886 protein-coding genes, 11 tRNA genes, 1 other RNA gene, 8 pseudogenes and 4 riboswitches (2 of these 910 only partly in view) are annotated in these 907,864 nt (G+C 64.2%); of the genes and pseudogenes, 457 read left to right on the forward strand and 449 right to left on the reverse strand.

Annotated features, from left to right (window positions below):
- The 5 genes in view from E5554_RS04875 to E5554_RS04895 are tightly spaced (at most 49 nt apart) and all read left to right on the forward strand, a layout consistent with a single transcriptional unit that may run on beyond the window.
- On the forward strand, positions 1–1,135 hold the 3' portion of the coding sequence (locus tag E5554_RS04875; protein ID WP_136186128.1) for an acyl-CoA dehydrogenase. It extends 1,112 nt beyond the left edge of the window; 1,135 of the gene's 2,247 nt are visible here — the last part of the coding sequence; the start codon falls outside the window, past its left edge; its stop codon occupies positions 1,133–1,135.
- The gene (locus E5554_RS04880) at positions 1,132–2,418 is read left to right on the forward strand and encodes an acetyl-CoA C-acetyltransferase (RefSeq protein WP_136186129.1); all 1,287 of its coding nucleotides are present in this window, start codon (positions 1,132–1,134) and stop codon (positions 2,416–2,418) included. Before E5554_RS04875 ends, E5554_RS04880 begins: the two co-directional genes overlap by 4 nt.
- A gap of 8 nt (positions 2,419–2,426) precedes the next feature.
- On the forward strand, positions 2,427–4,520 hold the full coding sequence (locus tag E5554_RS04885) for a 3-hydroxyacyl-CoA dehydrogenase NAD-binding domain-containing protein (protein WP_247594378.1): 2,094 nt from the start codon (positions 2,427–2,429) through the stop codon (positions 4,518–4,520).
- Positions 4,517–6,361, forward strand: a complete 1,845-nt coding sequence (locus E5554_RS04890) for an acetyl-CoA hydrolase/transferase C-terminal domain-containing protein (protein ID WP_136186130.1) — start codon at positions 4,517–4,519, stop codon at positions 6,359–6,361. Before E5554_RS04885 ends, E5554_RS04890 begins: the two co-directional genes overlap by 4 nt.
- A 49-nt stretch (positions 6,362–6,410) precedes the next feature.
- Positions 6,411–7,259, forward strand: coding sequence for a formate/nitrite transporter family protein (locus E5554_RS04895; protein WP_136186131.1), 849 nt, complete (start codon positions 6,411–6,413; stop codon positions 7,257–7,259).
- A 9-nt stretch (positions 7,260–7,268) separates the two neighbouring features.
- Here E5554_RS04895 and E5554_RS04900 read toward each other — a convergent pair whose 3' ends face one another.
- Positions 7,269–7,988: a glutathione S-transferase gene (locus E5554_RS04900; RefSeq protein WP_136186132.1), complete on the reverse strand. Its 720-nt coding sequence runs from the start codon at positions 7,986–7,988 to the stop codon at positions 7,269–7,271.
- A 265-nt stretch (positions 7,989–8,253) separates the two neighbouring features.
- On the opposite strand from E5554_RS04900, the gene E5554_RS04905 reads away from it, so the two are divergent.
- Positions 8,254–8,463 carry a hypothetical protein gene (locus E5554_RS04905; protein ID WP_097385136.1) on the forward strand — a complete coding sequence of 70 codons (210 nt, stop codon included), beginning with the start codon at positions 8,254–8,256 and terminating at the stop codon, positions 8,461–8,463.
- 76 nt (positions 8,464–8,539) lie between these two features.
- Here E5554_RS04905 and E5554_RS04910 read toward each other — a convergent pair whose 3' ends face one another.
- Positions 8,540–10,300: a GGDEF domain-containing protein gene (locus E5554_RS04910; RefSeq protein WP_136186133.1), complete on the reverse strand. Its 1,761-nt coding sequence runs from the start codon at positions 10,298–10,300 to the stop codon at positions 8,540–8,542.
- Positions 10,301–10,628: 328 nt separating this feature from the next.
- On the opposite strand from E5554_RS04910, the gene E5554_RS04915 reads away from it, so the two are divergent.
- Together E5554_RS04915 and E5554_RS04920 are read left to right on the forward strand one after the other, a co-directional pair.
- Positions 10,629–11,183: an opacity protein gene (locus tag E5554_RS04915; RefSeq protein ID WP_136186134.1), complete on the forward strand. Its 555-nt coding sequence runs from the start codon at positions 10,629–10,631 to the stop codon at positions 11,181–11,183.
- Positions 11,184–11,464: 281 nt separating this feature from the next.
- Complete coding sequence (locus E5554_RS04920; protein ID WP_136186135.1) at positions 11,465–11,758, forward strand: hypothetical protein; 294 nt, start codon at positions 11,465–11,467, stop codon at positions 11,756–11,758.
- Between the two features lie 58 nt (positions 11,759–11,816).
- On the opposite strand, the gene E5554_RS04925 is transcribed toward E5554_RS04920, so the two are convergent.
- Positions 11,817–12,575 (reverse strand): N-formylglutamate amidohydrolase, encoded by a 759-nt coding sequence (locus tag E5554_RS04925; protein ID WP_136186136.1) that lies wholly within the window; start codon positions 12,573–12,575, stop codon positions 11,817–11,819.
- A gap of 32 nt (positions 12,576–12,607) precedes the next feature.
- Between E5554_RS04925 and E5554_RS04930 the strand changes: the two genes are divergently transcribed.
- From E5554_RS04930 to E5554_RS04940, 3 genes are read left to right on the forward strand one after another with little or no spacing between them, the layout of a single operon-like run.
- Positions 12,608–13,558 (forward strand): transglutaminase family protein, encoded by a 951-nt coding sequence (locus tag E5554_RS04930; protein WP_136186137.1) that lies wholly within the window; start codon positions 12,608–12,610, stop codon positions 13,556–13,558.
- Complete coding sequence (locus tag E5554_RS04935; RefSeq protein WP_136186138.1) at positions 13,552–14,367, forward strand: transglutaminase family protein; 816 nt, start codon at positions 13,552–13,554, stop codon at positions 14,365–14,367. Before E5554_RS04930 ends, E5554_RS04935 begins: the two co-directional genes overlap by 7 nt.
- Entirely contained in the window at positions 14,360–16,381 is a 2,022-nt protein-coding gene (locus E5554_RS04940; protein ID WP_010336624.1) for a M3 family metallopeptidase, read from the forward strand. Before E5554_RS04935 ends, E5554_RS04940 begins: the two co-directional genes overlap by 8 nt.
- Positions 16,382–16,548: 167 nt before the next feature.
- Here E5554_RS04940 and E5554_RS04945 read toward each other — a convergent pair whose 3' ends face one another.
- Together E5554_RS04945 and E5554_RS04950 are read right to left on the reverse strand one after the other, a co-directional pair.
- Entirely contained in the window at positions 16,549–17,397 is an 849-nt protein-coding gene (locus E5554_RS04945; protein WP_136186139.1) for a transglutaminase family protein, read from the reverse strand.
- Positions 17,398–17,558: 161 nt separating this feature from the next.
- Positions 17,559–19,379 (reverse strand): ATP-binding protein, encoded by a 1,821-nt coding sequence (locus tag E5554_RS04950; protein ID WP_247594379.1) that lies wholly within the window; start codon positions 19,377–19,379, stop codon positions 17,559–17,561.
- Between the two features lie 248 nt (positions 19,380–19,627).
- Here E5554_RS04950 and E5554_RS04955 point away from each other — a divergent pair, with 248 nt between their 5' ends.
- The 5 genes from E5554_RS04955 to E5554_RS04975 all read left to right on the forward strand — a co-directional run bounded on the left by E5554_RS04955 (position 19,628) and on the right by E5554_RS04975 (position 26,905).
- Positions 19,628–21,772, forward strand: coding sequence for a catalase (locus E5554_RS04955; RefSeq protein ID WP_136186141.1), 2,145 nt, complete (start codon positions 19,628–19,630; stop codon positions 21,770–21,772).
- 182 nt (positions 21,773–21,954) lie between these two features.
- On the forward strand, positions 21,955–22,449 hold the full coding sequence (locus E5554_RS04960) for a nucleoside deaminase (protein WP_004209576.1): 495 nt from the start codon (positions 21,955–21,957) through the stop codon (positions 22,447–22,449).
- 130 nt (positions 22,450–22,579) lie between these two features.
- A complete protein-coding gene (locus E5554_RS04965) occupies positions 22,580–23,137 on the forward strand; it encodes a PAS domain-containing protein (RefSeq protein ID WP_063141486.1) in 558 nt (185 codons plus the stop codon).
- Positions 23,138–23,217: 80 nt separating this feature from the next.
- Positions 23,218–26,559, forward strand: a complete 3,342-nt coding sequence (locus E5554_RS04970; protein ID WP_247594438.1) for a CheR family methyltransferase — start codon at positions 23,218–23,220, stop codon at positions 26,557–26,559.
- Positions 26,552–26,905 (forward strand): response regulator, encoded by a 354-nt coding sequence (locus E5554_RS04975; RefSeq protein ID WP_004209581.1) that lies wholly within the window; start codon positions 26,552–26,554, stop codon positions 26,903–26,905. Before E5554_RS04970 ends, E5554_RS04975 begins: the two co-directional genes overlap by 8 nt.
- A 94-nt stretch (positions 26,906–26,999) precedes the next feature.
- Here the strand turns inward: E5554_RS04975 and E5554_RS04980 are convergent, their stop codons facing one another.
- Positions 27,000–27,260 carry a hypothetical protein gene (locus E5554_RS04980; protein WP_136186142.1) on the reverse strand — a complete coding sequence of 87 codons (261 nt, stop codon included), beginning with the start codon at positions 27,258–27,260 and terminating at the stop codon, positions 27,000–27,002.
- A gap of 242 nt (positions 27,261–27,502) precedes the next feature.
- On the opposite strand from E5554_RS04980, the gene amyA reads away from it, so the two are divergent.
- Positions 27,503–28,981, forward strand: a complete 1,479-nt coding sequence (gene amyA, locus E5554_RS04985) for an alpha-amylase (protein ID WP_136186143.1) — start codon at positions 27,503–27,505, stop codon at positions 28,979–28,981.
- A gap of 204 nt (positions 28,982–29,185) precedes the next feature.
- Here the strand turns inward: amyA and E5554_RS04990 are convergent, their stop codons facing one another.
- Entirely contained in the window at positions 29,186–29,836 is a 651-nt protein-coding gene (locus E5554_RS04990) for a sigma-70 family RNA polymerase sigma factor (protein ID WP_136186144.1), read from the reverse strand.
- A 230-nt stretch (positions 29,837–30,066) separates the two neighbouring features.
- On the opposite strand from E5554_RS04990, the gene E5554_RS04995 reads away from it, so the two are divergent.
- The 10 genes from E5554_RS04995 to E5554_RS05045 all read left to right on the forward strand — a co-directional run bounded on the left by E5554_RS04995 (position 30,067) and on the right by E5554_RS05045 (position 38,594).
- On the forward strand, positions 30,067–30,618 hold the full coding sequence (locus E5554_RS04995; protein WP_136186145.1) for a type 1 glutamine amidotransferase domain-containing protein: 552 nt from the start codon (positions 30,067–30,069) through the stop codon (positions 30,616–30,618).
- Positions 30,619–30,676: 58 nt separating this feature from the next.
- Complete coding sequence (locus tag E5554_RS05000) at positions 30,677–30,967, forward strand: hypothetical protein (RefSeq protein ID WP_037490782.1); 291 nt, start codon at positions 30,677–30,679, stop codon at positions 30,965–30,967.
- Positions 30,968–31,353: 386 nt separating this feature from the next.
- Positions 31,354–32,070 carry a Crp/Fnr family transcriptional regulator gene (locus tag E5554_RS05005; protein ID WP_136188261.1) on the forward strand — a complete coding sequence of 239 codons (717 nt, stop codon included), beginning with the start codon at positions 31,354–31,356 and terminating at the stop codon, positions 32,068–32,070.
- A 57-nt stretch (positions 32,071–32,127) separates the two neighbouring features.
- Positions 32,128–32,328 carry a hypothetical protein gene (locus E5554_RS05010; protein ID WP_136186146.1) on the forward strand — a complete coding sequence of 67 codons (201 nt, stop codon included), beginning with the start codon at positions 32,128–32,130 and terminating at the stop codon, positions 32,326–32,328.
- A 162-nt stretch (positions 32,329–32,490) separates the two neighbouring features.
- Entirely contained in the window at positions 32,491–33,585 is a 1,095-nt protein-coding gene (locus E5554_RS05015) for a glycosyltransferase family 4 protein (RefSeq protein WP_136186147.1), read from the forward strand.
- An 8-nt stretch (positions 33,586–33,593) separates the two neighbouring features.
- Positions 33,594–35,813, forward strand: coding sequence for an amylo-alpha-1,6-glucosidase (locus E5554_RS05020; protein WP_136186148.1), 2,220 nt, complete (start codon positions 33,594–33,596; stop codon positions 35,811–35,813).
- A 115-nt stretch (positions 35,814–35,928) separates the two neighbouring features.
- Entirely contained in the window at positions 35,929–36,993 is a 1,065-nt protein-coding gene (locus E5554_RS05025; RefSeq protein ID WP_136186149.1) for an AI-2E family transporter, read from the forward strand.
- Between the two features lie 114 nt (positions 36,994–37,107).
- Positions 37,108–37,296 (forward strand): hypothetical protein, encoded by a 189-nt coding sequence (locus E5554_RS05030; protein ID WP_230588569.1) that lies wholly within the window; start codon positions 37,108–37,110, stop codon positions 37,294–37,296.
- Between the two features lie 269 nt (positions 37,297–37,565).
- Positions 37,566–38,051, forward strand: coding sequence for a hypothetical protein (locus E5554_RS05035; protein ID WP_004209592.1), 486 nt, complete (start codon positions 37,566–37,568; stop codon positions 38,049–38,051).
- A 396-nt stretch (positions 38,052–38,447) separates the two neighbouring features.
- Positions 38,448–38,594, forward strand: coding sequence for a lmo0937 family membrane protein (locus tag E5554_RS05045; RefSeq protein ID WP_004209597.1), 147 nt, complete (start codon positions 38,448–38,450; stop codon positions 38,592–38,594).
- A gap of 229 nt (positions 38,595–38,823) precedes the next feature.
- On the opposite strand, the gene E5554_RS05050 is transcribed toward E5554_RS05045, so the two are convergent.
- The 5 genes from E5554_RS05050 to E5554_RS05070 form a co-directional block, all read right to left on the reverse strand.
- On the reverse strand, positions 38,824–39,648 hold the full coding sequence (locus E5554_RS05050) for an IS5 family transposase (protein WP_125990377.1): 825 nt from the start codon (positions 39,646–39,648) through the stop codon (positions 38,824–38,826).
- Between the two features lie 721 nt (positions 39,649–40,369).
- Positions 40,370–42,010 carry an FMN-binding glutamate synthase family protein gene (locus E5554_RS05055; RefSeq protein WP_136186151.1) on the reverse strand — a complete coding sequence of 547 codons (1,641 nt, stop codon included), beginning with the start codon at positions 42,008–42,010 and terminating at the stop codon, positions 40,370–40,372.
- Positions 42,007–43,716, reverse strand: a complete 1,710-nt coding sequence (locus tag E5554_RS05060) for a thiamine pyrophosphate-dependent enzyme (protein ID WP_136186152.1) — start codon at positions 43,714–43,716, stop codon at positions 42,007–42,009. The genes E5554_RS05055 and E5554_RS05060 overlap by 4 nt, the downstream gene beginning before the upstream one ends.
- 177 nt (positions 43,717–43,893) lie before the next feature.
- Positions 43,894–45,048 carry a hypothetical protein gene (locus tag E5554_RS05065; protein ID WP_247594380.1) on the reverse strand — a complete coding sequence of 385 codons (1,155 nt, stop codon included), beginning with the start codon at positions 45,046–45,048 and terminating at the stop codon, positions 43,894–43,896.
- A gap of 20 nt (positions 45,049–45,068) precedes the next feature.
- Positions 45,069–45,344, reverse strand: coding sequence for a helix-turn-helix transcriptional regulator (locus E5554_RS05070; protein WP_210729804.1), 276 nt, complete (start codon positions 45,342–45,344; stop codon positions 45,069–45,071).
- 201 nt (positions 45,345–45,545) lie between these two features.
- On the opposite strand from E5554_RS05070, the gene E5554_RS05075 reads away from it, so the two are divergent.
- The 3 genes from E5554_RS05075 to E5554_RS22945 all read left to right on the forward strand — a co-directional run bounded on the left by E5554_RS05075 (position 45,546) and on the right by E5554_RS22945 (position 47,548).
- The gene (locus E5554_RS05075) at positions 45,546–45,800 is read left to right on the forward strand and encodes a hypothetical protein (protein ID WP_136186154.1); all 255 of its coding nucleotides are present in this window, start codon (positions 45,546–45,548) and stop codon (positions 45,798–45,800) included.
- Positions 45,801–46,005: 205 nt separating this feature from the next.
- Positions 46,006–47,202 carry a DUF2252 family protein gene (locus tag E5554_RS05080; protein WP_136186155.1) on the forward strand — a complete coding sequence of 399 codons (1,197 nt, stop codon included), beginning with the start codon at positions 46,006–46,008 and terminating at the stop codon, positions 47,200–47,202.
- Between the two features lie 169 nt (positions 47,203–47,371).
- Positions 47,372–47,548, forward strand: a complete 177-nt coding sequence (locus E5554_RS22945; protein WP_168708679.1) for a hypothetical protein — start codon at positions 47,372–47,374, stop codon at positions 47,546–47,548.
- Positions 47,549–47,607: 59 nt separating this feature from the next.
- Here the strand turns inward: E5554_RS22945 and E5554_RS05085 are convergent, their stop codons facing one another.
- Together E5554_RS05085 and E5554_RS05090 are read right to left on the reverse strand one after the other, a co-directional pair.
- Entirely contained in the window at positions 47,608–48,108 is a 501-nt protein-coding gene (locus E5554_RS05085) for a DUF1543 domain-containing protein (RefSeq protein WP_136186156.1), read from the reverse strand.
- Positions 48,105–49,796 carry an FAD/NAD(P)-binding protein gene (locus tag E5554_RS05090; protein WP_136186157.1) on the reverse strand — a complete coding sequence of 564 codons (1,692 nt, stop codon included), beginning with the start codon at positions 49,794–49,796 and terminating at the stop codon, positions 48,105–48,107. Before E5554_RS05090 ends, E5554_RS05085 begins: the two co-directional genes overlap by 4 nt.
- 394 nt (positions 49,797–50,190) lie before the next feature.
- Here E5554_RS05090 and E5554_RS05095 point away from each other — a divergent pair, with 394 nt between their 5' ends.
- Entirely contained in the window at positions 50,191–51,084 is an 894-nt protein-coding gene (locus tag E5554_RS05095) for an SDR family oxidoreductase (protein WP_063141850.1), read from the forward strand.
- Positions 51,085–51,267: 183 nt separating this feature from the next.
- On the opposite strand, the gene E5554_RS05100 is transcribed toward E5554_RS05095, so the two are convergent.
- The 14 genes from E5554_RS05100 to E5554_RS05170 form a co-directional block, all read right to left on the reverse strand.
- The gene (locus tag E5554_RS05100) at positions 51,268–51,951 is read right to left on the reverse strand and encodes a CDP-alcohol phosphatidyltransferase family protein (RefSeq protein ID WP_136186158.1); all 684 of its coding nucleotides are present in this window, start codon (positions 51,949–51,951) and stop codon (positions 51,268–51,270) included.
- 695 nt (positions 51,952–52,646) lie between these two features.
- On the reverse strand, positions 52,647–55,409 hold the full coding sequence (gene mobF, locus E5554_RS05105) for a MobF family relaxase (protein WP_136188263.1): 2,763 nt from the start codon (positions 55,407–55,409) through the stop codon (positions 52,647–52,649).
- Entirely contained in the window at positions 55,409–57,271 is a 1,863-nt protein-coding gene (locus E5554_RS05110; protein ID WP_136186159.1) for a type IV secretion system DNA-binding domain-containing protein, read from the reverse strand. The genes mobF and E5554_RS05110 overlap by 1 nt, the downstream gene beginning before the upstream one ends.
- Positions 57,268–57,639, reverse strand: a complete 372-nt coding sequence (locus tag E5554_RS05115; RefSeq protein WP_004209615.1) for a hypothetical protein — start codon at positions 57,637–57,639, stop codon at positions 57,268–57,270. The genes E5554_RS05110 and E5554_RS05115 overlap by 4 nt, the downstream gene beginning before the upstream one ends.
- 286 nt (positions 57,640–57,925) lie before the next feature.
- Positions 57,926–58,588, reverse strand: a complete 663-nt coding sequence (locus E5554_RS05120; RefSeq protein ID WP_247594381.1) for a lytic transglycosylase domain-containing protein — start codon at positions 58,586–58,588, stop codon at positions 57,926–57,928.
- Between the two features lie 17 nt (positions 58,589–58,605).
- Positions 58,606–58,947, reverse strand: coding sequence for a DUF736 domain-containing protein (locus E5554_RS05125; RefSeq protein ID WP_004209617.1), 342 nt, complete (start codon positions 58,945–58,947; stop codon positions 58,606–58,608).
- Positions 58,920–59,525, reverse strand: coding sequence for a S26 family signal peptidase (locus tag E5554_RS05130; protein ID WP_136186161.1), 606 nt, complete (start codon positions 59,523–59,525; stop codon positions 58,920–58,922). Before E5554_RS05130 ends, E5554_RS05125 begins: the two co-directional genes overlap by 28 nt.
- A complete protein-coding gene (locus E5554_RS05135) occupies positions 59,522–60,034 on the reverse strand; it encodes a DUF2840 domain-containing protein (RefSeq protein WP_136186162.1) in 513 nt (170 codons plus the stop codon). Before E5554_RS05135 ends, E5554_RS05130 begins: the two co-directional genes overlap by 4 nt.
- A gap of 220 nt (positions 60,035–60,254) precedes the next feature.
- Positions 60,255–61,139 (reverse strand): replication initiator protein A, encoded by an 885-nt coding sequence (locus E5554_RS05145; RefSeq protein WP_136186164.1) that lies wholly within the window; start codon positions 61,137–61,139, stop codon positions 60,255–60,257.
- Positions 61,140–61,143: 4 nt separating this feature from the next.
- On the reverse strand, positions 61,144–61,407 hold the full coding sequence (locus E5554_RS05150) for a helix-turn-helix domain-containing protein (RefSeq protein ID WP_063141948.1): 264 nt from the start codon (positions 61,405–61,407) through the stop codon (positions 61,144–61,146).
- 130 nt (positions 61,408–61,537) lie between these two features.
- Complete coding sequence (locus tag E5554_RS05155; RefSeq protein ID WP_136186165.1) at positions 61,538–62,116, reverse strand: DUF2285 domain-containing protein; 579 nt, start codon at positions 62,114–62,116, stop codon at positions 61,538–61,540.
- The gene (locus E5554_RS23265) at positions 62,037–62,360 is read right to left on the reverse strand and encodes a DUF6499 domain-containing protein (protein WP_313039205.1); all 324 of its coding nucleotides are present in this window, start codon (positions 62,358–62,360) and stop codon (positions 62,037–62,039) included. Before E5554_RS23265 ends, E5554_RS05155 begins: the two co-directional genes overlap by 80 nt.
- Before the next feature lie 73 nt (positions 62,361–62,433).
- Complete coding sequence (locus tag E5554_RS05165) at positions 62,434–62,751, reverse strand: DUF736 domain-containing protein (protein WP_072895440.1); 318 nt, start codon at positions 62,749–62,751, stop codon at positions 62,434–62,436.
- A gap of 733 nt (positions 62,752–63,484) precedes the next feature.
- Entirely contained in the window at positions 63,485–63,805 is a 321-nt protein-coding gene (locus E5554_RS05170) for a DUF736 domain-containing protein (RefSeq protein ID WP_004209624.1), read from the reverse strand.
- 354 nt (positions 63,806–64,159) lie between these two features.
- On the opposite strand from E5554_RS05170, the gene E5554_RS05175 reads away from it, so the two are divergent.
- Together E5554_RS05175 and trxC are read left to right on the forward strand one after the other, a co-directional pair.
- The gene (locus tag E5554_RS05175) at positions 64,160–64,342 is read left to right on the forward strand and encodes a DUF3008 family protein (RefSeq protein ID WP_136186166.1); all 183 of its coding nucleotides are present in this window, start codon (positions 64,160–64,162) and stop codon (positions 64,340–64,342) included.
- 2 nt (positions 64,343–64,344) lie between these two features.
- Positions 64,345–64,800, forward strand: coding sequence for a thioredoxin TrxC (gene trxC, locus E5554_RS05180; protein WP_080604481.1), 456 nt, complete (start codon positions 64,345–64,347; stop codon positions 64,798–64,800).
- A 291-nt stretch (positions 64,801–65,091) separates the two neighbouring features.
- Here the strand turns inward: trxC and E5554_RS05185 are convergent, their stop codons facing one another.
- The gene (locus tag E5554_RS05185) at positions 65,092–65,700 is read right to left on the reverse strand and encodes a DUF4142 domain-containing protein (RefSeq protein ID WP_004209626.1); all 609 of its coding nucleotides are present in this window, start codon (positions 65,698–65,700) and stop codon (positions 65,092–65,094) included.
- A gap of 435 nt (positions 65,701–66,135) precedes the next feature.
- On the opposite strand from E5554_RS05185, the gene E5554_RS05190 reads away from it, so the two are divergent.
- From E5554_RS05190 to E5554_RS05200, 3 genes are all read left to right on the forward strand, one after another.
- The gene (locus E5554_RS05190; RefSeq protein WP_136186167.1) at positions 66,136–66,570 is read left to right on the forward strand and encodes a DUF488 domain-containing protein; all 435 of its coding nucleotides are present in this window, start codon (positions 66,136–66,138) and stop codon (positions 66,568–66,570) included.
- A 246-nt stretch (positions 66,571–66,816) separates the two neighbouring features.
- Positions 66,817–66,996 (forward strand): hypothetical protein, encoded by a 180-nt coding sequence (locus E5554_RS23270; RefSeq protein ID WP_247594382.1) that lies wholly within the window; start codon positions 66,817–66,819, stop codon positions 66,994–66,996.
- Positions 66,997–67,092: 96 nt separating this feature from the next.
- Positions 67,093–67,368: an HU family DNA-binding protein gene (locus tag E5554_RS05200; RefSeq protein ID WP_136186169.1), complete on the forward strand. Its 276-nt coding sequence runs from the start codon at positions 67,093–67,095 to the stop codon at positions 67,366–67,368.
- A gap of 1,112 nt (positions 67,369–68,480) precedes the next feature.
- Here E5554_RS05200 and E5554_RS23275 read toward each other — a convergent pair.
- Positions 68,481–68,840 carry a hypothetical protein gene (locus tag E5554_RS23275; protein ID WP_235654846.1) on the reverse strand — a complete coding sequence of 120 codons (360 nt, stop codon included), beginning with the start codon at positions 68,838–68,840 and terminating at the stop codon, positions 68,481–68,483.
- Here E5554_RS23275 and E5554_RS05205 point away from each other — a divergent pair.
- The 9 genes from E5554_RS05205 (at position 68,769) to E5554_RS05245 (ending at position 74,876) form a co-directional block, all read left to right on the forward strand.
- Positions 68,769–69,446, forward strand: coding sequence for a LuxR family transcriptional regulator (locus tag E5554_RS05205; RefSeq protein ID WP_235654842.1), 678 nt, complete (start codon positions 68,769–68,771; stop codon positions 69,444–69,446). The genes E5554_RS23275 and E5554_RS05205 overlap by 72 nt on opposite strands.
- A 114-nt stretch (positions 69,447–69,560) precedes the next feature.
- Positions 69,561–70,187, forward strand: coding sequence for an acyl-homoserine-lactone synthase (locus E5554_RS05210; RefSeq protein ID WP_136186170.1), 627 nt, complete (start codon positions 69,561–69,563; stop codon positions 70,185–70,187).
- Positions 70,184–71,056: a phytanoyl-CoA dioxygenase family protein gene (locus tag E5554_RS05215; RefSeq protein ID WP_136186171.1), complete on the forward strand. Its 873-nt coding sequence runs from the start codon at positions 70,184–70,186 to the stop codon at positions 71,054–71,056. The genes E5554_RS05210 and E5554_RS05215 overlap by 4 nt, the downstream gene beginning before the upstream one ends.
- Positions 71,053–71,652, forward strand: coding sequence for a GntR family transcriptional regulator (locus E5554_RS05220; protein WP_136186172.1), 600 nt, complete (start codon positions 71,053–71,055; stop codon positions 71,650–71,652). Before E5554_RS05215 ends, E5554_RS05220 begins: the two co-directional genes overlap by 4 nt.
- Positions 71,653–71,811: 159 nt before the next feature.
- Positions 71,812–72,381: a LuxR C-terminal-related transcriptional regulator gene (locus E5554_RS05225; RefSeq protein ID WP_136186173.1), complete on the forward strand. Its 570-nt coding sequence runs from the start codon at positions 71,812–71,814 to the stop codon at positions 72,379–72,381.
- 60 nt (positions 72,382–72,441) lie between these two features.
- A complete protein-coding gene (locus E5554_RS05230; RefSeq protein ID WP_004209635.1) occupies positions 72,442–72,804 on the forward strand; it encodes a hypothetical protein in 363 nt (120 codons plus the stop codon).
- A 49-nt stretch (positions 72,805–72,853) separates the two neighbouring features.
- Positions 72,854–73,315: a hypothetical protein gene (locus tag E5554_RS05235; RefSeq protein ID WP_122928587.1), complete on the forward strand. Its 462-nt coding sequence runs from the start codon at positions 72,854–72,856 to the stop codon at positions 73,313–73,315.
- An 88-nt stretch (positions 73,316–73,403) separates the two neighbouring features.
- On the forward strand, positions 73,404–73,892 hold the full coding sequence (locus E5554_RS05240) for a MarR family transcriptional regulator (RefSeq protein ID WP_122928589.1): 489 nt from the start codon (positions 73,404–73,406) through the stop codon (positions 73,890–73,892).
- 54 nt (positions 73,893–73,946) lie between these two features.
- The gene (locus tag E5554_RS05245) at positions 73,947–74,876 is read left to right on the forward strand and encodes a HEPN domain-containing protein (RefSeq protein WP_136188264.1); all 930 of its coding nucleotides are present in this window, start codon (positions 73,947–73,949) and stop codon (positions 74,874–74,876) included.
- Positions 74,877–74,891: 15 nt separating this feature from the next.
- Here the strand turns inward: E5554_RS05245 and E5554_RS22955 are convergent, their stop codons facing one another.
- The 6 genes from E5554_RS22955 to folE form a co-directional block, all read right to left on the reverse strand.
- The gene (locus tag E5554_RS22955; RefSeq protein WP_164488918.1) at positions 74,892–75,059 is read right to left on the reverse strand and encodes a DUF6771 family protein; all 168 of its coding nucleotides are present in this window, start codon (positions 75,057–75,059) and stop codon (positions 74,892–74,894) included.
- 355 nt (positions 75,060–75,414) lie between these two features.
- A complete protein-coding gene (gene uraH / locus E5554_RS05250; protein ID WP_097385151.1) occupies positions 75,415–75,816 on the reverse strand; it encodes a hydroxyisourate hydrolase in 402 nt (133 codons plus the stop codon).
- Positions 75,817–75,942: 126 nt separating this feature from the next.
- Positions 75,943–76,482 (reverse strand): lipocalin family protein, encoded by a 540-nt coding sequence (locus E5554_RS05255; RefSeq protein WP_080993714.1) that lies wholly within the window; start codon positions 76,480–76,482, stop codon positions 75,943–75,945.
- A 91-nt stretch (positions 76,483–76,573) separates the two neighbouring features.
- Complete coding sequence (locus tag E5554_RS05260; protein ID WP_122928591.1) at positions 76,574–77,332, reverse strand: SDR family NAD(P)-dependent oxidoreductase; 759 nt, start codon at positions 77,330–77,332, stop codon at positions 76,574–76,576.
- Positions 77,329–78,012: an FAD-dependent oxidoreductase gene (locus tag E5554_RS05265; RefSeq protein WP_235654631.1), complete on the reverse strand. Its 684-nt coding sequence runs from the start codon at positions 78,010–78,012 to the stop codon at positions 77,329–77,331. Before E5554_RS05265 ends, E5554_RS05260 begins: the two co-directional genes overlap by 4 nt.
- Positions 78,013–78,289: 277 nt before the next feature.
- On the reverse strand, positions 78,290–78,922 hold the full coding sequence (gene folE / locus E5554_RS05270; protein WP_081215307.1) for a GTP cyclohydrolase I FolE: 633 nt from the start codon (positions 78,920–78,922) through the stop codon (positions 78,290–78,292).
- A gap of 83 nt (positions 78,923–79,005) precedes the next feature.
- Here folE and E5554_RS05275 point away from each other — a divergent pair, with 83 nt between their 5' ends.
- Positions 79,006–79,620: a PAS domain-containing protein gene (locus tag E5554_RS05275; RefSeq protein WP_048939287.1), complete on the forward strand. Its 615-nt coding sequence runs from the start codon at positions 79,006–79,008 to the stop codon at positions 79,618–79,620.
- Here the strand turns inward: E5554_RS05275 and ispH are convergent.
- Complete coding sequence (ispH, locus tag E5554_RS05280) at positions 79,617–81,485, reverse strand: 4-hydroxy-3-methylbut-2-enyl diphosphate reductase (protein WP_136186174.1); 1,869 nt, start codon at positions 81,483–81,485, stop codon at positions 79,617–79,619. The genes E5554_RS05275 and ispH overlap by 4 nt on opposite strands.
- 136 nt (positions 81,486–81,621) lie before the next feature.
- On the opposite strand from ispH, the gene E5554_RS05285 reads away from it, so the two are divergent.
- The gene (locus tag E5554_RS05285) at positions 81,622–83,109 is read left to right on the forward strand and encodes a phytoene desaturase (RefSeq protein WP_122928857.1); all 1,488 of its coding nucleotides are present in this window, start codon (positions 81,622–81,624) and stop codon (positions 83,107–83,109) included.
- 71 nt (positions 83,110–83,180) lie between these two features.
- Here E5554_RS05285 and E5554_RS05290 read toward each other — a convergent pair whose 3' ends face one another.
- From E5554_RS05290 to E5554_RS05305, 4 genes are all read right to left on the reverse strand, one after another.
- A complete protein-coding gene (locus E5554_RS05290; RefSeq protein ID WP_136186175.1) occupies positions 83,181–84,788 on the reverse strand; it encodes an FAD-dependent oxidoreductase in 1,608 nt (535 codons plus the stop codon).
- Between the two features lie 29 nt (positions 84,789–84,817).
- Entirely contained in the window at positions 84,818–87,727 is a 2,910-nt protein-coding gene (locus tag E5554_RS05295; RefSeq protein WP_247594383.1) for a TonB-dependent receptor, read from the reverse strand.
- Between the two features lie 128 nt (positions 87,728–87,855).
- Positions 87,856–88,794 carry a FecR domain-containing protein gene (locus E5554_RS05300; RefSeq protein WP_037512201.1) on the reverse strand — a complete coding sequence of 313 codons (939 nt, stop codon included), beginning with the start codon at positions 88,792–88,794 and terminating at the stop codon, positions 87,856–87,858.
- Positions 88,778–89,236: an RNA polymerase sigma factor gene (locus E5554_RS05305; RefSeq protein WP_230588662.1), complete on the reverse strand. Its 459-nt coding sequence runs from the start codon at positions 89,234–89,236 to the stop codon at positions 88,778–88,780. Before E5554_RS05305 ends, E5554_RS05300 begins: the two co-directional genes overlap by 17 nt.
- A gap of 516 nt (positions 89,237–89,752) precedes the next feature.
- Here E5554_RS05305 and E5554_RS05310 point away from each other — a divergent pair.
- Positions 89,753–90,471 (forward strand): annotated as a pseudogene (locus E5554_RS05310) (transposase); the annotation flags it as partial.
- A 105-nt stretch (positions 90,472–90,576) separates the two neighbouring features.
- On the opposite strand, the gene E5554_RS05315 reads toward E5554_RS05310, so the two are convergent.
- The 6 genes from E5554_RS05315 to groES all read right to left on the reverse strand — a co-directional run bounded on the left by E5554_RS05315 (position 90,577) and on the right by groES (position 94,806).
- The gene (locus E5554_RS05315; protein ID WP_004209656.1) at positions 90,577–91,218 is read right to left on the reverse strand and encodes a response regulator transcription factor; all 642 of its coding nucleotides are present in this window, start codon (positions 91,216–91,218) and stop codon (positions 90,577–90,579) included.
- A 281-nt stretch (positions 91,219–91,499) separates the two neighbouring features.
- Positions 91,500–91,901, reverse strand: coding sequence for a DUF1905 domain-containing protein (locus E5554_RS05320; protein ID WP_136186177.1), 402 nt, complete (start codon positions 91,899–91,901; stop codon positions 91,500–91,502).
- Positions 91,902–92,169: 268 nt separating this feature from the next.
- Positions 92,170–92,358: a hypothetical protein gene (locus tag E5554_RS05325; protein WP_004209657.1), complete on the reverse strand. Its 189-nt coding sequence runs from the start codon at positions 92,356–92,358 to the stop codon at positions 92,170–92,172.
- Between the two features lie 210 nt (positions 92,359–92,568).
- The gene (locus tag E5554_RS05330) at positions 92,569–92,754 is read right to left on the reverse strand and encodes a YdcH family protein (protein ID WP_004209658.1); all 186 of its coding nucleotides are present in this window, start codon (positions 92,752–92,754) and stop codon (positions 92,569–92,571) included.
- Between the two features lie 56 nt (positions 92,755–92,810).
- On the reverse strand, positions 92,811–94,436 hold the full coding sequence (gene groL / locus E5554_RS05335; RefSeq protein ID WP_004209659.1) for a chaperonin GroEL: 1,626 nt from the start codon (positions 94,434–94,436) through the stop codon (positions 92,811–92,813).
- 55 nt (positions 94,437–94,491) lie between these two features.
- On the reverse strand, positions 94,492–94,806 hold the full coding sequence (groES, locus tag E5554_RS05340) for a co-chaperone GroES (RefSeq protein WP_004209660.1): 315 nt from the start codon (positions 94,804–94,806) through the stop codon (positions 94,492–94,494).
- Positions 94,807–95,078: 272 nt separating this feature from the next.
- On the opposite strand from groES, the gene E5554_RS05345 reads away from it, so the two are divergent.
- From E5554_RS05345 to E5554_RS05355, 3 genes are read left to right on the forward strand one after another with little or no spacing between them, the layout of a single operon-like run.
- Positions 95,079–95,315, forward strand: coding sequence for a hypothetical protein (locus E5554_RS05345; protein WP_004209661.1), 237 nt, complete (start codon positions 95,079–95,081; stop codon positions 95,313–95,315).
- On the forward strand, positions 95,312–95,581 hold the full coding sequence (locus E5554_RS05350; RefSeq protein ID WP_122129908.1) for an usg protein: 270 nt from the start codon (positions 95,312–95,314) through the stop codon (positions 95,579–95,581). The genes E5554_RS05345 and E5554_RS05350 overlap by 4 nt, the downstream gene beginning before the upstream one ends.
- Positions 95,578–95,994 carry a hypothetical protein gene (locus tag E5554_RS05355; protein WP_247594384.1) on the forward strand — a complete coding sequence of 139 codons (417 nt, stop codon included), beginning with the start codon at positions 95,578–95,580 and terminating at the stop codon, positions 95,992–95,994. The genes E5554_RS05350 and E5554_RS05355 overlap by 4 nt, the downstream gene beginning before the upstream one ends.
- A gap of 13 nt (positions 95,995–96,007) precedes the next feature.
- On the opposite strand, the gene E5554_RS05360 is transcribed toward E5554_RS05355, so the two are convergent.
- From E5554_RS05360 to E5554_RS05400, 7 genes are all read right to left on the reverse strand, one after another.
- Positions 96,008–96,490 carry an NADH dehydrogenase ubiquinone Fe-S protein 4 gene (locus tag E5554_RS05360; RefSeq protein WP_136186178.1) on the reverse strand — a complete coding sequence of 161 codons (483 nt, stop codon included), beginning with the start codon at positions 96,488–96,490 and terminating at the stop codon, positions 96,008–96,010.
- Complete coding sequence (locus E5554_RS05365) at positions 96,474–96,989, reverse strand: Hsp20/alpha crystallin family protein (protein WP_037512186.1); 516 nt, start codon at positions 96,987–96,989, stop codon at positions 96,474–96,476. Before E5554_RS05365 ends, E5554_RS05360 begins: the two co-directional genes overlap by 17 nt.
- 100 nt (positions 96,990–97,089) lie before the next feature.
- Positions 97,090–97,563: an Hsp20 family protein gene (locus tag E5554_RS05370; protein ID WP_004209664.1), complete on the reverse strand. Its 474-nt coding sequence runs from the start codon at positions 97,561–97,563 to the stop codon at positions 97,090–97,092.
- 760 nt (positions 97,564–98,323) lie between these two features.
- Complete coding sequence (locus E5554_RS05385) at positions 98,324–98,896, reverse strand: methyltransferase domain-containing protein (RefSeq protein WP_136186180.1); 573 nt, start codon at positions 98,894–98,896, stop codon at positions 98,324–98,326.
- Between the two features lie 661 nt (positions 98,897–99,557).
- The gene (locus E5554_RS05390; protein WP_136186181.1) at positions 99,558–101,891 is read right to left on the reverse strand and encodes a xanthine dehydrogenase family protein molybdopterin-binding subunit; all 2,334 of its coding nucleotides are present in this window, start codon (positions 101,889–101,891) and stop codon (positions 99,558–99,560) included.
- A complete protein-coding gene (locus tag E5554_RS05395; RefSeq protein WP_004209670.1) occupies positions 101,888–102,871 on the reverse strand; it encodes a xanthine dehydrogenase family protein subunit M in 984 nt (327 codons plus the stop codon). The genes E5554_RS05390 and E5554_RS05395 overlap by 4 nt, the downstream gene beginning before the upstream one ends.
- Positions 102,868–103,374, reverse strand: coding sequence for a 2Fe-2S iron-sulfur cluster-binding protein (locus E5554_RS05400; protein ID WP_063141946.1), 507 nt, complete (start codon positions 103,372–103,374; stop codon positions 102,868–102,870). Before E5554_RS05400 ends, E5554_RS05395 begins: the two co-directional genes overlap by 4 nt.
- Before the next feature lie 345 nt (positions 103,375–103,719).
- On the opposite strand from E5554_RS05400, the gene E5554_RS05405 reads away from it, so the two are divergent.
- Positions 103,720–104,550 carry a S1/P1 nuclease gene (locus E5554_RS05405; RefSeq protein WP_136186182.1) on the forward strand — a complete coding sequence of 277 codons (831 nt, stop codon included), beginning with the start codon at positions 103,720–103,722 and terminating at the stop codon, positions 104,548–104,550.
- A gap of 1 nt (position 104,551) precedes the next feature.
- Positions 104,552–104,752 (forward strand): DUF5818 domain-containing protein, encoded by a 201-nt coding sequence (locus tag E5554_RS05410; protein WP_037522664.1) that lies wholly within the window; start codon positions 104,552–104,554, stop codon positions 104,750–104,752.
- A 24-nt stretch (positions 104,753–104,776) separates the two neighbouring features.
- Here the strand turns inward: E5554_RS05410 and E5554_RS05415 are convergent, their stop codons facing one another.
- Genes E5554_RS05415 through E5554_RS05425 form a run of 3 tightly spaced genes read right to left on the reverse strand, consistent with a single transcriptional unit; the run spans position 104,777 to position 110,320 of the window.
- The gene (locus E5554_RS05415) at positions 104,777–108,130 is read right to left on the reverse strand and encodes an error-prone DNA polymerase (RefSeq protein WP_136186183.1); all 3,354 of its coding nucleotides are present in this window, start codon (positions 108,128–108,130) and stop codon (positions 104,777–104,779) included.
- Positions 108,127–109,668, reverse strand: coding sequence for a DUF6504 family protein (locus E5554_RS05420; RefSeq protein ID WP_136186184.1), 1,542 nt, complete (start codon positions 109,666–109,668; stop codon positions 108,127–108,129). Before E5554_RS05420 ends, E5554_RS05415 begins: the two co-directional genes overlap by 4 nt.
- Positions 109,592–110,320 (reverse strand): damage-inducible mutagenesis protein, encoded by a 729-nt coding sequence (locus E5554_RS05425; protein ID WP_136186185.1) that lies wholly within the window; start codon positions 110,318–110,320, stop codon positions 109,592–109,594. Before E5554_RS05425 ends, E5554_RS05420 begins: the two co-directional genes overlap by 77 nt.
- A gap of 129 nt (positions 110,321–110,449) precedes the next feature.
- Between E5554_RS05425 and E5554_RS05430 the strand changes: the two genes are divergently transcribed.
- The 13 genes from E5554_RS05430 to E5554_RS05495 all read left to right on the forward strand — a co-directional run bounded on the left by E5554_RS05430 (position 110,450) and on the right by E5554_RS05495 (position 121,749).
- Positions 110,450–111,109, forward strand: a complete 660-nt coding sequence (locus E5554_RS05430; protein ID WP_136186186.1) for an SOS response-associated peptidase family protein — start codon at positions 110,450–110,452, stop codon at positions 111,107–111,109.
- 162 nt (positions 111,110–111,271) lie between these two features.
- Positions 111,272–111,877 (forward strand): SOS response-associated peptidase family protein, encoded by a 606-nt coding sequence (locus E5554_RS05435; RefSeq protein WP_247594385.1) that lies wholly within the window; start codon positions 111,272–111,274, stop codon positions 111,875–111,877.
- A gap of 8 nt (positions 111,878–111,885) precedes the next feature.
- A complete protein-coding gene (locus tag E5554_RS23190) occupies positions 111,886–112,062 on the forward strand; it encodes a hypothetical protein (RefSeq protein WP_170978466.1) in 177 nt (58 codons plus the stop codon).
- A gap of 231 nt (positions 112,063–112,293) precedes the next feature.
- Complete coding sequence (gene trbB / locus E5554_RS05445; protein WP_136186189.1) at positions 112,294–113,280, forward strand: P-type conjugative transfer ATPase TrbB; 987 nt, start codon at positions 112,294–112,296, stop codon at positions 113,278–113,280.
- Positions 113,281–113,309: 29 nt separating this feature from the next.
- Positions 113,310–113,612 (forward strand): TrbC/VirB2 family protein, encoded by a 303-nt coding sequence (locus E5554_RS05450; RefSeq protein WP_230588660.1) that lies wholly within the window; start codon positions 113,310–113,312, stop codon positions 113,610–113,612.
- Entirely contained in the window at positions 113,612–113,881 is a 270-nt protein-coding gene (locus E5554_RS05455; protein ID WP_037512153.1) for a VirB3 family type IV secretion system protein, read from the forward strand. The genes E5554_RS05450 and E5554_RS05455 overlap by 1 nt, the downstream gene beginning before the upstream one ends.
- Positions 113,878–116,364 carry a conjugal transfer protein TrbE gene (gene trbE / locus E5554_RS05460; protein ID WP_136186190.1) on the forward strand — a complete coding sequence of 829 codons (2,487 nt, stop codon included), beginning with the start codon at positions 113,878–113,880 and terminating at the stop codon, positions 116,362–116,364. Before E5554_RS05455 ends, trbE begins: the two co-directional genes overlap by 4 nt.
- Positions 116,361–117,047, forward strand: a complete 687-nt coding sequence (gene trbJ, locus E5554_RS05465; RefSeq protein ID WP_136186191.1) for a P-type conjugative transfer protein TrbJ — start codon at positions 116,361–116,363, stop codon at positions 117,045–117,047. Before trbE ends, trbJ begins: the two co-directional genes overlap by 4 nt.
- 240 nt (positions 117,048–117,287) lie before the next feature.
- Entirely contained in the window at positions 117,288–118,577 is a 1,290-nt protein-coding gene (gene trbL / locus E5554_RS05475; protein ID WP_136186192.1) for a P-type conjugative transfer protein TrbL, read from the forward strand.
- Positions 118,578–118,581: 4 nt separating this feature from the next.
- Positions 118,582–119,265 (forward strand): conjugal transfer protein TrbF, encoded by a 684-nt coding sequence (gene trbF / locus E5554_RS05480; RefSeq protein WP_007715083.1) that lies wholly within the window; start codon positions 118,582–118,584, stop codon positions 119,263–119,265.
- Positions 119,262–120,269, forward strand: coding sequence for a P-type conjugative transfer protein TrbG (gene trbG / locus E5554_RS05485; RefSeq protein ID WP_136186193.1), 1,008 nt, complete (start codon positions 119,262–119,264; stop codon positions 120,267–120,269). Before trbF ends, trbG begins: the two co-directional genes overlap by 4 nt.
- A complete protein-coding gene (locus tag E5554_RS05490; protein WP_136186194.1) occupies positions 120,269–121,540 on the forward strand; it encodes a TrbI/VirB10 family protein in 1,272 nt (423 codons plus the stop codon). Before trbG ends, E5554_RS05490 begins: the two co-directional genes overlap by 1 nt.
- Complete coding sequence (locus tag E5554_RS05495) at positions 121,540–121,749, forward strand: DUF2274 domain-containing protein (RefSeq protein ID WP_136186195.1); 210 nt, start codon at positions 121,540–121,542, stop codon at positions 121,747–121,749. The genes E5554_RS05490 and E5554_RS05495 overlap by 1 nt, the downstream gene beginning before the upstream one ends.
- A gap of 133 nt (positions 121,750–121,882) precedes the next feature.
- On the opposite strand, the gene E5554_RS05500 is transcribed toward E5554_RS05495, so the two are convergent.
- The gene (locus E5554_RS05500) at positions 121,883–122,233 is read right to left on the reverse strand and encodes a response regulator (RefSeq protein ID WP_080604549.1); all 351 of its coding nucleotides are present in this window, start codon (positions 122,231–122,233) and stop codon (positions 121,883–121,885) included.
- Positions 122,234–122,567: 334 nt separating this feature from the next.
- Between E5554_RS05500 and E5554_RS05505 the strand changes: the two genes are divergently transcribed.
- Positions 122,568–123,365, forward strand: a complete 798-nt coding sequence (locus E5554_RS05505) for a spermidine synthase (RefSeq protein WP_168708680.1) — start codon at positions 122,568–122,570, stop codon at positions 123,363–123,365.
- A 337-nt stretch (positions 123,366–123,702) separates the two neighbouring features.
- Here E5554_RS05505 and E5554_RS05515 read toward each other — a convergent pair whose 3' ends face one another.
- The 5 genes from E5554_RS05515 to E5554_RS05535 all read right to left on the reverse strand — a co-directional run bounded on the left by E5554_RS05515 (position 123,703) and on the right by E5554_RS05535 (position 125,928).
- Positions 123,703–123,927 (reverse strand): hypothetical protein, encoded by a 225-nt coding sequence (locus E5554_RS05515; protein WP_234831964.1) that lies wholly within the window; start codon positions 123,925–123,927, stop codon positions 123,703–123,705.
- Between the two features lie 8 nt (positions 123,928–123,935).
- Entirely contained in the window at positions 123,936–124,145 is a 210-nt protein-coding gene (locus tag E5554_RS05520; RefSeq protein WP_080572788.1) for a hypothetical protein, read from the reverse strand.
- 522 nt (positions 124,146–124,667) lie between these two features.
- Positions 124,668–125,090 carry a hypothetical protein gene (locus E5554_RS05525; RefSeq protein WP_168708681.1) on the reverse strand — a complete coding sequence of 141 codons (423 nt, stop codon included), beginning with the start codon at positions 125,088–125,090 and terminating at the stop codon, positions 124,668–124,670.
- Positions 125,074–125,280, reverse strand: coding sequence for a hypothetical protein (locus E5554_RS05530; RefSeq protein ID WP_004209707.1), 207 nt, complete (start codon positions 125,278–125,280; stop codon positions 125,074–125,076). The genes E5554_RS05525 and E5554_RS05530 overlap by 17 nt, the downstream gene beginning before the upstream one ends.
- 441 nt (positions 125,281–125,721) lie before the next feature.
- Positions 125,722–125,928 (reverse strand): cold shock domain-containing protein, encoded by a 207-nt coding sequence (locus tag E5554_RS05535; RefSeq protein ID WP_004209708.1) that lies wholly within the window; start codon positions 125,926–125,928, stop codon positions 125,722–125,724.
- A gap of 845 nt (positions 125,929–126,773) precedes the next feature.
- Here E5554_RS05535 and E5554_RS05540 point away from each other — a divergent pair.
- The 3 genes from E5554_RS05540 (at position 126,774) to E5554_RS05550 (ending at position 129,333) form a co-directional block, all read left to right on the forward strand.
- Complete coding sequence (locus E5554_RS05540; protein ID WP_004209709.1) at positions 126,774–126,911, forward strand: benenodin family lasso peptide; 138 nt, start codon at positions 126,774–126,776, stop codon at positions 126,909–126,911.
- A 65-nt stretch (positions 126,912–126,976) separates the two neighbouring features.
- Positions 126,977–127,615, forward strand: a complete 639-nt coding sequence (locus E5554_RS05545; RefSeq protein ID WP_136186197.1) for a lasso peptide biosynthesis B2 protein — start codon at positions 126,977–126,979, stop codon at positions 127,613–127,615.
- A 68-nt stretch (positions 127,616–127,683) separates the two neighbouring features.
- On the forward strand, positions 127,684–129,333 hold the full coding sequence (locus E5554_RS05550) for an asparagine synthetase B family protein (RefSeq protein WP_247594386.1): 1,650 nt from the start codon (positions 127,684–127,686) through the stop codon (positions 129,331–129,333).
- An 8-nt stretch (positions 129,334–129,341) separates the two neighbouring features.
- Here E5554_RS05550 and E5554_RS05555 read toward each other — a convergent pair whose 3' ends face one another.
- The 5 genes from E5554_RS05555 to E5554_RS05575 form a co-directional block, all read right to left on the reverse strand.
- Entirely contained in the window at positions 129,342–131,513 is a 2,172-nt protein-coding gene (locus tag E5554_RS05555) for a prolyl oligopeptidase family serine peptidase (RefSeq protein ID WP_136186199.1), read from the reverse strand.
- A complete protein-coding gene (locus E5554_RS05560; protein ID WP_247594387.1) occupies positions 131,513–134,059 on the reverse strand; it encodes a TonB-dependent receptor in 2,547 nt (848 codons plus the stop codon). The genes E5554_RS05555 and E5554_RS05560 overlap by 1 nt, the downstream gene beginning before the upstream one ends.
- A gap of 96 nt (positions 134,060–134,155) precedes the next feature.
- Positions 134,156–135,154 carry a FecR domain-containing protein gene (locus tag E5554_RS05565; protein WP_136186200.1) on the reverse strand — a complete coding sequence of 333 codons (999 nt, stop codon included), beginning with the start codon at positions 135,152–135,154 and terminating at the stop codon, positions 134,156–134,158.
- Complete coding sequence (locus E5554_RS05570) at positions 135,151–135,753, reverse strand: sigma-70 family RNA polymerase sigma factor (RefSeq protein WP_247594388.1); 603 nt, start codon at positions 135,751–135,753, stop codon at positions 135,151–135,153. The genes E5554_RS05565 and E5554_RS05570 overlap by 4 nt, the downstream gene beginning before the upstream one ends.
- A 379-nt stretch (positions 135,754–136,132) precedes the next feature.
- A tRNA-Gly gene (locus E5554_RS05575) sits at positions 136,133–136,207 on the reverse strand.
- Positions 136,208–136,556: 349 nt separating this feature from the next.
- Here E5554_RS05575 and E5554_RS05580 point away from each other — a divergent pair.
- Positions 136,557–138,575 carry a TonB-dependent receptor gene (locus E5554_RS05580; RefSeq protein ID WP_136186201.1) on the forward strand — a complete coding sequence of 673 codons (2,019 nt, stop codon included), beginning with the start codon at positions 136,557–136,559 and terminating at the stop codon, positions 138,573–138,575.
- A 55-nt stretch (positions 138,576–138,630) separates the two neighbouring features.
- Positions 138,631–138,804, forward strand: coding sequence for a DUF1294 domain-containing protein (locus E5554_RS23280; RefSeq protein ID WP_247594389.1), 174 nt, complete (start codon positions 138,631–138,633; stop codon positions 138,802–138,804).
- A 75-nt stretch (positions 138,805–138,879) separates the two neighbouring features.
- Here the strand turns inward: E5554_RS23280 and E5554_RS05590 are convergent.
- A tRNA-Thr gene (locus E5554_RS05590) sits at positions 138,880–138,954 on the reverse strand.
- 115 nt (positions 138,955–139,069) lie between these two features.
- Between E5554_RS05590 and E5554_RS22960 the strand changes: the two genes are divergently transcribed.
- Positions 139,070–139,210: a hypothetical protein gene (locus E5554_RS22960; RefSeq protein WP_162181981.1), complete on the forward strand. Its 141-nt coding sequence runs from the start codon at positions 139,070–139,072 to the stop codon at positions 139,208–139,210.
- A 6-nt stretch (positions 139,211–139,216) separates the two neighbouring features.
- On the opposite strand, the gene E5554_RS05595 is transcribed toward E5554_RS22960, so the two are convergent.
- Positions 139,217–140,998: an aminopeptidase P family protein gene (locus E5554_RS05595; protein ID WP_136186203.1), complete on the reverse strand. Its 1,782-nt coding sequence runs from the start codon at positions 140,996–140,998 to the stop codon at positions 139,217–139,219.
- A 110-nt stretch (positions 140,999–141,108) separates the two neighbouring features.
- On the opposite strand from E5554_RS05595, the gene E5554_RS05600 reads away from it, so the two are divergent.
- Complete coding sequence (locus E5554_RS05600) at positions 141,109–143,181, forward strand: S9 family peptidase (RefSeq protein ID WP_136186204.1); 2,073 nt, start codon at positions 141,109–141,111, stop codon at positions 143,179–143,181.
- A complete protein-coding gene (locus E5554_RS05605; RefSeq protein ID WP_136186205.1) occupies positions 143,181–143,579 on the forward strand; it encodes an acyl-CoA thioesterase in 399 nt (132 codons plus the stop codon). Before E5554_RS05600 ends, E5554_RS05605 begins: the two co-directional genes overlap by 1 nt.
- A gap of 12 nt (positions 143,580–143,591) precedes the next feature.
- On the opposite strand, the gene E5554_RS05610 is transcribed toward E5554_RS05605, so the two are convergent.
- Positions 143,592–144,452, reverse strand: coding sequence for an ABC transporter substrate-binding protein (locus tag E5554_RS05610; RefSeq protein WP_136186206.1), 861 nt, complete (start codon positions 144,450–144,452; stop codon positions 143,592–143,594).
- A gap of 66 nt (positions 144,453–144,518) precedes the next feature.
- Positions 144,519–144,712: riboswitch (cobalamin riboswitch) on the forward strand.
- A 135-nt stretch (positions 144,713–144,847) separates the two neighbouring features.
- Here E5554_RS05610 and E5554_RS05615 point away from each other — a divergent pair.
- From E5554_RS05615 to cobU, 8 genes are read left to right on the forward strand one after another with little or no spacing between them, the layout of a single operon-like run.
- Positions 144,848–146,803: a TonB-dependent receptor gene (locus E5554_RS05615; RefSeq protein WP_136186207.1), complete on the forward strand. Its 1,956-nt coding sequence runs from the start codon at positions 144,848–144,850 to the stop codon at positions 146,801–146,803.
- Positions 146,803–147,210 carry a DUF1636 domain-containing protein gene (locus tag E5554_RS05620; protein WP_136186208.1) on the forward strand — a complete coding sequence of 136 codons (408 nt, stop codon included), beginning with the start codon at positions 146,803–146,805 and terminating at the stop codon, positions 147,208–147,210. Before E5554_RS05615 ends, E5554_RS05620 begins: the two co-directional genes overlap by 1 nt.
- Positions 147,207–148,220 carry a nicotinate-nucleotide--dimethylbenzimidazole phosphoribosyltransferase gene (cobT, locus tag E5554_RS05625; protein ID WP_136186209.1) on the forward strand — a complete coding sequence of 338 codons (1,014 nt, stop codon included), beginning with the start codon at positions 147,207–147,209 and terminating at the stop codon, positions 148,218–148,220. Before E5554_RS05620 ends, cobT begins: the two co-directional genes overlap by 4 nt.
- Positions 148,217–148,786 (forward strand): histidine phosphatase family protein, encoded by a 570-nt coding sequence (locus E5554_RS05630; protein WP_004209730.1) that lies wholly within the window; start codon positions 148,217–148,219, stop codon positions 148,784–148,786. Before cobT ends, E5554_RS05630 begins: the two co-directional genes overlap by 4 nt.
- Positions 148,783–149,502 (forward strand): adenosylcobinamide-GDP ribazoletransferase, encoded by a 720-nt coding sequence (locus E5554_RS05635; RefSeq protein WP_136186210.1) that lies wholly within the window; start codon positions 148,783–148,785, stop codon positions 149,500–149,502. The genes E5554_RS05630 and E5554_RS05635 overlap by 4 nt, the downstream gene beginning before the upstream one ends.
- Positions 149,499–150,482: a threonine-phosphate decarboxylase CobD gene (cobD, locus tag E5554_RS05640; RefSeq protein ID WP_136186211.1), complete on the forward strand. Its 984-nt coding sequence runs from the start codon at positions 149,499–149,501 to the stop codon at positions 150,480–150,482. Before E5554_RS05635 ends, cobD begins: the two co-directional genes overlap by 4 nt.
- The gene (gene cbiB, locus E5554_RS05645) at positions 150,475–151,428 is read left to right on the forward strand and encodes an adenosylcobinamide-phosphate synthase CbiB (protein ID WP_136186212.1); all 954 of its coding nucleotides are present in this window, start codon (positions 150,475–150,477) and stop codon (positions 151,426–151,428) included. The genes cobD and cbiB overlap by 8 nt, the downstream gene beginning before the upstream one ends.
- Positions 151,425–151,931: a bifunctional adenosylcobinamide kinase/adenosylcobinamide-phosphate guanylyltransferase gene (cobU, locus tag E5554_RS05650; RefSeq protein WP_136186213.1), complete on the forward strand. Its 507-nt coding sequence runs from the start codon at positions 151,425–151,427 to the stop codon at positions 151,929–151,931. Before cbiB ends, cobU begins: the two co-directional genes overlap by 4 nt.
- 27 nt (positions 151,932–151,958) lie before the next feature.
- On the opposite strand, the gene dapD is transcribed toward cobU, so the two are convergent.
- The 4 genes from dapD to E5554_RS05670 form a co-directional block, all read right to left on the reverse strand.
- Entirely contained in the window at positions 151,959–152,798 is an 840-nt protein-coding gene (gene dapD / locus E5554_RS05655; protein ID WP_017502548.1) for a 2,3,4,5-tetrahydropyridine-2,6-dicarboxylate N-succinyltransferase, read from the reverse strand.
- Positions 152,795–153,466 carry a pyrimidine 5'-nucleotidase gene (locus E5554_RS05660; protein WP_136186214.1) on the reverse strand — a complete coding sequence of 224 codons (672 nt, stop codon included), beginning with the start codon at positions 153,464–153,466 and terminating at the stop codon, positions 152,795–152,797. Before E5554_RS05660 ends, dapD begins: the two co-directional genes overlap by 4 nt.
- 64 nt (positions 153,467–153,530) lie before the next feature.
- Positions 153,531–154,409 carry a TIGR00730 family Rossman fold protein gene (locus E5554_RS05665; RefSeq protein ID WP_136186215.1) on the reverse strand — a complete coding sequence of 293 codons (879 nt, stop codon included), beginning with the start codon at positions 154,407–154,409 and terminating at the stop codon, positions 153,531–153,533.
- Positions 154,410–154,520: 111 nt separating this feature from the next.
- Positions 154,521–155,219 carry an extensin family protein gene (locus E5554_RS05670; protein WP_026109467.1) on the reverse strand — a complete coding sequence of 233 codons (699 nt, stop codon included), beginning with the start codon at positions 155,217–155,219 and terminating at the stop codon, positions 154,521–154,523.
- Between the two features lie 160 nt (positions 155,220–155,379).
- On the opposite strand from E5554_RS05670, the gene E5554_RS05675 reads away from it, so the two are divergent.
- The 4 genes from E5554_RS05675 (at position 155,380) to E5554_RS05690 (ending at position 159,838) form a co-directional block, all read left to right on the forward strand.
- Entirely contained in the window at positions 155,380–156,540 is a 1,161-nt protein-coding gene (locus E5554_RS05675) for a phosphoserine transaminase (RefSeq protein ID WP_136186216.1), read from the forward strand.
- Positions 156,541–156,678: 138 nt separating this feature from the next.
- Positions 156,679–158,259, forward strand: coding sequence for a phosphoglycerate dehydrogenase (serA, locus tag E5554_RS05680; protein ID WP_026109465.1), 1,581 nt, complete (start codon positions 156,679–156,681; stop codon positions 158,257–158,259).
- 57 nt (positions 158,260–158,316) lie between these two features.
- Entirely contained in the window at positions 158,317–158,703 is a 387-nt protein-coding gene (locus tag E5554_RS05685) for a DUF559 domain-containing protein (protein WP_081260939.1), read from the forward strand.
- Between the two features lie 10 nt (positions 158,704–158,713).
- Entirely contained in the window at positions 158,714–159,838 is a 1,125-nt protein-coding gene (locus E5554_RS05690) for an ATP phosphoribosyltransferase regulatory subunit (protein WP_136188269.1), read from the forward strand.
- Here E5554_RS05690 and E5554_RS05695 read toward each other — a convergent pair.
- Positions 159,832–160,689: an alpha/beta hydrolase gene (locus E5554_RS05695; protein WP_136186217.1), complete on the reverse strand. Its 858-nt coding sequence runs from the start codon at positions 160,687–160,689 to the stop codon at positions 159,832–159,834. The genes E5554_RS05690 and E5554_RS05695 overlap by 7 nt on opposite strands.
- Positions 160,690–160,917: 228 nt before the next feature.
- Here E5554_RS05695 and E5554_RS05700 point away from each other — a divergent pair, with 228 nt between their 5' ends.
- Together E5554_RS05700 and E5554_RS05705 are read left to right on the forward strand one after the other, a co-directional pair.
- Positions 160,918–162,207, forward strand: a complete 1,290-nt coding sequence (locus tag E5554_RS05700; protein ID WP_048936184.1) for an adenylosuccinate synthase — start codon at positions 160,918–160,920, stop codon at positions 162,205–162,207.
- Positions 162,208–162,212: 5 nt separating this feature from the next.
- Positions 162,213–162,395: a hypothetical protein gene (locus E5554_RS05705; RefSeq protein ID WP_004209747.1), complete on the forward strand. Its 183-nt coding sequence runs from the start codon at positions 162,213–162,215 to the stop codon at positions 162,393–162,395.
- A gap of 37 nt (positions 162,396–162,432) precedes the next feature.
- Here the strand turns inward: E5554_RS05705 and E5554_RS05710 are convergent, their stop codons facing one another.
- Positions 162,433–163,362 carry a family 43 glycosylhydrolase gene (locus E5554_RS05710; protein ID WP_136186218.1) on the reverse strand — a complete coding sequence of 310 codons (930 nt, stop codon included), beginning with the start codon at positions 163,360–163,362 and terminating at the stop codon, positions 162,433–162,435.
- A gap of 154 nt (positions 163,363–163,516) precedes the next feature.
- Here E5554_RS05710 and E5554_RS05715 point away from each other — a divergent pair, with 154 nt between their 5' ends.
- Positions 163,517–164,086: an NAD(P)H-dependent oxidoreductase gene (locus tag E5554_RS05715; protein ID WP_136186219.1), complete on the forward strand. Its 570-nt coding sequence runs from the start codon at positions 163,517–163,519 to the stop codon at positions 164,084–164,086.
- Here the strand turns inward: E5554_RS05715 and E5554_RS05720 are convergent.
- A complete protein-coding gene (locus E5554_RS05720) occupies positions 164,049–165,377 on the reverse strand; it encodes a dicarboxylate/amino acid:cation symporter (protein WP_136186220.1) in 1,329 nt (442 codons plus the stop codon). The two genes, E5554_RS05715 and E5554_RS05720, sit on opposite strands and share 38 nt — an antisense overlap.
- A gap of 137 nt (positions 165,378–165,514) precedes the next feature.
- Between E5554_RS05720 and E5554_RS05725 the strand changes: the two genes are divergently transcribed.
- Positions 165,515–166,399 (forward strand): bestrophin family ion channel, encoded by an 885-nt coding sequence (locus E5554_RS05725; RefSeq protein WP_099232821.1) that lies wholly within the window; start codon positions 165,515–165,517, stop codon positions 166,397–166,399.
- A gap of 65 nt (positions 166,400–166,464) precedes the next feature.
- Here the strand turns inward: E5554_RS05725 and E5554_RS05730 are convergent, their stop codons facing one another.
- Both E5554_RS05730 and pdxH read right to left on the reverse strand, forming a co-directional pair.
- On the reverse strand, positions 166,465–167,796 hold the full coding sequence (locus E5554_RS05730) for a dicarboxylate/amino acid:cation symporter (RefSeq protein WP_136186221.1): 1,332 nt from the start codon (positions 167,794–167,796) through the stop codon (positions 166,465–166,467).
- A gap of 179 nt (positions 167,797–167,975) precedes the next feature.
- Complete coding sequence (gene pdxH / locus E5554_RS05735; protein WP_037521916.1) at positions 167,976–168,551, reverse strand: pyridoxamine 5'-phosphate oxidase; 576 nt, start codon at positions 168,549–168,551, stop codon at positions 167,976–167,978.
- A gap of 135 nt (positions 168,552–168,686) precedes the next feature.
- Between pdxH and E5554_RS05740 the strand changes: the two genes are divergently transcribed.
- The 6 genes from E5554_RS05740 (at position 168,687) to E5554_RS05765 (ending at position 175,401) form a co-directional block, all read left to right on the forward strand.
- Positions 168,687–169,607 carry a J domain-containing protein gene (locus tag E5554_RS05740; RefSeq protein WP_136186222.1) on the forward strand — a complete coding sequence of 307 codons (921 nt, stop codon included), beginning with the start codon at positions 168,687–168,689 and terminating at the stop codon, positions 169,605–169,607.
- A gap of 56 nt (positions 169,608–169,663) precedes the next feature.
- Positions 169,664–170,587, forward strand: coding sequence for a YihY/virulence factor BrkB family protein (locus E5554_RS05745; protein ID WP_004209756.1), 924 nt, complete (start codon positions 169,664–169,666; stop codon positions 170,585–170,587).
- On the forward strand, positions 170,584–171,390 hold the full coding sequence (gene fabI / locus E5554_RS05750) for an enoyl-ACP reductase FabI (RefSeq protein WP_004209757.1): 807 nt from the start codon (positions 170,584–170,586) through the stop codon (positions 171,388–171,390). Before E5554_RS05745 ends, fabI begins: the two co-directional genes overlap by 4 nt.
- Before the next feature lie 27 nt (positions 171,391–171,417).
- Positions 171,418–172,491, forward strand: a complete 1,074-nt coding sequence (gene aroC, locus E5554_RS05755; RefSeq protein WP_136186223.1) for a chorismate synthase — start codon at positions 171,418–171,420, stop codon at positions 172,489–172,491.
- A gap of 262 nt (positions 172,492–172,753) precedes the next feature.
- Entirely contained in the window at positions 172,754–174,535 is a 1,782-nt protein-coding gene (locus tag E5554_RS05760; RefSeq protein WP_136186224.1) for an SLC13 family permease, read from the forward strand.
- 80 nt (positions 174,536–174,615) lie between these two features.
- The gene (locus tag E5554_RS05765; protein ID WP_136186225.1) at positions 174,616–175,401 is read left to right on the forward strand and encodes a PhzF family phenazine biosynthesis protein; all 786 of its coding nucleotides are present in this window, start codon (positions 174,616–174,618) and stop codon (positions 175,399–175,401) included.
- On the opposite strand, the gene E5554_RS05770 is transcribed toward E5554_RS05765, so the two are convergent.
- Positions 175,398–176,522, reverse strand: a complete 1,125-nt coding sequence (locus E5554_RS05770; protein WP_136186226.1) for a serine hydrolase — start codon at positions 176,520–176,522, stop codon at positions 175,398–175,400. The genes E5554_RS05765 and E5554_RS05770 overlap by 4 nt on opposite strands.
- Positions 176,523–176,560: 38 nt before the next feature.
- On the opposite strand from E5554_RS05770, the gene E5554_RS05775 reads away from it, so the two are divergent.
- The 3 genes from E5554_RS05775 (at position 176,561) to E5554_RS05785 (ending at position 179,257) form a co-directional block, all read left to right on the forward strand.
- Complete coding sequence (locus E5554_RS05775) at positions 176,561–176,881, forward strand: hypothetical protein (RefSeq protein WP_136186227.1); 321 nt, start codon at positions 176,561–176,563, stop codon at positions 176,879–176,881.
- 41 nt (positions 176,882–176,922) lie between these two features.
- On the forward strand, positions 176,923–178,695 hold the full coding sequence (gene recQ, locus E5554_RS05780; RefSeq protein ID WP_136186228.1) for a DNA helicase RecQ: 1,773 nt from the start codon (positions 176,923–176,925) through the stop codon (positions 178,693–178,695).
- Between the two features lie 133 nt (positions 178,696–178,828).
- Positions 178,829–179,257 (forward strand): TIGR01244 family sulfur transferase, encoded by a 429-nt coding sequence (locus E5554_RS05785; protein ID WP_010335591.1) that lies wholly within the window; start codon positions 178,829–178,831, stop codon positions 179,255–179,257.
- Between the two features lie 194 nt (positions 179,258–179,451).
- Here the strand turns inward: E5554_RS05785 and dmeF are convergent, their stop codons facing one another.
- The 3 genes from dmeF to E5554_RS05800 form a co-directional block, all read right to left on the reverse strand.
- Positions 179,452–180,480 (reverse strand): CDF family Co(II)/Ni(II) efflux transporter DmeF, encoded by a 1,029-nt coding sequence (gene dmeF / locus E5554_RS05790; protein ID WP_136186229.1) that lies wholly within the window; start codon positions 180,478–180,480, stop codon positions 179,452–179,454.
- Positions 180,477–180,749: a metal/formaldehyde-sensitive transcriptional repressor gene (locus E5554_RS05795; RefSeq protein ID WP_010335593.1), complete on the reverse strand. Its 273-nt coding sequence runs from the start codon at positions 180,747–180,749 to the stop codon at positions 180,477–180,479. The genes dmeF and E5554_RS05795 overlap by 4 nt, the downstream gene beginning before the upstream one ends.
- Before the next feature lie 623 nt (positions 180,750–181,372).
- Positions 181,373–181,570: a hypothetical protein gene (locus E5554_RS05800; protein ID WP_017502519.1), complete on the reverse strand. Its 198-nt coding sequence runs from the start codon at positions 181,568–181,570 to the stop codon at positions 181,373–181,375.
- 341 nt (positions 181,571–181,911) lie between these two features.
- On the opposite strand from E5554_RS05800, the gene crtY reads away from it, so the two are divergent.
- From crtY to E5554_RS05820, 4 genes are all read left to right on the forward strand, one after another.
- Complete coding sequence (crtY, locus tag E5554_RS05805; RefSeq protein WP_136186230.1) at positions 181,912–183,060, forward strand: lycopene beta-cyclase CrtY; 1,149 nt, start codon at positions 181,912–181,914, stop codon at positions 183,058–183,060.
- Entirely contained in the window at positions 183,060–184,541 is a 1,482-nt protein-coding gene (locus E5554_RS05810) for a phytoene desaturase (protein WP_017503709.1), read from the forward strand. The genes crtY and E5554_RS05810 overlap by 1 nt, the downstream gene beginning before the upstream one ends.
- Positions 184,542–184,572: 31 nt before the next feature.
- Positions 184,573–185,154, forward strand: coding sequence for a TIGR00730 family Rossman fold protein (locus E5554_RS05815; RefSeq protein WP_010335596.1), 582 nt, complete (start codon positions 184,573–184,575; stop codon positions 185,152–185,154).
- A gap of 171 nt (positions 185,155–185,325) precedes the next feature.
- On the forward strand, positions 185,326–186,198 hold the full coding sequence (locus tag E5554_RS05820) for a phytoene/squalene synthase family protein (protein WP_247594390.1): 873 nt from the start codon (positions 185,326–185,328) through the stop codon (positions 186,196–186,198).
- A 302-nt stretch (positions 186,199–186,500) separates the two neighbouring features.
- Here E5554_RS05820 and E5554_RS05825 read toward each other — a convergent pair whose 3' ends face one another.
- From E5554_RS05825 to E5554_RS05915, 19 genes are all read right to left on the reverse strand, one after another.
- The gene (locus E5554_RS05825; RefSeq protein ID WP_136186232.1) at positions 186,501–187,847 is read right to left on the reverse strand and encodes an ammonium transporter; all 1,347 of its coding nucleotides are present in this window, start codon (positions 187,845–187,847) and stop codon (positions 186,501–186,503) included.
- A 13-nt stretch (positions 187,848–187,860) separates the two neighbouring features.
- Positions 187,861–188,199, reverse strand: a complete 339-nt coding sequence (locus E5554_RS05830) for a P-II family nitrogen regulator (protein ID WP_004209785.1) — start codon at positions 188,197–188,199, stop codon at positions 187,861–187,863.
- A 156-nt stretch (positions 188,200–188,355) separates the two neighbouring features.
- The gene (locus E5554_RS05835; protein ID WP_136186233.1) at positions 188,356–188,931 is read right to left on the reverse strand and encodes a DUF924 family protein; all 576 of its coding nucleotides are present in this window, start codon (positions 188,929–188,931) and stop codon (positions 188,356–188,358) included.
- An 87-nt stretch (positions 188,932–189,018) separates the two neighbouring features.
- Positions 189,019–190,461, reverse strand: coding sequence for a metalloprotease TldD (tldD, locus tag E5554_RS05840; protein WP_136186234.1), 1,443 nt, complete (start codon positions 190,459–190,461; stop codon positions 189,019–189,021).
- A gap of 56 nt (positions 190,462–190,517) precedes the next feature.
- On the reverse strand, positions 190,518–190,745 hold the full coding sequence (locus tag E5554_RS05845; protein WP_136186235.1) for a zinc-finger domain-containing protein: 228 nt from the start codon (positions 190,743–190,745) through the stop codon (positions 190,518–190,520).
- 54 nt (positions 190,746–190,799) lie between these two features.
- Complete coding sequence (locus tag E5554_RS05850) at positions 190,800–190,979, reverse strand: hypothetical protein (protein WP_069337532.1); 180 nt, start codon at positions 190,977–190,979, stop codon at positions 190,800–190,802.
- A gap of 149 nt (positions 190,980–191,128) precedes the next feature.
- Positions 191,129–191,204, reverse strand: a tRNA-Val gene (locus E5554_RS05855).
- Positions 191,205–191,272: 68 nt separating this feature from the next.
- Positions 191,273–192,262, reverse strand: coding sequence for a MarR family transcriptional regulator (locus tag E5554_RS05860; RefSeq protein ID WP_136186236.1), 990 nt, complete (start codon positions 192,260–192,262; stop codon positions 191,273–191,275).
- A gap of 220 nt (positions 192,263–192,482) precedes the next feature.
- Positions 192,483–193,334, reverse strand: a complete 852-nt coding sequence (locus tag E5554_RS05865; RefSeq protein WP_037507221.1) for a D-amino-acid transaminase — start codon at positions 193,332–193,334, stop codon at positions 192,483–192,485.
- Between the two features lie 206 nt (positions 193,335–193,540).
- Positions 193,541–195,058 carry an RNA polymerase factor sigma-54 gene (gene rpoN, locus E5554_RS05870; protein ID WP_017501512.1) on the reverse strand — a complete coding sequence of 506 codons (1,518 nt, stop codon included), beginning with the start codon at positions 195,056–195,058 and terminating at the stop codon, positions 193,541–193,543.
- A 45-nt stretch (positions 195,059–195,103) separates the two neighbouring features.
- The gene (gene lptB, locus E5554_RS05875) at positions 195,104–195,904 is read right to left on the reverse strand and encodes an LPS export ABC transporter ATP-binding protein (RefSeq protein ID WP_017501511.1); all 801 of its coding nucleotides are present in this window, start codon (positions 195,902–195,904) and stop codon (positions 195,104–195,106) included.
- A 152-nt stretch (positions 195,905–196,056) separates the two neighbouring features.
- Positions 196,057–197,691, reverse strand: a complete 1,635-nt coding sequence (locus E5554_RS05880; protein WP_136186237.1) for an arylsulfatase — start codon at positions 197,689–197,691, stop codon at positions 196,057–196,059.
- A gap of 104 nt (positions 197,692–197,795) precedes the next feature.
- Positions 197,796–198,734 (reverse strand): TauD/TfdA family dioxygenase, encoded by a 939-nt coding sequence (locus E5554_RS05885; RefSeq protein ID WP_136186238.1) that lies wholly within the window; start codon positions 198,732–198,734, stop codon positions 197,796–197,798.
- Positions 198,735–198,765: 31 nt separating this feature from the next.
- Positions 198,766–200,184, reverse strand: coding sequence for an MFS transporter (locus E5554_RS05890; protein ID WP_136186239.1), 1,419 nt, complete (start codon positions 200,182–200,184; stop codon positions 198,766–198,768).
- A 22-nt stretch (positions 200,185–200,206) separates the two neighbouring features.
- Positions 200,207–202,642 carry a TonB-dependent receptor gene (locus E5554_RS05895; protein ID WP_136186240.1) on the reverse strand — a complete coding sequence of 812 codons (2,436 nt, stop codon included), beginning with the start codon at positions 202,640–202,642 and terminating at the stop codon, positions 200,207–200,209.
- Positions 202,643–202,650: 8 nt separating this feature from the next.
- The gene (locus E5554_RS05900; protein WP_004209804.1) at positions 202,651–202,809 is read right to left on the reverse strand and encodes a hypothetical protein; all 159 of its coding nucleotides are present in this window, start codon (positions 202,807–202,809) and stop codon (positions 202,651–202,653) included.
- A gap of 287 nt (positions 202,810–203,096) precedes the next feature.
- Complete coding sequence (gene fdhD / locus E5554_RS05905; RefSeq protein ID WP_136186241.1) at positions 203,097–203,948, reverse strand: formate dehydrogenase accessory sulfurtransferase FdhD; 852 nt, start codon at positions 203,946–203,948, stop codon at positions 203,097–203,099.
- Positions 203,945–206,212: an FdhF/YdeP family oxidoreductase gene (locus E5554_RS05910; protein ID WP_136186242.1), complete on the reverse strand. Its 2,268-nt coding sequence runs from the start codon at positions 206,210–206,212 to the stop codon at positions 203,945–203,947. The genes fdhD and E5554_RS05910 overlap by 4 nt, the downstream gene beginning before the upstream one ends.
- A gap of 136 nt (positions 206,213–206,348) precedes the next feature.
- Positions 206,349–206,435, reverse strand: a tRNA-Leu gene (locus E5554_RS05915).
- A gap of 140 nt (positions 206,436–206,575) precedes the next feature.
- Here E5554_RS05915 and E5554_RS05920 point away from each other — a divergent pair.
- A complete protein-coding gene (locus E5554_RS05920) occupies positions 206,576–207,091 on the forward strand; it encodes a hypothetical protein (protein WP_136186243.1) in 516 nt (171 codons plus the stop codon).
- On the opposite strand, the gene gltB is transcribed toward E5554_RS05920, so the two are convergent.
- The 6 genes from gltB to E5554_RS05950 form a co-directional block, all read right to left on the reverse strand.
- The gene (gltB, locus tag E5554_RS05925; protein WP_136186244.1) at positions 207,092–211,627 is read right to left on the reverse strand and encodes a glutamate synthase large subunit; all 4,536 of its coding nucleotides are present in this window, start codon (positions 211,625–211,627) and stop codon (positions 207,092–207,094) included.
- Between the two features lie 85 nt (positions 211,628–211,712).
- The gene (locus E5554_RS05930) at positions 211,713–212,432 is read right to left on the reverse strand and encodes a DUF2059 domain-containing protein (protein WP_136188270.1); all 720 of its coding nucleotides are present in this window, start codon (positions 212,430–212,432) and stop codon (positions 211,713–211,715) included.
- On the reverse strand, positions 212,432–213,883 hold the full coding sequence (locus E5554_RS05935) for an NAD(P)-dependent oxidoreductase (protein WP_136186245.1): 1,452 nt from the start codon (positions 213,881–213,883) through the stop codon (positions 212,432–212,434). Before E5554_RS05935 ends, E5554_RS05930 begins: the two co-directional genes overlap by 1 nt.
- A gap of 165 nt (positions 213,884–214,048) precedes the next feature.
- Entirely contained in the window at positions 214,049–214,858 is an 810-nt protein-coding gene (locus E5554_RS05940) for an undecaprenyl-diphosphate phosphatase (RefSeq protein WP_048936215.1), read from the reverse strand.
- 183 nt (positions 214,859–215,041) lie between these two features.
- Entirely contained in the window at positions 215,042–215,971 is a 930-nt protein-coding gene (locus tag E5554_RS05945) for a complex I NDUFA9 subunit family protein (RefSeq protein WP_136186246.1), read from the reverse strand.
- A 162-nt stretch (positions 215,972–216,133) separates the two neighbouring features.
- Positions 216,134–216,712 (reverse strand): TMEM165/GDT1 family protein, encoded by a 579-nt coding sequence (locus tag E5554_RS05950; protein WP_136186247.1) that lies wholly within the window; start codon positions 216,710–216,712, stop codon positions 216,134–216,136.
- 94 nt (positions 216,713–216,806) lie between these two features.
- Positions 216,807–216,914, reverse strand: a riboswitch (yybP-ykoY riboswitch).
- A 34-nt stretch (positions 216,915–216,948) separates the two neighbouring features.
- Here E5554_RS05950 and E5554_RS05955 point away from each other — a divergent pair.
- On the forward strand, positions 216,949–217,365 hold the full coding sequence (locus tag E5554_RS05955) for a DUF1801 domain-containing protein (RefSeq protein ID WP_097385237.1): 417 nt from the start codon (positions 216,949–216,951) through the stop codon (positions 217,363–217,365).
- 9 nt (positions 217,366–217,374) lie between these two features.
- Here the strand turns inward: E5554_RS05955 and E5554_RS05960 are convergent, their stop codons facing one another.
- From E5554_RS05960 to E5554_RS06005, 10 genes are all read right to left on the reverse strand, one after another.
- A complete protein-coding gene (locus tag E5554_RS05960) occupies positions 217,375–217,776 on the reverse strand; it encodes a hypothetical protein (protein WP_170828704.1) in 402 nt (133 codons plus the stop codon).
- Positions 217,777–217,873: 97 nt separating this feature from the next.
- A complete protein-coding gene (locus E5554_RS05965) occupies positions 217,874–218,434 on the reverse strand; it encodes a hypothetical protein (protein ID WP_010336965.1) in 561 nt (186 codons plus the stop codon).
- A gap of 15 nt (positions 218,435–218,449) precedes the next feature.
- Complete coding sequence (locus tag E5554_RS05970; RefSeq protein WP_136186248.1) at positions 218,450–219,004, reverse strand: demethoxyubiquinone hydroxylase family protein; 555 nt, start codon at positions 219,002–219,004, stop codon at positions 218,450–218,452.
- Positions 219,001–219,495, reverse strand: coding sequence for a disulfide bond formation protein B (locus tag E5554_RS05975; protein ID WP_010336967.1), 495 nt, complete (start codon positions 219,493–219,495; stop codon positions 219,001–219,003). Before E5554_RS05975 ends, E5554_RS05970 begins: the two co-directional genes overlap by 4 nt.
- A 73-nt stretch (positions 219,496–219,568) precedes the next feature.
- Positions 219,569–220,924 (reverse strand): S41 family peptidase, encoded by a 1,356-nt coding sequence (locus E5554_RS05980; RefSeq protein WP_125998445.1) that lies wholly within the window; start codon positions 220,922–220,924, stop codon positions 219,569–219,571.
- 124 nt (positions 220,925–221,048) lie between these two features.
- A complete protein-coding gene (locus E5554_RS05985; RefSeq protein WP_168708682.1) occupies positions 221,049–221,483 on the reverse strand; it encodes a hypothetical protein in 435 nt (144 codons plus the stop codon).
- 119 nt (positions 221,484–221,602) lie between these two features.
- On the reverse strand, positions 221,603–222,853 hold the full coding sequence (locus E5554_RS05990) for a peptidoglycan DD-metalloendopeptidase family protein (RefSeq protein ID WP_136186250.1): 1,251 nt from the start codon (positions 222,851–222,853) through the stop codon (positions 221,603–221,605).
- Positions 222,854–222,910: 57 nt separating this feature from the next.
- Positions 222,911–223,333 carry a 23S rRNA (pseudouridine(1915)-N(3))-methyltransferase RlmH gene (locus E5554_RS05995; protein WP_004209840.1) on the reverse strand — a complete coding sequence of 141 codons (423 nt, stop codon included), beginning with the start codon at positions 223,331–223,333 and terminating at the stop codon, positions 222,911–222,913.
- A gap of 53 nt (positions 223,334–223,386) precedes the next feature.
- Entirely contained in the window at positions 223,387–223,776 is a 390-nt protein-coding gene (gene rsfS, locus E5554_RS06000) for a ribosome silencing factor (RefSeq protein WP_004209841.1), read from the reverse strand.
- Positions 223,777–223,788: 12 nt separating this feature from the next.
- Complete coding sequence (locus tag E5554_RS06005; protein WP_136186251.1) at positions 223,789–224,418, reverse strand: nicotinate-nucleotide adenylyltransferase; 630 nt, start codon at positions 224,416–224,418, stop codon at positions 223,789–223,791.
- Positions 224,419–224,453: 35 nt separating this feature from the next.
- On the opposite strand from E5554_RS06005, the gene E5554_RS06010 reads away from it, so the two are divergent.
- Positions 224,454–225,470, forward strand: coding sequence for an acyltransferase (locus tag E5554_RS06010; RefSeq protein WP_136186252.1), 1,017 nt, complete (start codon positions 224,454–224,456; stop codon positions 225,468–225,470).
- Positions 225,471–225,482: 12 nt separating this feature from the next.
- Here the strand turns inward: E5554_RS06010 and rmuC are convergent, their stop codons facing one another.
- A complete protein-coding gene (rmuC, locus tag E5554_RS06015; RefSeq protein WP_037518435.1) occupies positions 225,483–226,964 on the reverse strand; it encodes a DNA recombination protein RmuC in 1,482 nt (493 codons plus the stop codon).
- 77 nt (positions 226,965–227,041) lie between these two features.
- The gene (locus E5554_RS06020) at positions 227,042–228,025 is read right to left on the reverse strand and encodes a GlxA family transcriptional regulator (RefSeq protein ID WP_136186253.1); all 984 of its coding nucleotides are present in this window, start codon (positions 228,023–228,025) and stop codon (positions 227,042–227,044) included.
- A 131-nt stretch (positions 228,026–228,156) separates the two neighbouring features.
- Between E5554_RS06020 and E5554_RS06025 the strand changes: the two genes are divergently transcribed.
- The 3 genes from E5554_RS06025 to E5554_RS06035 all read left to right on the forward strand — a co-directional run bounded on the left by E5554_RS06025 (position 228,157) and on the right by E5554_RS06035 (position 230,543).
- Positions 228,157–228,987 (forward strand): alpha/beta hydrolase, encoded by an 831-nt coding sequence (locus E5554_RS06025; protein ID WP_136186254.1) that lies wholly within the window; start codon positions 228,157–228,159, stop codon positions 228,985–228,987.
- Positions 228,988–229,120: 133 nt separating this feature from the next.
- Positions 229,121–229,906 carry an SDR family oxidoreductase gene (locus tag E5554_RS06030; protein WP_136186255.1) on the forward strand — a complete coding sequence of 262 codons (786 nt, stop codon included), beginning with the start codon at positions 229,121–229,123 and terminating at the stop codon, positions 229,904–229,906.
- A gap of 58 nt (positions 229,907–229,964) precedes the next feature.
- Positions 229,965–230,543, forward strand: a complete 579-nt coding sequence (locus E5554_RS06035; RefSeq protein WP_247594391.1) for a hypothetical protein — start codon at positions 229,965–229,967, stop codon at positions 230,541–230,543.
- Here the strand turns inward: E5554_RS06035 and E5554_RS06040 are convergent.
- Positions 230,432–231,616, reverse strand: a complete 1,185-nt coding sequence (locus E5554_RS06040) for an aminotransferase (protein WP_136186256.1) — start codon at positions 231,614–231,616, stop codon at positions 230,432–230,434. The genes E5554_RS06035 and E5554_RS06040 overlap by 112 nt on opposite strands.
- Positions 231,617–231,711: 95 nt before the next feature.
- Between E5554_RS06040 and E5554_RS06045 the strand changes: the two genes are divergently transcribed.
- Positions 231,712–232,488, forward strand: a complete 777-nt coding sequence (locus E5554_RS06045) for a carbonic anhydrase (RefSeq protein ID WP_136186257.1) — start codon at positions 231,712–231,714, stop codon at positions 232,486–232,488.
- A gap of 4 nt (positions 232,489–232,492) precedes the next feature.
- Here E5554_RS06045 and E5554_RS06050 read toward each other — a convergent pair whose 3' ends face one another.
- On the reverse strand, positions 232,493–233,953 hold the full coding sequence (locus tag E5554_RS06050; protein WP_136186258.1) for an amidohydrolase family protein: 1,461 nt from the start codon (positions 233,951–233,953) through the stop codon (positions 232,493–232,495).
- Between the two features lie 102 nt (positions 233,954–234,055).
- Here E5554_RS06050 and E5554_RS06055 point away from each other — a divergent pair, with 102 nt between their 5' ends.
- Positions 234,056–234,895: a LysR family transcriptional regulator gene (locus E5554_RS06055; RefSeq protein WP_136186259.1), complete on the forward strand. Its 840-nt coding sequence runs from the start codon at positions 234,056–234,058 to the stop codon at positions 234,893–234,895.
- 213 nt (positions 234,896–235,108) lie between these two features.
- Positions 235,109–236,149 (forward strand): sensor domain-containing diguanylate cyclase, encoded by a 1,041-nt coding sequence (locus E5554_RS06060; RefSeq protein ID WP_168708683.1) that lies wholly within the window; start codon positions 235,109–235,111, stop codon positions 236,147–236,149.
- 79 nt (positions 236,150–236,228) lie between these two features.
- Here E5554_RS06060 and guaA read toward each other — a convergent pair whose 3' ends face one another.
- Both guaA and E5554_RS06070 read right to left on the reverse strand, forming a co-directional pair.
- Positions 236,229–237,800: a glutamine-hydrolyzing GMP synthase gene (gene guaA, locus E5554_RS06065; protein WP_017499169.1), complete on the reverse strand. Its 1,572-nt coding sequence runs from the start codon at positions 237,798–237,800 to the stop codon at positions 236,229–236,231.
- 182 nt (positions 237,801–237,982) lie between these two features.
- Positions 237,983–239,218 carry a TCR/Tet family MFS transporter gene (locus tag E5554_RS06070; protein ID WP_136186261.1) on the reverse strand — a complete coding sequence of 412 codons (1,236 nt, stop codon included), beginning with the start codon at positions 239,216–239,218 and terminating at the stop codon, positions 237,983–237,985.
- A 143-nt stretch (positions 239,219–239,361) separates the two neighbouring features.
- Between E5554_RS06070 and E5554_RS22965 the strand changes: the two genes are divergently transcribed.
- Together E5554_RS22965 and E5554_RS06075 are read left to right on the forward strand one after the other, a co-directional pair.
- Positions 239,362–239,529: a hypothetical protein gene (locus E5554_RS22965; protein WP_168708684.1), complete on the forward strand. Its 168-nt coding sequence runs from the start codon at positions 239,362–239,364 to the stop codon at positions 239,527–239,529.
- A gap of 239 nt (positions 239,530–239,768) precedes the next feature.
- The gene (locus E5554_RS06075) at positions 239,769–240,680 is read left to right on the forward strand and encodes a dienelactone hydrolase family protein (protein ID WP_136186262.1); all 912 of its coding nucleotides are present in this window, start codon (positions 239,769–239,771) and stop codon (positions 240,678–240,680) included.
- 24 nt (positions 240,681–240,704) lie between these two features.
- Here the strand turns inward: E5554_RS06075 and E5554_RS06080 are convergent, their stop codons facing one another.
- On the reverse strand, positions 240,705–241,238 hold the full coding sequence (locus tag E5554_RS06080; protein ID WP_004209859.1) for a peroxiredoxin: 534 nt from the start codon (positions 241,236–241,238) through the stop codon (positions 240,705–240,707).
- Positions 241,239–241,259: 21 nt separating this feature from the next.
- On the reverse strand, positions 241,260–241,652 hold the full coding sequence (locus tag E5554_RS06085) for a VOC family protein (protein WP_004209861.1): 393 nt from the start codon (positions 241,650–241,652) through the stop codon (positions 241,260–241,262).
- A gap of 101 nt (positions 241,653–241,753) precedes the next feature.
- Between E5554_RS06085 and E5554_RS06090 the strand changes: the two genes are divergently transcribed.
- The 4 genes from E5554_RS06090 (at position 241,754) to E5554_RS06105 (ending at position 244,851) form a co-directional block, all read left to right on the forward strand.
- Entirely contained in the window at positions 241,754–242,260 is a 507-nt protein-coding gene (locus E5554_RS06090) for a hypothetical protein (protein ID WP_237235369.1), read from the forward strand.
- Positions 242,261–242,300: 40 nt separating this feature from the next.
- Positions 242,301–243,374 carry a DNA replication/repair protein RecF gene (gene recF / locus E5554_RS06095; RefSeq protein ID WP_136186263.1) on the forward strand — a complete coding sequence of 358 codons (1,074 nt, stop codon included), beginning with the start codon at positions 242,301–242,303 and terminating at the stop codon, positions 243,372–243,374.
- Positions 243,375–243,481: 107 nt separating this feature from the next.
- Positions 243,482–244,015, forward strand: a complete 534-nt coding sequence (locus tag E5554_RS06100; RefSeq protein WP_004209865.1) for a CHAP domain-containing protein — start codon at positions 243,482–243,484, stop codon at positions 244,013–244,015.
- Positions 244,016–244,095: 80 nt separating this feature from the next.
- The gene (locus E5554_RS06105; protein ID WP_099234344.1) at positions 244,096–244,851 is read left to right on the forward strand and encodes a CHAP domain-containing protein; all 756 of its coding nucleotides are present in this window, start codon (positions 244,096–244,098) and stop codon (positions 244,849–244,851) included.
- A 38-nt stretch (positions 244,852–244,889) separates the two neighbouring features.
- Here the strand turns inward: E5554_RS06105 and E5554_RS06110 are convergent, their stop codons facing one another.
- The 7 genes from E5554_RS06110 to E5554_RS06140 form a co-directional block, all read right to left on the reverse strand.
- Positions 244,890–245,168, reverse strand: a complete 279-nt coding sequence (locus E5554_RS06110) for a DUF3297 family protein (RefSeq protein ID WP_004209867.1) — start codon at positions 245,166–245,168, stop codon at positions 244,890–244,892.
- A 56-nt stretch (positions 245,169–245,224) separates the two neighbouring features.
- Entirely contained in the window at positions 245,225–246,055 is an 831-nt protein-coding gene (locus E5554_RS06115; RefSeq protein WP_136186264.1) for a serine protease, read from the reverse strand.
- 4 nt (positions 246,056–246,059) lie between these two features.
- On the reverse strand, positions 246,060–246,482 hold the full coding sequence (locus E5554_RS06120; RefSeq protein ID WP_004209870.1) for a DUF350 domain-containing protein: 423 nt from the start codon (positions 246,480–246,482) through the stop codon (positions 246,060–246,062).
- A 73-nt stretch (positions 246,483–246,555) separates the two neighbouring features.
- Positions 246,556–246,864 (reverse strand): hypothetical protein, encoded by a 309-nt coding sequence (locus E5554_RS06125; protein ID WP_125988019.1) that lies wholly within the window; start codon positions 246,862–246,864, stop codon positions 246,556–246,558.
- A gap of 163 nt (positions 246,865–247,027) precedes the next feature.
- Entirely contained in the window at positions 247,028–248,269 is a 1,242-nt protein-coding gene (locus tag E5554_RS06130; RefSeq protein ID WP_004209872.1) for a cyclopropane-fatty-acyl-phospholipid synthase family protein, read from the reverse strand.
- A gap of 32 nt (positions 248,270–248,301) precedes the next feature.
- Positions 248,302–249,048 (reverse strand): molybdopterin-binding protein, encoded by a 747-nt coding sequence (locus tag E5554_RS06135; RefSeq protein WP_136186265.1) that lies wholly within the window; start codon positions 249,046–249,048, stop codon positions 248,302–248,304.
- A complete protein-coding gene (locus E5554_RS06140) occupies positions 249,045–249,734 on the reverse strand; it encodes a cytochrome b/b6 domain-containing protein (RefSeq protein WP_247594392.1) in 690 nt (229 codons plus the stop codon). Before E5554_RS06140 ends, E5554_RS06135 begins: the two co-directional genes overlap by 4 nt.
- Positions 249,735–250,024: 290 nt before the next feature.
- Between E5554_RS06140 and E5554_RS06145 the strand changes: the two genes are divergently transcribed.
- On the forward strand, positions 250,025–250,585 hold the full coding sequence (locus E5554_RS06145; protein WP_136186267.1) for a porin family protein: 561 nt from the start codon (positions 250,025–250,027) through the stop codon (positions 250,583–250,585).
- Positions 250,586–250,911: 326 nt separating this feature from the next.
- Positions 250,912–251,421, forward strand: a complete 510-nt coding sequence (locus E5554_RS06150) for an outer membrane beta-barrel protein (RefSeq protein WP_004209879.1) — start codon at positions 250,912–250,914, stop codon at positions 251,419–251,421.
- Positions 251,422–251,473: 52 nt separating this feature from the next.
- On the opposite strand, the gene E5554_RS06155 is transcribed toward E5554_RS06150, so the two are convergent.
- The 3 genes from E5554_RS06155 to E5554_RS06165 form a co-directional block, all read right to left on the reverse strand.
- The gene (locus E5554_RS06155) at positions 251,474–251,896 is read right to left on the reverse strand and encodes a hypothetical protein (RefSeq protein WP_136186268.1); all 423 of its coding nucleotides are present in this window, start codon (positions 251,894–251,896) and stop codon (positions 251,474–251,476) included.
- A gap of 83 nt (positions 251,897–251,979) precedes the next feature.
- Entirely contained in the window at positions 251,980–253,239 is a 1,260-nt protein-coding gene (gene rlmN / locus E5554_RS06160) for a 23S rRNA (adenine(2503)-C(2))-methyltransferase RlmN (protein ID WP_004209881.1), read from the reverse strand.
- Between the two features lie 48 nt (positions 253,240–253,287).
- Positions 253,288–253,791, reverse strand: a complete 504-nt coding sequence (locus E5554_RS06165) for a hypothetical protein (protein WP_026108758.1) — start codon at positions 253,789–253,791, stop codon at positions 253,288–253,290.
- Between the two features lie 171 nt (positions 253,792–253,962).
- Here E5554_RS06165 and dnaN point away from each other — a divergent pair, with 171 nt between their 5' ends.
- The gene (gene dnaN / locus E5554_RS06170; RefSeq protein ID WP_004209883.1) at positions 253,963–255,075 is read left to right on the forward strand and encodes a DNA polymerase III subunit beta; all 1,113 of its coding nucleotides are present in this window, start codon (positions 253,963–253,965) and stop codon (positions 255,073–255,075) included.
- Between the two features lie 90 nt (positions 255,076–255,165).
- Positions 255,166–257,763 (forward strand): EAL domain-containing protein, encoded by a 2,598-nt coding sequence (locus tag E5554_RS06175; protein ID WP_136186269.1) that lies wholly within the window; start codon positions 255,166–255,168, stop codon positions 257,761–257,763.
- Positions 257,764–257,806: 43 nt separating this feature from the next.
- Here the strand turns inward: E5554_RS06175 and E5554_RS06180 are convergent, their stop codons facing one another.
- Positions 257,807–260,680, reverse strand: coding sequence for a TonB-dependent receptor (locus tag E5554_RS06180; protein WP_136186270.1), 2,874 nt, complete (start codon positions 260,678–260,680; stop codon positions 257,807–257,809).
- A gap of 224 nt (positions 260,681–260,904) precedes the next feature.
- Here E5554_RS06180 and E5554_RS06185 point away from each other — a divergent pair, with 224 nt between their 5' ends.
- Entirely contained in the window at positions 260,905–262,509 is a 1,605-nt protein-coding gene (locus E5554_RS06185) for a M20/M25/M40 family metallo-hydrolase (RefSeq protein WP_136186271.1), read from the forward strand.
- A gap of 35 nt (positions 262,510–262,544) precedes the next feature.
- Here the strand turns inward: E5554_RS06185 and E5554_RS06190 are convergent, their stop codons facing one another.
- Both E5554_RS06190 and E5554_RS06195 read right to left on the reverse strand, forming a co-directional pair.
- Positions 262,545–263,252, reverse strand: a complete 708-nt coding sequence (locus tag E5554_RS06190; RefSeq protein WP_136186272.1) for a 2OG-Fe(II) oxygenase — start codon at positions 263,250–263,252, stop codon at positions 262,545–262,547.
- A 28-nt stretch (positions 263,253–263,280) separates the two neighbouring features.
- Positions 263,281–264,036 carry a methyltransferase domain-containing protein gene (locus E5554_RS06195; RefSeq protein WP_136186273.1) on the reverse strand — a complete coding sequence of 252 codons (756 nt, stop codon included), beginning with the start codon at positions 264,034–264,036 and terminating at the stop codon, positions 263,281–263,283.
- Positions 264,037–264,258: 222 nt separating this feature from the next.
- Between E5554_RS06195 and E5554_RS06200 the strand changes: the two genes are divergently transcribed.
- The 3 genes from E5554_RS06200 to E5554_RS06210 all read left to right on the forward strand — a co-directional run bounded on the left by E5554_RS06200 (position 264,259) and on the right by E5554_RS06210 (position 265,764).
- Positions 264,259–264,558 carry a hypothetical protein gene (locus tag E5554_RS06200; protein WP_004209889.1) on the forward strand — a complete coding sequence of 100 codons (300 nt, stop codon included), beginning with the start codon at positions 264,259–264,261 and terminating at the stop codon, positions 264,556–264,558.
- 104 nt (positions 264,559–264,662) lie between these two features.
- A complete protein-coding gene (locus E5554_RS06205) occupies positions 264,663–265,337 on the forward strand; it encodes a hypothetical protein (RefSeq protein ID WP_136186274.1) in 675 nt (224 codons plus the stop codon).
- A 10-nt stretch (positions 265,338–265,347) separates the two neighbouring features.
- Entirely contained in the window at positions 265,348–265,764 is a 417-nt protein-coding gene (locus tag E5554_RS06210) for a Rap1a/Tai family immunity protein (protein ID WP_136186275.1), read from the forward strand.
- A 3-nt stretch (positions 265,765–265,767) separates the two neighbouring features.
- Here E5554_RS06210 and E5554_RS06215 read toward each other — a convergent pair whose 3' ends face one another.
- On the reverse strand, positions 265,768–266,904 hold the full coding sequence (locus E5554_RS06215) for a nucleoside hydrolase (RefSeq protein WP_136186276.1): 1,137 nt from the start codon (positions 266,902–266,904) through the stop codon (positions 265,768–265,770).
- A gap of 50 nt (positions 266,905–266,954) precedes the next feature.
- Between E5554_RS06215 and pip the strand changes: the two genes are divergently transcribed.
- From pip to E5554_RS06230, 3 genes are all read left to right on the forward strand, one after another.
- The gene (pip, locus tag E5554_RS06220; protein WP_136186277.1) at positions 266,955–267,896 is read left to right on the forward strand and encodes a prolyl aminopeptidase; all 942 of its coding nucleotides are present in this window, start codon (positions 266,955–266,957) and stop codon (positions 267,894–267,896) included.
- Between the two features lie 21 nt (positions 267,897–267,917).
- Entirely contained in the window at positions 267,918–268,331 is a 414-nt protein-coding gene (locus E5554_RS06225; protein ID WP_037518689.1) for a membrane protease subunit, read from the forward strand.
- A gap of 85 nt (positions 268,332–268,416) precedes the next feature.
- Complete coding sequence (locus E5554_RS06230; RefSeq protein ID WP_136188271.1) at positions 268,417–268,731, forward strand: hypothetical protein; 315 nt, start codon at positions 268,417–268,419, stop codon at positions 268,729–268,731.
- 12 nt (positions 268,732–268,743) lie between these two features.
- Here E5554_RS06230 and E5554_RS06235 read toward each other — a convergent pair whose 3' ends face one another.
- The 4 genes from E5554_RS06235 to E5554_RS06250 all read right to left on the reverse strand — a co-directional run bounded on the left by E5554_RS06235 (position 268,744) and on the right by E5554_RS06250 (position 272,097).
- Positions 268,744–269,064: a HigA family addiction module antitoxin gene (locus E5554_RS06235; RefSeq protein ID WP_210729805.1), complete on the reverse strand. Its 321-nt coding sequence runs from the start codon at positions 269,062–269,064 to the stop codon at positions 268,744–268,746.
- On the reverse strand, positions 269,036–269,320 hold the full coding sequence (locus E5554_RS06240; RefSeq protein ID WP_136186279.1) for a type II toxin-antitoxin system RelE/ParE family toxin: 285 nt from the start codon (positions 269,318–269,320) through the stop codon (positions 269,036–269,038). The genes E5554_RS06235 and E5554_RS06240 overlap by 29 nt, the downstream gene beginning before the upstream one ends.
- A gap of 117 nt (positions 269,321–269,437) precedes the next feature.
- Complete coding sequence (uvrB, locus tag E5554_RS06245; protein WP_136186280.1) at positions 269,438–271,621, reverse strand: excinuclease ABC subunit UvrB; 2,184 nt, start codon at positions 271,619–271,621, stop codon at positions 269,438–269,440.
- 50 nt (positions 271,622–271,671) lie between these two features.
- Entirely contained in the window at positions 271,672–272,097 is a 426-nt protein-coding gene (locus E5554_RS06250; protein ID WP_235681953.1) for a hypothetical protein, read from the reverse strand.
- A 213-nt stretch (positions 272,098–272,310) separates the two neighbouring features.
- On the opposite strand from E5554_RS06250, the gene E5554_RS06255 reads away from it, so the two are divergent.
- The 4 genes from E5554_RS06255 (at position 272,311) to E5554_RS06270 (ending at position 274,384) form a co-directional block, all read left to right on the forward strand.
- Positions 272,311–272,877, forward strand: a complete 567-nt coding sequence (locus tag E5554_RS06255) for a DUF3617 domain-containing protein (RefSeq protein ID WP_136186281.1) — start codon at positions 272,311–272,313, stop codon at positions 272,875–272,877.
- A gap of 40 nt (positions 272,878–272,917) precedes the next feature.
- Complete coding sequence (locus E5554_RS06260) at positions 272,918–273,211, forward strand: HNH endonuclease (RefSeq protein ID WP_136186282.1); 294 nt, start codon at positions 272,918–272,920, stop codon at positions 273,209–273,211.
- Positions 273,212–273,291: 80 nt separating this feature from the next.
- On the forward strand, positions 273,292–273,798 hold the full coding sequence (locus tag E5554_RS06265; protein ID WP_004209910.1) for a DUF3617 domain-containing protein: 507 nt from the start codon (positions 273,292–273,294) through the stop codon (positions 273,796–273,798).
- Positions 273,799–273,871: 73 nt separating this feature from the next.
- On the forward strand, positions 273,872–274,384 hold the full coding sequence (locus E5554_RS06270; RefSeq protein WP_136186283.1) for a hypothetical protein: 513 nt from the start codon (positions 273,872–273,874) through the stop codon (positions 274,382–274,384).
- A 6-nt stretch (positions 274,385–274,390) separates the two neighbouring features.
- On the opposite strand, the gene E5554_RS06275 is transcribed toward E5554_RS06270, so the two are convergent.
- Both E5554_RS06275 and E5554_RS06280 read right to left on the reverse strand, forming a co-directional pair.
- Positions 274,391–275,071 carry an HPP family protein gene (locus E5554_RS06275; protein ID WP_136186284.1) on the reverse strand — a complete coding sequence of 227 codons (681 nt, stop codon included), beginning with the start codon at positions 275,069–275,071 and terminating at the stop codon, positions 274,391–274,393.
- Between the two features lie 101 nt (positions 275,072–275,172).
- Positions 275,173–276,390, reverse strand: a complete 1,218-nt coding sequence (locus tag E5554_RS06280; protein ID WP_136188273.1) for an MBL fold metallo-hydrolase — start codon at positions 276,388–276,390, stop codon at positions 275,173–275,175.
- A 198-nt stretch (positions 276,391–276,588) separates the two neighbouring features.
- On the opposite strand from E5554_RS06280, the gene E5554_RS06285 reads away from it, so the two are divergent.
- Both E5554_RS06285 and E5554_RS06290 read left to right on the forward strand, forming a co-directional pair.
- Entirely contained in the window at positions 276,589–278,049 is a 1,461-nt protein-coding gene (locus E5554_RS06285) for an arylsulfatase (RefSeq protein ID WP_037507297.1), read from the forward strand.
- 78 nt (positions 278,050–278,127) lie between these two features.
- Complete coding sequence (locus tag E5554_RS06290) at positions 278,128–278,760, forward strand: MarC family protein (RefSeq protein WP_004209916.1); 633 nt, start codon at positions 278,128–278,130, stop codon at positions 278,758–278,760.
- A 56-nt stretch (positions 278,761–278,816) separates the two neighbouring features.
- Here the strand turns inward: E5554_RS06290 and E5554_RS06295 are convergent, their stop codons facing one another.
- The 4 genes from E5554_RS06295 to E5554_RS06310 all read right to left on the reverse strand — a co-directional run bounded on the left by E5554_RS06295 (position 278,817) and on the right by E5554_RS06310 (position 283,639).
- Positions 278,817–279,905 carry a DUF2235 domain-containing protein gene (locus E5554_RS06295; RefSeq protein ID WP_136186285.1) on the reverse strand — a complete coding sequence of 363 codons (1,089 nt, stop codon included), beginning with the start codon at positions 279,903–279,905 and terminating at the stop codon, positions 278,817–278,819.
- Between the two features lie 114 nt (positions 279,906–280,019).
- A complete protein-coding gene (locus E5554_RS06300; RefSeq protein WP_010336825.1) occupies positions 280,020–281,381 on the reverse strand; it encodes a methyl-accepting chemotaxis protein in 1,362 nt (453 codons plus the stop codon).
- 239 nt (positions 281,382–281,620) lie between these two features.
- Complete coding sequence (locus E5554_RS06305) at positions 281,621–282,538, reverse strand: DMT family transporter (RefSeq protein WP_136186286.1); 918 nt, start codon at positions 282,536–282,538, stop codon at positions 281,621–281,623.
- A 30-nt stretch (positions 282,539–282,568) separates the two neighbouring features.
- Positions 282,569–283,639: a DUF3667 domain-containing protein gene (locus E5554_RS06310; RefSeq protein ID WP_136186287.1), complete on the reverse strand. Its 1,071-nt coding sequence runs from the start codon at positions 283,637–283,639 to the stop codon at positions 282,569–282,571.
- Between the two features lie 230 nt (positions 283,640–283,869).
- On the opposite strand from E5554_RS06310, the gene E5554_RS06315 reads away from it, so the two are divergent.
- Entirely contained in the window at positions 283,870–286,161 is a 2,292-nt protein-coding gene (locus tag E5554_RS06315; protein ID WP_136186288.1) for a TonB-dependent receptor, read from the forward strand.
- Positions 286,162–286,341: 180 nt separating this feature from the next.
- Here E5554_RS06315 and E5554_RS06320 read toward each other — a convergent pair whose 3' ends face one another.
- Together E5554_RS06320 and E5554_RS06325 are read right to left on the reverse strand one after the other, a co-directional pair.
- On the reverse strand, positions 286,342–287,862 hold the full coding sequence (locus tag E5554_RS06320; RefSeq protein WP_136186289.1) for a fumarate hydratase: 1,521 nt from the start codon (positions 287,860–287,862) through the stop codon (positions 286,342–286,344).
- Positions 287,863–287,963: 101 nt separating this feature from the next.
- Positions 287,964–288,619: pseudogene (locus E5554_RS06325) on the reverse strand (glutathione S-transferase family protein).
- A 618-nt stretch (positions 288,620–289,237) separates the two neighbouring features.
- Between E5554_RS06325 and E5554_RS06330 the strand changes: the two are divergent.
- From E5554_RS06330 to E5554_RS06355, 6 genes are all read left to right on the forward strand, one after another.
- Positions 289,238–291,124: a ribonucleoside-diphosphate reductase subunit alpha gene (locus E5554_RS06330; protein WP_010336832.1), complete on the forward strand. Its 1,887-nt coding sequence runs from the start codon at positions 289,238–289,240 to the stop codon at positions 291,122–291,124.
- Positions 291,125–291,185: 61 nt separating this feature from the next.
- Entirely contained in the window at positions 291,186–291,563 is a 378-nt protein-coding gene (locus tag E5554_RS06335) for a DUF559 domain-containing protein (protein WP_136186290.1), read from the forward strand.
- A gap of 63 nt (positions 291,564–291,626) precedes the next feature.
- Positions 291,627–292,679 carry a ribonucleotide-diphosphate reductase subunit beta gene (locus E5554_RS06340; protein ID WP_004209931.1) on the forward strand — a complete coding sequence of 351 codons (1,053 nt, stop codon included), beginning with the start codon at positions 291,627–291,629 and terminating at the stop codon, positions 292,677–292,679.
- A 253-nt stretch (positions 292,680–292,932) separates the two neighbouring features.
- Complete coding sequence (locus E5554_RS06345) at positions 292,933–293,187, forward strand: hypothetical protein (protein WP_010336834.1); 255 nt, start codon at positions 292,933–292,935, stop codon at positions 293,185–293,187.
- Positions 293,188–293,241: 54 nt separating this feature from the next.
- The gene (locus tag E5554_RS06350) at positions 293,242–293,436 is read left to right on the forward strand and encodes a hypothetical protein (protein ID WP_136186291.1); all 195 of its coding nucleotides are present in this window, start codon (positions 293,242–293,244) and stop codon (positions 293,434–293,436) included.
- Between the two features lie 275 nt (positions 293,437–293,711).
- The gene (locus tag E5554_RS06355) at positions 293,712–294,353 is read left to right on the forward strand and encodes a glycine zipper 2TM domain-containing protein (protein ID WP_136186292.1); all 642 of its coding nucleotides are present in this window, start codon (positions 293,712–293,714) and stop codon (positions 294,351–294,353) included.
- 30 nt (positions 294,354–294,383) lie between these two features.
- Here E5554_RS06355 and E5554_RS06360 read toward each other — a convergent pair whose 3' ends face one another.
- On the reverse strand, positions 294,384–294,992 hold the full coding sequence (locus E5554_RS06360) for a thermonuclease family protein (RefSeq protein ID WP_136186293.1): 609 nt from the start codon (positions 294,990–294,992) through the stop codon (positions 294,384–294,386).
- A gap of 151 nt (positions 294,993–295,143) precedes the next feature.
- Here E5554_RS06360 and E5554_RS06365 point away from each other — a divergent pair, with 151 nt between their 5' ends.
- Complete coding sequence (locus tag E5554_RS06365) at positions 295,144–295,560, forward strand: globin (protein ID WP_136186294.1); 417 nt, start codon at positions 295,144–295,146, stop codon at positions 295,558–295,560.
- A gap of 3 nt (positions 295,561–295,563) precedes the next feature.
- Here E5554_RS06365 and E5554_RS06370 read toward each other — a convergent pair whose 3' ends face one another.
- Positions 295,564–295,878 carry a hypothetical protein gene (locus E5554_RS06370; protein WP_004209937.1) on the reverse strand — a complete coding sequence of 105 codons (315 nt, stop codon included), beginning with the start codon at positions 295,876–295,878 and terminating at the stop codon, positions 295,564–295,566.
- Between the two features lie 165 nt (positions 295,879–296,043).
- On the opposite strand from E5554_RS06370, the gene E5554_RS06375 reads away from it, so the two are divergent.
- From E5554_RS06375 to E5554_RS06400, 6 genes are all read left to right on the forward strand, one after another.
- Positions 296,044–296,424 (forward strand): RidA family protein, encoded by a 381-nt coding sequence (locus tag E5554_RS06375; RefSeq protein WP_007711207.1) that lies wholly within the window; start codon positions 296,044–296,046, stop codon positions 296,422–296,424.
- Positions 296,425–296,457: 33 nt separating this feature from the next.
- On the forward strand, positions 296,458–296,814 hold the full coding sequence (locus E5554_RS06380; protein ID WP_004209945.1) for an ArsC family reductase: 357 nt from the start codon (positions 296,458–296,460) through the stop codon (positions 296,812–296,814).
- Entirely contained in the window at positions 296,811–297,857 is a 1,047-nt protein-coding gene (locus E5554_RS06385) for a glycerophosphodiester phosphodiesterase (protein WP_069335716.1), read from the forward strand. The genes E5554_RS06380 and E5554_RS06385 overlap by 4 nt, the downstream gene beginning before the upstream one ends.
- Before the next feature lie 94 nt (positions 297,858–297,951).
- Positions 297,952–298,377: an Rrf2 family transcriptional regulator gene (locus E5554_RS06390; RefSeq protein ID WP_004209947.1), complete on the forward strand. Its 426-nt coding sequence runs from the start codon at positions 297,952–297,954 to the stop codon at positions 298,375–298,377.
- 22 nt (positions 298,378–298,399) lie between these two features.
- The gene (locus tag E5554_RS06395; RefSeq protein ID WP_136186295.1) at positions 298,400–298,816 is read left to right on the forward strand and encodes a hypothetical protein; all 417 of its coding nucleotides are present in this window, start codon (positions 298,400–298,402) and stop codon (positions 298,814–298,816) included.
- Positions 298,817–298,870: 54 nt separating this feature from the next.
- Positions 298,871–299,527: an MBL fold metallo-hydrolase gene (locus E5554_RS06400; RefSeq protein ID WP_017499112.1), complete on the forward strand. Its 657-nt coding sequence runs from the start codon at positions 298,871–298,873 to the stop codon at positions 299,525–299,527.
- Here E5554_RS06400 and E5554_RS06405 read toward each other — a convergent pair.
- Entirely contained in the window at positions 299,524–299,952 is a 429-nt protein-coding gene (locus tag E5554_RS06405) for an MAPEG family protein (protein ID WP_026108754.1), read from the reverse strand. The two genes, E5554_RS06400 and E5554_RS06405, sit on opposite strands and share 4 nt — an antisense overlap.
- Before the next feature lie 206 nt (positions 299,953–300,158).
- Here E5554_RS06405 and rpmF point away from each other — a divergent pair, with 206 nt between their 5' ends.
- The 5 genes from rpmF to E5554_RS06430 all read left to right on the forward strand — a co-directional run bounded on the left by rpmF (position 300,159) and on the right by E5554_RS06430 (position 303,244).
- Positions 300,159–300,338 (forward strand): 50S ribosomal protein L32, encoded by a 180-nt coding sequence (rpmF, locus tag E5554_RS06410; RefSeq protein ID WP_004209950.1) that lies wholly within the window; start codon positions 300,159–300,161, stop codon positions 300,336–300,338.
- Positions 300,339–300,404: 66 nt separating this feature from the next.
- The gene (plsX, locus tag E5554_RS06415; protein ID WP_010336845.1) at positions 300,405–301,430 is read left to right on the forward strand and encodes a phosphate acyltransferase PlsX; all 1,026 of its coding nucleotides are present in this window, start codon (positions 300,405–300,407) and stop codon (positions 301,428–301,430) included.
- Positions 301,427–302,395 (forward strand): beta-ketoacyl-ACP synthase III, encoded by a 969-nt coding sequence (locus E5554_RS06420; protein ID WP_136186296.1) that lies wholly within the window; start codon positions 301,427–301,429, stop codon positions 302,393–302,395. The genes plsX and E5554_RS06420 overlap by 4 nt, the downstream gene beginning before the upstream one ends.
- 125 nt (positions 302,396–302,520) lie before the next feature.
- Positions 302,521–302,817 carry an integration host factor subunit alpha gene (ihfA, locus tag E5554_RS06425; protein ID WP_004209953.1) on the forward strand — a complete coding sequence of 99 codons (297 nt, stop codon included), beginning with the start codon at positions 302,521–302,523 and terminating at the stop codon, positions 302,815–302,817.
- Positions 302,818–302,899: 82 nt separating this feature from the next.
- Positions 302,900–303,244 (forward strand): MerR family transcriptional regulator, encoded by a 345-nt coding sequence (locus tag E5554_RS06430; protein ID WP_136186297.1) that lies wholly within the window; start codon positions 302,900–302,902, stop codon positions 303,242–303,244.
- A gap of 6 nt (positions 303,245–303,250) precedes the next feature.
- Here the strand turns inward: E5554_RS06430 and E5554_RS06435 are convergent, their stop codons facing one another.
- The 4 genes from E5554_RS06435 to E5554_RS06450 form a co-directional block, all read right to left on the reverse strand.
- Positions 303,251–303,775 carry a GNAT family N-acetyltransferase gene (locus E5554_RS06435; protein WP_136186298.1) on the reverse strand — a complete coding sequence of 175 codons (525 nt, stop codon included), beginning with the start codon at positions 303,773–303,775 and terminating at the stop codon, positions 303,251–303,253.
- 2 nt (positions 303,776–303,777) lie between these two features.
- The gene (locus tag E5554_RS06440) at positions 303,778–304,320 is read right to left on the reverse strand and encodes a histidine phosphatase family protein (RefSeq protein WP_017499105.1); all 543 of its coding nucleotides are present in this window, start codon (positions 304,318–304,320) and stop codon (positions 303,778–303,780) included.
- Positions 304,321–304,410: 90 nt separating this feature from the next.
- On the reverse strand, positions 304,411–307,164 hold the full coding sequence (locus E5554_RS06445; RefSeq protein ID WP_136186299.1) for an ATP-dependent DNA helicase: 2,754 nt from the start codon (positions 307,162–307,164) through the stop codon (positions 304,411–304,413).
- Between the two features lie 49 nt (positions 307,165–307,213).
- The gene (locus E5554_RS06450; protein ID WP_004209958.1) at positions 307,214–307,585 is read right to left on the reverse strand and encodes a PilZ domain-containing protein; all 372 of its coding nucleotides are present in this window, start codon (positions 307,583–307,585) and stop codon (positions 307,214–307,216) included.
- Positions 307,586–307,716: 131 nt separating this feature from the next.
- On the opposite strand from E5554_RS06450, the gene E5554_RS06455 reads away from it, so the two are divergent.
- Complete coding sequence (locus tag E5554_RS06455) at positions 307,717–309,297, forward strand: lysine--tRNA ligase (protein ID WP_136186300.1); 1,581 nt, start codon at positions 307,717–307,719, stop codon at positions 309,295–309,297.
- A 187-nt stretch (positions 309,298–309,484) separates the two neighbouring features.
- On the opposite strand, the gene E5554_RS06460 is transcribed toward E5554_RS06455, so the two are convergent.
- The 3 genes from E5554_RS06460 to E5554_RS06470 all read right to left on the reverse strand — a co-directional run bounded on the left by E5554_RS06460 (position 309,485) and on the right by E5554_RS06470 (position 311,848).
- Positions 309,485–309,955 (reverse strand): RcnB family protein, encoded by a 471-nt coding sequence (locus E5554_RS06460; RefSeq protein ID WP_037518627.1) that lies wholly within the window; start codon positions 309,953–309,955, stop codon positions 309,485–309,487.
- A 173-nt stretch (positions 309,956–310,128) separates the two neighbouring features.
- Entirely contained in the window at positions 310,129–310,806 is a 678-nt protein-coding gene (locus E5554_RS06465) for a 2OG-Fe(II) oxygenase (protein WP_037518624.1), read from the reverse strand.
- Between the two features lie 100 nt (positions 310,807–310,906).
- Positions 310,907–311,848, reverse strand: a complete 942-nt coding sequence (locus E5554_RS06470; protein WP_168708685.1) for an RcnB family protein — start codon at positions 311,846–311,848, stop codon at positions 310,907–310,909.
- A gap of 298 nt (positions 311,849–312,146) precedes the next feature.
- On the opposite strand from E5554_RS06470, the gene E5554_RS06475 reads away from it, so the two are divergent.
- From E5554_RS06475 to E5554_RS06485, 3 genes are all read left to right on the forward strand, one after another.
- Entirely contained in the window at positions 312,147–312,632 is a 486-nt protein-coding gene (locus E5554_RS06475) for a biliverdin-producing heme oxygenase (protein WP_136188275.1), read from the forward strand.
- On the forward strand, positions 312,625–315,189 hold the full coding sequence (locus E5554_RS06480) for an HWE histidine kinase domain-containing protein (RefSeq protein WP_136186301.1): 2,565 nt from the start codon (positions 312,625–312,627) through the stop codon (positions 315,187–315,189). The genes E5554_RS06475 and E5554_RS06480 overlap by 8 nt, the downstream gene beginning before the upstream one ends.
- A gap of 65 nt (positions 315,190–315,254) precedes the next feature.
- Positions 315,255–316,064: a class III extradiol ring-cleavage dioxygenase gene (locus E5554_RS06485; RefSeq protein WP_136186302.1), complete on the forward strand. Its 810-nt coding sequence runs from the start codon at positions 315,255–315,257 to the stop codon at positions 316,062–316,064.
- Between the two features lie 9 nt (positions 316,065–316,073).
- On the opposite strand, the gene E5554_RS06490 is transcribed toward E5554_RS06485, so the two are convergent.
- The 3 genes from E5554_RS06490 to E5554_RS06500 all read right to left on the reverse strand — a co-directional run bounded on the left by E5554_RS06490 (position 316,074) and on the right by E5554_RS06500 (position 318,449).
- On the reverse strand, positions 316,074–316,625 hold the full coding sequence (locus E5554_RS06490) for a (2Fe-2S)-binding protein (RefSeq protein ID WP_099229740.1): 552 nt from the start codon (positions 316,623–316,625) through the stop codon (positions 316,074–316,076).
- A complete protein-coding gene (locus tag E5554_RS06495) occupies positions 316,622–317,098 on the reverse strand; it encodes a DUF2721 domain-containing protein (RefSeq protein WP_037507334.1) in 477 nt (158 codons plus the stop codon). Before E5554_RS06495 ends, E5554_RS06490 begins: the two co-directional genes overlap by 4 nt.
- A gap of 139 nt (positions 317,099–317,237) precedes the next feature.
- The gene (locus tag E5554_RS06500; RefSeq protein WP_004209971.1) at positions 317,238–318,449 is read right to left on the reverse strand and encodes an LL-diaminopimelate aminotransferase; all 1,212 of its coding nucleotides are present in this window, start codon (positions 318,447–318,449) and stop codon (positions 317,238–317,240) included.
- Positions 318,450–318,592: 143 nt separating this feature from the next.
- Here E5554_RS06500 and phaC point away from each other — a divergent pair, with 143 nt between their 5' ends.
- From phaC to E5554_RS06545, 9 genes are all read left to right on the forward strand, one after another.
- Positions 318,593–320,332, forward strand: coding sequence for a class I poly(R)-hydroxyalkanoic acid synthase (gene phaC, locus E5554_RS06505; RefSeq protein WP_136188276.1), 1,740 nt, complete (start codon positions 318,593–318,595; stop codon positions 320,330–320,332).
- Positions 320,333–320,473: 141 nt separating this feature from the next.
- Positions 320,474–321,322: a phasin family protein gene (locus E5554_RS06510; RefSeq protein WP_136186303.1), complete on the forward strand. Its 849-nt coding sequence runs from the start codon at positions 320,474–320,476 to the stop codon at positions 321,320–321,322.
- Between the two features lie 177 nt (positions 321,323–321,499).
- Complete coding sequence (gene clpS / locus E5554_RS06515) at positions 321,500–321,871, forward strand: ATP-dependent Clp protease adapter ClpS (protein ID WP_004209974.1); 372 nt, start codon at positions 321,500–321,502, stop codon at positions 321,869–321,871.
- Between the two features lie 143 nt (positions 321,872–322,014).
- Positions 322,015–322,620, forward strand: a complete 606-nt coding sequence (locus E5554_RS06520; protein WP_136186304.1) for a hypothetical protein — start codon at positions 322,015–322,017, stop codon at positions 322,618–322,620.
- Positions 322,621–322,763: 143 nt separating this feature from the next.
- Entirely contained in the window at positions 322,764–324,272 is a 1,509-nt protein-coding gene (locus tag E5554_RS06525; protein ID WP_136186305.1) for a glycerol-3-phosphate dehydrogenase, read from the forward strand.
- Positions 324,269–325,741, forward strand: a complete 1,473-nt coding sequence (locus E5554_RS06530) for a glycerol kinase (protein WP_136186306.1) — start codon at positions 324,269–324,271, stop codon at positions 325,739–325,741. The genes E5554_RS06525 and E5554_RS06530 overlap by 4 nt, the downstream gene beginning before the upstream one ends.
- 114 nt (positions 325,742–325,855) lie before the next feature.
- A complete protein-coding gene (locus E5554_RS06535; RefSeq protein WP_004209979.1) occupies positions 325,856–327,355 on the forward strand; it encodes a catalase in 1,500 nt (499 codons plus the stop codon).
- Positions 327,356–327,484: 129 nt separating this feature from the next.
- The gene (locus E5554_RS06540) at positions 327,485–329,266 is read left to right on the forward strand and encodes a sensor domain-containing diguanylate cyclase (RefSeq protein WP_136186307.1); all 1,782 of its coding nucleotides are present in this window, start codon (positions 327,485–327,487) and stop codon (positions 329,264–329,266) included.
- Positions 329,267–329,357: 91 nt separating this feature from the next.
- The gene (locus tag E5554_RS06545; protein ID WP_004209982.1) at positions 329,358–329,735 is read left to right on the forward strand and encodes a MerC domain-containing protein; all 378 of its coding nucleotides are present in this window, start codon (positions 329,358–329,360) and stop codon (positions 329,733–329,735) included.
- Between the two features lie 96 nt (positions 329,736–329,831).
- Here the strand turns inward: E5554_RS06545 and glpX are convergent, their stop codons facing one another.
- A complete protein-coding gene (gene glpX, locus E5554_RS06550) occupies positions 329,832–330,815 on the reverse strand; it encodes a class II fructose-bisphosphatase (protein ID WP_136186308.1) in 984 nt (327 codons plus the stop codon).
- Positions 330,816–331,035: 220 nt separating this feature from the next.
- Here glpX and E5554_RS06555 point away from each other — a divergent pair, with 220 nt between their 5' ends.
- Complete coding sequence (locus tag E5554_RS06555) at positions 331,036–331,473, forward strand: hypothetical protein (RefSeq protein WP_136188277.1); 438 nt, start codon at positions 331,036–331,038, stop codon at positions 331,471–331,473.
- 20 nt (positions 331,474–331,493) lie between these two features.
- Here E5554_RS06555 and E5554_RS06560 read toward each other — a convergent pair whose 3' ends face one another.
- Together E5554_RS06560 and E5554_RS06565 are read right to left on the reverse strand one after the other, a co-directional pair.
- On the reverse strand, positions 331,494–332,798 hold the full coding sequence (locus E5554_RS06560) for a homoserine dehydrogenase (protein WP_136186309.1): 1,305 nt from the start codon (positions 332,796–332,798) through the stop codon (positions 331,494–331,496).
- A 109-nt stretch (positions 332,799–332,907) separates the two neighbouring features.
- Positions 332,908–333,786 carry a hypothetical protein gene (locus tag E5554_RS06565; RefSeq protein ID WP_136186310.1) on the reverse strand — a complete coding sequence of 293 codons (879 nt, stop codon included), beginning with the start codon at positions 333,784–333,786 and terminating at the stop codon, positions 332,908–332,910.
- Between the two features lie 249 nt (positions 333,787–334,035).
- Here E5554_RS06565 and E5554_RS06570 point away from each other — a divergent pair, with 249 nt between their 5' ends.
- The 5 genes from E5554_RS06570 (at position 334,036) to E5554_RS06590 (ending at position 337,077) form a co-directional block, all read left to right on the forward strand.
- Positions 334,036–334,698, forward strand: coding sequence for an energy transducer TonB (locus E5554_RS06570; RefSeq protein WP_004209989.1), 663 nt, complete (start codon positions 334,036–334,038; stop codon positions 334,696–334,698).
- A 71-nt stretch (positions 334,699–334,769) separates the two neighbouring features.
- Complete coding sequence (locus E5554_RS06575; RefSeq protein WP_169862852.1) at positions 334,770–335,525, forward strand: MotA/TolQ/ExbB proton channel family protein; 756 nt, start codon at positions 334,770–334,772, stop codon at positions 335,523–335,525.
- Between the two features lie 113 nt (positions 335,526–335,638).
- Positions 335,639–336,127 carry a biopolymer transporter ExbD gene (locus tag E5554_RS06580; protein WP_004209992.1) on the forward strand — a complete coding sequence of 163 codons (489 nt, stop codon included), beginning with the start codon at positions 335,639–335,641 and terminating at the stop codon, positions 336,125–336,127.
- A gap of 24 nt (positions 336,128–336,151) precedes the next feature.
- Positions 336,152–336,574 carry a biopolymer transporter ExbD gene (locus E5554_RS06585; protein WP_004209993.1) on the forward strand — a complete coding sequence of 141 codons (423 nt, stop codon included), beginning with the start codon at positions 336,152–336,154 and terminating at the stop codon, positions 336,572–336,574.
- Between the two features lie 179 nt (positions 336,575–336,753).
- A complete protein-coding gene (locus E5554_RS06590) occupies positions 336,754–337,077 on the forward strand; it encodes a PilZ domain-containing protein (RefSeq protein WP_026108744.1) in 324 nt (107 codons plus the stop codon).
- 24 nt (positions 337,078–337,101) lie between these two features.
- On the opposite strand, the gene E5554_RS06595 is transcribed toward E5554_RS06590, so the two are convergent.
- Together E5554_RS06595 and E5554_RS06600 are read right to left on the reverse strand one after the other, a co-directional pair.
- Positions 337,102–338,889 (reverse strand): ABC transporter transmembrane domain-containing protein, encoded by a 1,788-nt coding sequence (locus E5554_RS06595; protein ID WP_136186311.1) that lies wholly within the window; start codon positions 338,887–338,889, stop codon positions 337,102–337,104.
- Positions 338,890–338,946: 57 nt separating this feature from the next.
- Positions 338,947–340,239, reverse strand: a complete 1,293-nt coding sequence (locus E5554_RS06600) for a class I SAM-dependent methyltransferase (protein WP_136186312.1) — start codon at positions 340,237–340,239, stop codon at positions 338,947–338,949.
- 103 nt (positions 340,240–340,342) lie between these two features.
- Between E5554_RS06600 and dgcA the strand changes: the two genes are divergently transcribed.
- On the forward strand, positions 340,343–341,317 hold the full coding sequence (gene dgcA / locus E5554_RS06605; protein ID WP_136186313.1) for an N-acetyl-D-Glu racemase DgcA: 975 nt from the start codon (positions 340,343–340,345) through the stop codon (positions 341,315–341,317).
- Between the two features lie 382 nt (positions 341,318–341,699).
- On the opposite strand, the gene E5554_RS06610 is transcribed toward dgcA, so the two are convergent.
- The 6 genes from E5554_RS06610 to E5554_RS22970 form a co-directional block, all read right to left on the reverse strand.
- Positions 341,700–342,098 carry a hypothetical protein gene (locus E5554_RS06610; RefSeq protein WP_010336879.1) on the reverse strand — a complete coding sequence of 133 codons (399 nt, stop codon included), beginning with the start codon at positions 342,096–342,098 and terminating at the stop codon, positions 341,700–341,702.
- Between the two features lie 114 nt (positions 342,099–342,212).
- Positions 342,213–343,370: a mechanosensitive ion channel domain-containing protein gene (locus E5554_RS06615; RefSeq protein ID WP_136186314.1), complete on the reverse strand. Its 1,158-nt coding sequence runs from the start codon at positions 343,368–343,370 to the stop codon at positions 342,213–342,215.
- A 32-nt stretch (positions 343,371–343,402) separates the two neighbouring features.
- Positions 343,403–344,410 carry a DNA topoisomerase IB gene (locus E5554_RS06620; protein WP_136186315.1) on the reverse strand — a complete coding sequence of 336 codons (1,008 nt, stop codon included), beginning with the start codon at positions 344,408–344,410 and terminating at the stop codon, positions 343,403–343,405.
- A gap of 78 nt (positions 344,411–344,488) precedes the next feature.
- Positions 344,489–345,202, reverse strand: a complete 714-nt coding sequence (locus E5554_RS06625) for a hypothetical protein (RefSeq protein ID WP_136186316.1) — start codon at positions 345,200–345,202, stop codon at positions 344,489–344,491.
- Positions 345,199–346,563, reverse strand: a complete 1,365-nt coding sequence (locus E5554_RS06630; RefSeq protein WP_010336883.1) for a putative O-glycosylation ligase, exosortase A system-associated — start codon at positions 346,561–346,563, stop codon at positions 345,199–345,201. Before E5554_RS06630 ends, E5554_RS06625 begins: the two co-directional genes overlap by 4 nt.
- Positions 346,556–346,693 (reverse strand): hypothetical protein, encoded by a 138-nt coding sequence (locus E5554_RS22970; RefSeq protein ID WP_004210005.1) that lies wholly within the window; start codon positions 346,691–346,693, stop codon positions 346,556–346,558. The genes E5554_RS06630 and E5554_RS22970 overlap by 8 nt, the downstream gene beginning before the upstream one ends.
- A gap of 101 nt (positions 346,694–346,794) precedes the next feature.
- On the opposite strand from E5554_RS22970, the gene E5554_RS06635 reads away from it, so the two are divergent.
- A complete protein-coding gene (locus E5554_RS06635) occupies positions 346,795–348,018 on the forward strand; it encodes a TIGR04063 family PEP-CTERM/XrtA system glycosyltransferase (RefSeq protein WP_136186317.1) in 1,224 nt (407 codons plus the stop codon).
- On the opposite strand, the gene E5554_RS23285 is transcribed toward E5554_RS06635, so the two are convergent.
- The gene (locus E5554_RS23285; RefSeq protein ID WP_247594394.1) at positions 347,973–348,236 is read right to left on the reverse strand and encodes a hypothetical protein; all 264 of its coding nucleotides are present in this window, start codon (positions 348,234–348,236) and stop codon (positions 347,973–347,975) included. The two genes, E5554_RS06635 and E5554_RS23285, sit on opposite strands and share 46 nt — an antisense overlap.
- Positions 348,237–348,342: 106 nt before the next feature.
- Here E5554_RS23285 and E5554_RS06640 point away from each other — a divergent pair, with 106 nt between their 5' ends.
- The gene (locus E5554_RS06640; RefSeq protein ID WP_247594395.1) at positions 348,343–349,161 is read left to right on the forward strand and encodes a hypothetical protein; all 819 of its coding nucleotides are present in this window, start codon (positions 348,343–348,345) and stop codon (positions 349,159–349,161) included.
- A 9-nt stretch (positions 349,162–349,170) separates the two neighbouring features.
- Here the strand turns inward: E5554_RS06640 and E5554_RS06645 are convergent, their stop codons facing one another.
- Both E5554_RS06645 and E5554_RS06650 read right to left on the reverse strand, forming a co-directional pair.
- On the reverse strand, positions 349,171–349,542 hold the full coding sequence (locus E5554_RS06645) for a hypothetical protein (protein WP_136186318.1): 372 nt from the start codon (positions 349,540–349,542) through the stop codon (positions 349,171–349,173).
- Complete coding sequence (locus E5554_RS06650) at positions 349,539–349,724, reverse strand: hypothetical protein (protein ID WP_136186319.1); 186 nt, start codon at positions 349,722–349,724, stop codon at positions 349,539–349,541. Before E5554_RS06650 ends, E5554_RS06645 begins: the two co-directional genes overlap by 4 nt.
- Before the next feature lie 115 nt (positions 349,725–349,839).
- Here E5554_RS06650 and E5554_RS06655 point away from each other — a divergent pair, with 115 nt between their 5' ends.
- Both E5554_RS06655 and E5554_RS06660 read left to right on the forward strand, forming a co-directional pair.
- Positions 349,840–350,508, forward strand: a complete 669-nt coding sequence (locus E5554_RS06655) for a S24 family peptidase (RefSeq protein ID WP_136186320.1) — start codon at positions 349,840–349,842, stop codon at positions 350,506–350,508.
- Positions 350,509–350,577: 69 nt separating this feature from the next.
- The gene (locus tag E5554_RS06660) at positions 350,578–351,495 is read left to right on the forward strand and encodes an XdhC family protein (RefSeq protein WP_136186321.1); all 918 of its coding nucleotides are present in this window, start codon (positions 350,578–350,580) and stop codon (positions 351,493–351,495) included.
- Positions 351,496–351,509: 14 nt separating this feature from the next.
- Here E5554_RS06660 and E5554_RS06665 read toward each other — a convergent pair whose 3' ends face one another.
- Positions 351,510–351,695, reverse strand: coding sequence for a YbdD/YjiX family protein (locus tag E5554_RS06665; RefSeq protein ID WP_010336890.1), 186 nt, complete (start codon positions 351,693–351,695; stop codon positions 351,510–351,512).
- Positions 351,692–353,740: a carbon starvation CstA family protein gene (locus E5554_RS06670; protein ID WP_136186322.1), complete on the reverse strand. Its 2,049-nt coding sequence runs from the start codon at positions 353,738–353,740 to the stop codon at positions 351,692–351,694. Before E5554_RS06670 ends, E5554_RS06665 begins: the two co-directional genes overlap by 4 nt.
- 151 nt (positions 353,741–353,891) lie before the next feature.
- On the opposite strand from E5554_RS06670, the gene E5554_RS06675 reads away from it, so the two are divergent.
- Complete coding sequence (locus E5554_RS06675; protein WP_136186323.1) at positions 353,892–355,130, forward strand: aminotransferase class V-fold PLP-dependent enzyme; 1,239 nt, start codon at positions 353,892–353,894, stop codon at positions 355,128–355,130.
- A 3-nt stretch (positions 355,131–355,133) separates the two neighbouring features.
- Here E5554_RS06675 and E5554_RS06680 read toward each other — a convergent pair whose 3' ends face one another.
- Together E5554_RS06680 and E5554_RS06685 are read right to left on the reverse strand one after the other, a co-directional pair.
- Positions 355,134–355,457 carry a hypothetical protein gene (locus tag E5554_RS06680; RefSeq protein ID WP_247594396.1) on the reverse strand — a complete coding sequence of 108 codons (324 nt, stop codon included), beginning with the start codon at positions 355,455–355,457 and terminating at the stop codon, positions 355,134–355,136.
- 71 nt (positions 355,458–355,528) lie between these two features.
- The gene (locus tag E5554_RS06685; RefSeq protein ID WP_136186325.1) at positions 355,529–355,963 is read right to left on the reverse strand and encodes a pyridoxamine 5'-phosphate oxidase family protein; all 435 of its coding nucleotides are present in this window, start codon (positions 355,961–355,963) and stop codon (positions 355,529–355,531) included.
- 118 nt (positions 355,964–356,081) lie between these two features.
- On the opposite strand from E5554_RS06685, the gene E5554_RS06690 reads away from it, so the two are divergent.
- Entirely contained in the window at positions 356,082–356,633 is a 552-nt protein-coding gene (locus tag E5554_RS06690) for a 2'-5' RNA ligase family protein (RefSeq protein ID WP_136188280.1), read from the forward strand.
- A 6-nt stretch (positions 356,634–356,639) separates the two neighbouring features.
- Here the strand turns inward: E5554_RS06690 and E5554_RS06695 are convergent, their stop codons facing one another.
- The 9 genes from E5554_RS06695 to E5554_RS06735 form a co-directional block, all read right to left on the reverse strand.
- The gene (locus tag E5554_RS06695; RefSeq protein ID WP_010336895.1) at positions 356,640–356,942 is read right to left on the reverse strand and encodes an alkylphosphonate utilization protein; all 303 of its coding nucleotides are present in this window, start codon (positions 356,940–356,942) and stop codon (positions 356,640–356,642) included.
- 4 nt (positions 356,943–356,946) lie between these two features.
- Complete coding sequence (gene yihA / locus E5554_RS06700; protein WP_004210031.1) at positions 356,947–357,594, reverse strand: ribosome biogenesis GTP-binding protein YihA/YsxC; 648 nt, start codon at positions 357,592–357,594, stop codon at positions 356,947–356,949.
- Between the two features lie 41 nt (positions 357,595–357,635).
- A complete protein-coding gene (gene yidC, locus E5554_RS06705; RefSeq protein WP_136186326.1) occupies positions 357,636–359,342 on the reverse strand; it encodes a membrane protein insertase YidC in 1,707 nt (568 codons plus the stop codon).
- A gap of 35 nt (positions 359,343–359,377) precedes the next feature.
- On the reverse strand, positions 359,378–359,590 hold the full coding sequence (gene yidD / locus E5554_RS06710) for a membrane protein insertion efficiency factor YidD (RefSeq protein ID WP_004210035.1): 213 nt from the start codon (positions 359,588–359,590) through the stop codon (positions 359,378–359,380).
- Positions 359,587–359,988 (reverse strand): ribonuclease P protein component, encoded by a 402-nt coding sequence (gene rnpA / locus E5554_RS06715; RefSeq protein WP_136186327.1) that lies wholly within the window; start codon positions 359,986–359,988, stop codon positions 359,587–359,589. Before rnpA ends, yidD begins: the two co-directional genes overlap by 4 nt.
- A 32-nt stretch (positions 359,989–360,020) precedes the next feature.
- Positions 360,021–360,155, reverse strand: coding sequence for a 50S ribosomal protein L34 (gene rpmH, locus E5554_RS06720; protein WP_004210039.1), 135 nt, complete (start codon positions 360,153–360,155; stop codon positions 360,021–360,023).
- Positions 360,156–360,325: 170 nt separating this feature from the next.
- Positions 360,326–361,093, reverse strand: coding sequence for a DsbA family protein (locus tag E5554_RS06725; RefSeq protein ID WP_170978344.1), 768 nt, complete (start codon positions 361,091–361,093; stop codon positions 360,326–360,328).
- Positions 361,090–362,436 (reverse strand): M48 family metalloprotease, encoded by a 1,347-nt coding sequence (locus tag E5554_RS06730; RefSeq protein ID WP_136188281.1) that lies wholly within the window; start codon positions 362,434–362,436, stop codon positions 361,090–361,092. The genes E5554_RS06725 and E5554_RS06730 overlap by 4 nt, the downstream gene beginning before the upstream one ends.
- Positions 362,437–362,585: 149 nt before the next feature.
- Positions 362,586–365,318, reverse strand: a complete 2,733-nt coding sequence (locus tag E5554_RS06735) for a ribonuclease E/G (RefSeq protein WP_247594397.1) — start codon at positions 365,316–365,318, stop codon at positions 362,586–362,588.
- A gap of 519 nt (positions 365,319–365,837) precedes the next feature.
- Between E5554_RS06735 and E5554_RS06740 the strand changes: the two genes are divergently transcribed.
- Both E5554_RS06740 and E5554_RS06745 read left to right on the forward strand, forming a co-directional pair.
- Entirely contained in the window at positions 365,838–367,118 is a 1,281-nt protein-coding gene (locus tag E5554_RS06740) for an N-acetylmuramoyl-L-alanine amidase (RefSeq protein WP_099234107.1), read from the forward strand.
- A 136-nt stretch (positions 367,119–367,254) separates the two neighbouring features.
- On the forward strand, positions 367,255–369,789 hold the full coding sequence (locus E5554_RS06745) for a transglycosylase domain-containing protein (RefSeq protein ID WP_136186328.1): 2,535 nt from the start codon (positions 367,255–367,257) through the stop codon (positions 369,787–369,789).
- Between the two features lie 33 nt (positions 369,790–369,822).
- On the opposite strand, the gene E5554_RS06750 is transcribed toward E5554_RS06745, so the two are convergent.
- Complete coding sequence (locus tag E5554_RS06750) at positions 369,823–370,257, reverse strand: hypothetical protein (RefSeq protein WP_136186329.1); 435 nt, start codon at positions 370,255–370,257, stop codon at positions 369,823–369,825.
- Between the two features lie 228 nt (positions 370,258–370,485).
- Here E5554_RS06750 and prfB point away from each other — a divergent pair, with 228 nt between their 5' ends.
- A complete protein-coding gene (gene prfB / locus E5554_RS06755) occupies positions 370,486–371,613 on the forward strand; it encodes a peptide chain release factor 2 (protein ID WP_004210053.1) in 1,128 nt (375 codons plus the stop codon).
- Complete coding sequence (locus E5554_RS06760; protein ID WP_010336906.1) at positions 371,613–372,332, forward strand: methyltransferase domain-containing protein; 720 nt, start codon at positions 371,613–371,615, stop codon at positions 372,330–372,332. Before prfB ends, E5554_RS06760 begins: the two co-directional genes overlap by 1 nt.
- 234 nt (positions 372,333–372,566) lie before the next feature.
- Here the strand turns inward: E5554_RS06760 and E5554_RS06765 are convergent, their stop codons facing one another.
- Positions 372,567–373,649, reverse strand: a complete 1,083-nt coding sequence (locus E5554_RS06765; protein WP_247594309.1) for an IS110 family transposase — start codon at positions 373,647–373,649, stop codon at positions 372,567–372,569.
- Between the two features lie 287 nt (positions 373,650–373,936).
- Here E5554_RS06765 and E5554_RS06770 point away from each other — a divergent pair, with 287 nt between their 5' ends.
- Positions 373,937–374,242 (forward strand): DUF5076 domain-containing protein, encoded by a 306-nt coding sequence (locus E5554_RS06770; protein WP_136186330.1) that lies wholly within the window; start codon positions 373,937–373,939, stop codon positions 374,240–374,242.
- A gap of 70 nt (positions 374,243–374,312) precedes the next feature.
- On the opposite strand, the gene E5554_RS06775 is transcribed toward E5554_RS06770, so the two are convergent.
- The 6 genes from E5554_RS06775 to E5554_RS06800 all read right to left on the reverse strand — a co-directional run bounded on the left by E5554_RS06775 (position 374,313) and on the right by E5554_RS06800 (position 380,681).
- Complete coding sequence (locus tag E5554_RS06775; RefSeq protein WP_136186331.1) at positions 374,313–374,831, reverse strand: sterol desaturase family protein; 519 nt, start codon at positions 374,829–374,831, stop codon at positions 374,313–374,315.
- Positions 374,832–374,946: 115 nt separating this feature from the next.
- On the reverse strand, positions 374,947–375,687 hold the full coding sequence (locus tag E5554_RS06780; protein WP_010336908.1) for a TorF family putative porin: 741 nt from the start codon (positions 375,685–375,687) through the stop codon (positions 374,947–374,949).
- 271 nt (positions 375,688–375,958) lie between these two features.
- Positions 375,959–377,254, reverse strand: a complete 1,296-nt coding sequence (locus tag E5554_RS06785) for a mechanosensitive ion channel domain-containing protein (RefSeq protein WP_136186332.1) — start codon at positions 377,252–377,254, stop codon at positions 375,959–375,961.
- Entirely contained in the window at positions 377,251–378,459 is a 1,209-nt protein-coding gene (gene metC / locus E5554_RS06790) for a cystathionine beta-lyase (protein ID WP_136186333.1), read from the reverse strand. Before metC ends, E5554_RS06785 begins: the two co-directional genes overlap by 4 nt.
- Positions 378,456–379,304: a 3-mercaptopyruvate sulfurtransferase gene (gene sseA / locus E5554_RS06795; RefSeq protein WP_136186334.1), complete on the reverse strand. Its 849-nt coding sequence runs from the start codon at positions 379,302–379,304 to the stop codon at positions 378,456–378,458. The genes metC and sseA overlap by 4 nt, the downstream gene beginning before the upstream one ends.
- A gap of 66 nt (positions 379,305–379,370) precedes the next feature.
- Positions 379,371–380,681, reverse strand: coding sequence for a hypothetical protein (locus tag E5554_RS06800; RefSeq protein WP_136188283.1), 1,311 nt, complete (start codon positions 380,679–380,681; stop codon positions 379,371–379,373).
- Positions 380,682–380,790: 109 nt separating this feature from the next.
- On the opposite strand from E5554_RS06800, the gene queF reads away from it, so the two are divergent.
- On the forward strand, positions 380,791–381,243 hold the full coding sequence (gene queF / locus E5554_RS06805) for a preQ(1) synthase (RefSeq protein WP_004210067.1): 453 nt from the start codon (positions 380,791–380,793) through the stop codon (positions 381,241–381,243).
- 478 nt (positions 381,244–381,721) lie between these two features.
- On the forward strand, positions 381,722–384,370 hold the full coding sequence (locus E5554_RS06815) for a M1 family metallopeptidase (protein ID WP_136186335.1): 2,649 nt from the start codon (positions 381,722–381,724) through the stop codon (positions 384,368–384,370).
- Between the two features lie 118 nt (positions 384,371–384,488).
- Here E5554_RS06815 and E5554_RS06820 read toward each other — a convergent pair whose 3' ends face one another.
- From E5554_RS06820 to hspQ, 7 genes are all read right to left on the reverse strand, one after another.
- A complete protein-coding gene (locus tag E5554_RS06820; protein WP_136188284.1) occupies positions 384,489–385,559 on the reverse strand; it encodes a phytase in 1,071 nt (356 codons plus the stop codon).
- Between the two features lie 11 nt (positions 385,560–385,570).
- Positions 385,571–386,971: a metallophosphoesterase family protein gene (locus tag E5554_RS06825; protein ID WP_136186336.1), complete on the reverse strand. Its 1,401-nt coding sequence runs from the start codon at positions 386,969–386,971 to the stop codon at positions 385,571–385,573.
- Positions 386,972–387,047: 76 nt separating this feature from the next.
- A complete protein-coding gene (locus E5554_RS06830) occupies positions 387,048–389,840 on the reverse strand; it encodes a TonB-dependent receptor (RefSeq protein ID WP_136186337.1) in 2,793 nt (930 codons plus the stop codon).
- A gap of 132 nt (positions 389,841–389,972) precedes the next feature.
- Positions 389,973–390,113, reverse strand: coding sequence for a hypothetical protein (locus tag E5554_RS22975; RefSeq protein WP_004210074.1), 141 nt, complete (start codon positions 390,111–390,113; stop codon positions 389,973–389,975).
- A 146-nt stretch (positions 390,114–390,259) separates the two neighbouring features.
- Entirely contained in the window at positions 390,260–392,224 is a 1,965-nt protein-coding gene (locus E5554_RS06835) for an oligopeptide transporter, OPT family (protein ID WP_037522916.1), read from the reverse strand.
- Between the two features lie 90 nt (positions 392,225–392,314).
- The gene (locus E5554_RS06840; RefSeq protein WP_136186338.1) at positions 392,315–393,103 is read right to left on the reverse strand and encodes a GDSL-type esterase/lipase family protein; all 789 of its coding nucleotides are present in this window, start codon (positions 393,101–393,103) and stop codon (positions 392,315–392,317) included.
- The gene (gene hspQ, locus E5554_RS06845) at positions 393,060–393,431 is read right to left on the reverse strand and encodes a heat shock protein HspQ (protein WP_004210078.1); all 372 of its coding nucleotides are present in this window, start codon (positions 393,429–393,431) and stop codon (positions 393,060–393,062) included. Before hspQ ends, E5554_RS06840 begins: the two co-directional genes overlap by 44 nt.
- A gap of 146 nt (positions 393,432–393,577) precedes the next feature.
- Between hspQ and E5554_RS06850 the strand changes: the two genes are divergently transcribed.
- Both E5554_RS06850 and E5554_RS06855 read left to right on the forward strand, forming a co-directional pair.
- A tRNA-Ser gene (locus E5554_RS06850) sits at positions 393,578–393,667 on the forward strand.
- 95 nt (positions 393,668–393,762) lie between these two features.
- Positions 393,763–394,989: a DUF6538 domain-containing protein gene (locus E5554_RS06855; RefSeq protein WP_168708686.1), complete on the forward strand. Its 1,227-nt coding sequence runs from the start codon at positions 393,763–393,765 to the stop codon at positions 394,987–394,989.
- 95 nt (positions 394,990–395,084) lie between these two features.
- Here the strand turns inward: E5554_RS06855 and E5554_RS06860 are convergent, their stop codons facing one another.
- The gene (locus tag E5554_RS06860) at positions 395,085–395,870 is read right to left on the reverse strand and encodes a DarT ssDNA thymidine ADP-ribosyltransferase family protein (protein WP_136186340.1); all 786 of its coding nucleotides are present in this window, start codon (positions 395,868–395,870) and stop codon (positions 395,085–395,087) included.
- Between the two features lie 558 nt (positions 395,871–396,428).
- Between E5554_RS06860 and E5554_RS22980 the strand changes: the two genes are divergently transcribed.
- Positions 396,429–396,617, forward strand: coding sequence for a hypothetical protein (locus E5554_RS22980; protein WP_125985736.1), 189 nt, complete (start codon positions 396,429–396,431; stop codon positions 396,615–396,617).
- Between the two features lie 306 nt (positions 396,618–396,923).
- Here the strand turns inward: E5554_RS22980 and rlmJ are convergent, their stop codons facing one another.
- From rlmJ to E5554_RS06930, 13 genes are all read right to left on the reverse strand, one after another.
- Positions 396,924–397,754 (reverse strand): 23S rRNA (adenine(2030)-N(6))-methyltransferase RlmJ, encoded by an 831-nt coding sequence (gene rlmJ / locus E5554_RS06870; RefSeq protein ID WP_136186341.1) that lies wholly within the window; start codon positions 397,752–397,754, stop codon positions 396,924–396,926.
- A gap of 313 nt (positions 397,755–398,067) precedes the next feature.
- Entirely contained in the window at positions 398,068–399,318 is a 1,251-nt protein-coding gene (locus tag E5554_RS06875; protein ID WP_136188285.1) for an FAD-dependent oxidoreductase, read from the reverse strand.
- Between the two features lie 5 nt (positions 399,319–399,323).
- Positions 399,324–400,526 (reverse strand): 3-oxoadipyl-CoA thiolase, encoded by a 1,203-nt coding sequence (gene pcaF / locus E5554_RS06880; RefSeq protein WP_136186342.1) that lies wholly within the window; start codon positions 400,524–400,526, stop codon positions 399,324–399,326.
- A 5-nt stretch (positions 400,527–400,531) separates the two neighbouring features.
- Positions 400,532–401,302, reverse strand: coding sequence for a 3-oxoadipate enol-lactonase (gene pcaD / locus E5554_RS06885; RefSeq protein WP_136186343.1), 771 nt, complete (start codon positions 401,300–401,302; stop codon positions 400,532–400,534).
- 2 nt (positions 401,303–401,304) lie between these two features.
- The gene (locus tag E5554_RS06890) at positions 401,305–401,622 is read right to left on the reverse strand and encodes a 2Fe-2S iron-sulfur cluster-binding protein (protein ID WP_037522960.1); all 318 of its coding nucleotides are present in this window, start codon (positions 401,620–401,622) and stop codon (positions 401,305–401,307) included.
- Between the two features lie 13 nt (positions 401,623–401,635).
- Positions 401,636–402,283, reverse strand: coding sequence for a 3-oxoacid CoA-transferase subunit B (locus tag E5554_RS06895; RefSeq protein ID WP_136186344.1), 648 nt, complete (start codon positions 402,281–402,283; stop codon positions 401,636–401,638).
- Entirely contained in the window at positions 402,283–402,990 is a 708-nt protein-coding gene (locus E5554_RS06900; protein ID WP_136186345.1) for a CoA transferase subunit A, read from the reverse strand. Before E5554_RS06900 ends, E5554_RS06895 begins: the two co-directional genes overlap by 1 nt.
- Before the next feature lie 13 nt (positions 402,991–403,003).
- Entirely contained in the window at positions 403,004–403,789 is a 786-nt protein-coding gene (gene benD, locus E5554_RS06905; RefSeq protein WP_097384392.1) for a benzoate diol dehydrogenase BenD, read from the reverse strand.
- Between the two features lie 10 nt (positions 403,790–403,799).
- Positions 403,800–404,315 carry a benzoate 1,2-dioxygenase small subunit gene (gene benB / locus E5554_RS06910; RefSeq protein WP_069336840.1) on the reverse strand — a complete coding sequence of 172 codons (516 nt, stop codon included), beginning with the start codon at positions 404,313–404,315 and terminating at the stop codon, positions 403,800–403,802.
- A complete protein-coding gene (locus E5554_RS06915) occupies positions 404,312–405,661 on the reverse strand; it encodes a Rieske 2Fe-2S domain-containing protein (protein WP_136188286.1) in 1,350 nt (449 codons plus the stop codon). The genes benB and E5554_RS06915 overlap by 4 nt, the downstream gene beginning before the upstream one ends.
- A 26-nt stretch (positions 405,662–405,687) precedes the next feature.
- Entirely contained in the window at positions 405,688–406,614 is a 927-nt protein-coding gene (locus tag E5554_RS06920; RefSeq protein ID WP_136186346.1) for a dioxygenase, read from the reverse strand.
- Between the two features lie 37 nt (positions 406,615–406,651).
- Positions 406,652–406,942, reverse strand: coding sequence for a muconolactone Delta-isomerase (gene catC / locus E5554_RS06925; RefSeq protein WP_037511893.1), 291 nt, complete (start codon positions 406,940–406,942; stop codon positions 406,652–406,654).
- A gap of 5 nt (positions 406,943–406,947) precedes the next feature.
- A complete protein-coding gene (locus E5554_RS06930) occupies positions 406,948–408,105 on the reverse strand; it encodes a muconate/chloromuconate family cycloisomerase (protein WP_136186347.1) in 1,158 nt (385 codons plus the stop codon).
- Positions 408,106–408,216: 111 nt separating this feature from the next.
- On the opposite strand from E5554_RS06930, the gene E5554_RS06935 reads away from it, so the two are divergent.
- From E5554_RS06935 to E5554_RS06950, 4 genes are all read left to right on the forward strand, one after another.
- Positions 408,217–409,140, forward strand: a complete 924-nt coding sequence (locus tag E5554_RS06935) for a LysR family transcriptional regulator (RefSeq protein ID WP_010339175.1) — start codon at positions 408,217–408,219, stop codon at positions 409,138–409,140.
- Positions 409,141–409,403: 263 nt separating this feature from the next.
- Positions 409,404–410,594 carry an aromatic acid/H+ symport family MFS transporter gene (locus E5554_RS06940; protein WP_247594399.1) on the forward strand — a complete coding sequence of 397 codons (1,191 nt, stop codon included), beginning with the start codon at positions 409,404–409,406 and terminating at the stop codon, positions 410,592–410,594.
- Between the two features lie 10 nt (positions 410,595–410,604).
- Complete coding sequence (locus E5554_RS06945; protein ID WP_136186349.1) at positions 410,605–411,789, forward strand: benzoate/H(+) symporter BenE family transporter; 1,185 nt, start codon at positions 410,605–410,607, stop codon at positions 411,787–411,789.
- Between the two features lie 30 nt (positions 411,790–411,819).
- A complete protein-coding gene (locus tag E5554_RS06950) occupies positions 411,820–413,268 on the forward strand; it encodes an alginate export family protein (protein WP_136186350.1) in 1,449 nt (482 codons plus the stop codon).
- 67 nt (positions 413,269–413,335) lie between these two features.
- Here E5554_RS06950 and E5554_RS22985 read toward each other — a convergent pair whose 3' ends face one another.
- The 3 genes from E5554_RS22985 to E5554_RS06960 are packed head-to-tail and all read right to left on the reverse strand — an operon-like array spanning position 413,336 to position 415,472.
- Complete coding sequence (locus tag E5554_RS22985) at positions 413,336–413,491, reverse strand: hypothetical protein (RefSeq protein WP_004210133.1); 156 nt, start codon at positions 413,489–413,491, stop codon at positions 413,336–413,338.
- Positions 413,492–413,509: 18 nt separating this feature from the next.
- Positions 413,510–414,220 (reverse strand): hypothetical protein, encoded by a 711-nt coding sequence (locus tag E5554_RS06955; protein WP_004210134.1) that lies wholly within the window; start codon positions 414,218–414,220, stop codon positions 413,510–413,512.
- A 40-nt stretch (positions 414,221–414,260) separates the two neighbouring features.
- Positions 414,261–415,472 (reverse strand): toxic anion resistance protein, encoded by a 1,212-nt coding sequence (locus E5554_RS06960; RefSeq protein WP_097385387.1) that lies wholly within the window; start codon positions 415,470–415,472, stop codon positions 414,261–414,263.
- A gap of 153 nt (positions 415,473–415,625) precedes the next feature.
- On the opposite strand from E5554_RS06960, the gene E5554_RS06965 reads away from it, so the two are divergent.
- Genes E5554_RS06965 through E5554_RS06975 form a run of 3 tightly spaced genes read left to right on the forward strand, consistent with a single transcriptional unit; the run spans position 415,626 to position 418,407 of the window.
- Entirely contained in the window at positions 415,626–415,967 is a 342-nt protein-coding gene (locus E5554_RS06965; RefSeq protein ID WP_136186351.1) for a DUF485 domain-containing protein, read from the forward strand.
- On the forward strand, positions 415,964–417,664 hold the full coding sequence (locus E5554_RS06970; protein WP_136186352.1) for a cation acetate symporter: 1,701 nt from the start codon (positions 415,964–415,966) through the stop codon (positions 417,662–417,664). The genes E5554_RS06965 and E5554_RS06970 overlap by 4 nt, the downstream gene beginning before the upstream one ends.
- 44 nt (positions 417,665–417,708) lie before the next feature.
- Entirely contained in the window at positions 417,709–418,407 is a 699-nt protein-coding gene (locus tag E5554_RS06975; protein ID WP_136186353.1) for a DUF899 family protein, read from the forward strand.
- A gap of 154 nt (positions 418,408–418,561) precedes the next feature.
- Here the strand turns inward: E5554_RS06975 and E5554_RS06980 are convergent, their stop codons facing one another.
- Positions 418,562–420,121, reverse strand: a complete 1,560-nt coding sequence (locus tag E5554_RS06980; protein WP_136186354.1) for a peptidase S10 — start codon at positions 420,119–420,121, stop codon at positions 418,562–418,564.
- A gap of 221 nt (positions 420,122–420,342) precedes the next feature.
- Here E5554_RS06980 and typA point away from each other — a divergent pair, with 221 nt between their 5' ends.
- The 3 genes from typA (at position 420,343) to E5554_RS06990 (ending at position 423,720) form a co-directional block, all read left to right on the forward strand.
- Complete coding sequence (typA, locus tag E5554_RS06985; protein WP_069336852.1) at positions 420,343–422,160, forward strand: translational GTPase TypA; 1,818 nt, start codon at positions 420,343–420,345, stop codon at positions 422,158–422,160.
- A 106-nt stretch (positions 422,161–422,266) separates the two neighbouring features.
- Positions 422,267–422,437 carry a hypothetical protein gene (locus tag E5554_RS22990; RefSeq protein WP_004210141.1) on the forward strand — a complete coding sequence of 57 codons (171 nt, stop codon included), beginning with the start codon at positions 422,267–422,269 and terminating at the stop codon, positions 422,435–422,437.
- 107 nt (positions 422,438–422,544) lie between these two features.
- Entirely contained in the window at positions 422,545–423,720 is a 1,176-nt protein-coding gene (locus E5554_RS06990; RefSeq protein WP_247594400.1) for a hypothetical protein, read from the forward strand.
- Here E5554_RS06990 and E5554_RS06995 read toward each other — a convergent pair.
- From E5554_RS06995 to E5554_RS07010, 4 genes are all read right to left on the reverse strand, one after another.
- Positions 423,717–425,069 carry an ATP-binding protein gene (locus E5554_RS06995; RefSeq protein ID WP_136188287.1) on the reverse strand — a complete coding sequence of 451 codons (1,353 nt, stop codon included), beginning with the start codon at positions 425,067–425,069 and terminating at the stop codon, positions 423,717–423,719. The two genes, E5554_RS06990 and E5554_RS06995, sit on opposite strands and share 4 nt — an antisense overlap.
- An 8-nt stretch (positions 425,070–425,077) precedes the next feature.
- The gene (locus E5554_RS07000; protein ID WP_247594401.1) at positions 425,078–425,839 is read right to left on the reverse strand and encodes a response regulator; all 762 of its coding nucleotides are present in this window, start codon (positions 425,837–425,839) and stop codon (positions 425,078–425,080) included.
- A gap of 14 nt (positions 425,840–425,853) precedes the next feature.
- Positions 425,854–426,756: an intradiol ring-cleavage dioxygenase gene (locus tag E5554_RS07005; protein ID WP_136186356.1), complete on the reverse strand. Its 903-nt coding sequence runs from the start codon at positions 426,754–426,756 to the stop codon at positions 425,854–425,856.
- Between the two features lie 114 nt (positions 426,757–426,870).
- Complete coding sequence (locus E5554_RS07010; RefSeq protein ID WP_136188288.1) at positions 426,871–428,118, reverse strand: MFS transporter; 1,248 nt, start codon at positions 428,116–428,118, stop codon at positions 426,871–426,873.
- A 161-nt stretch (positions 428,119–428,279) separates the two neighbouring features.
- On the opposite strand from E5554_RS07010, the gene E5554_RS07015 reads away from it, so the two are divergent.
- The 3 genes from E5554_RS07015 to E5554_RS07025 all read left to right on the forward strand — a co-directional run bounded on the left by E5554_RS07015 (position 428,280) and on the right by E5554_RS07025 (position 431,509).
- Positions 428,280–429,593: a nucleoside transporter C-terminal domain-containing protein gene (locus tag E5554_RS07015; RefSeq protein ID WP_004210148.1), complete on the forward strand. Its 1,314-nt coding sequence runs from the start codon at positions 428,280–428,282 to the stop codon at positions 429,591–429,593.
- Between the two features lie 66 nt (positions 429,594–429,659).
- Positions 429,660–430,715, forward strand: coding sequence for a DUF1176 domain-containing protein (locus E5554_RS07020; protein WP_136186357.1), 1,056 nt, complete (start codon positions 429,660–429,662; stop codon positions 430,713–430,715).
- An 83-nt stretch (positions 430,716–430,798) separates the two neighbouring features.
- The gene (locus tag E5554_RS07025; RefSeq protein WP_168708687.1) at positions 430,799–431,509 is read left to right on the forward strand and encodes an HAD family phosphatase; all 711 of its coding nucleotides are present in this window, start codon (positions 430,799–430,801) and stop codon (positions 431,507–431,509) included.
- 17 nt (positions 431,510–431,526) lie between these two features.
- Here E5554_RS07025 and E5554_RS07030 read toward each other — a convergent pair whose 3' ends face one another.
- The 8 genes from E5554_RS07030 to gluQRS all read right to left on the reverse strand — a co-directional run bounded on the left by E5554_RS07030 (position 431,527) and on the right by gluQRS (position 437,471).
- Positions 431,527–431,832 carry a type II toxin-antitoxin system RelE/ParE family toxin gene (locus tag E5554_RS07030; protein ID WP_136186359.1) on the reverse strand — a complete coding sequence of 102 codons (306 nt, stop codon included), beginning with the start codon at positions 431,830–431,832 and terminating at the stop codon, positions 431,527–431,529.
- Positions 431,829–432,077 carry a type II toxin-antitoxin system ParD family antitoxin gene (locus E5554_RS07035; protein WP_247594402.1) on the reverse strand — a complete coding sequence of 83 codons (249 nt, stop codon included), beginning with the start codon at positions 432,075–432,077 and terminating at the stop codon, positions 431,829–431,831. Before E5554_RS07035 ends, E5554_RS07030 begins: the two co-directional genes overlap by 4 nt.
- A 358-nt stretch (positions 432,078–432,435) precedes the next feature.
- Complete coding sequence (gene egtD, locus E5554_RS07040; RefSeq protein ID WP_136186361.1) at positions 432,436–433,392, reverse strand: L-histidine N(alpha)-methyltransferase; 957 nt, start codon at positions 433,390–433,392, stop codon at positions 432,436–432,438.
- A 5-nt stretch (positions 433,393–433,397) separates the two neighbouring features.
- Positions 433,398–434,666, reverse strand: coding sequence for an ergothioneine biosynthesis protein EgtB (egtB, locus tag E5554_RS07045; RefSeq protein WP_125985709.1), 1,269 nt, complete (start codon positions 434,664–434,666; stop codon positions 433,398–433,400).
- A gap of 93 nt (positions 434,667–434,759) precedes the next feature.
- The gene (locus E5554_RS07050; RefSeq protein WP_136186362.1) at positions 434,760–435,614 is read right to left on the reverse strand and encodes a GGDEF domain-containing protein; all 855 of its coding nucleotides are present in this window, start codon (positions 435,612–435,614) and stop codon (positions 434,760–434,762) included.
- Positions 435,615–435,740: 126 nt separating this feature from the next.
- On the reverse strand, positions 435,741–436,316 hold the full coding sequence (locus E5554_RS07055) for a cob(I)yrinic acid a,c-diamide adenosyltransferase (protein ID WP_136186363.1): 576 nt from the start codon (positions 436,314–436,316) through the stop codon (positions 435,741–435,743).
- A gap of 6 nt (positions 436,317–436,322) precedes the next feature.
- The gene (locus tag E5554_RS07060) at positions 436,323–436,556 is read right to left on the reverse strand and encodes a twin transmembrane helix small protein (protein ID WP_004210155.1); all 234 of its coding nucleotides are present in this window, start codon (positions 436,554–436,556) and stop codon (positions 436,323–436,325) included.
- 9 nt (positions 436,557–436,565) lie between these two features.
- On the reverse strand, positions 436,566–437,471 hold the full coding sequence (gene gluQRS, locus E5554_RS07065; RefSeq protein ID WP_210729806.1) for a tRNA glutamyl-Q(34) synthetase GluQRS: 906 nt from the start codon (positions 437,469–437,471) through the stop codon (positions 436,566–436,568).
- Positions 437,472–437,564: 93 nt separating this feature from the next.
- On the opposite strand from gluQRS, the gene E5554_RS07070 reads away from it, so the two are divergent.
- Positions 437,565–438,131, forward strand: a complete 567-nt coding sequence (locus tag E5554_RS07070; RefSeq protein ID WP_037506283.1) for an HNH endonuclease — start codon at positions 437,565–437,567, stop codon at positions 438,129–438,131.
- 11 nt (positions 438,132–438,142) lie between these two features.
- Here E5554_RS07070 and E5554_RS07075 read toward each other — a convergent pair whose 3' ends face one another.
- Positions 438,143–438,880 carry a Crp/Fnr family transcriptional regulator gene (locus E5554_RS07075; protein ID WP_004210159.1) on the reverse strand — a complete coding sequence of 246 codons (738 nt, stop codon included), beginning with the start codon at positions 438,878–438,880 and terminating at the stop codon, positions 438,143–438,145.
- Positions 438,881–439,088: 208 nt separating this feature from the next.
- Between E5554_RS07075 and murA the strand changes: the two genes are divergently transcribed.
- The gene (murA, locus tag E5554_RS07080; protein ID WP_004210161.1) at positions 439,089–440,372 is read left to right on the forward strand and encodes a UDP-N-acetylglucosamine 1-carboxyvinyltransferase; all 1,284 of its coding nucleotides are present in this window, start codon (positions 439,089–439,091) and stop codon (positions 440,370–440,372) included.
- Positions 440,365–441,882 (forward strand): PAS domain-containing protein, encoded by a 1,518-nt coding sequence (locus E5554_RS07085; protein WP_136186364.1) that lies wholly within the window; start codon positions 440,365–440,367, stop codon positions 441,880–441,882. The genes murA and E5554_RS07085 overlap by 8 nt, the downstream gene beginning before the upstream one ends.
- Here E5554_RS07085 and E5554_RS07090 read toward each other — a convergent pair.
- From E5554_RS07090 to E5554_RS07120, 7 genes and pseudogenes are all read right to left on the reverse strand, one after another.
- A complete protein-coding gene (locus E5554_RS07090; RefSeq protein WP_136186365.1) occupies positions 441,827–442,264 on the reverse strand; it encodes a response regulator in 438 nt (145 codons plus the stop codon). The genes E5554_RS07085 and E5554_RS07090 overlap by 56 nt on opposite strands.
- 70 nt (positions 442,265–442,334) lie before the next feature.
- The gene (locus tag E5554_RS07095; protein ID WP_004210167.1) at positions 442,335–442,565 is read right to left on the reverse strand and encodes a DUF2188 domain-containing protein; all 231 of its coding nucleotides are present in this window, start codon (positions 442,563–442,565) and stop codon (positions 442,335–442,337) included.
- A 25-nt stretch (positions 442,566–442,590) separates the two neighbouring features.
- Positions 442,591–443,082 (reverse strand): crossover junction endodeoxyribonuclease RuvC, encoded by a 492-nt coding sequence (gene ruvC, locus E5554_RS07100; RefSeq protein ID WP_004210168.1) that lies wholly within the window; start codon positions 443,080–443,082, stop codon positions 442,591–442,593.
- Positions 443,083–443,166: 84 nt separating this feature from the next.
- Positions 443,167–443,910, reverse strand: a complete 744-nt coding sequence (locus E5554_RS07105; protein WP_004210169.1) for a YebC/PmpR family DNA-binding transcriptional regulator — start codon at positions 443,908–443,910, stop codon at positions 443,167–443,169.
- Positions 443,911–444,004: 94 nt separating this feature from the next.
- Positions 444,005–444,331, reverse strand: a pseudogene (locus E5554_RS07110) (heavy metal-binding domain-containing protein).
- 122 nt (positions 444,332–444,453) lie between these two features.
- Positions 444,454–444,696 (reverse strand): DUF2312 domain-containing protein, encoded by a 243-nt coding sequence (locus E5554_RS07115; RefSeq protein WP_004210171.1) that lies wholly within the window; start codon positions 444,694–444,696, stop codon positions 444,454–444,456.
- Between the two features lie 165 nt (positions 444,697–444,861).
- Positions 444,862–445,161: a DUF1244 domain-containing protein gene (locus E5554_RS07120; protein WP_136186366.1), complete on the reverse strand. Its 300-nt coding sequence runs from the start codon at positions 445,159–445,161 to the stop codon at positions 444,862–444,864.
- Positions 445,162–445,265: 104 nt separating this feature from the next.
- Between E5554_RS07120 and pyk the strand changes: the two genes are divergently transcribed.
- Entirely contained in the window at positions 445,266–446,738 is a 1,473-nt protein-coding gene (gene pyk / locus E5554_RS07125) for a pyruvate kinase (protein ID WP_080726918.1), read from the forward strand.
- Between the two features lie 183 nt (positions 446,739–446,921).
- On the opposite strand, the gene ykgO is transcribed toward pyk, so the two are convergent.
- Positions 446,922–447,047 carry a type B 50S ribosomal protein L36 gene (ykgO, locus tag E5554_RS07130; RefSeq protein WP_004210176.1) on the reverse strand — a complete coding sequence of 42 codons (126 nt, stop codon included), beginning with the start codon at positions 447,045–447,047 and terminating at the stop codon, positions 446,922–446,924.
- Between the two features lie 196 nt (positions 447,048–447,243).
- On the opposite strand from ykgO, the gene E5554_RS07135 reads away from it, so the two are divergent.
- The 3 genes from E5554_RS07135 to E5554_RS07145 are packed head-to-tail and all read left to right on the forward strand — an operon-like array spanning position 447,244 to position 450,364.
- On the forward strand, positions 447,244–447,834 hold the full coding sequence (locus E5554_RS07135; protein WP_004210178.1) for a DUF4136 domain-containing protein: 591 nt from the start codon (positions 447,244–447,246) through the stop codon (positions 447,832–447,834).
- Positions 447,831–448,961, forward strand: a complete 1,131-nt coding sequence (locus E5554_RS07140; protein ID WP_136186367.1) for a M14-type cytosolic carboxypeptidase — start codon at positions 447,831–447,833, stop codon at positions 448,959–448,961. The genes E5554_RS07135 and E5554_RS07140 overlap by 4 nt, the downstream gene beginning before the upstream one ends.
- A gap of 38 nt (positions 448,962–448,999) precedes the next feature.
- On the forward strand, positions 449,000–450,364 hold the full coding sequence (locus tag E5554_RS07145; RefSeq protein WP_247594403.1) for an amidase: 1,365 nt from the start codon (positions 449,000–449,002) through the stop codon (positions 450,362–450,364).
- Here the strand turns inward: E5554_RS07145 and E5554_RS07150 are convergent.
- The 3 genes from E5554_RS07150 to E5554_RS07160 are packed head-to-tail and all read right to left on the reverse strand — an operon-like array spanning position 450,361 to position 453,480.
- The gene (locus E5554_RS07150) at positions 450,361–451,080 is read right to left on the reverse strand and encodes a dienelactone hydrolase family protein (protein ID WP_136186369.1); all 720 of its coding nucleotides are present in this window, start codon (positions 451,078–451,080) and stop codon (positions 450,361–450,363) included. The genes E5554_RS07145 and E5554_RS07150 overlap by 4 nt on opposite strands.
- A gap of 30 nt (positions 451,081–451,110) precedes the next feature.
- Entirely contained in the window at positions 451,111–452,109 is a 999-nt protein-coding gene (locus tag E5554_RS07155; RefSeq protein WP_004210185.1) for a 50S ribosomal protein L11 methyltransferase, read from the reverse strand.
- A gap of 39 nt (positions 452,110–452,148) precedes the next feature.
- Entirely contained in the window at positions 452,149–453,480 is a 1,332-nt protein-coding gene (locus E5554_RS07160; RefSeq protein ID WP_017499331.1) for a methyl-accepting chemotaxis protein, read from the reverse strand.
- Between the two features lie 172 nt (positions 453,481–453,652).
- Here E5554_RS07160 and sdhC point away from each other — a divergent pair, with 172 nt between their 5' ends.
- The 4 genes from sdhC (at position 453,653) to E5554_RS07180 (ending at position 457,002) form a co-directional block, all read left to right on the forward strand.
- Positions 453,653–454,048, forward strand: a complete 396-nt coding sequence (gene sdhC / locus E5554_RS07165; RefSeq protein ID WP_037490915.1) for a succinate dehydrogenase, cytochrome b556 subunit — start codon at positions 453,653–453,655, stop codon at positions 454,046–454,048.
- The gene (gene sdhD / locus E5554_RS07170; RefSeq protein ID WP_004210192.1) at positions 454,048–454,437 is read left to right on the forward strand and encodes a succinate dehydrogenase, hydrophobic membrane anchor protein; all 390 of its coding nucleotides are present in this window, start codon (positions 454,048–454,050) and stop codon (positions 454,435–454,437) included. Before sdhC ends, sdhD begins: the two co-directional genes overlap by 1 nt.
- The gene (sdhA, locus tag E5554_RS07175) at positions 454,437–456,251 is read left to right on the forward strand and encodes a succinate dehydrogenase flavoprotein subunit (RefSeq protein ID WP_004210194.1); all 1,815 of its coding nucleotides are present in this window, start codon (positions 454,437–454,439) and stop codon (positions 456,249–456,251) included. The genes sdhD and sdhA overlap by 1 nt, the downstream gene beginning before the upstream one ends.
- Positions 456,252–456,375: 124 nt before the next feature.
- The gene (locus E5554_RS07180) at positions 456,376–457,002 is read left to right on the forward strand and encodes a hypothetical protein (RefSeq protein WP_136186370.1); all 627 of its coding nucleotides are present in this window, start codon (positions 456,376–456,378) and stop codon (positions 457,000–457,002) included.
- 9 nt (positions 457,003–457,011) lie between these two features.
- Here the strand turns inward: E5554_RS07180 and E5554_RS07185 are convergent, their stop codons facing one another.
- Both E5554_RS07185 and E5554_RS07190 read right to left on the reverse strand, forming a co-directional pair.
- Positions 457,012–457,476 (reverse strand): vgr related protein, encoded by a 465-nt coding sequence (locus E5554_RS07185; RefSeq protein ID WP_136186371.1) that lies wholly within the window; start codon positions 457,474–457,476, stop codon positions 457,012–457,014.
- On the reverse strand, positions 457,473–457,958 hold the full coding sequence (locus tag E5554_RS07190; RefSeq protein WP_136186372.1) for a copper chaperone PCu(A)C: 486 nt from the start codon (positions 457,956–457,958) through the stop codon (positions 457,473–457,475). Before E5554_RS07190 ends, E5554_RS07185 begins: the two co-directional genes overlap by 4 nt.
- 177 nt (positions 457,959–458,135) lie before the next feature.
- Between E5554_RS07190 and dnaK the strand changes: the two genes are divergently transcribed.
- Both dnaK and dnaJ read left to right on the forward strand, forming a co-directional pair.
- Positions 458,136–460,034: a molecular chaperone DnaK gene (gene dnaK, locus E5554_RS07195; RefSeq protein ID WP_004210200.1), complete on the forward strand. Its 1,899-nt coding sequence runs from the start codon at positions 458,136–458,138 to the stop codon at positions 460,032–460,034.
- Positions 460,035–460,137: 103 nt separating this feature from the next.
- Entirely contained in the window at positions 460,138–461,274 is a 1,137-nt protein-coding gene (dnaJ, locus tag E5554_RS07200; protein ID WP_010339306.1) for a molecular chaperone DnaJ, read from the forward strand.
- Positions 461,275–461,292: 18 nt separating this feature from the next.
- Here dnaJ and E5554_RS07205 read toward each other — a convergent pair whose 3' ends face one another.
- Positions 461,293–462,591: an amino acid permease gene (locus E5554_RS07205; protein WP_136186373.1), complete on the reverse strand. Its 1,299-nt coding sequence runs from the start codon at positions 462,589–462,591 to the stop codon at positions 461,293–461,295.
- A 149-nt stretch (positions 462,592–462,740) separates the two neighbouring features.
- On the opposite strand from E5554_RS07205, the gene E5554_RS07210 reads away from it, so the two are divergent.
- Positions 462,741–463,598 (forward strand): DUF3617 family protein, encoded by an 858-nt coding sequence (locus tag E5554_RS07210; protein WP_247594404.1) that lies wholly within the window; start codon positions 462,741–462,743, stop codon positions 463,596–463,598.
- 6 nt (positions 463,599–463,604) lie between these two features.
- Here E5554_RS07210 and E5554_RS07215 read toward each other — a convergent pair whose 3' ends face one another.
- Positions 463,605–465,407: an acyl-CoA dehydrogenase C-terminal domain-containing protein gene (locus E5554_RS07215; RefSeq protein WP_136186375.1), complete on the reverse strand. Its 1,803-nt coding sequence runs from the start codon at positions 465,405–465,407 to the stop codon at positions 463,605–463,607.
- Between the two features lie 57 nt (positions 465,408–465,464).
- The gene (locus tag E5554_RS07220) at positions 465,465–465,872 is read right to left on the reverse strand and encodes a MerR family DNA-binding transcriptional regulator (protein ID WP_004210206.1); all 408 of its coding nucleotides are present in this window, start codon (positions 465,870–465,872) and stop codon (positions 465,465–465,467) included.
- A 118-nt stretch (positions 465,873–465,990) separates the two neighbouring features.
- On the opposite strand from E5554_RS07220, the gene E5554_RS07225 reads away from it, so the two are divergent.
- From E5554_RS07225 to E5554_RS07250, 6 genes are all read left to right on the forward strand, one after another.
- Positions 465,991–467,613 (forward strand): NAD(P)/FAD-dependent oxidoreductase, encoded by a 1,623-nt coding sequence (locus E5554_RS07225; RefSeq protein ID WP_136186376.1) that lies wholly within the window; start codon positions 465,991–465,993, stop codon positions 467,611–467,613.
- On the forward strand, positions 467,610–468,182 hold the full coding sequence (locus E5554_RS07230) for an NUDIX domain-containing protein (protein WP_037515838.1): 573 nt from the start codon (positions 467,610–467,612) through the stop codon (positions 468,180–468,182). The genes E5554_RS07225 and E5554_RS07230 overlap by 4 nt, the downstream gene beginning before the upstream one ends.
- Before the next feature lie 91 nt (positions 468,183–468,273).
- Positions 468,274–469,305: a phosphoribosylglycinamide synthetase gene (locus E5554_RS07235; RefSeq protein ID WP_037515845.1), complete on the forward strand. Its 1,032-nt coding sequence runs from the start codon at positions 468,274–468,276 to the stop codon at positions 469,303–469,305.
- Positions 469,305–470,111, forward strand: coding sequence for an NTP transferase domain-containing protein (locus tag E5554_RS07240; RefSeq protein ID WP_136186377.1), 807 nt, complete (start codon positions 469,305–469,307; stop codon positions 470,109–470,111). The genes E5554_RS07235 and E5554_RS07240 overlap by 1 nt, the downstream gene beginning before the upstream one ends.
- Positions 470,112–470,114: 3 nt before the next feature.
- A complete protein-coding gene (locus E5554_RS07245; RefSeq protein ID WP_136186378.1) occupies positions 470,115–471,206 on the forward strand; it encodes a sugar-transfer associated ATP-grasp domain-containing protein in 1,092 nt (363 codons plus the stop codon).
- Positions 471,203–472,300 (forward strand): glycosyltransferase, encoded by a 1,098-nt coding sequence (locus E5554_RS07250; RefSeq protein WP_136186379.1) that lies wholly within the window; start codon positions 471,203–471,205, stop codon positions 472,298–472,300. Before E5554_RS07245 ends, E5554_RS07250 begins: the two co-directional genes overlap by 4 nt.
- Here the strand turns inward: E5554_RS07250 and E5554_RS07255 are convergent.
- Entirely contained in the window at positions 472,297–473,346 is a 1,050-nt protein-coding gene (locus tag E5554_RS07255; RefSeq protein WP_136186380.1) for an AraC family transcriptional regulator, read from the reverse strand. The genes E5554_RS07250 and E5554_RS07255 overlap by 4 nt on opposite strands.
- Positions 473,347–473,471: 125 nt before the next feature.
- Here E5554_RS07255 and E5554_RS07260 point away from each other — a divergent pair, with 125 nt between their 5' ends.
- The 6 genes from E5554_RS07260 (at position 473,472) to E5554_RS07285 (ending at position 480,684) form a co-directional block, all read left to right on the forward strand.
- Positions 473,472–474,449, forward strand: coding sequence for an enoyl-CoA hydratase/isomerase family protein (locus E5554_RS07260; protein ID WP_136186381.1), 978 nt, complete (start codon positions 473,472–473,474; stop codon positions 474,447–474,449).
- Between the two features lie 14 nt (positions 474,450–474,463).
- Positions 474,464–475,450, forward strand: coding sequence for an AraC family transcriptional regulator (locus E5554_RS07265; RefSeq protein WP_136186382.1), 987 nt, complete (start codon positions 474,464–474,466; stop codon positions 475,448–475,450).
- Between the two features lie 13 nt (positions 475,451–475,463).
- Positions 475,464–476,789, forward strand: a complete 1,326-nt coding sequence (locus E5554_RS07270) for an aromatic ring-hydroxylating dioxygenase subunit alpha (protein ID WP_136186383.1) — start codon at positions 475,464–475,466, stop codon at positions 476,787–476,789.
- Positions 476,790–476,795: 6 nt separating this feature from the next.
- A complete protein-coding gene (locus E5554_RS07275; protein ID WP_136186384.1) occupies positions 476,796–477,989 on the forward strand; it encodes a MaoC family dehydratase N-terminal domain-containing protein in 1,194 nt (397 codons plus the stop codon).
- Positions 477,986–479,632, forward strand: a complete 1,647-nt coding sequence (locus tag E5554_RS07280; RefSeq protein WP_136186385.1) for a class I adenylate-forming enzyme family protein — start codon at positions 477,986–477,988, stop codon at positions 479,630–479,632. Before E5554_RS07275 ends, E5554_RS07280 begins: the two co-directional genes overlap by 4 nt.
- Positions 479,633–479,715: 83 nt before the next feature.
- Positions 479,716–480,684: a nucleoside hydrolase gene (locus E5554_RS07285; protein ID WP_136186386.1), complete on the forward strand. Its 969-nt coding sequence runs from the start codon at positions 479,716–479,718 to the stop codon at positions 480,682–480,684.
- Here the strand turns inward: E5554_RS07285 and E5554_RS07290 are convergent.
- Positions 480,681–480,995 carry a non-heme iron oxygenase ferredoxin subunit gene (locus tag E5554_RS07290; protein ID WP_026108788.1) on the reverse strand — a complete coding sequence of 105 codons (315 nt, stop codon included), beginning with the start codon at positions 480,993–480,995 and terminating at the stop codon, positions 480,681–480,683. The genes E5554_RS07285 and E5554_RS07290 overlap by 4 nt on opposite strands.
- 151 nt (positions 480,996–481,146) lie before the next feature.
- Between E5554_RS07290 and E5554_RS07295 the strand changes: the two genes are divergently transcribed.
- From E5554_RS07295 to E5554_RS07305, 3 genes are read left to right on the forward strand one after another with little or no spacing between them, the layout of a single operon-like run.
- Positions 481,147–481,611, forward strand: coding sequence for a VOC family protein (locus E5554_RS07295; RefSeq protein WP_136186387.1), 465 nt, complete (start codon positions 481,147–481,149; stop codon positions 481,609–481,611).
- On the forward strand, positions 481,611–483,329 hold the full coding sequence (locus E5554_RS07300; protein WP_136186388.1) for an FAD-dependent oxidoreductase: 1,719 nt from the start codon (positions 481,611–481,613) through the stop codon (positions 483,327–483,329). Before E5554_RS07295 ends, E5554_RS07300 begins: the two co-directional genes overlap by 1 nt.
- Positions 483,326–484,090 carry an SDR family oxidoreductase gene (locus tag E5554_RS07305; protein ID WP_136186389.1) on the forward strand — a complete coding sequence of 255 codons (765 nt, stop codon included), beginning with the start codon at positions 483,326–483,328 and terminating at the stop codon, positions 484,088–484,090. The genes E5554_RS07300 and E5554_RS07305 overlap by 4 nt, the downstream gene beginning before the upstream one ends.
- Here the strand turns inward: E5554_RS07305 and E5554_RS07310 are convergent.
- The 8 genes from E5554_RS07310 to E5554_RS07345 form a co-directional block, all read right to left on the reverse strand.
- Positions 484,080–484,934 (reverse strand): DUF2520 domain-containing protein, encoded by an 855-nt coding sequence (locus E5554_RS07310; protein WP_136186390.1) that lies wholly within the window; start codon positions 484,932–484,934, stop codon positions 484,080–484,082. The genes E5554_RS07305 and E5554_RS07310 overlap by 11 nt on opposite strands.
- Positions 484,935–484,966: 32 nt before the next feature.
- On the reverse strand, positions 484,967–485,827 hold the full coding sequence (locus E5554_RS07315) for a methyltransferase domain-containing protein (protein WP_136186391.1): 861 nt from the start codon (positions 485,825–485,827) through the stop codon (positions 484,967–484,969).
- A 68-nt stretch (positions 485,828–485,895) separates the two neighbouring features.
- Entirely contained in the window at positions 485,896–487,095 is a 1,200-nt protein-coding gene (locus tag E5554_RS07320) for a CaiB/BaiF CoA-transferase family protein (protein ID WP_136186392.1), read from the reverse strand.
- Positions 487,092–488,204: a CoA transferase gene (locus E5554_RS07325; protein ID WP_136186393.1), complete on the reverse strand. Its 1,113-nt coding sequence runs from the start codon at positions 488,202–488,204 to the stop codon at positions 487,092–487,094. The genes E5554_RS07320 and E5554_RS07325 overlap by 4 nt, the downstream gene beginning before the upstream one ends.
- Positions 488,201–490,300 carry a hydantoinase/oxoprolinase family protein gene (locus E5554_RS07330; protein WP_136186394.1) on the reverse strand — a complete coding sequence of 700 codons (2,100 nt, stop codon included), beginning with the start codon at positions 490,298–490,300 and terminating at the stop codon, positions 488,201–488,203. Before E5554_RS07330 ends, E5554_RS07325 begins: the two co-directional genes overlap by 4 nt.
- Positions 490,297–492,102, reverse strand: a complete 1,806-nt coding sequence (locus tag E5554_RS07335; protein ID WP_136186395.1) for a hydantoinase B/oxoprolinase family protein — start codon at positions 492,100–492,102, stop codon at positions 490,297–490,299. Before E5554_RS07335 ends, E5554_RS07330 begins: the two co-directional genes overlap by 4 nt.
- A gap of 9 nt (positions 492,103–492,111) precedes the next feature.
- A complete protein-coding gene (locus tag E5554_RS07340) occupies positions 492,112–493,521 on the reverse strand; it encodes an aromatic ring-hydroxylating dioxygenase subunit alpha (RefSeq protein ID WP_136186396.1) in 1,410 nt (469 codons plus the stop codon).
- Positions 493,518–494,810: an amidohydrolase family protein gene (locus tag E5554_RS07345; RefSeq protein ID WP_136186397.1), complete on the reverse strand. Its 1,293-nt coding sequence runs from the start codon at positions 494,808–494,810 to the stop codon at positions 493,518–493,520. The genes E5554_RS07340 and E5554_RS07345 overlap by 4 nt, the downstream gene beginning before the upstream one ends.
- 179 nt (positions 494,811–494,989) lie before the next feature.
- Between E5554_RS07345 and E5554_RS07350 the strand changes: the two genes are divergently transcribed.
- Genes E5554_RS07350 through E5554_RS07360 form a run of 3 tightly spaced genes read left to right on the forward strand, consistent with a single transcriptional unit; the run spans position 494,990 to position 497,429 of the window.
- Positions 494,990–495,307, forward strand: a complete 318-nt coding sequence (locus E5554_RS07350) for a 2Fe-2S iron-sulfur cluster-binding protein (RefSeq protein ID WP_125997318.1) — start codon at positions 494,990–494,992, stop codon at positions 495,305–495,307.
- A complete protein-coding gene (locus E5554_RS07355; RefSeq protein ID WP_136186398.1) occupies positions 495,304–496,584 on the forward strand; it encodes a cytochrome P450 in 1,281 nt (426 codons plus the stop codon). Before E5554_RS07350 ends, E5554_RS07355 begins: the two co-directional genes overlap by 4 nt.
- Before the next feature lie 5 nt (positions 496,585–496,589).
- Positions 496,590–497,429, forward strand: a complete 840-nt coding sequence (locus E5554_RS07360; RefSeq protein ID WP_136186399.1) for an SDR family oxidoreductase — start codon at positions 496,590–496,592, stop codon at positions 497,427–497,429.
- A 5-nt stretch (positions 497,430–497,434) separates the two neighbouring features.
- Here E5554_RS07360 and E5554_RS07365 read toward each other — a convergent pair whose 3' ends face one another.
- Positions 497,435–498,622, reverse strand: a complete 1,188-nt coding sequence (locus E5554_RS07365) for a TetR family transcriptional regulator (protein ID WP_247594405.1) — start codon at positions 498,620–498,622, stop codon at positions 497,435–497,437.
- Positions 498,623–498,848: 226 nt separating this feature from the next.
- Here E5554_RS07365 and E5554_RS07370 point away from each other — a divergent pair, with 226 nt between their 5' ends.
- From E5554_RS07370 to E5554_RS07405, 8 genes are all read left to right on the forward strand, one after another.
- The gene (locus E5554_RS07370) at positions 498,849–501,113 is read left to right on the forward strand and encodes a TonB-dependent receptor (RefSeq protein ID WP_136186401.1); all 2,265 of its coding nucleotides are present in this window, start codon (positions 498,849–498,851) and stop codon (positions 501,111–501,113) included.
- Positions 501,114–501,136: 23 nt separating this feature from the next.
- Positions 501,137–502,228 carry a tyrosine-protein phosphatase gene (locus E5554_RS07375; protein WP_136186402.1) on the forward strand — a complete coding sequence of 364 codons (1,092 nt, stop codon included), beginning with the start codon at positions 501,137–501,139 and terminating at the stop codon, positions 502,226–502,228.
- 120 nt (positions 502,229–502,348) lie between these two features.
- Entirely contained in the window at positions 502,349–503,761 is a 1,413-nt protein-coding gene (gene astD, locus E5554_RS07380; protein ID WP_136186403.1) for a succinylglutamate-semialdehyde dehydrogenase, read from the forward strand.
- Positions 503,762–503,861: 100 nt separating this feature from the next.
- Positions 503,862–504,674: a class I mannose-6-phosphate isomerase gene (locus tag E5554_RS07385; RefSeq protein ID WP_136186404.1), complete on the forward strand. Its 813-nt coding sequence runs from the start codon at positions 503,862–503,864 to the stop codon at positions 504,672–504,674.
- Positions 504,675–504,994: 320 nt separating this feature from the next.
- On the forward strand, positions 504,995–507,721 hold the full coding sequence (locus E5554_RS07390) for a TonB-dependent receptor (protein WP_069336520.1): 2,727 nt from the start codon (positions 504,995–504,997) through the stop codon (positions 507,719–507,721).
- Positions 507,722–507,826: 105 nt separating this feature from the next.
- The gene (locus tag E5554_RS07395) at positions 507,827–508,519 is read left to right on the forward strand and encodes a DUF6250 domain-containing protein (protein WP_136186405.1); all 693 of its coding nucleotides are present in this window, start codon (positions 507,827–507,829) and stop codon (positions 508,517–508,519) included.
- Between the two features lie 23 nt (positions 508,520–508,542).
- Positions 508,543–511,251 (forward strand): Tat pathway signal sequence domain protein, encoded by a 2,709-nt coding sequence (locus E5554_RS07400; RefSeq protein WP_136186406.1) that lies wholly within the window; start codon positions 508,543–508,545, stop codon positions 511,249–511,251.
- Between the two features lie 14 nt (positions 511,252–511,265).
- Entirely contained in the window at positions 511,266–512,588 is a 1,323-nt protein-coding gene (locus E5554_RS07405; RefSeq protein ID WP_136186407.1) for an oligogalacturonate lyase family protein, read from the forward strand.
- Between the two features lie 21 nt (positions 512,589–512,609).
- On the opposite strand, the gene E5554_RS07410 is transcribed toward E5554_RS07405, so the two are convergent.
- On the reverse strand, positions 512,610–513,179 hold the full coding sequence (locus E5554_RS07410; protein WP_048936459.1) for a helix-turn-helix domain-containing protein: 570 nt from the start codon (positions 513,177–513,179) through the stop codon (positions 512,610–512,612).
- Positions 513,180–513,312: 133 nt separating this feature from the next.
- Between E5554_RS07410 and E5554_RS07415 the strand changes: the two genes are divergently transcribed.
- The 3 genes from E5554_RS07415 (at position 513,313) to E5554_RS07425 (ending at position 515,645) form a co-directional block, all read left to right on the forward strand.
- On the forward strand, positions 513,313–513,984 hold the full coding sequence (locus tag E5554_RS07415; protein WP_136186408.1) for a murein L,D-transpeptidase catalytic domain family protein: 672 nt from the start codon (positions 513,313–513,315) through the stop codon (positions 513,982–513,984).
- Positions 513,985–514,223: 239 nt separating this feature from the next.
- On the forward strand, positions 514,224–514,955 hold the full coding sequence (locus E5554_RS07420; protein ID WP_136186409.1) for a hypothetical protein: 732 nt from the start codon (positions 514,224–514,226) through the stop codon (positions 514,953–514,955).
- A 15-nt stretch (positions 514,956–514,970) separates the two neighbouring features.
- A complete protein-coding gene (locus tag E5554_RS07425) occupies positions 514,971–515,645 on the forward strand; it encodes a hypothetical protein (protein WP_136186410.1) in 675 nt (224 codons plus the stop codon).
- Positions 515,646–515,650: 5 nt separating this feature from the next.
- On the opposite strand, the gene E5554_RS07430 is transcribed toward E5554_RS07425, so the two are convergent.
- Together E5554_RS07430 and E5554_RS07435 are read right to left on the reverse strand one after the other, a co-directional pair.
- Positions 515,651–516,325 carry a hypothetical protein gene (locus E5554_RS07430; protein ID WP_136186411.1) on the reverse strand — a complete coding sequence of 225 codons (675 nt, stop codon included), beginning with the start codon at positions 516,323–516,325 and terminating at the stop codon, positions 515,651–515,653.
- 195 nt (positions 516,326–516,520) lie between these two features.
- On the reverse strand, positions 516,521–516,718 hold the full coding sequence (locus E5554_RS07435) for a hypothetical protein (RefSeq protein ID WP_069336512.1): 198 nt from the start codon (positions 516,716–516,718) through the stop codon (positions 516,521–516,523).
- Between the two features lie 293 nt (positions 516,719–517,011).
- On the opposite strand from E5554_RS07435, the gene E5554_RS07440 reads away from it, so the two are divergent.
- Positions 517,012–517,548, forward strand: coding sequence for a DUF4136 domain-containing protein (locus E5554_RS07440; protein ID WP_136186412.1), 537 nt, complete (start codon positions 517,012–517,014; stop codon positions 517,546–517,548).
- Between the two features lie 13 nt (positions 517,549–517,561).
- Positions 517,562–518,194, forward strand: coding sequence for a DUF202 domain-containing protein (locus E5554_RS07445; RefSeq protein ID WP_136186413.1), 633 nt, complete (start codon positions 517,562–517,564; stop codon positions 518,192–518,194).
- 39 nt (positions 518,195–518,233) lie between these two features.
- Here the strand turns inward: E5554_RS07445 and E5554_RS07450 are convergent, their stop codons facing one another.
- Positions 518,234–518,863, reverse strand: a complete 630-nt coding sequence (locus E5554_RS07450; protein WP_097385452.1) for a DNA-3-methyladenine glycosylase — start codon at positions 518,861–518,863, stop codon at positions 518,234–518,236.
- 76 nt (positions 518,864–518,939) lie between these two features.
- On the opposite strand from E5554_RS07450, the gene E5554_RS07455 reads away from it, so the two are divergent.
- Complete coding sequence (locus E5554_RS07455; protein ID WP_004210272.1) at positions 518,940–519,257, forward strand: 2Fe-2S iron-sulfur cluster-binding protein; 318 nt, start codon at positions 518,940–518,942, stop codon at positions 519,255–519,257.
- Between the two features lie 9 nt (positions 519,258–519,266).
- On the opposite strand, the gene E5554_RS07460 is transcribed toward E5554_RS07455, so the two are convergent.
- Positions 519,267–520,034, reverse strand: a complete 768-nt coding sequence (locus tag E5554_RS07460; protein WP_136186414.1) for a hypothetical protein — start codon at positions 520,032–520,034, stop codon at positions 519,267–519,269.
- Positions 520,035–520,114: 80 nt separating this feature from the next.
- Positions 520,115–520,855, reverse strand: a complete 741-nt coding sequence (rlmB, locus tag E5554_RS07465; RefSeq protein ID WP_010339339.1) for a 23S rRNA (guanosine(2251)-2'-O)-methyltransferase RlmB — start codon at positions 520,853–520,855, stop codon at positions 520,115–520,117.
- Positions 520,856–520,958: 103 nt separating this feature from the next.
- Between rlmB and E5554_RS07470 the strand changes: the two genes are divergently transcribed.
- From E5554_RS07470 to katG, 4 genes are all read left to right on the forward strand, one after another.
- A tRNA-Tyr gene (locus E5554_RS07470) sits at positions 520,959–521,044 on the forward strand.
- Between the two features lie 85 nt (positions 521,045–521,129).
- Positions 521,130–521,450, forward strand: coding sequence for a multidrug efflux SMR transporter (locus tag E5554_RS07475; RefSeq protein WP_017499387.1), 321 nt, complete (start codon positions 521,130–521,132; stop codon positions 521,448–521,450).
- A 161-nt stretch (positions 521,451–521,611) separates the two neighbouring features.
- Positions 521,612–523,897 carry a beta-glucosidase BglX gene (gene bglX, locus E5554_RS07480; protein WP_136186415.1) on the forward strand — a complete coding sequence of 762 codons (2,286 nt, stop codon included), beginning with the start codon at positions 521,612–521,614 and terminating at the stop codon, positions 523,895–523,897.
- 131 nt (positions 523,898–524,028) lie between these two features.
- A complete protein-coding gene (gene katG / locus E5554_RS07485; RefSeq protein WP_136186416.1) occupies positions 524,029–526,263 on the forward strand; it encodes a catalase/peroxidase HPI in 2,235 nt (744 codons plus the stop codon).
- Between the two features lie 104 nt (positions 526,264–526,367).
- Here katG and E5554_RS07490 read toward each other — a convergent pair whose 3' ends face one another.
- Together E5554_RS07490 and E5554_RS07495 are read right to left on the reverse strand one after the other, a co-directional pair.
- Positions 526,368–527,309, reverse strand: a complete 942-nt coding sequence (locus E5554_RS07490) for a hypothetical protein (protein WP_136186417.1) — start codon at positions 527,307–527,309, stop codon at positions 526,368–526,370.
- Between the two features lie 126 nt (positions 527,310–527,435).
- Entirely contained in the window at positions 527,436–529,586 is a 2,151-nt protein-coding gene (locus E5554_RS07495; protein ID WP_136186418.1) for a TonB-dependent siderophore receptor, read from the reverse strand.
- A 657-nt stretch (positions 529,587–530,243) separates the two neighbouring features.
- Between E5554_RS07495 and E5554_RS07500 the strand changes: the two genes are divergently transcribed.
- Together E5554_RS07500 and E5554_RS07505 are read left to right on the forward strand one after the other, a co-directional pair.
- A complete protein-coding gene (locus E5554_RS07500; RefSeq protein ID WP_026109112.1) occupies positions 530,244–531,119 on the forward strand; it encodes an OmpA family protein in 876 nt (291 codons plus the stop codon).
- A gap of 198 nt (positions 531,120–531,317) precedes the next feature.
- Positions 531,318–533,186, forward strand: coding sequence for an ABC-F family ATP-binding cassette domain-containing protein (locus tag E5554_RS07505; RefSeq protein WP_136186419.1), 1,869 nt, complete (start codon positions 531,318–531,320; stop codon positions 533,184–533,186).
- A gap of 72 nt (positions 533,187–533,258) precedes the next feature.
- On the opposite strand, the gene E5554_RS07510 is transcribed toward E5554_RS07505, so the two are convergent.
- The 4 genes from E5554_RS07510 to E5554_RS07525 all read right to left on the reverse strand — a co-directional run bounded on the left by E5554_RS07510 (position 533,259) and on the right by E5554_RS07525 (position 539,354).
- Positions 533,259–534,353, reverse strand: coding sequence for an AI-2E family transporter (locus E5554_RS07510; RefSeq protein ID WP_037506225.1), 1,095 nt, complete (start codon positions 534,351–534,353; stop codon positions 533,259–533,261).
- 49 nt (positions 534,354–534,402) lie between these two features.
- Positions 534,403–535,638 (reverse strand): YceI family protein, encoded by a 1,236-nt coding sequence (locus E5554_RS07515; protein ID WP_136186420.1) that lies wholly within the window; start codon positions 535,636–535,638, stop codon positions 534,403–534,405.
- Between the two features lie 103 nt (positions 535,639–535,741).
- Positions 535,742–537,082, reverse strand: coding sequence for an ectonucleotide pyrophosphatase/phosphodiesterase (locus E5554_RS07520; protein ID WP_136186421.1), 1,341 nt, complete (start codon positions 537,080–537,082; stop codon positions 535,742–535,744).
- A 1-nt stretch (position 537,083) separates the two neighbouring features.
- Entirely contained in the window at positions 537,084–539,354 is a 2,271-nt protein-coding gene (locus tag E5554_RS07525) for a TonB-dependent receptor (protein WP_136186422.1), read from the reverse strand.
- A 219-nt stretch (positions 539,355–539,573) separates the two neighbouring features.
- Here E5554_RS07525 and E5554_RS07530 point away from each other — a divergent pair, with 219 nt between their 5' ends.
- Positions 539,574–540,014, forward strand: coding sequence for a thioesterase family protein (locus tag E5554_RS07530; RefSeq protein ID WP_004210293.1), 441 nt, complete (start codon positions 539,574–539,576; stop codon positions 540,012–540,014).
- A 22-nt stretch (positions 540,015–540,036) separates the two neighbouring features.
- On the opposite strand, the gene E5554_RS07535 is transcribed toward E5554_RS07530, so the two are convergent.
- Positions 540,037–540,423, reverse strand: coding sequence for a DUF983 domain-containing protein (locus tag E5554_RS07535; protein ID WP_125985648.1), 387 nt, complete (start codon positions 540,421–540,423; stop codon positions 540,037–540,039).
- 93 nt (positions 540,424–540,516) lie between these two features.
- Here E5554_RS07535 and pabB point away from each other — a divergent pair, with 93 nt between their 5' ends.
- The 7 genes from pabB (at position 540,517) to E5554_RS07570 (ending at position 546,641) form a co-directional block, all read left to right on the forward strand.
- Complete coding sequence (gene pabB / locus E5554_RS07540) at positions 540,517–541,695, forward strand: aminodeoxychorismate synthase component I (protein ID WP_136186423.1); 1,179 nt, start codon at positions 540,517–540,519, stop codon at positions 541,693–541,695.
- A gap of 32 nt (positions 541,696–541,727) precedes the next feature.
- Positions 541,728–542,351, forward strand: coding sequence for an aminotransferase class IV (locus tag E5554_RS07545; RefSeq protein ID WP_004210299.1), 624 nt, complete (start codon positions 541,728–541,730; stop codon positions 542,349–542,351).
- Between the two features lie 185 nt (positions 542,352–542,536).
- Positions 542,537–543,739: a pyridoxal phosphate-dependent aminotransferase gene (locus tag E5554_RS07550; protein ID WP_017500850.1), complete on the forward strand. Its 1,203-nt coding sequence runs from the start codon at positions 542,537–542,539 to the stop codon at positions 543,737–543,739.
- A 310-nt stretch (positions 543,740–544,049) separates the two neighbouring features.
- Positions 544,050–544,211 (forward strand): hypothetical protein, encoded by a 162-nt coding sequence (locus tag E5554_RS07555; protein WP_170319005.1) that lies wholly within the window; start codon positions 544,050–544,052, stop codon positions 544,209–544,211.
- Positions 544,198–544,872, forward strand: coding sequence for a peptide-methionine (S)-S-oxide reductase MsrA (gene msrA, locus E5554_RS07560; RefSeq protein ID WP_136186424.1), 675 nt, complete (start codon positions 544,198–544,200; stop codon positions 544,870–544,872). The genes E5554_RS07555 and msrA overlap by 14 nt, the downstream gene beginning before the upstream one ends.
- A gap of 85 nt (positions 544,873–544,957) precedes the next feature.
- Positions 544,958–546,076 carry a zinc-binding dehydrogenase gene (locus E5554_RS07565; RefSeq protein WP_136186425.1) on the forward strand — a complete coding sequence of 373 codons (1,119 nt, stop codon included), beginning with the start codon at positions 544,958–544,960 and terminating at the stop codon, positions 546,074–546,076.
- A gap of 37 nt (positions 546,077–546,113) precedes the next feature.
- The gene (locus E5554_RS07570; RefSeq protein WP_136186426.1) at positions 546,114–546,641 is read left to right on the forward strand and encodes a GNAT family N-acetyltransferase; all 528 of its coding nucleotides are present in this window, start codon (positions 546,114–546,116) and stop codon (positions 546,639–546,641) included.
- Between the two features lie 80 nt (positions 546,642–546,721).
- Here E5554_RS07570 and infC read toward each other — a convergent pair whose 3' ends face one another.
- A complete protein-coding gene (gene infC / locus E5554_RS07575; RefSeq protein ID WP_029547879.1) occupies positions 546,722–547,255 on the reverse strand; it encodes a translation initiation factor IF-3 in 534 nt (177 codons plus the stop codon).
- Between the two features lie 127 nt (positions 547,256–547,382).
- Positions 547,383–549,365: a threonine--tRNA ligase gene (gene thrS / locus E5554_RS07580; protein WP_136188290.1), complete on the reverse strand. Its 1,983-nt coding sequence runs from the start codon at positions 549,363–549,365 to the stop codon at positions 547,383–547,385.
- 170 nt (positions 549,366–549,535) lie between these two features.
- On the opposite strand from thrS, the gene E5554_RS07585 reads away from it, so the two are divergent.
- The 3 genes from E5554_RS07585 (at position 549,536) to E5554_RS07595 (ending at position 550,843) form a co-directional block, all read left to right on the forward strand.
- Positions 549,536–549,973, forward strand: a complete 438-nt coding sequence (locus tag E5554_RS07585) for a biopolymer transporter ExbD (protein WP_017500856.1) — start codon at positions 549,536–549,538, stop codon at positions 549,971–549,973.
- Positions 549,974–550,067: 94 nt separating this feature from the next.
- Entirely contained in the window at positions 550,068–550,655 is a 588-nt protein-coding gene (locus E5554_RS07590) for a hypothetical protein (protein WP_136186427.1), read from the forward strand.
- Positions 550,652–550,843 carry a helix-turn-helix transcriptional regulator gene (locus E5554_RS07595; protein WP_004208912.1) on the forward strand — a complete coding sequence of 64 codons (192 nt, stop codon included), beginning with the start codon at positions 550,652–550,654 and terminating at the stop codon, positions 550,841–550,843. The genes E5554_RS07590 and E5554_RS07595 overlap by 4 nt, the downstream gene beginning before the upstream one ends.
- Position 550,844: 1 nt before the next feature.
- Here E5554_RS07595 and E5554_RS07600 read toward each other — a convergent pair whose 3' ends face one another.
- Genes E5554_RS07600 through E5554_RS07630 form a run of 7 tightly spaced genes read right to left on the reverse strand, consistent with a single transcriptional unit; the run spans position 550,845 to position 556,376 of the window.
- A complete protein-coding gene (locus tag E5554_RS07600) occupies positions 550,845–551,210 on the reverse strand; it encodes a DsrE family protein (protein ID WP_210729808.1) in 366 nt (121 codons plus the stop codon).
- The gene (locus E5554_RS07605) at positions 551,198–551,965 is read right to left on the reverse strand and encodes a HesA/MoeB/ThiF family protein (protein WP_136186428.1); all 768 of its coding nucleotides are present in this window, start codon (positions 551,963–551,965) and stop codon (positions 551,198–551,200) included. The genes E5554_RS07600 and E5554_RS07605 overlap by 13 nt, the downstream gene beginning before the upstream one ends.
- Complete coding sequence (locus E5554_RS07610; RefSeq protein ID WP_136186429.1) at positions 551,962–552,366, reverse strand: hypothetical protein; 405 nt, start codon at positions 552,364–552,366, stop codon at positions 551,962–551,964. The genes E5554_RS07605 and E5554_RS07610 overlap by 4 nt, the downstream gene beginning before the upstream one ends.
- A gap of 5 nt (positions 552,367–552,371) precedes the next feature.
- The gene (gene dut, locus E5554_RS07615; protein WP_136186430.1) at positions 552,372–552,827 is read right to left on the reverse strand and encodes a dUTP diphosphatase; all 456 of its coding nucleotides are present in this window, start codon (positions 552,825–552,827) and stop codon (positions 552,372–552,374) included.
- Positions 552,802–554,046 carry a bifunctional phosphopantothenoylcysteine decarboxylase/phosphopantothenate--cysteine ligase CoaBC gene (gene coaBC, locus E5554_RS07620; protein WP_136186431.1) on the reverse strand — a complete coding sequence of 415 codons (1,245 nt, stop codon included), beginning with the start codon at positions 554,044–554,046 and terminating at the stop codon, positions 552,802–552,804. Before coaBC ends, dut begins: the two co-directional genes overlap by 26 nt.
- 49 nt (positions 554,047–554,095) lie before the next feature.
- Positions 554,096–555,637 carry a 2-polyprenylphenol 6-hydroxylase gene (gene ubiB / locus E5554_RS07625; protein ID WP_125985636.1) on the reverse strand — a complete coding sequence of 514 codons (1,542 nt, stop codon included), beginning with the start codon at positions 555,635–555,637 and terminating at the stop codon, positions 554,096–554,098.
- 7 nt (positions 555,638–555,644) lie between these two features.
- Positions 555,645–556,376, reverse strand: a complete 732-nt coding sequence (locus E5554_RS07630; RefSeq protein ID WP_010335632.1) for a class I SAM-dependent methyltransferase — start codon at positions 556,374–556,376, stop codon at positions 555,645–555,647.
- 180 nt (positions 556,377–556,556) lie between these two features.
- On the opposite strand from E5554_RS07630, the gene mutM reads away from it, so the two are divergent.
- The 4 genes from mutM (at position 556,557) to E5554_RS07650 (ending at position 560,286) form a co-directional block, all read left to right on the forward strand.
- Positions 556,557–557,369: a bifunctional DNA-formamidopyrimidine glycosylase/DNA-(apurinic or apyrimidinic site) lyase gene (gene mutM / locus E5554_RS07635; RefSeq protein ID WP_136186432.1), complete on the forward strand. Its 813-nt coding sequence runs from the start codon at positions 556,557–556,559 to the stop codon at positions 557,367–557,369.
- A gap of 117 nt (positions 557,370–557,486) precedes the next feature.
- On the forward strand, positions 557,487–557,750 hold the full coding sequence (gene rpsT, locus E5554_RS07640; protein ID WP_010335635.1) for a 30S ribosomal protein S20: 264 nt from the start codon (positions 557,487–557,489) through the stop codon (positions 557,748–557,750).
- A gap of 431 nt (positions 557,751–558,181) precedes the next feature.
- On the forward strand, positions 558,182–559,600 hold the full coding sequence (dnaA, locus tag E5554_RS07645) for a chromosomal replication initiator protein DnaA (RefSeq protein WP_004210320.1): 1,419 nt from the start codon (positions 558,182–558,184) through the stop codon (positions 559,598–559,600).
- 68 nt (positions 559,601–559,668) lie between these two features.
- On the forward strand, positions 559,669–560,286 hold the full coding sequence (locus E5554_RS07650) for a peptidylprolyl isomerase (RefSeq protein WP_136186433.1): 618 nt from the start codon (positions 559,669–559,671) through the stop codon (positions 560,284–560,286).
- A gap of 10 nt (positions 560,287–560,296) precedes the next feature.
- Here the strand turns inward: E5554_RS07650 and E5554_RS07655 are convergent, their stop codons facing one another.
- The 4 genes from E5554_RS07655 to E5554_RS07670 form a co-directional block, all read right to left on the reverse strand.
- Positions 560,297–561,991 (reverse strand): EAL domain-containing protein, encoded by a 1,695-nt coding sequence (locus tag E5554_RS07655; protein WP_136186434.1) that lies wholly within the window; start codon positions 561,989–561,991, stop codon positions 560,297–560,299.
- Between the two features lie 102 nt (positions 561,992–562,093).
- Entirely contained in the window at positions 562,094–562,627 is a 534-nt protein-coding gene (locus tag E5554_RS07660) for a Smr/MutS family protein (protein ID WP_048936409.1), read from the reverse strand.
- A 9-nt stretch (positions 562,628–562,636) separates the two neighbouring features.
- Positions 562,637–563,902 (reverse strand): murein transglycosylase A, encoded by a 1,266-nt coding sequence (locus E5554_RS07665; RefSeq protein WP_136186435.1) that lies wholly within the window; start codon positions 563,900–563,902, stop codon positions 562,637–562,639.
- Positions 563,899–564,555, reverse strand: a complete 657-nt coding sequence (locus E5554_RS07670; protein ID WP_136186436.1) for a Tim44/TimA family putative adaptor protein — start codon at positions 564,553–564,555, stop codon at positions 563,899–563,901. Before E5554_RS07670 ends, E5554_RS07665 begins: the two co-directional genes overlap by 4 nt.
- A gap of 221 nt (positions 564,556–564,776) precedes the next feature.
- Between E5554_RS07670 and secB the strand changes: the two genes are divergently transcribed.
- From secB to E5554_RS07695, 5 genes are all read left to right on the forward strand, one after another.
- Entirely contained in the window at positions 564,777–565,280 is a 504-nt protein-coding gene (gene secB / locus E5554_RS07675) for a protein-export chaperone SecB (RefSeq protein WP_004210332.1), read from the forward strand.
- Positions 565,281–565,402: 122 nt separating this feature from the next.
- Entirely contained in the window at positions 565,403–566,977 is a 1,575-nt protein-coding gene (murJ, locus tag E5554_RS07680; RefSeq protein WP_136186437.1) for a murein biosynthesis integral membrane protein MurJ, read from the forward strand.
- Between the two features lie 21 nt (positions 566,978–566,998).
- Positions 566,999–568,003: a tryptophan--tRNA ligase gene (gene trpS / locus E5554_RS07685; protein ID WP_004210335.1), complete on the forward strand. Its 1,005-nt coding sequence runs from the start codon at positions 566,999–567,001 to the stop codon at positions 568,001–568,003.
- A gap of 210 nt (positions 568,004–568,213) precedes the next feature.
- Positions 568,214–568,861, forward strand: a complete 648-nt coding sequence (locus E5554_RS07690; RefSeq protein WP_004210337.1) for a DUF4136 domain-containing protein — start codon at positions 568,214–568,216, stop codon at positions 568,859–568,861.
- Positions 568,862–568,999: 138 nt separating this feature from the next.
- Entirely contained in the window at positions 569,000–570,274 is a 1,275-nt protein-coding gene (locus tag E5554_RS07695) for a cation:dicarboxylase symporter family transporter (protein ID WP_136186438.1), read from the forward strand.
- A gap of 484 nt (positions 570,275–570,758) precedes the next feature.
- Here the strand turns inward: E5554_RS07695 and dapE are convergent, their stop codons facing one another.
- Positions 570,759–571,901, reverse strand: coding sequence for a succinyl-diaminopimelate desuccinylase (gene dapE, locus E5554_RS07700; RefSeq protein WP_136186439.1), 1,143 nt, complete (start codon positions 571,899–571,901; stop codon positions 570,759–570,761).
- A gap of 53 nt (positions 571,902–571,954) precedes the next feature.
- Here dapE and E5554_RS07705 point away from each other — a divergent pair, with 53 nt between their 5' ends.
- Both E5554_RS07705 and E5554_RS07710 read left to right on the forward strand, forming a co-directional pair.
- On the forward strand, positions 571,955–572,401 hold the full coding sequence (locus tag E5554_RS07705; RefSeq protein ID WP_136186440.1) for a cupin domain-containing protein: 447 nt from the start codon (positions 571,955–571,957) through the stop codon (positions 572,399–572,401).
- A complete protein-coding gene (locus E5554_RS07710; RefSeq protein ID WP_210729809.1) occupies positions 572,398–573,435 on the forward strand; it encodes an LD-carboxypeptidase in 1,038 nt (345 codons plus the stop codon). Before E5554_RS07705 ends, E5554_RS07710 begins: the two co-directional genes overlap by 4 nt.
- 58 nt (positions 573,436–573,493) lie before the next feature.
- Here E5554_RS07710 and E5554_RS07715 read toward each other — a convergent pair whose 3' ends face one another.
- Positions 573,494–574,792 carry a dipeptidase gene (locus tag E5554_RS07715; protein ID WP_136186441.1) on the reverse strand — a complete coding sequence of 433 codons (1,299 nt, stop codon included), beginning with the start codon at positions 574,790–574,792 and terminating at the stop codon, positions 573,494–573,496.
- A gap of 81 nt (positions 574,793–574,873) precedes the next feature.
- Between E5554_RS07715 and aat the strand changes: the two genes are divergently transcribed.
- Positions 574,874–575,626 carry a leucyl/phenylalanyl-tRNA--protein transferase gene (gene aat, locus E5554_RS07720; protein ID WP_136186442.1) on the forward strand — a complete coding sequence of 251 codons (753 nt, stop codon included), beginning with the start codon at positions 574,874–574,876 and terminating at the stop codon, positions 575,624–575,626.
- Between the two features lie 35 nt (positions 575,627–575,661).
- Here aat and E5554_RS23530 read toward each other — a convergent pair.
- The 4 genes and pseudogenes from E5554_RS23530 to E5554_RS07740 all read right to left on the reverse strand — a co-directional run.
- Positions 575,662–576,096 (reverse strand): annotated as a pseudogene (locus E5554_RS23530) (DUF2155 domain-containing protein); the annotation flags it as partial.
- Positions 576,075–576,473, reverse strand: a complete 399-nt coding sequence (locus E5554_RS07730; RefSeq protein ID WP_004210347.1) for an NADH:ubiquinone oxidoreductase subunit NDUFA12 — start codon at positions 576,471–576,473, stop codon at positions 576,075–576,077. The pseudogene E5554_RS23530 and the gene E5554_RS07730, both read right to left, overlap by 22 nt.
- A gap of 50 nt (positions 576,474–576,523) precedes the next feature.
- On the reverse strand, positions 576,524–577,069 hold the full coding sequence (locus E5554_RS07735; protein ID WP_136186443.1) for a DUF192 domain-containing protein: 546 nt from the start codon (positions 577,067–577,069) through the stop codon (positions 576,524–576,526).
- A gap of 48 nt (positions 577,070–577,117) precedes the next feature.
- Complete coding sequence (locus E5554_RS07740; RefSeq protein WP_125985623.1) at positions 577,118–577,642, reverse strand: RecX family transcriptional regulator; 525 nt, start codon at positions 577,640–577,642, stop codon at positions 577,118–577,120.
- A 163-nt stretch (positions 577,643–577,805) separates the two neighbouring features.
- Between E5554_RS07740 and E5554_RS07745 the strand changes: the two genes are divergently transcribed.
- Entirely contained in the window at positions 577,806–579,566 is a 1,761-nt protein-coding gene (locus E5554_RS07745) for a fatty acyl-AMP ligase (RefSeq protein ID WP_097382184.1), read from the forward strand.
- Between the two features lie 108 nt (positions 579,567–579,674).
- Complete coding sequence (locus tag E5554_RS07750; protein ID WP_136186444.1) at positions 579,675–581,978, forward strand: EAL domain-containing protein; 2,304 nt, start codon at positions 579,675–579,677, stop codon at positions 581,976–581,978.
- Between the two features lie 9 nt (positions 581,979–581,987).
- Here E5554_RS07750 and E5554_RS07755 read toward each other — a convergent pair whose 3' ends face one another.
- From E5554_RS07755 to aroQ, 5 genes are all read right to left on the reverse strand, one after another.
- The gene (locus tag E5554_RS07755; protein ID WP_136186445.1) at positions 581,988–582,737 is read right to left on the reverse strand and encodes a ParA family protein; all 750 of its coding nucleotides are present in this window, start codon (positions 582,735–582,737) and stop codon (positions 581,988–581,990) included.
- 84 nt (positions 582,738–582,821) lie between these two features.
- A complete protein-coding gene (locus E5554_RS07760) occupies positions 582,822–583,166 on the reverse strand; it encodes an arsenate reductase family protein (protein WP_136186446.1) in 345 nt (114 codons plus the stop codon).
- A complete protein-coding gene (accC, locus tag E5554_RS07765) occupies positions 583,163–584,515 on the reverse strand; it encodes an acetyl-CoA carboxylase biotin carboxylase subunit (protein WP_136186447.1) in 1,353 nt (450 codons plus the stop codon). The genes E5554_RS07760 and accC overlap by 4 nt, the downstream gene beginning before the upstream one ends.
- A 12-nt stretch (positions 584,516–584,527) precedes the next feature.
- On the reverse strand, positions 584,528–585,016 hold the full coding sequence (gene accB, locus E5554_RS07770) for an acetyl-CoA carboxylase biotin carboxyl carrier protein (protein ID WP_136186448.1): 489 nt from the start codon (positions 585,014–585,016) through the stop codon (positions 584,528–584,530).
- A gap of 83 nt (positions 585,017–585,099) precedes the next feature.
- Positions 585,100–585,540, reverse strand: a complete 441-nt coding sequence (aroQ, locus tag E5554_RS07775; RefSeq protein ID WP_136186449.1) for a type II 3-dehydroquinate dehydratase — start codon at positions 585,538–585,540, stop codon at positions 585,100–585,102.
- Between the two features lie 131 nt (positions 585,541–585,671).
- Between aroQ and thiS the strand changes: the two genes are divergently transcribed.
- A complete protein-coding gene (gene thiS, locus E5554_RS07780) occupies positions 585,672–586,673 on the forward strand; it encodes a sulfur carrier protein ThiS (RefSeq protein WP_136186450.1) in 1,002 nt (333 codons plus the stop codon).
- 329 nt (positions 586,674–587,002) lie between these two features.
- Positions 587,003–587,320, forward strand: a complete 318-nt coding sequence (locus E5554_RS07785; RefSeq protein ID WP_136186451.1) for a hypothetical protein — start codon at positions 587,003–587,005, stop codon at positions 587,318–587,320.
- A 22-nt stretch (positions 587,321–587,342) separates the two neighbouring features.
- Here the strand turns inward: E5554_RS07785 and E5554_RS07790 are convergent, their stop codons facing one another.
- Positions 587,343–588,227 (reverse strand): LysR family transcriptional regulator, encoded by an 885-nt coding sequence (locus E5554_RS07790; protein WP_136186452.1) that lies wholly within the window; start codon positions 588,225–588,227, stop codon positions 587,343–587,345.
- 88 nt (positions 588,228–588,315) lie between these two features.
- Here E5554_RS07790 and E5554_RS07795 point away from each other — a divergent pair, with 88 nt between their 5' ends.
- The 9 genes from E5554_RS07795 to E5554_RS07835 all read left to right on the forward strand — a co-directional run bounded on the left by E5554_RS07795 (position 588,316) and on the right by E5554_RS07835 (position 596,758).
- Positions 588,316–589,026 carry a CoA transferase subunit A gene (locus E5554_RS07795; protein WP_048936425.1) on the forward strand — a complete coding sequence of 237 codons (711 nt, stop codon included), beginning with the start codon at positions 588,316–588,318 and terminating at the stop codon, positions 589,024–589,026.
- Positions 589,026–589,910, forward strand: coding sequence for an HAD family acid phosphatase (locus tag E5554_RS07800; protein ID WP_136186453.1), 885 nt, complete (start codon positions 589,026–589,028; stop codon positions 589,908–589,910). Before E5554_RS07795 ends, E5554_RS07800 begins: the two co-directional genes overlap by 1 nt.
- A 2-nt stretch (positions 589,911–589,912) precedes the next feature.
- Positions 589,913–590,548 carry a CoA transferase subunit B gene (locus E5554_RS07805; protein WP_136186454.1) on the forward strand — a complete coding sequence of 212 codons (636 nt, stop codon included), beginning with the start codon at positions 589,913–589,915 and terminating at the stop codon, positions 590,546–590,548.
- A 9-nt stretch (positions 590,549–590,557) separates the two neighbouring features.
- The gene (locus E5554_RS07810) at positions 590,558–590,998 is read left to right on the forward strand and encodes an HIT family protein (protein ID WP_136186455.1); all 441 of its coding nucleotides are present in this window, start codon (positions 590,558–590,560) and stop codon (positions 590,996–590,998) included.
- 1 nt (position 590,999) lies between these two features.
- The gene (locus tag E5554_RS07815; protein WP_037516448.1) at positions 591,000–592,295 is read left to right on the forward strand and encodes a glycosyltransferase family 1 protein; all 1,296 of its coding nucleotides are present in this window, start codon (positions 591,000–591,002) and stop codon (positions 592,293–592,295) included.
- 131 nt (positions 592,296–592,426) lie between these two features.
- Positions 592,427–594,070 (forward strand): beta-3-deoxy-D-manno-oct-2-ulosonic acid transferase, encoded by a 1,644-nt coding sequence (locus tag E5554_RS07820; RefSeq protein ID WP_136186456.1) that lies wholly within the window; start codon positions 592,427–592,429, stop codon positions 594,068–594,070.
- A complete protein-coding gene (locus E5554_RS07825; RefSeq protein WP_136186457.1) occupies positions 594,063–595,349 on the forward strand; it encodes a capsular biosynthesis protein in 1,287 nt (428 codons plus the stop codon). Before E5554_RS07820 ends, E5554_RS07825 begins: the two co-directional genes overlap by 8 nt.
- A 70-nt stretch (positions 595,350–595,419) precedes the next feature.
- On the forward strand, positions 595,420–596,121 hold the full coding sequence (gene modB / locus E5554_RS07830; RefSeq protein WP_037506164.1) for a molybdate ABC transporter permease subunit: 702 nt from the start codon (positions 595,420–595,422) through the stop codon (positions 596,119–596,121).
- The gene (locus tag E5554_RS07835; RefSeq protein ID WP_136186458.1) at positions 596,111–596,758 is read left to right on the forward strand and encodes an ATP-binding cassette domain-containing protein; all 648 of its coding nucleotides are present in this window, start codon (positions 596,111–596,113) and stop codon (positions 596,756–596,758) included. The genes modB and E5554_RS07835 overlap by 11 nt, the downstream gene beginning before the upstream one ends.
- A 39-nt stretch (positions 596,759–596,797) precedes the next feature.
- Here E5554_RS07835 and modA read toward each other — a convergent pair whose 3' ends face one another.
- On the reverse strand, positions 596,798–597,583 hold the full coding sequence (modA, locus tag E5554_RS07840) for a molybdate ABC transporter substrate-binding protein (protein WP_136186459.1): 786 nt from the start codon (positions 597,581–597,583) through the stop codon (positions 596,798–596,800).
- Between the two features lie 143 nt (positions 597,584–597,726).
- Between modA and E5554_RS07845 the strand changes: the two genes are divergently transcribed.
- Positions 597,727–599,364 carry a molybdopterin-dependent oxidoreductase gene (locus E5554_RS07845; protein ID WP_136186460.1) on the forward strand — a complete coding sequence of 546 codons (1,638 nt, stop codon included), beginning with the start codon at positions 597,727–597,729 and terminating at the stop codon, positions 599,362–599,364.
- Between the two features lie 937 nt (positions 599,365–600,301).
- Here the strand turns inward: E5554_RS07845 and E5554_RS07855 are convergent.
- Together E5554_RS07855 and E5554_RS07860 are read right to left on the reverse strand one after the other, a co-directional pair.
- Positions 600,302–601,471, reverse strand: coding sequence for a glycosyltransferase (locus tag E5554_RS07855; protein ID WP_099233291.1), 1,170 nt, complete (start codon positions 601,469–601,471; stop codon positions 600,302–600,304).
- Between the two features lie 57 nt (positions 601,472–601,528).
- Entirely contained in the window at positions 601,529–602,092 is a 564-nt protein-coding gene (locus tag E5554_RS07860) for a helix-turn-helix transcriptional regulator (RefSeq protein ID WP_004210404.1), read from the reverse strand.
- Between the two features lie 100 nt (positions 602,093–602,192).
- On the opposite strand from E5554_RS07860, the gene E5554_RS07865 reads away from it, so the two are divergent.
- Positions 602,193–602,651 (forward strand): DUF6456 domain-containing protein, encoded by a 459-nt coding sequence (locus tag E5554_RS07865; RefSeq protein ID WP_136186462.1) that lies wholly within the window; start codon positions 602,193–602,195, stop codon positions 602,649–602,651.
- Positions 602,652–602,869: 218 nt separating this feature from the next.
- Here E5554_RS07865 and E5554_RS07870 read toward each other — a convergent pair whose 3' ends face one another.
- From E5554_RS07870 to E5554_RS07885, 4 genes are read right to left on the reverse strand one after another with little or no spacing between them, the layout of a single operon-like run.
- Positions 602,870–603,412 carry an NUDIX hydrolase gene (locus tag E5554_RS07870; RefSeq protein WP_136186463.1) on the reverse strand — a complete coding sequence of 181 codons (543 nt, stop codon included), beginning with the start codon at positions 603,410–603,412 and terminating at the stop codon, positions 602,870–602,872.
- Positions 603,409–604,089, reverse strand: coding sequence for a hypothetical protein (locus E5554_RS07875; protein ID WP_136186464.1), 681 nt, complete (start codon positions 604,087–604,089; stop codon positions 603,409–603,411). Before E5554_RS07875 ends, E5554_RS07870 begins: the two co-directional genes overlap by 4 nt.
- Positions 604,086–604,886: a TPM domain-containing protein gene (locus E5554_RS07880; protein ID WP_029547562.1), complete on the reverse strand. Its 801-nt coding sequence runs from the start codon at positions 604,884–604,886 to the stop codon at positions 604,086–604,088. Before E5554_RS07880 ends, E5554_RS07875 begins: the two co-directional genes overlap by 4 nt.
- A gap of 10 nt (positions 604,887–604,896) precedes the next feature.
- Positions 604,897–605,499: a LemA family protein gene (locus tag E5554_RS07885; protein ID WP_004210411.1), complete on the reverse strand. Its 603-nt coding sequence runs from the start codon at positions 605,497–605,499 to the stop codon at positions 604,897–604,899.
- 101 nt (positions 605,500–605,600) lie between these two features.
- Between E5554_RS07885 and mscL the strand changes: the two genes are divergently transcribed.
- The 14 genes from mscL to E5554_RS07955 all read left to right on the forward strand — a co-directional run bounded on the left by mscL (position 605,601) and on the right by E5554_RS07955 (position 618,022).
- Entirely contained in the window at positions 605,601–606,035 is a 435-nt protein-coding gene (gene mscL, locus E5554_RS07890; protein WP_004210412.1) for a large conductance mechanosensitive channel protein MscL, read from the forward strand.
- A gap of 143 nt (positions 606,036–606,178) precedes the next feature.
- Positions 606,179–606,451, forward strand: coding sequence for a hypothetical protein (locus E5554_RS07895; RefSeq protein ID WP_004210413.1), 273 nt, complete (start codon positions 606,179–606,181; stop codon positions 606,449–606,451).
- 136 nt (positions 606,452–606,587) lie between these two features.
- A complete protein-coding gene (locus tag E5554_RS07900; protein WP_136186465.1) occupies positions 606,588–608,957 on the forward strand; it encodes a chemotaxis protein CheA in 2,370 nt (789 codons plus the stop codon).
- Between the two features lie 11 nt (positions 608,958–608,968).
- Entirely contained in the window at positions 608,969–609,406 is a 438-nt protein-coding gene (locus tag E5554_RS07905) for a chemotaxis protein CheW (protein ID WP_004210415.1), read from the forward strand.
- An 84-nt stretch (positions 609,407–609,490) separates the two neighbouring features.
- A complete protein-coding gene (locus E5554_RS07910) occupies positions 609,491–609,856 on the forward strand; it encodes a response regulator (protein ID WP_004210416.1) in 366 nt (121 codons plus the stop codon).
- 64 nt (positions 609,857–609,920) lie between these two features.
- A complete protein-coding gene (locus tag E5554_RS07915) occupies positions 609,921–611,015 on the forward strand; it encodes a chemotaxis protein CheB (protein ID WP_136186466.1) in 1,095 nt (364 codons plus the stop codon).
- Positions 611,015–611,884, forward strand: coding sequence for a protein-glutamate O-methyltransferase CheR (locus E5554_RS07920; RefSeq protein WP_210729810.1), 870 nt, complete (start codon positions 611,015–611,017; stop codon positions 611,882–611,884). The genes E5554_RS07915 and E5554_RS07920 overlap by 1 nt, the downstream gene beginning before the upstream one ends.
- A 137-nt stretch (positions 611,885–612,021) precedes the next feature.
- The gene (locus E5554_RS07925) at positions 612,022–612,720 is read left to right on the forward strand and encodes an N-acetylmuramoyl-L-alanine amidase (protein WP_136186467.1); all 699 of its coding nucleotides are present in this window, start codon (positions 612,022–612,024) and stop codon (positions 612,718–612,720) included.
- A gap of 29 nt (positions 612,721–612,749) precedes the next feature.
- Positions 612,750–613,135, forward strand: an RNA gene (gene rnpB / locus E5554_RS07930) — RNase P RNA component class A.
- Positions 613,136–613,232: 97 nt separating this feature from the next.
- Positions 613,233–615,179, forward strand: coding sequence for a hypothetical protein (locus tag E5554_RS07935; protein WP_247594406.1), 1,947 nt, complete (start codon positions 613,233–613,235; stop codon positions 615,177–615,179).
- A gap of 49 nt (positions 615,180–615,228) precedes the next feature.
- On the forward strand, positions 615,229–615,777 hold the full coding sequence (locus E5554_RS07940; protein WP_004210421.1) for a J domain-containing protein: 549 nt from the start codon (positions 615,229–615,231) through the stop codon (positions 615,775–615,777).
- Positions 615,750–616,100, forward strand: coding sequence for a (2Fe-2S) ferredoxin domain-containing protein (locus E5554_RS07945; RefSeq protein WP_136186469.1), 351 nt, complete (start codon positions 615,750–615,752; stop codon positions 616,098–616,100). Before E5554_RS07940 ends, E5554_RS07945 begins: the two co-directional genes overlap by 28 nt.
- A 72-nt stretch (positions 616,101–616,172) precedes the next feature.
- Complete coding sequence (locus tag E5554_RS07950) at positions 616,173–616,493, forward strand: hypothetical protein (protein ID WP_004210423.1); 321 nt, start codon at positions 616,173–616,175, stop codon at positions 616,491–616,493.
- Positions 616,493–618,022, forward strand: a complete 1,530-nt coding sequence (locus E5554_RS07955; RefSeq protein ID WP_136186470.1) for a methyl-accepting chemotaxis protein — start codon at positions 616,493–616,495, stop codon at positions 618,020–618,022. The genes E5554_RS07950 and E5554_RS07955 overlap by 1 nt, the downstream gene beginning before the upstream one ends.
- A gap of 7 nt (positions 618,023–618,029) precedes the next feature.
- Here the strand turns inward: E5554_RS07955 and E5554_RS07960 are convergent, their stop codons facing one another.
- Both E5554_RS07960 and E5554_RS07965 read right to left on the reverse strand, forming a co-directional pair.
- The gene (locus tag E5554_RS07960; RefSeq protein ID WP_136186471.1) at positions 618,030–618,467 is read right to left on the reverse strand and encodes a hemerythrin domain-containing protein; all 438 of its coding nucleotides are present in this window, start codon (positions 618,465–618,467) and stop codon (positions 618,030–618,032) included.
- Positions 618,468–618,645: 178 nt separating this feature from the next.
- Positions 618,646–619,260 carry a Fe-Mn family superoxide dismutase gene (locus E5554_RS07965; RefSeq protein WP_004210428.1) on the reverse strand — a complete coding sequence of 205 codons (615 nt, stop codon included), beginning with the start codon at positions 619,258–619,260 and terminating at the stop codon, positions 618,646–618,648.
- A gap of 420 nt (positions 619,261–619,680) precedes the next feature.
- Between E5554_RS07965 and rnk the strand changes: the two genes are divergently transcribed.
- Positions 619,681–620,085 carry a nucleoside diphosphate kinase regulator gene (gene rnk, locus E5554_RS07970; RefSeq protein ID WP_136186472.1) on the forward strand — a complete coding sequence of 135 codons (405 nt, stop codon included), beginning with the start codon at positions 619,681–619,683 and terminating at the stop codon, positions 620,083–620,085.
- 121 nt (positions 620,086–620,206) lie between these two features.
- Here rnk and ispZ read toward each other — a convergent pair whose 3' ends face one another.
- Genes ispZ through E5554_RS08000 form a run of 5 tightly spaced genes read right to left on the reverse strand, consistent with a single transcriptional unit; the run spans position 620,207 to position 624,892 of the window.
- Entirely contained in the window at positions 620,207–620,860 is a 654-nt protein-coding gene (gene ispZ, locus E5554_RS07980) for a septation protein IspZ (protein ID WP_004210432.1), read from the reverse strand.
- A complete protein-coding gene (gene ftsY / locus E5554_RS07985) occupies positions 620,850–621,788 on the reverse strand; it encodes a signal recognition particle-docking protein FtsY (RefSeq protein WP_136186473.1) in 939 nt (312 codons plus the stop codon). Before ftsY ends, ispZ begins: the two co-directional genes overlap by 11 nt.
- Positions 621,788–623,029 (reverse strand): tRNA (N(6)-L-threonylcarbamoyladenosine(37)-C(2))-methylthiotransferase MtaB, encoded by a 1,242-nt coding sequence (mtaB, locus tag E5554_RS07990; RefSeq protein WP_136186474.1) that lies wholly within the window; start codon positions 623,027–623,029, stop codon positions 621,788–621,790. Before mtaB ends, ftsY begins: the two co-directional genes overlap by 1 nt.
- A gap of 2 nt (positions 623,030–623,031) precedes the next feature.
- Complete coding sequence (gene dapF, locus E5554_RS07995; protein WP_125986155.1) at positions 623,032–623,844, reverse strand: diaminopimelate epimerase; 813 nt, start codon at positions 623,842–623,844, stop codon at positions 623,032–623,034.
- A 40-nt stretch (positions 623,845–623,884) separates the two neighbouring features.
- Entirely contained in the window at positions 623,885–624,892 is a 1,008-nt protein-coding gene (locus tag E5554_RS08000; protein ID WP_136186475.1) for a threonine/serine dehydratase, read from the reverse strand.
- 139 nt (positions 624,893–625,031) lie between these two features.
- Positions 625,032–625,274: riboswitch (cobalamin riboswitch) on the forward strand.
- 170 nt (positions 625,275–625,444) lie between these two features.
- On the opposite strand from E5554_RS08000, the gene E5554_RS08005 reads away from it, so the two are divergent.
- From E5554_RS08005 to E5554_RS08015, 3 genes are read left to right on the forward strand one after another with little or no spacing between them, the layout of a single operon-like run.
- Positions 625,445–627,289 carry a TonB-dependent receptor gene (locus E5554_RS08005; RefSeq protein WP_136186476.1) on the forward strand — a complete coding sequence of 615 codons (1,845 nt, stop codon included), beginning with the start codon at positions 625,445–625,447 and terminating at the stop codon, positions 627,287–627,289.
- Positions 627,276–628,280: an iron ABC transporter permease gene (locus tag E5554_RS08010; protein ID WP_247594407.1), complete on the forward strand. Its 1,005-nt coding sequence runs from the start codon at positions 627,276–627,278 to the stop codon at positions 628,278–628,280. Before E5554_RS08005 ends, E5554_RS08010 begins: the two co-directional genes overlap by 14 nt.
- On the forward strand, positions 628,274–629,047 hold the full coding sequence (locus E5554_RS08015; protein ID WP_136186478.1) for an ABC transporter ATP-binding protein: 774 nt from the start codon (positions 628,274–628,276) through the stop codon (positions 629,045–629,047). The genes E5554_RS08010 and E5554_RS08015 overlap by 7 nt, the downstream gene beginning before the upstream one ends.
- Positions 629,048–629,084: 37 nt before the next feature.
- On the opposite strand, the gene E5554_RS08020 is transcribed toward E5554_RS08015, so the two are convergent.
- Complete coding sequence (locus E5554_RS08020) at positions 629,085–630,245, reverse strand: penicillin-binding protein activator (RefSeq protein WP_201038966.1); 1,161 nt, start codon at positions 630,243–630,245, stop codon at positions 629,085–629,087.
- A gap of 56 nt (positions 630,246–630,301) precedes the next feature.
- Here E5554_RS08020 and rsmI point away from each other — a divergent pair, with 56 nt between their 5' ends.
- The 4 genes from rsmI to E5554_RS08040 all read left to right on the forward strand — a co-directional run bounded on the left by rsmI (position 630,302) and on the right by E5554_RS08040 (position 633,399).
- Entirely contained in the window at positions 630,302–631,159 is an 858-nt protein-coding gene (rsmI, locus tag E5554_RS08025) for a 16S rRNA (cytidine(1402)-2'-O)-methyltransferase (RefSeq protein WP_136186479.1), read from the forward strand.
- The gene (locus E5554_RS08030; RefSeq protein WP_004210447.1) at positions 631,156–631,509 is read left to right on the forward strand and encodes a YraN family protein; all 354 of its coding nucleotides are present in this window, start codon (positions 631,156–631,158) and stop codon (positions 631,507–631,509) included. The genes rsmI and E5554_RS08030 overlap by 4 nt, the downstream gene beginning before the upstream one ends.
- A gap of 130 nt (positions 631,510–631,639) precedes the next feature.
- Positions 631,640–632,614, forward strand: a complete 975-nt coding sequence (gene gshB, locus E5554_RS08035) for a glutathione synthase (protein WP_004210448.1) — start codon at positions 631,640–631,642, stop codon at positions 632,612–632,614.
- 185 nt (positions 632,615–632,799) lie between these two features.
- Entirely contained in the window at positions 632,800–633,399 is a 600-nt protein-coding gene (locus E5554_RS08040; RefSeq protein ID WP_004210450.1) for a DedA family protein, read from the forward strand.
- Between the two features lie 6 nt (positions 633,400–633,405).
- Here the strand turns inward: E5554_RS08040 and E5554_RS08045 are convergent, their stop codons facing one another.
- Both E5554_RS08045 and E5554_RS08050 read right to left on the reverse strand, forming a co-directional pair.
- Positions 633,406–633,699, reverse strand: a complete 294-nt coding sequence (locus E5554_RS08045; RefSeq protein WP_037516196.1) for a hypothetical protein — start codon at positions 633,697–633,699, stop codon at positions 633,406–633,408.
- Between the two features lie 74 nt (positions 633,700–633,773).
- Positions 633,774–634,664 (reverse strand): tyrosine recombinase XerC, encoded by an 891-nt coding sequence (locus E5554_RS08050; RefSeq protein WP_136186480.1) that lies wholly within the window; start codon positions 634,662–634,664, stop codon positions 633,774–633,776.
- A 248-nt stretch (positions 634,665–634,912) separates the two neighbouring features.
- On the opposite strand from E5554_RS08050, the gene E5554_RS08055 reads away from it, so the two are divergent.
- Genes E5554_RS08055 through E5554_RS08090 form a run of 8 tightly spaced genes read left to right on the forward strand, consistent with a single transcriptional unit; the run spans position 634,913 to position 642,952 of the window.
- Positions 634,913–635,791 carry an MBL fold metallo-hydrolase gene (locus E5554_RS08055; RefSeq protein ID WP_125986138.1) on the forward strand — a complete coding sequence of 293 codons (879 nt, stop codon included), beginning with the start codon at positions 634,913–634,915 and terminating at the stop codon, positions 635,789–635,791.
- The gene (locus E5554_RS08060; RefSeq protein WP_136186481.1) at positions 635,776–636,489 is read left to right on the forward strand and encodes a DUF4230 domain-containing protein; all 714 of its coding nucleotides are present in this window, start codon (positions 635,776–635,778) and stop codon (positions 636,487–636,489) included. The genes E5554_RS08055 and E5554_RS08060 overlap by 16 nt, the downstream gene beginning before the upstream one ends.
- A 44-nt stretch (positions 636,490–636,533) precedes the next feature.
- Complete coding sequence (gene nadA / locus E5554_RS08065; RefSeq protein ID WP_136186482.1) at positions 636,534–637,520, forward strand: quinolinate synthase NadA; 987 nt, start codon at positions 636,534–636,536, stop codon at positions 637,518–637,520.
- 24 nt (positions 637,521–637,544) lie between these two features.
- A complete protein-coding gene (cls, locus tag E5554_RS08070) occupies positions 637,545–638,960 on the forward strand; it encodes a cardiolipin synthase (RefSeq protein ID WP_136186483.1) in 1,416 nt (471 codons plus the stop codon).
- A 32-nt stretch (positions 638,961–638,992) separates the two neighbouring features.
- The gene (locus E5554_RS08075; protein WP_136186484.1) at positions 638,993–641,119 is read left to right on the forward strand and encodes a prolyl oligopeptidase family serine peptidase; all 2,127 of its coding nucleotides are present in this window, start codon (positions 638,993–638,995) and stop codon (positions 641,117–641,119) included.
- A gap of 6 nt (positions 641,120–641,125) precedes the next feature.
- Positions 641,126–641,404 carry a hypothetical protein gene (locus E5554_RS08080; protein WP_136186485.1) on the forward strand — a complete coding sequence of 93 codons (279 nt, stop codon included), beginning with the start codon at positions 641,126–641,128 and terminating at the stop codon, positions 641,402–641,404.
- The gene (gene nadC, locus E5554_RS08085) at positions 641,389–642,252 is read left to right on the forward strand and encodes a carboxylating nicotinate-nucleotide diphosphorylase (RefSeq protein WP_136186486.1); all 864 of its coding nucleotides are present in this window, start codon (positions 641,389–641,391) and stop codon (positions 642,250–642,252) included. Before E5554_RS08080 ends, nadC begins: the two co-directional genes overlap by 16 nt.
- Positions 642,245–642,952, forward strand: coding sequence for a ribonuclease T (locus E5554_RS08090; RefSeq protein ID WP_136186487.1), 708 nt, complete (start codon positions 642,245–642,247; stop codon positions 642,950–642,952). Before nadC ends, E5554_RS08090 begins: the two co-directional genes overlap by 8 nt.
- 142 nt (positions 642,953–643,094) lie before the next feature.
- On the opposite strand, the gene E5554_RS08095 is transcribed toward E5554_RS08090, so the two are convergent.
- Together E5554_RS08095 and E5554_RS08100 are read right to left on the reverse strand one after the other, a co-directional pair.
- Complete coding sequence (locus E5554_RS08095; RefSeq protein WP_136186488.1) at positions 643,095–643,517, reverse strand: DUF4112 domain-containing protein; 423 nt, start codon at positions 643,515–643,517, stop codon at positions 643,095–643,097.
- 65 nt (positions 643,518–643,582) lie between these two features.
- Complete coding sequence (locus E5554_RS08100; protein ID WP_136186489.1) at positions 643,583–645,091, reverse strand: ABC transporter substrate-binding protein; 1,509 nt, start codon at positions 645,089–645,091, stop codon at positions 643,583–643,585.
- A gap of 143 nt (positions 645,092–645,234) precedes the next feature.
- On the opposite strand from E5554_RS08100, the gene E5554_RS08105 reads away from it, so the two are divergent.
- Complete coding sequence (locus E5554_RS08105; RefSeq protein WP_136186490.1) at positions 645,235–646,671, forward strand: porin; 1,437 nt, start codon at positions 645,235–645,237, stop codon at positions 646,669–646,671.
- A 15-nt stretch (positions 646,672–646,686) separates the two neighbouring features.
- Here E5554_RS08105 and E5554_RS08110 read toward each other — a convergent pair whose 3' ends face one another.
- The 3 genes from E5554_RS08110 to rplJ all read right to left on the reverse strand — a co-directional run bounded on the left by E5554_RS08110 (position 646,687) and on the right by rplJ (position 649,240).
- Positions 646,687–648,108 (reverse strand): carboxylesterase family protein, encoded by a 1,422-nt coding sequence (locus E5554_RS08110; protein ID WP_136186491.1) that lies wholly within the window; start codon positions 648,106–648,108, stop codon positions 646,687–646,689.
- 169 nt (positions 648,109–648,277) lie between these two features.
- Positions 648,278–648,652, reverse strand: coding sequence for a 50S ribosomal protein L7/L12 (gene rplL / locus E5554_RS08115; RefSeq protein ID WP_004210471.1), 375 nt, complete (start codon positions 648,650–648,652; stop codon positions 648,278–648,280).
- Between the two features lie 72 nt (positions 648,653–648,724).
- Positions 648,725–649,240, reverse strand: coding sequence for a 50S ribosomal protein L10 (rplJ, locus tag E5554_RS08120; RefSeq protein WP_004210472.1), 516 nt, complete (start codon positions 649,238–649,240; stop codon positions 648,725–648,727).
- A 372-nt stretch (positions 649,241–649,612) separates the two neighbouring features.
- On the opposite strand from rplJ, the gene E5554_RS08125 reads away from it, so the two are divergent.
- Together E5554_RS08125 and E5554_RS08130 are read left to right on the forward strand one after the other, a co-directional pair.
- The gene (locus E5554_RS08125) at positions 649,613–649,903 is read left to right on the forward strand and encodes a type II toxin-antitoxin system RelE/ParE family toxin (protein ID WP_010336738.1); all 291 of its coding nucleotides are present in this window, start codon (positions 649,613–649,615) and stop codon (positions 649,901–649,903) included.
- Between the two features lie 34 nt (positions 649,904–649,937).
- Positions 649,938–650,225 carry an addiction module antidote protein gene (locus tag E5554_RS08130; RefSeq protein WP_010336739.1) on the forward strand — a complete coding sequence of 96 codons (288 nt, stop codon included), beginning with the start codon at positions 649,938–649,940 and terminating at the stop codon, positions 650,223–650,225.
- Between the two features lie 55 nt (positions 650,226–650,280).
- Here E5554_RS08130 and E5554_RS08135 read toward each other — a convergent pair whose 3' ends face one another.
- Positions 650,281–652,386, reverse strand: coding sequence for a bifunctional (p)ppGpp synthetase/guanosine-3',5'-bis(diphosphate) 3'-pyrophosphohydrolase (locus E5554_RS08135; protein ID WP_004210474.1), 2,106 nt, complete (start codon positions 652,384–652,386; stop codon positions 650,281–650,283).
- Positions 652,387–652,507: 121 nt separating this feature from the next.
- Here E5554_RS08135 and E5554_RS08140 point away from each other — a divergent pair, with 121 nt between their 5' ends.
- From E5554_RS08140 to E5554_RS08150, 3 genes are read left to right on the forward strand one after another with little or no spacing between them, the layout of a single operon-like run.
- Positions 652,508–652,990, forward strand: coding sequence for a helix-turn-helix domain-containing protein (locus E5554_RS08140; RefSeq protein WP_004210475.1), 483 nt, complete (start codon positions 652,508–652,510; stop codon positions 652,988–652,990).
- A 55-nt stretch (positions 652,991–653,045) separates the two neighbouring features.
- A complete protein-coding gene (locus E5554_RS08145; RefSeq protein ID WP_004210476.1) occupies positions 653,046–654,152 on the forward strand; it encodes a histidine kinase in 1,107 nt (368 codons plus the stop codon).
- A complete protein-coding gene (locus tag E5554_RS08150; RefSeq protein WP_004210477.1) occupies positions 654,149–654,952 on the forward strand; it encodes a LytTR family DNA-binding domain-containing protein in 804 nt (267 codons plus the stop codon). The genes E5554_RS08145 and E5554_RS08150 overlap by 4 nt, the downstream gene beginning before the upstream one ends.
- Before the next feature lie 78 nt (positions 654,953–655,030).
- Here the strand turns inward: E5554_RS08150 and E5554_RS08155 are convergent, their stop codons facing one another.
- Positions 655,031–655,762, reverse strand: a complete 732-nt coding sequence (locus E5554_RS08155; RefSeq protein ID WP_136186492.1) for an SDR family oxidoreductase — start codon at positions 655,760–655,762, stop codon at positions 655,031–655,033.
- Between the two features lie 189 nt (positions 655,763–655,951).
- Between E5554_RS08155 and E5554_RS08160 the strand changes: the two genes are divergently transcribed.
- Positions 655,952–656,848: an AraC family transcriptional regulator gene (locus tag E5554_RS08160; RefSeq protein WP_136186493.1), complete on the forward strand. Its 897-nt coding sequence runs from the start codon at positions 655,952–655,954 to the stop codon at positions 656,846–656,848.
- A gap of 300 nt (positions 656,849–657,148) precedes the next feature.
- On the opposite strand, the gene E5554_RS08165 is transcribed toward E5554_RS08160, so the two are convergent.
- Positions 657,149–657,565 (reverse strand): GtrA family protein, encoded by a 417-nt coding sequence (locus tag E5554_RS08165; protein WP_136186494.1) that lies wholly within the window; start codon positions 657,563–657,565, stop codon positions 657,149–657,151.
- A 44-nt stretch (positions 657,566–657,609) separates the two neighbouring features.
- On the opposite strand from E5554_RS08165, the gene E5554_RS08170 reads away from it, so the two are divergent.
- Positions 657,610–659,523, forward strand: a complete 1,914-nt coding sequence (locus tag E5554_RS08170; RefSeq protein WP_136186495.1) for a hypothetical protein — start codon at positions 657,610–657,612, stop codon at positions 659,521–659,523.
- Here the strand turns inward: E5554_RS08170 and E5554_RS08175 are convergent.
- Positions 659,485–659,943, reverse strand: coding sequence for a nucleoside deaminase (locus tag E5554_RS08175; protein ID WP_136186496.1), 459 nt, complete (start codon positions 659,941–659,943; stop codon positions 659,485–659,487). The genes E5554_RS08170 and E5554_RS08175 overlap by 39 nt on opposite strands.
- 176 nt (positions 659,944–660,119) lie before the next feature.
- Positions 660,120–660,341, reverse strand: a complete 222-nt coding sequence (locus tag E5554_RS08180) for a hypothetical protein (protein WP_048938363.1) — start codon at positions 660,339–660,341, stop codon at positions 660,120–660,122.
- Positions 660,342–660,494: 153 nt separating this feature from the next.
- Between E5554_RS08180 and rpmB the strand changes: the two genes are divergently transcribed.
- Entirely contained in the window at positions 660,495–660,788 is a 294-nt protein-coding gene (gene rpmB / locus E5554_RS08185) for a 50S ribosomal protein L28 (RefSeq protein ID WP_004210484.1), read from the forward strand.
- Between the two features lie 117 nt (positions 660,789–660,905).
- Here rpmB and E5554_RS08190 read toward each other — a convergent pair whose 3' ends face one another.
- Complete coding sequence (locus E5554_RS08190; protein WP_136186497.1) at positions 660,906–661,889, reverse strand: esterase-like activity of phytase family protein; 984 nt, start codon at positions 661,887–661,889, stop codon at positions 660,906–660,908.
- A 183-nt stretch (positions 661,890–662,072) separates the two neighbouring features.
- On the opposite strand from E5554_RS08190, the gene E5554_RS08195 reads away from it, so the two are divergent.
- Positions 662,073–662,516 (forward strand): YMGG-like glycine zipper-containing protein, encoded by a 444-nt coding sequence (locus E5554_RS08195; RefSeq protein ID WP_004210486.1) that lies wholly within the window; start codon positions 662,073–662,075, stop codon positions 662,514–662,516.
- 57 nt (positions 662,517–662,573) lie between these two features.
- Here the strand turns inward: E5554_RS08195 and E5554_RS08200 are convergent, their stop codons facing one another.
- Together E5554_RS08200 and E5554_RS08205 are read right to left on the reverse strand one after the other, a co-directional pair.
- Positions 662,574–662,807 carry a hypothetical protein gene (locus tag E5554_RS08200; protein WP_136186498.1) on the reverse strand — a complete coding sequence of 78 codons (234 nt, stop codon included), beginning with the start codon at positions 662,805–662,807 and terminating at the stop codon, positions 662,574–662,576.
- Positions 662,808–662,891: 84 nt separating this feature from the next.
- Positions 662,892–663,110, reverse strand: a complete 219-nt coding sequence (locus E5554_RS08205; RefSeq protein WP_004210488.1) for a hypothetical protein — start codon at positions 663,108–663,110, stop codon at positions 662,892–662,894.
- A gap of 213 nt (positions 663,111–663,323) precedes the next feature.
- On the opposite strand from E5554_RS08205, the gene E5554_RS08210 reads away from it, so the two are divergent.
- The 6 genes from E5554_RS08210 to E5554_RS08235 all read left to right on the forward strand — a co-directional run bounded on the left by E5554_RS08210 (position 663,324) and on the right by E5554_RS08235 (position 672,095).
- Positions 663,324–664,295 (forward strand): metalloregulator ArsR/SmtB family transcription factor, encoded by a 972-nt coding sequence (locus tag E5554_RS08210; protein WP_136186499.1) that lies wholly within the window; start codon positions 663,324–663,326, stop codon positions 664,293–664,295.
- A complete protein-coding gene (gene metF / locus E5554_RS08215; RefSeq protein ID WP_136186500.1) occupies positions 664,292–665,212 on the forward strand; it encodes a methylenetetrahydrofolate reductase in 921 nt (306 codons plus the stop codon). Before E5554_RS08210 ends, metF begins: the two co-directional genes overlap by 4 nt.
- A gap of 98 nt (positions 665,213–665,310) precedes the next feature.
- Entirely contained in the window at positions 665,311–666,357 is a 1,047-nt protein-coding gene (locus tag E5554_RS08220) for a homocysteine S-methyltransferase family protein (RefSeq protein WP_136186501.1), read from the forward strand.
- 83 nt (positions 666,358–666,440) lie between these two features.
- Positions 666,441–669,044 (forward strand): methionine synthase, encoded by a 2,604-nt coding sequence (gene metH / locus E5554_RS08225; RefSeq protein ID WP_136186502.1) that lies wholly within the window; start codon positions 666,441–666,443, stop codon positions 669,042–669,044.
- A gap of 142 nt (positions 669,045–669,186) precedes the next feature.
- The gene (locus tag E5554_RS08230) at positions 669,187–669,456 is read left to right on the forward strand and encodes a SemiSWEET family transporter (protein ID WP_004210495.1); all 270 of its coding nucleotides are present in this window, start codon (positions 669,187–669,189) and stop codon (positions 669,454–669,456) included.
- Positions 669,457–669,536: 80 nt separating this feature from the next.
- Positions 669,537–672,095 carry a sulfite reductase flavoprotein subunit alpha gene (locus E5554_RS08235; protein ID WP_136186503.1) on the forward strand — a complete coding sequence of 853 codons (2,559 nt, stop codon included), beginning with the start codon at positions 669,537–669,539 and terminating at the stop codon, positions 672,093–672,095.
- 337 nt (positions 672,096–672,432) lie between these two features.
- Here the strand turns inward: E5554_RS08235 and E5554_RS08240 are convergent, their stop codons facing one another.
- From E5554_RS08240 to E5554_RS08255, 4 genes are all read right to left on the reverse strand, one after another.
- The gene (locus E5554_RS08240) at positions 672,433–673,302 is read right to left on the reverse strand and encodes an FAD:protein FMN transferase (RefSeq protein ID WP_136186504.1); all 870 of its coding nucleotides are present in this window, start codon (positions 673,300–673,302) and stop codon (positions 672,433–672,435) included.
- Between the two features lie 110 nt (positions 673,303–673,412).
- Positions 673,413–674,303 carry a DUF4198 domain-containing protein gene (locus E5554_RS08245; RefSeq protein WP_037506092.1) on the reverse strand — a complete coding sequence of 297 codons (891 nt, stop codon included), beginning with the start codon at positions 674,301–674,303 and terminating at the stop codon, positions 673,413–673,415.
- A 15-nt stretch (positions 674,304–674,318) separates the two neighbouring features.
- Complete coding sequence (locus E5554_RS08250; protein WP_136186505.1) at positions 674,319–674,852, reverse strand: DUF2271 domain-containing protein; 534 nt, start codon at positions 674,850–674,852, stop codon at positions 674,319–674,321.
- 17 nt (positions 674,853–674,869) lie between these two features.
- The gene (locus tag E5554_RS08255) at positions 674,870–675,514 is read right to left on the reverse strand and encodes a PepSY-associated TM helix domain-containing protein (protein WP_004210504.1); all 645 of its coding nucleotides are present in this window, start codon (positions 675,512–675,514) and stop codon (positions 674,870–674,872) included.
- A 309-nt stretch (positions 675,515–675,823) separates the two neighbouring features.
- Between E5554_RS08255 and E5554_RS08260 the strand changes: the two genes are divergently transcribed.
- Positions 675,824–676,945, forward strand: a complete 1,122-nt coding sequence (locus E5554_RS08260) for a VacJ family lipoprotein (RefSeq protein WP_136186506.1) — start codon at positions 675,824–675,826, stop codon at positions 676,943–676,945.
- A gap of 122 nt (positions 676,946–677,067) precedes the next feature.
- On the opposite strand, the gene E5554_RS08265 is transcribed toward E5554_RS08260, so the two are convergent.
- Positions 677,068–681,729: an NAD-glutamate dehydrogenase domain-containing protein gene (locus tag E5554_RS08265; protein WP_136186507.1), complete on the reverse strand. Its 4,662-nt coding sequence runs from the start codon at positions 681,727–681,729 to the stop codon at positions 677,068–677,070.
- A gap of 332 nt (positions 681,730–682,061) precedes the next feature.
- Entirely contained in the window at positions 682,062–683,336 is a 1,275-nt protein-coding gene (locus E5554_RS08270; RefSeq protein WP_037506083.1) for a hypothetical protein, read from the reverse strand.
- Positions 683,337–683,540: 204 nt separating this feature from the next.
- On the opposite strand from E5554_RS08270, the gene E5554_RS08275 reads away from it, so the two are divergent.
- Positions 683,541–683,616, forward strand: a tRNA-Thr gene (locus E5554_RS08275).
- A 162-nt stretch (positions 683,617–683,778) separates the two neighbouring features.
- Positions 683,779–685,008 (forward strand): site-specific integrase, encoded by a 1,230-nt coding sequence (locus E5554_RS08280; protein ID WP_136186508.1) that lies wholly within the window; start codon positions 683,779–683,781, stop codon positions 685,006–685,008.
- A 617-nt stretch (positions 685,009–685,625) separates the two neighbouring features.
- Here E5554_RS08280 and E5554_RS08290 read toward each other — a convergent pair.
- Positions 685,626–686,327, reverse strand: a complete 702-nt coding sequence (locus E5554_RS08290; RefSeq protein ID WP_097382256.1) for a hypothetical protein — start codon at positions 686,325–686,327, stop codon at positions 685,626–685,628.
- A 472-nt stretch (positions 686,328–686,799) separates the two neighbouring features.
- On the opposite strand from E5554_RS08290, the gene E5554_RS08295 reads away from it, so the two are divergent.
- The 4 genes from E5554_RS08295 to E5554_RS08310 all read left to right on the forward strand — a co-directional run bounded on the left by E5554_RS08295 (position 686,800) and on the right by E5554_RS08310 (position 695,557).
- Positions 686,800–688,905: a TonB-dependent receptor gene (locus E5554_RS08295; RefSeq protein ID WP_136186510.1), complete on the forward strand. Its 2,106-nt coding sequence runs from the start codon at positions 686,800–686,802 to the stop codon at positions 688,903–688,905.
- 2 nt (positions 688,906–688,907) lie between these two features.
- Positions 688,908–690,092, forward strand: a complete 1,185-nt coding sequence (locus E5554_RS08300; protein ID WP_247594408.1) for a PepSY-associated TM helix domain-containing protein — start codon at positions 688,908–688,910, stop codon at positions 690,090–690,092.
- 263 nt (positions 690,093–690,355) lie between these two features.
- Positions 690,356–692,839, forward strand: a complete 2,484-nt coding sequence (locus E5554_RS08305) for an ATP-binding protein (RefSeq protein ID WP_136186511.1) — start codon at positions 690,356–690,358, stop codon at positions 692,837–692,839.
- 165 nt (positions 692,840–693,004) lie between these two features.
- Positions 693,005–695,557, forward strand: a complete 2,553-nt coding sequence (locus E5554_RS08310; RefSeq protein ID WP_072893573.1) for an HWE histidine kinase domain-containing protein — start codon at positions 693,005–693,007, stop codon at positions 695,555–695,557.
- Positions 695,558–695,740: 183 nt separating this feature from the next.
- On the opposite strand, the gene E5554_RS08315 is transcribed toward E5554_RS08310, so the two are convergent.
- The 6 genes and pseudogenes from E5554_RS08315 to E5554_RS08340 form a co-directional block, all read right to left on the reverse strand.
- Complete coding sequence (locus E5554_RS08315; RefSeq protein WP_247594409.1) at positions 695,741–696,640, reverse strand: hypothetical protein; 900 nt, start codon at positions 696,638–696,640, stop codon at positions 695,741–695,743.
- Positions 696,641–696,675: 35 nt separating this feature from the next.
- A pseudogene (locus E5554_RS23295) lies at positions 696,676–696,831 on the reverse strand (integrase); the annotation flags it as partial.
- 70 nt (positions 696,832–696,901) lie between these two features.
- Positions 696,902–697,546 (reverse strand): pentapeptide repeat-containing protein, encoded by a 645-nt coding sequence (locus E5554_RS08325; RefSeq protein WP_136186512.1) that lies wholly within the window; start codon positions 697,544–697,546, stop codon positions 696,902–696,904.
- 112 nt (positions 697,547–697,658) lie between these two features.
- Positions 697,659–699,521, reverse strand: coding sequence for a methanol/ethanol family PQQ-dependent dehydrogenase (locus E5554_RS08330; RefSeq protein WP_136186513.1), 1,863 nt, complete (start codon positions 699,519–699,521; stop codon positions 697,659–697,661).
- Positions 699,522–699,626: 105 nt separating this feature from the next.
- Complete coding sequence (locus E5554_RS08335) at positions 699,627–700,337, reverse strand: response regulator transcription factor (protein ID WP_247594410.1); 711 nt, start codon at positions 700,335–700,337, stop codon at positions 699,627–699,629.
- A complete protein-coding gene (locus E5554_RS08340) occupies positions 700,304–701,728 on the reverse strand; it encodes a HAMP domain-containing sensor histidine kinase (RefSeq protein WP_168708688.1) in 1,425 nt (474 codons plus the stop codon). The genes E5554_RS08335 and E5554_RS08340 overlap by 34 nt, the downstream gene beginning before the upstream one ends.
- 421 nt (positions 701,729–702,149) lie before the next feature.
- Between E5554_RS08340 and E5554_RS08345 the strand changes: the two genes are divergently transcribed.
- The 5 genes from E5554_RS08345 (at position 702,150) to E5554_RS08370 (ending at position 710,750) form a co-directional block, all read left to right on the forward strand.
- Positions 702,150–704,432: a heavy metal translocating P-type ATPase gene (locus E5554_RS08345; RefSeq protein WP_281729022.1), complete on the forward strand. Its 2,283-nt coding sequence runs from the start codon at positions 702,150–702,152 to the stop codon at positions 704,430–704,432.
- 799 nt (positions 704,433–705,231) lie between these two features.
- A complete protein-coding gene (locus E5554_RS08355) occupies positions 705,232–706,455 on the forward strand; it encodes a hypothetical protein (protein WP_136186515.1) in 1,224 nt (407 codons plus the stop codon).
- Complete coding sequence (locus tag E5554_RS08360; RefSeq protein WP_136186516.1) at positions 706,455–707,291, forward strand: GIY-YIG nuclease family protein; 837 nt, start codon at positions 706,455–706,457, stop codon at positions 707,289–707,291. The genes E5554_RS08355 and E5554_RS08360 overlap by 1 nt, the downstream gene beginning before the upstream one ends.
- A gap of 8 nt (positions 707,292–707,299) precedes the next feature.
- Positions 707,300–708,841, forward strand: coding sequence for a hypothetical protein (locus E5554_RS08365; RefSeq protein WP_136186517.1), 1,542 nt, complete (start codon positions 707,300–707,302; stop codon positions 708,839–708,841).
- Positions 708,842–709,992: 1,151 nt separating this feature from the next.
- A protein-coding gene (locus E5554_RS08370; protein WP_136186518.1) for an IS5 family transposase occupies positions 709,993–710,750 on the forward strand; the annotation gives its coding sequence in 2 pieces (ribosomal slippage) (positions 709,993–710,326 and positions 710,326–710,750; 759 coding nt in all).
- On the opposite strand, the gene drt3b is transcribed toward E5554_RS08370, so the two are convergent.
- Together drt3b and drt3a are read right to left on the reverse strand one after the other, a co-directional pair.
- The gene (gene drt3b / locus E5554_RS08375; protein ID WP_168708689.1) at positions 710,745–712,442 is read right to left on the reverse strand and encodes an antiviral reverse transcriptase Drt3b; all 1,698 of its coding nucleotides are present in this window, start codon (positions 712,440–712,442) and stop codon (positions 710,745–710,747) included. The two genes, E5554_RS08370 and drt3b, sit on opposite strands and share 6 nt — an antisense overlap.
- 4 nt (positions 712,443–712,446) lie before the next feature.
- Complete coding sequence (gene drt3a, locus E5554_RS08380; RefSeq protein ID WP_136186520.1) at positions 712,447–713,313, reverse strand: antiviral reverse transcriptase Drt3a; 867 nt, start codon at positions 713,311–713,313, stop codon at positions 712,447–712,449.
- Between the two features lie 38 nt (positions 713,314–713,351).
- Between drt3a and E5554_RS08385 the strand changes: the two genes are divergently transcribed.
- A complete protein-coding gene (locus E5554_RS08385; RefSeq protein WP_125990377.1) occupies positions 713,352–714,176 on the forward strand; it encodes an IS5 family transposase in 825 nt (274 codons plus the stop codon).
- Here the strand turns inward: E5554_RS08385 and E5554_RS08390 are convergent.
- Both E5554_RS08390 and E5554_RS08400 read right to left on the reverse strand, forming a co-directional pair.
- Positions 714,153–714,644: a hypothetical protein gene (locus E5554_RS08390; protein ID WP_136186521.1), complete on the reverse strand. Its 492-nt coding sequence runs from the start codon at positions 714,642–714,644 to the stop codon at positions 714,153–714,155. The two genes, E5554_RS08385 and E5554_RS08390, sit on opposite strands and share 24 nt — an antisense overlap.
- Before the next feature lie 1,106 nt (positions 714,645–715,750).
- The gene (locus tag E5554_RS08400) at positions 715,751–715,984 is read right to left on the reverse strand and encodes an AlpA family phage regulatory protein (RefSeq protein WP_136188298.1); all 234 of its coding nucleotides are present in this window, start codon (positions 715,982–715,984) and stop codon (positions 715,751–715,753) included.
- Between the two features lie 535 nt (positions 715,985–716,519).
- Between E5554_RS08400 and E5554_RS08405 the strand changes: the two genes are divergently transcribed.
- From E5554_RS08405 to E5554_RS08415, 3 genes are read left to right on the forward strand one after another with little or no spacing between them, the layout of a single operon-like run.
- A complete protein-coding gene (locus tag E5554_RS08405; RefSeq protein WP_136186523.1) occupies positions 716,520–717,407 on the forward strand; it encodes a zincin-like metallopeptidase domain-containing protein in 888 nt (295 codons plus the stop codon).
- A complete protein-coding gene (locus tag E5554_RS08410) occupies positions 717,404–717,652 on the forward strand; it encodes a hypothetical protein (protein WP_072895669.1) in 249 nt (82 codons plus the stop codon). The genes E5554_RS08405 and E5554_RS08410 overlap by 4 nt, the downstream gene beginning before the upstream one ends.
- A 60-nt stretch (positions 717,653–717,712) precedes the next feature.
- The gene (locus tag E5554_RS08415) at positions 717,713–718,642 is read left to right on the forward strand and encodes a HEPN domain-containing protein (protein ID WP_136186524.1); all 930 of its coding nucleotides are present in this window, start codon (positions 717,713–717,715) and stop codon (positions 718,640–718,642) included.
- A gap of 17 nt (positions 718,643–718,659) precedes the next feature.
- Here E5554_RS08415 and E5554_RS22995 read toward each other — a convergent pair whose 3' ends face one another.
- Positions 718,660–718,824 (reverse strand): DUF6771 family protein, encoded by a 165-nt coding sequence (locus E5554_RS22995; RefSeq protein WP_168708690.1) that lies wholly within the window; start codon positions 718,822–718,824, stop codon positions 718,660–718,662.
- Positions 718,825–718,844: 20 nt separating this feature from the next.
- On the opposite strand from E5554_RS22995, the pseudogene E5554_RS08420 reads away from it, so the two are divergent.
- From E5554_RS08420 to E5554_RS08445, 5 genes and pseudogenes are all read left to right on the forward strand, one after another.
- A pseudogene (locus E5554_RS08420) lies at positions 718,845–719,267 on the forward strand (MobA/MobL family protein); the annotation flags it as partial.
- Between the two features lie 679 nt (positions 719,268–719,946).
- Positions 719,947–720,129: a hypothetical protein gene (locus E5554_RS08425; RefSeq protein WP_072895675.1), complete on the forward strand. Its 183-nt coding sequence runs from the start codon at positions 719,947–719,949 to the stop codon at positions 720,127–720,129.
- A gap of 770 nt (positions 720,130–720,899) precedes the next feature.
- Positions 720,900–721,151 (forward strand): hypothetical protein, encoded by a 252-nt coding sequence (locus E5554_RS08430; protein WP_136186525.1) that lies wholly within the window; start codon positions 720,900–720,902, stop codon positions 721,149–721,151.
- A 221-nt stretch (positions 721,152–721,372) separates the two neighbouring features.
- A complete protein-coding gene (locus E5554_RS08435; RefSeq protein WP_136186526.1) occupies positions 721,373–721,651 on the forward strand; it encodes a hypothetical protein in 279 nt (92 codons plus the stop codon).
- Positions 721,652–722,140: 489 nt separating this feature from the next.
- Positions 722,141–722,392: pseudogene (locus E5554_RS08445) on the forward strand (nucleotidyltransferase); the annotation flags it as partial.
- Here E5554_RS08445 and E5554_RS08450 read toward each other — a convergent pair.
- The gene (locus tag E5554_RS08450; protein WP_136186527.1) at positions 722,393–722,728 is read right to left on the reverse strand and encodes a conjugal transfer protein TraD; all 336 of its coding nucleotides are present in this window, start codon (positions 722,726–722,728) and stop codon (positions 722,393–722,395) included.
- Positions 722,634–722,960: a conjugal transfer protein TraD gene (locus tag E5554_RS08455; RefSeq protein WP_136186528.1), complete on the reverse strand. Its 327-nt coding sequence runs from the start codon at positions 722,958–722,960 to the stop codon at positions 722,634–722,636. The genes E5554_RS08450 and E5554_RS08455 overlap by 95 nt, the downstream gene beginning before the upstream one ends.
- A 172-nt stretch (positions 722,961–723,132) precedes the next feature.
- On the opposite strand from E5554_RS08455, the gene traA reads away from it, so the two are divergent.
- On the forward strand, positions 723,133–726,030 hold the full coding sequence (gene traA, locus E5554_RS08460; protein ID WP_136186529.1) for a Ti-type conjugative transfer relaxase TraA: 2,898 nt from the start codon (positions 723,133–723,135) through the stop codon (positions 726,028–726,030).
- A 176-nt stretch (positions 726,031–726,206) separates the two neighbouring features.
- Here traA and E5554_RS08465 read toward each other — a convergent pair whose 3' ends face one another.
- Positions 726,207–726,884, reverse strand: a complete 678-nt coding sequence (locus tag E5554_RS08465) for a type 1 glutamine amidotransferase domain-containing protein (protein ID WP_136186530.1) — start codon at positions 726,882–726,884, stop codon at positions 726,207–726,209.
- A gap of 385 nt (positions 726,885–727,269) precedes the next feature.
- Between E5554_RS08465 and E5554_RS08470 the strand changes: the two genes are divergently transcribed.
- The 3 genes from E5554_RS08470 to E5554_RS08480 all read left to right on the forward strand — a co-directional run bounded on the left by E5554_RS08470 (position 727,270) and on the right by E5554_RS08480 (position 729,970).
- Positions 727,270–728,202, forward strand: coding sequence for a PAS domain-containing protein (locus E5554_RS08470; protein ID WP_168708691.1), 933 nt, complete (start codon positions 727,270–727,272; stop codon positions 728,200–728,202).
- A 397-nt stretch (positions 728,203–728,599) separates the two neighbouring features.
- Complete coding sequence (locus tag E5554_RS08475) at positions 728,600–729,037, forward strand: PilZ domain-containing protein (RefSeq protein WP_136186532.1); 438 nt, start codon at positions 728,600–728,602, stop codon at positions 729,035–729,037.
- A 381-nt stretch (positions 729,038–729,418) separates the two neighbouring features.
- Positions 729,419–729,970, forward strand: a complete 552-nt coding sequence (locus E5554_RS08480; RefSeq protein WP_072895952.1) for an opacity protein — start codon at positions 729,419–729,421, stop codon at positions 729,968–729,970.
- A gap of 56 nt (positions 729,971–730,026) precedes the next feature.
- Here the strand turns inward: E5554_RS08480 and E5554_RS23000 are convergent, their stop codons facing one another.
- The 3 genes and pseudogenes from E5554_RS23000 to E5554_RS23005 all read right to left on the reverse strand — a co-directional run bounded on the left by E5554_RS23000 (position 730,027) and on the right by E5554_RS23005 (position 732,423).
- Positions 730,027–730,164 (reverse strand): hypothetical protein, encoded by a 138-nt coding sequence (locus tag E5554_RS23000; protein WP_168708692.1) that lies wholly within the window; start codon positions 730,162–730,164, stop codon positions 730,027–730,029.
- 1,036 nt (positions 730,165–731,200) lie between these two features.
- Positions 731,201–732,158 (reverse strand): annotated as a pseudogene (locus E5554_RS08485) (IS630 family transposase).
- 118 nt (positions 732,159–732,276) lie between these two features.
- Positions 732,277–732,423 (reverse strand): hypothetical protein, encoded by a 147-nt coding sequence (locus E5554_RS23005; RefSeq protein ID WP_168708693.1) that lies wholly within the window; start codon positions 732,421–732,423, stop codon positions 732,277–732,279.
- 259 nt (positions 732,424–732,682) lie between these two features.
- On the opposite strand from E5554_RS23005, the gene E5554_RS08490 reads away from it, so the two are divergent.
- On the forward strand, positions 732,683–733,240 hold the full coding sequence (locus E5554_RS08490) for a type 1 glutamine amidotransferase domain-containing protein (RefSeq protein ID WP_136186533.1): 558 nt from the start codon (positions 732,683–732,685) through the stop codon (positions 733,238–733,240).
- 11 nt (positions 733,241–733,251) lie between these two features.
- Positions 733,252–733,869, forward strand: a complete 618-nt coding sequence (locus E5554_RS08495; RefSeq protein WP_136186534.1) for a YbhB/YbcL family Raf kinase inhibitor-like protein — start codon at positions 733,252–733,254, stop codon at positions 733,867–733,869.
- Positions 733,870–733,896: 27 nt separating this feature from the next.
- On the opposite strand, the gene E5554_RS08500 is transcribed toward E5554_RS08495, so the two are convergent.
- Entirely contained in the window at positions 733,897–734,304 is a 408-nt protein-coding gene (locus E5554_RS08500) for a response regulator (RefSeq protein WP_072895963.1), read from the reverse strand.
- A 99-nt stretch (positions 734,305–734,403) separates the two neighbouring features.
- On the opposite strand from E5554_RS08500, the gene E5554_RS08505 reads away from it, so the two are divergent.
- Complete coding sequence (locus tag E5554_RS08505) at positions 734,404–734,859, forward strand: hypothetical protein (RefSeq protein ID WP_136186535.1); 456 nt, start codon at positions 734,404–734,406, stop codon at positions 734,857–734,859.
- Positions 734,860–734,873: 14 nt separating this feature from the next.
- Here E5554_RS08505 and E5554_RS08510 read toward each other — a convergent pair whose 3' ends face one another.
- From E5554_RS08510 to E5554_RS08520, 3 genes are read right to left on the reverse strand one after another with little or no spacing between them, the layout of a single operon-like run.
- Positions 734,874–735,071, reverse strand: a complete 198-nt coding sequence (locus E5554_RS08510) for a helix-hairpin-helix domain-containing protein (protein WP_072895967.1) — start codon at positions 735,069–735,071, stop codon at positions 734,874–734,876.
- Entirely contained in the window at positions 735,068–735,616 is a 549-nt protein-coding gene (locus tag E5554_RS08515) for a cupin domain-containing protein (protein WP_136186536.1), read from the reverse strand. Before E5554_RS08515 ends, E5554_RS08510 begins: the two co-directional genes overlap by 4 nt.
- Positions 735,617–735,632: 16 nt before the next feature.
- Entirely contained in the window at positions 735,633–735,920 is a 288-nt protein-coding gene (locus E5554_RS08520) for a CsbD family protein (protein WP_136186537.1), read from the reverse strand.
- 142 nt (positions 735,921–736,062) lie between these two features.
- On the opposite strand from E5554_RS08520, the gene E5554_RS08525 reads away from it, so the two are divergent.
- The 3 genes from E5554_RS08525 to E5554_RS08535 all read left to right on the forward strand — a co-directional run bounded on the left by E5554_RS08525 (position 736,063) and on the right by E5554_RS08535 (position 739,474).
- Positions 736,063–737,172, forward strand: coding sequence for a DNA topoisomerase IB (locus tag E5554_RS08525; protein WP_097382296.1), 1,110 nt, complete (start codon positions 736,063–736,065; stop codon positions 737,170–737,172).
- Between the two features lie 39 nt (positions 737,173–737,211).
- On the forward strand, positions 737,212–737,817 hold the full coding sequence (locus E5554_RS08530) for a PRC-barrel domain-containing protein (protein WP_136186538.1): 606 nt from the start codon (positions 737,212–737,214) through the stop codon (positions 737,815–737,817).
- 178 nt (positions 737,818–737,995) lie between these two features.
- Complete coding sequence (locus E5554_RS08535; protein WP_247594411.1) at positions 737,996–739,474, forward strand: PAS domain-containing protein; 1,479 nt, start codon at positions 737,996–737,998, stop codon at positions 739,472–739,474.
- A 27-nt stretch (positions 739,475–739,501) separates the two neighbouring features.
- On the opposite strand, the gene E5554_RS08540 is transcribed toward E5554_RS08535, so the two are convergent.
- Positions 739,502–740,686: an FAD-dependent monooxygenase gene (locus tag E5554_RS08540; protein ID WP_136186540.1), complete on the reverse strand. Its 1,185-nt coding sequence runs from the start codon at positions 740,684–740,686 to the stop codon at positions 739,502–739,504.
- A 789-nt stretch (positions 740,687–741,475) separates the two neighbouring features.
- On the opposite strand from E5554_RS08540, the gene E5554_RS08545 reads away from it, so the two are divergent.
- Together E5554_RS08545 and E5554_RS08550 are read left to right on the forward strand one after the other, a co-directional pair.
- Positions 741,476–742,414, forward strand: a complete 939-nt coding sequence (locus E5554_RS08545; RefSeq protein ID WP_136186541.1) for a right-handed parallel beta-helix repeat-containing protein — start codon at positions 741,476–741,478, stop codon at positions 742,412–742,414.
- Positions 742,415–742,445: 31 nt separating this feature from the next.
- On the forward strand, positions 742,446–742,640 hold the full coding sequence (locus tag E5554_RS08550) for a hypothetical protein (protein ID WP_004210651.1): 195 nt from the start codon (positions 742,446–742,448) through the stop codon (positions 742,638–742,640).
- A 114-nt stretch (positions 742,641–742,754) separates the two neighbouring features.
- On the opposite strand, the gene ahpF is transcribed toward E5554_RS08550, so the two are convergent.
- The 3 genes from ahpF to betI all read right to left on the reverse strand — a co-directional run bounded on the left by ahpF (position 742,755) and on the right by betI (position 745,823).
- The gene (ahpF, locus tag E5554_RS08555; protein ID WP_136186542.1) at positions 742,755–744,335 is read right to left on the reverse strand and encodes an alkyl hydroperoxide reductase subunit F; all 1,581 of its coding nucleotides are present in this window, start codon (positions 744,333–744,335) and stop codon (positions 742,755–742,757) included.
- 187 nt (positions 744,336–744,522) lie between these two features.
- Positions 744,523–745,086: an alkyl hydroperoxide reductase subunit C gene (gene ahpC, locus E5554_RS08560; RefSeq protein WP_004210655.1), complete on the reverse strand. Its 564-nt coding sequence runs from the start codon at positions 745,084–745,086 to the stop codon at positions 744,523–744,525.
- Positions 745,087–745,220: 134 nt separating this feature from the next.
- Positions 745,221–745,823, reverse strand: a complete 603-nt coding sequence (gene betI / locus E5554_RS08565) for a transcriptional regulator BetI (protein ID WP_037511538.1) — start codon at positions 745,821–745,823, stop codon at positions 745,221–745,223.
- 170 nt (positions 745,824–745,993) lie between these two features.
- Between betI and E5554_RS08570 the strand changes: the two genes are divergently transcribed.
- The gene (locus tag E5554_RS08570) at positions 745,994–746,476 is read left to right on the forward strand and encodes a hypothetical protein (protein WP_136186543.1); all 483 of its coding nucleotides are present in this window, start codon (positions 745,994–745,996) and stop codon (positions 746,474–746,476) included.
- A gap of 596 nt (positions 746,477–747,072) precedes the next feature.
- Here E5554_RS08570 and rsmA read toward each other — a convergent pair.
- From rsmA to lptD, 4 genes are all read right to left on the reverse strand, one after another.
- Complete coding sequence (gene rsmA, locus E5554_RS08575) at positions 747,073–747,927, reverse strand: 16S rRNA (adenine(1518)-N(6)/adenine(1519)-N(6))-dimethyltransferase RsmA (RefSeq protein WP_136186544.1); 855 nt, start codon at positions 747,925–747,927, stop codon at positions 747,073–747,075.
- A complete protein-coding gene (pdxA, locus tag E5554_RS08580; protein WP_099231855.1) occupies positions 747,917–748,942 on the reverse strand; it encodes a 4-hydroxythreonine-4-phosphate dehydrogenase PdxA in 1,026 nt (341 codons plus the stop codon). Before pdxA ends, rsmA begins: the two co-directional genes overlap by 11 nt.
- Entirely contained in the window at positions 748,920–750,284 is a 1,365-nt protein-coding gene (locus E5554_RS08585) for a peptidylprolyl isomerase (RefSeq protein ID WP_136186545.1), read from the reverse strand. The genes pdxA and E5554_RS08585 overlap by 23 nt, the downstream gene beginning before the upstream one ends.
- Before the next feature lie 86 nt (positions 750,285–750,370).
- Complete coding sequence (lptD, locus tag E5554_RS08590; RefSeq protein ID WP_136186546.1) at positions 750,371–752,635, reverse strand: LPS assembly protein LptD; 2,265 nt, start codon at positions 752,633–752,635, stop codon at positions 750,371–750,373.
- 179 nt (positions 752,636–752,814) lie between these two features.
- Here lptD and E5554_RS08595 point away from each other — a divergent pair, with 179 nt between their 5' ends.
- The 3 genes from E5554_RS08595 to ndk all read left to right on the forward strand — a co-directional run bounded on the left by E5554_RS08595 (position 752,815) and on the right by ndk (position 755,239).
- Positions 752,815–754,260 (forward strand): leucyl aminopeptidase, encoded by a 1,446-nt coding sequence (locus E5554_RS08595; RefSeq protein ID WP_136186547.1) that lies wholly within the window; start codon positions 752,815–752,817, stop codon positions 754,258–754,260.
- 5 nt (positions 754,261–754,265) lie between these two features.
- Positions 754,266–754,703 carry a DNA polymerase III subunit chi gene (locus E5554_RS08600; protein WP_136186548.1) on the forward strand — a complete coding sequence of 146 codons (438 nt, stop codon included), beginning with the start codon at positions 754,266–754,268 and terminating at the stop codon, positions 754,701–754,703.
- Between the two features lie 113 nt (positions 754,704–754,816).
- On the forward strand, positions 754,817–755,239 hold the full coding sequence (gene ndk / locus E5554_RS08605; protein WP_004210674.1) for a nucleoside-diphosphate kinase: 423 nt from the start codon (positions 754,817–754,819) through the stop codon (positions 755,237–755,239).
- Between the two features lie 281 nt (positions 755,240–755,520).
- Here the strand turns inward: ndk and E5554_RS08610 are convergent, their stop codons facing one another.
- Positions 755,521–756,159, reverse strand: a complete 639-nt coding sequence (locus E5554_RS08610) for a hypothetical protein (protein ID WP_136186549.1) — start codon at positions 756,157–756,159, stop codon at positions 755,521–755,523.
- A gap of 4 nt (positions 756,160–756,163) precedes the next feature.
- Positions 756,164–756,838 carry a glutathione S-transferase family protein gene (locus E5554_RS08615; protein WP_083575487.1) on the reverse strand — a complete coding sequence of 225 codons (675 nt, stop codon included), beginning with the start codon at positions 756,836–756,838 and terminating at the stop codon, positions 756,164–756,166.
- A gap of 83 nt (positions 756,839–756,921) precedes the next feature.
- Positions 756,922–757,031: riboswitch (TPP riboswitch) on the forward strand.
- A gap of 29 nt (positions 757,032–757,060) precedes the next feature.
- Here E5554_RS08615 and E5554_RS08620 point away from each other — a divergent pair.
- Genes E5554_RS08620 through pnuC form a run of 3 tightly spaced genes read left to right on the forward strand, consistent with a single transcriptional unit; the run spans position 757,061 to position 761,066 of the window.
- Positions 757,061–759,355: a TonB-dependent receptor gene (locus E5554_RS08620; RefSeq protein ID WP_136186550.1), complete on the forward strand. Its 2,295-nt coding sequence runs from the start codon at positions 757,061–757,063 to the stop codon at positions 759,353–759,355.
- A 2-nt stretch (positions 759,356–759,357) separates the two neighbouring features.
- Positions 759,358–760,500, forward strand: a complete 1,143-nt coding sequence (locus E5554_RS08625; protein WP_136186551.1) for a phosphotransferase — start codon at positions 759,358–759,360, stop codon at positions 760,498–760,500.
- A complete protein-coding gene (gene pnuC, locus E5554_RS08630; protein ID WP_136186552.1) occupies positions 760,500–761,066 on the forward strand; it encodes a nicotinamide riboside transporter PnuC in 567 nt (188 codons plus the stop codon). The genes E5554_RS08625 and pnuC overlap by 1 nt, the downstream gene beginning before the upstream one ends.
- Positions 761,067–761,113: 47 nt before the next feature.
- On the opposite strand, the gene E5554_RS08635 is transcribed toward pnuC, so the two are convergent.
- A tRNA-Cys gene (locus E5554_RS08635) sits at positions 761,114–761,187 on the reverse strand.
- 190 nt (positions 761,188–761,377) lie between these two features.
- On the opposite strand from E5554_RS08635, the gene E5554_RS08640 reads away from it, so the two are divergent.
- From E5554_RS08640 to E5554_RS08675, 8 genes are all read left to right on the forward strand, one after another.
- Entirely contained in the window at positions 761,378–762,010 is a 633-nt protein-coding gene (locus tag E5554_RS08640; RefSeq protein WP_004210712.1) for a protein-L-isoaspartate O-methyltransferase, read from the forward strand.
- 10 nt (positions 762,011–762,020) lie between these two features.
- Positions 762,021–763,463 (forward strand): TolC family outer membrane protein, encoded by a 1,443-nt coding sequence (locus tag E5554_RS08645; RefSeq protein WP_063976333.1) that lies wholly within the window; start codon positions 762,021–762,023, stop codon positions 763,461–763,463.
- Positions 763,464–763,532: 69 nt separating this feature from the next.
- Positions 763,533–764,021, forward strand: a complete 489-nt coding sequence (locus E5554_RS08650) for a DUF2497 domain-containing protein (protein ID WP_004210714.1) — start codon at positions 763,533–763,535, stop codon at positions 764,019–764,021.
- Positions 764,022–764,162: 141 nt separating this feature from the next.
- Positions 764,163–766,223 carry a S9 family peptidase gene (locus E5554_RS08655; protein WP_136186553.1) on the forward strand — a complete coding sequence of 687 codons (2,061 nt, stop codon included), beginning with the start codon at positions 764,163–764,165 and terminating at the stop codon, positions 766,221–766,223.
- A 38-nt stretch (positions 766,224–766,261) separates the two neighbouring features.
- Positions 766,262–766,477 (forward strand): hypothetical protein, encoded by a 216-nt coding sequence (locus tag E5554_RS08660; protein WP_004210716.1) that lies wholly within the window; start codon positions 766,262–766,264, stop codon positions 766,475–766,477.
- The gene (locus tag E5554_RS08665; protein WP_037516355.1) at positions 766,474–767,070 is read left to right on the forward strand and encodes a zeta toxin family protein; all 597 of its coding nucleotides are present in this window, start codon (positions 766,474–766,476) and stop codon (positions 767,068–767,070) included. Before E5554_RS08660 ends, E5554_RS08665 begins: the two co-directional genes overlap by 4 nt.
- Before the next feature lie 47 nt (positions 767,071–767,117).
- A complete protein-coding gene (locus E5554_RS08670; RefSeq protein ID WP_136186554.1) occupies positions 767,118–769,817 on the forward strand; it encodes a valine--tRNA ligase in 2,700 nt (899 codons plus the stop codon).
- A gap of 44 nt (positions 769,818–769,861) precedes the next feature.
- Positions 769,862–771,313: an MATE family efflux transporter gene (locus E5554_RS08675; RefSeq protein WP_136186555.1), complete on the forward strand. Its 1,452-nt coding sequence runs from the start codon at positions 769,862–769,864 to the stop codon at positions 771,311–771,313.
- A 14-nt stretch (positions 771,314–771,327) separates the two neighbouring features.
- On the opposite strand, the gene E5554_RS08680 is transcribed toward E5554_RS08675, so the two are convergent.
- Positions 771,328–772,992 (reverse strand): ATP-binding protein, encoded by a 1,665-nt coding sequence (locus E5554_RS08680; protein ID WP_136186556.1) that lies wholly within the window; start codon positions 772,990–772,992, stop codon positions 771,328–771,330.
- Positions 772,993–773,229: 237 nt separating this feature from the next.
- Between E5554_RS08680 and E5554_RS08685 the strand changes: the two genes are divergently transcribed.
- Positions 773,230–774,312, forward strand: coding sequence for an acyltransferase (locus tag E5554_RS08685; protein WP_136186557.1), 1,083 nt, complete (start codon positions 773,230–773,232; stop codon positions 774,310–774,312).
- 4 nt (positions 774,313–774,316) lie between these two features.
- On the opposite strand, the gene E5554_RS08690 is transcribed toward E5554_RS08685, so the two are convergent.
- The 11 genes from E5554_RS08690 to E5554_RS08740 form a co-directional block, all read right to left on the reverse strand.
- Positions 774,317–775,321, reverse strand: a complete 1,005-nt coding sequence (locus E5554_RS08690) for an LLM class flavin-dependent oxidoreductase (RefSeq protein ID WP_168708694.1) — start codon at positions 775,319–775,321, stop codon at positions 774,317–774,319.
- 45 nt (positions 775,322–775,366) lie between these two features.
- On the reverse strand, positions 775,367–775,798 hold the full coding sequence (locus tag E5554_RS08695; RefSeq protein ID WP_004210730.1) for an Hpt domain-containing protein: 432 nt from the start codon (positions 775,796–775,798) through the stop codon (positions 775,367–775,369).
- A gap of 55 nt (positions 775,799–775,853) precedes the next feature.
- Entirely contained in the window at positions 775,854–776,090 is a 237-nt protein-coding gene (locus E5554_RS08700; RefSeq protein WP_136186559.1) for a sulfurtransferase TusA family protein, read from the reverse strand.
- Entirely contained in the window at positions 776,080–777,444 is a 1,365-nt protein-coding gene (gene der, locus E5554_RS08705; RefSeq protein ID WP_010338561.1) for a ribosome biogenesis GTPase Der, read from the reverse strand. The genes E5554_RS08700 and der overlap by 11 nt, the downstream gene beginning before the upstream one ends.
- Before the next feature lie 32 nt (positions 777,445–777,476).
- Positions 777,477–778,826 carry a PQQ-binding-like beta-propeller repeat protein gene (locus tag E5554_RS08710; protein WP_210729811.1) on the reverse strand — a complete coding sequence of 450 codons (1,350 nt, stop codon included), beginning with the start codon at positions 778,824–778,826 and terminating at the stop codon, positions 777,477–777,479.
- 8 nt (positions 778,827–778,834) lie between these two features.
- Positions 778,835–779,533, reverse strand: a complete 699-nt coding sequence (locus E5554_RS08715) for a tetratricopeptide repeat protein (protein WP_037516363.1) — start codon at positions 779,531–779,533, stop codon at positions 778,835–778,837.
- 74 nt (positions 779,534–779,607) lie between these two features.
- Positions 779,608–780,480, reverse strand: coding sequence for a 3-methyl-2-oxobutanoate hydroxymethyltransferase (panB, locus tag E5554_RS08720; RefSeq protein ID WP_004210735.1), 873 nt, complete (start codon positions 780,478–780,480; stop codon positions 779,608–779,610).
- 102 nt (positions 780,481–780,582) lie between these two features.
- Positions 780,583–783,042, reverse strand: a complete 2,460-nt coding sequence (locus tag E5554_RS08725; RefSeq protein ID WP_122927856.1) for a TonB-dependent receptor — start codon at positions 783,040–783,042, stop codon at positions 780,583–780,585.
- Between the two features lie 167 nt (positions 783,043–783,209).
- On the reverse strand, positions 783,210–783,398 hold the full coding sequence (locus tag E5554_RS08730) for a YezD family protein (RefSeq protein ID WP_004210739.1): 189 nt from the start codon (positions 783,396–783,398) through the stop codon (positions 783,210–783,212).
- A gap of 110 nt (positions 783,399–783,508) precedes the next feature.
- Positions 783,509–784,177 (reverse strand): alpha/beta hydrolase, encoded by a 669-nt coding sequence (locus tag E5554_RS08735; RefSeq protein ID WP_010338566.1) that lies wholly within the window; start codon positions 784,175–784,177, stop codon positions 783,509–783,511.
- Between the two features lie 174 nt (positions 784,178–784,351).
- Positions 784,352–784,717: a PRC-barrel domain-containing protein gene (locus E5554_RS08740; RefSeq protein WP_136186560.1), complete on the reverse strand. Its 366-nt coding sequence runs from the start codon at positions 784,715–784,717 to the stop codon at positions 784,352–784,354.
- Positions 784,718–784,803: 86 nt separating this feature from the next.
- On the opposite strand from E5554_RS08740, the gene E5554_RS08745 reads away from it, so the two are divergent.
- Positions 784,804–785,235 (forward strand): OsmC family protein, encoded by a 432-nt coding sequence (locus E5554_RS08745; RefSeq protein WP_010338567.1) that lies wholly within the window; start codon positions 784,804–784,806, stop codon positions 785,233–785,235.
- Here E5554_RS08745 and E5554_RS08750 read toward each other — a convergent pair.
- The 8 genes from E5554_RS08750 to E5554_RS08785 all read right to left on the reverse strand — a co-directional run bounded on the left by E5554_RS08750 (position 785,232) and on the right by E5554_RS08785 (position 793,472).
- Positions 785,232–786,137 carry a DMT family transporter gene (locus E5554_RS08750; RefSeq protein ID WP_136186561.1) on the reverse strand — a complete coding sequence of 302 codons (906 nt, stop codon included), beginning with the start codon at positions 786,135–786,137 and terminating at the stop codon, positions 785,232–785,234. The genes E5554_RS08745 and E5554_RS08750 overlap by 4 nt on opposite strands.
- Before the next feature lie 53 nt (positions 786,138–786,190).
- Positions 786,191–786,997 carry a class I SAM-dependent methyltransferase gene (locus E5554_RS08755; RefSeq protein ID WP_136186562.1) on the reverse strand — a complete coding sequence of 269 codons (807 nt, stop codon included), beginning with the start codon at positions 786,995–786,997 and terminating at the stop codon, positions 786,191–786,193.
- 87 nt (positions 786,998–787,084) lie between these two features.
- Complete coding sequence (locus E5554_RS08760; protein WP_136186563.1) at positions 787,085–787,810, reverse strand: anti-sigma factor; 726 nt, start codon at positions 787,808–787,810, stop codon at positions 787,085–787,087.
- A complete protein-coding gene (locus tag E5554_RS08765) occupies positions 787,803–788,330 on the reverse strand; it encodes a sigma-70 family RNA polymerase sigma factor (RefSeq protein ID WP_037516480.1) in 528 nt (175 codons plus the stop codon). Before E5554_RS08765 ends, E5554_RS08760 begins: the two co-directional genes overlap by 8 nt.
- Before the next feature lie 5 nt (positions 788,331–788,335).
- Positions 788,336–789,559 carry a glycosyltransferase family 1 protein gene (locus E5554_RS08770; RefSeq protein ID WP_136186564.1) on the reverse strand — a complete coding sequence of 408 codons (1,224 nt, stop codon included), beginning with the start codon at positions 789,557–789,559 and terminating at the stop codon, positions 788,336–788,338.
- A 46-nt stretch (positions 789,560–789,605) separates the two neighbouring features.
- Complete coding sequence (locus E5554_RS08775; protein ID WP_247594412.1) at positions 789,606–790,331, reverse strand: hypothetical protein; 726 nt, start codon at positions 790,329–790,331, stop codon at positions 789,606–789,608.
- A gap of 79 nt (positions 790,332–790,410) precedes the next feature.
- A complete protein-coding gene (locus E5554_RS08780; RefSeq protein ID WP_136186565.1) occupies positions 790,411–791,943 on the reverse strand; it encodes a CpaF family protein in 1,533 nt (510 codons plus the stop codon).
- Complete coding sequence (locus E5554_RS08785) at positions 791,940–793,472, reverse strand: 6-pyruvoyl-tetrahydropterin synthase-related protein (RefSeq protein ID WP_247594413.1); 1,533 nt, start codon at positions 793,470–793,472, stop codon at positions 791,940–791,942. The genes E5554_RS08780 and E5554_RS08785 overlap by 4 nt, the downstream gene beginning before the upstream one ends.
- A gap of 149 nt (positions 793,473–793,621) precedes the next feature.
- Between E5554_RS08785 and E5554_RS08790 the strand changes: the two genes are divergently transcribed.
- Positions 793,622–794,635 (forward strand): glycosyltransferase family 2 protein, encoded by a 1,014-nt coding sequence (locus tag E5554_RS08790; protein ID WP_136186567.1) that lies wholly within the window; start codon positions 793,622–793,624, stop codon positions 794,633–794,635.
- Positions 794,636–795,160: a methyltransferase domain-containing protein gene (locus tag E5554_RS08795; RefSeq protein WP_136186568.1), complete on the forward strand. Its 525-nt coding sequence runs from the start codon at positions 794,636–794,638 to the stop codon at positions 795,158–795,160.
- Here E5554_RS08795 and E5554_RS08800 read toward each other — a convergent pair.
- The 8 genes from E5554_RS08800 to E5554_RS08835 all read right to left on the reverse strand — a co-directional run bounded on the left by E5554_RS08800 (position 795,056) and on the right by E5554_RS08835 (position 803,962).
- Positions 795,056–796,714 (reverse strand): hypothetical protein, encoded by a 1,659-nt coding sequence (locus E5554_RS08800; RefSeq protein WP_247594414.1) that lies wholly within the window; start codon positions 796,712–796,714, stop codon positions 795,056–795,058. The genes E5554_RS08795 and E5554_RS08800 overlap by 105 nt on opposite strands.
- A gap of 120 nt (positions 796,715–796,834) precedes the next feature.
- Positions 796,835–797,089: an ATP synthase F1 subunit epsilon gene (locus tag E5554_RS08805; RefSeq protein WP_136186569.1), complete on the reverse strand. Its 255-nt coding sequence runs from the start codon at positions 797,087–797,089 to the stop codon at positions 796,835–796,837.
- 54 nt (positions 797,090–797,143) lie between these two features.
- Positions 797,144–798,589, reverse strand: coding sequence for a F0F1 ATP synthase subunit beta (gene atpD, locus E5554_RS08810; RefSeq protein ID WP_004210765.1), 1,446 nt, complete (start codon positions 798,587–798,589; stop codon positions 797,144–797,146).
- Positions 798,590–798,613: 24 nt separating this feature from the next.
- The gene (locus tag E5554_RS08815; RefSeq protein ID WP_004210766.1) at positions 798,614–799,498 is read right to left on the reverse strand and encodes a F0F1 ATP synthase subunit gamma; all 885 of its coding nucleotides are present in this window, start codon (positions 799,496–799,498) and stop codon (positions 798,614–798,616) included.
- A gap of 3 nt (positions 799,499–799,501) precedes the next feature.
- The gene (locus E5554_RS08820) at positions 799,502–800,092 is read right to left on the reverse strand and encodes a LysE family translocator (protein ID WP_004210767.1); all 591 of its coding nucleotides are present in this window, start codon (positions 800,090–800,092) and stop codon (positions 799,502–799,504) included.
- Positions 800,093–800,134: 42 nt separating this feature from the next.
- Positions 800,135–801,664, reverse strand: a complete 1,530-nt coding sequence (gene atpA / locus E5554_RS08825; RefSeq protein ID WP_004210768.1) for a F0F1 ATP synthase subunit alpha — start codon at positions 801,662–801,664, stop codon at positions 800,135–800,137.
- A 2-nt stretch (positions 801,665–801,666) separates the two neighbouring features.
- A complete protein-coding gene (locus tag E5554_RS08830) occupies positions 801,667–802,221 on the reverse strand; it encodes a F0F1 ATP synthase subunit delta (RefSeq protein WP_004210769.1) in 555 nt (184 codons plus the stop codon).
- Positions 802,222–802,402: 181 nt separating this feature from the next.
- Positions 802,403–803,962, reverse strand: a complete 1,560-nt coding sequence (locus E5554_RS08835; RefSeq protein WP_136186570.1) for a serine protease — start codon at positions 803,960–803,962, stop codon at positions 802,403–802,405.
- Positions 803,963–804,087: 125 nt separating this feature from the next.
- Between E5554_RS08835 and ada the strand changes: the two genes are divergently transcribed.
- The 4 genes from ada (at position 804,088) to E5554_RS08855 (ending at position 807,537) form a co-directional block, all read left to right on the forward strand.
- Entirely contained in the window at positions 804,088–805,176 is a 1,089-nt protein-coding gene (ada, locus tag E5554_RS08840; protein ID WP_136186571.1) for a bifunctional DNA-binding transcriptional regulator/O6-methylguanine-DNA methyltransferase Ada, read from the forward strand.
- Positions 805,177–805,262: 86 nt separating this feature from the next.
- Positions 805,263–805,808 carry a YfiR family protein gene (locus tag E5554_RS08845; protein WP_234415643.1) on the forward strand — a complete coding sequence of 182 codons (546 nt, stop codon included), beginning with the start codon at positions 805,263–805,265 and terminating at the stop codon, positions 805,806–805,808.
- A gap of 2 nt (positions 805,809–805,810) precedes the next feature.
- Positions 805,811–807,031: a diguanylate cyclase gene (locus E5554_RS08850; protein WP_136186572.1), complete on the forward strand. Its 1,221-nt coding sequence runs from the start codon at positions 805,811–805,813 to the stop codon at positions 807,029–807,031.
- A gap of 14 nt (positions 807,032–807,045) precedes the next feature.
- Positions 807,046–807,537 carry an OmpA family protein gene (locus tag E5554_RS08855; protein WP_136186573.1) on the forward strand — a complete coding sequence of 164 codons (492 nt, stop codon included), beginning with the start codon at positions 807,046–807,048 and terminating at the stop codon, positions 807,535–807,537.
- Here the strand turns inward: E5554_RS08855 and E5554_RS08860 are convergent.
- From E5554_RS08860 to E5554_RS08870, 3 genes are read right to left on the reverse strand one after another with little or no spacing between them, the layout of a single operon-like run.
- A complete protein-coding gene (locus E5554_RS08860; protein WP_048938600.1) occupies positions 807,534–807,710 on the reverse strand; it encodes a DUF1289 domain-containing protein in 177 nt (58 codons plus the stop codon). The genes E5554_RS08855 and E5554_RS08860 overlap by 4 nt on opposite strands.
- Positions 807,710–809,878 carry a primosomal protein N' gene (locus tag E5554_RS08865; protein ID WP_136186574.1) on the reverse strand — a complete coding sequence of 723 codons (2,169 nt, stop codon included), beginning with the start codon at positions 809,876–809,878 and terminating at the stop codon, positions 807,710–807,712. The genes E5554_RS08860 and E5554_RS08865 overlap by 1 nt, the downstream gene beginning before the upstream one ends.
- A gap of 38 nt (positions 809,879–809,916) precedes the next feature.
- Positions 809,917–810,555, reverse strand: coding sequence for a DUF2490 domain-containing protein (locus tag E5554_RS08870; protein ID WP_247594415.1), 639 nt, complete (start codon positions 810,553–810,555; stop codon positions 809,917–809,919).
- Between the two features lie 141 nt (positions 810,556–810,696).
- Between E5554_RS08870 and fsa the strand changes: the two genes are divergently transcribed.
- The 3 genes from fsa (at position 810,697) to E5554_RS08885 (ending at position 813,029) form a co-directional block, all read left to right on the forward strand.
- Positions 810,697–811,350, forward strand: a complete 654-nt coding sequence (gene fsa, locus E5554_RS08875; protein ID WP_004210778.1) for a fructose-6-phosphate aldolase — start codon at positions 810,697–810,699, stop codon at positions 811,348–811,350.
- 86 nt (positions 811,351–811,436) lie between these two features.
- On the forward strand, positions 811,437–811,763 hold the full coding sequence (locus tag E5554_RS08880; RefSeq protein WP_010338587.1) for an antibiotic biosynthesis monooxygenase: 327 nt from the start codon (positions 811,437–811,439) through the stop codon (positions 811,761–811,763).
- 69 nt (positions 811,764–811,832) lie between these two features.
- Positions 811,833–813,029, forward strand: coding sequence for a GGDEF domain-containing protein (locus tag E5554_RS08885; protein ID WP_247594416.1), 1,197 nt, complete (start codon positions 811,833–811,835; stop codon positions 813,027–813,029).
- Positions 813,030–813,055: 26 nt separating this feature from the next.
- On the opposite strand, the gene E5554_RS08890 is transcribed toward E5554_RS08885, so the two are convergent.
- Positions 813,056–813,132: transfer RNA gene (locus E5554_RS08890), tRNA-Arg, on the reverse strand.
- 87 nt (positions 813,133–813,219) lie between these two features.
- Here E5554_RS08890 and E5554_RS08895 point away from each other — a divergent pair.
- A complete protein-coding gene (locus tag E5554_RS08895; protein ID WP_136186577.1) occupies positions 813,220–813,939 on the forward strand; it encodes a queuosine precursor transporter in 720 nt (239 codons plus the stop codon).
- Positions 813,940–814,179: 240 nt separating this feature from the next.
- The gene (locus tag E5554_RS08905; RefSeq protein ID WP_247594417.1) at positions 814,180–815,172 is read left to right on the forward strand and encodes a GGDEF domain-containing protein; all 993 of its coding nucleotides are present in this window, start codon (positions 814,180–814,182) and stop codon (positions 815,170–815,172) included.
- Here the strand turns inward: E5554_RS08905 and truA are convergent.
- Positions 815,145–815,903, reverse strand: coding sequence for a tRNA pseudouridine(38-40) synthase TruA (gene truA / locus E5554_RS08910; protein ID WP_136186578.1), 759 nt, complete (start codon positions 815,901–815,903; stop codon positions 815,145–815,147). The two genes, E5554_RS08905 and truA, sit on opposite strands and share 28 nt — an antisense overlap.
- A gap of 4 nt (positions 815,904–815,907) precedes the next feature.
- A complete protein-coding gene (gene fmt, locus E5554_RS08915) occupies positions 815,908–816,816 on the reverse strand; it encodes a methionyl-tRNA formyltransferase (protein ID WP_136186579.1) in 909 nt (302 codons plus the stop codon).
- A 178-nt stretch (positions 816,817–816,994) separates the two neighbouring features.
- On the opposite strand from fmt, the gene recR reads away from it, so the two are divergent.
- On the forward strand, positions 816,995–817,591 hold the full coding sequence (gene recR, locus E5554_RS08920; protein WP_136186580.1) for a recombination mediator RecR: 597 nt from the start codon (positions 816,995–816,997) through the stop codon (positions 817,589–817,591).
- A 911-nt stretch (positions 817,592–818,502) separates the two neighbouring features.
- On the opposite strand, the gene E5554_RS08925 is transcribed toward recR, so the two are convergent.
- Positions 818,503–818,748, reverse strand: a complete 246-nt coding sequence (locus tag E5554_RS08925) for a hypothetical protein (protein WP_017500414.1) — start codon at positions 818,746–818,748, stop codon at positions 818,503–818,505.
- An 89-nt stretch (positions 818,749–818,837) separates the two neighbouring features.
- Here E5554_RS08925 and E5554_RS08930 point away from each other — a divergent pair, with 89 nt between their 5' ends.
- Positions 818,838–819,278 (forward strand): thermonuclease family protein, encoded by a 441-nt coding sequence (locus E5554_RS08930; protein ID WP_136186581.1) that lies wholly within the window; start codon positions 818,838–818,840, stop codon positions 819,276–819,278.
- Here the strand turns inward: E5554_RS08930 and E5554_RS08935 are convergent.
- The 3 genes from E5554_RS08935 to E5554_RS08945 are packed head-to-tail and all read right to left on the reverse strand — an operon-like array spanning position 819,253 to position 821,096.
- A complete protein-coding gene (locus E5554_RS08935) occupies positions 819,253–819,810 on the reverse strand; it encodes an LptA/OstA family protein (protein ID WP_004208265.1) in 558 nt (185 codons plus the stop codon). The genes E5554_RS08930 and E5554_RS08935 overlap by 26 nt on opposite strands.
- The gene (locus tag E5554_RS08940; protein WP_004208264.1) at positions 819,810–820,457 is read right to left on the reverse strand and encodes a hypothetical protein; all 648 of its coding nucleotides are present in this window, start codon (positions 820,455–820,457) and stop codon (positions 819,810–819,812) included. The genes E5554_RS08935 and E5554_RS08940 overlap by 1 nt, the downstream gene beginning before the upstream one ends.
- A gap of 21 nt (positions 820,458–820,478) precedes the next feature.
- Positions 820,479–821,096: a ribonuclease D gene (locus E5554_RS08945; protein ID WP_010338324.1), complete on the reverse strand. Its 618-nt coding sequence runs from the start codon at positions 821,094–821,096 to the stop codon at positions 820,479–820,481.
- Between the two features lie 234 nt (positions 821,097–821,330).
- Between E5554_RS08945 and E5554_RS23455 the strand changes: the two genes are divergently transcribed.
- The 4 genes from E5554_RS23455 to E5554_RS08965 all read left to right on the forward strand — a co-directional run bounded on the left by E5554_RS23455 (position 821,331) and on the right by E5554_RS08965 (position 826,972).
- Entirely contained in the window at positions 821,331–822,164 is an 834-nt protein-coding gene (locus E5554_RS23455) for a cold-shock protein (RefSeq protein ID WP_097384332.1), read from the forward strand.
- 383 nt (positions 822,165–822,547) lie between these two features.
- Positions 822,548–824,956, forward strand: a complete 2,409-nt coding sequence (locus E5554_RS08955; RefSeq protein WP_136186582.1) for a TonB-dependent receptor — start codon at positions 822,548–822,550, stop codon at positions 824,954–824,956.
- 215 nt (positions 824,957–825,171) lie between these two features.
- Entirely contained in the window at positions 825,172–825,492 is a 321-nt protein-coding gene (locus E5554_RS08960) for a hypothetical protein (RefSeq protein WP_069336087.1), read from the forward strand.
- A 31-nt stretch (positions 825,493–825,523) separates the two neighbouring features.
- Entirely contained in the window at positions 825,524–826,972 is a 1,449-nt protein-coding gene (locus E5554_RS08965; RefSeq protein WP_010338328.1) for a hypothetical protein, read from the forward strand.
- A gap of 90 nt (positions 826,973–827,062) precedes the next feature.
- Here the strand turns inward: E5554_RS08965 and E5554_RS08970 are convergent, their stop codons facing one another.
- Positions 827,063–828,478, reverse strand: coding sequence for an XRE family transcriptional regulator (locus E5554_RS08970; RefSeq protein WP_136186583.1), 1,416 nt, complete (start codon positions 828,476–828,478; stop codon positions 827,063–827,065).
- Between the two features lie 140 nt (positions 828,479–828,618).
- On the opposite strand from E5554_RS08970, the gene E5554_RS23010 reads away from it, so the two are divergent.
- Positions 828,619–828,792 carry a hypothetical protein gene (locus tag E5554_RS23010; RefSeq protein WP_017500419.1) on the forward strand — a complete coding sequence of 58 codons (174 nt, stop codon included), beginning with the start codon at positions 828,619–828,621 and terminating at the stop codon, positions 828,790–828,792.
- Between the two features lie 134 nt (positions 828,793–828,926).
- Here E5554_RS23010 and E5554_RS08975 read toward each other — a convergent pair whose 3' ends face one another.
- From E5554_RS08975 to E5554_RS08990, 4 genes are all read right to left on the reverse strand, one after another.
- Positions 828,927–829,928 carry an inorganic phosphate transporter gene (locus E5554_RS08975; RefSeq protein WP_004208257.1) on the reverse strand — a complete coding sequence of 334 codons (1,002 nt, stop codon included), beginning with the start codon at positions 829,926–829,928 and terminating at the stop codon, positions 828,927–828,929.
- Between the two features lie 15 nt (positions 829,929–829,943).
- Positions 829,944–831,062: a DUF47 family protein gene (locus E5554_RS08980; RefSeq protein ID WP_004208255.1), complete on the reverse strand. Its 1,119-nt coding sequence runs from the start codon at positions 831,060–831,062 to the stop codon at positions 829,944–829,946.
- Positions 831,063–831,226: 164 nt separating this feature from the next.
- Complete coding sequence (locus E5554_RS08985) at positions 831,227–833,398, reverse strand: TonB-dependent receptor (protein WP_136186584.1); 2,172 nt, start codon at positions 833,396–833,398, stop codon at positions 831,227–831,229.
- Positions 833,399–833,598: 200 nt separating this feature from the next.
- Positions 833,599–834,588, reverse strand: a complete 990-nt coding sequence (locus E5554_RS08990; RefSeq protein ID WP_168708695.1) for a LysR family transcriptional regulator — start codon at positions 834,586–834,588, stop codon at positions 833,599–833,601.
- A gap of 113 nt (positions 834,589–834,701) precedes the next feature.
- On the opposite strand from E5554_RS08990, the gene E5554_RS08995 reads away from it, so the two are divergent.
- Positions 834,702–834,775 (forward strand) — tRNA-Gly (locus E5554_RS08995).
- Between the two features lie 72 nt (positions 834,776–834,847).
- Here E5554_RS08995 and E5554_RS09000 read toward each other — a convergent pair.
- The 4 genes from E5554_RS09000 to E5554_RS09015 form a co-directional block, all read right to left on the reverse strand.
- The gene (locus tag E5554_RS09000; protein WP_136186585.1) at positions 834,848–835,984 is read right to left on the reverse strand and encodes an alkaline phosphatase; all 1,137 of its coding nucleotides are present in this window, start codon (positions 835,982–835,984) and stop codon (positions 834,848–834,850) included.
- Between the two features lie 14 nt (positions 835,985–835,998).
- Complete coding sequence (locus tag E5554_RS09005; RefSeq protein WP_136186586.1) at positions 835,999–838,890, reverse strand: TonB-dependent receptor; 2,892 nt, start codon at positions 838,888–838,890, stop codon at positions 835,999–836,001.
- Positions 838,891–838,973: 83 nt separating this feature from the next.
- Complete coding sequence (locus E5554_RS09010) at positions 838,974–839,876, reverse strand: FecR domain-containing protein (RefSeq protein ID WP_247594418.1); 903 nt, start codon at positions 839,874–839,876, stop codon at positions 838,974–838,976.
- Positions 839,877–839,902: 26 nt separating this feature from the next.
- Positions 839,903–840,409, reverse strand: coding sequence for a sigma-70 family RNA polymerase sigma factor (locus E5554_RS09015; RefSeq protein ID WP_136186587.1), 507 nt, complete (start codon positions 840,407–840,409; stop codon positions 839,903–839,905).
- A 198-nt stretch (positions 840,410–840,607) separates the two neighbouring features.
- On the opposite strand from E5554_RS09015, the gene E5554_RS23310 reads away from it, so the two are divergent.
- Positions 840,608–841,555, forward strand: a complete 948-nt coding sequence (locus E5554_RS23310) for a hypothetical protein (protein ID WP_247594419.1) — start codon at positions 840,608–840,610, stop codon at positions 841,553–841,555.
- Between the two features lie 294 nt (positions 841,556–841,849).
- Here the strand turns inward: E5554_RS23310 and E5554_RS09030 are convergent, their stop codons facing one another.
- Entirely contained in the window at positions 841,850–842,845 is a 996-nt protein-coding gene (locus E5554_RS09030) for a LacI family DNA-binding transcriptional regulator (protein WP_136186588.1), read from the reverse strand.
- A gap of 85 nt (positions 842,846–842,930) precedes the next feature.
- Here E5554_RS09030 and E5554_RS09035 point away from each other — a divergent pair, with 85 nt between their 5' ends.
- From E5554_RS09035 to E5554_RS09060, 6 genes are all read left to right on the forward strand, one after another.
- On the forward strand, positions 842,931–843,131 hold the full coding sequence (locus E5554_RS09035; protein WP_136186589.1) for a DUF4169 family protein: 201 nt from the start codon (positions 842,931–842,933) through the stop codon (positions 843,129–843,131).
- 161 nt (positions 843,132–843,292) lie between these two features.
- Positions 843,293–844,285: a hypothetical protein gene (locus tag E5554_RS09040; RefSeq protein WP_136186590.1), complete on the forward strand. Its 993-nt coding sequence runs from the start codon at positions 843,293–843,295 to the stop codon at positions 844,283–844,285.
- A 291-nt stretch (positions 844,286–844,576) separates the two neighbouring features.
- On the forward strand, positions 844,577–845,797 hold the full coding sequence (locus E5554_RS09045; protein ID WP_017500430.1) for an argininosuccinate synthase: 1,221 nt from the start codon (positions 844,577–844,579) through the stop codon (positions 845,795–845,797).
- 196 nt (positions 845,798–845,993) lie between these two features.
- Entirely contained in the window at positions 845,994–846,674 is a 681-nt protein-coding gene (locus E5554_RS09050; RefSeq protein ID WP_136186591.1) for a calcium-binding protein, read from the forward strand.
- A 139-nt stretch (positions 846,675–846,813) separates the two neighbouring features.
- Positions 846,814–847,533, forward strand: coding sequence for a response regulator (locus tag E5554_RS09055; RefSeq protein WP_004208220.1), 720 nt, complete (start codon positions 846,814–846,816; stop codon positions 847,531–847,533).
- Positions 847,530–848,903, forward strand: coding sequence for an ATP-binding protein (locus E5554_RS09060; RefSeq protein ID WP_136186592.1), 1,374 nt, complete (start codon positions 847,530–847,532; stop codon positions 848,901–848,903). Before E5554_RS09055 ends, E5554_RS09060 begins: the two co-directional genes overlap by 4 nt.
- A gap of 106 nt (positions 848,904–849,009) precedes the next feature.
- Here the strand turns inward: E5554_RS09060 and proP are convergent, their stop codons facing one another.
- The 15 genes from proP to E5554_RS23195 all read right to left on the reverse strand — a co-directional run bounded on the left by proP (position 849,010) and on the right by E5554_RS23195 (position 861,521).
- Positions 849,010–850,557, reverse strand: a complete 1,548-nt coding sequence (gene proP / locus E5554_RS09065) for a glycine betaine/L-proline transporter ProP (protein WP_210729812.1) — start codon at positions 850,555–850,557, stop codon at positions 849,010–849,012.
- Between the two features lie 348 nt (positions 850,558–850,905).
- A complete protein-coding gene (locus E5554_RS09070) occupies positions 850,906–851,961 on the reverse strand; it encodes a flagellar motor protein MotB (protein ID WP_097384316.1) in 1,056 nt (351 codons plus the stop codon).
- Between the two features lie 3 nt (positions 851,962–851,964).
- Positions 851,965–852,828, reverse strand: a complete 864-nt coding sequence (motA, locus tag E5554_RS09075) for a flagellar motor stator protein MotA (RefSeq protein ID WP_010338868.1) — start codon at positions 852,826–852,828, stop codon at positions 851,965–851,967.
- Positions 852,829–852,951: 123 nt separating this feature from the next.
- Entirely contained in the window at positions 852,952–853,797 is an 846-nt protein-coding gene (locus E5554_RS09080; RefSeq protein ID WP_136186594.1) for a flagellin, read from the reverse strand.
- A 17-nt stretch (positions 853,798–853,814) separates the two neighbouring features.
- Entirely contained in the window at positions 853,815–855,155 is a 1,341-nt protein-coding gene (flgK, locus tag E5554_RS09085) for a flagellar hook-associated protein FlgK (RefSeq protein WP_004208214.1), read from the reverse strand.
- The gene (locus tag E5554_RS09090; RefSeq protein ID WP_136186595.1) at positions 855,152–855,496 is read right to left on the reverse strand and encodes a rod-binding protein; all 345 of its coding nucleotides are present in this window, start codon (positions 855,494–855,496) and stop codon (positions 855,152–855,154) included. The genes flgK and E5554_RS09090 overlap by 4 nt, the downstream gene beginning before the upstream one ends.
- Positions 855,496–856,611 carry a flagellar basal body P-ring protein FlgI gene (locus E5554_RS09095; protein WP_125997869.1) on the reverse strand — a complete coding sequence of 372 codons (1,116 nt, stop codon included), beginning with the start codon at positions 856,609–856,611 and terminating at the stop codon, positions 855,496–855,498. Before E5554_RS09095 ends, E5554_RS09090 begins: the two co-directional genes overlap by 1 nt.
- The gene (locus E5554_RS09100) at positions 856,611–857,291 is read right to left on the reverse strand and encodes a flagellar basal body L-ring protein FlgH (RefSeq protein ID WP_004208211.1); all 681 of its coding nucleotides are present in this window, start codon (positions 857,289–857,291) and stop codon (positions 856,611–856,613) included. The genes E5554_RS09095 and E5554_RS09100 overlap by 1 nt, the downstream gene beginning before the upstream one ends.
- Positions 857,292–857,299: 8 nt before the next feature.
- Positions 857,300–858,088: a flagellar basal-body rod protein FlgG gene (gene flgG / locus E5554_RS09105; RefSeq protein WP_010338863.1), complete on the reverse strand. Its 789-nt coding sequence runs from the start codon at positions 858,086–858,088 to the stop codon at positions 857,300–857,302.
- A gap of 68 nt (positions 858,089–858,156) precedes the next feature.
- Entirely contained in the window at positions 858,157–858,900 is a 744-nt protein-coding gene (locus tag E5554_RS09110; RefSeq protein WP_136186596.1) for a flagellar basal body rod protein FlgF, read from the reverse strand.
- Between the two features lie 24 nt (positions 858,901–858,924).
- Positions 858,925–859,770 (reverse strand): flagellar hook-basal body complex protein, encoded by an 846-nt coding sequence (locus E5554_RS09115; protein ID WP_004208208.1) that lies wholly within the window; start codon positions 859,768–859,770, stop codon positions 858,925–858,927.
- A 34-nt stretch (positions 859,771–859,804) separates the two neighbouring features.
- A complete protein-coding gene (locus E5554_RS09120) occupies positions 859,805–860,464 on the reverse strand; it encodes a flagellar hook capping FlgD N-terminal domain-containing protein (protein ID WP_004208207.1) in 660 nt (219 codons plus the stop codon).
- Positions 860,461–860,871 (reverse strand): flagellar basal body rod protein FlgC, encoded by a 411-nt coding sequence (flgC, locus tag E5554_RS09125; protein WP_004208206.1) that lies wholly within the window; start codon positions 860,869–860,871, stop codon positions 860,461–860,463. Before flgC ends, E5554_RS09120 begins: the two co-directional genes overlap by 4 nt.
- A gap of 2 nt (positions 860,872–860,873) precedes the next feature.
- Positions 860,874–861,242, reverse strand: a complete 369-nt coding sequence (gene flgB, locus E5554_RS09130) for a flagellar basal body rod protein FlgB (protein WP_004208205.1) — start codon at positions 861,240–861,242, stop codon at positions 860,874–860,876.
- A 6-nt stretch (positions 861,243–861,248) separates the two neighbouring features.
- Positions 861,249–861,521, reverse strand: a complete 273-nt coding sequence (locus E5554_RS23195; RefSeq protein ID WP_210729813.1) for a hypothetical protein — start codon at positions 861,519–861,521, stop codon at positions 861,249–861,251.
- Here E5554_RS23195 and E5554_RS09135 point away from each other — a divergent pair.
- The 8 genes from E5554_RS09135 to E5554_RS09170 all read left to right on the forward strand — a co-directional run bounded on the left by E5554_RS09135 (position 861,501) and on the right by E5554_RS09170 (position 867,795).
- Positions 861,501–862,169 carry a MotA/TolQ/ExbB proton channel family protein gene (locus E5554_RS09135; RefSeq protein ID WP_210729814.1) on the forward strand — a complete coding sequence of 223 codons (669 nt, stop codon included), beginning with the start codon at positions 861,501–861,503 and terminating at the stop codon, positions 862,167–862,169. The two genes, E5554_RS23195 and E5554_RS09135, sit on opposite strands and share 21 nt — an antisense overlap.
- Entirely contained in the window at positions 862,166–862,678 is a 513-nt protein-coding gene (locus E5554_RS09140; protein ID WP_069335727.1) for a flagellar motor protein MotB, read from the forward strand. The genes E5554_RS09135 and E5554_RS09140 overlap by 4 nt, the downstream gene beginning before the upstream one ends.
- Positions 862,679–862,741: 63 nt before the next feature.
- Positions 862,742–863,290, forward strand: coding sequence for a flagella basal body P-ring formation protein FlgA (locus E5554_RS09145; RefSeq protein WP_136186598.1), 549 nt, complete (start codon positions 862,742–862,744; stop codon positions 863,288–863,290).
- A gap of 45 nt (positions 863,291–863,335) precedes the next feature.
- The gene (gene flgM / locus E5554_RS09150) at positions 863,336–863,611 is read left to right on the forward strand and encodes a flagellar biosynthesis anti-sigma factor FlgM (RefSeq protein WP_136186599.1); all 276 of its coding nucleotides are present in this window, start codon (positions 863,336–863,338) and stop codon (positions 863,609–863,611) included.
- Between the two features lie 15 nt (positions 863,612–863,626).
- Positions 863,627–863,938, forward strand: coding sequence for a hypothetical protein (locus E5554_RS09155; RefSeq protein ID WP_004208200.1), 312 nt, complete (start codon positions 863,627–863,629; stop codon positions 863,936–863,938).
- A 146-nt stretch (positions 863,939–864,084) separates the two neighbouring features.
- Positions 864,085–864,918, forward strand: a complete 834-nt coding sequence (locus E5554_RS09160) for a lytic transglycosylase domain-containing protein (protein ID WP_136186600.1) — start codon at positions 864,085–864,087, stop codon at positions 864,916–864,918.
- Positions 864,919–864,927: 9 nt separating this feature from the next.
- On the forward strand, positions 864,928–867,045 hold the full coding sequence (flhA, locus tag E5554_RS09165; protein ID WP_136186601.1) for a flagellar biosynthesis protein FlhA: 2,118 nt from the start codon (positions 864,928–864,930) through the stop codon (positions 867,043–867,045).
- A 12-nt stretch (positions 867,046–867,057) separates the two neighbouring features.
- Positions 867,058–867,795 carry a FliA/WhiG family RNA polymerase sigma factor gene (locus tag E5554_RS09170; RefSeq protein WP_010338853.1) on the forward strand — a complete coding sequence of 246 codons (738 nt, stop codon included), beginning with the start codon at positions 867,058–867,060 and terminating at the stop codon, positions 867,793–867,795.
- Positions 867,796–867,811: 16 nt separating this feature from the next.
- On the opposite strand, the gene mdoH is transcribed toward E5554_RS09170, so the two are convergent.
- The 3 genes from mdoH to E5554_RS09185 form a co-directional block, all read right to left on the reverse strand.
- Entirely contained in the window at positions 867,812–869,698 is a 1,887-nt protein-coding gene (mdoH, locus tag E5554_RS09175; protein WP_136186602.1) for a glucans biosynthesis glucosyltransferase MdoH, read from the reverse strand.
- A gap of 60 nt (positions 869,699–869,758) precedes the next feature.
- Positions 869,759–871,246 (reverse strand): glucan biosynthesis protein, encoded by a 1,488-nt coding sequence (locus E5554_RS09180; protein WP_136186603.1) that lies wholly within the window; start codon positions 871,244–871,246, stop codon positions 869,759–869,761.
- Positions 871,247–871,459: 213 nt separating this feature from the next.
- On the reverse strand, positions 871,460–872,320 hold the full coding sequence (locus E5554_RS09185; RefSeq protein ID WP_136186604.1) for a flagellin: 861 nt from the start codon (positions 872,318–872,320) through the stop codon (positions 871,460–871,462).
- A gap of 312 nt (positions 872,321–872,632) precedes the next feature.
- Here E5554_RS09185 and E5554_RS09190 point away from each other — a divergent pair, with 312 nt between their 5' ends.
- The 25 genes from E5554_RS09190 (at position 872,633) to queE (ending at position 894,778) form a co-directional block, all read left to right on the forward strand.
- Positions 872,633–873,910 (forward strand): sigma-54 dependent transcriptional regulator, encoded by a 1,278-nt coding sequence (locus tag E5554_RS09190; RefSeq protein WP_136186605.1) that lies wholly within the window; start codon positions 872,633–872,635, stop codon positions 873,908–873,910.
- 13 nt (positions 873,911–873,923) lie between these two features.
- Positions 873,924–874,283 (forward strand): flagellar hook-basal body complex protein FliE, encoded by a 360-nt coding sequence (gene fliE / locus E5554_RS09195; protein ID WP_010338848.1) that lies wholly within the window; start codon positions 873,924–873,926, stop codon positions 874,281–874,283.
- Between the two features lie 3 nt (positions 874,284–874,286).
- Complete coding sequence (gene fliF / locus E5554_RS09200; protein WP_136186606.1) at positions 874,287–876,035, forward strand: flagellar basal-body MS-ring/collar protein FliF; 1,749 nt, start codon at positions 874,287–874,289, stop codon at positions 876,033–876,035.
- A complete protein-coding gene (fliG, locus tag E5554_RS09205; RefSeq protein ID WP_017500447.1) occupies positions 876,028–877,044 on the forward strand; it encodes a flagellar motor switch protein FliG in 1,017 nt (338 codons plus the stop codon). The genes fliF and fliG overlap by 8 nt, the downstream gene beginning before the upstream one ends.
- The gene (locus tag E5554_RS09210; protein ID WP_069335732.1) at positions 877,037–877,678 is read left to right on the forward strand and encodes a FliH/SctL family protein; all 642 of its coding nucleotides are present in this window, start codon (positions 877,037–877,039) and stop codon (positions 877,676–877,678) included. The genes fliG and E5554_RS09210 overlap by 8 nt, the downstream gene beginning before the upstream one ends.
- Positions 877,675–879,003, forward strand: coding sequence for a FliI/YscN family ATPase (locus E5554_RS09215; RefSeq protein ID WP_010338846.1), 1,329 nt, complete (start codon positions 877,675–877,677; stop codon positions 879,001–879,003). Before E5554_RS09210 ends, E5554_RS09215 begins: the two co-directional genes overlap by 4 nt.
- A complete protein-coding gene (locus E5554_RS09220; protein WP_010338845.1) occupies positions 879,000–879,425 on the forward strand; it encodes a hypothetical protein in 426 nt (141 codons plus the stop codon). Before E5554_RS09215 ends, E5554_RS09220 begins: the two co-directional genes overlap by 4 nt.
- Position 879,426: 1 nt before the next feature.
- Positions 879,427–881,568 (forward strand): flagellar hook-length control protein FliK, encoded by a 2,142-nt coding sequence (locus tag E5554_RS09225; protein WP_136186607.1) that lies wholly within the window; start codon positions 879,427–879,429, stop codon positions 881,566–881,568.
- Between the two features lie 34 nt (positions 881,569–881,602).
- On the forward strand, positions 881,603–882,277 hold the full coding sequence (locus E5554_RS09230; RefSeq protein WP_136186608.1) for a flagellar basal body-associated FliL family protein: 675 nt from the start codon (positions 881,603–881,605) through the stop codon (positions 882,275–882,277).
- Positions 882,278–882,325: 48 nt separating this feature from the next.
- Positions 882,326–883,210: a FliM/FliN family flagellar motor switch protein gene (locus E5554_RS09235; protein WP_201450201.1), complete on the forward strand. Its 885-nt coding sequence runs from the start codon at positions 882,326–882,328 to the stop codon at positions 883,208–883,210.
- Complete coding sequence (gene fliN, locus E5554_RS09240; RefSeq protein ID WP_004208183.1) at positions 883,207–883,545, forward strand: flagellar motor switch protein FliN; 339 nt, start codon at positions 883,207–883,209, stop codon at positions 883,543–883,545. Before E5554_RS09235 ends, fliN begins: the two co-directional genes overlap by 4 nt.
- 83 nt (positions 883,546–883,628) lie before the next feature.
- Positions 883,629–883,892: a flagellar biosynthetic protein FliO gene (locus tag E5554_RS09245; protein ID WP_004208182.1), complete on the forward strand. Its 264-nt coding sequence runs from the start codon at positions 883,629–883,631 to the stop codon at positions 883,890–883,892.
- A gap of 40 nt (positions 883,893–883,932) precedes the next feature.
- Positions 883,933–884,670, forward strand: a complete 738-nt coding sequence (fliP, locus tag E5554_RS09250) for a flagellar type III secretion system pore protein FliP (protein ID WP_169863187.1) — start codon at positions 883,933–883,935, stop codon at positions 884,668–884,670.
- Between the two features lie 10 nt (positions 884,671–884,680).
- Complete coding sequence (fliQ, locus tag E5554_RS09255) at positions 884,681–884,953, forward strand: flagellar biosynthesis protein FliQ (protein ID WP_004208180.1); 273 nt, start codon at positions 884,681–884,683, stop codon at positions 884,951–884,953.
- The gene (gene fliR / locus E5554_RS09260) at positions 884,950–885,732 is read left to right on the forward strand and encodes a flagellar biosynthetic protein FliR (RefSeq protein ID WP_004208179.1); all 783 of its coding nucleotides are present in this window, start codon (positions 884,950–884,952) and stop codon (positions 885,730–885,732) included. The genes fliQ and fliR overlap by 4 nt, the downstream gene beginning before the upstream one ends.
- Before the next feature lie 3 nt (positions 885,733–885,735).
- The gene (locus E5554_RS09265; protein WP_069335734.1) at positions 885,736–886,872 is read left to right on the forward strand and encodes a flagellar type III secretion system protein FlhB; all 1,137 of its coding nucleotides are present in this window, start codon (positions 885,736–885,738) and stop codon (positions 886,870–886,872) included.
- A 110-nt stretch (positions 886,873–886,982) separates the two neighbouring features.
- Entirely contained in the window at positions 886,983–887,462 is a 480-nt protein-coding gene (locus E5554_RS09270) for a hypothetical protein (protein WP_136186610.1), read from the forward strand.
- A gap of 101 nt (positions 887,463–887,563) precedes the next feature.
- Positions 887,564–888,976, forward strand: coding sequence for a flagellar filament capping protein FliD (gene fliD, locus E5554_RS09275; protein WP_136186611.1), 1,413 nt, complete (start codon positions 887,564–887,566; stop codon positions 888,974–888,976).
- A gap of 16 nt (positions 888,977–888,992) precedes the next feature.
- The gene (locus E5554_RS09280) at positions 888,993–889,394 is read left to right on the forward strand and encodes a flagellar protein FliS (RefSeq protein WP_004208175.1); all 402 of its coding nucleotides are present in this window, start codon (positions 888,993–888,995) and stop codon (positions 889,392–889,394) included.
- A gap of 175 nt (positions 889,395–889,569) precedes the next feature.
- Complete coding sequence (locus E5554_RS09285; protein ID WP_069335736.1) at positions 889,570–890,766, forward strand: aspartate aminotransferase family protein; 1,197 nt, start codon at positions 889,570–889,572, stop codon at positions 890,764–890,766.
- Positions 890,767–890,891: 125 nt separating this feature from the next.
- Positions 890,892–891,818, forward strand: a complete 927-nt coding sequence (argF, locus tag E5554_RS09290; protein WP_136186612.1) for an ornithine carbamoyltransferase — start codon at positions 890,892–890,894, stop codon at positions 891,816–891,818.
- 123 nt (positions 891,819–891,941) lie between these two features.
- Positions 891,942–892,847, forward strand: a complete 906-nt coding sequence (locus tag E5554_RS09295) for an Hsp33 family molecular chaperone HslO (RefSeq protein WP_136186613.1) — start codon at positions 891,942–891,944, stop codon at positions 892,845–892,847.
- 126 nt (positions 892,848–892,973) lie between these two features.
- Positions 892,974–893,381 (forward strand): hypothetical protein, encoded by a 408-nt coding sequence (locus tag E5554_RS09300; protein ID WP_037507688.1) that lies wholly within the window; start codon positions 892,974–892,976, stop codon positions 893,379–893,381.
- A 47-nt stretch (positions 893,382–893,428) separates the two neighbouring features.
- Positions 893,429–894,130, forward strand: coding sequence for a 7-cyano-7-deazaguanine synthase QueC (gene queC, locus E5554_RS09305; RefSeq protein ID WP_004208170.1), 702 nt, complete (start codon positions 893,429–893,431; stop codon positions 894,128–894,130).
- A 3-nt stretch (positions 894,131–894,133) separates the two neighbouring features.
- Entirely contained in the window at positions 894,134–894,778 is a 645-nt protein-coding gene (gene queE, locus E5554_RS09310) for a 7-carboxy-7-deazaguanine synthase (RefSeq protein ID WP_037507690.1), read from the forward strand.
- Positions 894,779–894,790: 12 nt separating this feature from the next.
- Here the strand turns inward: queE and E5554_RS09315 are convergent, their stop codons facing one another.
- The 3 genes from E5554_RS09315 to lipB all read right to left on the reverse strand — a co-directional run bounded on the left by E5554_RS09315 (position 894,791) and on the right by lipB (position 896,644).
- Positions 894,791–895,486 carry a hypothetical protein gene (locus E5554_RS09315; RefSeq protein WP_004208168.1) on the reverse strand — a complete coding sequence of 232 codons (696 nt, stop codon included), beginning with the start codon at positions 895,484–895,486 and terminating at the stop codon, positions 894,791–894,793.
- A 103-nt stretch (positions 895,487–895,589) separates the two neighbouring features.
- Entirely contained in the window at positions 895,590–895,877 is a 288-nt protein-coding gene (locus E5554_RS09320) for a hypothetical protein (protein WP_136186614.1), read from the reverse strand.
- A 62-nt stretch (positions 895,878–895,939) separates the two neighbouring features.
- On the reverse strand, positions 895,940–896,644 hold the full coding sequence (gene lipB / locus E5554_RS09325) for a lipoyl(octanoyl) transferase LipB (protein WP_136186615.1): 705 nt from the start codon (positions 896,642–896,644) through the stop codon (positions 895,940–895,942).
- A 76-nt stretch (positions 896,645–896,720) separates the two neighbouring features.
- Between lipB and E5554_RS09330 the strand changes: the two genes are divergently transcribed.
- Positions 896,721–897,515 carry a hypothetical protein gene (locus tag E5554_RS09330; RefSeq protein ID WP_004208165.1) on the forward strand — a complete coding sequence of 265 codons (795 nt, stop codon included), beginning with the start codon at positions 896,721–896,723 and terminating at the stop codon, positions 897,513–897,515.
- Here E5554_RS09330 and E5554_RS09335 read toward each other — a convergent pair.
- From E5554_RS09335 to E5554_RS09345, 3 genes are read right to left on the reverse strand one after another with little or no spacing between them, the layout of a single operon-like run.
- Complete coding sequence (locus E5554_RS09335) at positions 897,497–898,096, reverse strand: GNAT family N-acetyltransferase (RefSeq protein WP_069335740.1); 600 nt, start codon at positions 898,094–898,096, stop codon at positions 897,497–897,499. The two genes, E5554_RS09330 and E5554_RS09335, sit on opposite strands and share 19 nt — an antisense overlap.
- A 4-nt stretch (positions 898,097–898,100) precedes the next feature.
- Positions 898,101–898,976 (reverse strand): oxygen-dependent coproporphyrinogen oxidase, encoded by an 876-nt coding sequence (gene hemF, locus E5554_RS09340; protein WP_136186616.1) that lies wholly within the window; start codon positions 898,974–898,976, stop codon positions 898,101–898,103.
- Positions 898,973–899,431, reverse strand: coding sequence for a tRNA (cytidine(34)-2'-O)-methyltransferase (locus E5554_RS09345; protein WP_004208162.1), 459 nt, complete (start codon positions 899,429–899,431; stop codon positions 898,973–898,975). Before E5554_RS09345 ends, hemF begins: the two co-directional genes overlap by 4 nt.
- A gap of 193 nt (positions 899,432–899,624) precedes the next feature.
- On the opposite strand from E5554_RS09345, the gene petA reads away from it, so the two are divergent.
- From petA to E5554_RS09370, 5 genes are all read left to right on the forward strand, one after another.
- Positions 899,625–900,191: a ubiquinol-cytochrome c reductase iron-sulfur subunit gene (gene petA / locus E5554_RS09350; RefSeq protein WP_026109474.1), complete on the forward strand. Its 567-nt coding sequence runs from the start codon at positions 899,625–899,627 to the stop codon at positions 900,189–900,191.
- Between the two features lie 11 nt (positions 900,192–900,202).
- Positions 900,203–901,495 carry a cytochrome b/b6 gene (locus E5554_RS09355; RefSeq protein ID WP_048938713.1) on the forward strand — a complete coding sequence of 431 codons (1,293 nt, stop codon included), beginning with the start codon at positions 900,203–900,205 and terminating at the stop codon, positions 901,493–901,495.
- Between the two features lie 14 nt (positions 901,496–901,509).
- Entirely contained in the window at positions 901,510–902,358 is an 849-nt protein-coding gene (locus E5554_RS09360) for a cytochrome c1 (RefSeq protein ID WP_136186617.1), read from the forward strand.
- A gap of 80 nt (positions 902,359–902,438) precedes the next feature.
- Complete coding sequence (locus E5554_RS09365; RefSeq protein ID WP_017502592.1) at positions 902,439–902,975, forward strand: adenine phosphoribosyltransferase; 537 nt, start codon at positions 902,439–902,441, stop codon at positions 902,973–902,975.
- 71 nt (positions 902,976–903,046) lie between these two features.
- Positions 903,047–904,120 carry an endonuclease/exonuclease/phosphatase family protein gene (locus tag E5554_RS09370; RefSeq protein WP_136186618.1) on the forward strand — a complete coding sequence of 358 codons (1,074 nt, stop codon included), beginning with the start codon at positions 903,047–903,049 and terminating at the stop codon, positions 904,118–904,120.
- Here E5554_RS09370 and E5554_RS09375 read toward each other — a convergent pair.
- Together E5554_RS09375 and E5554_RS09380 are read right to left on the reverse strand one after the other, a co-directional pair.
- Positions 904,117–904,713 carry a 5'-methylthioadenosine/S-adenosylhomocysteine nucleosidase gene (locus E5554_RS09375; RefSeq protein WP_081331588.1) on the reverse strand — a complete coding sequence of 199 codons (597 nt, stop codon included), beginning with the start codon at positions 904,711–904,713 and terminating at the stop codon, positions 904,117–904,119. The two genes, E5554_RS09370 and E5554_RS09375, sit on opposite strands and share 4 nt — an antisense overlap.
- A 109-nt stretch (positions 904,714–904,822) precedes the next feature.
- A tRNA-Val gene (locus E5554_RS09380) sits at positions 904,823–904,897 on the reverse strand.
- Between the two features lie 143 nt (positions 904,898–905,040).
- Between E5554_RS09380 and E5554_RS09385 the strand changes: the two genes are divergently transcribed.
- Positions 905,041–906,381, forward strand: a complete 1,341-nt coding sequence (locus E5554_RS09385) for a dicarboxylate/amino acid:cation symporter (RefSeq protein WP_136186619.1) — start codon at positions 905,041–905,043, stop codon at positions 906,379–906,381.
- Here E5554_RS09385 and E5554_RS09390 read toward each other — a convergent pair.
- On the reverse strand, positions 906,374–906,751 hold the full coding sequence (locus tag E5554_RS09390; RefSeq protein ID WP_004208143.1) for a response regulator: 378 nt from the start codon (positions 906,749–906,751) through the stop codon (positions 906,374–906,376). The two genes, E5554_RS09385 and E5554_RS09390, sit on opposite strands and share 8 nt — an antisense overlap.
- 135 nt (positions 906,752–906,886) lie before the next feature.
- Here E5554_RS09390 and E5554_RS09395 point away from each other — a divergent pair, with 135 nt between their 5' ends.
- Positions 906,887–907,783, forward strand: a complete 897-nt coding sequence (locus tag E5554_RS09395) for an N-formylglutamate amidohydrolase (protein ID WP_037517628.1) — start codon at positions 906,887–906,889, stop codon at positions 907,781–907,783.
- A gap of 1 nt (position 907,784) precedes the next feature.
- Here E5554_RS09395 and E5554_RS09400 read toward each other — a convergent pair whose 3' ends face one another.
- On the reverse strand, positions 907,785–907,864 hold the end of the coding sequence (locus E5554_RS09400; RefSeq protein WP_136186620.1) for an acyltransferase family protein. The gene runs 1,774 nt beyond the window's last position; 80 of the gene's 1,854 nt are visible here — the last part of the coding sequence; its start codon lies off the right edge, out of view; the stop codon is at positions 907,785–907,787.

Below are 907,864 nucleotides of genomic sequence, written 5' to 3' on the forward strand. Positions count from 1 at the left end.
TGGCGCGCGCCGCCTGACCTGCGCGGGGCTCGATCAGGGGAACCATCCCGCCGTCATTTCTTCGATCCTCAAGCTCCACGCGACCGAACGCATGCGGACCGTCATCAACGACGCAATGGATGTGCATGGCGGCAAGGGGGTGATCGATGGGCCCAATAATTATCTCGGCAATCAGTATCGCGCGATCCCGGTCGGCATCACGGTCGAGGGCGCCAATATCCTCACCCGCAGCCTGATGGTGTTTGGCCAGGGCGCGATCCGCTCCCACCCCTATCTGCTCAAGGAGATCCGCGCGGTCGCAGATGCCAATCGCGGGCGGGCGCTGGCGCAGTTCGACGATGTGCTGTGGAAGCATGTCGGCCACGCGCTCAAGACCGCGATCCGCGCTTTCGCGCGTAACTGGACCGGCGGCCTGTTTGCACCGGCGCCCAAAGCCGGGCGGGCGACCCGCTATTATCGCCAGATGAGCCGCTATGCCGCGACCTTTGCCTTCATATCCGACATATCCTTCCTGACCCTGGGCGGCGAGCTCAAGCGGCGCGAACTCCTGTCCGCCCGGCTGGGTGACATCCTGTCCGAACTCTATCTTCTTTCCGGCGCGCTCAAGCGCTGGGAGGATGAAGGGCGCCAGGATGATGATTTTCCCCTGCTCGCCTGGTGCATGGACAGCGGCTTTGCCACGATCGAGCAAAGGTTCGTCGAGATCATCGAGAATTTCCCGGCGCGGCCCGTCGGCTGGATGCTGCGCCTGTTCATCCTCCCCTTTGGCCGGCGTCGTCATGGCCCGACGGACCGGACCATCCGTCAGTGCGCGCAGATCATCCTGGAACCCTGCCCAGCGCGCGAACGGCTAATCGACAATGTCTTCATCGGCGGCCCGGAAGAACCTGTCGCCCGCCTGACCGAAGCCTTCCGCCTGATGGTCGATACCCAGCCGATCCACGACCGGCTGCGCAAGGCGCGGATTAAAGATTGGGCCAAGGCGCGCGAACGCGGCCTGCTGTCGAGCGCAGAACTGGCGCAGCTCCAAGAGGCAGATCGAGCGGTCGCGGACGTCATCGCCGTCGATGATTTCGCGCCCGAAGATCTGCGGCGCAATTCTGCTGCATCGGACTTGGCACAGGCCGCCGAATGAGCCGGCCGGTCTACATTGTCGATGGCGCCCGCACGCCCTTTCTCAAAGCACGTGGCGGCCCCGGCCCGTTCACGCCTGTTGACCTGGCGGTACAATGTGGGCGCCCCCTCCTGCTAAGGCAGAAATTTGCCCCCACGGACTTCGATCAGGTCATATTGGGGTGCGTCAACGTCATCGCAGATGAGGCCAATCCGGCGCGCGTCGCTGCACTGCGTCTGGGCTGCGGGACGCAGACGACCGCCTTTACCGTTCAGATCAATTGCGGTTCGGGCATGCAGTCGATGGACACTGCCTACCGCTATATCGCCGATGGCGGCAGCGATCTCATCCTGGCCGGCGGTGCTGAGGCGCTCAGTCACGCCCCGCTCGTGTTTCGCCAGGATGCCGTCCAATGGTTCGCCGCGATGCAGGGCGACAAGACCAGCCCCTTGGCCTCGCTGAAAGCGGCCAGCGGATTTCGTCCCGACTTCCTCAAGCCCATCATCGGACTGGAACGCGGCCTCACTGATCCCATCACCGATCTTGGCATGGGCCAGACCGCCGAAATATTGGCGCACCTCTTCTCCATATCGAGGGCGGAGGCGGACGCTTATGCCGTCGAAAGCCACAAGCGTCTTGCCAGGGCGCAGGCGGAGGGATGGCTGGAGGGGGAACTTCTTCCTGCTTTTGCCAAGGATGGGACCGTATATTCCCAGGATGATGGCGTGCGGCCCGACAGCAGCACAGAGAAGCTCGCGACCCTCAAACCGGTATTCGAGCGTCCTTATGGGAAGGTCACTGCGGGCAATAGTTCGCAGATCAGCGACGGCGCCTGCTGGACCATTCTCGCCTCGCAAGAGGCCGTCGAGCGCCATGACCTTATACCCCGCGCGCGGATCGTCGACAGCCAGTGGTCGGCGCTTGATCCCGAGATCATGGGCCTGGGCCCGGTGCTCGCCTCCACGGCGCTCCTCAAACGCAATGGCCATGGATTGGCGGACATCGACCTGTGGGAATTGAATGAAGCCTTCGCTGCGCAGGTGCTGGCCTGCCTTGCCGCATGGGAGGACGAAGCATTCTGTCGCACCATATTGGGCCTTGAGGGGGCAGCCGGGCGCATCGATCCCTCGCGCCTCAATGTCGATGGCGGCGCGATTTCCCTAGGGCACCCCGTGGGCACGAGTGGCACACGGATCGCACTGCATCTGGTTCAGGCGATGGAGCGGCTAAGGCTGAGGCGCGGCATCGCTACCGAATGTATTGGCGGCGGCCAGGGCGGCGCCATGTTGATCGAACGGCTGTGAAGGAGGCCATGATGAACGATCCTGTCTGGTCCTTTCTTGCCGATCGCGATCTGGAGACCGGTCCCGCGCCCCATCGCTCGGATGCCCTGCATCACTGGAGTCTCACGCGCGACGCCCATGACATTGGCTGGGCTATCCTCGATCAACAGGGAACGGAAACCAATGTCCTGTCCCAGGCCGTGCTCGAGGAGCTTGGCCATATACTCGACATGATTGCCGACCGTGCGCCCCGGGCGTTGGTCATTCGATCCGGCAAGAAACAGGGCTTTCTTGCGGGCGCAGACATCAGCGAGTTTCGTAATATGCGCGACGAGGCGATGGTGCGGGACCGGATCGCCGCCGCGCATGCGATCGTCGACCGGCTCGAAGCGCTGACCTTTCCAACCATTGCGGTCATGCACGGCTATGCCATGGGTGGCGGCCTCGAGGTCGCGCTGGCGTGCCATCAGCGCATCGCCATCGAAGGGACAAGGCTCGGCTTCCCCGAAGTGCAGCTTGGCCTGCATCCGGGGCTCGGCGGCACGGCGCGCTTCACCCATTTATGCGATCCGATCGCGGCGATGGAACTGATGCTGACCGGCAAGTCGATCGATACCAAGCGCGCGAAAGACATGGGGCTGGTCGATGCGGTCGTCCCTGAACGCCACGTCCACGCTGCCGTCATGGCCGCAGTTGCAGGAGATATGGACCAGGGTCGGCAGGCATTGCTGGATCGATTGAAAGACGCCGCGCCAGTCCGCCATCTGGCGGCGCGGCAGATGCGCAGCCAGGCTGAGGCCAAGGCACCCTTGGCCCATTATCCCGCGCCCCATGCGCTCATCGACCTGTGGGAAACTCATGGTGGCGACCGGGAGGCGATGAAACAGGCGGAGGTCGCTTCCTTCGCGCATCTCATGATGAGCGATAGCGCGCAAAATCTCATACGCGCCTTCTTCCTGCGCCGGAAGCTCAAGGGACTGGCTGGGCCGGAAACGAAGACGATCGCCCATGTCCATGTCATCGGCGCGGGCGCGATGGGCGGCGACATCGCGGCCTGGTGCGCCTGGCGCGGCCTTCGCACCAGCATTTCCGATGTGAAGCCCGAGCCGATTGGCGCTGCTCTTGGCCGAGCCGCGAAACTGTACGAAAAGCTCGCCCATGGAGATCGGCTCAAGGTTCGCGATGCGCTGGATCGGTTGATCCCCGACCCGGATGGTGCGGGCATCGCCAAGGCCGACATTCTGATCGAGGCAGCCCCGGAAAAGGTTGATCTCAAGCGGACCCTCTATGCGAGCGCCGAGCCACGCATGAAGGACGGCGCAATCCTGGCGACCAACACCTCCTCCATTCCGCTTGAGCAATTGCGCGAGGGGTTACGCCATCCCGAGCGGCTGATCGGCATCCATTTCTTCAATCCCGTGTCGCGGCTCGACCTGGTGGAGGTCATCAGCCATGACGGGGGCGATCCGCAGGTCGAGGCGGGCGCAAGAGCCTTTGTCGGCATCATCGGCAAGCTGCCGGCCCCGGCCCGCAGCGCCCCAGGCTTCATCGTCAACCGGATCCTTACCCCCTATCTGGTCGAGGCGATGACGATGATGGAAGAGGGCATCGCGCCCGAGACGATCGACAGGGCGGCAATGGATTTCGGCATGCCCATGGGCCCGCTGGAACTTGCAGATCAGGTCGGCCTTGATATCGGCCTTGCGGTTGCCGCCATGCTCAAGCGAGAACTGGACTGGCCCATACCTGCCACGCCGCAATGGTTGGCAGACAAGGTCTTGGCGGGTCAGTTGGGCCGGAAAGCCGGGAAAGGCATATATGCCTGGAAGGACGGCCATGCGGTCAAGAACAGCGCCCCGCAGCCCCCGCCGGAGATGGCGGACCGGCTCATCATGCCGATGCTCAACATGGCCGCCGCGACCCTGCGCGAGCAGGTGACCGACGATCCAGATATCATCGACGCTGCCATGATCTTCGGCACCGGATTTGCGCCCTTCCGCGGCGGACCGCTCCATTATGCCCACGCACGCGGGATTGGCGAAGTCAAAGCCGTGCTGGAAGGGCTGCGCGAAGCCCATGGCGAGCGGTTCCGGCCCGATCCGGGCTGGGACTTGCTGCAATGAGGACCGGCGGGACCGGTCCTCTCGAACTTCGTTCGGCAGAGGAGGTCGCCGACCGCATCATCGCTCGCACTGATGGGCATATCGTCCTTGGCCTGCCATTGGGCCTGGGCAAGGCGCCTCATATCGTCAATGCCCTCTTCGCCCGTGCCAGCGCTGATCGCGCCATCAGGCTGCGTATCTTCACGGCGCTCACGCTCGAGCAGCCCTCGCTTGGCACGGACCTCGAGCGTCGTTTCCTCGAGCCCGTGTTCGAGCGGACAATGGGCCGATATCCGCGCTTTGCTTATGCGCAAGCGCAGCGTGCGGGCGAGATGCCGGCCAATATCGAGGTGAATGAATTTTTCTTCCAGGCCGGCAGCCGGCTCGGCAATGGAGATGCACAGCGCCACTATATTGCAGCCAACTATACCCATGCGATGCGCTATCTGATCGACCAGGGCGTCAATGTGGTGGCGCAGATCGTGGCGCGACGGGGAAACAGCTATAGCCTGAGCTGCAATAGCGACATGACCCTCGACCTGCTTGCCGAGCGCGATCGGGGCCGGGCCGATTTTGCCCTGATCGGTCAGGTCAATGACGAATTGCCCTTCATGCGCGGTCCGGCCGAAATCCCGTCCGATCGGTTCGCAATCATTCTCGACAGCGCGCAGACACGCTTTCCCCTCTTCGGGCCGCCACGCCAACCCGTAAGCACTGCCCAGCACGCCATCGGCGCCCATGTGGCCGCGCTGATAGCCGATGGTGGCTCGCTTCAGATCGGCATCGGCGCGATCGGCGACGCGATCGCCCACAGCCTGATCCTACGGCAGGAACGGCCGGATGCCTATCGCGCAACGCTCGACCGGCTGGGCGCTCCCGAACCATGGGAAACGGGCCCGTTTGAGGAAGGCCTATATGCGCCGACCGAAATGCTGGTCGACTGTTTCCTCGACCTCATAAGGGCCGGCATCGTCAAGCGTGAAGTCGATGGCGCGATCGTACATGGCGGCTTCTTCGTTGGCCCGCGCAGCTTCTATGCCGCGTTGCGGGACATGGATGAGGATCTGCGCGATCGCATCCATATGCGCGAGATCAGCTATATCAATGCGCTGTTCGGCAACGAAGCGGCCAAGCGCAAGGCCCGGCACAAGGCCCGCTTCGTCAACAGCGCCATGATGGTCACGCTGCTGGGCGCCACGATCTCGGACGGGCTTGAAGATGGCCAGGTCGTCAGCGGCGTGGGCGGACAGTATAATTTCGTCGCGCAGGCGCTCGAGCTCGACGGCGCGCGTTCGATCATCACGCTGCCTGCCACCCGGCGTCACAAGGGCGAGAGCCAGTCCAATATCGTCTGGAGCTATGGCCATGAAACCATCCCGCGCCATTTGCGCGATATGGTCGTGACCGAATATGGCGTGGCGGACCTGCGCGGCCAAAGCGATGAGCAGGTCATCCAGCGCGTGATCGCCATTGCCGACAGCCGCTTTCAGGGCGAACTTGTGGAAAAGGCCCGGTCCGCGGGCAAGATAGCGCCCGACTGGGACATTCCCGAAGCGTACAGGGATAATCTCCCCGAGCGGATCAGCGCGGCCATGCCCAAGGAGACATTTCCGTCCTTCCCGTTCGGCACGGACTTTACGCAGATCGAGCAGCGGCTCCTGCCGGCGATGCAATATCTGGCAGACCATGCGACTAGGCCCGCCCAACTGGCCGCCCTGATTGCCCGCGGCCTGCGCGGTGGTCAGCCCGACGAAGCGGAATCGGCCGCGCTCGAGCGCATGGGGCTGGATGCGCCCCATGGCGTCAGGGAGCATAGCTATCGCGCGCTCATCCTGGGAGCCTTGCGCAGTGCCGGACAGTAAGGACAGGAAAGAGGCGACCGGGCCAGGCGTCGCTTCGACAGACAGGGGAATGGCGCAGATGAAGGACGGCAAGGATAGCCCGCACCCCGATCTTGACGCAGAAGAGGCCGCCCATGTCGAGGAGCGTAGTACGGGGTCGGCAAAGGTCGTCCATGAGGTCGTGCGGCTCCAGGGCGAGGAGGAGCTGGATCGTCCGATCCTTGCGCTCATGCTTTCCGGCCTGGCCGCCGGCCTCGCGATCACCCTGTCGCTCATGTGCGAACTGTTCCTGCGGGCAAGGCTGCCCGACACGGACTGGGCGCCCCTCATCTACCTGCTGGGCTATCCGGTCGGATATCTGATAGTGATCATGGGGCGGCTCCAGCTCTTTACCGAAAGCACGGTCACAGCGGTGCTGCCGGTCGCGACCCGTCCGAGCCTTAGCAATCTGGGCCGTCTGGCGCGCCTGTGGGCCTGCGTGCTGGCTGGGAATCTTGTCGGCGTGACGCTCGTAAGCGCGCTGATGGCCGGTGAGATCATCATCACGCATGAACAGCGCATCGTGGCGCTCGATATTCTCGCCAAGCTCGAATGGCAGGACTGGTCGAAAACCCTGATGCTGGGCATTCCGGCTGGCTTCATCATGGCCGCGATTGCGTGGGCCTTGCCAAATGCCAAGGGCAGCGAATTCTGGGTAATCTTCCTCCTGACCTATGTCATCGGTCTTGGCGGCTTTTCGCATGTCATCACCGGTTCTTCCCAGATCAGCTTCCTCTGGTTGAGCGGCGAGGTCAGTTTCCAGCAGGCCTGGTTCGGTTTCTCTCTGCCTGCGCTCATCGGCAACATCATCGGTGGTAGCGGCCTGTTCGCGGTCCTGGCCCATGGGCAGATGCGAAGCGACCTTACCGAAGGGGGATAGCGTTCGGTTTCAACCGTCGCCGGCAGGCAGAACTGCGCGCAGAGACTTCTCGATTTCCCCGCCGCAATAGGCCTCGCCATAGCGCGTCACGCTTCTTGCCTCGAGCCTCGCCAGGGCAGGATGAGCGCGCAGACGCTGGACCAGACCCATCGTTGCCGGCGCATGTTGGGCGAGCATGGCAGCGATTGCGCTGAAGCGGCTGGCCATGGTGCCCCATAATGTCACGGTCACGATATCGGCCAGATCCAGTTTTGCGGTGCCGAGCATGAAACCCTTTCCAGCTTCAAGGCCGCTGCTTGTGCCCACAGCCTCCCAGATGCGCATCCATTTGACAAGCCGAGGAATAAAGCTGGCCCATCGATCCTCCGTCCACATCTGCCGGCCGCCATCCAGCGTCAGTTCGTCAATGATATCATTTGCGTCATTGACGAGCTTGACCGTCAAGGCGCGTTCGCGGGTACCGCCATGCACAAGGTCAAGACGCTCTGCCAGATAGACCATGATTGCTGGCATCTGCGACAAGGCAAATCCGGTTTCATTATCAACCAGGAGGGGTGGTCCCATGAAGGGCACCGGCTGATCCTCCGCAGCCATTTGCATCAGCGCGGCGATCTCACCCTCATCATGTTCGTTCCAGCTCTTGCCCGCAAAGGCAAGCGCGGCCCGGATGAACTGTCCGCGGAACGGCAATGGCCAATAATAGAGCTCGAAATCCTTCTCCACCCTCATCCCTCCTTTACGTCCGTGCCTCTGCCAAAAGGCTTTCCTGGGCATATTGGTTGCCATGAAAATCTTGCTGGCAACCTCCGGGCTGGAATGGTGCACAGGAACACAGTGGCGCAGTTCGCGTTCTCCAATATGAGCTATCAGCAGTTTCCAGCAGCAGTTTCGGGGGCCAGCCAGGCGATTAGATCGAAGCTTCGATGGGGGGCATAGCCTCAAAGAAGGTCTTCTCCGCCAATGATAGTGCAATTGCGCAGGGAGCTTGGGACGCATGTCGAATGAAATAGGTTCGGTTCGGCAATGGGATGAGGGGGACCTGATGGAAGCCTTTCTTCTCATCCAAAGCGAGCGCCATACCAGTGACGACCAGATAATTTTTGCAGAAATGCGGCGCCGTGCCGGTGGCGGCGCACGTGAGCAGCGCGATGCTTCTAACCGGCCTCGACTGTGGAACTTCGAGCCGGACCGGCCTCTGCTCTGAGATATGGTCGCCAGCCCGGCGCGCGCCAAAGGCGAGGCGTTGCCGGGCCGGGACACCTCAACCCGCTGCAACCCCGTCAGGCGAAAAGCGGTCTGTTATTTCGGCTAGCGCCCGCCCACTCATCCAGGCGGATTGCGATCTGATCGCGCCCCCCACGCTTTGCGTCGTAAAGCGCTTCATCTGCCAGCCGGTAGAGCGTGCCAAAGTCAACGCGGGATGCCGAGGCCGTCACACCGATACTCACCGTCATCATGCGATTGCCGATGATGTCGCCATGGCTCAGATCGGCCAAGGTTCCGCGCAGGGTTTGTGCAAATTGCTCGATGTTCCCAACTTCAGCTCCTGTGACCATCATCGCAAACTCCTCCCCGCCCAGACGACATACGGCACAGGAGGAGTTTTCATGCTGCGCGATGCAGCGGCCCATAGCTGCCAGAACGTGATCGCCAGCCTCATGACCATAGACATCGTTGATCGACTTGAACCAATCGACGTCGATCAGGAGCAAAGCGACCAGCGCGCCTGATACAGGCAAGCCTTCGAGCATCCTGCCGGTTCTTTCCATGAAACCCCGTCGGTTTGGCAGCCCTGTCAGAACGTCGCGGCGGGCAAGCTCATGGGCCTTAGCCTCTGCGAGCCGCGCGACGTCTCGTTCCATCCGCAATCGGGCATGAGCACGCGAAGCGGCAGCGGAGAGCCACAATGTTTGCCAGGCCGCTGCGAACAGGACCAGAATTTGCGACCCACCGCCCCAGAACATGGCGTCCGCATCGAAGAAGCTGGTCGACGCAAGGACGATCATTGGCAGTGCCCAGGCCCCACCCAGGCTCCGCGCCGCGCTGCTTCCCCGTCGCCATGCCTGGCCGATACAGGATGCGACCGCCGCCAGATTGGCCAGGACCAGGAACCCCAGCAGATTGCCGAGCATGTCGAACGGCCCCGAACGCATCAGCGAAAGCGGGATGCCCAATGCGCACACGCTTGCGGTGAGGCCCAGGGCGGTGCGCCTCAACCCCGCATCGAGATGCTGTTTTTCAAGAGCAGTGACGGCGCTCAAAGTGGCGAGCGTGATGGCGAGACAGGAGAGACCAGTGCAGATTTGTGCCGATACCGCGCCCGCCATCGAGGGAAAGAAGAACAGATGAAGTTGCGACCAGCACGCCCCCCATATGACCATGCAGCATGCCCATGCAGCCTGCCAGCCGGCATGTTGCTGACGAACGGCAAGAGCCAGTGAGGCGTTATAAATCGCGCCCACAATCAGCAGAACGAGCGCAGCACCGGTCAAGGTAGCCAGGCCAGTTGTCTGGGTGGCTTCTTCACCGCGCTCGACAAGCCTCATCCGCAGGAGATGCGCGCTCGCCACTCTGTCAAATCTCAAGGTGAAGGCCACGACAGGAACGTCGCGATAGGGCGCGCGGAACGCGAGTTGGCCGCCAGCTCTCCAATAGGTCCCGAAATTGCCGCTCCGGACATGTTGCTGCTCGACGGCACCGTCACGATAGATGAAGCGCACGACCAGCCGATCAAATCGAGAGCTGTGGATGATCAGCGACAGATCCTCATGATCGCGCGAGCCCTGGGGCAAGGCGGCATGGAGCCACAATGTGCCCTTCTGATAGCCATCAGGATCACCATTGCAGACAAAATGGGAGGGGCGCGTGTCGTCAGGGGCGATCGATCGGCTCACTGCATGACATAGAGGATCGCCAATGCGTAGCAATTCAGCGCGCGCAGGCTGTGCCCCGCCCAGGATCAGTAGTGCGATCGAGAGCATGGCGCAGCAAATCGCCAGCCCATGTCGGGATAGACCCCTGATCAGAATCCGCGCATTCATCGCGGCCCCTCTAGCATGAAAATGCGTAAATATACTGGGCACTTTGCCACTGGCTCACCTACGGGCAGCAATCCGCCCGGCTCGCGTCAACACTCACCATGAAATGACGAAGGGCTTCATGAAAATCCTGCCGCTAAATCCATGACGATATCGAAATGAATATTTCGAATGCCGCTCCATACATGTCTTCTGCCTCAATAGACCTTGGCGAGGGCGCTCTGATAGTGTCAAAATTGCCACATTAGCATTATTGTTTTCGCACGCGGCAACCCCGGTGCATGCCCTTTAGTTTGAGCCTCGTGGACATAATCAAACAGGGACGTACATCATGAAGAAGATCATTCTCCCGTTGCTGGGCTGCCTGGCACTACCGACTGCTGCCATGGCCCAGGACGACACTACACCCGATGGCAGCAAAGCCTTCGGTATTGAACCCTATGTAGGCATTCTGGGCGGTTATCACACTTTCGACCGCGGGACCGAGTTCGGCAGCGTTCCGGGCGAGACGATCATGAACGGTGCCCTGATCAGCGGCATCGCGGGCGTGAATGTGCCGCTCGGGCCGGTGTTCGTCGGGGTGGAAGGGAACGCCTCGAAGGGCTTTAGCGACATCGACTGGGAATATGGCGTGAAGGGCCGTGTAGGCGCCCGCGCAGGCGAGAGCGGTTTGATCTACGCCTCGGCCGGCTATCAGTGGGTCAATGGCAAAGGCGGCTGGCCCGACGAGAAGGACTGGATGTACGGTGCGGGTGTCGAGGTGGGGCCAAAGGAGATCGGCCTTGGCGGGGTCACTGGCAGCAGCGGCGTCCGCCTGCGCGTGCAGGTCGACACCTATGATTGGGACAGTTTCCGTCCCATGGCTGGCGTCATTTTCCACTTCTGAAAATTACCACAGTTCCAGGGGAAGGAATAAGATATGGCCTTCCCCCAGGGCGCAAAGGCTGATCGCACAGCCGCTTCTGGGCCGCATGCGCCTTGAGCGAAAGATGGGCGCTGCCATGGGGTAGAGCGGGCAACTACAGCGGCCCGTTCTCCCATTCAGCCCGAATGTGCCGGGCTCATCCACATGATCTGAAGATTTTCTGCCCGTACCGTGAACCCGTTGAATACCAAAGCGTTTTGCGTGGGCTACTGCGCTCTTTGCAGCATTTTGGAGGCTTGTGCATGACGATCGAGGTTCGCTTCCCCGATGGCAGCCGTCGGGATGTGCCGAGCGAGCTTCGTGTTCTGCACGCAGACAGCGCGAGCGAAGAGCCTGCATTCTGGCATGTACCGCTCAACTGCGATTCCTATTGGCGTTTTGCGTTTGACGGCGTGCACTGGAATGCGCGCCCCCGAACGGGTAGCCTTGCCATGTTCCGCAGTCCGGGCATCGAGTGGTGGCGGGGCATAGCAACAATGTCGGACGAAGCGGCTTTGGGTCAGGAACAGTGTCTGCTGGTCGCGGTCAACGCCTGATAGCCTATAACTTCTCTTGAACAGCGAGGCGATGCGCTCACCATTGTGTCAGCATATTCTATGTGAGCCGCTGCCAGGCCTCTTCCATCGCATCGCGCAGTCGCGCCGCCCAGAAGGATTGCCCCTGGCCTTGGGAAATAAGGTCCTGCCTGACCTCGATTTCAGCGTAGCGAAGGTCATTTGAAAGGGCGTGGAAGGGCATGCTGTAATCGGTTTCATCCATGGCATAGGGAGCATTGTCGCCCACCTTGATCGGCAACCGGCGTAGCGCGTCCAGCAGGCAAATCGCAAAATCGATCCGGCCGGCGGCGTGCAAGACGCCCACCGACCAGGGGCGCCTCATCTCGTCCAGTATCGGGGTAAAACTATGGAGCGCGAGCAGGATTGTCTCCTGCCCCGCTGCCAGCCGAGCTGAGATCATTTCTGAAATGCCGGAATGATATGGAGCATGGATGGAGGTGACACGCGCCAGCCTGTCGGTTTCAGTCAAACCCTGATTTCCACCGATATCGGTCCCATCGGACGACGCAGGTATCGCGTCGTCGCGCGCGGGATCGCGATTACAGTCGATCACCAATCGCGAATAATTCTGGAAGATGAAAGGGGCATCGAGGAGACGCGCCAGTTCCAGCCCCATCTCTCTCACGCCTATGTCGATTGCGATATGCCGAGACCAATCGGCCGGGCCTACGCCAAGATCACCCAGGGCCGAAGGAATTGCGAGCCCTGCATGATCTCCGGTCAGGAGGAACGGGGAGGAGCCGTTCGCGTTGATGACGGTGAAGGGCGCGGGATCGGCTGGCACCAGTAGATTCATGGTTTCTCCCTGCCCATTGGGAACTTCCTTTCATGCCGTTGCTCACAATCGAACATGTGACGACTTATCGCTATCAGCAGTCGGTGTCGCTGGGCGAACATCGCATCATGATGCGGCCGCGCGAGGCCTTCGACCAGCGATTGCTCCGCGCGCGGCTCGACATCGATCCTCAACCTTGTGAATTGCGCTGGCTGCATGATGTGTTCGGAAATTCCGTGGCCATTGCTCTGTTTGACAAACGCACGTCGCACTTGAAAGTCGCGAGCGAGGTCACGCTCGAGCATGCACCCTTGACGCAGCAGCAGGTCGACGTCGAACCCTATGCCCGGCTTTTCCCCTTCACCTATTCGTCGGAAGACATGCCCGATCTGTTGCGGTCGATCGAACGAAACCATCTCGATCCCGAGCGGATCGTCGACAATTGGGCCAGAGGTTTCGTCAGCAATCATGGTGATACAGCGACCATCGATCTCCTGACGCGGATCGCGACAGGCATCCAGCGTGACTTCACCTATGTGCCAAGACATGAAAAGGGCACCCAATCTCCTATGGAGACGTTGCGCAAGCGGCAGGGGACCTGCCGTGACTTTGCCGTGCTGATGATTGAGGCTGTCAGGGCGCTGGGCTTCGCCGCCCGCTTCGTGTCGGGCTATGTCTATAACCCATCGCGCACCGAAGGGCTGGTCGGTGGCGGCAACACCCACGCCTGGGTCCGTATCTTCCTGCCCGGATCTGGCTGGGTGGAATTCGATCCGACAAATGGGATCATCGGCAATCGCGGCTTGATCCGCGTGGCGATCGCACGCGACCCGTATCAGGCGCTACCGTTGTCGGGCACCTGGTTCGGCCTGCCTGCAAGCTTTCTGGGGATGGATGTGAGCGTCAACGTCAGTCGTGCCGATCCAGAACCATTCTCGCTCTCCGGCCATGGCGCCATCAACAGCCGGCTTGCCGGCAATCAGGAAACGAACCCGACATGCTGATCCGGTGCGGCTATGATATCGAATTCTCGACCGAGAACCGGACGGCGATGATGGCCATGCTCAGCCTGCATCCCTCGCGCCATCAGGATCTGCGAACGCCGCAGCGGCTTATAGCGGCGCCCGACATTCCGCTTTATCAATTCGAGGACGGGTTCGGCAATGTCGCCACCCGGCTCACCATCCCACCGGGCAATGTGCGCTTGTCATGCGACTTTGTGATCGAGGATAGCGGAGATCCCGACCAGCGCTCGCCCAGTGGTCCTCAGATGCCGGTGGAAGAGCTTCCAGATGCCGTCATGCCCTTTCTCCTGGGCAGCCGCTATTGCGAAACCGACCGTCTGATGGACGTGGCATGGGCTCAATTTGGTCATCTGGCCATCGCGCGGGAAAGGGTGGAGGCGATCGTGGGCTTCGTGCATCATCATATTGAATTTGGCTATCAGCATGCGCGCGCTGACAAGACCGCCTGGAATGGCTATCAGGAGCGAAAGGGCGTGTGCCGTGACTTCGCCCATCTCGCCATAACCTTGTGCCGCTGCATGAATATCCCCGCTCGCTATTGCACCGGTTATCTCGGCGACATCGGCGTGCCCCCGGTAGATGCTCCGATGGATTTCAGCGCATGGTTCGATGTCTATATCGATGGCGCCTGGTATACCCATGATGCGCGCCATAATCGCCCGCGTATCGGCCGGATCCTGATGGCGCGCGGGCGCGACGCCACCGACGTAGCCTTGACGACCGCTTTTGGCCCGGCAAAGCTGGTGCGATTTCAGGTGCACACCCAGGAAGTAACCGCCCTTGACTGAGCAAAGCGACCCGCTTCTCCAACCCTGGACTGGCCCGCTTGGCGCGCCACCTTTTGCGCGGATAGGCGATGACCAGTTCCTTCGCGCGGTCACGACCAGCATCGCCTGGCATAAGGCTGAACTTGATGCGATTTGCGAGCAGGTCGCGCCCGCGACCTTCGAGAATACGATTGCCGCACTGGAACGGTCGGGCGAGCCGCTCGCGCGCGTCCGGCGGTTGTTCTGGGCCCTGTCCTCGGCGAAGGGCACGCTGGCCATCCGCGAGGCGGAAGCTGAAATTTCGGCGCGACTTAGCGCGCATGCCGTCGCCATAAGCCATAATGACCAATTGGCAGCGCGCGTCTTCGCAGTCCATGCTTCACGGCACGAGAGCGGCCTCACCCCGGAACAGGTCCGCCTCGTGGAGGATAGCTATGCAAGCTTCCTTAGAGGCGGCGCAGCGTTGACGAGGGCTGGCAAGGACCGCTTTGCCGCTATCGAGGCTCGCCTGTCTGCCCTAGCAGTTCAATTCGGGCAGAATGTGCTTGCCGCAACAAATGCCTGGGTGCTCGATCTGGAGAAGAATGAGCTTGAGGGACTGCCGAGCGCAATATGCGAGGCGGCTGCGGCGCGAGCAGCAGCGAAGGGGGTGCAAGACCGTTATCACATAACGCTCGATCGCACCGACCTGGAGGCATTTCTGACCTTTTCGAAGAGGCGCGACTTGCGCGAGGCCCTATGGCGGGCCTTCACCGCCCGTTGCGACGGCGACCAACATGATAATTGGCCCATCATCGCCGAAATGCTCGCGTTGCGCAGGGAGAGGGCGGTCCTGCTGGGCTATGCCGACCATGCGCATTATGCGCTGGCCGACAGCATGGCGCATGATCCGGCAGCGGCGAGCGCGCTGATGCGCCAGCTGTGGGCGCCGGGCAAACGGCGCGCAGCGCAGGAAGCTGCTGAACTGCAGGCATTGATCGATGCGGAGGGCGGCGATTTCCGCCTCGCGCCCTGGGACTGGCGCTTTTACGCGGAACAGGTACGACGCACCCGTTACGCGCTCGATACTGCGGCAGCTGCGGAGCATTTGCGGCTCGATGCGGTGCGGCAGGCAGCATTCGACACAGCCGGCCGACTTTATGGCCTGAGCTTCTACAGGCGTGCGGACATAGAAGGCTATCATCCGGACGTCTGGGCCTGGGAAGTGAAGGAGAGCAACGGGAGCATTGTGGGTCTGCTCTTCACCGACTATCTGGCCCGCCCGGAAAAACATGGTGGCGCTTGGATGGGAAGCCTGCGGGTGCAAGAAGCGATGGATGGCGACGTGCGCCCGATCGTCTATCTGGTCGCCAATTTCGCCGCTGCTCCGCCACCCGACCGGGGTGCGACCCGCCTTTCGATTGATGAGGCGCGCACCTTGTTTCATGAATTTGGCCATGCATTGCATGGGCTTCTTTCACGGGTCACCTACCCCAGCCAATCCGGAACTGCGGTTGCCCGCGACTTCGTGGAGTTTCCCAGCAAGTTCATGGAGAACTGGATTGTCAGCCCGCAGGTGCTCGCCGGTCTTGGGATGCCGGACGATCTGATCAGCGCCATTCGCGAAGCGGAGGCTTATGGTCAGGGCTTTGCCACCGTGGAATTGATCGGCTGCGCATTGCTGGACCTTGCCATCCACCAGAAACCGCACGCGCAGATCGATCCTCGCGCATTTGTCGAGGCGCAGCTTGATGCGCTCGCAATGCCCCGCGCGGTCGGGTTGCGCCATCGCTTTCCCTATTTCACGCATATCTTTGATGGTGGCTATTCGGCTGCCTATTATAGCTATGCCTGGTCCGAAGCATTGGATGCCGACGCATTTGAGGCTTTTGTCGCAACCGGTGATATTTTTGACCCCCGTCTCGCATCGCGGTTCCGCGAAGAGATACTCGCTGCAGGAAATAGCCGCGATCCCATGGAGTCTTTCCGGGCCTTCCTGGGACGCGCGCCCGACGGAACGGCCTTGATGCGAGCAAGGCATCTTCTCGACGCCTGAACGCCCCTAGCGCGCAAGCTGATTTGCCAAGAGTGAACCACGGGTTGCGGCCAATCACGCCTTTCGCCAACCGCCGCGCTGCACATGGCATTCATGGTGAGCGCATAACGGACAGAAGCGGGCTGCATGTCCTCATGCAAGGGTAGCAGACCCATCGAGGGACCTTGTCAGGCGGCGATGGTCACCGAGGTGTCGACATGCTGTCCGGTCTGGATCACCTCATCAGTATGAACCTTGAACGAGGCCAGTCGCATCGGACCGAACGCCGTGGTCAAAGCGGTATCGGCTGCGTCGCGTCCGCACGCCATCAGGATGCGCCCTATGCGAGGGACATGATGCCGCGCATCGAAACTGTGCCACTCACCACCCAGATACACTTCGAACCAGGCGTGGAAATCCATTGGGACATCAACCGGATCGACGCCGATATCGCCAAGATATCCGCTGCAATATCGTGCCGGAATGTTCATGCACCGGCATAGGGCCACTGCAAGATGGGCAAAGTCCCGGCATACGCCAACCCGCTCATTATATGCCTCCCAAGCGGTCCTGGTGCATCGCGCATATTGATATCCGTAGGTCAGATGCTGGTGCACGAAATCGACAATGGACTGCACACGCTGCCACCCGGGCGCGATATGGCCGAAATGATACCAGGCTTTCTGGCAGAGGAGATCGGTCTCGCAATAGCGGCTGCCCATGAGATAGATGAGGACGTCCGAGGGCAAATCCCGAACTTCATGCTGGACTGCCGATGGACTTTGGCGATCGTGCAGGCCGCTATCGGCAATCGTGAAGTCACATGACAGGGTGGTGCGACCTGCCGGCAGGGTCATGCGTGTGCAGATATTGCCAAAGCTGTCACGGTAATCATGGGTCGGGATCGGCGCGCCTGTCCTGATCCTGTGGGGGGTACGAAGATCGGGAAACCTGGACGGTCGGATCGTGAGGAGGGAAATTAACGGCGTAGGAGCACCGGTTTCCAGGACCAGTTCATAGCCAGCACGAATGAGCATAACTGCCTTTCCAATTCGAGGCGCGATCTAGACATGAAAATCTACAGGTCATTCGATGGTTTCTTTGTCCAGAAATCATCCGACAAATGTTAAACCTTCATTATTTGATCAAAAGATGATCTATTCAATTATATTCGCAATAATTGGTATCCGCGCAGGGGCTATATTACCGCCTGATGCTTTCGTTCTTCGCCGATGCATATCTCTCCCAACAGTCGGGACAGTTCATTCACCGAATAGGGTTTGTGCAGAAGTGGAAAGCCATGGCGGCTATCATCAGCCAGGACATGGCTATAGCCACTGGTGAGCACCACGGGGATTTCCGGCCAGCGCGCCCGGATCTGACGCCCAAGCTCCAGACCATCGATCCCGGGCATGACGACATCTGAAAAAACGATATCGATATTGCCGTGCGAACGCTCAAGCACCGCGATCGCCTCAGGAGCATTGGCCGCACGCCACGTCTTGTAACTAAGATCCTCGAGGAGCTGCGAAGCGAAGTCTCCGACCGGCTCATTATCCTCGACGATCAGAATATTCGCATGCTGGATGGCGCAACGTCCTGACGGCGTGACATCCTCCAGGGAATGTGGCGCGGCAGCCCGCGGCAGATAGAGGCTGAACGTCGTCCCGATACCCAACCGACTTGCAACGTCGATCTCGCCACCGGACTGTTTGATAAAGCCATAGACCTGGCTCAGTCCCAAACCCGTACCCTTGCCCACCTCCTTGGTCGTGAAGAATGGCTCGAATATATGTTCTATCTGCCCTTCGCTCATGCCCAAACCCTCATCCGTCACGGAAATCCTGACGAAATCGCCCCTGGCAGCCGCGAGGCCGCCGCGGGCCGGGATTGATCCGGCCGCTTCCACCGACAGGGTAATCCGTCCCTCTCCACTCATCGCGTCGCGTGCGTTCACCGCCATGTTGATCAGCGCGGTTTCGAACTGGCTCGCATCGACTTCGACAAAACAGGAGGTGCAGATCGGGTCGACAACAAGGGCAATGCGCGAACCCACGACCGTTCGAAGCATATCCGCAACGGCTTCAACCTTGCGCGCGGCATTGAACGTCTCTGGTCGAAGGGCCTGGCGGCGCGCAAAAGCGAGAAGCTGGCTCGTCAGCTTCGCCGCACGGTCCACGGTCTCCGAGATGGCATCAATATATTTCTTCTGCTTCTCGCGCGGCAGCTCGCGGGTCGCGAGAAGGTCGGCGGACCCACGGATGATGGTGAGAAGATTGTTGAAATCATGCGCAACGCCGCCTGTCAGTTGCCCGATCGCTTCCATCTTCTGAAGTTGGCGAAGCTGATCCTGAGCCGAGGACAGTTCGCGCGAACGCTCCTCGACACGCGCCTCCAGCGTGTCATTGAGAAGGCGCAGCTGTTCTTCCGCAATGGTCCGCTCCAGAAGGTCTGCGGCCTGCCGGGCGAGGATATCGAGCAGACGCAGGTCCCGCTCGGAAGGATGATGCGGACGATCCCAATGGGTGGAGATCATGCCGAGCAAGCGGCCGGTGCGCGAGAGAAGCGGCGTGGTCTGAGCCGAGCGGATGCCCGCGGCGCGAAACGCATCGAGGTCGGCAGTCCCGGCGATATCGGCCCATTTCTCGAAATCAGGAACAATGGCGCGCTGACCCATTTTCAGGGCTAGCGTGCAACTGCTGTAGGCTGCTGGACTGACCCACTGCCAGAACCCGACCGCTTCTGCCGGCAGGCCTCTGTGCGCCAGCAACTGGAGTTGCCCCCCATGTCCCGAAGGATCATCGGCGGGGCAAAGGAGTTGCATCGTCCCGAACTGGGAGCCGGTGATGGCAACAGCGGCCTCCACGATCTTGCCATAGAGTTCGAACCGATCATTCTCGGCGATGAGCGTAACGCTGATCGCGTGAAGCAACTCGATATCGGACGGTTCCCTGGCCGGGCCCTGAACTTGCGACCCACGCGGCAATATCTGCGGCCCACGATATGTGACAGTCATCATTGCTCCCATGCCGCCATCATCGGCCGCGCTTCACGCCAAAAGAGGCATATGCACGAAAAGTTCCGGTGAGTTCTGGCCGCAGACATCACGCGCCCCAGTGCCGCGCGGTCGCTATCTAAGATTCATATTGATCCAGATTGGTCCTGGACATCTTCTCGCCTCCCGCCGGAACCCAGCCTCCCGCTTCCGGTTAGAGGTCTGTCTGCTGCGACAATCGCAGCCTATCATGCGCGTCAGGGAGAATTGATATGGCCGCTTCGGGTCCCAAAAGTGATGCTGCTCTGGAAAATGGTCTTGCCGATCACCAGCCCGGAGCTGGAAGTCCCGATTATGAGACGATGGTCGGAGAAGGCGGAGAGACGCAGCAGAGGTTGCAGGATGAGCGCTCCGGTGATGCCCTGACAGACAATTTCGGGCATCGGATCGCAGACAATCAGAATAGTCTGAAGGCCGGCGCCCGCGGTCCCACGCTGCTGGAAGATTTCGTACTGCGCGAGAAAATCTTCCATTTTGACCATGAACGCATCCCTGAACGGATCGTCCATGCACGCGGCTCTGGCGCCCATGGGATTTTCGAGTGCACCAAGGCCATTCCCGATGTGACCAAAGCGAGCATTTTCCAGAAGAAGGGTGCGAGCTGCCCTGTGTTCGTTCGTTTCTCCACTGTGGCCGGTGGCGCGGGTTCCGTTGATACACCGCGCGATGTGCGCGGCTTTGCTGTGAAATTCTACACGGAAGCCGGCAACTGGGACCTGGTCGGCAACAACATCCCGGTATTCTTCATTCAGGATGCGATGAAATTTCCTGACCTGATCCATTCGGTGAAAATGGAAGCGGATCGGGGCTATCCCCAGGCTGCGAGCGCCCATGACACCTTCTGGGATTTTGTGTCGCTCATGCCCGAGAGCATGCACATGATCATGTGGGCCATGTCCGATCGGGCCATTCCTCGTTCGCTGCGGATGATGGAAGGATTTGGCGTCCACAGCTTCCGCTTCATCAATCAAGACGGCGACGGCAAGTTCGTGAAGTTCCACTGGAAGCCGGTTCTGGGCGTTGCGTCCCAGGTCTGGGACGAGGCTGTCAAGACGGCAGGCGCCGACCCCGATTTTCATCGCCGCGATCTGTACGAAGCCATTGCCAGCGGCGATTATCCCGCCTGGGACCTGGGCGTGCAGATTTTCGATGAGGCTTGGGCGGCAGAACAGCCCTATGATGTGCTGGATGCAACCAAGCTGATCCCGGAAGAGGATATTCCTGTCGAGATCATCGGGCGCCTCACGCTCAATCGCAATGTCGACAATTTCTTTGCCGAGACAGAGCAGGTGGCCTTCCTGCCCAGCAACGTCATTCCAGGCATTGACTTCACGAATGACCCCCTGCTGCAGGGGCGGCTTTTCTCTTATCTCGATACGCAAAAGTCGCGTTTGGGAACGACCAACTTCCATCAGATCCCGATCAATGCGCCCAAATGCCCCTTCCACAATATGCAGCGCGACGGGTTGATGCAGACGCTGGTCCCCAAGGGGCGCGCCAATTACGAGCCGAACAGCCTGAACGAGGCTGGCGAGGATAGTGGTCCACGCGTTGCGCCCGAAACCGGCTTCACATCCTTTAGCGATAATGGAGAACGCAACGATCCCACTGACAAGATGCGGATACGTGCCGAAACATTTGCCGATCATTATAGTCAGGCGCGGATGTTCTATCTGTCGCAGACCGAGAATGAACAGGCGCACATCGCATCGGCCATTGTCTTCGAGTTGTCGAAGGTGGTGATGCCTCATGTGCGGCTTCGGGTTCTCTCGCGTCTGCGCAACATTGACGAGGATCTGGCGCAACGAGTCGCCGACGGGCTGTCGATCGCTCTGCCTGAAAAGGCGCCAGCAGCCCGAGACCTTGTGGAGATGCCCATCTCCGACGCTCTTTCTATCCAGAAGAATGCCAAGGATGGCTTCGCCGGCCGCAAGGTCGGAATTCTGTTTGCCGAAGGCTCCGACAAGGCGATGGTAGAGAAGCTCAAGACGGGCGTGGAGAAAGCAGGCGGCAGCGTCTTTCTGGTTGCGCCCAAGATTGGTCCCCTCAAGGTCAAGGGCGGAACGCTCGAAGCGGACGGCAAGCTCGATGGCTCGCCCTCCGTGCTGTTCGATGCGATTGCCTCCGTGCTGATGCCGCAAAGCGCGGAAATATTGTCGAAGCAAGGCGCTGCGGTCCAATGGTTCATGGACGCCTATGGCCACTGCAAGACCATCGCCCATTGCCCCGGCACGCAGATCATCCTCGACAAAGCGGGGGTGGAAAAGGACGACGGCGTCATTCCAAACGAGATGCTGCTGGACAAGGGCCCCAAGCGGCACTGGGCGCGAGAGCCGAAAATCCGCGATCTCGCCTGAGATCAGCTAATAAGTCCGCATGCGCGCCATTAGTGCGCATGCGGGCAATTCTGTGCTGAGCTGTCCGGGACGACAGATTCATTTCGTTGGCACATCCAAAGCAGCTGGCGCCGACATGAGGTCGGTGCGCGGCGCCAACATCTTAGCAGTCCTGAGGAACGCGTCAGGACGAGGAGGACCAAATGATTCAGCCCGAAGACGAAGCATGGATGCGCGAGGCTATCGCGATTGCGCGTTCAAAAGGGTCTGATCCTTCAACCTCCCCTCTGGGCTGCGTGATCGTGCTGGATGGGAGGATGATAGCCGGCGAACGCAATCAGACTCAGGAGTTGCCCGACGCGACAGCCCATGCAGAAATGATGGCGATCAGACGCGGTTGCGAGAATAGCGGTGACATGGAGCTGCGCGGCGCAACGCTTTATTCGACGCTTCAGCCATGTGGAATGTGCACGATGGCATCGATCTGGGCAAAGGTCGGAAGGGTCGTTTACGGCGCTGGAAGGCATGATGTTCATCAGATGTATTTCGAGGCAAGGCATGTCGACACGCTGGATTTCGTAGCAGAAGCCTATCGCGATGATATCTCGATAGAGGGGGGATGCCTGCGCGCGGAATGCGCTGAACTTTACTACCCGCCTGACGCAGATCTTTCGGAGGAGGAACAGGCCAACCTATAACATCATCATTTTCTGCCCAGATGGCGGCATGGCTCAATCGGGTCGGCTTGTTTCGACGATAAGCCAAGGGTATCGCGGAGCCGATGAAAGGGCCGGGCGTTGTGCGTGCGGATCAACTTACGGAGTTCTGATGCGCGCAATCCTCCCAGAGCAGCTGGCAACCTATTTTGACAGCTCGCCTGTGGCTTTGTCGCTCGGCCGCGCAGAGGGCGATCATGAGCTGCTGTTGACGAATGAGGGCTTCAGGAACCTTACCGGCTATGCGACGAGCGAGATCGTCGGCCGCAATTGCAGGTTCTTGCAGGGACGCAGCCGGAATGAAGAGGCCCGCGCGCAGATACGGTCTTTCCTCCAGGACGATGGGCAGGCGAACGTGCGGACGTCCATCGTCAATTTCCGGAAGGACGGGCGCCCCTTCGTCAATCTTCTCTACATGACGAAACTTCGCGCTCAGTCGGGCCAGGTGCGCTATATTTTTGCGTCTCAATTCGATGTCAGTCGCACCCAGCCGGATCGACTGGCGGATTATGATCTCGACCTTGAGCGTACGCTTGACCGATTGAGTCCGGTCCTCGCGGAAAGCGGGATCGTGGTTGAAGGTTCGCTGATGACAATCGCGAATACGGTGGCCACCATAGCGCAGGCCAAGCTCATATTGTCCGATCTGGACAATGGCGATTTCCTTTGAGCGGTGAGACAGCTAACCCCAGCCGGTTGCCGATCGTGGGCATCGGCGCTTCGGCGGGCGGGCTTGAGGCCCTGCGCGAAATGCTGGCGTCAGCCCGTGGCCAGACCGGCATGTCCTTCGTCATCGTTCAGCATCTTGATCCCAATCATGAGAGCATGCTGGCGCAATTGCTGGACCGCCACACGACCCTGGAAGTTCTCCAGTGCGAGGGTGGTGAGCAGATAGAGGCGGACAAGGTTTACATCATCCCTCCCGGTCGCGGCCTGGTCATACGGCAGGGCATGTTGGAACTGACCGACTTCGCGCAGCCCCGCGGTCTTCGCAGACCGATAGATGATTTCTTCATCTCCCTGGCGTCGGACAAGCAGGCGGACGCCGCCTGCGTCATACTTTCAGGTACCGGCGCTGACGGGACCATGGGCTTGCGTGCCGTGAAGGAAAATGGCGGGCTGTGTGTCGTGCAGGATCCTGAAACGGCAAAATATGATGGCATGCCGCTGTCTGCTGTGGGAACCGGACTGGTCGATTTCGTCAAACGTCCAAGCGAGATAATTCAATGTCTGGAAGGATTTTTCCAGCACCGTGCCACGGCCGAAACACCCGAACGGGAAGCTGCGCTGGTCGCCGATCATGTCGATGATCTGTGCAAGACACTGCGAACTGCGGTGGGCCATGATTTTTCGGGTTACAAGCGCACGACCCTTATCAGGAGGGTCGAACGGCGCATGCATGTGCTGGGGATCACGTCGGGCCACAGCTATCTTTCGCGGATAAAAAGCGACAGGGACGAATGTGAAGCGCTGTTTCGTGATCTCCTGATCAACGTCACCCGATTTTTCCGGGACGCAGATCTGTTCGAGCGTCTGAGGATCACGGTTATCGAGCCGCTGGTCGATCAGGCCGATGGCGAGGAAATCAGGGTATGGGTTCCAGGCTGCTCCTCTGGCGAGGAAGCCTACAGCATTGCGATGCTCTTCGCCGAAGCTGCTCGCAAACGGAATATTCTGCCGGCATCCGTGCAGATCTTCGCTACGGATATTGATGAGCAGATGCTGCAGATTGCGCGCGAAGGAGTATATCCTGCCTCTGCGCTTGCAGATATTCCGCTGGCGCTGCGCGAGCAATATGCGATCCCTCACGCAGAAAGGTTCATGATCGTTCCCCAATTGCGGGACATGATCCGCTTCTCCAGTCATAGCCTGGTCAAGGATCCGCCCTTCTCGCGCATCGATCTGGTCTCCTGTCGCAATCTTCTCATCTATTTCGATGATCGGCTGCAGCAGACGGTCATGCCGATCCTGCATTATGCTGTTCGGCCAAATGGATATCTGTTTCTTGGACCGTCCGAAAGTGTCGGGAGATTCGAGCATCTCTTCCCCGCGATCGATCAACAGGCGCGCCTTTTCCAACGCGCGCCTGGGCCACCCAATTATCCGATCGATCTGCCGGGTGGCGGCAGGCTTCGCGATCAACCCGCAACAGGTTCCGGCAACAGGCCGTCGGGTCGGTCGGCAAGCGATGAGACCATAGCGGTCCGTCGCCTCGTCGAGCGTTATACGCCCGCTAGTCTCGTGCTAGATCAGGATGGCGCCATAATCTCTGCCTATGGTCGGCTCGGCCGCTATTTTGATTTTCCGGTCACACGGACGGGAGGCTCGAGCGCGATTGGTCTTGCCCGTGCTGGGCTTCGCAACGTTCTTGGGCCGCTACTGCGCGAGGCGCGCGACAGTCGAAAGCGGGTCGTTGCGCGTGATGTGCAGGTCATGTCCGAATATGGCATGCAGCAGATCGATGTCATCTGCGATCCACTGACCGATGGCACGCTACTTTTCGTTTTCCGCGACACCGCACCTTTCCGCCCAGCGCTTGATCAGGATGTCGGCGAACTGCACGCAAGCGATGATCATCTCGATGCATTGGAGGACGAGCTTCGTGTCACGCGGCACCGCCTGCGTACCGCTGTCGAAGAATTGGAGACGGCGAATGAGGAACTGAAAAGCTCGAACGAAGAAATGATGTCGATGAATGAGGAGCTTCAGTCCACCAACGAGGAGCTCACAACCGTAAATGATGAGCTGAAATCAAAAGTTGACCAGCTGACTGTTGCAAATTCCGACCTTCGAAATTTCTTCGAGTCGACCGATCTGGCGGTGATTGTGCTCGATGGAAAACTTCAGATCAGGAGCTACACCGAAGCTGCGACGGCCCTTTTTCCGCTTCAGCCCAGCGACCGCGGACGACCATTGGAGGATGTCACGTCACGCCTTGCAGGGACGCTCTATCTTGATGATGCACGGTCCGTGTCAGAGGGGCATCCTGTGATCCAGAGGCGTGTCACGACCCGCGATGGCGCGAGAACCCTTTCGCTGCGAACATTGCCTTACAGAACCCAGAGCGGATCAACGGACGGCGCGACGCTCGTCCTTACGGACATCACTGACGCATTGTCTCTCGAGCGCGATCTTGCGGCCGAACGTGAGCGCCTTGGTATGGCCATTCGGGCCGGCGGCGTTGCAACATGGGAATATAATGTCGACACGGGTGAGGCGATCATCGACGACCATGGGCGTTCCATCCTGGGAATAGCGCCCGACATCGCTTCGACCGATGGTGAGCGGCGCCTGGCGCGACTGCATCCCGACGACCGTGAAGCTTTCGATGCAGCATTGGCGGAAGTTGTCGCGCAAGGGGGCGATTTCGAAGCGAGCTATCGCGTCGTCGAGAACGGCCAAACGCGTCGCATCAAGAGTTTCGGCAGGATCGTGAGCGATGGCTCAGTCCGTCATCTGGTCGGCGTCTCTATCGATGTAACGTCGGAATATATGCTCGCCGAGACGCGTGAACTGATGCTGCGCGAAATGAATCATCGCGTGAAGAATCTTTTCGCGATCGTGGGCGGAATGGTCTCCGCTGGGGCGCGGATTCATGATGATGTGCGTGCCTACGCCGCCGATCTGAGGGAGCGTATTGCAGCCTTGGGACGTGCGCATTCCCTTGCTTCGCCAACGGGGGAAGTACAGGCCATCAATCTGGAAGAGTTGGTTCGGACAACCATCGAACCCTATCGGGATCATGCAGCAATCTCGATCAGTGGACCTGAAATCCTCATCGCGCGTTCCTGCCTCTCGTCCCTGGCGTTGATGCTGCATGAATGGGCGACCAATTCGGTCAAATATGGGGCTCTGGGGGCCTCCGATGGGAGATTGAACATCGTTTGGAAACTTGACCATGACCTCCAGTTGACGTGGAGCGAAACGCGCAGGGACGCGCTGAGCGAGGATGGCGACGTTGGGAGCGGATTTGGCACCCTGCTGGTCCAGACATCATCCCGACAATTGGGCGGGCATGTGGAAAGAGATATTAGCGACGACATGTTCACGATAAGCCTTACCCTGCCGGACAAGGTTCTGGCCGATGCCTAAGACGATCATGCTGGTTGAAGACGAGCTCCTGGTTGCCTTCGATGTACAGGACATCATTGAAGCTCAGGGCTTTTCGGTCGACGGCCCCTACATCTCTGTCAAGGATGCTGTCGCGGCGGTCACTGCGCAACTGCCGTCCTGCGCTGTGCTCGACGTGCGTTTGCAGGATGGCGAGGTCTTTCCGGCGGCCGATTTGCTCGAAAAAGCGGGCGTTCCGATCATATTCCATTCCGGGCATGCCGACGCATCGGATCTCAAACGGCGATATTCCAAGGCTGCGGTGTGCGAGAAGCCCTGTTCGCCCGCGGCCCTGAGAGATACGATACTCGAGCTACTCGCCGAATAAGCCCAATTTTTGCGCAGCGCTCCGCCACCATTTCCGCGCAGCACCTGACCACGCGCCTCAGGTCGTCGCAAGATGTCCCTGAAGGCGGAGATTTTCAGGCGTCGTCGGGGATGGTCGGATTGTTTGTTCCTGGCGCGCCGGGCATCAAGGCTCCGTCAGCATTCCGATCCTCCTCAGGTCCCGACCGTTCGCCCAGGGCGCGGTCGTCGGGCTGCGCCTCCTGACCGTGGATCGGCTGGATTTTGGACTGCTCCTCCTGCGTGCGCCGCGCATCATTCGCGTGGTGACCATTGCCTTGCATAGTCGTGGCCTGCGGCTGCGCGGCTGCCGCGATAGCCAGGATGAATATCCACATGATGCTTCCTCTCACTTCTCCATAGTCGCTCTAATCTCCCGTGGAGCGACGTGGTTCCGGATTTTCTCCTCTTGCAGCCCCCAAACGGGAATCATGAGCAAGCGGCACACGCTTTCTATGGCTCGAATTTGTGCAGCCGTCGCGAAGCGCCCCGCGCAAAATCGGCAAGCAATTCGGCCTCTGCAACTCCTGTCCCATGCGCTCGTTTAGCGGCAGCGACTTATGTTGGAACGGGAGCTTTCATGGCCGGACGCACGCTGCTTCAGTTTTTCCACTGGTACTATCCTGATGGAGGCCAGCTCTGGGACGAGGTCGCTCAAAAAGCGGAGAATCTCAAGGAGTTGGGTGTGACGGACGTCTGGCTACCCCCGGCCTGTAAAGGGGCTGCAGGCGGCTATTCCGTAGGCTATGACAGCTATGATCTTTTTGACCTGGGCGAATTCGATCAAAAAGGATCCATAGCCACCAAATATGGTGATCGCGCCGCGCTGGAACGGGCGGCGCATGCGCTGCACGACGTTGGCCTTGGCGTCATTCATGACGTTGTCTTCAATCATAAAATGGGCGCGGACGAGATGGAAACGGTCCATGTTCGCAGGGCCAATCCCGATAATCGGGACGAAGTGGAAGACGAAGCATTCCAGGCTCGCGCCTGGACCCGCTACATTTTCCCTGGACGCCAGGGGCGCTATTCAGAGTTTGTCTGGGATGCCAGATGCTTCACCGGCGTCGATCATATCGAAGAACCGGATGAAGATGGCGTGTTCCGGCTCGTCAATGAATATGGTGATGGGGAATGGAATATTGAGGTTGACGATGAAAAGGGCAATTTTGACTATCTGATGGGATCAGACGTCGAGTTTCGGAACCGGGCGGTCTATGAAGAGCTCAAATATTGGGGCAGGTGGCTGGCTGATCAACTGCCTTGTGACGGATTCCGTCTCGATGCAGCCAAGCATATCCCTGCATGGTTTTTCCGCGATTGGGTAGGGCACATGCGCGAAAGCGTCGGCGACGCGCTGTTTGTCGTCGCCGAATATTGGCATCCCGACATGACAGTCCTGCAAGCATATCTGGACATGGTCGATCGACAACTCATGCTTTTCGATGTCGGCCTTCTCCATCGTTTTCACGATGCGGCCCGAGCCGGCGGCGATTTTGACCTGCGAACGATCTTCGATGGTTCGCTGCTGCATGCCGCCCCGGATCATGCGGTAACGATCGTCGGCAATCACGACACCCAACCGCTCCAGGCTCTTGAAGCACCCGTGGAGGATTGGTTTAAACCCCTGGCCTATGCCTTGATCCTGATCCGCGAACAGGGCACCCCATGCATCTTCTATCCCGATCTTTTCGGCGCACGATATGCCGATCAAGGTGGCGATGGGCACGCGCATGAGATCGTCATCGAGCCGGTGGCATGTCTGCCTCAGTTGCTCAGAGCACGGCAACTCTATGCCCATGGACCGCAAAGCGATCTGTTTGATGATCCACATTGTGTCGGTGTCATACGCCATGGCACCCAGGATCAGCCAGGATGTGTCCTGCTTGTGTCAAATGGCGAAGAGGCGAGCAAATCGGTCCAGCTCGGACCGGAGCATGCAGGGGCATCTTTCCATGATTTTCTGGGCCATCATGCTGAAGAGATAATCGCTGATGAAAACGGAAGCATCATCCTTAAGGTGCCCGGCGGCTCGATCAGTCTTTGGGTTCGCACATAACGCAATTTCCGGAATTTGCCTTCTTGGCCTTCGGCTCTTCTGGCAGCCTATTTCTTTCAATACAGGACAAGGTGCATCTCGAACGAACCGAGAGGCTGGCGGCGCCGGTTCAGGATTGGCGCGATGGCGGTCAGCGTAACTCTGGCGAGTCGTCGCAGACGGATAAGCGCGTTCTGCATCGACAGGCCAAGTGAAGGCAGCCCTTCAGGCAACGAGACGGATCATAGCCTCACCCGGCTCTCTAGCCGACTGTCGATCTTCAATGGCATCGATGACAGAAAACAGGTTTGTCACATTCTCGTCGGCTTCGAATTCCGATCGGGACTGGGCCAATTGGCCATCGTTGATCAAAGCTTCAAGCGCCGTGCGAGCACGAGCAACGCGGCTTTTGACAGTACCGATCGCAGTGCCCATGATGGTCGCTGCTTCCTCATAGGAAAAGCCACCCGCACCGATCAATATGAGTGCCTCACGTTGAGGAACGGGAATCTGCGCAAGAGCGCGCACGACATCGGATAGCTCGACAATCTTCAACTGTTCCGCGGGCGCGGCAAGTAGTCTGTCTGCGACAAGATCGTCCCACGCCCCGACAAATTTGCTGCGCCGGCTGAGGCTGAAATAGTGATTGCGCAGGATAGTGAACGTCCAGGCACGAAAATTGGTGCCGGGTATGAACCGCCCCCGCGCGTTCCAGGATTTCAGCATGGTTTCCTGAACCAGGTCGTCGGCAAGATCGCGATCGCCACACAGACTACGGGCAAAAGCTCTGAGTTGCGGCAGGACCAGTGTAAGTTCCCGCTTGAAAGCTGTGTCAGTCAGCTTGTGCGGCGTCTCGGCGATTTGCGTTGCCGTCATACGGGCCCCTCGTGACGATGATGTAGCGCTGTGTCTGATAACGGGGTGGTTGACGATCTGTTCCGCTGGGGTCGGAAGGGCGAAAACCTTTCCGCCTCTGCGCCAGCCGCCTGTCGGCCAGGCAAGCCGGTGCGAGGCGCATGTTTACGGGGCGATCGGATCCTGCAGGGCCTCTGGCCGTTACCCCCTCATCTAACCCAGTCAGAAAAACTATTTCCAAAGGAGTCGCCATGTCGCTCAGCGACCGCACGATCGCCCTTCTCATCGCTCCGCGCGGTACGGAAGAAGTCGAATTTCTGGAGCCGATGAACGCCTTGAAGAGGGCGGGTGCGCGCGTTCAAGTGATCGGCCTTCAATCTGGCCAGGCACGCACCAATGTTCATGATCTTGATCCCGGTGGCGAATATGCCGTCGACATGACCTTCTCTGAAGCAGATCCTGCATCTTTCGATGGCCTAGTCATTCCCGGTGGCAGTGTGGGTGCTGACAAATTGCGTGCCAGCCCCGAAGCGATATCCTTTGTCGAGGCAATCTTCGATGCGGGTAAGCCGATCGGGGCTATTTGTCATGCGCCCTGGCTTCTGATCGAAGCCAAGATAGCCCCCGGTCATTCGCTTACCTCTTATCCTTCGATCAGGACGGACATCGAAAATGCCGGTGGTCATTGGGTGGATGAGGAAGTCGTGATCGACGGTCAGTGTATCACCAGTCGCAGTCCTGATGATCTGCCGGCATTTTGTGCTGCGCTCGTCGACGCATTTGCAAACGCGTCATCGCGTTGAACGTTTTCTGGAACGGCGGCGGACAGCGGCCGCCAATTTTGCAACAGGGTGAGGGTCGATGATTTTTCGTAAAAAGGCCATACAGGGTCGGGCATTTGGCCAGTCTCGTGATGAGGCGATGCAGGACGCGGTGAAGATCGGAATTGCGGAAACCGCAGCGCGTGCCGCTGTCACTGCGACAGTCACATTCGCGGTGGGTTGGCTCCTCAAGCGGACCTTCGAAAAAACGGTGGCGCAAAATGCGCAATCTGCCTGCAGGACAAAACCATCCATGGCGACCAATAGCCCTGCGGTGAGCTACAAACATACGCGAAAGCGGGCTGATATGGTTAGTCCGGACGCCTCCTGAAGAAGACGCGCTGGAGTTTTCGAATTACGAAGGCTGAGCGATCTTTAGGCAAGGGTGCGACTGCCTGCGTGCAGCTTGACCAGAAAATTTCAAGTGAGCGCATTTCTTCGGATACAAAGCGGACGTTGAGAAGTTATCGTTCGGTAAGTCATTGACTTGCGGCCCCCCTAGCCCTGCCTCGAAAGATGCAGGGTTTTTAGTATCTGGCTTTCGTTGCGGCTCCCGCGTGATGCACCCATGACCTTTTGACCGTGGCGACCGCGATCCAGTTCGCTCGGATCTCGGCCGGATTATCTGTGCGAAGCGTGAGTGATCCTTTGCACTCGACCCTTGTCGGGTGATGTGCGAATGCGTTGATCATCCATTTTGCAATGCTGGACATGATGATGGTGTTTGCCGACTTTCTGCGAGGTCGAAGGCGTGACCTCCTGAGTGCCCAGGATCTCGAAGCGCTTGAAGCTGCGGTAGCTGACGTGCGAAACCTGCCTCCTCGCAAGACCTTCATCTCTCGCGATCAAAATATCACCATGAGCACCTATCTCATCGAAGGCGTCATGTGCCGGTACATGGATGACCGGCAGGGAGAAAGACAGCTTGTTGCAGTGCATGTGGCCGGCGATTTCGTCGACCTTCATGGCTACCCGCTTGGTCATCTTGATCATGACCTCGCGACCTTGACCGCCTGTCGGGTAGCGTTGGTGCCCCATGTTGCGCTCGAACATCTTGTTGCGACGCGCCCGGCGCTTACGAAATTGCTCTGGTTCAGCACGCTCCTTGATGCTGCCATGCATCGCGAATGGATATTTCGCCTCGGGCGCCTCGATGCGATTGCGAGAGTCAGCCATTTCTTCTGCGAGACGGAAGCGAGATTGCGCGCGATCGGTCGAAGCGATGGATCGCATTTCACCCTTCCGATGACGCAGGCCGATCTGGGAGAGGCGTGCGGCATTACGTCCGTTCATATGAACCGGATGCTGCGGGATCTCAAAGACCGCAACCTCCTGGCGATGCATCGCCAGGAGGTTGAAATTCGCGATCGAAAAGGCCTGGAGCGGTTGGGCGAATTTGATCCTGCTTACCTTTTCCTCGAAGAGCAGAATTGACGGAACCGCCCTTGCCAGCCTGTCGTTGTCGGGGCCTGGAGAAGGAGCGAAGAAGATATGCCAACCCCGGGTATTCATGAAGAAGCTGGCATTGCCTCAGCCCACGCTGGATTGATCATGCTGGATGGTCCTAACGGCATCGCAATAACGCTGACAGCCAGTGCAGCGGAGGGGACGGGTCTTTCCCTGTTGCGGGCCGCAGAACTGGCGCGCGAACAACTGGAAAAAGGACAAGCCGAAGATTTTGCGGAAGACTAAAGATAAAATCTTATTAATTTAGATCAATATTTCAGATCGTTTCGGAATTGCTCTTTATTTTTATTGTTTCCGCAATGCAACTTTAGCCATCCATGCGGATTTACTTTGCGGCTCGTGTGCTGAGGGGGGGGGCGAGGCCTATCTCCGTTAGAGGATAGCCGCATGAAGATCGCTCAAATCGCTCCCCTGGCTGAAAGTGTACCACCCAAGCTTTACGGGGGTACCGAACGGATCGTCTCCTATCTCACCGAAGCTTTGGTGGATCAGGGGCACGACGTGACCCTGTTCGCCAGCGGCGATTCGCAGACTTCGGCCGAGCTTGTTCCGATCACGCCGGCGGCGCTGCGACTGACCCCGGGCATCGTCGACACGATCCCCTATCATATGATGATGCTTGATGCGGTGCGGCAACGGGCGGACGAGTTTGATGCGCTCCATTTCCATATAGATCTTCTGCATCTGCCAATGATCCAGGATTTTATTGGACGCACCGTGACGACATTACATGGTCGGCTGGACCTGCCTGATCTGCCGCCATTCTATCGCTGCTTTGGCGATCACTGCCTAGTTTCGATCTCTGATGATCAACGGCAACCCATGCCCCCGGTAAATTGGGGCGCGACCATCTACCACGGTCTCCCGGCCGACCTTCTCACCCCCAGCCTTGGCGAAAATGAAGGTTATCTCGCCTTTCTCGGGCGTATCTCGCCCGAGAAGAGACCGGATCGCGCCATTCGCATCGCAGCCCGAGCCGGCATGGAGTTGCGAATTGCGGCGAAAATCGACGCGGTCGATCGCGCCTATTGGGAGGAAGAGATCGCGCCTCTTGTCAAACTATATCCCAATATTCGCTTCATCGGTGAGATCAACGAGCGACAGAAAGCCGATTTCCTCGGTGGTGCGAGCGCCTTGCTGTTTCCGATCGACTGGCCTGAGCCTTTTGGATTGGTGATGATCGAAGCCATGGCTTGCGGAACGCCGGTCATCGCCTTCCGCTGCGGATCGGTTCCGGAGGTCATAGAGGATGGGCGCTCGGGTTTCATCGTCGACAGCGAAGACGAGGCTGTCGAAGCGGTGAAACAAATTCGTCACCTCGAGCGCAAAATGGTGCGCGGCGTATTCGACGCACGGTTCACGGCTGACAGGATGGCTGCCGATTATGCCGCGTTATATCATCGACTGCCCGGTGCGCGCACCGACGCAGCCTGGCTGCGTCGCCGGCGCGGCGAAGAATCGGAATTGCAGATCGTCGCATAGGAGCCGCCATGTCGCAGACCCAACCGCAGCCAGGGGTTTCGGGCATTGCAGGGGGACAGGCGCTGTCGCAGGCGCAAACCCAGTTCTTCATTCCTGCGACCGCCTCGTTGCATGAACGTCGCCCACGCACACTCAAGCATGGAGACAGTTTTGCTGTCTTTGATCATAGCGGCGACGCCATATCCGGGCCTGGTAGTCCCGAGGGTTTCTACCATCGCGATACGCGCCATCTTTCGCACTTATACCTTACGGTCAATGGCATGCGCCCGATCCTGCTGAGTTCGGCGCTGCGGGACGACAATGCGATGTTGACCTGTGATCTGGCCAACCCGGACTTCCTTGGAGAGGACGGGCGCGTAGAGGTGGAGCATGACCTGATCCATCTGCGTCGCAGCCGCTTTCTATGGGACGGCGCAATCTATGAACGCATCATTGTGCGCAATTTCGACATTGTAGAGCGGCGGGTGTCGGTGGGTCTGTCCTTCGCTTCCGATTTCGCGGATCTGTTCGAGATACGTGGCATGACCAGATTGCGCCGCGGCACCATGCACGAGCCACAGGTCGGAGACGCCGATGTCCTGCTGGGCTATAGAGGACGCGATGACCTTGAACGCTCGACACATCTCCATTTTGATCCCGCACCCGCGCAACTGACGGCGGAGCAGGCGCTATTTGAAGTCACTGTTGGCCCCGGCAGTCGATCCACATTGTTCGCACGTATCTCCTGCGAACATAGGAATGAGGTCGATCAACCCCTGCCCAAGCTGTTTCTAAAATCCCTGCGCGAGGCCATGCGTGCGCTTCAGCATGCGCGACGCCGCGGTGCTTCGATGAAATCGTCCAATGACTTGTTCAATGCCGTTTCGCGGCGTTCGGTTTCCGACATCTCGATGCTCTCCACCGATACAGAATTTGGGCCTTATCCCTATGCGGGCATCCCTTGGTTCAGCACCGTTTTCGGCAGGGATGCCCTGATCACCGCCCTTCAGACGATCTGGATGGACCCAGACATTAGCCGAGGCGTGCTGGGATATCTCGCTGCGCATCAGGCGACGGATTTCGACCCGACAGCTGATGCCGAGCCAGGTAAAATTCTGCACGAAGTACGTCACGGCGAAATGGCCGAGTTGGGGGAGGTTCCTTTCCGTCATTATTATGGCAGCATCGATTCCACGCCGCTTTTCGTCATGCTGGCCGGCGCCTATCTGGAGCGCACCGGGGACCTTGAATATCTCGCTGGCTTGTTACCCAATATCGAGGCTGGATTGCGATGGATCGACACTCATGGCGATCGCGATGGCGACGGCTTCGTTGAATATGGACGCCTGACGGATCAGGGCCTGCAGAACCAAGGCTGGAAGGACAGCCATGATTCCATCTTCCATACCGATGGCAGTATCGCCCGAGGCCCGATCGCTTTGGCTGAAGTTCAAGCCTATGTTTATGGCGCGTGGCAGGCGGCAAGAATCATCTATCGTGCGATGGGCGATCTGGATCGCTCGGAAACCTATCTCGCCCGGGCTGTCGATCTGCAGCAGCGTTTCGACGCGTCTTTCTTCGACGCGGACCTGGGGACATATGTGCTCGCGCTCGATGGGCAAAAGCAGCCGTGCCGGGTTCGTTCCTCCAACGCAGGCCATGTCCTTTACACGGGCCTGGCTCGACCAGAGCGCGCGCCCATGGTGGTGGCAACCTTGATGGCGCCCGCCTCATTTTCCGGCTGGGGCGTTAGGACGATCGCGTCGACCGAAAAACGCTACAATCCCATGAGCTATCATAATGGCTCAATCTGGCCGCACGACAATGCGCTAATTGCCGCAGGCTTTTCGCGATATGGCTTTCAGCGTCAGGCGGCGCAGATATTCGAGGGGCTCTTCGCCGCTGCAACCTATGTTGATCTCATGCGGCTGCCTGAACTGTTCTGCGGTTTCCCGCGACGACGCTCCCAGGGCCCGACCTTTTATCCGGTCGCTTGCAGCCCTCAGGCATGGTCGGCGGCGGCCCCGCTGTCGCTGATCCAGGCCAGTCTTGGATTGGCATTCGATGTCTCGTCCAACGAAATCCTTTTCCGCCAACCCACCTTGCCGACATTTATCGACCGCCTTTTCATCAAGGCGTTGCCATTGGGCCTGGCTGAAGCGGATATCATGCTTGAGCGCCTGGGAGATACGGTGGTCGTCAAACCGCAGCATCGGGACAGTCAAGTGAGGATTGTCAGTATAGCGTGATGAGCCAGTCCTGGGACCGCGCACAGCTGAGCCGGATGGCATCAGCCGACTATTGCACCCACGCACAGGGCGCTGGTCCCGCTCAGCACATCAGCAATAAACGATCGAGATTTGGATGATTCCGCGCGAGCGTATCGACAATGGAGGATTGATCCTCTTCATCGCCATCTCGACGCTCGGGCTGGGTCTGATTGTTTCCGGTTTCATCTCGGCATTATTGTGGGCTGCTCTGGCGGCCTTGCTCTTTCAGCCGCTTTACAGACGTATCCTGTTCGACTGTCGCGGGCGACGCAACATGGCGGCGGCGTTGACGCTGCTCATCATTATCATAGCTGTCATCATGCCGGCCTTGATAATCGGGAGTCTCGTGATCGAGCAGGCAAGCGGCGTCTACGCAAAGATCAGAAGTGGCCAGATCGACTTTGCGACCTATTTCGGTCAGGTGCATGCTGCTTTGCCGATGCGGTTGCAGCATTGGGTTGAGAATGCCGGTTTTGGCACGTTTGAGCGGGCACAAGCCAAGATCTCTCAGGCATTGAGCAACAGCGCGAGCATATTGACGCAGCGCGCATTGACCATAGGCGCGGACGCAGCAGCTTTCGTGCTTTCCTTTGGGGTGGGTCTCTATGTGAGTTTCTTTCTCCTGCGCGATGGGGAGGCGTTAGCATCGCAGATCATCACAAGACTGCCACTTGAACCGACCATAGCCCATCGGATTGCAACCCGCTTCGTAATCGTCGTGCGCGCGACCATAAAGGGATCGGGAATTGTCGCCCTGGCGCAAGGCATGCTGGGCGCAGCAACTTTCTGGATAGTAGGCATGCCTGCCGCCCTTCTATGGGGGGTGCTGATGGCGATTGCCGCCCTGCTACCAGCGATCGGACCTGCGATAATATGGCTGCCGGTAGCGACCTATCTGCTTGCTACGGGCGATTTTTGGCAGGCCGTCATCGTGGTTGCTTCCGGCGTCTTTGTGATCGGTCTTGTCGACAATCTCCTACGGCCCATGCTCGTAGGTCGAGATACCGGTCTGCCGGATTGGCTCATATTGGTGACAACCCTCGGCGGTATCGAGACGCTTGGGCTCAGCGGCATCGTGGTTGGGCCGATTGCTGCGGCCTTCTTCCTGACGGGATGGGATATATTGGCAGAGCAGAAAGCCGCTTCCACGCGAGACTGAACAGGGAATTGTTGGATTCCGCATAGCCCCCATGAACGCAAGATCGACCCGGGGGAACGAAACGGCGATTGCCGCATTGTCGGCGAACCAATGGCGCGCCTTGCAGGATCTTCGATGATGTTCAAATATGTTGCGATCAGGCAGGAAAAGGGCCGCTGGCATATCAGCGCCGAGAGCGGCCGACCGGGCGATCCAGTCCTCAATCTCGACAACAGAGGTTATGCCTCGCGCATGGACGCCCTGCAGGCTGCGATGATCTACGCGCAGGACAATCGCCTGGATATTGTCGAGATGGCCCTTTGAGGCGACCGGAAGCCTGCCACGCTCTCTCTCTCTCCCGCATGCTCCGGTCGTTCGCGATGCTGTCCTTGCAGACGCGAATCGCGGAAAAAACTTGAACGAAATCTGCGGCCCTATCGATCGCCCACGAGATGAAAATTACGGCTTGCGAAGCCATTGGATGCAGGCCCCTCCCAGCGCGACTGTGCAACCCGTCGCCGCAGCTTGGGACGGGGCTGCGATATGAGCCAGTGTCGGTTGAACTCCTTCATTGAAAACATCAAGGAAAAGGCATGATCTTTAAGTCGATCCTTTTCTCGCGAGATGGTTGGGTGCCCAATAATTCCGCCATCCCGGTCGGGCTGTACCTCGGAGTGGAGCCAAGCGAGAGGACGGATCTGGCCAAGGCCTTCGAGGCGCGATTTGCGAGCCATGGCTGGCTGCCTGAGTGGCGTGACAAGATCTATGATTATGATCATTATCACTCGACTGCGCATGAAGTGCTTGGAATGGCCTCGGGCCATGCCACTCTCGCACTTGGAGGATCGGCCGGATTTGAAATTGCGGTGGCGGCCGGCGATGCGCTGATGCTGCCGGCCGGAACCGGCCACCGCGCAGTCAAGCAGAGTCGGGATTTCCTCGCGGTAGGCGCTTATCCTGTCGGGCAGATCTGGGATATTTGTTGCGTCTCGCCAAGTCAGAGCATGCTGGATCGAATCAGCAGCCTGCCGCCGCCCGAATATGATCCGGTCACCGGCAGCAGAATATATTCACCGTAAAAGGCGGCTCCTCACCGCAACGTGCAATGCCAAGAGACCAGAGCAAATCGGCACATCATCTGTCTGTAGCCTGACATCCTTCACCGTTACGAAGTTTGCTAACGGATTGGACCATTTCAGATCTTTGAGCGTTCATTGCGTCGAGGAGACCGGCCTGATGCAATTTTCCCCCTTAATGCACTTTGTTGAGGCGCGACCCACTCCATTGCCGCACCTGGCCATTTTCGCGGACGCCGAAGAACTGCAGCGGTCGGACGACAATATTTCGTCCCGATCTTTAACCGGCCAACATGTCGCCATGGGTGGCGCCATTCTGTTAACGGCTCTCCTGTTCGCGCGTGGGCTAAGATGATTTCTGGTTGGAAATTTTCTGCTCGATAAAAAAGGAACGCCTCTATGTTGTGGACAATTCTTCTAGTCCTTCTCGTTCTCTGGGTTCTGGGCGCGTTCGTCATTCCGGTCGGCGGTGGCCTGATCCATCTACTCCTGGTTCTGGCCGTAATCGTTCTGGTCTATCAGTTCGTGACCGGAAGACGAGCCTGATTGGAAAGCCGGGCGCTCAAAATCAGCGATGTGAACCAGGGGAATGTTGGTGGGGCTAGGTGCGAGCAACCGAAGCCCCCCAACATTCATCAACGGCAGGAGGCCCGACCACCAATATTTTCTGACCGATCGCAAAGCTTAGCCATAATGACGCCGATCTATCATTTTTCTGCATGGTCAGTTCTACAGAATTGCTTACCACCTGAGAGCTAAGAGTCCGTTTGGAAAATCAGGGATGAGCGTTTCGGCGTAGTAGGTTTCCACCCATGGCGACGAGGATCATCGCCTGTGAGACGTCGATGCGCTTTTCGTAGTCGCGGACCAGACGGCGCCATCGGGTCATCCATCCGAAGGTGCGTTCGACGACCCAGCGGCGCGGAAGCACCTTGAAGCCCTGCTGGCGATCGCTTCGACGGATGACCTCCACGACAAAGTCGAGGTAGCTGGCCTTGTCCATGAGCTTGAGGCGATCATAGGCGCCATCGGCAAAGAGATGCTTCACCCACGGCCAGCGCTTGCGGATGCCATCGAGGATCGCCTGAGCGCCTGCACTATCGGAGATATCGGCGGTAGTGAGGTTGACCATCAGCAAGCGTCCATCGGTGTCGACTGCGATATGCCGCTTGCGACCGACGATCTTCTTGCCTGCGTCAAAACCGCGCTTTTCTGCGGAAGGCGCCTTGACCGACTGGCTGTCGATGACCGCCGCACTGGGGCTGGCTTCTCGCCCCTCACGTTCTCGGTCCAACATCAATTCGATGTCGTGGATCGTCTGGAACAGGAACCTGCGTGCCAGCTCCCGAAACCAGCCATAGACCGTCTGCCAGGCGCCAAAATGGATCGGCAGCATCCGCCAACCACACCCCGATCGCACCAGATAGCGGACCGCGTTGATCACTTCGCGGAAATCCACCTCGCGGGGACGGCCTCGACGACCCGGCTTGGGCATCAACGGCGCAAGGCGATCCCATTCCTCATCGGTCAGGTCACTGGGATAACGCTTCGTCTTCTTCGCAATCTGGGCCATCCGCCCCCGGCTCTGCTGCGTCCACATCCAGAGCCTGAATCACGCAGATACGCCTATGACAACCCCTGCCGCCGATTTCCCAAACAGCCTCTAACAGCTAACCCGACAGCGTGCTGCCGGCATTTCGATGTCCGGATCATGCCAGATGATGTCTGCGTGCAGCACCTGGACAGGCCGCTCCGTTGCTAATTCGTTGCGAACGGCAGTGTCAGAATTCGGCGCGCGGGCCTGGAAGTAGCGCATGATTTCTCAGCGGCACGATCAAGGCCTGGCGCAGGTTCGGATTTCGCAATATTCGCCAATCCGTTATCAGCCTTCCTCACTTGAACATCCTTGTGTGGCATGCCTACCTTCTTTTTCCAGATATTTTCTTCATAACAATCCAGTGCCCATGCGGTTGCAAAGCAAAGAATATACTCCATTTTTCAATGGCTCAAGCCGCAATCAATGAGTCGATTACTCAGTTTGAAGAAGATGGCGATCGATAGGCTGCCGGGTCGTCTTCCGCGCTCTCTAAACTGACATATGCGCGCTGACGCCTCGCTCAGTCTACCCAGCTTGTGGAAAGCCCTCCCGGTTGGGTAGCTCACTTTTGCTAGACTTCGCTTCTTTCTCGGCTTTCGCGGATATCTTTCGTCCGTCGACGATCAGCGCGAGACACCGGAAATAGTGGCTCGTGCAGCCGCGGGCGAATGCTTTCGGGTGAACGCAATCCAAGGCCAGACCGAGCCGGGCTTCCGACCATCGATCAGTCTATTTGCCTCTTGAACGAGGTTGCATCAGCCTGTGCCCACCAGCGCGCAAGACGCGGATCGCGAGCGCCATCGAGCAATTCCCCAGGCTCAACGAAGGGATAGAGTTCATCGAAGGAACGCATCTCAACGGCACTGATCCGCTGGCGCAATCCGTCCGGCGTAAACTCGTCGGGAGAATTGAGGCCGCATGCGACGACGATGTCATGCAGTGCCGACAGGGTGGATTGCTGGAACCGGGCGACACGCTCCGCCTTCTCGGAAATCACCAGGCCTCTCTGACGGGCCGGTGACTGTGTCGCCACGCCGGTTGGACAGGTGTCGGTATGACAGCGCATGGACTGAACGCAGCCGAGCGAGAACATGAAGGCTCGCGCCGCATTGCACCAATCTGCGCCCAGAGCCGCATTCATCGCGATCCCCGCACCCGAACTGACCTTGCCTGAAGCCGCCAGTTTGATCTTCCCCTTGAGATTGGTGCCGACAAGTGCGTTGCGCGCAAGCATCAGTCCCTCGCGCAGCGGCATGCCAACCCGGTCCGACAATTCGGTGGGAGCAGCCCCCGTGCCACCCTCGGCGCCGTCAATCACGACGAAGTCGATCAGGATGCCGGTCTCGATCATCGCCTTCACCACAGCGAAAAGTTCATGGGGATAGCCCACGCACAATTTGATCCCGACCGGTTTGCCGCCAGAAAGTTCGCGCATCCTTCCAGCAAATTCGACGAGCTGGATCGGAGTGGAAAAGGCGCTGTGTCCAGCGGGCGACAGGCAATCCTCGCCCATGGGCACGTCGCGGGTCTCGGCGATCTCGCGCGTCACCTTGGCCGCTGGCAATAGTCCGCCATGACCGGGCTTGGCGCCCTGGCTCAGCTTGATCTCCGTCATCTTCACTGCGTCATGGGCGGCCCGATCAGCGAAATGGCTTGGATCAAACTGGCCTTGTCGGTCTCGGCAGCCAAAATAGCCCGACCCTATTTCCCAGACGATGTCGCCGCCATGTTTGAGATGATAGGGCGACAGGCCGCCTTCTCCAGTGTCGTGATAGAAAGCACCGATCTTTGCGCCGAGGTTGAGCGCCTCGATAGCATTGCTGCCGAGTGCGCCGAAGCTCATTGCCGAAATATTGAGGCGCGCCGCCTGATAAGGCCGACTGCATTGATCCGTGCCGACATGGACCCGTGTTTCCCTCGGAGCGTTGCGGGAGGGGGCGATCGAATGGGCAAGCCACTCATATTCGTCGGAATAGACGTCGAGTTCGGTGCCGAATGGATGGGCATCCACCTCGCCCTTGGCGCGAGCGTAGACGAGCGCCCGTTCATCATGGCTGTAGGGTCGCCCATCCAGATCGCTTTCGACGAAATAGGCCCTGGCAAAGGGACGCAACCATTCGAAGAACCAGCGGAAGCGGGCGGAGGCGGGATAGTTTCGACGCAGACTATGATGCGACTGGAACAAATCGGTCAACGCCAGGACCAGGATCGGCGCGAGCACAAGCAACACCCACAGCGCATGGCGATGATGCCAGCCAATGGCCAGCGCTCCAATCGTGCCGACTAGCCCGATCAGCAGCAGCAGGTTTCGGGACAGCGGACGGTCGCGGGTCAATGCCGCGACCAGATTGGGTCTTTCGCTCACGAGAGAAGATTTCGGATCAGCCCGACCACATCGCGACCGCGTCCGTTCAGCACCGCCTTGGCCGAATAGAGCGCCATGCCCGCAACTTGCCCCACTTCGACCTTGGGCGGCATGACCAGTTCGAACCGATCCGTGACCACATCCAGCAGAGCCGGTCCGGGCGCGGCGAGCCAGTCCTTTACGGCCCCTTCAAGCTGGTCGGCTTGTTCAACGCGCCGGCCCCATAGACCCATCGCCTCGGCCACGCGCGCAAAATCAGGATTGACGAGGTCGGTATAGGCCTCCAGCAGGCCTTCCACCTTCTGCTCGATTTCGACGAAATCGAGTGCACCATTATTGAACACCGCGACCTTGATCGGCAGCTTCTCCTGCACTGCGGTCAGCAGGTCGCCCAACAGCATGGCGATGCCGCCATCGCCCGACAAGGATATCACGGTCCGGTCGGGGAACGCCGCCTTGGCGCCCAGGGCCTGAGGCATCGCATTGGCCATTGTGCCATGGCTCAGGCTGATGACGGTGCGATTGTGCCCGGTGGCCGCGACATGGCGCAGGCACCATACCATCGGCGATCCACCATCGGCGGTGTAGATGCTGTCGGCGGGCGCATGCCGTGAAATCATCTCGGTGAGATATTGGGGATGAATTGCCCCACCTTTGCCGATGGTCGCATGCTTGGCCTCATCCTCAACCGTTCGGGCACGATGAGCTAGGCATTCGTTGAGAAACGCGCGTTCGCTACGCGATGCTATGCGTGGCAGCAGCGCTTCGATCGTTGCAGCAACATCGCCCACGACGCCAAGGTCGACAGGATGGCGTCGTCCCAGATGGCTACCATCTATGTCGACCTGGATGATAGTTGCCTTTTCGGGATAAAATTGCCGCCAGGCAAAATCGCAGCCCAGCAGCAGCAGCGTGTCGCAGGCCATCAGCGCATGATAGCCCGCCTCACCGCCGAATATGCCGGTCATCCCGACATTGAATGCATTGTCATGCTCCAGGAAATCCTTGGCGCGCGAGGTATGGGCGACCGGTGCCTGGAGCGCGTGCGCCAAGGCAATGATCTGATCATGGGCGCCCTCGCAACCCGATCCACCGTAGATGGCGATCTTCTTGCCCTGAGCGATCTTAGCGGCGATGCGGTCGATATCCGCATCGGTCGGGCGTATGAGCGGACGGGCGGGATGAACCGCAAAGGGTGGCTCGTCGGGGGCCTTGGCGCTCGAGACATCCGCAGGCACGATCAGTACCGCCACCCCTTTCTTCGCCAGAGCGGCCTGGGCTGCCATCGCGGTCTTGCGCCGTGCCTGTGCGGGCGTCCTGATCTCTTCACAGAATACGCTGCAGCTCTGGTAGATTGACCGGAAGTCGACCTCCTGTGGGAAGTCGAAGCCCAGCTCATCGCGAACGATCTGGCTGGCAATCAGGACCACGGGCGCGCGATTGCGGTGGGATTCGAACAGGCCATTGATGAAGTGGAGACTGCCGGGGCCGCAGGAGCCCGCACACAGGGCCAATTCGCCGGTCAGCATCGAGTCTGCCCCCGCTGCAAATCCGCCCGCCTCCTCGTGGCGCACATGAACCCAGCGAATGTCGCTTTTGCGGATGGCATCAGTCACATGGTTGAGGGTGTCGCCCGGGACGCCGTAGCATCGCCTCGCCCCGGCTGCCGCGAGCGTTTCCACGATTACCTGCGCCACTGTGGTCATGAACTGTTCCCCGATAGCATCTTGAGATGCAGGGGTAAGCGGCGAGCGGCACCCATGTTCCGTTACAAATGAGTTATGTTGAACGGCGCTCGGTCGTCTGGTGGCTGCCTGGCACCTCTTTCCGTTACAACGGGCTGCCCCTCGTCAGCTGCGAGCCGATAGAAGCGCCACACGCCATCAGGCAAGCGCGACGCTCAACGGGCCATCCGTGGGCATATCATCGATAGCGCCGCACTTGGGGGCAGTAGCCAGGGCGTTGGCACTGGAGAATTTCGGCAGCGCCAGCAGGCTCAGCGCATAGCCGATGATGGCGCTGCCGCCATAGCCCACAACCGGCGTCGGATAATTGCCCAGGGCAGCCGCCAGGATCGCGGCGAACCAGACGGCGCCGAAAGCGACATAGATTGCGCGGCTCTCGGCAGCCCGGCGCCAACCAATGACTGAAGGGACGACGAGCAGCATCAAGCCGCCCAATACCGCCAGTCCCGCAACGGCATGAAGGTCGAACGATGAATAGAGAATCTGATCGACATAGGGTACTGCGGGCAGTCTGTCGGCACGGATCAGCGTTGCCGCAAAGCTCGCGGCGCTGGCAGCAAGTGCGGTGCACACATGTCGATCGGGGCGCATGACTGCAAGCGCGGTTAGGCAGATCACGAGCATCGCCGCCATCGCGCGATCGGGCTGAAGCGCCATTGCGACCGCAGCCGCGACGATGCTGACAGTCGCGGGGACGTTTCGAAAACGCGAAAATGCGACGAGCATTGTCGGCAAGAGGATCAGACTTGGCTGCATCGCCAATCCTCCCCAATAAACCCAGCGCGCTATTCCATCGGCTTGGGAGCCGAAAAGAGCTGTTGCCAACAATGCGCCTGCCATCATGAGGTTTGCCCCGTCCGTCCAACCTTGCCCCGATCGGGCCGCGCGTTCCAGCAGCAGCAGCAGAGTCAAGCCGATGATCAAGGCGCCCAGATTCACCCCAAGATAGCGCATCGGCGCACCGGCGATCGCCATATAGGCAGTGCCGAGCAGGACAGCGCTGGTCAGACAGACGATGCCCAGCGCACGGGGACGACGTGTAGCGGCGTTGACGATATGCATGATGGTCGATCCTTCCGGACGGGAAACATGGTCACCAACAGGCGAGGCGAAGATGGTCAGCAGGCGGGATGCGACCGCACGCGGCATGAGCCCACATAGGCTGCCGAGCGTGAATAAGAGAGCCTTGCTGTCATCCGGGATGGCAGCGGCTTCGCAACGGATCGCCCATCCCCATGGCTGCAAAGGCGTGGGCAGCGTAGCTTGCAGCGCACGACAGGCCAGATCGATCAAGCGGCGACGAAGCCCTATGCTCATATGGTTGCCTGCCGGCTGCGCACGGCAGTTGTGACCGGATGACCGGGAGGATTGGCGCGGGCAAGCTGCACACCGCTCGCCGTCAACCGGTAGGCGTGCCGTGGCGGGCGGCCAGCTTCAACTGGCTGCTGCCATTCTGCTTCAAGATGTCCCTGAGCTTCCAGGCGGATGAGGAGCGGATAGAGTGTGCCGGATTTCACATCAGCGTGGCGCGCCAGTTCATATCCGTGCGACCATTGGCCATCGGCATCGAGCAGGACGGCAAGTACCATCCGGGCGTGAGAGGACAAGGAACGTGTTCGAGGCATGATCAATAAATCTACCTATATAGATTTATTGTCAAGCTTCCATCGGAATGTAGCATGGAAGCGCGCCATAATGTTGCTTGAGATTGACCGATTGCCAATCGTCCCACTAGGTTCTCCACACGGAATTGATGACAGGCTTTTCGCACCATCTGAGCAGGAAAAGGCATGACGGAAGAAGAAGCTTACGCGCTCAGACTGCAATCCGTCGCCGCCACCAAGCTGGCGCAGACCACGCTTGAATTTGCCATCAACATGGCGCGATTGCAGGGATTGTCCCTCGATCTGGAAGGCGCTGCCCAAGCGCATCTCAATTGTGAACTGAATCACAGCCTCGACCCGAAAAGTCTGGCAATAGAAGGTGACGCGCGCATGATTGTCGCAGAAATGCTCCTCGCTTTCGCGCGCAAGTCGGGCTGCTGATCGCCGGCCTCGCAAAAGACCTGCCGCTGCGGCTGACCAGGTTTCCGGAGAGCTTGGCCAGAGCAGCATCCGATCCATCATTTTGTGCAGCACGGCGTGTTACAGCCTTGCATGCCACAGCCCTTAGGCCAGTCACCGGCCCAGCTTGAAAAGCCAATGGCAAAAGCTAACGGAACGGCACAAATTGTTGCTCGTTCATGTCTCCATGAAGCCATTCGCGCCTGCAGAACGCATTCCCTATCTCCATGCCCGTCGTGACCTCAAAATGGCACGGTCGGCCCATGCTTATGTGCGGGGCAACACTTCACGTTTCTACGAATGGCTGGAAGATAGCAGGCTTGCCCGGATCGTCCCGGAAGGGCCGGCGATCTGGATCTGCGGGGACTGCCATCTTGGCAATCTTGGTCCGTTAGCGGATAGCGACGGCAATGTCGCGATCCAGATACGCGATCTTGATCAGGCAGTCATCGGCAATCCCGCTCATGATCTCATCCGCCTTGGTCTGTCACTTGCGACTGCGGCGCGCGGTTCCGATCTTCCAGGCGTCATCACCGCTCGCATGCTGGAAGAGATGATTGCGGGCTACGCCGAAGCCTTTTCCGACCCGGACCAGGACGAGCGGGAGGCCCAGCAGGAACCTGATGCGGTGCGCACGGTTCGCCGCCGTGCTCTCAACCGCAAATGGCGTCATCTGGCCAAAGAGCGGCTGGAGGCGATTGAACCCTGTATTCCTCTTGGCAAGCGATTTTGGCCGCTCGATAAAAAGGAATATGCGGCCCTGCGCGATGTCGTGATCCATCCGCCTGTCAGCGCGATGATCCTGTCTCTCGATCATCGCGGGAAAGAACGCACACCTGTCATGGCGGACGCTGCCTATTGGATGAAGGGTTGCAGTTCGCTTGGCCTTCTGCGGTTTGCCGCGGTCGTCACCTTGGAAGGAAAAAAGCGCACCGATCATGCGCTGGTCGATCTCAAGGAAGCTGTTCAACCTGTCGCGCCGATCGCGTCCGGAGCCTGCATGCCGGATGATCCTGCTGAACGCGTGCTGGCAGCAGCACGCGCCTTGTCTCCGCATCTGGGCGAGCGCATGGCCACAGCAAGGATGCTTGGACATTCGATCTTCGTTCGCGAACTGATGCCGCAAGACCTCAAGATCGAGGCAGAACAATTTTCTCGGGGCGAGGCCCTGAAAGCCGCGCGATATCTCGCCTTCGTTGTGGGAAAAGCCCATGCACGACAAATGGACAAAGCGACACGCCGCGCATGGCTCACGACTTTGCGCAACGGCCGATCGAACGGCATGGACGCCCCATCCTGGTTGTGGCGGGCCGTAGTTGCCTTGGCGGCGCGACATGAAGCAGGCTATCTCGACCATTGTCGCATTTATGCACTGGCGCGCTGAGACATCTTTCGTCTGGGAAGGATGCTCAGCCGTGCGGACGTGCCGACTGCGCTCGGTAAAATCACACTGATTGAGATTAAAGCGACAGCGGCGACCGGGAACGCCCCTCTTGGCTAGGGATTGTCCTTCTGGCGGGACAATATTTGTCTCGAGCAGATTGGAGAGTATCATGAGCATTGAAGGCAAGGCCAAGGAAGCCGCCGGCTACGTGAAGGAAGAAGCTTTCGAGCATGGCAAATCGCCTGAAAGCCAGAAGAAGGCCCAGGAGGGTCGCGACCTTCGCAACGAAGGTAGGGTGGAAGACGGCAAACCACCCAAGACCGACAAGCCCGGCACCGGCGAGTAACGGTCCTCCAATGAAAATCGCCGCCCCGGTCCGGGGCGGCGATTTTCATTGGAGTGCCTCTATTTTAGCGGTTTGTAGCTGCATTTGAATTTCAACGGGCGGGCTGGCAGGCTCGGTGTCAAATGGATGTGGAACTGCTCTCCGACCATCGTGTCGAGCGCGAAAGCCTGCTCCGCCTCATACATGTCGTCACGATGGGCGTCCTTCCATCCAGCCACGGCCTCGATCGCCTTTGCCTTCGCCCGCGACAGGCTGGTTGCCACGACGAACATGTTGCGATGCTGCTCCGCGAAGTCCGTCGGGTCATACCCTCCCAGATTGACATAATATAGCCTCTCGGCGCCCGTCCATCGCTCGGGGCGTAGAGTGACATTGTAGCCATCGGCATGATCGATCACGGCCCAGCAGTCTATGTGCAGCGTGCCTGGCGTGCCCCACCATTGCTCCCGCAATGCTGCATGGGTGTCCGTGATCGTATCAGCTACGACAAACCGCATATCGTGGATTTCGATATGGGCCCTGGGATGTTCGCCGCCCACATATATCGCAAAAAGCTTCATATCGGTGCTCCGGGCTGGTGCTCGGACCGTACAGGCGATCGCGATGGGCGTATCGCGATCGCACAAGCCAGTTCGGCGCCGACTACCAGGCCCATTTCATGGGAGCTGGTGATGCCCTGGACAAAGGGATGGCGACCAAGAATGAAAGGCAGGCATAGACAGAATATGCGTCGCGCCGCCGGGTCGTCAGAGACAGGATGATAGCGCTCGTCGATTGCGACACCTTTGACGCTGCAGCCTTGCATGTCTGCGGCATTTTGGACGATTTCCTGTTCGATCAAGGTTGGGAAGGGGAATGCGTCAACATTGAGTGGACGCTGTCCGGTTGCTTCGATGAACACAGGATAATGGTGATCTTCGCCATCAATCAACACATGCACACCGGAATCGGCTCGATGACTATCGATTCTGTAATTTTCTCCCAATGCCTTCACATCCAATTTTTTTGCCTGATGTAGTGCTATCAGGCGTTCGATGGAAAGGTGTGGCACTGTTGCATAGTCGTCGATGAATATCGGCTTTAGAAAGCGGTCAAACCGCTCGAGTTCATCTTCATCAAGGTGCGGAACGATCAGTGCCATCACCTCATGCATCCGCAAGATGGCATAGCGCCATGGAACGGTGACTTCCTTGGCGAAGTTGCGCTTGGCTTCTGCCAGGTTGGTCGCTGCCCACTCAAATGGATCGACGTTGGCGCGCTCTCCAAAATAGCGATCCGAAAACTGTTCGGGCGCGAGGTCTGCAAGCATGATGCGTTTCGCATAATCCGGGTCAGCCTCCTGCAGCTCCTGCCGGAAAAGCGCGTAGGCTCGACGGAGAATATCGCCTTCTCCATCCTCGATCAGGCTTGTGATCGCTGCTTCCGTGCAGATCGAAAGCGGTATGTAGGGGATGGTATGGTAGAAATCAGCTTCCGGAAGCAGGCCCTTGCGCGACATCATCGTTATCTGAAGCTTTTCATGGCCGGGCTTTGACCGATATGTCAAAGCTCCGCCGTTCCGGCATTCGAACTGACCGTGGGCGACAGCCAGAGCCACCGCGGCATCAATGGCCGTCAGTGAGCTTCCGCGCAGCCCAACCTTTGTAGCGGAAATCCGCTGAAGCGCGCTTGCCGGCCATGGGCTCAGATAATAGCCGGGTCGCACTTCGGGCTCTTCGGGCCACTGATGCCCAGTCGCCAGGACGACATAATCAAACCACTCGATTGACTGGGGCAAGCGGGCAGGGGCGATCATCAGCTTCAGGCTGTCTCCTTCAACTTCAATGTCGACTACCTTGGTTCGCGCGCGGACATGAACGTCGATCCCCTTCAAACGGGCGCGCTCGACCAGTTGGGTGAACTGGTCGAGAAAGAACCGGCCGAGCGCTACCCGCGGGTAAAAAGCCCGTTCGTCGACGCCTGATCGATCAATGCCGAGTGCACGAAGCCGATCCTCATCCTGGCGGCCGAGCCAATCGATCAACGTTTCTGCCAGAGGCGGAATTTCGACGCTCGCAATGTTGGACAGCATGGCGGGATCATTCCAGCCTGGCCGATATGGGGTGCCCAGACCTGGCTGGGATTGCAGTTCAAATATGGTGATATTGGCGTCAGGCCGGCCTGGTAAACTCCCGAGGGCATCAATCAGCGCGTTCAACGTATAGATGGTGGTCGGACCTGCGCCGACGAAAGCGATTGCGGTAGGCATGTCAGTGCAATTCCCGTGGCGCCATTGAGTGCCATGGTAACTGCCATAGTTGATGCGAATTAAGCTCTTTTCCTGTTAGCGCCACGCGGTATCGGCACCGTATGAGCTCGCAGAACAGGACCTCAAAGCCCGGCCTCCCGCCCTCCGCCACGACAGATTGCCTCAGCTGAACGCCGTTTTCACCACGGATGATGCATCTAGCATGCGCGTCTTGCGCCGATATGAACTCTACCATCGTTTAAGGGCGCGCGCCGCCGCCATCGCAACTGCTCCCGCCGATCGGTCTACGCAGCTCATTCACTGGAACCAGATGCCCTTGCGGCTCGTAAATTGCCCTGTCGCCTCAGGAGGCAACCCGGACAATGTCCATCATTCCACTCAGCAAGGAGCGAACATGGCAGAGCGTCTCACCATGCAGGACCCGCGCGCGCAATATCCCAAGCCGCCATTTCCAGAGCAGCCGCAACCGGTCCCCGGCATCGCAGCAAACATGGATCCAAAGCCTGATCATGGCGAGGACAGCTATGTCGGTTCAGGAAAGCTCAAGGGCCGCAAGGCGCTCGTTACCGGTGGCGATAGCGGCATCGGCCGGGCTGCAGCCATTGCCTTTGCGCGAGAAGGCGCTGATGTCGCCATCTCCTATCTTCCAAGTGAAGAAGCTGACGCAAAGGCAGTGGTCGCCCTCATCGAGGCTGAAGGGCGCACGGCCGTGGCGCTACCGGGCGACATCACCGATGAGAGCTGGTGCCGCAAACTTGTCGATGAAACGCTCTCTGGCCTAGGCGGCCTCGACATCCTCGTCATCAATGCTGGTCATCAACAATATCGCGATGATGTGACAGCCGTGAGCTCGGAAGATTTCGACCGTACGCTCAAGACCAATCTCTATGCCATGCATTGGATCACGCAGGCGGCGGTTCCTCATCTACCTGCTGGCGCATCCGTGATCACCACCGCCTCGGTGCAAGCCTATGAGCCGTCGGCCATTCTCCTGGACTATGCCACGACCAAAGCCGGCATCGTCGCCTATACCAAGGCGCTGGCAAAGCAGCTGATCGAGAAGGGCATCCGCGCCAATGTGGTGGCGCCCGGTCCATTCTGGACCGTGCTGCAGCCCAGCGGGGGGCAGCCGCAGGAAAAGGTCAGACAGTTCGGCGAGCAGAGCCAGTTCGGTCGTCCTGGCCAGCCAGTCGAGATTGCGCCCGTTTATGTGCTGCTTGCCTCGCAGGAGGGCAGTTATATCACGGGCGAAGTCTATGGTGTGACGGGAGGTGCCGGTATCGCGTGATGCAAATAACGGCCCCGCATCACTGTGGGGCCGTTATGGCAGTGAATATCCGGGAACGTGCCTTCATGGAATGTATTGCCTTGGGCGTTGCCGGAAACCAGCTGGAAGGGAAGCGACCATTTGCGTCGTTCATGCTACGGTTTCTAAATCTGCAATCCGCCATCGCCCCTGAGACGCTGCTTTTCACCCTTCCAAGAGCTCGGAGCGCGCCAGCCGCCGGCCCGTGGTCAAGGTCTGAATGACGAAAAGAAGAATAAGAATAAAGCCTGCTGCCCCGACAAACAGGTCGAAGCCCGACAGGCGCCCAAAATATCCTGGACCAGAACCCAAAACCATCATCATCAGCGTGAGCGCGATAAGCATCAATCTCAATTCGGTCGGGCCCGCTGCGAGATATGACAGCTTGAACTCTCCCAGCACGCGCGCGGCAAGATAGGCGTGGATCGAGAGCAGCAAATATCCAGCAAGCGCCACCATCGCGATGTCCATGGTGACGAACGGACTGAGGCCGATGCCGGTAAGGATGAGTAGGGTCGCAAGCCCATCGCAACTATGATCGATGAAATAGCCATAGGAAGGACGCTCAATGCGGCGAAAGCGAGCGATGCTCCCGTCCATTGAATCCCCAAACCATTGGACGACATAACCAACAATGGCGAGCGACAGCCACGATGTGTGTAGATTGCTTGCCACATAGCCTATGAAAATCAAACATGCACCGAACATGCCCAAGGCCGTCAGGCGATCGGGGGTGACGTACTGCGGCATTTGAGCGCATAACCAGTTCAGCAATTTCCGCTCTTTCGCGGCAAGCCAATTCTCTTGGATGCGGGAAAGGGCGGCTAAATTCTTTAGGGGAATTGTCATAGTCCCTTATGAAGCCATAAGCCTCACTGGGCAATGTGAGAATGGCGATACCTCCCGTCACTTCCAAGGCATATGCCTGATGGCAGCTTGCGACCGATTCCGTTGTTCCCAGCGCCTCTTCAAGTTTGCTTAGGGAGAATTGGAAACAGTCCGCTATCTACCCGTCACTGCAATCACGCTCGGGTTTAGCTTCGAGACTCTTTGGGCAAATTATCTGGGAATCTTCCTGCTGTCGCGGCACCGCTCGGACCTCTATCTGGACGATCACTAGTCGGAGCCGGGGCGTCGGGCTCGTCGATGTCTGTGGTACGTATGGCAGGGCTTCCGAGCCCTTCCCCAGCGATCGTTGCGCTACGATCTCCCGGCGAGACCTTCTGGGCGGCCTTCCGGTTGGTGCGCTCGCCAGCGCCGGTGTCCTCTGGACCGTCGGTAGTTTTAGGTGTCGTGGGCATCATCGATATCCTTTTTCGCCTCATCGTCGAAACAAACAAAGCGCGCGCGCAATTGGTTTCACGATCGAGGCGACACTGATCTCCGACCGTCCGCTCCCGACCGTCGATCGCTGTTTGCCGGGGCGCCCGGCGCCGGCCCCCTACAGCGGTTGGTCCACTTCTAGGCGGGAACGCTGCCCGGCGCGAACCAATCGGATCGTTTGATGCCGCCACTTTTTACCCTGCCAGGATGAAGGCCCAGCCTCATCCCAGACCAGCGTCTTTCCTAGCGCCAGCTGCAAGTGCCGGGGCCTTGGCCTGAAATATGGCCGTCTGAACTTGGCCGGTCCGCGCACCGATCGCAGCCACGAGCCTGTCGCGATCATTAGTGTATATGGTGGCGGACAGCTTTGCTCGGGAGATCCCTACATAGAAGGACTTCTGATCGACCAGGTTGGTCGCTCTGCTGTCGGCATGGATGATGACGTGGTCGGCGGTCCTGCCCTGCGCCGCAAAGGCGGTATCGACATAGGCATGGGCAATATGCCGGTCGCGGGCGGAATCGAGATGGAGCGTTTCGATCTTCCCTCGTCCAGTCTGGACCGTGGCGGTGCGCGCCTCTTGATCAACCGCAAGGACTTGCGCACGGGCGCCATTCACCCGCCCCGTCTCGCGGTCATTGCGGGTGAACCGGATCGTATCGCCGGCCTTGAGGTCGATCGACTGGGCCAAGAAAGCCTGAGCATGACCTGCCCCCCATTGCCGCAGGCGCCAGTCCACCGCGCGCCCATCCTCGGCCCTGAGCGTGATGGCAGCCTTGACCGGATCTATGCTCTCGACGCGATAGGCTTCTCCCCGCGCCACCCCCTTATCGGCATAGTCACGAGTGAAGCTGACGACGTCGCCCTTGTCGTAACTCAGCGGAGCGCGCGCATCGGCTCGGGTGAGCCCCTTGTTGGTGAGGCTTTCCACGGCAACGGCGGGACCGGTCAATATCTCCGATCGAGCGAGGGCGGTGCGAATGTCTGCGGTCAGCACATCGCGCCCTTCGCGCGACGGCTCGATGATGATGGTGCGGGCACGTCCTGTCTTGTCGAGCGCGGCATATCGCTGGGCGATGGCAGCAAAGCGCTCATTCCGATCCGCGTTTTCTATGACCTGCCCGCCACCTCGATCCAGCGCTGCCATGGCTTTTCTGGCATCCCCATCGATCGACGCCAGCACGGCTTCCTTGGTGGCACCATTGGTCTGTCGCACAATCTCGGCCAGCCTGGCGGTCTCCATGCCAGCGTCCTGCAATTGGGCAAAGGCCGCGCCCGCCTCGACTGAACCCAACTGCTTTACATCCCCGACAAGCAGGATGCGGGCATCATGCTTGGCTGCAAGCTCGAACAGTCGCGCCATATCGTGAGCCGACAACAGGGATGCTTCATCCACGATCCACGCGGCAGGTCGACCAATATCGCCACGCTGCGGTGATAACAGGTGTCGGGCCACGGTATCGCCATTTGTGCCCAGCGCCTGCCCAAGCACCATCGCCGCTGATGCGGTGGGCGCAAGTGCGGTGATCGACACGCCTCGCGCCGCAGCCTCACAGGCAAAGGTCGCCAGTACAGTCGTGGTTTTGGCCGTGCCGGCATAGCCCTGCAGAGCCGTGATCCGGTTGCAACTGTTCAGGATGTTCTGGGTGGCAGAGCGCTGATCGGGGTTCCAGCCGAAACCTGCGCGCTCGGCTTGCGCTGCAGCGTTGGCAACCGCCTTTGCGGCCGCAAGTGGGGATGCGATTGGGGCAAGTCCCCCACGCCCGTCCGCCTCGATCCGCAGCATCCTGGTTTCGGTCTCGACATTCTGCCGGGTGGTGAACCCAGAAAATTCGGCGCCGCGCCGGTCGATATAGACACGTTCCAGCAAATCCCCCTTCTTCGTGGCCAAATCGATTGCGGCCCCGATCTGCTCGTAGCCGATCCGGCCCAGCCCGATCCGTCCAGCCTCCTGTCTCAAGGTGGCCTCGGAAAATAGCGACTGCCGCTCTCCCAGACTGGCGGCGGCATGGGCGACAGCGCGGGCTGCGCCATTCTCGCCCTCAAACGCCATCCTGGCGCGATGAGAAGGATCGGCCATTCTGGCCTGAGCCTCTCTTACCATCATCGACCTCACTTCTGCCCCAAAGCCGGTCTTGGCGGCCCTCTCCCGCCATTGCGCAACAAGTCCCGTCTGGTCGGCGAGGACTTTGGCCTCGCGCGTGTCGAGCGCGGCAATCTGCTTCTCCAGAGCGCTGGCGGCATCACGAGATGTTCCCCTTTCGACAAGCGCTGCCTCGATCTCGGCACTTCGGGTGCTGAACGCGTCAATGACACCGGCTGGCACATCCCTGATCTCGAACATGGACTCCTTGCCGGCATCGATCTCATAGCCGAGCTCTCGCACCTTCAAGGCCAGTTCCTGTCGATAGATGGCTCCAATCTGCTTTTGCAGCTGGTAGAGCGCGCGCGGTTCGAGGCTGCGCCAGCCACCATCTTCACCCTGCGTGGCATTCATGATGACATTGTGGGTATGAAGCTGCGGGTCCTGGGCACGGCTGGTGCCATGCTGGAAGCTGGCAATGACCAGATTGCCGGTCGCCTCGCGCGCAACGGTGCCGCCGTCGCGTACACGGGTCGCGGCCATATGCCGTTCGACATGCGCCATCGCGATTTTCACGGCATGGCCATGGGCGTCAATCAAGCGCCGGTCGCCTGCCACCTGGGCCATGATCGACACCGACTTGGGGGCGCTCAAGGTCACGTCCCAGCCGGGACGGTGGTTAAGCGCGCCATCCCGAAAGGCGCCGAGCTGCAGATCGCCGATCCTGCCGTCCAGCAAGGCACGGAACTGGTCGCGGTCCACCTCCCCGCACAGACCCAGCGCTTCGGCGCCCTGGCCCTGCCAATGGGAGGGCGACAAACCGCCCTCGGCATAATAGTCATCGGCCTCATAATAGCTGCTCGCCTGCGCCGAGCTGGTCAATGCCGATACCGATGCCACCATCATACTGGCCCTTGGCTCTCGGGCTGGGTGGAAAGCGGTGACGACGCTGCTGGAGATGGCGGTGCAGGAGATATCGGGGACGCTGGCGCAGCCTTGCCCCAGAGCATGGTCGCCGGATCGGCTTCAATAAGCCGCGGCTGGCGTGGGGGGCCGCGCCGCGCGACATGATCGGCGGTCAGCCGGATTTTGGCTACTGGCAATCCGTCGGGCAGCAGCAAATAGCCATCATGCCGCGCAAGGCGCAGTTCGCTCTCGAAGACGGCCGGGCGGACTTCTCGCCGCTTGCCCAAGCTGATTTGGTGGCCCTCATCACCGTCTACCAGAATGTCGGCCTTGGTCCGCATTTCCATCTCGCACTCGCCGATGGTCTGGCTGGCCCATTTCCTCGTTTCGCTGTCGATGCTTTGCAGGAACAGCTTGCTGTTACAGCAGCCCAGCATGGCCTCGGCGATCTGCGGCCCGTAGCGGTGCTGCATCTGCCCCAGCGCCTGGAAGGTCAATATCACCGCCGCACCAAATTTGCGGCCCTCGGGCAGTAGCCGCGCCAGATTGTCGACGCGGGGCAGGTCGGCCAGTTCATCCAGCACGAACCAGATGCGCCGTGTATCGGAAGGGGGCAGGCCCAGCACGGCGCTTGCCGCACATTCCAGCCAACAGGCGAGCAAGGGTTTGGACGCTTCGAAATAGTCCTCCTTTCTCGGCACGAATATCCAGGGCCGCGCGCCGGAATGCCGATCGAGCCCATTGAAGAAGGTGCGAAAGGCAAAGGGATTGTCCTTGGCGCCCTCGGCGCGCAGGAACTGGATAAGGTCCGCGGCCTTGGCGAGCATGAAAAGGACGCTGCCCGTTGCCCGGTCGGCATCATCGGCAAAGGTGCGTGCCGATGAACTGGTGGCGAGCCATTGCTTGAGATCATCCCTGGTCCGGTTTTTCAGGGCATGAAGCAGGTTTGACAGAGTGCCATTCTTCTCTCGCCACAAAGCCCTGATCATGTTGGCGACAAGGATGCGGCTGGTATCGAGCCACACGTCGCTATCATGTTTCCCGGTTTCGGTGATCAACTGGTGGGCGATGCGGTCGGCATCGGCGGGATGGGCGATCTCGGCGAACGGCGACCAGAAGGCGCAGCGCGCATCGAACGGATTGAGGATGATATCGCCGCGCGCCGGATCGTAATAATGTGCGATGAACTCGCCGCTTGTGTCATAGACCAAAGCAGCTTCGCCACGCGCCTCGATACCGTCGAGCAATTGCCGTAAGGCTGTGGTCTTGCCGCTCCCGGTTGTGCCGATCATGGCCATGTGACGGGTTTCGAGGCGGGTGGGAATTGGTACCTTTCCAATCGAGAGGGTGCGGGCATCGGCCTGCCTGCCGGTCAGCCTGGCGAGTTTATTCTCGTCCGCCACCTGCGTTCCGCCGATCCAGCGATCGGCCAGCAGGCGCTCACGTCGCCGGGCCATCGCATGACGCAAGGCGATCAGCGCAACGAGCCAGCCAGCAAAGCCCAGCATGCTGCCGCCTTTGATGCAGGCCCAGAGAAGATCCACTTGGTGGTGGAAATAGGGATGGGCGATGATCTGGCGGGCCGATCGTCCTTCCTCGATATGGTCGGGATAGTGGACATCGATTCCCGTGTCCGCCTTCCAGGCCGATACGGCCAAGAGTTTGGTCCTGGCCCAATAATAGGTGCCGGTGGCCAGCATGCTGTCCTTGTTCAGCAAGATGGTCGGCAAGGACAGTCCGCCGATGGCGATAGAGGCCAGCATCACCAAGGCCTGCCGCTTGAGGCGCGCGCCCTCGATACCGAGATGATGCTTGCACAGGGCGTCTGCATGGTCGCGGCGATCGTCTCGCCGGGTCATGATCGATGTTCCTGCGCGAGCCGCCGCTGCCGATCATAGGCGGCATGGATCTCCTGGGTGAGGACTTCGTCGCTCTTGCCTGCGCCGCTCGCCGCGCTGCGGGCGTAGCAATAGGCTGCGCAGGCGGTGAACAGCGTGCGGTCGAGCATATGCTCGAGGTCGATGACATGCGTGCCGACCGCTGCAAGTTCGGTCACGATCTCGCGGGTGTCGATCGCGCTGCCTGTTCCCTGGACGAGGGCGATCAGCCCCTGGTCCACGACCCGAGCGAGCATGGCATATTCGCTCAAGCCGCGCTGCCGGGCGAATTCGGCAAGGATGCGATGCTGGGCTGGAGAGAGCCGCACGGTTTGGGCCCGAGCGCTCATCGCACTACCTGTGACGAGATGCTATTTGCCATCGCTAGAAATGGCGCAATTGCGCCATGTCCGCGCCGTTGCGATTGGCGAGATGCTATCGGCATCCCGTCAACCCCGCAGAAATGCGCGATGCACCCGTGCGTGAGGTGTGTATCAAAATTGCTGGCTCGATGCGGAGCATCGCAGCCCTGGAACCTTGCCCAATGGGCGCCCCAATCAACGCTCGCCAGCATGACCGGCTTCGACCATGCGGCGCTCCGACCGGCAACTGCGACATGGGCGGTAGGACGATGGTTCATCGCGCCGAGCCAGTAGAGTGCCGTACGAAAATCGTCGGCAGCACATCCACAAAGCCATCCTCACCAGGCAAATGAGCGGTGAGCGCGGAACGAGCAGCAGCGCCATCGCCCGGCGGCTTCATCGCGGCGATCCCGCCAGAGAAGAGGCGCGACGCGCGCCAGTCGGCCGGCATGGGGACAAACATATTGCGGGCATCAGCCTCGCGCCTTTCGGTGACACGAGCGACATAGGTGATGGTCTCGGCGGGCAGGGCACGGGCATATTTGCGGTAGGCGTCGACGCGCCCCGGCCCGGCATTATAGGCCGCCAGAGCAAGGCGTAGATCCCCATAGCGGTCGATCATTTCGCGCAGATAAGCAGCCCCTGCCAATATGTTGGCCCTGGGCTCGTAGGGAGAGCTACCCAGATGGTGGCGTCTGCTCAGATAAGACCAGGTTGCAGGCATGATCTGCATCAGTCCCATGGCGCCAGCATGCGATGCTGCGCGCAGATCGCCTGCACTCTCTGCCGCCATGACGCTGCGGATCAGGTCCTCGGGAAGCGCGAAGCGATACGCGGCTTCGGCGATGATCAGGCCATGCTCTTGGGCGCGTGACGGCGCTGCGATGGCACAGCCTAGGAGGCCGGCCAGCAGAAAACAGGGCAGGCGACGGCGCATGATTGCGGATCTGGCAGTCATGGCTGCGCCTCCCTAGGGCGCGGCAGACTGCGCGACCAGAGCAAGGCATGGTCAGCGGGATTGCGATCGGAGCGCATGAGGTTTGCCCGGAGTGGACGAGAGAAAGACGGGCAATCGAGCAGAAGGGCGATAAAGGGGCCGGCCTTGTCGCTGGTGCGCGTCCAGCCGCAGCCAACGTCGATGCGCGCGTCGCCGCGTGCAAGGACGACATGCCAGTCCGGCGCTGTCGCGCTTGCCTTTCGCCCGGCGGGCAGGACTCGGATGTCGAGATCGAGGCTCAATGTCTGGAGCCGGCCGGCATAGCCGCCGATCACCTTGCGGAATTTACCGATATGCATCGATTTTTCTCCTTGTCGGTCTGGGCTGTCGCATCGCGGCGCCACCGCCAGGGCGCATCGGGCGCGGCGCGCGTGAGGATTGGCGTCGCGATCCCGATCACCGTCCGGCTGGAAAGCGGACCGAAATAGCGACTGTCGAAACTGTCGGCCGGCGCATTGAGGAGAAAGAGTTCGCCCCTCTCGAGCGTGCGGCACCCAACCCAGCCCGGAAGTGCACGGCCTTCCCGATCCCGCGCGTGGGCGATCGAGCGGGCGATCCCATTTATGCTGATAATGCCTTGGGCGTTGCAGACACGGGCACCGGCCGTCGCTGCGACCCGCTTTAGTAGCGGCACATTTTCGGCTAGATAGCGACGCCGCACCAGGAAGGCGGCAAGCCGTGGCGGCGGCATGACGGCGACGAAGGCACCGCGCCGCGCCCGTGCGCCGACATGGACGAGATAGAGCCCGACAGGCGCACTCGCGCTGCTGTTCCAGAGCAGGCGTGGCGCGGGTCCGCTGACTGCAATCATGGCAAAGGCGATGGCAAAGCCCGGCGCTGCGAGCAGCGTTGCGAGACGATAGAAAGCCTGGCTCATCGTCCGAGCGCCTTGCGTTTGCGCCACGCCACATGGCGCTCGGCAGTATAGGCGCGTGGCTGCTCACCCGCTGCAATCCGGTCGGCGACATGGCTCCAATGTTCGGGCACGACAGCGCAGGGATCGATGCCGGCCGCTTCGATGGCATCGATTGTCTCGAGCACCAGCTGGACCTTGGGCCCGCCCTCGATGCTGAGCCAGATTTGCGCGCCCGGGCGGACGAATGGCAGCGTCGAACAGGCCTCGCCCGGTATCACCGTGCGCATGATGTCGATGCGCGACCGGATCGTGCCATAGTCGCTCGTCGACCATCGGACCAATGCGACAGGACTGTTGGGAGGGAAGCGCAATATGCGTGTGCAGCGCGAGTGGATCGTCTCGTCCACTGCGTTGCCGAAGCGGATCCAATGTTCGATGCGCTTTTCGATCCAGACAAGTTCGATGTCGGTGTGAAGCTTCTTGTCCGCCACGGCTGTGCCGGGGCCGGCGCGGTCCCGTGCTGGCGTCATCTTGCGTCTCGCTCACGGCATGGGGATGCGATCACCAGGCGCGCGGCGCACCGCGTTAGAAGGAATCTGGAAGATTCCTTCCTATTAGCATGGTTAGAGGGGGCGGGATTCCGGACGTGATGCCAGCGGCTTATCGCTGGTCCCGGTTCCCGATAGGACGAGGATCGGGTTCCTGATAGGACGAGCCCACCGGTTCCCGATAGGACGAGGCGAAGTCGGCTCATCGCTGCTGCCTCGGACGGGTTCGGCGCAGGGCGCGCTCATAGCCGCTGAGCGCGATCGGTGCGAAACTAAGCCGCTCGCGTCCACTGTCCCGGTCGATGAGGAGGTGATAGCCGGGCAGCGGCTGACGGCGGACAATGTCCCGCAGTTCGAAGGCAAAACGTTTGTAGGGTGACAGTACGCCAGACTTTGCGTGCAGATGGGAAAGGTCGAAACTCCAGCCACCAACTTGTCGGCCGCCATGCTTGCGCACGATTCGATAGAGCCAGCGCTCGAGACCTCCTGTAAGGCGAAAATAGGCGGGATCGATGGTCAGGATGAGCGCACGATCGAGCACAGCGGCATAGAACCAGTCTGGCAGGATCAGCTCGATGCCGAGGGGGCGGCCCTTGCCGTCGAGCCGCTCCTGCCATTCATTTATCCAGGAAAAGCGGTGCCGGCGGCGCTCATGCTGTTGTCGGATCGAGGTCGCGACACTGGTCGCCTGCAGACGATCGAGCGCCGCCTTCAATCGGTCATAATTGTCGCGGCTGGTCCCGCGTCCGATATAGGTGAGTATCTCGAAGGGCGTGGTCGCCATGAGCCGGGAGGTCGGCCGGCCGGCGTCGCGGGCCTCCACCAGCTGGCTCGCTGCCCAGATCATGATGTCGGCATCCCAGATCGTCGCCATGCCATGCTGATGCACGGCCTCGACCGATATCCAGGTCTGGCCCATTTCAAAGGCGATCGGCACGGTCCGAGGCGACTTGGCGAGGCTGAAGAAGGGCCATGCCATCAGATCCTGGGCATCTCGGGGCGGGATATTGCCGGGAATGGAACGGAACAGCTCGAGCTGCGCGCGGTCCGGCTCGTCCCGGACGGTGAGAGCGCTATGATGTGCCATCGGTTCAGCGCCGTACCGGGCCATCGAACCGGCGGGCGGGCAGGCAGACACCTAAACCCGGATCGGAGGTCGAGCGCCGCAAGCCGAGCGCTGCCCAGCTGTCGAGCGCGTCGATCGTATAGACGACGCGCCCACCAAGTTTGTGAAAAGCCGGGCCGGTGCCATAGCAGCGGTGCTTTTCGAGCGTACGCGGGCTGAGGCCGAGATGCAGGGCGGCGTCGGGTGTCCTGAGATATTGCGGCGAGGACAGGGCGCGATTAGCGCTCATGATCATTCTCCATCGAAGGGTTGGCCGGCGATCGAAGATCAGCGGACCGTCCGGCGGAGGATGGCGAAGCGCGTCCGGCATGGTGGAGCGGCTATCTGGATCGCCGGGTTTTTGTCGCACCGCGTAGCGCTCAGGGGCGTAGGAGCCTGCGATAGCCGCCCTCCATCAATGCCCGGGCCTCATCGATGAGGCGCTGGGTGCGGCGGCGCTGGGACGAGGATTTCCATTCGCTGCCCTGCCCCACCTGCATGTGGGCATAGACATGGCTGCGCGCGATTTCGTGTGTCGTCAGCCGGGCTTCGTCCCGCGCGCCGGCAGCATCGAGTATGTCGAGCAGCATGGATAGGCGCTGGCGCTGAAATGACGTGGGGCAAATGCCGGGCGGCGATCGGTGGGCGCGGCCGCCCGCCGTGCGCCGCTCGAAGCGGCGCACCATGGCCTGACGAAGCGCGATCGCGTCGTCTCTGATGACCATATAGGCAAGTGATCTGTCGGCCGGCCCGGGGCGCAGCCACAGGCGGTGCAGACCGCCGCCGTCTGCCAGGACGATGTGACGCCCGTTTTCGAGCAGTTGATCGACCAGAATGTCAGGCCGCCCCTCGAAATCGGAGAGAGCAGGAGCCGCGCCCTCAAACGGCGCGGTGTCCAGGATGAGGACCGCCGGCGCCGCCTGCGGATGCCAGAGCGCGGGCTGCGCTGCGGCAAACATGTCGGGGGCACAGGGGAAAGCTCAGGCCCCAGCGCCGGGCCATCACCTCCCGCGCCGATGGCGCTTGTCCAGCTGGCAGGATGGCAAGCGCATGATATTCGGCGCGGTAGCGTGGGTTGCGGCGGAGAAATTCCTGCGCAAAGCCAGGCAGATCGAGCTGCTGGCGCCCTGCCGCTTCATTGCCACCCATGCCTGTTTGCTCTGCCATGGCGGGAAGTTGGCGTGGCGGCAAAAGCCCAGCCATTCCATCATCAGGGGGGCGCTATCCCCGCAAATGGGGACGGTTCGCCCCCTTGGGGGAGCGAACCTTTCCATAGTCAGTCCGCGCCACGGCGGGGCGGGCGGTTCCAGACCAGATCATGTTCGCCATTCTCGCCCTCGAAAAGTTGCGCGAAGATCGGAGCAGTGAAGCTGGGATCATCGAGTTTGATGGAGAGAAAGGGGCGATCTTCGTTGCGGGTCTTGACCCAGCCGGCACCGACCTCGGCTTCGCCGGCATAGATGCGGTGGGTGGGCGCATGTTCGCTGGTCGTGACCTGTTCGACGATGCGGACCGACTTGGCCAGCAGTGTGAGAGTGATGATCTGGCCCCGATATTCGCCCGAGACCTTCTTGAAGCTGCCGATCTTCGACATGATCCAGTCCTTTTCTGTTGCTCGAGCCGCGCCATTGCGGCCTCGATGCGCATGAGGGGCAGCAACAGGAAGGCGCCGCAGCTGTCAGGCCCGCAGCGCAAGCGAAGGACGGGGCCACAGCCGTTTCTTGGCTCGCGAGGAGCGACGCGAAGCGCCGCGGGGAAGAAACTGCGAGCGGCGCCATTGCGGCAAGCCTTCCAGCCGCAGGCGATGTTGGTGCAGATGCGCAGGGAAAGAGGCCCATGGCGCGGCACGAACGGGCAACGGACATGTTTGACGATCGGCAATGTGGGATGGGTCGGGGATCGGCGCGCACGGCTGAAGCCATGACTGACAAGCGCTCGTCCTCGATCAGGCGGACATCAATCCTTGCGCCCAGCTGTCGCCGATGCCGGCAACGAGGATCTCGGCAGACCAGATCGGCAGCTCTGTCCCGTCCCCAAATCATTCTGCAGGCTTGCGCTGTCTGCTGGATTGCGCTCACCGCTGGCAGGGCAAGGATGATAGCGCAACAAGCAGGCGACCGGTATGGAGACGTGCAGCGATCGCGACCATGCGCAGCAAAATGGTCAGGGGCCGCCCCTTATCCAATGAGGGAAGGTGCTCTCTCCCACCGCAGCGCACATCTGCCCGACGACCAGAGCGTGGCGGCAGGGCGCCGCGAACCACAATCCATTGCCGGGCTGTCAGTCGGCACGCCCCGGTCCACCAATGGCGGACCGGGACGCATCGATCAGGCCGGTGCATTCCAGATGATGACCTTGCGCATCGGGTCATTCCCCGGCGCATTAGCGATGTTGCCGTAGATGGTCCCGAATTCCGGGGCCGAGAGAACGACCGAGACATATTCGGCACCGGTCGACTGGGCGAATTTCCTCCAGCCAGCACCGAGCTCGAAACCATTGCTGCGGCTGATGATCCGGTAATCGGGCTCCGCCTCCTTCGATTTGCGGGCGTTGGGCACAACGGTGATGGGGGCACTGATGGTCAGGGTGGCGAGCGTGCCTTCAAGGCTATCGCCCTTGACGATGAGGTTCGCGACGATGGTAGCCATGATGTGATCTCCTTGTCTGCTCGGGACCATTCCCGATGTCCAAGCCCAGGGGGCAGCTGATTACCGACGTCACGGATGGCTATGGCATCCGGGAACCTCCTCGCGGGGTTGACGGCATGAGGTAATCACGCTGCTCCAAGGCCAGGATGAGGGAGAATGGGGCTGGGCAGACAGATGGCGTCAGGTCTGCCTTCACCATGCTCCGAGCCAAGATCCACAGCCTGTGGCACTCTCACAGCAGTCCTGAGAACCCGCGAGTGGACCTGGTTCGACTGTCGGGACAGGAGGGCGGCATGCTGGCACCAATGCAGGGATGATGCGTTTCTGGGCTATCTGATGTTGGGAGATGAGGATATGTCTGCAACCTCCAAGGCGCAGCAAAAGGCGGCCGGTGCCGCTCTTGCCGCCAAGCGCGGCGATCAACCCAAATCGAAGTTGCGCGGCGCTTCAAAGCAAATGGAAGAATCGATGACCGAGAAGCAGCTCGAGGAATTTGCGAGCATAGCTCGCACGAAGCTGCCCGCCAAGAAAGGCTGACATTGGCCGGTAACGACAACCAGGCGCTGATCATTGCCTGCCCGATGTGCGCGGTGCTCAATCGCGTGCCATCGTCAAAATTGGGTGTCGGCGGGAAATGCGGCAAATGCGGTGGCGATCTCTTCGCGGCGGCGCCGGTCGCACTAAGCACCAGTAATTTCGATGCGCACGCCTTGCGATCCGATATCCCGCTGCTGGTGGATTTCTGGGCAGACTGGTGCGGACCTTGCCGGCAGATGGCGCCAGCCTTTGCTGCGGCCGCTCCGCAACTGGAGCCCTGGTTGCGGCTCGGCAAGCTCGATACGCAGGCCGACCAGGCAATTGCGGCGCGCTATGCTATCCGGACGATCCCGACAATGCTGATTTTGAAAAAGGGCAAGGAGATTGCCCGAGAATCAGGCGCAATGCCGGTACAGGCAATTGTCCAATGGGCACGGCAAGCTTTGCGTCCGGGCTGACAGGCGCGATCCACTTGTGCCTCGGTTATCATAAAGACCGTGCGGGCGAAGATATTGATGGCGGGTAAAGTCGACAAAATTGCAGCTCGGTCAGAGCCTGGACTCAAAGCCGACAGCGCCCGATTTCTTCCGTGTAGATGTCTGCTACCGAGGGCCTGTCCTGCGCCCCGTCAATAGGCCCCCGCCAGACATGCTGGCAGGGGCCATGAGGCCCAGGCCATGGAGAGATGTCGCTACTCCATCTCTTCATTGTCCGAAAAGATATGCACGGCGTGCGAAGGCGGCATCACGTCAGTCCTTGTCGAGCGCCTTGGCACTCGAGAGATGCTTTTCGACCACAGGCGCTATTTCCCCAGCTGCCTGCTTGAGCGAGGCGATCGTGCCGTCCGCAGCATATTTGCGCATCAGCTCAAGAGCGTCTTCATGGGCATCGACTTGGCCATCAATATATTCCTTGTCGAACTCAGTGCCCTTGAGTGCCTTCAACTCCGCGAGATCCTCCGACTGATCTTTGGTCAGCGTGGCATTGGGCGTTATCGCGGGACTGGCCGTCTTGGCTGCGGCCTTGATCTTGGCGGTCGAATCCGAGTGGGCTGCGACCATCATCCTGGCAAATTCCTTCACCTCAGGAGATTGGGCATTTGTTGCCGCCAGCTTTGCGGCTTCGATCTCGAAGGCGTCGCTCTTGGCGGCCGCGTCCGCAAATTCCTGGCCCGTCGGCGTCGTCATGAGAGCCTGCTGGGCATTGTCGATTGCGTTGCCGGTGGAATTGACGGCCCCTGAAACGGCGGCGCCGGTATCGTTCAATGCGTTGTCGGCCTTTTCTTCCACTTTCGGGCTGCAAGCACCAAGCGCGAGGGCCGCTATCGGTGCGACGCTCATCCACAGATGATTTTTCATGACATCCTCCTCTTTGGATGTCGCTCGAACGTCCGATAGCCGACCGCCGTTCCGCTGACGGGGGCGATTCAAAGCATGTTCTGAAAATCCCGGAAAATCGATCTGCTTACTGCTTCACCGACGAAGAGACCGAGGCGCAGCAGCAGAGATCATGCCATGTTCAATGGCGCGACAAAATAAAAGCCCGCCCGGTTTGCGCCGGGCGGGCAGTAGCAGGCTAAAAGCCTCGGGTCGCTCATGAGCAGATACAAGCTTGCAAGCGAGTCGCCTTGTAAGAATCCGACAAGTCTTGGATACTTTCCGTTAGGGAATGCTTGTCTTTCATGCGTCAGCCCGCCTTGCCGGAAAACGGCGCTCCCAGCGATGCGCCAGGAACTTGCCGGTCCCAAGATCAATTGATGCGCTCAATAGTGGCAAGGCTGAGGCTTCCCAACCATGAAGATTTTCACCATCGGCTATGAGGGGGTGACCCAGGAGCAACTGATCGACGCGCTGAGAGCGGCTGGCGTTGAAGTCCTGGCAGATGTACGGGCCCTACCCCTGTCGCGCCGCCCGGGATTGTCGAAGAATATCCTAGCGGCCGGTCTGCGAGAGGCTGGCATCGACTATGTTGGTTTCAAGGCACTTGGGACCCCTGCGGCAGGTCGCGAAGCGGCGCGCAAGAGGCAGCACGCGCGGCTGGCGGAAATCTATTCAGGTCAGCTCGAACTGCCCGAGGCAATTGTCCAGGCAGCGCAACTGGTCGAACTGGCAAAGGGGCGTCCTACCGCCTTGCTTTGCTTCGAGCGCGATCCGGCAGGCTGCCATCGGACCTTGCTGCTCGATGCCGTCCTGCCACAGGCTGATCGTGTCGACCTCTATCCGGGCTGATGGCCGGATCTGCTGCGAGAACCCCGCCGGCGCGATGTGGCGTAAGCTCCGGCGGCCCGGTGCGGCGCCGAATTTTAGAGATTATCCTACTCGATTTCGGGAACCCCAGCGGACGGGCGACCTTATAGTGGCATGCGCACCGCATCATCCCTGTCCCTGACATTTGATTGCTGGAGCCTTGGGCTTGAGGCTTGGTCCGTCATTGGCATGCGGCTTCCCCGCCTGATGTCCGGAAATGCTTCAGCCATGGCCGAAGCGCAGTTGATGGTCAGAGAGAAGATGGAGGCAGCAGCGCTGCTCCAGTGGAAGTTCATGACCGGTAGCCTTGGCGCCTCGGCCCCTGCGATGATGAGCGCATCAGTTACCCATTATCGCAAGGCGGTTCGCAAGAATCGGCGGCGATTGGCGCGGCCGGCCAGAATATGAGAGTGCGGCGGTATTTTTTGCAATCAGTATGAAGTGCGCTCGACCACCGCTGGCATGTTTGGCAAAACGCTCCCTCCCCCAGCGAAAGAGGATGCCATGACCGGAAATGAATTGATAGAAGCCGTTGCTGTCCAGCAGGGCGTCACCAAATCGGACGTGAAGAAGATTATCGACGCAGCCTTGGCCGTTATTGCGGACGCAGCAGCCAAGGGCGAAGATGTCTCGATTGCAGGCTTCGGCAAGTTCAAGGTTAAGCAGAGCGCGGCCCGAGAGGGCAAGAATCCCCGGACGGGCGAGCCGATGACGATCCCGGCATCGCGCAAGGTCGGTTTCCAACCGGCCAAGGCGCTCAAGGACAAGGTCAACAGCTGATAGCAGGCGCCCCGGCATTTTGAAGCGGCGTGACAGTTTTCGTCCGTAATCGATGATCGCGGCGCGCCCTGTATCGGCACGTACTGATAGGACTTCCGGCGAAAGGCTGGCAATGCTGGTTCCAGCGCGCGCTGGATGAGGTTGGACCTCGCAAGAGGCGAGGCAAGGGCAGTTCCGGCTGGAGCGGGATAAGGTCTTGCCCCGCCAGCCTTGAGGCGGGTCGCTTCGCTCTGAAAGGCAGGCGGGGCATCCAGCAGATTGGCGCAGTCCTTGCCGCCCCGTTGGATAGATTTGACTGTTAACAGCAAAATCTGAATAAAATCTGCAATGGCCTGAGGCCATCGAGTCAACCTCAGCCGGCCACCCACTGCAGGCAGGCTGAGGTCAACCGAGAGGGTCGAAAAACCCTGCACCGGTTGATGCAGGGCCAGTCGGGTCGCGCAAGCCGCGGAGACTTGCAGGGGGATAACTGCTTGGTCGATCATTGTTTCCACGAAATAATGACGCAATCGAAATTTATCCGCGATGTGCTTTGCCACCATAGCTGGCCCGAGTCGGGAAAGGCGAAATATGCGGGATCAGGTCGGGAACAGAATGGCTTGAGGGAAGGCCGCCCCGCGCGGCGGCCGCGATTTTTTTCTGGGCGCGTCAAGCCATGGGCAGCGTTTTTGCTGCCCATGGCCATTTGATCAGGCTGTGCTGGCCGTCGATCTTGGACGAGCGGCAGGCGACTCGACTTTGCAGGCGCCGTGACGCGCCATGCTGATCCCGCCCAAACCACCGGCAGGGCGGGAATTAGGGGGGGCGGCAGGGTGCGAGCGGAAAGGCGCGCTCGAGCGGGCGTCGGCACCGTCAGGGCGCAATGGCAATGGAGCAGCTGCGCAGCAAGTTGCCACCGGTCGCGACGCGCCTAGCAGGGAGCGCCGGCCACTCCCGATTTTGAGAGGAAGCGGCCAGACCTACGCCGCCGCGCAGGCGCGGCGTCCGCAGCCCCCTTTCCTTGCCACCGGGATCGTGACCGCGAGGCATGAGATCTGGCTCGAGATCGGGAAAGCGAAATGAAGCTTGGCCGGCGATGGCCGAGCCGCCATCGATCGCCTGTCACATCATTGTCACAAAGCATCTTGAAACCGGCGGTCATTCGGGCAGAGTTGCGCCACGGACCAGGAGAGTCCTCCCGCTTCGGGAACAGAGGTTGCAGCCAAAGGCAGACAGAAACGCTCGCGGCGCGGCGTGAGGGACGTCGCCAACGGCCCGAGCCAGGAAAAGGGCGCCTTCATGACGTAACGGGTTGGGCCCGCCGGCATGGGCGCAGATCCCAAGTCATGAATCAGGAACAGATAGAGTCGCTCAGCAAGACCATTCTTCGTGCCCTGTCCGCAGACGCCCTTCATGAGGCGATGGACAGGATCGCCATAGCGCTGGGGTTTGACCGCTTTGCCCTCAGCGTCGACGTCGGCCTTGGCGGACATTCGGGCACATCAATGCTTGTGCACAGCTACCCGGCCAGCTGGGCGGATATCTATATCGGCTTCAACCTCGCCCAGACCGATCCGGTCCGAAGAGCCGGCGAAAGCAGTTTGTCAGGCTTTCGATGGCGCGAAATCGAACATCTCATACCGATTACGCCGATCGAGCGGGTCACCTTCGAGACCGGGCGCAAACATGGCATGGTCGACGGCTTCACCGTCCCGCGTCACCTGCCCGGTACGGTCACAGGCAGTTGCACGTTCGTCACCGCCACAGAACGCCCGCTCCCTGAGAGGATGCTCATCATCGCTGACATATTGGGCGCCATTGCCATCGCCCAGGCGAGCCGGTTGTCGGGGTGGCGGCGCCCCATCAAGAAACCGCGCCTCACCGATCGGCAACGCGACTGCGTGCTCTGGGCGGCGCGGGGCAAGACCAACTGGGAGATCGGTCGGATATTGGGCATCAGCAAGGAGACGGTGATCCAGCATCTTAAGGAAGCGCGCGACCGCTATGATACGAGCAACCGCGCCTCGCTCATCCTTTATGCCCTGTTCGACGGGCTGATCAGCTTTTCCGACATATTCCGCTGGCGCGAGCGGGTCTGATCGACCGCACCGCCGCGCGATGCGCGCGGCGGTGCCATCCCCCTTTCTGGGTATAGGCGGGGTCGGGCTGCGATGATGTCATGCGTGCATGTTCAATCATGACAGGAACAGCACATGGCTTCTTCGATCATCCGGGACCCGCATATCGACGAGGATATGGTGCTCCGCGCCATGTTCGAAGCGCGCAAGCGGGTCTTCATCGACCTGCTCAAATGGGATCTTCCGGTCCTGGCCGACCGCTATGAGGTTGACCATTTCGACACGCCAGACGCGCAATATCTGGTGCTGACCGATACGGAATTGCATCATCGCGCCTCGACACGGCTGCTGCAGACAAACCGGCCCCATATCCTCGCGGACATCTTCCCGCATCTGTGCGCTGGTCCGGTCCCGACCGGCGACCATGTCCGGGAGATCACCCGTTTCTGCCTTGATCGCGACCTCAGGGCCGCTGAGCGGCTTGACGCGCGCAACCAGCTCGTGATCGCGCTTGTCGATCATGCCCTGGCCAATGGCATCGGCTCCTACACCGGCGTCGCCGAGCGCTCCTGGTTCGCGCAGGTCGCGACATTCGGCTGGCGATGCGAAGCGCTGGGCCAGCCGGTTCGGCATCGAGATCAATTACTCGTCGCCCTGCACATCCATATCGATGCAAGCACGCCGTCCATGCTTGAACGGGCGGGGATCCATGCCTCGCTTCAATATCAGCTGAGCGCCCCACGCCATGGGAGGCGCGCATGATGCGCCTACAGGCTTGCGACATCAGCATGCGCGAGACGCTGCTGCGGGACGGCTACTGCGTCATCGAGGATGCGCTGCCGCCAGACGTCATCCATGCGCTCAATGCAGATCTTGAACCCAGTTTTGCCGCCACCCCGCTCTGCCAGGGACGCTTCTATGGCGAGAGGACCAGGCGCTTTGGCGGCCTGCTCAAGCGCTCGCGCCACGCGCAGGCGCTCGTCCTCAACCCGGTCGTCATGGACCTGGTCGAGGCCGTGCTGAAGCCCGCCTGCGACCGGATCCAGCTCAATGTCATGCAGGCGATCGAGATACTGCCCGGCCAAGCCCAGCAATTGCCGCATCGCGATCATGACATGTGGCAGGGTGCCAAGGGGGCGCATGAATATCTTGTCAATGTGATCTGGCCGCTCGATGCCTTCACCCGCGAAAATGTTGCGACACTTGTCTACCCCGGCAGCCATGGCGAAGCCGGCATGGCCAGGGCTGAACAGGAGGAACCCATCGTCGCCCAATGCCCGGCGGGCAGCGCGATCTGCTTTCTTGGCTCGACGGCCCATTGTGCAGGCGCCAATATCAGCCAGGGCGCCAGGCGCGCCATCGTGGTCGGATACTGCCTTGGTTGGCTCAAGCCCTATGAGAATCAGTGGCTCGCCTATCCGCCTGCAGTGGCCAGACATTTCAGTCCCGAACTTGCGGCGCTGGTCGGCTATGCCCAGCATCGCCCCAATCTGGGCAATTATGAAGGTCAATGCCCGTCGATCCTGCTCGGTGACAATCTGCCCGACCATGTCGGTGCGATCGATGCGCTGCGGCCCGATCAGGAGGCGCTGCTGGCCGCGTATTTGGAAAGCGGTGGAGAAGGGAGATGAGTCCGGCCCACGTGCTCGAGCCCACCTATGATGCGCTGCGCCGGCGGCTTATCGCCGGTGCCTGGCCGTCGGGCTTTCGCCTCGAGGCGACCAAGCTGGCGCTGGAGCTGGGCGTCAGCATCACCCCTGTGCGCGACAGTCTCAATCGCCTTTCGGGCGAGCGGCTGGTCCAGGCCACGGCAGGGATCGGCTTCCATGTGCCCCGTCTCGATGCCGCCGATATCAGCCAGTTGCTCGACTGGCACCAGATACTGCTCGGCATCGCGGTGCAACGGCTCGAAGCTAGCCAGGCCGCACTGACCATTCCCCATGGCCATAATGGCATCGCCGATCATAGCGCGATCCTGTTCGGTTCGATCGGCATGGCGGCCGGCAATGGCGAACTGGACCGGGCGGTCGCCAATGCGGCGGCGCGGCTTGGCCCCTATCGCCGTATGGAAACCGAATTGCTGGCCGACGCCCCAGCCGAAATCGAGCGGATCGACCAATTTGCGCGCGCCGGGAGATGGCAGGCGCTCAAGGCGCTCCTGGAGCATTATCATGAGCGCCGGCGCGCGATCGCGTCGCAATTGGCCCAGGCGGTTCGCGACAGCTGATCGCGCAATCGACGGGGCCAAGGTCAAGGCCGGCACGATCATCCTCGCGTCTCCAATCCCGACCCCGATCATCGCTGGAAAAGCGTTTGGAATTGCAACGCAATATCGCCTGAGGGAAGATGCCCCCACCCCGAAGGCCGAGAGGTTCCAGACGCACCCATGACCGAGACGCAATTTGATCGGCTGACGCCTCGTGAGTGCCAATGCCTGCTGATGGTGCGCGATCTTAAAAGTTCGGAGGATATTGCCCGCGTCCTCAATATCAGGCCCGGCACCGTCAACACCTATATCCGCGACGCGGTCGTCAAGCTGGGCGCGCGCGACCGCCGGCATGCGGCCCTGCTCTATGCCGAGCATCTGGCCCGGATCGTGCCGCCATCTACCACTAGCGCCCCCGAGAAAATAGGGGGCGATTTGATAGGTCTAGCCGATCAGGCCGATCCTGCAGCAGCTGTGCCACACGCCCAGAACGCCATCGATCGGTCCAGGCCGGAGGATGGTCTTGAGGGCGAGAGGCGGTCCGTCACCCCGCCTCGCGGGCAGGTCAATCTCGGCCTGCTCGTGCGGGAAATTCTCGATGGAACGAGACCGGACGGGATGACGCTGGTTACGCGGTCGCTTCTCACTCTAGCGGTCGCGATCGCGATCGGCTTCTGCTTCTTCGCGATCAGCGCTGGCCTAGGCATGCTATTCAGCATTGCCGATTTTCTTCGCCGCCTCTCCCACTGAGCCTTCCCCACACCGGCATCACAGCAGGTGCGCCACGATACTGGCGCGAGGAGAATGCGCATGTCCAAGCCGACCGACCATCCGCTCCATAGCGGCATCATGACCGTCGCTGCGGCAATCCAGCTGGCCGAGAAGTCTGCCGATAGCGGCATCGTCTCGACGGCCGAGCTCATCATCGCAACGATCAGGGTCCAGGAAGATCAGGGTCTTCCGCCCGGCATTGCCGAACCGGCGCTCGCCAAGCTGCGGCGCGCGATCGATGCCCATATGGAAAGCCGAACAGCGATCGTGGAAGCCCATGCCGAATATGGCCGGATCGCCAAGCGCTTCGGGGCCACGCCAGAAAGCTTCGGTCCGACCTGGCCCTGCCAGCAGGCCAAAGCGCCCTCTGCGCCTGTCGCCACGCTTGCAGCCGCCGCCTGAGCCCGATTTGCAAATGAGGGAAGGCCAGCCTTAATGTGGACAAGCGACCATGATCCTGCTGGCCTTCCTCATCCTTTCGGCAATCTGCTGCAGCTATGCCCTGGTGCGGGGCGGCAGCCCCGAGCGGCTGACCGCAGGAGTTTTTCTTGCAGGCACCTTCGCCTCGATCATGATTTCCATCCATGCGCCTCCCCCGCCAGAGGGCTTCCAATCGGCGATCTTCCTGGTCGATCTCGCCATGCTGATCGCGCTGGGGGCGATCATGCTGTTCGCGCGCCGCTACTGGCCGATGGCGATCACGGCCTGTCAGCTGCTGGCGGTGATGGGCCATGTCATCCGGTTGCTCGATCCGCAGATCGTTCCTGTCCTCTACTGGATCAGCACCGCCTTCTGGGCCGTGCCGCAGATGCTTTTCCTGGCGGCTGCCGCCGCGCGGCATCGCAGTCGGCTCCGCCGCCATGGCGTCGACCCGGCCTGGTCGCGCCGGCCTGCCGCCGACCACGCCGGGTAAAAGGCACAAGCCCAGCGCAGCGGCATGTCGGGCCAAGAGCCGGACTTATCCACAGGTCAGACCTGCGTCATGCCGGAAACAAGGCGAGATGACCGATCAACCGCGCAAGGCGCTCCGACCTGGCAACATGGCGGCGCCAGGAAAGCCTGCCAGGATGCTAGCCGGCACCAAGCGGCGGCGCGTGCCCCGAGCCCCTACTCCTTTGGAGGACGAGAAGGGTGCAAGATTCATCCGATCGATCGGCGAGATGCGCCGTCGCCGCGCTGATCATGCCGCGCTTGTCCAATCGGCTGAACCGGCATGGGATATCATGCTCGACATCTATGCCTGCGCCCTTGAACGGATCGACCTCTCTGTCACGGCGGTAGGAATTGCCGCAGGGATTGCGCCGGCAACCGCGCAGAGATGGATCAAGAAGCTGGCAGCGCTCGGCGTCATTGAAAGGCTTGCCGATCCCCGTGATCGCCGCCGCAAGCTGGTGAGACTATCCCCGGCAGCGCTGGCGGCCATGCACCATTGGCAAACTGAAGCGCGCGCGATCTTGGAACAGATCGTACGTCGTGAAGAGCCATCGTGACGAACGGCCGGCCCCTCATTGCAGCCGCCCTGCCGACTAAGCTAGGATAGGATGATGCGGACCGATCTGGATCATTTGCCCGGCGACAAACAGCGCGAGCTCGAACGGGTCGTGCGGATCATTTTCGAGGAATTCGAGGATGCGCTGGCGCTCGCCAACCATGGCTGGAAGAAGCGCGGCCGGATCGAGAAGATCATTCTCTATGGCAGCTATGCCAGGGGCGGATGGGTCGACGAACCGCACACCGCCAAGGGCTATCAGTCCGACTATGACATTCTCATCATCGTCAATGACAAGCGGCTGACCGAGCGGGTCGACTATTGGCTCAAGCTCGAGGACCGCTTCAATCGCGAACTGGCGATCACCCACGCGATCCGTACCCCGGTCAATTTCATTGTCCATACGCTGCAGGAGGTGAATGACGGTCTGGCCCATGGCCGCTATTTCTTCATGGACGTGCGCGAAGACGGCATCGCGCTCTATCAGGTCGAAGACAGCGAGCTCCATGTTCCCAAGCCAAAGACGCCCGACCAGGCGCTTGCCATGGCGCAGGAATATTTCGAGGAGTGGTTCCCGGCGGCGATGAAGCGCTTCGAGATCGCGAAGTTCGACATCACAAAGGGCTACACCAAGGATGCTGCTTTTGACCTTCACCAAGCCACAGAACGGCTATACCACTGCATCCTTCTGGTCACGACCTTCTACACGCCCCATGTCCATAATATCGGATTCCTGCGCACACAGGCAGAGCGGCTGGATCGCCGGCTGGTCGATGTCTGGCCGCGCGAGCGGCGCATCGATCAGGCACGCTGGGAAAAGCTCAAAGAGGCTTATGTGAAGGCCCGCTATTCCAAGCATTACAAGATCAGCGAAGCGGAACTCAGCTGGCTTGGCAGACAGGTCGAGGATCTGGGCCGTGTGGTGCATGAAGTCTGCGCTGAACGGATAGCCGAGTTGAAACGGACTGCCGACGTTATCGCCTGAACATCCAGGACCTGATCATTTGGGCTGTTCGCCTTGCTTGCGGATGGCGTCGGCAATGATCATGGCGAGCGACTCCTCCGCACGGACACGGGCGCCTAAATCCTTCGATGTTAGATCCTGCCGGATCCAGATCGGGGCGCGTTTGATCACGGCGAGAATGGCGGCCTGTACGAATTCACTCATATGCGCGCCTATGCCGGGCCTTGGCTATCGAGGCAACGCATCGGTCTCACACATCCGTGGGGCGCGGCGATGCGGGTGCAAAAAACATGATCCACTATAGTGAGTGGGCCGCCGCCGGACACGGATACCGCGCTTCTTGCCTTTGCTATCCCCGATGTCTCAACGTCATGTCCCTGCAGCGGAAAGAAGATTGCACTCAATATGCGCCGATTGGCTGTCCTTTGCGCTAGCCGACTGGTGACTGAGAGAAAGCGCAGGCCGATAGGTACTGGCTCTAAAACCCTCAGCTGCACATCATCGACGGTTTGGCCAACTGGCTTCGACCGCGGATCTCAAGAGCTTCGCTCCCTGCACATTAGTTGCCCCGGTAAGTCGAGTATCCATAAGGGCTGACTACCACCGGGACATGATAATGGCCCTCTTTGTCGGCAACGCGGAAGGTCAGGACAATTTCAGGAAAGAAGGGATTTGCAGACTCATCGGGATATTTCGACATATCGAATTCAAGGCGGTAGACGCCCGTGTCGAACAGGCCGCCATCGTCGAAGCTACGAACACGACCATTGGCATCCGTCGTTGATTTGGCCACTTGCTGCCAGACGCCATCCGCCGAGCGCTTGGACAGTGCAACAGGCACGCCCTTGCCGCCGGTGCCACGTGCAAGGTCGAGCACATGCGTGGAAATTTCAGCGGCGGTGGCCGGGAAGACGCTGCACCCATAGATTGAGGCGAATACGGCCAAGGTAGCTAGTTTCATGGTGACCTCCCCGAAAAGCGATGCTCTTTTCCAACATACGTCCATTTGGCTCACGTCCTCCCGCCCGATGCTCAAAGCGGGCTGAGTGCGTCCAGTTCCCGCTATGAGAAATGCCGAAACGCGCCATCATTGGCGGGTGATGCGTACCAGATTCCAGTCATATCCCAACCGTTTGACGCGCTCGGCAAGCTCGGTTTTCATCTGGTCCGAAGGATGTTGGTCACGGGTCAGTACCCACAGATAGCGGCCGCTGGGTTCTCCGACGATAGACCAGCTATAGTCATCGCCATGATCCAGCACCCAATAGTTGCCATAGAATGGGCCGAAGAATGATACCTTGAGCTTGGCGTTGCCGCTACCCTCGACCAGCTTGGCCTTGCCGACCGATTCCTTCCATTTCGATCCCCGGCGTCCACGGTTGACGACCCGGACGGTGCCGTCCGGATTCATCACATAGTTGGCTGTGACGCCGTCCATGTCCTTCTGAAAAGGTGCCTCATATCTGAATTGCTCGAACCAGAGCCCCATATACTGTGCGAGGTCGACGGCTTTGGCGGGGGCGGGTACATTAACGTTACCGACTGGTCCGGGCCGCTGGATGAGCGCGCATGCGCCTAGTAGAGTCGTGGCAGCCAGCAGGCTGCCGATAATCAATTTTCTATGCATCTTGCTTTCACGATATGTTGGAATTTGCCTGCTATACGCACCGAATGTTGGATGTTTCCGTGAAGGAGGGAGACGCGCCGCTCGTACCACTTTAGTCTGGCAGCCGGACTCCGTTCCACGCGAACAGCCCGCCACTGTCTTGCGGTGTAAGCCCATCGAGCACATCGAGCAGCCGCTCCGCAGCATATTCCGGCGTGAAGATTTTTCCGGTCGAAATGCGGGCGGTGAAGGGAGCGGAAAGGGCGCTCCTTACGGTGCCGGGATGGAGGGCAGCGGCGATGGCCTGGGGATGTGTCCGACCCATCTCGATCGCGAAATTTCGGATCATCATGTTCAGTGCTGCCTTGCTTGCCCGATAGGCATGCCAACCGCCAAGCCGGTTATCGCCGATCGACCCGACCTTTGCTGAAAGCACAGCGAAGATGGCGCGTCGATCTTTCGCAAGCCGTGGCAGGACATGTTTGGCGATGAGAGCGGGGCCGATAGCATTTATCAAATAGCTTCGCGCGAGTGCTTTGGCGTCCAAGGCACGCATCGTCTTTTCCGGAGCGATTGCCGCCGCCTGATCGTGCAACATGCCGGTGCAGACAAATATCAGGTCGAGCGAGCTTGGCAGAGTTGCTGCTGCCGCCACAATCGACGCCTCACTCTCCAGGTCGAAGCTGAAGGGCACGCAGTTCGGGGCTGGAACAGATCGACCTTTTCGCGAGCCGGTGTGGACCGAACTGAACCGACCACCTTGCGCGAGACTGAGCGCAACGGCCTGGCCGATCGCGCCACTCGCGCCGAATATCGCCGCCGTTGCGGGCCGGGCCAGATATTTGCCTGTCTCATTTTGCAAAGCGCTCATCGTTCGACGGCTCCATTGACGCTAGCATCGATCGGTTGCGACAGCATTGCGTCAGCGAGCAGGACGCCCGAAAGCCATGCGCCCTCGACCGTCGGTGAATGACACCAGTCTCCACAGGCGCCCAAGCCTATGCCTGGATTCCAGATGATCCTGCTCGACTGCGCATAGGGCTGCGAGAACCGCCAGCGATGGGCCTTCAAAAATGTGGGGGCAGGGAGCCTGATCTGGAAAAGTCGCGCAAAGGCGTCGAGAAGATACGCGGCAACCTCAGGCGGCGACCATTCCAGATGATCCTGGGACCAGTGGCTGTTGGCGTGCAATATCCAACATTCACCATCACCCCTTTCAGGTTTGGACCTGTTGCATGCAACCATCGAGAAAATATCGACGTTGGTAGCGAACGGCGTTGGTACATCCAGTTGATGCGGAAATTCGACCATAACCGCCCAGCAAGGTGAGGATCTAACAGACGCGGCCTCGCGCGCAGCTTCGAGATCGTGAAGAGACAGCAGTGGTGCCGCCTGCTCAGCCGGAACGGCGATCACCACCGTGTCGAATGGACCTACGCAATCTCCCTCTGCCTGGATCATCCAACCGGCATCTTCCCTGACAAGAGATTGAACCCGGAACTCAAAATGGACGTCAAAACGCCGGCTTTGCTCGCGAACCAAGGTGGCCATTGCAGGCACGCCTACCATCGCATTCCCTGGGCCGTCGCTCCAACGCGCAACCCAGCCAGCCTTTCGCCAACGCCCGACTTCAGTTCGGAATCGGGGATCCCTTGCCGTGAACCAAGGCGCTCCTAAATCCCATGATGATGATCCAATTGCGACCGTTGTGAGCCTGCCACCGGGACGATGCCCCTTGTCGACGAGCATGATTTCACCGCAATGACGCAGCCGTCCTGCGCAGGCCAATCCTGCAATGCCAGCCCCGATGATGCCAATGCGAGGCATTTTATTGAGACTGCATGAGTGTCATGATCTCCCTACGGCTTGTGGGATCATCGCGGAAGCAGCCGAGCATCTTGCTCGTCGTCATCGTTACGCCATGGGTACGTACACCGCGGCCGGTCATGCAACCATGACTTGCCTTGATGATGACAGCGACCCCATGGGGCTTGAGATTGTTCCAGATACAGTCCGCAATTTGAGCGGTAAGGCGCTCCTGGACCTGGAGGCGCCGGGCATATCCGTTCAGAACACGGGCCAATTTGGATATGCCTACGACCCTGTCCTTGGGAAGGTAGGCTATCGAGGCGGTTCCCGTGATTGGCGCAAGATGATGCTCACAGTGGGACTGGAAAGGAATGTCACGCAAGAGGACTATTTCATCATATCCTCCTACCTCATCGAACGTGCGAGAAAGATAGGTGGCTGGATCAATCTCATATCCGTTGCAATATTCTTTCCATGCACGCGTCACGCGCGCAGGCGTATCTCGAAGGCCTTCACGATCAGGATCGTCGCCCGTCCATCGCAGAAGCGTTCGGATAGCATCGTGAACTTCTTGGGGAGCTGAGAGAGGCTCTGGACCGCTTTTCGAGCTATCCTCATCGATAGGGACGAACCCGGCAGTAACGAAATTCATGACAGCTCTCGAATAACTGGCCGCCTGCCCCTTGCAAGCGATGCGAAGAGGACATGCTAGTCAACTGAACAGGGCTCTGCGATATGACCAAATGGGAAGGAGTTGCAGTGACCAGAATATCGGATCCCAATTCTCTGATTTGCAACAGCCAGGTAGCGGCCGTGGTCAGCGATCCTCGGCGCGCCGACAATCCTATCGTGGCCTGCAATCCTGCCTTTGTTGAGTTGACGGGCTACTCCCAAGAAGAGGTCATAGGCCGAAACTGCCGGTTCCTGCGCGGTGCCGGAACCGAGGCCGAGCAGACGGAGATGTTGCGCGACGCTGTAGCCCAGGTGCGACCTGTCATGGTCGAACTGATTAATTACCGTAAAAACGGCACCCCTTTTCGCAACGCTGTAATGGTTGCGCCGCTTTTCGATGACGAAGGCGAACTGGAATTCTTTCTGGGTTCTCAGATGGCCATCGACGATCGGCCGGTCAGCCGCCATCAGCAGGCACGCATGCGAATTGAAAATCTTAGTGGCCGTCAGCGTCAAATAATCGAGGCGCTTGCCCAAGGGCGCCTCAACAAACAAATCGCGTTCGAGCTGGGGGTTACCGAGCGGACGGTTAAGATGCACCGCGCTGCCGTTCTTCGAACTTTGGAAGTGCGGTCGGTGGCAGAGGCAATCCGGATTGCGATAGAAGCTGGCCTCTAGAGGTCGCGCCGCGCAGCGAACCGGGCCAAAGTCCTCAATCGGGCAGCGCTTATGCCAAACGGCTCCAGAGCGCTATCGCATGCGCGCAGGAGCGCTTCCACTTCAAGAGCTGTAGTTTTTGCTCCCAGGACCGTGACGCCGGTCCCCCGGCTTTTATCTTTGTCCTTGTTTACGGCCTTTCCGACAATGGCTGCATCGCCCTCAGAATCGAGGAGGTCGTCCCTGAGCTGGAAAAGAAGGCCGAGGTCAGTAGCATAGGACTTTAACGCGCTGCGCGTTTGCGCATTGCTTCGGCCCAGCAACATGCCTGCTTCCACTGCGAACCGCACAAGTGCGCCAGTTTTCCGATTGAGGCAATCGATGAGCCCTTCTCGTGGAAGATCTGCTTCGGGATACAGATCCATCATCTGACCGCCGGCAAGTCCGTCCTGACCGATGCATTTCGCAAGGCCCAGAACAAGTTCGCTGCGCACGGCCGCATCGGCATGGGTGCGCGGATCAGAGAGAATTTCAAAGGCCAGTGCCAGCAGAGCATCGCCCGCCAGGACCGCTGTGGCCTCGTCGAACCGACGATGAACGGTAGGTCGTCCTCGCCGAAGATCGTCATCGTCCATGCAGGGCAAATCGTCGTGGACGAGGGACTGAGCATGAACGCACTCAATTGCCGCAGCGACACGCAGTGCCGAACCCCGGTCACCCCCCAACATTTCAGCCACAGCCAGGGCAAGAGCGGCTCTAAAACGCTTTCCTCCTGCCGTAGCAGCGTAGCGCATCGCGTCGGCGAGACGAATATTGCGTGTGGGACAGTCACCGATCGCATCCATCAGCACCGTGTCGACTGCTGCACGATCATCAGCCAGAATCTTGGGCAGATGCGGAGGGGCTTGCTCGGTCGTTACCACTGAAATGGGTCGAAATCGGATTGATTCTTCCGGTCCAGCCATTTCCTCGCGCAAGAAGCCAAGGCCATCGAGCCAGGAACATATTTCTTCAATCGCCTCGTCCGGGGCGGATGCGGCTGCGCTCAACCCTATTGTAGAGGCTTTCGCCAGAGGAATATGAGCCAAATCTTCAGCATCTTCGATCAGAAATGCCTGCGGACAATCAGCCGCCAGCGCCGCTTCGACCAGTCGGCGCGCATTCGAAGATGTGGGATCTCCAACAATCAACATGATATCGCAACGCGGCGCTATTTGCGTCACAGCAGATTGCCGGTTTGTGGTTGCATAGCAGATATCGCTTGAACGCGGACCGACGCAATTGGAGAATCGAGCCTCTATCGCCTCGATCAATCGTGCTGAATCGGCGACTGAAAAGGTCGTCTGGACGGCGTAAGCTACTGGCGTTTCATCTGGCAGGGGGAGGGCGCTGACACTGGCCAGATCCGCTACTATCGAAATGGCGTCACGGGGCAATTGTCCAGTGGTTCCGATTATCTCGGGATGGTCCGCATGGCCGATGAGCAAGACGTGGCGGCCTTGCGAATTCCATTGAGCGACCTCGGAATGAATTTTTGCGACCAAAGGGCAAATGGCATCCACGACGCGCAAACCACGTTGATCCGCCTGCGCTTTCACGGCGGCTGCACTTCCATGCGCGGACAATATCGTGACTGCGCCTTGAGGGATTTCGCTCACATCCTCGACAAAAACGGCGCCTAATTCCTCAAGCTGCTTTAGCACCCTTCGGTTGTGCACGATCGCATGGCGCACATAGACAGGAGCACCATGGACATGCAGCGCGTCCTCAACGGCTGCAATCGCACGTCGTACGCCAGCGCAAAAGCCACGCGGATTGGCCAACAGCACCCGTCTGGGCCCAGGAGAAAAAGCCTGATCTTCTCTATCGTCTGGTGCGCTGATCATCGCCTCATCCTATCTATCTGACATATTTTCAGTTTTTGGCTTTGAATACCATACTCCCCTTTGGACAGGTTGTGGCACTCCACCAATTCCATAGCGATGCCTTGAACCAGCATTCCTCAAACCAAGGCGATACATGATGTCATCAAAGCCTTCTGCAATCGTCATCGGATCAGGCTTTGGGGGACTTGCGCTTGCAATCCGCTTGCAAAGTGCCGGTATCGGCACGACGCTTATTGAGGCACGCGATCGCCCAGGCGGGCGAGCCTATCGCTGGGAAAGAGAAGGTTACATATTCGACGCCGGTCCGACCGTGATTACCGATCCGGCCTGCCTGGAAGAATTATGGATGCTTTCAGGCAATCGAATGGATGAGGATGTGACCCTCAAGCCGGTGAGCCCCTTTTATAGGCTTGTCTGGAACGATGGCACACAGTTCGATTATTCCAATGATGACGCGCTGTTGGAAAAAGAGATTGCCAAGCTGGATGCGAAAGACATCGAAGGCTACCGCCGGTTTCTGGACTATGCGCGGTCAGTTTACCAGGAGGGCTACGTGAAGCTGGGTGCTGTCCCATTTCTTGATTTCAAGAGCATGTTGAAAGCGGCACCCGCCCTTGCCCGGCACAAAGCATGGCGGTCTGTCTATGCAATCGTATCGAGCTTCGTGGGGAACGAAAAGCTACGCCAGGCCCTGTCATTCCACACTTTGCTGGTCGGGGGGAATCCGATGAGCACGAGTGGCATCTACGCCCTCATCCACCACTTGGAGCGGGAGGGAGGAATATGGTGGACGACTGGCGGCACCAACGCACTCATCGATGGGATGGTGGCGCTTTTTGAGCGATTGGGCGGAACGCTCATGCTGAATGAACCGGTACGGGAAATTTTACATAAAGGGCGTCGCGTAACTGGCGTGATCACGCAGGCTGGACGTCGCATTCATGCAGATCAGATCGCCTCCAACGCGGATGTTGTCAGCACCTATAAAATGATCGTCGGGTCTTCTCACGCATTGAGGAAAAGGCATTCACTCGAAGCTAAGCGATTTTCTCCCAGTCTTTTTGTTTTACATATGGGAATTAAGGGAAATTTTCCAAAAATCGCGCACCACTCGATTCTTTTTTCCGATCGCTACGGTCCCTTATTGGACGACATTTACAAGGGGGGCCGCTTGCCGAAGGACCCGTCAATCTATTTGCATAATCCCGGAGCCAGTGACGCAAGCGTGGCTCCTGCCGGCAAATCGGTCTTGTACGCGCTCGCCCCTGTGCCGCATTTGGGCGCTGCGCCAGTCAATTGGGCGGAGGAGGGCGACCGCTATCGCCAAATCATCATAGGCCGCATTCGCGACCTGTTGATCCCCGATATCGAGGATCGGATCGAAATCTGCTTTCACTATACGCCGGAAGATTTCCAAAGGGATTTGGACGCTCATCTTGGTAGCGCGTTCAGTCTGGAACCGGTGCTGACGCAGAGCGCCTGGTTTCGAGCACATAATCGTGATGACCGATTTGAAAATCTTTTCCTGGTAGGAGCAGGTACCCATCCCGGCGCGGGCATCCCGGGCGTTGTCGGAAGTGCCAAAGCGACTGCAGGGCTCATGATGCAAACCGGGAGGCCCTGAGGCCCGTATGAACATTGCTGTTCTATAGGCCTACAGAGCTCTATCGCTCAGGCTCTATGGATGATCCGTTATCAGTCCAGCGCCAAGATCTGCTGCTCGGACAATAATTGCTGTTTCAGCATCACGTAATCGACATCCTGCACGCTCCTGCCCTCCCGGATCGCGATGGATGCAGCAGCAGCGGCCGATTGGCCAAGGATCATGAAGACAGGCTCCATTCGGATCGAGCCATAGGCAATGTGCGATGCCGACAAGGCGACCGGGACCAGCAGGTTGGTTGCTTCCTGGCGCTTCGGGATGATCGCATCATAGCTGATCGGATAGGCGCGTTCCGGGCTGACCTCGATATTCCCTTCGTTGCGCGCAAAGCCTCTTGCATCGACGATCCGCCGGACATTGTGCGAGTCCATATTATATGATCCCATGCCGACCGGCCGGGGCGTCGCCTTCGTGCCGCGCAGATGCGGTTCGGCCATGACAAAGTCCGAAACCATGCGCCGCGCTTCGCGCACATAAACTTCCCGCGGCCAGTTGCCATTGGCCGTGAATTCATCCTTGCACAGGCCCCAGCGCGCCATCTCCGTGCGCGTCTCGGCCGGCACGCCAGGATCGTTTGCCATGAACCACAGCAGTCCCTGCTGATAGTCCACATGCTCCTGGATGATGGCAGCCCGTTCGGTGTCGGTCCCCTCGGGATAGCGGTAATTCATGCCGATATCATCGAAGGAGAAGGCACCGAAATTGTTGGTGTCGGTCTTGCCGTTGGGAATGCGATCGAATTTGCGGAAAAAGTCGCGATAGCCCGCATCCATATAGCGTTTGAGCAACGCATATTGGCGCGGATCATAATGGCGCGGCCTGGGAAAAGGCGTGCGGTTGGCAGGCACGTCGGTCAGGCACATGCGGAATGTATAGGCTTGTATGCGATGGTCGCCGGTGCCGTCCGGCGCGATCGGATCTGCCGTCACCCGCGGCAGCAGGCCGCTGCCCGGCTTGCCGGGGATGACATAGGGATCGACGTCCAGGGTAAACTGATGGTTGGTCGTGTTGGCCATCTGGACGCCGTTCAGCGTCTCGCCATAGGTGGCATTGGCTTCGCGCCCGACCGCAAAGCCCACCCCTGCCCCTGCCATCAGATCGCCTTCATAGCTGGCATCAATAAAGACACGGCCGGCAAAACGACGACCGGTCCCGGAACGGAAGGCGACAACCCGACCGGCTCGCACCTCCACGGCCCCGTCCCGCCGATCGATCGGCTGGGATCGAACGACATTAACACCGGCCTCCTTCAGCCAGGCCTCGTAAATCTCCTCAGCCACCTTGGGCTCGAATTGCCACATCGCATCGTCATTGACGAAATTCTCGGCGTTCTCCGGACGCCTGGCAAAGGTCCAGGCAGCCGGATCATCATAATGACGCTTCACCCGCCGATAAAATTCGAGCGAGAGGCCACCAATGGCGCGATGATTGCCGGTGTCCGACCAGCCCAGGCCATTGGTCGTCATGCCGCCGACATAGGCGTCGCGACAGACGAGAAGCACCGACCGGCCCAGCCGCCGTGCCTCGACCGCCGCAATGACGCCGGCCGAGGTGCAGCCATATATCACGATATCCGCCGTTGTTTGGGCAACCGTGCTGGCGTCGGTCGCGCCGGCCAGCAGAAGCGCCGCGGCGAGCATGGGGCGAAGCGCCTTGATCCTGCCAGCCATCAGAAAGTCGCCGCCACGCCGAAGAAGAAACGGCGGTCCTCTCGCAGCGAACTGAGCAGGCGCGCCGGATCCTGGAGATATTGCCGTTCGACGGACCGGGTGAGATTGATGGCCTCAGCCGTCAGGCGGACGGTCTTGGTGAGGTTGATCTGGGCCGAAGCGTCGAGTTGCCCCCTGGCCTGCATATAGGAGCTGCCGCCCGATGCGGCGCTGCCCTGCCCCTGCAGATATTTGCTTCGGTGGATATAGGCGACCCGGAAGGACAGCAGCTCGTCCTCATAATAGCCGATGAGATTATAGCTATGCTTCGACAGGCCCGGCAATGGCAGGCCGCGTTGGGTCGCCTCGTCTACCAGCGGCGTCTTGCTGTCGACGAAGGTATAATTGGCCTGGATGCCGAGATTGTCGAAGGGCGCCGGCAGGAAACGCAGCGCGTGCTGATAGGCCAGTTCGAATCCCTTGATGGTACCCGACTTGCCATTGACCGGCTGGGTAATCTGGAACAGGTCGTCCGGCCCCGTCGACAGGCCGGGCACGAATTCGGGCCGGGTCGTGTTGATGGTGAAGGAACTGACGTCCTTGTAGAATCCCGCCAGCGTCAGCGCACTGGACGGCGCAAAATACCATTCCAGTGTGGCATCATATTGCGTTGCCTGGAACGGCCGCAGGGCGGGATTGCCACGCGATCCCGTGCGGGCGACGATGAATGGAATGAAGCTCACCCCGACATCGTTGAGGCTGGGACGCGCGACCACCTTGGCAGCGGCAGCGCGGAACATGAGGCTGGGAGACAGCTCGAGCGAGAGGTTGGCGCTCGGCAACCAATAGTCGAAGCGCGATTTCGACGCGGTTGCCTGTGTATCCGACAGATAGCCCGAGGATATGCGCTCGATACTAATATAGCGCACTCCCGCATTGCCGGTGATCGGCATTGATCCGACCTCGCTCTTGAAATTGGCCCGGACATAGAAGGCGAGCGTGTCCTGATCCACGTCGCGGATCGACACGCGACCAAGCGGGATCGTGTCGGCACGAGGGATCGGCAGGCCAAATGCATCGCGTGCAACATCCTTGTCCACGGTCCCGGTCAGCAAGTCGCGTGGAAAATCGCCCGAGGCTCCGGGAAAGAAGCTGCTCATGCTATTGTCATAATTGAGTCCCGGCATCTCATCGACGGTGATGATGCCATCGCCATTCTTGTCACCAACGGCCAGCAGGCTTGCCGCGGAGGGGACGCTCTGTGGCGATTCCGAATAAAATTTGATCTTCTCGTAGCGCGAGCCGACCTGGATCGAGCTGAGCAAGCCCCAATCGGTGCGGATGTCGAAATCGACACGGCCGTCATAGCCGCTGTTGTTGGTGATATTGTCGCCATCGAAGATCGATGCCAGCTGATATTGCGCCGGATCGTTACGGTCGAAATTGGTGTCGAGCGAAAGGTTGGGCACCGGGCCGCCCCCCGAGAAATCATAGCTCGCATTGGTGACATTGCCGGCACGCGGGACCACCACATAGGTGAAGGATGCGCCAGGGCCACCATCCGTGCCCTTGCCCTTGCTGTAGGAAGCGTCCGCCGACATCTTCACGACATCACCGTCATATTTGGTCGAGAAACCAAGATTGGTGGATCGGAACTCGGTCGGCTCGTCATAGATGAGCGGCCGCAGCGTCACGCCGGTGAAGGTGCCGCTGACGACGGTGCCATGTTCGTCAGCAACAGCATCGACGTCATTATTATTGAAGAGAATCTGGTAATTGGCGCTGTTGCGTTCCCGTTTCAGCCGCGAATAGGTGCCGTCGAGAATGATCTCCCAATTGTCGGCAGGACGAAACTGCAGCGAACTGTTGAGCGTCAGGCGCTGCTCCCGCCGATCATAGATGCGCGCCATGAAACGATTCGGCCGGAACAGGCCGGGGTCGTCGACGCCGTCACCATCGCCGTCGATGGCATCGGTACGGGTCCAGCCGCCGGAATCGAATGACTGTCCCTGGGTATGGGTGTTGGAATAGGCGATGCTGGCAAGGACGCCGAAGCGATCGTCGAAATTCTTCGAGATGAGGGCTGAGCCTCGGTAGCCAAGATGATCGGCCTGGTCGGTATAGGCACCCTGAAGCCGCCCGCTGATGACAAGGTCGTCAAGGTCGAGCGGACGCTTGGTCTTGAGGTTCACGGTGGCGCCAAGCGCCCCTTCGGGCATGTCGGCGGTGGGAGACTTCGAGACGACGATGCTGCCGATGATTTCCGGACTGATCGATTCTAGCGACGCACTGCCACCTGCACCCGGCCCCAGGAAGGTGCGGCCGTTGATTTCCAGGCGGTTCTGGGAAATGCCGCGGACGGTGAAGTTCGAGCCATCGCCTTCGCGCCGCGTGATCTGGACGCCGGTGATGCGGCTCATGGATTCAGCGACATTCTGGTCAGGCAGCTTGCCGATATCCTGCGCCGTGATGACATCGACGATGTTGCTGGCGCGGCGCTTCACATTGATCGACTGCTGCAACGAGCCGCGAATGCCGGTGACGATGATGTCCTGCGCCGCCTGATTGTCGGAAGAGACAATGTCATCTGGTGCAGCGCCCGCCGCTTCACTCCCCTGTGGATTGGGCTCACCGGCCGGCATCATGGTGAAAGCGGCTGCCGGGGTCGGACCGACCTTGCCTCGCTTGAGCACGATGGCGCTGCCGACCCTGACCATGACGAGATCCGTGCCTGCAAGCAGGCGCTGAAGCGCCTGCGACACATCCATTGCCCCTTTGATGCCGGAAATGGTGACACCCTCAGCTGTGGGGGCCGACACCAATATTTCGATACCCGCCTGTCTGGCAAAGAGCGGGATGCCGGTGCGCGCCGGTTGCGCGGGGATATCGAATCGCCGGACCTGGGCCGCCGCCTCTGCAGGCGAAGCCATGCTCCAGGCCAGGCTGGCTGAAGCCAACATAAAATAGTCGCGCGAAGCTATCATACATCCTCCCCTGTCTGGCGCCCTGTTTTCTGGTGCGCTCTCGACCATCAAGAGACGGGCGGGTCGGTTTTCCGTCAGCTGCCTGCGATCTTTTTTCGCGAAAGGCGAATTTCCTCGGCTGTCATACTTACCGAAATATCGAGGGAAATGGCCAGGGTCCGCGCAAAACCTGCCGGATTATCGATCCGGAACAGGCCGACCAGCTTCTCATTGGCAAGGCTTGGGTCGGACAGCACCAATTGCTGCTTGTTGTAGCGATTGAACCGGGCAATGGCGTCAGACAATGTGTCCCCTTCGAGCGCGATTTCACCCGCTCGCCAGGCGAGCGACCTCTCTATCGCCTGCGGTGAATTGCCAGTGGCGGGAACCAGCGCGCCCCGCTCGAAGGTCGCAAAATCCCCGGCCCTGAGGATGGTCATGGCCCCTGCCCCGTTACGGGCCCAGGTTGCCACGATCCCCTCGGTCACGGCAATCTGCACGCCATTTTCGGTCCGACTGACGGAAAAGGCCGTGCCGATCGCCCTTGCCTGCGCAATGCCGGCATCGACGATGAAGGGACGCCGTCGGTCCTTTGCAACCTGAAACCAGGCCTGACCTTTTGCCAGCGTGACGCGTCGGCTTTCCTCGTCGAGGGCAACCCGCAGGTCGCTACCACTGTCGATCGTTGCGACCGAACCATCTTCGAGCGGAAGACGCCGAATTTCACCGCGCTCGGTCGCGATATGCTCCCCCGTCCAGCGCGAAAACCCGACCATGCCCGCGATCGCCGCCGCCATGGCACCACCGACCCCGGCCGCCATCCATCGACGCCGCGTCCAATGGGAGCCGTGCTCCGGCCCGGCGTCGGCAACAAGCGCTTCCTCCGCCAGGGCCAGGGCAGCCTGCGCACGCAGCAGCGCCCCGGCATGGAGCCGGTCCTGTGCGAGCCATGCGTCAAGAGCGGCCTGTTGATGCGCATCCAAGGGATGGCGCATGGCCCAGTTGGCAGCTGCCTCGTCAATGCTTTCGCGCATGGACACCTCCGCTGCTCGAAGGCTGTTCCTGTTCGGGCTCGGTCAATGTGCGAAGAATGGTTCTCAAGCCGCGGCTCGCCTCATTCTCGACAATGGTTTCGCTGATGCCCAGCGTCTGGGCAATCATCTTCTGGCTCAAGCCCTCGACCCTGCGCATGATGAAGATCCGGCGGGCACGGTCGGACAGCTGTGCCAGCGCCGCCTGTACCCTGGCCAATTCCTGGCGTCCCTGCGCGAAGCGCTCGGGCGTCAGAGGATCACCTTCCTCTTCCCAACCATCAATGCCGGACGCAGTCTCGATGCGAACCACCCGCGCCCGCTCCACCTGTCGTTGCAATATGTGTCGCGCCATCGTGAAAAGATAGGCGCGCGGCACGGCAACATGCGCGACATCGGGCAGCTGGGCCAGACGGCAATAGCATTCCTGCACGATATCCTCCACATCGGCCGCCGCAAGCACACGCCGCCGCAACCAGCTCCGCAGGTCACGTTCATGGGGCAGAATTTCCCGTGCTACCCATCTGGCAAGCGCGTCGCGTTCCGTAGTTTCTCTCCTCTCTCGTTGCCAAGAGCCATGGAAGAGGCATTTCCGTCACGGTTAAAGCAATTTTGTGGCGGAGAAACAGATACGCGCCGATAGGTGCACATACTCGAACAATCTCCGCAAAAACTGACTGACTATCCCGATCCTTCGCTGCCACCCGATGGGATTTTTTCGCTTCTTTCAGCGGATTGTAGGTTCCAAGCGCTCATGTGAGATCAATGAATTGCAAAGGGAGATGATAATCCGATAAATTGCGGTAACTATCGGACATATCCCAATTGCCGTACTCTGGAAGCATGATCCATTAGGGCCGTGTCGAAGATAATTATTCCCGGTGACATGATGCAGACTGACCTGCCCCCCGAAAGATCCCTCATTCTGATGTAGAGTCTGTCCACGAGAAGGAGCAGACGCATGAGGAAGCGCCGTTTTACTGAGGCGCAGATCATCGGGATGATCAAGGAGCAGGAGTCCGGGCTACCGACGGTCGAGATTTGTCGGAAGCATGGGCTGAGCACGGCGACGTTTTACAAGCTGAAGGGCAAGTACGGCGGGATGGAAGTGTCCGATGCCCGCCGGCTCCGCCAGCTTGAGGAGGAGAACGGCAAGCTCAAGCGATTGCTGGCCGACAGCATGCTCGACAATGTGATCCTGAAGGATCTGTTGGGAAAAGTCTGACGACACCAGGTTTGCGGCGAGACGCGGTGCTCAAGGTGCTGGGGCTCTATCCGATTTCCCAGCGCCGGGCCTGCGTCCTGATCGGTGTCGATCCCAAAATGGTCCGGCGCGAACGCCCGCCGGACCACGGAGCCATCCGGACTGCGATGCGTGAGGTCGCAGGCCAGCGCCGTCGCTTTGGCTATCGCCGGATCGGCATCATGCTGGAACGCCAGGGGATGACTATGAACCACAAGAAGCTCTACCGGCTGTATCGTGAGGAAGGATTGTCGGTTCGCCGCCGTCGTGGGCGCAAACGGGCGCGTGGCAGCCGCACACCGATGCCCGTGCCGCTGGTTCCGGGTTCGCGCTGGTCGATGGACTTTGTCTCCGACACGTTCGGTGCCTCACGCAAGTTCAGGATCTTGGCCATCAATGATGATTGCTGCCGGGAGAACCTGTGCCTGGTAGGTGAGCTGCAGCGACGGCGGCTGATCCCTTAACTGCTACATGTCCAGGAAGCGTTCTACACTCAGCTTTCTACTGCCCTGAGGGGCGGAATTTCGGTGAGCTAGCGTTGATCATGGTTCAATGATGCAATTGCGAATCGCATATCGAACAAGGTCTGCCACATTTCGTAAGTCGAGGCGTTTCATCGCTTCCAGGCGATGTGCCTCCACGGTTTTGACGCTCATGCCCAAAACTTCAGCGATTTCCGTGTTTCGCCGCCCTTCAGCGATCTGCTGAACAATCTGACGCTGTCGTGGGGTAAGCCGCCGCAGCGGGATTACGCTTTCGTCCAGCACGCGCTCGACCAGGAACTCGCTCGCTTCTCCTGAAAAGAAGGGTTCGCCTTTGAGGGCATGGTCCATCGCCTGCTGCCAAACCGACGGCCCTTCAATTTTTGAGAAATACGCTTTGCAGCCTGCACTCAGGGCGCTGGCAATTGTGGTTTTGCTACGCTGCAGAGTGAACATCGCGATGTAGATGGAGGGAGTAACCTGTCTCAATTGCGTTGCGTAGTGCAGCTCATTCTTCAAAGGGGGAGGGCAATCAAGAATAGCGATGTCGGGGGCGTAATCGCGCGCCATAGCAACACCATGTACGCAATCTACTCCTTCTTCGACAACTTCGAAGCGGGAATCTTTCCGCAGAAGCCGGCACAGGACGTTTCGCATCTCTATGCTATCGTCGATCACCAATATCTTAGCGCGGTCAATCATCGTGACGAACTCTCCCAGGCGGGCCCAATCGATTGCCCTCGAACGGCCGCCATGCTCTGGATGGTAAATTCGCTTTAGACTCGCTGCAATCTCCTAAAATCACAGCGGACTGAGCATTTTTCTTCCCTGCTCTCCGTCCTTGATACTGAAGCTAAGATTGAAATCGGCGTCTACCGCCGACCCAAATTATACCTTCAGAGACAGAGTTCGGCTCCTCAGGCGCAGATCTTCCGTTTTTCCAGCGGCTCGCGACCAACTTCCCTCAGGTCGAGCGCTCATTTTTAGCGTGATGGTCCCTTGGATAGGATAATGCGTACCGTGATCAAGTCGCCTTCGGCCAGCTTTTCTGCTTTTCTCACGCTCGCCTTGATGGGTAGCATGTAGCCTTGGCGGGCCTTGCTCGGAAAAACCGATGTGCGCCAACAAGTTTTGCTGATGGCAGCCTCTACATAGACTGATCCCCAAGCCGCTGAGTGACCAGACGATGCTACACGGATGGCTTCCGCGACGTAGCCGTCGATCGTCAGAAATGACGGCTGGCCATCCTTGCCTTCCCCGCGCCACAACCAGATAGGACCGGCATGCTCCCAAACTGTTTCGTCGGGTGAGACGTCTCCGCCCAGTTCCTCGCGCAGGAAGCGGATCAGCTCAGGGTCTGTTGGGCCATCGTTCGTTTGCGCCACTCGATCATTGGCTGTGCGCTCGTTTGATGCAACCCGATCTTGCGCTATCGTTTCGTCTAAACCAGTAGGCACTATCGGCGCGCTCCTCGCGCGACTGGACGACTTCGAGGTCGGCGCCAACGTGCGGGTCACCCTCCAGCGGGGGCAAGCTACGCGCGAGGTCAAGATCGCGCTTCAGCCGGACGAGTAGCTGCCACCAGATGCGCGCTATCGGAAATCCTCCCGCGATTCGCGGGTGCCGTGACGTTTCATGCGTTTCGAGAAAGGGTCAGGCATCGATCGGCTGGAGGACTTCTCCCGTTTCATCGATCAGGAATGAGCCATCGGTGCGGCGCGTGACGGCAAGACCACTATCCAGGATGAAATCGATTTCCTCGCCCCTTTCCATCTGGACGATAGTGTGTCGCCGGCCACTCTCGCCAGCTGCAGGCAGCCGTTTCGTTACGCGCCAGTGCATCGCCAGGTTCCTTGGCCTGTCCCATAGATTGTTGCTGACAGAGAAAGGAGCCCCGGCGGCTGGCTCGAGGCTCCCCTGTCCATCCTCGCGAGCTTCCGCGAACGGGGCGGACGACCATGGAACGCAGATGGGCGCCATCGGGTTTCCGGCAAAAGCTCGCTGCCGGTAAGCGGCGGGCACTTGCGCGGATCGTCCGCATCGGACTCTCGCTCAAGCGGCTTCGCGCTCTTCCGCGTGACCCGAGCAGGCCGCCATCTGGTCCTTGACCGCCAGCTTCAGTTTCTTGAGCCGGCCGATCAGGAAATGGCGCGGATGGAGACGCTTCTCCTCTTCGCGGATTTCGGCTTCGAGACGCGCATGTTCGCGCTCGAGGTAGCGCAGATAGTGGTCGTTCATCGTCGAGTTCCTCATGTTCGATGATGGGGCCCGGCCGCAGCCGGGCCCTTCGTCTGTCAGTACTCCATTTCCGGCATCGTGGCCCTGGCGCCCTTGTCATCCTTGGGCGCTTCGGCGACGAGCGCCTCGGTCGTGATCAGCAGCGAGGCCACCGAAGCTGCGTCTTGGAGCGCGGTGCGGACCACCTTGGCGGGATCGATCACGCCGGAGCCAACCAGATCTTCATATTGGCCGGTGGCGGCGTTAAAGCCCCAGTTGTAGTCTTCGCTCTCCAGAAGTTTGCCGACGATGAATGCACCATCCTCGCCGGCGTTGTCAGCAATCTGCCGTGCCGGCGCGCGCAGCGCCCGGCGGACAATGTCGATACCTGACTGCTGGTCGTCGTTCGCGGCCTTGATGCCCTCGAGCGCCTTGAGCGCGCGCAGGAGCGCAATGCCGCCGCCCGGCAGGATGCCCTCCTCGACCGCGGCGCGGGTGGCGTGGAGCGCGTCGTCGACGCGGTCCTTCTTCTCCTTGACCTCGACCTCGGTTGCGCCGCCGACGCGGATCACCGCGACGCCGCCGGCGAGCTTGGCCACGCGCTCCTGAAGCTTCTCGCGGTCGTAGTCGCTGGTCGTTGTCTCGATCTGCGCCCTGATCTGCGTGACGCGAGCGTCGATGTCCGAACGCGCGCCGGCGCCATCGACGACGGTGGTGTTGTCCTTATCGATGATGACCTTCTTGGCGCGGCCGAGCATGGCGATCGTGACGTTCTCGAGCTTGGTGCCGAGTTCCTCGCTGACGACGTTGCCGGCCGTGAGTACCGCGATGTCTTCCAGCATCGCCTTGCGGCGATCGCCGAAGCCCGGCGCCTTGACCGCCGCGACCTTGAGGCCGCCGCGCAGCTTGTTGACGACGAGCGTCGCCAGCGCTTCGCCCTCGACATCCTCGGCGATGATCAGAAGCGGCCGGCCCGACTGCACCACCTGCTCGAGCAGCGGGATCAGCGCCTGGAGGTTCGACAGCTTCTTCTCGTGGATAAGGATGTAGGGATCCTCAAGCTCGACCTTGAGCTTCTCGGCGTTGGTTACGAAATAGGGCGAGAGATAGCCGCGGTCGAACTGCATGCCCTCGACGGTCTCGAGCTCGGTCGCAAGGCTCTTGGCTTCCTCGACGGTGATCACGCCCTCGTTGCCGACCTTCTCCATCGCCTCGGCGAGAATGCGGCCGACTTCCTCGTCGCCGTTCGCGGAGATGGTCGCGACCTGGGCGATCTCGCTATTGGCGCGGACCTTGCGCGCATGGGCTTCAAGGTCCTTGACCACGGCGCCGACGGCGAGGTCGATGCCGCGCTTGAGGTCCATCGGGTTCATACCTGCCGAGACAGCCTTGGAACCCTCGCGCACGATCGCCTGGGCGAGCACGGTCGCGGTGGTGGTGCCGTCGCCGGCCTTGTCGTTCTGCTTCGACGCGACCTCGCGCAGCATCTGCGCGCCCATGTTCTCGAACTTGTCCTTGAGTTCGATCTCCTTGGCGACGGTAACGCCGTCCTTCGTGATGCGCGGCGCGCCAAACGACTTCTCGATGACCACGTTGCGGCCCTTCGGACCCAGGGTCACCTTCACTGCGTTGGCAAGCGTATCCACGCCGCGCAGCATGCGATCACGCGCGTCCGACGCAAACTTCACTTCCTTGGCAGCCATTGCCTCGTCTCCTTTCTTCGAATTCATTCCTGGGTGTTGAGGGGACAGGCCAGCCTCACGCCGCCTGCTTGAGCTCTGCCTTGGGCTCGATCACGCCGAGGATATCGTTCTCCTTCATGATGAGCAGATCCTCGCCATCGATCTTGACCTCGGTCCCCGACCATTTGCCGAAAAGGACGCGGTCGCCGGCCTGGACTGATAGCTCGACGAGCTTTCCGGCTTCGTCGCGCGCTCCCGGACCAACGGTGACGACTTCGCCTTCCTGCGGCTTTTCCTTGGCGGTGTCGGGGATGATGATGCCGCCCGAGGTCATCTCCTCGGCTTCGATGCGGCGGACGACCACACGGTCGTGCAAGGGGCGGAAATGCATGCATAACCTCCAGATGCAAAACTGAGATGTGATAGGCCCGGCGTTCATTCGAACGTCAGGTGACGCGGAATTAGGAAAGCTCATTTTTTGCGTCAAGATGGTGCGCGAAAATTTTTGGCACTCGCAGGCATCGAGTGCCAGGTGCCGACTTATCGAGTTGTTGTTGGGTCAATTTCCCTCTTGACGCGAATCGCCGGCGTTCCAAAATTTGCCGAGTGGGCGCTGCGCCCGCAGATGAGAAAGGAGCGACACCAAAGGAAGGAGGCAGAGCCATGTCGCAGCCATTTTCCCGCTATCTTCATCCCTTCGACGTTGCGCACAATCCGAGCCTGGAGCCCGAAGTGAAGCGCGCCATTCTGGCATCCTGGGCGTCCGACCGTTCCGCGGTGCGCGACCATCCCGGCCTGCGCAAGCCGCCCGGCGCCAGGCGCGCGGTGCCGATCGATGACATCCTTGCCGCCATGCATGCGATCGACAAGCCCGCGGAAGGTCCCCGCGCTTCGCCATGAGCCGCCGGGATTTTATCGTGCAGCTAAAGGGCCATCGGCTGACGACGGCACAGATCCACTACTACCGTCCCGATGCGCCCTCGCTGCTGCAGTTGTTCGTTTGGCAGGAGTACGATCTCGCGCCCGACTTTCCAAGGCTGTTCGCGTTTCTCGAGCATTGGCGACGCGAGATCGAGGCCCCGCTCCACTCGGTGTGCATTTCCCATGAGGGGATGATCCGCCCTACCGAGTGGCGCGCGGTCGATGGCGTCATCGATATCCGGTGACGCGCAGTCTGCTCAAGGGGTGGCGCAAGCCGAAGCCGGACGACGTGCCGGTACGCCTGCCCTTCAGCCACATCATGGAATTCGCGATGGCGCTCCTGTCGATCTCGCCGCACGAGCTGCGAGCGCTGGGCTTGACCTTCGCCCATCGCAAGAGACTTCTCGATCACATGCTGGCTTGTGGCCGTGCAGCCGAAGGCATCGAGCCGAACAAACTGACCACCAAGCAGATGGAGCTGCGCTTGCCGAAGGGGGACCTTGCCCGCTTGCAGCATTTCGCGGTGCGCGAACTGCCCAAGGCGGCGAGCAACGCGGCGGTTATCGACCGGGTGCTCACCGCCCTCGACGAGGCATGGCATCGACACGAGCGTCCATCGCACGCTGCATGCTCTGGCGAGCAGTCCTCGCCCACCTGAAGTGCGCCTCTACCTATGCAGATTTGCGATCAACCTCCTCATTGGCGGCCATGCTAGCGCAAGGGAAATTGCCGCAGCACAGAGCATGCGGGCCGGTGGGCCAGCAGCAAAGCACGGGCCCCAAGGCATCGGGGATAGCAAGACGGATTTGGCCTAGCGACGGCTCCGTCCGGCATTCGAAGTCAAGACCCTGCCTTTGGCAATATCGCTCGGCCGAGGCGCGGTCAGGAAAGCGCAGCTCGATCGTCGCGAGGGGATCGCCTCCGCCGGTCCAACCCATCAGCGGGTCGGCAACCGGGCCCCAGCGCGGCGCAAACCTGACCCGCCATCGATTTTGGCGGCGTCGGCCGCCACTTGTCGCTAAGGCCAGCGGCTCGATGATCGCCTGAGCACCGAGCGGGAACGAGGTCGCACCCGCCAGGGCAACCGCCTGGTTGTCGTTAGCCGAAGGCCCGGACTCGAAAGTCCGGGCCCGGCCGTCAGCGGGCGCAGCCATTGACGGGAATCCGGCGGATGTGCTGCTCCGCCGCCTCTGTCCTCGGCAGCGTGACCGTCAGCACGCCGTTTTTGAAGGTGGCTGCGACCTTGTCGCGTTCGATGCCCCTAGGCAGGCCGATGCGGCGCTCGAAGCGGCCATAGCTGCGCTCCGAGTAGCCGCGATCCTTGTCCTCGACTTCGGACTTCTTTTCGCCACGCAAGGTCAAGGCGCCGTCCTCGACGAAGATCTCCACGTCCTTCTCGTCGAGGCCCGGCAGTTCCGCCGTTACCCGAATCTCCTTGTCGGTCTCGCCCAGCTCAAGGTGCGGCCATCCTGACATGCGGTCGAAGCCGGCGAAGGCGGGCATGCCGAAGTTGCGAAAGACATCGTCGAAGAGACGGTTCACGTCGCGGTGAAGCAACTGAAGCGGATGGGTTTCCCTTTCCCGCTCGGCGCTGACCGGAACGGGCAGCCGGTTTTCCTGCCGGCTCCAGGGAATGAGATCACGAATAGCCATGATGACATCTCCTTTTCTGGCTGGATGAAAGGCTGAACCTGCCGGACGCCGCGTGCGGGGGGTATCGGAAGGCGGCGCCGGCAGGCCGATGGGCGCGGGATCAGGCCGGCTCGGCCGCCTTTTCCTTCACTTCGCCCAGTCGCTTGTCGTTGGAAGCGGCGCCGAAGATCTCGATGCGGCGCGGCTTCATCGCCTCGGGCACGACACGAGTCAGCTCGATCGACAGGAGGCCGTGCTCGAAGTTCGCATTCCCGACCTCGATGAAATCGGCGAGCTGGAAGCGCCGCTCGAACGCCCGGGCCGCGATACCGCGATGCAGGTATTCGCCCTTGTCGGCGTCATCGGCACGCTTGCCGGTGACCGAGAGCAGGTTCTGGTGCGCGACGATCTCGATATCCTCGGGCTTGAAGCCGGCGACCGCGATGGTGACGCGGAAATTGTCGTCGTCGATCCTCTGGATGTCGAAGGGCGGATAGCCATCTTCCTCCCGCGCACCCGCTTCGAGCAGGTTGAACAAACGATCGAAGCCGACCGTCGAACGGCGATAGGGCGTAAAGTCAAAGTTCGGTCTCATCTCCAAATCCTCCAAATGAAGCAATTCGGGCATGAGATGCGCCAGTAACCAAGAGCCGGCGCTCTCATGTGTCCAACCGGACCCGGTTTGGCGTCCGGTACCCGTGAGCTAATTTTGGTCGCGCGGCTTTCAAGATAGTGCGGCCAAAAAATTTTTGCGGCGCGCGCAGATTTGCTCAGGCGCTGTGCTCAGCCGGGGAACCGAACGCCAGCAAGACCAATTTACCGGGCGATTTCAATCCAAATAGAGGTAATGTGTTCTCATGAGGTACCGACTGCTGCGCGATGACGACCGCTCGGTGGCGACGACGAGCGAGGATCTCGAGGGCGAACTGGCCGCGACGACGTGGGCTCGCGCATGGCTCGAAGACCATGCCGATCACGATCGCTACCGGCTCGAGCCTATGGGCGGTTCGCGGCCCATGCTGATGATTCGAACGGTCGCCGGACATGGTACGCTATTCCGATTGCTGCAGAGACGGAACGCACCTGAGCTTGCCGAACGACGCGCAAATTTCGCGTCAGGACGCGGGACCACCCTCTTCGTAGATCGGGCCGAGCGCTAGCCAGCGTCCGCTGCGCGAGCGCTCGATTGGTGTGCCGCACCTGTCGCACAGCGCCGAAAGGTCGCCGCCCCGCTTGCGCCGGCTGACCGAGATTATCGGCGGCCGGTGCCGTCCGATGAGACAGAACAGCAACCGCGCGTCGATCATGCTGGCATTGCCTCGTCATGCCGTGATCTCGCTTGATGCCATTACCGATCACTGCCGCTTTCCTGTCGCCCAATAAAGATGGCAGGGCGGGATGTTCCTCCATTCGTAGCTTTCGCGCAGGCTCGCGAAATGATGCCTCAGCAGCGGACGGATGGCGGTGCGCATCTGGTAGGCCGCCAGCGTGCCGCACGGCGACATGGCCCGCACCGTCTCGCGCATGATCGCCTCGGCGTCGCCCGGCTCGAGCGTCGAGAAGGGCAAGCCCGTTAAAATACAGTCGGCCTCGCCCAGTCCATGCTCGGCAAGGTGGCGATTGACGTCCTGCGCCGTTCCTTGAACGACGATGAGCCGGCGATCGTCGCAGCGCTGCCGCAAAGTTTTGACGAATCTTTCGCCGGTCTCAATCGCCAGAAGAATGGCATCGCGCCGCATGCGCTCCAGCGCTTCGAAGGTAAAACGCCCCGTGCCCGGACCATATTCGACCAGAATGCTGATGCGCTGCCAGTCGAGCGGGGCGAGCATGCGGCGAACCATGCGCGCGCTCGCCGGGACGGCCGAGCCGACCATGCCGGGATTGCGCACAAACTCCGAGACTGCCACCCAAGCTGAATCCTGCGCCATCGCTCTCTCCTTGCAACCGTGACAACGATACTCGCGGCCAGTGGTTCGCGGGGAGGAAGCAGTACCTCGAACTGCGCCGGTGGCGATGATGGTCGTGCTCATCCTGTTCGGCGATTCGCTGGTCCATGGCCTCCTCTCGCCGCTCGGCTCGGCCTAATGGGCGGCGGCCATTGCTATCATCATAATCGAGCGATTGCCCGCCGGGCTGATCGGCATGACCGCTTTCAGGGCGGCGCGGCACGAGAAGTCGATGCTGACCTTTTTCGGCCTCCTAGTGTCGGATCGTTTTACTATATAGCTTATGGGGTCGACGACGGTCCGTTTGCCGGTTGCCACCGGCTGCGAACCCCTGCGGATTGTCGGCCCCTTGTCATCCTGCCGGCCAAACGATCGATTAATATCGGGTTCTGACAAGAGCTGTCCTCCGATCCATCGCTTGCGAACGGCAGCAAAGTCCCAGTCTCGGCCATAACCGGACCGACAGCTCGTAGGCGCGACACTTTTCCAATTGAACGGCATGCATGGGCGCGTTGCCGCCTTTCAGCATGAGGCTTCTACAGGTTAGTGAATGGCCGCTTTGCTGGTTCGGTTTCTCCGAAGCCGAAATTCGGGAAAGTCCCATTTGCCGTCATCACAGCCGGCGTTGCCATCAATTGATATCCTAAATTAATTTGTCGAGCGTGATCGGCAAATCACGCACGCGTTTCCCAGTCGCATTGTAGATCGCGTTGGCGACCGCAGCCCCTGTACCGGTGATGCCAATTTCGCCGACGCCGCGCGCGCCCATGGGTGTGTGAGGGTCGGGTATGTCGGTCCAGATGACATCGATTTCCGGAACGTCCATATGCACCGGCATATGATATTCAGCGAGGCTGGGGTTCATGATCCGTCCGCTCCGCTCGTCGAACTGTGCTTCCTCCATCAGCGCGAGGCCCAGACCCATGATGATGCCCCCCCTGAACTGGCTCGCCGCCGTCTTGGGATTGAGGATGCGACCGCAGTCGAACGACCCCAGGAAGCGAGATATGCACGGTTCACCCGTAATCATGTTGACCCGCACTTCGCAGAACATGGCGCCATGGCTGTGCATCGACCAATGCATGGTCTCGAGCGGCATGGGCGGCTCGGCTTCGATGACGACGGCGTCGCGCTGGGCGCGCGAGAGAATCGACGCGTAGCTCTCGTACCGAGATGGATCTTCCAGGCTGGCTAGGCCGCCATCCCGACTTCCCACCTCTGCCTGTTTCAGCCCCGCCAGAGGCGAGTCATTCCCTGCCAGTGCCAGCAGTTGCGCGACCAGCTTGTTGTAGGCTGCAATCACCGAGGCACCAATTGATGCCGTCTGCTGCGATCCGCCTGCAAGGACCAGCCCGGGCAAGGTTGAGTCGCCATAGTTGAATTGGATGTGTGACATCGGCAGGCCCAGTCGCTCGGCTGCCACCTGTGTCTGCGCCGTGGCCGTACCCATGCCCATTTCGTGCGCGGCAATGTCGATCGTCGCAAGGCCGGCGCGAGACAGGGTGATGCGGGCTGCGCCGCCGGGCATGCGGTAATAGGGATAGGTCGCGGTGGCGCATCCCATGCCGATCAGCCATTCGCCTTCCTGGTGCATGCGCGGCAGAGGGTTGCGTGCGCTCCACCCGAAGCGCTCGGCCCCGTCACGCCATGCCTGGTCAATATGCCGCGCTGAAAAGGGCAGACCGGATATCGGGTCCTTCTCAGGCTCGTTGCGCAAGCGGAGCTCGATGGGGTCGATACCTAGCTCCTCGGCCAGTTCGTCCATCGCGCATTCGAGCGCGAAGGTGCCCACCGCCTCGCCTGGCGCGCGCATGAATGTGTTACTGGTCATGTCGATCTCGACATGCTGGACGTCCAGCAGGATATTCTCCGCGGCGTAGGCGCTGCGCGTCGGGAGGATGAATGGTTCGGGCATGACATTGTGCGATGTCTTGGCCGTCACACCGCGATGGATGAGTGCGGTGAGCTTGCCCTCGGCGGTCGCGCCCAGAGCGACCTGCTGCTCGGTCGGCGAACGACCGCCAACGGTGCGGTAGACACCTTCTCGGGTCAGCATCAATCGGACAGGTCGCTCGGCGAGTTTCGCTGCTGCAGCCGCGATGATCTGATGCTGCCACAGCGTTTTACTGCCGAAACCGCCCCCGACATAAGGCGATGTGATGACGACCTTGTCGGCTGGCAAATCGAACACCTGCCCCAGCGTCCAGGCCGAATGCGCGACCGCCTGTTGTGCATCATGGATGCGTAACGTGTCACCCTGCCACGATAGCGTGACGGCATGAAGCTCGATGGGATTATGATTGTGGCGCGGTGTCGAATAGGCCGCGTCGATCTTGACGGCGGCCTTTTCGAATGCTGCCTGCGCATCGCCCACCTGGTCATGCAGCGGCTGTCCCATGAACTGCGATTGGGTCGTCCCCTTGGCGATCGCCGCGTGAAAGTCGGTTTCCGCCGGCTCGGCCGCATATATCACATCGACCAGCGTGGCGGCATGGTCTGCCTGCTCCTGTGTGTCAGCAAGCACAATGGCAATCGGCTGACCATTCCAGTAGATCTTCTCATCCTGCAGGACGGGAATGCTGTCGCCCGCAGCGGCCTTGGGATCACTCATGAACAGGGGGGCAGGCTTGAGTCTTGGCGCGTTACGATGGGTCATCACGAGCAGGACGCCGGGTGCGCTCTCAGCCGTTTCGACATTGAGCGAGGTGATGCGACCTTTCGCGATCCTGCTGTAGACGATGGCGGCGTAGACCATGTTTTCCAGAGGAAACTCCGCCGCAAAAGGAGCAGCCCCCGTCACCTTGAGTGGCCCGTCGATGCGCGAGACAGGCTTGCCGACATGACCATGCTGGTGACGGATGAGCGGATCGGGTTCGCCTCCCGGCATCCAGCTATCTGGCGCGAGCGCCACTACCTTCGCCATCGCGCCCTGCATCAGGCCTTGCGCCAACGCCTTGCCGCTATCGATCAGGCTCATGCCATGTCCTCCATCAACTGCGTGAGTACAGCGACCATCGTCCGCTGCGCGAGCGCGACCTTGAAGCCATTGTCCCGGAGCGGCCGGGCATGGGACAGTTCTTCCGAGGCTGCCTTGATGAAGGCATCCACCGTTGCAGGTGATCCACGCAAAAGCGCTTCCGCTCTGGCTGCACGCCAAGGCTTATGGGCAACGCCGCCGAGCGCCAGCCGGACGTCCCGCACATGCCCCTGTTCCACATCGAGGACGGCCGCGACGGACACCAGCGCGAACGCATAGCTCGCCCGATCACGGACCTTTCGGTAGGTTGAGCGCGCAGTGGATGGCACGGCTGGCAGTTCGATTGCGGTGATGAGTTCGCCCTGCTGCAGATTGGTGTCGATATCGGGTCGCTCGCCGGGCAAGCGATGAATGTCAGCGAACGCAATCCTTCTTTCGCCGTCGGGTCCTCGCACATGCACAGCGGCGTCTAGCGCAGCCAAGGCCACGCACATGTCCGATGGATGGGTGGCGATACAATGATCGGACGCGCCAAGAATCGCATGATTTCTGGTGAAGCCGCCAATCGCATCGCAGCCGCTTCCCGGGATGCGCTTGTTACATTGCGTGCCATCCTGGTCGTAGAAATAGAGGCACCGAGTGCGCTGCAGGATGTTGCCGGCGACGGTCGCCATATTGCGGATCTGCGCGCTGGCTCCGGCGACGATCGCGCGGGAAAGAAGGGGATATCGTTCGCGGATGGCGCGATGTTCGGCCACCGCAGTGTTGCGCGCCGCAGCCCCGATCAGCATGCCGCCATCGGATTGCTCGACTATGCCCGTGTCGAGACCTGTCACATCGATCAAGGTCGATGGACGCTCGATATTTTCCCGCATGAGATCGACGAGGTTTGTTCCTCCGCCAAGATAGCGGACGCCGTTACCGGCCTGTCGCAGCGCCTCGTCGGCGTTGGCGGCGCGATGATAGGTAAAGGGGATCATTCGGTGACCTCCGCAAACGTCTCGAGGATCGCATCGACGATGCCATTATGCGCGCCGCAGCGGCACAGGTTGCCGCTCATCCGCTCACGAACCTCGTCGCGCGTCATCCCTATGCTGTCGGTGTCGAGCGCGTGCGTTACGTGACTGGGAACGCCGCGTTGCAGTTCGGCGGCCATCCCGACTGCAGAGCATATCTGTCCCGGCGTGCAATAGCCGCATTGGAAACCGTCATGCTCGACAAAGGCCTGCTGAAGCGGGTGCAGATTGTCGGCCGTTCCCAAGCCTTCGATCGTGATGATCTCCTGCCCCTCATATTGAACGGCGAGCGCGAGACAGGAGAGGATCCGCTCCCCATTTGCCAGCACGGTGCAGGCGCCACATGCTCCTTGATTGCAGCCTTTCTTCGATCCGGTGAGGCCCTGATGCTCCCGCAGAAAGTCGAGGAGGGAAACACGAGGGTCTTCAGGACACTCGGCCAAGGCGCCATTTACAAGGATGCTCATCCATCACTCCCCATAGTCGGGTGCGTAAACGATGTAGAAATGCGCGGATCGAGGTTTCGGGCCCATCGACAGCATTTTCCAGATGCGATTGCCGATCGGGCTCTCATCAATCAGGCTGGAAACTACCGCCCGCATAAGCGATGATCGACATGGTGGTGCCACCTTTCTGGAAGCAGATGTGCGCGATGGCACGCCAGGAATTCAGGGCGATAGTTGACAGGCCGACCAGTGGGATAGGTTCAGAACCCTGTGTCCGACTTGCCTAAGCTCGCGAGCCGTAGCCTTCCAAATGGATCCAGAATCGAATTGCTGGATCATGCGTGGAGACGCGCTAATGGTGCGTCCATGCGCAAACTCATTCTACCTCTAATCCTTCTCTCGATCACCTCGCCGGCCTTTGCATGGGGGCCCATCGGCCATCGGGTGACCGGCGCGATCGCCGATCGCAACCTGAGCGGCGTGGCCCGCGCCAATGTCCAGCTTCTCCTGGGCGAGGAGGATCTGGCACAGGCGGCGACCTGGCCCGACGACATGAAATCCGCCCCTGCCGATTTCTGGCAGAAGCAGGCCAGCCCATGGCATTATGTCACCGTGCGCGAGGGCGACGCCTATACGAGCGCCGACGCGCCGCCCGAAGGCGACGCGATGAGCGCGCTTGGCCGCTTCACGGCAACGCTGCGCAATCCCGCCGCCTCGCTCGACGACAAGCGCCTGGCCCTGCGCTTTGTCGTCCATATCATCGGTGACCTCCACCAGCCGCTTCATGCCGGCGGCGGCAATGACCGGGGTGGCAATGACATGAAGGTGAGCTGGTTCGGTCGCTCGACCAATCTCCATTCGGTCTGGGACAGCGCGATGATCGAACAGCGATCGCTCTCCTATTCGGAACTCGCCGACTGGCTGTCGCGCGCGATCACGCCGCAACAGATCATTGCCTGGAATGATCGCGATCCCGGTACGTGGATCCGCGAGAGCATCGCGCTGCGCAAGACCATCTATCCCACCGATACCAGCCTGTCCTGGGACTATGCCTATCAGCACCGGGTCGAGCTTGATGATCGGCTCAAGCGCGGTGGTATCCGCATCGCCGCCTATCTCAACTGGGTGTTCGAGAATCCGCAGGACCAGAACCCGTCCCAGGCTCAAACTCCCCGCAAGCCTCCAAGGCACAAATGACATGCCACGCGGCACGCGGCACGAACTGTTCGGCATCCTGCTTGGCGGCGATCCCTATACCGTGCTGCGTGTCGCCGATGGTGGGGAATGGCGGCTCGATTGCCCCAGATCCTGCCGGCATCTTCTTGGCCAGAAGGTCCGGGTCGTGGGAACGAGATCCGATTTCGACATGCTCGATGTCGAGCAGATCGAGCCGGCCTGAGCCGCACCGCCGGCTTGCCGCCTTTCAGCGAAAATCCCGTGTCTTGACCTTGATGCCCTCTGTCGGCTGGCCCGGAATGATGCCCGAGCCCAGGCGCAGATCAGGATCGTAAAGATCGCGGGGTCCGCGCCCGAGCGGCCTGTTCGCCGCATCGCGCGGATCGGGGGCCATGGCGCTTTTGACGATATCAGCGCGGCTGACCTGATAGATGCTGGCGACATCCGCTCGCTGGCCGACGCTGGCGAGGAGAGGCGAGAGATCCTCCAGACGCTGGGCGATGAGATGGATGACCTCACCCTCCTTCTGGACCTGGCCGCGCACGCCCATCATCGAGGCGCCCAGCACCACGCGGCGATGCTTCTCGAAGAGATTGGGCCAGACAACGAGATTGGCGACATCGGTCTCATCCTCGAGCGTGATGAACATGGTCCCCTTGGCGGAGCCGGGCTTTTGCCGCAGGAGAACGAGGCCGGCGAGATTGACCCATCGCCCGTCGCGAATATCCTTGAGCGCGGCGCAGGTCACCATCTTCCGGCGCGCCAGTTCGTCGCGCAAAAAGGCGAGCGGATGGGCGCGCAGCGAGAGCCCGATCGCGCGATAATCCTCCACCACCTCTTCGCCTTCGCCCATCTGGGGAAGGATGACATCCGGCTCGATCGCTTCGGGGCGAAGCTTGCCCGCCCGCGCGTCCGCTGCGGCAAAGAGCGGCAGGGCTTCTTCGCCAAGACCCTTCACCTCCCAGAGGCTAGCGCGGCGCGAGAGCGCCAGCGAACCAAAGCCACCGGCCTGGCCGATCCGTTCGAGCGCGCGGCCGCTGACGCCGGCGCGGCGCTGGATTTCCTCGACGCTGGCATAGGGGTCATTGCCCCGCGCCAGGACAATAGCGGCGCCATCGGCATTTTTGAGCTCGCGCGCATAGCGCAGGCCGATCCTTAACGCATGATAGCGGCCTTGGGTCGGCTCGAGCGTGCAGTCCCAGCGGCTGTGATTGACATCGATCGGGCGGACCTCGACCCCATGCTGGCGCGCGTCCCGCACGATCTGGGCGGGCGCATAAAAGCCCATGGGCTGGGCGTTAAGGAGCGCTGCACAGAAGACGTCGGGATGATGGCATTTCATCCAGGAAGAGGCATAGGCGATGAGGGCGAAGGAGGCGGCATGGCTTTCGGGAAAGCCGTAGGAGCCAAAGCCCTCAATCTGCTTGAAAGTCTGTTCGGCAAAGTCGCGTTCATAGCCGCGCGCGATCATGCCGTTGATGAGCTTGTCGCGGAAATGGGAGACGCCGCCGGTCAGCTTGAAGGTCGCCATCGCCCGGCGCAGCAGATCGGCCTCCGACGGCGTGAAGCCCGCGCATTCGATCGCGACGCGCATCGCCTGTTCCTGGAAGAGGGGGACGCCCAGGGTCTTTTCCAGCACCCGGCGCAGTTCCTGCGTCGGATAGCTGATCGCCTCCTTGCCCTCGCGGCGGCGCAGATATGGATGGACCATGTCACCCTGGATCGGGCCCGGGCGCACGATCGCCACCTCGACCACCAGGTCATAGAATTTGGTCGGCTTGATCCGGGGCAGCATTGCCATCTGCGCCCGGCTCTCGATCTGGAAGACGCCCAGCGTATCGGCCTTGCGGATCATCGCAAAGGTGTCGGGATCATCATGGGGAATGGAGGCCAGGTCCATGACGATCCCCTTGTCATCCTCCAGCAGAGCGAAGGCGCGGCGCATGCAGCCCAGCATGCCAAGGCCCAGCACATCGACCTTCATGAAGCCGAGCGCATCGATATCATCCTTGTCCCATTCGATGATCTGGCGATCGGCCATGGCAGCGGGCTCGATCGGCACCAGTTCGTCGAGCCGTCCCAGGGTCAGAACGAAGCCGCCGGGATGCTGGGACATGTGCCGGGGCGTGTTGATGAGGGTGCGGGCGAGCTCGAGCGTCAGCGCCAGGCGCTTGTCGCTCGTGTCGAGGTTGAGCTCCTGTGCATGTTTCGCCTCGACGCCCTCGCGTGCCCAGCCCCACACCTGACTCGAAAGACCCGACAGCATGTCTTCGCTGAGCCCCAGCGCCTTGCCGACCTCGCGCACCGCGCCGCGCGCGCGAAAGCGGGAGATGACGGCGGTCAGCGCCGAACGCTCGCGGCCATAGGTCTCATAGATCCACTGGATCACTTCCTCGCGCCGCTCATGCTCGAAATCGACGTCGATGTCCGGCGGCTCGCGCCGCTCGGCCGACACGAAGCGCTCGAAGAGCAGTTCGGATTTGACCGGATCGATCGAGGTGATGCCGAGTACGAAGCAGACCGCCGAATTGGCGGCGCTGCCGCGCCCCTGGCATAAAATATCCTTCGAGCGCGCAAACTGGACGATCGAATGGACGGTGAGGAAATAGGGCGCATAGGCCAGATCACCGATCAGCCGAAGCTCATGGGAAAGCTGCTCGCGGACATTGTCGGGCACCCCATGAGGATAGCGGCCTGGCGCCTTTGTCCAGGTGAGGCGCTCGAGTTCCTGCTGCGGGGTAAGGCCGCTTTCTCCGATCTCGTCGGGATAGGTGTAGGTGAGCTGACCAAGGTCGAAGTGGCAGGCCCGCGCAATCTCGACGCTGCGGCGGAGCGGCGTCAGGTCGCCCAGATAGCGGGTGAAGAGCCGCTCCATTTCCGCGACGGATTTGAGATGCCGGTCGGCAAAACGCTCGCGGCGCTGGCCCAGCGTATCGACCGTGCATTTCTCGCGGATGCAGCTCACCACATCCTGCAGCAGCCGCCGCTCGGGCGCATGGTAGAGAATGTCGCCGGTGGCGACGGTCTGGACCCCGGCGCGCGCGGCGAGGCGGGCAAGATCGCGCAGTCGGATCGCATCGCGGGGCCGGCGCCGGATCGAAAGGGCGAGATAAGCGCGGGGCCCGAAGATCGAGCCAAGCCGGTCGAGCGCTTCCTCGCACGCTGCATCGGCGCGGTCGGGCACCAATATGCCGATCGCTCCTTCCACCCAGTCCGTCACGTCCGACCAGTCGAGATGGCAGCTGCCCTTGCCGCCACGGGCCTTGCCGATGCTCAAAAGTCGGCAAAGCCGTGAATAGGCCTCCCGGTTCGTGGGATAGACGAGCAACGAGGTGCCGCAGACAAGGTCCAGCCGGCAGCCGATGATCGCCCGGCAGCCTGTGACCTTCTGCGCGTCCCAGGCCCGCACGGCGCCGGCAAGACTGTTGCGATCGGTGACACCAAGCGCGGGCAGTCCCAGTAGCGCGGCGGCCGAGAACAGCTCCGCGGGGCTGGAGGCACCGCGCAGGAAGGAGAAATGGGTGGTAACCTGCAGCTCGACATAGCGGGCGCCCTCAAGATCATCCGCCTGTTCGTCCCCGAGATCATCCTCGGACATCATGCAAAGGCACCATGGATGAACCAGCGCATCGGGCCGGTGGACGCCTGTTCGCCATCGCCCATGCGGAACAGCCAGTAACGCGCGCCGCTTGACGTCTCGACCTGGAAATAGTCGCGCACGGCATAGGGTGTGTCCGCCTCATGGCCCTCCTCACGCCACCATTCGCCATGCAGGCGCTCTGGCCCATCAGCCTGGGCGATCCGATGGCGCCGCCCCCGCCAGACGAACATGGCGGGCGGATGATCGGGCAGCATCGCCATGACGTCGACTGGCTCTGGCGGGACCAGCATGCGGGCGGGGCGGGGAAGATCATCGGCCCAGCCAGCGCCACCGGCCGATGACAGCGGCGCGACATGCCCGACTTCGCGTTCGGGCATGCTGCTCGCGCGCGGCGCGGAGCGATAGAGGCTGCGCGCGCCAAAGCGATTGGCGAGCGTATCGACGATCGCGGTAATATCCGGGCCGCGATCCTCGCCAGCCAGGACGCTCCCGACCTGGGCGGCCGCCATGGGCTGGGTGAGAGACGCGACCAGCGCCATCGCCTCGATCCCCATGCCCGGATCGATCGTCTCGATCTTCTGGGAGAGCAATTTCGCCAAATGGCGCACATCGCGCGAGGGGGAAGCAGTCCCGACCCGCACGGCCTGTCTGGCACCATCGACCCGCTCGAAATGAAGATCGAGCCGGCGCGCGCCTGTGCCCGCGCGCAGCAGGAGGCGGGCAAGATCGGCGCAGAGGTCGGCGATGACCTGGGCGATGGCATCGGCAGTGCCGATCGGTTCGAGCAGGCTGCGCCGGACACGCGGCAAGCTGGCGCGGTAGATCGGATCGATGGGTTCGGGCACCTGGCCCAAGGCCTGGTCGAGGCGCTTGTAGAGCTGGCGGCCGAATCGCTTGGCGAGCGGCGCACGCGGCGCGGCGATCAGCTGCTCGATGCGCTCAAACCCCATGCGGCGCAGTTCGATCGCGACGCCCGGCTCGATGCGCAGCGCCGACACCGGCATGATTGAGAGCGCGGCGCGCGTGGCGCCGGGCTCGACGATGTTCGGCCGTCCTGATGGCACAAACCGTGCCACCGCATGGGCGCAGCCCGGCGTATCGGCGACCGCGACCTGGCAGGCGAGGCCCGAGCCACTGACCCGGCGCATCATGTCCTTGAGGAGTGGCACTTCGCCCTCGAAGAGATGGGCGCAGCCGGTAATGTCGATCCACAGGCCATCAGGTGGATCGGGCGCGACGATCGGAGAATAGCGCTTTCCCCCCCACAGAGCGAGCCGGCGCAGGCCCTCAAGATCGCCCTCGGGATCGGCATCCACCACGTCCAGGTCCGGCGCCAGCGACCGGGCGCGCGTCACCGTCATGCCGACGGCTATGCCAAGCCGGCGCGCCTCCTCGTCCACGGCCGCGATCAGGCGGCGGCCATGGTCGACATGGGCGGTGACGAGGGGCGGCGGCCCGCCTTCAGGCGGCCTGCCGGCTTTGCGACGGATACGATCCGTCGACCAGCGCGGCAGGAACAGCGAGACAACCCGTCTCATCGCTTCCCTCTACGGTCCAGATTTGGGGTTCGGTGCCGCGCGCGCGCTCAAGCGCCAGCGACCAGCGCGGACGCGCGAGACCGGGAAAGCCCAGCGCCGGGCTGGGCACGGCCCGCACCCGCCAGCGGGTCAGCGCGGCGCTGCCCTCGGCCTGGCTTTCCGGGGGCATGGCGCGGCGAAAAACCATGGCCAGCACGCCCGATTGTTCGGCTGCCAGCTGCAGCCGGCGCGAAGCGGTCAGCGACATTTTCCTGAGTTCCCCGACGACACCACCAAGGCCGGGGTGACGCAGGCATTCCTCCATCGCGATGAGGACATTGGTGTCATTGCCCGCTTCCACAAAGATGACCCGATCGGGGTGGAGCCCGGCGAGATGCAGGGCCGGCGAAAACAGGTCGCGCCAGTGGAGGCACCAGATGATCTGGCCCCGCGACCGCGCGAGAATGCCGGCCAGGAAGATGGTGGCGGCCGCATCATCGGCGAGATCGGGACTTCCCGCCACCTCATGGAGAGCGCCGGTCGCGATACCGCCACCCGGCAGATGATGGTCGATGGCGTCGATGCCGAAGGGCAGCACCGGATGCCGACCGCCCACGGCTTCCACCTGCGCGATACGCGCACGCAGCTCGTCGAGGATGGCGGTTTTGGACATGGAGGCAGGGACTCGAAAATATGTTCCTCATTTGTTCGCTCCAATCCTGCGCCAGAGTCAATGGCATTTCGTTCTTCATATGTTCCATGTTAAGGAGATGGCTTCGAGTCCCGGCAAGGAGGTCCCATCATGTCACGGCTGCATTGCGCGCGGGCGAGCATCGCCGAGATCGCGGCACATTTCGGGGTCGATCCCTTGCCGTCGGTCGCGGTGCCCGAGGAGACGGTTGAAGGGCTGCCGGGGCTGGTCGTCTTCGAGAAGGGCGGCCGGCGCCTCTTGCGGACGATGACATGGGGTTTTCCGCGCCTGACCAAGGATATGCGCGCGCGCGGCGAAGAAGCGGGGCGGATCGGCCTTGTCGCCGATCTCACCAACCCAATGTGGGAGGAGATGGTGGTCGATCCGCGCTATCGCTGCCTCATCGTGCTCACCCATTTTGCCAATCCCGATGGCGTGCCCGGTGCCAAGACCAGGACCTGGTTTTCGGTGAAGCGCCAGCCGATCATCGCCTGGGCCGGATTCTGCCGAAACCTGCTGAGCGAGGGGCCGGTCTATGCGGGCATGACGATGGAGGCCAATGCGGCGATCCCACCGACCAATGACCGGATGCCGGTGCTGCTCGACCCCCATGACTATGACGCCTGGCTGCATGGCGGCATCCAGGATGTGATCCGGTTTCAGTTTCGTCCACCCTTCGCGGCCGAGCGGATGGAGGTGCAGCAAACCGAGGATAGCTGGCGCAGCAAGGCGCCGCCGCCCGGGACGCAGGCGCAGGCGCTCTTGCTGTAGCCGCGTCGAGAAGTTTGCCGGCTGTCCTGCCAGACAGGCGGCTTTCCCGTCTTTCGCGCCATGATAGGATGAAGCTGGAATCGCCAACTGCTCCAGCCGCTTCGTTCGAACAGGAGGTCAGCCATCTGCAATCTCTACACCGAGCGTCTGAGCGCTGCCGAGGTGGCCGCCCATTTCGGCGTCGCCAACCCGGTCATGTCCAATGCCGGTGACGAGGTCTATCCCGGCACGCCGGGCCTCGTGATCCGGGAGGAAGCCGGGCAGCGCATCATGCAGTCGATGACCTGGGGCTTCCCGTTGCGCCTCAAGGGCATGGCCCCGACGGCAAAGCCCAAGCCTGTCAACAATATCGCCGATCTCTCCAAGCCGATGTGGAAAGGCCTGGCGGCCAAGCCGCAATGGCGCTGCCTCATCCCGCTGACGGCCTTTGCCGAAGCGGAGGGTCAAAAGGGCGCCAAGACGCGGACCTGGTTCAATGTGAAGGGACAGCCAATCTTTGCATGGGCGGGGCTCTGGCGCGTGAGCGATGAATGGGGGCCTGTCTATTCGGGCGTAATGACCGATTGCAACGAAGCCATCCGGCCTGTGCATAATCGCATGCCGGTGCTTCTCATGCCGGAAGACTATGAGCGGTGGCTTCACGGCTCATTTGATGACGCCGTGTCCTTTCAGGACCGCTGCTTTCCCGATGCGTTGATCGAGATGACGCGCACCAGCGAGCTCTGGGTGAAGAAGAAGGCGGTGGCCGAGGCACCGTCACTCCTATGACCCGAGAGATGGAACGGTGGGCCGCGGCTCTCGCCGTGGACCGCCAATATGGCACCGGAGCAGCGGAGTTCATCGCAGGGCGCGTGAAAGCCCTTGCCATTGCGGGGGATGAGGCTGGCGTGCTGCGCTGGCTTGCGATCGCCGATTGCCTTGACGCTCTTGCCGCTGGCGGCACCATCCAGTGACATGATTGGCCGCATTTGGGGCCAGCCGCCGGACCGGTATCAACTGCCGCCAATGGATCCGGCACGAAGAATCGTCGACGATATTGGCCGTGTGCGATCAGCGTCCTACGCCAGCGCCTGTCTTTCTTCGCCACAGCTTCATGATCGCAGACATCTGTTGAAACCCGCCATTTTCTGCGTCTCTTAATCATCCCATCGGCGATCCGGCATCGCCATCAGATGGGAAAAAGCATGTCTGAGACCGCGACGATAGCTGTCAGAAAGCCCCAGCGCAGCGCGCGCATGCTGCAGACAGCCTTGGGGCCTCATATCGGGCGGTGGCTCCAGGATCCGGCCGTCGTCGAGGTCATGCTCAATCCGGACGGTCACCTCTGGGTAGATCGGCTGGGCGAGGGCATGTACGACAGCGCCATCAGGCTGGCACAAGAGGATGCAGAACGCATCATTCGCCTCATCGCCCATCATGTCGGCGTGGACGCACATTCAGGATCGCCGCGCGTGTCGGCAGAGTTGCCGATAACGGGAGAGCGGTTCGAGGGGCTGCTCCCACCGATTGTCAGGGCGCCGACCTTCGCCATTCGCAAGCCAGCGACCGCGATCTTCACGATCGACGACTATGTCGCAGCGCAGGTGATCACGCATGAACAGGCGACAGTGCTGCGGCGTGCCGTTGCCGACCGTGCCAATATCATCATCGCGGGCGGCACGGGGTCGGGCAAGACGACGCTGGCCAATGCCCTTCTCGCCGAAATCGCCAAGTCGCCGCATCGGGTCGTCCTCATCGAGGATATGCGTGAGCTGCAATGTGCCTCGCCCAATCTGGTCGCCATGCGGACGAGGGATGGCATAGCATCGCTGCAGGATCTGGTGCGCTCGGCCTTGCGTCTGCGCCCTGACCGCATCCCGATTGGCGAAGTACGCGGGGCAGAGGCGCTCGATCTGCTCAAGGCCTGGGGAACCGGCCATCCCGGCGGCATCGCGACGCTTCATGCCGGTTCCGCCCTCGGCGCGCTCCGCCGGCTCGAACAGCTGATCCAGGAAGCGGTCGCGACGGTGCCCAGCGCACTCATCGCAGAAACCGTCAATCTCATCGCGGTCCTTGATCGCAATGCCCAGGGCCGACGCCTCACCGAACTGGCTTGGGTGACAGGCCTTGATTCCGCGACCGGCTATTATCGCCTGATTTCCCATGCCTCCAGCTCAGGAGAAGATTCATGACCCATTCCCTCAATCGCTGCGCCTCGCGGATGCGTGCCATGCCCACCGCAGCCTGCATCGCCTTGATGCTGATAGCGGCGCCAGCAAATGCCAGCGGCTCGTCCATGCCATGGGAGGCACCGCTCCAGTCGATCCTCGAGTCGATCGAAGGGCCGGTTGCCAAGATCATCGCGGTCATCGTCATCATCGTCACGGGGCTCAGCCTTGCCTTTGGCGACACATCGGGTGGCTTCAGGCGGTTGATCCAGATCGTCTTCGGCCTCTCGATCGCCTTTGCAGCATCGAGCTTCTTCCTGTCCTTCTTCAGCTTCGGCGGCGGGGCGCTCATCTGATGCAGGACCATGACACCACGCCCGGCTTCCATGCGCCTGTCTATCGGGCGCTGGGCGAACCGATATTGCTGGGCGGGGCGCCGCGCTCGCTGGCGATCGTCAATGGTACGCTGGCAGGTGCGGTCGGACTTGGTCTTCGGCTCTGGATATTGGGCCTCGCCCTGTGGGCCATCGCCCATTTCCTCGCCGTCTGGGCCACGCGCAACGACGCACAGTTCGTGGATGTGGCCCGCCGCCATCTCAAATATCCCGGATGGATGCAGCCATGATGTCATTGCGGGAATATCGATCGACGTCGGCCTGCCTGGCAGACTTCCTGCCCTGGGCGGTGCTGGCGGCACCGGGCATCGTCCTCAACAAGGATGGGTCGTTCCAGCGTACGGCCAGGTTCCGGGGCCCGGATCTCGACAGCTCGACGCCCGCAGAACTTGTTGCCGTCGCGGCGCGCATCAACAATGCGCTGCGACGTCTGGGATCAGGCTGGGCTGTGTTCGTGGAAGCGCAGCGTCTGCCCGCGCAAGCCTATCCCCAAGGCCTGTTCTGCGACCGGGCATCGGCTCTGGTGGACATGGAGCGCCGCGCGCAGTTTCGCGAGGCCGGCGTCCATTTCGAGAGCTTCTATTATCTGACCCTGCTCTGGCTGCCGCCGGCCGAGGAAATCTCGAGGGCGGAATCCTGGCTTTACGAAGGGCAAGTGAAAGGCGCACTCGACCCACTGACCCACCTGCGAAATTTTGCCGACCGGACAGATCGGCTGATCCATCTGCTCGACGGCTTCATGCCTGAAGCGCGATGGCTCGACGATGGCGAGACGCTGACTTTCCTCCACAGCTGCATTTCGACCCGGCACCAGCGGGTTCGCGTTCCCGAAACACCGGCCTATATCGATGCGCTTCTTGCCGATGAGGGCCTGTCCGGCGGTTTCGAGCCGCGCCTTGGCGACCATTATCTGCGCACCCTCACCATCACCGGTTTTCCGACGTCGACCTTCCCCGGTCTCCTGGACGAGCTTAACGCGCAGGCCTTTGCCTATCGCTGGTCGACCAGAGCGATCATGCTCGACAAGAATGATGCGACCAGATTGCTGACCCGAATCCGGCGGCAATGGTTTGCCAAGCGCAAGTCTCTTGCCGCAATCCTCAAGGAGGTGATGACGAACGAGCAGTCTGTCCTGCTCGACAGCGACGCTGCGAACAAGGCCGCTGACGCAGACATGGCGCTCCAGGCGCTGGGCGCCGATCATGCTGGCATAGCCTATGTAACGGCGAGCGTAACGGTATGGGACCGTGATCCGACCGAGGCATCGCACAAGCTGCGGCTGGTGGAAAAGGTGATCCAGGGGCGTGACTTCACTTGTTCGATCGAGCGCGTCAACGCCGTCGAGGCATGGCTGGGTGGCCTGCCTGGCCAGGTTTACGCCAATGTCCGCAAGCCTCCCATAACCACGCTCAACCTTGCGCACCTCATTCCGCTGTCCGCGGTGTGGGCAGGCGCCGCGCGCGACGAACATCTCGATGGTCCGGCGCTTCTCTACGGCAAGACCGAGGGATCCACACCCTTCCGCCTCTCACTTCATGTTGGCGATGTCGGGCACACCCTCGTCATCGGCCCTACCGGCGCAGGCAAATCGGTACTGCTCGCCATGATGGCCATGCAGTTCCGTCGCTATGCCGGTAGCCAGATATTCGCCTTCGATTTTGGCGGGTCGATCCGCGCCGCCATCTTAGCAATGGGCGGAGACTGGTGCGATCTAGGGGGCCAGATCGATGCAGGTCAGGACGCCAGCCCAAGGATTGCACTTCAGCCACTGGCTCGGATCGACCAGCCGGCTGAACGAAGCTGGGCTGCGCAATGGATTGCTGCTCTTCTTGGAACGGAAGGCATTGCGCTCGATCCGGCCGACAAGGATCATCTCTGGACGGCGCTCAATTCGCTGGCATCGGCCCCGATCGCCGAGCGCACGCTGTCGGGTCTGGCAGCGCTCCTGCAGACACAGCGCCTCAAACAAGCTCTGATCCCCTATTGCGAGGGAGGCTCCTGGGGCAATTATCTCGATGGAGAAAGCGAAAATCTGGGATCGGCATCGGTCCAGGCTTTCGAGATCGAAGGTCTGGTCGGCTCCTCTGCCGCAGCGCCCGTGCTGACCTATCTTTTCCACAAAATCGAAGCACATCTCGATGGTCGTCCGACCCTCATCCTGATCGATGAAGGCTGGCTGGTGCTCGATCATCCGCAATTTGCCGAGCAACTGCGCGAATGGCTCAAGACCTTGCGCAAGAAGAATGCGAGCGTGGTGTTTGCCACCCAGAGTCTTTCGGACATTGATGGCTCCGCGATTGCGCCGGCCATTATCGAGAGCTGCCCAACCCGTATCTTCCTGCCCAATGAGCGCGCCCTAGAGCCGCAGATCACGCAGATATATTCTCGCTTCGGCCTCAATGATCGCCAGATCGAGATATTGAGCAGGGCGACGCCCAAGCGCGACTATTATTGCCAGTCCCGGCGCGGCAATCGCCTGTTCGAGCTCGGTCTGGGTGAGGTCGCGCTCGCCTTCACCGCCGTCTCTTCCAAGCAGGATCATCGCTCGATCAGCGACATCCTCGATCTGGTCGGACGGGAGCAGTTTGCCTCCAGATGGCTGACACAAAGGGGCCTGGACTGGGCGGCAGACCTTCTCGCGCACATCGATATCGCGCCACCGGTGGATCCTGAGCCGCAGATCCTTCCCCATGTCGAGGAGCTTTCCCAATGAAGAAGCGCTTTGTCCTGATCGCTTTGATGGCGCCGATGGCAATCATGATCCCGCCGGCTGCGCAAGCTCTAGTGGTCTATGATCCGACCAACTATGCCTCCAACGTCCTGCAGGCGTCCCGGGCACTCCAGCAGATCAACAATCAGATTCAGCAGATCCAGAACCAGGCCACATCGCTTCTCAATGAGGCAAAGAATCTGACGAGCCTTCCGCTTTCGACATTGTCGACACTCCAGGCACAAATAGGCCAGACCCGTCGCCTGCTCGCGAGTGCGCAGCGCATCGCCTATGATGTGCAGGACGTCCAGAATGTCTTTGCAACCCGCTACTCGGGCGCCGTGCTGCGCGGCGATGCTGCCCAGATGGTCGCGAATGCCGACGCCCGCTGGCACGATAGCGTCGACGCGTTGCAGCATGCCATGCGCGTACAGGCCGGCGTGGTCGGCAATCTTGATGGCGCGCAGTCGAGCATGGAGCGCTTGATGGGGGCGAGCCAATCAGCAACCGGTGCCTTGCAGGTCGCGCAAGCGGGAAACCAGATGTTGGCGCTCCAGGCTCAGCAGCTTGCCGATCTGACGGCAATATCTGCGGCACAAGGCCGGGCTCAGGCGCTGGCGGCCGCGCAGCAGGCGGCGGTCGAAGCGGAGTCGCGCGAGCGTTTCCGTCGGTTCCGAGGCAATTGACATGCGGCGGCCGGGCATTGCCATATTATGCTGCGCTGCTGCGGGAATGATCGTTGCGCTGACAATGATCATGGCGCGCGAACGAGCGGCCGAACCATCAGCCACGGTCCGTCCACAGGAGGCCAATCCTCCTGCCGCGCCTATCCCGCCCCAGTGCCGCACGGTCGCGCAGCCGGACGCGGCATGCCTGGCGATCTGGGAAGAGAGGCGACGCCGCTTCTTTGCGTCGGATCGTCAGCCATGACTGACACAGACGTCATCGACGAGTTCCTCCTCGTCTTCACCACCTATATCGATAGCGGTTTCGGCTTGCTGGGTGGTGAGGTCGGCTTCCTCTCCTCGAGTCTCATCGCCATCGATGTGACGCTTGCAGCCCTGTTCTGGGCTTGGGGCGCCGACGAGGATATCCTCCAGCGTCTTGTCCGAAAGACGCTCTATATCGGTCTGTTCGCCTTCATCATCGGCAATTTCTCAACGCTTGCGACGATCCTGTTCCAGAGTTTTGCGGGATTAGGGCTCAAGGCTTCGGGAAGCGGACTGGCTATCGGCGATTTTCTGAGACCCGGTACGGTCGCCGCCACTGGCCTCGATGCCGGCGCGCCGCTGCTCGATGCGACGGCTGACCTGTTGGGTCCGGTCGGTCTCTTCACCAACTTCGTCCAGATCATGATCCTGCTCCTTGCCTGGCTGATCGTCGTGCTCGCCTTCTTCATCCTCGCGATCCAGATTTTCGTGACGATCGTGGAGTTCAAGCTGGTGACGCTCGCGGGCTTTGTCCTGCTCCCCTTCGCCTTCTTTGGTCGAACTGCGTTCATGGCCGAGCGCGTGCTCGCGCATGTGATCTCGTCCGGGATCAAACTGCTTGTCCTTGCGGTGATAACTGGGATCGGAACGAGCTTGTTCGCACGCTTTACGACCGCTGGCATCCCCGCCGAACCGAACCTGGCACAGGTGATGTCGACAGCCCTTGCTGCACTGACGCTCTTGGGGCTCGGCATTTTCGGTCCCGGCATAGCCAATGGGATCGTCTCGGGCGGTCCGCAGCTTGGCGCCGGGAGCGCAGCGGGTACGGCGGTCGCAGCGGCGGCGACCCTGGCAGCTGGCGGCGCGGGTGGAAGGCTGGCAGCCGGCGCCATCGGAAGCGCGGCAGGCAGCGCGGCAGCGAGCGGCGCCCGGATCGCTGGCGCTGCAACACGGGCCTATTCAGCTGGCGCCAGTGGGAAATCCGGTGCGTCCGCGGTGGGCGGTGGTCTGGCAGAGGTCGCAAAGAGCGCTGCGGCATCGCTTGCCTCGCCGCTGCGCAACAGCGCCGCTGGTCTCAAGGATGGTTTTGCACAAGGGCGTTCAGGCGCCACAGGACAGTCTTCAGGCGCGATCGCCCAGGATGGCGCTGGCCATGTGCCGCATTGGGCGATGGCTATGAAGCGACGCCAGATGATCAGCCACGGCGCCACCGTCGCCAGCCAGACGCTCAAAAGCGGCGACAGCCATGGTGGCGGCGCCGGCCCGGATATCAGCGAAAGGAACTGACATCATGTTCCAGCGAACATCGGTCCATTATGGAAAGTCGCCCGAAGCAGTGACCCCATATCAGCGGGCCGCTCAAGTCTGGGATGACCGGATTGGTTCGTCACGCGTGCAGGCGCGCAACTGGCGCCTGGCATTCTTCGCCAGCCTGGCTCTCTCCACGACGATGAGCATCGGGCTGCTGTGGCAAATGGCGCGCGGAACCGTGACGCCCTGGATCGTCGAGGTCGACAAGCTTGGGCAGGCGCAGGCGGTGGCACCCGCAACGCGCGACTATCGCCCGACGGATCCCCAGATCGCCTTTCATCTCGCCCGCTTTGTCGAGCAGGTCAGGAGCCTGCCGACGGATCCCATCATCCTGCGTCAGAACTGGCTGCGCGCCTATGACTTCACGACCGACAGGGGGGCGGCAGCACTGAGCGAATATGTGCGGCGCGATGATCCTTTCACCAAGGTCGGGCGAATTCAGGTGGCAGTCGAGATATCGAGCGTCATCCGCGCCTCGGATGACAGCTTCAGGATCGCCTGGGTCGAACGACGCTATGAGCAGGGCATATTGAGCGACACCAGCCGATGGTCGGCAATCCTGACCGTGGCGCTCCAGCCTCCTCAATCCGAGGACGTCCTCACCAGAAACCCGCTCGGAATCTTCGTCGATGCCCTCAACTGGTCAAAGGAGTTCGGACAGTGACAAAGCCTCGCCCCTCCCTGGTTGCCGGCGGTGCCGTCCCCTTGCTGGTCGCGTTCATGGTCGCGTCTCTGTCGATGGCGCCCGCATATGCGCAGGACAGCGGAGAAATGGCAGCGGCAAAGCGCTCCTCCAGCAACGCCACAATCAAAGTCGTGCCACTTCCGGTGCCCATGCCACTGCCGGGGCAGCTCAAGCCTGTGCCGCATGTCGTCCGGACGCTTCCGGCTGCGCCTCAGCGGGATGTGAAATCAGCCAACACAGCGGCTCGTATCCAGCCCAGCCAGGGCGATTATGTGAATGCTATGCAGCGCTATGCATTCGCAGCTGGCGCGCTCTATCAGGTCTATGCTGCGCCCGGGCAAGTTACCGACATCATGCTACAGGAAGGCGAGGAACTTGTAGGCGCCGGTCCGATCGCCGTCGGCGACACTGTACGCTGGATCATCGGCGATACGGTGAGCGGGAGTGGCTCCTCGCTGCGCGTTCATGTGCTGGTGAAGCCGACGAGAGGCGATATCGCCACCAACCTCATCATCAACACGAACAGACGCACCTACCATCTCGAACTGAACGGGACGCCATCGACCTACATGGCATCGGTGTCCTGGACTTATCCACAGGATGCGCTGTTCGCATTGAAAGCTGCAGCGGCGCAGGAAAGCCGCAATGCGCCGGTCGCGACGGGGTTGGATCTGGCATCCCTGAACTTCCATTACCAGATAAAAGGGGATCTGCCTGCCTGGCGCCCGCTGCGTGCGTTTGACGATGGCCGTCAGGTCTTGATCGAGTTTCCCTCGGACATCGCGACCGGAGAAATGCCACCGCTTTTTGTCACGGGTGCGTCAGGATCGGCCGAGCTCGTTAATTACCGCGTGCAGGGGCACTTCATGATCGTCGATCGCCTTTTCAGCGCAGCGGAACTGAGGCTTGGGGACAAGAAAACCAGCAAGCTGGTGCGCATCGAACGGATCGACCCGAAGCCAGTTCATCGGGCAAGCCGATAATGAGCAGCGCAGAAAATAGCAGCAAGCCGGGCGACAAGGTCGAGGACCAAGTCGAGATCGATAAACATGACGACATCCCGCCCGCCAATGTATCAAAAGACAAAAATTCTGAGGCGGTTGCGTTGCGGGCGGCCTCGCCGCCGGCCATGCGTCTGTCCCGGAAAGCGATCGGGCTTCTGGCGGCCGTCAGTTGCATCTGCATTGCCGGAACATTGATCTATGCCCTGCGGCCAAAGACGATCGAGGGCGTCGAAAACATACCGGTCTCGCACGGCCGCATCAAAGCCGAAACCATAGCCTCAGCACCCGACGACTATTCCAAAATTCCCAAATTGGGGGTGCCATTAACCGACGTCCCGGGACAGCCGCTGCTTGAAGCGCAACAACAGCCAAGTCTGACAAACCCCGGCCGCTCGCCACCCAGCGATGAGCGCCTGACGGCGCGCCAGCAAGAGCGGGAGCGCCAGAGGAGCATGCGTGAGGCCGCGCTATCGAGCAGATTGTTTCTTGCCTCAGCGCCAACGGTTGCAAGGGCGAATGAACCGGACGGGGTGCTGCCAGCGGAGGCCAGAGCGCCCCGGGACCCGAGGGCTGAAGCTGAAAGCCAGCCCCTCCAGTCCCGAACCGCCGATACGAATAGGCGCACGTTTCTGGCGCCTGTCGCTATCGCCGAGGCAAGCACACAGCGCGTTGCGAATTCGGCATCGCCCTATGTCGTGCAGGCGGGCAATGTCATCCCTGCTGCGCTGATCACAGGAATCCGATCCGATCTTCCCGGCCTTATCACCGCGCAGGTGACGGAAAATGTTTATGATAGCCCGTCGGGCCAGATCCTGCTCATCCCGCAAGGGTCTCGGCTGATCGGCGAATATGACAGTGCGACCGCAGCGGGACAGCAGAGGATATTGATCGCCTGGGACCGCCTTATTTTTCCCGACAGCCGTTCGATTCTGCTCGACCGGCTTCAGGGCGCCGATCAGTCCGGCAGGTCGGGCCTGCAGGATGGTGTGGACAATCATTGGGCCGGCTTGCTCGGCGCAGCATTCATCTCGACCCTGTTGAACATGGGGACCGAGGTTATGGCCGACGATGACGGAAGTCTCGTGCGAGCGCTGCGATATGGCACGCAGGACAGCATCAGTCAGGCAGGCCGACAGATCATCGGGCAGCAACTGACGATTCCTCCGACACTCACCATCAGACCTGGCCATCCTCTGCGCGTGATGGTGAAGCGAGACATCATATTGGAACCATGGGAAGGGCAGAAGTGATGGTCAAACTCAAGCTAGGACCGATCGAGGATGATAAGCCAGTCAAAATCGCGGTCGAACTTTCCGCTGCGGTACATCGGGATCTGACGGCTTATGCGCGCATCCACGCTAGCGACACAGGACTGACCCATCCCATGGCAATTGAGCGGTTGATCGGCCCGATGCTGGAGCGTTTCATGGCCAGTGATCGGGGTTTCAGAAGAGGATGATGCCCAAACGGCCTTCGACAAACTTCTGCGTGATAAAATAATCCCAAGAAATGAGTCTGGTGCAGCAGGTTACTGTCCAGCAATCAGACTCTCACTTTGTCCCTGCCGCAACCGATGATGGGAGGTGTGAGCATCAGGATGCGCCATTTGCACTGTCTCCAAGCAGTGACCTGAGCCTTTCGACCGGTTGGCCAGGCTTCATAACAAGCGGCAAGTGAGGATGCCGCGCTTGCAGTTCTGGAGGAAGTCCGGCAGCGCTGTACACTAGGAACGGTATTGCGCTTTCTATCAGCAAAAGTGCTAGAGGCGTCACATCGCGATCCCGGAGATTTGCGTCAACGATGGCAGCGTCAATCTTGGCCTGGGTAAGGAAATTGACGGCTTCACTGACGGCTGAAAACGGCCCGGCAACTGTACCGCCTACGGCTTCTACATTTTCGCAAAGCGCCATTGCAATAAGCGGATCATCCTCGACGATCAGCACGCAGAATCCTGATAGCATATGTTCTCCCTTGCAGCGGGAGCACAATGTCTCTCAGTCGGTGATGCGCCGAACATGTCACCGATAGGCTGTAAGCGGATTGATATGGATTAAGTTCCGAAATTCATTTTATATTTCAGCGACTAATTGTGGTGCCCCTATATTGTTGGTCGAGACGCATTGGCTATTTCCCGCCAAATCGCAGTCTCCAAGGCTACACCGTGCGGTATAGCCTTCCTTGCCATGCCTCCAAAAGGCAGGCATGGTTCGGTGTCACCGCGTAATCGACGCCACTTCGGTTTACGGCGCGCTTGATCCAGAACGCGACAGGAATTCCATGAACTATAGCGGAACGCGCATTGCGCGGTCGTCGCCCCCTGCCTCCAATGACGCCTGGAATGGCAGAGGCGCATCCCCAGAAAGGAAAGGAGTACAGGAAAACGGGGCAGGATCGGACAAAAGCCTCCCGATAATTACGGTCGATATTGCCGATATTCCGGGCGGTGGCCAGCTTCACCTCCTCCAGTGTGGGACAGAGTTCTCGATCCAGTTCGGCGATGATGAGTTGATGGGCAGCCGGGATCATGAATCCGAAAAGGCTCTCGCAAGGCTGACCCAAGAGCGTCTTGCTCAGCGCGATGGCAATATTTTGATTGGCGGCCTCGGCATGGGCTTCACGCTCGCGGCTGCGCTCGACGCCTGGTCACAAAGCGCGACCATCACGGTTGCCGAGCTCGTGCCCAAAATCATAAGCTGGGCTAACGGACCTCTGATGCACTTGTTCGGTACCAATCTGACAGATCCGCGAGTCAGAATTCAATTGGCCGACGTGTTTGATGTCATTACCCATGAGAAGGATCGCTTCGATGCCATTCTGCTCGACGTCGATAATGGTCCAGACGGTTTCATCAGAAAAAGCAACGACAGGCTTTATTCGACCGACGGCTTGGAAATGGCGTATGCAGCACTGAAACCGGGCGGCCTACTGTCGATATGGTCAGCCTACAGCGATGACGCATTTGCCGAAAGGCTGGAGCAGGCCGGATTCTGTCTGGATGAGATCTTGTTGCCAGCCTTTAGCGGCAGCGCCGAACGCTGGCACAATATCTGGTTCGCAGCCAAGGGCGGGGCCTGACAGTCCGTACCAGCTTTTCAAGCATGAGACTGAGCCTGCCAGGCTTCCATTCGCTACAGCGCGCGACCGGGCTTGGCAGGCATCGTCGTTCTCAGGTCAGTAAACCGGAGACTCCCATTTGATTTGTCGTGATGGCACTTGGCCGGGTTAGTTCAGAATTGCCACTGCTGTAGAGGCGATGAAGCCTCTTCGCGTTGCAACACGGAAATGATCTTCGCATAGGCACGAGCCAAATCCTCGTGTCTGGCTCTGATCGCAGGATTCTCCGCAAGCTCAGCATGCTTCAACTCGGCCAACCTCCGGCGGTTAAGATAGTCGAACCGACCCATGGCCATATTCATCGTGCTGACGGCGGATGGTGGCGGGCCACATGCGACCGGGAGCGTGTGACAGAACCTTCAATCAGCTTACCCTTCATTAAAACGCGAAGTGCATCGGCATCCCGTGGGTCAAGCAGAACGATCCGCACGCCGCCAGAGTCGAGCGCTTCGAGAACCGAAATCCTGAAGCCGTTTTTTTGGCAGACCAGCCGCACGGCGTCGGCTGATTCCATGATGTTCATGGCCCTGCTCATATCCGCTCCCCCCGCTGCTCGTTCAAAGCGAAAGGGGCTGAACCATCGGGACGCTGCGATCGATAGGGGTGCACATGCTCCCGAATGCGCTGCGCATAACCGTTGGCCAAACGCTGATGCGCATGGGAGGCAGCCCGGCAATGCGCGCTTTGGGCACGCAGCAACTCTTCCTGCTCGCGCTTGAGCAAATAATTTAGATCTTCCACGGATGGGCTCCCTCAGCTGGCAAGCGGGAGCACGTTGGTCTCTCTGTCACGGCGAATGCTTGCAGCAAATTTCGCGCAATAATTCTGTTTATCAAATAATATTCTCAATGTCCATGATTCAATTTAGAAATCACACGAAAAACCTTAAAAATTATTGAATCGACATAGCAACGATATTTCATAAAATATAATGCATGATATTTGAGATCAAATATGTATGGCACCATTAATTATTTTGAAAAAATTATATTATACCATATTCACTTTGATATCTATTTAACATCATAACAAGTTTTATAGATTTTCATAATTCATCGATCTTCAGATCGTCCCAGCCATCCAATATGCCGCTCCTCCACTCTGTTCGAGAATTCGGCATAATTGGTTGGCAACCAAGAAATGCGCTCACTCACCTGGCGCTGACAGCAAATGCTGCGCCCGCTCATGACCATGGATGGCCTGGCGGGCTGCCTTCCCCTGCCCATCCACGCCTGTTTTGCCGCCAGCCCAATGGAACTGCCTTCATACCCATCGCCTTGACAGTGGAGATGACGGTGCTGGACTGCATCCCAAGCTTGTTGGCTTATGGTCGGGGTTCCGCATATTCATCAGCGCGACCTTGCGCTGTTCGTGACCCAGCCCTTGGCCATCGGGCAACGATGCGCGGATGCTTAAGCGCAAAAACATCAATGATAAATCTGACAATATCTTTCTGAGTTCTTCGAGAATTCGCTTTACCGCCTCAAGCCCCGAAGAGCTTTTTACCGCGATATCTAGTGGTCGGCCGCCGAGGCCGGGCTCTTCGCCGTTCAGAAATGCGATGGCGCCCTGAGAGCCCAATCGGGCTATGGCAAGTTCAAGAATATGCCCTTGGCGCTCGATCTGATCCGAAGATAGATATGGACCGTCGAACCGTCTTCCAGCCCGCTTAATCAAGATGCTCATCCTTTTTTCGCATCTTGTCCAGCGCTTGTCTTTTGCGGTCGATCTGGACCAGCAAAGCGCGATCAGACATGATCTGCCATGCAGCTTTTGACCGCAGGCAGCGCTCTTTCACATTCGCCAGATTGGTTTCCTGCGCCTCTTTGTCACATTGTGCGACGCGGGCCAGGTAGAAGTCGATCGTGGCGGGCATGTCGATCTCCTGCGAGTTGGATGTCGTTGCGACGGACGTCAATCGATCATTTCAGCGACAGCCCTGCGCAATTCGCGCACGGGCAGAGTGCCCAAAGGGACGTTTTGGTAAAATGAACGCGGCGTTTTGCCAGTCGCGGGCGATAATTTGGCATGAGCCATATTCGAACGGATACTGAGATTCATGATATTCCTGAAACACGCATCTTGGCATGTGATGTAATGAAAAAGTCTCGCTCAACGACGTCTTTCGCCGGCACATAAGGCAAAAGAAAAAAGCCGGAGCATTAGGCCGCTGTCACTTGGCCGGCGGCAATTGCCCATATTTCGGGCAATTATGTGGTACTTAACCGCTATCCGATGTTTAAGCAAAGACAAGACGGCAAGCCAGCGCGACGCAATGCCGCGCTGGCAGTGTAAAATAAAAACTCGACTTCGTAATTTACGCGGCTTCCAGGTTCACGGCCGACTGCTTGCCTCGTCGATCTGCTTCGACTTCGTAGCTCAGACGCTGATCCTTATGGAGCGTTATCATTCCCGCACGCTCTACGGCAGAAATATGGACAAAACTGTCCGGACCGCCGTCCTCGGGGGCGAGGAAGCCGTACCCCTTGTCAGAATTAAAGAATTTTACGGTGCCGATAGGCATGGGCGTTCCCTTCACGAAAACAGAGAATCCACCCGCGGAATTGCAGGTGAAGCTGATAGCGCAAGTAAGGAAACGACACCCAAATAGGATGCAAATTTCGTCGCAGGCGACGTTAAGCACTATTGAAAATATATTATATTTGGGAAATGTCAAACGAACAATTTAATATTGGTTGAAATAAGAAATTTCCGATGTAAATTTCACTGCTATCGGGCAATAATGATTATTATAATTATCGCTGCGGACGTTTCTAATTATATTTCAGGCACTATGGATGTGTCTCCAAAATGGTTCTGAAGAAACCGCATTCCCCACTGAATCTGTTGCCGCTCTCATTCTTGAGCATGGCGAATATGGGACTTTATCGAAGATTTGCTGCAATTTCGCATGTCCGTTTGACGACACGGCAGAGCAGTCGACGAGCGCCGGAATGGGTGCATGGCAGCGAAGGGATAATCCCCTTGGGTTGCGAGGAGAATGCAGGTCTGCCGCTTTGACGAGACCTCAGACAAATATGCAATCACTGGCCGCGAAGGGCCAGATAGGTATCAAAGTGGGGGCAATTTATCTTGTGCAACAAGATATGTCGCAACAGTCTCCTTCTTCCACAAAGTCAATTGTGGATGGTGACCGGGCGACTGGCCCGCATGTCCAGGCTGAAAGGCTAAAGGGGTCAGTGCGTGTGCCCAACGCACGCCCTCACTGCTCGGTCACTATTAGCACATCCCCGTGGCATCGGGATAATTGTTCATAGATTATAATGTAATTATAAAATGGATGGTGAATTGTTTCCGTGAAATCTTTCGAATTGCGACATGGAGTCGCTGATTTGAAGGAGAATGACCATGGAACGTGATGCACATTCGCAGGATATCGTCGATTTGGGAGATGCAGTCGAACTCACCCGCGGCGTTCTGCTGATCGGCCAGGATGATGGCAACGGCACGCTGTACAAGGCTTCCGGCATTTCCGACGAAGACTGAAGGTCGAAAGGGCGCACCGCTCATCCAAAGCGGCGCGCCCTTTTGATTTGCGGAAGGAAATCGCAATGCGACAGATAGGACGAAATTTACATGCCTGCCTGATCGGACAGACGCCCGTAATTCTCAATATTGCGAGCGAGCGATATCAGCTTGTCCGCGGGCCAACCAGAGACCATCTGACCGCCCTCCTCGCAACAAAGCCAGGCCCTGAGAACATTGCGGCCCTGGTCCGAGCAGGACTGCTCGATCCGGCCATAATGGACGCAGAAGGCGCAGCGGCACCCGTAGCTCCGACATGCAGTCATCTGGATCTGATCAAGCTCAGACATGGTTGGCTCTTGGCACCAGTGGCGCTTGTTGCATTGTCCATTGCTGTGATTCAGGTCCGTCGCGACGCGCTGCGGACCATCTTGGATCGCGTCGAGGTGGGGGCAGGGAGGCCGCAGTTGAAACTGCCAATCTTCAGCGAAGCCATGGTCGCCGCTGCATTCTACCTCCTGCGGCAGTTTCTGCCGCTCGATAATCACTGTCTTGCGCGCAGCATCGCGATTTCGCGGATGTTGCGACGCTTCGGCCACCAGGCGACCCTGGTGATTGGCGTACAGTTGCCGATCGCGGCGCATTGTTGGGTTCAGTGCGAAGACAGGCTGATGGCCGACAGAGTCGATCGGATCACCGCTTTCGAACCTATCCTGGCGAGATGAGTGCGTCGCGCTATCTGGCTTATGTCCGCTGCGCGCCTGCCGGATCCAAAGGTGCAGCGACAGACCAGATGTCAAAGGTGCCGCTCGCGGTGCCTATCAACCTTTGGACGTCCGACCCTGTCGTGATGATCGGCACGCAGGGCGCGATAATCGGGCATCTGTTTACGAAGGCGCTACCCAGTCGGCGGGTCAAGGAGCTCAACGCGGCCGAAACCAATGCGGCCATCATAACCCATGGGCAAAGTCTGATACGCGATTATTGGGGCAGTTATGTCGCCATCTTCCAGATTGCTGGCGGCGACATCGTCATAATCCGCGATCCCTCCGGTGGTCTGCCGGCTTTTTGGAGAGAGATTGACGGGGGCATCGTCATTGCGCCTCAGGTGGGCACATCTCCCTTCGCGGCATCAGATGGAATATCTGTCGATCTGGACGCGCTGCTTCTCCACATGTGGCATCCGTTCCACGCTGGCGAACAGACATGCCTCTGCGGAGTGCGGGAAATTGTGCCGGGCGGGCGGCTACACATCGGGCCATCAAAGCAGCGCTCGGACCTTCTCTGGCAACCTTGGGACTATATAGCCGGTGCGCGCCTTGGCCCTGCCTCGATCGAACATCTGCGCGCCACCGTTCTCGACGCGATCAAAACTTGGGCTGGTGAGTTCGCCTCGATCTCGTCGGGCCTGTCGGGTGGACTGGATTCTTCGATCGTCTGCGCGGGGCTCGCCGGGGCGACTTCTTCGCCTCGGGGCTTCCATATGCGTTGGACCGACCGCGAGGGTGATGAGACATACTATGCGCAGCTTGTTGCCCAAGCGCTCGACATGCCGCTCGACATCTATCCGTACGACCTGGATGCCATCGATGTTGAGCAGCCCATTGTCGCACATGCTGCGCGTCCGCTGATGGCCCATTATGCCCAAAGCACTGCCAAGGCTCAGGCCATGGTTGCAGCACAACATAATATTGCGGCGTTCTTCACGGGCCATGGCGGCGATAATGTCTTTGGAATGACCCATTCGATTGTGCCGATCCTAGATCGCTATCGGGACGCAGCGGGCGCCAAGGCTGTTATCGCCTCGATCCAGGATGTTTCGAGATTGCACGACGCTTCCTATGCCACCATTCTGCTTTATATCTTGCGGCATCTCGCACGTGGTCCGCGCAAAGCAGCGCAAGGCACTTCTGGCTTTCTCAACATCGAAAGATTGAATGCGGCGAAGGAGAGGATCGCTATCCATCCTTGGCTGACACCGCCCGAGGGCCTCGCACCCGGCGCAGCCGCGCATATTCGCGCATTATCCCGAGCTGTAGGCTATGAAGGATTTCATGACCGGCGCGTCCAGCCACCGACAATCGCGCCGTTACTGGCCCAGTCGGTCATGGAGGTCTGCCTGGGCATACCCAGCTGGCAATGGGTGGAAGGCGGGATCGATCGCTCCATGGCGCGCCGCGCCTTTTCGTCCGATCTGCCGCCTGCCATTACCGCCCGCCGGACCAAAGGCGGGCCGGCGGGCTTTCTCGACCGATATTATTGGGACAATGAGCGCAAGATATTGTCCTTCCTCAAGTCCGGCTTCCTCGCTGAGCATGACCTCATATGCGCTGTGCCCCCGCCGGATGCGCCGTCAGGCAGACCGGCCTATGACCGAGCGGATGCCCGCCGCCTGCTCGGTCTTGCCGGGGTGGAAAGCTGGGCTCGCCAGTGGGCCGGCTAGCTCGGCGATCATCGATCGCCTGACTTGGGCCGCGCAAGCCGCATGGCCTCCCATCGCGCGCGTCGCGCGCCATCCGGTCCAGTTGAGGGTGGAAGATCCCGTAGCCAATAATCAAACCACTCCAGATTCTCCGCCATGGCGCCCAGCTGATTTGAGGGCAGATGGAAAAAATGCGTCTCGTCCGACGCCCAGCTCTCTCCGGGATAAAGTGATATTTCCGAGGGGATCTGCGCAGCGCGCAATGCCTGATGGAAATCGATCGCGGACTCATGTGGTTCGGCGATTTGCTGCAGCACGGGCGCCTGAGCGAAGCGCGCTCGATAGGAAGGGGCCAAAGCGGCATAATTTGGCTGGGCAACAGGATCGCCAGGAGCCCCGCCATAGATAGCCCGGTATACGCATTGGTGCGTGCGATAGCTGGTTGGTTCGAGAAACCCCCCATCGCCGCTGGATGCAGCTGAAAACAGATCAGCCTGGGTGACGGCAACATTCGCGATCTGGGAGCCATAGCTGTACCCTGCAATGCCGACATGCCTGGGATCGATCAGGCCTTCTGTATCAAGCGCATGCAATATTACACGGAAGCTCTCGAGCTGATTGAGCCACCCCAGACGCTGTATTTCCGCAGGCGGCGTTGCCCCGCCGCACATGTTGCGATCTGCCGAAGCCTTTACCAGCTCGTCGCTTTGCGAGACGTCGGGCTCATTGGCCAGTATGACCATATATCCGCGTTCAGCGAAGAGCTGAATCGGATAATCCCATTGTATATCCTTCGACCCGAACCGTTCATCCGCGTCGGAACCATGCGTGACAAGCACAGCGGGGTAGCGCTGCCCGGATTTATACGCTCGAGGATAAATGATCAGGCTTCGCGCACGGTATCCATAGGCGTTTGTCAGGATGCGGGTTTCCACGCGAAGCGGCGTAATCGCATCATGTCGCGGCGACAGGGGTTGAAGCGCCTCTATCCTTCCTGTGTCGACCGTGACCCGTACGAAGGATGGCGCCCGCGTCACACCCTCGCGCGCGCAGACGCCTGCGGATAGGCTGGGCGCGAAGCTGCAATGGGTCAGGCTTTCAGGAACCTCGATCCGCGCCACTCTGCCAGCAGTATCTAGGCGGATCAGGCCATAGCGGCCCGCGCTCGTGAAGCGGACTGCTATGAGTGCCACACTCCCGTCTGGAGATCGCCAATGTCCAGGAGATCGAGGGTCCGACAATGTGGCATCAAGCACCCCATAGTCGATCAAGCGGCCATCGATTGTTCGCTCTCTCAAGCGACGCTGCTGGTTGACGCGCTCGATCGCGACCGTTCCGTCATGAGGTCCCGCGATGCGATCGGCGAACAGCGCGGGCCCTTCGTCAAGAGGGCGGCTTTTGCGATCCTCGAACCGCCAGCGGTAACGCTGGATATGGGGCACATTGAGATTGTCTGCCTGAAGTGCGTAGTCGAGCGCATCATCGTGCCAGATCGGCATGCCGCCCATATAACGCCCAACCCGATCAGGGCCGAAAACGTCAGCGATCCAGAGCGGCGGACCACCATCCTCCTTCAGGAAGAAATGTGCCGTGACCCTCGGGCCTCGTCGCCGATAGATGGTCAGCCGCGTGACGTCTTCATCATGCCGGATTTCTCCCTTTTCGTCCTCCGCGCGCAGCAGTGAGTAGAAGAGCCGACGCCCGTCGGGTGACCAGTCATAATAGGCAAGGCCAAAGCGTACTGGCCCGGTGAAGCCATAGCCGAATTGTGCACCATCGGCTGACCCGACCAGGACTGGCTCGGGATTGACGACAAGGGCTTGCATGGCGCCGTTGTTGCCGAACTGATAGAGCTGAACGCCTTGTCCCTGATCGATCAATAGGCTCCAGGCCATTTTGCCGGGAACGGCCTGGAGCCTTTCCATCCAGATGGAACGGGCAAGGATCCTGTCTCCATCCGGTTGGAAGTTAGTCACATGGAGTTCGAACTCCGTGCGGTTCTCCTTTCGGTTTGCGACCCGAAGGATGTAGGCAAGCGTTCGTCCGTCATCGGCCAGCGCGGTGCCGGCCACTGCAGGGATCGCCAATATGTCGTCCATGGTCCAGAAGTGGCCTTGAGCCGCGACCGCACGGCCCACCATCGGCTGTGCCGCCGCGAGTGTCAGCAAGATGGCCAGGCATGTTCCCACGCGCATCAACATCACCACGACCGGCGAATCTGGATGGAGAGAAAGCGTCCAATCGGGGAGTAATTGGTCGTATCGAAGGGCGTGTCATAACCAGAGCCTGTGACGATCAACGGGGGCTTGGCGTTGAAGACATTCTGCATATTGGCGCCCAATTCGAATCCGCCTCCCATCTTGGCGATGGCGGAAAGATCGAGGGTCGCGAGCGCGCGCAGGCGGTAAGCTGGCAGCCTCCGGTTATCGAGGATGCTTGAACTCAGATTGGTGAATGCAGAGAGGGTGAGCCGCGGTGTGACATAGCTGGCTCCGGCCCGGCCCTTGAGCTTGGGCGGGTTGAATATGGTGCCGGAAAGATCGACCGTCGGCAGGCCGTCGAACAATTGCCTGCTGCTATCGATCCAATTGCCATCGAAGCTGAGATCGAGCGCCTCGCGATCCGGGTCTCCGATCAGGTAGCGCATGGAAAGGCTGATGCCTTTGTAGATCTCGCGTGCCATGTTTCGGTCGCGGCCATCCAGAATTGCGACGACCCGGCTGGGATCATAAGTGCCGGTCGTGCCATTCTGCAGACCGATCGCTGCACCGCTGATCAGCGACTGTTGCAAGGAGGTGGACGGGTCGAGCGTGACGAGGCTGTTATAGATCGGATTGTTGAGTACGCCGATCGCAGACGTCAGTGGCGTTGCAACACGATCGGTGTAATCAAAATGGAAAAAGCTGATGCTGCCGGTGAATTCGGGATGTTCGACTGGACGGAATTCCGCCGAGAAGGTCCAGCTTTCCGATTTCTCGGGTTTCAGGTCGGCGTTCGCGCCCCCCAAGATTATCATGGTCGAGTCGGCTGGAAAGCCCGTGGCATATCTGGCGGTCTGATATAGGACGGCGGAGTAGCTTCCATATCGCTGATATAGGGTCGGGAGGCGGAATGAGCGGCCCCAACTACCCTTTATCGCCAGGCCATCAAATGGCTCATAGACGATTCCCAATTTCGGAAGCGCGACGGAATCCGTGCCTGAGTTCGCCTCGTAGCGGAATGCTCCCGTCAGCCGAAGCGCACGCCCCAGCCGGGAATTCTGTGCTGGCGAAAGGATCGGGACCAGCAGTTCGGCGAAACCAAATCCGTTTTCACTGTGCTGCTTGAAGGCGTTGCTCGTGACGCCCAATGTGGTGGTGGTCAGTTCGATGCCGGTACGGCGATAGCCGCCGCCCAATGCAACGCGAACCTCGCCGGCCGGTAGGCTGAAAAGCGGGCCGTCGCCGTTCAATTCGATCGACTGAGCATCATTGTCATATTGCCGATAACTTGCCCCATAAACCGAGCCTCCCGCGAAGATGTCCGAATGAGTCTGGGATTTGTCGGCGCCGAACGACGACAGGAGATGCAGATTCCAGGATGCGCCAAGGCTGGCCGTAAGCGACGGGGCGACAAGCCACGACCGGGTGTCTGCCCGGACCGCCGCGCCGCTGGCGGTGTGCGGCTGTCCCTCAAGGAAGCCGGCGATCACATCTTGCCTTCCGTCCTTGTACATCAGGTCGACATTGGCCTTCAGCTGACTGCCAATGTCCTGGAAGAGGCTTATCAGCGCGCTATCGCGCCCGAGCCTGGGGTAAAGCGATGAATCCGTCGCCATGCTTTTGGCGTAGGAACGGCTCGATGCTGGAATGTCGGAGTTGGACGAATGGTCCAGAACGGCGAGAATTCCGCCTCCGGCCCACTTGGCGCCACCCGTCAGATTATATTGCTGCTGGAAATTGCCGCCATCGGTCGAACCCCCGACTCTCGCCAGCGCGCTAACGCCTTCATAGTCGCGCTTCAGAATGACATTGACGACGCCGGCTACGGCATCGGCGCCGTAAATCGCCGAAGCGCCGTCCGTGATGATTTCGACACGATCCACTGCGGTTGCGGGAATGGCGCTGATGTCGACGGCAGAATTAAGACCGGTGTAGCTGAGGCGGTTGCCATTCAACAGCGTCAAAGTGGCATTTGGACCCAAGCCAAGCAGGTTGGGGGACGAAGATCCGTTGACGTTGACGTCGCTGTTGCCCTGGCTGGTGCCGACACCGGGATTCTGCCCTCCGCCAAAATTCACCGGCGAACTTCGGATGACCTCACCGAGGTCCGCTTTTCCGCCGCGGCGCATGTCTTCGGCCGTTATGACGCGAACGGGGGCCGACGGCGGCGCCCCGGTAATCCGGCTGCCGGTGACGGTGATGATGTCCCTCGAATTTTCATCGCTGATCGACTTCGAGCGGATGATCACGGCTCCTTCCACGATCTTAGCTTCGAGGTCGGTGGTTTTGAGGAGCCGACCAATAGCTTCACTCGGGGTCAGATTGCCTTTGAGCGGGGCAGCGGCAATGCCCTCGATATCGCTGGCAGACATGTAAATTTCCCAGCCAGCGCTCGAGGCAACGGCGCGCAGAGATTGGTCGAGCGTCTGCGCAGGCAAGTCGATGACGATAGCCGGATCGTCCTTGGCCCATGTTGCTGGGATTGAAATAACCCCTGCCGCGCCAGCCATGAGCAATGCAATCGTTTGAACCTTCGTGACGGACATTGTTCCCCCCAATGCGTTTGCCGACCCGCCACATCGGCGCGTCTGGGGGGGATTGACGCTGCAAATGGTACGACCTTAGTCGTCGATCAAAATATTTTATCTCTTGCGCAGGTGAATGGCGCCTTGGCGGTGCACTGCAGCAAGTCCGAAAAGAGAGGCGATCCTCTCGGCAAAGCGGTCGCTATCCGTAATATGGAACCGTCCCGAAACCAGCAGATTGCCCAGGGGGGGCTCATCGAGCTCGATCGGCTGCCTTGCATATCGATTGGCATCCGCAATCACCTCCGACAGGGGCGCGGAATGATATTCGGTCCAGCCATTAGGCCAGTCACGCCGATCGGTGTCGTCCTGTCCGACCGCAATTGGTGTGAAGTCGCTTGCAAGATAGCCATAGCTTTGCCCGGCCTGCATCTTTGGGGCTACCCTCTCCAACACCGCAGGGCGCAGCAATCTTCGTAATTCGACCTCACCCGACAGCACGGCAACCTCGATTTGACCATCGGCCGCCATATCCACATCGAAGCTTGCGGCATTGGCCATAAGTTCGCCTGAACCAGCCTCGACGATGAAGGGGCGAGGGTCTGCGCTCACGGCTATACGAGCCTTCCCTTCGAGGAGCCGGATTCGACGTTCTCTGTTCGTCATTGCAACTTCGATCTGGCTGGCGGCGTCGAGCGTGAGATCGGAACCGTCGGCGAGCGCCACGGTGCGGATCTGATGCCGCGGCGCACGCATGCGCGCCGGCGCAGCTTCCTCGTTGATAGCGGTCCGCAGATGCTGGTTCGACGTGAAGGTCGCGCCTAGAGCTATTGCCAGCGCAAGTGCTGCTGCAATTCCCAGGCCGAGGAAAAATGTGCGGGAATGTAACGGCTTCTTTTTGCCATGGCGGACAGATGACTTCAGTATCTCTGAAGCCTCAAAATGATATCGAGCCCGCTCATAGGCCCGTCGATGATCGGCAGACTGATCCAGCCATGCGTCGAGATCCGAGGTATCCGCCCCCGGTTCACGAGCGCGCAGATTCAGGAACCAGGCGATAGCTTGTTCTTCGATGGCATCGCGGTCGACGCCATCGTCGCCATCCAGGTCGCTCATCGCGCCGCGTCCACGTGACGGCTGATATGCGCGAGCGCCTTCACCATGTGATATTCCACCGTCGCGACGCTGATTTCCAATCGCTCATGGATTTGGCGATAGCTCATTTCATCCACCCGGTGCATCAGGAATACACGGCGGGTCTTTTCGGGAAGCGTATCGACGGCATTCTCGTAGAGGCGTAGTAGATCGGACGCCTCCAAATTGAGGCATTGCTCTGGCTGCGCGACGACATCTCGCTGCTCGTCGAGCGGAAAGATGACGACATTATCACGTCCTATCTTTCGGGCTCGATCGATCAGCAAATTGCGGGCGATTCGTCTGACGAACGCGGCAGGATTTATGAGTTGTCCCGCCTGCTCGCTGCTTGCGGCGCGCACGAAGACTTCTTGGACAAGATCAGGTGCTGCATCCCATCCGGCGCGTTTGCCCAGATAACGCAGAAGCCCGGCTCGCTCGGTCTGGAAAGTTTGCGCAAGGCTTTCGGCCGGCGGAGAAACGGCGTCGGATGCCGGCGTCCCATCGGCGGGACTATTGTGGCATCCAGAGGATACGGACCTAGGCGGACGATGGCACGGGAAAGGGAATTGAGAGGGCACAAGTCAAATCCAGGCGACAGCAACTGCCATCGGGCAGCCGCCCGACTGTTTGCTTTCCCCTGCGCTATGCCGCGGTTCGACATGCCACTGTCATCTCTAGGCGGCCGCCCGTCCTTCGTGGACCGACGTAAATTATGCTTGGCAGGTATGCTTGCGAGGCACTCTTCGGATTTCCTCACGTCACGATGATGGCGGCATGTAATCGATTGCGCAAGGCAGCCGGTGCGATCAGAGGCTGGTAAACTGTGATGGAAAAAGCACAGCGGAACCTAGCCCCAAACATGCTTACCATGCGCTTACTTTGCGATTTTCGAAGGAAAAATAAGCGGTTTCGATCGGCCCCGGCGGGCCAGAATTCTTTGGTTTTATTGAAGAATTCTGGAGCGGGCGAAGGGATTCGAACCCTCGACCCCAACCTTGGCAAGGTTGTGCTCTACCCCTGAGCTACGCCCGCTCTTGGCGGCCGGGAGAGTGTGTCCCTCTCGGCGGGTGGCGGCGAACTAGCAGTGGTTTCCAAAGTCGGCAAGGGCTGAATTGCAGAAAAATGAAAAACTTTTTGAAAACGGAAAAAATCCCCCGTTTTCCGGGGGTTTTGGCGGTGTGATTAAATTGGCGGTGGCGCCGGGGCGAACGCAGCTGTGGATCGGCCCTTGGCGAATCGTCGAATCATGCCGCCTTTGGCCATGGTGTGCATGTATCTGCGCGATATTGGTCATGACAGGGCAGCCGGTGGTCGCGGCTTGACAGTGCAGGGCGCGACTTCCTAGTCCCCGATGCAAAATCGGACCAAGGGGACGCGCTTCATGAAAATCCTGCCGCTGCCGTTGATGCTGTGCGCGCTGCCCGGCGTCGCAGCTGCCCAGGCGCCCGATGTGACGGCGGATGAGGCCGCGTCGATCGTGGTGACCGGCACGGGCCTCGCCCTGCCGCCTGGGACGCCGGCCTATGGCTCTGTGGTGATCGACCGGGATCGGCTGGCGGATGCGGCGTCGGGTCGGATCGAGAGCGTGCTGGCCGATGTCGCGGGTTTCCAGCAGTTCCGCCGCTCTGACAGCCGAGCGTCCAATCCGTCGAACCAGGGCGCCACGCTGCGCGCGCTGGGCGGCAATGCGTCGAGCCGGACCCTGGTGCTGCTCGATGGCGTGCCGGTGGCCGATCCCTTCTTCGGCTATATCCCCTTTTCGGCTTTGGTGCCCGACCGGCTGGCACTGGTGCGGGTGACGCGCGGCGGCGGCAGTGGCGCGTTCGGCGCCGGCGCGGTCGCCGGCACGATCGAACTGGCCAGCGCTACCCGCGACCAGATGCCGGTCTTCGGCGCCAGCGCCTATTATGGCAGCAGGGACGCGACCGAGCTGTCGGCCAGCATCGCGCCGGATCTGGGCAATGGTTATGTCTCGCTCTCGGGCCGCTGGGACCGGGGTGACGGCTTCCAGACCACGCCCAAGGATCAGCGCGTCGCCGCCACCGTGCCCGCCGCCTATGACAGCTGGTCGACCAATGTGCGTGCCGTCGCGCCGATCGACGCGACCTCGGAAATCCAGTTTCGCGGCACCCTGTTCGAGGATAATCGCACGCTGCGCTTTGCTGGCGCCGACAGCATGAGCCGGGGCCAGGACGCCAGCATCCGCTATATCAGCCGGGGGCGTTGGCAGGTCGATGCACTTGCCTATCTCCAGGCGCGCAATTTCTCCAATATCGTCATCTCCTCCACCAGCTTCCGCAAGTCGCTCGACCAGCGCAACACCCCCTCGACCGGGATCGGCGGCAAGATCGAGCTGCGCCCGCCGGTCGGCGAGGATCATGTGCTGCGCATCGGTATGGACACCCGCTTCGCCACCGGCGACATGTTTGAAGATGCCTATAATGCCGGCATCGCCACCAACCCGCTGACATCGCGCCGCCATGCCGGTGGCGACCAGATCACCAGCGGCATCTTTGCCGAGGATGACTGGACGATTGGCAATCTGGTCCTGACCGGCGGGGTGCGGGCCGATCGCTGGTCGATCCGCAACGGCTTCTACAAGGCGGTCAGTGCGGCCGGCCTGGTGACGCAGGACAGCAGCTACGCCAATCGTTCCGACTGGGCATTTTCCGGTCGGGCCGGCGCGCTCTACCATCTCAGCGATGCGGTGGCGCTGCGCGGCGCGGCCTATAGCGGCTTCCGCCTGCCCACGCTCAACGAGCTCTATCGACCCTTCGTCGTCTTCCCGATCACCAACCAGGCCAATGCGGCACTCAAGCCAGAGAAGCTCAAGGGCGTGGAGGGGGGCATCGACCTGACCCCGGCGTCGGGCATGCAGCTCTCCGCCACGCTTTTCTACAACCGGCTCGACGATGCGATCGCGAACGTCACCATCGCCGCCAACACCCGCCAGCGCCAGAATGTGAACGCGATCGTGGCGAAGGGCGTGGAGCTGACCGCCAGCGCGCAGCTGCCGGCCGATTTCTCGCTGCTCGCCTCCTATGCCTATAGCCGCAGCAAGGTCGATGCGCCGGGCATGGCATTTGACGGCTTTGCCCCGGCGCAGGTGCCGCGCCATTCGGCCAGCGCGACGCTGGCCTGGGCACCGAAGGCCGGGCCGGAACTGTCGGCCACGCTGCGCTACACGGCCAAGCAATATGAGGATGACCTGCAGAGCGACGTGCTGCCCGATGCGCTGACGCTCGACGCCCTTGCCCGGCTGCCGATCGGCCACGGCATCAGCCTGGTCGCGCGCGGGGAAAATTTGTTCGACGAGGATGTCGTCACCCGCAATGCCGGCGGATCCATCGACCTGGGTACGCCCAGGACGCTCTGGATCGGCGTCACCGTGCGCGGTTGAGCCGATTCCTGCCGCGCAGTTCCTCGCCTTCGCCTGGTTGCTGCTGGCGAACCTGATGGCCTTCATGCTGTTCGGGTTCGACAAGCGCCGGGCCGTGCGGGGAATGGCGCGAATCCGCGAGCGGACCTTGCTGCTCTGGGCGCTCGCAGGCGGGACGCCGGGTGCATTTGCCGCCCGCCACCTCTTTCGTCACAAGACGCGCAAACAGCCTTTCGTCCGGTGGCTATAGCTGATCGCCGCGGCGCAGGGGCTGGTCCTCGCCGGATGGGCGATGATCTGATTTTTCATCTGTCGGGGGGAGAAATGGTGCTGCCGGCGAGGATTGAACTCGCGACCTCAGCCTTACCAAGGATGCGCTCTACCACTGAGCTACGGCAGCACTCTATTTCGTCTCCGTCGCGCCGTGCGCTTCGGAGGTCGCGCCTATGGCCGCCCCATTGCCTCCTGTCAAGGCGGGTTGCGGCAGATAATGCATTTTGCTTATGCGCTTCGTCATGAGCGAGACCCCGGACGAAAAGAAAGCAAGGCTGGCGCAGGCGCTGCGCGACAATTTGCGGCGGCGCAAGGCCCAGAGCCGCGATGTGGCGCGGGAAGGGGCTGAGCCCACCCCCGCGCCGGAATCGTCCAAGGACTGATTCGGGTCAGAGCGGCGCGCAGGCCGTCTGGAGCCAGGCCAGCGCCTCGCCGTCGAGCTGCGGGCCGACCACGGCCAGCACCTGCGCATGATAGGCGTCGACCCAGGCGCGCTCACCCGCGTCCAGCAGGTCGGCGGCGATGGCGTTGCGGTCGATCGGCGCGAAGGTCAGGGTTTCGAAACCCAACATCGGCTTTTCGCCGCCGGCGATCGCCCGTTCCTCGACCAGCACCAGATTCTCGATGCGGATGCCATATTCGCCGGTCTTGTAATAGCCCGGCTCGTTCGAGAGGATCATGCCCGCCACCAGCGGCTCGTCGCCGCCGCCGAAGGTCGCGATCCGTTGCGGCCCTTCATGCACCGACAGGAAGCTGCCAACGCCATGGCCGGTGCCATGGGCATAATCCAGACCCTGCGCCCAGAGATATTGGCGTGCCAGCACGTCGAGCTGGCCGCCGCGCGTGCCGACCGGGAAGACCGCGCGGGCCAGCGCGATATGGCCCTTCAGCACCAGAGTGAAGCGCTGCTTCATCTCTTCGCTAGGGCTGCCAATGGCGATGGTGCGGGTGACGTCGGTGGTGCCGTCACGATATTGGCCGCCCGAATCGACCAGATAGAAGCTGCCGGTCTCGATCGGGCGGTTGGTCTTTTCCTCGACGCGATAATGGACGACCGCGCCATTGGGACCGGCGCCGCTGATCGTGTCGAAGGACAGATCCTCCAGCAGCCCGGTATCCTTGCGGAACGCCTCCAGCCGGTCCGAGGCGGAGAGTTCGGTCAGGCCGCCCTTGGGCGCTTCCACCGCGATCCAGTGGAGGAAGCGGCTCAAGGCGGCGCCATCGCGCGCCTGCGCCGCCTTGTGGCCGGCAATTTCGGTGTCGTTCTTGATCGCCTTGGGCAGCACGGCGGGGTCGCGCAGGCTGAGTATCTGCGCACCACCGGCATTGAGTGCCTCGAAGATGGCGGCGACCGCCCGCTCGGGATCGGCGACGATGGTCTTGCCCTTGAGGTCGGCCAGCGCATCGGCAAAGGCGGCGCGGTCATGGATGCGCACGGCGTTGCCCAAATGCTTGGCAACCGCCTCGTCCATCTTCTCCGGCGCAACATAGAGGTCGGCCGTGGCATCGGCATGGACGATGGCATAAGCCAGCGCGACCGGCGTGCGCTCCACATCCTTGCCGCGGATATTGAAGGCCCAGGCGATCGAATCGAGCGCGGAGAGGACGGCGGCATCCGCCTTCTTCGACACCAGCCAGTCGGCGATATCGGCACGCTTCTCGGCGGCATTCTTGCCGGCATAGCGATCGTCATGGACCACCAGCTTGGCGTCGCTGGGCGCCGGGCGATCGGGCCAGACGGCATCGACGGGGTTGGTGTCGACCGCGACCAGCTCCGCACCCTTGTCCGCCAGGGCCTGTGTTGCCTGCTTCACCCAGGCGCGGGTGTGCAGCCAGGAATCATAGCCGATGCGCGCGCCTTCGCCCGCATGATCCTTCAACCAGGCGGCGATCGAGGTCTGCGGCACGCTTTCATATTGCCAATGGGCGCCGTCTACCTGTTCGCGCACCTGCAGCGTGTAGCGGCCGTCGACGAAGATCGCGGCCTCCTCCGGCAGGACCACGGCGCTGCCGGCCGAGCCCTGGAAACCGGTCAGCCAGGCGAGCCGCTGGGCATAGGCGCCGACATATTCGCTCATATGCTCGTCGGTCAGCGGCACCACGAAACCATCAAGCTTCTGGCGTACCAGCTGGGCACGCAGGGCCTTCAGGCGATCTTCATAACTGGACATCGAACTTCCCTTGGATCATTCCGGCCTCTTGCGTTGGCCATAATGCCGACAACATAGAGGGGCCGGCGCGCTTATTCCAGCGCAGCCCCCGTCTGGACCATGGATAGTTAATGACCGATCAAATGCAGCCGCCCCTGTCCCCGCCGATCGCCGAACGTCGCCCGCACAGTTTCGCGCATCATGGCATCACGGTGGACGATCCCTACGCATGGCTGCGCGACCCCGGCTATCCCGACGTCCAGGACAAGGATGTGCTGGCCTATCTGGAGGCGGAGAACACCTGGTTCGAGGGCGCGATGGCGCCGCACAAGCCGCTGCTCGACACGCTGTTCCAAGAGATGAAGGGGCGCATCAAGGAAGATGACCAGTCGGTTCCGCAAAAGGATGGCGACTATATCTACTGGCGCGCGTTCGAGACCGGGGCGCAATATCGCAAATGGTATCGCAAGCCCGCTGCGGGCGGCGAGGATCAGCTGATCCTGGACGAACCCGCGCTGGCGCAGGGGCATGACTATTTTCGTCTGGGCGCCATGTCGGTCAGCCCGGACGGCCGCTATCTGGCCTACGCCATCGACACCAATGGCTCCGAACGGTTCGAGGCGCGGATCAAGGATCTGTTTTCGGGTGAAATCCTGCCCGAAGTCATTCCCGACACATTGTCGTCGCTGGTGTGGACCAGCGATTCAAGGGGGCTGCTCTACGGCCTCGCCAATGAAAATTGGCGGACCGACAATGCGCGGCTGCACTGGCTGGGCCAGAGCGTCGAGAGCGATGTCGAGCTGTTCCATGAGGATGATGAAGGCTTTCGCGTCTCGATCGGCCTCACCTCCTCGGAAAAATGGATCGTCATCGCGACTGGCGACCATGTCACCAGCGAAGCCTGGCTGATCCCGGCCGACAATCCGACCGCGACGCCGCTGCTCGTCTCCGCGCGCAAGGCCGGCCGCGAATATGACGTCGATGAGCATGAGGGCACGCTCTACATCAAGACCAACGACACCCATCCCAATTTCCGGCTGGTGAAGGCATCGCTCGACGCGCCCGACCAGTGGGATGAAGTGATCGGCGCCGACGCCCATTTCTACCTGACCGATTTCACCCTGTTCAAGACCTTCTACGTCACAGAAGGGCGGCAGGACGGGCTCGACCAGATCGAGCTGCGCGATTATGCGACCCATGCGGCAAAGCGCATTCCGTTCCCGGAAGCCAGCTATTCGGCGAGTCTCGACGACAATCCCGAATATGAGGTGACGAAGCTTCGCATCGGCTATGAATCGATGGTCACGCCCGACACCATTTATGATTATCATCTGGCAACGGGTGAGCTGGAGGTGTTGAAGGTCCAGGAAATTCCCTCGGGCTATGACGCCAGCCGCTATGCCACCGAGCGGCTGATGATCCCGGCGCGCGACGGCACGCAGATTCCGGTGTCGATCGTCTATCCGGCCGACTTCCCCCGCGATGGCAGCGCGCCGCTGCACCTTTATGGCTATGGCGCCTATGGGCTGGCGATGGAGCCGGGCTTCTCGACCAGCCGCCTGTCGCTGCTGGATCGCGGCTTTGCCTTTGCCATCGCCCATATTCGCGGCGGCGACGATATGGGCCAGCAATGGTATCTGGACGGCAAGCTCGACAAGCGCACCAACACCTTCACCGATTTCGTCGATGTCGCGAAGGGGCTGATCGATCTTGGCTATTCGGCCAAGGGCAGGATCAGCATTTCGGGCGGATCGGCCGGCGGCGAGCTGATGGGCGCGGTCATCAACAGCGATCCCGACCTGTGGGGCGCGGTGGTGGCGCATGTGCCGTTTGTCGACGTGCTCAACACCATGCTGGACGAGACGCTGCCACTGACGCCGGGCGAATGGCCCGAATGGGGCAATCCGATCGAGGATGAAGCCGCGTTCCGGACCATCCAGTCCTATGATCCCTACACTCATGTCCGCGCGCAGGATTATCCGCCGCTGATGGTGACCGCCGGTCTCAACGACCCGCGCGTCACCTATTGGGAGCCGGCCAAATGGGTGGCGAAGCTGCGCGCGACCAAGACGGACAGCAATATCCTGCTGCTCAAGACCAATATGGGCGCGGGGCATGGCGGCAAGTCGGGCCGGTTCGAGAGCCTGCACGAGACCGCCGAGGAATTTGCGTTCATCCTGTGGCAGCTGGGAGTGGAAGGCTGATGGCGTCGAGCTTCACCAAGCAATTCATCGCGCGGCCCGAGCATATCGATGTGCTGGGCCATGTGAACAATGCGGTGTGGGTGCAGTGGATGGAGCAATTGTCGGTCGAACATTGGATGACCGATGCCGACCCCGTCCATGTCGACGCCTATATCTGGGTCGTGACCCGGCATGAGGTTGATTATCGCGGTAACGTGACCGAGGGCGATGTCGTGTCGGGCCGCACCTGGATTCCGGAAGGACCGCGCGGCGCGCGGTTCGACCGGCTGATCGAGTTCACCGGACCGGACGGCAAGGTGAAGGTGTCGGCCAAATCCACCTGGGCGATGATCGACAAGGAAAGCGGCCGGCTGATGCGGGTGCCGGCCGAAGTCGCCGCCAACTTCATCGAGGGCTGAGCCGGCCCAGCTTCAGCGGGCGCTGACGGCCTGGGATAGGGCGCGGGCCGCCTGCACATAGGCCGGTCCGCCGCACACGGTCCAGGCCTGGGGCAGGCTGATGCGCGCTATGTCGCGCAGCACGGGATGGTGCAGCATTTCGGTACCCTGGTCGGTGATGCGGTCGGTGGCGCTCTCGACGATCAGATAGTCAGGCCGGGCGGCGACCATCTCCTCCAGGCTGACCTGCGCGATCGCCGGCTTGCCAAGGTCGGCGGCCAGGTTGCGCAGCCCTGCCCGCGTCATCAGGTCGTCGACCAGCGTGCCGGTGCCGGTCATATAACCGCGCCGCTGATAATAGGCTGCGACCTTCGGCTTCGGTGCGCGGGGCAGGGCGGCGAGTTCCCGGTCCATCCGCGTTATCATCGCTTCGCCCCGGTCGGCATGGCCGATCGCCTGCGCCACCGTGCGGATCGACGCGACGATATCGGCATAGCTGTCCGCGCTTTTCAGGTCGACGGCGGGATAATGCTGGGCCTTGAGGATCGCGATCGCCGGATTGCGCCGCGCTGGCATGCCGATCACCAGATCGGGATTGGTCGCCAAAATCTGTTCGGCCGATCCGTCGAGGATGGGCAGGCCCTTCGTTATGGCAGCCACCGCCGACATCTGCCGATCGCCGGCATTATGGGTCAGGCCGGCAATCTGGTCGCGATCGGCCAGCGCGACCAGCAACTGGTCGGCGCACAGGTTGAGCGACACGATCCGTTGCGGACGTTTGCTGGCACTGGCAGGCTGGCGAGCGGTGGCCGCCCATAAGGTGGCGCCACCGACCAGGGCGATCATCAGGGCGATCATCCCCTTGCCGGGGCCGATGGGCGCAAATATCCGCATGGCCACCTCCCTTAGCCGGCGCGCTCCGCCAGGCAAGGAAGATTGACGCTCCAGTCGGGCTCGCCTATCGCCCGGACTGCGACAGGTTCCCCGGCAATGGGGATGAAAAGGGAATGGGGTTCAAGACCCCGGCTGCCCCTGCAACTGTGAGCGGCGAGCCTTTGTGCCACATGCCATTGGGACCGCAAGGTTCTGAGAAGGCGGTATGAATCAGCGATGACCCGCGAGCCAGGAGACCTGCCGGTCGCGGTCGTCCTTCGCGCGGACAGGGTGTGCCGAGCGGACGGGGGTGAACCCGCGTGGCGACAGGTGGACCGCAAATTGCGGGGACCATGTCGCGCCCGGCCGGGCACCGATATCGTCCCTGGGATGCGGTCCCTCGTCCGGGGGCTTATGTGTTCAAATATCTGACTTTCTGTTCTTTCCTTCTCTCCACCACCGCTTTCGCCGAAGAGGCGCAGCAGGCGCCACCGCCCGATGCCGCCGCCGATGCCGGGGCATCCTCTATCTTCGTCACGGCGACCCGCCTCGCCACGCCGGTGGATCAGGTGCCGGCCTCCGTCACCGTGCTCGACAAGGCAGCGATCGACCGGGCGCAGGATCTGGGCGTCACCGAATTGCTGCTGCGCACGCCGGGCGTCAGCATCTCGCGCAATGGCGGCTATGGCACGGCGACGTCGCTGCGCATCCGCGGCGCGGAATCCGACCAGACCGTGGTGATGATCGACGGCGTGAAGCTCAACGATCCATCCTCGGCCGGCGGCGGCTATAATTTCGCCAATCTGCTGGTCGGCGATGCCTCGCGGATCGAAGTGCTGCGCGGTCCCCAGTCGACCCTGTGGGGCAGCCAGGCGATCGGCGGCGTCGTCAATGTCGTCACCGCCATGCCCGAAAAGGCGCTGGAGGGGAGCTTCGATATCGAGGCGGGGTCGCGTGACACGGTCAGTGCCCGCGCGGCGCTGGGCGGCAAGACTGGCCCGGTCAGCTGGCGGATCGGCGGCCAGAGTTTCACCACCGAGGGTATTTCGGCGATCAGCCCGGCCTTTGGTGGCAAGGAAAAGGACGGCTATACCAACCGCAGCGTCACCGGCCGGGTCGAGGTTGCGCTGGCGGACGGGATCAGCGCGGACCTGCGCGGCTATTATTCCGATGGCCGGGTCGATTTCGACGCGACCAGCGCGGACAGCCCGGCCTATGGCACCAATCGTGAATTTGTCGGCTATGCCGGCCTTAACGTCGCACTGCTCGACGGCCGCTTCCGCAACCGCTTCGGCTATGGTTATACCGACACCGATCGCGACAATTACGACCCGCGCAACCCGCGCAAGCAGACCTTCGACGCGGCGGGGCGCAACCAGCGGCTGGAATATCAGGGCAGCTTCGCGATCGCCGATGGCTGGACCGCGCTGTTCGGGGTGGAGAATGAGAATAGCCGCTTCCGCAGCGTGTCGCCTTCGGCGTCGCTTTCGGTGCCGATTCCCGACCCGGCCCGCGGCAAGGCGGAGATCACCAGCGTCTATGGCCAGCTCAATGCCCAGCCGATTACGGGCCTGACCCTGACCGGCGGGCTGCGCTATGACGATCATAACCGCTATGGCGGCCGCACCCTCTTTTCCGCCGGTGGCGTCTGGGCGCTGCCGACCGGGACGGTGCTGCGCGCCAGCTATGGCGAGGGCTTCAAGGCGCCGACCCTCTATCAGCTCTTTTCCGAATATGGGAACCAGGCGCTTGATCCCGAACGCGCCCATGGCTGGGAAGCGGGCGCGGAGCAGCGTTTCTTTGGCGAGAAACTGCGGCTGGGCGCGACCTGGTTCGATCGGACCACGACCGACCAGATCATCTATAATAGCTGTTCCACCAGCTCGACCGATCCGCTCTGCTTCACGCCCGGCACCACCACCCGCCGCTATGGCTATTATCTCAATGTCGCGCGCGCCAAGGCGCATGGCATAGAGGCGCAGGTGGCGGTCGAACCGGTCAAGGGACTGACCATCGACGGCAATTATAGCTGGACCGTGGCGGAGGATCGTTCGGACGGCACCGCGAACGAAGGCAATTGGCTGCCGCGTCGGCCGCGGAACAGCGCCAATGGTTCGATCAGCTATGCCTGGCCCTTCGGCCTCACTACCGGCGCGGCGGTGCGCTGGTCCGGCCACAGCTATGACAATGCGGCCAACACCACCCGGCTGGACGATTATACACTGGTCGACCTGCGCGCCGAATATGCGTTCACCCCGGCGTTGCGCCTGTTCGCCCGCGTCGAGAATCTCTTCGACGAGAACTACATGACGGCCTATCGCTATGGCACGCTCGGCCGCAGCATCTATGCCGGCTTCCGGGGGCGCTTCTGATGCTGCGTCCCGTCGAACCCGGCCCCGCCATCGTCGCCTGCAATACCTGCCGTCATTCGGCCGAAGCGCGGGAGGATGAGGAGGGCGTGCGTGGCGGGGCCCGGCTGGCGGAGGCGCTGCGCAGCGTGCAGGCTTCCGACGAGCGCTATGCCACCGTCGCGGTGCAGGACATGCCATGCCTGTTCGCCTGCCAGGATCATTGCACCGTCCATCTGCGCGCGCCGGGCAAGGTCGGCTATGTCATGGGGCGGTTCACACCGGATGCCGATGCGGCGCGCGCGATCCTCGATTATGCCATTGCCTATGCCGCCAGCGAGCATGGCCGCGTCGCCTTTCGCGAATGGCCCGAAGGCGTGAAGGGCCATTTCATCACCCGTACCCCGCCGGAAGGATTTGTCGTCGAATGAGCTTCGCCTCGATCACCGATTTCGAAAATGCCCTGGCCAACCTGCCGCCGGCCGAGGAACTGGCGAGCGCGGCAGCACGCGCGCGGCAGGCCGAGCTGACCAAGCCATTGGGGGCGCTCGGCCGGCTGGAGGATGTCGCGATCTTCATGGCAAGCTGGCAGGGGCGCGCGGTGCCGCGCCTGAAGCGGGCGCGTGCCGCGATCTTTGCCGGCAATCATGGCTTCACCGTCCATGGCGTCAGCGCCTATCCGGCCGCCGTGACCGCCCAGATGGTCGCCAATTTCGCCGCCGGCGGCGCGGCGATCAATGCGCTCGCCGGTGTCGCCGGGCTGGAACTGGCGGTGCGATCGATCGATCTGGACCGGCCAACGGCGGACTTCACCGTCGCGCCCGCCATGACCGAGGAGGAGTGCCTGACCGCGCTGTCGATCGGCGCGGCGGCGGCCGAAGAGGATCTGGACCTGCTGGTCGTGGGCGAGATGGGGATCGGCAATTCGACCGCCGCCGCCGCGCTGAGCGCCCGCAGCTTTGGCGGTGCGGTCCGCGACTGGGTTGGTCCCGGCACGGGCGTCGATGGCGAGGGGATCGCGCGCAAGATCGCGACGATCGATCGCGCGCTCGCCTTCCATGCCGATGCGCCGGACAGCGCCTTCGAAACGCTGCGCCGGCTGGGCGGACGCGAACTGGCGGCGATTGCTGGCGCGGTGCTGCGCGCCCGCCAGCTGGGCGTGCCGGTGCTGCTCGACGGCTTCATCAGTTGCGCCGCGATCGCGCCGCTGGTGGCGCAGGTGCCGGTCTTTGCCGATCATTGCCTGGCCGGCCATTGCTCGGCCGAACCGGGCCACGGCCTGCTGCTGGAGCGGATGGGCCTTGAACCGCTGCTGCGCCTCGACATGCGATTGGGCGAAGGGAGCGGCGCGGCGGTGGCGGCCAATATCGTCCGTGCCGCCGTAGCCGCGCATAGCGGCATGGCGACCTTTGCCGAGGCGGCGGTGTCGACCGCGACATGATGGGCATGCCGCTCCATCTGCTGCGGCATGGCGCGCCCGAGACGCCCGGCCTGTTGCTGGGGCGGACCGACAGCGTGCCGACGCGCGCAGGCATCGATGCCTGCTTGGCGCAGGCGGAGGGGCTGGAGATCGAGATGATCGTAACGTCCGACCTGCAGCGCGCCCGGCAGGCGGCAACGGCGATCGGCGAGCGCGCCGGCTTGCCGGTGTGGGTCGATCCGCGCTGGCGGGAACTGGATTTCGGCATCTGGGATGGCCTGGCCCCGGCCGATGTCGATCCCGAGGCGCTCGCCCGTTTCTGGCAGGATCCCGATGGCTTCGCGCCGCCAGGCAGCGAGGGATGGACGGCATTGCTGGGGCGGATCGCCGATGCGGTCGAGGATCTGCCGCGCGTGCCCACATTGGTGCTGACCCATGGCGGGGCGATGCGCGCGGCGCTGGCCCATCTGTGCGGGTTCAGCGTGCAGCAGAGCTGGAGCTTCGGCCTGCCCTATGCCGCCTTGCTGTCGCTGGAACGCTGGACCGGGGAGCCGCCGCTCGCCCGCATCACGGGCCTGCGCCCATGAAGGGGCTGGTCCTTGCCATCCAGTTTCTGACCCGCCTGCCGATGCCGAAGGTGACAGCGAACGAGACAGACTTCGCACGGTCGATCCGATGGTTTCCGGCGGTCGGCGCGATTGTCGGTCTATCTGTCATGTTCGCTGTCAATCTTGCTGTTCGCATCGATCCCTGGATCGGGGCGCTGGCCGGGCTGCTCTGCTGGGTCGGCGTGACCGGGGCGCTGCATCTCGACGGGCTCGGCGACATCGCTGATGCCTGCGGCGCGGTGCATAAAGGGCGCGATCGGCTGCTGGCGGTGCTGGCCGACCCGCATGTCGGCAGTTTCGGCGTGGTGGCGATCGGCCTGCAACTGATCGTCAAGCTGCTGCTGCTCCATGCGCTGGTCGAGCGGGGCATGATGTTGCCGCTGCTGCTCATTCCCTTTGCCGCGCGGATCGGGCCGCTGCTGTGGGCGCGGATGCTGCCGCCGCTGCATGCCGGGCTGGGCGCGCGCTTTGCCGATGCCGTCAAAACGATCCACATCGCCCTGTGGATAAGTCTGTTGATAATCGCCGCCTGGTGGCTGCCGGCCCTGCTCGCGGCGCCGCTGCTGATGCTGGTCTGGGGCCTGTGGCTGAAGCGCAGGCTGGGCGGCATTTCCGGCGATGGCCATGGCGCGGGGATCGAACTGGTTGAAAGCGGGCTGCTTTTCGTCGCCCTGATTGCCGGTGGCGCGGCATGACGACGCGCTGGACATGGCATGGCGGCGGCGTCGCGGCGGCAAGCGCGCATTTCGGCGGTGCGCCCGAAAGTTGGCTCGACTTATCCACAGGCATCAATCCCCATGCCTGGCCCGGCGCGGCCGAGCAGGCGATCGACTGGCGCGCCTTGCCCGACGAGCAGGGACTGCGCGCGCTCGAACAGGCGGCGGCCGATCATTTCGGCGTCGCGGCCGATCATGTCTGCGCTCTGCCGGGGACGGAGGTTGGCTTGCGCCTCGTTGGCGCATTGCTCGACGGTCCGGTCCGCCATGCCAGCCCGGCCTATCGCACCCATGGCGCGATGGTGTCCGGCGCCGCGCCGGTCGATCTCGACCGTCTGGACGAGGCCGACGGGCAGACGCTGATCCTTGCCAATCCCAATAATCCCGACGGGCGCATCCATGGCGTGGCCGATCTGCTCGCCCTGCTCGACCGGCGCGGGTCGGATGGCTGGCTGGTGGTCGACGAGGCCTTTGCCGATGGCCATCCCGGCATCAGCCTGGCGACCTTCGTGGCCGACGATCGTCGCCTCATGCTGTTGCGCTCCTTCGGCAAGTTTTTCGGGCTTGCCGGCCTGCGCCTCGGCTTTCTGGTGGCGCCGCGCGCGATCATCGCGCGGGTGCGGGACAGGCTGGGTGCCTGGCCGGTGTCGGCCGCCGCCATTGCCATCGGCACGGCCGCCTATCGCGATACCGCTTGGATAGAAGCGATGCGCGATCAGCTGCAGCGGGAGGCGAAGGCGCTCGACGCGCTGCTGCTGGGCCACGGTTATCAACCGATCGGCCAAAGCCCGCTCTTTCGTCTGATCGAAACGCCCCATGCCATGGCCCTGTTCGAGCGGCTGGCAGGGCAGGCGATCCTGACCCGGCCCTTCGATAGTCAGCCGCATTGGCTGCGCATCGGCCTGCCGGCAGACGCGATGGGTCTGGCCCGACTGGAACGGGCGCTGCGCCATGGCTGATCCGGTTGCGTTGCTGGCACTCGCGCTGGATGCGGTGGTCGGCTGGCCGGCGGCACTCTATCGCCGGGTAGGCCATCCGGTCGGCGGCTTTGCGCGGCTCATCGATCATTGTGCCGCGCGCTGGAATGATCCGGCGCATAGCGCTCTCGTCCGGAAAATGGGCGGAATAGCGACGGTGTTGGTCCTGCTGCTGGTGTCAGGCGGTGGCGGATGGCTGGTCCAGCATCTGCTGCGCCTATGGTTGCCGGTACCCTGGAGCTGGCTGCTGATCGGCCTGCTGGCCTATCCGGCGCTGGCGCTGCGCAGCCTGCACAGCCATGTCCGCGCCGTCTACCGCGCACTGGCCGCCGATGACCTAACGGCGGCGCGGGAGGCGGTCGGCATGATCGTCGGGCGCGACACGCAATCGCTCGATGCAAGCGGCGTGACCCGCGCCGCGATCGAGAGCCTGGCGGAAAGCTTCTGCGACGGTGTCGTCGCGCCCTTCTTCTGGTTGCTGTTGCTGGGCCTGCCGGGCGTCTGGGCCTATAAGGCGGTGAACACGGCCGACAGCATGATCGGCCATCGTGAAGCCCCCTGGGGGCCGTTCGGCTGGGCGGCGGCGCGCACCGATGACCTGATGAACCTGATCCCGGCGCGGCTGGCCGGTTGCCTGCTCTGCCTGGCCGGGGGTGGCGGCTGGCGGGTGATGTGGCGCGACGCGCGCAACCATGCCTCGCCCAATGCCGGCTGGCCCGAAGCGGCGATGGCGGGCGCGCTCGACCTGCGGCTGGCCGGGCCGATCCGCTATGATGGCGTACGCCATGACAAGCCCTGGATCGGCAGCGGGCGAAGCGAGGCCGATCCGCTCGACCTGCGCTGGGCGCTGGCCATCTATGTTCAGGCCTGCCTGCTGCTCTGGCTGGTGGCCGGGCTGCAGGCGCTATTTGCGGGAGACATGATATGACAAGCAGCCTGCTGGTGCTGGGCGGCGCGCGATCGGGCAAGAGCCGCCATGCGCAGGCTGCAGCGGAGGCGCAGCCGGGGCCGCATGTCTTCATCGCTACGGCCGAAATATGGGATGCCGAGATGGTCGACCGGATCGCCCGGCATCAGGCCGATCGCGGACCGGAATGGGAAACGGTAGAGGCGCCGATCGACTTGCCGGCGGCCATTGCGGCGGCGCGCGGCAAGACCGTGCTGGTCGATTGCCTGACGCTGTGGGCGAGCAATCTGCTGCTGGCGGATCGGGATGGCAATGCGGCGGCGGACGCGCTCTGTGCCGCGATAGCCGCCCATGACGGGGCGATCATCCTGGTCGCCAATGAGGTGGGGCTGGGCATCGTGCCCGACAATGCGCTGGCGCGGCGCTTTCGCGATCTGGCGGGCACGCTGAACCAGCGGGTTGCGGCCGTGACGGATCGGGTCGTTTTCGTGGCGGCCGGCCTGCCGCTTGCCCTGAAGGGGTGAAGGGGCGGCGGACCGCCCCTTCCAGATTCAGTCGCGCAGCAGTTCGTTGATGCCGGTCTTCGACCGGGTCTGCGCATCGACGCGCTTGACGATCACGGCGCAATAGAGGCTGGGGCCGGGCGTGCCGTCGGGCAGCGGCTTGCCGGGAAGGGAGCCGGGGACAACGACCGAATAGGGCGGCACTTCGCCCATGAACACTTCACCGGTGGCGCGGTCGATGATCTTGGTCGACTGGCCGATGAACACGCCCATCGACAGCACTGATCCCTTGCCGATGCGCACGCCTTCGACCACTTCCGAACGGGCGCCGATGAAGCAGTCATCTTCGATGATGACCGGGTCGGCCTGCAGCGGTTCCAGCACGCCGCCAATGCCGACGCCGCCCGACAGATGGACATTCTTGCCAATCTGGGCGCAGCTGCCGACCGTCACCCAGGTGTCGACCATCGTGCCTTCATCGACGAAGGCGCCGATGTTGACGAAGCTGGGCATCAGGATGACATTCTTGGCGATATGGCTGCCGGCGCGGGCGAAGCTGCCCGGCACGGCGCGGAAACCGGCGGCGCGGAAGGCGGCCTCGTCCCAACCGGCGAACTTGCTCGGCACCTTGTCCCACCAGTGGCCGGCGCCCGGACCATTGTCGATCATGACATTGTCGTTGAGGCGGAAGGAGAGGAGCACGGCCTTCTTCGCCCACTGATTGACCTGCCAGCCAGCCTCGGTCGGTTCGGCGACGCGCAGTTCGCCCTTGTCGAGCAGGGCCAGCGCCTTGTCGACCGCCTGGCGGACGTCGCCCTGGGTCGACAGGTTGATATTGGCCCGGTCCTCCCAGGCGGCGTCGATGATCGCGATCAGGTCTTGGCTCATGGTCTTTCCCCAAAAATATCCGCCAGGAACGGCGTCAGATGGTCGGTTTCATAATCGATGAAATCGGGATGATGGTCGTGATTGCCCGCTTCCGACCCGTTATTGACCCAGATGGTGGTCATGCCGATTGCCTTGGCAGGTTTGAGGTTGCGCGCCATGTCCTCGAAAAAGGCGGCGCGGGTCGGGTCGATGGCGTGGACGCTGCACAGTTCGGCATAGCCCGACGGATCGGGCTTGGGCACATAGCGGCAGGCATGGATGTCGTGGATCAGCTCGAACGCGCCGGCGAGGCCCAGTTTGTCGAGCACGCGGCCGGCATAGGTCGCGTCGCCATTGGTGAAGATCAGTCGGCGGCCGGGTAGGGCGGCGATATGGGCGTTCAGATCGGCATCGACCGCCAGTCGCTCCATCGAGATGTCATGGACATAGTCGAGAAATTCGCGCGGCTCGATGCCATGATGATGCATCAGCCCCGACAGGGTCGTGCCATGCTCCATGAAGTAACGTTTCTGGACGATCCGCGCCTCGCCCGGGTCGCAGCCCAGCAGGCCCTGGATATATTCGCCCATCTTCACGTCGATCAGCGCGAACAGGTCCGCCTTCGCCGGATAGAGCGTATTGTCCAGATCGAAGATCCAGGTGTCGACATGAGCCAGGTCCGCGCGCATGGCCGCGCCCTAATCCCCGGCGGGGATTAGGGCAAGGGCGCAAAGACCCCATGGATCGGCCGCATCAGCCGCAGCCGGGCGTTTCGCTGTCGTGATAAAAGTCCTGCACCGCGGCCCAGGCATCCTCGGCCGTCTCGACCCAGGTCAGCAGGTTGAGGTCGGCGTGGGAAATCACGCCTTCGTCGGCCAGCGCCTCGAAATCCACCACCTTGTTCCAGAAATCCTTGCCGAACAGCAGGATCGGGATCGGCTTCATCTTGCCGGTCTGGATCAGGGTCAGCAGTTCGAACATCTCGTCGAACGTGCCGAAGCCGCCGGGGAAGACCGCGAGCGCGCGGGCGCGCAGCAGGAAATGCATCTTGCGCAGCGCGAAATAATGGAACTGGAAGCTCAGTTCCGGCGTGACGAACAGGTTGGGCGCCTGTTCATGCGGCAGGACGATGTTCATGCCGATCGTGGTCTGGCCGACATCGACCGCGCCGCGATTGGCCGCTTCCATGATCGAGGGGCCGCCGCCCGAGCAGACGACGAAATGACGGCAACCGGCGGCGTTCACCGGATATTGCGCCGCGATCCGCGCCAGCTTGCGCGCTTCCTCATAATAGCGGGCCTTCTTGCCCAGATTTTCGGCAATCTTCTTCTGCTGCGGCGTGGTGGCCGCGTCGATCCGCGCCTGGACCTGATCGGGTTCGGGAATGCGGGCGGAGCCGTAGAAGACGAAGGTGGATTCGATCCGCGCCTCGTCCATCAGCAACTGGGGTTTGAGCAGTTCGAGCTGGAAGCGCACCGGGCGCAGATCCTCGCGCAGCAGGAACTCATTGTCCTGGAAGGCGAGCTTGTAGGCGGCGCTGCTGGTCTGGGGGGTTTCGATCGCCTTCCTGGCGTCGTCCGCTTCCTGGCGTGCGGGGCGGAATTTGCGTTCTTCAATTTCTTTCTTGGTCATTCCCAACAAGCTAGGCGCGGCAGGTGACAATGCCAAGACCGTTAGCGGGAAAATCCGCCAAGTTGGCTATTTCCGCTTAACGGCAAAAGACGCCGCGTTTGTGATTCCCGCTCAGCGGCAGAAACCGCCGCGGCCGCCCATGTCGAAATGGAAATGGTCATGATGGGCGGCGTTATAGTCGGGCGACAGCACCGTGTTGAACCGTTTGCAGGCGCTGGCATGGACCACTTCCAGGAACTGGCGGGTGCGCTTGTCGCCATTCCAGTCCTTCTCGACGCTGATCCGTCGCCCGTCGCTCAGGACGAAGGCGGATACGTCGATCGCGTTGCTGTGGGCATGTTCGCTGAGCTTGCCGCTGCCCGCGATCGGCCGGCAATTATAGGTGCCGAACGTCTCGATCTTTTCGATCTCCGCGCCCAGGATCAGCCGGGCGGCGGGCTGCACGGCATAGCGCGACCAGGCAGCGAAATTGGCGGCAAGGTTGCAGGTCATGGCCCCCAGGCCCGAGGTCGGCACACCGATGTCGAGCAGTTTGACGCTGCCGATCGCGCTGCATCCGCCACCGAAATTCTGATCGGGCAGGGGGGTGAAGGCGACCGACTGGGATTGCAGCTTGGCGAAACATTGCCGGGTTTCGAGCGGCGGCGGCGCGGGCGGGGGCGCCGGGCGCGCGCTCTTCACCGGCTTGGATGCACGCGCGACTCGACCCTTGGGCACCAGGTCGCCGCTGCAGGCGGCCAGCATGCTCGCCATCGTCGCGGCCAGGGCCGCGCTGCGCCATACCGAATTTTTCGTCGCCCGCTCTACCATCAATCCCGCATTTACCACGGCTTTCCGGGCTGATGGGTTAACGGCGCTGTCATTTCGTCGCATTTTGCTGCGGCTTGACTCTTTTTCCGAAATCTTTAGGGCGGCCGACGGGCCACGCGGTCCCAACGCCGCGCGTGCTCTCTGTAAGGAGACGCATTACATGACTGATCTGACTGCCGTTGACGCCACCATTGCGCCTGCCGCAAAGCCCGCAACCCGTCCGGCTCGCCCCTTTTTCTCTTCCGGTCCCTGCGCCAAGCCTCCGGGCTGGGATGCCGCCAAGCTGGCCACCGAGTCGCTCGGCCGTTCGCACCGCGCCAAGATCGGCAAGACCCGTCTCGCCTACAGCATCGACCTGATGCGCGAGCTGCTGAACCTGCCCGACACCCACCGCATCGGCATCGTTCCGGGTAGCGACACCGGCGCCTTTGAAATGGCGATGTGGACCATGCTGGGCGCCCGCCCGGTGACGACGCTCGCCTGGGAAAGCTTCGGCGAAGGCTGGGTGACGGATGCCGCCAAGCAGCTGAAGCTCGATCCCACCGTGATCCGCGCCGACTATGGCCAGTTGCCCGACCTTGGCACCGTCGACTTCTCGAACGACGTGCTGTTCACCTGGAACGGCACCACATCGGGCGTGCGCGTGCCGAACGCCGACTGGATCCCGGCCGACCGCGAGGGCCTGACCTTCGCCGACGCCACCAGCGCGGTCTTCGCCTATGAGATCGACTGGACCAAGATCGACGTCGCCACCTTCTCCTGGCAGAAGGTGCTGGGCGGCGAGGGCGGCCATGGCGTGCTGATCCTGGGCCCCCGCGCCGTCGAGCGCCTCGAAACCCACACCCCCGCCTGGCCGCTGCCCAAGGTGTTCCGCCTGATGGCGAAGGGCAAGCTCGCCGAAGGCGTGTTCAAGGGCGAAACCATCAACACCCCTTCGATGCTGGCTGTCGAGGACGCGATCTTCGCGCTCGAATGGGGCAAGTCGCTGGGCGGCCTCCAGGGCCTGATCGCGCGCAGCAACGCCAATGCGGCGGCGCTGGGCAAGATCGTCGCCGAACGCGACTGGCTCGGCCATCTCGCCGTCGACGAAGCCTCGCGCTCGACCACCAGCGTTTGCCTGACCGTCGAGGGCGCCGACGAAGCCTTCATCAAGGCCTTCGCTGGCCTGCTCGAGAAGGAAGGCGCCGCCTATGACGTGGCGGGCTATCGCGACGCCCCGGCAGGCCTGCGCATCTGGTGCGGCGCGACCGTCGAGACCGCCGATATCGAGGCGCTCGGCCCGTGGCTCGACTGGGCCTACGCTCAGACCAAGGCTGCCTAACTTCATTTAAATTCCGATCGCCCTGAGCGAAGTCGAAGGGCTCGGCCGACCGATAGGGAGGCCACTTCGCTTCGCTCAGTGGAGGGCTTCGACTTCGCTCAGCCCGAACGGTTACAGATATTCCAGAAGGATATTCCCATGCCCAAGGTTCTCATTTCCGACAAGATGGACCCCCGCGCCGCCGCGATCTTCCGCGAGCGTGGTGTCGAGGTCGACGTCATCACCGGCCAGACGCCGGAAGAACTGGCCGCGATGATCGGCGCCTATGACGGCCTCGCCATCCGCAGCTCGACCAAGGTCACCAAGGCGATCCTCGACGCCGCGACCAACCTCAAGGTCATCGGTCGCGCCGGCATCGGCGTCGACAATGTCGATATCCCGGCTGCATCGGCCCAGGGCGTGATCGTGATGAACACGCCATTCGGCAACTCGATCACCACCGCCGAACATGCCATCGCGCTGATGTTCGCGCTGGCCCGCCAGATCCCCGAAGCCAATGCCCAGACGCAGCAAGGCCTGTGGCCCAAGAACGGCTTCATGGGCGTGGAAGTGACCGGCAAGACGCTGGGCCTGATCGGCGCCGGCAATATCGGTTCGATCGTCGCCAGCCGCGCGCTCGGCCTCAAGATGAAGGTCGTTGCCTTCGATCCCTTCCTGACGCCCGAGCGCGCCGTGGAAATGGGCGTCGAAAAGGCCGATCTCGACACGCTGCTGGCCAAGGCCGACTTCATCACGCTGCACACGCCGCTGACCGACCAGACCCGCAACATCCTGTCGAAGGAAAATCTGGCCAAGACCAAGAAGGGCGTGCGTATCGTCAACTGTGCCCGTGGCGGCCTGATCGACGAAGCGGCGCTGAAGGAGGCGCTGGATTCGGGCCATGTCGCGGGTGCCGCGCTCGACGTGTTCCAGACCGAACCGGCCAAGGAATCGCCGCTGTTCGGCACGCCGAACTTCATCTGCACCCCGCATCTGGGCGCATCGACTGACGAAGCGCAGGTCAATGTCGCGCTGCAGGTGGCCGAGCAGCTCAGCGACTATCTGCTCGACGGCGGCATCACCAATGCGCTGAACGTGCCCAGCCTCTCGGCCGAAGAAGCGCCCAAGCTCAAGCCCTATATGGCGCTGGCGGAAAAGCTGGGCAGCCTGATCGGCCAGCTCGAAGGCGATGCCATCACCGGCGTCGCGGTCGAGGTCGAGGGCCATGCCGCCGAGCTGAACCAGAAGCCGATCACCGCCGCGGTGCTGGCCGGCCTGATGCGCGTCTATTCGGACACGGTGAACATGGTCAACGCGCCCTTCCTGGCGAAAGAGCGTGGCCTGGACGTGCGTGAAGTGCGCCATGACCGCGAGGGCGACTATCAGACGCTGGTGCGCGTCACCGTTTCGACCGAAGCGGGCGACAAGTCGGTGGCCGGCACGCTGTTCGGCCACGCCCAGCCGCGCCTGGTCGAGCTGTTCGGCATCAAGGTCGAAGCCGATCTCGACGGCCACATGCTCTACATCGTCAACCAGGACGCGCCGGGCTTCATCGGCCGCCTGGGCTCGAAGCTGGGCGAGTCGGACGTCAATATCGGCACCTTCCACCTGGGCCGTCGCAACCAGGGCGGCGAAGCCGTGCTGCTGCTGTCGGTGGACGGTACCGTCACCGAACCGCTGCGCTGGGCGATCTGCAACCTCGCCGGCGTGAAGCAGGTGAAGCTGCTGCGCTTCGCGTAAGCTGACCGTAAAGCCCTCTCCCCATTGGGGAGAGGGTTGGGAGAGGGGGGAGCACCCATGCGTGTCGATCCAATCCTCAAGGAACGCGCGCGACGGATGCGCGCCAATCCCACTCCCGCCGAACAGAAACTCTGGCTGGCGCTACGCGCCAATCGCTTTGAAAATCAGCAATTCACTCGCCAGACCATCATCGCGCCTTACATCGTCGACTTTGCGTCAAAGGCGGCCCGCCTCATCATCGAAGTAGATGGGGATACACATTTTGCCGAAGATCGTTATGACGCGCGGCGAACAGAGTTTCTGGAATCGCTGGGCTATCATGTGATCCGCTTTGCCAATCCCGATGTGATGGGGAATATCGAAGGGGTGCTGAGCATGATTGCGCAGGCGTTGCACGAAACCCCCTCTCCCCAGCCCTCCCCCCAAGGGGGGAGGGAGCCATAAGGTGACTGCCATGATCCCGCCAAGCCTGCTCCCGGAGGGGCTATCCGATCGCCTGCCGCCGCAGGCCGAAGCTTCCGCGCGCCTGGCGCGCCGCGTGCTCGATACGGTCGCGACCCATGGTTATGAACGGGTCATGCCGCCGCTGGCGGAGTTCGAGGATACGCTGACCCAGCGGCTCAAGTCGATGCGCGCGCAGGATCTGGTCCGCGCCGTCGATCCGGTGTCGCAGCGCACTTTGGCCTTCCGCCCCGACATGACCGCGCAGGTCGGTCGCATCGCCGCCACCCGCCTGCGCAGCGCGCCACGTCCGCTGCGCCTGTCCTATGCCGGGCCGGTGATCCGCCAGAAGGCGAGCCAACTGCGCCCCGAGCGCGAGAAGATGCAGCTGGGCGCCGAACTGATCGGCAGCGACAGCGCCGCCGCTGCGGTCGAGATCGTCAATATCGCGATCGAAGCGCTCACCGCAGCCGGCGTTACCGGCATCACCATCGATTTCACCTTGCCCGACCTGATCGACGCGCTGGCTGCTGGCCCGTTGCCGCTGGGGGCGGAGGAACTGGAAGCCGTGCGCGCCGAACTGGACGCCAAGGATGCCGGCGCGCTGGTGGCGATCAGCCCGGCCGCCGCCGCTTATCTGCCGCTGATCGAGGCGACCGGCCCCTTCCATGCCGCGATGGAACGGCTGGAGGCGTTCAGTGCGCAGCTGGGCGGCGCCATCGACAGCCGCATCGCGGGCCTGCGCGCCATTGCCAAGCCGATCGGCTGGGACATCACCCTGACCCTCGACCCGACCGAACGGCACGGTTTCGAATTCCAGAACTGGTTTGGCTTCTCCATCTTTGCCGAGGGTTTCATCGGTGAGATCGGCCGTGGCGGCAGCTATGCCATTGCTCGTGCTGGCGAAACGGATGAGCCCGCCATGGGCTTTTCCCTCTATCCCGATCCGCTGATCGACGCGGGCTTTGGCGACGAACGGCCCAAGCGCCTGTTCCTGCCGGTCGGCCATGATGTCGTGCGCGCGGCAGCTCTGCGGGCCGAGGGCTGGCACACGGTTGCGGCCCTGGCGGACGGCGAAGATGGCGCTGCCCAGCGCTGCTCGCACTGGCTGGATGGCAGCGAGCCCCGCGCCTACTGACCGAACAGGCGACGCAGCCAGGCGTCCACGATGCCGGTGCCGGCATAGTCGGCATCGCCCATCTCGCGGTTGATCTGCATATGGCCGCGCAGCCCGCGTCCGGGGAGCGCATGGATCTCCACTGGCGTGCCCGCCTGGCGCAGCGCGGCGGCGAGCGCATTGGACTGGGCGGTGCCGTCGACCCGATCGACATGGAGCAGCAGGAAATCGGGGGCGTTGGGCTTTGCCGCCTGCAAGGTCGGCGATAGCGCCTTCTGCCGCGTCGGATCGGTGCCGAACGCCTGTTCATAGGTCTTCGCCATGAAGCGGCCGCCCTGCGCCATCTGGGTTGGTACATCATAGGCGGCGCCATCCAGCGCGATGATACCGCGCACGGCATCGGGCTTCAGCCCGGCCTTGGCGAAATAGCGCATGTCGGTGCCGACCAGCGCGACCAGATGCGCGCCGGCGCTGTGGCCCATCAGGATGATGCGGTTGGGGTCGATGCCCAGCATCGCCGCCCGGCTGCGCAGATGGGCGACCGCATCGGCGACGTCCTGAGCTTGGCTCTCGACCGTCGCATCGGGCACCAGCCTATAATTGATCGAGGCGAAGGCATAGCCAAGGCCGGTATAATGGGGCGCCTTGGCCGCGCCGGTGGCATTGTCCTTGCTGCCGCGCTTCCAGCCGCCGCCATGGACGAAGATGACCAGCGGTGCCTTGGTGCCCTTGCCCGGCCAGAAATCGATCGCCTGCAATGGATCATGGCCATAGGCCATGGCCTGCGGCGCAGTAGCCGTCTGGGCCTGGGCGGCCAGCGGCGCGCCCGCGAGCAGGAAGAGAATCAGGATGGGAATCAGCCGTCTGCGCATATGGATCGTCCTTCGCTGCCCCTGTGTCGCCATGATCGCGAGGGCGCATCCTGCCGTAAAGCCGGCACCTGGTATCAAAGTGTAATGTGCCTCCAACCTTGACGCATCGGCCCTGCCCGGCTAACGCGCGCCCCGCACAGGGCGTACCCCGCCCATCCTATTCCACCGGCATGCCGAGTCCCGTCGAAGGGCATGGCCGGTCCGCGCGGCGGGCGGAGGAGTGTATCCATGGCAAATGTTACCGTGATCGGCGCCCAATGGGGTGACGAAGGCAAGGGCAAGATCGTCGACTGGCTGTCGGAGCGCGCCGATGTCGTCGCCCGTTTCCAGGGCGGCCATAATGCCGGCCACACGCTGGTCGTCGGCGAAAAGGTCTACAAGCTCTCGCTGCTGCCGTCGGGCATCGTGCGCGGCACGCTGTCGGTGATCGGCAATGGCGTGGTGCTGGACCCCTGGCACTTCCGTGACGAGGTCGCGAAGCTCAAGGGCCAGGGCGTCGAGATCACCCCGGCAAATCTGCAGATCGCCGAGACCTGCCCGTTGATCCTGCCCTTCCACCGCGACCTCGATGGCCTGCGCGAGGATGCGTCGGGCGCCGGCAAGATCGGCACCACCCGTCGCGGCATCGGCCCGGCCTATGAGGACAAGGTCGGCCGCCGCGCCATTCGCGTCTGCGACCTTGCCCATCTCGACGATCTCGACCTGCAGATCGATCGGCTGACCGCGCATCATGATGCGCTGCGCGCCGGTTTCGGTGAAGCGCCGATCGACCGCGCCCAGCTGATGGCCGACCTGACCGAGATCGCCGCCTTCATCCTGCCCTTCGTCAAGCCGGTCTGGCTGACGCTCAACAAGGCGAAGTCGGAAGGCAAGCGCATCCTGTTCGAGGGCGCGCAGGGCACGTTGCTCGACATCGATCATGGCACCTATCCCTTCGTCACCTCGTCCAACACGGTGGCCGGCACGGCGGCGAGCGGCACTGGTCTTGGCCCCAATGGTGCCGGCTTCGTGCTGGGCATCGTCAAGGCCTATACCACCCGCGTCGGGTCCGGCCCGTTCCCGACCGAACAGGAAAATGACGTCGGCCAGCGCCTGGGCGAGCGGGGCCATGAATTCGGTACCGTCACCGGCCGCAAGCGCCGCTGCGGCTGGTTCGACGCGGTGCTGGTGCGCCAGTCGGTCGCGGTTTCGGGCGTGACCGGCATTGCGCTGACCAAGCTCGACGTGCTCGATGGCTTTGAAGAGCTGAAGATCTGCGTCGGCTACAAGATCGGCGACCAGAGCTTCGACTATCTGCCCGCCCATGCGCAGGACCAGGCCAAGGCCGAGCCCATCTATGAAAGCATTGCCGGCTGGAGCGAAACCACCGCCGGCGCGCGCAGCTGGGCGGAGCTTCCGGCACAGGCGATCAAATATATCCGCCGCATCGAGGAACTGATCGGCTGCCCGGTCACGCTCGTGTCGACCAGCCCGGAACGCGACGACACCATCCTCGTCCGCGATCCCTTCGCGGATTAAGGGGCATGGCCGGCGAACGCTTCGAGCGGCATAAGCAGCCCTGGACCCAGGATGAGGTCCAGAAACTGCACACGCTCGCCAAGAAGGGCATGGCGCTGAAGGCGATCGCCAAGGCGCTGACCCGCAGCGAGGAATCGGTCAAGACCCGCGCCAAGCAGGACGGGCTGTCGATCGCCAAGCTGCGCTGAGAGATTGAGAGGCCGGGCGGAAACGTCCGGCCTTTCCTCATTCCGGGACGTGGCGCTCGACCGGCTGGATGGCCCCGTCCTTGGCATAGGTCAGCGGTGCGATGGTGATCGATCGCCGATGATCGCCGCCACCGGGCAGCAGCCTGTCATGATAGAAGAGCCAGCTCTTGCCGCCCCGCTCGACGATCGCCTGATGATTGGTCGAGATCGGCAGATAGTCGAGGATCACCCCGCCATAGGCGAAGGGGCCGAGCGGCGAGGCGGCGGTGCCATAGATGATCTGGCCGGGCCAGCCGGTCGAGAAGCTGAAATAATAGCGGCCCTTATGGGCGTGGAGATAGGGTGCCTCGCCATATTTCTTCTTGGGGTCGCTCGCCGGCAGTCCGGTGACGACGACATCCATGATCGGGCCGTCCACATGGATCATGTCGGGTTTCAACCGGACGACCTTGGGCACGCGGGTGCCGAAATAGAGATAGGCCTGTCCGTCGCTGTCGATGAAGACGGCGGGGTCGATCGGTTCGGCACCGGCATTGGCGTCGCGCGCCTTGTCGATCAACGCGTCGCCGCGCGCGTCGCGATAGGGGCCCTGGGGCTGGTCGGCGACTGCGACACCGATCCGGTCGCCGCCGATCGGCGCATAGAAATAATAGCGTCCATTGCGCCGGGCGACTTCGGGTGCCCAGGCCTTTGCATCGGGGCGTGCCCATTTGAAGGTGGTGACGTCGAGGAAGGCGCCGTCATCCTGCCAGCTTTTCATGTCGGTTGAGCTGTAGAGGCGCCAGCTTGTGCTGTCCCAGTAGCGGCCGGAATTGGAGGCGTCGTCGGTGGCGTAGAGATACCAGCGGTCGTCGAACCAGTGCGGCGAGGGATCGCCGGCAAAGCGCGGGCTGATCGGCTTGCCCGGTTCGACATCGCCATTGGCCATCAGCAGGCCCATGCAGGCCAGCAGCGCCATCCTCTTCATCCGCATCCTCCTAGTCGATCGCTAATGAGATGATGGCGTTCCGCCATGTGAAATGCAATTTCGCATCATGAAATATTGAAAGATTAGAAGGCCGGCTGGACCCGATCGGGGCAGGATGCGACAAGTCTTTCGTCATCAAGGCAGGAGGCTCCGCATGGCACTCGATATCCTCGTCCTCTACGGTTCCTATCGGCGCGGCCGGCTCGGCATACGGCTGGCGGATTATCTGATTCGCGGCTTTGAAGGGCTGGGGCACAAGGCGGAACTGGTCGATGCCAAGGCGATCGACCTGCCGATGCTCGACCGGCGCTATAGCGACTATCCCGCCGGCGAGGCGCCCGCCGCCATGGCGCTGCTGGCGCAGCGCCTGTCCGCCGCCGATGCCTTCGTCTTCGTCGCGGGCGAATATAATCGCGGCATGCAGCCGGGTCTCAAGAATCTGGTCGACCATTATCTCAAGGAGTTCGACCGCCGGCCGGCCGCGATCGCCAGTTACTCGATGGGGCGTTTTGCCGGGGTGAACAGCCATGCCGACTGGACGGTGACACTGTCCGCCATGGGCATGGCGGTGATGCCGGAGCGGCTGAGCGTCGGCCAGATCGGGCAGGTGCTGGACGAGCAGGCCCGGCCCCAGGGGGAGGGCGGCGCGGCGCTGGATCGGGGCTTTGCCGGTTTCGCCGACACGCTCATCTGGTGGGCGCTGGCGGCGAAGGCGCAGCGCTGATCTCCTCGCGCGCTGATATCACCGTCGCGGCGACCAGATCGCCGGTGACGTTGAGCGCGGTGCGGCACATGTCGAGCAGCCGGTCGACGCCCAGCACCAGCCCGATCCCCTCGGGCGGGATGCCGACCATCGCCAGGATCATCGCCACCACCGGCAGCGACCCGGCCGGCACGCCCGCCGTGCCGACCCCGCCCAATATGCAGACCAGCATCACCATCAGCTGCTGGCCAAGGCTGAGGTCGACATGGAAGAATTGGGCGAGGAACAGGACCATGATCCCCTCGAACATCGCCGTGCCATTCTGGTTGGCGGTGGCGCCGATGGTGAGGACGAAGCGGGCGATGCGGCGCGGCAGGTGCAGATTCTCCTCCGCAACGCGGATGGCGGTCGGCAGGGTGGCGTTGGAGGAGGCGGTGGCAAAGGCCATGACGCTTGCTTCCTGCACGGCGGCGAAGAAGCGCAGCGGCGATCGGCGCGCCAGCAGGCCGATCAGCAGCGAATAGATGCCGAACATCTGGATCGCGAGCGCCAGCAGCACGACCCCGACATAGGCGGACAGGCGCAGCAGCAAGTCCCAGCCGAACTGGGCGGCGAGGTTGAACATGAAGCAGGCGATGGCGATCGGCGCCAGGCGGATGACGATCGATATGAGGCGCATCGTCACCGCGAACAGCCCCTCCATCGCATCGAGCAGCAGCTTCGTTTCCTTCGTCTGCACCAGCACCAGACCGATGCCGAAGAAGAGGGCGAAGACCATCACCGCCAATATGTCATTGTCGGCCATCGCCGCGATTACATTGTCGGGGATGATCGCGATCAGCGCCTGCATGCCGGTGGGCGTGTCGGCGCCCCGGTCGAGGATCGCCTTGGCCCCCTGGCCCGCATCGGCCAGCAGTGCGCGCGCCTGTGCCGGATCGACGCCGCTGCCCGGTTGCAGCAGGTTGACTAGCGCCAGGCTGATGACGACGGCGATTCCCGACACGATCAGCGTATAGAGGAGGGTGCGCAGCCCCACCCGGCGCAGCGAACGCATCTCGCCCATTTCGGCGATGCCGACGATCAGCGCGGAAACCAGCAGCGGGATCACCAGCATGAACAGCAGGCGCAGGAAGACCTGGCCGATCGGGCCGGTGAGATAGCGGGTGACCGCATCGATCCAGGGCGCACCGGGCGTTACGGCATAGGCGACCAGCCCGGCGGTGAGGCCGATCAGGAAGCCGGCCAGCATCTGCCATTGCAGCGAGAAGGCAGCGCGTCGGCTCGCCTGTTCCTCTGTGCCCGGATCACTCATGGCCTCTCCTCTTCCTCCCGACCAACGAGCCATGCGGAAGCGGGTTGCGCGGCCGGCAATATTTCGTTTCGTTAGGGCATCGACGGAGCATAGCCGCATGCTCGGGCGTTGGGTCGGTTCACCAGAAGGAGTCTTGCATGATCGTTGATGCCGTCCCCAGCATGCGCCGGATCGCATCGGAAGTGTGGAAACCGCTGACCGCGCTGTTCGTGTGGGACTGTGCGGTCACGGCCGCTTATTATCTATTGCCGTTCAAGGCCCCTTCGCTGCCGCTCACCATCTTCGGTTCGGCCCTCGCCCTGTTCCTGGGCTTCCGGTCGAACAGCAGTTACCAGCGCTGGTGGGAAGGGCGCACATTGTGGGGCGCGATGATCAACGCCTCGCGCAGCCTGGCGCGTTCGGCGCGCAATTTCCTGCCCGACCCGGAGGCACGCGACCTCAAGCGCGAAATCGTCAAGCGCCAGATCGCCTATGTGAATGCGTTGCGCTGCCAGTTGCGGCGCCAGACGATCGGCGAGGATGTGACCAAATTCCTGCGCGAGGAGGATCAGGGCAAGGCGCTGGCGCGCGCCAATCCGGCCAATGGTCTGCTCGACAGCACCGGTCGGCGGATCGACATGGCGCGGCGGGAAGGCTGGATCGATACCATCCAGCAGACCCAGATGGAGAAGGTGCTGGTCGACATCGCCAATGCCCAGGGCGGGATGGAGCGGCTGAAGAACACGCCGCTGCCCTTCCAGTATCGACTGCTGCCGGTCGTGTTCACCCATCTCTTCTGCATTTTGCTGCCGATCGGGCTGGTCGAGACGCTGGGTTTCGCCACGCCGCTCGGTTCGACGGTGGCGGGGCTGATGTTCATGGCGGTGCTGCGGATCGGCGACGATCTGACCGATCCCTTTGCCGACAGCGTGCATGACGTACCGCTGACCGCCATGTGCCGGACGATCGAGATCGACCTGCTACAGTCGATCGGCGATCCGGCCCCAGACCCGGTGACGCCGGTGCGCGGCGTCCTATGGTAAGGTAACAAAAAGCCCCGCCGGCATGATGCAGGCGGGGCTTTTTCTTTGGGTAAGGCTGAGGACGCTTAGCCCTGGCGGTCTTCGTCGACCATGTCGGAGGCCAGTTCCAGCCCGGCCCGGCCATGGGACGGGGTATGGGCCGGCGCCTTGGGATGGGGCACGTCGACCGGCTCCTCCACTTCCAGCATGCCTTCCCACTTGGTGATGACCGAGGTGGCGATGGCATTGCCCAGCACGTTGGTCGCGGTGCGGCCCATGTCCATGAAATGGTCGACCGCCAGGATGAAGGCGACGCCCTCGACCGGCAGGTCGAACTGGCCGAGCGTGGCGGCGACCACGACCAGCGAGGCGCGCGGCACGGCGGCGATGCCCTTGCTGGTGACCATCAGGACGAGCAGGATCGTGATCTGGGTCGCGATCGGCAGGTCGATGCCATAGGCCTGGGCGATGAAGATGGTCGCGAAGGTCGCATACATCATCGAGCCGTCGAGGTTGAAGCTGTAGCCCAGCGGCAGCACGAAGCTGTAGATGCGGCGCGGCACGCCGAACCGGTCGAGCTGCTCCAGCATCTTGGGATAGGCGGCTTCCGACGAGGCGGTCGAGAAGGCGATCAGGATCGGCTCGCGGACATAACGGATCAGCTTGAACATCCGCTTGCCAAGGAAGATCGCACCCGCGCCGAACAGCAGCACCCACAGGCAGATGAGGGCGATGTAGAATTCGCCGACCAGCGCGCCGTAGGTCTTGAGCACGCCCAGGCCCTGCACCGTCACCGACGAGGCGAGGGCGCCGAACACGGCGAGCGGCGCGACCCGCATGACATAGCCGGTAACCTGCAGCATCAGCTCGACCAGCGCCTCGATCACGGTGATGATCGGCTTGCCCTTTTCGCCGATGGCGGTCAGCGCCACGCCGACGAACAGCGAGAAGACGACGATCTGCAGGATCTGGTTGTCCGCCATCGCGCCGATCATCGACGTCGGGAAGACGTGCAGAATGAAGTCGCGGAAATTGAGCGCTTCGGTGTTAACGCCCGCATCCGCGCCCGACCGGACGAGGTTGAGGCCGGCACCCGGCTCGAAGAAATTGACGAAGATCAGGCCCAAGGTCAGCGAGATCAGGCTGGCGATGATGAACCAGGCGAGCGCGCGCCCGCCGATCCGCCCCAGTGCCGCGCTGTCGCCCATATGGGCGATGCCCGCGACCAGCGTGGAAAAGACCAGCGGCGCGATGATCATCTTGATCAGATGAAGGAAGATGTCGGCCAGAAGGTGAAAATAGCCCGCCACATCCTTGGCCAGCGCTTCATCCCCGCCGACCCAGAGATTGGCCACGAAGCCCACGATCACGCCCAGGACCATGCCTGTCAGGATGTAGGCCGTCAGTCGATTTCGCATTATATTCCTCTAGCCAGCGAGCGGTCCGCCCGCGCATTCATTCTGTTCTGCTGGGTGGTGACACCTAACAGGCGCCCGGCCAGCCCGCAATCGGGCAGGCTTGGACTGTGCGGGGATAGACGAATGAGCCACCATATTCCGCGCCCTGTTTTACGGCAGGACAATGGCATGGTGCTCGCTCAGGGGTAGAGAAGCCCTTCGTTCCAGCCATTTTCCTGGCGGGTGAAGACGCGTCGTTCATGCAGGCGATGCTCGCGATCCTGCCAGAACTCGATCCGTTCCGGGGTCAGGCGAAAGCCCGACCAGTGAGGCGGGCGCGGCACCGGGCCGCCCTCGAACCGGGCGCGCACCTCCTCATAGCGATCCATGAAGACGGCACGCGAGGGCAGCGGGCGGGACTGGTCGGAAGCCCAGGCGCCGAGTTGGCTGTCGCGGCTGCGAGTGGCGAAATAGGCGTCGGCGGTCGCGTCGTCGACCGGGCCGACGCTGCCCTCGATCCGGATCTGGCGGCGCACCGACTTCCAGTGGAACAGCAGGGCGGCATGCGGATTGGCGAGGAGGTCGCCCGCCTTGCGCCCTTCGAAATTGGTGTAGAAGATGAAGCCGTCGGGGCCATGGCCCTTGAGCAGCACCATGCGGACCGACGGGCGGCCCTGTGCATCGGCCGTGGCCAGCGCCATGGCGTTGCTGTCATTGAGTTCGGTCTCGCGCGCCTGCGCATACCACTCGTCGAAAAGGGCGAAGGGATCGGTCATGCCCCTGCCTTAGATTCCCGGCACCGCACTGTCGATACGGATGCGCCGCAGCTTGAACGATGCCCGGCCTTCGGCCACATAGGGGCGATATGGCCGTGATGCGGCAAATACCGGTTCAGCATAACAGGATGATAGATGGCGGATCCCTATTCCACTCTGGGTGTGGCGCGCAGCGCGAGCGAAGCGGAGATCAAGTCCGCCTATCGCAAGCTGGCCAAGCAATATCACCCCGACAAGAATCAGGACAATCCGAAGGCGGCGGAGAAATTCTCGGCCGTGACCAACGCTTATGACCTGCTGTCGGACAAGGACAAGCGGGCCCGCTTCGACCGGGGCGAGATCGATGCCGATGGCAATCCGACAGCCCCCTTCGGCTTTGGCGGCGGTGGCGGCGGGCGTGGCCGTCCCGGCGGGTTCGAGTTCAACGAGGGCGGCGCCGATTTCGGTGACATTTTCGAAGGCCTGTTCGGCGGTGCGGGCCGTCGCGCCGGGGGAGGCGGCGGCTTCGGCGGCTTTGGTCGCGGCGCGCCGCCCGCCAAGGGGGCCAATGTCGCCTATCGGCTGGCGGTGCAGTTCGTTGATGCGGCGACGCTGGCGCCGCAGCGCATCACCCTGCAGGATGGCAAGACGATCGACCTGAAGCTGCCCGCCGGGGTTGAAACCGGCACGCAGATGCGTCTGACCGGCAAGGGGCAGCACGGCGCTGGCGGCGCGGGCGACGCGATCGTCACCATCGAGGTGAAGTCGCATCCCTTCTTCAAGCGCGATGGCGACAATGTGCTGCTCGACCTGCCGATCACCATCAACGAGGCGGTGAAGGGCGGCAAGGTGAAGGTGCCGACCGTCGATGGTCCGGTGATGCTGGGCGTGCCGGCCGGCACCACATCGGGCAAGACGCTGCGCCTGCGCGGCAAGGGCTTTACCGGCAAGGATGGCCAGCGCGGCGACCAGCTTGTGACCTTGCTCATCGACGTGCCTGCCGATGATCCGGTGATCCTCCAGCTGGTTGAGGATTGGCAGGATGGTCGCGCGGTGCGGACCCATCTGGGCGTCTAGGACGTTCGGCAAGGGTGCCGCTGCCTTCCCCCTATAGTCCGGAGTCGCGCCGCCACATGGCGGCGCAGGCGCAGGAGAAATTCCATCGCCAGATCGATCGGGTCCGGCCGGGATCGCGCAGCTTCGAGATCGCCAAGCGGGTGATGGTGGGCGTCTATAGTGACGGGTTCATCCATGCGGGGAACCTGGCCTATCTCTCGCTGATGACGCTGTTTCCCTTCTTCATCGTCGCGGCCGCCGTCGCCAGCGTCTTCGGCCGCACGTCGGACGGGCTGTCGGCGGTGAATGCCTTTCTCTATACCGTGCCGCGCGGCGTCGCCGATGTCGTGCGCCAGCCGATCAGCGATGTGTTGCAGGCGCGTTCCGGCAATCTGCTCTGGTTCGGCGGTCTGGTGGGGCTCTGGACCGTGGGCAGCCTGATCGAGACGATCCGCGACATATTGCGCCGCGCCTATGGGACGAAGAGCACCAAGCCCTTCTGGCGTTACCGGCTGGCGTCGGTCGGGATCACGCTGGTCAGCGTGCTGGCGGTGATGTTCGCCTTTTCGATGCAGGTGATGATTACCGCGGTGGACCAGCTGCTCCACCGGCTGCTGCCCTTCGCGGATGAGGCGATCGCCTGGGTTTCCTCGGCCAAGCTGGTGCCGATGGCGATATTATGCGTGGCGCTCCACTCGCTCTATGTCTCGCTGACCCCGTCGCTCTACCGTGACAAGCGCTTTCCCAAATGGCCCGGCGCCGTCGCCACCGCGCTCTGGTGGTATGCCGTCACCCTGCTATTGCCGGTCACATTGTCGATGCTGGGCGGCTATGACCGGACCTATGGCAGTCTGGCCGGTGTCATGATCACCCTCATTTTTTTCTTTCTCGTGGGGCTCGGCGTGGTAATTGGCGCCGAATTGAATGCGGCACTGGCGGAATTTCCGGAAGACGAAGCAGCCGGCACCGTGCAGGACAAAGGGAACGGAACGACGATATGACAGGCTTGATGGCGGGAAAGCGCGGGCTCATCATGGGGCTGGCGAACGACAAGTCGCTGGCTTGGGGTATTTCGCAGCAACTGCATGCGCAGGGCGCGGAACTGGCCTTCTCCTACCAGGGCGAGGCGCTGGCCAAGCGCGTCAAGCCGCTGGCGGAACAGCTGGGCTCGGACTTCCTGATCGACTGCGACGTATCCGACATGGCGAAGCTGGACGAGGCCTTTGCCGAGATCGAGGCGCGCTGGGGCAAGCTGGACTTCGTCGTCCATGCGATCGGCTTTTCCGACAAGAATGAGCTGCGCGGCCTCTATGCCGACACCAGCCTCGACAATTTCCTGATGACCATGAACATCTCGGTCTACAGCTTCGTCGCCGTCGCGGCCCGCGCGCGCAAGCTGATGAAGGAAGGCGGCAGCCTGCTGACGCTGAGCTATTATGGCGCGGAAAAGGTCATCCCCCATTATAACGTCATGGGCGTGGCCAAGGCGGCGCTGGAAACCAGCGTCAAATATCTGGCGATGGACCTGGGCCCGGAAAATATCCGCGTCAACGCGATCTCGGCCGGCCCGATCAAGACGCTGGCCGCCAGCGGCATCGGTGATTTCCGCTACATCATGAAGTGGAACGAGCTGAACTCGCCGCTGCGTCGCAACGTGACGATCGACGATGTCGGCGGTGCCGGCCTTTACCTGCTGTCGGACCTCGCTTCGGGCGTGACGGGTGAGATCCACCATGTCGATGCGGGCTATAATGTCATCGGCATGAAGGCCGAAGACGCGCCCGACATCGCGCTGGACAAGTAAGAACGACGCGACCGGATTGGAACGGATATGAGCTTCAACACATTCGGTCGCGTCTTCCGCTTCTCGACCTGGGGCGAGAGCCATGGCCCGGCGATCGGCGCGATGGTCGATGGCTGCCCTCCGGGTCTGGCATTGAGCGAGGCGGACATCCAGCCCTGGCTCGATCTGCGCAAGCCGGGCACGTCGAAGTTCACGACCCAGCGGCGCGAACCCGATGAGGTACGCATCCTGTCGGGCGTGTTCGAGGGCAGGACAACCGGCACGCCGATCAGCCTGATGATCGAGAATACCGACCAGCGATCGAAGGATTATTCGGAAGTCGCCAAGGCCTATCGCCCCGGCCATGCCGACTATGCCTATGACGCCAAATATGGCTTTCGCGATTATCGCGGCGGCGGGCGATCCTCGGCGCGCGAGACCGCCAGCCGGGTTGCGGCAGGCGCGGTCGCGCGGCTGGTTATCCCCGAAGTCGATATCTTCGCCTATGTGAGCGAGATCGGCGGCGACGCGATCGACTATGGCAATTTCGACGCTTCGCAGATCGGGCAGAATCCCTTCTTCTGTCCTGACGCCGAAGCCGCGGTGCGCTGGGAAGCGTTGGTCGATGGCGCGCGCAAGGATGGCTCGTCGTTCGGCGCGGTGGTCGAATGCGTGGCCAGTGGCGTGCCGGCTGGCTGGGGCGCGCCGCTCTATGCCAAGCTCGACAGCGAACTGGCGAGCGCGATGATGAGCATCAATGCGGTCAAGGGCGTGGAAATCGGCGACGGCTTCGCAGCCGCCCGGCTGCGCGGCGAGCAGAATGCCGATCCGATGCGGCCCGGCGCCGATGGCCCGGTCTTCCTGGCCAATCATGCCGGTGGCATCGCCGGCGGCATTTCGACCGGCCAGCCGGTCAAGGTGCGGATCGCCTTCAAGCCGACCAGTTCGATCCTGATTCCGGTCGAGACGGTGACCCGCGAAGGCGATGCGTCGGATATCATCACCAAGGGGCGTCATGACCCGTGCGTCGGCATTCGCGGCGTGCCGGTGGTCGAAGCGATGATGGCGCTGGTGCTGGCCGACCAGAAGCTGCTGCACCGCGCCCAGTGCGGGGCCGACTGACGCGCCGAACTGCGCCAATCGCGCGCCGAATGTGCAAAAGATGCGAGACGACTCGCCCATGTTACGCTAGGATGACATGGTCACCCGCGGGAGGGTGAGCGGCAGAGCGTAAGCCTGGGGAGCGTCAGCACGCTATGCGTGGATTGACGGTCAAAACGTCCCCTGAAGCCGCGACACGGGCCAGCCATGCAACCATGGCTGGCCCATTTCGTTTCACCTCCGTTAGAGACGCGATCACGCGATCAAACGGGGGCAAGACGAGATGCATTTCATCACCGCGCTATTGGGCATTTACCGCGCGGAAATCGGGCTGGTCATTCTCGCCTGCATGTTCGTCGCCTTCGTGCGCGAACGCTATTCCCCGACCGTCGTGTCGGTGCTGGGTGCCTGTGCCTTCGCGCTGCTCGGCCTGCTCGACGAGAAATCGCTCTTCTCAGTCTTCTCTAACAGCGCGCCGCTGACCGTGGGCGCGATGTTCGTGCTGTCGGGCGCGCTTATCCGTACCGGCACGATCAACCGCATCGCCGATCTGGTCATGGTCCGGGCGCAGAAGCATCCGCGGCTCGCGCTGGTGGAGGTTGCCGTGGGCACGGTGCTGCTGTCGGCCTTCCTCAACAACACGCCGGTCGTCGTGCTGCTGATCCCGATCATGTTCCGTCTGGCGCAGGCGACCGCCTATCCGGTCAAGAAGCTGCTGATCCCGATGAATGCGGTGGCGGTGATGGGCGGCTGCGTTACCCTGATCGGCACGTCGACCAACCTGATCGTCGCGGGCATCGCGGCCGAACAGGGCATGCAGCCCTTCGGCATTTTCGATATCACCCCCTATGGCCTGGCCGGCACCATTGCTGGCGTCATCGGCCTGGCCTGCCTCAGCTTCCTACTGCCCAGCGACCCGCCCTCGATCGCGGGCGAGAATGGCGGCAATGTGCAGGAATATCTGACCGAACTGGTCGTGACGCCGGACAGCGAGGTGGTCGGACGGGAGATTGGCGAATTGTCCGTCCTTGGCCGCTCGGTCACCTTGATCGGGCTCAAGCGGGCCGGCGAGATACGACGCCACGACCTGGAGCAGGAGGAACTGCATGTCGGCGACCGGCTGATCGTCCGCGCCGATGGAACGGCGATCATGACCTTGCGCGAATCGGGCGATTTCGAACTGGGCATCGCCGCCGATTCTGAGACTTCCGCCCGCGAGGGCACGGTGATCGAGGCGATGGTCGCGCCCAGCCATCCCTCGATCGGCAAGCGGCTGATCGACATTCCTTTCCTCCATGCCCTGCGTGTCCGGTTGATCGGCATCCATCGCGCCCGCCATCTGCCTGGCCCGGACCTTGCCGATACGCGGGTGCGCGGCGCCGACCGGCTGCTGGTGGCGGGCAGCGATGACGCGATGCGTTCGCTGAAGGATAATCCCAACCTGATCGGCGTCGACATCAGCCGCACCCGTGCCTTCCGCCCGCGCAAGGCATGGATCGCGATCCTGGCGATGGCCGCGGTGGTGATCCTGTCGGCGCTCGACGTGATCGGTATCGGCCTGGCCGCCTTCATCGCCGTCGGCGTGATCCTGGTCACCCGCTGCATCGATGCGGAGGAGGCCTGGGCGGCGATCGACGGCGATGTGCTGATCCTGATCTTTGCCATGCTGGCGGTCGGCCTGGCGCTGGAACAGGCGGGCAGCGTCGCGCTGATGGTGGGCTGGATCACGCCGCTGATGCAGGTCGCGCCGCAATGGAGCCTGGTCTTCATCGTCTATTTCGCGGCGCTGATCCTGTCCGAGCTGCTCAGCAACAATGCGGTCGCGGCGCTGCTGACCCCGCTGACCATCGCGCTGGCGCATCAGCTGGGGACCGATCCGCGCCCGCTCGTGATTGCGCTGATGATCGGGGCATCGGCCTGTTTCGCGACGCCGATCGGCTATCAGACCAATGCGCTGGTCTATGCCGCGGGCGATTATCGCTTCGCCGATTTCGTGCGCATCGGCGTGCCGCTCAACCTGATCGTCGGCACTGCGGTGTGCGCGGCGCTGGTGATTCTGGGCTAGGGACCAATTGCCCGCATCCGGCCCTGTCGGCACGGGTGCGGGCCCGGCATGAAGGCGGCGATCCATCAGGAGTATCGCCCATGACCCGCCTTCGCTTCACCCAGGTCGACGCCTTTGCTGACGCGCCCTTCACCGGCAATCCGGCGGCGGTGATGCCGCTCGACGCCTGGCTCGACGATGCGGTGTTGCAGGCGATCGCCGCGGAAAACAACCTGTCGGAAACCGCCTTCACCGTTCCGACGCCGGACGATGCGGAGGCCGATTATGCGCTGCGCTGGTTCACCCCGGCAGTCGAGGTGAAGCTGTGCGGCCATGCCACGCTGGCAAGCGGCCATGTGCTGATGCAGGGCGATGCCATCCGTTTTCGCACCCACCATGCCGGGGTGCTGACCGTGACCCGTGCGGGCGAGGGCTATGAACTGTCGCTGCCCGCCTGGACCAGCGCGCCGAAGGCGCTGCCGGAGCTGGCGGCGGGGATGGGCGGCGACATCGTCGAAACGCGCTGGCGCGAGGGCGGCTATGCGATCTTCGTCTATCGCGACGCCGATGCGATCCGTGCGCTGGAGCCCGATTTCGCGACCCTGCGCAAGCTGGGTGACAATCTGCTGATGGCGACCGCGCCGGGCGACGACAGCGACATCATCAGCCGCGTCTTCGTGCCGGGCGGCGGGATCGACGAGGATCCGGTGACCGGATCGGCCCATGGCCTGCTGACGCCCTATTGGGCAGAGCGGCTCGGCAAGGATGCGATCAGCGCCTATCAGGCGTCGGCGCGAGGCGGGCGGCTGGGCTGCCGGCTGGAGGGCGACCGGGTGGTGATGACCGGCGCCTGTCGCACCGTGATCGAGGGCATATTCACCCTTTAACCGGGGAAGAGGCCGATCAGCCGGGCCAGTTGCGCCTTCACGGCGGTGCGCTGTTCCTTCTTGGGCGACATGCCGATCCGCACGATCGTCAGCCGCTGGCCGGGTGCGACCAATATATATTGGCCATTATGGCCGACGCAGCCGAACAGGCTGGCCGAGGCGAGGCCGGGCATCAGCGCACTCTCGCTGCTGTCGCGGTTGAGCCAGAGATGGGCGCCATAGGCCGCGTTCCGGGGCGAGGGCGCGCGCATATAGTCGACCCATTTTTCCGGCACGATCTGATGGCCGTTGGGGGAGCGGCCATGGTTGCGCAGCAATTCGCCGAAGCGGCCATAGTCGCGCGCGGTCATGTGCATGATTGATCCGCCGATCAGCGTGCCATTGGCGTCATATTCGGGCGTCAGGCTGGACAGCTTGCCCGGTGCCTTCAGCCGGCCGTCGATGAACATCTGCATCGCCCGGCGGCGCACGTCGGGATGGGGGCTGTTGGTCAGCATCCGGGTCATCAGGTCCGACAGGATCATCGTGCTGCCGGTGGAGTAGGAGAAGACCTCGCCGGGAACATGCGCGAGCGGCTTGGATTCGGCATAGGCCGCCATGTCCTGCGCGCCGTCCATGAACAGCATGCGCACGGTGTCGCCGTCGGTGATCGGCTCGCCATCCTCGGCATGGTCGAGGCCCGATGTCATCGACAGCAACTGGCGCAGGGTGATGCGGCCGCGCGGATCGCCCGGCTGGCTCCAGGCCGCGACCGGCACCGGCGAATCGAGCGCCAGCCGCCCGTCCGACACCATCAGGCCGACCAGCACCGCGGTCACGCTCTTGGCCATCGACCAGGACAGCAATTTCGTGTCGGGGGTGATGCCAGGGGCATAGCGTTCGGCAATCACCTTGCCGTCGCGCATGACCAGCAGGGCGCGGGTATCGCCCATCTCCTTGTCGTCGAAAAGCGGATCGATCGCGCCGCGCAGCGCGCTGGCGCTGACCACCGCGTCGGTGTCGACGCTATAGACGGGCTCGGGCGCATGGGCCGCGCGCCCCGCCAGCGTACCGGCCAGGACGAGCGCCACCAGTCCGGCACCCATGGCAAGGCGCTTTACGATTCGCTTCTCGATCTGCATAAGCCGGCGCCCTTAGCATGGAGGCGGGAAGAAGGACCATGGCGGTTCGTGGTAAATGGTGGATCGTCGCGGCGGTGATCGTCGTCGTGCTGCTGGTCGCGCTGGCGTGGAACTGGTCGACCCTGCGCGCCCGTGCGCAGCTCGGCTCGGCCTATGGCGCGCGGCTGACCTGTTCCTGCCGCTATGTCGAGGGCCGCGCCATGGGCAGCTGCCAGGGCGACAAGGAGCCGGGCATGGCGATGGTGCGGCTGACCGACAAGCCGGAGGAACGGGCGGTCGAGGCGCATGTCCCGCTGCTGGCGTCGCGCACCGCGCGCTTCAAGCCGGGCTGGGGCTGTCTGCTCGACCCGGTGGGGTAAGCGGGCTGGCACCGATAGGCTTGACTCGCTAAGGCCGGTTCATGCCCCGCGACATTCCCACGCTGCTCCACGATATTTTCGGCTTCACGACGTTCCGCGGTGTGCAGGAACAGGTAGTCGGCCGGGTCATGGCGGGGCAGCCGACCCTGGCGATCATGCCGACCGGCGCGGGCAAGTCGCTCTGCTACCAGTTGCCGGCCGTGGCGCTCGATGGCTGCTGCGTCGTCGTATCGCCGCTGATCGCGCTGATGCATGACCAGCTGCGCGCGGCGACCGCGGTGGGCATCCGTGCCGCCAGTCTGACCAGCGTCGATGCCGACTGGCGCGAAACGCAGGACCGGCTGCGCAATGGCGAGCTGGACCTGCTCTATGTCGCGCCGGAACGGGCGAGCGGCGAGGGGTTCCGCAATCTGCTGCGGTCGGCGAAGGTCGCATTGTTCGCGATCGACGAAGCGCATTGCGTGTCCGAATGGGGGCATGATTTCCGCCCCGACTATCGATTGCTGCGGCCGCTGCTCGATGAATTTCCCGATGTTCCGCGGCTGGCGCTGACGGCGACGGCGGACGCGCATACCCGCAAGGACATCCTCGTCCAGCTCGGCATTCCCGAGGATGGCCTCATCATCTCGGGCTTCGACCGGCCCAATATCCGCTATGCCGTCCATCCGCGCGACGGGCTGACCCGGCAGCTGGCCGACCTGCTTGCCGCCAATCCGGGGCCGGGCGTGGTCTATGCGCCGACCCGCGCCGCGACCGAGAAGCTGGCCGAGACGCTGGGGCGCGGCGGCCGGGCGGTGCGCGCCTATCATGCCGGCATGGACCCGGCCCAGCGCGCCGCCAACCAGGCCGCCTTCATCGCCAGCGAGGATATGGTGATGGTCGCCACCGTCGCCTTCGGCATGGGGATCGACAAGCCCGACGTGCGCTTCGTCGCCCATGCCGGCCTGCCCAAGTCGATCGAGGGCTATTATCAGGAATCGGGCCGCGCCGGCCGCGATGGTGAGCCGGCGGTCGCCCATCTCTTCTGGGGGGCGGAGGATTTCGCCCGTGCCCGCCAGCGCATCATGGAGCTGGAACCGGCGCGCCAGCAGGGCGAGCGGGCGCGGATCGCGGCGCTGGGGGCGCTGGTGGAAACCGCGACTTGCCGCCGCGCGATCCTGCTGCGGCACTTTGGCGAGAATCCGCCCGCGACCTGCGGCAATTGCGACAATTGCCTGACTCCGCCGGCCAGTGTCGACGCGACCGAGACCGCGCGTAAATATCTGTCGGCGGTCTATCGCACCGGCCAGAGCTTTGGCGCGGGCCATATCGAAGCGGTGCTGAGCGGCGCAGTGACCGACAAGATTCGCGAGCGCGGGCATGACAAGATCTCCGTCTATGCGATCGTCGATGGCGATGAGACGACGCTGCTGCGGCCGGTGTCGCGCGCGCTGCTGGTGCGGGACGCGCTGGAGACGACCGAGCATGGCGGGCTGATGCTGGGGCCCAATGCCCGGCCGATCCTGCGCGGCGAGGAGGAAGTGCGCATCCTGGTGCCGCCGCGGCGCGAGCGGAAGAAGCGCAATGCCCGCAATGGCAGCGATGCCAATCCGGTCGGCGATCCGCTGTTCGATGCGCTGCGCACCTGTCGCCGCGAACTGGCGCAGGATGCCGGGGTGCCGCCCTATGTCATCTTCCATGATTCGACGCTGCGCGAAATGGCGGAGCAACGGCCGGCGACCATCCATGAGCTGGGCATGGTGAGCGGCGTCGGGCAGAAGAAGCTGGACGCCTATGGCGATGCCTTCCTGGCGGCGATCCGGCCCTATCTGTAGCGGATGAGCGTGTGGCCCCGTTTCTCGACAGGCTCGAAACGAACGGATGAAGGGGCATCGATGCCGGTTGGGCGTGCAGACGCTTGAATCCTGTGGCGGGCGGGCGCATGGCGGGGGCGAAGGAGATTTGCCCATGTTCCGCCAGCTGACCGACCGTCTTTATGTCTCGCCCCAGATCAGCGTCGATCAGGTGGAGACCGCCAAGGCGCTGGGCGTGACCATGATCATCAACAACCGCCCCGATGACGAGGAGCCGGGCCAGACCAACGGTGCCGCGGTCGAGGCGGCGGCGATCGATGCCGGCGTCGCCTATGCCGCCGTGCCGGTGGCCCATGGCGGCTTTGCGCCCTGGCAGCTCGACGGCATGGCCGCCGCGATGGAGCAGGCGGGCGAGGGCAAGATCCTGGCCTATTGCCGGTCGGGCACGCGCAGCACCCTGCTGTGGGCGCTGACCCGCGCGCGGGCCGGCGACGATGCCGATGCGCTGTCGGCGCAGGCGACGGCTGCGGGCTATGATCTTGGCCCGGTGCGCCAGATCATGGATGCGCTGAAGCCCGCCTGAAAATAGGATTTCGTCCGCTTAACTTCGCATATTTCCCGCACATTTCGACATTTCCTTGCTCAAGTAGGAAATCATGTTGCGAGAAGGATGGGGACGCCGGACGATGGGAAGGAGCCGGGCGCAGCCTAACATGGGCCCGGCTCTGTAGGACAGGGCGGGGGAGCGGGCCGGAACCGGCTTTCTCAAGCGGACGCTCAGCCGCACTCCACCGTGACATGCTCCATGCGCGGCAGGCTGCGCACCCGTTCGCGGACACGGGCGCCGTCGGCACCGGGCGCCAGGCTGATGATCGCGGCATGGGCGTGCGGACCGATGCGCCAGACATGGAGGTCGCGGATGGTGGCGCCTTCCGCTTCGACCAGGCCGCGCACCCTGGCCATCAGCGCGGGTTCGGCGGTGTCGAGCAGGATAGCGGCGGTGTCCTTCATCAGGCCCCAGGCCCAGCGGGCGATGACCACCGCGCCGAGCAGGCCGACCGCCGGATCGAGCCACCACCAGCCGAGATAGCGGCCGGCCAGCAGCGCGGCGATCGCCAGCACCGACGTCAGCGCATCGGTCAGCACATGGACATAGGCGGCGCGCAGGTTGTTGTCGGCATGGCCGCTCTTGTGGTCGTGATCATGGTCATGATCGTTATGCGCGTGGCCGTGCCCATGATCATGACTATGGTCGTGGCCGAGCAGCAGGGCGCTGACCAGATTGATGACCAGGCCGATGATCGCGACCAGGGTCGCCTCGCCAAAGGCGACCTGCACCGGCTCGAACAGGCGCATGCCGGATTCGATCGCGATGAACAGCGCGGTCAGCAGCAGCAGCAGCGCCGAGGCAAAGCCGGACAGGTCGCCGACCTTGCCGGTGCCGAAGGTGTAGCGCGGATTGCGGGCATGGCGCCTGGCATAGCTGTAGGCGGCGGCGGCCACCGCCAGCGCACCGGCATGGGTCGCCATGTGGAAGCCGTCGGCCAGCAGCGCCATCGACCCGGTGATCCAGCCGAAGGCGATTTCCACCACCATGGTCGCGGCGGTCAGCCAGACGACCCACAGGGTGCGTCTGGCATTCTTGTCATGCCCGGCGCTCAGATAGATATGGTCGAAATAATGGCGTTCCTCGCCATCCTTGTCGGTCGGTGGCGGGGCGGCCGGGGCGGGATGATGCGCATGGTCATGGCTGCAGCCGGCGCCATGATGATGGTGCCCATGGGCGTGATCGTCGTGCATGGTCATTTCCCGTAGCGGCGGATCAGCGCCAGCATTTCTTCGGTGGCGGCCGTGCGCGCTTCGTCGGTCAGGCCGGGACGGGCGACATGTTCGCGCATATGCTGCTCGATCAGCTCCTCCATCAGGCTGCCGACCGCGCCGCGCACCGAGGCGACCAGCTGCAGCGTTTCCGAGCAGCCCGCATCGCCCGCCAGCTGGCGTTCGACGGCGTTGACCTGCCCCGCGATGCGGCGCACCCGCGCCAGCAATTTGTCCCGATCCGCAATGATATGCATAGGATACCCCCCTATACTATGTGGATAAGTCGGGCAAGGCGCCGGCGATGGCTGGGATGCCAATTGAAGCCGAGAATCGACGCGACAGTCGAAGTTCACAGTGTCGTGCGGGTAAATTCGGGCCAATGCGCCGGCCAAGCGCCTGCCACGCGCCAATGAAGCGACAGGCGCGCGACAGCCGGGGCATGATGACGCGGCTTCGACGCGACAGGGAGAGGGCAACGAGGCGACAGGAAAACGACACTTGCGCGCCGGTCGGGCGACAGCGGCTTGGCGGCGAGGGCTGGAAAGTGGAGCGGGTGTCCATCGCCCAGGGTAGATCAGAGAAAGGCCGGGTAGGAAAGCGGGATGCCGGGTCAGGCCCGGCATGACGGACGGGAGGATGGCAACTGACGACCAGAAGCAGCCATCGTCACCCCGGCCTTGAGCCGGGGTCTCGCTTCTTTATTTGTTGCATAGAAAAGTGGGATGCCGGGTCAAGCCCGGCATGACGGATGTGGGTAGGGCGGCCAGGACCATTTCTTGCCATTCCCATCCCTTGTTGATCTGCCAAAAAGCAGGCACTCTTGCCCAGAACCGCCGGGTGGGTAACCAGGCGGTGAACTCATACATCGCGTTTTGAACTAGAGGCCTTTATAGAATGCGCGGCCGCCGATGACGGCAGCGATCCACAGGCTGATGCCGACGAGGCCTTTTACAATGCCCCAGACCGATTGGGCGTGAGCATTGAATAGGAGTATTCCTCCAATGATCGCTGCAAGTCCCGCCAATGCAAACACCGACTTTGCAGCGATCAGGTCATCGTTGAATGGTTCTGCCATGCAGGCAGGTTTATCGCATTTCCATTGTCGGGCCTACAGACGGGTTTCAATGATCAAGGAAAGCTGATTCAATACGGCGAAGCTGCCGGACAAGAAACGACCAGAAGCTGACGTTTCCAGTTCCTCCCCAAGCTTGCTTGGGGAGGTGGCAGCGCGAAGCGCTGACGGAGGGGCAGGTGCCTCTTAGCGATGCGCTATCCGGCCTGTGCCCCTCCACCACTCGCTACGCGAGCGGTCCCCCTCCCCGTGCCGGGGAGGAATGTCTTGTTCCCACCCATCCCGGACACCCCTGCCTGCCCGTCCGGCTTTGCCTTTGGCGTCGGCGTCGCTAACAGGAGTGGGTGGCTGATCTGGAATGCGATCTTGCGATTATCGGCGGGGGCCTTGCCGGGGGGCTGATCGCGCTTGCCTTTGCCGAGCGGCGGCCGGGTACGCGCATCCTGTTGATCGAGCAGGCCGATCATGTCGGCGGCAATCATATCTGGTCCTTCTTCGACGGGGATGTCGATGCGCGCGACCGCTGGCTGGTCGATCCGCTGGTCAGCAGCCGCTGGTCGCAGGGGCATGAAGTGCGCTTTCCCGGCTATCGGCGGCAGCTCGGCACGCCCTATAACAGCATCGCCTCCCCCCGTTTCGACGCGCATGTGCGGGCGGCGCTGGGCGAACGCCTGCTGACCGGCGCGCAGGTGGCGACGATCGGCCGGCAATTTCTGGTGCTGGAGGACGGGCGGCGGATCAGCGCGCCTGCGATGATCGATGCTGGGGGGGCAGGCGACCTGTCGGCGGTGCGCTGTGGCTGGCAGAAATTCGTCGGGCAGACGCTGCGACTGGCGCAGCCGCACGGGATTGCGCGGCCGGTGATCATGGACGCGACGGTGGCGCAGATCGACGGCTATCGCTTCGTCTATCTGCTGCCGCGTGACGCCCGGACGATCTTTGTCGAGGATACCTATTATAGCGACGGGCCGGCGCTGGACGAGACAGGGATCGCGGAGCGGATCGCCGCCTATGCGCAGGCGCAGGGTTGGCAGGTGGAGGAAGTTATCCACAGCGAGAGCGGCGTTCTGCCGGTGGTGCATGGCGGCGATTTCGACCGCTACTGGCCAGCCGATGACCCGGTCGCGCGGGCCGGGGTGAAGGCCGGCCTGTTCCAGCCGATGACCGGCTATTCGCTGCCCGATGCGGTGCGATTCGCGACCTGGCTGGTGGAGCAGCCGCTGAAGGGCCTGCCGGCGGCAACGCGGACCTATGCTGCGGCGCACTGGAAGAAGGGACTTTATTATCGGCTGCTTGGCCGGATGCTCTTCGGCGCTGCGGTGCCGGACCAGCGCTGGCGCATCTTTGCGCGCTTCTATCGATTGCGGCCGGGGCTGATCCAGCGCTTCTATGCTGGGCGATCGACCATCGCCGATCGCATCCGCATCTTGTGCGGGCGTCCCCCGGTGCGCATAAGGGATGCCATGCACGCATTGCTGAACCCACCCGCCTGATGGAGCGGAAAGCGATTGTCATTGGCGCGGGCTTTGGCGGCCTGGCGCTGGCCATCCGTCTGCAGTCGGCCGGGGTGGCAACCACCCTGATCGAGGCGCGCGACCGCCCCGGTGGCCGCGCCTATATGTGGGAGAAGGACGGCTTTACCTTCGACGCGGGGCCGACGGTCATCACCGATCCGGCCTGCCTGGCCGAATTGTGGCGCCTGTCGGGGAACGACATGGCGCAGGATGTCAGCCTGGTGCCGGTGTCGCCCTTCTACCGGCTCAACTGGCGCGACGGCACGAATTTCGACTATTCCAACGACGAGGTGGCGCTGCGCGCGCAGATCGCCAAGCTCAATCCCGAGGATGTCGCGGGCTATGAGCGGTTCCTGGATTATGCCGATGGCGTTTATGAGGAGGGCTATCGCAAGCTCGGCTCGGTCGCCTTCCTCGACTTTGCCTCGATGGTGCGGGCGGGGCCGAGCCTTGCCAAATATCAGGCCTGGCGATCGGTCTATTCGATCGTATCGAGCCATGTGAAGGACGAGAAGCTGCGCCAGGCGCTGTCCTTTCACAGCCTGCTGGTCGGCGGCAATCCCATGACCACCAGCGGCATCTATGCCCTGATCCACAAGCTGGAAAAGGATGGCGGGGTGTGGTTCGCCAAGGGCGGGACCAACCGGCTGGTGCAGGGCATGGCGACCCATTTCGAGCGGCTGGGCGGCGTGCTGCGGCTGGGCGACGCTGTGGTCGAGATCGAGACCCATGGCGATCGGGCGGTGGCAGTGCGCACCGCGTCGGGCTGGCGCGGGGAGGCGGATGCGATCGCCAGCAATGGCGACCTGATGCACAGCTATCGCGACCTGCTGGGCCATCATCCGCGCGGGCAGAAGCAGGCGGAAAAGCTGCAGCACAAGAAATGGTCGCCCAGCCTGTTCGTGCTGCATTTCGGCATCAAGGGCAGCTGGCCGGGCATTCCCCACCATATGATCCTGTTCGGCCCGCGCTATGAGGGGCTGCTGACCGATATCTACAGCCATGGCGTGCTGCCGGCGGATTTCTCGCTCTATCTGCACCATCCGACCGTCACCGATCCGTCGATGGCGCCAGAGGGCTATTCGACCTTCTATGCGCTTGCGCCGGTGCCGCACATGGGCAAGCTGCCGATCGACTGGGATCGATTCGGCCCGGCCTATGCCGAGCGTATCCTGGACGAGATCCAGCATCGGCTGATCCCCGACATCCGGTCGCGCATCGTGACCCAGTTCCATTATGCGCCGAGCGATTTCGGCCGCGACCTCAATGCCCATCTGGGCAGCGGCTTCAGCCTGGAGCCGCTCTTGACCCAGAGCGCCTGGTTCCGCGCCCATAATCGCGACGATGTCATTCCCAACCTTTATCTGGTAGGGGCCGGCACCCATCCCGGCGCGGGCATCCCCGGCGTGGTGGGCAGCGCCAAGGCGACCGCGGCGCTGATGCTGCAGGACATGGCTTGAGGAGCGCGCGGCGCTTCGGGACTGGAAGATGATGAAAAGACTGGCTGTTTATTGTGGTTCGGCGACACCGGCCGACCTCACCTATATCGACGCGGCGCGCCATGTCGGCCGCACTTTGGCACAGCGCGGAATCGGCGTCGTCTATGGCGGCGGGCGGCTGGGCCTGATGGGCGCGGTGGCGGACGCGGCGCTGGAGGCGGGCGGCGAGGTGATCGGCGTGATCCCCGAGGCGCTGGTCGGCGCCGAAGTCGCGCATCGCGGCTGCACCGAACTGCACGTCGTCCAGACCATGCACCAGCGCAAGCAGTTCTTCACCGACCTGTCGGACGGCTTCGTCACGATTCCGGGTGGCGTCGGCACGATGGACGAGCTGTGGGAAGCGATCAGCTGGGCGCAGCTGGGCTATCACAACAAGCCGGTCGGCCTGCTCAATGTCGCGGGCTTCTATGACCAGTTGATCGGCTTCAACCGGCAGATGGTGGAAGCCGGCTTCATCCGGCCGCAGCATGCCGGCATCATGATCCATGATGACAGCATCGAGGGGCTGCTGGACCAGATGGCCGCCTATCAGCCGCATGAGACGATCTTCGCGATGAAGGCCGCGCGGCTCTGAAATAATATTCCCCTCCCGCTTGCGGGAGGGGTTAGGGGAGGGCATGTCCGCTTCATGGACTTAACAGGCCCTCCCCCGGCCCCTCCCGCAGGCGGGAGGGGAGAATGGAATCGCCCCGCCCTGGTCGCCCATGCCCGCGACAGCATCGCGCGGGGCTCGAAGAGCTTTGCCATGGCGTCGAAGCTGTTCGACCCGGTGACGCGCGAGCGGGCCTGGCTGCTCTATGCCTGGTGCCGAAAATGCGACGATATCGCCGATGGGCAGGACCATGGCGGGACGATGCGGGGCGTGGCCGACGGACAGGCGCGGCTGTCGACGCTGCGGGTGCTGACCGATGCGGCGCTGCGCGGCGAGCCGACCGGCGACCCGGCCTTTGACGGCTTTGGCGTCGTCATGCGCGAATGCGCGATCCCGCACCGCTATGCCCATGACCTGCTGGAGGGGTTTGCACTCGATGCGCGCGACTGGCGGCCGCGCAGCGAGGCCGACATGCTGCGCTATTGCTATCATGTCGCGGGCGCCGTGGGCTGCATGATGGCGGTGCTGATGGGCGTCGACCCGGATGACGAGGCGACGCTCGACCGCGCCTGTGACCTGGGCATCGCGTTCCAGCTCGCCAATATCGCCCGCGACATCAGCGAGGATGAACTGGCCGACCGCTGCTACCTGCCGGTCGAATGGCTGGTGGAAATGGACATGCCCCCCGGCGAGCATATGAAGCCCTGGCTGCGGCCGCAGCTGGCGATATTGGGCCAGCGACTGGCCGACATGGCGGCCGCCTATGAGGACAGCGCGCGCCATGGCACCGGCGCGCTGCCGGCGCGGGCGGCTTGGGCAGTGCTGGCGGCGGCGGGCATCTATGGCGACATCGCGCGCGAAGTGGCGCGGCGGGGCGAGCATGCCTGGGACCATCGCGTGGTGACGCCGGGGCGCGAGAAGCTGGGCTGGGTGATCCGCGCGGGACGGCAGGTGCCGGGACGGGCGCGGCGCTGGCCGGCAGGGGCAGCGCGGTCTGCCAGGTTGTGGACGCGGCCTACTGTCTGACTTGGGGTGGGTTCCGCTATTCCCCTCCCGCACGCGGGAGGGGTAGCGAGACTTGCGCGCGCAGCGCGTTAGTCGCTGCGGGGTGGGCTTTCGCGATGCCCAGCCCACCCCCTAACCCCCTCCCGCCTGCGGGAGGGGGAACAGGTCCGCTTCTGGTCGCTGCCAGCCCCCCAATTCCGACTGCCTGCCCTGTGGATAAAAATAGGGCCGGTGTTTTCACACCGACCCCAAGGCATGTTCGCAGGAGGAACAAGGCGAGGCGGGCGGGCCGTATCCCGGTCGGGCGGCCCGCCCTGCCAATCTCAGTAGTTGTAGGCGCGCTCGCCATGTTCGCCGAGGTCGAGGCCTTCATATTCGACCTCCTGGCTGACCCGCAGGCCGGTGATGGCCTTGGCGATGAAGATGGCGATGGTGGTGCCGATCGAGGCCCAGATGATGGTCACGACGACCGCTTCGATCTGGACGAGCAGCTTGGCGCCGATTTCATAGTCCGCCGCTCCGGGGCCGCCGAGGGCCGGCGAGTAGACGATGGCGGTGCCGATGGCGCCGATCATGCCGCCGATGCCGTGGATGCCGAAGGCGTCCAGGCTGTCGTCATAGCCAAGCTTGGGCTTGAGCACGGTGACGGCATAGAAGCAGATGATCGAGGCAACGGCGCCCAGCACGATCGCACCGAACGGGCCCGAGTTGCCGGCGGCCGGGGTGACCGCGACGAGGCCGGCGATGACGCCCGAGCAGAAGCCCAGGGCCGACGCCTTGTGGCCGTTGACGCGTTCAGCCAGCATCCAGAACAGGGCGCCCGATGCGGTGGCGACGAAGGTGTTGATCATGGCGAGGGCGGCCGAGCCATTGGCTTCGAGCGCCGAACCGGCGTTGAAGCCGAACCAGCCGACCCACAGCAGGCCGGTGCCGACGGCGGTCAGCGTCAGGCTGTGCGGAGCCATCGGTTCCTTGGGGAAGCCGATGCGCTTGCCCAGGATGAGGCAGGCCACCAGTGCCGAGACGCCGGCGTTGATGTGAACGACGGTGCCGCCCGCGAAATCGAGCGCGCCGGCCTTGAAGAAATAGCCCGAAGCTGCCCAGACCATGTGCGCGATCGGGAAATAGACGATCGTCAGCCAGATGGCGGCGAACACCATCACGGCCGAGAATTTGATGCGTTCGACCACCGAACCCAGCACCAGCGCAACGGTGATCGCGGCGAAGGTCATCTGGAAGCAGACGAAGACATATTCCGGAATCTCGACGCCGGCGGTGAAGGTCGCAGCCTGCGAAGCGGGCGTGATGCCCTTCAGGAAGGCCTTGTCGAAGGTCGAGACGAAGTTGGAGAGGCCGCTGGTATAATCGGGACCGAAGGCCATCGAATAGCCGTACATGACCCAGATCAGCATGGCGAGGCAGGCGGCGGCGCCGATCTGCGTCATCACCGACAGCATGTTCTTGCTGCGGGCAAGACCGCCGTAGAACAGGGCGAGGCCGGGCAGGATCATCAGGAAGACGAGGATGGTGGAGGTCATCATCCAGGCGGTATCGCCCTTGTCCACGGTCGCGGCCGGCGCGGCCGCGTCCTGTGCCCAGGCGGGCAGCGCGGCGAACAGCGAAAGGCCGGTGGCCCCCAGCGCGCCGCAGAGTTTCTTCGAAAAGGTCATTATTCCCCCCTTCTTACAGCGCGGTTTCGCCGGTCTCGCCGGTGCGGATGCGCACGGCCTGGCCGACATCGAGGACGAAGATCTTGCCATCGCCGATCGCGCCCGAATTGGCGGCGGCCTGCGTCGCTTCCACCACGCGCGGCGCGAGGTCGTCGTCGCAGACCACCTCGATCTTGATCTTGGGAACCATGTTGGTGGAATATTCGGCGCCGCGATAGATTTCGGTCTGGCCCTTTTGGCGACCAAAGCCCTTCACTTCGCTGACCGTCATACCGGCGATGCCAAGCGAGGAAAGAGCCTCGCGGACATCGTCAAGCTTGAACGGCTTGATGATAGCCATGACAAGTTTCATGTCGCCCCCTTATTTGGTGTGCGGCGACATACCAGCAAGAGGCGTGCCAATTTGCTAATGACGCATTAACGCGGGATTTCCACTAGGGGAGATTGTTGCGCCGCCGAAAAAATGTGCAAATGCACAGCCATGCCTAAAAAATAGGCATGTTCCCGCCTACCATTGCGCTCCCTCGGCGACCGCTGCCGCTTCGGCGGGCAGGGTGGTGCGATCAAGGGCAGCGTTGCGATGGGGAAAACGGCCGAAGCGCGCGATGGTTGCATGATGCTGGCGGGCGAAATCGAGCGACCGGGCGTCACCGGTCCCTTCGAACAGGGAGAGCGACAGCTCCTGATCGGCCAGATCCTCGCTATGCTGGAACGGCATGTAGAAGAAGAGCCGGCCCGCCCCGCCAATCTGGATGTCATAGCCCAGCGCGATGGCGCCGCGCGCCACCTCACGAGCGATCGGGTCGGTGGCAAAGGCCTGGGCCTGGCCGCGGAACATGTTGCGGGGCAGCTGGTCGAACAGCAGCACGGCGGCCAGCGCATCGTCGGCGCGGTCGAGGAAGCTTTCGGGCGGAAGCGTCCGCTTCTCGCTCCACAGGACGGCGAAGCGGTCGATGCAATGCTGGTCCAGTGCCGGATCATGGCTGTACCAGCCTTTCTCGCCCACCTGGTTGAACCAGAAGTCGAGCAGGGCCGCTGCCCAGTCGGCGGTCACGGCGTCATGGCTGTCGGTCAGCATGTTCATACGCAAAATACGTATCGATCGCCGCCCGGTTCCTCGGCCCATGGCGGCGGCGGGTCGGGTGACCGCGCCGCCATGGCAGGAATGGGGTCAGGCGGCGGTGCCGCCGACAGTCAGCCCGTCCATCAACAGGGTCGGCTGGCCGACGCCGGCCGGCACGCTCTGCCCACCCTTGCCGCACATGCCGATGCCTTCGTCGAGCGCCCAGTCATTGCCGATGCCGATCACCTTGGTCAGTGCGGTCGGGCCGTCGCCGATCAGGGTCGCGCCCTTGATCGGATCGCCGATCTTGCCATTTTCGACCTTATAGGCCTCGGTGCAGGAGAAGACGAACTTGCCCGAGACGATGTCGACCTGGCCGCCGCCGAAGCTCTTGGCGAAGATGCCCGACTTGACGCGCGACAGCAGCTCTTCCGGATCGTCCTGACCACCCTTGATGAAGGTGTTGGTCATGCGCGGCATCGGCGCATGGGCATAGGATTCGCGGCGGCCATTGCCGGTCGGCGCGACGCCCATCAGCCGGGCGTTGAGGCGATCCTGCATATAGCCCTTGAGGATGCCGTCCTCGATCAGGATATTTTCCTGGGTCGGCGTGCCTTCGTCGTCGATCGACAGCGAGCCGCGGCGATCGAGGATGCTGCCATCGTCGACCACGGTGACGCCCGGCGCAGCGACGCGCTGGCCGATCCGGCCGGAAAAGGCGCTGGTGCCCTTGCGGTTGAAATCGCCTTCCAGGCCATGGCCGATCGCTTCATGGACCAGCACGCCCGGCCAGCCGGGGCCGAGCAGCACGGTCATTTCGCCGGCGGGGGCGGCGACCGAGCGGAGATTGACCTGGGCCTGGGCCAGCGCCTCGTCGATGGCGCGGTTCCAGATCTTGGGGTCCATCACCTGATCGTAGAGATAGCGGCCGCCAATACCGAACACGCCGGTTTCGCGCCGGCCATTTTCCTCCAGGATGACCGAGACGTTGAGGCGGACGAGCGGGCGGATGTCGCTGGCGGTGAAGCCGTCCGCGCGCACGATCTCGATCACCGACCAGCTGCCGGCGAGGCTGACCGAGACCTGGGCGACGCGCGGGTCGCGGGCACGGGCGGCGGCGTCGATCGCGGCGCACAGGGTCACCTTCTCGGCGAAGGGCACCAGCTCCAGCGGATTGGCATCGGTATAGAGGTGGCGATTGGTGCGCTGGGGCGGCGGGGCGGGCTGGCCCTTGGCCGGATCGAGCAGGGTCAGCGTCTGCGCCGCCTTGGCGATCGCCGCTTCGCTGAGGTCATTGGCATGGGCAAAGCCGGTCATCTCGCCCGAGACGCCGCGCAGGCCGAAGCCCGCATCGGTCGAATAATCGGCGGTCTTGAGCCGGCCGTCGTCGAAGCCGAAGCTCTCGCTGGCGCGATATTGGAGGTACAGCTCGCCATCGTCGCAGGCCGAAAGCGCCTGCGCGGTCAGGCGGCGCGCGCCATCGGGATCGAGCAGGCCCGGACGATAGAGCAGGCCGCGGGCATCAGTGAATTGCGAAGCGAGATCGGTCATGCCGCCCGATATAGGCGCGGCATGACGGATGCCCAATGGAAATTTTAGAGGGTGCCTTAGAGACTGGCGCCCGAGGCGATGTCCGGCTTGCTGCCGATCTCGGCATTGTCGGCGACGCTGCCGGCCAGCACGAAGCGGCGATCGCAATAGCCGCAATCGACATAGCCATGCTCGTCGATTTCCAGGAAGACGCGCGGATGGCCAAGGGCGGCGGGAATGTCACCCGAACCGTCGCAGGAGACGCGGGACTTGGTGACTCGGATGATTTCGGGCGGCTGGATCATGGGAGGCGGAATTAGCAGCGGTGACGCGGCGCCGCAATATCTGGCAGCGCGCGATTACATCAGCGGATAGCGGGGCTGGGTGCAGCCGGCGTCGGCGGGGGGCTTTGCCGCGATCCTTGCGCTTGGGGTCTTGGGTTGCCAGTCGGCGCAATTGCCGACCGCCATCACCGCGAAGGGCGACAGCATCAGCAATATCGGCGCGACGGAGCCGCCAAGGAAGAAGCTGATCGGCATGGACGGCAAGATGCCGGAACCATGCTTGCTGCAGGATGAATGTTACGGATGCGGATCGGGGCGGGTTTTGCCTGGATGGCCAAGCCCTCGCTGTCGCTCGGGAGTTTCGCCGGAAGCCGTCCCCCGGACGGCTTCTCATTCGGCGAAACTGGTGGGCGATGACGGGCTCGAACCGCCGACATTCTCGGTGTAAACGAGACGCTCTACCAACTGAGCTAATCGCCCCCATGGGGTGCGGGCGCTTCTAGATTTTTTTGGGCGCGGGTCAAGCGGCCTTTATCCGATGCGGCAGATCAATGCGCGCGATAGCGATGGCTGGCACCGAACCAGCGTATGAGCTTCTCAGCCGCGTCGTCGGCGAGCGCGATGAAGATGCGGCGACCGTCATGCGGATCGGCGCGGCGCTCGACCAGGGCCTTGTCCGTCAATGTGCGAATCCAGCGCAGCGCCGTGGTCGGCGGCACGGCGGACGCGATGCACAGGCTGGAGACAGAGACATGGGCCTGTTCCAGACGGGCGGCGAGCAGGTCGAGCATCATGTCCCAGGCCGGATCGGCGAACAGGTCGCCGGGCAGGAAATCGGCGCGCAGCCGGCGGGCGCGCAGCAGGTCGCGGACCTGTGCGGCGGTGACGGAGGCGGTTTCCGCCATGGTGGCCGCACCGATCGTGGCGATGGCCGGCATGGCGGTATAGCCGCCCTGGCGGTCGGCGATGCGCGCGGGCATGTCGAACGCGGGGAGCGTAGGGCGCGGCCGATCGGTCAGGGCCTCGATGGTGCGAGCAAGACGGCTGACTTCCTCGCTCAGCCGCTGCAGCCGGTTGCCGTCGCTTTCATGGGTGGCGTCATGCAGATTATGGGGCAGTGCGTCGCCGTGCGCGGCGGCGAGCAGGGCGGCGGCGATGTCGCTATTGTCGGGACTGCACAGCAACTGGGTCTGCGGGCTGCGCATGCAGGCATAGGCCATGTCGAGCGTCTCGATCCCGGCGAGCAGGACGACCGCCATGCGATTCTGAATCGCGATCGTCTCGACCTGGACGATCAGTCGTTCGAGCAATGGATCGGGCTGGTGGCAGAGCAGCAGCACGACGTCGCAGCCCACCTGCATGTCGAGCCGGACGGCGGCCTGGCCGAGCGGCACGGTGCCGAGCAGGCGCAGGCCGGCGGCATCGGCCAGCATGGCGGCATCGTCGAACCATTCGTCATCGGCAACGATCAGCAGCCCACGCCGGTCATCCGGCGCGGCATAGGGGCTATCATGATCGGTCGAGAAGGGATCGGCCATCACCACGCAATCTCCCGTGCCTGTTATGTTCCGCAGCTTAGCCGCTTGCCCACCGGGCGCAGCCGGCGCTGACTCCATAATGGCGCAAATGCACGGGGCTGTCGTGATGGCCGTCACGCGCCCGCGATATCGGGGGGAATGCGCAAACGAAAAGGGCGCCGGCTGATGCGGGCGCCCTGTTCTGCCTATTCGATCCGAAATGGACTCATTTCGTCGCAGGTCAGACCGCGGTGCGGCGGGCGAAGTCGATATAGAGTTCGCGCAGCCGGGTCGCGACCGGGCCGGGGGTGCCGTCACCGACCGGCTGGCCGTCGATCCTGACGATCGAGAGGCAGAAGGTGGAGGCGCTGGTCATGAAGGCTTCCTTCGCGGCGAGCGCTTCGGCGAGGGTGAAGGGGCGGCGGATGACGGCGATGCCGCTTTCCTCGGCAAGGGCCGTCAGCGCCGCGCCGGTGCAGCCGGCCAACACCGACTGGCTGTAGGGGCGGGTGACGATGCCTTCGTCGGTGACGATGAAGGCGGTGGAGGAGGCGCCTTCGGTGATGAAGCCATCCTCGATCATCCAGGCTTCCTGCGCGCCGGCTTCCTTGGCCGCCATCTTGGCCATCGCCTGGGCGAGCAGGCCGACGCTCTTGATGTCACGCCGCGCCCAGCGCAGGTCGGCCATGGTGGCGACCGCGACGCCGGTCCTGGCGGCGGGGACGTCGAGGAATGTCTTGTCCTGGACGAACATGAACAGGGTCGGCTGCAGCCCGGCCGGCGGGATGAAGTCGCGGGTGACATCGGCGCCGCGGGTGATCTGGAGATAGACCAGGCCCTCACCAAGGCCGTTATGGGCGACCAGCGCCTTCTGCGCCGCCTCGATCTCGTCCAGGGTGAGTGGCAGGGTGATGCCGATTTCGGTGCAGGAACGTTCCAGCCGGGCAAGATGGCTGGCGCTGTCGACCAGCCGGCCATCGATCACGGCCGCTACTTCATAAATGCCGTCGGCGAACAGGAAGCCGCGATCGAGCGGGGAGATGCGGACGTCTTCGAGCGGCAGAAACTGGCCGTTGAGATAGGCGACGGACATGGCGGCGGGCGATCCTTGATCTGGTGATTTGTGCCGCCGCTTTTGCCGCCGCGGCGGCCGGGGTCAAGGCAGCGAAATAGGATTTGCTCCGCTTAACTTCGCATATTTCCCGCACATTGTGACATTATCTTGCGCTGGCCTGATCCTATCGGAAAGTCAGGGAATGGCAGCGCCGATGATAGGGGAAAGGGGCACTGTAGGACAGGTCAGGCTGCCTTGCCCTTGAGCGCCTTTTGCCGGCGGCGCTGGACCGAGGAGCCGATGCCCATGGATTCGCGATATTTGGCGACGGTGCGGCGGGCGATGTCCATGCCCTTGGCGCGCAGCAGGTCGACCAATGTATCGTCGGAGAGGATGGCATGGGCCTCCTCCGCGCCGATCAGCGCCTTGATATGACTCTTGACTGCCTCGGCCGAGACGGCGCCGTCGCCATCCGCCGCCGCGACGCCGCTGGTGAAGAAATATTTGAGTTCGTAGAGGCCGCGCGGGCAGGAGAGATATTTGTTCGAGGTGACGCGGCTGACGGTCGATTCATGCATCTCGATCGCGTCGGCGACCGCGCGCAGCGTCAGCGGCTTGAGATAAGCGACGCCATTGCGGAAGAAATCCTCCTGCTGGCGGACGATCTCGCTCGCCACCTTGATGATCGTCTTCTGCCGCTGGTCGAGCGCCTTTACGAGCCAGTTGGCGCTGGCGAGACAGTCGGCCAGCCAGGCCTTGCTCGCCTTGTCCTGCGGGCCGCCGGCCAGTTCGACATAATAGGTGCGGTTGACCAGCACGCGCGGCAGCGTGGCGCTGTTGACCTCTATGCCCCAGCCTTCGCGGGTGCGGCTGACGAACAGGTCGGGCGTGACCGGCGTGGCGCTGTCGCTGGCGAAGCGCAGGCCGGGCTTGGGATCATAGCCGCGCAGTTCGCGGATCATGTCGGCCAGATCCTCCTCATCCACGCCGCAGATGCGGCGCAGCTGGGGCAGGGCGCCCTTGGCCAGCAGGTCGAGATTGGCGAGCAGCCGCTGGATGCAGGGATCGTAGCGGTTCGCCTCCTTCGCCTGAAGGGCGAGGCATTCGGCGAGCGAGCGGGCGCCCACGCCGGTGGGGTCGAAGCTGTGGATAACTTCGAGCACGGCCTCGACCGTGAAAAGCGGCACGCCCAGGCCATGGGCGGTCTGGAGCAGATTGGCCTCCAGATAGCCCGCTTCGCTGATCTGGCCGATCAACTGGGTGGCGATCAGCAGGTCCATGCCCGACAGCGTGCTGCGGGCCTGGTCCATCAGATGTTCCTGCAGGCTGGGCGCGGCATTGGCGAAACTGTCGAAATCGACCGCTTCGCCCGAACCGCTGCCGCCGCCGAGCATGTCGAGAGAGCCTGAGCCGCTGCCCGCGGCCATGCGGTCGGCCGGGCCATCGTCGATGAAGGTTTCCGCGCCATGATCGACGTCGAGCGGACTGTCGGCGCCGCCCAGGCCCTGGGCAATCAGATCGTCGCTGGCGCCGGTTTCGGCGGCCAGGGTCGGCGCCTCCACCTCGCGGTCGACGCCGCTGCCTTCCCGGCCGCCGTCATCGGCGGCACCCTGTTCGAGCAGCGGGTTCTTTTCCAGTTCGCCCGCGACGAACGCCTCGATCTCCAGATTGGACAGAGCCAGCAGCTTGATCGCCTGCTGGAGCTGCGGCGTCATCACCAGAGATTGGCTCTGGCGGATGTCGAGGCGTGGCCCGAGCGCCATCAGCCGGGCCGTCCTGCATCAGCGAGGGGGCGCCGGCCGATCATGTCAGAGCTGGAAATTCTCGCCCAGATAGAGGCGGCGAACATCGGGATGGGCGACCAGTTCGGTCGGGCTGCCGGCGAACAGCACCTGACCGCTGTAGATGATGCAGGCGCGGTCGACGATTTCCAGCGTCTCACGCACATTATGGTCGGTGATGAGGACGCCGATGCCGCGCGTCTTGAGCTGCTTCACCAGGTCGCGAATGTCCGCGATCGACAGCGGATCGATGCCGGCGAAAGGCTCGTCGAGCAGCACGATCGAGGGATCGGCGGCCAGCGCGCGGGCGATTTCGCAGCGGCGCCGTTCACCGCCCGACAGCGCCATGGCGGCGGAATCGCGCAGGCGCGTGAGACCGAATTCGTCGAGCAGCTGTTCCAGCTTCTCGGCACGGGCGGCCTTGTTGGGTTCGGCCATTTCCAGCACGGCGCCGATATTCTGTTCGACCGTCAGGCCGCGGAAGATCGAGGTTTCCTGTGGCAGATAGCCCAGGCCCAGGATCGCGCGGCGATACATGGGCAGGCCGGTAATATCCTGGCCGTCGAGGATGATGCGGCCCTGGTCGGGACGGACGAGGCCCATGACCGAATAGAAGCAGGTCGTCTTGCCCGCGCCATTGGGGCCGAGCAGGCCGACGACCTCGCCCTTGCCCACGGTCAGCGACACGTCGGACAGGACGACGCGCTTGTCATAGCTTTTTGCGATCGAGATGACGGACAGGCCCTCGCCCACTTCCTGCGGAGCGAGCGGTCGCGCGGAGGCTGCCCTTTCCTGGGCGGCCCTGTCCTGGATCGTCACATCGTCCATCACTTCAATCCTTGTGCCGCCAAATCGGGGTGCGGTGGACATGGGTCCGCCTGCGGCAATTGGCAAGCTTTGTGCATGGGATCGCCGCCGGGGCAAGGGGAAAATGCGATGGAGAAGAGGGGGATGGGCGTGCCATCCCCCTGATGCACGGGTCATTCCACCATGATGCGCGGGTTGGGCAGGACGACGCCGACATCGCTGGCATAGGCGTCCCACGCCTTTTCCAGCGCTGTCCGGCGCGCCGGCTCACGGGCAGACAGGTCCGTGGTTTCGCCCGGATCGGCGGCGATGTTGAACAGATGCCATTGGCCATCGCCGGCATCGGTGATCTTCCAGTCGCCCTGACGCAATGCGCGCGAGCCGAACAATTCGGTGCCGATCGCCTCGCTGGCGGGATGCACCGTCGGCGCCGTGCCGGCGAGCCAGGGCGCCCAGCTGGTGCCGCGGATCGGCTGGACGGTGCGGCCCTGGAACGTCCCCTTGGGCGGGGCGATGCCGGCGAGGTCGATCAGCGTGGGGGCGACGTCCATGACATTGAGATAGTCATGGGCGATGCTGCCGGGCTTCTTGACCGCTGGTCCGGAGAGGAAGGCGGTGGTGCGGGTGCCACCCTCGGTCGCGAACGCCTTGTAGAGCCAGGAGGGGGTGGTTGCCGCCTGCGCCCAGCCGGGGCCATAGCTGATATAGCTGCTGTCCTTGCCCAGATTGTCATAGCTGTTGTCGGCCGCTTCGGCGCGGGCGCGGAAGCGGGGATTCCTGGCATGGACCAGATCCATCCCCTCGGCGCCATTGTCGGCGAGGAAGAGGATGACGGTGTTGTCATATTCGCCGCTGGCCTTGAGCGCATCGATCACCCGGCCGACATTCTGGTCGAGCCGGTCGACCATCGCGGCATAGATTTCCATCGTCCGCGACGCGGTCTTCTTTTCGTCCGGGGTCAGCTCTGCCCAGGGCTTGCTATTTTCAAGGGGGTGCTGCGCGGCACTGGCCGGGACCAGGCCGAGGGCGATTTGCTTCTTGAGCCGCTCGGCGCGCAGCGCTTCATAGCCCGCCTCATAGCGGCCCTTATATTTGGCGATGGTTTCGGCCGGGGCCTGTAGCGGCCAGTGCGGCGCGGTGAAGGCGAGATAGGCGAAGAAGGGCTTGTCGTCCTTGGTCGCCTTGATCTGATCGATCAGCTTGGTGGCGAAGGCGTCGGAGGAATAATAGTCGCTGGGCAGGTTTTCGAGCGTGCGGCCATCCTCGCGATAGGTGGTGAAGCCGGGCTTGGGCGTGGCCGAAATGTCGGTGCCATAATGATTGCCCGCCCCCTGCAGCAGCGCGAAGCTGTGCTGGAAACCGCGGGCATGGGGATCCTGCTGCGGCGTGAGGCCCAGATGCCATTTGCCCGAAAAGAGGGTGCGATAGCCGCCGGCGGTCAGGACTTCGGGCAGGGCGGCGATGTCCGTGCGCAGATAGCCCTCATGACCGGGCTTGCCGACCTGATTGGGGGCCTGCATTTCCGCCATGGTGCCAAGGCCGGCGCGATGATTGTCGGTGCCCGACAGCAGCATCGAGCGGGTCGGCGAGCAGGTGGGCGCGGTGTGGAAGCCGGTCAGGCGCACGCCCGACAGAGCGAGCCGGTCGAGATTGGGTGTGGCTATCTCGCTGCCAAAGGCGCCGAGATCGGAATAGCCCAGGTCGTCGGCGACGATCACCAGGAAATTGGGACGCTTTTCCTGCGCCGCCGCGGGCGTGGTGAGGGCGGTGGCCAGCGCCAGGCTGGCAAGGACAGTGCGGAGCTTCATGGGGTCTTCCGTGAAAAGGGGCCGCGTCCGAAAAGAACGCGGCCCAGTGTGCCGAAGGGATTTACCTGAGTTCGGGGACAGGTTGGGGGGTGAGCAAGCCCTGCTCAGGCGGCTTCGGCAATCTTGCCATCTTCCTTCTTGATGATGCGGCTGTTGCGGCCATCGATCGAGACAGGGACGGTGCCGGCGATGGTGGCGCGGCGGAGCTGGCGATGCTGGGTGCCGAAATCGGCGATGGCGCGATGCTGGGTGGCGCGATTGTCCCAGATGGCGACGTCGCCCGGCTGCCAGCGCCAGCGCACGGTATTTTCCGGCCGGGTCACGGCATCCTGGAAGGTGGCGAACAGGCGCTGGCTTTCGGCCTGGCTGAGGCCGACGAACTGCTTGAAGAAATGGCCCAGGATCAGCGAGCGCTCGCCGCTTTCGGGATGGACATGGACCAGCGGATGTTCGGTTTCATAGACGGTTGAGGCGAAGACTTCGCGATAGCGCTTCACCGCTTCCTCGTTCGCATTGGTGACGACCGAGGCATAGTCATAGAGGTTGGAATGGACCGCCCACAGGCTGTTGGCGAGCTGGCGCAGCGGTTCGGGCAGTTCCTCATAGGCGGCCGCCGTATTGGCCCAGAGCGTGTCGCCGCCCGCCTGCGGGATGACGATGGCGCGCAGGATCGAGGATTCGGGATAGGCGGGGACGAAGGTGACGTCAGTGTGCCAGCTCGATGCGGCGCGGCCTTCCTTCGAATCCAGTTCCAGCAGATATTTGGAGCCGGGCACGACCGGGACGGTCGGGTGGGCGACGGGCTTGCCGAACCGTTCGGCAAAGGCTTCCTGGCCGGCATCGTCGAGATGATGCTGGGCGCGGAAGAAGATCACCTTGTGGCGGACGAGGGCGGCGCGGATCGCGGCGATGGTGGCGTCGTCAAGGTCGCCGCCCAGCGCGACGCCGCGAATCTCCGCGCCGATACGGCCGGCGACGGGAACGACATCGAGCGGACCGTCGGCATCGGCGGCGTTGAGGAAGCTCTGGGTCAGGATGGTCATGGCAGGTCTCCTTGAGTTTATGCGTGGACGGTCAGGCGGGGATCGCGTCGCGCTGATCGAGGGCGCGGCGGATTTCGGCATGGGCGGCTTCGTCGAGCGGGAAGCGCCAGATGATGAGGGTGGCGATGATGTGGGCCAGGGCCGGGCCGAGGGCGAAGACGCTCTTCAATCCTTCGAGCGCGGTGGGATCGTTGTGCGGGCCGGCGGCAAAGCCGAGCCAGGCGATGAGCGGCAGGGCGATGCCGATGCCGATCGCCGGGCCGAGCTTGGCCGAGAGGGCGAAGACTGAGAAGAAGAGGCCGGTGCGGTCATGGCCGGTGCGCAGCCGGTGGGCGTCGGCCACATCGGCGACCATGGCGCGCAGCATCAGGTTGCCCGACCCCTGGGTCAGCCCCTGGGCAATGGTGAGGGCGAGCAGCAGCGGCAGGCCGCCGGGGAAGACGAAGAGCAGGCCGATATTGATCGCTGCCTGGGCGACCTCGCCGCTGATCGCCGCCTGACGCTTGCCGATGCGGGTGCCGATGCGCAGCCAGATCGGTGCGGCGGCGACGCCGAAGATGAACTGGAGCAGATAGAGGCCGCTCGCCCAGGCGGGCAGGCCCATATACCAGACGGCGAAGAAGACGATCAGGCTGGCGCGGATCGACTGGCCGGCGGTGACCACCGCGTCGGAGGCGAGGACGCGCAGCAGCAGCCGGTCGGAGAAGATGACGCTGGTGGCGCGCCAGAAGCTCTGGCGGACCGGCGGGGTGGCGGGCACCGGCGGTTCGGGCACGGAGAAGAGGGTGAGGACGAGGCTGGGGATGAGGGTGGCGATGATGAAGCCGCCGACCAATTGCAGCTTAAGCGTGCCATTGCCCGGTTCGACCTGATCGAGGATGGTCGGCAGCACCAGCACGGCGAGCAGGCCGATGGCGCGCAGCAGCGCCTGATAGCTGACGACGCGGGTGCGGCCATGATAATGGCGTGACAGCTCGCCGGCCCAGGCGGAGGCCGGGATCTCGATCATCGACCAGCCGAGATAGAAGAAGAAGAGGGCGGCGCCGAGATAGGCGGGCGTCACCAGCGCGGCTGGCGGGAAGAAGAGCAGGGCGGAGGACAGGCCGAACAGCAGGCCGCCGGCTGCGATCCACGGGCGGCGCCGGCCAAAGCGGCTGCGGGTGCGGTCGCTGAGCGCGCCGACCAGCGGATCGGCGCTGACATCCCAGATGCGGCCCAGCAGGAAGATGAAGCCGATGGTGGCGAGCGAAAGGCCGAACTGGGTGGCGTAAAGCTGGGGCACGAACAGGGCGAGCGGCAGGCCGGCGCCGGCGATCGGCACCGCGATCGAGGCGAAGCCGGTGAGGCGCAGGCGCGAGGGCTCCCCCTCCCCGACGCGGGCGGGATCTTCCGGCCGGACCCGTTGCCGGGTCCGGTCATCCAGATAGTCTGCGTAGGGAAGGGTAGCCATGATCTTGCCTCCGGATGGGGGGTCAGAATTTGCTGCGCAGGGTGACGCCGATGGTGCGGGGATCGCCGACGGTGGCGGTGACGAGGCCGGTGTTCGCGACCGAGAGCGTGTCGACATAATCCTTGTCGAACAGGTTCTTGGCCCAGAGCGACAGGTCGATCAGGCCATCGTCCAGCCGCACGCCGATGCGCGCATTGGCGACGCCGTAGCTGGGCACCAGCGAGTAGCGGCTGTCCGACACGGCGGTGTAGTAGGAGGAACGCCAGCTATAGTCGGCGCGGCCATAGAATTGCGCGTCGCCCCATTTGGTGGTGCCGAGCGGAATGGCGAAGTCGCCGCCCGCGCTCCACGACCATTCGGGGACGCCCGACAGCGGCTTGCCGCTAAGGTCGGTCACGGCCGAGCCGCCGGTGGTCGGGTTCAGCGACTCGACCGGGGTCGGGCCGTTCTTGAAGTCGACATAATAGGCGTCGGTGTAGGCGAGCGAGGCGTTGAGATTGACATAGCGGCTGAGCGCCAGCGCACCGTCCAGCTCGAAGCCGCGCGCGCGCGCCTCGGGGATGTTGGTGATGTAATTGCGGGTGCTGTTGGTGCCGACAATCTGTTCGGTGATCGCGGTCTGATAGTCGAAGATGTTGGTCCAGAAGGCGGCGGCATTGAGCGTCGCCTTGCCGCCCCAGAACTGGCTCTTCACGCCCGCTTCGTAATTGTCGACCTTCTCGCCGCCGACATCGGGGCTGACCCCGGCCGGGATGTTGGTGAGGTTGAGGCCGCCCGACTTGTTGCCGCGCGAATAGGTGGCATAGACCAGCACGTCCGGCGTCACCTTGTAGGACAGGGTGGCGAGGCCCGAGAGGCTGTTGTCGGTGAAGCCGGTCGAGTAGCTGGTGACGGGGTTGAGGCTGTTGCGCAGCGCGATCGCGGCGGTGCGCTGGGCCGCGGTCAGGCTGGAGAGATCATTCCCCTCCGCCCACCATTGGCTGTAGCTGCCTTGCTTCTTCTCGTGCGTGTAGCGCAGGCCGAGCGTCAGCGAGAGGCTGTCGGGGATGATGGCGTAGCTGGCCTGGCCGAACAGCGCGGCGCTCTTCGTCTCGGGATTGGAGCTGGAGCGGGCGACGAAGCCGTTGACCGCCGCATTGCTGACCACCGGATCGGCATTGGGGAAGAGCCAGAGCGGCGCGTCCGGGCCATAGCCGGCGGCACCCGAGCCGTTGATGATCTGCCAGAAATAATAGGCACCCAGCACATAGGAGAGGCGGGTGTCGCCATTGGAGGCGACGCGAAATTCCTGGCTGAACTGGCGCTGGTTATTTTCCTGGTGGTTGAGCGTGTTGACCGAGAGCGAGGTGGCGTCGCTGTCGTTGCGGGGGTACCAGTTCCAGGCGCGATAGGCGGTGATGGAGCTGAGCGTGACCGGGCCGACATCCCAGTCGGCCTTGCCCGAAATGCCCCACTGATTCATGTTCGCCTGGAACTGGCCGTCGACATCGACCTTGCGGGCGAAGGGATCGGTGGCGAGCGGCGTGTAACCGGCGCGTGCGGCGCGGATCGCGAAATTGTTCGCGATGGTGTTGCCGTCATCATAGGTGGTGAAGACGGTGCTGGGCAGGCGGACGCAGCAATTGAGCGTCTGCTTGGCATAGTCACCGATCAGGCGCAGGCTGAAGCCCTCACCCTGGGTCAGCAGCAGCTGGCCGCGCGCGGTGAAATTGTCGTAATCGTGAATTTTCTTGCCGCTATGGACATTGGTCAGGAAACCATCGCGATGGGTGTCGGCAATGCTGACGCGCACTGCGGCCCAGTCGGTGAGGCCACCGGTGACCGAGCCGCGCACCTGATGGAAGCCATAGTCGCCCAGCGTCGCTTCCACCTGGCCGCCGAAATCGAAGCTCGGCTGGCGGGTGGTGATGTTGATGGCGCCCGCGGTGGTGTTCTTGCCGAACAGCGTGCCTTGTGGCCCGCGCAGCACCTCGATCCGTTCGAGGTCGACCAGGTCGAACTGGCTGGCGCCGACGCGGCCATAATAGACATCGTCGATATAGACGCCGACGCCATTTTCGAGGCCGTCATTGGTCAGGGCGACATTGGAGCCGAGGCCGCGGATGTTGATGTTGGTGTTGCGCGGGTTGAAGCTGAACAGCTGGAGGCTGGGCGCGACCTGCTGAACGGCGGCGAGCGTATAGTCGCCGCGCTGTTCGACCAGATCGCCGCCGACGACTGAGAGGGCGACCGGCACGTCCTGCGCCTTTTCGGCGCGGCGGCGGGCGGTGACCAGGATGGGGGCGCCATAATCGCCTTCATCGACGGCGGCTTCGGGGGCCGGGGCAGGCGCCGCGGCGGCGGGTTCGTCGGCGGCATGGGCCGCGCTCGGCAGCAGGCCGAGGACGACGCCGGCGAGCAGCAGGCGACGGAGGGACGGGCCGTGCCGGGGTCGGCTGGGCGCGAGGACTTGGGACATGAAGAGGCTTACTCCCTGAATTTCTTGTCTGTTCTGCTTGTGGGCTGCGGACGCAGGGCATCGTCGCGCACGGCATTCAGGCCGTAGAGCGCGGCGGCCGCCTGGAGCAGCGACACGGAATAGGCTGGGTGCGGCGATGCGCGTCGGCCGCGAGCTTCCACGGGCATGCGATCCCCCTTTCCCGCACGACGCATCGGCGGAGGACGGGCGGATGGAGGCGCGCTGAGAAGCAGCGCGCTGCGTGGTGGGCGTCAGGCCCTAGATTTCAGATGGATGGCACATCGTTTCATTCCCCATTCTGTTGGGGGGAACACGAAGCTGGCGTCGTCGCCCGGGCATCGTGCGCTTTAGCTGTTGGTAACGCGGAGCAAGCTGCATCCCGATCAAAAGCCGCGGGTCCGATGCCGATGTCGTCATCCGGGCGGGGACCAGTCCGCTCCGTTTCAGGCAATCTCTACTTATAAGATAGAGTGTCTGGCTCAACCAAGTTTTGCTTGGCCGTGCCCAAATTGCGCTGTGCCGGTCCGTCCGCCCGTTCGAGCATGGCGTCGCGCCGGGCGAGGGTGATGAGGCGCAGGCCCGATTCGGCGGCGCGATCGAGTGCGAGGCTGGTGGGGGCGGAAAGGGTGACGAGCAGCGGGCAGGCGGCGAGCGCGGCCTTTTCCACCAGTTCATAGGAACAGCGCGAGGAGAGGAGGGCGAAGCCGCCATCCCAGCCAAGGCCGGCGCGGGCCATGGCGCCGATCAGCTTGTCGAAGGCGTTGTGGCGGCCGACATCCTCGCGCGCGAGGCGCAGCGTGCCGTCGGATGCGGCGAGGGCGGCGGCGTGGAGCGCGCCGGTGCGCTGATTGCCCGGCTGGCGCGCGTCGAGCGCATCGAGGGCACGGAACAGGGCATCGTCGCTGGCCTGGGTGACGGCGGTGACGCGTGGCAGCGGGCGCAGCGCCTGCTCCAGATTCTCTATGCCGCACAGGCCGCAGGAGGATTCGGCGACGCGGTGGCGGACGCGGGCGAGGATGCGGTCATGGCGATCGGCGATCAGGCGGATGCGCAGCAGCAGGCCCTGGGGCGCTTCATGGATATCGATGTCGATGATGTCGGCGGCACTATCGATCAGCCGTTCGGACAAGGCGAAGCCGGTGGCGAGATCGTCGAGATCGGCCGGGGTCGCCATCAGCACGGCATAGCCGATGCCATTATATTCGAGCGCGACCGGGCATTCGACCGCGACCGCGCGGGTGACGGGTGCGCGGCCGCCGTCCGGGGTGATCCGGGTGAAGCGGACGGGCCGGTCGGCGTCGCTCATCGGGCCGCGCGCACCATGACGGGAATCGACTTGTAGGCGGGGGTGCCGCTGGCCGGATCATAATCGTCGAGCGGGACGAGATTGTTCGCCTCGGGGTAATAAGCCGCGAGCGATCCGCGCGCGATGGCGTGCATGACGATGGTGAAGCCGCGCAATTCGCGCCCGGCCGGCGTCGTCACATCGACCTTGTCGCCATGGGCCAGGCCCATCTCCGCCAGATCGATCTCGTTCGCGAAGATGATGTCGCGCCGGCCATGGATGCCGCGATAGCGATCATCATAGCTGTAGATGGTCGTATTATACTGGTCATGGCTGCGGATGGTGGTGAGCAGCAGCGGCAGCGCGCCCTCGTCGGGCGCGACCGGGTGGGTGATGAACTGCGCCTTGCCGCTGGGCGTGTTCCAGATGCGGTCGCTGGGGCCGATGGTCAGGCGGAAGCCGCCGGGCTCGCGCACCCGGATGTTGAAGTCGCGGAAGTCGGGATAGACTGCCTCGATCCCGTCGCGGATGCGGTCATAATCGGCGACCATGCCGTCCCAGTCGGTGCGGCTGGCGGGCATGGCGGCCTTGGCCAGACCCGCAACGATCGCCGGTTCGGAGCGGACATGGGGCGAGGGGGGCTTCAATTTGCCGCGCGAGGCGTGGACCATCGACATGCTGTCCTCCACCGTCACCCATTGCGGGCCGGCGGCCTGCAGATCCAGTTCGGTGCGGCCAAGGCAGGGCAGGACCAGTGTCTCGCGCGCGGTCAGCAGGCAGGTGCGGTTGAATTTGGTGAGGATGTTGACCGACAGGTCGAGTCGGCGCACGGCGGCGAAGCAGGCGTCGGGATCGGGCATGGCGACGGCGAGATTGCCGCCGAGGGAAATCAGCGCCCTTGATTCGCCAGCGTGCATGGCGGCCAGTGCCTCGACCGCATTATGGCCATGCTTGCGCGGCGACTGGATGGAAAAGGCGGTGTCGAGCCGTTGCAGCATCGCTTCGGTCGGCAGTTCGGTGATACCGACGGTGCGGTCGCCCTGCACATTGCTATGGCCGCGCAGCGGGCAGATGCCGGCGCCCGGCTTGCCGAAATTGCCGCGCAGCAGCAGCAGGTTGGCCAGCGCCTGCACATTCTGCGTGCCGTGGCGATGCTGGGTGATGCCCATGCCGTAGCAGATGATGACCCGATCGGCCCTGGCATAGACATGGGTCATGCTCTCGATCGCTTCGCGGGTGAGGCCGGACAGGCGCTCGATCCACGGCCATTGGGTGGCCTCGATATCGGCGCGCAGGGCGTCGAAGCCCTCGGTATGCTGGGCGATGAATTCGTGGTCGAGCGTGCCGGGCCGCTGCGCCTCGATCGCCAGCAGCGCCTTCATCATCCCCTTGAGCATCGCCATGTCGCCGCCGATCCGCACCTGATGATAGGCGGACGCGAGCGGGGTGGCGCCGGGCGAGAGCATTTCGGTGGGATGCTGGGGCGACTTGAAGCGCTCCAGCCCGCGTTCGCGCATCGGGTTGGCGACGATGATCGGCACGCCGCGCTTGGAGGCGGCGGCGAGCGTGCTCAGCATGCGGGGATGGTTGGTGCCCGGATTATGGCCGATGCAGAAGATCGCGTCGGCATGGTCGAAATCCTCCAGCGTCACCGTGCCCTTGCCGATGCCGATCGACTTGGGGAGGCCGGTGCTGGTCGCCTCATGACACATGTTCGAGCAGTCGGGGAAATTGTTGGTGCCGAACTCGCGGGCGAACAGCTGGTAGAGGAAGGCGGATTCGTTCGACGCGCGGCCCGAGCAGTAGAATTCGGCCTGGTCGGCATGGTCGAGCGCCTGGAGCGCGGCGCCGGCGCGGGCAAAGGCTTCGTCCCAGCTGATCGGCACGAAATGGTCGGTCGCGGCATCATAGCGCAGCGGCTCGGTCAGGCGGCCGGCATCTTCGAGCTTGTGGTCGGTCCAGTTCCACAATTCGCTGACGCTGTGGCGGGCGAAGAAATCGGGATCGACGCGCTTGACCGTCGCTTCCCAGGTGACCGCCTTGGCGCCATTCTCGCAGAATTCGAACGAAGAGGTGTGCTTGGGGTCGGGCCAGGCGCAGCCGGGGCAGTCGAAGCCGTCGGGCTGGTTCATCTGGAGCAGGGCGCGGGTGTCGGGGCTGGCGCGCATCTGTTCGGCGACCGTCTTTGCCACTGCACGCAGCGCGCCCCAGCCGCCGGCAGGGCCGTCATAGCTGGAGACGCCTTCCACCGTGTCGGGGATCAGGTCTTCGGCGGATTTGTCCATGGTCGTCTGTCCCACATCATCGCGGTGCCCCGCGTCGGATATAGGAAAATTCGGCTGGAGAACCAAGGCCGGGCAGGCAGGATGGGTGGTGCCCGAAGGGGGCTGTCATCATCATCTGCAGCTATCGGGAAAGTGATGGTGCGGTCGAGAAGACTCGAACTTCCACGGCCTTTCGGCCACAACGACCTCAACGTTGCGCGTCTACCAATTCCGCCACGACCGCACATCAACAGGGAAACCGGCGGGGCCGGTGCCTTGGTAGGAGGCGGCCCTTAGCAAAGGCTTTTGGGTCATGCAACCAGTGATCGGCATCAACGTTATCTTTGTTTGGCAGAAAGTCGGTTGCGAAAGGGGGCTGGCCCCATGTCGTTGCATTTCTGGGTGGGATCGGGCGGCGCTATGGTGGCCGCCGCCGTGATGGGGCTGGGCCTGGGCGCCTATGTCACCAGCCCGCAAAAGCCGGTGCGGCCTGCGCTGGAGGCGGAACTGGATAACGGCGACATGGCGGCGGTGCCGAATTTGCCGGAGGCCGAGCGCGGACCGGCGTTCGTGACCTGCACCGGATGCGGGCCGACCTTGGAGGAACGGCGGATGAAAGCCGACATGGCGGGGCTGGATGCCGATGGCATGATCGGCGAATCGCGCGATCCGGCGGTGCGCGACTATCTGGCGGAAGAGGAACAGCCGGTCGAATCGGCGGCGCTGGGTGACCCGCCGTTGCCGCAGCCGACGGTGCGGGTCGATCGCCTGCCGCCGCGGATCGAGCGATTCGCGGCGGGCGAGGCGGAACCGGGACCGGCGCTGAGGCCGGTCGCGGCGACGACGGCGCCGCCCCCGCCGGTCCCCGCAGAACCGGCAGAGGCGGGCTTGCCGCAGTAATTATTCGGCAGCGACCGGGGTCGATGCGTCGCTCAGCGGATGGGCCAGGCGATTGACCATTTCCTTCGGGCAGACCTGCCAGATGTAGCGGCGCCAGCGATCCCAATCCTCCAGGATGGTGTTCGACCATTTGCTGTCGGTCGCGACCGCATGTTCGGCGATCAGCGCCTTCAGCTCGCCTTCCCAATGGGCACTGTCGAGACGCTGCCAGACGATGCTTTCCGGGTTGGCGCGGCTCGGGAAGCTGCCATCCTCGTCGAGGATGAAGGCCATGCCGCCGGTCATGCCCGCGCCGAAATTGGCGCCGGTCTTGCCCAGGATCACGGCGGTGCCGCCGGTCATATATTCGCAGCCATTGGCGCCGCAGCCCTCGACCACCACCTTCGCGCCCGAATTGCGGACCGCGAAGCGCTCGCCGGCCTGGCCCGCCGCGAACAGCTTGCCGCTGGTCGCGCCGTAGAGGACGGTGTTGCCAAGGATGGTGTTGTCCTTCGACGAGAGCGGCGAGGACACGGTCGTGCGTACCTTGATGATGCCGCCCGAAAGCCCCTTGCCGACATAGTCGTTGGCGTCGCCGAACACTTCGAGGGTGATGCCCTTGCAGAGAAAGGCGCCAAGCGACTGGCCGGCCGAACCGCGCAGCCGCACGGTCAGATGGCCGTCCGCCAGCGTCGACATGCCGAACTTTTCGGTCACGGCGGAGGAGAGGCGGGTGCCGACGGCGCGGTGCGTGTTGCGCACCGTATAGGTCAGCTGCATCTTCTCGCCGCGCTCGAACACGGCGCGGGCATCCTTCATCATCTGCGCGTCGAGGCTGTCGGGCACTTCATTGCGCCACTGGGGCAGGCTGAAGCGACGATGCTCGTCGGGGGCGTCGACCTTGGCCAGGATCGGGTTGAGGTCGAGATCGTCGAGATGCTCGGCGCCGCGATTGACCTGCTTCAACAGTTCGGTGCGGCCGATCACTTCGTCGAGGCTGCGGAAGCCCAGGCGGGCCAGGATCTCGCGCACTTCCTCGGCGATGAAGGTCATCAGGTTGATGACCTTTTCCGGGGTGCCGGTGAACTTCTGGCGCAGCTTCTCATCCTGCACGCAGACGCCCACGGGGCAGGTGTTGCTGTGGCACTGACGCACCATGATGCAGCCCATGGCGACCAGCGACAGCGTGCCGATGCCGAATTCCTCGGCGCCCAGGATCGCGGCGATGACGATGTCGCGCCCGGTCTTGAGGCCGCCATCGGTGCGCAGCTTCACGCGGTGGCGCAGGCCGTTGAGGGTCAGCACCTGATTGGCTTCCGACAGGCCCATTTCCCACGGCGTGCCGGCATATTTAATCGAGGTCTGCGGGCTGGCGCCGGTGCCGCCGACATGGCCGGCGACCAGGATGACGTCGGCATGCGCTTTCGCCACGCCCGCCGCGACCGTGCCGATGCCGGCCTGGCTGACCAGCTTGACGCAGACGCGGGCGCGCGGGTTGATCATCTTGCAGTCATAGATGAGCTGCGCGAGATCCTCGATCGAGTAGATGTCATGGTGCGGCGGCGGCGAGATCAGCGTCACGCCGGGCGTCGAGTGACGCAGGCGGGCGATGAATTCGGTCACCTTGAAGCCGGGCAGCTGGCCGCCCTCGCCGGGCTTGGCACCCTGCGCGACCTTGATCTCGATTTCCTCGGCCGATCCCAGATATTCGGCATGGACGCCGAAGCGGCCCGACGCGATCTGCTTGATGACCGAATTGGCGTTGTCGCCATTCTCATAGGGCTTGAAGCGCGCGGCATCCTCGCCACCCTCGCCCGACACCGCCTTGGCGCCGATGCGATTCATGGCGATCGCCAGCGTCTCATGCGCTTCGGGGCTGAGCGCGCCCAGCGACATGCCCGGCGTCACGAAGCGCTTGCGGATCTCGGTGGTGGCTTCCACCTCGTCGATCGGCACCGCCTCGCGGGCGAAGTTGAACTCCATCAGGTCGCGCAGATAGACCGGCGGCAGGTCGCGCACACCGCGCGAGAATTGCAGATAGGTCGAATAGCTGTCGGTGCCGACGGCGGTCTGCAGCAGGTGCATCAGCTGGGCGGAATAGGCATGGGCCTCGCCGCCGTTGCGCTGGCGATAGAAGCCGCCGATCGGCAGGCGGACGACCGCGCTGTCATAGGCCTTGTCGTGGCGCAGCATCGCCGAATAGTGGAGCGAGGCATAGCCTTCGCCCGAAATCTTCGCCGGCATGCCGGGGAAGAGATCGTTGACCAGGGCGCGCGACAGGCCGACCGCTTCGAAATTATAGCCGCCACGATAGGAGCTGACGACCGCGATGCCCATCTTGGACATGATCTTGAGCAGACCCTCGTTGATCGCGGTGCGCTGACGCTCGAAACACTGGTCGAGGGTCAGGTCGCCGAACAGGCCACGGGCGTGGCGATCGGCGATGCTGGCTTCGGCCAGATAGGCGTTCACCGTGGTCGCGCCGACGCCGATCAGCACCGCGAAATAATGGGTGTCGAGCGCTTCGGCCGACCGCACGTTGATCGACGCATAGCTGCGCAGGCCCTTGCGGACGAGATGGGTGTGGACGGCCGCGGCCGCCAGCACGCCCTGGATCGCGACCCGGTCCTGCCCGGCACGCTCGTCGGTCAGGAACAGTTCGCTGCGCCCTTCGCGCACCGCCTGTTCGGCTTCCTCACGGATGCGGGCGATCGCTGCGCGCAGCTGTTCCTGGCCGCCGGTCGAGGGGAAGGTGCAGTCGATTTCGGCCACGGCCGGGCCGAAATAGGCCTTGAGCCGCGCCCATTCGGCGCTGTTGAGCACCGGCGATTCCAGCACCAGCACATGGCTGTTCTGCGCATCTTCCTCCAGGATGTTGTGGAGGTTGGAGAAGCGCGTCTTGAGGCTCATCACATGCCGTTCGCGCAACGGGTCGATCGGCGGGTTGGTGACCTGGCTGAAATTCTGGCGGAAGAAATGGCTGATGGTGCGCGGCTTGTCGGAGATGACCGCCAGCGGCGTGTCGTCACCCATCGAGCCGATCGCTTCCTTGGCATCCTCCACCATCGGCGCGAGGATCAGTTCCATATCCTCCAGCGTCATGTTGGCCGCGACCTGGCGCCGGGTCAGTTCCGCCTTGTCCCATGCCGGCAGGGCGCTGGGGACGTCGGGCAGGTCGGTGATGTCGAGGAAGTCCTTGATCAGGTCGCCATAGGGGCGCTCGCCCGCGATGCGATCCTTGATCGCGCGGTCGTCATAGACTTCGCCTTCCTGCAGATCGATCGCGATCATCTGGCCCGGACCCATGCGGCCCTTCTGGACGATGATGGTCTCGGGCACGACGACCATGCCGGTTTCCGAACCCACGATCAGCAGATTGTCGCCGGTCAGCGTGTAGCGCAGCGGGCGCAACGCGTTGCGGTCGACGCCGGCCACGACCCAGCGGCCGTCGGTCATCGCGAGCGCGGCCGGGCCGTCCCACGGCTCCATCACGGAGGCGAGATATTCATACATGTCGGCATGCGCCTTGGGCAGTTCGGCGCTTTCCGCCTGCCATGCCTCGGGCACCAGCATCAGCTTGGCCGTGGGCGCGTCGCGGCCCGAGCGGCAGATCGCTTCGAACACGGCGTCCAATGCGGCGGTATCCGACGCGCCGGCCGGGATCACCGGCTTGATGTCCTCCGACTGCTCGCCAAAGGCCAGTGAGGCCATCTTGATCTCGTGGCTCTTCATCCAGTTCTTGTTGCCGCGGATCGTGTTGATCTCGCCATTATGGGCGAGGGTGCGGAACGGCTGGGCCAGCCACCATTGCGGGAAGGTGTTGGTCGAATAGCGCTGGTGGAAGATGGCGACGCGGCTCTCGAACCGCTCATCCTGCAGGTCCGGATAGAAGACCGACAGCGATTCGGCGAGGAACAGGCCCTTGTAGATGATCGAGCGGCACGACAGCGAACAGATGTAGAAGTCGCTGATCTGCGCTTCGATCACCTTCTTCTCGATGCGGCGGCGGATCAGGTAGAGATCCTTCTCGAACTCGCCGACGTCGCGTTCCTCCGGCATCGGGCCGGCGATCATGATCTGCTCGATTTCGGGACGGGTGCGCTGCGCCTTCTCGCCGATGACGGAGACGTCGACCGGCACCTGGCGCCAGCCATAGATGGTGTAGCCCGCGTCGATGATTTCCGCTTCGACGATGGTGCGGCAGGTTTCCTGCGCGCTGAGGTCGGTGCGCGGCAGGAAGATCATGCCGACGGCGAGGCGATTGGGCAGCGGCTTGTGGCCCGAATCGGCGATCGCATCGTCGAAGAAGCGGACCGGCAGGTCGACATGGATGCCCGCGCCATCGCCGGTCTTGCCATCGGCGTCGACCGCGCCGCGGTGCCACACGGCTTTCAGCGCATCGATCGCGGAGGAGACGACGCGGCGGCTGGGCCGGCCGTCGGTCGCGGCGACCAGGCCGACGCCGCAGGCATCGCCCTCCATCTCGGGATGATACATGCCCTCGGCAGCAATGCGTGCGCGCTCTTCGGGGCTGGCCATGAAATTGGTGTCGGTCATGATGACTTACCCTTGCATCTGGCCGTCCCCTTCTTGGGGCACGGCCGCCTTCATTCTGTTGGTGCCGGCGTGCCGGCGTCGATCGTCAGTTTGCCTTTTGCGTGTCCGCCCCGAGCAATGCGGTGAGGCGGTCGCGTTCGGCCTTGGTCAGGTCTTTATAGGTGCGCGGCTTGGGCAGCTTGGCGAGTTCGGCCTGCGAGGATTGCATGATCTCCGGCATGGCCTTCATCATGTCGGGCATGATCTTCTGCATGCGGCCGATATAATGGGGGTCGGTTGCCAGCTGCATGAAGCCCTCGCCGAACTTGGCGCCGGTCGGCGTCTTCAGGAAGGCGGCGATCTGATCCAGTTCGTTCGCATTGTAGCGATAGGCAAAAGCCTCCGCCATGCCGGCGCGCATGTCCGGTTCGTAACGGCCCATGAAGCGGCCCATGGCGGGCATCATGGTGTTGACGATCACGTCCATCCGCTTGCGGAAATTGGGATCGAGGATCGCCATCATTTCCTCCATCGTGCCTTCGCCCAGGCCTTCGGCCCGTTCGGGGTCGATGCCGCCGACCTTCAGGAACTCGCGGATGGGCATCTTGGTCATGCTGTCCATCATCGGGCCCATCATCTTCTGCATCATCGGGCCCATCATCTTTTCCATCGTGCCGTCGGGCAGGATGAGGGCCGCGATCGGCTGCGCCTTGGCGAGCAGCGCCGGATCGACCGGCTGCTCGGTGGCTACAGGCGCCGCCGGCGTCTGCGCCTGCACGGCGACCGGGGTCGCCAGCAGAAACAGGGACAGGAAGGCGAGGCGCATCACGCGGCAACCTTCTCGCTGGCGGCGGCGACGGCCTTGGCCTTGAGATATTTGTGCATATGGTCGGTCACGTCGCGGCCATCGCGGATGGCCCAGACCACCAGCGATGCGCCGCGCACGATGTCGCCGGCGGCGAAGACGCCGTCCATGCTGGTCATCATCGTCTTGTGATCGACGCGCAGCGTGCCCCAGCGGGTGACCGACAGGTCGTCGGCGCCGAACAGGCGGGGCAGGTCTTCGGGATCATAGCCCAGCGCCTTGATGACCAGATCGGCTTCCAGCGTATGTTCGCTGCCCGGATCGGGCTCGGGTGCGCGGCGGCCCGATGCGTCGGGCGAACCCAGGCGCATCTTCGTCACCTTGACGCCGGTGACATGCTCCGTGCCCTCGAAGGCGATCGGCGCGGTCAGCCAGACGAACTCGACGCCTTCCTCCTCGGCATTGGCGACTTCGCGCTGCGAGCCGGGCATATTGTCGCGGTCGCGGCGATAGAGGCACTTTACCGACTTGGCGCCCTGGCGGATGGCGGTGCGGACGCAATCCATCGCGGTGTCGCCGCCGCCGATCACGACGACATCCTTGCCGGTGGCGAGCAGGGTGCCATCCTCATGGCCGGGCACGGCATCGCCAAAGCCCGCCTTGTTGGAGGCGGTGAGATAGTCGAGCGCCTTGACCACGCCCGGTGCGCCGACGCCCGGCGCCTTGATGTCGCGGGCCTTGTAGACGCCGGTGGCGATCAGGATCGCATCATGCTTGGCGCGCAGCTGTTCCATGCTGGCGTCGCGGCCGACCTCGAACCCTTCGTGGAAGATGATGCCGCCATCCTTGAGGCGCTGGACGCGGCGCATGACGACATCCTTTTCCAGCTTGAAGCCGGGGATGCCATAGGTCAGCAGGCCGCCGGCGCGGTCGTGCCGGTCATAGACATGCACTTCATAGCCCGCGACGCGCAGATATTCGGCGGTGGTGAGGCCGGCGGGGCCGGCACCGATGACGCCGACCGACTGGCCGCGCGCGGCGCCGGGGACGAGCGGTTCGACCCAGCCTTCCTTCCAGGCGGTGTCGGTGATGAACTTTTCCACCGAGCCGATGGTGACCGATCCGTGGCCGGAAAATTCGATCACGCAATTGCCTTCGCACAGACGGTCCTGCGGGCAGATGCGGCCACAGATTTCCGGCATGGTGCTGGTCAGGTTCGACAGTTCATAGGCTTCGCGCAGGCGCCCTTCGGCGGTCAGGCGCAGCCAGTCGGGGATATGATTGTGTAGCGGGCAGTGGGTCGAGCAATAGGGCACGCCGCATTGCGAGCAGCGCGACGCCTGTTCCTCGGCCTTGTCCAGAATGAAGGACTTGCTGATTTCCAGAAAGTCCTCGGCGCGCGCATCAGCGCCGCGCTTTTCCGGATAGGCCTGTTCCTTGCCCACGAACTTCAGCATCGGATTTTCAGCCATGGCATTTCCCTGCAACGATTGTTTGCAGTGCGCATAGCAGGAAAACCCGCGGAGTCACGCGGATTCTGGCATTTAGGGCAGTTAAGCTGACCTATTATCTGGCGGTTTGGGAAAAGGCTGTCGCGGCGCTGTAATTATCTTTCAAATATTAGGTCCGTATCGGCCTTATCTCAGGCTGAGCCAGACCAGCGCGCCGATGCCGGCAATGATTCGATACCAGGCAAAGGGTGCGAAGCCATGGCGCGACACCAGCCCGACGAACCATTTGATCACCAGCAGCGCGACGATGAAGGAGACGACGAAGCCGAGCGCGATGCTGTCCCAGCCGACCTGGGCGCTGGTGAGCTGGTCGCCCTTCTTGAGCAGTTCCAGCGTCGAGGCGCCGAGCATGGTCGGGATGGCGAGGAAGAAGCTGAATTCCGCAGCGGTGCGGCGCTCGACGCCCAGGGTCAGTGCGCCCATGATGGTCGCGCCCGAGCGGCTGACGCCCGGCACCATGGCGAGGCACTGGATGAAGCCGATGCCGATGACGCGGACCAGCGGAATGTCGGCGATGCCGTGGAAGCGCTGTTCCCTGATCAGGCGTTCGATCACCAGGATGGCGACGCCGCCGACCACCAGCGCGACCGCGACCACGCGGGGCGATCCGAGCAGCGTGTCGATATAGTCGTGCAGGGCAAGGCCGATGACGACGGCGGGGATGAAGGCGACTAGCAGGTTGCGCACGAAGCGGATGCTGACCGGATCGAGGCGCAGCAGGCCCATGGCCACCGCCCAGAAGGTGCGCCAGTAGAGGACGACGACGGCGAGGATCGCACCGAGCTGGATCATGACGTTGAACATCGCCCAGACCGACGCATCATAGCCGAGCAGCTCGCTCGCCAGGATGAGATGGCCGGTCGAGGACACGGGGAGAAATTCGGTCAATCCCTCCACGATGCCGAGCAGGATGACCGTCAGATAATGCATGTCCATGGGGATGTCGGATCCTCAAGCAGGGGGCGCATAAGCCAAGCCCTCCCCCCGCGAAGGGAGAGGGCCGGGCAATGCCTATATGTCAGGGATGCACCATGCCGCAGTGCAGCGAAAAGGCAAAGCGGCATGGCCACGGCCGGTCGTGGCCGATCATCGGCCCGTCGAGCCGATGGCGGGAATGGATCAGGCCTTCACGCGGCCGGCGAAGCGGCCATGCTTGCGATAGGGGACCATCCAGCGTTCGGCGACGGCGGCCATCGGCGTGGGGGCGACGCCCAGCGCCTCAAGGCCCGGCGCGCCGGGCGCGGCGACATTGTCCTGGCCCAGCATGGCGAGCTGGTCGCGGGTGATCGGGCCGCCGGGCAGCATCGCCAGCAGCGAGGCGAAGGCGCCGGGCACTTCGACCAGCGGCTTGTCGCCCCGGCCGATCGCCTTGGCGACCCAGGCATTGATTTCCTTCATGCTCATGACCTGCGGGCCGGCGAGTTCGAAGGTCTTGCCGCCAAAGACGCCGGGCTGCTGCGCCGCATTGGCGATCGCCTCGGCAACGTCGCCGACATAGACGGGCTGGAATTTGGTGGCGGCGCCGATCACCGGCACGACCGGGCCGCTGCTGGCGACGCCGGCGAAGCGGTTGAGGAACTGGTCCTCCTGGCCGAAGATGATCGACGGGCGCACGATGGTCGGGGTCGGGAAGGCGGCCAGCACGGCGGCTTCACCCGCAGCCTTGGACCGGCCATAGGCCGAGGGGCTGGCCGCATCGGCGCCGATCGCCGAGACATGGACCAGCGCGGTGACGCCGGCGGCGGCCGCCGCCTGGGCGACATTGGCGGCGCCCTCATGCTGGACCGCGTCGAAATCGCCGCTCAATATGCCGACCAGGTTGATGACGATGTCGCTGCCGTGGAGGGCGCGGGCGACGGTGTCGGGCTTGCGGATATTGGCCGCGACGAACTGGGTCTGGCCCAGATTGCCGAGCGCCTTCACCTTGACCGAATTGGCGAGGTCGCGCTGGGCGATGCGGACGCGCGCGCCGCGTGCCATCAGCGCCTGGGCGACCTGGCGCCCGAGAAAGCCGCCGCCGCCGAAGATGGTTACCAGATTGTCCTTCATCACGCGCGTCCCATGCTGTTCGAAAAGGGGAAAGTTCGTGCCGTTTCCCTTGCAACTTCCGCCGCCCGCTGACAACCGCCCGCCGGCGGCGGCGTTCCCTTTTCTGGAGCGTTTTCTAATCGGGTGATATCACCCGACGCTTGCGAAAACGCGACCAGCCAATCAGCCGATCCAGCCCTGCAGCCCGGCGATCATCCACAGGCCCAAGAGCAGGAAGAGCAGCGCCGCGCCGATCTGCAGCGCGCGCATCGGCACGCGTTTGGCCAGCGCTTCGCCGAACAGCACGGCCGGGACATTGGCCAGCATCATGCCGCAGGTGGTGCCGGCGGTGACGGCAAGCAGATTGTCGAACTGCGCGCCCAGCGCCACGGTCGCCACCTGCGTCTTGTCGCCCATCTCGACCAGGAAGAAGGCGACCAGGGTGGTCACGAACACGCCGGCCTTGGACGGGGCCTTGAGCGGCGCATCCTCGTCGATCTTGTCGGGCACCAGCGTCCAGAGCGCCATGGCGATGAAGCTGCCCGCCACGGCATAGCGGAACCAGGGCTGGGTCAGCACCCCGGCGATCGAATGGCCGACCAGCGCGGCGAGGAAATGATTGGCGATGGTCGCGACGAAGATGCCCAGGATGATCGGCACCGGCTTGCGGAAGCGGGTGGCGAGCAGCATGGCCAGCAACTGCGTCTTGTCGCCCATTTCGGCGAGCGCGACGAGGGCGGTGGAGGTGAGGAAGGGTTCCATGAATATCGTCCGGGCCGGGCTCTGACAAAAAGACACAATGCCACCGCCTTCCCCGCCCGGCCGGACTGGGAAGCCGATGCCATTGGTCTCGCCCGATGCGGCTGATACCGCATCCCATATGCCATGGCCTCTCGGCCAAATATGTTGACATATGGCCCGTCCCGTCAGCGGAACGGCTGGCTACTCCCCAGATGACGCGCTAGCCTGTAGTCGGACAGGCCGCGAAAGGCAAGCCGATGGCGACGGGCGAGAACAAGACCACGGAGACGATGGCGGATGTCGCCGCCTATCTCGACACGGTCGAACCGGCCGAGCGACAGGCGGATGGTCGGGTCGTCGCGGCGTTGATGGCGCGGCTGTCGGGCGAGTCGCCGCGGCTGTGGGGGCCGAGCATCATCGGCTTTGGCCGCTATCATTATCGCTATGACAGCGGGCGCGAGGGCGACATGTGCCGGATCGGCTTTGCGCCGCGCAAGGCGGAGCTGGTCTTCTATCTCGCCGGTCTGGATGACGCCGATTTCACGGCATTAGGCAGGCATCGGCGCGGCAAGGGCTGCCTCTATGTCAAGCGGCTGGCCGATATCGACATGGGGGCGCTGGAGGCGCTGATCGTGCAGAGCCTGGCGCATATGGACGGGCTGTATCCGCGCTAGGAAAAGCGCTCAGGGCGTGCTGCTACTACTCTGCTGCATCCGCCGTTCGGCGAACCATTGCTGCAGCATCTGGGCGGTGCAGCCGGTGAAGCCGTTGCTGCCGATGGCCGAGCAGCTGTTGGGCAGGATCTGGCGCTGGGTCTGTTCCATCGTCGCGACCTGGCTGCCCCAGCCGGGGCCACCCACTTCTTCGGGTTTCTCGCGCAGCTTCTTGGGGATGCGATAGCGCTCGGATTCGGGCTTGCGGGCGCAGACCACGATTTCCTCGCCCTGGCCGGTCGGGCAGGGATCATCGCCATAGACGATGAGGTTGAAGATCTTCTGCGGCGGATCGTCCTGGGCGACGGCCGGCGCGGCGGGCAGGGCCAGCGCGGCCAGGCCGGCGATCAGCAGGGGGCGGGGGAGACGCATCATCAATTCCTTCATTCGCCCCGGTTGCACCCCGTTCGTCCCGCGCTGCACTGGCGCGGGATCGATATGAACAGACGCCGCAGGACGCCCCATGCCGTCACGGCCGGGGCGGCACTTCCTGTTCCTGCGCCTTCTTGGCATCGGCGTCGGCCTTTTCCTCGGCCAGAACGCGCTTTTCGATCGCTTCGCTGTCGGCGTCGATGGTCGACAGGCGCCTGGCGCGCTCGGCTTCGACCAGATCCTTCCAGCTGGCATTGTCGGCCTGCTGCCGTTCCGCCTTGGCGAGGCGCGACAGTTTGGCGAAGCAGCCGGTGGCGCCGCCGCCGCCGACCGGCGAGCAGCTTTCGGTGCCGTCGCGGCCGACATATTCCATCGACTTCACCCGCTCGCCCCAGGCCTGGTTACTGGGCTTGTTGGGGTCGCCGCGCAGCGGCTCGGGAATGCGGTAGCGTTCTTCCTCGCCCTTGCGGGCGCACACGACGATGCCGTCGCCCTGGCTCTGGGGACAGGCATCATCGCCATAGACGATGACCAGATTGACCTTTTCGGAGCCGGTGCTGGTGGCGGCTGTGGGGGCGCTGTCCTGCTGCGCGAGCGCGGGGGCGGCGGTGCCCAGCATCAGGCCGGCGGCCAGAGCGATCAACGGGGTCTTCATCATCGGTCCGTCCCTTGTTCAGATGCGCTTCGACAGCGCGATGGCGGCGCGGCAACCCAGGCGGATCGCGCCGGACAGCAGCGGATAGGCCGGGGCCTGTTCCGCGCCATGGGCGATGGCGGCGTCGCGATGCTCGACCTCCTCCGCCTGGAAATCCTTGATCAGGGCAGAGAGTTCCGGATCATCCTCGCCCAGTTGCTGCAACTGTTCCTCATAATGAAGGTCGATCTCGGTCTCGATCGCGGCGGTGCAGGCCATGGCGGCCTTTGGCCCCATCGCGGCGGTCACGGCGCCCAGCGCGAAGCCGGCGACATTCCAGATCGGATGGATCGCGGTCGGGCGCACGCCGCGTTTGGCGATCAGCGCGTCGAAGGCGGCGCGATGGCGTTCCTCCTGCGCGGCCATGCCGGCGATCAGCCGGCCATAGGGATGGCGATCGCCCATCACCGCAAGCTGCCCGGCATAGATGCGCACCGCGCCGAACTCGCCGGCCTGGTCGACGCGCACCATGGAGGCGCGATCAGTTGCATTGGTGCGACGTCCGGGACGCGGGAAATCCTTGGTGGCGCTCATGCCTTCCTCGCTTTCAGCAGCAGGGCCAAGATGGCGAGCGCGGCCGCGCCCGACAAGAGGCCGTTATAGCCTGCCAGCGAAATGCCGAAGAGGCTCCAGGGCGCAACATCGCAGCGGGTGATCGGCGTTGCCATGATCTGGCTCAAAATATCGGCGCTGCTGCCGCCGGTCGGCGTGGTCGAGCAGGCGGTCAACCCTTCCCACCAGCCATATTCGACCCCGGCATGGAACAGGCCGATGGCGCCGCTGATGCCGATGGCGATGCCGGCGAAACCGGCGAACAGGCCGCTCATGCAGGCGCGGCCGCGCAGCGCATAGGCGACCAGCGCCAGCGGGATCGCGGCCATATGGGGATAACGCTGCCACCAGCACATTTCGCACGGATGCAGCCCACCCAGATATTGGGAGGCATAGGCCGTGCCCAGCGCGATCACGGGCACGAGCAGGGCAAGCAGGCGGGCGCGGCCCAGGGCGGGGGACAAGCTGTTCATATCGCCCGCTTAAACCCTTGTCCGCCTTTCGTCATGCTGAACTTGCCCGTCCGGTCATCCGAACGGGCACGATTCATTTCGCGCCGGGCTTGCGCGCAGCGGCCTGCTGGGTCTGGGCGATGGTGGCGCCCGGCGTGCCGGCGAGGCGGGAAATGGTCTTGAGCGCATAATCGAGCTGGAAGTCCTCGATCCCCTTCTTCTTCAGTTCCTCGGCGGTCTGGGCGAAGCGCGGATCTTCCTTGCTGTCCTCTTCCAGCGCGGCGTCGTCGGTCTTGATCTCGTTGATCAGGTGGCGGCGCAGGTCGCTTTCGCGGAACTTGGGGCGGTCCTTGTAATCCGGGTCGCTGAGCTGCGGCACCTTGATGTCCGGCTGGATGCCGCCTTCCTGCACGCTGCGGCCCGACGGGGTGAAGTAGCGCGCGGTGGTGAGCTTGAGCGCGGTGGTGTTCGACAGCGGCAACATGGTCTGGACCGAGCCCTTGCCGAAGCTGCGTTCACCCATGATGAGCGCGCGATGCTGATCCTGCAGCGCGCCGGCGACGATTTCGGAGGCCGAGGCGGAGCCCGCATCGACCAGCACGATCACCGGCAGGCCTTTCGCGTCATCGCCGGGCTTGGCATAATAGCGTTCGACATCGCCCTTGTTGCGGCCGCGCTGCGATACGATCTCGCCGCGCTCCAGGAAGACGTCGCTGGTCGACACCGCTTCGTCCAGCAGGCCGCCGGGGTTGGAGCGCAGGTCGAGGATATAGCCGGTCGGCTTGTGGCCCAGGCTCTTGTCGATGCTGCGGATCGCCGAGCGGACATCGGCGCCGGTATTGGCCGAGAAGCTGACGATGTTGATGACGCCGATATTGTTCTTCACTTCCCACTTCACCGGCTTGATCTCGATGATCTCGCGGGTGAGGGTCAGGTCGATCGGCTTGTCGCGGCCGGTGCGCACGATGGTCAGCTTGATGCTGGTGCCCGGTGCGCCGCGCATCTTGTCCACCGCCTCGTCCAGCGTGCCGCCATAGATGAGCTGGCCGTCAATATGGGTGATATAGTCGCCAGCCTTGATCCCGGCGCGCCAGGCCGGCGTGTCCTGGGTCGGGGCGATCACCTTGACCGCGCCATCCTCCTGCGTGACCGACAGGCCAAGGCCGCCATAGCTGCCCTCGGTCTGGGTGCGCAGATTCTGGAAATCGCGCGCGTCGAGGAAGCTGCTGTGCGGATCGAGGCTGGCGAGCATGCCGTCGATCGCGCCCTTGATCAGCTTTTCGTCGTCGACCTTCTCGACATAGTCGCTGCGGACCTTCTGGAAGACGTCCATGAATTCGTCGAGCGCCTTGTAGCTCGATGCCTCGCCATCGGCGAGCGCCGCGGTGGTGGCGGGGATGAGCGCAAGCGCGCCGAGCGCGACCGCGCCCTGCAGGAAGGTGGATTTCATGGCTGTCCTTGGAGTCCGCATCAAGGGATCGATATACGTCGATTCGCTATCCAACGCAAAAGCGCGCTTCGACCAATGTTGCCTGGCGTCGATGAGCGTGGGGTTAATGGGGGTGATTATTGCCTTATCCGGCGAGAGCCTTGATCATGAGGCTGATCTTGGACTCGAGCCGTTGCCGCGCCGCATGAATCATTTTGCAACGTTCGATGGCTTCGTTTTCGTCGAGCACCAACGTCTCGCGCACGACTTTGCCGTTCCGTAATGCCTGCAAACGCAAGGTGACGTGCCATCGGCCTTTGTGATCGACGGTGATGGTCTGTGTGCCATGGCACAAGGTCGCGCGCAGCGTTTCAAAGGCGATGAACTCTTCCAGGGCCTTGGATAGTGCCTTGCCTTCAACGGCAAATGGGCCGTCGGTCCCGATGGCCTTGGCCAGTGCGGCAAATCGCTGGCCCACAAGATGGGGCAGATTGATGTTCTTGCCCTTGGTCGGGACATTGGAAAGCTGGATCAACGCCTCGGTCACGGCCGCCTCGGCGCGGGCAAACTCTTCGATCATCCGTCCCCGCCAAGCACTGGCGCTCTGCCACAGGTCGGGCCAGATCTCATGTGCGGGCAGGGGCAAAGGCGTATGGGCGTTCACCCAAGCAGGCGTAAGCGGCAATTCTTGCGATTGCGTTAGCCCAGCCCCACCAGCGGCACGATGTCCACCGGGCGGCCGTTGCGGCGCAGTTCGATGGTGACGGTGGGGCGGCCCTGGGCGGCGGTGAGGCCGACCGGGTCGCCCTGGCGCACGGTCTCGCCGACTTGGGCGGTGACGCGGTGCAGGCCGGTGATGAGGGTGGTCCAGCCCTGGCCATGGTCGATGATCAGGATCTGGCCATAGCCGCGATAGGGGCCGGCAAAGGCGATGCGGCCGGCGGTCGGCGCGACTGCCTGGCCGCCGGCCTGGGTCACCAGGGTCAGGCCGCGCGATCGCACGCCGCCGTCATTCACCTCGCCCATGCCGGTGACGAGCTGGCCGACGACCGGCAGGCGATAGGGCGGCGGGCCGCTGTCCAGCGTCTCGCGGTCGGGCGCGGGCGCACCGGCCTGGTCGGGGCGGGCGGGGCGCAGCACCGGACCGGACAGTTGCGCCAGGCGATCGCGCAGGTCGCTCGCCACCTCCAGCTGGTCCATCAGGTCGACAATGTCACGCGCCTTCTCGCCCAGCGCCAGCGCGCGTTCGCTCTCCAGCCCGGCATTGGCGCGATAGTCGCGGGCGGCGACGCGCTTTTGCGTTTCGAGCTGGCGCAGGGCGGCCTGGCGATCGGTGAGGTCGCGGCGGCTCTTTGTCAGGGCGTCGGCGGCCTGCTGGGCGGTGGCGCGGATCGCGCGGCTGCGGTCCAGTTCGGCGCGCAGGCCCGCGGTGCGCTGCTCGATCACCGGCAGCACCTGTCCCAGCACCGCGCGCATATGGACCGCGTCGCTGATCGATCCCGGCTGGACGAGGGCAAGGGCGAGCGGGCGGCGGCTCATCATCTGCAGCGCGGCGGTCAGTCGCACCACCGGTTCCTGCCGGACGGCGAGGCGCGCGGCCTGGGCGCGCTGCATGCGGGCGATGATGGCGATGCGGGCCTGGGCGGCCTGGACATCGGCCTCGGCCTGCTGGATGCGGGCGGCCATGGCGGCGGCGCGGCGGCCGGCCTGTTCGGCCTCGTCACGGGCCATGCCGGCCTGCCGCTCCAGCCGGACCGAACGGTCGGCGGCCTCCACCGACTGGCGGCGGGCGTCGCGCAGCGCCTTCTGTTCCTGTGCCAGCGTGGTGCCGGCGGTGCCGGGCAGGATGATCGCGGCATCGTTCGCGGCGGGCAGGCGCGTGGCGACAAGGGCCACGATGCCCGCCAGTGCGATGCCCGTGATGCTGTTGCTGATGATGCTGCGCTTCAACCGCTTGTCCCGCCCGATAGGGCTTTGACTAGGCGCAAGCCGTGGGCATGTCGAGCCTCAGCCTTCGCGGTGATAGGGGTGGTTGGCGAGGATCGAGCAGGCGCGCCACAGCTGTTCGGCGAGCATGGCGCGGGCGATCATGTGCGGCCAGGTCATGGCGCCAAAGGCGATCAGCAGGTCGGCATTGGTCCGTTCGGCATCGTCGAAGCCGTCGGCGGCGCCGATCAGGAAGCGGATCTCGCGCGTGCCGGTGTCGCGCCAGCCCTCGATCCGCCGGGCAAAGTCCATCGAGGAAAGCTGCTTGCCCTTCTCGTCGAGCATGACCGTCACCGTGCCGGGACCGACGGGCGGCAGCTTGCCGCCCCGGTCGGGCATTTCGGTGATTTTGTGCGGCATGGTCAGCCGCTTGACATAGCGGTCGACCAGATCGGCCTCGGGCGAGCGCCCGATCTTGCCGCGCGCGATGATATGGAGGAGCATGGCTCCTCCCTAGCCTGTCATCGCGCCCATGTCGAAGGGCGCGACGGCAAGGATCAGGCGTTGCCCGCGACCGGTGCGTCGACGAAGCCCCACATCCGTTCCAGATTGTAGAAGCTGCGCACTTCCGGCTTGAACAGATGGACGATCACGTCGCCGGCATCGATCAGCACCCAGTCGGCGACCGGCAGGCCTTCGACCCGCGCGGAGCGGCCGGTGGCCTTCTTGATCCGTTCGGCCAGATGCTGGGCGATCGCCGCGACCTGACGCGACGAACGGCCGCTCGCGATCACCATATGATCGGCGATGCTGCTCTTGCCTTCGAGGGGGATGGAGATGGTTTCCTGCGCCTGGTCGTCGTCGAGCGACTGCATGACAAGGGCGTGCAGGGCGGCCACGCTATCGGCGGCGGGCGCCGTATCGTTGGCAGGGGCGAGGTTAGTCAATTAAACTCCAATCTAGACGATCATCCGGCGCGTGAGCGGATCGCGCACACACGTTGCTTCATATTCGCGATGCCAGAGGGGGTCCGCCTGCCGTAGCAGGGTTGCCGATCTTGGATCAGGGCGAAAGCGCAATAGCACGAGCGCCGGTGGTCTCCAATTCGTCCAGTCTGCACTCTGGCGCGCGGACCGGACGAAGCGCCGCAGCCAGCTCATGGCCGTAGAGCCACGGGCAGCGTCATCATAGCCTGGACGGGCGATGACGGCAATGGGCATCTGTCGCGCTATGCCGCGCCAGTCGCGCCACTGGCCAAATTGCGCCAGATTGTCGGCGCCCATCAGCCAGACGAAGCGGTTGCGGGGGTAGCGCTGGCGGAGCGTGCGCAGCGTGTCGACGGTGTAGCGGGTGCCCAATTGGCGCTCGATCGCAGTGGCGCGAATCGGTGCGCGGCGGGCGATTTTCTGCGCATGGGCGAGGCGGACCGGCAGCGGCGCCATGCCCTTGGCGGGCTTCAACGGATTGCCGGGCGACACCAGCCACCAGATTTCGTCGAGGCCCAGGGCGTCCCTGGCGAACAGCGAAATGGCGCGATGCCCGCCATGCGCCGGATTGAAGGAGCCGCCAAGCAGGCCGATCTTTTTCATGGGGGCAGCCATGCCAGCGCGGGGGCGGGGCGGCAATGGGCAGATTCTTAAGGCTTGCCCACTATAGCCGCGCCATGCAGGGGCGGCTGATCGGATTCGATGGATTGCGCGGGATCGCCGCGCTCAGCGTCCTGCTGTTCCATGCGCTGACCTGGACCACGGGCGACGCGCGGGGCAACGGCTATCTGGCGGTCGACTTCTTCTTCATGCTGAGCGGCTATGTGATGGCGCGCACTTATGAAGCGCGATTGGGGCAGGGGCTGTCGACCATCTACTTTGTTCGTGCGCGATATCGACGCTTCCTGCCAGTGATGGCCATAGCCGGACTGATCGCGCTGCCCGGCTTCCTCCTTACCAATGAGATGTCGCTCTGGCCGGTGGCCCTTGCCAATCTGCTGCTGATTCCCAGCCTCTTCACCGGGCGTCTCTATCCGTTGAACGGGCCGGCCTGGTCGATCCTCCTGGAACTGATCGCCAACATGGCCCACGGCCTTGTCCTGCGCTGCTTGTCGACCAGGATATTGGTGCATGTCGTGCTGCTGAGCGCGACCCTGTTCGCGGTTGTCGCCAGTCGTGTGGGGATGGACGTGGGGGCGCAGCCTGCCAGCTTCTTCTTCGGCCTGCCGCGGGTGATGTGCGCCTATGGCATGGGGGTCATATTGTGGCGCTGGTGGCGCGACAGGCCGACCATTGCCGTTCCGCCGCTGGCGGCCCTGGTCGCGATGCCGCTCTATTTCGGCATCGGCACGATGATCGACGCGGATGGCTGGATCAGTGGCATGGTCTTCATCCTGCTGGTCTGTCCGCTGATGCTGGCGGGCGGGCTTCGCTGGCAGCGACAATCGCGGTGGATGACGGCGGCGGGGGCGATATCCTTTCCGCTTTATGCCGTTCACGCCCCGGTCTGCATGACGGGGCTGATGCTGGGCGTGCCCGTGGCCGGCGGGGTCGCCGCCAGCCTGGCGGTTGCGGGGCTGATTGCCTGGATGCAGGCGCGGCCGCGTCGTCCGGGATCCGCGACGCTTCCGTCCGCGCCTTTGGCTGCAAGCTAGCCCCAGACGATCCTATTCCGCCGCGGGCAGCGCGCGCGCTTCGTCGGCCTGGGCGTCGCGGGCGAGGACGTCGAGCGGCTCCATCGCCTCGATCTCCTTGCCGCCGGTCTCGATGTCGAGATCGCGGAACTTGCGCCCGGTGGACAGGACGCGGGTTTCGAAGCTGCCGATGAAGCTGTTATAGTTGGAGACCGCACTGTTGAGACCGGAGCCGAGGCGCTTGAGGTGGGTCGCGGCGACGGCGAGCCGTTCATACAGCTCCTTGCCAAGCTGGCCGACCTGCTGCGCCTGTTCCTGCATCTTGGCCTGGCGCCAATGGCCCGCCAGCGTGCGGGCGAGTGGCAGGAAGGTGGCGGGGCCGCAGATGATCACGCGATTCTTGGCGGCGCGCTCCCAAAGCTCCATGTCCGCTTCCAGCGCGGCGGTGACGAAATTGTCGCCCGGCACATACATGATGACGAAGTCAGGGGCCTTGTCGAACTGTTCCCAATAGGCCTTGCGCCCCAGTGCGTCGGCATGGGTGCGCATGGCACGGGCATGGTCGAGCATATGGGCGTCGCGCAGCGCCGGATCGACCTGATCGACCGCGTTCAGATAGGCGACCAGCGAGCATTTGACGTCGACCACCATCTGCTGGTCGCCGGGCAGGTTGATGACGAAGTCCGGGCGCAGGCGGCCGTCCTCGACCGCGACCGACACTTCCTCCTTGAAGTCCACGAAGGGAGAAAGACCGGCGGTTTCGATGAGATTCTTGAACTGCTGCTCGCCCCAGCGGCCGCGCGTCTTGGGCGCGGCGCGCAGCGCGTTGACCAGCTTGGCCGTTTCCTCGCGCACCTGCCCCTGACCCAGATGAACCTGCTGCACCGCTTCGCGCAGTTCGGCATAGCTGCCGACCCGGTCCTTCTCGACGCGGGCGAGGCCTTCCTCATAGCGCTTGAGCGTGGTTTCGACCGGATTGAGCAGCGTCTTCAACTGCGCCTCGCTTTTCTCGCTCGCCTGGGCGAAGCGCTGATCGGCGCGGGTCAGGAACTGGGTCTGGGCGGATTCGAGCAGCTTGCCGCCGATTTCGCTGAACTGGGCGGAGAGCTGTTCCTTGGCGTCCTTGAGCGCGGCGATCTGCTGCTCGAACGCCTGGGTGCGGGCATGGATGTCGGACTGGAGCGCGGCGAGGTCGCGCAGCGCGGCCTCGCGCTCGGTCTGGATCGACTCGATGCGCTGGCTGGCGGCGGCCTGCAGTGCCTCGATCCGCTGTTCGGACGCGGCCTGCGCGGATTCGAGCCGGGCGAGCTGGCTCATGCCCTGCGCGACCCGTTCCTTCTCCACCGCCAGTTCGGCGATCGCGCCGTTGCGCTGGGCAGCGGCGATGTCGAGCTTGCCGGCCAGATCGGCCTTTTCGGTGGTCAGCGGCGCCAGCGCCTTGCCCTTGAGCAGCCAGCCGACGGCGAGGCCGATAAGCAGCGCGACGGGAATGAGAAGGGCGGCGAGGCTGTCCATAACTATCCTTTTTGGGAACGAAACGGGAACTTAGCGGGCGAAGGAGGCGGCCGCAAGAAGCTTCCTTGTGTGTGCCTTCATGCCGCCTGCGCGCTGGGCGCGGCGAAGCGGCTGCGATAGTCGCCCGGCGACAGGCCGACCAGGCGGTGGAACAGCTTGCGGAAGGCGGCGGCATCCTCATAGCCGACGCTCCAGGCGATCTGGTCGATCGTGCGCCGGGTAAATTCCAGATGCTCGCGCGCCCGCGCCACGCGCAGATGCTGGACATATTCGATCGGGGTCATGGCCGTCGCCGCCTTGAACCGGCGCTGGAAGGTGCGTTCCTCCAGCGCGGCCTGCGCCGCCATCTCGTTGACGCTGACCGCCTTCGCCTCCCGCGCGGCGAGCCAGTGCTGCACCTTCAGGATCGGCTCGTCGCCATGGGTCAGGCGCGGCAGGAAGCGGGCGAAATGCTTCTGCTCGCGCCCGGCCGTGTCGATCAGCAGGAATTTGGCGGTGTCGAGCATCACCGTCGGGCCAAGCAGCCGGTCGACCAGTCGCATGCCAAGGTCGGTCCAGGCCATCAGCCCGCCGGCGGTGATGATGTCGCCATCGTCGATGACGATGCGGTCGCAATCGAGCTTCACGGCGGGGAAGCGGGTGCGGAAGGCGTCGGCGAACCACCAGTGGGTGGTGGCCGGGCGACCATCGAGCAGGCCGGTCGCCGCCAGCAGGAAGGCGCCGCCACAATTGGAAGCAAGGGTGGCGCCGGCGGCATGGCGATCGAGCAGCCAGCGGGCATAGGGCGCGGCTTCTTCCGCCTCGGGCACGCCGGTCAGGCGACCGGGGACCAGCCAGATGTCGGGCGTGCCGCCCAATGCTTCATGCGTGTCATGGCTGCGGGCAAAGCAGCCATCGGCCTGCATCTGCCAATGGCTGACGCGCACCACCGGGCCGCCATGCTGGACCGAGAACTGCCCGGCAATGTCGATCAGGTCGGTCATGCCGTGGACCATCGCCTGCTGGCAGCCCGGATAGAGCAATATGCCCACCTCGGCGCGCGGAAGGCTGGTGTCGGACATGTCCTAATCCTTTGTCGGAATCGGCCCGCTTAATGTCGGAACCGCCAATCCCGATCCTCCGCCATTGCCCCTAAATCTGCAAGCACAGGGCGTGAAGGACGCCCTTCTGGAACAGAAGAAGGGAATTTCACATGAGCAACTTTGTCACCACCAGGGACGGCACCCGCATCTTCTACAAGGATTGGGGGCCGCGTGACGGCCAGCCGATCCTCTTCTCCCATGGCTGGCCGCTCAGCGCTGACGCCTGGGACGCGCAGATGGTCTATTTCGCCAATCAAGGCTTCCGCACCATCGCCCATGACCGCCGCAGCCATGGCCGGTCGGATCAGGTGTGGGACAATAATAATATGGACCAATATGCCGACGATCTGGCCGATCTGATCGCGGCCTTGGACCTGTCCGACATCATCCTGGTCGGCCATTCGACCGGTGGCGGCGAAGTCACCCGCTATATTGGCCGCCATGGCACCAGCCGGGTCGCCAAGCTGGCGCTGATCGGCGCGGTGCCGCCGCTGATGCTCAAGACCGAAGCCAATCCGGGCGGCCTGCCGATCGACGTGTTCGACGGCATTCGCAAGGGCACGTTCGACAATCGCAGCCAGTTCTTCAGGGATCTGACCATCCCCTTCTACGGCTATAACCGGGACGGCGCGGTCATCTCCGAGGGCATCGTGCAAGAATTCTGGCGGCAGGGGATGATGGGCGGCCTCAAGGGGCAACTCGACTCGATCCGCGCCTTTTCCGAAAGCGATTTCCATGCCGACCTGGCGAAGGTCGATGTGCCTACCCTCGTCCTCCATGGCGATGACGACCAGATCGTGCCGATCGGCGCGGCTGCCCTGTCGACGGTGAAGATCGTTACGGATGCGGTGCTGATCGTGTATGAAGGCGCCGACCATGGGCTGACGCAGACTCACCAGGACCGGTTCAATTCCGACCTGCTCGCTTTCATCAACGGCTGACACAAATACCGTTCGCCCTGAGCGAAGTCGAAGGGTTCCACCGAGCGGAGCGAGGTGCCTTCGCTTCGCTCAGGCAAGGGCTTCGACTTCGCTCAGCCCGAACAGGAAAATAGTCTTTCAAAGGAGACATCCCATGACCAAAGACACCATCCTCATTACCGGCGCGTCGGACGGTATCGGCGCGGTCTATGCCGATCGCTTCGCCAGGCGCGGGGCCAATCTGATCCTGGTCGCCCGTCGCGCCGAAAAGCTGGAGGCGCTGGCCGCCCGCCTGCGCGCCGACAGTGGCGTCAGCGTGGAAGTGATCGCCGCCGACTTGTCACAAGCTGACGATCTGGCGCGGGTCGAGGCGCGGCTGCGCGACGATGACGCGATCACCGGCCTCGTCAACAATGCCGGCATTGCCGGGGAACAGGCTTTTGTCGAGACCGACCCGGCCTATCTCACCGGCCTCATAGACCTCAACATATTGGCGGTGACGCGGCTGTCCCGCGCCATTGCGCCGCGGCTGGCGGCCAGGGGCGCAGGCACGCTGATCAACATCACGTCGGTGACCGCGCTGATGCCGGACGGCTTCACTGCCGTCTATCCCGCGACCAAGGCTTATGTGCTGGCCTTTACCGAGGCGCTGCAGGTCGAACTGGGCGGCAAGGGCGTGAAGGTGCAGGCGGTGCTGCCCGGCATCACCCGCACCGCCATCTGGACGGCGGAACAGATTGCCGGCCTGCCGCCACACATGGTGATGGATGTCGAGGTGATGGTCGACGCGGCGCTGGCCGGGCTCGACATGGGCGAGGCGATCACCATCCCTGCCTTGCCGGACCGGGCTGACCTCGACGCCTATCTCGCCGCGCGGGCCGCGCTTCGGCCCAACCTGTCGCTCAAGGATGCGGCGCCCCGGTACCGGGTGAGCGCCTGACCTCTTTTGTCACCCCCGCTTTCGCGGGGGTGACGGGAATTTTCCAGGGAGAAGCATCATGATCCTCGGTCTTTCCATTCCCGCCTTCATCGCCCTGCATGTCGCGATCAGCCTGATCGGCATCGTCAGCGGCCTTGTCGCCCTGCCGGCCATGGCCAAGGGACATGTCCTGCCCAAAATGCAGGGCCTGTTCCTGGTGACGACCCTGCTCACCAGCCTGACCGGCTTCCTCTTTCCCTTTCGCGGCTTCACCCCGGCGATCGGCGTCGGCATTATCTCGACGCTGGTGCTGATCATCGCCTTCGCCGCCTTTTACGGCCTTGGCCTGCGGGGCCGGGCGCGGGGCGTCTATGCGGTGACCGCGACCATCGCTTTGTGGCTCAACCTGTTCGTGGCTGTCGTACAGAGCTTCCTCAAGGTGCCGGCGCTCAACCGGCTGGCACCGACCGGCACGGAGCCGCCCTTTCTGGCGGCGCAGGCGCTTCTGCTGATCCTCATGCTGATCCTGGGCGCGGCGATCCTGCGTCAGCCAAGGCTCGCGCGGAAGGCGGCGAGCCGCTCGATCGCCGGATCCAGCGTCGCGTCCGACTTGGAGAAGCAGAGGCGGACCAGATGGGTGACCGGATCGTCGGGGTAGAAGGCGGAGATCGGGATCGCCGCCACGCCCGCTTCATCGATGATCCGGTTGCAGAAGGTCACATCGTCCATCGCGATGCCCGACGCGGGCAGGTCGATCGACAGGAACCAGGTGGCGCCGCTCGGCTGCACGACATAGCCTGCCCTGATGAGCCCCGCCGCCAGCCGATCGCGCGACGCCTGATAGGCGGCGCGCTGGTCGCGGAGCCAATCATCGGGCCAGCCCAGCCCCTGCGCCACCGCCCATTGCAGGTTGGGCGGGGTGGTGAAGGTCAGGAACTGGTGCGCGCGAGCGAGCAGGGTGGCGATCGGCGGCGCGGCGCACATCCAGCCGACCTTCCAGCCGGTGACGGAGAAGATCTTGCCCGCCGACCCGATCTTGACCGTGCGATCGCGCATGCCGGGAAAGCCGATCAGCGGGCGATGCGGCAGCCCGTCATAGACGGTCTCCTCCCATACCTCGTCGCACAGCGTGATCAGGTCATGGCTGACGCAGAGGTCGGCCAGCAGCGCCAGTTCCGCCTCACGCAGCACGATGCCGGTCGGATTGACCGGATTGTTCATCAGCAGGATGCGGGTCCTGGGCGTGATCGCCGCCTCCAGCGCGTCGCGGGTTACGCGCCAGTCGGGCGGGGTCAGCTTCACCACCCTGGCCACGCCGCCAGCCCGCTCGACCAGCGGCAGATAGGCGTCATAGAGCGGCGCCAGCATCAGCACCTCGTCCCCCGGCCGCACCAGCGCCAGCAGGCTGGCGGCAATCGCCTCGGTCGCGCCCGATGTGACGATGATTTCCTGCGGACTGAGGTCTAGCCCCTGACACCGGGCATAATGATCGGCCAGCGCGGTGCGCAGTTCGATCAGGCCCGGCATCGGCGGATATTGGCTGGAGCGGGTCAGCAGTGCATCCGCCGCCGCCTGCAGCACTTCCTGTGGTCCCGGCCCCTCGGGAAAGCCCTGTCCCAGATTGATCGCGCCGGTCTCCCGCGCGCGGGCCGACATATGCTCGAAGATGGTGGTCGGCATGTCGCGATAGACGGGGTGGCCAATTTGGGTGTCGGGCAAGCGGGGCTCCATCGGATCGTCGGCGATAGACCGATCTAGGTCTTTCCATTGCCTCGCGCAAACCGGTCCGGCATCATGATGTCTCCTCATCACAGGGAGACAGACCCATGTGTTCGGACGTCGATGGCATGCATGACCAGCCGCACGGGACGCAGGAGGAGGATGGCGCCGCACCCTCCCGCCGCGCCTTTCTGACCGCGATGACGATGGCGGGTGGGGTGGCCATGGCCGCCCTGCCGTCCGTACCAGCGATGGCGGCGCCCGCCGCCGACGGCCCGGATGCGTCGATGACGCCGGACGCCGCTCTGGCCGAGATCATGGCCGGCAATGCCCGCTTCGTCGCCGGCAAGCCGACCGCCCATCTGCAGGACCTGTCGATCATCAAGGCGCGCGCGGCCGAGGGGCAATGGCCCGTGGTCGGCGTCCTCTCCTGCGCCGACTCGCGTGTGCCGGTGGAGATGGTGTTCGACGAATATATCGGCCGGCTGTTCGTCACCCGCATCGCCGGCAACATCACCACGCCCGAAATCGTCGCCAGCCTGGAATATGGCGTTGCGGTGCTGGGGCTGAAGGCGCTGGTCGTGATGGGCCACAGCAATTGCGGTGCGGTGAAGGCGGCGATCGACAATCCCGAAGTGCCGGGCCAGATCAGCGCGCTCTTCCCCGCGATCCTGCCCGCCCTCTATCTCGCCCGCAGCAAGGATGCGGTCATCGTCACTCGCACCAATGCGCTGGTACAGGCGGCGACTCTGGTCAACGCCTCGCCGGTGATCGAGGAGAAGGTGAAGGCGGGCACGCTGAAGGTGGTCGCCGCCGTCTATGACGTGGCGACCGGCAAGGTCGACATGCTGCCGGTGCCGGCCGACATGCTGATGCGCGGCTGATCCGTCAGGGCCGGGTTGCCGCCGCATTCCAGGCGGCGACCTTCGCCTTCGTCTCTGCCAGCAGTGCGTCGAGCCGGGCGCGGTCCTGCAGCGTGCCGCGCAGGATCACCGCGTCGATCGCCTTTGTGGCGTGGATATCCTCCAGCGGATTGGCGGTCAGCAGGACCATATCCGCCTGCTTGCCTTCCGCCACCGCGCCATAGCGGTCGAGTAGGCCGAACCAGGCCGGGCCGGCGCGGGTGGCGCTGGCCAGCGCCTGGGCCGGGGTCAGGCCGCGATCGACATAGAGCGCCAGTTCCTGATGCAGGGCGAAGCCGGGATAGTCGAAGCTGTTGAGGAAGCCGGCATCGGTGCCGGCCATGATGGTGACGCCGGCCTGCTGCAACAGCGGCAGGATCGCGGCATTATGCTCGTAGATGGCGTGGCGCTGGGCGATCTGTTCGGGCGTCGCCTTGGCCGCGCGCTCGATCCGCCAGTCATAGGTCTTGCGCAGGCGCGGGCCGATATAGGCCAGTTCGGGATCGGCGCTGTGATCGTTCTGGTCGAGATAGGCGACGGTGCGCGAGATGCTGAGCGTGGGCGTCACGAACACGCCGCGCGCCGCCATGTCGCGATAGGCCGCCATGGCGGTGGCTTCGTCAAAGCCGGCATCCAGCTGCGCGCTGGCCTGTGCCCGGTCGATCCTGCCGGCGGCGAAATCGGCGGTGATCCGCGCCTCATCCTTCACGCCCGCCTTGTGCGCATAGTCGATATGCTCGATCGAGCTGATCCCGGCCTCGATCGCCTGGTTGACGGTCAGCGCCATCGGGATATGGCCCGACGCACGCAGCCCGGCGCCGCGCGCCTGGCGCACGGCATAGAGGAACAGTTCGGGCTTCAGGGTGCTGTCCGTGATCTTGACGAAATTGACGTTCAATTCCTTGAGCTTGGCGATCGCTTGGTCGACATCGGCCTGCGACCCGGTTTCCAGCGTACCCTTCCACACCGGCTTGATCCCCTCGATCTTGGGGCCGGAACTCAGCAGGGTCGGGCCGAACAGGCGACCATCGGCAATCTCGCCGCGCCAGCGCAGCACATCATAGGGCAGGTCGCCCGACGCATCGCGCACGGTGGTGATGCCATTGGCGATATAGAGCGGTAGCAGCGCCTTATTTTCTTCGATCAGGTCCGGCCCGCCGCCGAAATGGACATGCATGTCCCACAGGCCGGGGATCAGATAGCGGCCCTTGGCCTCGACATTCTTGCCCGCGCGCCAGGCGGCGGCAATCGTGCCGTCGTTGCCGACCGCGACGATCTGGTCGCCCCTGGTCGCGACCGCCTGGTTGGGGACCAGCCGGCCATGCTCGACATCGACCAGCGTCGCATGGCGGATCAACAGGTCGGCGCGGGCCGGCGCGGCCTTCGCTGCGGTGGGCAGGGGCAACAGGGCAGTGGCGGCCAGCAGCGCGGCGAGAAGCGTCTTCATGAAAATCCCCGGTTCTTGTGCGGCGCGCAGGATAGGCAGGGGCTGCATCATCGACAAACAACATATATGAATGGCAATCATTCATGATCCAAATGGAACGCCATGCTCGATCCGCGCCTGCTCCGTGCCTTTGTCGCGATCGCCGACAGCGGCAGCTTCACCATCGCGGCGCAGCGGCTGCACATGACCCAGTCGACCATCAGCCAGCAGCTCGGCCGGCTGGAACAGGCGGTGGGGCATATGCTGGTCGATCGGGCGGCACGGCCGGTGCGGCCGACCGCGGCGGGCGAGCGGCTGCTGGGCCATGCAAGGCGCATCCTGTCGCTGCAGCAGGAGGCGGAAAGCCTGCTCGCCGATCCGGCCGGCAGCGCGTCGATCCGCATCGGCCTGCCCGACGACATCGCCAGTCGCGCCATGATGCGGGTGTTCGCCCGCTTTTCCGAGCAATATCGGGCGGTGCGGCTGGACGTCACCACCGGGCTCAGCCGTGATCTCACGCGCCGATACCGCTCGGGCGAGTTTGACATCATCGCTGTCAAGGAACCGACGTCGAGCGCCGATTGTCGCGCCAGTTTCGCCGAACCGATCGGCTGGCATGAAAGCGCGGACCGGCAGGGCGATTGGCCCGATCCGCTGCCGCTGGTCGCCTTTCCGGCGGGTGGCCTCTATCGCGACGCGATGTTCGACCGGATCGGGCGGGAAAGGCGGCGCTGCCATGTCGCCTTCACCGGTAGCGACCTCACCAGCGTGCTGACCGCGGTGGAGGCGGGCATGGGCCTGTCGCTGGTGCCGATGCGCGCGGCCGCCGGACGGGCGGTGCGACCCTATGCGCCGTTCGGGACGGAGGCCGATATGCGGGTGTCGCTCTATGCCTGGGACGATGCCGGGCCGACGGCCGAACTGGTGGCGCAGATGGCGGCGGTTCTGGCGGCGCGCTGGTAGTTTCCGTTACGGTAGGTTGGACAATCCAGGCCTGATGGCGCGCTATTATGGTAGCGTTATACAAATAGATATTATCTGTAAAATACGCTTTTTCTTGAGATTTTCAAGCATGGCTGTAAATATTGGGCCTGTTGATTGCATGGCAATCCCGAACATCGGCCATTCTGTCGTTGGATGGTTCCTTGTCGGACGAGGCCATGGGAAAGAGAGGACATGGATAGCGTAGCCAGGCCCGTGCCGGCCGCCGCATCCGGCGAAACCCTATCGGCCGCGGAGGATATCCGGCTGCCGCTCCAGTTCATCAATGATCTTGCCGCGTCGCAATCCATGGCCGACATACCGGCCATCGTCGCTTGCTGGTTCCGGTCGATCTTCGAGGCGGACCGCACCTCGATCACGCTCATCGATACGGATACGCATCTCAAGCTGATCGCGCTGGAGGGGAATGACGCCATTCCCCGCGATACGCCGATCCCGATTGCCGGCACGATGGTCGGCCGGGTCTTTTCCACGGCGCAGGCGGAATGGTGCAACGACCTGGCGCGATCGGCCGATCTGGATGCGCAGATGCTGGCCAGCCATGGCATCCTCTCCTGCCTCGACGTGCCGCTGTTCAGTGGCAACCAATGTTTCGGCACGATCAATGTCGGCCGGACCATATGCAACGCCTTTGACAGTGGCGACGAACGGCGCTTGTCGGCGATGGCCCATTTCATCGCGGCGCTGATGCATATCCATCGCCAGGCCGACTGTCTTCAGCAACTGGCCGATCGCGATCCGCTGACCGATACGCTCAATCGCCGAGCCTTTATCGAGCATTTCAAGGCGATCGGCACGTCGGGAAGGGGGCATGGCGTGGCGCTAATCGACCTTGATCATTTCAAGGCGATCAATGACCGCTTCGGTCATGATGTCGGTGATCGGGTGCTGGTACAGGTCGGGCAATTGCTCCACGGCGTGTGCCGCAAGGGCGACCTGATCGCGCGTTTCGGCGGCGAGGAATTCCTGATCGCGGTCCAGGATATCGACGCGCTGGATTTCCATGCGTTGCTGGAGCGCCTGTTGCAGCGGATGCGGGCCATGCCGGTCGAGACCGGCCAGGGCATGATCCCCGTCACAGCCAGCATCGGTGCAGTCTGCGTCGCCCCGCCCGAACCGGCGTTCGACGAAATCTACAGCCGGGCCGATGCAGCGCTCTATCGGGCGAAAAGCCTGGGCCGCAATCGCATCGAATTCGCGCCGGCGGCTATGTAGGGCGTGAGGCGAAGGAGGCGGCCGCTTGCGCGGCCGAACAAACCGGATGACCGTCCCCCGGACGGTCATTTAATCCGGTTTATTCCCACTCGATCGTGCCGGGGGGCTTGCTGGTGTAGTCATAGACCACCCGGTTAATGCCCTTGACCTCGTTGATGATGCGGGTCGCGACGCGGCTGAGGAAGGCGGCGTCGAAGGGATAGATGTCGGCGGTCATGCCGTCGGTCGAGGTGACCGCGCGCACGGCGCAGACGCTGTCATAGGTCCGGTAATCGCCCATCACGCCGACGGTGCGGACCGGCAGCAGCACGGCAAAGGCCTGCCAGATCGCGTCGTAGAGGCCCGCGTTGCGGATTTCCTCCAGATAGATGAAGTCGGCTTTGCGCAAGATGTCGCAGCGTTCCTTGGTGACTTCGCCGGGGATGCGGATGGCAAGGCCGGGGCCAGGGAAGGGATGGCGGCCGACGAAGATGTCAGGCAGGCCCAGTTCCTTGCCCAGCACGCGGACTTCGTCCTTGAACAATTCACGCAGCGGCTCGACCAGCTTCATGTTCATGCGTTCGGGCAGGCCGCCGACATTATGGTGCGACTTGATCGTCACCGAAGGCCCGCCGGTGAAGCTGACCGATTCGATCACGTCGGGATAGAGGGTGCCCTGCGCCAGGAAGTCGGCGCCGCCGATCTTGGCGGCTTCCTCCTCGAACACGGCGATGAATTCGCCGCCGATGAACTTGCGCTTCTTTTCCGGGTCGGTGAGGCCGGCGAGGCCACCCAGGAAGCGTTCCTCGGCGTTCACATGAACGAGCTTGATGCCATAATGTTCGCGGAACAGGCTGACCACCTGCTCGGCTTCGCCCAGACGCATCAGGCCATGATCGACGAACACGCAGGTGAGCTGGTCGCCGATCGCTTCATGGATGAGCACGGCGGCCACCGCGCTGTCGACGCCGCCCGACAGGCCGCAGATGACCCGGCCGGTGCCGACCTGCTCGCGGATTTCGGCAATCTTGACCTGGCGGAATTCGGCCATGGTCCAGTCGCCGGCCAGGCCGCAGACATGGCGGACGAAATTGGCGATCAGCTTGCCGCCGTCGGGCGTATGCACGACTTCGGGGTGGAACTGCGTGCCGTAGAATTTGCGTTCCTCGTCGGCGATCACCGCGAAGGGGGCGCCGTCCGACACGGCCACGATCTTGAAGCCGGGCGCGAATTTCGTGACCTTGTCACCATGGCTCATCCACACCTGATGCCGTTCGCCGACTTCCCACAGCCCGTCGAACAGGGCGCAGGGTTCGGTCACGGTCAGGAAGGCACGGCCAAATTCGCCGCCTTCGCCGGTCTCGTGACCGGGGCGCACTTCGCCGCCCAACTGATGGCTCATCACCTGCTGGCCGTAGCAGATGCCCAGAATCGGCACGCCGGCGTCGAACAGGGCCTGCGGCGCACGCGGGCTGCCTTCCTCCGGCACGCCGGCGGGCGAACCGGACAGGATGATGCCCTTGGGCTTCATGCGGTCGAACGCGGCCTGGGCCTGGGTGAAGGGGGCGATCTCGGAATAGACGCCGGCTTCGCGCACGCGCCGGGCGATGAGCTGAGTCACCTGGCTGCCGAAGTCCACGATAAGGATGGAATCCTGAAGGGGCAGCGTCATCGAATCGCCTTTATGTCGAGCGGTGGAAGGGATTCGCGCCCGGTTAGTCGCACCGCCCCGATATGTCCAGTTTTCCCGGTTCAGAGCATCATCCGATTAGGGTAAATCGGATGATGCTCTGATTTTCTTTTATTTGCCGCATTCTGCGAGTCGTCGGCTGTTCTAGCCGACTTCAGAATGCTCTAGGCCGGCGCAGGATCATCCTGCTTGCGTCCCGCTGCGCGGCCGAGCAGGGCGGCGCCGGCGAGCACCAGCGCCGCGATCAGGAAGGCGCTGCCGATGAAGGGCAGGATCGGGCGGGTGCCGACCGAGGCGGAATAGACCGCGCCGAAGAAGAGCGGGGAGACGATGCCGGCGATCGCGCCGACACTGTTGTTGGCGCCCTGCAACTGGCCCTGTTCGCTTTCGGAGACGCGCTGCGTCATCAGCGACTGGATGGTCGGCATGGCGAGGCCCCAGAGCGCATTGGGGAACATGGCGGCGACGAACAGCCAGCCTGTCGGCGCCAGGCCCATGGCGGCGATGCCGACCGCGCCGAAGCCGAGGCCCACGACCATCGTCGTGCGATCGCCCAGTCGCTTCACCACCGGGCCGACCAGCAGGCCCTGCACCGCCATGTCGAGCAGACCGACCATCGCCAGCAGGGTGCCGACCTGCCAGGCGCCCCAGCCATAGCGGTCGCCGGCATAGAGGACGAACACGGCCGAGAAGAGATGATGGGCGAAATAGAGGAGGAAATTGACGATCGCGAGGCTCGATAATTCGGGGTGCGAGCGCAGCAATTGCAGCGCGCCGAAAGGATTGGCGCGACGCCAGCTGAACGCCATGCGCTTTTCCGGGGCGAGCGATTCCGGCAGCACGATGAGGCCATAGAGAAAGGCGAGGCCGGACAGGCTTGCCGCCGCCCAGAAGGGCGCACGGTGCGAGATTTCGCCCAGCACGCCGCCCAGCAGCGGCCCGGCGACGAAGCCCGCGCTGAACGCCGCGCCGATCAGGCCATAGCCCCGCGCCCGGCCCTCGGGCGGGGTGATGTCGGCCATATAGGCGAAGGTGGAGGTGAAGCTGGACGAGGTGATGCCGGCAAGGATGCGGCCCAGCGCCAGCCACCAGAGATTGGGCGCGAGCGCCATCAGCACATAGTCGAGCGCCAGCCCCGCGACCGAGATCAGGATGACCGGTCGGCGCCCGAAGCGATCGGACAGCGAACCGATCACCGGCGAGCAGAGAAACTGCATCGCCGCCCAGAGCGCGACGAACAGGCCGTTCCACAGGCCCGCGCTGCTGCTGGAGCCGGACAAGGTTTCGATCAGTTGCGGCAGCACCGGGATGACGATGCCCATCGACATGACGTCGAGCAGCGCCGTCACCAGGATGAAGGCGATGGCGGCGGTGCGGCGCGGATGGGCAGGGGCGGTCATGGCGCAGGCGCTATCCTGCCGGGATGGCGATGCCAAGCGCGATGGCGCGATGTTCAGGCATGGGGCGCCGTTTCAGCATGTCTGACGCCCCCAAAAAAAAGGGCCGCCCCGGCGGGACGGCCCCAGCTCATGCTATGGGATGCATGAAGGGATCAGCGCTGCTCGCGATCCTGATTGTCGCGGCGTTCCTGCTGTCCGCCGCCTTGCTGGCGACGCTGTTCATCCTGTTGGTTCTGCTGGTCGGGCTTGCCGGGCTGACCGCCCTGCTGACCGGGATTCTGGTTCTGGTTTGCCATCTCACACTCTCCTAACGGGCATCATAACCCGCCTGCGCTCAACTTGGGCCGGCGCAGCGATGTTCCGAAAAATCATGCTGATCGAAATCAAGTCCGCCACAAGTTGCGGACAAGCTGCCATATTTCCTGTGTCTCGCCTAAAATTGGGCCGATCGGAGCGGCGATGGCGGCGATGGCGTCATGGGATTGTTCCGTCGGCTTGCGCGACCGTGGGCTTGGGCTAGTCTGCGCCCGTCCATAGCAGGAGAGCGCCGATGACCACCGATCGCGATGATGTGCCGTTTCCCGTCGAGCGGCTGGCGGAGGATCGCAACTGGATCGCCTCGACCGGGCTCAGCCGGCGTCACATCCTCGCCGGCGGCGCCTTTGCCGCCGGTTTTGCCGCCGCCTGCCAGCCGGTCGCGGCCAGCACCATCCAGACCTCGGCCGACGGGCTGGTGGAGGAGGCGGTCTCGATCCCGACCAGCGACGGTTTCGCCATGCCCGGCTTCGTCGCCCGGCCGGCGGGCAAGATGAAGGCGCCGGTGATCGTCGTCGTGCATGAGATTTTCGGCGTCCATGAATGGGTGCGCGACATGTGCCGGCGCTTCGCCAAAGCGGGCTATCATGCGGTCGCGCCGGATCTGTTCGCCCGCCATGGCGACGCGACCAAGGTCAGCGACTTCAAGCAGTTGGTGGCGGAGATCGTGAGCAAGGCGCCCGACGCGCAGGTCCTGTCCGACATCGATGCCACCTATGCCTTTGCCGGCACCCATGGCGGCGACGCGGCGCGGCGCGGCATTACCGGCTTCTGCTGGGGTGGCCGGGTGGTCTGGCTCTATGCCGCGCACAGCGCCGCGCTCGACGCCGGCGTCGCCTTCTATGGCCGGCTCGTGACCCAGAAGAACGACCTCCAGACCCTGTCTGTGATCGAGGAGGTGGGGCAGCTCAAGGCGCCGGTGCTCGGCCAATATGGCGAGTTGGACAAGGGCATACCGCAGGCCGATGTCGAGGCGATGCGCGCCGCGCTCAAGGCGGCGGGCAAGTCGCCGCCCGATGCGATCACGGTCCATGCCGGCGCCGACCATGGTTTCATGGCCGATTATCGGCCCAGCTATAATGAAGCAGCGGCGAAGGCCGCCTGGAATGAAACGATCGGCTGGTTCGACAAATATGTGAAGGGGTGACCGGCACCCCTTCGCCGTTGCGCCTTATTTCTGCTTCATCGCCTCGACGGCAGCCAGCGTGCTCTTCACATGGCCGGCATAGCTCATCTCGCTATGGACGAAGGCGATGCGGCCGCTGGGCGCGATCACATAGGAGGTGCGGTCGGTCATGCCCGGCCGCATCTTGAGCGCGACATCATAGCCCGACACGATGTTCGGCCCGGCCGAGGCGACCGCGAACTTGCCGGCGCATTCCTTGGTGGAGAAGGCGACCAGATCGTCGACCGGATCGGCCGACATGCCGATCACGGTGGCGCCGGCCGCCTTGAACTTGTCGATATTCTCGGCGAACTCGCGCGCTTCGGCCGAACAGCCCGGCGTGAAGGCCTTGGGGAAGAAATAGAGGACCACCGGCCCGCGCTTCAACTGGTGCGACAGGGTGACGGTGAAGGTCTTGCCGGCCAGCGCGCCGCGCGTGGTGAATTCCGGCGCCTTGGCGCCGACCGCCAGTGCCGCCATGCTGCCCTGCGTGCCCAGGGCTGCGGCCGCCAGGGCCAGGATGATCTTCGCGCTCTTCATAATCTAGCTCCCATGGGTCGGTCAGGCGGCGGGGGTGGGCGGTTCCCACAATTCGATGGCATTGCCCTCGGGATCATGGATGCGGGCAAAGCGCCCGACATCGGGATGATCCCATTCGGGCTTGGTGATGGCCTCAACGTCCGCCGCGCGCAAGTCCGCCAGCAGCCCGTCGAGATCGGACACGCGCAGATTGATCATGAAGCTCTTGTCGGCGGCGAAATAGTCGCTGTCCTGCTTGAACGGGGAAAAGACCATTGGCCCGCCCAGCGTCTGCCAGACATATTCGTTGACCGCCGGAATGTCGGGATCGGCGCTGCATCCGCCGCCGACGCCCAGATGGGTGCGATACCAGGCGGACAGCGCCTGCGGATCACGCGCGCGAAAGAAAAGTCCGCCCATTCCCAGGACCGGCATGGCATCCCTCCTCGATTGTCGTGGCGGTGATAGCATGGCCGCGATAGCTGGTCACGCGAGGGTTGGGGGAACCCGATGCCGCCCTGCCGGGTTGGCATCGCATGCGTAACCATTTTCTCCTCGCCCTTCCGCTGCTACTGCTCGCCGGTTGCGGCAGCAAGGAACAGAATCAGTCCGGCATGGTCACCAACATTCTGGACCAGGCCTTGCCCAGCACGCGCGATGTCCCGCCCGGCGCCAATGCCATCACCCCGGTCGAGCCTGCGCCCGACCTGCCGGTAGCCAAGGGGGACGCGCTCCACGCCAACGCGATCCCGATCGCGTTGCAGGGGCGCTGGACCGGCACCAAGGAACGCTGCGGCGACCGGGCGGCGGCCCAGGCGCTGGAACTGACCGCGGCCAGCCTGATCTTCCATGAAAGCGTCGGCACGGTGCAGCGCGTCACGCGCGAGGGGGAGGGGCGGCTGGCGGTCGTCGCCAATTTCACGGGTGAGGGCGAAAGCTGGACCCGGACCCTGATGCTGCGTCCCTCGACCGATGGGCAGCAGCTTACCATCACCAATGACGGCACGGCGATCGTGCGCAAGCGCTGCACCCCGGCCGCCTGAACCGCTTCCCCCGGCGCGCAGTCCTCGCTACAGCGGCGCAATGATCGGCCGCCTCACCCTGAGTGATTTCCGCAACCATGCGGACGCGCTGATCGTGCCCGACCAGCCATTCGTCCTGCTGACCGGCGACAATGGCGCGGGCAAGACCAACATATTGGAAGCGGTATCGATGCTGGCGCCCGGCCGGGGGCTGCGCGGCGCGGCACTGCGGGCGATGGCGCGGCAGGATGGCGGCGGCAGCTTCGGCATCGCGGCGGAGGTGGATGGCGTGGTGCTGGGCACCGGCGTCAGCGCGGATGCGCCCGACCGGCGGCAGGTGCGGATCGGCGGTGTCGCCTCCTCCGCCAATGCGCTGGCCGATCATCTCTCGATCGTCTGGCTGACGCCGGCGATGGACCGGCTGTTCCTCGACAGCCCCGGCGGTCGCCGGCGTTTTCTAGATCGCCTCACCCTGGCGCTCCATCCCGGCCATGCTGCGCACAGTGCCCGCTATGAAGCGGCGATGCGGGCGCGCAACCGGCTGCTGACCGATCTGCGCCGGGCGGACCCGGCCTGGATCGGCGCGCTGGAGGCGCAGATGGACGAGCATGGCACGGCGCTCGCCGCTGCCCGCGCCGATCTGGTCGCGCGGCTCAACCGGCAATTGGTCGATCAGCCCGACGAGCCCTTCGCCCGGCCCCTCATCCGAATCGCGCGGGAGGATGGTGCCAGCGACGAACCGTTCGGCCAGCGGCTTGCCCGCGAGCGGCGACGCGATGCCGCGGCCGGCCGCACCCTGTCGGGGCCGCATCGTCATGATCTGGATGTCATCCACATCGCTAAGAATCAGGCGGCGGCGCTCTGTTCGACCGGCGAGCAGAAGGCGCTGCTGCTCTCGATCCTGCTGGCGCATGCGGCTCTGGTGTCGGCTGATCGCGGCCAGCCGCCGGTGCTTCTGCTCGACGAAGTGGCGGCGCATCTCGACCCGTCGCGACGAGCTGCGCTGTTCGACCGATTGCGCGAAACCGGCGGCCAGGTCTGGATGACCGGCACTGAAGATAGTCTTTTCAACGAGTTGAACGGTGCAACCCGGCTCCATGTAACGGCCGGGCATGTTTTTCGTTCCGCAGCATGACGCATCGCAGCAACGACTCATCGCTCGGTGGTTTTCAAGACGAACGGCGTCTGCCCTAAGGAGGTCATCGGGGATTATACCTACCTACAAGTCGGGGGTCGCAAGGAATGATCGGTGGTTTTCGCGCGCTGTTCGCAGCCGCCATGCTTGCGCTCGGTGCCTTCTCTGCCGTTCCCGCCACTGCCGGTGTCCTGCAATGTGCCCCCTTCGCCCGCGAAGTTTCGGGCATCGAGATTTTCGGCAATGCCAACACCTGGTGGAACCAGGCCGCCGGTCGTTACGACCGTGGTCATGAGCCCCGCGTCGGCGCCGTCCTCTCCTTCGCGTCCAGCCGCGCCATGCCGGTCGGCCATGTCGCCATGGTCAGCAAGATCGTCAATGATCGCGAAGTGCTGCTGACCCACGCCAACTGGTCCTATCGTGGCGGTGTCGAGCGCAATGTCCGCGCCATCGACGTGTCGCCCAACAATGACTGGACCGACGTGCGCGTATGGTATGGCCCGATCGGCGACGTTGGCCTGCGTTCGAACCCGACCAACGGCTTCATCTATGCCGACAAGCCGGAAATCGATCAGCCGGTCCAGATCGCCCTGGCCGATCGCGCCACCGCCGGCACCGACAGCGCCAAGGGTGCTTTCTGAGCCGTTAACCCAATCCTTACGGATGGGGCTCTAGGGTCGATCGCGGTGGGGCGATACTCGACGCTTAGAGGTCGCATTAAATGTTTCGATATGTCCGCTGGATGGCTTTGCTGTCCGGCCTGACGGCGGCGCCCGTGCTGGGCGCCACGGCGCTGCAGTGCGTTCCTTATGCGCGCATCGTGTCGGGCGTGGAAATCTATGGTGATGCGCTGACCTGGTGGGACCAGGCGCAGGATCATTACAAGCGCGGCAGCATCCCCAAAAAGGGTGCGGTGCTCGCCTTCCGGCCCGTCGGCCCGATGACCCTGGGCCATGTCGCCGTGGTCAGCCGGATATTGGATGATCGCCGCGTGCTGATCCGTCACGCCAACTGGTCGTCGCCCGGCGCGATCGAGGAAGATGTGCTGGCGATCGACGTGTCGGACGCGGGCGATTGGAGCCAGGTGCGCGTCTGGCACAGCCCGACCGGGCAGATGGGCGCCCGCATCAACCCGACCTTCGGCTTCATCTATCCGGCCAAAGCGAAACTGCATCCCTTCACGCCGGATCCGGCGCTGGGCAGCAGCCTTCGCTATGCCAGCGCCGCGGCCGACACAGGCGATGGTGAGGACGGTGCGGAGGTTGCGCCGCTGCCCAGGGCGGCGACACGGATGGCGTCGGTCCAGACGCATGCGATGGTGGCGGCGGTTTCGCCCAAGCCTGCTGCGCCCCGGCGCAAGGCGGCGCCCCGTATCGAGGCGGACCCGTTCATCATCGAATATGCGGACAACAGCCCGTCGGATCGCTCGCTGGGCGACGTCATCGCCGACGTGAAGCGCGAATCCCTGATGAACTGACCGGCCCCCGCGATCGAGCGGGGACCGGCCTTATCTGCTTATTCCGCGTCGGCGGCCTTGTCGCCCTCGGCGCCTTCGGCCGGGTTTTCGAACCAGGCCTCGACTTCACCCGACAGCTTGATGGTCAGCGGGTTGCCGTGACGGTCGCGGGTCTTGCCGGCGGCAACGCGAATCCAGCCCTCGGAAATCGAATATTCTTCCACATCCTTGCGCTCGCGGCCCTTGAAACGGATGCCGATGCCGCGCTGCAGCACCTCCATGTCGAAATGGGGGCTGCGCGGGTTGGTGGACAGATGGTCGGGGGGCGTGTCGCTCATGATCTCAATTTCCCTGAAAATGCTGCGCAGCGCCTACTCTTTCCTGCCCGCAGGCGTCAACCGCCGCGCCCGTCATCGACATCGCAGAAGATGCGGCGGATGACGCCATCGTCCAGCCAGTTGGCGAAACGTTCCTGCGCGTCGGTCAGCCCGGCAAAGGGATAGGCCACCGGCTGGTCGCCAACGGCACGGCTGGCGGCGGTCAGGCGCATCATCGCGTCCGGCGCCACGGTCAGGATGCGGCCGCGCCGGTCGGTCGATGCGCTGTTGATGCCGACCACCCGGCCATCGGTGGAGAAGACCGGCCCGCCGCTGATCCCCGACAGGGTGCCGTCGCCCTCGGGCAGGCGGCCACGCTCGGCCCAGACCAGCACCGGCTGGTCGATGCCGCTGCTGCCGCGCCGCGCTTCGGCCCGGCCGATCAGTTCGGACAGGACCAATGTCGGTTCGCCGGCGGGAAAGCCCATATGATAGCCGGTGGAGCCGGGCGAGGGCGCACCACTGCGCAGCGGCAGGGCGGCGGGGCTGCGGGGACCGCGTGGGATGATCGCGGCATCCGATTCCCGGCTTTCGATGACGCGCGGCACCTCCAGCGCGCGGCCGCGCTGTTCCAGCCCGACGCGCGAACAGCCATGGGTGACATGTTCGGCGGTCATCCACACGCCGCTGCGATCGACGGCAAAGGCCGTGCCCATGGCGTCGGCCGGGCCGCCGGGCCGATCCTCGATAATATATTGTTCCTCGCCCCCGCGCGGCAGCGGGCGACGGGGCGACCGGGGATCATATTGTTCGATCTGCAAGGACGGTGCCTGCATCTCGCCCAGCCAGGCGAGCAGCAGGATCAGGCCCAGCAGCCAGGGCAGGCAGCCGCAGCCCCCACGCCCCATCGCGTCAGCCCGCCACGGCCGCAGCCGTCAGGCAGGCGACCGCAGCCTTCATCATTGCCAGGAAGATCGCGGCGGAACGCTCATTCGCCTCGATCCGGCCCGACAGCGATCCCAGCAACAGGTCGACCAGGCGAAAGGCGATGAGTTGCAGCACCAGCGTGACGCTGCCCCAGATGACGACATCCCAGACATTGACCGATCCGGCGAGGCAGAAGGCCAGCGGCACGGCGAGACCGACGGATGCGCCGCCGAGCGAAATGGCGGCCGCCTCATTGCCGGCGCGGATCAGCTTGAACTCGTCGTGCGGGGTTATCCACATATAGACCGCCATGGCGGCCGCCCAGACCAGGGTTGCGCAGGCGAGGTGGAGAAGCAGGATCGGCAGGCCCGACAACAGGCTCTGGATGACGGGTGTAGGATCGCTCATGGGCACAGAAATGCCGCAACCCGCCCTCGGGTTCAATCGGGGCGGGCCGCGATATGGATTTGCTCAGACGGGATCAGCGACAGACACGCACCCGGACCCGACGGTCGCGATAGGCATTATAACGCCATTCGTCCCAGCAGCGCTGGCGATAGGCGGAGCGATGATAGCCGCGTCGTCCGTCATAATAGCGCCGGTCGCCGCGCCAGCGACGGCGGTCGTCCCAGCGGCGATTGTCCCAATGGCGTCGGCCATCCCAGCGGCCATCGCGATCGCCGCGCCAGCCGTCGCTGCGATAATGCTGCGCCTGGGCAGGCGCGCTCGTGGCGGCGATGCCGGCCATGGCCAGGCCCAGCATCGCGGCGCTTTTCCACAGGAATTTCATCTTGCTTCTCCTCTGTCCGACCCGGCTGCCGGGGCAGCGCGGGGACGTGGGGAGGAGAATGGGGGCCGGTCACTGAACCGTCCGGGAACGGGGCTGACAGGCTTTGTTCAGCCCGCCCGGACGGTCGCAATTCTGCCTCGCATCATCGGTGCGCGGCGGTGTTTCAGCGCCCGCGCAGCGCCGTTTCGGCTTCGATCATATAGTCGCGGGTGATCGGTAGCGCCCGGCGGTCGCGCACATATTGGACCTGGAAATTGACCATCGACCCATGTTCGAACACGGTCGCCGCGCCCGCCAGATAGAAGGTCCACAGGCGGAAGAAACGCTCGTCATAGAGGGCGACGATATCCGCCTTGTGCGCCATGGTCCGCTTGTACCAGTCGCGGATGGTCAGGCCATAATGGATGCGCAGCACCTCCACGTCGGTGATCATCAGCCGCGTGCCTTCGCTGCCCGCCACCATTTCCGACAAAGCGGGGATATAGCCGCCGGGGAAGATATATTTGGTGGTGAAGGTATCGGTGATGCCGGGGCCATCGACCCGGCCGATCGTGTGGATCAGCATCACGCCGTCCGGCGTCAGCAGGTCGCGGCACTTGTTGTAGAAGACGCGATAGTCGGCGGTGCCGACATGTTCGAACATGCCGACCGACACGATCCGGTCGAACGGCCCTTCAATGTCGCGATAGTCGATCAGTTCGAACCGGACATGGTCGGCGACGCCGGCGTCGATCGCCCGCTGGCGCGCGACCTTCAACTGCTCTTCCGACAGGGTGATGCCGGTGACGTCGACACCGAAATGCTTGTGCAGGTACAGCGCCATACCGCCCCAGCCGCAGCCGATGTCCAGCACCTTCATACCCGGCTTCAGGTAGAGCTTGGCGGCGATATGCGCCTTCTTGTCTTCCTGCGCCTGTTCCAGGCTGATCCCGGCCTCATTCTCCGCATCGGGGAAATAGGCGCAGCTATATTGCCGGTCGCGGTCGAGGAAGAGGGCGTAGAGCGCGCCCGACAGGTCGTAATGATGGGCGACATTGGCCTTGGACCGGCTGCGATGATTGGCCTTCCACAGCTTGCGGCGCACCGTCTTCAGCGCGCGCTGCACCGGCCCCTTGGCGTCGATCGACTTGCCATTTTCCCAGGCGTTGTTCTGGCGGATCATGGACACGAACTCCATGATGCCGCCGCCTTCGATCGCCACCCGGCCATCGATATAGGCCTCGGCCATGCCCAGGCGCGGATCCTTGACGATGTCGAGGGGCACGCGCTTGTCGAGGAAGCGCAGCGCCAGCGGGGGCAGGTCGGGATCGGGCGAACCGACGGTAACGCTACGGCCATCGGCATAGAAAACGGTCAACTGACCCTTGGTGACAAGACGTCTCAGAACGCGGTCGAAAATCTTCATGGAGCAGGCTGGTCCTTCTCGTTACGCGGCCGTCAAATACCTGCATACCAATCATAATTGGCGCGGTCTTCCCAAAAACCGCCCTTGCCCCGACCGATGGACAATAGGCTCTCGACTGCCTCGATCCGCATCAGATATTTGGCCTGCTTATAGCCCAGTTGCCGCTCCACCCGCAGTCGCAATGGCGCGCCATTGGCGACGCTCAGCGGCCGGTCGTTGAGCGCGAAGGCCAGGATGGTCTGGGGATGGAAGGCATCGATCAGGTCGATGCTCTCATAATAAGCGGTGCCACCGCCCATGTCGTCGGCGCAGTGGAAGACGATATAGCGGGCGCGGTCGCGCAGGCCCGCGCTGTCGAGCAGCAGCTTCAAGGGCACGCCGCGCCACTTGCCGATCGCGCTCCACCCCTCGACACAGTCATGGCGGGTGATCTGTTCGCGATGGGGCAGGGCGTGCAATTGCGACAGCGAAAGCGACAGGGGGCGGGCGACCAGTCCGTCTACGCGCAGCCGCCAGTCGGCAAAGCCGCTGCGCCACAGCGCCTTGTAGGCCGGGGTGTTGGGATTGGCGGTGCCGTTCGCGCGGAAGAAGGGCGAAATCTGATCGGGCCGGAATTCCTGCGCCAGTGCGTCGCGCGCCATGATTGTGCGCTGCGCCCATGAATGGAAATTGTCGGCGGAAAAGAGGATGTCGCGGGCCAGCGGCTGGCGCGCGATCCGGTCGCATCCCGCCAGCGTCGCGGTCGCGCCCAGCAGCAGGGTGCGGCGGGTCAGGATCATGGCCGGTCCTTAGGGAGGCGATAGCGGCCGGTGATCATCGATCCTATCTCGTTCACCGGGCCGGCCAGCAGCACCATCAGCATATGGACCAGGAAGAAGGCGACCAGCGCGAAGGCGGTCAGGAAATGGATCGATCGCGCCGATTGGCGTCCGCCGAACAGGTCGACCAGCCAGGGCCAGGCGGCGTTCATGCCGGGCGACATGGTAAGGCCGGTCAGGATCAGCAGCGGCAGGGCGATGAAGATGACGGCGATATAGCTCGCCTTCTGCAGCACATTGTAGTGCAGCGCCGCGGCGCCGGTGGGCAAGCGCAGCCGGGCATGGTCCCTTATGTCCTGCCAGACATGGCGCGGCGCCAGTTCGCCCCCGCGAAAGGCCAGGTCGCGGGCGACATGGCCGCCGGCCAGACTCCAGAGCATGTAGAAGAGCAGCGCGAAGGCGAAGATCGGCGCGGCGGTCAGGTGCCAGTGGCGCGACAGCGCCAGATTATAGAGGGCGGGCAGGGTGATCCAGCCGGGGAACCGGTCCAGCTCCAGCCAGGCATGGTCGAAATTGGCGCCATATTGCCCCCAATAGAGGCGGGGATGGGCGTTGAAGATGCCAAGGCCGGAGGTGAAGAGGATATAGAGCAGCAGTGCGTTCAGCCAGTGCCACAGCCGGGTGGCCAGGCGGTGGCGGCGGACCATGTCCCCTGGGGCGTAAGGCGGCTCCATGGCCATGACCCTATTGTCTTTCGTCGAAATATCCAGCCGCATCGCGGTCGTTCGCATGTCCAGGCCGGTCGTTGGTCGAATGGCCATGGTGCGCGCCGTGCGATTGCGATCAACGGCTGGCCCTGCAAGGGACTGATGAAGTCGACTTCAAAGAATTTTCGTACAGAAATTTGAATTGATAAAATTCCTCCACGAAACGGGAGTATAAATAAGGTCGCCTGTCACGATTTTCGGCGCTTCGACGCAGATATTGGATGGGTAATATGAAGAGTATAACGTTTTTTATCGCTTCGGCTGTTCTATGTTTTGTTTCGGCGCCTGCCTTTGCGCGGGATTATGCCCCTTTCACGGGTGTCCATGCCGAAATCATCACCGGCTATGATGTGGTCGATGCCAAGGGCGTCAAATCGGCCGACGGCCTCCTCTATGGCCTCAACGCCGGCTATGATTTTGCCCTGGGCGGCCTGATCCTGGGCATCGAGGGCGAGATTTCCGATTCCACCACCCGCCTGCATGTCGCCGGCGGCAAGAGCGAAACCGATCGTGACCTGTATGTCGGCGGGCGGATCGGTGTGCCGCTCGGCAGCAAGGCGCTCGCCTATGTGAAGGCAGGCTACAGCAATGCGCGGATGGAATATGAAGCCAGTGACGGCGAAGGCGGCCTGATCCGCGGTGGCGACAATGGCGATGGGCTGCGGCTGGGCGCGGGTCTGGAATATCGGATCGCCGAAAAGCTCTTCCTCAAGGGGGAATATCGCTATTCCGATTATGAGGCAGGCGTGTCGCGCCACCAGTTGGTGACGGGCATCGGCCTGCGCTTCTGATCGCCCGGAAACCGGGGCTTTCGCGAAGGGGGCGGCGGTCGGGCCGTCCCCTTTTTGCGGCCGGTCGTGCTGCAGGCGCGTTGTCACACTTTTGCAACACAAGCCCTGAAATTGATTGAAATAAAGGCCTTGCCCCTTTGCAAGTGAGTTTGGCGATCCTAGATGGCCACTGCGCTCTCATGATGCAGAGGGGGCGGTTCCTCTCCGAAGTGTCGGAGAAGAATAAGCAGGAGGAAGTGTGACTCTATTTCATATTTTCCTAGCATCAAACCTGAACGCTAGATGAACAATTAAGTCATAGCGTCATAATAAATATCGAGGACTTTATGAAGACTGTGATTTTCGCAGCGATTGCTGCTGCTGCCGCTGTTTCGGCCCCCGCTTTCGCTCAGGATGCTGCGCCGTTCACCGGTCCGCGCGCTGGCGTCACCATGGGCTTTGACAAGGCGCAGGGCGAAGACGGTTTCAGCTACGGCGTGACCGCCGGCTACGACCTCGCCGTTGCCAACCGCGTGACCTTCGGTCCGGAAGTGTCGTTCGGTGACTCGACCGTCGACGGCCAGGGCTTCGACGCCAGCCGCGACCTCGCCGCTTCGGTCCGTCTCGGCTATGTCGTGACCCCGCAGATCCTGGCGTTCGGCAAGGTCGGCTATGCTTCGAGCCGCATCGAAGCCGCTGGCGCCCACACCTCGCTGGAAGGCGTGCGTTACGGCGGTGGCCTGGAATATTCGGTGACCCCGAACACCTACATCTCGGCCGAATATCAGCGCACCGAGTATGAAGATAATTTCGGTGGCCGTGACGCTGGCGTCGTCGGCATCGGCTTCCGTTTCTGATCCCTCTCGATCGGAATATGGGGAAGGGCGGTCCGTTCGGGCCGCCCTTTTTTTATGTCGGCAGCGGCGTCCGATCGGGCGCGACCCAGGCCCGGCGCGCGGCCGGGCTCATCAGCGTCTCGCGCGTCCAGTAGGTGAAGAGCCAGTCCTTGTCGCCCAGCGGCGACGCCATCAGCGCGGCATAGGCTGCGGCCGGCGTCACATCGGCGGGCAGGCCGGCCAGCAACTGCCGGGCCATGTGCAGCGAGGCCTGGGTAATGGTCTCATGATAGCCGCTCGTGTCGCTGTTCACCCCGCCGACGCTTTCATTGTAGCGGCGGATCATGCCGGGCATGTCAATTTCGGCGTCAATATCGGGCCGGCGCAGGATCAGCCACAGCGCGGTCGCGAAATGGGCGCCGTGGGTCCAGTGCGCCTTGGGCAAAGTGCAGGCGCAAAAGCCGGTGCCCAGCGCTTCGATTTCGTCATCGGTCATCCTCATTCCCCCAAAAGAAAAGCCCCGCCGGTATGGGCGGGGCTTGTCGTCGCGCGGCATGCGCGCAGCCAGTCGTCCCCGGATTATCCGAGCGCGGCTTGCTTCTCTTCGGCCAGGCGCTTGAGTTCCGCCTTGCTCTTCTTCTCGCTCGCCGACTTGAGCTGGCCACAGGCGGCCATGATGTCGCGGCCGCGCGGCGTGCGCACCGGCGCGGAGATGCCGCCCTCGAACACGATCGTGCTGAACGCGCGAATCCGTTCCGGGCTCGAACATTCATAGTCGGTGCCCGGCCACGGGTTGAACGGGATCAGGTTGACCTTGGCCGGCAGTTTATATTTGCGGATCAGGCGGACCAGCTCATGCGCGTCGGCATCGCTGTCATTCTTGTCCTTGATCATCACATATTCGAACGTGATGCGCCGGGCATTGTTCGCCTTGGGATAATCGGCACAGGCCTGAAGCAATTCCTCGATGCCATATTTGCGGTTGAGCGGCACCAGCTCGTCGCGCACTTCCTTGGTCACGGCATGGAGCGAGACCGCCAGGTTCACGCCGATTTCCTCGGCCGCGCGCGCCATCATCGGCACGACGCCGCTGGTCGAAAGGGTGATGCGCCGCTTCGACAGGGCCAGGCCATCGCCGTCCATCACCAGCTTGAGCGCGTCGCGGACATGGTCGAAATTATAGAGCGGCTCGCCCATGCCCATCATCACGATGTTGGTGAGCATGCGGCCGTCCGCCGTATATTGCGAATCCTCGTCCGTCTCGTCGTCATTGGCGCTGGCCATGCTGCCCTTGGGCCATTCACCCAGCGCATCGCGTGCCAGCATGACCTGGCCCACGATCTCGCCGGGCGTCAGGTTGCGCACCAGTCGCATCGTGCCGGTGTGGCAGAAGCTGCAATTGAGCGTGCAGCCGACCTGGCTCGACACGCACAAAGTGCCGCGGTCCGCATCGGGGATGAAGACCATTTCATAATCCTGGCCATCGTCCGAACGGAGCAGCCATTTGCGGGTGCCGTCGTTCGACACCTGCGCCTCCACCACCTGCGGCCGGCCGACGATGAAGCGTTCCGCCATCCACAGCCGCATCGGCTTGGCCAGGTCGGTCATCTTTTCGAAATCGGTTTCGCCGCGATGATAGAGCCAATGGAACAACTGCTTGGACCGCAGCTTGGCGGCCTTCTGGTCGAGTCCGGCTTCTTCCAGCACGCCCTTCATCTGGGCGCGGGTCAGGCCCAGCATGTCGACGCGTCCGTCCTCACGGGGCGTCACCGCGCGGGGCACGGGCACAGGGTCGATAAGGCCGGGAATCGGCATGATGGGATTGGCGGCGGAATGCATGGCCGCGCACATAGTCGATTTTGCCGGATTTTTAAAGTGGCGTTGCAATCAGCGTAAACGGGCGCACCCCAGCGCTGCGGCATCGATTGCCGTGGCCGCGCCGCGCAGAGCATAGCTGTCGGCAAAGGCGCCGCCCTTGGCCGATGTCGATTGCACGCTCATGCTGCTGGCGGAGCGCATCGCGGCGATGATCGCGGCATCGTCCTGCGGATTGGCGGCCCAGGCATCGGCCTGGCCCGCGACCAGCGCGAAACGGCGGTCGCCGACGCTGAGCGAGACCCGCGCATTGGCGGCGCGCGGGCGGCTGAGGCGGAAATGGACCTGACCGCGGACATGCTGGCGCGGCCAGGTGCCGACGGCGGCAAAACCCTTGGGCGCATCGCCCGCGCGGCGCGGCACCGGCATGGCGATGGCGTAGCAGCGCGGGCCGTTCTGGCCGGCGCCGGGATCGCGAAACGCGCCCCAGCTTTCGAAAATGCCAAGCGAATCGCGCGCCATGGCCGGACTGGCGAGGATGACGAGCGGGATCAGCAGGGCGGGCAGGCGGCGCATGGTCCGGGCAAAGCGCAAGCCATCGTCATTTGCAAGCCCGGCTTCGTTTCGAAAGCGCGTCGAGGTGCTTGCCGCCGCCGACATAGCGGTTATGAAGGACCATCCATCATTGCCGCCGGGATTCGACCGAATCCTCGCCATCGACGCAAAAAGAACGGACAGAACAGGGACATGAAGGCCACCATCGAACGCGCAACGCTCCTCAAGAGCCTCAGCCACGTCCAGTCGGTGGTCGAGCGGCGCAACACGATTCCGATCCTGTCCAACGTGCTGATCGAGGCATCGGCGGATGGCGCGATCAAGCTGATGGCGACCGATCTCGACCTGCAGGTCGTGGAAAGCGTGTCGGCCCAGGTCGAACAGGCCGGCGCCACCACCATTTCCGCCCACACGCTGTTCGACATCGCCCGCAAGCTGCCCGAAGGCAGCCAGGTGTCGCTGCAGGCGGCCGACGGCAAGATGCTGATCCAGGCCGGCCGCGCCCGCTTCAACCTGTCGACCCTGCCGCGTGACGATTTCCCGGTGATTGCCGAGGGCGACCTGCCGACCAGCTTCGAACTGCCGGCCGAAACGCTCAAGCAGATCATCGACAAGACGCGCTTCGCCATCTCGACCGAAGAGACGCGCTATTATCTGAACGGCATTTATTTCCACGTCTCGGACGAAGGTTCGCCGGTACTCAAGGCCGCCGCGACCGACGGCCACCGTCTGGCCCGCGTCACCGTGCCGCGTCCCGACGGCGCCGATGGCATGCCGGGCATCATCATCCCCCGCAAGTGCATCGCCGAACTGCGCAAGCTGCTCGACGAGGTCGAGGGTTCGGTGCAGGTCAGCCTGTCGGCCAGCAAGATCCGCTTTGGCCTGGGCAGCGCGATCCTGACCAGCAAGCTGATCGACGGCACCTTCCCGGATTATAGCCGCGTCATTCCGACCGCGAACGACAAGCTGCTCAAGATCGACCCGCGCAGCTTCGAGGAAGGCGTGGACCGCGTTGCGACCATCGCCACCGAAAAGACTCGCGCGGTCAAGATGAGCCTCGACAAGGACAAGATCACCCTGTCGGTCACCAGCCCGGAAAATGGCACGGCGGCCGAAGAAGTGCCCGGCGCGTTCCAGGGCGAAGGCTTCGATATCGGCTTCAACGCCCGTTATCTGCTCGACATTCTTGGCCAGATCGACACCGACATCGTCGAACTGCATCTGGCCGATGCGGCCGCGCCGACGCTGATCCGCGAAAATGATCGCAGCCCGGCGCTTTACGTTCTGATGCCGATGCGCGTCTGACCGGTCTTGCCGGGAGATCGCTGAATATCAGGGAATCTCCCGGACCCGGCGGGTAATCGCTTCTCAAGCTTTGTCGGTTAGACGATCGGCATGGCTATTGTCCGCAAAACAGATACTGATGCGCCGGCCAGGACCGCGAGCCTGCTGGTTTCGCTGGGTCTGGCCGAAAGCGGCACGGAAGTCGCCGCCAACTGGCTGTCGCGCAGCTTCACCCATGTCGCCGCCCTGTGGCCACTGATGTTGCTGGCCAAGCTGTGCGTTGCCGCGCTGCTTGGCATGCTTTCCTTCACCCGGCCCGAACATGGCGCCCTGCTGTGCGGCGTGGTGCTGATCGATGGCCTGCTGATGCTGGTGCCGCGTTGGGCGCTGTTCCGTAATCTGCGCCCCCATGTCCAGAACTGGCTGATGCTGCCCGCGCTCTTCTGCTCGGGCTTAAGTTTCAGCCTGTGGCTGGCGCAGGGCAATGGCGTGGCGATGCCGTCCGCCGTGCCGGAAATGGCGATCGCGCTGCTGGCGGTCTGCATCGTCGGCGATCGGCGCCTGCTGGGGCTCAGCTATTTCATGGGGGCGCTGCTGGTGGCCGGCATCGCCCATGCGGGCATGGTGCATCTGGGGCTGCTGGCCAGCTGCCTGGCGGTGATGGCGATCGCCACCCTGCGGCAGGCGGCGGCGGATCGTGAACGGGCGATCGAACAGCATCGGCAGGATCTCAAGGCGCAGCGTTCCGACCGACTGCTGGAGGAATATGAACAGTCCGGCCGCGGCTGGTTCTGGGAAACCGATCGCCACGGCCACATCACCTATATCTCCGCCACCCTGGCCGAACCGCTGGGCGTGGAAGCGGGCAGCCTGATCGGCCGGTCGCTGACCGACATCATCCAGCAGGGTGATCGGCAACAGGGCGATGGCGAGCGGACGCTCGGCTTCCACCTCTCGGCCCGGACCGGCTTTGCCGACATTGCGGTGCGGGCTGCGATCGCCCGCGAGGAACGCTGGTGGTCGATCTCGGGCGAACCGGTGTTCAACGAATATGGCCAGTTCCACGGCTTTCGCGGATCGGGCACCGACCTGACCGAAATGCGCCGCAGCCAGGCGGAAGTAACGCGCCTGGCCCAATATGATTCGCTGACCGGCCTCGCCAATCGCGTGCAGATGCTGCAGGCGCTGGAACAGGCGGTGCTGGGTTCCCGCGGCAAGCAGGGCGAATGTGCGCTGATGATGCTCGACCTCGACCGGTTCAAGAGCGTCAACGACACGCTCGGCCATCCGGCCGGCGACGCGCTGCTGCGCCAGGTCAGCCAGCGGCTCCAGCGCGTGGTTGGCAATCAGGGGCTGGTTGGGCGCCAGGGCGGCGACGAGTTCAAGGTGCTGGTGCATGGCCGCCATGACCGCAACCGGCTGGGCCTGCTGGCGCAGGCGATCATCAGCGCCCTGTCGCAGCCTTATTCGATCGAGGGCACGGGCGTGGTCATCGGCGTGTCGATCGGCATTTCCTTCTGCCCCGAAGACGGCGTCACCGCCGATGCCCTGATCCGCAATGCCGACCTTGCCCTCTACAAGGCGAAGGGCGACGGACGCGGTGTCTATCGCTTCTATTCGGCCGACATGCACGCCGATGCGGAGGATCGCCGCCAGCTGGAACAGGATCTGCGCCATGCGCTGACGGCGGACGGCCTGCACCTTGTCTATCAGCCGATCGTCAGTTCGACGACCGAGCGTATCACCGGCTATGAGGCGCTGCTCCGCTGGGATCATCCGGTGCGCGGCGCCATCTCGCCGGCCTTGTTCGTCCCCATTGCGGAGGATAGCGGCCTGATCGCGCCGATCGGCGAATGGGTCATGCGCACCGCCTGTCGTGACGCGGCGCAGTGGGATGCTGGCATCCGCGTTGCGGTCAATGTCTCGGCGATGCAGTTCGCCAATCCCGGTTTCCCGACCACCGTGATGCAGGCCCTGGCCAGCGCGCAGCTGGCGCCCGAACGGCTGGAGCTGGAAATCACCGAAAGCGTGTTCCTGAACGACAATGACGGCACCGACGCCATGTTCACCCGGCTCAAGGGGCTGGGCGTACGGCTGGCGCTCGACGATTTCGGCACCGGCTATTCGTCGCTCGGCTATCTCAAGAAGGCGCCGTTCGACAAGATCAAGATCGACCAGAGCTTCGTGCGGGGCGCCGCAATCCGGGGCAGCCGCAACAGCGCGATCATCAAAGCGATCGTCAGCCTGGCCGAGGCGCTGGGCATGGATACCACGGCCGAAGGTGCCGAGACGCGCGACGAGCTGGACCTGATCCGGCAACTGGGGTGCAGCCATATCCAGGGCTATATCTATGGCCGGCCGATGCCCGCCGCACAGGTGCTGGAAGGCCAGCGCGCCAATGGCGTCTCCGCCCGGTCGGAAGGCTTCCAGTCGAGCCGGCCGGAGCGCAAGGCGATGCTGCGCACGGTCGCCGTCCATCATGATGGGCATGTCTATAATGGCCGCATCCGCAACATCTCCGCCACCGGCGCGATGATCGAGGGGCTGTGGAATGTGCCGGAAGGCACGCAGTTCGCGATCGACCTGTCGGAGGGGCAGAGCGTCGACGCGACCACCCGCTGGTCACGCGAAGACCGCATGGGGGTGGAATTCGCCGCCCCGATCGATCTGGCCCTGCTTCGCCCGCAGGCGCGCGCACTGGCCGGATAGCGATACAGGCGACCGGCCGGACATCGCCCGGCCGGTCGCCCGGTCAGAAGAACAGCTTGCGGAAGCTGACCGACACGGTCCGGCCGAGCGGGTCGAGATAGCCCGGCTGATAGCGGACCGGCGTGGCACCGGTCGCGTCGGTCACGTCGCGGCGGGTGTTGAAGATATTGTCGATGCCGATCGACACCCGCGCGCCGCGCAGGAAGGGATGGGCCTTTACCAGGCTGGGCATCTGGCCGAAATTGGCGAACAGGCGCAGATTGGCGGTCGCCAGGCTGGCAAAGTCCAGCCGCGAACTGCCGCCCAAGGCGCCATCGACATGGGTGCCGCTTTCCCAGTCGACGCCCAGCCGGCCGCCAATGCCATTGTTCACATAGCCGACCCGCGCCTTCAACTCGTGGCGGGGCTGCCCGCCCGACGAGCCGACCGCATCGCCGTCGAGCAGGTTGAGTTCGGGCACGCCCGGCGCGATCAGGATGCTCTCCGTCAGGTGCCAGGTATGATAGAGGCTGAAGGTCAGCCGCCCGCCGGCCTGGCCGGCGCCGGGGCCACGGAAACCGCCCGGACCGCCAAAGCCGCCGCCCGGACCACCCGGACCGCCGGGCCCGCGCGGACCATCGCCACCGCCCTGCGCATTATCACCACCCTGGCCACCATTCTGGCCACCGGGGCCATCATTGCCGCGCTGGTTGTTGTCGCCGTCGCCGCGGGGCGCGCTGTCATTGCCCTCGCCGCGCGGCGGACCGCCCTCGCGATTGCCCTCCGCGCCGTCGCGCGGGCCACGATTGCCGAAGGCAGCGCGCATGTCCTGCAATTCCTTGGGCCGATCCTCGGGCCTGGCGCCAGCGGCGCGCCACGCCTCGATCACCTTCTGGATGTGCGACTTCAATGAGATGGACAGGTCGAAGCCCCAGCGCAGCTGTTCGCTTTGCGAACGCAGATAGTTGATCGGCCGCCCGTCGATGCTCAGCAACTGGCCATCCTCGTCGCGCATGAAGCGCTGCGGGAAGGCATTTTCGATCGCCGGCGTCGGCGTCGGGAAGGCGGAAATGGGGTTGCTGGTCCGGCTGTTGAGATAGGTCGCCGTCAGCGTCAGGTTCGGTTTCTCGAACGGCTTGATCCGGGCATTGATGCGGAACTGGTCGCGCGTGCTGGATCGCAGGTCCGGGTTGCCGCCGGAAAATTGCGTGACGAACACGGTCTGGCCGGTGGCATAGTCGAACACCGACACGTTGGGCGTCGAAATCACCGGATCGTTGATCTGCGTGCCGGTCGGCGCCGACTTGTCCTGATTGGCCGACACCAGCAACTGCACCGCCGGCACCGGCCGCCAGCGCAGGCCATAGCCCAGCGTCGACAGCGTGCCGAAATCCGACAGATGCTGCGCCCCGGCGTTCATGTTGACGCCGACATCGCCGATCGCGCCCAGAAAGCCCTTGGACCGGCTGGTCAGCGGTATGTCGAAACTGACCTGCCCGCTCGCAATCTCGCGATTATAGTCGAGGCCGCGTTCCACGCCCGACCGCACCGAATTGCTTTCAAAGCCATTGGCCGATCCACCGACTCGCACCGACGTCATGACATTGCCGGCCGGCAGGGTCAGCAGCGATCCGCTGACCAGCAGGTCGCCGCCGATCGCGCGCGATTGCGACCGGGCGCGGTCGGTCAGGCGCGATTGCAGCAGGTCGGCGGTGAAGGCGCCATAGGGATTGACGCTGGCCGATCCAGCATCGAGCGCGGCCTGGATGCCGCCCGTGTCGACGCCGCGATCGGTGCGGGTGCGGGTGTCGGAAATGTCGCCATTGCCGGTGAACGACCATTGCCAGGTGCCGCCCAGCCGGCCGTTCAGCGTGACGCCGACATGGCCGGTGGTGCCGCGGATCTTCTGCCCCAGCGCGCCGGCCTGCTCCAGATAGCGGTAGAGGCGGACATCGTCGCCAAAGGCGGAGAAGGGATTGCCGCCGGGCAGGGTAAGGGCGGCGGCTGACAAGCCCTGCAGCGAATCATTGTCGGACAGTTCCAGCCGGCCGTTGATCGTCGCCGATACGCCGCCCAGCGCGCGCGCCAGCGTCGCGTTGGCGGAGAAATTTTCGGTCGCGGGGCTGAGCGTGCGATATTTGCTGAGATTGCTGACGCTGGTCTGGTTCGCGCCGGCAACGAAATCATTGAGGGCGGGGGCGCCATTGGCGGCGCTGCCGGGCACGCTGGCGACCGTCACACTCTGGCCGGCGGCGGCCGACAGGGCCGGGTCGATTTCCGCCCCCCGCTCGATCGCGGTGATATTGCCGGCCAGCGAATAGGGCATGCTCGGCGCTGCGGCATTGATGCCGCGCTCGCTCTCCAGCAGATTGTCGGCCCGGCTATATTTGACGTTCAGCGTCAGCCGATTGTCGCCCCGGATGCGCAGCACGCCGACTTCGCCCTGGCCATTTTCGCGTCCGCCATCGGTGGTCGTGCCACCGCGCAGATCGACCGTGGTCGCGCGGAAACGCTGGCGCAGGACGATGTTCACCACCTTCTGCGTCGGCGCATAGCCATAGGACAGGGCCACTTCCTCGGGCAGGATGTCGACCCGCGACACCGCTTCGGATGGCAGGTCGGAAATTTCCGAGAAACTGGAAATGCGCTTGCCGTTCAGCAGGATGACCGGCGTGCCATTGGTCTGTGGCGACAATTCGGTGATGATTTCGGAAATCGACGTGACGCCCAGCGCCCGGACATCGGCGGGCGACAATTGCTGTTCGGGCTTGATGTCGCCGGGCACCGCGCCGCGCTGGACCGCGCCGGTCACGACAATCTCGTCGCCCTCGTCCATCTGGGCCGGCGGCCCTTTCTGCTCGGCCTCCTGCGCCATCAGCGCGCCGGGCGCCGCGCCCAGCATCAGTGAAAACAGCAGCAGCGACGTCGTCTGGCGCACGGAAATTTACCCCTAATCTGGACCCTGACAGGATCTCGTTTAGGCCGCACTTGTCGCAAAAATCTGGCAAGGCAAAGACAGTTTTGTCGCAAAGTGTAACGGCGCGTCACATGGTGCAACAAATGCGTGTTCGGGGCGTGATCGGCCTCACTTGCGATCCCGCGTCAGTCGGGCATAGACGGGCTTTCGCGGCCGCGCCTGACGGCCGGACGAAGGGGGATTATATGCGCCATTCCATCATCCTGCTGCCCTTGCTGTGCCTGGCCGCACCGGTCGCCGCGCAGCAGCCTGACGATCTCAACCGCGTCATCGACGAAGGGCTGAACCACAGCCAGGTGATGCAGATCGCCCAGCATCTGACCGACGATATTGGCGGGCGCATGACCAATTCGCCGCAGATGCGGCAGGCCGAGGCCTGGACTGCCGACCAGTTTCGCCAATGGGGCCTGTCCAATGTCCGCAAGCAGGGCTTCCGCTTCGGTCGCGGCTGGTGGATTGCCGGCTCCTCGGTGAAGATGATCAGCCCACGCCCGATCCAGCTCACCGCTATCCCCGTCGCCTGGACGCCGCCGACCAATGGCGTGCTGAGTGCGCCGATCATCGTCGCACCGATGAAGAAGGAGCGCGATTTCGACGCCTGGCGCGGCAAGCTCGCCGGCAAGATCGTGCTGGTGTCGCTGCCCGGCATCGGCGACGAGCCGAACGAGGCCGCCTTCCTGCGGCTCAAGGGCGAGGATATCGAGAAGCTCGACAGGTTCGAGCAGCCCAAGAATGATCCCGCGTCGCTGGAGCGGCTGATGAAGCGCCTCAGCTTCACCCGCAAGCTGGAGGCCTTCCTCAAGGCCGAGGGGGCGGTCGGATGGGCGCGGCAATCCTATCGCGACGGCAAGCTGCTCCATGGCGAGGGCTATGATTTCGGCGTCAGCGACACGCCCGCGCTGCCCGGCGTCGAGATCGCGGCGGAGGATTATCGCCGTCTCGCCCGCCTCGCCAAGACCGGCCCGGCGCCGGTGCTGGAAATCAACAGCGACGTCCGTTTCGATGACAGCGACGTCAACGCCTACAACATCCTGGCCGATATTCCCGGCAGCGATCCCAAGGCCGGCTATGTCATGGCTGGCGCGCATCTCGACAGCTGGGTCGCGGGCGACGGCGCGGCGGACAATGGCGCGGGCAGCGCCATGATCATGGAGGCGGCGCGCATCCTCAAATCACTCGGGATCAAACCGAAGCGGACGATCCGCTTCGCGCTATGGTCGGGCGAGGAACAGGGGCTGTTCGGCTCGATGGCCTATGTCGACGAATATCTCGCCACCCGCGCACCGGGGCCGAAGGAGGAACAGGGGCGGGAGGAAATGTATTTCCGCTACAAGACCCGTTTCCCGATCACGCCCAAGCCCGGCTATGCGGACCTCAAGGCCTATTTCAACATCGACAATGGCTCGGGCAAGCTGCGCGGCCTCTATGCCGAACGCAATGTCGCCGCCGTCTCGCTGCTGCGCGAATGGCTCAGCCCCTTTGCCAGCATGGGCGCCGGCAATGTCGTGTCACAGCCGACCGGCGGCACCGATCATGAATATATGCAGGCGATCGGCGTGCCGGGCTATCAGTTCATCCAGGATCCGCTCGACTATGAAAGCCGTGTCCACCACAGTGGCATCGACACCTTCGATCATCTGAAGGCAGAGGATATGCGCCAGGGCGCGGTCGTCCTCGCCGGCATGCTGTTGCAGGCCGCGAACAGCGACAAGACGCTGCCGCGCATGCCGCTGCCGACCCAGCCAGCGGTCAGCGATCCGTTCAAATATGAGGATCCGGCGCTGGATTGAGCGTAACGGGCGGGGCGGCGGCGTCGCCGCCCCGCCTAGCTCTGGGCGTCGTGGAAGATGATGCCCAGCGTGTGGCGCATGCCGGACAGGAGCCGGCTGACGCCATGGCGCATCTGCACACGGTGGACGCCGCGCGTGCCCGTCACCGGCCGCTCGCGCACCGGGAAGACCACGGCATCGCCCTTGCGCAGCGGCACCATTTCGGCGCGCGACTGCATGCGCGGGCGCTGTTCGGTCAGGATGAAGGCGCCGCCGGTGAAGTCCGCCTCCGGCTCCGACAGCAATATCGCGGCCTGCAACGGGAAGATGGTCGCGCCATAGACATCCTGATGCAGCGCATTCCAGTCGCCCGCCTCATAGCGCAGTAGCAAGGGCGTCGCCTTGTCCTGACCACCGAGCGCGCACTGGTTGAGGAAATCTGCGTGGCGCGCGGGATAGAGCGCATCGCTCCCGAGCATCGCCGCCCAGCGATTGGCGACCTCTACCAGCGGCGGATAAAGTGCTTCGCGCAGTGCGGCGACCGGCTCGGGCAGCGGGTAGTCGAAATAGCGATAGCGCCCCCGGCCATAGCCATGACGCGCCATCACCACCTCCTTGCGGAAGGCTTGGGGCTGGTCCCATAGCGCGACGATCGCGTCGCACTGGTCCGGGGAAAGCAGCGCAGGCAGGCGCGCGGCGCCATGCCGGTCGAGGTCAGTGAGGTCCATGGCGCGCAGCATGGGCGGCGCGGGGCACGGCGTCATCCCGCGCCTTGCGTTCAAATCCTGCGGATCATTTCGGCTTGCGGAAACGGTAGAGGAAACGGTCGGTCTTGCCGCGAATGGCGGGATCGAACACCAGCTTGCTGTGATCGTCGGCGGGGTTGGCGAGCAGCGGGCTTTGCGCCTCCAGCACGAATCCGGCGCGCAGGAAGTCGGCCTTCACCACCGCCGGGTCGATCCGGTGGAGCTTGTCCACGACTGCGCGGGTGTCGCCGGCCGGGCCGACATGGTCGATGATGCCGACGATCCCGCCCGGCCTGGTCGCGGCATAGAGCGTCTTCACGAAGGCATCGGGGTCGGTGCGCGGAATGCCGAACTTGTCCGACTGCCAGTAGAGATCATGGTAGCTCAGATTGATGATGCTGAAGTCGAAACTGTCGGGCGCCGCCGCGAAGGCCTCGAACGGATAGCGCACCCAGTCCACTTCCGGCCGGCGCGCGACCAGTGCCGCCCATTTGGGCTTCTCTTCCTCGCTGGCGTAGAATTGGCTGGGCTCGAACCCGGTCACCTTGCCCTTGGGGCCGACCGCATCGGCCATGATCTCCGCCCAATAGCCCGATCCGGTCATGATGTCGGCCGCCTTCATGCCGGGCTTGAAGCCCAGGAAGGCCAGCGTCTCGGCCGGCTTGCGGCTTTCGTCCAGCGCCCGTGCGTCAGCGGGCCGCTTGGGATCGGCCACGGCCGCGGCAAGATCGGTCTTGGCAAGGGTGATGATCGGCGTGGACAGGGCAAGGCCGCTCAGGGCCAGGGCAAGCATCAGGCGCATGGATTGTCCCCTCATGGAAGGCGGGCCAGCATGCGCCCGATCGCGCATCCGTTCAACGATCCGCGCCGATGCCGGTCGATCGATTCCGGTCGTTGGTCGAAGGGCGGGGCAGGCCTGCCGCGTCCACTCGGCTCTCCACATGCACGTTCAGGCCCAATCATATTGTCATGGTTAACGGGCTCGGCTTGGGACGGCGCGGGGGCAGATGATAAGGAGAAAATGATGTCGCACCCGATGAAATTAGCCCCCATTGCCATGGTGTTGGTGGGCTCGCTGGGGCTGGGTGGCTGTGCCACGAAATCCTTCGTGCGCGAACAGGTGGCGACCGTGAACCAGCGCGTCGATGCGCTCGACGCCAAGCTGCAGACCACCGACGGCACGGCGCAGCAGGCTCTGGCCCAGGCCCAGTCGGCCGCCGGTCAGGCCCAGAATAACGGTCAGCGCCTCGATCAGCTGAACGCCCGCGTCGATGGTGTCGAGCAGCAGATGCGCGAAGCCAAGACCAAGCGCGCCAGAAACTGATCACGTAGCCGATCGCGCAACGAATCCGGTCGGGCTGGTCCCGATCCCGTGCCGGCGCCCCCGCTTCATGGGGGCGCCGGCCCCATTCCCGGAAAGGCTCATCCATGCACAAATTCCCATGGGCGCTGGCGATGCTGGCGCTGTTCGGTGTCTCTCCCGCGCTGGCGGCCGCGCCAAAAGCGGCCGCGTCCGCGAAGCCCGCGCCTGAAACGCCGCGATCGCCCGATGCGCGCCGGGTGATCGACTGGATCGCCGCGACCGGCGACAATCATGGCCTGCCTTATGCTATCGTCGACAAGCAGGCGGCTCATGTCTTCCTGTTCGATGCCAGGGGCAAGGCGCTGGCCGATGCGCCGGTGCTGATCGGCATCGCGCCCGGAGACGATGCCACGCCAGGCGTCGGCAAGAAGAGCCTGGCGGAGATCGGCCCGGCGGAAAAGACCACGCCGGCCGGCCGCTTCCTCGCCAAATTCGGCCTGGCGGCGGGCAAGCAACGGGTGCTGTGGGTCGATTATGCGACCTCGGTCGCGATGCACACCATCCCCAAGGGCAATCCCAAGGAAAAGCGGCGCGAGCGCATGCTGTCGCCGACGATCGACGATAATCGCATCACCTTTGGCTGCATCAACGTGCCGATCGCCTTCTATAATCGCGGCCTGCGCCCGCAATTTCTGAAAAAGGGCGGCTATGTCTATGTGCTGCCGGACACAAAGTCGCTCGAAGCGGTTTTCCCTCCCCTGCATGTCCAGTCTTATCGGAAGGCGGACGCATCCTCATAAGGCGGGAGCCATGCGCATGACGATCCGGAGGGCAAGCGGCCTGATACTGGTTGCGGCGGTGGGCCTGTCGCCGGGCAGCGCACAGGCTGGCTTTTATTCGGGCGAGGCGCTGCTGGAAAGCTGCACCGCCGACCGCAATGCCAAGGATTTTTTCGAGAAAAGCTATGAATGCGTCGGCTATGTCGCCGGCGCGGTCGATGCGTTCAACACCACGCGCGAGGTGAATGGTCTCAAAAGCTGCATCCCCGCCGATGTGACGCTCAACCAGCTGAAGGGCGCCACCGTCGACTATCTGCGCGCTAATCCGGACAAGCGCGCCCAGTCCGCCTCCGCCCTGGTCTTCACCGCCACGCGCCAGGCCTGGCCCTGCCCCAAGGCAAAGGCCCAACCCAGCATCAGGCCCAGCACGAAGAAGAAGCGGAAATAGCGCTTATTTCGCGGCCTTGCCGACGGGCCGCATATAGAGGCGCGCCATCGCTGCCTCCATCTTCGCCCGGTCGACCGACAGGATCACGCGCTGCGCCTGCTCGCCCAGATGCGGGCGATAGGATTCCGTCCAGGACAGCGTGTCACCATAAGCCGCCGTCTGGCTGGTCTCGAAATCGACCCACAACGTCTCGTCCTTCGTCACGATCTCCGGATTGAGCCAGGCCATGGCGACGATCTCGTCCCACATCGGATAGCCCGGCTCCAGCCCGGTCTGGAACAGATCGGTCAGCGGCGTGTGGGCGGGCTTCAGCCCGTCGAGGAAGGCGCGGGTCCACTGTGTGCCGGTGGACGGATCGACCGGGATCATCGTGATCTTCTTCCACGGCGCATGGGCAAAGATCTTCGCCGCTTCGGGATCCCAGCGGATGTTGAACTCGCGGCGCGGCGAGTTGACGAATTCGCGGGCGAACTGCTCGGCCGACGGCCCTTCCAGCACCTGATGCGGCGCCAGGCTGCCGCCCATATAGAGGATTTCCTTCACATTGGCGGCGAAGCTCGGGTCCAGGCTCTGGGCGATGGCGATATTGGTCATCGGCCCGGTCGCGAACAGGGTGATCTCGCCCGGATGCGCCTTCACCATTCGCACCAGGAAGGCGGCGGCAATCTCGGCGCTGGGCTTCGTCCTGGGTTTGCCGATCGGCAGGTCGGGCACCTTGGTCGGGTCGGTCGATCCGGGATGCTCCTGGATCGTGTCGCCCGGCCAGTAATCGGTCCACGGCCCCTTGAAGACCAGCCGGCCATATTGGCCTTCCCAGCGCTTGGTCGCCTCGGCGCTGTTGAGCAGCGGGAAGGTCGCGCCCGGCACCACCGGCACGTCGGTCCGGCCCAATATCTCCAGCGTGCGCAGCGCATAGGCGGTCGCCGTGTCGCGCCACACCGATCCGCTGGTGGTGGTGATGCCCAGCACCTCGACATCCGGGCTTTGCAGCAACAGCAGCGGCACGCCGTTGAGGCCGATCATGTCGTCATCGACGATCACCAGCCGCTTGGGCGTTGTCGGCGCGGCGGGCCTGGCATTGCCCCCCTGCACGCCCAGCATCAGCGCCAGCGCGCCCAGCATGATCTTCATCGTCCGCATTGCGTCAAACCCCCATTTCGCTTCGTCCCGCCGCCTGTTAGGACGGTGTCATGCGCAGCCTCTATCCGCCGATCGAACCCTACGCCACTGGTCATCTTGACGTAGGCGATGGCCACAGCCTCTATTGGGAACGGTCCGGCACGCCCGGCGCCAAGCCCGCAGTCTTCCTGCATGGCGGGCCGGGCGGCGGCATATCGCCCGATCATCGCCGCCTGTTCGACCCCACCCGTTATGACGTGCTGCTGTTCGACCAGCGCGGCTGCGGTCGATCGACCCCGCATGCCCATCTCGACGCCAACACCACCTGGCATCTGGTCGCCGATATCGAGCGCTTGCGCGAGATGATGGGCGTCGACCAGTGGCTGGTCTTTGGCGGCAGCTGGGGTTCGACCCTGGCACTGGCCTATGCGCAGGCGCATGTCGCGCGCGTCACCGAACTGGTGCTGCGCGGCATCTTCACCATCCGCCAGTCAGAGATCGACTGGTATTATCAGCAGGGCGCCAGCCGCATCTATCCCGACAAGTGGGAACGCTTCGTCGCGCCGATTCCCGAAGGCGAGCGCGACGACATGGTCGGCGCCTATCGCCGCATCCTGACCGGTGATGATCGCGCCGCGCAGGTCGCCGCCGCCAAGGCCTGGAGCGTCTGGGAGGGCGAGACCATCCGCCTGCTGCCCGACGAGGCGCTGTCCGCCACCCATGAGGGCGATGATTTCGCGCTCGCCTTTGCCCGGATCGAAAATCATTATTTCGTCCATCGCGGCTGGCTGGAAGATGGCCAGTTGATCCGCGAGGCGAGCAAGCTGGCCGGCATCCCCGGCGTCATCGTTCAGGGCCGCTATGACATGGCCTGCCCGGCCGAAACCGCCTGGGCACTGCACCGCGCCTGGCCGCAGGCGCGCTTCGAAATGATCGAAGGCGCCGGTCATGCGTTCAACGAACCGGGCATATTGGACGCGCTGATCCGCGCGACCGACGGATTTGCGGGTTAATTCGCGTTACAGGGGGAAGGCATGGTGCGACTGACCGGAACCGGCATATTGGGGCTCGCCTTGCTCATCGGCGTGACGCTGTCCGGTATATTGTGGGGCTGCCCCAGCTACAATGTCTACAGCAAGGAACAGGCCGGCCGCGCCGCGCTTGCAGAGGCACAATCCTCGCGCCAGATCGCGGTGCTGGAAGCACGCGCGAAGCTGGAAAGCGCCAAGATGCTGGCCGATGCCGAAGTCGTTCGGGCCGAGGGTGCCGCGCGGGCCAACCGCATCCTGCAGGACAGCCTGGGCGGGCCGGATGGCTATCTGCGCTATCTGCAGATCCAGGCGATCGACAACAAGGATGCCAGCCTCATCTATGTGCCGACCGAAGGCGGATTGCCGTTGCTTGAAAGCAGCCGGCTTGCGCCGCGCGCGCCCGGCCAGGCCAATTGAGGGATATTTTTCTGCTGCGCCTTTGTTGAGAGGCTGACGTCTCGAATGGCGCGATGAAGTTGACGGAGGAAAAGACGTGCGGACTATGATGTTGCTGGCGACGGCGCTGTTTCTCGCCTCCTGTGGCGGCGGCGATGAGGTGACGGCGGTCGAGAACCGGAACATGCCCGAAACCGGCGCAGCGGCTGAAGTCGCCAAGCTCGACCCCGACCTGCGCAACGGCGTGCTGGAAAAGGCGATCAAAGCATCGGGCGTCGCCTGCCCCTCGGTCACCGGTTCGGAACGCGCCGAAATCCGGCCGGGCGTCAGGGGCTGGAAGGCCCAGTGCGACAACCAGACCGCGCATCTGATCGAAATCCTGCCCGATGGCACCGCGAAGGTGACCAGCCGGACGCATTAAGCGGGAAAGGCGTCAAGCGGCGCGCGGGACGATGCGATCCAGTTCGCCGTTCAGCGCTCGCTTGGCTTCCAGCAGTTCATAGTCGATCTGGAGGCCCAGGAAAAAACCTTCCGACATACGGAAATAGCGGGCCAATCGAAGGTCGAGTTCACCGTCCATTGGGTGGTCGCCGTCAATCACGGCCTGCACTCGATCCACCGGCAAACCGATCGCGGTTGCCAATTCCGCTACGGTCATGTTCAGCGGTTCCATGAACTCCAGCCACAGCATTTGGCCGGCATGCGCATTATGCAGCCAGTCAGGGTTATCGGTAGTGGTTGGTGATTTCGACATTATGCGCGTGTCCGTCTTTCCAGACGAAGCATATACGCCATTGCATGTTGATGGAAATTGAATGTTGCCCAGCCCGGTCCTCGCTCAGCGCATGAAGGCGATTGCCGGGTGGGTTACGCAGGTCGTCCAGGGTGCGAGCGCGGTTGAGTAGCTTCAATTTAGAAAGCGCGCGGTCCTGCATATCCGAAGGCAGCTTGCGGCTGCGCTCACCATTCCAGATTTTTTCGGTCTCGGGATCGGCGAAGGAGCGGATCATGGCGGTATATTCCCACAGGACGACAATCTAATCTGGCGCAACCTGCATCAGATTTGAATCGACGTTTACCGTCGTGGGGCCTTTTACGTCTAAGGCATAGGCCGGTAGCAGCCAGTCCTACCGCCCGAACTTCCGCGTCGTCTTCCCGAACCGACCTTTCCGTGTGCCCGGCTTGCCTTCGGTCGCGCGACCGCGCGGGGCGGCCACCTGCTGGTCCGCCGGCAGGCCCAGTTCCTCCGCCTCCAGCTTGCGGATCTCGTCGCGGATGCGGCCGGCTTCCTCGAACTCCAGGTCCGCCGCCGCCGCGCGCATCTTCTTCTCCAGATCCTCGATATAGGCGCGCAGATTATGGCCGACGAGGTGGGGCCTGTCCTCCAGCCCCGTCTCGACCGTGACCTGATCCTTGCTCGCCACATGGGCGATGATGTCGCCGATATTCTTCTTCACCGTGAAGGGCGTGATGCCATGCGCATCATTATAGGCCTGCTGCTTTTCGCGACGGCGGGACGTTTCGTTGAGCGCGCGTTCCATGCTGCCCGTCACCCGGTCGGCATAGAGGATGACGCGGCCGTCGACATTGCGGGCGGCGCGGCCGATCGTCTGGATCAGCGATGTCTCGCTGCGCAAAAAGCCTTCCTTGTCCGCGTCGAGGATCGCCACCAGCCCGCACTCGGGAATGTCCAGCCCTTCGCGCAGCAGGTTGATGCCGATCAGCACGTCATAGACGCCCAGGCGAAGATCGCGGATCAGTTCGATACGCTCCAGCGTCTCGACGTCGCTATGCATATAGCGGACCTTGATCCCCGCCTCATGCATGAACTCGGTCAGATCCTCGGCCATCCGCTTGGTCAGCGTGGTGACGAGCGTACGGTATCCCTGTGCCGCGACCTTGCGGCATTCGTTGATCAGGTCGTCGACCTGATCCTCGACCGGCTTGATCTCGACCGGCGGGTCGATCAGGCCGGTGGGGCGGATCACCTGCTCGCTGAACACGCCTCCGGTCTGCTCCATCTCCCACGGGCCGGGCGTCGCCGAGACGCTGACCGTCTGCGGCCGCATCGCGTCCCATTCGTTGAAGCGCAGCGGCCGATTGTCGATGCAACTCGGCAAACGGAAGCCATATTCGGCCAGCGTGATCTTGCGCCGATGGTCGCCCCGCGCCATCGCGCCGATCTGCGGCACGGTCTGGTGGCTTTCGTCCACGAACAGCACGGCATTTTCGGGCAGATATTCAAACAAAGTCGGCGGCGGTTCGCCGGGCAGGCGGCCGGTCAGGAAGCGGCTGTAATTCTCGATCCCCGCGCAACTGCCGGTCGCCGCGATCATCTCCAGGTCGAAATTGGTGCGCTGTTCCAGCCGCTGCGCCTCCAGCAGCTTGCCTTCGCTCTCCAGCTCCTTCAGCCGCTCGGTCAGCTCGAAGCGGATCGCCTCCATCGCCTGCTTCAAGGTCGGGCCAGGGGTCACATGGTGGCTGTTGGGAAAGACCTTCACATAATCGAGGCTGGCGACCTTCCTGCCGGACAGCGGATCGAACTCGACAATCTCCTCGATCTCGTCGCCGAAGAAGCTGATGCGCCAGGCCGTATCCTCATAATGGGACGGGAAGATTTCCAGATTGTCGCCCTTCACGCGGAAATTGCCGCGCGCGAAGCCCGCATCGTTGCGTTTATACTGCAGCGCCACCAGCTTGCGGATGATCTCGCGCTGGTCCTCGATCCCGCCCTTCTTCATGGAGAAGGTCATCGCCGAATAGGTTTCGACCGACCCGATGCCATAAAGGCAGGAAACGGACGCAACGATGATGACATCGTCTCGCTCCAGCAGCGCACGGGTGGCCGAATGGCGCATCCGGTCGATGCTTTCGTTTACCGAGCTTTCCTTCTCGATATAGGTGTCTGACCGTGCGACATAGGCTTCGGGCTGATAATAGTCGTAATAGCTGACGAAATATTCGACCGCATTGTCGGGGAAGAAGCTCTTGAACTCGCCATAGAGCTGCGCCGCCAATATCTTGTTGGGCGCCAGGATCAGCGCTGGCCGCTGCAACGCCTCGATCGTCTTGGCCATGGTGAAGGTCTTGCCCGAACCGGTGACGCCCAGCAGCACCTGGTCCTTCTCGCCCTGCTCTGCCGCCGCCACCAGTTCGGCGATCGCGGTCGGCTGGTCGCCCGACGGTTCATAGTCGCTGACCAGGGTGAAGGGACGTCCACCCTCGCTCTTCTCCGGGCGCGCGGGCCGGTGCGGCACGAAGTCCTGGCCGGTTTCGGGTTCGTCAAGGCTGGTGCGGATCTGAATCGACATGGGCGTAATATGGGGCCTTTGGGCAAGGGCGCAATCCGCGCCCTGGCAAGTCAGGGCTGCAATTCGAACGCGCTCTTGGGCGGCGGCGGATAGATCACCGGCTTGTCGCCGAACCGCGCGCGCAGGACAGTCTCGCGGCGCTCGTCATCGACAATCTCGACATTCACTTCTTCCGGATATTTCAGGCTGACATGAAATTTCCTGTCTCTGACCTCATATTCCAACACTGACCAGCGCATGTTGGGGCCGTCGGGTTCCAGATACCAGGCTTCCCAAAGCATATCGCTGAGATTTGTGTCGCGCGGATTATAATAACGAACGACGTCGCCTTCATCCTTGAAAACGCTGGGGCTTACCCACCCGTCTCCGATTTCCACATACAGAAACACGCCATCTGGATCGCCTCCAACCAAGCTGGCCAATTCTTGACCGATCTCGTTCATGAGCGGTCCCAGGGTATCGAGTTTATCGCTCATGACGCCGGCCCTTTCTTCGGTCATCGGCACGTCCCGCAGTCATGAACGTAACATCTAGCATCAATTTTAGAACAAAAAAAGAACAAATGAGCTTTCATCAACGCCCGGCCGCCCCGGATCGCAATAATCCCGATATCCAGACCCGCCGCCGCTTGCTAAGTCTGGGCCAGATAAAGGGTCGCTTCTACCAAGATATGCCAGGGGAAGCCGGTGATGACCAAAGCCTTGACCAACGGCCTGCTGGCCTGCGCGCTCGCGGCGCTGGCCGGATGCAACAAGCCGCCCGCCAGCCAGGACACACAGATCGCCGCGACCGACGCGATGAGCCATGACGCGGCCGTCACGCAGATCGAGAAGGTGCAGCTCAAGCCCGGCCAGTGGGAAGGGCGCTTCGTGATGGAGCGGATCGACATGAGCGGCGGGGAGGCGATGCCCGCGGCGGCGCGTCAGCAGATGCAGCAGGCGATGAACCGCACCCTGCGTTATTGCGTCACGCCCGAGCAGGCCGCCCATCCCGACGGCCGCGCCTTTTCCGGCGATCCGGGCAAGGATTGCCGCTACAGCGACTTCGCCGTGCGCGGCGGCACGGTGAAGGGCAATGTCACCTGCCAGCGCGATGGCGGCACCAGCAGCATGACGATGGCCGGCATCTATGCGCCCGACAGCTATGCGGTGCAGATGGACATGCGGCAGACCGGCTTGCCCAATGGCATGGAGATGGCGATGAAGGCACGGTCTGAGGGCCGCTGGATCGGCCCGGATTGTGCGGAGGGGCAATGAGGCGTGTCGCGTTCATGGGCTGCGGCGTCGACCTGGCCGGGTGACGCAGAGGGAGGGACAAGGCTGCTGGCTCTGCGCCCGCCCGCTCGGCGCGCGGATCGAATGGCATCATCCCGTGCCCAAGAGCAGGGGCGGGCGACAGATGGTGCCGGTCCATCCGATCTGCCACCGCACCATCCACGCCACCCTGTCCAACGTGGAGCTGGCCCGCACCTATGCCGATGCCATGGCCTTGCGCAGCCATCCCGCCATCGCCCGTTTCCTCGGCTGGATCGCCGACAAGCCGGCCGATTTCCATGCGCCCACCCTGTCCGCCGGGCGCCGACGGCGATGAAGGGACGGGCATGATAATTTCCCTTGCGCCCGCGCGCGCATCGGTAGAGCGTGCCGCGGTGGAACGAACGGGGAGAGGATATGCGTGACATTCTGACGCTGGGCGGCTTGCTGGCCACCAGCCTGACCCTTGCCGCCTGCGGCAGCGAACCGGCCGCTCCGCCCGCGCAGGAGGAGGAAGCCGCGCCGGCGATGATGAAGAGCGGGCAATGGACGCTCAGCCGCAAGACCACCGGCTACAACACCCCCACCGTCACGGCGGAGGAATATCAGGCCGCGCTCAAGCAGGTGAGCGAGGACAAGATCTGCATCAAGGTCGATGCCGCCGGCGTGCCCGACGCCGATGCGCTAGCCGGGGCGGAAGGCAGCGACTGCAGCTACAAGGACAAGATGGTGCGCAAGGGCCGGTTGATCGCGACCCTCGCCTGCAAGGCCGGCGCTGGCACCTCCGAAATCGTGGTCGAGGGCAATTTTACCGAGGATACGCTGACCTTCGGCACCACCATGACCAAGACGCAGGGCGGCAAGCCGGTGCTGCGCACCACCCACGACCTGTCCGGCAAGCGCGACGGCGACTGCCCGGCCTGACAGGCTTTCCGCGGCGGATTAGCGATCCGGTAATCCGCCGCTTCTATGTCCTCCGTCGGGGATTGGGGGACATATGCGACCAGGATGGATGTGCGCGGCGCTGTTGCTGGCAGGATGCAGGCCGGCGCTGGATGATCCCGACAATATTCCGCGCCTGGGCCGCTGGCGCGACGAGACCGTGCCGATCGGCATCACTATGGATGATCGTGGCGTGCCCGATGGCGAACTGCCCGGCGATTTTCGCGATCTGCTCGCCAAGCTCGACCGGGTCGAGGAACATTGCGGGGAGCCTTATCTGCGAAAGCAGGATGAGATGGAGCGCTTCCTCAACCAGCGGTTCGAAGGCTGTCGGGTCGAGAGGCTCGATCGCGATGGTCCGGCGGTATCGGGCCTTGCCAGTTGTGCGCCGATCATGCGGTCGGCCGGAAAGGCGGTGACGCCGGCCGTCCGGTTTGACGGCATGATCGGACCGGACCGGCTGCAACTCGACATGCGGATGATCCAGCGGTTGAGTCTGCCGACCGGCAGCAATCATATGCTGGTCATCTCTGCCCGACGGATGCTTCGCCGCATCGGCGACTGTTGATCGGCCTCAGTCCGCCCGGCGGGCCTGGGCGTGGATTTCCGCCCGCGACAGCAGCAGGTCGAGGTCGGCGCGGCTGATGTCGAAATTGTCGGGCAGTTCGGCCAGCGCCTTGTCGATATCCTCCAGATGAAAGCCCGCCTCCGCGCGCAACTGGTCGGCGATCACCGGCGGCGCGACCGGCTGGTGCGGATAGCTGTGGCCCGACAGGCGGTGGAAGAAGAGGCCGAGGGACACCAGGGCGATCGAATTAATCCCGACCGGCGCAAAGGCGAAGGCATAGCCGGCATCATGAATGCCCTGGCTGCCGATCACCGCGGTCAGCGCGGCGGCGCCGCCGGGCGGATGCAGGCAGCGCAGCAGGCTCATCAATATTATCGCCACGCCCACCGCCACGCCGGCCGCGACCATCATGTCGGGGATCAGTTGATAGGCGGCGACGCCGATCAGGCTGGACAGGATATTGCCGCCCACCACCGACCAGGGCTGGGCCAGCGGGCTCGCCGGCACGGCGAAGATCAGCACGGCCGACGCGCCCAGCGGCGCGACGATGATCGGCAGGTCGCCGGCATGCAGCGGCAATTGGCTGCACACCAATATGGTGAGGCTGATGCCGATCGCCGCGCCCAGGCCCGCGATCATCCGGTCGATCGGGCGGGCGCCGGCCAGCAGCGGCTTGAAAAGATTCATTGCGGATATTCCTTTGGCGCAGCCCCATGCGCCGCCACGGACGAAAAGGCCACCCCAGTTTTTCTTGGCCCCAATATTGCCCGGAGTCGCCCGAGGGCCGCTTATTCCAGCGCGTCGATCGCCCGCTGGTCGCAATGCCTGGGGCCGCGCGGCACCGGGCTGACATTGGGCACCAGCAGCGACTGGCCGATCCGCACCGGCGCGAAGCGCTTTCGCTCTATCCCCTCGCAGCGCAGATATTGCTCCAGCATCCGCGGCGGCGTGTCACGCTTCTCGTAGGAGAGGCGGAAGGTGCCCCAGTGGATCGGGATCGCGGTCGATGCGCCCAGTCGCTCGAACAGCTCGACCGCGCGGCGCGGGCCGATATGCGCGTCCGATTCCATCTGCCCCGGCCAGAAGCGGAAGGCGCCGATCGGGATCAGCGCCAGCCGGATCGGCCCGAACCGCGTCGCATCGCCGGTCCAGCCCATGTCGCCCGCGCCGGTGTCGCCGGCAAAATAGATATTGCCCGCCCGCGTCTCGATCAGGAAGCTCGACCAGAGTGCCCGATTGCGGTCGGTGAACCAGCGGCTGCTCCAATGATGGTTGCGCGTCGCATGGACCCGATAGTCCGGGCAATGCTCGTAATTCTCGCACTGGATCACCGCTTCGGGCACCAGCCCGTTCAACTGCGCGCCGGTCACCGACTGGCCCCAGTCGAGCGCCACCGACGGGATGCCGTTCGCCTTCAATATCGCGTCATTGCCCAGCGCCGTGACGATCCTGGGCCGGTCGCGTTGCCACAATGCCTTGAGCGTCGGGATATCCAGATGGTCATAATGATTATGGCTGATGACGATCAGGTCGATCCTGGGCAGATCCTTCATCCTGATGCCCGGCTCCGCGACCCGTTTCGGCCCCAGCGGTGGAAAGGGGCTGGCATGATCGGACCAGATCGGATCGGTCAATATGTTGATGCCCGCCGCCTGCACCAGCACGGTCGCATGGCCGACCCAGGTGGCGACCATGCCGCGCGGCGCGGCAAAGGGGGCCGGACGCGCCGGTTTCACCGCCACCGCATCGGGCCATGCCGGGCGATCGTCATTGCCCAGCAGCCAGCGGGCGATGAAGCCCTGCCGGCTGGTGCCGGGCGGGGCGGGCATGTCGATCTCGCCATCGGGGTTGAAGAAGCGGGCGCCGTCATAATGGCGGCTCGCCGGCCCCTCATAATAGATGCGGTCGAGGAAGGGCGGCACGATCACCGTCGCCAGACAGGCGGCGATCAGCAGGAACAGCAGCGCGACACCGACAGCCTTCATCATTGCAACCGCGCGCGCCATGCCTGCTCCCATGCCCGTCATCGCGCCGCCATAGCGGACCGGCGGGGCAGGGCAAGGCCTCCCTATTGACCCTGACCCATGTTGGCGAGTGCGCCATTCCCGGCCTCGGGCTCAAGGATAACCCCGATACCAACCGGCCCATCGCCGACCTAGCCTTGCGCCGTTCGTCTTCCCAAGTCTGACTCGCAGGAGCATCGCATGAGCAAAAAGCCGAATATTCTCATCATCTGGGGCGATGACGTCGGGATGTGGAATCTCAGCTGTTATCATCGCGGCATGATGGGCGGCTCGACCCCCAATATCGATCGCATCGCCAAGAAGGGCATGATCTTCATGGATCATTATGCCCAGGCCTCCTGCACCGCCGGCCGCGCCGCCTTCATCACCGGCCAATATCCGATCCGCGTCGGCCTCAGCACCGTCGGCCTCGCCGGCGCGCCGCAGGGCATGCAGAAGGAAGATCCCACGATCGCAGAACTGCTCAAGCCCCATGGCTATGCCACCGGCCAGTTCGGCAAGAACCATCTGGGCGACCGGGACGAGCATCTGCCGACCGCGCATGGCTTCGACGAATTTTTCGGCATCCTCTATCACCTCAATGCCGGCCAATATTCGGAAGAATATGATTATCCCAAGGATCCCGAAGTGGCCAAGGCCTTCGCCTGGCGCGGCGTGATCCACAGCAAGGCCGACGGCAAGGGGGGCCAGTCGATCGAGGACAAGGGGCCTTTCGGTTCCGAGCGACAGAAGACGCTCGACAATGAATTCATGGTCGAATCCAAGCGCTTCATCACCGACGCGGTGAAGGCCGACAAGCCCTTCTTCGTCTGGCACAACACGACGCGCATGCATTACCAGACCCACCTGCCGCCCGAATATGACGGCGTCACCGGCTATGGTCTCTATGCCGACGGCGTGAAGCAGATGGACGATCATGTCGGCGAACTGCTCGACCTGCTCGAAGAACTGGGCGTGGCCGACGACACGTTCGTCATGTTCTCGACCGACAATGGCGCGGCCTCCAATTCATGGCCCGATGGCGGCAACCAGCCCTTCCGCGGCGAAAAGGGCGTCGGCGGCTATGAAGGCGGCTTCCGCGTGCCCTGCGTCGTCAGCTGGCCCGGCCATGTGCAGGAAAATGTCGCCACTGGCGAGTTCATGGCGATGGAGGACTGGATGCCCACCATCCTGTCCGCGCTGGGCGAGCCGGAGCTCAAGGATGAACTGCTCAAGGGCAAGACCATCGGCAGCATGACCTACAAGGTCCATCTCGACGGCTATGACCAGACCGAATTGCTCAGCGGCAAGGGCAAGTCGAAGCGCAAGGATTTCTACTATTTCACGGAAACCACGCTGCACGGCCTGCGCTATGGCGACTGGAAGTTCCTGTTCAAGACGCAGGACAAATGGTTCAACGGCATTCAGGAAAATCTGAACACGCCGCTGATCACCAATTTGAAGCTCGATCCGTTCGAGCGTTTCCATGAAGCGCGCGGCTTCGACGAGTGGCAGGAAAACCGATCCTGGACGCTGGCGCCGGCCACCGCGCAGATCGCAAAGTTCATGAAGTCGCTTCAGGAATATCCGCCGCGCATCAAGAGCCTGGATTTCGATCTGGACGCGATGGTGGCGGACGCATCGGCCTCGCAGGCGCGCTGATCGCGACAGGCATGAAGCGGATGCCGCAGGGGCCCGACCTGCGGCATCCGATGGTTCGGCAGGGCAGGGGTGCGTGCCATGAATGATCTGAGTTTCGTCCTGGTCATCTTCTTCGTCACATTGGGACCGATCAAGGTGATCGCCGCCTTTGCCCAGTTGACCAGCCAGTTGCCCGATGGGGAGCGGCGCGCGCTGGCGCTCCGATCGACCCTGATCGCCACGGCCGTCGGCTTCCTCATCCTGTTCATCGGCGACAATCTGCGCCAGAATTGGCAGATCGCATCGCCCGATCTGTTGCTGACCGGCGGCGTGCTGCTGCTGATCGGCGCGCTGGAGGCGGTCAAGAATGCGCAGCATGCCCCTGCGCCCGATGCGCCGCCGACCTCGGCCAAGGGGCTGGCCATGTCGCCGGTGACCTTCCCGATCATCATCACGCCCTATGGTATCGTGGCGCTGCTGCTGTTCGCGGCCGTGGCTGGCGATACCCGGACCTTCCTGACCGGCGTGTTCGGGATTTTCCTGGGCATGATGGTGGCCGATTTTCTGGCGATGATCTTTGCCCGCCAGTTGCTGGGCTTCATCCACGCCGGAACGCTGATGGCGTTCGGCTGGATGATCGCGGTGCTGCAGGCGGCGCTGGCGATCCACGCGATCATGTCGGGCCTGCAGCAATATGGCGTCGTGCCCGGACCGCTTCCCGTCGTCCCTTGATGCGACGGGGTGGCGGATCAGGCGCCGACCGGCCCTGATCCGCCCCTTTTTGCGTGTTATGGCTGCAGCATGTCGGGCTTGCGCTTCGCCAGGTCGACCAGCGCCGCCGGCCGCCATTCGGGGAGCTCGTGCCAGCGTTCGATCGCCGCATCGGACAGCGCTTCATTGGTCTGCCCGGCGTCATGCGGCACGTCGATCCCACGCTGGCCGGATCCGAACAGGCGATAGAAGAAGGTCTGGGATTCGCTGACCGGCCCAAGCGGATCGAGATGGTGCGGCGGGAAACCGGGCGGCACCAGCCTGAACGGATCATCCACCGCCAGTCCCGCGAGCCGCGCGCGCGCCACCATCCACTCCAGTGCGATATCCGACAGGGCGGAATCGGGATTGCCGCCGCCGACATCGGCATGGCAGCCGGGGAACCAGCATTGCTCGACATGCTGGCCTGCGCCCTGCCCCTCGGGGATCGTCCACAATGTCGGCAGGAACGGCTTGCGATGCTCGTCGATCGCCACCGCATGAAAGGCGAAGGCGACGCTCGATGACAGGTCGGTGTCGTGAAATTCCCGGTTCACCCGGAACAGATGCTTCAATATCCCCTGGAACAAGGTGTTGGGCACGCCCAGCGACCCGACCGTGTCCCACACGCCGACGCACCGGATCGGCGTGCCGTCGGACCAGGCATAGCTTTGCCGGAACAGGCGCGACGCCTCCGATCGCGGCGCGCGCGTGCCGTCGCGCGAACGATAGAGCGCGAAGGCATCGGGGATCAGGCTTTCATGCTCGGGCCGCAATATGCCGGAATTGCGCACGAAGCCGGCCAGCGACCGGGCGGTATAGGCGCCCCGGCTGAAGCCGAAGAAATAGAGCTGATCGCCCGGCTGATAGGTGCGCACCAGCCAGGCATAGCAGGACAGGAGGATGCGGCTGATGCCATAGCGGGTGGCCCCGTCGATCAGCCGCTTGGTCCGCGACGCCATCGACCCGATGCCATTATGATAGAAGACGCGCTGCGCCGTGCCGTCCTCCGCCATTGCGGGGATCAGGCTGGCCAGCTTCACCACATTGGTCGGGCAGGGCTTGCCCTGCTCATTATGGTCGGGTTCGTTCCAGGTGCCGTCGCAACAGACCACGAGGCGCTTCATCCCTACCTCCCCACCGGCATGAAAATGGCCGCCCTGCTCTATCGGGCGGGCGGCCATGGTCGCTGTCGTGCAGCCTGATTTATAGGAGGAAACGGACGCGCCGGGCGGCGCGGATCAGCCCTGATCCTTATAGGCCATCTGCAAGATGCCCCAGTGGCGCCCGCGCACATGGATGGAGGCGATCACCTGCTTCAGCAGGATGACCTCGCCCTCGGCGGTCAGGCGACGATAGGCCTTGATGCAGAAGGGTTCGGTGATCTTGCACTGCTCGCGCGTGTCGGGGAAATCGAACACCACGCCCTGGCGCGAAAATTCCGCATTCCATTTCTCGTCGCCCGGCCGCTGGGGCAGCGCGCGTTCCGGCATGGCGATCGCGCCGAAGCTGTTGCGATCGGTGAAGGTCATGCCGAACAAGCCCTTGTAGCCGCGCGCCACTTCCTGCTGCGCGCGCGCCTCGGCCTGCATGATCGGCTGGATGGGATGGGTGAATTGCGGCGGATTGGTGCCGCGGATCGGCGCATAATATTCGCTGAACACATCGGCCTCGCTGATACGGCCGTCATCCAGCGCCTGCTCGATCGCATGGCCCACCGCCTGCGCGGCGGTCAGGCTGAACCGGATATAGGGCGAATCGGGAATGTCGACGCCGCTCTCCGCCAGATATTGCAGCAGCATGTTGGTATCGTCGCTGGCGATCGACACCCGGCCAGACAGCCGTTGCAGGCCGTCGGCATTGTCGCCCGACGTGCTCGACAGCGCAGACAGGCCGGTGCGGATCTCGCTGGCGGAGCCGACCATGGAGGCGATCCGCTCGGCCACCGCCTCGCTATTGCTCGACAGGCCCTGCATCAGCGATCCCAGCCGGTCGACCAGCGCCTCGATATTCTTGGTGTCGGACAGCGCCGTGCGCGCGGTCTGTGCGCCATGGGTGATGCTGTCCAGCATGCCGCCGGCCTCACTGGTCAGCGCGCCGATCGACCGCTCGATCGTCTGGGTCGCGCTCGCCGTTTCTTGCGCCAGCTTCTTCACTTCGGCCGCGACCACGGCAAAGCCGCGCCCCGCGTCACCGGCCCGTGCCGCCTCGATCGTCGCGTTGAGCGCGAGCAGATTGGTCTGGCTGGCGATGCCGCTGATCACGCTGGTGACATGGGCGACGGTCTTGAGCGCCTCGCCAAAGCCGTCGAGGCGCGCATGGATGCGGCTCACCTGTTCGATCAGGTCGACGAAATTGCCGTTCGCGGTCGACAGCTGCCGTCCCGAATCATCGATGATGGCGCGGGCGGCGACCGCCTTCTCGCGCGCGTCCTGGCCGACCAGCGACACGCTTTCGCCATCGCGCGACAATTGCGACGCGGCGCCGCTGATCGCCTCGATCGTGCGCGCCTGCTGCGTCACCCGGTCCGCGAGTTCGCTGATGTCTGCCTGAAGGTCGAGCGTACGGATACCCAGGTCGCCGGATAATTTGGCGACCTTCATTACCGCTCGTGCGACGGTTCCCGATTGCGTTTCTGTGCCCACGGCAACTGGCTAGCCATGGATGGTAAAATATCGGTTATCATACTGACACGGATGTCAGCTTCGCCAGAATGACGCCTCCGCACCGGCCCCCACCCCTACCCGGCCGCCCATCAGGATATCATGTCTGGGAGGCCGGGTGGGGGTGTGGGCCGGTGCGGCTCTTGAAATGCGCTCTTTCGCGCATTTCACAAAAACGCCTACAGCGCGCCCAGCAGCGCCAGCACCACACCACAGGCGACCAGCATCAGCCCCATCGCCTCGCTGCGAGCCATGCGTTCGCCCAGATAGAAATGGCCGAACGCCATGGTGAAGGCGACCTCGATCTGGCCGACGATCCGCACCAGCGCGACCGGCGCGGTGGCAAAGCCGGTGAACCAGCAGGCCGATCCCATGGCTGACAGGAAGCCGACCTGGCCCGACACGCGCCAGCTGGTGAACACCTTGCGCATCTCGCCCGGCTCGCGCAGCGCCAGATAGCCGCCCTGCAACAGCGTCTGCAGCAGCACCGTGACGCTCAGCACGATCAGCGCGGCATGGATCGGATCGCCCCCGCCCACCTCCTGCGTCGCGCGGCGGATGCCGATCGCGGTCAGCGCGAAGAAGAATCCCGATGCGATGCCGGTGATCGCCGCCGGCTGGCCCAGCGCGCGCAGGAAATCCATCGGCCCCATCCGCTTGCCGCCGGTCGACAGCAGCATCACGCCGGCCACGCCACAGCCGATCCCGGCGCAGGTCAGCGCGCTCAGCCGCTCGCCCATCAGCAGGAAGGACAGGATCGCCCCCTGCACCGCCTCGGTCTTGGAATAAGCGGTGCCGACGACGAAATTGCGGTGTCCGAACGCCATGATCAGCAAATTGGTGGCGATGATCTGGGCCAGCCCGCCGGCCAGGCAGAAGGGCAGGAACATCCGCCCCAGCGCAGGGAAGGGCGCGGGGAAGAGCAACTGATAGCCGCCCAGCAGGATCAGCGCGAAGGGAATGCCGTAAAGATAGCGGACCAGGCCCGCCGCATTGATCGACAGCGTCTTGCCCACGCGCCGCTGCACCGCGGTGCGCCAGGCCTGCGTGGCCCCGGCCATCAACGTGGCGGGCAACCAGATCGGGGAGGTAATCATGCGCGCCCTATACAATAGGGACGCGACCCGTCACCCCATCATCATCAGGAACGCGAAGAACAGCGAGAGCGACGCACAGGCAAAGCCGTACAGCAGCGGCAGCCGCAGCAAGGTGCCGCTGCGCGAAAGCTGATAGGCATCCTTGAACTGGCGATACATGTGCCAGGCCGCGAACAGCAGCAGCACCAGCGTTACCAGTCCATGGGTGATGCCGACCGCCGTCAGAATCATCGACAGCGAGAAGAGCAGCGACATGAAGGCGATCGAATAGGTCACATAGATCGCATGGTCATAAATCTTGAACCGGCGGCTGAACGGGAACAGCAGCCACAGGAAAGGCAGCGATATGACGATCAGCAGCCAGGAGAATTTATAGGCATTGGCCTTGAGCTTGTAATAGGCGAATTCGGGATCCTTGGCCGCTGCGCTGATCGCCTTGCCGACCGTATCGGCGACGTTCTTGTTGACGCCTTCGCCGGTCAGCGAGTCGGTCAGACCGCTCGCCAGCGACAGGCCCTTCCGCTCGTCCTGCGCGTCCTTCAGCTTCTCCTGCAACGTCTCGCGCCGGCTCGCGCTGATCCCCGGCTCGGCCAGTTGCGCCTGCACCTTGGCGATGCGGGCATCGGCCTTTTCCTCTTCCTTCTTCAGCTCGGCGATTGCCTCGCTGTTCATCTTCACCTGGTTGCGCGCGCCTTCCGGCCCATGATGGCTGGTCAGCGAGAAGATCGCGTACATCAGGAAGGCGCTGAACAGGAACAGGGCAAAGGGGGAGACAAACTTGGCCCGCTCGCCATGGATATAGCGGCGCGTCAACTGTCCGGGGCGCAGCGCCAGCTCGGGCAGGGTGGTGAAGATCTTGCCCTCGAAATGCAGCACGCCATGGGCCAGGTCATGGCCGATCGCGGCAAAGCTGCGGTGCAGATGCGCGGCCTGGCCGCATTCGGGGCAATAATTACCCGTCACCGCCGTGCCGCAATTCAGGCAGGCGCCATGGCCGGCTTCATGGGCCCCATGCCCGGCTTCCCCATGGCCTGGCTCGACCGCCCGTGCCAGCATGCCCCCGGTGATCGCGTCACCCGCTACTTCGATTTCCCCTGTCATGGGCGGGGACGATAACAAGGGTGTATGACGCTTGCCAGTCACCTTGGCGCGCGGATCGCATTGTGTTGCATTGTTACAACGCTCGGCAACATTCCGACATGTAAGCGAGATCGACAGGGCGAGCGTCACCGTCCCGCCACAAATCGCGCCTAGCGGCGATGGCATCCCGGACGGCAGGCGCAGGGGCGCCGCTGTCCCGGACGCAAAAGCAATATTATCGGGGAATAACCTTGTCGAAATTCACTTTCGCACGGTCGGCGCTGCTGCTGACCTCGGCCTTCGGTGCGCTCGCCCTTGGTGGCGCCGCCCATGCGCAGGAAGCGGGCGCTGACGCCGGCCAGCTCGACGAGATCGTCGTGACCGCCGAGCGCCGCTCGGAAAATCTCCAGAAGGTGCCGGTGTCGGTCGGCGTCGTGCAGGGTGATGCGCTGCGCAACCTGACCGCCGGCGGCGGCGACATTCTCGAACTCGCCGCCCGCGTGCCCGGCCTCTATGCCGAAACCACCACCGGCCGCATCTTCCCGCGCTTCTACATTCGCGGCCTCGGCAATATCGACTTCTACCTCGGCGCGTCGCAGCCGGTGTCGATCATCCAGGACGATGTCGTCCTTGAGCATGTCGTGCTGAAGTCGAACCCGGTGTTCGACGTCAATCAGGTGGAAGTGCTGCGCGGCCCGCAGGGTTCGCTGTTCGGCCGCAACACCACGGCGGGCATCATCAAGTTCGATACCATCCGCCCGTCGATGGAGTGGGAAGGCCGCGCCCAGGCCAGCTATGGCAGCTATAACACCGTCACCTTCGACGGCGGCATCGGCGGCCCGATCGTCGCGGACAAGCTCGCCTTCCGCGTCTCGGCCCTCTACCAGCACCGCGACGACTGGGTGGACAACACTTACACCGGCCCCAGCGCCGACGGCACCGTGTCCCCCAAGAAGGACGCGATGGGCGGCTATAATGAGAAGGACGTGCGCCTTCAGCTGCTGATGACGCCGACCGAAAATGTTTCGATGCTGACCAGCGTCCACGCCCGCGACTATGACGGCACCTCGACCATCTTCCATCGCGGCGGCCTCACCAAGGGCAGCAACAGCGTGTCGGGCGAACCCCGCACGAAGATCGCGCTCGACGAAGCGATGAACAACCCGCAGGCCTACAAGACCTATGGCGCGTCGGAAAATATCGCGATCGACATGGGGCCGGTCACGCTGACCTCGATCACCGCCTATGAAACCACCAGCGGCTACAGCCGTGGCGATACGGATGGCGGCGCGGGCGCCGACTATCCGGTCAATGGCGTGGCGAACGGCTTCGGCCAGAGCCAGGGCAATGTCCGCGACCTCGACCAGCTGACCCAGGAAGTCCGCCTCGCCAGCAACGGCGACAGCGCCTTCAAATGGCAGGTCGGCGGCATGTATTTCGACAGCCGCGACACCACCGACTTCTACCAGCGCGCCTATTTCCTGACCGGCGCGGCGCGCAACCCCAACAACTGGGTGCGCCTGCGCAACAAGAATGAAAGCTGGGGTCTGTTCGGTCAGGCCAGCTATGAAGTCGTCCCCGGCTTCACCATCACCGCCGGCGGCCGCTACACCAAGGACACGAAGGAAACCCGTCTGGTCCGCGCCACCGCCAACGTCGCGGGCGTCTCCACCTATGCGGGTCGCCGCTATGTGAAGCTGACCGGCAAGGAACCGAGCTGGGACGTCAGCGCCCTCTATGAAGTGACCCCCGAAGTCAGCCTCTATGCCCGCGTCGCCCGCGGCTTCCGTGGCCCGACCATCCAGGGCCGCTCGGCTGTCTTCAACAGCGACTTCACCACGGCGGATTCGGAAACGATCATGTCGTACGAAGGCGGCATCAAGACGAACCTGTTCAGCAACCGCCTGCGCTTCAACCTGTCGGGCTTCGCCTGGAAGGTGAAGGACATCCAGCTGAACGGCAATGACGTGAACGGCAATGGCGTCCTGTTCAATGCCGACGCCGCCAAGGCCTATGGTCTGGAAGCCGACCTCGAAGCGCGTCCGTTCGAGAATTTCACCGTGTCGGCCGGCCTCAGCCTGCTGCACAGCGAGATCAACGACAAGAATGTCTATGCGCAGGTCTGCACGCTGAACGGCGTGGTGGTCTGCACGGTGGAAGATCCGACCGTCACCAATTCGCGCGGCGTCTTCGCCCGGATCGACGGCAACCCGCTGCCCAACGCGCCGAAATACACCGCGAACATCGCGGCCCGTTACGACGTGCCACTGGGCAATGGCGGCAAGCTCTTCGCGGCGACCGACTGGAACATTCAGGGCTACACCAACTTCGTCCTCTACAAGACGAAGGAGTTCTATTCGAAGGGCGATTTCGAAGGCGGCCTGAAGATCGGCTACACCGCGCCGGACGGCAAATATGAGATCGCCGCCTTCGCCCGCAACATCACGGGCGAGAAGAACATGAAGGGCGTGATCGAAAACTACATGGCGCCGGTGTTCAACGAACCGCGCATCATCGGCGTGTCGCTCAGCGGCAAGCTGTAAGACCTAAGTTACTCCTCCCCATGCCCAGCATGGGGAGGGGCAAGAAAAAGGGCGCTCCATCCATATGATGGAGCGCCCTTTTTCTACCGTTCGGGCTGAGCCTGTCGAAGCTCTGCTCTTCCTTTGAAAAAAGAAGAGCCCTTCGACAAGCTCAGGGCGAACGGGACAGGGTCTGGAAGATTATGCCCCTTCGAGCAGCTTTTCCTTCTTGATCTTTTCCTGCCACACGAGCGGGGCAAGGCGGTGGACATTCTGCCCTTCGCTATCGACGGCGACGGTGACGGGCATATCCTCCACCGTGAACTCGTAAATGGCTTCCATGCCCAGATCCTCGAAGCCCACGACCTTGGCTTCCTTGATCGCGCGGGCGACCAGATAGGCCGCGCCGCCGACCGCCATCAGATAGGCGCTCTTGTGCTTGGCGATGCTGTCGGTGGCGGCCGGGCCGCGCTCGGCCTTGCCGACGCAGGCGGCCAGGCCCTGTTCCAGCATCATGTCCATGAACTTGTCCATGCGCGTCGCGGTGGTGGGGCCGGCCGGGCCGACCACTTCGTCGCGCACCGGATCGACCGGGCCGACATAGTAAATCACGCGGCCCTTGAAATCGACCGGCAGGGTCTCGCCCTTCTCCAGCATGTCGGCGATCCGCTTGTGCGCGGCGTCGCGGCCGGTCAGCATCTTGCCGTTCAAGAGCAGGCGGTCGCCATGCTTCCAGCCCTGCACCATTTCCGGCGTCAGCGTGTCGAGATCGACGCGGATCGCTTCCTTGCTCGGCTTCCAGTCGACCTGCGGCCATTCGCTGAGCTTGGGCGTTTCCAGATAGGCCGGGCCGGAGCCGTCGAGGGTGAAATGCGCGTGGCGGGTCGCGGCGCAGTTGGGGATCATCGCCACGGGCTTGCCCGCCGCATGGCAGGGATAGTCGTGGATCTTGACGTCGAGCACGGTGGCGAGGCCCCCCAGGCCCTGCGCGCCGATGCCCAGCGCATTGACCTTGTCGAACAGCTCGATGCGCAGTTCCTCGATCTTGTTCTGGGGCCCGCGTGCCTTGAGTTCCCCCATGTCGATCGGGTCCATCAGGCTTTCCTTGGCCAGCGCCACGGCCTTTTCCGCGGTGCCGCCGATGCCGATGCCCAGCATGCCCGGCGGGCACCAGCCCGCGCCCATCTGCGGCACCATTTCCAGCACCCAGTCGACGATCGAATCGCTGGGGTTCATCATCTTGAACTTGGTCTTGTTCTCACTGCCGCCACCCTTGGCCGCGACGTCGATGATGACCTTGTTGCCCGGCACCATCTCTACGTTCAGCACGCAGGGCGTGTTGTCCTTGGTGTTCTGGCGCGAGAAAGCCGGATCCTTCAGGATCGACGCGCGCAGGCGATTCTCGGGGTTCAGATACGCCTTGCGCACACCCTCGTCGATCACCTCCTGCATGGAGCGGCTATTGTCGTCCAGCCGGCACTCCATGCCCCACTTCACGAACACATTGACGATGCCGGTGTCCTGGCAGATCGGGCGGTGGCCTTCGGCGCACATGCGGCTGTTGGTCAGGATCTGGGCGATGGCGTCCTTCGCCGCCGGATTGGCTTCGGCCTCATAGGCCTTACCCAGTGCCCGGATATAATCCATCGGGTGATAGTAGGAAATGAACTGGAGTGCGTCGGCGACGCTCTCGATGAGGTCGGCGGTCTTGATGACGGTCATCTACCCTGGTCCCTATTCTTGCGGCCCGCCTCTGCACGGCAGGTCCCTGCAAGGCGGGGCTATAGGCCTTTGAGACGATGAGTCCAGAAGAGGGTTGCGGTTCAGGACGCAAGCGGCCCGCTGGCAAAGGGAAAATTCTGCCACCAGGGCTGCATCTCGCGCAGCACGCGGGCAAAGCTGGGCCGCGCCTCCAGCCGGTTCAGATAGGCGCCCAGAACCGGATGGCCGGCGCGCAGCGGCACGATCCTGTCGGCATAGTATAGCGAGGGCGCCGCCGCGCAGTCGGCCAGCGACAGATGATCGCCCGCCGCCCAGCTCCGCCCGGCCAGCCGATCCTCCAGCACCGCATAGATGCTGCGCAGCGCCGCCACATTGGCCGCCACGCCATGGGGATCGCGCGCCTCCTCGGGGCGCAACCGGTCGGCGACCAGCGCCTGCATCGGCCCCATCACATAATTGTCGAACAAGCGGTCCATCAGCCGCACCTCGATCGCCGCATCGCCATCGACCGGGATCGGACGAAAGGTGCCGGGTTCGTGCCGGCCCAGATATTCGACGATGATGCTCGCCTCCGCGATCGTCGCGCCGCGCACGGGTCGTGCAGCACGGGGAATTTGCCGAGCGGCCAGAGCGCCTGCCATTCGGCCAGGGCCGCTTCATCCTCCAGGATGCGCGGGGTGAAGGGCGTGCCATTTTCGTAGAAGGCGATCAGCACCTTCCAGCAATAGGAGGAGAGGGGATGGTAATAGAGGATCATGCCTGCCTCCCGATCATCGGAGCCGTCCGGATTCGCCTGCCTTCCCATCACCATAGCGTATCGCGCGGTGATATGCAGGGGGACGATAAAGGCAGCGATTCAACAGATTGTGGTCGCGTCCGCGCCTCTGCCCCCATGTCATGATTTTGTCGCCGATCGCGCGACGCGCGCATTTGCGTGGCAAGGCAAATTTATTTTTTAATTTCATAGGCCCCCCTTGTCTTTTCCAAGGCCCTTGGAAGTCCGCGCGTCGCTGCGCTATGGGGTGGCGTGTCAGCGACGAAACGAATCCAGGCGTCGATGAACCGAGTCCCCGAACTGTCATTTACCCTCTTGCGTGTCGGCGGGGCTGTGGCACTATCTGTGGTATCGGGACCAAGGGGGTCACCCAATAGATTGTGATTGCATTGTCGGACCTGCTTCCGGCGATACGGGGCTTTTGTCCTTGCGATCGGATCGGTTGACCCCATTTCTGTCCCGGCCCGATCGGGTTCATGCTATGATGTCTGGGTGCGCCCCGGCATCGCTGGACCGAATCGAACGGAACAGGAACAATCGGGGGCTCGCATGGACTTTCGAGATAGTGAACAAGGTGGAAACGGCGACGTGGCGACGGTAATGGACGAGCGTATCGAGGATCTGGTGGACAAGGCCGAGCCCAAGGCTGCCAAGGGCAAGGCGACCGAGTCCGCGTCGTCCAAGATTCATGAGCGTCGCTTTCATGTCGTGACGGATTCGTCGCGCGATGCGCTGCTGACCGAATTCGGCAAGGACACGCTGAACGATCGCTATCTGCTGCCCGGCGAGAGCTATCAGGATCTGTTCGCCCGCGTCGCTGCCGCCTATTCGGACGATGCCGACCATGCGCAGCGCGTCTATGACTATATTTCCAAGCTCTGGTTCATGCCGGCAACGCCCGTGCTGTCGAACGGCGGCACCGGTCGGGGTCTCCCGATCAGCTGCTATCTGAACAGCGTCGACGACAGCCTGGAAGGCATCGTCAACACCTGGAACGAGAATGTCTGGCTCGCCTCGCGCGGCGGCGGCATCGGCACCTATTGGGGCAGCGTGCGCGGCATCGGTGAGCCGGTCGGCCTCAATGGCAAGACCAGCGGCATCATCCCCTTCGTCCGCGTGATGGATTCGCTGACCTTGGCGATCAGCCAGGGCTCGCTGCGTCGCGGCTCGGCCGCCTGCTATCTCGACGTCTCCCACCCGGAGATCGAGGAGTTCCTCGAAATCCGCAAGACGAGCGGCGACTTCAACCGCAAGGCGCTCAACCTGCACCATGGCGTGCTGCTGACCGACGAGTTCATGGAAGCGGTGCGCGACGGCAGTGATTTCAACCTGCGCAGCCCCAAGGACCAGTCGGTGCGCGGCACCGTCAATGCCCGCGCGCTGTTCCAGAAGCTGGTCGAGGTCCGCCTCGCCACCGGCGAACCCTATATCGTCTTCTCCGACACGGTGAACCGGATGATGCCCAAGCATCACCGCGACCTGGGACTCAAGGTCTCGACGTCGAACCTCTGCTCGGAAATCACCCTGCCGACGGGTCGCGACCATCTCGGCCAGGATCGCACGGCGGTCTGCTGTCTCTCCTCGATGAACCTGGAAACCTGGGATCAGTGGAAGGATCATCCGACCTTCGCGGAAGACATCATGCGCTTCCTCGACAATGTGCTGCAGGACTATATCGACCGCGCCCCGCCGGAAATGGCCCGCGCCAAATATAGCGCCAGCCGCGAACGCTCGGTGGGCCTGGGCGTCATGGGCTTCCACAGCTTCCTGCAGGCACGCGGCATCCCGTTCGAAGGCGCCATGGCCAAGTCGTGGAACCTGCGCATCTTCAAGCATATCAATGCCAAGGTGAACGAGGCGTCGATGATGCTGGCGCAGGAGCGCGGGCCGTGCCCCGACGCCGCCGACCAGGGCGTGATGGAGCGCTTTTCCTGCAAGATGGCGATCGCGCCGACCGCGTCGATTTCGATCATCTGCGGCGGCACCTCGGCCTGTATCGAACCGATCCCGGCGAACATCTACACCCACAAGACGCTCTCGGGCAGCTTCGCGGTGAAGAATCCCTATCTGGAAAAGCTGCTGGTCGAAAAGGCCAAGGATTCGAGCGCCGTATGGAACTCGATCCTGGAACGCGGCGGCTCGGTCCAGCATCTCGACTTCCTGACCCAGGAAGAAAAGGATGTGTACAAGACCAGCTTCGAGATCGACCAGCGCTGGCTGCTCGAACTGGCCGCCGATCGCACCCCCTATATCGACCAGGCCCAGTCGCTGAACCTGTTCATCCCGGCCGATGTCGAGAAGTGGGATCTGCTGATGCTTCACTTCCGCGCCTGGGAACTGGGCATCAAGTCGCTCTATTATCTGCGCTCCAAGTCGGTGCAGCGCGCTGGCTTTGCCGGTGGCGTGGAAGCGGACAACACGATCGACGCCCCCAAGTTCGAGATCGGCGAGACCACCGACTATGACGAGTGCCTCGCCTGCCAGTGACTTGAATCCCTCTCCCATCGGGAGAGGGAGGGAGCCGCGTAGCGGCGGAAGGGTGAGGGTGATGACGAGCCGCCGCCATTATGAAGGTCTTCCTTCCGGTGCCCTCGACAAAGCCAAGGCCCTCCGCCGCAATGCTCCAGAAGCGGAAAAGCGCCTCTGGACCGCATTGCGCGACAAGCTGCCCGGCGTGAAATTCCGCCGTCAGGTGCCATATGGTCCCTACGTCGCGGACTTTCTCTGCTTTGCTGGTAAGCTGATTGTCGAAGTTGACGGCGCGACCCACGCGGAAAGTATCGAACAGGACGCCGCCCGCACCCGCTATTTCGAAGCGCAGGGTTATCACGTCCTGCGTTTCTGGAACCATGAAGTCATGGAAAATACCGGAGGCGTCGTAGCGGTCATCGCGGCGCGTCTCTCGCCCTCACCCTCCCACGCCTGACGGCGCGGGCCCCTCCCTCTCCCGATGGGAGAGGGGAAGAAAAGATTTCGCGGAGTAACCCATATGCCTCTTCTCCAAGCCTCCAAGGTCTACAAGCCCTTCGAATATCCCTGGGCCTATGAATTTTGGAAGCGCCAGCAGCAGCTCCACTGGCTGCCCGAGGAAGTGCCTCTGGGCGAGGATTGCCGTGACTGGGCGCAGAAGCTCAGCGACCATGAGCGCAACCTGCTGACCCAGATTTTCCGCTTCTTCACCCAGGCCGACGTGGAAGTGCAGGATTGCTACCACGAGAAATATGGCCGCGTGTTCAAGCCGACCGAGATCAAGATGATGCTGACCGCGTTCAGCAACATGGAAACGGTCCATATCGCCGCCTACTCGCATCTGCTCGACACGATCGGCATGCCCGAAAGCGAATATTCGGCCTTCCTCCAATATAAGGAGATGAAGGACAAGCATGACTATCTCGCCCAGTTCGGCGTCGACACGGACGAGGATATCGCCAAGACGCTGGCGATGTTCGGCGGCTTCACCGAAGGCCTCCAGCTCTTCGCCTCCTTCGCGATGCTGATGAACTTCCCGCGCTTCAACAAGATGAAGGGCATGGGCCAGATCGTCACCTGGTCGGTCCGCGACGAAACCCTGCATTGCGAGGGCATCATCAAGCTGTTCCACAGCTTCGTGAAGGAGCGCGACTGCCTGACCGCGTCGGTCAAGGACGACATCATGGACATGTGCCAGAAGACCGTCCGGATCGAGGACGCCTTCGTCGACCTCGTCTTCGAAATGGGGCCGGTCCCCGGCATGACGCCCAAGGACATCAAGAAATATGTCCGCTACATCGCCGACTGGCGCCTGGGCCAGTTGGGCCTCAAGCCCATCTACATGATCGACGAGCATCCGCTGCCTTGGCTGACGCCGCTGCTCAACGGCGTGGAGCATGCCAATTTCTTCGAAACCCGCGCGACCGAATATTCCAAGGGCGCGACCCGCGGCCAGTGGAACGACGTCTGGGACGCGTTCGACCGCCGCAAGAAGCTCAAGGGCGCCGAAGCGGCCAATGTCGACGAAAGCGATCCGGACATGTTCAAGGCCGCCGGCATCGCGGCGGAATAAGATCAAGGCGCGACGCGCCATGCGCGTCGCGCCATGCGCGTCGCGCTGTGATCAAGCCCGCGCGGCGCTGGAGCGTTTCAAGCTGCTGATGCGTTAGCATAACGGCAGCTTGCAAAGGGCTTTCGACCTGTTCGAGGGGAGGGGAGGCGCGGGGAGCGCCTCCCCTTTTTTGCGCCGCTGCAGCCCTCCGCATCGCGTCCATAACGGACCAGTCTCGCGCCGGAATGGCGATGCCCTGGGCTATGGTCCGGTCATGACCAGCCCCGTCGATCCCCCATCCCCGCCATTCTACGTCTTCGTCTGCAATGTCTGCGGCAGCGATCAGGTCACACGGGAAGCCTGGGCGGCCTGGGACGTTGCGACCCAGGCCTGGATCCTCAACACGGCCTTCGACTTTGCCTATTGCCATCGTTGCCTGGGCTATGCGCAGCTCGACCGGCTGCTGCTGACCAGCCCGCCACCAGGCTTGCCGTCCCGCGCCCCGGCCTTCCCGCCGGCGCCGGGCTGATCGATGTGGCGGGCGTGACGCTTCCTTAACCGCCGCCATGCCAGACCGGTCGCCATGTTCGGCGTCCGACTCCGCTCCCTCTTCACCAGCCGCTGGATGGCGCTGCTCTGGGCGATATTGGTGCTGCTGAGCGCGATCCAGTTCGTGGGCAGCGATGGCGGCGATCGGGCCGGTGCGGATCAAGCCGCGACTGCGGCGCTGGACGGTCTCGACAACAGCCAGCGCGCCATCATCGCCAACACGCTCTGAAAGGCACGGGGCGGGCGTCGCGGGCGCGCTGTCCTATTTCTTCCCGCCGGCCTATATTGCCGTCCGGCGTCGGGCCTGTCTCTGACGATCACTTGTTCCAAAATGACAAGGGTTGGAAATTAAATGTCAGAATGTGCGGGAAGTATGCGAAGTTAAGCGCAGCATTTCCTACAATATCGACCACCATCTTCGTCTTTGTTCCGTTCGTGCAACATTTGTTCAGCTGCTACGTTCTAGCTTGCCTCGGTCAACAGGAATCGAAAAGGGACTGGACCATGCATCGCTTTGCCAGAAGCATGATTGCCGCGCTTTCACTGGGCACCATAGCGTTGACCGCCATGCCCGCCGCCGCCCAGCACGGCCAGGGTCATGGCCGACCCGGCGGGTCGTCATCGGGCCATGGCGGCCCCGGCGGTCCGGGCGCACAACGGCCCCCCAGCCATGGCGGCAATCATGCCCAGCGTCCGCCCCAGCCCGGCCGGCCGGGGGCAGGCCGCCCGCCCCAGCCGGGCCGGCCCGGCAATGGTCGTCCGCCCCAATATGGCCGTCCCGGCAACCATCGCCCGCCGCCGCCCCGTGGCAACTATCGCCGGCCCGGACCGCCGGTTTACGGCTATGACTGGAACCGGCCGGATCCGCGCTATGGCGGCCGCTATCGCCCCGACCGCTATTATCGCGGCGGCTATGCGCCGATCCGGGTCGACCGCAGCATGCGCATCTATCGCGGCTATGACGACCGCTATTATTGCCGCCGTTCGGACGGCACCACCGGCCTCATCATCGGCGGCGCGATCGGCGCGCTGATCGGCGGCCAGCTCGATCGCGGCTATTCCAACACGGCGGGCATATTGATCGGCGGCGGCGCCGGCGCGCTGCTCGGCCGCGAGATCGACCGCGGCAGCCTCAGCTGCCGCTGATCGGAAAAGGGGGCTAGGACGCCCCCTTTTTCAGCACCAGGGGTGGCGGCGCCCGTCCCAGGTCCGGGCCAGCCCTTCGTCCACCAGCTGCTGGCCGATCGACTGGCCATCACGCGTCACGATCCGCAGCGCTCGGCCATATTTGTCGGTCGCCCGCCCGTCGATCTCCAGCGAGAAGGGGCCGGCGTTCATCAATTGCTGCAACCGGCTGGTCGCCCGCGCGCCCAGCGCGCCTTCCTCCGGGCAGCGCGGCCCATGGGTTTCGGGCGTGTCGATGTCGGCGATCCGATATTTCTCGCCCCGGAACCAGAAAGTGTCGCCATCGACGACGCAATTGGTCCCGCCGCCGCTATGGCAATAGCCGAAATCGGCCGATAGCTGGTCGGCGCTGGCGCTTGACGGTGTCATGCCGGTCGACGCCGTCGGCATCGCGATCTCGGGCGCCAGCCGCGCCCACCAGTCGGGCGCCTGCCAGCCGATCATCATCCCCAGCGCCAGCACCAATCCCAGTGTCTTGCCGCTGAAGCCACTGCGCTGAGGCGCGGGGCGACGAAAGCGCGCCTGTCCGGCACGCGCCGCCTCCCGGCGCCAAAGTGTGTCGATGCGGTCGGGGGTGAATCGGTCGGGGCGTCTGGACATGGCGCGCCCCTAGCAGGTTCAGGAAAAACAGAGGGTTAAATCTGATCCGGCTTGTCGCCATTTCGGGGCGAACCGGCGTTTGATCGGGATCAATGTGGGAAGCGCAGGGGATGCGCAGGGTGCGCCGGCCTCAGCCCATGGAGATTGCCGCATGAACGCCGCCGCGCCGCCCAGCCCCTATGTCCGCATCGGCGGCGAACCGGTCGTCCGCGCCATCGCGAACCGCTTCTATGACCTGCTGGAAAGCGACCCGGCCTATGCGCAGTTGCGTGCCATCCATGCCGCCGACCTCTCCGTCGTGCGCCACGGCCTCACCCGCTTCCTGTGCGGCTGGCTGGGCGGCCCGCGCGACTGGTTTCAGCGTGGCACCTGCATCATGTCGCTGCACCGCGCTTTCCCGATCACGCCGCAACTGGCCGATCAATGGGCGACCGCGGCCGCCTGCGCGATCGCCATGCAGGAGGATCTCGACACCGACATCGCCGACGCCATGGCGGAAGCGCTCGGCCATATGGCGCGCGGCATGATCAATTTCGGCCTCGCGCCGGCACAGGCGCACCCCGCCTAGCGGCTAGTCGTCATCCTCGTTGAGGATTTCGTCCTCCTCGCCATCATCCTCGTCGTCCATCCGCGGCTCGCCGTCGAACGCGCCCTCGTCGATCCAGCCGGACCGGTCCATCTCGTTCATCTTGTCGACCAGGTCGGGGACATCGTCGGGGATGATCTGCGCCGGGTTGGGCCGCCCGCCATGCTCGCTCTCTTCGCTCAGGTCGCTGGTCCGGCCCAGCGCATCGTCGGCGACGTCGTTCGCCTGGGTGCCGGCGTCGGCCTGTTCGCTATTCTCCTCACTCTCGTCGGGGAAGGGGCGATTGTCGGACATCGTCATGGCGCGTCTCCTTGCAGGGGCATGTCCCCCTCCAACGATCACCCCATTTTCCCGTTCCGCGCAAGCGCGCCCGGAAACGCACTGGACAGCGCGGAACCAAGGCGGCAAAGGCCGATGCGATCCTTTTCGCCCCGATCCTTTTCGCATCGCAACAGGAATCCCTCCATGTCCCGCCAGCTCATTTCCTCCGGCTCGCCCTTCGAGGCGCAGGTCGGCTATTCGCGCGCCGTCGTCCAGGGCGACTGGTGCTTCGTCGCCGGCACCACCGGCACCGATCCCGAAACCAAGATCATGCCCGACAGCGTGGTCGATCAGGGCGTGAATGCGCTCAAGGTGATCGGCAAGGCGCTCGAAGACGCCGGCTTCTCCTTTGCCGATGTCGTGCGCGTCACCTATTATATCACCGACCCTGCCTATTGGGACGATCTGGGCAAGGCCACCGCGCCCATCTTTGGCGAGATCCGTCCGGCCGCCAGCTGCGTCGTCGCTGGCCTCATCAAGCCGGAGATGAAGATCGAAATCGAAGTCACCGCCTTCAAAGGGTAACGCCCTTGTAAAGAAAATCTGGGACCAACCATCATGATTACCATGTACGGCATCAAGAATTGCGACACGATCAAGAAGGCCCGCAACTGGCTGGATAATGAGCGCGTCGCCTATAATTTCCACGACTATAAGGTCGCCGGCGTCGACAAGGAAAAGCTGGAGGAATGGGTGATGGAACATGGTTGGGAAACCATCCTCAACCGCTCCGGCACCACCTTCAAGGCGCTCGACGCGGGGGACAAGGCGCATATCGACGCGGACAAGGCGATCCTGCTGATGATCACCAACCCCTCGATGATCAAGCGCCCGATCCTCGACACCGGCAAGGGCACGGTCGTCGGTTTCAAGGCGACGACCTATGAAAATGCGCTGAAAGGCGTGATGGCGTGATCGGACGGGGGCTGCTGGGCATCGGGGCATTGCTGATGATGGGCCTGCTCCCCCTTTCCGCCGTCCGGGCCGCCGACCCGCTGATCATCGCGCATCGCGGTGCCAGCGGCGAGCGGCCCGAACATACGCTCGCCAGCTATGAACGGGCGATCGACCAGGGCGCCGACTATATCGAGCCCGATCTCGTCCTGACCAGGGATGGCGTGCTGGTCGCCCGGCATGAGAATGAGATTGGCGGCACCACCGACGTTGCTGACCATCCCGAATTTGCCGATCGCAAGACGACGAAGACGATCGACGGCATCGCAATGACCGGCTGGTTCACCGAGGATTTCACCCTCGCCGAACTGCGCACGCTGCGGGCGCGCGAACGTCTGCCTGATCTGCGCCCGGCCAATGTCCGCTTCAACGACCTTTATCTCATCCCGACCTTCGAGGAGATATTGAAGCTGGTCCGCGCCAAGGAGGCGGAGCAGCATCGCCGCATCGGCCTCTATCCCGAAACCAAGCATCCCAGCTATTTCGCCGGTATCGGCCTGCCGCACCAGCAGGCGCTGCTCGATCTGCTCGGCAAATATGGCTACACCAATGCCGACGATCCGGTCTTCATCCAGTCGTTCGAGGTCGGCAATCTGAAGGCCCTGCACGAAGCGACCCGGCTGCGCCTCATCCAACTGGTCGATGCGGAGGGTGGCCCCGCCGACGAACCCGGCACCAGCTATGCCGACATGATGAGCGTCTCCGGGCTGGAGGCGATTGCTGGCTATGCCACCGGCCTCGGCCCGTCCGCCGCCATGGTGTTGGCACCCGAAGGGGCGACCGCGCTGGTCGGCCGCGCCCATGATGCCGGGCTTCAGGTCCATATCTGGACGCTGCGGATGGAAAACAGCTTCCTGCCCGACCAGTATAAGCGACCGGACGATCCGCAGGGGCGGGGCGACTTTGCCGGCTATGTCCAGGCGATCGCCGCGACCGGCGTCGACGGCATTTTCAGCGATTTCCCCAGGCAGGCGCGCGACGCTCTGAGCAGCACGCAGCCCTGATCGGCAACATCGCATAAATTAAAGCGGATTTTCCCTTCTCTACCCTGCGGCTCGACTTGCCAAAGCCGGGCCGCAGGCGAATAACGAACAGACCATGCTGTCCCAGAAGACCCGTTACGCCATCCGCGCGCTCCAGCATCTTGCCGACCGCTATCGCCAGGGGCCCGTGCCCCTCAACGAGATTGCGACGCGCCAGAATATCCCGGCGAAATTCCTGACGGTGATCCTGTCCGAATTGTCGCGCGAAGGGCTGGTGGCGACCCAGCGCGGCCGCGATGGCGGCTATTGGCTGGCACTGGCGCCGGTCGACATCAGCTATGGCGACATCGTCCGCCTGACCCGCGGCTCGCTCGCGCTGACCCCGTGCGCCAGCCGCTTCGCCCATGAAAGCTGCACCAACTGCCTGCCCGAAAGCGAATGCCGCCTGCACCGGGTGATGCTGCGCGTCCGCGACGAAACCGCCAAGGTGCTCGACAGCATCAGCCTCGCCGAACCCTTCGCGGCCGAAGGGCTAGGGTAGGGCGAGGGTGCCGTTTTAAAACATGCCTGAATTCTTGGGGGAGATGAAAGTGCGGCCGCAATCCATCATCAATTTCGAGCGCCTGATGTTCGGCACATTCGTGCTCGGGCTCGTTCAATCCTATCTGGGTTGGGACCGTGCGACCCAAATGGCGTCGGCTGGTTTCGTCCTCACCGTCCAGGCCCTGACGTTCGGATTGATGATCGCACTCGTGCTGTTCGTGTCCCGCCGTCGCAGCAAGATAGCCATGTGGATTTTGATCGTCATGTTCCTGATCGGGCTGCCATTCTTCTTCAAGATGATTTCGCAAGGTGCGTTACTGGGGGCGGTCTGGATTGGTATCGCCCAGACGCTGGGGCAGTTTGTTGCCTATGGATTGTTGTTCACGGCCTCTGCACGCAATTGGTTGAAGGGCATTGAGCCTGGCTATGGGCAGTAAAGGCTGATTGCGGACGCCCTTGCGCTCGCCCCGCCGCTTCGCCACATCGACAGCATGACCACGCCGCCGCTCAAAGCCGCCCTGATCCCCGTCACCCCGCTGCAGCAGAACTGCACCCTCTTCTGGTGTACGGAAACGATGCGCGGCGCCTTTGTCGATCCGGGTGGCGACCTGCCAGTGCTGAAGAAGGCGGCGGCGCAGCATGGCGTCACGATCGAAAAGATTCTCGTCACCCATGGCCATATCGACCATTGCGGCCAGGCCGGCGTGCTGGCCCGCGACCTCGATGTCCCGATCGAGGGGCCGCATGAGGAGGATCGCTTCTGGATCGACCGCCTGCCGCAGGATGGCGAACGCTGGGGCATTCCGGGCGAGAGCTTTGAGCCGGATCGCTGGCTGGTCGATGGCGACCAGGTGACGGTCGGCAATCTGACCTTCGACGTCTATCATTGCCCTGGCCACACGCCGGGCCATGTCGTCTTCCACCATGCGCCGAGCCAGCTCGCGATCGTGGGCGACGTGCTGTTCAAGGGCTCGATCGGCCGCACCGATTTCCCGCGCGGCAATCATCAGGACTTGATCGACGCGATCACCGGCAAGCTCTGGCCGCTCGGCGGCCAGACCGCCTTCGTCCCCGGCCATGGCGAGATGAGCAATTTCGCCTATGAACGGCGCACCAATCCCTATGTGGCCGATTCCGTTCTCGGTTAAACGCGGGCCATCGCTGGCGGGGCGGGCACGGCGCGAGTCGCGCCATAGGCGACATAGAGCGCCGCCACCGCCAGGCCGAGCATCACGATCCAGGTCAGCAGCGCGCCGCCCGCGCGCCACACCGTCGGCTTGTCGGCGTCCATGCCAAAGCCATGGGCGATTCGCGCCAGCGCATAGATCATCGCCCCGATCCACAGCCACAGCGGCGCGCCGATCGCCATTTCGATCAGGCCGAAGAGAATCAGCACGATCGGCGTATATTCAATGAAATTGGCGTGCGCCCGCATCCGTCGGGCCAGCAACATATTCCCCGAGTCGCCGTGCAGAAGCTTCGCGCCCACGCGGATTCGCGCGCAGCGCACCGCCAGCCAGAAATTGATGAGCGCACAGGCCGCAGCCAGTGTAAGCGTGATCGGCAACAACATGGGCATCCCCCTATTCGACGGGCCGCCACCATAGGCGCGGCGGGCCGGCGGGCAAGGAAGGACTTGCACCATCTGCAAAAACGGCTATAGGCGCAGGGCTTCGCGATCAACCGGGCCGCATGGTCTGCGGCACCCGTGCCGTCGGCGTCTCATTTGGAAACCGGCCAGTCGCATAACCAGATTTAATTACGGAAACAGGTGCCGACATGGCTGTCCCCAAAAGGAAAACTTCCCCGTCCAAGCGTGGCATGCGTCGCAGCCACGATTCGCTGCGCGTCGAAGCATTCCAGGAATGCTCGAACTGCGGTGAACTGAAGCGTCCCCACAATCTGTGCGACGCGTGCGGCCATTATAACGGCCGCGAAGTCATCGCCGTCGGGGCGTAAGACTTTTTCGATCTCCGCAAAGGGGTGATCTCAGTGTCCAGCCAACCGCGAATCGCAATTGACGCGATGGGCGGGGATGAAGGCGTGCGAGTGATGATGGCAGGCGTTGCGCTTGCCCGTCGCCGGCACGAAGGACTCCGCTTCACCCTTTTCGGCGACGAGACCCGGATCAAGGCGGCTCTCGACAACCACCCCAATTTGCGGGCGGCGTCGGAAGTCGTGCATTCCGACACGATCGTCGAGGGCACGGACAAGCCCAGCGTCGCGATTCGCAAGAAGAGCAGCTCGATGAGCATGGCGATCAACGCCGTGAAATCGGGTGATGCCGGTGCGGCGGTTTCCGCCGGCAATACCGGTGCGCTCATGGCGATGGCGAAGCTGGCGCTGCGCACCATGCCCGGTGTCGATCGGCCTGCGCTGGCAGCGATGCTGCCGACCCTTGGCGACAATGATGTCGTCATGCTCGACCTTGGTGCCAATACCGAGTGCGATGCGCGCAACCTCGTCCAGTTCGCGGTGATGGGTGCGGCCTATGCCCGTATCGCCCTCGATCTGGAGCGGCCGCGCGTGCGCCTGCTCAACATCGGCACCGAAGAGCTCAAGGGCACGGACGAGATCCGTGACGCCGCCGCCGTGCTGCGCGCCGCCGATACCCTGCCATTCTCGTTCGACGGCTTTACCGAAGGCGACAAGATCGGCCGCGGCGAAACCGACGTGATCGTGTGCGACGGCTTTTCGGGCAATGTCGCGCTCAAGACGGCCGAGGGCACTGCCCGCTTCGTCGCCGACCTGCTGCGCCGCGCCTTCTCCAGCTCGCTGCGGTCCAAGATCGGCTTCCTGATCTCGAAGCCGGCGATGCACCTGCTCAAGCATCATCTCGATCCCAACAATCATAATGGCGCCGTCTTCCTCGGCCTCAACGGGGTCGTGGTGAAAAGCCATGGCAGCGCCGATGCCAAGGGCGTAGCCAATGCGGTGCATGTCGCCGCGCGCCTGCTGGAAGAGGATATCACGCGACGCATCGCCGCCGACATGGCCGGGGTGCAGGATCTGTCCGCCGTCGCGTCCAAATTGGAGCTGCCCGTCAAGTGATGCGTCGATCCGTTCTCCTGGGCACGGGCTCGGCCCTGCCCGCACGCGTCGTCACCAATGCGGAACTGGCGCAGACCGTCGACACCAGCGACGAATGGATCGTCGAGCGGACCGGCATCCGCACCCGCTACATCGCTGGCGAGGGCGAGACCACGACCACGCTGGCGACCAACGCCGCGAAGCGCGCGCTGGAGGCCGCCGGCCTCGCCGCGCAGGATATCGATCTCATCATCCTGGCGACCGCGACCCCGGACCAGACCTTCCCCGCCAGCGCCACGCTGGTGCAGGCCGCCCTCGGCATCGATGACTGCGTCGCTTTCGACGTCGCCGCTGTCTGCTCGGGCTTCCTCTATGCGATGACGGTCGCCGATTCGATGATCCGCTCGGGCGCGGCGCAGCGCGCGCTGGTGATCGGCGCGGAAACCTTCAGCCGCATTCTCGATTGGGAAGATCGCGCCACCTGCGTGCTGTTCGGCGATGGCGCCGGCGCCGTCGTGCTCGGCGCGGAGGAAAGCGCGGACGGCCAGCGTGGCATCCTCGCCGCCAAGCTGCATGCCGATGGCCGCCACAACCAGCTTCTCTACGTCGATGGCGGTCCTTCGACCACCCAGACGGTGGGCAAGGTCCGCATGAAGGGGCAGGAAGTCTTCCGCCATGCGGTGGTGAATCTTGCCACGGTTCTGAAGGAAGTGATGGCGATGGCGGAGATGACGCCCGCCGACATCGACTGGCTGGTGCCGCACCAGGCCAATGCCCGGATTCTCGACGCGACCGCGCGCAAGCTCAAACTGTCCCCGGACAAGGTCGTCGTCACCGTCGACCAGCATGCCAACACCTCGGCCGCCTCGGTGCCGCTGGCACTGGACGCCGCGACCCGTGATGGCCGGATCAAGGCCGGCGATCTGATCGTGCTGGAAGCGATGGGCGGTGGCTTCACCTGGGGCGCCTGCGTCCTGCGGGTCTGATACGGCGGCGAAACGATCGCCCCTACGTATCTGACCTGCTTGCCGAATCACCCAACATGCATCACATTTGTGTCGCATTCATTTGCCCCGGCAGATGATGCAGGGGGGCACATTGGGGATTTGCGATGACCGGCACTGGCACACTGACCCGCGCTGATCTGGCGGAGAGCGTCAATCGTCACATTGGCTTGTCCCGCGCGGAAGCGGCGGCACTGGTCGAATCGATCCTGGAACATATGTCGACTGCGCTGGAGCGCGGCGAAAATGTGAAAATTTCGAGTTTCGGTACCTTCGTCCTGCGCGACAAGAATGAGCGCATGGGGCGCAACCCGAAGACCGGGATCGAGGTGCCGATCGAGCCGCGCCGGGTGCTCACATTCCGCGCGAGCCAGACGATGCGGGACCGGGTTGCCTCGACCTGAGGCAATTCGGTCAGCTTTTGTAATATTGGCGTATATTTACCGTAGTTGACCTTTACGGGACTATGGGTGCAACATTGCGCCCATGGAAAAGGCCGAGGGCGCATTTCTGACCATCAGCGAACTGGCGACAGAGCTGGGTCTTGCCCAACATATTTTGCGCTATTGGGAAACCCGCTTTCCGCAATTGCGTCCGCTCCAGCGATCGGGCAACCGGCGCTACTATCGTCCTGCCGATGTGGCGCTGGCACGGCGCATCAACCAGTTGCTCAATGTCGAGGGCTTCACGGTCAAGGGCGCGCAGAAGGCGCTGGCCGATGGCACGGACGATATAGCGATCGATCCGCTGCCCGCCGCGACGCCGGAACCGGACCTGATCGCCCGGCTCGAAGCCATCCGGGCCGATCTGGCGCGCGCCTTGGGCCGCTGATCCCGCTCAGAGCGTCCGGGCATAGACAAGGTCGCGGAACGGCACGTCCCCGACCATGAAGGTCAGTTCGCCGATCTCGACAAAGTCATGCCGGGCATAGAAGCGCCGCGCCCGATCATTCTGTGGATAGACGGCCAGCAGCAGCCGGCGCGCGCCGCGTCGCCGGGCCTCCGCCAACACCAGCGCCATCAGCGCGTCGCCATTGCCGCCACCCTGCCACCCGCTTAGCAGATAGATGCGCTTGAGTTCGACATCCGTCCGGTCGTCAGTCGGCACCGGCAGGTCGGGCGGGGTGATCAGCGCATAGCCGACCGGCGCGCCCAATGGCGTCTCGCCGATCAGGATCGTCTGGGCCGGATCGGCGAGGGCTGCACGATAATAGTTCTCACCATGCGCCTGGCGGATATGGGTGACCAGCGCCTCGCCGGGATGGTCATGGGCAAAGCTGGCCAGGAAGGTGGCGCCGCCCAAGATCGCCAATGCGGCGGCGTCGGAGGCGACAGCCAGCCGCCAGTGAATCGGCGTGGTCAAGCTCAGCGCGATCCCGGACCCAGGGCCGGGTCCAGGTCGCGGGGGCGGGTGAAGCTCAGCAATGTGCCGCACTTGTCCGTCGTCGCGTCCCACTGGTCGATGGCGAGATCCATCACCGCGATGCTGGCGGTCGGGAATTTGATCTCCACATCCTCGCGCAGCGGATTGGCGCCATCATCGGGGACCAGGCTCAGGATCAGTTCCTCGAAACCGGGATTATGGCCCGCCATCAGCACGCTGTCCGCCTCGTCCGGCAAATCGCGCAGCACGTCGATCAGGGTCGGGGCAGAGGCCAGATAGATGCGTCGGTCCCAGCGCGCGTCCAGCGTTTCGCCATAGCCGGTGAAGAAGGTATCGAGCGTCTGCACGACGCGGGCAGCGGGGGAGGCGACCAGCAGGTCGAACCGCATATCCTTGCGCGCGGCGAACTGGCCCATCAACAGCGCGGCCTTTTCCCCCCGGCGGTTGAGCGGCCGGTCGAAATCCCGCGCGACCGGATCGTCCCAATCGGACTTGGCATGGCGCAACAGGGTCAACCGCTTCATTCTCGCTCCAGCTCCTCGCGCCTTGTCGCGGCGGGTATCTCCGGCCGACTCGCAAAAACGCAGAAAACAAAGGCGCCATGCCCTGTCGGGTCACCGCATGCCGGGTTCGCTTCCCTGATGCCCTAACGTTGTTCGGTCGCCAAGACCAGCGTCCTGCATGTCCCGCGCCTGCATCTTTGCGCTGACGGCGATGATCGCCTCGTCCAGCGTCAGCCGGCGGATCGGCGTGCCGGGCGGGAAGGCGCTCAGCAGCCGGCTCGGCATGGCGGCGGACAGGATCACGAAACTGCCCTTGTCTTCGGCGCGTCGGATCAGCCGGCCGAACGCCTGCGCCAGACGTGCGCGGATCAGCCGGTCGTCATAGGCGCTGCCACCCCCCGCCAGGCGGCGGGCGGCATGTAGCACGGTCGGCTTGGACCAGGGCACGCCCTCCATCACCACCAGCCGCAGCGAATGACCGGGCACATCGACTCCATCGCGCAGCGCGTCGGTGCCCAGCAGCGAAGCACGCGGATCGTCGCGGAAGATATCGACCAATGTGCCGGTATCCATCGGATCGACATGTTGCGCATAGAGCGGCAGGCCGGCGCGGGCGAGCCGGTCGGCGATGCGCGCATGTACGGCCCGCAACCGCCGGATCGCGGTGAACAGGCCCAGCGTGCCGCCACCCGATGCCTCGATCAGCCGGGCATAGGCGCCCGACATGGCGGCGATGTCGCCGCGCTTGATGTCGGTGACGATCAGCACTTCGGCCCGACCGGGATAGTCGAACGGGCTGGCCGCCTCGAACCGCTCGGCGCTGTGCGGCAAATGGGTGACGCCGCTGCGGGCTTCGGCATTGGACCAGTCGCCGCCGCCCTTCAGCGTGGCGGAGGTGACGATCACCCCCTGCGCGGGTTGCAGCACCGCCTCGGCCAGCGGCCGGGTCGGGTCGAGCCAGTGGCGGTGCAGGCCGATATCATATTCGCGCCCCTCGACCCGGTCGACGGTCATCCAGTCGACGAAATCGGGATCGGCCGGGCCGCCGATCCGCGCCAGCAGCGCCAGCCAGGCGCTGATCAGGTCGCGGCGCCAGCCGAGCGATCCGATCGCCCCTTCGATCCGCGCCCGCGCCGCGCCGTCGAGCCAATCGGGGGCATCCTCCAGCACCGCTTCCAGCCGCTTGGACAGGCGGACAAGCGGCTTCAGCAGCGCATCGAGCGCGATCGCCGCTTCCTGTGCCGCCTCAACCAGCGGTCCATCGGGTTCGGCCAGTTCGGTTTCCAGCCCATAGCCGGCATCCGCCTCGCCACTGTCGGCGGCACGCGCGAAGACGGTGCCGCGCACCGTGGCGAGCAGTTCCTCCAGCGGACCGAAAGGCTCACCTGCCACGATTCGCTTCAGCCAGTCGTCGGCCGGCAAAGCGCGCGCAGCTTCGACCGCGGTGCGGATCGCCTCGCCGCCTTCCTCGTCATAGCTGGCAAGGTCGGACAGGCGCGCGGCCAGGCCCCGGCGGCGACCGCGCGATCCGCCTTCCGGTCCCATCACCCAGCGCCGCAGTTCGATCGCCTCCTGCCCCGATAGCGCAACCGAAAAGGTCGAATCGGCGGCGTCGAACAGGTGATGGCCCTCGTCGAAGACGATGCGCTGCGGGCGTTGCCCGGTCTCACGGCCGCGCGCGGCGTTGATCATCACCAGCGCATGATTGGCGATGACGATGTCTGCCTCGGCCGAAGCCCGCGCCGACCGTTCGATGAAGCATTTCCGATAATGGGGGCAACCGGCATAGATGCACTCGCCGCGCCGGTCGGTCAGCGCGGTGGAGCCGTTGCGGCGGAACAGGATGGGCAGCCAGCCGGGCAGGTCGCCGCCCACCATGTCGCCATCCTTGGAGAAGGCGGCCCAGCGCGCGACCAGTTGCGCCAATATGGCGGCGCGGCCGGCAAAGCCGCCCTGCAGCGCATCTTCCAGATTGAGCAGGCAGAGATAATTTTCCCGCCCCTTGCGCACCACCACGCGTCGCGCGGCGGTCGCCGGATCGGGGAACAGGCGCAGCGATTCCCGGTCGAGCTGGCGTTGCAGCGCCTTGGTATAGGTGGATATCCACACCGTGCCCTGCGCCTGCGCCGCCCAGAGCGAGGCGGGAGCGAGATAGCCCAGCGTCTTGCCGATGCCGGTGCCGGCTTCCGCCAGCAACATATTGGGCTGGTCGCGATGGCTGCGCGGGCGAAAGGCCTCCATTGCGGCGGCGGCATAGGCGCGCTGGCCGGGGCGGGGTTCGGCGCTCGGTCCGGTCAGGCTGTCAAGCCGCGCCAGCACGGCCTCCTCCTCCATCGCCACGGTGCGCGGGGCAGGGCGGGGCGCGGCCTCTTCCCATTCGGGCAGCTTGGAAAAGAGCCAGCGTTCCGCCTCGGCCGGGCGGCTGATGCGCGGCGCGACCAGCGGCGACCAGGGCCAGCGCAGCCGGTGCAGCGCCTGCGCCGCGGTCCAGCCGCCTTCTCTTTCTTTCCATTCCGGGGAATCGAGCCGGTCGAGCAGGGCCCGCGCCGCCATCTGCAACAGGGCCGGGATATCGCCTTCCTGTGCCGGTTGCGGCAGGTCCAGCGCCTCGGCCAGCCCCTTGGGCGTGGGCACCAGGAAGCGGGCTGGATGGACGAAGGCCCAGAGTTCCAGCAGGTCGAGGCCGTTGAGATCGGGATAGCCCAGCCGCTGGCCGGTCAGCGGTGCATTGAGCAGCAGCGTCGGCGTCTCGGCGGTGCGGGCAATGGCCTGCCCCTTGGCGACGCCCATGGTGCGGCTGCCTTCGCGCAGCCAGATGCCGCCATGGCTGGCATGGAGGGCGGGCAGGGCAGCAGGATCGATCACCTGCCCGGCTTAGGGCAAGGCGAACAAAAGGGAAACCGAAATGCGCCGATCAATTGGTCCGGCGGCCAAAACCCATGGGGCCGGAATAGGTGAAGGCGGGCGCAGCCGGTCGGGGCTGGAACGCCACCGGCGCGCGGCGGGCCAGGCGCGCCATTTCCAGCTGTTCGAACAACGGCCCTTCGGTCAGGATATAGGGGAAGCGGATGCCCATCCGGTCCTCTTCCGACCAGCGCACCGTGCCGAACACGCTATAGCCATCAATATCCAGCTGACACTGGCTTCCGGTCGGCAGCGAACAGCCGACGACCTGCGCGCCGCCCGCGCTCAGATCGACGATCGTTCCTTCCAGGCTGTCGAGCACGGTCGTGATGGTGATCGCGATGTCGACGGGAATCCGTTCGCGGCTGCGGGGTGTCTGCATGGGAGCCTCCATATGACCAGACCATGGAGGAACAGGGTGAACAAAATCTAAATATGAAGCCCGGTTTAACGCGTTTTTGCCTCCAAAAGCCGTTCCCTTTCGCCCTTCGCGGCGGTAGGGGCTTTGGCATCATGACCATATCCGACATTCTCCGCACCGCCGCGAACGCGTCCAAGGCCTGGCCCTATGAGGAGGCGCGCAAGCTTCTCAAGCGTTACCCCAATGGCGCGCCGGAGAAAGGCCATATCCTGTTCGAGACCGGCTATGGCCCGTCGGGCCTGCCGCATATCGGCACCTTCAACGAAGTGCTGCGCACCACCATGGTCCGCAATGCCTTCCACGCGCTGTCGGACATCCCGACCCGGCTGGTGGCGTTCAGCGACGATCTGGACGGTTTCCGCAAGGTGCCCGACAATGTCCCCAATCAGGCGATGCTGGCCGACTATCTGGGCAAGCCGCTGACCCAGGTGCCCGATCCGTTCGAGAAATATGAAAGCTTCGCGCATCACAATAATGCGATGCTGCGCGAATTTCTCGACAGCTTCGGTTTCGACTATGAATTCGTGTCCGCGACCGAGCAATATCGGGCCGGCGCCTTCGACGAAGCGCTGCGCCAGGTGCTGCGTCGCTATCAGGCGATCATGGACATCATGCTGCCGACCCTGCGCAAGGAACGGCAGGCGACCTATTCGCCGGTGCTGCCGATCAGCCCCAAGAGCGGCATCGTGTTGCAGGTGCCGGTCGAGGTGGTCGACGCCGAGGCCGGTATCGTCCGCTTCGTCGACGAAGGCGAGACGATCGAACAGTCGATCCTGGGCGGCGGCGCCAAGCTGCAGTGGAAGGTCGACTGGGCGATGCGCTGGTATGCGCTGGGCGTCGACTATGAAATGGCGGGCAAGGATCTGATCGATTCGGTCACCCAGTCGTCGAAAATCTGTCGCGCGCTCGGCGGCCGCCCGCCCGAGGGCTTCAACTACGAGATGTTCCTCGACGAAAAGGGCGAGAAGATCTCCAAGTCCAAGGGCAATGGCCTCAGCCTCGAACAATGGCTGACCTATGGTCCGCAGGAAAGCCTGGCCTTCTACGCCTATCGCGAGCCGAAGAAGGCGAAGCAACTGCACATGGGCGTGATCCCGCGCGCGGTCGACGAATATTGGCAGTTCCGCGGCAATTATCCCAAGCAGGCGATCGAGCAGCAGCTCGGCAATCCGGTCCATCATATCCATGATGGCAAGCTGCCGCAGGGCGAGCTGCCGGTGACCTTCGGCCTGCTGCTGAATCTGGTCGGCGTGATGGGCGATGCCAGCCGCGAACAGGTGTGGAGCTATCTCCAGAATTATGTGCCCGGCGCCAGCGCGGAAACCTATCCCGAACTCGACGCGCTGATCGGCCATGCGCTTGCCTATCATCGCGATTTCGTCGCGCCGACGCTCCAGCGCCGGGCACCGCACGCGAACGAAGCTGCCGCATTGCGCCAGCTGGATGTAGAACTGGCTGCCTTGCCGGCCGATGCCAGCGCGGAGGATATTCAGAATATCGTCTATGCCATCGGCAAGGAAGAAGCCTTTGGCTTCGCCGAGCTGCGCGACTGGTTCAAGGCGCTCTACCAGACGCTGCTGGGCGCCGATCAGGGGCCGCGCATGGGCAGCTTCATCGCGCTCTATGGCATCGACAACAGCCGCAAGCTGATTGCGCAGGCGCTCGCCGCCTGATCGGAAAGAAGCGGGGGAACCATCGCGCGCGAGGGGCGTTTCGCGAACGGTCCACCCCCCTTTCGGACTGATGGCGTGCCTGGCACGGCATCGGCCGCGCCCGCCCGGAAACGGGGGGCGCGGCCAAGGGGGTAAAGAAAGGCCCCGGACATCGCTGTCCGGGGCCTTTTCTGTTTCGTCGTTCGGCTTACCAGAAGAAGCCGCGATGGACGGTCATCACCCGGCCGGTGCGCACATTCACCAGCATCACGTCATTATAGTGGCGGACCCAACGCTGATTGACGGCCGGACGGGGCAGGCGATAGCGATAGGGATCGGCGATATAATAGCGCGAGCTATAATAGGCCGGGCGAAGCTGGGCGCCGGCATTCCAGCGCGAATAGCGGAAGGGCGCATTCCAGTTGCCGGCGCGATAGACGTCGCGGTGGCTGCGGCGATAATCCTGCCAGTCTTCGCGCGCTTCCTGGCGGGAGTCGCGAACATCGCGACGGGCTTCGCGGACATCGCGGCGATCGCCATAGCGCTGGGCCGCGCGCAGGTCGCGCTGGTCTTCGCGCAGCCGCTGCTCGCTGCGGCGGGCTTCGCCATAGGATTGGGCAGAAGCGACGCTGGGGACGACGGTGGCCGCAAGAAGGCCAAGGATGATGATCTTGCGCATATTTCTACTCCCATCAATCTGGAGGCTCGGGGACGCTTCCAACCGCTTGAAGCGGGGCAGGTTCCCTTACCAACATGTTGAATATGGAGTGGATTCGCTGAACCGTCCGGGAACGGCGCTGTCAGGAACCAGTCATTTATGTCGCATAGTGTAATGGCGCGCGACCTTTTGGGTCAGCGAACCCAGGGGCGTTCGCGAAACCATTTGGTGACGACATATTTGGTGCCCTGAGCCACTGGCCGGGCGGCGTGCAGGCTATAGGGGTTGGGCGCGCCGTCGGGCTTCAGGTTGTTCCAGATCAGGATCATCCCCTCGATCGGCGGCACCATGAATTCGCAACGCGGAAAATGGGTCTCGCCCCCGCCCTCGACCGGCGACAGATAGATCATCGCCGTCCAGTTACGCTGGCCGCCGGTCTTGCGCATTTCGGGCCAATAGCTGGCATTGACCGGGAAATAGTCGCAATGGACCTTATATTCCTGGCCCTGGGTGTAACGCTGCCCCTGCAATGTCTCGCCATGGTCGGGCTCCAGCCCGGTCATCGCACAGATGCGGGCGCTGATCGCATGGACCAGCGGGTCTTCCCGGTCGAGATTGCAGCTGTGGCTGGTGCGATAATCGGCATTTTCCCGCCCGGTGAACAAAGTCGATGGCTGGGCGCCGGCATCGATGATCGCGCGCATCACCGCGCATTCTTCGGCGCCCAGGAAATCCTGCCGCCCATAGATTTCCAGATGGGGGCTGTCGATGCGGCTGACCAGCGGGTTGCGGTTCAGTTTCTCGCGCACCCGATCGCCGATCGCGGCGCGGGCCGGCGACGCGATGCCGCCATCATCCACTATCTCGTTCATGCCGCCTCCCTGCCATTTCCGGCCGGCGCCGCGCAATGAAAAAGGGCCCGGTGCGGTGTCGCACCGGGCCCAGTGTCCTGAAGGCCAGTTCAGGAGGCTGTCACCAGAAGAAGTTGCGGATCACGTCGACGACATAGCCATCGCGGATATCGACCAGCAGCGCGTCGTCATAATAGCGGATCCAGCGCATCGTGCCGTAGGCGGGCGGCAGGCGGTAATAATAGGGATCGTTCAGCCAGTAATTGCTGCCATAGAGCGGACCCGACAGGAACACGCCGATCGAGAAGCTGCGATAGCCATAATTCCAGCCCGACGGCGCATAATAGCGGCCCATGCGGTAACGGTCGCCATAGCGGCTGCGATAGCCATACCAGTCATAACGCCGATCCTGGCGCCAGCCATTGTCCCAGCGGCGCTGGTCGGCCCAACGTGTGCGATCGTCATAGCGGCGGCCACCATTGTTCCAGTTGCCGGGATAGCCGGGGCGATCGCCGCGCCGGTCATTGTCGCTCCAGCGTCGATCGTCGGGGCGGCCGTCGCGATTGCGGTCATTCCAGTCACGGCCGTTGCGATCCCGGTCCCAGACCTGCCGGTTCCAATCGGCGCGCGCGTCTGGCCGGGCATCCGGGCGGGCGTCGGGCCGGCGCCCATCACCGCGTCCGTCCGGGCGGTCGGGGCGGGCGACCGGCTGCATGCCGGGGGTCGGATTGCCGGGACGCTGCCAATTGCCATTGGGGCGATCGGCGCGCTGGTCGGGCCGCTGGTCCGGCCGGCTTACCCGCTCGGGGCCACCCTGCCAGCGCTGTGCAGGCGCCGCCATTTGCGGACGTCCGCCAGCATTGCCATTGCCGCGATCACCGCCACCCTGCCAGCGGGTGCTGCCCTGGGAGCCGCGCATGTCGCCGCCCCGGTTTCCGGGATTGCCGGCGCCACGCTCGCCGCGCGGACCACCGCCATTGTCGCCACGCTGGGCATAGGCCGGTGCCACGCCGCTCAGCAGCGTCGCACCCATCAGGCCGGCCAGCATCCATTTCCTCAGCATCGTTCCGATTCCTCGTGCGGGAACCATCTGTTCCCTTCATGCCGCATCTCTACGCGGATGGCGATGTCGCGATGCTGAACTCTTCTGTCAGCGATTTGAAAGATTCTGTCCCGGAACAATGGACAATCTCGATCATTCCATCCATCCCACCATCTTGCATCGGAAAAGCCCGGTAAATGGGCTGTTCGGCGCAAAGCTGATCCAGATCAGTGCAGTGCCGACAAACAACCATTAGGACCAACGGGTGATAAGAACCGCCGATGCCGGCCGCACAAGACAGGCCCTGCGCGCCGCGACGATGGAGAGCCATCAACGGGTCGATGACCTGTTTTCCCATTTTTCGCTCGCTTCCGCGCCCGATTACCGGGCGTTCCTGCGTGCCCATGCCCGCGCGATCGCCGCGCTGGAGCCGGTCGCCCAGCCCGATTCGCCGCGCCTTGAGCTGATGGCGCAGGATCTGGCGGCCTTGGGGGAGGCCATGCCTGCGCCGCTGTCGATGCCGTCCACGGGCGGCGACGGCTTCCGCTGGGGCCTGCTCTATGCGCTCGAAGGATCGCGTCTGGGCGGCGCGATGCTTGCGCGCCAGGTCGCCCAGGATCTGCCCCGCGCCTATCTGTCCGCCGTGCATGGCAAGGGCGGCTGGGTCGCCTTCCAGCAGCAGCTGGATGTTGCAGCGGCTCAGGGCGACGCGGGCTGGCTGGACGATGCGATCGCCGGCGCCCGGACGGCCTTCACCCTGTTCGAAGCCGGCGCGCGCGCCGAACGGGAGGTCGCCTGTGACTGATGTGACCAGCCCGGAAGCCCAGGGCTTTACCGTCGACATCAATAATTGCGATCGCGAGCCGATCCATGTGCTTGGCACGGTCCAGCCGTTCGGCTTTCTTGTCGCCCTGACGGCCGACTGGCTGGTGTCGCGCGTCTCGACCAACAGCGCCGACCATATCGGCCTGGCGCCGGACGAGATGCTGGGCCAGCCGATCAGCGCGATCTTCTCTGCCGATGCGATCCACACGCTGCGCAATCGCATCACCCTGCTGCGTGGCCCCGATTCGGTGGAGCGGGTCTTCTCGCTGTCGCTGGTGGAGGGCGGTGCGCCCTTCGACGTGGCCGTCCATTTCTCCGGCCAACTGGTGGTGATCGAGGCAGAGCCTGCCGTGCCCGACGAGATGGAGGCCAGTTCCATGGTCCGCTCGATGGTCGCGCGGCTGGCGCAGGCAGACAGCATGACCGCCTTCCTGCGCGATGGCGCGCGCCAGGTGCGGGCACTCACCGGCTTCGATCGGGTGATGGTCTATCGCTTTGCCGACAATGGCGATGGCGAGGTGGTGGCGGAGGCGCTGCGGCCCGGCATCGACAGTTTCTTCGGCCTGCATTATCCGGCCTCCGACATCCCGGCGCAGGCGCGCGCGCTCTACATGCGCAGCATCTTCCGGGTGATTGCGGACATCAACGCGCCGCCGGTGCTGGTCATCCCGACCCTCGATCCCGCCGGCGCCGCGCTCGACATGTCGCTCTGCGTCACCCGCGCGGTGTCGCCGATCCATATCGAATATCTGCGCAACATGGGGGTGGGGGCTTCGCTCTCCATCTCGATCATCGTCGATGGCAAGCTGTGGGGCCTGTTCGCCTGCCATCATTATGCGCCGCGCCTGCCCAGCTTCGCGCAGCGCAGTGCCGCCGAACTGTTCGGCCAGATCTTCTCGATGATGCTGGAAGGGCGCGAGCGGGCGGAAACCGCCAGCTATGAGGGCAAGGCCCGCCAGGTCGCCGACCGGCTGCTCTCCGCCGTCGCGCAGGATCATGACCTGATGTCCAATGCCCGCTGGCTGGGCGACATCATCTTCGACACGATCCCCGCCGATGGCGTGGGTATCTATATCGACGGGCAGATGACCCTGTCGGGTCTAACGCCGGACGAGCCGTCCTTCGTCGCGATCGTGTCGATGCTCAACCGCACCGCTGCCAGCCAGGTCTATACCACCGACAGCATCGCCCGCATCATGCCGGAAGCGCTGGCCCATGCCGATCGCGCTGCCGGCTTGCTCGCCATTCCGATCTCGCGCCGGCCGCGCGACTATGTCGTGCTGTTCCGCGCCGAACAGCTGCGTTCGGTCCGCTGGGCCGGCAAGCAGGACAAGCATATCGAATATGGCCCCAACGGCCCGCGCCTGACCCCGCGCAAGAGTTTCGAGGAATGGTCGGAACTGGTGAAGGGCACGGCCGTCGCTTTCATGCCAGCCGAACTGCGCGTCGCCGAAGCGCTGCGCACGGCGCTGCTGGAAGTCATCCTGCGCCTGTCCGATTCCGCTGACGAGGAACGGCAACGCGCGCATGAGAAGCAGGAATTGCTGATTGCGGAACTCAACCACCGCGTCCGCAATATTCTCGCGCTGATCCGTGGCCTCATCTCCCAGACTCGCGACAGCGCCATGTCGGTCGACCAGTTCATCGGCACGCTGGAAAGCCGCGTCCATGCGCTGGCCCGTGCCCATGACCAGATCACCGCCGATCGCTGGGCGCCCGCGCGTCTTTATGACCTGATCGAGGTGGAGGCTGGCGCCTATCTCGGCGACCGGCGTGACCGGGTGAAGCTGACCGGTCCCAATGTGCTGCTGACCCCCGCCGCCTTCACCGTGCTGGCGCTCGTCATCCACGAACTGCTGACCAATGCCGCCAAATATGGCGCGCTGTCCGACAATGGATCGGTTGCGATCGACTGGCATGTCGATGCCGAGGGCAGCCTGCTGCTCCACTGGCTGGAAAGCGGCGGCCCGGCGGTCGTCGCGCCCTCGCGCCGGGGCTTTGGCTCGACCGTGATCGAGCGTTCCATCCCCTATGATCTGGATGGCCGGGCGGAGGTCAATTATCGGCTGGCGGGGCTGGAGGCACGCTTCTGCATTCCCTCCGCCCATGTCGCCTCGATCCTGCCCGACGTGGCCGGCACCGATCGCGCCAAGCCGGCGCCCGCTCCCTCACCGCATCTGCTCAAGGGGCGGCAGATTTTGCTGGTCGAGGATAATATGATCATCGCCATGGATGGCGAGGATGCGCTGCGCGACCTCGGCGCGCAGGTGGTGACCGCCGCCAGCATCGGCCGCGCGCATGAGGCGATCACGCTCCATCCGGTCGACCTCGCCGTGCTGGACTTCAATCTGGGCAATGAAACCAGCCTGCCGATAGCCGACATGCTGGCGGAACGCGGCGTGCCCTTCCTCTTCGCCACCGGCTATGGAGACGGGCTCGACCTGCCGGATCGCTTCAGCGACGTTATCCTGCTCAAGAAGCCCTATTCGGGCGCGACCCTGGCCCAGGCGATCGCTCCGATGCTGGCCAGGGGCTGACAGGAAACAGTCGGTTTCCGCCTGGCGCGTTGCGCGGGCGGCGCCGACATCCGATCTAGGCGGGCATGAAACAGCCTGCCTTGTTCATCCCCCATGGCGGTGGTCCCTGCTTCTTCATGGACCCCACCGATCCCCAGCACCCGCACAGCGACACCATGTGGCAGCCGATGCAGGACTATCTCGCCCGCCTGATCGCCGACCTGCCGGAACGGCCGCGCGCAATCCTGCTGGTGTCGGGCCATTGGGAAACGCCCGGCTTCACCGTCCATGACGGTAGCCAGCCGCCCTTGTTGTTCGACTATTTCGGCTTCCCGCCGCATACCTATCAGTTGCGCTGGGACGCGCCGGGCGCACCCGCGCTTGCCGATCGCGCGGCCGAATTGCTGGAACAGGCCGGCTTTCCCACAGCGCGGGAATCCGAACGGGGCTGGGACCATGGCGTCTTCATTCCGATGAAGGTCGCGCTGCCCGATGCCGACATTCCGGTCGCCCAGCTGTCCTTGCGCCGCGATCTCGATCCGGCCGCTCATATCGCCGCCGGCCGCGCGCTGGCGCCGCTGCGCGATGAAGGCGTGCTGATCGTCGGATCGGGCATGAGCTTCCACAATCTGCGCGTGCGCGGCGCGATGGCGACGGCGCCTTCGCGCGAATGGGACGATGCGCTGTGCGATGCCGTGACCGATCCCGATCCGGCCCGTCGCGCGGCGCGCGTCGCCGCCTGGGATCATATGCCCCATGCCCGCTTCGCCCATCCGCGCGAGGAGCATCTGCTGCCGCTGATGGTGGCGCTGGGGGCAGGCGGCGAGGACGCCGCCATCTGTGCCCATCGCAGCACGGTGCTGGGCTGGACGGTTTCCGGCTATCGCTTCGGTTAAGGCCGATATCTAGGGTTTGCGCAGCGCGGGTACGGCTCGCACCGCCTCGTCCGGCGTGATGCCGGGCGGCGGTGCGGCCTGGATCGGACCGTCGCCGGCCTGGTCTTCGCCGCGCATGATCCGGCCGGCGCGCTTGATCGCGCCGCGCAGCCGTGGATAGACGCCGCAGCGACAGATATTGGTGATCGCCGCATCAATCTCCGCATCGGTCGGGTCGTTGGTCCGCCGCAGCAATACCGACGCCGCCATGATGATGCCGGACATGCAGTAACCGCATTGGGAGACATTCTCGGCCGCGAACGCCTGTTGCAGCGGATGGCCGCGATCGGGCGACAGCGCCTCGATCGTCGTCACGAACCGGCCCTCGGTCTTGCCGATCGTCACCTGGCAGGACCGCACCGCCTCGCCATCGATATCCACGGTGCAGGCGCCGCAATCGCCGGTGCCGCAGCCATATTTGGTCCCCGTCAGGTTCGACGCGTCGCGCAGCGCCCACAGCAAAGGCGTCTCCGGATCCATCCGATATTGCACCGGCCGGTCGTTGACGGTGAAGCGCGTCATGCCGCCTCTTCCTCCTCAACCTTGTGGTAGAGCACCTCGTTGCGGATATGGATGGTGCGTGACGCCAGGCGGATTTCCTGGATGAAGGTGCCGAATGCGGCGGCCTGCAGCACCATCGCTAGGCTGAACAGGATCGCGACCGGCGTGCCGAGATGGGCGTTGAACAGATTGCCCGCGAACAGCAGGATGACGACCAGACAGACCGCGCAGGCCGACGCCACCGACAGGAAGATCGCGCCATTGACCACGCTCATGCGCCGGTCGAGCACGCGGATCTCGCTCACCATCCGGTCATGCTCCTTGCCGCGCGTGCTCAGCACCCATTCCTCGACCGCGCGGGCGCGATCGATGATGCGGGCCAAGCGGCTGACGCAGACATTGAGGAACGCGCCGATACCGGCGAGCAGGAAGACGGGGGCAAGCGCCAGCTGGATCGTCTGGGCGACCTGGCTGACCTGCGGAAGGGGGATCATCGACTTGGTCCTCTCATCCCTCGCTTCTATCCTTGATCGCGGGCCAAGGGGCAAGGGGGCGCTAAAGCAAACGCCGCCGGACACACCAATGTCCGACGGCGATCATGGTCATGTTTCGGGCGCGCCAGGCGCGTGAAGGTCAGGCAGCACCCTTCGACGAAGGCGTGTTGACGCCCATCGACTTGAGATATTGCTTGATGTTGCGCGCCGCCTGGCGGAGCCGCTGCTCATTCTCGACCATGGCGATGCGGACATAGCCTTCGCCATCCTCGCCATAGCCCACGCCCGGCGCGACCGCGACCTTGGCATGGGTCAGCAGCTGCTTGGAAAATTCCAGGCTCCCCATGTCCTTGAGCGCCGGCGGCAGCGGTGCCCAGGCGAACATCGACGCGCGCGGCGCGGGAATATCCCATCCTGCGCGCGAGAAGCTCTCGACCATCACGTCGCGGCGCTTGTGATAGAGTTCGCGATTCTTGGCGACGATGTCCTGCGGGCCGTTGAGCGCGGCGCAGGCGGCCGCCTGGATCGGCGTGAAGGCGCCATAGTCGAGATAGGATTTCACCCGGCTCATCGCCGCGATCAACTGCTTGTTGCCGACCGCAAAGCCGATGCGCCAGCCAGCCATCGAATAGGTCTTGGACAGGGACGTGAACTCGATCGCGACATCCTTGGCGCCCGGCACCTGCAGGATGGAGGGCGTCGGGTTGCCGTCATAATAAAGCTCGGAATAGGCAAGGTCGCTCAGCACCCAGACCTTATTCTCCTTCGCCCAAGCGACCAGACGCTCGTAGAAGGCCAGGTCGACAGTCTCAGCGGTCGGGTTGGACGGATAATTGACCACCAGGATCGACGGGCGCGGCACGGTGAAGGCCATGGCGCGGTCGAGCGCGCGGAAATAATTCTCGTCCGGCGTCGTCGGCACCGACCGGATGGTGGCTCCGGCGATGATGAAGCCGAACATGTGGATCGGGTAGCTGGGGTTAGGCGCCAGCACCACGTCGCCCGGCGCAGTGATCGCGGTGGCGAGGCTGGCGAGGCCTTCCTTCGACCCCATGGTCACGACAACTTCGGTTTCCGGGTCGACATCGACGCCAAAGCGGCGGCCATAATAATTGGCCTGGGCCTTGCGCAGGCCCGGAATCCCCTTGGACTGGGAATAGCCATGGGCGTCCGGCTTGCTGGCGACTTCGACCAGCTTGGCGATGACATGATCGGGCGGCGGCAGGTCGGGATTGCCCATGCCCAGGTCGATAATGTCCTCTCCCGCGGCGCGGGCTGCGGCTCGCATCGCGTTCACTTCGGCGATGACATAGGGCGGCAGGCGCTTCATGCGGTAGAATTCTTCGGACATTATAGGGGCTTTCCTGAAAGCTCTCGGTAAGGAATAGTGCGTGGCACGCATTCGGCGTGTCACAATCTGGCTATAACCCGCCAGGCTGCGGCGCGCCAGTGAAAGCGGCTGATATCGGCAATGCCAGGAGGAGGAAGGTGGCCATGGAAACGCAGGATGTCCTGGAGCCCCATCTCCCGACCCTGGCGGAGATGCAGAAATGGACCCAGGTGCTGGGCCGCGCGCAGCAATTGATGCTGGAGCAGGCGGCAGGCGCGACCGGTCGGGTGCTGCCCTTCGATCCCGAAACCGTCGCCCGCATCCAGACCAGCTTTGCCGATGAAGGGCTGGCGCTGTGGCAGCGCTTCCTCGATTCCGGCGGCCTGCTGCGCGACCAGCCCGATCCGCCGCCGGCCGACAGCCCGGCCGCGCGCAAGGACCGGCGCTTTGCCGATCCCGCCTGGACGACCCATCCCTTCTACGACCTGATCCGGCAAAGCTATTTGCTGATCTCCGATTATCTGATGAACCTGGCCGATGCGGTCGACGGCGTCGATCCCAAGGCGAAGGCCAAGCTGCGCTTCGCCACCACCGGCATGCTCGACGCGATGGCGCCGTCCAACTTTCCGCTGATGAACCCGACGGTCGTGGAAAAAACGATCCAGAGCGGCGGCGAGAATCTGGTGAAGGGCCTTCAGCATATGCTGGCCGATATGGAGAAGGGCCAGCTCACCCATACCGACGGCACCCAGTTCGAACTGGGGCGCAACATCGCCGCGACGCCGGGCAAGGTGGTCCATGAAACCCCGCTCTACCAGCTCATCCATTATGCGCCCTCGACGCCCAGGGTGCTGGCGACGCCGCTCATCATCTTCCCGCCCTGGATCAACCGCTTCTACATTCTCGATCTCTCGCCGGAGAAGAGCTTCGTCAAATGGGCGGTGGACCAGGGGATCAGCGTCTTCCTCGTCTCTTGGAAATCGGCCGACGCCTCGATGAAGGACATGGTCTGGGACGATTATATCCTGAATGGCCAGGTCGACGCGATCGACACCGTGCGCGACCTGCTGAACGTGCCCAGCGTCCACACCATCGGCTATTGCGTGGCCGGCACGACGCTGGCCGCCACGCTGGCGCTGCTGGCGGCGCGGGGCGAGGCCGACAAGGTGGCGAGCGCGACCTTCTTCACCGCGCAGGTGGATTTCAGCGCGGCCGGCGACCTCACTTTGTTCGTCGATGACGAGCAGATGAAGCTGGTCGACCGTCTCTCCTCCAGCGGCTTTCTCGACGGGCGCTACATGGCGGCGACCTTCAACCTGCTGCGCGGGCGCGACCTCATCTGGAACTATGTCGTCAACAACTATCTGCTCGGCATGGACTATCCGCCCTTCGACCTGCTCTACTGGAATGGCGATACGACCAACCTGCCGGCGCGCTGGCATCGCGACTATCTGACCCAGCTCTATCGCGACAATATGCTGGTGGTGCCCGGCGCGATCAGCGTCGCGGGCACGCCGATCGACCTGACGCAGATCCACACCCCCGCCTATGTCCAGGCCGGCAAGGAGGATCATATCGCCCCGCTCGAAAGCGTGTGGAAACTGACCGAGCATCTCGCCGGGCCGGTGCGCTTCCTGCTGGCAGGCTCAGGCCATATCGCCGGCGTCATCAACCCGCCGGTCGCGCAGAAATATCAATATTGGACCGCTGACGCGCCGCAGCCGACGCTGGATGCCTTTGTTGCGGCTGCGCGCGAGACCAAGGGCAGTTGGTGGCCCGACTGGGCCGAATGGCTGCGCGGCATCGATTCGCGCGAAGTGGCTGTCCGCGGCGCGCGCAAGCCGGGCGGCGGCAAGCTTCGGGCAATAGAAGATGCGCCCGGACGTTACGTAAAAGCCCGGTAGAGGCGCGGATTTCAGCCATTCCTCATTGGCCGCCAATCAGTGCCGAAACATCAATATGTCTGATTTGTTGCACTGCACAATGGGCCTTGTAATCCTTTGGGATAGGGCTTATTGTGCAGTGCAACAAACGGAGGATGGTCGATGGCCGTTACCCCTAAGTCTGCGCGTGCCAAGCCGGTCGCGAAAAGCGGTTCTGCAACCTTGTCTGCCAGTGAGGCACTCAAGGCCGCTGAGTCCGCTCTGGGCGAGAAGCCCGCGCCCAAAAAGCCTGCCCCGCGCAAACCCGTCGCCAAGGCTGCTCCGGCAAAGGCGCCCGCGCCCAAGCCAGTAGCGAAGAAGCCGGCGCCGGTCGCTGCTGCGGAACCGGCACCCGTTGCCGATCCGGTGGCGGTGGTCGCGGCGGCGACGGCGGTGGATGCCGCACCCGAACCGATTGTTGAAGATGTTGAGGCGGTAGTGGCTCCGGAGCCTGTGTCCGCCCCGAAGACCAAAGCGAAGACGCTGCCTGCCACGGAAGGAACATTGATCATGAACGATATCCTCGAAACCGGTAAGAAGTTCGCCGAAGATACCAAGGCCAAGATGGAAACGGCCTATGCCGACCTGAACGAGAAGGCGAAGGCCGGTGTCGAAAAGTCGACCAAGGCGATGGAAGAGCTGAGCGACATCGCCAAGGGCAATGTCGAAGCGCTGGTGGAATCGGGCAAGATCGCGGCCAAGGGCTTCGAGACGCTGGGCCAGGAAGCCGTCGACTACAGCCGCAAGAGCTTCGAGAAGGCGACTGCCTCGATCAAGAGCTTCTCGACCGCCAAGACCCCGACCGAATTCTTCCAGCTGCAGAGCCAGTTCCTGTCGAGCAGCTTCGACGAGTTCACCAAGGAAGCCGCCAAGAGCAGCGAAGCCTTCATGAAGCTGGCCGGCGACATCAGCCAGCCGCTGACCGCGCGCGTGACCCTGGTCACCGACAAGGTGAAGTCGCTCGCCGCCTGAGGCGGGCTGATTTTACAGCCGAATTTCCGGGCCGATATCCGGCCGGGATGACGAACAAGGGCGGTGCTCCGGTCGGAGCATCGCCTTTTTTCTCGCCGGGGAAACGTGGTTACGCAGCGATGGCATGCGGTCGGCCCCCTTGCCTTGGCAGGACAAATCGCCATATTCTTCTGCATCATGAACCATCTCTTCAACGCATCGGCAGGCGCGCCCTTCAGGGCCGGTCCGGATCAGGACGATACGGGCGACAATGACCCGAACATCGGCGTCGCCACGCGTACCCGCACCCGCACCAAGAAGCCGTCGCTCTACAAGGTGCTGATGCTGAACGACGATTACACCCCGATGGAGTTCGTCGTGCATGTCCTCCAGCATTTCTTCCGCATGGACATGGAGGAAGCGACGCGGGTGATGCTGCACGTCCATCAGCGCGGCGTCGGCGTGTGCGGCATCTTCAGCTATGAAGTGGCCGAGACCAAGGTGAACCAGGTGATGGACTTCGCCCGGCAGAACCAGCATCCGCTGCAATGCACGCTGGAAAAGGCCTGATATCATCAGGTAAGGGCGCGCGCTTAACCTTTTCTTGGTCAGTGTAGCGCCTCTATTTCAATCAATTACATGATTGAAATACAATGTTTTTTTAGACTTATTCGGCATGAATGGTCCCGCAAAACGAAGTGGGGACTTCCAGCATGACGACTATCAGTAGTTACAACAGCATGACCATGCCGCCATCGCCGCGCATGTCGATGACCAATCGCATCGACGCCGCGGTGGAGGCCGGCTCTATCTCGGAAACGGATGGCGACGCGCTCGAAACCGCGCTCGATTCCATCGATTCCGCGCTCAGCACTTCCGCCAGTTCGGGCGGTTCACGGCTCGATCCGTCTTCGATGAAGGATCGGATCGATTCCCTGATCGATGATCAGGTATCGGCCGGCACCCTGACCGAGGATCAGGCGGCGCAGCTCCAAAGCCTCTTTGCCCAGGGACCGGGCGGCGCGGGGACGTCGGCCGATGGCGGCGACGGCATGAGCATCGACGGCCTGGCCGCCATGGACGGGATGCAGGGGCCGCAGGGCATGCGCGGCCCGCCGCCGCCGCGCCCGACCGAGGACAGCAGCGATGACGACAGCACGACCAGCGAGACGAGCACGACCAGCGCCACCGATCAGCTGGATTCGATCATCGCCTTCCTCGAAAATCTCCGCTCCAGCCTCAGCCAGTCGCTCTACGGATCGACCAGCAGCGCCACGAGCAGCAGCAATAGCGGTCTGGTGGTCGACAGCCTCGCCTGACGACATGCCCTTCTGACGCGCGTGGGGGCGCGTAGGCATCCGGCCGGCACCATGGGCGATCGCGCGTGGCGCCGGCCGGATGAATTTTCACGATCTTGCCTTCGTTAATATCGGGGGCAGCATTTTGCCGCTAGAACGGCGGCGTGACGCAGGAGACGGCCCCTTTCATCCACGACCTTGCCGTGATCGGTGGCGGGGTGAACGGGTGCGGCATTGCGCGCGATGCGGCGGGGCGGGGGGCAAGCGTGCTGCTGCTCGAACGCGGCGACCTGGCACAGGGCACCTCCTCGGCCTCGACCAAGCTCATCCATGGCGGGCTGCGCTATCTGGAGCATCGCGCCTTCGGCCTGGTCCGCGAATCCCTCGCCGAACGGGAAAGGCTGTGGCGCATCGCGCCGCACATCATCCAGCCGATGCGCTTCGTCCTGCCCTGGGTCCAGGGGCTGCGCCCGCGCTGGCTGCTGCGCCTCGGCCTCTTCCTCTACGATCATATCGGTGGCCGCCGCGCCCTGCCGGCGACCGAGGCGATCGACCTGCGCCAGCATGTCGCCGGCGCGCCGCTGCGGGCGGGGTTCGGCCCCGCCTATGTCTATTCGGACGGCTGGGTCGACGACGCCCGGCTGGTCATCCTCAATGCCCGCGACGCCGCCGATCATGGCGCCGATATCCGCCCCCGCACGCAGGTGCTGCGGCTGGAACAGGCCGGCGATCATTGGCGCATCCATGCGCGCGATGCGGCCGGGCAGGCGCAGACCTTCCATGCGCGGGTCGTGGTCAATGCCACTGGTCCCGCCGTGCTCGACCTGCTGGACCGCGCCGATCGCCGCGCCGACCGGCTCATCCGGCTGGTGCGCGGATCGCATATCGTCGTGCCGCGCCTGTTCGATCATGGCATGGCCTATTTCTTCCAGCTGCCCGACGGCCGCATCTTCTTCGCCATCCCCTATCAGCATCTCTACACGCTGATCGGCACAACCGACCGCGATCATCAGGACGGCGTCGATCCGATCGCGGCCAGTGCCGAGGAAATCGCCTATCTGTGCGAGGGTGCGAACCGCTATTTCGCCCGGTCGATCAGCCCCGCCGATGTCGTCTGGTCCTTTGCCGGCGTCCGGCCGCTGATCGACGATGGATCGGCCCGGCCGGAATCGGCGACGCGCGGCTATCATCTCGACCTCGATCGGGAGGAGGGCGCGCCGCCGCTGCTCAGCATCTATGGCGGCAAGATCACCACCTATCGCAATCTCGCGGCGGAGGCGATCGCCCTGCTGAAGGCGCTCCTGCCTTCGCTCGCAGGCGATGACTGGACGGCGGACGCGCCGCTCCCCGGCGGCGATTTCCCGATGACCGGCCTGGCCGATCTCGTCGCCGCGCTGGCGGGCGACTATCCTTTCCTTGATCTCGACACTGCCGAGCGGATCGGCTGCGCCTATGGCACTTGCGCCCGCGACTGGCTGGGCGCGGCGCGCGACTGGTCGGACCTGGGCCGGGATTTCGGCCATGGCCTGACCGAAGCGGAACTCTGCTACCTGCTTGCGCGCGAATGGGCACAGACCAGCGAGGATATTCTCTGGCGCCGGACCAAATTGGGTCTGCGCTTCGATACTGCGCAACTGGCCGCGCTCGATGCCTGGCTTGAGGAGAGGGCATGACCGACCGCTATCTGCTGGTGTTGGACGAGGGGACGACCTCGACCCGTGCGATGCTCTATGCCCCCGATGGCCGTCGCATCGCGATGGCGCAGGCGGAACTGACCCAATATTATCCACAGCCCGGCTGGGTCGAGCATGACGCCGCCGAAATCTGGACCCGCACGCGCGATTGCGCCCGCCAGATGGTGGATCGGGCGGGTGGCGCCGACCGGATCGCTGCCATCGGCATCACCAACCAGCGCGAGACGGTGGTCGCCTGGGACCGGCGCACCGGCGAACCGCTGGCGCCCGCCATCGTCTGGCAGGATCGGCGCACGGCGGCGCAATGCACGGCGCTGCGCGAAGCCGGCCATGAAGCGATGCTGCAACAGCGCACCGGCCTCGTCGTCGATCCCTATTTTTCCGCCAGCAAGATGCGCTGGCTGATCGACCATGTCCCGGCCGTGGCAGAGGCGGGGGATAGGCTGGCGCTCGGCACGATCGAAAGCTGGCTGGTATGGAAACTGACCGGTGGCCTGCATGTCAGCGACGCCAGCAATGCCAGCCGCACCCAGCTGGTCGCGCTCGACGGCACCGATTGGGATCCGGCGCTGTGCGACCTGTTCGGCGTCTCCCGCGCTGCGCTGCCCGAAATCGTCGACAATGCCGGCGCCTTTGGCGACACGCTGGCAGAGCTGTTCGGCGGTGCCATCCCGATCCGCGGACTGGCCGGCGATCAGCAGGCGGCCAGCATCGGTCAGGCCTGCCTGACGCCCGGCGATGCCAAGGCGACCCTGGGCACCGGCGCCTTCATCCTTGCCAATATGGGTGCGCAGATGCCGGCCTCGCGCCATCGCCTGCTCGGCACCCTGCTCTACCGGATCGGCGACCAGCGCATCTATGCGCTCGAAGGATCGATCTTCATCGCCGGCAATCTCATCAAATGGCTGCGCGATCAGCTCGGCCTGATCGGATCGGCGGCGGAGACGGAGGCGCTGGCCAGATCGGTGCCCGATAGCGGCGGCGTGCTGATGCTGCCGGCATTGGCGGGGCTTGGTGCGCCGCACTGGCGGCCCGATGTGAACGGCGTCATCGCCGGCCTCACCCAGGGATCGACCCGCGCGCATATCGTCCGCGCCGCGCTCGAATCCCTCTCGCACCAATTGTCCGACCTCGCCACCGCCTTCGCCGCTGACGGCGCGCCCTGGCGCCAGCTGCGGATCGACGGTGGCATGAGCGCCAATGACTGGATCGCCCAGGATATCGCTGATATGCTCGATGTCAGTGTGGATCGTCCGGTGGATGTGGAAACCACGGCACTGGGTGCGGCCATGCTGGCAGGGCTGGGGGCTGGATTGTTCCGCTCCCTGGACGAGGCCGCGACGATGGCAGGGAAGACGACTCGATTTGATCCGGCAATGCTGCCGCAGCCGCGCGATGCGCGACTGTCGGCATGGCACCGCCTGCGCGATCGGGCGCTGACCTCCTGACTCGGGCGATCTTCAGATTAACCGTAAAAATCGATCACCCAATCCGATTTAATCAGTTTTTCTGAAACTTCGCGGGGCCTTAGCCTGTTCTCATCCAAAGCTGAGGAGGACGATATGGTCGATAAGCCAGTGATGACGACGAGCGCGGGTGCGCCGATTGCCGATAACCAGAACAGTCTGAGCGCAGGTCCGCGCGGACCGCTGCTGCTCCAGGATTATCAGCTGCTCGAAAAGCTGGCGCACCAGAATCGCGAACGCATCCCCGAACGCGTCGTCCATGCCAAGGGCTGGGGTGCCTATGGCACGCTGACGATCACTGGCGATATTTCCCAATATACCAAGGCCAAGGCACTGCAGCCCGGCGCGCAGACGCCAATGATCCTGCGCTTCTCGACCGTGGCCGGCGAACTGGGCGCGGCCGATGCCGAGCGCGACGTGCGCGGCTTTGCGATGAAATTCTACACGCCCGAAGGCAATTGGGATCTGGTCGGCAACAACACGCCGGTGTTCTTCGTGCGCGATCCGCTGAAATTCCCCGATTTCATCCACACGCAGAAGCGCCACCCGCGCACCAATCTGCGCTCGCCCACGGCGATGTGGGACTTCTGGTCGCTGAGCCCCGAATCGCTGCACCAGGTGACGATCCTGATGTCGGATCGCGGCCTGCCGACCGATGTGCGCCACATCAACGGCTATGGCAGCCACACTTTCAGCTTCATCAACGACGCCGGCGAGCGTTTCTGGGTGAAGTTCCACTTCAAGACGATGCAGGGCCATCGCCACTGGACCAACGAGGAAGCAGCGGACGTCGTCGGCCGCACCCGCGAATCCACGCAGGAGGATTTGTTCGAGGCGATCGAGAAGGGCGACTTCCCCAAATGGAAGATGCAGGTCCAGATCATGCCGGAACTGGATGCGGACAAGACGCCCTATAATCCGTTCGACCTGACCAAGGTCTGGCCGCATGCCGATTATCCGCCGATCGACGTCGGCGTGCTGGAGCTGAACCGCAACGCCGACAATTATTTCGCGGAGATCGAGCAGGCGGCCTTCTCGCCGTCCAACATCGTGCCGGGCATCGGCTTCTCGCCCGACAAGATGCTCCAGGCGCGCATCTTCTCCTATGCCGACGCGCACCGGCATCGGATCGGCACCCATTATGAAGCGCTACCGGTCAACGCGCCCAAATGCCCGGTGCATCATTATCACAAGGATGGGGCGATGCGCTTCTTCCCGAACAACCCCAACCCGGCGGCCTATTATGAGCCCAACAGCTTTGGCGGCCCGGTCGAGGATCAGCGCTTCCTGGAGCCGCCGCTGAAGATTTCGGGCGATGCCGACCGCTATAATCATCGCGAAGGCAATGATGATTTCGGCCAGCCGCGCGCGCTGTTCAACCTGTTCGACGATGCGCAGAAGGCGCGTCTCTTCGCCAATATCGCCGCCGCCATGGGCGATATCCCGGACGAGATCGAGGAGCGCCAGTGCAAGCTCTTCGATCAGGTCCATCCCGACTATGGCGCAGGCGTGCGTCAGGCGCGGGCGACGATCAAGGATCGCAATCCGTCGATTTCGGCCCCGACCGATGCGCTGTTGGCTGATGCATCCAGTTGAATAGACTTGTAATATTGTAAAAACAGGCCCCGATGATGATCACCGGGGCCTGTCTTTATCTATTCGCTGTGAAATAGTCGGCGGCATAGGAATATATATTAACATTGTCCGCTTAACCCGGATGGGAACATGACGCGGCCCGCCCTTCGCCATATTTCCCTGAAAATGTCGGTATTTACCGGCCTGCTTTACTTCGCGGTCGCGTCGCTTGCTCTGCTGACCTCGCGATTCGAAGGCGGCTTGGCGTTCATCTGGGGCGCCAATGCCCTGCTGATGGCGGAAATGATGACCGCGCGCATGCGCGCCTGGCCGCGTCTCATCCTCTCCTGCATGGTTGCCAGCACGATCGCGACGGCGCTGTTCGGCATCGGCGCACTGGCGGCGGTGCCGATGGCTATCCTTAATGTCGGAGAGGCGCTGGTGGTCGCCTATATCTGCCGCCGGCTCGGCGTCGGGCGACAGATCGCCGCATCTATGCGTGAATTGAGCATCTTCATCTTCGCGCTGGCGGGCGTTGCCAATGTGCTTGCCGGTATCGGCGCCGGGCTGGTGGTCTCCATTTTGCTGGGTGGTGATTTTCCCCATATCTGGCTGCAATGGTATAGCGGCCATGTGCTGGGCGGCCTCATCTGCACGCCGCTGCTGCTGATCCTGCTGCAGGGCGAGGTAAGCCGCTGGGCGCGCCAGGCCCGGCCGATCGAGCGGCTGGAGGCGTTCGGCCTGCTGTCCGCCTTTGCCCTGTGCGCCTGGTGGATCTTCTATCGCGTCGATTATCCCATGCTGTTCGCCTCGTTGCTGCCGCTGGTACTGATCGCCTTCCGCACCGGCTATGCAGGGTCGGCGGCGGCGATCGTCATCCTCGCCCTGATCGGCGGCACGGCGACCATGACCGGCCATGGACCGCTCCGGCTGGTCGCGGCCAGCATTCCCGAACGCATCCAGTTCTTCCAATTCTATCTGGCGCTCAGCTTCCTGCTGTCGGTGCCTGTGGCGGCCGAACTCAACAGCCGTCGCCGCCTGATCCGCATGCTGCGCGACAGCGAAGCGCGCTATCGGGCCTTCGCCGAACATAGCGGCGACGGCGTGGTCAATCTCAGCATCGACGGCATCATCCAATATGTCTCGCCCTCGGCCGTCGACCAGATCGGCATTGATGCAGACAAACTGCTGGGCCAGCCAGCCGTCGACCTGATCGACCCGGAATATCGCCCCTTCGCGATCGTCACCCATCGCCGTGCGCTCGCCCATCCGGGGGAGGCGCATGCGGTCGAATTTCGCCCCAACCGGCCGGACAATGATTTCGACTGGTATGAGATGCTGGTCCGCGCCGTGCTGGACGAGCAGGGGCGGGCGATCGGCGTCATCAGCACTGTGCGCGACATTTCCCGCCACAAGGCGCGCCAGCGGGCGCTGCACCAGGCGGCGGCGCAGGATGCCCTGACCGGCGCCGACAGCCGCCGCGCATTGCAGGAAAAGCTGGACGACCAGATCGCCCGCGTCGCGGCCGGCGGACAGGCCTGCCTGCTGCTGATCGACATCGACCATTTCAAGTCGGTCAATGACCGCCATGGCCATGCCGCTGGCGACCGGGTGCTGGTCGGCTTTGTCGAGCGGCTGCGCCAGGCGCTGCGTGGCACCGGCAGCATCGGGCGCCTGGGCGGCGAGGAATTCGCCGTGCTGTTGCCCGATGTCGATCTGGAACGGGCCGAGCGCATCTGCGAGCATCTGCGCACCCGCGTCGGGGTGCGGCCTTTCCCGCTCGGCAATGGCGAGGATATCGCCATCACCTTCAGCGCCGGCCTTGTCGAACTGGACGGCTCGGCCAGCGCCGCGACCCTGATGGAGGCGGCGGACAAGGCGCTCTATGCCGCCAAGGGCAGCGGTCGCAACTGTCTGCGCTTCGCCGCCTGACGGTCCGGCGCAACGGGAGCGTCTTTCCCGCCGGAAAAATCGGTGATGTTATGTTGTAACTTATGCCGCTCTCGACTATGTAGCACGCACCATGCTGCTCAGCTTCCGTCACGCCCTGGAATCCGGACGCCTTGATCGCCTTGCGATGGCGCTTTCGGGGCTGTGCGTCGCCCATTGTTTCCTGACCGCAGTGGTGCTGGGCCTGCTGGCATCGGCCGGCGGCATTTTCGACAGTCCGATCTTCCATGAAGCGGGGCTGGCGCTCGCCATCCTGATGGGCGCGATCGCGCTCGGCCATGGCGCGCTGGTCCATCGTTTCATGATGCCCGCCGCGATCGGTTCGCTGGGCCTTGGCATCATGGCCGGCGCGCTGACCATGGACCATGGCTGGCAGGAAAGCGCCTATACGCTGCTTGGCGTCGCGATTCTCGCCCTCGGCCACGATCTCAACCACCGCGCCAGCCACTGATCGCCGGCGATTATCGGGGGTCGATCATCCCGCATCGATGACCACGAAAAAGGGGGCCTTTCGGCCCCCTTCGTCTTTCCGTCCTGTCCGCCCCGATCAGGCGTCCTTGCGCTCGATGCGATGCTCGCCCTTGACCCAGCGCACGGTGCCGGTGCTGGCGCGCATCACCACGCTCTCGGTGGTCAGCTTGTCGCCCGGCAGATGCTTGACGCCCGCCAGCAGCGACCCGTCGGTCACGCCGGTCGCGGCAAAGATGCAGTCGCCCTTGGCCAGTTCCTTGAGGTCATAGACCTTGTCCAGGTCGGTGATGCCCCACTTGTAGGCGCGCTGCTTCTCGTCATCGTTGCGGAACAGCAGGCGGCCCTTGAACTGGCCACCCACGCAGCGCAGCGCGGCACAGGCCAGCACGCCCTCGGGCGCGCCGCCCGAACCCATATAGATGTCGATCGTGGTTTCGGGATTGGTGGTCGCGATCACGCCGGCAACGTCGCCGTCCGGGATCAGCATGATGCCGCAACCGATCGCGCGCAGTTCGGCGATCAGCTTCTCGTGGCGCGGGCGATCCAGCACGCAGACGATGATTTCATGCGGATCGACGCCCTTGGCCTTGGCCACCGCCTCGACATTTTCCTTCACCGACTTGTTGAGGTCGATGATATTGTCGGGATAGCCCGGACCGACGGCGATCTTGTCCATATAGACGTCGGGCGCGTTGAGCAGGCCGCCTTCTTCCGAAATGGCCAGCACGGCCAGCGCGTTCGGGCCGGCCTTGGCGGTGATGGTGGTGCCTTCCAGCGGATCGAGCGCGATGTCGATCTTGGGGCCCTTGCCGATCGCATTGCCGACCTTCTCGCCGATATAGAGCATCGGCGCCTCGTCGCGCTCGCCCTCGCCGATCACGACGGTGCCGTCCATATAGAGGTCGTTGAAGGCCAGGCGCATCGCCTCGACCGCAGCGGCGTCGGCGGCCTTCTCGTCGCCCCGACCGACCAGCTTGGATGCGGCGATTGCAGCCGCTTCGGTGACGCGCACCATTTCGAGTACCAAGACGCGATCGAGAATCGAACTAGCCTGCACCATAGCCACTCCTCTGCTGTAACTGATAGAGCAGGGCGATAGGATGTCCGCCTCTGCTTGTCGACCCAACTTGCCGGGCTCGCAAAGCTTTTCATAGTCGTGATGCCACGGATGGACGCGCCTTTGCCTTATATGCCATTCCGCAGCGTCCAGCGGCTGCCATCATCCCGCCATGTTCGACTGTTCAGATGTCGTCATGCGGTGGGTCTTGTCTTTCCCTCTTTTGCTGATCGGCCTGCCGCTGGCGGCCGCGCAGGATATCGTGCCGGTGGATGAAGCGCCGCTCGCCCAGCGTACCGCGATGGAGCAATATCAGGCGCGCACCGCCGTCGTCCGGCCCTGCGATCGCAGCGGCGGCGGCATCGTCGTGTGTGGCAGTCGGGCGGAGCGCAATGCGAAGGAAAGGCTGCCGCTGCCGCGCGAGCCGGTCGAAGGGCGCCCGCTTGCCGGCGATACGCCGCGCGCTTCCGCTGCCGCACCCAGGCAAGGCGCCTGCGGTGTCGTCGGCGGGCAGGGGACGGGCTGCGTTGGCGGCGGCGTGCCGATCCTGGGCGCGGCGATGCTGGCCGGCAAGGCCATCGCCCATTTGCTGGACCCCGAGGCCGACATGGCGCCACCGCCGCCCCTGCCGGATTCGGTCAAGGGCGCCGGCCAGCACTGATCCAACCGGTCCCGGCGCGATCAATCCAGAATATGCATGACCATCGGCGTGTCGAGCAGGCTGTCGGAGCCGGCCAGCCGCTCCAGCGTCTCGCGCACGCAGCGTTCCTCGCCGGCATGGGTGACGATCGCCACCAGCACGCCATCGGCCTGGTTGGCGCCGCGCTGGATCATGCTCTCGATCGAGACGCCGGCATCGCGGGTCGCAGCCGCGATCTCGGCCAGCACGCCGGGGCGATCCTGCACCTTGAAGCGCAGATAGGCGCGGCCGATCCGCTGGCCGGCGTCGGCCGGCTGTTGCGGGGTCAGGGCGGCAACCGGCATCGCCAGCGCATCGCCATATTCGTCGCGGGCCACGTCGATCAGGTCGGCGACCACGGCCGAAGCGGTCGGGCCGTCACCCGCGCCACGTCCCTGGAAGAAGAGGCGACCGACGAAATTGCCCTCGGCCACGACGGCATTGAGCGAACCGTCGACATGGGCGAGCGGATGGTCGAGCGGGACCAGCATCGGATGGACGCGCTGGAACAGGCCTTCCGGCCCATTCTCCGCCATGCCGACCAGGCGGATGCGGAAGCCCAGCGCTGCCGCCTCGGCAATGTCGGCGGCGATCACATGGCGGATGCCGGTGGTCGCGACATGGTCGAAGTCCAGTTCGGTGCCAAAGGCCAGGCTGGCAAGGATGGTCAGCTTGTGCGCGGCATCGACGCCGTCAATGTCGAAGCTCGGATCGGCCTCGGCATAGCCCAGTTCCTGGGCTTCTTTCAGCACCTCGTCAAAGCCCCGGCCTTCCTTCTCCATGGTGGTCAGGATGTAATTGCAGGTGCCGTTGAGGATGCCATAGACGCGGCTGATCTCGTTGGCGGCCGCGCCTTCGCGCATGCCCTTGATCACCGGGATGCCGCCGGCGACCGCCGCTTCATATTTGAGCGCCACGCCGGCCCTCTCGGCGCGGCTGGCAAGGTCCAGGCCATGATGGGCCAGCATCGCCTTGTTGGCGGTGACGAACGGCTTGCCGGCGGCCAGGCACTGGCGGGCGAGGGTGAGGGCAGGGCCATCGGCGCCGCCGATCAGCTCGACCACCACGTCGATATCGTCGCGGGTCGCCAGCGTCGTCATGTCGTCGACCCATTCATAGGGCGACAGGTCGACGCCGCGATCCTTGTTACGGTCGCGCGCGGAGATTGCGACGACCTGCACCGGGCAGCCGGCACGGCGGGCAATCAGGTCGCCATTGGTGTTGAGCAGGCGAATGACGCCGCCACCCACCGTTCCGAGGCCAACGAGCGCGACGCGCAGCGGGGCATGGCGGTGGAGATTGGTCATGGCGTTTCCTGGTCCTTCGCACTGTAAGAGCCGCGCTGATAGCGGCCCGAGCGCCGCTGTCCAAGGAAAAGCACAGCGGCGCCCGATTGAAAGATAAGTGCGTAGGGGGTCAGTTCGGCTTTCGATTGCGTGCGCAGCGGCCGAGTGCATTGAGGACGAACTGATAATCGGTGCGCGCTGCTTCGGCGTCCTGCACTGCCAGGGTGCGGACCGACCGGGCCGGCAAAGTGGCCGGCAGGCTGCAACTAAGCCGATACCAGAGCAGGCTGCCGGGGGCAGGGGCGCGGGCGGCTTCGTCGACGATTTCGCCCAGCGCCACGGCCCAGCTGGGCTGTTGTCCGGGGCGGCGGATGATCGACAGCGATACCGGATCGCCATTTTCGGTGCGCAGGAAAATCTGCGTCTCGCCTTCGCCGGCAATCGTGCCCGCGACATGGAAAGCGTCGCCCAGGCCGATGATTCGCGGGGGTGCGTCTGGCGCGACGAGCGCCGACAGCACGGTCTTCACCCGTTCGACCTCAGCGGGGGTGGCGGCGATCTGCGCATCGCGCGCAATCAGCTGAATCTGGCCCGGCCGCCCGCCCGGACGGGCAAACAGCAGCACCTGTGCCTTTTTCAGCTTGGGCATCTTACCCTTCGAATCGAGGCGGGCGTCATAAAGATAGCCGACGGTCGGACTTATGCCCCCTTCGCCGCGAATCAGTGCGGTCACTTCGGCCTCGACATAGACCCTGCGATAGCCCGCAGGGACGTCCGGAGCCTGTTCGGGCTTCAACGGGACGATGTTGCTAATGCGCACGTTGGCAACCAGTGGTGCCGCATCGGAAAGGTCGGCAATGTCGGCATAGGTCAATCCGGCGGCGACCGTCGATGATTGCGCTGTCATCGAATTTGTCTGAGAAAATGCCGGAAAAACGGCGGTATATGAGGCGGAAATGAGGCACAGCGAGGCGAGTGTCTTCATGGCCATGGTGGATTTCTTCTGCATCTTCGTCCTATGCTGTCAGCCCGTGGCAGGGATGTCACAGGCAAGTCATTCCGGTGTGTGATGGTAAACGCAAGCCGGTAGTTCGATAAAGCGTTTGCGTGCCACGATGCGCCGCGATAGGAGTTCGCACGGTAGCAAATGGACGGATAAGGGCCAAAGGTGGTCGGGGATACCCCCGGGCAGCTCGGGCCGTTTTTGGCTGATTTGTACAACCCACTGGTAAGATGAGTTAAGGAGTGTCGTTGCCGAATGGCCTATGCTGACCACTCGCAAGGATCGAGTCGCACGATATCGATCGTCATCGTCGCCCTGATTCACGCTGTTCTCGGCTATGCCTTCGTCACCGGTCTTGGCATGAAATATGTCAAAAAGGCGGCGGAACAGCTGAACGTGATCGACGTGAAGGAGGAGCCCCCGCCACCGGACGAGGAGCCGCCGCCGCCGCCGCCGGACAAGCCGATTGAGCCTCCGCCGGTCGTCGCGCCGCCGCCGATCGTCCAGACCCCGGCCCCCGCGCCGCCGATCCAGACGGTTCGGACGCCGCCGCCGGTGTTCAATGAGGTTCCGGTGCCCGCACCGCCGCCGGCCCCGCCGCCGCCGCCCGCTGCAAAGCAGGCTGCAAAGGGCGTGTCGCCGCGTGGCAATCCGGGTTCCTGGGCAACCACGGAAGACTATCCTTCGCGCGCTCTGCGTGAAGAAAAGCAGGGGACCACTGGTTTCCGTCTTGAAGTGGGCGCCGATGGCCGTGTCACGAGCTGCACCGTTACGCAGTCGAGTGGCTCGCCTGAACTGGACGACGCAACTTGTAAGCTGGTTTCCCGCCGCGCGCGCTTTAGCCCCGCGGAAGATGACCAGGGTAACAAGATCCCGTCGACCTACGCGAACCGCATTCAGTGGCGGATCCCGCAGTAATTTAAACGGGAGGGCAGGCGCCCGGCGCCGCTCTCCCCTTTCACGATCCTTTTGAGAGGGAAGTCTTGAACATGTTGATGTATCTCGCAGCCGCGGCGCCCAAGCCGGAAAACCCGTACGGCCTGATGGAAGCCCTGGAGCAGGGCGGCACCATTGCCTGGACCGTCTTCATCATCCTCTGCGCCATGTCGGTCGGCACTTTCTACATCCTGTTCACCAAGCTGATCGAACAGCAGAAGGTGATCAGCCAGGGCAAGAAGATCCGTGCGACCTTCTGGCGCGCTGGTTCGCTGAAGGAAGCTTCGGCCAAGCTCGAAAAGAACTCGGCCTACAAGCAGATCGTCGATGACGGCATCAAGGCTCAGGAAGAGCATGGCAAGCTGAAGGATCCGGTCGAAGCCCATGACTGGCTGCACGGCTCGCTGGCTCGCTCGGAAGCCGCGATCAACTCGTCGCTCGGTGGCGGCCTGGCGTTCCTCGCCACCGTCGGTTCGACCTCGCCGTTCATCGGTCTGTTCGGTACCGTTATCGGCATCTACCGCGCTCTGATCAAGATCGGTGCTGCCGGTCAGGCCTCGATCGACGCCGTTGCCGGCCCGGTCGGTGAAGCTCTGATCATGACCGCGCTGGGTCTGGCCGTGGCCGTTCCCGCCGTTCTGGCCTACAACTTCCTGCAGCGCCGCAACAAGGCGATCTCGGAACAGCTGAACGGCTTCACCGTCGACCTGCTGGCCTACCTGGTTTCGGACGGCGCCGTGAAGCCGACCGTTGCTGCCGCTCCGGCCGCTGCTGCTGCCAAGCCGGCTGCTGCGCCGACCAAGGCCTGATCGCCTTAAGACGCCGGTTCGGGCGCCGGGTGGCGGCTGCGACCACCCGGCCCCTGCCGGACAGGGGCCCCGGTTAACGGGGCACCTACGACACCAAGGTTAGGATTGTATCAATGGCAATGAGTGTTGGCTCCGACGGCGGTGACGACAAGCCGATGTCCGACATCAACACGACGCCGCTCGTCGACGTCATGCTGGTGTTGCTCATCATCTTTCTCATCGCGGTCCCGGTCGTCGTCCAGACGGTCGATCTGCAACTTCCCAAGGTGGCGTTCGAGCCGACCACGACGAAACCCGAAAATGTTTCCTTGTCGGTCACCTCGGCGCCCGACGGCAGCTGTGCGGTTTACTGGAACCTGACCAAGGTCAGCTCCGACGAACTGCTCGATCGCGCCGTCGCCAAGCTGGAAGCGGACATCAAGAAGGCTGGTGGTGTTGAAAATCTGACGCCCGAGGATCTGCCCGAAGTGCATATCCGCGGCGACATCAATACCCCCTATCGTTGCATCGGCGGCACCATCTACACGATGCAGCGCGCCGGTTTCCCGAAGGTGGGCTTCATCTCCGAACCGGAACCCGGTTCGACGACGACCCGCCTCTGATCGGCCGCAGAAGGAGAATTCGTTATGGCCATGAGCATGGGCTCCGATGATGGTGAGCCGATGGTGGAAATGAACACGACGCCGTTGATCGACGTCATGCTCGTTCTCCTCATCATGTTCATCATCACCATTCCGATCCAGACCCACGCGGTTAAGATCGATCTGCCGCAGAGCGCGCCTCCGAGCGACAATGTGGTCGACCCTGTCAAGAACAAGGTCGCGATCGATGCCGGCGGCGTGATCAGCTGGAACGGTGCGCCGATCGACCTGCTGACCCTGCGTCAGTATCTGCAGCAGTCGCTGCGTCTGCCCGTCGAGCCGGAACTGCAGTTCCAGCCGAACGCGCAGACCCGCTACGTCGTCGTTGACGAGGTGCTGGCGGAGATCAAGCGCGCGGGCGTGACCAAGCTGGGTTTCGTCGGCAACGAGCAGTATAGCTCGTTCTGATCCCTGATCGTCCGGGGCCCGTCGGTCTCAGACTTCCCGTCTCCGACCCGTCGGACGATCAATCGGACCACAGACCAGGGGCTGCTTCGGCAGCCCCTTTTTTGTGCCGGTCCGTCTCCCGCTTAACATTTCCCTTACCTTCCTGCGCGATGCTGAAGGGGAATGGGTGGATGTGGACCATGGGCGCTGAACGACTGACCGAACTGGAACGCAGGGGCCGGCTTGCCGAACGGCGCGACGTTGTGATCAGCGTCAAGGTGCGGCGTCCGGGTGAAACCTGGTTCACCAGCAATATCGCCGACATGTCGCTCACCGGCTTTCGCCTGCACAGTTTCATGAAGCTCACCGTCGGCAGCGAATTGTGGATCATGTTGCCGGGTTTCGAGGGGCGGCGCGCCCGCGTCCAGTGGGTGCGCGCGCATGAATCGGGGTGCACCTTCGAGCGCCCGCTCCATCCCGCCATCTTCGATTATATCGTCCAGCGCTGCCTCGCGGGTCGCTGACCGCGCGTCCGGCGGGACGGCGGTTCAGCCGTTCAGCTGGTCCTGGAACTGCAGGCTGGCCAGCCGCGCATAAAGGCCGCCCAGCGCTACCAGCGTCGCATGGTCGCCCTGTTCCACGATCCGTCCCTGATCCAGCACGATGATCCGGTCGGCGGCGCGCACGGTCGCCAGCCGATGGGCGATGACGATCGTCGTGCGCCCCTGCATCAACCGGTCGAGCGCATCCTTGACCAGCTGCTCGGATTCCGCGTCGAGCGCTGACGTCGCCTCGTCCAACAGCAGGATCGGCGCATCGCGCAGCAGCGCGCGGGCGATCGACACGCGCTGGCGCTGCCCGCCCGACAGCCTTGCACCGCCTTCGCCCAGATGGCTGTCCAGCCCCTGCGGCAGGGCGCGCAGAAAGGCTTCGGCATTGGCCGCTCGCGCCGCCGCCCAGATTTCCTCGTCGCTCGCATCCCATTTGCCGTAGCGCAGATTGTCGCGGGCAGACGCGGCGAAGATCACGCTGTCCTGCGGCACCATTGCCATCGCCGCGCGCAGCGCGGCGGGATCGGCGGCCGGCAGCGGCACATCGTTCAGCCGCACTTCGCCCTGATCGGGATCATAGAAGCGCAGCGCCAGTTGGATCAGCGTCGACTTGCCGGCACCCGAAGGTCCGACCACCGCCACCGTTTCGCCCGGCGCAATATCGATCGTGACGCCGTTCAGCGCCGCCTGGTCGGGCCGGGTGGGATAATGGAAATGGACATTGTCGAAGCGCAGCCGCGCGCCTTGGGCCAGCGTCGGGATCGCGACCGGCGCCGCCGGCGCGGCGATCGCCGGCTCGGCCGCCATCAGCTCGTCCAGCCGGCTTGCCGCCCCTGCGCCACGCAACAGGTCGCCCCAGCTTTCCGACAAGGATCCGAACGCGCCGGCCACCAGCCCGCCGGTCAGCACGAAGGCAGCGATGCTGCCGCCCGACAGGCGCCCGGCCGCGACATCGATCGCGCCCAGCCACAACACGCCGGTGATCGATCCGAACACCAGGGCAAAGGCGATGGCGGTCATCACCGCGCGCAGCAATATCCGCTGCCGGGCGGTGGCAAAGCCGCTCGCGACGGTCGCGTCGAACCGGGCCGCCTCGCGCCCTTCCTGGCCAAAGCCCTGGACGATCTTCATCGCGCCCAGCACTTCGGTGGTGACGCTGCCGACTTCCGCGAGCCGATCCTGGCTGGCGCGCGACAATTTGCGCACCCGCCGGCCCAGCGTCACCAATGTCAGGACGATCACCGGTATGCCCAGGATCAGCAGCCCCGCCAGCTTGGGCGCCAATATGAACAGATAGATGAGGCCACCAATACCGGTGACCAGGTTGCGCAGCGCGACCGACACGGTCGATCCCACCACCTGATCGATGATCGCGGTGTCCGCCGTCATGCGCGACGCGATCTCCGACGGCCTGTTTTCCTCGAAGAAGGCCGGCGCCTGGCGCAGCAGATTGGCCTGGGTCGCGCTGCGAATGTCGGCGACCACCCGCTCGCCCAGCCAGGATACGAAATAGAAGCGCAGCGCGCTTGCCAGCGCCAGGATCACCACCAGCAGGAACAGATATTCGAACCAGCGGCTGATATCGCCGCCGCCGGTGAAGCCCTTGTCGATCACCAGGCGAAAGCCGCTCGGGATCGCCAGCGTCGCGGCGGAAGAGACGATCAGCGCGGTCAGCGCCCCGGCGATCCGCGCCGGATAGCGCGTCGCAAAGCGCCACAGCATGGCCAGACTCGACAGGGCAGGGCGATCGGCGCGGCGCGGCGCGGGTGCGGTGGCATCCTCCATGTCGGGGCGTTAGCAGCGCGGCGCGCGCGCCTCAATGGGCGCGCGCGATCCCGCCGCTCAGGCCGCCGGTGCGATCCGTTCGGCCAGCGCCATCAGGCGCGGCGTATCCGCCTTGCCGGTCAATGCATAGGCCATGTCGCCCGCCTCCCAATAGGCGACCGTGCCGTCGCGCCGTTCCGCGATCAGCGGCTGCCCTTCCGCCGGCGTTTCCGCCCGGTCGGCGAACAGCGACAATTGCTCGCCCTTTTCGGTGGTCAGCGCGATCGCGATCGCCGGGCTGTCGGCGGTCGGGAACAGTTGTACGTCCCGCACCTGCCAATTGGCCGGCAGGCGCGGCAGCACGATGCCGGTCGACCGCCGGATTTCGGCATCGTCCAGCTTCGCGCTCTCGACCTGCGACGTCATCTGCTGGCGCAGCAGGCCGGCGCGGCGCGATGCGGCGGCCTCGTCCAGGAAGGTGCTGGCCTGTGCCGCCTGGGGAAATTCGCCCAGCGCGCCCCGGCCGATCCACCCCGTCGCCAGCAGCGCGGCGATCGCCGCCGCCCGCCCGACATGGCGCCAGCCGCGCCCGGCCTCATTGTCGTTGGCCACCGGCTGCGACATGTCGCGGCGCCGGCCGACCAGCGTCCCCTTGGTGCCGTCATGCATCAGGCGGAAATCGATATGCGGCCAGCGCTTGCGCCAGCGGCGCGCGACAAGCCGCTCGCCCGGCCGCGCAGCATCGTCCAGCAGCACCACGCCATTGGGGGAGAGGCGCGCGAACAGGCTGTCGGCGGCGCCCCGCACCAGCGGATGCACGCTCCAGGGCGGGCCATCGATGATGATCAGGTCGATCTGCTCGGGCAGCCGGTCGATCGCATACCAGCGGCCCGGCCAGTCGGCGCTTTCGTGCGTCAGCGGCGCATGGCGGATATCCACGTCCAGCGCATGGTCGGCCAGCCATTGCCGGGTCGCGTCGACAAAGCCGCCATGCTGGTCGAAACTGTGCAACTGGCCGCCGCCATGCAATTGCAGCGCCCGCGCCGCGATCAGCGAGGATGCCCCCGCGCCCAGTTCGACGACATGCGCCGGCCGCAGCCGTGCAATCTCGAGCACGATATGGCGCAGGAAACCGACATCTGCCTTCCAGCTTCCCAGATGGGGCAGCGCATCATGGGGCAGTTTGAGTTCGTCCAGCAGCGCGCGCTTGTCCGCCTTGCGCCCGCCCGACAGGCTGGCCAGCAGCCAGGGCCAGCCGATCGCGCCAAAGGCCAGGCGCCATGCCATGTCGGAGGTGCGGCGGGACAGGTCATCGGTCACGGGTTCGGATTCATTCAGCGAGAGGAAGCCGGTCAATTCACGGGAAGTCACGGGGAAATACGCTCCTGTCGCAAAGGCGGGGACTATGCCAGCAGTCCTGTTTCACGCATATGACGCCCATCCAATTGGTCAAATCATGACGCAGGAAACGCCGATGACCCGTATAATTTCCGCGACGGTCGAACGCTGGCCGGTGGCGGGCGCCTTCATCATCAGCCGTGGCGCCAAGACGGAGGTGGACGTCGTCGTCTGCACCGTGGGCGACGGCGATCATGTCGGGCGGGGCGAGGGCACGGCCATCTATTATGAGGGCGAGACCGCACAGGGCTGCGCGGCGGCGATCAACGCCTATGCCGGGCCGCTCGATCGCGAGGCGCTGTTGCAGGCGATGCCGCGCGGCGCCGCGCGCAACGCGCTCGACTGCGCGCTGTGGGATCTGGAGGCGAAACGGGCCGGCGTTCCGGTCTGGCAACTGGCCGGCCTTGCCGCACCGACGCCGCTGCCCACCGCCTTCACCATCAGCCTGGGCGAGCCGGAGCGGATGGAGGCCGATGCCCGCGCCGCCGTCGCGCGCGGCTTTGGCCTGCTCAAATGCAAGCTGACGGGGGAGGGCGATCATGCCCGCATCGCCGCCGTGCGCGCCGGCGCACCCGACGTCCGGCTGATCGTCGACGCCAATGAAAGCTGGCATGACCGCGACATCGTGGCGGAGGCGGCGGCGCTTGCCGCACTGGGCGTGGAAATGGTGGAGCAGCCGATCCTGCACGGGCGGGAGGGCAGGCTGTCCGGCCTGCGCGCGCCGTTGCCGCTCTGCGCCGACGAAAGCTGCCACACCCGCGCCGATCTCGAGCGGCTGGGCGATTTCGATGCGGTGAATATCAAGCTGGACAAGGCCGGTGGCCTGACCGAAGCGCTGGCTCTGGCACAGGCGGCGCGGGCCCGCGGCTTTCGCATCATGGTCGGCTGCATGCTCGGCACCTCGCTCGGCATCGCGCCTGCCGCGCTGGTGGCGCAGGGCGCTGACTGGATCGATCTCGATGGCGCGCTGCTGCTGGCGAAGGATCGCGACGGCGCCTTGCCGTTGCGCGACGGCCTGCTCCACCCCGGCATCCTCTGGGGCCAGGGCTAATATTCCTCCCCGCTTGCGGGGAGGGGGACCATCCGCAGGATGGTGGAGGGGGGCAGCCGTCTGAAGCCAGGCCCCAACCGGCCACCGCTTTCCTACTCGGCCATTCTCTGGTCTATCCTCGGCGATGCAATCCGCGTCATCGCCCGTCGCCCATGGGCGGCGTGACCCAAATGTCGCCTCGATGGCGCGTCATCGTCACCTGGTCGTGACCCGACTGTCGCGTGCATGTGACCCCAGTGTCGCGCCTCTGTCGCGAGACAGGGGCGCGGGCGGTGCATATCCGGCGCAAACGGCCCGATTTGCCCGACGACACTGTGAACTTCGGACCTGTCGCGTCGGCGTGACCCTGCCGGGGCCGCCGATCACGGCAGATTGTCTCGGCTCAGTAACCCAGCGTCAGGCCGACGCTATAATATTTCGGGCCGACATTGGCCTTGGCGCGCAGCTTGGGGATCAGCGGCATCGCCAGCGTCGCATAGGGGCGGGTATTGTCGCCGCTGAAGCGCACGCCCGCACCGATCGAGACCGACATGGGAATCGTATAGGCCGCCTCGACCCGGCCATAGAGCTTGGTATCGCCATCGCGCAGATAGACGCCGCCGCCCGGCGTCAGGCTGAAGCCCGCCATGTCGAGCGCATAGCCGGCGCCGATCTCGGTGCCCCAATGGCCGTCGGCGCGGCCATAATTGACTTCGGCGCCCAGTCCTTCGGCATGGGCGGCAGGCGCCATAAGGGGGGCAGCGATCAGCAGGCCAAGGGCCGCCATCCGGTTCATTTTCATGGCAAATCCATATCAGTCATTGGTGATGGGTCGGTAAGGGCGCGGCCGGTCCCCGCCGGCAAGCGGAAAGGGGACCAGCCGAATCGGTCCTGCGGTGAAGCGAGGTGTTTCGCTCTATCCGTCGACGCGGCGCACTGGCTGCACCTCGGCATAGGGCATGATCGCCTTGCCGTCGGGGGCCGCGGTGAAGCTGGTCTGGGTTGGATAGGCGAACTCGATTCCCTCGGCATTGAACCGCTTCCAGATGGCGAGGCCGATGCGATGGCGCATCTGGAAATAGTCATGATGGTCGGGATCGGGCACATCGAAATTGAGCTGATAGTCCAGGCTGCTGGCGCCAAAGGCAATGATACCGGCATTGACGAAGATCATGCCTTCCGCCTCGACGATCTCCTTCAATATGGTGGGGATCGCCTCGGCCTGTTCCTCCGACGTCTGGTAGATGATGCCGATGGCATAGGTGACGCGGCGCTGGATCAGCGTCTGCAGGCTGGTAATTTCCTTCTGCAGCAGGTTCGCGTTGGAAATCACCTTCTTCTCGCCGCTCATCGCCCGCAGCCGGGTGGATTTCAGGCCGATCTTCTCGACCCGCGCCGTGGTCTGGTCATAGGTGATGATCTCGCCCTGGCGGAACGGCTTGTCGAAGATGATCGACAGCGCCGCGAACAGATCGGAGAAGATGCCCTGCGCGGCAAGGCCGATCGCGATGCCGCCGATGCCCAGACCCGCGACCAGGCCGGTCACGTTGACGCCCAGATTGTCGAGCACCACGATTGCGGCGATCGCGAACAGGGCAAATGTCACCAGGATGCGGATCAGGCCCATCGCATTGGCCAACGTCTCGCCCTGGCCATCCTCGGCCAGCGTCTTGCGCTCGATCAGGCCCAGGATGATCTCCCGTGCCCAGATCGCGGCCTGCACCACCACGGCGATGGTGAAGAAGAAGGTGACGGTCTTGTCCAGCGACGTGGGCGCGTCGGCGAACACCACGACCAGCCGGGCCGCGACCATGATCATGAAATATTGCGTCGTGCGCGCCGCCGCCCGGCTCAGCACATTGCCAAGGCCCAGCGGGTCGCCACGCCGGCCACGATGCTTGGTGCCGATCCGGCGCAGCGTCGCGAGCGCCAGATAGATGATCGTGGCCGCGCCGATGGCGATCAGGATCTGGATATAATGAAGCTGGAACCAGGCGATGGTCGAATGCCACATTTCCGTGAGGTTGGGCGCACGCACATTGATGTCGATGCCGGGGTCGTTCTTGTTGGCCATGCTGATCCTTGATTGATGGTCCGTGGGCTCGATCAGGCTGCCGCTGCCAGCGGGGGCGCGTTGGCCAGATCGTCGAGGAACGCGATCAGCCCGCGTTCGTGACGCGACAGATAGCGCGTCCGGCGCGGCAGGCGAAGCCCCTGCCGCCATTCATCCTGTCCGTCCTTGCACAGGTCGATCAGGGCGGGGTGGATATAGGATTTGCGGCTGATCGCCGGCGTGTTGCCCAACGCCGTCGCGACCGGCTCGATCATCTCCTTGAGCGAGACATGGCCCGCCGCCAGCGTCTCGAAGGCAATGGTCGATGCGCCCCAGGTGCGGAAATGCTTGGCGGTGAAGTCGCCGCCCATGGCCTGCGCGATATAGGCGTTGACGTCGCTCGAACTGATCGGATGCGCCTCGCCATCCTCGTCCAGATATTGGAACAGATGCTGGCCCGGCAGATCCTGCACCGCCCGCACGAATCGCAGCAGGCGGCTGTCGGTGATGCTCAATTGCTGTTCCTTGCCGGACTTGGCGCGGTAGCGCAGGGTCAGGCTGCGGCCATGCAGGTCGACATGCCGCCGCCGCAGCGTGGTCGCGCCGAAACTCTTGTTGGTGGTGGCATAATGTTCGTTGCCGACCCGCAGCTTGGCGAGGTCGAGCAGTCGTACCACCGCGGCGATCGTCCGCGCCTTGCGCAGGCCGCGCCGCGACAGATCCTCCTCCATCTGCGCCCGCAGTTGCGGCAGGGCACGGCCGAAGGTGGGGCAGCCGGCATATTTCTCCGCCTCGCGCGCAGCCCGGAAATCGGGGTGATAGCGATATTGCTTGCGCCCCCGCTCGTCATAGCCGGTCGCCTGGATATGGCCGTGGGGGGAGGGGCAGAACCAGCAGTCGCGATAGGCGGGCGGCATGGCGATCGCGTTCAGCCGGTCGATCTCATCCCGGTCGGTGATGCGGCTGCCGTCCGCCGCGCGATAGGCCCATCCCTGCTTCAGCGCGCGCCGGCTGATGCCGGGCATGCCGTCATGGCTGTGGATGATGGCGGGGGACGACATGGGAACCGGGCGACCTTCTTTCTTCCGGTCCAACCCGTGATGATCCGCTTCGTTCCGCGTGCAGCCTGCCCGGCGCTGTCAGGATGGGCGCGATCGCAGCCGCTGCAGCCAGCCGGTGCCCGCGCCATAATGGCCGGTCCAGGGCAGCAATGGACGGCGCACCGTCGTCGCCTGGGCGCAGCCGACGATCACGCTGATGACCGCCAGCGGGAAGGCCAGCATCATGGTGGCGGGAATGGCAAAGGCGAGGGTGATCGCCGAAAGCCCGCCGCCAAAGGCCGCCAGCGTCGCCCGCAGGTCGCCGTCGGGTCCGCGCAGCCAGAACAGGCAGCCCGTGACGCCCAGCCCGAACATGGCGATATTCTGCATCGCGCCGGCCGGCACGATCGCACAGGCGGCGATCAGCCCGATCATCGCCAGCGCGGCGCGGCGCCATTGCCAGCCGCCGATCAGGCGGGTGAGCAGCGGATAGAGCAGCAATTCGCAGGTCAGCGCCGCCAGCAGGATTGCACCGGGGGCCGCCGCGCCCTGGCCGTCCGCGATCAAGGCGACGACGGCACTCGCCGCCCAGGGCAGCATCCGCGACGGTGCCATGCGGATATGGCTGATCCAGCCGGTCATGCCCGGCCGCAATGCCCAGCGTCGGTCGGCCTGCCGCAACTGGAAGGCGGACAGGGCAAACAGCATCTGCACGCCCCATGGCATATAGGCGGGGGACAGTAGCGGGGCAGCCAGGATCAATCCCAGCATCAGTCCCTGAAGCCAGCCCAAAATCCGCAATTCCATGGTCATGCCGTCACTCCCGCCTGCGCGCCAGGCTGTTCGAAGAACGGCACGCGTCCGGCGTCCTTGCGCTTGCGGGTCAAATAAGTGTCGAGGCCGATCTGGAGCGAGAGCATCATGAAGATGAACGGCTGATAGGCGATGCCCACGAACAGCGATCCGATCATGTAGACGACATGGCCCTGCTGCAGCGCCACGGCGAAGGGCGCGATCCAGGCCTCGTCCGGTCCGTCGCGCTTGCGATACATGCGCCGGATCGATTCAGTGCGGATGAAGCAGCTCAGGTGCAGCAGCGCCCACAGGAAGAAGCCGAAATAGCCCTGCTCGCCCAGCATCTCGAAATAGGCACTGTGATAGGCACGGCCCTTGTCGGTGACCAGGCGGCGCTCGATCCGCTTCTCGTCGCCATCGCCGACCTCGCTCTGGGCGAAATAGGTGAAGCTGTTCTGGAGATAATTGTCGAAGCCGCCGCCGCCCGGATGGGTCTTCACATAGTCGAGCGTCCACATCCACACCGCGACGCGGGTGGACGCGCTTTCGTCGCCCTGATGATTTTCGATTGTCTGCATCCGCTTGGTGAAGCTGGCGGGCAGGAAGGGGATGGCGGCCAGCGCGGCAAAGGCCAGCAGCGGGCCATAGACGAATTTGCGCTTCGACCGCATCAGCATCATGCCGGCCAGGATGACCAGACAGACCAGGCCCGTGCGCGCCTCCGTGCCGACCGGCATCAGCATGCAGGCCAGGCAAAGCGCATAGGCAAAGGCCTTCACCTTCCAGTCGGGCGGAAAGATGGTGCCATGCTGGGTGAGCCACAGGATGATCGGGATCAGCGCGATCGCCACGCAGGAAATGATGCTACCCTCATACAGGCCGCTATTATTGTCGACCATCAGATTGAGCACGCCATAGCCGCCGCCCGACAGCGCGGTCTTCATGCCGCCATTGATGATGATCGTGCTCGCGCACAGCACCATGAACAGCGCCAGCGCCTCGATCCGCAACCGCGTGCGCAGCACCAGCGGCAGGAACACGGCAAAGACGATCGCCTTCCACACCCAGGCCCATTTGGTCGCGGCGTTGATCGGGAAGTCGGCGGTCGCGGTGGTATAGCCGCACCAGGCGAGCAGGACGAGCAATAGCACCTGCCGCGCGGAAAAACGGCAATCCTTCTTGTCGTCGACCACTATCCAGGCACCGACCGCACAGACGAAGGCGATCAGCGAGATCGGGATCGAATTGAGCAGATAATAGCAGAGCCGCTGGGGCGAAACGATGTCGATATAGGCGTAGATGATGACCAGCAGGAACGGCCGCTTGAATCCCATCAGGAAGAAGGCGCCCAGGAAGGCGATGAAGAACAGGTCACGCATCGGCGGCGTCTCCGTCCGGCGATGCCGGCGGGGTATCGATGTCGCGATCCAGGTCCGGGCGCGACAGCAGCCGCCAGGCGGCCAGCAGGATGACGCCATGGCTGATCAGCAGGGATAGGGTATCAATCATTGCGTGTTTTGATCTGCCGGTTCTGGACTCTTGCCCCGTAAAATCCCTAGCGTGACAGAGTTGACGGGGCGTTAAACCTTTTTCGGCAAAAAGTTACCGCTATGACTCGTATCCTTCACGTTCTCGATCACAGCCTGCCGATGCACAGCGGCTATACGTTCCGCACGCGGGCGATCCTGCGCGCGCAACTGGCCAAGGGCTGGGATGTGCGCGGGCTGACCGGCCGCCGCCATGTCGCGGCGGGGCCGCAGGAAGAACTGGTCGACGGCCTGCATTTCCACCGCACGCCGGGTGAAGCGGCCAGCGGTAACGCGCTGCTGCGCGAATGGCGCGACATTTCCGCCCATGCCGATGCGATCGAGTCGCTGGTGCGCCAGTGGCGGCCGGATATCATCCATGCCCATTCGCCGGTGCTCAATGCCATGGCCGCTCAGCGAGTCGCGCGCCGCCACGGCATTCCGCTGATCTACGAGATTCGCGCCTTCTGGGAGGATGCGGCGGTCGGCAACGGCACCGGGACCGAAGGCAGCCCGCGCTACTGGCTGACCCGCCAGCTCGAAACCCATGCGGTCCGTGCGGCCGACGCGGTTGCCGTCATCTGCGAAGGGCTGCGGTCCGATCTGGTCGCGCGGGGAATCGACTCGGCCAAGATCACCGTGTCGCCCAATGGCGTCGATCTTGATCAGTTCGGCGCGCCGGTGCCGCGTGATCCGGCTCTGACCGCGAAGCTGGGGCTCGAAGGGGCGGATGTCGTCGGCTTCATCGGCAGCTTCTATGATTATGAAGGGCTGGACGATCTGATCGCCGCCATGCCGCGACTCGTGCGAGCGCGGCCCAGGGCCAAGCTGCTGCTGGTCGGCGGCGGGCCGATGGAACAGGCGCTGCGCGATCAGGCGCTGGCCTCGCCCTTCACCGACCATATCGTCTTTGTCGGCCGGGTGCCACACGACCAGGTCGAACATTATTATGCCCAGGTCGATGTCCTCGCCTATCCGCGCAAGGCGATGCGCCTTACCGATCTGGTGACGCCATTGAAGCCGCTGGAGGCGATGGCGCAGGGCCGACTCGTCGCTGCGTCGAGCGTCGGCGGCCATCGCGAACTGATCGAGGATGGCGTGACGGGCACCCTGTTCGCGCCGGACGACCCGGCTGCGATTGCGCAGGCGCTGGCAGGCATGTTCGCGGATCGCGGCTTCTGGGATGAACGCCGCATCGTGGCGCGCGATTTCGTCGAGAGGGAGCGTAACTGGTCGTCAAACATTTTGCGTTATGAGCCTGTTTACCAGCGACTTCTGGGACGCGACTCGACCGCAAAGGCGGCCTGAGGAACGGCGGCGATGCCGAAGTTCACACCGTCCATGCGGGGGCTGGCCATCATGGCGCTGGTCGCGGCAGGCTGCGGCGCCCTGGTGGTGCTGACCCTGCCGGTCGGCTGGATGGAAATGCTGGTCGCGTCGAGCGGCCTGAGCGAGACGATCCCGGCGGCGGGGCCACCGCTGGGCATGAAGGCAAGATTGCTGCTGGCCGGTTTCGCCGCGCTCATGAGTGTAGGAATTGTGGCCGCGGTGCGGCGAAATGGATCGGATGCGCCGCACAGGCGCTTGAGAATAAGCGGAAGGCGTCATCCAGACGCCCAAGGAGCAAGAAAAATGGGTTTCGCATTTGCAAAGCTGACCGCGCTTGCCCGCGGACGCAATGTGCCCGCTGCCGAAGAGGCCGCGCCCGCGCAGCGCCGTGCCGACGCGCATCCCGACGCGCCGCCCCGTCCTCCGATCTTTGCCAGCCGCGATTTTGGCGGCGCCGATATCTTCGCGCGCCCGGAATCGGGGCGTCGTCGTCTGGTGGTCGATAGCGATTCGGTAGAGCCGGTGGCGGCGACGGTGGTGCGCATGGAAACGCCGGCCGCCTTTGCCATGCCGACCCCGCATGAAGAGGCATCGGTCGAGGATATGGCTATCGCGCCCGCGCCCGCCTTCGCGCGTCCGTTCGACGCCATGCCGGCGCTGTCGAGCAATCCGATCCCGCTCGGCCGCGCGCCGTTCGCGCCGCCGGAAGACGCTATATTCGAGCCCTGGGAAGAAGAGGCAGCGGCGGAATTTGCCACCTTCGATGAAGAGCCGACCGATATTGCACCGGAGCCGGTCGTCGAGCAGGCCCCTGCCTTCGTCCCGGAACCGGTGATCGAAGAGTCGATACAGGCGCCCGAGCCTGCACCTTTCGTTCCGAGGGCGGAGGCGTCGCCCGCCCCGAGCGCGCGCAGCATCGACAACCTGTCGATCACCGAACTGACCGAGCGGCTGGAGCGGGCGCTGGTCCAGCGTGGCCGACCGGCGACCGCGCCGCGCGTCATCGCCGACATGCCGATCGCCTCGGCGGTGCCGGTGCGTGAAGCCGTGTCGGAAGATGTCGAGGATGCGCTGCGTGCCGCACTCGGCACGCTGCGCACCATGACCGGCCGCCCGCGCTAAACGATCAGGCTACCAGTCGCGGATGGTGAGGGCGGACAGCTCGATCCATTCGCCTTCCGCGTCGCCGCGCAGGTCGTCGATCACCATGTCGGCGACGAAATGGCCTGGCAATGTCCATTCCGCATCCTGCAATTCGCTGGCCAGCGCCTCTTGGCGCGCGCGCAGGCTGCCGCCCGCCACCCGTAACAGTATGACATGGCGGCGTCCTTCGAACAGGGCGCTGGCCCAGGGACGACTGACAGCACGCTCGACCGTCGCCGGCTCACCGATCCGGGTGATCAACTGAACCAGCAACTGGGCCAGCGGATCGGCCTCGCGCCGTTCTCCTGCTCGATTACGGACCAGATTCGCGCTCGTGCGCAGCATGTCGGCGCTTGTCATTGGCTCACGCTCCTGCGATATTCGTTCATGAAATGTTCTATTCGTCTCTTTACCCGATCGCCCGGATCGCGCCCCATGCGCAGGTCGAGGACCAGGCGCGGATCGCGCACGGCGTCGCGACCGAAACGGGTCGGCGCGATCTGATAGTCTCGCAGGAATTTCTCGATCGTGCGCAGCAGCATGGACGGACCTCTCCTTTGTCGAGCCGATTCGCCCCCTGCGAATCAATAGGCAATTTCCTATCTCATATTCATTTTCCTACTTGTCTAGGAAAATTCCTATCATTATGGATGCAACATGGATGAAGCGCAGGACGCCCGGACTGCCCTCGATCGGCTGATCGTCGAACGCGGGGAAAATTATGCCGATCTGTCGCGGCTGATCGGGCGCAATCCCGCTTATATTCAGCAGTTCATCAAGCGTGGCACGCCGCGCAAGCTGGACGAGGCGGATCGCCGCATCCTGGCGCGCTATTTCGGCGTGGCGGAAACGATGCTGGGCAGTCTGGTGCCAGCGGGCGCACCGATCCCGCGTGTGCGCGGCCTGCCGGCGGTGGTCGCGGTGCCGCGCCTGTCGCTTGGCGCCTCCGCTGGCGCGGGCTCGCTGGATGAGGATGAGCGTACCGCGGGCGTGATGGCGTTCGACGCGCAATGGCTACGGCATCTGGGCGTGCGGCCGCAGCGCGTGTCGATCATCCGGGTCGATGGCGAATCGATGGCGCCCACGCTCAACGATGGCGACGACATCATGGTCGATCATGAGGATGACGCCGATCGCCTGCGTGACGGCGTCTATGTGCTGCGGCTCGACGGCGTGCTGATGGTCAAGCGCGTGGCGATGGGGCCATTGCGCGGCCGGTTCAGCGTATTGAGCGACAATCCCCATTATCCCGACTGGACCGATATCGATCCGGCGATGGTAGCGATCGTCGGCCGGGTCGTCTGGACAGGCAGGCGGCTGGTCTGAGAAGCCTGATCCGTCTTTGAAAGGCGCCGTGCCTTTCCTATGTCTAGGAAAACAGGGGAAGGCTGGATCATGAATGATAATGGCGCGGTGATCCGCAAGGCGATCGAGTGGCGTGGGGCGCCGATGGCGCTGGCGACGGTCGTGTCGACCTGGGGATCGGCGCCGCGTCCGCGTGGCAGCCACATGATCGTCCATCAGGATGGCCGGCTGGAGGGCAGCATATCGGGCGGCTGCGTCGAGACCGATGTGTTGCAGCGCGCGGCCGAGGTGATCGCCGGCCGGCCCGGCCATGTCGCGCGCTATGGCGTGGCCGATGGCGATGCCTGGGAGGTCGGCCTGCCCTGCGGCGGCGAGATCAGCGTGCTGGTGCAGCCGGTCGGGGAGGGGGGCTTTGCCCCCGACCTGTTCGACCGGATCGCGTCGGACAGCGCGCGCGGCCGGGCGCTCACGCTCTCGACCGATCTGGACAGCGGCGTCACCCGCGAAGATGTGGTCGAAGGCCAGTTCCTCAACCGCTATGATCCGCCCCGTCGGCTGCTGATCGTCGGCGCGGTGCAGATCGCCCAGTCGCTTGCCGCGCTGGCGCAGGCGATCGACGTCACTCCGGTGGTGATCGATCCGCGCGGCCGCTTCCTGACGGCGGAGCGCTTCCCTGGCATCGAACTGGACGATCGCTGGCCCGACGCAGCGATCGCCGCGCGCCATCCCGGCGAATCGACCGCCGTCGTGACCTTGAGCCATGACATCAAGATCGACGATCCCGCGCTCATCGCCGCGCTCGCTGCACCGACCGGCTATGTCGCAGCACTGGGATCGCGGCGCAGCCATGCCGCGCGGCTGGAGCGGTTGGCGGCGCAGGGCTTCGGCGCGGACGACCTCGCCCGGATCGACGGGCCGGCGGGGCTGGACATCGGCGCGATCGGCGCCGCGGAAATCGCCCTGTCGATCACCGCCGGGATGGTCGCCGGGTTCAACGCCAAGCGCTGATCAGGCGCAATCGCTCAGCAGCATTTTCCGCCATTCTTGCCGCCATAGCGTGCCTCCTGCCGGTTCCGGAAAAAGGCGGTGCGGTCCATCGGCGCATGGCCGGGATGATGGTCGCGCATATGGCGCAGATAGGCGTCATAGTCCGGCTGGCCGACCATCAGATGCGCCATGCGCCGCAGCGTCTGGAGAAATTGGCTCATGGCGTCGTGACCAGTTGCGCCGGAATCTCGCGCGCGGTCGGCGCGGCGAAACCGCGTGCGGCCAGGCAGGTCCGGATGGTGAAGACCAGCAATGCCAGCACCACCGCCAGGAAGATCGCGACCAGCCCGGCATCGACATAATCGTTGAACAGGATCTGGCGCATTTCCGCCATCGACTTGGCCGGCGCCAGAACCTCGCCCTTGTCCAGCGCCGCGCTATATTTGGCGGCATGGGCCAGGAATCCGACCTTCGCATCGGTGGAGAACAATTTCAGGAAACCGGCCGACAGCGTGCAGATCAGCAGCCAGGCCGCCGGCACCATCGTCACCCAGGCGAAGCGGTCGCGCTTCATCCGGAACAGCACGGCGGTCCCCAGCATCAGCGCGATTGCCGCGAGCATCTGGTTGGAGATGCCGAACACCGGCCACAGCGTGTTCACCCCGCCCAGCGGATCGGTGACGCCCTGATAGAGGAAGAAGCCCCAGGCCGCGACGCACAGGCCGGTGGCGATGAAGCCCGGCAGTTGGCTGTTGCTGTCCTTGAAGCTCGGCACGGCGAGCGCGATCAGATCCTGCAGCATGAAGCGGCCGGCGCGGGTGCCGGCATCGACGGCGGTCAGGATGAACAAAGCCTCGAACAATATGGCGAAATGATACCAGAAGGCCTTCATCGCCGGGCCGCCGAACACATGGCTGAAGATTTCGGCCATCGCCACGGCCAGCGTCGGCGCGCCGCCGGCCCGGCTGATGATCGTATGCTCGCCGACATCTTTCGCCGTCTGGACGATGACGTCGGGACTGATCGGGAAGCCCATGGCGGTGACGGCGGCGGACACGCTGGCAGGATCGGTGCCGATCACGGCGGCCGGGCTGTTCATCGTGAAATAGATGCCGGGGTCCAGGATCGATGCGCCGACCAGCGCCATGATCGCCACGAACGCCTCCATCAGCATCGCGCCATAGCCGATCAGCGGCGCGTCGCTTTCGGTCGCGATCAGCTTGGGCGTGGTGCCGCTGGCGATCAGCGCGTGGAAGCCGGACACCGCGCCACAGGCGATGGTGATGAACAGGAAGGGGAAAAGGCCGCCCGACCAGACCGGCCCGCCGCCGGCGGCGAACTGGGTGACGGCGTGCATCTTCAGCGGCGGCGCCATGATGACGATGCCGATCGCCAGCGCCGCGATCGCCCCGATCTTGAGGAAGGTCGACAGATAATCGCGCGGCGCCAGCAGCAACCACACCGGCAGCACCGACGCCACCGCGCCATAGCCGATCAATATCCAGCAGAGCTGTACGGGCGTGAAGGTGAAGATCGGTCCCCAGACCGGCGATTGCGCGATCGCCTGGCCATAGACGATCGCGGCGAGCAGGCCGATCAGCCCCAGGATCGACACTTCGCCGATGCGGCCGGGACGGATCCAGCGCGTATAGGCGCCCATCGCCATGGCCAGCGGCACGGTGGCGGCGACGGTGAACATGCCCCAGGGGCTTTCCGCCAGTGCCTTCACCACGATCAGCGCCAGTACGGCGAGGATGATCACCATGATCATGAAGGCGCCGAACAGCGCGATCGTGCCCGCGACCTGGCCCATTTCCATGCGGATGAGTTCGCCCAGTGACTTGCCGTCGCGGCGCATGGAGATGAACAGGACCATGAAGTCCTGCACCGCGCCGGCCAGCACGACGCCGGCGATGATCCACAGCGTGCCGGGCAGATAGCCCATCTGTGCTGCCAGCACCGGCCCCACCAGCGGCCCCGCGCCGGCGATCGCCGCGAAATGATGGCCGAACAGCACGGTGCGGTCGGTCGCGACATAGTCGAGGCCATCGGCGCGGCGGATCGCCGGAGTCGGCCGGGCGGGATCGAGCCGCATCACCTCGCGCGCGATGAACAGCGCATAGTAACGATAGGCAACCAGGAAACAGCTGACGGCGGCGACAACGATCCACAGCGCATTGACCGTCTCGCCGCGCGAGACCGCGACGACCGCCAGCGACACCGCGCCCACCAGCGCAGTCAGGATCCATGGAATATGCCGGGTCATCGCTCTCTCAACGGTTCGGGATAGGGATTGGGCGCCACACTAGGCCGCTCCCCCCGAAAGACAACCGCCAGTCTGGGTTAGGCGCTTGTCGGGGTTGGGGGATTTGGGCGCGTTCGTTCGTCCATCGGGTGAACAGGGCTGGAGGCATCGCATGACCGACCGGGGCAAGGACGTTTCGCGCAGGGGCTTGTTGCAGGCGGCGGCGGTCGTGGGGGCGGCACTGCCGCTGGCGGCACGCGCTGCCCCATCGGGCAATGCGACGCGCGACCAGTTGCTGCTGGCGCCCGACATCCATTATTTCAACGCCGCCAATATCGGCCCGGCCTTCCGCAGCGCGATCGCCGCGCATGCGCGCGAGACGCAGGCCTTCCAGGCCAATCCTTCACCCCAATATCGCACCAGATATCCGGTTGCCGCCGATGCCCTGCGCGCGCGGCTGGGCAAGCGGATGAACGTCAGTGCGCAGGAAATCGCGCTCGTCCGCAACAGCAGCGAGGCGAATACGGTCGCCGTGCGCGGCCTCGCGCTCAAGGCCGGGGACGAGGTGATCCTGACCGACCACAACCATCCCTCGACCCTGGAGACATGGAAGCTGCGAGCCGCGCGCGAAGGGCTGGTGCTCAAAATCCTGCCGGTGCCGGTCTATGCGACCTCGGCCCAGGCGGTGGTCGATCTGTTCGCCGCCGCCATCACGCCGCGCACCCGCGCCATCTTCCTGTCGCACATGTCGAACGTCACCGGCATGATCTTCCCGCTGGCGCAGATTGCTGCGCTGACCCGGCCCAAGGGCATCTGGCTGCATGGCGACGGCGCGCAGACCTTCGGCTGGCTGCGGCTCGATCTGCCGGCGCTCGGCGTCGATTCCTATTCGGGCAGCACCCATAAATGGATGATGGGGCCGCTGGAGGGCGGCATCCTCTATGTCCGGCGCGAAGGCCAGGCACAGCTCCAGCCGATCATGCTCAGCCATGGCTATTGGCTGACCGATGAGAAGAATCTCGATACCGCGCAAAAATATGAGATTCTTGGCCAGCGCGACGATCCCAAGCTGATCGCGATCGACGCGACGCTCGATGCGCTGGATGCCATCGGCGAGACGGAGGTGGAGCGCCGCGCCTTCGCCATCGGCGACCAGATGCGCGACATGGTGCTGCGCCTGCCCGGCGCGAAGCTGGTCGGCACGACCACCAAGGGCCTGACCGGCCCGGTCATCACCCCGGCCTTTGCCGGCAAGGATGTGCTGGCGATCCGCGATCATCTGTGGACCCAGGGCAGAGTGGTGGTCGCCCCGTCCAAGGCCGACGGCAAGCCGACCATCCGCTTCTCCCCCCATATCTACAACAGCGCCGACGAGATCGCCCTGATCGCGGACTTGCTGACGAAGGTCTGACCGCTATCGTCGGCGGAATGGCCAGTCGATCACCGCCCCGGCCCATAGCGCCCACCAGATGATCACCGGCTGCAGCGCCAGCCGGGGGCCATGATACCACCAGCTCAGATGCACCCCACCCAGCGGGATGTCATGCAGGGCATGGTTGAAATTGGCCGGCCAGACGCACAGGGCATAGAGGGCCAGGGCTATCGCGGCGGCGCGGCGCGTGGCCGGGATCATCAGCCCGGCGGCCCCGGCCAGTTCGGCGATGCCGGTCAGGGCGACGACGGTCTGCGGCTCCGGCACCCAGTGCGGCGTGATCGCCACGAAACCGGCCGGCCGCATCAGATGCGCCGCGCCCGCAACCGCATAGGCAAGCGCCAGGAAGGCACGGGCGATGGCGCGCGCGGTAACGGCTACAGCTCCAGTTCGCCTTCATCCTCGCCATCCCAATAATGGGCGCGCTCGGCATGAACCTTGATCATCACCAGGCCGGCCGTATCGGCGCCCTGCGCGAACCAGCGCTCCAGGTCCGGATTCCAATGCGCTTCAAAGGCGCTGCGATCGCGGATCAGATCGGCGCGGCCCTCGACCGCGATAAACAGGGGGCGCTGCCCCAACAGGCCGCCCTTGCCATGGAAGGACAGGCCGACCCGCGGATCGCGCTCGATATCCTTCACCATCAGCGTGTCTTCGGTCGTGAAATAATAGCTGTCGCCGCCATAGGCGACATCCTGGTTGTTGCTCATCGGCCGGGCGCCGATCTGGCCGTCCTCGGTATGGGTGGACAGCATCGCGAAATCGATCTGCTGCATCTTGTCTGCCAGGGTGGCGATGGTCTGCTGGGCCATGGTCGCTCTCCTCTTCTGCCCGGTTCAACGCTGACAGAGCGGATTCGGATGCGTCGGATTCGTCAGGATGAAGAAAAGAACATATAGTGAACATATTCCGATTCGGAGGATGTTCGCCATGCTTGCCCGCACGCCGTCGCTCTATCGCCTGATCGTGGCGCTGAAGCCGCCGACCCGCATCACGCGGCAGATCGACCATTTCGCCGAGACGCTGGCGCCCGATGCCCATCGTATCCTGCCGGCGCACCAGCATATCACGCTGGGGATCACCGACGGCTGGCCGGACTATCCCTATGCGCTGGTGAAGGCGATGCACCGCAGCTTCACCGGCATCCTGGCTGATCCGTTCGATCTGTCGCTGGATCAGTTGAGCGAGGGCGGCCGGTCGGCCGCGCTGCGGCCGGCGCATGCACTGCCGCCGCTGCGGGAATTGCAGCGCAAGGTGGCGTTGGCGATGAAGCGGGCAGGGGTGGGCGCCCGTCCGGGCTGGAGCTTCAACCCGCACCAGACGCTCTATTATCGCGACGGTGCCCCGGCGGCCCAGCGGATCAGCGGCTTTCACTGGCGGGTGGAGGATTTCGTGCTGCTATGCAGCCATGTCGGCCGCACCCATCATGAATTGCTGGGGCGATGGCCGCTGCGCGGCAGCGGCCAATATAGCCTGTTCTGATGGCGCTCAGCGCTTGCGCACGAACTCCGCGCGCAGCACCAGCCCCTTGATGCCGTCATAGCGGCAGTCGATTTCCTGCGCGTCGCCGGTCAGGCGGATCGACTTGATCAGCGTGCCGCGCTTCAGCGTCTGGCCGGCGCCCTTGACCACCAGATCCTTGATCAACGTCACCTGGTCGCCATCGGCCAGCAGATTGCCGACCGAATCGCGCACTTCCACGGCATCGCCAGCATCGGCCTTGGCGGCGGCATCAGCCGCGCTGATCCATTCGCCGCTGGCTTCGTCATAGACATAATCATCGTCGGCCATCGGCTTATCCCTGGCTCACGGCTTCGAGCACGGCGGCGCGCAGTTCGGGGATGCCCATGCCCTTTTCGCTCGACGTGGCGATGATCTCGGGATGGGCGGCCGGGCGCTTGCGGATCGCATCGGCGGTGCGCTGGGTCACGGCGACCAGTTCGCTCGCCTTGATCTTGTCGCTCTTGGTCAGGACGATGCGATAGCTGACCGCCGCGCCGTCCAGCATGTCCAGCATGTCGGTGTCGACATCCTTGATGCCATGGCGGCTGTCGATCAGCACCAGCGCGCGCTTGAGCGCAGCACGTCCGCGCAGATAGTCGTTCACCAGGAACCGCCACTTCTTGACCAGGTCCTTGGGCGCCTTGGCATAGCCATAGCCGGGCATGTCGACCAGGCGGAAGCGCAGCGGATCGCCGACGTCGAAGAAGTTGAGTTCCTGCGTCCGGCCCGGCGTGTTCGACGTGCGAGCCAGGCCATTGCGGTTGGTCAGCGCGTTCAGCAGCGACGATTTGCCGACATTGGATCGGCCGGCAAAGGCGACCTCGTTCACCGCCATGTCGGGCAGATAGTCGAGCGTCGGCGCGGATTTGAGGAAGCTGATCGGCCCGGAAAAGAGCTTGCGGGCTTCCTCGATCAAGGCGGTGTTGTCGTCTTCTGTCATATCGAAAAAATCCCCCCCTTTCGGGGAGGATTTCCTTTTCCTTACTTGGTGGCCGTCGCGGTGTTCAGCACGGGGTGGCGTTTGTACAGCCACCATTGCTGCGCCATCGACAGGCAGTTGTTGGTGATCCAGTAGACCAGCAGGCCGGCGGCGAACGGCGCCATGATGAACATCATCATCCACGGCATGATCGCGAACACCTGCTGCTGCATCGGGTCCATCTGGGCCGGGTTCAGCTTGAACTGCAGCCACATCGAAATGCCCAGCAGCAGCGCCAGCACACCGATCGCCAGGAAGGAGGGCGGGGTGAAGGGCAGCAGGCCGAACAGGTTCAGGATGTGCAGCGGGTCGGGCGCGGACAGATCCTTGATCCACAGCACGAAGGGCTGGTGACGCATTTCGATCGTCAGCTGCAGCACCTTGTACAGCGCGAAGAAGATCGGGATCTGGATGAAGATGGGCAGGCAGCCGGCCAGTGGATTGACCTTCTCCTGCTTGTACAGCTCCATCATCTTCTGCTGTAGCTGCTGCTTGTCGTCCTTATATTTTTCCTGCAGCGCCTTCATCTTGGGCTGCACCGCGCGCATCGCCGCCATGCTGGCGAACTGGCGCTGGGCGACCGGGAACATCAGGGCGCGGACGCAGAAGGTCAGGCAGATGATGGCGACGCCGAAATTGCCGAGCGTCTCGAACAGCCAGTGCAGCAGCGCGAAGATCGGCTGTTCGAACCAGTAGAACCAGCCCCAGTCGATCGCGCGGTCGAACAGCGGCACGCCGGCACGCTCATAGGCCTGCAGCGTCTTCACTTCCTTGGCGCCGACAAACAGCCGGTTGGTCTGGGTCATCGCCTTGCCGGGGGCCAGCATGACCGGCGCCAGCGCAATGTCGGTCTGGAACTGGGTGCCAGCACCCTTGCGCATCTGGCCGGTGAAGGCGTCCTTCTGGTCGGGGATCAGCGCCGACAGCCAATATTTGTCGGTGAAGCCGATCCAGCCGCCGGTCGACTGGAAGCTCTGGCTGGCCGGACCCTTTTCCAGATCCTTGTAGTTCACGTCATAATTGGCGGCGCCGTTGAACACGCCCATCGGGCCGACATGGATGGTCCAGGTGTCGGGATCGGCCGAGGGGGCGGCCCGGCTGACATAGCCATAGGATTTGACCGCGATCGCGCCGGTGCCGCTGTTCGACACCTTCTGCGCGGCGGAGATCATGTAATTTTCGTCGATCGAATAGCGGATTTCGAAATTCTGGCCCGCGCCATTGTTCCAGCTCAGCGTGACCGGGCTGGTGGGGGTCAGTTCGGTGCCGCTGGCGGTCCAGACGGTGTTGGCGTCGGGGGTCTTGATGCCCTCGCCCTGCCAGCCGAAGCCGGCGAAATAGGCGTCCTTGGTGCCGCTGGGGCTATAGAGGCAGATCGCCGGCGAATCCTTGGCGATCGTTTCCTTGTAGGTCGGCAGCACGATATCATCGATGCGCGCACCCTTCAGGTTGATGGAGCCTATGATCTTGGGCGTGCGGATGGCGACGCGCGGCGTTTCCTTAAGCACCAGGGCGCGATCGCGGATCGCGGTCGATGCATCCTGCGCCGGGGCCTCGCCCGCCGGGGTCAGCGGGGTGGTCTTGCCGCCCTCGATCTTCGTCGCGGGCGGATTGGCCGCCGGGAAGAAATGTTCGGAGATATAGGGCCAGCCGAACAGGATCGCGGCGGTCAGCAGCACCGCCAGAATGATATTCTTCTTGTCGTCCACGCTATTCGGCTCCGCCGTCTATACTCGTCAATGTCTCAGGGGACCGGGTCATAGCCCGAACCACCCCATGGGTGGCAACGCATTAGCCGCTTGAACCCCAGCCAGCTACCCTTGATCGCACCATATTTGCCGACCGCCTGGATCGCATATTCCGAACAGGAGGGGGCATAGCGACAGGTGGGGGGGAGGATGCGGGATGGACCCAGCTGCCAGGCGCGCGCGATCAGGATCAGCAGCCGGGCAATCATGCCGGCTGGCCGGTCTTCGCGGCTGGGGGCGAGGGGCGGGAATCGCCCTTGCGGCGGGGCGGGCGGCCCTGGCCTTCGGGGCGGGTCAATATCTTGCCCAGCGCCTTTTCCAGTTCGCCTCGCAGCAGCGCGAAGTCGCGCTCCACGCCTTCGGCACGGCCGATCAGCACATGGTCGGCACCAGCCACACCATGCACAGGCAGCAGTTCGCGTGCCAGGACGCGAAAACGGCGCTTCATCCGATTGCGGATGACAGCGCCGCCTATCTTCTTGGTCACCGTGATGCCGATACGCATCGCCGGATCGCCGTCGCCGCGCTCACGCACCAGCAGGACGAATCCCGGCATGGGCGCGCGTCGGCCCCGATTCGCCGCCAGGAAATCCGCGCGCTTGCCCATGATGGCAGGCGCGGCCGGCGGCGTCAGGTCGCTCAGGCGCTCAGGCTCTTGCGGCCGCGGGCACGACGGGCGCGCATGATGTTGCGGCCACCGGGGGTCGCCATGCGAGCGCGAAAACCGTGACGGCGCTTCCGAACCAGATTGCTCGGCTGAAAAGTGCGCTTCATCGTTCATTCCTCAAACAAACTAGAGAATCAGGTATGACAAAAAAGGGCCGCCACACGGGGCGACCGCAAGTCAGGGGCCGTCCGATAGGGAAATGGGGCGGGGAAGTCAATGGCGCTGCGCCGCGCTTCCCCGCAAACCCCTGTTTGTCCCGCCCGAACCGCTCTCGGGCTTATTTCCCGCGGGCGCTCGTCACCGCGTCCTTGAGCGAATCATAGCCGACCGCGCCGTTCAGCACCTGATTGCCGATGACGAAGGTCGGGGTGCCGCTCGCCTGGAGCTTCTGGGCCAGGGCGATGTTCGACTGCAGCTCGGCATCATATTTGCTCGACGCCATCGCCGCTTCGGCATCGGCCTTGGTGATTCCGGCCTGGGTGGCGGCGCCGATGATCGATTCGCGGGTCACCTTGCCCGCGCCATAAAGTGCCTTGTGATAGGCCATGTAGCGATTGCGCTCGGCTGCCAGCAGCGACACCTTGGCCGCGTCGGAGCTTTCCTCCGACAGGATCGGCAGTTCGCGATAGACGATCTTCACCTTGGCATCGGCGCCGACCAGCTTGGCAAGGTCGGGCAGCGATGCGCGACAATAGCCGCAGGCATAGTCGAAAAACTCGACCACGGTGACATCGGCATTGGCCGCGCCTTCCCATGCCCCGGCATAGGGCGTCTCGATCGTCTGGCGATTCGCGTCGATCGTGCCTTCCATCCGCTTGGCCTGCAATTTCTCGATCGCCTGCGGGATGATCTCGGGATGCTCCAGGATATAGTCGTGGACGATCTTTTCGATCGCGGCCTTGTCACCGGTGGAGACGCTGCCGGGCGCCTGCACGGCAAGGGCGGTGCCGGCGGCACCAGCGATCAAGGCGAGGGCGCCCAGGGTCATCTGCATTTTCCTGTTGGATAGGGCCGCACGAAAGCTGGGCCGGGTCTGATCTGTCATCTTCTCTTCCGCTTCTGCTCGACGGCAGCCCGCGAGACCATCGCGATATCCTGCGCCCGCAGATAGTCAACCGTTCCGGGCTTCAAACCCTGCATCGCCGCGTCCGCGCTGCGCAGTGCCATACTGTCCTGCCCGATCATCGAAAAGCGCTCGGCACTGGCCAGCGCGGCGCGCGGCGTGTCGCCGCGATGCTCGTAGACGACGCCCAGTTGATACCAGGCGAAGGGATTTTCGCGGTCTCGCGCGATCGCATTGCGCAGCACGGTTTCGGCCTCGGCGTAATTTTTCTCATCCTCGGTCGCGATCAGGGCATGGCCCAGCAATACCGCGATCAGCGGCTGCTGCGTCTTGGTGACGGCCTCGCGCAGCGGTGGAATCGCCTCGCCAGGCCGCCCGCTCTCCAGCAGGATCTGGCCCTTCAGCTCCAGGAAATAGGGATCATGCGGCGCCGCCGTCAGCAGCGCGTCCGCCTCGCTCAGCGCCTTCTCGGGATAGGCGCTTTTATGCCAGGCATAGGCGCGCGCATAATGGGCCGGGATCGACCGGTCGCTCTCGGGATATTTGAGCAGTGTCTGCTGCGGCTCCGATACGAAGCCGATCAGCTTCGCCTTGATCCGCTCGAACCGCGCTTCCAGCTGCGGATTGGGGGGCGTGTCCCAGGCCGGATCGACCGTATAGACCTCGCGCAGCACATTGATGCGCTCGCCCGACAGCGGGTGGGTGCGGCCATAGCTATTGTCCTGCGGAATCGCGAGGCGATATTCCTGGTTCTGCAGCTTCTTGAAGAATTCCAGGCTGCCCTTGCCGCTCAGATGCGCGCCGCTCAGATAGCGCGCGCCGGCAAGGTCGGCGGAGCTTTCCTGCGCGCGCGAGAAAGCGAGATATTTGGACATGCCGACCTGCTGGCCCAGGCCCATGATGCCCATGCCGGCCTCCGCGCCGCCTGCCGCGATCGCCGCTGCGCCCAGCACCAGGCTCAGCAAGGTGATGCTGGTTGCTTCCTTGATGCCGTCGGTGCGGATGACATGGCCGCCCTCGATATGGCCCAGTTCATGCGCGACCACGCCCTGCAACTGGTTCACATTGTCGGCTTGCGCGATCAGCCCGCTATGCACCCAGACATATTGGCCGCCGGCGACGAAGGCGTTGATCTCCGGATCGTTGATCACCATCACCTGGACATTGCGCGGCTGCATGCCCGCCGCCTTGACCAGATCGCCCGACATGTCCGCCATGAAGGCTTCGGTCTCGGCGTCGCGCAAGATGCTCTGGGCCAGCGCCGGCCGCGCCATCAGCATCAGCGACCCCAGCAGGAGCGCGACAAGGCGCAGCCACCGCGTCATCATGCAAAGCCTTGATGGGGAAGGGGAACAGGCATTGGCCCGATTTATGCCCTTCTCGCCCTGAACATCAAGTGAAGCCACGAAAAACGCCGCCATCCGACCCCTGGGGCTGGATGGCGGCGTGTTTCATTCAAGTCTGAGCTTCTGCCTTATTGGCCGAAGGTGCGCTGCCACCAGCCACGGCGCGGCTCGCCATTCTCGTCGCTCTCCGCCTCGGCGGCGGGGTCGGCAGTGACGGCTTCGCTGGCCGGTGCAGCCGCAGCCGGTGCCTCGGCGGGGGCGGTAGCGACTTCGGTCACGGCCGGCGCGGCCTCGACGGCGGCTTCTTCGGCGACCGGTTCGACCTTCTTCTTGCGGGTGCGCTTGGGCTTGGGCTTTTCGGCCACTTCCTCGGCAACCGCTTCGACGGCGGGCGCTTCGGCTGCGGCTTCGGCCTCGACATCCGCCTTCTTCTTGCGGGTGCGCTTGGGCTTGGGCTTTTCGGCCGCTTCCTCGGCAACCGGCTCGGCGGCGGGCGCTTCGGCAACGACCTCGGCCGGGGCTTCGGTCGCTTCGACAGCAGCCGGTTCGGCCGCCGCGTCCTTCGCCTTGCGGGCGCGGGGGCGACGACGCGTCTTGGGCGCTTCCTCGGCCGGGGCTTCTTCCGGCGCTGCTTCGGCAACCGGAGCCTCCTCGACAGGCGCGGCCGCTTCGGCTTCGATCACCGTTTCGACGCCGTCCTCGCCAGCGGTCTCACCGGCTTCGGCACCCGCTTCGCCACCTTCGCGACGGCGGCGACCGCCACGGCGACCGCGGCGACCACGACGGCGGCTGCCGCCTTCGTCCTCGCCCTCGGCGGCCGGCTCGGCTGCCACAGCCTCGGCATCGGTCTCGACGTCGGCCGTTTCCTCGCCTTCCTCACCGTCTTCGGCGCCATTGTCTTCGCCGGTCTCGCCCTGTGCATCATCGCGCTGGCCACCACGGCGACGGCGACGGCGGCGACGGCGGCGACCGCCTTCGCGTTCCTCGCCCCGGTCACCGCGCTCGCCACGCTCCTGACGTTCGGGAGCGGCTTCTTCCTCGATCTCTTCCTCTTCTTCCTCGTCCTCGATCACGTCGAGATCATCCTCTTCCTCCGCGAGCGGGGCATAGGTGACGACGCGTTCGGGACGCGGACCGCTGGGTTCGACCGACATGCGGGCGCCCTCGATCTCGCCATCGGGCAGGACGACGATGCGCACGCCATAGCGCTGTTCGATCTCGTCCAGCTCGCGGCGCTTGTTGTTGAGGACGTAGAAGGCGGCTTCCTGGCTGGCGCGCAGGGTGATGACGCTGCCACGACCACGGGCAGCCTCTTCCTCCAGCATGCGCAGCGCGCCCAGGCCCGCCGACGATGCGGTGCGGACCAGGCCCGTGCCTTCGCAATGCGGGCACTGGCGGGTGGAAGCTTCCAGCACGCCGGTGCGCAGGCGCTGGCGGCTCATTTCCATCAGGCCGAAGCCCGAAATGCGGCCGACCTGGATGCGGGCGCGATCGTCCTTCAGCGCCTCCTTCATCGCCTTCTCGACCTTACGGATGTTGGAGTTCATCTCCATGTCGATGAAGTCGATGACGACCAGGCCTGCCATGTCGCGCAGGCGCAACTGGCGGGCGATCTCGCGCGCGGCTTCCAGATTGGTGGCGACGGCGGTCTGTTCGATACCATGCTCGCGGGTCGACCGGCCCGAGTTGATGTCGATCGACACCAGAGCTTCGGTCGGGTTGATGACCAGATAGCCACCGGACTTGAGCTGCACCACGGGATTGTACATCGCCGCCAGCTGGTCCTCGACGCTGGCGCGCTGGAACAGCGACACCGCGTCGGCATATTGCTTCACGCGCCGGGCATGGCTCGGCATCAGCAGCTTCATGAAGTCCTTGGCGGCCTTGTAGCCATGCTCACCCTCGACGATCACTTCCTCGATATCCTTGTTATAGATATCGCGGATCGCCCGCTTGATGAGGTCGCTGTCGTTATGGATCAGTTCGGGCGCGGCGGCGCGCAGCGTCTTCTCGCGAATCTCGTCCCACAGTCGGGCGAGATAGTCGAAGTCGCGCTTGATCTCGGGCTTGGTGCGCTGCAGGCCGGCGGTGCGGACGATGCAGCCCATCGACGAAGGCAGCGCCATTTCGGCGATGATCGATTTCAGCCGCTTGCGGTCGGCCGCATTGCTGATCTTGCGCGAAATGCCGCCACCATGGCTGGTGTTGGGCATCAGCACGCAATAGCGACCGGCCAGCGACAAATAGGTGGTCAGCGCCGCACCCTTGTTGCCGCGCTCTTCCTTGACGACCTGCACCAGCAGCACCTGGCGGCGCTTGATGACGTCCTGGATCTTGTAGCGACGGCGCAGCGCCATGCGCTTGCGGCGCAGCTCGTCGGCTGCGTCGTCGCCCTTTTCGCGCTTGCGCCGGTTCGGGCGGCCGCCTTCGTTGCTTTCGCCTTCGCTGGCTTCGGCTTCGTGGGTGCCTTCCTCATCGTCATGATGGGTCGCTTCCACGACCTCGACGCCATCGTCGCCGGCGGCGTCCTCATCCTCGTCATAGTCGGCGCGCAGCGCGGCCTCTTCCTCGGCATGCGCGCGTTCCTCGCGCAGCAGTGCCTCGCGGTCTTCGCGCGGAATCTGGTAATAGTCGGGATGGATTTCGCTGAAAGCGAGGAAGCCGTGGCGATTGCCACCATAATCGACGAAGGCCGCCTGGAGCGAAGGCTCTACGCGGGTGACCTTGGCGAGATAGATGTTGCCCTTGAGCTGCTTGTGCTCAGCGGATTCGAAGTCAAATTCCTCGATCCGGTTTCCCTTGACGACCGCGACCCGGGTTTCTTCCCGGTGGCGCGCATCGATCAGCATACGCATTGTCATTTATGTGTCTCCGGCGATGGCGGCCGCAGGCACTGGGCCGGGCCGCCACGCGATAGTGATGGGACGGCCGTGCGCGCGCCGGGTTCGGCGCGCGAGGCGGCATCGTCCAGGTTTGAAGGAAGAATTGCGTGTCTGCTGCGTCGGCAGGGCCGGACAGTGCGCCGGGCCGGACCATCCACGCCACAGCACCCGGTATCGGGGCCAGCGTGGAAGGAAAGTCATGCCTCATGCAGCGTCAACCTGTTGCGCATCGGCTCGAGCGACAGGCGCGCGCCGATGCAAATAATCAAGATCCGCAAAGGACCTTATTGATATGGTCGGTCCTCCCGGAATGTGAAGGGGTAGCAGTCATGGGCGCGGGGGGCAACGGTCCCTGAAAAGATTATGTCTTTATGATGACCTTGATCGGCCGGTCGGCGATTCATGCTGAAACCGATATTAACCGTTTCATTTTACCCCGTCACAACAGCCGATGCTTAATCCGAAATTCAGCGTGGGGACGCTGGACGGATAGACGTCATGAAAATGGGCTGGACGGCCGATGGGCGCGCGTTGCACAAGCGGCGCATGCTCAACATAATTGCGCTGGCAACGACGATGCTGGCCGCGACCCCCGGCGATGCCGGCGGCATCGCGGCCGTGGATGTGCAGGGCGACCGCGTCACCGTTCGGTTCGACGATCGGGTCGAGGGCGCGTCCGCCTTCCTGCTCGACGGGCCGCGCCGCATCGCGCTGGATGTCGCCGGCGCGCAGGCCGGTGCCAGCCGCTATGCCGGTTCCAATGCAGCGGTCAGCGGCATTCGCCAGGGCCAGCTCAGCGATACCATGGCGCGCATCGTGCTCGACCTGACGACGCCGGCGACGCTGGGCGATCCGCAGATCGCGGCTGACGGCAAGTCGCTCAGCTTCTCGCTCCAGAATGTGACCGACGGCCGGTTTCGTACCGCGGTGGGGCAGGGACGGCTGCGCTTCGACGCGCCCGCCAATATGAGCGCCCGGCCGCAAAAGCGCATTCATTCGATCACCGTGCCGATCCCGCCGGTCGCGCGCGGCGTCGATCTGCCCGCGATCGAGGGCGTGCGCGACGGATCGCGCCCGCTGGTAGTGATTGATGCGGGGCATGGCGGTCATGATCCGGGTGCCATCAACAAGGATAATGGCAAGCGCGAGAAGGATGTGACGCTGGCGATCGCGCAGGCGATCCGGGACCAGCTGGTCAAGTCCGGCCGGGTGCGCGTGGCCCTGACCCGCGACGATGACCGCTTCCTCGTGCTGCAGGAACGCTATGGCATCGCCCGCAAGCTGGGCGCCGATCTCTTCATCTCGGTCCATGCCGATTCGGCGGAAAATGCCGATGCCCATGGCGCCACCGTCTACACCCTTTCCGAAACCGCGTCGGACCGGGAGGCGGCCCGGCTCGCCGCGCGCGAGAACAAGGCCGATGTGCTGAACGGCGTCAATCTCGGCAACCAGTCGGGCGACGTCTCCTCGATCCTCATCGATCTGACGCAGCGGGAATCGATGAACATCTCGGCCAATTTCGCGCGGCTGCTGCAACGCGAGGCGGCACCCTATGTGCCGTTCCGCAGCGCCTATCACCGCTTCGCCTCGCTGATGGTGCTGAAGGCCCCGGACACGCCCTCGGTCCTGTTCGAGACCGGCTATATCAGCAATGCGGATGATGCCCTTTTCCTCTCCTCGCACGAGGGGCAGCAGGCGATCGCGCGCGGTGTCGCCCGCGCCATCGACGTCCATTTCGCGCGCAAGCTTGCCATGGGCAGCGGCCGGTCGGGCGGCTGACGCGCCTATCCGCGCATCGGTGCTGGTATTGAAGGACTTTTGACCGGGAGTCAGGATGTAGAGCCTGATTCACGCCATCGATGGAAACGCAAAGCGCTTCCATCTCAGGCGATCAGGCTCTAGAGCCTCTTCCACCATGGAAGAGGCCCGTTCCAATCCGCCCGCATCGTCCTTCGCCTACCGCCTGCGCCGTGGCGCCGGGGGCATTGCCGACCGGTTGAAGCCCTTGTGGCAGCGCCGCCTGTTCCGCTGGGCCGCGATCCTGCTGGGCGGCTTCCTGCTCGCCATCTTCCTGTTCTGGCTGATCTTTGCGCGCGGCCTGCCCGACGCGACCTCGCTGCTCGAATATGAGCCGCCGCTGCCGACCATGGTGCGCGACATCAATGGACAGCCGGTCCACAGCTATGCGCGCGAGCGCCGGGTCCAGCTGCAATATAGCGATTATCCCCAGCTGCTGATCCACGCCTATCTGGCGGCGGAGGACAAGACCTTCTTCGAACATCATGGCGTTGACATTCCCGGTTTTGCCGGCGCCGTGTTCGACTATGCCAGCAAGCTCGGCTCGGGCCAGCGCGCGCGTGGTGGCTCCACCATCACCCAGCAGGTGGCGAAGAATCTGCTGATCGGCGACGAATATTCGCCCACGCGCAAGGTGAAGGAGATGATCCTCGCCTGGCGTATGGAAAATGTCCTCACCAAGCAGCAGATCCTCGAACTCTATCTCAACCAGATTTTCCTCGGCCGGAACGCCTATGGCGTGCAGGCGGCGGCGCGGGCCTATTTCGACAAGGACGTGGCCGATCTCCAGCTGCACGAAATGGCCTATCTGGCGATCCTGCCCAAGGGGCCGGCCAATTATCGCCCGGAAAGCACCACCGGCCATGCCCGCGCGATCGATCGTCGCAACTGGGCGCTGGGCGAGATGGAGAAGAATGGCTGGATCAGCGCGGCCCAGCGCGACGCCGCCATCGCCCTGCCGCTCGGCACCGTTGCCGCCCATGGTTCCAGCTTCGACGCCAATGCCGGCGGCTATTATATGGAGGAGGTGCGCCGTCGCCTGATCCAGCAGTTCGGCGAAAAGGCGGAGGATGGCCCCAACAGTGTCTATGCTGGCGGCCTCTGGGTGCGCAGCCCCTATGATCCGGTTGCGCAGGACCATACCCAGACCGCGCTGCGCAACGGCCTGCTGCGCTTCGGCGCCGGGCGCGGCTGGTCTGGTCCGGTCGGTCATATCGACCCCGACAAGGGCTGGGAACGCGAACTCGCTGCCAGCTTCATCAGCGTCGATTATGCCGGCTGGCGCGTCGCCGCCGTCATCAGCCGTGACCGCAGCGGCGCACAGATCGGCTTTGCCGACGGCACCACAGGTGCGCTGCCCGCCAGCCTGGCGCAGCTGCCCTATCGCCGCACCGGTGGCCCCGCCATCTCGGCGATGAAGCCGGGCGACCTGATCATCGTCGCCCGCGACGGTGCCAACTGGGCGCTGCGCAACATTCCCGAAGTGTCGGGCGGCATGGTGGTGGAGGAAGTGCATTCGGGCCGCATCCGCGCGATGCAGGGCGGCTTCGACTATCGCCTTTCCTCCTATAATCGCGCGACCCAGGCCCAGCGCCAGCCGGGTTCGACGATCAAGCCCTTCGTCTATGCCGCCGCGCTCGACAATGGCATGACGCCGGCCTCGATCATCGTCGACGGTCCCTTGTGCGTCTATCAGGGTGCGGGCCTTGGCCAGAAATGCTTCCGCAACTTCTCAGGCGGCAGCGCCGGTCCGCAGACGATGCGCTGGGGCGTCGAGCAGTCGCGCAACCTGATGACCGTGCGCGCCGCCAGCCAGACCGGCATGGACCGGGTCGTGCGCACCATCAAGAATATGGGCATCGGCGACTATCAGCCCTATCTGTCCTTCGCGCTCGGTGCGGGCGAGACGACGGTGGAGCGCATGGTCAACGCCTATGCCACGCTCGCCAATCAGGGGCGGCAATTCGCGCCCAAGCTGATGGACTATGTCCAGGATCGGCGCGGCAAGGTGATCTGGCCGGAACGCTGGCATCCCTGCGACAATTGCAACATGGCCAATTGGGACGGCAAGCCGATGCCGCGCTTCGGTTTCGAGGGGCGTCAGGTGATGAACCCGATGAGCGCCTATCAGGTCGTCCACATCACCGAAGGCGTGATCCAGCGCGGCACCGCGACCGTGCTCGCCGACCTCAAGCGCCCGCTGTTCGGCAAGACCGGCACCACCAACGGTCCGACCAATGTCTGGTTCGTCGGCGGCTCGCCCGATCTCGTTGCCGGCGTCTATATCGGCTATGACCAGCCGCGCAGCCTGGGCGGCTGGGCACAGGGCGGCCGCATCGCCGCACCGATCTGGAAGGAGGCGATGGCCCCGATCCTGGAGACCATGCCCAAGACGCCGTTCATCGCACCGGCCGGCATCCGCATGGTTGCGATCGACCGCCGCTCGGGCAAGCGCGTCTATGGCGCCTGGCCGACCGATGAGCCCAAGCCCGCCGTCATCTGGGAAGCGTTCAAGCCCGAATCCGAACCGCGCCGCACCATCCGCAAGGAAGAGGCGGAGGCCCAGGCCAGGGTCGCGGCCAAGGCGGATGCCGTCCGCACCCGCCAGCGCAACGACGCCGACTTCCTGCAGGATCAGGGCGGCATCTATTGAGAGGCGGGCGCGTCGGCGCCCGCCCTCTTATCCTCAGCAGTGGCGCGGATTGGCGTCGCGGACCGACAGGCTGGCGGCGCTGCGCCGGCCCTCCAGCGCCTGCGCCAGCAATATCTGGGTCGATCGCACAGCATAGCAGAAGGCGCAGGCGATCGCGTCGCTGCAGGCATAGGGAACGGGGCCACTCCAGCGCGCCTGCAACAGGTCGATCAGCAGATTCTCGTCTTCGCTCAGCCGCGGTCCCCGGCCGGTGCGCAAGCCATGGCCGGTCACCTGCTCGCCCAGCCGCAACAGGCTGTCGAGCGCCGGGGATAGTTGTTCGCAGCCATAGCGCCGCAGCCGCAGGTGCAACTGGGCCATCGCCGGCCGGTGTCGGCGTCGCGCCGCTGCCCAGCAACGCACGGCGTCGAGCAGGATATAGAGGGTGGCCGGGCTGTGCGTCGCCGGCATGGGGGTGGTCGGGTTCATGGGATCGCCTTTCATGGAAAAAGGTTTTCCCCCTTGATGCGCCGCCCTCGCGTGGGGCGGTCTGCGCCATCGGGCTAAGATGCCATTATGTCCGGCAGATTTCGGACCGTTGCCGCGCCGCCCCTCCGGCGGATTGATCTTCCCAAAAAGCCCGGCCTGGGATAGGGGCAGGCGTTTGATGCGTTCGGGTAGCTGACGCTGGACGCCACGAGATTCTGGAGACCTCCCATGCGCGCCGAAGCGCAGCAATATATCGACCGTATCGACGCCGCGCTGGACCTGCTGCGCCGCTTCCTCGACTGGGACCGTGCGCTGCGCCGGCTGGACGAGCTGAACGCCCGCGTCGAGGATCCGACCCTGTGGGACAATGCCAAGCTGGCGCAGGAGGTGATGCGCGAGCGCACCCGTCTTGACAGCGCGATCGGCGCCACCCGCGCGATCGAGGCTGAAAAGACCGACAATGCCGAACTGATCGAAATGGCCGAGGCCGAAGGCGATGAGGACATGGTCTCCGAAGCCATCGCCGCGCTGAAGGCGCTGGCCGAGCGCGCCGACGAGGACAAGATCAAGGCGCTGCTGGCGGGCGAAGCCGATGCCAGCGACACCTATCTGGAAATCCACGCCGGCGCCGGCGGCACCGAAAGCCAGGACTGGGCCGAAATCCTGTCGCGCATGTATCGCCGCTGGGCCGAACGGCGCGGCTATAAGGTCGAACTGGTCGACTATCAGGCGGGCGAAACCGCTGGCATCAAGTCGGCCACCTTCCTCATCAAGGGCGAGAATGCCTATGGCTATGCCAAGACCGAAAGCGGCGTTCACCGCCTGGTCCGCATCAGCCCCTATGACAGCGCCGCGCGCCGCCATACCAGTTTTTCGTCGGTCTGGGTCTATCCGGTGATCGACGACAATATCGATATCGAGGTCAAGGAGAGCGACCTCAAGATCGACACCTATCGCGCATCGGGTGCGGGTGGTCAGCACGTTAATACCACCGACTCCGCGGTCCGCATCACCCACGTCCCCTCGGGCATCATCGTGGCGTCGCAGAATGACCGGTCGCAGCACAAGAACCGCGCCACCGCGATGAACATGCTGAAGGCCCGCCTGTATGAGGCGGAACTGCGCAAGCGCGAGGAAGCCGCGTCGACCGACTATGCCGCCAAGACCGAGATCGGCTGGGGTCACCAGATCCGCTCCTATGTGCTCCAGCCTTATCAGCTGGTGAAGGATCTGCGCACCGGCGTCACCTCGACCGCCCCCGACGATGTGCTCGATGGCGCGCTCGATCCGTTCATGGCCGCTGCCCTGTCGCAGAAGGTCACGGGCGAGAAGGTCGATGTGGAGGATGTCGACTGATGATCCGCATGGTGCTGGCGGGGCCGTTGCTCCTGCTGGCAGCCTGCGGGCCGCTGGCAGGCGGCAATCAGTCGGAACGCGCGGCCGGCGCCGCGTCCTTCCCCCGCGCCGACCGGCCGGTGGCGCCGATCGTGTCGACCCGCTGGTCGAGCGAGGAAGCGCGCGACCGGGTCAATGAGGCGGAGGATATCATGGACCGGGCCGGTATCCGGCCCGGCATGACCATTGCCGATATCGGCGCGGGCGAGGGCTATTATACCGTGCGCCTGGCCAAGCGCGTCGGCGCCAGGGGCCGGGTGCTGGCCGAGGATATATTGCCCGAGGTGATCGATGCGCTCAGCCGTCGCATCACCCGCGAAAACTGGACCAATGTCAGCGTGAAGCTGGGCGCGCCGGAAGATCCCAAGTTGCCCGAAAACAGCTTCGACCGGATCTTCATGGTCCATATGTATCATGAGATCGCCGAACCCTATGCGTTCCTGTGGCATCTCAGCCCGGCGCTCAAGGCTGATGGCGAACTGATCGTGGTCGATGCCGACCGGCCGACCGACCAGCATGGCACGCCCCGGCGCCTGCTCACCTGCGAACTGGCGGCGATGGGCTTCCGGCTGGAGGAGATGATCGCCAAGCCCACCGCCGGTGGCTATATGGCCCGCTTCCGCCGCAGCACCGCCCGCCCCGATCCGTCCAGCATCGTCCCCTGCGCGCTGCGCGGATAGGGGTCTGCCCAGTCCGGTTTGCGACGCGACAGTTTCATGTCCGCCGAAGTTCACACCGTTATCGGAGTGATTCACCCTATTTGCGCCAGATATGCGCCTGCCGCGCGCCAGTCAGGCGTCGGCCAGCCATTGGCGGGATGTCGCGCATGGATTGGCGGGCACTCTCGTCCATGGATAAGGGTGGAGCAAAGAATGACCGAATAGGAAAGGGCGGCTGACGACTGTCTCCCGTCATCAACTCAGTTTGAGTGCGGCATTTGCGAATGTGATGAGCTTTCGCATGACGGCGGTGATGGCGACGATAGGCTTTTTGCCGTTTTGGATGAGGCGTTGGTAGAAGGGCTTGATGAGGGGGTGAGATCGGACGGCGGCGAGTGCGGCCATGAAGATGGCGTTTCGGACGGCGGGTCGGCCGCCCCTGACGCGGCGATAGGCGTCCTTTGATCCGCTTTGGCGGGGATGGGGCGCAAGGCCGGCGAGGGAGGCGGCCTGTTTACGCGAGAGGGTGCCCAACTCGGGCATGAGGGCAAGCAGGCTGTAGGCGGTGGTGGCGCCGATGCCGGGGATGGCGAGCAGGGTGCGAGCCCTTGCGGCGATCTGGCTGTGCCGAACGAGGGTGGCGATGGCGCCGTCGATGGCCTTGAGCTGGGTCCTGAAGCTGTGGACGATGGGATCGATGAGCGGCTGGATGTCCGCGGCGCCGGGGGCCTTTGTGCGATTGTTCCAGGCGGTGATGGCCGCGACGATATCGCGTCGCGCCATGACGAGGGCGTGCAGCTTCTGCTGCTCGGCCGGCCAGGGCTTCCATCGGGCCAGGCGATCATGGCGTTCCTGCCCGTAGCGGGCGAGCATACGCGCGTCGATGGCATCGGTCTTGGCAAGCGTGCCGAGCGAACGGATGAAGGCCTTCACCTTGCGTGCATCGGCGCGGTGGCAGGCATGGCCGGCGCTATACAGGGCGTCCAACAGGGCCGCTTCATAGCCGCCGGTCGCCTCGCACAGGACGAGGCAGCCCGGATCGAGGGTTTGCACGAAACGCGCCAACGCTTCAGGCTGGTTGGGCAGGATGTAGCTGGCGCCGCCATTGCTGTGAAAGACGGCGATCTCCTTTTTGCCGACATCGCAGCCGATAAAGCAGGTGGGGGTGATCATGGGCAGGCTCCTGACAGGCTTGCGATTGTCTGCGGGCATGCGCGAGGGCAGCCCCTTCAACTCATCAAGCATTGCAAGACAGCGGCCGGACGACCATGATGACGACGGGCGACGAGCCCTATTGCGAGACGGTCGATCCGGCCGCGCGCCGGGCCGGGTGGCCACCCGGCCCGGCGCATCCTCAGCGGATCACACAGCCATAGCCTATCTCAAACAGACAATTGCGAGCGTAGCGAAGCAATCCACCGGCGCGAGATGGATTGCTTCGCTACGCTCGCAATGACGATCTTCGGCTTTGACAACTGACGACTAAAGTCGGTCGCAAATTCCTCCTTGCAGGGGAAGATGGTCTGAAAGCGACCGTTTTTCGCCGATCAAAGCAGCGCTATCACTTCCTGATTGCGGACGGGCAACCAGCATGTGATTAGCAGTCGTCGTGAATTGGAGTGACCATGGACGAACGAGCGATCCCCCCTGCGGCATTGCGTGACGCTAATGCGTGGGAGCCTCTCCGCGTTTGGATTGCTGAGCAAAAGCTACATTGCTCGTTGAAGGTCGGCGTCTACGAAGAGAATGGCCCAATAGCCGAAGACACAGCGTGGGGTATTATATTAGCTGACGTTGCCAAGCATCTCGCAGATGCCCTTGCCAAAGAGGGACTTCGGAATCGGGATACTGCGCTTCGCGAGATTTTCAGGAGCTTTGCTTTTGAGCTAGAGGAACCAACAGCGGCCACGACTGGTAACTTCATCGACTGAAGGCCAAGTCTGCTTTTCCATCATTAAAGCCGAAACCCGACAGTCCCCTTACCACCCATATCGCGCGGATCTAGTCCCGCGTGCCGGGCTGCCAATCCCTGGCCGCGCGCACGCCGGCCCGGCCGCGCCGCGCCAGTTCGCGTTTCAGGTCCGTGGGATGGGGCGCGATCAGGAAGCCGAAGCTGACGGTCCCTTCCTTGGTCTCGACCGCATGGTGCAGCCGATGCGCCTGGACGATCCGCTTCATGTAGCGCGAGCGGGCGACATAGCGGTGGCGCACCCGCTGGTGGACGATGATGTCGTGGAAGCCGAGATAGATAGCGCCATAGGCGGCGACGCCGGCGCCCACGGCCGTTGCCCAATTGCCCCAGCCCCATTGCACCCCGCCCAGCAGCAGCAGGATGGAGGGCATGGCGAAGATCACGAAATAGAGGTCATTGGCCTCGAAGAAGCCGGTGCGGGGGCGGTGGTGGCTGGCATGGAGGAACCAGCCCGGCCCATGCATCACCCAGCGATGCATCACATAGGCAAAACCCTCCATCAGCGCGATCGTGACGACGAAGAGCAGCAGGAGGGCGATCGGAGGCATCGGCGCCTTATAGGCAGCGGCGCGGGCCAAGGCGACCCGTAAACACCGCATATGGCAAAGGGCCGCGATCTCCTCTGGAGAGCGCGGCCCTGTTCATCCCCGAAGGGAAGGCGGATCAGAAGGAGGCGGTGAGCGAACCGACCACGCCGGCCTTGCTGATATTGTGGCCTGCCGACGAATAAAGCGACTTGTCGGTGTCGACATAGGATACGCCGAAGGTCAGGTGGCCCCAGGTGTAGGTCGCGCCGATGTTCCAGTCGGTATATTCCTTGCCGATGGTCAGGTAGCTGGGGCCGAAGCTGTGGCCCAGATGCGCCGACACGCCCAGCGGGGTATTGGGGATCGAGGCCGAGACGTCGCCGGCGAGGTAGAGATTGTCTTCCTTGCCATTGCCGACGGTCAGCGCCTTCGCCTTGGGGGCGTAGTTGGCGGTCAACTTGGCGGTGGCGGGGCCGAACGTGCCCTTGATCGAGGCATAGGGCTCGACGAAGTCGGTGTTCGCGCCGGCATTGCCCGGATAGTAATAATAGAGGACGCCGACGTCGATCGTCGCGCCGCCGACCGTGGTCGAATAGCCGCCGATCAGGTCGAGTTCCTGGTCTGAGCCGTTGGCGACATATTCGTCGATCGAACTGCCCCAGGTCGAGACATAGAAGCCCGATTCATGGGTAACGGTGATGCCGCCCTGCAGCGCGAACTTCTTGTTGGTCTGCGAAATGCCGCGGAAGCGATAATCGCTGACGACGGCGGCATTGCCGGTGACGGTCACCGCGGGAGCGGGCTCATCCTGGGCCATGGCGGGTGCCGACAGCGCAACAAGAGCGAAGGCCGAGAGGCCGAGAATGGACTTACGCATGATAATCCCCTTGATGGTTCTGCGATCGTCCCGCCTGCGTCCAGGCGCCTGCCTCTATGCTTCCCCCAAGGGAAGTGGGCCAGCTTGCCTCAACGCTTCTGGCCATGCCTGCGCGCGCTGCGGCGCACAAGATATTATTGCTGCTTCATGTCTTTTACGTCTTTTATTGTTGCTACGACGCAACAAGGCGCGCGGCTGCGTTCGCCGGATGCCTGGCGTATCTACATGATAAAGCGTGATTTATCGGATATTCGAACGCTGTCGCGGTCGCTCAGGACGGGGAATGGTCCGAAATGTCGGGCTCATTCATTGCTGGATCATGTCTATCCTGCGGCTGCCGCAATTCGATGATCTGGCGCGGATAGGGGACGATGATGCCCTGTGCCTTGAACTTGTCCAGCACCCGCATCAGCACGTCGGATGTCACCCCGCCCACGCCATTTTCCGGATCGTTGATCCAGACGCGGATCTCATGCTCCAGCCGATATTGGCCGAGCGCGGTCAGCCATACCTTGGGCTCGGGATGCTTGAGCGCGCGCGGGCTTTCCTCGGCCGCTTCCAGCATCAGTTGCTGGGCCAGCGCGATGTCGCTGTCATTGCTGATCCCCACCGGGATGCGGACGCGGATATTGCGGTCGGAATAGGACCAGTTCTCCACTTCCTGCGTCATCAGATTTTCGTTGGGGATGAGATGCTTCTTGCCGTCGCGGGTGATGATCGACACGGCGCGCACGCCGATCTTGCTGACCCAGCCGAAACTGTCGCCGACCGCGATCACGTCACCCGGCTTGATCGACCGGTCCATCAGCAGGATGATGCCGGCGATCAGATTGCCGACCGTCTTCTGCAGGCCGAAGCCGACCGCCAGGCCCAGCGCCCCGGAAAAGACGGTGAAGGCGGTGAGGTCGATGCCCAATATGTCGATGCCGATGAAGAAGGCGGCGATGATGACGGCGATGCCGGCCAGCTTCTGGCCCAGCAACTTCTGGGTCGGGTCGAGATCGGGCGCCTTCTGGATGCTGCGCCGGATCAGCCGGTTGGCAAGGCGGATGCCGGCAAGCAGCGCTACCAATGTCGCCGCAACCGACAATAGGTCGAGCAGGCTGATCCGCCGCTTGCCCAGCGTCAGCGCGACATCGTCGAGCATCGAGCCTACCGGCGCGATGCCGCCGCTGCTGCCCGATATCACCATGACGAACAGCAGCAGGGCGAGCGGGGTGATCGCCCAGCGCGGGAAGCTGAGCGCCTGCAACAGATGCAGCGCGAACAGGGCGACGGCAAAGGCGAGCGCCGCGCCCAGGATCAGATGGGCGATGCTGTCCGCCGGCCACAGCGCCAGCGCCGTCGCGAACAGCGGCGCGCTGATCGCATGGCGCAGCATCGGGCGGACATGGGTGGATGCCAGTTCGCTGAGGGCAGGCAGGCGCTCGCGGATGCGCGGGGCCAGCAGCCGCGCCAGGCCATAGGCCATGGCATGGAGCAGCAGTGCGATGCCGACCGCGATCAGCGGCTGGGTGATGTCCGCATTGCCCGGCAACCGCGCCAGCCATGCGCCCAGCTGCTTCATCCCCGCACCGCCCGGAAACGGGCCAGCCCGGCGTCGAGATCGGCGATCAGGTCGGCGGGATCCTCCAGCCCGATCTGCAGGCGGACGACCGGCCCTTCCGCTTGCCAGGCGGTGGCGGTGCGATAGCGGGCGGGATCGACCGGCAGGGCCAGACTCTCGAACCCGCCCCAGCTATAGCCGATGCCGAAATGGGCGAGCCCGTCGATCAGCGCGGCGCGGGCCGCCTCGTCCCCGCCCTGCAGCACGAAGCTGAACAGGCCGGTCGAGCCGCTGAAATCGCGCGCCCACAATTCATGGCCGGGGCAGTCGGGTAGCGCCGGGTGCAGCACGCGGGCGACATCGGGCTGCTCGGTCAGCCACTGCGCGATCGTGAGCGCGCTCGCCTGATGCTGGGCCAGGCGGACGCCGAGCGTGCGCAGCCCCCGGCTGGCGAGCCAGGCATCGTCGGGGCTGGTCATCTGGCCGAACAGATAGGCAGACTGGCGGACCTTGGGGAACAGCGCAGGCGTGGCGGTGACCGACCCCATCATCACGTCGCTATGGCCGACAATATATTTGGTGCAGGCGAGGATCGAAATATCGACGCCATGGGCCAGCGCCGGGAAGAAGAGCGGCGTCGCCCAGGTATTGTCGAGCAGGGTGGTGATGCCGCGATCGCGTGCGATGGCAGTGATCGCCGGCACGTCCTGCACCTCGAAGGTCAGGCTGCCGGGGCATTCCAGGAAGATGGCGCGGGTGCGATCGGTCAACAGGTCGGCGATGCCGGCGCCGATGGTCGGATCATAATAGAGCGTCTCGACGCCGAAGGGTTTGAGCACCTGCTCGCAGAAATTGCGGGTCGGGTCATAGGCGCTGTCGACCATCAGCAACTGGTCGCCCGGCCGCAGCACCGCCATCAGCGCGCAGGCGATCGCCGCCACGCCCGAGGGGAAGAGCATCGTGCCCTCCGCGCCCGGCTCCATCTCGGTCAGCGCGTCGGCCAGGCTCCAACTGGTCGGCGTGCCCTTGCGCCCGTAGAACAGCCGCTCATGGGTGCTGCTGCCGGCCGCCTTCCGCAGATGGGCGACATCATCATAAAGGATGGTCGAGGCGCGCCAGACGCCCGGACTGACGATCGCGCCGGGTTGCCCCGGCATGCCGGTCCAGTCGGCGCGACGGCCGGCCTGCGCCAGCTTCGTCAGCGGCCTTCTGCTGTCCTCGCTCATGCGGCCGGCCCGGTCGCCTTGGGCGTGGCGGGATCGAAGCCCCATTCCGACCAGCTGCCGTCATAGAGGCTGACGTCGCGCTTCCCGAGTGTTTCGAGCGCCGCGAGGATGATCGCCGCGGTCACGCCGCTGCCGCAGGTGGTGATGATCGGCCGGTCGAGATCGGTGCCGGCGTCGAGCAGCAGGCGGCGCAGTTCCTCGCCCTGCTTCAGGCTGTTGTCGGCGGCGAAGAAGGCGGAGGAGGGGATGTTGCGGCTGCCGGGGATATGGCCCGACGCCATGCCGGGTCGCGGTTCGGCCTCGGCGCCGGTGAAGCGCCCCGCGCCGCGCGCGTCGAGCAGTTGCGCGGTGCCGCTGTCGAGATTGGCGAGGATGTCCGCCTTGCTACGCACCTGTGTCCGGTCGAGCCGGGCGACGGCGTTGCCCGGCGCCATGGCGGGCGTGCCGCTGTCGACCTGGCGGCCTTCGGCGACCCATTTGGGCAGGCCGCCATCCAGGATCGCAGCCGATGCGCCCAGGCCATAGACGCGCATCATCCACCAGCCGCGCGCGGCGCTGTGGGTCGGGCTGTTGTCATAGATGACGATGCGGCTGTCGGCGTTGACGCCCAGCGCCTGCATGCGCTGCGTCATCAGCGCGTCGGGTGGCAACTGGCCCGGCACCGGATCGGCGGGGTCGCTGAGGCTCGGCAGGTCCATGAAGGCGGCGCCGGGAATATGGGCCGCGTCGAACTCGGCGCGCGGGTCGCGCGGCGTGCCGGGCAGGAACAGGCTGGCGTCGAGAATGACGAGATCGGGCTTGCCGATTTCGCCGGCCAGCCAGTCGGTGGAAACGAGAATGTCCATGCGGCCCCTTTTGCCTTGTCCGGCAGGCACTTTAGGAGCGCCTGGCCGGACAGGAAAGGGAAATGCTCAGGCCGGCGGCACTTCGGCGGCGGCGCGGGCGGCCGGCCGGCGATATTGGCGCGGCCCCTGGTCGAGGCGGAAGGGCGACAGGCGCTCGGCGGGCGGATCCTGTTCCTGGCCGACGATGAAGGCGCGACCGGTGCGGCCGGTGCCTTCGGGCGCTTCCTCATCCTCGCCCCAGCGATAATGGGCGTCGAAGGCGGCGATCGGCACCAGCAGTGCCCGCTCGCCCATCGTCACCGGCACGATCTCGTCCTGGGCCAGGCGCAGCTCGTTGGTCATGCGCACGGTTTCGCCCGGCGCGATCGAGACGATCGAATGCAGCGGCATGCCGGTTTCGCCACCGAAGAAATGGCGCAGCAACGCATCCTGCTGCGCGCCCGCATTGCCCAATATGCCGCGCACCATGATGTCGCGGGCCGGGCGATCGCCGCGATTGTGGAGCAGCAGCGTGTAGCCGATGGTCACGCCGATCAGCGAGGAGCGGGCGAGGCTGATGTCGAGGCCGAGGTCGATCCAGGGACGATCGCCGGCGTCGCTGGCCGGCGTAGCTGCCACGGGTTCGGGGGCAGGTGCTGGCGTGGGCGCCGGAATGGGCGCGGGAGCAGGAGCCGGAGCAGGCGGGGGCGGCGCAACGGGGGCTGGGGCTGGCCGGGGGGCTGCCGGGGGTGGCGCGCTCGCCGGCGCGGCGTTGACGTCCGCCGCCGCACGACGGCGCCGCATCAGCAGGAAGCCGGCGATTACCGCCAGAGCGGCGATGGCGGCGGCGATCCAGGGCCAGCTCAAACCCTGCGCTTCGGCGTCCGGCGCGGGTTCGGCAGTGGTGACGCTGTTGTCGGCCGTGACCGGCTCGGGCGCGGGCAGGGCGGCCGTTGGCGGCGTTTCCACCGCATTGGCGGCATTGTCCGGTTCCGCCACAGCGGGCGCCGGGCTGGGCTGCGCCGGTGTGGTGTCGCGCGCGGCCGGGCGTTCGGTGGGGGCGGGCGTGGGCGTCGTGCGCGGTGTTTCGGTGCGCGTCGGCGCTGGCGTCGGTGCCGGGCGCTGCGAAGCAGGGGCAGGGGTGGTCGCGGGCGTGCGCTGGGTCGGTGCTGGCGTCACCGTGGGGGCGACGATCGGCGGCAACGACGGAGTGGGTGTCGGGGTCGGCGTTGCCGTGCCCCGGAACACGTCGAGTTCCGGGCCTTGACGGCGCGGGTCATCGGCCGGCGGCGGCGGCGCGGCGCGCTGCAGATTGACGACCGGATCGCTGCCGGTGGCTTGCTGTGCCAGCGCGGGCGTGACTGCCAGCAGCGGCAGGGCGGAAAGGAACAGACGCATAGACCCCATGGCCCTGCCAAGGCAGAAATTTTGCTGAACGCCAGATGAACGGATGGCCTTGCGCGCCGGACCGATGACAAATTGCGTGCAATCGACTACATGCGCCCTCATGACCGATACCCCGCTCCATCTCGGCCGCGCCAGCACCCTGCCGCAGCGGCCCGAGGACGCCGTCCTCGACTATGTCCCCAATCCCCGTCCGGGCAAGCCCTATCTGGTGCGCTTCACGGCGCCCGAATTCACCTCGCTCTGCCCGGTGACTGGCCAGCCCGATTTCGCCCATCTGGTGATCGACTATGCGCCCGGCGCGACGATCGTCGAATCCAAGGCGCTCAAGCTGTTCCTGGGCAGCTTCCGCAACCATGCCGGCTTCCACGAGGATTGCACCGTCGGCATCGGCGAACGGCTGTTCACCGAAATGCAGCCGATCTGGCTGCGCATCGGCGGCTATTGGTATCCACGCGGGGGCATCCCGATCGACGTCTTCTGGCAGTCGGGCGAACCGCCCGCCGGCCTGTGGCTGCCGCCGCAGGACGTGCCGGGCTATCGCGGCCGCGGCTGAATATCTGATCCATAGGCTGCGCCGATCATGCAGGATGCCGTAAGCCTCATGGCTTTCTATCGTAATCGTCGGGCGGAACTGGACCCGTCCGACGGTTCGCGCTGGCATTTGCTGATCAAGGAAATTCGCCTGCGCGAAGCATGAGGCATAGAAGAAGCCTATGCCATCGCATTGACTGATCCCATTTGGCGGCGTTGGTTCGAGCGCCAGATCAATAGCGATCCTGCCTGCCGGAAGGCGGCGTTGCGGCACATGCGCGATAGCGGCGATCGCTCGCTCATCGCCCAGCGGGACGGAAGGCTTCTCGTCCGATAGCCACTCTGCCCTTGTTGGACGAACGCGCAACAGGCTTCGACCAACGACATTCTCTTGCGGATAGTTCACTTGACCCCCCGCGGGAAAGGGCCGATCCGGTTTGCATGTTGCGCGTGACTATGTCTCATTGCGCCATCCAAGCCGTATCGGAGTGCCTTCCCCCATGCCCTTGTCGAAAATCCTGCCGTTCCTGATGGCGGCCGCGCCGCTGGCGATCGCCGCGCCCGCGCTGGCCCAGACCGCGCCTGCCGGCCCCGCCGCCGGCGTCACCACCCAGCTGCCCCGTGGCGCCGCGCCCAGCCATTATGCGATCGAGGTGACGCCCGATGCGGCGAACCTCAAATTCACCGGCAAGGTGACGATCGACGTTACTGTCGCCGCCGCCATGCCGGCGCTGGTGCTCAACGCGGCCGACCTGACCGTTTCCAGCGTCACCCTGACCCCGGCCAAGGGCAAGGCGATCACCGGCACGGCCAAGGTGGATGCCGATGCCCAGACCGTCAGCCTCGACTTCGGCAAGCCGGTGCAGCCGGGCAGCTACAAGCTGACCATGGTCTATGCCGGCATCATCAACCAACAGGCGAACGGCCTGTTCGCGCTCGACTATACCGACAATGCGGGCGCCGCGAAGCGCGCGCTCTTCACCCAGTTCGAGGCGCCCGACGCCCGCCGTTTCGTGCCGAGCTTCGACGAGCCGAGCTACAAGGCGACCTTCGACCTTTCCGCCGTGGTCCCCGTGGACCAACTGGCGGTCGGCAACATGCCGGTCAAGGCGACCAAGGACATCGGTGGCGGGAAAAAGCTGGTGACCTTCGGCACCAGCCCCAAAATGTCGTCCTACCTGCTCTTCTTTGGCCTGGGCGAACTGGACCGCGCGACCAAGATGGCGGGCAATACCGAAGTCGGCGTCATCACCGGCCGGGGCAATACCGGCAAGGCGCAGCTGGCGCTCGACGCGTCGGCGGCGATCCTGCCCTATTATAACGACTATTTCGGCGTGCCCTTCCCGCTGCCCAAGCTCGACAATGTCGCGGGTCCGGGCCAGAGCCAGTTCTTCAGCGCGATGGAGAATTGGGGCGCGATCTTCACCTTCGAACGCACCCTGCTGGTCGATCCGCGCTTCACCTCCGAAGAGACCAAGCGCGCCATCTATGAAGTGGCTGCGCATGAAATGGCGCACCAGTGGTTCGGCGATCTCGTCACCATGGCCTGGTGGGACGATCTGTGGCTGAACGAGGGTTTCGCCAGCTGGATGGCGACCAAGGTCACCGACAAGCTGAACCCGGAATGGGAAGCCTTGCTGTCGCGCGTCGATGGCCGCGAGCGGGCGATGAGCCTCGATGCGCTCAAGACCACCCACCCGGTCGTGCAGAAGATCACCACTGTCGATCAGGTGAACCAGGCGTTTGACGCCATCACCTATCAGAAGGGCGAGGCCGTCATCACCATGCTCGAAGGCTATGCCGGCGAGGATGCGTGGAAGGCGGGCATCCAGTCCTACATGAAGAGCCACGCTTACGGGAACACCGTCACCGACGATCTGTGGAAGGCGGTCGAGGGTGCGGGCGCCAAGGGGCTGGTCAGCATCGCGCATGATTTCACCAGCCAGCCGGGTATCCCGCTGGTCAAGGTGGAGAGCGCCCAGTGCCAGGGCGGCAACACCGTCCTGACGCTGAGCCAGGGCGAATATAGCCGCGACGCCAAGGACAAGGCGCCGCTCAAGTGGAATGTGCCGGTCAAGGCGCAGGTGCAGGGCGGCGAGGCGCAGCGCCTGATCCTGCAGGGCAATGGCCAGATCACGCTGCCGGGCTGCGGCGCCTATGTCATCAATGCGGGGCAGACCGGCTATTATCGCTCGCTCTATCCCGCCGCCAATATCCAGGCACTGGCCAAGGGCTTCAGCCAGCTCTCCAGCATGGACCAGACCGGCCTGATGGCGGACAATTTCCAGCTGGCGCTGGGCGGATACCAGCCGATCGGTCTGGCGCTCGACCTGGTCGACGCCGTGCCGGTCAATGGCAGCCCGGCGGTGCTGGCCGAAGTGCCCGGCTATTTGAAGAGCAGCTATGACATGCTGGAGGGCGACGCCGCCGCCCAGGCGAAGGTCGCGGCCTATGCCTCGGCCAAGCTGACCCCGGCGCTGACGGCCATCGGCTATGATGCCAAGGCCGGCGAAGGGCCGCAGGTGCCGGTGCTGCGCACCAGCCTGGTCGCGACGCTGGGCAGCATGGGCGACAAGGGCGTGGTGGCCGAGGCCAACCGCCGCTTCGCTGCGCTGGCGACCAACCCGGCCGCGCTCGACGGACCGCTGCGCAATGTCTGGCTGGGCATCATCGCCCAGAATGCCGATCAGGCGACCTGGGACAAGCTGCGCGTGATGGCCAAGGGTGCGCAGAGCGACCTCGAAAAGAGCACGCTCTACGCGCTGCTCGGCAAGGCGAAGGACGAGAAGCTGGGGCAGCAGGCTCTGGATCTCGCCCTAACCGATGAGCCGGGCAAGACCACCAGCGCGGCGATCATCGGCCAGGTGGGCGTCGCCCATCCGATGTTGGCGGTTGACTATGTGCTGGCGCACAAGGCGCAATATGAAGCGCTGATCGATGTGTCGGCGCGCAGCCAGGCGCTGGCCCGTCTGGGTGGTGGATCGGCCGACCCGGCGATGGTGACCAAGCTGGACGCCTATGCGACCCAGTATCTGACGCCGGAATCGCGCAAGGTGGTCGACCGCTCGATCGCCGCGATCAAGACCCGGATCGAGACGCGCAGCCGCCTGAAGGCGCCGACCGCGGCCTGGTTCGCGGCAAAGAAATAAGACTTGCCTCCCCTCCCTTCCAGGGAGGGGTCGGGGGGTGGGTGGCGAGCGAAGCGAGCCTCCTTCGGAGGCTACCCACCCCTAACCCCTCCCTTGAAAGGGAGGGGGACAAGGCTGCTTATCGGGGCAGGTCCAATACCCTGGCGATGTCGTCCCAGGCGACCAGCTTGAAATTCTGCGCCGCCGCCGCGTTATGGCCATCCTGCGCAATGAACAGGCCACCGGGATAGGCCGGGCCGAAATCGCCCAGCATCAGCTCGATGCCGTCGGTTTCCTCCGACCCGCCAATGGCGCCATCGACGACGCGGAAGCGACCGACATAGGCGTCGTCGGACAGGCGATAGGCGACATAGGCATTGTCGCCCTGGCTGGAGACGAGGACATAGCCGTCCTTCGCGCCGATTTGGGCGATGGCGACGCCTTCGGCATCCATCACCAGATTCTTGCCGTCGGCCGCCGCGATTTTCGTGGGCGTGGTGGCGCCAGATGCGCGCGCGTCGAAGCGCCACAGGCCGACATCTTCCTCCGCGACATAGAGGATGCCGGTGCGGTCATCCACGGCGCAGCCCTCCGACTGGGTGCCAAGCTTCATGCTGCGGACGATCCTGCCGGTGGGCGTCGCGCCCGACGCATCGAGCGTGACCTGGTGGATCGTCCCATCCTTCAGCACGATGAAGGCGTAGGTCGCCTCCGGCGCCTTGTACATGCAGATGCCATAAGCCTCTCCCTTGCCGGCATCGACCTTGCCGAGGGCTGTCAACTTCGCTGTCGCGCTGTCGAGCCGGAACAGCGCCAGCTTGGAGTTCGCCACATCGTTGCGGTCCGAGGCCACGACCAGGATTCCGGTCTGGCCATTGATCGCCACGCCATCGCGCAGATCGACATTGTTGACCCGGCCGGCGTCCAGGAAATCGCGCGTCTTGCCGTCCAGGCCATAGACATAGAGGCCGGCCTTCTTGTCGGTGCCGACGATCAGGCTGGCGGCCGGGTTGGCGGCATTGCGCCAGATCGCCGGATCATCCGCCGCGTCGGCATTGGGCGTGCCGACCGGCGTGGTTTCGCCGCGTGCCGTGACATTCACGGCCGGCGTGGCGTTGGCGATGCGCACTTCGACCGGCACTTCCGTTTCGGTGGTGGTGCAGGCGGCCAGCGTGAGAAGGCTGGTGAGCGACAGGGCTAAGGGCTTCATCATGATATTCCTCACTTGCCGCGCGCGACGCATTTGCCGCCATCGGGGCCGATATTGCCGGTACAGGTGCGCACGGCGATGGTGGGTTCGCTGGTGTCGGTCAGGTGATTGCCGTCCGCCCGCTTTGTGAGGTCGAAGCCGTCATAGAGCTTGCCCGACGCGGTATAGGTGCGGAATTTCAGGCGATCGCCATCCACGTCCACGACCTGATAGAGTTCGGTCGCTTCCGCCGTCTTGTCCGGCTGGGTGCGGGCCCGGTCGTTAAGGCCGTACATCTTGGAGCCGGTGACCGAGACGAGATAGACCGGCCCCTGGATCGCGCCATTCTTGCGTGCCTGTGCCGACGCCTCGCGCCCCGCTTCGGAGGTCAGGCGGCTGTAGCAATGGTCATGGCCCTGCAGCACCAGATCGACCTTGCGCTTGTCGAACACCGGCTTCCACGCGGCCTTCACCTCGGACGTGTCCTGCGGTCGGGCGCAGGTGAAGACGGGCTGGTGGAACAGCACGACATTCCATTTCGCCTTGCTGGACGCCAGGGTGGCGTCGAGCCATGCGGTCTGCTGCGCCATGGTGCCGAGATCGATCGCCGACGTGCCGTCGAGGATGATGAAGCGCACCCCCTGATAATCGACAAAATAGGTGGTCCTGAGGCCCGGCACACCATTGTCGGGGAGCGCAAACTGCAGCGGGAAATAGGGCCCGAGCTTGCGGCTTTCGCTGCCGTCGGGCTTCACCACATCGACATATTCATGATTGCCGGTGGCGGGCAGTTGCGGGACGATCGACCAGTTATAGCTGCCGGCCTGGTTGAACTCGCCCCATTCGTCGTCGTGATCCAGATCGTCGCGCTGGGCGGCGAGGTCGCCGGCATGGGCGACCAGCTCGATCCCACCATTGGCATGGAAAGCCTGGCGGATGACGCGGCTGGCATAGGTCAGGATGCCGTTCTGGATGTCACCCAGATAGAGGAAGCGGAACGGCCTGGCTTCAGCCGAGGCGGTGCGGAATTGCAGCCATTCGCTCCAGCCCGCGCTGCCCTTCAGCCGATAGGCATAGACGGTATCGGGCGTCAGATTGTCGAAGCGGATCTGGTGATAGAGGGCCGGGCCATTGGCGCTGTCCTTGGCCGTTCCGACGGGGCCGGTCACGGTCCTTGCCTTCTCCTCCAGCGTCGGGCCGTCGACGGAGATGGCGATCTGCGCTTCGCTGGCGGTCTGGGCGGCATCGGTGCGCCAGGCGACGGCCATGCCGCGCGACGGATCGGCAGCAGGCGTCAGCATGATCCGGTCGGGCAGGGTGCGCGCCGCATAGGGGATGCCGGCGGAGCGGGGCACGGGCGGGGTAGCGGCGGTCTGAGCAGAGAGCGGCGCGGCGCTTGCCATCAGCAGCGTGGTCAGGAACAGTCGGGACATGGGCGTCCTTTCCGGGAAAACGGGACTTGCCGGCCGCGCAAGGGCGCGACCGGCAAGCGGGGGACATCGAACGGGATCAGAAGCTGGCGGTGACGCCGAACTTCGCGGTCCAGTTATATTCCTCATATTGCAGCAGGCGCTTGGCACCGGCATAGTTCTGATAGGCGAAATAGGGCTCGTTGGTGGCGTTGATCCACTCGGCAAAGACCCGGACGCCCGGTGCGACGCGATATTTCGCGCTCAGGTCGAGCTGGAAATGATCGTCGACATAGCGATCATCCTCGGCCTTGCCGCCCAGCTCATCCAGATATTTGTCACGATAGGTGCCCGCGGCGCGCAGCGATATCGGCCCCTTTTCGTAACCCAGGACGATGTTGAACGTGTTCTTCGACGAAGCGGCCAGCGGCACCTTGCGCGGATCGGCGATGTCGCCGTCGGTCAGCACCGTGCCCTTGGCATCGGTATAGGTGTAGTTGGCGTTCAGCAGCAGGCCGTCGAACGGCGTCGGCAGGAAGCTGAAGACCTGGCTATAGGACAGTTCGAAGCCCTTGATCTTGGCCGTGTCGCCATTGATGTAGGTCGTCAGCTGGTTGTAGTCGACGCCATAGATGGTGCCCGCTTCCTCGATCGTCTGTTCGACGACGAAGTCCTTGATCGACTTCCAGAAGAAGCCGCCGGTCAGCGCCGCGTTGGTTCCGAAATACCATTCGGCCGACGCGTCGATGTTCCAGGCGCTATAGGGCTTGAGGTTCGGGTTGCCGAGCGTCGCCTCGCCATCCTCGTTGATGTCGAAGCGCGGTGCCAGGTTGGACAATTTCGGACGGACCAGGCTCTTATAGCCGCCGAAGCGGAAGACCAGGTTGGTCACCGGCTCGTAGCGGACCGTCAGGCTGGGCAGCCAGTTGGTATAGTTGCGCACGAAGCGGGTCGGCGTGATCGTGATATCTTCGACCTCGTCGCCGGTCGCCAGCGTCTGGAAGGCGCGAATGTCGTTGCGGGTCTGCTCCATACGCACACCGGCAATGACACGCAGCGTGTCGCTGTCCCAGCGGCCCATCAGGTAGCTGGCGAGAATGTCCTCGGTCACCGAATAGTCGGAGGTGGTCGAGTTGAGCAGCGTGTCGAACTCGTTCAGCTCGAAATTGGCCTGGTTGTCGTAGAAGAAATTGGACGGGCCGGTATGGCTGGGCAGCGGCAGAATGTCCTGGATGCGGTAGGTCTGCCCGCCGAGCACGTCGGCCAGCGTGTAATCGCCATCATAGCCGTCATAGACATCCGACTGGAGATTATAGCTCTTCTTGCGCCAGCGCGCCTTCATGCCGGTCTGGACGGTGAAGGTGCCGCCATCGGTGGCGAAGGCACGGCTGATGTCGCCCTTGATCGTATATTCGCGATCCTTCGAGTCCGACAACGTGGTGCGTTCCAGCTCGTCAAACTCATAGTTGGAGGCATCATAGAAGGCGTCGGTATTACCGGTGACCGTGTAGCGCGGCTTCATCGGATTCGAATAGTCGAAGCCGACATTCACGCCATTTTCTTCGAAATCCGCCTGGAAGCGGGTCGGATCGATCGAGCCATTTTCGCGCTCGCTGGCTTCCGACCAGCTACCCGAATAGGTCAGCTTCCAGGGACCGGTATTGGTTTCACCGCCCAGGGTCAGAGACTTGATACGCTGCTTTTCAAAACGGTCCTTCATCCGGCGACGGACGCGGATGCGGTCGTCCTCATCGGAGAATTGCGCGCTGGTCGCGTCGCCCGATTCCGGTTCGCCGCTCATCTGGAAAATGATGTCGCCGCGATATTCCTGATCTTCGAACTGGCTGTAGAGGCCGCGCGCGTAGAGCTTGGTGGTATCGGTGGCGAGCCAGTCGAGGCTGAGCGAGCCGCCCAGGCGCTTACGCTGGACGTCATAGTCGCGATACTGGAGCTCCTCGGCATAGGCGATGCCATCGTCCGTCTGGTTCCAGTCGGCCGCCTCGATATTGTCGCTCTCGAACTTGCGCTTGTAATAGCTGAAGCCGCCGGCGATGCCGAAGCGATCGGTGATGCGGGTCGAGAAATCGACGCTGCCCTTGGGCGTCAGCGCATCGGCATAGTCGTTATAGCTGCCTTCCAGCTTGACCGAATAGAGATCCTTCTTGCGGTCGAAGGCGCTGGTGGTTTGGATTTCGATCGAGGCACCGATGGTGTCGCCGTCCATGTCCGGTGTCAGCGATTTCTTGATCTCGATCGATTCGATCAGTTCCGAAGGGATGACGTCCATCGCGACCGAGCGGACATCGCTTTCCGGCGCCGGCACGCGGGTGCCGTTGATCGACGCGGCGTTGAGTTCCGGGTCGAGGCCGCGAACCGAAACGAAGCGGCCTTCGCCCTGATCGTTCAGGATGTTGACGCCGGGCAGGCGGCGGATCGATTCGGCGACATTCTGGTCGGGGAACTGGCCGATGGCGTCGCGGGTCAGGACGCTTTCGACACCGTCGGCCGCGCGCTGGCGCGACAGCGTCGACGCCTGGTTGGCGACCTGGCCGACGACGATGATCGACGCGTCGATGTTCGAGCCGATGCGGATGTCGGCATCGACGTCACCAGTGACGGGCACGACGACGGTGGTGCGCACCGGATCGGCACCGGTGTAGCGGGCTTCGATCGTGTAGGTGCCCGGTGCGACGTCGGGGAAGCGGTAGGAGCCGTCACGGCCGGCTTCGGCGATGCGCCCATTTTCGACGATGCGCAGTTGGGTCGACTGCAGCGCGCGGGTGCCGGTGCCGTCGGACACGGTGCCGCTGATGGTGCCGGCCAGGGCGGCGACGGGCATGGCGGTGGCAAGGATGATCGCGGCGCGGCTCGCGCCACGGAACAAGGTCTTCATGGTGAATGCTCCCCTTCGGTTGGGGAGGCCATTGGCGATGAGTCCTTACGGCTTCATGGCAATATGATTGCAGTTAAAAGTCTGAAAAATGTAACTTATGTGACGTGATGCAGGGGCCACATTATGGGGCGCTCAGTCGCGCCGCGGGCCGCTGCGCCGGGACAGGCCGCCACGATGGTGCAGCCGGCCGCCTTTTTCCAGCCGAGCCATATGGTCGATGAAAAAGACGGCGCCGATACACAAGATGATGGCAATCAGGAATTCGGGCGGCATGTGGGCTCTCCAGCCTTTGGGTGATGCTGGAGAATTAAACCGTCGGACATAGGGTTTCGAGCCGCAGGTCGGCCCATATCCATTCTATTGTCGTAGGATTTCGTGAGAATGGGGCGGCCTTGGCTCGATCGCCCCATCTCATCCCGTCAGGCGAGCGGTGCGGTCGCCCAGTGGCGCAGGCGCGCATAAAGGGCGGCGATCACACCGGCGAAGATCAGCACCGACAGCGGCACCGCCCAATGGCTTTCGGCCACGAGCGCCAGCGGCGCGTCGCTGTCGGTCGAGGCGACGATGCCGGCAAAGGCGACGCCGAACAGGCTTTCGCCGACGATGAAGCCGGTGGCCATCAGCACGCCCATGCGCTCGGCAAATTCCGGGTTCGCCTGGCGCAGCGACCAGCGATTGTAGAAATGGCCGATCACCGCGCCGACCGGGATCAGCAAGGTCAGTGCCATTGGCAGATAGATGCCCATGCCGACCGCGAGCGGGGGCAGGCGCATCTTGCCGGTCTTGCCGAGCAGTTCGTCCAGCGCGACCACGACCACGCCGATGCCGGCGCCGAAGCCGATCAGGCCCCAGTCGAGATCGCCGCCCAGCACGCCCTTGGCAAGCGCGGAAATGAGCGCGGCCTGCGGCGCGGGCAGGGCGGTCGCCTTGGCGCCGGGCGCGCCGGCAAAGCCGAAGGCGCTGTTGAGCAAATCGAGCACCGGCGGGATCACCAGCGCGCCGAACAGCACGCCCAGCACCAGTGCGATCTGCTGCTTCCACGGCGTCGCGCCGACCAGCTGGCCGGTCTTCAGGTCCTGGAGGTTATCGTTGGAAATGGTGGCGACGCCGAACACGATCGCGGTGGTGAACAGGGCATAGGCGATCAGCGCCTGGCTCTGTTCGGGATGGCCCGAACCATAGATGGCGGCGAGGATCAGCGACGCGCCAAGCACGGCGAGGATGCCGACGCCCGAGATCGGGCTGTTCGACGCACCGATAAGGCCGGCCATATAGCCGCAGACCGACGCGATGACGATGCCGGCGACCAGGATATAGGCCAGCGTCAGGCCGATGATCGGCACCGGATTGGCGGCGATCGGCCCGCCCTGGGCAAAGATCCACAGCAAGACGGCGATCGGCACCAGCGAGGCGAGGATGGTGCCGAAGACGATGCCGATCGGCAGATCGCGTTCGGTGATGTCCAGCGTGCCGGCATCGCCCGACTTGCGGACCTTGGCGGCGTTGAGGGCGGAGCGGATGCCGCTGATGATCGGGCCGAGAATCTTGAGCAGGGTCCAGATCGCGGCAATGCCGATCGTGCCGGCGCCGATGAAGCGGGCCTTCATGCGGAAGGTGGTGCCGACCAGGTCGGCCAGGTCCGCGCCGGCGGGCAGCGGGCTGGTGAGATAGGGGACGATGCCGACCCAGCTGATCAGCAGGCCGACGAACATGGCTGCGCCGACGGAGATGCCGACCAGATGGCCGACGCCGATCAGCGCCATCGAGAAGCTGGTCGAGACCGAGCTGGCGCCTGCGCCCAGCTTGAAGAAGGTGGCGGCTTCCTCGGCCAGGATCTTGGTCTTGGCGATGATCGAGAAGCCGGCGGCGGCGATCGAACTCATGACGATGGCGGCCAGGCCGCGCTTATTCTCTTCCAGGCCCTCGCGCGAACCGGCACCGACTTTCAGCACTTCGGCGGCGGCGACGCCCTCGGGATAGGGCAGGTCCGATCCGGTGACGAGCGCGCGGCGCAGCGGCACCGAATACATGACGCCCAATATGCCGCCCAGCGCGATGGTGCAGGCCGACAGCCAATAGGGGAAGCCCTGCCACCAGCCGATGATGACCAGGCCCGGCAGCACGAAGATGATCGCCGAGAGCGTGCCAGCGGCCGATGCGATGGTCTGGACGATGTTGTTTTCCAGGATCGTGCCGGTCGCGAACAGGCGCAGCACCGCCATGGAGATGACGGCGGCGGGGATCGAGGTGGCGAAGGTCAGGCCGATCTTGAGGCCCAGATAGACGTTCGCGGCAGTGAACAGCAGGGTGATGAGCGCGCCCAATATGACGCCGCGTAGCGTCAGCTCCGCCATCGGCACGGCCTTGGCCGAATCGGTTGTCACTGCTCTTTTCCCTTCGCCAGTCGATCGATCAAGCGGCTGGTAATAATGTTGCTGGCGCTTGGATCAATCTTAAACTGGCCGGCAGGGCGGTCAGGAATCGCGGCCGGCGACCGCATCTGCCAGCACGGCATGGTCCAGATAGGCGTCGACCAATCTGGTCCAGCGCTCGTAACCGCGCGGATTCATGTGCAAACCGTCGGGCCGGAACAGGGATGCGTCGGGCAGGCCATCTGCGGCCAGAAGCGGGCGGCCGACATCGAGATAATCGAACTTCATCGCCTTGCTGCGCGCCGAAACGGTCATGTTGACCGCCGCCATCTGGGGCCAGAGCGTCCAGCGGATCGGGCTGGGCTTGAGCGAGAGATAGGCGATATGCGCCTTGGGATAGTCGGCGCGAAGCTGGCGCAGCAGGGTCAGCACGTCGGTGGCGACCTTGTCCGGCGTCGCGCCGGCGGCCAGGTCATTCTCGCCGACATAGACGATGATCGAGCGCGGCTTGGCCTTGGGCAGCAGCCGCTTGTAATAATGCAGCACGTCGGGCGTGGTCGCGCCGCCAAAGCCGCGATTGACCGTGCCGATATCGGTGAAGCTGCCCTTGATGTCCCACAGGCGGATGCTGGAACTGCCCAGGAACAGCGTGGCGTCGGCGACCGGCGGGTCGGCCGCTTCCGCTTTCGCAAAGGCGGCGATCTCGTTGGAGAAGGGGAAGGTCGGGTCGGCATTGGGAACCGCGACCTTGTCCGACGCCGGGGCCTGCGTCGGCAACGGGGCAGCCTGCAACGGCCCGGCCGCGGCGAGCAGCAGGGCAAGGCCCAGCGCCGCCCGCCGGTGCGGCTCAGTGCCGGTGGCGCGGGCGCAGCTGATATTTGCCATCCGCATAATCGCCGAACAGGCCGGTGATCGCAGGGTGATCGACCGGCTCCTCGCTGTCGTCGGCCACCAGATTCTGCTGGCTGACATAAGCGACATAGCTGTTTTCGCCATTTTCGGCGAGCAGGTGGTAGAAGGGCTGCTGCTTGTCGGGCCGGGCATGTTCGGGGATCGATTCATACCATTCCTCGCTGTTGGCGAAGACCGGGTCGATGTCGAACACCACGCCGCGAAAGCCGAAGCTGCGATGCTTGAGGACATCGCCGATGCTGAAGCGGGCATGGACGACCGGCGGGGCGGTGATGCCGGTACCGATATTCTGAATCGTGACTTTCATATGACCAATTTAGGGTGCCCGCGCAGGGAGACAAGAAAAATACCGAAAAGGGTGCTTGGCAAGGATGGAATCATTCGCTAATGGGCGCCCCTCGACCCGATCGGTGCGGCATTTTTCCTTGCGGTTCAATGCTTCCGGTCTTCTGCGGAGAGGTGGCAGAGTGGTCGAATGCACCGCACTCGAAATGCGGCGTGCCCGTGAGGGTACCGAGGGTTCGAATCCCTCCCTCTCCGCCAATCTTCCCGTAAGATTGTGAGATAAAACGATTTCTTCCTGATCCACGGCTGCCGAGCGTTCAACCGCTACACAACGGTGCTACAGAATGAGATCGATGACATATCTCCGGGCGACCACAGATGGTGGTTTCGAGGTCCGCATGACGGTCCCAAAAACGCTTCAGTCGATCATCGGAAAATCCAATCTCACTCGACGATTGGGACGAGTGTCTCGATCAGAGGCTAATCGTCGGGCCGCTTCGGTGATCGTCAGGTTTCAGTCTCGGATCGAGGCTGCGCGGGAGGGACGGCTTGACGAAGATGATGCGCCACCGTCGAAGCCGGTAATGATCTCTCAGGCTCGCCGGATCGATCCAGCGCCAGCGCCCACAAAGGTGCCATTCGAGGCGATCATCAACGGCTATCTGCTCGAACGGAAACCCGCTGCTTCGACGATCAAGCGCTGGAAGCCTGTATTCGCTCATTTCAAGAGATGGGTCGGCCATGATGATGCGGCGAAGGTGTCGGCGGATGATGTCGTCCGTTGGAAGGAGGAGCTACTTCGATCCGGTATCTCTGGCCGCAGCGTTCGGGAGGTCTATCTCGCGGGCCTCAAGGTTGTGTTTGGGTGGGCTACGGAAAACCGGAAGATATCGGCGAACCCGGTGACCGGCATTTCTGTGCGGGTGGCGAAGCCCGCACGTTTGCGTGAGCGAGGATTCACGGACGTTGAGGCAAGAACGATCCTGCGGGCAGCACTCGCCGGAGATCATGGAAATGTCTCTGAAGCTCACCGGCGCGCTCGGCGTTGGGTGCCATTTCTATGCGCCTATACCGGCGCACGCGTGGGCGAGATAGCACAGCTTCGGGGGTGTGATTTCATCAAGCAAGACGGCGTGTGGGCGATCCGAATAACGCCCGAGGCGGGCTCAACCAAGTCGGGCTCGGCAAGATTGGTTCCGCTGCATTCTCGCTTAAGGGAACAGGGGGTGGTGGAAATGGCGCGCGTCTTCGGCGAGTGGCCTGTTTTCTACAATCGATCATTGGGTCGAGGAGGTGATCCTGCCAATCCGCAACATAAGAAAGTGGGGGAGAGACTGGCCAAATGGGTCCGTGAGCTAGAGGTGAATGACCCACATATTCAGCCCAATCACGCGTGGCGGCATTTGTTCAAAACCTTGGCGCGACGCGCCGGGATGAATCCTGAAATCCGGGATGTTCTTCAAGGTCACGCGCCAAGATCGATCGGTGAGCAATACGGGGATTGGCCTCTCGATATCCTCTCGGAGGGGATCGAGCGGCTGGCTACTTTCGATATAGGTGCGGAGCGTTCTAATTCTTAAGTCGCGCGGCCAATTCAGGGGTTGGCAAGCGACCAGAATCTGCCATGTGACGGATGCATATTGCACCCCAATAGGTGTGGAGATTAGGACGGCTCTCAGTCTTGCATGCGCGGCATCCCTTTTTCGCCGCCCATCGCCTGCCATTGCGGGAACAGAGCTTCGCGACCAATTTTTGAAACTAATGCAGAGAAATCCGACGCGGTAGGATGTAGTAATCCCGCAAGATCGTCGAGCTTTTCAATCGGCAAATCCATCGCACCTGCATGGACCACACCGCCCTTGTGATCATAGAGCCGAAACGCGACGATTCGCTTTCCTTGCTTGTTCAGCTTGGTCGCCATCAAGCCGTGCGCAAGGAAATGCCGATCTTCCTCAAGCTGAGCAAACAAGCTTACCATAGACCGAAGTTTACCTGCGAATGGTTTTACCGGGCCGTCCATGTCGAGAATCGTCTCGAGCCGCTTCAGCTTGGTTGAGAGCTTGAAAGGCAAATCACCCAACGAATTATAGTCGGGATGCTGGCGGCACATCATTAAGAGGTGGGTAACTGAAAACTCCACCGCCGCGTAACGCTGTATGCTGGGTTCCAGCAGCAGAACTACCCAATAGGCGTTGCCGACATCGCGCATCTTCGCTCTGAACATTCGTGCGTTTATGGCGGCGATTGAAACCGAGACGGCGTTGTCATGCCCATCGAGGCGATAGTGGCTGCTGGCACTGGCGAAAATTTCCTCGTCGGTCTCCAATGCTGATCGTGAGAGCACGCCGCGATCGATGATCGAGCGCAGATTTTGCGCCTGCGTGAAATGGAGCAGATATGGGACGGCGCGGGATTGGGCTTCCTGGCGTATTCGGGTAGGTATGTCCGGGGTCAGGGCCATCAGGTTTCCTCGGCGCAGCCGGTATGTTTGCGTTAGTTTCCAACAATCAGAGAGACGCGAGCACCGTTGTGTAGCGGTTGAACGCTCGGCAGCCGTGAATCAGGAAGAAATCGCTTTATCTCACAATCTTACGGGAAGATTGGCGGAGAGGGAGGGAGGCCGTTCTTCGCGTCAAACATGCTGATATTGCGTGTCTTTTCGAGGGTTGAACGTAGCAGGTTGTAGCGTTGAAGTGGAGCAGTAGTTCGACTTCCGCACTGAGATTCGAACCGTTCTCCACCGATCGTAACTGCTGTGATCGCGCGGGATATCATCACGCCGGAGGATCGAGCGTCACGATGGAGATCAAGGCGATGGGAGACAGGTGGAGCGGGTGGCGGGGGTCTGTCGGGTGGTTCTGGAGGGCTGCGGTGAACCAGCGTCCTCGGCCATCATTTCCTCGCCATCGTCCCCGGCGTTACCATCGATATGTTCGATGATCCCGGCGACGCTCTCCCCCTGATCATGGGCAGCAGCATGGGTGGCCGACGTTGCCTTCGGCTTCGAGCGTGATGCCATATGCTGATCTCCATGATGTCGCTGACGGTCGCCCAGAGCATGGGCGGTGATGGTCGGCGGATGACGATGTGGCCTGACGATGTCGGGTCGACGATCGGGCGAGATGATCCCGGCCTGATGCTGGTAACGACCGTCGGCGGTGAAGACGGGGTCCCGGAGGATGCCGATCAGTCAGCCAGTGCCGGATAGACCGATGCCCGACCGATCCCCATGGTCTTGGCGATCGCGGCAGCACCCATGCCGGCTCCATTAGCGGAATGCGGAGCGGATGAGGTGTCGGAATGCTCAACGAAGCGCGGTTGTGCGCTGCACAATTCCGGGAAGGGATGGGCTGTTGGAGGCGCATCATCTCTGCCGCCTCCTTATGCCTGCGGGCTGCGGCTTTGGCGATATGATCGGCGAACTTCGTGTTTCAGCGATCAGCCTGATCCAGTCTGCCTGCAATCTGGAGCGCGGCAATGCTCGCTCTGGAGGAAGAGTGGGCTTGGGCTTATCCTAGTCGCTCAACCAATCGGCGAGAATCTCGCCCCGATGCCCTTCGGGGGCCAACGCCGCGCGAAAGGCCTCCAACATGGGCGGTAATGCCTGCGTGAAAGCGTAGGGCGGATTGACGATGAAAAGGCCCGCACCGTTATAGATGCCGGGTTGCTCGCTATCATATAGCCAATGCTCCACGCACAGAAATTTCGGGATGCCGAGCTTGCGCAACTGCGCCTTCCACCGCGCATGCGTGGCGTAGTCTTTCAGCGGAAACCAGATTACCGTCACGCCATGCGCCCATTTGCGCTGCGCGGCGGCGAGGGTGGCGGTGATGCGGGCGCGTTCGTCCGCCTGCTCATAGGGCGGGTCGACCACCACCACGCCGCGCGCGGTGCGGGGCGGCACCATGGCCAGCCACAATTCGTAGGCGTCGCGTTCATGCATGGCAGCGCTGGTCCCGCGCATCACGCCACGCAGGGTGTAAGCGTCTTCCGGGTGCTTCTCGTTGAGGATCAGGACATCCTGCGGGCGCAAAAGCTGTGCCAGAAAGCGCGGCGAGCCGGGGTAAAGCTGCGGCTCGTCCCCCACATTCACCGCCCGCACGGCGGCGCGATAGTCGTCCAGCAAGGGATTTTGGTCGGCAAAGGCCCGCAGCACGCCCTGCGTCGCCTCGCCGGTGCGTTGAGCGGCATCGCCGCCAAGGTCGTACAGGCCACAACCGGCATGGGTGTCGATCAGCGTGAGCGCGCCCGGCTTGTGCTGCAAGGCCCGTATCAGGGCGATCAGCAGGCTGTGCTTGACCACATCGGCGCTGTTGCCCGCATGGAAGGAATGGCGATAATTCATTGTGTTTCAGATCCTGACGGCCTGCCTTTAGACGAGCTGCCGGACCTTCTGCAAAGCGAAGTTGTGGCCGGCCCGATATTATCGGGCGCACAAACCGCATGCGAGGTGATTGAAGCAACCAATCCGGCGCGCGCATAGGGACAGGCGGAGACCTGCAACGGGCTTTTGAGCCAGGTACCAGGCTCGCCTTATTTCGTGGACTGATAAGGGCGCGGCCACAGCCGCATGCGGTGCCGTGGCCACGCCCTTGGCATGGTCATGATCGGCCCGTGAGCGACCGCCGCCGCCATGGGAGCACGGCGATCGCCTGCACTTAGTCGACGGCAGCCGGTGTCGCGCGGACGGTGTCCTTGAGCGCGACACTGCTATCCGAAAGCCGGTCGATATCGATCTGCACGTCATTCTCGACCAGCTTGCGACCCTGGACATAGTCCTTGACGCTGTTCACGCAGTCGAGCGCGATGACCTTGCCATCCCTGAGATAGACGATCGAGAAGGCGCCGTCGGTGGGCGTGCCGCGCATCACTGTCTGGTCGAAGCCTGCGTTGATCCCGGCGGTCTGGAGCTTGAGATCATATTGGTTCGACCAGAACCAGGGGAAGGCGCGATAGGGGCGTTCGTCGCCGCAGATCGCCTTCGCCACGCAGGTCGCCATGTCATTGGCATTCTGGATGGATTCCACCCGCATCACCTGCCCGCCGGCAAAGTCGCAGGCAAAGGCGGCGCAGTCGCCGATGGCATAAATGTCGGGCAGCGAGGTCCGGCACCCGGCATCGACATCGACGCCATTGGCGCCCTTCGCCCCGGCACGGATCAGCGGCTCGACCGCCGGGATGATGCCAATGCCCACGATCACCGCCTGCGCGGGAATGCGCTCGCCATCCGCCAGCCGCACCGCCGTCACCTGACCGTCCGCCCCCTCCAGGCAATCGACCCTGGCATCCAGGCGCAGGTCGACGCCATGGTCGCGATGGGCCTGCTGGTAGAAGGCGGACAACTCCTCGCCTGCCACCCGCGCCAGCACTCTTGGCAACGCTTCCAGCAAAGTGACCTTGAGGCCCATCTTGCTCAGCACGGCGGCCGCTTCCAGCCCGATATAGCCGCCGCCAATGACCACGATCTCGCGCTTGCCGGCATCGATTTCCGCCATCAGCGCGTCGCAGTCGGCGCGGGTCCGCACCGCATGGACGCCGGCCAGATCGGCGCCCGCGCAGCTCAGCCGGCGCGGATCGCCGCCGGTCGCCCAAATGAGCTTGCCATAGCCAAGGCTGCGTCCGTCGGAGAGCGTCAGTTGCTTGCCGGCCGGATCGACCGCCGTCACTTCGGTGCCGAGCAGGAAGTTTACATCCTTTTCAGCCCAGAAGGCGGGCGGCCGGATCAGCAGCCGCTCGAACGGCTTTTCGCGCGCGAAATAATCCTTCGACAGCGGCGGCCGCTCATAGGGATATTCCGGCTCGCGGCCGACCACCATGATGGTCCCGGCAAAGCCGTTCTGGCGCAGCGCGATCGCGCATTGCGCCCCGCCATGGCCGGCCCCGACGATGACGATATCTGCGCGGTCCATCGTCATCACACCCGCTCCAGCAGCAGGGCGAGGCCCTGGCCCACGCCGATGCACATGAAGGCCAGCGCATGGCGGCCGCCGGTCCGATGCAGTTCCTCGACCGCCGACAGCGCGATGCGCGCGCCCGACATGCCGAGCGGATGGCCGAGCGCGATCGCCCCGCCATTGGGATTGACGCGCGGGTCGAAGGGATCGACGGCCAGGTCGCGCAGCGTCGCGATCGCCTGGCTGGCAAAGGCTTCATTGAGTTCGATCACGTCCAGTTGATCGACGCTCATGCCGTTGCGGGCGAGCAGCTTGCGCGCCGCCTCGATCGGGCCGGCGCCCATGATGCGGGGCGCGATGCCGGCCGCTGCCATGCCGATCACCCGAGCACGCGGCGTCAGCCCGTGCGTCACCGCAGCCGCTTCCGATGCGACCAGCATCGCCGCCGCGCCGTCATTCAGGCCCGACGCATTGCCCGCCGTCACCGTGCCGTCGACTTTCACCACCGGCGTCAGCTTCGCCAGCGCCTCCAGGCTGGTGGCACGCAGATGTTCGTCGGCCTCGAACAGCAGGGGATCGCCCTTTTTCTGCGGGATCGAGACGGGCACGATCTCGGCGGCGAAGCGACCGCTCGCCTGCGCGCGTGCCGCCTTTTCCTGGCTGGCCAGGGCAAAGCGATCCTGCTCCTCGCGGCTGACATCCCATTGTTCGGCGACATTCTCGCCGGTCTGGGGCATGGTATCGACGCCATAGGCGGCCTTCATCGCCGGGTTGATGAAGCGCCAGCCGAGCGTCGTATCCTCGATCTTCTGGTCGCGGCCAAAGGCACTGCCGGCCTTGCCCAGCACATAGGGCGCGCGGGTCATGCTCTCGGCGCCACCCGCGATCAGGAAATCGGCGTCGCCGCTGCGGATCGCCTGCGCCGCCATGCCCAGCGCATTGAGGCCCGAGCTGCAAAGCCGATTGACGGTCACGCCCGGCACGGCCTCACCCATGCCCGCCAGCAGCACCGCCATGCGCGCGACGTTGCGATTATCCTCGCCCGCCTGGTTGGCGCAGCCCAGGATTACATCGTCCAGCGCCGACCAGTCGGCCTGTGCATTGCGCGCCATCAGCGCCTTGAGCGGCAGCGCCGCCAGATCGTCGGCACGGACGGTCGCCAGCGATCCGTTGAGCTTGCCGATCGGGGTGCGGACGGCATCGCAGATGAAGGCCTGTGCCATATGTCTCAGCTTTCCAGGAAAGAGGTGATGGCGCCCGCCAGCGCCTCGGGCGCTTCGAGCGGGGCCAGATGCGCGGCTTCCAGCGCCACATGCGCCGCGCCGGGGATGCGGGCGATCAGATATTCGCCATGCCCCTCAAGAGGCGTCGATGTGTCGCGCGTGCCGGTAACGATCAGGGTCGGACAGGCGATGCCGCCGATCCGGTCGGCCAGATCCATGTCGCGGATCGCCGCGCCGCAACCGGCATAGCCCTGCGCGTCCATCGTCAGCAGCTGGCGCCGCACCGCTTCATAGATGGCCGGCTCGGCAGCGTCGGACAGGAAACGGCCCATGGCAAGATCGGCGATGGCGGCCATGCCCTCGCCCCGCACCTTGGCGATACGGTCGTTCCATGACGCGCTGTCCATCGTCGCGGAGGTACAGATCGGCAGCAGCTTCTCGACCCGCTCCGGCGTGCGCAGAGCCAGTTCCATGCCGACCATCCCGCCCAGCGAGACGCCTGCTACAGAGAAGCGATCGAACCCGGCCGCATCGGCCGCCGCCAGCACATCGTCGGCCAGCATGGCGAGCGCATAATCACCCGGCTCGGCGATCGACGCGCCATGGCCGCGCGCATCGATCCGCAGCACCGCGAAGCGATCACGCAGATGGGGCAGCACGCCGTCCCACAAATCCATGTCGGTGCCGATGCTGTTCAGCAGTAGCAGCGCGGGCGCGTCATCCCGCCCGTCACGCTTCCAGTAGAGGTTCGCACCGGGACGCTGGATGAAAGCCATGCTCAATCCTCCGGCGCGATGGCGACGCGCAGCCCGTCAAGCGCGGCCGTCATCATGATCTGGCAGGACAGGCGCGACCGATCGCCGCGATGGTCGGAGGAATCGAGCAGGTCATCCTCGTCGCCGCTGGCCGCGCCGACCGCGCCGGTCCAGGCCTCATCCACGAAGACGTGGCAGGTGGCGCAGGAACAGCAGCCGCCGCACAGCGCCAGCAGTTCGTCAAAGCCATTGTCGCGAATGGCCTCCATCACGGAGACGCCCTCACGGGCATCGATATTGGTTTCGTCCCCCGCACGGTTGACGACGATCAGATTGGGCACGGTAAATTCCAGTCTATGCGTTTTCGAGGATCGCCAGCGGCGCGCCGGTCTTCTCGATGACTTCGGCTTCGGTGACGCCGGGGGCCAGTTCCACCAGGGTGAGGCCGCCCTTCGCCCGATCGACGGCGATGACGGCGAGATCGGTGATGATGAGGTCGACAACCGCCTTGCCCGTGAGCGGCAGCGAGCAGGTCGGTAGGATCTTGGGGCTGCCATTTTTCGACACATGATCCATCACCACGACCACGCGCTTGACGCCCGCGACAAGGTCCATCGCGCCGCCCATGCCCTTCACCATCTTGCCGGGGATGGTCCAGTTGGCGAGGTCGCCATTGGCGGCCACCTCCATCGCGCCCAGCACCGCCATGTCGATATGGCCGCCCCGGATCATCGCAAAACTGTCCGCCGAGGAGAAGAAGCTGCTGGTCGGCAGCGCGGTGATCGTCTGCTTGCCGGCGTTGATCAGGTCCGGGTCCGCCTCGCCCGCGAACGGGAAGGGTCCGATGCCGAGCATGCCATTCTCGCTTTGCAGCGTCACATTGACGCCCTCGGGCACATGGTTCGCCACCAGGGTCGGGATGCCGATGCCGAGGTTCACATAATAGCCGTCGCGCAGTTCCTTTGCGGCGCGCGCCGCCATCTCGTCGCGGGTCCAGCTCATTATGCACTCTCCCTTTCACGAACCGTCAGCTTCTCGATCCGCTTCTCGTTGATGGTGGAAAGGACAATGCGGTCGACATAGATGCCGGGCGTATGGATGCAGTCGGGGTCGAAGCTGCCCTCAGGCACGATTTCCTCGACCTCCACCACCGTCACCTTGCCGGCGGTCGCCATGTTCGGGTTGAAGTTGCGCGCGGTCTTGCGGAACATGAGGTTTCCGGCCGGGTCCGCCCGCCACGCCTTGATGATCGACAGATCAGCGCGCAGCCAGGTTTCGCGGACATAGTCCTCGCCCTCGAAATTCTCGACCGGCTTGCCCTCGGCCACCACCGTGCCGACGCCGGTCTTGGTGTAGAAGGCGGGGATGCCAGCGCCACCGGCGCGGATGCGCTCGGCGAGCGTCCCCTGCGGGTTCAGCTCCAGTTCCAGCTCGCCGGAGAGATACTGGCTTTCGAACAGCTTGTTCTCGCCCACATAGGACGAGATCATCTTGCGGACCTGCCGGCTTTCCAGCAGCATCCACAGGCCAAAGCCATCGGCGCCGGCATTGTTGGAGATGACGGTCAGTTCCTTCACGCCGCTCGTCCGGATTTCCGGGATCAGGCTTTCGGGGTTGCCGGACAGGCCGAAGCCGCCCGACATGATCGTCATCCCGTCGAACAACAGGCCTTCCAGTGCGACCCGAGGGCTGTCGTAGATTTTCTGCATGTCTTCAGTCCCTTCAGCCGATATCGCCGCCCGCAACGGGCAAGACCGATCCGGTCACATAGCTGGCCTCGTCGGAGGCGAGGAAAAGGATGGGGGCAATCTGCTCGTCCAGCGTGCCGTAGCGCTTCATGAAGGCCGACGACGTCACCTGTTCCACCGCCTCAGCCATCCAAGCCTGTTCCTGCGCATTGTCGCCTTCGGCATTGCGCGGCACGCGGCGCGGTGGCGCGCTGGTGCCGCCGGGCGCGGTTGCGACGACACGGATGCCCGCCTCCGCATATTCCATCGCTAGTGCCTGGGTCAGGCCATTGATCCCGCCCTTCGCCGCCGAATAGGGCACGCGGCGGATGCCGCGCGTGGCATTGGACGACAGGTTGACGATCGTCCCCGCCCCCTGCTCCAGCATCGCGGGCAGGACCGCATGGCAGCAATAGAGGGTCGGCATCAGCGAACGGCGGATTTCCGCGTCGATCTGTTCCGGCTCGAACTGCGCATAGGGCCGCATGCGGATTGCGCCGCCGACATTGTTGATGAGGATGTCGATGCGCCCGAACGCCGCGATCGCCGCCGCCATCGCCTGCGCCGCGCCTGCATAGGTCTCAAGGTCGCAAGTGACCGAAATCGCCTTGCCACCGGCCGCGACGATCGCCTGCTCGACATCGGTCACGAAGTCCGCCCGGTCGACCAGCACGAGGCTGGCGCCCTCCGCCGCGGCACGGGTGGCGACACCGGCACCGATGCCCTGCGCCGCGCCGGTCACGACCATCACCTTGCCGGCAAAGCGTCCCTGGAAGATCATCGCCCGCCCCTCAGATATGATAGACGTCGATGACCTGATGAATATAGTCGTCCTTGAGGACGATCGTCTTCTTCAGGATCTTCGGCGCCGCGCCGCTGATGTCCAGCGTGACGAAGCTGGTTCCGAAAAACTGCTGCGTCTTCTGATAGCGATGGCTCATCGTGTGCCAGTTGTAGCGCAGGTCGATCGCATCGCTCCGCGTCTCGATCACCTCGATATTCGCCAGGAAGTGCGAGGTGCGTGCCTCCGGCGTGCTCGCCGAGGACCGTTCGGTCTTCAAGCGATAGACGCGATCCTCCAGCCCCTTGCGGTTGCCATAATAGATGAGCGAGATTTCGCTGTGCGGATCAGTGGTCAGCGCGTCATCGTCGGTCCAGGCCGGCATCCAATATTCGCACTGTTCCGAATAGCATTCCAGCCATGCGTCCAGTTCGCGATCGTCGAGCAGCCGTGCCTCGCGATAGAGAAAGGCGCAGATATCCTGATAGGAGAGCGCCGCGCGCTCCGTGTCGAGAACCAGTGTCATTCTGCGGCCTCCATCATCGGCGCACCGGCTTCGCGGGCCATGCCGTCGAGCATGATCTGCGCCCAGAATTCATGCTGGCGCACGAACAGCCCTTCATCCTCGCTGCGCTCGCTCGACAGCAGCGGTTTCATGCCCATCGCCGTCGCATTGCTGTCCGGCCCGGCGATCCAGCGGGTCGCGCCGCGGCTGAGATCGTTCCACAATTCACCCGCACCTTCATAGGCCGACTGACAGCTGCGGAATTCCTCCAGATCGTCGGGCGTACCCATGCCGGTGACGTTGAAGAAGTCCTCATATTGGCGGATGCGATGCGCCCGGTCTTCCGCGCTCTCGCCCTTGGGGGCGTAGCAATAGATGGTGACCTCGGTCGTATGCACGTCGATCGGGCGGACGACGCGGATCTGGGTCGAAAACTGGTCCATCAGGAAGACATTGGGATAGAGCGCCAGATTGCGCGTCTGCTCCAGGATGAAGCGGGCCTTGTCCTCGCCCAGTCGCTCGACCAGTTGGTCCTTATAGTTCCAGACCGGCCGGACCTCGGGATTCAGCACCTGCGTCCAGAGCAGGATATGGCCATGCTCGAAGCCATAGACGCCGCTTGCCGGTGCCTTCGACCAGCCATTGGCGTCGACTGCCTTGGTCCCGCCTTCGGCACGGCGGCCCATGGTCGACTGGTAATTTTCATGGACCGAACTGACATGATAGCCGTCGCAGCCATTTTCCATCTGCATTTTCCAATTGCCATGGAAGGTGTAGGTGGAATTGCCGGTCAGCACTTCCAGGCCCTCGGGCGCCTGGTCGACCATCTGGTCGATGATGACCTTGGCCTCGCCCAGATGATCCTCCAGCGGCAGGACATCGTGGTTCAGGGAACCGAAGATGAAGCCGCGATAGCTTTCGACCCGCACTCTGGTCAGGTCGTGCGACCCTTCATGATCGAAACTGTCGGGATAGGCGCCGGTGCTGGCATCCTTGGCGCGCAGCAGCTTGCCGTCGGTCTTGAAGCTCCAGCCATGGAAGGGGCAGACGAAGAGTGGCTGGTTGCCGCGCTTGCGGCGGCACAGCTTGGCGCCGCGATGGGCACAGGCATTGACCACGCAATTGAGGCCGCCATCCTTGGCCCGCGTCAGGATCACCGGCGTATGGCCGATCCAGGTGGTGAAATAGTCGTTCTTCTTCTCGACCTGGCTTTCATGTGCCAGATAGACCCAGTTGCTCTCGAAGATATATTTCATCTCCAGATCGAACAGTTCCGGATCGGTGAAGACGTCGCGGCGGCAGCGGAAGATGCCGGTTTCCGGATCGTCCACGACCGCGGTTTCAACACGGTCGCGCAGGAAAGCCATGGGGCTGGTCATGATCCTCTCTCCTCTCAGGCCGGTTCCGTGACCGGTTCGTCGGCATCCACCACCAGGCGCTTGCGGGTCGAAAAGGCCTCGTCGCCTTCATCGTCCGCGCGCTGCAGATGGAAATCGAAGGCGATATGCGCGCTGTCGCCCTGGCGGTTGGGCACCGGCAACAGCCCTTCGCGGGTGCCGAAGGCGAAATCGTCGGCAGCGAACGGATCGTCGCCGAAATTGATCTGTGTCGTTAGGCGGCGATAGCCGGGCGCCTCGATGAAGAAATGCACATGGGCGGGGCGATTGCCGTGCCGGCCGAGCGCCTTCATCAGCGTGTCGGACGCGCCGCCCGGCGGCACCGAATAGCCGTTCGGCATCTTCGAGGAGAAGGCATAGGTGCCGTCCGCCGCGATCTTGAGGCGACGGCGATTGTTGAACGGCGTCTGTTCATGGGTCGGGTCGAAATGCGAATAGAAGCCGTGCGAGTCCGCATGCCAGACATGGACCAGCCCATCCGTCACCGCCTCGCCATCGGGGCCGATGATGCGGCCGGTCATGTAGAGCGTGTCGGTATCGTCGGCATCATCGGTCAGATAGGCGCCGCTCTCGACGATCGGCGCACCCTCGACATAGAGCGGCCCTTCGATCGTGCGCGGGGTGCCGCCCGACTTGCCGGCCTCGGCATCCTTGGCATCCATGTAGAGATCGATGAAATGTTCCAGGCCGACGCCCGGCATCAACAGGCCCAGTTCGCCCGCGCCCGCCGCGCCCTGCAGGAAGTTGACGGCATTCCACACCTCGTCCTCGCTGACATCATAGCGGGCGATGACGGTCATGCAGGATTGGATCAGGTCGCGAACGATGCCCTTCATGCGGGCGTTGCCACCGTCGCAGTCCAGACCCGCGACACGGTCGAGCAGGTTCTGGATTTCCGGTGTTTCTACGAAGCTGGTACCCATATTTTCTCTCCTAAGCTTTGCGGTCTGTGTCGGACGATCAGCGATCATCCTCATGGATCGAGGACGGATGGCGGCAGAGCGGCGTGATCTTCATCGTCATGAAGGGGTAGAGCGGCAGCGCCATCAGCGTGTCGTGCAGGGCGGCATTGCTCTCGACATCGAAGATCGAGACGTTGGAATAGAGGCCGACCTTGCGCCAGATATGGCGCCAGGTGCCGGCAGCCTGCAGCGTCTGGAAATAGGCCTTTTCCGCGGCCTTGATCCTGGCGGCTTCCGCCGCATCGAAATCCAGCGGGATGTTGACGTCCATTTCGACCATGAACAGCATGGGTTTCAGGCTCCTGCGGTAACGGCGTGAAGGATCGGCGACGTGCGATCGCGCCGGAAGAAGGCGAGTTTGTCCTCGTCAAAGGCGATGCCCAGGCCCGGCCCGGTCGGCACGGTCAGCGAGAAGTCGGCATAGCCAAGCGGATCGCGCAAAATATCCTCGGTCTGGAGCAATGGACCGAACAGTTCGGTGCCCCAGACAAGGTCCGGCAGGGTAGCGAAGACATGGGCCGACGCGACCGTGCCGACACCGCCCTCCAGCATCGTGCCGCCATAAAGGCCGATACCCGCCGCCGTGCCGATCGCGGCCACGTCGGCCGCTGCGAACAGGCCGCCCGACTGGGCGATCTTGAGCGCGAAGACGCCGGCGGCATGGGCGCTGGCGATGCGCATCGCACTGCGCGGACCATTCAACGCTTCGTCCGCCATCAGCGGCACCGGCTGGTTCTTCGACAGGCGCGCCATTGCGGCGATCGCGTCGCCGGCGATCGGCTGTTCGACCAGGTCGCAGCCGACATCATGCAGCATGGCCATGCCGATCTTGGCCTGCGCCTCCGACCAGTTCTGGTTGACGTCGACGCGCACGCTGGCGCGGTCGCCCAGCGCCTTGCAGATGGCGCCGACATGGGCGACGTCGTCGCGCACTTCGCGCTTGCCGATCTTCAGCTTGAAGATGCGGTGGCGCCGGCGGTCGAGCATCTCCTCGCCCTCGGCAATGTCGCGCGCAGTGTCGCCACTGGCCAGCGTCCAGGCGACGGGCAGGCTGTCGCGCACCCGACCGCCGCCGATCAGTTCGGACACGGGGATGCCCAGCCGCTTGCCGGCCATGTCGAGCAACGCCGTTTCGACCGCGCATTTCGCGAAATGATTGCCGCGCACGCAGCGGGCGACTTTGGCCATGGTCGCGCCGACCTGCGCCAGATCGCATGTTTCCAGGACCGGGATGATATAGGTGTCGATCGCCGACTTGATGCTTTCGGGGCTTTCCTCGCCATAGCTGAGGCCGCCGATCGTGGTGCCCTCGCCAATCCCCTCGATACCGTCGGCATCGGTCAGGCGGACGATCACCATCGATTGGGCGTGCATGGTCGCCATGGCCAGCACATGCGGGCGGATCGTCGGCACATCGACGATGAAGGTATCGGCGTGGCTCAATCCAGCCATTGCGGCGACTCTCCCAAATGCTTACGTTTCATGGGATAGCTATGCCTCGTCCGCGCCGGTTTCAAAGATCAATGCGGTCAAGGGGCCATACTCTGGAGGTATAAGTCAGTGATGGACCTGCGCCTCTTGCGCTATTTCGTGGCGGTGGCCGACGAAGGCAATTTCAACCGCGCCGCCGATCGGTTGCATATTGCCCAGCCACCTTTGTCGCGTGCGATCCAACAACTGGAGGCGCATGTCGGCGCGCCTCTGCTCGACCGCGCCAGCCGTCCGCTGCGGCTGACCGATGTCGGGCGCCTGCTCCATGCCCAGGCGCTGCAGTTGCTGGCGCGGATGGAGGATGTCGAGACGATGGTGAAGACCGCCGCCACCAGCCAGCGCCGCCGGCTGGTGATCGGCTTCGTCGCCTCGACCATCTATGCCCGCCTGCCCGAGTTGATCCGCGAATTTCGCAAGGTCGCCGACAATGTCGAACTGGTCATGGTGGAAAGCACCACCCTGGAACAGATCGCAGCATTGAAGGACGGACGCATCGATGTCGGCTTCGGCCGCATCCGGTTCGAGGATCCTGCCGTCCGTCGCATCATCCTGCGTAATGAGAAGATGGTCGCCGCCTTCCCGATGGACCACCCGCTGGCCCGCGGCGAAGGACCGATCTCGATCCGCGATCTGGCCGAAGAACCGCAGATCATCTATCCGCGCGCGCCGCGCCCCAGCTATGCCGATCAGGTCATATCGCTGTTCCGCGACCATGCGATCGAACCACGCATCGTCCATGAAGCGCGCGAACTGCAGATCGCCATCGGCCTGGTCGCGGCGCAGGAGGGGATGGCGATCGTCCCCGAATCGGTCCATCGCGCCCGCAGCCACGATGTCGCCTTTCGCGACCTGATCGAGCCGGCCACCTCTCCCATCATCATGAGCCACCGCCCCGGCGACCGTTCGCCCGAACTGGCGCTGATGGCGTCGGTGATCGCGCGCCAATATGCGCAATGGGGCTATGAGGTGCCGGCCGCCCTGACCGAGGAGCTTTGAAGCCACCGAACCGCCCGCCATACCCGTAGCGTATTTCAACGGGACTTAATTGGTATTTGGCGCCGCCCTGCATGTCATTCACTTTCCGGGGAAATCATACCCATCAATAAGGGAGAGGAATCGATATGCAGGGTATCGATATAAATCGTCACATCGACGAAGCCAGGTTCGGAAACCTACATCTCAAGATCATCATTGCTTGTGCCATCCTGCTTATAGTCGATGGCTATGACGTCTTCATTTACGGAGTCGTCCTTCCACAGTTGATGGATCAATGGGGACTTACCGCACCCCAGGCCGGGTCGCTCGCCAGCTGGGCCTTGTTCGGCATGATGTCCGGCGCGCTCTTCTTCGGTCCTCTGGGCGACCGGATCGGGCGCAAGACCTGCATCACCATCTGCTTCGCGCTGTTCAGCGCCGCCACCTTCGTCAACGGCTTCGCCACCACGCCCACCATGTTCGGCGTGCTGCGCTTTCTTGCCGGCCTTGGCTGTGGCGGGCTGATGCCCAATGCGGTCGCACTGACCAATGAATATGCGCCCAAGCGGATGCGCAGCACACTCGTCGCACTGATGTTCAGCGGCTATGCCGTGGGCGGCATGGCGGCGGCGGGCCTGGGCATCTGGCTGCTGCCGCTGTTCGGCTGGCAGGCGATGTTCTTTGCCGCCGCCGTGCCGCTCATCCTCCTGCCGCTCGTCCTGCGCGGCCTACCGGAATCGGCCGGCTTCCTCGTTCGTCAAGGGCGCCAGGAACAGGCCCGCGCCATCCTCCAGCGGCTGTCGCCCGGCCAGCGCCTCGACGGCCCGCTGCTCCAGCCGCAGGGTATCGCCGCCAAAACCAGCATTGCCGCGCTTTTCCAGCACAATCGCACGCTCGGCACGCTGTCGATGTGGCTCTGCTTCTTCTGCTGCCTGCTGATGGTCTATGCGCTCGGCTCCTGGCTGCCACAGTTGATGCGCAGCGCCGGATACAGCCTCGGGTCCAGCCTGTCCTTCCTGCTGGCACTCAATTTCGGCGGCATGTTCGGCGCGATCGCCGGCGGACGCCTGGCCGACCGGTTCGGCCTGCCCCAGGTGGTCATCGCCTATTTCCTGCTCGGCGCGATCTGCATCAGCCTGCTCGGCCTCAACGGGCCGATGCCGATCCTCTATCTGCTGATCTTCGTCGCCGGCGCCGGCACCACCGGCACGCAGATATTGCTCTATGCCAGCGTCGCCGATTTCTATGACCTGTCGGTGCGCTCGACCGGACTTGGCTGGGCATCGGGCATGGGCCGGGTCGGCGCGATCGTCGGGCCGATGCTGGGCGGCGTGCTGCTTGCGGCGCAACTGCCGATGACGCTCAATTTCGTCGCCTTCGCCATTCCGGGCCTCGTCTCGGTGCTGGCCACCCTGGTCTTCATGCTGAGCCGTCGCCAGCAGGTTGCCCGAGAAAACTACGCCCTGGCGGCGTGATCGGACCATCATGACTGCAAGCCAGACGGGCTGGATCCCGGCGATCATCGCCGGGATCATCGCCACCACCATATCCTATGCCGGCCCGCTGGTGATCATCTTCCAGGCGGCGCAGGGCCTTGAACCCGTCCTCGTCGCCTCCTGGATCTGGGCAATCTCGATCGGCAGCGGCATCCTGGGCATCGTGCTTAGCTGGCGCTGGCGCGTGCCGATCGTCATCGCCTGGTCGGCACCGGGATCGGCGCTGCTGGTGACGATGCTGCCGCAGACTGATTTCGCGACCGCGATCGGCGCCTATATCGTCGCCAATCTCGCGGTCCTGCTGGTCGGCCTGTCGGGCGCCTTCGACCGGTTGATGCAGCGGCTGCCTGCCGCGATCACTGCCGCGATGCTGGCCGGCATATTATTTCGTTTCGTTATCGACATGATTGGCGCCGTGCCGTCCGCGCCGGTGATGCTGATCGCGATGATCGCCGCCTTCTTCGCCGGTCGCGTGCTGGCGCCGCGCTATGCCGTGGTCGCGGTGCTGATAACCGGCGTCGCCATCACCGCGCTCAGCGGGGGTCTGTCGGGATCGATCGGTACGCCACACCTCACCATGCCGGTCTGGACGACGCCGCGCTTCGACTGGGCCGCGACCGCCAGCATCGCCGTGCCGCTGGCGGTGGTCGCACTGACCGGCCAGTTCCTGCCCGGCATCGCCGTGCTGCGCGCCGCCGGTTACGACCGGCCTGCCGCCCGGCCGATCGTCTCAACCAGCGCCATCGCCTCGATCGCGCTGGCTCCGTTCGGCTGCCATGGCCTCAATCTCGCCGCCTTCACCGCCGCCATCTGCCTTGGCCCCGACGCCCATCCCGATCCCGCCCGCCGCTACATGGCCGGCATCGCGGGCGGTGTCACCTATCTCGTCTTCGGCGCCTTTGCCGCCACCGTTCTGGCGCTGTTCGCCACCCTGCCCAAGACGCTGATCGCCGCGCTGGCGGGCCTCGCCTTGTTTCCGGTCGTCGCCAATTCGCTCAGCACCGCGCTGCGTGCCGAGCAAGGACGCGACGCCGCCCTTGTCACTTTCGCTGTCAGTGCATCGGGCATGACGCTGGCCGGGCTCGGCTCCGCCTTCTGGGGGCTGATTTTCGGCCTCGCCGTCCACCTGCTCCAGAGCCTCATCGCAAAACGGCCCGACCAGGCCAGCGCATAACCAGAAAAACCCATATACCGGAGAGTATGCATGTTCGATCTTCTGGCGCCCGTCCTGGCCGCCTCCGCAGCACAAGCCGCCCCGGCCCCGCCGCCCGCTCCTGTCGGCGTCGCGCAGAAGCAGGAGGCAACCACCGAGGCGCAACTGCCCGCCTCGCAGACCAGCGAGCGGCCCAAGGCGCCCAAGCCCGTCTTCCGCCCGATCAACCATGACGAGGATTATTCCGGCTTCCGCGACGTGCGCGACGCGAACCTGTGGACCCGCCTCAAATATCTGCCGATCGTCGGCAACACCTATGCCACGCTGGGCGGTGAACTGCGCCTGCGCCCCGAACTGCGGCTGGGCGAACGCTGGGGCCGCGGCCCGCAGGATGATGACGGCAATTTCCAGCAGCGCAGCCGCATCTGGGGCGACCTCCAGATCGAAGGACTGTTCCGCGCCTTCGTCGATCTCGAACATGCGACCAGCACCGGCCTCGATTCCGTCGTCGCCCCGATCGAGGAAGGCCGGCTGGACTTCAACCAGGCCTTTGTCGAGGCGCATGTCCCGGTCGGCAAGGGTCGCATCACCGCCCGCCTCGGCCGGCAGGAAATCGGCATCGGCAACCAGACCGTGTTCGACATGCGCGAAGGCGCCAATACCCGCCGCTCGCTCGACCTGCTGCGCGTCATGGCGACCCAGGGACCATGGGATGGCGGCTTCCTCACCGGTCATGCCGTGCTGGAGAAGCTCGGCACCTTCGATGACGAAACCAACCATGATTATGATCTGACCGGCTTTCATGCCGGCCGCAGCTTTGGCACCGGCGCCCGCACCGGCCGCGCCGAGGCGCTGTTCGTCTCTTCCGACCGCGCCAGCCTCGCCTTCGACAGCGAAGCCGCCGCCCGCGACCAGCGCCGCACCCTGTCGCTGCGCTATGCCGGCAAGCGCGACGCCTGGAGCATCGATGTCGAGGGCATCCGCCAATGGGGCTCGTTCGGCGATCTCGACATCGACGCCTATTATGTCACCGGCACGGCCGCCTATGGCTGGCAGGGCGGATGGAAGCCCAAGCTGGCCTTGCGCGTCGATGTCGGCTCGGGCGACAAGAACCCCAATGACGGCAAGATCGGCACCTATGCGCCGCTCTTCCCCAAGCCGCTCACCTATAATGGCGACCTTGGCCCGCATAATCTGACGATTATCCAGCCGCAGCTGTCAATCCAGCCGACCGCGAAGCTGAAGCTCGATTTCTCGGCGGCGGGCCTGTGGCGCACCTCCACCAAGGATGGCGTCTATTCGCTCGGGGGCCAGGTGCTTCGGCGCGGCGACGAAAGCGACAGCCGCTTCTTCGGCAAGCGCGCGACGGCGGCCGGCCAATATGCGCTCAACCCGTTCATGACGCTGGGCTTCTACACCATCTATGGCGACGTCTCGGAAAAGTTCAAACCCGGCCGCGACCTCTATTATGCCGCCACCTATCTGACCTTCCGCTTCTAGATCAGGCAGTGTGGATGTGCCGGAGGCAGGCGGGATCGCCGGTCTCCTCCGGCACAGGCAGCGGCTGTCAGCCTCGCCGTCGCCAGCGGCGGAACAGCGATAGACCCAGTACCCCGCCGCCCACCACGGCCGCGATCGCGCCGCCGGCCGAGGCCAGCGCCCAGGCCCCGGCGGCCAGCAGGCCCGTCAGGAAATCGACGATGATGAGGGTGAGGTGAATCATGCAGGAAGGAAGACGGCGCTAGGCGCCAAGTTCCTTCGCCTCCTGATATTTCAGCTCCAGAAAACGATTTTGGGTCGCCAGCTTGTCGAGATCGCCGCTCGCCAGCTGCTCGCTCATCCGCCCGATCTCGGCGTCGATCACCGACAGCCCTTCGATCAGCTGCTTTTCGGGCACGCGGCCATTACGTTCCTCGCGGCGCAGCGGCGCGGGGATCGACTGATAGCCGGTGACCAGTTCGGGCAGATGATCGGCCAGCAGCTTGCGAATCTCGTGCGCGGCCGGATCCTGCTCGCCCAGCCGTTCGAGCTGCGGCGCCAGCGTCTCCAGCTTGACGCCGATGCTGTCGACTAGGGTGACCGCTGGCGCGGGCAGCGCCTTGCGCTGATTTTCCAGCCAGATTTCGGTCTTGAGCGGCAGGGCGGTCAGCGCGCTGTCGGCCAGCTTGTCCGGGCTGACCGCGCGCTCGCCCGGCAGCAGCGCGAAGAACAGCGTGGTGACCAGCAGCAGGCCAAGCACGATCATCACGCCACTGGTGCCCAGCGGCATGAACCAGCCTGCGATCATGGCCGCGATGATGATCGCGAAGGCGGCGCCGGCGATCCGGCCCAGCCGCCGCATGATCGACGCGTTGCGCCGTTCGCGCGCGCGGCTGGTCAGGCTCTTGCCGCGCTCGCTATGGCGACGCAGCACCGCCTCGGCATCGGCCAGCACGCGGTCGGACCGGCTCATGCCATCAACTTCAGGAAAAGGGGCAGGGTGGGGCGCATCCTTATCCCTCGATCGCGCTCAGCAGCGGGTTTTCGGCCCGCGCTTCCTTGGCGGCCTGGGCCTGGCCCTCGGACCGGGCGATATAGCCCTTGGACTTTTCCACCTCGTTCGACAGCACCGTGACTGTCGTCTTCATGTTTTCGAGCGCCTTGAGCTTGAATGTGTCGATATTGTCCATCGTGTCATAGATATTCTGGAAGGCACGCTGCAGCGTCTCGATCGGGATCGTGCTGCTGGCGGCCTGCTCGTGGATCTGCGCGGTCTGGCTCTTGAGCAGTTCGCCGGTCGAATCGATGATATTGGCGGTCGTGGTATTGAGCGCGGTGATCTGTTCCAGCACCAGCCGCTGGCCGACCAGCGCCTGCGCCACGGTCACGGCGGTGCGCAGCGCGGCGACGGTGGTGGTGCTGGCGCGGTCCACGCCCTTCACCAGCTCGACATTATTCTTCTTCACCAGGTCCAGCGCCAGATAGCCCTGCACCGTGACCGCCATCTGGGTCAGCAGATCCTGGGTGCGCTGGCGGATGTAGAAGAGCGCGCTCTCGCGGATCGCCTTGGCCTTGGTCGGATCGGTCGAATCCAGCTCCAGCGCCTTGGCCTCGAGGCGCGCGTCCATGGTCTTGCTGATGTGGATCATCTGCTCCAGCTTGCCCATGGTTTGCCACATATTCTGGCGTTCCACGTCAATCGCGGCATTATCCTTGATCAGCACGTCCTTGCCGCTGGCAAGGCTGCCCAGGATCGAGTTGATATGCGTCTGGCTCGACTTGTAGCTGTCGAAATAGTCGCGCATCTTGTTGCCGAACGGGATGATGCCGAACAGCTTCTTGGGCGCGGTCAGGCTGCCGCGCTTGCCGGGGTCCAGATCCTCCACCGTGCGGCGCAGTTCGGCCAGATCGGCCCCGACCTTGTTGTCGCTGTCCATCGCGCGCACTGGGCGGTCGAGAAAACGGTTGCTGTGCCCGGCGGCCTCGGCGATTTCCTTGCGGCCCATATTGGTCAGCTGGTCGACGCGCTGGCCGAAGGCGGGCGAATTGGCGTCCTGAGCGACCAGATCGTCGATGAAGGCATCGACCTTCTCGTCCAGCTTGGATCGCTTTTCCTCGTCGATCGGCACCAGTCCTGCCGCCTTTTCGGGGGCGACCACCGGCACCGGATCGGGCGGCGTGAGGTTCAGCGTATCAGCGGTCGCGGTCGGCGCGGTCGAAGCCATGTCATCTCCCAGGGGCCAGATCGGCCTTGCTGTCATATGTGCATAAAACAGTAAGGCCGCAAGTCTCTCTCCATGCAGATATAGGCGCTCGGGCCATGCCATTGCAATCGGGGGGCGTCTGGTTAGCATGGCGCAAAGACCAGAGGAGAGTGAATGACGCAGCAGGAAGGGCGTGCCCCGGCCGATCCACAGGCCGCGATGATCGCGGCGGTGGCGGTCGATCCCCGTTATGGTGAACTGGTGGCGCGGCGGGCGCGGCTGGGCTGGTGGCTGTCGGCGATCATCTTCATCGCCTTTGTCGGCTATCTGGCGCTGATCGCCTTCGACAAGGCGCTGCTGGGCATGCCGATCGGCGATGGCGTCACCTCGATCGGCATCCCGATCGGCCTTGGCCTCATCCTGCTCGCGATCGCGCTGACCGGCCTCTATGTCGCCTATGCCAACCGCCATCATGACGCGCAGATGGCCGCCATCCTCAAGGATCATGGCGCATGAGGGCGCGGCTTGCCGGCGCGCTCGCCCTTGCCCTGCTCCCCACTCCCGCCTTCGCCGCCGCGCTGGAGGGGGAGGCGCAGCGTCAGCCGATCAACTGGGTGGCGATCGCGATGTTCGTCGCCTTTGTCGGCCTGACCCTGTGGATAACCAAGGCGGCGGCCGCGCGCACCCGCACCGCGTCGGACTTCTACACCGCCGGCGGCGGCATCAGCGGCTTCCAGAACGGGCTCGCCATGGCGGGCGACTATATGTCCGCCGCCTCCTTCCTCGGCATATCGGCGCAGATCTTCACCGACGGCTATGACGGCCTGATCTACTCCACCGGCTTCCTCGTCGGCTGGCCGATCCTGCTGTTCCTGATGGCGGAGCGGCTGCGCAACCTTGGCCGCTTCACCTTTGCCGACGTCGCCTCCTACCGCTTCGCCCAGCCGCCGGTGCGCAGCTTCGCGGCCATCTCCACCCTGCTGGTGGTCAGCTTCTACCTGATTGCCCAGATGGTGGGGGCGGGGCAGCTCATCAAATTGCTGTTCGGTCTGCCCTATGCGGTGGCCGTGGTGATCGTCGGCGCGCTGATGATGCTCTATGTGCTGTTCGGTGGCATGCGCGCGACCACCTGGGTGCAGATCATCAAGGCGGTGCTGTTGCTCGGCGGCGCCAGCTTCATGGCGCTGATGGTGCTGGCCCAGTTCGGCTTCTCACTCGAAGCCCTGTTCGCCCGCGCGGTCGAGGTGAAGAGCGCGGCGGCACAGGCCGCCGGTGCACCTCCTGCCGAAGCCGCGGCAAGGGGGCGGGCGATCATGGCGCCGGGCGGCTTCATCAAGGATCCGGTCTCGGCTATCTCCTTCGGCCTCGCGCTGATGCTGGGCACGGCCGGCCTGCCGCATATCTTGATGCGCTTCTTCACCGTCCCGGACGCCAAGGAAGCGCGCAAGTCGGTGTTGTGGGCGACGGGCTGGATCGGCTATTTCTATATCCTCACCTTCATCATCGGCTTCGGCGCGATCATTCTGGTCGGCACCGATGCTGGCTACAAGATGGCGGACGGCACGCTGCGCGGCGGTGGCAATATGGCCGCGATCCATCTCGCCCATGCGGTCGGCGGCAACGCCTTCCTGGGCTTCATCTCGGCCGTCGCCTTCGCGACGATCCTGGCGGTGGTGGCGGGGCTCACCTTGTCGGCCGCCTCGGCGGTCAGCCATGACCTCTATGCCACGGTGCTGAAACAGGGGCGGGCCAACTCCGCCGACGAACTGCGCGTCTCGCGGATCACGACCCTGGCGCTGGGCGCGCTGGCGGTGCTGCTGGGGCTGGTGTTCGAGAAACAGAATGTCGCCTTCATGGTCAGCCTCGCCTTCGCGCTTGCCGCGTCGGGCAATTTCCCGGTGCTGATCCTGTCGCTGCTGTGGAGCGGCTGCACCACGCGCGGCGCGGCCTGGGGCGGCACGATCGGGCTGCTGACGGCCTTCGTCCTGACGCTGCTGTCGCCGGCGGTGTGGACCACCACCTTCGGCCTCGGCCCGGCACCTTTCCCCTATAGCTCGGCGGCGATCTTCTCGGTCCCGGCCGGCTTCATCGCCATCTGGCTGATCTCCCGGCTCGACCGCTCGCCCCGCGCGGCGGTGGACAAGGCCGGCTATCCGGCCCAGCGGGTGCGGGCGGAAACCGGCATCGGTGCCTTCGCTGCCAGCGACCATTGAACCTTCTCCTCCCGCGCCGCGTTCGGCGCGGGAGGAGAGAGGCCATGGACCAACAACTGACACCGGCCGCCGATATGGCGGCGCATCGCCGGCCGGCATTTCCGGGCGAAAGCGCGGATTATGCCAAGGCGCGGCAGGATCTGCTGGCGGCGGAAATCGACTTTCGTCGCCACATGACGCGCCTGACCGCCCAGCGCCAGGCGCTGCCGCCCGGCCCGCTGATCACGAAGGATTATCGCTTCAAGGACGAACAGGGCTTCGAGGTCGGCCTGATCGACCTGTTCGGCGACAAGGATGTGCTGGTCAGTTACTATTGGATGTATGGGCCGGAACGTGAACGGCCCTGCCCGATGTGTACCAACTGGATCGGCGCGGTCGATGGCAATGCGACCGACATCAAGCAGCGCGTCGCCTACAAGATACTGAGCCGTAGCCCGGTCGAACGCCAATTCGCCTTCGCGCAGGAGCGGGGCTGGCGCAACACCGACTTCATCCAGACGATCGGCGACGATTATGCCCGCGATCTCGACCTGCTCCAGCCTGACGGCGAATATCCCGCGCTGATCGTCTATCGCCGCGACGGGGATCAGGTGCGGCTCTTCTGGATGAGCGAGATGGGGCGCGAAATGGCCGATCCGGGCCAGGATCCCCGCGATGCGCCGGACATCGCTGCGCTCTGGTCGATCCTCGACCTGACGCCGCAGGGGCGGCCGGCCGACTGGTATCCGAAGCTGCGCTATTGAGCGATCCCATGATCGCAGGAAATCTCCATCCTCCCCTGCAAGGGGAGGGGGACCACGAAGTGGTGGAGGGGTTTCTTCGCTATCGATAACGGAACACCCCTCCGTCAGGGCTTCGCCCTGCCACCTCCTCTTGCAGGGGAGGATGGAAGTGAGGTCAGCGCGCGCCCTCGGCGTAGTAGCGCTCCATGTCGAGGCGCATCTGGTGCAGCGCTTCCGGGTTCAGATAGACCATGTGGCCAGCCGGATAATATTTGAACTGCAGGTTCGGGCGCAGCGCCGGCTCCAGCATCATGTGCTTCAAATCCCGCTCGGTCGAGAAGAAGGGCGTCGCCATGTCATAATAGCCGTTCAAGGACAGCACGCGCAGATGCGGGTTGATGCGCATCGCGGTGCTGAGGTCGGCGGTGACGTCGGCGACATTCTGCTTGCGGCCCGACGGCGGCTCATGGCTCCAGTCCCAGTTGAAGGCGCCGCCTTCCCGCGCGCTCAGCCGATAGCTGAGGTCGGTCTGATAGCCGAGCTTGTTGGTGAGCTGATCGAGGAAGCTGCCGACATAGAGGCCGCTGATCGCGGTATCCGACGGATCATATTCGGGGTCCTCGCCCGCCGCATCCTCGTCGATCCCCTTGTAGCGGCTGTCGAACCGGCCGAGCGTCTCGCGACCGTCGCGCAGCAATTCCTTGCGGAAGCGGCTGAGGCTCACGCGCAGGTTTGCGCGCTTGAGATAATCGACCGACAGGCCGGTGAAGCGGCTCATCTGCTGGGCGACGGCGTCCTCTTCCTGGGCGCTGATGTCCTGGCCCTTCAGCAGCGCGGCGGCATAGGGGCCGTTGGCGAACACGCGCGCTTCCTCGACAAAGGCTTCCAGGCTGGCCGGGCGGCCGCCAGGCACCCGATTATGATACCAGGCGGTCGCGGCATAGCTCGGCAGATAGCCGATATGGATTGTGTCGAAGCCCGACTGGCGGATGCCATAATTCATGATCGAGGACAGCAGGATGACGCCGTTCAGCGCCATGCCGCGATCCTCCAGCTGATAGGCGAGCGCGCCCGACCGGGTGGTGCCATAGCTTTCGCCGAAAATATATTTGGGATCGCCCCAGCGGCCATATTTGGTGGTGTAGCGCAGGATCGCCTTGGCAAAGGCATCGACATCCTGGTCGACGCCATAGAAGTCGGCGCCCTTGGCGTCGCCCAGCGGCCGCGAATAGCCCGATCCCACCGCATCCAGGAACACCATGTCGGTGCTGCGGATCAGGCTGTCGGGATTGGGGCCGACGTCGAAGGGCGCGGGCGCGACCGCTTCGGGATTGCCGGTGCGGACATGGTCGGGCGCAAAGCTGCCCATGCGCAGCCACAGCGAGGCCGATCCGGGGCCGCCATTGTAGAAGAAGGTCAGCGGGCGATGCTTACCCGGCGCGGTATAGGCGGTGTAGAAGACACTGGCGGTCGGCTTGCCCTGCGCATCGCGGATGGTCAGCGTGCCGGCGGTCGCGGTGTAGGCGATCGACTTGCCGTCGACGCTCGCCGTGCCCTTGCTGGTCTTGGTCACTTCCTCGACCGGGGCGCTGGCCCAGTTCTTGGCGATCTCGTCCGCCGTCTGCTCGGCATGCTGCTTGGCGGCGTCGGGCGCACCATCTTTCTGGGCGAAGGCAGGGTGGGACAGGGAAAGGGCGAGGAGGGAAGCAAAGCCAAGGGTGGCGGTCAGCCGCATGGTGTGTCCTTTTCTTTTCAGGGTGCGAACCTGACGCGGTGTCATAGGGGGACGCCACAGCGGGGCAAGGGAAACATCATATCATGACAGGATATTCATCTGCGCTTCGGCCGATCCTTCCGCTGCCCTTGCCGCATCGCGTCATTTCCTGTAGGGGCGCGCCCGAAGCCTCTGCGCGGCCTTGTGTCGGCCAGGGGAGCCCCATATCCCAAAGGCAAGACATGTCCCTGCGTAATATCGCGATCATCGCGCACGTCGACCATGGCAAGACCACGCTCGTCGACCAGCTTTTCCGCCAGTCCGGCACCTTCCGCGACAACCAGCGCGTCGAAGAGCGCGCCATGGACTCGAACGACCTGGAAAAGGAACGCGGCATCACCATTCTGGCGAAGCCCACCTCGGTCGAATGGAACGGCACCCGCATCAACATCGTCGATACGCCCGGCCACGCCGACTTCGGCGGTGAAGTGGAGCGCATCCTCTCGATGGTCGACGGCGTGATCCTGCTGGTCGACTCGTCGGAAGGCGCGATGCCGCAGACCAAGTTCGTGACCGGCAAGGCGCTGGCGCTGGGCCTGAAGCCGATCGTCGTCGTCAACAAGGTCGACCGTCCCGACGAGCGCATCCAGGAAGTGCTGGACGAAGTGTTCGACCTGTTCGTGACGCTCGACGCCACCGACGAACAGCTCGACTTCCCCGTCCTCTACGCCTCGGGCCGCAACGGCTATGCCAGCGAGGATTCTCAGCGCCGTGAAGGCACGCTGGAGCCGCTGTTCCAGAAGATCGTCGATCATGTCCCGCCGCCGTCGCTGGATCAGGACGCGCCGTTCAGCTTCCTCGTCACGCTGCTCGATCGCGACAACTTCCTGGGTCGTATCCTGACCGGTCGCGTCCAGTCGGGCACGGTCAAGGTCAACCAGCCGATTCACGCGCTCGACGCCGACGGCAATGTGATCGAAACCGGCCGTGCGTCGAAGATCATGTCGTTCCAGGGTCTGGACCGCGTACCGGTCGAGGAAGCCAAGGCAGGCGACATCATCTCGCTCGCCGGCCTCACTGTCGCGACTGTGGCCAACACCATTTCCGACCCGCAGGTCAGCACCCCGATCAAGGCACAGCCGATCGATCCGCCGACCCTGTCGATGCGCTTTGCCGTGAACGACTCGCCGATGGCCGGCCGTGAAGGCAGCAAGGTGACGAGCCGCATGATCCGCGACCGTCTGGCCCGCGAAGCCGAATCCAACGTCGCCATCAAGGTGACGGAATCGGACGACAAGGACAGCTTCGAAGTCGCCGGCCGTGGCGAACTCCAGCTGGGCGTTCTGATCGAAACCATGCGCCGCGAAGGCTTTGAACTGGGCATCTCGCGTCCGCGCGTGCTGTTCGGCGAAGACGAGAATGGCGGCAAGACCGAGCCTTACGAAACCGTCGTCATCGACGTCGATGACGAATTCTCGGGCACGGTCGTCGACAAGATGAACATCCGCAAGGCCGAGATGACCGACATGCGTCCCTCGGGCGGCGGCAAGACCCGCATCACCTTCTCGGCGCCCTCGCGTGGCCTGATCGGCTATCATGGCGAATTCCTGTCCGACACGCGCGGCACCGGCATCATGAACCGCCTGTTCGAGAAGTACGGCCCCCACAAGGGCAAGATCGAAGGCCGCAAGAATGGCGTCCTGATCTCGAACGGCGCCGGCGAAGCCAATGCCTACGCCCTGGGGCCGCTCGAAGATCGTGGCATCCTGTTCGTCGGCGTGGGTGAAGCCCTCTATGAAGGCATGATCATCGGCGAGAATGCCAAGCCGGAAGACCTCGAAGTCAACCCGATGAAGTCGAAGGCGTTGACCAACTTCCGCGCCAGCGGCAAGGACGACGCCGTCCGCCTGACCCCGCCGAAGAAGATGACGCTGGAACAGGCGATCGCTTACATTGACGACGATGAAATGGTCGAAGTCACGCCCAAGACCATCCGTCTGCGCAAGCGCTACCTCGACCCGAACGAGCGCAAGCGCATGAGCCGCTCGAAGGCCGCCTGATTTATCAGGGTGGCCCTATTAAGGCCGCCTGATTTTCGGCTAGACAAGATATGAAAGGGCCGGTGTCGCGAGGCGCCGGCCCTTTTCCTTTATCCAGGAGGCTGCAATGGCCGATCTCTATCTCAAGGCGCTGGAATCCGAGCGGCGCAAATTATGGGCCGAATGCCGCCTCAAGGGCCTGCCCAAGGGCACGCCGGAACGCGAGCGGATCGTCGAGATCGACGCGCTGCTCAAGGCGCACAAGGCCAAGAAGGACGGCAAGTCCGCCAACCCGTGACGGCCGCCATTTTCCGGTCGGCTCAGCATAAATCCCGATAGGCGGGAAGGGCATGCTTCCTATCGTCGCGGTTCTCATGGGCCGAGGCGAAGCGGAAGGGCGTGCGAGTGACCAACGAAGCGGACGCGGAGGGGCACGACCTGTTCGAATGGGGGCCGCCGCGCGGGCTGCCCGGCCTTGTCCGCCTGTCGGTGCCGGCCCTGCCCACGGTGCGCGCCCGTGCCCTGCTTGCACTGGCGGTCGGCTGGTTGCCGCTCCTGCTGCTCATCCTCGTCCTGCCGGGCCATGACCGGGCGGACGATCTGCGCCATTTCCTGCGCGACATCGGGGCACATGCCCGCTTCGCCTTTGCCGTGCCGCTCCTGCTGGTCGCCCATGTCGAAACCGCGCGGCGGCTGGGCGCGGTGGTGCGCCATCTCGCCATTTCGGGGCTGATCCCGCCTGATGCCGGGGACGGATTGAGGGCTGAACTGGCCAGGGCCCGCGCGGCGGTGCGTGCGCCGGTCGCCGAACTGCTGGTGCTGCTCGCCGCCTATGCGATCATCCTGTGGCTGTTCGCGACCGGCATTTCGAACCATGGCCTGCCGGCCTGGACCATCGCCGGGCCGGGGCGGCTATCGGCGGCCGGCTGGTGGCATATGCTGGTCAGCCTGCCGCTGTTGCTGACGCTGCTCATGGGCTGGCTCTGGCGCATCCTCGTGTGGACGCGGCTGCTGCACAAGGTCGCGGCCATGGACCTGCGGCTGGTCGTCGCCCATCCCGACAATGCCGGCGGCCTGGGCTTTCTGGCCCAGTCGGTCCGGGCCTTCGGCACCTTTGCGCTGGGGATTGGCTGCATCACCGCGGGCCGCTTCGCCAACGTCCATCTCCAGGGCGCGGCGACGCCGATGACCGGCGGCTTCCTGATCGGTGGCACGGTGGCGGTGGCGCTGGTGCTGTGCGTTGCGCCGCTGGGCGTGTTCCGCCCGGTCATGGCGCGGGCCTGGCGGCGCAACGCGATGCATTATGGCGCGCTGGCGGTGGCGCTGGGTCGGTCGTTCGAGGATCGCTGGTTCGATGGCAGCGCGAAGGAACAGCCCGATCTTCTCTCCGCGCCGGATTTTTCGGCGGCGGCCGACCTCTATGGCGTGGTCTCCAACGTCTATGCCATGCGTTTCCTGCCGGTCGACCTGCGCAGCCTGCTGATCCTGATCGCGTCGACGCTGGCACCTTTTCTGGTGGCGATGTTCCTGTCGATGCCGACTGCGATGGTGCTGCAGGAACTGAAGGGGATGATGCTTTAGCGGTCGAGCGGCAGGATCACCGTGGCGCGCAATCCGCCCTCGGCCCGGTTGGCAAAGCCGATGCTGCCCTCATGTCCCTCGGCAATGGTGCGGGCGATCGACAGGCCCAGGCCCACGCCGCCGGTCTCGCGATTGCGCGACGCTTCGCCGCGATAGAAGGGCTCGCACAGCCGGTCGAGAATCTCGGGCGGAACGCCGGGGCCGGAATCGACCACATCGACGATCGCCCGGTGGCCCTCGACGCGCAGGCTGACCCGTGCCGATCCGCCATAGCGCACCGCATTCTCGACCATGTTGCCGATGCAGCGGCGCAGCGCGAGTGCGTCGCCCTCTATCACTGCGCGCTGGCTGGCGGTGACGACGACGTCATGGCCCATGTCGGCCAGGTCGTCGGCCAGCGTCTCGACAATGGCCGACAGGTCGATGCGCGCGCGCTGGCGCCCTTCGGTCCCTTCGCGCATGAAGTCGAGCAGGTCGGTGACCATCGCCCGCATTTCCTGCACGTCGGCCTGCGCCTTGGCGCGCGGGCCGTCGGGCAATTGTTCCAGGCGGAAGGACAGGCGCGTCATCGGCGTGCGCAGGTCATGGGCGATCGCCACCAGCATGGCGGTCCGTTCCGACACATAATCGGCGATCCGCGCGCGCATGTGATTATAGGCGATGCCCATGGCGCGCACCTCGGGCGGGCCACCGATCGGCAGCGGTTCGGCCCGTTCCGGCCGCTCGCGTGCGGCGCCCTCGGCCAGCAGGCGGATCGGCTGGGTGATGCGCCGCGCCACCCAATAGGCCGGCAGCAGCAGCAGGATGAAGATGCCCGCCATCAGCGACAGGGTGATCGCATACCAGCGCCAGTTCGGCCCTTGCCGCCCCAGCAGCACCGACCAGTTCTTGCCATCCTCGCGCACGGCCAGGGCAAAGCTGCCGCGCAGCATCATCCGGCCGGGGTCGAACTCCATCCCCATGTCGGGCCGGGGCTCGATCTCCGGTCCGGGACGCGGCATGCCGATCGGCGGCCGTTCCTGGATCAGCGCCACCGCATTGGCCGGCACGCCCAGCAGGCCGGCAACGCGCTCGGCCCCCGCACGGTTGCTTTCCTGCCCCGCGTCGGGCGCGGGCGCGCGATCCGATTGATAGCGGCTGATCTGCCAGCTTCCGGGTGGCTGGGTGCCGCCGCGCAGCAGGCCGGTCGCCTCCACCAGCATCATCGGCCGGGCGTGGGGCGGCGGGCCGCGAAAGGCGACCAGCATCATCGCGCCCAGCGCCAGCAACAGGGTGGCGGCGACCAGAAAGACGATCCGGGTCAGGATCGAGGGGTTGTAGCGCCCCCGGTCGCCGGCGCCCGGCAGCATTGCCGGGCTCACGCCGGGCGGACCTCGGCGGTGAACATATAGCCTTCGTTGCGGATCGTGCGGACCAGTTCGTCGCCCATCTCGCCACGTTCCAGCTTGCGGCGCAGCCGGCTGACCTGGACATCGATCGCCCGGTCATAGCTTTCCGCGTCGCTGCCGGCCGAATAGTCGAGCAACTGGTCGCGGCTCAGCACCCGGCGCGGATGCTCGATGAAGGCGCGCAGCAGGCGGAACTCGCCATCGGTCAAGGTGACGACGACATTGTCAGGGTCGGTCAGCAGGCGCACGCCCATGTCGACCTGCCAGCCGGCAAAGCGCAGCCGCTGCCCGGCGGGCACCTGCGGTTCCGATGTCTGGCGGCGATTGCGGCGCAGCACGGTGCGGACCCGCGCCAGCAGTTCGCGCGGATTGCACGGCTTGGGCAGATAATCCTCCGCCCCCATTTCCAGCCCGACGATCCGGTCGATATCGCCGCCGATCGCCGACAGCATGATGATCGGCAGGTCGCCGTTCGCGGCCAGCCGGCGCAGAATCGACAGCCCGTCTTCGCCGGGCATCATCACGTCCAGCACCGCGATGTCGAATGTCTGCGCCGCCAGCGCCTGATCCATCGCCACGCCGTCCGCGACCGCGGTCACGGCAAAGCCATGCTGCTCCAGAAAATCCGACAACAGGATGCGGATGTCCGCATCATCGTCGACCACCAATATGCGCGATCCGTCCATATTGGCGGTCAGCATATCGATTGAAGGCGATCCCTGCAAAGTCATCCGCATAATTCCTGTCAGATGGCGATGCCGACCGTCACCGTGCCGGTGAAGCCATTGGTCGCATCGCCGGTCATGGTGGGCGTCATCGCCGCGACCTGGGCCGACGTGTTGTCGCCGAACACATTGTCGCTGCTGGTGGTGATCTTGGCGAAATTGGTCTTGCTGCTGGAATAGCCGCTGGTCGCATAGACCGTGTTGCAGGCATCCGTCGGCATCGCGAACTGCGACGTCAGCACGCGATTGGCATAGCTGGTCGCCTTGGCCAGGCTGGGATAGACCTCGAAATGGATATGCGGGAAGCGCCCGTCATAGCAGCCGGGGAAGATGCTGGTGAAGGTCACCTGGCCATTGGCATCGGTCACCCCCACGCCGCGCAGGTAATTTTCGCCCGGCACGGTGTAGAGCGAGTAGAGGCCGTCGCGGGTGCAGTGCCAGATATAGACGGCATAGCCCTCCAGCGGCGCGCAGCTGCCATTGACGTTCACCACCGTGATGGTCAGCTGCATATAGATGCCCTCGGCGGTGCCGCTCGACGATCCGAAGCTCGAACGGATGTCGGTGCGCACGATGCCGGTGTCGTCCAGCACATTGACCACGCTGCCATTGCTGCTGTTGGACCCGTCCGCCGGATAGGGGCCGTTGGTCTCTTCCGGATCGGCGATGCAGGTGCTCGACGTCGGGGTCGGCGTGGGTGTTGGCGTCGGGGTAGGGGTGGGCGTCGGCGTGGCGGTCGACGTGTCACTATCGCTGTCACTGCCGCCGCCACCACAGGCGGTGATCAGCGCGGCGCTGCCGGCCGAAAAGAGCAGGCGCAACGTGCGGCGCCGGCCCATCGCCTCGCCGGCCAGCTTGCGCATCTGCGCCAGGTCATCGGTCAGGCCATGGCCATGGTCGTCATGCGCGCCGTCCTGCATCATCTCGCTCTACCCTTCTGTCGTCTGTGGACTGTCAGAAGGGCAGGACTAGGCGCGCCATATATCCTCGCGATGTCTCGACGTGGCGGCTTTGTAGCGCTTTATGTCAATGCCCCCTCAATGGCCGCGCGGCCGGGCAAAGGCCGGGCGCGGCAGGCTGGCAAGCGCGAGGCTGCTACCGACCATCAGGACAAGCGTTATCCACAGGAAGGGCGCGTAATTGCCGAAGCGGTCGAAAATCGCCGACGCGCCCAATGGCCCGGTGGCGGTGCCAACCGATAGTGCCATCAGCAGCCCGCCATAAAGGCCGCCAAAGGTCTTGAGGCCGAAATGCTGGGTGGTGAGATAGACGATCACATCGACCTCCGCACCCAGTGTCAGGCCGATCAGCGCTGCCGCCGCGATCAGCAGCGCGACATTATTCCCCGCGCCCAGCAACAACAGGCTGGCAGCCGCCGGCAGCAGGAAGACGCCGGCACCGACCAGCGATCCACGGAACCGGTCGAGCAGCAGCCCGGTCGCCAGCCGGCCGATGATCGAACAGAGGCCCACGACCGATGCGATGCCGGCCGCCCGCATCGGGTCCGCGCCGCGATCGGTCAGGATCGGCACGAAATGCACGACCAGCGCTATGATGGTGAAGGTGAAGAGCAGGCTGGCGAGCAGCAGGCGATGATAGATGGAGGAGCGCACCCCTTCGGCCAGCGTGGCACCGATCGCGGGCACTGCGGCATTGGCCGTCTCGGCGTCGCCGCGCCGCCGATCTCGCGCGCCACGAAAGAAGAGGAAGATCAGCGGAAAGCTGCACGCGGCCCAGATCGCCGCCTGGATCGGCGCGGCCCGTTGCCAGCCATATTGACCGATCAGCCAGCTGCCCATCAGCGGAAAGATGGCGACCGCGATCGATGCGCCGCACAGGGTGATGGCAAAGGCCAGGCCGCGTGACGCCTCGAAACGGGTGGCGACGGCACTGGTCCAGATCGTCGCCTGCACCGGCAACGTCGCGAGCGCCAGCAGCGCCCAGAGCAGATACCATTGGCCAGGGCTGCCGGTCGCCGTGCCCAGCAGGGCAAAGGCGCCACAGGTCAGCAGCACGCCGACCAGTCCGAATATGCGCGGCCCCAGCCGGTCGACCATCAGGCCGATCGGCACGGAAAAGACCGCCTGGACCAGGGTGGACAGGGTCAGCCCCACCGTCACCTGCGTCCGCGTCCAGCCAAACTGGTCGCTGATCGGCTGGATATAGGGGCCAAGCCCATAGATATGGATGACGCTGGTGGCATAGCCGAGCGCGGCCGCGATCGGCAGCATATAATGACGCCGCCATTCCGTAGCGGCACCGGGCTTGTCGGTTTCCATCAGCATCGCCTCTCCCCATCGCATCTTCTGTGACGCCATGGTTCTGATCGATTTGGGCGAAAAAAGCGAGGCGATCTCATTTATGTCGCGGGGCGGGATTCCCTGCTGGTTTCCGCGCGCTGGCCCTGTATAGTCGCGCGGTTTGCCCATTCCCGCGAAAGCGCTTCATGCATCTTCTTATCGGCCTCGCCGGCATATTGCTGATTCTTGCCATTGCCTTTGCCCTCTCTTCCAACCGCCGCGCGATCCGGCTGCGCGTGGTCGGAGCCGCCTTCCTGCTGCAGGCGGGCATCGCGCTGCTGGTGCTCTATGTGCCGGCCGGACGCGCCATCATCGCGGGCATGTCGCACGGCGTCGCCAATCTGCTGGGCTATGCGCAGGCGGGGACCAATTTCATCTTCGGCCCGCTGGCCAAGCCGGAAATCGGCGGCGCCAGCTTCGCCATCGCCGCGCTGCCGGTGATCATCTTCTTCGCCAGCCTGGTGTCGATCCTCTATTATCTGGGCATCATGCAGTTCATCGTCCGCTGGGTCGGCGGCGCGATCGAAAAGGTGACCGGCGTGTCGAAGGTGGAAAGCCTGTGCGCCGCCGCCAACATCTTCGTCGGCCAGAGCGAAAGCCCGCTGGTGATCCGTCCCTATCTCGCCGGCCTCAACGGGCCGCAGCTGTTCGCGGTGATGACCAGCGGCATGGCGGGCGTCGCCGGCACCATCCTGGCCGCCTATGCCTCGATGGGGATCAAGATCGACTATCTGCTCGCGGCCAGCTTCATGGCGGCGCCCGGCGGCCTGCTGATGGCCAAGATCATGATGCCCGACGAACCGGAATGCGAACCGGAACTGCCGCTGGAGGATGATATCCACCTGCCCGAAACGCGCCGTGCGGCTGCGGTCGCGGCGGTGCTGAACGCGGAAACCACACCGGGCGAACCCATGCCCGTCGCCACACATGACGAGGAAAAGCCCGCCAACATCATCATGGCGGCGGCGCAGGGCGCCCAGACCGGCGTCAAGCTGGCCGTCGCCGTCGGTGCCATGGTGCTGGCCTTCGTCGCGCTGGTGGCACTCGCCAACGGCATCCTCGGCGGTATCGGCGGCATCTTCGGCTATCCCGAACTCAGCTTCCAGCAGCTGCTCGGCTATGTCTTCTCGCCGGTCATGTATCTGCTCAACATTCCCTGGAACGAGGCGCAGGTGGCCGGCGGCCTGTTCGGCACAAAGGTCGTGCTCAACGAATTCGTCGCTTACATCAATCTCGGCCAGGTGCAGGACGGCCTCTCGCCCTCGACCATCGCCATCATCACCTTTGCCCTATGTGGTTTCGCCAATTTCAGCTCGATCGCGATCCAGATGGCGGTGACCGGCAATCTTGCCCCCAATCAGCGGCCGATGATCGCCAAGCTGGGGCTGAAGGCGCTGGTCGCCGGCAGCCTGGCCAATCTGATGAGCGCCGCGCTGGCCGGGTTGATGTTGAGCCTTTAACCAAATCATTTCGATTACTTAACAGAGGCCCTACCCCCGGCTTAACAAATCGGTTATGGTTAACCGATGGGGGAACTTAGATTTTTCGCGGTCGTCTTAACGGCCATCGGCACCATTGGCATGGCAACGGCGCAGACCAACGCGCCCGCGCCCAAGCCTGGCACGCTTGAAACCTACAAGGACTGGACCATCGGTTGCGACAATCGCAACCGGTGCGAGGCGGTGTCGCTGCTGCCCGGTGGCGACTGGCCCGACAATCCGGTGATGGTCGGCGTCGCCCGTTCGGCCGGTCCCGATGCCGCGGCCGAAGTCTGGGTCAGCCGCGATGCCAAGGGTTCTTCCGACGTCAGCTTCCTGGTCGACGGCCGCAAGGTCGCGACGGTGACCGCGCGCGATGGCGATGCCACCTTGCGCGGGCCGCAGGCGTCGGCACTGGCGATCGCAATGGCGCGCGGCAGCACGATGGAAGTGCGCACCGGCAACCGGTCGCTCGGTCGTCCCTCGCTCGCGGGGGCGGGCGCGGCGATCCGCTACATGGATGCGCGCCAGAGCCGGGCTGGCACCACCACCGCGCTGGTCGCGACCGGGCCGCTCGGTCCGCTCGCCGTGCGCGTCGCGCCGCCGACGCCGGCGATCCATCGCGCGATCATCGCGGCGGGCGATGCCCCGGCCGCGCTGTGGCGCGAGGAGCGGACCGCGCTCGGCAAGTTCACCGGCTGCACCGACGAGATGGCCAATGGCCAGTCCGAACTGCATCGCCTGTCAAAGAATGACACGCTGATCCTGGTTCCCTGCGGCTCTGGCGCCTATAATTTCACCACCGTGCCGGTGATCGCCAGCGGCATTCCGGGCCGCCGCAGCTTCCGCTTCGCGCCGTTCGACTATGCACCCGGCTGGGGCACAGAGGAGATCGGCCATCCCACCCTGGTCAATGCCGGCTGGGCGCCCGAAAAGTCGCTGTTGCAAAGCTTCGCCAAGGGGCGCGGCATCGGCGATTGCGGCACCAGTCAGACCTATGTCTGGGATGGCAGCCGCTTCCGCCTGACCGAAGCGACCAGCATGGGGGAATGCCGTGGCGCCTGGCGCTGGATCCCCGTCTGGACCGCGCAGGTGGTCGAATAGGACGCAGCTGCAATAGGAAAATTGCAGCCCCGATGCCGCGCTTTGCAATGGAAATATTGCAGCGCACACACCATATGAGGGGCATGGCAAGCACCGCATCCCTTTCCGACGCGCCGCCGCAAGCCGCCGCCGCGCTGCCCAACCCGATCCGCGCCGTCATCTTCGACATGGACGGCACGCTGCTGGATACGGAGGCCGCGCATCGCGATGCCTTCGCCCGCACCGGCGCGGCGATGGGCTGGCCGATGTCGGACGAGATGCTGCTGTCGATGGTCGGTATCCATCGCGACGAGAATCTGCGGATGCTGGCCGACCGCATGGGGCCGGACTTTCCGGTCGATCAATTCTATGCCGACAGCGACGCGCTGTTCGTCGCCGCGCTGGAGGCGGGCATTCCGCTGCGGCCGGGCGCGGAGGTCATATTGGATCATCTGGCTAGGGCCGGCATTCCGATGGCGATCGCGACCTCGACCATGGCCCCCTATGCCCAGCAGCGGCTGGAGAAGGCCGGGCTGCTTCCTTATTTCCAGACCGTCGTCACCCGTAATGACGTCGACCGCCCCAAGCCCGACCCGCAGCCCTATCTGCTGGCGGCCGAGCGGCTGGGCGTCGATCCGGCCCATTGCGTCGCGGTGGAGGACAGCCATGCCGGCGTCCGCGCCGGCGTGGCGGCGGGCATGGCGACGGTGATGGTTCCCGACCTCCTGCCGCCGACCGAGGAACTGGTCCTGGCGGCCAGCGCCGTCCTGCCCAGCCTGCACGACCTGCGCAACCTGCTGCTCGCGACGGAATAAGCGGATTGGCGCCGGCTTCAGGGTGTCTGAAGCATCGGTCCCAGATCGCGCACCGCATGGATGACGCGCTGGACGGTGACCATCTCTCCGTCCACATGATAGGCGATCAATAGCCGGCGCTCGAAGGTCAACGTCCTCAGGCCCGTGATCAGATCATCGCGCGGAGATCCGCGATCGGGGAAGTCGGACAGTGCGGCAACGCGCTCCTCGATCCGGGCCAGATAGCGATCGGCCGTGGCGAGGTCGGCCTCCGCGCGAACCCAATGGTGGATCGCAACCAGATCCTCGATCGCCAATGCCGACAATTGGACATCATGGCTCATGCCTTCTCGATCGCGGCCCTGACCTGCGCAAATGCCTTGTCGAGCGGCATCGGGGGGCGAGGATCGGCGAGCGCTTCTGCCACGCGGACGCGCACCAGTTCGTCCAGCACAGCCTCTTCGCGATCCAGCGCGCGCAGACCGGCGCGCATGACTTCACTCATGGATGCATAGCGGCCGGACGCCAGATGGCGCTCGGCATGGGATGTCATTTCGCCCAGCGTCACGGTGATTGCTTTCGCGGCCATGCTTGCCTCCATTCCGATATGATTTTATCATATCGCATCTTCGGTTTCGATGCCAGTTGCCGGGCCGCGGCAAGAGTTTCACCCTCGCTTTCCTACTCAGCCTTTCTCTGATCTACAATCGGCAATGGAAGCCGCGCTCCATTCCCACCCCGCACCGTTGCGCTCCAGCCGCCCAGTGTCGCTTCACTGTCGCCTCGCTGTCGCGTCCGTGTCGCGTCGAAGGCGCGTCGCCCTGACCCGATTGTCGCGCCACTGTCGCTTCACCGGCGCGGGGCAGGCGCATGGCCGGCGCATTTGGCCGGAATCAGCCCCACGACACTGTGAACTTCGACTGTCGCGTGAAATGCCCCGGCAGATTCTATCCCGCCTTCGCCAGCACCAGCGCGAACAGGCCGTCCGGGTCCATCCATTCGGCCGTGGGTTCCCACCCGCCCGCGCGCAGCAGCAGCCGTTCGTCGCGCGCGCCATATTTATGGCTGCTCTCGGTGTGGATCGTCTCGCCGGCCTTCATGTGAAAACATTGGCCCGCGACATGGAAATGCAGCGGTTCGGTCGCTTCCAGGTGCATCTCGATCCGCGCCTTCTCGTCATTCCAGATGGCGCGATGGGCAAAGGCCTCGACCGGCAGGTCACCCTCCAGCTCGCGGTTGATCCGCACCAGCAGGTTGCGGTTGAAGGCGGCGGTGACACCGGCTTCATCGTCATAGGCGGCGATCAGCCGGTCGCGATCCTTGATCCGGTCCATCCCGATCAGCAGCATCGCCGCGTCGCCCAGCAGCCGGCGCATCGCGCGCAGCAGGTCGACGGCGGTGTCCGGCTCGCTGTTGCCGATGGTGGAACCGGGGAAGAAGCCGAGCCGCGGCAGGCCGTCGATCGCATCGGGCAGGGCCAATGTGCCGGTGAAGTCGCCGACCAGCGGCAGCACCGGCAGGCCGGGAAAGGCGCTGGCCAGTTCGGCGCTGCTGGTGCGCAGGAAATCGCCGCTGATGTCGATCGGCACATAGGCGGCGGGATTGATCGCGCGCAGCAGGTGCGGCGTCTTGCGCGCGCTGCCGGCGCCGAATTCCACCACCGCCCGGCCGGCACCGATGGCGGCGGCGAAATCATTGCCATGGCCGGCCAGCAGCGCGGTTTCGGTGCGGGTCGGATAATATTCGGGCAGGTCGGTAATATCCTCGAACAATTCCGATCCGCGCCGGTCATAGAACCAGATGGGCGGGGTTGCCTTGGGCGATCGGGCAAGGCCGGCCAATATGTCGCGGCGGAATGCCGGGTCGATGGTGCGGGCGGCGGGCATGTCATGTGTCAGCAGCATGGGGCTTACAGATCCTTGGCCAGCCGCAGTCCCGTGAACTGCCAGCGTTGATGGGGGTGAAAGAAATTGCGGTAGCTGGCGCGGACATGGCCGCGCGGGGTGGCGCAGCTGCCGCCCTTCAGCACGAACTGCCCGGACATGAACTTGCCATTATATTCGCCGACCGCGCCGGGGGCGGTGCGAAAGCCGGGATAGGGGCGATAGGCGCTGCCGGTCCATTCCCATACATCGCCGAACATCTGGGTCAGGCTGGTGCCGTCTTCGGCGGCGCGGGGGCGGGGGCAGGCGGCGCCGTCCAGTTGCTCGCCACTGGTCGGCGCGATGTTGAGCGCCGCGCTTTCCCACTCCGCCTCGGTCGGCAGGCGCGCGCCCGCCCAACTGGCATAGGCATCTGCCTCATACAGGCTGATATGGCAGGCCGGGGCGGCGGGATTGACCGGCTGGCGTCCGTCCAGGCCGAAACGGGTCCAGCCCTTCTCGCTGCGCTGCCAGTAGAGCGGCGCCTCTATCCCTTCCGCCTGGACCCAGGCCCAGCCATCCGACAGCCACAGCGCCGGATCACGATAGCCGCCATCCTCGATGAAGCTGATCCATTCGCCATTGGTGATCGGCCGGTGGGCCAGGGCATGGGGGCGCAGGAAGACCTTGTGGCGCGGCCCCTCGCAATCGAAGGCGAAACCGGCCTTGCCGTCGTCGCCGATCTCGACCAGCCCCTCGCGCCCCTCGATCCAGTGCAGCGGTCCGGGCACCGGCGCGGGCATCGCCCTGGGTGCATCGAACAGGGCGGGCGCGATGGGATTGAGCGAAAAAAGATGCTGCAGGTCCGTCAGCAGCAATTCCTGATGCTGCTGCTCATGCTGCAGCCCCAGCGTCACCAGCGTGCAGGCGGCCTCCGGCAGATGTGGCATGGCGGCCAGCAGCGCTGCATCGACATGGGCGCGATAGGCGCGCACCTCGTTCAGGCTCGGCCGGGTCAGCATGCCCCGCATCGGCCGGGCATGGCGGGGGCCTTCCGCCTCATAATAGCTGTTGAACAGATAGGCGAAGCGGTCGTCGAAGGGGCGATAGCCCTCGACATGATCGCGCAGGACGAAGGTTTCGAAGAACCAGCTGACATGGGCCAGATGCCATTTGGCGGGCGATGCGTCGGGCATCGACTGCACCGTGGCATCCGCGTCGGACAGGGGCGCTGCCAGCGCCTGCGTCAGGGCGCGGACGGCGCGATAGCGTTCCGCCAGCGCGTCCTGTCCGGGCTGGATCCAGATTTTGGCCATGCACGCCCCTTTCGATACGGTTGCACCGCTCTCGCAAGGGGTAAGCGCATGACCGGGCAGGTCGGTTCCTTGCCGGCCCGCTGCGGCGCAGAATCAGGCGGCGGTGCGCTCCGGCCGGGCACGGCGCAGCTGGTTGCGGCCATTGGCCTTGGCTTCGTACAGCGCCTGGTCGGCAAGGCGCAGCACCTCGTCCATCTCCTCGCCCTTCCAGCGACAGATGCCGGCGGAAAAGGTGATCGGTCGGCCATCGACATCGCCCAGCGGATGCTCGCGAATCTGTTCGGCCAGGCGAGCCAGCGACCAGCTCGCTTCATCCTCGATGCAATGCTGGAAGAAGACGGCGAATTCCTCGCCGCCCCAGCGCGCGACCATGTCGATGCGCCGGATCTGGGCCGACAGGCGGGTGGCGAAATCACGCAGCACCCGGTCGCCCTCGTCATGGCCCAGCCGGTCATTGACCTGCTTGAAATGATCGATGTCGATGATCGCGATGCAGCCCTGGCGCTTTTCGACCGGCAGCTCGTCGATCTGCTCCAGCAGGCCGCGCCGGTTGGCGATGCCGGTCAGCGGATCTTCATGCGCCGCCACCTGCAATTCGTCCATCTGCGCGCGGGTCGATGTGGCGGCGCGGTGAACGCCGGCATAGAGGGTGCGGATGACGTCGCCGACTTCGGGCAGGACCGGTGCCTCCGGACTGTCGGGGCGCAACGTATCGGCCAGCGCATGGATCGGGCTCAGCAGCGCGCCGATCCCCATCAGTGCCATGATCGTGCCGACCAATGTGGCGCCAAGCAGCAGCAGGAACTCGGCCAGTGCGATCCGGCCGGTGGCCATGCCCCAGCTGATATAGCCGATCAGCGGCAGATGGGTCGCAACGAAACAGAGTGCGAACAGGCGCAGGCGCAGGCTGCGCGGAAAGATGAAGGATGTTGCCAGATAGAATTGCATCTTGGCCCTCTCACTAATTGCGAATAACCCGCAAATTTGGAGAATTGGCTAAACGCGCTCTGAATGAATAGGGTTAATGTTGCGGTGCAAGGCAAAGCGTGGCCGATGGTAGCCAGGCCGTTGAAATCAGACCTGTCTTGACGCGCCCGGCACCCATTTAACGTCGCGCGCGCCATTGTCGTTCAGCCGGCGGGCGAGCACGAACAGCAGGTCGGACAGGCGGTTGAGATAGGCCAGCGCCTGCGGATTGAGCGCGACATCGGCGGCGGCGGCCGTCGCGCTGCGCTCGGCCCGGCGGGTGATCGCACGGGCGAGGTGGACCGCGGCTGCGGCCGGACTGCCGCCCGGCAGGATGAAGCTGTCGAGTGGAGCCAGATCGGCGTTCATGTCGTCGATCTGCTGTTCCAGTCGCGCGACCTGCCCGGCAATGATGCGCAGCGCCCAGGGTTCGTCCGCGCCATCCGGGATCGGCGTGGCGAGGTCCGCGCCCAGATCGAACAAATCGTTCTGGATGATGGTCAGCCAGGCCCCCTCGGGCCTGTCGCCGATCGCCAGGATGGCCAGGCCGATCGCACTGTTCGCCTCGTCCACGTCGCCCACCGCCTGCATGCGCGGCGCATGTTTGGGCAGGCGCGATCCATCGACCAGGCCGGTGGTGCCCGCGTCCCCGGTGCGGGTGTAGATCTTGTTGAGCTTGACCATCAGGCCTTAGCCATTGCCCTTCATCATCAGCAACAGGGCGATGATGATGACGGCGCCGGCCTGGAACAGGATGCGGTTCATCATCATCCGGTTCTGCTTCAGGCTGGACGGGCGCGGCGCCCCCTCCGGCAGGTTCAGTTCCTCCTTCGTCGCCTGGAGGAAGGCGATGATGCCGCGGACAAGCGCGAACAGGGTCGCAGCCATGGCAAGGATCAGGGCAATGACGAGCACGGTGGTCATGGGGGGATGCTAGGCCGCTCCGGCGGTGATGCCAACCGGAAAGCGCCCGGCGCGCAGATCATCGGCCAGGCGCTGCGGGTCCATGCCGGCGCCACGCAGTTCTGCCAGCGCGATCGCCCCGTCCCGCTTCGCCAGCCTCTTGCCATCAGCGCCCAGCAGCAGCGGGTGGTGGATATAGGCGGGGCTTGGCAGGTCGAGCAGCGCCTGCAGCAGGCGATGGATGTCGGTCGCGGCGCGCAGGTCATTGCCGCGCAGCACATGGGTGACGCCCATCGCCGCATCGTCCAGCGTGCAGGACAGATGATAGCTGGCCGGCGCATCCTTGCGCGCCAGCACGACATCGCCCGCCGCCGCCGGATCGGCGGCAATCTCGGACGGCGCCGCATGGGAATCGATGGGATAGGGCAGGGCGGTCCAGCAGAGCGGCCCCGCCCGTGCGACCGCCGCCTGCATGTCGATCCGCCAGGCGTGGGGCATGCCCGCCGCGATACGTTGCGCGCGCTGGGCGTTCGGCAGGGCGCGACAGGTGCCGGGATAGACCGGGCCTTCCGGGCCATGCGGCGCGGTCAGGCTCGCCTGGATATCGGCGCGCGTGCAGAAGCAGGGGTAGAGCAGGTCCATCGCGCGCAGTCGGTCGAGCGCCGCGTCATAGTCGGCCAGGCGCTGCGACTGGAAGATGATCGGACCATCCCATGCCACGCCCAGCCAGCGCAGATCCTCGACAATCCCGTCGACATGTTCGGGTCGGCTGCGCGTGCCGTCGATATCCTCGATCCGCAGGCGAAAGACGCCCCCCATGGCCCGTGCCAGGTCCATCGCCATCAGCGCCGACCAGCCATGGCCGACATGCAATCGACCGGTGGGGCTTGGCGCGAAACGACTCACAAGATGCTGTGGTGCGGTGGATTGAGTCATACAGGCTCTTGACGGCGGATATTCGTTAATGCTGTCATGCTCTTGTCACGTTGTTGGTCGATCAGCGGCGTCGGCAAGGGGGTAGAGGCGACTATGTACCATCCCGACCTGATACGGCATCCGGAAAACTGCCCGGCGCTGGTTTTGAATGCGGACTATACCCCGCTCAGCTATTATCCCCTGAGCCTGTGGCCCTGGCAGACCGCCATCAAGGCGATTTTTCTGGAGCGGGTGGATATCGTCTCTTCCTATGAGCGGGAAGTCCACAGCCCCAGCCTGCAGATGCGCATCCCCTCGGTCATCGCGCTCAAGCAATATGTGCGGCCCTCGGAGCATCCGGCCTTCACCCGGTTCAACCTGTTCCTGCGCGATCGTTTCAGCTGCCAATATTGCGGCACGACGCATGATCTGACCTTCGACCATGTCGTGCCGCGCCGCGCGGGTGGCCGCACCACCTGGGAAAATGTCGCTACCGCCTGTTCGCCCTGCAATCTCAAGAAGGGCGGGCGCACCCCGCGCGAAGCGGGCATGCAGTTGCATGTCCAGCCGATCCGGCCGACCAGTTGGCAGTTGCAGGAGCATGGCCGCGCCTTCCCGCCCGGCTATCTCCACGAAAGCTGGCACGACTGGCTCTATTGGGATGTCGAACTGCTGGCCTGACGCGCGGCGCGTCAGCTCATCGCGGGCAGCCAGTCCAGGTCCATATGCTTGTGCCGATTGGTATAATGGCCGATCTCTTCCAGCCGGGCCATGTCGACCAGCGTGATCCGGCCATTGGCGCGGCTGATCAGCTTTTCCTGCTCCATCTGCCGGATCATCCGGTTCACATGGACGGATGTCAGGCCGATCGCGTCGCCAATCTCCTCCTGCGTCAGCTTCAGGTCGAAACTGTCGGTGATACTGTCGTCCGTCACGCGCAGCCGATCGAACATGTCGAGCAGGAAGGAGGCGACCCGCGCCCTGGCCGATGTGCGGCCCAGCGAGGCAAGCCGGTCGGTCATCGCCACCCGCTCCGCATTGGACAGCAGGAACAGCAGGGCAGCGACGCGCGGATATTCCTCCAGCAGCCGGCGTAGCGCATGCTTGTCGAACGGGCAGACGATGGCGTCCGACAGGGCGACCAAGGATTCCGGTGCCTTGCTGTAGATGGTGCTGGCCGAACCGATGAAATCGCCGGGGAAGTAGACGCGCAATATCTGGCGGCTGCCATCAGGCAGGATGACATAGCTCATGACCCGACCTTCGCGCAGCACGAACAACTCAGTGATCGTCTCGTTGACGCGCTGGATCATGGCCCCGCGCTTGATCTTGCGGGGATTTTCTTCCAGCCGAGCCAATGCTGCTTTTTCTGCGTCGGACAGGGGAACCGTCTTGGCCAGTCTTTCCGCGAAACAGCTCGTCGCCACCAATACACCTTCTTCTTGAAATTGTTGTTACGATGGCAGAACGCCCCAACCTCCTTTTGGCTGCATTTCGGCAAGGTGCACTAAACTCGATCAAGGTTGCGGCGATCCGCGAAAATAGTCTTCCGTCGCGCCCGTCCCTGCCCGTTTTTCACGCCGAACGACCGCGCGCGCGCCTTGCACGGCGCGCAATAGACGCTATGAAACCTAGCCAATGGACCGCATTCACATTCGCGGCGGCAAGCAACTCAACGGCCGCCTTCCCATCTCCGGCGCTAAGAACGCTGCCCTGACGCTGCTGCCCTGCGCGTTGCTGACCGACGAGCCCGTCGCGCTGCGCAATCTGCCGCGCCTGGCCGACGTCGACAGCTTCGGCCATCTGCTCAACCAGCTTGGCGTGTCGACCATGATCGAGGGCGCCCGTCCGGAGGATTTCGGCCGCGTCATGACGATGCGCGCCGGTCGCGTGACCTCGACCGAGGCGCCCTATGACATCGTGCGCAAGATGCGCGCGTCGATCCTGGTGCTCGGCCCGCTGCTCGCCCGCGCCGGCGAGGCACGGGTGTCGCTGCCCGGCGGCTGCGCGATCGGCAACCGTCCGATCGACCTGCACCTCAAGGCACTGGAAGCATTCGGCGCGATCATCGAGATCGCGGCCGGCTATGTCCGCGCCAGCCTGCCCGATGGCGGCCTGCCCGGCGGCATCTATACCTTCCCGGTGGTGTCGGTCGGTGCGACCGAAAATGCGCTGATGGCGGCCTCGCTCGCCAAGGGCACCTGCATCCTCGAAAATGCCGCGCGCGAGCCCGAGATCGTCGATCTTTGCAAGCTGCTGATCGCGATGGGCGCCGATATCGAGGGCGTGGGCACCGACAAGCTGGTGATCCATGGCCGCGATCGTCTCCACGGCGCGACCTACAGTGTCATGCCCGACCGGATCGAGGCGGGCAGCTATGCCTGCGCTGCGGCGATCACCGGCGGTTCGCTCGACCTGATCGGCGCCAATGCCGACGACATGCACGCCATCCTGGCCGCGCTGCGCGACGCGGGCGTGCAGGTCGACGAGCATCGCGACGGCATCCGCGTTTCGTCCGACGGCAAGCTCAAGCCGCTGACCCTGTCGACCGCGCCTTTCCCGGCCTTCCCGACCGACATGCAGGCGCAGTTCATGGCGATGCTGACCAAGGCGGAGGGCGCGTCGGTCCTGACCGAGACGATCTTCGAGAATCGCTACATGCATGTGCCCGAACTGGCGCGCATGGGTGCCGATATCAGCGTCAACGGCCGCACCGCCGTGGTGCGCGGCGTCGACAAGCTGGTCGGTGCGCCGGTGATGGCGACCGATCTGCGTGCATCGATGAGCCTGATCCTGGCCGGCCTTGCCGCCGAAGGCGAGACCATCGTCAGCCGCGTCTATCATCTCGATCGCGGTTATGAGCGGCTGGAGGAAAAGCTCTCGGCCGTCGGCGCCGACATCGAGCGGGTCAGCGATGGCTGACGGACGCGGCCTGGCAACGGATCGGGCGGCGCTGCTGGCGCTTTATGATCTCGACGCCGGCGGTTTCCGTACCCTTGACGACATCACCAGCTTCGCCGCGCAACTATGCGGGGCGCCGATCGCGCTCGTCAGCATTGTCGAGGATGTAAGGCAGCGTTTTCTGGCGCGAGTCGGGCTGGATGCGGAGGAGACGCCGCGTGACGTCTCCTTCTGCGCCCTTGCCATGCTGGGCGACAATATCTTCGTCGTGCCCGACGCGACGCAGGATGCGCGTTTCATCGACAATGCGCTGGTCACCGGTGCGCCGCATATCCGCTTCTATGCCGGGGCGCCGCTGGTCGGCGGCGATGGCGAGCCGCTGGGTGCGCTCTGCGTCATCGATACGGTGCCGCGCGATGACCTGACCCCGCTGCAGCGCCAGGGGCTGTCGCTGCTGGCGCGGCAGGTGATGGTGGAACTGGAAGGGCGCCGCCGCGATCGCGACGTGATCGCCCAGCAGCGGCTCGACGCGGCAGCGGTGGCGGACAGCGATCGCATGTTCCGCACCCTGGCCGACACCATGCCGCAAATGGTCTGGTCGACGCTGCCGGACGGCTATCATGATTATTATAATGCGCGCTGGTATGAATATACCGGCGTGCCGGCCGGATCGACCGATGGCGATGCCTGGAACGGCATGTTCCATGTCGATGACCAGCCCAAGGCCTGGGAGAAATGGCGCCATTCGCTGGCGAGCGGCGATCCCTATGAAATCGAATATCGGCTGCGGCACCGCGACGGCCTCTATCGCTGGACGCTGGGGCGCGCCCTGCCGATCCGCGATGCGCAGGGGCAGATCATCCGCTGGATCGGCACCTGCACCGAGATTCACGAACAGAAGCTGATGCTCGAAGAGCGCGAGATGATCGCGCATGAACTCTCGCACCGGATCAAGAATATCTTTTCCGTCATCGCCGGTCTCATCGGCCTGTCGGCGCGCGAGCGTCCGGGCATGCAGGAAGGGGCGGACGACCTGCGCGATCGCATCCTGGCGCTGGGGCGGGCGCATGATTTCGTCCGCACCCATGGCGGTGGCGTCAGCATGGCGGAGGAACAGGCATCGCTTCATGGCGTGCTGGAGGAGATTTTTGCGCCCTATGGCGGCCGGGAACGACTGCAATTGTCGGGCGACAATCCGCCGATCGATGATCGCTCGGCGACGCCGCTGGCGCTGCTGTTTCATGAACTGGCGACCAATGCCGCCAAATATGGCGCGCTATCGACGCCCGATGGCTTTATCGCGCTGCATGTGGTGATGCAGGATGAGGATATCCGGCTCGACTGGCGTGAGGAGGGCGGACCGAGTGTGGCGCCGATCGCCAGCGAAGGCTTTGGCAGTCGCCTGATCGCGCTTAGCGTCGAGCGTCAGCTGGGTGGTCAGCTCGAACGGCAATGGTGTCCCGAAGGACTTCGGCTCAGCCTGCGGATACCGCGACGCTCGATGCACCGCGCTGCGGCGGGAAGGGCGTAAAGCCGGCAATCTCCGCCGTGGCGAGGTCGGCTACTTCGGTGGCGGCCAGGCGCACGGTCTGGGCAATGCTCTGTGCGCGGAAGGGCTTGGTGACGACGCCGAGTGCCGCAACGGACGCCGTGCCGATCTGCGCCGGATTGGCGGTCACATAGATGACCTTGATGCCGAAGCGGCTGGCCAGTTCCATGCCGATGGCAGGGCCGGTGGGGCCATCACGCAGGTTGAGGTCGACCAGGGCGATGTCGCAGGATTCGGCGGCGGCCATCGCCGCCTCGCGGTCGGCCGCGATGCCGCCGACATCGAAGCCGGCATCCTGCACAATCTGTTCGATTTCCAACGCGACGAAAATCTCGTCCTCGACGATCAGAATCTTCTTGCTCATCCCTGCGCCCGCTTATGCTGGTGTCGATAAATGCGGAAAGGGACGAAGAGTTCCCGAAAATATGTAAAAATCAGGTGTCGTCGTTTTCGATGCTGGTCCAGGCTGTGTCGAACGCGGTGCCGTTCATCAGCAGGACCGATGCGGGATAGCCGCCTGCCGCCGCCTTCTTCGCCGTTTCGGTGGCGCTGTCGATGGCCGCCTGCTGCGTCGCGAACGGGCCATAATAGCTGTTGTTGAGGTTAATCTTCCACGCGCCGTCATGCGGGACGATGATATAGCGGGCGTGGGGCAGGTCGGTCATGGTCGCGATGGTCTCCGATGGCAGGTCAGCGCGCGGGCATCCGCCGGGCGCTCGCCAGATGATGGGCATGGGTGATCGCCACCGCAAGGGCATCGGCCGCGTCGGAGCCGACGATCTTGGCGCCGGGCAGCAGCCGCTGGACCATGGCATGGACCTGGTCCTTCGACGCGTTGCCGACGCCGACGACCGATTTCTTGACCAGCCGGGCGGCATATTCGCCCACTTCCATGCCCGAACGCGCGGCATTCAGCAGGATGACGCCGCGCGCCTGACCCAGCTTCAGCGTCGATTGCGGATTGACGTTGACGAACACCTCCTCGACCGCGGCGCCATCGGGCCGATGTTCGAGGATCAGGTCGGTCAGCGCCAGGTCGAGGGCCATCAGCCGCGTCGCCAGCGACATCGCGCTGTCGGTCTTGATCTGGCCGTTGCCGACATGGGTCAGGCGATTGCCGTCGGCGGCAATCAGGCCCCAGCCGGTGGTGCCGAGGCCGGGGTCGAGGCCAAGTATGATCATGGGTGCAGGATCGTCCGCGTCGGGCAAGACCGGCGCGCATCGGCGCTGCGCGATCTCGCCCGAAGCGAACGGGTGCCGGGCATCTTAGCCCAGCTTCTCCATCACCGCGTCGGAGACTTCATAATTGCCCCAGACGGTCTGGACGTCGTCATCATCTTCCAGCGTGTCGACCAGCTTCAGCAGCGTTGCGGCATTGGCTTCGTCGACTTCCAGCGTGGTCTGCGGCTTCCAGGCGAGCTTGGCGCCCTCTGCCGGACCCAGCTTGGCTTCCAGCGCCTTGGCGACTTCGTGCAGCGCGTCCATCGCGGTCCAGATCTCATGCTCGTCTTCGTTCGACGAGACATCGTCCGCACCCGCTTCCAGCGCGGCTTCGAAGACGGCGTCGGCATCGCCGGCGCTGGCGGGATAGGTGATGAGGCCCAGGCGGTCGAAGCCATGGCTCACCGCGCCCGATGCGCCCAGATTGCCGCCATTCTTGGCAAAGGCGGTGCGGACATTGGTCGCGGTGCGGTTGCGATTGTCGGTCAGTGCCTCGACGATGATGGCGACGCCGCCGGGGCCATAGCCCTCATAGCGGATTTCCTCGTAATTCTCCATGTCGCCGCCGATCGCCTTGTCGATCGCGCGCTGGATATTGTCCTTGGGCATCGACTGGGCCTTGGCGGCGTTGACCGCCAGGCGCAGGCGCGGGTTCATGTCCGGATCGGGCATGCCCATCTTGGCCGCGACGGTGATTTCGCGCGACAGCTTGGAGAACATCGACGAGCGCTTCTTGTCCTGCGCACCCTTGCGATGCATGATGTTCTTGAATTTGGAATGGCCGGCCACGGCCTTCTCCTGACATTTTCTGTGAAACCGAAGCGCGCTCTCTAGCGAGCGCGTCGCCATCCTGCAACGCTAGAGGATGGCGGAGGCGCGGCGATCAGTAGCGGATCGCGGTTCCCGAGGCGGCGACCATCAGCATGGAGCCATTGGCGCCGATCACCTCATAGTCGAGGTCGACGCCGACCACGGCATTGGCGCCGAGCTTGCGGGCATTGCCCTGCATCTCCTCGATCGCTTCGCTGCGGGCGCGTTACAGCACATCCTCATAGGCGCCCGATCGGCCGCCGACGATGTCGCGCACACTGGCGAACAGGTCGCGGAAGAGGTTGGCGCCGACAATCACTTCGCCGGTGACGATGCCCAGATAATCCTGGGCGGGACGGCCTTCGAGGCGGCTGGTGGTGCTGACGATGATGTCGGTCATAGGGGCGTCTTCTCATTTTGGTGGCGCCCCTGGCGCGAGGGGGCTGGACCAGATGTAGGTCGACAGCACCCCTCGGCAAGGTCCGGTGGCTTGCACCGGTCGGGAATAAGGCGTGGACCGCCTTATTCCATGCCCAGCGCGGACAGATAGGTCTGCAGGATCGCTTCCATTTCCTGGCGGTCATGCGGTTGCATCTTACGCAGGCGGATGATCTGGCGCATGATCTTGGGGTCGTAACCGGTCGCCTTGGCTTCCAGATAGACGTCCTTGATGTCGTCGCCGATGCCCTTCTTTTCTTCTTCCAGGCGCTCGATGCGCTCGATCAGAAGGCGCAGCTGGTCGGCTGCGATATTGCCCTCGCTCATGGGAATCTCCGTGTCAGTGTGAATCGGTTGGTGGACGCTCCTAGAGCCTGATCGGGCGAGGTGGAAGCGCTTTGCGCGTCCGCCGATACCGTGAATCAGGCTCCATTCGGGAAATTCGGACTGCGTTTCGCGCGCCGCGCCGGTCCGGCAGGATCTGCCGAACGCTTAATGGTTGTCCGCGTTCTTCGCCACGCTCTCCTGCATCTTCGCGATCTGCTGCGGCGTCGCCTCGCCCTGATGGCGGGCCTTCCATTCGGCAAAGGGCATGCCGTGGATGATCTCGCGGGCTTCGTCGCGGTTCAGATCGCCGTCCGCCTCGGCAATCCAGTCGGCCAGGCAGTTGCGGCAGAAGCCGGCCGTGCCCATCAGGTCGATATTCTGCACGTCGGTCCGATGCTGCAAATGCGCGATCAGCCGACGGAAGGCGGTTGCAGCGACGGCGTCACTGAGTATGGTAGCGGACACAGGCGGAACCTTTCGCTTAATCTACATCATCCTGTCGTGCAGCACGGATAATCGATAACGACGCCCTGGCAAGCCAGAGGCGATCAATACGGCCAGGAGAAGACATGACACGACTATCGCCCCGCTCGCGCAAGGTTCGCATTCTCGCGACCCTCGGTCCCGCCAGCGAGAGCGCAGAGATGATCCGCGCATTGTTTGTCGCGGGTGCCGACGCCTTTCGAGTCAATATGAGCCATGGCGCGCATGAGGATCATGCCGCCCGCATCGCCACGATCCGCGAGCTGGAAAAGGAATTTTCCCGGCCGACCACGATCCTGGCCGACCTTCAGGGCCCCAAGCTGCGCGTGGGCACGTTCGAGAAGGGGCTGGTGGTGCTGGAAACCGGCGCGGCCTTCGTCCTCGATCGGGACGACACGCCGGGCACCGTCGAGCGCGTGAACCTGCCGCACCCCGAAATCTATGCCGCGCTGGTCCCCGAGACCCGGCTGCTGCTGGATGACGGCAAGCTGGTGCTGCGGGTGAAGGCGGTCACGGACACGCGAATCGACACCATCGTCGAAATCGGCGGGACGCTGTCGAACCGCAAGGGCGTGAATGTGCCTGACGTGGTCGTGCCGGTGCCGGCGCTGACCGACAAGGATCGCCGTGACCTCAGCTTCGCGGTCGATCAGGGCTGCGACTGGATCGCCCTGAGCTTCGTCCAGCGGCCCGAGGATCTGGCCGAGGCGCGCAAGCTGATGGGTGGCCATGGCGCGCTGATGGCCAAGATCGAGAAGCCCTCGGCCGTGCAGCGGCTGGAGGAGATTATCGAGATGGCCGACGGCGTGATGGTCGCGCGTGGCGATCTGGGCGTGGAATTGCCGCCGCAGGCGGTGCCGCCGCTGCAGAAGCAGATCGTCGCCACCGCGCGCCGCATGGGCCGTCCGGTTGTGGTTGCGACCCAGATGCTCGAATCAATGATCAAGGCGCCGACCCCGACCCGCGCCGAAGTGTCGGACGTGGCGACCGCGGTCTATGACGGTGCCGATGCGATCATGTTGTCTGCCGAAACGGCGGCGGGCGACTGGCCGGTTGAGGCGGTGTCGATGATGGACAGCATCGCCCATAGCGTGGAGCGCGATCCGGGCTATTTCGCCCGTCTGCACTTCACCGAAACCCGGCCCGACCCGACCACTGCCGACGCATTGGCGGAGGCTGCCGCGGGCATCGTGCCGGTCGTCGGCGCCAGCGTCATCACCTGCTTCACCTCGTCGGGCAGCACCGTGCGCCGCGTGGCGCGTGAGCGGCCGTCCGCGCCGATCCTGGCGCTGACGCCGCGATCCGATACCGCGCGCAAGCTGGGCCTGACCTGGGGCGTTCATGCGATCCGCACCAAGGATATCGGCAATTTCGAGGAAATGATCGGCAAGGCGCGTCGCATGGCGCTGCGCCACGACATGAGCGCCAAGGGCGGCAAGATCGTGGTGCTGGCCGGCGTGCCCTTCGGGACGCCCGGTTCGACCAATGTGCTGCACGTGGCGACCGTGCGCGGCGACGAGCTGAAGGGGCGCGACGAAACGCCCAGCCTGCCCGCCTGACGGCTTTGGCATGATCGATTCGGCGCGGCCGCCCCATCGGGCGGTCGCGCTTTTTTCATGGCCGCGAATCGATTCGCGTGAAAAATGTCGCGCCAACACGTTGAGCGCCCGATCCATGGGATCGGGCGCTCAATAAGACCTTATGAAGGTCCGGAGGATCGGCGAGCCGATCCGTCCGCGCTTTTAGCCCTGGCGGGCCTTGAAGCGACGGTTGGTCTTGTTGATGACGTAGGTCCGGCCACGACGACGGATCACGCGGTTGTCCCGGTGGCGGCCCTTGAGCGACTTGAGCGAGTTGCGGATCTTCATTGTCAGCCTTCTGGAATCATGTCTGATTGGAAAAATCGAAGCGCAGCCCCTATGGGGGAGGCGGCCGAAAGTCAAGCGCAGGCCACCGCCTTTTGCCACCGTTCATCCTGCATGCAGCCAAGTCATGGCTTCACCCGTTGGAAGGGAATGCTATGTCGGCGGCGTGTTGGACATAGTCCCGTTGGAGTGCAATCGCATGTTGAAACAGATCATCCTTTCCTCCTGCCTTGCCCTGTCGCTCGCCGCCTGCGCGACGGTGCCGTCGGTGGAGGTGACGCGATTCCACAATGGCAGCCCGGCACAGACCGGATCGATCGCGGTGCAGGAAATCCCCGGCAATCCGGACGTTGGCCTCGAATTCCGCACCTATGCCGGGGCGGTGAGCCAGGAGCTGCAGCGCGTCGGCTTCACCAATGCGGGCGATGCAGGCAGCGACTATGTCGCGCTGGTAGGCTTCCGCCGCAGCTTCCGCCCGACCGGCACCGCGCGCAATGACAAGCCGGTCAGCGTCGGCGTTGGCGGGGCGCTGGGCAGTGGCGGCTATTCCGGCCTCGGTCTGGGCGTCGGCATCAACCTGTCGGGCAAGCCCAAGGATATCGTCTCCACCGAATTGCAGATCCAGATTCGCCGTCGCAGCGATCAGGCCGCCATCTGGGAAGGCCGCGCCTCGACCGAATCGCGTGAAGGCACGCCCGAGTCGCAGCCGCGCGCCGTCGCGCAAAAGCTCGCTGCCGCCCTCCTCGGGGGCTATCCGGGCGAATCCGGGCGCACTATAACGGTCAAATGACCATCTCCATTTCGAGCGCCTTCGACAGCGGCAACATCCGCGTTCTTTCCATCACCGACAGTCCAGAAGGCGTCCGCGCCGAGCTGGAAATCGTCAAGGACAAGGACAGCGACTTCTATCAATGGTTCCATTTCCGTCTGGCGGGCGCCGCCGGACGGGAGGTGGAACTGGCGATCGTGAACTGCGCGGGCTCGGCCTATCCCGACGGCTGGCCGGGCTACAAGGCGCGGATGAGCGAGGATCGCGAGAATTGGCTTCAGGCCGATACCGACTATGCAGACGGCACGCTGACGATCCGCCTCTCGCCCGACAGCAATGCCGTCTGGCTCGCCTATTTCGCGCCCTATTCGATGGAGCGCCATCATGATCTGGTCGCCTGGGCCGCCTGCCAGCCGGGCGTCGAGCATCGCGAACTGGGCTTGACGCTGGACGGCCAGCCGCTCGACATGCTGAGCGTCGGCGAAGGCCCCAAGAATGTCTGGCTCTATGCCCGCCAGCATCCCGGCGAGAGCATGGCCGAATGGTGGATGGAAGGCGCGCTGGAGCGGCTGACCGACGACGAGGATGCGGTGGCGCGCTATCTGCGCCAGAAGGCGACCTTCCACATCGTCCCCAACATGAATCCGGACGGCAGCCGGCGCGGTCATCTGCGCACCAATGCGGCAGGCATCAATCTCAACCGCGAATGGCATGAGCCGTCGATGGACAAGAGCCCGGAAGTCTATCTGGTCCGCGCCGCGATGGACGAGACCGGCGTCGATTTCGCCATGGACGTGCATGGCGACGAGGCGATCCCGGCGGTGTTCCTGGCCGGCTTCGAGGGCATTCCCTCGATCACCGACCGGCAACTCTCGCTCTATCATCGCTATCGCGACACGCTGGCGGCCCGGACGCCCGATTTCCAGACGCGCCTCGGCTATCCGGTGGCGGGCGGCGGCAAGGCCAACCTCGCCATGTCGACCAACCAACTGGCCGAACGCTTCGGCGCGGTCGCGATGACGCTGGAAATGCCGTTCAAGGATAATGACGATCTGCCCGACGCCGATTTCGGTTGGTCGCCGGCCCGTTCGGCGCAGCTCGGCAAGGATTGCCTGGCGGTGCTGGCGGAGATGGTCGAGGATATCTGACCGGGCTGATCGGGGGGCAATAGATGGAGCATGGCGGCGTGACGCGACGGACGATCCTGCACGGCGCCGGTGGCGCCATGGTGCTCGGCACCGTCGGCGCGCCGGCCATCGCCAAATCCCGCCCGTCGCGCGAGCGTCTGGAAGCCGCGCTTGCGCGCATTGCCGACCCGGCGGGAGAGGGCAGACGCACCTACCTCACCCTCTATGTGGACAGCGCGCGGGCGGCGGCGGACGCGGCCGATGCCCGCGCCGGTTCGCCGCTCTCGCCGATCGACGGCGCGATCGTCAGCATCAAGGATCTGTTCGATGTCGCGGGCGAGCCGACCCGCGCCGGTTCGCTGATCCTGGCCGACGCGCCGCCCGCCACCGCCGATGCGCCGGTCGTTGCTCGGCTGAAGCAGGCCGGCGCGGTGATCGTCGGCAAGACCAACATGGTCGAATTCGCCTTTTCCGGCGTCGGCGCCAATCCCCATTATGGCACGCCGGGCAATCCGGCCGACCGGACCCGCGTGCCCGGCGGATCGACCAGCGGCGGCGGCGTCGCGGTGGCCGATCAGATGTGCGAGATCGCCATCGGCACCGATACCGGCGGCTCCTGCCGCATCCCCGCCGCGCTGTGCGGTGTGGTCGGCTACAAGCCGACCAAGGCGCGGGTGCCGACCGATGGCGCCTTTCCGCTCTCGCCCACGCTCGATTCGATCGGACCGATCGCGACCGGCGTCGACGCCTGTTTCCGCACCGATGCGATACTGGCGGGAGAAGCAGCACGGCCGCTCGATATCGCGCCGCTCAAGGGGCTGCGCGCCGGCATTCCGCAGGGCTTGCCGCTGGCCGATCTGGACGCGACCGTCGCGGCGCGTTTCGCCGATGCGCTCGCGCGCTTGGGCCAGGCGGGCATGACGCTCAGCGACGAAGTCTTCCCGCAATTCGACGCGATGCAGGCGCTCCAGTCGCCGGTGCCGATCGCCTCGGTCGAGGCCTATGCCATCCATCGCGATCGAATCGCGACCCGCGCGCAGGATTTCGATCCGATCGTGCTGGCACGGATGCAGGCGGGCCATGACGTGACGCCCGAACGCCACCGGCAGATGCTGGTGGAGCGCGCCGCGCTGGTGCGATCGATGGACGCGCGCCTGACCGGACTGGACATATTGGTGCTGCCGACCACGCCGATCGTCGCCCCGACCAAGGCCGAGGTGGCGAATGCCGACGCCTTCGTCGCCCGCAACCGGCTGCTGCTGCGCAACACTGGTCTCGGCAACAGCTTCGACCTGTGCGCCATTTCCCTGCCGCTGCCGCGCGAGGGCGGCCTGCCGGTCGGCCTGATGCTGATGGCGCGGGCCGGGCAGGACCAGCGCCTGTTCGCGATCGCGGCAGCGGTGGAAAAGCTGCTGGCGGTTTAGCCGAACAGTTCCTCCAGGAAATTCACCATCGCGCGGAAGCTGCGCCGGTCGGCGTCGGCGCTATAGGCCAGCCCCTTTTCGGGCATATGGACGCTTTCGTCGGTGAAGGCGTGGCCGGTATGGCCATAGGCATGAATCTGCCAGTCGCAGCACGCCTCGGTCAGTTCCTTCGCCAGGCCGACGGTCGCCTCGGGCGGCGCGATCGGGTCTTCCCAGCCATGGCAGACCAGCAGCTTCGCGGTGATCGTGGCGTTGGGGAAGGGCGGTGCCTCATAGACCCCGTGAAAGCTGACGCCGCCGGCAATGTCGGCGCCCGCGCGGGCCAGGTCGAGCACGCATTTGCCGCCGAAGCAGAAGCCGATCGCGGCCGTGCGCGCGGCGTCGACCGCCGGCATATCCTTGAGCAGCGCGTGGGCGCCCAGCATCCGGTCGCGCAGCAGCGCGCGGTCGGCATTGAGTTCGTTCATGTAGCGCCCGGCATCGGGATCCTCGCGGGTGGTGCGCTTGCCCTGGCCAAAGACGTCGGCGACCAGCACCGCATAGCCCAGCGCCGCGACCTTCTCCGCATAGAGGAAGTCGGCTTCCTTGGTGCCCAGGACATTGGGAACCAGCAGGATGCCCGGCACCGGGCCGGCGGCGGCATCGTCGACCACGGCGACGCTTTCAAACGCGCCGCCCGGACCGTCATGGATGATCGTCTGACGGGTGAGGACCATGAAAGCGTCTCCTGTGGATAAGTCGAAAAGTCAGATGCTGCCGAAGCCGGGGGCTTCGCCACGTGCGGCGGCATTGATGCGGCGGGGCCGCTTCCAGCCGATCTGCGGGCGCTTGCGCAGGCGCAAAGTCGGCCAATGGCCGCGATCGCTGCGTTCGGCGAGGCGCATGCCCTGCGCGCGATAGGCGGCGATCACCGCATCGGCCTGTTCGTTGAGCAGGCCGGCGAGCACGATCGTGCCGCCATCCTCCACCAAAGCGCAGAGCGATGGCGCCAGTTCGATCAGCGGCCCGGCCAGGATATTGGCGATCAGCAAATCATAGGGCGCGCGGCCGACCAGCGCGGGATGGTCCACGCCGGCGGCGGTGCAGAGCGCCAACTGGCCGGCACCCCCGCCCAGGGCAATGCCGTTCGCCACGGCATTTTCCCGGCTGATGTCGACCGCCACCGGATCAATGTCGGAAGCAATCGCATGGGCGCGCGGCCATAATGTCATCGCGGCAAAGGCGAGCAGGCCGGTGCCGGTGCCGATATCGGCGACATTGCGGAAGCGCATGCCGACGCTGCGCATCCGGTCGATCATCGCCAGGCAGCCGGCGGTGGTCTCATGCTGGCCGGTGCCAAAGGCGCGACTCGCCTCGATCAGGAAATTGACATGGCCGGGCTGTTCGGGATCGCTGGCGACATTGCGCACATGGAATCGGCCGGCGGTGACGGGTTCCAGCCCCTGCTGGCTCATCGTTACCCAATCCTCGTCGGGCAGCGCCTCGACCTGCGGCTTGATGCCCGATGCGCTGGGCACCAGGGTCTTGAGCAGCTTGATCGCCGCCGGGCTCGGCTTGCCCTCGAAATAGGCGTCGAGCTGCCACTTATTCTCGTCGTCCGGCTCCGCCTCGCTGGTCATCAGCACCGGCGGATGCTCCATCAGGGCGAAGGCGGCGATGTCCCCGTCCAGCGCCTCCGCTTCGGCGCGGGTGCAGGGCAGGGTGACTTTCCAGCTCTGGGCGGCTGGCGCAGCGACATCATTCATGCCGCCGCCTTTAGACCAGCGGCAGCGGCAGGAAAAGGGTCAGGCGACCTGGCGGCCGAAGTCGCTGGAGGCATGCCGCAGGCTGGACAGCTTTCCCTCGACGCTCATGAAGCCACGTTCCAGCTGGTCGATTTCCGATGCGACCACTTCGGTGTCCTGGCGGATCGCCGAAATGGTGGTCGACATCGAGTCGGCGGCAAGCGCGGTCTCGTCGACGGCGGCGGTGATCATCGTCACGGTCTGGGCCTGGGCGTCCATGGCGTGGCGAATGCGCTGGGCACTGGCCTGCACTTCGCCGACGGTGTCGCGGATGCGCTCGTTGGTTTCCACCGACTGGCGGGTCGATGCCTGGATGGCGGCGATCTTGCCGGCAATTTCGTCGGTGGCGCGGGCGGTCTGGTTGGCCAGGCTCTTCACTTCCTGCGCCACCACGGCAAAGCCGCGACCGGCGTCACCGGCACGGGCGGCCTCGATCGTGGCGTTGAGCGCCAGCAGGTTGGTCTGGCCGGCAATGTCGCGGATCAGGCCCAGGATCGATTCGATCGACTTGGCATGGTCCGACAGGGTGGCCGACATGGAAACGGCGTCGCCCGATTGCGACGCGGCGCGCTGTGCCACTTCGGCGGCGCTTTCCACTTCGGTGCGCGCGTCCTCGATCGCGCGGATCAGGCCGGCCGAGGTGCGGGCGGCCTCGCGCATCGCAAGGGCGGATTGTTCGGCGGCGGCGGCGACTTCCGACGCCTTGCCCAGCATGCCGCGGGTCGCGGCGGAGGCATCCTTGGCCTGTTCGCGCAGCGATTCGCCCAGCTGCGACGCGCCGTCGATCTCGCCCATGATGCGCTGTTCGAACAGGACGCCGAACTGCTGGCGCGCATTGCGCTGGCTTTCGGCATCGTCGATCGCGATCACATTGGCCATCAGCCCGGCATCGACCATGCCGACCTGCGCCATGATGTCGACCAGCCGGCGCCGGGTGGCGTCGTCGGCTGCGCGTTCCCAGATGATATCGGTCAGTTTCTCGTTGGCCGCGGCGACGGGCAGCAGCACGCCGCGCACCGAAATGCCGTGCTTGCGGGCGTGGCGGACGCAGGCGGTGGAGGACAGCGCCCAGTCGCCGGCGCTGTAATGGCGCAGCTTCTGGCGGACATATTCATGCGCGGCGGTCTCGATCTTCGCCAGCGTCGTGGGCTGCAACCGGTTTCGCAGGCCCGAACTGTCCATGTAGGTAGAGAAGAAGGTGCGCGCCGCGACAACCGCATCGTCGGCAACCAGCTGCTCGATTTCGGCCATGCCACGGGCCAGATCACCGCGGGGGTCCACTTCGGCCAGCATCTGGGCGATGGCGTTCCTGGGCGTGGTGGCGGAAGTCATGGATTGCAGAACCCCAAATAGGTGTCAGGACGAACCAGGCGGTGATAGCGCCATTTGGTTAATCACTTCTTATTTGGGCGCGCGCATCGACATGGTCCGCGCGGCTTGCCCTTCGGCGTCTTCGCTCCTAAGGGGAGCGGACTCAAAGGACATAGCAGGGACCTGGGTAGACATGGCGCGAACCACAAGCCGGCCGCTCTCGCCGCATTTGACGATCTGGAAATGGGGGCCGGCAATGGCCGTCTCCATCATTCACCGCGTGACGGGCAATGGCCTGGCCACCGCTGGTGCTCTTGGCCTCATCTGGTGGCTGATGGCCGCCGCGACCGGCCCGGAAGCCTATGCCACCTTCGTCACCTGCGCGACCTCGCCGATCGGCTATCTGGTCATGGCGGGCCTGTCCTGGTTCTTCTTCCAGCACCTCTTCTCGGGTCTGCGTCACTTCGTGCTCGACATGGGTGCGGGCTATGATCTCAAGACCAGCAAGACCTGGTCGATCCTGACCTTCGTGCTGTCCACCATCGCCACCGCCGCCTTCTGGGCCGCGATCTGCCTGGGGAAATTCTGATGGGTACCGGAACCGGAATCGGCCGCGTCCGCGGTCTTGGCTCGGCCAAGCATGGCGCGCACCACTGGCTGGCACAGCGCTACACCGCCATCGGCAATCTGCTGCTGGTGCTGTGGCTGCTCTTCAGCCTGATCGCGCTGCCCGGCCTCGATTATGAGAGCGTGGTCAACTGGATCCACAATCCGCTGGTCGCCGTGCCGCTGATGCTGATGGTCGTCAGCATCTTCATGCATCTGCGTCTGGGCATGCAGGTCATGCTGGAGGACTATGTCCACGACAAGGGCCTGGCCTTCTTCTCGATGCTGCTGCTGAACTTCTATGCCTATGCCGGCGCTGCCGCGGGCGTCTTCGCGATCGCCAAGATCGCCTTCATCGGGGTCGTCAAGTAATGAGCGAAGCCTACAAGATCATCGACCATACCTACGACACCGTCGTCGTGGGTGCCGGCGGCTCGGGCCTGCGCGCCACCATGGGCAGCGCCGAAGCGGGTCTCAAGACCGCCTGCATCACCAAGCTGTTCCCGACCCGCAGCCACACCGTGGCGGCGCAGGGCGGCATCGCCGCTTCGCTCGGCAACAACAGCCCCGACCACTGGACCTGGCACATGTACGACACCGTCAAGGGGTCGGACTGGCTGGGTGACCAGGACGCGATCGAATATATGGTGCGTGAAGCACCGGCGGCCGTGATCGAGCTGGAACATGCCGGCGTGCCGTTCAGCCGTAACCAGGACGGCACCATCTATCAGCGTCCGTTCGGCGGCCACATGCAGAATATGGGCGCCGGCCCGCCGGTGCAGCGCACCTGCGCCGCCGCCGACCGTACCGGCCACGCCATGCTGCACGCGCTCTATCAGCAGAGCCTGAAGTATGACGCCGACTTCTACATCGAATATTTCGCCATCGACCTGATCATGGAAGATGGCCCGAACGGCAAGGAATGCCGCGGCGTCATCGCCATCTGCATGGAAGATGGCAGCATCCACCGCTTCCGCAGCCATGCCGTCGTGCTGGCGACCGGTGGCTATGGCCGCGCCTATTTCTCGGCCACCTCGGCCCATAGCTGCACCGGCGACGGCGGCGGCATGGTGCTGCGCGCCGGCCTGCCGCTGCAGGATCTGGAGTTCGTCCAGTTCCATCCGACCGGCATCTACGGCGCGGGCGTGCTGATCACCGAAGGCGCGCGCGGCGAAGGCGGCTACCTCACCAATTCCGAAGGCGAGCGTTTCATGGAACGCTATGCCCCGTCGGCGAAGGATCTGGCGTCGCGTGACGTCGTGTCGCGCTCGATGGCGATGGAAATGCGCGAGGGCCGTGGCGTCGGCGAGCACAAGGATCATATCTTCCTGCACCTCGACCATATCGACCCCAAGGTTCTGGCCGAGCGCCTGCCGGGCATCACCGAAAGCGGCAAGATCTTTGCCGGTGTCGACCTGACCCGCCAGCCGCTGCCCGTGACCCCGACGGTCCATTATAATATGGGCGGCATCCCCTGTAACTATCATGGCCAGGTGGTGACGAAGGTCGGCGACGATCCGGAAGTCGTGGTGCCGGGCCTGTTCGCGGTCGGCGAAGCGGCCTGCGTGTCGGTCCATGGCGCGAACCGCCTCGGCTCCAACTCGCTGATCGACCTTGTCGTGTTCGGCCGCGCAACCGGCCTGTTCCTCAAGGACAATCTCAAGCCCAACACCCCGCACAAGCCGCTGCCGGCCAATGCGGCCGATCTGGCGCTGTCGCGCCTCGATCACTATCGCAACGCCAACGGCACCACCTCGACGGCGGACATCCGCATGGACATGCAGCGCACCATGCAGAAGCATGCCGCCGTGTTCCGCGACAGCGAATTGCTTGCCGACGGCGTCGTCAAGATGCAGGCGGTCAACAAGCGCCTGCAGGACGTCAAGATCGCCGACCGTTCGCTGATCTGGAACACCGACCTGATCGAGACGCTGGAACTGGACAATCTCATGAGCCAGGCCATCTGCACGATGGAAGGCGCCGAGGCCCGCAAGGAATCGCGCGGCGCCCATGCGCATGAGGATTTCCCGAACCGCGACGACGAAAACTGGATGAAGCACACCATCAGCTGGTTTGAAGGCTGGGGTGGGTCGAGCGGCAAGGTGACGCTCGATTATCGTCCGGTCCACGACTACACGATGACCGACGAGGCCGAGTATATCAAGCCGAAGGCGCGCGTATATTAAGCCTCTGGCATCATGCCGGAAATGTGAAGAGGGCGGACCATTTGGTCCGCCCTTTTTCTTTGCCCATTGCGCGCGCGCGATCAGGCTCTAGCTTGGGTGGCGATCGATCAAGGAGGTGCCGGCGATGCGGAAACCTGTTGGACGTCAGGGGATGATCCTGCTGCCCTTGCTGCTGACGGCAGCGGCTCCCCCTAAAGATGTGGACGCGGTGCTGGCGCTGACGCGGACAACGAAAGCGACATATGCGGTCTGCACCTGGAATGTGGTGACGCCCAGCGAGGAAGTGCAGCTCAAGGAATGGGCGGCCGAATATCATCAGGGCGACCGTCACCGGGTCGAAACCCCGCGCGACCGGATCGTCGCCAATTGCGCGACCGGGGAGGCGCAGCATCTCGACGTGCGCACTGGTGAAGTGTCAACTTCGCCGTCACTCGCGGCCGCCGCTTGTGGCGTCGATGCCAACCGCAAGCTGGTCGCCAAGCAGTTCCTTGGACGGGAAACCGGCGGTCGCTATGGCCCCGTATCCCGCATCGCGGTGGCCGATGATGGCAATCTGCGCACCTATGATGTGCTCGACGACGGCGCGATCATCGCGGCGACGATCCATGACGCCAATGATGACGCGACGGAGCGGCTGACCAGCGCGGTCCTCACCTACAGCCACAGCCTGCCCGAAGCCGATATCTTCTCCACCGCCTCGCTCAGCCGCAGTGTCGTCCCCGACGGCTGCCGCAGCGGCCATGGGGGATGAGGGAAGCGATCAGGTCATGGCAAAAGGCAACAGCGCCTCATAAACCGCGATCCCCGGCTTGCCTTCCACCCGGCCACCCTGGCGCAGGATGAAGGCATGGCGAACGATTTCGGCCTGCTGCTCGATGCCATATCGGGCGAACGGCTTGCCCGGCTCGATCGCATAGTCATAGCGGCAGAAGGGGTGTCGCATCAGCGGCAGCCAATATTTGCCTGATCGCTGCGCCTGCCAGACATGAGTCATCTCATGGATGAACAGGCCCTGCAGGCTGAGCGGGCTGGCGCAGAAATCGTCGCAGAAGAGGCCGCCTTCGGGATGAAACCACAGGTCGCCATCGGGCGCCATGGTCACCGCGCGCGGCTGGAAAGGCCACCATTTGCGGTTGTGGACGCGCACCCGGTCATAGGCGATCGCGTCACCGAACATCGTCCGGGCGAGCGCGGCCTCCTCAAGTGTCAGCGGACGGCTGGTCAATGCGCCTTATGCTCGTCCGTCGCATTGCCCGCAGCAGGGGTCGCCGGTGCGCTGCCGTCGGGCTTGCGGATCACCGCGTCGACCAGCAACCGGTCGCCGTTCGACATCAGGAAGGTCAGTTGCATCTTGCCCCGGCTGATCGCAGTATCGTTGACGCCCCAGATCATCAAATGCTTGCCGCCCGGTGCGAAGGCCACCGTGCCCTTGGCCGGCACATCGACGCTTTCGATCGGCTGCATCGACATCATGCCGTCCTTGCCGACGCTCTCATGCATCTCGACCTTGAGCGCATAGTCGGTCATCACTCCGCGCAACTGCACCCCGGCGTCGCCGCCATGCGCCACGAAATAGCCGGCCGACGGCGTATCCTTGTTGGGTGACAGCCGGACCCAGGCCTGGTCGACATAGCTGGGCGCAGGGTCGCCACAGCCGGCAAGGGCCAGCGGCGCGGCAAGGGCAATAAGGGCAAGGGGCGCACGCATGGATCAGGGCTCCGTGACTGTCTCGTTTCCGGTCAATGCCTGACTAATCGCGCCTGATCCTTGTGCCAAGCGAAAGCGCGCCTATATCCCTTGCGCAAACCGGCCTTGCCTTGGCGCTTACGTGAGGTATGGGGCCGTCAACCGCTGAATTTATTTTGGGGTTCAAAGAGGACACAAATGGCAAAAGTTATCGGTATCGACCTTGGCACGACCAACAGCTGTATCGCTGTGATGGACGGCGGCAAGCCCAAGGTGATCGAGAATGCGGAAGGTGCGCGCACCACGCCGTCGATCGTCGCCTTCGCCAAGGATGGCGAGCGCCTGATCGGCCAGCCGGCCAAGCGCCAGGCTGTCACCAATCCGGACAACACGATTTTCGCGGTGAAGCGCCTGATCGGCCGCCGCTTCGACGATCCCATGACCAAGAAGGACATGGAACTCGTCCCCTATGACATCGCGAAGGGCCCGAATGGCGACGCCTGGGTCAAGGCCGGTGGCGAGGAATATAGCCCGTCGCAGATCAGCGCCTTCATCCTGCAGAAGATGAAGGAAACCGCCGAGAGCTATCTGGGCGAAACCGTAACGCAGGCGGTCATCACCGTTCCCGCCTACTTCAACGACGCCCAGCGCCAGGCGACCAAGGACGCCGGCCAGATCGCGGGCCTCGAAGTGCTGCGCATCATCAACGAGCCGACAGCGGCCGCGCTCGCCTATGGCCTCGACAAGCAGGACGGCAAGACCATCGCCGTCTATGACCTTGGCGGCGGCACCTTCGACATCTCGATCCTGGAAATCGGCGATGGCGTGTTCGAAGTGAAGTCGACCAACGGCGACACCTTTCTGGGCGGCGAGGATTTCGACGCCAAGCTGGTCGAATATCTGGCTGCCGACTTCAAGAAGGCCGAAAGTATCGACCTCACCAAGGACAAGCTGGCCCTCCAGCGTCTGAAGGAAGCCGCTGAAAAGGCGAAGATCGAGCTGTCCTCGGCCCAGTCGACCGAAGTCAACCTGCCCTTCATCACCGCGGACCAGAATGGTCCCAAGCATCTGGTGAAGACGATCACCCGCGCCGATCTGGAGCGCCTGGTCGCCGACCTCATCAAGCGCACGATGGAACCCTGCAAGAAGGCTCTGGCCGACGCCGGGGTGACCGCCAGCGAAATCAGCGAAGTCGTTCTGGTCGGCGGCATGACCCGCATGCCCAAGGTTCGCGAAGCCGTGAAGGAATTCTTCGGCAAGGAACCGCACACCGGCGTGAACCCGGACGAAGTCGTCGCCATGGGCGCCGCCATTCAGGCCGGCGTGCTGCAGGGCGACGTCAAGGACGTGCTGCTGCTCGACGTGACCCCGCTGTCGCTGGGCATCGAGACGCTGGGTGGCGTGTTCACCCGCATGATCGACCGCAACACCACCATCCCTGCCAAGAAGTCGCAGGTCTATTCGACCGCCGACGACAATCAGCAGGCGGTGACCATCCGCGTGTTCCAGGGCGAGCGTGAAATGGCGGCGGACAACAAGCTGCTCGGCCAGTTCGATCTGGTCGGCATTCCGCCGGCGCCGCGCGGCGTGCCGCAGATCGAAGTCACCTTCGACATCGACGCCAACGGCCTGGTCAACGTGTCGGCCAAGGACAAGGGCACCGGCAAGGAACAGCAGATCCGCATCCAGGCCTCGGGCGGCCTCAGCGACTCCGACATCGACCAGATGGTCAAGGATGCCGAGCGCTTCGCCGAAGAGGACAAGAAGCGTCGCGAGGCGGCCGAAGCCAAGAACAACGCCGAAAGCCTGGTCCACACGACCGAGGCGCAGCTGGCCGAACATGGCGACAAGGTCGACGCGTCGCTGAAGGGCGAGATCGAAGCCGCGATTGCCGAAACCAAGTCGGCGATCGAAGGCGGCGACGCCGAAGCCATGAAGGCCAAGGCGCAGGAACTCGCGACCGTCGCGATGAAGCTGGGCCAGGCGATCTACGAAAAGGAGCAGGCTGCTGCAGCCTCGCCGGAGGCCGAAGCGCCGAAGGCCGATGACGGCGTCGTCGACGCCGAATTCTCCGAAGTGGACGACAACAAGGCGTAAGCCCCATGAAACGCTCCTCGACTTCGCTTCGGGCGGACAGGCTGGTTTCTGACCAGTGCATCCGTTCGGAGCGAGGCCGGGGACCGTGCGCGCCGAGGGCGAGATGACGACCGAAATCGACTATTACGAACTGCTCGAAGTAGAACGCACAGCCGACGGGGCCGCGATCAAGAGCGCCTATCGCAAGCTGGCGATGAAATATCACCCGGACAAGACCGGGGGCTGCACCGACAGCGAGGCCAAGTTCAAGGCCGTTTCCGAAGCCTATGACTGCCTGAAGGATCCGCAGAAGCGGGCGGCCTATGACCGGTTCGGTCATGCCGCGTTCAAGCAGCAGCAACAGGGCGGCGGTGGCGGATTCCACGGCGGTGCCGGTGGTTTCTCCGACCTTGGCGATATTTTCGAGACGATCTTTGGCCAGGCCGGCTTTGGCGGCGGTGGTGGCGGACGCCAGCAGCAGCGCCGTGGCGCGGACCTGCGCTATGATCTCGAAATCACGCTGGACGAAGCCTATCACGGCAAGAAGACCGAGATCCAGATCGAGGTGTCGGCCGCCTGCGACAGCTGCGAAGGTTCGGGCGCCCAGCCGGGCACCGGGGTCAAGACCTGCGGCACCTGCCATGGCCATGGCCAGGTGCGGGCACAGCAGGGCTTCTTCGTGGTCGAGCGGACTTGCCCCAGCTGTCATGGCGCGGGCCAGGTGATCGAAAGCCCCTGCAAATCCTGTCGCGGCGAAGGCCGGGTCGATCGGCCCAAGACGCTGTCGGTCAATATCCCGGCGGGCGTCGACGAAGGTACCCGCATTCGCCTGTCGGGCGAGGGCGAGGCCGGTGCGCGTGGCGCGCCGGCGGGCGATCTCTACATCTTCCTGCATGTGAAGCGGCACAGCATCTTCGAACGGGATGGCACCACGCTATTCTGTCGCGTGCCGGTCAGCATCACGACGGCGGCGCTGGGCGGGATGATCGAAGTGCCGGGCCTCGATGGCCAGCGGCATGAGATCAAGATCCCGAGCGGCATCCAGTCAGGCAAGCAGATCAAGCAGCGCGGCGCCGGCATGCCGGTGCTGAACGGCCGCGGTCAGGGCGACCTGGTCGTCCAGGTCGATGTCGAGACGCCGACCAAGCTGACGGCCAAGCAGCGCGAACTGCTCGAAGCCTTCCGCGAGACCGAGACCGGCGAGGAATGCCCGCAATCGAGCGGCTTCTTCGGCAAGCTCAAGGAATTGTGGGGGGATTGATCCTCCCCACTGGGCTGGTCAGGGCGTGGCGCTGGTGCGCCGCGCCCACCAGTAGAAGGGCAGGCCGCCGGCCATCAGCAGGAAGCTGGCGCCGCTGGGAATGAGGCCGGCGCCCCATAAAGTCCAGCAGGCATAGGCGAGGCCAATCGCTGCTGCGGGCACTGCAATCCGCAAGCGCAGCGCCGCCAGCGCACAGCCCACATAGAGCCAGAGCGTCGCCGATGTCGCGAGCAGCGCCATGGCGGTGAACAAGGCTACCAGCCCCTGCAGGCTGTTGGCGACCAGCAGCAGGCTGGCAAGGATGCTCGACAATATCAGTCCGCGCACCGGCGTGCCGCGCGCATCCGTGCCCGCCAGCCAGGCCGGTAGTTCGCCGGCGCGCGCCATCGCCAGCGGCACTTCGCCTTGCAGCAAGGTCCAGCCATTGAGCGCGCCAAGGCAGCTGATGACGACGAAGGTCGCGATCAGGCTGGCGGGGCCGGCCGACCAATAATGGGTGACATAGGCGCCGAAGGGCGATCCGGTCTGGCTTTCGGCGCCGGGCAAAGTGAGGGCGATGCCGGAACAGACGAAGAGATAGAGCAGCCCCGTGACCGCCGTGCCGATCATCGTCGCGCGCGGGACGGTGCGGGCGGGATCCTTGACCTTGTCGGCCGCAACCGAGGCGGATTCGAAACCGAGCAGGGCCCACAGCGTCAGTGCCGCCGCTGCCGTGATGCCGCTGCCGGTAAAGCCCTGGGCCGGGAAGGGCACGATTTCCGCCGTGCCGCGCCCGATCGTCAGCGCCAGCAGCACCAGCACGACCAGGATGGGCACGACCTTGATGATCGTCGTCACCAGTTGGGCCGTACCTGCGGCATGGGCGCCGCGCAGGTTGATCGCGGTGGTCAGCCAGATGAAGCCGATCGAACAGAGCGCGCCCATGCCCGGCCGGTTCAGCGCCGGCAACAGGCTGGACAGGTTGGCGGTGGCCGCGACCGCGATCGTCACATTGGTGATGATGATCGACAGCCAGTAGATCCAGCCGATCGCGAAGCCGGCCAGCGGGCCATAGGCGCGCGCGCTCATCTGCGCGGCATTGGCATCGGGCATGGCGACGGTCAGCCGGGCGATGACGAAGGCCAGGATCAAAGAGCCGGCGATGGTGAAGACCCAGGCGGCGACCGCATCCCAGCCGAAGGGCGCGAGTGCAGCGGGCAGCAGGAACACGCCCGATCCGATCATATTGCCCATGACCAGCGCGATGCAGGCGGCCAGCCCCAGCGTCCGCACCGGGCGGTGGGGGATCACATCCTGTGCCGGCGGCGGGCTGTCCATCACCCCTGTCTATCGGTGAAAAGGGGGCAGGGCCAGAGTGGATCGTTGCGCCTTCGTTCGGACTTGCATGGCGGCGCGCTTCGGGTGATCCTTGACCGAGGATAGGACAGGAGAGGCGGGGCATGCGACCGATCGCGACAGGCGCGTTGATGCTTCTGTCCGCGTCGCTCGTCGCAGCCGATGCGGACGATCCGATCGTCGTGACTGCCGCCACGCTGCGCAAGGTCGGTATCGACTATGATGTGCGCGGCCGCGATCTTGTCCGCTGCACGATCACGCGCAGCAGCGGCGAGGATCGGGTCGATCAGGCGATGTGCGAGTTCGTGCGCCAGTGCGTCGCCGATGGCCATGGCCGGCGGCGCGAGGCGCAGGCCTGCGTCAGCGACCGGATCGCGGCGCTGGTCGATGCGGATATGGAGGCGGAGGATGTGGTCCTTGTTCGTCCCGCGGCGCTGGAACAGGCGCGGCAACCGGTCGCTTCGGTCGCGCCACCCGGTCCGCAGATCAGTCTGCCGCCGGTCGAGCGGGATGCGGACATCCTCGTGACCGGATCGCGCTACCGGATCAGGCCGGGTTTGTGGGAGATCGAGAAGGGGCGGATGTTCAGCCAGATGGTAGGGTGGAAGGTGATCGGTGCCCGCCCGCAGAGCAGCCCGGCGCCGGCGCCGCCGGGCTATCGCTATCAGCTATGCCTCAGCCGCAGTGATGCGGAGACATTGCGGCAATTTGTCGACGATCATTTCGAGCGCGAGGGACACCAGGGCTGCATGATGGCGCGCATGGAGGTGGAGGAGGGGCGGCTGAGTGTCACCCGCTCCTGTCCTTCACGTTATGGCACGATCGATATGCGATTGAGCGCGCAGTTGACGGCAGAGCGGATTGAAGGGGTGATGCTCGCCAACACCGACACCGGTCGTTTTCAAACCGAGGGCCGCTATCTGCTCAATGGTCGCCGCATCGGCGAATGCCCGCCCTCCCGGCCCGAAGGCGCGGCAGGGCGGGATTAAGCCTGTTTAGGCCGCCAGGAACATGTCCGGGTCGAGCGCCATCAGCGTGTCGGCGCCGCCCTCGATCTTGCGACGGAGCGAACCGGCGTCGGGCATGATGCGTTCGGCGAAGAAGCGGGCGGTGACCAGCTTGGCTTCCAGGAAGCCGGCATCGCCCTCGCCCGCGTCGAGCAGGCCGGTGGCGGCCTTTGCCATGCGCAGCCACATCAGGCCGGTGGCGACGATGCCCAGGATGTGCATGTAATGATGCGCGCCGGCCCCGGCATTGTCGGGGTTCTTCATCGCGTTCTGCATCAGCCACATGGTCGCCGCTTCGAGCTGGCCCTTGGCCTTTTCGAGCGCATCGGCAAAGCTCGCCAGCTTCTCGTTGGTCTTGGCCTCGGCGATTTCGGTGGCCAGGATCTTGAGGAAGGCCTGGAGCGCGCGGCCGCCATTCATCGGCAGCTTGCGGCCGACCAGATCCATCGCCTGCACGCCATTGGTGCCTTCGTAGATCTGGGCGATGCGGGCGTCGCGAACATACTGCTCGACGCCATTTTCCCAGATATAGCCATGGCCGCCGAACACCTGCTGGCTCGACACCGCAACGTCGAAGCCCTTGTCGGTGCCATAGCCCTTGATCACCGGGGTCAGCAGCTGGAGCAGATCGTCGGCTGCCTGGCGCTCTTCCTCGGTCGCGGCGCTGTGCGACAGGTCATGCTGCAAGGCGCCCCACAGGATCAGCGCGCGCAGGCCTTCGGTCAGCGCCTTGCCTTCCATCAGCATGCGGCGGACATCGGGGTGGACGAACAGCGTATCGGCCTTTTCTTCCGGTTCCTTGGGGCCGGTGAGCGCACGGCCCTGGCGGCGGTCCTTGGCATAATGGACGGCGTTCTGGAACGCGATCTCGCCCTGGCCAAGCCCCTGTAGGCCGACGCCCAGGCGCGCGGCGTTCATCATGATGAACATAGCGGCCAAGCCCTTATTCTCCTCGCCGACCAGCCAGCCCTTGGCGCCGTCATAGTTCATGACGCAGGTGGCGTTGCCGTGGATGCCCATCTTATGTTCGAGCGAACCGCAGGACACGGCATTGCGGTCGCCCAGCGAGCCGTCTTCGTTGACGATGAACTTGGGCACGACGAACAGCGAAATGCCCTTGCTGCTGTCGGGCGCACCCGGCGTCTTGGCGAGGACGAGGTGGATGATATTCTCCGCCAGGTCATGTTCGCCGGCCGAGATGAAGATCTTGGTGCCGCTGATCGCGAAGCTGCCATCGCCGTTCGGCACGGCCTTGGTCTTGATGAGGCCGAGGTCAGTGCCTGAATGCGGCTCGGTCAGGTTCATCGTGCCGGTCCAGACGCCCGACACCATGTTGGGCAGATAGGTGGCCTTCTGCTCGTCGCTGCCCTTGGCGATCAGCGCGGCGATCGCGCCGGCGGTCAGGCCATGATACATTTCGAACGCCTGGTTGGCCGACAGCACATATTCGGTGACGGCGGTGGCGACGACATTGGGCAGGCCCTGGCCGCCAAATTCGGTCGGCGCGTGCAGCGTGGTCCAGCCGCCCTCGACAAACTGGTCATAGGCCGCCTTGAAGCCGGTCGGCGTGGTGACGCGGCCGTCGGCATGACGGGTACAGCCTTCCTTGTCGCCCACGGCGTTGATCGGGAACAGCACTTCCGACGCGATCTTGCCGCCTTCGGTCAGGATCGCCTCGACCAGGTCGGGGGTCGCATTCTCGAAACCGGGCAGATTGGCGTAGCGCTCCAGCCCGACGACATGGTCGAGCACGAAACGGGTGTCGCGGACAGGGGCGTTATAGCTGGGCATGAATCTTCTCCAGGCGTTTTTGTTCTGCTGCGGGGGAGCCGACGATGCGGCTCCGGCTTATTTCTCGATCGTTCCGATGAAGCTCGCCAGTTCGGCGATGGCGGCATCGATATCGTCCTTCTGGCGGGTCAGAAGGTCGATGCGCGCGCGGCACTTGTCGATCGTCACGCGGCGCTGTTCCTCATGCCCCTCGTCGGCGTCATAGAGGTCGATCATCTCGCGAATATCGTTGAGGCTGAAGCCCACGCGCTTGCCGCGCAGGATCCAGGCAAGGCGGGCACGGTCGCGGCGCGAATAGACGCGGGCCAGGCCCTGGCGCTCCGGTGCGATCAGTCCTTCATCCTCATAGAAGCGCAGGGCACGGGCGGTGACGCCGAACTCCTCGCTGAGGTCGGTGATGCTGTAGCTCTGCTGGTCACGGTCATCGGGAAGCTCGATGCCGGCAATGCTGGTGCGCGTGTTCATGAGCAAAGACTATGACGGCTTTACGTTTACGTCAAGGTTAGAAGATGCGCAGGACGATCGGCCGTGCCACGGCCTCGGGGAATAGCATTTCGGGCGATTTGCGACTATGGGCGGCGCCATGATCCGTCTTTCCGGTTTGAAATTGCCCCTCGACCATCCGGCCGAGGCGATGCCCGTCGCCATCTGCGAACGCCTGGGGCTGGAGCCGCAGCAATTGCTTGGCCACAGCGTCGTGCGGCGCGGTAATGATGCACGTCGTCGCAGCGCGATCCAGCTGGTCTATACGCTCGATATTGAGGTGGCCGACGAGGCCGCGGTGCTGGAGCGCTTTGCCAAGGACCATGACGTCCGGCCGACGCCCGACACCAGCTACAAGTTCGTCGCCCATGTCCCCGACGGCTGGCAGGGCAAGCGCCCGGTGGTGATCGGCGCCGGGCCGTGCGGCCTGTTCGCCGGCCTGATCCTGGCGCAGATGGGGTTCAAGCCGATCATCCTGGATCGCGGCAAGGTGGTGCGCGAGCGGACCAAGGACACCTGGGGCCTGTGGCGCCGGGCCGAACTCAACCCCGATTCCAATGTCCAGTTCGGCGAGGGGGGCGCCGGTACCTTCTCCGACGGCAAGCTCTATTGCCGGGTGAAGGATCCCCGCTTCCTGGGCCGCAAGGTGCTGGAGGAGTTCGTCGCCGCCGGCGCACCCGACGATATCTTGTGGGAAGCGCACCCCCATATCGGCACTTTCCGCCTGGTCTCGATGGTCGAAGCCATGCGCAAGCAGATCGAGTCGCTCGGCGGCGAATATCGCTGGCAGCACCGCGTCGACGATCTGGTGCTGGAACGGCAGGGCGACGGCACGCAGAAATTGCGCGGGCTGATCCTGCACGACGGCAGCGTGATCGAGGCCGACCATGTCGTGATGGCAGTGGGCCACAGCGCTCGCCCGACCTTCGAGATGCTGCACGGCAAGGGCGTGCATATCGAACCCAAGCCCTTCTCGATCGGCGTGCGGATCGAGCATCCGCAAAGCTGGGTCGACAAGGCGCGCTATGGCAATTGCGCCGGCCATCCCGATCTGGGCGCGGCCGCCTATAGCCTCGCCCATCACTGCGCCAATGGGCGGACCGTCTACAGCTTCTGCATGTGTCCGGGTGGTCGGGTGGTCGCTGCCACTTCGGAGGAAGGGCGCGTCGTCACCAACGGCATGAGCCAGTATAGCCGGGCCGAGTTCAACGCCAATTCGGGGCTGGTCGTCGGCATCGATCCGGCGCGCGATTTCCCTGAGGGGCCATTGGCGGGGATCGAACTGCAGCGCCATTGGGAAAGCCTGGCCTATGTCGCGGGTGGTTCTTCCTACTGGGCGCCGGGGCAGACGGTCGGCGACTTCCTCGCGCGTCGACCTTCGACCCAGCTGGGGTCGGTCGTGCCCTCCTACGAGCCGGGGGTCACGCCGACCGATCTGTCGCTTTGCCTGCCCGACTATGTGATCGAGGCGTTTCATGAGGCGCTGCCCGCCTTTGGTCGCCAGATCGCCCGCTATGACGATCCCGACGCGGTGATGACCGGCGTGGAGACCCGCACTTCCTCGCCGATCCGCATCACGCGCGGCAAGGATTTTCAGAGCCTCAACGTTGCCGGCCTCTACCCGGCGGGCGAGGGCGCGGGCTATGCCGGGGGTATCCTCTCGGCGGCGATCGACGGCATCAAGGTGGCCGAGGCGGTGGCGGTTCAAATGGTGGCGGCGTGACCGAAATCCTGTCGAGCCGCGCCCTGTATGAAGGCTGGCTCAACCTGCGGCTGGTGCGGCTGCGGATGGACGACGGCGTGGAATGCGACCGCCATGTGGTGGAGATGCGCCGTGCCGTTGCGGTGCTGCCTTATGATCCGGAACGGCGAGTTGCGCTGGTCGTCTCGATGCCGCGTACGCCGGTGATGCTCGCGGGCCTGCCCGACATGCTGGAGGCGATCGCCGGCATATTGGAGGATGAACCGGCCGATTGCGCCCGGCGCGAAGCGCTGGAGGAAGCGGGCGTGGCGCTCGACATATTGGAGCCGGTCGGCCAGATCTGGAGCATTCCCAGCGTCGTCACCGAGAAGATCGATTATTTCCTGGCACCCTATTACGCGGCGGACCGTGTCGCCGATGGCGGTGGCCTGGTCGAGGAGCAGGAGAATATCCTGGTCCATGAACTGCCGCTCGCCGACCTGTGGCGCCGGTTCGAGGCGCAGCAATTGCAGGATGGCAAGCTGGTGATCCTGCTGCTGACGCTGCGCGCGCGCCACCCGGCCCTGTTCGAGCCATTGTCCGAAAACTGAAGCCATTTCGTAACGACCCTGTCGCCGGATCGACCAACCGGCGTCATCGCACCGTCAATCCAGCGTAACGGGCGCGCGTTATTGCGGCGCCATGCTGAACCCGATCGACCGTTGCATGCGCATCTCCCCGGCCGACAAGGCCCGGCTGCGCCTCCTGTTCCTGGCCAAACATGCCTGCAAGGGCGGCGGCGCCGACAGCGTGGATGGCAATCATGCCGTCTATCATCATGAGATGCGATCGACGCTGGAGGCGATCGGCCTCCATGTCGCGGTTGCCGACAGTTATGATGCGCTGTTCGACAAGCCCGATGTCGACTTCGTCGTCACCCTGCTCAATCGCGGCGGATTTCAGAATAGCGAGATGCTGGCGCCGCTCCTGCTGTCCTGGCGCGGCGTGCCCTTCCTGGGGGCAAGCCCGATCGTCCGTGGCGTGTCCGACGACAAATATCTCTCCAAGCTGATCGCCCGCGCCCATGGCGTGCCGACCATGCCAGCGCGCATCCTGCGCCGCGGCGCGATGCCGGCCGGCCCGGAATTTCAGGCGGAACGGCTGGTGGTGAAGCCCAACGCGTCCTCGGCCTCCTGGGGCCTCGCAATGGTCGACAGCTGGGCGGAGGCCCATGCCCATGCCGATCATCTCCATGGCCTGGGCCATGACGTGCTGGTCGAGGCTTGGGCGCCCTTGCTCGACGTGGCCGTGCCGGTCGTCGGCGGCAGCGGTGGCCAGCCCTGGATTCTCCCGCCGATGATGTATGTGCCGGCCGATCCGCATCGCGAGCGCAGCTATGAGGAAAAGCGCGGCCTGATCGATGCGGGCGATGATCCGCTGATCCTGGTCGAGGATCGCGACCTGCGCGCGCGGCTGGAGGATATGACTCGCCGCCTGCTGCCCGAACTCTGGCCGTTCGACTATGGCCGATTCGAGTATCGCTACGATCCGGCGTCGGGCGAGCTGCTGTTCATGGAAGTGAACCTGTCCTGCAATCTCTGGTCGAAAAAGACGATCTCGCGCTCTGCCGCGTCGATCGGCGTCGATCATCAGAGCCTGGTCGAAACCATCGTCGCGCACAGCCTGGCCCGCCATGGCCTGCTGACCGAAATGCCGGTGCTGGAGGCCGCCTGATGCCCGGCACGGCAACGGCGCTGGTGCTTGCCGGCAAGCGCGACGGCGCAACCGATCCGCTCGCGCAGGCGGCGGGCGTCACCCATAAATGCCTGGTCCCGGTGGTCGGCCAACCGATGCTGGTCCATGTGATCGAGGCGCTGGCGGCCAGCCCGCGCCTCGGCGAAATCCGGGTCGCGATCGAGGATGTGGCGGTGCTCGATGCCCTGCCGCAACTGCGCGGCCTGCGGAACACCGGGCGGCTGGTGGCTATTCCTGCCCGGCCCAATCTAGTCGATTCCGTGCTAGCGGCGGCCGATGGCGCGCGCTTCCCGTTGCTTATCACCACCGCCGACAATGTGCTGCTGACGCCCGATGCGCTGGCCGAAATGCTGGACGGTTGCGCCGCGCAGGGCGCGAACGCCGCCGTCGCCTTCACCCGCCGCGCGTCGGTGCTGGCGGCGCATCCGCAGGGGCAGCGCAAATTCTATCGCTTCGCCGACGACGAATTTTCCAACTGCAACACCTATTGGCTGAAGGATGCAAAGGCGCTGGCGGCGGCCGAGACCTTCCGCTCGGGCGGGCAGTTCGTGAAGCACCCGATGCGCATCATCAGCGCCTTCGGCCTTATCAACCTCATCCGTTTCCGCTTCGGCATCGGTACGCTGGGTCAGGCCTTTGCGCGCTTTTCCCGCCGCTTCCGCATGGTGATCGCGCCGGTGATCCTGAGCGACGGCGCGGTCGCGATCGACATCGACAATGCGCGCAGCCATGGCGTGGCAAGCGAATTGCTGGAGCGGCGGCTGGCGCGGGTCGAGGCGGCCTGACCCTTGTTCACGCTGCGTGCGCTGCCCCCGGCCGACGGCAATGTCCTGCTGGCGGCCTATCATGACGGGTTGCGTCGCCACTGGCCGCTGGGCCGGCGAACGGTTGCGCGGCTGATCGCGGCGAGCGGGCGCAGTGGCTGGGCCGCATCGGAACGGCGCCTGCTGTGCGAGACGGTGCGGGCGCAGGGGCTCAGCATGCGCGATCGCAAGGGGCTGCATCGGCTGCTCAATCCCGGCGCTTTCCCGGCCGAGGCCAATCCGCTCAAGAACAAGCAGCTTTTCGCCCGCCATGCCGTGGCGGCGGGATTGCCGCTGCCCGACAGCTTTGTGCTGGAGGCAAGCGATATCGCCAGCTGGCTGCATGGCCAGAGCGTCATCATCGCCAAGCCCAGCTACTGCTCCAAGGGGCAGGGCGTGGTGCGCTTCGAAAAGAAGGGCGGACGCTGGGAAGGGGCCGAAGGGCCGATCGCCGACGACGCGCTGCGCGCGCGCCTGCTGGCGCTGTGGGCGGCCGGCGGGGTGATTCAGCGCTGCCTGGCCACCCATGAAGCGCTGGCGGACATGTCGCCGGGCGCGCTGCCGACCTTGCGGGTCGTCACCTGCCTGGACGAGGTCGGCACGCCCGAGGCCTGCGCGCTGGCGCTGCGCCTGTCTGCCGGCGGCGGACGCCCTGTGGATAATTTCAACGCCGGCAATCTGGTGCTGTCGATCGATGCCGACGGACGCTGTGGGCCGGTGTGGCAGGCGGGACCGGACGGCGCGCCGATCCGCTGCGACCGGCATCCGCTGACTGGTGCGCCCATCAGCGGCCGGCCGGTGCCCGATCTGGATGCCGCCGTGGCGCTGGCGCTGCGGGCGCATCTCGCCTTCCGATCGGGCTTTACCGTGATCGGCTGGGACATTGGCCTGACGCCGGACGGCCCGGTGCTGGTGGAGGGCAACTGGAACCCCGGCACCGACATCATGCAATTGGTGAGCGGTCGGGGGCTGGCCGACAGCCGGCTGGGCGCGCTCTATTGCCATCATCTGCGCCATCTGCCTTCGCAGCGCTGGCAGGCGGCGGGCGCGATCGAGCGCGACCCGCGCCGGGCGTGATCATCCTCTATGTCCACGCGCTGGCCGCGACCGGCGTGGTGCGCAATGTCCGCATCCTCGCCGCCGAACTGGCGGCGCGCGGTCTGACGGTCGAACTGGTGACGGCGCTGCCGGGTGGCGAGGGCGTGACCGGCGTGCCGCATCATGCGCTGCTCGCCGGGCCAAACCCGTCGCGCCCGCGCGAGAAGGTGCAGGCGATCGCGGCGTTGCGGCGGCATCTGCGATCGCGGGGGCAAGCGACACTGATTTCGGCGGGCAATCATGGCCATGGCACCGCCTGGGCGGCGAGCCAGGGGCTGCGCGACGTGCGGCGCATCTATCGCATCAGCAACGACATCATGCGCAATGCGGCCGGCGCACCATCAGGTGGGCTCGGACGCATCGGCCGCACCGCGATGGCGCGGCTGTTGGCGCGCGATGCCGATCATCTGGTGCTGGTGTCGCCAACCCTGGCGGATACGCCTGCCTTTGCCGGCGCGGCGCGGGCGGGCAAGGTGGCGGTGATCCCCAATGGCATCGACGCCGATGCCGCCCGCTTCCTGGCGGACGGGCCAGTGCCGCATCGCTGGATGGGGCGCTCGCCGCCGGTGATCCTGGCGATCGGCCGGCTGGCGCCGCAGAAGAATTTCGCCACCTTGCTTGCCGCCTTCGCGATCCTGCGGCGGCAAAGGCCGGCACGGCTCATCATCCTGGGCGAAAGTCGCGACCGCGCCTGCGACAGCCTGCGGGCGCAGGCGAAGGCGCTCGGTATAGCTGATGATCTCGACCTGCCCGGCACGGTCGACAATGTCTTTCCCTGGCTGGCCCATGCCGATGCCTTTGTCCTGCCCAGCTGGTGGGAGGGATCGCCCAACGTCTTGCTGGAGGCGATGGCCGTGGATGTGCCGATCGTCGCGTCGCGCAGCGCCGGCAACGCCGTCGACCTGCTCGATGATGGACGGTGCGGACTGCTGGTCGATCCGGCCGATGCGGCGGCGATGGCCGATGCGCTGGGGCGTCAGCTCGATCTCGCCACCGCGATCCGCCCCGGCGACCGGATCGACCATTTCGGCCTGGACGCGCTGTCCGATGCCTGGGTGCGGCTGCTGCGCTAGCCTTGTCGGAATTGCCGCGGCGTCTGCCCGGTCCAGCGCTTGAAGGCGCGGCCGAAACTGGTTTGTTCGGCATAGCCCAGCCGCTCCGCCACCTCGTCGATCGGCATCGGCGTCTGGCGCAGATAGATGCGGGCGAGTTGCTCGCGCTGTTCCTCAACCAGATCGCTGAAATGCAGGCCATGGGCGGCAAGCCGGCTTTGCAGCGTTCGCACCGACAGGCCCATCCGGTCGGCGCAGCGCTCGATCGCGCAGGTGCCCGCCGGCAGCGCGCCGCGCACATAGGATCGCGCCCGTTCCGCCATGTCGGCATGGTTGAACAGGCGCAGCCGGCCCAGATAGCCGCCGACCAGCCGATAGGTCAGCCGATTGGCCGTCGCGATCGGCAGGTCGAGCAAGGTGGCGGAAAAGCCGATCGCGCTGCCCGGCGCGCGCGGGCGGACGGCCGTGCCCAGCAACGCCTCTATCTCGATCAGTTCGCGTGGGCTGGGGTCGGCGGAAAATTGCACCCAGGCGGCACGGAAGCGCTGGCCGCTGACGGTCCGCAACAGCAGCAGGATCAGCATCATCGCCTGATAATTGGCCTGGTCGTTGAAGCCGAGATCGGCGCCGACCACCCAGCGCAGTTCGGCCATGCCGCCATCGTCCACCAGTTCCAGCTGCGCCTCGGGCGAATGGGCGACCGGCAGATAGCGGATCAGGCTGGCGATCGCGGCGCGCAGGTCCGGCGCGGCGCGGCAGACGGCGGTGACGCTGCCAAAAATGTCGGCATCCTGGGTGGCGGCAAGGTGCAGGCCGAACAGCGGATCGTCGAACAACAGGCTGCAATATTCGAACATCGCCGCCACCTGCTGGCAGGCGATATGACTGTCGGGATCGGCCAGCACCATCGGGTCGAGGCCATGCTGGGCCAGAATGCGGCGCGGCGCCCCACCGCGTGCGCGGACATAATCGGAAAAGCCGCGCAGATTGGCCGCGCGCATCTGGCCGGCGGCCGGCACCGCCTCCAGCGGGCCTTCCAGCCCGAAGAAAAAATCCTGCTCCTCCATCGCGCGCCTGTCTGCCTGCTTGTCGCGTCGCTGCGTATCATATCGATAAAGCTGCGCCTAATGCCAATACGCCATCGCGGCTCCGTGCCAGCCTGCCGGGCATAAGAGAGATGGGAGAGAGCGGCATGGCCAGGGCAAGCGCGGCAGCGCTCAAGCGCGAGGCGGCGCAGTTCGTGCATTATGAGAAGGACCGGGCGCGCAAGATCGCGACCGTCACCTTCGACCGGCCGGGCAAGGCGAACACGACCACGATCGGCATGCGCCTGTTGTTCGGCGAGATCGTCCACAAGGCGAATATCGACGATGATGTGAAGGTGCTGGTGATCCGCGGCGCCGGCCAGGATCTGGGATCGGGTGGCGACATCAACGAACATGGCGACATGTATCTGCATCCGGGAGAGGATGATGATTTCCTGCCCGACCTGGAGATTGACGATCCCGACGTGCGCTATCCGCCGCCCGGTTCCTACCGCTTCCTCCATGGCCTGACCGACCATTATGCCAAGGGCTATGCCGGCAACCGGCCGCTGCAGGAATTCAAGAAGATCAGCATCGTCGAGGCCAAGGGCTATTGCTATGGCTGGCATTTCTACCAGTGCGCCGACGCCGACCTGATCGTCTCGTCCGACGACGCGCTCTTTGGCCATCCCTCCTTCCGCTATGCTGGCTGGGGCCCGCGCATGTGGCAATGGCTGGAAATGGTCGGCATTCGCCGCTTTTCCGAAATGCTGTTCACCGGCCGCCCTTTCACCGCCGCCGAGATGATGGCCTGCAACTTCGTCAACAGCGTCGTGCCACGCGACGCGCTGGAGGCGGAGACCGACAAATATGCCGATGCCTGCGCCCGCACCCGGCCGCTCGACGTGGTGGTCGCGCAGAAGACCTTTATCGAGGCCTATAAGCAATATCGCGGCGAATATATGGGCAGCCTGCTCACCGGCTGGCTGGAAGGCATGCTGCCGCTGATGAAGAGCGACCGGCCGACCGACATCGATCTGGGCGCCGGCGGCTTCGACCAGGGCATCGCCCATACCGTCAAGAATAACGACCTCAACTATCCCCCGGAATGGCGGCTGAGCCGCGCCGGTCGGGCTCAGCGCTGAAAGGAGCGGATGCGATGATCGAAACGCTCTTCAGCCTCGACCGGGGCAATTATCGCGAATGCCAGCACCTGTTTCGCGGCGAACGCGAGCAGGAATATTATCGCGGCGATTACTGGATGGAGGAAGGCTCCGTCATCGATGTGGAGGCGCGGCGCAAGCCCGCCGGCCCCAGCGCGGCGATCCTGCTGCGATCGGCCACCCGCCTCTTCTTCCGCCGTACCCGCCAGCATATTCGCGAGGATGGCACGGACCTTACCGTCCTGTGGTTCGTGAAGCGCGGCCGGCTGGTCTTTTCCAACCAGCTCGGCAGCCGCGCCGCCCAATATGGCGATTTCCTGATGACGCGGTCGACCGCGCCCTTCCTGATCGAATGCCAGCCCGATGCGCAGGGCGTGCATGAGGTGCTGCATGTGACGGTGCCGACCCATGTGCTGCGCGGCTTCGTCGATTGCGATGCCGGGGCGGGCATATTGCTGCCGATGCAGCGGGCGGAACTGGGGATCGCCGATGGCATCCTGGCCGGCTTGTTCCAGCGCGACGCGGATGTGGCGGAGGAAACCACGCGGACGCTGGTGGAGGCGGCGCTGGCGGTGATCGGCCAGGGGCTGCGCCATGATGTGCGCGCGGTGCCGCCGCGTCCCTCCGTCGCGGAGAAGCGCTTTGCCGATGTGCGCCGCTTCGTTGAGGTCCATCTGTCCGATCCGGGCCTGTCCGCCGCGATGACGGCCAAGGGCTGTGGCATTTCTCCGCGCTATCTCACCACACTGCTCAAGCAGAATGGCACCAGCTTTTCCGACCTGATCTGGCAGCGCCGGCTGGAACAGGCGCGGGCCTGGATGGCGCGATCGGACGCGGCCAGTATCTCGATCAGCGAGATCGCCTATGCCGTGGGTTTCAAGAGCCCGGCCCATTTCAGCCGCATGTTCAAGCGCGTCTATGCCCGCAACCCCAGCGACTATCGCGCGGAGGCTGCGCCGCCGCCGCCGGTTGCGTTGCATTGAGCGGGAGGGGCGCATGACCATGCAAGGGAGCATCACTGAGCCACCGGTGCTGATCGGCAATGACGCCTATGTCTCGCAATCCTATGCCGATGCCGAAGCCACGAAACTATGGCCCAAAGTCTGGCAGGTCGCCTGTCGGGAAGAGGAAATTCCGGAGGTCGGCGACTATGTCACCTATGACATTGTCGATGACTCGATCATCGTCATCCGTTCTGCGCCCGATCGGATCGCCGCCTATTTCAACGTCTGCCGCCATCGCGGCCGACAACTGACCGAAGGGTGCGGCCATGCGAAGCGGCTGGTCTGCCCCTTCCATGCCTGGAGCTGGGATCTGGACGGCAATAATGTCGGCGTGGTCCGCAAGGATGCCTGGGGCGACTGCCTGAAGGCCGATGCGTTGCGCCTGCGCGACGTGCGCGTCGACACATGGGGCGGCTGGGTGTTCGTCTGCATGGACCCGGACTCGCCGCCGTTGCGCGACTATCTGGAGCCGGCGGCATCGATGCTCGACCCGTTCGAGCTGGAGCAGATGCGTTATCGCTGGCGCCAGTGGCTGCATTTTCCGTGCAACTGGAAGGTCGCGATCGAGGCGTTCAACGAGGGCTATCATGTTGCCGGCACCCATCCGCAACTGACCAAATATTCGCCCAAGCCGACTTGGAGCGACGGGCGCGGCATCCATGGCGTGTTCGGGTCGCAGGCGCGCGAGGGCACGGGCGGCGCGACTGCTGGGGCGGCCGGCGCGGCGGACATGCGCCAGGGGCTGGCGGATTCGCTCAACCAGCTCTGGGAGGAGGTGAACGGCACCACCACCGAGACGATGGTGCGGGTCGCCAATCTGCTGGTCGATGAACTGCCCGACGGCACGCCGCCCGCCGAGGTGCAGATGCACCTGATGCGCCGCACGGTGGAGGAGGATGCCAGGCGCGGTGTCGTTTGGCCGCGCATCGACCCGGCCCATTTCGCGGCGGCGGGCAATGTCTGGCACATCTTCCCCAACACGGTGGTGATCCACGGACCGACCTTCGCGCTCTGCTATCGCGCACGGCCCGATGGCCATGATCCCGATCGCTGCATCTTCGAGGTCTATACGCTCGAACGCTTCCCCGAAGGTACCGAGCCGCGCCCCGCCAATCTCCACAAGCCCGACATGGACGAGGCGAGCTGGCGCAAGGTGCTGTGCCAGGATTTCTCCAACATGGGGGCGGTGCAGCGGGGCCTGCGCTCGCGCGGCTGCGACGGGTTGCGGCCCAGCCCGGTCGAGGAACGGGCGATCATCAATTTCCACCGCGTGCTGGCCGACTATCTCGGCACCGGCGCGCCGCAAGTGATCGGGTAGGACATCATGGCCGATATGGATGTGCAGGACAGCAAGCTGACGCTGGATACCAGCGATGTCGACCAGTGGGTCGGCAAGCCGGTGATCTTCGCCGAGATGTGGGACGCCTGCAATGCGACCGACATTCGCCGCTGGGTGCAGGCGATGGACTATCCCAATCCGATCCACTGGGACGAGAATTTCGCCCGCGCCTCCCGCTTCGGCTGCATCGTCGCGCCGCAGAGCTTCACCGTGGCGATGGACTATGGCCATGGCTGCCACCCCGCCTGCGTCGGCAAGGTGCCGGGCACCCACCTGATCTTCGCCGGCGAGGAATGGTGGTTCTACGGCACCCCCGTCCGCCCCGGCGACAAGCTGGTGCAGAGCCGCCGCTTCGACGGCTATTCGATTGCTGACACCGGCTTTGCCGGCCCGACCATGTTCGCGCGCGGCGACACCATCCACCGCAACCAGCATGGCGCGCTGGTGGCCAAGGAACAAGCGACCGCGATCCGTTATCTGGTGGAGGAAGCCAATCGGCGCGGCGTCTATGCCAAGGAGAAGCGCAGCCCCCGGCGCTGGACCAAGGAGGAACTGGCGGAGATTCACAAGGCGCGCCACGACTGGATCTTGTCCAACCGTGAAGGCCGATCGCCCTCCTATGCAGATGTAAAGATCGGCGACCGGCTGCCGCGCCGGGTGATCGGCCCGCATTCGGTGGTCAGCTTCGCCAATGAATGCCGCGCGCATCGCCAGAATATCTGGGGGACTTGGCGCTGGAACGCGCCCGAAGGCATTCATGATCCCGCGACCGAGGATGCTGGTTTCGGCGCCGACATGTCCTATGACCATGAGGCGCGCAAGATCGACCCGCGCATGGGCGACGGCCTCTATCACGGGCCATCATCTGGCCATATCAATGCCGAAAAGGCGGAGAATGTCGGCATGGGCGGTGCCTATGGCTATGGCGCGTCGATGAATGCCTGGCATCTCGACACGATTGCCTATTGGGCCGGCCATGGCGGCTATGTCTGGCACAGCAAGACCCAGTTCCGCTCCCCCGCGTTCGAGGGCGATGTCACCTGGGTCGATGGCGAGGTGGTGGAAAAGATCGACCGGTCCCCCTTCGGCATGCCGGTGGTCAAGGTCCGCACGGTGATGACCACCCAGGATGGCGAGGAGATATTGAAGGGCACCGCGCAGGTGGAGTTGCCCTATTGAGCGCGGCACTTTCGCTGGTCCATGGGACGCCGCTGGCGGATGAGCCGGGACAGGGCGCGCAGACCATCCCGGCCTATCTGGATGCGGTGTGTGCCCGGCATGGCGCGCGCGACGCGGTCATCATGCGGATCGCGGATCGGCGCATCTGCTGGAGCTATGACGAACTCCATGCCCGGTCCGTCGCGGTGGCGAGGGCGCTGATCGCGGCCGGCCTTGGCAAGGATGGCCGGGTCGGCGTGCTGATGGCGAACCGGCCGGAATATCTGGCCGGCGTCTTCGGCATCGCGATGGCGGGGGGCGTCACCGTGGCGCTCAGCAGCTTTTCGAGCGCGGAGGAATTGAGCCATCTGGTCAAGGCTTCGGCGATCGGCATCCTCCTCTTCGACACGCGGGTGATGAAGAAGGATTTTGCCGCCATGCTGGCCGGCATCGACAAGGGGCCGTTTCTCCATCGGTTGGTCCAGCTCGACAGCGTGACCGATGCCAATCCGGCAGCGCCGGGCTATGAAGGCTGGGATGCTTTCCTCGCCAGTGGCGCGGCGGTGCCCGATGCGCAGGTGGCGCAGCGCGCCGCCACCGTCACCCCGTCCGACCATGGCGGCATCTTCTTCTCGTCCGGCACCACCAGCCTGCCCAAGGGCATCGTCCATGCCCAGCGCGCCTTCTGCATCCAGTGGTGGCGCTGGCCGCGCGTCTTCGCGATGCGTGAGCCGGTGGTGAGCTGGACCGGCAATGGCCTGTTCTGGTCGGGCAATATCAGCCTGGTGATCGGCACCGCGCTGTCGACCGGCGGGACGGCAGTGCTGCAACCGGTGTTCGACGCCGCCGCTGCACTCGACGTGATCGAGCAGGAGCGCGTCACCTTCCTCACCGGACGGCCGCACCAATGGGCGCGGGTCCAGGCGGCGGACAATTGGGCCAGCGCCGACCTGTCCAGCCTCAAATATGTGACCAAGGGCGAGTTGATCGGCGAACATCCCACGGTCGATACCGACTGGACCACGCCCATGGCCTTCGGCACGACCGAGACGATGACAATCTGCACGGCGTTCGATGCGGATACGTCCGACGCAGAGTATGGCGGCAGCGCCGGCGCGCCGCTGCCCGGCAACAGCCTCAAGATCGTCGATCCGCTGACCCGCGCGATCCTGCCGGTCGGCCTGCATGGCGAAATGTGCATCAAGGGGCCGACCCTGATGACCGCCTATCTGGGCAAGGCGCCGGAGGAGTGTTTCGACGCGGAAGGCTATTACCGCACCGGCGACGGCGGACGGGTGGATGAACAGGGGCGCTTCTTCTGGGAAGGGCGCCTGACCGACATGATCAAGACCGGCGGCGCCAATGTTGCGCCCGAGGAAGTGGACGCGGCGATCGCGACCTTCCCCGGCGTCAAGCGCAGCCAGACGGTCGGCGTGCCCGACGAGCTGCTGGGCGAGATGGTGGTCGCCTGCGTCGTCCCGGTCGATGGTGCGCGGGTGACGGAAAGCGACCTGATCGCTCATCTCAAGGCGCGCATGGCCAGCTTCAAGGTGCCGCGTCGGGTGCTGCTGCTGGACGAAGCGGATTTCGCCCTGACCGGCAATGAAAAGGCCAAGGCCGCCGACATTCGCGCGGTCGCGGTGGCGCGGCTCAGCCATCCATAGCTCGGGCCTATGGGCACCCCGAAAATCGATATTTGACCCTTTGGCCGCCCCATGCCAGCCCTCGGCCCAGACAGGGGAGAAGCATGCGGACAAGGATCAATCGGCGCGGGTTCATCGCAGCGGGCGCCAGCCTGATGATCGGCACGGCCGCCCGATCCGCCCTGCCGGTGATCCGGCAGGCACCCAAGGCGCGCATCATCATCGACAATGATTTCGCCGGCGATCCCGACGGTCTGATCGCGCTTGCGCATCAACTGGCGACGAAGGCGGCGCGGCCGGTGCTGGTCACGACATCGGCGCTCGACGCGAAGCTGGCGGCGCTGGGCGGACAGCCGGCCGGCGCAACCGCCGCGGCGGGCAAACAGGCGGCGATCGACCTGATGCAGATCATGGGTCTGACGAACCTCTGCCCGGTGATCGCGGGCAGCGAGCGCTTCGGCGTCGCCGGGGCACAGGCGTCGGCGGCGGCACGGGCGATCGTGGCGGAGGCGATGCGGGACGATCCGCTGCCGCTCTTCTTCACCTGCGGCGGGCCGCTCACCAATCTCGCCCAGGCGCTGCAACTGGAGCCGGCGATCGCCGATCGCATGACTCTGGTGTGGATCGGCGGCGCCGATTATCCGCAGGGCGGCACCGAATATAATCTGTCCACCGATCTGGAAGCGGCGCGTGTCGTGATCGAACGGAGCCGCCTGCCGATCTGGCAAATTCCCGCCGGCGCCTATCGCCAGTTGCAGATGTCGGTGGCGGAAATGACGGCGACCTTGCGGCCGATGTCGGCGACGACCGCATGGCTCTATGGCCGCTATGCCGACCTGCCGCCCTTCGTCCAGCTGGGCGGCGCCATCACTCTGGGCGACAGTCCGATGGTCCTGCTCACGTCCGTGTCTGCGGAGAGCAGCGCCTCCGCGATCATCGTCGGACGGCGCCTGCTGGACGATTCCCGCTATGGCGCGGAAATCCCCGGCCGGTCGATCCGCCTCTTCACCCAGCTCGATGCGCGGCTGGCGCTGGCGGATTTCCTGGCCCTGATGCATCCGCGCAGGGACTAGCGCGCGATCTCGATCCGGTCGTCTATGACCCGCACCTCATAGACCTTGATCGCTGCCTTGGCCGGCGGGTTCATCGCGCGGCCGGTTTCCAGATCGAACCGCGCGCCATGGACCGGGCAGGCGATCCAGCCCGCGCGCACCCGGCCGCAGGCGAGCGGCTCGTCGGCATGGGAGCAGCGATTGGCGACCGCGAACAGCCGGCCATTGCTGTGGCACAGGAGAATGCTCTCGCCATCTACAGCGACGGCCTTGGCAGTGCCCGGCGGCACATCGTCGACATGGGCGACGGCGGTGAAGGTCAGCATGGTCATGGCCCCATTCATCATGGGGTGGCTGGCACGGCAATTGCCCGTGACCCGATGCGCGTGCCGGTGCAAGCGGCGCTGCCGCCGGGGTCATTCCGCTTCGCTGCCCCGCCTTCGATAGTGGCTGGCAGCAGAACAGAGCGGGAGAGGGCGATCCGTGCGCCGGGACTATTATCAGCATGCCTATGTGACCACCGACTGGCGCCGGGCGATGGACGAGATCGGCGCGCTGCACGGCATCGGCCATTATATGGAAATGCCCGACGCGCTGTTCGACACCGGGCAGGACCGGCAGGCAGTGACCCATTTCGCGCTGGCGACGAAGGATGAACTGCAGTTCGAGATCATCCAGCCTTTGTCGGGCGACATCGCCGTCTATCAATGGGGCCTGCCGACGGAGGGCTTTGGCCTTCATCATCATCATCAGGGCCGGCATTTCGGCGATCGCGCCGCCTTTGACGCGGCCGTCGCGGCGGCCAAGGCGCGCTGGGCGATGCCGATCGCCTGGGACACGATGGGCGGCACCTATGCCTATTTCGATGCGCGGGCGGATCTGGGCCATTATCTCGAATATTTCTGCTTCCCGCCCGGATCGCATCTCGAAGCGGTGCCGAGCTTCTGATGATGGACAGCTTCGACCTCATCGTCGTCGGATCGGGCGCGGCCGGCGCCATGGCAGCCTTGCGGGGCGCTGATCTCGGCCTCTCCGTCCTGATCGTGGAGAAGGCGCATCAGTTCGGCGGCACATCGGCCACTTCGGGCGGGGTAATGTGGGTGCCGGGCCATGGACTGGATGGCGACCGGGGCGACAGCGCGGCCGAGGCGTTGCGCTATCTGCGCAGCGTCATCGGCGTGCCGGTCGATGCGGAACGGCTGGCCGCCTATGTCGATCGGGCGCCGGAGATGCTGCGCTTCCTGAAGGACAGCGGCGTGCCGGTGATGGCGGCGGCCTGGCCCGATTATTTTCCCGAAGCACCGGGCGCGCGGGCCGATCGCTCGATCATCTGTCCGACCTTTGACGGGCGGCAATTGGGCGATGAACGCTATCCGCTGATGCGGGCGCAATATAGCCGGTTCACGCTATTCCGCCGCTATGCGATGGACCTTGGCCAGACCTTCGCCCTGATGATGCAGCAGCGCGGCTGGCGCTGGACCGCGGCGAAGATGATCGCCCGCTACTGGCTCGACATCGGCACGCGGCGGCTGTCGGCGCGGGACCGGCGCTTCACCCAGGGGGCGGGGCTGATGGGCGCGCTTTACAACCAGGTCTTCGCCCGCGGCGTCGAACTGCGGCTGGAAACCGCACTGGAGGAACTGACGCTGGGCGCGGACGGCCGCGTGTCGGGCATCACCGTCCGCCGCTTCGGGCAGGTGCAGCAGATCGCCGCGCGCCATGGCGTGGTGCTGGCGGCGGGCGGCTTTGAATGGAATCAGGCACTGCGGGACCGTTTCTACCCGGTGCCGGGCCTCGCCCGCCATAGTTCGACACCGGAGGAGGGCAATCGCGGCGACGCACTGATCGCGGCGGAGGCCGTGGGGGCGTCCGTCGCCCATACCGATCAGGGCTGGTGGATTCCGACCATGACCCTGCCGGCGCCGGGTGCCGCCAATTTCCACGAAATCCACCAGGCCGCCTTCGATGTCGGCCGGCCGTGGAGCGTCTGCGTCAACCGGCTGGGGCTGCGCTTCGTCAATGAAGCGACCGGCTATGACCGGTTCGGCCAGGCGATGGTGGCGGATCAGCTAAAGACCGGCGCCAACATGCCCTGCTGGCTGATCTTCGATGCCAAGTTCCGGGCGAAGTTCAGCGCCGGCGGGCTGATGCCCACGGTCCATACGCCCGATCATCGCATCCCCGGCCATTGGTGGGACCATTATGTCTTCCGCGCCGGATCGATCGAAGAACTGGCGCGCACGATCGGCATCGCGCCGCAGGCGCTGAGTGAAACCGTGCAGGTGATGAACGGCTATGCGCAGACCGGCGTCGATCCCGAATTTGGCCGGGGCGGCAATATCTATGATCGCTTCTTCGGCGATCCCGGCGTCACGCCCAATCCCAATCTGGGGCCGATCGATACCGCGCCCTTCTATGCCGTGCCGATCGACAATGGCGATCTGGGCACCAAGGGCGGGCTGCGCTGCGACGCACAGGCGCGGGTGCTGGATGGCGGCGGTCGGCCGATCCCGCATCTCTATGCGGCGGGCAATTGCGCGGCGAGTCCCTTTGGCGATTGCTATCCCGGCGCCGGTGCGACGATCGGTCCGGCGCTGACCTTCGGCTTTGTCGCGGCGGGGGACATTGCGGCGCGGGCGCACGAGCAGCAGAGGATGACGGCATGACGGAACAGAAGGTCGCGATCGTCACCGGCGCGGCGGGCGGCATTGGCGCGGCGATCGTGCGCGCCCTGTGCGCCGATGGCGTGGCCGTGCTGGGCACCGGCCGCAGCGCGGACAGACTGGCGGCGCTCGCATCCGCGCTGCCGCAGGACGCCGCCTTTGCCTTCGTCGCGGCGGACATTGGCGATGAGGATGCGCCGGACAGGATCGTGGCGGAGGCAACGGTCCGGTTCGGGCGGGTCGATCATCTGGTCAACAATGCCGGCGCGGGGGTGTGGGCGCCGGTGCATGACACCAGCGACGCCATGCTGGACGAAGTGATCGGCCTGTCGCTGCGCGCGCCGTTCCGCCTGTGCCGGGCCGTCCTGCCGCATATGGGCATGGGGTCGGCGATCGTCACCATCGGGTCGACCTTCGGCATCATGGGCGGAATGGATGGCGGCATCTATTGCGCGGTGAAGGCGGGGCTGACCGGCCTCACCCAGACGATGGCGGCGCAATATGGCGAACAAGGCATCCGCTCCAACATCGTCGCGCCGACCGTGGTGCGCACGCCGATGACTGACGCCGCCTGGGACTATCCTGCCTTCCAGCGGATCAACCAGGGGCTGACGCCTTTCTATCGCGACTGTCTTCCCGAAGATGTGGCCAATGTCGTCGCTTTCCTCTGTTCGGACAAGGCGGAGTATATCAATGGCCAGGTGATCGCGGTGGACGGTGGCTGGTCGACCACGCGGATGATCAACAGTCGCTTTACCGGCTGAGATCGTCGCGCAGCGCGCCCTCGTCCCGGTCCAGCGCGTCGAGCGTCGCCAGCGCCATGGCGCGATAGGCTGGCAGCAGTTCGGGTGCATGCGCGCGCAGCGCTGTCAGATGATTGCCGATCGTCTGTCGGTCGCCGCGCAGCAGCGGGCCGGACAGGGCGTTCATCCCGCGATCCAGGCTGTTGTCGAGCGCGGCCCGGACCAGCGGCGCCAGCAGCGCGCCGGGCTCCGCCACGCCGGCCGCCGTCAATGCGTCGGAGGCACCGGCGATCAGCGTCACCAGATGATTGGCCGCATGGCAGAGCGCGGCATGATAGAGGGCGCGATGCGCCTCCGCGACCTCGACCGCCACGCCACCCAGCAGCGCGACCAGCCTGCGCGCCGCCGCGGTCGATGGCGCATCGGCGCCGGTGATGGCGAAGCGGGCGCCCTGCATCCGCGCGACTTCGGCGGCCGGATCGCCGGTGAAGGTCATCGCCGGATGGACGGCGGCGGTGATCGCGCCCTGCGCTCGCAGCGGGTCAAGCAGCGCCGCGCCGCTGCGCCCGCTGACATGGCAGATGGTGGCAGACAGCGGCATAGTGGCCAGATCCGCGATCACCGCCGGCAGGGCGTCGTCCGCCACCGCCAGCAGGATCAGGTCGCAATTGGATGACAGCGAAGTTGACAGGGCAACGGCCTGCGCACGGCCAATCGCCTCGAGCGCAGCGGCGGCATGATCCGGATTGCGACCCTGCACCAGGATCGGCGCAGCGCTGTGCGGGGCCAGTGCCAGCCCCAGCGCGCGCGCGACCCGGCCGGTGCCGATGAGGCCGATCTGGCGATAGGCGGGATGCTCGGTCATGGCGCGCCTATATCCCGGCCGGTGCGGCTACTCTAGCCCGGATTGGTGGCGGTCACGATCCAGGCGGCGCCGTCGATCAGGATCGCGGTCTCGCCGGGCCGCGCGGCGAAGGCCTGGCGCACCGCCTGGGCGGCGCGATCCCGTATATCGGCAGGCTGATCGGCCAGCGCGCGGGAGAGCGGGCCAACCTCGAACGCCATGGCGAGCGCATCGTCCAGCGCCGCCTCGCGATCGGCGCCTTGGCCGAAGGGGATGACACCATCGAGCGCAGTGAGGTCGATTTCGGCAAAGCCGGCATCGCTCAGGATGCGCGTTACCCGTGCCGGATCGCCAAAGGAGAAGGGGCCGGGCGCTTCGGGGTCGGGCGGCGCCAGCGGCAGCACGATGTCGCGGATCGCGCCCATCGGCAGGCGCACCCAGTCATTGTCCGCCGCCGCGCGCCAGCAGACGAAGGCGATCCGCCCGCCCGGCCGCAGCCAGCGCCGCATATGGGCGAAGCTGGCCACGGGATCGTCGAAGAACATCACGCCAAAGCGGGAGAAGAGCAGGTTGAAGCCATGGGTGGTCAATGTCGCACTGCCGGCATCGGCCAGGGCATAGCGGACCGGAAGGTCGGTGGGCTGCTGCGACTGAGCCAAGGCAATCAGCGGCCCGGAAATGTCGAGGCCCAGCACCTCGCCGGTTGCGCCGACCTGGCAGGCAAGGGCGATGCTGCTGGTGCCCGCGCCGCATCCCACATCCAGCACGCGCTCGCCCGGCCGGGCGGCGGCAGCTGCCATCGCCGCATCGCCAAAGGGCGCGAGCATGGCGTCAAGCCGCTGCCGGTGCGTGACCCAGCGTTCACCGCTCGATCCATTCCAGTCCGACACCTGATAGACATTGGGCTGCGCCATTTTCTTTCCTTTTTGCGAATCATTCGCAAAAATCTAATGGCTGGTGATCAACTTGCAAGAGCGGCTGATTACCAAATGACGCGACGGGCGATCAGGTCGTCAATTTCGCTGTCACTCAATCCCAATATCTCGCTATAGACCAGATGGTTATGCTCACCGAGCAACGGCGCGCCACGGGTGATGCTGGCCTCGTCCGGTGTCATGCGCCAGCCCGGCCCGATGATCGGTCGCGGCTCGCCCTTGGCATCGCTGACCATGCGATAGGCACCCAGCGCCCAGAGCGCCTCGCTCCCGATCAGGTCGAGCGAGGACTGGCTGCGAAAGGCCGGCACACCGGCCAGAAGCAGTGCCTGCGCCATCGCCTCGGCATCCCATTCGGGACTGAGCCCGGCGAGCGCTGCATCAAGCGCGTTCCGGTTGGCCAGCCGGTCGGCCGCATCGGCGAAGCGGGGATCGGTGGCCAGCGCCTGCGCGCCGATGGTAGCGCAGAAAGCCGCCCATTCCCGATCGTCGGCGATGGCGAGACTGATCCATTGCCCGTCGGCGCACGGGTAGCAGCCATGGGGTGCCATGTCGGCATGGAGGTTGCCCGTCGCCTGCGGCAGCTCGCCGGTCAGGCCATAGGCGAACAGGCTGTCACCGACCATCATCGACAGCGTCTCGACCGCCGACAGGTCGATAAACTGTCCCTCGCCGCTCGTCTCGCGATGATGGAGCGCGGCGACGATCGCCAGCGCGGCGGCGGCGCCGACGGTGGAGTCGCCATAGCGGATATTCATCCCCGCCGGTGTCTCGCCGGCATGGCCGACCAGTGCATTGAGCCCGCCCAGCGCCGCGAAACAGGGGGCATAGCCGGTCTGGTAGCCGAGCGGCCCGTCGCGCCCGTACATTTTGATCGAGAGCTGGATGATGTCGGGGCGGATCGCGCGAACATCCTCATAGCCCAGGCCCGATCGCTCCATCGCGCCGGGCCGCAGATTGTCGATCAGCACGTCGGACGCGGCGATCATCGCGCGCAGATGGGCCATGCCCTCATCCGATTTCATGTCGAGCTGGACGCTCAGCACCTCCTGGTTGATGCTGCGGAAATAGGGTGCGCTGTCGATATCGACCCCGCCATAGGCGCGCATCTCGTCCAGATTGGCGCGGCTTTCGACCTTGATGACCTCCGCGCCGAGAAAGGCGAGCAGCTTGCCGGCATAGGGACCGGCCCAGACCTTGGCGATTTCCAGCACCCGGATGCCGGCGAGCGGTCCGCCCCGGCTCATGCCAGCATCGCCTGATCGGCGCCGGGCGTCGGGGCCGGGCTGTGCAGCACCACCGGCGAGGCGCTCATGCGATAGGGTATGGTCGGATGCAGCGCGCCGTCCAGCGGCTGGAAGAAGCCGCGATGCCGATATTGGACATGGTCGATCAGGTCGGCGGCGCTGTTGACCTGCACCAGCGGCACGCCCGCTTGCTGCGCCGCCTGCGCCACGACATCCTTGGCCTGGGTCGCGATCCAGATGCGGAAATGACGGCGAAAATCGGCGACCCGGTCGGGTGTGCAATGATATTCCAGCCAATCCTCCGGGAAGGCCGCGGCCCAGTCGGGATCGCCCATCAGCGCACACAGCCCGCGCCAGTGCGCGCGCGTCGTCATCAGCAGATAGACATGGCCGTCGGCGCAGGCAAAGGCCGCGCCGGGTCCGCCCATATCATAGCGGGTGCGCTCCGGTCCCGGCTCTGCATCCCCGGCCAGCATCCGCCCCAGGACGCAGTCGGCGCGCGACAGCTGGACCGCGACCTCGCTGATGTCGATTGCCTGTCCCATGCCGGTCCGCCGCTTGCGCAGCAGCGAAGCGGTGGTGCAGAGCGCGGCCTCCAGCCCCGCCTCATAATCGCTCATGAACCGGCCCGCGCCCATCAACGGCGGCCGGTCGGGCGCGCTCTCGCTGGGCGTGTGCCAGGCCCAGCCACCGGCATTGATTACATTGATCGGCCGGGCAATCTGCCAATGGGGCGGGGCGTCCTGGCCAAAGGGCGTGATCGCGCAATGAACGATATCGGGCCGGCTGCCGAGCGCCAGTCCGTGCTGCGCCGCCCAGTCCGGCCCATGATCGTCGATCAGCGCATCGGCGCGCGCCAGCAGCCGGTCGATCAGCGCGCGATCCTGCGGCGCGTCCAGATCGAGCAGCACCGATTTCTTGTTGCTGTTGAGATAGCGGAACAGGGTGCTCTGCCCGTCATGAAATGGCCCCATGGCGCGGGTCGGGGCGCCGCCGGTCGCCTCGACCTTGATCACTTCCGCACCGAAATCGGCGAGCAGGCGGGCGGCAATTTCGCCCGTCACCCGCTCCGCCGTCTCCACGATCACCAGCCCGGCCAGCGCCGTCATGGATGACGCACCAGCAGATAGTCGCCGACATCATCGACCCGCGCCTGCCAGCCGGGATAGACGGCGATGGTGGTGAAGACCTCCTCGATGATCGCCGGGCCGGTGACGCGGGCGCCGGGGATCAGGTCCGGCCCCTTGTGGATCGCGACATCGGCAAAGCCATCGCCCAGATTGGCGCGGCGATAGCCATGGGGCGCCGGCTCCACGATCGGCGCGGTAAAGCCACCGCCGGCGGGCGGCATCGGCGTTTCCACCTGGGCGCTCAGGCGCACGCCGGTGATTTCCGGCACCTCGCCATCGCGGACATGGCCATATTCGGCCAGATGCCGCGCGTTGAAGGCAGCGATGGCGCGGGCCGACAGCGTGTCGTCGACAAAGCCCAGATCATCCAGCCCGCGGCCTTCATGCAGGTCGAAGGTCAGTGCCCAATTCTGCCCGGCATAGCGCATCGCCACCCGCCAGCGCGCCTGCACCGTATCGGCGGAAAAGCCGGCCTCGGCAAAATGCACCCCGGCATCGGCGGCCAGATCGGCCCACAGGCCACGCAGCCGGTCGAGGTCCAGCGCATCGGCGCGGGCACTGCAGGAGCGTTCCTCGTCGATCGCGGGATGGGCGACCAGCGTGCCGAGCGCGGAGAAGGTGGGGGAGGCGCGGGGCACCAGCACCTGGCCGATCCCCAGATCCTGCGCCTGGATCGCGGCGAAGGCCGGGCCATTGCCACCATAGGCCAGCATCACCATGTCGGCCGGGGCCATGCCCTTGGCCGCCGTCGTGCGCCGCACCGCCTGGGTCATATTGGCATTGACCAGCCGCCAGCAATCGAACGCTGCCTGCTGCGCATCATAGCCCAGCTCCGCGCCCAATGCCGCGAAGGCCTCCGCCACGCTCTCGTCGCGCAGGCGGAAGCTGCCGCCGGCAAAGCCTTCGCCGGTGGAGAGGATGCCCAGCATCAGCAGCGCGTCGGTCACGGTCGGCCGCAGCCCGCCCCGGCCATAGCAGATCGGTCCCGGCGCCGCGCCGGCGGAGGCGGGGCCGACCTTCAGTTCTCCCTTGTCGACATGGCAGATCGATCCGCCACCCGCGCCCAGCGTTTCCACCTGCACCATCGGCACACCGACCAGATAGCGATGATGCATGTTCCAGCCCGCTTCGGCTGGAGCCGCGCCGTCTCGCACCACCGACATGTCATAGCTGGTGCCGCCCATGTCGACGCACAGCAGGTTGCGATAGCCTTTGGCGCCGCCGGTCCGGGCCGATGCGATGACGCCGCCGGCCGGGCCGGAGGCGAGCAGCCGGATCGGCGCGGCTTCGATGTAAGCGCGGGTCATGACCCCGCCGGACGCCTGCATCACCATCAACTGCCGGCCATAGCCGGCCTGCGCCAGGCGACTGACCAGTCGTTCGAGATAGGCATTCACGCGCGGCGCGACATAGGCGTTCACCACCGTCGTGCTGATCCGGTCATATTCCGGCGCGCGCGACAGGATGCGGTGCCCAAGCGAGACGGGGATGCCGGGCATTTCCTCTGCCACGATCTGCGCCACCCGATCCTCATGATCGCCGTTCACATGGGCGAAGATCAGGCCGATCGCGACGGATTCGACGCCCTGCTTGCGCAGCCTGGCACAGGCCTCGCGAACCGCCGCCTCGTCCAGTTCTTCATGCACGCTGCCATCGGCCAGCACCCGTTCGGGTATGGTCAGGCGGCGGCGGCGCGGCACGATCGGGATCGGCGGTTCCAGCCGCACGTCCCAGATGCTTTCCTTGTAGCCGCGCCGATATTCCATTTCGTCGCGGAAACCCTGGGTGGTGATGAGGCCGGTGACGGCGCCGTCCATCTCGATCAATATATTGTCGGCAACCGTGGTGCCGTGGACGATCGCCTCGCAGCGGGCAAGGAAGTCGCCCTGCGACAACCCCTCCTTGCCGGCCAGCGTCTCCAGCCCCTCCATCACGCCGATCGAGCGATCATGTGGGGTGCTCAGATTCTTGTGCAGGATGACCTGCCCGTCCTTTGGCCCATCCTTCAACCCATCCTTCAACAGGGCGAAGTCGGTGAAGGTGCCGCCAATATCGATGCCGACGCGATAGCTCATGCCGCGATCCGCTCCCCGCGCAATGCTGCCGTGGCGGCATGGTCCACCGCCAGGCTGTAATCTTCGATGGCGCCGGTCAGCACCACGCCATAAAGGTCACGGGCGGCGGCGATGCTCACCAGTTCGTCCAGCACATCCTCGCACACCGCCTGCGGGTCGCGCCGCAGCGCCGGGCCGAAGCCCGCCCCCCCACCATGCTGATAGGCGATGACGGCCCCCGCCGGCAGTTGCGCCCGCGCGGTCAGCTCGACCCGATATTCATCGGGCGTCCCGACCTGAAAATGGTTGAGATAGGGGGTGCCGTCGGCGCCACCGGCCAGGCCGCTGATCGGATGGTCATGGCTGACCATCCAGGCCATCGCCATCGCCGGTTCCAATATCCGTTTCACGTTGCGGCTGCCCGGCATGCCGCGCCACTGGCCCGCGCCGCCGCTGTCGGTCATCAGTTCGCGGCTGATGTTGATGACCGGGAAGCGCGCCTCGCCATCCTCCGCCTGCGACAGCAGCAAATTGCCGAGCGAGACCGGGCAGCTGCCCCAGCCATCGATACCCTGCACGGCGGATACGTCCATTGACCGGCAATCGACGCCCTGATCCATCCACATCTGGCCGCCCGCGTCGAAGCCGATCACCGCATTGGGCATGCCGATCTTGTAGACCTGCGGCGCGGACCGGTCGGGGGCGATCTGCGACAGGGCGACGCACACCGCTTCGGTAATTTCGCAGGCGGGGTGAAAGGAGCCGAGCGCGGCGGGGCGGTTGGGCGCGGGGTGGGCGATGCAGCCTTCGGGCAGGATGATCTCGACCGCGTTGAACAGCCCTTCATTCTTGACGATGTCGGGGTCGATGCTGGCGGCGATCTGGGTCATGATATAGCCGCGCGAATTGGCGAAGGTGTTCCACACCCCGACCAGATCCTGGCGATCGTCGGTGCCGCTGAGGTCGACGGTCAGCTGGTCGCCGGCCACGGTGCAGCCGACCTGGACGCGGATATCCCTGGTCCCCATCGTGTCATGATCGATATGGACGGTCGCGTCATAGCGGCCGTCGCGCCAGGCGGAGACGGTGGCGCGCATCTGCCGTTCCGACTGGTCGATCGCATGATTGACCGCCGCCCGCACCATGTCCGCCCCCCATTTGTCGAGGATCGCGCGGATCGAGACGGTCGCCTTCTCGACCGCGCCGATCATCGCGGCGAGATCGCCGGCGAAGCTGGGGAAGCGGTTGTTGCGTTCGAGCAGATGGATGGCGTCGCGCCGCTTCTGGCCGCGATTGACCAGCTTCAGGCAGGGAATGGCCAGGCCTTCGGTGAATATGTCGGTGGCGTCGAGGGTGAAGCCGCCCGGATCCTTGCCGCCGGTATCGCCCTGATGCGCCTGCAGCGCCTGCACCAGCACCAGTTCGCCCGCCGCGTCATAGACCGGCGCATAGACATTATAGTCGGGCAGGTGGCCGCCGCCATAATCGGGATCATTGCCGACGAAGACATCGCCCGGCCCCCAGTCATAATCCTGCTGCTGCATCAGGCCATAACGGACCGTGAGCTGCGACACGAAGGTCAGATGGGGTGTGCCTATCGACCCCATGGCCAGCCGGCCATGGGCATCGACGATCGCCGCGTTGCGCTCGTTCGACTGGTTGATGATCGGCGAGGAGGCCGCGCGGCCCAGATGGGTCGTCGCCTCATAGCAGACGGTTTCCAGTGCGCCGCGAATGATGCTGGCGGTGACCGGATCGATCGCCGTCGTGGTCGGCAGGGGCGGGCGCTTGGCGGCCAGTTGCGCGTTGAGGGCAAAGGACATAGGCCGGCCTCAGCGTCCGGGCCGCAGCGGCGGCATGGCGACATAGCGGTCGACCGCCTGCTCGAAATGACGGATACGGATTTCCTGATAATTGCCCAGCGTCAGGCCGCGCTTGGCGCTCGCCTCTATCCCTTCCTGCTGCAGGAACAGATTGTCGGTATCCTGATCGAGAATCCTGCCGAAGCCCGCATCCATGCCCGGCGCCTCGCAGAAGCTTTGTTCGTCGGTCAGCAGGATCGGCTCGGCCGGTTCGGGGCGCGAGCCATCGCTGGGCACCGGGCGCAGGAAGAAGACCTCATAGATGCAGCGACGATGGTCCTTCGGGTCCGGGCGGAAGCGATAGACCATCGGCAGCGACACGCCGGGGAAGAGATAGGTGTTGGGAAAGAGGGCGTAGGAGAAACAGTCGAGCATTTCGCTGTCCGACGTGGCGCCAAGGTCGCTGCCGGTGGCCGCGCCGAACATGGTGCGGAACAGGTCGGCCATCGCCTGGCGCGCGGTGCCATCGCCCACCTGCGGCCGATCCTCGCTCAGCACCGATGCGTCGCCGACGGTGAACTGGTCGAGAATATCCTGCTCGGAAAAGCGCCCCTCCAGATGCGGCGAGGCAACACCCAGGCAGGAGATGAAGCGGTTCACATGATCGCCATAGACATCATATTGGCTGTTCGCGTCGGCATTGGACGGGGCGACCTGCGGATGGGTCTCGATCACATGATAGGCCTCCATGAAGGCCTCGATCGTCAGCTTCCAGTTGGCCGGGAAGCTCTTCTGGACATGGAGGTGGATATAGCGATCCTCCAGCTTCCACGCCTCTATGTGGGCCAGCGCCTCGGCACCCAGATACTCCTCCAGACTAGGCGCGTCCGGGTCCATGTTGATCCACACGAAGCCGCCCAGCGTCTGCACGCGGACCTGCGGCAAGCTGTTGTTCGCCGGATCGACATGGGGGAAGTCCCAGGGGCAGGTGATGCTCTTGCTGGACCCGTCAATGTGCCAACTCCAGCCATGGAAGCTGCATTTGAACTCGCTGGCACAGCCGGCCGATCCTGACGCGCGCAGCTTGGTGCCGCGATGCAGGCAGGCGTTGTAATAGGCACGGATATCGTCCGCCGCGACGCGGGTGATGATGAAACTGTGGCGGCCGATCTCATAGACCTGATAGTCGCCGACTTCCGGTATATGTTCCTCGCGGCAGGCAAATTGCCAGCTGCGCGTCCACAGGCTGTCCATCTCGCGCCGGGCGAAATCGGGATCGATATAGCGGTCGGTGGAGATGTCCTCGCTGCCGAGGAAGGCGTAGGACTCGCTGCGGACCCAGCCGGGCGCGGCGACCCTGTCGCGGGCGATGATATCCTGCGTGCTGATCGCCGGGCAGCGGGCATCGCCCGCCGCCATCGGGCCGCTTTCCATGTTCATGCAACTCTCCGTTGGGCGGGCGTGGCACAGTCGATCAGGCCGGGCGCGATGCGGTGGATCGCGCCATCCTTCATCACCATGGCCAGCCGGTTCTTGTCTTCGAGGATGGTGACGTCGGCCAATGGATTGCCGTCCACCAGCAGCATGTCGGCGAGCGCGCCGGGCACCAAAGTGCCCAGATCGCCCTGGTCGCGCATCGCCTGCCCGCCATTGCAGGTGGCACAGGCCAGCGCGCCGGCCGCGTCATAGCCATAATAGTCGATCATCAGCTGGATATCGCGGGCATTGGTGCCCTGCGGGTTCCAGGCCAGGCCATAATCGCCGCCGATCAGATGGCGGATGCCGCGCTTGCGCAATTCGCAGTGGGTCTCGACCGATGCCTCGATCAGTGCGGCTATGCCCATCGCGTCGCAGGTCGCGCGGCTGATCCAGGGTTCGCCATGATGGATCATCGCGTGGAACAGACCGATCGAGGGCGCGATGACGATCCGGTCCTTCGCTTCCTCCAGCATGTCGAGCAGTTCGCTGTCGGCATATTCGACATGGAACAGGCCATCGACCCCGGCGCGGACGCAATATTTGCTGCCCTCTATCGACCGGCTATGGGCGTTCACCTTGCGGCCGAAGGCATGGGCGGTGTCGACCGCCATCTGCACTTCCTCGAACGCCATCGGCGTCATATGGGACGGGCTGCCGGGATAGAAGGGGTCGCCCGAGACATCGAGCTTGATATTGTCGCAGCCCTCGCGGATCGCCAGCCGCACCGCGCGGCGCATCTCCTCCGGCCCGTCGACGACACAGGAAATGCCGATGCGCGGATTGTGCAGCCTGCTCTCGTCGCCCATGCCGCCGGTGACGGTGATCTCGGTCGATCCGGCGCGGATGCGCGGGCCGGGGATATGGCCGGCATTGACCGCATCGCGCACCGCGACGTCCAGTTTGAGCTTCGCGGCCGACGCGCCATAGCAGCTGGTGAAGCCCTGATCGATCAGGCGCCCGGCCATGCGCGCGGTGATGAGCGTGTGCGCTTCGGGCGAAGGCGCGATCAGATCCTCGGTCGAGGCGGCGTCGCCGAAGGAGATATGGGCATGGCCTTCGGTGAGGCCGGGCATCAGCGTCTTGCCGCTGCCGTCGATGACCTGATCGGCCGGCGCACGGCCGGCGCTGGCATCCGGCCCGACCGCAAGGATGCGGTTGCCTTCAATCAGCAGGTCGCCGGCAAAGGCAGGGCTGCCGGTGGCGTCCCAGATGGTGGCGTTGGCGATGAGCGTCGTCGGCACGAATGGCATCCTCTTCTGCTGTGAAGACTAGGCCGCGCCCTTTCCCGACCCAATGACTGCACGCGCACTTGGCGTTTCCTCTCGCCGCCGCGCGGCCTGCCGCGCCAGTCAAGCGGCTGCGCGGCGCCATGCCTTTCCGCGTCCGGCGCCATCGGCCATCCTGCCCCTTCATGAGGAGAAGGATGTCGATGGTGCGGGTCACCTTTGTGGATGTGCATGGCGTGGAGCAGGCGGTCGCCGGGGAGGGCGACCTGTCGCTGATGGAACTGGCCAAGGCGAACGGGATCGATGGGATCGCGGCCGATTGTGGCGGTGCCTGTTCCTGCGCGACCTGTCTGGTCCATGTCGATCCGGCCTGGGTCGATCGCACCGGCGCGCCCGACGATGTCGAATATGCGATGCTCGACATGGTGTCCGATGTCGCCGGCGACACCAGCCGCCTCGCCTGTCAGATCCGCCTGACGTCGGCGCTTGATGGCCTGCGCGTCGTGGTGGCGCAGCAATGACGCAAGACACACTCGCGCCCGAAGCGCGCAGCCTGCTCGACATGGCGTCGATGACCGATCCGATCATCTCGGCCCGGCCGCGTGCTTATTATGCGGCGATGCGGTCGCATGACCCGGTCCATTGGGACGAGAAGCTCGGCATGTATCTGGTGTCCCGCTATGAGGATATCGCCGCGATCCAGCAGGATCCTATCACCTATTCGGTGAACAAGGGCTATCACAGCCAGCAGGCCAAGGGCTTCCAGCAGGAGTTCCAGCAGATATTGGAGCGCGAGGGTGGCGGCTATTTCCCCGACGCGATCATGTCCGATCCGCCCTATCACACCCGCATCCGCAAGCTGATGGAAAAGGCGTTCAGCGCCCATCGGGTCAAGGAATTGGAGCCGCGGATCACCAGGGTCGTGATCGACCTGATCGACAGCGTTGCCGACCGGGGCAAGGCGGACGCAGTGCAGGATTTCGCCGTGCCGCTGACGGTGCGGATCATCTGCGAGCAACTGGGTCTCGACTGGGCGATGAAGGACCGCATCGCGCGCTGGTCTATTGCTGTCACGGCCCAGATCGGCCGGATGCAGGATCGCGAACAGATGCTGGGCCATGCGCGCGAGATTTGCGACCTGCAACATTATCTGATCGCCAAGATGCGCGAGCGCGAGGCCGACCCGCGCGAGGACATGATTTCCGATCTGGTCCATGCCCGCGATGCCGAGGGCCAGGCGCTGACCTTTGCCGAGGCGGTGTCGCTGATCCGGGCGCTGCTGATCGCCGGCAATGAGACGACGGCGACCGCGCTCGGCAATCTCTTCTACATCCTCGCGACCCGGCCGGAGATTGCCACCTTGTTGCAAGCGTCGGTGGACGACGACCGGCTGATGAACCGTTTTGTCGAGGAGTTGCTGCGGATCGAACCACCGGTGCGCGGCCTGTCGCGTATGACCACGCGCGAAGTGGAACTGGGCGGCAAGACGCTGCCGGCGGGCGCGCATCTGCTGCTCATGTATGCCTCCGCCAACGATCAGGAGGATGTGTTCCCCGATCCGCGCCGCTTCGATCTCGACCGACCCAATATCGGCCGGCACCTGTCCTTTGGCGGCGGGGTGCATCGCTGCATCGGCCTGGCGCTGGCGCGGATGGAGATCAAGGTCGCGGCGCGCGAGATCGTCCGGCGGATCTGCGATATCGAACTGGCGATCGCGCCCGAGGATATCCGCTATCTGCCGACGGTCGCGACCCAGTCGATCGAGCGGCTGCCGATCCGCTTCACCCGGCGGGGTTGAGGCGCATGGCAGGGGAACTGGCGGGCAAGGTCGCCATCGTCACCGGCGGCGCAGGCGGCATCGGCCGGGCAACGGTGGAGCTGTTTGTGGCCGAAGGGGCGAGGGTGCTGATCGCCGATCGCGATGGGACGGCCGGCACCGCGCTGGCGGCCGCGCTCGGACCATCGGCACTGTTCATGGCCGTCGATGTCGCCGACCGGGCGCAGGTACAGGCGATGGTCGCGCGCGCGGTCGATGCCTTTGGCGGGCTGCACATATTGTTCAACAATGCCGGGATCAGCTGCGCGCCCTTCCCGCATTTCCTGGACGACAGCCTGGCCGATTTCGACCGGGTGATGGCGGTCAATCTGCTGGGACCGATGCTGGGGACGCAGGCGGCGGCGCGGCACATGAAGGATCATGGTGGCGGCGTCATCCTCAACAATGCCTCGATCGCGGGGCTGCTCGCGGGGCAGGCGATGATGAGTTATCGCGCGTCCAAGGCGGGGCTGATTCAATTCTCCAAATCGGTAGCGATCGACCTGGCGCAGCATGGCATTCGCGTGAATTGCCTGGTGCCCGGCCATATCCGCACCAGCCTGTCGTCCTTCAGCGCGCAGGGGGCAGAGGCGGACCGGGCGGCGCGGGTCGATGCCGCGATCGACGCGGTCTATCTCTCCAACCAGCCCTTGAAGCGGCGCGGCGTGCCGGACGACGTGGCGCAGGCGGCGCTGTTCCTGGCCAGCGACCGCGCGCGCCAGATCACCGGCATCGCCATGCCGGTCGAGGGCGGGGTGGTTGCCGGCGATCCGGTCAACCATCTGGAGGATATATTGGCGGCGCGGGCCGGTGCCCTGTCCGGTTGAACGGATCAGGCGACGGAAGGGGGGCGCAACATTTCCCGCAATTGGGTGATGAGGATGCCGCTCCGTTCGGCTGCTTCATCGGCGGGCAGGCCGAAGCAGGCCTTGCGATGGCCCGACGCGAAGCCGGAAAAGAGCGCGGCCTCCAGACCCGAAATCTCGCGTCCCAACAGGGCTTGCAACATGCCGCCACTGGTGCGACCGCGCCGATAGCGCAGTTGCGGCGCAAAGCTGGCGAGCGCGTTATCGCGCGCGGCAGCGAGCATTAGTTCGTCCAGGGCCGACAATGTCCGGTCATTGGCCGGGAAGGGCCTGCGATAGCGGGCCATCACCTCTTCCTCCGACAGGGCGACCGGATCGGCAGGGGCGATGCCCCGTCTGCCCACCACCCGGCGATAGATCATCTCGAACGCGGCACGGACCAGTTCGGCACTCGATCGGAAATTATAGGAGACGACGCCCAGGGTCAGGCCGGCCTGCGCGGCGACGGCGCGATGCGTGAGGGCGCCCATGCCGTCCCGTGCCAGCACGTCGGCGGCCGCTTCGGCAACCTGTTCCATCGTTCCACCGGTGATGATCTGTTCGGGCAGTGCCAGATCGGCCTGCGCCCGCGCATAGAGGCGCCAGTCGCCATCGCGTGCCGGCCGACCGCACAGCCAGTCGTTCCAGCCGGCGCACAACTCTTCCAGTCCCGCGCGGTCGACCGGCCGGCGCCAGCGCATCAGGTGCAGCGTGGCCTCACCGTCGAACAGATAGGCCGTGAAGGCGCCCCGACCCGGATGGCCACAGCGCGCGCAGACCTCTTCCCAGAAATTGCGCCACATGGTCGTCCAGCGTTGGGCGACCGGGCCATAGCGATCCTCCCGCGCAGCGATCAGCTGGCATTCGCGCCAGGCAAAGGCCAGCCGGCGTTCCTCCTCGCACCATTGGTCGATGAGCGCGGCGAGCAACGGCCCGAAGGCGTTACGCGACAGGGGCGCGACCCCCTCCAGTTCCGCCAGCCGCGCCGCGCACCAGCGTTCCGAATCGCGCTGGGCCTGCTCATGTGCGGAAAGAAACAACTGTTCCAGTGATCCGAAGTGATGATAGATTCCGGATACGGGGGTCTGGGCCAGGCGGCTGATCGCGCGGGCCGATGTGCCGCTCGTGCCATCGCGTTCCCATATGTCGAGAACGGCCTCGATAAGCCGCTCCATCGCACAGATTTCCGAGGTTTTTTCCGAATGTGCCGCCGTCGCCATAACGCCCTTTATGCCATATCCCGCCGAACTGGCAAAGGCTGCGTCGGGGCGATATCCGTGTCTCGCCGCTGTCATATTGCCGCTGGTCCTGTCATCGAACTGAGATACATATGTAACCGCGGCTGCATACAGACGTTCTAACTGCCCCTCCGAATTCAACATCATTAGGGGGGTACGCATCATGAAATGTTCGTCTGTCCTGCGCCGTCGCGCACTCATTCTGGCCGGCACCATGCTGATGGGGGCGGGCTTCGTGGCTCAGGCCCATGCGGAGGACGCACCGCTTGACGAAGGAGATGCCGGCCTTGGTTCGATTGTCGTCACTGCGCAGAAGACCGAGACCAATCTGCAGAAAACGCCGATCGCCATTTCGGTGCTGGGCAGCGATGATCTCAAGGCACGCAGCGTGGTGAGCCTGAAGGATCTGGGCGACGGCGCGGTGCCCTCGCTGCGCATCGCCCCCTTCGCCTCGCGCAATTCGGCGCTGACCGTCGGCATTCGCGGCATCGTGCCGTTCGACGCCAACCAGCCCAGCCGTGACGCGGGCGTGGGCATCTATATTGACGGCGTCTATCTCGGCCGCTCGCAGGGGCTGGGCACCGCCCTGTTCGACATCGAACGGATTGAGGTGCTGAAGGGGCCGCAGGGCACGTTGTTCGGCCGCAATTCGACCGGCGGCGCGCTCAGCATCGTCAGCAGGAAGCCGAGCGGCGAGTTTCACCTGAGCCAGACCATGGGCGTCATGAATTATGACGGCTACAAGGTCGAAACCCATCTCGACCTGCCCAGCTTCGCCAATGTCAGCGTCAAGCTGGACGCGCTCGTCACCAAGCGCGGCGGCACCACCGACAATCCGATGGCGGGCGAGGAGGATTATAACCAGCTCGACCAGCGCGGCTTGCATGGCGCGATCCTATGGGAGCCGAGCAGCCGCTTCTCCGCCCAATATGATTTCGACACCTCCTATGACGCCAGCACGCCCTATTGTTTCCAGATGCTGGGCAAGTCGGATCGTCTGCCGGTCGCGGACATGGTCGAGGTCCAGCCCGATCGCGCCAGGACCGCCGATATCGGCGTGCCGATCCAGAAGAGCATCGGCAAGACCCATGGCCATGCGCTGCATATGGACTGGCAGGTCGCCGATGGCATCAACCTGCGCTCCATCACTTCCTATCGCGAACTGAGCCAGAGCCAATATGACAATGGCGGCGCGCATCAGGGCGCCTTTGCGCCCTATGCCAAGTTCGCGCGCTACAGCCTGGCGGGTCTCGAACAGAATCAGTTCAGCCAGGAAGTGCAGTTGGTGGGCTCGCTCTCGCGCGTTGATTTCGTCGCCGGCGCCTATTATTATCATGAAAAGGGCGAGGATTGGGCCTGGGCGCCCTATACCATGCAGTGGGGGGCAACTGCGGCTGACGCGCCGACCCGCCTGCCGACGCTGGAAGCCGGCCAGGTCACGCCCTATCCCGACCGTGCCAGCGACGCCAAGGCAGACAGCTTCGCCCTCTATGGCCAGGCGACCTGGACCCCGGCGATCCTGGACGATGCGCTGCACCTGACCGGCGGCGCGCGCTATACCCGCGACAAGAAGAGCGGCGACCTGTTCAAGGTCAATGGCGTCGACAAGGATTTCCGCTTCGACATTTCCAGCAGCCGGATCGACCCGACCGTCACTCTGGCGTTCGACGCGACCGACAATATCCATCTCTATGGCAAATGGGGGACGGCCTATCGCGCGGGCGGCGCCAATTCCCGCTCCGTTACCTATCGCGCCTATAAGCCCGAGGAGGTCGAAACCTCCGAAATCGGCTTCAAGGGCGAGTTCCTCGACCGTCATGTCCGGCTGAACTTGGCCGTCTACAAGACGATCTACAAGAATCAGCAGATCGACTTCAACGCGGTGCTGTCCGAAGTGCCGGGCGGCCCGACCCGCACCACGATCGAGACCGTCAATGTCGACGGCCATGGCACGATCAAGGGCGTCGAGGCCGATCTGGTGGTGATGCCGGTCGAGGGGCTGACGCTGACCGCCGCCTATGCCTATACCAAGGGCGATCTGGCACAGGCGGCCAACCCCTTTGCCGGCAATGCGCTGCAAACCGTGTTCGTGGTCTATACGCCGAAGAACGCTTTCAGCGGCGCGATCGACTATAGCCTGCCGCTCGACTGGGCGACGCTGCGCGCCCATGTCGATGCCAATGGCGGCGATGGCTATCATTCCCAGTCCAGCGACGCGGCGCTGACCGACTCCTCCTTCCTGGTGAATGCACGCCTGTCGCTCGCCGACATCACGCTCAAGGGCGACGCCAAGCTCCAGATTTCGGCCTGGTCGCGCAACCTGTTCAACGAACAGCACACCTTCTTCCAGACCGGCTCCTCGTCGCTGCAAATGGGCATTTTCAACGAACCGCGCACCTATGGCCTGGAAGCCACGGTGCGCTTCTAAAATAGAGGGAGAGAGGAAAGATTATGCGCAAGATGATGATCCGCGCCGCGCTGGTGGCGCTGCCCCTGACGATGCCGGCCGCAGCCTTCGCCGGCACCATCGCCGATCCGGTGGTGGAACGGGTGGCGCCCGACAAGCTGGCGATCCGCTGGCAGGATACCGATCCCGTCGATCTGTTGCAGGCCGATCGCCCCGATGCCCCCATCGCCAGCGCCACGCTGGTGGCGGCCAGGGACAAGGACGGTGTGCAGGAGGTGCAGGTGGCGCCGGGCACGCGCCCCTATTTCCTGCTGCGCGACAGCAAGAGCGGCGCGGTGACGCGCGTGGCCGAGCGTGTGCTGGTGATGGAACAATCCTCCAACTTCCGCGATCTGGGCGGCTATCCGGCGGCTGGCGGCAAGCATGTCCGCTGGGGCCGGATCTATCGTTCGGGCGGGCAGGCCATGCTGACCCCGGCCGACGTGGCGCAGGTGAAGGCGCTGGGCGTCGCCAATCTGGTCGACCTGCGTTCGGATGAGGAACGGCTGTTCGCCCCGACCAAGCTGGACGGCATCCCCTATAATGCGGTCGGCTATTCGATGGCGGCGATGATGCAGGGCATGAAGTTCGATGCCAGGAATATGGACCCGGCCAAGCAGCTCGAAGCCTATGCCGGCACCTATCGCGGCATGGCGACCCAGTTGAAGCCGCAACTGCGTATCGTCTTCGCGCGCCTGCTGTCGAAGGACGGGCCGCTGCTCTATAATTGCTCGGCCGGGCAGGACCGCACCGGCTTTGTCAGCGCGATGATCCTGTCGGCGCTCGGCGTGCCGCGCGATGTCATCTATCGCGACTATGTGCTCTCGACGCCGTCGCGCCGCCCGCAATATGAAGTGCCGCCGATGAGCGGTGCCGTCGCGCAGAGCAGCCCGATCGCCGGCATGTTCGCACAGATGCAGAAGGGCGGAGCGATGGCCAAGGCCAATCCGCTGGTGCTGCCCGACGGCACGCCCTTCCTGACCTATGCCTTCGCCGAAATCGACAAGCGCTGGGGTTCAGTCGATGCCTATCTGGCTCAGGAAATCGGCCTGACGCCGGTGGACATTGCGGCGCTGCGCACCACCTATCTGGAATAAGCGCCGCTTATTCCGGATCGGCATGAAGGGCGCGGCGGGATTCATTATCCTGTCGCGCCCGCAAGGCGCTAGGAGGCTGGAAAGGGGTGCGCTATCCTTGTCCCGCTTTCTGGAGGCCATATGATTTTCCGTTCGATCGATCCGGCCAGCGACACGCTCCTGTGGGAAGGGGAGGCGGCCGATGCCGCGATCTGTGCAGCGGCCGTGACGCGCGCTCGCGCTGCCTTTCCGGCCTGGGCGGCACTGCCGCAATCCGCGCGCGAGGATCATGTCCGCCGCTACAAGGCGCTGCTGTCGGACCGCAGCGATGCCTTTGCCAGCGCGATCGCGCGCGAGACCGGCAAGCCGCTGTGGGAGGCGAAGACCGAAATTGCCTCGATGATCGGCAAGGTCGACATCTCTATTGCGGCGCAGGCGGAACGCGCAGGATCGCGCGAGCAGGCGACCCCGTTCGGCCGGGCGGTGCTGCGCCACAAGCCGCATGGCGTGATGGCGGTGCTCGGCCCCTATAATTTTCCCGGCCATCTGCCCAACGGCCATATCGTGCCGGCCCTGCTGGCAGGCGATGTGGTCATCTTCAAGCCGTCCGAACTGACCCCGCTGGTGGGCGAACTGATGGCGCAGGCGTTTCGCGACGCCGGCCTACCCGATGGCGTCTTCACCTTGTTGCAGGGGGGGCGGGACACCGGCGCGGCATTGATCGCGCAGGATATCGACGGCCTGTTGTTCACCGGATCGGCGGGCGCGGGCGCCCATTTCACCCGCGTGATGGCCGATCGGCCGGGCGTGATCCTGGCGCTGGAACTGGGCGGCAATAATCCGCTGGTCGCCTGGGACGGCGATGCGCAGGCGGTCGCCTCGATCATCGTCCAGTCGGCCTTCATCACCGCGGGCCAGCGCTGTTCCTGCGCGCGTCGGCTGATCCTGCCGCAGGGCGCGGCGGGTGACGCGATCCTCGACGCGACGGTGGCGCTCGCCCGGCGGCTGACGATCGGCGCCTGGGACAGCCAGCCTGAGCCCTATATGGGCGCGCTGATCTCGGCTGAGGCGGCGGCCCATGCCAAAGCGCGCCATGCCGCGCTGCTGGCGCTGGGTGGGGTAGAGTTGCTGCCACTGGAACAGCCGGCAGACCTCGGCGGTGCCTTCCTGACGCCGGGCATGATCGACGTGACCGGCGTGGATGCGCCGGACGAGGAGATTTTCGCGCCGCTGCTGCAGGTGATCCGCGTCGCCGATTTCGACGCGGCGATCGCGGCGGCGAATGCGACCCGCTACGGACTGGCGGCTGGGCTCGTGTCCGCCGACGGTGCGCTGTGGGACCGGTTCCTGCTGGAAAGCCGGGCGGGCGTCGTCAACCGCAACCGGCCGACCACCGGCGCCAGCGGCGCGATGCCGTTCGGCGGCCTGGGCGCGTCGGGCAATCACCGACCCAGCGCCTATTATGCCGCCGATTACTGCGCCTATCCGGTCGCCAGTTTCGAGGCGGCGCAGGTGCTGGACCTGACTGCCGATATCAAGGGGCTGGCAGGCTGATACATGCGTCTGGTCGAGAATTACTAGTTGACGCAAGACAATATCGGCTTGGCACGGATGATGACATGACAGCGATTGCCATTCTGCTATGGCTTTGGATATGTCGTCCTATCGCCTGATTCCGAGCGCCGTTGAAAAGCCTTGGGGACGCAGGGATTTGCCTGCGCGCTTTGGGTTGAATGCCGATCGCCGCGTGGGCGAGATCTGGTTCACGGCGGACCCCGATATGCCTCAGCCGCTGCTCGTCAAATATCTCTTCACGAGCGAGAAATTGTCGGTCCAGGTCCATCCTGACGATGCCCAGGCGCAGGCCATGGGGCTGGCTGGCGGCAAGTCGGAATGCTGGTATGTCCTGGCAACCGAAGGGGACGCTCGACTGGGCATCGGCCTGACCCGGACGGTCGATGCCGATGCGTTGAGAGCGGCCGCGCTGGATGGGTCGATTGAGGAATTGATCGACTGGAAGCCGGTAAGGCCGGGCGATTTCTACTATATTCCGGCGGGCACGATTCATGCCATCGGCGGCGGTATTACCCTCGTTGAAGTGCAGCAGAATAACGACGTGACCTATCGCCTGTTCGATTATGGGCGCCCCCGCGAACTGCATCTGGATGCCGGCATGGTCGTCAGTGCGCCTGTGCCCTATGACCGGCTGGCGCAACATGTGACCAGCGACCGCGCCTGCGTGCTGGTGGAGGAAACCGGCGCCCCCTTCACGCTCGAAAATCTGGTGCATGAGGCTGGCGAACGGGTTCGGCAGGATCAGGGGCCGTTCTGGTTCATCCCGTTGCAGGGGAGTGGGCTGATCGACGGTCAGCCCTGGATGGCGGGCGAGTGCTGGCTGATCGAAGATCAGGCGGACATCGCGGTCGAACACCGGTTGCACGCCCTACTGGCGCGACCCGTCGCCTGAACGGCGCACCCATTCCACAATCTGGAACGCATTGGCGCTCGATCCGCCGGACGGCTTAACGCGACCGGCGCGCCCGGATTCGCGGTGAAGCGTCTGGTGACGTATAATGATCCACATGATGGAACCATGGTCCGTTATGGCAACGGTTCATCGATGATATAGCTCGCTTTGCCGCAAAGAGAGCGCCATCTCTACGTGTCCATATATAGATATAAAGACCCAATATATGGGATATCAAAGGGTTGTCGCGGCGGGGTCTGGTCGCGGTCGACCTCAAACCCGTGCCCAAACGGGGGGGCACGCATAGGGAGGATGTTTAAGTGAGGTTTTCCAATTATCGCGCCTTGTTGTCGACGTCGGCCGTCGCCGCCGTCCTGCTGGGCGCCATGCCGGCCGCGGCACAAGACCAGCAGCAGTCCGAACAGCCCCAGCAGGCGCCCGAAGCGAGCAGCGAGGATATCGTCGTCACCGGTATCCGTTCCAGCCTTCAGGGCGCGCTCAACGCCAAGCGCAATGCAGCCCAGGTGCTGGACGCCATTTCGGCCGAGGATATCGGCAAGTTCCCGGACAAGAATGTCGGTGAAGCGCTGCAGCGCGTGACCGGCGTCCAACTGACCCGTTCCGACGGCGAAGGCTCCGGCATCACCATCCGCGGCGCCGATCCGTCATTGAACCGCGTTGAGATCAACGGCGTCACCGCCCTGTCCACCACCGTGGGCGGCGGCCGCGACGTCGATTTCCGCGATCTGCCCTCCGAATTCGTCAACCGCCTGGAAGTGGTGAAGTCGGCGACCGCCGACATGACCGAAGGCGGCGTCGGCGGCACCGTGCGCGTCATCACCCGCCGGCCGTTCGACAATGGCGGCAAGCCCTATCTGGCCGGTTCCGCCCAGGCCATCTATGCCGATATCGGCGACCATATGGACCCGCGCCTGGCGCTGATCGGCAGCGACACCTTCGCCAATGGCACGATCGGCGTGTTGGTGTCGGGCACGTTCGAGAACCGCAATGTCGAAAGCCATCAGGCGCGCACCACCGGCTGGGTCCAGCTGGACAGCGATCCCAATACGGCCGGCATGCAGGCCTATGACCTCAACAATGACGGCGTCGGCGATTTCTTCCCCGACATTCCGCGCTATGTCATCAACCGCCTGGAAACCCGCCGCTATGCGCTGAACGGCATCCTGGAATGGCGCCCGAGCGACGATTTCAAGGCCTATGTCGAAAGCAACTGGACCAAGTCGATCCAGTCGGTGACCTCGCAATATCTGCAGACCGGCACCAGCGGCGGCATCGTCGACACGGAAAACACCATCATCGGCCCGGACAATACGGTCGAATATCTGGTGATGACCAACAATACGTCGAAGGCGCAGACCAGCCAGCTGGGCGTGTCCTATCGCAACATTCTGGGCGACATCAAGCGTACCACCTATAATGTCGCGCTGGGCGCCGACTGGACGACCGGCAACCTGACGCTGACGCCGAAAATCTCGCTGTCCAAGGCCAAGGCCTATAATAACGAGATCAACGCGACCGCAGCCGTCACCGGCATGTCCAGCCTGATCGTCGACTATAGCAACGGCCAGAATGCGCCGAACATCATCCTGCCCAATGATCCGACCACCACGGCCGGCATCAACCAGCTGACCGTGCTGCGTCGTCCGCGCTATGACGACCAGACCGAGAAGATGGCCAAGCTGGACGCGGAATATAAGACCGACGGCGGCCTGTTCACCTCGTTCAAGATTGGTGGCCAGTATCGCGACCTGACGGTCAAGAGCCGCTTCTACACCCGCACCACGACGCTCAACGGCTTCAGCGATCCGGCGGTGCAGGCACAGATCGACAGCATCGTCAGCGGCAATGCGGCGCTTGGCACCTCGCCCTTCTTCCACACCGGCAATCTGGGCTTCACCGGCGATTATAGCGGCTGGCTCAACATGACCCAGGGCGTGGCCGATGCGGTAGGCATTCCCGATCCGTTCGCGGAAGGCGGCTGCCCGGCCAATGCCGACGGCACCTGCCAGGTCTATACCGACACCTGGAAGGTCGGCGAACGCAACCTGGCGGGTTATGGCCAGGCCAGCTTCGCCTTCGACGTTGGTGCCGTGCCCGTCAGCGGCGTGATCGGCGCTCGTGTCGTCAATACCAAGGTCAATACCTCGGGCTATCTCAGCACCGGCGGCGTGATCTCGCCCGTATCCTATGACAGCAACAGCACCGAATTCCTGCCCTCGATCAACATGAAGGCGGAACTCATCCCCAACAAGCTGATGGCGCGTGCGACCGCGACCGAAGTGATGGCCCGTCCGCTGCCGCAGCAGCTGGCACCGCGCTTCACCATCGACGTCGTTGGCCTGTCGGGTTCGCGCGGCAATCCGGATCTGCAGCCGTTCCGCGCCCGCCAATATGATGCGGGCCTGGAATATTATATCAACCGCACCAGCTTCGCGTCGGTCACCTATTTCCGCAAGGAAATCAGCTCGTTCATCCAAAACACGACCGAGCCCTATACCGATGCCAGCGGCGTGACCTACACCATCACCGTGCCCACCAACGGCACGCAGAAGGTGACGATCAACGGCGTGGAAGCCGGCGCGCAGATCGCGTTCGACTTCATCGACGTGCCGGTGCTCAAGCAGATGGGCGTGGTGGCCAACTATACCTATTCCAAGGATAGCGGCTACGAAGGGAAGGATTATTTCACCGGCGATTCCCTGCCCTTCCAGGGCCTGTCGCGCCATGCCTACAATATCTCGGCCTATTATGAAGACGACGTCGTCAGCCTGCGGGGCGCCTATAACTGGCGGTCCAAATATCTGATCACGGCGCAGGGCCGCGGCAATAATCCCGAGTTTGGCGAAGCCTATGGCCAGCTGGATGCGTCGCTCAACGTCACGCTGATGCCGGGCATCTCGATGTTCCTGGAAGGCGTCAACCTGCTCGACGCGACGCGCAAGGAAAATGCCAACAGCGTCGAACGTCGCACCATCATCGAGACGGTCGGCCGCCGCGTCTATGGCGGTATCCGCTTCAAGCTCTGATTGGCGCTCATGGCCTGGCCTCCCCCAGGTCATGAGACAGGCTGCGGGTCGGGACATGCCCGACCCGCAGCATCATGTTTTCAAGATCAAGCGGGACAGGTCGCCATGTTCTCTCGCCGCACCCTCCTTGCATCGCTGGCCCTGGCGCCGATCGCCGGCCCCTTGAACGCTGCGGCGCGGGGGCCGCTCTGGCGCGACGATTTCCGCCATGGCCTCAAGCAATGGCAGCTGGAGGCAGTGGGCGACGCGCGCGTCACCGCGCAGGACGGCCTGCTCGACATCGTCGCGCCCAGGGGACTGACGCTCTGGTTCCGTCAGGCGCTCAAGGGCCCGGTCGCGATCCGCTATGATGTGCGCGCCGTGTCGGACGGCGGCCCTTATGACGAGGTAAGCGACGTCAACGCCTTCTGGATGGCGCGCGACCCGGCGGTGCCCGGCGGATCGGCGCTCGGCCGCACCCGCAGCGGCACGTTCGAGGATTATGACAGCCTCCGCACCTATTATGTCGGCATTGGCGGCAACCGGAACAGCACCACGCGGATGCGTCGCTATGTCGGCGAACCGGGCCATCGCCCGCTGCTGCCGGAACATGACCGCACCGATAAGGCGGCGATGCTGGTGCCCAATCAGTGGTTTTCGATCGGCCTGATCGCCAACGGGTCTCATGTCGCGGTGGAGCGGGACGGGGCGACCCTGTTCACGCTCGACGATCCCGATCCCTATCGCAGCGGCCATTTCGGCCTGCGCACGACGCAGAGCCATCTCCAGGTCCGCAACTTCACCATCACCAAGATCTGAACAACATAAAAAGGGAGAGCAACGTGGATATCAGGGCGGGGATCAGCCGGCGCGACAGCCTGAAGGCGGGATTGATGGCAAGCGCGACCGCGTTGCTACCGGGTGCTGCGCAGGCGGCGATCAGTGCGCGCGGTGGCACCATGCCGGAAACCCCGGTGCGCTGGATCGACGATGCCGCCCCGCCGCTCTCGCTCGGCCAGACCTTCGGCGTGCCATGGCCGCGCGGCGTGCTGCGCGCGGGCAGGCCGCTGTCGGTGCAGGGCGCCGATGGCATCGCTTTGCCCTCGCAGCACTGGACGCTGGCGACCTGGCCCGACGGGTCGATCAAATGGACCGCCCATGCACTGCCGGCCGGCACCGGCCAGCCCGGCGCGCTGCGCGTGGTGCCGGGCAAGCCCGCCGCGCCGCAGGCGCCGGTGCTGGTGCGCGAACTGGCCGACCGGATCGAGATTCAGGTCGGGGCGCTGCGCTGGAGCATCGGCCGCTCGGGCAATGCGATCATCCAGTCGGCGCAGCAGGGCGGTCGCACCGTCGTTGGTCCCCTGACGCTGGTCGCCAGCGTCGACAGCGCGCCCGAAGGCGGCACCCGCACGCCCTTCACCGGCCGCATCACCAGCGCCACTGTCGAGCAGAAGGGGCCGGTCCGCGCCGTCGTAAAGCTCACCGGTGTGCATGAAGGACAGGGGCGGCAGATCTTGCCCTTCACCCTGCGCCTCTACGCCCATGCCGGCGGCGACCATCTGCGCATCGTCCACAGCTTCATCTTCGACGGCGATCCGGCGAAGGATTTCATCAGCGGCATCGGCCTCACCGCTGCGGTGCCGATGGCGGGCGCCGCGCATGACCGTCATGTCCGCCTCGCCACCGCCGATGATGGCCTGTTCAGCGAAGCGGTGCGGCCGCTCACCGGCCTGCGCCGCGATCCGGGCAAGGCGGTGCGTGCCGCGCAGATCGCCGGCAAGGCGGTGCCGATGGACGCGATGGCGCCCGGCGTCGCCAAGCTGCTCGACCGCATCCCGACCTGGGGGGATTTCGACCTGACCCAATTGTCGGTCGACGGTTTCGCCATCGCCAAGCGCACCCAGGACGGCCATGCCTGGGTCGATTCCGTCGCTGGCAGCCGGTCGCAGGGCCTGGGCTATATCGGCTCGCCCCAGGGCGGTGCGGCGATCGCCACCCGCTATTTCTGGCAGCGCCACCCGTCCCAGATCAGCATTCGCGACGCCGAAAGTGACACCGCGACGCTGACCGCCTGGCTCTGGTCGCCCGACGCCAAGCCGATGGACATGCGCTCCTATCGCGGCGTCCTGGGGATGGAGGGCTATGACGCCCAGAATGAAGGGCTCGACATCACCTATGAGGATTATGAGCCCGGCTGGGATGCCGCGACCGGCGTTGCCCGCACCAGCGAGCTGACGCTGTGGGCCTGTGCCGCCACTCCGTCGGCGGATGCGCTCGCCGCCATGGCACAGGCGAACGCCGTGCCGCCGCAGTTGATGGTGACGCCCGACCGCATTCATGCCGCCGGCGTGTTCGGCATCTGGAGCCTGCCGGACCGGTCGACGCCGATGAAGGCGCGGATCGAGGACCAGAATGCCAATCTGGTCGACTTCTATGTCGGTGAGGTGGATCGCCGTCGCTGGTATGGTTTCTGGAACCATGGCGACATCATGCACACCTATGATTTCGACCGGCATGTCTGGCGCTACGACATTGGCGGCTTCGCCTGGGACAATAGCGAATTGTCGCCCGACCTGTGGTTCTGGACCAGCGTGCTGCGCACCGGCAATGCCGCCGCCTTCCGTTTTGCCGAGGCGCTGACCCGCCATACCGGCGAGGTCGACGTCTATCATCTCGGCCGGTTCAAGGGGCTGGGCACCCGCCATGGCGTCCAGCACTGGAGCGACAGCAGCAAGCAACCGCGCGTCAGCAATGCCATGTATCGCCGCATCTTCTATTATCTGACCGCCGACGAGCGGGCCGGCGACCTGATGCGCGATCTCGTCACGTCCGACCTGTCGCTGGAGCATGTCGAGATCGGCCGCAAGGTGCCGGGGGCGCAGCGCACACCGCTGCCGGCCGGCGTCATCGATCTGAGCTTCGGCACCATGTGGTGCTCGGTCGCCTCGGCCTGGCTCACCGAATGGGAGCGGACCGGCGACAAGAAGTGGCGCGAGCGACTGCTGAACGGCATGGATAGCATCGGTCGCCTGAAATATGGCTGGCTGGCGGGCAGCGCCCCCTATGACCTCAAGACCGGGCACTTCATGGGGGCGGGGGACAAGATTTCCATCTCGCACCTCAATGCCGTGTTCGGCGCGCTGGAGGTGAATGCCGAGCTTCTGGAGCTGCTCGACGTGCCGCGCTATCGCACTGCCTGGCTCGATTATTGCCGCTGGTTCAACGCCTCGCCGCAGGAGTGGAAGGCGAAGTTTGACCAGCCCTTCGGCCGCCGCAACCTCAAGGAAGGCCATTCGCGCCTGACCGCCTATGTCGCGCGCGAAACCGGCGACAGGGAATTGGCGGTGCGCGCCTGGAAGGAGTTTCTGGGCGGCGACGCGGGCCTGGGCCTGTCGAACGGCGATCCGCGCGTGGCGCTCAAGGGACCGGCCTATGTCCGCCCGATCGTCGAATGGCCGGACGTCTCCACCAATGCGGCGTCGCAATGGGGCCTTGCCGCGATTGAGAATCTGGCGCTCATTCCCGACGCGCTCGCCGATGCTGCCAAATGATGAAGGGCCTTAAGATGAAGACGATGATGATGGGCCTGATGGCGGCGCTGACGGTGAGCGCGGCGACCCCGGCGCTGGCCAAGCCCGTGGCCGAATGGGTCGACCAGACCACCGGCCACCGCGTTCTGCGGCTGACCGATACGCCGGGCAGCGCCAGCCTCTATTTCCACCAGAACAGCTACACGCCGCAGGGCGACAAGATGGTGATCTCCACCCCCGACGGCATTTCGGTGCTGACGCTGGCCGACTGGAGCATCAGGCCGCTGGTCAAGGGCAAGGATATCCAGCTGCTCTTTACCGGGCGCAAGACGCGCACCGCCTATTATGCCAGCCACAGGCGCGATGATGGCGCCGGCGCGACGACGCTTTATGCCGCCGACATCGACAGCGGCAAGGTGCGCAAGATCGCGACCGTCGATCGTGGTTCGATCGGCTCGATCAATGCGGACGAGACGCTGCTGCTCGGTCAATGGGCGGCAAGCGACAAGCCGCTCCAGCCCGACGGTACGCAGAAGCGCGCCGCGCCGGAGATCAAGCAGCAGTTCGGCCAGGCCAACTACGCCGCCAACGGCCCGGACGGAAAGCCGCTCAGCTTTGCCGAGGCGAAGGAAGTGCGCCTTAACGAGCGGCTGGAAGCGCGCATCCCGATGGAGATCTTCACCATCGACATCCGCACTGGGGAGCGCAAGGTGGTGGTCGCCTCGACCGACTGGCTCAACCATATCCAGTTCTCGCCGACCGACCCCGGCCTCATCATGTACTGCCATGAAGGCCCCTGGCACAAGGTCGACCGGATCTGGACGATCCGCACCGACGGCAGCGGCCAGCAGCTGGTCCACAAGCGGACGATGAACATGGAAATCGCCGGCCACGAGTTCTTCTCGCCTGACGGCAAGTGGATCTGGTATGATCTCCAGACCCCGCGTGGCGAGGTGTTCTGGCTGGCGGGCTATGAGCTGGCAACCGGGCATCGGCAGTGGTTCAAGGTCGACCGCAACCAATGGTCGGTCCATTATAACCAGGCGCCTGACCTCCAGCATTTCTCCGGCGACGGCGGCGACAGCGAAATGGTCGCCCATGCCCCCGACGGCAAATATCTCTATCTCTTCACGCCCCAGGCCATTCCCGATGTCGCCGGCATCCATGCCGACAATGCCGCCGACCTGATCGCGCCGGGTACCTTCGGCGTCGAGAAGATCGTCGACATGCGCAAGCATGACTATCGGCTGGAGCCCAACATCACTTTCACGCCCGACGGCAAATGGATGATCTTCCGCTCCAACATGGACGGCGCGCCGCAAATCTACGCGGCGGAGATTGCCAAGACGGCGGGCTGATCGGCACGGGACGATGCCGGATCAGTCGGCATCGTCCTCGCTGTGCATGATGTCGGCGCGGGTGATGGTGCCGCCCTGGCTGTGGACCACGGCCAGCCGCTTGCGGCCCTTGTCGCGGAAGCTGATCTCGCCGCTGTCGATCGCGGGATCGGCGATCATGATGAGGGCGTCGAACACGCCACGCGCCTCGCGCAGTTCGCTCAGGATCGTCAGCAGTTCGTGGGATGTGATGCGGGTGCCGCCTTCGCTGTCGGGCATCTGCTTCTCGATGATCCGGTGCAGCGCCTCGACGATCGCCAGCGTCGGATGCAATCGCTCGACCGGCACCGGCGGGGTCAGCGGCACGGCGCGAACATCGGCCAGCGCCAGATAGGGGTCGATTGCGCCGGGGCCGAAAACCTGCTCGATATTGGCGAGGGTCACGGCGTCCAGGTTGCTCGCCTCGTTGCGGGCATTCTTGACCGTGCCGGCCGAACAGCCGATCCGCTCCGCCAACTGGCTGTCGGACAGGCCATGGGCCTTCTGGATGCGCCGCACGATGGTGGCGACCGCTTCCCGATAGATGCCGTTCGATAGCCGCGTTCCGGCCATGTCCCGCTTCTCCCGCTTCGACGTGCCCCGCCCGACAAAAATGCCGGGCCGGACGGATGTGCGCAAGACTTTGTGCGCGGCGCCCGATTCCGGCAAAGACCTTGGCGGGGCCTGCACCCTAGTTGCACCATCCATGAACCCCGATCGTCGCCGTTTTCTCCTTTCCGCTTCCATTCTGGTCGCGGGCGCTGTTGGCACCGCGCGTGCCTCTGCGCCGGGGCCGATGCGCGCGCTGAAACCCATGGTGCCGGCCCAGCCGATCGCGCCGCTCACCACGCCGACCCCGCCGGCGCTGGTGAAGCCCGCCCTGTTTGCGCAGGCCCGCGCGGCGCTGGAACGGCATCCGCAGATCGTCAACCGGCACCGCATGGCGCTGGTCGATTTTGCCGCGCCCTCGTCGGAGCCGCGGCTGCACATCGTCAATCTGCTGGATGGCACCACCACCTCCTATCTGGTGGCGCATGGCAGCGGATCGGACCCGGATCATAGCGGCTGGCTGGAGCGCTTTTCCAATGCGCCCGGTTCCAACGCCTCCTGTTCGGGCGCATTCCTGACGGCCGATCCCTATGTCGGGAAACATGGCCCGTCGCAGCGCTTGCAGGGGCTTGATCCGACCAATGACAATGCGATGAGCCGGGCGATCGTACTGCATGGTGCCTGGTATGCCGAACCCACGCTGGCCGGTGCGCGCGGCAAGCTGGGGCGCAGCCAGGGCTGTTTCGCGGTCGGCGACAGCGTCCGGTCGCAGGTCATGGCCCAGTTGGGCCGGGGCAGCCTGATCTACGCGGCCAAGCTGGTCGTCTGAATTTTGCCATAAGCGCGTCGCCCCAATCGGCGCGCGGGTCCGTGCCGCCGCTTAACCCCTTTCGCGGTGGGCACCATGGCCGTCCGGGAGCGGTGCTTGCATCGCTCCCGGACTTTATCTCTCGGTATTTTCCCTGATCCCTATCCACGGCTTTGCCGAATGCGCGGCGCCAGCGTTGCTGTAGCATGCGGCCGTCTGCGACTCCGCTTTCCGGCGTCGCAGGAACAGGGGAAATGAGGATGACGCGTTTTTCGACATTCTTGTCGGTGACCGCCTTGCTGGCGGCTGCCCTTCCGATCCCGCCGGCCCATGCGGCGCCGCCGCGCGATGTCGATGATCTGGTCGGTGCGCGAGGCTCTTCGGGGGAAAATGCGCTCCAGTCGCGCGGCTATCGTGTCGCCAAGCAGAATGGCCTCACCAACTATTGGTGGAACAGCGCGAAGGACCAGTGCATCCGGGTCGTCACCTATAATGGTCGCTATGACGCGATCGACAGTGCGTCGGACGGCGATTGCGGCCATGGCGGTGGCAATACGGCCGCAGCGGCCGTAGCCGGCGTCGCGGCGATCGGCCTGATCGCCGCGCTTGCCAGCCACAAGAAGAGCCATGGCGACAGCTCGGCCCAGCATGACAGCGAATATGAGCGCGGCTATCATGACGGCCTGTATGGCGGTGACTATGATCGCAACGACAGCGAAGCCTATCATTCGGGCTTTTCGGCTGGCAATGCGGAGCGGAGCAATCGCCTTGCCGCCAACAGCCAGATCGTGCGGGGCGCGCCGGCGGCGGCGCAGCGGGCCTGTGCCCGGCGCGGCGACGAGTTCCAGAATGTGCCGGCGGGCAGTTCCGTGCCGGTCAGCGTCTATCCGCAAGGTGGGGATCGCTATGAGATCATCGTCGCGTCCGGCCATTATCGCTCGCGCTGCACCGTGACGAGCAATGGCAATGTGATGTCGATGGACCCCTATTGAACGAAAGGATGCATCATGAGGAATGCCATGATTGCGACCATCGCGCTGTCGGCACTGGCCATGCCGGCCATCGCCCAGGCCCCGGTGCGCAGCGAGCGGGTGCAATTCGCCAGGGGGACCGCCTCCAAGGTTATCAAGGCGTCGCTCAAGGGCTATGACATGGTCGATTATCTGGTCGGCGCGCGGGCCGGCCAGACCATGAATGTCCGGCTTCAGACCAGCAACGCCTCCAGCTATTTCAACGTGATCGCGCCCGGTGCCGGGGATAGCGCCATGTTCGTCGGTTCGTCCGCCGGCAACAGCTTTGCCGGCCGCCTGCCCGCCAATGGCGATTATCGCATCCGCGTCTATCTGATGCGCAATGCCGCCCGCCGCAACGAAGTCGCCAATTATACGCTGACCGTCAGCGTGCAGGCGCTGGCGGCGACCGCAGCGCAGGTGATGCCGGCGGCGACCGGCCCGGCGCTGACGCCCGGCAACATGCCCGCTTATTGTCGGGGGGAAGTGTCCGGCCAATATGGCACCCGCCCGGCCTATGTGAAGACCGGCGCGATCGCCAAGGCGCCCGGTGGTTTCTTCATCGACGGCACGGTCGACAAGGGCAGCGAGGGGATCAAGCGCTTCCGTTGCCGCTTCGATGCGCAACGTCGCTTCGTCGACGTGATGGCGATGACGCCGGACGGCGAATAGCCGGGTCAGCCGCCCAGGATCAGGAAGCTCGCCCCGCTGTTGATCAGCGAGGCGAGCAGCCAGGTGCCGAAGGTCGAGCGGAAGGAGGCCCAGCTTGATTTCCGGGTGCGACTGCGCAGCCAGATCGTCTCGATCCGCAGATACCAGCTGATCGTCACCAGCATGATGACCAGCGCGGCGACGGCCCAGCCGACATCGCCGAGGCGCGCCAGGATCGACGCGATGCCCAGCACCAGCGCGGCCGGCCCGGCAATATAGCATTGGGCGTAGAAGGGGCGGCGCAGCGTGTCGCGATTGAGTGTCAGGCCCTGCGCCTTCAGCCGCCGCACCGCGAACATCAGCGGATAGATGGCGAAGAGGAAGGCGCGCAGCACCAGCAGGTTCATTTCCGACGCGGTGATTTCCTTGCCGATGCCGGTGGTTGCGACCTCCGGCATCTTCTGATGCGACGCCACCTCGATCAGGTGCGACAGCAATATGGTCAGCATCAGGAACAGGGGCGGGCTCAGCATGTCGGTGAATTGCTGGTCCGGCGCATCCTCCAGTTCCTTGTCGGAATAGCGCAGCATCTGGATCGGGTGGCGGATCGTCCGCCATAGGGTGCGGGGATAGAAGACCAGCCAGCTCATCGCCTCATAGAGAAATTCTTCCAGCGACTGGAACAGGCGTAGGAAATCCATCGATACTCCCGATCATGAGGAAGGCTGGCATTCCGCCGCCGGGGCAGGGGCGTGCCGCCGGGCAGGGTTGTGCAGGCGGGCTGGGTAGGCGTTGGTGCCGCCTCGGCCGAATGTTTCCCGGTTCAATTGGGCCGGTTCAGCGTGAATCCGTCAGCCCGTTCAACGCAGGCCTGTCCGGCTCGGATGATGGCCGCGCTAGCGGTTGCTGGCGAGCTGCTGCCCGGCGCGCGCCGCCGGTTTGTCTGCGGTCAGATCGTCGAGCCAGGGCAGGGCCGGTGGCGCCAGCCTGACGGTGGGGGTTGCATCCTGCGGCGTGCCCATGCTGCTTGCCGTGGCCAGTGCCACACAAATGCCGGCGCCCGCTGCGACCATTGCAGGCCAGTCTCTTACCATCGCACACAGCTCCCTCTGCTGGGCTGCGATCGGCAGGAAAAGTTTCGCGATTGGCGCCGCGACTCACCCGCCCGACCGCTGGAATAAGGGATGATCGCGCATTCGCGGGCATCGCGCCATAGCGGATTTTCCGGGGGTCGGGCGATCGTCCCGCTTTGGTCCGACCGCACTTGCCGGGCGCCGCTTCACGCCATGGGATAGGGATATCCGGGGCGCTCCCTAGGGGAGAATCCCGATGGCTGGCCCGGCGTCCGCTTGGCTATGCCCAGGGATATTCAAAGGGAGGTCGCGATATGATCAGGCGCATATTCGTCACGGGTCTGCTGCTGGCGCTGGCAGGCTGTGCCACCACGCCACGGGTCAATTATGATGCCGATCCCGCGGCCAATTTCGCCAGCTATCGCAGCTATAGCTGGGCGTCGATCACCGTGCCGCAGGGCATGAACCCATTGCTGTTCCAGCGGGTGAAGGCGTCGATCGACACCGCCCTCGCGGCGCGCGGCTATAGCCAGGCTGAACCCGGCGAATTTGCCATCGGCTTTACCCTGGGCGCCCGCGACCGGGTGGAGGTGACCGATTTCGGTCCCTACGCCACTTATTATCGTCCCTGGGGCGGGTGGGCCGGCTGGGGCGGCTATCGCAATGTCGATGTGCGCAACGTGACCGACGGCACGCTGACGGTCGATATCTATGACACCGGGACGAAACAGCCGGTCTGGCACGGCACGGCCACGCAGGAAGTCAGCCGCAAGAGCCCCGACCAGGCGACAATCGACAAGGCGGTGACCGCCGTGCTCGCCAATTTCCCGCCGCCGATCAAGCCGAACTGACAGGAGGGGGCATATGGCCGAATCGCAGGAACCCAGGGGCGCGCCCATCCGCCCGGCCCGCAATGTGGGCGAGCCCGTGCCGCCCATTCCGTCGGTCGACATGAGCGATGCCGAAGGGGCATCGACCGCCTATTCGCATTTCCGAACCGGCCTGTCGCGCCATCGCACGGGCCTGTCGGAACATCGCACCGACCTGTCCGAATATCGCACCGACCTGTCCGGGCATCGCACCGAAATGTCGATGCGCCGGACCGGCATGTCGTTCCAGCGCACCCGGATGAGCGCGGACCGGACCTTGATGTCGGAAATGCGCACGGCGCTGTCGCTGATCGGCTTCGGCTTCACCATCAACCAGGCATTCCAGAAGATGCAGGACGCGGGCAGCATCCAGAATGTCAACGCGCCGCGCAATTTCGGCGTGGCGCTGCTGGTGTTCGGCATCGTGCTGCTGGCCGGCGGGATCGTGCGCCATGTCCAGTTCGCGACCGAATTGCGGGATCGGCGCAAGATCATGACGGAGGATGGGCTGATTCACTCCGACAGCCGCTTCCCGATCTCGGTGACGCTGGTGATTGCGCTGTGTCTGCTGGCGCTGGCGCTGGCGGCGGTGCTGGGTATCGTCTTCAACATCGCGCTGCTGGGCTGAATCGCGGGCAGGCGGGCGGGGCCTGTGCCCCGCCGCGTCTCAGCTCTGCAGCATGTCCTGCCCGCTATTATAATGGTGCCAGGCCATGATCGCGGCGGCGCCGCGATGCGGTCGCCAGGCTTCGGCAAGGTCGCGGGTCAGCTTCTCGCTCGGCCGCTCGCCCAGGCCCAATATCCGCCCGACCGCGATCTGCACAGCCAGGTCGCCGGCCGGCCAGATGTCGGGGCGTCCTTCGGCGAACAGCAGATAGATTTCCGCCGACCAGCGGCCGATCCCCTTGATCTGCACCAGTTGCGCGATCGCGGCCTCATCGTCGGCGGGCAGGGCGTGGAGGTCCAGCGTGCCGTCCACGACCAGTTCGGCCAGGCTGCGGGCATAGCCCTGCTTCTGGCGCGACAGGCCACAGGCGCGCAACGCATCGAAATCGCGCGCCAGCAGTGCTTCGGGCGTGCAGCCCACGCCCAGTTCCGCCTCCAGCTTGCGCCAGACCGCCGCGGCGGAGGCGACGCTGACCTGCTGGCCGACGATGGTGCGCAGCAATGTCTCATAGCCCGGCTCGCGCACGCGCGGCACCGGATAGCCGACGCTGGCGATTGCCGCGCCGAATGCCGGCTCCGCCGCAGCGATGAAGTCCAGGCTGACGCGCAATTCTTCCGCCGTGCTTACCATGTCCGCCCGTCCAGCCCTTGATTTCGCCGTCGCTGTCGGTCAGAGCGGCGGGGATAAGTCCAAAAGGAATGGGTAGATGCCGAAGCTGATCGTGGTCAACCGTGATGGTGCCGAACAGACTGTTGAGGGGGACAAGGGTCTCTCGGTGATGGAAGTCATTCGCGACCATGGCTTTGACGAACTGCTCGCGCTGTGTGGCGGCTGCTGCTCCTGCGCGACCTGCCATGTCTATGTCGACCCGGCCTTTGCCGACGCCCTGCCGGCGATGAGCGAGGACGAGAATGACCTGCTCGACAGCAGCGATCATCGCAATGAGACCAGCCGCCTGTCCTGTCAGGTCGTGCTGAGCGATGCGCTTGACGGCCTGCGCGTCACGATCGCGCCGGAAGACTGATCCCTTATTTCAGGGCCTGACCCGCAACGTCGCGGCCGGCGCATCGCCGGTCAGCGGCGTGATGGTCCATGTGATGCGCTTGCCCTCCGGCACGGTGGTGGCGCCATCTTCCTGATTCTGGCTGACGATCTCCGCATCGGTGGTCAGCGTGAACGTGCCGTTCAGCGCCTTGGCGGCGGCGTCGCCCGATCCGCCACCCATGCCGGCCGGCCCCTGGCTCTTGTCGAAACCGTTGGAAAAGCCCGGTGCCTTCACCCGCACCCGGTCCGCCCCGCGCATTTCGACTGCGACGAAGGGCAGGACGATCTGCGCGTCGATGTTGAAGGGGAAGAGGAAGGCATGGTCCAGCCTTCCGCTGATCGCATAGTCGATCGCGAATTTATGATCGCCCAGATACTGGACCGACCGGAAGCCCTTTTCCTTGGTGAGTGCGCTCGCCATCGCCTGCATCTGCGCATCGTCGCCGCTGGTCTTGTCGAACTGGGGCTCGGCGGGCGGGGCGGGTGTCTTGCTCTGGCTCTGCGCCACCTTCTGCAGCACGGCCTCCTCGCCCTCGGGCGGGGTGACGCCTTCCAGCGGATCCTCCTCCGCATCGCTGTTCAGGCCGCCCAGCGCCTTGTCCATGTCCGACGCCAATATCTCGCCCTTATAGGCAAAGGCGAAGCTGCGGTCGGCGCGGATGTCGAGCGTGGAGGTGAAGCTGCCGGGGGTCACCAGGCATCCGGGCAGCATCAGCAGCGCGGCCAGCGCGCCCGCCGCGCGGGACAATAGGACCATGGCGAACCCCCGTTCGTCTGCGCGACGATGTGGGCAGGGCGCCCCACCCACATCGTCGCAAGATGGTGCCCGGCGGCCGCTTACCGGCTGGTGGCGGCGTACAAGGCGATCGCTGCCGCATTGGAGACGTTCAGGCTCTCCATGCGCGGGCTGATCGGCAGCTTAGCGATAATGTCGCAATGCGCCATGGTGTTGTGGCGCAGCCCTTCGCCCTCGGCGCCCAGCACCAGCGCGACGCGCGATTCGCCGATCGCATCGGCCAGCACGGTGTCGCAGTCGCCGTCCAGGCCGATGCGCCAGTAACCGGCTTCGGCAATCTCTTCGAGCGCGCGGGCCAGGTTCACCACCCGCACCCAGGGCACGGTTTCCAGCGCGCCCGACGCGGCGCGGGCCAGCACGCCCGATTCGGGCGGCGCATGCCGGTCCTGGGTGACGATGCACAGCGCGTCGAAGGCGGCGGCCGACCGCAGGATAGCGCCGACATTATGCGGATCGGTCACCTGGTCGAGCACCAGGATCGGGCGCTGGTCGTCCTGCCCCTGTTCCAGCACGTCGCCCAGCCAGACATCGTCCAGCGGCTCGACTTCGGCGACGATGCCCTGATGCGGCGCATCCGACGGCACCATGCGGCCCATGTCGGCGACGTCGGAATAGACGATCGGCAGCACGGGCGGCAGATCGAGCGCGCCGATCGCTTCGCGCGTGCCCCATATCTTGCGCACGACGCGGTTCGGATTGGCGAGCGCAGCCGTGATGGCATGGCGTCCGTAGAAGCGGGGGAAGGCGCCTTTCGGCTTGCCGGTACGATGTCCTCTTTTCATGTTTTCGCTCTTTTCACATCACCCCATTGACAGGCAAGCCTCCATTCGCCATTGAGCCGCCTCCAGCGCGGCGGGACAGCAAATTTCCACCGCGTAGGGCACTGGACAGGTGGCCGAGTGGTTAAAGGCAGCAGACTGTAAATCTGCCCGGGTTTCCGTACGCTGGTTCGAATCCAGCCCTGTCCACCACTGCCCTCATCGGCGCGCCGCCTCTTTCGGGTTTCCGGTCCGCGCGCCGCTCCAGCCGAGCCCGTTACCGCAAGAGGAACGCCGCTTGGCCTGGGTCATTCTCGGCATCGCCGTATTCACCGAAATCATCTGGGCATTGAGCCTGAAATGGGCCGCCACCGTCGGCAGTTGGCAGGCATCGGCCGTGCCGATCGGCCTCAGCTTCCTCAACATGGGCCTTTTGGCGCTCGCGATGCGCGATCTGCCGGCGGGAACCGCCTATGCGATCTGGACGGGCCTGGGCGCCGTGGGCGTCATCATCGGCGGCATGATTCTCTATGGCGATCGGGTCAACATGGCCCAGATCGGCTTCATGGCGATGATCGTGATCGGCGTGGTCGGCACCAAATTGTCGGCCCAGGCGTAATTGCTACTTCTGATTCGCGTGAGATGATTCGGCGCATGGCCTGATCGCGGGATCGGGGCGTCGCGCCGCAGGCTTATTGCCGCAGCGCAACAAAATCGGCGCAAGTCCGTTTGTCTTCGGACAAGCCCCGTTCATTCTTCCCCGGTTACGCTCTCTCCCGCATGACTCTTGATCGCCGCGACCTCCTGATCCGCACTCTGGGCGGTGTCCTCGCCCTTGGCATCCCCCGCCGCGCACTGGCGCAGGCCGACGTCGCCCGCGTCGATGCGCTGATCGCGAAGATGACGCTGGAGGAGAAGGCCGGGCAGATGACCTGCCTTGCCGACAGCTTCCGTCCCTTCAACCCACCTAACCCGGCGGCCGGCATCCAGGACGAGAAGCGCCTGGCGGACGAGATTCGCAAGGGCCGGGTCGGCTGCCTGTTCAACGGCATCGGCGTTGCCGGCGGGCGCCGCGCGCAGGAAATGGCGGTCAAGAACAGCCGCCTGGGCATCCCGCTGCTGCTGGCGGGCGACGTGATCCACGGTCTCAAGACCATCTTTCCCGTGCCGCTGGGGGAGGCTTCCTGCTTCGATCCCTTGCTGGTGGAAAAGACCGCGCGGGTCATGGCGGTGGAGGCGACGGCGGCCGGCCTGCACCTCACCTTCGCGCCGATGGTCGATGTCGCGCGCGACCAGCGCTGGGGCCGGGTGGTCGAGGGCGCGGGCGAGGATGTCTATCTGACCGGCCTGTTGTCGGCGGCGCGCATTCGCGGTTTCCAGGGGCGCGACCTGCGCCGCGACGATTCGCTGCTCGCCTGTCCCAAGCATTTCGCCGCCTATGGCGCGGTGGCGGCGGGCCTCGAATATGGCAGCGTCGACATCAGTGACGAGACGCTGCGCGAAACCCATTTGCCGCCCTTCGGCAAGGCCTTTGCCGCCGGGGCGCTCACCACCATGGCCGCCTTCAACGAGATTAACGGCGTGCCCGCCACCGCCGACCGCGAATTGCTGACCGACATATTGCGCGGCGAGATGCAGTTTCGCGGCTTCGTCTTCTCCGATTACACCGCCGACGAGGAACTGGTCGCCCATGGCTTTGCCGAGGATGAGCGCGACGCTGCCCGCCTCGCTGTGCTGGCCGGGGTCGACATGTCGATGCAGAGCGGCCTCTATATCCGCCATATCCCCGATCTGGTGAAGAGCGGCGCGGTGCCGATGGCGACGGTCGATGTCGCCGTGCGCCGCATTCTTTATGTGAAGACCGCGATGGGGCTGTTCGACAATCCTTATCGCTCGCTCGACGAAGAGGTTGAAAAGGCGCGCATCGGCACGCCTGCCCATCATGCGCTGGCGCGTGAGGCGGCGGCCCGATCGGTCGTGCTGCTCAAGAATGATGGCGTGCTGCCGCTCGATCCCGCTGCCGGGCAAAGGATCGCGCTGATTGGTCCGTTCGGCGAGGACAAGGCCAATCTCTACGGCCCCTGGGCCTTTTACGGCGATCCCGACAAGGGCGTCGACATCGCCACCGGCCTGCGCGCGGCGATGCCCGATCCCGCGAAGCTGACGGTCGAGCTGGGTTGCGCAGTCAACGGCCCGATCAAGGACGGGATCGCCCGCGCCGTCGCGGCGGCGAAGGCGGCGGACGTGGTGATCCTGGCGGTCGGCGAATCCCAGGCGATGTCGGGTGAGGCGCAGTCGCGCACGATGATCGAACTGCCGTCCTCGCAACAGGCGCTGGCCGATGCGATCGCCGCCACCGGCAAGCCGGTCGTCGTGCTGCTGCGCCATGGCCGTGCGCTCGCCCTGCATGACGGCGTCGCCAATGCCCAGGCGTTGCTGGCGACCTGGTTCCTGGGCTCGGAAACCGGCCATGCGCTGGCCGACATCCTCTTCGGCAAGGTCGATCCCTCGGCCAAGCTGCCGGTCAGCTTCCCCTGGGAAAGCGGGCAGGAGCCTTTCTTCTACGATCGCAAGTCGACCGGCCGACCGACGGTGGACAATGGCAGCACCGAATATAAGGCGCGCTATGCCACCACCGACAATAGCGCCCGTTTCCCCTTCGGCCATGGCCTCAGCTACACCGATTTCGCCCTCAGCGACCTGAAACTCTCCGACACCGCGCTGCGCTGGGACGGCGCGGTCGAGATCACCGCGCGCCTCACCAACAAGGGCAAGCGCAAGGGCAGCGAGGTGGTGCAGCTCTATATCCGCGACCGCGTCGCCAGCCGCACCCGCCCGATCCGCGAATTGAAGCGCATCCAGCGCGTGACCCTGTCGCCGGGCGATTCCACCCAGGTCCGCTTCACCCTGTCGCGCACCGACCTCGAATTTGTCGGCGCCGGCAACCGTCGTATCGCCGAACCGGGCCTGTTCGACCTGTGGGTCGGCCAGTCCTCGACCGGCGGCCTGCACGGCCAGTTCACCCTCTACGCGGCATCTCCAACGTCCTCGCCGGCGAAAGGCTGAACTCTCCGATCCACCCTCTCTCATAGGAAAATCCGATCACTGTGACGGAATCGATTCGTTTCGATCCGCCGCCGCACAGGACTACCCCTTTTCGCGCCTTGAACAGGCAGAACAGGACAGGGGAGAGAAACATGTCCACGACCCGCATTTCCACATTCGCTCTGGCGTGCGCGCTGCTCGCCAGCCCGGCGCTCGCCGCCGATCCCAAGCCCGCCGCTGCCGCGCCCGCCGTCACCGAAAAGCCCGGCGGCATGACCAACAAGGACTGGTGGCCCAACCGCCTCGACCTCACCGCGCTGCGTCAGCATGAGGCGACCCGCGCCAATCCCTATGGCGCCGACTATGATTATGTGAAGGAATTCAACAGCCTAGACCTGGAAGCGGTCAAGGCCGACATCCGCAAGGTGCTGACCACGTCGCAGCCCTGGTGGCCGGCGGACTATGGCCATTATGGCCCCTTCTTCATCCGCATGGCCTGGCACAGCGCCGGCACCTATCGCGTCGGTGACGGCCGAGGCGGCTCGGATGGCGGCGAACAGCGCTTCGATCCGCTCAACAGCTGGCCCGACAATGTCAGCCTCGACAAGGCCCGCCGCCTGGTCTGGCCGATCAAGCAGAAATATGGCCGCAAATTGAGCTGGGGCGACCTGATGGTCCTGTCCGGCAATGTCGCGCTGGAAGATATGGGCTTCAAGACCGTGGGCTTTGCCGGTGGCCGCATCGACGCCTGGCAGCCGGACGTCGTTTATTGGGGCCCGGAAACCAAGATGATGGGCACCGAGCGCTCCAATCCGGACGGTTCGCTCAAGCGTTCGCTCGCCGCGACCACCATGGGCCTCATCTATGTGAACCCCGAAGGCCCCGGCGCCAATCATGATCCCAAGGGCGCCGCCGCCGACATTCGCCGTGCTTTCGGCAATATGGCGATGGATGACGAGGAAACGCTGGCGCTGATCGCGGGTGGCCACACCTTCGGCAAGGCGCATGGCGCCAAGAAGCCGGAGGAATGCCTGGGTGCGGAACCCGCCGCCGCCGGCGTTGAGGATCAGGGCTTCGGCTGGAAGAACAAGTGCGGCAAGGGCAATGCCGAGGATACGCTGACCTCGGGCCTGGAAGGCGCCTGGTCCGCCACGCCGACCCAGTTCACCACCCAATATATCGATAATCTGCTGAACTTCGACTGGGTCAAGACCAAGAGCCCGGCCGGCGCGACCCAGTGGATCCCGACCGATCCCGCCACCGCCAATATGGTTCCCGACGCGCATGTGAAGGACAAGCGGCACGCGCCGATCATGTTCACCACCGACATCGCGCTCAAGGAAGATCCCGGTTTCCGCAAGGTGCTGGAAAGCTGGCAGAAGGATCCTGAGCTGTTCAGCAAGGCCTTCGCCCGCGCCTGGTTCAAGCTGACCCATCGCGATCTTGGCCCGCAGGCGCGCTATCTCGGCAAGGACATTCCGTCCGAAACCTATAGCTGGCAGGATCCGCTGCCCAAGGCGAGCTTCGCCCCCGTCAGCGCCGCCGATCAGGCCAAGCTGAAGGCGGCCGTACTGGCATCCGGCCTGACCGGGCCGGAACTGGTGCGCACCGCCTGGGCTTCGGCCGCGACCTTCCGCAGCACCGACATGCGCGGCGGCGCCAATGGCGCGCGCTTGCGGCTCGACCCGCAGCGAGGCTGGGCGGTCAACGACCCGGCGGAGCTGAACAAGGTGCTGGCCAAGCTGACCGCGATCCAGAAGGATTTCGCCAAGTCCGGCAATCAGGTGTCGATGGCCGACCTCATCGTCCTGGGCGGTAACGCCGCGGTCGAGCAGGCGGCGCAGAAGGGCGGCTACAGCATCACGGTGCCGTTCACGCCCGGCCGCGTCGACGCCGCGCAGGCTCAGACCGATGTCGCCTCCTTCGCCTATCTGGAGCCCAAGGCGGACGGCTTCCGCAACTGGTACGGCCCCAGGGCGGAGGTCAGCCCGGCCGACGCGCTGGTGGACAAGGCCGATGCCCTCGACCTCACCGTGCCGGAAATGACCGTGCTGGTCGGCGGCATGCGGGCGCTCGGCGCCAATAGCGGCGGATCGAAGAATGGCGTGCTGACCACCCGTCCGGGCACGCTCAGCAACGACTTCTTCGTCAACCTGCTGACGATGGATACGGTGTGGAGCAAGTCGGCGACGCCGGGCCTCTATGACGGCAAGGACCGCGCCAGCGGCGCGGCGAAGTGGACGGCGACCCCGGTCGACCTGATCTTCGGTTCCAATTCCGAACTGCGCGCCGTCGCCGAAGTCTATGCCGAGGACGACGCAAAGGAGAAGTTCGTCACCGACTTCGCCGCCGCCTGGACCAAGGTCATGAACGCGGACCGCTTCTGAAAATAAGCAACCCGGCGGCGCACGGCGTCGCCGGGTTCCTTGTAACCCGATTGGTCGAGGCGGGGTGATTTTAAATAAGAAAACGCCGCATTATCGTGTCTTGATCATTGCGGATTTTTAGCTGCTTCGGTGATGAAAACGATCTTGCTTGCCGCAAGAAGAAGTGCGTAGGCGGCAATGTAGGCAGGGACGTCTTTTGGTGTTGCACCTTGGCCATGAGACGCATCGTTGTCTCTGATTTTTGGCAATCCACTCTGTAATGTGGCGAGTAATTGATCGAAGCTGTTATCGAGATAGTCTGGCCATAGATTGTTTGTACGGGCCACTCTGACGAGGTCTGAGATTCGGGCGCCTTTGTTGTACGACCATCCCCTTTTTTCAAAGATTGCCTTAAAGGTGCTCTCTAGCGCATTTGCAGCCATGCTAACTGCCTGGCGATGCTCGCCAGCACGATAATGTCGATGAGCGACAAGGAACTCCTGTCTCGGCCCTTCGAAACCGCTTTCCGAAAGTAAAGCCAGAGCGGGCTTGACGACTTCTGCATGCACGAATTGGCTGTCTACGCGTATGAGGCGATTGTCTTCAATCTGATAGCCGACGGCTGCTTGTCGAAGCCGATAGTTCAACTCATCAATTGAATCGTCACCAGACGCAGAGACGCTCCACTGTTGGCGTTGGTAAGCTCGCTGTGGTTCCGCCACGATTCGAATGCCTGTTGCAATCAGTTCCAGAAGATCGAGCCAATCAGCCGTCGAACAATTGCGCATGAAAGTAAGGAGGCGTTCGCCAGCGAATGAACCGTGGGCTACTCGGTCCAGTCCCTTTTCTCGAAGGAATATTCGTTCAATCTGGACCCACCAGTCATTTTCCACGTCGGGCCGGATCATTCGGTCGCCTGAAGCGCCTACAAGACCGATACCCTCAATCGCGATCTGATGCACTTGGACGCGAAGGTTGGAAGGAATGTCGTCATACTGATAGACATCAGTTTGACCGGATAAAGCTGCGTTCGCTTGACGTTTGGAAAATAACTCGAAAATTGACATGGGAGCCCCTATTCTAAGGGGTAATATAAATATCTCGAGGCAATATTCCAAATCAAACTGGCGCTTCTCCAGTTCGCACCCCCAAACAAAAAGGGCGCCCTGGTCTCCCACGGCGCCCTTCTTTTATCAGAACTTGTAGTTCGCGCTGATCGTGAAATTGCGCGGGGCGCCGTAGCGATATTGGCTGAACGAACCGGCCTGGCTGTAATATTTCTTGTCGAACAGATTTTCGACATTGGCCTGGAGCTGCAGCTGCTCGGTCACGGCATAGCGCGCCATCAGGCTGACCAGAGTATAGCCGTCCTGCTGGAAGCGGAAGGGCACGGCCGGCGTGGTGCCGGGGATGGTGCCGTCCGAATAGGCCTTGCTGCGATAATTGACGCCGCCACCGACGGTCAGGCCGGTCAGCACGCCCGGCAGGTCATAGGTGGTGAAGATCTTGAGCAGCTTGCGCGGCTGCGCGGTGTTCACGTCATTGCCGTCCGGATCCTCGATCTTGAACTGGCTGTAGCTGGCATTGACGTTCCAGCCCGGCAGCGGCTGGCCGGTGGCTTCCAGTTCGAAGCCCTTGCTCGTCACGCCCTCGACCGCGCGATAGGGCTGGAAGGTCTGGCCGTTCAGGATGATTTCCGGGCCGTCCATCTCGCCGACATTATCCTGCTCGATGCGGAACAGCGCGATCGAGGTCTGCAGCGCATCGCCGAAGAAGCTGCTCTTGAGGCCGATTTCATAGGCGGCGCCGTTCAGCGGATCGAGCAGGCGCTGTTCGCGGTCATACAGGTTCTGCGGCTGGAAGATCTTGGTATAGCTGGCATAGACGCGATGGTTCGACGTGATGTCGTACAATGCGCCGACATAGGGGATGAACACATTGTCGTCGCCATAGTCGCTCGGCCCGCTCCAGGCGAAGCCGCGCTGGTTCCAGCTGGCGATACGGCCGCCCAGGATGACCTTGAACGGATCGGCCACGTTCAGGCGGAACGCGCCATAATAGCCGGTCTGCTCGATCCGTTCCTGTTCGTTGCGCACCGCGTCGGTGCCCCAGACCGGCTCGGGATAGGGCACGCCTTCCTGGCCGATCACCGGCACGTCCGTCAGCCAGGGTGAGGGCGCCACATAATTGTCGGTGTGCCGCTTCAACACGCTGTGCAGCGCGCCCAGCACGACCTCATGATCGCGGCCGAACAGCGCCACCTGGCCCTTCAGCTGGGCGTCGATGCTGTTCTGGATGCTTTCACCCTTGGACTTGTAGGGGTTGGTGCCGTCCATCGTGCCGGTCGCCTTGTCGACGCCGCCATAGAGATACAGAAGCTGCGTATCGCCGGTGGTCTTGAGCCGGTTGTAATTGGCGGTCAGGTTCCAGCGATCGCCAAATTCCTGGCGCACCGTGGCATAGATATTCTGGTTGGTGGTGTTCCAATAGGTCCAGTCCGCCGCCGTGGTCTGCGACCAGGGCAGGTCGGTCAGCGTGCCGTCGGTGTAGAAGGTGGGCAGCGCGCCCCAGGTCGCGCCCTTGGGCTTGCTGTCCTGGTGGCTCATGCCGACGCGGACCAGCGTGCTATCGGTGACGTCGGCCTCGACCACGCCATAGAGGACCCACTTCTTGCGGTCCTGGATGTCGATGAAATAGTCGCCCTTTTCATAGCGACCGACCAGCCGGGCGCGGATGCGGCCATCGGCGGTCAGCGCGCCGCCAATGTCGGCCGACAGGCGCCAGGTGTTCCAGCTGCCGATGCTGGCATTGACATAGCCGGTCAGGTCGGTGGCGTCGGCATGCTTGCGCACCAGGTTGACCGACGCGGACGGATCGCCCGCGCCCGACAGCAGGCCGGTTGCGCCGCGCACGACCTCGATCCGTTCATAAATGGAGACGTCGATGCTGGTCTCGCCATTGCCACCGGCCAGCGTCCAGGCCGCGGGCACGCCGTCGACCTGGGTGTTGCGGATCTCGAAGCCGCGCGCGTAGAAGCTGTTGCGCACGTCATCGACTTCGTTGGCGGATACGCCCACCGCATTGGTGATGACATCCTTCACGCTGATCAGATTCTGGTCGAGGATACGCTGCGCGGTCATGATGCTGACCGACTGCGGGGTTTCCTGCACCGTCAGGCCCAGGCCCGTCGCGGTGTCGATCTTGTCGGGCAGCGTATAGGTGCCGGTGACGACGATCTGGTCGTCGCGATTCTCATCGGCCGGTGCGGCATTGGTCTGCGCGGCGGCGGGAAGGGCGACGACGCATAGGGCGACGCCGGCAAGCCAGTGATATTTGGACAGCATGAAGACCCCTGTTTTCTGGTAGGAAATTGGGCGTCGTCCTAAGCGGTATTGCGAGGCGATCGCAACAATAATGCGAATGCGTCGCAATGCTATTTTGCGCATAATATGCGAATATTTCCGTCTGTGACCATATTGCCACAGATCCCGCCGTCGACCGGCGGGTGATGCGCGTTGCGGCTGCGGCCGGTCGAGGCGTCCATCGGCCTGCTTCCGCACGCCCACGCAGACCGGATCGTCAAATAATGTTTCAAGTCAATGGCATGAAAGCGCAAAAATAGAAATTCGGAATTTGTTCCACGCGGACGCTGATTTTTGTTTCACAACAAGAGGGGTCTTCATCGCGAAGTGTGATGGAAATCTATAGCTGTTCTGACTCAAGTGGATCGCGTTAACACTTTCGGTCTTTGTCTTCGTTTCGTCGCATCATCCACTCATCTGGCCTGCGCAACACGGCCGGAACACGGGCTGTTCATGCAGCAGAAAGCCGGACACGAACAGGCAATGTGTCTGGCGCATCCCACGGCGCCAAGACGTCAAAATTTATGAAGGTCAGAAGAAGGGGGTTCTGACGGCCGGAAACGCCACCAGGCGGCCGCCGTCGGACGACAAGCTGCAATGCTGCAGGCCCGACCGATCGAGAAGTGAAGGAGCAGCGTGATGCCTATCATGTCCAAAAACCAAAAATATCTTGTGATGCTTGCCCTGCTGGCCGGGGCCGCCCCGGCCGCCGTCGTGGCGCAGGACCAGGCCCAGGACGCGCCGCCGGCCGATGTGTCGGCCAGCGTCGCCATGCCGGCCGCCGAACTGACGGAGGGGCCCGAGATCAAGGGCATCATCTCCGCGCGCAGCGGCGACCGGATGCAGGTGACCGCCGCCGACGGCAGCAAGAGCGTCATCACCATCAATGACGATACCAAGATCAGCGCCAGCAAGGGGCTGTTCGGCCTTGGCCGCGACCATCTGGCCGCGACGTCGCTGCTGAACGGTCTGCCGGTGACGGTGAAGACCCTGCAGGCCGGCGAAGGGCTGCTTGCCAGCAAGATCGCCCTGCAGAACAAGGATCTCAAGACCGCGTCGATGATCAATAACGGCACCGCCCAGCGCTTCGACGAACAGACCGCCGCGACCGAGGCTTTGCGCGGCCGCATGGGCGAGATCGACCAGTATAATGTGAAGGGCACGACCAACGTCAATTTCGACACCGGCAAGGCGGTGCTGTCGGATCAGGCGAAGAATGACCTCTGCGCTGCGGCAACCTCGGCCAATGGCATGAGCAACGCGCTGCTGCTGGTCGTGGGCTATACCGACTCCACCGGTGGCGAGGAGCTGAATCAGGAACTCAGCGAAAAGCGTGCCTCGCGCGTGGTCAATTATCTGCAGCAGGCGTGCGGCTGGAAGCCCTATCGCATGCTGACCCCCACCGGCATGGCCGAGGCCGATCCGGTGGCCAGCAACGACACGATCGAGGGCAAGGCGCAGAATCGCCGCGTCGCGGTCAATATCCTTGTCAGCAAGGCCGTCGACGGCCTCTGACACCTGCGGGGTGGGCCCTTGCCCACCCCCATTTTTGCGCGTCGATCGCGCGACTTCGCAAAAATCTCCTATTGCGAAGTCCCGGCTGCGGACCGGCAGCGGCGCAAATACGTCCTCTGCGACACTATATATTTTGCAGCTTTCGCAAGCGCGCCAAGCCGCTTCACCCCCCGCCGAAGCTCTGCTACAGGCGCGGCCATGCTTAACTTGAACGGTATCACCGTGCGCCTGGGCGGCCGCACCATCCTCGACCGCGCCGGCGCCGCGCTGCCGCCGCGCAGCCGCGTCGGCCTCATCGGCCGCAACGGCGCGGGCAAGTCGACCCTGATGAAGGTGATGATCGGCCAGCTCGACCCGGACGAGGGCAGCTGCGACATGCCGCGCGACACCCGTCTGGGCTATATCGCGCAGGAAGCCCCCTCGGGCACCGCGACCCCGTTCGACACCGTGCTCGCCGCCGACAAGGAACGCGCCGAACTGATGGCGGAGGCGGAGCATACCGAAGATCCCGATCGGCTCGGCCATATCTATGAGCGGCTGACCACGATCGACGCCTATACCGCGCCCGCGCGCGCCGCCCGCATCCTCGTCGGCCTCGGTTTCGACGAGGAAATGCAGGGCCGCCCGCTCGACAGCTATTCGGGCGGCTGGAAGATGCGCGTTGCCTTGGCGGCGTTGCTCTTCTCCAACCCGGATCTGCTGCTGCTCGACGAACCGTCGAACCATCTCGATCTCGAAGCGACCTTGTGGCTGGAGAATTTCCTCAAGGCCTATCGCGGCACCGTGGTCATCATCAGCCATGAGCGCGACCTGCTCAACAATGTGGTCGACTATATCCTGCATCTCGAAGGCGGGAAGGTGACCCTCTATCCCGGCGGTTATGACGCGTTCGAGCGCCAGCGCGCCGAGCGCCTGGCCCAGCAGGAGGCGGCACGCGCCAAGCAGCAGGCCGAGCGCGAGAAATTGCAGGATTATGTCGCCCGCAACTCCGCCCGCGCCTCGACCGCCAAGCAGGCCCAGTCGCGCGCCAAGGCGCTGGCCAAGATGCAGCCCATTGCCGCTGCGATCGAAGATCCCAGCCTGCATTTCGGTTTCCCCAGCCCAGCCGAACTGCGCCCGCCGCTCATCACCATGGACATGGCCTCGGTCGGCTATGACGACACGCCGATCCTGCGCCGCGTCAATCTGCGCATCGATCCCGACGATCGCCTCGCGCTGCTCGGCCGCAACGGCAACGGCAAGACCACGCTGGCCCGCCTGATCGCCGCACAGCTGGCGCCGATGGAAGGCGCCATCAACAGCTCGGCCAAGATGAATGTCGGTTATTTCACCCAATATCAGGTGGAGGAGCTGGACGTCACCGACACGCCGCTGGAGCATATGACCCGCGTCATGAAGGGGGCGACGCCCGGTGCGGTGCGTGCCCAGCTTGGCCGTTTCGGCTTTTCCGGCGAGCGCGCGACGCAGAAGGTCGGCTCCATGTCGGGTGGCGAGCGCGCGCGTCTGGCGCTGGCGCTCATCACCCGCGATGCGCCGCACCTGCTGATCCTCGACGAACCGACCAACCATCTGGACGTCGACAGCCGTGAGGCGCTGGTGCAGGCGCTCAACGAATATTCGGGTGCCGTCGTCATCGTCAGCCACGATCGCCACATGATCGAACTGGTCGCCGACCGGCTGGTGCTGGTCGACAATGGCACGGCCCAGCCGTTCGACGGGTCGCTCGACGATTATACCGACATCATCCTGCGCAAGGCGGACGGTAATCCATCGGGCGGCGACGCACCCAAGACCGATCGCAAGGCGGACAAGAAGGCTGCCGCCGAATGGCGCGAGAAGCAGAAGACGCTCAAGAATGCCGTCAACAAGGCCGAGCGCGAGATGTCCACGCTGATTGCCGAGCGCAAGCGCATCGACGCCATACTGTCCGATCCCAAGAGCGCAACCGGGGCCGAGGCGAAGATGACCACCAGCGAACTGATGGTGAAGCGCGCTGCGGTCGAGAAGAAGCTCGAAGCGGCCGAGGAAGTCTGGATGGAAGCCGGCGCCGCGCTCGAAGCGGGCTGATTCTCCGGCTTTAGACCCTGATTCACGCCATCGGTGAAAGCGCGGAGCGCTTCCACCTCAGACGATCAGGGTCTAGAATGTCAGCGGTGGCGCACCCGCTTCGTTGGAGCGGGTGCGGATCACGATCTGCCAGGTGGCGATGAACAGGGCGGCGATCACCGGCCCGATAACGATGCCGTTGAAACCGAACAATTGCAGCCCGCCGAGCGTGGTGATCAGCACGACATAGTCGGGGATGCGGGTGTCGCGGCCGACCAGGATCGGGCGCAGCAGATTGTCGACCATGCCGATCACGAACATGCCGCAGAATATGAGGATCAGCCCCTTCCAGATCGCGCCGGTCGCCAGCAGATAGATCGCCACCGGCGCCCAGATGAGGCCGGTGCCAACGGCCGGCAGCAGCGAGAAGAAGCCCATCATCACGCCCCACAGCAGCGCGCCGGAAATGCCCAGTGCGCCGAACACCAGTCCGCCGATCAGCCCCTGCAGGATGGCGACGACGATGCTGCCCTTGATGGTGGCGCGGATGACGATGACGAATTGCCGCATCAGCGCGCGGCGATGCAGCACCCGCAGCGGCGCGGCCCGGTCCAGCTTGCGGGCGAGGTCGAGCCCGTCGCGCAGCAGGAAGAAGGTAAGATAGAGCATCACTGTCAGCGCGATGATGAAGCTGAAGGCACCCTGGCCGATCAGGAAGGCCTGGGCCGCGACGGTGCGGAAACTGGCGGTCAGGCCGTCGGTCAGCAGCCGCTGGACCGCCGCGAAATTGGATATGCCCAGCCGTCGCAGGCCGATCGACGCCCAATCCGGCAGCGCCGCCTGGAACTGCGCGAACATGTGGGGAATGTTGATCTTCCCCACATTGATCTGGGCGTAGAGCGCGGTCGCTTCCTGCACCAGCGCGATCGACAGGATGATGGCCGGCACGATCACGATGGCGATGATCAGCAACAGCGTCAGCAGCGCGGCACTGTTGCGATGGCCGGGGATCAGCTTGAGCAGCCCCTGGTTCACCGGGATGAATAGGATGGCGACGATCACGCCCCAGAGGATCGCCCCGAAGAAGGGCTCGACCACCAGCGCGAAGGCGATGGAAACCAGCACCACCAGGGCGACGAACACCCCATCCTCAATCTGCGTTCGGCGATGCCGGCTCTGTCGTTCCATGTCCGCTTCTTGGCAGAAACCGTTACGTTAATCCATGCATCGCATGGCCTTATTGCGCCTTGGCGTCAAAGCTGAAGGTCACCATCACTTTGGGATCGAGACCAGTGCTGCTGTCGCCATTGCCCACGCCAAAGGGCAGGCGGGCGACGCTGGCCGATCCGCTGACCTTGCGGCTTGTGCCGCTGCCCGACAGGGTGAAGCGGATCGCCTGCGGCTTGGCCACGCCCTTCAGCGTCAGCGTGCCATGGGCGCGATAGGCGTTGGCGCCGGTCTTTTCCGCACCCTTGGCGACGAAGGTCGCGGTCGGGTGGGCGGCGCTGCCAAAGAATTCGTCGCCGGGCAGCATGCCGTCCTTGTATGCGTCGCCGACGCTGGCCGATGCCATGTCGATCGTTACCTTGATGTCGGCGCTTTCGGGATGGTCGGGGTCCATCACGATCTTCGCGGTCCATTTGGAGAAGCTGCCGCTGATCGTCTCGCCGCTGTTGCCGACCGAAAAGCCGATCTTGCCGCCGGGTTGTACGGCCCATGCGGGGGGCGGGCCGGCGGGTTCCTCGGCGACGGCGGCGGTCTCGTTCGCAGCCGGGGCGGCGGCATTGTCGCTCGCATTGCTGGCGGCTTCGACGGCATTGTCTTCGACCGGCGCCTCGACCGCATTGGCGTCGGGGGCAGCGGGCGCTTCAGGCACTGCACCCGGCAGGATCGCCCGGCCCAGCAGGAATCCGATGAGGATCAGCGCGGGCAGGCCGATCAGCAAGGCGGTCGAGCGGCCCGGCACCATCCGCCAGATCAGCCCGTCGCGCATCAGCACATGATGGCGCAGCGCGCCTGCGACATGCAGCGCCACCAGCGCAATGCCGATCCAGGCGAGCAGGCTATGACCGCCTTCGGCCAGGCCATGGCTTGCCATCGGCAGCGGCAAATGGGGCAGGGGAATGACGCCGAAGAACAGCGTCGGCACCTTGACCTTGGCGGTCGAGACCAGCGCCCAGCCGGTCAGCGGCGCGCCCAGCATGAAGGCATAGAGGCCGACATGGACGCCAGACGCCAACGCTCCCTGCCAGCCGCCCTCCAGCTTGGCCGGGCGCGGCTTCCACCAGCGCACGCCGATCCGCAGCAGCGTCAGCAGCAGCACGGTGATGCCGATCGACTTGTGCAACTGGAACAGCGCAAAGCCGCGCGCGCCCAGACTGCCCAGCGCCCAGCCGACGGCGATCTGGAAGGCGAGCAGGGCGGCGATCGCCCAGTGCAAGATGATGGCGGCCAGGCTGTAACGCTGCGGCATATGGACTACCCCGAAAATGACCCTGTTGGATTGGGCGCAAAATTATGTCGCGGGGGTAATGAAGTCCATCGTCGCAGCCGGAAACGATCCGTTGCCGGGTGGATCAGCGCAGATCGATCGGCGCCGCCTCCGCGTCGGGCAGGCTGGCGCCCATCGCCTTGGCCAGGGTGGGCGCGATCGCGCGCATGTCGATCAGGCCCAGATCCTTGCCCGGCTTCACCCCCGGTCCCATCGCCATGAAGGTGGCGCGCAGATTGGCCGGGCCGGGGAAATAGCCGTGCATGCCCTTGACCGGCGTCGGCGCGACCAGCGGCGCATTGGCACCGCGGAAGATGTCGGTGACGAAGCCGGGCTTGAGGTTGATCGTGAAGCTGGCCTGCGCATTGCCGCCGAGCTTGACCATCTCCGCCCGGCCGACGATGCGGTCGATGCCGTTGGCGGGGTTGGCGGCCAGCCTGTCGAGCAGGCCCTTCACCTTGTCGGCCAGCATCTGGTCATCGGGGCGGGCAAGCATGATCGCGGCCGATCCGCCGCCGATCCAGGGCATGGCCTGCCAGGATGCGACCTTGCCGTCCGCGCCGAGGGTGATGAGGCCGGCGTCGATGAAGGGGCGGAACAGGTTTAGGCCGCTATGTGTCGCCTCGAACCCATGGTCGCTGACCAGCGCGATCAGCGCGTCGGGATGGGCCTTGCGCTCGGCCGCGATCAGGTCGCCGACGATCGCGTCAATCTTTTCCAGCACGGCCTTGGCGGCTGGTGTGTCGGGACCGCTGCCATGCTGCTCATGGTCGAGTGCGGTGAGGTAGACGGTCAGGAAGTCGGGCTGGTGCGCGGCGATCAGGGCGGTGGCGAACCGGCCCCTGTTCTGGTCGCCGGACAGGCTTTCATCGATCCCCATGGCATAGGGCTGGCCGACCTCCCGTTCCAGCTCCGCCTTCAGGCCCGGCGTCGCCAGCGCATCAAGCAATTGCGCGTCGTCAGCATGGCCGGTGCGCCAGATTTGCGGCAGGTTCCAGCGGACGCCCCTGGCGGCGACGCTGACCGGCCAGTGGACATTGCCGGTGGACAGCCCGGCTTTTGCGGCTGCATCCCACAGCATCGGCACCTTCACATCCTGCGCATACCAATACCAGCCGCCCTGGTTGATCTGCATCGGGTCGAAGCTGTTGTTGTTGACGATGCCATGTTTGCCCGGCGACACGCCGGTCATCAGCGTGGTGTGGCTGGGATAGGTCAGCGTCGGCAGCACGCCGGTGACGCCCGATGCATGGGCGCCATCGGTCAGGAACCGGCGCAGATTGGGCAAGGCAAGGCCGCGCTTGTCCGCCTCCAGCACGTCGCCGGGGCGCAGCCCGTCGATCGAGATCAGCAGCACCGGCTCGGCCAGCGCCGGGAGCGGCGTGAGGGCGAGCAGGGCGGAGGCAAGCAGCGCGGCCTTGTTCATCTCAGAACCCCGCCTTGAGGGTGACGAAGAATTGCTGCGGCGCGCCGATCAGCAGCGTCTGCGCGTCGCCGCTATTGCCAAAGCCGCCCGATCCGATCGTGCTGATATATTTCTTGTCGAACAGGTTGCTGGCGTTGAGCTGCACTTCGATCTGGTCGGTGACGCGATAACCGATCGAGGCGTCCACGATTACCCGGCCATCGACCGACGCATCGTTGGTGTAGCTGTAATAGCGCTTCGACATATAGTTGGCGCCGATCCGGCCGAACAGCGGCCCCTGGTCATAATTGAGTTCGCCGCGCAGCATATGCTTGGGGCTGTCGACCACGGTCTTGCCCTTGATCGCGGCAACCAGCGTGCCGTCCGAGCTGTTGAGCACATCGTCGCGATAGGTGGCGTCGGTGTAGCTGTAGCTGGCATAGAGGCCGAAGCCCTGGCCCAGCTTCAGGTCGCCCGCCGCCTCGATGCCGACGGCGCGGACATTGCCGACATTCTGCAGCGCGGAGGCCAGGCCCAGGATCGGGCTGCCGACCTGCACCGCCAGCAGGCGGTTGCGGAAGTTGACCAGATAGGCGCCCAGCGTGCCGTTGAAGCGCGACGTGTTGTAGCGCAGGCCTAGTTCGTACGTGTCCGAGCTTTCCGGTTTCAGGTCGTCGCGGATCTGGTCGAAGCCGGCCTGGTTGGTGGAGAAGGGGCCGGTGGTGGTGGCGCTGGCAAAGGCCTTGGTCACCTGGGTGAAGCCACCGAAGATTTCCGCCTCGGGGCTCAGTTCGACGGCGAAGCCGGCATGGGGCTGGAACCAGTCCTCGGCCTTGATCTTGCCCTCGGGGAAGCTGCTCGACACGACCGCCTCGGCCTCGTTGGTGACCTTGAAGCCCTTCCAGCCCAGGTTGATCGTCAGCATGCCCAAGTCGATCTTGTCGCGGACATAATATTGGATCGTGTCGGTGGTGAAATCGAACTCCCACTGGGTCGCGAACGGGTTCTTGGGATAGTCGCGGAAGGAGAGGCCCGCCTCGGTGCGGCTCTTGAACGCATAGAAGCGGCGGGCCTGGTTGAACTTGTTATTCTCGTACCAGGCGCCCGCTTCCAGCGTCTGGACGCCGATCGTCGCATCGACGCTGCCGAACGCGCCGATCCGGTCCATGTCATATTCGGTGGTGCGGATCGACAGCGGCGAACCGCCGGTGGGGCTGGGGACCGAGGGCGTCGCCCACAGGCCCATGCCGCTATTATTGTGGTAATAGCCCTTGATCTTGAAATTGGCATGATCGCCCAGCGGCGTGCTGTAGCCGATCGCGCCCAGCCAGTCCTCGCGCAGACCGGCGGCATCATAATAGGCGTCCCAGACCGACGTCACATTGTCGGGATAGACGGTGCCGGCGGCGGCGTTGCTGACCGGCGCGCCGGTTTCGCCGCGATTATTGCCGATGTCGGCATAGAGGACCGCCTTGGCATAGTCGGGCGAGGTATTGTCCCATTTCCAGCCCAGGCGGTTGATCATGTCCATCGACATGTCCTGATAATCCTGCTCGCGGCGGTCCGAATAGCTCAGCCAGCCATCCAGCTTGCCATCGCCGACCGGGATCACGACCTTGGCATTGACCATATGCTGGTCCTGCGTGCCCTGGCCCTTCCACTTGTCGGTCGAGCCGTATGCATAAGAGACATAGCCGCGAATGCCGTCGGCGCTGCCCATGTTCAGCCGGGCGAAGGCGCGCCAGGTCTCGTCGCTGCCATAGGTGAGGTTGCCCTGTGCGCCCAGCGCATCGGCCGGATCCATCGAGAAGGTCTCGACCGTGCCGCCCAGATTGCCGGTCGACTGGGTGCCCAGCGAGCCCGAACCCTGCGACACGCGGACGGTGCCGATATTCTCGCTGCTGATGGCGCGGGTGATGTGCAGGCCGTTATGATTGCCATAGCTCATGTCTCCCAGCGGAATGCCGTCGAAGGTGAAGCCAAGCTGGTTCTGGTTGAAGCTGCGGATGCTGACGCGCTGCGACCATTCATAGCTGCCGAACGGATCGGACGACTGGAAATTGACGCTGGGCAGCTTCTCGATGGCTTTGAGCGCATTGGTGCCGGGCGTCAGGGTGACGAGGTCGCGGGTGGTGATTTCCTGGACCTGGCGGGTTTCGCCCCGGCCAAAGACGATGATGCCGGCGCTGTCCGCATCGGCCGCGGCATCGGCGGCGGGCGCCATGTCCTGGGCAAAGGCGGGTGCGGCGATGCAGGCGGTCGAAGCGAGCAGCAGGCTGAGTGCGTGGCGCATGGTGAAATCCCCCAATCATGTGTGATTGGCGGGCGCTCTAGGCGGGGCATGTTGCACTGCAATGTGACTATCGCGACGCTGCGGCGTCAGTTTCGTGACAATATCGTTATGATTTTGTCTGTGTCATAAAGGTCGCAGTCGCGGCATTTTCGCCGCGAACATTGCATCGCAAGATCGCTGGGCTAAGAGCGAAAAAAACAATTTCAAGGAAAGCAGGACATGGCCAAACCCGAATCCTGGCGGTTCAGTCCCGACGCATATCGCTTCATCACGAGCATCGATACGCGTTTCCAGGATCTCGATACCATGGGCCACATCAACAATGTGGCGATTTCCGGTATCTTCGAAACGGCCCGTATCCGCTTTCATCACCATATGGGCCGCCACCCGCAGGAACAGGGCGTGCGCTGGCTGGTGGCCAATGTGAACCTCAACTTCATCGAGGAATCGCATTTCCCCTATCCGTTCGAGGTCCATTGCGCGATCGGCCATATCGGCCGCACCAGCTGGACGATCAGCTCGGCCGGCTTCCAGAAGGGCGTGTGCGTCGCCACCTGCGACACCACCGTCGTCACCCATGGCGCCGAAGGCCGTCGCTCGATCGACGACACGCTGCGCGAAGCGATGGAACTCAACTTCATCCGCAAGCCGGCTGAATAAGGCTCGGATTGCCGGCGCGCCGTCAGGCGAAGCCGTGCATCCGGCGCGACCATTGAAAGGCCAGCACCGCCCCCTTGGCGGGCTGGATCATCGCCAGCCCCAATATCGCCGCCAGCGTCGGCCATAGCACCGCCTGCCAGCCCAATGGGATGGCCAGCGCGGCATTGACCTCGATCATCAGCGGCACCAGCAGATGGCCGAGCAGCAGGATGACGATATAAGCCGGGAAATCATCGGCCTGATGACCGTCCCAGCGCTGGCCGCAATGGCTGCACGCCGACACCGGTTTCAGGAAGCGCGCGAACAGCCTGCCCTCGCCACAGGCCGGGCAGCGGCTGCGCAGGCCCAGCAGCAAGGCCGGTTTGAACGGACGCGGTTCGCTGGTCGGGGCAGGGGGCTGGTCGGACATGCCCCCTGTCTAGGCCAGCTTTGCCCCGCCGGGCAATCATGGCGCCACCTGCATCGCTCTTTCGTGCGCGCCAAAGCCTGTTAAGAGGGCGCCATGCGCCTGCCTGGTCCCACCGAAGCCTTTGCCCTGTTCGACGATGCGCGCGTCCAGGGGGCAGCGCCCGCGCGGCTGTATCGCGATCCGGTGTCGGTCATCGCCGCCTGGCGGATGGAGGAGGTGCAGCCCGCGCTCGACCGCATCGCCGAAGCGCGCGAAGCCGGCCTGCATGCCGCCGGCTATATCAGCTATGAAGCCGGGCTGGCGCTGGAGGAACGGCTGGCGCCGATCGCGCACCGCCCGCCCAAGGGCGGGCCGCAAGCCATGCCCTTGCTCTGGTTCGGCCTGTTCGAGGGCTGTCGCTTCATCCCGGCCGATGGCGTCGCGGACCTGCTGCCCGATCCTGCGGCGGTCAGCGTCGATGCGCCCTGGCCGCTCGTCAGCGAAGCCGACTATCGCGCGCAGTTCGACCAGGTGCAGGAACTGATCCGTGCCGGCGACATCTATCAGGTCAATCTGACCTTCCCGTGCGAATTGCGCTTCGCCGGCGATCCGATGGCGCTCTACGCGGCGCTGCGTCCGCGCGCGCAGGCCGGCTATGGCGGCGTCATCAATATCGGCGGGCATCAGATATTGTCCTTTTCGCCCGAACTCTTCTTCACCCAGGTGCGCGGGCAACTCACCGCGCGGCCGATGAAGGGCACCGCCGTGCGCGATCATGATCCGGAACGGGATGCCGCCCTGGCGGCCGAGCTGGCGCGCGATGCCAAGCAGCGCGCCGAAAATCTGATGATCGTCGACCTGTTGCGCAATGATCTGTCGCGGGTGGCACGGGCCGGGTCGGTCACGGTCCCCGACCTGTTCAAGGTCGAAACCTATCCGACCGTCCATCAGATGGTCTCGACCATTCGCGGCCGGGTGCTGCCGGGGCTGGCGCCGGTCGACGTGCTGCGGGTGCTTTTCCCCTGCGGATCGATCACCGGCGCGCCCAAGGTGCGGGCGATGGAGATCATCGATATGGTCGAGCCTTTCGCCCGCGGCGTCTACACTGGCGCCATGGGCTGGATGGATCCTGCGGGGGACGCGGCTTTCAATGTTGCCATTCGCACCATTTGCGTCGAAGAAGGAAGCGGTATCGGTCGCCTGGGCCTGGGTTCCGGCATCGTTGCGGATTCGGATGCGTCGGCCGAATGGGCGGAATGCCTGGCCAAGGGGCGCTTCCTGTCGCTGGGATGAAAGATGATTGCAGTGGGGCGTGAATAGGTTCGATGTCGGTGGCTGACGGACGATATGATCTGCTCGAGACCATGGCCTTCGATCCGCATGAAGGTGTGCGTCTGCTGGAACTGCATCTGGGCCGGCTGAAGGACAGCGCGCAGGCGCTGGGCTTCGCCTTCGACCGCCACAGCGTGCGCAACGAGCTTCAGGCCGCCACTTTCCGCCTGCGCGAACTCAGCCGCGTGCGGCTGCTGGTGTCGCGCCAGGGCTCGGTGTCGATCGAGGTGCGCGAACATCGCACCTGGCCCAAGGCGATCATGCAGGTGAAGGTCGTGCCCCGGCTCGCCGCCGCCACTGATCCCCGGCTGGAGCACAAGACCACCGACCGCTCCCTCTATCGCGACGCGCTGCAGCGCGGCGGCACCTATGAGGTGCTGATGACCGACGAACAGGGCTATCTGACCGAAGGCTGCTTCTCCTCCATCTTCGTGGAACGGGGTGACAAGCTGGTAACGCCGCCGGCCTCGCGCGGGCTGCTGCGCGGAATCCTGCGCCAGAGCCTGCTCGACATGGGCGAGGCGGTGGAGGGCGATCTGCGCATCCATGATCTGGAACGCGGCTTCTTCATCGGCAATGCGTCGCGCGGGATGGTCGCGGCCTCGCTGGTCCGATAGTTTTCCTAGGATGCGCACAAGCCAATAACCGGCAACTGGCGGTTGCTCCGGCGTCCTTTGCGCACTAAGGACCGCCGCGTCTGCCTGCGCGGCAGACAAGGAGATAATATTATTTTTTGTCGCGATGCCGTCGAACGCGGACTCTTTTGTCCGTCTGGGCATCGCTCTGGAGAAAGATCATTGCCATGAGCCAGACTTCCGCAGCCCTCGGTCGCATCCAGCCCTCCGCCACCCTGGCGATGAGCGCGCGCGTGAATGCCCTTAAAGCCGAAGGCGTGGACGTCATTGGTCTTTCCGCCGGCGAACCCGATTTCGACACGCCCGATTTCGTCAAAGAGGCGGGGATCGAGGCCATTCGCAAGAATCTGACCCGCTATACCGATGTCGACGGCACTGCCGACGTCAAGGAAGCCGTGGCCTTCAAGTTCAAGCGCGACAATGGCCTGATCTACAAGCGCAGCCAGATCAGCGTGAACTCGGGCGGCAAGCACACCCTGTTCAACGCGCTGGTCGCGACGGTCGACGTGGGCGATGAGGTCATCATCCCCGCGCCCTATTGGGTCAGCTATCCCGACATCGTGAACTTCGCCGGCGGCACGCCCGTGTTCATCGAAGGCCCGGCCAGCCAGGGCTACAAGATCACCCCGGCCCAGCTCGACGCGGCGATCACCCCGCGCACCAAGTGGGTGATGCTCAATTCGCCGTCCAACCCGTCGGGTGCCGCCTATTCGGCGACCGAACTCAAGGCGCTGGGCGAGGTGCTGCTGCGTCATCCGCATGTGCTGGTGATGACCGACGACATGTATGAGCATGTCTGGTACGCGCCGACCCCTTTCGCCACCATCGCCCAGGTCTGCCCGGATCTCTATGACCGCACCCTGACGGTCAATGGCTGTTCCAAGGCCTTCTCGATGACCGGCTGGCGCATCGGTTTCGCCGGCGGTCCCGAATGGATCATCAAGGCGATGGGCAAGCTGCAGTCGCAGTCGACCAGCAATCCCTGCTCGATCAGCCAGGCCGCTGCCGTGGCTGCGCTGACCGGCCCGCAGGATTTCCTGGAAGAGCGCAATGCCGCCTTCAAGAAGCGCCGCGACATGGTCGTCGCCATGCTGAATGACGCGCCGGGCCTCGACTGCCCGACGCCTGAAGGCGCCTTCTATGTCTATCCCGACGCCAGCGGCGTGATTGGCAAGGTGACGCCCAAGGGCCAGCGGATCGACAGCGACGAAGCGCTGATCGGCTATTTCCTCGACGAAGCGAAGGTCGCGGCCGTCCATGGCGCCGCCTTCGGCCTCTCGCCGGCCTTCCGCATCAGCTATGCGACCTCGGAAGAGGTGCTCAAGACCGCCTGCGTGCGCATCCAGGAAGCCTGTGCAGCGCTGAAGTGATCGCCGGCCGATGATCGTCGGCCTGCAATAAGCTCTTGAAAATCCGGTCGCGATCCTGTCTATCGCGGCCGGATTTTTCCATTGTCTCAGAAATTGAAACGGTCTTTTTCGCACGGCAGCGTCTTGTGATTGACGCCGCAGGCGCTATATGCCCGTTGCGTAAAGAAACTTATGTGCGGTGGCATTTCGTCGCTTCGCTCCCGTCCTTGGTCGAAAGCCGCTGTCCGGCGCGATCATGTTCAGACAGGGGCAAGGCGTAATGTCCTACCGGGCGACGATCGCGAAGATATCGCGACAGAAAGGCTTGGCCATGTTGGCGTTTTTGAAATCCGAACTGTTCTTCCGCTTCCTGGGTGGCTTTGCCATCGGGGCGGTCGCGATGTTCGCGCTTCAGCCCAATAATGAGCCGCCGGCGCTGACCTCGACCGCGATCGCGTCGACCGCGACCCCTGTCGGCAGTGCGGCGCTCTAAGGGCCTTTTCCTCCTATCCCTTGCGGCGCTCGCCGCCGCGTCTACCCCATTGCATGCCGAACCTGCCGTCCCCGCGCCGATTCCGGCGCTGGATGCGCAGCCGACCCGGTCGCTGGAAACCGCGATCTTTGCGGGCGGCTGCTATTGGGGCGTTGAGGGCGTCTTTTCCCATGTGAAGGGCGTCAGGCTCGTCGTGGCGGGGTTCGCCGGCGGACCGCGCGACCGCAAGGTCGATTATGACATGGTCAGCGGCGGCGATACCGGCTTCGCCGAGTCGGTGCGGGTCACCTATGATCCGAAGATCGTCAGCTACGGCACGCTGCTGCGCATCTTCTTCTCGGTCATCACCGACCCGACCACGCTCAATTATCAGCGGCCCGACAGCGGCACCCAATATCGCAGCGCGCTCTTCCCGCTCAATGCCGGGCAGGACAGGGCAGCGCGCGCCTATCTGGCGCAGTTGCAGAAGGCCGGGCTGTGGCGCGACCCGATCGTGACCAAGGTGGAGCCCTTCACCGGCTTTCAGGATGCCGGGGCCGATCATCAGGACTTCATGGCCCGCTATCCCTATCATCCCTATATCCAGCGCTGGGACATGCCCAAGCTCAAGGCATTCCGCGCCATGTATCCCACGCTCTACCGCGCGCTGCCCGCCGCCTGATCGCGCCGATGCTGGCCGATGGCGGCGTGGCAGGCTAAGCCCCTTTCATCGCCGCCAATGTCATCGCCGCCAAGGGAGCCTCCTCATGTCCGACATCACCGGTCTGCAAATTCTTTCGACCCTCGCGCCCGATGGCCGACTGACCGTATCGCTGGCAGAGCAGACCCTGCCAGCGCCGACCGGATCTCAGGTCGTGCTGCGGGTCGAGGCGGCGCCGATCAATCCATCCGATCTCGGGTTGCTGCTGGGGTCGGCCGATGTCGACCATGCCGAATATGGCGATGGCTATCTGGTGGCGCAGATGCCCGAGGCAGCGATGCGTGCCATGGCCTCGCGCCTGGGTGAAGCGATGCCGGTCGGCAATGAAGGGGCTGGCACGGTGATCGCGGCAGGCGAAGCTGCGGAAGCGCAGGCGCTGCTCGGCAAGCGCGTCACCTGTGTGCCGGGCGGCATGTATGCCCAATATCGGCTGGTCGATGCGCGCGCCTGCATGGTCTTGCCGGATGGCGCCACGGCGGAGCAGGGGGCATCGGCCTTCGTCAATCCGATGACTGCGCTCGGCTTTGTCGAAACCATGCGGGCAGAGGGGCACAAGGCGCTGGTCCATACCGCGGCCGCCTCCAATCTTGGCCAGATGCTCGTCAAAATCTGCCAGGCGGACGACATCCCGCTGGTCAATATCGTCCGCAGCCCGGCGCAGGTTGCGCTGCTGCGCGATTTGGGAGCGCAGCATGTGCTCGACAGCACGGCCGATGATTTTGCCGAACTGCTGGTCGCCGCTCTGACCGAAACGGGGGCGACCATCGCCTTCGACGCGATCGGCGGCGGTTCGCTGGTCAGCCGGATATTGGGCGCGATGGAGCAGGTGGCGAGTGCGGGCGCCACCTATAGCCGCTATGGCTCCGCCACCATGAAGCAGGCCTATATCTATGGCGCGCTCGACCTGTCGCCGACCCTGCTCACGCGCAGCTTCGGCTTCAGCTGGCGGGTCGGCGGCTGGCTGCTGACGCCTTTCCTGGCGCAGGCGGGTGCGGAAACGGTGGAGCGGATGCGCGCCCGCGTGCGGGACAATCTCACCGGCCTCTTCGCCAGCCACTATAAGGCGCGCCTGTCGCTCAGGGATGCGCTGACGCGCGACGCGGTGCTGGCCTATAATGCCCGCCGCACCGGCGAGAAATATCTGATCGTGCCGAACCCGGCCTGAACCCTGACATGCACCCATCAAGGAGCGACCTGCGCCAATGACCATTCGGGATGCCAGCCCGGCCGATGCGCCGGCCATCGCGGCCATCTATAATGACGCGGTCGTCAACACGACGGCGATCTGGAACGATCATCAGGTGGATGCCGCCAATCGCCGCGCCTGGCTGACGGAACGGCAGGGGCAGGGCTATCCGGTGCTGGTGGCGGTCGATGCGCTGGGCGATGTGGTTGGCTATGCCTCCTTTGGCGACTGGCGCGCCTGGGATGGCTATCGCAACACGGTCGAACATTCGGTCTATGTCCGCGTCGATCAGCGCGGGGCGGGAATCGGCAAGGCGCTGATGCTCGCCCTGATCGATCGTGCCCGCGCGATCGGCAAGCATGTCATGGTCGCCGGCATCGAGGCCGGCAATATCGGATCGATCCGGTTGCACGAACGGCTGGGCTTCACCCAGGTCGGCCTGCTGCCGCAGGTCGGCATGAAATTCGGCCGATGGCTCGACCTGGCCTTCCTGCAACTGACGCTGGATCCACGCGCCACGCCCGACACGTCGTTGATCGACTAAGTCGCGCTCAAATGCGTATCGGGCGGAGTCTGTCGCCAGACCCCGCCCGATACGCATGTTCTTCAATGTCGCGGCGCCATTTATTTCGGCGAAAGAACCATCAGCATCTGGCGGCCTTCCATGCGCGGATAGGCTTCGACCTTGGCGATCTCGGCGACATTTTCCGCCACGCGCTGCAGCAGGTTCATGCCGAGCTGCTGGTGGCTGAGTTCGCGGCCGCGGAAGCGCAGGGTGATCTTCACCTTGTCGCCATCGCCGATGAAATCATGGACCTTCTTCATCTTCGTGTCATAATCATGATCGTCGATGTTCGGACGCATCTTGATCTCTTTGAGTTCCTGCGTCTTCTGGGTCTTGCGGGCGATATTCGCCTTCTTCTGGGCTTCGTACTTGAACTTGCCGATGTCCAGGAACTTGCAGACTGGCGGATCGGCGTTGGGCGACACTTCGACCAGGTCCAGGCCAACGTCGGCGGCCTGCTCGATCGCCTCCTGCGTAAACATCACGCCCAGATTTTCGCCTTCGTCATCGATCACGCGCACCTTGGGTACGGTGATGAATTCGTTATACCGGGGGCCGGACTTCGGCGGCGGCGCCAGTGGGCGGCGCATCATCGGGGGACGTATAGCAGCTTCTCCTGAGTCTATTAAAACCGAGTGGCTCTTAGCGGCTTTTCTACAAAACCGAAAGGGGTGCGTGCCTCCGTCGTAACGGAATCACGCACCCTGTGGCATTGCTGCCTCAACCCATATCGGGTGCGCGACCTTCTTTTTCAAGGCGGGCAATCACTTCGCTCACCGGCAACATGGTCTGGCCATCCTTGCCCAGTTCGCGCAGCGCCACCGTGCCTTCTTCCGCCTCGCGGCGGCCGACGACCAGCAGGTTGGGCACCTTGCCCAGCGAATGTTCGCGCACCTTGTAGTTGATCTTCTCGTTGCGCACGTCGGCTTCGGCGCGAATGCCGGCGGCACGCAGCTTCTCGACCACGTCCAGCGCATAATTGTCCGCATCCGACACGATCGTCGCGACCACCGCCTGCACCGGCGCCAGCCACAGCGGGAACTTGCCGGCATAATGTTCGATCAGGATGCCGATGAACCGCTCATAGCTGCCGAAGATCGCACGGTGCAGCATCACCGGCCGATGGCGCTCGCCATCCTCGGCAATGTAGCTGGCGTCGAGCCGCTCGGGCAGCACGCGGTCCGACTGGATGGTGCCGACCTGCCAGGTGCGGCCGATCGCGTCAGTGAGGTGCCATTCCAGCTTGGGCGCATAGAAGGCGCCTTCGCCGGGCAGTTCTTCCCAGCCATATTCGGGCGTGTTGAGGCCGGCGGCGGCAACCGCGTTGCGCAGTTCCTCTTCCGCCTTGTCCCACATTTCCTCGGTGCCGAAGCGCTTTTCCGGGCGCAGCGCCAGCTTGATCGAGTAGGTGAAGCCGAAATCCCGGTAGATCCGGTCGGCCAGCGCGCAGAAGGCGCGCACTTCCTCGACGATCTGGTCTTCGCGGCAGAAGATATGGGCGTCGTCCTGGGTGAACTGGCGCACCCGCATCAGGCCGTGCAGCGCGCCATGCGGCTCGTTGCGGTGGCAGCAGCCATTTTCGTAGAAGCGCAGCGGCAGGTCGCGATAGCTCTTGATCCCCTGCTTGAAGATCAGGATGTGCGCCGGGCAGTTCATCGGCTTCAGGGCCATCCAGTCGACATCGTCCGACACCAGCGGGCCTTCGTCCGCCACATTCGGCACTTCGTCGGGGATGACGAACATATTCTCGCGATATTTACCCCAATGGCCGGACTGCTCCCACTGGCGCGCGTCCATCACCTGCGGGGTCTTCACCTCGCGATAGCCGGCATCGTCGATCGCACGGCGCATATAGGCTTCCAGCTCGCGCCAGATCAGATAGCCCTTGGGGTGCCAGAAGACGCTGCCATGCGCTTCCTGCTGCAGGTGGAACAGGTCCATCTCCGCGCCCAGCTTGCGATGGTCGCGCTTGCCGGCCTCTTCCAGCCGCGTCAGATGTTCATTGAGCTGCTTCTTGTTCAGCCAGCCGGTGCCATAGATGCGGCTCAGCATCGCATTCTTCTGGTCGCCGCGCCAATAGGCGCCCGACACGCGGGTCAGCTTGAACGCGGCCGGGTCCAGCTTGCCGGTGGAGGCCAGATGCGGGCCGCGGCACATGTCATACCAGCCGTCGCCCGAATGATAGACGGTCAGTTCCTCGCCCTGCGGCAATTCGGCGGCCCATTGCGCCTTGAACGTCTCGCCGGCCGCTTCCCACTGCGCGATCAGCGTGTCGCGGGCGATCACTTCGCGGCGCAGCGGCTTGTTGGCGGCGATGATCTTGCGCATCTCCGCCTCGATCGCGGGCAGGTCTTCCTCAGTGAAAGGGCGATCCTTGGGCGCGAAGTCATAATAGAAACCATCGTCGGTCGCCGGGCCGAAGGTGATCTGCGTGCCGGGGAACAGCGCCTGCACCGCTTCGGCCAGCACATGGGCGAAATCGTGGCGCGCCAGTCCGAGCGCGTCGGCCTCGTCCTTCGCCGTCACGAGGGCGAGCTGCGAATCCTGTTCTAGCGGGCGCATGATGTCGCGCAGTTCGCCGTCGACCTTCGCGGCGATCGCCGCCTTGGCCAGGCCCGGCCCGATCGCCGCTGCAATGTCCGCCGGAGTAGTGCCGGGCGCGACTTCACGCACGGAACCATCGGGCAGGGTGATCTTGAGCATGGCGGACACGGGGGGTCTTTCTGTGAAATGTTCAGGTTGCGCGGCCCAAAAAGCCGCGCCTTCCCCATAAATGGGCGGTCTGCCCTGTCAATAGAAGGCCTCTTGCCAAGAGTCACCCACGGGCGCATGTTTTATGTGCTGATATATCATTATCAGCACAGGAGGGACTTATGGCTTTGAGCTTTGCAAAATCCCGTGGCGTGCAGGATGAAGCGCCGATGGGCGAGATGAACACGACGCCGCTGATCGACGTCATGCTCGTGCTGCTGATCATGTTCATCATCACCATCCCGATCCAGACCCACAGCGTTGGCATCAACCTGCCCCAGGCGCCGGTCGATACCAGCCTGCCCCAACCCGATCCGATCAAGAACAAGGTGACGATCGACGCATCGGGCGTGGTCCGCTGGAACGGCATGGCGGTCGATGCCCTGACCCTGCGCCGCTACCTCGCCCAGACTTTGGCCATGCCGGTCGAGCCCGAACTTCAATTCCAGCCGGATGCTGCCGCCCGCTATCTGGTGGTCGACCAGACCCTGGCCGACATCCGCCGCTCCGGCGTCACCAAGCTCGGCTTTGTCGGCAATGAGCGCTATGGCCAGTTCTGACAAGGATACGCGATAAAATGTAAAGGTAAGTTGACTCGTCGCTTCCTGTTTCTGTAAAGGACGCTTGACCCTTTCAGAGCAGGAGGCACGAGTCATGATCGCCCCGGAACCCATTCACCCCTTTCCCTGGCGCATCTGCGCTGCGGCCGCGCTGTTCACGGTGCTGATGGTGGCCGCTGCCTTCGCCGCCAACATCTTCACCATCAGCGGCGACGGCAAATTGCCGCTGATGGTGCCGGGCCTGCTGGCGCTGGGCTGGTTGATCTGGGAAGCGATGCGGCTGGCGCGCGGCGTGCCCGGATCGGCGATCGCCCGCTATATCGGCCGGGTCGTGCCGCTGATGATCGCCAATATCGTCACCGTGGTCGCGGCCATCACCATCCAGCGCGAATGGCATCCGTCGGGCATCTGGGCCGTGCTCGTCGCCTTGCTGCCGGCGCCGCCGCTGATCGGCTTCATCTGGGCGATGGGCCGGCTGCTGGTGGAGGAGGCCGACGAATATCTGCGCATGGTCCATGCCCGGCGCGCGCTGATCGCCGCCGGTTTCATGCTGGTGATCACCACCGTCTGGGGCCTGCTCGAAGGTTCCGGCCTTGCCCCCCATGCGCCTGCGTATGCCGCCTTCATCCTGTGGAATCTGGGGCTGTTGCTGGCGCCGATCCTGCCCGGCGGCCGCGCATGAAGAACCGGCTCAAAATCTTGCGGGCGGAACGCGACTGGAACCAGAGCGATCTCGCCGCCCAGCTCGGCATCTCGCGCCAGAGCGTCAACGCGATCGAGACCGGCAAATATGACCCCTCGCTCCCGCTTGCCTTCCGCATCGCCGACCTGTTCGGTTTGAAGATCGAGGATATCTTCCTGCGCGACTGATTCAGGGGATCAGCAGCCGGGCATCGTCGTCGGTCTGTTGCAGGAAGGAAAGCGGGCCGCCAATCTCGACCCCGGCGGGCAGGGTGTCGGCGGACAGGCCCGACAGCGCCAGGCCGCTCTGGCAGGCGATCAGGGCCACCCCCATGTCCAGCGCCTCGGCCAGCAGTTCGGCAAGCGTCGGCAGGCCCGCCGCCTGATGCGCGGCATCTTCCGGCGCGGCCAGCGGTGAGGCCAGCAGCGCCACCGCATCCAGTTGCAGGAACAGGCTGGCCTCGCCGCCCAGCGCGGCCTGCGCCGTCGCCAGCACCAATGCGCCGCGCAGCCGCTCCGCATCGGCCGTGATGACGACGATCCTCAGTGCGCGCACAGTTCCGCCGCACAACCGGGGCAGGCCGGATCCTTGGGCACGCCCAGCGTGCGGAAGCGCATCGCCAGCAAGTCCGCGATCAGCAACTGCCCCGCCATGTCGGTGCCGAACGGCACCAGCGCCCGGATCACCTCCAGCGCGGCCAGGCTGCCCATCACCCCGGTCAGCGCGCCGATCACACCGGTTTCCGAACAATTGCGTTCGGGCGCGTCAACCGGGCTGCCCACCAGGCAGCGATAGCAGGGCTTGTCCGTCTCCCAGCCGCGATAGGTGGCGAGCTGCCCCTCGAACGGGCCGACTGCCGCCGATACCAGCGGCATGCGCAGCGCCTGCGCGGCATCGGCCACCACCAGCCGGGTCGCGAAACTGTCGCACCCGTCCAGCACGACATCGGCCTCGCGCAGCAGCATCGCGGCATTGTCCGCATCGATCCGCGCGTTGATCGGGATCAGCTTGATGTCGGGATTGAGGCGTGCAACGGCCGCCATTGCCGCTTCCGCCTTGGGCGCATCGATATCATCGGTGCCGAACAGCACCTGACGCTGCAGGTTGGACAGGGCGACCGCATCATCGTCGATCACCCGGATGGTGCCGACGCCGGCGGCCGCCAGATAGAGGATGGCCGGGCTGCCGATGCCGCCCGCACCGATCGCCGCGACATCGGCCGACAGCAGCCGCGCCTGGCCGGCGCCGCCAATTTCCTTCAGCACGATATGCCGGGCATAGCGCTCCAGTTGATCGTCGGTCAGCGTCACGGCGCATCCGACCAGAGGAACCGCACCTGCGAGCGCATCCATACCGGTTCGGCCGAGCCGGTCCTGGGGAAGCTGCGGCTGAGCGAACTCAGAATGCGGTTGCTGACGAATTTTTCCACGCCCGGGCAGCGGGCATTGACCGGCGCGATCTTCAGCGGCCGGCCCTGACCATCGAGCAGGAACAGCACATCCAGTTCCAGCAGTTGCGAGCCTTCATAATTGACCGCGCCGCTGCACGATGCCTTGCGGTAGAGGGTGTGAACATTCTCCGACCATTTGGGCGACACCTTGCGGCCCTGCCAGCCCTCGATCACCGGCACTTCATTCAGATCCTGGGGCATCGCGGGCAGCGCCTGCGGCGTGGCGGCGGCAAGCATCAGCGAAAGCAGCGGCGTCATCATGATGGTCACACTCCCGTAGAACCGAAGCCGCCCTGTCCCCGGACGGTATCGTCGAGCATATCGACCTCGACGAAGCTCGCAAGCTGAACCGGTGCGACCACCAGTTGCGCGATGCGATCGCCCCGCTTGATCGGGAAGGGATCGGCACCATGATTGATCAGCAGCACTTTGAGTTCGCCGCGATAGTCGGCGTCGATCGTGCCGGGGGCGTTGGGCAGAGTGATGCCATGCTTGAGCGCCAAGCCGGACCGGGGCCGCACCTGAATCTCATAGCCTTCGGGGATCGCCAGCGCAAAACCGGTGGCGACCGGATGGCGATCGCCGGGGTTGAGAATGATCTCCTCGGCCGACACCACATCCATGCCGGCGGCATGCGCGGTGGCATAGGCCGGTACGGGGAGCCCTTCGCCATTGGACAGGCGCATAAGCTGGATATCAATCGGCGGCAGGGGAGAGGGCATTGGCAACCTTTTCGATGAGTTTGGTGGCGACATCGCTCTTGGCCATGGCGGCCCAGCTTTCGATGCCGGATGATGTGACGATCTGGACGCTGTTGCTGTCGCCGCCCATGACGTCGCCGGACACGTCATTGGCGACGATCCAGTCGGCGCCCTTGCGGGTCAGCTTGGCCTGCGCATGTTCGGCGATCTTCTGGGTTTCGGCGGCAAAGCCGATCAGCAGGCGGGGTCGGCGGACATGATGGCCCAGCGTCGCCAATATGTCGGGATTTTCGACCAGAACGAGCGGCGCGGGCTGGCCGGAGCCATCCTTCTTCAGCTTCTGCTCGGCCGCGTCGGCGGTGCGCCAGTCGGCAACGGCCGCGACCATGATCGCGGCGTCGGCCGGTAGCGCGCCCTCAACCGCCGCCAGCATCTCCCGTGCAGTCTCGACATCGATGCGGTCGACCCCTGCGGGCGTCGGCAGATGGACGGGGCCGGCCACCAAAGTCACCTTCGCCCCGGCACGCGCAGCGGCGGCGGCGATGGCAAAGCCCTGTTTGCCCGAGGAGCGATTGGCGATGTAGCGCACCGGATCGATAGGCTCATGCGTCGGCCCGGCCGTCACCAATATATGCCGTCCGGTCAGCGGTTCATCCGCGCCCGCGAAATCCGGCTGACCCGCCAGCGGATCGGGCAAAGCCGGGTCGGTCAGCAGGCGCCCGATCTCCGCCGCAATCGCTTCCGGCTCGGGCAGGCGCCCCTTGCCATATTCGCCGCAGGCCATCTCGCCATCGTCGGGCGTCATGATGTGGAGGCCATCGGCATGGAGCTGCGCCAGGTTCCGCTGCGTCGCCTTGTGGTGCCACATGCGCACATTCATCGCCGGTACGGCCAGCACCGGCTTGTCGGTGGCGAGCAATATGGTGGTGGCCAGGTCATCGGCAATACCCGCCGCCATCTTCGCCAGGATGTTGGCGGTCGCCGGCGCGACGACGATCAGGTCCGCCTGGCGCGACAGCTGGATATGGCCGATCTCGCGCTCTTCCTTGAGATCGAACATGTCACCATAGACATGATCCTCGGTCAGCACGCCCAGGCTCAGCGGCGTGACGAACTGCTGCGCGCTTTCGGTCAGCACCGCGCGCACGGCGACGCCGCGCTTGCGCAACTGGCGCACCAGTTCCAGCGACTTATAGGCCGCAATGCCGCCGGAGACGATGAGAAGGACACGCTGGGTCATGGCCAACATTTGGTCGTGCGACCGGGACTTGTCCAGCCCGGTCGCCGACTTAGAAGAAGGTCGTGGCCGCGGCCATCGCCCCGGCGCCGATCGCCGCGGCCAGCAGCGCAACCAGGCCATAGCGCCAGCCACCGCCCACCTGGATCAGCTTCACGTCGCCCAGCGGCAGTGGCGGCGGGGCACCGCCCTTTTCGGGGAAGGCGTCTTCGATGCGGCGGACCAGCGCGGGCAGGCGCTGGATCAGGCGCCAATTCTCGATCAGCGCATCGGCGGCCTTGGCTTCCGGCCCCAATTCGGTGCGCAGCCATTCCTTCACATAGGGACCGCTCGTCTCCCACATGTTGATTTCGGGATCGAGCTGATGGGCGACGCCCTCGACCATCACCATCGTCTTCTGCAGCAGCAGCAGGTGCGGCTGGGTCTGCATGTCGAAATCGCGGGTGATGGCGAACAGTCCGTCCAGCATACCGCCGACCGACAATTCGCTCGCCGGCTTGCCGCGCATCGGCTCGCCCACGGCGCGCAACGCGGTAGCGAACTCGTCGACATTATGATGGCCGGGCACATATTGCGCCTCGAAATGGATTTCGGCGACGCGCTTGTAGTTGCCGGTGATCAGGCCATAGAGAATCTCGGCCAGCCACATGCGGGCGCGCCGATCGATCCGGCCCATGATGCCGAAATCGATCGCGACGATGTCGCCATTGCCCTTCACGAACAAATTGCCCTGATGCATGTCCGCGTGGAAGAATCCCTCGGCGATCGCCTGGCGCAGGAAGGCGTTGACCAGCCGCGCGGCGATGTCTTTGAGGTCATGGCCGGCGGCGATCAGCGCATCGCGATCGGAGATCTTGATGCCGTCGATCCATTCCATCGTCATGACCTTGCCGGTCGTGCGATCCCAGTCGATGGCGGGAATGCGATAGCCGGGCATCGCTTCCATCGCTTCGGCCAGTTCCGATGCCGATGCCGCTTCGCGCCGCAGGTCCAGCTCGCGCGCGGTCCAGCGCTTCATATTGGCGATGACCAGACGCGGGCGCAGGCGGGCGACTTCGCCGCCCAGCATCTCGACATGGGCGGCAGCCCATTCATAGGTCTGGATGTCGCGGTTGAACTGGTCGATCACGCCGGGCCGGATCACCTTGACCGCGACCTCGCGGCCGTCGCTGGTAACGGCGCGATGCACCTGCGCGATTGACGCGGCTCCGACGGGCTGCTCGTCGAAGCGGGCATAGACCTGCTCCAGCGGCCGGCCGAAACTCTGCTCGACCTGCGCGCGGATCGTGTCGAACGGAACCGGGGGCAGGGCGTCCTGCAGCCGTAGCAAATCGTTCGCCGCTTCCTCGCCGACCAGGTCGGGGCGGGTCGCCAGCGTCTGGCCCAGCTTGATCGCCGCCGGGCCGATCGACTGGAACGCATCGGCATAGCGTGGCTGCTTGGGCACGCGCGCGCCAAAACGGGCAAGGCGCACCAGCCGGCGCACCGGCGTCGGCGTCAGCGGATCGCGTTCGATGCCAGTGAGGGCGCCATGGCGTGCGAGTGTCCGGCCCCATTTCAGGAGCCGCCAGATATGAGTCGCGTGGGTGGTCATGCGGGCGTCAGATCTTCCAGCCCGAATGGATCGCCACCAGCCCGCCCAGGATCGGCTCGACCTTGGTGTTCACGAAACCGGCGTCGCGGATCATGCCCTCGAACTTGGGCATGGGCGGGAAGCGGCGGATCGATTCGATCAGATAGCGATAGCTGTCGGCATCATTGGCGAACAGTTTGCCCAGCTGTGGCACCAGCTTGTGCGAATAGCTGTCATACACGTCGGAAAAGCCCGGCCAGGTGGTGGTCGAAAATTCCAGGCAGAAGAAACGGCCGCCAAACTTCAGCACGCGGTGGGCCTCGCGCAGCGCCATGTCGATATGGGTGACGTTGCGGATGCCGAAGGCGATCGTATAGGCGTCGAACTCCCGGTCGCCAAAGGTCAGCGTCTCGGCATTCTGTTCCGACCAGATGAGGCCCTCATAGCCCTTCTTCTGCGCGCGCTCGACACCCACCGCTAGCATCTCGGGATTGATGTCGGACACGGTGATATGCGCGCCCAGCTTGTGCATGCGAAAGGCGATGTCGCCGGTGCCGCCGGCCATGTCCAATATCTGTTCGCCTGGCTGCGGCTTCACCCGCTTGACGAACTGATCCTTCCACAACCGATGGGCGCCGCCCGACATGGCGTCGTTCATCAGGTCATATTTGGCGGCGACATTGGAGAATACGGCGCGGACCATGCCGGCCTTCTCGGCGGCATCGACGTCGCGATAGCCGAAAGATGCTGTTTCGCTCATGCGGTTCGCTCTAGAGCCTGATCGTGCCAGATGGAAGCGCTATGCGCGCTCACGCGATGCGGCGAATCCCGCTCTTGTGTGATTGCGCAGTTTCAGCGCCAATCCGGCGCGAAGGCATGGGTTGGGAGCTAGGCGTAAACGCCCCTGTCGCTCCGCTATCCGGCATCCTACATAGGGGCCATGCCAGAGCTTCCCGAAGTCGAAACCACCGTTTCCGGCCTGCGATCCGTCCTGCTGGGAGCGACCCTAACGCGGGTCGAGCCACGCCGCGCCGATCTGCGCTTCCCGATTCCGGTGGACCTGCGTCAGCGTATGACCGGCGCCACCGTCACGGGACTGTCGCGCCGGGCCAAATATGGCCTCATCGAAACCGATCGCGGCGACATGATGATCTTCCACCTCGGCATGTCGGGGCGATGGCGAATCGATCCGGCGGAAATCGGGGCGCATGACCATCTGTTGCTGGAGACGGGCAGCGGGCATCTTCTCTCGCTCAACGACCCGCGCCGCTTCGGCTCGCTGGATCTGGTGCGCAGTGACGCCTGGCAGGGCTATGCCCCCTTCACCCGCATGGGGCCGGAGCCATTGGGGCCGGATTTCGACGCGGCCTATCTGGCGAAGGTGCTGGATGGCAAGGCGACGTCGATCAAGGCGGCGCTGCTCGACCAGCGCATCGTCGCGGGGCTGGGCAATATCTATGTATGCGAAGCGCTGAACATGGCGGGCATCGCCCCGACTCGAGCGGCAGGGCGCATATCGAAGCCCCGACTCACTTTGCTGGTAGAAGCGATTCGTACCGTTCTGTCCGCCGCCATCGTCGCCGGCGGTTCCACCCTGCGCGATTATGCGCGGCCGGATGGCGAATTGGGCTATTTCTCCAATCAATGGCGAGTCTATGGGCGCGAAGGACAGATTTGTCCCTGTGGTGGCACCGTGCAACGCCGAGTCGATGGGGGGCGATCGACCTTCCATTGCCCCAAATGCCAGAAATAGCGGGGGGCTCGCTGGTTGACGACACCCCGGAACAGCTGTAAGGGGCGCACCTTCACGAGGCTGGTTGGCGAATCCGACGGGCCTCTTCCCGAGATTTGATGAGAACCGAGGAATAGAATGGCCAATACGCCGCAAGCCAAGAAGCGCATCCGTCGCAATGAGCGTCGCGCCGCGATCAATGGCGCCCGCATCAGCCGGATCCGCACCCTGGTGAAGAAGGTGGAAGCCGCCATCCTCGCCGGTGACAAGGATGCTGCTGCGACCGCGCTTCAGACTGTCCAGCCCGAACTGGCCCGCGGCGTTGCCCGTGGCGTTCTGCACAAGAACACGGCCGCTCGTAAGTTCGGTCGCCTGACCAAGGCCGTCGGCGCGATCGCCTAAGCCTTACGTTAAGCTACCCGCTTATCTGAAAAGCCCGCTCCGGATCGCCGGAGCGGGCTTTTTCTGCTGTAGTCATGGAATAGTCATTTCCCTGACCCGCGAATTTCTCACGATTCGAGCCAGATCGTCAGAATCGCCACCAAGTAATTCACTGAAAAATAGTCATAATTTGTGAATCTGCGGTTTTCTGCGGGATTCCCGAGTCAACGTCTTTATTTCAGTTTTTTGAAGCGACCCGCCCTTGATCCGGCGAAGCGGCCCTGTCTATTTTGATCCTCCGGCCGCTGATCGAATCACTTCCTGGCGGTCGTCATAATGTCAGTCGATGTATCAGACTCGGAAAGGCGGGGGCGCTTTTCCGAACCATCTTGTTGCGTCCGATAGTCGTGCCCTCAGGGGCATTTTTGTTGGTATTTTGGGGGCAGCATTCAATGAAGGATAATGCGGCGGTGCTTGGAATTCAGGACGGAGAGGCAGCGGCAGATATGGCCCGCCTGGAATCCGCCTGGACGACCATCCGCACCGGTCTGCGCCGCGACATCGGCGCGCGCATGTTCGACCAATGGTTGAAGCCTGCGCGCCTGGGTGACTATTGCCCCGATTCGCAGACGCTGGATCTCCATTTTGCGTCGGATTTCAGCGCGAATTTCGTTTCCGGCCAGTTTGGCGATCGCCTGCGCATGGCCTGGCGCTGTTCGGGCGCCGGTGTGCGTGAAGTGCGCCTGCGCCGTGCGCCCGATTCGTCGGGTCCGCGCCTGCTGGAGGTGAAGCGCGACGTGGCCGCAGCCGTGACGGCGCCGGCGATCGTTGCCGCTGCGCCGACCGTCGCCTGCAACTTCCAGCCGCGCCACGCCTTCGACCAGTTCGTTCCGGGTGAAACCAACCAGCTCGCCTATTCGGCTGCGCTGGCGATGGCGGGCGAGGCGGAGCCCCGCTTCACGCCGCTCTTCATCCATGGCGGCACCGGCCAGGGCAAGACGCACCTGCTGCACTCGATCGCGCGGGCCTTCTCGGCCCATTCGCCGAGCGCGCCGGTGCTCTACATGTCGGCCGAACGCTTCATGGTCGAGTTCGTCAATGCGATGCGCTCGAACGAGACGATGGCCTTCAAGGCCCGCCTGCGCGCCGCGCGCCTGCTGCTGATCGACGATATCCAGTTCATCGCCGGCAAGGGCTCGACCCAGGAAGAGTTCCTCCACACGATCAACGACCTGATCGATACCGGTGCCCGCATCGTCGTGACCGCCGACCGGGCGCCGCAGATGCTGGACGGCATTGACCCGCGCATCCTGTCGCGTCTGGCAGGCGGCCTGGTGGCCGATATCCGCCCCGCGGGTCTCGACCTGCGCCTTGCGATTCTGGAGGCGCGCCGCGCCCATGCCGGCGATCCGCCGGTGCCCGATGCGGTGATCGACTTCCTTGCCCGTTCGATCCGCTCGAACGTCCGCGAACTGGAAGGCGCATTCAACAAGCTGGTGGCCTATGGCCAGCTGACCGGTCGCTCGATCGATCTGGAATTTGCCCAGACCATGCTCGCCGACGCGGTGCGCGCCAATGTGCGTCGCCTGACCATCGACGAGATCCAGAAGGCCTGTGCCGCGCATTTCAAGATCGACCTGTCGGAAATGAAGTCGAAGCGCCGTGCGCGCGCCGTCGCGCGTCCGCGTCAGGTGGCGATGTACATCTCGAAGAAGATGACGCCGCGCTCGCTGCCGGAAATCGGCCGTACCTTTGGCGGTCGCGATCATAGCACGGTGATTCACGCGGTGCGCACGATCGAGAAGCTGCGCGAAAGCCATCCGGACATGGACGCCGACGTCCGCGCCCTGATGCGCCAGCTGGAAGGCTGATAGCAGCCCCAACCATGGGCTGACTCCATGGGCTGACAGGGCAGGGTGGTTGGACTAGGCTTGACGCCATGATCCGCACCCTGGCCCTGTTCCTCCTTGCCGCGCTGGCCTCCGGCCCGCTGCTGGCCCAGTCTTCAACGCCGGTTCCGCCGCCTGTCGCCTCAAGCGATGTCCGGGTGGCGCTCGACACGAGTGCCGGGCGCATCGTGGTGGCACTGCATCCCGACAAGGCACCGGTCACGGCCGGCAACTTCCTGCGTTACGTCGACCAAAAGCGGTTCGACGGCACCGTCTTCTACCGCGCCGTCGGCGGTCCGGACTACGGCTTCATCCAGGGCGGGACACAGAATGACCCCAAGCGCGTCCTGCCGCCGATCAAACATGAGCCCACGAGCCAGACGGGCCTCACCCATGATGATGGTGCGCTGTCCATGGCTCGCTATGCGCCGGGCAGCGCGACCGGGGATTTCTTCATCGTGCTGGGCAAGATGCCGGCGATGGACGCGCATCCCGAATCGGTCGGCGACAATCAGGGCTTTGCCGTTTTCGCGCATGTGGTCGAGGGGCTGGATATCATGAAGGCCATCCAGGCCGGTCCGAAATCACCCACCGCCGGCAATGGCGTGATGAAGGGGCAGATGCTGGAGCCGACGGTCAAGATCCTGTCTGCCCGGCGCCTGCCCTGAATCGTCCGGCTTAGAGGCTGCGTCGTTCCGTCGGTTCGACGGCGGGCGCGGTGGCATATCGATCCAGATATTGCGCCTCGCCCATCGGCCGGGCGAGGTGATAGCCCTGAAATAGGGTGCAGCCGATGACACGCAGCATGTCCATCTGTGCCTGCGTCTCGACCCCTTCGATCACCACTTCCATGCCAAGGCCCTGAATCAGCCCGACGACCGCGCTGCAGATCGTCCGCGCCTCTGCGGAGGTCGCGATGTCGCGCACCAGGCTGCGGTCTATCTTCACCCGGTCGACCGGCAATTCGCGCAGCCGGGCCAGGTTGGAATAGCCGGTGCCGAAATCGTCGATGGCGATTCGTACGCCATCCTGTCGCAGCGCGCTGAGCTGTCCCAGCACGCGTTCGTCCATGTCCATTGCCAGCGATTCGGTAATCTCCAGCTCCAGCATGGGCGGCGGGGTCTGGTGCGTCGCCATGGCGTGGCGCAGGCGCAGGAAGAAATCGGCCTGCGCCAGTTCGCGAGTCGAGATGTTGATCGCGATTCGCTGATGCACGCCCGATCGTGCCCAGCGCGCAGCGGTCTCGCATACCCGGCTCATGACCCAGTCGCCCAGCGCGACGATCATGCCGCTTTCCTCCGCAACCGGCACGAAGGCGCCGGGCATGATCAGCGCGCGTTCGGGATGGACCCAGCGCACGAGCGCCTCGGCCGTGACCGCCTGCGCCACCCCGCCATGGCTCATCTCGATCTGTGGCTGAAATTCCAGCAGGAATTCGTCGCGCTCCAGCCCCAACAACAGGTCGCGTTCCAGTTCGGCCCGGTCCGCCGCCTCCAGTGCCAGTTCGGCGGTGAACATCTCGGCGCGGCCCCGGCCTTCATGCTTGGCATGATACATGGCGATGTCGGCCGATCGCAGCAGAGCGGACAGGCTGTCGCCATGTTCGGGATAGCAGGCGATGCCGATCGATGCGCCCAGGTCGACATGCTGGCTGCCCAGTTCGAATCGCTCGCCCAGCGCGAACTGGATGGCACGCGCGATGCGTGAGGCCGCATCGCGATTGGGCAGGGTGGGGAAGAACATGGTGAACTCGTCGCCGGCCAGGCGGCCGATCACGGCGTCGCCCAGGCCTGCGCTGACCTGCGCCATCACCACTTCCCGCAGGCGGCCTGCCACCCGCGCCAGCAACTGATCGCCGGCCGCATGGCCCAGCGTATCGTTGACCGCCTTGAATCCGTCCAGGTCGATGAAGAACAAGGCTGCCGGTCCTGAGCCGCAACGTTCGACGAGCAGGCGTTCGACCTGCCGACAGAAGCTGGTGCGGTTGGCAAGGCCGGTCACCTGGTCGAACAGTGCCAGCGTCTGGACATGGTCCAGATTGGTGCGGACCTGGCTGAACAGGCTTTCCATCGCCACCGACAGGTCGGGCAGTTCCAGGCCGATCTCGGCGGGGACATGGGAATGAAGATCGCCATGGGCGGCGGCCAGCAGCCGCTCCGTTGCGGTATCGATGGCGCTTGCGGTGGCCGCGATGGTGCGCTGGGCCGACGCCCAGCTCATCGTACCGCACAGGATCGCGATGATCAGGGATCGGCCGACATCGACCAGATTGTCGGCCGCGCCATGGCCCAATAGTAGCGACAGGATGAAGACGAGCGCGCCAGCCGCACAGGCAAAGGCAGCAGCGCGGCTTTTCACTGTCACGCCCTGCATGTGCCTCCCTGCCTGCTCAAAGCCCCCGATAATCGGTGCTGCTGGATCAGGCGGATATGAAGGACAGTGGTTAAGAAAAGGTCAGTGGCTGCGCAAATTGCGTCATTTTTTGCGGCGCAGAATCAGGTAGATGGCGCCGTCGCCGCCATGGCGGGGATGGGCGATGCGCACGCTGGCGATGCGATCGGCATAGGGGCTGGTCTCCAGCCAGTGACCGATCTCGCCCCGGATCGCGCCGCGCCGGCTCGAATCCCCGTGGCTGCTGGCTTTTGGCGGCTTGCCGGTCACGACCAGCAGCACCCGGACATCACGGGCAATCGCTGCCGCCAGCGCCTGATTAAGCCTGACATGGGCGCCGGCCAGATTATGGCCGTGCAGGTCGATCGACATATCGGGGGCGATGTTGCCGCTACGGATTCGCTTTTCCCAGCCAGTGTCGAGTACGGCCGCTGGCGTGCGGGCGGGGGTGATCGGCACCGCCTTGGCAGGCTGCGGCGTTAACCTTGTTTCCGGGATCGGCACCGGGGCGACAACGGGCAAGGGCGGACGGATCAGCCCCGGCCGCAGCGGCCGGACCGAGCGCGTCAATGCGCCCCAGAGCGCCTGCTCTTCAGAAGATAGGGTCCGGCGTCGCATGGCGCGCGATCACGGGCGCGCCAGCCGTGCGGCGGACCCGATCGGCAGCAATATCAGCGCGCTGCCCCGAGCGGACATGCCGCCGGCAATGCCGCGCGCGCGGTCGCCCGCGCCCCAGAAACTGTCGAACCGGTTGGCGCCCTTGATCGCGCCGCCGGTATCCTGGGCGATCCAGATGCCATTGGGTTCGGCCCGGTCGAGCGACAGCAGGACAGGGGCGCCCAGCGGAATATACTTGGGATCGGCCGCCACCGTCGCCTCGGCCGTCACCGGTACGCCCAGCGCGCCGATCGGTCCCGCGCCGGTCAATTCACGGAAGAAGACGAAGCTCTTATTTTCGTTCATGATTGCCGCGCCCTCGGCGGGATGGGCGCGCAGATATTGCATGATGTCCTGCATCGACCCGGCCTGGATCAGCCCGCGATCCTTCATCAGCTTGCCGATGCCGGTATAGTCGCGCCCATTCTGCCCGTCATAGCCGATGCGCATCACCCCGCCGTCGGGCAGGGTCAGCCGGCCGCTGCCCTGGACCTGCAGGAAGAAGAATTCGACGGGGTCGGCCGCCCAGGCCAATTCCAGCCCGCGTCCCGCAAGCGATCCGTCGACGATCTGCGATCGCTCGTCGAAAGGCACGAAATTGCTGCCCTGAACCTTGCCGCGGATGGTGCGGCCCTTCAGGCTGTCGCTGAACAAGCCGAGGTTGACGTCGATCAGTTCCGCCGGGCGGCGATAGATCGGCACCTGATAGCCGGGCTGGCGGGTGCGCGACCCGGCGATTTCCGGCTCATAATAGCCGGTGACGAAGGCCTTGCCCTCGCCCACCTGCACCGCCTCGAAATAGCGGGAGAAAAATTCGGCGGCGGTGGCTTCGGGCCAGCTCGAGGCCGCGCTGCATGCGCTGTTCCAGTCCGATCCGCGCGTCAGGCCGCTCTGGTCGGTGCGCTTCATCAGCGTCGGACAGGAAATGAGAAAGGCCTGCAGGGCGGCGCGGGCGCGCTCACCGGACGGGATCAGGCTGGCAATGTCGGGGCCGGGCGTGACGCCCAGGCCGGCGGCATTGGCTTGATCCGTGGACAGGTCGTCCGGCGATACGGTCGGCAGTTTCGGGGGCAGGGTGGGGCGGGGCGTGGCCGGAACCGGCCGGGTCGCACCTTCGCCGCCACCGCTTGGCCGGCTTGGCGCAGGGCCGCCGGCCGATGGCGGAATGACGCCGCCCGCGCAGGCGGACAGCATCAGCGCTGCAAGCAGCGCGCCCCCCGAATGATGCAGGCTCACGCCGCCTCGTCGGTTTCGCTGAGCTTCCAGTTGGGATCCGCGCTGCGGATGTCGCGGGTGAAGGTCCAGATGTCGTTGGTGCCGACCGCGTCGGTCAGCGACCCGGCGACGACATTGCCGTCCTTGTCGCGGGTGACGGCAGCGATGTCCGCCTCGAACCGCAGCGAGACTTCGGCGATACGGCCATTGACGCTGGCATCGACGATCTGCGCCTTCTCGATCCGCACCAAGCGATTGTCGAGCACATGGCCCGCCGCTTCGCGCGCCGCGATCGCTTCCTCAAAGGAGCCGAGAACATCGGCGTCGCACAGCCAGGCCAGTTCGTCGCGATCACCGCGCCAGAAGGCTTCCAGTACCATCTTGTAGGCGCTCTTGGCGCCCTCGACGAATTGCGGCACGTCAAAGCTGCGATCGGCGCTGATCAGCGCGCGCACGCCGGCTTCGCCTGTCGGGGTAATGAGGCCTTCGGCCAAGCGAACCGAATCGCCCGTCGCCTCCGGCATCGGGCGGGGCTGCAACCCGCCCACCTTGGCGCGTTCCTCCGCCGGACGCAGCGCAGGCTCCTGCTCATGGCCCGTCCGCTTTCCAAGAACGGAATAGAGCCGCAGTGCCAGGAAGCCGGCAATCATGGCGAGGATGACGATCACGTACACGGAGGCAAATACCCTTTGTTCGGGATGATGTTCCATCAACATAGGCATGTTTGCACGATACTTCAAATATCGGCTTGCCCTGTAATGCGCAGCAATTGGCCGACGCTGCTTCCTGTCGGGCGGCATTGCCCTGATCTTTCGCCACTGCTAAGCGCGCGGATCGATATCGCGGGCCGTTCCGGCCCTTCGAGCAACGAACGATCAGCAAGGATTTGAGGACAATGGCCGACGAAGCCGACACCATCCAGACCAACGTGACCGGCAATGGCGCCGACACCGCGCCGCAGATTGCGCTGATCAGCCAATATGTGAAGGATCTGTCGTTCGAAAATCCGAACGCCCCGGCCGTCTATCAGTGGCAGGACCAGCCGCAGATCGACGTCCAGTTCAACATCGGCGCCGACCGCGTCGGTGACGAAGTGCTGGAAATCGCGCTGAAGATCGAAGTGAAGGCCGTCGCGCCGCAGGGTACCGCCTTTGCCGTCGAACTGGTCTATGCGGCCCTGTTCGGCATGCGCAACGTGCCCGAGGACCAGATCCAGCCCTTCATGCTGGCCGAAGCGCCGCGCCTCGTCTTCCCCTTTGCCCGCCGCGTGCTGGCCGACGCGATCCGCGACGGCGGCTTCCCGCCGCTGCTGCTCGATCCGATCGATTTCGGTGCGCTCTACCTGCAGCAGGCCGAACAGATGCAGCAGACCGCAGGCGAACCCGCCGGTCACGCCTGATTCTTCATGAATACCCATCCGTTCGCCCTGAGCCTGTCGAAGGGCGCGGCTGAGCGTAGCGAAGCCCTTTCGCTACGCTCAGGGCAGGGCTTCGACTTCGCTCAGCCCGAACGGAGATTGCCATGAAATTGGTGAAGGCCCTTGGCTCGGTCGGCGGGCTGACGCTCGCCAGCCGGGTGCTGGCGCTGGTGCGCGATTCGCTCGCTGCCCGCTATGTCGGCGCCGGCTTCGCGTCGGACGCCTTCAACGGCGTGGCTTTCCGCCTGCCCAACATGTTTCGCGCCCTCTTTGCCGAGGGCGCCTTCTCCGCCGCCTTCATTCCGCTGTTCAACAAGAAGGCGGCCGGGCCGGGCGGCATGGCCGAAGGCTATCATTTTGCCGAGCGTGCGCTGGCGGTGCTGCTGCCGGTCCTGATCCTGTTCACGATTGTCCTGCTGGCGGCTGCCTGGCCGATCACCTGGGCGCTGTCGGGCGGCTTCTCGCGCCAGAATCCGACGCCGGACCAGTTCGCCTTCGCCGTCACCTTGTCGCGCATCACCATTCCCTATCTGGCGCTGATCAGCCTCGCCTCGCTGCTGGGCGGCATCTTGAACTCGCTCGACAAATTCTGGGTCAATGCGGCCGCGCCGATCCTGCTCAACGTCGCGATGATCGCCGGCCTGTGGTTCTTCCACGGCGCCGATGAATATGAGACCGCGCGGGTACAGGCGATGTCGGTCACGGTTGGCGGCGCGCTGCAACTGCTCTGGCTGATCTGGGCCTGCAGGCGGGCCGGCGTCTCGATGAAATTGAAGCGTCCGCGCCTCGACGCCGATGTGCGCGAACTGCTGCGCCTGATCGTGCCGGCCGCTGCCGGCGCCGGCGCGTCGCAGATCAACCTCTTGATCTCCACGGCGCTGTCGGGCTGGCTGCTCGCCTCGGGCTCGATCACCTATATCTATTATGCCGACCGGTTGAATCAGTTGCCGCTCGGCCTGATCGGCATCGGCCTTGGCACCATCCTCCTCCCCACCATTTCGCGCATGTTGTCGAAGGGAGAGGATCAGGCGGCGATGGAGACCCAGAACCGGGGCATCGAACTGGCCCTATTCCTGACCCTGCCGGCAACCGTCGCCTTCATCACCGTGGCCGAACCGATCGTGCGCGGCCTTTTCCAATATGGCCGCTTCAGCGCCGAAGATGCGATGCGCTGCGGCTGGGCACTTTCCGCCTTCTCGATCGGCCTGCCCAGCTATGTCCTCGTGAAGGTACTGACGCCGGGCTATTATGCGCGCGGCGATACGAAGACGCCGGTGCGCTATGCGATGCTGTCGATCGCCATCAATATCGTCGGCAATCTCGCGATGATCCCGACGCTCGGTCATATCGGGCCGCCGCTCGCCACCGCGCTCTCGTCGACCGTCAATGTCGCGATGCTCTATCGCACCTTGGTCGCGCGTGGCCATTTCACCGCCGACCCGCAACTGCGCCGCCGTATCCCGCGCCTCGCCGTGGCGGCGGTCGTCATGGGGCTGGCGCTCTGGGCGGGAGAGGATCTGCTCGATCCGATGCTCTCGGGCACGATGGTCAGCCGCTATATCGGCCTTGCCCTGCTTGTCGGCGCGGGCGTCGCGCTGTACGGGCTGGCATGCTTCGTCACCGGCGCCTATCGCCTATCCGACCTCAAGGCGCTGATGCGGCGGCGAGGCACCACATAATCAACAGAATGGATTAGAGTAATGCGCGTCCTTTCCGGCATCCAGCCCACCGGCAATCTGCACCTTGGCAACTACCTTGGCGCGATCCGCAACTGGGTGAAGATGCAGGACGAGATGGACGAAGGCAGCCAGTGCTTCTTCTTCCTCGCCGACATGCACTCGATCACCGTGCATGAAGGGCGCGAGCAGCGCATCCGCAACGTGCGCGACATGGCCGCCGCCCTGGTTGCCTCGGGCATCGATCCCGATCGCTCGGTCCTCTTCAACCAGGCGCGCGTGCCGGCCCATGCCGAACTCGCCTGGCTCTTGAATGGGACCGCCCGTATCGGCTGGCTCAACCGCATGACCCAGTTCAAGGACAAGGCAGGCAAGGATCGCGAGGGCGCCTCGGTCGGCTTGTTCGTCTATCCGGTGCTGCAGGCGGCCGACATCCTGCTCTATCAGGCGACCCATGTCCCCGTGGGCGAGGACCAGAAGCAGCATCTCGAGCTGTCGCGCGACATCGCCACCAAGTTCAACACCGACTTCGGCGTCGATGTCTTCACCCTGCCGGCGCCGATCATCCCCAAGGAATCGGCGCGCATCATGTCGCTGCGCGACGGCACGGCGAAAATGTCCAAGTCCGATCCGTCGGACCTGAGCCGCATCAACCTCACCGACGAGGATGATGCGATCATGACCAAGGTGAAGAAGGCCAAGACCGATCCCGAGCCGCTGCCCGAAACGGCGGAAGGCCTGGCTGGTCGTCCGGAAGCGACCAACCTGATCGGCATCTACGCCACCCTGTCGAACAGCACGCCCGATGCGGTCTGTGCCCAGTTCGCAGGCAAGGGCTTCGGCGCGTTCAAGCCGGCGCTGGGCGAGTTGCTGGTCGAAACGCTGCGGCCGATGCGCGAGCGTTTCGTGGAACTGCGCACCGACGATGCCGCGCTCGATGCGATCCTCGACAAGGGCGCGGCCAAGGCGGCGGCAGCGGCCGAACCGACCTTGCGCGCGGCCTATGACGCCATGGGCCTGATGCGCTGAGTGATGCCCTGATGCCACAGGGGGCGGGGAAAGAATCCATTCCCTGTGGCAGGCATACGGAATGGGCGCTGCCGCTCCGTCCCTTCATTGACCGGACATGGCTTGCGTCCAATCGACGGGTTGGTGCGTTCAAACGATGTTCAGTTGCGTTTTGCTAGAGCAGGGCGCAAGAAGACTAACGGGCATCCGCCTGATTCAGGACGCGAAAAAATGAAAGCTTTCAGCAAGATCGGCCTTTTCGCAGCGCCCGCGCTGGCGTTGGTGGCCCTGTCCGGCTGCGCCACGTCGTTCAAGGCGGACGTCGCCCGTTTCCAGCAGCTCCCCGCCCCCGCAGGGCAGAGCTACACGATCGTCGCCGACGATCCCAAGCTCGCCGGTGGGCTCGAATTTTCCCATTATGCCCAGATGGTCGGGCAACGCCTGACCCAGACCGGCTATGTCGCCGCCGGCGATCCGGCCAAGGCCGACCTCATCGTGCGTGTCGCCTATGATGTCGACAATGGCCGTGAGCGTGTGCGCTCGACCGGTGGTTTCGGCCCGAGCCCCTATTTCGGCGGCGGCTGGGGCTATGGCCGTTGGGGTCGTCCCTGGGGCTATGGCTTCTATGATCCCTGGCTGTTCGGCGGTGCCGGCTTCAACGACGTGTCGAGCTACACCGTATACACCAGCGATCTCAGCATGAAGATCGATCGTGCGGCCGATAATCTGCGCCTGTTCGAGGGCAAGGCCAGCGCCCAGTCGCTGTCCAACAAGCTGACCTATCTGGTGCCTAATCTGATCGACGCGATGTTCACCAATTTCCCCGGCCAGAATGGCGAGGATGTGAAGATCACCCTGCCGCCCGAAAAGAAGGGCTGAGCAGTCAAGATACGGTCGGCTCCCAGCCAGACCAAATTGGCCCGGCGATCCCTGCGATCGCCGGGCTTTCTTTTTGCCTGCAAGCTTTTAGGCTGATCGGCAGGGGAGCGATGCCGTCATGCATCAGGGGAAATGCACATGTCGTTGACGGTCAGGATCATGATAGCGCTGGTCGCGGGGCTGGCGTGCGGCATTGCCCTGTCGGAATTTGGCGGTGCGCTGGATGCGCGCATCGTCGATATCGCCCGGCCAGTCGGCAAGGCCTGGCTCAACGGGCTCCAGATGCCGCTCATCCCGCTGATCTTCGCGCTGCTCGTCACAGGCGTCGCATCCGCCGCCAGCACGGCGCGGACCAGCGGCACGGCGACCCGGACGCTGATCCTCTTTGCGCTGCTGCTCACGGCCTCCGCGGCGGTCGCGGCGCTGCTGGGGCCGTTGCTGCTGCAATTCTGGCCGGTGCCGGCTGGCGCCGTGGGGGCGCTCACCGGGGCGGGTGCCGCCAGCGAGGTGCCCGGCGTTCGCCCGTCCGCCGAATGGTTGCTGGGCTTCATTCCGGCCAACCCGATCCGCAGTGCTGCCGAAGGGCAGGTGGTCGCGGTCGTGCTCTTCGCCCTTGTCTTCGGCTTTGCCGTGACGCGCGTGGCGGAGGAGCGGCGCGCCGCGCTGACGGGCTTTCTCGCCGCGCTGGTCGATACGTTGCTGATCGTCGTCAGCTGGGTGCTGTGGCTCGCGCCGATCGGGGTGTTCGCCCTGGCACTGGTGGCCGGTAGCCGCTCCGGCCTCGCCACCGCCGGGGCGCTGCTCCACTATATCGCCTTCATCGTCCTCATTTGCCTGGCCGTGACGGCGCTGGTCTATCCGCTGGTGATCCTGCTGGGCCGGATCGCGCCCGGCCGCTTCGCCCGTGCGGCCTTGCCGGCCCAACTCATCGCCTTTTCGACGCAGAGCTCGATCGCCTCGCTGCCGGCGATGATCGCGGCAAGCGACGGTCCACTGGCGGTGCGGGAAAGCACGCGCTCGATCGTGCTGCCGCTCGCCATCTCGCTGTTCCGCATCACCAGTCCGCCGGCCAATCTAGGCGTCGCCCTCTATGTGGCGGCGATGAACGGAGTGGCGCTCGGCCCGGTACAGATCATGCTGGGCGTTGCGGTCGCCGCGATCGTCAGCCTGGCGGCGGTGGGCCTACCCAGCCAGATCACCTTCTTCACCACCACTGGTCCCATCTGCCTCGCCATGGGCGTCCCGGTCGAGGCGTTACCGCTATTGCTCGCGGTGGAAACCGTGCCGGACATTTTCCGCACCGTCGGTAATGTCACCGCCGACATGGGGGTGACTCGCATCATCGATCGACTGGGCGCGACGCCTGCTGGCTTCAATTTACGTGAAGATACGGGGAAAAATGATGCCAATTGATTGCTGCGGCAATTTTTATCATGATTTTTCATAATATTGTTCTTGCCTCCCGTCCGGGGCATCGCGATCAGGAGCTAAGGAGTAGGAGCGAGCCATCGGTCCGGCCTTCGTCAAGTAAGGCCAAGCTACAGGCCGCCACGTAGCAAGATTACCTTTCTTTAACTGGTGTCTCTTCGTGGATCGCTCCAAACGGTGCGCCACGGAGAAATTTGATGAATCAGAAAGTCTGCTGGCCCGATACTAGCTGGTCTTATGTTGATGAATTCGGGGTCTGGTGCCCGTCCTGCTCCACGCAGATCGCAAAGGTCGAGGAACTTACGGCCGATTGGCGTGAGCCTGCGAAATGCGCATGCGGATATCCCGAAGAGGAATGATCGCGGAGCAAAGGGCAACTGCTCCCCTGTTCAAGATGTGATCATTCTCACCCGTCATGCCGGGCTTGGGCGCCAGCTCAGGACGAGTTGCTTCCAGGCAGGCGGTTAATCTAGCCCCGCAGCGCCCGTTCCGTGATCAGCGTGTAGATGCGGGTCAGGTCGTGCAGGTCGGCGACCGCGACGGCCTCGTCCAGCTTGTGCATCGTCGCATTGTTGAGGCCGAATTCGGCGACCGGGCAGAGGCGCGAGAGGAACCGCGCGTCGGACGTGCCACCGGTGGTCGACAATTCGGTGTCGAGTCCCGTCACGTCGCGGATCGCATCGCTGATCAGGGTGGAGAGTGTGCCCGGCTGCGTCAGGAAGGGCTCGCCGCTGATCTTGGCCTCCACGCTGCCGCCCTCGCTCGCCGCGATCGCGCTGATCCGATCGATCAACGATGCGCCGCTATGCTGGTCGTTGAAGCGGATCGAGATGCGCGCGGTTGCTGCCGCCGGGATGACATTATGGGCCGGGTTGCCGACTTCCAGGTCGGTAATCTCGATATTGCTGGGCTGGAACCAGTCGGTGCCCTCGTCCAGCACCTCTGCATCGATCTTGGCCAGGATGCGGACCAGCGCCGGGATCGGATTGTCGGCCAGGTGCGGATAGGCGACATGGCCCTGCGTGCCCGCCACCTTGATCCACATGTTGACCGAGCCGCGCCGGCCGATCTTCACCACGTCGCCCAGCCGGGCCGAGGAGGTGGGTTCGCCGACCAGGCACATGTCGGGGTGCAGGCCATGGGCGACCATCCGGTCCATCAGCGCGAGCGTGCCATAGGTGGCCGGGCCTTCCTCGTCACCGGTGATGATCAGGCTGATCGTGCCAGGCAGGCCGTCGGGCAATTCGTGCAGCGCCGCGACGAAGGCAGCGATCGCGCCCTTCATGTCGACCGCGCCGCGGCCGTAGAGCAGGTCGCCGCGCACCACCGGGGTGAAAGGATCGCTGGCCCAGCCATGGCCGGGCGGGACGACGTCGAGATGGCCGGCAAAGGCGAAATGCGGGCCGGCGCCGGTGGTGCGCCAGGCGAGCAGATTTTCGACCGGGCCGTCGGGCGCGACGCCGCTGACGAAACGGTCTACGGTGAAGCCCAGCGGGACCAGCATCGCTTCCAGTTCGGCGAACACATCGCCGACGGCCGGGGTGACGGAGGGGCAGGCGAGCAGGCGCTCGGCCAGGGCCAGGGCGTCATGATTGGTGCTGGTCTTGGTCATGGGGCAGCGTTAGCGAAAGCCGTCTTTCTTGACCAGCGCAGAGGAGAGGGGCCATGCCGAAGATCGATCTCGCCGCCATTCCACAAAGCAATGCCACCGGCTATCCGGGCGATCATGCGCTGGCGGTGGCCGGTCGCTACTATCGCCGGCTGGCCCCGGCGACGGGTCTTGGCGATTTCGGCGTCAGCCACGTCGTGCTGAAACCCGGCGCAGCCTCATCGCAACGCCACTGGCATGAGGGCGAGGACGAATTTGTCGTCCTGCTGTCGGGCGAGGCGGTGCTGGTCGAGGAGGGCGGGCGCACGCCGATGGCACCGGGCGACATGGCGGCCTTTCCCAAGGGTGTGGCGGATGGCCATCATCTGCTTAACGAAAGCGATGAGGACTGCGTGTTGCTTGCCTTTGGCCGTCCGTCTGTCAGTGATTGCCATTATCCCGATATCGATCTGCACCTGTCCGGTGGGGTCTATCGCCACAAGGATGGGAGCATTTTTGCATGATGGATCGTCGTGGGTTGCTGGCCGGAATAAGTGGTGCTGTGGTCGCGGCGGGCGTGCCCTCGGTTTCGGCAGCGGCGCCGGGTGGGCTGATCCGGCCGCCGCGCCTGCGCGAAGGGGATGTGGTCGGCCTGGTCGAGCCGGCAGGCTTTACCGATGACGCTTTCGACCTGGACCTGGTCAAGGACACGATCCGGGCGATGGGGCTCAAGCCCAAGGCCGCGCCGCATCTGGTCGAGCGCTATGGCTATCTGGCGGGCAAGGATGCCGACCGCGCCGCCGACGTCAACGCCATGTATGCCGATCCGGAGGTGAAGGCGGTGTTCGCGGTGCGCGGCGGCTGGGGCTGCGCGCGCATGCTACCCTATCTCGACTTCAAGACGATCCGCGCCAATCCCAAGCTGCTGACCGGCTTTTCCGACATCACGGCGCTGCACCTGGCCTTTGCGGCCCGCGCCGGCTTCACCACCATCCACGGCCCCAATGCCGCGAGCGGCTGGGGCAAGCTCAGCTGGGACAGCTTTCGCGCGGTGGCGTTTGACGGGGCGACGCCGACCTATGTCAATCCGGTGGGGGCGGAGGATCGGCTGGTGCCGCGCAGCGGGCGGATCCGCACCTTTGGCGGCGGCAAGGCGAGCGGGCGGTTGCTGGGTGGCAATCTCACCGTGCTGACGGCGTTGATGGGCACGCCCTGGTTGCCCGATTTCACCGGCGCGATCCTGTTCGTGGAGGAAACCAACGAGGCGGAATATCGCATCGACCGGATGCTGACCCAATTGTCGCTGGCGGGCATATTGCCAAAGCTCGCCGGCTTTGTCTTCGGCCAATGCACCAGCTGCACGGCCACCGGCGTGTCCTATGGCGGCTTCACCCTGTCGGAAGTGCTGCAGCAGCATCTGACGTCGCTCGGCATTCCTGCTTTCCAGGGCGCGCTGTTCGGCCATGTCGCCAACCAGTTCAGCCTCCCGGTCGGCGCCCGCGCCGAAATCGACGCGGACGCGGGCACGATCCGGTTGCTGGAGCCGGTCGTCAGTTAGAGCCTGATCGTTTGAGGTGGAAGCGCTCCGCGCTTCCAGCGATGGCGTGAATCAGGCTCTATTCCTTTGCGGGCTTGGCGCCGTCCAGCGAGGCGACGGTGCCATTGCCGATCGGCTCCGCCTTCATGCTATCGGCTACCTTCTCGGCCGCCGCCATGACACGCAGCACATTCTCGCCGGCCAGCTTGGCGATGTCGGCATCGCTCCAGCCGCGGCGCATCAGCTCGGCCAGCAGCGCGGGATAGGTGGCGACGCTGCCCAGCCCCTGGGGCAGCGATCCCACGCCGTCGAAATCGCTGCCGATGCCGACATGGTCGACACCCGCGACCTTGGCGATATGGTCGATATGGTCGGCGACCATCGACAAGGTGACGACCGGTTCGGGATTGGCCTTTTCCCATTCCGCCAGCGCCTTCTTCGCGCCTTCGGGATCACCGATATAGAGGCCGCCAAAGGGCGGGGCGTTATAGCGGGCCATTTCCGCGCTGCGCGCCGCGCTCCAGACCCGGCGGGCTTCCGACACATATTGCGGCGCGAAATTGACCATGACCACGCCGCCATTGGCCGCGACCTGCTTCAGGATCGAGTCGGACACGTTACGCGGCGTGTTGCACAGCGCGCGTGCGCTGGAATGGGAGAAGATGACCGGCGCCTTGCTGACCTTCAGCGCGTCCATCATCACGCCTTCGCTGACATGGGCGAGGTCGACCAGCATGCCCAGGCGGTTGAGTTCATGCACCACCGCCTCGCCGAACGGGGTGAGGCCGTCATGCTGGGGATTGTCGGTGGCGCTGTCGGCCCAGGCGATGGTTCGGCTGTGGGTCAGCGTCAGATAGCCGGCGCCAAGGTCGTGATAGGTGCGCAGCACGGCCAGGCTGCCGTCGATCTGGCCGCCGCCTTCGACCCCGATCATCGACGCAATCCGTCCGGCCTTGTGCGCGGCACGGACCTCGGCAGCGGTGGTGGCGAGGGTGAAATCCTGCGGGTAGCGGCGGGCGAGGCTGTGGACCAGTTCGATCTGCTCGACCGTATCCTTCACCTGCTGCAGTTCGGGCAGGTCGGCCGACACCCAGACGGACCAGAATTGCCCGCCCATCTGCCCGGCACGCAGGCGGCTGATGTCGGTATGATATTGGCTGGGGTCGAGCCGGTCGAGCGGCATGGTCCAGCGGGCGTCCCCGGCCTTGCCGGCCATCGCTTCGGGCCAGTCATTATGGCCGTCGATCAGCGGGGTGGCCTTCAGCACCTTGGCGATTCGCGCGGCATAGGGATCGGATGCGGGCGCGGCCGAGGCGGCGAAGGGGAGGGCGACGGTGGCGAGGAGCAGCGGCAGGGCTGCGAGGCGGAGGGATATCATGGCGCGGGAGACTAGGGGGGCGACGGATCAAGTCAATCGCGGCTGGCGGGCGGGTTCGACATTGGCTAGACCCTTGAATCGATGACGATCGATCCGCTGTTGCTGCTGCAGGCCTATGCCATCGGCGTGTTCCCGATGTCCGACGACCGGCAGGCCGACGATGTCTATTGGGTCGAGCCCAAAAGGCGGGCGATCCTGCCGCTCGATGCCCTTCACCTGTCACGTTCGCTGTCAAAGACGATCCGGCAGGACAGGTTTCGCGTCACCGCCAACCGCGCCTTTGCCGGCATCGTCGCCCTATGTGCGCAAGCCGCGCCCGATCGTCCCTCGACCTGGATCAATGGCCCGATCGAGCGCGCCTATCGCCATCTCCACGAACTGGGCTTTGCCCATTCGATCGAATGCTGGGAGGGGGATGAGCTGGTCGGCGGCCTCTATGGCGTGGCGCTGGGTGGTGCCTTTTTCGGCGAGTCCATGGTGTCGCGTCGCACCGACGCGTCAAAGGTGGCGCTGGCCTGGCTGGTGGCGCGGATGCGCTTTGGCGGCTTCAGCCTGCTCGACTGCCAGTTTATGACCGATCATCTGCGCAGCATGGGCGCGCAGGAAATCAGCCAGCGCGACTATCTTCAGTTGTTGGGCGTTGCCGTCGGCGACGTGCCGCTGGGAACGGGCGACGCGGTGCTGTCGGCCGGTTCGGGCGCGGCGGCCGAACTGGCGTTTGCGCCGCTGGCCGGCGATGCGGCGGCAGGCACCTTGCCCTTGTCGCCCAGCTTGACCGTGGCAGGACCGCTTTCGGGCCATTCCATCGTGCAGCTCTTGACCCAGACGTCATAGACCGGGTGCTGGACGACATTGCGGTCGGGCCGTTCGCGGAACAGCCAGCCGGAAAAATTGCGGCGCCACTTGCCGTCGGAACTGCTGCGCACGTCCAGCTGCACGAAGGCGCCGGTTTCCTGCACATTTTCCCAGGGAGCCGTGGTCTCGCACGCCTGCAGGCGGACGATGGCGTCGCCGACACGCAGCGCCTCGCCGGGCTTCATGCTGAGGTCGCGGGTCAGGCCGTTGCGCTTGTTGAGCAGGCCGATGACAGCGGTCCGCTCGGCCATTGGCGTACCGGACAGGCTGGCCTCGTCCGCGTTGCGGATAGGCTGGCCCTCGATCTTTACCGGGCCGCTCTGATTCGCTTCTGGCGCATCATTGCGACCGCAGGCCGCCAGCAGCGCGCACCCCAGAAGCGGCGCGCCAAGCAGGATCGGCGGGAATCCCCCCGCCGGACGCCGAATCATGCCGCGTCGGGGCTCCATGCCTCGTAATCGCCGGTCGCCTTCTGGCGCTGGCCGCCCTTTTCGAGCGCGCCCGAGGGACGATAGGCGTTGGCGGTGCCGGTCGCGTTGGGGGTGAATTCCTTTTCCCAGATGCGCGGCGGCGGCAGGAAGCTTTCAGGCGTGCCCTCGATCGAGTGATGCAGCCAGCCATGCCATTCGGCCGGCACGCGGCTCGAATCATTGGCGCCGTTATACATCACCCAGCGGCGCGTCAGGCCGTTCGGATCGACGCCGCCTTCATAATAGACATTGCCCTGATGGTCCTCGCCCACTTTTGTGCCCTTGCGGGCCGTGAAGAGCCAGGTGCCGAAGGTGGCGCCATTCCACCAGGTGAAGATGTTTGCCAGGATACCCATGGCCGATGCGCTTAGCCGCTGGGATTGACGTGGGCAAGGACGATATGGCCCTAACGGGCGGTTGTCGGGCAGAAATCGAGGTCGATCGCGCTCTTGCCGTCGGTTGTTGCGCATTTGCCCCAGGATAGGCGGTCGCCTTCCTTGATGCCCAGTTCCGCGGCGCGGCCGCCGCGCAGTTCCAGCACTGCCACAACCGGCACGCCGGCGGACACCGGCTCGCGCGAATAGGGGGCGACATTGGCGCCGATGAAGGCGATCGTGCCGTCGGTATGGATGAACAGCATGTCGAGCGGGATGATCGTGTTCTTCATCCAGAAGCTGGCGGTGCGCGGCGGCTCCATCGGGAACAGCATGCCCTTGTCGGCATCCAGCGCCTTGCGGAACATCAGCCCCTGTTCCTGCTCCGCCTCGGTCCGGGCGACTTCCACGTCGAAGCGATGCACCCCCTTCGCCGTGTGGATGACGAGGGGGAGCAGCGCGCCTTGCGGTGCGGCGGCCTGAACATTGCCGCTGTCATTTGCAGCATCGGGCTTGGCCGAGCAGGCCAGGAGCAGCGCGGGCAGGGCGGCGGCGAAAAGCAGTCGGGTAAGGATCATGCTATCCTGCCTAGCGGGTTTCGGGGAGGTGCGGGAGAGAATTAACCCTCAATCCTCCGCTTCGGGGAAGTCGCCGGGTGCTGCATCGACCCAGCGCCGGGCCAGGGCATAATCATGGCCGGCGCGCAGGAAGGCGGCGATCGCCTTTTCCCGTCCCTTGGGATCGGGCGCCTGCATTGCATAGGGGCCGATCCGCTTGCGTCGGGCGAATCGGTCGGCAGCCGCCCAGCGATCGGCCTGTGCCTGGGCATCGGCCGCGCCACGATCGGCCTCCTCTATGCCGGCGGCGCGCAGCGTTTCGGTGATGCGGCGGGCGCCATAGCCGCGCCGACCGAGCGCCGCGCTCTTCATCAGGGCAAAGCCGCTGTCGTCGACATAGCCAAGTTCCGCGAAACGGGCGACCAGCGCTTCGGGATCGGCCGGCGCTTCCCCGCCCCATCCGCGCTCGCGCAATTTGCGCGCAAGATAGGCGAGCAGCTTGCCGCGGCTGGTCGCGAACCGGCCGACATAGCGCAGCGCCAATTCGCGCAATGCGTCTTCATCCAGGGGTGGGGGCGGGCGTTTGCTGGTCATGACCGGTCGTGCATTGTGCACCATCATGCGCTAAGCGCCATCTTTATGCCACAGTCGGGCCGGAATTTTACCGCGCCTTATGGTCTAGAAGCACAGGCTGGATTGAAACTATCCGGTGCAAGTCGACGTCAAAACTGATAGCGGCCGCCGGAATATGACAGATATGACATTGGGTGACACCAATATGACGGGTTCGCAGATTATGATGGCACCTACGCCGACCAACGATGTTCTTCCGCGCCGCTTCTCCGATTTCGAGACGTTGGGCGAAGCGTTGGACTATGCGGCGCAGGGCAAGCGCGGTCTCAATTTCCATGATGCGCGCGGCAATCTGGCACGGCCCTATCCGTTCAGCGAACTGCGCGAGGACGCAATCGCCTGTGCCCATCGCCTGATCGCCCATGGCGTGAAGCCCGAGGACCGTGTCGCCCTGGTCGCCGAAACCGGCGCCGACTTCGCCATGCTGTTCTTCGGCATCGTCTATGCCGGCGCCTGGCCGGTGCCGCTGCCGTTGCCGACCAGCTTTGGCGGCAAGGAAAGCTATATCGACCAGCTCAATGTCCAGTTGTCGAGCTGTGACCCGATGCTGTTCCTCTTCCCCAAGGAACTGGAGGACATGGCGGGCGAATCCGGTCGCCAGAAGTCGGTCGAGAGCATCGCCTTCGAGGATTTCATCGCCCGCGAGGCGGTCCCCTGCGACCTGCCGCAGGCCAAGGGCGAGGAAATCGCCTATCTGCAATATTCGAGCGGTTCGACCCGCTTCCCCCATGGCGTCGCGGTGACGCACCATGCGCTGCTGTCCAACCTGTCGGCGCACAGCCATGGCATGGAAGTGCAGGAAAGCGATCGCTGCATCAGCTGGCTGCCCTGGTATCATGACATGGGCTTGGTCGGCTGCTTCCTGTCGGTCGTCGCCAATCAGGTGTCGACCGACTATATGAAGACCGAGGACTTCGCCCGCCGTCCGCTGGCCTGGCTGGACCTGATCAGCCGCAATGAAGGCACCTCGATTAGTTACTCGCCGACCTTCGGCTACGACATCTGCGCGCGTCGCATGTCGAGCCAGACCAAGGCGGCCGACCGTTTCGACCTGTCGCGCTGGCGCCTGGCCGGCAACGGTGCCGACATGATTCGCCCCGACGTGATGCAGAGCTTTGTCGATGCGTTTGGCGATGCCGGCTTCAGCCCCAAGGCGTTCCTGCCGAGCTATGGCCTGGCCGAAGCCACTCTGGCGGTCACCATCATGCCGCCGGGCGAAGGCATCATCGTCGAACTGGTCGAGGAAACCGACCTGTCGGGCGGTGCCGCACCGGAAGGCCGTCCGCAGCGTTTCCGCTCGATCGTCAATTGCGGCAAGCCCGCCAAGGACATGATCGTCGAGATCCGCGACGAGGATGGCGGCCTGATGAACGAGCGCCAGATCGGCAAGGTCTGGACCACCGGCCCCTCGCTGATGGTCGGCTATTTCCGCGATCCCGAAGCGACCGAGGCCTGCATGGCGGATGGCTGGCTGGACACGGGCGACATGGGCTATCTGTCCGATGGCTATCTCTACATTGTCGGCCGCGCCAAGGACATGATCATCATCAACGGCAAGAATCACTGGCCCCAGGATATCGAATGGGCCGTGGAACAGCTGCCGGGCTTCAAGCAGGGCGACATTGCCGCCTTCGCGATCACCACGCCGGGCGGCGAGGAAGCGCCGGCGGTGCTGGTCCATTGCCGCACCTCTGACAATGAGGAGCGTTCGCGTCTGCGCGACCAGATTCGCGAGCGGGTTCGCGCTATCACCGGCATGAACTGCGTCGTCGAACTGGTGCCGCCGCGCACCCTGCCGCGCACCAGTTCCGGCAAGCTCAGCCGGTCCAAGGCACGCAACCTCTATCTGACCGGCGAGATCCGTCCTTACGATATCGCTGCCTGATCGGGCGACGCATACCGATTGATAACCATTGCCTGCTAGGCCGGGCATGTGGGTATCGAGCAAGGGCAATCCGAAACCGACCGACAGGGACGGGGCTCGCTAAGGGCGATGATGGGGCTCGCACGCCTCGTCGATGAAGCCGATATGCGCGTCCTGACTGCCCAGTTGCAGTCGGCAGACAGCGTCGCGCTGCTGCGTCTGGCGATGAACGTGTTCGGCCTGCTGTTCCTCTGGCGCGTGTTCGGCAGCCATGTTTCGGCGACCGTCATGATCGGCTGGAGCGTCGCGCTGATCGGTGCCGTCGCCGTCAGTGCCCTGTTGATCCATCGCCGGAAGATCGGCGCCGGCGGCTTGCCGCAGGCGCGCGACCTGCGCCGTCATGCCCTGACCGGTCTGCTGCACGGCCTGGTCTGGGCGGCCTGCATGACGCTTTTTTCGAGGGGAGAGGGGGCCGAGCATCTCGTGGCGCTCTGGACCCTCATCAGCTGCATCATGGTGTGCGGCGCAATCAGCTATGCGGCGACGCCGCTGGCCGCGATCGCTTTCCTGGTGCCCTGCATCGTCGGCCTGTCGGCGATGTTCGACGGCGAAACCCTGTTGCCGCTGCGGGCGCTCGCCACCAGCTATGCACTGTCGCTGCTGGTCGGCTGCCTCATCTATGCCCGCACCTTCGCACGCCAGCACAGCACCACGGTCCAACTGGCCGAGCAGACCGAAGTCGTCAGCCTGTTGCTGCGCGAATATGAGCAGGGCGCGTCCGACTGGCTGTGGCAGACCGATGCGCTGCGCCGGATCAGCGGCGTATCCCAGCGTTTCGCCGAAAGCGTCGGCATGACGCCGCAGGCGCTGGAAGGGGCGCCGCTGGTCCAGGTTCTGGCCGGCGCCGGATGGGAAAGCGGCCGATTCGCTTCCAGCCTGCATAGCCTGGCAGATCATCTCAAGCGGCGGGAGAGCTTCAGCAATCTGGCGTTGCCCGTCGATGTGCAGGGGCGCACGCGCTGGCTCGAACTGTCGGCCTCGCCCCGCTATGATGACAATGGCAATTTCCAGGGCTTTCGGGGTGTCGGGTCCGATATCACCGTCCAGCGGGAATCGGCGGACAAGATCGCCCAGCTGGCGCGGTTCGACACGCTCACCGGCCTGCCCAACCGCGCCCATCTGCGCGATGCGCTGGACCAGGCGATGGCCGACACCGGCAATCGCCGGCCCGGCTGCGCGTTCCTGATGCTCGATCTCGATCGGTTCAAGGCGATCAATGACAGCCTGGGCCATCAGGTCGGCGACCAGCTGCTCAGCCAGGTGGCGCAGCGCCTGCGCCATGTCTGTGGCGGTGCCGGCTTTTGCGGTCGCATCGGCGGTGATGAATTTGGCGTGGTGATCGCGCGGATCGACGATGACCGGGCGGTGGCGCGCCTGTCGATCGCGATCATCGACGCGCTGTCGGCCCCCTATCAGATCGATCAGCATGTGCTGCATGTCGGGGCGTCGGTCGGCTCGGCCGTCTCGCCGATCGACGGACATCAGTCCGAATCGATCATCCGCAGCGCCGATCTGGCGCTCTATCGCGCCAAGGATGAAGGCGGCGGCGTCCATTGCCCCTATGAGCCGCAGCTGCATGCCAAGGCCGAAGAGCGGCAGCGGCTGGAGCAGGCGCTGCGCGAGGCGCTGGAGAAGGATCAGCTGCATCTTCTCTATCAGCCGGTCGTTGATGCCACCTCGGGCGTGATCACGGGGTTCGAGGCGCTGGCGCGCTGGACCCATCCCGAACTGGGGCCGATCCCGCCGTCGAAATTCGTGCCGGTGGCCGAGGAGGCACGGCTGATCGGACCGATCGGCGAATGGGTGCTGCGCACCGCGTGCCGCGAGGCGATGCGCTGGCCCGCGCATATAAGGGTCGCCGTCAACGTATCGGCGGAACAGCTGCACCAGTCCAACTTCATCTCCGCGGTGATCAATGCGCTGGCCCAGAGCGGGCTCGATGCGCGGCGGCTGGAGCTGGAGGTCACCGAAAGCGTGTTCATGCATGAGGACGACGGCGCGCTGCGCGTGCTGGATCAGTTGCAGGCGATGGGCATACAATTGTCGCTCGACGATTTCGGCACCGGCTATTCCTCGCTTGGCTATCTCAGCCGCACCCGTTTCAACACGATCAAGATCGATCGCAGCTTCGTCGTCGGGGCGGCACATAACACGCCGGAGAATCTGGCGATCATCCGGGCGGTGGTGACGCTGGCGGAAAGCCTGGGCATGTCGACCACGGCGGAAGGGGTGGAAACCGCGACCGAGCTGGACATGGTGCGCCGGCTGGGCTGCAAGAAGGTGCAGGGCTATTATTATGGCCGGCCGATGCTGCCGCAGGATGCGGCGCGCCTGTTCCCCGATCCGCCGGCGCAGGCCTGCGCCGTTGGCTGAGGCAGGGCCTCAGCCCTGCTGAACCTGCCGCTCGACCATCGTCCATAGCGCGCCGAAGGCCTGGGCCGGGGGCGAGGCGGGGGCGAAGGCGCCCAGTGGCTTGCGACGGACCGTCATCTGCTCGATCGTGCTGGCCATCGGGATCGCGCCCCAGCCGGGCTGCTCTTCCAGTGCCTTGCGGTGCAGGCTGCGGCGGCGGTCGACCATCGAATAGACTGGCAGGATCGGCGCATGATTGCCGCCGCGCTGGACCAGATAGCGTGCCACCTCGCCCATCGCGCGCTGCGACAGGGGGGAGGGGATGACCGGGATGACGATCAGGTCCGCGGCGCGCAGCACCTGCTCGCTGGTTTCGGTGAGGCCCGGCGGGCAATCGAGGATGATGCGGTCATAATCCTTGCCCAGGCTGTCGATCAGCTTGGCCAGCCGCTTCTTCTTGTCCATCTCGCGGAACAGATGGTCGAGGCTGCGCAGCGACGTGTCGGCGGCGATCAGGTCCAGGCCCGGCACGGTGGTGGGCTGGATCAGCTTGCGGACCTCGACATCCTTGCTGAAGATGGCCTGGGCCGCATCGCGGCTTTCAAGATCGGTGGAGAGGAGCCAGCTCGACGCCGCCTGCGGGTCGAGATCCCAGAGCAGGGTGCGCCGTTTCGATATGCTCGCCGACGCCCAGGCGAGGTTGACCGAAAAGGTGGTTTTGCCAACGCCCCCCTTGAGGCTGTAGACGGCGATGGTCGCCAATGCCGGTTCCTTTGCCATGGGAGAGGAAGCTACGGCTTCCCCCCGTCAAAGCAAGGGCTCAAATCAGCCGCTTGTTACATGGGCGTGACAAGCGGCTGATATTCAGAGGATTTCCAGAACCTTGTCCTGGGGGCGGCAGAAGCGCACGCCCTTTTCGGTTTCGACGAAGGGGCGGTTCACATAGGCCGGATTGGCCGCCATCTCGTCCAGGATCGCATCCGCCGTCATGTCCGGCAGACCGCGTTCCTCGGCATCGGTGCCCATCTTGCGGATCGCGTCGGCCGGGGTTATCCCGGCGTCGGCGAACAGCTGGGCCAGCTTGTCGCGGGTGAAGGGGGTCTTGAGATATTCGACCACCTCCACCTCGACGCCGGGCGTTTCCTCAAGGATCGCCAGCGTCTTGCGCGACGTGCCGCATTTGGGATTGTGCCAGATGGTGGCCTTCACTGGCCATCCTCACGGGCAAGCCATTCTTCCAGCCACTTGATCGTATAGTCGCCGTTGAGGAATTCGGGATCCTTCAGCAGCGCCTGGTGCAGCGGGATGGTGGTTTTCATCCCTTCGATCACATATTCCTCCAGCGCGCGGCGCAGGCGCATGATCGCGCCCTCGCGGGTGCGGCCATAGACGATCAGCTTGCCGATCATGGAGTCGTAGTAAGGCGGCACCTTGTAGCCCTGATACAGGCCGCTATCGACGCGGACATGCATGCCGCCCGGAACATGATAGCTGGTGACGGTGCCCGGCGAGGGCGCGAAGGTCTTGGGATCTTCCGCGTTGATGCGGCATTCGATCGCATGGCCGGCGAAGCGGATATCTTCCTGGTTCACCGACAGCGGCTTGCCTTCGGCAACGCGGATCTGTTCGCGCACCAGGTCGAGGCCGGTGATCATCTCGGTCACCGGATGCTCCACCTGCAGGCGGGTGTTCATCTCGATGAAGTAGAATTCGCCATTTTCCCACAGGAACTCGATGGTGCCCGCGCCGCGATAGCCCATGTCGGCCATCGCCTTGGCACAGATGCCGCCGATCCGTTCACGCTCGGCCTGGCTCAGGACGGGCGAGGGCGCTTCTTCCAGCACCTTCTGGTGGCGACGCTGCAGCGAGCAATCGCGTTCGCCCAGATGGATGGCATTGCCATTGCCGTCGCCGAACACCTGGATTTCGATGTGGCGCGGATTGCCGAGATATTTCTCGATATAGACGGTGGCGTCGCCGAACGCGGCCTTCGCTTCCGAACCGGCCTGCTGCATCAGCGTTTCGAGCTGGTCGGGCGAGGTGCAGACCTTCATGCCGCGACCGCCGCCGCCAGACGCGGCCTTGATGATCACCGGATAGCCGGCAGCATCGGCAATCGCGCGCGCTTCCTCGACATCGCTGACCGCGCCGTCCGAACCCGGCACCAGCGGCAGGCCGAGCGCGCCAGCGGTACGCTTCGCCTCGATCTTGTCGCCCATGGTGCGGATATGTTCGGGCTTGGGACCGACAAAGGCGAGACCATGAGCCTCGACGATTTCGGCGAACTTGGCGTTTTCGCTGAGGAAGCCATAGCCCGGATGGATCGCGTCGGCGCCGCTGATCTCGGCCGCAGAGATGATCGCGGCGATGTTGAGATAGCTGTCCTTGGCAGCGGGCGGCCCGATGCAGATGGCCTCGTCGGCGAGGCGCACATGCATGGCATCAGCGTCGGCGGTCGAATGGACCGCCACCGTCTTGATGCCCATTTCATGGCAGGCGCGGTGGATGCGCAGCGCGATTTCGCCCCGGTTGGCGATCAGCAGTTTTTCGATGGCCATGGGATCGCGGCCTTATTCGATGACGATCAGCGGCTGGTCATATTCGACCGGCTGGCCGTTATCGACCAGCACGGCCTTGACGGTGCCGGCCACGGGCGCGGTAATCGCGTTCATCACCTTCATGGCCTCGACGATCAGCACGGTTTCACCGGCCTTCACCTGCGCACCGACGCGCGCGAAGGGGGCTGCGCCCGGCTCGGCCGAAAGATAGGCGGTGCCGACGATCGGCGACTTCACCACATTGCCGGCCGGCAGGGCGGGTTCGGCAGCTGCGGCGGAGGCAGCGGCCGGTGCCGCAGCCGGGGCAGCGACGGGTGCCGCTACGGCAGCGGGCGCTGCGAAGATGGGGGCGCCGCCACCGATCTTGCGCGCCACGCGAATCTTGCGGTCGCCGTCTTCAACCTCGATCTCGGTCAGGTTGGTGTCGTCCAGCAAAGCTGCCAGTTCGCGCACCAGGGTGACGTCCACCTGCATCGCGCCCTTGTCATGCTTGTCGTTCATGCTTGACCCTTGTCGTCTTTCAAAATGCGTTCTGGCGGCCAGCGCCTATGCTCATTTGCGCCAAAGCGCAACTTTTGTGCGTTCTACAGTTCCAGAGCTGCTTCGAGCGCCAGCATGTAGGACATGGCGCAAAAGCCCGCGATCGTGCCCTTGGCGGCCATGCCGACATAGGATTTGTGGCGGAAGGCCTCGCGCGTGTGCGGGTTGGACAGGTGGATCTCGATCACCGGCACGGTGATGCTCTTGATCGCATCATGCAGAGCGATCGATGTGTGCGTATAGGCACCGGGATTCATGATGATGGCATGGGCACCCTCGCGATGCGCCTCCTGCAGCCAGTCGACCAGATGGCCTTCATGATTGGACTGGCGGAAATCGATCTCGACATGGGCGCGGTGGGCGGCATCCTCCATCCGCTCGGCAATGTCGTCGAGCGTGTCATAGCCGTAGATTTCCGGTTCGCGGGTGCCGAGCATGTTGAGGTTCGGGCCGTTGAGAACATAGATTTTGCGTGTGTCCGCCATGGCGATCCCCCATTCGGTCGAGACTTGTCTGTTGCGGGCGCGGCACCGCCGCCCCTATATGCGCGCTGATCTTTAGCCCTTCGTGTCGCGCCAAGTCGAGACACGTTTCCAGCCACGAACGGGATAATGTAGTGAGCATCGACGGCACCATCTCCATCCATATCAATGGCGAGCATCGCCGCATCCGCGACGGCCTGACCCTGGCCGAGCTGGCGAGCGAGTTGGGCTTCGCGCCGGAGAAGGTGGCGGTGGAGCGCAATCTGGAAGTGGTGCCGCGCTCGACCCTGGCCGATGTGAAGGTCGAAGACGGCGACGAGCTGGAGATCGTCCATTTTGTGGGTGGCGGCGATGTGACCGCCGTTGACGATGACAGCTGGACGGTGGCGGGCAAGACCTTCCGCTCGCGCCTGATCGTGGGCACCGGCAAATACAAGAATTTCGAGCAGAATGCGGCCGCGCTGGTCGCGTCGGGCGCGGAGATCGTCACCGTGGCGGTGCGTCGCGTCAACGTGTCCGATCCCAACGCGCCGATGCTGACCGACTATATCGACCCGAAGAAGGTCACCTATCTGCCCAACACCGCTGGCTGCTTCACCGGCGAGGAGGCGATCCGCACCCTGCGCCTGGCGCGCGAGGCGGGCGGCTGGGAACTGGTGAAGCTGGAAGTGCTGGGCGAGGCGCGGACGCTCTACCCGGATATGGTCGAAACGCTGCGCGCGACCGAGGTGCTGGCCAAGGAAGGCTTCAAGCCGATGGTCTATTGCGTTGACGATCCGATCGCGGCCAAGCGGCTGGAGGATGCCGGCGCGGTCGCGATCATGCCGCTGGGCGCGCCGATCGGGTCGGGTCTGGGCATCCAGAACAAGGTGACGATCCGCCTGATCGTGGAAGGCACCAAGCTGCCCGTGCTGGTCGATGCGGGCGTGGGCACCGCGTCGGAAGCGGCGCAGGCGATGGAGCTGGGCTGCACCGGCGTGCTGATGAACACCGCCATTGCCGAGGCGAAGGACCCGGTGCTGATGGCGGCGGCGATGAAGGCGGGTGTCGAGGCCGGCCGCATGGCCTATCGCGCCGGCCGCATGGGCAAGCGCATGTATGCCGACCCGTCGAGCCCGCTTGCCGGCCTGATCTGATTCCAGGGCGTCGCGGCGGGAGATTCGACGCGACAGTCGAAGTTCACAGTGTCGTGGGGGTGATTCCGGACCAATGCGCCGGGAATGCGCCCGCGACGCGACAGCGAAGCGACAGTCGCGCGACAATCGGGTCACGATGACGCGCGTTCGACGCGACACGGAGGCGACACCGGGGCGACAGTGAAGCGACGCCTGGGCGGTGCATGACCGATTGCTTGGGGGCGGATGTCCCATCCCTCAGAATAAATCAGAAGAAGCGCGTGTAGGACAGGAGGCTGCGCTTGCATGGGCCTAGCCCGTCCGTCTCCATTCATGCTTAGATGCATCGCATGAGCCGACAATCGCTGATCCTGATTGGGCGTTACGCCCTGTTTGCTACCTTCCTTCTGGCCGTTGCCCCTGCCGCTGTCCTGACCTTGCCAGCCTTCATGTTGCTTGGCGGACCGCATGTGGACCTGTCGGGCTATGTTTTCGGAGTGCTGATGCTGGTTTGCGCACCCGGCGCGATATTCATGGGGCTGATATATAGTTGGCCGTCCGTGAGGAATGCAGACAGGCGTTCCGTCGCGATAGCTCTGGGAATGGCTGTCATAGCTGTCATGAGCTACGTTCTTGCCTGGGGAATGATGCGCTTGTTCGGAAATTGACCGTAAGCCTATTCCTTGTTCTTCACTCTTCACCCCGCAATTCCAGCCGGCTGGCCCGGTCGAAGATCGCGAGGACCAGCGGGTCGGCTTCGGCGGCGCGGACGGCGACGTGGAAATCGACCGGGGGCATGAGCGGGGCGTTGGGCACCGGGACCAGTCGGCCTTCGGCCAGTTGCTGGCGGGCCATCGGCCGGGGGAAGATGCCGATGCCGCCGCCTTCCAGCACGATGTCGATCATGGTGCGGACATTGTTGCACAGGTTGAGCGGGCAGTCGGCCAGGTCCGACGCGGCGATCGCGTCCTTCATGATGCGGTAGAGCGGCGACAGGTTGGTGAGCGACCAGATCGGCGGGCGCACGTCTGCCATCGTCGCGACGGTCGCGGGGCTGGCGAGCCAGAGCAGGTCGACGTTGCCGATCGGCGCGGTGCGCAGCATCGGATGGGCGATGCGGCCGGCGGCGAAGGCAAGGTCGGCATGGCCGGACGCGAGCTGCTGGATGAGGTCGGCGGTAAGCGCGATGTCGACCTCCAGACTGACATGGGGCAGGTCGCGGCCAAGCTGGGCGACGAAGCCGGGCAGGCAGCTGGCCGCCGCAATTTCCCCCGCACCGATGCGGATGATGCCGGTCGCGCCGGATATGTCGCTGCACCCCATCAGCACGCCCTGGAAACGCGCCCATAGCGGTTCGCTCTCGCGCACCAGCTCGCGCCCGGCGGGCGTGAGGGCCATCGACCGCCCCTCGCGCCGGAAGAGCGCGGTGCCCAGATGGCTTTCCAGTTCGCGCACCCGCGCGGAAATGGCCGGCTGGGTCGTGTTGAGGCGCGCCGCCGCCGCCGCGAAAGTGCCCAGCCGCGCGATCCAGAGCAGGGTTTCAAGATGGTAGAAGGCGATGCGATTGATAGACATTGTTTGGGTTTAACCGAAAAAACAAATCATTGGTATTGATCGGTTTGCCTGCCTAGGCTGCGCCGAAATTTCAAAAGGATGGATGCCGATGGCCAAGAAGCTCTACCCCGATGCCGCCGCCGCGCTGGAAGGGCTGCTGTTCGACGGCATGCATCTGTGCGCGGGCGGCTTTGGCCTGTGCGGCATCCCCGAACGGCTGATCGATGCGATCCGCGATTCGGGGGTCAAGGACCTGACCATCGCCAGCAACAATGCCGGCATCGACGGCGAGGGGTTGGGCAAGCTGCTGCGCACGCGCCAAGTCAAGAAGATGATCTCCTCCTATGTCGGCGAGAACAAGGAGTTCGAGCGGCAATATCTGGCGGGCGAGCTGGAGGTGGAATTCTGCCCCCAGGGGACGTTGGCCGAGCGCTGCCGCGCGGGTGGGGCGGGCATTCCCGGCTTCTACACCAAGACCGGCGTCGGCACGGCGGTGGCCGAGGGCAAGGAAGTGAAGAATTTCGACGGTCAGGACTATATCCTGGAACGCGGCATCTTTGCCGATGTCGCGATCATCAAGGGCTGGAAGGCGGACGAGAGCGGCAACCTGATCTTCCGCAAGACCGCGCGCAATTTCAACGCGCCGATGGCGACCGCGGCGAAGATCTGCATCGCCGAGGTGGAGGAAGTGGTGCCGGTCGGCAGCCTGGACCCCGATGCGATCCATCTGCCGGGCATCTACGTCAAGCGGATGATCGTCGGCGCGCCCTATGACAAGAAGATCGAGTTCCGCACCGTGCGCCAGAGGGACGCGGCCTGATGGCGACGATGATGCGGCTTGCGCCGGCACTGTTGCTGGCGCCGCTGGCGGCCTGTGCGACGACCACGGCAAGTGGACCGGCGCCGGTGACGCCGACCGGACCGGCCGTGCCGCCGGCCGGCATGCAATATCTTTATGGTTCGGGTGAGGCGGCAGCCTTGTCGCGCCAGGCCTGGACCGCTTTGGTCGCCCATGCCGCAGCAGTCGTGAAGGCGCGGCCGGCCGATTCTGTCGTGCTGGCCGAAGGCGCGAGCCTGGATGCGCCCAAATATGTGCCGTGCGGCAACCGGCCGTTCGCCGCCGTGTTCGACGTCGACGAGACGGTGATGCTGAACACCGGCTTCGAATATCATGATGCGAAGACCGGCAAGGGCTATGATGCCGCCGACTGGGACGCGTGGGAAAAGACCGGCGAAGGCGCGGTCGGCCCGGTGCCGGGCGCTGACAGCGGCCTCGACGCGCTGCGGGCGATGGGTGTCACCGTGATCTTCAACACCAACCGCTCGGCCGCCAATGCCGACGCGACCGCACGCGCGATCAAGGCGGCGGGGCTGGGCGAGGCGGTGCATGGCCAGACGCTGTATCTGGCCGGCGACGATGCCATGGGATCGCGCAAGGATGGCCGGCGCTGGACGATTTCGCGCAGCTATTGCGTGATCGCGCTGGGCGGCGACCAGCTGGGTGATTTCACCGACCTGTTCAATGCGGGGCAGAGCGTGCCGGCGCGCCGCGACGCGACGCAAGGCCCGGCGATCGCGAAACTCTGGGGCGCGGGCTGGTTCGTCCTGCCAAACCCCGTTTATGGCAGCGGCCTCAAGGGCGGCTTCGACGATGTTTTTCCTGCCGACAAGAGGTGGGCGCCGCCCGCCCAAGGGGAGAAGTGATAATGGCTTGGACCCGTGACGAGATGGCCGCGCGTGCGGCGAAGGAGCTGGAGGACGGCTTCTATGTGAATCTGGGCATCGGCATCCCGACGCTGGTGGCGAACCATATTCCTGATGGCGTGGAAGTGACGCTGCAGTCGGAAAATGGCATGCTGGGCATCGGTCCCTTCCCCTATGAGGGGGATGAGGATGCGGACCTGATCAACGCCGGCAAGCAGACGATCAGCGAGTTGCCGCAATCGGCCTATTTCAGCTCGTCCGACAGTTTCGCGATGATCCGCGGCGGGCATATCGACCTGACCGTCCTTGGCGCGATGGAAGTGGCCGAGAATGGCGACATCGCCAACTGGATGATCCCCGGCAAGATGATCAAGGGCATGGGCGGCGCGATGGACCTGGTCGCCGGCGTCAAGAAGATCATCGTGGTGATGGAGCATACGTCCAAGAATGGCGATCCCAAGTTCATCCCCGCCTGCACCCTGCCGCTGACCGGCAAGAATGTGGTCGACATGATCGTCACGGACCTGTGCGTGTTCCAGCGTCCCGACCATGACAGCCCGTTCAAGCTCATTGAGCTGGCACCGGGCGTGACCGCCGAGGAAGTCGCTGCTAAGACGACCGCCCATTATCTCAGCTAAGGGCGTTTCATGAGCCTCGACGGCACCTATGACGAAGCTAATATCTTTGCCCTGATCCTGCAGGGCAAGATCCCGTCGACCAAGCTGTACGAGGACGAGAACACCTTCGCCTTCCTCGACATCATGCCGCAGACGCGGGGCCATGCGCTGGTCATTTCCAAATGGTCCAAGGCGCGCAACCTGCTGGAGATGGAGGATGAGGCGCTGGGTGAGGTGATGGCGACCACCAAGAAGGTCGCCACCGCCATCCGCAAGGCGCTGGACCCCGACGGTATCCAGATTGCCCAGTATAACGGCGCGCCGGCGGGCCAGACGATCTTCCACCTGCACGTCCATATCCTGCCGCGCTGGGAAGGCGACCCCAAGGGCTTCGCCGCCCATGGCGCCGGCGCGCAGGCGGACAAGGATGCGCTGGCGGCGCTGGCCGAAGAGATTCGCGCGCAGTTCTGACGTGGCACTCAAACCCTTCAAGGCGCCGGGCGCGCGGCTGGCGCTGCGGTCCAAGCCGGCCAACAGCTATCTGACCGGGGACCGGGGCGGGGCCGAGGTGATCCTCGACATCTCGCGGCTGCTCTCGCGTGCCTTTCACCCGACGCCGACCGGCATCGACCGGGTCGAATATGTCTATGCCCGCGAATTGCTGGAGCGGATGCCCGACCGGCTGGCCTTCGCCGCCGTTCACCCCGCTGGCGGCTATTATGGCCGCCTGAACCATGCCGCGGTGCGCCAGTTCCTGGCCTTCACCGCGGCGAAATGGCGCAATGTGGATTCGCCCGACGAGCGCAAGGAGCGGGCGGCAGTGATCCGCCACATGTTCGCCACGCGCCCGCGCCCGGTGCCCAAGGCCAAGGGGCCGCGCATCTATCTGCAGGCATCGCCCCATCATCTGGACGATGCGGCGCAGGTCGGGGCGATTTTGCGCGCGGAGGGCGCAAAGTTCGTCACGCTGGTGCATGACGTCATTCCGCTGAGCCATCCCGAATTCGCCCGGCCGCAGGGCGCGGACGAGCATCGTCGCCGGCTGCGCAGCATCGACCTTTATGCAACCGGCATCATCGGCAACAGCCAGGCGACGCTGGACGCGCTGGAACCGCATCTGTCGAACGGCCTGGCCGATCGCCAGACATGCGTCGCCCATTTCGGCGCCGATCCGCCCGATGTGTTTGGCGGGTCGGGCACGGCGATCCCGCAGCGGCCCTATTTCGTCTATCTGTCGACCATCGAGCCGCGGAAGAATCATCTGCTGCTGCTCAATATCTGGCGGCGAATGGTGGACGAACTGGGCGATGCGGCGCCGATGCTGGTGCTGATCGGTCGGCGCGGCTGGGAAAATGAGAATGTCATCGACATGCTGGAGCGGGGCGAGGCGCTGCGCGGCCATGTGGTCGAGGCGGGCGAGCTGCCCGACAACCAGATGCAGGATCTGGTCGCGGGCGCGCGGGCGATGCTGATGCCGTCCTTTGCCGAAGGGTTCGGCATGCCGGTGGTCGAGGCGCTATGTGCCGGCGTCCCGGTGATCTGCAGTGACATTTCAGCCCATCGCGAGGTGGGCGGGGATGCGCCCGATTATATCGATCCGCTCGATGGCATGGGCTGGATGCGGATGATCCACGCCTATGCCGCAGCGGATTCGCCGCAGCGGGCGGCGCAGCTTGCGCGGATCGGCGGATGGCATGCGCCGACCTGGCGTGACTATTTCGACATAGTGGCGCAGCTATTGGAAGATGTGACAGCGACTGTTCCTTGACCTGTCATCGCCCGGCGATCATGACTGATCCGGTCGAGAAGATGACCGCGTGCCGGATCAGGGGGATATGTGACCGGGGGTTGGTGGAAAAGGCGAATGGGACCTATGTCTCAGGTGGAGCGCGACGCTCCGTGACCATGATGCCATTCCTGCGTTCTCCCCCCTTTCCGGGCATTGATCCGGATGTGGCGGCGATCAGCCATCCGGTAGCCGGCGCGTCGGTCGCGGCTATTCCCGACACATTGTTCGACATGATTGTGGCTGCGCGTGTCGGGGGCGATTTCTGGGGGCATCGGCCACGGGGTGTGCAGGTCGTGGCGCGGGCCGGGATCGCGATTCCCGCAGAGGCCTGTGTCGGTCTGGTCGCTGGACAGATTGGCATCCTGCCGCTGGCGCGACGGGGTGGTGCGGCCGTCAGCGCAAAGATCGGTCATTTTCTGCCGGTCGGTTGCGACCCATGGACATTGGTGGCGCAGGCGCGTGCCATCTATGCCCAGCCGGACGATGATCTGGCGATCATCGGGGGCCTGCTCGGCGTGGCGGTCTTTGGCGCGAATGGTGATCGGTTTGCGCCGGAGCGATTGCGCGCGGCAGCACGGGACAGGCTGGCGGCGGCGATCTATCGGGATTGTTTTACCGGTGCGCCGGTCGATGCCGCGCATGTCGTTGCGCAACTGGCCGACTGGCGCCGCCATATCGACGGCAATCGTGGTATCGCCGCTGCCAGCGGCATGGCCTTCTGGAAACGGGAGGCGATCCGGCATTTTCTCTGGGATGGGCTTGATAGCCCGCCCTTCCTGTCAGCTGCCCGAGGCTTGGCTCGGGCGCGTCAGCGTGGCGCGGCGCTGGCGATCTGGCCGTCCCGTGTGCCGTCCGATACGGTTAGCGAGGCAGCGGCCAAGGGCGTTTCGATCGCGCGAGTGGAAGATGGTTTCCTGCGATCGCGCGGATTGGGGGCAGGCTTGCATCCGCCCGGGTCCGTGGTGATTGATCGCAGCGGCATCTATTATAATGCCCGAAGGCCCAGCGATCTGGAGACATTGCTCGCAACCCAGATATTTACGCCTGCCCTGGTCGACCGAGCGCGCCGCTTGCGCAATCGGGTCTGCGCGGCGGGCGTTACCAAATATGGACCGGAGGCTGGGCAGATGATCGATCTGCCGGCCGACCGGCGGACCGTCCTGGCCGTGGGACAGGTCGATGACGACATGTCCGTCCAGCTGGGCGGCGCGGGCGTTGGCGGCAATCTGGATTTCCTGGCCCGCGTGCGCAAGGCGGAGCCGGACGCCTGGATCGTTTACCGCCCCCATCCCGACGTCCAGGCCGGACATCGCAAGGGCCATCTGAGCGATGCGGTCGTGCTGGAACATGCCGACGCGATCGACAGCGGGGCACCATTGATGGAACTGGTGCAGCGGGTAGACGAAGTCCATGTGCTTTCCTCGCTGACAGGCTTCGAGGCGCTGATGCGCGGTCGCTCTGTCACGGTGCATGGCATGCCCTTCTATGCCGGCTGGGGGCTGACCCGCGACCTGGCCAAGCCGTCATCCCGAAGAGGGCGTTTGCTGGATGTGGATCAGCTTGTCGCGGGCGCACTCATTCTCTATCCTCGCTATCTCGATCCGGTGACGCGCTTGCCCTGTGGCCCCGAACTGATGGTGGACCGCATGGCCAGTGGATCGACGCCGCCGATGACATGGCTCATTCGGCTGCGCGCGCTACAGGGGAAGCTACGAAGATTTATGACATTGTCCGCTGAGTTCCTTCATGGCTGAACCAACGTCGAAAATATTCTTGTTCCTGCAGGGGCCGCATGGTCCCTATTTCTCGATGCTTGCGGATGCGTTGCGCAAGCGCGGGCATTCCGCTCTGCGGATCAACATCAATGGTGGCGACAAGGTCGATTGGCCAGGAGATGCCACCGATTATCGTGGAACATTTCGTAACTGGCCACTCTTCTTTGACGATTTTATCGTCAATCATGGCGTTACGGACCTGATTCTCTATGGTGATTGCCGTCCCTACCATACCTCGGCACATGGCATGGCACGGCTGCGCAACTTGCATGTTCATGTCGTGGAGGAAGGGTATATTCGCCCCGATTTCCTGACCTTGCAGGACGATGGCGTGAACGGCAATTCGACTCTGCCGCTGGACCCGCAATGGTATCTAGACCAGGTCCGGGGCTTGCCGGACTATATCGATAATCTGCCGCCCGTGCCCTCGACCTTCGATGCCCGTGCGCGCAACACGATGCGCAATGGTCTGGCCGCTGCATTCATGCGGCCCTATTTCCCATTCTACCGAACCCACCGGCCGCATAGTTTCCTGATGGAATCGGTCGCCTGGTGTCGCAAGCTGGTCATGCGTCGCGGTGACGGGCGCCGGTCTTTCAAGGCGTGGGATACGGTCAAGGATAAACCCTATTTCGCGCTCCCGTTGCAACTCAACTCCGATTATCAGATTCGCGTTCATTCGCCCTTCGGCAACATGCGCGCTGCGCTGCGTTTCGCTATCAAGAGCTTTGCTCAGCATGCGCCTGATCATGTCTCTCTTGTGGTGAAACGCCATCCGCTGGACCCCGGTCTTGTCGCCTGGGACCGACTGACTCGCCGGCTGGCCGCGTATTATGGCGTAAAGGACCGTGTCGTCTATCTGGCCGATTGGGACATTGCCGAAGTGGTGGGCAAGTCGTTGGGCGTGGTGACGGTGAACAGCACTGTAGGCACGCTGGCGCTCAATGCCGGCAAGCCTGTCGTGGTTCTGGGGCACGCAGTCTACAAGGTGCCAGGAGTGGTGCATCAGTCGAGCCTTGATGATTTCTGGTCGGCGCCGCGCCAGCCGGACATGACGCTCTATTCAGCGTTTCGGCGAGTTCTGGTCGATCGCTGCCTCATTCGCGGAGGGCTTCTGAGCGAGGAAGGGCTGCAGATGCTCGTCAGCAACGCGGTTGATCGGCTGTTGCGGGCGCCTGCGCAGATTATCCGGCCAGACCGAGGTCGGGCACCACGATGGACAATGCAAAAGGGCCCGGTGTTACGTGGAATACGCTAAAGGACAATTTTGGTGACCATCGCCATTGATCGGCGAATGCGTAATCTTGCCGAAGTGAATCGGTGACTACATGCTATTGTCATCGATCAGTGCTGAAGAATGGGCGATCATCGGGCTTTCGCTCCGGGTCAGTCTGACAGCGGTCTTCGCGATGCTGCCGATAGCTTTTGCCCTGGCATGGTTGCTCGCGCGCTATCGTTTTCCTGGCAAATTGATGCTTGATGCACTGGTGCATTTGCCGTTGGTGGTGCCACCGGTGGTCACCGGCTGGCTACTGCTGCTTCTGTTTGGTCGGCAGGGTGTTTTTGGTTATTGGCTGGAAAGCTGGTTTGGCATCAGTCTGTTGTTTCGCTGGACGGGCGCAACGCTCGCGGCAGCAATCATGGCGATGCCGCTGATGGTGCGCGCTATTCGGCTGTCGATTGAGACAATCGATCGACGATTGGAGGCTGTCGCCCAGACGCTCGGAGCCGGCCGTATCCGGGTCTTCTGCACCATCTCGTTGCCACTCGCGGTTCCGGGCATATTGGCTGGCATGATCCTGGGTTTTGCTCGATCGATCGGGGAATTTGGCGCCACCATTACCTTTGTGTCCGATATACCAGGGGAGACCCGAACACTGCCGATCGCCATCTATTCCGCGCTGCAACTGCCGGACAGCGAAAATGCGGTATTGCGGCTGGCACTGATTTCGATTGCGCTGTCGCTCGGCGCGCTGATGGCATCCGAATGGCTCGCGAGACGCATGGGCAGGGGCGACCATGTCCTTTGACATTCATGTCCGTCGCCGACTGGGGGCCAATCATCTGGCCATAGACATTGCCAGTTCCAGTGCGATCGTCGGCCTATTTGGTCCATCTGGGGCAGGCAAGAGCAGCCTGCTCAACATGGTGGCCGGTCTATTACGTCCCGATGAAGGTCGTGTCGCGATTGCCGGGGGCACGTTGTTTGACAGCGCCGTCGGCGTAGACCTGCCCATCGCGCAGAGGCATTGCGGCTATATTTTTCAGGATCTGCGCCTCTTTCCGCACATGAGCGTGCGCCGGAACCTTATTTATGGCCGAAGGCATAGTGGGGGCAGCGCGCTTGATATGCCAGCTATCGTCGACATGTTAGGCATCGGCGATCTGCTTGAGCGCCGGCCATATTCTCTATCCGGGGGGGAGGCGCAGCGCGTGGCGATTGGGCGTGCCTTGCTAGCCAATCCTCATTTTTTGTTGATGGATGAGCCATTGACGGGCCTGGACCAGGGCCTGAAGGACCAGATACTGGAGCTTATACGCAAGTTGCACGCGGCCACATCGATCCCGATTCTTTATGTCAGTCACGATCGTGCAGAATTGGAGGCGCTGGGAGCCGACCTTGTCTCGATCCGTCCGTCGAAAACCGGAGATGGTGCGGGGCTTTGAGATGATGGCGTGCGCGATTCGTAGGAAAACAATCGGCGATCAGGGCGCGCTGAAGCCGTAACGGCCAAGGATCGCCCGGCCCTGCGCCGACAGCAGGAAGCGGCGGAAGCCTTCCGCATCGCGGTGGCGACTGGCGGTCAGCCGCGCCACCGGATAGCGGATCGGCGGATGGCTGCCGGTCGGGAAAGTTCCGACCGTCTGCACCGATTTCGAGGCGCGGGCGTCGGTCGCATAGACGATGCCGAACGGGGTGGCGCCGCGCTCGACCAGGGCGAGGGCGGCGCGCACGCTGTCGCCGCGCGCGATCTTGTCCGCGACCGAGGGCCAGACATTGAGCGCGGTGAGCGCCGCCTTGCCATATTTGCCCGCCGGCACGGCGTCGGGATCGGCCATGGCGAGCCGGCCGCCGTTCAGCGCTGCGGCGAGCGGCATGTTGTGGCCAATGCGCAGCCGCACCGGCTTGCCGGCCGGGGCGACCAGCACCAGCCGGTTGCCGGCCATGTCAGCGCGGCTGCCGCGCGCGACGAAGCCGGCCTTCTGGATATCGTCCATCCAATCTTCGTCGGCGGAGGCGAACAGGTCGGCAGGGGCGCCGGCCTTGATCTGCCGGGCCAGCGCCGAGGAGGCGGCGAAGGACAGGACCGGGCGGGCATGGCCCTGCCGCGCCCAGGCGTCGGCGGCGGCATTCATCGATTCCTGCAGGCTGGCGGCGGCAAGCACCAGTGGCCCGCGCCTGTCCTGCGCGGCGGCCCAGGATGGCGACAGCAAAAGCGACAGCAGCGCGAGCGCGCGCAGCAGGAGCGGAATCGGAGAGAAGAAGCGCATGACCGCTTTGTGCGCCCGGCGCAGCGGCCATGCAATTGTCGGCACATGCTTTTGTCGCCGCGTCCGATCCGCTAAGCAGACGCCGGTGACGCCGATCCTTCCCTCCTTCGTCCATTCCGGCCGGACCCGCGCAGCCCTTTGACATGGCAGTGATACGCACGCTTTGCGGCCGGTGCGGCGTCGGCTGTGGCCTGCGCGCCATCACCGGCGAGGATCGCGACCTGATGGTCGAGGGCGACCGGATGCATCCGGCCAATGCCGGGCGGCTGTGCGGGCGCGGGCTGGAGATCGCGGAAGAGGTTGGGCTGGAAGGGCGATTGCTCCAGCCGATGATCGACGGTCGGCCGCAACGCTGGGAGAAGGCGGTCGCACAGGTTGCGCGGCGGCTGTCGGCGGTGATCGCCCAGCATGGCCCGGATAGCGTGGCGCTGCATGTCGGCGGGGGCCTGCTGACCGAGGATTATTATGTCGCCAACAAGCTGATGAAGGGCTTCATCGGTTCGGCCCATGTCGATGCGGGCTGGGCGGCGAATGACGGCGCGGCGCTGGCGCAGCGCGTGGCCTATGGCGAGGATGTGATGCCTGCCGCCTATGAGGATATCGAGCGGGCCGAACTGATCCTGATGATCGGCGCCGATCTGGCGCAGGACCATCCGGTGCTGAATGCGCGGATCGCGGCGGCGCGGGCCGATCAGGGCGTCGAACTGCTGTTGCTGGCGCCGCCGGGCGAGGGGACGAGCATCGAGGCCGACCTGCGCATCGACGTGCCGCGCGAGGGCATGGCGGCGTGGATCGCCGGGCTGCTGCGCCATTGCCATGACACAGGCGCGACCGATGGCGACTATCTGGCGCGCAGTGTCAGCGTGCCCGACGATTTCTGGGCGCAACTGCGGACCCGTCATGATTTGTGGTCGGTGGCGCGAAGTTGCGGTCTGTCGCCGGTGGAGCTGCGTGCGCTCTATGACCGGATCGCCGTCGTGCCACGGATCGTGACGCTGTTTGGCGGCGCGGACGAGGGGCTGGCGCGGGCGGTGATCGATTTCCATCTGGCAACCGGACGGATTGGCAGGCCGGGGGCGACGCCCTTTGCCATGACGGCCGCGGCCAATGGCATGGGCGGGCGCGAGGTCGGCTGCCATGCAGCGGGGCTTGCGGCGCATCGCGGCTTCACGGCAGAGGCGATGGCCGAAATAGATCGCTTCTGGTCGGCCGAGGCGATGGCGACCGGGCCGGGGCTGGATGGCGCGGAACTGGCCGAAGCGGTGCGGGACGGGCGCGTCCGGGCGCTGTGGAGCATAAGCGGCGACGGCATCGATCCGGCCTGGCTGCGCGCGGCGCTGGACGCGGTGCCGCTGGCGATCCGCTCCACCCCCTGGGCCGATCCCGAGCGGGACGGGCGCGGCATCGCGCTGCCATCGGCCAGCTGGGTCGAGAAGGACGGCACGCTGACCGGCGCGGACCGGCTGATCAGCCGCCAGCGCCGGCTGTTCCCGCTGCCCGGCGAAGCCAAGCCCGACTGGTGGATCGTCACCCAGGTCGCGCGCGCGATGGGCTGGCAGGCGGCCTTCCATTATGAATGGGCGGCGGAAATCTATCGCGAGCATGTGCGCCTGACCGCCTATGGCAATGACGGCGCGCGGCTGCTCAACCTGCGCCGCCATGCCCCGATTTCCAACCCCGCCTATGAGGAACTGACCCCCTGGCGCTGGGGCGAGCTGCCGTTCGACGAGGGGCGCTTCCCGACGCCGGACGGTAAGGCCCGCCTGCTGCCCCTGTCCTAGGGACAATCGACATTCAGCCCTGACGGCCTGCAAATGGCGGTTCTCCGCGCTTCCGGTGCTCACGTACTTTGAGTACGCTGCGCTCCGGGTCACGGAAAACCACCATTTTCGTCACGTCATCATCTGAATGTCGATCGCCCCTTGGCTGTAGAGCGACGGGATCGTCGGGCAACGGGGCGCCGACGCGACAGTAGAAAGTTCACACCGTTATGCGGCATATGGTGGCGCGTCTTTTGGCGGATTTGCGCCAGGTCGGTCGGTGCGGGGGGATAGCCGCGCGACGATCAGGCGCCGGTGCCGCGCCTGCGACGCGACAGCGAGGCGACAGGGAAAGGACAGCGACGCGACAGTGTCGCGTGGGCGGCGGCAGTGGAGGCGGGAAAGGGCGCGGCGTTCCATCGACGCATGTGGAACAGAAAGGACGAGAGTAGGAAAGCGATGGGGCTGCTACCGACCAAATGCGGCTGTAAAATCCTCCCCTGCAAGGGGAGGGGGACCACGAAGTGGTGGAGGGGTGCCGCCCTATCGAGAGGGAGATACCCCTCCGTCTGGCCTTCGGCCAGCCACCTCCCCTTGCAGGGGAGGATGGTCGGGAAGCGACCAAAGGCGGAAGTTGACTGGATATGGTCTGTCACCCACAAGCGGTCCCCATGGGGATCAAAGCACTCGCGATGTGGCTCGCTGTTTCAGCTACGACGTTTGCCGCGTGCTCTTTTGCGATGCTTCAATTCGGTCATTCCATGAATGCGCCCATATTGGTGTATCCATTCATGGCCGTCTGGGGCGTGAGTGCGCTCACTTGGCCCATATTTCTTATGCGCTTGATACGTAGATCAAAGCGGGCAGCTTTTCACAGATCGCGCCCATAAGCCGCCATTCCGCTTTCCACCCAACATTGCCATCCCCGCGGAGGGCTAGGGCCATATTCTGGATAGCTTCAGCCTCGCGTTATGCCCGTGAGATGATCGAGCAGGGCGTCGCCATTGGCGGTCCAGGTGAAGCGCAGGGCGGCGGCGCGGACGGCGTCGCGTTCGGGCGGGTCGGCCAATATGTCGGCGATCGCTTCGGCCAGGGCTTCGGGTTCGCGATCGACGATCTTGCCGGCTTCGGGGCGGTCGAGCAGCTCGCGGGCGCCGCCGACGTCGGTGATGACGATCGGCGTGCCGCAGGCGAGCGATTCCACCCAGGCATTGGCGAGCCCTTCGGATTCCGACGGCAGCGCCATCACGTCGGCGGCGGCATAGAGGCGCGGCAAGCGGTCGTGCGGCACCGAGCCGAGGAAGCCGATGCGCCGTTCGACGCCGAGTTCCTGCGCGAGATTTTCGAGCATCCGGCGATATTGGCCCTGGCCGGCGAGCAGCAGGGTGGTGCCGGGCAGCTGGGGCAGGGCGCGGACCAGAATATCCTGGCCCTTGCGGGGGATGAGCGCGCCGACGCAGAGGATCAGCGGCCCTTCGAAGCCGAGCGCGGCCTTGGCCTGATCGCGGTCGGCGATTTCGAAGCGGTCAAGGTCGACGCCGGTATAATGGACCCGGATCTTGTCGGCATCGATGCCCATCCGGCCCATGGAACGACGCATCGCGGCCGAGACGGCGAGCAGGCCGGCGGCGCCGTCGGCAGCGCGCTTCACCATCTTCTTCGTGCCGCGCTGCGTGCCCCAATGATGAATGTCGGCGCCACGCGCCTTGACCGAATAGGGGATGCCGAGCGCCTTCGACAGGCGCTGGGCCACCGGACCGTCGGGGAAGAAGAAACTGGCGTCGATCACGTCGAACGGGGTCTGGGCGTGCAGCCGCTTGACCAGCGGCAGGATGGCGCGGGTCATGGTGAGGACATTGGTGCGGCCGCCGAATTTCGGGATGATCGGGAAGGTCGGCCGATAGACGGTCAGATCCTTCCACCTTTCCTTGGGTGGCAGGGCGCGCAGCGGGGCATAGCGGCCGGCGCGCGACAGCGGCCAGGGTGGCATGCCGATCGGGGCGACGACGGTGACGCTGACGTCGGGGCGGCTCGCCAGTTCGCGCGCCTGTCGCTCCACGAAAACGCCGAAATTGGGCCGGCTCATGTCCGGGAAGAGCGTGGAAAGCGTGAGGACGTTGAGTGTCATGGGCCCTCCCTACTGCGTGTCGGTTAAGCGAGGCTTAGGCGTGGCGGGGGCGCTTGGCTATAGCCGTCGGACGAGTTGCACCGCCACCGCGCCCCAGGGTGGGTCGGTCAGCACCTGTTGCCGGGCGCCATGGCCGAGCGGCAATATCTGGAGCCGGTCGCCCTCGCGGCCGATGAGGCGGCCGAACAGGAAGCGGCCGGCGGGGCGGGGGAAGAGGACGTCGCGGTTCAAGGCGCTGGCGAAATCGGCCGGGGCGATGCGGCGGCACCAGATGGCGTCGCCGCTGCGATAGTCGCCGATGCTGGCATTGACCTGGATGCCGATCATCCCGTCGGCGGGTACCGGCGGCGGGAAGGACAGGGCGCGGACGGGCGCGCGCGCGCCCTCCGGCCCGAGCAGGGCAGCGACGGGCACTTCGCTCTGGCCGGGCAGGGCGACCAGTTCGGCGCTGGTGACGCCGAGCGCGTCGGCGATGCGGTTCAGCCATTTGACCGAGACGGTGCGGGTGCCGGTTTCGAGCCGGCCGATCGTCTGGGCGGTGGTGGGCGGCAGGCAGAGCAGGCCCACCTGTTCCAGCGTCAGGCCCTTGGCCTTGCGGACCTCGCGGATGCGGGTGATCATGGCTGTCCTCGGATTGATAACCTATTTGGTTTTCTCTTTCCTACAGATTATCCGCCGTGGCAAGCCCCTGCTCTTCCCCATCCTGTCAGGAGATGCCGCCATGGCCGCCCAGTTTGTCGACCAGATGATCGAAGACCCTGCCGGCAAGATGCAGGCAGTGAAGCTGCATCTGGGGGAATCGCCGATCGGCTGGCTGCATGCGCGGGGTCATGTGAGCGATCGGCAACTGGCGGCAGGCGAGAGGCTGCGCCGCGACTGGGAGCAGGCGGGGCTGGGCGCGCGGGTGACGATGCGCTGGGACGGGGCGCCGGCGGAGCGGCGACGGGGCGGAGCAGCGGCGATACCTGATCCGAGCGCTGCGCAACTCTCGGCCCGCGAGCGGTTCGACGGCGCGGTGCGGGCGGCGGGGCCGGGGCTGGCCGATATATTGTGGCGCGTGGTGTGCGCGGGTGAGGGGCTGGGGCCGGCGGAGCGGGCGCTGGGCTGGCCCAGTCGCGCGGGCAAGCTGGTGCTGGGGCTGGCGCTCGACCGGGTGGCGGACTGGTATCGGGTTGGGTGAGGCGGGCTAAATGAACCGTTCGGGCTGAGCGAAGTCGAAGCCTTCGGCCGAGCGGCGCGAGGCGATGACTTCGCCTTCGCTCAGTCATGCCCTTCGACTTCGCTCAGGGCGAACGGAATAAATATGCAGCGGCCCGTAGCGCCTAGGCCATGGACCCCGCTGCGCTCGCTACCCACCCCAACCCCTCCCTGGAAGGGAGGGGCGCGGTATGTTTGCATTCAGGCCAAGAATCCTGCGCCGAGCAGCAGGAGCAGCTTCACGTCCATGGCAAAGCCCTGGTCGCGCCAGGCGGTGATCTGGTCCGGCAGGGTGGCGAGGGGGACGCGGTGGACGCGGATATCCTCGCTGTCGACGCCGCCGCCATCGCCGGTCTTCACCAGATCATGGGCGCGGAACAGGGTGAAGCTTTCCGAGACCATGCCGGGCGAGCTGAAAAATTCGCCGAGCGATTCGAGGCGACCGGGGAGATAGCCGGTCTCTTCCTCCAGTTCGCGGCTGGCGGCGAGGCTGGCGTCCTCGCCAGCGTCATGATCGCCGACGAGGCCCGCGGGCAGTTCGATGCAGCGCTTGCCAAGCGGCACGCGATACTGGTCGACCAGCAGGACATGGCGGCCGTCGGCGTCCTCGTCGATCGCCAGGATGACGGCGGCGCGGATGCCGCGGGCGCGGCCGACATATTCCCATTTGCCGCGCTTCTTCGCGGTAATGAAGCGCCCGGTCCACATGACTTCCTCGGGCGCATTCCAGTCATTATCGCTCATAATTCGATCAGTCTGTCCGGCAGTTCGTTGATGTCGTCGGCGGCGCGGGGGAAGTGCGGCGCCAGAATCGCGCCGACCCGGCCGATGGCGAGGGCAAGGCCTTCGCCCGGCCGGTCGTCGCGCACCGCATCGATCAGCAGCGCCATCGCCTCGCCCCAGGCTTCGGGCGTGACGCGGTCGTTGATCGCCTTGTCGGCGACGATTTCGGCGCGATGCTCGTCGAGCGAGAGATAGATGAGGACGCCGGTGCGGCGGGCGGTGCGGGCCTCGGCAGCGGCGCGGAACAGCAATATGGCGCGGCGTCGGACCCGGCGCGCCTTGGTCGCGCGCGGGGTGAGCGCCATGCGCAGCGGCATGATCGCGAGCAGGTAGCGCACCACTAGGAAGTCGAGGATCAGGTCGCCCAGCAGGATGGTCAACATCTTCCAGTCGGCGACCTGATGGTCCCAGTCGCCCAGCAGCCGGCCGGCCAGGTCGCGCAGATAGTCCGGGAAGAAGGCGAAGAAGGCGAGGGCGACGAACACGGTGCCGATCGCCCAGTGCAGGCCGGCATCATGATAGGCGTCGGATCGACGCGCGACGATCGGCACGATCTCGCCCGATGTCAGTTTCTCCGCCTCCCTGACGGCGGCCGAGACAATGTCATGATCACCTTCGCTGAACTGTACCGGCTTCACCAGCTGCCTCCCGCACCGCCGCCGCCGAAGCTGCCGCCACCGCCGGAAAAGCCGCCGCCATCGCCGCCGCCCCAGCCACCGCCGCCACTGCCCCAGCCGGAACCACCGCCGCTGCCCCATCCGCTGTCGGACGGGCCCCAGATGATGACAGGGCCGGCACCGCCGCGATAGCGGCGACCGCGACCGCCGCGGCTGGCGAACATCGATATGCCGACGATGACGATCACGATGACCCAGAAGACCAGCATCACGGCGCCGCCGCCGCTGTCACCCTTGCGCTGCTCCGCCTCGGCTGCGGCGGCGCGCGCCTTCGCCTCCTCGGGCGGCAGGGTCAGCAGGGTGGCGAGTTCGTTGACGCCAGCGTCGATGCCGCCGGGAAAGTCGCCCGCCTTGAAGCGCGGGATGATGGCGGTGCGATAGATGCGCGAGGCGAGCGCGTCGGTGACGATACCCTCGACACCATAGCCGGTGGCGATCCACACCTTGCGCTCGTTCGGGGCGACCAGCAGGATCGTGCCGTCGTCCTTTTCCTTGCTGCCGATGCCCCAGCTGCGGCCGAGCTGATAGGCATAGTCGCCAATCTCATAGCCCTGGAGGTCGGGCACGGTGGCGACCACCACCTGTCGCCCACTCTGCTTGTCGAGCGCGGCCAGCTTGGCGGTCAGCGCCTGCTCCTGCTGCGGCGAGAGCAGATTTGCGGCATCGACCACCTGGCCGGTCAGCTTGGGAAAGGTCTGTGCCTGCGCCGCCGGTATGAAGACCAGCAGCGCAAGGACCAGCAGCAGGCGCCGCATCATCGTTATCGGCTCAGTTGCCGAAGTCGACCTTGGGCGCTTCTTCCGCGCCGGGCGTGACCGCCTGGAACGGGGCCATGGGCTTCGCGCCATGGATCAGCTTGGCGCCGATCGCGTCGGGGAAGGTGCGGATGCGGGTATTATAGGCCTGGACCGCTTCATTATAGTCGCGGATCGAGACGGCGATGCGGTTTTCCGTGCCTTCCAGCTGCGACTGGAGCTGCAGGAAATTCTCGTTGGTCTTGAGATCGGGATAGGCCTCGACCGAGGCGAGCAGGCGGCCAAGGCCCTGGCTCAGTTGTGCCTGGGCGGCCTGATATTGCGCGACCTTGGCCGGATCGGACAGGTCGGCGGCGTTGATCTGGATCGACGTCGCCTTGGCGCGGGCCTCGGTAACGGCGGTCAGCGTCGCCTGTTCCTGCTTGCCGGCGGCCTTGACCGTGGCGACGAGGTTGCCGGTGAGGTTGGCGCGGCGCTGATATTGCGCCTGGACGTCAGCCCATTTGGCCTTGGCATTTTCCTCGGCAGTGGGGACGCTGTTGATGCCGCAGGCGGACAGCGCAAGCGCGCCCATGACCGGCAGCAAAAGGCGGGAGAGGCGACGCGGGAAAAGCATGGAACATCCTCGGCTCTGTTTCGCTGACGGAAATAGGGCGTTGTCGGATGGCGTGCAACGGGCCATGCAGAGTTTATCGAAGGCGAGACAAGAGGTTCATCATGGGGCTGATTTCGGAATTCAAGACGTTCATCAATCGCGGCAATGTCATGGACCTGGCGGTTGGTGTCATCATCGGTGGCGCGTTCGCCACCATCACCAAGTCGCTGACCGATGACCTGATCATGCCGGTGGTCGGCTATCTTTTCGGTGGTGCTGACTTTTCGGGCTACTTCCTGCGCCTGGGCGACCTGCCCGAGGGGTTCAAGGGCAATCCCAACAGCTATGCCGACCTGAAGGCGGCCGGCGTCGCCATGTTCGGCTGGGGCCAGTTCCTGACCGTGCTGGTCAATTTCATCATCCTGGCCTTCATCATTTTCCTGCTGGTGAAGCTGGTGAACAAGGTTCTGGCCAAGCCCGAGGAAGCGCCGGCGCCGGCCGTCACCCCCGAGGATATCGTGCTGCTGCGCGAGATTCGCGACTCGCTGAAAAAATAAGCGATTGCGACGAACCGAGGCCCTGGTGGGAACCATTGGGGACGCGGCCGGTTGATCGGCGTCAGGGTTCGGGATGGCAAGGACCGTCCCGAACCTCGTGTCGAATATGTCAGCCCTGAGGGGGCGCAACAGGAGAAAACGCTGTGAAAAGCTTCGTCGCAATCCTTGGCCTTGCCAGCATGGTCTCGCTCGCCGCGTGCGATTCCAAGCAGGAAAACAAGGTCGAGAATGCCTACGAGAATCAGGCGGACGCTCTCGACAACCAGGCCGCGAACATGGAAGCGATGGCCGACAACCTGTCGGGCAACGCCGAAAACGCAGCCGAAAATGCGGCCGACGCGCTGGAGAACAAAGCCGACGCCACCCGCGAGGCGGGCGAGGCTGCCGCCGACGCGGTGGAGAAGAAGCAGCACTGATCTGCTGCGGCACCGACCATCGGGCCAAAGGGGCGTCGCGCTTGCGGCGCCCTTTTTCTTCGCCCGCTCTCGCCTTTAACGGCCCCTTAACCACGGCCGGCCATGGTGCCCTCGCGCGCATCCAAAGGTCGTGGGAATGGACGAGTTACTTCAGGAATTCATATCCGAAACGCAGGAAACGCTGGAGGCTCTGGCGGGCGAGGTCGTCGCCTGGGAGGCCAATCCGGGCGATAGCCAGCGGCTGGACGCCATTTTCCGCTTCTTCCATACGGTCAAGGGCAGCTGCGGCTTCCTCAATCTGCCGCGTTTCGAGAAATTGAGCCATGCGGCCGAGGACGTGTTGTCGGAGATTCGCGCCGGCAATCGCAAGCCCGATCCCGCGACCGTCAGCGCGGTGCTGGCGATCATGGACCGGATCGGCGAACTGGCCGAGGCGGTGGCGCGCGGCGCGGCATTGCCCAACGAGAATGACGAATATCTGATCGGCGCGCTGACGCAGGTGGAGGCACCGGCCGCGCCCGCCGCAGAAGCTGAGCCCGAAGAGCCGGCGGCCCCGGTCGCGGCGGTGCGCCAGGGCCAGGCGCTGCGGACCATCCGCCTGCCGCTGTCGCTGATCGATCAGCTGATGAACGGCGTGTCGGATATGGTGCTGGCGCGCAATGAATTGTCGCGCAAGCTGCGCGACCGGTCGGCCGACCCCGAACTGGACAGCGCGTTCGAGCGGCTGTCCACCTGTGTCGCCGACATGCGCGACGTGATTTCCAAGACCCGCATGCAGCGGGTCGAGCGCCTGTTCGCGGCGATGCCGCGCATGGTGCGCGACCTGAGCCGCGATCTCGACAAGCGGATCGAGTTGAGCCTGGAAGGCGGCGATGTCGAGATGGACCGCGAGATGGTGGAGATGGTCGTCGACCCGCTCACCCATATCGTGCGGAACAGCATCGACCATGGCATCGAGACGCCCGAGCGGCGTCGCGCGGCGGGCAAGCCGGACGCCGGCCGGTTGCGGCTGGAGGCGCGCCAGTCGGGCAACCAGATCGTGATCGAGATCAGCGATGACGGCGCCGGCATCAACACCGCGCGGCTGGTGGAAAAGGCGATCGCCGCCGGCCGGCTGACGCCCGACGCGGCGGCGCGGATGACCGAGCAGGACAAGCTGGACCTGATCTTCCAGCCGGGGCTGACGACGGCCGCCAAGGTGACGGCGGTGTCGGGCCGGGGCGTCGGCATGGACGTGGTGCGCGCCAATATCGAACGGATCGGCGGCGTCATCGCGCTGGACAATCATCCGGGGCAGGGGCTGCGCATCACGCTGCGCGTGCCGCTGACGCTGACCATTATTCCGGGCCTGATCGTGCGCGCCGGGGGGCTGCATTTCGCGATCCCGCGCGCGGCGGTGGTCGAGATACTGCACGACAATAACGAGATGATGCAGATTGCCGATGTCGGCGGTGCCAAGATCGCGACGATCCGGTCGATCCGCCATTCGATGATCGATCTGGAAGATGTGCTGGGCATGGACAAGCCGCAGCAGATTGGACCGCGCGCCGTGATGGTGGTGCGATCGGCGACCGGCGTGCCCTTTGCCATGGGCGTGTCTGCGGTCGAGAATCATGAGGAACTGGTGATCCGTCCCGCATCGCCGCTGGTGATGGCGAGTGGCGTCTATGCCGGCATGACCCTGCCCGACAATGGCAAGCCGATGCTGCTGCTGGATGCGGCGGGCCTGGCCAATGCGGCGCGCCTGCCGAACCTGATCGACGATCGCGCCCATGGCGCGGTGGCGGATGCCGCCGCGCAGGAGGCTGGCGTCGAAATGGTGGCGGCACTGCGTTTCGAGGAATTGTCGGGCGAACGGCGCCTGCTGCGCTTGTCGCTGATCGAGCGGGTCGAGGATATCGACGCCAGGCTGTTCGGCCGGTCCGGTGGCCAGGCCTTCGTCCGGCTGGACGAGCGGCTGGTGCCGGTGGTGAACGGCCGCCATGCCTTTGCCGAGGACAAGGTCTGCGCGCTGCGCCTGCGCGATGGCAGCCTGGAAGCCTGCTACCCGGTCGCGGCGGTGCTGGACATCGTCCAGATGCCGCTGGTGCCGGACATGGTGGCGATGCACGGCATGCTGAGCGGCGTCGCGGTGGTCGATGGCGAGCATCTGGAGGTCATCAATCCCTTCGCCCTGTTCGCCGCGCTGCCGCAGGAACCGATCGCGCCGCATAGCCGGGGCCGTTGCCTGCTGGCGGATGCGGAGGATGGCTGGACCCGCGAGATATTGGCGCCGCTGCTGCGCCAGGCCGGGCATGAAGTGGTGCTGGGCCTGCCGGGCGACGCCGTCGATGCGCAGGATATCGTGCTCTATTCGGCCGGCGATGTCGGCCAGGTGGCCGAGATCATGGGATGCCGGGTGGTGCATCTGCGCGCCACGCCGCGGGCCACGGGGCCAATGGATGCCAGCATCTACCGCTATGACCAGGACGCGCTGATGGCGGCGCTGTCCGGTACGCGCGGATAAGGGGAAGAGCGATGGAGCAACTCTATCTGTTGGCGACGCTGGCCGGCGCCCGCATCGCGGTCGATGCCAGTGAGGTCGAGGCGGTGGTCAAGCTGACCGAGATATCGCCCGTGCCCGGCATGGGCGTGCATGTCGCGGGTCTTTCCGCGCTGCGCAGCCGGGTGCTGACGATCATCGATGTCGCCGCGCTGATTCATGGGCGCGCGACCCCGGCGGACCAGCGCGACCTGGCGATCATCGCCAATATCAGCGGCCATAGCTATGGCCTGATGGTCGATGGCGTGTCGGATATCTGTCGCGTGCCGGAGGGCGAACTGCCGCTGCGCGGACAACTGGATTCGGCCTGGATGCCCTTTGCGCGGGGCGTGGTGGAGCATGAGGGCGTGCCCCATCTGCTGGTGTCGCTGGCCGGCTTCATCGAGGCCGGTGCCCAGGCACAGGCGGCCTGATCGCTTGACCGCGTCGTTTACCATTTCCTCGCCTTTCGCGTTTACGCCTCTCCTCCCGGCACGTAAAAATCAAAGGGACGCTTCATGAAGAACTGCCTGGTCGTCGATGATTCCAAGGTCATCCGCAAAGTGGCACGCCACATATTGGAATCGCTGGACCTGACCGTGACCGAAGCGGTGGACGGGCAGGATGCCCTGACCCAGTGCGAGGCCAGCCTGCCCGACGTGGTGCTGCTCGACTGGAACATGCCGGTGATGAGCGGGATGGAATTCCTGCAGGCGCTGTCGGCCACCAAGATGGAGGCCCGGCCCAAGATCATCTTCTGCACCACGGAAAACGGCATCAGCCATATCAAGGCGGCGGTCGAGGCCGGTGCCGACGAATATGTGATGAAGCCGTTCGACCGCGAGACGCTGGAGAGCAAGCTGGCGATCGTCGGGGTCATCTAGGCCCGGTCCCTCCCTTCGAGGATATCGCCGTCTTTCCCAGCCTCTTCGTTCTGAAAGCCCGTCAATGACCGTCTTCGTGCCGACCATGGTCAGCCTCGACAGCCACACCGCTCCCGCGGTGCGCACGCTGGTGGTTGACGATTCGGTGGTGGTGCGCACGGTGATCGAGCGCATCCTGAACGCCGATCCCGGCTTTACCGTCGTCCACAAGACCAACAGCGCGGAAAATGCGCTGCGCTATCTGGCCGAACATAGTGTCGACCTGGTGCTGCTCGACATCGAACTGCCGGGCCAGAGCGGCCTGGCCGCGCTGCCCGCGATCCTGCGATCGAACCCGCAGGGCAAGGTGGCGATCCTGTCGGGCCGCTGCGAGGAGGGCAGTGCGGCGGCGATCGAGGCGCTGGCGCTGGGTGCGAGCGATATTCTCTCCAAGCCGGGCAGCGGCAGCTTCGGCGAACAATTCCCTCAGGCATTGATCGATCGGCTTGGCCGGCTGTTCGGCGGCGAAGCGCCGACGGTACCGGCGCAGCGATCGACCATGGTTGCGCCCGCTCATGCGACCAGCGCTGCGGTCGAACCCCTGGCCTGCCTGGGCATCGGGGCGTCGACCGGGGGCATCCATGCGCTCAGCCAGTTGTTCAGCGGCCTGACCGCGCCGCTGGGCGTGCCGATCCTGCTGACCCAGCATCTGCCGGTCAGCTTCACCGTCTATTTCGCGCAGCAACTGGCGCGCATGACCAGCCTGCGGGTCAAGGTGGCGGAGGCCGGCGATCAGCTGGCGCCCGACACCGTCTATGTTGCGCCGGGCGACGCCAACCTGCTGCTGCGGCGCGGGCTGCATGGCCGGGTGAGCGTGGTGCTGGACCCGGAACGGACGCCGTCGGGCAATCTGCCGGGTGTCGACCCGATGTTTGCCGCCATGGCCGATGTCTATGGCGCGGGCGCGGCGGGGATCGTGCTGACCGGCATGGGCCGCGACGGCACGGCCGGGGCGCGGGATATCGTGGCAGCGGGCGGCTGGATCGTCGCCCAGGATGAGCCAAGCAGCGTGGTATGGGGGATGCCGGGATCGGTCGCGGGGGCAGGGCTGACCTGTGCCCTGATGGAACCCCATGCGATCATGGATTTTGTCGCACGACGCGGAAAGATGAACGACTGATGGCCTTGCCCCCTTCCAGGATGGGATCGGGCGCTGCCCGGATTTTGACGGGTCTGCTGGAAGCGCGGACCGGCCAGGTTCTGTCCGAGGGACGGGCCTGGCGCATGGAGACGGCGCTGAAGCCCGTGCTGCGCGACCATGGGTTGCAGGATATCGACGAACTGGCCGGCAAGCTGCTGCGCAGCCGCAATCCGCGCCTGGACGAGGATGTGGTGAACGCACTGCTGAACAATGAAAGCAGCTTCTTCCGCGATCTGCAGATATTCGACCTCATCCACCGGCAGATATTGCCGCGCATCCAGGAGGCGCGGGGCGACCGGGTGCTGCGGATCTGGAGCGCGGGCTGTTCGACCGGGCAGGAAGCCTATTCGCTGGCGATCCGCTTCTGTAACGAGGCGGCGCGCTGGGCCGGCTGGCGGATCGAGATATTGGCGACCGATATTTCGAGCGCAGCGATCGACCAGGCGCGCAGCGGCATTTTCTCGCAGATGGACGTGCAGCGCGGCCTGCCGATCGGCGACCTGATCAAATGGTTCGAGCCCGCGGGCGATGACTGGCGCGCGAACCCGGAGCTGCGGCGGATGATCGATTTCCGGCAGGATAATCTGTTCGCCGCGCGGGTGCCGACCGGCGCCTATGACCTGCTGCTGTGCCGCAATGTGCTGCTCTATTTCTCGCCCGAACGGCGCCAGAGCGTGTTCGACCTGCTGGCCCGGCACAGCCATGACCGGTCGGTGCTGCTGCTGGGCGCGGGCGAGACGGTGATCGGCCAGAGCGAGGAATTTGTGCCGCATCCCGAATTTCGCGGCAGCTATGCGCGGCGGGGGGCATCGGCCGATGCCGGCAATTCGGCGCGGCGCGCGAGCTAATCGCCTGGAGACCATTTACCACGCTTGATTGCCGCGCCGGTCTCGGCCATGATTCCGCCTGTGGCTGCATGACGCGGCGCGACGCAGGGCGGAACAGGGCGTGAGACTGGACTTTTCGTGGTGACGGGCCCTTTGCGATGACCGACATCCCCATGATCGAGACGCCGTCGCCCAATTATGACGAGCGCAGCCTGCCGATCACCATGCTGGTGCTCCATTATACCGGCATGCCGGACGCGGCGAGTGCCATCAACTGGCTGGCCAATGCCGAATCCAAGGTGTCGGCCCATTATGTCGTGACCGAGGATGGCCAGATCATCCGCATGGTGGCCGAGGACAAGCGCGCCTGGCATGCCGGCCGGTCGCACTGGCGCGGCATCGACGATGTGAACAGCGCCAGCATCGGCATCGAAATCGTCAATCCCGGCCATGAATGGGGCTATCGGCCTTTCCCCGAGGCGCAGATGGGATCGCTGATCCCGCTGGTGCACGACATCGTCCAGCGCCACCGGATCACGCGCGGCAATATCGTCGGGCACAGCGACATCGCGCCCGCGCGCAAGCAGGATCCAGGCGAACTTTTTCCCTGGGGGCAACTGGCGCGGCTGCGGCTGGCGCTACCGCGACCGACCAAGAATCTGATGGACCCGCACTGGACTGACAGCGGCTTCATGCTGGCGCTCGAACGCTTCGGCTATGACATTGCCGAGCCGCAACCAGCGGTCGTCGCCTTCCAGCGGCGCTTCCGCCCGGAACTGATCGACGGCGTCATTGATGGCGAATGCCGGGCGATTTTGCTCGCGCTGCTGCTGCCCAAGCCGACAGGGGATGACTGACCCGATTTTTGCGCCTATAGGCGCCTGTGCCAGAGGGCCGGGCGGCCGCGGCGTGGCGGGTAACTTCCACGGCGAGGAAAGTCCGGGCTCCACGAAATGACGGTGCCGGCTAACGGCCGGCTGGAGTGATCCAAGGGACAGTGCAACAGAAAGCAGGTCACTAAGGCTTCGGCCCAGTGAAATTGAAAGGGTGCGGTAAGAGCGCACCGCGTCTGCGGCAACGCAAGACGGCACGGTAAACCCCACCGGGAGCAAGACCGAATAGGGGCGGCGCGCAGCTTGACTGCTAGGTCTGTTTCGACTGAGACCGCCCGGGTTGGTTGCTTGAGGGACGGAGCAATCCGTCCCCTAGAGGAATGGTCGCCTATCCCCCTTGGGGGGTGGACAGAACCCGGCTTACAGGCCCTCTGGCATTTCCCCTGTTGCGAGGTTATCGCAATAACCGGTCCGCGGTCTTGGGGGGATTCGGTTTGCGTAACAGATATTTGGCCTTGCTGATGGCGATGGCGGCCATGCCTGCTATCGGTCATGCGATGCAGGATGCGGCGCCGGCAGCGCCTGCGCCCGCAACTGGCACGATCCAGCAATTGTTCGAGCAATCGACGCAAGCCACCGAGGCAGCGGATTATCCCCGCGCGCTTGAAATCCTCACCGCACTCGAAGGCCGAGTGGTGCGCAATCCGCGCAGCCTGGCGATCGTGCGCGTACGCAAGGCCATGGTGCTGGCGGAACTGTCGCGCTGGGCCGAGGCGCGCGACTTGCTGAACCTGGCGGCGCCGGCCCTGCCCAAGGATGATGCCAGCCTGTCGACCGACCGCTATCGTGCCGCCTATACGCTGGGGCGCGTGTCGATGGGCGACCTCGACTATGTCGGTGCGCTGGCCCATTTCAGCGCGGCGCTGGCCGAAGCGGAGGGGCCGGCGGCGCGCATCCAGGCGCTGCTGGGGCAGGCGCAGGCCGGCACGTTCGTCGATCCGGCCGAAGCGCTGAAGGCCGCGGAAGCGGCCAATGCCATTGCGGTGGCGGACCCCAAGATGTTCGACAAGGCATCGCTGGCGCATATCGACCTGATCCGGGGGCGGGCGCTGCTCAATCTGGGCCAGTTCGATCCTGCGGAAAAACTGTTCGCACGGGCGGTGAAGCAGCAGGGTGGGCTGACCACCAGGGTCGATTTCGATGATCTGGTGACCCGGTCGGATGCGTCGATCGCCGCCATGCTGGCCGGCCATCGCGAAACGGCGCGCAATTATCTGGTCTATACCGGTGCCGGGCGCATGCCGCAGCAGGACTTCACCCAGGGCGCGGACATGGCGCTGCCGCGCTGTGGCGAGGATGGCATCCAGCCCGAGGATTATGCCGTGGTGGAATTCGGCATCAGCGACAGCGGTGCTGTTTCCTATGCCCGGCCGGTCTATGGATCGCGTCCCGGCCCGTCGGCGCTGGCGTTCGCGCGGGCGGTGCGGGACTGGTCGTGGCGGCCCGATGACGTGAAGAATATCCCGGCGCTGTTCCGGTTCGTGACGCGGCTGGAACTGCGCTGTTCGACCGCGGAAGGCGGCCCGTCGATGCTGGCGGGGCCGACCAAGGCGCTGGGCGACTGGCTGGAGGCCAGGCGCGTTCCCGGCCCGGTGCTGGACAATGTGCCGATGACCCGGCAGCGCGCGCTGCTGTTGCAGCAGGCCCAACTGATCCGCAGCCAGAAGGGCGATGCGGCGGTGGAACTGGTGCCGGTGCTGATCCCGCTGCTGGCAGGATCGATGGCCGCGCGCGAGGATGTCGAGACCTATGGCCCGCTGCTGCGCCGGGTGGTGCGGACGGCGGATGCCCCGCCGCTGGCGCAATTGCGGGTCGACCGCCTGGTCCATGATGCAGCCGAGCATGTGGATATCCGTATCCGGGCCGATTCCCCCTATGCATTGCGCGCCGCCGACTATCAGGCCGATGCCGATGCACGGGCGACCTTTGCAATCCTGGCCTATGATGATCTGAGGGCCAGGGAAAAGGCCGGATCGCAGGCGCTGCTCAACGCGGTGATCGATGATGGCGCCTTGCCGGCCAATGACCCGCTGCGCGTGGCGGCGCTGGTGCGGCGCGCCAGCTTGCAGGCGACCGGCGGCAATCTGGAAGCGGCACGGGCCGATTATGCCGCGACCGGATTGTCGGCGCAGCAATGTTCGATCGTCGATGCCAAGCCCAGTTTGCGCAGCGCGCCGGTATCCTCCGCCGATTATCCCACGGACATGGTGTCCGTGGGTGTCGAGGGATGGACGCGGGTCCAGTTCGACATCGCGGCGGACGGCACGACCCGCAACCAGCGGGCCGTCATCACCTATCCACCGATGATCTTTGGCACCAACGGCACGAAGATCGTGACGCGGGCCAAATATGAGCAAAGCTATCGCCCCGATGGTGGCCTTGGCTGCGGCGGCAACATGCAGGGTGTGACTTTCCGTCGCTAATCCCGGCGCAGGGCTGGCTTTCCGGGCGCGGCTTCCCTAATTTGGTCCGATGGCAAGACAGAGCCGATCCAATGACTGGGGTTTTCCCCGCTGGCGTGCCTATGGCGCGACGCGGGAAGCGCAGCGCGTGCGCATCTGCGACCGTTTCGGCTGTGACCAGCCGGGTAACTGCCCCGCGCCCAAATCGCCCAACAGCCCGGACCGCTGGTATTTCTGCAGCGAGCATGCGGCCGAATATAACCGCAACTGGGACTATTTTCAGGGGCTGGACGAGGAAGAGCGGGCCGAGCGCGAGCGCACCGAACGGCGCGATGCCGGCGGCTATCAGTCGAGCGCCCATCATGGCTGGGGCGGTCCCGGCGACGGCAGCCGGTCGCGCGACGAGATGCACGCGCTGCAGGCGCTGGGGCTGGAGGATGACGCCGATTTCGAGGCGGTGCGCAAGAGCTGGCGCAGCCTGGCCAAGGAATATCATCCCGACGTGAAGCCGGGCGATGCCGAGGCGGCGGTGCAGTTCCAGACAATCCAGGCCGCCTATGAGGTGCTGCGTGCGGCCGAGGAACGGCGCACTTGGAAGCCGCGGGGCGCCAGCGATTGAAGGATCATGTCCGGTCCAACTGGCATAATGCCGTGCTGGTCTGCCGCAAATGCTCGAAGAAGCTGGACGGCGGCTTCGGCAAGGATGGCGAGGAGCGGTTGGCCAAGGCGCTGCGGCGGCATCTGTCGCTGAAGAAGGGGCGCAAGGCGGCGGCCGGCATCATCGAGGTGAATTGCCTGGGCGTCTGTCCGAAGGGCGCTATTACGGTGGTCAACGGCGCTGCGAGCCGCGACTGGCTGTTGGTGCGGCCGGGGGCGGATCTGGACGCGCTGGCGGCGGCGCTGGACCTGCCGGCGCAGGCGGAAGCGCAGAATCCGGGCTGACTTACGCAAAATGCGTAAATCCGGACGGGGCTGTTAAGCCTATCCTTACCAACATTTCCTAGGGGGGATGCCATGCGGATATGGCTTCCTTCCTCGCGCGGTGCGGTGCTGCTGGCCCAGCTCGCGATCATCCTCCTGGGTCTCGCCCTGCTCTACGGCAATCCGCCGGCGCAGGGGCGCATCCTGCTGATCCCGATGACGGCCGGTGCGCGCGCGCATCTGGTGCCCGATGCGGTGGCGCATGGCGCCCGGCTGGTGGCAAGCGGACGCCTGCCCGGATCGATGGTGGTGGAGGGGCAGCGCGACGCGCTGCTGCCGCTGTTGCGGGGCGGCATCTTGCCGCTGCGTGCCTTTGCCGCGGCCTGTGGCGAACCGGTGGGAGGATTGGCCTGATGGCGTTCAACAGTCTCGAAAGCCTGCGCCTGCATGGGCTGCGCATCCTGTTGCTGTGCAGCCTGATCTGGACCGTGCTGATCGGCATTGGCGGCATGATGATCGGCAGTGAGCGGGCAGCGCCCGCCATGCTGCTGTCGGCGCTGGCCAATATCCTGCCGACCTGGATGGTGATGCGGCGTCGCAACGACCTGGAGGTGCGGCTGGTGATGGGGACGCTGGCGGCGGTGCAGCCGGCGATCACCCTGTTCCTGCTGAGCGGCCATGTCTGGCAGATGGACGCGCACATGTATTTCTTCGTGGCGCTCGCCTCGCTGGCGGTGCTCTACGACTGGCGGCCGATCCTGCTGGCGTCGGTGCTGATCGCGCTGCATCATCTGGTGCTGACCTATGTCGCGCCCAATTGGGTGTTTTCGGGGCAGGCGGAGATCGGCCGGGTCATCGTCCATGGCTTTGCTGTGGTGCTGCAAGGCACGATCCTGGGCTATCTCAGCATCAGATTGCATGCGCTGCTGCTGGCGCAGGATGCACATGTGGCGGATACCGCCCGGCTGGCACGGGAAGCGCAGGCGGGGCGCAATGCGGCGGAATCGGCGATGGATGCCCAGCGCCAGTCCGACGCGCGCGAGGCGCATCTGCGGATCGAGCGGGATGCCGAAAAGACACGGATGGCGCAGGACCGGCGCAGCGAGACGCTGGCGCTGGTCGGCGCCTTCCGCCAGTCGGTGGCGGGCGTGGTGAGCGCGGTCAGCGCGGCAACGGGCGAACTCAAGGAATCGGCCGGGCTGCTGCATGATCTGGCGCGCCGGGCGAGCGTGGGCACGGACGAGACGATGGCGGCGGCTGGGCAATCCTCGGCCAGCGCGGCGGTGCTGGCGCGGCGGATCGAGCAATTGTCCGAATCGATCAGTGCGATTGCAGCGGCGGCCAGCCAGCAGGCGAGCCTGGGCGGCGAGGCGCAGCGCGTGTCGGTGGCGGGGCATGAAGCGATGCAGGCGATGGAAGGGCGCACCGCGTCGATCACCAGCTTCGCCGATTCGATCACAGAGATTGCCGCCCGCACCAATTTACTGGCGCTCAATGCCACGATCGAGGCGGCACGGGCCGGCGAGGTCGGGCGCGGCTTTGCGGTGGTGGCCGGCGAAGTGAAACAGCTGGCCAACCAGACGGCGAGTGCGACCGGCGAAATCCAGTCGCTGGCCTCGTCCGCGCGGCAGGGGGCCGGGGTGGCGCAGGAAGCCCTGTCCGAGGTGGCGGGGAGCGTCGAGGAACTGGCGCAGGCGGCGCAGGCGATCCAGCGTGCGGTGGCCGACCAGCGCGATGCGACGGCGGCGATCGGCCAGTCGGCGCGCGATACCGCCCGCGACGCCGATCATATGGCGCAGCGCATGGCGACCGTGGCCGATGTCGCGCGTAATACAGAAAATCTGTCCGATCGCGTGTCGAGCGCGGCGGCCGGCCTGTCGCGCACGGCGCAGGAGTTGCAGCGCGCGACCGACCTGTTCGTGGCGCAGCTGGAAGCGGCCTGATCGCCGGTCAGCCGGCGCGGGCTGTCCACGTTGTCGCAGTTCCATCAGCAGAACGGGCCAGCGGATAGAGGATGCGGTCCTCGCGATCGATCCGCCGGGCAAGGGCATCCAATATCCGGTCGCTGTCGGTGCAGAAGCCGCGCCAGTCGCGGGTGATCCGCTCATCGGTCCAGCCGGCCATGTAGCGGGCGAAGCTCTCGGCCAGCGCGCCGATTTCGGCCTGGATGCGGGCGGCCGTGGTGCGGACGCGATCGTCGCCCTGGCGCTGGAGCGCGGGGTAGAGGATGCGATCCTCCAGCGCGAGATGGGCCATCAGCTTGCGCGCCAGTTGCCAGCGCAATGCGCTCACCGCCTGGGGCTGGTCGGGATCGGCGATCGCCTGGCGCAGTTGCGCGGCGATCAGGGCGATCTCCTCATGCTGCGTGCCCAATTCGTCCATGTTCATCGCGATCCCCCTGCTGGCCAGGTTCGATCATGCACCGCCCGCCGTTAAGGGGGCATTGGGAGCCGGGACAGGCAAAGCGCGCAAAGCCTGTAAAAAGAAAGACCGCCCGGCGCCTGCGCACCGGACGGTCTTTCTGTCATCGATCCTGTGGATCAGGCTCCATCGGAGCCTGTCACGATCAGGCCGGCTGGTCGGCGCGGCTTGCGCCCTGGCCGTCGAGATTGAGGGCAGCGAAATCCCAGTTGATCGCTTCCTTCAGCAGCTTTTCGGCATAGGCCGGGCGCAGGTTGCGATAATCGATATAGTAAGCATGTTCCCACACATCGAGGATCAGCAGCGGAGCATGGCCTTCATGCGCGACCGGGGTGTCGGCGTCATGATAGCTGGTCACTTCCAGCTTGCCGTCCTTCAGGATCAGCGCGGCCCAGCCGCTGGCGAAGTGGCCGACGGCCTCTGCCTTGAGCTTCTCGATCAGCGCGTCGACCGAACCGAAGGCTTCCTCAATTTTGGCGAGCAGTTCGCCCGTCGGGGCGGTCTTCACCGGCGACAGCGAGTTCCAGTAGAAGGTGTGGTTCCAGATCTGGCCGACCTGGTTGAACAGGCCGCCCTTGGACGACTTGATCAGTTCGACCAGCGACTTGCCCTGCAGGCTCTCGTCGGCGGCGACCAGTTCATTGGCCTTCACGACATAGGCATTGTGATGCTTGCCGTGGTGGAAGTCGAAGGTTTCGACCGACAGGATGTCGCCAAAGGCGTCCTTGGCATAGGGAAGATCGGGCAGAACAAAGGCCATGGCGGAACTCCTCGGGTTCGTTATGGGGCGGCTCGCAGCGATGCTTGCGATGCCGGTTTATCATATGGTCCATGCGGGGCGTGGACGCCTCCGTCGCTTCCCATATGCGCACCCAACGCCCAAGAAAACCAATATGTGCCTATTGCGAAACGATCGCAGAAACAGGCGGTTGGCGGGGCTTTCGGGCGATGACGGCCGGGCAGGGCCGGGGCGGCTTGCTTGACAGGCGGGACGGGGCCGAACATGATCCCGGCCATGCCGTTCAAGGTCATCTTTGCACGCTTCCGCCATCATGGGGGACAGCTTCTCGCGGGCCATCCGCCCCGGACCTGACAGGCGCGCTGCCGGCAGGTTCGGGGCACCCTTCTTGACGCTTTGCGCCCGAGCACCGGGCGCGCACCCCTATCAGGAAGTTTTCCCATGACCCTGCAACAGAAGTGGGCGGCCGTGCCGCCGATCCATATCGTCGAATCCGAAGCCGACATGATTTCCGATCTGGCCTGGGCAGCGCGCGACCGCTTCCCGGACGTCAGCCAGTTGTTGCTGGAGGAGGTTGGCCGGGCGCAATTGTGCAGCCGGGCGGCGCTACCGGCTGATGTCGCGGCGATGGGATCGACCATCCTCTATCGCGATGGCGCGCGCGGGACGCCGCGTCGGGTGGAGCTGGTCTATCCCAGCCATGCCGATGTGGCGCTGGGCCGGATATCGATCCTGACGCCGGTCGGCGCCGCGCTGATCGGGATGCGGGCGGGCAACGCGATATTGTGGCCGGACCGCGACGGCCATCTGCGCGACATCCTGGTGGACGAGGTGGTTCAGGCCTAGGGCCAGTCCTGTCCCACATCCGTCATCCTGACGGAAGTCAGGATCCATTCGGCACTACGCCCGAGAGCGAGCGCAGAATGGATCCCGGATCAAGTCCGGGATGACGGCAGTTTTTTAGGGGTCAGCCCTGCGGCGGGGTGGTTTCGCCCACCTCGTCGCTGTCGAGGCCATCGTCCAGGGTCAGGCCGTGGCGCAGCAGCATCGGGATGTTGGCGCCGGCGAACACGACCGAGACGATGGTGACGCCCCAGACCTTGACGGCGAGCCAGGTGTCGAAGCTCATCGACCGGCGCATCAGCTCGTTGGCGACCGCCATGGCGACGAAGAAGAGGGCCCAGTTGCGCGACAGCTTGCGCCAGCCTTCCTCGGTCAGCCCGTCATAGGCGGCCTGGAGCAGATATTTGAGCAGCGGCTTGCCGCGCAGCAGCCCGGCGAACAGCATCAGCGCGAAGAAGGCGTAGATGATGGTCGGCTTCAGCTGGATGAAGCGCTGGTCGTGGAAATAGATGGTGAGGCCGCCGAAGAAGAGGATCAGCAGCGCCGAGAGCCACAGCATCGGCGAGACCCGGCCGAGCTTCACCTTGGAGATGATCACGGCGATGACGATCGCGGCCATGAAGGCGGCGGTGCCAAAGCTCATGGCGGTGATCGGGTTGCCCGCACCCCAGAACCAGCCCGCGCCCTTGTAGCTCAGGAAAAAGACCAGCAGCGGCCCGAAATCGAGCGCGAGGCTGAGGCTGCCGCCATGGGCGGGCTTCTTGGCGTCAGCGGGCATAGGCCGTCCCCGCGATCGCGCGTGCCATGTCGCCGGCATCGAACGGGCGCAGATCCTCGATCTTTTCGCCGACGCCAATGGCGTGGATCGGCAGGCGATATTTCTCCGCCGCCGCGACCAGCACGCCGCCGCGCGCGGTGCCGTCGAGCTTGGTCATGACCAGGCCCGTGACCTGTGCGGTTTCCTTGAAGACTTCGATCTGGTTCAACGCATTCTGTCCCGTGGTGGCATCGAGGACCAGGACAACGTCGTGCGGGGCAGCCGGGTTCAATCGGCCGAGCACGCGGCGCACCTTGGCCAGTTCGTCCATCAGTTCGGTCTTGTTCTGCAGCCGGCCGGCGGTGTCGACGATCAGCACGTCGATGCCGGTAGCCGTCGCCTGTTTTACCGCGTCGAACACGATGCCGGCCGCGTCGCCGCCTTCCTTACCGGCGACGATGGGCACGCCGAGGCGTTCGGCCCAGACCTTGAGCTGGCCGATGGCGGCGGCGCGGAAGGTATCGCCCGCCGCCAGCATCACGCCATAATCCTGTTCCAGAAAATTATTGGCGAGCTTGGCGATGGTGGTGGTCTTTCCCGATCCGTTGACGCCGATCACCAGGATCACCTGTGGCCGCGGGAAGGCCTCGATCTCGAGCGGGCGGGCGACCGGGGCCAGCACCTTCTCAATCTCCTCCGCGATGATCTCGCGCAGATATTCCTCGGTCAGTTCCCTGTTGTAGCGTCCTTCGGCCAGGCGATCACGCACCCGGCCGGCCATGGCCGGGCCGAGATCGGACATGATCAGGGCTTCCTCGATCTCGTCGAGGGTCTGGTCGTCGAGCGCGGCCTTGGTGAAAAGGCCGGTCAGATTCTCGCCGAGCTTGTCGGAGGTGCGCTTGAGACCGCCGAAGAGGCGGTCGCGCCAGCTGGTGCCGGTGTCAGTCATTATTGCGCCTCTTGCGCGATCAGCGCGCCATTCTCAAGGCCGCTGATGCGGGCCGCGACGATCGTGGAGGGGGGCTGGGGCGTGGTGAAGCGCACCGGCGCGAAATTTTCGGCATGGCCCGACAGGCCATTGCGTTCGACCAGCACCGACTGGCGGGTGCCGACCAGCCGGGCGAGCCAGGCGTCGCGCTGCGCCGCGCAGGCATCGCGCAGCAGCGCGGCGCGCGCCTTGATGGTTGCGCGATCCAGCTGGGGCATGCGCGCGGCGGGCGTGCCGGTGCGCGGCGAATAGGGGAAGATATGGCCATGGACGATGTCGCAATCGGCGACCAGCGCCAGGCTGTTGGCGAACATGGCCTCATCCTCGGTCGGGAAGCCGGCGATGATGTCGGCGCCGATGCTGATGTCCGGGCGGGCGGCCTTCACCCGCTCGACGATGCGCACGGCATCGGCGCGGGCATGGCGGCGCTTCATGCGCTTCAAGATCATGTCGTCGCCGGCCTGTAGCGAGAGATGCAGATGCGGCATCATGCGCGGCTCATGGGCGATGAGGTTGAACAGCCGCTCGTCAATCTCAACACTGTCGATCGAGGAGAGGCGCAGCCGGGGCAGGTCCGGGACATGCTTGAGGAGCCGTTCAACGAGTTGGCCGAGCGAAGGGCTACCTGGCAGGTCCGGGCCATAGCTGGTGACATCAACGCCGGTCAGCACGATCTCGCCATAGCCCGCATCGACCAGCTGCTTTGCCTTGTCGATCACCGCGCCGGCGGGGACGGAGCGGCTGTTCCCCCGGCCATAGGGGATGATGCAGAAGGTGCAGCGATGATCGCAGCCATTCTGCACCTCCAGAAAGGCGCGGGCATGTTCGGCAAAGGCGCTGGCCATGTGCGGCGCGGTGTCGCGCACGGCCATGATGTCGGAAACGTTGACCTTATCCGCCACCGGGGCGAAGGCGGCGGCCTCCAGCTTCTCCCGGTTGCCGATCACGCCGTCCACTTCCGCCATGGCGGCGAAGGTCTGGGGCTCGGTCTGGGCGGCGCAGCCGGTGACGAGGATGCGGGCGTCGGGGCGGTCTCGCCTGGCGCGGCGGATCGCCTGCCGGGTCTGGCGCACGGCCTCGGCCGTCACGGCGCAGCTGTTGACGACGATCAGGTCGTCCTGTGCGCCGGCCATTTCGCGAATAGCCTCGCTCTCCGCGATGTTGAGCCGGCAGCCCAGGGTGATGATGTCGGGACCGGCCACGGTCAGAAGCGGTCCCAGTCCGCCTCGCCGTCGAACACATGGGTGGCGGGGCCGGTCATGCGGATCGTGCCGCCCGGTGCCCAGTCGATCTCCAGGTCGCCGCCCGGCAGGCTGACCGTCACCGGGCCGGCCATCAGCTTGCGGCGGATCGCCGCGACGGCGGTGGCGCAGGCGCCGGTGCCGCAGGCGCGGGTCAGGCCGGCGCCCCGTTCCCAGACGATCAGGCGCAGATGCTGCGGGCCGACGACCTGCGCGAAATTGACGTTCACGCGGGCGGGGAAGAGCGGGTCATGCTCGATCAGCGGGCCGAGGCGCTCGAAATCCACCGCGTCCAGATCCTCGACGAAGAAGATCACATGCGGGTTGCCGACATTGACGGCGGCCGGCGCGGGCAGGTCTTCCCAGCTGGCCGACATCGTCAGCGTGTCCATCGGATAGCCAAGCGGGATCGCGTCCCAGTCGAAGCGAGGCGCGCCCATGTCGACGCTGGCGCCGCCGTCCACGCTCTTGGCGTCGAGCAGCCCGGCCCTGGTCCGGATCAGCACATCCTTGCCAACGAACAGCGGCACGCAGCGGGTGGCGTTGCCGCAGGCTTCCACTTCCGAACCGTCGGAATTGAAGATGAGCATCGACACGTCTGCCTGATCGCCGGTCTCCGCATCGCCGATGACGATCAGCTGGTCGCAGCCGATGCCGGCATGGCGATCGGCAATGGCGCGGGCGCGCGCCTCCGTCATCGCGACCGGCGCCTGGCGCGCGTCGATCACGACGAAATCATTGCCCAGACCATGCATCTTGGAAAAGCGGCTCATCATGGCGCCGCATTTAGTGCGGGACGGGGCAAAAGACCAGCGGTCAGGCGTCTTGGCCGCCGATGATCGCGGCATAGGCGGCCGGATCGACATTGGCGCCGGAGATGACGAGGGCGGTGGCACCGTCGCTGGGCGGGGCGAGGCCGGCAAGCATGGCGGCGAGCGCGACCGCGCCGCCCGGTTCGACCACCAGCTTGAGCGTGGTGAAGGCGAAGCGCATCGCGTCGCGCACCTGATCGTCGCTGACGACCAGGCCGCCGGCCAGCAGGGCATGGTTGATCGGGAAGGTCAGCGCGCCGGGGCTGGGCGCCAGCAGGGCGTCGCAGATGCTGCGCGCGTCGGGCGAGACGGTTTCGCGCATGCCGCTGGCGAGCGAGCGGGCGGTATCATCGAAACCGGCGGGCTCGACCGCATAGACGCTGATGTCGGGGCGGGCGGCCTTGACCGCCGTGGCCGTGCCCGCGACCAGCCCGCCGCCACCGCAGCAGACGAGTATCTGTGCGAGGTCAGCGCCGACGGCCTGGGCCTGCTCCAATATTTCGAGGCCGATCGTGCCCTGGCCGGCGATGATGAAGGGATCGTCGAAGGAGGGGACGAGGGTGGCGCCGCGTTCGGTTGCAAGGGCGGTGGCGATTTCCTCACGGCTCTGGGTGAAGCGGTCGTAGGGGACGACCTCTGCGCCGAGCGCGCGGGTGTTGGCGGTCTTGATCGCCGGGGCATCGGCCGGCATCACGATCGTGGCGGGAATGCCGAGCAGGCGGGCGGCGAAGGCGACGCCCTGGGCATGGTTGCCCGAGGACCAGGCGACGACGCCCGCCGCCCGTTCCGCAGCGTTCAGCCGGGCGAGGCGGTTATAGGCGCCACGGAACTTGAACGATCCGCTATGCTGGGCGCCCTCGAACTTCACCAGCACCCGCCGGCCGCAATGATCGTTGAGCGCGGCATTCTCGATCAGCGGGGTGCGGACCGCCGCCGGCGCGATCAGCCGCGCGGCATCGGCGACGTCGGCGGCAGTGATGGCCATCAAGGATAGATCTGGCGAATCGGTCATGTCGGCTCCTTGGGTCAGAGGCCCCTGCATAGCCGCCCGCCGGCGCCGCGCAACGATCCGCCGGGGCGATCCTGGCCCGCTTGGCAGGGCTTGTGCTTTGGCTTATGGGGGCCGCGCGCCGGGGCGGTCAAAAGCCCCGGACGCGCATGATCGCGCCGGTGCCCGCAAGGGCTGAAAACGGGAATGCGGTGCGGGGGGCGCAGCCCTTCCAAATCCGCGGCTGTCCCTGCAACTGTAAGCGGTGAGCGCGATGCGCAGGGTTCCCAGGCTCTTCAAAAGGGGAGGGCCGGAACCGGCCACTGGACCGACAGGTCCGGGAAGGCTGGCGCATCGCTGCCCTGACCCGCGAGCCAGGAGACCTGCCGGCGTCTGGTCGCTCTTGCCCTGGCCCAGGGGATGGCCATGGCGCGGTGTTTCCGTCGAGCGACGCCCATGGCGGCCGGGGCCGCATCGGTGCGTGGGGCGGGGCGCTGGCGTCTTCCCGATCCTCACGCAGCGACCGCTTGTGCGGACGCCCCGGTTCCAAATCGACGGACGCCGGGGGACGATAAAATGAAGACGTTGGGGATTTCGCTGATCGCGCTGCTGACCGCTACGCCGGCATTGGCCCAGGATGACGATATCGTCGTCACCGCTTCGGGCATCGCACAGCCGCGCGACGAGGTCGGCCAGGCGATCACGGTGATCGATGCCGACACGATCAGGACGCGCCAGGCGGTCGATGTCGTCGACCTGCTCGCCACCACGCCGGGCGTCCGCTTCAGCCGCAACGGTTCCACCGGCGGCGTGACCGGCGTGTCGCTGCGCGGCGCGGAGACGACCCAGACGCTGGTGCTGATCGACGGGGTCAAGGTCAACGACCCGAGCGGCATCGGCGACGGCTATGATTTCGGCCATCTGTTGACCGGCAATATCCGCCGGATCGAAGTGCTGCGCGGCTCCAACTCGGTGGTCTATGGCAGCCAGGCGATCGGCGGCGTGGTCAATGTGATGACCGGCGCGCCGAGCGAGGGTTTCGAGGTCAATGCCTCGGCCGATTATGGCTATAGCGATACGCTGAATGCCAAGGCCGATGTGTCGGGCACGCGCGGCGCGGTGTCGGGCGGCGTTGGCGTCGCCTATTTCAACACCGACGGCATTTCCTCGGTCGGCCGATCCTTCGGCGGCGTGGAGAAGGATGGCTATGAGAATATCGCCACCAACGCCAAGCTGAAGATCGCCTTTTCCGACAGCCTGAGCCTCGACCTGCGCGGTTACTATATCCATGCCGATCTCGACTATGACAGTTTCTTCGGCGCGCCGGCCGACAGCAGCGACGTCAGCAAGCTGGACCAATATGTCGGCTATGCCGGAATCAATCTGGCGCTGCTCGACGGCAAGCTGACCAATCGGGCCGCCGTCACCTGGCTGCGCAACGATCGCGACTATTATTTCGTGCGCGGCACTGACCCGGACTATGGCTATTCGGGCACCAATCTGCGGTTCGAATATGAGGGCGTCTATGCCCCGGTGGATCAGGCCAAGCTGATCTTCGGCTATGAGCATGAGCGGCCGGACTATGAGTATTTCGGCTTTGGCGACATAGCGAGCGCGAAGGCGAACATCGACAGCGTCTATGCGCTGGCGGTGGTGAAGCCGCTTGCCGGCCTCGCCGTCACTGGTGGGCTGCGCCATGACGATCATAGCCAGTTCGGCGGCGCGACCACCTTTGGTGCCAACGCCAATTACACGCCGAACGCCGGCGCGACGAATATCCGCCTCTCCTATGGCGAGGGCTTCAAGGCGCCGTCCCTCTATCAGCTTTACGACACTTATAGCGGCAACAGCGCGCTGCGGCCGGAGCGCTCGAAAAGCTATGATATCGGCTTCGACCAGAGCCTGGACGGGGACAAGGCCGTGCTGTCGCTGACCGCCTTCCGGCGCGACACCCGCAACCAGATCAATTATGACTATGCGACCTACACCTATGGCAATCTGGACCGGACCCGCGCCAAGGGCGTGGAAGCGACGCTGACGCTGAAGCCGGTCGAGGCGCTGACGGTGGCGGCCTCCTACAGCTATGTCGATGCGCGCGACCGGTCGGGCGGGGCCACCGATGGCAATCGCCTGCCGCGCCGCGCCGCCAATGCGGTCAGCCTGTCGGCCGACTATCTCTGGTCCTTCGGCCTGTCGACCGGCGCGACCCTGACCATGGTCGGCGACAGCTATGACGACACGGCCAACACCCGCCGGCTCGACGGCTATGCGCTGGCTGGCCTGCGCGCGTCCTTCCCCATGGGCGACCATCTGGAAGTCTATGGCCGGATCGACAATCTGTTCGATGCGGATTACGCCACCGCCTATGGCTATGGCACCTATGGCCGGTCGGCCTATGGCGGCGTGCGTGTCCGCTTCTAAGGGGCGGCGGCATCCTCTGTTGCTGCCGGGGCTGATTGCCCTGCTGCTGGTCGCGGCTATCGCGTCGGTCGCGCTGGGAACGGTGACGATCGCGCCGGCGCGCATCCTGGCGGTGCTGGCCGGCGGCGGCGACATGGTGGCGCGGGCGATCGTGATCGACCTGCGCCTGCCGCGCATGGCGATCGGCCTGCTGGTCGGCGGCATGCTGGGCCTGTCCGGCGCGGCATTGCAGGGCTATCTGCGCAATCCGCTGGCCGAACCCGCCGTGCTGGGCGTGTCCAATGCGGCGGCGCTGGGGGCGGTGATCGCGCTTTATTTCGGCCTGTCCGAACTGCACCCGATGGCGTTGCCGCTGCTGGCGATCGTCACCGCGCTGGCGGCGATCGGCGCGCTGTTCCTGCTTGCCGGGCCGTCGGAAAGCCCGTTGACGCTGATCCTGGCCGGGATCGCCGTCGCGACGCTGGCGGGGGCGGGGATCAGCCTGGCGCTCAACCTGTCGCCCAATCCCTTTGCCGCGATGGAGATCATGAGCTGGCTGATGGGGAGCTTGGAAAATCGCAGCATCGACCATCTGCTGCTGGCGCTGCCCTGCATCGCGGTTGGCGCGGCGCTGCTGCTTTATGACGGACGCGCGCTCGACGCGCTGACCCTGGGCGAGGATGGCGCGCGGGCGCTGGGCGTCGACCTGTCGCGGGCGCGGCTGCGGCTGATGGCGGGCGTCGCGATCGGCGTCGGCGGCGCGGTGGCGGTGACCGGATCGATCGGCTTCGTCGGCCTGATCGTGCCGCATCTGGTGCGACCGCTGACCGATCGCTCGCCGTCCGCGCTGCTGTTGCCGTCCATGCTGGGCGGCGCGGTGCTGCTGACCCTGGCCGATATCGGCGTGCGCATCATCCCGACCAGCAGCGAGCTGAAACTGGGCGTGCTGACCGCGATCCTTGGTGTGCCGGTCTTCCTCATTCACCTGATGCGGGAGCGGCGGCTATGGTGACCCTGTCGACCGAGCAACTGGACGTCCGGCTGGGTCGCCATCTGGCGGTGCGTGGCGTCCATCTGACCATGGCGCCGGGCCAGTTGATCGGCGTGATCGGCCCCAATGGCGCGGGCAAGTCGACCCTGGTGCGGGCGCTGCTGGGGCTGGTGAAGCCGGCCGCCGGTCGCGCGCTGCTGGACGGAGCGCCGGTCGAGCGGCTGTCGCGCCAGGCGGTGGCGCGGTCCATCGCCTATCTGCCGCAGGGCCAGACATTGCACTGGCCCCTGGCGGTCGAGCGGCTGGTGGCGCTGGGGCGCTTGCCGCATCTGGGGCCGCTGTCGCGCCTGAGCGCCGACGATGAGGCGGCGATCGAGGATGCGATGGCCCGCGCCGATGTCACCGGCTTCAAGGGGCGGATCGCCACTGAGCTGTCTGGCGGCGAGCGGGCGCGGGTGCTGCTGGCGCGGGCGCTGGCGGTGGGTGCGCCGGCGCTGATCGCCGACGAGCCGCTCGCCGCGCTCGACCCCGGCCACCAGATCGACGTGATGGCCTTGCTGCGGGCGCAGGCGCAGGGCGGGGCGCTGGTCGTCACCGTGCTGCACGACCTGGCGATGGCGGCGCGCTATTGCGACCGGCTGCTGCTGATGGATGGCGGCGCGCTGGTGGCGGACGGGGCGCCGATGGACGTGCTGACGCCGGAGCGGCTGGCATCCGTCTATGGCGTCGCCGCGCGGATCGACGTCAACGACGGCCTGCCGCTGATCGTGCCGACGGCACGGGTCTGATCGGGAACGAAAAAGGGGGCCTTCCGGCCCCCTTTGCTTAGTTGCCGAAGCCGCGCGGGGCGGGATCGACCACGCTGATCGTGCCGGCGCCGACCTCGCTCACTTCCAGCGCGCGTTCGGCGATGCCGTTGCGGTTGAAGCGGAAGGCGCCGTCGATGCCAGCAAAGCCGCCCGGATCGCGCAGCCGTGCCGTCGGGAAGGGCGCGCCCGGCTTCCAGTCCTGGGCGATCCGCACCGTCAGCAGCACCGCGTCATAGCCCATCGAAGACAGGCGGAAGGGCGCGCTGCCGTAGCGGGTGCGATATTTGGTCGCGAGCTGGCGATAAAGGCCGTCCGACACGCTGGCATACCAGGCGCCGCGTAGCACGGGGCTGGCGGCCAGCGATTCTTCGGTATTCCAGATTTCGGTACCGAGCAGGCGGGCATTGGCGCCGCCATTCTTGCGCACGATCGGTGCGACCTGCAGCGCGACACGGCCGCTGTCGGCGATCAGCAGTGCGTCATAGCTGGACGAGGCTTGCAGCTTCTTGACCGCAGCGGTGATCGAGGCGGGGGTGCGATCGAAGGTCTGCATCGACACGACCGTGCCGCCGGCCTGTTCGACCGCGCGCAGCAGCGCATTGCCGGCACGCTCGCCATAGGTGCCGCGCGGCACCAGCGCGCCGAAATTGGACAGGCCCTTTTCACGGGCGAAGCCGATCACCCGCTCGATCGACTGGTTGGGGGTATAGCCCATCAGGAAGATGTTGCTGCCCGCGACGCTGGTGTCGTTGGAGAAGCTGATGACCGGGACATTGGCCTTGGCCGCAATCGGCCCGACGATGCGGGCGTCATCGGCCAGCAACGGACCCAGGATCAGGCGGTTGCCGTCGGCCAGCGCCCGGTTGGCGGCGGCCGCCGCGCCGGTGGCGGTGTCATAGGTGGTGATGCGGACCTTGTCGGTCTTGATGTCCATCAGCGCCAGGGTGGTGGCATTGGCGATCGACTGGCCGACCCCGGCATTGGGGCCGCTGGTCGGCACCAGCAGCGCGACGCGATGGCGCGCAGTGTCGGTCGGCAGGCCCTGGGTCACTTCCGGGCCGGTCGGCTTGGCGGGACCGGTGGGCTGGGCGGGGCCGGGGCCCTTGGGCACGATCGACTGACAGGCGGCAAGCATGATGGTGCTGGCAACGAACAGCAATCGCGCGCTGCGCTTCATCGCCGCGAACATGTTCGCTTGCCGGGGGGCATCCGTCTCTGTCATCTGGGATCCTTATGGAAACTATATTGGCATCCGGGCTTGAGCCCGGGCTTTACATCGTGGCGGGGCCGATCGGCAACCTTGGAGACCTTACGCCGCGCGCGGCCGAAGTCCTGCGGTTGGCCGACGTGGTCGCCGTGGAAGATACACGGGTCAGCGCAAGGCTGCTGCGCCATGCGGGATCGGATCGGCCGATGATTCCCTATCATGACCACAGCGCGGAAAATGTGCGGCAACGGCTGATCGAGCGGATGGCGAGCGAATCGGTGGCGCTGCTGTCGGACGCGGGGACGCCGCTGATTTCCGATCCGGGCTACAAGCTGGTGCGCGATGCGCGGGCGGCGGGGCGCAAGATCACGACCCTGCCGGGGCCGAGCGCGGCGATCGCGGCGCTCACCCTGTCGGGCCTGCCGACCGACCGGTTCCTGTTCATGGGCTTCCTGCCGAACAAGGCGAAGGCGCGCGGCGACGTGCTGGCCGAAGTGGTGGCGCTGCGCGCGACCCTCGTCTTCTACGAAAGCGGGCCGCGCCTGTCGGACAGTCTGGCGGCGATGGCGGCGGCGCTGGGCGATCGCGAGGCAGCGGTCAGCCGCGAGATCAGCAAGGCCTTCGAGGAGACGGCGACCGGCACGCTGAGCGAATTGTCTGCCCGCTATGCCGATGCGCCGCCCAAGGGCGAGATCGTCGTCATCGTCGGCCCGCCCGGCGAGGCGCCGCCGGCCAGCGCCGAGGATGCCGATGCGGCGCTGCGCGAGGCGCTGACCCGGCTGCCGGTGTCGAAGGCGGCGGGCGAGGTGGCCAAGAAGCTGGGGCTCGACCGGCGGACGCTCTATGATCGGGCGAACGAGCTGAAGGGAGAACGCGAGGCGTGAACCGCCAGCAGGCGGAGAAGCGCGGCCGGCAGGCCGAACGCATCGCCGCCTGGTGGCTGCGCCTCAAGGGCTGGCAGATTGTCGGCCAGCGCCTGCGCACGCCCGCGGGCGAGGTGGACCTGGTCGCGCGCAAGGGGGCGATGCTGGCCTTTGTCGAGGTGAAGAGCCGCGCGACCGACGCCGAACTGGACGTCGCGATCGACCAACGCCGACTGGCACGGGTGGCGGCGAGCGCGGAAATATTATGGCATCAGCTGGCAAGACCCGGAGACGACATGCGAATTGACGTCATCCTCCTTGCGCCCGGCCGCCCGCCACGCCATCTGGCCAATGTCTGGCATGGGGGGTGAAGGCTCTCCATTCCGTTCGGGCTGAGCGAAGTCGAAGCCCACGCCTGAGCGCCAGCGAAGGCAAGTCACCTCGCTAACGCTCGGCGGAGCCCTTCGACTTCGCTCAGGGCGAACGGTAAAAGGAATGAAGATGACCGAACTCAACCCCCTGACCGTCGCCATGCAGATGGACCCGATGGAAGGGATCAGGATCGCTGGCGATTCGACCTTCCACATCATGCTGGCGGCGCAGGCGCGGGGGCATAAGCTCTATCATTATCTGGCGCCTGACCTGACCTATCGCGACGGCCGGGTACTGGCCAAGGCGCGGCCGGTGAAGGTGCAGAAGGTCGAGGGCGATCATTATGCGCTGGGCGAGCCGGAGATGCTGGACCTGGGCCGCGACGTCGATGTCGTGTGGATGCGGCAGGATCCGCCCTTTGACCTGAGCTACATCACCGCCACCCATTTGCTGGAGCGGGTGCAGGAAGAGACTCTGGTGGTGAACGACCCTGCCAGTGTCCGCAATGCGCCCGAAAAGCTGTTCGTGCTCGACTATGCCCGCTTCATGCCGCCGACGATGATCACCCGCGACCTGGCCGAGGTGAAGAGCTTCCTGGCGGAGCATGGCGAGATCGTGGTGAAGCCGCTCTATGGCAATGGGGGCGTCGCGGTGTTCCATGTCGGCAGCAATGGCGCGAACCTGTCGTCGCTGGTGGAACTGTTCAAGGCTTCGTGGGTCGAACCCTTCATGGTCCAGGCCTTCATCCCCGGCGTCGCGCAGGGCGACAAGCGCATCGTGCTGGTCGATGGCGAGGTGGCGGGCGCGGTCAACCGCATTCCAGGCGCGGGCGAGATCCGGTCCAACCTGGCGGTCGGCGGATCGGCGGCCAAGACCGTGCTGACCGATCGCGAGCGGGAAATCTGCGAGGCGATGGGGCCGGAATTGAAGCGCCGCGGCCTGTTGTTCGTCGGCATCGACGTGATCGGCGGCGAATGGCTGACCGAGATCAACGTGACGTCGCCGACCGGCATCGTGTCGATCGACGCATTCGACGGCACCGACACCGGCGGCATGATCTGGGACGCGATCGACGCCCGCCTGGCGGCACGGGCGGCGGCTTAAGCCTTGGGCAGTTTGGGCTTGGTACAACGAAATCCGTTCGGGCTGAGCTTGTCGAAGCCCTCAACTGAGCGGAGCGAAGTGCCTCCCTTCGGTCGGCCGAGCCCCCTTCGGCGAAGCTCAGGACAGTCTTCGACAGGCTCAGGGCGAACGGAGGGGGGGCGTTCGGGCGCCAACGGATTTTGGTCATGACCGACTGGGTGCTGCGGCTGATCGATGCGGGGGGCTATTGGGGGATCTTCCTGCTGATGATCCTTGAAAATGTGTTTCCGCCGATCCCGTCCGAACTGATCATGGGGATTGGCGGCATCCGCGTCGGCCAGGGGCGGATGGCGATGGAATGGCTGCTGCTGGCGGGCACGCTGGGCACCACGATCGGCAATTATTTCTGGTATCTGGTCGGCCATATATTGGGCTTTGGCCGGTTGAAGCCGCTGGTCGACCGCTTCGGCCGCTGGGCGACGCTGGAATGGCGCGATGTCGAGGCGCTGGACCGGCTGTTCGGCAAATATGGCCAGATCGTCGTCTTCGTGTTCCGCTTCATGCCGGCCTTCCGCACGATGATCTCGCTGCCCGCCGGCCTGTTCCGCATGGGGCATGTGCGTTTCCTGATCTGGACTGCCGGCGGCGCTTTGGTGTGGAATCTGGTGCTGGCCTATGCCGGCTTCCTGCTCGGCCAGAATTTCCGCGACATCGACAAATATGTGGGACCGGTGGCGACCGCCTGCGTGGTCGGCGCGGTGCTGCTCTATCTGTGGCGGCTGGCGACCTGGCGGCCCAAGGGGTAAGGTGGTTCAGAAGGGCAGCTTGATGCCCACCATCACCCGCTGCGACGTTGTGCCGTTGCCCATGCCCTGGCTCTCGACATGGACATTGCCCTTCACCTTGCCGAACAGGGTGGTCTCGGCCCGGCCGAGCGGCGGCTCGTCGCTGGTGGCGACGACTTCGCGGTCGACCCGTTCGTCGCGGCGGCGGCCGGTGACGACGATGGCGTTGGGATTGGGCGCGGGCTGCACCTTCTGAAGGTCGAAATCGGGCGGGATGTCGGTGCCGCCAACGCTTTGCAGGGCCATCAACAGACGCAGCATCCTGGGGTTCCTCCGGTCGCGACGGGGATCTGCCAGCGAGGCTGACGCAGGATTACGGCGAATCCATGGCCGTTTCAGGCGCGGGGATGGGCGGCGCGATAGACGTCGAGCAGATGGGCGGCATCGACCTGCGTATAGACCTGGGTCGAGGTCAGGCTGGCATGGCCGAGCAGTTCCTGGAGGGAGCGCAGGTCCGCGCCGCGACCGAGCAGATGGGTCGCGAAACTGTGGCGCAGCGCATGGGGCGTGGTCCGGTCCGACAGGCCGAGGCGCCCGCGCGCGCCCTGCACCGACCGGCGAATGAGCGCGGCCGAAAGCGGACCGCCGCGCGCACCCCGGAACAGTGGCTGGTCGCGCTCCGGGGACCAGGGGCATTGGTCGGCATAAGCCTCGATCGCGGCACGGACTTGCGGCAGCAGCGGCACCAGCCGGGTCTTGCCGCGCTTGCCGGTGACGCGCAGCGTGTCGCCCAGCGGCATGATGTCGCCCATCAGCCCCATCGCCTCGCCAATGCGCAGGCCCGCGCCATAAAGCAGCAGCAGCACCGCCCAGTCGCGCGCACCGATCCACTCCTCGCGCGCGCCCTCGGCAATGTCGCCGGCGAGTGCCAGCGCCTCGTCAGGGGAGATGGGGCGGGGCAGGCCGCGCTTGACCCGTGGCCCCTTGAGCTGGGGCACGCGGGCCTCCGCGCCGCCGATAAATTTCAGGAAACCGCGCACCGCCGACAATTCGCGCGCGGCGGAGATATTGCCGATGCCGTCGACCCGGCGGCTGGCGAGATAGGCGCGCAGGTCCGCCTGCTCCAGCCGGGCAAGGCTGGCGGCGGTCACGGCCTGGCCCTGATGCTCGGCGAGGAAGGCCACCAGCCGCTCGGCCGTGGCGACATAGGCCCGCACCGTATGGGTGGAGCGCCGCCGGTCGAGGCTGAGATGCTGGCGCCAGCGTTCGGGGAGGGAGGGGGTCATGTTGGAAATGCCGCGCTTAACTTCGCATATTTCCCGCACATTTTGACAGTATGAAACAAGAGTTGGAAATCTTGTTTCGTGGAGCAGGGAATGCGGGGAGGGGCTGCGTTGCGCATGGCGGCAGCCTAGCAGAGGGGGGCGACGTAGGACAGGTGGCGCTCTCCTACCTGATCGTCACCCCGGCGAAGGCCGGGGTGACGATCATCTGCGGCCCTTGAAATCCGCCGGGAAATGGGCACATGGGAGCCATGGCTACCCCGTTCGATCCGGCCGATTTGCCGACCGGCATCCTGATGACGCTGTCGCCGCTGGTGGCGCGCGTGCTGGCGCCCAATCCGTCGCCCTTCACCTATACCGGCACCCAGACCTATCTGGTCGGCGGCGCGGATGTCGCGGTGATCGATCCGGGGCCGGACGAGGCCGAGCATCTCGACGCGCTGATCGCCGCGATCGGCGGGCGGCGCGTGGTGGCGATCCTCTGCACCCATACCCATCGCGACCATAGTCCGGCGGCGCGGCCGCTGAGCGCGCTGACCGGCGCACCGATCATCGGCTGTGCGCCGCTGACGCTGAGCGACGACGGGCCGCGCGCGGACGCGGCCTTTGACGCGGACTATCGGCCCGACCGGGTGCTGGGTGATGGCGAGGGGGTGGCCGGCACCGGCTGGACGCTGGAGGCGGTGGCGACGCCGGGCCATACGTCCAACCATCTCTGCTTTGCCTTGGCTGAAGACAAGGCGCTGTTCACCGGCGACCATGTGATGGGCTGGTCCACCAGCGTCATTTCCCCGCCCGATGGCGACATGACCGCCTATATGCGATCGATGCAGCGGCTGCTGGAGCGGGACGATATCGTCTATTATCCGGCCCATGGCGAGCCGGTGGAAAATCCGCAGCGGCTGGTGCGCGGCATGATGGGCCATCGCAAGCAGCGCGAGGGCCAGATCATGCGCTTCCTGGAGCGCAATGGCGACAGCGCCATCCCCGACATGGTGGCGGAAATGTACAAGGGCGTGGACCCGCGCCTCTATGGTGCGGCCGGGCGATCGGTGCTGGCGCACCTGATCGATCTCAATGGCCGGGGCATGGCCGCGCCGCTGGAGGATGGGCGATGGCAGATGCGCTGAAGCGCTATGCCGGGCCGGTCGCGATCGCGCTGCTGATCCTGCTCGTCGGCGGCGCGATGCTGGTCGGCTGGCAGCGCTATAATCGCGACTATGTGGTGAGCGTCGAGGATGACGGGACGGCGGTGACCAAGGTCATTGCCGAAAAGATCTCCGGCACCAGCAGCCTGAAGGTCTCCGAACTGAGCGGCACGATCCAGAGCAGCGCGCGCGATGTGCGCGGCTTTGGCTGGCTGAAGTCCGATCAGGTGGTGAAGATGCCCTTTTCGGTCGATTATTTCGTCAATGTCGGCGCGATCGGCGCGGATGACCTGGAATGGGATGCGGAGCGCCGCACCCTGATCGTCAACGCGCCCGATGTCACCGTCGGCAAGCCCAATGTGGACGAGAGCCAGCGCACTCTGGTGCGCACCGGCGGCCTGTTCGTGACGCGCGAGGCGGGCGAGGAACTGAGCCGGCGCACGTCCGCTTACGCGCAGGCACGGGCCGCCAAATCGGCCGGGTCGCCCGAGCGGATGGCGCAGGCGCGCGAATATGGCCGGGCCGCGCTGGTAAAGCTGATGGGCGCGCCGTTGGCGGCGGCCGGGCAGGGCGATGCGCGGGTGATCGTCACTTTTCCGGCGGAACGACCCAATCGCGATCGCTGGGACGTGACCACGCCGGTTAACGAGGTACTGGCAAACAAGCGCCCACAGCGCTAGGGCGCGTGCCAAGACCCCGCAAAGGGACCGAGGAGTCACAGGGTATGAACGCTTTCACCGATATTCCGCAGGGGACGGACCTGCGCGCGGAGATCGACCGCCTGCGCAAGGAGCGCAACGCCGTCATCCTGGGCCATTATTATCAGTCGCCCGAGATTCAGGATCTGTCCGATTTCGTCGGTGACAGCCTGGAATTGTCGCGCAAGGCGGCCGAGACCGATGCCGATGTCATCGCTTTCTGTGGCGTACGATTCATGGCCGAAACGGCGAAGATCCTGTCGCCGCAGAAGATCGTCGTGCTGCCCGACATGGATGCCGGCTGCAGTCTGGAAGACAGCTGCCCGCCCGCGCAGTTCAAGGCGTTCCGCGAGGCGCATCCCGATCATATTGCGCTCAGCTACATCAACTGTTCGGCCGAGGTGAAGGCGCTGTCCGACATCATCGTCACCAGCTCGTCGGCCGAGAAGATCCTGGCGCAGATCCCCAAGGATCAGAAGATCATCTTTGGCCCCGACAAGCATCTGGGCGGATATCTCAAGCGCAAGCTGGGCCGTGACATGCTGCTGTGGCCGGGCGTGTGCATCGTGCATGAGGCGTTCAGCGAGACCGAATTGCTGAAGCTCAAGGCCCAGCATCCGCAGGCGCCGGTCGCCGCGCACCCGGAATGCCCGCCCTATATCGTCGACCATGCCGATTATGTCGGGTCGACCAGCGGCATCCTGGACTTTGCCAAGACGATGCCGGGCGACACGCTGATCGTCGCCACCGAACCGCATATCATCCACCAGATGCAGAAGGCGGTGCCGGACAAGAATTTCATCGGCGCGCCGGGCGCGGACGGCAACTGCAACTGCAATATCTGCCCCTATATGGCGCTCAACACGATGGAGAAGCTCTATCTGTCGCTGCGCGACCTGAGCCCGCGCATCGAGATGGACGAGACGCTGCGCGTCGCCGCCAAGAAGAGCCTCGACCGGATGCTGGAGATGGCCAGCGGTACGGTCGGTCAGGGCGATCTGGGCGCACGCTGAGGATAGACGGGGGAGGTCGGTCACATGGTCAACCTCCCCGACAGCGACTTCGGCCTTTTCTATTATATCCTCGAATGGGCGATCCGCATCGGCGCGCTGATCGCCGTGCCCTTTCGCCGGACGCCGGCGGCGACGCGGGCCTGGCTGCTGCTGATCTTCTTCCTGCCGGTGCCGGGGCTGATCCTGTTCTGGATCATCGGCAGCCCGCGTTTCCCCGAATGGCGGCGCGCCCGGTTCGGCGAGCTTGATCCCTGGTTCGGCGGCATTGCCGCGCGGCTGCTGCCCCATGCGCCATCACCCGACCCTGATCGTGCGCCGATCGTCGACCTCGCCGCAAAGCTGGGCAAGATGCCGGCGACCGGCGGCAACCGGGTCGATCTGATCTTCGACTATATCGTGGCGATCGACCGGCTGGTGGCGGACATCAACGCCGCGCGGCACAGCGTGCGCATCCTCGTCTATATCTTTGCCGATGATGCGGTGGGGCGGCGGGTAGCCGATGCGCTGGGCGCGGCGGTCAAGCGCGGCGTCACCGTGCAGGTCATCTATGATCCGGTCGGGTCGCGGCCCTGGCGCAAGGGGATGGAGGCGATGCTGACGACGGCGGGGGTGGAGCTGTGCGCCGCCCTGCCGTTCCGCTGGATCCGCGGGCGAACAAGGCGCGACATGCGCAACCATCGCAAGCTGTTCGTGATCGACGGGGTGATCGGCCATGTCGGATCGCAGAATATCGTCGCGCGCGACTTCAAGCCCGGCATCGTCAACCAGGAACTGGTGGCGCGGGTGACCGGGCCGGTGGTGGCGGAGCTGGAGGCGCTGGTGCGCGCCGACTGGTATATGGAGACGCACCGCTTGCCCGATGGGCCGGTGGTCATTCCCGAGCCGGCCGGTGAGGCGGTGACGCAATTGCTGCCGAGCGGGTCCAATTATCCGCTGGAAGGGTTCAAGACCTTGCTGGTGTGGCAGCTGCATCAGGCGCGCAGCCATGTGATGCTGGTGACGCCCTATTTCATTCCCGACGATGACCTGGTCGATGCGATGCGCACGGCGGTGGTGCGCGGGGTGAAGGTCGACCTGATCGTGTCCAAGCCGGTGGACCAGTGGCTGGTCCATGCAGCGCAGGCCTCCTATTATGCCGAGCTGATGGCGGCGGGCATCGGCATCCACGCCCACCGGCCCGAATTCGTCCACGCCAAGACGGTCAGCATCGATGGTCGGCTGGCGGTGGTCGGCTCGTCCAATGTCGACATGCGCAGTTTCGAGCTGAACGAGGAGGCGAGCCTGCTCATCTATGACGCGGAAACAGTGGCGGCGGTAGAGCTGGTGCAGCGCCGTTTCATGGCGCGGGCGGAGACGCTGGACCGCGAAACATGGCGGGCGCGGCCGCTCTATCGCAAGGTTGCGGAAAATGTCGCGCGGATGGTGGGCTCGCTGTTGTAACGGCCCCGCATCATCGCCTATCGCATCGGGCCATGAGACATAAGCTGACGCTCCGTTCCGCCCTGATGGCGATCGCCATCGCTTCCGCTCCTGCCCTGATTGCCGCCGCGCCCGCCACGGGCGATGATCCTTATCTCTGGCTGGAGGATATCGAGGGCGCCAAGGCGATCGCGCAGGTCGAGCAGTGGAATGGCGAGACGGAAAAGCTGTTGCGCGCCAGTCCGCGGTTCGAGGCGGACCGGGCGCGGGCGCGGGCGATCCTGGACGATGAAAGCCAGATTGCGGTCCCCGACAAGGTGATGGGCGACCGGGTCACCAATTTGTGGCGCGACGCGAAGAACCCGCGCGGCCTGTGGCGGTCGAGCGACCTGGCATCCTATCTGGCGGGCAAGCCCAACTGGACGACGATCATCGACGTCGATGCGCTGGGCAAGGCCGATGGCAAGAGCTGGGTCTGGCATGGCGCCGATTGCCGGGCGCCCGATTATAGTCGCTGCCTGATCTCGCTGAGCGCGGGCGGCACCGATGCCGATGTCGTGCGCGAATATGACCTCGCCACCGGCAAGTTCGTCGAGGGCGGCTTTACCCTGCCCGAAGCCAAGAGCGACGTCGCCTGGGCCGACAAGGACACGCTGCTGGTCGGCACCGACTATGGCGCGGGATCGCTGACCGCGTCGGGCTATCCGCGCATCGTCAAGCGCTGGAAGCGGGGCACGCCGCTGTCGGCCGCAACGCTGGTCAAGGAAGGCGTCGACAGCGATATTTCGGTGCGCCCGCGCGTCGAGCAGGATGGCGACAAACGCTGGGTCTTCATCGACCGGGCGCTGACCTTCTACACCAACGACCTCTATATCGAGGGCGCGAACGGCCAACTGATCCGCACGCCGGTGCCCGACACGGCCGATTTCCGCGGCCTGATCGACGGGCAGATGATCGTGCTGCTGAACAAGCCGCTGGGCGACATTCCGACCGGATCGCTGGTGTCCTGGCCGATTGCCGATGTGGCGGCGGGCAAGGCGGGGGCGCCGCAGGTCGTGCTGAAGCCGACCGCGACCACCGTGGTCGAGGAAGTGCGCACCACCGACAATATCCTGTGGGTGAAGCAGCTCGACAATGTGTCGGGCGCGCTGCTGGCGATGACCCGCGATGCCGCCACCGGCCGCTGGGCCAGCCGTCCGGTGCCGCTGGCCGACAAGGCGACGGTCCATCTGGTCGGCACCGACGACAAGGGCGACCGGGTCTTCGCTTCGGTCGAGGGAATGCTGACCCCGCCGAGCCTGATGGTGGCGGGCGCGCAGGGAGCCGCGCAAACGATCCAGCAACTGCCCGCGCGCTTCGACGCCAGCCAGTTCGTCGTGGAGCAGCGCTTCGCCACGTCGAAGGACGGGACCAAGGTGCCCTATTTTCTGGCGCGCAAGAAGGGCGTGACGGGACCGGTGCCGGCATTCATCCATGCCTATGGCGGGTTCCGCGCGGCGCAGACGCCGACCTACCTCACCACCGAACCCTATCGCGCCGGGCCGCTGGGCCTGTTCTGGGTCGAGGATGGCAATGCCTATGTCCTCGCCAATATCCGGGGCGGCGGCGAATATGGCCCGGCCTGGCATCAGGACGCGCTGCGCGAGAAGCGCCAGAATGCGTTCGACGATCTGGCGGCGGTAGCCGAGGATCTGGTCAAGACCGGCGTGTCGACCAAGGGCGATATCGGCATTTCCGGCCGCTCCAATGGCGGCGTGCTGGTCGGCGCGGCGATGACCCAGCGGCCCGACCTCTATGGCGCGGTGATCGCGGGGTCGCCGCTGGAGGATATGAAGCGCTATTCGCATCTGTCGGCCGGCGCGTCCTGGGTGGCGGAATATGGCGATCCCGATGTGCCGTCCGACTGGGCGTTCATGTCCAAATGGTCGCCCTATCAGAATGTGAAGACCGGGGTGCAGTATCCGCCCGCCTTCTTCTACCTGTCGACCAAGGATGACCGGGTGCATCCGGGCCATGCGCGCAAGATGGCGGCGAAGCTGAAGGCGACCGGCAGTACGGTCTATTATCATGAATATCGCGAGGGCGGCCATTCGGTCGGCGCCGACCATGCCGAGGATGCGGTGCGCGCGGCGCTGCTGCACGCCTTCCTGACCCGCGAACTGGTGGAGAAGAAGAAGTGAGCGGCAATGCCCTATTATGAATGCTCGATCAGAGGAGCGCATTTCCCCGCCGAACTGATAGGCAAGAAAGGCATGTGCGGCTTTAACACCACGCGATGGTTGGAAGCTGATGATCCCGATGATGCCGAGATGAAAGTCGTCCAGATGCTGCGTGGAGAGCGAAGCTTTCAATGGCGTGGCAAGCCAGAGCGAATGGCTGACGCACGGGTTTTCGTAGAGACTATCCGTGAGATCAAGAAACTTCCCAAGTCCCAAGGTGGCGGCGCAACATGGCACACAGAATGAATAGCTTTACCCTGGAGGGGTTCGACCTCGACGCTTTTGTTGCCGCGACGCTGGCCGAGGATCTGGGGCCGGATGGCCGCGACGTCACCAGCGAGGCGGTGATCCCGGCCGATGCGATCTTCGACGGGGTGATGGACAGCCGCGACGCGGTGACGCTCGCCGGCCTGCCGATCGCGGTCGCCTTCTTCCGGGCGCTTGATCCCGATGTCGAGATCGAACTGCTGCACCAGGATGGCGACCGGGTGGCGGCGGGGACCGACATCATGCGCATCCGGGGCAAGGCCCGCGCGCTGCTGACGGCCGAACGATCGGCGCTCAACACGGTGCAGCATCTGACCGGTATCGCCACCATGACGCGCGCCTATGTCGACGCGATCCTGGGCACGGGCGCGACCTTGCTCGATACGCGCAAGACCATCCCCGGCCTGCGCCGGCTGGAGAAATATGCCACCCGCATGGGCGGCGCGACCAATCATCGCATGGGCCTGTGGGACGCGGCGATGATCAAGGACAATCATGTCGCGGTCGCCGGGTCGGTCGAGGAAGCGGCACGCCGGGCGGTTGCCGCCGGCATCGCCCAGATCATCGTCGAGGTCGACCGGGTCGACCAGATCGAGCCGGCGCTGGCCGCCGGTGCCACCCATTTGCTGCTCGACAATATGGATGCAGCCACGTTGCGCGGCGCCGTCACCCTGGTCGGCGGCCGGGTGCCGACCGAAGCTTCGGGCGGCGTCACGCTGGAGACGATCCGCGCCAAGGCGGAGACCGGCGTCACCTATATCAGCGTCGGCCGCCTCACCCAATCTGCCCCTGCCGCCGACATCGGACTGGATTTTTCCCATGCGTAAATATCTGCTGCCCCTGATCGCCCTGCTGCTGCCCGGCATCGCCCATGCCCAGGCCAATCAGTGCCGCCTGCCCGAGATCATCGCCCGCCCGCAGGTGGAGGGGCCGAGCGCCGACGAGCCCAAGCGGGTGCTGCCGATCGGCTATTACACGCTGGCGGTCAGCTGGAGCCCGCAATATTGCAAGACGTCGCGCGGCGGCGCCCGCGATTCCTTCCAGTGCGGGTCGGGCAATGATTTCGGTTTCACCCTGCATGGCCTGTGGCCCGACGGCTATGGCAAGGAATGGCCGCAATATTGCAAGCCGGCCGCACCGCTGCCGCGCAAGGTGATCCGCGAGCATCTCTGTTCGACGCCTTCTGTGCAGTTGATCCAGCATGAGTGGGTCAAGCATGGCACCTGCATGCCGACCACGCCGACCAAATTCTTCGCCCTGTCGCGCAAGCTGTATCAGGCGTTGCGCTATCCCGACATGGCGGCGCTGGCCGCGCGGCCGACCCTGTCGGCGCAGGATTTCGCCACCGCGTTCGCGGCGGAGAACAAGGGCATGGTCGCCGATGGCATCCGCCTGAACGTCAACCGCGACGGCGCGCTGAGCGAAGTGTGGATCTGCATGGACCGCAAATATCGCTACATGGCCTGTCCGCCGCAGCAAGGCGGCGTGCGCGACCGGGCGCAGCTGCGGATCGAGCCGAAGGGCTGAGACCCAGGCGCCCTTTCCCGCGTGGAAAGGGCAATGATCGCGGGTCAGGCGGAGAGGCAGCGCTCCATCGAGAGCGGGACACCCCTCCACCGGCTTTGCCGGTCCCCCTCCCCTGGCAGGGGAGGATCAACTATGGTGCATGTCAGCCGTCGATCGTCACCGTCGAGGGATGGTGGCGATCGAGATGCTTGCGGATGATGCGCAGATTCTTCGTGTTCGACTTGTAGAGAAAGTCGAAGATATCGCCGGCGAAAGGAATGGCGCCGACCAGCGTGTCGACGCCGACATTGGCGGCCATGCGGGTGAGCTGCCATTTCGACAGGCCGAGATTGCGGGCTTCCCACACGATCCAGGCACCCATGGCGGCGGTCGCGATGTCGCCCACGACGGGGACGAGACCGATCAGGCTGTCCATGCCGACCCGGTGCTTGGTACCGGGGATGACGAACAGCCCCTCCAGCACGGCCTCCATCATCTCGATCCGGCGCCGGATCGAGGCGGGGTCGCGGCCGAAGCCGGGCATGTCACGAACAAGGTCATCGAACTGCTTGGCCGAAACGGGCATTCCATCACTCTCCAAAGCCCTGTGCTGCCGGATAACGTCCGGCGCAGCAAAATGGGCGCAGACCCTTAATTGGTGCTGCGGAAGAGATGGTTCAATGGGTGGCGACCGCGCGGCGAAGGCAGGAAGCCGCTGAGCCGTTTCGACACCAGCGACCAGCGGATCGGCGCGCCGAGCGGGATATAGCCATCATGGCCCTGAATCAGGCCTACCGCCTGGGCGACGCGGGCGGCGCGTTCCTCCGCCGTGCTGGCGAGGCTGGCGGCCTGCAGCGCGGCTTCACCCTCCGGGCTGCAGTGAATCTTGCGGGCGCAGCCGATGCGGCCGAGATACCAGAGCGCGCTGTCATAGGCGGCGACCTCGTCGATCAGCGACAGGTCCGCCTTGTCGGCCAGGTCGACCCGCTCTGCGGCAAGGCCGATGGCGCCCAGATCGCGCGCCAACAGGCCGAACAACAGGGTCGAGCCGGGGCCGGCGGGCAGGGCGATGCGCAGCGGCGGCGGATCGCCATGGGTGGCGCGCCAGCGGTCGATGATGGCGCGGCCCTGCGCGCGGCGATCATCCATCGCCTGCCCGATCCAGGCGGGCGCGGGCGGCGTCACCGGCAGGTCGAGCTGGCCGGGCAGCAACTGCTCGCTGATCGCCCAGCCGCCCAGCGGAAACATCTGGAGCAGTTGGTTGCGATCGACCGCCATGTTGATCGCGGCGCGCACGCCGTCATCGTCGAGCAGATCGCCCTTGCCGGTGACGGCCAGGCCCAGCAGCCCCTGCACCGGGTCCACCCGCACGGCGTCGCGATCGATGCCGGCGGGCACCAGCAGGGGCAGGTCGGCATAGCGGCCGCCCAGCACCAGCGCCGACTGTTTCTCGCGGAAGCGGATGATGGCGAGCGACGCACGCTCGGCGCGCAGCACGCGGGTCTGCCAGGCGGGGACGCCGGCTTCCTCCTCATCGCTGTCGGCATCGTCGCCACTGAGGCGATCGACCGGGGCGAGCATCGCCGCGCCGTTGCGCCAGACGCTGCGATAGGGGCCGGTGCCGCCGTCGCGCGACAGTACCGCCATTTGCGGCTGGGCCAGCATCTGCAGCACATAGGGGCGGGCGGCGGCCATGCGAATCTCGATCACCTCGCCGGTCATCGGCACGACCGCCTGCACCGCGTCGAGCGGTCCGTCGGGGTCGAGCTGGCGCAGCATCTCGATCCGCGCCATCAGCATGCGGGCGACATCGGGTGCGGTGACGCGGGCGCCATTGGCCCAGAAGGCGCGGCGCAGGCGGAAAATATAGCTGCGCCCATCATCCTCCACCACCCAGCGCTGGGCGAGGGCCGGCAATATGTCGCCGCCGGCATCGAAGGCGACCAGCCCCTGGGCGGTGGCCTCCAGGATCAGCTTGGCTGCCGGATTGGGCAGGTTCTGCAAGGGCTTGGCGAGTTCGGTGCGGCTGCCGATGACGCTGACCACCACAGGGCCGCTGCCTTCGTCGGAGCAGCTGCCGAGCGCGAGGCCGAGGCTGGCCCCGGCGATCAGGGCAGCGCGGCGCGACAGGCGACGCAGGCGAGGCGAGACGGCGAACATGCAGGAACGGGCTTAGCCGGACGGGGCGCCGCCGCCAACCGCGATCGGCGCTTTTGCTAATGTCACAAAACCGACATCTGAAAGACGCGGCGATGTAACATAAAATTCATACTGGCGTCCCCGAAACAGGGGAATGGACAGGAATGACGCTCCGATTGCGACTGGCCGCCGGCACCGCGCTGGCGACGCTGATGATCTCCACGCCGGCACAGGCGCAGGATAATGCGGCCTTGCAGCGCCAGATCGACGAACTCAAGGCGCAGGTGCAGGCGCTGACCGCCGCACTGGCCGCCAACAAGGGCACGCAGCCGGTGGCGGCCGCGCCGGTGCCCGCGCCCGCAGCGGAATCCGCTGCGCCCCCCGTTGCACTCGCCGCTGCGCCCACCGCGCCGGCCGCCGTTCCGGTGTCGGCAGAGGCGCCCAAGTCCAAGGCCTGGTATGAGAAGCTGTCGCTGCGCGGCTATACCCAGATGCGTTACAATGGCTTCCTGTCGGGCGACGACACGGCGCCGACCGGCGAGTCCCGGCTCCGTTCGCCCCATGACAGTTCGATCTCGGATCGCGGCGGTTTTTCGCTGCGCCGGGCGCGGCTGGTGCTGCAGGGCGATGTGTCGGACCGGGTGTCGCTCTATCTCCAGTCCGATTTCGCGTCGGCGGTGAACAATCAGGCGGGCAGCGAGCGGCGCGAGGGCTTTGTCCAGCTGCGCGATGCCTATGCCGACGTCTTCCTCGACAAGGGCAAGAATTGGCGCCTGCGCTTTGGCCAGTCGAAAGTGCCGTTCGGCTGGGAGAATATGCAGTCCTCGTCCAACCGGCTGACGCTGGATCGCAGCGACGCGATCAACAGCGCGGTGCCCAGCGAGCGCGATCTGGGCATTGTCGGCTATTATACGCCGACATCGGTGCAGCAGATCTGGGATCGGCTGGGGCATGACGGGCAGAAGCTGTTCGGCAATTATGGCGCGTTCGGCCTGGGCGTCTTCAACGGCCAGGGCACCAACCGGACCGAGCAGAATCGCGGGCTGATGAAGGTCGCCTTCGCGACCTGGCCGTTCGAACTGGACGGGCTGGGCGATGCCTTTGAAGGCCAGGTGCTGGAAATCGGCGGATCGGCGATGATGAACGATGTGCAGCCCGAACTGCGCAGCGGCGGCGTCAGCGCGATCGCCTATGACGATGATCGCGTCGGCCTGCACGCCATTCTCTATCCCCAGCCCTTCGGCATCCAGGCCGAATGGAATTGGGGCAAGGGGCCGGAATATGACCGCGACCTCCAGTCGATCACGACCAAGAATCTGAGCGGTGGCTATGTCCAGATGATGTATCGCCTGCCGACCGAGACGATCGGCGCGTTGATGCCCTATGGCCGCTGGCAGCATTATCGCGGCGGATGGAAGGCCGGCACCAACGCGCCGCGGCTGGAAACCGACGAGTTCGAACTGGGGATCGAATGGCAGCCGTGGAAGGCGCTGGAATTCACCTTTGCCTATGCCCGGATGAAGCGCGCCGAAGCCGACGAACGACGCACCGGCCGGGCGGAAGGCAATCTGATCCGCACCCAGGTGCAGTGGAACTACTGACCGGTCAATCTGCCCTCAGGGCGTGACCGGCGGTAGCGGATCCTTCTGCGCTGCGGCCTTGCCGTCGGGGTTGAAGAGCATGATCCGGTCCTGGGTCGCGTCATAGCGCGGCCAGGCGGCAAGGCCGGTGCCGTTCGGATCGCCGCTGCGTGCGAAATTGACGATATAGGCGCTGATGGTGCGACCCATATCATTGTCGCGTGGCGTGGTCGCTGCGCCATATTTGATCGCCTGGGTGTCGAAGAAATAGGGGATGTCGGTGGCATGGCCCGCGCCGGGTTTGCCCACCGAGGTCGCGACATAGTCGAAGCGATAGGCATAGACCGGCAGCTTGGCCGCCGCGAGCGTGGCAGCGACGGTGCGGGCACCGCCGACCATGAAGCCGGTCGGCCCGCCAATATCGGCGCTGGTCGCGCCGACCATCACCGGCACATGGGCGAAATTGCCGGCCGCATAGGCTGCGGCGGGATTGACCGCGATCCTGCCGTCGGGGAAGGGCGGGCTGTAGGGGCCGAGCTGGCCCTTGAACATGCCTTCCAGGTTGAGGCCGTCGATCACCTGATCGGCGGGGAGGGCGCGCAGCCCCTTGAGCGCGGCGGCGTCGCTGCCCTTGATCCCCTTGGTCGCGGCGAAGGCTTCGCCGATCGTCGCGGCGCTGCCGTCCTTGGGGCCCATCATCTGGCCGTCGCCACCCGACATGATGACCGCGCGCTGGAACAGGCCCTGCGACAAAGGCGAGGTCAGCAGGGCATGGACCGACATGCCGCCTGCGCTTTCGCCGATGATGGTGATGTTGGCGGGATCGCCGCCGAAGCGGGCGATGTTGCGCTTCACCCATTGCAGCGCCGCGACCTGGTCCATCAGGCCGTAATTGCCGTTGAGGCCCTTGTCCTCGTTCGCGGCGGCAAGGGCGGGGTGGGCGAAAGTGCCGAAGCGGCCGAGCCGATAGTTGAAGCTGACCACCATCAGCCCCTGCTTCGCGAGCGCCGCGCCCGAATAGGTGGGCGGCGACGATCCGCCATTCACGAAGCCGCCGCCATAGATCCAGAACAGGACCGGCAGCTTGGCGGTGGTGCCGGCGGGCTTCCAGACATTGGCGTAGAGGCAATCCTCGGCCGGCGGGGTGCCGAGCGGGGCGGCGTCGCTGGGGAAGGGAAGCTGCATGCAGTCGTTGCGATAGGTGGTGGTTTCGCGCACGCCCTGCCAGCGGGCCACGGGCTGGGGCATGCGCCAGCGCAGGTCGCCGACCGGCGGCGCAGCGAAGGGAATGCCCTTCCAGCTTTCCACTCCGGCGTCGAGCGCGCCATGGACGATTCCCGCCTCGGTCTGGACCATCTGCGGCTGGGGCGTGGGCGAACGGGCGGCGAGGGGCGCCGTGCCAAGGGCGCTGGTGCCGAGCAACAGGGCGCCCAGCCCGATGATAGTGGTCCGCCGCATCGCCTGCATTCTCCATTCCATTCTGTGGGCAGGAATAGAGGCAAATATGGCGGCGAAATCAATCCGCTTGATCGGGCAAAGAAAAAGGGGCGGCGCCCGAAGGCACCACCCCAAATTTCTCCGGTTGCAACCGGAAAGCCGGGCCTTGCCGAAGCAAGGCCGCAACAGCTTACTTCAGCTCGACGGTCGCGCCGGCTTCTTCCAGCTGCTTCTTCAGCTTTTCAGCTTCGTCCTTGCTGGCGCCTTCCTTGACAGCCTTCGGGGCGCCTTCGACCAGAGCCTTGGCTTCGGTCAGGCCCAGGCCGGTGATGGCGCGGACTTCCTTGATGACGTTGATCTTCTTGCCACCGTCGCCGGTCAGGATCACGTCGAATTCGGTCTGCTCTTCAGCAGCCGGAGCGGCGCCGCCAGCAGCCGGAGCGGCCACAGCGACAGCAGCGGCGGCCGAGACGCCCCACTTTTCTTCCAGAGCCTTCGACAGCTCAGCGGCTTCGAGGACGGTGAGGGCCGAGAGCTGATCGACCAGAGCGTTGATGTCTGCCATTTTTCAATTCCTTCTAAGGGGCGATCGCCCCGAACAAATGAGGTTCAAAAGTTAATGAGGATGAGGGGCGGCTCAGGCCGCTTCCTTCTCCGCATAGGCGTTGAAGACGCGCGCAAGCTGCGCAGCCGGTGCCTGGGTGACGGTTGCGAGCTTGGTAGCCGGGGCGACCAGAAGGCCGACCAGCTTCGCACGCAGTTCATCCAGCGACGGCATCGATGCCAGGGCCTTGACGCCCTCCGCATCGAGCAGCACTTCGCCCATCGCGCCGCCAACGATCTCAAGCTTGTCGTTGGTCTTCGCGAAATCGACTGCAACCTTGGCGGCTGCAACCGGATCGACCGACGAGGCGAGGCCGACGGGGCCGGTCAGCAGGTCGCTGATGCCGGTATAGTCGGTGCCTTCGAGGGCGATCTTGACGAGGCGGTTCTTCGTAACCTTGTAGGACGCACCGGCGTCGCGCATCTTCTGGCGCAGGACGGTCGACTGAGCGACGGTCATGCCGAGGTTGCGGGTCACGACGACCACGCCAACTTCTGCCAGCTGAGCGTTCAGCGCGGAGACGATCTCAGATTTCTGATTACGATCCATGCCATTCTCCACTTCATGTCCGCGTCGCTTGCGCCACGCGAACGGCTAAAACCCATGGCAAGCCATGGGGCAGTTAAGTCCGAAGGGGAGAGGTCGACTGGCCCATATCCTCGAAAAGGAAATCAGGCAGACCCGAATCGGGCGAATGGCCCGTCCGGTAAAGAACTTTTCCCCGTCTAGGCTGGAGATTAAGAAGGGCAAATTCCCTTCACCAACTGTCTCGGACGGAAGACCAATGGCGTGAGCCACGGGTCTGCTGGGGCGCCCTTACAGATTTTGGGCATGGAACGCAACGGATAAACGCTGGCAGGGCGGCGGGTGCGGCCGACGATGGCTTGATAAGCGTTGGTGTGTCACATATATGTTGTCGGCATGGAAGTGCTGCAAACGCCGGTCTTTGCAGAATGGTTTGCCGCGCTTCGCGATCGCCGGGCGCGGTCGAAGATTGCCGGGCGGATTGCGCGCTTCGAACTGGGATTGCTGGGCGATGTGAAGTCGGTGGGCGATGGCGTGCTGGAGGCGCGTGTCGATTTCGGTCCGGGCTATCGCCTTTATTTCGTGCGGCGCGGGGATCGGCTTATCGTCCTGCTGGTTGGTGGCGACAAGTCGAGCCAGCCGCGGGACATTGCCAGAGCAAAGGATATGGCGGCCCGGATCGATTGAGCTGTCCCTCATCGACCCGGCCAAGGAGGTTGATATGACGATCGAATTGACCCGCTTTGATGCGGCTGAGGCGCTGACGCAAGCGGAGGATCAGGCGGAACTGCTCGCCGATGCGTTCGCCACCGGTGACGTGCATGTCATTACCCAGGCCATCGGGATCGTGGCACGGGCGCATGGCATGACCGAGCTGGCGAAGGAGACCGGCATGAAGCGGCAGCAACTTTATCGGATGCTCGGCCCCGAAGGGAATCCGACGCTGGGCAGCATGTTGAAGCTGCTGCCGGCGCTGGGCCTGCGGATGCGGATCGAGGCGGCTGCCTGATTGATGGCCCGCTTCGGCAGTGGCAATATGTGCCACCGCCGAAGTGAGGATGGTCCTAGACCCGGTCCGCCTGCACCACCGTGTCGAGGGCGCGCAGCGCGGAGACGATGCGGCTCAGATGCTGGGCGTCGGCCACTTCCAGGTCGATGATGTCGGTGTGGAAGGGGCCTTCGCGATTGACCAGTTGCAGGTTGAGGATGTTCGCCTTGGTCGCGCCGAACACATTGGCGACGGCGGCGAGCGCGCCGGGCTGGTTCTTGACGATGACCTGCAGCCGGGCGGTGCCACCCTTGGACTTGCTGTCCCAGCTCAAATCGACCCAGTCGTCGTCCTGGCCCGCCTCCAGCGTGCGGCAGTCGATGGTGTGGACCTCGATCGGCTCGCCGGTGCGGCGGATGCCGACGATGCGGTCGCCCGGCACCGGGTGGCAGCATTCGCTCAGCTTGTAGGCGATGCCCGGCGTCAGGCCGCGGATCGAGACCGGGGCATGCTGGCGCGGATGGGCTTCTTCCAGTTCCTGGCCGCTGGTGGAGCCGGGGATCAGCGCCTCCATCACTTCGGAATCGAGCAGGCGATGGGTGGCGATCGCCACCATCAGCGAGGCGCGATCCTCCAGCTTCAGCCGCTTGAGCGCGGCGTTGAGCGCCTTGTCGCCCAGCTCGCTCGCCAGTTCGGGCGAGAAGCGGCCGATGATTTCCTCATAGAGTTTTTCGCCCAGCGCCACTTCCTCGCCGCGCTGCTTCTGGCGGATGAAGCGGCGAATGGCGGCGCGCGCCTTGCCGGTGATGGCGAAGCTGAGCCAGCCGGGCTGGGGTTCCTGGCCGGCGGATTTCAGGATTTCGACCTGATCGCCATTCTCAAGGGAGGTGCGCAGCGGCACCACCCGGCCATTCACCTTCGCCCCGACCGTCTGGTTGCCGAGCGAGGTATGGACGGCATAGGCGAAATCGACCGGGGTCGACCCCTTGGGTAACTGGTGCAGCTCCCCCTTGGGCGAGAAGGCGAAGATGCGATCCTGGTACATCGCCATGCGGGTATGTTCGAGCAGCTCGTCGGCATCCTGGCTCTGTTCCAGGATTTCGACCAGGTCGCGCAGCCAGGCCGCATTCTGGTCGGTGGCGTCGCCCTTCTGCTTGTAGGCCCAGTGCGCCGCAAGGCCGAGTTCGGCGTCATTATGCATGTCGCGGCTGCGGATCTGCACCTCGATACGGGCATTTTCCTGATGGATGACCGTGGTGTGCAGCGAGCGATAGCCGTTGCGCTTGGGGGTGGAGATATAATCCTTGAACCGGCCCGGCACCATCTTGAAGGTCTGGTGGATGACGCCGAGCGCGCGATAGCAATCCTCGGTCGTCTCGGTGATGACGCGGAAGGCCATGACGTCGGTCAGCTGTTCAAAGCTGATGTGCCGTTCCTGCATCTTCTTCCAGATGGAATAGGGATGTTTTTCGCGGCCCGACACGGTGACGGACAGATTATGGCCGCCCAGCAGCAATTGCAGTTCCGCACCGATCCGGTCGACCTTGTCATGGCCGCCTTCCTTCAGCTGCTCCAGCCGCTTGGTGATGCTGTCATAGGCTTCGGGTTCCAGCACGCGGAACGAGAGAAGCTGCATCTCGCGCATGAAGTCGTACATGCCGATCCGCTCCGCCAGCGGGGCATAGATGTCCATCGTCTCCTTGGCGATGCGACGGCGCTTCTGCTCATTCTTGATGAAGTGCAGCGTGCGCATATTGTGCAGCCGGTCGGCCAGCTTCACCAGCAGCACGCGGATATCGTCCGACATGGCGAGCAGGAACTTGCGCAGATTTTCGGCCGCCCGCTCATTTTCGGACATGGCCTCGATCTTGGAGAGCTTGGTCACGCCGTCGACCATGCGGGCGACATCCTTGCCGAACGCCTCCTCGATCTCGTCATAGGTGACCAGCGTATCCTCGATCGTGTCGTGCAGCAGCGCCGTCACGATCGTCTGGTCGTCCAGATAGAAGTCGGTCAGGATACCAGCGACCTCGATCGGATGGCTGAAATAGGGGTCACCGCTGGCACGCTTCTGGCTGCCATGCTTCTGGACGGAGAAGACATAAGCGCGGTTGATCATCGCTTCATCCGCATCCGGATCGTAGCGCTTTACCCGTTCGACAAGTTCATATTGACGTAGCATCGTTTCCCGATTGTGTGGGAAGCGCCTTGCAGCGCAACAAAAAAATCCCGATCTGTGTGATTTGGGTTGCCTTTGTGCAACTTTTGCAACGGTCGCCGCTTTGCGCTATTAGATCGACATCATGAAACATAATCTTGCCCAGGACCTGGAACAATGCGCTCTTCCCGCCGCGCTGGAGGCGATGGGTGAGCGCTGGTCCTTCCTGATCCTGCGGGGCGCCCTGTCGGGCATTCGCCATTTCGAGGAGTTCCAGTCGACGCTGGGCATCGCCCGCAACATTCTGGCCAACCGCCTCGCGCGGCTCGTCGAAAATGGCATCATGCTGCGCCAGCCGATGCAGTGCGACCGGCGCAAGGTCGAATATCGGCTGACCGAAAAGGGGCAGGAACTGGCGCCGGCGATGATCGCGCTGCGCCAGTGGGGCGAGAAATGGGGCAGCGCGCCGCCCTTCTGCCAGGTGCTGGCGGACAAGCGCGATGGCATGCCGATCCGTGCGATCGCGATCCAGGCGCATGACGGCCGCACGCTGGACCTGAGCGATCTGGTCTGGCTGTGCCGCGACGAAGTGACCCCGATGGCGCAAGAGCCGGCTGCGGCGGCCTGATACCGGACGACGGGGCGGCTTCACCATGGCGCTGAAATCGCCTAGGCTGTCGGCAATGTCAGTCCATCCCCTGCAGCCCAAACCCTTTTTCGCGGACAAGAATCGCGCTTTCTGGAACCTCCAGTCGCTTGGCTGGGCCGGGGCCTTCCTGCTGCGCGGGTCGTCCACCATCGCCAATGGTCAGCCGCTGTCCAGCCTGATCCCGGTGCTGATCTCCACCGTCACCGGCTATTCGGCGACCTTGCTGATCGCGGTCGCCTTCCGCTTCCTGCAAAAACAGCGGCCGATCCTGACCTGGGGCGCGTCGATCGTCACCGTGGTCGCCGCCGCCGCGATGGTCGCCTTCATCGATGCCTGGGTCTTTTCGACCCAGAACAAGGGCAGCGAAACCGCCGGGTTACAGCTGTTCTTGGGCGCTTTCTACCTGTCGATGACGCTGCTGGGTGCCTGGTCGGCGCTCTATTATGCGATCAACTTCTACCTGACGGTGGAGGAACAGGCGGACCAGCTGCTGCATCTGGAGAATCAGGCGTCGAGCGCGCAGCTCGCCATGCTGCGCTATCAGCTCAATCCGCATTTCCTGTTCAACACGCTCAATTCCATCTCGACCCTGGTGCTGCTCAAGGAAACGACGCGCGCCAATGCGATGCTGTCGCGGCTGTCCTCCTTCCTGCGCTACACGCTGATCAACGAGCCGACCGCGCAGGTGACGATCGAGCAGGAGATCGAGACGCTGAAACTCTATCTGGAGATCGAGAAGATGCGCTTTGAGGACCGGCTGCGCCCGTCCTTCGACGTCCATCCTTCGGTCGCCCATGCACGCCTGCCGTCGCTGCTGCTGCAGCCGCTGGTGGAAAATGCGATCAAATATGCGGTCACGCCCAAGGAGGAAGGGGCGGAAATCTCGGTCTCGGCGCAACCTGCCGGTGAAAATGTCCGGATCGTCGTGTCGGACAGCGGGCCGGGATTGAACGATGGCGCAATGAAGCCACACATTCCGGTCAGCGAGGGGACGGGCGTCGGCCTGCCGAACATCCGGGACCGGTTAATTCAGGCCTTCGGGGAACGACAGCGGTTCGAAACGCGTTCCACGCAAAGCGGATTTTCGGTCATCATCGAAATTCCGCTTAACATGGATGAAACATCGAAAGTGGCCGCATGACCATCAGAACAATCCTCGTCGACGACGAAAGCCTGGCTATCCAAGGCCTTAAGCTCCGTCTGCAAGCGCATGAGGATGTCGAAATCATCGAGACCTGCACCAATGGCCGCGAAGCCATCCGTGCCATCAAGACGCATAAACCCGACCTTGTGTTCCTCGATATCCAGATGCCCGGCTTCGACGGCTTCTCCGTCGTCCAGGGGATGATGGAGGTCGAACCGCCGCTGTTCATCTTCGTCACCGCCTATAGCGACCATGCGATCCGCGCCTTCGAGGCACAGGCGGTCGATTATCTGATGAAGCCGGTGGACGAAGGCCGCCTGGCCGATGCGCTCGACCGGGTGCGCCTGCGCCTGTCCGAGAAGAAGCAGGTGCAGGAAGCCGAAAAGCTGCGCGAGGTGCTGGCCGAAGTGGCGCCCGACGCGATGCACGATTTTGCCAATGGCGATGAAGATGCGCCGGCGTCGAACCGCTTCGAAAAGCTGATCAACATCAAGGATCGCGGGCAGATTTTCCGCGTCGACGTGGATTCGATCGAGCGGATCGACGCGGCGGGCGACTATATGTGCATCTATACCGCCGACAATTCGCTGATCCTGCGCGAGACGATGAAAGATCTGGAAAAGCGGCTCGACCCGCGCAATTTCCAGCGCGTCCATCGCTCGACCATCGTCAACCTGAGCCAGGTGCGTCAGGTGAAGCCCCATACCAACGGCGAATGCTTCCTGGTGCTGGAATCCGGCGCCCAGGTGAAGGTCAGCCGTTCCTACCGCGACGTCGTCGCGCGTTTCGTCCACTGACGAAACGGCGCCGGCCGCCCGTGCAGGGGCGGCCGGCCGTTTGGTGGGGATGGCCTGAACCGATCCCGCGCCCTTTCCTCAGTCCATCGTTCGTACCGGACGGACGATCATCTCATTCACATCGACATCGTCGGGCTGTTCCACCGCATAGGCGATGGCGCGGGCAATGGCGTCCGGCGTCAGGGCGATGGCGCGGAAATCCTCCATCGCGGCGGCGGCGCCCGCTTCGGTGATGGTGCTCGCCAGTTCGGATTCGACCACGCCGGGCGACACGATGGTCACGCGGATATCGTCATGCTCCATCCGCAGCCCGTCGGAAATGGCGCGCACCGCATATTTGGTCGCCGAATAGACGCCGCAGGTCGGCCAGACGCGATAGCCGCCGATCGACGAGATGTTGACGAAATGGCCGCTGCCCTGGGCCTTGAAGCGGGGCAGGGCGGCGGCGATGCCGTGCAGCACGCCGCGGATGTTGACATCGATCATCCGGTCCCATTCCTCGACCTTCAAACTGTCGAAGCGCGACAGCGGCATCAGCCCGGCATTGCTGACCAGCACGTCGATGCGGCCAAATTCGGCCTGCGTCGCGGCAATGAACGCCTCGACATCGGCGCGGTCGGTGACGTCGAGCGCGCGGAAGGCGACCTGGCCGCCGGCAGCATTGAGTTCGTCGGCAAGCGCGGCCAGCCGGTCGGTGCGGCGGGCGCCCAGCATCAGTTTCGCGCCGCGTGCCGCCAGCAGCCGTGCCGTGCCCTCGCCAATGCCGCTGCTGGCGCCGGTGATCGCGATGACCTTGTTCTCGATAGCCATGATTGAAGCTCCATCCTTGGGGCGGATCGACATCCGATCCGATGGAGCAGGAATGCGCCCGATAGACGCCAGAGCGGTAGAATGGTCCTGCGTCATGATTGCACGATATTCCGAATGAATGATCGGGCGTGGTGATTGGCGGACTTATCGGCTATCTCGATTGCCTGAAATTCCTGGAAGGGGGTGTGGATGAGCCATGAGCATCTGGGCGAGCAGATTGCCCGCCATATGGACGCGGACGGCATAGTCGACACGCGGATCCCGCGCCTGACGCTGGTGCGCTGGTCGCAGCCGGGCGAGCCGGTGCATATGCTCCAGCGCCCGGCGCTGTGCATCATTGCGCAGGGCGCCAAGCAGGTGATGATGGGCGACGCGGTCATAGCCTATGGCCCGGCCAGCTATCTGGTCGCCTCGCTCGACCTGCCGATCACCGGCACGGTGACGCAGGCGGATGCGGACAGCCCCTATCTCTGCTTCTGCCTCTATCTCGACCCGGCGATGCTGTCCGACATCGCGCTGGCCCTGCCGGCTGCTGCTGCGGCGGTGGAGGAGGGGCGGGCGCTCTCGCTCCATCCGATCACGCCCGAACTACTGGACGCGGCGAGCCGGCTCACCGGACTGCTCGGCCAGCCGGACAGCGCCGCGCTGCTGGCACCCTTGGTCGAGCGGGAATTGCTGCTGCGGTTGATGATGGGGCCGAGCGGCGGGCTGCTGCGTGCGATTGCTAGTGGTGACAGCCGCACCGGCCAGATTGCGCGCGCGATCCGCTGGCTCAAGGCCCATTATCGCGAGCCGTTCAGCGGCCCGGTGCTGGCCGATCTTGCCGGCATGAGCCTGTCGAGCTTCCATGATCATTTTCGCCGGGCGACGGCGATGACGCCGCTGCAATATCAGAAGCAGCTGCGGCTCCAGCAGGCGCGGCAGATGATGCTGGCGGAGCGGATCGACGCGGCCGAGGCCGGCTATCAGGTCGGCTATGATAGCCCGTCCCAGTTCAGCCGTGAATATCGCCGCCTGTTCGGCGCGCCACCCCAGCGCGACGTCGGCCGGCTGCGCGCCATGCCGAACCGGGCGCTGGCGATCTGAGGGGGTTCTAACGGAAAGTTCGTTTACGCCGCCGCACAAGCCAGAAGGCGCCAGCGATAACAAGCGCAATCGCCGCATTGATTACGGCACGTATGGGCAGGTTGCCCAATGCGTATTCCATGCCTTTCGACACGGCGTCCGAAAGGAAGAACCCGACTAACATGGGCAGCCATGAAACAAGGAAATATCGGACCGAGGCACGCATCGCTAGATGCTATATGCGATCGCCATGGGCGCGCAAGGAAAGCGGCTATTCTCCTGTCATCCTGAAACAAGTTCAGGGCGACGATCCGTGATCGCTTAGCGGAACACCCATTGCCGGTTGAGGCCGAACACCACGGCGGGGGTGAGGAAGATCATCGCCGGGATCGGCGACCATTCGGGCCAGCGCATATGGGTGACGCACAGATAGACCCACAGGGCGTTGAGCGCATAGCTGACCAGCGAGACGGCAACGAAGCGGACACCGCGCGCGGCATGGCCCGACTGGCTGCCATGGCCGCGGAAGGTGAAGGCATTGTGCAGCACATAGCCGATGGCCACCGCGCAGAGATAACCGATGCCGTTGGCGACCTGCGGATGGAGGCCGACTGGCGCCGCCAGCGTCCAATAGATCGCCGCCTGGCAGGCGGTGATGAACAGGCCGCTGATGCCATAGCGCAATATCTGCCAGAACAGGGCCTGATGGGCCGGCGACAGTCGGTCGATGATTTTCATGGAGCCCCGTTGCGCTTTGGTGTGGAGCGTCTAATCCACCGGCCATGAATTTGCAAAGCTGGCCTGCTTTCCGCGCCCGCGCGTCCCATTGGTTCGCGATCCTCACCGCCTATGCCGATCGCCACTGGAAGTGGCTGACCTTCCTGATCTGGATCGCGATCCTGGTCGGCATGCTGGTCGATCGCTGGCCCGCCATCCACTGGCTGACGCTGAGCGACACGGACGACAATATCCGCTTCGTCCAGGTGAAGGACTGGCTGGCCGGGCAGGGCTGGTATGATCTGCGCCAATATCGGCTCGATCCGCCGGGCGGCGCCAATATCCACTGGTCGCGGCTGGTCGACATCCCGCTCGCCGGGCTGATGCTGTTCTTCCGTGCCTTTGTCGAACAGGATCTGGCCGACCGGCTGGCCTGCGCGATCGCGCCGCTGCTGCCGCTGTTCCTGCTGATGCTGAGTCTGGGATCGATCGCACGCCGGCTGGCGGGCGACGCGGTCGGTGCGCGCTGGGCCTGGCTGTTCGCGGTGCTGGCGCCGCTCGCCGCACAGATGGGCCTGGGCATGTTCGCGCCGATGCGGATCGACCATCATGGTTGGCAGCTGGCGCTGGCGCTGACGATGATGGCGGGCCTCATTGACCGCAACTGGCTGCGCGGCGGCGTGGTGGCCGGCGTGTCGAGCGCCCTGTCGGTGGCGATCGGCATGGAGATGATCGTCTATCTGGCGGCCGGCGGCGCGCTGGTGGCGCTGCGCTGGGTGTTCCGCGATGGGGCCGGGCGGCGGATGCTGCCCTATGGCCTCAGCCTCGCGGGGGCGACCTCGCTCTGCTACCTCCTCTTCGCCAGCTACGACAATCGCCACATGGTGTGCGATGCCATCTCGCCCATCTGGGTCGCGGTGTTCGGCGCGGCCGGCGCGGGCATGGTGCTGCTCAGCCGCCTGCCGCTGCGGCTCTGGTGGCAGCGGCTGATCGCCGGCATGATCGTCGGCGGGGCGGTGGGCCTGTTCTTCTTCCTGAACTGGCCGCAATGCCTGACCCCCTATCAGATCTCACCCGAACTGCAGCAGCTCTGGCTCGCCAATATCCGCGAGGCAAAGCCCATCACCGCGCAGGCGCAGAGCCTGGTCGTGCCGCTGATGGCGCTGCCGGCGGTGGGCCTCCTCGGCCTGCTCTGGGCGCTGTGGGAACTGCGGCGCGACAGTGACCGGCTCTGGGCGTTCGCGACGATCGGCCTGATGATGCTCTTCTCGACCGCCTTGCTCTTCTGGCAGCTGCGCGCCGGGCCGGCGGCGCAGTTGCTGGCGATCCCGCCCGCGGCCTGGGCCGGATGGCGGCTGGTGACGGCGATCTTCACCGGGTCGCGCCGGGTGCGCATCCTGGCGGGCATCGGCGCGCTGCTGGTCGGCGCCATCGCCTGTGCCTATCCGCTCTATCCGCAGGTGATCGCGCTGTGGCAGCAGGCGACCGGCACCAAGCCCAAGCCATGGCGCCCGTCCGCCATTGCCCGCACCGACGCGATCAAGAAGGCCAATGGCCGCTGTCGTACCCTGCCGGCGCTGGAGGTGCTGGACCAGCTGCCGCCTGCGACCATCTTCACCATGGTCGATCTGGGGCCGCGTATCATCGCCACGACGCATCATAGCGCCGTGGCCGGCCCCTATCATCGCAATGGCGCGACGATCCTCGACATGCATCATGCCTATGACGGGCCGGCCGACGCCTTCCGCCCGATCGCGGCGAAGCATCATGCGACCTATTTGCTGGTCTGTCCGAATTTCCCAGAAGGGACCATCTATCAGTCGCGCAGCCCGCGCGGTTTCTATGCGGACCTGATGCGCGGCACGATTCCGGCCTGGTTGCAGCCGGTGACGCTCAAGACGGCGATGACGCTGCCCTACACGCTGTACAAGATTGATTATTCAGCGCCGGGCGGCAAAAAAGTCGCGCAGCAGCGCTGATCCCTCCGCCTCGGCCAGCCCGCCATAGATTTCGGGGCGGTGCAGGCATTGCGGCTGGGCAAAGAGGCGCGGTCCCTGTTCGACCGCGCCACCCTTGGGGTCGGACACCGCATAATAGAGCCGGGCGACGCGCGCGTGGGAAATCGCGCCCGCGCACATCGGGCACGGCTCCAGCGTCACCCACAGGTCGCAGCCGGTCAGGCGGAAGTCGCCGATCCGGGTAGCAGCCGCGCGAATCGCCACCATTTCGGCATGGGCGGTGGGGTCATTGTCGCGACGGTTGCGATTCTCGCCCTCGCCGATGATGATGCCGTCACGCGTGACCACGGCGCCGATCGGCACTTCCCCTGCCGCTTCGGCTTGCCGCGCCAGCGCAAAGGCGCGGTGCATCGGTTCGGGCAAGGGAAAGGGCGAGGTCATGACCCCGCCTTAGTCGGAGAGGGAGGGCCGCACCAGCCTTCAGCGGAAGGCACGGGACTCGGCTGAACCCCCACCCGGCCTACCATTCCAGAATAGGCTGTTGGGCGGCCGGGTGGGGGGGGGCGGGCTGGTGCCGTCCATGCGCCGGGCGGCGCATCAAAAACCCGCGAATCGACTCAGGGCTTCTTCACGTCAACGGTCGGAACCTCGACCGTTTCGTTGCGGCTGCCCACTTCGACCTTGGCGACGCTCGCCTCATATTTGGGCAGGGCGCCCTGTTTTACCTGCACTTCGGGCAGGCGACCCTCCTGAGTCTTCTGCAGGTCGATGAATCCGGTTGCTATCCCGGCGCCGATGACGATAAGCGCGATCAGCAGCAATCCGCCGATGAAACGCATGGCACTCTCCTCTGTTGAACGGGGGGATGAACGCGGGGCCCGGTGAAATGGTTGCGATAGTGCCACGAACCGAGCGGAAGGTTGACGGCGAGCGGGAATCCCGCTATCGGCGCCGCTTTCCGAACGAACCCGAATTTCAAAGGTTGATTGACTATGTCGCGCATTTGCGAGCTGACCGGTAAGGGTCGCCAGGTGGGTCACAATGTTTCCCACGCCAACAACAAGACCAAGCGCGTGTTCCTGCCGAACCTGCAGAACGTGTCGCTGATCTCCGAAACGCTGGAAACCACCGTCAAGCTGCGCGTGTCGACCCATGGTCTGCGCTCGGTCGAGCATAATGGCGGCCTCGACAACTGGCTGGTCAAGACCAGCGACGACAAGCTGTCGCTGAAGGCCCGTCGCCTGAAGCGCGACATCGTCAAGAAGCAGGCTGCCGCAGCCGCCTGATTCGCTTCGATTCGTTTCGGCATAAGAAGCGGCCTGGCAACAGGCCGCTTTTTTGCGTTTCTTGATATTCCCTGCGCGGCAGGGAATGCGCCGCACCAGTCCGCGCCCCGATCCCGATCAATCCAATCGGAATTTCAGCAGCAAGGTGCGCTGGAAGAATTCGTGATTGTCGTCGGATGCGACCCACAGGATCGTCCGGCCCTGTTCCCGGCTGAGCGCCAGTCCTTCGAAATTGTCGGCCAGCAGCGGCGGTGCCAGCCGTGCCAGCGTCCGGGCGCGCAACTCCGTGTTCGGGGCGGGATGTGCCGGCAACTCGATCATCGCGATCGTCGCGGTGAACAGTTCCTGCAGGGTCAGACGCCGGTTCAGCACCAGCAGATGGCGATCGTCCAGCGCGACCATGTCGGTCGGGCGATAGCCCTGCGGCGCGACATAATGGAGGTGGATCGGGTCGGCAGTGTCATGCTCGGCCGGATCGCCCGACCAGAGCAATGTGTCATGATGGCCGTCGGCGGTCATGCCCATTTCGCCGATCGCGATGAAGCGGCCGTCGGGCAGGCGGGTGAAGGATTCGATCGATCCGGTCTTGGGCCAGGCGACGATTTCGGGCCAGGTCCGGCACGCCTCCACCCGCGCGAAGCCGGGGGAGTAGCGGCAGATCGCCTGGAGCAACTCGAACCCCACCCAATAACGATCGCTGGCCGGATCATGGGTCATGGATTCCGAATCCCAGGACCACCAGGGCCGGTCCCTGTCCTGCGCCCTTACCGGCAGCGGCGCGATGAACGGGCGGCGGCTGGCGCGGCCGGGGCCGACATGGAAGCCCATCAGCACGCCGGCATCGCTCAGCGCCAATATCTGGCCCGGCCCGTCGACCAGCAGCGAGGATATGCTGCCAAAGCCCGGATTGTCGCTGCCAAGCTGCCAGCCGCCCAGATAGGTGAGCGTGCCGACCCGGCGGCGATCGGGATCGCTGCTGTCGAGCGGCACCGCCCGCGCCGTCACCAGCAAGGTGCCCGGCCGCACGGCGGCGGGCTTGGTGGACGGCGGGGCAGGCAGCAGCAGGATCGCAAGAGCGAGAACGATCAGGATTCGACGCATCGCGCTCTGCCATAGGGGAAATGTCGGCGGGACGCAGCAGGGGAGTGGCGAAGCGTTGCCAACTGAACGGTGGCTGTCACCGCCATTCAGGCTCCACTCAACGCGAATCAGTCATAAGGGCATCAATCCTGGTGATCGGCCCGTCCGGTTCACCGCGGAAATGGCAATCTGAGGAGCAACGCCATGAAGATGAAGTATCTGATCAATCTGGGTGCTGCGCTCGCCATGGGCGCTGCCTCCCTCGCCGTCACCGCGACGCCCGCCATGGCGCGCGATGGCTGGGGCCGCGGCTATGAACGCGGCGACTATTACCGGGGTGATCGCGGCTATCGCGGTGACCGTGGCTATCGCGGCTATCGGGGCGACTATTATCGCGGCGACCGTGGCTATCGCGGCGGTTATCGCGGCAATTATTACCGCAATGATTATCGCGGCTATCGTGGCGGCTATCGCTGCCGGGACAATGGCACGGGCGGCACCATCATCGGTGCGATCGCCGGTGGCCTGCTCGGCAACGAAGTCGGTAAGGGCAGCAGCCGCTATGGCCGGGGCGACGGCACCACGGGCGCCATCATCGGCGCAGGCGTCGGCGCGCTGGCTGGCCGCGCGATCGACCGCAACTGCTAAGCGTCACCCCATCTGGTGACTTTGAAGGGCCGTCCCCGTGAAGGGGGCGGCCTTTTGCTATCGGGCGGCATTGCCCCCGGCCTGTCGCCGGTCGGCGCGGGCGGCCGCGACGGCGGCGGGGTTGAGCCCGGCCTCCTGCGGCGAAGCGGCACCGGCGCGCGCATCCAGCTGCGCCGCGGCGGCATTGAGCGCGCTGGCTTCGGCCGCGCTGACGCCACCGACGCCATCATCCTGGCCGGAATTGCAGGCGCCCAGCGCCAGCAGGAGCAGCAGGGCAGGTCGCTTGATCACTCGCCGGTCCTTTCGCGCATAAGAAAAGGGCCGCTCCCGTTTCCGGTGCGGCCCTTTCCCAAGAAACTCTTCCCGAAAGGGAAATTACATCGCGTTGGCGACGTTGTTGGTCGCGTTCGAAGCGGCGTTCGCAGCGTTGTCAGCAGCGTTCATCGCGGCGTTCATGGCGTTGTCGGCAGCGTTCGAAGCGTTCTCAGCAGCGTTGGCGGCGTTGTTGGCAGCGTTTTCGGCGGTGTGGCCACCGCAAGCAGCCAGACCCAGCGAAGCGGCGAGAACGAGCGAAAGAGCAATCGACTTGGACATGGGCAAACCCCTCTCAGAGAAAAAAAAGATGCAGACCACTCTCGGAGAAAAGCTCACCCCCCATTGCGCCTGCGCGCTGATTCGTAATGCTTTGGGCGAAGCAAGGCAATCCCATTCCTGAGCGGGAGGGCCTGATAAGGCGCGGTTTTTGTCGGAAGTGCCCGCAATGGACGGCCATTGACGCATATAAAGATTTCTTTATATGATTGCTGCATGAGTGGCGCCCTCGACATTTTCCGGTCTCTTGGAGACCCGACGCGGCTGCGCATCGTCCACCTGTTGCGGGCGATGGAACTGGCCGTGGGCGAAGTGGCGCAAGTGGTCGACCAGAGCCAGCCGCGCGTGTCGCGCCATATCCGCATCCTGGTGGAATCCGGTCTGGTCGAACGGCGCAAGGAGGGCAATTGGGTCTTCCTGCGGCTGGGCCAGAAGGCGTCGGTCCAGCCCTTCATCACCTTGTTCGATCGATTGCAGCCGTCGGCCGCCGAAGCTGCCTGGCAGAGCGCGGATCTTGCCCGTCTTGCCGCCGTGCGGGCCGAGCGCGCCCGCGCCGCCGAAGCCTATTTCGCCGAACATGCCGAGGAATGGGACGCGATCCGTTCGCTCCATGTCGCCGAAGCCGATGTGGAAGCGGCGATGCGCACGATGCTGGATGGGCAGGCGATCGGCCATCTGCTCGATATCGGCACCGGCACCGGGCGGATGATCGAATTGTTCGGCCCCGCTGCCGATCAGGTGACGGCGCTTGATCGCAGCCCCGATATGTTGCGGCTGGCCCGTGCCAAGCTGCCCGAAGATGCGGGCGACAAATATGCGCTGCTGCTCGGCGATTTCGCCGCGCTGCCGATCGATCCCGCCAGCGTCGACACGGTGCTGCTGCATCAGGTGCTGCATTATGCCCAGGCCCCCGAGCAGGTGATCGCGCAGGCGGCGCAGGTGCTGCGCCCCGGCGGCCGGGTGCTGATCGTCGATTTCGCCGCCCATGAACGCGAAGAGCTGCGCACCCGCGACCAGCATGCGCGCCTGGGCTTTTCCGACATGCAGATCGAAGGCTGGTTCGCGCAGGCGGGCCTGGAACTGGAGCGGGTGGACATGCTGCCCGGCCAGGAACTGACGGTACAATTGTGGCTCGGGCGCCAGCGCGGCGCCGACATCCTGCCCATCGAAGAACGGATTTCCGCATGACCCAGACTGACCGCGCCCGCCATGATGCCGAAGGGCCGCTCTATGCGGATCTGGCCGGCGACCTCAATGTGAGCTTCGAATTCTTCCCGCCCAAGACGGAGAAGATGGAGGAACAACTCTGGTCGGCGATCGAGACGCTGACGCCGCTGGCGCCCAAATTCGTCTCCGTCACCTATGGCGCGGGCGGCTCCACCCGCGAGCGCACCCATAATACGGTCGCGCGCATCGCGAAGGAAACGCCGCTGGCCGCCGCCGCGCACCTGACCTGCGTCGCCGCCAGCAAGGCTGAGATCGACGAGGTGGCCGACGCCTATTGGGAAGCGGGCGTGCGCCATATCGTCGCGCTGCGCGGCGATCCGCCGGAGGCCGGCACCGCCTTCCAGCCGCACCCCGATGGTTATAAAGGCGCGGCCGAACTGGTCGAGGGGCTGCGCAAGCGCCATGATTTCGAGATTTCGGTCGCGGCCTATCCCGAAACCCATCCCGATGCGCTGAGCGCGCAGAGCGACATCGACAATTTGAAGCGCAAGATCGATGCCGGCGCGACCCGCGCAATCACCCAATTCTTCTTCGAGGCGGATACCTTCTTCCGCTTCCGCGACACGGTCGCCGCCGCCGGCATCGACGCGGACGTCATTCCCGGCATCATGCCGGTCAGCAATTTCGCCGCGGTCCAGCGCATGTCGGCGATGTGCAACACCGATGTCCCCGCCTGGATGGGCCGCCTGTTCGACGGGCTGGACCAGCATCCCGCCGCGCGCCAGCTCGTCTCCGCCACGCTGGCGGCCGAACTGTGCCGTAACCTCTATATGGGCGGCGTGCGCGACTTTCATTTCTATACGCTCAACCGGGCGGAACTAAGCTATGCGATCTGCCATCTGCTGGGGTTGAGGCCTCAGGTTGCGGTGGACGCCTGATTTGAAACCATCCCCTCCGTTCGGTTCGAGCTTGTCGAGAACCGGTTGCGCGAGGGTTCTCGACAAGCTCGAACCGAACGGGACGAGGGGATATGACGATGAACGCTGAACAGAAATTGCGCGCCCTGGCGGCGGAAAAGATCCTGATCTTCGACGGCGGCTATGGCACGTCGATCCAGAAGCACGGCCTGACCGAAGCCGATTATCGCGGTGATCTGGACCTTGCGAAGGATCAGAAGGGCAATAACGACCTGCTCTGCCTGACCCGGCCGGACATCGTCGAGGGCATTCACACCGCCTATCTCGACAATGGCGCCGACATGATCGAGACCAACACCTTCTCCTCGACCAAGATCGCGATGGCCGACTATGGCTGCGAACATCTGGTGTGGGACATCAATGTCGCGGCCGCCAAGATCGCGCGGGCTGCCTGCGAGAAGGCGACGGCGAAGGACGGCAAGCCCCGTTTCGTCTGTGGCTCGATCGGCCCGACCAACAAGACGCTGTCGATCTCGCCGGACGTCAACGATCCCGCCTATCGCGAGGTCGATTATGATACGCTCAAGGCCGATTATCGCGAACAGTGCGACGCGCTGATCGCCGGTGGCGTCGACTTCCTGCTGATCGAAACCTGCTTCGATACGCTCAATGCCAAGGCCGCCGGCATGGCCGCGCGCGAGGCAGAGGCAGCGGCCGGTCGTTCGGTGCCGGTGATGCTGAGCTTCACCATCACCGACATGTCGGGCCGGAACCTGTCGGGCCACACGATCAACGCCTTCTGGTATTCGCTGCGGCATCTGAAGCCGCTCACCATCGGCGTGAACTGCGCCTTTGGCGCCGACCTGCTGCGGCCTTATCTGGCCGAACTGTCGAAGAATGCCGACACGCTGATCCTGGCCTATCCCAATGCCGGCCTGCCCAATGAACTGGGGCAATATGACGAGCTGCCGGAAACCACCGCGAAGCTGATCCGTCAGTGGGTGGACGAAGGGCTGGTCAACATGGTCGGCGGCTGCTGTGGCACGACGCCCGCCCATATCGGCGCGGTGGCGAAGGCGCTGGACGGCCACAAGCCGCGCGTAGTGCCGGAACTGCAGGTTGTGACGCGCCTCGCCGGCCTCGAACCGATGCACATCGCGGCGTAAAACCACCCTCCGTTCGGTTCGAGCTTGTCGAGAACCGGGCGCGCAACGCTTCTCGACAGGCTCGAAGCGAACGGATTGATAGAATGACCACGCAGACCTCCACCGCCACCTTCGTCAATATCGGCGAACGCACCAACGTCACCGGCTCCGCCAAGTTCAAGAAGCTGATCATGGCCGGCGACTATGCCGCGGCGATCGATATCGCCCGCGAGCAGGTCGAAAATGGCGCGCAGATCGTCGACGTGAACATGGACGAAGGCCTGCTCGACGCGGTCGAGGCGATGACCACTTTCCTGAAGCTCATGACGTCGGAACCGGACATCAGCCGCGTGCCGGTGATGATCGACAGTTCCAAATGGGAAGTCATCGAAGCGGGCCTGAAATGCGTCTCCGGCAAGCCGGTGGTCAACTCGATCAGCATGAAGGAGGGCGAAGAGGCCTTCCTGCATCATGCGAAACTCTGCATGGCCTATGGCGCCGCCGTGGTGGTCATGGCCTTCGACGAGACCGGCCAGGCCGATACCCAGGCCCGCAAGGTCGAGATTTGCGAGCGCGCCTACAAGCTGCTGATGACGATCGGCTTCCCGCCCGAAGACATCATCTTCGATCCCAATATCTTCGCCGTCGCGACGGGAATCGAGGAGCATAACAACTACGGCGTCGACTTCATCGAAGCCTGCCGCGAGATCAAGAAGCGCTGCCCGCACGTCCATATCTCGGGCGGCCTGTCCAACTTCTCCTTCTCCTTCCGCGGCAACGAGCCGGTGCGCCGGGCGATGCACTCGGTGTTCCTCTATCACGCCATCCCCGCTGGCCTCGACATGGCGATCGTCAATGCCGGGCAGCTCGACGTCTATGACGCGATCGACCCCGCGTTGCGCCAGGCGTGCGAAGACGTCCTCCTCAACAGCGATCCCGAAGCCGGTGACCGCCTCGTCGCGCTCGCGGAATCCTTCAAGGGCAAGGATGCCGCATCGGAAAAGGCCGCGCAGGAATGGCGCGGCTGGCCGGTCGCCAAGCGCCTCGAACATGCGCTGGTCAAGGGCATCGACATGTATGTCGTGGAAGACACCGAGGAATGCCGCCTCGCCGCCGAAAAGCCGATCCAGGTGATCGAAGGCCCGCTGATGGACGGCATGAACGTCGTCGGTGACCTGTTCGGCGCGGGCAAGATGTTCCTGCCGCAGGTGGTGAAGTCCGCCCGCGTCATGAAGAAGGCGGTGGCCCATCTGCTGCCCTATATCGAGGCGGCCAAGGAACCGGGCGCCAAGGGCAAGGGCAAGATCATCATGGCGACGGTCAAGGGCGACGTCCATGATATCGGCAAGAATATCGTCGGCGTCGTGCTCCAGTGCAACGGCTTCGAGGTGGTCGACATGGGCGTGATGGTGCCCTGGCAGGACATCATCAAGGCCGCGAACGAGAATGACGCGGACATGATCGGCCTCTCCGGCCTCATCACCCCCTCGCTCGACGAGATGGTGACGGTGGCGGCGGAAATGCAGCGCGCCAACATGACCATGCCGCTGCTGATCGGCGGCGCGACCACCTCGCGCGTCCACACCGCGCTGCGCATCGACCCGGCCTTCACCGGCCCGGTCGTCCATGTGCTCGACGCCAGCCGCGCGGTCGGCGTCGCCACCGCCCTGGTGTCCGAAACGCAGAAGGCCGATTTCGTCCAGAAGACCAAGGATGATTATGAGCATGTCCGCGTCGCCCGCGCGAACAAGGGGCAGAGCCAGCTCCTGTCGCTCGAGGACGCCCGCGCCAACGCCTTCGAAATGGACGAGAGCCTGAAGGCACCGCGCCCGCTGCTGCCCGGCACCCACCGCTTCCCCGACTGGGACTTGAAGGATCTGGTCAACTATATCGACTGGACCCCCTTCTTCCGCGCCTGGGAGCTGGCCGGCAATTATCCCGCCATTCTGGAGGACGAGATTGTCGGCGAAAGCGCCCGCAGCCTGTTCGCCGACGCGCAGAAGATGCTCCAGAAGATCATCGACGAGAAATGGCTGACCGCGCGCGGCGTCGCGGGCCTGTGGCCCTGCCGTCGTCAGGGCGACGACATCATCGTTCATGTCGAGGACGAGAAACATTACACCCTGCCGATGCTGCGCCAGCAGATCGCCAAGCGCGAAGGCCGGGCGAACATGTGCCTGGCCGACTTCATCAGCCATGATGGCGACTGGATGGGCGGTTTTGCCGTGTCGATCCACGGCATCGAGCCGCACCTCGCCCGCTTCAAGAATGCGATCGACGATTATTCGGATATTCTGCTGAAGGCCCTGGCCGACCGTCTCGCCGAAGCCTTTGCCGAACGGTTGCACCATTATGTCCGCACCGCGCTCTGGGGCTATGCCGAGGGCGAGCAGCTGACCAACGAGGCGCTGATCAAGGAAGAATATCGCGGCATCCGCCCGGCACCCGGCTATCCGGCCTGCCCGGAACATAGTCTGAAACCCATCCTGTTCGAGATGCTGGACGCCCATCATGCGACCGGCGCGACGCTCACCGAAAGCTTCGCCATGTTGCCGACGGCGGCGGTCAGCGGCTTCTATTTCGGCCACCAACAGGCGGAATATTTCGGCGTCGCCCGCGTCGGCCGCGACCAGCTGGAAGATTATGCCGCCCGCCGCGGCATCGACCTGGAAACCGCCGAACGCTATCTGCGCCCCAACCTGGACTGACGCCCGGCGCCTCCCTCCATCGGGGGGAGGTTGCCTGCTCCCCCATGCCCGGCGGTGCCATGCGCGCCTCCGGGTAATTGCGGTCTTGCGCGCGGGCGGCGGTCGGTGGCTAAGTGCCGCCGACGACAGGCATGGGGGCAGGATGGCACGGCATCTCGACGAGCGGACGTTGCGGGTGGTCGGCTGGATCGCGACCGTCACCGCCATCCTCATGTATGGTTCCTATCTGGACCAGATCCGGATGAACCTGGCCGGGGACAAGGGATCGGTGATCCAGCCGCTGGCGACCGTGCTCAATACCTGCCTGTGGGCGGCCTATGGCTGGCTGCACAAGGACAAGGACTGGCCGATCATCGTCGCCAATGTGCCCGGTATCATCCTGGGCGCGACCTGCCTCTACACCGCGCTTTAGGGCTGATCTTGACCCGGTTTGCTTGAAACTAAGTCGCAATTGCATTCATGTTGCAGATGCGTAATAGGCTGGGCTTTCGGATGACAGCCAACGGAGCCCCGGTGACCAAGCGCATATTGTTCCAGATCCACTGGTTCCTGGGGATCACCGCCGGCTTGGTGCTGGCGCTGATGGGCGTGACCGGCGCGACCATGAGCTTCGAGGACGAGATCAGCGAGGCGCTGTCGCCGCGCCTCTATGCGCCCGGCGTGCCTTCCCAACCCGACCTGTCGCCGGACCAGTTGATCGCCAAAGTGCAGGCCGACAATCCGGGCTATTATATCGCGCGGCTGGACTGGGAAATGGCGCGTGACCTGTCGCACAGCGTGCGCCTGTCGTCGAGCGAAGGGCGCGGTCGCAAGCAGGGGCAGGTCGATCGGGCCACCGGCGCCTGGCTGGGCGCGCCGGCGGGCGAAGGCTTTTTCCACCTGATGGACGACCTGCATCGCTGGCTGGCGTTGCCGGGCGGCGGCAATGGCATCGGCCGGCAGATCACTGCCTTCAGCGCGATTTCGCTGATCTTCTTCGCGCTGTCCGGCCTCTATCTGCGCTGGCCGCGCCAGGCGCTGGACTGGCGCGCCTGGCTGGTGCTGGACCTGCGCAAGACCGGGCGCAACCTGTGGCGCGCGCTGCATGTCGTGATCGGCACCTGGGTGCTGCTCTTCTATCTGCTGAGCGCGCTCACCGGCCTGTGGTGGAGCTATGACTGGTATCGGCAGGGGGTGATCTACAGCCTGACCGGCAAGGCGCCGGGCGAGGAAGGGCGGCGGTCGGAAAAGCGCGACGGGATCGCGCCGCGGCCGCCGATCGATCCGGCCTGGACCGCCTTCCGCCGCGCCACCGGCAATGACTATATCTGGGTGCGCATCACCCAGCCGGCGCCGTCGCAGCCGATGAAGACGATCAGCTTCGACGCCCGGCCCGACGGCGCGCGCCATCTGCGCCAGACCGACAAATATAGCTATGATCCGGCCAGCTATGCGCTGGAGAAGCGCGACCTCTATGATCGCCGGCCGCTGGGCGTGATCATCACCCAGAGCGTCTATGAACTGCATCGCGGGGCCTTTTTTGGGCTGCCCGGCCGCATCATCATGATGCTGACCAGCCTCACCATGCCGCTGTTCACGGTGACCGGCTTCCTGCTCTATCTCTCGCGCCGCAAGCGCAAGCAGGCGGCACGGGCGCTGGCCGGCGATGCCGCGGCGGTTGCGGGTGGCGACCTCGGCGGCGGCGATCTGCTGATCGCCTATGCCAGCCAGACCGGGACGGCCGAGATCCGCGCGCGCAATGCGGCGCAGGCGCTGGCCCATGGCGGGGTGCGGGCACAGGTGGTGCCGGTCGGCCGGCTGACCCGCGATATGCTGGCGGGGGCGCAGCGAATCCTGTTCGTCGTTTCGACCTATGGCGAGGGCGAGCCGCCGGATATGGCGCGCGGCTTTGCCAGCCGGTTGCTGCGCGGCGGCCCGATCGATCTTGGTCATCTCCATTATGGCGTGCTGGCGATCGGCGACCGGGAATATCCCGATTTCTGCGCCTTCGGCATCGCGGTCGATGGCTGGATGGCTGGGGCGGGCGCGCAGCCGCTCTTCCCGCTGATCGCCATGGGGCATGACGATGACGCGGCGGAGCGGGCCTGGCATGATGCGCTGCATGATCTGGGCGCGGGCGAGGGTGATCGGGGCCAGATGGTGATCCCGTTCACGCCGTGGCGCCTGGTGGCGCGCCATGCGCTCAATCCGGACAGCCCGGCGCTGACCGCCTATTATCTGCAGTTCGAGCCGGTCGGCACGGACGTGCCCGAATGGCAGGCGGGCGATATCGTCGAACTCCACCCCTGCAACGCGCCCGAGGCGGTCGAGGCGCTGCTGGCCAGCCAGGCGCCCGAGGGCGACCTGATCGCGGTGCCGGCGGCGTTGCGGGCGGAACTGGCACGCGCGATGCTGCCCGACGCCGGAACCCCGCTCACCATGGCAGAAGCGCGGGCGCTGCGCCCGCTGCCGGCGCGCGAATATTCGGCGGCGTCGATCATGGCCGATGGCGTGCTGGACCTGGTGGTGCGGCAGGTGCGCGATGATGACGGGCGGCTGGGCATCGGTTCGGGCTGGCTGACCGCGCATATGGCGCCGGGCGAGACGACGATGATGCGGGTGCGGCCCAATCCGGGCTTCCGCACCGATCCGGCGGCGCGCGGCGCGATGATCCTGATCGGCAATGGCACCGGTATTGCCGGGCTGCGCGCCCATCTGCGCGCCGCCGCCCATGACGGGATCGGCGGCCACTGGCTGCTGTTCGGTGAGCGCAGCCGGGCGCATGAGCGCTATTTCGATGCGGAACTGTCGGCCTGGCTGGCGGACGGCACGCTGGCACGGCTGGACCGCAGCTTTTCGCGCGATGCGGATTGCGGCCGCTATGTCCAGCATCTGCTGGCGGACGCCGGCGCGGAAATGCGCGAACGGATCGGCCAGGGCGCGACCATCCTGGTCTGCGGCAGCCTGGAAGGCATGGCGCAGAGCGTCCATGAGGCGCTGATCGCGATCCTGGGCGAGGCGACGCTTAACGATCTGGCCGAGGCGGGCCGCTACAAGCGCGACGTTTATTAAGGGCGGATTGGAAGCGACCAGAAGCTGCCATCGTCACCCCGGCCTTGAGCCGGGGTCCCGCTTCTTTATCTGTAGCATCTAAAAGCGGGATGCCGGGTCAAGCCCGGCATGACGGATGTGGGTAGGGCGGCTAACGACCAGAAGCAGACGTTTCCTACTCCCCTCCCTTCCAGGGAGGGGCCGGGGGTGGGTGCGCCGCGTAGCGGCGGTCTACGGTCGATAGGGCAGAAGCTCGCTGCGCTCGCAACCCACCCCAACCCCTCCCTGGAAGGGAGGGGCTATGTCTTGTTTCCACCCAAAGCCGCCCTCTGGGGCGCCAGCTCGCCTGAGGTCGGCCTCAATCAGCCAGCATGGCCGCGAGGGTGGGGGTCATATATTCCTGGCCGCCGGTTTCGGTGCGCAGGATGAGGCGGGCGGCGAGGTTGTGGCGGGTGGCGAGGGCCATGCCGCGATCGGCGCCCAGCACGGTGATCGCGGTCGCCCAGGCGTCGGCCAGCATGGCGGAGGCGTGGAGGACGGTGACGGCGGCGACGCCCTCTGCAATGGGGGCACCGGTCGCGGGATCGATGCTGTGCGACAGGCGGCGATCGCCCTCCATCCGGTAGCGGCGATAATCGCCCGAACTGGCCATGGAAAGGCCGCAGAGCGCGACTCGCAGCGTCGGGAGGTCGAGGCCCGGCGGCACTTCGGCGTCGACCCACCAGGGCTGGATATCAGGCTTCACCCCTTCGCCGCGCAGTTCGCCGCCAATTTCCACCAGGAAGTTGGGGAGGCTGAGGCTGCGCAGGCAGGCCGCGACCGCATCGACGGCATAGCCCTTGGCAATGCCGGAAAAATCGAGCGCGACGTCGGCGGTGCGCCGGGCGCGGTCGCCATTGAGTTCGATGCAGGTCCAGGGCGCGACCGAGGCGGTGGCGCTGCCGCCAGCGAGCGCCGGGCCGAAGCCCCAGCGCGCGACGATGCCGCCGATCGCGGGGTCGAAGGCGCCGTTCGACAGGCGGGCCATGGCAAGGCCCGCGCGCAGCACGCCCATCATCGCGGGCGGCAGGCGGGTCCATTGGCCGATCGGACTGCGGTTGAAGCGGCTGATGTCGGAGCCGGCTTCCCAATTGCTCATCTCGCCGATGACGGCGGCCAGCACGGCCTCGACATGGGTCTGGCAGTCGGCGGGCGGATCGACGATGTGGGCCGACCATGTGGTGCCCATGGTCAGTCCGCCCAAAGTGACGATAGCGCCCTGACGCTGGCGCCCGGCAAATAGCTCGGGCGCCAGGTCGGGCGCTATCGCGATCCGGACGGGATTGCCGGCGGGCCGGGTCAGGGCGCCAGCACTTCCAGCGTGGTGATGTAGGAGGCGCGCTTCTGCGGCGGGCCGGCCGGCGGTGCGGGCGGTGCGCCCTCCGGCTTGCCGCCCTGCGCGCCCGGACCACCGGGGCCACCAGGACCGCCGGGGCCACCTTCGCGGCCGCCGCCGGTGCTGGCGTTCAGCCAATACATGCCGGGGGCGCCCCATTTGACGGCCAGCTTGCCATCCTTGTCGGTGACGAGGTCCATCTGGCCCAGCGCATCGCGATAGCGGATGCCGCCGGGAATGACGGTGACCTTGAGGTCGGCGGCGGGCTTGCCGTCGAGCAGGAACTGGAAGGTCGCGGTCTCGCCCGACACCAGGTCATTGGGATGGGTCACCGGGACCAGTTCGATGCCGGTGCCGGTCGGCTTGAAGATGGTGGTGGTCGGCGCGCCCAAGGTCACGAAGATCTCGTTGCGGTTGCTCGCCTCGGCGGTCTGGACATTGGTGGCGCCGGTGGGGATCGCCTGGGCCAGATTGGCCTTGGTCGTGCCGCGCGGCAGGCGCTCCTGCTTGCCGTTCAGGGTGTAGCTGCCCATCACCATGGTCGAGACATTGGCGATGCGATAGGTGCCGGGCTTGGTCAGATGCACGTCGAAGGTCGAACGATATTTGCCGGTGGCGGCATTTTCGATCTTGCCGGTGGTGCCATCCGGTTCGGTCACGGCGATGCCGTCGGTGCGCATCGGGAAATGTTCGAAATAGAAGAGGTCGTTAGAGACCGCCGCGTCGACCGTCACCCAGCTGTCGGTGCCTGACAGGGTGGTGGAGGAGGGCAGCATCCACTGGCGATGCGCCTGGGCCGCGCCGGAGAGCATCAGGGCGGCAAGCGCGCCCGCGATCAGATATTTGGCTTTCATGGTCTTCATCCCCTGTTACTTGCCGAAGCTGACGCTGACGGCGCCGAGTTCGCTGCTGCCCTGTGCCTTGGCGGCGACGCCGGGCTTGGCCGGCCAGGTGAAGGGCAGGCGGACCAGTTCGCGGCCGCCGACTTCACGGGCGGCTTCCACCACCAGCGTATATTTGCCCGGACCCAGGGCGCCGAGCGGCCCCTTGCCGGCGGTGAAGGCGATCTTCTGGTCGCCCGGCGCGCGGGTCGCGCCCGATACGCCATCGGCCGGGAAGCTCATCGTGCGGCCGGACACGCGCCACCACTGACGGATGTCGCGCAGCCATTTGGTGCCTTCGCCCTTGGCCTTGTCGACATCATACCAGACCGCGAGCGTGCGGGGGGCGGCGCCCTCGTTCTCCAGCCAGATGGCGACATAGGGGCGATGATATTCGGCGACCGATAGGCGCGGGATATTGACCGTGACGGTCATGGTCTGCGCGGCGGCCGGCGCGGCCAGCGCACCGGTGGCGCCAAGCGCGGCACCGCCGGACAGGATGAGCTTGGGACTGATCTGCATGGAAAGATGGACCCCCGTTAGTGGATGAAGAGGATGGCGAGCAGCGCCGGCAGCGCAAGCCCGATCGCGACCAGCGGCCAGGTGCTCGGCCGCTTGGCGGCGTGCAACTGGAGCAGCAGCAGGCCGGTCAGCGCGAACAGGAAGCAGGCGACGGCGAAGATATCGATGAACCATTTCCACACGGTGCCGGCATTGCGGCCCTTGTGCAGGTCGTTGAGATAGCTGACCCAGCCACGGCTGGTCGCTTCGCTGGTGACCTTGCCGTCATGCCGGTCGATCGACACCCAGCCATCGCCCCCGGGACGCGGCAGGGCGAGATAGACTTCGTCCGCCGACCATTCCGCCTCGCCCGCGCCGCTCTGGCCGATTTCCTTTTCGACCCATTGGGCGATCGGGGCGGGCAGGGGCTTCTTGGCGTCGGGCGCGTCATCGGCCGCGACCAGCTTCAACAGCGGGGCGGGCAGGGTGGCGCTCTTCTCGACGGTCTGGGGCGACCCCTCGACATCGGCGGCGTGGTTGAGGGTGATGCCGGTGAAGGCGAAGAGCAGCAGGCCGATCAGGCTGATCGCCGAACTCACCCAATGCCAGGTATGCAGCTGCTTCAGCCAGAATGCCTTGGCGCTCTTCTTTTTCTTGGGCTGGGCGCGGGCGGGAGCGTGCATCGAGAGAAAGGCGAGTCCTGTGGGAAATGAGGTCGCCCGAATAACGCGAACGACTCGCAATTGCAAACCGCTCGCAACAGGAAAAATGTATCAAAATGTAAGCGGTCGGGAACCAAAGCGCCGCACGCGCGTCTCCGCCTGCCGCCTCCTGCTTGACCACCATACTTGACGGGTGCGGCACGCCCCCCTAGCGAAATCAGCTTGGACAGCGATGTCGCGGGGATGCGATGTCTGTTTATCGGCCCTTATCCAGGCCGTTGCTGGCCGTTGGGCCCGTCGTCCAGACGGGGCCGTGACAAGGGACGATTTATGCTGCTTTCGGTTGCCGCCACTGGAATGATGCTGATGGCGGGACAGGGGGAGGCCGTGGACAGCGGCGCTCCGGTGGTGGCGGCTGCGGCCGTGGCGCCTGCGCCGGCGGAAACGCACCAGACGGTCCCTGCCGATCCGGTCCAGCCCGCACAGATGCCGGCACAGGCGCCGTCACCCGACAGTCCCTATCCGCCGCCGGTCGTGCTGCCGACGCTGAGCCCGATCGCGGAGCAGCCCAAGGAAGAGGTGCCGGTCGATCCCAATGCGATCGTCGTGACCGGCGATACCGGGCTGCGCAAGCGCGATCCTTTCGCCGCGATCAACGAACAGTCTTTCGAAGCGGTCCAGGCCGTCGATAAGGCGCTGATCGAGCCGGTGGCCAAGGCCTATAACAAGGGCCTGCCGCGCCCGGTGCGCAAGGGGCTGCGCAACTTCTTCTCGAACCTGGGCGAGCCGGTCGTGTTCGCGGCCTATATGCTGCAGTTCAAGCCGGGCAAGGCGTTCGAGACGGCGGGGCGTTTCGCGATCAACACGACTCTGGGCTTTGTCGGCCTGTTCGACGTTGCCAAGCGCAAGCCGTTCAACCTGCCCTATCGCCCCAATGGCCTCGCGAACACGCTGGGCTTCTATGGCGTGGGGCCGGGGCCGTACATGTATCTGCCGCTGGTCGGCCCGACGACGCTGCGCGACATCATCGGCGACACGGTCGACAAGATGATCCTGCCCTTCGCGGTGGGCAAGCCCTTCACCCAGCCCACGGTCGTCATCCCGATGGCGGTGCTGGACCAGTTGGGCGAGCGCGCGGCGTTCGACGAGCGCATCCAGGCGATCCGTTCCGACGACAATCCCTATGGCAGCTATCGCGACCTCTATCTCAACCAGCGCAAGGCGGAGATCGAGGCGCTGCACGGTCGCTACACGTCGGGCGTGACGCCGGTCTATGGTCCGGGGCTGCGCGTGCCGGGCAAAGACAAGCCGGCAGCCGATGCGCCGGAGGCTGCGGCCCCGGTTGCTGCGGAGCCGGCACCGGCGCCTGCTGCTGCGCCGGCCCCCGAACCGGTCCCCGCACCGGCGCCCAAGCCGCTGATGGTGCAGCCGCTGCCCGCCGACCCGCGCTGAGCGCATCGAAGGCACGGAAAAGAAAAAGGCGCCCGATCACTGGATCGGGCGCCTTTTTCTTTTTTTTTTTTGGGGGGGGGGCGGTTGAAACCCCTTCCCGGTGACGGGAAGGGGCGATGGCCTCAGCGGCCGAGCAGACCGCGGGCCTGACCGGCGATTTCCGCCAGCATCGCGACATTGGGCGATGCCGCTGCCTTGGCGCGCTGCACCAGGGCGCGGAACTGCTGAATGCGCGCACCGCGCTCGATCAGCCATTTCTCGACATGGTCCGACACGTCCTTGCCCTTGCCCTGGGCCAGGAAGTCGAGCCGCACCTGCTGCATGTCGCGCGCGACGCCGGAGATGAGCAGGCGCTCCCACGGATCGGTCGGTTCCATGCGGGCGGCGGCCGACTGGACCCAGTCGATGCCGACAGCCTCGCCCAGATGGGTGAAGGCGCGGGTCAGCGCGATCTCGTCCATCTTCAGGCGACCGGCGAGCGCGGCGATGCCGACCGCGCCATCCAGCTTGAACAGGCCGGCGGTGCGCACTGCCAGCATGTCCGGCGCGCCGAGCGAGAGCAGGCGATCGGTGACGGCCGTGACGCGACGCAGCGCTTCGCTGGTGAGCAGGTCATCGACCTGGTTGGCGAGCGTTTCGACGCCCTTGGCCAGGATCGCATGGCCGGCGTCCGGCAGGGTGCCGGCCGGCACGCTGCGCAGGATATCGGCGATCTGCGCGCGCATGCCGCTGGCGATGTCGCCGAACAGGGCCAGGCGGGCGGCTTCCGACATGTCGGCCGCGTCGATATCCGCCCACAGGGTGCGGATGTCGTAGAGACGCTCGGCGATCAGGAAGGCGCTGGCAAGATCGGCGAGCGAGCAGCCCTCTTCTTCCGCCAGTTCGAAGGGATGGATGATGCCGAGGCGGTTGACGATGCGGTTCGCAACCTTGGTGGCGATGATCTCCTTCTTGAGCGCATGGGCCGCGATCGCATCGGCTTCCTTCTCCTGCATGGCGGCAGGGAAGGCGGCGGCCAGTTCCGCGCCCATGCTGGGATCGGTGGCAAGGTCGCCATGTTCGATCGCGTCCTGCAGCGCCAGCTTGGCGGTGGAGAGCAGCACGGCGAGTTCGGGGCGGGTGAGGCCCTGGCCATCCTGACCACGCCGCAGCAACTGGTCATTGGCGGCCAGCCCCTCGACCTGGCGGTCGAGACGGCCGGTTTCCTCGAACGTCTCGATCAGCCGGACATAGGAGGCAAGGTCCGCCGCGCCGCCGCTTTCGGCGATCGACAGGCCGAGCGCCTGAAGCCGGTTATCCTCGAGCACGATCGCGCCGACCGCGTCGGTCATGCTTTCGAGCAGGGCATTGCGCTTGTCGAAGGGCAGGCGGCCTTCCGCCATTTCCTTGTTCAGCGCGATCTTGATGTTGACCTCATTATCCGAGCAGTCGACGCCGGCACTATTGTCGATGAAGTCGGTGTTGATCCGCCCACCATGCAGCGAGAAGGCGATGCGCCCGGCCTGCGTGGTGCCAAGGTTCGCGCCTTCGCCCACCACCTTGACGCGCAGCTGTTCGGCATTGACGCGCAGCCGGTCATTGGCCGGGTCGCCGACATCGCCATGGCTCTGCGCGGCGGCCTTCACATAGGTGCCGATGCCGCCGAACCACAGCAAGTCGTTGGGGCTCTTGAGGATGGCGGAGATGAGCGCGGTCGGCTCCATCTCGCTTTCGGTCACGCCCAGGATTTCCTGAACCTGCGGGGTGAGCGGGATCTTCTTGAGGCTGCGGGCGAACACGCCGCCGCCCTCGGAGATCAGGCCTTTGTCATAATCCTCCCAGCTGGAGCGGGGGAGGGCGAACATGCGGTTGCGCTCTTCCCAGCTCTTGGCCGGATCGGGATTGGGGTCGAGGAAGATGTGGCGATGGTCGAAGGCGGCGACCAGCTTGATCGCCTTGCTGAGCAGCATGCCGTTGCCGAACACGTCGCCCGACATGTCGCCGCAGCCCACGACCTTGACCGGCTCGCTCTGCACATCGACGCCCATTTCGGCGAAGTGCCGCTGGACGCTGATCCAGGCGCCCTTGGCGGTGATGCCCATCGCCTTGTGGTCATAGCCGTTGGAGCCGCCGCTGGCAAAGGCGTCGCCCAGCCAGAAGTCCCGCTCCAGCGCGATCGCATTGGCGACGTCGCTGAAGGTCGCGGTGCCCTTGTCGGCGGCGACCACGAAATAGGGATCGTCGCCGTCGCGCACCACCACCTGGGCGGGGTGCTTCACCTTGTTCTTCACGATATTGTCGGTGATCGACAACAGGGTGCGGATGAAGATGCGATAGCTTTCCGTGCCTTCGGCGAACCAGGCATCGCGGTCGACCTGCGGATTGGGCAGTTGCTTGGGGTAGAAGCCGCCCTTCGCGCCGGTCGGCACGATGACGGCGTTCTTGACACGTTGCGCCTTCATCAGGCCCAGGATTTCGGTGCGGAAATCGTCGCGCCGGTCGGACCAGCGCAGGCCGCCACGGGCGACCGGGCCGGCGCGCAGATGGATGCCCTCGACGCGCGGGCTGTAGACCCAGATTTCGCGCCAGGGCAGTGGCGCCGGCAGGCCGGGGACGAGCGCGCTGTCGATCTTGAACGCCAGCGCCTCGGCCGCGGCCGGGGCATAGAAGTTGGTGCGCAGCGTCGCGGTGATGACGGCGCGGATCAGGCGCAGCACGCGATCCTCGTCGATCGAGCTGACCTGTTCCAGGCCCGCGTCGATCTCCGCCTGGATGGCGGTCGCCTTGTCGCTGCCGTCCTGCGCGGCGGGATCGTGCAGCGCTTCGAACAGGGCGACGAGGTTGCGGGCGACGCCCTGTTCACGGCGCAGCGTGTCGGCGAAGGTCGCCATGCCAAAGGCGGTGCCGGTCTGGCGCAGATAGCGGAACAGCGCGCGGAACAGCACCACCGCGCGCGGCGCGAAGCCGGCGGTGACGATCAGTTCGTTGAACCTGTCATTTTCGGCGACGCCTTCGATCACCTGGGCGATCGCCTCGGTCACCACTTCGGCGCGGTCGACCACCGCCTGGGCATCGCCGCCGGCCGGCAGTTCCAGCACGAAGCGCTGGACATGGCCGAGCGCGCCGCCGTCGATCGCCGTGGTCATCTCGTCGATCACGCGGAAGCCGAAATTCTCGAAGGCGGGGACGACTTCGGACAGGGCGATCGCGTCATGGCTGTAGAGCTTGAGGCGTAGCCGTTCGGCGCTGTCTTCCGGGTTGCGATAGATGCGGATCGACTTGTCGCCCGGACCCGACAGGCCGTGGATCAGGCGGATGTCGACCGCCGCCTCGACCGGGCCGGCGCCGTTGCGATAGGCCATCGGGAAGCCGGGGGCGAAGCGCTGGGCCAGCGCCGCGGCGCGGCCGGCTTCCTCGCTTTCGGCCAGCGCTTCCTCGACGGCGGGCAGCCAGCCGCGCACCATCTGCTTGAGCTGGCGATCGAGCGCGGCGTCATCGGGCACCACACCGCCGTCGCGCAGGTCGAGGGTGATGCGCAGCAGCGCCAGGCCACCTTCCTCCAGCGCGATCGACCAGCTCAATACCGGGCCATTCGCTGCCTTGGCCAGCATGTCCTGGATCGCGACGCGGCGCGCGGTCGACAGTTCGTCGCGCGGCAGCCAGACAAAGGCATAGAGGTGACGGGCGAGCGCGCTGGTGGCCAGCACCAGCTTGGGGCGCGGCCGGTCGGTCAGCGACATGAAGGTGAGCGCCAGATGCTCCAGCGTGTCGCGCTCGAAGCCAATCAGAATGTCATGCGGCAGGGTGGTGAGCGCATGGGCCAGCGTCTTGCCGGCATGGCCGGCCGGATCGAAACCATATTTGTCCATTAGCGCCGACAGGGCCGAGCGCAGCAGCGGCACCTTTTCCGGCGAGGCGGCAAGCGCCGCGCTGGTCCACATGCCGGCGTGGATCGACAGGCCGGTGACGCTCTTGCCCTCGCGCACCGGCAGGATGATGAGGTCCAGCAGCACGCCGCGATGCACGCGCGAAAGGATGTTGGACTTGATGATGAGCGGGCTGCGCTTGCCTTCCTCGAACCAGGTGAAGGCGGCCTCGCGCGAGGCTGGCGCGATCATCGGCTTGTCACGCAGCGCGCAGATGCCCAGCCGCTCTTCCGAGGTGCCGACCCGGCTGCACAGTTCATGGCCGATCTGGGTGAAATGGCCCGCGAGGAACCAGCGCAGCAGCGCCGCGCCTTCATCGTCGGTGACGGCATTGGCGTCGGCCGACATGGCTTCCTGCATGCGCGGCCAGTCGCGCACGGCGACGCGAACGTCGGCCAGCGTGTCTTCCAGCGCCTTTTCGAGCGCGCGACGCGCCTTTGCGTCGGCCCGGTCGGCCTCGATATAGATCATCGATTCGCGGCGGGCGCCCGGCGCATCATCGTCCAGGATCGCGGACAGGGTGCCATCGGCGCCGCGCGATATCGACAGGACGGGGTGGAGCAGCCGGTGGATGCTGATGTCTGCCGCCGCGAGCGTGGTGGCGATCGAATCGACCAGGAAGGGCATGTCGTCGTTGATCAGCGCGATCCGCATGAAGCGGCCGGTGGCGCCTTCGCCCAGCGTCTCGATCGCGATACCGGGCTGGCCGGCCTTGCGCGCATTGGCGGTGCGACCGAGGAAGGCCGCAGCGGCGGCGATGGCCGCCTGATCAAATCCCTCGCTCTCGCCGGGCAGGGCGCCCTTTGCCAGGACGCCTTCCAGCGCCGCGCGAACAGTTGAATCGACTTCCTTGATATTGGGATCAGCCAGCGCCGTCATTCGCCTACCTCTTAGCCGCGGGGAAATGTCCCGCCGTTGCCGAAACGGAGGAGGCGCTGGAACACCGCCAGACGACTCCTTGTCCTAGGGGCATCTATATGCCCCTCTCACCGGATCGTCTCAAGTATTGGTCGAAATAAAATTTCGCGCGCGTGAAATATTATGATGCAGCGCAGCATGGTCGGGCCGCCCGTTACTGGCGGATATCGATGTCTGGAAGGCATGGCCCGAAGAGCAGGCATGTCCCTATGCACTTGGAAAGCCGCGATGTCACCCCAGGATGGCGCGTTTGCGGCACGGCTGGGAGTGAGGGCCGGCGCCGAGGCAAGATCTCAGTCGGCGGCGGCCAGGATCACGCGCTGGCCCAGGTCCGATCCCTCCGGCAGGGCGCCGACGATCGCCAGCGTGCCATCCGCCTCGCGCCGGGCGACGACGACGGCCAGGCCGTCATTGTCGGTGGCGACGGCCAGCGGATCGAGCGCGGTGGCGCATTTCATCGTGTCGCGGGCGGTCTGGCGCTTGTCGGGGCGGGCGGGCATGTCCGCCCGGCGGGCGGCGCGCTCGTCGCGGACCAGGGCCTTGAGGCCACCATCATAACCGGCCAGATAGGCGGCGAAGCTGCCGACCGACAGGCTGGCGGTCGCGGCATGATCCAGCGCGGTCGCATATTCGGTGATGCGCGTCTTGTCATAGGTGGCGCCGAAGACCAGCTTGATGACGGCGGTCATCGGGCTGCGCGCCTGCGCCTTGATGCCATAATCTTCGAGCAGTTCGGCATATTCCTCGGCCGAACGGCGCGTCACCAGCGCGAAATCATAGGCAAGGCCGATCGCGCGATAGAGGGCGGCATGGCTGCGCGCCTCGCTGGTACGGGCCTTTTCCGCGCCTTCGCGGGCGAGCGCCAGCCAGTCGGCAAGCGGCGCATCCTCGGTCGGCATCTCCATGCCGGCCAGGTCCAGCACGTCGTCATCCTCGTCCGCGCCCGGACCATCGGCCCAGATCGGCGCATCGCTGCGCGCCGGGGGATTGTGCAGCAAATTGGTGTCGACCTCGCGCTCGATCGCGACCGACAAAGCGTGGCTGGCCATTTCCTTCCAGTTGATCACGCCGAACACGAAGTCGATCGAATCGCCCTGTGCGGAAAAGGGCATCAGGATGCCGCGATAGAGAATCTCGCGGCCGCGCTGGTTGATGAACTCCGCCTCGAATCCGATCGGCGCGGCATTGGCGATGATCTGGAGATAATGATCGGTCAGGCGCGACAGCAGCGAACGGGCGGGGACATCGGCGATATGGCCGATCGGCCCCTCGATCTCGCATTCCTCGCGCAGCGCCGTGCCGAGATAGACGATTGCGGGATTCTCGATGCCGGCGGTGAAGTCGAGCAGCACGCTATAAGGGCCGAAATCGTCCATCTGATCGGGCGAGAGATCCTCGATCAGGGGCAGGGCGCGATCGCCCAGCAGCGACGCCCAATAATTATAGGCGCGCACCTGCATGCGCCGTTCCTCATATCCCACGGCGAGCGGACGGTCGATCGCGGCATCACCGGGATATTCGAAATCGTCCTGGTCGTTGGCGACGTCATGCCCCCGCAGAATGTCCATCCGGTCGGTCCTTGGAACAGAGAATAAGCGACTTTGCGCAAGGCTGTGCCACGGGGATGGTAAACATGCCGTAAATTCGCGTGCAAAAGCGGATGGATGGCGCGCAATATCGGTCGATCGTGCAACGAGGACGGGGCGGGGGGCAAGAAAGTGCATTTGGGCGCTTGTCCAATCGCCCGACCGCTGTTATCTGCCCGCGCCAGTGCCGCTTTAGCTCAGTTGGTAGAGCATCGCATTCGTAATGCGAGGGTCACGTGTTCGAGTCACGTAAGCGGCACCAGCCCCTCTTCCCATAACGTCCAAAAACGTTGATTTTCTGCGGGTTCCGAGAGATTCTGTCTTTCTCGGTGGTCTCGCTTTGTTCCAGGAAATGCCCCCAGATTTCGTTAATTTGGGGGCAGAGTTGGGGGCACTGCGGTGGGAAAAAGAGGAATGCCCCCAAATGGCTCTCAAAGCCGCAGAAATCCGCGCTTTTCCGGCACTCGTCTCAGCTTATCGCAAAACGGACGAAAAAGGGCTCTATCTTGAGATTCGCCCCAATGGCGCGAAGCGATGGTTTTTCAAATATCGCGTCCTGGGAAGCGAGAAGCGCCTTACGCTTGGAGACTGGCCTGAAGTTTCGCTAGTCCAGGCGCGCGAACTGCGGGACGATGCGCGGCGGGCTGTGAGAGAGGGAGGCGACCCGCTGCATGAGCGCAAGCGGGAAAAGACGATGGCGAGGCTTGCGGCCGGGAACAGCTTCCAGTCGGTCGCCGAAGATTTCATTGAGGTGAAATTCGTGGGCGGACAAAAGGCGGCCGCAACAATTGAGAAGGCACGCTGGTACCTCTCTCATTTAACTGGTCCGATCGGTGGACGTCCAGTCAGCGAAATCGAGCCAGCCGAACTGATGGTCGTTTTGAAGAAGATCGAGAAGGCCGGTAAACGGGAGACTGCGGTTCGCACGCGCGCCTTCGCCAGCCGTGTGTTTCGTCACGGTGTCGCGATGTCTCTTTGCAAATCGGACCCGGCGGCATTGCTGGGCGACGCCTTGATGTCACCGATCGTCACACATAGAGCTGCCATATTGGATCCGCGCAAGCTTGGCGCGCTGTTACGCGCAATTGACGATTACGGCGGTAGCGAGAGCGTCAAGATCGCGATGCAACTTCTACCTCATGTCTTCGTGCGGCCAGGCGAGTTGCGCCTCGCCAAATGGCAGGAGATCGACTGGGACGAGAAGATATGGCGCATTCCCGCAGAGCGCACAAAGCTCCGTCGTCCACATAGTGTACCTCTGTCGGTACAATCGCTTGCGCTCTTCAATGAATTGCGGCGCCACACCGGATGGATGGACTGGATGTTCCCTGGGGAGCGGAGCCATCTCAAACCGATGTGCGAGAATGCGATCAATACTGCCTTTCGTAGAATGGGGTTCGATCGGGAGACCGTGACGGCCCATGGTTTCAGAGCCACGGCTAGCACGCTGCTAAACGAGAGCGGGAAGTGGCATCCAGACGCGATCGAACGCGCATTGGCGCACGGGCACAGCAATGCTGTGCGTGGCGCCTACGCAAGGGGACAGCATTGGGATGAGCGGGTCCAGATGGCGCAGTGGTGGAGTGACTATTTGGAGGAGCATAAGGAAGGGGCGCCGGTCGTGCCTCTGGTCGTTAAGAAGGGCAGACGGTGATCGTCGTACCCCTTTTGCATTGTTTCCGAGGGTGAAGATCCGAGGAATGATTTCTTTGATCTGATGAGCGAATTGCTTCCTGTCCGGGTCGCACTGAGCAAAGGGCTGATGCTGACCGACTTCCGAACGTCGGTTCACATGTGGGTAAGCAGGGATAGCGGCCGGCTCTCTTTTGAGCAATCGACAAGTTTTCGGGCGAAGATAGCTGTCTGTCGCTTATCGACCAGCTACTAATGGTTAGATGGACTTCACGCCGCCCAAGGCTTAGATTTTGGAAATGGCGAATGAACTGGACAGCATCGTGGTTCGGGTGGACTGTCCAAAGTGTGGTAGGGAACTCAGCGTCTCTTATCGGACTATGCGGCTTCAGAAGTCTGTGGGATGCTCTTGCGGCGCCGCAATTCGGCTCGCGAACGAGACGTCCATTGCGGACATTCAGCGCCTAATAGATCAGCAAAACCCGCCTGTGGCAGATAATGACTGAGGGCGGAGTTTGTGGTGCGTGAGGTCCGCGCGGCGGACCTTCAGCAACTCACGTTGCCTATTGATCCAAGTGCCCGTATCGGGCGCAAATTCGCCAAATGAAGCGGAAGTCGGCAAACCTGGCGCGGTTCAGGTTAAGACGAAATCCGCACGCCGCTGAAATGAGCTAAAGTGCCAGGACCGATCCAAAGTGCCACGCCTCCCTTAGCTTCGGCACCGTGCTTGAGGTCGTTCACAATCAATGTCGGCTGCAAGGTGCCGTCAACATGTAAGCGGGCGGAAGCGCCTGCTACAACAATCCGCACGTGCGTCCACCGACCGGCTTCGAGATCTACATAAGTTTCGTACTTACCAGGTGTCTCGGCGCGTAATCTCTCCCAAGGATATTCGGGGTGAGAAATATACTGGACGGCGTGGTTGCGGCGAATCTGATCTTCAGCCCGTCCGTTTGTCGGACGCAAATAAATAGCCTCCAGCTTTTCCTGATCCTGCACCCGGAATGCCATGCCTACGAAGCCTCGCGCCGTGGCGCTGGCAGTAGAGTTGGGAGCGCCGCTGATCCACGCTTCGACAACTCCGTCACCAAAATTGCGCGTGTCCAGCATCACCAGACGATCAAGACTCGAGATATTCTCTAGGGCGTCGGCTTGCAGTGCAGGACGTCCGCGATATTCGGTCCACACCGTTTTCACGCCGAAAGCTTGAATAGTTTCTCGCTCAAGCCCGGCGTCAAAATTCGGGCGCGGTGCAGCGAGCGCTGCAAAGGCTTTTGTCGAGGCCACCGTCAGTGCTACGCCACCGATCACGGCCCGTCGGGTTCGAATATGTTTCGACATTAGCGGCCTTTCGCAGTCGATCGACGTTACATTCAGGGTAGCTGACCTTCTAGTTCTTGAAAGAGCGAGGTCGACGAAAGCTACTGAGCATGAGTTGCGCTAATCATCGCGCGGATGAATCAACAGAATAAATATCTCCAAACGGCCGGCCCGACGCAAGCGCTTGAATGGATTGATCGCTAACACACTTGGAATGTGAAGCGCCCCAATGCCAGCGCGCCAGGAAACGGTTATGGCGACAATGTCCGGAAAAAAGGGCATCGCCGTTTAGGGTCAAAGCACCGGAGAGCGGCGCGCATTGGCCATTCTGGCTGCGCACGCAGTCATACTATTCAGCCGTCTACATCCCGGCCCTATGTGCGGTTGGACCGGTTTCTCATTTTGCATGAGCAATTGTGGTGGCTTGCATCCCCTAGATGAAATGCGTAGCGCAAATAACTCTCATTAGCGAATCGAATGATAGGGGGTCGCTTTGTCCATCTTTCGTGCGGCGCTGCTGGCGTCTGTCTGCACTTGCGCGTCCGTCGCTTCGGCTCAGGAGGCGCCGGTTGCGGCGCCTGAAGCCGGCAATGCCGACCAGATCATCGTCACCGGACGCGCGCAGCGCCTCTATCGCACGGAAACCACTACTGTCGGCAAGACGGCGGAAGATCCGCTCAACATCCCTCAAGCCGTGCAGGTCATCAACAAGGATCTGTTCGCCGATCAGGGCGCGCGCGACGCGACCGACATCTACCGCAATATTTCCGGCGTCAGCTTCTTCAGCTATGCTGGCGTCACCTTCCGTGGCTTCCGGCAGGACCAGTCATTCTATGACGGCATGCGTGGCAACCCGTTCATCGGCTTTTCCGTGCCACAACTGTTCAACATCGAGCGGGTCGAAGTGTTGAAGGGGCCTGCTGGCCTGTTCTTTGGCCCCGGATCGCCGGGCGGCATCATCAACTATGTGTCGAAGACGCCGGAGGACAAGACCGGCATGCGGCTCGTCGCGACCGCCGGCAATTACGACCGTCGCGGTATCTCCGCCGAAGCAACCGGCCCGATCGACGATGCTGGCATCGTCACCTACCGCCTCGGCGGCTTCTACGAGGCGTCGAACCCCTATCGCATCAACACGAAGAATGTCTCCCTGATCGGGGACGGTGCCGTTGCGATCAAGACTAATGAGGGCGGCAAGCTGACGTTTCAGGCCACGATCTACGATAACGACCTGCAAGCCAACCGGCTGCGCGGCGTACTGACCGACAATGACGGTAATTTTCTGGGCAATATCCGCTGGAATGCAAATGAACCGACCGACTTCCTGCACCTCAAATCGCAGGCCTATCAGGCGCGCTATGCCACGGCGATCGGCGATCGGGTGACGTTCGATGCGGGCGTGCGCTATTTCAAGGCGACCGAAACCCAGCAATATCATGAGCCGCGTGGCTTCGTCGCGGGTAGCACCGACCTTGTCGCCCGCGAGTTTCGCGACCAGATCCGCGACGTCGATGGCCTGTCTTTCTCCGCTAACCTGACTGCACGTGTTGACCTGCTGGGCATGGAACACAAGCTGCAAACCGGCGCGGACTGGTATGACGAGACGAGCGTGCTCAATAGCCGTATTCTGCGCGCGGGCGTCACCCCGCTCAGCCTCAGCAATCCCGTCTACACCAACAGCGCGCGCGACGTGGCACGGGCCGCCCTGCTGCCTTTCACCGTCACTGACACGCGCACGAAGCGCAAGGGCGCCTATCTGCAGGACCAGATCAGCCTCACCGATGCCTTCATGCTCGTGGGCGGCGTTCGCTATGACAGGTTCGAGGACGGGGTGGTCGGCAACCGCTTTTACACCGATGACGACATAACCTTCCGCACTGGCGCAATCTTCAAACCGCGCCGCGATGTCTCGGTCTATCTCAGCTGGTCGCAGAGCTTTGAACCGCAGAGTGCTTCCAGCCAGACGATCGATGCCGGCGGTCCTTTCGCCCCTGTGACCGGCGACCAGTTCGAGGGGGGCATCAAGACCGATCTGTTCGACGGCCGGTTGCAGGCCAATGTCGCCGCCTATCGCATCGTGCGCAAGAACATCCTTCAGGCCGATACCAGCCTGCCACCCGTTAATGGCCAGGATCAGTTGCGTCCGATCGGCGAAGTGACAGCCAAGGGCTTCGAGATCGATCTGTCGACCGACATTACCCCCAACTGGGTCGCGCTCGTCAATTATGGCTTCAACGACACAAAGATCACCGGGACCATCGCGGGGCAGGCGATTACCAATGCCGTGGGCAATCGCTTTGCCAATGCGCCAAAGCACAAGCTTGGCTTCTGGACCCGCTATCAGCTGCCCGCGATCGACACTGCCATCGCCGTTGGCGGCGAATATGTTTCGAGGCGCATCAGTCTTTCGGGGCAGGAGGTTAAGCCCTACACCATATTCGACGCTTCGCTGACGAAGGGGCTGGGTTTTGCCGAGCTAATGCTGCGCGTCGACAATATCTTCGACAAGGTCTACGCCGCATCCGGCTTTTCGGCACAGAGCGGCCATTTTCCCGGCGAACCGCGCACATTCCTCGCTGAACTGCGCTTCAACTTCTGATCATGGCAAAGGCGCAGGGCAAGAAGGGACGCTCGCTCTGGTGGGTGGTGCACAGCTGGATCGGCCTCAAATTGTCGATCTTCCTCACTTTCATCCTGGCGACCGGCACGCTGGCAGTCTTCGCGCATGAGTTCGACTGGCTGGTTACGCCCGCCATGCGCGTTGCGCCACGGGCCGAACCGGTCGCGTCCTGGGGGGCGTGGGCGGATGCCGCCGCCCGCGCAGCCCCCGATGCGCGCCTCCAGACACTCTATGCGCCGATCGATCCCTGGTTCACCGTTGAAGCCTGGATTGATCATGGCAAGGGTGCGCCCGAGCGCATCTATGTCGATCCCTGGACCGCGCAGGTGACCGGCCGACACAGCTGGGCCAATGTCCACCGTTTCCTGCGACAGGTGCATCGCCATCTGATGCTGCCTACCAAGATCGGTATTCCGCTCGTCTGTTCGCTCGCGCTGCTACTGGCCGTATCGCTGGTGTCGGGCGTGGTCACCTACAAGAAATGGTGGCGCGGCTTCTTCCGCATGCCACGCGGCGGGGATGGTCGTCGCCTGACGGGCGACCTTCATCGACTGCTGGGCCTCTGGAGCCTTTGGTTCGTGGCCCTGATCGCGCTGACGGGCATCTGGTATCTGGTGGAGACACTGGGCGGTAACGCGGCCGTGCCAAGGCTACCCGAAATCGCCGCCAGCCCGATCCCGACCGGACAGAGGCTGGATCGACTGGTCGCCATTGCGCGACGGACCGATCCGGCGCTCGACATCCGTGAAATCCGGTTCATGAAGGAAAATGGCGTTGTTCTTCTGGGCCAGTCCTCCGCCTGGCTGGTGCGGGATCGCGCAAATGCTCTCGCCATCGATCCATCAACCGGCAAGGTCATCACCAGACTCGACGGCCGCAACCTCGACGTGCATCAGCGGATCTCGGAAATGGCCGATCCGCTGCATTTCGGCACATTCGGCGGCATCTGGACCAAGGCCCTCTGGTTCCTGTTCGGAGCGGCATTGACGGCCATGGCCGTGACCGGGACAATGATATACGCCATGAGGCTTGCAAAAGCCTCGCGCGCGCAAGGTAGCACGATGGGGCTCGCCTGGCGGGGCATGGGTATATGGGCCTATATCGGCCTTGCCCTCATCCTGCTCGCTTTGGCACTGACGCCGGGAGCAATAGGCGGCGCTAGTTAGAATAGACCTTACCGGCCACTCGAACGAAAATTGTCGGTGCCGATTTACCGAGCTTCCGCCTATTGCATTTGTGTCAGGCTCCAAAATCGCTTCTGCTATCGATCGCTTGGCCTTTTCCAAAACTTGGGATGAGATGGAATCTCATAGGGTGTTTCGCTCGATATCAGCCTTTTTAGGAGCGCTCTTATTGTGATAGGACGCCCACAAAGGGCACGCCAGACTTGACACCCTCGCAGCTCGGGATCGCTTTCAAGGAGCTGCAAATGCAGGATCAGACGACGCAAGACTCAGGCGCTACAGGCTCTAACTATGCCTTCCTCGCTGGCGGAGGTGCCTGCGGGGACCTGATCGCAGCGAAGGATTGGTCGGCAACGCCGTTAGGGCCCATCGGCGATTGGCCCTGCCATCTTCAAACCGCCCTCGCCATACTGCTGCGCTCGCGCATACCGATCGTCATGCTGTGGGGCGAGGAGGGCGTCATGCTTTACAATAACGCCTATTCGGGGTTTGCCGGTGGCCGCCATCCCGATCTCCTCGGCAGTAATGTGCGCGAAGGCTGGTCAGAGGTCGCCGACTTCAACGACAATGTCATGAAGGTCGGCCTGGCCGGTGGTACACTCCATTATCAGGATCAAGAACTGACGCTCCTCAGGCACGGCACGCCGGAACAGGTTTGGATGGACCTCGATTATTCACCCGTGCTTGACGCTGAGGGCAAGCCTGCGGGCGTTATCTGTTTCCTAGCCGAGACCACAGAGCGCGTAGCGGCCGAGCGGCGGTCGGAATTCCTGCTGAAGCTGTCTGACGATCTGCGCGAGCTTAGCACTCCTGCTGACATCATGAACCTTGCCGCCGACAGGCTCGGCGCCCTGCTTGGTGCCAGTCGGGTCTTTTATGCCGAGATCGCCAGCGGCCTGATGACGGTCAAGCGCGATTATTCCTGTGGCGTCGGTTCGATCGTGGGAGAGCATAGCCTAAACGATTTCGGTCCGGACCTGCTCGCGGCATATAGGGTTGGCACCCCGGTAGTCGTGCAGGACGTCGGTGGTGACAAGCGACTGAGCGAAGGCGCACGTGCCGGTCTCCAGTCACGAGAGGTTGGGGCCTTCGTCGACGTCGTCCTGTTCGAGGCAGCGCAGTGGGTCGGGCTGCTTGCAGTGCAGAACGCCATCCCCCGCATCTGGAGCAAGGAGGAGGAGGGCCTCGTCCAGGAAGTCGGAGAGCGGGTCAAGGCTGCCATCGAACGGGCGCGGGCAGAACGGGATCGCCTTTGGGATCTGTCCCAGGACATGCTCGCGCGGGCCAATTATGCCGGGATGATATCGGCCGTGAACCCCGCGTGGACGCGAACGCTGGGCTGGACCGAGAGCGAACTCCTCACCCGTGGCTACTCCACCTTCCTTCACCCCGAGGACGAGGCGCCCACTCTCGGCGCGATCGGCCAGATGGCTGACACAGGGCAGCCGACGCGGTTCGAGAATCGCATCCTCGCCTCGTCCGGAGACTGGAAACCGATCGAATGGACCTTGGCGCCTGAACCGGATGGTGTGAACTTCGTAGCCGTCGGCCGTGACCTCAGCGATGCCAAGGCGCAGGAAGCAGAGCTGGAAGCCGCTCGTGACGCCTTGCGGCAAAGCCAGAAAATGGAGGCCATGGGCAGCCTGACCGGCGGCGTGGCTCATGATTTTAATAACCTGCTGACGCCCATCCTCGGCTCGCTGGATCTGCTGGTGCGAAAGGGCCTAGGCAGCGAGCGCGAACAACGTCTCATTGCGGGTGCCCTCCAGTCGGCCGAGCGGGCGAGGATATTGGTGCAACGGTTGCTTGCCTTCGCGCGCCGGCAACCGCTGCAGGTAGTGTCCGTTGACATGGCGCAGCTTGTCCAAGGCTTAAGGGAATTAATCGGGTCTACCCTGGGTCCGACGATTCGGCTGGATATCGACATCGCGGCTGATATGCCTGCCGCTCGGGCTGACCCCAATCAACTCGAAATGGCGTTGCTGAACCTCGCAGTAAACGCGCGCGACGCCATGCCTAATGGGGGACGTCTGACCATCGCAGCTGGTCCCGCTAGCGTCACATCGGACGCTTCGAATGTCCTTCCACCCGGCCACTACATCCACCTGAGCGTTTGTGACACAGGGACGGGCATGGACGCCGAAACGATGAAACGGGCGGCAGAACCGTTCTTCTCGACCAAGGGCGTTGGCAAGGGCACCGGCCTTGGTCTCTCGATGGCCCATGGGCTTGCGGCTCAGCTCGGCGGCAAGCTGCTGATCAGAAGCGAGCTTGGCAAGGGAACGACGATCGAACTGTGGCTCCCGATCAGCCTGACAGCCGTCGAGCAGATCCGTCGACCCACCGAACCAGCGCCGGTCGTCGAAGGGCGGGGCATCGCCGTCCTCGTCGATGACGATGCGACCGTTCGCATGAGCACAGCCGACATGCTTGCTGACATTGGCTATGCTGTCGTGGAAGCTTGCTCGGCTGAAGAGGCGCTTGGCCTGATCCAGGGTGGTGTCGAACCGGCCTTGCTTGTGACCGATCATCTCATGCCAGGTATGAATGGAACCCAGTTGATCTATGAACTCAGGACGACCCGGCCAGATCTCCCGGCAATGATCATTTCCGGCTTCGCGGAGGAGGAGGGTGTCGATCCGACCATACTGCGCCTGACCAAGCCTTTCCGGAATTCGGAGCTGACAGAAATCCTGTCGGCATTGGCGCCCCCGCCGCTCGCTGCATGATCGCCGGATATGGCGGAGCGATGCCGCATGAGATCTGCCATGAATTTGAAACATGGCAGGCATCTCGCTTCGCGATCCGAAACTCAAATCGCCTTTACGACGTTTGGACCAATGCGCTTGGCGCTAAATTCAGCGGCTGATGCCAAAAGACAATAAGGGACAAGCGTGGCGGACTTTGACAAGATTGATCTCACAAATTGTGATCGCGAACCAATCCATCTTTCTGGCGCGATCCAGACACCAGGATTCCTCATTGCCGTCAGTACCGACTGGATCATTGCGAGGGTGTCCAAAAATATCCGCGACCTCCTGGGCTACGACCCGGAGGTTTTGATAGGCTCCCCGTTGCCAGAGTATATTCCGCCGACCCTGCTCCATGATCTGCGCAATAAAATCTCCTATCTGTCTGAAGCCGACATGGTCGAGCGCCTGTTCGGGCGCGAGATCGGAACCTCGGGCCAGCCCTACGATATCGCCATCCACATCTCAGACGGTCAGATCGTCATTGAGGCGGAACCCGGCAATGCAGCCGGGGCCGATGCCACAAGTTCAGTCCGCGCGATGATGTCACGTCTGGACCGCACAAAGGACATGAACGCCTTCTATCGAGAGGGGGCGCGTCAGGTGCGCTCCATGCTCGGATACGACCGCGTCATGGTCTACAAGTTTGCGGCTACGGGCGCTGGTGAGGTCGTCGCTGAGGCGGCGAAACCTGGAATTGGAAGCTTCATGGGGCTTCACTATCCTGCGAGCGACATCCCGCGGCAGGCCCGCCAGCTCTATAAGCGTAACCTCGTCCGGGTCATCCGCGACGTGAATTCCGAACCGGTCCCAATCGTGCCTGAGATGGATCCGACCGGCCAACGCCTCGATCTCTCCCTATCAATCCTGCGATCTGTCTCCCCGATCCACATCGAATATCTCAAGAATATGGGCGTTGCGGCGTCCCTTTCTATTTCCATCGTAGTGGATGACGAACTGTGGGGGTTGTTCGCCTGCCACAACTACTCGCCCCGCTCGCCCACCTTCGCGCGTCGTTCGGTATGCGAACTCTTCGCCGAAATGTTTTCGATGCGCCTAGAATCTCGCGAACGGCGGCAGATCGCGGATTATGAAAGCAAGGCTCGCGACATTTCCGATCAGCTGCTCGGCGCAGTGGCGTCCGACGAGACCTTGCTCAACGATCCCGACTGGCTGGGCGACATTCTTACTAGTGCCATTCCGGCGACGGGCGTGGGCGTCTGGATCAACGGCAACTATGCCTTTTCTGGTATGACCCCGCCGACGGAGGATTTTCGGCGGATCGTGCGCGCTCTGAACGGGCTAGCCGCCGGCCGTGTCTATACCACTGATCATATCGGCAAGCTTGTGGAAGGCGCCGACGCCTTCGCCAAAGATGCAGCGGGGCTGCTCGCGATCCCCATCTCTCGCTCGCCTCGCGACTATGTAGTCCTGTTCCGCCAGGAACTGAAGCAGGCGGTCCGGTGGGCTGGAGACCCTCACAAGCCGATCGAATATGGTCCGAATGGACCGAGGCTGACACCGCGAGAAAGCTTTGCGGAATGGTTGGAGGATGTGGACGGGCATGCCGAGCCTTTCACAGGCGCCGAGATTCGCGTTGCCGAGACCTTACGTGCCACCCTGATCGAGGTTGTTCTGCGGCTTGCCGACGAAGCGGCCGCTGAGCGCCGTCAGTCCAACGCCCGGCAGGAGATGCTTATCGCGGAGCTCAACCACCGGGTTCGCAACATCCTCGGCGTGATCCGTGGTCTTATCAGGCAGTCACAGCCCGACAGTGACGAAGTGAAGAATTTCGTGAAGCTCGTCGATGGGCGCATCCATGCTCTCGCCCGCGCCCACAATCAGATCACGGACGACCATTGGGGTCCCGCCCCGCTAAAAGCACTTATCGATGCGGAGGCGGCCGCCTTCGCCGTCAACCGTCAAAGTTCGATCATCTCTAAGGGCAATCCGATCCTGCTTAATCCGCAGGCCTACTCTACAATGGCACTCGTCATCCATGAGCTGGTCACCAACTCGACGAAATATGGCAGCCTGTCGGGCGAAGGCGAAGTTCATATCGAATGGTCCGGCGACCATGCAGGAGACCTCGTCATCATTTGGCAAGAGATCGGCGGACCCAAGGTGACACAGCCCACGCGCAAGGGTTTCGGAACGACGATCGTGAACCGTTCCGTACCCTATGATCTCGGCGGCCAAGCCAGCATAGACTATGCCGAAGACGGCGTGCGCGCCGAATTCAAAATTCCGTCCCGCCATGTTTCGGAGCCGAAATCCTATGCTGGGCCTGAGATCAGGACTTTCCGCTCCGCGGTGTCCAGCCAACAGCCGATCAACCCGGCACTGCTCGACAAAAAAGTAGTGCTGCTAGTTGAGGACAGTCTGATCATCGCGCTTGACGCGGAGGACATCCTCAACCGTTTCGGCGCATCTGTTACGACTGCGTCAACGCCGGAAGCGGCGCATGACATACTGGACCATGACAGGATTGATTTTGCGATCCTCGACATCAACCTTGGAGATCAGACGAGCTTCGGGATCGCTGATCGGCTGCGAGAATTGGGCATCCCGTTTTTCTTCGCATCGGGATATGGGGAGCAGGCGAGCCTGCCGATGGATCACCGGGCTTCCAATGTCGTGCAGAAGCCGTACACCACTCACAACATCGCTAATGCAATCGAAAATCTATTTCCCTAATTTCCCTGACGAGCCCATTCCAGCTGTTGAGGTGCCAATTTTCCACTTTGGAGTCAGACAGTCCACTAATCGAGGGCCGACTGTGAACCGCCCGCAGAACCCGAATTGGGGGGAGGAGCGATACAAGATGGGCTGCTATGAAGCCTGTTGCAACCATCGCACCAATCTTGGTTGTCACGATGTTCAGAAGCGCCGATGCTCTCGTCCATCAATCAGGTCGCAGGTGCCGCGGAATGAATAGGGCGCCGTCCCCTGAACGCTTATCTGGCCGCTGCGGCGATTGATCGTCACCAGCGGCTTGTTGAGGGCATTGAGCCGGTATTTTGCCCGGATGACGTCTGGCCCCATTTCCACATCATAGAGATCCCACCAGCCGTCATTCCCACGGCTATTGATCGGCGGAACCAGCTTCTTGGGCAAGCGGATGCGCCCGCCGCCGGCCCAGAACTGAAGCATCAGCGATGCATCGAATTGCTGCCCGGTCATCTCGGTACGGTTGCCATAATCATATCGGTTCGTGCGCGCATTCCACGTCCAGCCGTAGGTCGTAGTCGTCCCCGATCGCTGGCCATCTCCAAAGCACACCAGGCCCAGATCGACATATTGATCATTCACCTGATAGCGGTCGCGATTCTCAACATAACTTGGCGACTGGCGCTGCCCATCGATGGGTGGCGCGTAGCGCATGTCGGGATGATAGCTTCGATTGTCATGGCGTGTATCCGATTGGGCGTGCTGCGCACCGTGGCCGCAGTCGACAGGAAGCGTCTCGGTGATGGAGTCATAACGACCGTCCATCGTCGCGACAGTAACGCATCGCTGTTTGTCGCGATTCCACCATGTCGCGTAGCTTCGGTCATCGCCTTTCTCGACCTTCACGAAATCGTAGCCACGCGCTTTCATCTGGGTTTCGCCGCCAGCAGCCCGGGCGCCAACCAGGTCAGAAAGGCCAGATGGGACTTGAGCGATAGTCGCTTGCCCCGTCAGAGCGACAAGGATGCTGCCAAAGAGGCTCGTCCGCATTTTCATCGCCAGCATTCCTTCATTTCCACATGTTTCGGTTTGCGAGATGAATAGCAACATCTATCCAATTCGATGGACAACACCATAAACATCTCTTTGCTGTCGATGGCTAGATCGAAGAGGGCTCGATCCCGAATGCGCCCATGTTGGTCGAGAAAAAAGTGGATTGCCCAAATTTGATGGGGCTTCAGCGCCCGCTTTGCGCCATCCTTGCGTCCGGCGTTCCACGATACCCGCTCCCGAGCGGCGGGATCAAATTCTGATCATCCCCTGACACGTCTCCTGGGGCCATGATGGCCGCAGGAGAAGCGCGCGACAGGCCTACTGATTGCGTTGCCGCTCCCGTTCCTCCGTCTGCCAGACGGTATCGCCGTTTTGCCAATGGGTCGGGCAGCCCCGGCAATCCTTCATCCAGGCATCCTGGAACACGGCAAAGCGCAATTGCACGCCATCCATGACAGCGCGTTCCAGGTCGGCTTCGTAGAATTTGGCTTCCATGAGATCGGTGTTGATGAAGCGCGCATCCTGGAAACTTGCTCCCTTCAGCAGTGCCTTTTCCAGCGTGGCGGCAGTCATGTCGCTGCGGTCGAATCGCGCCTTGGCTGCGCGGACGAAGGACAGATCGGTGCCGCGCAGCGATGCCCCTTCCAGACGGGTGCCGCCCATGAAGGCAGTGCTCATCCGGGCGCCGTCAAGGTCGGCGCTTGTCAGCTTGGCGCCAGTCAGATTGGCATGGCGCAGATCGGCGCGAGCGAGCTTTGCTCCAGTCAGCTCGGCGCCGCTGAGGTCGGCATTGGCCAGATCGGCAAAGCGCAGGTCGGCACCGGGGCAATTCGCCTTCGGTCCGATCCGGCAGCCATTGACGATCCAGGGGTCGGGGCGCTCCTCGACATTGGTGATGAGCATCTGGGCGGTGGCTGGCGGGACAGCCAGCGATGCGGCCAGCAGGGACAGGATGATGCGCATGGCAGGTTCCCCATGAAAACGGAGTCCGCCCGGTCGGTCGGCAAGGGAGGCGCCGGCCGACCGGGCGGATCGGCACCGGGGGTGATGGAGCCCCGGTGTTGCCAGAAGGTGATCAGCCTTCGGGCAGTTCGAACACCCAGAAAGAGCCACCCTGGCTAACCGAGCGCGTCAGATCGGCCATGTCGCCACCCCATAGCGGCACCGCGCCGCCATAGCCCGAGGCGAGGCCGATATATTGCTTGCCGCCCATCTCCCAGGTGATGGGCACGGACACCACGCCCGATCCGGTCTGGAATTTCCACAGCTCTTCGCCAGTCTTGGCGTTGAACAGCTTCACATAGCCGTCGCTGGTGCCCTGGACGACGATATTGCCCTTGGTAGTCAGGTTGCCGCCCCATAGCGGCAAATGTTCCTTTACCTCCCAGGCGATCTTGCCGGTCTTGGGGTCCAGCGCTCGGAGCACGCCGACATGATCGTCGAACTGCTTGCGGATGCGGAAGCCCTGGCCGAGATAGGCGGCACCCTTGTTATAGGTGACATTCTCGGTCCAGTAATCCTCGGACCAGTCGTTGGACGGGATGTAGAACAGTCCAGTTCCCGGATTGTAGGACATGGGCATCCAGTTGGTGCCGCCCAGGAAATTGGGGGTTACCTTGATCACTTCCCCCTTGTCCTGGCCAGGTGCGGGGGGCGGCGGGCGTTGCCCCGGATTTTCGATCGGCCGGCCATTGGCCACATCCCATTTGCTGGCCCAGCTGATGTTCGGGACAAAGGGATAGATGCCCAGCGCCGATCCCTTCTGCTTGCTGATCTTGCCGTCGCGCTTGGTCAGCTTGTCGAGATCGGTCAGGAAGAAATAGCCGTTGCGATCGGCATGGGCGCCGGCGCGGATCGTCTTGCCATCCTTTTCCAGATCGAACAGCACGATCGGATTATTGCCCGAAAAGTCCCAGGCGTCGTTGGGCGTATGCTGAAAGAAGCCCACCGGCTCGCCGGTCGAGGGTTCGATATAGACCTGGCCCGAGGTATAGAGGCTGTCGCCCGGCGAGCGTTTCCAGGTATTCCACGGCGCGGGATTGCCGGTGCCGATGACGATCGTGTTGGTCTTCACGTCAAAGGTCGCCGACTGCCAGGGCGCGCCGCCGCCATGGTTCCACGCCTCGACCTTCTTGCCATCCTTGTCATTGGGCCAACTCGGTGCCTTGGGATCGCCGGTGAAGCTCGACGGCTTGCCGTTGAGGCGTCCCTGATGCCCCTCGACCATTGGCCGCATCCAGATTTCCTCGCCGGTGTCGGGATCGCGGGCATAAAGTTCGCCCACCACGCCGAATTCATCACCGGACGATCCGTGGATCAGCATGACGCGGCCGGTCTTCTGGTCCTTCACGATCGTCGGCGCGCCGGTCATGGTGTAGCCGGCCTTGTGATCCTGGAACTTCTTGTTCCACACCACCTTGCCGGTCTTGCGGTCGAGCGCGATCATGGAGGCGTCGAGCGTGCCGAGAAAGATCTTGTCGCCATAGATGGCCGCGCCGCGATTGATGACGTCGCAGCAGGGACGGATGTCATCGGGCAGGCGCGCGGTGTAGGACCAGATCTTCTTGCCCGTCGCCGCGTCCAGCGCGAATATCCGGCTGTAGGATGCCGTCACATAGATGACACCGTCATAGAAGAGGGCCTGGCTTTCTTGCCCGCGCTGCCGCTCATCGCCGAAGGAGAAAACCCATTTGGGCACCAGTTTCTTCGCGGTATCGCTGTTGATCTGGTCGAGCGTGCTGAACCGCTGGGCCCGCACACCCAGGCCGTACATCAGCACATTGTCGTTGCTCTGCTCATCATTCAGGATGTCGTCCCAGCTGACGCCTGGCAGCTTGAAATCATGCTTGGCCGCAGCCCCATTCTGGCCCAGCGCCGGCCCCGCCAGCATCGTTGCCAGCGCCGTCATCGCCGCCAGCCGCCCCCTTGCTCCTCGCATCGCATCCTCCTTGGCAGTGCAGCTTGATCGCCGCTTACCCGGAGAAGTGTAGGAAGGCTTTCTGAGAGCGTCCTGAGCGCTTCATGAGATCCCTCTCAATATCGCTCATGCTTTGGTCCCATGCCGCAGCATGAAACCGACCCCACGCACCGTCAGCAGGTCGGGCGCGCAGGCGTGCGCGGCCAGGCGCTTGCGCAAATAGCCGACATAGACATCGACGCTGTTTTCCGTGACGTCGGCGTCGGTGCCCCACGCCATGTCCAATATCTGGCTGCGCGATACCACCTGTCCCGCCTGACGGGCCAGACACAGCAGCAGGTCGAACTCGCGCCGGCTGCAATCGAGCGGCTTCCCCTCGATCTGCGCCGACCGAGCACGAATGTCGATCGCCAGCGATCCCAGCGACAGGCGCTCGGCATCGCGGCCTTCGCGACGTCGAACCATGACCGCCAGCCGCGCCAGCAATTCCTCGAAGGAAAAAGGCTTGGTCAGATAATCATCGGCGCCGCAGCGAAACCCCTGCAGCTTCTCGTCCAGGCTGGCACGCGCGGTCAGCATGCAGATCGGCAGATCGACCCCGTCCTGCCGCACCTCACGGCACAGGTCGGCGCCATCCATGTCGGGTAGGCCAAGGTCCAGGATCGCAGCATGGAACAGACCGGATGCCAGTCGTGGACGGGCCCGCCGTCCCGATGTCTGCCATTCCACCATATAGCCTTCGGCCATCAATCCGCGATGGACGAAGCGGCCGATCCCCGGATCATCTTCCACCAGCAGGATGTTCATGACACCATCGGCAAGGTCAGCGACACGCACAGGCCCTCCCTCATGCGGTGATTGGCAGCGTCCAGTTGGCCGCCATGCCGATCCGCGATCCATCGCGCGAGCGCAAGCCCGAGCCCGGTGCCGCCCCGGCTTCGTCCGACATCCGCCTGGAAATAGGGATCGAAAATCCTGGCCAGATCAGCTTCCGCTACGCCCGGACCATCGTCGCTGATCGCGATACGCGCGCGATCGCCGTCCGATCGCATATTCAGCCGGATCATACCCTTGGGTGGCGAAAATTTGATCCCGTTGTCGATGATGGCAACAAGGGCCTGGCGCAATCGATCGGGGTCGCCGACGATCGGCACCGCATCGCTTGCCGCTTCCAGTTGAAGCCCGATACCGCTTGATCGGGCGAAGGGTGCCACCATGGCATGGGCGTCGCGCAGCACGGCGGCAAGGTCGATCGGCCGGGGCGCGACCGACAAGGCGCCGTCTTCCGCCTGGGCCAGCGCCAGCAGATCGTCCAGCCGCCGATGGAGGAACTGACCGCTGTCGACGATATGGACCAGCGCATCCTCCAGTGCGGCGCGATCCTCCGGCCGGCGCAGCGCCACTTCCGCTTCACCGCGCATCACGGTGACGGGCGTGCGCAGTTCATGACTGACCTTGGACAGGAACAGCCGACGCCGGCCATCGATATCGCGCAGCCGCTGATTGGCCTGTTCCAGGGCCATCGTGCGCGTGGCCACCTGCGTCTCGATCGCTTCCGCCATATCGTTGAACTGGGCGGCCAGATGCTGCAGTTCGTGCAGTCCCTGCAGCCGAACGCGTGCAGGGCCCCGTTCTGCCCTGAGCCTGTCGGTGCCATCGATGAGCGCAGCGATGGGCGCCACGATGCCGCGCCACAGCAGCCAGCCGGTTGCGCCACACAGCAGCAGGATGAAAAGCGCCACGCTTCCGATCAGCCAGCCGCTCCAGCGCTGCGCCTGTGCGATCGATTGCGCGGCTTCCCGCGCCTCCCCCTGTTCCCGGACGGCGATGTCATGCGACAGAGCGCGTGCCGCCCTCCATCCCGCCCGATCGGAATTGCCTATGATCCCGGCGAGTTCTAGCGCCCTTGCCCATTCATGGGTTTGCTGGGCCTGACTTTCCGCGTCGGTTTCGATCAGGTGCCGTTCGTTTTCAATACTGCCCAGATAGGCTCGCATGCCGACTGCAATGGCCTGATCCATGGCAACATGCTGTGACCGATCGGCCAGTTTCCGGGCGACGATGTCCGCCTCCAGCCGGGTAACCAGCAGCGCCTGATGCTGGGCCATTTCGATCCGCGAAAGCAACCGAGCGGCGAGCCTGTGATGCCAGATAGATGTCGAGATCAGCACAGCGAGCGACAATATCAGCGCCAATGCGCCCGCGACCATCGCCTTCCTGAAGCTCACCGGCACCTCCCCGATGCGCTCTCATCCGCACCTGCATGGATGCCGAGCATAATGGACCAGGCCGTGCGGTTGGATCATACTTTGGTCCAATAAGGTTTTCCGCTCCTTCTCAGTCGTTCAGCGCTTGTTCGTGCCTTCCGAATTGCCGACCGTCGGCTTATCGCTCAAAAGTCGAGGATGGGCGGCTAGGGTGTGCGCCGGCTAAGCAATGAGCGACGTTCGTCAGAAGCCTTGTTGAAGGCGGCTACCAAATTTTGCTTGGTATCAAAATCCTATGGTACTTTCCGGGGTAGCCCATCTGCCAGGCGGAGCCGGACGGACTTGCGCTGCGCACAACAGGGAGCCGTCGATGCAAAACATGCCCCCGCATGCATATGGGCATCACCACAGGGACGATCATGACCATCATGGCCAGAAGGCAATGGTTCAAGATCCCGTCTGCGGGATGGAAGTCGACCCCGAACTCACGCCCCATCGCGCTGACCATGATGGTCATCGATATTATTTCTGCAGCAACGGCTGTCGCGCCAAGTTCGTCGCTGATCCCGGACTTTACCTCTCCTCGCAGGAGCAGCCCGCCATCGTCTCCGGGAATGTCTGGACCTGCCCCATGCATCCTGAGATCCGCCAGGATCATCCAGAACCTTGCCCGATATGTGGCATGGCGCTCGAGCCCGAAGTGGCGAGGGCGCAGAGCGGACCAAGTGCCGAGCTGCTCGACATGACGTGGCGCCTTAAGGTGGGGCTCCTGCTCGCCTTGCCCGTCTTCGTTCTGGAAATGGGCGGGCATCTCGTTACCGCCCTGCATCATCTTGTGCCGGCAAGATTGTCGATCTGGATCCAGATCGCTCTCGCCACGCCGGTCGTCCTCTGGGCGGGCTGGCCATTCTTCGTACGCGGATGGCGTTCGCTCGTGACACGCCACCTCAACATGTTCACGCTGATCGCGATGGGCACGGGCGTTTCCTGGGCTTACAGCATGGTCGCCGCGCTCGCTCCAGGCTTCTTTCCGCCAGCCTTCCGTGACGCCGATGGCAGCGTCGCGGTCTATTTCGAGGCGGCAGCCGTCATCACCGTGCTGGTGCTCCTGGGACAGGTCCTCGAGTTGCGCGCGCGCGAGCAGACGTCCGGCGCAATCAAGGCGTTGCTCGACCTGTCGCCAAAGACCGCGCGTCGCCTCTTGCTGAATGGCGATGAGGAGGAGGTCAGCCTCGACCTGATCGGCGTCGGCGACCATTTGCGCGTTCGCCCCGGTGAGAAGATACCGGTCGACGGCATCGTCGTAGACGGCGGATCGTCGCTCGATGAATCCATGGTCACCGGCGAATCCATGCCGGTGACCAAAAGGATCGATGACACGGTCATTGGCGGCACGCTCAACCAGACCGGCGCGCTTGTCATCACGGCGACCAAGGTGGGGCGGGACACGATGCTCGCCCGGATCGTCCAGATGGTGGCGCAGGCCCAGCGCTCGCGCGCCCCCATTCAGCGCATGGCCGATCGTGTCGCTGGCTGGTTCGTGCCCGCCGTGATCCTTGTTGCGATATTGGCCTTTGTCGGATGGAGTCTACGGGGACCGGAGCCGCGCTTCGCTCATGGCCTGGTCGCCGCTGTCGCGGTCCTCATCATCGCATGTCCCTGCGCACTTGGCCTCGCCACGCCCATGTCCATCATGGTGGGGGTGGGGCGTGGTGCAAGGCTTGGCGTCCTGATCAAGAATGCAGAGGCGCTCGAGCAGATGGAGAAGGTTGATACGCTGGTCGTCGACAAGACCGGCACGCTGACACTGGGCCATCCGGCGGTTACCGCCATCATACCGGCGTCCGGCCACACCGAGGCGGAGGTCCTCCGTCTCGCCGCTGCCGTCGAGCAGGCATCCGAGCATCCCCTGGCGCTTGCGATCGTCGACTTGGCCAGGTCGCGCGATCTTGTGCTGCCACCGGTATCCCAGTTCGATTCCCCAACGGGACGTGGTGTGGTGGGAACAGTCGAGGGCAAGCGCGTTGTCCTTGGTAATGCGCCATTCCTCCTCGATCAGGGCATAGACAGTATTGAAGTGACGCCCGCTGCCAACGACCTGCGCCGCGATGGCGCCACCGCGATTTTCGTGGGTGTGGACGGTCAGGTGGGAGGAATCATCGCGATCGCCGACCCGATCAAGCCAACCACGGCCGAGGCCCTCGACGCCTTGCGGCAGGAAGGGATTCGCATCGTGATGCTGACGGGCGACAACCGCACGACGGCGCAAGCCATTGCCGAAAAACTTGGCATCGACGAGGTCGAAGCCGAAGTCTTGCCGGATCAGAAGAGCGCGGTGGTCAACCGCCTTATCGGCGCAGGCCGCGTCGTTGCAATGGCGGGTGACGGGGTCAATGATGCGCCTGCGCTAGCCGCCGCCAATGTGGGTATTGCCATGGGTTCAGGCACCGACGTTGCCATGGAAAGCGCGGGCGTAACGTTGCTGCGGGGCGATCTGAACGGTATCGTGAGCGCACGTCGGCTCAGTCAGGCTACGATGTCCAATATCCGCCAGAACCTCCTATTTGCCTTCATTTACAATGCGGCGGGCGTTCCGGTGGCCGCAGGGCTGCTCTATCCGCGGTTCGGCATTCTCCTGTCCCCGATGATGGCCGCAGCGGCGATGGCGTTGTCATCCGTCAGCGTCATAACAAATGCCCTTCGGCTGAGGACGCAAACCCTGTGAGCTATTCCGCCTGCGTCGCCCAGACTTCTCTACTTTCGCATCCGATTACATTGCCTCCCGCGTCAGACGGGCTATGTTCGGTACATGCAAGATCGACAGGACCAATTCGCCTACTGTGTCCAGCTGTTTGGTGGAACGACAGCATTTGCTCGGCGTCTCAGGATCGATGAGCGAGCTATCCGGCGGTTCATCAATGGCGAGCGCCCCATCAGCGACAACTTATTGCAAGACACCGCGAAGGCATTGCGCGACCTCGCTGCGGACGCCAACGCGGCTGCAGGTACGATCTCTGACAATCTGACCACTGAACCCAGCGACTTCTAATCGGTCAAATCCGACCCATTTAAGACACTCAGCACCCAATTTTTGATCCCCAGCTGCCGACGGTCTGCTATCCCGGCAGGTGCCGACAAGATTAAGACGCTCGCTTCTAGCTTCACAGACGTCGCAGTCTGAAATGGTGAGTCATTCGGGCTGCGTCAGGCCGTCCGGTCGGAACCGCCGACATAGCCGCCGTTCGATGCCCCGCGCGCGTTCTTCGAAAATCGCCGTTCGTTTGGGGAGGCGGTGCGCCGCCGTGTTCGGCCGACGGTATTCATCGTGATATGGGTTCGGGTATTCCGCTGGCTGACACGTCGATCCGATTCAGATCGGGAGGTCCCATCCGGCGCGGGCACTGAGAAACATTGCGTTCGTTCGGGCGGCGACACACATGCGAATGACGCGCCGCGGACCTATCACGGTTTGCACGTATATTAACACATGGCATGTCGCGGGGGGAGCATTACAAAGGGGGGCGATGAGTACTATTTTCTGGTCTTGGCAAAGTGATCTCGACCCGCGCGTCACTCGCAATATTGTGCGCGACGCCCTCGCGCTGGCAATCGAGGATTTGGATGCCGAACTCGAGGAACGTCACGAGCTTACCTCCGATACGAAGGGTGTCGCCGGCTCGCCGGATATCGTCAGCACCATCCTCGCCAAAATCGAGGCTGCCAAGGTCTTCGTCGGAGACGTCACCCCGATCGCGATAGCGGCCAACGGCAAGGCTATCGCCAATCCCAACGTTCTGATCGAACTCGGCTATGCGAAGCGCGCAATTGGACTCGAGCGCGTCATCACCGTGTGGAACACGGCCTATCCCGGGGCGACCATCGAGCAGCTCCCGTTCGACATGCGCGGACGGCGGGGGCCGATGAGTTTCCATCTGCCGGAAGGCGCGCCCTCGGCGGACTTGCGAACGGAACGGGACAAGCTCCGGTCCGCGCTGCGCGAGGCCCTGCGAGCATCGATCGCCGTCGCAACGCCGGCGCTGCCTGAGCCCAGCTCACCGGCATGGCAGTACGCTCATCCCGCGGATCCGGCTCTGTGGTTCGATCCTGCCACTCCATTGACGATCAACGAGGATGGCGCGCCCGGCACCAAAGTCCTTACCGAAGGCCCCTACGGCTATGTCCGCATTCGTCCGCGTCATTGGTCGGCGCCGCGCGAGACCGTCCAAGATGGCGTCCGCCCGCGGATCATGGGGCCGACGCAGGGGTATAGTTGGGGTGCCACCAAGGGCGGTTTCATCGTTTACAGCGGTAGTCCGCGGGCATCAGGTGAAAGGCCTCTGACCAATTGTGTGATGCAGTTTCGCAGCACCGGCGAGCTTTGGGGCGTCGACCCTTTCATCGCCGATCGGGAGGATCGGGCCTTGTTCTTCGCCGATGCGCTTATCTCGCATATCAATGACTTCATCGACGAGAACCTACCAGTCCTGCAACGGCAGGGCGCTAAAGGCCCGTTCAATGTCATGATCGGTGCCACCGGCCTCGAAGGCCTGCATTGGATCTCGGACACACGGTGGGGCGGCAAGCCAGTGGCCCTTGAACCTAGTGCCACGGCCGAGTTCACTTTGGCGGGCTTGGGCGAGGACGAGCGGCTGACTGAGCTCGAAACCGCATGGGGAGAGATCGCCGCAGCCTTTGGCGTGACACAGCCGCCGCGCTCGACCCTCGTCCAGCAGATTAGGGGGTTCTGATGCTGCTATTCACAGATCTGCTCGAGAAAGCGGGGCTCGCCGCCGGGCAGGTCCGTCTGCTCCGCCACCAGACGAAGGCGCCGAACGGCCGCACGCCCTATTTGCTTTGGCGGGACGACCGGCCTTCCTTCGAAGAGTATCAACGGGTGCAGACGATTGGCAACCGCGCCGGGCTCGCGGTGCCCTTCTGGGCGAGCTTCGTGGCTCCGCCGACCGGTGGAACGCTGTTCGCAGGGATCTATACAGCCCGGCGCGTCGGCACGGTCGATGCTTCGTGGATCGATCCGCTCCATCTCGTTTCTGGCATGACTCTCAGCAATGGCGAGCTCGACCTCTATGAGACGGCTCGGGTCGGCGAACTTGAACTCTATATCGGACGGCTGTGGATTGAATGGGGGGCGGGCGCCAGGTCCTGGGTACAGCGTCCGGATCGACAGAATAAGCCAATCGTCGAGCTGACCCGCGCGTTCCGGGAAGATGCGTTTCCGGGATACACGCACTTCATCGCGAACATCTCCGACGTGCAGGGGCTGCCAGCGACCTGGGTCTCTGCCCTACGCGCGGCACGCGGCGTCTATCTCCTCACGTCGGCCAAAACCAGAGAGCAATACGTCGGCTCGGCAACTGGCGACGCCGGCTTTTTCGGCCGCTGGCAGAGTTATGCCCAGGACGGACATGGCGGCAATATTGGTCTCAAGAGCAGCGAGCCCAGCGACTATCAGGTCAGCATCCTCGAGGTCAGCGGATCGTCGGCAACCCATGAGGAGATCGTCGCAGTCGAGCAGCTCTGGAAGCACAAGCTCCAGAGCCGCGCGATGGGCCTCAACAGGAATTGACGGGCACCATGACCGGAGCCTTGACCCCCGATGAACTGGGCGAAGCTGGCGAGAACCTCTTCGCCAAACTGTGCGCCCAGGCTAAGCTGATCTGCAGCCGTACGAGCCGTGATAGGGCAGGCTGGGATTTTCGTGTTGAGTTTCCGATGGAAGGAACGCCGCAGGAAACGCTTGATCAACGCGAGCCGCGCGCATGCATGGTCCAGCTCAAATGCACTGCCGGCGAGAGCGGGGCGGTGCGCGCGCGCCTGTCGGCGATGGAGCGTCTGGCGAAGGACCGGGGGCCGTCCGCTATCGTCGTCTTCCGGATGCGTCCGGACGGGACCGAGCTCATGGGCTATGTCATTCATCTTCTCGGCAAGGAGCTCGCCAAGATCCTACGCCGCTTGCGCGTCGCCGAGGCCGAGGGTCGGACGGACATCAACCACATCTGGATGTCCTTCGACTATCGAAAAGGGCGCCGCTTCAAGCCCACTGCCGAAGGGCTGCGCGATGCGCTCGCCGAGATCTGCCCCACAGACGTCGACGGCTATTTCGAGGCCAAGCGCCACCAGCTGGCGACGCTCGGCTATGAGCAGGGCCGCGAAGTCGAGGGCGAGGCACTCATCTGGATCGAAGACCAGAACCATTTCCTCAAGATCATCTCCGGACAGGTGCCGCTGAGGCCGGTCCAGCTCCAGGCCTATGATCGTCGCTTCGGGATCCGGGTCCCCTACAAAGGCTCCCTCTTGGAAGGGATGGAGGAATTCCCGATCGATCTGCCGACGATAGGTCCATGCGCGATCATCGTGCGCTCAGGGCCGCTGCTTCCGGCCGCCGTGTTCGACTGTGAGACAGCGATTCCGTTCCCGGTCGAGGGCGGACCGATGCTTGCAATTCGCCATGCCGCCCTCAATCTGCTGTTCTACGAGGGCAGCTTCCACCTCGAAAGCGTCGGCAACTTCAGGGCCGACCACCATGATCTGGCGACCTGGCTTCCACTGCTGCGCGGATTGACCTACCTCGCAAGTGGCAAGGCTACGGTGGAACTGGACTTCAGGGGCATCCGGATACCGGGCATTCCCACGCAAGAGGGATTGGACGGACCCTATCTCGACGATCTTCCGCGCCTGCTGGAGTTCGTCGAGCGGTTCCGACAAGCCCTCGATATCGCTGGCATATCGACATCGGAGCCTTTCTCGCTCGAAGACATCTGGGCTGCACCGGCGATGCAGATGTCGCTCGACATGATGTTCAATCCCTCCTCCGCGGCACGCTTTGAGTTCGACGCGATCGGCGGGGTGACCGACGAGGTCCGGCTGGAGGCGATCTACTTCAACACCATAGAGTTTGCCGGATGCGGGATCACGCTCGCGACCAAGGTCATTCTCGAGCAGAAAGGAGAGGAGGCGAGCGCGTTCGCGTCCACCGGGTTCGAGCTGCTGGATGTTCGGCCGGCGGTCATCGATCTGGACGACTATGGAGCCGAAATGGCAACGACCAGCGGCATCAACGTCGTGATCAATCCGAAGAACGTCACGATGGTCAGCCGGCCCGCGGAGCGCAAATGACACTCGCGGGGATTAGCTGTTGGGCGCTGCAATGCGCGGCGACCGACCTCTGCCACGCCCGCATTGTTCCCCCTGCGAATCCACGAATGATCGGTGTTAGTGTAACCGGATGTTTCCAATCGCGCCGCCGATTGGCAGGACTATCCCAAGCCCTGCCCCATCGCACCCCGACCCATTCTGGCCATTCAGCCGTTATATTTTAATCCCCAACAACGGACGGTCTGCTTGCTATGGCGGCGCTCCTTAATGCCGACAGGGAGCAGGTGGTGAGCACTCCGTCGGATCGGTTCCCGGGGACATTAGGCTTTTGGACAGCGCAAGGGCACACGGTACTTGCCGGGCTTCATTGACCGTTCAACAGTGCTCAAGGAACTGCCAATCGGACCGCTCTGTTGTGCCTCCGAAGTGGCATCAGACGGCGCAAATGGAAGCTTACGCGGATGCACTGGCGTCCACCCACAAGGGGCAACTTGTAATGCACCGTACGCACCCGTGCTGCCCATAAAGGGCGGAATTTCAAGAGGTTATGCATACTTCCCATAGCCTCTCAGGAAACATTTTGCGCGATACATCGTATGTGGTCAAGATCGCACAGCCCGAAGGAGTCTCTCCTCAACGGTAAGATAGTATCTTAACCTGAAATGTTAACGAATAGGAAGGTGTCCGCACGCTGCATGGTGTGTGTTCCAACGATGTGGAACCCCCTCAAATGCGCAAGATCAGAAATCCCCCGCCCTGACGGTAAACTACTTGACCATCCACAGTCTCCTTAGAGACCGTGCGGGCAAGCAGATATCTTCAGCGCCGACACCTTCCCGCAGCCCCTATCGCTTATTCATATACGGGTCGCAACCTTCTTCTCATTAATAATTGGGTCATCCGAATTCCATTCCAGTCCACAAAACCGCACCTTGTTTTTAAAAAATCCAATTTCGCGTTCGAAGGGCTGCCTGGAAGTACGTCACTCCAAATATTTCGCTTTTTATCGTTCGTTAAATCAGGGGAACTGAGCAGATCGCTCAAAATCAAATAGCTCTCCGCATCGACTGACAACTTTGATTTTTCTATCTTTACAAAATCGATAGCCTTAGGGTCAGGACCCATTGATCTGAGAGGCGCGATCTGATTCAGGTTCCGTGAGGAGACTGGATTTGAGCGACCTGTACTGGCTAACGGACGAGCAACTGGCGCGTCTCGCGCCCTATTTTCCGAAGAGCCACGGCAAGCCCCGAGTTGACGATCGGCGGGTGCTGAGCGGGATCATCTTCGTGAACCGCAATGGGTTGCGCTGGCGGGATGCGCCGAAGGACTATGGGCCGCACAAGACGCTGTACAACCGCTGGAAGCGGTGGGGTGAGATGGGCGTTTTCACGCGGATGATGGAGGGGCTTTCCTCTGCGGGTGCCGAGCGCCGGACGGTGATGATCGACGCAACGTATCTGAAGGCGCACCGCACGGCATCGAGCTTGGCGGTAAAAAGGGGGATCTCGGGCGCCTGATCGGCCGCACCAAAGGGGGCATGAACACCAAGCTTCATGCGATTACCGATGCCAACGGCCGTCCCTTGAGCTTCTTCATGACCGCTGGCCAGGTCAGCGATTACATTGGCGCAGCCGCTCTGCTTGACGAGTTGCCGAAGGCGCAATGGCTGCTCGGCGACCGGGGCTATGACGCCGACTGGTTCAGGGACGCGCTGCAGGAGAAAGGCATAAAGCCCTGCATCCCGGGCCGAAAATCGCGCAATGAACCCATCAAATACGACAAGCGCCGCTACCGTCGCCGCAACCGCATCGAGATCATGTTCGGACGTCTGAAGGACTGGCGCCGCGTCGCCACACGCTACGACCGATGCCCAACCGCCTTCTTCGCCGCCATCGCCCTCGCTGCCACCGTCATCTTCTGGCTATGACCTATGAGTCCTGACCCTAGAATTCAATTTCGATAACTCATTTGCAAACTTATATTTGTCTTTTAAGAACACAAACTTCAAAGTTATAAAAGAAAAGTACGATATATCACAATCGAGGATATCATTAATAACCGATCTAACTTCTGTTCGATCGTAAAAATTACTTCCTAAATAATGTGATCCGAGCAATATTATATTAAACGTCTCCACGGCATCAGATCTTTTCATTTTTCTATAGAACGCAGAGTGTGACGCAACAAGAAGGTCAATCATTTCCTTTTGAATGAAGTGATCAATCCAGTCAGACCTCTTGCGTATCTTATCGAACCCTTTTGTAGTCAAAACAGTCAATATGCTTCCGATGGAGTATGTGGTCGTTACTCTTATATCGAGGCTAGAAATGTAGAAAACTAATGAAAATAATGCGTGCAGCCCGCGTTCAATGTAACCGCATTTGTCGTCATCTTCCTTTATATCGCGTAATCCCTTAGCGCTCTTCGCTAGATCAAAAATCATAACGCGCAGCAACGAAAGCGCCCATCCGCTAACATTATGGAAACCAATGCCATGCTCTCCAATAATGAGGCGAGATTCCAGAGTTTTGCTTTTAACTCGACGAGTGATGAAGCGGAATTTTTCGGCTTCTAATCCGCCATGGAGTTCATCTACCGTGTCTTTTAATTCATACATGACACGATGAATCTCCCGTTTTGCGGAAGAAAGCGGAGTTACGAACGGACGAGTGAAATTGTCAGATTTTCCCTCATTGATATGAAGCTTATATTTGAAGGCTTCTTCTTGTATGATTTGCTCTATTAGATCAATTATCTCCGTATCGTTCGCATATACGAAATAATCGTCTACGTATCTCTTAAATTCGAAATCTATTCCATAATTCAATTTGGATTTTTTGGCCGATTCTATGACATTTAGGTCAATTCGCTGAAATATAACTTCAGCGAAAAGCCGCGATAGCTCCGGTCCTATTATAATTCCATTAGTCTCGTTATAGTTCTGGCGCTGCATCAGGCGATCGAACTGCTGTTCGAACGCAAAAAGTGAAGAATTCTCTTTAGAAAAATCTTTATTTTTGACAGCCCAGGTCACAGAATGCGTGTATATGCTATGAAAACATTTCGATATATCAAGCGTTCTTAATTTACTGAACTTCTTTTCCAGAGACAGGTACATGCTGCTATCGAAAAACTTCGACAGTAGATTTATGTCTCTATACACGAAAAATGATACGATATTTCGCAGCTCCTTCGTGTCGGGTTCCGACTCGCCGTGGACATCCGCCTCGCCGCGTTTGACATAATCTTCCAATCGGTTCGCTGTGGTCCGGGAGGCGATCGATGTGGGGCGCCTTAAGGAGGCCGGGCTTATACCGCATGCAGCGATCAAAGTTTCAGCGAAGGCGTTGTAAAATTCGGCAGCGTCGAGTTGGCTGTTGGGGTGCATGAGACCGAGAAAGGTCGAGCCGCCGCGGTCCTTTCGTATTACGTACTCATACGGCTTGGCATACTTACGCTGATCCGATCTCTTAAGTGCCCGAAGCTCCGCCAGGCATCCTGCCAAAGCGGGGGGCACATTCTTCTCAATCAACGAGAGATAGAAGAAATCATTAGTAAATATAATCGGAAGCTCATGCGGTAAAACTTCGGTTAAAACTGCACGAAACTTACGGCTCACATAATCAGTATCTTGCATATGCCCACGCAGATTTAATTGCACCAATTCTTTGAGGCTTGAATTTTGCCATCATTGGAACTTCAAAGCCTTTTAAAAATGAGCATTCCTTGATCATCTGTTTATGTAAATGCGACAGCTTTGTAGAAGTTGCCGCAAAAAATTCGCTATTTGGTGAAAAAATTATACTATTTAAAAATCCGTCCAAATGCTTAAGTGATTTCTTATAGTCGGGAACTTCAGGAATGTCTGCAGATTTGCAAAGGTTATAGTTGAAAAATATACCAGATCTAACTGACCTTTTAGGACCAATCACATTTATGCCGGTACGTCGAACGCTATAGTTCGATGTCAAAAATTTTATTCTATCGACCAAAAGGGCGGGGTCGGGATTTTTCCTAAAGTCCTTTAGCGAAAGAATGATCCTAGATTTCATCTTTTTGATTTTACTGTCAGCGATGCAAACGGAAATCTGCCTTGGATTTGGCGTATCACGTTCGATTTTTTCAGAGACATGGAAGTCATATCCAAGATACTCTATGGACTGATAGGATTTATCCTTCTTCCGATTTCGGAATATTATTTTTTCATTTTTGCGCTTGTTGAGCGACAGGCCGGACGGCAGTATCTCATTCAAAAATTTATCTAGATCGAAGTCAGTTTCATAACTGAAAATCAGCATATCATCGGAAAACCTAAAGTATCTATATACTGAAGGATGCAATTTGACCTGTTTGTCAAATTCTTGCATGGCAACTTCAGCTAAAACGGCACTTATGGAAAGGCCGCGCGGGACGCCATGCGTTTGACCGTGACAATGTACATCTAGAAATGACTCAAGTGCCTTAGAGGCTGTTTGGGAAATCGGCGGCAGGGGTTGTCATAGGCGTATCTGCGTGATTCAGGCTCTGGATGTGGACGCAGCAGAGCCGGGGGCGGATGGCCCAGATTGCGAAGAAGACGAAGCGTTATCCCAGTGACCTGACCGATGAGGAATGGGATCGCCTTGCGCCGTTGATGCCCAAGCCGGGTCGTCGAGGCCGTCCCCGCGAGGTGGATTTCCGCGAAGTGATCAACGCGGTCCGCTATCTGGTGCGATCGGGGTGTGGTTGGCGGATGCTGCCGATCCATTTTGGCGCCTGGCAGACGGTCTATGGCTGGTTTCGGGAGCTGGCACGCAGGTTCCTGTTCCAGACGATCCACGACATCGAATTGATGTTGGACCGAGAACGTGAGGGGCGAGAAGCCAGCCCCAGTGCGGCGGTCATCGACAGCCAGTCGGTCAAGGCGCCTTCCGCAGAAAAGCGCGGTTTTGACGCAGGCAAGAAGATCGTCGGTCGCAAGCGGCATATCGCAGTCGACACCGATGGACGCTTGCTGATGGTCAACCTCACTACCGCCGATATCTCCGATAGTGCAGGCGCTCAGGCGATCCTCGATGGCATCCGCAAGCGCTGGCCGTGGGTGAAGCATCTCTTTGCCGATGGCGCCTATGATCGCCTCAAGCTCATGGACAAGGCCAGCTACCTCGACTTTGTCGTGGAGGTCATCCGTCGAAGCGATCGCCAGCAGGGCTTCAAGGTGCTTCCGCGCCGCTGGGTCGTCGAACGCACCTTCGGATGGATGACCCGATGGCGCCGTCTGGTCCGCGACTACGAAAAGCGCATCGACGTCTCACAGGCGATGATCCTCGTCGCCATGGGTGGAAACCTACTACGCCGAAACGCTCATCCCTGATTTTCCAAACGGACTCTTAGTGGCAGATGGCGATAATGTGGCTGTGCCAATTAAGCGATCCTTGATAATGTCAAGCGGAATGCTTTCATAGAAGCTTTTGATGTCCCTTCTATGCGCGGCCATCGGTGTAGCATCTTTAAAGCTCTGTATGACGCCCTTCACTATATCTTGTCTGCTCGGCATCTTAACATGATTTCTATACTTTATGTTGTTTGCTAGTGATCTGAGAACCAGCGTGATTGGATATTCGCTGTAGCTGACGCACGACTTTCCAGCGACCGTCACGTCTACATAGTCTGTAAGTCCAGTTAGGTCTCTTGCGCATTCGATCGCCCGGGCGATTTCTGCTTCTCTATCTTCTTTAAGATCCACGCCGAAACGGGATGAATCTCCCGCCCGAAGGGCACGAGCAAATGAGTATCGATTGAATGCGGCTGCTGACATTCCGCAGTTCTGAAGCAAGCTCACTGATAATTCAATTCGGTTCGCATCCGAATTGAAATTCTATCGTGCGATTGTCCGTGTTTTGATGTTCATGATCCTGCCGGGGCTCCGCGAGGAAGGTGATGCAGCAAGTTGCCGCTCCCTGTTTGCACTTCCCGCGATTTTAACGGTCAAGCTGTTCCAGGCTGGTCAAGCGGTCGATCCCCACCTGACGGACAAGCTCCCGCAAGATACTCACCCGCTCAGAGAGTCATGCCAATTCTTCGCCAGAAATTTCATAATCGCGAGAATAGCGAGCCTTGATGTATGCCTCACGAAGTAGATTATAAGCGCGCTTTTGAAGCCGGTTTTCATTCGTCCATACCGACCGGAGGTCGGGTTCTAACTGTTCCGTCAACGCGCGAAGCCGATTCAGATTATGCGTCTTAGGGCTCTATGCCGAACGGCGAACTATGCCGAGCCGCCGCGGAATAATCCGGTCTCCCCAGGCTATTTCGACAATCGGCTCGGCATATTTTACGCCCCTCCAAAGGCACTCGGTGCCGGAGGCGGATGTCATGACCTCATTGCCGGGCGATCGCGATGGCCCGTGACATGGCACACATGATCCAGCAGTGCACACACCAGCGCCCGAACCTGATCGTTCGTGAAACCGCCGTCTTCCGGGTGGACGCCATCAATCAGGTGGCGTCGGTTCCACTTCCAGTAAGGCGCCAGAATTTGCGTCAAGCGGACTGTCTCAGCGCATTCGCAGCCGAACGCGGTGACATTGGCGTAGGCCAACGATCTATCAACGTGCAGGCCGACATTCCGAGCGCACCAGGCATCGGGGACGCACGCCTGGAAGGCGTAATTTGTAATGCACCGTACGCAATGAGCGCATTGCCTTTTTCAATATTCAGGACCGGACTGCCAGCTTGGTTCTGGCGTCTTCTATCGCTTCGGCCGCGTTCCAAAGGCGACTGTCGGGAAAGTCCCATCTCTTGCCGTTAGCAGCCCCACTGAAACCCGTCCCAAACTGATAAAAGTAATCCGGCCGGAAAAAATCTCCCGGCAGGACCATAGTTCAGGGAGGTGCCGCTCCGAGGGGGAGGGGAGCGACAGGCTTGATGTGATGGGCATCGATGACCTTATAATGACGGCGTGTTTTGCCGCTTGTCGGCATCCTCGACCGTCCAGAACATGGGATTGCGCATCCAGTCGTTGATGGCGGATTCTCGCCATCCCATGCAGCGCGTGGCGATACGGACCTGCTTGGGAAAGGTTCCGGCCTGGACCTTGCGATAGAGTCTCGCCCGGCTGAGCCCGGTCCGGTCGAGGACCGTATTGAGCCGGATTATGCGATCGGGTGGCTGAGAGATCATGGTCGTTTTCCATCTCTTGAGTGGTGACATGAGCGCGCCTGATCCCGAGGATTATTGGGCGGTTGCCGCGCGTCAACCGCCTGAGAATTGGGAGATCCTGCCTTGTCGAACCCCGGCAAGCCGAGGCGCACCCAGGCGCAAAAACGGCCATCAAAATAATTTGATGATGTCTGGCCGATGCCTCGCCGGCTCTGCCGGCTGAGACGTTTTGAGCTGATTGATTTGGTGGCTGCGGCGCGCGCGGCGGGCCGCGCGCATAGCATCTGATTCGGGTCAGGGCGGCGCTGCGTCCCGCCATGCGGTCATCGCGCTTTGCGCGATGGCGTTGGCCTCCGGCATCGGACGGGCAAAGGCGGGCGTCGCTTGTCCCTAGCCCCGCCTCGGCGTCCTGCAACCCCGGCTGCGCCGAGGTCCTCCATGTCCATTGCGGCCCTGCGGGTGCAGGCCGCCGCTCCCGGCGGCGCTGATGGACCGCTCCTGCCACCCGCCTTCGCCCTTCCGGCGCCGGTTGCGGTGTGAAGAAGGAGTAAGGAACATGGGTAATACCGAGCGTCAGAGCATTTATGGCGAAGTCACATCCCGGATCATCGCGGAACTGGAGGCGGGGCATCTTCCCTGGGTGAAGCCCTGGGACAGCAGCGCCTGTCCCTGCACCATGCCGCACAATGCCGTCACCGGGCGGCGCTATTCAGGCATCAACATTCTGATCCTGTGGGCCACCGTGATCGAGCGCGGCTTTACCGGACAGCGCTGGCTCACCTATCGGCAGGCCGAGGCGGCTGGCGGCCATGTCCGCAAGGGCGAGAAGGGCAGCGTCATCTGCTATGCGGATCGGTTCATTCCCAAGGCCGAGGAAGAGCGCGCGGGCCAAGAGGATCGCGAGGCCAGGACGATTGCGTTCCTGAAGCGCTTTACCGTCTTCAACGTCGACCAGTGCGATGGGCTGCCCGAAGATTTGTCCCATGTGCCTGACCTTCCCGGGCCACTGGTGTCGATCGCCGAGGCCGACAGCCTCATCCGCAACAGCGGCGCGGACTTCCGCGTCGGCGGCGGCGAGGCTTATTATTCTCCGTCCGGTGATTATGTCGCGGTGCCGCCTCAGACGGCTTTCCATGAGCCGATCAACTGGTTTCGCACGGCACTTCACGAGATGGGTCATTGGACGGGCCATCGCAGCCGATTGGCGCGCGATCAGTCGGGCGGGTTCGGCACAGCGCTCTATGCAAAAGAGGAACTGGTTGCCGAGATGGCCAGCGCTTTTACCTGCGCGTCGCTGGGGATCGTGCCCACCGTCCGGCATAGCGACTATATCGGCTCCTGGCTTGCCGTCCTGCGCGAGGATGAGCGGGCGATCTTCAAGGCGGCAAGCGCGGCCAGCAAGGCGGCCGATTATCTGCTGGGCATGGAAGGGGCAGCGGCATGACCGACAAGCTTCCCCTGCGCGTCTTTCTGCGGCGCGGGCGCCGGTCGCTCCGCCGCATGACCGCACTTCAGCGCACCATCTTCTTCGATATCCGTATGGAGGATCTTAGCTATGCCCAGCTTGCGCAGCGGCACGGCATCAGCGCCGAGCAGGCCGAGGCCGAATTTGCCGCAGCACTGCGCATATTCCTGCGGACCTTGTACGAGCCCGAGCCCTGGTGGCGACGGCTTTCCCATCGTCTATGATCAACCCGCCGCGCCCGATGGCTTGCCATCGGGCGATCGGTCCGACAGGGTGGCTATGCCATGCGTAACGATCTCGATCATCTTCCCGCCGACAAGCAGCGCGAACTGGCGCGCGTCGTGCAGATCATCTTCGAGGAGTTCGAGGACGGGCTGGCGCTCGCCACCCAGGCTTGGCGCAAGAAGGGCCGCATCCAGAAGATCATCCTCTATGGCAGCTATGCCCGTGGCAGCTGGGTCGATGAGCCGCACACTGCCAAGGGCTACAAGTCCGACTATGATCTGCTGATCATCGTCAACGACCAGCGGCTGACCGATCGCGTCAAATATTGGCTTGGGGTCGATGAGCGGCTGATGCGTGAATATGGCATCACCGCCACGCTCAAGACCCCGGTCAACTTCATCGTCCACACCCTGCAGGAAGTGAATGATGGCCTTGCCCATGGCCGCTATTTCTTCATGGACGTCGCCAAAGATGGCATCGCGCTTTACGAGAGCGACGACAAGGAACTGCACACGCCAAAGCCCAAGACGCCCGACAAGGCGCTGGCCATGGCGCAGGAATATTCCGACGAGTGGTTTCCGGCATCCCTGCGGAAATTCAAACTCTCAAAAGATGCGACCGACCAGGGCTTCACTAAGGAAGCCGCCTTCCTACTGCATCAATCAGCGGAGAGCCTCTACCACTGCGTCTTGTTGGTCTGCACCTTCTATACGCCGCACGTGCATAACCTTGGCTTCTTGCGCACCCAGGCCGAGCGGATCGATCGGCGGCTGGCCTATGTCTGGCCAAGTGAGCGACATATCGATCGGGCGCGGTTCGAGAAGCTCAAGGAAGCCTATGTGAAGGCCCGCTATTCCAAGCATTACAAGATCAGCGAAGAGGAACTCAGCTGGCTTGGCAAACAGGTCGAGGAGCTGGGCCGGGTCGTGCATGAAGTGTGCGCCGAACGCATCGCTGAATTGAAGCGCACCGCCGGCGTTATCGCCTGATCACCTGGACCTGATCATTAAGGCTGTTCGGCCTGCTTTCTGATGGCGTCGGCAAGGATCATCGCCAGCGACTCTTCCGCACGGGTGCGGGCCGCCGGATCCTTCGACGTCAGGTCCTGCCTGATCCACTGCGGCGCGCGCTCGATCACGGCGAGAATGGCGGCTTGCATCTGTTCACTCATGGCAGCGCCTATGCGCTGTCATGGCTGTTGAGGCAATGCATCGGCCGCGAACCTGCGCCGCCGGCTCCTCGGCGGCCGCCTCGGCAGCCTATCGCTCAGGCTCCTCGCTGTTCGATATGCTGTTTGGGCGCGATCATGACTTCTCTAACAAGGTCGGCGTCGTCCACAGCGAAGTGCTGCTGCCAGATGGTGCGCCAGAGCAATGGCGCGAGCGCGAGCAGCTGTGGAATGATGTCGAGGCCGCCGAGATCCGCAAGGACGCGCAGCTGGCGCGCGAAGTGGAGTTCGCCATTCTCCGAGAAATGCCGGAGGCTGACGGCATCGCCCTGGCCCGAGACTTCGTCCAGCGCGAATTTGTCGATGTCGGCATGGTCGCCGATCTCAATGTCCATTGGGATATCGGCGCCGATGGACTAGCCAAGCCCCATGCCCATGTGATGCTGATCCGAGATTGATATCTAACCTTACGCGCGCCCCTGAACTTTTCAACGGCGGGACGACACTCGCTGAAATGAGATCCTTTTTAAAGCCGCTTCCCGTCGGAATGACGTAGGTCCGCTGTGATAAGCCTTTCGGCTCAGCAATTGAACCGGGCTGAAAGATCAGCAGGCTGGCGCTTTCGTCGACTGCGATGTCATAAGAGCTTCCAGAACCGGGAGGCGAACAATGAGCAACGCAGAGTTTGTGACGGCTGAATAGCTAGCGGCGGTGAGCATCTGGCTTCCACCGCAGCTCAACATTACCCAGATTACAAACCCCGCCCGACCAGCTCGCAGCGGGTTTTTGTGGAACGATCACAGTTTACGGGTGTAGTAGCAAAGCAAGTTTGCCACGCTGCTTGCACCTTCTCGACTAGGCCCCGCTCGAGCAATCAGAGCGGGGCTTTTTACTTGTTGCCATCAAGCCGCAACCGAAACATGCTGTGGAGATGGTGACAAGGCCCTTACCTCGTCACCCTCCCCGGACTGGCCCCGCGCGATCATTCGCTGCGGGGCCTTTTCGTGGAAAGTCCCCTTGAAGAATCGTTTGGCTTTTTGGTAAATTCCGGGCGTCCCAAGGTTCGCAGCCTGGGATGGCGCCCTTCTAACGAGGTCGCTTTTGTTCAACTCAAGGAGGAGCAAAATGCGCAGAATTTCGGACAAAGCCTATTATGAGCGCCGTGCGAGGACGGAGATCCGGAAAGCCAACATGACCAGCGACCCGTCAGCCAAGCGGGTTCATCTCGCTCTGGCGGCCAACTATCTCAAGCACGTTCGCTCAATGGAGGCCGATGCTGACCAGGACAAAAATCTTGAATTGGCCTAGACGTTTGATCTGCCACATCGTCGTAACATAACCCTGCTTTAGCGGCCGGTGACGAAGCCCCCTTGCTCGTCACCCTCCCACACTAGCCCCGCCGAGCGATCGAGCGGGGCTTTTTCGTAGTGGCCACAATTCTGCAACCGAACCTCTTGTCAGCCTGCATCCGATCGAGGTTTATTGCATCAAGACCGAAAATCTTAATTTCGATTAATTTACAATGTTGTAATTAACGATTAGTGGAGCGGCATCTGTCGTGAAGGTCGCAGCCCGTCCTTGACGCGGAGACCCCATCCTTATCTTACAAGTTGTGCGACCTGTCGGGATTTGGATGGGGTCGCTTGGCTTATGCTTTTCCCCAAACGTCACGCCGTCAGGTTTTGGCACCACACCTTGCGCTCATGCCGCTTAGCAGATCGGGACATCCATAGTTTCGGGCACGAACAATTTTTGGGCCTGCCATTAACTATGATCGTTACAGAAATATGAGCCGTAAATCTCTAAATCGAAGCCGTTGGGGTTTGGCTCCCAACCAGCTGCAAGGCCCACCTGAGAGGTTCTCAGGTGGGCCGTTAGGTCTCAATTTCTGAGCCTTCTTTCCGGAACTGATCAGAATTGAAGAGTATCGTCTTAGGCATTCTGCTGCCCTTTCTGGCTTGTCGATCTGCCCCCCCTCGGCTCACTCGCGACTGCTTGCTACGGGGCATTTTTACGGATTGCGCTGAGCAATACTTCTGGCAAGACTATCCATCCGGGTTTGGAAAGGGGGCGTGGCCATGGTTCATTCAACCCGCAACTCTGATGAATTATTCCAGCGGCATGCGCGCGAATATGCTGAGTTTTTTGGTTCGCTATCAACAGGTGCTGTTGCTCGCCCGGTATTTTTGAATGTAGCGGTCGAGTTGGTCATTTCGGAATTGAAAGCGGAGTTTCCGGACAACCCAGACACGCTGAGATCAGCGCTGATCAACCAAATTCGAGCAATCGATAGCGCTTCTAAACCGAGGCCTGCGAGTGAGGAGCGTTAATTTGAGCTGCACAAGGCCCGCACGTCACGCTTGATCTGGATTGCCGACATCCATACTATCCGCGCGTTCCTGCCGAGGTTCAACGTCATAGCGGCGCGCGTCAGGAACACCTTCTCGTGATGGGTCTGGCGCTACTCATGAAGCGCTGCTACCCGAGACTTGAGCCCGGCACGAACTCCCGAAGGTCCGCAAATTTTCGGCCGCGTCGGGCTCACCTTTCCTTGATCGACAAACCGCAAGCGCTCCCAGCCTTAATCCTGAGAAGCGAGGTGATCATGAATTCCGTTTCCCTCATTCCGTGGCAGGCAATGGAACTCCTACCGGAAGATAGGAAGGACGGCCGGCCGATGCTGCTTTGGAACCAGTTAGGAGTGTCCGTCGCAGCATGGGATAATTCGGACGGCGTTGAGTACTGGTGTCTTGCTTTCGGCGGGCTTCCCACTGGTAAATTCCCGGTCATTGCTCCCACACACTGGTCGGATATCAGTCCGCCGGTTTGAATACTCTCGATCCGTTGGTATATTGATTCTGCTCCTGGCGCGATTCATCGTCATCGCGGCGCGCGTCAGGGGCAATCGGGGGATTGTCGCATGCTTAGTGAATGGCGTGATTGGGATGCGGATCCTTTAGGTCCGCTCGAATGGCTTTTCTGAAGCGTCTCCATTCTGGGCGGTGCCGTTCTCATCATCCGAACCTTCTGATGTCGAACGCTTGATCGCCCGGTCGAGGGCCTTTGCAGTGGTCAGGACTTAGCCCAGCGCCTCCAACGCCTGCCCCCACTTTGCCCGCCCCGCGCGTGACCTTGCCCAAACCCATCAGTCGTCCCCTCATTTGGATATGGGCAGAGGAACGGTTTGACCGGCGAGTTCATGCGTGATGTCGGCCAGGAACTGGATTTTCCCGTCCGTCAAGAACGAATGGCAGCCCACAATCTTCCTCGCCGCGCAGGATCGGGGAGAGCGCGCCCATCAAGCGGCCCGCCGCTTCGCATACGCACCCAAGCCGAACGGATCGACCGGCGGCTGGCCTATGTCTGGCCGAGCGAGCGCCATGTGGATCGAGCGCGGTTCGAGAAGCTGAAGGAAGCCTATGTGAAGGCCCGCTATTCCAAGCATTATAAGATCAGCGAAGAGGAACTCAGCTGGCTTGGCAAACAGGTCGCGGAGCTGGGCCGGGTCGTGCATGAAGTCTGCGGTGAACGCATCGCTGAGTTGAAGCGCACCGCCGGCGTTATCGCCTGATCATTCAGGCTTTCCAGCCAATGCATCGCTCGCAAACATGCGCTGGCCTCGCCGGCGCCAGAGCAACAGCAGCTGTTCGCGCTCATCAGTGCGCAATCGCGCCGCCGCTTCACCAAGCAGTCCGAGCATCACCGCGCGATCATCATCGGTGAGTATGACCAGCTCAGCCTTCACAACCAGACCGCCAAGCTCGATCAGATGCCGGGTGCGCTCGCGCCGCTTCATCTGCCAGTCCCGCCGATCATGCCGCGCCTGGCTCAGCTGCAGGCGATGGCGCGCGACCGTCACCCGGCGCAGTGCTGCCCGGCTGGTCGCCAGCGCCTGCGCCAGCATCATGCCGCTGCCCTGAAAAGAAGGTCGCGCCCCGCCTGCGCCACGCCTCCCGCCTAGGGGCTTCGGTTGTGCTGGCAGCGGCAAGCAATGCGCCGGCCAGTTCCTCGGCGCTGAGCCCATCGGCTCCCGTTGCCATCACCAGTTCGCCCAGCTGGCTCTGCTTGCGGGCTTTAAGTTGTCGTGCCTTGTCGGTGAGAGCCTTGAGCTCTGCGTCATAGTCCCGTGGTCTGCGCATGGAATATGGCCTCGCTGTTGGTGTCAGACCCCCGGCGTTATCGACCGTCTCGATCAGTCACAATGCGCTGGAATTTCCTGGGATCTCGTCATCCCGAAACTGATGAAATCTTTTGAGGGCGCGCTTATACGTCGTGCCGACGTGCTGCTTGAGGTGTAAATGGTGGGCCGTCATGGCGATCTACCATCTCTCGGTCAAAGTCATCTCGCGCGCCGCCGGCCGCTCGGCGGTCGCCTCGGCCGCCTATCGCTCAGGCTCATCGCTGTTCGATATGCTGTTCGGGCGCGATCATGACTTTTCGAACAAGGCCGGCGTCGTCCACAGCGAAGTGATGCTGCCCGATGGCGCGCCAGAGCAATGGCGCGATCGCGAGCAGCTGTGGAATGATGTCGAGGCCGCCGAGATCCGCAAGGACGCGCAGCTGGCGCGTGAAGTGGAGTTCGCCATCCCCCGAGAAATGTCGCAGGCTGAGGGCATCGCCCTGGCGCGCGACTTCGTCCAGCGCGAGTTCGTCGATGTCGGCATGGTCGCCGATCTCAACGTCCATTGGGATATCGGCGCCGATGGACTGGCCAAGCCCCATGCCCATGTGATGCTGACCTTGCGCGAAGTGACGCCAGAGGGCTTTGGCGCCAAGGTGCGCGACTGGAACAGCACGCAGCTTCTCAGCCATTGGCGCGAGGCCTGGGCGGAGCATGTGAACGAGCGCCTGGCTGCTCTAGATATCGATGCACGCATCGATCATCGCAGCCTGGAAGCCCAGGGCATTGATCTCGAGCCCCAGCACAAGATCGGCCCGGCCGCGGCGCGCATGGGGGAAGCGGGCCAAGTCAGCGAGCGGATCGAAGAGCATCATGAGATCGCCCGGTCCAATGGCGAGAAGATCCTCGCCAATCCGGGCATTGCGCTCGATGGCATCACCCACAATCAGGCGACCTTCACCACTCGTGATCTTGCCATGTTCGTTCACCGCCATAGCGAGGGGAAGGAACAATTTGATCGGGTCATGGCGGCGGTCAAAGCCTCGCCCGATCTGGTGGCGCTGGGCAAGGATGGGCGAGGGGAGGCGCGGTTCACCTCCCGCGCGATGCTGGAGACCGAACAGCGGCTGGAAAAGGCCACCGCCACCCTCGACGCGCGGCGCCATCATGGGCTGGCCGATCGCCATGTCGAACGGGCGCTGGCACAGGCCAGCGCAGGCGGGCTCGACCTCTCGGCCGAACAGCGCGGCGCGCTCGAGCATGTGACCAGCGCCAAGGGGCTGAGCAATGTCATCGGCTATGCCGGCACCGGCAAGAGCGCGATGCTGGGCGTGGCGCGCGATGCCTGGGAGCGGGCCGGCTATGATGTGCGCGGTGCTGCGCTCTCGGGCATCGCTGCGGAAAATCTGGAAAGCGGGTCGGGCATAGCCTCGCGCACGATCGCAAGCCTGGAGCATCAATGGGCGCAGGATCGCGAGCGTCTGACCGACAGGTCGATCCTGGTGGTCGACGAGGCAGGGATGATCGGCACGCGTCAGATGGAGAGAGTGTTCCAGGAAGCGGAGGCGCATGGTGCCAAGGTCGTGTTGGTCGGCGATCCCCAGCAGCTGCAGGCGATCGAGGCCGGTGCCTCGTTCCGCGCCATTGCCGAGCGCCATGGCAGCGTCGAGATCAGCTCGATCCGCCGGCAGGCGCACGACTGGCAGCGCGAGGCCACCAGGGCGCTGGCGACCGGTCGCACCCATGAGGCGATCGCCGCCTATGGCGACCATGGTCATGTCCATGCCGCCGAGACGCGCGAGGATGCGCGGCGTGACCTCATCGAGCGGTGGGACCGCGATCGCATCGCCGACCCACAAGCCAGCCGCATCATCCTTACCCACACCAATGACGAGGTGCGCAGCCTCAACGAGGCGGCGCGTGAGCAACTGCAGCGGGCTGGGGAACTGGGCAGGGATGTCAGCCTCACTGTCGAGCGCGGCGCGCGAAGCTTTGCCGACGGAGACAGGATCATGTTCCTCAAGAATGAGCGCAGCCTTGGGGTGAAGAACGGAACGCTCGGCACCATCGCCCATGTCGACAAGGCGCACATGCGGGTATCGCTCGATGATGGGCGCCAAGTGGGTTTCGACACCAAACATTATGCCCATATCGATCATGGCTATGCCGCCACCATCCACAAGGCGCAGGGCATGACGGTGGACAAGGTGCATGTGCTGGCAACCCCAGGGCTCGATCGCCATGCCAGCTATGTCGCGCTCTCGCGTCACCGCGAAACCGTCAATCTTCATTATGGCAAGGATGACTTTGCCAATCAGGGAAAGCTCGTGCGCACGCTCGAGCGCGAGCGTGGCAAGGATATGGCATCGGACTATGGGCGCGGGCCGGAGCCGGCGAGCCTGGCGCAGCCCCAACCCGAGCCACAGCCACCGCAGCAGGCCCAGCCCCAGCCACCGCATCAACCCCAGGCCGAGCCCCCGCTTCAGCCAAAGCGCAGTATCTTCGCCGGGCTGAAGCTCAATGCCGCGCCGCTGGACCAGCGACCGGCCATGCCCTCGTTCGACAAGGCGGTTCAGGACTATGCCAAGGCCTTGCAGCAAGAGCAGGCCATGCGCGCCCAGGGCTATGAGCCGCTGATCGAGCAGCAACAGGCTGCCCAGCGGGCGCGCGACGCGCTCGATGCGCTGCGCCCCCAGGCATCGCAGGATCTGAGCGCTGCCTTTGGTAAGGACCGCGGGCTCGTCCATGAAGCGGCCGCCGGGCATAGTGGCAATGCCATCAGGCAGATGCAGGTGGAGCGGGACATGCGTGTCGCTGGCCAGCAGCGCGCAGATCGCTTCATTGCCGATTGGCAAAGCAGCGACAGCCAGCGTCAGGCGCTCAGCCGCAGTGGCGACCATAGCGCAAGCGGGAAGGTGCGCGAAGCGATGGCGGGCATGGCCAAGGGGCTGGAGCGCGATCCACAGCTGGAGTCGCTGCTGCGCAATCGCACCAAAGAGCTCGGTCTGTCCTCCCAAAGCGGCCAATCGCTGTCGCAGGATCTCCAGCGGCATCTCGGCCGCTCGCTAGGCCGTGGCCTTGGGCTCTAGGCTTCAGTCATGACCCAAACAGCCCCCCAAGAAGATGATCCCGCAGAAGCTTTTGATGCTGTGCGTCGGGAACCGATGGCACGCTGGTTGCGTGTCAGATTGAAGGTCTCGCAAAGTTCGACCTGGGCACAGGAGATGATCTGACGCTGCCATGTTTAGCCAGCGTCAGATGCTGGTTAAGCGAGCATAGCGATCAGAGCCTTGGCAACATCCTCGCTACTGGCCGGATTTTGCCCGGTCACTAGCTTTCCATCCTGCACCACGAAAGGCTTCCAATCGGCACCTTTGCGGTAATCAGCGCCTTGCGCGATGAAGGTGTCCTCGATCAGAAAGGGGACTACATCAGTCAATTCCACGCCAGCTTCTTCACCGTTGGTGAAGCCAGTGACGGTACGCCCCTTGACGAAGGGATCGCCATCACCGGCTTTTACATTCTTCAGCACGCCGGGCGCATGGCACACAAGACCGACAGGTTTGCCTGCGGAAGCAAAGTTCTCGATCAATGCGATCGACGTGTCGCTTTCAGCTAGGTCCCATAGGGGGCCGTGACCGCCGGGATAAAACACCGTGTCGAAATCGGCCTCCCGCACCGTTTCCAGCATCACCGTGCTGGCCAGAACTTGCTGGGCCTCCGGATCGGCCTTGAAGCGCTCCGTATAGGGGGTCTGGAATTCGGACAGGTCGCTCTTTGGATCGAGCGGGGGCTTGCCGCCAGCAGGTGAAGCGACGGTGATGTCGGCACCCGCGTCGAGAAAGGTGTAATAGGGAGCTGCGAACTCCTCTAGCCAAAAGCCGGTCTTCTTGCCCGTGTTGCCGAGTTCATCATGGCTTGTCAGGACCATCAGGATCTTCATCTGTCATCTCCTGTGTTGTCCGTCCGGCGTAACAAGGCGCCGAAGACGGAAGGAAGTCATGGAAGTGTTTCAGCGCTCCGCAAGCCGGGTGGTTTCAAGGGTGACCTGCCATTCGCCGTAACGCTCGCATCGTCTGTCCGGTGAGCCATCGGTAAGATTGGGTCTTTGCAGACATAAGGTCTGAAGCGGCGCAAATTTGAATGGCTCGGTGATATTGAATGCTGGTTGCAAGAGGTTGGCGACCTGAGCAACCAATTCTACTAACCTGCGTTAACCGATCGATTCTCCCCTTCAGCATGCGTGGTACGATTCAGAAATGGATGACCTCCCGATAGCGCTTTCGCCTGTTTCTCTAGCTAACGTCTTGGATCAAAGCGTCGATTGCGTGAAACTGATAAACCCTGAAGGTCAAATCCTTTACATGAATCCCAATGGCCGTTGCGCGATGGAGATCGACGATTTTGCGACTGTAAAGGGCAAGCGTTGGTCCAGCTTCTGGCCAACCGAAACTGCTGATAAAATAGAAGCCGCATATGACCAGGCCAAATTCGGCGACGCAGTTCAATTCAGAGCTTTTTGTCCTACGGCGAAAGGGAATCCGCGCTGGTGGGACGTTAGCATTTCAACGGTTTTGGACACCAACGGCTCACATGGTGGCTTTTTGGCAATCTCGCGAGACGTGACAGAAAATCAAATGATCCTCAATGATGCGATCGTCACGACAGAATATCTTCGACACCAGTTATCCAATACCTACGCTACCGTTTGCGCGACACTTCGTCAGTACAGCGTTGGAAACCCAGTCAGATCGGATTTTGCCGAGCCCATGATTAAGCTTTTTAGTGCAATGGGCCGTGCGAAGGAAGCTTTCATGATTGAAAGTAAATCATGTAATCTTCGAGATTTAATTAACGCAGTGACCGCACCATTTCGACAGGATGTGGTACGTCTGGATTTGACTGGCCTCCCGGATACATCTGTATCCGCACATTGGGCTAACACTTTATCATTGGTTCTTGCGGAACTGGCGTTGAATTCTTCTAAGCATGGCGCCCTGGAGTATGGCGGTAAGATCCTCATTTTTGGGCACTGGGTTGAAGGCGTCTTGTCACTCACATGGTCGGAAACCTCGCGGGCACATGTCGACATGACAGAGCGAGACAGCGGACATGGCTTACGTTTGATTAGCCGAGTAATGGTTATGCAAGGCGGCGCGATAGAATATGTCTGGAAGCCAAATGGTTTGGACGCAAAGCTCACCCTAAAGGCGGATTTCGGGGCGCCAATGATTACAAGGAGCATCAAGGCCACCGCGTGAATTTGCAGCACTGCTTTAATATCATTTGAACATTCTGATAGATGGTTGGGTCTATACGGCTCGGCGAGCACCAGCAGTGTAGATAACCAAGCCAAGCACCATTTTTTGATCGTAACGGCAATTATCCATCAGGTCGACTTTGTGCGTCGATCATCTGGGCGGATGGCGAGAAGTGTGGCGTGCTGCTTAAATATGATGTCAATCCTGCCGACGGTGATTGGACGCAGCGCAGCAGCGATGGAGTGTCGGCTCACACGTTTCAGGATCGGCGGGCCGTTCGTCCAGGCATTCGGCGGCTCGGACGCTAGTCATTGACGAGGAGGTGCTCCACTAGTCGGGGAGTTCCTCTCCATGTGGTCACAGGTCACAGCTTGGATTGAGGCGCCACTCGGGTCACATGGCGATCCAGATGAGCTTGGGAACCATTTTGCGGCCTATCGGTCTTTTATTGGGGACCGACAGGATAGAGATGATGCTGAACGCACTTGCCTGTACCTCGGAGCGCCGCCACAGCCCACGCGAGTCTGTCGAGATACACTGCACGGTCAATTGGGCTGGCCTTTACGAATTTGCCACGATCAAAAATATGTCGATCTACGGCGCGCAGCTGGAAGGATTTGAATTTCCACCAGTCGGCACGCCGGTGACTATCGTCGTCGATCAGGTCGAGCTTTGTGCGTCGATCATCTGGGCAGATGGCGAGAAGTGTGGCGTGCTGCTTGAACATGATGTCGATCCTGCGGTCTTCATACGTCAGCATTCCATCAGGCCGCTGGGCTATGGCGTAAAGCCGATCGGAACGATCAGCCAGCTTCGGCCGCTCGACGGTTGCTGAATGGCCTCGCGAGCCGCTGCGCAATTGCTACCGAAGCGCACACTCTAGCAATCGACTGGCGGGTTGAACGAAGTTCATCGAAGTGCAGCTCTCGCAACGACACTTCTTCCGCAGCCTGACTGCTGAGACAGGAGGAAATTTTCGTCACACCAAGCCGGCCTATCAAAAACCCGCCCCCGGCAGGCCGGAGGCGGGCAGGCTATGAAGACCGCAAGGGAGGGGGCGCCGCTTGCCCTCACAATACGAAGCCCAATCGCTATGGTTCCGTCTGAAATGGGAGTTGCATATATGCAACTTTCTCAATTTAATGACATTTCTGTGCAACTCGTCGTTAGCCGGCAGGTTCTGCGATCCACCTAATCTAAACAAACAGGGGTTCGTATGAAGAAGTTTCTCGCTGCCGCAGCCATTTTCGCTGCCGTACCCGCAATCGCTTCCGCGCAGGATACAGCGCCTGATGGCACCGACGCCTTTGGTGTTGAGCCCTATGTCGGTGTGCTTGGCGGTTACCACACCTTTGATCGTGGTTCCGAATTCGGCGCCATCCCTGGTGAAACGATCATGAATGGCGCGCTGATCAGCGGTATTGCGGGCGTCAATGTCCCGCTTGGGCCGGTCTTTGTAGGCGTTGAAGGCAATGCCACCAAAGGTTTTAGCGACATCGACTGGGAATACGGCGTCAAGGGTCGCTTCGGCGCTCGTGCTGGCGAAAGCGGCATGATCTATGCGTCGGCTGGCTATCAGTGGGTGAATGGCAAGGGCGGCTGGCCCGACCGTAAGGATTGGATGTACGGCGCTGGCGTTGAGGTCGGTCCCAAGGAAATCGGTCTTGGCGGTATCACGGGCAACAGCGGCGTGCGCCTGCGTGTGCAGGTAGACACCTATGATTGGGACAGCTTCCGTCCCATGGCTGGTGTGATTTTCCATTTCTAAAAGCTATGTGACGATGATGGCCTCGTCAGCGACAATCGCTGAAGAGGCCATCATGTCTATTGATAGCTGCCTTGCTGTTCGTGCTTCTCTGCGGCTTCCTGTTGAGCGTCTACAAGCTCATTGGTGTTTGCGTCGCCCACGTCTATGGTCTCGAGGTTCGTGCCCGGCAGATCGGCCATCGACGTGCCCTGCATGTCAGCCTTATCATTGTCGGGTGGCATCGGTTCGGGGGAGATGGATCTCTCCTATCAGCCCTAAGCTTAGCCAACCGGCGACGCTTCAGCATGTTTCGTTTGAACTCGAAAGACCCTCACAAGTCAGCAAACCATCCACGCGATTTGTACGCAAACATATAGGCTGGCGGGAAGCGGTGGGCGCACCAATCTGAATAGAGGTGGCACAGAGATATCCGGCATCACGACGAATTTCGACTAAGATGCGCATCTAAGCCGTTGGATTTGATGAGTCTCGCGTCAAAGAGCGGTCAGTCTGGTTATGGCCGGGGCTGGGACAACCCCGCTGTTGGCGATCGTGGCGAGCTGTGGCAGGTTCGTATCCAACATCCGTCATTCCCGTAGCGCCAAAGTTTGGTCAATGAACGCCCACGATTGGCCGGTTACGGCATGTTGAGTTTTCGCTCAGCAGTGGGCGATAGTTGCCGGTCCTCTTCCGATGCTGGCGATCGGTCGCAGATGGGAATAGCGGTCGGGAGGCCGTCGTCCATAAGCTGACTTTCCGCGAACCACCCATCCCGGCGCTTTGATGGGATGAATGGCGCAACAAGTCGCGCTAGTCCCGTCTGTCCGCTTTTGCCCTTGCTAGATTCGAAGCTAGAATGGCGGTGACGGGGGGAGACAAGGCATTCTTTCCCTTCGCGGGGAGGAGGACCGCTCGCGCAGCGAGTGGTGGATGGGCACAGGCCAGATAGCGCAGCACTAATAAGCACTTGCCCCTCCGTCAGGCGCTACGCACGTGCCACCTCCTCAAGGCAAGCTCGGGGAGGAATTAGGAGCGTCAGCTTCTGGTCGGTAGCGGTCTCAAGATCACCAAACGATACGTGACGTAACCCTGAAGTTATGGTTCGACGTCCCTCAAGCGCGATCGTAGGAGACCGGCTTCGGGCCTCGCTCGTGCGGAAACAACCAGTTTGCAATTCGGGCGCAGTCGAACTGGAGCAATTGTTGGCTGGTTAAGATCGCGGCCACACGCCCTTCTTAGAGCATCGAGCTTTTAATCGGATGCATATCCAGCGGCTTTTATGAAGTTCCGACATTCTTCCGGGGTGTAGAGATCGCATATATTGCCGATGGCCTACCATAGGGCATCGATGGTCCTTGCACCTGTGCGGCGAAGGTGGGCCGTGAGTTTGGCGAAAGCCATTTCGATCGGGTTGAGGTCGGGGCTGTAGGGCGGCGTGAAGAGGAACCAAGCGCCCCGTGCCTTGAGGATAGCGCTGGCTTTTTCGCTTTTGTGGCTGGAGAGATTGTCGAGAATGACGACATCACCCGGCTGGAGGGTCGGGGCGAGTTGAGTTTCGACAAAGGTTTCGAAGGTCGTGCGGTTCATGGGGCAGTCGATGACCCATGGCGCAGTCAGACCGTCACAGCGCAGTGCCGCGATGAAGGTCTGGGTTTTCCGGTGGCCAAAGGGCGCTCGCGCCTTCAGGCGCTGGTCACGGCGTGCCCGTCCCCGCAACCTTGTCATCTTCGTCGTGGTCGCCGTCTCGTCGATGAAGACCAATCGATGCGGTGCCTTGCGCAAGCTGGGCTGCCGATAGACGCGCCAGTTCCTGCGCGCCTGGACAACATCATCGCGTCCGCATTCCGACGCCAGCAGCGTTTTTTTTGAAGCTGTAGCCGGCCTTGAGCAGCGCACGCGACAGCGAGGCGGGATGGGCGCGAACGCCAGTTGCCGCGACAAGTCGCGCCGACAGTTCGGGCATGGTGATATCCGGCTCGGCATCAACCCATCTCATCAAGACCGCCATATGCGGTGCCAGCTTGCCATCACCGGGCGGACGCCCTTTCCGGGCAGGTGCCGATGATCCCGTTATCGCCACGCGCTGCGCCAGCTTCACCGCGCAACTGGCGCTCACTCCAAAATGACGGGATGCCGAGCGACGTGATTGCCCCGATGCAATGTGATCGGCGATCCGGTCCCGTAAATCGGCTGAATAGGATTTCCCCATGGTCCACCTCCAATGAAGGTGAATCACATTCTGAAGCCACTGGGAATCCCCAGATTCCTATTTCAAGCGCGATGCTTTAAGTACCGAACATGCTTCGGCTTGGGAGGTCGCAACGACATCAAGAGTGCGATGCTTTCTTGCCACCCTTTTTGCTGAGTTCGGCCTGAGCCGCGGAAGATTTGCGCGGATTGCTTCTACCCTCCGTCGCGGCCTTAGCGTTCGCCTTTTTCGCGGTCTCGCTGCCCTTGCCCCTCTTCTCGGTCATGCAATCCTCTCCTCTATAGTTGGCGCCTGCGCGGCGCCTGAACATCAAACGATCGAAAAAGCCTCTTGGCTCACTTCGGCCCATCAACGCTGCAAGGATTGCGGATGCCGCTGTGAGCGCTTCATGCGGCAGAGCCTCGCGATCCGCTGGAACGGCTTCGCCGGCCAATCAGTTATGGATACCAGCCCGGTGGATGCCGGCATCCGAAGGTCGGCGCCACCAGCTTGGATCCGCCGGCAGGCAAATAGAAAGGCAGCAGATGACCCTTGAAGGCAAGTCTATAGCGATCCTGATCGCGCCGCGCGGCACTGAAGAGCCGGAGTTCGTCCAACCCAAGCAGGCGGTCGAGGAAGCAGGTGCAGATGTCACAGTCATTGGCCTGGAGAGCGGCACGGCCAAGACCAACAACAAGGACCTCGACCCGGGCGGCGAATATCCGATCGACAAGACCTTCGCCGATGTCTCCGCCGACGCGTTCGACGGCCTGATCATCCCAGGCGGATGCGTCGGGGCGGACAAGCTGCGCGCCGCCGAAGAAGCGGTCGCCTTCGTCAGGGCGTTCTTCGACCAGAAGAAGCCGGTCGCGGTGATCTGCCACGGCCCTTGGCTGCTGGTCGAGGCTGATGTCGTCGATGGACGCCGGCTGACCTCCTTTTCGAGCATCCGCACCGACATCGAGAATGCCGGTGGCAGTTGGGTCGATGAAGAGGTGGTCGTCGATGAGGGCCTGGTTACCAGCCGCAAGCCCGACGATCTGCCGGCATTCTGCGCGAAGCTCGTTGAAGAATTCGCCGAAGGTCGGCAAGCGGACGCCTGAGGAAAAGCATTATGCTTGAACATGTGCCCGCGTGGCTCGGCTCCGCGCTTCGCAACGTCCGCGCCGGCCATGCCGGTCTGATGATCGCCGATCCCGAAATCGCTGCGCCTGACGCGCGTTTGGATCTTGGGAGCCCGGCGTTCGGCGCAGGCGGGCGCTTACCCGACCGTTTCACGGCCGACGGGGCCGGGGTGTCGCCACCCCTGATATGGGACGCGCCGCCCGCCGGGACGCAGATGCTGGCGCTCGTAGTAGAGGACCCCGACGCGCCGGCTCCAAATCCGCTGATTCATGCCATCCTTTGGGGCATCGAACCGGCGCAGCACAGTCTGGCGGAAGGCGCGCTGGCCGACGGCGATGTCGGCAGCGCTGCAATCGGGCGCAATTCCTACCTCGCCAGCGGATGGCTTCCGCCCGATCCGCCGACCGGACATGGCGAACATGACTATGTGTTCCAGCTATACGCGCTCGGCGGAGCGCCCAACTTGGGCGCGCATCCCGGTCGTGGAGTGGTTCTCGACGCGCTGCGCGCGACACCCGTTCTCGCCGTCGGCGTACTGGTCGGCACCTATTCGCGGGATGTAGCGCCGTCCGCCGATCTGGCAGGCGCGCCGGTCGTTGGCGGATAGCGCCGAGGTCGGCTAGCCCGAAAGGCTCTAAACGGCCTGTTTAAGCGGTTCGGGCTTCTTCCCGTCCGGCAGTTTCTCGCGCAAATGGTTGTGTACGAGGTCGGCGCTGAACGGTTTGGGGATGAAGGTTGCCTTGTGCGGCATGTCACCGTCTGCTGGAGACATTCGCCCACTCGCCACCACGATCTCGACATCGGGCCAGTGTGTGGCGACATGGCGGGCGAGCGCGAACCCGTTCATAGATCCGGGCATTTCGACGTCGGTAAACAAGAGCGTGATACTACCGCCGTGCTTTTTCAGAACTTCGACTGCCTCATCACCTGTCGATGCTTCTAGACATCGAAAGCCGGCCTCCTCGACAATATCGCTCGCGTGCATGAGGATCATGGCGTCGTCATCGACGACGAGGGCGTAGGGGTCGGTCGATAAAGTCATTGGCCAAAAATCCCTGAGACAACGAAAAGTTCTTGCTTCGCTTTCATTTGGTGGTGGCAGAACCGAAACGCTCGTTGATCGTTGTTGCAATGCAGCAATATGGAGGCCATGATGGCGTCAGCGATCGAGAGCGGAATGGTGTTGTGGATGTGGCCGCTTACCGCCGTGCGACTGGCCAGCGATTGGGTGGAAACGATGACAATCGCACGCACCGTCATCGACGCGCGCATGCCGATGATCGCGGCCGCATGGACCAACCCATTCACTGCCAATCATAGCGAGCTTACCCGCATGGTCACTGAAAAAACGAGCGCGTTGGGAGCGTCGCAGAAAACAATCTCCTCCGCCCAGGAAACCGTCCGCCGTGCGAGTGAGGCCAATGCACGAGCGCTCGGCAGGCTGACGGGCGGCGGATGGCTCGACTGGTCCGAATGGACGAAGATCGTCGAGCGCAATCTTGAGATCGCGACCACACTTGCCATGCTTCCGACCGGAACACTGGCACCGATCCATTCCAAAGCCACGGCAAACGCTCGACGCCTCGCCAAGCCATAAGCGCGTCCTCCGGTTCAGACCGTTAGCAGCGCACGATCGGCGTCGTCGAGCTTACCCGCGAGGCCCGGCACCTCGTCGAGCTGCCGCAGGGCGTCGAACCTGCCGCGCTCTTCCCGATAGCGAACGATTTCGAAGCCGTGCCCCGCCAGCGCAGGCACCGCGTCGATTTGCTCGGCGGTAGCGGCGTTGATGTCAAGCTTGCCGTTGCTCACGAGCGCTTGGCCGCCGGCTCGTGCTTCGGCTTTGCAGACGCCGCCCGGGTCAGCTTTTCCTTCGCCACTTTGACAATCTTGGTGACCACGCCTTCTTCGGCCGCCTCCGCCTCCGCCTCCGCCTCCGCCTCCGCCTCCGCCTCCGCCTCCGCCTCCGCCTCCGCCTCCGCCTCCGCCTCCGCCTCCGCCTCCGCCTCCGCGTCGGCCTTGGTCTTGTGCTTGACGCCGGGGTTCTCTGTAGGCGGCGCATAGACCGAGAACAGTTCTAGGGGCGTCGTGCCCTTGTTTATAATGTTATGCTTGGCGCCCTGGGGGATCACGATCATGTGGTCGGCGGCGACCTTATTGCTGCGTCCGTCGATCACCGCGCTGCCGGTCCCCTCGACGAAATAGGTCGTCTGATCGGCGCGGTGGGTTTCCTCGCCGATATCATCGCCCGGCTTGAGGCTCATCAGGACGATCTGGATATTCTTGTCGAGATAGACTTCCTTCCGGAAAAAGCTGTTCGCCTTGGCGAGTTTCGCCATGTCCTTGCTGAACGCCATTTCGGTAGCTCCCGGATCAGCGTTTGCCGCGCAACGTGTTCAACAATGCGAGACCGATGACGCCCGCCAGCGCGGCTGACGCCAACGGTCGCTTGCGGGTGAAGCGCTGCGCCTTGTCGAGCAGCGGCTCGCCGTCGGCAGCGATCGCGTCCTTAGCTGCAACGACCACCTTCTCCACCTTGCCGCTTAATTGATCGGAAAGGCCCTCACGCTGCAGCGAACGATCGCCTGTCACGTCGCCAGCCATCTCCTTGACTTTACCGACGATGTCGCGCCTCTCGCCGGCCAGATTGTCTTCTTTCATCGCACTCGCTCCCGAATGACCAGGCTCAACTTTCACAGAACGCCCAATGTCCGGGACGGTGCAGATCCAAGCGACGCAAAAGCACCAGAAGCCTAAAATTGTCGTGGGGGAACTACTTGCCGCCATCTGAGATTTTGCGGTGATGGCATCACAACCGATCATAGCCGACAGCGAAAGCGGCTCCGTTGTCCACCCGCAAGAGGCCGCCGAGAGCGCCGGGCTGACCTATGTCAACGACAACGAACCGGGCATCAAAAGGCTTAGACACGGTAAGAGCTTCCGCTACGTCGACCAGGGCGGAAAGCCGTTGCGCGATCGCAACACGCTCGATCGCATCCGCAAGCTTGCCATCCCGCCCGCTTATACTGATGTGTGGATCTGCGCTGGCGAGGACGGGCATATTCAGGCGACCGGCCGGGATGCCAAGGGGCGGAAGCAGTATCGCTATCATGCGCGATTCCGCGAAGTGCGCGACGGTACGAAGTACGAGCATATGCTCGAATTCGCAAAGGCGCTGCCGGCGATTCGCGCCAAAATCGACGAGCATCTGGGCCTGCGCGGTCTGCCGCGCGAGAAAGTGCTCGCGACGATCGTTCGCCTGCTGGAAACAACCATGATCCGCGTCGGCAATGCCGATTATGCGAAGCAGAACAAGAGTTACGGCCTGACGACGCTCAAGGACCGGCACGTCGCGGTCGAAGGTGCTGAACTGCGCTTCAACTTCAAGGGCAAGAGCGGCAAGCGGTGGCGGCTCAGCATCCGCGATCGCCGTATCGCCCGGATCGTCAAGGCGAGCCAGGACCTGCCAGGCCAGCATCTGTTCCAATATCTCGATGAAGATGGCGCTCAGCGCGAGGTCAGTTCGGGCGACATCAACGCCTATCTCAAGGAAATCTCGGGCACGGCCATCACCGCCAAGGATTTCCGGACGTGGAGCGGCACCGTCCTCGCCGCCATCGCGCTTTCCGAATATGAGAAGGTCGATAGCGCCGCAGCAGCCAAGCGCAACGTCCGCGAGGCTATCGAAGCGGTCTCGGCACGACTCGGCAACACCCCAACAGTCTGCCGTAAATGCTATATCCATCCCGAAGTGTTCGAAAGTTACCTCAGCGACGCGTTGGTGCTGGAGGCACGCGACGAGGCGTCCAAGGAACTGCGCGGGGATCTTGCGCACCTGCGCCCGGAAGAGGCTGTCGTACTCGCCTTCCTGCACGAGCGGCTAAGCGCCAAGGCGAAGGACGTGGCCGCATAGCAATCGAGGTCAAACTCGCTTCGATGAGGAGGAGCCCCAATGATCGCTGACCTGGCTGGGGGGGTGGCCCCCGCCGCCACCATGATCGCCGCGATGATGACCGCCGCCAATCTCGGTGCACGGATCACCGGATGGGGTTTCGTGGTCTTTACGATCGGGTCTGTCGGCTGGTCGATCGTTGGTCTATCGAGCGGCCAGACCAACCTCGTCGCTACCAACGCCTTCCTGACGCTCGTCAACGGCGTCGGAATCTGGCGCTGGCTTGGTCGCCAGCGCGTCTATGAAGATGGCGGCAAGGCGGCGCAGACGGCGAGCCGACGTTCGGGTTCGCCAACCCTGTTCACTGCCACCGGCTTTGCCGGCATGCGCGTGCTATCGCGCGAAGGACGGCATATTGGCAAATCGGTCGAAGCCCTGCTCGAATGCGGGACCGGCACGGTCAGTTATGTGGTCGTGTCGAGCGGTGGCGTCGGTGGTGTGAAGGAGACGCTGCGCGCCGTTCCAGCCGACGCCGTCCAGTTCGACTGCGAGGAGTTGCGGCTATCCTTGTCGTTGCAGGATTTCGACCTGCTAGACTCGATCGTCGATGACGAATGGCCTGCAAGCCCGCCTCGGCATCACACTCCCGGCCAATCCAGCGCCTGACGCATCTCGTCTCCAGCGCACCTTCCTGAAGACTGCGGTAGCTCACACATTCAATGCGCGTGATTGCGAAGGCCCGCGATCTCCTCCACGGAGCGAAAGGCAATAGCGTTCACACTTCGTTCCGCCTATACCTCTTCGGCCAATTGCCGAAAGATTGGTGCCAAGGCTGGAACGATCCTTGAGAGATACTGACGAAGACGCTCGCATTCTTTTCGAGCTTGCCCGGAAAGGAAGTGGTCCCGACCCATTTTCGTCGGCGGTTCGCGCCACGCGGATGCCGATGCTCATCACCGATCCGAACCAGGCCGACAATCCGATCGTCTTCGTTAACGAAGCTTTTTCGCGACTTACCGGCTACGCTCATCAGGAGATCATCGGCCGCAACTGCCGGTTTCTCCAAGGCCCGGACACCGACCGGAACGATGTCGCGCGGCTGCGCGACGCGATCGCCGCCAAAACGCCGATCGAGCTGGACCTGCTCAACTACAAGAAGGACGGCACAACCTTCTGGAATCGGGTGCTGGTGTCACCGGTCTTCGATGGCGAAGGCCAACTTTCCTATTTCTTTGCATCGCAATTCGATGTGACGCTGGAGCGGGAGCGCCTGTCACGGCTCGAACGCGAGCGCGTCGATCTGGAATCTGAGGTCGCGCGGCGCGATGCCGAGCTGATCGCGAGCGAACAGCGGCTGCGCTTCGCCCTTAAGGCCGGGCAGATGGGATCGTGGAGCCTCGACATCCAGTCGCAGCGCATGATGGCATCGGAAGGATGTAAGGAGAATTTCGGCAGGCCCGTCGACGAGCCATTCACCTACGAAGACCTGATGGAAGCGGTGCATCCCGACGACCGTGCGATGCGCGACCAGGCGGTCACGACTGCGATCGCGAAGGGCACGCTGCTCGACGTCGAATATCGTCTGCTGACACCTGGCGGCGAGGAACGTTGGGTGCAGATCAGGGGGCAAGCCAACTACCGCGCCGATGGTACGCCGCTATCGATGGTCGGCGTGTCGCAGGACATCACCGATCGCAAGCGCGCGGAGGAACATCGCGCGCTCCTCGCCGGTGAACTCAGCCACCGGGTGAAGAACAGCCTCGCAATGATCCAGGCGGTTATCTCGCAGACTCTGCGTCGGGCAACCTCACTCGAGGAGGCGGGAGAAGCGCTGCAGGCGCGCGTGTTCGCGATGGCGGCCGCCAATGACTTGCTCGTCCAGCAGAACTGGGAAGGCGCGTCGCTTCGCGATCTCCTGGGGCGGACGCTGGCGCCGTTCGGAGCAGATGATGGGCTGCAGTTCCGGCTTGCAGGGCCGAATGTCCAACTTCCTCCGAGGATCGCGACGTCGCTGGCGCTCGCAATGCACGAGATGGCGACTAACGCCGCGAAATATGGCGCGTTGTCGGTGGAGGGGGGCTCGGTCCAGATCGGATGGGACATCGGCACCGAAGCCGGTCGCAGGAGCTTGCGCCTGAACTGGGCCGAGACCGGAGGGCCGCCGGTGTCAGCGCCGGATCGCACCGGCTTCGGCACGACGCTGATCGAGCGCGTGCTCGCGCGTGAAACGGACGGAAAGGCCGTGATCGTCTATGCGCCCGGAGGCGTAAAACTCACCGTTGACGTTCCCATGCTTGGTGATGACGGTGCGACCCTCGAGTAGCGGCGGGGCGACGTTCCCAAGCCCGTCTCATTCGTAGCGGGACAGATCGACTTCCTTGCCCGGTCCGCTGAAAATTTTGGCGCTGAGATTGCGGACGAGGTCCGAACTGGCGACGCCGAGCACGCCGTGGAGCAGGCTGATGCCGAGCTGGCTCTTGGGATGCATGAGCCGGGGCGCTATCTTGGGCACACCTTGGCCGTCCTTAACCATAGGCCGCATCTGGTCCTCATAGGCCTGAAACGCGGCATCGATATCGGTATTTCGGATGAGCTCCTGCGCCAGCACATAGGCGCCAGTGACCGCCAGGGTGGTGCCGATCCCTGCGAGCGGCGTGGCACACCAGGCGGCGTCGCCGGTCAGAACGACGCGACCCAACGACCAGCGCGGCAACCGCACCTGCCGGAGCACGTCCAAATAAAAGTCGTCGGTGCCATCCATGGCCGCGAGGATGCGCGGCGTCTTCCAACCAGCATCGGCAAAGCGCTCGTGCAGGAAGGCCTTCTGACGCTCGACATCCCAGTCCTGCTCGCCCTCGGCTTCCTTTGAGAGCGACAGCATCGCACGGGTGGTGCCGTGCTGGTCGGGGCGGAGCGAGACGCTACGCTTGCCCGGCGCGTTGAACCAGCGCCACATCCGATCGTCGTCATCCGATCGCGGAATAGTGAGATAGGCGATGGTCATATCCATCCATTGCGGATCGTTTTCGCCCTTGAAGACCATTTCGCGTGTTGAGGAGCCGACGCCCTCTGCGACGATCACCGCGTCGAAGGTCTCAGTTTTGCCACTGGAGAAAGTGACTCTGGTGCTATTCGGCGTGTCATCGACCGCCTTGATGTCGTCGCCAAACCGATAGGATGCTCGATCCTTCGCAGCGTTATACAGGAGACGTGCCAAATCGCCGCGCAAGATCTCCATCTCCGCAGTCGGACCATCGTTTCCGTTCTTGTCCACTGCGAAACGCGCTGCCTCGCTGCCGTCCTCGTTGACCCAGACCGTGCCTTCCTCGCCGGTGCCGTGATCAAGCGCAGCAGCCTCCAGGCCTAGCCGGCGAAGCACCTCACGCCCGACGCCGCGTACATCGACATTTTGCCCACCATCACGAAACGCCTCGGCCCGCTCGACCACTAACACCTCGTAATCGTGACCGGAAAGCACCGCGGCGATAGTGTTGCCGGCGACACTGGCACCGGTGATGAGGATGCGTTTGGGCATGCAGGTCTCCTTGTCTCGACAAACCACATCGCCCATGATTGCGTTCCCCGTCTGATCCGCGCCTGTCGTTTCCGACGCTTGCGTGCCAATCCGCGCAGGGGTCCATGCGGACACGATAGCGGTTCAGAGTGGGGGCATTGTGTTTAGATGAGGGTATTAAGATCGCGTTGCTGTCGAACGGTTTCAGGCCGATCGAGCGGCAGGTTTTGACAGAAGCTTTCTTCGCGAACCCGACAGGCGAAAGACGTATTCTGGTCGTTAGCCGTCAATGCCCAATGACGGGAATTGCTCGGCGGCCGACTCCGTACGACCGTTAACTATCCCCGTGACCCGGCTCCGATCGGGACGTTCGCCTATCGGCCAGATGCGCCGATCTGGTAGAGCTGATCGCGAACAAATTATGAGGAAGATATTGTCGGAGTAATCGTATTTGAGTCACAAATTCGGAATCAAACACGCCCATCTTCAACAGCTTATAGAAAATTTGGGGGCAGAATTGGGGGCATTTTTGGGGACCTGCACGAAGGTTTCATGTAATATCAAATGCTTAAAAACGATATATGAGTCCCGTAAGCGAAGCGACGGGCGGGCGTGCGGTGCGTTCGATCAGGATGTCATTGCGTTGCGGTCTGCCGCTTCGCCGACGGTCAGGTGAAAGGCGAACGGCCTTTTCGGGGCGCCGGACCCCTGTAAACGTCTTGGCAATAATCCTGCCCCAAAGTGGGGCATGTGCTTTCAGGTTTACTATGGGGCTTGGCTATGATGCGGTCGGCGCCTAGCCTTGTTGCCATGCGCATCTTCTTGACCCTGCTGCTGGTGTCCGCAGCCATCACCGCGTCGGCCTTTGCCCAGAGTGCGCCGGCCCCGTTCACCCTTGCCGAAAATGGCCGGGGCTTTGTCTCGCTTGCCGATGCGATCGGCGCGATCGGCGATGGCAAGGGCACGATCATCGTCGCGCCGGGCACCTATCGCCAATGCGCCGTGCAGAATGGCGGCGAGGTGACGATCAAGGCCGCGACGCCGGGCAGTGCGATTTTCGACGGCACGATCTGCGAAGAAAAGGCGGCTTTGGTGCTGCGCGGCCGCGCCACCATGGTCGATGGCCTGATCTTCCAGAATTTGCGGGTCCCCGATGGCAATGGATCGGGTATCCGCCTCGAAAAGGGCAATCTTTCCGTCAGCAACAGCCTGTTCCGCAACAGCGAGGAAGGCATTCTGACCGGCGAGGATCGCGGTGCCACGGTCCAGATCGACAAATCGACTTTCCGCCATCTGGGCCGGTGCGACCGCGATCTCGACTGCGCCCATGGCATCTATATCGGCCGGGTCGCGCGCCTCACCGTTACCCGTTCCCGCTTCGATCAGGGCGATGGCGGCCATTACCTCAAAAGCCGCGCCGCACAGGTCGACATTCGCGACAACAGCTTCGACGATAGCGGTGGCCATCTCACCAATTACATGATCGACCTCAGCAACGGCGCCAGCGGCCAGATCGTCGGCAACGACATGGTGCAGGGCAAGGACAAGGATAATTGGTCCGCCTTCATCACCGTCGCGCCCGAGGGCCGCGAACAGGACAGCAGCGCCCTGGTGATCGAGGGGAACAAGGCCGGCTTCGTGCCGGGCCTGGCGCGCGGCTCGACCTTCGTCGCCAATTTCACCGACGATGTCGTCCGGATCGGCCAGAACCAGCTTGCCCCCAGCATGAAGATCAAGGACCGGCGCTGACTTTGCCGCGCCGATCTGATAGGGACGAACGATGCGCACCACCTATGACAGCGCGACCGTCCGCCTCTATCATCTGGGCGACGACGGTGCGGCGATGACGATCCTGTACGGCCCCCTGAGCGAAGCCCTGCGCGTCGCCGAGCAGCAGCCGCAGGAGGTGCAGGACGGTCTGTTCCTCGCCACCGACAATGATGTCGTCGCCTATCTCGACCTGATCGAAAGCTGAGCCGCCACGGATTTCGGACGAGAAAATAGGAAAAAGGCCGGTCCGTCAGGGTAACGGACCGGCCTTCGCTGGCCTGAAAACCAGAAGGGGGGGACTGGTTCAGGCGGGCATTTTTCAGGCTGCCTCGGCCGCTTCCTCGGCAGTGGGCAGACGGATCAGATAGTCGAAGGCCGACAGGGCTGCGGTTGACCCCGCACCCATGGCGATCACGATCTGCTTGTAGGGCACGGTGGTGCAGTCGCCGGCAGCGAAGATGCCGGGCTGGCTGGTTTCGCCGCGCGCGTCGATCTCGATCTCGCCACGGGGCGAGAGGGCGATCGTGTCCTTGAGCCATTCGGTGTTGGGCACCAGGCCGATCTGGACGAAAATGCCTTCCAACTCGACATCATGCTCGGTGCCGCTGTTGCGATCCTTGTAGCTGAGGCCGCTCACCCGCTCGCCATTGCCGTTCACCTTGGTGGTCAGGGCCGAGGTGATGATCTTGACGTTGGGCAGGCTGGCAAGCTTGCGCTGCAGCACCGCGTCGGCGCGAAGCTGGCTGTCAAACTCGATCAGCGTCACATGGGCGACGATGCCGGCCAGGTCGATCGCCGCTTCGACGCCGCTATTGCCGCCACCGATCACCGCCACGCGCTTGCCCTTGAACAGTGGACCATCGCAGTGCGGGCAGTAAGCCACGCCCTTGTTGCGATATTCGTCCTCGCCCGGCACGCCCATCTGCCGCCAGCGGGCGCCGGTCGACAGAATGATGGTGCGGCCCTTCAGCGACGCGCCATTTTCCAGCACGACTTCATGATAGCCGCCTTCGGTCTTGGCGGGGATCAGCTTCGCCGCCTTCTGCAGGTTCATGATCTCGACGTCATAATCCTTGACGTGCGCTTCCAGCGCGCTGGCGAGCTTGGGGCCTTCGGTGCGGCTGACCGAGATGAAATTCTCGATATCCATGGTGTCGAGCACCTGGCCGCCGAAGCGTTCCGCCGCCACACCTGTACGAATGCCCTTGCGCGCCGAATAGATGGCCGCTGCCGCGCCGGCGGGGCCGCCGCCGACCACCAGCACCTCGAACGGATCCTGCTTGCGGATCTTCTCGGCCGCCTTGGCTTCGGCGCCGCTGTCGATCTTGGCGACGATCTGCTCCAGCTCCATCCGGCCCTGGCCGAAAGGTTCGCCGTTGAGGAAGATGGTCGGCACGGCCATGACCTTGCGGGCGTCGACCTCATCCTTGAACAGGCCGCCGTCGATCGCGACATGGCTGATCCGGGGGTTGAGCACGCTCATCAGGTTCAGCGCCTGCACCACGTCGGGGCAGTTCTGGCATGACAGCGAGAAATAGGTTTCGAAGGCATAGTCGCCGTCCAGATCCTTGACCTGCTGGATCAGATCCTGCGCGGCCTTGGACGGATGACCGCCGACCTGCAGCAGGGCGAGCACGAGCGAAGTGAATTCATGGCCCATCGGCAGGCCGGCGAAGGTGACGCCGATATCGGTGCCGACGCGGCGGATCATGAAGCTGGGCTTGCGCTTGTCATCGCCCGTGGCGAGGCTGACCTTGTCCGACAGTTCGGCGATTTCGGTCAGCAATTCGTTCATTTCGCGCGACTTGGCGCTTTCATCCAGCGAAGCCACCAGCTCGATCGGCTGGGTGATGTTCGCCAGATAGGCCTTCAACTGCCCCTTGAGATTTGCGTCCAACATGTCTGTCTGGCTCCGTGGAAAAAATGGCGGGCCGTCCCGATCGGGAGGACGCGACGGCCCGTCCGGGGAATTGGTGCGACCCAAAAGCCCCGTTGAAACTAAGATAAGTCTGTAGAAAGCGTTTTGAAGGTCCGCCGGGTCCCCTCAATCTGGGCGAACCCGGCGGCCTGTCAGCACCTAAAGATGCTTAGATCTTGCCGACGAGGTCGAGCGAGGGGGCGAGGGTTTCCGCGCCTTCTTCCCACTTGGCGGGGCAGACTTCGCCCGGATGGCTGGTCCAATACTGCAGCGCCTTGATCTTGCGCAGCAGTTCGGCCGCGTTGCGACCCACGCCCTCGGGGGTGATTTCGACCAGCTGGATCACGCCTTCGGGATCGAGCACGAAGGTGCCGCGATCGGCCAGACCAACGCCTTCACGCAGCACGCCGAACTGGTTCGAGATGTCGTGGTTCTGGTCACCCAGCATGTAATAGTTGATCTTGCCGATGGCCGGCGAGGTGTCGTGCCAGGCCTTGTGGCAGAAGTGGGTGTCGGTGGACACCGAGTAAACTTCCACGCCCATGCCCTGCAGGGTGGGGTAGATGTCGGCCAGGTCTTCCAGCTCGGTCGGGCAGACGAAGGTGAAGTCGGCCGGGTAGAAGAAGAAGACGGCCCACTTGCCCTTGACGTCGGCATCGGTGACGTCGACGAACTTGCCTTCCTTGAAAGCGGTTGCCTTGAAAGGCTGCAGGGGGGTGTTGATGAGAGCCATGGGCTATCCAGTTCCTTGATTAGGGTTGCTGTTGCGAAGCCTGTTTAGGGAAGCGGATGATTCGGGGGAAATTGGTTTTCTCGGACATGTTGATAGATAAAAGCGATCACACGCTATCCGATTAATCGAACAGCTCATTGATCCCGCAGGGCATGACCCATGGCCCGTTCGACCAGCTGCTGTGCCTCCGCCGCGCTGAAACTGGTGGGATCCAGGCAATATTCCAGCCACAGCCCGTCGACCAGCGCGGTGAGGCCGATCGCCTTGAGCCGTACCTGCGCGGGCGAGAAGGCCGGCGCGGCGGCGGCGACCAGCCCCTCCAGCTGCGCGCGCGACGCGGCATAGATGTCGGCATGGGCGGCCGCAACATCGGCGTTGGACTTGATCAGGCTCCAGAAGGCGATCCAGGTGGCGAGCAGGTCGGCGTCGAGCACGGGCTCGCGGAAATTGGCCTGGAGAAAGGCGCGCAGCCGGTCCAGCGGATCATCGCCCGCGCCTGCGATCGCTGCGTCCATGGCCTGGGACACGCGCTGCCCTACATCGCGATAGGTGGCCAGGATCAGCGCGTCGACGCCCTCGAAATAATGGGTCAGCAGCCCCGACGATACGCCCGCGGCGGCGCAGATGGCGCGGACGGAGGTGCCTGCCACGCCCTTTTCCGCCAGACATTTTGCCGTTGCGTCGATCAGTGCCTGCCGCCGGACATCGGCGGACTCCCGTACGAATTTCGCTCTCACTTGCCCCCCGGCATGGGACGACCCGGCGTCCCGAACATGCTATTCTGTTGCCGCTCATTGTGCGGAAATGACGGGCGCTGGCAAGCGCCGTTCGACCCGATTGCGGATCGATCCGGCCGGTTCGCCCGTTTCCCCCGCATATTGTCGTCATGACAGCAAGGAGACCATGGATGATCCGACAGCCCGCCACCACGTCCGCCCTTCGCCTGATCCTGCCCGGTCTGGGCGCGCTATTGCTGCTGGGCGGCTGCGCCAAGGGCGTGGACAATGAAGCGGTGGCGAACAATGCGAGCGTGCCGGCCCATGCCGAGGCGATCGAGGATACGGACTCTGTCGCGGCCCCGGACAATGTAGGCGCGGCGCTGCCCACCGACGAATGGGTCGGGCGCTGGACTGGGCCGGAAGGGCTGTTCCTCGACATCCAGCCCGCGCCCGATGGCAAGTCGGGCCATTATGCGCTGGCCAACAAGGATAATCTCGACCGGGAGGCGACCTATAGCGGCCTGGCCGATGGCGCGACGATCCGCTTCGTGCGCGATGGCCGCGATCTCGCCATCCGACCGGGCACGGGGGCGGAGACGGGCTTCAAATATCTTGCCGACAAGCAGGACTGCCTGATCGTGAAGCCGGGCGAGGAAGGCTATTGCCGATAAAGCGGGATCGGCAAGGGTCATGCCGGCGCGACAGGGCCGAAGTTCACAGTGTCGTGCGGCATTCAGGGCCATTTGCACCGGATATGCGCGTGCCACGCGCCCATGACGCGACGGTCGCGCGTCAATTGGGTCAGGACAGCCTCGCACCGACGCGCCGGTCGGGCCATGTCGACGCGACAGGGAGGCGACACATGGGTCACCGCCTGTGGCCGGCTGCGGTCGGGGCGAGGGAAGGGGGCGGTGCTGGGGCATCGCCCAGGGTAGATCAGAGATTGGGCGAGTAGGACAGGGCTTCGCTACTCTTGCCTGACGATGTCGGATTTTGACGGCTGACGACCAGAAGTGGACATTCCTCCCCGGAACGGGGAGGTGGCAGCGCGAAGCGCTGACGGAGGGGCAGGAGCCTCTTAGCGCTGAGCTATCCGGCCTGTGCCCCTCCACCACTCGCTACGCGAGCGGTCCCCCTCCCCGTGACGGGGAGGAATGTCTTGTTCCCACCCAACTTTGGCATCCATGCTTTCGGAGAGATGACGGTGCTGGAGACGTTCGCTCATGGCTCCGTATCTGAGCCTTGCTGGGAGTGCCCCGTAGCGGAATCAGGCGCTGGTCGTTGCCTGGCCGAGCTGGCGGGCGAGGGTGACGAATTCTTCGACGCTGACGGTTTCGGCGCGGCGTTGCGGGTCGATGCCGATCGCCTCCAGCGCGTCGAGCGCGCCGGGGACGGACTTGAGGCTCTGGCGCAGCATCTTGCGGCGCTGGCCGAAGGCGGCGGCGGTCAGGCGTTCCAGGATCTTGAGCTGCACGCCTTCCGGTGCCGGCTTGGGGGTGATGTGGACCACGGCCGACATCACCTTGGGCGGCGGGGTGAAGGCGCTGCGATGCACCTTCATGGCGATGCGCGCGTCGCTGCGCCACTGGGCGAGGACGGCGAGGCGGCCATAATGGTCGGTGCCCGGCTTCGCGACGATGCGTTCGGCCACTTCCATCTGGAACATCAAGGTCAGGCTGGACCACCAGGGCAGCGGCGCCCATAGCGCCGACAGCCAGCCGACCAGCAGGGCGGTGCCGACATTATAGGGCAGATTGGCGATGATATGGGCGCCATCGCCGGCTTCGGCATGGGCGTCGATCTCCATCGCGTCGCCGGAAATGACGCGCAACTGACCGGGGAAGGCCAGCTCCAGTTCGGCGAGTGCAGGCAGGCAGCGCCGGTCGCGCTCGACCGCGACCAGCTTGCCGCCGGCGCGCAGGATCGCGCGGGTCAGGCCGCCGGGGCCGGGGCCGACTTCGAACGCGGGCTGATCCTGGATGCTGCCGGGAATGGCGGCGATCCGGTCGAGCAACTGTTCGTCGAGCAGGAAATTCTGGCCGAGCGCCTTGCTGGCCTGAAGCCCATGGGCGGCGATCACGTCGCGCAGCGGCGGCAGAGTGGAGCGGGCGTCAGCCGGCATAGGCAATCCGTGCGCGGGCGGCTTCGGCCGCCATCTTGAGGGCGGCGATCATCGCGCCGGGATTGGCGCTGTCGGTGCCGGCAATGCCGAAGGCGGTGCCATGATCGGGCGAGGTGCGCACGATCGGCAGGCCCAGGGTGATGTTGACGCCATCGTCGAAGTTCAGCGTCTTGATCGGGATCAGCGCCTGATCATGATACATGCAGAGCGCCGCGTCATAGGCTTCGCGGGCGCGGGCATGGAACATGCCGTCGGCCGCCAGCGGGCCGACAATGTCGATCCCTTCGGCGCGCAGCGCTTCGATTGCCGGGCGGATCACCTCGATCTCCTCGCGGCCGAGTGCGCCATTCTCCCCGGCATGCGGGTTGAGGCCGGCGACGGCGAGACGGGGGCGGGCGATGCCGAAATTGCGCTGCAACCCCTTCACCGTGGTGAGGGCGCGGGCGCGGATCAGGTCGATTGTCAGCGCCGAAGGCACATCGGCCAGCGCGATATGGATGGTGATCGGCACCACCTTGAGCGACGGGCCGGCGAGCATCATGACCGCGTTCTGGGCCGAGACGCCGCAACGTTCGGCGACGAATTCGGTCTGGCCCGGATGGGTGAAGCCGACGCCGTACAGCTGTTCCTTGCCGACCGGCGCGGTGACGATGCCGGCAGCCGATCCGGTGCGGGCAAGGCCGACCGCGACCTCCAGTGCCTGGAAAGCGGTGCGGGCGCCATCGATGCTGGGCGTGCCGGGCACGATCTCGCCCGCTTCGGCCACCTGCATGCAGGGCAGAGCGCGCTCGAACACCTGCGCGGCTTCCTCGGGCGATCCGACGATCTCGACCGGGCCGAGCCACACCGCGCGCAGCGATGCGGCATCGCCGACGGCGAAGAAGGTGGGCAGGCCACGCGCTTCGCGCATGACCCATGCCTTGGCCACGATTTCCGGTCCGATGCCTGCCGGGTCGCCGAGTGAGACGGCGAAGGGCGGCAGGCTGACCGGATCAGTTATATTCGATAACGGCATCGCGGCGAAGATCGCGCAGATAGATGCGAGCGCGCTTGTTGACGCGTTCCTCTTCCAGCTGGGCCTGGATCTGTTCGGGATTGGGGGCGTTGGCCGACTGCGGCTCGTCGCGGCCGCAGACGATCAGAACGCGGACGCCATCGTTGATCGAGCCGAAGGGCGGGGTGGATTCGCCGACCTGCAGATTGACCAGAATGTCCTGCAGCTGGGGCGGCAGGTCGCGCAGCTTCACATTGTCATTGTCGACCACGTCGGCGCCGATGCGGGCACCGATCTCGTTCGCCTGGCCGCAGCCCTTGATCTCCTTGACCGCGGCGGCGAAGGTCGCGGCCTTCTGGCTCGCGGCTTCCTTGCTGGTGCCGGCCGGGAAGAGGACCGACAGCTGCTTGAGGCTGAGCAGCGAATCGCGCGGATCGGCGGTCAGCACCTTGCGCTTGTCCATCAAGTAGATGATCGACATGCCGCCCACCGTCTCGATCGGGCCGGCGAGCTGGCCGACCTGCAATTCGGTGGCGGCCTGCGCCAGTTCGGTCGGCAGCTGGCTGGGGCGGACCCAGCCGAGATCGCCGCCGACGACGGCGGTGGAGGCTTCGGAGAACTGACGGGCATAGGCGGCGAAGCTGCCGCCCTGCTTGATCTGTTCGATGATGTTGCGCGCGTTGGCCGTGATCTGGTCACGGTTTTCCGGTGTCGAGGACAGGTAGATTTCGCTGATCCGCACTTCGTCGCTACCCTTGGCAGCGTTGAGGCGATCGACCACCGACTTCACTTCGTCTTCGGAAACGTTGACGAAGGGCTGGATGTTGCGGCGGAGCAGGCGGCTCCAGGCCAGTTCGCCCTCGATCTGGCGCTTGATGCTGCTGGCCGAGCTGCCCTGTTCGCGCAGATACTGGTCGAACTGGGTAGGCGACTTGCGGAAATTGGCCGCGACGCGCTCATAGCTCTGGTTCACTTCGGCCGGATCGATCTTGATGTCGTTGGCCGCCGCTTCCTGAATCTGCAGCGTTTCGTCGATCAGGTTGCGCAGAACCTGGACGCGCAGCCGTTCCTTTTCCTCGGCCGACACCTTGCCGCCATTGGCGGTGATGATCAGGGCCAGGCGCTGATCGACATCGGTGCCGGTGATGATGCGGCCGTTCACGATCGCCGTCGCCTTGCGGACATTGGGATCATTCTTGCCGAAGATGGTGACATCCTTGGGCAGATTCAGGCCCTGATCGGCGTCATCGTCGACGGCCTGGGCCGACACGGTCTGTGCCGCCATGCCCAGAAGGGCGGTGGACAGAAGCAGGGTGCGCAGGCCCGAGCGAACGGATTTGGGCGAGAAAACGACAGAAAGCATCGTCGGCAAAAATCTCCAATACGGTCGGGAGCCAATGCCCCGTTCCGCCTTAACCGGTCCTGAGCGGACGGCGGGAAGGCAGTTCCTTATATGCCAATATTGCGAAAAGCCAGCCGCAGCTGGAAGCTGTTGCCGGCGCGCGCGTCACCGTTGGTCTGATAGTCGCGCCGCCATGTAAAGCCCAGCGTCAAACAATCATCCTCATAGGCAACGCCGAGGCGCTGGCGCACGGGCTCATAGCCGTCGGCCGTGGTGCCCGGATCTTCCTGTGCGCCGGTCAAGTCGATGACGGTCGAGCCGAACACCGACCAGAAGCGGGCGAACTGGATGCGGCCGCCAAGGCGCAGTTCCTCGCGGTCCTGCAGATCCTCCAGCGTGATATTGGCGTTGCGGTTGAGGCGCAAATAGCTGATCTGGGCATAGGTCTTCTTGCTGCCCACGGTCGCGTCGACCTCGTTCCGGCGGACCGCCAGATTGTCCTTGTCGACCCGGAAGCGCTGGGTGAAGCTGACGAAATCCTTGTAGCGGATGGTCCAGCGGCCGACGATGTCGGACATGCGGTCGGACAGGCCGGTGCCGTCGGGCAGGATGCTGGCGCGGTTGTCGAGCCGGTAGCTCTGGCCGACATTGGCATCGAGCGTGAAGTCGGGCAGCGCCAGATTATATTCCAGGCCATAGGTGATGCGGCTCGAATCCTCGAACCGGTCATAGCCTGCGAAGCGGTTGAGCGCGAAGAGGTTGCTGTCCTCCAGATCGACCGACCGGGCATCCTCATTCGGCACCGACAGGTTGGCGAGATGGGGGGAGGCGACGATCTGGACGCGTGGGGCGATACGCTGCACGCCGCCGAAGGCCTCGCCCATGAAGGGCCAGCGCATGTCGACCGCGGCGGCGGCGATGCCGCGCGCCTTCCAGCCCGGATCGCCGGCATAGCTGATCGTGTCGGTCAGCAGATTGTCGCTGCTGTGATAGACGTCGCCGCGCAGATAGGTGGTGAAATTCACTTCCTGGCCAAGGCCGGTCAGCTTGCGCAGATTCCATTCGAACGCGGCAAAGGCGCGCTGGGTATCCTGCCCCTCGGTCCGGGTGATCGCCAGCGTATTGGCCTGGAACTGCATCTGGCCGCCGAGCAGCGGGTCCTTCATCCGCAGCCGATAATCCATGACCGGCAGGGCGATCGGCATCTGGCCCTGAGGGTCATCGACGCGCAGCGTCTGCACCGCCCAGCCGGCGAGTGAGAAATAGCTGTTCTCGCCGATCCGCTGGACGCCCAGGGTCGAACGCAGCCGGTCGTCGCGGCTGATGTCGTAGCGGCGCAGGAAGGTGCGGTCGGTGGCGACCCGGATCGAGCCGTTGACGCTCCATTCGGGCGACAGCTGCATGCCGCCACTGGCGTCGATCGCGCCGCGAATATCCTTTTGCGAATCGGTCGGCGTGATGCCGCTCGACCGGCTGCCATAGGTGGCATAGCCGGTGATCTGATAGGCACCGCGATCGTAGAGATGGCGGAAATTGCCTTCGATCATCGGCAGCGAATCGCTGTAGACGTGCGGCGTGACGGTCAGGTCGCGATTGGGCGCGAGCTTGAGATAATAGGGGACCGCGACCTCGAAGCCATTGACCCGGTCATAACGGATATTGGGGACCAGAAGGCCGCTGCCGCCATCGTCGCCGACCGGATGCGACAGGCCCGGCACCGGGATCAAAGGCAGGCCGAACAGCTCGACATTGGCGCGGGTATAGGAGACGCGCTGCTTGGTCGGGTCATAGACGACCTTGACCGCGTTGATCTGCCAGGTCGGTTCCTTGGGGCAACCGTCGCTGCCCTCCACCGGACAGCCGGTATAGGCGGCGTGGTGCAACGTATAGACGCCATTGACCCGCTCGCCCTTGGTCGCGGCCATGCGGCCACCCTTCTGGAGGACCAGCAATATATTGTCGACCGCGCCATCCTTGAGCGTATCGGTGACATCGAAGCGGTCGCCATAGGCGACATTGCCGTCGGGATCGATCACCGAGACGGCGCCCTGTGCCTCGACCTTGCCGGTGTTGCGGTCCCACACGATCTTGTCGGCGCGCAGCCGGTTGCCGTCGCGCAGCAACTGGACATTGCCGGTGGCGGTCACGATTTGGCTGTTGGTGTCATATTCCAGCGTATCGGCGGCGAAGCCGATTTCCTGGTCATTGTCGGGCACTGGCGCGTCGGGCGCGCTGATCGGCGTCTGGGGCTCGTTCAGCTTGGGCTCGGGCGCCTGTTGCGCATGGGCCAGCGGCGCCGCGAGCAGGCAGGACGAGGCAGCGCCGGCAAGCAGCGCCTGTTTGAACGACAGGGGAAACACGGAAATCTGCAAGCGTAGGGGCCTCTTTGTGGGCACTTCTGGTCCCTGCCTATCGCACTGCTTGGCCCGCGCCGCAATCGCTGCTCGCATTCGGGACGGCGGAAATCCGCCGAATGGCTTTGCAGAGCGGCAAAGCCGCACTATCTGGCTGAAACAAGAACGACACGGCATTCCAGAGAAAAGGCCCCCAGATGGACATCCAATTCAGCCCCACGCGCCCCCAGGTCGACACGTTGGTCCTTGCCGTGGCGAAGGGGACTGTCGACAGCCTGCCGCTCGCCGCATCGGCCACGCTGGTCGCCGGCGCCGCCGCCGCGCGCTTCGCCGGTGAGGCGGGCGGCAGCGTCGAGAGCTTCGTCGAGGAAGACGGCGCGGTGCTGCGCGTCCTGCTGCTGGGCATCGGCAATGGCAGCGCGGCCGACCTGGAGCGGGCCGGCGGCGCGTTGACCGCCAAGCTGTCGACCAGCGGCGCGACCCACGCAGCGGTCGAATTCCCGGCCGGCGTAAGCGGCGAGGATGCCGCCCGGCTGGGCCTGGGCGCGCTGCTGCGCAGCTGGCGGATCGACACCTATCGCACGCGTCAGCCCGAAAAGGCCAAGCCGACGCTGGCGACCGTGACGATCGTCGCAAACAGCGCCGAGCTCGAATGGGCCAAGTTGTCGGCGGTCGCCGCCGGTGTCGCCTTCACCCGCGAACTGGTGTCGGAACCGGCCAACATCCTCTATCCCGAAAGCTTCGTCGAGCGCTGCCAGCATCTGGCCGAGCTGGGCGTCAAGATCACCGTGCTGGACCGTGCGGCGATGACGGACCTCGGCATGGGCGCGCTGCTGGGTGTGGCGCAGGGGTCGGCGCGTGAAGCGCGGCTGCTGGCGATGGAATGGGACGGCACCGATGGCGCCGCCGACAAGCCGGTCGTGTTCGTCGGCAAGGGCGTGACCTTCGATACCGGCGGTATCTCGCTCAAGCCTGGCCCCGGCATGGAAGACATGAAGTGGGACATGGGCGGCGCCGGCGCCGTCGCTGGTGCCATGAAGGCGCTGGCCGGTCGCAAGGCCAAGGCGCGCGTCGTCGGCATCTGTGGTCTGGTCGAGAATATGCCCGACGCCAATGCGCAGCGCCCCGGCGACATCGTGACGTCGATGTCGGGCCAGACGATCGAGGTGCTGAACACCGACGCCGAAGGCCGGCTGGTGCTGTGCGACGCGGTGACCTGGGCGCAGAAGACCTATGAACCCGAAGTGGTGATCGACCTCGCCACCCTGACCGGCGCGATGATGATCGCGCTCGGCAGCGAGCATGGCGGCCTGTTCGCCAACGACGATGCGCTGGCCGACGACCTGCTGGCGGCGGGCAAGACCAGTGGCGAGAAGCTGTGGCGCTTCCCGCTGTCGGAGGCTTATGACAAGCTGATCGACAGCCCGATCGCCGACATGAAGAATATCGGCCCGCGCTTCGCTGGCTCGATCACCGCTGCCCAGTTCATCAAGCGCTTCGTCAACGAAGGCGTGAAGTGGGCGCATCTCGACATTGCCGGCATGGTCTGGTCGGACAAGCCCGGCGCCACTGCCGACAAGGGCGCGACCGGCTATGGCGTGCGCCTGATCGACCAGCTGGTGGCCGACAAGTTCGAGCGCTGAAGCCGGTGCAGGTCGACTTCTACCAGCTCAGCCGCGATCCCGTGGAAGGGGTGCTGCCCGCGATCGCGGCACGCATCCTGGACATGGGCGCGCGGCTGCTGGTGGTGGCCGACGAGCCGGAACGGCTGGCCCGCATATCGGCGGGCCTGTGGGCGGGGCCACCCGAAAGCTTCCTGGCCAATGGCCTGGCAGGCGACGGGGTGGACGCCGCCCAGCCGGTGCTGCTGGCGCAGAGTTGCGACGCTGCCAATGGCGCCAGGCATATCGCGCTGGCGGACGGGGTATGGCGGGAAGAAGCGCTGGCCTTCGAACGGGCCTTCTATTTCTTCGACGCGGATACGATCGACGGGGCGCGGGCCAGTTGGCGGGCGCTCAGCAAGCGTGAGGGTGTGACCCCGCGCTTCTGGCGGCAGGAAGGCCGCAAATGGGTGCAGGGGCCGTGAATGCCCGGAAATAGGGACTTCTACCGAGCCCACTCGCGCCCCTCTTGCGAAGTGATCCGGCCCGGTCTAAAGGGCGCGCAACTTTATTCCAACAATCCGGAGTTATGAGGGCCATGGCCGTCACGCGCACTTTTTCGATCATCAAGCCCGACGCAACCCGTCGCAACCTGACCGGCGCCGTCACCAAGATGCTGGAAGAAGCCGGCCTGCGCGTCGTCGCTTCCAAGCGCATCCGCATGAGCCGCGAACAGGCCGAGGGCTTCTACGCCGTTCACAAGGAACGCCCCTTCTTTGCTGACCTGGTTGCCTTCATGATCTCGGGCCCGGTCGTCGTCCAGGTTCTGGAAGGCGAAAACGCCGTGACCCGCAACCGCGACATCATGGGCGCCACCAACCCGGCCAATGCCGACGCCGGCACCATCCGCAAGGAACTGGCCGAATCGATCGAAGCCAATTCGGTCCATGGTTCGGACAGCGAAGAAAATGCCGCGATCGAGATCGCCTATTTCTTCAAGCCCGAAGAAATCGTCGGCTAAACCCGACACCCGTCCCCGGACGAGCAAAAGGCCCGGCGCTCCCGCAAGGAGCGGCCGGGTTTTTTGTGGTTGGGGATGACGGATTTGGGTGGGAACAAGACATAGCCCCTCCCTTCCAGGGAGGGGTTGGGGTGGGTGGCGAGCGTAGCGAGCTTCTGCCCTATCGACCGTAGACCGCCGCTACGCGGCGCACCCACCCCCGGCCCCTCCCTGGAAGGGAGGGGAGTAGGAAACGTCCGCTTCTGGTCGCTTGCGGCCTGCCTGAACGTGGCCGTGCGGCTCTAGCGTTTCGTCTGACGGGCCCAGCGGGTGTCGATCTGGGACTGGGCGCTGGCGCCCTGGGCGTGGCCGACGAGGGAGAGGCCGCGCAGGGTGAGCTTGTGGCCGGACAACCATTTGCCGGCGATGCCATAGCCGATGTCGTAGACGGCGGAATCGCTGTGGGTGTCGCCATTGACGACGAACTGGGTGACGATGGTCACCGGCAGTTTCTCGTCGCCGATGCTGTCATCGGGCAGCTTCGCGGCATTGCGCGCCTTTTTCAGCGCATCCTCGAACCAGCCGGCCTCGATCCGCGGTTCGCCGGTGGTGTCGACCGGGGCGATGCCGAGTGCCCTGGGGAAATGGATGGTCTGGCTCTGCACCAGTTGATCGGGGTCGGCGGGCTTGAGCGTCAGGCGGCTGTCGCCATCGGCCGCGGCGTTGAGCACCAGCCGGGCGGCGCGGGCGGAGGCCTTGCTGCTTTCGGCGGCCTTGCTGGCGCGCTCGTCCTTCTTGTCGGCCCAGTTGAGATAGAGGGTGAGGGCGGAGATCAGCACCGCCGCCACCGCCAGCAATTCGCCCAGCGTGATCCAGCGACGGCGGATGCGGGCGGCTTCCTCCTTGCGGGTCTCCTGCTTGGCCTCGGGGCTGTCGCTCATCGGGTCAGGCCGTCTGGGGCGGGACTTCGAACTTGTCGATCACCCATTCCTCGGCCTGCGCCTCGCCGATCCATTCCTGCATCCAGGGATGGGCGATGATCGCGCGCATATAGGCTTCGGCAAAGCGGGCGACTGGCAGCTGATAGGTGATGAAGCGGGTAACGACCGGCGCGAACATCAGGTCGACGGCGCCGAACTCGCCGAACAGGAAGTCGCCCTCGCCACCATAGCGGGCGCGGGCCTGGGCCCAGAGCTGCATGATACGGCTGATGTCGTGGGCGACGGCCTCCGACGGCGGGACCGGGTCATAGATCTGGCGGATGTTCATGCTGTGCTCGCGGCGGAGTGCGGCGAAGCTGCTGTGCATTTCGGCCGCCATCGAGCGGGCCATGGCGCGGGCACCCGGATCGGTCGGCCAGAACTGGTCGCCCCCGGCCTTTTCATTGAGATATTCGACGATGGCCAGGCTGTCCCACACGACGATGTCGTCGCCATCCCACAGGATCGGCACCTTGCCGGAGGAGGGGGCGAACTCATCGCCCTCGCGACGCTTTTCCCATTCCTCGTCATAGAGGGGGACCACCACTTCCTCGAACGGAAGGCCGGAGAGCTTGCACGCCAGCCAGCCGCGCAGCGACCAGCTCGAATAGGCCTTGTTGCCAATGAACAGCTTCATCATGGCCATGTCTTAGCCGGGCGGGCTTCGATAAGTCGAGAGCCGATAGAGAGGGCTTTCCACTTCGCGTCGAAACGCCTAAGGGGCGGCCATCCCCGGGGGGCCGCTCATGCGCGGCTGAGAGGTGGTCAGCAGACCACGACCCGCTGAACCTGATCCGGCTGATACCGGCGTAGGGAGGGCAAGGCGGCAGGTCCGTCGTCCCTCCTGTGGAGTGGACGTGAGATGAAGACTGCCCGATTGCCCCATGGTGGAAGCGCCTGCCTGACGCTGGCCCTGTTAATGATTGCATCGCCCGCGATGGCGGAGGATGAGCTGGACCAGTCGACCAATATCCAGGTCGTCGGCCATCCCGACCCCGAAGGCCTGTTGCCCGATCAGAGCGCGCCCAAGGCGGTCAGCGCGATCTCCACCGACTTCATCATCAAGCAGGCGCCGACGCTCAACGCCTTCCAGCTGGTCAATCTGCTGCCCGGCGCCAATGTCTCGTCCAGCGACCCCTATGGCCTGTCGGCATCGTCCAGCCTGACGCTGCGCGGCCTGGGCCAGGACCAGATCGGCGTGCTGATGGAAGGCGCGCCGCAGAACGACATCGGCTATTATTATGCCTATCCCTCGCAATTTGCCGATGCGGAGAATGTGCGGCAGGTGATGCTGGCACAGGGCGCGGCAGATATTGACTCGCCGGTGGTCGCGGCGGCCGGCGGCCTGTTGTCGCTGACGCTGGATGATCCAAAGGCGGAGGCGGGGGGGCTCGTCAACCTGTCGGTCGGTTCCTATGACGAGCGGCGCGTCTTTGCGCGGATCGACACGGGACGGATCGGATCGACCGGGCTGAAGGCCTTTATTTCCTATTCCAACAACCGCGCCGACAACTGGCGCGGGGCGGGCCATGACCAGCGCCAGCATATCGACGCCAAGCTGCTGAACGAATGGGGCGATGGCAACCGCGCGAGCATCGCCTTTTCCTTCAACGACGCCAAGACATCGACCTATCCCAGCCCGAGCAAGGCGGACTGGGAAGCCTCTGGTCGCGGCTATAATTTCGACGAGACCTATAGCGAGGGGAATACCAACTACTGGCGCCTCTATCGCGCGCCGTTCCGCAATTTCTACGTCGCGGCGCCCGTCCACCTGAAGCTGAGTGATACGCTCAGCTTCGACAGCAGTGCCTATCTGCAGATGGGGCATGGCAATTCGCCCTATGGCACGCAGCTCGCCACCACCGGCAATTATCTGGGCACCGAGGAACTGACCCAGCCGATCGACCTGCCCGGTGCGGTCGATGGCGTCGCAACGGTGCTGGGCAACTGGACCGGCAAGCAGTTCCGCGTCGGCGACGTCAGCAAGCTGACGCTGCAGGCCGGCGCGCATCGGATCGTCGCTGGCCTGTGGTTCGACTATGGCACCGACCGGGTGACGCAATCCTATACGTCGATCGATGCCGATGGCCGCCCGGTCGACCAGTGGGGCTATCAGGACAAGGCGATCCGCACCGCCGACGGGCGCCTGCTCGCCTATGAAAATCAGCGCACCAAGACAGTCACCAAGGGCTTCTTCCTGTCCGACAGCATTGCGGTGACGCCCAAGCTGGGCATCGACATCGGTTTCAAGGGCGTCAACCTGCTGCGCAACGGCCGCAATTATCTGCCCGGTCCGCAATCGACGGTGCGGATCGACAGCTTCGCCGCGCTGCCGCGGGCGGCGATCCATTATCAGCTGGACGACCGGCAGCAGCTGTTCGCCAACATCACCACCAATTTCCGCACGCCTAACGAGTTCGCGCTCTACAACAGCTATTATGGCGGCGAACTGGTGAGCCAGGGCACCGACGGCCTGAAGAATGAATATTCGATCTCGCAGGAACTGGGCTATCGCTATATCGGCCCCAGCCTGTCCTTCTCGCTGACCGGTTTCCATTATCATTTCCGCAACCGCCAGGTGGCGACGGTGATCGACAGCGGCGGCGCGCTGGTCAATTCGACCATCAATGCCGGCAGCCAGAGCAGCTATGGCCTGGACGGCGAGATCGACTATCGCCCGGCCAAGGGGATGAGCATCTATGCCTCGGCCGAATATCTGCACACGCGGCTGAACGACGATCTGGCGATCAACGGCGATTATCTGCCGACCAGGGGCAAGCGGGCGGTGTCGGCCCCCAGCTTCCAGTTTGCGCTGGGCAGCACCTATGATGATGGTCGGCTGTTCGGCAGCAGCGCGCTCAAATATGTCGGCCGCCAATATGCGACCTTCATGAATGACGAGAGCATCAAGGGCTATGCCACGCTGGACCTGTCGGTCGGCGTCCATTTGGCCGGGCTGATCGACGCGCAGGTGATGGACCTGCGCATCAACGCGATCAACGTCACCAATCCGCGCGTCCTGTCGGGCGTCTATTCGATCAGCACCAACGCGCAGGACACGGTCGGGCGTAACGGCACGCTGATCGCCGGTTCGGCGCCGACCTATTATGTCGGCAGCGGGCGCGCCGTGGTGGCGACGCTGTCGCGCGCCTTCTGACGATGAGCGCCGCCGCCCCGCATCTGGTCCATGGCATGGGGCTGGCGCTGGAGGCGCCGGCCTGGCCGGCGATCACGGTGGACGAGGCGGCGGCGGTGCTGGCCCATTTTCCCGACGCTGGCCGGCTGGCGGCGCTGGCCTGGCATTCGCCGCGCCCCTTTTCGGCGGCGGCGCTGGTCGAGACGGATCGTGGCCCGCTGTTCCTGAAGCGGCATCACCAGAGTTTGCGCACGCCGGCGGCGCTGGCCGAGGAGCATGGTTTCATGGCGCATCTGCGCGGTGCCGGGCTGGCGGTGCCCGATGTGCTGCGCGCCGCCGATGGCGCCGGCGCGATGGCGCTGGGCGAATGGAGTTACGAACTGCATCGTCAGGCACAGGGCCTCGATCTCTATCGCGATCGCCAGTCCTGGACGCCCTTCCTGTCGCCCGATCATGCCTTTGCGGCCGGCGTCGCGCTGGCGCAACTGCATCGGGCGGCGGCCGGTTTCGATGCGCCGGTACGCGGGGCGCATCCGCTGGTGTCGAGCTTCACCATATTGCCTGCCGTTGATCCGCTGGCCGCAGCGGAGGCCTATGTCGCGGCGCGGCCGGCGGTGGCGGCCTTTCTGGCGGACCTGCCCTGGCGGTCGGAACTGGCGCGGCTGTTCGCGGCATTGGGGGAGGGGCTGGCGCCGCGGCTGGCGGAGCAGCCTGCGCTCTGGACCCATAATGACTGGCATCCCTCCAACCTGCTCTGGTCGGCGCAAGGCGCGGTCAGCAGCATCTTCGATTTCGGCCTGTCGACCCGCAACTGCGCACTGCATGATCTCGCCACCGCGATCGAACGGACGGTGATCCCCTGGCTGACGCTGGATCAGGGGCGGTTGGCCGAGCCGGCAGATGTGGATGGGGCGCTAGCCTTGTTGGCGGGCTATCGCAGTGTCCTGCCGCTGGCGCCTGCCGAGATCGATACGCTGCTGCGCCTGCTGCCGCTGGTCCATGTCGAGTTTGCGCTGACCGAAATCGACTATTTCTTCGGCATATTGGCCGATCGCGAAGGCGCGATGCTGGCCTGGCAGGCTTATCTGGTCGGCCATGCCGACTGGTTCCTGTCGGGGGCGGGGCAGGGCTTTCTGGCGCAACTCCGCGAGGGAGTGGTGGGCTGATGTCTGTGCTGGAGATCATTGCCGTCATCATCAGCTTCCTCGGCATCTGGCTGACGGCGCGGCGGCATTTGCTGTGCTGGCCGATCAACCTGATGGCCTGCGCCCTGTATGCCAAGCTGTTCCTCGACGTGCGCCTCTATGCCGACATGGTGCTGCAGGCCCTGTTCGGTATCGCCATCGTCTATGGCTGGATCGGCTGGGCGCGGGGCAAGCGCGACGACGGCGAGGTAAGGGTGGTGCCGCTGCCACCGATGCGGGCCGCCAAGGGGCTGGCGCTGGGCGCACTCTGTGCCGGCGCGATCGGCTGGTTCACCCATCATTATACCGATGCGGCGCTGCCCTGGATGGATTCGGCGCTGAGCAGTTTCAGCCTGGTCGCCCAATATTGGACGGCGCGGCGCCATGCCGCGAGCTGGCTGCTGTGGATCGCGGTCGACATTTTCTATGTCGGCATGTTCGTGTTCAAGGGATTGTGGCTGACCGCTGGTCTCTATGCCGCGATGATCGGACTGGCGGTGCTGGGCTATTGGCGCTGGCGGCAGGCGATGCGTCGCAACACAGCCTGAACAAGGCTGCTGCCTTGAGTCGGCAGGGATCGGATCTATCTGGAAAATGGAGGCCCGAGCCGGAATCGAACCGGCGTGCAAGGATTTGCAGTCCTCTGCGTCACCACTCCGCCATCGGGCCTTCCGTGCGGTGGAGGCGGCAAATGTCCGCCTTTGATCGCAAAGTCAAGCGCGGGAAGGCGAACAATCCCAAGAATCTCGCTCTCCATCGTGGAAAGCCGCTTGGCGCGGGGGAAATGCTGATTTAGAGGTCCGGTAATCCCCTAAGTGTATTGCATTGCCAATACAGTTGTGCCAAGCGAGGAACTATCGTGACCGAGCAGAACTTTTCTTCGATGCGGACCGCCATGGTCGAGAGCCAGCTGCGCACCAGCGCCGTGGACGATCAGCGCGTGATCGCCGTGATGGCGAAGGTGCCGCGCGAGGACTATGTCCCCGCCGAGCGCCGGGCCATGACCTATGTCGATCGCCCGATCCCGCTGGACGGCGACCGTGCGCTGAACCCGCCGCTGGTCACTGGCCGTCTGCTCAAGGAAGCCGATGTCCAGGCCGGCGAGAAGGTGCTGCTGATCGGCGCCGCGACCGGTTACAGCGCGGCGCTGCTCGCCGAGCTGGGTGCGCAGGTGACGGCAGTGGAGGTCGAGGGTGGCGCAGAGATCGCGGTGCCCGGCGTGACCGTGGTGCGCGGCCCGCTGGCCGCCGGCGCATCGGCCGGTGCGCCCTATGATGTTCTTTTCATTGACGGCGCGGTGGAGGAAGTCCCGGCTGCGCTCGTCCAGCAGCTAGTCGATGGGGGACGGGTGGTGACGGGCGTCGTCGAACGCGGTGTCGCTCGCCTGTGCAGCGGCCGCGCGGTGGCGGGCGTGCTGGGTCTCGCCAGCCTTACCGACATGGAAATGGTCGTGCTTCCCGGTTTCGCCGCGCCGGAGCAGTTCGTTTTTTGAGACAGGATAGATGACAGCAAAGCGTATGACCCTTCGGCGCCAAGCCGCTACAGCCTTGCTGTTGCTATCCTCCTCCATGGCAGGGGTGGCGCATGCCGAAACCCTGCAGGGCGCGCTGGCCAAGGCCTATCGCACCAACCCGACCCTGACCGGCGCACGCGCCGGTCAGCGGGCGACGGACGAGAATGTCCCGATCCAGAAGGCAGCGGGGCGGCCCACGGCCAATTCGCAGCTCCAGTTCCAGGAACTGGTCATCCGCCCGTCGAACAGCTTCCTGGCGCCGCATCGGTCCGCCAGCGCCAGCGGCAGCATCGATGTGCCCATCTATTCCGGCGGCACCGTGCGCAACAGCGTGAAGGCGGCGGAAACGCGCGTCGAATCGGGCCAGGCGAATCTGCGCGGGACCGAGGCGAGCGTGTTCTCGCAGACGGTCGCCGCCTATATGGATGTGATCCGCGATATCGCGCTGGTGTCGCTCAATGCCGCGAATGTGAAGGTGCTGGAGGTCAATCTCCAGGCGACCAACGACCGGTTCGAGGTCGGCGATGTCACTCGCACCGACGTCGCCCAGTCCGAATCGCGTCTGGAACTGGCCCGCTCCGACCTGCAGCGCGCCGAATCCAACCTGATCACCAGCCGCGAAAATTATATCGCGATGGTCGGCGAGGCGCCGGTCGATCTGGAATCGCCGCCCGCTCTGCCGGGCCTGCCGGCCGATCCCGACAGCGCCGTGCGCGTCGCGCTGGCCGATAATCCCGATATCCTGGCTGCGCAGAAGTCGCGTGAGGCGGCGCGTTATGACGTGAAGGCGGCCAAGGGCGCCACGCTGCCGACCCTGAGCGGTTTCAGCCAGGGCAGCTATACCGACTATATGGACAAGGACATTGCGGCCAACAAGCAGGCGGCCGTTGGTGCGACCCTGACCATTCCCTTCTATCAGGGCGGTCGCCCGGCCGCGCAGGTGCGCCAGAACCAGGCGCTCGAGTCGCAGGCGATCGAGCGGCAGATCGAGGTCGAGCGCGGCGTGATCTCGCAGGCGCGCGCCGCCTATGCCGCGTTGCAGGCGTCGCTGCGCACGATCCAGTCGAGCCAGAAGGCGGTCGATGCCGCCGAACTGTCGCTGGAAGGCGTGCGGGCGGAAAATTCGGTCGGCAGCCGCACCATCCTCGACATCCTCAATGCCGAGCAGGAATCGCTCAACGCCAAGGTTGAGTTGGTGACCGCGCGCCGCAATGCCTATGTCGCCGGCTTCACCCTGCTGGCCGCGATGGGCCATGCCGAGGCCGATGATCTGGGCCTGGAAAGCGGCACCCTCTATGACCCGATGGTCAATTACGACCGGGTCGAGGGCAAGTGGTTCGACTGGGACTATGACGGCAAGCCCCAGGCGGTTTCGACACGTACCGTTGACACGCCGGCTCAAAACGCCAAAGTCGATGCCGCGCAGCCTTAACCGCTTGTTAACCTGAACAGGTAATCTTGGCGGAATAGGTGCGGAATGAAATTTGGACGGGAATTATCCATGGGTGACATGACCAAGGAACCCTCGATGGAAGAGATACTCTCGTCCATCAAGCGGATCATCGCCGAAGAGGGCGAGGACGCCGTTCAGGCCGCGCCGCAGCGCCGCCAGAAGACCCCGATCGACCTGAGCGCCGCGTCCCATGCGGTGATGTCGGCCGAGGTCGAGGAAGTGCTGGAACTGACCGACGAGATTCCGGTGGAGGAAGTGATGCCCGCGCCCAAGTCGACCCGCGCCGTGAAGGCTGTGGCCCCGTCCGAATCGGACGGCGACTCGATCCTGTCGGTGGAAAGCGAAGTGGCCGCGCGTCATTCGCTTTCGGCCCTGTCCACCATGCTGGTCAGCCCGCGCGAGGGCGAGGACAATACGCTTGAAGCTCTGGTTCGCTCGATGCTGCGGCCGATGCTCAAGGAATGGCTCGATGCGCGCCTGCCCGCGCTGGTCGAGGACATGGTCGCCAAGGAAATCTCCCGCATCACCGGCCGCTGAGGCCGACAGGCAGCCGATCGCGCGCCGGCCTCTTGCCGGGGGCGTAAGGCGCGCCTAGACCACGGATCATCTCATCGACGCGCCCGGCCGTGCATCGCATGCGCCGGCACGCCGTGTTTTCGATCCGAGGGTGATTTTTCCATGAAACATATCCTGCTTGCCGGCCTTGGCGCACTGGCCCTGTCGCCGATGCTGTCGTCTGCGCTGGTGGCGCCGGCGGCTGCCCGTCCTTTCACGCCCAATGACATGGTGTCGCTGGACCGGGTGTCGTCGCCGACCGTATCGCCGGACGGCAAGTGGATGGCCTATCAGCTGCGCAGCACGGATCTCGCCGATAATCGCGGCCGCACCGACCTCTATCTGCTGGCGATCGACAAGGCGGGGCAGGCGCCCCGGCTGATCGCGTCGGTGCCCGACAAGAATGAGGCATCGCCGGTCTTTTCGGCCGACGGCAGCGCGCTTTATTATGTCTCCAATGCCGGCGGTGACGACCAGTTGTGGCGCGCGCCGATCGCTGGTGGTCAGCCGGTGCAGATCAGCAAGGCGCCCGGCGGCATTTCCGGCTTCCTGCTGAGCCCCCAGGGTGACAAGGTGGCGCTGTGGGCCGACCGCCCGGTCGGTACGCGCACGATCGACGATGTGAAGGCGCCGACCCCACCAAGCGCAGGCAGCGGCCGGGTCTATGACCAGCTGTTCGTGCGCCACTGGGATACGTGGAGCGATGGCCAGCGTTCGCAAATCTTCGTCATGCCGGTCGCGGGCGGCAAGGCGGTGTCGGTGATGGGCGGCCTGGTCGGCGACAGCCCGTCCAAGCCGTTCGGCGGGGCGGAGGAACTGGCCTGGAGCGCGGATGGCAAGACGCTGTTCTTCACCCTGCGCGAGGCTGGGCGGATCGAGCCGCTGTCGACCAATCTCGACATCTTCAGCGTGCCGGCCGATGGCAGCGCCAAGCCGGTCAACCTGACCGACGCGAATGACGCGACCGACACGATGCCGGTGGTGTCGCCCGACGGCAAATGGCTGGCCTATGCCGCGATGAAGCGGCCCGGCTATGAAGCCGATCGGCTGGTCCTGATGCTGCGCAACATCGCCACAGGCGAGACGCGCGCGCTGACGCAGGGCTGGGATCGTTCGATCGGCTCGATCGCCTGGGAAACGCATGGCAAGGGGCTGCTGGTCACCGCCAATGACGTACTCGACAATCCGGTGTTCCGCGTCGATGCCGCATCGGGCAAGGTGACGCGCCTCACCGAAAAGGGTCATGCTGGCAGCGTCGTGCCGCTGCCCGATGGCGGCTTCGTCTATGCGCTGGACAGCATCCAGTCGCCGGCCGATTTCTGGAAGATGCCCGCGAAAGGCAAGCCGGTGCGCCTGACGAATGTCAACGCGCAGAAGCTGGCCGGGGTGGATGACGTGTCGGTCCAGCGCTTCAGCTTCAAGGGTGCCAATGGCGACACGGTCTGGGGACAGATCGTGAAGCCCATGGCTGCCAAGGGCAAGCTGCCGGTCGCCTTCCTGGTCCATGGCGGGCCGCAGGGCAGCTTCAACGACAGCTGGTCCTATCGCTGGAACCCCAAGGCGTTCGCCGCCCATGGCTATGCCGCGGTGATCGTCGATTTCCATGGCTCGACCGGTTATGGCCAGGCCTTCACCGACGCGATCAACCAGGATTGGGGTGGCAAGCCGCTCGAAGACCTGAAGCTTGGCCTGGCCGCGGCGGCGGCGAAGGACGCCAATGTCGACGCGGGCCGTGCCTGCGCGCTCGGCGCCAGCTATGGCGGCTATATGATGAACTGGATCGAGGGGCAGTGGGCCGACGGCTTCAAGTGCATCGTCCAGCATGACGGCGTGTTCGACGCCCGCGCCATGGCCTATGAGACCGAGGAACTGTGGTTCGACGAATGGGAGCATGGCGGCCCCTATTATGAGAAGCCGGAGGAGTTCGAGAAATGGAACCCGGTCAATCACGTCGCCCAGTGGAAGACGCCGATGCTGGTCGTGACCGGCGAGAAGGATTTCCGCATTCCCTATACGCAGGGCCTCGCCGCCTTCACCGCGTTGCAGCGGCGCGAGATTCCGTCGCGCCTGGTCGTCTTCCCTGACGAGAATCACTGGGTGCTGAAGCCCAAGAATTCGCTGCAATGGTATGACGAGGCGCTGGGCTGGCTGAACCAGTGGACCGGCGCGGCCAAGGGCAAATGAGCCTTTGAGGGGCTGGCCCGGCCTGCTATATTGACCCCATGGCAAAGATGAAGGTCGATATCGTCGATGGTCCCATCGACCTCGGCAAGCCGGGCAAGCCCAGATACCGGACCGTCCACAAGGACGGCAAGGCGGTGAAGTTGCGGGTGGTCGATGCCGATAGCCCGCAGTTCGAGGCTGAATTCCTCGCATCCTTCCGCGCCAGCGTTCGCAAGGCGCGGGAAGAGAATAAGGCGATCAGGGACAAGATTTGATCGGCAAGGGCCATGCGCGGCCGCGTCTGTGGATAGTCGCGGGCCCCAATGGCTGTGGCAAAAGCTCGGCCTATGGTCGCAGCGACGTGGCCGAATTTGATGGTTCGGTCTGGATCATCAACCCAGACCTGCTGACCGCCCGGTTGCGGGAAAGCGAAGGATTGGTGCAGGACGCCGCCAATCTGGCTGCCGTGCAGCGGATCGAGGCCTGGCTTGATGCGTCGATCGACGTGCATCAGACCATCGGCGTCGAGACCGTGCTGTCCAGTCCCAAATATCGGCGCTTGGTGGAGAAGGCGCGGGCGCGCGGCTTCGAGATACGGCTGATCTATGTCTATCTGGATTCGGTGGAGCGCCAACTGGAGCGGATCGCCTATCGCGTGGCCAAGGGCGGGCATGATGTGCCGGCCGACAAGGTGGCGGCGCGGCGCATAAGATCCTTTGCGCAACTGCGCTGGTTCTTCGACCAGGCGGATCGGGCCTGGGTGTTCGACAACAGCCTGAGCGAACCGCAACTGGTCGCCCGAAAGGGGGATGGCGGCATCACGATCCGCGCTGGTTTGCCGTCCGAAGTCATGGATAGCCTGATCTGACGTGCGCCATGCCTTGCGTGTCGTGCGGCAGGCGTTAAAGCGCGATCATGACCGAACTGCCCAAAACCTTTGACCCCGCCGCCATCGAGACCCGCTGGTACCAGCATTGGGAGGCCAATGGCCTGTTCCGTCCGGACCGTCCGGGCGCCGAACCCTTCACCATCGTCAATCCGCCGCCGAACGTGACCGGCAGCCTGCATGTTGGCCATGCGCTCGACAATACGCTGCAGGACATCGTCGTGCGCTATGAGCGGCTGCGCGGCAAGGATGCTTTGTGGGTGGTCGGCACCGACCATGCCGGCATCGCGACCCAGATGGTGGTCGAGCGGCAGCTGAACGCGGCCGGGCAGAAGCGCACCGATTTCAGCCGCGACGATTTCGTCGCCAAGGTGTGGGAATGGAAGGCGGAAAGCGGCGGTGCGATCACCAGCCAGCTGCGCCGTCTGGGCTGTTCGATGGACTGGGCCAATGAACGCTTCACCATGGACGAGGGCTTTTCCAGGGCCGTCATCAAGGTGTTCGTGGAACTGCACCAGCGCGGCCTGCTCTATCGCGACAAGCGCCTGGTCAACTGGGACCCGCATTTCCGATCGGCCATTTCCGACCTGGAGGTCGAGACCAAGGAAACGCAGGGCGGCTTCTGGCGCTTCCGCTATCCGCTGGCCGACGGCGTGACCCTGGCCGATGGCAGCGACCATATCGTCGTCGCCACCACCCGGCCGGAAACCATGCTGGCCGACATGGCGATCGCCGTGCATCCCGACGATGCCCGCTATCAGGCGGTCATCGGCAAGGAGATTCTCCAGCCGATCACCGGTCGCCGCTTCAAGATCGTCGCCGACGAACATGCCGATCCGGAACTGGGTTCGGGTGCGGTCAAGATCACGCCAGGCCATGACTTCAACGATTTCGAGGTCGGCAAGCGCGCGGGCATGAAGGCCGCGGACATGCTCAACATGTTCGATGCCGACGCCAATGTCGTGCAGACCGCCGACGGCCTGATCCCCGATCGCTTCCTGGGGCTGCACCGCTTCAAGAAGGACGGCGTGGACGGCGCGCGCGAGATCGTCGTCGCCGAGATGAAGGCGCTGGGCTTGCTGGTGCCGCATGTCACCAAGAACAAGGAGGGCGAGGAAGTCGCCGCCGATTTCGAGCCTCGCACGATCCAGACCCCCTATGGCGACCGTTCGGGCGTGGTGATCGAGCCTTGGCTGACCGACCAATGGTATGTCGACGCCGGCAAGCTGGCGGTGGCGCCGATGCAGGCGGTGCGCGACGGCCGGATCGAGATCGTCCCCAAGAGCTGGGAAAAGACCTTCTTCAACTGGATGGAGAATATCCAGCCCTGGTGTGTGTCGCGCCAGCTCTGGTGGGGCCATCAGATCCCGGCCTGGTTCGATGACGAGGGCAATGCCTATGTCGCCGAAACCGAGGAAGAGGCGCAGTTGCAGGCCGGCAACAAGACGCTGTTCCGCGATCCCGACGTGCTCGACACCTGGTTCTCGTCCGCCTTGTGGCCGTTCGGCACGCTGGGCTGGCCGGAACAGAGCGAGACGCTCAGCCGCCATTATCCCAATGACCTGCTAATCTCCGGCTTCGACATCCTGTTCTTCTGGGATGCGCGCATGGCGATGCAGGGCATGGAATTCATGGGCGATGTGCCGTGGAAGAAGCTCTATCTCCATGGCCTGGTGCGCGCGGCCGACGGCCAAAAAATGTCCAAGTCCAAGGGCAATGTGGTCGATCCGCTGGGTCTGATCGACAAGTTCGGCGCGGATGCACTACGCTTCTTCATGGCGGCGATGGAAAGCCAGGGCCGCGACGTGAAGATGGATGAGAAGCGGGTCGAGGGTTATCGCAACTTCGCGACCAAGCTGTGGAACGCGGCGCGCTTCCTGCAGGCCAATGGCGTCACCGCCTCGACCAGCCGCGAAGCGCCGCACGCCACGCTGCCGGTCAATCGCTGGATCATCGCCGAAACGGTGGCGACAGTGCAGGCGATCGACACCGCCATGGCTGAACTGCGCTTCGACGCGGGCGCCAACGCCATCTATCACTTCGTCTGGGACCAGTATTGCGACTGGTATATCGAACTGACCAAGGGTTCGATGGATGACGAGACGCAGGCGGTTGCCGGCTGGGCGTTCGACCAGATCCTGGTCATGCTGCACCCCTTCATGCCCTTCATCACCGAAGAGTTGTGGCAGCTGACCGGCACGCGCGCGCAGGAACTGATCGTGGCCGAGTGGCCGGTCGCCCTCTATGAGGTCGACACCGATGCGCAGGGCGAGATCGACTGGCTGATCCGGCTGGTGAGCGCGATCCGCACCGCGCGGACCGAACTCAACGTGCCGCCGGGCGCCAAGCTGCGCATGGTCGTGCGCGATGCGGCGGACGCAACCCGTGGCCGCCTGGATCGCCAGGGCGCGGCGCTGGCGCGCCTAGGCCGGGTCGAGAGCCTGGCCTTTGGCGAGGATGTCGCCGGCGGCGCGGCGCAGATCGTCGTCGACGAGGCAACCTTCATCCTGCCGCTGGAAGGCGTGATCGACATTGCGGCGGAAAAGACCCGCCTCGAAAAGGCGCTGGCAGCGGCGGCGAAGGAACGGGATTCGCTGGGCGGTCGCCTGTCCAACCCGGCCTTTGTCGAGAAGGCCAAGCCCGAGGCCGTGGCCAAGGCACGCGAGGACCATGCCGAAAAGACCGCCGAGGCGGAAAGGCTGAAGGCGGCACTGGACCGGCTGGGCTGAGCCGCCTAGCCTGCGCCGCAATCGGGGATAAGGGGTAAGGGCGAATGGCAGCAGGGGCACAAGGGGCGCGGGACCTGACACAGGGGCCGATCGCCTCCACCTTGCTGACATTCGCCATCCCGACGCTGGCGTCCAATATCCTCCAGTCGCTGAACGGATCGATCAACGCGATCTGGGTCGGTCGCTTCCTGGGGCCGCAGGCGCTCGCCGCGACGGCGAACGCCAATATCATCATGTTCCTGATGTTCTCCGTCGTGTTCGGCTTCGGCATGGCGTCGACGGTGATGATCGCGCAGGCGGTCGGCGCGCGCGACATGGATGCGGCGCGGCGGGCGTTTGGTTCGGCGGTCGGCTTCTGCTTCCTGCTGGCCATGGGCGTCGCGGTGGCGGGCTGGTTCGGTGGGCCGGCGCTGCTACACCTGCTGGCGACCCCGCCCGAAGCATTTGATATGGCACTGACCTATCTGCGCGTGATCTTCGTCGCGATGCCGGCCTCGCTGCTCAGCGTCATGATGATGATGGGGCTGCGCGGCACCGGTGACGCGCGCACGCCGTTGATCTTCATGATCCTGTCGGTGGCGATCGACCTGATACTTAATCCGGTGCTGATTCTGGGGCTGGGGCCGATCCCGGCGATGGGGATTGGCGGTTCGGCGGCGGCAACGGCGGCGGCGGGTTTCGTCAGCCTGATCGCGCTGGTCATCTATACCTATGCCAAGGATCTGCCGTTGCGGCTTCGCGGCGCGGAGCTTGGCTATCTCAGGCCCGCGATGGACGAGATGCGGGTGTTGTCGACCAAGGGCCTGCCGATGGGCCTGCAGATGATCGTCATGTCGACGTCCGGCCTGGTGATGATCGGCCTGGTCAATCGCGAAGGATTTCTGGTGACGGCTGCCTATGGCGCGGCGCAGCAGATCTGGACTTACCTGCAGATGCCGGCGATGGCGATGGGCGCGGCGGTCAGCGCCATGGCGGCGCAGAATATCGGCGCGGGTCGGTGGGACCGGATCAGTCGGATCACCGGCTATGGCATATCCTATCTGCTGGCGATTACCGGCGCGATGGTGGTCGTCATCCTGATCTTCCACGAAGCGCTGCTGGCGCTGTTCCTGAGCCATAACCAGGCGGTGATCGATGCGGCCTGGAACATGCAGTTGCTGGCGAGCTGGAGCTTCATGCTGTTCGGCTGCACCATGATCCTGTTCGGGGTGATGCGCGCCAATGGCGTGGTGGTGGCGCCGCTGCTGATCCTGGTCTTCACCCTCTTCGCGGTGCGCCTGGGCTTCTATTATCTCACCTATCCCCGGATCGGCGCGGATGCGCTGTGGCTGAGCTTCCCGGTGGGGTCGGCGGTGTCCCTGACGCTCGCGGCCCTGGTCTATTGGCAGGGCGGCTGGCGCAAGGCCAAGCTGATGGTGCCGATGCACGAAGAGGAATGCCGCGAGGCGGTGCATAGCGAGACCGAGCCGGCCGGTCGGATCGCGCCGACCGGCTGAGGCCGATACGCCGATCAGCGGCCCTGGTTGCGCCAGCGGGTGATGGTGCGGGTAAGGATATCGTCCTCGCCGCCGGCCTGGCGCCAGAGCTGGGTGAAGCTGGGATCGCCGGAAGCCGGGCGCCGCTGTTCTTCCAGATTGTCGAGCGCGACGCGGATCGGCACGGCGACACCTTCGCCGCAGATGATCGCCTCGCGGTTGCGCAGGGCAGGGATCGAATCGAGGAAGCCGCGCGCGCCTTCGGGCATGGCCGCCTTCACGAAGGCCTGGTCGCGGTCATTGTTGAGGCGCATCGAGATGATGGTGCCGCACTGCGACAGCACGCCTTCGGCCAGGTCGGACGGACGCTGGGTGATGAGGCCCAGCGAGACACCATATTTACGGCCTTCCTTGGCGATCCGCTCCAGGATGCGGCGCACCGCCTGCCCGCCGCCGGCGGTGCTGGCGGGAATGTAGCGATGGGCTTCCTCGCATACGAGCAGGATCGGCCGTTGCGGTTCGTCGCGCGCCCATAGCGCATAGTCGAACACCAGCCGGGACAGCACCGAGACCACCACCGAGGTGATGTCGGAGGGCATGGAGGACACGTCGATGATCGAGATCGGCTTGCCGCCCGAGGGCAGGCGGAAGACCTTGGCGAGGAAGGCCTGCATCGAATCGGCCACCAGCATGCCGGAGAACATGAAGGAATAGCGCGGGTCGCCCTTGATCTCGTCGACCTTGGACTTGAGGCGCAGATAGGGAAGCGATCCGGTGCCTTTGTCGAGCTTGCCCATCTCGTTCTGCAGGATCGCGGTGAGATCGGACAGGAGATAGGGGACGGGCGAATCCACGGTCAGGCGGCCGATGCTTTCGGCCAGACGGTTCTTCATCCGCGCGGCGAGCAGGCATTTGGCCAGGATGTCGCAATCCTGGGTGCGCTCGGCGCCTTCGGAGGTGACGAACACCTCGCAATGTTCCTCGAAATTCATCAACCAATAGGGCAGGGCGAGGTTGTTCACGTCGAACACCGCGCCATTCTGCTGGAAGGCTGCGCCATATTCGCCATGCGGGTCGATCATGACGATATGCCCCTGGGGCGACAGGTCGCAGATGCGGTGCAGGATCAGCGCTGCGCTGGTCGACTTGCCGGTGCCGGTGGAGCCGAGCAGCGCAAAATGCTTGCCCAGCATCGAATCGACATAGAGCGCCGCGCGCGTGTCCATCGTCGGATAGACAGTGCCGATCTGGACATGCGGCCGGTCGTCGGCGGCATAGATTTGCTGCATGTCATAGCTGGACACCGGATAGATGTCGGTGCCGGGTGTGGGATAGCGGGTGACGCCGCGCCGGAAGCCGTAGATGCGGCCAGTCAGCTTTTCCTCATCGCCTTCGCCCAGAAAATCGATATCGGCGATGATCGCTCCGCCATCGCGCCGGACGAGCATCAGCGACCGGATACTGGCGATCAGCCAGCGATCGCCGACCCGCATCTTCACCTGGCTGCCGACCTGGCCGGCCATGGCGAGGCAGGTGTCGGGATCATGGGCCAGCGCCGCGAGGCTGTTGGGATCGACCAGAATCTTCGAACTCGACCCGGCGATCTGGAACACCATGCCCAGCGCCTGGTGCAGGCCGGCAGACGATGCGACAGCGCCCGTGTCGTGCGAAAATTGATGTGCGCCCGGCATCTGGGTCATGAGCCTCTATTGTCCCCCGCAGCCGGCACGCGTCCGGCAATCGACCAGATTGCTATCGGGGGCAGGTAAATATTGGATTACCCACGGGCCGAAATGCCCATTGCGGAACGGCCCGTGGAGCCCGGAAATCCGCGCTGATGCGTCCCATGATCCCGCTTCCGGCTCGCTCCGTCGCGCGGGAGGGGGAACAGGAGCGGGTTTCGGGCATTGGAAACCTGCCACAATCAGGATTTTTGCTTGCCCGATATCGTCTTGGCCAATGCGACGCGCCGTTCCGACGCGATCGCGATTGCGCGTGTGATCTGCATTCTGGGTGTCGTCTATGTCCATGCCTGGACCGGACGGAACGGCCAGGATCTCGAATTGCTGCGTGGCTCGCCGCAGGAAGGGCTGCGCTGGGTGCTGATGGAGATCTTCGGCCGTAGCGCGGTGCCGCTGCTGGGCCTGATCTCCGGCTGGCTGGTCGGTGGGTCGGCGCGCACGCGCAACTGGTTCGATCATGTCGGGCGCAAGGCGCGGACGATCCTGCTGCCGATGCTGTTGTGGAATGCGGTGGCAATCCTGCTGGTGTCGGGCGCGGCCTGGCTGCTGGGTCTGTCGGCGCCGGTGCCGCAGTCGGGCGGCTGGATCGCCGAGGAATTGTTCATCATCAACCGCAATCCGGACATCAATGTCCAGATGCCATTCCTGCGCGACCTGTTCCTGTGCATGGTGGCCGCGCCCTTGCTGGTGCGGTTGCCCAACTGGATGCTGATGGCGGTCGCGCTGGCGGCGCTGTCATGCCAAATTGCGGGGCTCGGGCCGCCGGTACTGATGCGCCCGTCGATCCTCTTCTTCTTCACCATCGGCATATTGGCCCGACGCGAGGGCTGGGCGGACCGGGCCGCGGCGGTGCCGATGCTGGCAGCTTCCTTGCCCTTTGGCCTGCTGATGGGCGCGCAACTCTATGTCTCGCTCAAGGGCGGGGCGGGGCTGGCGCCGCTGGCCCTGGCGTGCCTCGATATGGCCGTGCGCATGGCCGCATCGCTCTGCTTCTGGCGGCTGGCCTGGGCACTGGCGGAAAGCCCGGCGCGCGGCCTGCTGATGCGGGTCGAGCCCTATGCCTTCTTCCTCTTCTGCGCCCATCTGATCCTGATCTGGTTGGGCGGGCCGCTACTGGGGCAATTGTTCGGTCCGCTTGGATCGCCGCTCTATCCGCTCTATCTGATCGCCCAGCCTTTCCTGGTGCTGGCGGTGGTGATCCTGATCGGCAACATGATGCAGCGCCTGTCGCCGACCATGGCCGGGCTGATGAGTGGCGGCCGGCTGGCCGCCACCTGAGGCATCAGGCCAGTTCGCGGGCGGCGATCGCCTGCGCCGCCGCCATGGCGATTTCATAGCTGCGCTTGCGCGCCGCCGGATCGAAGATCTGGGCGGCGATGATCACCTCGTCCACGCCGGTGCGATCGATGAAGGCAGCCAGGTCGCGCTCGACATCCGCCTGGGTGCCGATGCTGGAGGCGCTCAGGACATCGGACAGCATGGCGCGGGCCTGCATCGGCAAGCTGTCATAATAGCCTGCCAGCGGCGGTTGCAGCTTGCCGGGCTGGCCGGTGCGCAGCCGCACGAAGGCCTGCTGCATCGAACTGGCGATCAGTTCGGCCTCCGCCGCACTATCGGCGGCGAAGATATTATAGCCGGCCATGGCATAGGGGCGGTCAAGCTGGGCCGAAGGGCGGAAGTCGCGGCGATAGATGGCCAGCGCCTCGTCCAGCGCGGCCGGGGCGAAATGGGAGGCAAAGGCGTAGGGCAGGCCTAGCGCGGCCGCCAGTTGTGCGCCGTAGAGGCTGGATCCGAGAATCCAGAGCGGGATATTCGCACCTTCGCCCGGTGTGGCCTGAATGCCCAGCCGATCGTCGCCGGCGAAATAGGCCTGGAGTTCGAGTTCGTCGCGGGGGAACTGGTCGGCCCCGCCGCTGAGGCTGCGGCGGATGGCCTGCGACACTTTCTGGTCGGAACCGGGCGCGCGGCCCAGGCCCAGGTCGATGCGGCCGGGGAACAGCGCGTCGAGCGTGCCGAACTGTTCCGCGATCAGCAGCGGCGCGTGGTTGGGCAGCATGATGCCGCCTGCGCCGATGCGGATGGACGATGTCGCCTGGCCGATATGGGCGAGCACGACGGCCGTGGCGGCCGATGCGATGCCGGGCATGCCATGATGTTCGGCCACCCAGAGGCGGTGATAGCCCAATGCTTCGACATGGGCGGCCAGCTCGGCAGCGTCGGCAAGGGCGGCGGACACGTCGCTGCCTTCGCGGACAGGGACGAGATCAAGGACGGAGAAGCGGGTCATGGCCGCCATATGGGGCCATGGTCAGTTTTATTTCAATACCGAATATCAGCCGGCGCGACCAAAGCCCTGTGGTTCGACGCGGCGGCCGAAGGTGGGACGGCGCGCGACCAGCGGATTGGCGTCGCGATCGAGCAGGGCCATGGTCTCGGTAAAGCAGGGGCGCAGCGCCACCACGGTCTCGATCAATTCGTCCGGGCTCTCGCGAAATTCGACGCAGCGGCGTGCGACCATTTCGATCTCTTCGGCCATGGCACTGAGCCTATGGGCGCCGAACTGGGCTGATTCGCCCTTCAGCGTATGGGCGGGGCGGACGAGGGAGACGGCATCGCGGTCCCGAAAGGCCTGCTCGATGGTGCCGATCGCCTTTTCACCATCTTCGCGGAAATAGCCCAGAATGCGCATGAATGCCGTACCCAGCTCCGTGCGGGTCCGGGCAAAATCGTTCCAATCCACCAGTTCGGTAGCGTGTTCGGGCACCTGCGCACTCCTTTCCTGACGCTCGCGAGATTAGCCGGCGGGCGTAAACAGCCGGTTAAGCCGGCACCTTGCTGAGCGCGAAACGCTGCGGGGAAAGGGCGGAAAATTGCCATCCATGCTGCTGCGCCAGCGCTGCCAGTTCGAGCGGGGCGATAGCGTCGTCGGCATCAATCGTCACATGATCTGCGTCACGCATCGCTCGGGCGGCGCGCAGGACGGGCCAGGGACATTTCATGCCCCTGGCGTCGATATGGAGGGGGACGGCCTCAGGGCCGCCCGCCTCATTTGGCATAGGGGTTCTTGGCGCTGCGCAGCGTCAGGCGCACCGGCACGGCGCCGAAGCCCAGTTCCTTGCGGATCCCGTTCACCAGATAGCGGCGATAGCTTTCGGGCAGTTCGTCAAGCCGCGTGCCGAACAGAACGAACGTCGGCGGACGCGTCTTGTTCTGGGTGATGTAGCGCAGCTTGATCCGCTTGCCACCCGGTGCCGGCGGCGGATTGGCCTCCAGCGCGGCTTCGAACCAGCGATTGAGCACGCCGGTCGAAATGCGCTGCGACCAGGCGGTGCGGGTTTCGAACGCGACCTTGATCAGGTCATCGAGGCCCTTTCCGGTGGCGGCCGACACGGTCATGATCGGCACGCCGCGGACCTGCGCCAGGCCGTCGAACAGCGCCTGCTTGATACCCTGATACAGGGCCGAGCCATGTTCCACCGTATCCCATTTGTTGAGGGCGACGATGAGGGCGCGCCCTTCCTCCAGCACCTTGTCGGCGATGCGCAGATCCTGCGCCTCCAGCCCGCGGGTGGCGTCGAGCAGCAGCACCACGACTTCGGCGAAGTTCACGGCGTTGAGGCCGTCGGACACGGCCAGCTTTTCCAGCTTGTCCTGCACCTTGGCGCGCTTGCGCATGCCGGCGGTGTCGATCAGGCGGACGGGGCGTTCCTCGCCCTCATAGCTGGTCCACATCCAGTCGACGGCGATGCTGTCGCGGGTGATGCCGGCTTCCGGGCCGGTCAGCAGGCGATTCTCGCCGAGCAGTCGGTTGATGAGGGTCGACTTGCCGGCATTGGGGCGGCCAACGATCGCGAGCTTGAGCGGCGCGCTCTCCTCGTCCTCGTAAAATTCCTTCTCATGCTCCTCGCCATCCTCGCGTTCGAGATAGGGGAGCAGCGCCTGGAACAGGTCGGCCAGGCCCTGGCCATGTTCGGCGGAGAAGGGGATGGGTTCGCCCAGGCCAAGTATGAAGGCTTCCATCACGCCGGCTTCGGTCGCCTTGCCCTCGGCCTTGTTGGCGACCAGGATCACCGGGGCATCGCCCTCGCGCAGCCAGCGGGCGATTTCCTCGTCCAGCGGGGTGATGCCGGCGCGGGCATCGACCATGAACAGGGCGACGTCGCAATTCTCGACCGCGGCCTGGGTCTGCATGCGCATGCGGCCGGGCAGGCTGTGGGGATCCTCATCCTCATAGCCGGCGGTGTCGATGATGGTGAAGTCGAGGCCCAGAAGATGAGCCTCGCCCTCCCGTCGGTCGCGGGTGACGCCGGGCTGGTCATCGACCAGCGCCAGCTTCTTGCCGACCAGGCGGTTGAAAAGGGTGGACTTGCCCACATTGGGCCGCCCGACAATGGCAACTGTGGGCAGCATGATGTGGGCCCGTTTCCTTTCTATCGCTGCCCTTAACGCAGCGCCGTCAGCTTGCCGTCATCGGCAAGGATGTAGAGCATGTTGTTGGCGACCACCGGCGAGAGCGACATGGACTTGTTCATGTCCACTGCCTGCTGGATGGTGCCGGTCGCCGGATCGACATAGTTCAGATCACCATGGGTCGATACCAGAATCAGGCGGCCACCGGCAAGGACCGGGCCGGTCCAGCGGATCGCCTTGTCCTTCTTCTTTTCCTTCTGCCAGCGGCGCAGCTGGCTGATCCAGCGGATCTTGCCGGTCGCGCGGGCGACGCAGAGCAGCTTGGCATCGCTGGTGACGGCAAACACCCACTCACCTGCGATCCAGGGGGTGGAGATGCCGGCGATGTTGATCTCCCACAGGCGCTGGCCGCTGGTGAGTTCATAGGAGGCCATGCGGCCGCCCTGGCCGATCGCGAAGACGCGGCCGCGGTCGATCACCGGATCGGCGTCGATGTCGGTCAGCGAGGCGACGGCGGTGGAGATGCTGGTGCGCGACAGCGCATCACCCCACAGGGTGCGGCCATTTTCATAGCGATAGGCGTTGATTTCGCCCGAGCTATAGCCCGCGATCACCGTGCCCTGCGCAGCGGCCGGAGCGGCCACGCCGAAAATGCCGGTCACCTGCAGCGTGCCGCTGTCGGTCCACTGGGTGGCGCCGTCGCTCTGGTTGAGGGCGAAGATCTGGTTGTCCTGGCCCATCACATAGACATGGCCATTTTCCAGCGTCGGGGCGCCGCGCAGCGGGCCGCCGGGATGGACCTTCCATCCGATCGAACCATCGGCGACATTCATCGACACGACGTCGCCCACGCCGGTGCTGGCGAACAGCTTGTCGCCCAGGACGCTGACGCCGCCGCCGAACAGGGCGCGACCATTGCCCTCGGCCGGAAGGCTGGTCTGCCACAGCTTCTGGCCGGTGTTGGCATCCATCGCGATGACATGGGCGCCGGCGTCGATCACGAACAGCTTGCCGCCGGACACGACGGGCGCGGAGGCCAGACGCGCCTGGGGCGTGCTGCCTTCGATCGATGCGGTCCAGGCCTGCTGCGGCGATGCGCCCAGCGCCAGATGGCCCATCGCCTTGGACGGATCGCCGCCCGGCTGCGACCATTGGTCATTGGCGTAGGATTCGGGCAGGGTGACGGGCACGTCGGCCAGGGTCGGATCGACCTCGATCCCCTGTTCGTTCGACAGGATTGAGGTGCGGTTGCCGACCACCGGGGTCTTGGGGCCGCCCTTCTTGCCGCCGACCACGCCGCAGCCCGCCAGCATCGCAACCAGGGCGACGGTGGTCAGGGTACGGCCCATCGAGCCGAATTTCGTGATGCTGTGCTTAGCCATGCGCTTGCTTATCCCTGTACCGGTTCGGCGGGCGTTTCGACCGCATCAATTCCCAATAGCCCCGCCATCTGTCGCGCACGTGAACGGATCGACTGGGGCACATTCTCATCCTTGGCCATGGCCGCGAACATCGGGCCGGCCAGTTCGGGCTTGCGCATCTTCATATAGGCGATGGCAACCAATTCGCCGGCGCTGCCGAACCAGGGCGCGCCCTCGACGGCAAGGGGCTTGAGGCGATCGACCACCTGCTGCGGCTTGAGCGCATCGAATTCGATCGTGGTCTGACGGATCAGGGCCAGGTCGCGATAGGGCTGGTCGAGCGAGCTGTCCGCCGCCAAAGCCTTGTAGGCTTCGATCGCGGCCTTGTTGTCGCCCTTGCGCGCGGCGAGGCCGGCCTTCACCAGCAGGGCGGAGGCGCGATAGCCGGGCTGGCTGGCCTTCGCCAGCGCATCGACATCCTTGGCATCGGGCGTGCCGCCGCCGACCGCAGTCGCCAGCATCTTGTCCATCTGTTCGGACACGGCTTCCGACTGGGTCTTGCTGTAATGCTGCCAGTAGAGCCAGCCGCCAAAGGCGGCGAGGCCGACGATCAGCAGGACGGCCAGGGCGCGGCCATAACGCTGCCAGAAGGTCAGGAGCTGGTCCTGGCGGACGGCGTCATCGACCTCCCGCATGAAGGCTTCGCTGTTTTGCGGCGTCAGGGCCACGGGAATCTCCGAAAAATGGTCATTAGGGGCAGCCGGAAGGCGGGATCATTAGCGGCGTGGCAGAGACTCGCAAATCACTTTTTCGGCCGATAGACCTGATCATCGCCCGGAAAGCTGCGATTGCGCACCTCCGCGGCATAGCTTTCTGCCGCCTGGCTGATCGTTTCGGCAAGGTTGGCGTAGCGTTTCACGAAGCGCGCGGTGCGTTCGAACATGCCCAGCATGTCCTCCGCCACCAGCACCTGGCCATCGCAACGGGCCGATGCGCCGATGCCGATCACGGGTATGTCGACGCTGGTGGTGATGATGTCGGCCAGTTCCTCCATCACCCCTTCGACCACCATGCCAAAGGCGCCGGCGGCGGCCACGGCCTTGGCGTCGCCCAATATCTTGGCATGTTCCTCCTGGCTCTTGCCGCGCGCGCCATAGCCGCCCAGCGCATTCACCGCCTGCGGCGTCAGGCCGATATGGGCCATCACCGGAATGCCGCGCTGGGTGAGGAAGCGGATCGTTTCCGCCATCGCCTCGCCGCCTTCCAGCTTGACGCCGGCGCAGCCGGTTTCGGCCATGACGCGGCTGGCGCTGGCAAAGGCCTGCTGCGGCGATGCCTCATAGGAGCCGAAGGGCATGTCGACCAGCACGACGCTGTGATAGCTGCCGCGCACCACGGCGGCGCCATGGGCGATCATCATGTCGAGCGTGACCGGCAGGGTGGAGGGCAGGCCATAGATGACCTGCGCCAGCGAATCGCCGACCAGCAGCATGTCGCAATGCGGATCGAGCAGTTGCGCCTGACGCGCGGTATAGGCGGTCAGCATCACCAGCGGCTCGTCGGTCTTGCCCTCGAACTTGCGGCGCTGGATCTGGGGCACGGTCAGCCGCTTCATCGGCGCGGGCGTGGGATTGGCGCGGCTGGTCGCGGTGTCGAGCGTGAAGGTCGTGGACATGGGGCGCGGTCTAGCCCAGCGCGGGGCGGCGTGCAAATGGCGGACTGGCCGGCGCGGCATGATGCGCGCGCCGGCCGGCCGTCCTGTCCGTGTCCGGTCGGATCAGAAGGAGAATTTGATCGTGCCGCCCCAGGTCTGCGGATCGCCGACCTGGCCGGCGATCAGGCCGGTATTGCCCGGCGCGACCTGAAGATTTTCGATATAGTTGACGTCGAAAGCGTTGCGCACCCAGCCGAACACATCGAAGCCTTCGCCGCGGAAGCCGGCACGGACGTTGGTGAGGGCATAGCCCTTCACTTCGGTGTAGATCGACGGCGAGGCATTGCTGTTCCAGTGCGAACGGTAATTGCCGTCGACCCCCAGATAGAGCTGCCCGTCCTTCGCCAGCAGCGTGACCGGAATGTTATATTCCGCGCCGTAGGAGAAGGCCCATTTCGACACGCCGGGCAGGTTCTGCCCCGAAATGTCGCACTGGCGCGGGCTGAGCGCGCCGGGAACGCCGGGCTGCGAATAATCCGGGGTGGCGCCCGACGGCTGATAGGTGCCGCCGGACAATTCGGGCGGGCAGGGGGCGTCGACGAACTTCTTGTATTTGGCGTCGGTGAAGGCGCCATTGGCATAGGCGGTGAAGCGGTCGCTGGCGACGATCTTGAAATCCGCCTCGATCCCCTGCGAGCGCACCTTACCGGCATTGGCGAGATAGCCGCGCACCGTGCCGAACTGGCCGCCATTCACGGTTGCCTGGAAATTCTTGATGTCGGTGCGGAAGGCGGTGAGGTTGAAGGTCGCCCGGCGATCCAGGAACTGGGTCTTGAGGCCGATCTCATAATGATTGACCGATTCCGGCTTCACCGTGCTGGCGTCGTAATTGACGGTGTTGTCGGCGTTGAGCGGCAGGCCATTCTGGTTGATGCCCAGCGTCTTGAAGCTCTTCGCATAGGTCGCATAGGCCAGCACGTCCGGCGCGATCTTGTAATTGACGTTGAAGTCGTAGGTGAAGTTCCAGGCGCTGTCGGACGGGGAACTGACCTGCGGCTGGTAAACGCCGCACTGCTGCGTCGTCCCCTTGATGGTGCCGGGCTCCGCAACCGTGGTGCAACTGATGGCCTGGCCCTGCGCGTTGGTGACGACACGCTGGTAGAAACCGGACTTCTTGTCATAGTTCAGGCGTACGCCGGGCTGGATGGTCAGGGCGTCCGTGACCTTCCAGCTGAGCTGCCCGAACAGGGCGGCGCTGTCGGCCTTGAGCCATTGCGTGTTGCTGGCGGTCAGGCCCGCCAGAGTGGCCGGAATGTTGGCGGGATTGGTCGGGTCGGTCGAGGGGGCAAGGCTCCACTGGGCCGCATCTTCGCCCTGCTGTTCGGTGCCCTGGGTGTCGATCCGCTGCTTGAAGCCGAACAGGCCGACGACGAAGTCGATGTCCTTGCTTTCGTAATTATAGCGGAATTCCTGGCTATACTGGTCCTGCTGCGAGGGGTTCTGCGACTTGGAGACGATCGACAGGCCGGTGAAGTCGCGGTCATTTTCCGGCTTCCAGTCCCAGAAGCGCCAGGCGGTGACCGAGGTCAGCGTGCCGGGGCCGACATCCCATTTGATCTTGGCCGACACGCCGCCGATCTTGTTGCCGGCATTGAGGTTGGAATCGAGGTCCGTCAGCCGGTCATAGGGGTTGCGGCTGGGCACGACATAGCCCTGCGCAGCGGCGAGCGCATCATATTGGCGATTGAGCGGACGCTGGGTCTTGCCGACGCGCACGAAGGTGGTGCCGCAGCATTCGGGATCCTGCTTGCTATAGTCGCCCGACAAGGTGAGGCTGAAATCCTCGGTCGGCTGGAACAGCAACTGGCCGCGAATGCCCAGATTATCCTGCTCGTTGATCCAGCGCTGGCTGGTCACATTGTAGAGCGTGCCGCGGCGGCTGGTGGCGGCGACGGCGATGCGGGCGGCGATCGTGTCCGTCAGCGGGCCGGAAATGGCGGCCTTCGCCTGCTTGTAATTGAGGTTGCCGACCGTCAGTTCGGCGCGCCCCTCGAAGTCGAAGGTCGGCTGGTTGGTCGTGATGTTGATCGCGCCCGCCGTGGTGTTCTTGCCATAGAGCGTGCCCTGCGGACCGCGCAGCACTTCCACCTGGTTGACGTCGAGGAAGTCGAAGGTCGCGGCAGCGACGCGGCTGTTATAGACATCGTCGACATAGATGCCGACGCCCTGTTCGAAGCCGTCGCTGGTGAGGCCGAACGGCACGCCAAGGCCGCGGATGTTGACCGAGGTGTTGCGTGGATTGGTGGTGTAGACCTGCAGCGTCGGTGCGAGCTGCTGCAGCTTCACGATGTTGAAATTGCCGGTCGCCTCGATGCTGTCGCCCTTCACCACGGAAATGGCCAGGGGCACTTCCTGCGCGGTTTCCTGACGGCGGCGGGCGGTGACGACGATCACGTCGCCGCGCGGGCTGCTGGCCTGCTGGTCATCGGCGGCAGCGGGTTGGGCGGCTTCGGCCGCAAAGGCGGCAGGCGTGACAAATGACGCGCTCGCCACGCTGGCGAGCAACAGAAAACGCGCAATCATGTTCTTCCCCTTGGTTCCGGAGGTTCGGTGAGTTTTGATCGCGGCGTTTCCGGTGGTCCGGTCAAAGCCGTGCTGGGGTCGTTTCTGGTGATGCGGCGTCCCCAGTGCCGCATCGGCATGCCATCCCCGACATGCCCTGATCTATGCGCTTGCCCTCCCTTGATGGGTCAGGCGGTCAGGCGCGTCTTTTCGGTGACGTCGATCTGCACGACGCGGGCGTCGTGGACGGTCAATGTGATGGAGCCGAAGCGCAGCCCTTCCAGCACGTCGCGCACCTTGTCGATGCTGGCGATGATGTCGGGGCGCTGGCCTTCGGCGCGGCTGTGGCGAAGTTCGATGGTTCTATGTTCGGTCATGTTCATCCCTCTGGCCGCGTTTTAACTCAACTGCATTAGTAGACAAAAAAGCAAATATAAGGGGCGCGCAAGATTCTCTTGTCGCGCCCCGGCGATGTCTGGGGCCGATATCAGCTGGTCATGCGCAGCCCGTCGGACGGGCGATCGAGCCGCGCCATCGGCATGGCCGGGCGCATCTGGCGCACGGCGGACGCCTGTTCCTGCGCATTGTCGATCAGCCGTTCCAGCAGCGCCTGGCCAAAGCCCCAGGCGCCCAGCCCCGAATCCGCGTTGATATGGCCGCTATGGCCGGCATCGACGAACTGGCTACCCCAATTCTTGCCGATGCTGTGGGCGCGTTCGAAGAAGATATAGGGGTCGTTCCGACTGGCGACGAGAATCGACGGGAAGGGCAGGGGCGTGCGCGGTGTCGGGCCGAATCCGCCGATCGTCTCGGGCGTTTCCATCCGGTCGCAATCGGGCGGCGCGACCAGCAGCGCGCCGGTCACCGGCCAGCCATAGGCCTGGCTTTGCAGGGCGCCCCACCAGGCGACGGCCAGGCAGCCCAGGCTGTGCGCCGCCAGGATGACCGGCCCATCAGCCTGACGAATGGCAGCGTCGAGCCGCGTGACCCAGGCATTGCGATTGGGGCTGGCCCAGCTGCCCAGATCGACGCGCTGGCAATCGCCGCGTCCGCTGTCCCACAATGTCTGCCAATGATCCGGGCCGCTGTTGTTGAGGCCGGGGATGGTCAGCACGACCGGCTGGCGCGCGTCACCCGAATGTCCGAATCGCTCCATTATCCTTATCCTCGTCCTATATTCTGAGCCTCCCAAAATAATACTATTCATCTGGTAGACAATGGGCGAGCGCTGAAATGTGTCAGAATCTGGGCAACCTGAATGGCAGGTAAACGGGCGCGTCGACCCCATGGCCGCGCGCCCGCATCAAGCCCCTGAACGGGCAGGGAAAAGCTACCAGGGGTAGATCAGCCCATAATATTGGTAGACGTTGCGGCCATAGGCATCGTCGAAGGCCGGCCGGTCCTCGTCCAGATAATGGGGCGCTTGTTCCAGCACATCCTTGGCCAGTTCGATCACATAGCCGCCCTTGTCCGTATCATAAGCCAGCATCGACCAGGGCAGGGGATAATGTTCGTTGCCCATGCCCAGGAAGCCGCCGAAGGACAGCAGCGCATAGCGCACATGGCCGCTGCGCTTGTCGACCATGAAATGGGATATCTTGCCAAGCCTGTCGCCCTGGCGGTTGTAGACGGCGGTGCCCTCGACCCGGTCGGACGCGATCAGGTCATGGCGATGCGCGCTCATCATCTCGGCCATTGTCACTCTCCTGCAAAAACATTCTATTCTGATGCAACCATGGGGAACCGCTGGGGTTCCTCCGCTTCACAGCAAGGAGCATCGGCATGAAGATCAATCGCAGCGGTTCGGCGGCCTGGAGTGGCGGCCTGAAGGACGGCAAGGGCACGATCTCGACCCAGAGCGGCGCGCTCGACGCCTATCCCTATGGCTTCGCCACCCGGTTCGAGGGCGTGCCGGGCAGCAATCCGGAAGAACTGATCGCGGCGGCCCATGCCTCCTGCTTCACCATGGCGCTGTCGCTGATCCTGGGTGAAGCCGGGCTGACGGCAGAGAAGATGGAGACGAGCGCGGTCGTCACGCTGGAGCAGCAGGAGGGCGGCTTTGCCATCACCGCGAGCAAGTTGACGCTGAAGGCGAAGATCCCCGGCGCCGACGACGCGACCTTCCAGGAACTGGCGGCGAAGGCGAAGGCCGGGTGCCCGGTATCGAAACTGTTGAAGGCTGACATCAGCCTGGACGCGGAACTGCTGGCCTAACCAGTCGCGATACGCCTGGCGTGGCGATGTTCACGCCAGGCGATATAGAGACCGCTGGCGATGATCAGTGCGGCGCCGACCCAGGTGGTCCACATCGGCCAGTCGCCCCAGATCGCCCAGCCCAGCAGGGTGGTCCACAGGATCGAGCTATAATCCATCGGCAGAACCACCGACACCGGCGCCCAGCGCAGCGCGGCGGTGAGGCAGAGTTGCGCGATGCCGCCGAACAGGCCGATCATCAGCAACAGGCCCCAGGTCTGCGCGTCATGCGGCTGGCCATAGAAGAGCATGCCGATGCCGAGCGGTGGGACTGACAGGGCAGTAAACCAGAAGACGACGACCCCCGCGCTCTCGGTGCGGCCCAGTTCCCGCAGCACCAGGCTGACGCTGGCCGTCACCAGCGCGGCGGTGATGGCAACGGCAACGCCCATCGGCGGGAAATGGCCGCCTTCGGGCCGGACCATGATGAGGACGCCCAGAAAGCCGATCAGGACCGCAGCCCAGCGATGGATGCCGGTCGGTTCGCGCAGGATCAGCGCCGACAGGATCGTGCCGAAGATCGGCATGGTGAAGCCGATCGTCGTCGCTTCCGCCGGCGGCAACAGGATGTAGGACAGGAAATTGAGCGCCATGCCGGTGAGGCCGATGACCATGCGGGTTGCATGGACACTGATCCGGCGGGTGCGGATGGCGCCGATGCCGCTGCTCATCGCCAGCCAGGCGAAGACCACGGGCAAGGCAAGCGCCTGACGGTAGAAGAGGGTTTCGACCAGATGGACGCCATGGGCGTCGGCGACCCGGCCGGTCACGAACATCACCGCCAGACAGATGACCGCGACCAGGCGCAGGCCGATGGCGAAGAGCGGGCGATGCGGGCGAGACGGGGCGGCGGCGCTGGACACGCCGCTTCCTTAACCCGGTTACGCGATGGCGCAACCGGGCTGAACCGGGTTTCTTACTTGAGCGGCTTGCGGAATTTCAGCGTCATGCGGTCGCTTTCGCCGATCGCAACATACTTCGCCCTGTCAACTTCGCCGTTACGCAGCGTGGGCGGCAGGGTCCAGACGCCCTTTTCCCAGTTGGCCGTGTCCTTGGGATTGGCGTTCACTTCCGATGCGCCGACATATTCGAAGCCCGCGCCTTCCGCGATGCGGCGGATGGTCGAGACCTTGAGATAGCCGCTGCTCTTTTCCAGCGCCGTGTCGCGATCTTCGGGCAGGCGATGGTCGACGATGCCCAGCGTGCCGCCGGGCTTGAGCATGGCGAAAAAGGCCTTGAAGGTCGCATCCTCGCTGCCGCCCATGACCATGTTGTGGACATTGCGGAAGGTCAGCACGGTGTCGACGCTGTTGGCCGGGATGCTGGCGGCTTCCTCGGGATAGGCGACCAGCTTCACCTTGTCATAGGCCTGCGGCTTTTCGGCCAGGAACTTCTTGTAGCCGTCAAGATAGCGGCCGGTCGGCTGGAGCGCGTAGAAGCTGCCCTTGTCGCGCAGCAGCGGCGCCAGGATTTCCGTGTACCAGCCGCCGCTGGGCGCCCATTCCACCACCGTCTGGGTCGGCGTCACGCCAAAGAAGGCGAGCGTTTCCTGCGGGTGGCGATATTTGTCGCGGGCGACATTGGCCGGGGTGCGGCTGGACGCGCCGATGGCGGCTGCCACCGGATCGGCGCCATGGCCGGCATGCTGGGCGACGGCCGCGCCCAGCGGCAGGAGGGCAAGGGCAGCGGCAAGCGCGATCGATCGGCGGGGAAAAGCGGACATGGGCAACCTCTCAACGGATCTGGAGCGCAGGGTGTGCCGTGCCCGCATCCCACTGGCAAGGAAATCCGGTGCTTATGGACCGGTTGGTCAGGACCAGCTGCCCGCGATCGACTCCGCCGTGGCGTCGATCGCGGCCGGTTCATCCTCGCCGGTCAGCGCGTAGGACATGTCGCCGCGCCGCCAATAGGCCACCGACTGGGCGCCCTCGCGCACCGAATCCGGCCGTTCTGGGGCGTCGGTGCGCTGGTGCATGGCATAGATGGACAGGTCGCGCCCTTCGGGCGTGCGCAGCGCGATCAGCAGCGCGGGCGTGCGTTCACCGGGGAAGAGCTGGACATCGGTCACGCGCCAGTCGGCGGGCAGGCCGGGAATGTCGATATGGGTGCTGGCCAATATCTCGCGCGGGTCGAAGCTGGGTGATTCGATCTGCCCCTGCATCCGGGCGCGGATCATGGCGACGCGGTGGGAGGTTGCGGCATCGACCACATAGGCGGGCGGCCCGTCACGCACCATGAGAAAGGCAACGAAGCTTCCCGCCAGCAGGCCGAGGCCGCCGCCGGCGCCGATCGCAAAGCGACGATGGCGCGCGGCCGGCGGGTGGAGCGCGCTCGCCTGTGCCGCCATGGCTTCGGGCAGGGGCGCGCGGTCCTGCGCCAACAGGCGCAGTCCGGTCCGGGTGCTGAGGTCGCCCATGACCTGCGCGGCGAGGTCGGGTCGGCGCGACAGGCGGGTTTCCACCGCAAAGCGTCGGCTGGGATCGAGCTGGCCGTCGACATAGGCCATCAGTTCGATCTCCGAAGGATCCTCACTCATCCTGTCCTCCCACGATGCGCAGCCGATCGCGCGGCTGCCTGTCCCTGTCCTGTCGCAATGTCGCCCGCGCACGGGCAAGGCGCGACATCACCGTGCCGACCGCTATGCCCAGAAGGTCGGCGCTTTCCTGATAGCTCAGCCCTTCGACCACGGTCAGGTGCATGACAGCGCGCTGATGGTCGGGCAGGTCGGCAAAGGCGCGGGCGACCTGCATCAGGTCGGCGCGCACCTCCTGGTCGGGATCGGCATGATCGACCTGGATCTGGGCAAAGGCCATATTGCGACGCGTTTCCGCCGCCTCGCGCCGCTTCGCCGAGATGAACACATTGTGGACGATGGCCAGCAGCCAGCGGCGGCGGCTGCGATCGGGCTGAAACTGGTCGCGCCGTTCGATCGCGCGCATCACGGCGTCCTGCACGACATCGTCGGCGACGACATGGTCGCGCGACAGGGCGCGGGCATAGCGGCGCATGGCGCGCAGGTCGGCCTCCATTTCCATGTCCGTTCGCTTGCCCGTCATCCACATCATTCCATTGGGGCGCCTGCCAGTTCGCGATAGACGCGCGCCACCGAATCCAGGACATGGTCCCAGCGATAGTCGCCCGTCGTCGCCTCCGCCGCGCGGCCGAGCCGTCGCCTTAGGCCGGTGTCGCGGACGAGGGAAGCCAGGCCGCGGGCATAGGCGCCAACGTCGCCCGGCGGCACCAGCAGTCCGTTGACGCGATTATCGATCAGGGCGGATGCGCTGGGGACGTCGGCCGACAGGACGGCAAGGCCGCTGGCCATCGCCTCCAGATTGACGTTGCCGAATGCTTCCGTGACGCTGGGATTGACCAATATGTCGGCGCTGGCGACCAGCGCGCCGAGACGTGCCCCTTCGACATGGCCGGCGAAGCTGGCATTGGGCAGATGGCGGGCAAGCGCATCGCGCGCTGGGCCATCGCCCAGGATCAGCGGGCGCAGCGACAGGCCGTTGGCGCGCGCCGCGATGATGGCGTCGGCAAAGATGTCGAGCCCCTTTTCCCGGACAAGCCGGCCGAAGAAGAGCGGTACGACATCGTCGGGCGCATAGCCAAGCTGGGCGCGCAGGCTTTCATCTCGCATCGCCGGATGAAAGACGGATCGATCGACGCCCCGGCTCCAGAGGGCAATGCGTTCGGCGCCATGGATTGCGGCGAGGTCCGCGGCGATCGGCGGGGTTGGGGCGAGGATGCGGTCGCAGTCGCCATAGAAGCGATCGAGATAGGCCTCGACCTTCGGGCGCAGGAAGGCGAGGCGATAATAAGCAAGATAGGTCTCGAACCGGGTGTGCAGGCTGGCGACGGTTGGTACGGCGTTGCGCCGCGCCCAGTTCAGCGCCTGCCGGCCGAGCAGGTCGGGTGCGGACAGATGCACGATGTCAGGCTGGAACGCCTCCAGATCGGCGCGGGCGGCACGGGTCAGGCCGATCGCGAGCCGATATTCCGGGCGACCGGGAATGCAGAGCGAGCGCACCGATCGGACATCGCCGGCCGAGGTGAAGGCTGGCGTCGGCGCGGTCGGCGAATAGATGCGCACCTCTGCCTGATGCTCGTCCAGCATATGCCGGACCAGGCGGTTGAGTGCCCGGTTCGCGCCATCGCGCACGCAATCATAATTGCCCGAAAACAGCGCGATCTTCAGCGGCCGGGATGATGTCGGCGCCGTGGCGACCGGCAGGGCGGCATGAATATGGGCGCGAAGGGAAGAGAGCGGGGAATGCAGCGTCATGCCCCGCTTACGCTTGTCGGATCGCGCCTATTCCATCGATGGGCAATTAAAATTGACGAATGATGCGCAGGCCGGCGGTGGGGCGGAAGATATCGCCGCGTGGCCGTTCCGCGCCAAGGCCCGCCTGCATGGCGAAATTGCCGCCCAGTTGCTGGTGCAATTGCGGCATCAGCAGCAGGCCGCCCTCGCTGCCGCCCTGATAATTGATCTCCAGCCCCAATACCTGCCCTTCGCGGCTGTCGTAGAAGGCTGAGTGGTTGAGGATCACGCCGTTGCGGCCATGGCCGCCCGACAGCTTTACGTCGGCAAGCCCTGCCATCGTCACGCTGCTCCAGCGGCTATTGTAGCGATGGGCCACCATATAGGCGAAACTGCTGCGATATTGTTTGGCGCGGCGGTCATAGATGCCGAGATACTGGACGCCATGGCCAGTGCGCCCGCCGCCGGTGGTGCCGAAGCTCGCCTGAAGGCCTAGCTTCAGTTCGGCGAGCCGGCCGTTGACGAAGGGCAGTTCACCCTCGATCGCGAAGCCGTCGGCAAAGGCATATTCGATTTCCGGTGCCCAATGGACGGCGTCGTCATCGCCCGACAGCGGAACGGTCGCCAGCGTATTGACCTCCAGTTCGCCGCGTTTGGCGCCCAGCGGCCGCATCATGTCGAAGATCATCGGTTCGGGCACGTCGGGATAGGCGTCTGACGCCAGCGCGACATCGCCCAGAAAGGCGCTCGCCATGGCGGCAAGGCCATGGCGCGAAAGGGATCGAACGGACAAGAAAGGCTGCTCCCGCGATGAGGATGTGACGATTTACATCCCCGTCTACGCGGGAGTGGAAGCCTTTATTCCCTGAGGGTCAGAGACAGGCTTCGAGGAAGGGCTGGTCGAAGCCGAACATGCGGGCCTTGTCGAGCGTATAGGGGCGCAGGCCCATCGAGCGATATTCGCCGATGATCTTACCGCTGTCATCCTCGTCATGATATTCGAACTTGAACAGTTCCTGGGTGACGATGACGTCGCCTTCCATGCCGATCACTTCGGTCACGTTGGTGACGCGGCGCGAACCGTCGCGCAGGCGCTTCACCTGAACGATCAGGTCGACCGAGTCGGCGATCTGCTTGGAAATGGCTTCCTTGGGGATCTTGATGTCGCCCATCAGGATCATGTTTTCCATACGGCCCAGGCATTCGCGCGGGCTGTTGCTGTGCAGCGTACACATGGATCCGTCATGGCCGGTGTTCATCGCGGCGAGCAGGTCGAAACATTCCGCACCACGAATTTCGCCCAGGATGATGCGATCAGGACGCATACGCAGGGCGTTCTTGACGAGATCGCCGATGGTGATCGCGCCCTGGCCTTCCAGGTTGGGCGGGCGGGTTTCGAGCGGCAGCCAGTGCGGCTGCTGCAGGCGCAGTTCGGCCGCGTCCTCGATGGTCAGCACGCGCTCGCCCGGATCGATCATCTTCGACAGCGCGTTGAGCATCGTAGTCTTGCCCGAACCGGTACCGCCCGAAATGACGATGTTGAAACGGCAGGCACCGGCGATCTTGAGTGCGGTCGCCATCTTCTGGTTCATCGCGCCCCATTGGGCGAGCATGTCGATGGTGATCGGCTTGGCCGAGAATTTACGGATCGAGATGGCCGTGCCCTTGAGGCTGAGCGGCGGCACGATCACGTTGACACGCGAACCGTCGGGCAGGCGGGCGTCGGCCAGCGGCGTGGTCTGGTCGACGCGGCGGCCGACCTTGTTCACGATGCGCTGGGCGATCTGGAACAGATGTTCTTCATCGCGGAACTTGATCGGCGCGATCTGGAGCTTGCCCTTCTTTTCGACATAGGTCTGCTCGGGGCCGTTGACCATGATATCGCTGATGTCCGGGTCGGCTAGCAATTCCTCGAGCGGGCCGAGGCCCAGAAGCTCGTCGACCAGCACCTTTTCCAGCGCGAACTGCTCGCGCCGGTTGAGCGTCAGCTTCAGCTCGGCCAGCACTTCCATGATGATCGGCCGGAATTCCTCCGCCAGTTCATCCTTGGTGAGGGTCGCGGCCGCTTCGGGATCGACGCGTTCGAGCAGGCGGGGAAGCACCTGTTCCTTGATCTTGTGAACCGACGCCTCGAACCCTTGCGGGCCGGCATCGGCGACATGTTCGGCATTGGCGCGTTCGGACAGGCGCGACATGGCGTCCGCATTGCGCTGCATCTGGCTGGTCGGCGCCGACAGCGGATCGAGCGGAATTTCGCCCGGCAGGGCCGACAGGTCGAGCGGCGGGAACTGCTCGCCGCCGCGCGGGGCCTCCTCGCGCGCTGCGCCGCCGCTGTGCATCGGTCGGGCGACGCCGAAACCCGGCTTGATGCCGGCAGGTCCATTTTTCCGTCCAAATGCGCTCATAACTCTCCGCCGGTATTCTGCGATCGGGCCAGCCACCCCAAAATGGGCCGATTCACCATGGCTGGAGAAGGTGAATAAGCTGGAAACTTTGACAAATGGCTAATGCGCCGGCGCCACAGAAGCAGCGCCAGCATCAGCGCAGCGGCGAGGCTGATGGCCGTGCCGACGCTTTCCTGCCACAGGCGCACCCGTTCGATCCGGTAAATGCCCGGCCGCGCATCGAAACTGATGAGGGGGCCATGGGAAGGCACAGGCTGACCGTTGTGCGTCACCTGCCAGATTGGGAAGGCGGCATGACCCATGGTCACGGGGCCGGGACGGGTGATGACAATCCGGTCGCCGCGCGGCAGGGCGCGCCAGGGGCGCAGGTCGGTCGAGCGATCGTAGCGATCGACGCGGGCAATGTCGAAACCGGCCGGAAGATACTCGGGGGCGTCGGGGACGGTCCGGTCGAGCCGGGCATAGTCGATCGGCAGGCGCAGATTGGCGCAGGTAATGATGCCGCTGACAAGATAAGGGAACAGCAGCAGCACGCCGGCACCCGCTAGCAGTACGGGGCGAGGACGATAGGTCATCAGCGCCGTGATGGTCGTAAATTCGACGATGCCCAGCGCCCGCCAGGGAAATTGCGTCTTGTCCAGCAGGTCGATCTGCCAGAGGAACGGGATGAGGTTGATCGACGCGAGGGCGGTGACGATAGCGATTCCCGACCAGATCGACCGGGCGGGCCAGGCCAGCAGCCCCAGCCCCAGGGCGATGCAGGGGAATAGTAAGAGATCTTCACGCCAGATCGACCAGTTGGCGGCGTGATATTTGCCCGTCCACAACAGGGCCGTCGACATATGCGCCTGTAGCGTGGCGGCGGGCAGCAGGTAGAAGGCGGCCAGGGTAAAGGCGAGAATGCCGGCGATCAGTCCGGGGACCAGCGTCGAGCGATCCTGCCATATCCGATGCAGCATCAGCGGCGCGATCAGGAACGGGCCGGTGAGTGTGGCCACCGGCAAATGGGTCAGGATCAGCGCGCCATAGCTGAGCGCGAGCAGGGCGATGCCGCTGCGCGAGGGCAGGCGCGCAATCCCCAGGGCGATAAGCGGCAGCCAGATGAAGGAGGCAAATTCGGCCAGGGCGCCGCGCACATAGAAATCATGGAGATGATAGGGCGCCAGCATATAGAGCGCGGCGCCCAGCAGCGGATGCGTGCCGCGCGAGGCAAGCCAGCGATGCATCGCCATACCCGACGCGATCAACAGCAGGAGTGCAGCGACATTGATCGCCTGGAGAACTGGAAGACCGATCGCCGCCAGTCCGCCGGACAGCCAATAGGCGAGCGGTGGATAGAAATAGAAGGTGGGGCTGCCCAAGCCTTCGAAGCTGTTGGGTAGCCAGCGCTCGTACAATTGCCCGGCGGCCATTTGCTCGCCGAAATGGCCGGTCCACATATAATTGTAGAGATAGGAATGGTTGGCCCCTGGGCCGAACAGGAAGGAGGGCAGCATCAGCAGGATGCCCAGCGCGGTCAATGGGGTCATTGGGTGACGAAGAAGGCCGGAAGCGAAGCGCATGACCGCCCTGATGCCGCAATAGGGTAAACGAAGCGTAAGTCCTGTTTGGCAGTTACCCGTTATTAACCATTCTGGCCGATAGCGAGCATGAGTATCTGGCAGGATATCTACGCGCCATGCGAACCGTGTCGATCGTCATTCCCGTTTTCAACGAGCAGGACAGCCTGTCGCTGTTCCTGGATGCAGCGCGTCCTGCGCTTGCCGATGCGTTGGCGCTGATCGGGCCGGGCGCGCAGGCTGAATATCTGTTCGTCGACGATGGCAGCACGGACCGCACCGCCGACGTGCTGGCGATCCTGTCGCGCCTGAACAGCGATGTCCGCTGCATCACCCTGTCCCGCAATTTCGGCAAGGAAGCGGCCTTGGCGGCCGGGATCGATCATGCTCGGGGCGACGCCGTCATCCCGATCGACGTCGACCTGCAGGATCCGCCGGCGGTGATCGTGGAGATGGTGCGACATTGGCTGGCCGGCGCGCAGGTCGTCAATGCCCGGCGGGTCGATCGGTCGACCGACAGCTGGTTCAAGCGCTGGAGCGCGCGCAGCTTCTATCGCCTGCTCAATCGCCTGTCCGATTATCCCATCCCTGAAAATGTCGGCGATTTCCGACTTCTCGACCGACAGGCTGTCGATGTCGTCAAGCAACTGGGCGAGCAGGCACGGTTCAACAAGGGGCTGTTCAGTTGGATCGGCTTTCGCGTCGCGACGGTCGACTATAGCCGCGCCCGCCGGGAAGCGGGCGCCACCAAATGGCGGCTGGGCAAGCTATGGTCGCTGGCCGTCGACGGCATCACCGCATCGACCACCATGCCGCTACGCATCTGGTCCTATATCGGTGGCGGGATCGCATTGCTGGCCTTTGCCTATGCGGCTTTTCTGGTCGTGCATACGCTGGTCACCGGGGTCGATACACCGGGCTATGCCTCCATCATGGTGGCGGTGCTGGGGCTGGGCGGGCTCAATCTGATGAGCCTGGGGATCATCGGCGAATATCTGGGCCGTGTCGCGAGCGAAGTGCGGCAGCGGCCGCTCTATGTGATTGCGGACGAGCAGGGTGGTACGCCGCTCGTGACGCCACCGGAGGCGTGTGAAGGAGAGGTCCGGTGGATCGATCAGCCTATGCGAGCCTGAGTGCGCAGGAAGGCACGCATTGCTGCTGCGCGCGGCATCGGCAGGGTCGAGTCAGGCAGGCTGCCTGACACAATCGGTTTCGACGGACGGTGCTACGATCTTATCGTGCTGCTCGATGTTCTCGAACATGTCGAGCAGGATCGTGAGGCGCTGGCTGCATTGCGCGATCGGCTGGCGCCGGGCGGAAGGATATTGCTGACCGTTCCGGCTGCCCCCTGGCTCTGGTCGGAGCATGACGTGCTGCACCATCACAAGCGTCGCTATACCGCTGCCAGCTTGCATGCCGTTGCACGTGACGCTGGCTTGCAGGTCCATGAGAAGGGGCATTTCAATGCGTTGCTCTTCCCCGTGGCGGTCCTTGCCCGTGCGGTTCAGCGGCTTCCCGGGCGTGGCGCCGCCACCGAGGCCGCACCGCCAACATCACTGAATACTCTGCTGCGCCATGTCTTCGCGACCGAGCGGCACTTGTTGGGGCGTGTGAGCCTGCCCTTTGGCCTTTCGCTCTACGCCATCCTGACCGCCTGAATGTGGAGGGCCATAACGGCCATCGGGATGATACCATTGTCCGTCCCAGCAACGCGCTGGTTCGGCCGCGCTTGCTCTATGGGGATTGGTCGGTCGCACCAGCGCAGGCATGTGCGATATCGGAGCCAGATAGGTGCCCATCGGCTGGAACCAGAAACTCTGTCGCCACGCCATGAAGAAGCTGCAGCGTACCTCCGATGCGGCAGGATGGCTGACGGCGCGGCGAATTTCATGCAGGGGCGTCAGCGCGCCCACCGCCAGCGCGACGATCAGGAAAAGTCGCGCGCGGGACGGCACCAGAAGCAGGTCGACGAGCATGACCGCCAATATGGTCAGCGCCGTGACCGATCCCCGCATCATGAAATCTGTCGAGGAGCCGATCTGCACGAACGGAATGGCCAGCAGCCACAATGTCAGCAGGACAAGCGTATCCATCCCGAACCGCCGGGCGTGGGCGATCAATGCGACGGGAATCGCATAGACCAGTACCTCCAGCAGTTCGAACAGCCCCCATTGCAGCGGGGGCAATGCGTTGAGCCGGGCGCCCACATCATCATTTGCTGCCCCAAGATAAAGGAGACCCGGCGTTGCCAGTAACAGGGCAAGGGCAGGCAGGCCAATGTCGCGCGGCCGGATATCCCGCGCGATCAATGCCCGCATACCCGCCAGTGCGGCAAAGGGCATCGCACCCATCAGCCCCAGGGGCGACCATAAGGCCGTTAGCGGCAACAGGGTCAGAAATTGCGCCAGGCTCGCCTTGCCGTCGCGCCATAGCAGATAGCCTGTCGCGCCGATCCAGCCTGACATCGCATGTTGCGGCACCCAGAAGGCCAGAGTGATGGTCGAGCTATATTGGAGGTAGGCCCAATTCTCCATATGGTCGGATAGTCCGCCGCGGAACAGGATGCGCCCCAGGGCATCCAGCCCGCTGAAGCCGACCAGTATCGTCAATGCCACCGTCCGTTCGCGACGCTTGTTGAACAGCGTCGATCCCATCGCCAGCAGCATGGCCAGCATTACCGCATTCTGGAGCAGCAGTGCGATATCGCTGGCACCTGCGCCCCAGGCTTTGCCCGCCAGCGCCGGTACAAGGAACATGCCGATCGGGAAGCGCAACACATCCGGCTCCGCCCGCGCCGTGTAGACGAAGGGCCAGGGGTTGATGCGCATATCGTTCAAAGCCGCCAGACGGACCTGCCAGTCGATATTGGCGTAAAAAAAGCGCCCTTCGCCGCCGAGCATCAGCAGGATCAGAGCGACCGCCATGCAGGCAATCAGGGTCGCGACTGTTGGCCCTCGGTGATCGGGCATGGCGCGCACATTCGCGACGCACAGTCCGCCGATCAGCAACATCCCGAGCGGATAGGCCCAGACGGGCATGATATCGAGAAACCGCCAAAGCAGCAGCTGGTCCAGCCCGAGCCATAACAACAGCGCAGCAATCAGCCAGCCCGAGGGCAGTTGGCGTGCCAGCCAAGACGGCGATCCGTTTACCGGCGGCGAAGTGAAGGCGGGTTCATTCTGGGCGGGGGCGGTAAAGGCGAGGGCGGTCATCGGCGCACGGCACTCACAAGAAAAAGGGGCGCGAAGCGCGCCCCTTGGTCCGTTCGTCTGGCATGAATGCGGCAGGTTGGAAAGAGAAGAGCTCTTCCAACTTCCCCCACATCAGGGCGATTAGCCCGCCTTTTCGGCGAGAACCGTCAGGCCCTTTTCATTGACCTCGGCAAAGCCGCCCTCGACCGGGATGATTTCCGGTGCGGCGCCAGCCGATGCGAAGATCTGGATCCCGCCGTCGCGCACGGTCGACATGAAGGGCGCGTGGCCCTCCAGCACGCCGAAGTCGCCATCGGTGCCGGGAACGACGACCTGATAGACCTCTTCCGAGCGGACGAGCTTTTCAGGGGTCACGAGTTCGAAATGCAGTGCCATTTTTATGTCCTATGCCCCCTCCCCGAACCGGGGAGGGGTATATGGGGTTAGAGCTTAGGCTGCTTCGGCAGCCAGCTTCTTCGCCTTTTCGATGGCTTCGTCGATGCCGCCGACCATGTAGAAGGCGTTCTCGGGCAGATGGTCATATTCACCATCGACCACGGCCTTGAACGACTTCACTGTGTCTTCGATCTGGACGAACTTGCCCGAGATGCCGGTGAAGACTTCGGCGACGTGGAACGGCTGCGACAGGAACTTCTGGATCTTGCGCGCGCGGGCAACGGTGATCTTGTCCTCTTCCGACAGCTCGTCCATGCCCAGGATCGCGATGATGTCCTGCAGCGACTTGTACTTCTGCAGGATCGACTGGACGGCACGGGCGGTGTCGTAATGTTCCTGGCCGACGACGCGGGGTTCCAGAACGCGGCTGGTCGAGTCCAGCGGATCGACCGCCGGATAGATGCCCAGTTCCGAAATGGCGCGGTTGAGAACGGTGGTGGCGTCAAGATGCGCGAACGAGGTCGCCGGCGCCGGGTCGGTCAAGTCGTCCGCGGGGACGTAGACGGCCTGCACCGAGGTGATCGAGCCCTTGTTGGTCGAGGTGATGCGTTCCTGCAGCTGACCCATGTCGGTCGCCAGGGTCGGCTGGTAGCCCACGGCCGAAGGAATACGGCCGAGCAGAGCCGACACTTCCGCGCCCGCCTGGGTGAAGCGGAAGATGTTGTCGACGAAGAACAGCACGTCCTGGTTCTCGACGTCGCGGAAATATTCGGCAATCGTCAGGCCCGACAGGGCGACGCGGGCACGGGCGCCCGGCGGTTCGTTCATCTGGCCATAAACCAGGGCCACCTTCGAACCTTCGCTGATCGCGTTGCCGTCGGCATCCTTGGCGATGACGTTGGCGTCGAGGAATTCATGGTACAGATCGTTACCTTCACGGGTGCGTTCGCCCACGCCCGCGAAGACCGAGGTGCCGCCATGGCCCTTGGCGATGTTGTTGATCAGTTCCTGGATGAGAACGGTCTTGCCCACGCCGGCGCCGCCGAACAGGCCGATCTTGCCGCCCTTGGCATAGGGGGCCAGAAGGTCGATGACCTTGATGCCGGTGACCAGGATCGAGGCGTCGGTCGACTGGTCGACGAACTCGGGTGCCTTGGCATGGATCGGCGAACGCAGTTCGGTGGCGACCGGGCCGCGCTCGTCGATCGGCTCACCCACGACGTTCAGGATGCGGCCGAGCGTTGCCGGGCCGACCGGAACCGAGATCTGCGCGCCGGTGTCGGTGACTTCCTGGCCGCGGGTCAGACCGTCGGTCGAGTCCATCGCGATGGTGCGGACGGTGTTCTCACCCAGATGCTGGGCGACTTCCAGCACCAGGCGCTGGCCGTTGTTGCTGGTTTCCAGCGCCGAAAGGATCGCCGGAAGCGCATCGGGGAAGGTCACGTCGACGACGGCGCCGATGACCTGCGAGATGCGGCCTACATTGTTGGTGGTTGCCATGACTATGTCCTTGCCTGCTTGTCCTTAGAGGGCTTCGGCGCCCGAGATGATTTCGACGAGTTCGGTGGTGATCGCGGCCTGGCGGCTGCGGTTATACTGGATCGTCAGCTTGTTGATGAGGTCGCCGGCATTGCGGGTCGCATTGTCCATCGCGGTCATCGACGCACCCTGTTCGGACGCGTTGTTTTCCAGCAGTGCCTTGAAGAGCTGCACCGTGACGTTGCGCGGCAGCAGGTCGTCGAGGATCGCTTCCTCGCTCGGCTCATATTCCACCGTGGCGGCGATCGCGTTGCGGTCGGCGTCGGCGGGAATCTTCACCGGGATGATCTGCTGTTCGGTCGGGATCTGCGCGAGCGCCGACTTGAAGCGCGAATAGAAGAGATGGGCGACGTCGAACTTGCCGTCGAGGAACATCTGGCTGAGTTCCTGCGCCACCGCCTGGGCCTGGGCAAAGCCCGGCTCCTTGGCACCGGTGGTGTCGTAATTGGCGACGATCTTGCCCGGATAGGTGCGGTTGATCACCGGACGGCCCTTGCGGCCGATCAGGTAGAACAGCACCTTCTTGCCATCCAGCTCCAGCGCGCGGGCCTTGGCCAGCGCGGCCTTCACGATATTGGCGTTGAACGCGCCGGCAAGGCCGCGATCGCTATTGGCGACGACCAGCAGATGGACTTCGTCCTTGCCGGTGCCGGCGAGCAGCGGCGAAGCGCCTTCGCCCGAGCCACCGGCGATCTTGGTCGCCAGGCTCGCGACGACCGCTTCCAGTCGCTCGCTATAGGGGCGGGCAGCTTCGGCAGCGGCCTGCGCCTTGCGCAGCTTGGCCGCGGCGACCATCTGCTTCGCCTTGGTGATCTTCTGGGTCGACTTCACCGACCCGATGCGCAGCTTCAGTTCCTTGAGGCTAGCCATAGTTCAAATATTCCGAGCAAGGGCCAGACGGCCCGCGAGACCAAAGAAACCGACGCCCATGGCGCCTTCGAACCAGCGCATCGCGCTGCTCTGCCCCACTTTGCGACCCGCCTTGGTGGCGAGCAGCGCGAGCAGGGCGCACCACAGGAAACCGAGCCCATAGACGATCGCGATCAGCAGCATGCCCTGCCACGGCGCATCCGGGCCGGTGCCCACGAACTGCGGCAGCGCGGCGAGGAAGAAGATCGCGACCTTGGGGTTCAGCACGGTGCTGACCAGGCCCTGGGCGAAGGGCGATCCGCCGATCCGGACCTTGGGCGTTTCGCTTGCCGGCGTCGGCTTGATCGCACCGCGCAGCAGGCCAAAGCCCATCCAGGCCAGATAGAGGGCACCGGCGATCTTAACGCCCAAGAACAGCCCCGGCACCGCATTCAGCACGCTGAGGAAGCCGAAGCCGCACAACAGCATGTAGAACAGGCCGCCGAGCTGGATGCCGCCGATCGCCGCCATTCCCGCCTTGAACCCGCGGCGCGCCGCGTGGCCGGCCACCAACATGGTGTCCGGCCCCGGCAGCAGCACCAGACCGATCGACATCACGGTCCAGGCAAGAAGGGAATGGGCGGTCAGCACAGCGTCTTAAGCGAAGGTCTTGCCGAACGAGTCCAGCGCAGCCTTTAGCTTGCCCTTGGCGTCGTCGCCCAGATCCTTGCTGTCGCGGATCGCGGTCAGCACTTCGGGGTGGTCGTGACGCAGATAGGCGAGCATCAGCTCTTCATAACGGGTCACGTCCTTGACCGGGATGCCGTCCAGATAGCCGTTGGTGCCGGCGAAGATCGACGCGGTCTGCTCTTCGAACGGCAGCGGCGAGAACTGGCCCTGCTTCAGCAGCTCGGTCAGGCGCGCGCCGCGGTTCAGCAGCTTCTGGGTCGAGGCATCGAGGTCCGAACCGAACTGGGCGAAGGCCGCCATTTCGCGATACTGGGCCAGCTCCAGCTTGATCGAGCCCGAAACCTTCTTCATCGCCTTGGTCTGCGCGGCCGAGCCGACGCGCGACACCGACAGGCCGACGTTGATGGCCGGACGGATGCCCTGGTAGAAGAGGTTGGTTTCGAGGAAGATCTGGCCGTCGGTGATCGAGATCACGTTGGTCGGAATATAGGCCGACACGTCGCCTGCCTGGGTCTCGATGATCGGCAGCGCGGTCAGCGAACCATTGCCATTGGCGTCGTTCATCTTCGCAGCGCGTTCCAGCAGGCGGCTGTGGAGATAGAAAACGTCGCCCGGATAGGCTTCGCGGCCCGGAGGACGACGCAGCAGCAGCGACATCTGGCGATAGGCGACGGCCTGCTTGGAAAGGTCGTCATACACGATCACGGCGTGCATGCCGTTGTCGCGGAAAAATTCGCCCATGGTGACGCCGGTATAGGGCGCCAGATACTGGAGCGGAGCGGGTTCCGAAGCGGTCGCGGCGACGACGATCGAATATTCCATCGCGCCATTTTCTTCGAGCTGCTTGACGATCTGCGCGACGGTCGAGCGCTTCTGGCCGACGGCGACGTAGATGCAGTAGAGCTTCTTGCTCTCGTCGTCGCCCGCGTTGATGCCCTTCTGGTTGATGAAGGTGTCGATCGCGACGGCGGTCTTGCCGGTCTGGCGGTCGCCGATGATCAGTTCGCGCTGGCCACGGCCGACGGGGACGAGGGCGTCGATCGCCTTCAGGCCGGTCTGCACGGGTTCGTGCACCGACTTGCGGGGGATGATGCCCGGTGCCTTGACTTCGACGCGCTTGCGCTCGGTATATTCGATCGGGCCCTTGCCATCGATCGGATTGCCGAGGCCGTCGACGACGCGGCCCAGCAGGCCCTTGCCGACGGGAACGTCGACGATGGTGCCGGTGCGCTTGACGGTGTCGCCTTCCTTGATTTCGGCGTCCGAGCCGAAGATCACGATGCCGACATTGTCGGCTTCGAGGTTGAGTGCCATGCCCTGAACGCCATTGGCGAACTCGACCATTTCGCCCGCCTGGACGTTGTCGAGGCCATGGACGCGGGCGATGCCGTCACCCACGGTCAGAACGGAACCGACTTCGCTGACCTGCGCTTCGGTGCCGAAATTGGCGATCTGGTCCTTGATGACCTTCGAAATTTCTGCGGCGTTGATATCCATGTTCAGCCTTTCATCGCCAGGGCGAGACTATTCAAACGGGTGCGGATGGAGGAATCGATCATCTGGCTGCCGATCTTGACGACCAGCCCACCCAGGATCGCGGGATCGACCTTGGCCTCGACGGCAACGTCGCGGCCGACGCGCGCCTTGAGGCCCTTGGCCAGCGCGGTCAGTTGAGTCTTGGTGAGCGGATGCGCGCTCGTCACTTCGGCGCGGGCCTCGCCCTTGTGATTCGACAGCAGCGTCTCATAGGCGCGGATGACCGCGGGAAGCTGCGAGAGGCGACGGTTCTGGGCGAGCACGCCCAGGAAATTCGTCGTCAGCGGATCGATCGACATGGCGGATGCAACCGCCGCGATCGTCTTACCCGCTGCGTCGCGGCTGAGAACGGGACTGTTGATCAGGCCCTTGAAATCAGACGATTCTGCGATCGCCGCCTTGATTGCCGCGAGGCTCGCTGCGACGGTGTCGAGCGTCTTGCCGTCGCGGGCCAGATCGAACAGCGCCACCGCATAGCGGCCGCTGAGGCTGGCCTGAATACCGCCGGTAGTCTCCACGCGCTTACCGTCCTCCAACTTGATTTGCCGGTCATGCAAAAAGAGGGGGAGCAGTAATAACCGTCCCCTGTTGTCGGGCCGGTTAGCAGTGCCAATATGACTATGCAAGTCATGTGACACGATTCCATCGCATCGACGAAATCAAGCCAATTTGACTGAGTTTTTCGGTAAAACGGACAGGCTAGGGAGCGGGGTCTGCGGGGGCAAGCCGTCCTTTTTGGCAATGATAGACCAGCCGCTCGTTCGGCTGGGGCGGCAGCAGCGCGGCGAGGTCCGACTGGAGCGTCGCGATCCGGGTCAACATCGTGGAATCGCTGCTGCATCCCTTGATCGGGCCATCCTTCAGCAGGGCGCGGGCCTTGTCCATCGTGTCGCCATCGGGCAGCCAGCGCTGCACCCGCAACAGGCCGGTGGCCGGGTCGAATTCGCTGCGGCTGACATAATTGCCCTCGTCGGGCACATGGGCGCGCTGCCAGGTCGTGCCGGTCGCCTGATATTGGGTGTCGCCGTTGACGCAGCCGCCCTCGGCCCAGTTCAGGCCGACATCATTGGGCTGCGACACGGTCAGCCGGCTGCGGTTGAGGTCGATCCGGCAGATATTGTCGCCGGCCCAGGCAAAGGCCTTGTTGCTGACCACGCTCTGGTCCTCGGGCAGCTTCATCCGCTCATCGATGCTGGCAAAGCTGGGCTTGAAGACGAACAGGCCAAGCGCGCCCATCAGCAGGATGCCGCCACCGGCGATGAACCAGGTGGCACGCTTTTCGCGGCCCTGGCTGTAGAAGAGGCCGCCAGCGCCCAGGCCCAGCACGGCAAGGGCCAGCAGCACGGCGGCGCCCGCCATCGCATTTTCGCGGCCGGAAATGACGTCGCGCTCGGCGGTGTCGCGGGCCTGCTGCAGCGCCTGCTCGCGCTTGTCGGCGGCGGCGCGGTCATTCTGTTCGGTCAGCTGCGATTCGCGCTGGGTGATCGAGGCTTCGGCCGCGTCGGCTTCGGCCATGGTGCGGCAGGCGACGACGGTGTGGAGCGAGGACACGCCGGCCTGGCGCAGGAAGGAGGCGACTTCGCGCCAGGATACGGCAAAGCCGAATTCGGCATCATTGCCGTCCGAGATCGAGCCGAAGCTGTTGACGCCCAGCACCCGGCCGCAATCATCGACCAGCGGGCCGCCGCTGTTGCCCGCGGCAAGCGGGGCGGTGTGCAGGATGGTGTCGAAGCTCTGGCTGGAACGGCCGGAGGAGATGCTGCCGCTGGTCTTCACCGTGCCGAGCGGTTCGACCAGTTGCTTGAGGCTGAGGCCCTGGGCGCGATCGACGGTGCCGGGATAGCCGATGGCGGTGACATGCTGGCCGTCATCGACCGCCCCGGCATAGAAGGTGGCGACCGGCAGGCTGCCTTCCTCCAGCTGGATCAGGGCCAGGTCATTGCCCGGCGAATAGGCGATGATCCGTCCGCCATAGCTTTTCTTGCCCTCCGACGGGATCACGCCGATGACGAGGTCCTTCTCCTCGCGCGCCAGTTCGACGACATGGGCGTTGGTCAGCACCTTGTCCGGGGCGATCGCGATGCCGCTGCCATGGCCCACGAAATAGGCGTCCGCGCCATTGGTCGCGACCAGGGCGACGCGCACCACGCTGCGCGCGGCGGCGGTGATATCCTGCTGTTCGGCCCGTGCGGGGCTGAGCAGGACGAGGGACGCGACAAGCGCGGCGATCGGGCGAAGGCGACGGAAAAGGGCGACCATAGGAGGCGCATACATATGCGAAGGCCCGCTTTAGGCAATCGGGAAAAAGCGGATGCGACGGGCCGTGTGCTTTTGACCGCAAGCGACGGGAAGCCTCGCCAAGCCGTCTGGATTACCCCATATCCATGAACCAGATGACACGCCCCGAACCCGTCCCGGCCGCCATGCCCGACGCCGCAGACTGCTGGACCGCCTTTCTGGCGCGCGATCGCCGGCAGGATGGCTGCTTCGTCGGGGCGGTGCTGACCACCGGCATCTATTGCAAGCCCAGCTGCCCAGCCCGGCACCCGAAGCGGGAGAATATGATCTTCCTGCCTGATGGTGCGGCGGCCCGTGCGGCGGGCTTCCGCGCCTGCCTGCGCTGCCGGCCGGATGAGGTGGGGCGCGACCAGCAGGCGGTGGAAGCGGCGATCCGCCTGATCCGCGCGGCCGAAACGCCGCCCCGGCTGGAGGAGATGGCCGACCATGTCGGCTATGCGCCGCATCATTTCCATCGCTTGTTCAAGCGGATCACCGGCCTGACCCCGGCCGCCTATGCCCGCGATCTGCGCGCTGAACGGCTGAAGGCGGCGCTGGCGACGCCCGGCCGCGTGACCGATGCGATCTATGAGGCGGGCTATAACGCGCCGAGCCGCGCCTATGCCGATGCCGAACGGCATCTGGGCATGACGCCCAGCGCCTGGCGCGAGGGCGGGCGCGGCGTCGATATCCGCCATGTCGTGATCGGGACGAGTCTGGGCGTGCTGCTGGTCGCGGCGACCGAGCGCGGCCTGTGCCGCATCGCCTTCGATGAAGGGGAGGCGGACCTGCGCCGCCGATATCTCAACGCGACTCTGTTGCCCTCGGACGCAGCGCTGGATCGCTGGGCGCGTGCCGTGGCTGCACTGGTGGATGATCCGGGGGCGGGGGCCGACCTGCCAACCGATGTCGGCGGCACCGCCTTTCAGCAGGCGGTCTGGGCCGCCTTGCGGGCGATCCCGGCGGGCGAGACGCGCAGCTATGGCGAGATCGCCGCGGCGATCGGCCGGCCGGGCGCGGTGCGCGCGGCGGGGACCGCCTGCGGCGACAATGGCCTGGCAATATTGGTGCCGTGTCATCGTGTGCTGCGCAGCGACGGAAGCCTGGGCGGCTATGCCTATGGAGTCGACCGCAAGCGGAGCCTGCTAGAAGCGGAGCGCCGCGCGAAGATGACAGCGAAGGCGACAGGTGAATGATCCTTTCTCGATCCGCTTGCGTCACAATATTCTCGTAATTTAACTTTTGATTAACTATAGGCTCGCGCCTTCTTCGATGGGGGCGGGTGGGCTTGCGTAGTCTGTTGTTCTGGCTGTTGCTGATGACACCGACCATGACAGTGGCCTTGCCGCTGGCGCGGCCGGTGGCGATGCCGATCGGTCCCGGTCCCGACCGGATGGCCGCCGGCGTGGCGCGCATGGTCGGATCCATCCTGGAATTTACCCGCTGGCCAACCGCGCGGCCGGTCGTGCGCATGTGCATGGCCGGTGTCGTCGCCCATGGCGACCAGTTGGATGAGATCAGCCTGACGAACGGGGCGCGGATCGCCACGGTGGCGCTGGCCGCCGACGAGGCCGCGCCGGCCGCGCGGTGCGATGCGCTTTATCTCGGAAGCCTGGACGCGGTGGTGCGCCAGCGGCTGATCGCGGCAGTGCGCGGCAATCCGGTGGTGACCATCGCGGAGGATGATCGCGACTGTGCGGGTGGGGCGATGTTCTGCCTGTTGTTCGCGCCGCAGACCCTGTCCTTCCAGCTCAACATCGATGCGGTGTCCCGATCCACGGTGCGGATCGATCCGCGCGTGCTGCGCGTGGCTAAGGGGGGCTATTGACCATGGCCGAGCCAAGCCCGACCGCAATGCCGACCTTGCGTCAGTTGCTGGCGCGAGCGCATCTGCGCCTGATTTTGTTCGCCGTGTTGATGGCGGGCCTGACGCTGACGGTGACAGGTGTCACCGTCATTCGCGGCTATGCCGCGCGCAACCTGACGCTGATCGCGCAGACCGTCGCCTATACGGTCGAGCCGGCTCTGGTGTTCGATGATGTCGATGCGGCGCGGCGCGGGATCGCCACGGTGGCGGCATCCGAAAGCGTGCGATCGGTCGAGCTGCATGATCGTGATGGACGGCTGATCGCGGCCTGGAACCGGCCCGATCGCGGCATGGCCGGCAACCTGTCCCGGATCGTGGACGCGCTGTTCTGGCCCAGCCCGGTGCGGGTGCCGGTCCATCATGGGCCGGTCGTCGTGGCCGAAGTGCAGGTGTTCGGCGATGCCGGCGGGCTGGGGCGCTATATCCTGTCCGGGGTCGCCACTGCGCTCGCCTGCCTTGGTCTGACCATCGTCGCGACCCAGTTGCTGGCGCGGCGGTTGCAGCGCGACGTGACGGGACCGCTGGCCCATATTGCACAAGTCGCCCATGCAGTTCGCACTGACCGCCAGTTCGATCGGCGCGTGCCGGTCGCCGGCATTCATGAGGTCGATCAGTTCGCGCGCGATTTCAATGCGCTGCTGGATGAACTGGACGAATGGCACACCGGCATTTTGAACGAGAATCGTATCCTGGAGCGCCAGGCGACGCGCGATCCGCTGACCGGCCTAGGCAATCGTGCGATGTTCGAGCGAGAGCTGGCGGCGACCATGGCGCAGGCCGATGAAGGCGATACGTCCTTCGCGGTCATTTATGTCGATGTGAACCGGTTCAAGCAGGTCAATGACAGCCATGGCCATGATGCCGGCGACGTCATGCTGATCGTCATCGCGGCGCGGCTGCGCATGGCTTTGCGGCCGGGCGACATGGCCTTCCGTCTGGGTGGCGACGAATTTGCGCTGATCCTGGCCGCCGGGGCGACCCGAGCCGAAGCCGATCAGATGTCGGCGCAGATCGGGACCAGCATGACCCAGCCGATCATGTTGCCGAGCGGCGTCAGCATCCGATCCTCGCTGAGCATCGGCAGCGCTCTCTATCCACAGGACAGTGTCGATCCGCGCGCACTGCTGCGCCATGCCGACGCGGCCATGTATGCGGCCAAGGCGCGGAGCGACGGCCGGAATTGATGATGAGGAACAATATGCGAAAGCTTCTTTCCCTCCTGGCGCTGACTTTGCTGGCGGCCTGTCAGACGGTGCAGCCGAGTGATGGCTTCACCGAAGCGCAGAAGACGGTGCTGCGTGCCAATGGCTTTCAGCCGGTCGGCAGCAACTGGGAGTTCGGCATGGCCGACCGGCTGTTGTTCTCGACCGACCAGAGCGTGCTGATCCCGGCGCAGCGCGACGTGATCAGCCGTATCGCCAGCGCGCTGGTGGCGGTCGAGGTGCACGGCGCCAAGGTGGAGGGGCATACCGACAATACCGGCACGGCCGCCTATAATGAGCAATTGTCGCAGAAGCGGGCGCAGGCCGTCGCCGACGCGCTGGCGGCGGGCGGCATGGCCCCGGCGGCTCTGCATCCGGTGGGCATGGGGTTGCGGGCGCCGGTCGCGAGCAATGGCAGCGAGGTCGGCCGTCAGGAAAACCGCCGCGTGGTCATCATCGTCGCACCGGGCGATGCGATGCCGCTTTAACGACGGATCGGCTCGAAATCCTTCACCCGCGCCATGACGGCGGTGCGCTGGGCATCGGTCATGCTGCGCCAATGGACGATTTCGTCGAGGGTGCGGCCGCAGCCGGTGCAGCCCTTGCGCTCGGCATCGAGCGAACAGAGATTGCGGCAGGGGCTCTCGATCGGCGCGGCCATCACATGAAGCTGTAGGGATCGACGTCCACCGCGACGCGGGTGGTGGATTTCCACACCAGATTGCCCAGCCATTCGCGGATCACCAACTGGATGTCGACCTGGCGCGTGGCGTGGATCAGCAGGCGATGGCGATGCCGGCCGCGCAGCACCGAAAGGGGGGCTGGGGCGGGGCCATAGACGCGCATGCCCTCCACCTGCGGCGCCGACTTGCCGATCAGCCGCGCGGTCTGTGCGGCTTCGTCGCTGTCCTCGCTGGAAATGATGATCGCGGCGAAACGGCCGAAGGGCGGGGCATTAGCGCGGCGGCGATTTTCGGTCTCGATCAGATAGAAGCGCTCGCTGTCGCCGGCGATCAGCGCCTGGATCACCTCCGCATCGGGCATGCGGGTCTGGATGAAGACATGGCCCGGTTTTTCGCCACGCCCGGCGCGCCCGGCGACCTGCATGATCTGCTGGAAGGTGCGTTCGGACGCGCGCAGGTCGCCGCCCTCCAGCCCCAGGTCCGCATCGATCACGCCGACCAGGGTCAGGTTCGGGAAATGATAGCCCTTGGTGATGAGCTGGGTGCCGACGATGATGTCGATGTCGCCGGCCTCCACCGACTTGACGAAATCGGCAGCGCGGGCGGGCGAATGCAGGGTGTCGGACGTGGCGATGGCGACCCGCGCCTGTGGCCACAGCGCCTTCACCTCGTCGGCGATGCGCTCGACGCCGGGGCCGCAGGCGACCAGGCTGTCCTCTTCCTTGCATTCGGGGCAGAAGCGCGGCGCCGGGATGACATGGCCGCAATGATGGCAGGCGAGCCGCTTGGTCAGCCGATGCTCAACCATCCAGCTGGTGCAGTTGGGGCATTGGAAGCGATAGCCGCAATGGCGGCACAGCGTCAGCGGCGCATATCCGCGCCGGTTGAGGAAGAGCAGGCTCTGCTCGCCCTTGGCCAGCACTTCCTCCATCGCCACCACCAGCGGCGGGGCGATCCAGCGACCGCGCTCGGGCGGATCGGTCAGTAGGTTGATGCCCTCGATATCGGGCATCTGTGCGCCGCCGAAACGGGCCGGCAGCTTGATCTCGCGATAGCGGCCGAGATCGACCTGATGCCGTGTCTCGATTGCCGGCGTGGCGGAGGCCAGAACGACCGGAAAATGTTCGATGAGGCCCCGTATCACGGCGACGTCGCGGGCGTGATAATGGACGCCTTCCTCCTGCTTGAAGCTCGCCTCATGCGCTTCGTCGACGACGATCAGACCCAGATTGGGGTAGGGCAGGAACAGGGCGGATCGGGCACCGACGACGACGCGGGCCTCGCCCGCCGCGATCGCGCGCCAGGCGCGCCGGCGCTCGCTCTGGCGCAGGCCACTATGCCAGTTGACCGGGACCGTGCCGAAGCGTTTCTCGAACCGCTCCAGAAAGGGTTCGGTCAGGGCGATTTCGGGCAGCAGCACCAAGGTTTGCTTGCCGGCGCGGATGGCTGCGGCGATCGCCTCGAAATAGACCTCGGTCTTGCCCGATCCGGTGACGCCGTCGAGCAGGAAGGGGGCGAATTCATGGGCACGCACTGCGTCCGCCATGTCGGTCGCGGCCGCCATCTGCTGATCGGACAGGGCCGGCGGCGCGTGGGCCGGGTCGGGCTCGGGGAAGGGGGTGTCGACGCTGACCTCGATCGGCTCGAACGCGCCGGCCTTCACCAGGCCGCGGATCACCGTATCGCTGACCCCGCCGATCATCGCCAGTTCGCGCACCAGCCCCTGCCGGTCGCCGATCCGCTCCATCGCCTGGGTTCGCTGTTCGGTCATGCGATCGGGAAGCTGGCCGGTGGCACGATATTCGATGACGGTGCGCGTTCCCTCCAGCGCCGACATCGACGCCAGCGCCATGCGCAGCACGGCGGCCGGCGGGGCGAGATAATAGTCGGCGGTCCATTCGATCAGCCGGCGCAGCGTTTCGGGCAGCGGCGGCGCGTCAAGCACTTCCAGCAGGTTGCGCAGACGGTTGTCGCCGACCGTCTCGACATCCGGGAAGGATTCCTCGTCCCAGACCACACCGACGAGCTGGCGCGGGCCCAGCGGGGCGACCACGATGCTGCCCGGCCTGGCCGTCATGCCATGGGGGATGCGATAGTCGAGCGGGCCGAGGGCGGCATTGAGCAGGAGGACACGGGCGCGGGCCATGGAGCGTCCTTAACCGCTCTTGCCGTTCTGGCAAATCGTCAGAGCCGCCAGGCGATCGCCAGCCAGGGGACATGAACGACCTCATCGGGGCGGTCGTCGGGAAAACTATGCTGGCGCATATAGCTGAGCTGCATGCCGAGTCGCGGCGTCAGCACATGACGCAGACCGATCAGTTGCCGCGTGGCGACAAGTTCGCTGTCCTGGACCGCGCTTGGCTTGTGCAGTTCGAAGAAAAATTCGGCGGAGGTCAGGAGGAACCATTTGCGCTGCTTTTCCAGCGGGATGTCGAGCTGGATACGTTCGCGCAGGCGCCAGGCCGGCTGCGCGGCGCTGTCGATATAGCGCTGTTCCAGCCGGGTGCGGCTCTGCAGCACGCCCAAGTCGATGATCAGTTGCTGGTGGAAGCGCATTTCCTTCTGCCTTCGGCTGGTGACGAAGGCGAAGCCGCCGCCCAGCTGCACGCCGTCGGCAATCCGATGGTCCAGGGTGATCCGTTGCAGCAACTGGTCGTCGGCCGGCCGCAGGCGATAGCTTGTTTCGATGCCGATGCGATCATTGTCGTCAATCTGCGCGACGCCGCCAGCGCTGATCCAGGTCTGCGCCTCCTGATCCGCAGCGCGGGCAGGAAAGGGCAGGACGAGCATGGCGAGGGCGGTCAGGCAAATATATGCGCGCATCGCAAACTTCATCGCCGCTCCCCTGTCGCGGAAGAGGTAGAAGGCGGCGGGGGCCAAGGCAATCGCCGTTCGCCCCGATGGCCAATCCATCGGCCAGCCGCTAAAGGGAGCCGATTCGCGAATCCTGCCCCGGAGCATCCCATGAAATTCTTCGTCGACACCGCCGACATTGCCGAAATCCGTGACCTGGCCGCCACCGGCCTGCTGGACGGCGTCACCACCAACCCGTCGCTGATCCACAAGTCGGGCCGCAAGTTCCTGGAAGTGATCGAGGAAATCTGCGGCGTCGTCGACGGCCCGGTATCGGCCGAAGTCGTCGCGCTCGACCATGAGACGATGATGAAGGAAGCCGCCGTCCTGCGGAAGATCGCGCCCAATGTCTGCATCAAGGTGCCGCTGACCATCGACGGCCTCAAGACCTGCAAGGCGCTGACCGACGATGGCGTGATGGTGAACGTCACCCTCTGCTTCTCGGCCAACCAGGCACTGCTCGCGGCCAAGGCCGGCGCCAGCTTCATCTCGCCCTTCGTCGGCCGTCATGACGATAATGGCTTCGACGGCATGCAGCTGATCGAAGACATCCGCCTGATCTACGACAATTACGCGTTCGACACCGAAATCCTGGTCGCGTCGGTCCGTCACCCGATCCACGTGCTCGACAGCGCCAAGATCGGCGCCGACGTGATGACCGCGCCGCCGGCCGTCATCAAGGCCCTGTTCAACCATGTGCTGACCGACAAGGGCATTGCCGGCTTCATGTCGGATTGGGCCAAGACCGGCCAGTCGATCCTCTAAGCGACATTGCCGGCGGGCGGGTGATCGGCCTGCCCGCCGGAACTCCTGCCGCTGCCCGGCCATTGTCTCCGCACGAGGAGGTGGCCATGTTCGTTGCGGTCTATTGGTGGCGCGTCCACCCCGGCAAGGAAGAGCAGTTCCGCGCAGCCTGGCGCCGCGGTACCGACCTGATCCGCGAAAAATATGGCAGCTATGGATCGCGCCTGCACCGCGATGCGGACGGGCGGTTCGTGGGCTATGCCGAATGGCCGGACGAGGCGACCTGGCGCGCGGCGTTCGACGCGAAGATGGTCTATGACGATCCGGCAACCCGCGCCGCCTTTGTCGACGCGATCGCCGAAGTGCCGGCGGATGCCGACCCGATCTTCACCATGACGGTCACCGACGACCTGCTGATGCGTGCGACGAGCTGAGCCGGGCGGGAACCTTTTGTTCAGCATATTCGGATAGATAACGCGCTCCTTTCCCCGATGAATCTGTCCATGCCGATCGACGCCGTCACCATGCTGCTCATGACCCAGGCCATCGCCCTCGTTGCGGCGCTGGTGCTGGCTGCCGAATGGCGTCTGGCAAAGGTGCGCTCGCTCGCCTGGTGGAGCGCGGGATTCGCGACCATCGTGGTGGGCAGCGGCATGTCGGTGCTGCGCACGGTGGACAGCTTCCTTCTCTATGTCTGGTTGGCCAATGGCCTGCTGGTGGTGGCGCATCTGCTGTTCGCCAGGGGGGCAGCCGCCTTTGCCGGGCGACGCCTGCCCGGCATCTGGCTGGGCGTGCTGCTGGTCTGGGTGGCGCTGCTGGGCACCGATCCGGCAAGTGATCGCACTGCCCTGTTCGGCCTCGTCAATTCGGCGCTGGTCGCGATCCTGTCGCTCAAGGCCGCATCTCTCCTGCTTTCGCTCCGTCGTACCAGCGAAGTGCGCGATGCGGTGCGGCTGGGGCACATCTTCCTTGGCCATGGCATATTCTACCTCGTCAAGTCGGGGCTGATCTTCATGCCGGGCCTGTTCGTCAGCCTGGTGGGCTTCAAGGGGCTGCTGATCAAGGCCTCGCTCTATGAGGGCATATTGGTCGAGGTGTCGCTGGCGCTGCTGATGCTGGCGGCGGTGCGTCACCGGCGCGAACGGCAGATCACCGCGCTGGCCGAGCGGGATTCGCTGACCGGGGCCTATAATCGCCGCGCGTTCGAGGCGAAGGCGGCAGCCGGGATGGCGCTGGCGCGGCGGGCCGGCCAGCCGGTGGCGCTGCTGCTGTGCGACGTCGATCATTTCAAGGCGGTCAATGACGGCTTCGGCCACGCCACCGGCGACCGGCTGCTGTCGGGACTGGCCGGGATATTGACGGATTGCGTGCCTGCCGATGCACTGGTGGCGCGGCTGGGCGGCGACGAGTTCGCCGTTCTGCTCTTTGGTCTTTCGCCCGAAAATCTACCGGCGCTCGGTCGCCGCATCTGCCATCGTTTTGCGCAGAGCGGCGGGTTGACGTTGCCGGTCTCGACCAGCATCGGCGCGGCGACCAGCATCACGGGCACGGAGGAGTTGCCGCATCTTTTCGATCGGGCGGACCGCGCGCTCTATGACGCCAAGCGCAAGGGGCGCGATCGCATGTCGGTTGAATCGGGCGTGGATCTGAGCGTCGCGACCCCGCCGCTGCGCCTCGCCAAGGTGGCAAGTCGCGCCTGATTGGCGACCCCGAGTTATCTTTTCGTTGGCGACCCCGGCAGGATTCGAACCTGCGACCATCCGCTTAGAAGGCGGATGCTCTATCCAACTGAGCTACGGGGCCGTGCGCGGGAGCGATAGCGGGGCTTGGGCCGCGGCGCAATCTTTCGCAGCCGTTGCAATCGTGTGTCGGCGGGATATTCATCGAAGGATGAGCGACGCGGGCATCCGGAAAATCGACGCGACCGTGCTGGGCGCACGGCCGCTGCGCTATTATGATTTCTTCATGGCGGCCTTCGTCGCCATATTGCTGCTGTCCAACCTGATCGGCGCGGCTAAGCTGTCGTCGCTGGGTGGCGTGACCTTTGGCGCGGGCATCCTCTTCTTTCCGCTCGGCTATGTGATCGGCGACGTGCTGACAGAGGTCTATGGCTATGCGCGGGCGCGGCGCTGCGTCTGGGCGGGCTTTGCCGCGATGCTGTTCATGGCGCTGATGAGCTGGGTAGTGGTGGCCTTGCCGCCGGCCGAGGGCTGGCCCGACCAGAAAGCCTATGAGGCGGTGTTCGGCAGCACCTGGCGGATCGTCTTTGCCTCGCTTTGCGCCTTCTGGGCGGGGGAACTGGCCAACAGCTTCGTGCTGGCCAAGATGAAGATCATCACCCAGGGACGGCATCTGTGGATGCGCACCATCGGCTCGACCGTGGTGGGGCAGGGGGTGGACAGCCTGCTCTTCTACCCGCTCGCTTTCTATGGCGACTGGACCACGGCGCAGGTGCTCACCGTGATGGTCACCAACTGGGCGATGAAGGTCGGCTGGGAAGCGGTGCTGACGCCCGTCACCTATGTGGTGGTCAATGGCCTCAAGCGGCGCGAGGGGCTCGACGTCTATGACGCGGGCACCGACTTCACCCCGTTCCGTACCCGGCTCTGATGATTCGAAAGCCTGTTTGAAAAATCGCGAAAGGGCGATTTTTCGGTACGGTTCCAGCCCGCTCCCCCGCCCAACCACCCGATCCAGTGTCATCCTGTCGGGTGGTTGGGCGGGGGAGCGGGCTGGTACCGGCTTTCTCAAACGAACTCTGAAGCCAGTAAATTATGTAATCTAAAGAGAGTCTTTACCTTGTTGGGCGCAGGAGGAAGCGACAAAGTCAGGAAAGAATAGTCGCCCATCGTGCCCATCGCCTCCGCCCAGTCCATTGTTCCTGATCGCGATCCGGTGATGACCCCGGATGCGATCTGCCGGATCGACCGCCTGACCCATGTCGCGCGCGCGCTGAGCCGGGAGGCGCAGACGATCCAGGCCAATCTGGCCAATGCAGAGCGCCGGTTCCAGGCGACCTTCCAGCACGCGCCGGTCGGCATTGCCCATGTCGCGCTCGACGGCACCTTCCTGACGGCCAATCCCCGTTTCGAGGAGATTACCGGATATCCCGCCGCGATGCTGATGCGGCTGGGTTTCCAGCAGATCACCCATCCCGATGATCTGGATGCCGATGTCGCGCTGCTCGGCCGGCTGCACCGGGGCGAGTTGCAGCGCTATACGCTGGAAAAACGCTATATTCGTGCGGATGCATCGCTGATCTGGATCAACCTCACCGTGGCGCTGGTTCGCGACGAGCGGGACGCGCCCGAATTCTATGTCGCCGTGGTCGAGGATCTGTCGGAGATGCGGCAGGCCCATTTCGATGCGATCCATGATCCGCTGACCGGCCTGCTCAACCGCCGTGGCTTCGTGGTGCGGGCGCGGGCCTTGCTGCGGCAGGCAGCAGAGGCGCATCGCGCCGTCAGCCTGATCTATCTGGACCTTGATGGGTTCAAGCAGCTTAACGACAGTCGCGGGCATAGCGCCGGGGATCGCTGCCTGGTCGAGGTGGCGCGGCTGATCGAGGATATGGTCGCCACTCGCCATGTCGTGGCGCGAATGGGCGGCGACGAGTTCGTGCTGCTGGTCGACGAGGAAGGCACGGACCTGGGCGAGGCGCTGCGCGTCGGATTGATGAAACTGGGCGGCGCACATGGCGGTGTCAGCGGCAGCTTTGGGCTGGTCACGCTGATCCCCGACGATGACACCGAACTGGACAGCATCGTGGCGCGCGCGGACGAGGCGATGCTGGCGGCCAAGCGCGCCGGCAAGAATCAGCTGGTGACCACCGCGCTGCTATAATCGGCGCGCACGAAATAGAGGCCATCGGGCGGCGCGTTGAGCGCCAGCCGGGCCCGATCGCGCGCCTCCAGCGCAGCGCGCAGATCGTCCGCGCTCCAGCGGCCCATGCCGACCATCGCGAGACAGCCGACCATCGAGCGGACCTGATGATGGAGGAAGGATCGCGCCTCCGCCCGGATGGCGATGCGATCGCCTTCACGCGAGACATTCAGCATCGCCAGCGACTTCAGCGGACTGGCCGCCTGGCAATGGACCGAGCGGAAGGTGGTGAAGTCATGATGCCCCACCAATATCTGCGCGGCGTCATGCATGGCGTCGGCGTCGAGCGGCTGGATCACCCGCCAGGCGAGACCCGATTCCAGGGTCAGCGGCGGGCGGCGATTGGCGATGCGGTAGATATAGGCGCGGCCGGTGCAGCTGAAACGGGCATGCCAGTCCGGCGCGACTTCCTCACAGGCGAGGATCGCGACCGGATGGGGCCGCAGCTTCGCATTGATCGCCTCCATCAGGCGAAAGGGCGTCAGCGGCTTTTCGACATCGGCATGGGCGCGCATGGCCAGGCCATGGACGCCGGCATCGGTGCGGCCGGCAGCGTGCAGGATGGCGCGCTCGCCGGTGACGGCATGGATCGCATCCTCGATCGCCTGCTGGACGCTGGGGCCATGGGCCTGACGCTGCCAGCCCATATAGGGACGGCCGTCAAATTCGACGGTGAAGGCGAAACGGGCCATCGGCTCAGGTGTCGACCCGGCTGCCGGTGGGCATGTCGAAGCCGCGCAGCAATTCACCCGCCGACATCGCCGCCTTGCCCGCGCGCTGGATCAGGGTCGGCCGGATGGCGCCATGGCCGCAGCCGATCAGCAGGCTGTGGTCGAGCAGTTCGCCCGCCGGCCCGGCATGATCCTCGACCGTGGCGGCGAGGATGCGGAAGCGTTCGCCGCCATATTCGAAGAAGGCGCCGGGGAAGGGGTTGAAGGCGCGGATCTGCCGTTCGACCTGATGCGCGTCGCGGCTGAAGTCGATCCGCGCCTCCGCCTTGTCGATCTTGGCGGCATAGGTGACGCCCTCTTCGGGCTGCGCCACTGGCGGATGGCCGGCAAGATCGTCCAGCACATCGACCATCAGCTCGGCACCGGCCTGCGCCAGTTCCTGCGTCAATTCGCCGGCCGTCTTGTCCTCGACCGGGGTGACATGCTTGGCGCGCATCGGGCCGGTGTCGAGTCCGGCCTCCATGTCCATGATGGTGACGCCGGTGACATTGTCGCCGGACAGGATCGCGCGCTGCACCGGCGCGGCGCCGCGCCAGCGCGGCAGCAGCGAGCCATGGATGTTGAGGCAGCCATGGCGCGGCATCGCCAGGATCGCGCGCGGCAGGATCAGGCCATAGGCGGCGACGACCGCAACATCGGCGTCGAGCGCGGCAAATTCGGCCTGCACTGCTTCGTCCTTGAGCGAAACGGGCGTGCGCACTTCTATCCCCAGTTGCTCGGCGCGGGCCTGCACCGGGGAGGGGCGCAGCGCCTTGCCACGGCCGGCCGGACGGGGTGGCTGGCTATAGACGGCGACGATGTCATGCCCGGCCTTCACCAGTGCATCGAGCGCTGGAACGGCGAAATCGGGGGTGCCCATATAGATGATACGCATAGTTTTTCCGCTTCCCGCACCAGCCCGCTCCCCCACCCGGCCACCCTTCAAGATACTGCCGTTGGGTGGCCGGGTGGGGGAGCGGGCTGGCACCGCATTTGAAATGCGCCATCGGCGTATTTCCAAGTCCGTCCTCAAAGCTCTTGTCGGAAAGACATGCAACCCCTTATCTCACGATATGGCTTCACCTGAAATCGAGACGCTGACCCAGGCGCTGTCGCGACTGCCCGGCCTTGGCCCCCGTTCGGCGCGCCGCGCGGTGCTGCATCTGCTCAAGAAGCGCGAGGGCGCGCTGGAGCCGCTGCTGCGCGCGCTGGCGGCGGTCAACGAACGGCTGGTCACCTGCCAGACCTGCGGCAATGTCGACACGGTCGATCCCTGCGGCATCTGTGCCGATCCGCGCCGCGACGCGCGGGCGCTGTGCGTGGTGGAGGATGTGGCGGACCTGTGGGCGCTGGACAAGTCGCGCCTTTTCCCCGGTCGCTTCCATGTGCTGGGCGGGCGCCTCTCTGCACTGGAGGGGGTGCGGCCCGAGGATTTGAGCATCGATGCGCTGGTCGCGCGGGTCGAGGTCGGCGGCATCGACGAGGTAGTGCTGGCGATGAACGCCACGCTGGAGGGGCAGACCACCGCCCATTATCTGGCCGAGCGGCTGGAGCGCTTCCCGATCCGCCTGACCCAGCTGGCCCATGGCGTGCCGGTGGGCGGCGAACTCGACTATCTGGACGAGGGTACGCTGGCCCAAGCGCTGCGCGCGCGGCGACCGCTGGGCTGAGGAACGGGCCAAAGGCGGGAACACGCGTCTCCCGAAGTTCACACCGTTATCGGGCTTTCTGGGCGAAATGCGCCGGGAACGCACCTGTGACGCGTCGGCTTTGCGCCGGTGGCGCGTCACCACCCATGGGGTGGAGGTGTCCAATATGCGCCCGCATCGCCCCTGTGACGCGACAATCGCGCTTCTGCCGCGCACCAGGAACGCCCCTATGGCGCGATCACCACGCGTCGATGGCCCGTGCGCAGCGAGCAATGACAGGGGTAGAAGGGCAGGGGGATGATGATCCATCCGGGCAGTAGATCAGACAAGCGGCGTGTAGGACAGGCCGGATGATGGACGGGAAGGGCGGCGGATTTGGGTGTTTCCTGCCATTCCCCTCCCGCAAGCGGGAGGGGCAGCGAGACTTGCGCGCGCAGCGCGTTAGTCGCAGCGGGGTGGGCTTTCGCGATGTCCAACCCACCCCCTCCCCCCCCTCCCGCCTACGGGAGGGGGAACAGGTCCGCTTCTGGTCGGGCAACTTTCCTACCCAGGAGCGGACCGACCGCTATCGGGCAGGCCCGGTGGCGATCGACGGGATGAGCGACGATCAGGGGTGGGAGCAAGACATTCCTCCCCGGCACGGGGAGGGGGACCGCTCGCGTAGCGAGTGGTGGAGGGGCACAGGCCGGATAGCGCATCGCTAAGAGGCACCTGCCCCTCCGTCAGCGCTTCGCGCTGCCACCTCCCCAAGCAAGCTTGGGGAGGAACTGGAAACGTCCGCTTCTGGTCGTTTCTTGCCGGGCAGTTTTCCGCCCACGAACCGAGCGACCGCTCTCGGGGTGGCCTCGCGAACGGCGTCTGGGCTGATATCGCCATCATGCTCCTGGGAAGAACACCCCCGCGCGCGTCCACGCAGAGGCGCCCGTCATGGCTCAGTACTTGGGGATGCTGGGATCCTTGCCGGGATAGGGGCTATCCTCGCTGCCATAAATGCGCGGATAGCACCACGCTGCCGCCTGGTCATAGTTGCCGAAGCCGTCGCGCACATAGCGCGCCTTGCAGGCTTCGTATTCTGCGTCCTGCTCATCGGTGCCTTCGGACGGAATGGTGGTCGGCGGCTGAGCAACCACCGGAGCGGAGACGAATGCAAGCGCAATCAAAATCTTCTTGATTTCCATGTGTTACTCCTGATTCCCCCTGGATCAGAAGCTATCAACAAGGTGTGTCGGCTCAAGCTGGAGTTGAAATCAAACGGATATTGTCATCGATGTTTCTACCCTTCCTCATTTCTATATTCCAACCGCCAACAGTTTGTGTCGCAATCGACGACGACACTCTCAAATGTAGCGAGATTGGCCGCGTCCGACTTCTCGGTATCGACGCGCCGGAACTGCCGGGGCCCTGCCGCAAGGGCCGCAGCTGCGCGCCGGGCGATTCGATCGCCAGCAAGAAGCAGCTGGTAGCGCGCGGGGTGACGATCAGCCCGGTCACGCGCGATCGCTATGGGCGGACGGTTACCCAAGTCTACGCTGGCAACAAGAACCTGGCTTACGAGCAACTTCGGGCCGGCAGGGCGGTTTATGTCGAGAAATGGTCGTTAGCCGCCAAAGCCCGGCATCAAGGACGGAAATCGATAGCCGTTGGACCGCTCGAAACGCGTCGCCCGGCCTGCTGCCCCCGGATCAGTTCTTGCGCTGCGGCACCGTGAAGGTGCCCGACACGCGGCCGCTGGGGCTGGTCGATGTGCCGGCGCCGCCGGTCGAGCGGCCGTCGACCGTGGTGCGGCCGCTGTTGAGGTCCATCACCAGCCGTCCGCCGGTCAGGCGGTTGACGCCCTGGGTCAGCGAGACATTGCCGACCATGGTGATCAGCTTGGCATTGAGGTCATAGATGGCGACATTGCCGCGCGCGGTCTGGTCGGCCTTGGTGATGACGACATTGCCCGACGCGTCGATGCGCTGGATTTCCACGCCATTGCCGGTGTTCGCCGCGCCATTGGGCTGCTGCTTGTAGGCGACGGTCATGCGGGCGGCGTTCAGCGTCATGCCGGCCTGCGTCACTTCGACATTGCCCGATACCACCACCCGGTCGGCGCGGTCCTGCACCTCGATCCGGTCGGCGGTGAAGTTCACCGGCGCATTGCTGTCATGATTTTTGAACACCTGCGCATCGGCGCCGGCGTAGAGGAGGCCGGTCGCGCCCAGCGCAACGGTCGACAGCAGGATGAGGGTGCGTTTCATCACTTTTGCCCTTTGAGGCCATTTTGTTCGATGCGCAAGGTCGCCCGGCCGTTGAGCGTGACCGTGCGTGCATTCATGTCCGCTTCCAGATGATCGCCGCTGAACGTGCCGATCGGGATGCGCCCGTCGACCCGGCCCGCGCTCTTCATCCGTCGCGTCTGCAAATCGATGCCGACGTCGCGGGTGACCAGGCGATATCCGCCGGCCGCCTCGAACTGGACCGGACCGACGATCGCGACTCGCTCGGTCTCCATGTCGTAACGGCCCTTCTGCGCGTTCAGTACCGCCGGCCCTTCGGGCAGCAGGATGCGCGCGGCCATGTCGTTCAGGTCGACGATCGGCTCGCGTGAGCTTTTCTGCACGGCCGAACCGGCCCGCAGCGAGAAGGGCTGGCCCTTGCTGTCCTGCCCGCGATACAGCGCCTCGGACACGCGCATCCGCTCCTTCGCCACCTCGACCTTGTTCTTGTCGAGCACGAAGCTGACCTTGTCGCCGCCAGTGAAAGGGGCCATGGCCAGCAGGGCGGTCAGCACGCCGACCGCCACCGGCAGATAATTTTTGAGCAGGCGCACCAGCTTGTCATGGCTGCCACCCGGCCGGGCCCAATGGCGGCGGACGTTGCGCTGTTGCTCGGCCTGGATGGACATGTCTGCCTGCCGCCCTGTCGCTTACATGTGCGAGAAGATGTCGTTCTCGGGCCAGCCCGCCAGGTCCAGCGCCGCGCGATGGGGCAGGAAGTCGAAACAGGCCTGGGCCAGTTCCATCCGCCCTTCGCGGGTCAGGCGCTTGTCCAGTTCGGTCTTCAGCTGGTGCAGGAAGCGCACGTCGGACGCGGCATAATCCTTCTGCGCGTCGGACAGGTTCGGGCCGCCCCAGTCGCTCGACTGCTGCTGCTTGCTGATGTCCTGGCCCAGCAGTTCGCGGACCAGCTCCTTCAGGCCGTGGCGGTCGGTATAGGTGCGCACCAGCTTCGACGCGATCTTGGTGCAATAGACGGGGGCTGCCACCACGCCCAGATAATGCTGGATCGCGGCGATATCGAATCGGCCGAAATGATAGATCTTGATCCGCTCGGGATCGGCCAGCACCGCCTTCAGGTTCGGCGCGGCATAGTCGCTGCCGGGGTTGAAGCGGACCAGATGCTCATCGCCCTTGCCGTCGCTGATCTGGACGACGCACAGGCGATCGCGCGGGGTGATGAGCCCCATGGTTTCGGTATCGACGGCGATCGGGCCGGGGGCAAGGACGCCCTCGGGCAGATCTTCTTCATGGAAATGGACGGTCATGACTTTTCCCTCTATGGGGAAACGGGCCATATCGCAATCAAGGCTTTGGCAGATAGGGCCTGTAAATCGGCGCTGCGGGCGCTCTTTTTGCCCGATATGCGAAATCATTCGCGCTGCCCGGAAAACTTGATATAGTGATTCCCAAACCGCGACTTTGCGGTGGATTGTGCATGTCATTCGCCCGACATGTTTGTCCAATGTGTCTTGGGGCGAAGCGAAAGTGACTAACAGGGCATGAGTTTTGACAGAGGGCGCCGCGGCGGGCGCGGCAAGGACAAGCGCGACGGTTTCGGCGACGACAATTTCTACGACCAGGGCAGCGGCGGCGGCTTCGGCGGCGGTGGCTTTGGTGACCGCGGCGGCTTCGGTGGCGGCTTCGGCGGTGGTGATCGTGGTCGTGGTGGCTTCGGCGGTGGTGATCGCGGTGGCTTCGGCGGCGGCGGTGGTTTCGGCGGCGGTGGCCGCGGTGGCTTCGGCGGCGGCGGTGGCGGCTTTGGTGGTGGCGGCGGCGGTGGTCGCGGCATGCCGGCCCAGGTCGTTGGCGAAGGCAAGGGTGTCGTCAAGTTCTTCAACGGCCAGAAGGGTTTCGGCTTCATCGTTCGTGACGATGGCGGCGAAGACGTGTTCGTTCACATCAGCGCGGTCGAGCAGGCCGGCCTGACCGGTCTGGCCGAAGGTCAGCCGCTCGGCTTCACCTTGGTGGATCGTGGTGGCAAGGTGTCGGCGACCGATCTGGTCATCGACGGCGAACCGCTCCCCGTGACCGATCGTGCGCCGCCGCGTGAACCGCGCGAACCCCGCGCCGGTGGTTTCGGTGGTGCAGAGCGTGGCCCGCAGCGTCAGCTGACCGGCGAACGCGCCAGCGGCACGGTCAAGTTCTTCAACGCCATGAAGGGCTTCGGCTTCATCCAGCGTGATGACGGCCAGCCGGACGCTTTCGTCCACATCAGCGCTGTCGAACGCGCCGGCATGGGCGCCCTGAACGAGGGTGACCGTCTGGACTTCGAACTGGAAGTCGATCGTCGCGGCAAGTACGCGGCCGTCAATCTCCAGTCCAAGGCCGACTGATCGGCCGTCGCCCGTTCGCCGTACGGGCGACGTGACAGGGATATCGAAGGGGGTCGCCTGCCCGGCGGCCCCTTTTTCGTGTCTGCCGTTCATCTCGATCAGCCGGCAGATCGCTATATATCGTCAAAGCGATGCGCCTTGATGTGGTGCATGAATCGTGAATATCGACGGAAGCGTCCGATGATATTCGGATCAAAGTTGCTGTAAATTCGGCGCTTATGTGCAATTGATCAACATGTTGATTTGCATGTTTTTCCGATAATTATTGGACAATTCGATCGATTTGGCGAATTTGCCTGACCATTAGCCTCGGATCATAATCGTCCCGAATGGAATGAGCCTTGCGGCATTGTCGACAAGGCCTGACCCAATGGGAGGATGATATGAAGCAGGCCCTGATCGGCCGTCTGCTGGCGACTGTCGCTGCCGGCCCGGCCCTGATGCTCGCAACCGCACAGGCGCAGGACGCCGCCGCACCCGTGCCCCAGGCTGACGCCGGGGGAGGGGAGATCATAGTCACCGCCCGCAAGCGTGACGAGCGGCTGATCGACGTGCCGGTTGCCGTATCGGCCCTCTCGACCGACCAGATCGAACGCTATGCCACCACCAGCTTCCAGGCGATCAGCCAGCAGGTGCCGCAACTGGTCATCGCCGAATCGCAGAATCAGGTCGGCGGCTCGATCAACCTGCGCGGTATCGGCGCCGGCATCTCCAACCCCTCGACCGAAACCGCCGTGACCCTGAATTTCGACGGCGTGCCGATCAGCTATGGCAACGCCATCCGCCTCGGCCAGATCGACCTTGGCCGGGTCGAGGTGCTCAAGGGACCGCAGGCGCTCTTCTATGGCAAGAATAGTCCGGGCGGCATCGTCTCGCTCATCTCCCAGGATCCGGGCAAGGATTTCGAGGCGAAGCTGCGCACCGGCTATGAATTCATGGCCGACCAGCGCTTTGTCGAGGCCAGCGCCTCGGTGCCGCTGGCCGACGGCCTCGCCGCCCGCGTCGTCGGCTATTATTCCAAGGAGGATGGCTGGTTCCGCAACGTCGCCGAACCGATCGCCGGCATCACGCCGGGGCGCGGCGCCGACAGCCTCAATTCCGAAGATGTCTTCGTCCGCGGCACGCTCGCCTATGATGCGGGCGGATCGACCCGGATCAAGGCGAAGGTCAATTATGGCCAGCGCGAACGGGACGGCGTCGGCCCCACCGGCCTCAGCCAGATCATCTACTGCCCGGCCGGCGTCAGTCGCTATGGCTCGACCGACTGCACGCTCAACCGCAATTTCTACGACGCCATCCTCGCGCCGGCGACCGCCGCCAGCGATCCCAGCTATGGCGACGGCGTGCCCTTCATGAAGTCGAAGCAGTTCCTCGCCTCGCTCAGCATCGACCAGGATCTGGGCGACGCCCATACCCTGTCCTCGGTCACCGGCTATTACCGTCTGCGCGAACGCTCGGTCGACAGCTTCACCTTCTCCAATAATCCCTATTTCGGCGCGTCCAACGACATCACCGCCAAGGGATTCAGCCAGGAACTGCGCCTCGCGTCCGACTATGACGGGCCATTGAACTTCCTCGTCGGCGGCTTCTTCCAGGATGCCCATTTCCTCACGCGTCAGGCCTTCACCACCAATTTCGGCACGCCCTTCGTGGTCGGATCGACCTATTATGACGTCCATACCAAGGCGACCTCGGTCTTCGGCCAGCTGCGCTACAAGATCGTGGAGCGGCTCGAACTGGCCGTTGGCGGGCGTTATAGCTGGGAAGACAAGTTGTTGACCGGCACCTCGCTCGGCAGCCCGATCCAGATTCTCGGCCCCAAGCAGAATTATACCGATTTCTCGCCCGACGTGACGCTCACCTGGCGCCCCGACAGCGACCGCACCGTCTACGCCGCCTATCGCGAGGGCTTCACCTCGGGTGGCTTCAACACCGTGCCGACGCGGCTGCGCACCGATGCCGACCAGAGCCGCGCCGCGATCGACCTGTCCTATGACCAGATGACCGCGAAGGGCGGCGAGATCGGCACCAAGGGCTATGTCGCCGATCGCCAGATCCTCTACGATCTGGTCGGCTATTATTATAAATATAGCGGGCTCCAGCTGTCGCGATACGACAATGCCTCCTTTACCCAGCTGACCCAGAATGCGGGCGGGGCGGAGATCAAGGGCGCGGAGCTCAGCCTTACCATCCGGCCGCGCACGCTCGCGGGCCTGACGTTCAACACGGCGATCGCCTACAACAACGCCCGCTACACCGATTTCATCGGCGGCTGCTATGCGGGCCAGTCGATTGCCCAGGGCTGCAATCTCAATCCGCTCAACCCCAATCTGCCGCAATCGACCTGGGGCACGGCCGCCAATCCCTATCAGAATCAGGACCAGACCGGCCAACGCCTGTTCCGCGCGCCCGAAATCGCGATCACCGGCGGCTTCACCTATGACCATAGTTTTGCCGACCGGCTGGGCGGATCGCTGTCGGTCGATTTCAATTACAGCAGCGCCTATGTCACCCAGACGGAGGGCAACCCCAGGACGCTGCAGGATGATTATGTCCAGCTCAACGCCGCCCTCTCGATCAATGGCGGCGCGGGCAAGCCCTGGGAATTGTCGCTGATCGGCCGCAATCTCACCAACAAGCTGATCATCGTCGGCGGATCGGTGGTGGGCGCGAGCGCAGCCGGCACCGGCACCAACGCCGTGCGCGAAGGCGACATATTGGGTTCGCTCGGCGCCCCGCGTGCGGTGATGCTGCAACTGACGGTGAAGAGCGGCCTGCTGGGCGGCCGCTGATCATCCCTATGCAAATACTATGAAAACGGGCCGGAGGTCGGCTGGAATTTGACCGACGGGGGCCATTAAGTCCCTTGTCCCATGACCCACCGACCTCCTCCTGCCGCCTCTGCTGATGCCGGGCGGCGCAGCGATCGGCCACGGCTCACCGGACGCCTGTCGATCCGGCCGCGCGCCACCCTGGCTCCTCCGGCACGGCAACGGAGCCGGGCATCATGACCCGGCGCGACCTCGCCTGGCGTGGCCTTGGCCTGCTGCTCGTCGGCGCGGCCACCGGCAGTTCGCTGCTGCATCGCGCCCTGACCCTGGACGGCCCGGCATCGGCGCCGCTCGAAATGGCGCTGGCCCTCGCCAGCTTCAGCTTCGCCAGCCTTGGCATATTGCTGCTCTGCCAGGGCGTGCGCCTGCGCGATGGCTGGCGCCGCGACCTCGACCGGCGCCAGGCGCAGCGCGACGGCCATCGCGATCCCCTGATCCTGGCCGAAGATCGCGCCCCGCTCGCGGCCTTTCTGGCCGCCCGCGCCCGGCGCGACTGACCCCATTCCCATATCCCCAAAGGACAAATTTGTGAGCGAACGCGACCTGCATTTCGTGATCCCGACCTATCGCCTGCGCGACGTCGGCGCGACCGTCGAGGCCTATGACGAAAATTTCGCCCGCAGCGGCCAGACCGCGCCGATCATCGTCTTCGATGATTCCTCGGTCGCCAATCATGACAAATATTTCGGCGCGCTGGAGGCGACCAAGACGGTCAACGACCTCTGGTATGTCGGCCCGGCCGAAAAGGAGCAGTTCGTTTCCTACATCTGCAAGCGGCTGCGCGACCGCAAGCTCGACGTGCTGGTCCGCAACCTCTTCCGCCCCAGCTATGGCGGCAACCGCAACTTCACCCTGATGTATACGCTGGGCGACCTGATGGTCAGCGCCGACGATGACATGCGCCCCTATGCCCTGATCGAGGACAGCCCGGAAACGCTGGGCGAACGGGAAATCAGCCGGGGCAAGACGATTCCGCGCGGCGCCAATGGCCATTGCCGCAAATCCTACGACATCCTCCAGTCCTTCCGCGACATATTGGGCAAGACGGTGGCGGACGCACCGGCCAATTACGACCAGGGCGAACTGGTGATCGACAGCGCCATGGACCTGGAATCCAACAATTCGCTCGGCTTCGCGCGGGAAAACAGCCTGACCCTGCAGGAAGGGCGCTTGCCCCGATCGGCGGTGGTGAAGATGGCGCAGACCTTCCGCACCGGCACCAACGATATCGACGCGGTCGATTTCGTCGACATGTTCCTCGACGATCCGGACGAGGTCGATGCCGAACGGCTCAACGACACCTATGTGCTGGTCAATTTCCGCCCCTGCCTCACCAATCTCAACTGGCGAATGGATTGCGGCGTTGCGGGCTATGACAATCGCACCGGCCTGCCGCCCTTCTTCCCGACGCGCTTGCGGTTCGAGGACTATATCTATCGCCTCTGGATTCAGCAGTCGAACATGGTCTCGGCCCATGTCGATTCCGCCCAGACCCACATCAAGAACAGCTATATGCGCAATCCATTGGCGTCGGAGGTGTTCAACGAGGCGATCTGCGGCCTGCTCAAGCGCAAGATCCGCACCAGCCTCAAGCGCACCGACGAATGGTCGATCGCCTTCGACTATGACGGCGCGGTCAGCCTTCAGGACAGCGAGGAGATATTGGACAGCGCCCGCGCCCTGCATGACCGGGTACTCAAGAGCATGGCCGACGCGCGCACGACCGAGCGGCGCGACGCGCTGGGCCATTTTGCCGCCGGCCTGTCACGCACCTTCTATGATTTCGAGCCGGATTTCTTCCAGCAGAATGTCAGCCGCATGGTCGATGACGAGGTCGGGCTGATCCGCTCCTCGCTCGAAATCTGGCCGACCCTGCTGGAGATCGTCTATTTCAAGCGCCATTGCCGCAACCTGCCGATGCGCCGCGTGAAGAACCGCTCCGCCCGATCGCCCCAACCCAGACCCGTAGCAGCCTGAGGGTTGGCGGCAGGCGCTCCGTTTCCGCCCCCTTCATCCCGGCGACGGTCGGGGCCCCCTCTCAGTGACGGGGGCGGGGCGGAGCGCCTATCATACCCGCCGGAACGGGAAGGGGCTGGCGGTCCGCTCATAGCTGTGCAGGTCCAGCGCGCGCGTCACCGGCGGCAGCGCCCGGTCCGGGCAGTCGCGCCGCTCGCACAGATGACAGGTCGGCCCCACCGTCACCGCATCGTCGCGCTCGGTATCGATGCCATCGGCATGGATGATCCGCCCGGCATGTTTCGCCTCGCATCCCAGCGCAATCACCTGCCGCCCGCGCGCGCCATCGCCGCGGGGCAGGGCGATCGCCAGCGTGAGGAAGCGCCGCTCGTCCAGCGTCTCGATCAGCTGCGGCAGCACGATGTCGGGCGCGTCGGCCGCATGCACGTCCCAGCGCGGACAGGTGCCGCCATAGCGGGCAAAGGGATAGGTCTCGCCATCGAAGCGCTTGGACACGATTCCGGCCCGGTCGATCCGCACCATGAAGAAGGGGATGCCGCGCGCGCCGGTGCGGTTGAGGCTGGTCAGCCGGTGGGCCAGCTGCTCGGTCGACACGCCGAAGCGCGCGCGCAGCAGGGGAAGATCATGCCGGCTTGCCTCCGCTGCCTGGCGGAACCGGTCATAGGGCATGATCAGCGCCGCGGCGGCATAGTTGGTCAGCGCAATGATGGCGAGCCGCCGGCTGTCCTCGTCCGGCGGCGCCGTGCGCGTCACCTGTGCCGCGATCAGGTCGGCCATCTCCTGTGCGCAGAGCTGATAGGCCATGGCGAACAGCCGCCCCGAAGCCGGCAGCCGCTCGCTCAGCATCAGCCGCCGCCGGTGCATGTCATAATGACGCACCGTCCCGGCCAGCACATCGGCGCGCACGATCTGCACCGCCATGCCGTGCCGTTCCTTCAGGCGCGCGCGCAGCCCGGCCTGCAACAGCGCCGGATCTTCCTCCAGCTCTGCGGCGATCCCTTCGGCCGCCGCATCGATTTCGGCGAAATGATTGCCGGCCTTGGCTACCGTCTCGCGCCACCAGTCGACCGGCGCGACCAGCGGGGCAGGGGCGGCGCCGCGCCCGCTCACCTGCATCTGCTCGGGCAGGCGGCGCAGGTCGGCCAGCGCGCGGTAGAAGCGGCCGATCGCTTCGCTGACGCCGGGATAATTTTCCGCGACTTCCAGCACTTCGTCGCGCGCGATGCCGATGTCGCGCACCAGCGCATCGGACAATATCTCGGCCAGGTCGCTCGCCGCGCCATCCTGGCTGCTGGCGGTGAAGTCGCGAATGTCGATGTCATAGGTATTGGCCAGCCGCAGCAACATCTGCGCCGTCAGCGGCCGCTGGTTGCGCTCCAGATGGTTGAGATAGCTGGGCGACACGCCCAGTTCCTCGGCCATGCGCGTCTGGTTCAGTCCCAGTTCGCGGCGCAGTACGCGCAGCTTGGGGCCGAGATAGAGCTTCCGGTCAGTCACGTCTGCCATAAGGTCATATTGTCATGATTTGACAATATGAACAAGTCGCGGCATGACTTGCGGCCACTCATCGCCCTTCCGCTTTGCCCTCGACCTGTCAATATCGCTGTCATCAACCAGCACAGCCACAAGGCAGGAAGGACAGGAAGATGACGACCGATACGATGGAAGCGCCCCAGCCCGCCCGTTCGCGCGCGGTCTTCAGCCAGGAGGATTTCGGCCTGATCCGCACAGCCATCGCCCACTATCTGCGCGAGGTTCAGGACCAGCCGGAATCGGTCAAATATGCCAATCTCTACCACCGCCTCGGCCGCGTGGCGTAAACCCCGTCATTGCGAGGGCCGCAGGCCCGCGGCAATCCATGGATTGCTTCGCTGCGCTCGCAATGACGAAGGTTGAATAGGAAAGGGCGCGGAATCACTCCCGCGCCCTTTTTTCTTGTCTCTGCCCGCTCCGATCAGAACAAACGGGTCAGCCCGTAGAACAGCGCGCCGATCGCGGCCGCCGCCGGCAGGGTCACGACCCAGGCGACGATGATGCTCGACGCGACGTTCCAGCGCACCGCCGACAGCCGGCGCGATGCGCCCACGCCGACGATGGCGCCAGTGATGGTGTGGGTCGTCGATACCGGCACGCCCAGATGGGTGGCCATGAACAGGGTGATCGCGCCGCCCGTTTCCGCGCAGAAGCCCTGCGCCGGGGTCAGGCGGGTGATCTTCGATCCCATGGTGTGGACGATCTTCCAGCCGCCCAGCAACGTGCCCAGGCCCATCGCCGCCTGGCAGCTCAGCACCACCCACATCGGCACATGGAAGCCGCCGGTCAGCAGCCCCTGCGAATAGAGCAGCACCGCGATGATGCCCATCGTCTTCTGCGCGTCATTGCCGCCATGGCCCAGCGAATAGAGCGATGCGGACACCAGCTGCAGCTTGCGGAACACCCGGTCCGCGCCCTGCGGCGTGAACTTGCGGAAGATCCAGCTGATCGCCAGCACCAGCATCAGCGCCAGGAACAGGCCGACGGCGGGGGATATCACGATCGCCGCGCTGGTCTTGAACACGCCGCTCCACACGATCGCCGACAGGCCGGACTTGGCCGTGCCCGCGCCCAGCAGGCCGCCGACCAGCGCATGGCTGGAGGAGGAGGGGATACCCAGACCCCAGGTAATGAGGTTCCAGGCGATCGCCCCCATCAGTGCGCCGAAGATCACCGACGCATCGATGATGTCGGCGCTGACGATGCCCTTGCCCACTGTCTCGGCGACATGCAGGCCAAAGAAGAGGAAGGCGATGAAGTTGAAGAATGCGGCCCAGGCGACCGCATATTGGGGTTTCAGGACCCGCGTCGACACGATGGTCGCGATCGAGTTGGCGGCGTCATGCAGGCCGTTCAGGAAATCGAACAGCAGCGCAACGCCGATCAGCGCGATCAGCAGCGGGAAGGCGAGATGGGCTTCCATATCCGGTCAGGCCTGTCAGGCGTGGTCGATGACCAGGCCGGAAATCTCGTTGGCGACGTCCTCGAACCGGTCCGTCACCTTTTCCAGATGGCTGTAGATTTCGTTGCCGACGATGAAGTCCATCGGGTTGCCGGCGCGGGCTTGCTGGTACAGGGCCTTGAGGCCCGCCTCATGCAATATGTCGGCATGGCCTTCCAGCTTCACCAGTCGTTCGGTCAGTTCGTGCAGCCGCGCCGAATTGATGTTGAGCGAGCGCAGCAGCGGCATCGCTTCCGCCGTGATCCGCGCGCATTCGACGATCAGCGCGCTCATGTCCTGCATCTGCGGCGCGAAATCCTTGACCTCATAGAGCGCGATCGCCTTGGCGGTCTGGTTCATCTGGTCGATCGCGTCGTCCATCACGCCGATCAGGCCGGTGATGGCACTGCGGTCGAACGGGGTGACGAAGATGCGGCGGACGTCCTGCAGCACTTCGCGGATGATGTCGTCCGCCTCATGCTCGCGGTCCGAAATCTCCTTGATATGCGCGTCCATGTCCGGGCCGCCCTTGAGCAGCTTGGCCAGGGCGTCGGCGCCGGCGACCAGGGTCGCGGCATGGTCTTCGAATTGCTCGAAGAAACGCCCCTGCTTGGGCATCAGCGCGTGAAACCAGCGCAGCATTCCAGTCCTTTCACTTTGCTTCTCGCGGATCGACAGCAGCAACCGGAGGAACCAGCCCGGATCGGCGGGCGGTTCGCGGAAAGCCGCGATGATCGATTGCAGTTCGGGTTCGTCGACGGCCTTTGCGGCTTCGGCGACGGAAAACCAGCGCAGCTCGCGCTGCCCTTTTTCGGGCCATTGCGTCAGATGGCCGGTCACGGCAAGCGGAAAAACCTCGACATTCGCCTCGCGCGACTTGCCGCTGCGCTTGCGCTTGTCATAGCTGTATCGGCCGATCGGCGCGGGACAGGCGATGCCATGGATGCCCGCTTCCTCGAACGCCTCGACTTCCGCGGCACGATGGCCGGCCAGCCCCTTGATGCGATTGCCCTTGGGAATCACCCAGCGCCCGGTGTCACGCGACGTGATCAGCAGGATCTGCATCGACCCGTCGATCGGGTCGCTGGTATAGGGGAGAGCGGCAATCTGGCGCATTATCGGCGGCTTACGGGCGACCTGCCCGAATCCTCATGCTCTGCCGCAGCGCGTTCCATCGGCGCTATGTAACGAAAATGTCATTTTTTGCAATCGCTCCCTTCGCCCAGAGGGGCAGGCGAAGGGAGCGACCGGCGCCCCGCTGGGCGAGGCCGGGAGGCGGATCAGATCGAGATGCGCGCCGTCAGGCGGATGTCGCGCCCGGCGAGCGGGGCGAAATCCTTCAGGAAGCTGGCATGGCGCCGGGCTTCCACGTCGAAGATATTGTTGGCCGACAGCATCAGCGTGGTGCGGTCATTGCCGGCCAGCGGCTTGAACGAGATCGATGCGTTGACCATGGTGAAGCCATCGGTCGGCGTTTCGAAATCGGTCACCCGATCCTGCTCGAACACATGTTCCAGCTCGGCGCGGGCGCTCAGCCGTGCGCCCTGCGCCTCGATCCCGCCCAGCAGGCGGAGCGGGGGAATGCGCGGCGCCGGGCCATTGCCCTTGATCGTGGCGCGGACATAGTCGGCGACGCCGTCGATGTTGATCGCATAGCTGCCGACCTGTGCCAGCTTCACCGACGCTTCGGCCTCAAAACCATAATAGCGCGCATCGGCCTGGGCATAGGCATAGCAGGGGAATTCCATCTCGGCCCCGCCATTGGCCGCCTGGCAGACGCTGTCGTCGACCACGCTTTCATAGATGAAGCCGCTGAACCAGTTATGATAGGCGGCCAGGCTGAAGCTGTAGCCATTGCCCGATCCGCGCAGCGTGCCTTCCACGCCCCAGCTCTTTTCCTTGCCGAAATCGGGATTGCCCAGCTCGAACGCCTGGGTGCCGGCATGATTGCCGCGCGCGAACAGTTCCTCGGCCGACGGCGCACGCTCGCTGCGCGACAGGTTCAGGCCCACGCGCCAGCCCGGCATGATCGTCTGGCTGATGCCCAGCGATCCGGACAGGGTGTTGAAGCTGCGCTGGCTGGCCTCGGCAAACAGGTCGGCATCCGGGTCCGACTGCAGCTTGGTATGTTCATAGCGCGCGCCCGCTTCCAGGCGCGTGTCGCCCAGGTCCAGCGACTGCAGCGTGAACAGGCCGAACTGGTCGGTTTGGTTCTTGGGCAGGAATTTCTCTTCGCCATCGGCCTGGAAACGGCGGGTGAAATACTGCGCGCCCGATGCGCCCTGCCAGCCATTGCGGTCGGCCTGGACGAATTCCAGTCGGCTTTCCATCGACTGGTTCTTGAAGGTGGTGCCGATCTCGCCCGACGGTTCGATTTCCTGATGCTGGTAATCGGCCCAGCCCGCGCGCAGGCGGATGCTGTCGAGGAAGCCGCCATTGACCGCGACCTCGCCGCGCAGGTCGGCGCGGGTCTGCTTCATCGCCAGCGTCACATTCTCGTGGCTGTGACCCTCTTCCTCATGATCGTGGTCATGATCGTGATCATGGTCATGGTCATGCTCATCTTCCACCTCCAGACGCGACGGCACGCCATAGGTGTTCTCGCTGTGCGAGATCGACATGCCCAGATTGCCGCCATCGCCGATATAGGCAAAGCCGCCGGCCACTTCCCACACTTCCGCCGCGGTATTGGCCAGCTTGCCCTTCAGCCGCGCATTGTCCTGGATTTCCTCCTCGTCGGAGGCGGCGGCGATCTCGCGCATCGCCTTGGACAGGATATAGCCGCCGGTGCGCAGATTGTCGGTCTTGCTGTAGCTGCCATCGACATGGACGACGAAATTCTCGGTCAGCGGCACCTCGATCTCGCCCGAACCGCTGCGTTCGTTGGCGGCGCTGCCATAGGTGCCGATCGCGTCGATATGGATCGCCTCGTCCGGCACGCGGCGCGGGATGCGGCTGTCGATCACATTGACCACGCCGCCGATCGCCGACGATCCATAGAGCAGGGCGGACGGGCCGCGCAGCACCTCGATCCGGTCGGCGGTCAGCGGGTTGATCGCGACGGCATGGTCGACCGAGGTGTTGGACACATCGAAGCTGCCGATGCCGTCGGTCAGGATGCGGACACGCTCGCCTTGGAAGCCGCGCAGGATCGGGCGCGATGCGTTGGGGCCAAAGGAGGTGGCGGACACGCCGGGCTGGCGCGCCAGCGTCTCGCCGATGGTCGGGCGCAGGCTGCGGGTCAGTTCCTCGCCGGTGACGATCGAGGTGCCGGACAATATGTCGCCCTGGCTGCGGGGGATCAGGGCGGTGACGACGATGTCGCTGCGCGGGTCATGATAGCTGCCATCGGCCTGGGTTTCGGCGGGGGCTGCGGTCTGGGCGGCGGCGGGCCAGGCCAGGCAAAGGGCCGTGAGGGCACAGCCGGCGCGCAGCGACGGGGAACGAAGCATCAGGCTTTTTATCCTTGCAGAATATGTGGGTCGGCCTCCGCGTATCGGTCATGATACATCATATCAATATACGATCGGCGAAATGAAGGCCGTTTCTGCCGCATTCACCACCAACTGTTGCATTTTTGCACGGCATGGCGCGCAGCATATTACCCGCCGCCAAGACGGATCAGCCGCACAATCCCGCCATCATTTACTGGTCAGAGGAAGAAGAAATCCGCCAGCGCCTGCACGCCGGGGCGCGACAGCGATCGTTCGTTGACGGTCTGGCGCACCTCGATCGCGGGCAATGGCACGTCCAGCGCCAGCCGGCGAATGCCGCTCATCCGCCCCAGGTCGCGCGCCATCGGGCCAAAGGCCGCAAAACAGCCCGCGCCTTCACGCAGCGCGGTGATGATGTCGAACATATTGTCGGTTTCCAGCATCACCGGGCCCAGTCGGGCGCCGCCGCGCGCCAGCGCCGCGTCGATGATCGGGCGTAGCCCGTTGCGCGGATCGACCGCCAGTTGCGGCGTGATGGTCAGGTCGCCGCGCGACACGCTGCCCGCGCGCGCCAGCGGATGGTCGGCCCCGGCATAGAGATTGACCTGTTCCGACCAGCCATAGCGCGACGGCAGGCCGGCCGGCTCCTCCAGCGCGTAGAAATAGGCGATGTCGGCGCGCAGCGATTCGATCGCCCGCGCCGCCTCGACCGCCGACTGGACGCTCAGGTCCAGGGTGATGGCGATATCGTCATTTGCCGCTTCGAACGCGGTCAGTGCATCCTGGAAATGGCCGAACACCGGCGCCGGCGTCGCCAGGATGATGGCGCGATTGGCGGGCGGTGGCGCGGCCGGCAGCGACGGCAATTGCGCATCCGCATCCAGCAGCAATTCCGGCAGCGCGGGCGGCGGGGCCCGCGATGGATCAGGTTGCGGGGTAGGGGCGGGCGTGGCTTCCTCTACCCAATCCTCGGGATCGTCCTGCGCCAGCAGGGTCATGGCCTGCGCCGTGCGTCGCCCCGCGGGGGTCAGCCGCGCCGCGCCGCGAATATCGTCGAACAGGCGATAGCCCAGCCGCATTTCCAGCGACGCCATGTCGCGCTCGATCACGGCGGATGAAACGCCCAGCGCCTGGGCGCAGCGCGTGAGGCTGCCCGCGGCCACCATCTGCGCGAAAATGTCGAGTTGGCGCAGGGACGGGTTGGTCATGGCCGAGCGATAGAACAAAGACGAGGCCGGGTTAAGAGGCGTTCTCACGCATTTACCATCAATGCGCTGTTGACGAGCCCCGGTGAATGATGGCAGGGCGCGTCACCTGACGGGCGGGTATAGCTCAATGGTAGAGCACTAGCCTTCCAAGCTTGTGATGCGGGTTCGATCCCCGCTACCCGCTCCAGTCCGTCATCCCCGACATATCAGCGGCACCGCAGCTTGATCCGCAGGATCGGAGCGGGTGCCGCTGCGGCGTTCAATCCTCCTTCGTCCAGCCCATTGCCTTCAGCATCACGTCGAACAGGCGGGTGTTGGCGAAGAAGCCATGGACCTGATCGGCGCCCGGCCCGGCGGCGGCGGCGATCACTTCCTCGCCGGTGTGACTGTCCTCGACGCCGATGATCGCATTGCTGGCGACCGTTGCCCCCGGCTTGGCGGCGGCGGCTGCATATTGCTGGGCCATCGGCGCGTTGCGCTTGCCGCTGGTCATGCGCAGGCCGAAACTATGGTCGGCGGTGAACAGGATCAGCGTATCCTTGCCCGCGATCGCGCTCACCCGGCGGATCATCTCGTCCATCTCGATCACATGCTTCAGGCCATTTTCCGGCTTGTCGGTGTGCATGTCCCATTCGACCATCAGGAAATAGCCCTTGGGATTGCGCGCCAGCTGGCCGATCGTCGCCTCGACCGCCGGGATCGGCGCATAGTCGGCATCGCGCAGCACCGCCGCCCGGCCGCTATCCTTCACCAGTGCCGGATCGTCCCCGAACCGATAGCCCGCCTTGGCGAAGGCCGCTTGCGGGGTGGTGCCATCCTTGGCGAAGGATGCGACCGCATCGGCCTGTCCCTTGCCGATCAATATGTCGACGCCATTGCCGAAGCGGGGCGTCAGCATCTGGCGGAAGATCTGGTCCTTGTCCTTGCGCGTGGCGACATGGGCGAAGCAGGCGGCCGGCGTCGCGTCCCAGATCGGCATGTTGGTGACGACGCCGGTCGAAAGCCCGCGCTGCTCGGCATATTCCAGGAAGCTCTTGACCGGGGTGATCGCGCCATCGGTCGCCGGCAACGCGGAGATCATGCCGCTGTTGGTCTTGTGCCCGGTCATGATCGCGCTCATGCCCGCCGCCGAATCCGTCACCCAATTATCGAGCGCCGACGTGTCGGACAGGCCGACATGGGGCATGGACTGGATGAACAGCGACTGCGGCCGGTCATGCGCCATGATGCCCGCAGCGTTCAGCGTCGGCACGCCGCCGGCATCGCCCAGGAACAGGATGATGTTGCGCGCCCGTTGTGGCGTGGCCCCATCCTTTGCCTTGTCCTGGGCCTGCGCCGGAGCGGCGGCGAGCATTGCGCCCGCCGCCAGCATGATCCCGATCGATCGCATCGTCATTGCCGTCCTTCCGTTCAGAAACGGGCCCGCACGCCGGCCATCAGCGTGGTGCCATAATCGGTGTAGCCCGCGAAGCGATCGTCCCGGACATATTGCCACTGGACGCCGCTGGCCACGTTGATGCCCTGCACCACGAATGTGACATTGGGCGTGACCTTGTAGGAAATGTCGAAGTCCAGGCTGCCGAACGCCGCGTCGTTATTGGCGGCCAGCCCCGCGCCGCCGACGTCGCGCAGCACCTTGCCGCGCCAGCTATAGCTGGCCCGCGCGCCGACCGGTCCCTTTTCGTAGAAGGCGGTCAGGTTGAAGCTGTCGCCGGCCACGTCGGTCAGGTCGTCGCGGAAGGTGGTGCCGTCGGACAGGGCATAGGTGCCCTTGCTCTTGGTATGGGTGTAATTGGCCTGGAAACCCAGGCCGTCGAACGGCGCCGGCAGCATCTTGAACAGTTGCTGATAAGCGATCTCGATCCCCGCGACATAGGCATTGCCGCCATTTTGCGGCGCGGTCAGGCGATAGATCTGGCCATCCAGGTCGAAATTGCGGGTCTGCTGGAAGACGAAGGTCGTGATGTCCTTGTAGAAGGCGCCACCGATCAGCGCGCTGCCTGGCGCGAAATACCATTCGACCGTGCCGTCATATTGCCAGGCCTCGAACGGCCGCAGTTCGGGATTGCCGCCCACCGCCGTCAGCACGGTCGGGTTGGAATTGATCGTCAGGCGCGGCGCCAGGTCGGCCAGCGACGGCCGGGTGATGACCTTGGACGCGGCCAGATGCATCTGCAGGTTCGACGTGAACTCCGCGACCAGATTGAGCGAGGGAAGAAAATTCCCGTAATTGCGCTCATAGCTGACCGGCAGCGCCGCGCTGCCATTGTCGGCATAGCCCGACGATGTCTGGCGGGTATGGGCGTAGCGCAGGCCCGCGTCGCCGCGGATGGTCATGCCGCCCAGCGGCAAGCTGAACTCCGCCATGCCATAGCCGCCGATGATCCGTTCATCGATGGCATAGCTGTTGCGCCGGTCGCCACGGGTCAGCGGCGCGTCGAGCAAGGCCTCCTTGCCGGTCGCCGCGTCCCAGAAACGGTCGGGATCGGGCATGACCCAGTTCGTCGGCAGGTTGCCGCCCACGCCGCTCAGGAAATCGTCGACCGGGAAGGCCTCGAAATAGCTGTCGTCGAAGCGCTGGCCGGCGATGCCGCTGGTGAAGTTGATGTCGCGGCGATTATAGGTGCGGTCGCGCATTTCATATTTGGCGCCGAAGCGCAGCGCCTGCACCACACCACTCAGCTCGCGCGTCACGTCGAAGGTCGCAGCCCGCTGGCGATCGAGCGAGTCATTGACGCGATACTCGATCCGGCGACCGGGCAAGGTGGTCGATTCCGTCAGGTCGGCGGTCAGGAACTCCAGGTTCGGCAACCGCTCGCCCACCTTGCCATAGTCGAACGCGACCTGGCCGACGCTGCCGAGCAGGCGGGTGCGATAGATGGGCGTGGGCGTATTGGAATAGGCCCGGCCCAGGCTCGCATCGGCGGCCAGCGTCCAGCCATTGGCGGACCATTTGGCGTTCGCGCCGATCAGCCAATTCTCATATTCCAGCCGCGACGTCTCGCGCCCGATCTGGGTCGATGTAGTGACGGTCGCGGCGGTCAGCACGCCATTTTCTATCACCGCCGTGCCCGGCACGATCGCGCCCGGCGTGGTCGCGGAAAAATCGGTCGAATAGGTCAGCTCGTCATAATCGATGTTGAGCCGGCTCCACAGGCCGTCGACATTCAGCTCGAACCGGTCGTCGGGCTTCCACTGGATCGCGCCATTGAGGCCGATGCGGTTGCGGTTCTCGCGCTCCAGCGTCGGGCGCGTGCTGGTCGGCACCAATATGGTGTCGCTGTCCAGCGTGCCGTCGCCATCCGCATCGATCCGCCCGTCGGCCCAGCCGACGCCGGTGACACGGTCCTGCCGCGTGGTGCGCTCGTCATAGACCGCCGCGATCAGCGCGCCGAACGTGCCCTCTTCATTGACCCAGCTGGCCATGCCCGACAGGCGCGGATCGACCGTGTCGGCCAGGCGCGGCGAACTGGCGGTGGCCGACAGCGCCAGCACCGGCTTCTTGAGGTCGATCGGACGGAAGGTCTGCAGGTTCACGATCCCGCCGATCCCGCCCTCGGCCAGGTCCGCGCGCGGGCTCTTGATGACTTCCACTGCCGACATGAGTTCGGACGGCAGCGTGTCGAAACGGAACTGGCGCCCGCTCTGGCCGCTGTCGCGCACATTCTCGTTCACCGCGGCCGACCGGCCATTCAGCGTAACGACCTGGAAATTGGCGCCCAGGCCGCGGATGCGGACAAACACGCCTTCGCCGCGATCGCGCACGATCGACACGCCCGGCACCCGCTGCAGCGCTTCGGCGATGTTCTGGGCGGGGAATTTGCCGATATCCTCGGCCTTCACCACGTCGACGACATTGGTCGCCTTGCGCTTTTCGGCCAGCGCGCCGGACAGGCTGGCGGCATAGCCGGTGACGATGATGTCGGGCGCGACTTCCACGCCGCCGCTGGCCACCGTCTCCTGCGGCGCGGCCGGCGCCGCCACGATCAGCAGCGCGCCATTGCCCTGCCGCCGCACCGCCAGCGGCTTGCCCTGGATCAGCCGCTCGACCGCCGCCATCGCGTCCATCCGGCCGCTCAGCGACGGGCCGCTCATCCCGGCCACCAGTTGCGGCGCGAACAAGATGTCGGTGCCGGTCTGGCGGGCCAGCGCCTCCAGCGCGGTTCCCAGCGGCTGCGCGGCGATCTGGACGGTCGCCTGGCGCTGCTGCGCCTGGGCCGGAACCGCGCAGAAGGCGGCAAGAGCGGCGCCCAGCACCAGAGAGCGGCGCAAAGTGCGCGAAGAAGAAACGGTCACGATCATCCCCCGTGGACAGCGGCAGAAGGCGCCGCGCCTCCCCGACGCGCCAGCGGGATTTTACCCCACCCCGGCATCGGCGATTTTTTTCAGCCGCCCAGCAGCACCCGGTCGTCCATCTGGCGGACGGGCACGGACAGCAATTGCGACAGCGCCTGGCCCAGCGCGACATTGTCGCCCATCCGGTACATGCCGCTCACCCGCAGCGCGGCGGTGGCGGGATCGGCGATCACCAGCCGGGTCAGGCTGTAGCGATTGGCCTCCGCCGCCACCGCATCCAGCCGGTCGTCATGAAAGGCTGCGCGGCCGCTCAGCCAGGCCTGGGTGGTTTCGACATCGGGCCGATCAAGCTGCACGACATCGGCGGCATCGGTGCGGATGCGCTGCCCGGCAGACAGGCTGCGCTGCCCGCCGGCGACCGCGACATCGGCCTGCCCCGCCAGCGCCGTCAGCGCCAGCCGGTCACCGCCGTCGCGCCGCACATCGAACCGGCCGCTGCCGGCGACGAAACGCCCCCGGCCGGCATCGATCGCAAAGGGCACGGCGGCGGGCTTCACCGTCAGCGCGACGCGCCCCCGTTCCAGCCACAGCCGCCGCCGGCTGGCGCTCGCCAGCACCCGGACATCGGTATCGGTATCCAGGAACAGGGCCGATCCTTCCGGCAGGGTCAGCCGCCGCTGTTCACCGATGCCGGTGCGATAGCGGGTGCCCGCCATTGCCGTCTGCATGATCGCCATGCCGCCGCCGCCCACCACCAAAGTGCCGGCACAAGCCGCCATCATCCGTCGGCGCGAAAGGGGGCGTGCGGATGCCGGTGCAGGGCGCGCCGCCGCATCGGTGCCGGGCACCAGCGCCCAGATGTCGGTCGCCCGCTCGAAATCGGCTGCATGTGCGGGGTCAGCCGCGATCCAGGCGCGAAAGGCCTGCTCGTCGTCCACCGTCCGTTCGTCCGCATTCAGCCTTGCAATCCACTCGGCGGCGGTCCGGGCCATGGGGCGCTCACCGGGCATGTCGGGGCTCACCAATCCTTCGTCCATTCGCCAAGGAAACTCATCGCCCTGGCCATATGCTTCTCGACCGCGCTCTGGCTGATGTCCAGCCGTTCGGCAATCTCGCGATATTTGAGATTGTCGATCCGCTGCAGCAGGAACACCTCGCGGGTGCGTGGCGGCAACTTGTCGATCCCTTCCGACACGCGCCGCAGTCGCGCCTGCGCCATCAGCGCCTCGTCCTGCAACGGCGCGCCGTCGCGCAGCAGCGCCAGCACATCCTCGCCACCCGCTGGCCCGCGCACCTTTTCCCGCCGATAGCTGTCCCGCGCCCGGTTGACCGCCGCGCGGACCAGAAAGGCTTCCTCATTGTCGGGCCGTTCGGGCCGGGCCGCCATGCGGACATAGGCATCGTGCAACAGATCCTCGCTGTCGGAACGCCGCGTCATCCGCTCGACCTGCGCCAGCAGCCCGGCCCAGCCGGTCCATAGCCGCCGCGGCGCCCGCAGCGCCTGTTCAGAAGGATGCTCGCTCATGCGACCGGCCGCTTAGCGGGCGCTGCGGTCAGTTTGATGACCAAGGCATTTCAATTGGATGACGCTGCGACCTTGTGACTTGCCGACGTGAACACGGGGGATTGTCCGAAGCGCTGCAAGCGGCAATATGCCGTCTTGCTGGACATGGCGCCCCCGCGCGCCGCATGTCCGATCTGACGAAAGGGGCAAGGCCGGGCGATGGATAGGGTGGAGAATGCAGCGGCAATTGACCGGATCATCGAAAGCTGTCGCGCACTCTGCCTGGATGTGCGCTGGCATGATGTCTACGCGCTGGCGACCTCGGTGGAACTGGAAGAGGTCAATCCCGCGCTGTTGCGGATGAAGGTCACGGCCGCCTGCGCCCTTAACGACAAGACGCTGCTTGCTGCACTCGCACCGGAAATCATCGACCTGCCGGATGACCATGCGCTTTTCTATCCGCTGGTCGGACAGATACAGCGCAGCGGCCATGGCGATATTGGGGCCGACATGCTGCTGGCGCGCGCCAATGCGGCGGCCGATCCGCGCTATGCGGTTTTCCTGCGCCGCGCGATCAGCCTCAATCGTGGTGACGAGGGGCGCACGGCCACGCTGGAGGCCGCGCTCAATGCCGCGACAAATGGCGGCTGGGACATGAAGGGCGAACCCTCGTCCCATCATTTTCCCGCGCCGCTGCCGGCCTTGATGGGACCGCCGGTGCAGATCGTTCCCGCGCCGGGCGTGGATCGCCGGTATATCGATCGGCTGACGGGCGATGCCGCGAAATTCCTCGCCAGGATGCAGAAGCCCGCGCCCGGCTATATCGTCGAAGAATCTTTCCGCCATTTCCGATGCCGACTTGCCGTCGCGCGACCGGGTATAATCGTCACGCTTCCACGCTTCCACGCTTCCACGCTTCCACGCTTCCACGCTTCCACGCTTCCACGCTTCCACGCTTCCACGCTTCCCAGCGCACCTGGCCAAACTCGCGGGTCCAGTAGGTCCGCTCCATCTGCCGCGCCTTGCCGGGCGTCAGGCCGGATGGATCGACCTGCGAATAGGGGTGGACAATATGGTGTTCGGTCGCTTGCCCGAACTGTAGGTGAAATAGCCACTGGTCCACAGCGCCAGGACTTTCGACGGATAATCGTCGGGGCATTGCCCTGATATTGCCACAGGATATTGTCGCGGATCGTCCGCCGGGCGCCGCAGTCCACAGCGTTCTGGGGCACCACCTTGGTCAGGTGATAGGGGATCCGGTCCGCCGACGTCAGGTCGCGCCGGTTCTTGCAGCGCGCATCGGTGGCGATCATGCCCATGATGATGCTCCAGGCAGGTCGACGGGGCAGGGCGCGCATGAACGATAGTGCCGCGAATGAGCATGACGGCCCGCGCCGCTTTCGGTTCCCTGCGTCGGGGCGGACGGATTTTTCGCTGGCAATGCCGGGCCTTGCCTTCGTTTTACGGAGTCGCCACTCCCGTGCTGCCGCGCGCGACCAGTGAGAAGGTGAAGCGCGGCGGTTCGCCCGGACCATTGATCAGCGCGTCGATCGCGGCGCGGCCCATATGGTCCAGCGGCTGGCGCACGGTGGTCAGCGGCGGCCAGCTGGTCCGGCTCGCGGGCGTATCGTCGAACCCGGCCACCGACAGATCCTCGGGCACGCGCAGGCCCAGGTCATGCGCCAGCGTCAGCACGCCCAGCGCCATCGGATCGTTGGTGGCGAAGATCGCGGTCGGCCGGTCGTCCCGCTGCAACAGCGCTTCCGCGCAGGCGATGCCGGACGCGAAATCGAAACTACCCTGCATGAACAGGCTGTCGTCGATCGGCAGGCCGGCCGCCGCCATCCCCTCGCGAAACCCCTCGACGCGCTGCAGCGCCGCCTTGTGGGTCGGGGGCGGGGTGATCACCGCGATCCGCTTATGGCCCAATGACGCCAGATGATCGGCCACCATCCGCCCGGCGGCATGTTCGGGGGTCGGCATGTTGATGCCGCCCCTGGATGCGTCCGCCGTGCCGGCGATCCGCGCGCAGGGCAGGTTCATTTCTGCCAGCCGGTCGAGCAGCAGCGCATCGTCGGACAGCGGCGGCACCAGGAACACGCCGTCCGGGCGCAGCGCCGCGACCAGCCGGTCCAGCACTTCGATCCGCTCCTCGCCACTGTCGGAAATCGGCTCCACCACCAGATGATAGCCAAGGTCGCGGCAGCGCGCCGCTGCGCCCGATTGGATGCCGCCGGTATAGGCAGGGGCAGGGTTGCTGTAGAGATAGGCGATCATGAAGGAGCGGCCACCGGCCAGCCGCCGCGCCGACTGGTTGGGGCGATATCCCAGTTGCTCGATCGCTGCGTTCACGCGCTCGCGCAGTTCGTCGCTGACGTTCGGCGCCTTGTTGACAACGCGGGACACCGTCTTGATCGAGACTTTGGCGAGGGCGGCGACGTCATGGATGCTGGGCATGATTTTCCTGTATGGCCGGGCCGAAGGCGACTGGTGCTGCCCCGGATCTTTGTGGCACTATTCCCCATAGGACCAAGGGTGGAAGATGAGCAACGTCATTAATTTTCGTCTGGCGCGCAAGGCTAGGGATCGGGCCGACAAGGCGCAGGCGGCAGACAGCAATCGCGCCAAGTTCGGCCGGACCAAGGCACAGAAACTTGCCGACCAGCAAGAAGAACGTCGAATGACGGCTCTGCTGGATGGTGTGCGTCTTGAACGCAAGGAAGAGTCCGGCGACGATGTCTGATGCTGTGAAGTCATGATATAAATCTGTTGTTCATGTTTGGAATGAACATCTGTTCATGTTGAGGTGGCGTTTTTCAATTCATCGATATTGAAAAACAGATCGTCCCGCATTTGACGATATGTTTGAGGCCGATGGAGATGGTCGGCGGTTGATCTATCGCTATGACCAAGAATATTCGATCCATCCGTCCCGCCTCGGCCGCGATCGCCGCTGTCGTGGCATTGTCCGCAACGCCCCTGTTCGCGCAGGAGGTGATGACGCCCCCGCCGGCCGCGCCCATGGCGGCGCCGACCGCGCCGGTCGACATCGCCCCCACGGTGCCGGCGGCAGAGCCCGCACCCGCAGCGCCTGCCACAGTGCCTGCAACCCCGGCGGCGCCGGTCTTCGCGCCCAGCCAGCCGGTCGTGCAACAGACCCCGCCGACCCCGGAGCCGCAGGCTGAAGCGCCCGCCGCGCAGGAAAGCCGCGCTGCCCCGGCCTCCCCGGCACCGCGCCGCGCGGAAGTTCGCCAGTCTGAACTTGCTTCCGAACCCGCCCCGGCGCCTGCTCCGACTCCAGCTGCGGCTGAACGTACCGAAGCGCCGGCACCCGTAGCCCCGGCCGCAACGCCGGCTCCGGAACCGGCCGCCGTCACCCCGGTTGCCGAACCGGCCCCGGCTGCCGCGCCGACCGAACAGCCTTCGGCCCTGATCGATCCGGCGCTGCTGCTGGCGCTGGGGGGGGGGTCGCTGCTGCTGGTCGGCCTTGGCGCCACAGCCATCGTCCGTCGCCGCCGCCAGCGTGTCGAAGCCGAGCGTGAAGCGATCGCGCCGATCGAGGCTGGTCCGGCCCCGGCACCCATGCCGCTGGCCCCTGCTGCTCCGATTGCTGCGCGCACCCCGCTGGCCGCCGCTACGGCACCCACCAGCGATGTCGAAGCGATGGTCGCCGCTGCCCCCAGCCGCGACAATCCCTTCCTGACCCAGCGCAACCGCCGTCGCCGCGCCCATTTCCTGCTCGCGCAGCGGCAGGCGCTCCGCACGGCCGATCCGGTCGCCCGCGCCGCGCCGGTCGCAACCCCGGCCAGCGCCGCGGCGACCGATCGCAGCCAGACCGTTTATCGCTTCGGCAGCGACCGCGCCCGTCCGGGCCTGTTCAAGCCGCGCACCAGCTGATCGACGCCCTGAGCTGACAATGAAGGGGACGGTGGCCCGCCATCGTCCCCTTTGTCTTGCCTGTCCTACAGTCCGCTTTGCCTGATAGAAGCAGGAGACAGGGGAAGGGGGGCACTTTCCGATAGGATCAGCGTCCAGCAAGATTATGTCAAAATCTGCGGGAAATATGGGAAGTTAAGGCCCGCAGCTTCCAACAGGCGCCCCCGCGCTGTTGCGCTTGCCCCTCCCGCCTGTTACCGGCGCGCGGTTTATATCCCACGCCAATATTGGCCTGCAGAAGAGTCGCCCACCATGTCCGACAAGATCAATCGTATCGTCCTCGCCTTTTCGGGCGGCCTCGACACCAGCGTGATCCTGAAATGGCTGCAGCAGACCTATCAGTGCGAAGTCGTCACCTTCACCGCCGATCTCGGCCAGGGCGAGGAACTGGAACCCGCCCGTGCCAAGGCCCGCCTGATGGGCGTCAAGGAAGAGCATATCTTCATCGACGACCTGCGCGAGGAATTCGTGAAGGATTATGTCTTCCCGATGATGCGCGGCAATGCGCTCTATGAAGGCCTCTATTTGCTCGGCACCTCGATCGCCCGTCCGTTGATCGCCAAGCGCCAGATCGAGATCGCCAAGATGCTGGGCGCCGACGCAGTCAGCCATGGCGCGACCGGCAAGGGCAATGATCAGGTCCGCTTCGAGCTGGGCTATTACGCCCTGCAGCCCGACATCAAGGTGATCGCCCCCTGGCGCGAATGGGATCTGACCAGCCGCACCAAGCTGATCGAATTCGCCGAACAGCACCAGATCCCAATCCCGCGCGACAAGCGTGGCGAAAGCCCCTTCTCGACCGACGCGAACATGCTGCACACCTCGTCCGAGGGCAAGGTGCTGGAGGATCCGTGGGAGGAAACCCCGGACTTCGTCTATTCGCGCACGGTGAACCCGGAAGACGCGCCCGACGCGCCCGAATATATCACGGTCGATTTCGAGCGTGGTGACGGCGTCGCGATCAACGGCATCGCCATGTCGCCCGCGACCCTGCTCGAAACCCTCAACGAATATGGCCGCAAGCATGGCATCGGCCGTCTCGACCTGGTCGAGAACCGCTTCGTGGGCATGAAGTCGCGCGGCATGTATGAAACGCCGGGCGGCACCATCTATCATCTGGCCCATCGCGGCATCGAGCAGATCACGCTCGACCGTGGCGCTGCCCATCTGAAGGATGAGCTGGCCCCCAAATATGCCGAGCTCATCTATAACGGCTTCTGGTTCTCGCCCGAGCGCGAGATGCTCCAGGCCGCGATCGACCACAGCCAGGAAAAGGTGACCGGTACGGTTCGCCTCAAGCTCTACAAGGGCGGCGTCTATGTCGTCGGCCGCAAGTCGCCCTACACGCTCTACAGCGAGAAGGTCGTCACCTTCGAGGACGACGCCGGCGCCTATGACCAGCGCGACGCGGCGGGCTTCATCAAGCTCAATGCGCTGCGCCTGCGCCTGCTGGGTCGCCGCGACGGCCTCTGATTTAGCGCAGCACTGATGTTTCGGGGAAGCCCCCGGTCCGCACATAAGCGGGCCGGGGGCTTTCTCTTTCCTTCCCGATACAAATTGCGACAAACTATTGGGTGACATGACAAAGTTGCGGGACAAGTCTTGCCGATAAGCGACGTCAAGGATGGTCGACACGCCATCCACGACTGAACTTGGAAGGAAAGACCCAATGCTCCGCAAATTCTTCACCACCGTCGCGGTTGGTTCGCTGTTCGTCGGCGGTCTGGCGGCGTCGCACCTCGCTTTCGCGCAGGATGGTGGTCCGGGGCCGCGCGGCATGCGCGGTGGTCCCATGATGATGGCCGACGCCAACAAGGATGGCACCATCACCAAGGCGGAACTGACCACCTCGCTCGAAGCCCGCTTTGCCCAGCTCGACGCCAACAAGGATGGCAAGCTGACCAAGGAGGATCGTGACATCCGCCGCCAGCAGCGTCTGGACGAACGCTTCGCCGCGCTCGACACCGACAAGAATGGCCAGATCAGCAAGGCCGAGTTCCAGGCCGGTCATCAGCCGCGCGCCGATCGCGGCCCGCAAGCCGGCAAGCCCGGCGGCCCCGACGGCAAGCGCTGGGGCGGGCGTGGCCATGGCGGTCCCGGCCGCGGCATGATGCACCGGGGCCCCGGCTTCGGTGATGCCGACAAGGACGGCACCATGACCAAGGCCGAATTTATGGCTGGCCCGCTCGCCATGTTCGACAAGGCCGACGCCAACAAGGATGGCAAGGTCACGGCCGAGGAAATGAAGGCCGCCCGCCAGGCGATGCGTGGTCCCGGTCGCGGCCATGATCGTGGTCCGGGTCGTGGCCCCGGCGCCGACCAGGCACCGCCTCCGCCGCCGGCCAACTGATCGGCTGACAGCGCCGACGATCCGGAGCGGGGCTTTTCCCCCTAGCGCCCCGCTCCAGTCGATCGTCCCAAGGGGGAAGGGCGAAGGTTCCCCTGCCTTCGCCCTTCCAACCCGTCCCCCGGCATGACAGACAGGCAAAATGAGCGAACGTCCCCATCTCCTGCTCGTCGATGACGAGCGATCGATCCGCGAGCCGCTGGCCCAATATCTCTCCCGCAACGGCTTCCGCGTGACCGCGGTCGAGAATGCGGCGGAGGCGCGGCTGCGTCTGGCCGCCAATGCCATCGATCTCGTCATCCTCGACATCATGATGCCCGGCGAGGACGGCCTGTCGCTCTGCCGCCATATCCGCGAGACCAGCGAGATCCCGGTGATCCTGCTCACCGCCCGGTCTGAAGAGACCGATCGTATCGTCGGTCTGGAAATGGGCGCGGACGATTATGTGCTCAAACCCTTTTCGCCGCGCGAACTGGTCGCCCGCATCAAGGTGATCTTCCGCCGCGTCGCCACCGGCGGCCAGCGGGTCACCGCGCCTGACGGCGCCACCTATGCCTTTGCCGGCTGGCTGCTGAAGACGCAGGAACGCACCCTGGTCGATGCCGAAGGCGTGTCGCTGCCGCTTTCGACCGCCGAATATAATCTGATGCTCGCCTTTGCCACCCGGCCCAATCAGGTGCTCAGCCGCGACCAGTTGCTCGACATCACCCAGGGGCGCGAGGCGAACGCCTTCGACCGGGCGATCGACAACCAGATCAGCCGCCTGCGCAAGAAGATCGAGCCCGACGCCAAGAACCCGACGCTGATCAAGACCGTTTGGGGCGGCGGCTACACCCTGTCGTCGGAGGTTCGCAAACTGTGAAGCAACTGCGCCTCTGGCCGCAAAGCCTGGTTGGACAGATCATCATCCTGGTCGCGATCGCGCTGTTCGTGGCGCAGGCGATCAATTTCGGCCTGCTGCTGCGCGAACGCAATCGGGTCGAACTGACCAGCCAGACCGCGCCACTGGTCTATCGCGTCATCAACGCGCTTGACACCAGGCCGGATCGTGCTCCCGACCGCGACCATCCGCGCGCCAATCAGGATCGCGACCGGCGCAATATCGACTTCCTCGCCAGCCGCCCGACACTGAGTGGCAAGGCGCGGCCCGATGTCGCGGCTCGCGCCGGCGCGATGTTCGAGGATATCGGCCTGACGGTCCACAACATCGAGGCGGCCGAGGACAGCCGCATCATGCCGCTGCGCCGCTGGGAACAGATACGCAGCCGCGCCACGGGGGAGGCGCCGCGCGACCATAGGGTCGGCCGGCTCACCCTCGCGGTCGAATATGAACCGGGCAAATGGCTGACGACCGAGGCCCGCATCGGCAGCCGCCCGCCGCGCTTTGGCGGCTGGCTGGTGGCCCAGACGCTGATCCTCTACGTCATCGTCCTCATTCCGCTGCTCTGGATGGGCCGCCGCTTCGCCCGCCCGCTCAAGCAACTGACCGGCTCCGCCCGCCAGTTCGCGAAGACCGGCTCGGCCGATCCGGTCGAGGAAAGCGGGCCGGGGGACGTGCGCCAGCTCACCACCGCCTTCAACGCCATGCGCGCGCGGATCATCGCCATGCTGGACGAGAAGGACCGGATGCTCGGCGCCATCGGCCATGATCTGCGCACCCCGCTCGCCTCGCTGCGGGTCCGCACCGAATCCGTCGACGACGAGGGCGAGCGCGCCCGCATGTCGGAGACGATCGAGGAAATGAACCGGATGCTCGATGACATCCTCTCGCTCGCCCGCGCCGGCCGCAGCAGCGAGACGGCGCAGAAGGTCGATCTCACCTCGCTTGCCGACGCTGTGGTCGAGGATTTCATCGAACTGGGGTCACCGGTGGACATGATCGACAGCGATCGCGCCGTCGCCTTCGTCCGCGCCCAGCAGATCCGCCGCGCGCTGCGCAACCTCATAGAAAACGCCGTCGTCTATGGCGACCGGGCCCATGTCAGCGTCCAGCATCAGGACGGCATGATCCGCATCATCGTTGCCGACGAAGGCCCCGGCATTGCCGAGGACAAGATGGGCGAAATGATGGAGCCCTTCACCCGGCTCGAAGGCTCGCGCAACCGCGAGACCGGTGGCGCTGGCCTGGGCCTTGCCCTGGTCCGCGCGATCATGGCCGAACATGGCGGCGCGCTCCAGCTCGCCAACCGCCCCGGCGGCGGCCTCGAAGCCAGCCTCGTCCTCCCGGCCTGATGGCCATTCCCATTCCTCCCCAAGTGCGCTTGGGGAGGGGGACCGCTCGCGTAGCGAGTGGTGGAGGGGCACAGGCCCGATGGCGCAGCGTCGGAAAGCGCTGGCCCTAGCTCGCCAGCGGCCGGATCATGCCCGGCGTCTCCACCGCGACCGGCGCCACCGGCGGCAGGTCGGGCAGCGCCTTGTCCACAGTCACTGGCTCGCCGCTTTCGACCAGCGCGATCGCCTCGGCCTCATTCGCCACCGCCGGCGGCGATCCGCGCAGCGGCATGCCCGCCGTCTCGCGCACCGTCAGCATGGTCAGCAGGCCGATCAGCGCCGCGCCCATCAGATAATAGGCCGGCACCAGCGGATCGCCGGTCTTCTGCACCAGCCAGGCGGTAATCAGCGGCGTCGTGCCGCCGAACAGCGAGACCGAGATGTTGAACGCGATCGACAGCGCGCTGTAGCGCACCGGCGTATAGAAGAGCGCGGGCAGGGTGGAGGGCATGGAACTGGTGAAGCAGACCAGCGCAATCCCCAGCAGCATCAGCCCCAGGAAGATCAGCGCGTCATTGCCCGTGCCGATCAGCAGCATGCACGGCACCGACAACAGCATCAGCGCGATACAGGCGCCGATGATCATCGGCCGCCGGCCCAGCCGGTCGCTGAACAGCCCGCCCACGACATTGAGCGGCATCATCACCAGCATCACGATGATGATCAGCAGCAGCCCCTTGGTCTCGGCATAACCCATGGTCACGCTGAGATAATTGGGCATGTAGGTCAGCAGCATATAGTCGGTGACGTTGAACACCAGCACCAGTCCGACGCATTTCAGCAACTGCCGCCAATGGACGCGGAACAGGGTTCCAAGCCCCGGCCGCTCGCTTTCGCGCGCATCGATCTGTTCGCTATAGGCCTGGAATGCCGGCGTCTCCTCCAGCTTCAGCCGCATATAGAGGCCAAGCAGGCCCAGCGGCCCGGCGACCAGGAAGGGAATGCGCCAGCCCCAGTCCAGCATCTGCGCGTCGCTCAGCGACATCTGCAGGGCGGTGACGGTGCCGGCACCGGCGATATAGCCGCCCAGCGTCCCGAACTCCAGCCAGCTGCCCATCAGGCCGCGCTTCCGGTCGGTCGAATATTCCGCGATGAAGGTCGCCGCGCCGCCATATTCACCGCCGGTCGAAAAGCCCTGCACCAGCCGCGCGGCCAGCAGCATCAGCGGCGCGCCGATGCCGATCTGCGCATAGGAGGGGATAAGGCCGATGGAAAAGGTGCCGACCGCCATCAGGATCATGGTCATCGCCAATATCTTGTGCCGGCCATAGCGATCGCCCAGCGGCCCGAACACCAGTCCGCCCAGCGGCCGGACCAGGAAGGCGACGGTGAAAGTGGCGAAGGTCGCGATCAGCTGCAGCGCCGGATCGCTCGACGGGAAAAAGACATGGCCCAGCGTGACGGCGATATAGCCGTAGACGCCGAAATCGAACCATTCCATGGCATTGCCCAGTGCTGCGGCGCCGACGGCGCGGTTCAGCAGGGACCGGTCGACGACGGTGACATCATCGACTTCCAGGTCGCGGCGGCGCTTGAACCAGCCGAAATGGGTGTGGCGCGCGGCATGCGCGGCAGATGTGGACACATTATTCTCCCGGCCCGTCCAGGCGGGCACGCGGGGCGCGCCTCACAGCCATCGGACAGGCAATGTCGGCCGATAATCAGGGCCTTGGAACGTTGCGACGCCGCATGGGGCATCAAGCGAGGAGGAGCCCATATAGGCAATCGCCCGCAAAAAGGTGCAACAAAGGGGCAGGCCGTGCCCGCATGGGGGTGAGCCGACCCCGGCCTGTCCTATTGGCGCATCATGGCTTATGCTGCGTCGCGATGGGATTTCGGCCAGACATGACGAAGCAGGGGTTGGAAACAAGATTTCCAACCCCTGCATCAAAATTGCCGAATGTGCGGGAAATATGGGAAGTTAAGGCGGCGATTTCCTATTTTGCCGCCCCGACTGTCCGCTTCAATGCTTGCCCGGCTTGGACGATGTGCCCGCCGCCGTCGGGTTGATCAGCGCCGCGCCGCTGGGCAGGCCGGTGCCGCCCATGTCCAGCTTCTGCGCCTGTTCCCGCGCGACCCGCTGCGGATCGTCCCGCTCCTTGATCGCCGCCTGGGTTTCGGGATCCTGCGCATCATCCTCGTCGGCCGAGGCATTGCCGCCACGGGTCCAGCCCAGGATGACCGACATGCGCCGGTTGCGCGGATCATAGGCGTCACTCTTCACGAACGGTTCGCGATCGGCGACCCCCTCGATCCGGGCGAAGCGGGCATTGGGAATGCCGGTTTCGGCGAGCGCCTTGCGGGTCGATTCCGCACGGGCCGACGACAGCATCCAGTTGTTCATGCTCCGGCCCGACGCATAGGGCAGGCCATCGGTATGGCCGCGCACGATCAGCGGGTTGGGCATGGTCGCCAGTGCGTCCGCGACCTCGGCGATCAGCGCCTTGGCTTCGGGCAGCAACTGGTCGGTGCCCGACCGGAACATCGCGAAGTCCGCCTCGTCGATCAGGTCGATGCGCAGCCCCTCGCGGGTTTCGGTGAAGCGGACATTCTTGCGCAGCCGGGCCAGGCCCTTCTTGGACATGCGGTCCTCAAGCTGCTTCTTGATATTCTCGAACTTCTGCCGGTCGGCCGCGCGCAATGCCTTGCCGCCTTGGTCCTTGGTGCCGGTGGCATCGCGCGGGATGGTGATGGCCAGATTGCCCTGACCGCCGGTGGTCGGGTAATTTTCCTTCGCCATCAGGCTGTCGCCGCCGAACATGCCGGTGGACCCGGCCGAATTCATCTTCAGCTCGACCAGCGTCGGCGTGAAATAGTCGGCCAGCGCCTTGCGCTGCTTTTCGGTGGTCGCACCCAGCAGCCACATCAGCAGGAAGAAGGCCATCATCGCCGTCACGAAGTCGGCATAGGCCACCTTCCAGGCGCCACCATGATGGCCGCCATGGCCATCGACGATGATCTTCTTGACGATGATCGGCCGGGGTTCGGGCTCGTTCGCGCCGCGCTTCTTCTCCGCCATGGCTTATTTGTTCCGCATGCCGTCGAACACTTCGGCAAAGCCGGGCTGGTTCGCATGGATCAGGCTGGAACGGGCGGCCTCGATCACCAGCGGCTGCGGATGGCCGTGCAGCGAGGCGATGATGATCTGCTTGACGACATGATAGATGGCGCCGTCCTGCTCGATCACCGCGCGGCAGCGATTGGCGAAGGGATTGACCATGCCATAGGCGAGCAGCACGCCCAGGAAGGTGCCGACCAGCGCCGAGCCGATCATCGCACCCAGTACCGAAGGCGGCTGGTCGATCGAGCCCATGGTCTTCACCACCCCCAGCACCGCGGCGACGATGCCGAGGGCGGGGAGAGCGTCGGCCAGGCCCTGGAGATTGTCGGCGGGCTTGAGCGCTTCATGATGATGGGTCTTGAGGCTGTTATCCATCACTTCCTCGACCGCATGCGGATCGAGCGTGCCGGACGACACCACGACCAGGCGCAGCGTGTCGCTGATCAGGTGGATCAGCGTCTTGTCCTTCATCAACTTGGGATATTCGCCGAAGATGGGCGAGGTGCCCGGATCTTCGATATGCGGCTCCAGCGCCACCGGGCCTTCGACGCGCAGCGTCTTCATCAGCTTGCTGACCAGGAAGATGCAGTCCAGAAAGTCCTGCTTCTTGTACTGCGGCCCCTTGAACACCTTGCCCAGGCCGCCGCCCAGCGCCTTCAGGTCGGAACCCGAATTGCCGATGATCAGCGCGCCCACGGCGGCGCCGCCGATGATGATCATTTCGTGGGGCAGGGCGTGCAGCACCGGTCCGATGTCGCCCCCGGTGAAGATAAACCCACCGAAGACCATGCCCAAAAGCACGACAAGGCCGATGATTGCAAACATGTTGATCCCCGAAAATGCGCCTGGAGGCGGTGGCTCCGTCGGCGCCCCGTGGCGCCAGTCCCTTTCTGGTTAATACGGACTGGTTACCGTCCCCTTTAGGACGGCGACGCTTTTTCGCCGTCTTTAACTGATCAGGTCGAACAGGGTCTGCTGGTTGATCCGCGCAAAGGCGGACTGGGCCGCCTCCAGCTGCAGCAGCTGCGCCTTCACGTTCGAAATGACCGTGGTCAGATCGGCCGATTCCAGCGTGTCGCGCCGTTCCGACAGGTTGATGTCGACATCGGTCAGTCGCGTGCCGATTACGTCCAGTCGGTCGGCGCGCACGCCCTGCTTGGCGCGCTCCACCACGACCCGATTCTGGCCGATCTGGATCGCATCCAGCGAACTGGCGAGGTCGGTGTCATTGCTGCCCTCGACCGCGTCGATCGCCTTGCCCAAAATTTCGTCCAGCGACATCGATGTGCCGTTGACGTCGATATTCTCGGAAATTTCCTGCTTGGTGCCGACCACTGCCAGGTTGAGGCCGCGGCTCACCGGCACCAGCACGCTCTGGCCGTCGTCGAACACCGACACGCCCTGATAATCCTTCTGGTTCAGCAATTCGCCGACCGTGGTGCGGATCGTCTTCAATTCCTCGGCGATGGCGGCGGCGCTAGTATCGTTCAGCGCGCCATTGCGCGCCGACGTCACCAGTTCCTGCGCCCGCGTCATCAGATTGTTGATTTCTTCCAGATTGGCTTCGGCATTGCCGGCGCGGGTCGTGCCATAGCTGACATTGGTCTGCCAGGCCGACTGCTGCGCCTGGGCGCGGCCGATGTCGGACACCTGGACCCAGGCGAGCGCGTCGTCCGACGGCTTGTTCAGGGTGATGCCGGTCGAAATCGAGGTCTGTCCGTCGACGATGCTCTGCGACAATTGCTGTTGCCGACGGATCTCGGCGAGCATGATCTTGTTGGTGATGCCTACCATGTCTCAGCGTCCTTCCGTCACATGATCTGCAGGATCGAATCGACCGTGTCCTTGGCGACCTGCAGGATCTTGGCGCAGCCCGAATAGGCCTGCTGGATCCGCAGCAGGTCTGCCGCCTCCATGTCGAGATCGACCCCGCTTACCGCTTCGCGCGCGGCGACCGCCTGGTCGCTGCGGCTCTGGGCCGTGGTCTTTTCCGCCGTGCTGGCGGTCAGCAGATTGGCGTTGCTGGTGATCAGGGTCGTCCAGCCCTGTTCGACACTACCGCTGCCGCGCAGGGTCGATGACACCGTCAGCAGATTGCCGTTCAGCGTGCCGTCGGCGGACTTGGTCGCGAGAGCGTCCGGCTCCACGTCCAGCGCGACCAGCGTTGCGGCGCTGCCACCATAGGACAGCAGCGGAACGCCGCTGGCGCCGGTATCGGTATAGCCCTGCGCATGCCACTCATTGACGTCGGTGGCGAACTGCTCGGCTAGCGTGTCGAGGCTGGCACGGCGTTCGGCGGTGGTGTCGGCCGATGCGAACAGCCCGCCCAGCGTGCCGTTGGACGGGGCGGCAAGTGCCGTGCCGTCGGACAGGGCCAGCGACAGGCGGCCATCGGTGGCGGACGCCGTCACCGCGACCGACGCGGCAGTGTCGCCCGATACCAAAGTGGTGCCGTTATAGCTGACCTCGGCGCTGTCATGCGCGCCGAAGCTGATCGTCACATTCAGGTTGGAAGACAGCGTCTGCAGCGCGGAATCGCGGCTGTCGAGCAACTGGGCATAGGCCGACGTGCCCGGCTGCGCGCGCAGCAGGCTGTTGTTGATCGCGGCCAGCGACGACAATTGCTGGTTGATCGTCTGGGCTGATGCCTGCGCCTCGGTATTGATGCCGGTCGATATGGTTTCCAGGTCGGCGGCGGTCTGGCGGAAGGATTCGGCGACGCGGCCAATGCTGTCCAGCGTGGTGACGCGCAGCGACGTGTCGCTGGGGCTGGCCGCCAGCTTGTCCAGATTCTGGTACATCGTCGTCATCAGCTGGCCGACGCCAGTGGCGGTGTCATTGAGTGCGGTTTCGATGTCGGTCTGCCAGCGCACGCGCGCGTTCGCGCTGCCCAGCGCCATGGCGGTGATGCGCACCGACGCATCCAGATAGGGGTCGGTGCCGCGATTGATGCTGGCGACCTGGGTGCCGCCGAAATTCGCCTTGGCGACATAGGTCGCCATGGTCGCGGTCGACGATCCCGATTCCACCGTCGTCACCGACCGGCGGGCATAGCCGTCGGTGCTGGCATTGGCGATATTCTCGGAAATGGCGGCCATCGCCGTGCGATAGGCCTTGGTGCCCGACGCACCGATGATGAACAGGTCGCTCATGCGCCCTCAGCCGTGGTTGCCGTGCTGGTCGCGGCCGTGCTGCCGGTCTGGGCCGGGCTGTCGTCCTTCACGCGGGCACCGAACTGGTGCATCAGCAGTTCGGCGATGCCCATCGCGCCCTTGGTCGACATGGCGTCGGCGGTGCGCGCATCGGCCATGTCCTGGAATTGCTGGGTCGCGCTCGAATCTGTGATGCCCTCGGCCAGGCTGGCCGATCGCATCGCGCCGATCATCTGGCGCAGGAATACCGCTTCGAACTGCTGCGCCGCCTTCTGCAGCGCAGCCTTGGTCTCGAAGGGGTTGGACGTGCCGCTCGCCGCGGTTGCGTTCGATACCTGCATCACAACACCACCAGTTCCGCTTTCATCGCGCCCGCCTGTTTCAGCGCCTCAAGGATCGCGACCATGTCCGCCGGGGAGGCCCCGATGGCGTTGACCGCCTTGACTATATCGGCCAGCGACGCCCCACCTTTAAAATTGACCATCGGTTTTTTCTGTTCGTCGATGCTGATGTTCGACGATTGCTCGACGGCGGTCTGGCCCTGGCTGAAGGGCGCGGGCTGAACCACGCGCGGGCTTTCATTGACGCTGACGGTCAATTTGCCATGGGCGACGGCGGCCGGATGGATCTTCACCGCGCCGTTGATGACGACGGTGCCGGTGCGCGCGTTGACGATCACGCGGGCAGGGGCATCGGCGGGCGTGATCTCGATATTCTCGATCATGCCCATCATCAGGATGCGTTCCTCGGCACCCGGCGTCGCGTCGATCGCGACCGATACGGCATCCATCGCGCGGGCGCGGCGATCGCCGAAGGTCTTGTTGATGCCGTCGGCCACGCGCAGCGCGGTGGTGAGGTCGGCTTCGGACAAGTTGAAGGTCAGGGTCGGCGCGGTGTCGAAGCCGGTAGCAACCGCACGCTCGACCGTCGCACCTTCGGGGATGCGGCCGGCCGACGGAATGTTCACCGACACCTGGCTGCCATCGGCACCGGACACGCCCAGGCCGCCAACGGCCAGATTGCCCTGCGCCATCGCATAGATTTCGTTATCGGCACCGCGCAGCGGCGTCATGATCAGCGTACCGCCACGCAGCGACTTGGCCTTGCCCATCGCCGACACGGTGACGTCCAGCCGCTGGCCGGGCTTGGAAAAGGCGGGCAGGTCGGCTGTTACCAGCACGGCGGCGGCGTTCTTGAGCGCCGGGTTGACGCCGGCGGGCAGGGTCAGGCCAAAGCGCGAGACCACGCCCTTCATGCCCTGCACCGTATATTCGATGCTGTCGTCGCCGGTGCCAGCCAGGCCCACGACGATGCCATAGCCGGTCAGCTGGTTGGGACGGACGCCCTGGAAGGTGCCCAGATCTTTGACGCGTTCGGCATGGGCCGGCGCGGCGATCAGCGCCAGCAGCGGCAGGAGGAAGCGGAACAGGCGTGTCATGGCGATCCGGGTCTCCATCAGAAGGGGCTGATCATCGAGAAGAAGCGCTGCAGCCAGCCCTGGCGGCTGGCGCGGGCGATCTCGCCCTTGCCGGTATAGATGATCTTGGCGTCGGCCACGCGGGTCGACAGGATGCGGTTGTCCGGGCCGATATCGGCCTGGCGGACCAGGCCGCTGATCTGGATGAACTCGTCGCCGCGATTGAGCGTCAGCGCCTTCTCGCCCTTCACCAACATGGTGCCATTGGGATAGGCGGCCGCGACCGTCACGGTGATCTCGCCGTTCAGCGCGTTCGACTGGGTCGCCGCGCCCTTGCCGGTGAACGTGTTGTTGCCGCCCATCGCGATGTCGCTGGACGAGAAGAGCTTGGACAGCGGACCGGTGGTCGGCGGGTTGAGGCCGATCGAGCCGCTGCGGTTGGTGTCCGCGCTGTTGCTCTTGGTCGCCTGGGTCCGTTCGACCAGCACGATGGTGATGATGTCGCCGACATTGCCGGCGCGCGCGCCGCTGGTCAGCGGCGTGTAGCCGGTCGATACCTGGAAGATCGAGCCATTGGCCTGCGGCGCCTGCGGCTGGGCGATGACGGTCGGCGCATAATATTCGCGCTCGACCTCGCGCTTCTTCTTTGCAGCGAAGGCGGGCGACGCGGCCATGGAGACCATGGCGAGAGCGACGAGCGAAGTGGAGAGCGCGCGCATCAGCCGGCTCACATATTCTGGTTGGCGTACTGGAGCATTTCGTCCGTCGCCTTGATCATCTTGGAATTGACCTCATAGGCGCGCTGGGTCTCGATCATGTCGACCAGTTCCTCGACGATGTTGACGTTCGAGGTTTCCAGATTGCCCGAGCGGATGAGGCCGCGACCTTCCAGGCCCGCGGTGCCGACCTGCGGCGTGCCGCTGGCGGCGGTTTCGACCAGCAGATTGCCGCCGATCGACTGAAGTCCTGCCGGGTTCATGAAGCTTGCCAGTTCGATCTGGCCCAGCTGGGTCGGTTCGCTTTCCCCCTGCAGCGTCGCCGACACGGTGCCGTCATTGCCGACGGTGACCGACGTCGCGCCCTGCGGCACGGTGATCTGCGGGATCAGCGGCAGGCCGTCGCTGGTGACGACGGTGCCTTCGGCGGTGACGCTGAAATTGCCGGCGCGGGTATAGGCGGTCGAACCGTCGGCCTGCTGCACCTGGAAATAGCCCGATCCCTCGATCGCCATGTCCAGCGCATTGCCGGTTTCCTGCAACGTGCCCTGCGTGTTGATCTTGCTGGTGCCCTGCAACGAGACGCCCGAACCCAGATTGAGGCCGGTGGCGAACTTGTTCTGGCTGTCGCTGTTGGCGCCGGCGGCGACGATCTGCTGATAGGCCAGCGTCTCGAAGTCGGCCCGGTCCTTCTTGAAGCCGGTCGTGTTGACGTTCGCCAGGTTGTTGGCGATCACGCGCATCTTCGTGTTCTGCGCGTCAAGGCCGGTGCGGGCGACATGAAGGGCGGCGTTGGTCATCGTTCAATCTCCGTGCGGCTCCCCGAAGGGATGCTCATGCGTCGTTCACAGCAAGATGCGTGCCAAAATTAACCATCCAGTTTCATGAGCGATGCGCCGCCGTCATCCATCTGCTTGGCGGTATCGATCATCTTGATCTGGGTTTCCCAGGCGCGGCTGGCTTCGATCATCTGGACCAGCGCGGCGGTGGCGTTGACGTTCGATCCTTCCAGCGATCCCGATGTGACGGTCGCGATCGGATCTTCGGGCAGGGCGCCGCCATTCACTTCGCGGAACAGCCCGTCTGTGCCCTTGGCGATGCTGGAACCGGCGGCATTGACCAGCTTCAGCTTGTCGACCTGCTGCGGATTGGCCGGATCGCCGCCCTGGGGCACGCCCCAGATGCTGCCATCCTGGGCGATCGACACGCTGTCCATCTGGGGCAGGGTGATCGGGCCGCCCTGGCCCAGCACGGCCAGGCCGTCGCCGGTGGTCAGCAGGCCGCTGTCATTGACCTTCAGGTCGCCACGGCGCGTATAGGCTTCCTGTCCGTCCGGGGACTGAACGGCGAGCAGTGCGTCGCCGTTCATTGCCACGTCCAGCGGATTGCCGGTTTCGGTGACCGCCCCCTGCGCCATGTCGGCGGCGATCACCTGTTCGGAGGCCTGGGCTCGGGTATCGAAGGTATCGCCCTTGATCCAGCGCGTCTCGGCATTGGCGATTTCGGCGCGAAAGCCGACCGTGTTGGCGTTCGCGAGATTGTTCGCGATCGACGCCTGGCGGGCCATCGCACCGCGCATCGCGGTCAGTGCCGTGTTGACGAGCCGGTCCATGGGCTACCCCTTCTACCCTAAGCCTTAGCTACGGATGTTGACGATGGTGGTGGTCAGCGTGTTGGCCGCCTCGATCGCCTTCGAGTTCGCCTGGAAGTTGCGCTGGGCAGCGATCAGCTGGACCAGTTCGTCGGTGATGTCGACGTTGGAACGTTCCAGCGAGCCCGAATTGACGGCGCCGAACATGCCCTGGTTGGGCGTGCCGATGATCGCGCTGCCGCTCTCCACGGTCGAGGTCCAGTGCGCGTCGCCCTGCTGGCGCAGGCCTTCCAGGCTGTTGAACGACGCCATGGCGACCTGGCCCAGATAGACGGTCGAACCATCGGCATAGATGGCCGACACCAGGCCGTCCTTGCCCACGCCCACGCTGGTCAGCTGCGCGCCATCGGCCTCGCCCTTGTAGGTGGTCGGGATCTGCAGGTCGGTCAGGTCGTTGGGGGTGGTCGAGTTGGTCGGCGGGGTCGTGATCTCGCCGGTGTCGGGGTCGACCGCGAACACCTGGATGCGCGAACCGGTGGTGTCGACGGCATAGCGGTCATTGTCGACCGAGAAGGCGCCGTTGCGGGTATAGCTGATGGTGCCGTCTTCGCCCTTCACGGTGAAGAAGCCTTCGCCCGAGATCGCCATATCCAGCGTCTTGTCGGTGGTTTCGATCGTGCCCTGCGTGAACTGCTGGGTGATGCCCTGCACGCGCACGCCCTGGCCGGCGACCTGGTGGGTGGTCTGCATCGGCGCAGCGGCGAAGATGTCGCCGAACTGGGCCTTGCTCTTCTTGAAGGCGGTCGAGTTCACGTTGGCGACGTTGTTCGAGACGGCGGACAGGTCGGCCTGTGCGCCCTTGAGGCCGGAAAGCGAAACATAGAAGGACATGGCGTAGCTCCTTGGGTGAAAAGGATGGGTGAAATTACATCAGGCTGATCGCGTCGGTCGGCGCATAGCTGCCGAGCGCGGTGATCAGTTTGGAGGAGGAACCGTCAGCGGGTGACTGGACGGCGGCGATGGTGGCCCAGGTCGCGACCTGGCTGGTGGTGCCGCCATTGACCTTGACCTGCAGGGCGGAGGAGGAAACGGTTTCGCCCGCATCATCCTTGCCATCCCAGTAGAAGGCGACTTCGCCGGCGCTCTGCGCGCCCAGGTCGATCGACTTGACGACATTGCCGTCGCCATCGACCAGGTCGACGCTGACGGCATCGCTGGCGCCGCTTAGCGTAATCTGGCCGGCATAATAGCCGCTGGAATCGGGCACCGCGACATTGCTCTGAACCAGCATCGACTTGCCGATCCAGCTGGCTGCATCGCCAAGCCGCGTGCCACTCAGTTCCGAAGCCAGCGATTTCAGCGACTGGTTCATTTCGGCGATGCCAGTCGACTGGGTGATGGTCGCCATCTGCGACACCATCTCGGTATTGTCGACCGGTTCGAACGGATCCTGATACTGCATCTGCGCGGTCAGCAGGGTCAGGAAGCTCGACTGATCCATGGTCGCGCTGCCCGTGCCGACATTGGCATTCGGGTTGTAGACCGAAAGGCCTGCGCTATCGGTGACGGTAGACGTCGTCGTCATTTGCCGATCCTTATGGTTTCGAGCATCAGGGATTTGGCGGTGTTGAGCACCTGCACATTATTCTGGTACATGCGGGCGGTCTCGATCATGTCGACCATCTCCGCATTGCTATCGACTGCCGATTCCCAGACATCGCCATTGGCGTCGGCCAGCGGATGATTCGGGTCGTGGCGCTTGGTCGGTTCCGCATTGGTGGTCACGACATTGGCGACCTTGACCGTCGATACGCCGGGGCTGTCGGTAACCGACTGGAAAACCGGCTTGATCGCGCGATAGGCTTCGGCGGCGCTGCCGGTGACATTGCCGGCATTGGCCATGTTCGATGCGGTGGCGTTCAGACGCACCAGCTGCGCGCTCATGGCGCGGCCGGCGATGTCGAACACATTCATGGGGCCTGAACCGCTCATGCTCATTCTCCCTTCAGCGCGCGGTTGATGGTGTTGATGCGGCCCTCCAGGAAGGAGAGGGTGGTGCGATATTTCACCGCATTTTCCGCAAACAGGGTCTGTTCGGTGCTCAGTTCGACGGTGTTGCCGTCAAGGCTGGGCTGCAACGGCACACGATAGCCCATGGCATCGTCCACTGCCTGGCCGACATCGGCCGGGCCGCGGTCGCTCTGGGCGGTCGCTTCCTTGAGCGCGGCATCGAAATCGATGTCGCGCGCCTTGTAGTTGGGGGTCGAAGCGTTCGCGATGTTCGACGCGAGCAGGGACAGGCGCTGCGAGCGAAGCGCCAGCGCCTTTCCGTGGATCCCGAACAAACCGTCTTCCAGCGACATTTCCCGTCAGTCCCTTTTTGCCCTTTCGGGCCTAAAGCTTTCGATCGTCCCGCCGTTCTCCTGCCTGATGGCGTTCGATGCGAGCGATCCAGCCGGATATCCGCAAGGACCGTGCCAATTTGCGTGGGTGACGCAGGATGGCGCGGCAAACTGCCGGAAATCCGGGCTTTCGCGGCATCGGGCGGCAAGGGCGGCAAAAATTTGCCGGGTGGCGGCAATCTTTTGCCGCCCGGTCAGCATGGCGGAACGGAAGGTGGCATGATCGGGATTTTGGCGCATTTGTTCGATCCGCTCACGCTCGCCGCGATGCTGGGTGGTGTCGCGGTCGTGGCGCTGGCGCAAAATGGCGTTCAGGCGGTCGGCCGGGCCTGCGTGGCGTTGCGACCTTTGCTGCGCGCCGATCCGCTGCGCGACCGGGATGCGGCGCGCACGGCCCTGCTCCAGATCGACCAGGTGGCCCAGTTGCGCGGCCTGATGTGCATCGACCGGGTGAAAAGCGACAGCGGCTTCATGGTCGATGCCGCGCGTCGCCTTGCCAATTGCGATCGTGTCGAACAATTCGAAACCTGGGCGTCGCAGACGCTGGCCGATCGGGCTCAGCGCCACGCCAGCGTGCGCAATGTCTGGCTGTCGGTAGCCGATGCGGCGCCGGCGCTGGGCATGGCCGGCACGATCATCGGGCTGGTCGGCATGTTCGCGGCGATGGATGATCCGTCCGCGCTTGGTCCTTCCATGGCGCTTGCGCTGCTCACAACCCTTTATGGCGTGGTCATCGCCAATCTGCTCGCCGCGCCGATCGCCGCGCGGCTGGCGACCCTGTCCGAACAGGAACTTGCCTGGCAGCAGGAGGCGGTGGCCCGCATGCTGGCGATCGCGCGGCGCGAAAATGCGCCGCTGCGCCGCGCATCGATCCGCGAAGTCGCATGACCGCGCCCGCAATCCCATCGGCAGCAACGGCGGCCCGGCGCAATCGCTGGGCCGTCAGCTTTGCCGATCTGCTGATGCTGCTGCTCGGCTTCTTCGTGCTGCTCCAGGCGACCGGCAGCCAGCGCCGCGACGCGATGCTGGCGGAGGTCAGTCGCCAATTTGGTGGCCGTCCCGCCCGCACGGCGATCGAGCTGCGCGCGGCAGAACTGTTTGCGCCGGGCGAGGCGATGCTGACGCCGCAGGGGCAGATACGCCTGCGCGCAGCGGTGCGGCCCTATATGCAGGATGACCGCATGATCGAGCTGCGTAGCCAGGGGCAGGACCGGGCGCGACAGCGTTTCGACGATTGGGATCTGGCGGCGGCGCGGCTTGGCGCCGTGGCGCGTGCGCTCAAGGCGCAGGGCATAGGCGGCGATCGCTTGCTCATCCGCGGCCTGGATCAGGCGGACAGCGCCGACGGGCAGGGGCAGGTGATCCGCATCGCACCGGGCGAGACCGTGAAACCCTGATCCTTAACTGGCACGTTTGTTGCTTTTAACCATGGCGAAAGTCCGCATTTTCGGAGAAACGCCGTGACCAGACCCGTTCAGTTCCTCGCCATCGCCCTGGCCTGCGCCGCTGCGCAGCCCGCGCTGGCGCAGCAGAAGTTCGAGAATCTGGATCGCATCGACAGCCTGGTCGCGATGACCGTCGGTGCGAACATGGGCGAACCCGGTGGCCCGCTGGCGCCGGTCGATCGTCGCCTCCGCCTTGCAGCCTGCCCGACCACGCCCAGCGTCGAAGGGCCGATTTTCGGCGCCGCCATGGTCAAGTGCGATGCACTGGGCTGGCGCATCCGCGTGCCGCTGGTCGCGGGCGCCGCCGCAGCTGCTTCCGGCCCGGTCGGTCGCTATGCCCCGGCCGCGCGGCCGGTTGTCAAGGAATCAATCGTCAAACGCGGCGATCCGGTTCAGCTCATGGCCGGCAATGCCAGTTTCAGCGTCTCGCGCATGATGATCGCCGATGAAGATGGCGCAATTGGCGAGACGATTCGCGTGCGCGAAGACAAGAAGTCATCGCCTGTACTTGCCCAGATCGTGGACATGGGCGTAGTGCGCATTCCGGGATTTAATAATTTTTGAACTTGTCCGTTATAGCGTTCAAGGGACGAGTGAAGGAATGAACCAATGATCAACTCAGTCGGCCAGAGCATCAGTTCGGCAATCGAGGCTAACCGCTTGCGCGAAGGGGGCAAGACCCGCGCCGCATCGGCAACCGGATCGACCGGCACCACCGCGTCGGCATCGACGTCGGCCAGCCCGGCGGCGCGCATGGCGGCCGAAGGCGCGCCTGTCGACATCGACCGCATCGCTGCCATCAAAGCCGCGATCGCTTCGGGCAATTATCCCGTCAACCCGTCGGTGATCGCCGACCGGATGATGGCGCTCGATCTTCCCGCCTAAACAGGACATTCCTTCATGCCCCTCGGCCTTGCTGCACTGGATGGTCTCTTCGCCGCATTTGACGACCTGCGCGCTGCGCTGGACGGCAATGATGCGGCCGCGATCGAAGCCGCCAGCACCAGGGTCAGCACGGCGGCCGCTGCCGCCCGTGCGATCGGCGCCTGGCGTTCCGAACCCGATGTGGTGGAACGGCTCAACCGCCTCCTGCCGCTGATCGAAGCGGCGCGCGTCCGCACCAATGTGCTGGCGGACTATACCAGCCAGCGACTCGCGATCCTGACCTCCAACGGCGCTCGCAATGCGCCGCTCACCTACGGTCGGCGCTGACAAAAATAAATTTTGCTTTCGGGCTAAAGCGGCGCCAATCGGCGCCGTTTTTCGTTTTACGCAGAATCTTGTTTAACCGCGTTAACCAAATCTTGGCACAAGCACTGCTCTAATAGCCCACGGTACCAAATGGGGATTGTGGGTCAGTGTCGGCACTTGCAGACATTTCAGCAACGGGAGCTTCGGCCGGTAATCGCGTCACCAACGCGATTGCGATGGCGAGCCGTCGTACCGGCGTGGACTTCTCCTACCTGCTTGGTCAGGCCAAGATCGAATCCAGCCTGAACCCCAGCGCGCGTGCCGCCACCTCTTCCGCCACCGGCCTCTATCAGTTCGTCGACCAGAGCTGGCTCGCCGTCGTTGACAAGCATGGCGCCGAATATGGGTTGGACTGGGCGGCTGACGCGATCAGCAAGGGCAGCAATGGCCGCTATTATGTGTCGGACCCCGATCTGCGCCAGCAGATCCTGGACCTGCGCAAGCACCCCGAGACCGCCTCCGTCATGGCGGCGGAACATGCCGCCGACAACAAGGCCTATCTGGAAAGCCGCCTGGGTCGTGAGGCCGAGCCGGTCGATCTCTACCTCGCCCATTTCCTGGGCGTGGGTGGTGCGTCCAAATTTCTGTCGATGAATGATCGCGCGCCTGGCGCAACCGCCGCCTCGATCTTCCCGGCGGCGGCCCGCGCCAATCGCTCGATCTTCTACGACAAGCAGGGCAATGCCCGCAGCTTTGCCGATATTCGCGATCGCTTCGCCAGCAAGCTGCAAAAGGGTGTCGATTCGATTGGCACCGGCAATGTCCAATATGCCGACGCATCTGGCGCAACTGGGCTGCCCAGCGGTGCGAAGACCGTCGCTCCCGCCGATTATGTGCGGATCGAAACCCAGCGCCTTGCGACCCAGGCCGACGTTACCGTCCGCCCGGAACCGCAGACGGCGCGTCTCGCCTATCTCATGCTCGCCACCCTCGGAAGGTAACGGCCTCTCATGACTCCCACCCAAGTCAAAGCGAAGATCTGGATGAGCGCCGCCAAGGGGGCGGTGTTGCCGTTCGCCACGCTGATGGTCGTGCTGTTCATGATGGTGCCGGTGCCGGCGGTGATGCTGGACATCGGCTTCATCACCAACATCATGATCAGCCTTGCCGTGCTGATGGTGGCGCTGAACGCCGCCAAGCCGCTCGACTTTTCCAGCTTCCCGACGGTGCTGCTGTTCGCGACCCTGCTGCGCCTGGCGCTCAACGTCGCCTCGACCCGCGTCGTGCTGGTGTCGGGCCATGAGGGGTCGGACGCCGCGGGCCAGGTAATCGAGGCATTCGGCCACTTCCTGATCGGCGGCGACTATGTCGTCGGCATCTTCGTCTTCGCGATCCTGATGATCATCAACCTGGTGGTCATCACCAAGGGCGCGGGCCGCGTGTCGGAAGTGTCGGCCCGCTTCACCCTGGACGCCCTGCCGGGCAAGCAGATGGCGATCGACGCCGATCTCAACGCTGGCCTGATGACGCCCGAGGAAGCCAAGCTGCGCCGCGCTGAAGTCGCGACCGAAGCGGATTTCTACGGTTCGATGGACGGTGCGTCCAAGTTCGTGAAGGGCGACGCGATCGCCGGCATCCTGATCCTGGCGATCAACATCATCGGCGGCATCATCCTGGGCGTGGTCAGCCATGGCCTGGCGATGGGCGATGCGGCCCAGACCTATATCCTGCTCGCCATCGGTGACGCGCTGGTTGCGCAGATCCCGGCGCTGCTGCTGTCGATCGCCGCCGCCTCGATCGTGACCCGCGTCAAGTCCGAACAGGATTTGTCGGCCCAGGTCGCCGGCCAGTTCGGCACCGGCAAGGCGTGGGTGCCCGTTGCCGCGATCCTCGGCTTCCTCGGCATTCTGCCGGGCATGCCGCATCTCATCATCCTGACGGCCGCTGCCATCGCCGGCGGTATCGCCTGGCAGCTGCGCAAGGCCGGCCAGCGCAAGGCTGCCGAACCCGAACCGCTCGCGCCGCCGCCCAACCCGGCCATCATCGAATGGAACGACGTGTCCGATGGCGCGATCCTGGGCCTGGAGATTGGCTATGGCCTGATCGGCCTGGTCGACGAACGCAAGGGCGCGCCGCTGATGGCCCGCATCACCGGCATTCGTCGCCAGTTGTCGAAGGAACTGGGCTTTGTCGTGCCGATGGTCCGCGTGAAGGACAATCTGGCACTCGAACCCAATCAGTACCGTATCACCATCGCCGGCGTCGTCGTGGGCGAGGATGATATCTGGCCTGACGATCTGCTGGCGCTGGACAGCGGCATGCTGGAAGGCACGGTCGCTGGTCGCCCGGCCAAGGATCCGACCTTCGGCCTCGACGCCGTCTGGATTTCGCCGGCCAAGCGCAGCGAGGCGGTGGTCGCCGGCTATACCGTGGTCGATCCGCCGACGGTGGTCGCCACCCATCTCAACCAGCTGATCGCGATGAACGCGGCCGAGATGTTTGGCCTGGACGAGGCTCGCAAGCTGCTCGACAATCTCAAGGATGTCGCGCCGCAGTTGGTCGATGGCCTGACCCCCGGCACGCTCAGCCTGACGCAGATTTCCGCGCTCTGTCGCGCGCTGCTGTCGGAAGGGATCGCGCTCAAGGACTTCCGCCGCATCTGCGAGGCGATGGTCGATGCGGCCCGCCTCGACATGAACCACGAACAGCTTGTCGAAGCGGTGCGCCAGCGCATCGGCGCACTCATCATCCAGGGCCTCGTCCCGGTGAAGATGCCGCTGCCGGTCATCACCCTCGACGGCGATCTGGAAGCGATGCTGGCGCAGGCGATGCGTGTCGCCGGCGACGCCAAGCATCCGATCGAGCCGAGCCTGGGCAACCGCATCGTCGAATCGGTGGTGCATGCCGCCCGGCCGATGCTGGGCCAGGCACGCAATTTCGCCATCGTCACCTCGCCGGTCGCGCGCCGCGCGCTCGCCCGGCTGTTCAAACCCCATCTGCCCGAGACCCCGGTGCTGTCCTTCCTGGAAATCCCGGACGGCAAGGGTGTCGAGGTTGTCGCTGTCGTCGGTGGCGAGCAGCGTCCCACGCCCCGGCACGATCCGCTGCCGCGTGAACGCGTCGCCTGAGGAGACTGACCAATGTATATGAATAAGGTCGCTGCAGGCTCGGATGTCCTTACCTATGGACGGGCAGGGCTTGCCAATTCCCCCGAACAGCTGGCGCGCCGCTACATGCCGCTGGTGCGCAAGATCGCCTGGCATGTCCATGGCCGTGTCTCCAGCGCGATCGAGGTGGAGGATCTGCTGCAGATCGGCATGGTTGCGCTGGTGGAGTCTGCCAACAGCTTCGAGGATCGAGGCCTGGGCTTCGCCTCCTATGCGCAATTGCGCGTGCGCGGCGCGATGATCGATCATCTGCGGCGCCATTCCACCCTGTGCCGCTCCGCCATGGCGACCCGCAAGAAGCTGGCCGCCACCCGCGCGAAGCTGGAACAGAAATTGGGTCGGGCGCCGCTCGAAGCGGAAATGGCCGCTGAACTGGGCATGGATGCCGCCGACTATCGCGAGGCGGCCGATGGCGCCGAGATGGTCCAGCACACCAGCATGGACGAGGTCTATTCCGACCAGTCCATGTGGTTCGCTGATGTCGAGGATCGCGCCGACGACATCATGGAGCGCGAATCGCTCAAGGGCGCGCTCGCCAAATGCATCGGCGAACTGCCCGAGCGCGAGGCGCTGGTGCTGCAACTCTATTTCGTCGAGGAACTCAATCTGGAGGAAATCGGCCAGACGCTGGACATCGGCGCGGCGCGCGTGTGCCAGATCAAGAAGTCGGCGCTCGACAAGCTGCGCGGCAAGCTCAGCGACTGGAACTGACCGGCCCGCGCGCCCGTCAACCGTCGTTGGCGGGGCGCGATACCGATGCCTTGCGACCCGGAACCGGCCAGCGGAAACGCAGCGGCCGGTAATTCTGTGTCCGCCACCAGGGTTCGGGCACCTGGAACAGGCCGCTATTTTCCGCCCGCTGGCCCAGATCCTTGCGTGCGGTCAGCGCGGCCAGGATGGGCGCGGCGAACAGGCCGGCCAGCACCGGGCTCATCCAGCCGATCGCATTGGCGCGCACCGCCAGCACGGCCAGGCCGACGCCCAGCAATATATGCCATTTGAACAGCCAGATCGCGCCCAGGATCGCCATGCCGTCGCGGTCGCGGGTCTGGCCGTTCCAGCTCGCCTTGCGGCCCATGAGGATGGAAAACAGGTTGATCGTCTGGGTCAGCATCGCGACCGGCGCCATCAGGATCGACAGAAGGATGTCGGCGATCACGCCGCGCGTCATCCGCACTGCGCCGCCAAAGCCGATCCGCCGCGACGGGTCGGCCATGGCCCAGCCGATCGCCAATATCTTGGGACCGAACAGCAGCACTGCAGTTACCGTCAGCAGCGTGCTGGATGGCAGCACGGCGGCCGGCGGCCATACGCCGGTGGCGACGCCGCCCAAAACCACCAGCATCATCGCCAGCCATAGCGGCGAGGTGCAATAGGCCGATGCGCCGACGAACAGCTGGAACCGGCTGACCGGGTGCAACCCCTTGATCTTCGCCAGCAGCGGGACATGCTGGATATTGCCCTGGCACCAGCGACGATCGCGGGTGAACAGGTCGGGCATGGCCGGCGGAAATTCCTCGAAACTGTCGTCGGCGGTGACCATATGGACGTCCCAGCCGCGCCGGCGCAGCAGGGCCGCTTCCAGCATGTCATGGCTCAATATATGGCCGCCAAAGGGCGCCCGGCCCGGCAGTTCGGGCAGGCCGCAGCTTTCGGCGAAGGCGCGCACCCGCACGATCGCATTATGGCCCCAGAACATGCCTTCGGACCCGGCCCACCAGATCATGCCGGCGGCCGAGATCGGCCCGAACAGGCGGCTGGCAAATTGCTGCCAGCGGGCGAACAGCGTGGCCGCGCCCATCACCGTCGGCACGGTCTGAATCAGGCCCAGATGCGGGTGGCGTTCCATGTCGACCGACAGGCGCGCCATGGTCTGGCCGCTCATCACGCTGTCGGCATCCAGCACGATCATATGGTCATATGCGCCGCCGAAACGGGTCACCCACTCCTCGATATTGCCCGGCTTGCGACCGATATTGCGGGCGCGGCGGCGATAATGGACCGGGCGCGAGAAGGCCTTGCGCATTTCCAGATAGGCCTTGCGCTCGGTCTCGCCATTTTCCGGGTTGGAATCCGACAGGATGAAGAATTCGAAGCGCTCGCCACCCATCACCTGCGACAGCGATCGTTCCATGATCGACAGGCGGCCGAGCACGCCCAGGAAATCCTCGTTGCAGACCGGCAGCAGGATGGCGGTGCGCGCCTTGAGCGGTGTGCGGTCGCGCGGGATATAGGGGCGCACGCCCTTGCCCTTGCCGACCGTCAGCAGCAGGAAGCCGATCGCGGCAGTGGCAAAGCCGAAGGCGATCCAGGCGAAAAGCGGGATGAACAGGGCCAGATAGACGCCTTCCCAGAAGGAAATGCCGTCCAGGCCGATCGACCGGCGCATCTCGTGCGCGGCAAGCGCGGCGGGCAGCAGTGCCAGCAGCACGACCAGCAGCCGGCGGGCCCACAGGTCGATGTTCAGCGGCCGATGAATCCGACCCGGCGCGGTCGTGAAATCCTGCACCGGCATGGCAAGCGGCGCTTCTGCCGGCACGCTTTCGAACGCCCGGACAAGCGCTTGCGACCCCGTGGCCCCATCGGCCACGTTCGTGCCTCCTGTCGATGTCATGTCAGACCCATTCCTGGTTAACCCGAGCGCTAGAACCTTTCGCTACCCGCGTCGTTCCCTTCATGCGCCTATCGGATAATGCACATATTCACTGAACGCGCGATTGCCAGAGCGAAGTTGGACCCGGATATCCGCCGCCCTGTCGCCCGATTTGCGGATGTCGATTGCCACGCGATACAATCCCGCCTGGCCCAGCACCGGATATCCGCCCTTCTTGACGATGGTGCCATTGCCGATATCGGTCCACAGGTCAGGCTTCGCATCGGCGGGCAGGCCGGCAAAGTCGATCACCAGTCGTTCGACCCCGGCTTCGTCACCACGACCGCGCCAGACCGCCTGCACGATCGCCAGATTGCTGCCGGCGGGTGCCCGGTCCGCCGTCCAGTCCAGCCGATAGGCGGCATCGATCCGGCTGCCGGGACGCGCGGCCTTGGCCGGCGTCCAATAGGCGCAGACATTGTCGGTATATTCGCTGTCGGTCGGGAAGGTGTAGAGCCGCACCTGTCCCGCGCCCAGCGGCGCAGACGGCGTCGCCCATAGCGAGGGGCGACGGTCATAATAGACGCCGTCATCCTGATAATGGTCGAAATTGCGGTCGCGCTGCAACAGGCCAAAGCCCTTGGGGCTGGTCTCGGCAAAGCCATCGACGCGCGGGACGGACGGGTTCACCAGCGGACGGGCCTGCGCGCTGCCATCGGCGCTGGCGATGGAGAGCAGGTCGGAGTCATGGATTTCCGGGCGCCAGTCGGTGCCCTTGGTCCGGTGCGCCTCGTCGTACCAGAACATGCTGGTCATCGCCATCAGGCCCAGTTCGGGGATCGGCCGGCGCGGGAAGAGGGCAGCGGTCACGTCCTGCGTCACCCCCTTGGCGCCAAGCCGATTGACGAAGCGGAAGGCGCCGGTGATCGATGCGCCGTCCAGCAGGGCATAGACGGTGACGCTGCTGTCGCCGGTCCGCTCCAGCCAGAAATGGGTGAAGCGGGGAAATTCCTCCTTGCCCGGAATGCTGGTGTTGATCGCGATCGCGCGGGCGGACAGGCCGAACTGCTTGGTCGGGCCGGGCGCGCGGAAATAGCTGGCACCCAGGAAAGACAGCCAGTCGCCGTCGCGCCTGGCATTCATGATGCGGAAGCCGGCATAGCCCGCGTCCGGGCCGAGGTCCGCGACGGCATTGCCGTCGGGCGTCTCGAACATGGCGGGGTCATAACGCAGCGGCGTCGCCACGCCCTTGTCCACCAGTGCGATCTGCACCGGCTGCTGGGCCGTGCCGCTCAGCGGGAACAGGCGGACGCCGGTGTCGCCGGGCAGGTCGCCCCAGATCGTCTTCTCGTCGCGGAACCGGGCCTGGTGCATCTGGTCATAACCGACCTTGGCGGCGACCGGATTGGGCGGGGTTTCGGCAAAGGGGCTGCGCGCCAGCTTCTGTGCCATGGCGATGATGCCATCCCAAGAGAAACGGTCGTTTCTGGCTTGGGAAAGGGCAGGGCGGGGGAGCAGCAGCGCTGCGCCCGAAGCAGCGATCAAGGCGCGCCGGTCGATCATGGTCATGCGTCCATCATGGGTGCTGATCGCGCCATTGCAAGATGTGCCTGTAATCAAACGCGATGAAGCCCCCGTCCGGGGGGACGGAGGCTTCGAATTTGGCCGTTTGATCGAAGGTGTTACCCCCGGCACGGTGGGGACTGTTGATGTGCCGGGGGTGACATGGCGGGTTGCCGGTGACCAATACCTCAACCCGTCATTTTCGGTGTCCGATCCGGATTACTGGATGAGCTTCATGACGTTCTGCTGGCTCTGGTTGGCCTGGGCCAGCATCGCGGTCGATGCCTGGCTCAGGATCTGGGCCTTGGCAAGCGCGGTGGTTTCGGTCGAGAAATCGGCGTCTTCGATGCGGCTCTTGGCGTCGGTCAGATTGGTGACGTTCGCGGTCAGCGTGTTGACAGTCGATTCCAGGCGGTTCTGCACCGCACCGAGATTGGCGCGCGAGGTGTCGATCGCCTTCAGGGCCGAGTCGTAGAGGTCGAGCGCTGCGCCGACGTCGAAGCCGGTGGCGGTGACGTCGAGGTCGGTCGTGACCGCACCACCGGTCACGACGGCCGCGACATCGGTGTCGTCTTCGACATTGCCCAGGTCGATTTCGATCGCGTCGCTGGAGTTGGCGCCAGCCTGGATGTTGATCTTGCCGTCAGCGGCGGGGCCGGCCGAACCGTCGAACAGCTTGATGCCGTTGAAGCTGGTGTCCGTCAGAACCTTGCCGATCTGGGTGGCGAGCTGGTCGATTTCCGACTTGATGTTGCCCTTGGCGGTGGTGTCGTTGGTGTCGTTGCCGGCCTGGACGGTCAGTTCACGCATGCGCTGCAGCATGTTGGTGACTTCGCCCAGTGCGCCTTCTGCGGTCTGCGCCAGGCTGATGCCGTCATTGGCGTTGCGGATGCCCTGGGTCATGCCCTTGATCTGCGAGGTCATCGACGAAGCGATGGCCAGGCCAGCGGCGTCGTCCTTGGCCGAGTTGATGCGCTTGCCGGTCGACAGGCGCTCCATGGCGGTGGACAGAGCCTTGCTGGAGGCGGCCGAAGCATTGGTGGCCCGCAGCGCCGACGAGTTGGTTCCGATAACAGTCATGATATTCCCTTTCCGTTCATCAGGTCGCTGTCGTCTGACGCTTGCGGCCTCGAAAGGGGATAACGGCGGGCCGCGAAAAGCTTTTAGGGGCCGATGCGATTTTTCTGGAAAAAGACCGAAAAACAGCTCTCTACGCGTGCGCGTATATATAGAGTGCGATTTTTCTGCCGGCGGAGCGGAAAAAAATTGCCGGTCACCGGCAAGTTAATGGCCGCGTTAACCATCTAATAACCACGCTGGCGTAAATTTAAGTCATCGAAGGGGGTAGGGGCGTGCGGGGGCACAAACCTGCCAAGACACTGGGGACAGTTCATGTCATCGCTTGACGTGAGCCGTGGGGTCTGCGCGCTCGTTCCGGGCTTGCAGCACTGGCTCGAAAATGCCTTGTACACGGTGCGGATCGTGGATGCGCAGAGCCCGCGTGAGCGGGATAGCCGCCGCGTCCTTCTCGCGACCGAGATCGGCCATGCCACCCATCGCGATATCCTCATCAACCTGGTCGACGGCAAGCCGTCGCTGGTGCCGGCGGCCAATGGCCTGCCCGCCCGCGTTGCCTTTGGCCTCGAAGACATGGGCTTTGCCTTCGCGCTGATCGCCGAGCTGGCCCGCCCGGCTTCGGTTCCGGCGGTTGGCGATGCCGCCAGCGCCCGCCTGATGACGCTGGCCGGCCGCGTGGCCCGCAGCGATGCCACCGTCCTGATCCAGGGCGACACCGGCACCGGCAAGGAAGGCATGGCGCGCTTCCTTCATACCCAGTCCGGCCGGGTCACCCATGACTTCATCGCCGTCAACTGCGCGGCGCTGCCCGAAACCATGATGGAAGCCATGCTGTTCGGTCACAAGAAGGGCAGCTTCACCGGCGCATCCAATGCCTCGGACGGCCTGTTCCTGGCCGCTGACGGCGGCACTCTGTTCCTCGACGAAATCGCCGAGCTGCCCCTCGCGCTCCAGGCCAAGCTGCTGCGTGCCCTCCAGGAAGGCGAAGTGCTGCCGGTTGGCGCCACTCATCCGGTGCCGGTCAATGTCCGCATCGTCGCCGCCTGCAACCGCAACCTGGCCGACGAAGTCGCCGCTGGCCGCTTCCGCGAAGATCTTTACTGGCGCCTCAATGTCATGGCGCTGGAACTGCGCCCTCTGGCCGAACGTCCCGGCGACATCGCCGCGATCGCCGCCGCCATGCTGCTGCGCCACCAGGATGCCGGCAAGGACGGCTTTGTCTGGCCGACCGCCGCCGCACTCGACAAGCTGGCCGCCCATCGCTGGCAGGGCAATGCCCGCGAGCTGGGTAACGTCCTTCAGCGCGCGCTGGTGCTGCGCGACGGCGAGCGTATCGAAGCCGACGACCTGCACGTCGCCGGCGCGCCGCAGCCGCTGCGTATCGTTTCGGCCGCGCCGCTAGCCGCAGTCGCTGCCGCGCCGGCCGAACCGATCCGCCTGCGCGACGTCGCCCATCATTCCAAGCTGGAAGCGATCCGCACCGCTCTGCGCGAGACCGATGGCCATCGCGCCGCCGCCGCCCGCAAGCTGGGCATTTCCGAACGCACGCTGCGCTATCGGCTCGCCGAGATGCGCGAGCTGGCTGCGGCTTAAGGAGGGTTAGGGCATGACCGGTATCTCTCCCACCGACAGCGTGATGGCGATGCGCAATGCCATCCTGCAGAAGAACGCCGCGCTGCGCGACGTCGCCTCGACCGGCAATGTCGGTTCGGCTGGCGGCGCGGGCGCAACGCAGGGCACCGCACCCGGCGGCTTCACCGACGCGCTCAACAACGCGCTCCAGCAGGTCAACGGCCTGCAGACCCAGGCCGGCGATGCCGCCTCGGCGTTCGAACGGGGCGAAACCACCGATATCGCTGCGGTCATGCTGGCCAAGCAGCAGGCATCGGTCAGCTTCGAGGCGACCCTCCAGGTCCGCAACAAACTCCTGTCCGCCTACAAGGACATCATGAGCATGCCGGTCTAACCCATGAGCGAGAACGCACTCACCATCGACGGCGGCTCGGCCGCTGCCCCGGCCCTCCCGGCCGTCACCGGTGCCAGCTTCGGCAATGCCAAGGGCGTGGACGCGCTCAAGGCACGCTTCGCCGGCTTCATCAAGCAGCCGGCCGTGGCCAAGAGCCTGCCGCTGCTCGGCCTGCTCGGCACCGTCGCGGTGGCTGGCGCGGCCTGGCTGGCCCTGCGCGAACCGCCGCAGCGCGACCTGTTCCGCGGCCTGCCCGATGGCGACAAGTCTGCCGTCGCCCAGGTGCTCGACCAGAATGGCATCAAGTATGACTTCGACAATGCCGGCGGCATGACCGTTGGCGAGGGCGATTATTTCAAGGCGAAGATGATGCTCGCCGCCCAGGGCCTGCCCAAGAGCGCACCCGACGGCAACAGCATGATCGACAGCCTGCCGATGGGCGCCAGCCGCGCGGTCGAGAATGAGAAGCTGCGCGGCGCCCGCGAAACCGATCTCGCGCGCACGATCGAGGCGATCGACAGCGTCGAGAGCGCCAAGGTCCATCTCGCGGTCGAAGCGCCCAGCGTCTTCCTGCGCGAACGCACCAAGCCCTCCGCCTCGGTGATGCTCCGCCTGTCGCAGGGCCGCACGCTCACCGACGCGCAGGTCAGCGCCATCGTCCATCTCGTCGCCTCGTCGATCCCGGAACTGAATCCGGAAGATATTTCGGTCGTCGACCAGAATGGCCGCCTGCTCAGCAATAATGACGGCAATGCCGCCGACGATCGCCAGCTCGCCATCCAGACCCGGATCGAGGATCGCTATCGCCAGTCGGTTGTCGCGCTGCTGACCCCGATCCTGGGCGATGGCAAATTCTCGGCCGAGGTCCATGCCGAACTGAATTTCGCCGAACGCCAGGCGACCCGCGAAAGCTTCCCCCAGGATGAGGCACGCCTGCGTGCCGAGCAGGGCAGCTGGTCGTCGGACGAGCGTGGCCAGAAGGCTGGCGAGGCTTCGGGCATCCCCGGCGCGCTCAGCAACCAGGCGCCGGTCAACCCGACCGTGACCCAGACCAACCCGAACGGCCAGGCCGTGACGCAGGGCCAGACGGCCGAACAGCAGCAGCCGGCCACGCCGGGCCTGCCGCCGATGAAGACCGAGGAAACCTTCAACCGCAGCTTCGAGCTGGGCCGTGAAGTGTCGGTCACCAAGGATGCGGTCGGCACCGTCAAGCGCCTGTCGGTCGCCGTCGCGCTCGACACCGGTGCCGATGGCAAGCCGCGCTCCGCTCAGGAAATCGCCGCGCTGGAAGCGCTGGTGAAGGGCGCCGTCGGCTTCGACCAGGCCCGTGGCGACGTCGTCGCCCTGTCGGCCCGCAGCTTCGCCAAGGCCGAAGAGGTCAAGGCGCCCTGGTATGAGGCCGACTGGATGTCGCCGCTGATCCGCAATGTCTCGGCCCTGCTGGTCGCGCTGCTGGTGATCTTCGGCATCGGCCGCCCGCTGCTCAAGCGCCGCGCCGCTGCCCAGGAAGCGAAAGCGGTCGAGACCGCCGAAGCCGGGCAGCGCCTGGGTCGCGAAATCTCGGGCGAACTGACCAAGCAGGCGACCGAAAATCCCGATCCCAGCCGTCCGGTGACGCTCGACATGATCTCGTCCACCTATGACTATGCCCAGCGCGCCGACCTGATCCGCAATTTCGTCAAGCAGGATCCCGATCGCGCCGCCTTGGTGGTCCGCGACCTTCTGAAGGAAGGGAAGAAGGAAAATGCCTGAGATCGTCCCCGGCCGTCCCGAGGCGCTCAAGGGCAGCGCCGCCGCCGCCGTCCTGCTGATGCTGTTCGATGAGGATGAGGCCGCCCAGATCCTGTCGCGCCTGGAGCCCGAAGAAGTCCGTCAGCTCGGCTATGCCATGTATGACGTGCAGGATGTCGATCCCGAGGAAGTGAACGAGGCGCTCGACCATTTCGTCACCAAGGCCAAGAAGCGCACCACCATCGGCTATGGCGCGACCCGCCATATCCGCGGCGCGATGACTAAGGCGCTGGGCGAGGAACGGGCCGAAACCATCCTGGCCCGCATCACCCCGCCGACCCGCTCCACCCAGCTGGAAATGCTGAAGTGGATGGACGCCAAGGAAATCGCCATCCTGATCGAGATGGAGCATCCGCAGATCATGGCGATTGTGCTGGCGCATCTGGAAGCGCCGGTTGCCGCCGACGTGCTGCAATTGCTGCCGACCGAATATCAGGAAGAGATCGTCTATCGCATCGCCACGCTCGGCCCGGTGTCGAACGAGGCGCTGGACGATCTGGAGCAATTGCTGCTGCGCGGTCCGGTGAACAAGCAGGGTGCGGCGTCGCAGCGCGGTGGCACGGTCGAGGCGGCCGCGATCATGAACAATGTCCGCAAGGACAATGAACAGCGCATCATGAAGGCCGTCGCCAAGCGCGACAAGATGATCGCCCAGACCATCGAAGAGGAAATGTTCGTCTTCGATAACCTGATCGACATGGATGACAAGAATCTGGGCACGTTGATGCGCACCGTCGACAGCCAGGTGCTGGTCGTGGCGCTCAAGGGTGCGAACGACATGCTCAAGGCCAAGATCTTCAGCTGCATGTCGGCCCGCGCCGCGCAGGCGATCGCCGACGAGATCGAGGAACGCGGCCCGATCCGCCTGGCCGAAGTCATCGACGCGCAAAAGCTGATCATCGCCACCGCCCGCCGCATGGCGGATGCCGGCACCATCATGCTGGGTGGCAAGGGGAACGACTTTGTCTAAGATCTGGGCCGCCGAAGCCAGCCACGACGTATCGAGCGTGCCGATGATCGGCGTTGGCCAGGTGGCCAGTAACGGCTTCCGCAGCCTCTATTCGGCGCTGCCCGGCGACGTCGTCGCGGCGCCCGCCCGCGCGCCGATCCATGCCGAACCGGAAACCGATCCGATCGACGAAGCCCATATGGCGGGCTTCTCGCAGGGTTTCGAGGAAGGCTATCGCGCCGCCGGGGAAGATCAGGCGAACGAGATCGAGGCGCGCAACCGCCTGACCGCCGCGCTCGAAATGCTGGCGCCGGCGCCCAGCGGCAGCCTGTCGACCATGTTGTCGGCCACGGTCGTCCGCCTGGTCGAACAGATTGTCGGCGAAGTGCAGATCGATCTCGACCGGCTGACCCAGCGCTGCGAAGCGGTCGCCGCCTTCATCGATGACAGCAGCGACAAGAGCGCGCTGCATCTGCATCCTGACGACGTCGCCCTGCTCGAAGGCGAGCAGATCGGCGTGCCGCTGGTGTCGGACAAGAGCATGCAGCGTGGCTGCGTGCGCCTCGAAACCGCCGATGGCTGGGTCGAGGATGGCCCGGACGTTCGTCTGGCGCGCCTGCGCGCCCTGATGGACGACATGGAGGGTAAGGCATGATCCGCGCCGAGCTGGCGCAGGCCGAAACCCTGTTCGAGCATCTTCAGGTCCAGAATCGCCAGCCGCGCCATGTCGGCCGTCTGGTCAGCCATGATGCCGGCATGCTGGAAGTCACCGGCTTCCGCCGTCCGATCGGTTCGGGCGCCCGCGTCCTTGCCAGCGACGGATCGGTCTGTCGCGCTGAAGTCGTCGGCTTTCGTGGCGAACGCACCCTGCTGGTGCCGCTCGATGCCGATGCGCCGCTGGAAAACGGCATTCGTGTCGAACCCGACAGCCAGGCCAATATGGTGCAGGTGGGTGAGGGGCTGATTGGCCGCGTCATCGACGCCATGGGCCAGCCGCTCGACCGCAAGGGCCCGATCATCGCCGGCGGCGTCTGGCCGCTCAACGGTGTGAAGGGCAATGTCCTCGATCGCGGCCGCGTGACCGAGCCGTTCGACCTCGGCGTGCGCGCCGTCAACGCGCTGCTGACCGCCGGGCGCGGCCAGCGCATCGCCATCATCGCCGGCTCGGGCGTCGGCAAGTCGGTGCTGATGGGCCAGATGATCGCCGGCGCGGAAGCCGATATCGTCGTCACCGGCCTGATCGGTGAACGTGGCCGCGAGGTCAGCGACTTCCTCGAAACCAAGCTCAAGCATGCGATGCACAAGAGCATCGTGGTTGCCGTGCCGGCCGACCATCCGCCGGTGCTGCGCCTGCGCGCCGCCGCGCGCGCCACCGCCATCGCCGAATATTTTCGCGCTCGCGGGAAGAAGGTGCTGCTGCTGATCGACAGCCTCACGCGCTGCGCCCATGCTCAGCGCGAGATCGGCCTGGCGCTCGGCGAACCGCCGGCGATGAAGGGCTATCCGCCCTCGGCGCTGGCGCTGATCCCGCGTCTGGTCGAACGCGCCGGCGTCGACGCCCGCACTGGCGGCTCGATCACCGCGCTCTACACCGTTCTCGCTGATGGCGACGACACCGACGATCCAATCGTCGATGCCGCCCGCGCCATTGTCGACGGGCATTTCGTGCTGTCGCGCAGCCTGTCTGAACAGGCGATCTTCCCGGCGATCGACATCGGCAAGTCCCTGTCGCGCGTTATGGCCGACGTCGTGCCGGACGAGCATCGCCAGGCCGCCGCCGCCTATCGCCGCCTCTGGGCCGCCTATGAGGAAAATCGCGACCTCATCCTGATGGGCGCCTATCGCCCCGGCAATGATCCGGTGATCGACGAGGCGGTGCAGCGTCGCCAGGAAATCCTGAACTTCATCCGCCAGGACCAGAAGAGCCGGATCGACCTTGATACCAGCGCCAACGCGCTGATCGCGGAGTTCGGGGCGTGAAGGGGCTGGTGTCCCGCCGTCATCGCGTGCTGCGCGTGCGCCATGTCCAGCATGCCATGGCCATGGCCGAGACCGCGCGCGCCCGTGACGAGGCGGAGGGGATCGCCACCAACCTGGAACGTCTGCGCCGGGTGCGCGGCGAACTGTTCGGTGTCCAAGGCGGCGCTACCGGTGCTTCCTTCGCATCGATGCAGGAACTGGCCAGCCGTCTGGAGCAGGCCGGGCGCCAGCTCGACGGCGCGCTCTACGACGCCCGCCGCAAGGTGGAGGCGAAGGAAGGGCTCAGCATCGCGGCGAACCGCGAGAAGGAAATTGCCGCGCGCCTGAAGGATCGGGCCCGCGTCGCGCTGGAAGAATGGCGCGAGAACAAGCTTGCCGCGTTGCCGCGCTATCGCCGCATGCAGCGCACGGGGGACAATTGACATGACCATGCTCGCCAGCCTCAAATCGCTGCTCTTCTCCTCGACGCCGCTGGCCGGTGCGACGGTGGCCGGTGCTTCGGCCGTGGTCGAGGGTGCGACCGACTTCGCCGCGCTGCTGAGCGATGTCGATGGCGCGGCGCAGCCGGCTGCGCCTGCCACGACCATGGGCGCGCCAGCCCTGCCGGCGGAAGCGACGATCGAGGGCGATGCGCCTGTCGTGACGCCCGAAGCAATCGAGGCACCGACTCTGCCGGACACCGCCGAATTCCTGACCCAGCGGGCCATGCCGGTCCAGCCGGTCGCAGAACCGGCGTTGCCGGTCGTTGAGGCCACATTGCCGGTTGCCGAGCCGGTCCTGCCCGTCGCTGCGCCAGTCCAGGATCAGGCGGCCGTCGCGCCCGTATCGGCCGAGCCCGCCCCGATCGTCTTGCCCGAAGGCGAGGCTGACGCCGAAGCCCTCCCGCTGCCCTTGCCGATCCCGGCGGTCGCGCCTGCGCCTGCGGATATCCGCACTCCGGCGCCGGTTCCGACCGCCGATGTGGCCCTGCCGCTGCCGGTCGACGCCGAAGGCCCGATCGCGCTCGCCCTTGCTGATGCTCCGATCAAGGCCACGCCGACGCACGCGCCGCAGCCTCTGCCGGCTGCGATGGCCGCGCCCGAGGCCGATGACATCGCCGATGCTGACAGCGAAGCTGACATGGTGACGGCCGATGCGCCCGTCGACAGCGATGCGCCGATTGTCGCCGATCCGATTGCCCATTCCTTGCCTGCTGCACTCCCCCCCTTGCCGCAGGCGCCGATCGATGCCCCCGCATCTTCGGCTCCATCCGCGCCGACCCGGGAGATGCCTTTGAGCGTGTCTCCTTCGCTGTCACCTTCATTGTCCCACACCCAGGCCCCTTCGAAACCGGCCGTGGGACAGGAAGCGGTGACGGCCCCGGTGGTCGGCGCGGATGGGCAGGATGAGCAGATCGTTGCAGCGCCCGTGACGGCGCCTGCAGTGACGCCCGAACTGGTCGCTGCGATGATCCCGGCACAGCCTGGGCCAGTCGCCAACGCGACACCGAATGTCGTGCAGGCCCCGGTCCAGGCCGCCCCGCAGCCCGCGATTGCACCGCGCCCGGTCGAGCAGGTCGTGCCCGCCGTCGCTGCGGCGCCGGAGGTCAACCCTGACACGCCCGCCGAAATGGTCGTGGCGACCGCCAAGCCGACCGAGAAGACCGCACCGGTGGCCGCGACCAACAGCCCGGACGAGGGTGATGTCGAGATCGCATCCGCTGGCACCGACGTCCCGGCTGCGCCCGTGGCCGCCAAGCCGGCCAAGGCGGAAGCCCTGTCGCTGCTGCAACTGGTGCGCGACCATATGAACCGCCGGGCGACGCCGGTGCGCGACAGCGCCGAAGCGGCAACGCCGGTCAGCGATCGCACGCCGGACAAGGCCACCACGGCCGTCGATACGCTGGTCGCCGCCACGCCGGCCGCGCCCCATCATGGCTCGGAAGTCTCCGTGTCCCAGGCCGCCACGCCCCAGACCCCGTCGGTCACCCCGGCGGCGATGCCGACGGTCGACCTGTCGGCCAGCCTTGGCCAGCAGGTGGTCGACATGGGCGTGTCGGGGCAGTGGATTGACGGGCTAGCCCGCGACATTGCCGGTCTGTCGGCCAATGGCGCGCAGGGCCGGTTCCAGATCAATGCCGACCAGCTCGGCCCGATCCAGGTCGATATCCGCCAGGATGGCGATGGCGCGGCGGTCAGCCTGACCGTTGCCAGCGAGGCGGCGGAAATGGCGCTGCGCCAGGATAGCGACCGGCTGAAGCTGGACGCGGGCCTTGCCGCCGTGCGCATCCATGAAGTGAAGATCGAACGCGCGCCGCATGTTGCCGAAGCGGCCAAGGCCGATGCCAATGGCCAGACCGGCAGCCAGTCGAACGGCCAGCAGGGCAATGCCTCTCAACAGCAGGGCGCCTGGCAGGGTGCCGGCCAGATGGCGGGCCAGTCGATGGGCCAATCCTCGTCGCAGGGCCGCTGGCAGGGCCGTGAAAATAATGGCCTTGGCCATAAAGCCGGGAGCGATCCGGCCGTTCTTAACCATGGTGACACCGGCGATAGCGCCGGTGACGTCCGCCGCGCGCGCTACGCCTGACGGCCGGGACGGGATATTCCAGGGGACGTGAACGATGAGCGATGAACCCAAGGCGAAGAAGAAGAAGAAGGGTGGGGGGATGAAGCTCATCCTGCTGGTCGCCGTCGCCATGGTGGTGGGCGGTGCCGGTGCCGCGGGCGGGCTGTACGCCGCCGGCTTCTTCAGCCCCAAGGCCGAAGGCCCCAAGGAAGATCCCAACAAGCCCGTGCTCGTCCTGGCGGGCGAGGATGCGCAGGCTGTCGCTACCGCCCATGGCTGGGCCGGTGAAGGCGGTGGTGGTGGTGGCGAAGGCGGTGGCCATGCGAGCGCCGGTGGCGAGGGGCATGCCCCGTCGGCCGCCCATGCGCCGGGCAAGGGCATCGACCTGCCCGCGCCGGCCAATCCGACCGCCTATCAGGCCACCTATTTCCAGCTCCAGGCGCCCTTCACGTCGAACATGACGGACACCGACGCCTTCGCCCAGATCACCGTCGCGGTGTCGACCTATTATGACTATCGCGTGATCGCCGCGATCAAGATGCACGAGATGGCGATTCGCAGCCAGGTGCTGATGATGCTCGCCGAACAGCCCGAGGAGCAGCTGGTCACGCCCGACGGCAAGCGCATGCTGCAAGGAAAAATCCGAGGCATCATCAACGATGTACTCAAGCAGAAGACCGGCTATGGCGGTGTCGATAACGTTTATTTTACCAATTTCGTTATTCAATAGCGCTGCCTGAACGCTGGGAAGTCCCCTGGCCGAGGGCAGGGGACAGACATGAATCACGTTCAATCCTTCGCCTTCGGGCGGGGGGACGCGCAAGCTCCGGTAATGTTGTCGGGCCTCGACCGGCTGGGTGAAAAGCTCGGCCGGCGTATCCGTGCGCTGATCGAACCCATTTCCGGCATCCGCCCGCATGTCGCGGCCGAGGATGCACGGGTCGTGGAGTTTGGCGCCTGGTCGGCCGGCGCGCCCAATTTCTGCAGCCTGTCCATCTATCGCCTGCTGCCCCTGAAGGGGCAGATGCTGCTGTGCATGGACGCCACCATGATCTCGACCCTGGTCGACTGCTTCTATGGCGGCCTTGGCAACCGGGCGCTGCCCGCGCGCGGCGAATTTACCCCGACCGAAGACCGGCTGATCGCCCGCCTGTCCGAAACTATCATGGCCCGCATGGTCGAATGCTGGTCCGACGTCCTGCCCCTGGAACCTGGCCTGCTGCTGCGTGAAACCGGCATCGGCTTTGCTGCCGCTGCCCAGCCCGCCGACCAGATGGTGGTGCAGCGCTTCCGTGTCGGGCTGGACCGGGATCGCGAATGGTCGATCGACATGGTCTTCCCGCTGGCGGCGCTGCGCGGCGTCGAGGCACTGATGGGCAGCAAGGTCGCAAGCGATGACGAGCATGTCGATCCGGTATGGCAGGCCCGCGTGGCGCGTCGCATGCGCGACATCCGCCTGCCGGCCCGCACCGTGCTGGCCCGCCCCAATCTCTCGCTGGCGGAGCTGATGCAGCTCAAGGCCGGCGACATCATACCCGTGACGATCGGCCGCAGCCTGCCGCTGATCGTCGGCGACAGGATCGTCGCGCACGGCACGATCGGCGAACAGGATGGCCGTGCCGCCTTCCAGATTGAAAAGATTGCACAGGGACCGGAACAATGAGTGATATGAGCGACGCCCCGATGATGGATCCCCGTGGGGAAGACAGCGCCAGCCGCATGGCGGCCAACCGCCAGTTCAAGCTGCTGGCCGATATTCCGGTGCGCATGTCGGTGGAGGTCGGATCGACCTCGCTGCGCCTGGCAGAAGTCATGGACCTGGCCGAAGGCAGCATCGTGGAACTGGATCGCCAGGCAGACGAACTGCTCGACATCATGGTCAATGGCGCGCTGATCGCCAAGGGCGAGGTCGTGACGGTGAACGGCCGCTATGGCATCCGCATCGTCGATATCGCCGCCACCGAAACCCGCATGGCCGGGGTCGAACGGCGCGGCTGATCGCAGGGCCGTGCTTTTGCGCTTGCCTTGCGGCCCATTCTTGCGGATCGGATGACGCATTAACCTAAACGCGGGGCGCGTGCATGTTCTGGTATTTCGTCAAATTGCTGATCCTGCTGCCGCTTGTGGGCGGCATGGCCTTTGGTGCCTTGTGGCTGTGGCGCAAATATCAGCCCGGCATGATGGTCGGCCAGAATGACCGGTCGCTGAAGCTGCTGGAAGCGCTGCCGATGGGCACGTTCGGCAAGCTGGCCGTGGTCGAGTTCGAGGGCAAGAAGATCCTGCTGTCGGTCACCCGTGGCCGGATCGAGAAGATCGCGGAAGGCGACCCCTATCGTGCGCGCTAGTCACTGGCTGGTCGGCGGCATCCTGCTGACCGCCGGGCTGATGCTGGTCGATCCTGCGCTGGCGCAGGCGGTGCCGGCCGCGCCGGCGCCGGTCGACAATGGCGGCGCGCTGACCCGCGCGATGGGACAGATTTCGGGCGACGGCCGCTCGCTGTCGCTGTCGCTGCAGATCCTCGTCCTCATGAGCCTGCTGTCGGTCCTGCCGTCGCTGATCCTCATGATGACCAGCTTCACCCGGATCATCATCGTCCTGTCGCTGCTGCGCCAGGCGCTGGGCCTGCAACAGACGCCGCCCAACCAGGTGCTGGTGGGGCTTGCCCTGTTCCTGTCGCTGTTCGTGATGCGACCGGTGATCGACCAGATCAACGGCCAGGCCTATGATCCCTATGGCAAGGGCCAGATATCGATCGAGGAAGCGGTCGGCCGTTCGGGCAAGGTGCTGCACGGCTTCATGGCCAAGCAGACGCGCGAGAGTGACCTCAAGCTGTTCGCCAACATGGCCGAGGCCCCGGCCTTCCGTACGCCTGACGACATTCCCTTCACGATCCTGCTGCCGGCCTTCGTCACCAGCGAGTTGAAGACCGCGTTCCAGATCGGCTTCATGATCTTCCTGCCCTTCCTCATCATCGACCTGGTCGTCGCATCGACCCTGATGGCGCTGGGCATGATGATGCTGTCGCCCACGATCATCTCCATGCCCTTCAAGCTGTTGCTGTTCGTGCTGGTCGATGGCTGGGCGCTGACGATGGGGTCGCTCGCCGGCTCCTTCGCGACATAGGAGGGCGGCAATGGAGAATGCGGATTTCTTCATGGGCCTGGCACAGCATGCGCTGTGGATCACGGCGCTGGCGACGGCGCCGATCCTGATTCCGGCGCTGGTCGCGGGCGTGCTGATCGGCATGGTCCAGGCCGCGACGTCGATCAACGAACAGACGCTCAGCTTCATTCCCAAGATTCTGGTCGTGGGGGCGATGCTGACCCTGTTCGGTGGGTCGATCATGGTGCTGATCGCTGACTTCACGCGCGAGATATTCGAGCGGATACCGGACCTGCTGCAATGATCGCACCCGGCTTCGCAGGCGTCGAGACGCAATTGTGGATCTGGCTGATCGCCATGATCCGCCCCGGTGCGGCCTTTCTGGCCGCGCCCGTCTTCGGTGCGCCCGCGATGCCGCTTCAGTTGCGCCTGATCCTGTCGCTCGCGCTTGGCATGGCGGCGCTCAACAGCGTCACCATCCAGTTGCCGCATGATGGCGTCGCCAGTTTCGAAGGCGTGATGCTGGTCGCCGGCGAAGTGCTGACGGGCCTTGCCATGGGTTTTGCCGTGCAGATCGGCTATTCCGCCGCCTTCGTCGCGGGTGAGGCGATTGCCAACACCATGGGGCTGGGCTTTGCCGCGATGGTCGATCCGGGGTCGGGGCAGGGGACGCAGGCGGTCGGCCAGTTCCTGTCGATCCTCTCGACCTTCCTGCTGCTGGCGATGGACGGCCATCTGCTGCTCGTCAGCTTCGTGGTGCAGAGCTACAAGGCGCTGCCGCCGGGCGCGGCGATGCTCAGCAATGATGCGGTCTGGCACATGATCCAATTTGGCGGCTCGCTGCTGGGTGCCGGGGTCACGATCGCGCTGCCGGTCGGCTTTGCGCTGGTGCTGGTGCAGATCGTCATGGGCATGCTGGCGCGCACCGCGCCCGCGCTCAACCTGTTCGCCGTCGGCATGCCGATGGCAGTGATGGCGGGGCTGGTGCTGCTGGCGATGGCGGTGCCGGTGATGGGCGAGGGCATCACCATCGCGCTCAAGTCGGGGCTGGAACAGGCCCGCGCCATCTCGGAAGGACGCTGAGCCATGGCGGGCGGATCCGAGGGCGGCGAAAAGACCGAAAAACCGACACAGAAGAAATTGCAGGATGCCGCCAAGGAAGGCGATATCCTCCAGTCCCGCGAACTGGGGACGGCCCTGGTGGTGATGGCCGGCATCGGCTGGCTGGCGGTTGCCGGGCCGGGCCTGATCGACGCGCTGTCGGGTATGCTGACCCGCGCGCTGCGCTTCGGGCGCGAGGATATCGTAAACTTCTCGCCGGTGACGCGTGGCACCGGCCTGCTGGCGGACATCGCGCTGCCGGTGGGCGGCGTATTGCTCGCGACCTTCTTTGCCGCGATCGCGGCGCCGGCGCTGCTCGGATCGCTGGGCTTTCGTCCTGGTGCCTTCGCGCCCAAGGCGTCGAAGATGAACCCGGCTTCGGGCCTCAAGCGCATGTTCGGCGCGCAGGGGCTGATCGAACTGGTCAAGTCGATCGCCAAGGTGGGGCTGCTGGGCGCGGTCGGCTTCTGGATGATCTGGGACCGGCTGACCGCGATCATCGGCCTGGGCAAGGCGGGGGTCGGCAATGCGATCAGCGACCTTGGCAACATGTTCATCCTGGTCTGCCTGGTGATGGCGGGCGGGCTGTTCGTGATCGCCGGCATCGACGTGCCGATGCAGATTTTCCAGCGCGCCAAGCGGCTGGGCATGAGCAAGCAGGACATCAAGGACGAGCATAAGGAAAGCGAGGGCTCGCCCGAACTCAAGGGGCAGATCCGCCGGCGCCAGTTCGAGGTGCTGAACGGATCGACCCGCCAGGCGGTGGCAGAGGCCAGCGTCATCATCACCAACCCGACCCATTTCGCGGTGGCGCTGCGCTATCGTCCGGGCGTGGATGCCGCGCCGGTCGTGGTCGCGCGCGGCTGTGATGCGATCGCGGCCTCGATCCGCGAACTGGCCGAGGATCATGGCGTGTCGGTGCTGCAATATCCCGAACTGGCGCGCGCCATCTACTTCACCTCGCGCGCTGGCGAGATCGTCAATGAAGGCCTCTACATGGCGGTGGCGACGGTGCTGGCCTTCGTCTTCCGGGTCGAGAACAAGATGGCGACGGAAATGGACCGTCCGTTCATTACCGTGCCCGAAGATCTGCGTTTCGATCCGGATGGAAAGAAATTGTAGAGAATTTGCTGATACTTGGCAGTTGATCGAAGAATTAGGGCGATGGTGAATTAAAGTTTAGCCACGCTTGTCCGTATTCTGTTTACGGGGACGCATTAGGATGGTGCGTCATGAACGAGTATCTTTCGCGTAGCGAGATTTCGCCAGTGGACCGGAGCGTCGTTCGCGCGCCGGCGCCGGCTGCGGCCGTTCAGCCGGTTTCAGCGACGGAATCGGCAACCGAGCAGGGCAACATGTCTGCCAGCGATGCGCGCAGGCAGGAGAGTTTTGCGGTCGATGTCGTTGCGGTCGACGAGGATGCCGCCGGCGCCGCCGAATATGCGCGCATCCATGCCCGGATCGCCGATATCCTGGCCGATATGCGCGCCGGGCAGGGGGATGTGTCGGTCGATGGCGCATCGGCCGCCGTCCAGGCGATGATGCCGCAGCCCTTCATCTACATTCCGCTGCCGCCCGCCACCCGCGAGGCGGTGGAGCAGGCGGCCGACCTGGCCAAGCGGATCGCCCAGCAGGCCAGCTATGCCTATGCCGCCCAGGCGCATGTCGCGCGCGGAACCGTCGACCAGATCCTGTCCGCATCGGCGATCTGATCGCGGCCATGCCCGCTTTTTTGCGGGCTTTGCCATCAGCTTGAAAATCATTCCTAAACATCTTCGCGCTACGGCCGTTCTCTCATTTGAAAGGACGGCCCATGGCAACGACGACGACATCGGTAGGGAGCAGCATCCTGTCGGCGCTGGGTGCCAATTCGGGCATCGACACGAGCGCGCTCGTCACCAGCCTGGTCAGCGCGACCCGCGATCCGCGCCAGTCCGCGATCACCACCCAGCAGACGACGAACAATGCCCGCATTTCGGCACTGGCGTCGGCCATCAGTTCGCTCGACACCTTCGCCGATGCGCTGACCAGCGTCCTGTCGGGTGCCGAATATACCGGCACGCCCAATTCGACCAACACCAACATCGCGTCGGTCAGCCTGCTGAGCGGCGGCACGCCGACCGGCATGCCGGCACAGTTGGTGGTGAAGTCGCTGGCGACCGCCCGCATCTTCGCCTCGACCTCGACGAGCGGCGCGACCAGCAGCACGGCCGTCGGCACCGGATCGCTCACCATCACGACGGCGGGCGGCAAGACCGCGACGATCACCGTCGATTCGAGCAATAACAGTTTTTCCGGCCTGGCTTCGGCGATCAACGCGGCCGACATCGGCGTGACCGCGAGCGTCGTCACCGATGCGCAGGGCACGCGGCTGGTGTTCAAGGGCGAAACCGGCGCGGCCAATGATTTCACCATCACCAGCTCGGCCGACAGCTCGACCAGCGTTCTCGCCGGCCTCAACAGCAGCGCGATGACCTCGACGTCGGACCCGGCCAATGCGAAGATCACGCTCGACGGCACCGACTATGAATATGCCAGTAACACCATCGACGATGCGATCCCCTATCTGCGGATCGAACTGACCGCGGCGGACGTCAACAGCACGGTCAACCTGACCATGACGCAGCCGACCGCGACGATGAAGGATCTGCTGCAGGAATTTGTCGACGCCTATAACACGCTGATGAAGGCGCTGAACACGTCGACCTCGACCGGTACGGATTCGTCCACAGCGGGCGTCCTCAACGGTGTGTCGGCGGTGCGCGACATGAAGTCGCAGCTCTCGAAGATCACCTCGACCCAGCTGGCTTCGACCGGCAGCTACAAGACGCTGGCCGATATCGGCATCGCGACCAACCGCGACGGCACGTTGACGCTCAACACCGACACGCTGGACAAGGCGCTGGCCGCCGACCCGGCGGGCATCACCAAGATGCTCAATCCCGCCAAGTCGACCGCCGACAATCTGGGCCTGTCGGGCCTGATGGACAGCGTGCGCGACAATATCGAGCTGGAGAACGGCCCGATCAAGGCGGCCCAGGACCGTTATGAGAAGCTGGCCGACAGCCTGACCGAACAGCTCGAAAAGCTGGACGAGGACATGGCCGACTATGAGACGCGCCTGACTTCCATCTATTCGGCAATGCAGACCAAGCTGTCTGCGCTCAACGCAACCCAAAGCTATCTCCAGCAGCAGATCGATGCCTGGAATAGCAGTGACGATTAACCGGGGATTTTGACGCATGTTCTATAATCACAGCTTTGCGGGTACGGCAGCGGCACGGCGCTATGCGGCGGTGCATTCGGGCAGCCGGATCGAGGGCGCCACGCCCCACGCGCTGGTCAAGATCCTGTTCGACGAACTGCTGATCGCGCTCGATGCCACGGCGCTGGCCGAACGCAATGGCGACCGGCTGAAGGTGTCCGACAAGCAGGCGCGCGCCATGTCGATCCTGTTCGCGCTCGAAGCCAGCCTGGACTTCGACAAGGGTGGCGACATCGCCACCGGCCTGGCGCGCATCTATCGCGAGGCCCGCCGGCTGCTGCTGGTCAGCGCCAAGGAGCATGATGCCGCGCCCGTCGAGCAGGCCCGCGCCATGGTCGGCGAGATTGCCGATGCCTGGAGCCAGATCGGCCAGCCCTGATCGTTCACGGGGCGATCAGTCCATAGGCTGCCGACTGGCCCGGTTGCGGGGTTGCACCCCCTTCCGGTGGCCTGTATAGGCGGCACTCGCACAAGGGCGGCCCGGCGGGGGCCGCCTTTTTGCGTTATATCCAATGCGCACGGACGCGCAGCATCAACCCAGAAAGGGAAGGCACATGTCGATTACGCCGCTCATGCCCGTTTACCCCCGGTGCGATGTGCGTCCGGTCCGAGGCGAGGGCTGCTATCTGATCGGGGAGCGCGGGGAGCGCTATCTCGACTTCGCCAGCGGTATCGCCGTCAACCTTCTGGGCCATGGCCACCCCAAGCTGGTGAAGACCATTGCCGATCAGGCTGCGACGCTGATGCATATCTCCAACCTCTACGGTTCGCCGCTGGGGGAGGAATTTGCGCAGAAGCTGGTCGATAACAGTTTTGCGGACACCGTCTTCTTCACCAATTCGGGTGCCGAAGCGGTCGAGTGCGCGATCAAGACCGCGCGCCGCTATCATTATGCCAATGGGCAAGCGCACCGGCACAAGATCATCAGCTTCGACAACGCCTTTCACGGCCGCACGCTGGGCACCATTTCGGCGACCAGCCAGCCCAAGATGCGCGACGGGTTCGAGCCGCTGCTGCCCGGTTTCCAGGTCGTGCCCTTCAACGATCTCGACGCGGCACTGGCCGCGATCGATGACAATACCGCCGGTTTCCTGCTGGAACCGGTGCAGGGTGAAGGTGGCGTGACCCCGGCAACCCAGGCATTCCTGACCGGCCTGCGCAAGGCGTGCGACGAGCATGGCCTGCTGCTGATCCTGGACGAAGTGCAGTGCGGCTATGCCCGCACCGGCACCTTCTTCGCCCATGAGCAATATGGCGTGAAGCCCGACATCATGGCGGTGGCCAAGGGCATCGGCGCGGGCTTCCCGCTCGGCGCCTGTCTCGCCACCGAGGAAGCGGCCAAGGGCATGGTGTTCGGCACCCATGGCTCCACCTATGGCGGCAACCCGCTCGCCATGGCGGTGGGCATCGCGGTGCTGGAAGAGGTGCTGGCGGATGGCTTCCTGGAGCAGGTGACGGCGATGGGTGCGCGTCTGCGTTCGGCGCTGGAGCAGATGATCCCGAACCATGACGACATGTTCGAGGATGTGCGCGGCATGGGGCTGATGCTGGGCGTCAAGATGAAGGACGCCTATGATGCGCGCGCCTTTGTCGGCCATCTGCGCGACCATCATGGCTTCCTGTCGGTGTCGGCGGGCCAGAATGTGCTGCGCATCCTGCCGCCGCTCGTCATCGACGAAAGCCATATCGCCGAGTGCATCGAGAAGATTTCCGCCGGCGCGCGGAGCTTCGCGGACGCCAAGGCGGCCTGACCATTTAGTTTCCGTTCGCCCTGAGCGAAGTCGAAGGGTATCGCCGAGCGCAGCGAGGTGCCTTCACTTCGTTCAGGCGGGGGCTTCGACTTCGCTCAGCCTGAACGGGTTAGAGGTTGTTTCCAATGACCAAGCATTTCCTGAATCTCACCGATGCGGGCGGCGACGCGATCGCCGCGATGATCGCCGACGCCATCGACCGCAAGGCGGCGCGGGCGGGCAAGCCCAAGGGCTGGGTCGACGCCGATGCGCCGCTCGCCGGCCACACGCTGGCGATGATCTTCGAGAAAAACAGCACGCGCACCCGCGTCAGCTTCGATATGGCAATCCGCCAGTTGGGCGGCAATTCGCTGATCCTCGATGGCGCGACCAGCCAGCTTGGCCGTGGCGAGACCGTGGCCGATACGGCGCGCGTGCTCAGTCGCATGGCCGATGCGATCATGATCCGCACCGACGATCATGCCAAGATCGAGGAAATGGCCGAATATGCCAGCGTCCCGGTCATCAATGGCCTGACCGACCTGTCGCATCCCTGCCAGATCGTCGCCGACCTGCTGACCGTGGTCGAGCATGGCCTGGCGCTGCCGGGCAGTCAGTGGGCCTGGCTGGGCGACGGCAACAACGTCCTCCACTCGATCGTCGAGGCCGCCGGGCTGATGAAGTTCGACGTGCGCATGGGCATCCCTGAGGGCTATGATCCCGATCCGTCCTTTGCCGCGGCGGCGAAGGCAGCGGGTTCGACCATCACCCTTACTCGTGATGCGGCACAGGCGGTGGCCGGCGCCGACGTCGTCGTCACCGACACCTGGATCTCCATGGGGCAGGCCCATGCCGAGGCGAAGCTGGCGGCGATGATGCCCTATCAGGTGACGCCGGAACTGATGGCGGGCGCCAAGGCGGACGCCAAATTCCTCCACTGCCTGCCCGCCCATCGCGGCGAGGAAGTGGTGGAGGCGGTGATCGATGGCCCGCAGTCGCTGATCTGGGACGAGGCGGAAAATCGCATCCATGCCCAGAAGTCGGTTCTGCTCTGGGCGCTTGGAAAGCTGTAAGCTCACCCTATATTCGGGCGAAATTTTCCGTTCGCCCTGAAAGATGACGGGGCCTGTCCTGCGCTGGGAAGCGGAGGACGGGCCCTCGCGGCTTTCGGGGCGGGTGGATCGGAAGGAAATATCGTGACCAGTTCCAATGTCGATCAGGCCCTTGGCTTCACCATCCCCTCGCGCCATGTGCGCGGCCGTTTCGTGCGGCTGGGGCCGGTGCTGGACCAGGTGCTGTCCGCCCATGCCTATCCCCCGGCGATCGAGCGGGTGCTGGCGTCCTCGCTGGTCCTGGGGGCGCTGCTCGGCAGCCTGCTCAAGGATGCCGGCGGCCAGTTGACCCTGCAGGCGCAGACCGAAAATGGCGTCGTCAGCCTGCTGGTGGCCGATTACAAGGGCGGCGAACTGCGCGGCTATGCCAAGTTCGATGCCGAGCGGCTGGCGGAAATCGGCAGCGATCCGACCCTGTTCGGCCTGTTCGGCAAGGGCTATCTGGCGATCACATTCGACCAGGCGGCGACCGGCGAGCGCTATCAGGGCATCGTGCCGCTGGATGGATCGTCGCTGGCCGAGGCGGCGGAGCATTATTTCTTCCAGTCCGAACAGATCCCCAGCATCGTCCAGATCGCGACCCGGCATGAGCCGGGCGAAGGCTGTGTCGCGGCGGGCCTGCTGCTTCAGCATCTGCCCGAAGGCGAAGTGGGGCGCGAGCGCCTGCATGTGCGCCACGACCATCCCGAATGGGAACATGTGCAGGCGCTGGCCGGTACGCTGCGCGACGAGGAACTGACCGATCTCGACCTGCCGCTGACCGACATTGCCTGGCGCCTGTTCCATGAAGAAGAGGAAGTGCGCGTCACCGAGACGACGGCGCTCGCCAAGGGCTGTCGCTGTGACCTTGCCCATATTCGCGATGTGATCGGCCGCTTCCCGGTGGACGAACGGGTGGCGATGGCGGACGAGAAAGGCATTATCGGCGTCGATTGCGCCTTCTGCTCGCGTCTGTTCCCGCTCGCGCTGGACAGTTTCGTTACCCATTGAAAGCCGGCGCGGGGCAATTGCGGCAGGGCCGTTCGCCCCGCGCTATCAAATTGCCGCAATTGCGCGGCACAACAGGATGAAGCATGGCGCCGCTCCCCGGCGCCGATGACAAGGTTTGGACGCAAGATGGCAAGGCTGGGGCTGCAGGCGCTGGGCGCCGCGGCGGCAATGATGATGGCAAGCTGGGCCGGGGCGGCGAACGCCCCGCAACTGGCTGCGCTCGCCAAGCTGGAAACGGGTGAATGGGAATTGCGTCTGCGCGATGATCCCACCGCGCCGCCCCGCCGCCTGTGCGTGACGATGCCGCATCAGTTGCTGGAGCCGGCCAATGCTGGCCCCGGCTGCAAGCCGTTCGTGGTCAGCGACGCGCCTGCTGCCGCCACCGTGACCTTCGATTGCGGTGCGGCTGGCAATGCGCGCACCGACCTGCGCGTCGAAACGCCGCGCCTCATCCAGATACGATCGCAGGGGATCAGCGACGGCGCGCCCTTTTCCAACATGGTCGAAGGGCGCCATGTCGGGGCATGCCGCTGACCGGCGGCCCCCTTGCACTGCAACATAACGAGGTCTAGCGCAGCATCATGGTCGCACAGAATGGAAAATTCGCCGTCGTCCTGCTTTCGGGCGGGCTGGATTCAATGGTCGCGGGCGGGCTTGCGCGCGAAGCGGGCTATCGCGTCCTGGCGCTGACGATCGATTATAATCAGCGCCATCGCGTCGAACTGCGCGCCGCGGCCAAGGTTGCGACGGCGCTCAATGCCATGTCGCATATCGTGCTGCCGCTCGACCTCACGGCCTTTGGCGGGTCGGCACTGACCGCCGACATCGAAGTGCCCAAGGGCGGCGTGGGCGACGAAATCCCGGTCACCTATGTGCCGGCGCGCAACACCATCTTCCTGTCGCTGACGCTGGGCCTGGCCGAAGTCGCTTCGGCCAGCGACATCTATATCGGCGTCAATGCGCTCGACTATTCGGGCTATCCCGACTGCCGTCCCGAATTCATCGATGCGTTCCAGAAGATGGCGACGCTGGCGACCAAGGCGGGGGTCGAGGGCCATCCAATCCGCATCAACACACCGCTGCAGTTCATGACCAAGGCGGACATCGTGCGCGAGGCGCATCGCCTGGGCCTGGATGCCGGGCTGAGCTGGTCCTGCTATGATCCGACGCCCGACAACAAGCATTGCGGCCTGTGCGACAGTTGTCGCCTGCGCTCGAAGGGCTTCGAGGAAGCGGGCCTGCCCGATCCCACCGTCTATGCGACGCGTCCCGGAAAGGCCTGACACATGACCTATGCGGTCAAGGAAATGTTCCTGACCCTGCAGGGCGAAGGCGTGCAGGCGGGGCGGCGTGCGGTATTTCTGCGCTTTGCCGGCTGCAACCTGTGGAGCGGGCGCGAGCAGGACCGGCGCGATGCCGTATGCCGCTTTTGCGACACTGATTTCGTCGGCACCGACGGTGATGGCGGCGGCAAGTTCGCGACCGCCGACGCGCTGGCCGATGCGGCATTCGCCTTCTGGGGCGAGGGGGAAGGCCCCTATATCGTCCTGACTGGTGGCGAGCCGATGTTGCAGGTCGACGATGCGCTGATCGACGCGCTCCATGCCCGTGGCTTCACCATCGCGATCGAAAGCAACGGCACCTTGCCGGCGCATCCGGGCATCGATTGGGTCTGCATCAGCCCCAAGGCGGGCAGCGACGTGGTCCAGGTGAAGGGCAATGAGCTGAAGCTGGTCTGGCCGCAGCCCGATGGCGGCCACAGCCTGGCGGATGTCGAGGCGATGGAGGGCTGGGGCTTCGACCATCTGCTGGTCCAGCCGCTCGACGATGCCCATGCCGTGGACAATGCCCGCGCGGCCATCGATCTGGTGATGGCCCGGCCGCGCTGGCGGCTGACGGTGCAGGCCCATAAATATCTGGGCCTGCGTTAAGCGTCTGTCAGATCAGGGCTGGACGCCCGCCTTCTGGTTCCACTGCTGGTGGCATTCGGGCAGCAGCACGCCCTTCTTCCAGCATTTGGCGTCGAGCGAGGGCAAAGCGAGCTGATAGTTCCAGCCCGGATCGCCATAATATTGCTCGCCGGCATGGACGAGCGACTTCTTGATCGAGGCCAGGCCCTGGCGCGCGACGACGTTGAGCTGGCCGCGATCGGCGAAGATCGCCTGGCGACCGACCGCCGCCGCCGCCTGGCAAAAGCCGCGTTGCGCCTGGACCGTCGAATAGCCCGAATAGATGCGGGTATTATACATGTCGGACGCCGACTGGCCGGGCTTGCCCTTGCCCTTGGTGCGCTGGAAATAGCTGAGCAGCGTCGCCTGCGCCGCGTCAAGTTCGGCGTCATGATGGGCGATCATGGCGTTGTAGTTGCTGACCGACAGCAGGGTCGGTTCGAACTGGCACTGCAGCGCGGCGACGTTGATCGCGGCGCGCAGGTTCCAGGTGAGGCCAGCCTTGATCTCGTCCGCGGTGGCGCCGGGCAGGCCCAGCGCGGTGGCGGCGGCCTCGTCCGTCAGGGCAGGGGCCGACATGTCGGGCGGCGACCAGAAGAATTGCGCGGCGGCCGGCTGCGCGGCGGCGAGCGACGCAGCAGCGATCGTCAGGGCGGCAAAGGCCTGGCGCGAGCGAAAACGGAACGTCATTGAATAAACCCTCTCAGCCGGGGTCTTGACGGCGCGAACGCCCAATTCCCCCATAACGGCATCGACTATAGCGCGGCTGTATCGGAAGTGAACGGCAAAAGCCTCACTGATCCGACACGACTTCCTCATCATTGGCGGGGGCGGTCGCATTGTCCGCCTTGGCCGGGGCAGCGGTCTTTGGTTCGGTGCGGTTTTCCGGCAGGGCCAGGCTGGTGCCCTCGCTCTGGACGCCGTCCAGATCGGTCATGGCGTCGGTGGCGGTGCCATCGACCACTTCCATATCCTTCATCTGCACCGTGTTGCCGCTCTTTTCGCCGCCACCGCCGCAGCCTGCCAGCGGCATGCAGCCGATCAACAGGGCGGCAGTCATCATCCTTGCGTCAAGGCGCATCCGGGTCTCCATAACATGGCTCAACATGCCCGGCGGCCCCCCACCTGGCGAAGTGGCGGACCCTAGCGGGCGGTCCCGCATTGCTCAAGTCCCGTGCCGTCGCCCGATCCGCAGCGCCGCAGCCGGCCGAGAAAGGCGGGGAAATGCGCCTTGAGCGCGGCATCAAGGGCTTCCATCGAGGCATTGCCGCCCAGTGCGGCGATGCTGGTCACCGGAAACTCGCTGATCCCGCACGGCACGATGCCGCCAAAATGGGACAGGTCGGGATCGACGTTGATCGAAAAGCCGTGCAGCGTCACCCAGCGACGGACGCGGATGCCCAGCGCACCGATCTTCGCCTCGCGCCCTTGCCGGTCGTCAGTCCAGATGCCGATGCGCCCTTCGGCGCGGCGGGCGGCAATGCCCAGATCGGCGAGCGCGTCGATCATCCAGCCTTCGAGATGATGGACGAAATTGCGCACATCCTTGCCGCGCTCGCGCAGGTCGATGTTGAGATAGCCGATGCGCTGGCCCGGCCCATGATAGGTATAGCGGCCACCGCGTCCGGCATCATGGACAGGAAAGCGCGGATCGATCAGTTCGGCCGGATCGGCGCTGGTGCCGGCGGTATAGAGCGGCGGATGCTCCAGCAGCCAGACGCGCTCGCGCGCATCGCCTTCATAAATGGCGGCGGCCCGCGCCTCCATATCGGCAAGGGCGGTCGGATAGTCGACGGGGTTGGCATCGTTGCGCCACTCGACGTCAGGAAAGGGCAGGGGATCGGTCATGGCGCTTCCTTGACTTGAGCGGGGCGAGCGATCAAGTCTCGGGCCGCATTTCGCAGGACAGGGGTAGGCATTAGATATGGCGGCAGTCTCGATCGGCAAGGCGTGGGAGGAGGCAGTTGCCTTCGTCGCCCGCGAAGCGTCGCTGCTCTTTCCCGTCGCGCTGCTGTTCCTGGCCCTGCCGGGGCTGATCCTGCAGGAAATGACGCCGCCGCAACTGGCCGAATGGATGGCCAATCCCCAGCGCACCGGCCTGCCCGATATTCCGCCGGGCTTTGCGCTGGCGATGCTGCTGGGTGTCGTCATCATCTGGTTCGGATCGCTGACGCTGTTTGCGCTGGCGCTGCGGCCGGGCATCAGCGTTGGGGAGGCGTTGCGCCTGGGCTTCGCGCGACTGCCTGTGCTACTGGGTACCGCCTTGCTCGCCATGTTCCTGATCGGCGGGCTGATGCTGGCCGCGATTCTGGTCGCCGTCCTGGCCAGCCTGGTCTCGGAGTCCGTGGGCACCAGCATCGGCGCCATCCTCGGCGCCTTTGTCGGTGGGGCCACCATCTTCGCCAGCGTCCGGCTGATGCTGCTCAATCCGGCGGTGATCGACGGCAATCAGGGGGTGGTGCCCTCGCTGCGCCATGCCTGGGCGCTGACGCGGGGCTGTTTCTGGCGGCTGCTGGGCTTCATCATCCTGATCACCCTGCTGTCGGGCATTGCCAGCATGGCGGCACAGACGATCTTCGGTGCGCTCGCCGGCCTTGCCGCCGGGCCGGAGGCCGCCCGGCTGGTGGGCGGCGTCGCCTCGGCGGCGGTATCGACCGTGATCCAGGTCTATATGCTGGTGATGCTGGCCCGCATCTATCGTCAGGCGTCGGCCGGCTGACCGAACATCGGGATCTGCGGCGCTGCTTCGGGCGGCAGCAGGCCCAGCAGGCGCGGATCGGCGAAGGTCTCGATCTCCCGGCCATAGGGGGTGAAGCCCGACTTGATGTAGAAGCCGAGTGCCGCCGGACTATCGAGCGTGCAGGTATGGACCCAGAAGCGCTCCACCCCCTTGCGCCAGGCGAGCGACTTGGCCTGCGCCATCAGCCATTTGCCCAGCCCCTTGCCGTTGAGCGAGGGCACCAGCCCGAAAAAGGCCAGCTCGCATTGTGACGGGCTGCGGAAATCCAGCTCCAGCAGGCCGACCTCTACCCCGCGCGGGTCGGTGACGGCATAGACCTCGACCAAGGGATCATGCAGGATAGCCGCGAGTTGATCGTCCGGCATCACCAGCCGCGAGAACCACAGCCACGGTTCGCCCACGCGGCGGAACAGGGCGCGATAGGCGCCAAGGTCCGGCGTCTTCCACGGCACCAGCCGCAGCGGCGCGGGCGGGATCGGCGCGGGCCTGGGCCGCTCGCGCATTTCCAGATGGGTGACGATGGTCGCGATCTCGCGCGGATCGACCGGGGTCAATGCCACGCGATCAGCTCCAGCTCGCCATCGGCGGCAGGCTCATCAGGATCGCGTCGATATTGCCGCCGGTCTTGAGCCCGAACAAAGTGCCGCGGTCATGGACCAGGTTGAATTCGGCATAGCGGCCGCGCCATTCCAGCATGGTGCGATACTCTTCCTCGCCCCACGCCTCATTCATCCGCCGCCGCACGATCGGCGGGAAGGCCTCCAGGAAAGCGTCGCCGACATCGCGGGTGAAGGCGAAATTGGCGTCGAATGCCGCATCGTCCGCGCATTCGAGATGATCGTAGAAGATGCCGCCGACGCCGCGGTGCACGCCGCGATGGGGGATGAAGAAATATTCGTCCGCCCAGGCCTTGAAGCGCGGATAATAGGCCGGATCATGGGCGTCGCAGGCGGCCTGCAACACCGCGTGGAAATCCGCCGTATCCTCGTCGCGCGGCAGGGGCGGATTGAGGTCTGCGCCGCCGCCGAACCAGTTCTTGGTGGTATTGAGAAAGCGGGTGTTCATGTGGACGGCCGGCACATGCGGGTTCGCCATATGCGCGACCAGGCTGATGCCGGTGGCGAAAAAGGCCGGATTGTCGGCCGCGCCATGGATGGTCTGGGCAAAGCCGGGGGCAAGATCGCCGGTCACGGTGGAGATGTTGACGCCCACCTTCTCGAAGACCTTGCCCTTCATCATCCCGCGCACGCCGCCACCGCCTTCGCCGGGAGCAACGCCTTCGGCCTCGCGATCCCAAGGGGTGTAGGCGAAGCTGGCGTCGCTGCCGGCTTCGCGCTCGATCGCCTCGAACTCCGCGCAGATCCGGTCGCGCAGCGATTCGAACCAGGTACGGGCCGCCTGCTGCTGCGGGTTCAGGGGAAAGCGGATGTCAGGCGTCATGCGGGGAAGCTCCCGGTCTGGCGAAGGGCCTCGGCAACGGCGATGCCGGTGGAAACGGCGATGTTGAGCGAGCGGAAGCCCGGCGCCATCGGAATGCGCACGCGAATATCGGCCAGATCGCGGACATGATCGGGCACGCCCGCGCTTTCCGATCCCATCAGCAAGACATCGTCACTGCGAAATGTCACATCGGGCAGTCGTTCCGACGCGTGGCTGCTCATCAGCAGCAGGCGGCGGCCGGCGGCCCGTCTTTCCGCGTCGAACGCCTCGAAATTGGCGTGGCGCACGACTTCGGCCGCTGCGCCATAATCCATTGCCGCGCGCTTCAGCCGGGCGTCGGAAAAGGCGAATCCGGTCGGCATGATGATGTCGACGGGCACGGCAAAACAGGCGGCGAGGCGCAGGATGGCGCCGACATTGCCGGCGATTTCGGGCTGGTAGAGAGCGATACGCATGGCTGTCGCATAATGCAGCGCGGCGATTTGTCATAGTCTGGATGACTTTGCGGTTGGCAAAGCCCTGACAGTCCGGTTATCAGACCTTTGACCCACGCCGGGGGGAGGCGGGGTATACCCTAACTCCCTTGATAATCAGGATCACTCAAGGCATTCCGGCGTGAATAGGGAAGTCTTGCAAGGGTAGAGGTGCATGGCGAACTCAGAACAAGTTGACGGGCAGGGTCTATCCGGCGAAGACGGAGTGCGTCGCCGCGATTTCATCAATATCGCTGCGGTGAGCTTCGCAGGGGTGGGCGCCGTCGGTGTCATTCTCCCGCTCATCGATCAGATGAACCCCAGCGCCGACGTATTGGCGCTCGCATCGACCGAGGTCGATCTTTCCGCGATCCAGCCGGGCCAGGCGATCAAGACCACCTTCCGGTCGCAGCCGCTGTTCGTTCGCCAGCTCACCGAAAAGGAAATTGCCGAGGCCGACAAGGTCGATCCGTCCACGCTGCGCGATCCGCAGACGCTGGCGGAGCGGACGGTCGACGGCAAGAAGCAGTGGCTGATCACCATGGGTGTCTGCACCCATCTGGGCTGCGTGCCGCTGGGCGCGGGCGAGGGCGAAAATCGCGGCGAATTCGGCGGTTATTTCTGCCCCTGCCACGGTTCGTCCTATGACACGGCCGCCCGCATCCGTAAGGGGCCTGCCCCCAAGAATCTGGAAGTGCCGAAGTATAGCTTCACTTCCGACACTGCCATTCTTGTGGGTTGAGGGGGACCGTCATGAGCTTTCCATGGGCTGAACATTATACCCCCAAGCATCCGCTGATGCAGTGGGTCGACGAGAAGCTGCCGCTGCCGCGTCTCGTCTACAATGCCGTCGGTGCCGGCTATCCGGTACCGCGCAACCTCAATTATTTCTGGAATTTCGGTGTCCTCGCCGGCCTGGCGCTGGTGATTCAGATCGTCACCGGCGTGGTCATGGCGATGCATTATGGCGCCAACACGCTGGTCGCCTTCGGCACCGTCGAACAGACGATGCGCGACGTGAATGCGGGCTGGCTGATGCGCTATGCACATGCCAACGGCGCCAGCTTCTTCTTCATCGTCGTCTATCTCCATATTTTCCGCGGTCTCTATTTCGGTAGCTACAAGGCGCCGCGCGAAATGGTCTGGCTGCTCGGCCTCGTCATCTTCCTGCTGATGATGGCGACCGCCTTCATGGGCTATGTCCTGCCCTGGGGGCAGATGAGCTATTGGGGCGCCAAGGTCATCACCGGCCTGTTCGGCGCGATCCCGGTGGTGGGCGAGCCGATCCAGACCTGGCTGCTGGGCGGCTTTGCCCCCGGCAATGCCTCGCTGAACCGCTTTTTCTCGCTCCACTTCCTGCTGCCCTTCGTGATCGCGGCGGTGGTGATCCTGCATATCTGGGCGCTGCATATTCCCGGCTCCTCCAACCCGACCGGTGTCGAGGTTAAGGGCCCCCAGGATACCGTGCCCTTCCATCCCTATTACACCGCGAAGGATGGTTTCGGGGCGGGCGTCTTCCTGATCCTGTTCGCGATCCTGCTGTTTTTTGCGCCCAATTATCTGGGTCACCCGGATAATTATATCGAGGCGAACCCGCTTTCGACCCCGGCGCATATCGTGCCCGAATGGTATTTCTGGCCCTTCTACGCGATCCTGCGCGCCTTCACCGTCGACTTCTTCTTCGTGCCGGCCAAGCTGCTGGGCGTGCTGGCGATGTTCGCATCGATCCTGCTGCTCTTCTTCCTGCCCTGGCTCGACACCTCGCCGGTGCGTTCGGGCAGCTATCGTCCGACCTTCAAGACGTTCTTCTGGATCCTGGTGCTCGACGTGCTGATCCTGGGTTATTGCGGCGGTGCGCCGGCGGAAGAACCCTATGTGATGATCAGCCAGGTCGCCGCGGCCTATTATTTCGCGCATTTCCTGATCATCCTGCCGATGATCGCGCGTTTCGAAAAGCCGCTGCCGCTGCCCAATTCGATCACCGAGGCGGTGCTGGCCAAATATGCCAAGGCTGACGGCGAAACCGCCGCAGTCCCGGCCGAATAAGGGGGAAGACAAGCATGGTACGCATCGGCGCATTCCTTGTCGGCCTCTTCTTCGCCGGCTGGCTGCTCATCTCCTTCCTCGTGGGTGCCTATTCCTACGTGGTGGAGCCTCCGGCCAAGACGGTGGAGCATGAGTTCCACCTGGCCCCCAAGCATGTCTCCTTCTCGTTCGACGGGCCGCTGGGCCGCTATGACAATCAGCAGCTCCAGCGCGGCTTCCAGGTGTTCAAGGAGGTCTGCTCGGCCTGCCACAGCCTGAAGTTCGTCGCCTTCCGCGATCTGGCCGGCATTGGTTATAACGAGGCGGAGATCAAGGCGATCGCCAAGAACTGGGCGATCAAGACCCCCAGCGTCGATCCGGCGACGGGTGAGGCCTCGACCCGCGATGGCATTCCGGCCGATTATTTCCCGTCCCCCTTCGCGAACAATGTCGCGGCGGCGGCGGCGAACAATAATGCGATCCCGCCGGATCTGTCGCTGATGACCAAGGCACGCCATCATGGCTCGGCCTATGTCTATTCGCTGCTGACGGGCTTCCGGGAACAGCCGGCTGAACTGCTCAAGCATTTCCCGGATGCCAAGACGCCCGAGGGGCTGCACTTCAACCCCTATTTCGCCAATCTGAACCTTGCCATGGCGCCCCCGCTGTCGGCCGATGGCCAGGTGACCTATGGCGACGGCACCAAGCCGACGATCGACCAGATGTCGCAGGACGTGGCCGCCTTCCTCACCTGGACGGCCGAGCCGAAGCTGGAAAATCGCCGCCGCGCGGGCGTGGCGACGATCCTCTTCCTGCTGATCGCCACGGGCCTTGCCTATATGGCCTATCAGAATATCTGGGCGGACAAGAAGAAGGCGGCCTGACCGCACCTCTGCCCGATGGCATGAAAGAAAGGGCGCGCTTCCTTGTCGGGAGCGCGCCCTTTCCTTATGGGGCTTCAACCATGAGCATCGACAGTCTGACCGCGCTGGTCCGCACCATCCCCGACTTCCCCAAGCCGGGCATCCAGTTCCGCGACATCACGACCCTGCTGGCCGATGGGCCGGGTCTGGCCGAACTGATCGACCAGATGGCGAAGGTGGCAGGACCGCTCGACCCCGACCTGATCGTAGGCGTGGAGGCGCGCGGCTTCATCCTGGGCGCGGCGCTGGCGCTGAAGCTGGGCAAGGGTTTCGTGCCCGTCCGCAAGAAGGGCAAGCTGCCGGGCAAGACCGTCGGCATCGACTATGTGCTGGAATATGGCACCGACCGGCTGGAACTGCATGAAGGACAGGTGCCGCAGGACGCGCGCGTGCTGCTGGTCGACGACCTGATCGCCACCGGCGGGACGGCGCAGGCCGCGGCGCGGTTGCTGCGCGAGCAGGGCGCGCAGGTGCTGATGGCGCTGTTCGCGATCGACCTGCCGGATCTGGGCGGGCTTGCCGCGCTGGAGCAGGACGGTGTCCCCTCGCGCGCGATCCTGTTGTTCGAGGGCGACTGATCCGGTCCAGGCGCCGGTTGTCGCCGGCGCCCTTTCGCGTCATGATGCGCCGATCCGATGACGAGGAGCATATGGCCGCTACTTCCCGCTTCCTCCACCGGTTCGGCGCCTGTGTGGCGCCGCTGCTGCTGTCGGCCTGTGCGACGCCGGCGCCCTATCGCGAATTGTCCTGTGGCGCGGCAGTCGCGCCCGCGCTCGCCGCGCCGGATGCGCAGCGGATCACCACCACCCTGTCGGTGCTGACCTATAATATCGAGGGGCTGGGCTGGCCGGCACGCAGCGGACGGGGGCCGTCACTTGGCCAGATAGCGGAGCGACTGGCCGCCATGCGCGCGGCGGGGACGGCGCCCGACGTGGTGCTGTTCCAGGAAATGTTCAGCGGGTCGGCGAAGCAGGCGGTGGCCGATACCGGCTATCCGGCGATCGCCGCCGGCCCGCATCGCACGACCCGTGCGCGCGGGTCGACCAAGGACAAGCTGCCGGGCAAGTCGCATATCGACCGGGGCGAGATCGGTATCCATTTTTCCGGCAGCGGCCTCGCCGTCGCCTCGCGCTATCCGATTCTCCTGACGCAGCGGCGCGCCTATGGCCGCAAATCCTGCGCTGGCCTGGATTGCCTGTCGAACAAGGGGATCGTGCTGGCCCGCATCGCCATGCCCGGCGTGCCGACGCCGATCGACATCTATGACACCCACATGAACTCGCGCGGGGCGTCCCGCGCGCCCGGACCGCGAAATCTCGCCGCGCATGAGCGACAGGCGCTCGAAGCTTCGGCCTTCATCGATGCCAGCCATGACGACGCCTATCCGCTGATCTTTGGTGGCGATTTCAACATGCGCCATTCCGAACCGCGCTGGGAGAATTTCTCTCGCTATCAGGCGCTCAACCTGGTCCATCGCGTCTGCGCCGATGCCGCGTCAGGCTGCGATGTACGCATGTCCTGGGATGGCGACGAGCCGTGGATGGATACGCAGGATCTGCAATTCTTCTGGCCCGGTGACCGGGTCTCGGTTCGCCCGATCCGGGTGGAGGCGATGTTCGATGGTGGACCGAGCGGGCCGGAACTGTCCGACCATGACGGTTTCCTCGTCACCTATGAACTGTCCTGGCCGCGCGGCGCCGCGCGCCAGCCGGGCGGCTGTTAAAGCGCCTCGCCCAGGGCATCGACGGCCACCGCCAACTTCTCGTCGATCAGTGAGAGCAGCTGCGTCCAGCCTAGCATGTCGTTCAGCTCGCCCGGCCCATCGGAAATGCCGCGCAACCCCATCAGCGGCACGCCGAAGCGCTGGCAGGCGCGGGCGATCGCAAAAGTCTCCATGTCGACCATGTCGGCGTCGATCGCGGCATATTCCTCGCCGCCCACGACATTGGCGCCGGTCGACAGGCGCAGGGCGCGGATTTCGAGCGGCGTGACCAGCGGAATGTCGACCGGATGGTCGATTAGCGGCGTCACCCCCTTGGTGAAGCCCAGGCGCGACGCATCCATGTCGCGCCAGGAGACGCTGGCGACCTGATAGACCTCCCCCAGCATGCCCACCCGCGACCCGGCGGAGCCGAGCGACACCACCAGATCGGGCAGGGTGCCCGCCTGCGCCATCCGGTCGAGCGTCACGGCCATGGCCAGTGCCGCCTCGACCGGGCCGACGCCGGTCATCAGCGGGGTGATCCGGGCTTGCAGATGCGGGCCATATTCGGCGTCGATCGCCATCACGAACAGCACCCGCCGTCCGCCCATCATCCCACATGTCGCCGTCATCTGCTGGTCTCCGTCTCGCTGCCGCGCGTCATAGCCGGAAAAGCGCAAAAAATAAGGCCTCGGAAATCCGGAGACTTCCAAGGCCTTATCATGGTGGGCGTGGCAAGGATTGAACTTGCGACCCCTGCGATGTCAACACAGTGCTCTACCACTGAGCTACACGCCCGCCGTGGAGGGGGCCAATAACGGGGGTCGGTGACTCGCGCAAGCGCTAAATGACACTTTTTTGTAGAAACTTTTCCAACCCGCTGGACAGGGGGTGGGGAGGCCATATGCTGCGGTGCAAATAAGGGGGGACGCAAAAACATCATGTTGCCTACGCCATCGACGCCGACGGAACCGGTTCGGCCGCTCCCCATCTATCGCCATCTCTATTTCCAGGTGCTGGTGGCGATCGCGCTGGGCGTGCTGCTCGGCCATTATTTCCCGGCGACGGGCGAGGCGATGAAGCCGCTGGGCGATGCCTTCATCGCGCTGGTGCGGATGATCATCGCGCCGGTCATCTTCCTGACGATCGTCACCGGCATTGCCGGCATGAAGGAACTGGGCGCGATCGGCCGGGTCGCGGCCAAGGCCTTTGCCTATTTCCTGACCTTCTCCACCCTGGCGCTGATCGTCGGCCTGATCATCGCCAATGTCGTTCAGCCAGGCGCCGGGCTCAACATCGATCCGGCGATCCTGGATGCCAGCAAGATCGCCGATTACGCGCAGCAGGCGCATGACCGCACGCTGGTCGCCTTCCTGCTGAACGTCATTCCCGCGACCCTGGTGTCGGCGGTGGCCGATGGGCATAATATCCTGCAGGTGCTGTTCGTCGCGATCCTGTTCGGCATCGCGCTCAGCATGATCGGGGAAAAGGCCGAGCCGCTGATGACGGTGCTGGAATCGGCCAGCCTCGCCATCTTCAAGCTGGTGTCCTTCCTGATGAAGGCAGCGCCCTTCGGCGCATTCGGCGCGATGGCCTTCACCGTGGCCAAATATGGCGTCGGGACGCTCGCCAACCTCGCCGGGCTGGTCGCGACCTTCTACCTCACCTCGCTGCTGTTCGTGCTCGTCGTGCTGGGGACGGTCGCCTGGTTCGCGGGCTTCAACATCCTGCACCTGATCCGCTATCTGCGCGCCGAACTGCTGCTGGTGCTGGGCACATCCTCGTCGGAAGCCGCGCTGCCCAGCCTGATCGAGAAGATGGAGCAGGCGGGGTGCCGCAAGTCGGTGGTCGGGTTGGTCGTGCCGACCGGCTACAGCTTCAACCTCGACGGCACCAATATCTACATGACGCTGGCGGCGCTGTTCATCGCGCAGGCGACCAACGTGCATCTGAGCCTGGAGGAGCAGATATTGCTGCTGCTGGTGGCGATGCTGTCGTCCAAGGGCGCGGCGGGCGTGACCGGCGCGGGCTTCATCACCCTGGCCGCCACCCTGTCGATCGTGCCGTCGGTGCCGGTCGCGGGCATGACCCTGATCCTGGGCGTCGATCGCTTCATGAGCGAATGCCGCAGCCTCACCAACTTCGTCGGCAATGCGGTGGCGACGGTGGTGGTGTCGGTCTGGGAAAAGGGCCTGGATCGCGAGCGCTTCGCGGCGGCCATGGCGGGCAAGCCGCTGCCGCCGCTGGGGCAGGTCGCGGATGAGGCCGAAGCGCTCAGCTAAGGCCCGTCAGCGTCTCGCTACCGAACATCCGTTCGACTTCCAGCACCAGGTCGCGCAGGTGGAAGGGCTTTGACAGCACCTTCGCCTGCGGCACCGCCTTGCCGGCCTTCAGCGTCACGGCGGCAAAGCCGGTGATGAACATGATGCGGGTCTGGGGCGCGACATTGGCGGTGTGCTGGGCCAGTTCGATGCCGTCCATCTCGGGCATGACGATGTCGGTCAGCAGCAGGTCGAACCGATCCGATTCGATATGCGGCACGGCCTGGGTGCCGGTGGCGACCGCCACCACCTCATAACCCGACTTTTCCAGCGCCCGCGCCAGATAGGCGCGCATGCTGTCATCATCTTCCGCCAGCAGGATTCGAACCATTGACCCCAAATTTCCTGTAAGCCGTCTTCCGCGGCGCCCCTTGCCTTGCCCACAGACTGGCAAGCCGTTCGGATATATGCGACAAGGATTAAAGATTATCCAGCCGACCAAATTTTTCCCCGGCCGGTGAAAGGAATGGCGTTGGATCATTTTGGTACGTGTCCGCCAACCGAATCGACGGCGGCCTATGATCTTCATGGTCCTGCTCTTCCCAATGGTCCGCTGATTGTGTCCGTGCCCCATGCCGGGCGCGACTATTCTCCTGAATTGCTGGCTCTGGCGCGAGTGCGGCCAGAGGTGCTGCGCCGGCTGGAGGATCGCTGGGCCGACATGCTGGCGGGGCCGCTGGTCGCGCGGGGCTACAGCGTGCTGGTCGCCCGCGCGCCGCGTGCGATGATCGACCTCAACCGGCATGAGCGGGAGCTGGATCCGGTGATGGTGACCGGCCTGCCCCGCGATCAGCCGCTGCAGAGCAGCGCCAAATTGCGCGGCGGGCTGGGCCTCATTCCCCGTCGCCTGCCCGGCGCCCTGGAATTGTGGCAGCGCCCCATCCCCTGGGAGGAAGCGCGGCGGCGGATCGAGACGGTGCATCGGCCCTATCATGCCCGGCTGGCACAGATGATGACGGCCGCGCGGGAGCGGCATGGCCATGCCATCCTGATCGACCTGCATTCGATGCCGCCGCTGCCGCCGCCGGCCGCCGGACAGGCTGCCCCGGCACTGGTGCTGGGCGATCGCTTCGGCCGCAGCGCCGCGACACGGCTGATGATGCTGGCGGCCGATGTCGCGGCTGGGCATGGCGTGCTGACCTCGCAGAACCATCCCTATGCCGGCGATCATTTGATCGAGCGGCATGGCCGGCCGGAGCGTGGTTTCCATGCGCTGCAGCTGGAGGTGGACCGTGCCCTCTATCTCGACGTCACGCTCGACCGGCCGGGGCCGGGGCTGACGCGGATGCAGGGCGTGGTGGCGGCGATTGCCGAGGCGCTGGCGAACGAACTGCCGCGCAGCTACGCGATGGCGGCGGAATAGCCTATTCGCCGATCACCAGCCGCGCGCCGGCGACGCTCAGATGATGGGAATCGAAATAGAGCGGCTTGCCGTCATGGATGA

Origin of the sequence: Sphingobium sp. PAMC28499 (assembly GCF_004795815.1) — a bacterium.
GTDB classification, from domain to species: Bacteria; Pseudomonadota; Alphaproteobacteria; order Sphingomonadales; family Sphingomonadaceae; genus Sphingobium; species Sphingobium yanoikuyae.

Coding starts and splice junctions, on each gene's coding strand:
- E5554_RS06005 (WP_136186251.1), bottom strand. CDS start 224,418: ATGAAAAAGATCGGCCTGCTTGGCGGCTCCTTCAATCCGGCGCATGGC.
- E5554_RS09360 (WP_136186617.1), top strand. CDS start 901,510: ATGGTACGCATCGGCGCATTCCTTGTCGGCCTCTTCTTCGCCGGCTGG.
- E5554_RS05635 (WP_136186210.1), top strand. CDS start 148,783: ATGAAGGGGCTGGTCCTTGCCATCCAGTTTCTGACCCGCCTGCCGATG.
- E5554_RS06240 (WP_136186279.1), bottom strand. CDS start 269,320: ATGATCCGCTCCTTCGCCGATCCCGAGACCGAAAAAATCTGGAATGGT.
- E5554_RS06535 (WP_004209979.1), top strand. CDS start 325,856: ATGGTCGATAAGCCAGTGATGACGACGAGCGCGGGTGCGCCGATTGCC.
- E5554_RS07800 (WP_136186453.1), top strand. CDS start 589,026: ATGGCGACGATGATGCGGCTTGCGCCGGCACTGTTGCTGGCGCCGCTG.
- E5554_RS07865 (WP_136186462.1), top strand. CDS start 602,193: ATGGCCGCCCAGTTTGTCGACCAGATGATCGAAGACCCTGCCGGCAAG.
- E5554_RS22955 (WP_164488918.1), bottom strand. CDS start 75,059: ATGAGTGAATTCGTACAGGCCGCCATTCTCGCCGTGATCAAACGCGCC.
- hspQ (WP_004210078.1), bottom strand. CDS start 393,431: ATGAAAGTCACGATTCAGAATATCGGTACCGGCATCACCGCCCCGCCG.
- dnaJ (WP_010339306.1), top strand. CDS start 460,138: ATGACGACCGAAATCGACTATTACGAACTGCTCGAAGTAGAACGCACA.
- cobT (WP_136186209.1), top strand. CDS start 147,207: ATGAGCTTCGCCTCGATCACCGATTTCGAAAATGCCCTGGCCAACCTG.
- E5554_RS06970 (WP_136186352.1), top strand. CDS start 415,964: ATGAGGGCGCGGCTTGCCGGCGCGCTCGCCCTTGCCCTGCTCCCCACT.
- E5554_RS09170 (WP_010338853.1), top strand. CDS start 867,058: ATGTATATGAATAAGGTCGCTGCAGGCTCGGATGTCCTTACCTATGGA.
- E5554_RS09280 (WP_004208175.1), top strand. CDS start 888,993: ATGTTCTATAATCACAGCTTTGCGGGTACGGCAGCGGCACGGCGCTAT.
- flgG (WP_010338863.1), bottom strand. CDS start 858,088: ATGACCAACGCCGCCCTTCATGTCGCCCGCACCGGCCTTGACGCGCAG.
- E5554_RS08220 (WP_136186501.1), top strand. CDS start 665,311: ATGAACGCTGAACAGAAATTGCGCGCCCTGGCGGCGGAAAAGATCCTG.
- E5554_RS05255 (WP_080993714.1), bottom strand. CDS start 76,482: ATGCATAGAAAATTGATTATCGGCAGCCTGCTGGCTGCCACGACTCTA.
- E5554_RS06360 (WP_136186293.1), bottom strand. CDS start 294,992: ATGTCCAGACGCCCCGACCGATTCACCCCCGACCGCATCGACACACTT.
- E5554_RS06405 (WP_026108754.1), bottom strand. CDS start 299,952: ATGTTGTTGCCGATCACGCTTACACTGGCTGCGGCCTGTGCGCTCATC.
- rpsT (WP_010335635.1), top strand. CDS start 557,487: ATGGCCAATACGCCGCAAGCCAAGAAGCGCATCCGTCGCAATGAGCGT.
- E5554_RS06320 (WP_136186289.1), bottom strand. CDS start 287,862: ATGACCGTCATCAAGACCGCCGACCTCATCGAGAGCGTCGCCGACGCA.
- pcaF (WP_136186342.1), bottom strand. CDS start 400,526: ATGGCACAGGCCTTCATCTGCGATGCCGTCCGCACCCCGATCGGCAAG.
- E5554_RS06250 (WP_235681953.1), bottom strand. CDS start 272,097: ATGAGCGATAAACTCGATACCCTGGGACCGCTCATGAACGAGATCGGT.
- cls (WP_136186483.1), top strand. CDS start 637,545: ATGGTCAACCTCCCCGACAGCGACTTCGGCCTTTTCTATTATATCCTC.
- E5554_RS06150 (WP_004209879.1), top strand. CDS start 250,912: ATGAAGACTGTGATTTTCGCAGCGATTGCTGCTGCTGCCGCTGTTTCG.
- E5554_RS07325 (WP_136186393.1), bottom strand. CDS start 488,204: ATGACGGCGCTGGCCGGGCTGGTGATCGTGGAGACGGCGGAGCGGGTG.
- E5554_RS05540 (WP_004209709.1), top strand. CDS start 126,774: ATGGAACGTGATGCACATTCGCAGGATATCGTCGATTTGGGAGATGCA.
- E5554_RS08935 (WP_004208265.1), bottom strand. CDS start 819,810: ATGAAACGCACCCTCATCCTGCTGTCGACCGTTGCGCTGGGCGCGACC.
- E5554_RS05230 (WP_004209635.1), top strand. CDS start 72,442: ATGTCCAAGCCGACCGACCATCCGCTCCATAGCGGCATCATGACCGTC.
- E5554_RS05330 (WP_004209658.1), bottom strand. CDS start 92,754: ATGAACGACCACTATCTGCGCTACCTCGAGCGCGAACATGCGCGTCTC.
- E5554_RS07420 (WP_136186409.1), top strand. CDS start 514,224: ATGACGCGTTTTTCGACATTCTTGTCGGTGACCGCCTTGCTGGCGGCT.
- pyk (WP_080726918.1), top strand. CDS start 445,266: ATGACACGACTATCGCCCCGCTCGCGCAAGGTTCGCATTCTCGCGACC.
- mutM (WP_136186432.1), top strand. CDS start 556,557: ATGCCAGAGCTTCCCGAAGTCGAAACCACCGTTTCCGGCCTGCGATCC.
- E5554_RS08885 (WP_247594416.1), top strand. CDS start 811,833: ATGCCGATCGACGCCGTCACCATGCTGCTCATGACCCAGGCCATCGCC.
- E5554_RS06725 (WP_170978344.1), bottom strand. CDS start 361,093: ATGACAGATCAGACCCGGCCCAGCTTTCGTGCGGCCCTATCCAACAGG.
- E5554_RS07115 (WP_004210171.1), bottom strand. CDS start 444,696: ATGAGCGAGGGCAATATCGCAGCCGACCAGCTGCGCCTTCTGATCGAG.
- E5554_RS09135 (WP_210729814.1), top strand. CDS start 861,501: ATGATCGGGATTTTGGCGCATTTGTTCGATCCGCTCACGCTCGCCGCG.
- E5554_RS07180 (WP_136186370.1), top strand. CDS start 456,376: ATGCGGAAACCTGTTGGACGTCAGGGGATGATCCTGCTGCCCTTGCTG.
- E5554_RS07290 (WP_026108788.1), bottom strand. CDS start 480,995: ATGACCATGCTGACCTTCACCGCCGTCGCCCATGTCGACGATGTGCCG.
- E5554_RS06355 (WP_136186292.1), top strand. CDS start 293,712: ATGCATCGCTTTGCCAGAAGCATGATTGCCGCGCTTTCACTGGGCACC.
- E5554_RS06195 (WP_136186273.1), bottom strand. CDS start 264,036: ATGCGCCTGATGCTTGCCCTGGCCCTGAGCGGCCTTGCCCTGTCCACG.
- E5554_RS07550 (WP_017500850.1), top strand. CDS start 542,537: ATGAGCCAGACTTCCGCAGCCCTCGGTCGCATCCAGCCCTCCGCCACC.
- E5554_RS09320 (WP_136186614.1), bottom strand. CDS start 895,877: ATGCGCCTTGACGCAAGGATGATGACTGCCGCCCTGTTGATCGGCTGC.
- E5554_RS08955 (WP_136186582.1), top strand. CDS start 822,548: ATGAAGCAGGCCCTGATCGGCCGTCTGCTGGCGACTGTCGCTGCCGGC.
- E5554_RS05000 (WP_037490782.1), top strand. CDS start 30,677: ATGATTTTTCGTAAAAAGGCCATACAGGGTCGGGCATTTGGCCAGTCT.
- E5554_RS09270 (WP_136186610.1), top strand. CDS start 886,983: ATGAACGAGTATCTTTCGCGTAGCGAGATTTCGCCAGTGGACCGGAGC.
- E5554_RS05155 (WP_136186165.1), bottom strand. CDS start 62,116: ATGTTTGCCGCAGCGCAGCCCGCGCTCTGGCATCCGCAGGCGGCGCCG.
- E5554_RS07385 (WP_136186404.1), top strand. CDS start 503,862: ATGTCGTCCTATCGCCTGATTCCGAGCGCCGTTGAAAAGCCTTGGGGA.
- dnaN (WP_004209883.1), top strand. CDS start 253,963: ATGAAGGCCACCATCGAACGCGCAACGCTCCTCAAGAGCCTCAGCCAC.
- E5554_RS06935 (WP_010339175.1), top strand. CDS start 408,217: ATGGACCTGCGCCTCTTGCGCTATTTCGTGGCGGTGGCCGACGAAGGC.
- E5554_RS05115 (WP_004209615.1), bottom strand. CDS start 57,639: ATGAGCGCTCGGGCCCAAACCGTGCGGCTCTCTCCAGCCCAGCATCGC.
- E5554_RS05910 (WP_136186242.1), bottom strand. CDS start 206,212: ATGGACAAATCCGCCGAAGACCTGATCCCCGACACGGTGGAAGGCGTC.
- E5554_RS04890 (WP_136186130.1), top strand. CDS start 4,517: ATGAGGACCGGCGGGACCGGTCCTCTCGAACTTCGTTCGGCAGAGGAG.
- E5554_RS09300 (WP_037507688.1), top strand. CDS start 892,974: ATGGCAAGGCTGGGGCTGCAGGCGCTGGGCGCCGCGGCGGCAATGATG.
- E5554_RS07785 (WP_136186451.1), top strand. CDS start 587,003: ATGAGCCGACAATCGCTGATCCTGATTGGGCGTTACGCCCTGTTTGCT.
- E5554_RS06950 (WP_136186350.1), top strand. CDS start 411,820: ATGTTCGATCTTCTGGCGCCCGTCCTGGCCGCCTCCGCAGCACAAGCC.
- E5554_RS05525 (WP_168708681.1), bottom strand. CDS start 125,090: ATGAGCATCTTGATTAAGCGGGCTGGAAGACGGTTCGACGGTCCATAT.
- ispZ (WP_004210432.1), bottom strand. CDS start 620,860: ATGCCCGCTGACGCCAAGAAGCCCGCCCATGGCGGCAGCCTCAGCCTC.
- rnpA (WP_136186327.1), bottom strand. CDS start 359,988: ATGGGCAAGCGCGCGGATTTCCTGGCGGCGAATCGGGGCCGACGCGCG.
- E5554_RS05685 (WP_081260939.1), top strand. CDS start 158,317: ATGCGTGTCGATCCAATCCTCAAGGAACGCGCGCGACGGATGCGCGCC.
- E5554_RS22985 (WP_004210133.1), bottom strand. CDS start 413,491: ATGATTCACCTCACCCTCATCATCGTCGATTTCCTGACGGGCCTGCTG.
- E5554_RS08650 (WP_004210714.1), top strand. CDS start 763,533: ATGGGTGACATGACCAAGGAACCCTCGATGGAAGAGATACTCTCGTCC.
- sdhD (WP_004210192.1), top strand. CDS start 454,048: ATGGGTACCGGAACCGGAATCGGCCGCGTCCGCGGTCTTGGCTCGGCC.
- E5554_RS07905 (WP_004210415.1), top strand. CDS start 608,969: ATGGAGCAACTCTATCTGTTGGCGACGCTGGCCGGCGCCCGCATCGCG.
- E5554_RS07335 (WP_136186395.1), bottom strand. CDS start 492,102: ATGTCCTTTGCCCTCAACGCGCAACTGGCCGCCAAGCGCCCGCCCCTG.
- E5554_RS05315 (WP_004209656.1), bottom strand. CDS start 91,218: ATGATTGACCGCGCTAAGATATTGGTGATCGACGATAGCATAGAGATG.
- E5554_RS23275 (WP_235654846.1), bottom strand. CDS start 68,840: ATGTCCGCCAAGGCCGACGTCGACGCTGAGGGCAAAGCGGTCAAACCC.
- E5554_RS06310 (WP_136186287.1), bottom strand. CDS start 283,639: ATGACAGGGGAAATCGAAGTAGCGGGTGACGCGATCACCGGGGGCATG.
- E5554_RS08475 (WP_136186532.1), top strand. CDS start 728,600: ATGGCGATCCAGATGAGCTTGGGAACCATTTTGCGGCCTATCGGTCTT.
- E5554_RS23000 (WP_168708692.1), bottom strand. CDS start 730,164: ATGCAGGGCACGTCGATGGCCGATCTGCCGGGCACGAACCTCGAGACC.
- E5554_RS06595 (WP_136186311.1), bottom strand. CDS start 338,889: ATGGAGGATGCCACCGCACCCGCGCCGCGCCGCGCCGATCGCCCTGCC.
- E5554_RS07715 (WP_136186441.1), bottom strand. CDS start 574,792: ATGATATCCCTCCGCCTCGCAGCCCTGCCGCTGCTCCTCGCCACCGTC.
- E5554_RS05130 (WP_136186161.1), bottom strand. CDS start 59,525: ATGAGCCAGGCTTTCTATCGTCTCGCAACGCTGCTCGCAGCGCCGGGC.
- E5554_RS05555 (WP_136186199.1), bottom strand. CDS start 131,513: ATGTTGATGCGCGTGGGAACATGCCTGGCCATCTTGCTGACACTCGCG.
- E5554_RS05125 (WP_004209617.1), bottom strand. CDS start 58,947: ATGCATATCGGTAAATTCCGCAAGGTGATCGGCGGCTATGCCGGCCGG.
- E5554_RS06855 (WP_168708686.1), top strand. CDS start 393,763: ATGACATATCTCCGGGCGACCACAGATGGTGGTTTCGAGGTCCGCATG.
- E5554_RS08230 (WP_004210495.1), top strand. CDS start 669,187: ATGGCACGGCATCTCGACGAGCGGACGTTGCGGGTGGTCGGCTGGATC.
- E5554_RS05215 (WP_136186171.1), top strand. CDS start 70,184: ATGATGCGCCTACAGGCTTGCGACATCAGCATGCGCGAGACGCTGCTG.
- E5554_RS06205 (WP_136186274.1), top strand. CDS start 264,663: ATGCACAAATTCCCATGGGCGCTGGCGATGCTGGCGCTGTTCGGTGTC.
- trbL (WP_136186192.1), top strand. CDS start 117,288: ATGACTGACACAGACGTCATCGACGAGTTCCTCCTCGTCTTCACCACC.
- E5554_RS06030 (WP_136186255.1), top strand. CDS start 229,121: ATGACCAAAGACACCATCCTCATTACCGGCGCGTCGGACGGTATCGGC.
- E5554_RS06105 (WP_099234344.1), top strand. CDS start 244,096: ATGTTTCGATATGTCCGCTGGATGGCTTTGCTGTCCGGCCTGACGGCG.
- ndk (WP_004210674.1), top strand. CDS start 754,817: ATGGCCGTCACGCGCACTTTTTCGATCATCAAGCCCGACGCAACCCGT.
- E5554_RS07370 (WP_136186401.1), top strand. CDS start 498,849: ATGAAATGTTCGTCTGTCCTGCGCCGTCGCGCACTCATTCTGGCCGGC.
- E5554_RS06025 (WP_136186254.1), top strand. CDS start 228,157: ATGAGCAACTTTGTCACCACCAGGGACGGCACCCGCATCTTCTACAAG.
- E5554_RS07095 (WP_004210167.1), bottom strand. CDS start 442,565: ATGACCGACCTGCCCCACGCCCGCTATATCATCGTCCCGCATGACGGC.
- E5554_RS08385 (WP_125990377.1), top strand. CDS start 713,352: ATGTGGACGCAGCAGAGCCGGGGGCGGATGGCCCAGATTGCGAAGAAG.
- E5554_RS08540 (WP_136186540.1), bottom strand. CDS start 740,686: ATGCCCAAACGCATCCTCATCACCGGTGCCAGTGTCGCCGGCAACACT.
- E5554_RS08100 (WP_136186489.1), bottom strand. CDS start 645,091: ATGTTCGCCGTCTCGCCTCGCCTGCGTCGCCTGTCGCGCCGCGCTGCC.
- E5554_RS22945 (WP_168708679.1), top strand. CDS start 47,372: ATGAGCATTGAAGGCAAGGCCAAGGAAGCCGCCGGCTACGTGAAGGAA.
- E5554_RS07215 (WP_136186375.1), bottom strand. CDS start 465,407: ATGCCCAGCTATAACGCCCCTGTCCGCGACACCCGTTTCGTGCTCGAC.
- cobU (WP_136186213.1), top strand. CDS start 151,425: ATGACAAGCAGCCTGCTGGTGCTGGGCGGCGCGCGATCGGGCAAGAGC.
- gshB (WP_004210448.1), top strand. CDS start 631,640: ATGACCGAACTCAACCCCCTGACCGTCGCCATGCAGATGGACCCGATG.
- E5554_RS08160 (WP_136186493.1), top strand. CDS start 655,952: ATGAGCCATGAGCATCTGGGCGAGCAGATTGCCCGCCATATGGACGCG.
- E5554_RS06545 (WP_004209982.1), top strand. CDS start 329,358: ATGCTGCTCAGCTTCCGTCACGCCCTGGAATCCGGACGCCTTGATCGC.
- E5554_RS09035 (WP_136186589.1), top strand. CDS start 842,931: ATGAGCAACGTCATTAATTTTCGTCTGGCGCGCAAGGCTAGGGATCGG.
- E5554_RS06695 (WP_010336895.1), bottom strand. CDS start 356,942: ATGGCCGACGATGATTATGTCTATGACGAAGCCAGCGGCGAATGGATC.
- E5554_RS04950 (WP_247594379.1), bottom strand. CDS start 19,379: ATGATGACTGTCACATATCGTGGGCCGCAGATATTGCCGCGTGGGTCG.
- traA (WP_136186529.1), top strand. CDS start 723,133: ATGGCGATCTACCATCTCTCGGTCAAAGTCATCTCGCGCGCCGCCGGC.
- E5554_RS05085 (WP_136186156.1), bottom strand. CDS start 48,108: ATGAAGCTTTTTGCGATATATGTGGGCGGCGAACATCCCAGGGCCCAT.
- E5554_RS07020 (WP_136186357.1), top strand. CDS start 429,660: ATGGGGGAACTTAGATTTTTCGCGGTCGTCTTAACGGCCATCGGCACC.
- E5554_RS06255 (WP_136186281.1), top strand. CDS start 272,311: ATGACCAAAGCCTTGACCAACGGCCTGCTGGCCTGCGCGCTCGCGGCG.
- E5554_RS08345 (WP_281729022.1), top strand. CDS start 702,150: ATGGTTCAAGATCCCGTCTGCGGGATGGAAGTCGACCCCGAACTCACG.
- E5554_RS06620 (WP_136186315.1), bottom strand. CDS start 344,410: ATGTCGTCCCCCGCCATCATCCACAGCCATGACGGCATGCCCGGCATC.
- E5554_RS05975 (WP_010336967.1), bottom strand. CDS start 219,495: ATGAACAGCTTGTCCCCCGCCCTGGGCCGCGCCCGCCTGCTTGCCCTG.
- E5554_RS06650 (WP_136186319.1), bottom strand. CDS start 349,724: ATGCTGCTGCGCACGATCGAGAAATTCCTGCGAGACTATCAGATCGCG.
- E5554_RS05045 (WP_004209597.1), top strand. CDS start 38,448: ATGTTGTGGACAATTCTTCTAGTCCTTCTCGTTCTCTGGGTTCTGGGC.
- E5554_RS06975 (WP_136186353.1), top strand. CDS start 417,709: ATGGACCAACAACTGACACCGGCCGCCGATATGGCGGCGCATCGCCGG.
- E5554_RS07265 (WP_136186382.1), top strand. CDS start 474,464: ATGATCGAAACGCTCTTCAGCCTCGACCGGGGCAATTATCGCGAATGC.
- E5554_RS04995 (WP_136186145.1), top strand. CDS start 30,067: ATGTCGCTCAGCGACCGCACGATCGCCCTTCTCATCGCTCCGCGCGGT.
- E5554_RS06615 (WP_136186314.1), bottom strand. CDS start 343,370: ATGGCCAACAAGAACGACCCCGGCATCGACATCAATGTGCGTGCGCCC.
- E5554_RS05185 (WP_004209626.1), bottom strand. CDS start 65,700: ATGAAAAATCATCTGTGGATGAGCGTCGCACCGATAGCGGCCCTCGCG.
- E5554_RS07430 (WP_136186411.1), bottom strand. CDS start 516,325: ATGGATTTCCTACGCCTGTTCCAGTCGCTGGAAGAATTTCTCTATGAG.
- E5554_RS05135 (WP_136186162.1), bottom strand. CDS start 60,034: ATGACGCCAGCACGGGACCGCGCCGGCCCCGGCACAGCCGTGGCGGAC.
- E5554_RS22995 (WP_168708690.1), bottom strand. CDS start 718,824: ATGAGTGAACAGATGCAAGCCGCCATTCTCGCCGTGATCGAGCGCGCG.
- dut (WP_136186430.1), bottom strand. CDS start 552,827: ATGCCCTCTCCCCTGCCGCCGATTGATATCCAGCTTATGCGCCTGTCC.
- E5554_RS06280 (WP_136188273.1), bottom strand. CDS start 276,390: ATGGCGCGCGCGGTTGCAATGATGAAGGCTGTCGGTGTCGCGCTGCTG.
- E5554_RS04990 (WP_136186144.1), bottom strand. CDS start 29,836: ATGACGGCAACGCAAATCGCCGAGACGCCGCACAAGCTGACTGACACA.
- E5554_RS08700 (WP_136186559.1), bottom strand. CDS start 776,090: ATGCCAAATGAGGCGGGCGGCCCTGAGGCCGTCCCCCTCCATATCGAC.
- E5554_RS05930 (WP_136188270.1), bottom strand. CDS start 212,432: ATGCGCCTCGCCTTCCTGTCCCTGTTTCTGCTGGCGACCCCGGTCGCC.
- E5554_RS07415 (WP_136186408.1), top strand. CDS start 513,313: ATGAACCCCGATCGTCGCCGTTTTCTCCTTTCCGCTTCCATTCTGGTC.
- rlmN (WP_004209881.1), bottom strand. CDS start 253,239: ATGCATTCCGCCGCCAATCCCATCATGCCGATTCCCGGCCTTATCGAC.
- bglX (WP_136186415.1), top strand. CDS start 521,612: ATGACTCTTGATCGCCGCGACCTCCTGATCCGCACTCTGGGCGGTGTC.
- E5554_RS05120 (WP_247594381.1), bottom strand. CDS start 58,588: ATGCGCCGTCGCCTGCCCTGTTTTCTGCTGGCCGGCCTCCTAGGCTGT.
- E5554_RS08280 (WP_136186508.1), top strand. CDS start 683,779: ATGGCTCTCAAAGCCGCAGAAATCCGCGCTTTTCCGGCACTCGTCTCA.
- dapE (WP_136186439.1), bottom strand. CDS start 571,901: ATGACCAAGACCAGCACCAATCATGACGCCCTGGCCCTGGCCGAGCGC.
- E5554_RS05720 (WP_136186220.1), bottom strand. CDS start 165,377: ATGAGTGATCCGGGCACAGAGGAACAGGCGAGCCGACGCGCTGCCTTC.
- E5554_RS07490 (WP_136186417.1), bottom strand. CDS start 527,309: ATGTCAATTTTCGAGTTATTTTCCAAACGTCAAGCGAACGCAGCTTTA.
- fliQ (WP_004208180.1), top strand. CDS start 884,681: ATGGAGAATGCGGATTTCTTCATGGGCCTGGCACAGCATGCGCTGTGG.
- E5554_RS04975 (WP_004209581.1), top strand. CDS start 26,552: ATGCCTAAGACGATCATGCTGGTTGAAGACGAGCTCCTGGTTGCCTTC.
- E5554_RS08585 (WP_136186545.1), bottom strand. CDS start 750,284: ATGCTTTCTGTCGTTTTCTCGCCCAAATCCGTTCGCTCGGGCCTGCGC.
- E5554_RS07235 (WP_037515845.1), top strand. CDS start 468,274: ATGCTGAACCCGATCGACCGTTGCATGCGCATCTCCCCGGCCGACAAG.
- E5554_RS06995 (WP_136188287.1), bottom strand. CDS start 425,069: ATGCTGCCGGGCGCCGGCGACCGGGGGCGCTACAACCCCTCGATCCTG.
- E5554_RS23010 (WP_017500419.1), top strand. CDS start 828,619: ATGACGACCGATACGATGGAAGCGCCCCAGCCCGCCCGTTCGCGCGCG.
- E5554_RS06200 (WP_004209889.1), top strand. CDS start 264,259: ATGTCGCACCCGATGAAATTAGCCCCCATTGCCATGGTGTTGGTGGGC.
- E5554_RS07745 (WP_097382184.1), top strand. CDS start 577,806: ATGACATTGGGTGACACCAATATGACGGGTTCGCAGATTATGATGGCA.
- E5554_RS08410 (WP_072895669.1), top strand. CDS start 717,404: ATGACCGACAAGCTTCCCCTGCGCGTCTTTCTGCGGCGCGGGCGCCGG.
- E5554_RS05880 (WP_136186237.1), bottom strand. CDS start 197,691: ATGAAGCTCCGCACTGTCCTTGCCAGCCTGGCGCTGGCCACCGCCCTC.
- E5554_RS05740 (WP_136186222.1), top strand. CDS start 168,687: ATGGCGGATCCCTATTCCACTCTGGGTGTGGCGCGCAGCGCGAGCGAA.
- E5554_RS05950 (WP_136186247.1), bottom strand. CDS start 216,712: ATGGAACCCTTCCTCACCTCCACCGCCCTCGTCGCGCTCGCCGAAATG.
- E5554_RS05860 (WP_136186236.1), bottom strand. CDS start 192,262: ATGGCCGATCCCTTCTCGACCGATCATGATAGCCCCTATGCCGCGCCG.
- E5554_RS07340 (WP_136186396.1), bottom strand. CDS start 493,521: ATGAACATGGAAAGCGGCCCGATGGCGGCGGGCGATGCCCGCTGCCCG.
- thrS (WP_136188290.1), bottom strand. CDS start 549,365: ATGCTCAAGATCACCCTGCCCGATGGTTCCGTGCGTGAAGTCGCGCCC.
- E5554_RS06590 (WP_026108744.1), top strand. CDS start 336,754: ATGGGCGCTGAACGACTGACCGAACTGGAACGCAGGGGCCGGCTTGCC.
- E5554_RS09070 (WP_097384316.1), bottom strand. CDS start 851,961: ATGGCGGAGAAGAAGCGCGGCGCGAACGAGCCCGAACCCCGGCCGATC.
- E5554_RS06235 (WP_210729805.1), bottom strand. CDS start 269,064: ATGTCGAAATCACCAACCACTACCGATAACCCTGACTGGCTGCATAAT.
- E5554_RS05210 (WP_136186170.1), top strand. CDS start 69,561: ATGGCTTCTTCGATCATCCGGGACCCGCATATCGACGAGGATATGGTG.
- ahpC (WP_004210655.1), bottom strand. CDS start 745,086: ATGGCTCTCATCAACACCCCCCTGCAGCCTTTCAAGGCAACCGCTTTC.
- E5554_RS08690 (WP_168708694.1), bottom strand. CDS start 775,321: ATGACCCGCTTCTCCGTCCTTGATCTCGTCCCTGTCCGCGAAGGCAGC.
- accB (WP_136186448.1), bottom strand. CDS start 585,016: ATGAACGACAAGCATGACAAGGGCGCGATGCAGGTGGACGTCACCCTG.
- E5554_RS07015 (WP_004210148.1), top strand. CDS start 428,280: ATGCATCTTCTTATCGGCCTCGCCGGCATATTGCTGATTCTTGCCATT.
- E5554_RS08960 (WP_069336087.1), top strand. CDS start 825,172: ATGACCCGGCGCGACCTCGCCTGGCGTGGCCTTGGCCTGCTGCTCGTC.
- E5554_RS05005 (WP_136188261.1), top strand. CDS start 31,354: ATGGTGTTTGCCGACTTTCTGCGAGGTCGAAGGCGTGACCTCCTGAGT.
- E5554_RS08045 (WP_037516196.1), bottom strand. CDS start 633,699: ATGCTGCGTCTGTTGATGGCCCTGCAAAGCGTTGGCGGCACCGACATC.
- E5554_RS05385 (WP_136186180.1), bottom strand. CDS start 98,896: ATGGCGCAGGATTCAGCTTGGGTGGCAGTCTCGGAGTTTGTGCGCAAT.
- E5554_RS07910 (WP_004210416.1), top strand. CDS start 609,491: ATGAAGAACTGCCTGGTCGTCGATGATTCCAAGGTCATCCGCAAAGTG.
- E5554_RS09115 (WP_004208208.1), bottom strand. CDS start 859,770: ATGTCCTTCTATGTTTCGCTTTCCGGCCTCAAGGGCGCACAGGCCGAC.
- E5554_RS22980 (WP_125985736.1), top strand. CDS start 396,429: ATGCTGATCTCCATGATGTCGCTGACGGTCGCCCAGAGCATGGGCGGT.
- E5554_RS06190 (WP_136186272.1), bottom strand. CDS start 263,252: ATGACGCCGTGCCCCGCGCCGCCCATGCTGCGCGCCATGGACCTCACT.
- astD (WP_136186403.1), top strand. CDS start 502,349: ATGATTTTCCGTTCGATCGATCCGGCCAGCGACACGCTCCTGTGGGAA.
- E5554_RS07425 (WP_136186410.1), top strand. CDS start 514,971: ATGAGGAATGCCATGATTGCGACCATCGCGCTGTCGGCACTGGCCATG.
- E5554_RS06110 (WP_004209867.1), bottom strand. CDS start 245,168: ATGAGCGACACGCCCCCCGACCATCTGTCCACCAACCCGCGCAGCCCC.
- E5554_RS07695 (WP_136186438.1), top strand. CDS start 569,000: ATGTCGTTGACGGTCAGGATCATGATAGCGCTGGTCGCGGGGCTGGCG.
- E5554_RS04915 (WP_136186134.1), top strand. CDS start 10,629: ATGAAGAAGATCATTCTCCCGTTGCTGGGCTGCCTGGCACTACCGACT.
- E5554_RS08860 (WP_048938600.1), bottom strand. CDS start 807,710: ATGGCCGCGCCGATCGAGAGCCCCTGCCGCAATCTCTGTTCGCTCGAT.
- E5554_RS08175 (WP_136186496.1), bottom strand. CDS start 659,943: ATGACCTCGCCCTTTCCCTTGCCCGAACCGATGCACCGCGCCTTTGCG.
- E5554_RS08150 (WP_004210477.1), top strand. CDS start 654,149: ATGACCATCAGAACAATCCTCGTCGACGACGAAAGCCTGGCTATCCAA.
- E5554_RS09185 (WP_136186604.1), bottom strand. CDS start 872,320: ATGACTGTTATCGGAACCAACTCGTCGGCGCTGCGGGCCACCAATGCT.
- E5554_RS05605 (WP_136186205.1), top strand. CDS start 143,181: ATGGCGTCGAGCTTCACCAAGCAATTCATCGCGCGGCCCGAGCATATC.
- E5554_RS05515 (WP_234831964.1), bottom strand. CDS start 123,927: ATGAACATCATGGAATCAGCCGACGCCGTGCGGCTGGTCTGCCAAAAA.
- E5554_RS06350 (WP_136186291.1), top strand. CDS start 293,242: ATGTTCGGCGTCCGACTCCGCTCCCTCTTCACCAGCCGCTGGATGGCG.
- E5554_RS08305 (WP_136186511.1), top strand. CDS start 690,356: ATGCAGGATCAGACGACGCAAGACTCAGGCGCTACAGGCTCTAACTAT.
- E5554_RS07360 (WP_136186399.1), top strand. CDS start 496,590: ATGGCAGGGGAACTGGCGGGCAAGGTCGCCATCGTCACCGGCGGCGCA.
- groL (WP_004209659.1), bottom strand. CDS start 94,436: ATGGCTGCCAAGGAAGTGAAGTTTGCGTCGGACGCGCGTGATCGCATG.
- E5554_RS08015 (WP_136186478.1), top strand. CDS start 628,274: ATGGTGACCCTGTCGACCGAGCAACTGGACGTCCGGCTGGGTCGCCAT.
- E5554_RS05225 (WP_136186173.1), top strand. CDS start 71,812: ATGACCGAGACGCAATTTGATCGGCTGACGCCTCGTGAGTGCCAATGC.
- E5554_RS05175 (WP_136186166.1), top strand. CDS start 64,160: ATGTCTGCAACCTCCAAGGCGCAGCAAAAGGCGGCCGGTGCCGCTCTT.
- E5554_RS06560 (WP_136186309.1), bottom strand. CDS start 332,798: ATGACCAATCTCCACCGCCATGCCCCGCTGCGCGTCGCGCTCGTTGGC.
- E5554_RS06815 (WP_136186335.1), top strand. CDS start 381,722: ATGCCCTTGTCGAAAATCCTGCCGTTCCTGATGGCGGCCGCGCCGCTG.
- fsa (WP_004210778.1), top strand. CDS start 810,697: ATGAAATTCTTCGTCGACACCGCCGACATTGCCGAAATCCGTGACCTG.
- E5554_RS06330 (WP_010336832.1), top strand. CDS start 289,238: ATGGACGAGCGTATCGAGGATCTGGTGGACAAGGCCGAGCCCAAGGCT.
- E5554_RS08675 (WP_136186555.1), top strand. CDS start 769,862: ATGGCAGCAGGGGCACAAGGGGCGCGGGACCTGACACAGGGGCCGATC.
- E5554_RS08400 (WP_136188298.1), bottom strand. CDS start 715,984: ATGATCTCTCAGCCACCCGATCGCATAATCCGGCTCAATACGGTCCTC.
- E5554_RS09010 (WP_247594418.1), bottom strand. CDS start 839,876: ATGGCCCGGACCGCCGCCGAGTGGATTGCAAGGCTGAATGCGGACGAA.
- E5554_RS09265 (WP_069335734.1), top strand. CDS start 885,736: ATGGCGGGCGGATCCGAGGGCGGCGAAAAGACCGAAAAACCGACACAG.
- E5554_RS08490 (WP_136186533.1), top strand. CDS start 732,683: ATGACCCTTGAAGGCAAGTCTATAGCGATCCTGATCGCGCCGCGCGGC.
- rmuC (WP_037518435.1), bottom strand. CDS start 226,964: ATGGACAGCCTCGCCGCCCTTCTCATTCCCGTCGCGCTGCTTATCGGC.
- E5554_RS08355 (WP_136186515.1), top strand. CDS start 705,232: ATGAGTACTATTTTCTGGTCTTGGCAAAGTGATCTCGACCCGCGCGTC.
- E5554_RS07595 (WP_004208912.1), top strand. CDS start 550,652: ATGAAGAACCGGCTCAAAATCTTGCGGGCGGAACGCGACTGGAACCAG.
- E5554_RS06155 (WP_136186268.1), bottom strand. CDS start 251,896: ATGACCGATGACGAAATCGAAGCGCTGGGCACCGGCTTTTGCGCCTGC.
- E5554_RS07305 (WP_136186389.1), top strand. CDS start 483,326: ATGACGGAACAGAAGGTCGCGATCGTCACCGGCGCGGCGGGCGGCATT.
- E5554_RS06875 (WP_136188285.1), bottom strand. CDS start 399,318: ATGGACCGCGCAGATATCGTCATCGTCGGGGCCGGCCATGGCGGGGCG.
- E5554_RS07005 (WP_136186356.1), bottom strand. CDS start 426,756: ATGATGCAGGACGGCGCGCATGACGACCATGGCCATGGCCTGACCGAT.
- E5554_RS08130 (WP_010336739.1), top strand. CDS start 649,938: ATGACGATCGAATTGACCCGCTTTGATGCGGCTGAGGCGCTGACGCAA.
- glpX (WP_136186308.1), bottom strand. CDS start 330,815: ATGGTGCAGGCTAGTTCGATTCTCGATCGCGTCTTGGTACTCGAAATG.
- E5554_RS05200 (WP_136186169.1), top strand. CDS start 67,093: ATGACCGGAAATGAATTGATAGAAGCCGTTGCTGTCCAGCAGGGCGTC.
- E5554_RS05390 (WP_136186181.1), bottom strand. CDS start 101,891: ATGAGCCTGATCGATAGCGGCAAGGCGTTGGCGCAAGGCCTGATGCAG.
- groES (WP_004209660.1), bottom strand. CDS start 94,806: ATGCATTTCCGCCCCTTGCACGACCGTGTGGTCGTCCGCCGCATCGAA.
- E5554_RS06840 (WP_136186338.1), bottom strand. CDS start 393,103: ATGCGGATGGCAAATATCAGCTGCGCCCGCGCCACCGGCACTGAGCCG.
- E5554_RS08005 (WP_136186476.1), top strand. CDS start 625,445: ATGAAGACGTTGGGGATTTCGCTGATCGCGCTGCTGACCGCTACGCCG.
- E5554_RS08500 (WP_072895963.1), bottom strand. CDS start 734,304: ATGACTTTATCGACCGACCCCTACGCCCTCGTCGTCGATGACGACGCC.
- E5554_RS06035 (WP_247594391.1), top strand. CDS start 229,965: ATGATCCTCGGTCTTTCCATTCCCGCCTTCATCGCCCTGCATGTCGCG.
- pcaD (WP_136186343.1), bottom strand. CDS start 401,302: ATGGCTTTCATCCAGCGTCCCGGTGCGAACCTCTACTGGAAGCGTGAC.
- E5554_RS07555 (WP_170319005.1), top strand. CDS start 544,050: ATGTTGGCGTTTTTGAAATCCGAACTGTTCTTCCGCTTCCTGGGTGGC.
- E5554_RS06895 (WP_136186344.1), bottom strand. CDS start 402,283: ATGAGCTGGACCCGCGACGAGATGGCGGCGCGCGCCGCAAAGGAACTG.
- E5554_RS07835 (WP_136186458.1), top strand. CDS start 596,111: ATGTCCTTTGACATTCATGTCCGTCGCCGACTGGGGGCCAATCATCTG.
- rplL (WP_004210471.1), bottom strand. CDS start 648,652: ATGGCAGACATCAACGCTCTGGTCGATCAGCTCTCGGCCCTCACCGTC.
- E5554_RS08075 (WP_136186484.1), top strand. CDS start 638,993: ATGAGACATAAGCTGACGCTCCGTTCCGCCCTGATGGCGATCGCCATC.
- E5554_RS07260 (WP_136186381.1), top strand. CDS start 473,472: ATGGCCAGGGCAAGCGCGGCAGCGCTCAAGCGCGAGGCGGCGCAGTTC.
- motA (WP_010338868.1), bottom strand. CDS start 852,828: ATGTTTGCAATCATCGGCCTTGTCGTGCTTTTGGGCATGGTCTTCGGT.
- E5554_RS09055 (WP_004208220.1), top strand. CDS start 846,814: ATGAGCGAACGTCCCCATCTCCTGCTCGTCGATGACGAGCGATCGATC.
- E5554_RS05165 (WP_072895440.1), bottom strand. CDS start 62,751: ATGTCGAAGATCGGCAGCTTCAAGAAGGTCTCGGGCGAATATCGGGGC.
- cobD (WP_136186211.1), top strand. CDS start 149,499: ATGACGACGCGCTGGACATGGCATGGCGGCGGCGTCGCGGCGGCAAGC.
- E5554_RS06045 (WP_136186257.1), top strand. CDS start 231,712: ATGTGTTCGGACGTCGATGGCATGCATGACCAGCCGCACGGGACGCAG.
- E5554_RS09385 (WP_136186619.1), top strand. CDS start 905,041: ATGTTGCCTACGCCATCGACGCCGACGGAACCGGTTCGGCCGCTCCCC.
- E5554_RS09180 (WP_136186603.1), bottom strand. CDS start 871,246: ATGACCATGATCGACCGGCGCGCCTTGATCGCTGCTTCGGGCGCAGCG.
- E5554_RS04925 (WP_136186136.1), bottom strand. CDS start 12,575: ATGAATCTACTGGTGCCAGCCGATCCCGCGCCCTTCACCGTCATCAAC.
- E5554_RS08105 (WP_136186490.1), top strand. CDS start 645,235: ATGACGCTCCGATTGCGACTGGCCGCCGGCACCGCGCTGGCGACGCTG.
- E5554_RS07750 (WP_136186444.1), top strand. CDS start 579,675: ATGATGGGGCTCGCACGCCTCGTCGATGAAGCCGATATGCGCGTCCTG.
- E5554_RS08135 (WP_004210474.1), bottom strand. CDS start 652,386: ATGCTACGTCAATATGAACTTGTCGAACGGGTAAAGCGCTACGATCCG.
- E5554_RS05810 (WP_017503709.1), top strand. CDS start 183,060: ATGGAGCGGAAAGCGATTGTCATTGGCGCGGGCTTTGGCGGCCTGGCG.
- E5554_RS05600 (WP_136186204.1), top strand. CDS start 141,109: ATGACCGATCAAATGCAGCCGCCCCTGTCCCCGCCGATCGCCGAACGT.
- E5554_RS08850 (WP_136186572.1), top strand. CDS start 805,811: ATGGCCGAGCCAAGCCCGACCGCAATGCCGACCTTGCGTCAGTTGCTG.
- E5554_RS07915 (WP_136186466.1), top strand. CDS start 609,921: ATGACCGTCTTCGTGCCGACCATGGTCAGCCTCGACAGCCACACCGCT.
- E5554_RS05535 (WP_004209708.1), bottom strand. CDS start 125,928: ATGCCTATCGGCACCGTAAAATTCTTTAATTCTGACAAGGGGTACGGC.
- ruvC (WP_004210168.1), bottom strand. CDS start 443,082: ATGATCATACTTGGCCTCGACCCCGGCCTCGGCACCACCGGCTGGGGC.
- E5554_RS05365 (WP_037512186.1), bottom strand. CDS start 96,989: ATGGCTATTCGTGATCTCATTCCCTGGAGCCGGCAGGAAAACCGGCTG.
- E5554_RS05285 (WP_122928857.1), top strand. CDS start 81,622: ATGTCATCAAAGCCTTCTGCAATCGTCATCGGATCAGGCTTTGGGGGA.
- E5554_RS05785 (WP_010335591.1), top strand. CDS start 178,829: ATGTTCCGCCAGCTGACCGACCGTCTTTATGTCTCGCCCCAGATCAGC.
- E5554_RS08835 (WP_136186570.1), bottom strand. CDS start 803,962: ATGGTCGCCCTTTTCCGTCGCCTTCGCCCGATCGCCGCGCTTGTCGCG.
- E5554_RS07310 (WP_136186390.1), bottom strand. CDS start 484,934: ATGACCGAGCATCCCGCCTATCGCCAGATCGGCCTCATCGGCACCGGC.
- phaC (WP_136188276.1), top strand. CDS start 318,593: ATGGAAACGCAGGATGTCCTGGAGCCCCATCTCCCGACCCTGGCGGAG.
- E5554_RS08615 (WP_083575487.1), bottom strand. CDS start 756,838: ATGATGAAGCTGTTCATTGGCAACAAGGCCTATTCGAGCTGGTCGCTG.
- E5554_RS05725 (WP_099232821.1), top strand. CDS start 165,515: ATGATCGTTGATGCCGTCCCCAGCATGCGCCGGATCGCATCGGAAGTG.
- E5554_RS08660 (WP_004210716.1), top strand. CDS start 766,262: ATGGCAAAGATGAAGGTCGATATCGTCGATGGTCCCATCGACCTCGGC.
- E5554_RS09245 (WP_004208182.1), top strand. CDS start 883,629: ATGTTCTGGTATTTCGTCAAATTGCTGATCCTGCTGCCGCTTGTGGGC.
- petA (WP_026109474.1), top strand. CDS start 899,625: ATGGCGAACTCAGAACAAGTTGACGGGCAGGGTCTATCCGGCGAAGAC.
- E5554_RS07825 (WP_136186457.1), top strand. CDS start 594,063: ATGGCTGAACCAACGTCGAAAATATTCTTGTTCCTGCAGGGGCCGCAT.
- E5554_RS07275 (WP_136186384.1), top strand. CDS start 476,796: ATGGCCGATATGGATGTGCAGGACAGCAAGCTGACGCTGGATACCAGC.
- E5554_RS08670 (WP_136186554.1), top strand. CDS start 767,118: ATGACCGAACTGCCCAAAACCTTTGACCCCGCCGCCATCGAGACCCGC.
- E5554_RS06020 (WP_136186253.1), bottom strand. CDS start 228,025: ATGTCCGACACCAGCCTTCCGCGCGCCGAGGTGGGCATATTGCTCTAT.
- E5554_RS06370 (WP_004209937.1), bottom strand. CDS start 295,878: ATGACGATGTCCGACAATCGCCCCTTCCCCGACGAGAGTGAGGAGAAT.
- E5554_RS09155 (WP_004208200.1), top strand. CDS start 863,627: ATGCCCCTCGGCCTTGCTGCACTGGATGGTCTCTTCGCCGCATTTGAC.
- E5554_RS06685 (WP_136186325.1), bottom strand. CDS start 355,963: ATGGCCCAGCAGACCATCGCCACCCTGGCAGACAAGATGCAGCAGATC.
- plsX (WP_010336845.1), top strand. CDS start 300,405: ATGGGCGGGGATGAAGGCGTGCGAGTGATGATGGCAGGCGTTGCGCTT.
- panB (WP_004210735.1), bottom strand. CDS start 780,480: ATGTCCACGACCTTCACGCTCGACACCGCGACCAGCCGCGCCAATCCC.
- E5554_RS07035 (WP_247594402.1), bottom strand. CDS start 432,077: ATGGCCGCGAAAGCAATCACCGTGACGCTGGGCGAAATGACATCCCAT.
- E5554_RS07755 (WP_136186445.1), bottom strand. CDS start 582,737: ATGGCAAAGGAACCGGCATTGGCGACCATCGCCGTCTACAGCCTCAAG.
- E5554_RS07455 (WP_004210272.1), top strand. CDS start 518,940: ATGCCGAAGCTGATCGTGGTCAACCGTGATGGTGCCGAACAGACTGTT.
- E5554_RS09355 (WP_048938713.1), top strand. CDS start 900,203: ATGAGCTTTCCATGGGCTGAACATTATACCCCCAAGCATCCGCTGATG.
- E5554_RS08405 (WP_136186523.1), top strand. CDS start 716,520: ATGGGTAATACCGAGCGTCAGAGCATTTATGGCGAAGTCACATCCCGG.
- E5554_RS07135 (WP_004210178.1), top strand. CDS start 447,244: ATGTTGAAACAGATCATCCTTTCCTCCTGCCTTGCCCTGTCGCTCGCC.
- E5554_RS08530 (WP_136186538.1), top strand. CDS start 737,212: ATGATCGCTGACCTGGCTGGGGGGGTGGCCCCCGCCGCCACCATGATC.
- E5554_RS08300 (WP_247594408.1), top strand. CDS start 688,908: ATGGCAAAGGCGCAGGGCAAGAAGGGACGCTCGCTCTGGTGGGTGGTG.
- E5554_RS08815 (WP_004210766.1), bottom strand. CDS start 799,498: ATGGCTAGCCTCAAGGAACTGAAGCTGCGCATCGGGTCGGTGAAGTCG.
- katG (WP_136186416.1), top strand. CDS start 524,029: ATGTCCACGACCCGCATTTCCACATTCGCTCTGGCGTGCGCGCTGCTC.
- E5554_RS07790 (WP_136186452.1), bottom strand. CDS start 588,227: ATGTCTATCAATCGCATCGCCTTCTACCATCTTGAAACCCTGCTCTGG.
- E5554_RS07025 (WP_168708687.1), top strand. CDS start 430,799: ATGGCAAGCACCGCATCCCTTTCCGACGCGCCGCCGCAAGCCGCCGCC.
- E5554_RS06285 (WP_037507297.1), top strand. CDS start 276,589: ATGAGCAAAAAGCCGAATATTCTCATCATCTGGGGCGATGACGTCGGG.
- E5554_RS08110 (WP_136186491.1), bottom strand. CDS start 648,108: ATGCGGCGGACCACTATCATCGGGCTGGGCGCCCTGTTGCTCGGCACC.
- trbB (WP_136186189.1), top strand. CDS start 112,294: ATGTCTGAGACCGCGACGATAGCTGTCAGAAAGCCCCAGCGCAGCGCG.
- E5554_RS07300 (WP_136186388.1), top strand. CDS start 481,611: ATGATGGACAGCTTCGACCTCATCGTCGTCGGATCGGGCGCGGCCGGC.
- E5554_RS09095 (WP_125997869.1), bottom strand. CDS start 856,611: ATGGAGACCCGGATCGCCATGACACGCCTGTTCCGCTTCCTCCTGCCG.
- E5554_RS08880 (WP_010338587.1), top strand. CDS start 811,437: ATGTTCGTTGCGGTCTATTGGTGGCGCGTCCACCCCGGCAAGGAAGAG.
- E5554_RS08785 (WP_247594413.1), bottom strand. CDS start 793,472: ATGACCCCATTGACCGCGCTGGGCATCCTGCTGATGCTGCCCTCCTTC.
- E5554_RS08240 (WP_136186504.1), bottom strand. CDS start 673,302: ATGGGCACCACATGGTCGGCCCACATCGTCGATCCGCCCGCCGACTGC.
- E5554_RS06175 (WP_136186269.1), top strand. CDS start 255,166: ATGGCTATTGTCCGCAAAACAGATACTGATGCGCCGGCCAGGACCGCG.
- E5554_RS06135 (WP_136186265.1), bottom strand. CDS start 249,048: ATGATCCTGACCCGCCGCACCCTGCTGCTGGGCGCGACCGCGACGCTG.
- E5554_RS06040 (WP_136186256.1), bottom strand. CDS start 231,616: ATGGAGCCCCGCTTGCCCGACACCCAAATTGGCCACCCCGTCTATCGC.
- E5554_RS07050 (WP_136186362.1), bottom strand. CDS start 435,614: ATGCAATTCTATCTGGCAACATCCTTCATCTTTCCGCGCAGCCTGCGC.
- E5554_RS05705 (WP_004209747.1), top strand. CDS start 162,213: ATGGCCGGCGAACGCTTCGAGCGGCATAAGCAGCCCTGGACCCAGGAT.
- E5554_RS06495 (WP_037507334.1), bottom strand. CDS start 317,098: ATGATCCCCCTTCCGCAGGTCAGCCAGGTCGCCCAGACGATCCAGCTG.
- E5554_RS06775 (WP_136186331.1), bottom strand. CDS start 374,831: ATGCCTCCGATCGCCCTCCTGCTGCTCTTCGTCGTCACGATCGCGCTG.
- E5554_RS08270 (WP_037506083.1), bottom strand. CDS start 683,336: ATGGACATTCTGCGGGGGCATGACGTCGCCAACGACCAGGACGATTTC.
- E5554_RS08725 (WP_122927856.1), bottom strand. CDS start 783,042: ATGATTGCGCGTTTTCTGTTGCTCGCCAGCGTGGCGAGCGCGTCATTT.
- E5554_RS07160 (WP_017499331.1), bottom strand. CDS start 453,480: ATGACTTCCGCCACCACGCCCAGGAACGCCATCGCCCAGATGCTGGCC.
- E5554_RS07935 (WP_247594406.1), top strand. CDS start 613,233: ATGCCTGCTATCGGTCATGCGATGCAGGATGCGGCGCCGGCAGCGCCT.
- rplJ (WP_004210472.1), bottom strand. CDS start 649,240: ATGGATCGTAATCAGAAATCTGAGATCGTCTCCGCGCTGAACGCTCAG.
- E5554_RS04920 (WP_136186135.1), top strand. CDS start 11,465: ATGACGATCGAGGTTCGCTTCCCCGATGGCAGCCGTCGGGATGTGCCG.
- E5554_RS22970 (WP_004210005.1), bottom strand. CDS start 346,693: ATGATTGATACCCTATCCCTGCTGATCAGCCATGGCGTCATCCTGCTG.
- E5554_RS08020 (WP_201038966.1), bottom strand. CDS start 630,245: ATGAAGCGCAGCGCGCGATTGCTGTTCGTTGCCAGCACCATCATGCTT.
- E5554_RS07445 (WP_136186413.1), top strand. CDS start 517,562: ATGGCCGAATCGCAGGAACCCAGGGGCGCGCCCATCCGCCCGGCCCGC.
- E5554_RS23195 (WP_210729813.1), bottom strand. CDS start 861,521: ATGCGCCAAAATCCCGATCATGCCACCTTCCGTTCCGCCATGCTGACC.
- E5554_RS09235 (WP_201450201.1), top strand. CDS start 882,326: ATGAATCACGTTCAATCCTTCGCCTTCGGGCGGGGGGACGCGCAAGCT.
- E5554_RS05170 (WP_004209624.1), bottom strand. CDS start 63,805: ATGGCTACCATCGTCGCGAACCTCATCGTCAAGGGCGATAGCCTTGAA.
- E5554_RS07965 (WP_004210428.1), bottom strand. CDS start 619,260: ATGGCCTTTGTTCTGCCCGATCTTCCCTATGCCAAGGACGCCTTTGGC.
- E5554_RS05835 (WP_136186233.1), bottom strand. CDS start 188,931: ATGAACATGCTGACCGACAGCCATGACGCCGTGACCGCCGACTGGGCA.
- E5554_RS07710 (WP_210729809.1), top strand. CDS start 572,398: ATGATGGATCGTCGTGGGTTGCTGGCCGGAATAAGTGGTGCTGTGGTC.
- E5554_RS05700 (WP_048936184.1), top strand. CDS start 160,918: ATGGCAAATGTTACCGTGATCGGCGCCCAATGGGGTGACGAAGGCAAG.
- E5554_RS06960 (WP_097385387.1), bottom strand. CDS start 415,472: ATGGCTTCGACCGCGCCGACCGCGACCGCTGATACGCTGAACCTCACG.
- E5554_RS05955 (WP_097385237.1), top strand. CDS start 216,949: ATGGCGACGGGCGAGAACAAGACCACGGAGACGATGGCGGATGTCGCC.
- E5554_RS07435 (WP_069336512.1), bottom strand. CDS start 516,718: ATGGTAAGAGACTGGCCTGCAATGGTCGCAGCGGGCGCCGGCATTTGT.
- guaA (WP_017499169.1), bottom strand. CDS start 237,800: ATGACGCTGCCCCTTCAGGATTCCATCCTTATCGTGGACTTCGGCAGC.
- E5554_RS08595 (WP_136186547.1), top strand. CDS start 752,815: ATGGACATCCAATTCAGCCCCACGCGCCCCCAGGTCGACACGTTGGTC.
- E5554_RS06630 (WP_010336883.1), bottom strand. CDS start 346,563: ATGCGTGACCTGTTCTTCATCGCCTTCCTGGGCGCCTTCTTCCTGATG.
- E5554_RS06100 (WP_004209865.1), top strand. CDS start 243,482: ATGATCGGTGGTTTTCGCGCGCTGTTCGCAGCCGCCATGCTTGCGCTC.
- E5554_RS07630 (WP_010335632.1), bottom strand. CDS start 556,376: ATGAGCGAAACAGCATCTTTCGGCTATCGCGACGTCGATGCCGCCGAG.
- E5554_RS06395 (WP_136186295.1), top strand. CDS start 298,400: ATGCCTGAATTCTTGGGGGAGATGAAAGTGCGGCCGCAATCCATCATC.
- E5554_RS08125 (WP_010336738.1), top strand. CDS start 649,613: ATGGAAGTGCTGCAAACGCCGGTCTTTGCAGAATGGTTTGCCGCGCTT.
- E5554_RS05450 (WP_230588660.1), top strand. CDS start 113,310: ATGCGTGCCATGCCCACCGCAGCCTGCATCGCCTTGATGCTGATAGCG.
- E5554_RS08990 (WP_168708695.1), bottom strand. CDS start 834,588: ATGACCAACCCGTCCCTGCGCCAACTCGACATTTTCGCGCAGATGGTG.
- E5554_RS08610 (WP_136186549.1), bottom strand. CDS start 756,159: ATGAGCGACAGCCCCGAGGCCAAGCAGGAGACCCGCAAGGAGGAAGCC.
- E5554_RS09330 (WP_004208165.1), top strand. CDS start 896,721: ATGGCGGCAGTCTCGATCGGCAAGGCGTGGGAGGAGGCAGTTGCCTTC.
- rpmB (WP_004210484.1), top strand. CDS start 660,495: ATGTCGCGCATTTGCGAGCTGACCGGTAAGGGTCGCCAGGTGGGTCAC.
- E5554_RS09015 (WP_136186587.1), bottom strand. CDS start 840,409: ATGAGCGAGCATCCTTCTGAACAGGCGCTGCGGGCGCCGCGGCGGCTA.
- E5554_RS08415 (WP_136186524.1), top strand. CDS start 717,713: ATGCGTAACGATCTCGATCATCTTCCCGCCGACAAGCAGCGCGAACTG.
- recR (WP_136186580.1), top strand. CDS start 816,995: ATGGCTTCACCTGAAATCGAGACGCTGACCCAGGCGCTGTCGCGACTG.
- E5554_RS08550 (WP_004210651.1), top strand. CDS start 742,446: ATGCGCACCACCTATGACAGCGCGACCGTCCGCCTCTATCATCTGGGC.
- E5554_RS05675 (WP_136186216.1), top strand. CDS start 155,380: ATGACTGATCTGACTGCCGTTGACGCCACCATTGCGCCTGCCGCAAAG.
- E5554_RS08945 (WP_010338324.1), bottom strand. CDS start 821,096: ATGACCGTCCATTTCCATGAAGAAGATCTGCCCGAGGGCGTCCTTGCC.
- E5554_RS06290 (WP_004209916.1), top strand. CDS start 278,128: ATGAATGATCTGAGTTTCGTCCTGGTCATCTTCTTCGTCACATTGGGA.
- E5554_RS05015 (WP_136186147.1), top strand. CDS start 32,491: ATGAAGATCGCTCAAATCGCTCCCCTGGCTGAAAGTGTACCACCCAAG.
- E5554_RS08190 (WP_136186497.1), bottom strand. CDS start 661,889: ATGCGTCGAATCCTGATCGTTCTCGCTCTTGCGATCCTGCTGCTGCCT.
- E5554_RS06965 (WP_136186351.1), top strand. CDS start 415,626: ATGACGCAGCAGGAAGGGCGTGCCCCGGCCGATCCACAGGCCGCGATG.
- E5554_RS08985 (WP_136186584.1), bottom strand. CDS start 833,398: ATGCTTCGTTCCCCGTCGCTGCGCGCCGGCTGTGCCCTCACGGCCCTT.
- E5554_RS08495 (WP_136186534.1), top strand. CDS start 733,252: ATGCTTGAACATGTGCCCGCGTGGCTCGGCTCCGCGCTTCGCAACGTC.
- E5554_RS06820 (WP_136188284.1), bottom strand. CDS start 385,559: ATGAAGCCCTTAGCCCTGTCGCTCACCAGCCTTCTCACGCTGGCCGCC.
- E5554_RS05775 (WP_136186227.1), top strand. CDS start 176,561: ATGGCGGTTCGTGGTAAATGGTGGATCGTCGCGGCGGTGATCGTCGTC.
- E5554_RS06760 (WP_010336906.1), top strand. CDS start 371,613: ATGATCCGCATGGTGCTGGCGGGGCCGTTGCTCCTGCTGGCAGCCTGC.
- E5554_RS07590 (WP_136186427.1), top strand. CDS start 550,068: ATGATCGCCCCGGAACCCATTCACCCCTTTCCCTGGCGCATCTGCGCT.
- E5554_RS07000 (WP_247594401.1), bottom strand. CDS start 425,839: ATGACTTTGCAGGGATCGCCTTCAATCGATATGCTGACCGCCAATATG.
- E5554_RS04935 (WP_136186138.1), top strand. CDS start 13,552: ATGCTGATCCGGTGCGGCTATGATATCGAATTCTCGACCGAGAACCGG.
- lipB (WP_136186615.1), bottom strand. CDS start 896,644: ATGACCGATCCCCTGCCCTTTCCTGACGTCGAGTGGCGCAACGATGCC.
- lptB (WP_017501511.1), bottom strand. CDS start 195,904: ATGGACGATGTGACGATCCAGGACAGGGCCGCCCAGGAAAGGGCAGCC.
- E5554_RS06750 (WP_136186329.1), bottom strand. CDS start 370,257: ATGAACCCGACCACCCCCATGCCGGCGACGCACAGCCCGGCCACCCTC.
- E5554_RS06165 (WP_026108758.1), bottom strand. CDS start 253,791: ATGCGCCGCCTGCCCGCCCTGCTGATCCCGCTCGTCATCCTCGCCAGT.
- E5554_RS04965 (WP_063141486.1), top strand. CDS start 22,580: ATGCGCGCAATCCTCCCAGAGCAGCTGGCAACCTATTTTGACAGCTCG.
- E5554_RS06640 (WP_247594395.1), top strand. CDS start 348,343: ATGGGTTTCGCATTTGCAAAGCTGACCGCGCTTGCCCGCGGACGCAAT.
- atpD (WP_004210765.1), bottom strand. CDS start 798,589: ATGGCAACCACCAACAATGTAGGCCGCATCTCGCAGGTCATCGGCGCC.
- E5554_RS05245 (WP_136188264.1), top strand. CDS start 73,947: ATGCGGACCGATCTGGATCATTTGCCCGGCGACAAACAGCGCGAGCTC.
- E5554_RS08820 (WP_004210767.1), bottom strand. CDS start 800,092: ATGTCGATCGGTCTGGTGCTGCTGCCGGGGCCGGACACCATGTTGGTG.
- E5554_RS06580 (WP_004209992.1), top strand. CDS start 335,639: ATGGCAATGAGTGTTGGCTCCGACGGCGGTGACGACAAGCCGATGTCC.
- E5554_RS09110 (WP_136186596.1), bottom strand. CDS start 858,900: ATGGACCGGCTCGTCAACACGGCACTGACCGCGATGCGCGGTGCGATG.
- uraH (WP_097385151.1), bottom strand. CDS start 75,816: ATGAAACTAGCTACCTTGGCCGTATTCGCCTCAATCTATGGGTGCAGC.
- E5554_RS07805 (WP_136186454.1), top strand. CDS start 589,913: ATGGCTTGGACCCGTGACGAGATGGCCGCGCGTGCGGCGAAGGAGCTG.
- E5554_RS05795 (WP_010335593.1), bottom strand. CDS start 180,749: ATGCATATCATTGCGGATCGGGACAAATTGCTGGCGCGGGTGCGCCGC.
- E5554_RS07350 (WP_125997318.1), top strand. CDS start 494,990: ATGGTGCGGGTCACCTTTGTGGATGTGCATGGCGTGGAGCAGGCGGTC.
- E5554_RS08095 (WP_136186488.1), bottom strand. CDS start 643,517: ATGCCCGTTTCGGCCAAGCAGTTCGATGACCTTGTTCGTGACATGCCC.
- E5554_RS06185 (WP_136186271.1), top strand. CDS start 260,905: ATGCGCCATTCCATCATCCTGCTGCCCTTGCTGTGCCTGGCCGCACCG.
- dapD (WP_017502548.1), bottom strand. CDS start 152,798: ATGAGCCAAGACCTGATCGCGATCATCGACGCCGCCTGGGAGGACCGG.
- E5554_RS07060 (WP_004210155.1), bottom strand. CDS start 436,556: ATGACCACCGTGCTCGTCATTGCCCTGATCCTTGCCATGGCTGCGACC.
- clpS (WP_004209974.1), top strand. CDS start 321,500: ATGAACCATCTCTTCAACGCATCGGCAGGCGCGCCCTTCAGGGCCGGT.
- E5554_RS22960 (WP_162181981.1), top strand. CDS start 139,070: ATGAGCGAGACCCCGGACGAAAAGAAAGCAAGGCTGGCGCAGGCGCTG.
- E5554_RS06770 (WP_136186330.1), top strand. CDS start 373,937: ATGGACGAACGAGCGATCCCCCCTGCGGCATTGCGTGACGCTAATGCG.
- E5554_RS08330 (WP_136186513.1), bottom strand. CDS start 699,521: ATGCGAGGAGCAAGGGGGCGGCTGGCGGCGATGACGGCGCTGGCAACG.
- E5554_RS05300 (WP_037512201.1), bottom strand. CDS start 88,794: ATGCGCGAAAGCATTGACGAGGCAGCTGCCAACTGGGCCATGCGCCAT.
- E5554_RS07010 (WP_136188288.1), bottom strand. CDS start 428,118: ATGCTGATGGAAACCGACAAGCCCGGTGCCGCTACGGAATGGCGGCGT.
- E5554_RS07925 (WP_136186467.1), top strand. CDS start 612,022: ATGACCGACATCCCCATGATCGAGACGCCGTCGCCCAATTATGACGAG.
- truA (WP_136186578.1), bottom strand. CDS start 815,903: ATGGCCCGTTTCGCCTTCACCGTCGAATTTGACGGCCGTCCCTATATG.
- E5554_RS08655 (WP_136186553.1), top strand. CDS start 764,163: ATGAAACATATCCTGCTTGCCGGCCTTGGCGCACTGGCCCTGTCGCCG.
- sseA (WP_136186334.1), bottom strand. CDS start 379,304: ATGGACATTCTCGTTTCCACCGACTGGCTGGCCGGCGAAATCGGCAAG.
- E5554_RS08145 (WP_004210476.1), top strand. CDS start 653,046: ATGTCAGTCCATCCCCTGCAGCCCAAACCCTTTTTCGCGGACAAGAAT.
- E5554_RS08790 (WP_136186567.1), top strand. CDS start 793,622: ATGCGAACCGTGTCGATCGTCATTCCCGTTTTCAACGAGCAGGACAGC.
- E5554_RS06565 (WP_136186310.1), bottom strand. CDS start 333,786: ATGCAGAAGAAATCCACCATGGCCATGAAGACACTCGCCTCGCTGTGC.
- E5554_RS08315 (WP_247594409.1), bottom strand. CDS start 696,640: ATGTTGCTATTCATCTCGCAAACCGAAACATGTGGAAATGAAGGAATG.
- flhA (WP_136186601.1), top strand. CDS start 864,928: ATGACTCCCACCCAAGTCAAAGCGAAGATCTGGATGAGCGCCGCCAAG.
- pabB (WP_136186423.1), top strand. CDS start 540,517: ATGCGCCTGCCTGGTCCCACCGAAGCCTTTGCCCTGTTCGACGATGCG.
- fliR (WP_004208179.1), top strand. CDS start 884,950: ATGATCGCACCCGGCTTCGCAGGCGTCGAGACGCAATTGTGGATCTGG.
- E5554_RS06570 (WP_004209989.1), top strand. CDS start 334,036: ATGGCCTATGCTGACCACTCGCAAGGATCGAGTCGCACGATATCGATC.
- E5554_RS05240 (WP_122928589.1), top strand. CDS start 73,404: ATGACCGATCAACCGCGCAAGGCGCTCCGACCTGGCAACATGGCGGCG.
- E5554_RS07855 (WP_099233291.1), bottom strand. CDS start 601,471: ATGACACTCAACGTCCTCACGCTTTCCACGCTCTTCCCGGACATGAGC.
- E5554_RS23310 (WP_247594419.1), top strand. CDS start 840,608: ATGGATAGGGTGGAGAATGCAGCGGCAATTGACCGGATCATCGAAAGC.
- E5554_RS06440 (WP_017499105.1), bottom strand. CDS start 304,320: ATGAAGCGGTTGACCCTGTTGCGCCATGCCAAGTCCGATTGGGACGAT.
- E5554_RS07810 (WP_136186455.1), top strand. CDS start 590,558: ATGAGCCTCGACGGCACCTATGACGAAGCTAATATCTTTGCCCTGATC.
- E5554_RS22990 (WP_004210141.1), top strand. CDS start 422,267: ATGGCCGATCTCTATCTCAAGGCGCTGGAATCCGAGCGGCGCAAATTA.
- E5554_RS05220 (WP_136186172.1), top strand. CDS start 71,053: ATGAGTCCGGCCCACGTGCTCGAGCCCACCTATGATGCGCTGCGCCGG.
- E5554_RS06915 (WP_136188286.1), bottom strand. CDS start 405,661: ATGGCTTTCCTGCGCGACCGTGTTGAAACCGCGGTCGTGGACGATCCG.
- E5554_RS06115 (WP_136186264.1), bottom strand. CDS start 246,055: ATGGGGCGTGGGGGCTGCGGCTGCCTGCCCTGGCTGCTGGGCCTGATC.
- flgM (WP_136186599.1), top strand. CDS start 863,336: ATGATCAACTCAGTCGGCCAGAGCATCAGTTCGGCAATCGAGGCTAAC.
- rpmH (WP_004210039.1), bottom strand. CDS start 360,155: ATGAAGCGCACTTTTCAGCCGAGCAATCTGGTTCGGAAGCGCCGTCAC.
- E5554_RS04955 (WP_136186141.1), top strand. CDS start 19,628: ATGGCCGCTTCGGGTCCCAAAAGTGATGCTGCTCTGGAAAATGGTCTT.
- E5554_RS05260 (WP_122928591.1), bottom strand. CDS start 77,332: ATGAGCGCTTTGCAAAATGAGACAGGCAAATATCTGGCCCGGCCCGCA.
- E5554_RS04880 (WP_136186129.1), top strand. CDS start 1,132: ATGAGCCGGCCGGTCTACATTGTCGATGGCGCCCGCACGCCCTTTCTC.
- E5554_RS05660 (WP_136186214.1), bottom strand. CDS start 153,466: ATGCGCGCGGACCTGGCTCATGTCGACACCTGGATCTTCGATCTGGAC.
- E5554_RS06785 (WP_136186332.1), bottom strand. CDS start 377,254: ATGAAGCAGCTGGGCGCATGGCTGGCGCGGTTGCCGGGCAATGCGGAC.
- modB (WP_037506164.1), top strand. CDS start 595,420: ATGCTATTGTCATCGATCAGTGCTGAAGAATGGGCGATCATCGGGCTT.
- ftsY (WP_136186473.1), bottom strand. CDS start 621,788: ATGACTGACACCGGCACCAGCTGGCGCGACCGCCTCTTCGGCGGTCTC.
- E5554_RS04895 (WP_136186131.1), top strand. CDS start 6,411: ATGGCGCAGATGAAGGACGGCAAGGATAGCCCGCACCCCGATCTTGAC.
- E5554_RS05595 (WP_136186203.1), bottom strand. CDS start 140,998: ATGTCCAGTTATGAAGATCGCCTGAAGGCCCTGCGTGCCCAGCTGGTA.
- E5554_RS05495 (WP_136186195.1), top strand. CDS start 121,540: ATGGTCAAACTCAAGCTAGGACCGATCGAGGATGATAAGCCAGTCAAA.
- E5554_RS08625 (WP_136186551.1), top strand. CDS start 759,358: ATGAGCGCCGCCGCCCCGCATCTGGTCCATGGCATGGGGCTGGCGCTG.
- E5554_RS06675 (WP_136186323.1), top strand. CDS start 353,892: ATGACCGACCGGGGCAAGGACGTTTCGCGCAGGGGCTTGTTGCAGGCG.
- E5554_RS08265 (WP_136186507.1), bottom strand. CDS start 681,729: ATGACGGCGCTGGCTGATCCCAATATCAAGGAAGTCGATTCAACTGTT.
- E5554_RS09090 (WP_136186595.1), bottom strand. CDS start 855,496: ATGCAGGTATCGAACGCAACCGCGGCGAGCGGCACGTCCAACCCCTTC.
- E5554_RS08430 (WP_136186525.1), top strand. CDS start 720,900: ATGGTTCATTCAACCCGCAACTCTGATGAATTATTCCAGCGGCATGCG.
- folE (WP_081215307.1), bottom strand. CDS start 78,922: ATGAATTTCGTTACTGCCGGGTTCGTCCCTATCGATGAGGATAGCTCG.
- E5554_RS04980 (WP_136186142.1), bottom strand. CDS start 27,260: ATGTGGATATTCATCCTGGCTATCGCGGCAGCCGCGCAGCCGCAGGCC.
- E5554_RS05820 (WP_247594390.1), top strand. CDS start 185,326: ATGGCGTCGAAGCTGTTCGACCCGGTGACGCGCGAGCGGGCCTGGCTG.
- E5554_RS06825 (WP_136186336.1), bottom strand. CDS start 386,971: ATGTCCCGACTGTTCCTGACCACGCTGCTGATGGCAAGCGCCGCGCCG.
- E5554_RS06230 (WP_136188271.1), top strand. CDS start 268,417: ATGATGTTGCTGGCGACGGCGCTGTTTCTCGCCTCCTGTGGCGGCGGC.
- E5554_RS06730 (WP_136188281.1), bottom strand. CDS start 362,436: ATGACGCGGTGGCTGCGCCTTGTCGCGCTCCTGCTGGGGTCGCTGATG.
- fdhD (WP_136186241.1), bottom strand. CDS start 203,948: ATGAGCGACGCCGACCGGCCCGTCCGCTTCACCCGGATCACCCCGGAC.
- E5554_RS05985 (WP_168708682.1), bottom strand. CDS start 221,483: ATGATCGAAGAGTTTGCCCGCGCCGAGGCGGCCGTGACCGAGGCGTTG.
- gltB (WP_136186244.1), bottom strand. CDS start 211,627: ATGACCGACACCAATTTCATGGCCAGCCCCGAAGAGCGCGCACGCATT.
- E5554_RS06305 (WP_136186286.1), bottom strand. CDS start 282,538: ATGATTACCTCCCCGATCTGGTTGCCCGCCACGTTGATGGCCGGGGCC.
- coaBC (WP_136186431.1), bottom strand. CDS start 554,046: ATGACCCAGCGTGTCCTTCTCATCGTCTCCGGCGGCATTGCGGCCTAT.
- E5554_RS05080 (WP_136186155.1), top strand. CDS start 46,006: ATGAAGCCATTCGCGCCTGCAGAACGCATTCCCTATCTCCATGCCCGT.
- E5554_RS06860 (WP_136186340.1), bottom strand. CDS start 395,870: ATGGCCCTGACCCCGGACATACCTACCCGAATACGCCAGGAAGCCCAA.
- E5554_RS09315 (WP_004208168.1), bottom strand. CDS start 895,486: ATGACGTTCCGTTTTCGCTCGCGCCAGGCCTTTGCCGCCCTGACGATC.
- flgC (WP_004208206.1), bottom strand. CDS start 860,871: ATGAGCGGTTCAGGCCCCATGAATGTGTTCGACATCGCCGGCCGCGCC.
- E5554_RS08870 (WP_247594415.1), bottom strand. CDS start 810,555: ATGCGCGCATATATTTGCCTGACCGCCCTCGCCATGCTCGTCCTGCCC.
- flgB (WP_004208205.1), bottom strand. CDS start 861,242: ATGTCGCTGGAAGACGGTTTGTTCGGGATCCACGGAAAGGCGCTGGCG.
- flgK (WP_004208214.1), bottom strand. CDS start 855,155: ATGAGCGACCTGTTCATCATCGGTGCGTCGGGCACCAAGGCCTATCGC.
- E5554_RS05190 (WP_136186167.1), top strand. CDS start 66,136: ATGAAGATTTTCACCATCGGCTATGAGGGGGTGACCCAGGAGCAACTG.
- queE (WP_037507690.1), top strand. CDS start 894,134: ATGACCTATGCGGTCAAGGAAATGTTCCTGACCCTGCAGGGCGAAGGC.
- E5554_RS07735 (WP_136186443.1), bottom strand. CDS start 577,069: ATGATCCTTACCCGACTGCTTTTCGCCGCCGCCCTGCCCGCGCTGCTC.
- uvrB (WP_136186280.1), bottom strand. CDS start 271,621: ATGTCGATTCAGATCCGCACCAGCCTTGACGAACCCGAAACCGGCCAG.
- E5554_RS07460 (WP_136186414.1), bottom strand. CDS start 520,034: ATGGTCCTATTGTCCCGCGCGGCGGGCGCGCTGGCCGCGCTGCTGATG.
- E5554_RS08930 (WP_136186581.1), top strand. CDS start 818,838: ATGTTTCTACCCTTCCTCATTTCTATATTCCAACCGCCAACAGTTTGT.
- E5554_RS07085 (WP_136186364.1), top strand. CDS start 440,365: ATGGCTGACGGACGCGGCCTGGCAACGGATCGGGCGGCGCTGCTGGCG.
- E5554_RS08755 (WP_136186562.1), bottom strand. CDS start 786,997: ATGTCCGCTTTTCCCCGCCGATCGATCGCGCTTGCCGCTGCCCTTGCC.
- E5554_RS06210 (WP_136186275.1), top strand. CDS start 265,348: ATGCGCATGACGATCCGGAGGGCAAGCGGCCTGATACTGGTTGCGGCG.
- E5554_RS07055 (WP_136186363.1), bottom strand. CDS start 436,316: ATGGTCAAGCTCAACAAGATCTACACCCGCACCGGGGACGCGGGCACC.
- E5554_RS07570 (WP_136186426.1), top strand. CDS start 546,114: ATGACCATTCGGGATGCCAGCCCGGCCGATGCGCCGGCCATCGCGGCC.
- E5554_RS07690 (WP_004210337.1), top strand. CDS start 568,214: ATGAAAGCTTTCAGCAAGATCGGCCTTTTCGCAGCGCCCGCGCTGGCG.
- E5554_RS06225 (WP_037518689.1), top strand. CDS start 267,918: ATGGTGCGACTGACCGGAACCGGCATATTGGGGCTCGCCTTGCTCATC.
- E5554_RS05545 (WP_136186197.1), top strand. CDS start 126,977: ATGCGACAGATAGGACGAAATTTACATGCCTGCCTGATCGGACAGACG.
- E5554_RS08770 (WP_136186564.1), bottom strand. CDS start 789,559: ATGACGCTGCATTCCCCGCTCTCTTCCCTTCGCGCCCATATTCATGCC.
- fliF (WP_136186606.1), top strand. CDS start 874,287: ATGAGCGAGAACGCACTCACCATCGACGGCGGCTCGGCCGCTGCCCCG.
- pnuC (WP_136186552.1), top strand. CDS start 760,500: ATGTCTGTGCTGGAGATCATTGCCGTCATCATCAGCTTCCTCGGCATC.
- E5554_RS23285 (WP_247594394.1), bottom strand. CDS start 348,236: ATGAGCGCGGCGAAACCGGCCAGCAGCAATCTTGCCTTCATGCCCAGC.
- E5554_RS09000 (WP_136186585.1), bottom strand. CDS start 835,984: ATGACGATGCGATCGATCGGGATCATGCTGGCGGCGGGCGCAATGCTC.
- E5554_RS09230 (WP_136186608.1), top strand. CDS start 881,603: ATGAGCGATGAACCCAAGGCGAAGAAGAAGAAGAAGGGTGGGGGGATG.
- nadC (WP_136186486.1), top strand. CDS start 641,389: ATGGCACACAGAATGAATAGCTTTACCCTGGAGGGGTTCGACCTCGAC.
- E5554_RS07505 (WP_136186419.1), top strand. CDS start 531,318: ATGCTTAACTTGAACGGTATCACCGTGCGCCTGGGCGGCCGCACCATC.
- E5554_RS06830 (WP_136186337.1), bottom strand. CDS start 389,840: ATGAAGACCTTGTTCCGTGGCGCGAGCCGCGCCGCGATCATCCTTGCC.
- E5554_RS07650 (WP_136186433.1), top strand. CDS start 559,669: ATGATCCGCACCCTGGCCCTGTTCCTCCTTGCCGCGCTGGCCTCCGGC.
- E5554_RS07495 (WP_136186418.1), bottom strand. CDS start 529,586: ATGCTGTCCAAATATCACTGGCTTGCCGGCGTCGCCCTATGCGTCGTC.
- E5554_RS07450 (WP_097385452.1), bottom strand. CDS start 518,863: ATGGTAAGCACGGCGGAAGAATTGCGCGTCAGCCTGGACTTCATCGCT.
- E5554_RS07655 (WP_136186434.1), bottom strand. CDS start 561,991: ATGCAGGGCGTGACAGTGAAAAGCCGCGCTGCTGCCTTTGCCTGTGCG.
- E5554_RS22975 (WP_004210074.1), bottom strand. CDS start 390,113: ATGCCGCCCGAATTCCTGATTGCCATCATCTTGTGTATCGGCGCCGTC.
- E5554_RS07070 (WP_037506283.1), top strand. CDS start 437,565: ATGTACCATCCCGACCTGATACGGCATCCGGAAAACTGCCCGGCGCTG.
- E5554_RS07515 (WP_136186420.1), bottom strand. CDS start 535,638: ATGCCGCAGCGTTACAGCCTGGCCGCCATCATCTTGCACTGGGCGATC.
- E5554_RS04910 (WP_136186133.1), bottom strand. CDS start 10,300: ATGAATGCGCGGATTCTGATCAGGGGTCTATCCCGACATGGGCTGGCG.
- E5554_RS08205 (WP_004210488.1), bottom strand. CDS start 663,110: ATGTCCAAGTCGATTGCTCTTTCGCTCGTTCTCGCCGCTTCGCTGGGT.
- E5554_RS06450 (WP_004209958.1), bottom strand. CDS start 307,585: ATGCAGACACCCCGCAGCCGCGAACGGATTCCCGTCGACATCGCGATC.
- E5554_RS06635 (WP_136186317.1), top strand. CDS start 346,795: ATGACTCGTATCCTTCACGTTCTCGATCACAGCCTGCCGATGCACAGC.
- E5554_RS09140 (WP_069335727.1), top strand. CDS start 862,166: ATGACCGCGCCCGCAATCCCATCGGCAGCAACGGCGGCCCGGCGCAAT.
- E5554_RS08165 (WP_136186494.1), bottom strand. CDS start 657,565: ATGAAAATCATCGACCGACTGTCGCCGGCCCATCAGGCCCTGTTCTGG.
- E5554_RS05100 (WP_136186158.1), bottom strand. CDS start 51,951: ATGACAATTCCCCTAAAGAATTTAGCCGCCCTTTCCCGCATCCAAGAG.
- E5554_RS05945 (WP_136186246.1), bottom strand. CDS start 215,971: ATGAAGGACAATCTGGTAACCATCTTCGGCGGCGGCGGCTTTCTCGGG.
- E5554_RS05415 (WP_136186183.1), bottom strand. CDS start 108,130: ATGATGTCCGAGGATGATCTCGGGGACGAACAGGCGGATGATCTTGAG.
- E5554_RS06470 (WP_168708685.1), bottom strand. CDS start 311,848: ATGCTGAGGAAATGGATGCTGGCCGGCCTGATGGGTGCGACGCTGCTG.
- E5554_RS06050 (WP_136186258.1), bottom strand. CDS start 233,953: ATGAAGACGCTTCTCGCCGCGCTGCTGGCCGCCACTGCCCTGTTGCCC.
- aroQ (WP_136186449.1), bottom strand. CDS start 585,540: ATGGCGGACACACGCAAAATCTATGTTCTCAACGGCCCGAACCTCAAC.
- egtB (WP_125985709.1), bottom strand. CDS start 434,666: ATGGCCAAAATCTGGATCCAGCCCGGACAGGACGCGCTGGCGGAACGC.
- E5554_RS06540 (WP_136186307.1), top strand. CDS start 327,485: ATGACGCGGCCCGCCCTTCGCCATATTTCCCTGAAAATGTCGGTATTT.
- E5554_RS05410 (WP_037522664.1), top strand. CDS start 104,552: ATGCCACGCGGCACGCGGCACGAACTGTTCGGCATCCTGCTTGGCGGC.
- E5554_RS06010 (WP_136186252.1), top strand. CDS start 224,454: ATGGGCAGATTCTTAAGGCTTGCCCACTATAGCCGCGCCATGCAGGGG.
- E5554_RS05265 (WP_235654631.1), bottom strand. CDS start 78,012: ATGGCCACCTTGGTTCGCGAGCAAAGCCGGCGTTTTGACGTCCATTTT.
- E5554_RS07610 (WP_136186429.1), bottom strand. CDS start 552,366: ATGATGACGCCGCTGCTTTCGCTGATGCTTGCCGCCGCCACGCCGCAG.
- E5554_RS08465 (WP_136186530.1), bottom strand. CDS start 726,884: ATGAAGATCCTGATGGTCCTGACAAGCCATGATGAACTCGGCAACACG.
- E5554_RS07225 (WP_136186376.1), top strand. CDS start 465,991: ATGATCCGTCTTTCCGGTTTGAAATTGCCCCTCGACCATCCGGCCGAG.
- E5554_RS07950 (WP_004210423.1), top strand. CDS start 616,173: ATGCGGATATGGCTTCCTTCCTCGCGCGGTGCGGTGCTGCTGGCCCAG.
- E5554_RS05765 (WP_136186225.1), top strand. CDS start 174,616: ATGACCCGCCTTCGCTTCACCCAGGTCGACGCCTTTGCTGACGCGCCC.
- E5554_RS05295 (WP_247594383.1), bottom strand. CDS start 87,727: ATGGCTTCGCCTGCAGAGGCGGCGGCCCAGGTCCGGCGATTCGATATC.
- E5554_RS04960 (WP_004209576.1), top strand. CDS start 21,955: ATGATTCAGCCCGAAGACGAAGCATGGATGCGCGAGGCTATCGCGATT.
- E5554_RS05980 (WP_125998445.1), bottom strand. CDS start 220,924: ATGAAATCCACCTTCCTGCAGGGCGCGGTCGCGCTCGGCGCGCTTGCG.
- E5554_RS06275 (WP_136186284.1), bottom strand. CDS start 275,071: ATGAATCTTTTCAAGCCGCTGCTGGCCGGCGCCCGCCCGATCGACCGG.
- E5554_RS08525 (WP_097382296.1), top strand. CDS start 736,063: ATGGCATCACAACCGATCATAGCCGACAGCGAAAGCGGCTCCGTTGTC.
- E5554_RS07140 (WP_136186367.1), top strand. CDS start 447,831: ATGACCATCTCCATTTCGAGCGCCTTCGACAGCGGCAACATCCGCGTT.
- E5554_RS07535 (WP_125985648.1), bottom strand. CDS start 540,423: ATGTCCGACCAGCCCCCTGCCCCGACCAGCGAACCGCGTCCGTTCAAA.
- E5554_RS06475 (WP_136188275.1), top strand. CDS start 312,147: ATGGAGAGCCATCAACGGGTCGATGACCTGTTTTCCCATTTTTCGCTC.
- E5554_RS04900 (WP_136186132.1), bottom strand. CDS start 7,988: ATGAGGGTGGAGAAGGATTTCGAGCTCTATTATTGGCCATTGCCGTTC.
- E5554_RS06270 (WP_136186283.1), top strand. CDS start 273,872: ATGCGACCAGGATGGATGTGCGCGGCGCTGTTGCTGGCAGGATGCAGG.
- E5554_RS08765 (WP_037516480.1), bottom strand. CDS start 788,330: ATGACGGGCAAGCGAACGGACATGGAAATGGAGGCCGACCTGCGCGCC.
- E5554_RS07210 (WP_247594404.1), top strand. CDS start 462,741: ATGCTTCTGTCCGCGTCGCTCGTCGCAGCCGATGCGGACGATCCGATC.
- ubiB (WP_125985636.1), bottom strand. CDS start 555,637: ATGACCACCCACGCGACTCATATCTGGCGGCTCCTGAAATGGGGCCGG.
- E5554_RS06610 (WP_010336879.1), bottom strand. CDS start 342,098: ATGAAAATGAACCGGATGGCGGCCCTTGGCCTGCTGATCGCTGCCCCC.
- sdhC (WP_037490915.1), top strand. CDS start 453,653: ATGGCGCGAACCACAAGCCGGCCGCTCTCGCCGCATTTGACGATCTGG.
- E5554_RS07920 (WP_210729810.1), top strand. CDS start 611,015: ATGGCCTTGCCCCCTTCCAGGATGGGATCGGGCGCTGCCCGGATTTTG.
- E5554_RS05205 (WP_235654842.1), top strand. CDS start 68,769: ATGGACAGGATCGCCATAGCGCTGGGGTTTGACCGCTTTGCCCTCAGC.
- E5554_RS06655 (WP_136186320.1), top strand. CDS start 349,840: ATGGATGAAGCGCAGGACGCCCGGACTGCCCTCGATCGGCTGATCGTC.
- E5554_RS05430 (WP_136186186.1), top strand. CDS start 110,450: ATGTCACGGCTGCATTGCGCGCGGGCGAGCATCGCCGAGATCGCGGCA.
- accC (WP_136186447.1), bottom strand. CDS start 584,515: ATGGCCATCGAAAAACTGCTGATCGCCAACCGGGGCGAAATCGCGCTG.
- E5554_RS09395 (WP_037517628.1), top strand. CDS start 906,887: ATGGCGTTGGATCATTTTGGTACGTGTCCGCCAACCGAATCGACGGCG.
- rnk (WP_136186472.1), top strand. CDS start 619,681: ATGACCCTGCAACAGAAGTGGGCGGCCGTGCCGCCGATCCATATCGTC.
- E5554_RS08235 (WP_136186503.1), top strand. CDS start 669,537: ATGACAGCCAACGGAGCCCCGGTGACCAAGCGCATATTGTTCCAGATC.
- metF (WP_136186500.1), top strand. CDS start 664,292: ATGACCCAGACTGACCGCGCCCGCCATGATGCCGAAGGGCCGCTCTAT.
- fmt (WP_136186579.1), bottom strand. CDS start 816,816: ATGCGTATCATCTATATGGGCACCCCCGATTTCGCCGTTCCAGCGCTC.
- E5554_RS05010 (WP_136186146.1), top strand. CDS start 32,128: ATGCCAACCCCGGGTATTCATGAAGAAGCTGGCATTGCCTCAGCCCAC.
- E5554_RS06660 (WP_136186321.1), top strand. CDS start 350,578: ATGAATGATAATGGCGCGGTGATCCGCAAGGCGATCGAGTGGCGTGGG.
- E5554_RS05030 (WP_230588569.1), top strand. CDS start 37,108: ATGATGTTCAAATATGTTGCGATCAGGCAGGAAAAGGGCCGCTGGCAT.
- E5554_RS08195 (WP_004210486.1), top strand. CDS start 662,073: ATGAAGATGAAGTATCTGATCAATCTGGGTGCTGCGCTCGCCATGGGC.
- E5554_RS06055 (WP_136186259.1), top strand. CDS start 234,056: ATGCTCGATCCGCGCCTGCTCCGTGCCTTTGTCGCGATCGCCGACAGC.
- recF (WP_136186263.1), top strand. CDS start 242,301: ATGATCGGCCGCCTCACCCTGAGTGATTTCCGCAACCATGCGGACGCG.
- E5554_RS07525 (WP_136186422.1), bottom strand. CDS start 539,354: ATGCGCCACGCACTCAGCCTGCTGCTCGCTTCGACCGCCTGCATCGCC.
- E5554_RS07880 (WP_029547562.1), bottom strand. CDS start 604,886: ATGATGCGGCGCCTGCTGCTGGTCCTTGCGCTGCTGGTCTTCATACCG.
- E5554_RS06735 (WP_247594397.1), bottom strand. CDS start 365,318: ATGACAATGCGTATGCTGATCGATGCGCGCCACCGGGAAGAAACCCGG.
- trbF (WP_007715083.1), top strand. CDS start 118,582: ATGTTCCAGCGAACATCGGTCCATTATGGAAAGTCGCCCGAAGCAGTG.
- E5554_RS05850 (WP_069337532.1), bottom strand. CDS start 190,979: ATGCCGATCAGCTTCTTCCTTGGCGGCTCCGTCGCGCCGATATTGCTG.
- E5554_RS05825 (WP_136186232.1), bottom strand. CDS start 187,847: ATGACCTTTTCGAAGAAACTCTGCGGCGCGCTGGGGGCCACCGGCCTT.
- E5554_RS09365 (WP_017502592.1), top strand. CDS start 902,439: ATGAGCATCGACAGTCTGACCGCGCTGGTCCGCACCATCCCCGACTTC.
- E5554_RS06335 (WP_136186290.1), top strand. CDS start 291,186: ATGACGAGCCGCCGCCATTATGAAGGTCTTCCTTCCGGTGCCCTCGAC.
- E5554_RS07220 (WP_004210206.1), bottom strand. CDS start 465,872: ATGAACACGCGCACCAGCATTGCCGGCATCGAGCTTCCCGATGACCGT.
- E5554_RS05695 (WP_136186217.1), bottom strand. CDS start 160,689: ATGCGCAGACGGCTGATTCCCATCCTGATTCTCTTCCTGCTCGCGGGC.
- E5554_RS08170 (WP_136186495.1), top strand. CDS start 657,610: ATGAATTTGCAAAGCTGGCCTGCTTTCCGCGCCCGCGCGTCCCATTGG.
- atpA (WP_004210768.1), bottom strand. CDS start 801,664: ATGGATATCAACGCCGCAGAAATTTCGAAGGTCATCAAGGACCAGATC.
- E5554_RS08730 (WP_004210739.1), bottom strand. CDS start 783,398: ATGACCGAACATAGAACCATCGAACTTCGCCACAGCCGCGCCGAAGGC.
- E5554_RS08855 (WP_136186573.1), top strand. CDS start 807,046: ATGCGAAAGCTTCTTTCCCTCCTGGCGCTGACTTTGCTGGCGGCCTGT.
- E5554_RS05110 (WP_136186159.1), bottom strand. CDS start 57,271: ATGACCCGGCGAGACGATCGCCGCGACCATGCAGACGCCCTGTGCAAG.
- serA (WP_026109465.1), top strand. CDS start 156,679: ATGCCCAAGGTTCTCATTTCCGACAAGATGGACCCCCGCGCCGCCGCG.
- queF (WP_004210067.1), top strand. CDS start 380,791: ATGACCGATACCCCGCTCCATCTCGGCCGCGCCAGCACCCTGCCGCAG.
- amyA (WP_136186143.1), top strand. CDS start 27,503: ATGGCCGGACGCACGCTGCTTCAGTTTTTCCACTGGTACTATCCTGAT.
- E5554_RS07150 (WP_136186369.1), bottom strand. CDS start 451,080: ATGGTCCTCACCCGTCAGACGATCATCCATGACGGTCCGGGCGGCGCG.
- E5554_RS08080 (WP_136186485.1), top strand. CDS start 641,126: ATGCCCTATTATGAATGCTCGATCAGAGGAGCGCATTTCCCCGCCGAA.
- E5554_RS05020 (WP_136186148.1), top strand. CDS start 33,594: ATGTCGCAGACCCAACCGCAGCCAGGGGTTTCGGGCATTGCAGGGGGA.
- E5554_RS06645 (WP_136186318.1), bottom strand. CDS start 349,542: ATGACAAGCGCCGACATGCTGCGCACGAGCGCGAATCTGGTCCGTAAT.
- E5554_RS05565 (WP_136186200.1), bottom strand. CDS start 135,154: ATGAGCGACCTGGATGGCGACGATGGCGTCGACCGCGATGCCATCGAA.
- E5554_RS05360 (WP_136186178.1), bottom strand. CDS start 96,490: ATGGCTGCGCCCGCTGACGGCCGGGCCCGGACTTTCGAGTCCGGGCCT.
- rlmB (WP_010339339.1), bottom strand. CDS start 520,855: ATGAAAAGAGGACATCGTACCGGCAAGCCGAAAGGCGCCTTCCCCCGC.
- E5554_RS06575 (WP_169862852.1), top strand. CDS start 334,770: ATGTTGATGTATCTCGCAGCCGCGGCGCCCAAGCCGGAAAACCCGTAC.
- E5554_RS06085 (WP_004209861.1), bottom strand. CDS start 241,652: ATGCCGGTCCTGGGAATGGGCGGACTTTTCTTTCGCGCGCGTGATCCG.
- E5554_RS08365 (WP_136186517.1), top strand. CDS start 707,300: ATGACCGGAGCCTTGACCCCCGATGAACTGGGCGAAGCTGGCGAGAAC.
- fabI (WP_004209757.1), top strand. CDS start 170,584: ATGACAGGCTTGATGGCGGGAAAGCGCGGGCTCATCATGGGGCTGGCG.
- E5554_RS06125 (WP_125988019.1), bottom strand. CDS start 246,864: ATGAAATTCCTGTGGAAAAGCGCCGCGATGCTGGGCCTGGCCATGGCC.
- rlmJ (WP_136186341.1), bottom strand. CDS start 397,754: ATGAATTATCGCCATTCCTTCCATGCGGGCAACAGCGCCGATGTGGTC.
- E5554_RS05610 (WP_136186206.1), bottom strand. CDS start 144,452: ATGCGGATATTTGCGCCCATCGGCCCCGGCAAGGGGATGATCGCCCTG.
- E5554_RS06390 (WP_004209947.1), top strand. CDS start 297,952: ATGCTGTCCCAGAAGACCCGTTACGCCATCCGCGCGCTCCAGCATCTT.
- E5554_RS09190 (WP_136186605.1), top strand. CDS start 872,633: ATGTCATCGCTTGACGTGAGCCGTGGGGTCTGCGCGCTCGTTCCGGGC.
- trbE (WP_136186190.1), top strand. CDS start 113,878: ATGATGTCATTGCGGGAATATCGATCGACGTCGGCCTGCCTGGCAGAC.
- E5554_RS08865 (WP_136186574.1), bottom strand. CDS start 809,878: ATGGCCCGCGCCCGTGTCCTCCTGCTCAATGCCGCCCTCGGCCCGCTC.
- E5554_RS07345 (WP_136186397.1), bottom strand. CDS start 494,810: ATGCCATTCGTGCCGACGACGCTCATCGCCAACGCCACCATCTGGGAC.
- E5554_RS23455 (WP_097384332.1), top strand. CDS start 821,331: ATGAGTTTTGACAGAGGGCGCCGCGGCGGGCGCGGCAAGGACAAGCGC.
- E5554_RS06680 (WP_247594396.1), bottom strand. CDS start 355,457: ATGCGGCCGGCCGGTTTCGTGGCGATCACGCCGCACTGGGTGCCGGAG.
- E5554_RS09390 (WP_004208143.1), bottom strand. CDS start 906,751: ATGGTTCGAATCCTGCTGGCGGAAGATGATGACAGCATGCGCGCCTAT.
- E5554_RS06145 (WP_136186267.1), top strand. CDS start 250,025: ATGAAGAGTATAACGTTTTTTATCGCTTCGGCTGTTCTATGTTTTGTT.
- E5554_RS05800 (WP_017502519.1), bottom strand. CDS start 181,570: ATGGCAGAACCATTCAACGATGACCTGATCGCTGCAAAGTCGGTGTTT.
- E5554_RS06780 (WP_010336908.1), bottom strand. CDS start 375,687: ATGCGTAAGTCCATTCTCGGCCTCTCGGCCTTCGCTCTTGTTGCGCTG.
- E5554_RS05395 (WP_004209670.1), bottom strand. CDS start 102,871: ATGATCCCCTTTACCTATCATCGCGCCGCCAACGCCGACGAGGCGCTG.
- yihA (WP_004210031.1), bottom strand. CDS start 357,594: ATGACAGAAGACGACAACACCGCCTTGATCGAGGAAGCCCGCAAGCTC.
- E5554_RS08780 (WP_136186565.1), bottom strand. CDS start 791,943: ATGAGCGCATTTGGACGGAAAAATGGACCTGCCGGCATCAAGCCGGGT.
- E5554_RS06075 (WP_136186262.1), top strand. CDS start 239,769: ATGACCACCGATCGCGATGATGTGCCGTTTCCCGTCGAGCGGCTGGCG.
- ada (WP_136186571.1), top strand. CDS start 804,088: ATGAACCAGATGACACGCCCCGAACCCGTCCCGGCCGCCATGCCCGAC.
- E5554_RS05670 (WP_026109467.1), bottom strand. CDS start 155,219: ATGGTAGAGCGGGCGACGAAAAATTCGGTATGGCGCAGCGCGGCCCTG.
- E5554_RS06265 (WP_004209910.1), top strand. CDS start 273,292: ATGCGTGACATTCTGACGCTGGGCGGCTTGCTGGCCACCAGCCTGACC.
- E5554_RS05895 (WP_136186240.1), bottom strand. CDS start 202,642: ATGTCCCAAGTCCTCGCGCCCAGCCGACCCCGGCACGGCCCGTCCCTC.
- dnaA (WP_004210320.1), top strand. CDS start 558,182: ATGAAGGATAATGCGGCGGTGCTTGGAATTCAGGACGGAGAGGCAGCG.
- E5554_RS06520 (WP_136186304.1), top strand. CDS start 322,015: ATGACGACTATCAGTAGTTACAACAGCATGACCATGCCGCCATCGCCG.
- E5554_RS05090 (WP_136186157.1), bottom strand. CDS start 49,796: ATGCCTACCGCAATCGCTTTCGTCGGCGCAGGTCCGACCACCATCTAT.
- E5554_RS07440 (WP_136186412.1), top strand. CDS start 517,012: ATGATCAGGCGCATATTCGTCACGGGTCTGCTGCTGGCGCTGGCAGGC.
- der (WP_010338561.1), bottom strand. CDS start 777,444: ATGCTGCCCACAGTTGCCATTGTCGGGCGGCCCAATGTGGGCAAGTCC.
- E5554_RS09045 (WP_017500430.1), top strand. CDS start 844,577: ATGTCCGACAAGATCAATCGTATCGTCCTCGCCTTTTCGGGCGGCCTC.
- E5554_RS05145 (WP_136186164.1), bottom strand. CDS start 61,139: ATGGCACATCATAGCGCTCTCACCGTCCGGGACGAGCCGGACCGCGCG.
- E5554_RS08040 (WP_004210450.1), top strand. CDS start 632,800: ATGACCGACTGGGTGCTGCGGCTGATCGATGCGGGGGGCTATTGGGGG.
- E5554_RS06510 (WP_136186303.1), top strand. CDS start 320,474: ATGGCCGTTACCCCTAAGTCTGCGCGTGCCAAGCCGGTCGCGAAAAGC.
- E5554_RS05075 (WP_136186154.1), top strand. CDS start 45,546: ATGACGGAAGAAGAAGCTTACGCGCTCAGACTGCAATCCGTCGCCGCC.
- queC (WP_004208170.1), top strand. CDS start 893,429: ATGGTCGCACAGAATGGAAAATTCGCCGTCGTCCTGCTTTCGGGCGGG.
- E5554_RS08055 (WP_125986138.1), top strand. CDS start 634,913: ATGGCTACCCCGTTCGATCCGGCCGATTTGCCGACCGGCATCCTGATG.
- E5554_RS07940 (WP_004210421.1), top strand. CDS start 615,229: ATGGCAAGACAGAGCCGATCCAATGACTGGGGTTTTCCCCGCTGGCGT.
- E5554_RS05845 (WP_136186235.1), bottom strand. CDS start 190,745: ATGATCCAGCCGCCCGAAATCATCCGAGTCACCAAGTCCCGCGTCTCC.
- E5554_RS07190 (WP_136186372.1), bottom strand. CDS start 457,958: ATGCGTGCGCCCCTTGCCCTTATTGCCCTTGCCGCGCCGCTGGCCCTT.
- E5554_RS07585 (WP_017500856.1), top strand. CDS start 549,536: ATGGCTTTGAGCTTTGCAAAATCCCGTGGCGTGCAGGATGAAGCGCCG.
- E5554_RS09370 (WP_136186618.1), top strand. CDS start 903,047: ATGGCCGCTACTTCCCGCTTCCTCCACCGGTTCGGCGCCTGTGTGGCG.
- ispH (WP_136186174.1), bottom strand. CDS start 81,485: ATGATCAGCGCACCAGACGATAGAGAAGATCAGGCTTTTTCTCCTGGG.
- fliN (WP_004208183.1), top strand. CDS start 883,207: ATGAGTGATATGAGCGACGCCCCGATGATGGATCCCCGTGGGGAAGAC.
- E5554_RS05345 (WP_004209661.1), top strand. CDS start 95,079: ATGTCGCAGCCATTTTCCCGCTATCTTCATCCCTTCGACGTTGCGCAC.
- E5554_RS05745 (WP_004209756.1), top strand. CDS start 169,664: ATGGCGGCGCAGGCGCAGGAGAAATTCCATCGCCAGATCGATCGGGTC.
- E5554_RS06980 (WP_136186354.1), bottom strand. CDS start 420,121: ATGCGGCTGACCGCCACCCTTGGCTTTGCTTCCCTCCTCGCCCTTTCC.
- E5554_RS08245 (WP_037506092.1), bottom strand. CDS start 674,303: ATGAAAGCCAAATATCTGATCGCGGGCGCGCTTGCCGCCCTGATGCTC.
- E5554_RS09215 (WP_010338846.1), top strand. CDS start 877,675: ATGATCCGCGCCGAGCTGGCGCAGGCCGAAACCCTGTTCGAGCATCTT.
- rpmF (WP_004209950.1), top strand. CDS start 300,159: ATGGCTGTCCCCAAAAGGAAAACTTCCCCGTCCAAGCGTGGCATGCGT.
- E5554_RS07030 (WP_136186359.1), bottom strand. CDS start 431,832: ATGAGCCATGATGTCCAATTGTCGGCATTGGCGATCGAGGATCTGGTT.
- E5554_RS08520 (WP_136186537.1), bottom strand. CDS start 735,920: ATGAAAGAAGACAATCTGGCCGGCGAGAGGCGCGACATCGTCGGTAAA.
- E5554_RS05760 (WP_136186224.1), top strand. CDS start 172,754: ATGCATTTCATCACCGCGCTATTGGGCATTTACCGCGCGGAAATCGGG.
- E5554_RS06465 (WP_037518624.1), bottom strand. CDS start 310,806: ATGAACGAGATAGTGGATGATGGCGGCATCGCGTCGCCGGCCCGCGCC.
- E5554_RS05715 (WP_136186219.1), top strand. CDS start 163,517: ATGGCACTCGATATCCTCGTCCTCTACGGTTCCTATCGGCGCGGCCGG.
- E5554_RS05095 (WP_063141850.1), top strand. CDS start 50,191: ATGGCAGAGCGTCTCACCATGCAGGACCCGCGCGCGCAATATCCCAAG.
- E5554_RS08505 (WP_136186535.1), top strand. CDS start 734,404: ATGGAGGCCATGATGGCGTCAGCGATCGAGAGCGGAATGGTGTTGTGG.
- E5554_RS07730 (WP_004210347.1), bottom strand. CDS start 576,473: ATGGGTATCCTGGCAAACATCTTCACCTGGTGGAATGGCGCCACCTTC.
- E5554_RS05490 (WP_136186194.1), top strand. CDS start 120,269: ATGAGCAGCGCAGAAAATAGCAGCAAGCCGGGCGACAAGGTCGAGGAC.
- E5554_RS08000 (WP_136186475.1), bottom strand. CDS start 624,892: ATGACCGATTCGCCAGATCTATCCTTGATGGCCATCACTGCCGCCGAC.
- E5554_RS08060 (WP_136186481.1), top strand. CDS start 635,776: ATGGCAGATGCGCTGAAGCGCTATGCCGGGCCGGTCGCGATCGCGCTG.
- E5554_RS06060 (WP_168708683.1), top strand. CDS start 235,109: ATGGATAGCGTAGCCAGGCCCGTGCCGGCCGCCGCATCCGGCGAAACC.
- E5554_RS08895 (WP_136186577.1), top strand. CDS start 813,220: ATGAGCGACGCGGGCATCCGGAAAATCGACGCGACCGTGCTGGGCGCA.
- pdxA (WP_099231855.1), bottom strand. CDS start 748,942: ATGCCGTTATCGAATATAACTGATCCGGTCAGCCTGCCGCCCTTCGCC.
- E5554_RS06585 (WP_004209993.1), top strand. CDS start 336,152: ATGGCCATGAGCATGGGCTCCGATGATGGTGAGCCGATGGTGGAAATG.
- E5554_RS06665 (WP_010336890.1), bottom strand. CDS start 351,695: ATGAGCCAATTTCTCCAGACGCTGCGGCGCATGGCGCATCTGATGGTC.
- pdxH (WP_037521916.1), bottom strand. CDS start 168,551: ATGACCGATCCCTTCGCCCTTTTCGACGAGTGGTATGCGCAGGCGCGC.
- E5554_RS08620 (WP_136186550.1), top strand. CDS start 757,061: ATGAAGACTGCCCGATTGCCCCATGGTGGAAGCGCCTGCCTGACGCTG.
- E5554_RS04885 (WP_247594378.1), top strand. CDS start 2,427: ATGATGAACGATCCTGTCTGGTCCTTTCTTGCCGATCGCGATCTGGAG.
- gluQRS (WP_210729806.1), bottom strand. CDS start 437,471: ATGACTCAATCCACCGCACCACAGCATCTTGTGAGTCGTTTCGCGCCA.
- E5554_RS05400 (WP_063141946.1), bottom strand. CDS start 103,374: ATGAGCATCCTTGTAAATGGCGCCTTGGCCGAGTGTCCTGAAGACCCT.
- E5554_RS06930 (WP_136186347.1), bottom strand. CDS start 408,105: ATGGCTGGATTGAGCCACGCCGATACCTTCATCGTCGATGTGCCGACG.
- secB (WP_004210332.1), top strand. CDS start 564,777: ATGGCCGACGAAGCCGACACCATCCAGACCAACGTGACCGGCAATGGC.
- E5554_RS05690 (WP_136188269.1), top strand. CDS start 158,714: ATGATCCCGCCAAGCCTGCTCCCGGAGGGGCTATCCGATCGCCTGCCG.
- E5554_RS06900 (WP_136186345.1), bottom strand. CDS start 402,990: ATGCAGAAAATCTACGACAGCCCTCGGGTCGCACTGGAAGGCCTGTTG.
- E5554_RS05630 (WP_004209730.1), top strand. CDS start 148,217: ATGATGGGCATGCCGCTCCATCTGCTGCGGCATGGCGCGCCCGAGACG.
- E5554_RS07900 (WP_136186465.1), top strand. CDS start 606,588: ATGGACGAGTTACTTCAGGAATTCATATCCGAAACGCAGGAAACGCTG.
- E5554_RS07395 (WP_136186405.1), top strand. CDS start 507,827: ATGTTCTCTCGCCGCACCCTCCTTGCATCGCTGGCCCTGGCGCCGATC.
- E5554_RS23270 (WP_247594382.1), top strand. CDS start 66,817: ATGGCCGAAGCGCAGTTGATGGTCAGAGAGAAGATGGAGGCAGCAGCG.
- infC (WP_029547879.1), bottom strand. CDS start 547,255: ATGATGCGCCGCCCACTGGCGCCGCCGCCGAAGTCCGGCCCCCGGTAT.
- E5554_RS05995 (WP_004209840.1), bottom strand. CDS start 223,333: ATGCTCCTCCATATCATCGCGCGCGGCAAGATCGGGCGCTCGCCCGAG.
- E5554_RS08980 (WP_004208255.1), bottom strand. CDS start 831,062: ATGCGCCAGATTGCCGCTCTCCCCTATACCAGCGACCCGATCGACGGG.
- E5554_RS07405 (WP_136186407.1), top strand. CDS start 511,266: ATGAAGACGATGATGATGGGCCTGATGGCGGCGCTGACGGTGAGCGCG.
- tldD (WP_136186234.1), bottom strand. CDS start 190,461: ATGACCGATCTCGCTTCGCAATTCACTGATGCCCGCGGCCTGCTCTAT.
- E5554_RS23005 (WP_168708693.1), bottom strand. CDS start 732,423: ATGACCGAGAAGAGGGGCAAGGGCAGCGAGACCGCGAAAAAGGCGAAC.
- E5554_RS07155 (WP_004210185.1), bottom strand. CDS start 452,109: ATGAATGATGTCGCTGCGCCAGCCGCCCAGAGCTGGAAAGTCACCCTG.
- dmeF (WP_136186229.1), bottom strand. CDS start 180,480: ATGACCATGCACGACGATCACGCCCATGGGCACCATCATCATGGCGCC.
- recQ (WP_136186228.1), top strand. CDS start 176,923: ATGCCCCGCGACATTCCCACGCTGCTCCACGATATTTTCGGCTTCACG.
- E5554_RS05865 (WP_037507221.1), bottom strand. CDS start 193,334: ATGTCCGTCGCCTATCTCAACGGCCAGTTTCTGCCGCTCGAAGACGTC.
- trpS (WP_004210335.1), top strand. CDS start 566,999: ATGCGCGTCCTTTCCGGCATCCAGCCCACCGGCAATCTGCACCTTGGC.
- E5554_RS07565 (WP_136186425.1), top strand. CDS start 544,958: ATGTCCGACATCACCGGTCTGCAAATTCTTTCGACCCTCGCGCCCGAT.
- E5554_RS07315 (WP_136186391.1), bottom strand. CDS start 485,827: ATGGCGCAGCCCAATGTCTATCAGGTGTCGGACTGGAATGGATCGAGC.
- E5554_RS08975 (WP_004208257.1), bottom strand. CDS start 829,928: ATGGAAGCCCATCTCGCCTTCCCGCTGCTGATCGCGCTGATCGGCGTT.
- E5554_RS07270 (WP_136186383.1), top strand. CDS start 475,464: ATGACCATGCAAGGGAGCATCACTGAGCCACCGGTGCTGATCGGCAAT.
- E5554_RS09030 (WP_136186588.1), bottom strand. CDS start 842,845: ATGCCCAGCATCCATGACGTCGCCGCCCTCGCCAAAGTCTCGATCAAG.
- E5554_RS09040 (WP_136186590.1), top strand. CDS start 843,293: ATGACCAAGAATATTCGATCCATCCGTCCCGCCTCGGCCGCGATCGCC.
- aat (WP_136186442.1), top strand. CDS start 574,874: ATGACGATCGATCCGCTGTTGCTGCTGCAGGCCTATGCCATCGGCGTG.
- E5554_RS06375 (WP_007711207.1), top strand. CDS start 296,044: ATGTCCCGCCAGCTCATTTCCTCCGGCTCGCCCTTCGAGGCGCAGGTC.
- E5554_RS04930 (WP_136186137.1), top strand. CDS start 12,608: ATGCCGTTGCTCACAATCGAACATGTGACGACTTATCGCTATCAGCAG.
- nadA (WP_136186482.1), top strand. CDS start 636,534: ATGAACGCTTTCACCGATATTCCGCAGGGGACGGACCTGCGCGCGGAG.
- E5554_RS08970 (WP_136186583.1), bottom strand. CDS start 828,478: ATGGCAGACGTGACTGACCGGAAGCTCTATCTCGGCCCCAAGCTGCGC.
- E5554_RS05505 (WP_168708680.1), top strand. CDS start 122,568: ATGAACTATAGCGGAACGCGCATTGCGCGGTCGTCGCCCCCTGCCTCC.
- E5554_RS05970 (WP_136186248.1), bottom strand. CDS start 219,004: ATGAGCGCCACCAAGGATTTCCCGCGTCCCGGACGTCGCACCAATGCA.
- E5554_RS07545 (WP_004210299.1), top strand. CDS start 541,728: ATGTCGGTGGCTGACGGACGATATGATCTGCTCGAGACCATGGCCTTC.
- E5554_RS08760 (WP_136186563.1), bottom strand. CDS start 787,810: ATGAGTGAGGATCCTTCGGAGATCGAACTGATGGCCTATGTCGACGGC.
- E5554_RS05885 (WP_136186238.1), bottom strand. CDS start 198,734: ATGACCATCCTGACCCAGAGCTTCCTCAACGCCGCCGATGCCGACGGT.
- E5554_RS06400 (WP_017499112.1), top strand. CDS start 298,871: ATGACCACGCCGCCGCTCAAAGCCGCCCTGATCCCCGTCACCCCGCTG.
- E5554_RS05815 (WP_010335596.1), top strand. CDS start 184,573: ATGAAAAGACTGGCTGTTTATTGTGGTTCGGCGACACCGGCCGACCTC.
- E5554_RS05890 (WP_136186239.1), bottom strand. CDS start 200,184: ATGGCTACCCTTCCCTACGCAGACTATCTGGATGACCGGACCCGGCAA.
- dnaK (WP_004210200.1), top strand. CDS start 458,136: ATGGCAAAAGTTATCGGTATCGACCTTGGCACGACCAACAGCTGTATC.
- E5554_RS05580 (WP_136186201.1), top strand. CDS start 136,557: ATGAAAATCCTGCCGCTGCCGTTGATGCTGTGCGCGCTGCCCGGCGTC.
- trbJ (WP_136186191.1), top strand. CDS start 116,361: ATGAAGAAGCGCTTTGTCCTGATCGCTTTGATGGCGCCGATGGCAATC.
- rsmA (WP_136186544.1), bottom strand. CDS start 747,927: ATGCCGGCTGACGCCCGCTCCACTCTGCCGCCGCTGCGCGACGTGATC.
- E5554_RS09050 (WP_136186591.1), top strand. CDS start 845,994: ATGCTCCGCAAATTCTTCACCACCGTCGCGGTTGGTTCGCTGTTCGTC.
- fliG (WP_017500447.1), top strand. CDS start 876,028: ATGCCTGAGATCGTCCCCGGCCGTCCCGAGGCGCTCAAGGGCAGCGCC.
- E5554_RS07285 (WP_136186386.1), top strand. CDS start 479,716: ATGCGGACAAGGATCAATCGGCGCGGGTTCATCGCAGCGGGCGCCAGC.
- E5554_RS04905 (WP_097385136.1), top strand. CDS start 8,254: ATGTCGAATGAAATAGGTTCGGTTCGGCAATGGGATGAGGGGGACCTG.
- E5554_RS08515 (WP_136186536.1), bottom strand. CDS start 735,616: ATGGCGTTCAGCAAGGACATGGCGAAACTCGCCAAGGCGAACAGCTTT.
- E5554_RS05965 (WP_010336965.1), bottom strand. CDS start 218,434: ATGATGAAGACCCCGTTGATCGCTCTGGCCGCCGGCCTGATGCTGGGC.
- E5554_RS08925 (WP_017500414.1), bottom strand. CDS start 818,748: ATGGAAATCAAGAAGATTTTGATTGCGCTTGCATTCGTCTCCGCTCCG.
- E5554_RS08480 (WP_072895952.1), top strand. CDS start 729,419: ATGAAGAAGTTTCTCGCTGCCGCAGCCATTTTCGCTGCCGTACCCGCA.
- pip (WP_136186277.1), top strand. CDS start 266,955: ATGCGCAGCCTCTATCCGCCGATCGAACCCTACGCCACTGGTCATCTT.
- E5554_RS07410 (WP_048936459.1), bottom strand. CDS start 513,179: ATGGCCGGAACGCGGCTATCGAACGGCATCTATCGGGAAGCGGTCGCC.
- E5554_RS08425 (WP_072895675.1), top strand. CDS start 719,947: ATGCGCAGAATTTCGGACAAAGCCTATTATGAGCGCCGTGCGAGGACG.
- E5554_RS07255 (WP_136186380.1), bottom strand. CDS start 473,346: ATGGAGGAGCAGGATTTTTTCTTCGGGCTGGAAGGCCCGCTGGAGGCG.
- E5554_RS07795 (WP_048936425.1), top strand. CDS start 588,316: ATGGCCAAGAAGCTCTACCCCGATGCCGCCGCCGCGCTGGAAGGGCTG.
- E5554_RS08940 (WP_004208264.1), bottom strand. CDS start 820,457: ATGTCCATCCAGGCCGAGCAACAGCGCAACGTCCGCCGCCATTGGGCC.
- argF (WP_136186612.1), top strand. CDS start 890,892: ATGACCAAGCATTTCCTGAATCTCACCGATGCGGGCGGCGACGCGATC.
- E5554_RS08745 (WP_010338567.1), top strand. CDS start 784,804: ATGAAGATCAATCGCAGCGGTTCGGCGGCCTGGAGTGGCGGCCTGAAG.
- E5554_RS06460 (WP_037518627.1), bottom strand. CDS start 309,955: ATGCGCAAGATCATCATCCTTGGCCTTCTTGCGGCCACCGTCGTCCCC.
- E5554_RS05235 (WP_122928587.1), top strand. CDS start 72,854: ATGATCCTGCTGGCCTTCCTCATCCTTTCGGCAATCTGCTGCAGCTAT.
- E5554_RS06490 (WP_099229740.1), bottom strand. CDS start 316,625: ATGACGCGCTTCACCGTCAACGACCGGCCGGTGCAATATCGGATGGAT.
- E5554_RS07870 (WP_136186463.1), bottom strand. CDS start 603,412: ATGAGCGATAATGACTGGAATGCGCCCGAGGAAGTCATGTGGACCGGG.
- E5554_RS08180 (WP_048938363.1), bottom strand. CDS start 660,341: ATGCGTTTCATCGGCGGATTGCTGCTGATCGCGCTTATCGTCATCGGC.
- E5554_RS05620 (WP_136186208.1), top strand. CDS start 146,803: ATGCTGCGTCCCGTCGAACCCGGCCCCGCCATCGTCGCCTGCAATACC.
- E5554_RS08735 (WP_010338566.1), bottom strand. CDS start 784,177: ATGGAGCGATTCGGACATTCGGGTGACGCGCGCCAGCCGGTCGTGCTG.
- E5554_RS05900 (WP_004209804.1), bottom strand. CDS start 202,809: ATGCCCGTGGAAGCTCGCGGCCGACGCGCATCGCCGCACCCAGCCTAT.
- E5554_RS08140 (WP_004210475.1), top strand. CDS start 652,508: ATGAAACATAATCTTGCCCAGGACCTGGAACAATGCGCTCTTCCCGCC.
- rpoN (WP_017501512.1), bottom strand. CDS start 195,058: ATGGCGCTCGGGCCACGCCTCGACATCCGCCAGAGCCAATCTCTGGTG.
- E5554_RS08155 (WP_136186492.1), bottom strand. CDS start 655,762: ATGGCTATCGAGAACAAGGTCATCGCGATCACCGGCGCCAGCAGCGGC.
- fliP (WP_169863187.1), top strand. CDS start 883,933: ATGCTGGTCGATCCTGCGCTGGCGCAGGCGGTGCCGGCCGCGCCGGCG.
- E5554_RS05035 (WP_004209592.1), top strand. CDS start 37,566: ATGATCTTTAAGTCGATCCTTTTCTCGCGAGATGGTTGGGTGCCCAAT.
- E5554_RS06340 (WP_004209931.1), top strand. CDS start 291,627: ATGCCTCTTCTCCAAGCCTCCAAGGTCTACAAGCCCTTCGAATATCCC.
- E5554_RS06215 (WP_136186276.1), bottom strand. CDS start 266,904: ATGCGGACGATGAAGATCATGCTGGGCGCGCTGGCGCTGATGCTGGGC.
- E5554_RS05830 (WP_004209785.1), bottom strand. CDS start 188,199: ATGAAACTTGTCATGGCTATCATCAAGCCGTTCAAGCTTGACGATGTC.
- E5554_RS08570 (WP_136186543.1), top strand. CDS start 745,994: ATGATCCGACAGCCCGCCACCACGTCCGCCCTTCGCCTGATCCTGCCC.
- E5554_RS06140 (WP_247594392.1), bottom strand. CDS start 249,734: ATGGTCCGCCGCCACCGCCTGGCCACCCGGCTGTGGCACTGGCTGAAC.
- E5554_RS05935 (WP_136186245.1), bottom strand. CDS start 213,883: ATGGCTGAAAATCCGATGCTGAAGTTCGTGGGCAAGGAACAGGCCTAT.
- E5554_RS07705 (WP_136186440.1), top strand. CDS start 571,955: ATGCCGAAGATCGATCTCGCCGCCATTCCACAAAGCAATGCCACCGGC.
- E5554_RS07205 (WP_136186373.1), bottom strand. CDS start 462,591: ATGGACAGCCCGCCGCCGGCACAGGATGTGATCCCCCACCGCCCGGTG.
- rsmI (WP_136186479.1), top strand. CDS start 630,302: ATGGAAACTATATTGGCATCCGGGCTTGAGCCCGGGCTTTACATCGTG.
- E5554_RS06300 (WP_010336825.1), bottom strand. CDS start 281,381: ATGAAGGTCGCCAAATTATCCGGCGACCTGGGTATCCGTACGCTCGAC.
- mdoH (WP_136186602.1), bottom strand. CDS start 869,698: ATGACATCGACAGGAGGCACGAACGTGGCCGATGGGGCCACGGGGTCG.
- E5554_RS05420 (WP_136186184.1), bottom strand. CDS start 109,668: ATGAGACGGGTTGTCTCGCTGTTCCTGCCGCGCTGGTCGACGGATCGT.
- E5554_RS05150 (WP_063141948.1), bottom strand. CDS start 61,407: ATGAGCGCTAATCGCGCCCTGTCCTCGCCGCAATATCTCAGGACACCC.
- E5554_RS08645 (WP_063976333.1), top strand. CDS start 762,021: ATGACAGCAAAGCGTATGACCCTTCGGCGCCAAGCCGCTACAGCCTTG.
- E5554_RS06070 (WP_136186261.1), bottom strand. CDS start 239,218: ATGACCGCCCCTGCCCATCCGCGCCGCACCGCCGCCATCGCCTTCATC.
- E5554_RS09375 (WP_081331588.1), bottom strand. CDS start 904,713: ATGATGGGCGGACGGCGGGTGCTGTTCGTGATGGCGATCGACGCCGAA.
- murA (WP_004210161.1), top strand. CDS start 439,089: ATGGACCGCATTCACATTCGCGGCGGCAAGCAACTCAACGGCCGCCTT.
- benB (WP_069336840.1), bottom strand. CDS start 404,315: ATGACACTGGTTCTCGACACGGAGCGCGCGGCGCTCTCCTATCAGGAT.
- E5554_RS05325 (WP_004209657.1), bottom strand. CDS start 92,358: ATGCACTGGCGCGTAACGAAACGGCTGCCTGCAGCTGGCGAGAGTGGC.
- benD (WP_097384392.1), bottom strand. CDS start 403,789: ATGATCTTCCAGGGACGCTTTGCCGGCAAGGTGATGGTCGTGACCGGC.
- sdhA (WP_004210194.1), top strand. CDS start 454,437: ATGAGCGAAGCCTACAAGATCATCGACCATACCTACGACACCGTCGTC.
- E5554_RS07845 (WP_136186460.1), top strand. CDS start 597,727: ATGGCAGTGATACGCACGCTTTGCGGCCGGTGCGGCGTCGGCTGTGGC.
- E5554_RS08450 (WP_136186527.1), bottom strand. CDS start 722,728: ATGATGCTGGCGCAGGCGCTGGCGACCAGCCGGGCAGCACTGCGCCGG.
- E5554_RS07240 (WP_136186377.1), top strand. CDS start 469,305: ATGCCCGGCACGGCAACGGCGCTGGTGCTTGCCGGCAAGCGCGACGGC.
- E5554_RS07740 (WP_125985623.1), bottom strand. CDS start 577,642: ATGACCAGCAAACGCCCGCCCCCACCCCTGGATGAAGACGCATTGCGC.
- E5554_RS05940 (WP_048936215.1), bottom strand. CDS start 214,858: ATGGACATGCATTATCTGACGGTCATCCTGCTCGGCATCGTGGAGGGA.
- E5554_RS06625 (WP_136186316.1), bottom strand. CDS start 345,202: ATGACCATGGAATTGCGGATTTTGGGCTGGCTTCAGGGACTGATGCTG.
- E5554_RS09005 (WP_136186586.1), bottom strand. CDS start 838,890: ATGATCGTGACCGTTTCTTCTTCGCGCACTTTGCGCCGCTCTCTGGTG.
- hemF (WP_136186616.1), bottom strand. CDS start 898,976: ATGACGCCTGACATCCGCTTTCCCCTGAACCCGCAGCAGCAGGCGGCC.
- E5554_RS07365 (WP_247594405.1), bottom strand. CDS start 498,622: ATGGAGCGGCTTATCGAGGCCGTTCTCGACATATGGGAACGCGATGGC.
- E5554_RS06380 (WP_004209945.1), top strand. CDS start 296,458: ATGATTACCATGTACGGCATCAAGAATTGCGACACGATCAAGAAGGCC.
- E5554_RS08680 (WP_136186556.1), bottom strand. CDS start 772,992: ATGACCCAGATGCCGGGCGCACATCAATTTTCGCACGACACGGGCGCT.
- E5554_RS06345 (WP_010336834.1), top strand. CDS start 292,933: ATGACCAGCCCCGTCGATCCCCCATCCCCGCCATTCTACGTCTTCGTC.
- E5554_RS05960 (WP_170828704.1), bottom strand. CDS start 217,776: ATGCGTCTCCCCCGCCCCCTGCTGATCGCCGGCCTGGCCGCGCTGGCC.
- yidD (WP_004210035.1), bottom strand. CDS start 359,590: ATGATTGCCCGGCTGCTGATCCTGATCGCGCGCGCCTGGCAGCTGGGT.
- E5554_RS07330 (WP_136186394.1), bottom strand. CDS start 490,300: ATGAGCTATCGCGTCGGCATCGATATTGGCGGCACCTTCACCGACTTC.
- E5554_RS07510 (WP_037506225.1), bottom strand. CDS start 534,353: ATGGAACGACAGAGCCGGCATCGCCGAACGCAGATTGAGGATGGGGTG.
- E5554_RS06800 (WP_136188283.1), bottom strand. CDS start 380,681: ATGCGTCTGTTCCTTTCCGCCCTGCCGCTGCTGGCAGTCACGCCCGCG.
- E5554_RS08710 (WP_210729811.1), bottom strand. CDS start 778,826: ATGGCTAAGCACAGCATCACGAAATTCGGCTCGATGGGCCGTACCCTG.
- ykgO (WP_004210176.1), bottom strand. CDS start 447,047: ATGAAGATCCGCAACTCGCTCAAGTCGCTCAAGGGCCGCCACCGGGAC.
- E5554_RS23190 (WP_170978466.1), top strand. CDS start 111,886: ATGGAACGGTGGGCCGCGGCTCTCGCCGTGGACCGCCAATATGGCACC.
- E5554_RS06740 (WP_099234107.1), top strand. CDS start 365,838: ATGAAAATGGGCTGGACGGCCGATGGGCGCGCGTTGCACAAGCGGCGC.
- E5554_RS06500 (WP_004209971.1), bottom strand. CDS start 318,449: ATGTCCGAAGAATTCTACCGCATGAAGCGCCTGCCGCCCTATGTCATC.
- E5554_RS06120 (WP_004209870.1), bottom strand. CDS start 246,482: ATGAGCGATCCTACACCCGTCATCCAGAGCCTGTTGTCGGGCCTGCCG.
- E5554_RS06920 (WP_136186346.1), bottom strand. CDS start 406,614: ATGGGTACCAGCTTCGTAGAAACACCGGAAATCCAGAACCTGCTCGAC.
- E5554_RS23265 (WP_313039205.1), bottom strand. CDS start 62,360: ATGGCTGGGCTTTTGCCGCCACGCCAACTTCCCGCCATGGCAGAGCAA.
- E5554_RS06485 (WP_136186302.1), top strand. CDS start 315,255: ATGAAACAGCCTGCCTTGTTCATCCCCCATGGCGGTGGTCCCTGCTTC.
- ihfA (WP_004209953.1), top strand. CDS start 302,521: ATGACCGGCACTGGCACACTGACCCGCGCTGATCTGGCGGAGAGCGTC.
- mscL (WP_004210412.1), top strand. CDS start 605,601: ATGGGGCTGATTTCGGAATTCAAGACGTTCATCAATCGCGGCAATGTC.
- E5554_RS07955 (WP_136186470.1), top strand. CDS start 616,493: ATGGCGTTCAACAGTCTCGAAAGCCTGCGCCTGCATGGGCTGCGCATC.
- E5554_RS07660 (WP_048936409.1), bottom strand. CDS start 562,627: ATGCGACGCCGGACCCTATCTTCTGAAGAGCAGGCGCTCTGGGGCGCA.
- E5554_RS07885 (WP_004210411.1), bottom strand. CDS start 605,499: ATGCTTTTCCCGCGTCGCCTCTCCCGCCTTTTGCTGCCGGTCATGGGC.
- E5554_RS05550 (WP_247594386.1), top strand. CDS start 127,684: ATGTCAAAGGTGCCGCTCGCGGTGCCTATCAACCTTTGGACGTCCGAC.
- E5554_RS05290 (WP_136186175.1), bottom strand. CDS start 84,788: ATGCTCGCCGCGGCGCTTCTGCTGGCCGGCGCGACCGACGCCAGCACG.
- E5554_RS08290 (WP_097382256.1), bottom strand. CDS start 686,327: ATGTCGAAACATATTCGAACCCGACGGGCCGTGATCGGTGGCGTAGCA.
- E5554_RS08360 (WP_136186516.1), top strand. CDS start 706,455: ATGCTGCTATTCACAGATCTGCTCGAGAAAGCGGGGCTCGCCGCCGGG.
- E5554_RS06690 (WP_136188280.1), top strand. CDS start 356,082: ATGCTTGCCCGCACGCCGTCGCTCTATCGCCTGATCGTGGCGCTGAAG.
- E5554_RS05025 (WP_136186149.1), top strand. CDS start 35,929: ATGATTCCGCGCGAGCGTATCGACAATGGAGGATTGATCCTCTTCATC.
- E5554_RS08260 (WP_136186506.1), top strand. CDS start 675,824: ATGCTGCTTTCGGTTGCCGCCACTGGAATGATGCTGATGGCGGGACAG.
- mobF (WP_136188263.1), bottom strand. CDS start 55,409: ATGGTGGCATCGGTATCGGCATTGACCAGCTCGGCGCAGGCGAGCAGC.
- prfB (WP_004210053.1), top strand. CDS start 370,486: ATGCGCGCCGAAGCGCAGCAATATATCGACCGTATCGACGCCGCGCTG.
- metC (WP_136186333.1), bottom strand. CDS start 378,459: ATGAGCGAGGACAGCAGAAGGCCGCTGACGAAGCTGGCGCAGGCCGGC.
- E5554_RS05350 (WP_122129908.1), top strand. CDS start 95,312: ATGAGCCGCCGGGATTTTATCGTGCAGCTAAAGGGCCATCGGCTGACG.
- E5554_RS05530 (WP_004209707.1), bottom strand. CDS start 125,280: ATGCCCGCCACGATCGACTTCTACCTGGCCCGCGTCGCACAATGTGAC.
- dgcA (WP_136186313.1), top strand. CDS start 340,343: ATGACCCGTATAATTTCCGCGACGGTCGAACGCTGGCCGGTGGCGGGC.
- E5554_RS07860 (WP_004210404.1), bottom strand. CDS start 602,092: ATGATCACCCGCATCCGCGAGGTCCGCAAGGCCAAGGGCCTGACGCTG.
- E5554_RS07530 (WP_004210293.1), top strand. CDS start 539,574: ATGGCCAAACCCGAATCCTGGCGGTTCAGTCCCGACGCATATCGCTTC.
- fliE (WP_010338848.1), top strand. CDS start 873,924: ATGACCGGTATCTCTCCCACCGACAGCGTGATGGCGATGCGCAATGCC.
- E5554_RS05425 (WP_136186185.1), bottom strand. CDS start 110,320: ATGTCCAAAACCGCCATCCTCGACGAGCTGCGTGCGCGTATCGCGCAG.
- E5554_RS09120 (WP_004208207.1), bottom strand. CDS start 860,464: ATGACGACGACGTCTACCGTCACCGATAGCGCAGGCCTTTCGGTCTAC.
- dapF (WP_125986155.1), bottom strand. CDS start 623,844: ATGATGAGCCGCTTTTCCAAGATGCATGGTCTGGGCAATGATTTCGTC.
- metH (WP_136186502.1), top strand. CDS start 666,441: ATGACCACGCAGACCTCCACCGCCACCTTCGTCAATATCGGCGAACGC.
- E5554_RS07520 (WP_136186421.1), bottom strand. CDS start 537,082: ATGAACAAGGCCGCGCTGCTTGCCTCCGCCCTGCTCGCCCTCACGCCG.
- egtD (WP_136186361.1), bottom strand. CDS start 433,392: ATGCTGCTGACACATGACATGCCCGCCGCCCGCACCATCGACCCGGCA.
- E5554_RS05730 (WP_136186221.1), bottom strand. CDS start 167,796: ATGCGAAATCGACTGACGGCCTACATCCTGACAGGCATGGTCCTGGGC.
- E5554_RS07320 (WP_136186392.1), bottom strand. CDS start 487,095: ATGAGCCGGGGCGGACCGCTCGCCGGCATCCGGGTGCTGGAAATCGCC.
- typA (WP_069336852.1), top strand. CDS start 420,343: ATGTCCCTGCGTAATATCGCGATCATCGCGCACGTCGACCATGGCAAG.
- E5554_RS06745 (WP_136186328.1), top strand. CDS start 367,255: ATGGAAGAGGCCCGTTCCAATCCGCCCGCATCGTCCTTCGCCTACCGC.
- E5554_RS08255 (WP_004210504.1), bottom strand. CDS start 675,514: ATGCACGCTCCCGCCCGCGCCCAGCCCAAGAAAAAGAAGAGCGCCAAG.
- E5554_RS05560 (WP_247594387.1), bottom strand. CDS start 134,059: ATGTCCGTCACGAAGGTTCAAACGATTGCATTGCTCATGGCTGGCGCG.
- E5554_RS07090 (WP_136186365.1), bottom strand. CDS start 442,264: ATGAGCAAGAAGATTCTGATCGTCGAGGACGAGATTTTCGTCGCGTTG.
- E5554_RS08805 (WP_136186569.1), bottom strand. CDS start 797,089: ATGGCACTGCATTTCGAACTCGTGACCCCTGAAAAGCTCGTCCGCTCG.
- E5554_RS05070 (WP_210729804.1), bottom strand. CDS start 45,344: ATGGTACTTGCCGTCCTGCTCGATGCCGATGGCCAATGGTCGCACGGA.
- E5554_RS06430 (WP_136186297.1), top strand. CDS start 302,900: ATGGAAAAGGCCGAGGGCGCATTTCTGACCATCAGCGAACTGGCGACA.
- E5554_RS05710 (WP_136186218.1), bottom strand. CDS start 163,362: ATGAAGAGGATGGCGCTGCTGGCCTGCATGGGCCTGCTGATGGCCAAT.
- E5554_RS08090 (WP_136186487.1), top strand. CDS start 642,245: ATGCGTAAATATCTGCTGCCCCTGATCGCCCTGCTGCTGCCCGGCATC.
- E5554_RS05405 (WP_136186182.1), top strand. CDS start 103,720: ATGCGCAAACTCATTCTACCTCTAATCCTTCTCTCGATCACCTCGCCG.
- E5554_RS06955 (WP_004210134.1), bottom strand. CDS start 414,220: ATGAGCCGGTCCGACCGCGTGCTGGCCGATGCCGAGGCGGTGCTGCGT.
- E5554_RS08800 (WP_247594414.1), bottom strand. CDS start 796,714: ATGACCGCCCTCGCCTTTACCGCCCCCGCCCAGAATGAACCCGCCTTC.
- E5554_RS06455 (WP_136186300.1), top strand. CDS start 307,717: ATGACCATATCCGACATTCTCCGCACCGCCGCGAACGCGTCCAAGGCC.
- E5554_RS06945 (WP_136186349.1), top strand. CDS start 410,605: ATGACTGCAAGCCAGACGGGCTGGATCCCGGCGATCATCGCCGGGATC.
- E5554_RS06530 (WP_136186306.1), top strand. CDS start 324,269: ATGACCGACCGCTATCTGCTGGTGTTGGACGAGGGGACGACCTCGACC.
- E5554_RS22965 (WP_168708684.1), top strand. CDS start 239,362: ATGAAGGGATCAGCGCTGCTCGCGATCCTGATTGTCGCGGCGTTCCTG.
- E5554_RS06090 (WP_237235369.1), top strand. CDS start 241,754: ATGCGTAACCATTTTCTCCTCGCCCTTCCGCTGCTACTGCTCGCCGGT.
- E5554_RS05920 (WP_136186243.1), top strand. CDS start 206,576: ATGTCGTTGCATTTCTGGGTGGGATCGGGCGGCGCTATGGTGGCCGCC.
- E5554_RS07375 (WP_136186402.1), top strand. CDS start 501,137: ATGCGCAAGATGATGATCCGCGCCGCGCTGGTGGCGCTGCCCCTGACG.
- E5554_RS04970 (WP_247594438.1), top strand. CDS start 23,218: ATGCTGGCGTCAGCCCGTGGCCAGACCGGCATGTCCTTCGTCATCGTT.
- fliD (WP_136186611.1), top strand. CDS start 887,564: ATGGCAACGACGACGACATCGGTAGGGAGCAGCATCCTGTCGGCGCTG.
- E5554_RS06130 (WP_004209872.1), bottom strand. CDS start 248,269: ATGAAGATTTTCGACCGCGTTCTGAGACGTCTTGTCACCAAGGGTCAG.
- E5554_RS08455 (WP_136186528.1), bottom strand. CDS start 722,960: ATGCGCAGACCACGGGACTATGACGCAGAGCTCAAGGCTCTCACCGAC.
- E5554_RS09100 (WP_004208211.1), bottom strand. CDS start 857,291: ATGCGCGCGCTCTCCACTTCGCTCGTCGCTCTCGCCATGGTCTCCATG.
- E5554_RS08325 (WP_136186512.1), bottom strand. CDS start 697,546: ATGCGCATCATCCTGTCCCTGCTGGCCGCATCGCTGGCTGTCCCGCCA.
- E5554_RS08050 (WP_136186480.1), bottom strand. CDS start 634,664: ATGACCCCCTCCCTCCCCGAACGCTGGCGCCAGCATCTCAGCCTCGAC.
- E5554_RS07500 (WP_026109112.1), top strand. CDS start 530,244: ATGCCTATCATGTCCAAAAACCAAAAATATCTTGTGATGCTTGCCCTG.
- E5554_RS05455 (WP_037512153.1), top strand. CDS start 113,612: ATGCAGGACCATGACACCACGCCCGGCTTCCATGCGCCTGTCTATCGG.
- E5554_RS07960 (WP_136186471.1), bottom strand. CDS start 618,467: ATGAACATGGACGAATTGGGCACGCAGCATGAGGAGATCGCCCTGATC.
- aroC (WP_136186223.1), top strand. CDS start 171,418: ATGAGCTTCAACACATTCGGTCGCGTCTTCCGCTTCTCGACCTGGGGC.
- E5554_RS05050 (WP_125990377.1), bottom strand. CDS start 39,648: ATGTGGACGCAGCAGAGCCGGGGGCGGATGGCCCAGATTGCGAAGAAG.
- murJ (WP_136186437.1), top strand. CDS start 565,403: ATGAAATTGGTGAAGGCCCTTGGCTCGGTCGGCGGGCTGACGCTCGCC.
- catC (WP_037511893.1), bottom strand. CDS start 406,942: ATGCTGTTCATGGTCGAAATGGACGTCAACATCCCGCTGGATTTCGAT.
- E5554_RS09285 (WP_069335736.1), top strand. CDS start 889,570: ATGTCGATTACGCCGCTCATGCCCGTTTACCCCCGGTGCGATGTGCGT.
- E5554_RS06080 (WP_004209859.1), bottom strand. CDS start 241,238: ATGAAGAGCGCGAAGATCATCCTGGCCCTGGCGGCCGCAGCCCTGGGC.
- E5554_RS08210 (WP_136186499.1), top strand. CDS start 663,324: ATGAGTGGCGCCCTCGACATTTTCCGGTCTCTTGGAGACCCGACGCGG.
- E5554_RS08740 (WP_136186560.1), bottom strand. CDS start 784,717: ATGGCCGAGATGATGAGCGCGCATCGCCATGACCTGATCGCGTCCGAC.
- E5554_RS08250 (WP_136186505.1), bottom strand. CDS start 674,852: ATGCAGATCAGTCCCAAGCTCATCCTGTCCGGCGGTGCCGCGCTTGGC.
- E5554_RS06365 (WP_136186294.1), top strand. CDS start 295,144: ATGAACGCCGCCGCGCCGCCCAGCCCCTATGTCCGCATCGGCGGCGAA.
- E5554_RS06295 (WP_136186285.1), bottom strand. CDS start 279,905: ATGAAGCGCCTCGTGGTCTGTTGCGACGGCACCTGGAACGAACCCGAC.
- E5554_RS05060 (WP_136186152.1), bottom strand. CDS start 43,716: ATGACCACAGTGGCGCAGGTAATCGTGGAAACGCTCGCGGCAGCCGGG.
- ahpF (WP_136186542.1), bottom strand. CDS start 744,335: ATGTTGGACGCAAATCTCAAGGGGCAGTTGAAGGCCTATCTGGCGAAC.
- E5554_RS23280 (WP_247594389.1), top strand. CDS start 138,631: ATGGCCTTCATGCTGTTCGGGTTCGACAAGCGCCGGGCCGTGCGGGGA.
- E5554_RS04945 (WP_136186139.1), bottom strand. CDS start 17,397: ATGCTCATTCGTGCTGGCTATGAACTGGTCCTGGAAACCGGTGCTCCT.
- E5554_RS09345 (WP_004208162.1), bottom strand. CDS start 899,431: ATGCGTATCGCTCTCTACCAGCCCGAAATCGCCGGCAATGTCGGCGCC.
- E5554_RS07355 (WP_136186398.1), top strand. CDS start 495,304: ATGACGCAAGACACACTCGCGCCCGAAGCGCGCAGCCTGCTCGACATG.
- E5554_RS06670 (WP_136186322.1), bottom strand. CDS start 353,740: ATGACCCGGCATATTCCATGGATCCTGACTGCGCTGGTGGGCGCGGTG.
- E5554_RS05665 (WP_136186215.1), bottom strand. CDS start 154,409: ATGACCAAGAAAGAAATTGAAGAACGCAAATTCCGCCCCGCACGCCAG.
- E5554_RS05275 (WP_048939287.1), top strand. CDS start 79,006: ATGACCAAATGGGAAGGAGTTGCAGTGACCAGAATATCGGATCCCAAT.
- E5554_RS05370 (WP_004209664.1), bottom strand. CDS start 97,563: ATGAGACCGAACTTTGACTTTACGCCCTATCGCCGTTCGACGGTCGGC.
- E5554_RS08545 (WP_136186541.1), top strand. CDS start 741,476: ATGCGCATCTTCTTGACCCTGCTGCTGGTGTCCGCAGCCATCACCGCG.
- cbiB (WP_136186212.1), top strand. CDS start 150,475: ATGGCTGATCCGGTTGCGTTGCTGGCACTCGCGCTGGATGCGGTGGTC.
- E5554_RS09080 (WP_136186594.1), bottom strand. CDS start 853,797: ATGGTAGGCATCACCAACAAGATCATGCTCGCCGAGATCCGTCGGCAA.
- E5554_RS09225 (WP_136186607.1), top strand. CDS start 879,427: ATGACCATGCTCGCCAGCCTCAAATCGCTGCTCTTCTCCTCGACGCCG.
- E5554_RS05770 (WP_136186226.1), bottom strand. CDS start 176,522: ATGCAGATCGAGAAGCGAATCGTAAAGCGCCTTGCCATGGGTGCCGGA.
- modA (WP_136186459.1), bottom strand. CDS start 597,583: ATGCGCTTCTTCTCTCCGATTCCGCTCCTGCTGCGCGCGCTCGCGCTG.